General features: G+C 64.7%; 824 protein-coding genes, 11 tRNA genes, 2 rRNA genes, 7 pseudogenes, 3 riboswitches and 1 other annotated feature (2 of these 848 cut by a window edge). Of the genes and pseudogenes, 366 read left to right on the forward strand and 478 right to left on the reverse strand.

From position 1 onward, the window contains the following. The 4 genes from RBJ75_RS15655 to RBJ75_RS15670 all read right to left on the reverse strand — a co-directional run. Positions 1–719 (reverse strand): 23S ribosomal RNA (locus RBJ75_RS15655) (it extends 2125 nt beyond the left edge of the window). A 453-nt stretch (positions 720–1172) separates the two neighbouring features. Then, a tRNA-Ala gene (locus tag RBJ75_RS15660) sits at positions 1173–1248 on the reverse strand. 47 nt (positions 1249–1295) lie between these two features. Next, positions 1296–1372 (reverse strand) — tRNA-Ile (locus RBJ75_RS15665). Between the two features lie 216 nt (positions 1373–1588). Continuing rightward, positions 1589–3077, reverse strand: a 16S ribosomal RNA gene (locus RBJ75_RS15670). Together the 16S and 23S rRNA genes with 2 tRNA genes alongside form the textbook arrangement of a ribosomal RNA operon. An 883-nt stretch (positions 3078–3960) precedes the next feature. On the opposite strand from RBJ75_RS15670, the gene RBJ75_RS15675 reads away from it, so the two are divergent. Both RBJ75_RS15675 and RBJ75_RS15680 read left to right on the forward strand, forming a co-directional pair. Continuing rightward, positions 3961–6009, forward strand: a complete 2049-nt coding sequence (locus RBJ75_RS15675) for a M23 family metallopeptidase (RefSeq protein ID WP_044405995.1) — start codon at positions 3961–3963, stop codon at positions 6007–6009. Positions 6010–6131: 122 nt separating this feature from the next. After that, positions 6132–6184 (forward strand) — a sequence feature (sul1 is cis-regulatory element that is thought to sense ions involved in sulfur or methionine metabolism; They are found in Alphaproteobacteria). Between the two features lie 71 nt (positions 6185–6255). Beyond that, positions 6256–7737, forward strand: a complete 1482-nt coding sequence (locus tag RBJ75_RS15680; RefSeq protein ID WP_044405993.1) for a SulP family inorganic anion transporter — start codon at positions 6256–6258, stop codon at positions 7735–7737. A gap of 144 nt (positions 7738–7881) precedes the next feature. Here the strand turns inward: RBJ75_RS15680 and clpB are convergent, their stop codons facing one another. Continuing rightward, the gene (clpB, locus tag RBJ75_RS15685) at positions 7882–10521 is read right to left on the reverse strand and encodes an ATP-dependent chaperone ClpB (RefSeq protein ID WP_044405991.1); all 2640 of its coding nucleotides are present in this window, start codon (positions 10519–10521) and stop codon (positions 7882–7884) included. Positions 10522–10741: 220 nt separating this feature from the next. Here clpB and RBJ75_RS15690 point away from each other — a divergent pair, with 220 nt between their 5' ends. Further along, the gene (locus RBJ75_RS15690; protein ID WP_044405989.1) at positions 10742–11527 is read left to right on the forward strand and encodes an MOSC domain-containing protein; all 786 of its coding nucleotides are present in this window, start codon (positions 10742–10744) and stop codon (positions 11525–11527) included. A gap of 319 nt (positions 11528–11846) precedes the next feature. Here RBJ75_RS15690 and RBJ75_RS15695 read toward each other — a convergent pair whose 3' ends face one another. Further along, positions 11847–12527: a TIGR02594 family protein gene (locus RBJ75_RS15695; protein WP_044417635.1), complete on the reverse strand. Its 681-nt coding sequence runs from the start codon at positions 12525–12527 to the stop codon at positions 11847–11849. Positions 12528–12748: 221 nt separating this feature from the next. Between RBJ75_RS15695 and RBJ75_RS15700 the strand changes: the two genes are divergently transcribed. Continuing rightward, positions 12749–13612 carry an alpha/beta fold hydrolase gene (locus tag RBJ75_RS15700; protein ID WP_044417633.1) on the forward strand — a complete coding sequence of 288 codons (864 nt, stop codon included), beginning with the start codon at positions 12749–12751 and terminating at the stop codon, positions 13610–13612. A gap of 289 nt (positions 13613–13901) precedes the next feature. Here RBJ75_RS15700 and metW read toward each other — a convergent pair whose 3' ends face one another. Continuing rightward, positions 13902–14588, reverse strand: coding sequence for a methionine biosynthesis protein MetW (gene metW / locus RBJ75_RS15705; protein WP_044417639.1), 687 nt, complete (start codon positions 14586–14588; stop codon positions 13902–13904). A 1-nt stretch (position 14589) separates the two neighbouring features. Then, positions 14590–15792, reverse strand: a complete 1203-nt coding sequence (locus tag RBJ75_RS15710) for a homoserine O-acetyltransferase MetX (protein ID WP_044417631.1) — start codon at positions 15790–15792, stop codon at positions 14590–14592. Between the two features lie 134 nt (positions 15793–15926). Beyond that, positions 15927–16006: riboswitch (SAM riboswitch) on the reverse strand. A gap of 307 nt (positions 16007–16313) precedes the next feature. Between RBJ75_RS15710 and RBJ75_RS15715 the strand changes: the two genes are divergently transcribed. The 5 genes from RBJ75_RS15715 (at position 16314) to RBJ75_RS15735 (ending at position 20559) form a co-directional block, all read left to right on the forward strand. Further along, positions 16314–17162 carry a chorismate mutase gene (locus tag RBJ75_RS15715; RefSeq protein WP_044417629.1) on the forward strand — a complete coding sequence of 283 codons (849 nt, stop codon included), beginning with the start codon at positions 16314–16316 and terminating at the stop codon, positions 17160–17162. Positions 17163–17189: 27 nt separating this feature from the next. Then, positions 17190–18287: a histidinol-phosphate transaminase gene (gene hisC, locus RBJ75_RS15720; RefSeq protein ID WP_044417627.1), complete on the forward strand. Its 1098-nt coding sequence runs from the start codon at positions 17190–17192 to the stop codon at positions 18285–18287. Beyond that, positions 18284–19237, forward strand: coding sequence for a prephenate/arogenate dehydrogenase family protein (locus RBJ75_RS15725; RefSeq protein WP_173427395.1), 954 nt, complete (start codon positions 18284–18286; stop codon positions 19235–19237). The genes hisC and RBJ75_RS15725 overlap by 4 nt, the downstream gene beginning before the upstream one ends. Before the next feature lie 772 nt (positions 19238–20009). Further along, positions 20010–20288 carry a BrnT family toxin gene (locus RBJ75_RS15730; protein ID WP_044418269.1) on the forward strand — a complete coding sequence of 93 codons (279 nt, stop codon included), beginning with the start codon at positions 20010–20012 and terminating at the stop codon, positions 20286–20288. Next, a complete protein-coding gene (locus tag RBJ75_RS15735; RefSeq protein WP_044418268.1) occupies positions 20242–20559 on the forward strand; it encodes a BrnA antitoxin family protein in 318 nt (105 codons plus the stop codon). Before RBJ75_RS15730 ends, RBJ75_RS15735 begins: the two co-directional genes overlap by 47 nt. 175 nt (positions 20560–20734) lie before the next feature. Here RBJ75_RS15735 and RBJ75_RS15740 read toward each other — a convergent pair whose 3' ends face one another. Next, positions 20735–20941 (reverse strand): type II toxin-antitoxin system HicB family antitoxin, encoded by a 207-nt coding sequence (locus RBJ75_RS15740; protein ID WP_044418264.1) that lies wholly within the window; start codon positions 20939–20941, stop codon positions 20735–20737. Between the two features lie 274 nt (positions 20942–21215). Beyond that, entirely contained in the window at positions 21216–22193 is a 978-nt protein-coding gene (locus RBJ75_RS15745; protein WP_044418278.1) for a magnesium transporter CorA family protein, read from the reverse strand. A gap of 323 nt (positions 22194–22516) precedes the next feature. Here RBJ75_RS15745 and RBJ75_RS15750 point away from each other — a divergent pair, with 323 nt between their 5' ends. Both RBJ75_RS15750 and RBJ75_RS15755 read left to right on the forward strand, forming a co-directional pair. Continuing rightward, the gene (locus RBJ75_RS15750) at positions 22517–23194 is read left to right on the forward strand and encodes a L,D-transpeptidase (protein WP_044418276.1); all 678 of its coding nucleotides are present in this window, start codon (positions 22517–22519) and stop codon (positions 23192–23194) included. A gap of 288 nt (positions 23195–23482) precedes the next feature. Further along, on the forward strand, positions 23483–24157 hold the full coding sequence (locus RBJ75_RS15755) for a L,D-transpeptidase (RefSeq protein ID WP_044418274.1): 675 nt from the start codon (positions 23483–23485) through the stop codon (positions 24155–24157). 24 nt (positions 24158–24181) lie between these two features. On the opposite strand, the gene RBJ75_RS15760 is transcribed toward RBJ75_RS15755, so the two are convergent. After that, positions 24182–25531 (reverse strand): extensin family protein, encoded by a 1350-nt coding sequence (locus RBJ75_RS15760; protein WP_317528497.1) that lies wholly within the window; start codon positions 25529–25531, stop codon positions 24182–24184. Positions 25532–25639: 108 nt separating this feature from the next. Between RBJ75_RS15760 and RBJ75_RS15765 the strand changes: the two genes are divergently transcribed. From RBJ75_RS15765 to RBJ75_RS15775, 3 genes are all read left to right on the forward strand, one after another. After that, positions 25640–27268 carry a fatty-acid--CoA ligase gene (locus RBJ75_RS15765; protein ID WP_276156174.1) on the forward strand — a complete coding sequence of 543 codons (1629 nt, stop codon included), beginning with the start codon at positions 25640–25642 and terminating at the stop codon, positions 27266–27268. Between the two features lie 234 nt (positions 27269–27502). Continuing rightward, positions 27503–28639, forward strand: a complete 1137-nt coding sequence (locus RBJ75_RS15770) for an acyltransferase family protein (protein ID WP_044418270.1) — start codon at positions 27503–27505, stop codon at positions 28637–28639. 141 nt (positions 28640–28780) lie between these two features. Beyond that, on the forward strand, positions 28781–29623 hold the full coding sequence (locus RBJ75_RS15775) for a DUF1499 domain-containing protein (protein WP_044418258.1): 843 nt from the start codon (positions 28781–28783) through the stop codon (positions 29621–29623). A gap of 230 nt (positions 29624–29853) precedes the next feature. On the opposite strand, the gene RBJ75_RS15780 is transcribed toward RBJ75_RS15775, so the two are convergent. From RBJ75_RS15780 to petA, 9 genes are all read right to left on the reverse strand, one after another. Next, positions 29854–30771 carry an MBL fold metallo-hydrolase gene (locus tag RBJ75_RS15780; protein WP_044413618.1) on the reverse strand — a complete coding sequence of 306 codons (918 nt, stop codon included), beginning with the start codon at positions 30769–30771 and terminating at the stop codon, positions 29854–29856. 180 nt (positions 30772–30951) lie between these two features. Beyond that, positions 30952–32166, reverse strand: coding sequence for an acyl-CoA dehydrogenase (locus RBJ75_RS15785; protein WP_044413621.1), 1215 nt, complete (start codon positions 32164–32166; stop codon positions 30952–30954). A gap of 76 nt (positions 32167–32242) precedes the next feature. Then, on the reverse strand, positions 32243–33319 hold the full coding sequence (gene ribB, locus RBJ75_RS15790; RefSeq protein WP_044413623.1) for a 3,4-dihydroxy-2-butanone-4-phosphate synthase: 1077 nt from the start codon (positions 33317–33319) through the stop codon (positions 32243–32245). A 187-nt stretch (positions 33320–33506) separates the two neighbouring features. Then, the gene (locus tag RBJ75_RS15795) at positions 33507–35783 is read right to left on the reverse strand and encodes a TonB-dependent receptor (protein WP_044413625.1); all 2277 of its coding nucleotides are present in this window, start codon (positions 35781–35783) and stop codon (positions 33507–33509) included. 157 nt (positions 35784–35940) lie between these two features. Beyond that, on the reverse strand, positions 35941–36279 hold the full coding sequence (locus RBJ75_RS15800) for a DUF2946 family protein (RefSeq protein WP_152647761.1): 339 nt from the start codon (positions 36277–36279) through the stop codon (positions 35941–35943). A gap of 275 nt (positions 36280–36554) precedes the next feature. Next, positions 36555–36926: a carboxymuconolactone decarboxylase family protein gene (locus tag RBJ75_RS15805; protein ID WP_044413627.1), complete on the reverse strand. Its 372-nt coding sequence runs from the start codon at positions 36924–36926 to the stop codon at positions 36555–36557. 103 nt (positions 36927–37029) lie between these two features. Further along, on the reverse strand, positions 37030–37221 hold the full coding sequence (locus tag RBJ75_RS15810; RefSeq protein WP_044413635.1) for a DUF2892 domain-containing protein: 192 nt from the start codon (positions 37219–37221) through the stop codon (positions 37030–37032). Between the two features lie 234 nt (positions 37222–37455). Next, positions 37456–38133 (reverse strand): Crp/Fnr family transcriptional regulator, encoded by a 678-nt coding sequence (locus tag RBJ75_RS15815; protein WP_044413638.1) that lies wholly within the window; start codon positions 38131–38133, stop codon positions 37456–37458. A gap of 245 nt (positions 38134–38378) precedes the next feature. Further along, entirely contained in the window at positions 38379–38912 is a 534-nt protein-coding gene (gene petA / locus RBJ75_RS15820) for a ubiquinol-cytochrome c reductase iron-sulfur subunit (RefSeq protein WP_276156876.1), read from the reverse strand. A 180-nt stretch (positions 38913–39092) separates the two neighbouring features. Here petA and yghU point away from each other — a divergent pair, with 180 nt between their 5' ends. Further along, the gene (yghU, locus tag RBJ75_RS15825) at positions 39093–39965 is read left to right on the forward strand and encodes a glutathione-dependent disulfide-bond oxidoreductase (RefSeq protein ID WP_044413126.1); all 873 of its coding nucleotides are present in this window, start codon (positions 39093–39095) and stop codon (positions 39963–39965) included. Between the two features lie 81 nt (positions 39966–40046). On the opposite strand, the gene RBJ75_RS15830 is transcribed toward yghU, so the two are convergent. Then, the gene (locus RBJ75_RS15830; RefSeq protein ID WP_044413122.1) at positions 40047–40283 is read right to left on the reverse strand and encodes a hypothetical protein; all 237 of its coding nucleotides are present in this window, start codon (positions 40281–40283) and stop codon (positions 40047–40049) included. A gap of 181 nt (positions 40284–40464) precedes the next feature. Here RBJ75_RS15830 and RBJ75_RS15835 point away from each other — a divergent pair, with 181 nt between their 5' ends. Both RBJ75_RS15835 and RBJ75_RS15840 read left to right on the forward strand, forming a co-directional pair. Continuing rightward, positions 40465–40593: a hypothetical protein gene (locus RBJ75_RS15835; protein ID WP_276156877.1), complete on the forward strand. Its 129-nt coding sequence runs from the start codon at positions 40465–40467 to the stop codon at positions 40591–40593. A gap of 230 nt (positions 40594–40823) precedes the next feature. Continuing rightward, positions 40824–42785, forward strand: coding sequence for a primary-amine oxidase (locus RBJ75_RS15840; RefSeq protein WP_044413120.1), 1962 nt, complete (start codon positions 40824–40826; stop codon positions 42783–42785). An 87-nt stretch (positions 42786–42872) separates the two neighbouring features. Here the strand turns inward: RBJ75_RS15840 and RBJ75_RS15845 are convergent, their stop codons facing one another. The 7 genes from RBJ75_RS15845 to RBJ75_RS15875 all read right to left on the reverse strand — a co-directional run bounded on the left by RBJ75_RS15845 (position 42873) and on the right by RBJ75_RS15875 (position 52142). Further along, complete coding sequence (locus tag RBJ75_RS15845; protein WP_044413118.1) at positions 42873–44369, reverse strand: sugar ABC transporter ATP-binding protein; 1497 nt, start codon at positions 44367–44369, stop codon at positions 42873–42875. Next, the gene (locus RBJ75_RS15850; RefSeq protein ID WP_044413115.1) at positions 44366–45463 is read right to left on the reverse strand and encodes a hypothetical protein; all 1098 of its coding nucleotides are present in this window, start codon (positions 45461–45463) and stop codon (positions 44366–44368) included. Before RBJ75_RS15850 ends, RBJ75_RS15845 begins: the two co-directional genes overlap by 4 nt. Beyond that, positions 45460–47577 carry an ABC transporter permease gene (locus RBJ75_RS15855; RefSeq protein ID WP_276156878.1) on the reverse strand — a complete coding sequence of 706 codons (2118 nt, stop codon included), beginning with the start codon at positions 47575–47577 and terminating at the stop codon, positions 45460–45462. Before RBJ75_RS15855 ends, RBJ75_RS15850 begins: the two co-directional genes overlap by 4 nt. A gap of 102 nt (positions 47578–47679) precedes the next feature. Then, positions 47680–48702 carry a sugar ABC transporter substrate-binding protein gene (locus RBJ75_RS15860; RefSeq protein WP_044417157.1) on the reverse strand — a complete coding sequence of 341 codons (1023 nt, stop codon included), beginning with the start codon at positions 48700–48702 and terminating at the stop codon, positions 47680–47682. 38 nt (positions 48703–48740) lie between these two features. Then, entirely contained in the window at positions 48741–49712 is a 972-nt protein-coding gene (locus RBJ75_RS15865; protein ID WP_044417158.1) for an ABC transporter permease, read from the reverse strand. 181 nt (positions 49713–49893) lie between these two features. Next, positions 49894–51450, reverse strand: coding sequence for an acyl-CoA synthetase (locus tag RBJ75_RS15870; protein ID WP_276156879.1), 1557 nt, complete (start codon positions 51448–51450; stop codon positions 49894–49896). Positions 51451–51491: 41 nt separating this feature from the next. After that, on the reverse strand, positions 51492–52142 hold the full coding sequence (locus RBJ75_RS15875) for a TetR/AcrR family transcriptional regulator (protein ID WP_044406580.1): 651 nt from the start codon (positions 52140–52142) through the stop codon (positions 51492–51494). A gap of 95 nt (positions 52143–52237) precedes the next feature. On the opposite strand from RBJ75_RS15875, the gene RBJ75_RS15880 reads away from it, so the two are divergent. The 6 genes from RBJ75_RS15880 to RBJ75_RS15905 all read left to right on the forward strand — a co-directional run bounded on the left by RBJ75_RS15880 (position 52238) and on the right by RBJ75_RS15905 (position 57289). Then, positions 52238–53419: a lipid-transfer protein gene (locus RBJ75_RS15880; RefSeq protein WP_044406583.1), complete on the forward strand. Its 1182-nt coding sequence runs from the start codon at positions 52238–52240 to the stop codon at positions 53417–53419. 198 nt (positions 53420–53617) lie between these two features. Further along, the gene (locus RBJ75_RS15885; protein WP_044406556.1) at positions 53618–54073 is read left to right on the forward strand and encodes a MaoC family dehydratase N-terminal domain-containing protein; all 456 of its coding nucleotides are present in this window, start codon (positions 53618–53620) and stop codon (positions 54071–54073) included. Further along, the gene (locus RBJ75_RS15890; RefSeq protein ID WP_044406559.1) at positions 54070–54477 is read left to right on the forward strand and encodes a MaoC family dehydratase; all 408 of its coding nucleotides are present in this window, start codon (positions 54070–54072) and stop codon (positions 54475–54477) included. The genes RBJ75_RS15885 and RBJ75_RS15890 overlap by 4 nt, the downstream gene beginning before the upstream one ends. Positions 54478–54490: 13 nt before the next feature. Beyond that, positions 54491–55318 (forward strand): SDR family NAD(P)-dependent oxidoreductase, encoded by an 828-nt coding sequence (locus RBJ75_RS15895; RefSeq protein WP_044406562.1) that lies wholly within the window; start codon positions 54491–54493, stop codon positions 55316–55318. An 11-nt stretch (positions 55319–55329) separates the two neighbouring features. Further along, complete coding sequence (locus tag RBJ75_RS15900; RefSeq protein WP_044406565.1) at positions 55330–56475, forward strand: acyl-CoA dehydrogenase family protein; 1146 nt, start codon at positions 55330–55332, stop codon at positions 56473–56475. A 37-nt stretch (positions 56476–56512) separates the two neighbouring features. Continuing rightward, entirely contained in the window at positions 56513–57289 is a 777-nt protein-coding gene (locus tag RBJ75_RS15905; RefSeq protein ID WP_044406568.1) for an enoyl-CoA hydratase-related protein, read from the forward strand. Between the two features lie 50 nt (positions 57290–57339). Here RBJ75_RS15905 and RBJ75_RS15910 read toward each other — a convergent pair whose 3' ends face one another. The 4 genes from RBJ75_RS15910 to RBJ75_RS15925 form a co-directional block, all read right to left on the reverse strand. Continuing rightward, on the reverse strand, positions 57340–58107 hold the full coding sequence (locus RBJ75_RS15910) for a DeoR/GlpR family DNA-binding transcription regulator (RefSeq protein ID WP_052628828.1): 768 nt from the start codon (positions 58105–58107) through the stop codon (positions 57340–57342). A 126-nt stretch (positions 58108–58233) separates the two neighbouring features. Then, complete coding sequence (pdxA, locus tag RBJ75_RS15915) at positions 58234–59232, reverse strand: 4-hydroxythreonine-4-phosphate dehydrogenase PdxA (RefSeq protein WP_044406571.1); 999 nt, start codon at positions 59230–59232, stop codon at positions 58234–58236. Then, positions 59229–60479 carry a four-carbon acid sugar kinase family protein gene (locus tag RBJ75_RS15920; RefSeq protein ID WP_044406574.1) on the reverse strand — a complete coding sequence of 417 codons (1251 nt, stop codon included), beginning with the start codon at positions 60477–60479 and terminating at the stop codon, positions 59229–59231. Before RBJ75_RS15920 ends, pdxA begins: the two co-directional genes overlap by 4 nt. A 1-nt stretch (position 60480) precedes the next feature. Continuing rightward, on the reverse strand, positions 60481–61509 hold the full coding sequence (locus RBJ75_RS15925) for a 2-keto-3-deoxygluconate permease (RefSeq protein ID WP_276156483.1): 1029 nt from the start codon (positions 61507–61509) through the stop codon (positions 60481–60483). A 346-nt stretch (positions 61510–61855) separates the two neighbouring features. On the opposite strand from RBJ75_RS15925, the gene galE reads away from it, so the two are divergent. Further along, a complete protein-coding gene (gene galE / locus RBJ75_RS15930; RefSeq protein ID WP_044417129.1) occupies positions 61856–62926 on the forward strand; it encodes a UDP-glucose 4-epimerase GalE in 1071 nt (356 codons plus the stop codon). 66 nt (positions 62927–62992) lie between these two features. Here the strand turns inward: galE and RBJ75_RS15935 are convergent, their stop codons facing one another. The 3 genes from RBJ75_RS15935 to RBJ75_RS15945 form a co-directional block, all read right to left on the reverse strand. Further along, positions 62993–63154: a hypothetical protein gene (locus tag RBJ75_RS15935; protein WP_317528498.1), complete on the reverse strand. Its 162-nt coding sequence runs from the start codon at positions 63152–63154 to the stop codon at positions 62993–62995. Between the two features lie 455 nt (positions 63155–63609). Beyond that, a complete protein-coding gene (locus RBJ75_RS15940; protein WP_044417123.1) occupies positions 63610–64134 on the reverse strand; it encodes a hypothetical protein in 525 nt (174 codons plus the stop codon). A gap of 76 nt (positions 64135–64210) precedes the next feature. Further along, positions 64211–64287 (reverse strand) — tRNA-Pro (locus RBJ75_RS15945). 68 nt (positions 64288–64355) lie between these two features. Between RBJ75_RS15945 and RBJ75_RS15950 the strand changes: the two genes are divergently transcribed. Both RBJ75_RS15950 and RBJ75_RS15955 read left to right on the forward strand, forming a co-directional pair. Beyond that, a complete protein-coding gene (locus RBJ75_RS15950) occupies positions 64356–65348 on the forward strand; it encodes an L-threonylcarbamoyladenylate synthase (protein ID WP_044417132.1) in 993 nt (330 codons plus the stop codon). 60 nt (positions 65349–65408) lie between these two features. Beyond that, entirely contained in the window at positions 65409–66833 is a 1425-nt protein-coding gene (locus tag RBJ75_RS15955) for an FAD-binding oxidoreductase (protein WP_044417125.1), read from the forward strand. A gap of 218 nt (positions 66834–67051) precedes the next feature. On the opposite strand, the gene RBJ75_RS15960 is transcribed toward RBJ75_RS15955, so the two are convergent. Further along, positions 67052–67822 carry an SOS response-associated peptidase gene (locus tag RBJ75_RS15960; protein ID WP_044414652.1) on the reverse strand — a complete coding sequence of 257 codons (771 nt, stop codon included), beginning with the start codon at positions 67820–67822 and terminating at the stop codon, positions 67052–67054. 63 nt (positions 67823–67885) lie between these two features. On the opposite strand from RBJ75_RS15960, the gene RBJ75_RS15965 reads away from it, so the two are divergent. The 3 genes from RBJ75_RS15965 to RBJ75_RS15975 all read left to right on the forward strand — a co-directional run bounded on the left by RBJ75_RS15965 (position 67886) and on the right by RBJ75_RS15975 (position 69301). Next, positions 67886–68401 carry a hypothetical protein gene (locus RBJ75_RS15965; RefSeq protein WP_044414654.1) on the forward strand — a complete coding sequence of 172 codons (516 nt, stop codon included), beginning with the start codon at positions 67886–67888 and terminating at the stop codon, positions 68399–68401. A gap of 5 nt (positions 68402–68406) precedes the next feature. Then, complete coding sequence (locus tag RBJ75_RS15970) at positions 68407–68829, forward strand: NUDIX hydrolase (protein ID WP_044414651.1); 423 nt, start codon at positions 68407–68409, stop codon at positions 68827–68829. A 70-nt stretch (positions 68830–68899) separates the two neighbouring features. Then, positions 68900–69301 carry a TIGR02301 family protein gene (locus RBJ75_RS15975; RefSeq protein WP_044414653.1) on the forward strand — a complete coding sequence of 134 codons (402 nt, stop codon included), beginning with the start codon at positions 68900–68902 and terminating at the stop codon, positions 69299–69301. 211 nt (positions 69302–69512) lie between these two features. On the opposite strand, the gene RBJ75_RS15980 is transcribed toward RBJ75_RS15975, so the two are convergent. After that, positions 69513–75500: an autotransporter-associated beta strand repeat-containing protein gene (locus RBJ75_RS15980; protein WP_052628879.1), complete on the reverse strand. Its 5988-nt coding sequence runs from the start codon at positions 75498–75500 to the stop codon at positions 69513–69515. Positions 75501–76028: 528 nt separating this feature from the next. On the opposite strand from RBJ75_RS15980, the gene RBJ75_RS15985 reads away from it, so the two are divergent. Then, entirely contained in the window at positions 76029–77153 is a 1125-nt protein-coding gene (locus RBJ75_RS15985; RefSeq protein WP_160297925.1) for a helix-turn-helix domain-containing protein, read from the forward strand. Positions 77154–77167: 14 nt separating this feature from the next. Here the strand turns inward: RBJ75_RS15985 and RBJ75_RS15990 are convergent, their stop codons facing one another. Then, entirely contained in the window at positions 77168–78100 is a 933-nt protein-coding gene (locus RBJ75_RS15990; RefSeq protein ID WP_044408750.1) for a helix-turn-helix domain-containing protein, read from the reverse strand. Between the two features lie 407 nt (positions 78101–78507). Between RBJ75_RS15990 and RBJ75_RS15995 the strand changes: the two genes are divergently transcribed. Then, positions 78508–78774 carry a hypothetical protein gene (locus tag RBJ75_RS15995; RefSeq protein ID WP_044408777.1) on the forward strand — a complete coding sequence of 89 codons (267 nt, stop codon included), beginning with the start codon at positions 78508–78510 and terminating at the stop codon, positions 78772–78774. Positions 78775–79246: 472 nt separating this feature from the next. On the opposite strand, the gene RBJ75_RS16000 is transcribed toward RBJ75_RS15995, so the two are convergent. Then, positions 79247–80578 (reverse strand): dihydroorotase, encoded by a 1332-nt coding sequence (locus RBJ75_RS16000; protein ID WP_044408753.1) that lies wholly within the window; start codon positions 80576–80578, stop codon positions 79247–79249. A gap of 143 nt (positions 80579–80721) precedes the next feature. Here RBJ75_RS16000 and RBJ75_RS16005 point away from each other — a divergent pair, with 143 nt between their 5' ends. The 5 genes from RBJ75_RS16005 to RBJ75_RS16025 all read left to right on the forward strand — a co-directional run bounded on the left by RBJ75_RS16005 (position 80722) and on the right by RBJ75_RS16025 (position 84677). Then, positions 80722–81603, forward strand: coding sequence for a YgfZ/GcvT domain-containing protein (locus RBJ75_RS16005; protein ID WP_044408756.1), 882 nt, complete (start codon positions 80722–80724; stop codon positions 81601–81603). Next, positions 81600–82220, forward strand: a complete 621-nt coding sequence (locus RBJ75_RS16010; protein WP_044408759.1) for a DNA-3-methyladenine glycosylase I — start codon at positions 81600–81602, stop codon at positions 82218–82220. The genes RBJ75_RS16005 and RBJ75_RS16010 overlap by 4 nt, the downstream gene beginning before the upstream one ends. A 234-nt stretch (positions 82221–82454) precedes the next feature. Then, positions 82455–83072 (forward strand): YfbR-like 5'-deoxynucleotidase, encoded by a 618-nt coding sequence (locus tag RBJ75_RS16015; protein ID WP_044408762.1) that lies wholly within the window; start codon positions 82455–82457, stop codon positions 83070–83072. A gap of 105 nt (positions 83073–83177) precedes the next feature. After that, positions 83178–83684, forward strand: a complete 507-nt coding sequence (locus RBJ75_RS16020) for a tyrosine phosphatase family protein (RefSeq protein WP_044408765.1) — start codon at positions 83178–83180, stop codon at positions 83682–83684. A gap of 15 nt (positions 83685–83699) precedes the next feature. Beyond that, positions 83700–84677 (forward strand): NUDIX hydrolase, encoded by a 978-nt coding sequence (locus tag RBJ75_RS16025; protein WP_044408768.1) that lies wholly within the window; start codon positions 83700–83702, stop codon positions 84675–84677. A gap of 16 nt (positions 84678–84693) precedes the next feature. Here RBJ75_RS16025 and RBJ75_RS16030 read toward each other — a convergent pair whose 3' ends face one another. Beyond that, positions 84694–85293 carry a hypothetical protein gene (locus tag RBJ75_RS16030; RefSeq protein ID WP_044408771.1) on the reverse strand — a complete coding sequence of 200 codons (600 nt, stop codon included), beginning with the start codon at positions 85291–85293 and terminating at the stop codon, positions 84694–84696. Positions 85294–85399: 106 nt separating this feature from the next. Next, a complete protein-coding gene (locus RBJ75_RS16035; protein WP_276156751.1) occupies positions 85400–86386 on the reverse strand; it encodes an MDR family oxidoreductase in 987 nt (328 codons plus the stop codon). 343 nt (positions 86387–86729) lie between these two features. On the opposite strand from RBJ75_RS16035, the gene nadA reads away from it, so the two are divergent. From nadA to nadC, 3 genes are all read left to right on the forward strand, one after another. After that, positions 86730–87842, forward strand: coding sequence for a quinolinate synthase NadA (nadA, locus tag RBJ75_RS16040; protein ID WP_276156752.1), 1113 nt, complete (start codon positions 86730–86732; stop codon positions 87840–87842). Between the two features lie 119 nt (positions 87843–87961). Then, positions 87962–89587, forward strand: coding sequence for an L-aspartate oxidase (locus RBJ75_RS16045; protein WP_044415261.1), 1626 nt, complete (start codon positions 87962–87964; stop codon positions 89585–89587). Positions 89588–89600: 13 nt separating this feature from the next. Next, entirely contained in the window at positions 89601–90479 is an 879-nt protein-coding gene (gene nadC, locus RBJ75_RS16050; RefSeq protein ID WP_044415260.1) for a carboxylating nicotinate-nucleotide diphosphorylase, read from the forward strand. 72 nt (positions 90480–90551) lie between these two features. On the opposite strand, the gene RBJ75_RS16055 is transcribed toward nadC, so the two are convergent. The 15 genes from RBJ75_RS16055 to RBJ75_RS16125 form a co-directional block, all read right to left on the reverse strand. Continuing rightward, positions 90552–91970, reverse strand: a complete 1419-nt coding sequence (locus tag RBJ75_RS16055; RefSeq protein ID WP_044415259.1) for a cell wall hydrolase — start codon at positions 91968–91970, stop codon at positions 90552–90554. A gap of 199 nt (positions 91971–92169) precedes the next feature. Then, complete coding sequence (locus RBJ75_RS16060) at positions 92170–95331, reverse strand: CusA/CzcA family heavy metal efflux RND transporter (RefSeq protein ID WP_317528499.1); 3162 nt, start codon at positions 95329–95331, stop codon at positions 92170–92172. After that, on the reverse strand, positions 95328–96752 hold the full coding sequence (locus RBJ75_RS16065; protein ID WP_044404824.1) for an efflux RND transporter periplasmic adaptor subunit: 1425 nt from the start codon (positions 96750–96752) through the stop codon (positions 95328–95330). The genes RBJ75_RS16060 and RBJ75_RS16065 overlap by 4 nt, the downstream gene beginning before the upstream one ends. Continuing rightward, positions 96749–97153 carry a FixH family protein gene (locus RBJ75_RS16070; protein WP_044404825.1) on the reverse strand — a complete coding sequence of 135 codons (405 nt, stop codon included), beginning with the start codon at positions 97151–97153 and terminating at the stop codon, positions 96749–96751. Before RBJ75_RS16070 ends, RBJ75_RS16065 begins: the two co-directional genes overlap by 4 nt. Positions 97154–97252: 99 nt before the next feature. Beyond that, entirely contained in the window at positions 97253–97627 is a 375-nt protein-coding gene (locus RBJ75_RS16075; protein WP_044404826.1) for a hypothetical protein, read from the reverse strand. Positions 97628–97814: 187 nt separating this feature from the next. After that, positions 97815–100766 carry a pyruvate, phosphate dikinase gene (gene ppdK, locus RBJ75_RS16080; RefSeq protein WP_044404827.1) on the reverse strand — a complete coding sequence of 984 codons (2952 nt, stop codon included), beginning with the start codon at positions 100764–100766 and terminating at the stop codon, positions 97815–97817. 90 nt (positions 100767–100856) lie between these two features. Next, positions 100857–101012 carry a DUF3096 domain-containing protein gene (locus tag RBJ75_RS16085; protein ID WP_080900814.1) on the reverse strand — a complete coding sequence of 52 codons (156 nt, stop codon included), beginning with the start codon at positions 101010–101012 and terminating at the stop codon, positions 100857–100859. 364 nt (positions 101013–101376) lie between these two features. Further along, positions 101377–102462, reverse strand: coding sequence for a hypothetical protein (locus RBJ75_RS16090; RefSeq protein WP_044404828.1), 1086 nt, complete (start codon positions 102460–102462; stop codon positions 101377–101379). Positions 102463–102780: 318 nt separating this feature from the next. Further along, positions 102781–105069, reverse strand: a complete 2289-nt coding sequence (gene glyS, locus RBJ75_RS16095) for a glycine--tRNA ligase subunit beta (RefSeq protein WP_317528500.1) — start codon at positions 105067–105069, stop codon at positions 102781–102783. Then, positions 105069–105503 carry an endonuclease domain-containing protein gene (locus tag RBJ75_RS16100; RefSeq protein ID WP_317528501.1) on the reverse strand — a complete coding sequence of 145 codons (435 nt, stop codon included), beginning with the start codon at positions 105501–105503 and terminating at the stop codon, positions 105069–105071. Before RBJ75_RS16100 ends, glyS begins: the two co-directional genes overlap by 1 nt. Before the next feature lie 125 nt (positions 105504–105628). Further along, complete coding sequence (locus tag RBJ75_RS16105) at positions 105629–106564, reverse strand: glycine--tRNA ligase subunit alpha (RefSeq protein WP_044412619.1); 936 nt, start codon at positions 106562–106564, stop codon at positions 105629–105631. A 319-nt stretch (positions 106565–106883) separates the two neighbouring features. Continuing rightward, positions 106884–107075, reverse strand: coding sequence for a hypothetical protein (locus tag RBJ75_RS16110; RefSeq protein ID WP_044412616.1), 192 nt, complete (start codon positions 107073–107075; stop codon positions 106884–106886). A gap of 100 nt (positions 107076–107175) precedes the next feature. Beyond that, a complete protein-coding gene (locus RBJ75_RS16115; protein ID WP_044412613.1) occupies positions 107176–108081 on the reverse strand; it encodes a S49 family peptidase in 906 nt (301 codons plus the stop codon). A 280-nt stretch (positions 108082–108361) separates the two neighbouring features. Further along, positions 108362–109126, reverse strand: a complete 765-nt coding sequence (locus RBJ75_RS16120) for a tRNA1(Val) (adenine(37)-N6)-methyltransferase (protein ID WP_044412611.1) — start codon at positions 109124–109126, stop codon at positions 108362–108364. Then, positions 109119–109346 (reverse strand): DUF2007 domain-containing protein, encoded by a 228-nt coding sequence (locus tag RBJ75_RS16125; protein WP_044412608.1) that lies wholly within the window; start codon positions 109344–109346, stop codon positions 109119–109121. The genes RBJ75_RS16120 and RBJ75_RS16125 overlap by 8 nt, the downstream gene beginning before the upstream one ends. Before the next feature lie 237 nt (positions 109347–109583). Here RBJ75_RS16125 and RBJ75_RS16130 point away from each other — a divergent pair, with 237 nt between their 5' ends. Further along, positions 109584–110594, forward strand: coding sequence for a polyprenyl synthetase family protein (locus RBJ75_RS16130; protein WP_044412605.1), 1011 nt, complete (start codon positions 109584–109586; stop codon positions 110592–110594). A gap of 51 nt (positions 110595–110645) precedes the next feature. Here RBJ75_RS16130 and RBJ75_RS16135 read toward each other — a convergent pair whose 3' ends face one another. The 6 genes from RBJ75_RS16135 to RBJ75_RS16160 form a co-directional block, all read right to left on the reverse strand. After that, complete coding sequence (locus RBJ75_RS16135; RefSeq protein WP_044412601.1) at positions 110646–110945, reverse strand: hypothetical protein; 300 nt, start codon at positions 110943–110945, stop codon at positions 110646–110648. 279 nt (positions 110946–111224) lie between these two features. Then, positions 111225–112058, reverse strand: a complete 834-nt coding sequence (locus tag RBJ75_RS16140) for a hypothetical protein (RefSeq protein ID WP_044412598.1) — start codon at positions 112056–112058, stop codon at positions 111225–111227. A gap of 7 nt (positions 112059–112065) precedes the next feature. Next, on the reverse strand, positions 112066–113433 hold the full coding sequence (locus RBJ75_RS16145; RefSeq protein WP_044412595.1) for a hypothetical protein: 1368 nt from the start codon (positions 113431–113433) through the stop codon (positions 112066–112068). A gap of 199 nt (positions 113434–113632) precedes the next feature. After that, a complete protein-coding gene (locus tag RBJ75_RS16150) occupies positions 113633–114517 on the reverse strand; it encodes a 4-(cytidine 5'-diphospho)-2-C-methyl-D-erythritol kinase (RefSeq protein WP_080901060.1) in 885 nt (294 codons plus the stop codon). A gap of 19 nt (positions 114518–114536) precedes the next feature. Continuing rightward, positions 114537–116315, reverse strand: coding sequence for a tetratricopeptide repeat protein (locus RBJ75_RS16155; protein WP_044412589.1), 1779 nt, complete (start codon positions 116313–116315; stop codon positions 114537–114539). 244 nt (positions 116316–116559) lie between these two features. Continuing rightward, complete coding sequence (locus RBJ75_RS16160; RefSeq protein ID WP_044412586.1) at positions 116560–118218, reverse strand: electron transfer flavoprotein-ubiquinone oxidoreductase; 1659 nt, start codon at positions 118216–118218, stop codon at positions 116560–116562. A 239-nt stretch (positions 118219–118457) separates the two neighbouring features. On the opposite strand from RBJ75_RS16160, the gene RBJ75_RS16165 reads away from it, so the two are divergent. Then, entirely contained in the window at positions 118458–119297 is an 840-nt protein-coding gene (locus tag RBJ75_RS16165) for a uracil-DNA glycosylase family protein (protein ID WP_044412583.1), read from the forward strand. 123 nt (positions 119298–119420) lie between these two features. Here RBJ75_RS16165 and RBJ75_RS16170 read toward each other — a convergent pair whose 3' ends face one another. The 3 genes from RBJ75_RS16170 to RBJ75_RS16180 form a co-directional block, all read right to left on the reverse strand. Further along, on the reverse strand, positions 119421–120932 hold the full coding sequence (locus tag RBJ75_RS16170; protein ID WP_044412580.1) for a glycosyltransferase family 39 protein: 1512 nt from the start codon (positions 120930–120932) through the stop codon (positions 119421–119423). Between the two features lie 84 nt (positions 120933–121016). Beyond that, positions 121017–121742: a ribonuclease HII gene (locus tag RBJ75_RS16175; protein ID WP_080901058.1), complete on the reverse strand. Its 726-nt coding sequence runs from the start codon at positions 121740–121742 to the stop codon at positions 121017–121019. 258 nt (positions 121743–122000) lie between these two features. Beyond that, positions 122001–123161: a PA0069 family radical SAM protein gene (locus RBJ75_RS16180; protein ID WP_044412578.1), complete on the reverse strand. Its 1161-nt coding sequence runs from the start codon at positions 123159–123161 to the stop codon at positions 122001–122003. A 199-nt stretch (positions 123162–123360) separates the two neighbouring features. On the opposite strand from RBJ75_RS16180, the gene RBJ75_RS16185 reads away from it, so the two are divergent. From RBJ75_RS16185 to RBJ75_RS16195, 3 genes are all read left to right on the forward strand, one after another. Next, on the forward strand, positions 123361–123924 hold the full coding sequence (locus RBJ75_RS16185; protein ID WP_044412577.1) for a glycosyl transferase: 564 nt from the start codon (positions 123361–123363) through the stop codon (positions 123922–123924). A gap of 110 nt (positions 123925–124034) precedes the next feature. Next, complete coding sequence (locus tag RBJ75_RS16190; protein ID WP_044412574.1) at positions 124035–124961, forward strand: helix-turn-helix domain-containing GNAT family N-acetyltransferase; 927 nt, start codon at positions 124035–124037, stop codon at positions 124959–124961. Continuing rightward, complete coding sequence (locus RBJ75_RS16195; RefSeq protein WP_160297941.1) at positions 124961–125110, forward strand: hypothetical protein; 150 nt, start codon at positions 124961–124963, stop codon at positions 125108–125110. The genes RBJ75_RS16190 and RBJ75_RS16195 overlap by 1 nt, the downstream gene beginning before the upstream one ends. An 8-nt stretch (positions 125111–125118) precedes the next feature. Here the strand turns inward: RBJ75_RS16195 and RBJ75_RS16200 are convergent, their stop codons facing one another. The 4 genes from RBJ75_RS16200 to RBJ75_RS16215 form a co-directional block, all read right to left on the reverse strand. After that, positions 125119–125871 carry a CoA-transferase gene (locus tag RBJ75_RS16200; protein WP_044412571.1) on the reverse strand — a complete coding sequence of 251 codons (753 nt, stop codon included), beginning with the start codon at positions 125869–125871 and terminating at the stop codon, positions 125119–125121. Beyond that, positions 125868–126686 (reverse strand): CoA transferase subunit A, encoded by an 819-nt coding sequence (locus RBJ75_RS16205; protein ID WP_044412569.1) that lies wholly within the window; start codon positions 126684–126686, stop codon positions 125868–125870. Before RBJ75_RS16205 ends, RBJ75_RS16200 begins: the two co-directional genes overlap by 4 nt. A 123-nt stretch (positions 126687–126809) precedes the next feature. Next, positions 126810–127358, reverse strand: a complete 549-nt coding sequence (gene moaB / locus RBJ75_RS16210; protein WP_044412567.1) for a molybdenum cofactor biosynthesis protein B — start codon at positions 127356–127358, stop codon at positions 126810–126812. Positions 127359–127421: 63 nt separating this feature from the next. After that, complete coding sequence (locus tag RBJ75_RS16215; protein ID WP_044412620.1) at positions 127422–128345, reverse strand: neutral zinc metallopeptidase; 924 nt, start codon at positions 128343–128345, stop codon at positions 127422–127424. Between the two features lie 393 nt (positions 128346–128738). On the opposite strand from RBJ75_RS16215, the gene RBJ75_RS16220 reads away from it, so the two are divergent. Both RBJ75_RS16220 and RBJ75_RS16225 read left to right on the forward strand, forming a co-directional pair. Beyond that, the gene (locus tag RBJ75_RS16220) at positions 128739–129872 is read left to right on the forward strand and encodes a site-specific DNA-methyltransferase (protein WP_044412561.1); all 1134 of its coding nucleotides are present in this window, start codon (positions 128739–128741) and stop codon (positions 129870–129872) included. A gap of 187 nt (positions 129873–130059) precedes the next feature. Further along, on the forward strand, positions 130060–130746 hold the full coding sequence (locus RBJ75_RS16225) for a glutathione S-transferase family protein (RefSeq protein WP_044412559.1): 687 nt from the start codon (positions 130060–130062) through the stop codon (positions 130744–130746). A gap of 3 nt (positions 130747–130749) precedes the next feature. Here the strand turns inward: RBJ75_RS16225 and RBJ75_RS16230 are convergent, their stop codons facing one another. The 3 genes from RBJ75_RS16230 to mutY form a co-directional block, all read right to left on the reverse strand. After that, the gene (locus RBJ75_RS16230; protein WP_317528502.1) at positions 130750–132078 is read right to left on the reverse strand and encodes a methyl-accepting chemotaxis protein; all 1329 of its coding nucleotides are present in this window, start codon (positions 132076–132078) and stop codon (positions 130750–130752) included. Then, entirely contained in the window at positions 132041–132577 is a 537-nt protein-coding gene (locus RBJ75_RS16235; RefSeq protein ID WP_276156402.1) for a PAS domain-containing protein, read from the reverse strand. Before RBJ75_RS16235 ends, RBJ75_RS16230 begins: the two co-directional genes overlap by 38 nt. A gap of 233 nt (positions 132578–132810) precedes the next feature. Next, on the reverse strand, positions 132811–133860 hold the full coding sequence (gene mutY, locus RBJ75_RS16240) for an A/G-specific adenine glycosylase (RefSeq protein WP_044412772.1): 1050 nt from the start codon (positions 133858–133860) through the stop codon (positions 132811–132813). Positions 133861–133989: 129 nt separating this feature from the next. On the opposite strand from mutY, the gene RBJ75_RS16245 reads away from it, so the two are divergent. Together RBJ75_RS16245 and RBJ75_RS16250 are read left to right on the forward strand one after the other, a co-directional pair. Beyond that, positions 133990–134490: a DUF721 domain-containing protein gene (locus RBJ75_RS16245; protein ID WP_411194469.1), complete on the forward strand. Its 501-nt coding sequence runs from the start codon at positions 133990–133992 to the stop codon at positions 134488–134490. 104 nt (positions 134491–134594) lie between these two features. Continuing rightward, on the forward strand, positions 134595–135266 hold the full coding sequence (locus RBJ75_RS16250; protein WP_044412767.1) for a DsbA family protein: 672 nt from the start codon (positions 134595–134597) through the stop codon (positions 135264–135266). 836 nt (positions 135267–136102) lie between these two features. On the opposite strand, the gene RBJ75_RS16255 is transcribed toward RBJ75_RS16250, so the two are convergent. The 3 genes from RBJ75_RS16255 to RBJ75_RS16265 all read right to left on the reverse strand — a co-directional run bounded on the left by RBJ75_RS16255 (position 136103) and on the right by RBJ75_RS16265 (position 137352). Beyond that, positions 136103–136471, reverse strand: coding sequence for a hypothetical protein (locus RBJ75_RS16255; RefSeq protein ID WP_044406837.1), 369 nt, complete (start codon positions 136469–136471; stop codon positions 136103–136105). A 258-nt stretch (positions 136472–136729) separates the two neighbouring features. Beyond that, complete coding sequence (locus tag RBJ75_RS16260) at positions 136730–137032, reverse strand: HigA family addiction module antitoxin (protein ID WP_044406840.1); 303 nt, start codon at positions 137030–137032, stop codon at positions 136730–136732. A 38-nt stretch (positions 137033–137070) separates the two neighbouring features. Beyond that, a complete protein-coding gene (locus tag RBJ75_RS16265) occupies positions 137071–137352 on the reverse strand; it encodes a type II toxin-antitoxin system RelE/ParE family toxin (protein WP_044406843.1) in 282 nt (93 codons plus the stop codon). A 273-nt stretch (positions 137353–137625) separates the two neighbouring features. Here RBJ75_RS16265 and smc point away from each other — a divergent pair, with 273 nt between their 5' ends. Both smc and RBJ75_RS16275 read left to right on the forward strand, forming a co-directional pair. Next, on the forward strand, positions 137626–141090 hold the full coding sequence (gene smc / locus RBJ75_RS16270) for a chromosome segregation protein SMC (RefSeq protein WP_276156881.1): 3465 nt from the start codon (positions 137626–137628) through the stop codon (positions 141088–141090). Between the two features lie 184 nt (positions 141091–141274). After that, positions 141275–142255, forward strand: coding sequence for a small ribosomal subunit Rsm22 family protein (locus RBJ75_RS16275; RefSeq protein WP_044407115.1), 981 nt, complete (start codon positions 141275–141277; stop codon positions 142253–142255). A 12-nt stretch (positions 142256–142267) separates the two neighbouring features. Here RBJ75_RS16275 and RBJ75_RS16280 read toward each other — a convergent pair whose 3' ends face one another. Beyond that, complete coding sequence (locus tag RBJ75_RS16280) at positions 142268–145483, reverse strand: autotransporter outer membrane beta-barrel domain-containing protein (RefSeq protein ID WP_052628842.1); 3216 nt, start codon at positions 145481–145483, stop codon at positions 142268–142270. Positions 145484–145823: 340 nt separating this feature from the next. Here RBJ75_RS16280 and RBJ75_RS16285 point away from each other — a divergent pair, with 340 nt between their 5' ends. The 4 genes from RBJ75_RS16285 (at position 145824) to RBJ75_RS16300 (ending at position 149572) form a co-directional block, all read left to right on the forward strand. Beyond that, on the forward strand, positions 145824–146381 hold the full coding sequence (locus tag RBJ75_RS16285) for a LemA family protein (RefSeq protein ID WP_044407117.1): 558 nt from the start codon (positions 145824–145826) through the stop codon (positions 146379–146381). A gap of 205 nt (positions 146382–146586) precedes the next feature. Then, positions 146587–147723 carry a M48 family metallopeptidase gene (locus RBJ75_RS16290; protein ID WP_044419047.1) on the forward strand — a complete coding sequence of 379 codons (1137 nt, stop codon included), beginning with the start codon at positions 146587–146589 and terminating at the stop codon, positions 147721–147723. Between the two features lie 350 nt (positions 147724–148073). Continuing rightward, the gene (locus RBJ75_RS16295; RefSeq protein ID WP_044419092.1) at positions 148074–148847 is read left to right on the forward strand and encodes a hypothetical protein; all 774 of its coding nucleotides are present in this window, start codon (positions 148074–148076) and stop codon (positions 148845–148847) included. A 56-nt stretch (positions 148848–148903) separates the two neighbouring features. Further along, entirely contained in the window at positions 148904–149572 is a 669-nt protein-coding gene (locus RBJ75_RS16300) for a hypothetical protein (protein ID WP_044419090.1), read from the forward strand. Between the two features lie 532 nt (positions 149573–150104). Here RBJ75_RS16300 and RBJ75_RS16305 read toward each other — a convergent pair. Continuing rightward, positions 150105–150767, reverse strand: coding sequence for a TetR/AcrR family transcriptional regulator (locus RBJ75_RS16305; protein WP_052629021.1), 663 nt, complete (start codon positions 150765–150767; stop codon positions 150105–150107). A gap of 145 nt (positions 150768–150912) precedes the next feature. On the opposite strand from RBJ75_RS16305, the gene RBJ75_RS16310 reads away from it, so the two are divergent. From RBJ75_RS16310 to RBJ75_RS16320, 3 genes are read left to right on the forward strand one after another with little or no spacing between them, the layout of a single operon-like run. Continuing rightward, entirely contained in the window at positions 150913–152898 is a 1986-nt protein-coding gene (locus RBJ75_RS16310; RefSeq protein ID WP_152647835.1) for an FUSC family protein, read from the forward strand. Then, complete coding sequence (locus tag RBJ75_RS16315) at positions 152895–153098, forward strand: DUF1656 domain-containing protein (RefSeq protein ID WP_044416055.1); 204 nt, start codon at positions 152895–152897, stop codon at positions 153096–153098. The genes RBJ75_RS16310 and RBJ75_RS16315 overlap by 4 nt, the downstream gene beginning before the upstream one ends. A 17-nt stretch (positions 153099–153115) precedes the next feature. Next, positions 153116–154396: an HlyD family secretion protein gene (locus RBJ75_RS16320; protein WP_080901183.1), complete on the forward strand. Its 1281-nt coding sequence runs from the start codon at positions 153116–153118 to the stop codon at positions 154394–154396. Between the two features lie 6 nt (positions 154397–154402). Here RBJ75_RS16320 and RBJ75_RS16325 read toward each other — a convergent pair whose 3' ends face one another. The 4 genes from RBJ75_RS16325 to RBJ75_RS16340 all read right to left on the reverse strand — a co-directional run bounded on the left by RBJ75_RS16325 (position 154403) and on the right by RBJ75_RS16340 (position 159630). Beyond that, positions 154403–154942 (reverse strand): adenine phosphoribosyltransferase, encoded by a 540-nt coding sequence (locus RBJ75_RS16325; RefSeq protein WP_044416053.1) that lies wholly within the window; start codon positions 154940–154942, stop codon positions 154403–154405. A gap of 57 nt (positions 154943–154999) precedes the next feature. After that, positions 155000–157162 carry an anthranilate synthase component I gene (locus RBJ75_RS16330; RefSeq protein WP_044416051.1) on the reverse strand — a complete coding sequence of 721 codons (2163 nt, stop codon included), beginning with the start codon at positions 157160–157162 and terminating at the stop codon, positions 155000–155002. Positions 157163–157427: 265 nt separating this feature from the next. After that, positions 157428–158777, reverse strand: a complete 1350-nt coding sequence (locus RBJ75_RS16335) for a sulfatase-like hydrolase/transferase (protein WP_044416049.1) — start codon at positions 158775–158777, stop codon at positions 157428–157430. 208 nt (positions 158778–158985) lie between these two features. After that, positions 158986–159630 (reverse strand): TetR/AcrR family transcriptional regulator, encoded by a 645-nt coding sequence (locus tag RBJ75_RS16340; RefSeq protein WP_276156760.1) that lies wholly within the window; start codon positions 159628–159630, stop codon positions 158986–158988. Positions 159631–159789: 159 nt separating this feature from the next. Here RBJ75_RS16340 and RBJ75_RS16345 point away from each other — a divergent pair, with 159 nt between their 5' ends. Both RBJ75_RS16345 and RBJ75_RS16350 read left to right on the forward strand, forming a co-directional pair. Next, positions 159790–161034, forward strand: coding sequence for an efflux RND transporter periplasmic adaptor subunit (locus RBJ75_RS16345; RefSeq protein WP_044419052.1), 1245 nt, complete (start codon positions 159790–159792; stop codon positions 161032–161034). A 2-nt stretch (positions 161035–161036) separates the two neighbouring features. Beyond that, a complete protein-coding gene (locus RBJ75_RS16350) occupies positions 161037–164180 on the forward strand; it encodes an efflux RND transporter permease subunit (RefSeq protein ID WP_276156761.1) in 3144 nt (1047 codons plus the stop codon). A 3-nt stretch (positions 164181–164183) separates the two neighbouring features. Here the strand turns inward: RBJ75_RS16350 and RBJ75_RS16355 are convergent, their stop codons facing one another. Beyond that, positions 164184–164804: a class I SAM-dependent methyltransferase gene (locus RBJ75_RS16355; RefSeq protein WP_044415201.1), complete on the reverse strand. Its 621-nt coding sequence runs from the start codon at positions 164802–164804 to the stop codon at positions 164184–164186. 270 nt (positions 164805–165074) lie between these two features. Between RBJ75_RS16355 and RBJ75_RS16360 the strand changes: the two genes are divergently transcribed. Continuing rightward, on the forward strand, positions 165075–165248 hold the full coding sequence (locus tag RBJ75_RS16360) for a hypothetical protein (protein WP_173427378.1): 174 nt from the start codon (positions 165075–165077) through the stop codon (positions 165246–165248). A gap of 102 nt (positions 165249–165350) precedes the next feature. Here RBJ75_RS16360 and RBJ75_RS16365 read toward each other — a convergent pair whose 3' ends face one another. The 8 genes from RBJ75_RS16365 to RBJ75_RS16400 all read right to left on the reverse strand — a co-directional run bounded on the left by RBJ75_RS16365 (position 165351) and on the right by RBJ75_RS16400 (position 174095). Beyond that, the gene (locus tag RBJ75_RS16365) at positions 165351–165569 is read right to left on the reverse strand and encodes an alkylphosphonate utilization protein (protein WP_044419218.1); all 219 of its coding nucleotides are present in this window, start codon (positions 165567–165569) and stop codon (positions 165351–165353) included. 137 nt (positions 165570–165706) lie between these two features. Continuing rightward, the gene (locus RBJ75_RS16370) at positions 165707–166399 is read right to left on the reverse strand and encodes an OmpW/AlkL family protein (RefSeq protein ID WP_044419216.1); all 693 of its coding nucleotides are present in this window, start codon (positions 166397–166399) and stop codon (positions 165707–165709) included. Between the two features lie 148 nt (positions 166400–166547). Further along, on the reverse strand, positions 166548–166808 hold the full coding sequence (locus tag RBJ75_RS16375) for a hypothetical protein (protein ID WP_044419214.1): 261 nt from the start codon (positions 166806–166808) through the stop codon (positions 166548–166550). Positions 166809–167184: 376 nt separating this feature from the next. After that, on the reverse strand, positions 167185–169095 hold the full coding sequence (locus RBJ75_RS16380) for a propionyl-CoA synthetase (protein WP_044417768.1): 1911 nt from the start codon (positions 169093–169095) through the stop codon (positions 167185–167187). A gap of 269 nt (positions 169096–169364) precedes the next feature. Continuing rightward, positions 169365–170168 carry an SDR family NAD(P)-dependent oxidoreductase gene (locus tag RBJ75_RS16385; protein ID WP_276156762.1) on the reverse strand — a complete coding sequence of 268 codons (804 nt, stop codon included), beginning with the start codon at positions 170166–170168 and terminating at the stop codon, positions 169365–169367. A 230-nt stretch (positions 170169–170398) separates the two neighbouring features. Next, complete coding sequence (locus tag RBJ75_RS16390; RefSeq protein ID WP_044416873.1) at positions 170399–170806, reverse strand: DUF1850 domain-containing protein; 408 nt, start codon at positions 170804–170806, stop codon at positions 170399–170401. Continuing rightward, positions 170770–172884: a TRAP transporter permease gene (locus RBJ75_RS16395; RefSeq protein ID WP_044416871.1), complete on the reverse strand. Its 2115-nt coding sequence runs from the start codon at positions 172882–172884 to the stop codon at positions 170770–170772. The genes RBJ75_RS16390 and RBJ75_RS16395 overlap by 37 nt, the downstream gene beginning before the upstream one ends. A gap of 263 nt (positions 172885–173147) precedes the next feature. After that, complete coding sequence (locus RBJ75_RS16400) at positions 173148–174095, reverse strand: TAXI family TRAP transporter solute-binding subunit (RefSeq protein WP_044416869.1); 948 nt, start codon at positions 174093–174095, stop codon at positions 173148–173150. 344 nt (positions 174096–174439) lie between these two features. Here RBJ75_RS16400 and RBJ75_RS16405 point away from each other — a divergent pair, with 344 nt between their 5' ends. Continuing rightward, on the forward strand, positions 174440–175651 hold the full coding sequence (locus RBJ75_RS16405) for an EAL domain-containing protein (RefSeq protein WP_044416868.1): 1212 nt from the start codon (positions 174440–174442) through the stop codon (positions 175649–175651). A gap of 198 nt (positions 175652–175849) precedes the next feature. Here RBJ75_RS16405 and RBJ75_RS16410 read toward each other — a convergent pair whose 3' ends face one another. Further along, complete coding sequence (locus tag RBJ75_RS16410; protein ID WP_044415515.1) at positions 175850–176344, reverse strand: hypothetical protein; 495 nt, start codon at positions 176342–176344, stop codon at positions 175850–175852. 228 nt (positions 176345–176572) lie between these two features. Between RBJ75_RS16410 and RBJ75_RS16415 the strand changes: the two genes are divergently transcribed. Continuing rightward, positions 176573–176878, forward strand: a complete 306-nt coding sequence (locus tag RBJ75_RS16415) for a hypothetical protein (RefSeq protein WP_044415517.1) — start codon at positions 176573–176575, stop codon at positions 176876–176878. Between the two features lie 228 nt (positions 176879–177106). On the opposite strand, the gene RBJ75_RS16420 is transcribed toward RBJ75_RS16415, so the two are convergent. After that, positions 177107–178216: a hypothetical protein gene (locus tag RBJ75_RS16420; RefSeq protein WP_411194527.1), complete on the reverse strand. Its 1110-nt coding sequence runs from the start codon at positions 178214–178216 to the stop codon at positions 177107–177109. 190 nt (positions 178217–178406) lie between these two features. Continuing rightward, positions 178407–179035: pseudogene (locus RBJ75_RS16425) on the reverse strand (NUDIX hydrolase). 76 nt (positions 179036–179111) lie between these two features. Between RBJ75_RS16425 and RBJ75_RS16430 the strand changes: the two are divergent. After that, positions 179112–179549, forward strand: coding sequence for a PaaI family thioesterase (locus RBJ75_RS16430; RefSeq protein ID WP_044418466.1), 438 nt, complete (start codon positions 179112–179114; stop codon positions 179547–179549). A 5-nt stretch (positions 179550–179554) separates the two neighbouring features. Here RBJ75_RS16430 and RBJ75_RS16435 read toward each other — a convergent pair whose 3' ends face one another. The 4 genes from RBJ75_RS16435 to RBJ75_RS16450 form a co-directional block, all read right to left on the reverse strand. After that, complete coding sequence (locus RBJ75_RS16435; protein ID WP_044418464.1) at positions 179555–180817, reverse strand: glycosyltransferase family 87 protein; 1263 nt, start codon at positions 180815–180817, stop codon at positions 179555–179557. 78 nt (positions 180818–180895) lie between these two features. Beyond that, positions 180896–181642, reverse strand: a complete 747-nt coding sequence (locus RBJ75_RS16440) for an HAD-IA family hydrolase (protein ID WP_044418462.1) — start codon at positions 181640–181642, stop codon at positions 180896–180898. A 500-nt stretch (positions 181643–182142) separates the two neighbouring features. Then, entirely contained in the window at positions 182143–183537 is a 1395-nt protein-coding gene (locus RBJ75_RS16445) for an NAD(P)/FAD-dependent oxidoreductase (RefSeq protein ID WP_276156948.1), read from the reverse strand. After that, positions 183534–183953, reverse strand: a complete 420-nt coding sequence (locus RBJ75_RS16450; protein ID WP_044417271.1) for a nuclear transport factor 2 family protein — start codon at positions 183951–183953, stop codon at positions 183534–183536. The genes RBJ75_RS16445 and RBJ75_RS16450 overlap by 4 nt, the downstream gene beginning before the upstream one ends. A 201-nt stretch (positions 183954–184154) precedes the next feature. Between RBJ75_RS16450 and RBJ75_RS16455 the strand changes: the two genes are divergently transcribed. Continuing rightward, positions 184155–185666: an aldehyde dehydrogenase family protein gene (locus RBJ75_RS16455; protein WP_044417273.1), complete on the forward strand. Its 1512-nt coding sequence runs from the start codon at positions 184155–184157 to the stop codon at positions 185664–185666. A gap of 12 nt (positions 185667–185678) precedes the next feature. After that, entirely contained in the window at positions 185679–186467 is a 789-nt protein-coding gene (locus tag RBJ75_RS16460) for a sulfite exporter TauE/SafE family protein (protein WP_044417275.1), read from the forward strand. 177 nt (positions 186468–186644) lie between these two features. Here RBJ75_RS16460 and RBJ75_RS16465 read toward each other — a convergent pair whose 3' ends face one another. After that, positions 186645–188192, reverse strand: coding sequence for a PLP-dependent aminotransferase family protein (locus RBJ75_RS16465; RefSeq protein WP_234707420.1), 1548 nt, complete (start codon positions 188190–188192; stop codon positions 186645–186647). A 208-nt stretch (positions 188193–188400) separates the two neighbouring features. Between RBJ75_RS16465 and RBJ75_RS16470 the strand changes: the two genes are divergently transcribed. From RBJ75_RS16470 to RBJ75_RS16500, 7 genes are all read left to right on the forward strand, one after another. Further along, positions 188401–190044 carry an amidohydrolase gene (locus RBJ75_RS16470; RefSeq protein ID WP_044411772.1) on the forward strand — a complete coding sequence of 548 codons (1644 nt, stop codon included), beginning with the start codon at positions 188401–188403 and terminating at the stop codon, positions 190042–190044. After that, complete coding sequence (locus RBJ75_RS16475) at positions 190041–191000, forward strand: CobW family GTP-binding protein (protein ID WP_044411769.1); 960 nt, start codon at positions 190041–190043, stop codon at positions 190998–191000. The genes RBJ75_RS16470 and RBJ75_RS16475 overlap by 4 nt, the downstream gene beginning before the upstream one ends. A 92-nt stretch (positions 191001–191092) precedes the next feature. Continuing rightward, positions 191093–192685 (forward strand): ABC transporter substrate-binding protein, encoded by a 1593-nt coding sequence (locus RBJ75_RS16480; protein ID WP_044411778.1) that lies wholly within the window; start codon positions 191093–191095, stop codon positions 192683–192685. A 31-nt stretch (positions 192686–192716) separates the two neighbouring features. Next, a complete protein-coding gene (locus RBJ75_RS16485) occupies positions 192717–193697 on the forward strand; it encodes an ABC transporter permease (protein ID WP_044411765.1) in 981 nt (326 codons plus the stop codon). After that, positions 193694–194596 (forward strand): ABC transporter permease, encoded by a 903-nt coding sequence (locus tag RBJ75_RS16490; protein WP_044411764.1) that lies wholly within the window; start codon positions 193694–193696, stop codon positions 194594–194596. The genes RBJ75_RS16485 and RBJ75_RS16490 overlap by 4 nt, the downstream gene beginning before the upstream one ends. Before the next feature lie 2 nt (positions 194597–194598). Further along, positions 194599–195597, forward strand: a complete 999-nt coding sequence (locus RBJ75_RS16495; protein WP_044411761.1) for an ABC transporter ATP-binding protein — start codon at positions 194599–194601, stop codon at positions 195595–195597. Between the two features lie 71 nt (positions 195598–195668). Then, complete coding sequence (locus RBJ75_RS16500; RefSeq protein WP_044411775.1) at positions 195669–196700, forward strand: ABC transporter ATP-binding protein; 1032 nt, start codon at positions 195669–195671, stop codon at positions 196698–196700. 183 nt (positions 196701–196883) lie between these two features. Here the strand turns inward: RBJ75_RS16500 and RBJ75_RS16505 are convergent, their stop codons facing one another. Beyond that, positions 196884–198143: a D-amino acid dehydrogenase gene (locus tag RBJ75_RS16505; RefSeq protein ID WP_044417930.1), complete on the reverse strand. Its 1260-nt coding sequence runs from the start codon at positions 198141–198143 to the stop codon at positions 196884–196886. A gap of 153 nt (positions 198144–198296) precedes the next feature. On the opposite strand from RBJ75_RS16505, the gene RBJ75_RS16510 reads away from it, so the two are divergent. Further along, entirely contained in the window at positions 198297–198773 is a 477-nt protein-coding gene (locus RBJ75_RS16510; RefSeq protein WP_080901253.1) for an Lrp/AsnC family transcriptional regulator, read from the forward strand. 117 nt (positions 198774–198890) lie between these two features. Next, on the forward strand, positions 198891–200123 hold the full coding sequence (locus RBJ75_RS16515; RefSeq protein WP_044417928.1) for a serine hydrolase domain-containing protein: 1233 nt from the start codon (positions 198891–198893) through the stop codon (positions 200121–200123). Between the two features lie 66 nt (positions 200124–200189). Here the strand turns inward: RBJ75_RS16515 and RBJ75_RS16520 are convergent, their stop codons facing one another. Continuing rightward, on the reverse strand, positions 200190–201695 hold the full coding sequence (locus RBJ75_RS16520; protein WP_044417926.1) for a PLP-dependent aminotransferase family protein: 1506 nt from the start codon (positions 201693–201695) through the stop codon (positions 200190–200192). Between the two features lie 360 nt (positions 201696–202055). On the opposite strand from RBJ75_RS16520, the gene RBJ75_RS16525 reads away from it, so the two are divergent. Then, on the forward strand, positions 202056–203447 hold the full coding sequence (locus RBJ75_RS16525) for an aspartate aminotransferase family protein (RefSeq protein ID WP_044417924.1): 1392 nt from the start codon (positions 202056–202058) through the stop codon (positions 203445–203447). Positions 203448–203697: 250 nt separating this feature from the next. Here the strand turns inward: RBJ75_RS16525 and RBJ75_RS16530 are convergent, their stop codons facing one another. Next, on the reverse strand, positions 203698–205029 hold the full coding sequence (locus RBJ75_RS16530) for an ATP-binding protein (RefSeq protein ID WP_044417932.1): 1332 nt from the start codon (positions 205027–205029) through the stop codon (positions 203698–203700). 5 nt (positions 205030–205034) lie between these two features. Beyond that, complete coding sequence (locus RBJ75_RS16535; protein ID WP_044417922.1) at positions 205035–205700, reverse strand: response regulator; 666 nt, start codon at positions 205698–205700, stop codon at positions 205035–205037. Between the two features lie 135 nt (positions 205701–205835). Here RBJ75_RS16535 and dsbD point away from each other — a divergent pair, with 135 nt between their 5' ends. The 3 genes from dsbD to RBJ75_RS16550 all read left to right on the forward strand — a co-directional run bounded on the left by dsbD (position 205836) and on the right by RBJ75_RS16550 (position 208963). After that, a complete protein-coding gene (dsbD, locus tag RBJ75_RS16540; RefSeq protein ID WP_276156740.1) occupies positions 205836–207623 on the forward strand; it encodes a protein-disulfide reductase DsbD in 1788 nt (595 codons plus the stop codon). A gap of 19 nt (positions 207624–207642) precedes the next feature. Continuing rightward, complete coding sequence (locus RBJ75_RS16545) at positions 207643–208287, forward strand: DsbA family protein (RefSeq protein ID WP_044411789.1); 645 nt, start codon at positions 207643–207645, stop codon at positions 208285–208287. 148 nt (positions 208288–208435) lie between these two features. Further along, the gene (locus RBJ75_RS16550; RefSeq protein WP_234707421.1) at positions 208436–208963 is read left to right on the forward strand and encodes a L,D-transpeptidase; all 528 of its coding nucleotides are present in this window, start codon (positions 208436–208438) and stop codon (positions 208961–208963) included. 97 nt (positions 208964–209060) lie between these two features. Here RBJ75_RS16550 and rutD read toward each other — a convergent pair whose 3' ends face one another. The 8 genes from rutD to RBJ75_RS16590 form a co-directional block, all read right to left on the reverse strand. Continuing rightward, complete coding sequence (gene rutD / locus RBJ75_RS16555; RefSeq protein WP_044411795.1) at positions 209061–209882, reverse strand: pyrimidine utilization protein D; 822 nt, start codon at positions 209880–209882, stop codon at positions 209061–209063. A gap of 19 nt (positions 209883–209901) precedes the next feature. Next, positions 209902–210687, reverse strand: a complete 786-nt coding sequence (locus RBJ75_RS16560) for an ABC transporter ATP-binding protein (RefSeq protein ID WP_044411798.1) — start codon at positions 210685–210687, stop codon at positions 209902–209904. After that, positions 210680–211495: an alpha/beta fold hydrolase gene (locus RBJ75_RS16565; RefSeq protein ID WP_044411799.1), complete on the reverse strand. Its 816-nt coding sequence runs from the start codon at positions 211493–211495 to the stop codon at positions 210680–210682. The genes RBJ75_RS16560 and RBJ75_RS16565 overlap by 8 nt, the downstream gene beginning before the upstream one ends. Positions 211496–211504: 9 nt before the next feature. Next, positions 211505–212350 (reverse strand): ABC transporter permease, encoded by an 846-nt coding sequence (locus RBJ75_RS16570; RefSeq protein WP_052628937.1) that lies wholly within the window; start codon positions 212348–212350, stop codon positions 211505–211507. 3 nt (positions 212351–212353) lie between these two features. Further along, a complete protein-coding gene (locus RBJ75_RS16575) occupies positions 212354–212740 on the reverse strand; it encodes a Rid family hydrolase (RefSeq protein WP_044411800.1) in 387 nt (128 codons plus the stop codon). Between the two features lie 28 nt (positions 212741–212768). Then, positions 212769–213455 (reverse strand): isochorismatase family protein, encoded by a 687-nt coding sequence (locus RBJ75_RS16580; protein ID WP_044411809.1) that lies wholly within the window; start codon positions 213453–213455, stop codon positions 212769–212771. Between the two features lie 13 nt (positions 213456–213468). After that, positions 213469–214527, reverse strand: a complete 1059-nt coding sequence (locus RBJ75_RS16585; RefSeq protein WP_044411802.1) for an ABC transporter substrate-binding protein — start codon at positions 214525–214527, stop codon at positions 213469–213471. 105 nt (positions 214528–214632) lie between these two features. Beyond that, on the reverse strand, positions 214633–215547 hold the full coding sequence (locus RBJ75_RS16590) for a LysR family transcriptional regulator (protein ID WP_276156741.1): 915 nt from the start codon (positions 215545–215547) through the stop codon (positions 214633–214635). Between the two features lie 38 nt (positions 215548–215585). On the opposite strand from RBJ75_RS16590, the pseudogene RBJ75_RS16595 reads away from it, so the two are divergent. Both RBJ75_RS16595 and RBJ75_RS16600 read left to right on the forward strand, forming a co-directional pair. Continuing rightward, positions 215586–215754: pseudogene (locus tag RBJ75_RS16595) on the forward strand (IS3 family transposase); the annotation flags it as partial. Positions 215755–215779: 25 nt separating this feature from the next. Continuing rightward, on the forward strand, positions 215780–215950 hold the full coding sequence (locus RBJ75_RS16600; protein ID WP_173427322.1) for a hypothetical protein: 171 nt from the start codon (positions 215780–215782) through the stop codon (positions 215948–215950). Positions 215951–216016: 66 nt separating this feature from the next. On the opposite strand, the gene RBJ75_RS16605 is transcribed toward RBJ75_RS16600, so the two are convergent. From RBJ75_RS16605 to RBJ75_RS16665, 13 genes are all read right to left on the reverse strand, one after another. Beyond that, a complete protein-coding gene (locus RBJ75_RS16605; RefSeq protein WP_044407688.1) occupies positions 216017–216619 on the reverse strand; it encodes a DUF2441 domain-containing protein in 603 nt (200 codons plus the stop codon). Further along, positions 216603–217175 carry a hypothetical protein gene (locus tag RBJ75_RS16610; protein ID WP_173427323.1) on the reverse strand — a complete coding sequence of 191 codons (573 nt, stop codon included), beginning with the start codon at positions 217173–217175 and terminating at the stop codon, positions 216603–216605. Before RBJ75_RS16610 ends, RBJ75_RS16605 begins: the two co-directional genes overlap by 17 nt. An 85-nt stretch (positions 217176–217260) precedes the next feature. Then, entirely contained in the window at positions 217261–217746 is a 486-nt protein-coding gene (locus RBJ75_RS16615) for a hypothetical protein (RefSeq protein WP_173427324.1), read from the reverse strand. Positions 217747–217832: 86 nt separating this feature from the next. Continuing rightward, a tRNA-Phe gene (locus RBJ75_RS16620) sits at positions 217833–217908 on the reverse strand. A gap of 121 nt (positions 217909–218029) precedes the next feature. After that, entirely contained in the window at positions 218030–218218 is a 189-nt protein-coding gene (gene yacG / locus RBJ75_RS16625) for a DNA gyrase inhibitor YacG (protein WP_044407689.1), read from the reverse strand. Then, positions 218208–218831, reverse strand: coding sequence for a Maf-like protein (locus RBJ75_RS16630; protein ID WP_044407690.1), 624 nt, complete (start codon positions 218829–218831; stop codon positions 218208–218210). The genes yacG and RBJ75_RS16630 overlap by 11 nt, the downstream gene beginning before the upstream one ends. A 98-nt stretch (positions 218832–218929) precedes the next feature. After that, on the reverse strand, positions 218930–220081 hold the full coding sequence (locus tag RBJ75_RS16635; protein WP_044407695.1) for an AAA family ATPase: 1152 nt from the start codon (positions 220079–220081) through the stop codon (positions 218930–218932). Positions 220082–220189: 108 nt separating this feature from the next. After that, positions 220190–220654 (reverse strand): low molecular weight phosphatase family protein, encoded by a 465-nt coding sequence (locus RBJ75_RS16640; protein ID WP_044407699.1) that lies wholly within the window; start codon positions 220652–220654, stop codon positions 220190–220192. A 45-nt stretch (positions 220655–220699) separates the two neighbouring features. Beyond that, positions 220700–221188 carry a UPF0262 family protein gene (locus tag RBJ75_RS16645; protein WP_044407702.1) on the reverse strand — a complete coding sequence of 163 codons (489 nt, stop codon included), beginning with the start codon at positions 221186–221188 and terminating at the stop codon, positions 220700–220702. Beyond that, positions 221185–222480: a histidinol dehydrogenase gene (gene hisD / locus RBJ75_RS16650; protein ID WP_044407706.1), complete on the reverse strand. Its 1296-nt coding sequence runs from the start codon at positions 222478–222480 to the stop codon at positions 221185–221187. The genes RBJ75_RS16645 and hisD overlap by 4 nt, the downstream gene beginning before the upstream one ends. Before the next feature lie 120 nt (positions 222481–222600). Further along, positions 222601–223023, reverse strand: a complete 423-nt coding sequence (locus tag RBJ75_RS16655) for a DUF2948 family protein (protein WP_044407709.1) — start codon at positions 223021–223023, stop codon at positions 222601–222603. 17 nt (positions 223024–223040) lie between these two features. After that, positions 223041–224330 (reverse strand): UDP-N-acetylglucosamine 1-carboxyvinyltransferase, encoded by a 1290-nt coding sequence (gene murA, locus RBJ75_RS16660; RefSeq protein ID WP_276156742.1) that lies wholly within the window; start codon positions 224328–224330, stop codon positions 223041–223043. Between the two features lie 746 nt (positions 224331–225076). Next, positions 225077–226648 (reverse strand): LA2681 family HEPN domain-containing protein, encoded by a 1572-nt coding sequence (locus tag RBJ75_RS16665; protein ID WP_052628980.1) that lies wholly within the window; start codon positions 226646–226648, stop codon positions 225077–225079. Between the two features lie 947 nt (positions 226649–227595). Between RBJ75_RS16665 and RBJ75_RS16670 the strand changes: the two are divergent. Continuing rightward, positions 227596–227811, forward strand: a pseudogene (locus RBJ75_RS16670) (IS3 family transposase); the annotation flags it as partial. Positions 227812–228684: 873 nt separating this feature from the next. On the opposite strand, the gene RBJ75_RS16675 reads toward RBJ75_RS16670, so the two are convergent. The 5 genes from RBJ75_RS16675 to RBJ75_RS16695 form a co-directional block, all read right to left on the reverse strand. Next, positions 228685–229509 carry an alpha/beta fold hydrolase gene (locus RBJ75_RS16675; protein ID WP_044414243.1) on the reverse strand — a complete coding sequence of 275 codons (825 nt, stop codon included), beginning with the start codon at positions 229507–229509 and terminating at the stop codon, positions 228685–228687. Between the two features lie 71 nt (positions 229510–229580). After that, positions 229581–230078: a hypothetical protein gene (locus tag RBJ75_RS16680; protein ID WP_044414241.1), complete on the reverse strand. Its 498-nt coding sequence runs from the start codon at positions 230076–230078 to the stop codon at positions 229581–229583. 136 nt (positions 230079–230214) lie between these two features. After that, positions 230215–231216: an alpha/beta fold hydrolase gene (locus RBJ75_RS16685; protein ID WP_052628978.1), complete on the reverse strand. Its 1002-nt coding sequence runs from the start codon at positions 231214–231216 to the stop codon at positions 230215–230217. 148 nt (positions 231217–231364) lie between these two features. Continuing rightward, complete coding sequence (locus RBJ75_RS16690; protein ID WP_044414238.1) at positions 231365–233077, reverse strand: FAD-dependent oxidoreductase; 1713 nt, start codon at positions 233075–233077, stop codon at positions 231365–231367. A 48-nt stretch (positions 233078–233125) separates the two neighbouring features. Further along, positions 233126–233323 (reverse strand): hypothetical protein, encoded by a 198-nt coding sequence (locus tag RBJ75_RS16695; protein WP_044414235.1) that lies wholly within the window; start codon positions 233321–233323, stop codon positions 233126–233128. A 366-nt stretch (positions 233324–233689) separates the two neighbouring features. Here RBJ75_RS16695 and RBJ75_RS16700 point away from each other — a divergent pair. Continuing rightward, positions 233690–233764: transfer RNA gene (locus tag RBJ75_RS16700), tRNA-Thr, on the forward strand. Between the two features lie 766 nt (positions 233765–234530). Here the strand turns inward: RBJ75_RS16700 and RBJ75_RS16705 are convergent. Next, positions 234531–234739, reverse strand: a pseudogene (locus tag RBJ75_RS16705) (hypothetical protein); the annotation flags it as partial. Between RBJ75_RS16705 and RBJ75_RS16710 the strand changes: the two are divergent. Next, positions 234705–236264, forward strand: a complete 1560-nt coding sequence (locus RBJ75_RS16710; protein WP_234707454.1) for a sigma-54 interaction domain-containing protein — start codon at positions 234705–234707, stop codon at positions 236262–236264. The pseudogene RBJ75_RS16705 and the gene RBJ75_RS16710 overlap by 35 nt on opposite strands. 123 nt (positions 236265–236387) lie before the next feature. Here the strand turns inward: RBJ75_RS16710 and pta are convergent, their stop codons facing one another. From pta to RBJ75_RS16800, 18 genes are all read right to left on the reverse strand, one after another. Beyond that, positions 236388–238517, reverse strand: coding sequence for a phosphate acetyltransferase (gene pta, locus RBJ75_RS16715; protein ID WP_317528505.1), 2130 nt, complete (start codon positions 238515–238517; stop codon positions 236388–236390). A 45-nt stretch (positions 238518–238562) separates the two neighbouring features. Then, complete coding sequence (locus RBJ75_RS16720; protein WP_317528506.1) at positions 238563–239807, reverse strand: acetate kinase; 1245 nt, start codon at positions 239805–239807, stop codon at positions 238563–238565. Between the two features lie 202 nt (positions 239808–240009). Next, complete coding sequence (locus RBJ75_RS16725) at positions 240010–241182, reverse strand: acetyl-CoA C-acetyltransferase (protein ID WP_044418456.1); 1173 nt, start codon at positions 241180–241182, stop codon at positions 240010–240012. 133 nt (positions 241183–241315) lie between these two features. Beyond that, entirely contained in the window at positions 241316–242035 is a 720-nt protein-coding gene (locus RBJ75_RS16730) for a 3-oxoacid CoA-transferase subunit B (RefSeq protein WP_276156581.1), read from the reverse strand. Further along, positions 242028–242690 carry a CoA transferase subunit A gene (locus RBJ75_RS16735; protein ID WP_044416809.1) on the reverse strand — a complete coding sequence of 221 codons (663 nt, stop codon included), beginning with the start codon at positions 242688–242690 and terminating at the stop codon, positions 242028–242030. Before RBJ75_RS16735 ends, RBJ75_RS16730 begins: the two co-directional genes overlap by 8 nt. After that, positions 242687–243670 carry a 3-keto-5-aminohexanoate cleavage protein gene (locus RBJ75_RS16740; protein ID WP_044416811.1) on the reverse strand — a complete coding sequence of 328 codons (984 nt, stop codon included), beginning with the start codon at positions 243668–243670 and terminating at the stop codon, positions 242687–242689. The genes RBJ75_RS16735 and RBJ75_RS16740 overlap by 4 nt, the downstream gene beginning before the upstream one ends. A gap of 34 nt (positions 243671–243704) precedes the next feature. Next, positions 243705–245102, reverse strand: coding sequence for a GntP family permease (locus RBJ75_RS16745; protein ID WP_044416813.1), 1398 nt, complete (start codon positions 245100–245102; stop codon positions 243705–243707). 56 nt (positions 245103–245158) lie between these two features. After that, complete coding sequence (locus tag RBJ75_RS16750) at positions 245159–245938, reverse strand: 3-hydroxybutyrate dehydrogenase (protein ID WP_276156580.1); 780 nt, start codon at positions 245936–245938, stop codon at positions 245159–245161. 731 nt (positions 245939–246669) lie between these two features. Continuing rightward, positions 246670–247473 (reverse strand): enoyl-ACP reductase FabI, encoded by an 804-nt coding sequence (fabI, locus tag RBJ75_RS16755; RefSeq protein WP_080901293.1) that lies wholly within the window; start codon positions 247471–247473, stop codon positions 246670–246672. A 201-nt stretch (positions 247474–247674) separates the two neighbouring features. Then, positions 247675–248184, reverse strand: coding sequence for a MaoC/PaaZ C-terminal domain-containing protein (locus tag RBJ75_RS16760; protein ID WP_044419117.1), 510 nt, complete (start codon positions 248182–248184; stop codon positions 247675–247677). Positions 248185–248249: 65 nt separating this feature from the next. Further along, positions 248250–248981, reverse strand: a complete 732-nt coding sequence (locus RBJ75_RS16765) for a 3-hydroxybutyrate dehydrogenase (protein ID WP_411194470.1) — start codon at positions 248979–248981, stop codon at positions 248250–248252. Positions 248982–249520: 539 nt separating this feature from the next. Further along, entirely contained in the window at positions 249521–250222 is a 702-nt protein-coding gene (locus RBJ75_RS16770; RefSeq protein ID WP_044416922.1) for an ABC transporter ATP-binding protein, read from the reverse strand. Continuing rightward, entirely contained in the window at positions 250215–250964 is a 750-nt protein-coding gene (locus RBJ75_RS16775) for an ABC transporter ATP-binding protein (protein WP_044416924.1), read from the reverse strand. Before RBJ75_RS16775 ends, RBJ75_RS16770 begins: the two co-directional genes overlap by 8 nt. After that, positions 250951–252000, reverse strand: coding sequence for a branched-chain amino acid ABC transporter permease (locus RBJ75_RS16780; RefSeq protein WP_044416925.1), 1050 nt, complete (start codon positions 251998–252000; stop codon positions 250951–250953). The genes RBJ75_RS16775 and RBJ75_RS16780 overlap by 14 nt, the downstream gene beginning before the upstream one ends. Positions 252001–252073: 73 nt before the next feature. Further along, complete coding sequence (locus RBJ75_RS16785; RefSeq protein ID WP_044416927.1) at positions 252074–253294, reverse strand: substrate-binding protein; 1221 nt, start codon at positions 253292–253294, stop codon at positions 252074–252076. A gap of 4 nt (positions 253295–253298) precedes the next feature. Then, positions 253299–254156: a branched-chain amino acid ABC transporter permease gene (locus RBJ75_RS16790; protein ID WP_044416929.1), complete on the reverse strand. Its 858-nt coding sequence runs from the start codon at positions 254154–254156 to the stop codon at positions 253299–253301. Between the two features lie 35 nt (positions 254157–254191). Further along, entirely contained in the window at positions 254192–255706 is a 1515-nt protein-coding gene (locus RBJ75_RS16795) for an amidase (protein WP_276156578.1), read from the reverse strand. 165 nt (positions 255707–255871) lie between these two features. Continuing rightward, positions 255872–257014 carry a substrate-binding domain-containing protein gene (locus tag RBJ75_RS16800; RefSeq protein WP_080901285.1) on the reverse strand — a complete coding sequence of 381 codons (1143 nt, stop codon included), beginning with the start codon at positions 257012–257014 and terminating at the stop codon, positions 255872–255874. Positions 257015–257234: 220 nt separating this feature from the next. Here RBJ75_RS16800 and RBJ75_RS16805 point away from each other — a divergent pair, with 220 nt between their 5' ends. Both RBJ75_RS16805 and RBJ75_RS16810 read left to right on the forward strand, forming a co-directional pair. Further along, a complete protein-coding gene (locus RBJ75_RS16805; protein WP_044418848.1) occupies positions 257235–257678 on the forward strand; it encodes a MarR family winged helix-turn-helix transcriptional regulator in 444 nt (147 codons plus the stop codon). A gap of 405 nt (positions 257679–258083) precedes the next feature. Continuing rightward, positions 258084–259475 carry a hypothetical protein gene (locus tag RBJ75_RS16810; protein WP_044418846.1) on the forward strand — a complete coding sequence of 464 codons (1392 nt, stop codon included), beginning with the start codon at positions 258084–258086 and terminating at the stop codon, positions 259473–259475. 26 nt (positions 259476–259501) lie between these two features. On the opposite strand, the gene RBJ75_RS16815 is transcribed toward RBJ75_RS16810, so the two are convergent. Both RBJ75_RS16815 and RBJ75_RS16820 read right to left on the reverse strand, forming a co-directional pair. After that, entirely contained in the window at positions 259502–259801 is a 300-nt protein-coding gene (locus RBJ75_RS16815) for a hypothetical protein (RefSeq protein WP_044418844.1), read from the reverse strand. A 91-nt stretch (positions 259802–259892) separates the two neighbouring features. Further along, positions 259893–260864 carry a S1C family serine protease gene (locus tag RBJ75_RS16820; RefSeq protein ID WP_317528507.1) on the reverse strand — a complete coding sequence of 324 codons (972 nt, stop codon included), beginning with the start codon at positions 260862–260864 and terminating at the stop codon, positions 259893–259895. 347 nt (positions 260865–261211) lie between these two features. Between RBJ75_RS16820 and RBJ75_RS16825 the strand changes: the two genes are divergently transcribed. The 4 genes from RBJ75_RS16825 to RBJ75_RS16840 all read left to right on the forward strand — a co-directional run bounded on the left by RBJ75_RS16825 (position 261212) and on the right by RBJ75_RS16840 (position 265865). Then, the gene (locus tag RBJ75_RS16825) at positions 261212–262489 is read left to right on the forward strand and encodes an O-antigen ligase family protein (RefSeq protein WP_044411260.1); all 1278 of its coding nucleotides are present in this window, start codon (positions 261212–261214) and stop codon (positions 262487–262489) included. A gap of 363 nt (positions 262490–262852) precedes the next feature. Beyond that, on the forward strand, positions 262853–263632 hold the full coding sequence (locus RBJ75_RS16830) for a WecB/TagA/CpsF family glycosyltransferase (RefSeq protein ID WP_044411257.1): 780 nt from the start codon (positions 262853–262855) through the stop codon (positions 263630–263632). Between the two features lie 104 nt (positions 263633–263736). Beyond that, positions 263737–264891 (forward strand): Gfo/Idh/MocA family protein, encoded by a 1155-nt coding sequence (locus RBJ75_RS16835; RefSeq protein ID WP_052628926.1) that lies wholly within the window; start codon positions 263737–263739, stop codon positions 264889–264891. Beyond that, a complete protein-coding gene (locus RBJ75_RS16840) occupies positions 264888–265865 on the forward strand; it encodes a DUF6492 family protein (RefSeq protein WP_044411251.1) in 978 nt (325 codons plus the stop codon). The genes RBJ75_RS16835 and RBJ75_RS16840 overlap by 4 nt, the downstream gene beginning before the upstream one ends. Positions 265866–265986: 121 nt before the next feature. On the opposite strand, the gene RBJ75_RS16845 is transcribed toward RBJ75_RS16840, so the two are convergent. Continuing rightward, a complete protein-coding gene (locus tag RBJ75_RS16845) occupies positions 265987–266979 on the reverse strand; it encodes a glycosyltransferase family 2 protein (RefSeq protein ID WP_044405680.1) in 993 nt (330 codons plus the stop codon). Between the two features lie 279 nt (positions 266980–267258). Here RBJ75_RS16845 and RBJ75_RS16850 point away from each other — a divergent pair, with 279 nt between their 5' ends. Continuing rightward, positions 267259–268191 (forward strand): glycosyltransferase family 2 protein, encoded by a 933-nt coding sequence (locus RBJ75_RS16850; protein WP_044405677.1) that lies wholly within the window; start codon positions 267259–267261, stop codon positions 268189–268191. Between the two features lie 265 nt (positions 268192–268456). On the opposite strand, the gene RBJ75_RS16855 is transcribed toward RBJ75_RS16850, so the two are convergent. The 3 genes from RBJ75_RS16855 to RBJ75_RS16865 all read right to left on the reverse strand — a co-directional run bounded on the left by RBJ75_RS16855 (position 268457) and on the right by RBJ75_RS16865 (position 273033). After that, positions 268457–269455: an NAD-dependent epimerase/dehydratase family protein gene (locus tag RBJ75_RS16855; protein ID WP_044405675.1), complete on the reverse strand. Its 999-nt coding sequence runs from the start codon at positions 269453–269455 to the stop codon at positions 268457–268459. A 10-nt stretch (positions 269456–269465) separates the two neighbouring features. Next, on the reverse strand, positions 269466–270869 hold the full coding sequence (locus RBJ75_RS16860) for an oligosaccharide flippase family protein (protein WP_044405673.1): 1404 nt from the start codon (positions 270867–270869) through the stop codon (positions 269466–269468). Positions 270870–271017: 148 nt separating this feature from the next. Continuing rightward, a complete protein-coding gene (locus tag RBJ75_RS16865) occupies positions 271018–273033 on the reverse strand; it encodes a GumC family protein (RefSeq protein WP_044405671.1) in 2016 nt (671 codons plus the stop codon). Between the two features lie 476 nt (positions 273034–273509). Here RBJ75_RS16865 and RBJ75_RS16870 point away from each other — a divergent pair, with 476 nt between their 5' ends. Beyond that, the gene (locus RBJ75_RS16870) at positions 273510–274838 is read left to right on the forward strand and encodes an O-antigen ligase family protein (RefSeq protein WP_052628808.1); all 1329 of its coding nucleotides are present in this window, start codon (positions 273510–273512) and stop codon (positions 274836–274838) included. A 14-nt stretch (positions 274839–274852) separates the two neighbouring features. Here the strand turns inward: RBJ75_RS16870 and RBJ75_RS16875 are convergent, their stop codons facing one another. The 6 genes from RBJ75_RS16875 to RBJ75_RS16900 all read right to left on the reverse strand — a co-directional run bounded on the left by RBJ75_RS16875 (position 274853) and on the right by RBJ75_RS16900 (position 280748). Then, the gene (locus tag RBJ75_RS16875; protein ID WP_044405669.1) at positions 274853–275290 is read right to left on the reverse strand and encodes a hypothetical protein; all 438 of its coding nucleotides are present in this window, start codon (positions 275288–275290) and stop codon (positions 274853–274855) included. Between the two features lie 20 nt (positions 275291–275310). Continuing rightward, entirely contained in the window at positions 275311–276825 is a 1515-nt protein-coding gene (locus RBJ75_RS16880; protein WP_044405667.1) for a lipopolysaccharide biosynthesis protein, read from the reverse strand. Next, positions 276822–277931 carry a hypothetical protein gene (locus RBJ75_RS16885; protein WP_052628807.1) on the reverse strand — a complete coding sequence of 370 codons (1110 nt, stop codon included), beginning with the start codon at positions 277929–277931 and terminating at the stop codon, positions 276822–276824. Before RBJ75_RS16885 ends, RBJ75_RS16880 begins: the two co-directional genes overlap by 4 nt. An 80-nt stretch (positions 277932–278011) precedes the next feature. Next, on the reverse strand, positions 278012–278665 hold the full coding sequence (locus tag RBJ75_RS16890; RefSeq protein WP_044405665.1) for a PIG-L deacetylase family protein: 654 nt from the start codon (positions 278663–278665) through the stop codon (positions 278012–278014). Next, the gene (locus RBJ75_RS16895; RefSeq protein WP_044405662.1) at positions 278665–279462 is read right to left on the reverse strand and encodes a glucose-1-phosphate cytidylyltransferase; all 798 of its coding nucleotides are present in this window, start codon (positions 279460–279462) and stop codon (positions 278665–278667) included. The genes RBJ75_RS16890 and RBJ75_RS16895 overlap by 1 nt, the downstream gene beginning before the upstream one ends. After that, positions 279459–280748, reverse strand: a complete 1290-nt coding sequence (locus RBJ75_RS16900) for a class I SAM-dependent methyltransferase (RefSeq protein ID WP_044405684.1) — start codon at positions 280746–280748, stop codon at positions 279459–279461. The genes RBJ75_RS16895 and RBJ75_RS16900 overlap by 4 nt, the downstream gene beginning before the upstream one ends. A 194-nt stretch (positions 280749–280942) precedes the next feature. Between RBJ75_RS16900 and rfbC the strand changes: the two genes are divergently transcribed. Beyond that, positions 280943–281473: a dTDP-4-dehydrorhamnose 3,5-epimerase gene (gene rfbC / locus RBJ75_RS16905; RefSeq protein ID WP_044405682.1), complete on the forward strand. Its 531-nt coding sequence runs from the start codon at positions 280943–280945 to the stop codon at positions 281471–281473. A 214-nt stretch (positions 281474–281687) separates the two neighbouring features. On the opposite strand, the gene RBJ75_RS16910 is transcribed toward rfbC, so the two are convergent. After that, positions 281688–282989 (reverse strand): DUF4910 domain-containing protein, encoded by a 1302-nt coding sequence (locus tag RBJ75_RS16910; protein ID WP_044411144.1) that lies wholly within the window; start codon positions 282987–282989, stop codon positions 281688–281690. A gap of 13 nt (positions 282990–283002) precedes the next feature. Then, on the reverse strand, positions 283003–284091 hold the full coding sequence (locus RBJ75_RS16915; RefSeq protein WP_044411138.1) for an NAD-dependent epimerase/dehydratase family protein: 1089 nt from the start codon (positions 284089–284091) through the stop codon (positions 283003–283005). A 368-nt stretch (positions 284092–284459) separates the two neighbouring features. Between RBJ75_RS16915 and RBJ75_RS16920 the strand changes: the two genes are divergently transcribed. Next, complete coding sequence (locus RBJ75_RS16920; protein WP_044411136.1) at positions 284460–285578, forward strand: glycosyltransferase; 1119 nt, start codon at positions 284460–284462, stop codon at positions 285576–285578. A 38-nt stretch (positions 285579–285616) separates the two neighbouring features. Here RBJ75_RS16920 and RBJ75_RS16925 read toward each other — a convergent pair whose 3' ends face one another. Next, entirely contained in the window at positions 285617–285979 is a 363-nt protein-coding gene (locus RBJ75_RS16925) for a hypothetical protein (protein ID WP_044411133.1), read from the reverse strand. 305 nt (positions 285980–286284) lie between these two features. Between RBJ75_RS16925 and RBJ75_RS16930 the strand changes: the two genes are divergently transcribed. After that, complete coding sequence (locus RBJ75_RS16930; protein WP_044411141.1) at positions 286285–286866, forward strand: DUF2478 domain-containing protein; 582 nt, start codon at positions 286285–286287, stop codon at positions 286864–286866. A gap of 384 nt (positions 286867–287250) precedes the next feature. On the opposite strand, the gene RBJ75_RS16935 is transcribed toward RBJ75_RS16930, so the two are convergent. The 33 genes from RBJ75_RS16935 to RBJ75_RS17095 all read right to left on the reverse strand — a co-directional run bounded on the left by RBJ75_RS16935 (position 287251) and on the right by RBJ75_RS17095 (position 316127). Then, complete coding sequence (locus RBJ75_RS16935; RefSeq protein WP_044418362.1) at positions 287251–288276, reverse strand: IS110 family transposase; 1026 nt, start codon at positions 288274–288276, stop codon at positions 287251–287253. Positions 288277–288510: 234 nt separating this feature from the next. After that, a complete protein-coding gene (locus RBJ75_RS16940) occupies positions 288511–288807 on the reverse strand; it encodes a ferredoxin family protein (protein ID WP_044418484.1) in 297 nt (98 codons plus the stop codon). 71 nt (positions 288808–288878) lie between these two features. Then, the gene (locus RBJ75_RS16945) at positions 288879–290186 is read right to left on the reverse strand and encodes an FAD-dependent oxidoreductase (protein ID WP_044418482.1); all 1308 of its coding nucleotides are present in this window, start codon (positions 290184–290186) and stop codon (positions 288879–288881) included. 11 nt (positions 290187–290197) lie between these two features. Next, positions 290198–291307 carry an electron transfer flavoprotein subunit alpha/FixB family protein gene (locus RBJ75_RS16950; RefSeq protein ID WP_044418480.1) on the reverse strand — a complete coding sequence of 370 codons (1110 nt, stop codon included), beginning with the start codon at positions 291305–291307 and terminating at the stop codon, positions 290198–290200. 19 nt (positions 291308–291326) lie between these two features. After that, positions 291327–292172 carry an electron transfer flavoprotein subunit beta/FixA family protein gene (locus tag RBJ75_RS16955; RefSeq protein ID WP_044418478.1) on the reverse strand — a complete coding sequence of 282 codons (846 nt, stop codon included), beginning with the start codon at positions 292170–292172 and terminating at the stop codon, positions 291327–291329. 526 nt (positions 292173–292698) lie between these two features. Next, positions 292699–293043, reverse strand: coding sequence for a nitrogenase stabilizing/protective protein NifW (gene nifW / locus RBJ75_RS16960; RefSeq protein ID WP_044417299.1), 345 nt, complete (start codon positions 293041–293043; stop codon positions 292699–292701). Positions 293044–293091: 48 nt separating this feature from the next. Beyond that, positions 293092–294270 (reverse strand): homocitrate synthase, encoded by a 1179-nt coding sequence (gene nifV / locus RBJ75_RS16965; RefSeq protein ID WP_080901233.1) that lies wholly within the window; start codon positions 294268–294270, stop codon positions 293092–293094. Beyond that, entirely contained in the window at positions 294263–295477 is a 1215-nt protein-coding gene (gene nifS / locus RBJ75_RS16970) for a cysteine desulfurase NifS (RefSeq protein WP_044417301.1), read from the reverse strand. Before nifS ends, nifV begins: the two co-directional genes overlap by 8 nt. After that, positions 295474–296481 carry a Fe-S cluster assembly protein NifU gene (nifU, locus tag RBJ75_RS16975; RefSeq protein WP_044417303.1) on the reverse strand — a complete coding sequence of 336 codons (1008 nt, stop codon included), beginning with the start codon at positions 296479–296481 and terminating at the stop codon, positions 295474–295476. The genes nifS and nifU overlap by 4 nt, the downstream gene beginning before the upstream one ends. Positions 296482–296506: 25 nt before the next feature. Next, positions 296507–296827, reverse strand: a complete 321-nt coding sequence (locus tag RBJ75_RS16980; RefSeq protein WP_044417305.1) for a HesB/IscA family protein — start codon at positions 296825–296827, stop codon at positions 296507–296509. Between the two features lie 182 nt (positions 296828–297009). Then, positions 297010–297711 (reverse strand): nitrogen fixation protein NifQ, encoded by a 702-nt coding sequence (locus tag RBJ75_RS16985; RefSeq protein WP_044417307.1) that lies wholly within the window; start codon positions 297709–297711, stop codon positions 297010–297012. Positions 297712–297722: 11 nt separating this feature from the next. Further along, positions 297723–298037, reverse strand: coding sequence for a ferredoxin III, nif-specific (gene fdxB / locus RBJ75_RS16990; RefSeq protein WP_044417309.1), 315 nt, complete (start codon positions 298035–298037; stop codon positions 297723–297725). A gap of 38 nt (positions 298038–298075) precedes the next feature. Further along, a complete protein-coding gene (locus tag RBJ75_RS16995; protein ID WP_044417311.1) occupies positions 298076–298282 on the reverse strand; it encodes a CCE_0567 family metalloprotein in 207 nt (68 codons plus the stop codon). Positions 298283–298299: 17 nt separating this feature from the next. Further along, positions 298300–298761 carry a NifX-associated nitrogen fixation protein gene (locus RBJ75_RS17000; RefSeq protein WP_276156226.1) on the reverse strand — a complete coding sequence of 154 codons (462 nt, stop codon included), beginning with the start codon at positions 298759–298761 and terminating at the stop codon, positions 298300–298302. Continuing rightward, positions 298754–299164, reverse strand: a complete 411-nt coding sequence (gene nifX / locus RBJ75_RS17005; protein ID WP_044415352.1) for a nitrogen fixation protein NifX — start codon at positions 299162–299164, stop codon at positions 298754–298756. Before nifX ends, RBJ75_RS17000 begins: the two co-directional genes overlap by 8 nt. A gap of 46 nt (positions 299165–299210) precedes the next feature. Next, on the reverse strand, positions 299211–300584 hold the full coding sequence (nifN, locus tag RBJ75_RS17010; protein WP_044415350.1) for a nitrogenase iron-molybdenum cofactor biosynthesis protein NifN: 1374 nt from the start codon (positions 300582–300584) through the stop codon (positions 299211–299213). A gap of 10 nt (positions 300585–300594) precedes the next feature. Next, positions 300595–302259 (reverse strand): nitrogenase iron-molybdenum cofactor biosynthesis protein NifE, encoded by a 1665-nt coding sequence (nifE, locus tag RBJ75_RS17015; protein ID WP_044415348.1) that lies wholly within the window; start codon positions 302257–302259, stop codon positions 300595–300597. Positions 302260–302284: 25 nt separating this feature from the next. Further along, on the reverse strand, positions 302285–303841 hold the full coding sequence (nifK, locus tag RBJ75_RS17020) for a nitrogenase molybdenum-iron protein subunit beta (RefSeq protein WP_044415346.1): 1557 nt from the start codon (positions 303839–303841) through the stop codon (positions 302285–302287). 89 nt (positions 303842–303930) lie between these two features. Further along, entirely contained in the window at positions 303931–305394 is a 1464-nt protein-coding gene (gene nifD / locus RBJ75_RS17025; RefSeq protein WP_044415344.1) for a nitrogenase molybdenum-iron protein alpha chain, read from the reverse strand. A gap of 78 nt (positions 305395–305472) precedes the next feature. Then, entirely contained in the window at positions 305473–306369 is an 897-nt protein-coding gene (gene nifH, locus RBJ75_RS17030; RefSeq protein WP_044415342.1) for a nitrogenase iron protein, read from the reverse strand. A gap of 609 nt (positions 306370–306978) precedes the next feature. After that, positions 306979–307866, reverse strand: a complete 888-nt coding sequence (locus RBJ75_RS17035; RefSeq protein ID WP_044417560.1) for an SIR2 family protein — start codon at positions 307864–307866, stop codon at positions 306979–306981. Positions 307867–307899: 33 nt separating this feature from the next. Next, positions 307900–308172 (reverse strand): hypothetical protein, encoded by a 273-nt coding sequence (locus RBJ75_RS17040; RefSeq protein WP_044417562.1) that lies wholly within the window; start codon positions 308170–308172, stop codon positions 307900–307902. A 1-nt stretch (position 308173) separates the two neighbouring features. Beyond that, the gene (gene nifT / locus RBJ75_RS17045) at positions 308174–308383 is read right to left on the reverse strand and encodes a putative nitrogen fixation protein NifT (protein WP_044417564.1); all 210 of its coding nucleotides are present in this window, start codon (positions 308381–308383) and stop codon (positions 308174–308176) included. A gap of 38 nt (positions 308384–308421) precedes the next feature. Continuing rightward, positions 308422–308661: a nitrogen fixation protein NifZ gene (locus RBJ75_RS17050; RefSeq protein ID WP_044417566.1), complete on the reverse strand. Its 240-nt coding sequence runs from the start codon at positions 308659–308661 to the stop codon at positions 308422–308424. Further along, entirely contained in the window at positions 308658–308960 is a 303-nt protein-coding gene (locus tag RBJ75_RS17055) for a nitrogen fixation protein NifZ (protein ID WP_044417568.1), read from the reverse strand. The genes RBJ75_RS17050 and RBJ75_RS17055 overlap by 4 nt, the downstream gene beginning before the upstream one ends. Beyond that, positions 308957–309757, reverse strand: a complete 801-nt coding sequence (locus tag RBJ75_RS17060; protein ID WP_044417570.1) for a 4Fe4S-binding leucine-rich repeat protein — start codon at positions 309755–309757, stop codon at positions 308957–308959. Before RBJ75_RS17060 ends, RBJ75_RS17055 begins: the two co-directional genes overlap by 4 nt. Further along, the gene (locus tag RBJ75_RS17065) at positions 309747–310286 is read right to left on the reverse strand and encodes a tetratricopeptide repeat protein (RefSeq protein WP_044417572.1); all 540 of its coding nucleotides are present in this window, start codon (positions 310284–310286) and stop codon (positions 309747–309749) included. The genes RBJ75_RS17060 and RBJ75_RS17065 overlap by 11 nt, the downstream gene beginning before the upstream one ends. 2 nt (positions 310287–310288) lie before the next feature. Beyond that, on the reverse strand, positions 310289–310651 hold the full coding sequence (locus RBJ75_RS17070; RefSeq protein WP_044417574.1) for a HesB/IscA family protein: 363 nt from the start codon (positions 310649–310651) through the stop codon (positions 310289–310291). A gap of 10 nt (positions 310652–310661) precedes the next feature. Beyond that, complete coding sequence (locus tag RBJ75_RS17075) at positions 310662–310886, reverse strand: 4Fe-4S binding protein (protein ID WP_044417576.1); 225 nt, start codon at positions 310884–310886, stop codon at positions 310662–310664. Between the two features lie 80 nt (positions 310887–310966). Further along, entirely contained in the window at positions 310967–312523 is a 1557-nt protein-coding gene (gene nifB, locus RBJ75_RS17080) for a nitrogenase cofactor biosynthesis protein NifB (RefSeq protein ID WP_044417578.1), read from the reverse strand. A 258-nt stretch (positions 312524–312781) separates the two neighbouring features. Next, positions 312782–312976 carry a 4Fe-4S binding protein gene (locus tag RBJ75_RS29500; protein WP_044417580.1) on the reverse strand — a complete coding sequence of 65 codons (195 nt, stop codon included), beginning with the start codon at positions 312974–312976 and terminating at the stop codon, positions 312782–312784. 257 nt (positions 312977–313233) lie between these two features. Beyond that, positions 313234–314976, reverse strand: coding sequence for a nif-specific transcriptional activator NifA (nifA, locus tag RBJ75_RS17090; RefSeq protein WP_044417582.1), 1743 nt, complete (start codon positions 314974–314976; stop codon positions 313234–313236). Between the two features lie 314 nt (positions 314977–315290). Continuing rightward, the gene (locus RBJ75_RS17095) at positions 315291–316127 is read right to left on the reverse strand and encodes an SDR family NAD(P)-dependent oxidoreductase (protein ID WP_276156516.1); all 837 of its coding nucleotides are present in this window, start codon (positions 316125–316127) and stop codon (positions 315291–315293) included. A gap of 296 nt (positions 316128–316423) precedes the next feature. Between RBJ75_RS17095 and RBJ75_RS17100 the strand changes: the two genes are divergently transcribed. After that, the gene (locus tag RBJ75_RS17100; protein ID WP_044405513.1) at positions 316424–317281 is read left to right on the forward strand and encodes a xanthine dehydrogenase; all 858 of its coding nucleotides are present in this window, start codon (positions 316424–316426) and stop codon (positions 317279–317281) included. 19 nt (positions 317282–317300) lie between these two features. Here RBJ75_RS17100 and feoB read toward each other — a convergent pair whose 3' ends face one another. The 5 genes from feoB to RBJ75_RS17125 form a co-directional block, all read right to left on the reverse strand. Further along, positions 317301–319181: a ferrous iron transporter B gene (gene feoB, locus RBJ75_RS17105; RefSeq protein WP_276156510.1), complete on the reverse strand. Its 1881-nt coding sequence runs from the start codon at positions 319179–319181 to the stop codon at positions 317301–317303. Positions 319182–319194: 13 nt separating this feature from the next. Then, complete coding sequence (locus RBJ75_RS17110; protein ID WP_044406196.1) at positions 319195–319476, reverse strand: ferrous iron transport protein A; 282 nt, start codon at positions 319474–319476, stop codon at positions 319195–319197. A 382-nt stretch (positions 319477–319858) separates the two neighbouring features. After that, complete coding sequence (locus tag RBJ75_RS17115; protein WP_160297907.1) at positions 319859–320035, reverse strand: hypothetical protein; 177 nt, start codon at positions 320033–320035, stop codon at positions 319859–319861. 29 nt (positions 320036–320064) lie between these two features. Then, positions 320065–320742, reverse strand: a complete 678-nt coding sequence (locus tag RBJ75_RS17120) for a hypothetical protein (protein ID WP_044406193.1) — start codon at positions 320740–320742, stop codon at positions 320065–320067. 107 nt (positions 320743–320849) lie between these two features. Then, on the reverse strand, positions 320850–321587 hold the full coding sequence (locus RBJ75_RS17125) for a thermonuclease family protein (RefSeq protein WP_044406190.1): 738 nt from the start codon (positions 321585–321587) through the stop codon (positions 320850–320852). A 186-nt stretch (positions 321588–321773) separates the two neighbouring features. On the opposite strand from RBJ75_RS17125, the gene RBJ75_RS17130 reads away from it, so the two are divergent. Next, complete coding sequence (locus tag RBJ75_RS17130) at positions 321774–322001, forward strand: hypothetical protein (protein ID WP_044406188.1); 228 nt, start codon at positions 321774–321776, stop codon at positions 321999–322001. Between the two features lie 13 nt (positions 322002–322014). On the opposite strand, the gene RBJ75_RS17135 is transcribed toward RBJ75_RS17130, so the two are convergent. From RBJ75_RS17135 to RBJ75_RS17145, 3 genes are all read right to left on the reverse strand, one after another. Continuing rightward, positions 322015–323175: a trypsin-like peptidase domain-containing protein gene (locus RBJ75_RS17135; RefSeq protein ID WP_044406185.1), complete on the reverse strand. Its 1161-nt coding sequence runs from the start codon at positions 323173–323175 to the stop codon at positions 322015–322017. Between the two features lie 211 nt (positions 323176–323386). Next, entirely contained in the window at positions 323387–323851 is a 465-nt protein-coding gene (locus RBJ75_RS17140) for an MgtC/SapB family protein (protein WP_276156517.1), read from the reverse strand. Between the two features lie 63 nt (positions 323852–323914). Next, on the reverse strand, positions 323915–324637 hold the full coding sequence (locus tag RBJ75_RS17145; RefSeq protein WP_052628974.1) for a hypothetical protein: 723 nt from the start codon (positions 324635–324637) through the stop codon (positions 323915–323917). 193 nt (positions 324638–324830) lie between these two features. On the opposite strand from RBJ75_RS17145, the gene RBJ75_RS17150 reads away from it, so the two are divergent. Then, a complete protein-coding gene (locus tag RBJ75_RS17150; protein ID WP_044413861.1) occupies positions 324831–326339 on the forward strand; it encodes a glucan biosynthesis protein G in 1509 nt (502 codons plus the stop codon). After that, a complete protein-coding gene (gene mdoH, locus RBJ75_RS17155; RefSeq protein WP_044413863.1) occupies positions 326327–328501 on the forward strand; it encodes a glucans biosynthesis glucosyltransferase MdoH in 2175 nt (724 codons plus the stop codon). The genes RBJ75_RS17150 and mdoH overlap by 13 nt, the downstream gene beginning before the upstream one ends. Before the next feature lie 183 nt (positions 328502–328684). Here mdoH and RBJ75_RS17160 read toward each other — a convergent pair whose 3' ends face one another. After that, positions 328685–329926, reverse strand: a complete 1242-nt coding sequence (locus RBJ75_RS17160; protein WP_044413865.1) for an ABC transporter substrate-binding protein — start codon at positions 329924–329926, stop codon at positions 328685–328687. Between the two features lie 153 nt (positions 329927–330079). On the opposite strand from RBJ75_RS17160, the gene RBJ75_RS17165 reads away from it, so the two are divergent. The 4 genes from RBJ75_RS17165 (at position 330080) to RBJ75_RS17180 (ending at position 334133) form a co-directional block, all read left to right on the forward strand. Next, positions 330080–330904: a phytanoyl-CoA dioxygenase family protein gene (locus RBJ75_RS17165; RefSeq protein WP_044413867.1), complete on the forward strand. Its 825-nt coding sequence runs from the start codon at positions 330080–330082 to the stop codon at positions 330902–330904. Positions 330905–330925: 21 nt separating this feature from the next. Next, the gene (locus RBJ75_RS17170; protein WP_276156511.1) at positions 330926–332023 is read left to right on the forward strand and encodes a Zn-dependent alcohol dehydrogenase; all 1098 of its coding nucleotides are present in this window, start codon (positions 330926–330928) and stop codon (positions 332021–332023) included. Positions 332024–332047: 24 nt separating this feature from the next. Beyond that, positions 332048–333061, forward strand: coding sequence for an alpha/beta fold hydrolase (locus RBJ75_RS17175; protein WP_044405721.1), 1014 nt, complete (start codon positions 332048–332050; stop codon positions 333059–333061). A 79-nt stretch (positions 333062–333140) separates the two neighbouring features. Continuing rightward, positions 333141–334133, forward strand: a complete 993-nt coding sequence (locus RBJ75_RS17180) for a GntR family transcriptional regulator (protein WP_044405723.1) — start codon at positions 333141–333143, stop codon at positions 334131–334133. A 308-nt stretch (positions 334134–334441) separates the two neighbouring features. On the opposite strand, the gene RBJ75_RS17185 is transcribed toward RBJ75_RS17180, so the two are convergent. The 13 genes from RBJ75_RS17185 to RBJ75_RS17245 form a co-directional block, all read right to left on the reverse strand. Continuing rightward, a complete protein-coding gene (locus tag RBJ75_RS17185) occupies positions 334442–337651 on the reverse strand; it encodes an efflux RND transporter permease subunit (protein ID WP_044408350.1) in 3210 nt (1069 codons plus the stop codon). A 12-nt stretch (positions 337652–337663) separates the two neighbouring features. After that, on the reverse strand, positions 337664–338656 hold the full coding sequence (gene ihpB / locus RBJ75_RS17190) for a divalent metal ion exporter adaptor subunit IhpB (RefSeq protein WP_044408346.1): 993 nt from the start codon (positions 338654–338656) through the stop codon (positions 337664–337666). Next, a complete protein-coding gene (gene ihpA, locus RBJ75_RS17195; protein WP_044408370.1) occupies positions 338653–339879 on the reverse strand; it encodes a divalent metal ion exporter subunit IhpA in 1227 nt (408 codons plus the stop codon). Before ihpA ends, ihpB begins: the two co-directional genes overlap by 4 nt. Positions 339880–339953: 74 nt before the next feature. Beyond that, positions 339954–340292 (reverse strand): hypothetical protein, encoded by a 339-nt coding sequence (locus RBJ75_RS17200; RefSeq protein WP_317528508.1) that lies wholly within the window; start codon positions 340290–340292, stop codon positions 339954–339956. Positions 340293–340669: 377 nt separating this feature from the next. Continuing rightward, positions 340670–340978: a hypothetical protein gene (locus tag RBJ75_RS17205; protein ID WP_052628867.1), complete on the reverse strand. Its 309-nt coding sequence runs from the start codon at positions 340976–340978 to the stop codon at positions 340670–340672. Positions 340979–341293: 315 nt separating this feature from the next. Further along, positions 341294–341926: a glutathione transferase GstA gene (gstA, locus tag RBJ75_RS17210; RefSeq protein ID WP_044408340.1), complete on the reverse strand. Its 633-nt coding sequence runs from the start codon at positions 341924–341926 to the stop codon at positions 341294–341296. Positions 341927–342121: 195 nt separating this feature from the next. After that, positions 342122–343021, reverse strand: coding sequence for an IclR family transcriptional regulator (locus tag RBJ75_RS17215; RefSeq protein ID WP_080900951.1), 900 nt, complete (start codon positions 343019–343021; stop codon positions 342122–342124). A gap of 128 nt (positions 343022–343149) precedes the next feature. Beyond that, positions 343150–344142 (reverse strand): Bug family tripartite tricarboxylate transporter substrate binding protein, encoded by a 993-nt coding sequence (locus tag RBJ75_RS17220; protein ID WP_052628866.1) that lies wholly within the window; start codon positions 344140–344142, stop codon positions 343150–343152. A gap of 161 nt (positions 344143–344303) precedes the next feature. Beyond that, entirely contained in the window at positions 344304–345758 is a 1455-nt protein-coding gene (locus tag RBJ75_RS17225; protein WP_317528509.1) for a tripartite tricarboxylate transporter permease, read from the reverse strand. 59 nt (positions 345759–345817) lie between these two features. Next, a complete protein-coding gene (locus RBJ75_RS17230; protein ID WP_201776301.1) occupies positions 345818–346312 on the reverse strand; it encodes a tripartite tricarboxylate transporter TctB family protein in 495 nt (164 codons plus the stop codon). A gap of 445 nt (positions 346313–346757) precedes the next feature. Further along, complete coding sequence (locus RBJ75_RS17235; RefSeq protein WP_317528510.1) at positions 346758–347738, reverse strand: cyclase family protein; 981 nt, start codon at positions 347736–347738, stop codon at positions 346758–346760. A gap of 88 nt (positions 347739–347826) precedes the next feature. Beyond that, positions 347827–348450, reverse strand: coding sequence for a glutathione transferase GstA (gene gstA / locus RBJ75_RS17240; RefSeq protein WP_044408335.1), 624 nt, complete (start codon positions 348448–348450; stop codon positions 347827–347829). A gap of 51 nt (positions 348451–348501) precedes the next feature. After that, on the reverse strand, positions 348502–349521 hold the full coding sequence (locus RBJ75_RS17245; RefSeq protein ID WP_080900949.1) for a Bug family tripartite tricarboxylate transporter substrate binding protein: 1020 nt from the start codon (positions 349519–349521) through the stop codon (positions 348502–348504). A 131-nt stretch (positions 349522–349652) separates the two neighbouring features. On the opposite strand from RBJ75_RS17245, the gene RBJ75_RS17250 reads away from it, so the two are divergent. Then, complete coding sequence (locus tag RBJ75_RS17250; RefSeq protein WP_044408332.1) at positions 349653–350615, forward strand: Bug family tripartite tricarboxylate transporter substrate binding protein; 963 nt, start codon at positions 349653–349655, stop codon at positions 350613–350615. A gap of 83 nt (positions 350616–350698) precedes the next feature. Here the strand turns inward: RBJ75_RS17250 and RBJ75_RS17255 are convergent, their stop codons facing one another. The 6 genes from RBJ75_RS17255 to RBJ75_RS17280 form a co-directional block, all read right to left on the reverse strand. After that, on the reverse strand, positions 350699–351541 hold the full coding sequence (locus RBJ75_RS17255) for an alpha/beta fold hydrolase (RefSeq protein ID WP_276156512.1): 843 nt from the start codon (positions 351539–351541) through the stop codon (positions 350699–350701). A 25-nt stretch (positions 351542–351566) separates the two neighbouring features. Next, positions 351567–352172, reverse strand: a complete 606-nt coding sequence (locus tag RBJ75_RS17260; protein ID WP_044405293.1) for an amino acid synthesis family protein — start codon at positions 352170–352172, stop codon at positions 351567–351569. A gap of 99 nt (positions 352173–352271) precedes the next feature. Further along, positions 352272–353309: a WD40/YVTN/BNR-like repeat-containing protein gene (locus tag RBJ75_RS17265; RefSeq protein WP_044405280.1), complete on the reverse strand. Its 1038-nt coding sequence runs from the start codon at positions 353307–353309 to the stop codon at positions 352272–352274. A gap of 1019 nt (positions 353310–354328) precedes the next feature. Then, complete coding sequence (locus RBJ75_RS17270; RefSeq protein ID WP_160297904.1) at positions 354329–355426, reverse strand: ABC transporter substrate-binding protein; 1098 nt, start codon at positions 355424–355426, stop codon at positions 354329–354331. A gap of 49 nt (positions 355427–355475) precedes the next feature. Then, entirely contained in the window at positions 355476–356300 is an 825-nt protein-coding gene (locus tag RBJ75_RS17275) for an ABC transporter permease (RefSeq protein WP_044405284.1), read from the reverse strand. Then, positions 356290–357108, reverse strand: coding sequence for an ABC transporter ATP-binding protein (locus tag RBJ75_RS17280; protein ID WP_080900842.1), 819 nt, complete (start codon positions 357106–357108; stop codon positions 356290–356292). Before RBJ75_RS17280 ends, RBJ75_RS17275 begins: the two co-directional genes overlap by 11 nt. A 307-nt stretch (positions 357109–357415) precedes the next feature. On the opposite strand from RBJ75_RS17280, the pseudogene RBJ75_RS17285 reads away from it, so the two are divergent. Next, a pseudogene (locus tag RBJ75_RS17285) lies at positions 357416–357645 on the forward strand (hypothetical protein); the annotation flags it as partial. A 553-nt stretch (positions 357646–358198) separates the two neighbouring features. Here the strand turns inward: RBJ75_RS17285 and pimC are convergent. The 9 genes from pimC to RBJ75_RS17330 form a co-directional block, all read right to left on the reverse strand. Continuing rightward, positions 358199–359371: a pimeloyl-CoA dehydrogenase large subunit gene (pimC, locus tag RBJ75_RS17290; RefSeq protein WP_044405287.1), complete on the reverse strand. Its 1173-nt coding sequence runs from the start codon at positions 359369–359371 to the stop codon at positions 358199–358201. Between the two features lie 124 nt (positions 359372–359495). After that, positions 359496–360290, reverse strand: coding sequence for an ABC transporter permease (locus RBJ75_RS17295; protein ID WP_044405289.1), 795 nt, complete (start codon positions 360288–360290; stop codon positions 359496–359498). Next, positions 360287–361117 carry an ABC transporter ATP-binding protein gene (locus tag RBJ75_RS17300; protein WP_044405291.1) on the reverse strand — a complete coding sequence of 277 codons (831 nt, stop codon included), beginning with the start codon at positions 361115–361117 and terminating at the stop codon, positions 360287–360289. Before RBJ75_RS17300 ends, RBJ75_RS17295 begins: the two co-directional genes overlap by 4 nt. Before the next feature lie 68 nt (positions 361118–361185). Further along, on the reverse strand, positions 361186–362265 hold the full coding sequence (locus RBJ75_RS17305; RefSeq protein WP_044405292.1) for an ABC transporter substrate-binding protein: 1080 nt from the start codon (positions 362263–362265) through the stop codon (positions 361186–361188). 204 nt (positions 362266–362469) lie between these two features. Next, positions 362470–362655, reverse strand: coding sequence for a hypothetical protein (locus tag RBJ75_RS17310; RefSeq protein WP_044407855.1), 186 nt, complete (start codon positions 362653–362655; stop codon positions 362470–362472). A 19-nt stretch (positions 362656–362674) separates the two neighbouring features. Next, positions 362675–362875 carry a hypothetical protein gene (locus RBJ75_RS17315; protein ID WP_152647641.1) on the reverse strand — a complete coding sequence of 67 codons (201 nt, stop codon included), beginning with the start codon at positions 362873–362875 and terminating at the stop codon, positions 362675–362677. Positions 362876–362975: 100 nt separating this feature from the next. Further along, positions 362976–364160 carry an acetyl-CoA C-acyltransferase gene (locus tag RBJ75_RS17320; RefSeq protein ID WP_044407858.1) on the reverse strand — a complete coding sequence of 395 codons (1185 nt, stop codon included), beginning with the start codon at positions 364158–364160 and terminating at the stop codon, positions 362976–362978. Between the two features lie 15 nt (positions 364161–364175). Further along, the gene (pimA, locus tag RBJ75_RS17325; RefSeq protein WP_044407861.1) at positions 364176–365828 is read right to left on the reverse strand and encodes a dicarboxylate--CoA ligase PimA; all 1653 of its coding nucleotides are present in this window, start codon (positions 365826–365828) and stop codon (positions 364176–364178) included. Positions 365829–366414: 586 nt separating this feature from the next. Further along, on the reverse strand, positions 366415–367440 hold the full coding sequence (locus RBJ75_RS17330) for a leucyl aminopeptidase (protein WP_411194528.1): 1026 nt from the start codon (positions 367438–367440) through the stop codon (positions 366415–366417). Positions 367441–367649: 209 nt separating this feature from the next. Here RBJ75_RS17330 and RBJ75_RS17335 point away from each other — a divergent pair, with 209 nt between their 5' ends. Next, positions 367650–368060, forward strand: a complete 411-nt coding sequence (locus tag RBJ75_RS17335; RefSeq protein ID WP_044417888.1) for a hypothetical protein — start codon at positions 367650–367652, stop codon at positions 368058–368060. Next, positions 368057–368527, forward strand: a complete 471-nt coding sequence (locus RBJ75_RS17340; protein WP_044417890.1) for a MarR family winged helix-turn-helix transcriptional regulator — start codon at positions 368057–368059, stop codon at positions 368525–368527. Before RBJ75_RS17335 ends, RBJ75_RS17340 begins: the two co-directional genes overlap by 4 nt. Positions 368528–368560: 33 nt before the next feature. Here RBJ75_RS17340 and RBJ75_RS17345 read toward each other — a convergent pair whose 3' ends face one another. The 7 genes from RBJ75_RS17345 to RBJ75_RS17375 are packed head-to-tail and all read right to left on the reverse strand — an operon-like array spanning position 368561 to position 375418. Next, the gene (locus RBJ75_RS17345; RefSeq protein ID WP_276156514.1) at positions 368561–369382 is read right to left on the reverse strand and encodes an alpha/beta fold hydrolase; all 822 of its coding nucleotides are present in this window, start codon (positions 369380–369382) and stop codon (positions 368561–368563) included. After that, positions 369379–370095 (reverse strand): isochorismatase family protein, encoded by a 717-nt coding sequence (locus RBJ75_RS17350; protein ID WP_044405120.1) that lies wholly within the window; start codon positions 370093–370095, stop codon positions 369379–369381. Before RBJ75_RS17350 ends, RBJ75_RS17345 begins: the two co-directional genes overlap by 4 nt. An 18-nt stretch (positions 370096–370113) precedes the next feature. After that, entirely contained in the window at positions 370114–371328 is a 1215-nt protein-coding gene (locus tag RBJ75_RS17355) for an FAD-dependent monooxygenase (RefSeq protein WP_080900833.1), read from the reverse strand. A gap of 38 nt (positions 371329–371366) precedes the next feature. Beyond that, positions 371367–371855, reverse strand: coding sequence for a (2Fe-2S)-binding protein (locus RBJ75_RS17360; RefSeq protein ID WP_080900834.1), 489 nt, complete (start codon positions 371853–371855; stop codon positions 371367–371369). Next, complete coding sequence (locus tag RBJ75_RS17365; protein WP_044405123.1) at positions 371852–372721, reverse strand: FAD binding domain-containing protein; 870 nt, start codon at positions 372719–372721, stop codon at positions 371852–371854. Before RBJ75_RS17365 ends, RBJ75_RS17360 begins: the two co-directional genes overlap by 4 nt. A gap of 2 nt (positions 372722–372723) precedes the next feature. Next, on the reverse strand, positions 372724–373173 hold the full coding sequence (locus RBJ75_RS17370; protein WP_044405126.1) for a CoxG family protein: 450 nt from the start codon (positions 373171–373173) through the stop codon (positions 372724–372726). Positions 373174–373177: 4 nt separating this feature from the next. Further along, positions 373178–375418 (reverse strand): xanthine dehydrogenase family protein molybdopterin-binding subunit, encoded by a 2241-nt coding sequence (locus tag RBJ75_RS17375; protein WP_080900835.1) that lies wholly within the window; start codon positions 375416–375418, stop codon positions 373178–373180. A gap of 385 nt (positions 375419–375803) precedes the next feature. Between RBJ75_RS17375 and RBJ75_RS17380 the strand changes: the two genes are divergently transcribed. Continuing rightward, positions 375804–376271, forward strand: coding sequence for a MarR family winged helix-turn-helix transcriptional regulator (locus RBJ75_RS17380; RefSeq protein WP_044405129.1), 468 nt, complete (start codon positions 375804–375806; stop codon positions 376269–376271). A 3-nt stretch (positions 376272–376274) separates the two neighbouring features. On the opposite strand, the pseudogene RBJ75_RS29505 reads toward RBJ75_RS17380, so the two are convergent. Then, positions 376275–376404: pseudogene (locus RBJ75_RS29505) on the reverse strand (IS3 family transposase); the annotation flags it as partial. After that, on the reverse strand, positions 376401–376523 hold the full coding sequence (locus tag RBJ75_RS17385) for a hypothetical protein (protein WP_276156518.1): 123 nt from the start codon (positions 376521–376523) through the stop codon (positions 376401–376403). The pseudogene RBJ75_RS29505 and the gene RBJ75_RS17385, both read right to left, overlap by 4 nt. Before the next feature lie 446 nt (positions 376524–376969). Here RBJ75_RS17385 and RBJ75_RS17390 point away from each other — a divergent pair, with 446 nt between their 5' ends. The 13 genes from RBJ75_RS17390 to RBJ75_RS17450 all read left to right on the forward strand — a co-directional run bounded on the left by RBJ75_RS17390 (position 376970) and on the right by RBJ75_RS17450 (position 387646). Next, positions 376970–378208, forward strand: coding sequence for a tyrosine-type recombinase/integrase (locus RBJ75_RS17390; RefSeq protein WP_044405132.1), 1239 nt, complete (start codon positions 376970–376972; stop codon positions 378206–378208). A 745-nt stretch (positions 378209–378953) separates the two neighbouring features. Further along, positions 378954–379334: a hypothetical protein gene (locus RBJ75_RS17395; protein WP_044405135.1), complete on the forward strand. Its 381-nt coding sequence runs from the start codon at positions 378954–378956 to the stop codon at positions 379332–379334. A gap of 77 nt (positions 379335–379411) precedes the next feature. After that, entirely contained in the window at positions 379412–380497 is a 1086-nt protein-coding gene (locus tag RBJ75_RS17400) for a hypothetical protein (RefSeq protein WP_044405138.1), read from the forward strand. Between the two features lie 637 nt (positions 380498–381134). Then, positions 381135–381332: a hypothetical protein gene (locus RBJ75_RS17405; RefSeq protein WP_044405143.1), complete on the forward strand. Its 198-nt coding sequence runs from the start codon at positions 381135–381137 to the stop codon at positions 381330–381332. Between the two features lie 2 nt (positions 381333–381334). Next, positions 381335–381523, forward strand: coding sequence for a hypothetical protein (locus RBJ75_RS17410; protein WP_044405146.1), 189 nt, complete (start codon positions 381335–381337; stop codon positions 381521–381523). Between the two features lie 63 nt (positions 381524–381586). Next, positions 381587–381799: a hypothetical protein gene (locus RBJ75_RS17415; protein WP_044405149.1), complete on the forward strand. Its 213-nt coding sequence runs from the start codon at positions 381587–381589 to the stop codon at positions 381797–381799. Positions 381800–381893: 94 nt separating this feature from the next. Beyond that, positions 381894–382922 carry a DNA-primase RepB domain-containing protein gene (locus tag RBJ75_RS17420; protein WP_044405151.1) on the forward strand — a complete coding sequence of 343 codons (1029 nt, stop codon included), beginning with the start codon at positions 381894–381896 and terminating at the stop codon, positions 382920–382922. Then, a complete protein-coding gene (locus tag RBJ75_RS17425; RefSeq protein WP_052628788.1) occupies positions 382915–384375 on the forward strand; it encodes a DUF5906 domain-containing protein in 1461 nt (486 codons plus the stop codon). The genes RBJ75_RS17420 and RBJ75_RS17425 overlap by 8 nt, the downstream gene beginning before the upstream one ends. A gap of 657 nt (positions 384376–385032) precedes the next feature. Continuing rightward, positions 385033–385215: a hypothetical protein gene (locus RBJ75_RS17430; protein WP_152647572.1), complete on the forward strand. Its 183-nt coding sequence runs from the start codon at positions 385033–385035 to the stop codon at positions 385213–385215. Positions 385216–385520: 305 nt separating this feature from the next. Beyond that, entirely contained in the window at positions 385521–385673 is a 153-nt protein-coding gene (locus RBJ75_RS17435) for a hypothetical protein (RefSeq protein ID WP_160297900.1), read from the forward strand. 21 nt (positions 385674–385694) lie between these two features. Next, positions 385695–386123, forward strand: coding sequence for a hypothetical protein (locus RBJ75_RS17440; RefSeq protein ID WP_152647573.1), 429 nt, complete (start codon positions 385695–385697; stop codon positions 386121–386123). Between the two features lie 256 nt (positions 386124–386379). Next, a complete protein-coding gene (locus RBJ75_RS17445; protein WP_160297901.1) occupies positions 386380–387087 on the forward strand; it encodes a TIGR04255 family protein in 708 nt (235 codons plus the stop codon). 1 nt (position 387088) lies between these two features. Next, positions 387089–387646, forward strand: a complete 558-nt coding sequence (locus tag RBJ75_RS17450; RefSeq protein WP_276156515.1) for a hypothetical protein — start codon at positions 387089–387091, stop codon at positions 387644–387646. 1363 nt (positions 387647–389009) lie between these two features. Here the strand turns inward: RBJ75_RS17450 and RBJ75_RS17455 are convergent. The 4 genes from RBJ75_RS17455 to RBJ75_RS17470 all read right to left on the reverse strand — a co-directional run bounded on the left by RBJ75_RS17455 (position 389010) and on the right by RBJ75_RS17470 (position 393423). Then, a tRNA-Ser gene (locus tag RBJ75_RS17455) sits at positions 389010–389099 on the reverse strand. 380 nt (positions 389100–389479) lie between these two features. Next, a complete protein-coding gene (otsA, locus tag RBJ75_RS17460; protein WP_080900931.1) occupies positions 389480–390955 on the reverse strand; it encodes an alpha,alpha-trehalose-phosphate synthase (UDP-forming) in 1476 nt (491 codons plus the stop codon). 168 nt (positions 390956–391123) lie between these two features. Next, a complete protein-coding gene (otsB, locus tag RBJ75_RS17465; RefSeq protein ID WP_044407873.1) occupies positions 391124–391945 on the reverse strand; it encodes a trehalose-phosphatase in 822 nt (273 codons plus the stop codon). Then, positions 391942–393423, reverse strand: a complete 1482-nt coding sequence (locus RBJ75_RS17470) for an MFS transporter (protein WP_044407876.1) — start codon at positions 393421–393423, stop codon at positions 391942–391944. The genes otsB and RBJ75_RS17470 overlap by 4 nt, the downstream gene beginning before the upstream one ends. Positions 393424–393514: 91 nt before the next feature. Here RBJ75_RS17470 and RBJ75_RS17475 point away from each other — a divergent pair, with 91 nt between their 5' ends. The 5 genes from RBJ75_RS17475 (at position 393515) to RBJ75_RS17495 (ending at position 398996) form a co-directional block, all read left to right on the forward strand. Then, positions 393515–393727, forward strand: coding sequence for a hypothetical protein (locus tag RBJ75_RS17475; protein WP_152647642.1), 213 nt, complete (start codon positions 393515–393517; stop codon positions 393725–393727). A gap of 30 nt (positions 393728–393757) precedes the next feature. Continuing rightward, complete coding sequence (locus tag RBJ75_RS17480) at positions 393758–394243, forward strand: (2Fe-2S)-binding protein (RefSeq protein ID WP_044407879.1); 486 nt, start codon at positions 393758–393760, stop codon at positions 394241–394243. A 103-nt stretch (positions 394244–394346) separates the two neighbouring features. Next, positions 394347–396701: a xanthine dehydrogenase family protein molybdopterin-binding subunit gene (locus RBJ75_RS17485; RefSeq protein WP_044407882.1), complete on the forward strand. Its 2355-nt coding sequence runs from the start codon at positions 394347–394349 to the stop codon at positions 396699–396701. Between the two features lie 171 nt (positions 396702–396872). After that, the gene (locus RBJ75_RS17490; protein WP_044407885.1) at positions 396873–397673 is read left to right on the forward strand and encodes an FAD binding domain-containing protein; all 801 of its coding nucleotides are present in this window, start codon (positions 396873–396875) and stop codon (positions 397671–397673) included. Positions 397674–397871: 198 nt separating this feature from the next. Next, entirely contained in the window at positions 397872–398996 is a 1125-nt protein-coding gene (locus tag RBJ75_RS17495) for a CaiB/BaiF CoA transferase family protein (protein ID WP_044407888.1), read from the forward strand. Between the two features lie 237 nt (positions 398997–399233). Here RBJ75_RS17495 and hppD read toward each other — a convergent pair whose 3' ends face one another. Further along, complete coding sequence (hppD, locus tag RBJ75_RS17500; protein ID WP_044418776.1) at positions 399234–400352, reverse strand: 4-hydroxyphenylpyruvate dioxygenase; 1119 nt, start codon at positions 400350–400352, stop codon at positions 399234–399236. A gap of 129 nt (positions 400353–400481) precedes the next feature. On the opposite strand from hppD, the gene RBJ75_RS17505 reads away from it, so the two are divergent. After that, on the forward strand, positions 400482–400958 hold the full coding sequence (locus RBJ75_RS17505; RefSeq protein ID WP_044418774.1) for an Lrp/AsnC family transcriptional regulator: 477 nt from the start codon (positions 400482–400484) through the stop codon (positions 400956–400958). Between the two features lie 31 nt (positions 400959–400989). On the opposite strand, the gene fahA is transcribed toward RBJ75_RS17505, so the two are convergent. The 6 genes from fahA to RBJ75_RS17535 form a co-directional block, all read right to left on the reverse strand. Next, positions 400990–402249, reverse strand: a complete 1260-nt coding sequence (gene fahA / locus RBJ75_RS17510; protein ID WP_044418772.1) for a fumarylacetoacetase — start codon at positions 402247–402249, stop codon at positions 400990–400992. A 291-nt stretch (positions 402250–402540) separates the two neighbouring features. Further along, positions 402541–403200 carry a maleylacetoacetate isomerase gene (gene maiA / locus RBJ75_RS17515; protein WP_044404647.1) on the reverse strand — a complete coding sequence of 220 codons (660 nt, stop codon included), beginning with the start codon at positions 403198–403200 and terminating at the stop codon, positions 402541–402543. Then, on the reverse strand, positions 403197–404543 hold the full coding sequence (gene hmgA / locus RBJ75_RS17520; RefSeq protein WP_044404644.1) for a homogentisate 1,2-dioxygenase: 1347 nt from the start codon (positions 404541–404543) through the stop codon (positions 403197–403199). Before hmgA ends, maiA begins: the two co-directional genes overlap by 4 nt. Before the next feature lie 51 nt (positions 404544–404594). Further along, a complete protein-coding gene (locus RBJ75_RS17525) occupies positions 404595–405545 on the reverse strand; it encodes an MBL fold metallo-hydrolase (protein WP_044404641.1) in 951 nt (316 codons plus the stop codon). 174 nt (positions 405546–405719) lie between these two features. Further along, complete coding sequence (locus tag RBJ75_RS17530) at positions 405720–405935, reverse strand: DUF2783 domain-containing protein (RefSeq protein ID WP_044404659.1); 216 nt, start codon at positions 405933–405935, stop codon at positions 405720–405722. A 9-nt stretch (positions 405936–405944) separates the two neighbouring features. Further along, positions 405945–407555, reverse strand: a complete 1611-nt coding sequence (locus RBJ75_RS17535; RefSeq protein WP_044404638.1) for an FAD-dependent oxidoreductase — start codon at positions 407553–407555, stop codon at positions 405945–405947. 128 nt (positions 407556–407683) lie between these two features. On the opposite strand from RBJ75_RS17535, the gene RBJ75_RS17540 reads away from it, so the two are divergent. After that, positions 407684–408169, forward strand: a complete 486-nt coding sequence (locus RBJ75_RS17540) for a MarR family winged helix-turn-helix transcriptional regulator (protein ID WP_044404635.1) — start codon at positions 407684–407686, stop codon at positions 408167–408169. A gap of 28 nt (positions 408170–408197) precedes the next feature. Here RBJ75_RS17540 and RBJ75_RS17545 read toward each other — a convergent pair whose 3' ends face one another. Further along, positions 408198–409025, reverse strand: coding sequence for an N-acyl homoserine lactonase family protein (locus RBJ75_RS17545; protein ID WP_044404633.1), 828 nt, complete (start codon positions 409023–409025; stop codon positions 408198–408200). Between the two features lie 163 nt (positions 409026–409188). Then, complete coding sequence (locus tag RBJ75_RS17550) at positions 409189–411120, reverse strand: autotransporter domain-containing protein (RefSeq protein ID WP_044404630.1); 1932 nt, start codon at positions 411118–411120, stop codon at positions 409189–409191. Between the two features lie 654 nt (positions 411121–411774). Between RBJ75_RS17550 and RBJ75_RS17555 the strand changes: the two genes are divergently transcribed. From RBJ75_RS17555 to RBJ75_RS17580, 6 genes are all read left to right on the forward strand, one after another. Beyond that, positions 411775–412407, forward strand: coding sequence for an OmpA family protein (locus RBJ75_RS17555; RefSeq protein ID WP_052628772.1), 633 nt, complete (start codon positions 411775–411777; stop codon positions 412405–412407). A gap of 185 nt (positions 412408–412592) precedes the next feature. Further along, the gene (locus RBJ75_RS17560) at positions 412593–414755 is read left to right on the forward strand and encodes a caspase domain-containing protein (RefSeq protein ID WP_044404653.1); all 2163 of its coding nucleotides are present in this window, start codon (positions 412593–412595) and stop codon (positions 414753–414755) included. Positions 414756–415529: 774 nt separating this feature from the next. Beyond that, positions 415530–417299: a caspase family protein gene (locus RBJ75_RS17565; RefSeq protein ID WP_276156853.1), complete on the forward strand. Its 1770-nt coding sequence runs from the start codon at positions 415530–415532 to the stop codon at positions 417297–417299. 137 nt (positions 417300–417436) lie between these two features. Then, complete coding sequence (locus RBJ75_RS17570) at positions 417437–418081, forward strand: OmpA family protein (protein ID WP_044413876.1); 645 nt, start codon at positions 417437–417439, stop codon at positions 418079–418081. Between the two features lie 287 nt (positions 418082–418368). After that, positions 418369–419298 carry an efflux RND transporter periplasmic adaptor subunit gene (locus RBJ75_RS17575; RefSeq protein ID WP_044413878.1) on the forward strand — a complete coding sequence of 310 codons (930 nt, stop codon included), beginning with the start codon at positions 418369–418371 and terminating at the stop codon, positions 419296–419298. Then, positions 419298–422492 carry an efflux RND transporter permease subunit gene (locus RBJ75_RS17580; RefSeq protein WP_276156852.1) on the forward strand — a complete coding sequence of 1065 codons (3195 nt, stop codon included), beginning with the start codon at positions 419298–419300 and terminating at the stop codon, positions 422490–422492. The genes RBJ75_RS17575 and RBJ75_RS17580 overlap by 1 nt, the downstream gene beginning before the upstream one ends. 56 nt (positions 422493–422548) lie before the next feature. Here RBJ75_RS17580 and RBJ75_RS17585 read toward each other — a convergent pair whose 3' ends face one another. Next, on the reverse strand, positions 422549–423223 hold the full coding sequence (locus RBJ75_RS17585) for a Crp/Fnr family transcriptional regulator (protein ID WP_044413899.1): 675 nt from the start codon (positions 423221–423223) through the stop codon (positions 422549–422551). A gap of 290 nt (positions 423224–423513) precedes the next feature. On the opposite strand from RBJ75_RS17585, the gene RBJ75_RS17590 reads away from it, so the two are divergent. From RBJ75_RS17590 to RBJ75_RS17600, 3 genes are all read left to right on the forward strand, one after another. Then, positions 423514–425448, forward strand: coding sequence for an AsmA family protein (locus RBJ75_RS17590; RefSeq protein WP_044413896.1), 1935 nt, complete (start codon positions 423514–423516; stop codon positions 425446–425448). Between the two features lie 169 nt (positions 425449–425617). Then, complete coding sequence (locus RBJ75_RS17595; RefSeq protein WP_044413893.1) at positions 425618–428077, forward strand: adenylate/guanylate cyclase domain-containing protein; 2460 nt, start codon at positions 425618–425620, stop codon at positions 428075–428077. Positions 428078–428116: 39 nt separating this feature from the next. Next, positions 428117–429034 (forward strand): efflux RND transporter periplasmic adaptor subunit, encoded by a 918-nt coding sequence (locus RBJ75_RS17600; protein WP_411194471.1) that lies wholly within the window; start codon positions 428117–428119, stop codon positions 429032–429034. A 303-nt stretch (positions 429035–429337) separates the two neighbouring features. Here the strand turns inward: RBJ75_RS17600 and RBJ75_RS17605 are convergent, their stop codons facing one another. After that, positions 429338–429721: an endonuclease domain-containing protein gene (locus RBJ75_RS17605; RefSeq protein WP_044413890.1), complete on the reverse strand. Its 384-nt coding sequence runs from the start codon at positions 429719–429721 to the stop codon at positions 429338–429340. Between the two features lie 271 nt (positions 429722–429992). Between RBJ75_RS17605 and RBJ75_RS17610 the strand changes: the two genes are divergently transcribed. After that, positions 429993–431096, forward strand: a complete 1104-nt coding sequence (locus tag RBJ75_RS17610) for a Fic family protein (protein ID WP_044413887.1) — start codon at positions 429993–429995, stop codon at positions 431094–431096. 32 nt (positions 431097–431128) lie between these two features. On the opposite strand, the gene RBJ75_RS17615 is transcribed toward RBJ75_RS17610, so the two are convergent. From RBJ75_RS17615 to RBJ75_RS17625, 3 genes are all read right to left on the reverse strand, one after another. Beyond that, positions 431129–432079, reverse strand: coding sequence for an IS110 family transposase (locus RBJ75_RS17615; RefSeq protein ID WP_317528511.1), 951 nt, complete (start codon positions 432077–432079; stop codon positions 431129–431131). 303 nt (positions 432080–432382) lie between these two features. Beyond that, a complete protein-coding gene (locus RBJ75_RS17620) occupies positions 432383–434026 on the reverse strand; it encodes a lysine--tRNA ligase (RefSeq protein WP_044409866.1) in 1644 nt (547 codons plus the stop codon). Between the two features lie 166 nt (positions 434027–434192). After that, complete coding sequence (locus RBJ75_RS17625) at positions 434193–435044, reverse strand: transporter substrate-binding domain-containing protein (RefSeq protein ID WP_411194472.1); 852 nt, start codon at positions 435042–435044, stop codon at positions 434193–434195. Positions 435045–435188: 144 nt separating this feature from the next. Here RBJ75_RS17625 and RBJ75_RS17630 point away from each other — a divergent pair, with 144 nt between their 5' ends. The 4 genes from RBJ75_RS17630 to RBJ75_RS17645 all read left to right on the forward strand — a co-directional run bounded on the left by RBJ75_RS17630 (position 435189) and on the right by RBJ75_RS17645 (position 439056). Next, on the forward strand, positions 435189–435923 hold the full coding sequence (locus RBJ75_RS17630) for a helix-turn-helix transcriptional regulator (RefSeq protein ID WP_044409870.1): 735 nt from the start codon (positions 435189–435191) through the stop codon (positions 435921–435923). Positions 435924–436070: 147 nt separating this feature from the next. Continuing rightward, positions 436071–436619, forward strand: a complete 549-nt coding sequence (locus RBJ75_RS17635) for an acyl-homoserine-lactone synthase (RefSeq protein WP_160297930.1) — start codon at positions 436071–436073, stop codon at positions 436617–436619. Positions 436620–436754: 135 nt separating this feature from the next. Next, complete coding sequence (locus RBJ75_RS17640; protein ID WP_044409875.1) at positions 436755–436940, forward strand: hypothetical protein; 186 nt, start codon at positions 436755–436757, stop codon at positions 436938–436940. 79 nt (positions 436941–437019) lie between these two features. Beyond that, positions 437020–439056, forward strand: coding sequence for a glycosyltransferase family 2 protein (locus RBJ75_RS17645; protein WP_080900994.1), 2037 nt, complete (start codon positions 437020–437022; stop codon positions 439054–439056). On the opposite strand, the gene RBJ75_RS17650 is transcribed toward RBJ75_RS17645, so the two are convergent. Next, entirely contained in the window at positions 439047–439640 is a 594-nt protein-coding gene (locus RBJ75_RS17650; RefSeq protein ID WP_044409920.1) for an SCO family protein, read from the reverse strand. The genes RBJ75_RS17645 and RBJ75_RS17650 overlap by 10 nt on opposite strands. 210 nt (positions 439641–439850) lie before the next feature. Further along, the gene (locus RBJ75_RS17655; protein WP_044409877.1) at positions 439851–440309 is read right to left on the reverse strand and encodes a hypothetical protein; all 459 of its coding nucleotides are present in this window, start codon (positions 440307–440309) and stop codon (positions 439851–439853) included. 556 nt (positions 440310–440865) lie between these two features. Between RBJ75_RS17655 and RBJ75_RS17660 the strand changes: the two genes are divergently transcribed. The 7 genes from RBJ75_RS17660 (at position 440866) to RBJ75_RS17690 (ending at position 449026) form a co-directional block, all read left to right on the forward strand. Continuing rightward, positions 440866–441651 carry an ABC transporter permease gene (locus tag RBJ75_RS17660; protein WP_044409880.1) on the forward strand — a complete coding sequence of 262 codons (786 nt, stop codon included), beginning with the start codon at positions 440866–440868 and terminating at the stop codon, positions 441649–441651. 38 nt (positions 441652–441689) lie between these two features. Continuing rightward, on the forward strand, positions 441690–442682 hold the full coding sequence (locus RBJ75_RS17665) for an ABC transporter substrate-binding protein (protein ID WP_044409883.1): 993 nt from the start codon (positions 441690–441692) through the stop codon (positions 442680–442682). Next, on the forward strand, positions 442679–443524 hold the full coding sequence (locus RBJ75_RS17670; RefSeq protein ID WP_234707384.1) for an ABC transporter ATP-binding protein: 846 nt from the start codon (positions 442679–442681) through the stop codon (positions 443522–443524). The genes RBJ75_RS17665 and RBJ75_RS17670 overlap by 4 nt, the downstream gene beginning before the upstream one ends. A 91-nt stretch (positions 443525–443615) precedes the next feature. Next, the gene (locus RBJ75_RS17675) at positions 443616–445289 is read left to right on the forward strand and encodes a carbon-nitrogen hydrolase family protein (RefSeq protein WP_044409885.1); all 1674 of its coding nucleotides are present in this window, start codon (positions 443616–443618) and stop codon (positions 445287–445289) included. Positions 445290–445371: 82 nt separating this feature from the next. Beyond that, on the forward strand, positions 445372–446316 hold the full coding sequence (locus RBJ75_RS17680; protein ID WP_044409888.1) for a LysR family transcriptional regulator: 945 nt from the start codon (positions 445372–445374) through the stop codon (positions 446314–446316). Between the two features lie 55 nt (positions 446317–446371). Beyond that, positions 446372–448030 (forward strand): FAD-binding dehydrogenase, encoded by a 1659-nt coding sequence (locus RBJ75_RS17685; protein ID WP_044409891.1) that lies wholly within the window; start codon positions 446372–446374, stop codon positions 448028–448030. A 621-nt stretch (positions 448031–448651) separates the two neighbouring features. Further along, a complete protein-coding gene (locus RBJ75_RS17690; RefSeq protein ID WP_044409897.1) occupies positions 448652–449026 on the forward strand; it encodes a hypothetical protein in 375 nt (124 codons plus the stop codon). 326 nt (positions 449027–449352) lie between these two features. On the opposite strand, the gene RBJ75_RS17695 is transcribed toward RBJ75_RS17690, so the two are convergent. After that, positions 449353–450516: an NADH:flavin oxidoreductase/NADH oxidase gene (locus RBJ75_RS17695; RefSeq protein WP_044409900.1), complete on the reverse strand. Its 1164-nt coding sequence runs from the start codon at positions 450514–450516 to the stop codon at positions 449353–449355. Positions 450517–450725: 209 nt separating this feature from the next. Between RBJ75_RS17695 and RBJ75_RS17700 the strand changes: the two genes are divergently transcribed. The 13 genes from RBJ75_RS17700 to RBJ75_RS17760 all read left to right on the forward strand — a co-directional run bounded on the left by RBJ75_RS17700 (position 450726) and on the right by RBJ75_RS17760 (position 461953). Beyond that, complete coding sequence (locus RBJ75_RS17700) at positions 450726–451748, forward strand: Bug family tripartite tricarboxylate transporter substrate binding protein (RefSeq protein ID WP_080900995.1); 1023 nt, start codon at positions 450726–450728, stop codon at positions 451746–451748. A gap of 28 nt (positions 451749–451776) precedes the next feature. Further along, positions 451777–452679, forward strand: a complete 903-nt coding sequence (locus RBJ75_RS17705; RefSeq protein WP_044409903.1) for a LysR substrate-binding domain-containing protein — start codon at positions 451777–451779, stop codon at positions 452677–452679. A 147-nt stretch (positions 452680–452826) separates the two neighbouring features. Beyond that, positions 452827–453945, forward strand: a complete 1119-nt coding sequence (locus RBJ75_RS17710; protein ID WP_044409906.1) for a 4-oxalomesaconate tautomerase — start codon at positions 452827–452829, stop codon at positions 453943–453945. 167 nt (positions 453946–454112) lie between these two features. Beyond that, the gene (locus tag RBJ75_RS17715) at positions 454113–455141 is read left to right on the forward strand and encodes an amidohydrolase family protein (protein WP_044409908.1); all 1029 of its coding nucleotides are present in this window, start codon (positions 454113–454115) and stop codon (positions 455139–455141) included. Position 455142: 1 nt separating this feature from the next. After that, complete coding sequence (ligK, locus tag RBJ75_RS17720; RefSeq protein ID WP_044409911.1) at positions 455143–455838, forward strand: 4-carboxy-4-hydroxy-2-oxoadipate aldolase/oxaloacetate decarboxylase; 696 nt, start codon at positions 455143–455145, stop codon at positions 455836–455838. 1 nt (position 455839) lies between these two features. Beyond that, a complete protein-coding gene (locus RBJ75_RS17725) occupies positions 455840–456763 on the forward strand; it encodes a DUF1932 domain-containing protein (RefSeq protein WP_044409914.1) in 924 nt (307 codons plus the stop codon). Between the two features lie 212 nt (positions 456764–456975). Further along, entirely contained in the window at positions 456976–457890 is a 915-nt protein-coding gene (locus RBJ75_RS17730) for an amidohydrolase family protein (RefSeq protein WP_044418621.1), read from the forward strand. Positions 457891–458105: 215 nt separating this feature from the next. Beyond that, complete coding sequence (gene ligA, locus RBJ75_RS17735; RefSeq protein ID WP_044416564.1) at positions 458106–458495, forward strand: protocatechuate 4,5-dioxygenase subunit alpha; 390 nt, start codon at positions 458106–458108, stop codon at positions 458493–458495. Beyond that, entirely contained in the window at positions 458495–459349 is an 855-nt protein-coding gene (locus RBJ75_RS17740; protein WP_044416565.1) for a class III extradiol dioxygenase subunit beta, read from the forward strand. Before ligA ends, RBJ75_RS17740 begins: the two co-directional genes overlap by 1 nt. Next, positions 459350–460306: a Gfo/Idh/MocA family oxidoreductase gene (locus RBJ75_RS17745; RefSeq protein ID WP_044418047.1), complete on the forward strand. Its 957-nt coding sequence runs from the start codon at positions 459350–459352 to the stop codon at positions 460304–460306. A gap of 89 nt (positions 460307–460395) precedes the next feature. Continuing rightward, positions 460396–460839 (forward strand): hypothetical protein, encoded by a 444-nt coding sequence (locus RBJ75_RS17750; protein ID WP_044418049.1) that lies wholly within the window; start codon positions 460396–460398, stop codon positions 460837–460839. Between the two features lie 59 nt (positions 460840–460898). Beyond that, positions 460899–461300, forward strand: coding sequence for a phosphoribosyl-ATP diphosphatase (gene hisE / locus RBJ75_RS17755; RefSeq protein ID WP_044418051.1), 402 nt, complete (start codon positions 460899–460901; stop codon positions 461298–461300). Between the two features lie 71 nt (positions 461301–461371). Then, complete coding sequence (locus RBJ75_RS17760) at positions 461372–461953, forward strand: YqaA family protein (RefSeq protein WP_044418055.1); 582 nt, start codon at positions 461372–461374, stop codon at positions 461951–461953. Positions 461954–461999: 46 nt separating this feature from the next. Here RBJ75_RS17760 and RBJ75_RS17765 read toward each other — a convergent pair whose 3' ends face one another. Then, positions 462000–462275, reverse strand: a complete 276-nt coding sequence (locus RBJ75_RS17765) for a hypothetical protein (protein WP_052629070.1) — start codon at positions 462273–462275, stop codon at positions 462000–462002. Positions 462276–462507: 232 nt separating this feature from the next. Here RBJ75_RS17765 and RBJ75_RS17770 point away from each other — a divergent pair, with 232 nt between their 5' ends. The 6 genes from RBJ75_RS17770 to RBJ75_RS17795 all read left to right on the forward strand — a co-directional run bounded on the left by RBJ75_RS17770 (position 462508) and on the right by RBJ75_RS17795 (position 466835). Then, a complete protein-coding gene (locus RBJ75_RS17770; RefSeq protein WP_052629071.1) occupies positions 462508–462738 on the forward strand; it encodes a hypothetical protein in 231 nt (76 codons plus the stop codon). Positions 462739–463079: 341 nt separating this feature from the next. After that, complete coding sequence (locus RBJ75_RS17775) at positions 463080–464048, forward strand: NAD(P)H-dependent flavin oxidoreductase (RefSeq protein WP_044418819.1); 969 nt, start codon at positions 463080–463082, stop codon at positions 464046–464048. 156 nt (positions 464049–464204) lie between these two features. Beyond that, positions 464205–464978 (forward strand): thioesterase family protein, encoded by a 774-nt coding sequence (locus tag RBJ75_RS17780; protein WP_276156768.1) that lies wholly within the window; start codon positions 464205–464207, stop codon positions 464976–464978. A 186-nt stretch (positions 464979–465164) separates the two neighbouring features. After that, on the forward strand, positions 465165–465401 hold the full coding sequence (locus RBJ75_RS17785; RefSeq protein ID WP_411194473.1) for a hypothetical protein: 237 nt from the start codon (positions 465165–465167) through the stop codon (positions 465399–465401). Positions 465402–465577: 176 nt separating this feature from the next. Next, on the forward strand, positions 465578–466321 hold the full coding sequence (locus tag RBJ75_RS17790; RefSeq protein WP_044418615.1) for a hypothetical protein: 744 nt from the start codon (positions 465578–465580) through the stop codon (positions 466319–466321). Positions 466322–466685: 364 nt separating this feature from the next. Continuing rightward, the gene (locus RBJ75_RS17795; protein ID WP_276156769.1) at positions 466686–466835 is read left to right on the forward strand and encodes a hypothetical protein; all 150 of its coding nucleotides are present in this window, start codon (positions 466686–466688) and stop codon (positions 466833–466835) included. Positions 466836–467079: 244 nt separating this feature from the next. Here RBJ75_RS17795 and RBJ75_RS17800 read toward each other — a convergent pair whose 3' ends face one another. The 3 genes from RBJ75_RS17800 to RBJ75_RS17810 form a co-directional block, all read right to left on the reverse strand. After that, positions 467080–471528: a cytochrome P450 gene (locus RBJ75_RS17800; RefSeq protein ID WP_044418521.1), complete on the reverse strand. Its 4449-nt coding sequence runs from the start codon at positions 471526–471528 to the stop codon at positions 467080–467082. 132 nt (positions 471529–471660) lie between these two features. Next, positions 471661–473475, reverse strand: coding sequence for a tetratricopeptide repeat protein (locus tag RBJ75_RS17805; protein ID WP_234707374.1), 1815 nt, complete (start codon positions 473473–473475; stop codon positions 471661–471663). Then, entirely contained in the window at positions 473472–473810 is a 339-nt protein-coding gene (locus tag RBJ75_RS17810) for a hypothetical protein (protein WP_173427341.1), read from the reverse strand. The genes RBJ75_RS17805 and RBJ75_RS17810 overlap by 4 nt, the downstream gene beginning before the upstream one ends. Here RBJ75_RS17810 and RBJ75_RS17815 point away from each other — a divergent pair. Next, positions 473781–474668: a S8 family serine peptidase gene (locus RBJ75_RS17815; protein ID WP_276156771.1), complete on the forward strand. Its 888-nt coding sequence runs from the start codon at positions 473781–473783 to the stop codon at positions 474666–474668. The genes RBJ75_RS17810 and RBJ75_RS17815 overlap by 30 nt on opposite strands. On the opposite strand, the gene RBJ75_RS17820 is transcribed toward RBJ75_RS17815, so the two are convergent. The 5 genes from RBJ75_RS17820 to RBJ75_RS17840 form a co-directional block, all read right to left on the reverse strand. Then, positions 474641–475264: a DUF2478 domain-containing protein gene (locus RBJ75_RS17820; protein WP_044409249.1), complete on the reverse strand. Its 624-nt coding sequence runs from the start codon at positions 475262–475264 to the stop codon at positions 474641–474643. The genes RBJ75_RS17815 and RBJ75_RS17820 overlap by 28 nt on opposite strands. A gap of 155 nt (positions 475265–475419) precedes the next feature. After that, entirely contained in the window at positions 475420–476559 is a 1140-nt protein-coding gene (gene modC, locus RBJ75_RS17825) for a molybdenum ABC transporter ATP-binding protein (RefSeq protein ID WP_044409252.1), read from the reverse strand. Then, on the reverse strand, positions 476556–477242 hold the full coding sequence (modB, locus tag RBJ75_RS17830; protein WP_044409256.1) for a molybdate ABC transporter permease subunit: 687 nt from the start codon (positions 477240–477242) through the stop codon (positions 476556–476558). The genes modC and modB overlap by 4 nt, the downstream gene beginning before the upstream one ends. Before the next feature lie 208 nt (positions 477243–477450). Continuing rightward, on the reverse strand, positions 477451–478203 hold the full coding sequence (modA, locus tag RBJ75_RS17835) for a molybdate ABC transporter substrate-binding protein (protein ID WP_234707477.1): 753 nt from the start codon (positions 478201–478203) through the stop codon (positions 477451–477453). A 24-nt stretch (positions 478204–478227) separates the two neighbouring features. Continuing rightward, a complete protein-coding gene (locus RBJ75_RS17840; RefSeq protein WP_044414670.1) occupies positions 478228–479034 on the reverse strand; it encodes a TOBE domain-containing protein in 807 nt (268 codons plus the stop codon). 192 nt (positions 479035–479226) lie between these two features. Here RBJ75_RS17840 and RBJ75_RS17845 point away from each other — a divergent pair, with 192 nt between their 5' ends. The 3 genes from RBJ75_RS17845 to RBJ75_RS17855 all read left to right on the forward strand — a co-directional run bounded on the left by RBJ75_RS17845 (position 479227) and on the right by RBJ75_RS17855 (position 481858). After that, positions 479227–480240: a cytochrome-c peroxidase gene (locus tag RBJ75_RS17845; protein WP_276156461.1), complete on the forward strand. Its 1014-nt coding sequence runs from the start codon at positions 479227–479229 to the stop codon at positions 480238–480240. Between the two features lie 123 nt (positions 480241–480363). After that, positions 480364–481509, forward strand: a complete 1146-nt coding sequence (locus RBJ75_RS17850) for a NapC/NirT family cytochrome c (protein WP_052629075.1) — start codon at positions 480364–480366, stop codon at positions 481507–481509. Between the two features lie 139 nt (positions 481510–481648). Then, on the forward strand, positions 481649–481858 hold the full coding sequence (locus RBJ75_RS17855) for a molybdopterin-binding protein (protein ID WP_044415567.1): 210 nt from the start codon (positions 481649–481651) through the stop codon (positions 481856–481858). A gap of 61 nt (positions 481859–481919) precedes the next feature. On the opposite strand, the gene RBJ75_RS17860 is transcribed toward RBJ75_RS17855, so the two are convergent. Further along, complete coding sequence (locus RBJ75_RS17860; protein ID WP_044415566.1) at positions 481920–482486, reverse strand: DUF2478 domain-containing protein; 567 nt, start codon at positions 482484–482486, stop codon at positions 481920–481922. Positions 482487–482884: 398 nt separating this feature from the next. Between RBJ75_RS17860 and RBJ75_RS17865 the strand changes: the two genes are divergently transcribed. Beyond that, positions 482885–487876: a 2-oxoacid:acceptor oxidoreductase family protein gene (locus RBJ75_RS17865; RefSeq protein WP_044415565.1), complete on the forward strand. Its 4992-nt coding sequence runs from the start codon at positions 482885–482887 to the stop codon at positions 487874–487876. Beyond that, entirely contained in the window at positions 487873–490710 is a 2838-nt protein-coding gene (locus tag RBJ75_RS17870) for a sulfide/dihydroorotate dehydrogenase-like FAD/NAD-binding protein (protein WP_044415563.1), read from the forward strand. Before RBJ75_RS17865 ends, RBJ75_RS17870 begins: the two co-directional genes overlap by 4 nt. Positions 490711–490954: 244 nt before the next feature. Here RBJ75_RS17870 and RBJ75_RS17875 read toward each other — a convergent pair whose 3' ends face one another. Then, positions 490955–492028, reverse strand: a complete 1074-nt coding sequence (locus RBJ75_RS17875; RefSeq protein ID WP_044418287.1) for an NAD(P)-dependent alcohol dehydrogenase — start codon at positions 492026–492028, stop codon at positions 490955–490957. A 105-nt stretch (positions 492029–492133) separates the two neighbouring features. Between RBJ75_RS17875 and RBJ75_RS17880 the strand changes: the two genes are divergently transcribed. Then, positions 492134–493072 (forward strand): 1-phosphofructokinase family hexose kinase, encoded by a 939-nt coding sequence (locus RBJ75_RS17880; RefSeq protein WP_044418285.1) that lies wholly within the window; start codon positions 492134–492136, stop codon positions 493070–493072. Positions 493073–493264: 192 nt separating this feature from the next. Here RBJ75_RS17880 and RBJ75_RS17885 read toward each other — a convergent pair whose 3' ends face one another. Continuing rightward, positions 493265–493858 carry a hypothetical protein gene (locus RBJ75_RS17885; RefSeq protein WP_276157006.1) on the reverse strand — a complete coding sequence of 198 codons (594 nt, stop codon included), beginning with the start codon at positions 493856–493858 and terminating at the stop codon, positions 493265–493267. A gap of 173 nt (positions 493859–494031) precedes the next feature. Here RBJ75_RS17885 and polA point away from each other — a divergent pair, with 173 nt between their 5' ends. Together polA and RBJ75_RS17895 are read left to right on the forward strand one after the other, a co-directional pair. Then, complete coding sequence (polA, locus tag RBJ75_RS17890; protein ID WP_411194474.1) at positions 494032–497325, forward strand: DNA polymerase I; 3294 nt, start codon at positions 494032–494034, stop codon at positions 497323–497325. Continuing rightward, the gene (locus tag RBJ75_RS17895) at positions 497325–497960 is read left to right on the forward strand and encodes a LysE family translocator (protein WP_044407030.1); all 636 of its coding nucleotides are present in this window, start codon (positions 497325–497327) and stop codon (positions 497958–497960) included. Before polA ends, RBJ75_RS17895 begins: the two co-directional genes overlap by 1 nt. Positions 497961–497966: 6 nt before the next feature. On the opposite strand, the gene RBJ75_RS17900 is transcribed toward RBJ75_RS17895, so the two are convergent. After that, complete coding sequence (locus RBJ75_RS17900; protein ID WP_044407027.1) at positions 497967–498590, reverse strand: glutathione S-transferase family protein; 624 nt, start codon at positions 498588–498590, stop codon at positions 497967–497969. Between the two features lie 142 nt (positions 498591–498732). On the opposite strand from RBJ75_RS17900, the gene pyrE reads away from it, so the two are divergent. Further along, on the forward strand, positions 498733–499296 hold the full coding sequence (gene pyrE / locus RBJ75_RS17905) for an orotate phosphoribosyltransferase (RefSeq protein ID WP_044407023.1): 564 nt from the start codon (positions 498733–498735) through the stop codon (positions 499294–499296). A 327-nt stretch (positions 499297–499623) separates the two neighbouring features. Continuing rightward, positions 499624–500433 carry a DUF2865 domain-containing protein gene (locus RBJ75_RS17910; RefSeq protein ID WP_234707319.1) on the forward strand — a complete coding sequence of 270 codons (810 nt, stop codon included), beginning with the start codon at positions 499624–499626 and terminating at the stop codon, positions 500431–500433. 16 nt (positions 500434–500449) lie between these two features. On the opposite strand, the gene RBJ75_RS17915 is transcribed toward RBJ75_RS17910, so the two are convergent. The 3 genes from RBJ75_RS17915 to RBJ75_RS17925 all read right to left on the reverse strand — a co-directional run bounded on the left by RBJ75_RS17915 (position 500450) and on the right by RBJ75_RS17925 (position 503762). Then, entirely contained in the window at positions 500450–501733 is a 1284-nt protein-coding gene (locus tag RBJ75_RS17915; protein ID WP_044406256.1) for an Lpg1974 family pore-forming outer membrane protein, read from the reverse strand. Between the two features lie 145 nt (positions 501734–501878). Next, positions 501879–503030: a helix-turn-helix transcriptional regulator gene (locus RBJ75_RS17920; protein ID WP_044406253.1), complete on the reverse strand. Its 1152-nt coding sequence runs from the start codon at positions 503028–503030 to the stop codon at positions 501879–501881. Between the two features lie 300 nt (positions 503031–503330). Next, positions 503331–503762: a hypothetical protein gene (locus RBJ75_RS17925; RefSeq protein ID WP_044406250.1), complete on the reverse strand. Its 432-nt coding sequence runs from the start codon at positions 503760–503762 to the stop codon at positions 503331–503333. 440 nt (positions 503763–504202) lie between these two features. On the opposite strand from RBJ75_RS17925, the gene RBJ75_RS17930 reads away from it, so the two are divergent. From RBJ75_RS17930 to rocF, 5 genes are all read left to right on the forward strand, one after another. After that, positions 504203–506728: a glycogen/starch/alpha-glucan phosphorylase gene (locus tag RBJ75_RS17930; RefSeq protein ID WP_044406247.1), complete on the forward strand. Its 2526-nt coding sequence runs from the start codon at positions 504203–504205 to the stop codon at positions 506726–506728. Between the two features lie 364 nt (positions 506729–507092). Further along, complete coding sequence (locus RBJ75_RS17935; protein WP_317528513.1) at positions 507093–507974, forward strand: hypothetical protein; 882 nt, start codon at positions 507093–507095, stop codon at positions 507972–507974. A gap of 87 nt (positions 507975–508061) precedes the next feature. Beyond that, on the forward strand, positions 508062–508271 hold the full coding sequence (locus RBJ75_RS17940) for a hypothetical protein (RefSeq protein WP_044410027.1): 210 nt from the start codon (positions 508062–508064) through the stop codon (positions 508269–508271). 42 nt (positions 508272–508313) lie between these two features. Then, entirely contained in the window at positions 508314–510161 is a 1848-nt protein-coding gene (locus tag RBJ75_RS17945) for a S8 family serine peptidase (protein WP_052628901.1), read from the forward strand. A gap of 379 nt (positions 510162–510540) precedes the next feature. Further along, complete coding sequence (rocF, locus tag RBJ75_RS17950) at positions 510541–511527, forward strand: arginase (RefSeq protein ID WP_044410030.1); 987 nt, start codon at positions 510541–510543, stop codon at positions 511525–511527. A 16-nt stretch (positions 511528–511543) separates the two neighbouring features. Here the strand turns inward: rocF and RBJ75_RS17955 are convergent, their stop codons facing one another. Both RBJ75_RS17955 and RBJ75_RS17960 read right to left on the reverse strand, forming a co-directional pair. Beyond that, a complete protein-coding gene (locus RBJ75_RS17955) occupies positions 511544–512053 on the reverse strand; it encodes a flagellar biosynthesis repressor FlbT (protein ID WP_052628902.1) in 510 nt (169 codons plus the stop codon). An 88-nt stretch (positions 512054–512141) separates the two neighbouring features. Continuing rightward, positions 512142–514349: a DUF1522 domain-containing protein gene (locus tag RBJ75_RS17960; RefSeq protein ID WP_276156686.1), complete on the reverse strand. Its 2208-nt coding sequence runs from the start codon at positions 514347–514349 to the stop codon at positions 512142–512144. A gap of 276 nt (positions 514350–514625) precedes the next feature. Between RBJ75_RS17960 and RBJ75_RS17965 the strand changes: the two genes are divergently transcribed. From RBJ75_RS17965 to RBJ75_RS17985, 5 genes are all read left to right on the forward strand, one after another. Beyond that, the gene (locus RBJ75_RS17965) at positions 514626–515387 is read left to right on the forward strand and encodes a helix-turn-helix transcriptional regulator (RefSeq protein ID WP_052628770.1); all 762 of its coding nucleotides are present in this window, start codon (positions 514626–514628) and stop codon (positions 515385–515387) included. Between the two features lie 101 nt (positions 515388–515488). Next, positions 515489–517111 carry an ABC-F family ATP-binding cassette domain-containing protein gene (locus RBJ75_RS17970; protein WP_044404514.1) on the forward strand — a complete coding sequence of 541 codons (1623 nt, stop codon included), beginning with the start codon at positions 515489–515491 and terminating at the stop codon, positions 517109–517111. Positions 517112–517359: 248 nt separating this feature from the next. Continuing rightward, entirely contained in the window at positions 517360–518481 is a 1122-nt protein-coding gene (locus RBJ75_RS17975) for an acyl-CoA dehydrogenase family protein (protein WP_044404517.1), read from the forward strand. Then, positions 518482–519222, forward strand: coding sequence for a PIG-L deacetylase family protein (locus RBJ75_RS17980; protein WP_044404519.1), 741 nt, complete (start codon positions 518482–518484; stop codon positions 519220–519222). Further along, positions 519219–519824 carry a class I SAM-dependent methyltransferase gene (locus RBJ75_RS17985; protein ID WP_044404521.1) on the forward strand — a complete coding sequence of 202 codons (606 nt, stop codon included), beginning with the start codon at positions 519219–519221 and terminating at the stop codon, positions 519822–519824. The genes RBJ75_RS17980 and RBJ75_RS17985 overlap by 4 nt, the downstream gene beginning before the upstream one ends. On the opposite strand, the gene RBJ75_RS17990 is transcribed toward RBJ75_RS17985, so the two are convergent. Continuing rightward, positions 519730–520917 (reverse strand): glycosyltransferase, encoded by a 1188-nt coding sequence (locus RBJ75_RS17990; RefSeq protein ID WP_276156403.1) that lies wholly within the window; start codon positions 520915–520917, stop codon positions 519730–519732. The genes RBJ75_RS17985 and RBJ75_RS17990 overlap by 95 nt on opposite strands. Positions 520918–521281: 364 nt before the next feature. Beyond that, the gene (locus RBJ75_RS17995) at positions 521282–521767 is read right to left on the reverse strand and encodes an Lrp/AsnC family transcriptional regulator (RefSeq protein WP_044411153.1); all 486 of its coding nucleotides are present in this window, start codon (positions 521765–521767) and stop codon (positions 521282–521284) included. Positions 521768–521875: 108 nt separating this feature from the next. Here RBJ75_RS17995 and megL point away from each other — a divergent pair, with 108 nt between their 5' ends. Beyond that, positions 521876–523075 carry a methionine gamma-lyase gene (megL, locus tag RBJ75_RS18000; protein WP_044411156.1) on the forward strand — a complete coding sequence of 400 codons (1200 nt, stop codon included), beginning with the start codon at positions 521876–521878 and terminating at the stop codon, positions 523073–523075. Between the two features lie 209 nt (positions 523076–523284). On the opposite strand, the gene RBJ75_RS18005 is transcribed toward megL, so the two are convergent. After that, on the reverse strand, positions 523285–524481 hold the full coding sequence (locus RBJ75_RS18005; RefSeq protein WP_276156404.1) for a DUF2125 domain-containing protein: 1197 nt from the start codon (positions 524479–524481) through the stop codon (positions 523285–523287). A gap of 48 nt (positions 524482–524529) precedes the next feature. Here RBJ75_RS18005 and RBJ75_RS18010 point away from each other — a divergent pair, with 48 nt between their 5' ends. Continuing rightward, positions 524530–525108 carry a gamma-glutamylcyclotransferase gene (locus RBJ75_RS18010; protein ID WP_044415433.1) on the forward strand — a complete coding sequence of 193 codons (579 nt, stop codon included), beginning with the start codon at positions 524530–524532 and terminating at the stop codon, positions 525106–525108. A 255-nt stretch (positions 525109–525363) separates the two neighbouring features. Here the strand turns inward: RBJ75_RS18010 and RBJ75_RS18015 are convergent, their stop codons facing one another. The 4 genes from RBJ75_RS18015 to ftsE all read right to left on the reverse strand — a co-directional run bounded on the left by RBJ75_RS18015 (position 525364) and on the right by ftsE (position 528754). Then, entirely contained in the window at positions 525364–526149 is a 786-nt protein-coding gene (locus tag RBJ75_RS18015; RefSeq protein ID WP_044415431.1) for a lysophospholipid acyltransferase family protein, read from the reverse strand. Between the two features lie 12 nt (positions 526150–526161). Then, entirely contained in the window at positions 526162–526893 is a 732-nt protein-coding gene (locus RBJ75_RS18020) for a YdcF family protein (protein ID WP_044415429.1), read from the reverse strand. A 184-nt stretch (positions 526894–527077) separates the two neighbouring features. Further along, positions 527078–528016 carry a cell division protein FtsX gene (locus RBJ75_RS18025; protein WP_044415427.1) on the reverse strand — a complete coding sequence of 313 codons (939 nt, stop codon included), beginning with the start codon at positions 528014–528016 and terminating at the stop codon, positions 527078–527080. 78 nt (positions 528017–528094) lie between these two features. Beyond that, the gene (gene ftsE / locus RBJ75_RS18030) at positions 528095–528754 is read right to left on the reverse strand and encodes a cell division ATP-binding protein FtsE (RefSeq protein WP_044415425.1); all 660 of its coding nucleotides are present in this window, start codon (positions 528752–528754) and stop codon (positions 528095–528097) included. A 192-nt stretch (positions 528755–528946) separates the two neighbouring features. On the opposite strand from ftsE, the gene RBJ75_RS18035 reads away from it, so the two are divergent. Beyond that, positions 528947–529843, forward strand: a complete 897-nt coding sequence (locus RBJ75_RS18035; protein ID WP_044415423.1) for an MJ0042-type zinc finger domain-containing protein — start codon at positions 528947–528949, stop codon at positions 529841–529843. Between the two features lie 169 nt (positions 529844–530012). Beyond that, positions 530013–530390, forward strand: coding sequence for a response regulator (locus RBJ75_RS18040; RefSeq protein WP_044415421.1), 378 nt, complete (start codon positions 530013–530015; stop codon positions 530388–530390). Between the two features lie 380 nt (positions 530391–530770). Here the strand turns inward: RBJ75_RS18040 and RBJ75_RS18045 are convergent, their stop codons facing one another. After that, on the reverse strand, positions 530771–533347 hold the full coding sequence (locus tag RBJ75_RS18045) for a TIGR02302 family protein (RefSeq protein WP_044415439.1): 2577 nt from the start codon (positions 533345–533347) through the stop codon (positions 530771–530773). Between the two features lie 158 nt (positions 533348–533505). Between RBJ75_RS18045 and RBJ75_RS18050 the strand changes: the two genes are divergently transcribed. Together RBJ75_RS18050 and RBJ75_RS18055 are read left to right on the forward strand one after the other, a co-directional pair. After that, positions 533506–533886, forward strand: a complete 381-nt coding sequence (locus tag RBJ75_RS18050) for a carboxymuconolactone decarboxylase family protein (RefSeq protein ID WP_044415418.1) — start codon at positions 533506–533508, stop codon at positions 533884–533886. A gap of 179 nt (positions 533887–534065) precedes the next feature. Further along, positions 534066–534956: an NAD(P)-dependent oxidoreductase gene (locus tag RBJ75_RS18055; RefSeq protein WP_044415417.1), complete on the forward strand. Its 891-nt coding sequence runs from the start codon at positions 534066–534068 to the stop codon at positions 534954–534956. A gap of 269 nt (positions 534957–535225) precedes the next feature. Here the strand turns inward: RBJ75_RS18055 and lysA are convergent, their stop codons facing one another. The 3 genes from lysA to argH all read right to left on the reverse strand — a co-directional run bounded on the left by lysA (position 535226) and on the right by argH (position 538239). Continuing rightward, positions 535226–536491 (reverse strand): diaminopimelate decarboxylase, encoded by a 1266-nt coding sequence (gene lysA, locus RBJ75_RS18060; RefSeq protein WP_044415415.1) that lies wholly within the window; start codon positions 536489–536491, stop codon positions 535226–535228. 6 nt (positions 536492–536497) lie between these two features. Further along, positions 536498–536749, reverse strand: coding sequence for an LPS translocon maturation chaperone LptM (gene lptM / locus RBJ75_RS18065; protein ID WP_173427381.1), 252 nt, complete (start codon positions 536747–536749; stop codon positions 536498–536500). A 92-nt stretch (positions 536750–536841) separates the two neighbouring features. Further along, entirely contained in the window at positions 536842–538239 is a 1398-nt protein-coding gene (argH, locus tag RBJ75_RS18070) for an argininosuccinate lyase (RefSeq protein WP_044415411.1), read from the reverse strand. A gap of 98 nt (positions 538240–538337) precedes the next feature. On the opposite strand from argH, the gene tlpA reads away from it, so the two are divergent. Continuing rightward, positions 538338–539012: a thiol:disulfide interchange protein TlpA gene (gene tlpA, locus RBJ75_RS18075; protein ID WP_044415409.1), complete on the forward strand. Its 675-nt coding sequence runs from the start codon at positions 538338–538340 to the stop codon at positions 539010–539012. Positions 539013–539385: 373 nt separating this feature from the next. Next, positions 539386–541074 (forward strand): methyl-accepting chemotaxis protein, encoded by a 1689-nt coding sequence (locus RBJ75_RS18080; RefSeq protein WP_317529042.1) that lies wholly within the window; start codon positions 539386–539388, stop codon positions 541072–541074. A 468-nt stretch (positions 541075–541542) separates the two neighbouring features. On the opposite strand, the gene RBJ75_RS18085 is transcribed toward RBJ75_RS18080, so the two are convergent. From RBJ75_RS18085 to RBJ75_RS18110, 6 genes are all read right to left on the reverse strand, one after another. Continuing rightward, positions 541543–541743 (reverse strand): putative motility protein, encoded by a 201-nt coding sequence (locus RBJ75_RS18085; protein WP_044417417.1) that lies wholly within the window; start codon positions 541741–541743, stop codon positions 541543–541545. Positions 541744–541803: 60 nt separating this feature from the next. Then, the gene (locus RBJ75_RS18090) at positions 541804–542685 is read right to left on the reverse strand and encodes a 3-hydroxybutyryl-CoA dehydrogenase (RefSeq protein WP_044417415.1); all 882 of its coding nucleotides are present in this window, start codon (positions 542683–542685) and stop codon (positions 541804–541806) included. A 179-nt stretch (positions 542686–542864) separates the two neighbouring features. After that, positions 542865–543815 (reverse strand): electron transfer flavoprotein subunit alpha/FixB family protein, encoded by a 951-nt coding sequence (locus tag RBJ75_RS18095; protein ID WP_044417413.1) that lies wholly within the window; start codon positions 543813–543815, stop codon positions 542865–542867. Next, on the reverse strand, positions 543815–544564 hold the full coding sequence (locus RBJ75_RS18100) for an electron transfer flavoprotein subunit beta/FixA family protein (RefSeq protein WP_044417411.1): 750 nt from the start codon (positions 544562–544564) through the stop codon (positions 543815–543817). The genes RBJ75_RS18095 and RBJ75_RS18100 overlap by 1 nt, the downstream gene beginning before the upstream one ends. A gap of 101 nt (positions 544565–544665) precedes the next feature. After that, on the reverse strand, positions 544666–545238 hold the full coding sequence (locus RBJ75_RS18105; RefSeq protein WP_044417409.1) for a cob(I)yrinic acid a,c-diamide adenosyltransferase: 573 nt from the start codon (positions 545236–545238) through the stop codon (positions 544666–544668). Between the two features lie 2 nt (positions 545239–545240). Continuing rightward, on the reverse strand, positions 545241–545435 hold the full coding sequence (locus tag RBJ75_RS18110; RefSeq protein ID WP_044417407.1) for a twin transmembrane helix small protein: 195 nt from the start codon (positions 545433–545435) through the stop codon (positions 545241–545243). Positions 545436–545598: 163 nt separating this feature from the next. On the opposite strand from RBJ75_RS18110, the gene RBJ75_RS18115 reads away from it, so the two are divergent. Then, the gene (locus RBJ75_RS18115) at positions 545599–546492 is read left to right on the forward strand and encodes a YihY/virulence factor BrkB family protein (RefSeq protein WP_044417405.1); all 894 of its coding nucleotides are present in this window, start codon (positions 545599–545601) and stop codon (positions 546490–546492) included. On the opposite strand, the gene RBJ75_RS18120 is transcribed toward RBJ75_RS18115, so the two are convergent. Next, positions 546425–547723, reverse strand: a complete 1299-nt coding sequence (locus RBJ75_RS18120) for an ATP-binding protein (protein WP_044417403.1) — start codon at positions 547721–547723, stop codon at positions 546425–546427. The two genes, RBJ75_RS18115 and RBJ75_RS18120, sit on opposite strands and share 68 nt — an antisense overlap. 99 nt (positions 547724–547822) lie before the next feature. Further along, positions 547823–548713 carry a tRNA glutamyl-Q(34) synthetase GluQRS gene (gene gluQRS / locus RBJ75_RS18125; RefSeq protein ID WP_044417401.1) on the reverse strand — a complete coding sequence of 297 codons (891 nt, stop codon included), beginning with the start codon at positions 548711–548713 and terminating at the stop codon, positions 547823–547825. A gap of 34 nt (positions 548714–548747) precedes the next feature. Here gluQRS and RBJ75_RS18130 point away from each other — a divergent pair, with 34 nt between their 5' ends. Then, positions 548748–549488 (forward strand): DNA-3-methyladenine glycosylase family protein, encoded by a 741-nt coding sequence (locus tag RBJ75_RS18130; RefSeq protein WP_044417399.1) that lies wholly within the window; start codon positions 548748–548750, stop codon positions 549486–549488. A 2-nt stretch (positions 549489–549490) separates the two neighbouring features. Continuing rightward, positions 549491–550582 (forward strand): DUF2855 family protein, encoded by a 1092-nt coding sequence (locus RBJ75_RS18135; protein WP_044417397.1) that lies wholly within the window; start codon positions 549491–549493, stop codon positions 550580–550582. 21 nt (positions 550583–550603) lie between these two features. Here the strand turns inward: RBJ75_RS18135 and RBJ75_RS18140 are convergent, their stop codons facing one another. Continuing rightward, positions 550604–551395, reverse strand: coding sequence for a class I SAM-dependent methyltransferase (locus tag RBJ75_RS18140; protein WP_044417395.1), 792 nt, complete (start codon positions 551393–551395; stop codon positions 550604–550606). 626 nt (positions 551396–552021) lie between these two features. On the opposite strand from RBJ75_RS18140, the gene RBJ75_RS18145 reads away from it, so the two are divergent. Next, positions 552022–552375: a PRC-barrel domain-containing protein gene (locus RBJ75_RS18145; protein ID WP_044403953.1), complete on the forward strand. Its 354-nt coding sequence runs from the start codon at positions 552022–552024 to the stop codon at positions 552373–552375. 94 nt (positions 552376–552469) lie between these two features. Beyond that, the gene (locus tag RBJ75_RS18150; protein WP_044403956.1) at positions 552470–554155 is read left to right on the forward strand and encodes an alpha-amylase family protein; all 1686 of its coding nucleotides are present in this window, start codon (positions 552470–552472) and stop codon (positions 554153–554155) included. A 22-nt stretch (positions 554156–554177) separates the two neighbouring features. Here RBJ75_RS18150 and RBJ75_RS18155 read toward each other — a convergent pair whose 3' ends face one another. Continuing rightward, a complete protein-coding gene (locus RBJ75_RS18155) occupies positions 554178–554489 on the reverse strand; it encodes a hypothetical protein (RefSeq protein ID WP_044403958.1) in 312 nt (103 codons plus the stop codon). A 166-nt stretch (positions 554490–554655) separates the two neighbouring features. Further along, the gene (locus RBJ75_RS18160; RefSeq protein WP_044404048.1) at positions 554656–556272 is read right to left on the reverse strand and encodes an alpha-amylase family glycosyl hydrolase; all 1617 of its coding nucleotides are present in this window, start codon (positions 556270–556272) and stop codon (positions 554656–554658) included. A 357-nt stretch (positions 556273–556629) separates the two neighbouring features. Here RBJ75_RS18160 and RBJ75_RS18165 point away from each other — a divergent pair, with 357 nt between their 5' ends. Both RBJ75_RS18165 and RBJ75_RS18170 read left to right on the forward strand, forming a co-directional pair. Then, entirely contained in the window at positions 556630–557139 is a 510-nt protein-coding gene (locus RBJ75_RS18165; protein WP_044403961.1) for a hypothetical protein, read from the forward strand. 376 nt (positions 557140–557515) lie between these two features. Next, positions 557516–558082, forward strand: a complete 567-nt coding sequence (locus tag RBJ75_RS18170) for a hypothetical protein (protein WP_317528514.1) — start codon at positions 557516–557518, stop codon at positions 558080–558082. 438 nt (positions 558083–558520) lie between these two features. Here the strand turns inward: RBJ75_RS18170 and RBJ75_RS18175 are convergent, their stop codons facing one another. The 6 genes from RBJ75_RS18175 to RBJ75_RS18200 all read right to left on the reverse strand — a co-directional run bounded on the left by RBJ75_RS18175 (position 558521) and on the right by RBJ75_RS18200 (position 564268). Further along, positions 558521–558655, reverse strand: coding sequence for a hypothetical protein (locus tag RBJ75_RS18175; protein ID WP_276156657.1), 135 nt, complete (start codon positions 558653–558655; stop codon positions 558521–558523). A gap of 180 nt (positions 558656–558835) precedes the next feature. Then, on the reverse strand, positions 558836–560032 hold the full coding sequence (locus RBJ75_RS18180; protein WP_044403966.1) for a CaiB/BaiF CoA transferase family protein: 1197 nt from the start codon (positions 560030–560032) through the stop codon (positions 558836–558838). Further along, positions 560029–561672, reverse strand: a complete 1644-nt coding sequence (locus RBJ75_RS18185; RefSeq protein ID WP_080900794.1) for a tripartite tricarboxylate transporter permease — start codon at positions 561670–561672, stop codon at positions 560029–560031. Before RBJ75_RS18185 ends, RBJ75_RS18180 begins: the two co-directional genes overlap by 4 nt. Then, positions 561672–562172, reverse strand: a complete 501-nt coding sequence (locus RBJ75_RS18190; protein ID WP_234707277.1) for a tripartite tricarboxylate transporter TctB family protein — start codon at positions 562170–562172, stop codon at positions 561672–561674. Before RBJ75_RS18190 ends, RBJ75_RS18185 begins: the two co-directional genes overlap by 1 nt. A gap of 135 nt (positions 562173–562307) precedes the next feature. Further along, the gene (locus RBJ75_RS18195; RefSeq protein ID WP_044403971.1) at positions 562308–563285 is read right to left on the reverse strand and encodes a Bug family tripartite tricarboxylate transporter substrate binding protein; all 978 of its coding nucleotides are present in this window, start codon (positions 563283–563285) and stop codon (positions 562308–562310) included. Between the two features lie 161 nt (positions 563286–563446). After that, entirely contained in the window at positions 563447–564268 is an 822-nt protein-coding gene (locus RBJ75_RS18200; RefSeq protein WP_044403974.1) for an oxepin-CoA hydrolase, alternative type, read from the reverse strand. A gap of 377 nt (positions 564269–564645) precedes the next feature. Between RBJ75_RS18200 and RBJ75_RS18205 the strand changes: the two genes are divergently transcribed. After that, positions 564646–565488, forward strand: coding sequence for an IclR family transcriptional regulator (locus RBJ75_RS18205; protein ID WP_044403977.1), 843 nt, complete (start codon positions 564646–564648; stop codon positions 565486–565488). 95 nt (positions 565489–565583) lie between these two features. Here the strand turns inward: RBJ75_RS18205 and RBJ75_RS18210 are convergent. Further along, positions 565584–565657, reverse strand: a tRNA-Gly gene (locus RBJ75_RS18210). 249 nt (positions 565658–565906) lie between these two features. Here RBJ75_RS18210 and RBJ75_RS18215 point away from each other — a divergent pair. Continuing rightward, positions 565907–566389, forward strand: a complete 483-nt coding sequence (locus RBJ75_RS18215; protein ID WP_044403979.1) for a hypothetical protein — start codon at positions 565907–565909, stop codon at positions 566387–566389. A 1-nt stretch (position 566390) separates the two neighbouring features. Here RBJ75_RS18215 and RBJ75_RS18220 read toward each other — a convergent pair whose 3' ends face one another. After that, positions 566391–567833, reverse strand: a complete 1443-nt coding sequence (locus tag RBJ75_RS18220; RefSeq protein ID WP_044403982.1) for an MATE family efflux transporter — start codon at positions 567831–567833, stop codon at positions 566391–566393. Positions 567834–567994: 161 nt separating this feature from the next. Then, positions 567995–569071: a hypothetical protein gene (locus tag RBJ75_RS18225; RefSeq protein WP_044403986.1), complete on the reverse strand. Its 1077-nt coding sequence runs from the start codon at positions 569069–569071 to the stop codon at positions 567995–567997. A 127-nt stretch (positions 569072–569198) separates the two neighbouring features. Here RBJ75_RS18225 and RBJ75_RS18230 point away from each other — a divergent pair, with 127 nt between their 5' ends. Both RBJ75_RS18230 and RBJ75_RS18235 read left to right on the forward strand, forming a co-directional pair. After that, positions 569199–569558 carry a nucleotidyltransferase family protein gene (locus RBJ75_RS18230; protein WP_044403989.1) on the forward strand — a complete coding sequence of 120 codons (360 nt, stop codon included), beginning with the start codon at positions 569199–569201 and terminating at the stop codon, positions 569556–569558. Then, a complete protein-coding gene (locus RBJ75_RS18235; RefSeq protein ID WP_052628762.1) occupies positions 569555–569974 on the forward strand; it encodes a HEPN domain-containing protein in 420 nt (139 codons plus the stop codon). The genes RBJ75_RS18230 and RBJ75_RS18235 overlap by 4 nt, the downstream gene beginning before the upstream one ends. Positions 569975–569979: 5 nt before the next feature. Here RBJ75_RS18235 and RBJ75_RS18240 read toward each other — a convergent pair whose 3' ends face one another. Then, positions 569980–571086, reverse strand: a complete 1107-nt coding sequence (locus RBJ75_RS18240) for a 2'-deoxycytidine 5'-triphosphate deaminase (protein ID WP_044403992.1) — start codon at positions 571084–571086, stop codon at positions 569980–569982. A gap of 111 nt (positions 571087–571197) precedes the next feature. After that, positions 571198–571277: riboswitch (SAM riboswitch) on the forward strand. 68 nt (positions 571278–571345) lie between these two features. Here RBJ75_RS18240 and RBJ75_RS18245 point away from each other — a divergent pair. Then, positions 571346–572545, forward strand: a complete 1200-nt coding sequence (locus RBJ75_RS18245; RefSeq protein ID WP_044403996.1) for an O-succinylhomoserine sulfhydrylase — start codon at positions 571346–571348, stop codon at positions 572543–572545. A gap of 72 nt (positions 572546–572617) precedes the next feature. On the opposite strand, the gene RBJ75_RS18250 is transcribed toward RBJ75_RS18245, so the two are convergent. The 4 genes from RBJ75_RS18250 to RBJ75_RS18265 all read right to left on the reverse strand — a co-directional run bounded on the left by RBJ75_RS18250 (position 572618) and on the right by RBJ75_RS18265 (position 576006). Continuing rightward, on the reverse strand, positions 572618–572872 hold the full coding sequence (locus RBJ75_RS18250) for a hypothetical protein (RefSeq protein ID WP_044403999.1): 255 nt from the start codon (positions 572870–572872) through the stop codon (positions 572618–572620). Between the two features lie 235 nt (positions 572873–573107). Then, positions 573108–573956: an SGNH/GDSL hydrolase family protein gene (locus RBJ75_RS18255; protein WP_234707278.1), complete on the reverse strand. Its 849-nt coding sequence runs from the start codon at positions 573954–573956 to the stop codon at positions 573108–573110. 53 nt (positions 573957–574009) lie between these two features. After that, a complete protein-coding gene (locus RBJ75_RS18260; protein ID WP_234707279.1) occupies positions 574010–574777 on the reverse strand; it encodes an SGNH/GDSL hydrolase family protein in 768 nt (255 codons plus the stop codon). Next, on the reverse strand, positions 574774–576006 hold the full coding sequence (locus tag RBJ75_RS18265) for an OpgC domain-containing protein (RefSeq protein ID WP_044404005.1): 1233 nt from the start codon (positions 576004–576006) through the stop codon (positions 574774–574776). Before RBJ75_RS18265 ends, RBJ75_RS18260 begins: the two co-directional genes overlap by 4 nt. 364 nt (positions 576007–576370) lie before the next feature. On the opposite strand from RBJ75_RS18265, the gene apaG reads away from it, so the two are divergent. Beyond that, positions 576371–576763: a Co2+/Mg2+ efflux protein ApaG gene (apaG, locus tag RBJ75_RS18270; protein WP_044404008.1), complete on the forward strand. Its 393-nt coding sequence runs from the start codon at positions 576371–576373 to the stop codon at positions 576761–576763. Between the two features lie 1046 nt (positions 576764–577809). Here the strand turns inward: apaG and RBJ75_RS18275 are convergent. Further along, the gene (locus RBJ75_RS18275; RefSeq protein ID WP_044404011.1) at positions 577810–578811 is read right to left on the reverse strand and encodes an Hsp33 family molecular chaperone; all 1002 of its coding nucleotides are present in this window, start codon (positions 578809–578811) and stop codon (positions 577810–577812) included. Between RBJ75_RS18275 and RBJ75_RS18280 the strand changes: the two genes are divergently transcribed. From RBJ75_RS18280 to RBJ75_RS18290, 3 genes are all read left to right on the forward strand, one after another. Next, positions 578810–578980: a hypothetical protein gene (locus RBJ75_RS18280; RefSeq protein ID WP_160297891.1), complete on the forward strand. Its 171-nt coding sequence runs from the start codon at positions 578810–578812 to the stop codon at positions 578978–578980. The genes RBJ75_RS18275 and RBJ75_RS18280 overlap by 2 nt on opposite strands. 201 nt (positions 578981–579181) lie before the next feature. Next, positions 579182–580354, forward strand: a complete 1173-nt coding sequence (locus tag RBJ75_RS18285; RefSeq protein WP_044404014.1) for an efflux RND transporter periplasmic adaptor subunit — start codon at positions 579182–579184, stop codon at positions 580352–580354. A gap of 1 nt (position 580355) precedes the next feature. Continuing rightward, positions 580356–583496, forward strand: coding sequence for a multidrug efflux RND transporter permease subunit (locus RBJ75_RS18290; RefSeq protein ID WP_044404017.1), 3141 nt, complete (start codon positions 580356–580358; stop codon positions 583494–583496). Position 583497: 1 nt separating this feature from the next. Here RBJ75_RS18290 and argF read toward each other — a convergent pair whose 3' ends face one another. Together argF and RBJ75_RS18300 are read right to left on the reverse strand one after the other, a co-directional pair. Further along, entirely contained in the window at positions 583498–584424 is a 927-nt protein-coding gene (gene argF, locus RBJ75_RS18295; RefSeq protein WP_044404020.1) for an ornithine carbamoyltransferase, read from the reverse strand. Continuing rightward, complete coding sequence (locus RBJ75_RS18300; protein ID WP_044404023.1) at positions 584421–585635, reverse strand: aspartate aminotransferase family protein; 1215 nt, start codon at positions 585633–585635, stop codon at positions 584421–584423. Before RBJ75_RS18300 ends, argF begins: the two co-directional genes overlap by 4 nt. A gap of 639 nt (positions 585636–586274) precedes the next feature. Between RBJ75_RS18300 and RBJ75_RS18305 the strand changes: the two genes are divergently transcribed. After that, positions 586275–586784, forward strand: a complete 510-nt coding sequence (locus tag RBJ75_RS18305; protein ID WP_044404026.1) for a GcrA family cell cycle regulator — start codon at positions 586275–586277, stop codon at positions 586782–586784. 334 nt (positions 586785–587118) lie between these two features. Here the strand turns inward: RBJ75_RS18305 and phoB are convergent, their stop codons facing one another. The 10 genes from phoB to RBJ75_RS18355 all read right to left on the reverse strand — a co-directional run bounded on the left by phoB (position 587119) and on the right by RBJ75_RS18355 (position 597128). Further along, positions 587119–587823 (reverse strand): phosphate regulon transcriptional regulator PhoB, encoded by a 705-nt coding sequence (gene phoB, locus RBJ75_RS18310; RefSeq protein ID WP_044404029.1) that lies wholly within the window; start codon positions 587821–587823, stop codon positions 587119–587121. A gap of 12 nt (positions 587824–587835) precedes the next feature. Then, on the reverse strand, positions 587836–588552 hold the full coding sequence (phoU, locus tag RBJ75_RS18315; RefSeq protein ID WP_044404032.1) for a phosphate signaling complex protein PhoU: 717 nt from the start codon (positions 588550–588552) through the stop codon (positions 587836–587838). Between the two features lie 25 nt (positions 588553–588577). Further along, a complete protein-coding gene (gene pstB / locus RBJ75_RS18320) occupies positions 588578–589402 on the reverse strand; it encodes a phosphate ABC transporter ATP-binding protein PstB (protein WP_044404035.1) in 825 nt (274 codons plus the stop codon). Further along, positions 589399–590244: a phosphate ABC transporter permease PstA gene (gene pstA / locus RBJ75_RS18325; RefSeq protein ID WP_044404038.1), complete on the reverse strand. Its 846-nt coding sequence runs from the start codon at positions 590242–590244 to the stop codon at positions 589399–589401. Before pstA ends, pstB begins: the two co-directional genes overlap by 4 nt. A gap of 61 nt (positions 590245–590305) precedes the next feature. After that, entirely contained in the window at positions 590306–591304 is a 999-nt protein-coding gene (gene pstC, locus RBJ75_RS18330) for a phosphate ABC transporter permease subunit PstC (RefSeq protein ID WP_080900793.1), read from the reverse strand. A 284-nt stretch (positions 591305–591588) separates the two neighbouring features. Then, entirely contained in the window at positions 591589–592599 is a 1011-nt protein-coding gene (gene pstS, locus RBJ75_RS18335; protein WP_044404045.1) for a phosphate ABC transporter substrate-binding protein PstS, read from the reverse strand. A gap of 134 nt (positions 592600–592733) precedes the next feature. Continuing rightward, entirely contained in the window at positions 592734–594038 is a 1305-nt protein-coding gene (locus RBJ75_RS18340) for an ATP-binding protein (protein ID WP_276156563.1), read from the reverse strand. 55 nt (positions 594039–594093) lie between these two features. Next, a complete protein-coding gene (locus RBJ75_RS18345) occupies positions 594094–595128 on the reverse strand; it encodes a lysylphosphatidylglycerol synthase domain-containing protein (RefSeq protein WP_044414743.1) in 1035 nt (344 codons plus the stop codon). Between the two features lie 306 nt (positions 595129–595434). Then, on the reverse strand, positions 595435–595731 hold the full coding sequence (locus RBJ75_RS18350; protein ID WP_044414745.1) for a hypothetical protein: 297 nt from the start codon (positions 595729–595731) through the stop codon (positions 595435–595437). 2 nt (positions 595732–595733) lie between these two features. Beyond that, on the reverse strand, positions 595734–597128 hold the full coding sequence (locus RBJ75_RS18355; protein ID WP_044414747.1) for an OmpA family protein: 1395 nt from the start codon (positions 597126–597128) through the stop codon (positions 595734–595736). Between the two features lie 154 nt (positions 597129–597282). Between RBJ75_RS18355 and RBJ75_RS18360 the strand changes: the two genes are divergently transcribed. After that, a complete protein-coding gene (locus RBJ75_RS18360) occupies positions 597283–598341 on the forward strand; it encodes a polysaccharide deacetylase family protein (RefSeq protein ID WP_044414749.1) in 1059 nt (352 codons plus the stop codon). A gap of 143 nt (positions 598342–598484) precedes the next feature. Further along, positions 598485–599291 carry an SDR family oxidoreductase gene (locus tag RBJ75_RS18365; protein WP_044414751.1) on the forward strand — a complete coding sequence of 269 codons (807 nt, stop codon included), beginning with the start codon at positions 598485–598487 and terminating at the stop codon, positions 599289–599291. 130 nt (positions 599292–599421) lie between these two features. On the opposite strand, the gene boxB is transcribed toward RBJ75_RS18365, so the two are convergent. The 4 genes from boxB to RBJ75_RS18385 form a co-directional block, all read right to left on the reverse strand. Further along, a complete protein-coding gene (gene boxB / locus RBJ75_RS18370) occupies positions 599422–600858 on the reverse strand; it encodes a benzoyl-CoA 2,3-epoxidase subunit BoxB (RefSeq protein ID WP_044414757.1) in 1437 nt (478 codons plus the stop codon). Positions 600859–601046: 188 nt separating this feature from the next. After that, a complete protein-coding gene (boxC, locus tag RBJ75_RS18375) occupies positions 601047–602735 on the reverse strand; it encodes a 2,3-epoxybenzoyl-CoA dihydrolase (RefSeq protein WP_044414753.1) in 1689 nt (562 codons plus the stop codon). Positions 602736–602812: 77 nt separating this feature from the next. Further along, entirely contained in the window at positions 602813–603646 is an 834-nt protein-coding gene (locus RBJ75_RS18380; protein ID WP_044414759.1) for an alpha/beta fold hydrolase, read from the reverse strand. A gap of 269 nt (positions 603647–603915) precedes the next feature. Beyond that, positions 603916–605472, reverse strand: a complete 1557-nt coding sequence (locus RBJ75_RS18385; RefSeq protein ID WP_080901033.1) for a benzoate-CoA ligase family protein — start codon at positions 605470–605472, stop codon at positions 603916–603918. Between the two features lie 148 nt (positions 605473–605620). On the opposite strand from RBJ75_RS18385, the gene RBJ75_RS18390 reads away from it, so the two are divergent. Further along, complete coding sequence (locus RBJ75_RS18390) at positions 605621–606538, forward strand: helix-turn-helix transcriptional regulator (protein ID WP_044411558.1); 918 nt, start codon at positions 605621–605623, stop codon at positions 606536–606538. Positions 606539–606916: 378 nt separating this feature from the next. Here the strand turns inward: RBJ75_RS18390 and RBJ75_RS18395 are convergent, their stop codons facing one another. The 5 genes from RBJ75_RS18395 to RBJ75_RS18415 all read right to left on the reverse strand — a co-directional run bounded on the left by RBJ75_RS18395 (position 606917) and on the right by RBJ75_RS18415 (position 611990). Beyond that, positions 606917–607627: an ABC transporter ATP-binding protein gene (locus RBJ75_RS18395; RefSeq protein ID WP_044413487.1), complete on the reverse strand. Its 711-nt coding sequence runs from the start codon at positions 607625–607627 to the stop codon at positions 606917–606919. After that, on the reverse strand, positions 607624–608382 hold the full coding sequence (locus tag RBJ75_RS18400) for an ABC transporter ATP-binding protein (protein ID WP_276156407.1): 759 nt from the start codon (positions 608380–608382) through the stop codon (positions 607624–607626). The genes RBJ75_RS18395 and RBJ75_RS18400 overlap by 4 nt, the downstream gene beginning before the upstream one ends. Continuing rightward, positions 608375–609376 carry a branched-chain amino acid ABC transporter permease gene (locus RBJ75_RS18405; protein WP_044417557.1) on the reverse strand — a complete coding sequence of 334 codons (1002 nt, stop codon included), beginning with the start codon at positions 609374–609376 and terminating at the stop codon, positions 608375–608377. The genes RBJ75_RS18400 and RBJ75_RS18405 overlap by 8 nt, the downstream gene beginning before the upstream one ends. Positions 609377–609650: 274 nt before the next feature. Then, positions 609651–610523 carry a branched-chain amino acid ABC transporter permease gene (locus RBJ75_RS18410; RefSeq protein ID WP_044416777.1) on the reverse strand — a complete coding sequence of 291 codons (873 nt, stop codon included), beginning with the start codon at positions 610521–610523 and terminating at the stop codon, positions 609651–609653. Positions 610524–610781: 258 nt separating this feature from the next. Continuing rightward, positions 610782–611990 (reverse strand): ABC transporter substrate-binding protein, encoded by a 1209-nt coding sequence (locus RBJ75_RS18415; protein WP_276156691.1) that lies wholly within the window; start codon positions 611988–611990, stop codon positions 610782–610784. A gap of 336 nt (positions 611991–612326) precedes the next feature. Between RBJ75_RS18415 and RBJ75_RS18420 the strand changes: the two genes are divergently transcribed. From RBJ75_RS18420 to RBJ75_RS18430, 3 genes are read left to right on the forward strand one after another with little or no spacing between them, the layout of a single operon-like run. Continuing rightward, positions 612327–613388: an efflux RND transporter periplasmic adaptor subunit gene (locus tag RBJ75_RS18420; protein ID WP_052629007.1), complete on the forward strand. Its 1062-nt coding sequence runs from the start codon at positions 612327–612329 to the stop codon at positions 613386–613388. After that, positions 613385–614620 carry an ABC transporter permease gene (locus RBJ75_RS18425; protein WP_044414951.1) on the forward strand — a complete coding sequence of 412 codons (1236 nt, stop codon included), beginning with the start codon at positions 613385–613387 and terminating at the stop codon, positions 614618–614620. Before RBJ75_RS18420 ends, RBJ75_RS18425 begins: the two co-directional genes overlap by 4 nt. Continuing rightward, entirely contained in the window at positions 614617–615318 is a 702-nt protein-coding gene (locus RBJ75_RS18430) for an ABC transporter ATP-binding protein (protein ID WP_044414949.1), read from the forward strand. Before RBJ75_RS18425 ends, RBJ75_RS18430 begins: the two co-directional genes overlap by 4 nt. 6 nt (positions 615319–615324) lie before the next feature. On the opposite strand, the gene ugpB (RBJ75_RS18435) is transcribed toward RBJ75_RS18430, so the two are convergent. After that, positions 615325–616692: a sn-glycerol-3-phosphate ABC transporter substrate-binding protein UgpB gene (ugpB, locus tag RBJ75_RS18435; RefSeq protein ID WP_276156692.1), complete on the reverse strand. Its 1368-nt coding sequence runs from the start codon at positions 616690–616692 to the stop codon at positions 615325–615327. 217 nt (positions 616693–616909) lie between these two features. Here ugpB (RBJ75_RS18435) and RBJ75_RS18440 point away from each other — a divergent pair, with 217 nt between their 5' ends. From RBJ75_RS18440 to RBJ75_RS18455, 4 genes are all read left to right on the forward strand, one after another. Beyond that, complete coding sequence (locus RBJ75_RS18440) at positions 616910–618940, forward strand: sensor histidine kinase (protein WP_234707469.1); 2031 nt, start codon at positions 616910–616912, stop codon at positions 618938–618940. After that, complete coding sequence (locus RBJ75_RS18445) at positions 618910–620655, forward strand: DUF3369 domain-containing protein (protein ID WP_044414561.1); 1746 nt, start codon at positions 618910–618912, stop codon at positions 620653–620655. The genes RBJ75_RS18440 and RBJ75_RS18445 overlap by 31 nt, the downstream gene beginning before the upstream one ends. Beyond that, positions 620652–621392, forward strand: a complete 741-nt coding sequence (locus RBJ75_RS18450) for a response regulator (protein ID WP_044414560.1) — start codon at positions 620652–620654, stop codon at positions 621390–621392. The genes RBJ75_RS18445 and RBJ75_RS18450 overlap by 4 nt, the downstream gene beginning before the upstream one ends. A 191-nt stretch (positions 621393–621583) precedes the next feature. Further along, the gene (locus RBJ75_RS18455) at positions 621584–622195 is read left to right on the forward strand and encodes a sigma-70 family RNA polymerase sigma factor (protein ID WP_044414559.1); all 612 of its coding nucleotides are present in this window, start codon (positions 621584–621586) and stop codon (positions 622193–622195) included. 453 nt (positions 622196–622648) lie between these two features. On the opposite strand, the gene RBJ75_RS18460 is transcribed toward RBJ75_RS18455, so the two are convergent. After that, a complete protein-coding gene (locus RBJ75_RS18460) occupies positions 622649–623401 on the reverse strand; it encodes a F0F1 ATP synthase subunit A (RefSeq protein WP_044414558.1) in 753 nt (250 codons plus the stop codon). 90 nt (positions 623402–623491) lie between these two features. Further along, complete coding sequence (locus RBJ75_RS18465) at positions 623492–624589, reverse strand: helix-turn-helix domain-containing protein (protein WP_044414557.1); 1098 nt, start codon at positions 624587–624589, stop codon at positions 623492–623494. A 293-nt stretch (positions 624590–624882) separates the two neighbouring features. On the opposite strand from RBJ75_RS18465, the gene RBJ75_RS18470 reads away from it, so the two are divergent. Genes RBJ75_RS18470 through RBJ75_RS18480 form a run of 3 tightly spaced genes read left to right on the forward strand, consistent with a single transcriptional unit; the run spans position 624883 to position 627440 of the window. Then, on the forward strand, positions 624883–626289 hold the full coding sequence (locus RBJ75_RS18470; protein ID WP_044414562.1) for a cytochrome ubiquinol oxidase subunit I: 1407 nt from the start codon (positions 624883–624885) through the stop codon (positions 626287–626289). A 9-nt stretch (positions 626290–626298) separates the two neighbouring features. Continuing rightward, a complete protein-coding gene (gene cydB, locus RBJ75_RS18475; protein ID WP_044414556.1) occupies positions 626299–627315 on the forward strand; it encodes a cytochrome d ubiquinol oxidase subunit II in 1017 nt (338 codons plus the stop codon). Further along, positions 627312–627440, forward strand: coding sequence for a DUF2474 family protein (locus RBJ75_RS18480; RefSeq protein ID WP_152647786.1), 129 nt, complete (start codon positions 627312–627314; stop codon positions 627438–627440). Before cydB ends, RBJ75_RS18480 begins: the two co-directional genes overlap by 4 nt. Positions 627441–627688: 248 nt before the next feature. Here RBJ75_RS18480 and RBJ75_RS18485 read toward each other — a convergent pair whose 3' ends face one another. Together RBJ75_RS18485 and RBJ75_RS18490 are read right to left on the reverse strand one after the other, a co-directional pair. Continuing rightward, positions 627689–628828, reverse strand: coding sequence for an acyl-CoA dehydrogenase family protein (locus RBJ75_RS18485; protein WP_044414555.1), 1140 nt, complete (start codon positions 628826–628828; stop codon positions 627689–627691). A 180-nt stretch (positions 628829–629008) separates the two neighbouring features. Next, positions 629009–630193 (reverse strand): acyl-CoA dehydrogenase family protein, encoded by a 1185-nt coding sequence (locus RBJ75_RS18490; protein ID WP_044414554.1) that lies wholly within the window; start codon positions 630191–630193, stop codon positions 629009–629011. A gap of 158 nt (positions 630194–630351) precedes the next feature. On the opposite strand from RBJ75_RS18490, the gene RBJ75_RS18495 reads away from it, so the two are divergent. Together RBJ75_RS18495 and RBJ75_RS18500 are read left to right on the forward strand one after the other, a co-directional pair. Beyond that, on the forward strand, positions 630352–630897 hold the full coding sequence (locus RBJ75_RS18495; RefSeq protein WP_044414553.1) for a carboxymuconolactone decarboxylase family protein: 546 nt from the start codon (positions 630352–630354) through the stop codon (positions 630895–630897). 168 nt (positions 630898–631065) lie between these two features. Then, complete coding sequence (locus RBJ75_RS18500; RefSeq protein WP_044414552.1) at positions 631066–631563, forward strand: VOC family protein; 498 nt, start codon at positions 631066–631068, stop codon at positions 631561–631563. Positions 631564–632178: 615 nt separating this feature from the next. Here RBJ75_RS18500 and RBJ75_RS18505 read toward each other — a convergent pair. The 3 genes from RBJ75_RS18505 to RBJ75_RS18515 form a co-directional block, all read right to left on the reverse strand. Next, entirely contained in the window at positions 632179–633417 is a 1239-nt protein-coding gene (locus RBJ75_RS18505) for an MFS transporter (RefSeq protein ID WP_044416215.1), read from the reverse strand. A gap of 205 nt (positions 633418–633622) precedes the next feature. After that, on the reverse strand, positions 633623–634318 hold the full coding sequence (locus tag RBJ75_RS18510; protein WP_276156449.1) for a DUF938 domain-containing protein: 696 nt from the start codon (positions 634316–634318) through the stop codon (positions 633623–633625). Then, positions 634311–635195 carry an ABC transporter substrate-binding protein gene (locus RBJ75_RS18515; protein WP_080901228.1) on the reverse strand — a complete coding sequence of 295 codons (885 nt, stop codon included), beginning with the start codon at positions 635193–635195 and terminating at the stop codon, positions 634311–634313. Before RBJ75_RS18515 ends, RBJ75_RS18510 begins: the two co-directional genes overlap by 8 nt. A 179-nt stretch (positions 635196–635374) precedes the next feature. After that, positions 635375–635585, forward strand: a riboswitch (cobalamin riboswitch). A 112-nt stretch (positions 635586–635697) separates the two neighbouring features. On the opposite strand from RBJ75_RS18515, the gene RBJ75_RS18520 reads away from it, so the two are divergent. From RBJ75_RS18520 to RBJ75_RS18530, 3 genes are all read left to right on the forward strand, one after another. Next, positions 635698–637734 (forward strand): TonB-dependent receptor plug domain-containing protein, encoded by a 2037-nt coding sequence (locus tag RBJ75_RS18520; protein WP_044417048.1) that lies wholly within the window; start codon positions 635698–635700, stop codon positions 637732–637734. A 210-nt stretch (positions 637735–637944) separates the two neighbouring features. Continuing rightward, entirely contained in the window at positions 637945–638172 is a 228-nt protein-coding gene (locus RBJ75_RS18525) for a hypothetical protein (protein WP_052629044.1), read from the forward strand. A gap of 1 nt (position 638173) precedes the next feature. Next, on the forward strand, positions 638174–638476 hold the full coding sequence (locus tag RBJ75_RS18530; protein WP_044417046.1) for a hypothetical protein: 303 nt from the start codon (positions 638174–638176) through the stop codon (positions 638474–638476). Between the two features lie 340 nt (positions 638477–638816). On the opposite strand, the gene RBJ75_RS18535 is transcribed toward RBJ75_RS18530, so the two are convergent. Continuing rightward, positions 638817–639059 carry a hypothetical protein gene (locus RBJ75_RS18535; protein ID WP_044418449.1) on the reverse strand — a complete coding sequence of 81 codons (243 nt, stop codon included), beginning with the start codon at positions 639057–639059 and terminating at the stop codon, positions 638817–638819. Between the two features lie 195 nt (positions 639060–639254). Between RBJ75_RS18535 and RBJ75_RS18540 the strand changes: the two genes are divergently transcribed. Together RBJ75_RS18540 and RBJ75_RS18545 are read left to right on the forward strand one after the other, a co-directional pair. Then, the gene (locus tag RBJ75_RS18540; protein WP_173427400.1) at positions 639255–639425 is read left to right on the forward strand and encodes a hypothetical protein; all 171 of its coding nucleotides are present in this window, start codon (positions 639255–639257) and stop codon (positions 639423–639425) included. Positions 639426–639564: 139 nt separating this feature from the next. After that, on the forward strand, positions 639565–640782 hold the full coding sequence (locus RBJ75_RS18545) for an MFS transporter (RefSeq protein WP_044418451.1): 1218 nt from the start codon (positions 639565–639567) through the stop codon (positions 640780–640782). A gap of 154 nt (positions 640783–640936) precedes the next feature. On the opposite strand, the gene RBJ75_RS18550 is transcribed toward RBJ75_RS18545, so the two are convergent. After that, the gene (locus tag RBJ75_RS18550; RefSeq protein ID WP_276156583.1) at positions 640937–642208 is read right to left on the reverse strand and encodes an MFS transporter; all 1272 of its coding nucleotides are present in this window, start codon (positions 642206–642208) and stop codon (positions 640937–640939) included. Between the two features lie 233 nt (positions 642209–642441). Between RBJ75_RS18550 and RBJ75_RS18555 the strand changes: the two genes are divergently transcribed. The 4 genes from RBJ75_RS18555 (at position 642442) to RBJ75_RS18570 (ending at position 647176) form a co-directional block, all read left to right on the forward strand. Further along, a complete protein-coding gene (locus tag RBJ75_RS18555; protein ID WP_080901180.1) occupies positions 642442–643179 on the forward strand; it encodes an ABC transporter ATP-binding protein in 738 nt (245 codons plus the stop codon). After that, a complete protein-coding gene (locus RBJ75_RS18560) occupies positions 643176–645641 on the forward strand; it encodes an FtsX-like permease family protein (RefSeq protein WP_276156584.1) in 2466 nt (821 codons plus the stop codon). Before RBJ75_RS18555 ends, RBJ75_RS18560 begins: the two co-directional genes overlap by 4 nt. Then, positions 645631–646710 (forward strand): lipocalin-like domain-containing protein, encoded by a 1080-nt coding sequence (locus tag RBJ75_RS18565; RefSeq protein WP_044405657.1) that lies wholly within the window; start codon positions 645631–645633, stop codon positions 646708–646710. The genes RBJ75_RS18560 and RBJ75_RS18565 overlap by 11 nt, the downstream gene beginning before the upstream one ends. Before the next feature lie 73 nt (positions 646711–646783). Further along, positions 646784–647176: an MAPEG family protein gene (locus RBJ75_RS18570; protein WP_044405655.1), complete on the forward strand. Its 393-nt coding sequence runs from the start codon at positions 646784–646786 to the stop codon at positions 647174–647176. A gap of 200 nt (positions 647177–647376) precedes the next feature. Here the strand turns inward: RBJ75_RS18570 and htpG are convergent, their stop codons facing one another. The 4 genes from htpG to RBJ75_RS18590 form a co-directional block, all read right to left on the reverse strand. Further along, positions 647377–649260, reverse strand: coding sequence for a molecular chaperone HtpG (htpG, locus tag RBJ75_RS18575; protein WP_044405654.1), 1884 nt, complete (start codon positions 649258–649260; stop codon positions 647377–647379). Positions 649261–649633: 373 nt separating this feature from the next. Next, positions 649634–650983: a sensor histidine kinase gene (locus tag RBJ75_RS18580; RefSeq protein ID WP_044407948.1), complete on the reverse strand. Its 1350-nt coding sequence runs from the start codon at positions 650981–650983 to the stop codon at positions 649634–649636. Further along, positions 650980–651645, reverse strand: a complete 666-nt coding sequence (locus tag RBJ75_RS18585) for a response regulator transcription factor (RefSeq protein WP_044407945.1) — start codon at positions 651643–651645, stop codon at positions 650980–650982. Before RBJ75_RS18585 ends, RBJ75_RS18580 begins: the two co-directional genes overlap by 4 nt. Further along, positions 651645–652025 carry a PepSY domain-containing protein gene (locus tag RBJ75_RS18590; RefSeq protein WP_044407942.1) on the reverse strand — a complete coding sequence of 127 codons (381 nt, stop codon included), beginning with the start codon at positions 652023–652025 and terminating at the stop codon, positions 651645–651647. The genes RBJ75_RS18585 and RBJ75_RS18590 overlap by 1 nt, the downstream gene beginning before the upstream one ends. A gap of 259 nt (positions 652026–652284) precedes the next feature. Here RBJ75_RS18590 and RBJ75_RS18595 point away from each other — a divergent pair, with 259 nt between their 5' ends. The 7 genes from RBJ75_RS18595 to RBJ75_RS18625 all read left to right on the forward strand — a co-directional run bounded on the left by RBJ75_RS18595 (position 652285) and on the right by RBJ75_RS18625 (position 655839). After that, positions 652285–652704, forward strand: a complete 420-nt coding sequence (locus tag RBJ75_RS18595) for a DUF1924 domain-containing protein (protein ID WP_044407940.1) — start codon at positions 652285–652287, stop codon at positions 652702–652704. 10 nt (positions 652705–652714) lie between these two features. Continuing rightward, entirely contained in the window at positions 652715–653191 is a 477-nt protein-coding gene (locus RBJ75_RS18600; RefSeq protein ID WP_052628859.1) for a diheme cytochrome c, read from the forward strand. A 287-nt stretch (positions 653192–653478) separates the two neighbouring features. Further along, positions 653479–654174, forward strand: a complete 696-nt coding sequence (locus RBJ75_RS18605) for a VIT family protein (RefSeq protein WP_044407938.1) — start codon at positions 653479–653481, stop codon at positions 654172–654174. Positions 654175–654286: 112 nt separating this feature from the next. Further along, a complete protein-coding gene (locus tag RBJ75_RS18610; protein WP_044407935.1) occupies positions 654287–654559 on the forward strand; it encodes a PepSY domain-containing protein in 273 nt (90 codons plus the stop codon). A 10-nt stretch (positions 654560–654569) separates the two neighbouring features. Next, positions 654570–655127, forward strand: a complete 558-nt coding sequence (locus RBJ75_RS18615) for a cytochrome b/b6 domain-containing protein (RefSeq protein WP_044407932.1) — start codon at positions 654570–654572, stop codon at positions 655125–655127. A 257-nt stretch (positions 655128–655384) separates the two neighbouring features. Beyond that, entirely contained in the window at positions 655385–655528 is a 144-nt protein-coding gene (locus RBJ75_RS18620) for a type II toxin-antitoxin system RelE/ParE family toxin (RefSeq protein ID WP_080900934.1), read from the forward strand. Further along, the gene (locus RBJ75_RS18625) at positions 655528–655839 is read left to right on the forward strand and encodes a HigA family addiction module antitoxin (protein ID WP_044407929.1); all 312 of its coding nucleotides are present in this window, start codon (positions 655528–655530) and stop codon (positions 655837–655839) included. Before RBJ75_RS18620 ends, RBJ75_RS18625 begins: the two co-directional genes overlap by 1 nt. Positions 655840–655983: 144 nt before the next feature. Here RBJ75_RS18625 and RBJ75_RS18630 read toward each other — a convergent pair whose 3' ends face one another. The 5 genes from RBJ75_RS18630 to RBJ75_RS18650 all read right to left on the reverse strand — a co-directional run bounded on the left by RBJ75_RS18630 (position 655984) and on the right by RBJ75_RS18650 (position 659399). Then, positions 655984–656430, reverse strand: coding sequence for a hypothetical protein (locus RBJ75_RS18630; protein WP_044407926.1), 447 nt, complete (start codon positions 656428–656430; stop codon positions 655984–655986). Between the two features lie 162 nt (positions 656431–656592). Further along, a complete protein-coding gene (locus RBJ75_RS18635) occupies positions 656593–656907 on the reverse strand; it encodes a hypothetical protein (protein WP_044407923.1) in 315 nt (104 codons plus the stop codon). Between the two features lie 83 nt (positions 656908–656990). Further along, positions 656991–658118 carry an S-methyl-5-thioribose-1-phosphate isomerase gene (gene mtnA / locus RBJ75_RS18640; RefSeq protein WP_044407920.1) on the reverse strand — a complete coding sequence of 376 codons (1128 nt, stop codon included), beginning with the start codon at positions 658116–658118 and terminating at the stop codon, positions 656991–656993. Between the two features lie 137 nt (positions 658119–658255). Next, a complete protein-coding gene (locus RBJ75_RS18645; protein ID WP_044407917.1) occupies positions 658256–658489 on the reverse strand; it encodes a hypothetical protein in 234 nt (77 codons plus the stop codon). A gap of 28 nt (positions 658490–658517) precedes the next feature. Continuing rightward, complete coding sequence (locus RBJ75_RS18650; protein ID WP_044407914.1) at positions 658518–659399, reverse strand: S-methyl-5'-thioadenosine phosphorylase; 882 nt, start codon at positions 659397–659399, stop codon at positions 658518–658520. A gap of 385 nt (positions 659400–659784) precedes the next feature. Between RBJ75_RS18650 and RBJ75_RS18655 the strand changes: the two genes are divergently transcribed. Together RBJ75_RS18655 and RBJ75_RS18660 are read left to right on the forward strand one after the other, a co-directional pair. Next, complete coding sequence (locus RBJ75_RS18655; protein WP_173427325.1) at positions 659785–660927, forward strand: iron-containing alcohol dehydrogenase; 1143 nt, start codon at positions 659785–659787, stop codon at positions 660925–660927. Between the two features lie 15 nt (positions 660928–660942). Next, positions 660943–662493: an AMP-binding protein gene (locus RBJ75_RS18660; protein WP_044407909.1), complete on the forward strand. Its 1551-nt coding sequence runs from the start codon at positions 660943–660945 to the stop codon at positions 662491–662493. Positions 662494–662576: 83 nt separating this feature from the next. Here the strand turns inward: RBJ75_RS18660 and RBJ75_RS18665 are convergent, their stop codons facing one another. After that, on the reverse strand, positions 662577–662831 hold the full coding sequence (locus RBJ75_RS18665) for a DUF3551 domain-containing protein (protein WP_044407953.1): 255 nt from the start codon (positions 662829–662831) through the stop codon (positions 662577–662579). 410 nt (positions 662832–663241) lie between these two features. Between RBJ75_RS18665 and recQ the strand changes: the two genes are divergently transcribed. The 4 genes from recQ to RBJ75_RS18685 all read left to right on the forward strand — a co-directional run bounded on the left by recQ (position 663242) and on the right by RBJ75_RS18685 (position 667706). Then, positions 663242–665095, forward strand: a complete 1854-nt coding sequence (recQ, locus tag RBJ75_RS18670) for a DNA helicase RecQ (protein ID WP_044407906.1) — start codon at positions 663242–663244, stop codon at positions 665093–665095. A gap of 54 nt (positions 665096–665149) precedes the next feature. Continuing rightward, positions 665150–665887, forward strand: coding sequence for a DUF2786 domain-containing protein (locus RBJ75_RS18675; protein ID WP_044407903.1), 738 nt, complete (start codon positions 665150–665152; stop codon positions 665885–665887). Between the two features lie 353 nt (positions 665888–666240). Continuing rightward, a complete protein-coding gene (locus RBJ75_RS18680) occupies positions 666241–666468 on the forward strand; it encodes an FmdB family zinc ribbon protein (RefSeq protein ID WP_044407900.1) in 228 nt (75 codons plus the stop codon). Positions 666469–666713: 245 nt separating this feature from the next. Next, positions 666714–667706, forward strand: coding sequence for a lipid A deacylase LpxR family protein (locus RBJ75_RS18685; protein ID WP_044407897.1), 993 nt, complete (start codon positions 666714–666716; stop codon positions 667704–667706). Here the strand turns inward: RBJ75_RS18685 and RBJ75_RS18690 are convergent. Beyond that, a complete protein-coding gene (locus RBJ75_RS18690) occupies positions 667673–668650 on the reverse strand; it encodes a LysR substrate-binding domain-containing protein (RefSeq protein WP_044407950.1) in 978 nt (325 codons plus the stop codon). The two genes, RBJ75_RS18685 and RBJ75_RS18690, sit on opposite strands and share 34 nt — an antisense overlap. Positions 668651–668859: 209 nt before the next feature. Here RBJ75_RS18690 and katG point away from each other — a divergent pair, with 209 nt between their 5' ends. Beyond that, positions 668860–671070, forward strand: a complete 2211-nt coding sequence (katG, locus tag RBJ75_RS18695) for a catalase/peroxidase HPI (RefSeq protein WP_044407894.1) — start codon at positions 668860–668862, stop codon at positions 671068–671070. Positions 671071–672033: 963 nt separating this feature from the next. Beyond that, positions 672034–672639 carry a glutathione S-transferase family protein gene (locus RBJ75_RS18705; RefSeq protein WP_044418580.1) on the forward strand — a complete coding sequence of 202 codons (606 nt, stop codon included), beginning with the start codon at positions 672034–672036 and terminating at the stop codon, positions 672637–672639. Between the two features lie 119 nt (positions 672640–672758). Here the strand turns inward: RBJ75_RS18705 and fabI (RBJ75_RS18710) are convergent, their stop codons facing one another. The 3 genes from fabI (RBJ75_RS18710) to fabA form a co-directional block, all read right to left on the reverse strand. After that, positions 672759–673607, reverse strand: coding sequence for an enoyl-ACP reductase FabI (fabI, locus tag RBJ75_RS18710; protein ID WP_044418582.1), 849 nt, complete (start codon positions 673605–673607; stop codon positions 672759–672761). Between the two features lie 195 nt (positions 673608–673802). Next, complete coding sequence (gene fabB, locus RBJ75_RS18715; protein ID WP_044416683.1) at positions 673803–675026, reverse strand: beta-ketoacyl-ACP synthase I; 1224 nt, start codon at positions 675024–675026, stop codon at positions 673803–673805. A gap of 31 nt (positions 675027–675057) precedes the next feature. Continuing rightward, on the reverse strand, positions 675058–675573 hold the full coding sequence (gene fabA / locus RBJ75_RS18720) for a 3-hydroxyacyl-[acyl-carrier-protein] dehydratase FabA (RefSeq protein WP_044416685.1): 516 nt from the start codon (positions 675571–675573) through the stop codon (positions 675058–675060). A 231-nt stretch (positions 675574–675804) separates the two neighbouring features. Here fabA and irrA point away from each other — a divergent pair, with 231 nt between their 5' ends. Beyond that, on the forward strand, positions 675805–676317 hold the full coding sequence (irrA, locus tag RBJ75_RS18725) for an iron response transcriptional regulator IrrA (protein WP_044416687.1): 513 nt from the start codon (positions 675805–675807) through the stop codon (positions 676315–676317). Between the two features lie 283 nt (positions 676318–676600). Here the strand turns inward: irrA and RBJ75_RS18730 are convergent, their stop codons facing one another. Next, the gene (locus RBJ75_RS18730) at positions 676601–677125 is read right to left on the reverse strand and encodes an SH3 domain-containing protein (protein ID WP_044418559.1); all 525 of its coding nucleotides are present in this window, start codon (positions 677123–677125) and stop codon (positions 676601–676603) included. 234 nt (positions 677126–677359) lie between these two features. Between RBJ75_RS18730 and RBJ75_RS18735 the strand changes: the two genes are divergently transcribed. Next, positions 677360–678361 carry a 2-hydroxyacid dehydrogenase gene (locus RBJ75_RS18735; RefSeq protein ID WP_044418561.1) on the forward strand — a complete coding sequence of 334 codons (1002 nt, stop codon included), beginning with the start codon at positions 677360–677362 and terminating at the stop codon, positions 678359–678361. A 200-nt stretch (positions 678362–678561) separates the two neighbouring features. On the opposite strand, the gene RBJ75_RS18740 is transcribed toward RBJ75_RS18735, so the two are convergent. Beyond that, the gene (locus RBJ75_RS18740) at positions 678562–679467 is read right to left on the reverse strand and encodes a LysR family transcriptional regulator (RefSeq protein ID WP_044418563.1); all 906 of its coding nucleotides are present in this window, start codon (positions 679465–679467) and stop codon (positions 678562–678564) included. 117 nt (positions 679468–679584) lie between these two features. Here RBJ75_RS18740 and RBJ75_RS18745 point away from each other — a divergent pair, with 117 nt between their 5' ends. Then, positions 679585–680589, forward strand: coding sequence for an aldo/keto reductase (locus tag RBJ75_RS18745; protein WP_044418565.1), 1005 nt, complete (start codon positions 679585–679587; stop codon positions 680587–680589). A gap of 223 nt (positions 680590–680812) precedes the next feature. Here RBJ75_RS18745 and RBJ75_RS18750 read toward each other — a convergent pair whose 3' ends face one another. Beyond that, positions 680813–681610 carry a HesA/MoeB/ThiF family protein gene (locus RBJ75_RS18750; protein ID WP_044410400.1) on the reverse strand — a complete coding sequence of 266 codons (798 nt, stop codon included), beginning with the start codon at positions 681608–681610 and terminating at the stop codon, positions 680813–680815. A gap of 247 nt (positions 681611–681857) precedes the next feature. Here RBJ75_RS18750 and RBJ75_RS18755 point away from each other — a divergent pair, with 247 nt between their 5' ends. The 3 genes from RBJ75_RS18755 (at position 681858) to RBJ75_RS18765 (ending at position 685177) form a co-directional block, all read left to right on the forward strand. After that, complete coding sequence (locus tag RBJ75_RS18755) at positions 681858–683204, forward strand: serine protease (protein ID WP_044410403.1); 1347 nt, start codon at positions 681858–681860, stop codon at positions 683202–683204. A gap of 270 nt (positions 683205–683474) precedes the next feature. After that, positions 683475–684224 (forward strand): ParA family protein, encoded by a 750-nt coding sequence (locus tag RBJ75_RS18760; protein ID WP_052628909.1) that lies wholly within the window; start codon positions 683475–683477, stop codon positions 684222–684224. A 296-nt stretch (positions 684225–684520) separates the two neighbouring features. Continuing rightward, positions 684521–685177 (forward strand): PRC-barrel domain-containing protein, encoded by a 657-nt coding sequence (locus tag RBJ75_RS18765; protein ID WP_234707394.1) that lies wholly within the window; start codon positions 684521–684523, stop codon positions 685175–685177. 414 nt (positions 685178–685591) lie between these two features. Here the strand turns inward: RBJ75_RS18765 and mutM are convergent, their stop codons facing one another. Continuing rightward, complete coding sequence (gene mutM / locus RBJ75_RS18770) at positions 685592–686530, reverse strand: bifunctional DNA-formamidopyrimidine glycosylase/DNA-(apurinic or apyrimidinic site) lyase (protein WP_044411105.1); 939 nt, start codon at positions 686528–686530, stop codon at positions 685592–685594. A 311-nt stretch (positions 686531–686841) separates the two neighbouring features. Here mutM and ubiE point away from each other — a divergent pair, with 311 nt between their 5' ends. The 4 genes from ubiE to dut all read left to right on the forward strand — a co-directional run bounded on the left by ubiE (position 686842) and on the right by dut (position 691144). Next, positions 686842–687603 carry a bifunctional demethylmenaquinone methyltransferase/2-methoxy-6-polyprenyl-1,4-benzoquinol methylase UbiE gene (gene ubiE, locus RBJ75_RS18775; protein WP_044411109.1) on the forward strand — a complete coding sequence of 254 codons (762 nt, stop codon included), beginning with the start codon at positions 686842–686844 and terminating at the stop codon, positions 687601–687603. Continuing rightward, on the forward strand, positions 687600–689174 hold the full coding sequence (gene ubiB, locus RBJ75_RS18780) for a 2-polyprenylphenol 6-hydroxylase (protein WP_044411103.1): 1575 nt from the start codon (positions 687600–687602) through the stop codon (positions 689172–689174). The genes ubiE and ubiB overlap by 4 nt, the downstream gene beginning before the upstream one ends. 84 nt (positions 689175–689258) lie before the next feature. After that, complete coding sequence (gene coaBC, locus RBJ75_RS18785; protein ID WP_044411099.1) at positions 689259–690689, forward strand: bifunctional phosphopantothenoylcysteine decarboxylase/phosphopantothenate--cysteine ligase CoaBC; 1431 nt, start codon at positions 689259–689261, stop codon at positions 690687–690689. Further along, on the forward strand, positions 690686–691144 hold the full coding sequence (gene dut, locus RBJ75_RS18790) for a dUTP diphosphatase (RefSeq protein WP_044411095.1): 459 nt from the start codon (positions 690686–690688) through the stop codon (positions 691142–691144). Before coaBC ends, dut begins: the two co-directional genes overlap by 4 nt. A gap of 54 nt (positions 691145–691198) precedes the next feature. On the opposite strand, the gene RBJ75_RS18795 is transcribed toward dut, so the two are convergent. Continuing rightward, complete coding sequence (locus RBJ75_RS18795) at positions 691199–691396, reverse strand: hypothetical protein (protein WP_173427354.1); 198 nt, start codon at positions 691394–691396, stop codon at positions 691199–691201. Here RBJ75_RS18795 and RBJ75_RS18800 point away from each other — a divergent pair. From RBJ75_RS18800 to RBJ75_RS18835, 8 genes are all read left to right on the forward strand, one after another. Continuing rightward, a complete protein-coding gene (locus RBJ75_RS18800) occupies positions 691329–693842 on the forward strand; it encodes a sensor histidine kinase (RefSeq protein WP_044411108.1) in 2514 nt (837 codons plus the stop codon). The genes RBJ75_RS18795 and RBJ75_RS18800 overlap by 68 nt on opposite strands. Further along, a complete protein-coding gene (gene tsaE / locus RBJ75_RS18805; protein WP_044411093.1) occupies positions 693839–695362 on the forward strand; it encodes a tRNA (adenosine(37)-N6)-threonylcarbamoyltransferase complex ATPase subunit type 1 TsaE in 1524 nt (507 codons plus the stop codon). Before RBJ75_RS18800 ends, tsaE begins: the two co-directional genes overlap by 4 nt. Before the next feature lie 87 nt (positions 695363–695449). Next, the gene (locus RBJ75_RS18810) at positions 695450–695767 is read left to right on the forward strand and encodes a PilZ domain-containing protein (protein WP_044411091.1); all 318 of its coding nucleotides are present in this window, start codon (positions 695450–695452) and stop codon (positions 695765–695767) included. Positions 695768–695951: 184 nt separating this feature from the next. Then, positions 695952–696674: a nucleotidyltransferase family protein gene (locus RBJ75_RS18815; protein ID WP_044411090.1), complete on the forward strand. Its 723-nt coding sequence runs from the start codon at positions 695952–695954 to the stop codon at positions 696672–696674. 62 nt (positions 696675–696736) lie between these two features. After that, positions 696737–699886, forward strand: a complete 3150-nt coding sequence (gene addB / locus RBJ75_RS18820; protein ID WP_044411089.1) for a double-strand break repair protein AddB — start codon at positions 696737–696739, stop codon at positions 699884–699886. Beyond that, positions 699883–703389, forward strand: a complete 3507-nt coding sequence (addA, locus tag RBJ75_RS18825) for a double-strand break repair helicase AddA (protein ID WP_044411107.1) — start codon at positions 699883–699885, stop codon at positions 703387–703389. The genes addB and addA overlap by 4 nt, the downstream gene beginning before the upstream one ends. A 97-nt stretch (positions 703390–703486) precedes the next feature. Continuing rightward, positions 703487–703807 carry a thioredoxin gene (trxA, locus tag RBJ75_RS18830; RefSeq protein ID WP_044411088.1) on the forward strand — a complete coding sequence of 107 codons (321 nt, stop codon included), beginning with the start codon at positions 703487–703489 and terminating at the stop codon, positions 703805–703807. A gap of 135 nt (positions 703808–703942) precedes the next feature. Further along, complete coding sequence (locus tag RBJ75_RS18835; protein WP_044411087.1) at positions 703943–704953, forward strand: ATP-dependent DNA ligase; 1011 nt, start codon at positions 703943–703945, stop codon at positions 704951–704953. On the opposite strand, the gene RBJ75_RS18840 is transcribed toward RBJ75_RS18835, so the two are convergent. From RBJ75_RS18840 to cmk, 11 genes are all read right to left on the reverse strand, one after another. After that, entirely contained in the window at positions 704928–705686 is a 759-nt protein-coding gene (locus RBJ75_RS18840; RefSeq protein WP_044411086.1) for a metallophosphoesterase family protein, read from the reverse strand. The genes RBJ75_RS18835 and RBJ75_RS18840 overlap by 26 nt on opposite strands. Before the next feature lie 16 nt (positions 705687–705702). Then, positions 705703–707031, reverse strand: coding sequence for a bifunctional folylpolyglutamate synthase/dihydrofolate synthase (locus tag RBJ75_RS18845; RefSeq protein ID WP_044411085.1), 1329 nt, complete (start codon positions 707029–707031; stop codon positions 705703–705705). Then, positions 707028–708002 (reverse strand): acetyl-CoA carboxylase, carboxyltransferase subunit beta, encoded by a 975-nt coding sequence (gene accD, locus RBJ75_RS18850; protein ID WP_044411082.1) that lies wholly within the window; start codon positions 708000–708002, stop codon positions 707028–707030. The genes RBJ75_RS18845 and accD overlap by 4 nt, the downstream gene beginning before the upstream one ends. 115 nt (positions 708003–708117) lie before the next feature. Continuing rightward, positions 708118–708951 carry a tryptophan synthase subunit alpha gene (gene trpA / locus RBJ75_RS18855; RefSeq protein ID WP_044411079.1) on the reverse strand — a complete coding sequence of 278 codons (834 nt, stop codon included), beginning with the start codon at positions 708949–708951 and terminating at the stop codon, positions 708118–708120. A gap of 211 nt (positions 708952–709162) precedes the next feature. After that, on the reverse strand, positions 709163–710380 hold the full coding sequence (trpB, locus tag RBJ75_RS18860; RefSeq protein WP_276156433.1) for a tryptophan synthase subunit beta: 1218 nt from the start codon (positions 710378–710380) through the stop codon (positions 709163–709165). After that, positions 710380–711036: a phosphoribosylanthranilate isomerase gene (locus tag RBJ75_RS18865; RefSeq protein ID WP_044417698.1), complete on the reverse strand. Its 657-nt coding sequence runs from the start codon at positions 711034–711036 to the stop codon at positions 710380–710382. Before RBJ75_RS18865 ends, trpB begins: the two co-directional genes overlap by 1 nt. Positions 711037–711124: 88 nt before the next feature. Continuing rightward, positions 711125–711505, reverse strand: a complete 381-nt coding sequence (locus RBJ75_RS18870; RefSeq protein ID WP_044417696.1) for a lipopolysaccharide assembly protein LapA domain-containing protein — start codon at positions 711503–711505, stop codon at positions 711125–711127. A 35-nt stretch (positions 711506–711540) separates the two neighbouring features. Further along, positions 711541–711846: an integration host factor subunit beta gene (locus RBJ75_RS18875; protein ID WP_044417695.1), complete on the reverse strand. Its 306-nt coding sequence runs from the start codon at positions 711844–711846 to the stop codon at positions 711541–711543. Positions 711847–712016: 170 nt separating this feature from the next. Next, on the reverse strand, positions 712017–712991 hold the full coding sequence (gene sppA, locus RBJ75_RS18880; protein ID WP_044417693.1) for a signal peptide peptidase SppA: 975 nt from the start codon (positions 712989–712991) through the stop codon (positions 712017–712019). 221 nt (positions 712992–713212) lie between these two features. After that, positions 713213–714910: a 30S ribosomal protein S1 gene (gene rpsA / locus RBJ75_RS18885; protein WP_044417692.1), complete on the reverse strand. Its 1698-nt coding sequence runs from the start codon at positions 714908–714910 to the stop codon at positions 713213–713215. A gap of 314 nt (positions 714911–715224) precedes the next feature. Next, positions 715225–715863, reverse strand: a complete 639-nt coding sequence (gene cmk, locus RBJ75_RS18890; RefSeq protein WP_044417690.1) for a (d)CMP kinase — start codon at positions 715861–715863, stop codon at positions 715225–715227. Between the two features lie 207 nt (positions 715864–716070). Between cmk and RBJ75_RS18895 the strand changes: the two genes are divergently transcribed. After that, the gene (locus RBJ75_RS18895) at positions 716071–716742 is read left to right on the forward strand and encodes a lysophospholipid acyltransferase family protein (protein WP_044416294.1); all 672 of its coding nucleotides are present in this window, start codon (positions 716071–716073) and stop codon (positions 716740–716742) included. Positions 716743–716767: 25 nt separating this feature from the next. Here the strand turns inward: RBJ75_RS18895 and aroA are convergent, their stop codons facing one another. Next, positions 716768–718105: a 3-phosphoshikimate 1-carboxyvinyltransferase gene (gene aroA, locus RBJ75_RS18900; protein ID WP_044416292.1), complete on the reverse strand. Its 1338-nt coding sequence runs from the start codon at positions 718103–718105 to the stop codon at positions 716768–716770. A gap of 146 nt (positions 718106–718251) precedes the next feature. Between aroA and RBJ75_RS18905 the strand changes: the two genes are divergently transcribed. The 11 genes from RBJ75_RS18905 to RBJ75_RS18955 all read left to right on the forward strand — a co-directional run bounded on the left by RBJ75_RS18905 (position 718252) and on the right by RBJ75_RS18955 (position 726548). Further along, positions 718252–718683, forward strand: coding sequence for a TIGR02300 family protein (locus RBJ75_RS18905; RefSeq protein WP_044416290.1), 432 nt, complete (start codon positions 718252–718254; stop codon positions 718681–718683). 68 nt (positions 718684–718751) lie between these two features. Further along, positions 718752–718827 (forward strand) — tRNA-Ala (locus RBJ75_RS18910). A gap of 427 nt (positions 718828–719254) precedes the next feature. Then, positions 719255–719491 carry a GIY-YIG nuclease family protein gene (locus RBJ75_RS18915; RefSeq protein ID WP_044416141.1) on the forward strand — a complete coding sequence of 79 codons (237 nt, stop codon included), beginning with the start codon at positions 719255–719257 and terminating at the stop codon, positions 719489–719491. A 48-nt stretch (positions 719492–719539) separates the two neighbouring features. Further along, positions 719540–720745 (forward strand): CaiB/BaiF CoA transferase family protein, encoded by a 1206-nt coding sequence (locus RBJ75_RS18920; protein ID WP_044416143.1) that lies wholly within the window; start codon positions 719540–719542, stop codon positions 720743–720745. A 252-nt stretch (positions 720746–720997) separates the two neighbouring features. Beyond that, a complete protein-coding gene (gene ugpB, locus RBJ75_RS18925) occupies positions 720998–722314 on the forward strand; it encodes a sn-glycerol-3-phosphate ABC transporter substrate-binding protein UgpB (protein WP_044416145.1) in 1317 nt (438 codons plus the stop codon). 99 nt (positions 722315–722413) lie between these two features. Further along, a complete protein-coding gene (locus tag RBJ75_RS18930; RefSeq protein WP_317528516.1) occupies positions 722414–722809 on the forward strand; it encodes an endonuclease domain-containing protein in 396 nt (131 codons plus the stop codon). A gap of 2 nt (positions 722810–722811) precedes the next feature. Continuing rightward, positions 722812–723693: a sn-glycerol-3-phosphate ABC transporter permease UgpA gene (gene ugpA / locus RBJ75_RS18935; protein WP_044405384.1), complete on the forward strand. Its 882-nt coding sequence runs from the start codon at positions 722812–722814 to the stop codon at positions 723691–723693. Further along, positions 723693–724541 carry a sn-glycerol-3-phosphate ABC transporter permease UgpE gene (gene ugpE, locus RBJ75_RS18940; RefSeq protein WP_044405382.1) on the forward strand — a complete coding sequence of 283 codons (849 nt, stop codon included), beginning with the start codon at positions 723693–723695 and terminating at the stop codon, positions 724539–724541. Before ugpA ends, ugpE begins: the two co-directional genes overlap by 1 nt. Positions 724542–724547: 6 nt before the next feature. Further along, on the forward strand, positions 724548–725651 hold the full coding sequence (locus RBJ75_RS18945; protein ID WP_044405380.1) for a sn-glycerol-3-phosphate import ATP-binding protein UgpC: 1104 nt from the start codon (positions 724548–724550) through the stop codon (positions 725649–725651). Between the two features lie 151 nt (positions 725652–725802). Beyond that, a complete protein-coding gene (locus tag RBJ75_RS18950; RefSeq protein ID WP_044405377.1) occupies positions 725803–726228 on the forward strand; it encodes an Hsp20 family protein in 426 nt (141 codons plus the stop codon). Between the two features lie 50 nt (positions 726229–726278). Further along, positions 726279–726548, forward strand: coding sequence for a DUF1150 family protein (locus RBJ75_RS18955; protein ID WP_044405375.1), 270 nt, complete (start codon positions 726279–726281; stop codon positions 726546–726548). Positions 726549–726843: 295 nt separating this feature from the next. Here RBJ75_RS18955 and ptsN read toward each other — a convergent pair whose 3' ends face one another. The 12 genes from ptsN to RBJ75_RS19015 form a co-directional block, all read right to left on the reverse strand. After that, the gene (gene ptsN / locus RBJ75_RS18960) at positions 726844–727305 is read right to left on the reverse strand and encodes a PTS IIA-like nitrogen regulatory protein PtsN (protein WP_044405373.1); all 462 of its coding nucleotides are present in this window, start codon (positions 727303–727305) and stop codon (positions 726844–726846) included. A gap of 267 nt (positions 727306–727572) precedes the next feature. Next, positions 727573–728187 (reverse strand): ribosome hibernation-promoting factor, HPF/YfiA family, encoded by a 615-nt coding sequence (gene hpf, locus RBJ75_RS18965; RefSeq protein ID WP_044405370.1) that lies wholly within the window; start codon positions 728185–728187, stop codon positions 727573–727575. 56 nt (positions 728188–728243) lie between these two features. Further along, entirely contained in the window at positions 728244–729902 is a 1659-nt protein-coding gene (gene rpoN / locus RBJ75_RS18970; protein WP_044405368.1) for an RNA polymerase factor sigma-54, read from the reverse strand. Positions 729903–730131: 229 nt separating this feature from the next. Further along, positions 730132–731145, reverse strand: coding sequence for an LPS export ABC transporter ATP-binding protein (gene lptB / locus RBJ75_RS18975; protein ID WP_044405366.1), 1014 nt, complete (start codon positions 731143–731145; stop codon positions 730132–730134). Positions 731146–731341: 196 nt separating this feature from the next. Continuing rightward, complete coding sequence (locus RBJ75_RS18980; protein WP_044405364.1) at positions 731342–732010, reverse strand: LptA/OstA family protein; 669 nt, start codon at positions 732008–732010, stop codon at positions 731342–731344. Between the two features lie 8 nt (positions 732011–732018). Next, positions 732019–732756, reverse strand: a complete 738-nt coding sequence (gene lptC, locus RBJ75_RS18985; RefSeq protein WP_152647575.1) for an LPS export ABC transporter periplasmic protein LptC — start codon at positions 732754–732756, stop codon at positions 732019–732021. A gap of 206 nt (positions 732757–732962) precedes the next feature. Beyond that, the gene (locus RBJ75_RS18990; RefSeq protein WP_044405362.1) at positions 732963–733577 is read right to left on the reverse strand and encodes a ribonuclease D; all 615 of its coding nucleotides are present in this window, start codon (positions 733575–733577) and stop codon (positions 732963–732965) included. A 164-nt stretch (positions 733578–733741) separates the two neighbouring features. Next, positions 733742–734446: an ABC transporter ATP-binding protein gene (locus tag RBJ75_RS18995; RefSeq protein WP_044405360.1), complete on the reverse strand. Its 705-nt coding sequence runs from the start codon at positions 734444–734446 to the stop codon at positions 733742–733744. Then, entirely contained in the window at positions 734433–736298 is a 1866-nt protein-coding gene (locus tag RBJ75_RS19000) for an ATP-binding cassette domain-containing protein (RefSeq protein ID WP_044405358.1), read from the reverse strand. The genes RBJ75_RS18995 and RBJ75_RS19000 overlap by 14 nt, the downstream gene beginning before the upstream one ends. Then, positions 736295–737170: a branched-chain amino acid ABC transporter permease gene (locus RBJ75_RS19005; RefSeq protein WP_044405356.1), complete on the reverse strand. Its 876-nt coding sequence runs from the start codon at positions 737168–737170 to the stop codon at positions 736295–736297. Before RBJ75_RS19005 ends, RBJ75_RS19000 begins: the two co-directional genes overlap by 4 nt. Before the next feature lie 8 nt (positions 737171–737178). Continuing rightward, entirely contained in the window at positions 737179–738495 is a 1317-nt protein-coding gene (locus tag RBJ75_RS19010) for a substrate-binding protein (protein ID WP_044405354.1), read from the reverse strand. A 71-nt stretch (positions 738496–738566) separates the two neighbouring features. Then, entirely contained in the window at positions 738567–739616 is a 1050-nt protein-coding gene (locus RBJ75_RS19015; protein ID WP_044405352.1) for a carbon-nitrogen hydrolase family protein, read from the reverse strand. A 138-nt stretch (positions 739617–739754) separates the two neighbouring features. Between RBJ75_RS19015 and RBJ75_RS19020 the strand changes: the two genes are divergently transcribed. Further along, a complete protein-coding gene (locus tag RBJ75_RS19020; protein WP_276156179.1) occupies positions 739755–740798 on the forward strand; it encodes a LysR family transcriptional regulator in 1044 nt (347 codons plus the stop codon). A 260-nt stretch (positions 740799–741058) separates the two neighbouring features. On the opposite strand, the gene RBJ75_RS19025 is transcribed toward RBJ75_RS19020, so the two are convergent. Continuing rightward, a tRNA-Leu gene (locus tag RBJ75_RS19025) sits at positions 741059–741145 on the reverse strand. Between the two features lie 149 nt (positions 741146–741294). On the opposite strand from RBJ75_RS19025, the gene RBJ75_RS19030 reads away from it, so the two are divergent. After that, a complete protein-coding gene (locus RBJ75_RS19030) occupies positions 741295–742260 on the forward strand; it encodes a complex I NDUFA9 subunit family protein (protein ID WP_044418410.1) in 966 nt (321 codons plus the stop codon). 129 nt (positions 742261–742389) lie between these two features. Here RBJ75_RS19030 and RBJ75_RS19035 read toward each other — a convergent pair whose 3' ends face one another. Further along, positions 742390–743196, reverse strand: a complete 807-nt coding sequence (locus RBJ75_RS19035) for an undecaprenyl-diphosphate phosphatase (protein ID WP_276156178.1) — start codon at positions 743194–743196, stop codon at positions 742390–742392. Positions 743197–743393: 197 nt separating this feature from the next. Between RBJ75_RS19035 and RBJ75_RS19040 the strand changes: the two genes are divergently transcribed. Further along, positions 743394–744086: a glutathione S-transferase family protein gene (locus RBJ75_RS19040; RefSeq protein ID WP_044419142.1), complete on the forward strand. Its 693-nt coding sequence runs from the start codon at positions 743394–743396 to the stop codon at positions 744084–744086. Between the two features lie 118 nt (positions 744087–744204). Further along, positions 744205–745341, forward strand: a complete 1137-nt coding sequence (queG, locus tag RBJ75_RS19045) for a tRNA epoxyqueuosine(34) reductase QueG (protein ID WP_044413029.1) — start codon at positions 744205–744207, stop codon at positions 745339–745341. A 222-nt stretch (positions 745342–745563) separates the two neighbouring features. On the opposite strand, the gene RBJ75_RS19050 is transcribed toward queG, so the two are convergent. Continuing rightward, entirely contained in the window at positions 745564–746358 is a 795-nt protein-coding gene (locus tag RBJ75_RS19050) for an alpha/beta hydrolase (protein WP_044405950.1), read from the reverse strand. 383 nt (positions 746359–746741) lie between these two features. Here RBJ75_RS19050 and infC point away from each other — a divergent pair, with 383 nt between their 5' ends. From infC to pheT, 6 genes are all read left to right on the forward strand, one after another. Continuing rightward, positions 746742–747281: a translation initiation factor IF-3 gene (infC, locus tag RBJ75_RS19055; protein WP_152647598.1), complete on the forward strand. Its 540-nt coding sequence runs from the start codon at positions 746742–746744 to the stop codon at positions 747279–747281. A gap of 336 nt (positions 747282–747617) precedes the next feature. Continuing rightward, positions 747618–747818 (forward strand): 50S ribosomal protein L35, encoded by a 201-nt coding sequence (rpmI, locus tag RBJ75_RS19060; RefSeq protein ID WP_044405954.1) that lies wholly within the window; start codon positions 747618–747620, stop codon positions 747816–747818. A gap of 83 nt (positions 747819–747901) precedes the next feature. Then, a complete protein-coding gene (gene rplT / locus RBJ75_RS19065; RefSeq protein ID WP_044405956.1) occupies positions 747902–748261 on the forward strand; it encodes a 50S ribosomal protein L20 in 360 nt (119 codons plus the stop codon). A gap of 138 nt (positions 748262–748399) precedes the next feature. Next, a complete protein-coding gene (gene pheS, locus RBJ75_RS19070) occupies positions 748400–749482 on the forward strand; it encodes a phenylalanine--tRNA ligase subunit alpha (protein WP_044405958.1) in 1083 nt (360 codons plus the stop codon). Positions 749483–749649: 167 nt separating this feature from the next. Next, on the forward strand, positions 749650–750108 hold the full coding sequence (locus RBJ75_RS19075; protein WP_044405984.1) for an endonuclease domain-containing protein: 459 nt from the start codon (positions 749650–749652) through the stop codon (positions 750106–750108). Further along, positions 750105–752510 (forward strand): phenylalanine--tRNA ligase subunit beta, encoded by a 2406-nt coding sequence (gene pheT / locus RBJ75_RS19080; protein WP_044405959.1) that lies wholly within the window; start codon positions 750105–750107, stop codon positions 752508–752510. Before RBJ75_RS19075 ends, pheT begins: the two co-directional genes overlap by 4 nt. Before the next feature lie 26 nt (positions 752511–752536). Here pheT and RBJ75_RS19085 read toward each other — a convergent pair whose 3' ends face one another. The 4 genes from RBJ75_RS19085 to RBJ75_RS19100 all read right to left on the reverse strand — a co-directional run bounded on the left by RBJ75_RS19085 (position 752537) and on the right by RBJ75_RS19100 (position 755475). Then, positions 752537–753007, reverse strand: a complete 471-nt coding sequence (locus RBJ75_RS19085; RefSeq protein ID WP_044405961.1) for a hypothetical protein — start codon at positions 753005–753007, stop codon at positions 752537–752539. A 214-nt stretch (positions 753008–753221) separates the two neighbouring features. Then, positions 753222–754418, reverse strand: coding sequence for a 23S rRNA (adenine(2503)-C(2))-methyltransferase RlmN (gene rlmN, locus RBJ75_RS19090; RefSeq protein WP_044405963.1), 1197 nt, complete (start codon positions 754416–754418; stop codon positions 753222–753224). A 243-nt stretch (positions 754419–754661) separates the two neighbouring features. Continuing rightward, positions 754662–755153, reverse strand: a complete 492-nt coding sequence (locus RBJ75_RS19095; protein ID WP_044405986.1) for an invasion associated locus B family protein — start codon at positions 755151–755153, stop codon at positions 754662–754664. A gap of 100 nt (positions 755154–755253) precedes the next feature. After that, entirely contained in the window at positions 755254–755475 is a 222-nt protein-coding gene (locus tag RBJ75_RS19100) for a hypothetical protein (RefSeq protein WP_044405965.1), read from the reverse strand. 198 nt (positions 755476–755673) lie between these two features. On the opposite strand from RBJ75_RS19100, the gene RBJ75_RS19105 reads away from it, so the two are divergent. Beyond that, entirely contained in the window at positions 755674–756648 is a 975-nt protein-coding gene (locus RBJ75_RS19105) for an NADPH:quinone oxidoreductase family protein (protein ID WP_044405967.1), read from the forward strand. 31 nt (positions 756649–756679) lie between these two features. On the opposite strand, the gene RBJ75_RS19110 is transcribed toward RBJ75_RS19105, so the two are convergent. Both RBJ75_RS19110 and RBJ75_RS19115 read right to left on the reverse strand, forming a co-directional pair. Beyond that, positions 756680–756838, reverse strand: coding sequence for a hypothetical protein (locus RBJ75_RS19110; protein ID WP_160297905.1), 159 nt, complete (start codon positions 756836–756838; stop codon positions 756680–756682). 125 nt (positions 756839–756963) lie between these two features. Beyond that, a pseudogene (locus RBJ75_RS19115) lies at positions 756964–758821 on the reverse strand (FAD-dependent oxidoreductase); the annotation flags it as partial. Between the two features lie 105 nt (positions 758822–758926). On the opposite strand from RBJ75_RS19115, the gene RBJ75_RS19120 reads away from it, so the two are divergent. After that, positions 758927–759562: a TetR/AcrR family transcriptional regulator gene (locus tag RBJ75_RS19120; RefSeq protein ID WP_044405969.1), complete on the forward strand. Its 636-nt coding sequence runs from the start codon at positions 758927–758929 to the stop codon at positions 759560–759562. A gap of 4 nt (positions 759563–759566) precedes the next feature. Here RBJ75_RS19120 and RBJ75_RS19125 read toward each other — a convergent pair whose 3' ends face one another. After that, positions 759567–759953, reverse strand: coding sequence for a YkvA family protein (locus tag RBJ75_RS19125; RefSeq protein WP_044405970.1), 387 nt, complete (start codon positions 759951–759953; stop codon positions 759567–759569). Between the two features lie 87 nt (positions 759954–760040). Continuing rightward, a complete protein-coding gene (locus tag RBJ75_RS19130) occupies positions 760041–760343 on the reverse strand; it encodes a 4a-hydroxytetrahydrobiopterin dehydratase (protein ID WP_044405972.1) in 303 nt (100 codons plus the stop codon). 213 nt (positions 760344–760556) lie between these two features. Here RBJ75_RS19130 and RBJ75_RS19135 point away from each other — a divergent pair, with 213 nt between their 5' ends. The 7 genes from RBJ75_RS19135 to RBJ75_RS19165 all read left to right on the forward strand — a co-directional run bounded on the left by RBJ75_RS19135 (position 760557) and on the right by RBJ75_RS19165 (position 769506). Further along, positions 760557–761990 (forward strand): TAXI family TRAP transporter solute-binding subunit, encoded by a 1434-nt coding sequence (locus RBJ75_RS19135; RefSeq protein ID WP_044405974.1) that lies wholly within the window; start codon positions 760557–760559, stop codon positions 761988–761990. A gap of 251 nt (positions 761991–762241) precedes the next feature. Further along, entirely contained in the window at positions 762242–764065 is a 1824-nt protein-coding gene (gene typA / locus RBJ75_RS19140; RefSeq protein WP_044405976.1) for a translational GTPase TypA, read from the forward strand. Between the two features lie 204 nt (positions 764066–764269). Then, complete coding sequence (locus RBJ75_RS19145; RefSeq protein WP_044405978.1) at positions 764270–765520, forward strand: flavin monoamine oxidase family protein; 1251 nt, start codon at positions 764270–764272, stop codon at positions 765518–765520. Positions 765521–765694: 174 nt separating this feature from the next. Next, positions 765695–766426, forward strand: a complete 732-nt coding sequence (locus RBJ75_RS19150; protein ID WP_044405980.1) for a DUF4396 domain-containing protein — start codon at positions 765695–765697, stop codon at positions 766424–766426. A gap of 234 nt (positions 766427–766660) precedes the next feature. Then, entirely contained in the window at positions 766661–767170 is a 510-nt protein-coding gene (locus RBJ75_RS19155; protein WP_044405982.1) for a GNAT family N-acetyltransferase, read from the forward strand. 272 nt (positions 767171–767442) lie between these two features. Further along, positions 767443–767979 carry an inorganic diphosphatase gene (gene ppa, locus RBJ75_RS19160; RefSeq protein ID WP_044418973.1) on the forward strand — a complete coding sequence of 179 codons (537 nt, stop codon included), beginning with the start codon at positions 767443–767445 and terminating at the stop codon, positions 767977–767979. 45 nt (positions 767980–768024) lie between these two features. Next, the gene (locus RBJ75_RS19165; RefSeq protein ID WP_044418975.1) at positions 768025–769506 is read left to right on the forward strand and encodes a M20 family peptidase; all 1482 of its coding nucleotides are present in this window, start codon (positions 768025–768027) and stop codon (positions 769504–769506) included. A gap of 159 nt (positions 769507–769665) precedes the next feature. Here the strand turns inward: RBJ75_RS19165 and folD are convergent, their stop codons facing one another. The 3 genes from folD to RBJ75_RS19180 are packed head-to-tail and all read right to left on the reverse strand — an operon-like array spanning position 769666 to position 771194. Further along, entirely contained in the window at positions 769666–770553 is an 888-nt protein-coding gene (folD, locus tag RBJ75_RS19170; RefSeq protein ID WP_044412828.1) for a bifunctional methylenetetrahydrofolate dehydrogenase/methenyltetrahydrofolate cyclohydrolase FolD, read from the reverse strand. Positions 770554–770571: 18 nt separating this feature from the next. Continuing rightward, entirely contained in the window at positions 770572–770898 is a 327-nt protein-coding gene (locus RBJ75_RS19175; RefSeq protein ID WP_044412840.1) for a DUF167 domain-containing protein, read from the reverse strand. Between the two features lie 5 nt (positions 770899–770903). After that, a complete protein-coding gene (locus tag RBJ75_RS19180) occupies positions 770904–771194 on the reverse strand; it encodes a YggT family protein (RefSeq protein WP_044412831.1) in 291 nt (96 codons plus the stop codon). A gap of 194 nt (positions 771195–771388) precedes the next feature. Here RBJ75_RS19180 and RBJ75_RS19185 point away from each other — a divergent pair. After that, a tRNA-Ala gene (locus RBJ75_RS19185) sits at positions 771389–771464 on the forward strand. Between the two features lie 126 nt (positions 771465–771590). Here RBJ75_RS19185 and RBJ75_RS19190 read toward each other — a convergent pair. From RBJ75_RS19190 to RBJ75_RS19220, 7 genes are all read right to left on the reverse strand, one after another. Continuing rightward, on the reverse strand, positions 771591–772403 hold the full coding sequence (locus tag RBJ75_RS19190) for an enoyl-CoA hydratase (RefSeq protein ID WP_044412833.1): 813 nt from the start codon (positions 772401–772403) through the stop codon (positions 771591–771593). A gap of 64 nt (positions 772404–772467) precedes the next feature. Next, positions 772468–772965 (reverse strand): nuclear transport factor 2 family protein, encoded by a 498-nt coding sequence (locus tag RBJ75_RS19195; protein WP_044412835.1) that lies wholly within the window; start codon positions 772963–772965, stop codon positions 772468–772470. 100 nt (positions 772966–773065) lie between these two features. Continuing rightward, a complete protein-coding gene (locus RBJ75_RS19200) occupies positions 773066–773827 on the reverse strand; it encodes a glutamine amidotransferase (RefSeq protein WP_044412845.1) in 762 nt (253 codons plus the stop codon). A 207-nt stretch (positions 773828–774034) separates the two neighbouring features. Further along, a complete protein-coding gene (locus tag RBJ75_RS19205; RefSeq protein WP_276156569.1) occupies positions 774035–774811 on the reverse strand; it encodes an SDR family NAD(P)-dependent oxidoreductase in 777 nt (258 codons plus the stop codon). A 180-nt stretch (positions 774812–774991) separates the two neighbouring features. Then, entirely contained in the window at positions 774992–775477 is a 486-nt protein-coding gene (locus tag RBJ75_RS19210) for a TerB family tellurite resistance protein (RefSeq protein WP_044415959.1), read from the reverse strand. A gap of 129 nt (positions 775478–775606) precedes the next feature. Beyond that, positions 775607–777016 carry an adenylate/guanylate cyclase domain-containing protein gene (locus RBJ75_RS19215; protein ID WP_044415961.1) on the reverse strand — a complete coding sequence of 470 codons (1410 nt, stop codon included), beginning with the start codon at positions 777014–777016 and terminating at the stop codon, positions 775607–775609. A gap of 46 nt (positions 777017–777062) precedes the next feature. Beyond that, a complete protein-coding gene (locus tag RBJ75_RS19220) occupies positions 777063–778460 on the reverse strand; it encodes a cytochrome P450 (RefSeq protein WP_044415963.1) in 1398 nt (465 codons plus the stop codon). A 224-nt stretch (positions 778461–778684) separates the two neighbouring features. On the opposite strand from RBJ75_RS19220, the gene RBJ75_RS19225 reads away from it, so the two are divergent. Next, on the forward strand, positions 778685–780370 hold the full coding sequence (locus RBJ75_RS19225) for an MFS transporter (protein WP_044415965.1): 1686 nt from the start codon (positions 778685–778687) through the stop codon (positions 780368–780370). Positions 780371–780456: 86 nt separating this feature from the next. On the opposite strand, the gene RBJ75_RS19230 is transcribed toward RBJ75_RS19225, so the two are convergent. The 5 genes from RBJ75_RS19230 to RBJ75_RS19250 form a co-directional block, all read right to left on the reverse strand. Beyond that, positions 780457–780678 carry a hypothetical protein gene (locus RBJ75_RS19230; protein WP_044415967.1) on the reverse strand — a complete coding sequence of 74 codons (222 nt, stop codon included), beginning with the start codon at positions 780676–780678 and terminating at the stop codon, positions 780457–780459. A gap of 31 nt (positions 780679–780709) precedes the next feature. Continuing rightward, positions 780710–781048, reverse strand: coding sequence for a phasin family protein (locus RBJ75_RS19235; RefSeq protein WP_044415973.1), 339 nt, complete (start codon positions 781046–781048; stop codon positions 780710–780712). A 166-nt stretch (positions 781049–781214) separates the two neighbouring features. Next, complete coding sequence (locus RBJ75_RS19240) at positions 781215–781619, reverse strand: hypothetical protein (RefSeq protein WP_044415969.1); 405 nt, start codon at positions 781617–781619, stop codon at positions 781215–781217. An 82-nt stretch (positions 781620–781701) separates the two neighbouring features. Further along, positions 781702–782058 (reverse strand): hypothetical protein, encoded by a 357-nt coding sequence (locus tag RBJ75_RS19245; RefSeq protein ID WP_276156568.1) that lies wholly within the window; start codon positions 782056–782058, stop codon positions 781702–781704. Between the two features lie 332 nt (positions 782059–782390). After that, positions 782391–783017, reverse strand: a complete 627-nt coding sequence (locus RBJ75_RS19250) for a TetR/AcrR family transcriptional regulator (protein ID WP_044411012.1) — start codon at positions 783015–783017, stop codon at positions 782391–782393. Positions 783018–783370: 353 nt separating this feature from the next. On the opposite strand from RBJ75_RS19250, the gene RBJ75_RS19255 reads away from it, so the two are divergent. After that, positions 783371–783667 (forward strand): hypothetical protein, encoded by a 297-nt coding sequence (locus RBJ75_RS19255; protein ID WP_044411019.1) that lies wholly within the window; start codon positions 783371–783373, stop codon positions 783665–783667. A gap of 63 nt (positions 783668–783730) precedes the next feature. Here RBJ75_RS19255 and RBJ75_RS19260 read toward each other — a convergent pair whose 3' ends face one another. After that, positions 783731–784624, reverse strand: coding sequence for a LysR family transcriptional regulator (locus tag RBJ75_RS19260; RefSeq protein WP_044411022.1), 894 nt, complete (start codon positions 784622–784624; stop codon positions 783731–783733). A 108-nt stretch (positions 784625–784732) separates the two neighbouring features. On the opposite strand from RBJ75_RS19260, the gene RBJ75_RS19265 reads away from it, so the two are divergent. Together RBJ75_RS19265 and RBJ75_RS19270 are read left to right on the forward strand one after the other, a co-directional pair. After that, positions 784733–785398 (forward strand): peroxiredoxin-like family protein, encoded by a 666-nt coding sequence (locus tag RBJ75_RS19265; RefSeq protein ID WP_044411024.1) that lies wholly within the window; start codon positions 784733–784735, stop codon positions 785396–785398. A gap of 133 nt (positions 785399–785531) precedes the next feature. Continuing rightward, positions 785532–786230: an SDR family NAD(P)-dependent oxidoreductase gene (locus tag RBJ75_RS19270; RefSeq protein WP_044411027.1), complete on the forward strand. Its 699-nt coding sequence runs from the start codon at positions 785532–785534 to the stop codon at positions 786228–786230. Between the two features lie 145 nt (positions 786231–786375). On the opposite strand, the gene RBJ75_RS19275 is transcribed toward RBJ75_RS19270, so the two are convergent. Further along, positions 786376–787059 carry a flavin reductase family protein gene (locus RBJ75_RS19275; protein WP_317528518.1) on the reverse strand — a complete coding sequence of 228 codons (684 nt, stop codon included), beginning with the start codon at positions 787057–787059 and terminating at the stop codon, positions 786376–786378. Between the two features lie 48 nt (positions 787060–787107). Here RBJ75_RS19275 and RBJ75_RS19280 point away from each other — a divergent pair, with 48 nt between their 5' ends. Next, the gene (locus RBJ75_RS19280; RefSeq protein ID WP_044411037.1) at positions 787108–788622 is read left to right on the forward strand and encodes a 4-hydroxyphenylacetate 3-hydroxylase family protein; all 1515 of its coding nucleotides are present in this window, start codon (positions 787108–787110) and stop codon (positions 788620–788622) included. A gap of 47 nt (positions 788623–788669) precedes the next feature. Here the strand turns inward: RBJ75_RS19280 and RBJ75_RS19285 are convergent, their stop codons facing one another. Then, positions 788670–789437 (reverse strand): GntR family transcriptional regulator, encoded by a 768-nt coding sequence (locus tag RBJ75_RS19285; protein WP_080901021.1) that lies wholly within the window; start codon positions 789435–789437, stop codon positions 788670–788672. Between the two features lie 8 nt (positions 789438–789445). Continuing rightward, entirely contained in the window at positions 789446–790117 is a 672-nt protein-coding gene (locus RBJ75_RS19290) for a DUF4286 family protein (protein ID WP_044411029.1), read from the reverse strand. A gap of 83 nt (positions 790118–790200) precedes the next feature. On the opposite strand from RBJ75_RS19290, the gene RBJ75_RS19295 reads away from it, so the two are divergent. From RBJ75_RS19295 to RBJ75_RS19310, 4 genes are read left to right on the forward strand one after another with little or no spacing between them, the layout of a single operon-like run. Then, positions 790201–790782, forward strand: a complete 582-nt coding sequence (locus tag RBJ75_RS19295; protein WP_052628923.1) for an amino acid synthesis family protein — start codon at positions 790201–790203, stop codon at positions 790780–790782. A gap of 3 nt (positions 790783–790785) precedes the next feature. Beyond that, positions 790786–791985 carry an amidohydrolase family protein gene (locus RBJ75_RS19300; RefSeq protein WP_044411031.1) on the forward strand — a complete coding sequence of 400 codons (1200 nt, stop codon included), beginning with the start codon at positions 790786–790788 and terminating at the stop codon, positions 791983–791985. A gap of 7 nt (positions 791986–791992) precedes the next feature. Then, a complete protein-coding gene (locus RBJ75_RS19305; protein WP_080901022.1) occupies positions 791993–793693 on the forward strand; it encodes an amidase in 1701 nt (566 codons plus the stop codon). Next, the gene (locus tag RBJ75_RS19310) at positions 793683–795110 is read left to right on the forward strand and encodes a UbiD family decarboxylase (protein WP_276156567.1); all 1428 of its coding nucleotides are present in this window, start codon (positions 793683–793685) and stop codon (positions 795108–795110) included. The genes RBJ75_RS19305 and RBJ75_RS19310 overlap by 11 nt, the downstream gene beginning before the upstream one ends. A gap of 51 nt (positions 795111–795161) precedes the next feature. On the opposite strand, the gene RBJ75_RS19315 is transcribed toward RBJ75_RS19310, so the two are convergent. The 6 genes from RBJ75_RS19315 to RBJ75_RS19340 form a co-directional block, all read right to left on the reverse strand. Then, the gene (locus RBJ75_RS19315) at positions 795162–795740 is read right to left on the reverse strand and encodes a MarR family winged helix-turn-helix transcriptional regulator (RefSeq protein WP_152647916.1); all 579 of its coding nucleotides are present in this window, start codon (positions 795738–795740) and stop codon (positions 795162–795164) included. Between the two features lie 427 nt (positions 795741–796167). Continuing rightward, complete coding sequence (locus RBJ75_RS19320; RefSeq protein ID WP_044418912.1) at positions 796168–796395, reverse strand: tautomerase family protein; 228 nt, start codon at positions 796393–796395, stop codon at positions 796168–796170. A 32-nt stretch (positions 796396–796427) separates the two neighbouring features. Then, entirely contained in the window at positions 796428–797402 is a 975-nt protein-coding gene (locus RBJ75_RS19325; RefSeq protein ID WP_044418914.1) for an ABC transporter permease, read from the reverse strand. Positions 797403–797408: 6 nt separating this feature from the next. Beyond that, positions 797409–798320, reverse strand: coding sequence for an ABC transporter permease (locus RBJ75_RS19330; protein ID WP_160297987.1), 912 nt, complete (start codon positions 798318–798320; stop codon positions 797409–797411). A gap of 71 nt (positions 798321–798391) precedes the next feature. Next, on the reverse strand, positions 798392–799921 hold the full coding sequence (locus RBJ75_RS19335) for a sugar ABC transporter ATP-binding protein (protein WP_276156566.1): 1530 nt from the start codon (positions 799919–799921) through the stop codon (positions 798392–798394). A 114-nt stretch (positions 799922–800035) separates the two neighbouring features. Further along, entirely contained in the window at positions 800036–801052 is a 1017-nt protein-coding gene (locus tag RBJ75_RS19340; RefSeq protein WP_080900898.1) for a sugar ABC transporter substrate-binding protein, read from the reverse strand. 603 nt (positions 801053–801655) lie between these two features. On the opposite strand from RBJ75_RS19340, the gene RBJ75_RS19345 reads away from it, so the two are divergent. Beyond that, positions 801656–802456 carry an alpha/beta fold hydrolase gene (locus RBJ75_RS19345; RefSeq protein WP_044406881.1) on the forward strand — a complete coding sequence of 267 codons (801 nt, stop codon included), beginning with the start codon at positions 801656–801658 and terminating at the stop codon, positions 802454–802456. A gap of 102 nt (positions 802457–802558) precedes the next feature. Here RBJ75_RS19345 and RBJ75_RS19350 read toward each other — a convergent pair whose 3' ends face one another. Then, positions 802559–803671 carry a hypothetical protein gene (locus RBJ75_RS19350; protein ID WP_044406878.1) on the reverse strand — a complete coding sequence of 371 codons (1113 nt, stop codon included), beginning with the start codon at positions 803669–803671 and terminating at the stop codon, positions 802559–802561. Between the two features lie 449 nt (positions 803672–804120). Here RBJ75_RS19350 and RBJ75_RS19355 point away from each other — a divergent pair, with 449 nt between their 5' ends. Together RBJ75_RS19355 and RBJ75_RS19360 are read left to right on the forward strand one after the other, a co-directional pair. Continuing rightward, positions 804121–805398, forward strand: coding sequence for a cytochrome P450 (locus RBJ75_RS19355; RefSeq protein ID WP_052628837.1), 1278 nt, complete (start codon positions 804121–804123; stop codon positions 805396–805398). A gap of 19 nt (positions 805399–805417) precedes the next feature. Then, a complete protein-coding gene (locus RBJ75_RS19360; protein ID WP_052628836.1) occupies positions 805418–806386 on the forward strand; it encodes a PDR/VanB family oxidoreductase in 969 nt (322 codons plus the stop codon). Between the two features lie 159 nt (positions 806387–806545). On the opposite strand, the gene RBJ75_RS19365 is transcribed toward RBJ75_RS19360, so the two are convergent. After that, complete coding sequence (locus RBJ75_RS19365) at positions 806546–807562, reverse strand: leucyl aminopeptidase (RefSeq protein ID WP_234707330.1); 1017 nt, start codon at positions 807560–807562, stop codon at positions 806546–806548. A gap of 371 nt (positions 807563–807933) precedes the next feature. On the opposite strand from RBJ75_RS19365, the gene RBJ75_RS19370 reads away from it, so the two are divergent. The 3 genes from RBJ75_RS19370 to RBJ75_RS19380 all read left to right on the forward strand — a co-directional run bounded on the left by RBJ75_RS19370 (position 807934) and on the right by RBJ75_RS19380 (position 810024). Next, positions 807934–808683 carry an SDR family NAD(P)-dependent oxidoreductase gene (locus tag RBJ75_RS19370; protein ID WP_044406875.1) on the forward strand — a complete coding sequence of 250 codons (750 nt, stop codon included), beginning with the start codon at positions 807934–807936 and terminating at the stop codon, positions 808681–808683. A gap of 171 nt (positions 808684–808854) precedes the next feature. After that, a complete protein-coding gene (locus RBJ75_RS19375) occupies positions 808855–809463 on the forward strand; it encodes a UbiX family flavin prenyltransferase (protein WP_044406872.1) in 609 nt (202 codons plus the stop codon). A gap of 27 nt (positions 809464–809490) precedes the next feature. Next, positions 809491–810024 (forward strand): TIGR02444 family protein, encoded by a 534-nt coding sequence (locus tag RBJ75_RS19380; protein WP_276156565.1) that lies wholly within the window; start codon positions 809491–809493, stop codon positions 810022–810024. Positions 810025–810323: 299 nt separating this feature from the next. Here RBJ75_RS19380 and RBJ75_RS19385 read toward each other — a convergent pair. The 4 genes from RBJ75_RS19385 to RBJ75_RS19400 form a co-directional block, all read right to left on the reverse strand. After that, positions 810324–810399, reverse strand: a tRNA-Thr gene (locus RBJ75_RS19385). 150 nt (positions 810400–810549) lie between these two features. After that, positions 810550–812268, reverse strand: coding sequence for a heme biosynthesis protein HemY (locus RBJ75_RS19390; RefSeq protein WP_044406869.1), 1719 nt, complete (start codon positions 812266–812268; stop codon positions 810550–810552). Positions 812269–812275: 7 nt separating this feature from the next. Beyond that, positions 812276–813541: a COG4223 family protein gene (locus RBJ75_RS19395; protein ID WP_152647619.1), complete on the reverse strand. Its 1266-nt coding sequence runs from the start codon at positions 813539–813541 to the stop codon at positions 812276–812278. A gap of 153 nt (positions 813542–813694) precedes the next feature. Then, positions 813695–814441, reverse strand: a complete 747-nt coding sequence (locus RBJ75_RS19400; protein WP_044406866.1) for a uroporphyrinogen-III synthase — start codon at positions 814439–814441, stop codon at positions 813695–813697. Positions 814442–814620: 179 nt separating this feature from the next. Between RBJ75_RS19400 and tsaD the strand changes: the two genes are divergently transcribed. The 5 genes from tsaD (at position 814621) to RBJ75_RS19425 (ending at position 820775) form a co-directional block, all read left to right on the forward strand. After that, positions 814621–815694, forward strand: coding sequence for a tRNA (adenosine(37)-N6)-threonylcarbamoyltransferase complex transferase subunit TsaD (gene tsaD, locus RBJ75_RS19405; RefSeq protein ID WP_044406865.1), 1074 nt, complete (start codon positions 814621–814623; stop codon positions 815692–815694). Between the two features lie 50 nt (positions 815695–815744). Then, positions 815745–816734, forward strand: coding sequence for an NAD(P)H-dependent glycerol-3-phosphate dehydrogenase (locus RBJ75_RS19410; RefSeq protein ID WP_044406862.1), 990 nt, complete (start codon positions 815745–815747; stop codon positions 816732–816734). A gap of 3 nt (positions 816735–816737) precedes the next feature. Beyond that, positions 816738–817151: an EVE domain-containing protein gene (locus tag RBJ75_RS19415; protein ID WP_044406859.1), complete on the forward strand. Its 414-nt coding sequence runs from the start codon at positions 816738–816740 to the stop codon at positions 817149–817151. Between the two features lie 495 nt (positions 817152–817646). Continuing rightward, on the forward strand, positions 817647–819587 hold the full coding sequence (acs, locus tag RBJ75_RS19420) for an acetate--CoA ligase (protein ID WP_276156811.1): 1941 nt from the start codon (positions 817647–817649) through the stop codon (positions 819585–819587). A 663-nt stretch (positions 819588–820250) separates the two neighbouring features. Continuing rightward, positions 820251–820775, forward strand: coding sequence for a L,D-transpeptidase (locus tag RBJ75_RS19425; protein WP_044416240.1), 525 nt, complete (start codon positions 820251–820253; stop codon positions 820773–820775). An 81-nt stretch (positions 820776–820856) separates the two neighbouring features. Here the strand turns inward: RBJ75_RS19425 and RBJ75_RS19430 are convergent, their stop codons facing one another. Next, on the reverse strand, positions 820857–821873 hold the full coding sequence (locus tag RBJ75_RS19430; protein ID WP_317528519.1) for an OmpA family protein: 1017 nt from the start codon (positions 821871–821873) through the stop codon (positions 820857–820859). Positions 821874–822177: 304 nt separating this feature from the next. On the opposite strand from RBJ75_RS19430, the gene RBJ75_RS29510 reads away from it, so the two are divergent. Next, positions 822178–822345, forward strand: coding sequence for a hypothetical protein (locus RBJ75_RS29510; protein WP_411194475.1), 168 nt, complete (start codon positions 822178–822180; stop codon positions 822343–822345). Between the two features lie 577 nt (positions 822346–822922). Here RBJ75_RS29510 and RBJ75_RS19435 read toward each other — a convergent pair. The 6 genes from RBJ75_RS19435 to sdhC all read right to left on the reverse strand — a co-directional run bounded on the left by RBJ75_RS19435 (position 822923) and on the right by sdhC (position 827366). Continuing rightward, positions 822923–823180: a hypothetical protein gene (locus RBJ75_RS19435; protein ID WP_044417225.1), complete on the reverse strand. Its 258-nt coding sequence runs from the start codon at positions 823178–823180 to the stop codon at positions 822923–822925. Next, complete coding sequence (locus RBJ75_RS19440) at positions 823180–823668, reverse strand: pyridoxamine 5'-phosphate oxidase family protein (RefSeq protein WP_044417235.1); 489 nt, start codon at positions 823666–823668, stop codon at positions 823180–823182. Before RBJ75_RS19440 ends, RBJ75_RS19435 begins: the two co-directional genes overlap by 1 nt. Before the next feature lie 124 nt (positions 823669–823792). Continuing rightward, positions 823793–824575, reverse strand: coding sequence for a succinate dehydrogenase iron-sulfur subunit (locus RBJ75_RS19445; protein WP_044417227.1), 783 nt, complete (start codon positions 824573–824575; stop codon positions 823793–823795). Between the two features lie 150 nt (positions 824576–824725). Next, positions 824726–826549: a succinate dehydrogenase flavoprotein subunit gene (gene sdhA, locus RBJ75_RS19450; protein ID WP_044417229.1), complete on the reverse strand. Its 1824-nt coding sequence runs from the start codon at positions 826547–826549 to the stop codon at positions 824726–824728. A 2-nt stretch (positions 826550–826551) separates the two neighbouring features. Beyond that, positions 826552–826971 carry a succinate dehydrogenase, hydrophobic membrane anchor protein gene (gene sdhD, locus RBJ75_RS19455; protein WP_044417231.1) on the reverse strand — a complete coding sequence of 140 codons (420 nt, stop codon included), beginning with the start codon at positions 826969–826971 and terminating at the stop codon, positions 826552–826554. Next, a complete protein-coding gene (sdhC, locus tag RBJ75_RS19460) occupies positions 826968–827366 on the reverse strand; it encodes a succinate dehydrogenase, cytochrome b556 subunit (RefSeq protein WP_044417233.1) in 399 nt (132 codons plus the stop codon). The genes sdhD and sdhC overlap by 4 nt, the downstream gene beginning before the upstream one ends. A gap of 398 nt (positions 827367–827764) precedes the next feature. Here sdhC and RBJ75_RS19465 point away from each other — a divergent pair, with 398 nt between their 5' ends. Beyond that, entirely contained in the window at positions 827765–828739 is a 975-nt protein-coding gene (locus RBJ75_RS19465) for a cation diffusion facilitator family transporter (protein ID WP_044416569.1), read from the forward strand. Between the two features lie 101 nt (positions 828740–828840). Here RBJ75_RS19465 and RBJ75_RS19470 read toward each other — a convergent pair whose 3' ends face one another. Then, positions 828841–830364 (reverse strand): malonate--CoA ligase, encoded by a 1524-nt coding sequence (locus RBJ75_RS19470; RefSeq protein ID WP_044416571.1) that lies wholly within the window; start codon positions 830362–830364, stop codon positions 828841–828843. Positions 830365–830490: 126 nt separating this feature from the next. On the opposite strand from RBJ75_RS19470, the gene RBJ75_RS19475 reads away from it, so the two are divergent. The 5 genes from RBJ75_RS19475 to RBJ75_RS19495 all read left to right on the forward strand — a co-directional run bounded on the left by RBJ75_RS19475 (position 830491) and on the right by RBJ75_RS19495 (position 834477). Beyond that, on the forward strand, positions 830491–831240 hold the full coding sequence (locus RBJ75_RS19475; RefSeq protein WP_044416573.1) for an SDR family oxidoreductase: 750 nt from the start codon (positions 830491–830493) through the stop codon (positions 831238–831240). 346 nt (positions 831241–831586) lie between these two features. Beyond that, positions 831587–832168, forward strand: a complete 582-nt coding sequence (locus tag RBJ75_RS19480; RefSeq protein WP_044416575.1) for a fasciclin domain-containing protein — start codon at positions 831587–831589, stop codon at positions 832166–832168. A 205-nt stretch (positions 832169–832373) separates the two neighbouring features. After that, positions 832374–833003: a cytochrome b/b6 domain-containing protein gene (locus RBJ75_RS19485; protein WP_276156791.1), complete on the forward strand. Its 630-nt coding sequence runs from the start codon at positions 832374–832376 to the stop codon at positions 833001–833003. 14 nt (positions 833004–833017) lie between these two features. Next, positions 833018–833797, forward strand: coding sequence for a molybdopterin-dependent oxidoreductase (locus RBJ75_RS19490; protein ID WP_276156790.1), 780 nt, complete (start codon positions 833018–833020; stop codon positions 833795–833797). 167 nt (positions 833798–833964) lie between these two features. Next, on the forward strand, positions 833965–834477 hold the full coding sequence (locus RBJ75_RS19495) for a superoxide dismutase family protein (protein ID WP_044417257.1): 513 nt from the start codon (positions 833965–833967) through the stop codon (positions 834475–834477). 239 nt (positions 834478–834716) lie between these two features. Here the strand turns inward: RBJ75_RS19495 and RBJ75_RS19500 are convergent, their stop codons facing one another. Beyond that, the gene (locus RBJ75_RS19500; RefSeq protein ID WP_044417264.1) at positions 834717–835925 is read right to left on the reverse strand and encodes a YbfB/YjiJ family MFS transporter; all 1209 of its coding nucleotides are present in this window, start codon (positions 835923–835925) and stop codon (positions 834717–834719) included. A 213-nt stretch (positions 835926–836138) separates the two neighbouring features. Here RBJ75_RS19500 and leuB point away from each other — a divergent pair, with 213 nt between their 5' ends. Beyond that, the gene (gene leuB, locus RBJ75_RS19505) at positions 836139–837251 is read left to right on the forward strand and encodes a 3-isopropylmalate dehydrogenase (RefSeq protein WP_044417268.1); all 1113 of its coding nucleotides are present in this window, start codon (positions 836139–836141) and stop codon (positions 837249–837251) included. A gap of 190 nt (positions 837252–837441) precedes the next feature. Here the strand turns inward: leuB and RBJ75_RS19510 are convergent, their stop codons facing one another. Together RBJ75_RS19510 and RBJ75_RS19515 are read right to left on the reverse strand one after the other, a co-directional pair. After that, positions 837442–837837 (reverse strand): hypothetical protein, encoded by a 396-nt coding sequence (locus RBJ75_RS19510; RefSeq protein WP_044417266.1) that lies wholly within the window; start codon positions 837835–837837, stop codon positions 837442–837444. Between the two features lie 149 nt (positions 837838–837986). Then, positions 837987–838808, reverse strand: a complete 822-nt coding sequence (locus RBJ75_RS19515) for a hypothetical protein (RefSeq protein ID WP_044417262.1) — start codon at positions 838806–838808, stop codon at positions 837987–837989. A gap of 116 nt (positions 838809–838924) precedes the next feature. Between RBJ75_RS19515 and RBJ75_RS19520 the strand changes: the two genes are divergently transcribed. Next, positions 838925–839959, forward strand: coding sequence for an aspartate-semialdehyde dehydrogenase (locus RBJ75_RS19520; protein ID WP_044417260.1), 1035 nt, complete (start codon positions 838925–838927; stop codon positions 839957–839959). A 246-nt stretch (positions 839960–840205) separates the two neighbouring features. Here RBJ75_RS19520 and RBJ75_RS19525 read toward each other — a convergent pair whose 3' ends face one another. Next, the gene (locus tag RBJ75_RS19525) at positions 840206–840841 is read right to left on the reverse strand and encodes a carbonic anhydrase (RefSeq protein ID WP_044418921.1); all 636 of its coding nucleotides are present in this window, start codon (positions 840839–840841) and stop codon (positions 840206–840208) included. Positions 840842–840970: 129 nt separating this feature from the next. Between RBJ75_RS19525 and RBJ75_RS19530 the strand changes: the two genes are divergently transcribed. Beyond that, a complete protein-coding gene (locus RBJ75_RS19530) occupies positions 840971–841849 on the forward strand; it encodes an HpcH/HpaI aldolase/citrate lyase family protein (protein WP_276156608.1) in 879 nt (292 codons plus the stop codon). A 124-nt stretch (positions 841850–841973) separates the two neighbouring features. Here RBJ75_RS19530 and leuD read toward each other — a convergent pair whose 3' ends face one another. Together leuD and RBJ75_RS19540 are read right to left on the reverse strand one after the other, a co-directional pair. Then, positions 841974–842579: a 3-isopropylmalate dehydratase small subunit gene (leuD, locus tag RBJ75_RS19535; protein ID WP_044417282.1), complete on the reverse strand. Its 606-nt coding sequence runs from the start codon at positions 842577–842579 to the stop codon at positions 841974–841976. Between the two features lie 330 nt (positions 842580–842909). Next, the gene (locus RBJ75_RS19540) at positions 842910–843317 is read right to left on the reverse strand and encodes a metallopeptidase family protein (protein WP_044408914.1); all 408 of its coding nucleotides are present in this window, start codon (positions 843315–843317) and stop codon (positions 842910–842912) included. Positions 843318–843431: 114 nt separating this feature from the next. Here RBJ75_RS19540 and RBJ75_RS19545 point away from each other — a divergent pair, with 114 nt between their 5' ends. Both RBJ75_RS19545 and RBJ75_RS19550 read left to right on the forward strand, forming a co-directional pair. Beyond that, positions 843432–843749: a hypothetical protein gene (locus RBJ75_RS19545; protein ID WP_152647663.1), complete on the forward strand. Its 318-nt coding sequence runs from the start codon at positions 843432–843434 to the stop codon at positions 843747–843749. Positions 843750–844125: 376 nt separating this feature from the next. Then, positions 844126–844404, forward strand: coding sequence for a hypothetical protein (locus RBJ75_RS19550; RefSeq protein WP_044408917.1), 279 nt, complete (start codon positions 844126–844128; stop codon positions 844402–844404). Between the two features lie 219 nt (positions 844405–844623). Here RBJ75_RS19550 and leuC read toward each other — a convergent pair whose 3' ends face one another. From leuC to ffh, 6 genes are all read right to left on the reverse strand, one after another. Next, complete coding sequence (leuC, locus tag RBJ75_RS19555) at positions 844624–846036, reverse strand: 3-isopropylmalate dehydratase large subunit (protein WP_276156607.1); 1413 nt, start codon at positions 846034–846036, stop codon at positions 844624–844626. A gap of 439 nt (positions 846037–846475) precedes the next feature. Further along, positions 846476–846874 (reverse strand): 50S ribosomal protein L19, encoded by a 399-nt coding sequence (rplS, locus tag RBJ75_RS19560; protein ID WP_044409193.1) that lies wholly within the window; start codon positions 846872–846874, stop codon positions 846476–846478. Between the two features lie 112 nt (positions 846875–846986). Then, a complete protein-coding gene (trmD, locus tag RBJ75_RS19565; RefSeq protein ID WP_044409192.1) occupies positions 846987–847715 on the reverse strand; it encodes a tRNA (guanosine(37)-N1)-methyltransferase TrmD in 729 nt (242 codons plus the stop codon). Positions 847716–847876: 161 nt separating this feature from the next. Beyond that, positions 847877–848407, reverse strand: a complete 531-nt coding sequence (rimM, locus tag RBJ75_RS19570; protein ID WP_044409190.1) for a ribosome maturation factor RimM — start codon at positions 848405–848407, stop codon at positions 847877–847879. A 167-nt stretch (positions 848408–848574) separates the two neighbouring features. Next, positions 848575–848907: a 30S ribosomal protein S16 gene (gene rpsP, locus RBJ75_RS19575; protein WP_044409187.1), complete on the reverse strand. Its 333-nt coding sequence runs from the start codon at positions 848905–848907 to the stop codon at positions 848575–848577. Between the two features lie 48 nt (positions 848908–848955). Next, positions 848956–850509 carry a signal recognition particle protein gene (ffh, locus tag RBJ75_RS19580; RefSeq protein ID WP_044409200.1) on the reverse strand — a complete coding sequence of 518 codons (1554 nt, stop codon included), beginning with the start codon at positions 850507–850509 and terminating at the stop codon, positions 848956–848958. Positions 850510–850763: 254 nt separating this feature from the next. On the opposite strand from ffh, the gene RBJ75_RS19585 reads away from it, so the two are divergent. From RBJ75_RS19585 to RBJ75_RS19595, 3 genes are all read left to right on the forward strand, one after another. After that, positions 850764–851009 carry a type II toxin-antitoxin system Phd/YefM family antitoxin gene (locus tag RBJ75_RS19585; protein ID WP_044409183.1) on the forward strand — a complete coding sequence of 82 codons (246 nt, stop codon included), beginning with the start codon at positions 850764–850766 and terminating at the stop codon, positions 851007–851009. After that, on the forward strand, positions 851006–851425 hold the full coding sequence (locus RBJ75_RS19590) for a type II toxin-antitoxin system VapC family toxin (RefSeq protein ID WP_201776306.1): 420 nt from the start codon (positions 851006–851008) through the stop codon (positions 851423–851425). The genes RBJ75_RS19585 and RBJ75_RS19590 overlap by 4 nt, the downstream gene beginning before the upstream one ends. A 94-nt stretch (positions 851426–851519) precedes the next feature. Next, on the forward strand, positions 851520–852491 hold the full coding sequence (locus tag RBJ75_RS19595) for an MBL fold metallo-hydrolase (RefSeq protein WP_080900971.1): 972 nt from the start codon (positions 851520–851522) through the stop codon (positions 852489–852491). A 361-nt stretch (positions 852492–852852) separates the two neighbouring features. Here the strand turns inward: RBJ75_RS19595 and RBJ75_RS19600 are convergent, their stop codons facing one another. Both RBJ75_RS19600 and RBJ75_RS19605 read right to left on the reverse strand, forming a co-directional pair. Further along, a complete protein-coding gene (locus RBJ75_RS19600) occupies positions 852853–853557 on the reverse strand; it encodes an SIMPL domain-containing protein (RefSeq protein WP_080901278.1) in 705 nt (234 codons plus the stop codon). Further along, the gene (locus tag RBJ75_RS19605) at positions 853554–854297 is read right to left on the reverse strand and encodes a GyrI-like domain-containing protein (RefSeq protein ID WP_044418606.1); all 744 of its coding nucleotides are present in this window, start codon (positions 854295–854297) and stop codon (positions 853554–853556) included. Before RBJ75_RS19605 ends, RBJ75_RS19600 begins: the two co-directional genes overlap by 4 nt. A gap of 212 nt (positions 854298–854509) precedes the next feature. Between RBJ75_RS19605 and dapF the strand changes: the two genes are divergently transcribed. After that, positions 854510–855397, forward strand: coding sequence for a diaminopimelate epimerase (gene dapF / locus RBJ75_RS19610; protein WP_044418608.1), 888 nt, complete (start codon positions 854510–854512; stop codon positions 855395–855397). Next, entirely contained in the window at positions 855397–856650 is a 1254-nt protein-coding gene (gene mtaB / locus RBJ75_RS19615) for a tRNA (N(6)-L-threonylcarbamoyladenosine(37)-C(2))-methylthiotransferase MtaB (protein WP_044418604.1), read from the forward strand. Before dapF ends, mtaB begins: the two co-directional genes overlap by 1 nt. Before the next feature lie 29 nt (positions 856651–856679). Here mtaB and RBJ75_RS19620 read toward each other — a convergent pair whose 3' ends face one another. Beyond that, positions 856680–857144: a hypothetical protein gene (locus RBJ75_RS19620; protein ID WP_234707539.1), complete on the reverse strand. Its 465-nt coding sequence runs from the start codon at positions 857142–857144 to the stop codon at positions 856680–856682. A 29-nt stretch (positions 857145–857173) separates the two neighbouring features. Next, positions 857174–858001 carry an RNA pseudouridine synthase gene (locus RBJ75_RS19625; protein ID WP_317528520.1) on the reverse strand — a complete coding sequence of 276 codons (828 nt, stop codon included), beginning with the start codon at positions 857999–858001 and terminating at the stop codon, positions 857174–857176. A gap of 28 nt (positions 858002–858029) precedes the next feature. Here RBJ75_RS19625 and ftsY point away from each other — a divergent pair, with 28 nt between their 5' ends. After that, on the forward strand, positions 858030–858977 hold the full coding sequence (ftsY, locus tag RBJ75_RS19630; RefSeq protein ID WP_044413716.1) for a signal recognition particle-docking protein FtsY: 948 nt from the start codon (positions 858030–858032) through the stop codon (positions 858975–858977). Next, positions 858974–859591 carry a septation protein A gene (locus RBJ75_RS19635; RefSeq protein WP_044413719.1) on the forward strand — a complete coding sequence of 206 codons (618 nt, stop codon included), beginning with the start codon at positions 858974–858976 and terminating at the stop codon, positions 859589–859591. The genes ftsY and RBJ75_RS19635 overlap by 4 nt, the downstream gene beginning before the upstream one ends. 75 nt (positions 859592–859666) lie before the next feature. Here the strand turns inward: RBJ75_RS19635 and RBJ75_RS19640 are convergent, their stop codons facing one another. From RBJ75_RS19640 to ccmA, 6 genes are all read right to left on the reverse strand, one after another. Continuing rightward, entirely contained in the window at positions 859667–860029 is a 363-nt protein-coding gene (locus RBJ75_RS19640; RefSeq protein WP_044413722.1) for a ComEA family DNA-binding protein, read from the reverse strand. A 102-nt stretch (positions 860030–860131) separates the two neighbouring features. Beyond that, the gene (locus RBJ75_RS19645) at positions 860132–860740 is read right to left on the reverse strand and encodes a DsbE family thiol:disulfide interchange protein (RefSeq protein ID WP_044413726.1); all 609 of its coding nucleotides are present in this window, start codon (positions 860738–860740) and stop codon (positions 860132–860134) included. Beyond that, a complete protein-coding gene (gene ccmD / locus RBJ75_RS19650) occupies positions 860737–860916 on the reverse strand; it encodes a heme exporter protein CcmD (protein WP_044413729.1) in 180 nt (59 codons plus the stop codon). Before ccmD ends, RBJ75_RS19645 begins: the two co-directional genes overlap by 4 nt. Continuing rightward, positions 860916–861650: a heme ABC transporter permease gene (locus RBJ75_RS19655; RefSeq protein WP_044413732.1), complete on the reverse strand. Its 735-nt coding sequence runs from the start codon at positions 861648–861650 to the stop codon at positions 860916–860918. Before RBJ75_RS19655 ends, ccmD begins: the two co-directional genes overlap by 1 nt. Before the next feature lie 112 nt (positions 861651–861762). Continuing rightward, positions 861763–862431: a heme exporter protein CcmB gene (gene ccmB / locus RBJ75_RS19660; RefSeq protein WP_044413734.1), complete on the reverse strand. Its 669-nt coding sequence runs from the start codon at positions 862429–862431 to the stop codon at positions 861763–861765. A 229-nt stretch (positions 862432–862660) separates the two neighbouring features. Continuing rightward, positions 862661–863263, reverse strand: coding sequence for a heme ABC exporter ATP-binding protein CcmA (gene ccmA / locus RBJ75_RS19665; RefSeq protein WP_044413737.1), 603 nt, complete (start codon positions 863261–863263; stop codon positions 862661–862663). 212 nt (positions 863264–863475) lie between these two features. Between ccmA and acnA the strand changes: the two genes are divergently transcribed. From acnA to RBJ75_RS19680, 3 genes are all read left to right on the forward strand, one after another. Next, positions 863476–866196 carry an aconitate hydratase AcnA gene (gene acnA, locus RBJ75_RS19670; protein WP_044413739.1) on the forward strand — a complete coding sequence of 907 codons (2721 nt, stop codon included), beginning with the start codon at positions 863476–863478 and terminating at the stop codon, positions 866194–866196. Positions 866197–866353: 157 nt separating this feature from the next. Beyond that, positions 866354–867109, forward strand: a complete 756-nt coding sequence (locus RBJ75_RS19675) for a DUF1223 domain-containing protein (protein ID WP_152647764.1) — start codon at positions 866354–866356, stop codon at positions 867107–867109. Between the two features lie 406 nt (positions 867110–867515). Beyond that, positions 867516–867887: a DUF2794 domain-containing protein gene (locus RBJ75_RS19680; RefSeq protein ID WP_044413742.1), complete on the forward strand. Its 372-nt coding sequence runs from the start codon at positions 867516–867518 to the stop codon at positions 867885–867887. Positions 867888–868171: 284 nt separating this feature from the next. Here the strand turns inward: RBJ75_RS19680 and RBJ75_RS19685 are convergent, their stop codons facing one another. The 4 genes from RBJ75_RS19685 to RBJ75_RS19700 all read right to left on the reverse strand — a co-directional run bounded on the left by RBJ75_RS19685 (position 868172) and on the right by RBJ75_RS19700 (position 873243). Beyond that, a complete protein-coding gene (locus RBJ75_RS19685; protein ID WP_044408536.1) occupies positions 868172–868702 on the reverse strand; it encodes a GNAT family N-acetyltransferase in 531 nt (176 codons plus the stop codon). 111 nt (positions 868703–868813) lie between these two features. Beyond that, entirely contained in the window at positions 868814–869629 is an 816-nt protein-coding gene (locus tag RBJ75_RS19690; protein ID WP_044408533.1) for a Bax inhibitor-1/YccA family protein, read from the reverse strand. 308 nt (positions 869630–869937) lie between these two features. Further along, complete coding sequence (locus RBJ75_RS19695; RefSeq protein WP_044408530.1) at positions 869938–872499, reverse strand: ABC transporter permease; 2562 nt, start codon at positions 872497–872499, stop codon at positions 869938–869940. Between the two features lie 3 nt (positions 872500–872502). Continuing rightward, entirely contained in the window at positions 872503–873243 is a 741-nt protein-coding gene (locus RBJ75_RS19700) for an ABC transporter ATP-binding protein (protein ID WP_044408539.1), read from the reverse strand. Here RBJ75_RS19700 and RBJ75_RS19705 point away from each other — a divergent pair. The 15 genes from RBJ75_RS19705 (at position 873242) to RBJ75_RS19775 (ending at position 888153) form a co-directional block, all read left to right on the forward strand. Beyond that, positions 873242–873946 (forward strand): arylesterase, encoded by a 705-nt coding sequence (locus tag RBJ75_RS19705; protein WP_234707358.1) that lies wholly within the window; start codon positions 873242–873244, stop codon positions 873944–873946. The genes RBJ75_RS19700 and RBJ75_RS19705 overlap by 2 nt on opposite strands. 133 nt (positions 873947–874079) lie before the next feature. Next, positions 874080–874616 (forward strand): RNA 2',3'-cyclic phosphodiesterase, encoded by a 537-nt coding sequence (thpR, locus tag RBJ75_RS19710; RefSeq protein WP_044408524.1) that lies wholly within the window; start codon positions 874080–874082, stop codon positions 874614–874616. 69 nt (positions 874617–874685) lie between these two features. Further along, positions 874686–875870, forward strand: coding sequence for a cell division protein ZapE (zapE, locus tag RBJ75_RS19715; protein WP_044408521.1), 1185 nt, complete (start codon positions 874686–874688; stop codon positions 875868–875870). Between the two features lie 310 nt (positions 875871–876180). Beyond that, complete coding sequence (gene mdh, locus RBJ75_RS19720; protein WP_044408518.1) at positions 876181–877149, forward strand: malate dehydrogenase; 969 nt, start codon at positions 876181–876183, stop codon at positions 877147–877149. A gap of 51 nt (positions 877150–877200) precedes the next feature. Then, positions 877201–878400, forward strand: a complete 1200-nt coding sequence (gene sucC / locus RBJ75_RS19725; RefSeq protein WP_044408515.1) for an ADP-forming succinate--CoA ligase subunit beta — start codon at positions 877201–877203, stop codon at positions 878398–878400. Then, the gene (gene sucD / locus RBJ75_RS19730) at positions 878400–879284 is read left to right on the forward strand and encodes a succinate--CoA ligase subunit alpha (protein WP_044408512.1); all 885 of its coding nucleotides are present in this window, start codon (positions 878400–878402) and stop codon (positions 879282–879284) included. The genes sucC and sucD overlap by 1 nt, the downstream gene beginning before the upstream one ends. Before the next feature lie 128 nt (positions 879285–879412). Further along, the gene (locus tag RBJ75_RS19735; RefSeq protein ID WP_044408509.1) at positions 879413–882373 is read left to right on the forward strand and encodes a 2-oxoglutarate dehydrogenase E1 component; all 2961 of its coding nucleotides are present in this window, start codon (positions 879413–879415) and stop codon (positions 882371–882373) included. A gap of 77 nt (positions 882374–882450) precedes the next feature. Further along, on the forward strand, positions 882451–883704 hold the full coding sequence (gene odhB, locus RBJ75_RS19740) for a 2-oxoglutarate dehydrogenase complex dihydrolipoyllysine-residue succinyltransferase (protein ID WP_317528521.1): 1254 nt from the start codon (positions 882451–882453) through the stop codon (positions 883702–883704). A gap of 12 nt (positions 883705–883716) precedes the next feature. Beyond that, positions 883717–883974, forward strand: coding sequence for a DUF4160 domain-containing protein (locus tag RBJ75_RS19745; RefSeq protein WP_044407721.1), 258 nt, complete (start codon positions 883717–883719; stop codon positions 883972–883974). Beyond that, positions 883971–884282 (forward strand): DUF2442 domain-containing protein, encoded by a 312-nt coding sequence (locus tag RBJ75_RS19750; RefSeq protein WP_044407718.1) that lies wholly within the window; start codon positions 883971–883973, stop codon positions 884280–884282. Before RBJ75_RS19745 ends, RBJ75_RS19750 begins: the two co-directional genes overlap by 4 nt. Before the next feature lie 145 nt (positions 884283–884427). After that, positions 884428–884829, forward strand: a complete 402-nt coding sequence (locus RBJ75_RS19755) for an MAPEG family protein (protein ID WP_044407715.1) — start codon at positions 884428–884430, stop codon at positions 884827–884829. Between the two features lie 22 nt (positions 884830–884851). After that, on the forward strand, positions 884852–885598 hold the full coding sequence (locus tag RBJ75_RS19760; RefSeq protein WP_044407713.1) for an SDR family oxidoreductase: 747 nt from the start codon (positions 884852–884854) through the stop codon (positions 885596–885598). Positions 885599–885617: 19 nt separating this feature from the next. Next, positions 885618–886154, forward strand: a complete 537-nt coding sequence (locus RBJ75_RS19765; RefSeq protein WP_234707343.1) for a DUF4160 domain-containing protein — start codon at positions 885618–885620, stop codon at positions 886152–886154. Between the two features lie 15 nt (positions 886155–886169). After that, positions 886170–887573: a dihydrolipoyl dehydrogenase gene (gene lpdA, locus RBJ75_RS19770; RefSeq protein ID WP_044407711.1), complete on the forward strand. Its 1404-nt coding sequence runs from the start codon at positions 886170–886172 to the stop codon at positions 887571–887573. 37 nt (positions 887574–887610) lie between these two features. Beyond that, positions 887611–888153: a hypothetical protein gene (locus RBJ75_RS19775; protein ID WP_276156600.1), complete on the forward strand. Its 543-nt coding sequence runs from the start codon at positions 887611–887613 to the stop codon at positions 888151–888153. A 160-nt stretch (positions 888154–888313) separates the two neighbouring features. Here the strand turns inward: RBJ75_RS19775 and RBJ75_RS19780 are convergent, their stop codons facing one another. Both RBJ75_RS19780 and RBJ75_RS19785 read right to left on the reverse strand, forming a co-directional pair. After that, positions 888314–888904, reverse strand: coding sequence for a DUF4337 domain-containing protein (locus tag RBJ75_RS19780; protein ID WP_044406441.1), 591 nt, complete (start codon positions 888902–888904; stop codon positions 888314–888316). A gap of 373 nt (positions 888905–889277) precedes the next feature. Then, on the reverse strand, positions 889278–890273 hold the full coding sequence (locus RBJ75_RS19785) for a tyrosine recombinase XerC (protein ID WP_044406426.1): 996 nt from the start codon (positions 890271–890273) through the stop codon (positions 889278–889280). A 95-nt stretch (positions 890274–890368) separates the two neighbouring features. Between RBJ75_RS19785 and RBJ75_RS19790 the strand changes: the two genes are divergently transcribed. Next, positions 890369–892573, forward strand: coding sequence for a primosomal protein N' (locus RBJ75_RS19790; RefSeq protein ID WP_044406425.1), 2205 nt, complete (start codon positions 890369–890371; stop codon positions 892571–892573). Between the two features lie 145 nt (positions 892574–892718). Here RBJ75_RS19790 and RBJ75_RS19795 read toward each other — a convergent pair whose 3' ends face one another. Continuing rightward, a complete protein-coding gene (locus tag RBJ75_RS19795) occupies positions 892719–893186 on the reverse strand; it encodes a septal ring lytic transglycosylase RlpA family protein (RefSeq protein ID WP_044406424.1) in 468 nt (155 codons plus the stop codon). A gap of 773 nt (positions 893187–893959) precedes the next feature. Between RBJ75_RS19795 and RBJ75_RS19800 the strand changes: the two genes are divergently transcribed. The 5 genes from RBJ75_RS19800 (at position 893960) to RBJ75_RS19820 (ending at position 899110) form a co-directional block, all read left to right on the forward strand. Further along, a complete protein-coding gene (locus RBJ75_RS19800; RefSeq protein WP_044406422.1) occupies positions 893960–894520 on the forward strand; it encodes a F0F1 ATP synthase subunit delta in 561 nt (186 codons plus the stop codon). Then, positions 894520–896052, forward strand: a complete 1533-nt coding sequence (atpA, locus tag RBJ75_RS19805) for a F0F1 ATP synthase subunit alpha (protein WP_044406419.1) — start codon at positions 894520–894522, stop codon at positions 896050–896052. Before RBJ75_RS19800 ends, atpA begins: the two co-directional genes overlap by 1 nt. A gap of 139 nt (positions 896053–896191) precedes the next feature. Further along, entirely contained in the window at positions 896192–897070 is an 879-nt protein-coding gene (locus tag RBJ75_RS19810) for a F0F1 ATP synthase subunit gamma (protein ID WP_276156926.1), read from the forward strand. 71 nt (positions 897071–897141) lie between these two features. Continuing rightward, entirely contained in the window at positions 897142–898572 is a 1431-nt protein-coding gene (gene atpD / locus RBJ75_RS19815; protein ID WP_044415108.1) for a F0F1 ATP synthase subunit beta, read from the forward strand. Between the two features lie 130 nt (positions 898573–898702). Further along, positions 898703–899110: a F0F1 ATP synthase subunit epsilon gene (locus RBJ75_RS19820; RefSeq protein WP_044415110.1), complete on the forward strand. Its 408-nt coding sequence runs from the start codon at positions 898703–898705 to the stop codon at positions 899108–899110. A 407-nt stretch (positions 899111–899517) separates the two neighbouring features. Here the strand turns inward: RBJ75_RS19820 and RBJ75_RS19825 are convergent, their stop codons facing one another. After that, positions 899518–900048: an RNA pyrophosphohydrolase gene (locus tag RBJ75_RS19825; RefSeq protein WP_044417791.1), complete on the reverse strand. Its 531-nt coding sequence runs from the start codon at positions 900046–900048 to the stop codon at positions 899518–899520. Between the two features lie 345 nt (positions 900049–900393). Here RBJ75_RS19825 and RBJ75_RS19830 point away from each other — a divergent pair, with 345 nt between their 5' ends. Then, a complete protein-coding gene (locus RBJ75_RS19830; protein ID WP_044417789.1) occupies positions 900394–901500 on the forward strand; it encodes a hypothetical protein in 1107 nt (368 codons plus the stop codon). 10 nt (positions 901501–901510) lie between these two features. Here the strand turns inward: RBJ75_RS19830 and RBJ75_RS19835 are convergent, their stop codons facing one another. The 7 genes from RBJ75_RS19835 to RBJ75_RS19865 form a co-directional block, all read right to left on the reverse strand. Next, positions 901511–902017 carry an RNA pyrophosphohydrolase gene (locus RBJ75_RS19835; protein ID WP_044417787.1) on the reverse strand — a complete coding sequence of 169 codons (507 nt, stop codon included), beginning with the start codon at positions 902015–902017 and terminating at the stop codon, positions 901511–901513. An 84-nt stretch (positions 902018–902101) separates the two neighbouring features. Beyond that, positions 902102–903364 (reverse strand): divergent polysaccharide deacetylase family protein, encoded by a 1263-nt coding sequence (locus tag RBJ75_RS19840; RefSeq protein WP_044417785.1) that lies wholly within the window; start codon positions 903362–903364, stop codon positions 902102–902104. Between the two features lie 139 nt (positions 903365–903503). Further along, on the reverse strand, positions 903504–904865 hold the full coding sequence (locus RBJ75_RS19845) for a S41 family peptidase (protein WP_044417783.1): 1362 nt from the start codon (positions 904863–904865) through the stop codon (positions 903504–903506). Further along, a complete protein-coding gene (locus tag RBJ75_RS19850) occupies positions 904862–906223 on the reverse strand; it encodes a murein hydrolase activator EnvC family protein (protein ID WP_044417782.1) in 1362 nt (453 codons plus the stop codon). The genes RBJ75_RS19845 and RBJ75_RS19850 overlap by 4 nt, the downstream gene beginning before the upstream one ends. 20 nt (positions 906224–906243) lie before the next feature. Then, complete coding sequence (gene rlmH / locus RBJ75_RS19855) at positions 906244–906726, reverse strand: 23S rRNA (pseudouridine(1915)-N(3))-methyltransferase RlmH (protein WP_044417780.1); 483 nt, start codon at positions 906724–906726, stop codon at positions 906244–906246. Positions 906727–906886: 160 nt separating this feature from the next. Next, complete coding sequence (rsfS, locus tag RBJ75_RS19860) at positions 906887–907183, reverse strand: ribosome silencing factor (RefSeq protein WP_044415652.1); 297 nt, start codon at positions 907181–907183, stop codon at positions 906887–906889. A gap of 316 nt (positions 907184–907499) precedes the next feature. Further along, positions 907500–907630: the 3' portion of a nicotinate-nucleotide adenylyltransferase gene (locus RBJ75_RS19865; protein ID WP_044415654.1), read on the reverse strand. It continues 445 nt past the right edge of the window; 131 of the gene's 576 nt are visible here — the last part of the coding sequence; its start codon lies off the right edge, out of view; it ends in the stop codon at positions 907500–907502.

A 907630-nucleotide genomic window follows, 5' to 3' on the forward strand; every position in this document is an offset into this window, starting at 1 on the left:
ACTCGCTTTCGCTGCGCATACACCTATCGGCTTAAGCTTGCTCGTTAAATTAAGTCGCTGGCCCATAATACAAAAGGTACGATGTCACCCAGAACGTATCTTGGGCTCCATCTGTTTGTAGGTGTCCGGTTTCAGGTCTATTTCACTCCCCTCGTCGGGGTGCTTTTCACCTTTCCCTCACGGTACTGGTTCACTATCGGTCGCTGAGGAGTACTTAGGCTTGGAGGGTGGTCCCCCCACGTTCAGACAGAATTTCACGTGTTCCGCCTTACTCAAGGATACATCATCGCATTACCCGTACGGGGCTATCACCCTCTGAGGCCCTGCTTTCCTGACAGGTTCCGGTTGTCTTTGATGTACCACTGGCCTGGTCCGCGTTCGCTCGCCACTACTAACGGAGTCTCTGTTGATGTCCTTTCCTCCAGGTACTTAGATGTTTCAGTTCCCTGGGTTCGCTTAAAACCCCCTATGTATTCAGGAGTCTTATACCTTCACTTGATAACTGGAAATCCAAAACCTCGCGGCTTGGAACCAGACATTGCTGAATGATCACCAAGACACAGGCCTTGGAGTTCCAGCTATCGAAGGTGGGTTTCCCCATTCGGAAATCCGTGGATCAAAGCTTCTTCGCAGCTCCCCACGGCTTATCGCAGCGTAGCACGTCCTTCATCGCCTCTCAGCGCCAAGGCATCCACCGAACACCCTTAAGGCACTTGATTGCTCTCATTCTCAATGTCCACACACTCGGCAGAATGTTGGCCGCAGCACTCCCGAAGGAGCAATGCAGCTGGATCATTGAGTAGAAAGACCAGCTTGCTTCGTAAGATCAATCCGATGATGAGGCGGTCAAGCGTCACCAACAATGACAGACAAGGTCCAACCATCTTGCGACGGTCAGGCGATGCGATGTCATGGAGATAGTGAATGAACCCACGCGAATTGCTTCGCCGGATCCAAACCCGGATCAATCTCCTCTATACGATGTCAGATATCCCGCACGCACATCCCGTAGGATGCGACATGCGAAGTTGTGTTTCGCGGATCGATCTTGGTCATTCCAAGTTCGTTGAACACGGTGCGCCTTGAGCTCGGCATCGATCGTCAGCTGCCCGGCTTCGCTCCAACAGGAGCTTCGCCGCAGCACGCTTCGCCCGGCTACGCCGCGCAAAGCGTGGTGGAGCCAGACGGGATCGAACCGACGACCTCATGCTTGCAAAGCACGCGCTCTCCCAGCTGAGCTATGGCCCCGTACCAGAAGACGCACACTCTGAAGACACATGCAGCGCTCGATGAAGTGGTGGGCCTGGGAAGACTTGAACTTCCGACCTCACGCTTATCAAGCGCGCGCTCTAACCAACTGAGCTACAAGCCCTCAACACGAGGGACCTGCCAGCAACGATCGGCTCACGCCGACCCGTCGCACAAGCGCAGCCCCGGCGCGTGTTCGTCCGCGAAGAAAGAGAAACGAAGACGGCGAAATCCCGCCAATGCAGCTCAACGATTGATCCAATCGTTGGCCACGGATGTTTCTGAAGAGGTTCGATAGTTGCAAGCTACAAGTAGCAAGCATCTGAAGAACCATCCTTAGAAAGGAGGTGATCCAGCCGCAGGTTCCCCTACGGCTACCTTGTTACGACTTCACCCCAGTCGCTGACCCTACCGTGGTCAGCTGCCTCCCTTGCGGGTTAGCGCACTGCCTTCAGGTAGAACCAACTCCCATGGTGTGACGGGCGGTGTGTACAAGGCCCGGGAACGTATTCACCGTGGCATGCTGATCCACGATTACTAGCGATTCCAACTTCATGGAGTCGAGTTGCAGACTCCAATCCGAACTGAGACGGCTTTTTGAGATTTGCGAAGGGTCGCCCCTTAGCATCCCATTGTCACCGCCATTGTAGCACGTGTGTAGCCCAGCCCGTAAGGGCCATGAGGACTTGACGTCATCCCCACCTTCCTCGCGGCTTATCACCGGCAGTCTCCTTAGAGTGCTCAACTAAATGGTAGCAACTAAGGACGGGGGTTGCGCTCGTTGCGGGACTTAACCCAACATCTCACGACACGAGCTGACGACAGCCATGCAGCACCTGTGCTCCAGGCTCCGAAGAGAAGGTCACATCTCTGCGACCGGTCCTGGACATGTCAAGGGCTGGTAAGGTTCTGCGCGTTGCGTCGAATTAAACCACATGCTCCACCGCTTGTGCGGGCCCCCGTCAATTCCTTTGAGTTTTAATCTTGCGACCGTACTCCCCAGGCGGAATGCTTAAAGCGTTAGCTGCGCCACTAGTGAGTAAACCCACTAACGGCTGGCATTCATCGTTTACGGCGTGGACTACCAGGGTATCTAATCCTGTTTGCTCCCCACGCTTTCGTGCCTCAGCGTCAGTAATGGCCCAGTGAGCCGCCTTCGCCACTGGTGTTCTTGCGAATATCTACGAATTTCACCTCTACACTCGCAGTTCCACTCACCTCTGCCATACTCAAGACTTCCAGTATCAAAGGCAGTTCTGGAGTTGAGCTCCAGGATTTCACCTCTGACTTAAAAACCCGCCTACGCACCCTTTACGCCCAGTGATTCCGAGCAACGCTAGCCCCCTTCGTATTACCGCGGCTGCTGGCACGAAGTTAGCCGGGGCTTATTCTTGCGGTACCGTCATTATCTTCCCGCACAAAAGAGCTTTACAACCCTAGGGCCTTCATCACTCACGCGGCATGGCTGGATCAGGCTTTCGCCCATTGTCCAATATTCCCCACTGCTGCCTCCCGTAGGAGTTTGGGCCGTGTCTCAGTCCCAATGTGGCTGATCATCCTCTCAGACCAGCTACTGATCGTCGCCTTGGTGAGCCATTACCTCACCAACTAGCTAATCAGACGCGGGCCAATCTTTCGGCGATAAATCTTTCCCCGTAAGGGCTTATCCGGTATTAGCTGAAGTTTCCCTCAGTTGTTCCGAACCAAAAGGTATGTTCCCACGCGTTACTCACCCGTCTGCCACTGACATATTGCTATGCCCGTTCGACTTGCATGTGTTAAGCCTGCCGCCAGCGTTCGCTCTGAGCCAGGATCAAACTCTCAAGTTGGACTTGAAACTTTAAACCGGCTGATCACATCGTTTGACGAGGTCCCACCATATAATGCCGACCGCGATTCACATCGCAGCCGTCACGCCCTCATCGCTGAAGGCATGGTGTAACCTATGTAAACGTGTACCGCCGAAGTCTTTCGTCCGGCCCCAATCCCAAAAAGCCGAAGCTCCTCAAAATCAAGACCCGCAAGGACTTCGCCGTCCACGTTTCTCTTTCTTCTCTTTAACTTGTCAAACAGCCCAGCGAAAAATCGCCATCTCCCCTAAAGGAGATAATTTCTAAACTCGCACCTACACTCAAAGACAGACCAACAACCGATTCCTATCGGTCGCCGATGCACTCGTCAAAGTGAGGAGCTTCCGAGACACAAACAACCGCCCGGACCCGTGGGCCCCGGCGCCGCCGCGCTCAGTGGCCGGTTTATAGGCCCTGCCCCTCGGAGTTGTCAACGGCCATCGTCAACAAAATGTCGCACAACCTCGGAGAATCACCGGGATTGGAATTTGTCTCGATTTTTCAAAGGGTCACGACGTGGTCGCGGGTACCCGGCGCCGTACTAGAGCCACATTTTTCGGACGTTCTGCACAGGCGATTGGCGAGATTGTTGGGATCGCCGGCGCCCGCTATCCGGATTTTAGAACGTCATGGGCGCACTCGCCACGAAATCGCCGCTTGTTCCTTCGGGCAGACTGGCTTTTACTCCGCGCTGCTTTGGCGTTTGCCGTCATCGACGGCTGTTGGCGGGTGATTTTCGGATGCCGTTGACGCACAACAGGCAGCTCGATACGTCCGCGCGCGACAAACAGGGTGGTCTCGGCCGCCTGAGGATGTCGGGCGTGGAGACTGAATTTTGGGGGACTACGGTTTGAGCCAGAGAATGTCTCGCGGGCGCGGCGACGGGCGCGAGGCCGATTATATCGACCTCGGCCACGAGCCCCCGCTATCCGTCGATGGCTCCGAAGCAGCAGTAATCGATCGCCGACGCGTCTCCGTGCAATGGTTCAGCGGCACGATCCTGACCGGACTGTGTGGCGCGGCCCTGATCGGCGGCGCCGTTTTTGCCTCGCTCGATGGCGAGATGACCTTTGCGAAAGCCCCCGAACGGGTCGAGGCCGCGCTGCGCGGCGCTTTCGGCGCCGGCGAAAAGAGTGCCACCCTGCACAAGAGCGACCGGTTGCCGCCGCCAAGCGAGTCGGCCGCGGCCCGCAGCGTGATCCGGATCTCAACCGTGACCAAGGTCGGCAATCGCGAAATCATGCGGGTACGGCCCTATGTCAAGATCGCCGGCAATCTGTCGCTGAGCACCAGTAGCCTCAGCGCGAAAATTCCGCCGTTCAACGCCCAGCGCATGCTGACCGACGCCGGCAATCCGTCCGACGCGGATGCCCAGCCTCCCGATGCGATCGAGCCGGACGATGCCGAAGTGTCGTTCGTCACCCGCGATCTCGGCCAGGTTCTGCCGAAAGCCAAGATCGCCGCCAATGTGGCGATCGACGCGGTTCTGCTGCGGGTGCGCGACGCCTCGACCTGGAAGGGCAATAGCGGCATTCGCTATGCCAGCGCCTCCGGCGAATTCGGCGCCGCGCCCGACATGACGATGGCCTATGCGGCCGAATCCAGTGTCGCCGACCCCTATGCCGGGTTCGAAGCACGGGTGGTGCCGGAAAATGTCACCATGCTGGCCAAGACCAACGATCAAGCCACCGGCGGCAATCCAAGCAATGAGCGTGTTCACATCGTCAAGAAGGGCGACAGCGTCGTCTCGATCCTGATCAATCAGGGCGCGTCCGAAGAGGAAGCCAAACAGATCGCCCGCACGCTCGGCGCGCGCGGCCGCGACGGCGGTTTGAAGGAAGGCCAGAAGCTGCGGATCCTGATGGAGCCGGCCGGACCGGGCCAGCGCTCGATCCCCTATCGCGTGGTGGTGGCCAATGATTCCACCATCGAGGCGGTCGCCGCGCTCTCCGACATGGGCAAATATGTCGCGGTCGACGTCCAGAGCCTCAACAGCGTCAGCGAGACTGCCGACAGCGGCGACGACGACGAAGATGACGGCAGCGGCGTGCGTCTGTACCAGAGCATTTACGAGACCGCGCTGCGCGACAAGGTACCCGCCTCGGTGATCGAAGACATGGTGCGGATCTACTCTTACGACGTCGATTTCCAGCGCAAGGTGCAGGCAGGCGATTCGTTCGAAGTGTTTTTCGCCAGCGATGACGAGGCCACCGCCACGGTCGAAAAAAACAACGTGATGTTCGCATCCCTGACGCTCGGCGGCGAGACCAAGAAATACTACCGGTTCCAGACTCCCGACGATTCGGTGATCGATTTCTATGACGAGACCGGCAAGAGCGCGAAGAAGTTCCTGGTCCGCAAGCCGGTCAGCCAGGCGATCATGCGATCCGGTTTTGGCGCCCGCCGCCACCCGATCCTGGGTTACGTCAAGATGCACACCGGCGTCGACTGGGCGGCGCCCTATGGCACCCCGATCTTCGCCTCGGGCAACGGCGTGATCGAAAAGGCCGGCTGGGAAGGCGGCTACGGCAAATACATCAAGATCAAGCACCACAACGGCTACGAGACCGCCTATGGTCATATGTCGGCTTTCGCCAAGGGCATGGAGCCCGGCAAGCACGTGCGTCAGGGCCAGGTGATCGGCTTCATCGGTTCAACCGGCCTGTCGACCGGCGCCCATGTGCATTACGAAATTCTGGTCAATGGTCGCGTGGTCGATCCCATGCGGGTCAAGCTGCCGCGCGGCCGTTCGCTCGGCGGCACGATGCTGGCGAGTTTCGAAAAGGAACGCAGCCGGATCGACAAGCTGGTCAATACCCGCGGCACAAGGGTTTCGGAAGATCTGACGGCGACGCCGCCCAATCGCAACCTGAACGCCTCGGCCCAGGCGCGGCAGATCAGCACGCGCTGATCGGCTGATCGGGCCGCCGCATCGATCGCCCGCGGCTGCGCGGTCTGGCGAAGGCAGCGCCGCATGGCGCCGCAAAAAGCGGCTTGATGTTGCCTCGCAACCAAGACATGTTTGCTGCATTCATCGGACCCGATTGATCGGGTGGCTCGGCCGGGCGCCTATCCCCCGGAAACCCTCAGCGACGCAGATCCACCGCATCCGGCCAAACCGGCCTGACGCGTCGCTCATCATTTGGTCCAGACAAGCATGACACTCTACCGAGCCTTTCACCGCGAATGGCTGACCAACATCCCGACCGAACTGCTGTCCGGAGTTCTGGTCGCGCTGGCGCTGATTCCCGAGGCGATCGGCTTTTCGATCGTCGCCGGCGTCGATCCCAAGGTCGGGCTCTATGCCTCGTTCTCGATCGCGGTGGTGACCGCCATTCTGGGCGGACGCCCGGCGATGATTTCGGCGGCGACCGCCTCGACCGCGGTGCTGATGATCACCCTGGTGCGCGACCATGGGCTGCAATATCTGTTTGCCGCCACCGTGCTGATGGGGCTGATCCAGATTGCCGCGGGAGCGTTGCGGCTCGGCCTGCTGATGAAATTCGTGTCGCGCTCGGTGCTGACCGGTTTCGTCAACGCGCTGGCGATCCTGATCTTTCTGGCGCAGATCCCGCAACTCACCAATGTCGGCTGGCAGACCTACGCGATGGTCGGCGCAGGGCTCGCAATCATCTATCTGTTTCCCTATGCGACCCGGAAGGTGCCCTCGGCGCTGGTCAGCATCATCGTGCTGACCGCCTTCACGATCTATAGCGGCATCAAATTGCGCACCGTCGGCGACATGGGCGAACTGCCCTCCAGCCTGCCGTTTTTCGCGCTGCCGGAGGTGCCGTTCACGTTGGAGACGCTGAAGATCATCCTGCCCTATTCGCTGGCGATGGCGGCGGTCGGCCTGGTCGAATCGCTGCTGACCGCCTCGATCGTTGACGACATGACCGACACCTCGAGCAACAAGAACCGCGAATGCATCGGCCAGGGCGTCGCCAATTTCGTCACCGGCTTTCTCGGCGCGATGGGCGGTTGCGCGATGATCGGCCAATCGGTGATCAACGTCACCGCCGGCGCGCGCACAAGGCTATCGACGCTGTTCGCTGGACTGTTCCTGCTGTTTTTGATCGTGGTGGCGGGCGACTGGGTCAAGCAGATCCCGATGGCGGCGCTGGTCGCGGTGATGATCATGGTGTCGATCAGCACCTTCAGCTGGTCGTCCTTCGTCAATCTGCGCTCGCATCCCTTGAGCTCCAATGTGGTGATGCTGGCGACCGTCGCCGTCGTCCTCGTCACCCACGATTTGTCACTGGGCGTGCTGACCGGCGTGGTGCTGAGCGGCGTGTTCTTCGCCGCCAAGGTCGCCCGGCTGCTCGGGATCGAGACCGAATTGTCGGAGGACGAGCGCGAGATCACCTATTTCGTCACCGGCCAGGTGTTCTTCGCCTCCTCCACCAGCCTGATCGACGCCTTCGACTATCAGGACGTGCCGGAGCGGGTGCGGATCGACGTGTCCGACGCGCATTTCTGGGACATCACCGCGATCGGCGCGCTCGACGACATCGTCCTCAAGCTGCGCCGCCACGGCGCCACGGTCGAAGTCATCGGCCTCAACCAGGCCAGCGCCACCATGGTCGACCGATTCGGCACGCATCACCGGCCGCACGCCAAGGCAAAGCCGGTGCATTGAGGCCGCGGCGCAGCGGCGGCGTTTGTGGAGATTTCAAGCAAATGGGGTCCCGGATCGGCGGCGCAGCGCTATCGCGCTGCGCCTTGTCCGGGACACGGGTCATCGTGGCCCCGAATCGCCCGCGCTTGCGATTTGCGGGCGGGATCAGTTCAGCATCCGCTTCGGCGGCCGGCCGGTGAACTCCTCGATCTCGGCGGTGTGCGGCGGCGCGCCGTTGAAGGTCAGCACGCCGCCTTCCGACGAGATCACGACGTCGTCGCCGTCCTTGACCGAGCCGTCGAGGATCATCTCGGCAAGAGGGTCCTGGACGAAGCGCTGGATCACACGCTTCAACGGGCGGGCGCCATAGGCCGGGTCCCAGCCCTTTTCGGCGAGCCAATCGCGCGCCGCGGGGTCGAGCTCGAGCGTGATCTTGCGGTCTTCCAGCAGCCGCGTCAGCCGGCCGAACTGGATCGCGACGATCGCGCCCATCTCGGACTTCTGCAGCCGGTGGAACAGGATGATCTCGTCGACCCGGTTGAGGAATTCGGGGCGGAAATGCGCCCGAACCATATTCATCACCGGCTCGCGCACCGCTTCGGTGTCCTCGCCTTCGGGCTGGTTGACCAGGAATTCGCTGCCGAGATTCGACGTCATGATGATCAGCGTGTTGCGGAAATCGACGGTGCGGCCCTGGCCATCGGTCAGGCGGCCGTCGTCGAGCACCTGCAGCAGCACGTTGAACACGTCCGGATGGGCTTTCTCGATCTCGTCGAACAGCACCACCTGATAGGGCCGCCGCCGCACCGCTTCGGTGAGCGCGCCGCCTTCGTCATAGCCGACATAGCCCGGAGGCGCGCCGATCAGCCGCGAGACCGAGTGCTTTTCCATATATTCGGACATGTCGAGCCGGACCATCGCGGTCTCGTCGTCGAAAAGATACTCGGCCAGCGCCTTGGTCAGCTCAGTCTTGCCAACGCCGGTGGGGCCTAGGAACATGAACGAGCCCATCGGCCGGTTCGGGTCCTGCAGCCCGGCGCGGGAGCGCCGCACCGCGGTCGCCACCGCATGGACCGCCTCGAACTGGCCGATCACGCGCTTGCCGAGCGAGGCTTCCATCCGCAGCAGCTTGTCCTTTTCGCCTTCCAGCATCTTGTCGACCGGCACGCCGGTCCAGCGCGACACCACCTGGGCGATGTGGTTGGCGGTGACCGCCTCCTCCATCATCTCGCCGGCGTTTTCGTGGGCCTCGATGGCTTCGAGCCGCTTTTCCAGCTCGGGAATCCGGCCATAGGCCAATTCGCCGGCGCGCTGATATTCGCCGCGGCGCTGGGCGTCGGCCAGTTCGAGGCGCAAGCCGTCGAGCTCGCTTTTGAGCTTCTGCGCATTCGACAGCTTGTTCTTCTCCGCGCTCCAGCGCGAGGTCAGGGCCGCCGATTTCTCCTCGAGCTCGGCGAGTTCGCGGGACAAGGTCTCGAGCCGACTCTTCGAGCCCGGATCGGTTTCCTTCTTCAGCGCTTCCTGCTCGATCTTCAGGCGGATGATCTCACGATCCATCGAATCCAGCTCTTCGGGCTTGGAATCGACCTGCATTTTCAGCCTTGCAGCGGCCTCGTCCATCAGGTCGATCGCCTTGTCGGGCAGGAAGCGATCGGTGATGTAGCGGTTCGACAGCGTCACCGCCGCCACCAGCGCCGAATCGGCGATGCGGACGCCGTGATGCTGCTCGTATTTGTCCTTCAGCCCGCGCAGGATCGAGACGGTATCCTCGACGGTCGGCTCCGAGACGAAGATCGGCTGGAACCGGCGCGCCAGCGCGGCGTCCTTTTCGACATGCTTGCGATATTCGTCGAGCGTGGTGGCGCCAATGCAATGCAGCTCGCCGCGCGCCAAAGCCGGCTTCAGCAGGTTGGAGGCGTCCATCGCGCCGTCGCCCTTGCCGGCGCCGATCAGCGTATGCATCTCATCGATGAACAGGATGATGCCGCCCTCGGCCGAGGTCACCTCGGAAAGCACAGCCTTCAGCCGCTCCTCGAATTCGCCGCGATATTTCGCGCCCGCGATCAGGGCGCCGAGATCGAGCGACAGCAGTTTCTTGTCCTTCAGGCTCTCCGGCACGTCGCCATTGAGAATCCGCAAGGCAAGCCCCTCGACGATCGCGGTCTTGCCGACGCCGGGCTCGCCGATCAGCACCGGATTGTTCTTGGTGCGGCGTGACAGCACCTGAATCGTGCGGCGGATTTCCTCGTCGCGGCCGATCACCGGGTCGAGCTTGCCGTCGCGCGCGGCCTGGGTCAGGTCGCGGGCATATTTCTTCAGCGCGTCATAGGCGTTTTCCGCCGTCGCGGAGTCGGCGGTGCGGCCCTTGCGCAGCGCGTTGATCGCGGCGTTGAGGTTTTGCGGGGTGACGCCGCCCTTGCGCAGCAGCGCGCCGGCCTCGGAATCCTTGTCCAGCGCCAGCGCCAGCAGCAGCCGCTCCACGGTGACGAAGCTGTCGCCGGCCTTTTCGGCGGCCTGCTCGGCGCCGTCCAGCGCCCGCGCGGTATCGGGCGCCAGATAGACCTGCCCGGCGCCGGCGCCCGACACTTTGGGCATCTTGTTGAGCGCCGCCTCGGTGGCGGCCAGGATCGCGCGGGAATTGCCGCCTGAGCGGTCGATCAGACCGCCGGCCAGCCCCTCGGAATCGTCGAGCAGCACTTTGAGAATATGCAGCGGCGAGAATTGCTGGTGGCCTTCGCGCACAGCCAGTGATTGCGCCGACTGAATGAAGCCGCGCACCCGTTCGGTGTATTTTTCGATGTTCATGGTTGATGTCCCTCAGCCTGCCGTTCCGCCCCGAAGGCACGTGAACCGGCATCGTCAATGGGGTCCACCGGCCGCGTCGAGGATCTCGACCAACAGGCGGTCTGTCGCCGATGTCCGCACCGGCTTGGGACAAATGTGGGCATCGACATTCCGGAACGGAAGAGGCGCCTTCACAATTTCGTGCTGTGGCGATCGCCGCCGCGATCCTTTAGAAAAGGCCATGAACACCCCCTCCCCGGCCACGCTCGCCAGCATCTATCGCTATCCCGTCAAAGGCCTCACGCCGGAGCCGCTGCCCCAAGTCGCGTTGCGACCAGGACAGACGCTGCCCGCCGACCGCGCTTTTGCGATCGAAAACGGGCCCAGCGGCTTCGACCCAGCCCATCCGGTGTGGAAGGCCAAGACGCATTATCTGATGCTGATGCGCAATGAGCGGCTGGCGGCGCTGCGCACGCAATTCGACGACACCACCCAGACGCTGTCGATCAGCGCCGACGGCGCCGAGCTGGTGCGCGGCGACCTCGGCAGCGTTGAGGGGCGCGCCGCGATCGAAGCGTTCTTCGCCGCCCGTTTCGCCGACGAATTGCGCGGGCCGCCGAAGCTGCTGGCTGGCGCCGGTTACAGCTTTTCCGACGTCGCGATGAAAGTGGTGTCGATCATCAATCTGGCCAGCGTCGCGGCGCTGGCGCAGGTCATCGGCAAGCCGGTCGATCCGCTGCGGTTTCGCGGCAATCTGTATGTCGGCGGCTGGCCGGCCTGGCACGAATTCGACCTGCTCGGCCGCACGCTATCGATCGGCGACGCCCGGTTGAAAGTGGTGAAGCGGATCGTCCGCTGCGCCGCCACCAATGTCGATCCCGAAACCGCCGCGCGCGATCTCGCAATCCCGGCGACGCTGCAACGAACCTATGGCCACGCCGATCTCGGCGTCTATGCGCAGGTGATCGAAGGCGGCACCATTGCGGCGGGCGATGCGATTGAGAGCACGCAGCCGGCGCTGCTGTAATCGCCCAGGCGCACGGCGCGCCGCGATTTCGTCATTGCGAGCCGAGGCCGGCGCGTAGCGCCGTCCGACAGCGAAGCAATCCAGAGCTACTAAGCAAGGACTGGATTGCTTCGTCGCAAGAGCTCCTCGCAATGACGACCTTGATGGTCCGATTCTATTGACCGCTCTATGAGCCAGTCTCTGAGATGCGGCCGCTTGGCCGCGTCTCGAAGGATGAGATGTGCCGTAGCCTCATGGTTCGAGACGCGCGCAAGTTGCGCGCTCCTCACCATGAGGGTCGGTGCCGCGTCCGGTCACAAGTTGAGCAATCGGCGAACGCTCAGCCTTCCGGCATCACATAGGCGTAGATCCGGCCGCGCGGATAGACCGATTCAGCGACGCGATGGCCATGATTGCCCGATACCACGATCGGATTGCCGTGCGGATCGATGCCGCTGACGATGCCGACATGGCCGCCGCGCTTGCCGCGCGACATCACCGCGATGGCGCCGACCTGCGGGCCGGACACGCGCTGGCCGTAATGCGCGAACGACCGCGCCATGTCGGAGCCGGTGCCTTGATGGCCGGAGCGCTTCAGCACCATGTTCATGAAGCGCGCGCACCACAACCGACTACGTCCGGTCGGATTGCCGCCAATATAGCGCCGCGCCTCGGCGACCACCGCGGAGGCCCCAAACCCTGAACTGGACTGCAATTGCTGTTGTTGTTGCGGCTGTTGCTGCGTCACCGCGCCGGCATTGCCGAAGCCGAAGAGCTGCGGGGCGACGCTGGCACGATGCCGGCCGCGATGGCGCGCGGCGTGCCGCTGCATATGGTGCCGCCTGGCGTGGTGGCTTGTGGCATGGTGTTGTTTGGCGTGATGATGACCGTGCGCCGCATGCGCATGGCGACCATGCTTGGGCTTGGCCGAAGCCGGCGTGGCAATTGCGGCGATGACCGCCGCACAGAGGGCCAACGCGAGGAACCGCACCGACCTGTGAAACGCAGTGAACTCAACCATACTGACTTCTTCCTCATCGACACCCCACGCGCCCCGCCCGCGAGCCTGCGGACATTCGGTATGCGGTTAAGCGATCGGAGATGGCGAGATCAAGACGCCGTGCGGCGCTGCAAAAGTCTTTTCGCGTTGATAGCGCGATCATTTCGTGGCAACGGAACCGCACAAACATGACTACAACTATGACTTGCTATTAACTAATTCCGCCAGCCGGAGAATTCACAATGCCGTTCGCTACTACGCCCGATCACGTCAAGCTGTATTATGAAGAAGCAGGCAGCGGCACGCCGATCCTGTTTTTGCACGAATTCGCCGCCGACTATGCGAGCTGGGAACCGCAACTGCGCTACTTCGCGCGCGCTCACCGATGCATCACCTATTCGGCGCGAGGCTACACGCCCTCGCACGTACCGGAGAATGATTCCGACTACAGCTATCAGCACATGCGCGACGACGCGCTGGCGCTGCTCGATCATCTGCAGATTCCCGCGGCACATTTCGTCGGCCTGTCGATGGGCGCCTACACATCGCTGCAGGTCGGACTGCATGCGCCGAGCCGCGTGCTGTCGCTGACGCTGGCCGGTTGCGGTTCAGGCTTCGAGGCCGACCGCGTGCAGGCGTTTCGCGACAAGTGCCGCGCCGACGCCGAGGAATTCGAGCGCGGCGGCGCCGACGAGGTCGCCAAGCTGGCCGGGATGACGCCGGGCCGCATCCCGTTCCTGGTCAAGGATCCGCGCGGCTTTCGCGACTTCCACGACGCGCTGGCGCAACACGACGCGACCGGTTCGGCCCGCACCATGCGCGGCTTTCAGGGCGCGCGGCCGCCGCTGTCAGAATTCGAGGATGCGATCGGCCAACTCGCGCTGCCGACATTGATCATCGCCGGCGACGAGGACGACGCCTGCATCGAGTCGAGCCTCTATCTCAAGACGCATATCGCCGCCTCCGGGCTGGCGATGTTTCCCAAGACCGGCCACGTGCTCAATCTCGAAGAGCCGGCGCTGTTCAACGAAACGCTGGAACGGTTTCTCACCCGCGCCGAAGCCGGCCGCTGGGACGCGCGCGATCCGCGCTCGATCAGAGAATGATAATTTCGAACGGAATGTTGCCTGAATGCTGACCGCGCGGGGCCCCCACCCCAACCCTCCCCCGCAAGCGGGGGAGGGAGCATGCTGCCAGCGCTGCAGAGCAGCAATCACTCTCTCCGTCAGAATGAAGTACTAACCATCGCAACTTTGAACTTTTTACTGAGTGGAGCCCAACCGACCGCCGCGTCATCGGCAGCAAAACTCCCTCCCCCGCTTGTGGGGGGAGGGCTGGGGTGGGGGAAAGCGGCGGGTCCGAGCGTTCTGAGAAACACTGAGGGGCGCTCGGCCCTCAGGGCGCGATCCCCTGGCCGGCCGCAGGCTTCTTCTCACCGCGGCTCAGCAGGAACACGCCCTGCTCGCCGAACATGTTCCAGAACCACCACGGCGCGATCAGCCGCAATGGCTTGCCGTAGCGATCCAGCGCCACCGCGCGTTCCATCTTGACGTCGATCTGGTCGCACAGCAGCACGAAATCCTTGATGGTGCAGAAGTGAATGTTCGGGGTGTCGTACCACGACGCCGGCAGGTTTTCGGTCAGCGGCATCTGGCCCTTGATCAGCAATTGCAGCCGCATATTGATGTAGCCGAAATTCGGAAACGACACGATGGCGCGGCGGCCGATCCGCAGCAGATTTTCCAGCACCGCGCGCGGCTGCCGGGTCGCCTGCAAGGTCTGCGACAGGATCACATAGTCGAAGGAATCGTCCGGGTAGTTGACCAGATCGGTGTCGGCGTCGCCCTGCACCACCGCGAGGCCCTTGGCGACGCAGCGGTTGACGCCTTCGCGCGACAATTCGATGCCGCGGCCATCGATGCCGCGGCTTTCCAGCAGCTGCAACAGATCGCCCTCGCCGCAGCCGACATCGAGCACCTTGGAGCCGGGCGCGACCATGTCGGCGACCAGCACATGGTCGCCACGATGGCCTTTCGGTGCAGGCGCCGGCACGATGCCGGGCAGCGTCTCCTGTTCGGCCATCTCAATCGCCTTTCGCGGCGAGGCCATGCGCGGTGGCGGCCGATTCCAGGAAGGCGCGGGCGATGTCGATGAATTCCGGGACGTCGAGCAGGAAGGCGTCGTGGCCGCGGTCGGTCTCGATCTCGGCGAACGACACCCGCGCGCCGCCGGCATTCAGCGCATGCACCACGGCGCGGGATTCCGAGGTCGGAAACAGCCAGTCCGAGGTGAACGACACTACGCAGAACCGCGTCGTGGTGCCGCGAAACGCCTCCGCCAGCACGCCATCATGGTCGGCTGCGACATCGAAATAGTCCATCGCCCGGGTCAGATAGAGATAGGAGTTGGCGTCGAAGCGCTCGACGAAGGACGAGCCCTGGTGACGCAGATAGCTTTCGACCTGGAAATCGGCGTCGAAGGAGAATGTCGGCAGCTCGCGGTCCTGCATCCGGCGACCGAATTTGCGATGCAGAGCCGCGTCCGACAGATAGGTGATATGCGCGGCCATCCGCGCCACGCCGAGGCCGCGATGCGGATAGCTGCCTTCGGCGAAATAGCGGCCGTGGCGCCACTCCGGATCGGCCATCACGGCCTGACGGCCGAGTTCGTGGAACGCGATGTTCTGCGCCGAATGCCGCGTGCTGCAGGCGATCGGCAGCGCCGAAAACACCCGCTTGGGATAGGCCACGGTCCATTGCAGCGTCTGCATCCCGCCCATCGAGCCGCCGACCACGCAGAACAGCGTCTCGATTCCGAGCCGGTCGATCAGCATCGCCTGGGCGCGGACCATGTCGGGGATGGTGATGACCGGGAAATCCAGCCCCCAGGGCTGGCCGGTGGCGGGATTGGTGGAGGCCGGGCCGGTGGAGCCCATGCAGCTGCCGATCACATTGGAGCAGATCACGAAATAGCGGCTGGTATCGATCGGCTTGCCGGGGCCGACCAGGGTCAGCCAGCCGCCGGGCTTGCCGGTCAACGGATGCGCATTGAAAATATGCTGGTCCATGGTCAGCGCATGGCAGACCAGAATGGCGTTGGAGCGATCGGCGTTGAGTTCGCCATAGGTCTGATAGGCGATCTGGAACGGCGCCAGATCGACGCCGCAATCCAGCGCCAACGGCTGGTCCGCGCCGAAATGGGCGACCAGCGAGGTCGGATGATCGGCCTCGTGCAGGCGCTCCTCACTGGCCACGATGGGGGGCTTCGCCGACTGGATATTCATCATCTTGCTACTGGCCTCATGCGGAGGTCACTCAGTTTGCGCATGACCTGATCCGAAACCGGGATCCCGGGATCATGCGCGAGATCGACACCGATTCAGGCCATAAAAAACCCGGCCTGAACATCGTTCGGCCGGGATCAGAACTGTCCCCGGCCTGTTTAGCGAGTTGTTTAACGTGGCTGCAAGCCGGCCGGCTCAAATGACCACGGAAGAGCCAAGAACCTAATACTCGGCCTGCGGCCCGTCAAGACGACCGCCCGCACCCCTGCAATCCAGTCATTCCGGGGCGCGAGAGCGAAGCTCGCGCGAACTCGGAATCTCGCGGCTGGGGCCATGCCTGGAGCGAGATTCCGGGTTCGCTCGGCTGCGGCCTCGCGCCCCGGAATGACCACGCTTTGGCATTGCCCGCGCCATCAGGCGACGAAAGTCGTAACGTTTGCTTTGCATTTGCCCGGTGGCTTACCTAATCAAGGCACGCGGTTAACCATTCGCGACCGCCACCTCGCTTTCTGACGGATTGCCCCATGTCCCAACCGCCCTCGCCCCCGTCCTTGGGGGAACTTCGCCGTGAGATCGACGCCATCGACGAGCAGGTCCACCATCTGCTGATGCAGCGCGGCGACATCATCGACCGGCTGATTTCGGTGAAGCAGACCCAGGAGGTCGGCTCCGCGTTCCGCCCGGCGCGCGAGGCCGACATGATGCGCCGGCTGGCGCAGCGCCATCGCGGCATCCTGCCGCTCGACACCGTGGAGAGCATCTGGCGGGTCATCATCGCGACCTTCACCTATGTGCAGGCGCCATTCTCGGTCCATGCCGACCAATCGCTCGGCGAATCCGCGATGCGGGATTCGGCGCGATTCCATTTCGGCTTCACCGTGCCCTATGTGGCGCATTTCAGCGCCGCCGCCGCGGTCGAGGCGGTGGCGCGCTCCAAGGGCGATCTGGCGCTGGTGTCGGCGACATCGAGCAATAATCCGTGGTGGATCGCGCTGGAAACCGCCGGCGCGCCGAAAATCATCGCCCGGCTGCCCTTCATCGAGCGCGCCGACCATCCGGCCGCGCTGCCGGTATTCGTGGTGTCGCGGGTCGCCGACAGCGCGATGGTCACCGAGGTCGAAATGTGGAGCATCCGGGTGTCGGGCTGGAACGCCGATATCGCCCGCGCGGTGTCGCCGCTGGCCGAGCTTGTCGCGGTGCCCGATACCGCCTTCGACGGCGCGGCGCTGCTGGTCTCGATTTCTGACCCCAGCACCCTTGATGGCATCAAGGCAGCCCTGATCGCAGCGGGTGCCTCGGTGCGATCATCGGCCCTCGTCGGCAGCCACGCGAAGCGCTATACGGTGCCCCCGGGCGGCACGCCACGCGCGTAACAGCCGCCGGTTGATCTGGAGTTGACGATGTCCCGCCCCGTGCCGAATCCCGGCATTCTCGATATTGCGCCCTACACCCCCGGCAAAAGCCCGGTGCCGGAAGCCGGCCGCAAAATGTTCAAGCTGTCCGCCAACGAGACCCCGTTCGGGCCGTCGCCGAAGGCGATTGCGGCCTACAAGGCCGCAGCCGACCATCTCGAGGATTATCCGGAAGGCACCTCGAAGGTGCTGCGCGAGGCGATCGGCAAATCCTACGGCCTCGATCCGGACCGCATCATCTGCGGCGCCGGCTCCGACGAGATCCTCAATCTTCTGGCGCACACTTATCTCGGCCCCGGCGACGAGGCGATCGCCACCACTTACGGCTTTCTGGTCTACCCAATCGCCACGATGGCGAATGGCGCCAAGCTCGTCGTCGCCGACGAGACCAACCTCACCGCCGACGTCGACGCCATCCTCGCCAAGGTGAGCGCGAAGACCAAGCTGGTGTGGCTCGCCAACCCGAACAATCCGACCGGCACCTATATCCCGTTCGACGAGGTGCGGCGGCTGCGCGCCGGCCTGCCCGGCGACGTCGTGCTGGTGCTGGACGGCGCCTATGCCGACTACGTCTCGAAGAACGACTACGAAATCGGCATCGAATTGGTCGCGACCACCGACAACACCGTGCTGACCCACACCTTCTCCAAGATCCACGGCCTTGCCGCCTTGCGGGTGGGCTGGATGTTCGGCCCGGCCGCCATCGTCGACGCGGTGAACCGGATCCGCGGACCGTTCAACGTCTCGGTCCCGGCGCAGCTTGCCGCGGTCGCGGCGATCGAAGACACCGCGCATCAGCAGATGTCGCGCACCCACACCGAGAAGTGGCGCAACGTGCTGACCGACGAAATCCGCAAGCTTGGCCTCACGGTGACGCCGAGCGTCTGCAATTTCGTGCTGATGCATTTTCCGACCACGCCGGGCAAGACCGCGGCGGAAGCCGACGCGTTCCTGACCCGGCGCGGATTGGTGCTGCGCGCGCTTCGCAACTATCAGCTGCCGGACGCGCTGCGCATGACCATCGGCACTGACGAGGCCAACAAACTGGTGCTCGAGGCCTTGACCGACTTCATGGCGCAGCCATGACCGCCAGCGCACCAACCGCGCCGCTGTTCAACAAGGTGGCGCTGATCGGCTTCGGCCTGATCGGCGGCTCGATCGCGCGCGGCGCGCGGGCTCAGGGCCTGGCCGCCGAAATCGTCGCCACCACGCGCTCGGCGGCAAGCCGCGCCCGGGTCGCCGAACTCGGCATCGTCGATCGGGTCTATGCGACCAATGCCGAAGCGGTCGCGGGCGCCGATCTCGTGATCCTGTGCATCCCGGTCGCCGCCAGCGGCGAGGTCGCCAAGGAAATCGCGCAGCATCTTTCGCCCGGCGCGATCGTCTCCGATGTCGGCTCGGTCAAGGGCGCGGTGCTGCAGGCGATGGCCGAGCATCTGCCGGCCAATGTCCAGCTGATCCCGGCGCATCCGGTCGCCGGCACCGAGAATTCCGGCCCGGATTCCGGCTTTGCCGAATTGTTCAACAACCGCTGGTGCATCCTGACGCCGCCGGACGACGCCGACCCGGCCGCGGTGGAGAAGCTGGCGGCGTTCTGGCGCGGGCTCGGCGCCAATGTCGAGACCATGACGGCGGAGCGCCACGACAAGGTGCTGGCGGTGACCAGCCATCTGCCGCATCTGATCGCCTACACAATCGTAGGCACGGCCGAGGAGCTCGAAGGAGTGACCCGCTCGGAAGTGCTGAAGTTCTCCGCCGGCGGTTTCCGCGATTTCACCCGCATCGCCGCGTCCGATCCGACGATGTGGCGCGACGTGTTCCTGACCAACAAGGACGCGGTGCTGGAGATGCTCGGCGAGTTCCAGGAAGACCTGTCGAAACTGACCCGCGCCATCCGCCGCGGCGACGGCGAAGCGCTCTACGAGCACTTCTCCCGCACCCGCGCCATCCGCCGCGGCATTGTCGAAATCGGCCAGGACGAAGCCGCCGCAGATTTCGGCCGCAAGCACCCGCTGCTCACGAAGCCGGCGGAATAGACGCAGAGCCTTCAAGTTCTGCGTGCCCCGGGCGCAGCGCAGCGCGCCGCGCTCGCGGCGTGGTGCGCTGCAGAACCGGGGCCCCGGTTGAGGCGGCGGCGAAGCGGGGTCCCGGTTCTGCGAAGCGGCATGAAGAATGCCGCATCGCGCCCGGGACACGACGAACTCGGATTCAGATGTCAAACAGCCACGCGATCAACCGACATACCTTCGCAGTCTCGCGGCGCAACGGCGCCCGAGCTTTGCTGACGCCGCCCCCTGAGGGGCGGGGGCGCGCCGCGCGGCGCGAGGTTGGAGCTTCGCGATCGGCCTTGAGCCAATCGCGTATCGCCTTGCGGCGCGCCCCGCAGTCCGGCGAACCGGACTGCCATTTCGCGGCGATTTTCGGCTTCAGGCCCGTGCTTCCGGGGACAGGCGCGAGCCCTTTGACCCGCCGATCCCGACGGTTTCCCGCCGTTCACCTGTCCCGCGTCCAGCGAACTAACAAGTCGCAGAGCCTCGTAGTGGGCTCGGACGGGGACCCAAAACCTCCCGGGGCCGTGGCTGCGAACCACGACGCGCAGGACGCCGTATCGACCCGGCTTCGCGCTTGCGCGCTGCGCCGGACCATCGGCCCGGCCGGTTGCCCGGCGGCCGATCTGTCCCACTCAACGACGCCTCGCGAAGCGCCCCTCACGGACAGGACGACTAGGAATATAATCTGAATGACAAGATTGTCAAGCGAAGTGCCTGCGGGGCTTGCCAAATTCTTATGTGTAGCTACAATAATTAGATGGAGATCACGTTCGATCCGGCTAAGCGGGCCGCATCCATGCAAGACCGCGGCCTCGATTTCGCCGACGCCGCGGAAGTGTTCGCCGGCAAGACGCTGGATTTTCCGGACGAGCGCCGTGATTACGGTGAATTGCGAATCATCAGGGTCGGACAACTGCGCGGACGAATGGTGATCGTGGTGTGGACACCGCGCGGCGAGGCGCGGCACGTATTTTCGATGAGGAAGGCCAATGACCGAGAAAAAGCGCGCTTTGGGCAGCGACTTGAAGAAAGTTGATGCCCACATCATCCAGCCACACGAGTACGATGAGATTCCCGAATTGACCGACGAATGGTTCGCCCGCGCCGATCTTCATCGCGGCGGCAAACTAATAAAGCGCGGCCGGCCGAAATCCGACGCCCCCAAACAACTGGTCTCGCTACGGCTCGACGCCGAGGTGTTGCGCTGGTTCAAATCGACCGGCGCCGGCTATCAGGCGCGGATGGGCGATGTGCTGAAGGCGCACATGACGCGGAAGAAGGCGGCGGGGAAGAAGAAGGCGGGATAAGTGCCGCTGGTAGCCCGGATGAAGCGGAGCGCAATCCGGGAAAGCATCGCGGGTGAAAACGATTAGTCCCGGATTGCGCTTCGCTCCATCCGGGCTACGCTCGCTTCGCAAGACCAGTTCGGCGGCAAGAGCGTGGGCACGCTACCCAACGAATTATCGTAATGCGACCATCACATCACATCTCCACATATTCCGCGATGCTGGTCGGCGGCGGCACGGCGAGACCATCGGCTTTGAGGCCGTCAATGTGGAAGCGGATGGCATCCCGGATTTCGGTCTCGACTGCCGAAATCGTGGCGCCGGTGGCAACGCAGCCCGGCAAGTCCGGCACATAGGCCGAATAATTTCCGGCGGCTTGCTCAATCACGACGGCGTATCGCATCAACGTCGCTCCACACTTGGCGTCATCCTCCGCGAAAGCGGAGGACCCAGTATCGCAGAGTGGTCGTGATGCTCAATGGCGCGCTCTGGAATGCTGGGTCGCCCGGTCAAGCCGGGCGATGACCGCAGGGGCATGCGCACCGTCGGCTCGCGGTCGGCCTCGTCAGCAATCGTCCGGTGAGCAAAAGCGCCCCTGCGCCGTGCCCACGCTTAGCGACTTCCAACCGCAGGATGGTGGGCACGCTTCGCTTTGCCCACCCTACCCTTCGATTGTCTCACAACCACTTCTTCCACTTGAAAAACAGATACGGCAGCACCGCGGCGAACAGCATCATGCCCAACGCCATGGTGTAGCCGTGCTCCCATTGCAGCTCGGGCATGATCCGAAAATTCATGCCATAGACCGAGGCGATCAGGGTCGGCGGCATCAGCACGACGGCCATCACCGAGAACAGCTTGATGATGTTGTTCTGCTCGAGATTGACCACGCCCAGCATGGCGTCGAGCGTGAAGGTGATCTTGCTCGACAGATAGCTGGCGTGGTCGGTCAGCGAGACGACGTCGCGCTGCATGGTCTTGAGCTGGGCGCGCATTTCCTTCGACCATTTGACGCCCTCGGTTTCGGCGGTGACGAAGGTGACGATGCGGCCGATCGAGACCAGGCTCTCGCGCACCTTGGAGACCAGATCGCCCTTGCGGCCGATCGTGATCAGGATGTTGGAATAGCGCTTGGCCTGCCCGGTGCGCGCGCCCTCCGGCTCGAAGATGTCGCGGCTGACGTCGTCGACGTCGGCGCCGGCGCGCTCCAGAATGTCGGCGCAGCGGTCGATCACCGCGTCGAGCAATTCCAGCAGCACGGCCTCGCCATTGACGCCCGGCGAGGTGCCGCGCGCCAGCTTGTTCTCCACCAGCAGGAACGGCTTCGGCGTGTCGTAGCGCACCGTCACCAGGCGGTGATTGGCCAGGATGAAGGTGATCGGGCTGATCCGCGGCGAGCCGGTATCGGCCGCGCACATCAGGCTGGCGGTCATGTAACGGGCGCCGTTCTCGATATAGAGCCGGCTGGAAATCTCGATCTCCTGCATGTCCTCACGGGTCGGGATCGCGATCCCGGACAATCGCTCCACCGCCCGGTCTTCCTTCGGGGTCGGCTTTTCGAGGTCGATCCAGACCGCATTGTCGGGCAACAGGTCGAGATCGACGGCGCTGGCCTTTTTCAGCGCAGCATCGGTGAGCGAGAAGATCGAGATCATGACGAACTCCAGGGCGTCGGCAGCCAGGTAAGGGCGCATTGCAGTGCGCAAATCCGCGGCATTTGGCAAGCCTGCTGCTGCTCGCGCCGCGCCCGCTCCATTTGCTGCGGCAAGCGGCCTCGGCGAGGCGCGCCTGATTAGGGCGTGACCATGCCTGCCAATCGCGCAACCTGCGGTAAACTTGCCACACGTGGCCCAAGACGTGACGCCGCAGCGCCCCCAACACTGGAAATTCAGCCCATTTGAGCGATACTGTCGCAACAACGCTTCCGCGAAGTTGCGCGCGTGCGTTTGAATCCACCAGAATTCGATTGGAACTGATATTGTCGTCTTTCGTAGCGAAACTGGGATTGTTGGCGGTCGGAATCATGCTGTCGGGCTGCATGCAGGCCACCTACCAGCCGGTCGATCAAGCCGTATTCAAGCCGTCCGACAAGGCACAGTTCGAAAGGGCACGTTACGCCAAGATCGCGGTTCCGCAGCAGTTCCGGCGCGCCATTGTCGACTATCACCGCAGCGAGCAGCCCGGGACCATTCTGGTCGATTCCGACAACCATTTCCTTTATCTGGTGCAGGATCACGGCAAGGCGATCCGTTACGGGATCACGGTCGGTGAGGAATCGCTGGCGTTTTCCGGCGTTGCCAAGGTGGGCCGCAAAGCGGAATGGCCGCAATGGACCCCGACCGCCGACATCCACAAGCGGATCGCCGGATTGCCGAGCTCGGTGCCGGGCGGCATCGACAATCCGCTCGGCGCCCGGGCGCTGTATCTCTATCAGGGCAACCGCGACACCCTGTTCCGGATTCACGGCACCAACCAGCCGGAATATATCGGCGCCTCGATCTCGTCGGGCTGCATCCGCATGACCAATGAGAACGTTATCGACCTCTACGACCGGGTCAAGCCGGGCGCCATCGTGGTGGTGCTCGAGCCCAAGCATGGCGCCTCGCCCGCCAACGCCAAGATGGCGCAGCAGAGCAGCGGCACGTTCTGGCAGTAATCATTGCGGGCGATCGACGCCGGCCGTGCGCAATCGCGAGGCGGCCGATCTGGCGCTGTTACGCGCAGATTGATGCGAATCTGCTCAACGCACGGCACGCCGCTCGCCAGGAATCAACCGCCCGGATCAATTCTGCGGCAAAATTATCACAGCCACGCGCTGCTTCGCGAAGTCACGATCTAACTACTAGAAAAGCGGCGAATTTCGAGGATAGTAGGAACTCAGAATCGTCGTTTTTGCGATGAAGAGCCCGGCGCGCAATGCGCCGGCTTTCGATTGGACATGTCGATGGCGTCATTAGTGACGAAGCTGGGATTATTGGCTGCGGGCATTTTGCTGTCCGGTTGCATGCAGACGACCTATCAGGAGACGTCGCAGACGGTGTTCAAGCCGCGTGACAAGGAATTGCTCGCCAAGGTGTCCTATACCAAGACCCCGGTCGCCGAGCCCTTCCGCCGCGCCATCGTCGACTATCACCGCAAGGAAGCGCCGGGCTCGATCCTGGTCGATTCCGACAATCATTACCTCTATCTGGTGCAAGACGGCGGCAAGGCGATCCGCTACGGCATCACCGTGGGCGAGGAAGCGATGGCCTGGTCCGGCATCGCCAAGGTCGGCGCCATGACCGAGTGGCCGCCGTGGCATCCGACCCAGAGCGAAATCTCCCGCCTGGGCGTGCCGAAATATGTGCCGCCAGGCCCGGACAATCCGATGGGCTCGCGCGCGCTGTATCTGTATTCCGGCGGCAAGGACACCCTGTTCCGGATTCACGGCACTAACCAGCCGGAATATATCGGCTCGTCGATTTCGTCTGGCTGCATCCGCCTGACCAATGAGGACGTCATCGACCTCTACAACCGGGTGAAGCCGGGCGCCATCGTTGTGGTGCTCGAGCCCAAGCACGGCGACTCGCCGGTCAATTCGAAATTGGCCCTGCAGGGCGGCGGCAGCAGCCCGTTCTGATATTCGTTACCGCATCAGCGAGTTTCAAAAGCGCCGGTCATCCCGGCGCTTTTTTGTTGCCTCGGGGCGCTTCGCGGGCGCCGGTTTTTTGGTCGCCCGCGTTTGGGTGCCCGACAGATCGATCGGCTTCCCTGGCTTGACCGCAGGCTTGGTGGAAGGCTTGGATTCGCGCTTGGCTTTTGGCTTGGCCTTGGATTCGGCCTTGGATTTGGCCTTGGATTCGGCCTTGGATTTGGCTTCCAGCTCGGCGTCTGACTTGGCATCTGATTTGGCATCTGATTTGGCGGCACCCGGTGGCGCTGCTTGCTCGGCCTTTGGCGGCGCCGCCTCCTTGGCAGCCACAGAATCGCGCGGCGCGTCGGCCGGCCGCGCCGCCGGCACTGGCGCCACCGCCGGATCCAGCACGTTCCACTGGCAGATCCGGTAGCCGTTGTGCCGCTGCGCCAGATCGAGGTGGATGTGGTCCTCGTGATAGCCGTCCGAGCCCGGCCCCAGCACCGTGGTAAAGCGCGCGCAGACCGAGGCCATCACGGTTTGCCGCAGATCGTGCGGCACCTCGCGGTCGGTGAATGAGAGCATCCGGCCATTGGCAAGCGTGACGCCGCGGACATCCAGCGCATTGGCGCGGCCATGCTCGGACATTTTCGCGCCCTTCACCCGGTTGCGGCCGCGACACTCGAAGGAATCGAAATTGTCCAGATGGCTGAGCTTGGTGTTGAGCGATGCCGCCAGCGGCGCGATGTCGGAGCGGATCCAGTCCGCCAGCGCGCTGGCCATCGTGCAACGCAGGACCGCGGCCGGCTGGACCGCGACGCGACTGTGATCCGGCAACACCACCGCCTCGAGCCGAACCAGATCGGTGCCGCCGCAACCGCCCGGCCCGGTGATGTCCGGGATGCTGGGCGCGATCGCGATCGCCTCGGTCAGCGCCAAGCGGCAAGCCGAGGGCGGCGGCGGTTCGGAGGCGACATCGGCCGGCTTTGGCTCGGGAAGCGGGGGCGGCGAAGCTTGCTCAGGCCGAGCCTGCCCCGGCCGAGCAGGTTTGGCCGCCACCGCCGGTTCGGGCGGCTTAACCGCTTCGAGCGGCTTAACCGCTTCGAGCGGCTTGACCGGTTCGGCCGGCTTGGCCGGTTTGGCCGGTTCGGCCGATTGCGCCGCGGGCGCTGTATCGGCCGGGGCTTGCGCGGACGGCGCCTCGGCGGGACGCGCGCGTGGCAGCGGCACGCCGCCGACGCGCCGGGGCTTGGCGGCCCGTCTGCGCGGCCGCGAATCCTGAAACAAGCCGTCCCATGGCATGCTGATCCCGCCGCGCGCGGTGCGCGCCTGAGCCGATGGCGACAACAGCATCAGCACCAGAACGGCGATCGCCAGCATTGACGTTTCGCCGCGGAGCAATCGGCCACAAGGCCATTTGCGAGCGCCTCGGGCCGCGCTAAGGTCGCAGCCAATTCGTAAGGGATAACAATCAGGAGGAACGTTGGTATGCTTGGATTGATGCAAGACTGGCCTTTGCTTTGTCACCGGATTATCGAACACGCGGCCCAGATCCATGGCAATCAGGAGGTGGTCTCGCGTTCGGTCGAAGGGCCGATTGTTCGCACCACTTACGCCGAAATTCACAAGCGCGCGCTGAAAGTGAGCCAGATGCTGGACCGCTCCGGCGTCAAGCTCGGCGACCGCGTCGCCACCATCGCCTGGAACACGGCCCGCCACCTGGAATGCTGGTACGGCATCATGGGAATCGGCGCGATCTGCCACACCGTCAATCCGCGGCTGTTCCCGGACCAGATCGTCTGGATCGTCAATCACGCCCAGGACCGGGTGATGATCACCGACCTCACCTTCGTGCCGATCCTGGAAAAGATCGCCGACAAGCTGCCCAGCGTCGAGCGCTTCATCATCCTGACCGACGCGGCGCATATGCCGCAGACCACGCTGAAAAACGCGGTCGCCTATGAGGAATGGCTGAAGGAAGCCGACGGCGACTTTGCGTGGAAGAGCTTCGACGAAAACACCGCCGCGGCGATGTGCTACACCTCGGGCACCACCGGCGACCCCAAGGGCGTGTTGTATTCGCATCGTTCGAATGTCCTGCACGCCTTGATGGCCAATAATCCGGACGCGCTCGGCACCCGCGCCCAGGACACCATGCTTCCGGTGGTCCCTTTGTTCCACGCCAACAGCTGGGGCATCGCGTTTTCGGCGCCATCGATGGGCACCAAGCTGGTGATGCCCGGCGCCAAGCTCGACGGCGCCTCGGTCTATGAGCTGCTGTCGACCGAAAAGGTGACGCATACTGCCGGCGTGCCGACCGTTTGGCTGATGCTGCTGCAGCACATGGCCAAGGAGAAGCTGACGCTGCCGGACCTGAAAATGGTGGTGTGCGGCGGCTCGGCGATGCCGCGCTCGATGATCAAGGCCTTCGTCGACATGGGCTGCGAGGCCCGCCACGCCTGGGGCATGACCGAGATGAGCCCGCTGGGCACGCTGGCGACGATGAAGCCGCCCTTCGACAAGCTCGAAGGCGACGCCAAGCTCGACCGGCTCTCGACCCAGGGCTACCCGCCGTTCGGCGTGCAGATGAAGATCACCGACGATGCCGGCAAGGAGGTGCCGTGGGACGGCGCCACGTTCGGCCGGCTCAAAGTCTCGGGGCCGGCGGTGTCGAAGGCCTATTATCGCGTCGATAGCGAGATTCTCGACGATGCCGGCTTCTTCGACACCGGCGACGTCGCCACCATCGACGCCGACGCCTATATGCGGATCACCGACCGTTCCAAGGACGTGATCAAGTCCGGCGGCGAATGGATTTCCTCGATCGATCTGGAAAACCTCGCGGTCGGCCACCCCAAGGTGGCGGAAGCCGCGGTGATCGGCGTCTACCATCCCAAATGGGACGAGCGGCCGCTGTTGATCGTGCAGCTCAAGCCCGACGAGACCTGCAGCCGCGAGGAGATCCTGTCCTATATGGACGGCAAGATCGCCAAATGGTGGATGCCGGACGACATCGTCTTCATCGATGCGATTCCCCACACCGCCACCGGCAAGATCCTGAAAACCGCGCTGCGTGATCAGTTCAAGACCTACGCCTTCCCGATCGCAGCGGCGTAGCAAATCGCGCTGCCCCTCACCCCAGCCCTCTCCCCGCAACAGCGGGGCGAGGGAGCAGGCAGCAATGCGGGGCCAGCTCGTCGCATCACTTGAACGCCGCGACCGGCGCTCTTAACCTCTCCCAGTTCTTGACGGGGACGCTCGCGCAGATATCGATCTCGTCCGGTCCGGCTTCCAGTCCGCATGCTGTCCGCCGTTGACCTCGATGATGATCGAGGCGTTTTGGAACCCGATATGCACAAGGCCTCACCGGCGCAACGCAATCGCGGCCTTGATGCGTTGCGGGGCAGCCTGACGCTGCTGGTGCTGCTGCATCACACAGCGCTCACCTATGGGGCGCCCGGCGCCTGGTTCTATCGGGAAATCGCGCCCGACGGATCGCCAAGCTCGCTGCTGCTGACCCTGTTCGTCGCGGTCAATCAGGCGTTCTTCATGGGGCTGTTCTTCCTGCTCGCGGGCTATTTCACGCCGGCATCGCTGCGCGCCAAGGGCGTGGCGCGGTTTTCCCGCGACCGGCTGCGACGGCTCGGCCTGCCGCTGCTCGCTTTCGGTCTGGTGCTCGGTCCCGTCACGGTGGCGCTGGCGCAGACCGGCCGCGGCCGGCCGTTCCTCGACACGCTGTTGGCGCTGTGGCGCCAGCTGCGCTTTGTCGAAGGCCCGCTATGGTTCGCCGAGGCACTGCTGATCTTCAGCGCCGCCGCCCTGCTCTGGCATCTGACGGTTCGCCACAAGGGGGGCGTCGCGCAGACCGAAGATCGTACCTTTCCATCAAACCGGGCGCTTGCGGCGGCAGCGATCGGCACCGGGCTCGCGGCCTTCGGCTTGCGGCTGTGGTGGCCGGTGGGGACCGAGATCTGGGGCCTGCAGCTCGGCTATTTTGCCGGCTATACGGTGCTGTTTGTCACCGGCTGCCTCGCCGCCGACCAGAACTGGCTGGAGCGAATTCCACCAGTGCGGGTGCGGCTGTGGTCGCGCGTGGCGCTGATCTGCATTCCGGTGCTGCCGCTGGGGATTCTGCTCGGCGCGCAATGGCCGGCGCTGGGCGGGCCGACCGAGGGCGGCGTCAATGCGCAGGCGCTGCTCTATGCCTTGTGGGAGCCGCTGGTCGCGTGGGGAATCATTCTGTGGCTGCTGGCGTTCTATCAGCGCCGTTTTCCCCGCCTCGACGGATTGTGGCGGCCGCTCGCCGCCCGCGCCTATACGATCTACATCATCCATCCGCCGGTGCTGGTCGTCGTAGCGCTGGCCGGGCGCGACATCGCGGCGCCGGCGCTGCTGAAGTTCGGTGTCACCGGCCTGGCGACCTGCGCGATCAGCTTCTCGCTGGCCGGCCTGATCCTGCGGATTCCCGCCGCGCGGCGGATTCTCTGACGGCGCCCAATCGCCCGCGACCGACCCAGCCGTCGCGGCATTCGACCTTGAATTTCGCCGCTTTCCGTGGTCTCAAGCGGCGAGTTGACGACGCGGCGCAACCGGCGCCCGTCGCATCTCCCAATCCGGCAGAAGCACCAGATGGCCCGCAGGTTTTCCGCGCCCTATCAGACGGAACCGGTGTCCGGTCTGGCGACCTGGGCGCGACATCTGGCGGTGTTCGCCGCCGTCGCCGCCTTGGTCTCGATCATCGTGGTGCGCTTCGGCTTCCTCGAGGTGCGCCCCGCGGTGGCGACGTTGTTCGGCGCGCTGGCCTGCGCCTGCGTGTCGATCCTGGTGGCGCTGGCCGGTTTCGCGGCGATCTGGCAGAACGGCTCGCGCGGCATGGGGCGGATCCTGGTGGCGCTGCTGATCGATGCCGCGCTGCTGGCCTACCCGGCCTATCTCGGGCTGCAATATCGCAAGCTGCCGGCGATCCACGACATCACCACCGATTCGATCAATCCGCCGAAATTCGACACGCTGGCGCGGCTGCGCACCGGCGACGGGCCCAACACCGCGGTCTATGCCGGACTGTATTCCGCCGAACAACAGCGCCGGGCCTATCCGGACATCGATACGCTGCAGCTCGATGTCCCGGTGCAGAAGGCCTACGACATCGCGCTGCATCTGGTGACCAGGCGGAAATGGCGCGTGGTCGACGCCCGCGCCCCGCAGCCGCCGCGCCGCGAGGGCCATATCGAGGCGGTGGCGCTGACGCCGATCATGGCGATCCGCCAGGACGTCGTGATCCGGGTGCTGCCCGACGGCGTCGGCTCCAAGGTCGATATCCGCTCCTCATCGCGCTATTTCGAAAGCGACCTCGGCAGCAATGCCGCGCGAATCCGCAAGCTGATCGAGGACATCAACACCGCCGTCGACAACGCCCCGGAGCCGAAGGCCCCCGCCCCCACCAAGGCGCCGCCGAAGGGCAAGAAGAAGTAGCGGCTTCGCCACGCCCCGTCGCTCTGCTCAGAGCCCGACGCAGAACGGTCAACCGAATCAAGCCTTCGAGGCCGTCATTGCGAGGAGCTCTTGCGACGAAGCAATCCAGTCTTTGCTTGAGGCTCCTGGATTGCTTCGCTGTCGGACGGCGCTGCGCGCCGGCCTCGGCTCGCAATGACGACATTGCGCCTCCTCACCATGAGGGCCAATGCCTCAGCTAGATCAATGAGCTAGGCCAGCCGATAGCGGCCGCCGATCGAGGGGTCGCCCTCGGTGGCGACGATGCCGCGCGACACCAGATCTTCCAGATGCGCCAGCACCGAATAGCCGGCGGCGCCGGTCAGCCGCGGATCGATGCCGATATAGATGGCCCGGACGATAGTGGCGATGTCGGTCTCGCCCTTGCCGAGCCGGTGCAGGATCGAGGCCTCGCGGGCCTGGCGGTGGCGGATCAGAAAGCGGGTGTAGCGCGGGCCTTCGGGGATCTGCGGGCCGTGGCCGGAGAAGTATAATTGCTCGTCGCGGGCGGCGAGCTTGTGCAGCGAATTCATGTAGTCGACCATCGAGCCGTCTGGCGGCGCCACGATCGAGGTCGCCCAACCCATCACGTGATCGCCGACGAAGGACAGATCGCGCTCCTTCCAGGCGAAGGCCAGATGATTGGCGCAATGGCCCGGCGTGGTGACCGCCTCCAGCGCCCAGCCGTCGCCTTCGATCACGTCGCCGTCGCCGATCGCGATGTCGGGCCGGAACGCGCGGTCGGCGCCGGATTCGGTGGAGACGGTTTCGCTTTCGAAATAGGGCCGCGCGGCGCGATGCACGCCCTCCGCATAGACCGGCGCGCCGGTCAGCGCCTTCAGCCGCGGCGTATTCGGCGAATGGTCCTTGTGGGTGTGGGTGACCAGAATATGCGTCACGGTCTCGCCGCGCACCGCGTCCAGCAACGCGGCCGCATGGGCCTCGTTGTCGGGGCCGGGATCGATGATCGCCACATTGCCGCGGCCGACGATGTAGCTCACCGTGCCGGTGAAAGTGTAGGGCGACGGGTTGTTGCACAACAGGCGGCGCACGCCCGGCACCGGCTCGTCGACCACGCCGGGAGCCAGCGGGAAATCGCGGTTGAACGGGACGTCGTCATTGTCGCTCATGCGGGAAAGCCTGCAATCGAGTGCTGCGTTCGCCCCGAGCCTCATGCTGAGGAGGCCGAAGGCCGTCTCGAAGCATGGGCGAGGCCTTCCCCGCAGCTCATCCTTCGAGACGCCCGGCTTCGCTCTTCGAGCTACGCCGGGCTCCTCAGGATGAGGGCGGAGTCGGATCAAAGCGCCGCGTTACGAAAACGCCTGGATCCCGGTGATGGCGCGGCCGAGGATCAGCGCGTGGACGTCGTGGGTGCCCTCATAGGTGTTCACGGTCTCGAGGTTCTGGGCGTGGCGCATCACGTGGTATTCGATCTGGATGCCGTTGCCGCCGTGCATGTCGCGGGCCATGCGGGCGATGTCGAGCGCCTTGCCGCAATTGTTGCGCTTGACGATCGAGATCATCTCCGGCGCCATCTTGCCTTCGTCCATCAGCCGGCCGACCCGCAGGCTGCCCTGCAGGGCCAGCGCGATCTCGGTCTGCATGTCGGCGAGCTTCTTCTGCACCAGCTGGGTCGCGGCCAGCGGCCGGTTGAACTGCTTGCGGTCGAGCGTGTATTGCCGGGCGCGGTGCATGCAATCTTCGGCGGCGCCCATCGCGCCCCAGGAGATGCCGTAGCGGGCACGGTTGAGGCAGCCGAACGGGCCTTTGAGGCCGGACACATTCGGCAGCAACGCCTCTTCGCCGACCACGACGCCGTCCATCACGATTTCGCCGGTGATCGAGGCGCGCAAACTGAGCTTGCCGCCGATCTTCGGCGCCGACAACCCCTTCATGCCCTTTTCGAGAATGAAGCCGCGGATCTGGTTGTTGTGCTCGGGCGACTTGGCCCAGACCACGAAGACGTCGGCGATCGGCGCGTTCGAGATCCACATCTTGGTGCCCGTGAGGCGATAGCCGTCGCTGACCTTCTCGGCGCGGGTCTTCATGCCGCCGGGATCGGAACCGGCATCGGGCTCGGTGAGGCCGAAGCAGCCGACCCATTCGCCGCTGGCGAGCTTGGGCAGATATTTCTTGCGCTGGTTCTCGTCGCCATAGGCGTAGATCGGATGCATCACCAGCGACGACTGCACCGAATTCATCGAGCGATAGCCGGAATCGACCCGCTCGATCTCGCGCGCCACCAACCCATAGGCGACGTAGCTGGCATTGGCGCAGCCATATTCCTCCGGCAGCGTGATGCCGATCAGGCCGAGTTCGCCCATCTCGTTGAAGATCTCGCGATCGGTAGTCTCTTCGAGATAGGCCTTGCTCACCCGCGGCAGCAGCTTGTCCTGCGCATAGGCCCGCGCGGTGTCGCGGATCATGCGCTCGTCCTCGGTCAGCTGCTCCTCGAGCAGGAACGGGTCGTCCCACTGGAAATTCACCGGAGCCGGCTTGTCCTTGGTCTGCGGGCGCACGCTCATCGACGATCCTTTCACGACGCTGCCGCAGCTTGGCGACACGCTCAGATTAATTCCCTGCAGGTTAATTCCTTGGTCGTTAGCCTTCAAGGTGCTCGTTGGAGACGATCTCGATGCCGAAACCGGACAGTCCCTTGTAGTCGACCTGTGACGATGTGAGATGCCGGATCGACGACACGCCGAGATCGCGCAGGATCTGCGCGCCGACGCCGATCTCGCGCCAGGCGCGGTGACGGTCGGCCTCGGCCGAGACTGGTTCGTCGATCGGCGCGACCGGAACACCTGCGGCGCCGTCGCGCAGATAGACCAGCACGCCGGAGCCGTTTTTCTTGAAATGTTCCAGCACCGCCTGCATCCGCCGCGGCCCGGTGAAGATTTCCTTGATGATGTTCGGCTTGTGGAACCGGGTCAGCACGTTCTTGCCGTCGCCGACGCCGTTATAAACGAAGGCGACATGGGCGATGGAGTCAAACGGCGAGCGGTAGGCATAGCCCTGCAACGGCCCGATCGGGCTCTCCATCGGAAAGGTGGCGACGCGCTCGATCAGCTTCTCGCGCGCCTGGCGATGCGCGATCAGGTCGGCGATGGTGACGCGCTTGAGCTTGTGCTTCTCGGCGAAGGCGGCGACCTGCTCGCCCTTGGTGACGGTGCCGTCGTCGTTCATCAGTTCGGAGATGACGCCCACCGCCGGCAGGCCGGCGAGCTTGCACAGATCGACCGCGGCCTCGGTATGGCCGGAGCGCAGCAGCACGCCGCCTTCGCGGGCGATCAGCGGAAAGATGTGGCCGGGGCGGGAGAAATCGGCGGCGCCGGCGTTCGGATTGGCGAGCGCCCGACAGCACGAGGCGCGCTCGTCGGCGGAGATCCCGGTGCCGTTGTCGGGCTTGTAGTCGATCGAGACCGTGAAGGCGGTGGTGTGGTTGGAATCATTATGCGCCACCATCGGGTCGAGCCGCAGTCGGCGCGCGTCTTCCATGGTGATCGGCGCGCAGACGATGCCCGAGGTGTGGCGGATGATGAAGGCCATTTTTTCCGCGGTACAGAACGAGGCCGCAACCACCAGATCGCCTTCACCCTCGCGGTCGTCGTCATCGGTAACGACGACGATTTCGCCCGCAGCGAAGGCTTGCAGGACTTCTTGAATCGGATGCGCCATGGATGTTTCACTCCTCGAGCGGGAGCAATAGCCGGACTCCTGCGACGATGCCAGGGATTCTTCACGCCGCAGCCCATCGCGGCGCGACGACGATGGTGAGATGACAATGCGGATTCGGCCGGGATCGACCGCGTCACGCCGCTCCCTCGCTGCGGAGCGGCGTGACGGCATCATGGCGAGACGCGGCTCAGAACTTCGCCGTCAGACGCGCGTTGACCGAGCGGCCGGCACCGGCCACGTTGTAGCCATAGGCGGCCGACGAGCCCATCATCGACACCTCTTTGTAATCGACCAGATCGGCGCCGCCGAGCGGCAGGTAATAGAACTTGTTGAACAGATTATCGATGCCGACATCGAGCCGCACCATTCCCCACTGATAACCGGTGCGCAGATTGAGCAGCGCGTAGGACGGCGTGGTGAGTTCGTTGTGAACCTGGCTCACCTCGTCCTTGGCACCGACCAGTTGCAGTTCGATGCTGCTGGTCCAGTTGCCGATCGCATGATCGAGCGCGATCTTCGCGTTGACCGGCATCACGTGATAGAGGTTGACACCGTCGGTGCGCTCGCCCCGGACATAGCTGAGCTGCCCGCGAAACACGCCCCGGCCGTAGCTCGGATTATCCCACAACGCCAGCTTGCCATCGAGATTGACGCCATAGAGCTGGGCGTCGTGATTGGCGAATTGCAGGAACACGAAGCCGCTGGTCGCGGTGCGGTTGGCGGCGCCGCAGGCGGAGCCCGTCGCGCAGCGATCGACGTCGATATAGTCTTCGACATAGCTGTAATACGGCGTCACCTTGACCTCCCAGAGCGTCTGGGCCGGATCGTGCCAAGCCGCCGTGAAGCTCGCGGTATGCGCCTTTTCGGGCTTCAGATCGAGATTGCCGACATAGCCGTTGCCGTCGCCGAACCAGCCGACCATGTTCATCGCCATCGCCGAGGTCGACCAGGCGTAGCGTTCGTACAGATTGGGCGAGCGGGTCTTGCGGGCAAGCCCCCATTCGAACTGGCTGATCGCATTGGGTTCGTAGCGCAGCAGCGCGGAGCCGTCGACATTGACGTCGGTCCTGGCGTGATCCCTGGCATTGAAGCGCGCGGCATCGACGCCGTAGTCCATCGCATTGTAACCTTGGACGTCGCCGGTATCGCTCCAGACCACATCGTTGCGCAGCCCGACCAGCGTGGACCAGTCGCGATCCCAGTGCCGTTCCCATTCCACGAAGGTTCCGAGCCGGGTGCGGCGACCGTCATTGACGTTGATGAAGGTGTTGGGCGACATCATCATCGACCCGGCCACGGGGCTCCACCAATCGTCGAGCTGGTAGCGGTGAAACTCATTGCCGACGCGGATCAGATCCCGATCGGTGACGTCGATGGTGGCTTTCAGATTGTAGCCGAGGTCGGTGGCGCGCGTATCCATCGGCATCTGGCCGACCTTGTCCGGCGCAAGGAAGCCCATGGTGTGGCGAACGTGATGATAGAAGGCGGCGGCTTCGAACTTGCCCCAGTCGAACACGCCTTCGTAGCGGCCATTGACGAAGGCGGATTGGTTATAGGTCATGTCCATATATTGATTGACATAGCCCTGGTACGGAATGAACTGACCGCCGACCTGCACGGTGAACAGATTGCCGAAACTCTGCCTGGATATGCTCAGGGCGTGGTTCTGGATCTCGTATAGCGTCGACTTCACCGTCATGCCGTTGCCGGCCTTGTAGTCATTGGCGCGCGCCCAGCCGCCGGTGTAGGTGATGCTGGTGTCGTTGTTGGCGAGTGTGGCGCTGGCATCCACGCCGTAGCCATTGCCGTTGCTGCGGAAGAATCCGGACACCGAGCCGCTGGTCAACCAGCCGGGGCCCTTGGCGAATTGCGGCGGCGCCGTGGTGACGTCGATCTTGGCGCCGATATAATCACCGCCGACGCTGACCGGTGCGACCCCGAGATAGGCCCGCATCTTCGCGATCATGGACGGATTGACGAAGGACAAAGGCGGATTCATCTCGTTCGGACAGGCCGGACTGATCAGCATGCTGTTGATCGCAACCTGAACCCGGTCGGCGCCGAGGCCGTTGATCGCCGGCAGGCTCGACACGCCGCCGGCGCCCCACGCCGCGCCCCCGGGAATGTCGGCGATCAGCGCCGCGGAATCGCTGGTGCCGAGGCTGCGCGACACCGCCATGTCACCGGAAATCGTCGTCGTGGTGGCGGGGACATCGAGCTCGGCAATCGGCGCGGCCGGAGCCGGGCGGACGACGTCCGGCGCCGCGGCGCGTTCGCCCCGCAGCCGTGAACGGGACGCAGACGGCCGCACCACGATGGTCGGCAACGGGTCGGCGCTCTGCGCGGCGGCCGGTGTCGGCGCAAGGGACAAGGCAGCGCCGACCGGCAACGCCAGCGAGAGCGAGAGCAACGAACTGGTCAACAACAAGGACCGGCGGCCGCCGGCATGGAGGATGGATTGCATGATGGAAACTCGGATTGGATTCACCGGACAGCACTGAACTGCCCCACGATCGATTGCCTGCAGGACCGGCACGGCGGCCGGCGCAGCACGACAACAGCGACATCGTCAGCCGACCGCGTTCGGCCGCTTGCGCGGCGTCCCGGTCACGATCGGCAAATCAGGCTGTCGCGGGCGGGCCGCGGGCGGAGTGCGAGGAGCGCGGGGCCGCATGCGGGGCCGGCGCCGAGAATGGCCACAGCACGGCATGGGCGACAAACGCCAGATACGGACCCGGCGCCGCCAGCTGCAGCGGAGGCGGCAGGCTGTGGACGATGACACAGGCCATGCATTTGAAATGGCCGGCCACCCGATCCTTGGAATCGGAATCCGCCGGGGCATCACCGCCCGCGACGTGGCAAATCGCCGAGCCCGGCCACTGGTCGGGCATGCGCACGCCTTGGGAGGCGAACGCAAAGGTGACCTGGAAAATCAACGCCAGCGCGGTGAACCAGATCACCGCCAACCTCCCGGTGCCGCGCAACGCGCACGACCAATCTCCGCCGCCGCGCTTGCGCGCCGCATGCCGAGATGCCTCGTTACAACGTCGTCGTTGCCGCCCGATCTTCAAATTCGCCCCCCTGCCATTGCTGGCAGCCGAGGGCTGGTTAATCACAAATTAACAGGGGCAACAATCCCGGCTGGGTTGCAGGCTTGAAGATTAAGAGGGACCTCCAGGCTTCGCGGCGTTGCGCTGAAACCGCCATCTCGGATTCGACCGATGCGTGGTCGCGGTTACGCCGTTTTGGCTTTGGCGGTCTCGGCCCTGCTGGCGAACTGATCGAACGCCTCGACCGCCTGCGCGGCATACATCACGCTGGGGCCGGCGCCCATATAGATCGCCATGCCCATCGTCTCCATCACCTCGTCGCGGCTGGCGCCATGCTTGACCGCGGCCTCGGCGTGAAAGCCGATGCAGCCGTCGCAGCGGGTGGCAACCGAGATGGCGAGCGCGATCAGCTCCTTGGTCTTGGCGTCGAGCGCATTGGCCTTCAGCGCCGCCTGGGCGATCGCGCTGAACCCCTTCATCACTTCAGGCGCGCCGCCGCGCACTTCCTTCAGCGCGACCGAGAGGTCGCCGGTCATTTCGATCCAGTTCTTATACATTGCTTTCACCTAAACCCTGACTAATGAAGCCTTAGCGACAAACGGCTCCCGGGAGCGAGACGCGCTCGCACCCGGGAGCCTAGAATTCAAAACCGCGACGCTGTCAATTCTGCTTGGCGGGGCAGGTCTTGATACCGAACAGCGTATAGGCCGGGCAGAAGCCGACCGCGGCGGTCAGCAGCGGCACGACGCCGACCCAGGCCCAAATCGGACCGCCGGTCAGCGCCCAATAGATCAGGCCGATTCCGACGATGGCGCGCAGCACCCGGTCGATCATTCCAACATTCGTCGTCATGTGCATTTCCTCTCTTGGCTGAGTGACGAAAATCGCGTGAGCCAATCAAACCAACCGGTTCATGGGGCTTGGTTGATGTGGCTTGGTTCGCGCGACCTCTTTGAGTGGCTTGGTCCGTGTGACGTGGTCCGTGTGACTTGAGTTCAAGTGGCTTCGTGTGACCTCGCTGAGTGACGCTGTCGGTTTATGGCGTCGCCACGCGGCGGTCTGTGACCAAGTCACCGCCTCGACAAATCATCTTCCGGGATGGGCCGCCGTGGCGCGCAGCGGCGCGGCGTTGCGCAGTTCGACGCGGCCGCGCCCGAGGCTGATCCAGCCGCGGCGTTCGAACGCCTTGAGATGGCGGCTGACCACTTCGCGCGCGGTGCCGATTTCGGCGGCCAGCTGCTGATGCGTGATCGACAATTCGTGGCCGTTCGCCGCCAGTTTCAGCAGCCGCGCCGCCAGCCGGGAATCGATCGATTCAAAGGCGACGTGCTGGATCACGCTCATCAGATCCGCCATCCGCGCCGCCTGGGCCTGAAACACGAAGCCGCGGAATTGCGCCGAGCGCCCCATCAGATCGTTGAAGGTCGCCGCCGGCAGCCCCACCGCCTCGACCGGCGTTTCGGTGACCGCGAAGGCGCTGTAATTCTCCGAGGCCAGCAGCGCCAGCGTGGTCAGGATGCAGATATTGCCGGGGCCGAGCCGGTACAGCACGATCTCATTGCCTTCGCCATCGAGCTGATAGACCCGGACATTGCCGCTGCGCACCAGGATGAAGAAACCGCAGGGCTGATCCGGCGCGAACACCGTGGCGCCGGCCGGCAGGGTCATCGCCATCGCGCCGGCGAGCAGTGGCGTGCGCTCATCGGCCGGCAGGTCGGCGAGATCCGGAAAGCGCTGCAACCAGTCGGTGTCCGGCAGATTCATCGCGATGACCGGCTCCAGGACAATATCCAGGGACAAAATGCACAACCTGCCGCTGTATGCGGCATGGCCGGCGGGGTCCCATTGATCCTGGTCAATGGCGCGGGCGTCATGGCGTCGCAGCGCGGCGGCGGACCTGGCTGGGACGAGGCCGCCACGGATGCATGCCCTGTTATGGTCCCGTTCTGCGGAGCAGCGCTTTGCGCTGCACCGCGCCCGGGACACGGACGCAGCTTTACGCGGGCCGCTTACGCCACGCCGATCTGAAGCTTGGCGTCCGACAGGAATTCGTAAGGCACCAGCGCCAGATTGAGCGGCGCCGGCCCGAGCCGGATCCGGCCCGAGGAATCATATTGCGAGCCGTGGCACTGGCAGAACCAGCCGTCGAAATTGCCCTCATGCGGGGTCGGAATGCAGCCCAGATGGGTGCAGATCGCCGAGACCACCAGCCATTCTTCGTGGCCCGCTTTGACTCGGGCTGAATCCGGCTGCGGATCGCGCATCGATTTCCAGTCGGCGGTCTCGGCCTCCTCGATCTGTTTCGGCGTGCGGTGGCTGACGAAGATCGGCTGACCGCGCCAGAACACCTTGATCACCTGGCCGACCGCGATCGGCCCGAGGTCGATCTCGACCGGAAAGCCTGCGGCGACCGTCGAGGCGCTAGGATTCATCTGGGCGATGAACGGCCAGGTCGCGGCCGCGGCACCGACCGCGGCGACCGCACCGGTGGCAATGAACAGAAAATCGCGTCGGCTCGAATCGACTGAGATAGCGTTGGTCATCCTTGATGCCTCGCTGAATTGTGATCCCCGTGGAATGTTGCAACATAGGCCGCTGCGATGGGCGGTTCTGTGACGAAGTCACCGGAAACCGAGCGGTATCGGGCTCTTGCGCAGGCCAGCGCGATCATGTTGGTTGTCGGCTGTCTGGAGCGTGTGCCGCCCCTGCAACCGGAGCCCATCATGAATGATACGAGTGCCTATACCCCGCCCAAGGTCTGGAGCTGGAACAAGGACAATGGCGGCAAGTTCGCGAGTACCAACCGTCCGATCGCAGGCCCCACCCACGACAAGGAGCTGCCAGTCGGCCGCCATCCGATGCAGCTCTACTCGCTGGCGACGCCGAATGGCGTCAAAGCCACGGTGATGCTGGAGGAACTGCTGGAACTCGGCCACAAAGGCGCCGAATATGACGCCTGGCTGATCAAGATCGACGGCAATCAGTTCGGCAGCGGCTTCGTCGCCGTCAACCCGAACTCGAAAATCCCGGCGCTGATGGATCGCAGCGGGCCGACGCCGATCCGGGTGTTCGAATCCGGCGCGATCCTGATGCATCTGGCGGAAAAATTCGGCGTGTTGTTGCCGCGCGACGGCGCGGCGCGCGCCGAATGCCTGTCATGGCTGTTCTGGCAGATGGGCAGCGCGCCCTATCTGGGCGGCGGCTTCGGTCACTTTTACGCCTACGCACCGACCAAGATCGAATACGCCATCGACCGCTTTGCGATGGAGGTGAAGCGCCAGCTCGACGTGCTCGATCGCCGCCTCGCCGACAGCCGCTATCTGGGCGGCGATGACTACACCATCGCCGATATCGCGGTGTGGCCATGGTATGGCGGGCTGGTCAAGGGCGTGCTCTATGAGGCTGGCGAATTCCTGCAGGTGCAGGACTACAAGAATGTTCAGCGATGGGCCGATGCAATCGCGCAGCGCCCGGCGGTGCAGCGTGGTCGCTTGGTCAACCGCACTTGGGGCGAACTCTCAAGCCAACTCCACGAGCGCCACGATGCCAGCGACTTTGCGACCCGGACTCAGGACAAACTGGAAGCGACCAAATAGGCTGGCCTAGGCTGGCCGAAGCGGCGCGAATACGCAGGACCGAGGGAACCGTTTCTGGTGTTCCCTCGGTTATTCGCGAGCTCAGCGCGGCTGCACGGCCAGCGAACGACGACGCTCGTAGCGCGCCCGCAGCATCGGTGCCATCATCCAGGACAGCGGCGCAGAGATGGCGAAGCTGATCAGCACCACAGCGGGGATCAGCCCAAAAGCAAGGTCCGACAGTGTCGGCACCGCCAAGACAGTGACGATGCCAATGCCGAACACCACGGCGTTGAGCATCATGAAGATCATCGATGCGATCTGAAAACGAGTCGACATGGCGGCTCTCCTGTTGGTTTGGGATTCAATTCGGTATCCGCCAACTGGTTCCGGCTTCCGTTGGGTGAGTTCGACGCAACCGCCGCGAAGCAGACACGCAACCAAGGTTCGCTTCTGGCGCGAAGGCTTTTGCGATAGAGCTTCGGCCGCAGCGTCAGCGGAACCGAGAAGGTCGACCGGCATGGAGAAAACATTGCGGCAATGGCTCGACGGCCATGGTCTTGGGGCGATCATCGCCGCGGTGCTGGGCGCGATTCTGCTGCTGGCGGCCATTCTGGTGGTCGGCGGCTACTGGCTGGTGACGCCGTAATCCGACGACGGCTGCGGGAACCGAGATTGGCGACTCGTGTCAATCACGCCGCTGAGGCGATAGGCCATGTGCGGCTCGGCCGCGCAATCCACTGGCGGCATTTGTTTTGCATAGCGGTTGGCGGCAGTCCCGGCATCGCGCCCGGCGCGGCCACGCCTGCGCATTGACCGGCGATGAATCGACGGTCGCGCCGGATTTGCACCACGGCCTTGCCCCGCACAGGAGACATCATGAGCCTCGCAGACCAATCCACTTGCTGCCATGCCACCACCAGGGCCGAGACCAATTCGGTGTTGCATCCGTTGCAAGCGCTGACGCCGGCGGAAATCATCAAGGTCGCGGCCATCGTCAATGCCGATCCGCCCTATGGGGTCGATACCAGGTTCGAGACCATCGAGCTGCTGGAGCCGGACAAATCGGTGGTGCGCGCGTTCAAGCCCGGCATGAAGATCGCCCGGCAGGCCCGGGTCAGCGTGTTCAGCACCACCGCGATCGGCGTCACCCGGCTGTTCGTTTCGCTCGACGACGGCCGCATCGTCGAGCGCAAGGAATTCCCGCGAGCGCGGCCGATGATCCAGCTCGAGCAGTTCCTCGCCATCGAAGGCTATGTCCGCGCCGATCCGGATTTCATCGCCGGCTGCGCCCGGCGCGGCATCACCGACATGACCACGGTCTGCGTCGACCCATGGTCGGCGGGCAATTTCTCCATCCCCGGCGAAGAAGGCCGGCATCTGTGCCATGTCTTCGCCTGGCAGCGCCTATGCGAGAACGAGAATTTCTACGCCCATCCGATCGAGGGGCTCAACGCCGTGATCGACCTCAAGACCTGGGAGATCATCCGCGTCGATGATTACGGCACCATCCCGATCCCGCTGCGGCAGGCCAATTATGAAAAGGAATTCAACACCTCGACGCGCGCACCGTTGAAGCCGATCGACGTGACCCAACCGCAAGGCGTCAACTTCAAGATCGAGGGCAGCGCGCTCAGCTGGGACAAATGGTCGTTTGTGGTCGGCTTCAACGCCCGCGAAGCGCTGACCTTGCACGACATCAAATATGACGGCCGCTCGATCGCGCACCGCGCCTCATTGGTCGAAATGGTGGTGCCCTATGGCAGCCCGGTCAACGGCCATTTCCGCAAGAACGTGTTCGACATCGGCGAATACGGCATCGGCAAGCTGGCCAATTCGCTCAAGCTCGGCTGCGACTGCCTCGGCGTGATCGAATATATGGACGTGCACATGAGCACGATGAACGGCGACGTGATGACGATCGAAAAGGCGATCTGCATTCACGAAGAGGATTCCGGGCTGGCCTGGAAGCACTGGGATTTCCGCACCGACCGCGCCGAGATCCGCCGCGCGCGCAAGCTCGTGGTCTCGACTATCTGCACCGTCGGCAATTACGAATATGCGTTGTACTGGTACTTCCATCTCGACGGCACGATCGAATTCGAGATGAAGGCCACCGGCATCATCAATACCGCGGCCTGCCTGCCCGGCCAGCCCGGCAAATATGCCCGCGAGGTGCTGCCCGGCGTGGTCGGCCAGATCCATCAGCACATCTTCTGCGCCCGGCTCGATATGGCGGTCGACGGCGACAACAACAGTTTTGTCGAATGCAACACCTATGCGGAGCCCGAGGACAGCGCCGACAATCCGTACGGCAACGCATTCTATGAAAGCGAAACCGTGCTGGGGACCGAACTTGCGGCGGCGCGCCGCGCCAACCCGGCGGCCCAACGCTACTGGAAAGTGGTCAATCCCAACAAGACCAACTACACCGGCGCGCCGGTGAGCTACAAGCTCGAGGCGATGAATTGCGTGACGCCGTTCGTCAGCCCGAATTCGGCGTCCGGCAAGCGCTCCAGTTTCGTGCAGAACCACGTCTGGGTCACCGCGTTCGATCCCGAGGAGCGCTTTCCGGCCGGCAATTACATGAATCATTCCGACGGCGCCGGCGGCATCGCCGATTTCGTCAAGCAGGACCGGCCGCTGGTGAACACCGACATCGTGCTGTGGCACGTGTTCGGCCTGCATCATCCGGTGCGGATCGAGGATTTTCCGGTGCAGCCCTGCATCTCCACCGGCTTCAAACTGGTGCCGCACGGCTTCTTCGACGGCAATCCCTGCATCGACCTGCCCGCCGAGCAGAACGCGGCGAGCTGCTGCGCCAACGCGGCGGTGACCTGAGCGACAGACACCGTCCCGCTCCGCCGGTTGGGCGGGGCGGGACGGTGACTCTCGGACATCTCATCTCAATTTGAAGGGCATCACTTCCTAGTGGATCGCCGCATACATGATCTTTTCCTCGTTGGCCTCGAGCGCCGAGAATTCCTCCACGACCTTGCCCTGGCGGCTCACCAGAATACGATCCGACAGCGCCATTACTTCCGGGAGATATGAGGAGATGACAACCACGGCTTTGCCCTCGTCGGCGAGCCTGTTGATCAGATCGTGGATCTCGACGATCGCGCCAACGTCGACGCCACGGGTGGGCTCGTCGAAGATGATCAGATCCGGCTCCTGAGCCAGCGACTTGGCGATCACCACCTTCTGCTGGTTGCCGCCGGAAAGCTCCACGACTTTGGCCTTGGCGTCGATCGCGCGCACGTTCAGCCGCGCCACCCAATCCGCGCCGGCCGCCTGGGTTTCGCGGCTCGACAGCAAAAACCGGCCGCGGGGGAATTTCGCCAATATGCCGAGATAGATGTTGCGCGCGATCGACATCGTCTCGAAGAAGCCTTCCACCTTGCGATCCTCGGTGACATAGGCGATGCCCCCGCGCACGGCCGGGGCCGGAACGCGATAACGCACCGGCGTGCCGCGCAGCAAGATCTCGCCGCCGTGAAAGAAATCGCGCTTCAGGACGCCCGCAACGATCTTGAAGGTCTCGGTCCGACCCGCGCCGACCAGGCCGAACACGCCCGTGATCTGCCCGGCGAACACCGACAGCGAATTGTTCTTCACCATCGGCGCCATTTTCAGATTCTGAACGGTGAGAACGCGCTCGCCCGCACGGCGCACCTCGGTCTTGCGCTTGCCGTACAGCGTATTGGACAGATCGCGCCCGACCATCGCCTGAACGATCCGGGCACGGTCGAAATTGCCGGCATCATCGGTGACGACATGCTTGCCGTCCCGCAACACCGTGATGCGGTCGGCCAGCAGCAGCGCCTCTTCCAGCGCGTGCGAGATGAACACAATCGACACGCCGCGTTTCTTCAGATCACGGACCAGATCAAAGAAGTAGTTCTTCTCCTCGGGGGTCAGCGTCGCAGTCGGCTCGTCGAACACGATCACCTGCGCCTGATGCAACACCGCGCGGGCGATCTCCACCATCTGCTTCTTGGCGGCGCCAAGCGATCCAACGGTGCTGGTCGGCGTCACGTCGAAATTGAGCGACTGCAGGAATTGCTGGGCCGCGATATAGATGCCGCGCAGCCGATTGTAGAATTTCTCCTGGCCGAGAAACAGGTTCTGCGCCACCGTCATGGTCGGCACCAGACTGTTCTCCTGAAACACCATCGCGATGCCGAGATGGCGCGCATCCAGTGGCGATTTCGGCGAAACTTCCTTGCCATTGACGAACATCGCACCGGATGTGAGCGTTACCACGCCGGCCATCGCCTTGGTCAACGTCGATTTTCCAGCGCCATTCTCGCCGATCAAGGCGTGGATCTCGCCGCGCCGCAATTGGAAGTCGACATCCTCGATCGCGGGCACGCCGGCGTAGTGCTTGGTGGCCTTGCGAAATTCGATGATGGCGTCGCTCATGCGCCCAGCTCCCTCTTGACCGTCGCCAGCGACAGGCGAAGCAACCGCCCGGGGCCTTTCGCCAGAACATAGAGACCATCGCCAACCTCAGCCGCCGCGACCACGCCGTGGTTGTGACCGTCGACCCGGCTGTGCAGCGAGTACAGCGGCGTGAAATCATCGTCGAGCCGGACCACCAGACCGTAGGAACGTGGCGGCGCCCACGGCTTGATCACGCCCATGGTTTTGAGATGCGCCCCCTGCATCGGCTCCCGGAACGATTCGCCCGACCGCAGCCGCGGCACGATCCAGAATTCCGGATCGATCTCGGCGATCATCCGCCGCCGGTAGCCAGGTTCGCGGAGCACGAATTCCACCAGCTGGGTCCGGGCGATGAAGGCCGTCAGCCAGAAACCCCCGCCAGCCGCCGCGGATATCCGCGACGGATAGACCGGAAGATGATCGAGCAATGGCCGCACGCCGCCATCGCCGTCGATGGCGACGATCCGGTGACGCCAGCTCTCGCTGACGGTCGTCGTCGCGCCGGCAGTTACGACGCCAAACGCATAGCCCAGCCCGCTGGCAACGACGCGAATGCCGCCACTCGAGAGCGAAATCGACAGTAATCTGCCGGTCCGGCCGCGGTTCATCAGATCGCGCGCCCACTCCGCACAGGATTCCGTGACGGAGCCGGAGGTCGCCAACAATGTATCGGCGTCGCCCGGCGCCAGCGCATTGATGGCGTGCAGTTCTGGTCCGGAATAAACCCGGTCCTCGGCACCACCGCCGGCCAGGTCGATCACACGGATTTCGCGGCCGTCGAGCGCCACCGCCAGCCGCGCATTGGCGAGCACGCAGATCGCCGTCACCGGAGCGTCGAAGCGGCGCAACTCATGCGTCGTCGATCCGTCAAAGCGCAGCACAAGCTGGCCGTCCGCGACATAGAGTGTGGACCCGTCGCTCGCCAGATCCTCGGCCGCCGCAAACTCGGCGACCACTTCGGCGCTTTCGAGCACCTGGTTGGGCTTCAACGCCCCGTCGAACGGCGGCACCGTGATGGCGCCCTCACCGCGCCCCAGAATCCGATGCGCGATCTCCCTCAGAGCCGGTATCAAGTGATCTTCCCCCAGCGCTTGTCGTATTGCACGAAGTTCGGATCCGCGTTTTGCAGCTTGTAGCGGCCGATCCGGTTATTGGCGATGCCGCCGAGATAAAGGTGGCCGCGATGTTCACGCATCGAGGTGATCATCGGATGGTTGAGTCCTTCGATGTCCCAGAACGATTCCAACACCTTGCCCTGCTCGTTGAACTTCACGACGCATCCCGTGTTGATGTTCGGAAACAGCCATTCATCCACCGGCAGCCGCTTGGCCATTCGCCTGCGAAAATCCGGCATCCGCCAGGCCAGATCCAGCGCGGGAGACCGCATCCCGACAAGCGCCAGCCAGTAATTGCCATCGGAGGCGACGTTGATATTGTCCGGAAAGCCCGGGAGGTTATCCATCACGATCTCGACGCTGCCTTGCTTCGGACCATCGAACCAGTAACGCTTGATCGAACAACCGAAGGTTTCGGCAAACAGGATGGACTGACGGTCACTCGCGATACAAATCCCGTTGGGAAATTTCAGCCCGCGCAACACTGTTCGGGTGGTGTTACGCGCCGGGTCGTAGCAGATGATCCGGCCATTGCCGCGCGCTTCCAGCCCATCGACCGGCCACTCGTGCATTTCGTAGCGCACGGTCGCCTCCGAAAAGAAGATCCGACCGTCATCGGCGATATCGAGGTCGTCGGCCAAACGCAGACGGCTGTCATCATTGACCGACCAGAGACTGCGGTTTGTCTCATCGGTCGCCTTCTCGATCTTTCGGTCGGGCGAAATCCGGTAAAGCCCCATTCCGCCGATACAGCAATAGAGATTGTCCTGCCGATCAAAGGCCATGCCCAGCGGCTGACCGCCAATATGGGCGAACACCTCCATCTGCTGATAATCGGGAGCGAGAAAGCGCATGATGTCGCCGTGGCGCGACCCGGCATAGAGATTGTCGTGCCGATCAAGAATGACGTCTTCGGGGGCCTCGATACGGCCCAGGCCAATCAAGGTGACATCACGCAGCTTGTCGTTCTGCTCGAACGGTCCGCCCTTGCCGATCTCGGTCGACGGCGCCGGCGGCAGGTAGTGATAGGTCGGCGCGACGTAGACCTTGCTGATGATACGGGCACGGTTCTTGAGCCAGCGAATATCGATGATGGCGGCGACGAGCAGGATCGTCGCCAGCACCATCCGGTTGTAGCCGCCGCGCACCGAGAGCGTGGTCAGCCCGTTGGTCACCAGCAGAACGATCAGAGTGCCGGCCAGCGCTTTGGCGACCGAACCATTGCCGCCGCCGAGCGTGATGCCGCCGAGCACCGTCGCGGTGAGCGCGGTCACCTCGAGACCGACGCCGATATCGCCGCCGACCGTGCCCAGCCGGGCGGCGAAGAAAAGCGCGCCGATCGACGTCAGGACGCCGCTGGCGACATAGCACAGCGCGATGGTTCTCCGCACCGCGATTCCGGAATTATAGGCCGACCGCCGCGAGCCGCCGATCGCCGTCACATGCCAGCCGGGGCGCAACCGCGTCAGAAACAGGTGGCCGAAAATCGCGATTGCGACATAGACGATGGCCACGCTCGGGACGCCCAGCACCTTGCCTTCGCCAATGAAGGTCCACGATGCGATGTCCGGAAACGCCGAGGCGATCTTGTTCGAATTGGAAACCAGCAGCAGATCATAGGCAGATCGATAGATGATCAGCGTGATCAGCGTGGTGATGAAGGCGCGCAGCCTCAGATAACCGATCAAGAAGCCGTTCACCGCGCCCAGCAGAGCGCCGCAAATCAGCGTCGCCACGACCACCGCGGGCACCGGCCAGTTCAGCACATCGAGGCAATACAACGCGCAAAAATCGCACAGAGCGAACATCGAGCCGACCGATAGGTCGATGCCGCCGACGATCACCACCAGCGAAATGCCAAGCACCACAAAGCCGATCTCGCCGGCCTGCCTGGCCGTGTCCGCGAGCCCGTTCGGCGATAAAAACCCGCTGATCGCCTGGCTGAGCGCGAAGGCGACGATGATCAGGACGATCACCGGTATTGCGGTTTCCGTCCAGCGCTTCGACAGAATTTCGCCGAGCAGATGGTCGGGCCAGTAGCGGGACCGAAGGCGAACGAAAGTTTCCTGCATTGCGGGCTCTGCGACGGACGGAGAAAAGGAATGATGGAAGCGCATCGTCCGGTTCTGCGCCCGCCTCGCGGACGAGCGCAGAACCCGGACCGTCGCTGCGCGCTACTTCTTCAGATCGCTCAGGTTCCAGCATGCCGTTTCCGACGATGCGTTTTCCTTGGTGATGGGAATGAGCGTCGTATAGATCGATCCCTTGACGGTGCCAGGCTTGACGCCGGAAGAGAGCAGCCACTTGATCATCGCAGCCATGTCGGCAGCCTGGGTCGGAACGTCGTAGCTGAGATTGAGGTCGAACGCGCCCGACTTCACCAGTTCGCAGGCCCCCTTGCGCTCACCGCCGCCCGAGGTGGCAAGAAACACCTTCCCGGTGAGGCCGGCTTCCTTCACTGCCGCGGCGGTGCCGATATCCATGCCATCCCAGAACCCGACGATGCCGCACAGGTCCGGATGCTGCTTGAGCACCGTCTGGGTGATCGCCTTGGCTTTCGCCGCATCCCAATCCGCCGCCTGGCTCGACACCACCTTGATTTCGGGATGTTTGGCGAGCACGTTCTCGACGCCCTTCAGCGTGTAGGCCGACGTCGCCGCCGACAACGCGCCCTGGACCACGGCGATCTTGTTCGACTTGCCTTCACAAGCCTTGACCACCGCCTCGGCGTTGCGCTCGCCGATCTCTATCCAGTTTGCGCCGACGAAGGCCGAGCTGCGATACACGGATCCCATGTTGATCTGGATGACGGCGATGCCTTCCTTCTCGGCGCGCTGCAGCAGCTTCGCATAGGTCTGCACGTCGGGATTGTGGATCACCATCACCGCCGGCTTTTCCGACAGCAGCGTCGTGACCGCCTGGGCGCCGGCGCTGGTGCTCCAGTTCGGATCTCGCACGATCACCTTCATGCCGTAAGGTTCGAGCTCCTTCTTGAGCCCGGCGAACCAACCCTCGGTGAGATCGAAATTCATCGCCACCGGCACATAGGCGACGGTCTTGCCGGCAAGCGCCTGCTTGAACGCCCCCTGGAACGGCTCGTCCAGTCCTTGCTGGGCAAGCGCGGGAAACGTCGCCAGCGCCGCGATCGCGGCGCCGCCGATCAGCGGCTTGAGCTGCCGTGTCAGTCCGAAAACCATACTGTCCTCCCAGTTTAATTTTTTGTCGTAAGTCGTGCTCAGATATCGCCCTGTTGCGCGGTCTCCTCGTTGCGGGGATTGAGGAACGAATCGGCAATCACCGCGATCAGCAGAACCACGCCCTTGATCAGGTTCTGGCCCGAATAGGGGATGTCCATGATGGTCATGCCGTTCAACATCGTGCCGATCAGGAGAGTCCCGATGACCACATTGAGCACGCCACCGCGCCCGCCGGACAGCCCGATGCCGCCGAGCACCACCACCAAAATGACGTCGTAGATCATCGTCGAGTTGAATATGCGCGTCGGCATGCTGTTGACCGAAGCCGCCAGCACCAACCCGGCGAAACAGCCGATCAGCGCCGCCAGCACGTATTGCAGCACGATGATCGGTCGCGATGGAATGCCGGTGACCTTGGCGCCATAGGGATTGTCGCCGATCGCATAGATGTAGGCGCCGATCCGCGTGATACGCAGCAGGAATGCGACCACAAGGCACGCGATGATGAAGACGATGACCGACACCGGAATTCCGAACACGATGCCCTGGCCCAGACGCTCGAAGCCCTGCATTCCCGGGCTCCACTGCACCACGTCGAGATTGAACAGCACGGCCTGTCCGAGACCGGCCAGGAACAGGCCGCTGGCCAGCGTTGTGAACAGCGAGGGCACTTCGGCATAGGCGATCAGCCAGCCATTGATGGCACCGAAGACCAGCGCCAACATCAACGCGGTGGTGATCGCGCCCGGCAAGGAGTGGCCATCCTGAACCATTTGCAGAACCAGGCCCGGCGGCACAGCCAGCGTGGCGATCAGCGACAAGTCGACACCGCGGCCGATTACCACGATGGCCATGGCCAGGCCGAGGATCCCCAGTACCGACACGTTCTGAAGCAGTGTCAGCATATTCTGCGTCGTGGCAAATCCGGGCAGGAGAGCCGCGAACGCGACAAACAACAGAAAAAAAATGCCGAAGACAATGCCCTGCTGATTAATCTGCTTTAGCTCCATCCCGGTCCCGCTTCTTGTTTTGGGTATCCTCGGGTGCATCTTTGGTGTTTGCAAGTCCTAATCTGAATCCGCGCGGCATGATCGCGAGGCACGGATTCCAGATGGCGTGCATCCACTCCGCGATTGCCTGATCGACTGATAACGATCCGCTCCGCGCCAGCGCGCGGAGCGGATCTCTGCGTCAGCTGACGCGCCGCTCCCGGTTGTCCCAGTAAGGCGCGCGCAGTTCGCGCTTGAGGATCTTGCCGGCGCCGGACAGCGGCAGCGGGCTGCTTCTGACCTCGACGCTGCGCGGGCATTTGTAGCCGGCGATCAGCGTCTTGCAGAACGCGATCAGCTCTGTCGCCGAGATCTGCGCGTCGGCGCGCGGCACGACAACGGCATGGACCTTCTCGCCCCAATGCTCATCGGGGATTCCGATCACCGCGCATTGCGCCACCGCCGGATGCTGCGCCACCGCGTTCTCGACCTCGACCGAATAGACGTTCTCGCCGCCCGAAATGATCATGTCCTTGACGCGGTCGACGACGAAGACGAAGCCGTATTCGTCCAGATAGCCGCCGTCGCCGGTGTGCATCCAGCCATCGACCACGGCGCGCGCGGTCTCCTCCGGCCGCTCCCAATAGCCCATCATCACATTGTCGCCGCGCACCACGATCTCGCCGACGGTGCCGACATCGACCGGCCTGTCGTCGGCGTCGACGATGCGGACCTCGCAGCCCAGCGCGGCGCGGCCGGCGGCGCGATGCCGGCCCTTGGCGCGGGCCTCGCCGATATGCTCGTTCCAGTGCAGCAATGTGGCGATCGGCGACAATTCGGTCATGCCATAGGCCTGGGTGAAGCGCGCATTCGGCAGCGCCTTGGTTGCGCGATCGAGCACCGCCTCGCTGATCGGCGAGGCGCCATAGGCTAGGCTCGTCAGCGACGACATGTCGTGGGAGGCGAGCGCGGGATGATCGACCAGCATCTGGATCATGGTCGGGACCAGCAGCACGTCGGTGACGCGCTCGTTCTGCACCGCGGCCATCACCCCCTCGGGGGTGAAGGCCTGGATCATCACATTGGCGCCGCCGCTGAGCAGCAGCGAATACATCGCCGCGCCATTGGCGAGGTGAAACATCGGCGCCGCGTGCAGATAGGTCGCGGTGCCCGGGAACATCCCCTCGCCGAGTGCATTCAGCGCGTTGGCCATCAGATTGCCGTGGCTGAGCATCACACCCTTGGAGCGGCCGGTGGTGCCGCCGGTGTAGAAGATGCCGGCAAGATCCGCGGCCTGGCGCATCGCGTCGGGGATCGGCGCGCTGCGCCCGATCAGCGCTTCGTAGTCGTCCATGCCGGACGGGATATCGCCGTCGTCGGCATAGACCAATTTCAATTCGGGCAGCGCCTTGGCCAGCGTGGCGCCGGTGGCGGCGAACGCCTGATCAACCACCAGCACATTGGCACGGCAATCGCGCAGCGCGTCTTCGTTTTCCAACGGGCTCCACCTGGTGTTGAGCGGCACGATCACGGCGCCGGCCCAGGCCGTCGCCAGATACAGCTCGAGATAGCGATCGGAATTGAGCGACAGCACCGCGACGCGGTCGCCCGGTTCGGCGCCGAGCCCGCGCAGCCCGGCCGCCAGCCGCGCGACCCGCTCACCGACCTCGCGCCAGTTACGACGCCGCGCGCCATACACCGTGGCGAGGCCGTCGGGATTGATCTGCAGCGCGCGCCGCAATCCGTGGGTAGTGTTCATCGTTTCCCTCCGCTGTTTTGTTTTGTTTGGTTTTAGTCTGCTCAGGCCGGCGCCTTCTTTCTTGGGCGCCGTGCCGCGAGTCCCTCGGTCAACCGCGTGGCGAATTCGTCGGCGACCTGTTCGGCCGACAATTCGCCGTCACGCTGAAACCAGTGTCCGATCCAGTTCAGCGAGCCGGCGATGGCGAACGCCGCCATCTTGGCATCGCAGGGCTTGATCGTGCCGTCGGCGATGCCGTCGGTCACATATTGGCGAAAGGTCCGGTCGATGCTTTTCTTGGCGTCGCGGACGGTGCGGGCGTTGGCCTCGGACAGATCGCGGGTGTCGAACCGCACCAGGCTGGCGCCGTAATCGGAGGTCATCACCTCCGCATAGGCCCGGATCAGCCTGCGCAGCTTGGCAAGTCCGGCGCCGCCGCCGGCGTCGATCTCGGCGATCACCTCGTCGACCCGCTCGCGCCCCAACACGCAGCATTCGAACAGAATGTCTTCCTTGCCGCGAAAGTAGTTGTATAGCGCCGGCTTGGTGATGTTCAGCCGCTCGGCGACGTCGTTCAGCGTGACGCGGTGATAGCCCTGCTCGAGAAACAGCTGCACGGCAGTCCGCAGCACCGCCTCGCGCTTCTCGTCGCGGGCGCGGCGCCGGCTTTCGAACGGCATCCAGGGTGAGCTATCGGGGGTTCGCACGTCCATCTCGAATTCCGGTTGCCTTGCATTGACTCGCTTGCGCGCCATGTATATTACCCATGGGTAACAAGAAGTCCATTGGGTAATTTATGGAGGATCGGATGTCTCGCGCTTACATTGCCGGTGTCGGCATGATCCCGTTCGTCAAGCCCGGCGCCAACGAGCCGTATCACGTGATGGGGGCGACGGCGGCCAGACTGGCGCTCCAGGATTCCGGCCTCGACTATGCGGCGATCCAGCAGGCCTATGTCGGTTACGTCTACGGCGACTCCACCTGCGGCCAGCGCGCGCTGTATGGCGTCGGCATGACCGGCATCCCGATCGTCAACGTCAACAACAATTGCTCGACCGGCTCGACCGCGCTGTTTCTGGCCCGTCAGGCGATCGAATCCGGCGCCGCCGATTGCGTGCTGGCGCTCGGCTTCGAACAGATGAAGCCCGGCGCGCTGGGCGCGGTGTTCACCGATCGGCCGAGCGCGTTCGACGAATTCGACGCCGCCGCCGACGCGCTGGTCGACGCCCCGGGCGTGCCGCTGGCGCTGCGCTATTTCGGCGGCGCCGGCCTCAGCCATATGCAGCAATACGGTACGCCGCTGTCGTCCTTCGCCAAGGTCCGCGCCAAGGCCAGCCGGCACGCCAAGAACAATCCGCTGGCGCTGTTCCGCAAGGAAGTCTCGGCCGACGACGTGATGAACGATCAGGTGATCTGGCCCGGCGTGATGACGCGGCTGATGGCCTGTCCGCCGACCTGCGGCGGCGCCGCCGCGGTGCTGGTGTCCGAGAAATTCGCCAAGCAGCACGGCTTGCGCACCGATGTGCGGATCGCCGCGCAGAGCATGACCACCGACACGCCGTCGACCTTCGGCGCCGGCGATATGATGCGGGTGGTCGGCTTCGACATGGCGCGCGACGCCGCCAATGCGGTCTATCAAAAGGCCGGCGTCGGGCCGGACGACCTCGACGTGGTCGAGCTGCATGATTGCTTCGCCCAGAACGAGCTGATCACCTACGAGGCGCTCGGCCTGTGCCCCGAGGGCGGCGCGGCGAAATTCATCGACGACGGCGACAACACCTATGGGGGCAAATTCGTCACCAACCCGTCCGGCGGCCTGCTGTCGAAGGGCCACCCGCTCGGCGCCACCGGCCTCGCCCAATGCTACGAGCTGACCCGGCAATTGCGCGGCACCGCGGCCGCCACCCAGGTCGACGGCGCGCGGCTGGCCCTGCAGCACAATCTCGGCCTCGGCGGCGCCTGCGTGGTGACATTGTACGAGCGCGCGTGACGACCATTGCGGCCTTCACGGCCAACGACGTCGTCATTGCGAGCCGACGGACGGCGCGCCAGCGCGGTCCGTCGCGCGAAGCAATCCAGGGGCTGCCCCGACGGGCATCGCCGTGTGGCCCTGGATTGCTTCGTCGCTTCGCTCCTCGCAATGACGCCTTTGAACGTCTGCACGGTTGAGGGAAATTAAGGACACATCATGGTTGATCAATCCGCCGTCGGGCGCAGTTTCACGCCGGTCACCGCGCGCGTCGAACCGGGACGGTTGCGCTATTTCTTCGAGACGCTCGGCGAAACCAACCCGGTCTATCGCGACGCCGACGCGGCGAAAGCGGCCGGCTATGCGGCGGCACCGATTCCGCCGACCTATCTGTTCTGCCTGGAGATGATGGACACCGAGACGCCGTTCGAATTCCTCACCGCGCTCGACATCGATCTCGGCCGCGTCCTGCATGGCGAGCAGAGCTTTTGCTATCACGCCCCGGTCGTGGTCGGCGACACCGTCACCTTCAATCCGCGCGTCACCGCCGTCACCGACAAGAAGGGCGGCGCGATGACGCTGATCGTGATCGAGACCGCCATCACCAATCAGCACAGCGTCCATGTCGCCGACGTCGCCCGCACCATCGTGGTGCGCAATGGAGCCGCCGCATGAGCAAGCCGAAGCCCGCGGTCGGCGACCGCATCGTCCACAAGCAATTTCCCGCCATCACCCGCCACACTTTGGCGCTGTATTGCGGCGCCTCGGGCGACCACAACCCGATCCATGTCGATCTCGACTTCGCCAAGGCCTCGGGATTTCCCGACGTGTTCTCGCACGGCATGCTGGTGATGGGCTATCTCGGCCAGGCGCTGACCGACGCGGTGCCGCCCGGCGCCATCCGCTCGTTTTCGACCCGCTTCGCCGCGATCACCCAGCTCGGCGCGCAACTGACCTGCGAGGGTCACGTCGCCGAACTGCTCGAGGCCGGCGGCGAACGCCGCGCCCGCATCACGCTCACCACCAAGGACCAGCACGGCGAGACCAAGCTCGCCGGCGAAGCCATCATCGCGCTCTGATCAAGGACACATCATGGGTAAACTCGCAGGCAAGGTCGCCCTCATCACCGGATCGGGCCGCGGCATCGGCCGCGCCATCGCGCTGAAACTCGCGCATGAGGGCGCCAAACTCGTGGTCAACGATCTCGACGCCGAGCCCGGCGACGCGGTCGCCGCCGAGATCAAGGCGATGGGCGGCGAGGCGATCGCCGTCAATGGCAGCGTCTCGGAGCCCGGCTTCGCCGACCGCTTCGTCGGCGCCGCGATGGAGACCTTCGGCGGCCTCGACATCATCATCAACAATGCCGGCTACACCTGGGACTCGACGATCCAGAAGATGACCGACGAGCAATTCCAGGCGATGCTCGACGTCCATCTGGTGGCGCCGTTCCGGATCCTGCGCGCCGCCGCCGAGCCGATCCGCATTCTGGCCAAGAAGGAAGCCGAGGCCGGCCGCGAGGTGTTCCGCAAGGTGGTGAACATTTCCTCGATCGCCGGGCTTTACGGCAATGCCGGCCAGGCCAGCTATTCGTCGGCCAAGGCGTCGTTGATCGGGCTGACCCGGACGATGTGCAAGGAATGGGGACGCTACAAGGTCAACGTCAATTGCGTGGCGTTCGGGCTGATCAACACCCGCCTGACCCAGCCGATCGAGACGCAGCAGAAGACCATCGACGTCGCCGGCCGCGACATCAAGGTCGGCGTCCAGCCGCAAATGCTCGACGCCATGGCCAAAATGATCCCGCTCGGCCGCGGCGGCACGCCGGAGGAAGCCGCCGACGCGGTGTATTTGTTCTGCAGCCCGGAATCGAACTACATTAGCGGTCAGGTGGTCGTCTGCGGCGGCGGTCTCATCATTTAACGCGAGGCACTATGCAATATCGCTCGTCATGGATGACCGAGGAACTCGACACGTTCCGCGATCAGTTTCGTAAATTCCTCGCCAAGGACCTGGCGCCGCAGGCTGAAAAATGGCGGGCGCAGAAGATCATCGACCGCTCGGCCTGGCTGAAACTCGGCGAAATGGGCGCGCTGCTGCCGAGCATCCCGGAGGAATATGGCGGGCTTGGCGCCAGCTTCGCCTATGACGCCGCGGTGTTCGAGGACATCGAAAGCGAATTGCCGGACGCGCTCAATGGCGTCACCGTCTCCAGCGGCATCGTGGCGCATTACATTCTCAACTATGGCTCCGAGGAGCAGAAGCAGCGCTGGCTGCCCGGCATGGCGCGCGGCGAATTGATCGGCGCCATCGCGATGACCGAGCCGGGGACGGGCTCCGATCTGCAGGCGGTGCGTACCACCGCCAAGCTGCGGGGCAACGCCTATGTGATCAACGGCCAGAAGACCTTCATCACCAACGGCCAGAGCGCCGATCTGATCATCGTGGTCGCCCGCACCGGCGGCCCCGGCGCCAAGGGCCTGTCGCTGATCGTGCTGGAGACCAAGGACAATGCCGGTTTCAAGCGCGGCCGCAACCTCGACAAGATCGGCATGCCCGCCGCCGACACCTCGGAATTGTTCTTCGACGACGCGGTGGCGCCGCCGGAAAACCTGCTCGGCGGCGAGGAAGGCAAGGGCTTCGCGCAGCTGATGCAGCAATTGCCGCAGGAGCGGCTGATCATCGCCATCGGCGCGGTCGCCGCGATGGAGCGCGCGGTGCGGCTGACGGTCGACTACACCAGGCAGCGCAAGGCGTTCGGCCAGCCGATCATCGAATTCCAGAACACCGCCTTCAAGCTCGCCGAACGCAAGACCGAGGCGATGATCGCGCGCGTCTTCGTCGATTTCTGCATCGAGCGGCTGCTGGCCGGCGACCTCGACGCCGTCACCGCCTCGATGGCGAAATGGTGGACCACGCAGAAGCAAGGCGAGACCGTCGACGACTGCGTGCAGCTGCATGGCGGCTATGGCTACATGCAGGACTATGCGATCTCGCGGATGTATGTCGACGCAAGGATCCAGAAGATCTATGGCGGCACCAACGAGGTGATGAAGCTGCTGATCGCGCGCTCGCTATAGCGGCTGCGCATCCCCCCACACGGCCAGCGAGGATAAGATGTCGATGGTTCTTCACGAGCAGCGCGGCGCCGTCGCGATCCTGACGCTCAACAATCCGGAGCAGTACAATGCGCTCGGCGGCAGCCTGCTGGTCGATCTCGGCGCGGCGCTCGACGCTGCGCTTGCCGATCCTTCGGTGCGGGCGATCATGCTCACCGGCGCCGGCAAGGGCTTTTGCGCCGGCGCGCAGCTCGGCGGCGCGACTTTCGATATGGGCGATCAGGTCGCGCAGATGATGCGCGGCCGGCTCAACCCGCTGCTCGAAAAGATGCGTGCTGCACCCAAGCCGATCGTGGTCGCGGTCAACGGCGCCGCCGCCGGCGCCGGGGTCGGCATTGCGCTCGCCGGCGACATCGTGATCGCGGCGCGCTCGGCGCGCTTCATCCTCAGCTTCGTCCGGCTCGGCGCCGCGCTCGATGCCGGAACCTCGCTGTTCCTGCAGCGCTCGATCGGCGTCGCCCGCGCCCGCGCGCTGGCGCTGACCGGCGAAGCGCTGTCCGCCGACAAGGCCGAGCAATGGGGGCTGATCTGGAAAACGGTCGACGACGCCGAGCTGCGCGACGCCGCGCTGGCCACCGCGCAGCGCCTCGCCGAAGGGCCGCCGTTGAGCATCGGCCTGATCAAGACCCAGATCGAATCCGCCTGGGCCGCCTCATTGTCGTCCACGCTTGATGACGAGGCCGAGTCACAGGCGCGCGCCTTCGTCACCGAAGATTTGCGCGAGGGCGCCGCGGCCTTTGTGCAAAAACGCCCGGCGCGCTTCGCCGGCCGCTGACGGCGCCCCATCCGCATCGGCGCCGCGCCGGGCGCGGTCCCGACCAAACATCAGCGCGCGCCGGCGACGATCACGCGCGCGCCGGCTTCGGCGAAGCATCTGCGCTGCTCCTGCGACGCGCCGGCATCGGTCACCAGCGTCCAGCTGTCCGGCAATGGCGCCCAGGCGAATTGGTCGGCGCGGCCGAGCTTGCAGGCATCGGCCAGCACGATGACGTCCTTGGCCTGCTGCATCATCAGCGATTTCAGCGCGACCTGCTGCAGATCGGCCTCGCACAACCCGCGACCCTGGACGATGCCGTCGGCGCTCATGATGGCGCGGTCCGCGGTCATGCGGCGCAGCGCGTCATTGGCCAGCGGCCCCATGGTGCTCATGCTGGTGGAGCGCAGCGCGCCGCCCAGCACCACCAGCTCGATGGCCGGCGCCTTGGCGAGAAATGGTAGCAGCGCCAGATTATTGGTGATGATGCGCAACCGCCGCCGCAGCAGCAGCTGGCCGAAGGCGGCGACCGTGGAGCCGGCATCGAGGATCAGCGTGTCGCCATCGGCGATCAGCTCGGCCGCCGCGCGCGCGATCGCCTGCTTCTCCTGGCCGCGCACCGCGAGGCGCTGCTCCAGCGTCGTCTCTGTCACCTGGCTGGCCAGAATGGCGCCCCCATAGGTGCGGCGCACGGCGTTGTTCTTGGACAAAAGCTGCAGGTCGCGCCGCACCGTGGAGGCGGAGATCTTGAACCGCCGCGCCAGATCGTCGACATCGACCTCCCCGGCGTTCAACGCCTCCAACAGGCGAGCGTGACGCTCCTTGCTACGCATCGACATCGAATCTCAGCCCCGCTCCCCTGGCAGAGTCATTTCCGTCGGTCGTGCTCGACCTTGCCGAAGTCGCGACACGGCCGATGCATAGCATGATGCCCCGGCCGTGCGAATATTCACGCGATCGCCGTCTCAGGCCGCTTTCTTCGGGGCCAGATCGACCGCCTGGCGCAGCGCCTCGACCAGGCTGCGCTCGTCGGCGATGCCCTTGCCGGCGATGTCGAAGGCGGTGCCGTGATCGACCGAGGTGCGGATCACCGGCAGGCCGACCGTGATGTTGACGCCGGCTTCCAGCCCCAGCACCTTGATCGGGCCGTGGCCCTGATCGTGATACATTGCCACCACCATGTCGTAGTCGCCGCGGCCGGCCAGGAAGAACAATGTGTCGGCGGGCAGCGGGCCCTGCACGTCCCAGCCCTTGCGCTGGCAGGCTTCCACCGCCGGCGTGATCTTCTCGGCCTCCTCGCCATGGCCGAACAACCCGTTCTCGCCGGCATGCGGATTGATCGCGCAGACGCCGATCTTCGGATTGGCGATACCGGCCTTGATCAGCACGTCGTGGCCGCGGGTGATGACGCGCTCGACCAGGCCCGGCTCGATTTTCTTGATGGCGTCGATCAGGCCGATATGGGTGGTGACGTGAATGACGCGCAGCTTCGGCGACACCAGCATCATCGACACTTCCGGCGTGCCGGTCAGATGCGCCAGCAATTCGGTATGGCCGGGATATTTGTGGCCCGCCGCGTGCAGCGCCTCCTTGGAGAGCGGCGCGGTGCAGATGCCCTGCGCGATGCCGGCCTGCACCACCTGCACGGCCTTCTCGATATAGCGATAGGCGGCCTCGCCGGCGATCGGCGACATCTTGCCGAACGGCAGATCGTCCGGCACGTTCTTCAGATCCACGCATTGCACCGCCGTCGACGAGAAATCGGCGTCGCCGGCCTCGGCCAGCGAGTCGACGTCCAGCGCGACGCCGACAGCCTTGGCGGCCTTGCGCAGCCGGTTGGCGTCGCCGATCACCAGCGGGTTGCAGATCTCGTTGGGATAAGGCTTGGCCAGCGCCTTCATGATGACCTCGGGACCGATGCCGGCCGGATCTCCCATGGTGATCGCGATGGTCGGACGGGTCATGAGAAATATCCTTTGATTCGAACGCAGCGAAGACGTTGGCTGATGCGGATGAGGCTGAGGTCATCGCCGAATGCGCCGGCTTTGGTGGCGATCGGCACCGACAATTTTCCAAGGGTGAGGCCGAGCGACACGCCCGGCTCGATCTCGTCGGCAAGACGGATGCCGTTGACTCCGAAGCGCGACAGCAAGGCGGCGGCGGTTTCGCCGCCGGTCGCCGCGAAGGCGCCGATCGCGGGCGCCACCGGCTCCAGCGCCTCGGCCAGCGCCAGCGCCAGCCGCGGTCCCTGCGCCATGTCCGGATGGCCATCGGTCACGATCTCGACCAGCGCGTCTTCGCCCGAACACAGCCGCTTGGCCACCTCCGCCGCCATCGCCGCGCAACCGGCGCGATCGCCGAGCAGCATCTCGGGCGCAACCTGGAAATGTGCGACGGTGTCGGTCGCCGCCAGTTCGCGCGCCGCCGACCGCGACGCCCCGGCGAGCGATCCCACGACAATCAGCGTGCCGAATGCGCTGGTCGGAATCCGCATCGGCACGAGCTCCGTGTCGGCATCGAGGCCGGCCAGCGCATGGGCCAAGCCGGCGCTGCCGATGAAGAAGGTCGCCGGCGAGGCAAGCAGGCTTGCCTGCGCGATCAGATGCAGATCCTCGTCGGTCTCGGCGTCGCAGGCCGCGACCAGATCGCCTTCGCCTGCCAGTCTGGCGAGGGTGGCTTTCAGCTCGCTGCCGCGGACCGTGGCGAGCGGGATTTTCTCGGCGCGAATCCCCGCCGCGGCGAGAACGTCGGTCAGATCGGCAGTCGGATAGGTGTGATCGCGCTGCCAGACCTCCATCTCCTCGAGCGGACGGCCCTTGATCAGGATCCGCCCGTCGATGGTGGTCCGCCCGGTGGCCGGAAAGGCCGGCGCGAACACGCCGAAGGCCGGGCCCGCGCGGGATTTCAGATATGCCAGCGTGGCGGCGATTTCCGCCGCGGGTTGGCCGCGCAGCGTCGAGTCGATCTTCTTGAACAGCACACGTTGCGGCTCGAAGAGTCGCACCAGCACGTCGGCATGACGCTGGGCTGCTGCCGCGGCCGACAGGCCGCGGCTCGCCGCATCATAGGCAAGGACCGGCAATTGATGATCCGACGAATCGGCAACCTCGTCCCACATCACCGCGGCCGCGCGCCCCCTTCGCCCGAAGGCGATCGCACAATCCGCAGCACCGGTGAGGTCGTCGGCGAGGATCAGCCAGTCGCAAGCCATCTCAGCGCCCGACCGTTGGCGCGGGCACCGCGGCCGTCGGCAACGGCGCGACAGCAACGTCCTCCTCCGGCTCGATGTCGCGGCCGACGATGCCGGCGATCCAGGCGGTGCAGACCGGAGTCAGAATCGCCGTCACCACCACGCAGGCCGCGATCAGGATCGTGGCCGGGCCGGCGGCATCCAGATAGGCTGGATTGGCCGCAGCGACGATCGCCGGGACGGCCGCGGCATTGCCGGCGGTCGACGCCGCGGCGACACCCGCCACGCCATTGCCGCCGGTGAGGCGATCGGCGAAGAACAGCGGAATGCCGGTGACCACGACGACCGCGACGCCCATGCCGATGCCCAGCAGGCCGGCCTGCCAGACCTGGGATAGATTGAGCCCGGTGCCGAGCGCGAAGGCGAAGAACGGGATCATCACCGGCACGGCCTTGCTGAGGAAGGCGCGCATCTCACGGTCGAGATTGCCGATGATCATGCCGATCACCAGCGGCAGGATGGCGCCCACCAGCGCCTGCCAGTGAAACGACGACAGACCGGCCACGCCCAGCGTCAGCATGGTGAGGAACGGGCCGCTTTCCAGCGTCATGATCGTATAGGCGCCGACGTCGCGCGGACGGCCATATTGGCCCATCAGCGCCATGTAGAGGCCGCCATTGGTGTCGTTCATCGCTGCGACGATCGCCAGCGTCGAGACGCCGGCGAAGATCCCGGCGGTGACCGGCGCTTCGCCCAGATAGCGGCCGAAAATCAGGCCGGCGATCACCGCGATGCCGACCTTGACGATCAGCAGCGTGCCGCCTTTCTTGATGATGTAGGGGGTCGCCTTGAAATCGATGCTGGCGCCCATGCAGACATAGAACACCGCCAGAATGGTCAGGGCGCCGCTGGAAAACAGCGCGCCGGTGAAGGAGCCGAAGAATTTCGGGGTGCCGGGGAAGAACGTCGCCAGCAGCGCCCCGATCAACAGCGGCACCGTCATCATGCCGCCCGGAACCTTCTCGATCGCCCGCTTAATCGGAATCTGCATCACATTTTCTCCCGCGCGCTTCGCGCATCTTTGATTTTCAGCCCGGCTAAGTTCCGGTACCGCACCGATTGCGGACTCATTTATGCGCATATTGCGCAAAAAGAAAGCAGGAATTGCGCAATTCAGTCACTTCGAGGCGGGGACACTCGGCGCCGCAGACCCGCCATTGCGGCCGTCACGACGCCCCTCCCCGAGAATCGGCGAGAGACGGTCGCGGCGCGTTGCAATTGCATCGCGGTGCGACAGCGACGATTTTGAGCGGCGCTGTTAGGATGGGGTCGCCATTATCCAGTGCGCCGCCGATCGCCATGAATGCTTGCCGCCGTCGAGCCGACTGATGGACGCAATGACGCAATCGAGCCAACAGGACACGAAGGTTTTGGTGACCGGCGGCGCGGGCTATATCGGCTCCCACACCTGCGTCGAATTGATCCGCGCCGGATACGGCGTCGTCATCTACGACAATTTTTCCAACAGCCATCGCGAGGTGATCGATCGGATCGCGCGCATAGCCGGCGCCGCTCCCATCGTCGTCGACGGCGATGTTCGCGACCGCGAAACGATGGCGACGGCGCTGGCGCGCCACCTATGTGGCGCGGTCATCCACTTTGCCGGCCTGAAGTCGATCACCCAATCGGTCAGCGAGCCGGCCCGCTATTACGACAACAATGTCGTCGGGACGCTGCGGCTGGTTCAGGCGATGGAGGACGCCGGCGTGCATCGGCTGGTGTTCTCGTCGTCGGCGGCGGTCTATGGCGATCCGGTGGCGCTGCCGCTGACAGAGGATCACCGGCTGTCGCCCCGCACCCCCTATGGCCGCACCAAATTGGTGGTCGAGACCATGCTGGCGGATCTGGCCGCCGCTTCGAACCGGTTCGAAATCGCGATCCTGCGTTATTTCAATCCGGCAGGATCGCATGACAGCGGATTGATCGGAGAGGATCCCCGCGGCGCCGCCGGCAATCTGGCGCCCCTTGTCGCCCAGGTGGCAATGGGGCGCCGCTCGCATGTGACCGTTTTCGGCGACGACTACGATACGATCGACGGGACCGGCGTGAGGGATTACGTCCATGTGATGGATCTTGCCGCGGGACATATCTGCGCGTTGCGATCCCTCGACCGCGACCGTTTCCTGACGGTCAATCTCGGCACCGGACGCGGCACCAGCGTTCTGGAACTGATCGACGCGTTTGCGCAAGCCAGCGGTGCGACCATCCCGGTGCAGGTGGCGCCAAGGCGCAGCGGCGACGTTGCGAGCAACTACGCCAGCGCGGATCTGGCCGAACGCGTGCTGGGTTGGCGCGCCAGGCGCAATCTCGCCGACATCTGCCGCGACGCCTGGAACTGGCAGCGCCGAAATCCCAACGGATATGCCGGCCCGTCGGAGCCAGTTGGTGGACTCGAACCGAGACCGTGATCGGAATTCACAATGGGCCCATGGTTCAATCGCCTGGCTGTGGCCAGCCGCTTGCGGGTGGTCCGCTCAGTCGGGGAAGATCCGGGCCTTAGTGACGATCTTGGTCTGCCATTCGCGGCACCAAACAGCCGCGACCTCGTTGATGCAGGCCGGGTTGATCCGTGGGAAGCCGCAAGTTGGCTGCGGATGACCGTGAAGTAGCTCGAAGTCCATTACGGCCATCACCACCCGGATTTCCAAGGCCAGTCTGCGGAGGCGTTTGGAGGATTGCCGGACTGGTCAAAAGCCTGCGATCGTCGTGCTCGGTTTCAGCACCTCAGCAAGCACATTTTTTAGCTTTGATGAGGGCAAACTGATTGTATCCCTTGCGAGTTGAAAAGGGAGTCTGAGAAAACCACACGTAAAAAGCACGTAGACTCGCTCATTCAAGTCGGAAGCTTCCATCTTAAATACCAAAGACTGATTCGAGCGCTGCTCATATATCTGTCTCATCTCGCGGCCGAAAGAGTATATTTCTTCAGAAGTCTTGAGGGACGCATGTGTGTACCGCTTAAGGCGCTGATAGATTGCGGTCTCAAAGTCCATCATTGCACGGTCGTCGGCGAGCCATCGAGCGAGACTGTTGGCGTCGCTCTGTCTGAGTCGAAGAAGGTTGGTCGACGATAAATCCAGCATACCCACTCTCATGCGAGGAACTGCAGCTTTACGTAAACTCCCAAAGCTTGGAATTCGTCGCTAACGTTGATCAAATGTTCGAGCTTTCGATCAAAGCCGAAGCGGCCTGATTTATTGCTTAAGGTCCAGATGAATTCTTCACCTTCCTGGTCGAGGTAGAGTTCTCCAGAAATTCGCGCTCGGGCACCATCGACAAGCATCGGGTGACCCAGGTGATGGAAACTCCTAGGATATTCTACATTCCGAGATCTGGGAAAGCGTTTCTCAGGAAAGTCAGCGTTGCAGCTTTGCTCAATGCAAATCCGGATTTCTCCGGTTTCGGCTACGGCCCAGATCAGTGTCATGTGGCTGATGGCGGCAAGTGCGTAGGGATTTTTTTGAGCCCAATCAAGCAGATCGGTCAGCCAACCAGAAATCTTCGAATCTAGATGATCAAACTCGATTGGTTCTGCATTTGCCTCCCCTTCCTTCAATTCGCCGTCTCGGCACTCACCAAATCTCAGGTCGAGATCAGTAACCGCGACGTCGGCCATAAAGCGGCCCTTGATTCAAAGAAAAGGTCATTCCGTTGCGCCGCCTCAGGGCAATATCTACAACCTATTGAAATGTTGGTCGGAGTGGCAGGATTCGAACCTGCGACCCCTGCGTCCCGAACGCAGTGCTCTACCGGGCTGAGCCACACTCCGACAACTGGGGCGGCTTATAGCCTTGGGTTTCGCTGACCGCAAGAAGGCTATTGAGGAATGAATCTATGATGACGATCAGGCAGGCGACCCAGACCCTGGAAGCCGACGACGCCGCCGTGCTGGCGGCGGCGCGGTGCCTCAAGGGCGGCGGTTTGCTGGCATTCCCGACCGAGACGGTTTACGGGCTCGGCGCCGATGCCGGCAATCCCGATGCCATTGCGCGTCTGTATCGCGCCAAGGGCCGGCCCTCGTTCAATCCGCTGATCGCCCATGTGGCGGATCTGGCCGCCGCGCGGCGCCTCGCCAGCTTCGATGCCACCGCGCTGGCGCTGGCCGAGGCGTTCTGGCCGGGGCCGCTGACGCTGGTGTTGCCGAAGCTGCAAGGCTGCGCGGTGGCGGATCTGGCCACCGCCGGGCTCGACAGCGTGGCGATCCGGGTGCCGTCGCATCCTTTGGCCCGCGCCATCCTGCGCGCATTCGGCGGCGCCGTGGTGGCGCCCTCGGCGAATCGCTCCGGCCACGTCTCGCCGACCACCGCCGCCCATGTCAAAGCCGACCTCGACGGCCGCATCGACCTGATCGTCGATGGCGGCAAGGTGGCGGTCGGGGTCGAATCCACCATTCTCAGCTGCCTGGGCGAACCGATGCTGCTGCGCCCCGGCGGACTACCCCGCGATGCGATCGAGCGCGTGCTGGGCCACGCGCTGCGCGCGACGCCACCCTCGCCGCGGGCCGACAGCACCCGGCCGCTGGCGCCGGGGATGGTGGCGTCGCATTACGCCCCACGCGCCCAAGTCCGGCTCGATGCCGACCGGCTTGCGCCCGGCGAGGCGCTGCTGGCCTTCGGGACGGCGACGCTTCCGGGCGCCGCGAGCGCGTCGGCGGTGCTCAATCTGTCGGAACGCGGCGATCTGATCGAGGCCGCCGCCAATCTGTTCGGTCATCTGCGCGCGCTCGACGCCAGCGGCGCGCGCGGCATCGCGGTGATGCCGATCCCACGGCATGACCTCGGCGAGGCCATCAACGACCGGCTGCGCCGCGCCGCGGCGCCGCGGGACTGACGGCGGCGCAAGTTTCCGCTAGGCTTTGCCGCGCCAATCAAGAAACCACCGGAAAAGCCCATGAACATCCAGCAGAAGCCGCCTGCGCTCGCCCCCGAACTGCTGGCGCGGTTCGCCGCCATCGTCGGCGATAAATATGCCGTCACCGCGCCGGCCGATATCGAGCCCTATGTCACCGAGGACCGCAACCTGTTCCACGGGACCTCGGCGCTGGTGCTGCGGCCGGGCTCGACCGCCGAGGTGGCGGCGATCTGCAGGCTCGCCTCCGAGGCGCGCATCGCGCTGGTGCCGCAGGGCGGCAATACCGGGCTGGTCGGCGGCCAGACGCCGCTCAATGGCGAGGTGGTGGTGTCGCTGCGGCGGATGGATGCGATCCGCGAGATCGACACCGAATCCAACACCATGACGGTGGAGGCCGGGCTGATCCTGCAAAACGCCCAGGCCCGCGCCGCCGAGGTCGACCGGCTGTTTCCGCTGTCGCTCGCCGCCCAGGGCAGCTGCACCATCGGCGGCAATCTGTCGACCAATGCGGGCGGCACCGCGGCATTGGCCTATGGCCTGGCGCGCGACATGGCGCTCGGGCTCGAAGTCGTGCTCGCCGACGGGCGCGTGCTCAACACGCTGTCGAAGCTGAAGAAGGACAATACCGGCTACGATCTGCGCAATCTGTTCATCGGCGCCGAGGGCACGCTCGGTATCATCACCGCGGCGACGCTGAAACTGTTTCCCAAGCCGCGCGCAATCGACACCGCCTTTGTCGGGCTGCAATCGCCGGCCGCGGCGTTGCGGCTGCTGCAGATCGCCCAGGCCGAGGCCGCCGGCAACCTCACCAGCTTCGAACTGATCGCCGAGATCGCGCTGGATTTTTCCGTCCGCCACGGCATCGGGATTCGCGATCCGTTGCAGAGCAGGTATCCGTGGTACGTGCTGATCGAATTGTCGTCGTCGCGCGACGATGCCGGCGCGGCGCTGCAGACGATTCTCGAGCGCGGCATGGAGGACGGCATCGTCGACGACGCCGCGATCGCCGCCAATCTGAGCCAGCAGCAAGCGTTCTGGAAGTTGCGCGAGGAGATCTCGCCGGCGCAAAAACCCGAAGGCGGTTCGATCAAGCACGACGTCTCGGTGCCGGTCGCGGCGGTGCCGGCTTTCATCGCCGAGGCCAATGACGCCGTCATCGGACTGATCCCGGGCGCCCGGCCGGTGCCGTTCGGCCATCTCGGCGACGGCAACATCCACTACAATGTCAGCCAGCCGCTCGGCGCCGACAAGGCGGCGTTCCTGGCGCAATGGCACGCGGTCAACGCGACGGTGTTCGCCGTCGTGCGCAGGATGGGCGGCTCGATCTCCGCCGAACACGGCATCGGCGTGCTCAAGCGCGACGAATTGCCGGCGGTGAAGGACAAGGTGGCGATGGAGTTGATGCGGTCGATCAAGGCCGTGCTCGACCCGCTCGGGATCATGAATCCCGGCAAGGTGCTGTGAGCGGCCGCCAATAACCCGACATCGCCACGGATGATGCGCGCTCCCCTCCCCCCTGCGGGGAGGGGTTGGGGGTGGGGGTGCCGCGAGCACTGCGCCGGCGGGAGTACGATTGGAGCACAGGTCGGGGGATCAATCGCAGATGCCCGCGCCCGTTGCCCCCCCACCCCCGCCCCCTCCCCGCAAGGGGGAGGGGAGAAGGCACCGCGCTGACTCGTTCATCAGAACAGCGAGCCCTGCCCGCTGTCCTCCGAGGGCGCTGGCACCGGTTTCGGCGCCGGCTTTTTCGCCGGCTTCGGCGGTGCGCCGGCATTCCCCCCCTGCTCCGCCGCGATCGGCAGCAGCAATTGCGCATTGTCGTTGGCGACGCGGTTGACCGCGGTCGAGACCGGATGCCAGACAAACGCGCCCTCGGCCGGCGGCTGCAGCAGCGCCACCGCGGATTCGGCGTCAAAATGGGTGCAATCCAGCCAGTGCTCGTAATCCTGCGGGGCGATCGTCACCGGGACGCGGTGATGCAATTGGGCCAGATCGCCGGTCGCCGCGGTGGTGAGGATCGCCACGGTGTCGAGTTCTTCGCCATTCGGCCCGACCCAGGTTTCGGCCAACGCGGCGAGACCGATCGGGCCGCCGTCGCGCGGATGAATGAAATAGGGCTGTTTGAGCTTGCCGGCGGCCAGCCATTCGAAATAGCCATCGGCCGGAACCAGGCAGCGCCGCCGCTTGATCGCGGCGCGGAACGCCGGCTTCTCCAGCACGGTTTCGGCGCGCGCATTGATCAGCAAGGTGAATTTAGCCGGGTCCTTGACCCAGGACGGCAGCAGCCCCCAGCGCATCAGCCGGAATCGGCGCGCGCCCTGTTCCAGCATCACTACGGGAATCGGCTGGGTCGGGGCGATATTGTAACGCGGCGGGAAATTCGGCTGGTCGACATAGCCGAAGGCCAACCTGACCGCCGCCGGCGCCGAAGTGATTACAAAGCGTCCGCACATTCCCTGCTCCTAAACGGTATTCCATTCAGAGCCTCTTAACCCCGAGCGTCAAGAATGCCGCGGATGTCATCCGCGAATTCCAATCAGGCCCAATCCGAACGCCCGACGCCGCTGCGCGTCGACGCGGACGCCAACGCATGGGCGGCCAAGCTGGTCGCCGCCAATATCAACCCGAAAACCGGCCTGGCCACCGACTATTTGAACCATTTCAACGAAGCCATCATGCTGCTCGAGATGATCCCCGACATGCCGGAATGCTCGGAGGACTTTCTCGAATGGCAGCCGCTGTCCTATGCCGAGCATTTCCACGCCTCCAATTTCAAGGCGCGCGACCTCGCGATCGAGGCCTACGACACCGCGGACCCGCAGATCCGGTCGGATTTCGACAGCATCACCGACACCATGAAGGAGATCCTCACCGCGGTCGGCGCGGCGATGCGCGACGTCCAGCAGGACAGCACCCGCGCCAAACTCGCCGAGCAGGCCGCCGACTGGGTCAGGCCGCTGGTGACCCGGGCCGGCGGCGTCATCAACGGCCAGGGCATCGAGGCCGACGTCGACTACATCATGAGCCACTGACTCCCATGTCCGCTTCCGCGCCACACCGCCCCCAAATTGCCTGCAGTGCCGCGATCTTCCGCGGCCAGGAGCTGCTGCTGGTGCGTCGCGCGCGCTCCCCCGCCAAGGGGGTCTATTCATTGCCAGGCGGCCGGGTCGAATATGGCGAATCGCTGGCGCAGGCGCTGCACCGGGAGGTTGCCGAAGAGACCGCGCTGACGATCGAGATCGTCGCGCTGGCCGGGTGGCGCGAGGTGCTGCCGGGACCGGTCCATGCCGGCCATTACGTGATCATGTCGTTTGCGGCACGCTGGATCGCCGGGGAGCCGGTGCTGAACGACGAACTCGACGAATTCCGCTGGCTCGCGCCCGATGGACTTGGCGCGTTCAAGACCACCGAGGGGCTGTCCGAGATCGTCCACGCCGCGCGCGGCCTGATCGGCGGCTGAGCCGCCCGCAGTTGCGCGGCTTGCGCGGCTTGCGCCGAAAAGGCATATCAGGGCGCTGTTGGACCGGTTCATGCTGAAATATCTGTTGGCCATCGTAATCGTCGTTGCGAGCTGCGGGCTGGATCTGGGTCTTGGTCCCAATCTTGGCCCGGCGCGGGCGCAGGATGTCGCCGCGCCGTTCGACGGCGACCTCGAGCGACTCGCCGAAATCCTCGGCTCGCTGCATTATCTGCGCGGCATCTGCGGCGCCGAGGAGGGCAGCAAATGGCGCAGCGAAATGCAGGCGCTGATCGATGCCGAAACCCCTTCGGGCGAGCGCCGGACCCGGATGACCGTCGCCTTCAACCGCGGCTATAACGGCTTCCAGCAGACCTATCGGACCTGCACCCCGGCCGCCAATATCGCGATCCGCCGCGCCCTCGAAGAGGGCTCGAAGATCGCGCGCGACCTGACCGCGCGTTACGCCAACTAGAGCGTTTTCGAGCGAAGTGGATCCCGGTTCGCGTGAAGAAAACGCGACAAAACAAGAATCTAGAGCTCCGGTTCTGATTCTATCAGAACCGGAATTGCTCTAGCGCATGTTCACGATTGGTGGAATCGGGAGATTGCTGCCGGCCGCCAAGCGAGAGCTACAGCCCACTGCGGCAGCGCAGTGGGTCGTCATCGTCATTGCGCCGCCGATCCTACCAGCCGTAGCGCACCACGCCCTTGCCGGCATAGCTGCTCGTCACCTTCGAGAACTCGCCTTCGAAGGTTCCGGCCACAGTCCAGCCGTTGCGCCACGCCATCTCCGCAGAAGCGGTCACCAGCGCGGCTTCGCGCGCCTGGGCTGCCCCGTTGACGACGAAGCCGGCACCGGGCAGCGTCTGGAAGGTGGCGTTGACGCTGCGATCCGGGTTGAAATTATGCGCCCATGCGGCGCGTCCGCGTAACGTCATGACGCCATCGAGAGCACCGAACGAGCGGTCGCTACGCAGGCCGAGTTCGCTGCGTGATGCGGTAACGTCCCTGGCAGCGTAGTTGAGGCCGAACGTGCTCGCAGTTCCGGCCGTCTCGCCGTAGCTCGGAAGATAGACCGTGGTGAATTGCGCGGCCGCATAGGGCGTCAGGCCGGCTCCATCGATCCACGGCGCATCGAAGCGGCTGCCGGTTTCGACGCGGCCCGACAATGCATTGCTGGTGAACCGGGCACCGAGACGGTCGACGCCGACGCTGCGCTCCGTCGTGACATCCTGCCAGCCATAGGCCAATGCGGCGGTCAGGTACGTTGCGCCGACACTGTGCCGGACAAAGCCGCCCGCCTGGAACAGGTCGCTGCGACCGCTGCCGCCGTTGGCAACGCTGAAATTGGTGCCGCCGCCGGCGAGTGCGAAGCCGGCCGTGGTGTTCGGCGAGATGCGATAGTCGGCGCCGGCGGCGCCGCCATAGATCCGCGACGACGCCGTGCCGGATCCGGTGGCGGCGTTGCCGTCGGTGGTCTGCGATCCGCCGAATCCGGCCGACCAGACGTTCCAGCGCTGTTCGAATTGCAATGCTTCGGGCGCCTTGCGGGACATCGCCGCGAAGGCGTCGCGCGGCGCGCGCCGCGACTCGTCAGCATAGCCGATGGCGCGCTGCGGTGCCGTGCTGCGACCAGCGCTCGAGGGATCGGTCATCAGCCCCATGAACAGACCCATGGCGTCGAAGGTGGTCTGCTGCGTGCCGGTGCCGAGTTCGCCTGAGACCTGCGACAGCCCAGAGGCGGATAGCGACCCGAATGCCATCGGGATGCCGCCGGTCCGGTTGAAGTATCCGGTCAGCGTGTTGGCGACATTCTGCTGGTTCCGGTTGAGACCGCCAACCCTGGTGTAGTCCAGCGTCAAATCGAGAAATGCCCGATTGGCATCGTAGCTGACGTTGGCATTGAAGTTGGCAGGCAGGTTGGTCGTGGTGAGCGCGCCAAAGGTCCCGGTGCGGCCGCCAGCCGCAGCCACGATGGTGTACTGCTGCGTCACATAGCTGCCCCTGGCAAAGTGGGCAGTCACCGCCGCGCCGCCGAGCGCCGCTGTGCCGGTGACGCTGGTGAAGGATGCGGTGGCTGGGTTGACCTGCACCACATACTGCACAGCCGACGCCAGTGCCAGGTTGCCGTTCACCGTCATCGACGAGCCGGGGGTGCCGTTGCCGGGCGCGAAGGCGCCGCTGCTGGCGATCAGGTTGCCGGTGCGGCCCGAACCAGTCAGGCTGCCGCCGGAGAGGGTGACCGGTCCGTTGATGACGCCATTGTTGATGGTGGTGCCGGCGGTGTTGGCCAGGCCGCCATTGAAGGTGCCGGCGTTGGTGGTGGTGCCGCTGTTGGTCACCAGGCCGGAGACAGTACCGCCGGCAGCGTTGGTAAAAGTGCCGGACGTGACAATGCTGCCGGTCCAGGTGCCGCTGTTGGACAGCGATCCGCTGTTGCTCAGCACGTTGCCGGTCCAGGTTCCGGACGCAGTGTTGGCGATGCTGCCGGAGGTGAAGGCGACATTGGCGATATAGTTGCCGTTGTTGGTCACCGTGCCGGCATTGTTGAGGTCGTCGCGCAGCGTACCGCCTTGCGCCACGGTGACGGTGCCGGTGTTGGTCAGCCCGCCGGCGGTCGCATTAAGCTGGCCGCCATTCGCGATGGTGAGCAGGCCGGCATTGGTCAGCAGTCCCTGCAGAGTGTAGCTGCCGGTGCCCGTGACAGCCAGTGTGGCTCCCGACGCGTTGGCAAACCTATTGTTGCTGGTCACCGTGCCGCCGACGTTGAACGCGCCGGCATTGTTGGCGATGGCGCCGTTCACGGCGCCGCCGTTGGCGGTGACCGTTGCAGAGTTCGTCAGGCCGCCGCCGAGCGTGCCGCTTGTGGTGAACGCGCCCCCGGACACGGTCGTCGCGCCGGTGATGGTGCCGGTGTTGGCGAAGGTGCCGCTGTTGTTGGTCAGCGAGGCAACGGTTCCGGCGTTGGTCGCGGTGGCGGAATTGATGACCGCCCCGGCGGTGCCGGAATTGTTGGCGAAGGTGCCACTGCTGTTGGTGACGGCTGCCAGGGTGCCGCCGTTGTTGGTGACGGTGCCTCCCGCGTTGGTGGTGGCGCCGACGACGCTGCCGCCGGTGGCGTTCGTGAAGCTGCCGCCGGTCAGGCCGAGCGTGCCGCGCAGCGCGCCGGTGTTGGACAACGATCCCGCCGACTGAGTGGTGGCACCCGTAATGACGCCGCTGTTGCTGGCTGTGCCGGCATTGGCGAAGGTGCCGGTGACGGTGCCGGCGTTGTTGAACGTCGCGGCGTTGCTGACGTCTGAGGTGATGCTGCCGCCCGCCGCGATCGCCAGCGTGCCGTTGCTGACGGTGGTGAGGCCCGTGTAGGTGTTCGCGCCGCTCAGCGTCAGCGAACCGGTACCGATCTTGACGAGGCCGAATGTGCCGCCTGTGCTGGTGAGCGCGTTGGCGATGCTGACGCCAACGCCAGCGTCGACGTTGATGAAGCTCTGCGCCACTGTAGAGAACGCATCGCCGGTGAGATTGAGCGTGCCGGCGCCAGCCAGTTGATAGCCGTCAGCGGTGAATTGCAGGCCCTGGACGCTCTGCGCGCCGGTGATCGTCACCGTCCCGGCGGTGCCGCCGAAGATGCCGACACCGGACCGCCAGGCATTGTCGACCTGGCTGGTCGGCGACGCCGTCCAGTTGGTATTGGCCGCGGTCCAGTTACCGGTGCCGCCCTGGCCGCCGGCGGCTGCACCGGTGGTGTCGGCGCCGTCCCAGTACTGAAGGTTCTGGCCGGCATTGGCGACCAGCAAATTCACCTGGCCGGCAACGTTGGTGAACACGGTCGCGCTTTGTGCGGTGGGTGTGGCCACAGACGCGAAGGCGCCGGTCAGCGTGCCGCCATAGGTGTAGAGGCGATATTCGCCAGCCACCGGCGATGCAGCGCCGTCGGCCGACGACACCGCGCTCAGCGTTCCACCGAGCGTGAGGTTGCGGCCCACATTGATGAGGTCGTTGTCGGTGCCGCCGACGACGCCAGGCGTCCCGAGTTCGAACAGGGAGGTCGAGCCTGCCGCGAGCGTGTAGTCCTGCGCGACGGTCAGCGTGCCCGGCGAGTTGCCGGCCGAGACGAAGCCGCCGCTGGCGACCACCACCGAACCTGCGACCGTGCCAGATCCGTGCAGCGTGCCGCCATTGTTGACATTGACCAGCGCGGTGTTGCCCGCCGTATCGCCGAAGGTGCCATTGATGGCAAGCGTGCCGGCATTGACGTTGGCGGTGCCGGTGAACTGGCCGTTGCCGACGCTGTTGACGCCGGTCAGGGTCGTGCTGCCTGCCCCGGTCTGGTTGAGCGTTCCAGAGCCGGAGACGACGCCGGCGAAAGTCACCGCATCGGGCCGGTTGAACGCCAGCGTGGCATTGTCGACGATATTGCCGGCGAGCGAGCCGTTGGTGCCGATCTGCAAGGTACCGGCAGAGACGCTGGTGCCGCCCGTATAGGTGTTGGCGCCGGTCAGGGTCAGGGTGCCGGTGCCTGACTTGACGAGTCCGACAGTGCCGGCGCCGTTTTGGATGACGCCCGAGAAGGTCGAAGATTGGTTCAGGCCGCCGGCTGACAGTTGGGCGTTGGTGCCGGAGTTGGTGACCGTGCCGGCTCCGCCGAGCGAACCGATCGTCTCGTTGAAGCCGCCGAGATCGAGGAACGCGCCGCTGCCGACCGTGAAGGCGCTGTTCGCGCTGAAGCTGCTGGCCGCCCCACCGCGCAGCGCGCCGCCGGCGATGGTGGTGGCGCCCGTATAGGTGCTGGTGCCCGAGAGCGTCTGCGTGCCGGTGCCTGCCTTGGTCAGCGCGAACGTACCGCCCGCATAGATGCTGTTTTGGATGACGCCGGTGAAGACGCCGCTGCCATTGGCTACGCCGATCGTGGTCGTGGGGCCGCCTTGCAGCGTTCCCGCGCCGTTGAGCGCGTCGACGCGGATGGTGCCCTCGACGCCGTCGAAGGTCGCGCCGGATGCGATGGTCAGCCCGGCATTGTTGCCCGACCAGATCCCATGGTTCTGCGTCGAGCCGCGCAGCGTCCCTGCGACGACGTTGATCAGGCCGCCTTGCGCGAAGCCGATAGAACTCTGCGTGATGCCGCCGATCGAAACGATGCCGGCTCCGGTCTTTTCCAGGGTGCCAGCGCCGCTGAAGGCGAGACCGGGCAGTTCAATGACGGAGTTCGCCGTCGTGTTGCTGAGTTCGACGGTGGCCCCGGTGCTGATCGCCACGGCGCCGGTGCCGAAGGCGCCTGCGGTGTTCGAGGCCACGAGCCGCCCGCCAATCACGTTGGTGGCAAGCGCGCCGCCATAGCTGCCCGTCAGCACAAAGGTGCCGGAGTCCTGCTTGCTGAGCGTGGTGGCGCCGCCCAGGTTCGCTATGTTCCACGCGCCCGTCACACCGTTGGCAGCGGTGCCGTCGCCGGTGCCGCGCAGCGCCAGGGTGCCGCCCGTGCCGAACGCGATCGTGCCCACCGTCGCAGCCGCATTGGTGCCGGCGGTCTGGAGGGTAATCGTCGCGCCGGTCACCGGATCGATGGTGGTGTTGCCTGCTCCCGCAGTGCCGCTGCCGTTGTAGAGCGAGAGCGTCGAGCCATTCCCGAGCCGCACGTTGCCGGTCGTCGAGCCCGCGCGCAGATTGACGGTGCTGTTTGTGCCGACGACCAGCGCGCCGCTGGTGTTGCCGCCGGACGCCAGCGTCGCGGAGCCCGCCAGCGTGCCGTAATTGGTGACGGAGGCGCTGTTTCCGAGATAGACGCGCCCGTATTGCGTGTCCGAGCCGCCCCGGATCGTCGCGCCGGCGGCATTGACGATGCTGCTGCCCGCCCCAGCTGCTGCGAACGCCTCGTTCTGGCCCGAACTGAGCGTGCTGCCAGACCCGGTGATCAGCGCCACCGTGCCGTTCGTATTGATATTGCTGCCGGTCGTGTTCGTGATAGCGCCCAGGTTGACGATGGTGAACGTCCCGGTGCCGTTGACGCTGGGCCCCGTCGCGGTGTTGATCGTGCCGCCGGGGGAAACGTGCAGGGTCGTGCCGCCTCCGAGCGTCACGCGGCCGAGCGTGCCCGCGACGTTGAGCGTGCCGCCGGTCACCATCGTGCTGCCCGTATAGGTGTTAGCGCCTGACAGCGTCAGTATGCCCGTGCCGGCCTGGGTCACGCCGCCGGTGCCGCCGATCGCGTTGGCGATGCTGATATTGCCCGTCGCATTGTTGGTGATGCCGGTTCCGCCGAAATTCACCGCGGCGCCGCTGATCGCGTAATTCAAGGCGTTGGTGTTGAATATCCACGAATCGGGGGCGATCGCGCTGCCGACGTTGACGGTCGCATCGCCGGTGTTGGTGAAAGTGGCGGACCGACCGGCTGCAACCGGCGCCGTCCCTCCAGTCCAGTTCGCGTCGTCAAGATAAGTACTTGTCGCGCCGATCCATGTCGCCGTCTGCGCCGCGGCCTCGTTCGCGTGGGTTGCAAAAACAACTGCCGCGGAGACGCCGACGATCGCCGTCGTCGACAAAAGGCCGCGGAGGATCATGGCGCGAATGCCGGCTGCGCCCGTGGATGCCTTCCGGGAGATCAGCTTGACCGCGACCTGTTCCGGCTCGATTGAAGATGAGATGAGAGCCTTGTTGGCAATCCGGATGGGCGACATGCTTACTTCCTCGGAACTGACGTGCAATCGGCTTGGCTCGGAAACGGGTCGCTTTGGGCGCACCGGGGCATGCTCGCGATCGCGCCCATGATTGGGGCGGTCGAAGCTGGTCCGGCTTGGTTAACTGGAACTGTGGCTTGTGATCGTTCGCCGTCGCTATTGCGGCCCCGGCGCCACGAGGGCGACAGTGCCGTTGAACGACCTTGACCTTCACATTGCTGACCAGATGGATTACCTGCCAGAAAATAGTCAACTACCGATCTCGATCGGTAGGGTTTTACGTGTCAGCTTAACTATAAATAGGAACGCGGAGCCCTCTCGATGACACCGCTTGGTCACCATGCGGACGGAACTACACGGCCGGTCGAGATGATCGATCGACGAGCCGCGACCGGAGTCTCCAAGCGGGCGCAGACATCACCGTCCGTCCCTCATGCGTCACATTCTTCGAAAAAAACAACGCCGCCGGACGCATCGACAAGCCTCCCGGACGCAGTGCAATTATCGCCAGCCCCTGGATGGCTTACGTTGCTCATCGCAATTGAGGTCCTCTCCAACCCCAAGGAATTGATGGCCCGCCGCCTTGCTCCTGTTGCACTCCCTGCTCGTGCTTCGTCTGACGAGACAGCGTTGCAGAGTAACTCCAGGGAACAGTGCCTGACGGTCAATGCGGGCAGCGGACAACATCGTCTGGCTGCATGGCGTGAGGCGCTGGGCGCCACCGCGACGATCGAGATCGACGCTGCGATCGTGGCTACATTCGAGGGTGAGTTCCGCACGCGCGTCATCGGACCGCTGATGGCGGTGCGGCTCTGCTCCGACACATTCCGCTTCATTCGCAGCGAGGACATGGCGAGCCAGATCCAGCGCGACAATGTCTTCATCAATCTCTGCGAGAGCGGTCGCATGGTCGGAACCTCCAACGGCCGCCAGGTCTCGGTCGGTCCCGGCGAAGTCATTCTGTCCCGCCACGGCGGCACCCAGAATCTCGCCATCCAGGATGCGACCTGGTTCGGCCTGATTTTGCCGATGGAGTTCGTCGATGCGCAGATGCGATGGACGCGCGGGCACGAGGGAAAAGTTTTCGGCGCGGCAACGACGGAGGCGGTGCTGCTGGGTCACCTGATGCGCGCAATGTTGGAATTGCCTGATCCAATTAGCGACCGCGATGCCAAACGCATGGTTGCCCTGACGATCGCCCACCTGACCGCATGTTTCGGAGCACCGGCGCCAAACGCCGGAACCGGCAAAAAGGCGAGGTGCGTCGATGCGGTGGCCATACGCCGGTTTCTGGCCCAACACATCGGTGATCGCCAGCTCGGCCCCGAAATCGTCTGCAAGAGATTTTCGCTGTCGCGTTCGAGCCTTTACCGGATGTTCAACGACAGCGGCGGCATCCAGGCCATGATCCTGGCGATGCGCCTGCGCGCCGTGCATCGCGACATTGCGTCAGGGCGATTTCCGGACCAGCCGTTGAGCGGGATCGCCGAACGGCGGGGCGTGACGGACATCCGCAGCTTCCGGCGCGTCTTCGTCAAGGAGTTCGGCTACACGCCGTCGGACCTGCGCACGCGCTCCGCTCACGATCCTTCGCTGACGGATTGGTCGCACGCCGAAGCGACCGCCGATATCGAGCGCTGGTTCCAGTCGTGATTGAATGGCGAAGCTTACCTGCCCTGGCTCATGGCCCGCAGGTCAGTGGGCGTCATGCCGAAGCGGCGTCGAAAGGCCCGGTTGAAGGTTGGCGCATCACGAAAGCCGCAGTCCAGCAGCACAACGCCGATCGCCGCCCCACCCGGCAGCATCAACATGCGTTGTGCGGCGTCGAGCCGAGCCGCAAGGATCGTCGCGGCCACGCCGTCGGTTTCGGCAAATACCTCGTACAACCGCGTTCGGGATATGCTCAACGCCGCCGCTATCCGGTGCGGATCGAGGTCCGGGTCGTGCAGATGGCGGCGGATGTAGGTCTCGGCCAGGCTGCGCAGCGCTTCCGGTCCCACCTGGTTTTTCGCAACAGGCGCGCGACCGGCCACGGCCGACTGCAACAAATAGAGCAAGCCTTCAAAACCGCGATCGGCCTCCGTGGTCGACATCGCCGGCAGCACCTCGGCGAATTCCCGGAAGTATGACGCAAACAACCGGTGCAGCGCGCCGCCGGCGGCATAGTCGCGGCCGGCCAGCGTCTCGACGCGTCCGATCTGCGCCGTGAAGACATCGCGCGGCAGGTGCACGCGAAGCTCCCTGTAGGCGCTCGACGATCCAACGGCGTAAGGGCTGTTCATATCGACGATCGCAATCCCGCCATAACCGACCTCGACGCTGGTGTCGCCCTGCTGCTGGTAGCAGTCGCCGGACACGACCATCGAGATCGCGATATTGTCGCTGTCCTGCTGACGGATCTGCTTCGCGGTCTGTTCGATTCCCAATGCATCGCTGCGGGTGTCCACGAAGCTGCCCAGCGTGACCGCGGCCATCTGGCGACTGGCGGAGAACGGAGCCGCAGAGGCCGGACGGTGCGCATTGACAAGCGGCGTGGCCTTCTCCCGCCAAAAGTCAAAGCTATCCTTGGAGCGCACACCTTCCGTCGATTCCTTGATCATCCTGACCAATGCGCGCGCCTTTCGCGGACAATTCACCCGCAATTTGAATCGAAGAATTTATTTCTGGACGGATCGGCGTGTTATTTCAAATACTATTTTACCTTGAAGCTTAGGAAAAAATGCAACTTCAAGCTGCGCGGCATTGATTTCAGAGAGCGCGGACCAAACCGGCAGTGGGATCAAGGCCGCAAGCGGCCGGCACCGACGCTTGCAACGCATCTTCCGAGGAATTTGCCCCATCACGGATCAAGCTCCCGAGGGCCTGAGCCCGGTTCTCGGCACAGCGAGATCGGGCCGCCGCCATTAACCTTTCTTAAAGAACTGGCCTAGGCGCCCCCGAATCGCGTGCTAACACTGCGGTATTCAACGCGCTCCGCAGTGGACCGCGCTCCAGCCTGTTGAGTTTCATGAGCCAGCAATCAGATTTCACCACCGCCCGCGACCCGCTGCCCGATCAGGAACAGAAACAGGCCGCGCTGAGCTATCTGAACGAAGCCTGGGCCGAGGCCATGCATGACGGCGTCGATGGCGACTGCCTGGCGCAGGCCAGCCTGTTCACCGCCTTCGCCGAACTGGTCAGCACTTATGGCGAGGACGCGGTGGCGAAATTCGTCGAGGGCCTGCCGGGCCGGGTGCGCAACGGCGAATTCTCGATCATGCAGGCGAGGCAATAGGCCTACGCGCGAGCGCAATTTCAAGGTTGAAGACGATCGCAAGATTGCGGGTTCGCTCGCAGCTTGCGCTGCTCGCGCCTCGCAATGACCGCTTGCCGAGCTAGCGAAGCGGCCGAATCAGCAAGCCGTCAATTGCGCGCGACCAGCTGCAACCCCTTGAAGGTGAGCCGCTTGGGGTCCTTGACCCCGGCCAGGTAGAACCGGCGAACGAACGTCGTCACCCAGTCTCGATCGCATCCAGTCAAGACCACGATCGCGTCGACTGCCGTTTTCTGAGCTTCCATCGGAATTCCCCTCATCGGTCAACGTCGGTCACCCAGGCTAGAATCGATCGATTGACGATCCGTTAACCTTCCGAACCGATCAAGAATCGCCGATTCAATCGCCGATTCTTGGCGCGCGGGGGATACGCGAAAGCACGGATAAAGGTTCCGGCCGCGGTCACATTCGGCTGGCGGGGGCTACGCTCAGCTTACGGCTTCAGCGTCTCCAGGAACCGCACCGGCTCGCCGGTCGATGGCGTCAGCAACTCGCCTTGCCACATCACCCGGGCGCCGCGGACGAAGGTGCCGACCGGCCAGCCGGTGACGCGGACGCCGTCATAGGGCGTCCAGCCGGCGCGCGAGGCGACCCAATCATTGGTGATGACCTCGCTGCGCTTGAGATCGACCAATGTGAAATCGGCGTCATAGCCGGCGGCGATCCGGCCCTTGCAGGCGATGTTGAACAATCGCGCCGGCCCGGCGCTGGACAGATCGACGAAGCGCGCCAGCGACAAGCGGCCGGCATTGACGTGGTCCAGCATCAGCGGCACCAGCGTCTGCACCCCGGTCATGCCGGACGGCGAGGCCGGATAGGTTTTCGCCTTCTCTTCCAGCGTATGCGGGGCGTGATCGGAGCCGAGCACGTCGACGATGCCCTGTTCGATGCCGTGCCAGATGCCGTCGCGATGGCTGGCGTCGCGCACCGGCGGATTCATCTGCGCCAAGGTGCCGAGCCGCTCGTAGCAGTCGGGTGCAACCAGCGTCAGATGATGCGGCGTCGCCTCGCAGGACGCCACATCCTTGTGGTCGCGCAGAAATGCGATCTCTTCTTTGGTCGAAATATGCAGCACGTGAATCCGCTTGCCGGTCTCGCGCGCCAGCGCCACCAGGCGCTGCGTCGCCATCAGCGCCGCGACCTCGTCGCGCCACACCGGATGCGAGCGCGGATCGCCCGCGATCCGCAGATCCTTGCGGTCGTTCAGCCGGTATTCGTCCTCGGCGTGGAACGCGGCGCGGCGCTGGATCACGCGCAGAATCTGGCGGATGCTGTCGTCATCCTCGACCAGCAGGCTGCCGGTGGAGGAGCCGATGAAGACTTTCACACCGGCGCAGCCCGGCGCACGTTCCAGCGTCGGCAGATCGGCGACATTGTCGCGGGTGCCGCCGATGAAGAACGCGAAATCGCAATGCATCCGGTGATGGCCGCGGCTGACCTTGTCGGCGAAGGCTTCCGCGGTGACGGTTAGCGGCGCGGTGTTGGGCATTTCGAACACCGCGGTGACGCCGCCCATCACCGCGCTGCGCGAGCCGGTTTCGAGGTCTTCCTTGTGGGTCAGGCCGGGCTCGCGGAAATGCACCTGGGTATCGATCACGCCGGGCAGGATATGCAGCCCCCTGCAGTCGATGGTTTCGGCGGCCGAGGCTGCACCCAGCGCACCCAGCGCGGCGATGCGGCCGGCCTTGATGCCGATGTCGCCGACCCCCTCGCCGTCCTGGTTGACGATAGTGCCGGATTTCAAAATCGTGTCGAATGTGGTCATCGGTCCTCGAAGTGCCGGCATGGAACGCGGCGCGGTTCTTGCAGCCTTGTTGACGGCACCCTAGCCGCTTACGTTGCGATGTAACATCCAGCACCGGCAGGTCCGCAACCCAGTTCCGAGCGGGCGCCAGGAAAGAATTCGACATGAAAGCAGCGTTCCTGCCCGATCGGGGCGTGATCAAGGTCAGCGGCGACGATGCCCGGCATTATCTCAATGGCCTCTTCACCACCGACATCACCAAATTGCGGCCCGGCACCGGCCGATTCGGCGCGCTGCTGACGCCGCAGGGCAAGATCATCGCGGATTTCTTCATCACTGAAGCCACCGCGGACGATGGCGGCGGGTTCTTCATCGACTGCGCCCGCACGCTGGCGCAGCCGCTGGCCGACAAGCTGAAATTCTACAAATTGCGCGCCAAGGTGTTGGTGGAAAACCTCTCCGACCGGCTCGGCGTGCTGGCGGCATGGGATGGCGCAATGCCGACACAACCCGATTTCAGCTTCGCCGATCCGCGCGGCGACCGGCTCGGCTGGCGCATCCTGCTGCCGCAGGAGCTGGTGCAAAAGACCGCCGATCTGATCGGCGCGCAACTGCTCGATGCCGCCGCCTATGAGGCGCATCGGATCGACTGCGGCGCGCCGGCCGGCGGCGTCGATTTCGGCTATGGCGACGCCTTTCCGCACGAGGCCAATATGGACCGGCTGCACGGCGTCGATTTCGACAAGGGCTGCTATGTCGGCCAGGAGGTGGTGTCGCGGATGCACCATCGCGGCACCGCGCGGACCCGGATCGTGCGGGTCACGCTCGACGGCACGATTCCGGGGCCTGGCAGCGACATCGTCGCCGGCGACAAGACCGTCGGCAGCATGGGATCGGCGGCGGACGGCCGCGGCCTCGCGCTGATGCGCGTCGACCGCGTCGCCGACGCGCTGGAGGCCGGCCTGCCGCTGATCGCGGGCGGCACCACGCTGCAGCTCGTCGATCCGGCCGATCTGGCCGTCGCGGCCAAGAAGACCGTGGCATGACACGGGCGAAGCTGCATGCCGATGGGCTGACGCGCTGCCCGTGGCCGGGCGAGGATCCGCTCTATCTCGCCTATCACGACACCGAATGGGGCGTGCCGGAATATGACGACCGCGCTTTGTTCGAAAAGCTGATCCTCGACGGCTTCCAGGCCGGGCTGTCGTGGATCACAATCCTGCGCAAGCGCGACAATTTCCGCGCCGCCTTCGACGATTTCGATCCGGCCAAGATCGCGCGCTACGACGACGCCAAGGTGGAAGCGCTGATGACCGACGCCGGGATCGTGCGCAACCGGGCCAAGATCGAGGGCGCGATCGGCAGCGCCAAGGCCTGGCTGAAGATCCAGGAAGAGGGCCCGGGCTTTTCCAAATGGCTGTGGGACTTCGTCGGCGGCGCGCCGAAGGTCAACGCCTTCAAGACCACCGCCAGCGTGCCGGCCTCGACGCCGCTGTCGATCAAGATCTCCAAGGAGCTGGCGGCGCGCGGCTTCAAATTCGTCGGCCCGACCATCGTCTATGCCTTCATGCAAGCCACCGGCATGGTCAACGACCATCTGGTGAGCTGCCACTGCCACGCCACCTGCGGCGCGGCGAAGAAGCCGGCGCGGGTAACGCGCTGACCCGTCACAAGCCGGTCATTCCGGGGCGCGCGAGCGCAGCTCGCGCGAACCCGGAATCTTGCGGGCATTGCGGTCGGCGAGATTCCGGGTTCGCCCGCATCGCGCGTCGATGACGCGCTCTGCGCGCGCCCCGGAATGACAGGGTCTGCCGACACCGCGAATAAACTTTAGCGCCAGCGCGGGAATCGCGGGATAACGGCGAAGATCCGTGACCGAGAGCTACCGCCCGCCATCATGACCACATCAAAAGCCAAACCAAGCGCCGCCGCCTCCCGGGTCTGGCAGCGCATGCTGTCGGGACGCCGGCTCGATCTGCTCGATCCCTCGCCGCTCGACATCGAAGTGGCCGACATTGCCCATGGGCTGGCGCGGGTGGCGCGCTGGAACGGGCAGACCAGCGGCGCGCATATCTTCTCGGTGGCGCAGCACACGCTGCTGGTCGAGGCCGTGATGCGCCAGCGCAATCCCCGGGTCGACCACCGGCTGCGGCTCGCGGCGCTGCTGCACGACGCGCCCGAATATGTCATCGGCGACATGATCTCGCCGTTCAAGGCGGTGATCGGCGGCGCCTACAAGATCGTCGAGAAGCGCCTGCTGGGCGCCATCCACATCCGCTTCGGCCTGCCGGCGGTGCTCGACGAGCAGCTCGAACGCCAGATCAAGACCGCCGACCGCGGCGCCGCCTATCTGGAGGCCACCTACCTCGCCGGCTTCACCAAGGCGGAAGCCAAACGCCTGTTCGGCAGCGACCCCGGCCTGCCCGAGGCGTCGTTGCAGGACTATATGACGCCGTGGTCGGCCGGAAAGGCCGAAAAGCAGTTCCTGGCCCGCTTCAAGGCGGTACAGAATTGAACAGGCATCCGCCGCGGCGTGGGCGCAGACTGTCGGTTCGGGCCGTCATCACGCTTTCGCCTTGAGCTGCGCAGCCTTATGATAGCGCCAACCCCAGGACGGCTCATGATTCACGTCTGCTCGCTCGCCGCATTGCATCCCACCGTCGAGGCCACCGGCGCCAGCCACATCCTCACGGTGATGGCCAATGTCGCCCAGGTGCAGCGCCCGGCCTCGGTGCAGGAGGCCAATCATCTGCGGGTGCAGATCGACGACATCACCGAGGACATGGACGGCTTCGTCGCGCCCTCGGCGCTGCATGTCGGCCAGGTGCTGGATTTCGTCCGCAACTGGGACCGTAGCGCGCCGCTGGTGGTGCATTGCTATGCGGGGATCAGCCGCTCCACCGCCAGCGCCTTTGCGGCGGCCTGCATGCTCAATCCGCACCGCGACGAGGCGGTGATCGCAAGGCAGATCCGCGCCGCCTCGCCGACCGCCTTCCCGAACCGGCTGATCGTGGCGCTGGCCGACCGCGCTTTGGGCCGAGACGGGCGGATGCTGCGCGCGCTGGATGAGATCGGCCCGGGCAGCATGACGATCGAAGGCCAGCCGTTCCGCGTCGATCTCGACTGACATGACCGACGCCGCATGATCGACAAGCTGCCGACGCCGATCGAAATCGGGCTGACCGCTGCGATCGTCGCGATCGAGGACAATGAGCCGCTGGTGCTGACCGCCTGGGGCGGCGGCGGCGAGAATCTCGCCGGCCTGCCGTTCGGCCCGTTCGAAGCCATCACCCACCGCACCTTCGAGATCGGGCTGCGGGCCTGGGTCGAGGAGCAGACCGGGCTGCGGCTGGGCTATGTCGAGCAGCTCTACACGTTCGGCGACCGCGGCCGCCACGCCAGGATCGGCGACACCGACGTCCATGTCGCTTCGATCGGCTATCTGGCGCTGACCCGCGCCGCCGACAACGCCACCCGCGCGCCGGGCGCCAGCTTCGAACCGTGGTACCGCTATTTCCCCTGGGAAGACTGGCGCGCGGCGCGGCCGCAGATCATCGAGCGCGATATCATTCCCGAATTGACCGCCTGGGCCGCGCAGGCCGAGCAACCCGAAACCAATCGGGCGCTGGGCCGCAAGGACCGGGTCCGGCTGTTCTTCGGCATCGACGGCGCGCAATGGGACGAGGAGCGGGTGCTCGACCGCTACGAATTGCTGTACGAAGCCGGCCTGATCGAGGAAGCCCGCCGCGACGGCCGCCCGGCGGCACTGGCGCGCGACAGCGTCCCGGCCCTTGGCGTGCCGATGCGCTTCGATCATCGCCGGATTCTCGCCACCGCGATCGCGCGGCTGCGCGCCAAGTTGAAATATCGGCCGGTCGTGTTCGAATTGCTGCCGCCGGAATTCACCCTCACCGATTTGCAGCACACCGTGGAGGCGATCTCCGGGCGGCATCTGCATAAGCAGAATTTCCGTCGGCTGGTGGAGGCCGGCGCGCTGGTGGAGCCGACCGGCGAAATGTCGACCCAGACCGGCGGACGGCCGGCGGCGCTGTTTCGTTTCCGCCGCGAAGTCTTGCAGGAACGCCCGGCGCCCGGCCTGCGGGTGCGCGGCCGGCGCTAACTTCTCAATGACGAGATCAGTCGGTCGACTGGCGCAATTCGGAAATGCCCTGGGCCTTCGCCGAACCGGTGGTCGCCGGATCGAGCTTGACCGGATCGATCTTCGCCGTCTCCACCCGCGGGGTTTCGACGCGCGAGGTCACCTCGGTTCGCAACGCCTCGGAGCGGGCCGGCCGCGGCGCCCGCAGCGAGCGCGGGCGCGCCTGGGCGCGCGCCATCAGCATCTGGTTGCCGCCTTGATGGTTGAAATCGCAATAGGCGAAACTCAAACCTGCGACCGAACCACGAAAGCTATGGTCGTCCTTCTTGACCAGGTTGAAGCAAGGTTCGAACGGAAGGCCCTTGATCGAGGCGCAGATCGACTGGCCGCGAACCTGAAGCGTATTGCCGGGAAGCCGCATATGCCGGTTCGGACCGGAGCCCGAGAACTGCACCGCGCCCGCCGCGCCGCCATTGTCGAACACCCGGCCGGCGCCGCGGGTGCCGTCAAAGCAGGTGAAGGCAAACACCTTGCCGGCGACGAATTTACGGGCTTCTTCGGCATTCATCGATCCGGCGATGGCCGGTGCCACCAAGGCGCCGGCCGCAAGGGCTCCCAACACAAACCGCGCGAACATGCTCGAACTCCGACCTACTGGGCCCCGGGTCTGGCCTTTACCCGTTCCTTACCATACAAACCGTGGCGCAACCTTGGCGCAGCTTGGTTGGTAAAGTCTGAACGAGTCAGACAATTTTTACCACGATGCGGCCCCGGACCTTGCCTTCGAGCACCCGGGCGCCCGCCGCGATGACCTCGTCCAGATTGATTTCCTGAGTGATTTCAGCCAATTTTGCGTGGTCGAGATCGCTCGCCAGCCGCTCCCAGGCCTGCTTTCGCAACGCGATCGGGCACATCACCGAATCGATGCCGTAAAGACACACGCCGCGCAAAATGAACGGCGCCACCGAACTCGGCAGATCCATGCCGGCTGCCAGACCGCAGGCGGCGATGGCGCCGCGATATTTCGTCATCGACAACAGATTGGCCAGGGTGGTGGAGCCGACGCTGTCGATGCCGCCGGCCCAGCGCTCCTTGGCGAGCGGCTTGGCCGGGCCGGACAACTCGGCGCGATCGATCACTTCGGCGGCGCCGAGGTCTTTCAGATAGTCGGCCTCCGACATCCGCCCGGTCGAGGCGATGACATGATAGCCGAGCTTCGACAATAGCGCGATCGCCACCGAGCCGACGCCGCCGGCGGCGCCGGTAACCACGACCGGGCCATCCTTCGGCGTCAGGCCATGTTTCTCGAGCGCCAGCACGCTCAGCATCGCGGTGTAGCCGGCGGTGCCGATCGCCATCGCATCGCGCGCCGACAGCCCTTCGGGCAGCCGCACCAGCCAGTCGCCCTTGACCCGGGCCTTCTCCGCATAGGCCCCCAGATGGGTCTCGCCCATGCCCCAGCCATTGCAGATCACCTTGTCGCCGGCCTTCCAGTCCGGATGCGACGACTGCGTCACGGTGCCGGCCAGATCGATCCCGGCGATCATCGGAAACCGCCGTACCACCGGCGCCTTGCCGGTGACGGCGAGGCCGTCCTTGTAATTTACGGTGGACCATTCGACCGCGACGGTGACGTCGCCGTCCATCAGCTCGGCCTCGTCGAACTGGGTCAGCGCGACGCTGGTGCCCTTCTCTGCCTTGTCGATCCGGATCGCCTTGAATGTGGCCAATGCCCGCCCCCCTGCTGTGCGTTTCGAATTCGCCGCAGAGTTACGGAAACCCCGGGGGCGATGTAAAGCGCGGTGCGGCGCAGCGATGCAAATCTGACCCAGCAGGTGTGACGATTTAGCCGTCGGTCGCTCTGGCGGAACCCGGGTCGGCATGCTATATTTGTTTTGCTCTTTATGAGGATAACTAGGTTTTCTCATAGACCCCTGGATTTTCCGCGATGCTGCGCGCGGATGTCCAGACGTCGGTAATGCAGCGCGTTTGAACGCCGGCCCATGATGGCCGGATTTCTCAAATCCTATATATGCTCAATTTGAGTATATATAGGGCGTAACGGAGGCGACAATGGCGCTTGCTGGAATCTACGGACCCGACGATTTCGGTCAGCCGATGCATGGCCGCCAGGCACCGCTTGCCCGCAGGCCAGTGAGCGCCCAGGAGCGCGCTCGCGCGCTGCCGATGCCGTCTTTGGAATGGACCCCCGAGGTCGAGCGCGCCACCGCGCATCTGTATGAGCGGGTCAAGAAGGTGATCACCCCGATCGAGTGGCCGCTGATGGCGCCCTACATCAAGGCGATCAACGAGCTCAAGCGCGAGCGCGACGCCGTGATCCTGGCGCACAACTACCAGACCCCGGAGATCTTCCATTGCGTCGCCGACATCGTCGGCGACTCGCTGCAGCTCGCGATCGAGGCCACCAAGGTCAAGGCCGGCACCATCGTCCAATGCGGCGTGCACTTCATGGCCGAGACGTCGAAGATCCTCAACCCGGCCAAGACCGTGCTGATTCCGGATTCGCGCGCGGGTTGCTCGCTGGCCTCCAGCGTCACCGGCGCCGATGTGCGGCTGCTGCGCGAGCGCTTCCCCGGCGTGCCGGTGGTGGCCTATGTCAACACCACCGCCGACGTGAAGGCGGAGGTTGATATCTGCTGCACCTCGTCGAACGCCGTGCATGTGGTCGAGAGCCTGAACGCCGAGACCGTGATCTTTCTGCCGGATCAATATCTGGCGAAGTATGTCGCATCCCAGACCAAGGTGAAGATCATCGCCTGGAAGGGCGCCTGCGAGGTGCATGAGCGCTTCACCGGCGACGAATTGCGGCTGTACCGCGAGGCCGACCCGATGGTGAAGATCATCGCGCATCCGGAATGCCCGCCCGACGTGCTGGCCGAGGCCGATTTCACCGGCTCGACCGCGCACATGATCGACTGGGTGCGCACCAACAATCCGGCGCGGGTGGTGATGGTCACCGAATGCTCGATGGCCGACAACGTCCAGGCCGAGCTGCCCGACCTCGAGATCGCGCGGCCGTGCAATCTGTGCCCGCACATGAAGCGGATCACGCTGCCGAAGATTCTCGACAGCCTGGTCTATCTGCGTGAGGAAGTGACGATCGATCCGTCGATCATCGACCAGGCGCGCCGCTCGGTGGAGCGGATGATCAATCTGAAGAATTGAGCCGGCACGCGCCGGCGCAATGTCGCCCTCGTGGCGTCGTGATAGGCCGATCACATCCGCCCGCGGCCGGACCCGCGACAGCTTGCGCTGCCGCAACCCGATGAGAACTGGACTGCATCATGCGTAGCACGCTGCCAGCAGACGCGATTGAACGGACCAACGACGTGGTCATTGTCGGCGGCGGGCTCGCCGGCCTGTTCTGCGCGCTGAAACTGGCGCCGCGGCGCGTGACCGTGGTCTCGGTCGCGCCGCTCGGCGAGGGCGCCTCGACGGCCTGGGCGCAAGGCGGCATCGCCGCCGCCGTCGCCGAGGGCGACAGCGCCGAATCCCACGCCGCCGATACCATCGCGGTCGGCGCCGGGCTGGTCGACGAGGCCGTGGCACTCGGGCTGGCGCGCGAAGCCGGGGCGCGGATTCACGATCTGCTGGACTATGGCGTGCCGTTCGACCGCGACCTCGAAGGCCGGCTCGCAGTGTCGCGGGAGGCGGCGCATTCGGCGCGGCGCATCGTCCATGTCCGCGGCGACATGGCGGGCCAGGCGATCATCACCGCGCTGATCGCGGCGGTGCGCAACACGCCGTCGATCCGGGTGATCGAGGGCTACGCCGCCGAGGCGCTGCTGACCGATGGCGGCGCGGTAGTGGGTGTGCAATTGCGCCAGGCCGGCGATGGCGCGGCCGAGCCGATCACCATGATGGCGCGCGCGGTGGTGCTGGCGACCGGCGGCATCGGCCACCTCTATGCGGTGACCACCAATCCGGCCGAGGCCTGCGGACAGGGAATGGCGATGGCGGCGCGCGCCGGCGCGCTGATCGCCGATTCGGAATTCGTGCAGTTTCATCCCACCGCCATCATGGTCGGGCGCGACCCAGCGCCGCTCGCCACCGAGGCGCTGCGCGGCGAAGGCGCGGTGCTGATCAACAGCAAAAATGAGCGCTTCATGCTGGCGCTCAACCCGCTGGCCGAGCTGGCGCCGCGCGACATCGTCGCCCGCGGCGTGTTCGCCGAAATCGCCGCCGGGCGCGGCGCGTTTCTCGACGCCACCACCGCGCTAGGCACGCATTTCAAGGACGAGTTTCCGACGGTCTATGAGAGCTGCATCTCGGCCGGGATCGATCCGGCGACGCAGCCGATCCCGATCGCGCCCGCGGCGCATTATCATATGGGCGGCATCGCGGTCGACACCCACGGCCGCAGCTCGCTGCGCGGGCTGTGGGCGGCCGGCGAAGTGTCCTGCACCGGCGCCCATGGCGCCAACAGGCTGGCTTCCAATTCACTGCTGGAGGCGGTGGTTTACGCGGCGCGGATCGCCGAGGATATCGGCGCAACCGATCTTGGCAGCCATGCCGGGCAGTTCGACCCGGTGCCGGCGGTCCGCAACGCACCGCTCGACATTGCCCAGCAGATCCGACTGCGTCGGATGATGAGCGCCAATGTCGGCGTGATCCGTGACGCCACCGGCCTCGCCGAGGCGGTGCGTTGCTTTGCCGAATTGGAAGCTGGCGCCAGCAGCAACGCCATGCTCAACATGGCGACCACTGCGCTGTTGGTCGCCACCGCCGCATGGTCGCGCCTGGAAAGTCGCGGCGCGCATTTCCGATCGGACTACCCGTCCGAAAATCCGGCGCTGGCGCGGCGCACCATGACCACCCTGGCAGGGGCCCGCGATATCGCGGCGTCGCTGCCGGACAACACCTCCATCCGCCAGACGACGCGCGCCGACGCGGGTCCGATCCTGGCCTGACCGGAATCACATCATGCCGATTATCTCCTCGCTGCTGCACCCCGATGCCTTTCTGTCGCCCTACGCGATCGAGGACGCCGTGCACCGCGCGCTCGACGAGGATCTCGGCCGCGCCGGCGACGTCACCTCGGTCGCCACCATTCCGGAGGCGGCCCAGGCCCGCGCCACGATGGTCGCGCGCCAGACCGGCGTGATCGCCGGGCTGCCTTTGGCGGTTGCGACCTTCGCCCGGCTGTCGCCCGACATCCACATCAACGCCCATGTTCGCGACGGCGAAGCGGTCGCGGCCGGCATTCATCTGCTGACGATGTCCGGCCCTGCCCGCGCCGTGCTGGCCGGCGAGCGCACCGCGCTGAATTTCGTCGGCCGGCTGAGCGGCGTCGCCACGCTGACGGCGAATTATGTCCGCCACACCGGCGGCACCAAGATGCGGATCTGCTGCACCCGCAAGACCACGCCGGGGCTGCGCGCGCTGGAGAAATACGCGGTGCGCTGCGGCGGCGGCTTCAACCATCGCTTCGGCCTCGACGACGCCATCCTGATCAAGGACAACCACATCGCGGTCGCCGGCGGGGTACGCCCGGTGCTGGAGCGGGCGCGGGGGGTGGTCGGCCATCTGGTCAAGGTCGAGATCGAAGTCGACACGCTGGAGCAGTTGAAGGAGGTGCTCGACACCGGGCTTGCCGACGTCGTGCTGCTCGACAACATGGACATCGCCACGCTGAAGCAGGCGGTGACGCTCGCGGCCGGCCGCGTCATCCTGGAAGTCTCCGGCGGGGTGACGCAGGATTCGATCGCCGCGATCGCCGCGACCGGCGTCGACTACGCCTCCGCCGGCGCGCTGACGCATTCGGCGCCGAATTTCGACGTGGCACTCGATATCGACGCCTAAGCGGCAGGCTTCGCGGGCGCGACAAATTGACGTTCGTCAGGGCGCGCCACGCATCAACCGAGGCTGATTAATCTAGTTCTTCGAGCTCGACATCTCGGCCGAGCTCTGCGCCGCCGCGGCCAGTTTCTTGGAGAACGCCGCGGTCTCTGCCGCCGAGCCCCAGCTCGGCGCGTCGCTGCCATCGCCCCAATTGCGCGGGCGATAGAAGGTGTGGACGCCGAACTTGTACATCTTCTTCATCTCGTTGACCCAGGACGGCCGCACCCAATAGGCATGGTAGTGCGTCGACTTGGCCACTTCCGGCAGCCACAGATGGCCGTCGAGCATCGCCCTGGCGATTTTCTTGGCGCGGTCCCACATGTCGGGCTCGCGCACCACATCGGCGACATCGTCGCAGGCGAAGGTGAACTGGCAGGCCAGATGGCGGTGCTTGTTCTGATACACCACGCCGCAGACGGTGGTGGGATAGAAGCCCGAAAAGGCGCGGTTCAACACCACTTGCGCGACCGCGATCTGGCCGCGCACCTTCTCGCCGCGGGCCTCGAAATAGATCGCCTCGGCCAGGCACTTCTCCTGCTTGGCGCGCTTGCTGGAGCCGACCAGGCCGAGCCGCTCGGCCGGGCTCTTGACGTGCTGATCGTCGGCGTTGACCTTGCCCTTGCTGGCGACGCTCTCGCCCGGAATCTGCGGGTCGACCGCCGCCAGCGGCAGCGACGCCGTCACCTTCATGTCCGGATCGGCCGCGGCCGGCAACACGATCACCGGCTCTGCACCGGGCTGCCAGCTTTCCAGCGACTCGCCCGGCAAGCCGAGCGTCGAGGTGCCGAAGAACAGGCTCGCCGTCTTGACCGAGAACGGATCGGACTGCGGCACCGACTCGGCCACGACTTCGTCGGGCTGAACGTTGCCGTCGTGCAGCGGATCAGTCTCCATCGACAGCGAGACGTCGTATTGCGACAGCGGCGCTTCCTTCATCGCAGCCGCCAATTCGGCATCCAGCACCGCGCCGTCGTCCGGCGCGCGCTCGGCGGTCTTGGCGCCCTGGACGTTGGGTGTCGCGGAATCCTCGACCGAATCGGGGGGGCCCGCCGGTGCTGGCGTCGTGATCGCCAGGCGATCACCCTTCATGCTGCGGTCGACGGTGGGGAAATCCGCGGCCTGGTAGCGCGGCGGCGGCCGCAGCAGCGGGTTGCGCGTCACCGAGCCGGTGATGTCGGCATCCTGATTGTCGAGACGGGCCAGCCGATAGGCGGTGCTGCGCGGCGATGCGGTTCCAATCGGACGGCCGAAGGAGAAGGTCGCGACCTGGATGGTGCTGAACGACGACGCGAACATCCGCTTCTGCCAGCGCTCGGCAACGCCGGGCTGACGCGCCAGCAGCGACGCGATGTCCTGATATCCCACTTCGGTCGGCATCCCTGCGAAGACGCAGAGACCAAGGCCGAAGGACACAATCCGCGCGCCCTTCGGCCGGTTACGCATTACTGACATGGATACGCTCACGCAACGCTACACTGTTCGAGCCATCCTCAGTTCCGGACAATTCGAACCTTCCTGTTATTATCCAATTAAAGTTGCCGGCGCGTTAATCGGCGATGCGCCGGGGACACATGCAAGCGCTCGCTCGCAAATCGCGATGCGTTCGCATGGCTTGGTGAATCGCCCCTTCAGCAAAGTGGTAAACATTGCGTCAACGCGGATGCTGAACAACATCTTGCTTGGCATTCGCAACCGGCTTTGTGCCGCGCAGTCCGGCCCCCTTGGTCAGCGCGTAGATCGCTGGAATCACGATCAGGGTCAGCAGCGTCGAGGACACCATGCCGCCGATCATCGGCACCGCGATCCGCTGCATGATTTCCGAGCCGGTGCCGGTGCTCCACATGATCGGCAAAAGCCCCGCCATGATCGCCACCACGGTCATCATCTTCGGCCGCACCCGTTCCACCGCGCCGGTCATCGTGGCGTCGGCGATGTCCTGCCGGGTCAAGGGCACGCCCTGCGCAGCGCGCGTCGCGGTGATCTCCGCCAAGGCCTGGTTGAGATAGATCAGCATCACCACGCCGGTCTCGGCGGCAACGCCGGACAGCGCGATGAAGCCGACCACCACCGCCACCGACAGGTTGAAGCCGAGCGCCCACATCAGCCAGATTCCGCCGACCAGCGCGAAGGGCAGCGACGCCATCACGATCAACGTATCGCCGATCGAACGGAAGTTGAGATAGAGCAACAGGAAGATGATGATGAGCGTCACCGGCACCACGATCCTGAGCCGTGACGCGGCACGTTCGAGATATTCGTACTGCCCGCTCCACACCACGTAGTAGCCTGAGGGAAACGCGACGCCCGCCTTGACCGCCTGCTGGGCATCGGCGACGTAGCCGCCCATGTCGCGGTCGCGGATATCGACATAGATGTAAGTGGCGAGCTGGCCGTTCTCGGTGCGGATCGAGCCCGGGCCGCGGCTCGGGGTGATGCTGGCGATTTCGCCGAGCGGCACCGCGCCGCCATTCGGCATCGCCACCAGCACGTCGTTGGCGATCTCCTGCGGGCTCGAGCGCAGATTGCGCGGATAGCGCATGTTGACGGAAAAGCGCTGCCGGCCTTCGACCGTGGTGGTCACGGTCTGGCCGCCGAGCGCGGTGGCGATGACGTCCTGGACATCCTGGATCGCGATGCCGTAGCGCGACAGCGCCGCGCGATCCGGCACGATGTCGAGATAATAGCCGCCGAGCGCGCGCTCGGCATAGGCCGACGAGGTGCCGGGCACGGCCTTCAACACTTTTTCGATCTGCTTGGCGAGCTTGTCGAGTTCGACCAGATCGGTGCCGATCACCTTGACGCCGACCGGGGTGCGAATTCCGGTCGACAGCATGTCGATCCGCGATTTGATCGGCATGGTCCAGGCGTTGGAGACGCCGGGAAATTGCAGCGCGCGGTCCATCTCGGCGGTCAGGCTGTCGATGGTGACGCCTGGACGCCACTGTTCTTTCGGCTTCAGATTGATGATGGTTTCGAACATCTCCATCGGCGCCGGATCGGTGGCGGTCGAAGCGCGGCCGGCCTTGCCATAGACCGAAGCGACCTCCTGGAACGAGCGGATGATCTTGTCCTGGGTCTGCAGCAATTCAGCCGCCTTGGTGACCGACAGGCCGGGCAACGTGGTCGGCATATAGAGCAGCGTGCCTTCGTCGAGGCTCGGCATGAATTCGGTGCCGAGCTGCCGCGCCGGCCACACCGTGACGCCCAGCACCGCGATCGCCAGGACGATCACCGGCACCTTGGCCTTCATCACCGCCCGGATCGCCGGGCGATAGATCCAGATCAGAAAACGGTTCACCGGATTCTTGTGTTCGGGAACGATCCGCCCGCGCACGCACAGCACCATCAGGGCCGGCACCAGCGTCACCGACAGCAAGGCCGCCGCCGCCATCGAGAAGGTCTTGGTGAAGGCCAGCGGGCTGAACAGCCGCCCCTCTTGGGATTCCAAAGTGAAGATCGGCATGAACGACACCGTGATGATCAGCAGGCTGAAGAACAGCGCCGGGCCGACCTCGGCGGCGGCCTCGATCAGCACCTCGACCCGCGATTTGCCGGGCGGCGCCCGCTCCAGATGCTTGTGGGCGTTCTCGATCATCACGATGGCGGCGTCGATCATCGCGCCGATCGCGATCGCGATGCCGCCGAGGCTCATGATGTTGGCGCCGAGGCCCAAGAGCTTCATGGCGGCGAAGGCCATCAGGATGCCGACCGGCAGCATGATGATCGCCACCAGCGCGCTGCGCACATGCAAGAGAAACACGATACAGACCAGCGCCACCACCACGCTCTCCTCGAGCAGCGTGTGCTTGAGCGTGGCAATGGCGGCATTGATCAGATTGGAGCGGTCATAGACCGCGACGATGTCGAGCGATTTCGGCAGGCTGGAAGCGATCTCCTTGAAGCGCTGCTTGACGTTGTCGATGACGTCGAGCGCGTTGACGCCGAAGCGTTGCAGCACGATGCCGCTCGCCACCTCGCCCTCGCCGTTGAGTTCGGTGATGCCGCGCCGCTGATCGGGGCCGAGTTCGATGCGGGCGACGTCGCGCAACAGCACCGGGGTCCCGCCGCTGCTCTTCAGCACCACATCGCCGAGATCGTCGACGCCTTTCAGATAGCCCTTGCCGCGGATCATATATTCGAACTCGGACAGTTCGATGGTGCGGCCGCCGACATCGGCATTGCTGGCGCGGATCGCGTCGCGCACCTTCTGCATCGGAATGCCGAGGTCGCGCAGCCGTTGCGGATCGAGCACCACATTGTATTGCCGCACGAAGCCGCCAACGCTGGCGATCTCGGCGACGCCGCCGGCCTTGGCGAGCGCGAATTTCAGATTCCAGTCCTGGATCGTCCTGGTCTCGGCGAGGTTCAGCTCTTTCGACACCAGCGCATATTGATAGACCCAGCCGACGCCGGTGGCGTCCGGTCCGATGGTCGGCGCCACCCCGGCCGGCAGCCGCGAGGCGGCGCCGTTGAGGAATTCCAGTACCCGCGATCGCGCCCAATAGATGTCGGTGCCGTCCTCGAAGATCACATAGATGAACGACACGCCGAAGAACGAGAAGCCGCGCACCACCTTGGATTTCGGCACCGTCAGCATCGCGGTGGTCAACGGATAGGTGATCTGATCCTCGATCACCTGCGGGGCCTGGCCGGCATAATCGGTGGTGATGATCACCTGGGTATCGGACAGATCCGGGATGGCGTCGAGCGGCAGATGCAGCAGCGCGTAGAATCCGGCGGCGGCGGCGAAGCCGGCGCCGAACAGCACCAACAGCAAATTGCGGGCCGACCAGGCAATGAGACGGGCGATCATGGCGTCGTTCCTGTGTCGGTAAAGCCCTTCAGGGCGGCATTCAGATTGCTTTCGGCGTCGATCAGGAAGGTGGCGGCGGTCACCACCGCCTCGCCGTCGGTGACGCCCTCGCGCAGCTCGACATAACCGCCGCCGCGATGGCCGGTCTTGACGTCGCGCGGCGCGTAGCGCCCGGCGCCGAGCTCGACCAGCACCACCTTGCGGTCGCCGGAATCCAGCACCGCACTTTCCGGCACGGTGAGCACCGGCTGCGGATCACCGGTGTCGATCTCGGCATCGACATACATGTCCGGCAGCAGCGCGAAATCCGGATTCGCCAAGGCGACCCGGATCCGCGCGGTGCGGGTGTCGCGGTTGAACTGCGGATAGATCACCGCGACTTTGCCGGTGAAGTCGCGCCCCGGAAATCCGCGCGCGTGCACCCTTACGCTCTGCCCGATCGCCAGCGCGCCGAGGTCGCGCTCGGCGACGTCGATCAGCGCCCACACCACCGAGATATCGGCAACCCGGAACAGCACATCGCCGGGCTGCGCGCGCATGCCCTCGATGGCGTTGCGCTCCAGCACGATGCCGTCGCGCGGCGCCGTCCATTGCAGCACGGTCGGCACCGGACCGCCGTTCTCCATCGCGGCGATCGCCGCCTCGGGGACGTCGAGATTGACCAGTCGCTGGCGCGAGCCGCGGCCGTAGAACGGGACCCCGCCGGTGACCTTCGACTGGATGGTGGAGACATATTCGGCCGCCGCCGACGCCACCGTCGGCGAATAGACCTGCATCAACGGCTCGCCCTTGCTGACCCGGCTGCCGGTGGTGACGTCGGCGACGCTCTGGATGAAGCTTTCCGAGCGCATCGCGATCACCGAGACCCGGCGCTCGTCGAGCTGGATGCTGCCCGGCGCGCGGACCTTGGTGACGAGCACACGCATCGCGGCGGGTTCGGATTGCACGCCGCTGCGCTGGATCTTCTGCGGCGACAGCGTCACCGAGCCGTCGTCATGATCCTCGCCCTCATAGACCGGGATGTAATTCATCCCCATCGAGTCCTTCTTCGGCACCGGCGAGGTATCGGCCAGCCCCATCGGATTGCGATAGAATTTGATTTTTCGCGCGCCGTCGGTTGCGACCGGCGCGGCCGGCTCCGGGGCTGGCTCGGCGTCGGCGAAGTTGAGATCGGCAGAGGCCGGCACCGGACGAAACGCGCGGCCGTCGGCGGTCGCCTTCGGGGTCAGCGAATAGACCGGCTTGCCGTCGGGGTCCTGGTAATAGATCGGCTCGTCGCTGGTCTGCGCCGCGGCCGGCGTCACCAGCGCGGCGACCACATCGCGCCCATGCCAAACACGTCCGGCGCCACCGAACACGGCACCACTCGCCGCCGCTATCACAGCGGCGGCGGTGGCGCAGGCCAAGCTTGCGCGGCTCATTTCTTCGCCGTGATGACGAGCTTGGTTTCGACCGACCCGGTCTCGCTTTGCACCTTGGCGCCGAGCGACAGCGTCCAGTGGCCTTCCATGCCGAACACCGCCTTGAAGCGGTAGCTGCCCGGCTCGCCGCCCGGCTCGCGGACGATCTTGGTCGCCATTTCGGGCATGCCGTCCGCGCCCATGTCGAGCCGGGTCGCAAAGATCACCGCATCCGGCACCGGCTTGCCGGTGGCCTTATTGATCAGCTGAACGGTGACGATCCTGTCCTTGCCGACCGAGACGGTCGGCTCAGCGAGGCGGAATTCGTAGTCCTTGATATCGGCGCGCGAGAGGGTGGTGGTGCCGAGCAACGCAACGGCGACGAGCGCGGCCTGGACGGCGCGCGGGAGCTGGATCTTCATGGGACATAACCTTCGAATCGATGGGTCTTGCCGCAAAGCGGCATGCGTCGAGACGCGCGATCAGATCGCGCGACAGCAGAGACGGCGCGACAGCGCCGCTCAGACCAGGATTCGAGGTGGATGATCGGGGGGTGAATGGTCCAGGCCGTCAGGCCAGAAATCATTGCGGGAGGTGGCGACGCGGTCTGAGCCGACCCGCAGCAGCAGCGCAACGGCCGTCGGCATTCCGGGGAGGAAGGTCGCCCCGCACCCCGTCATCGACAGGCAGCGGTCGCAATCCCGCGACGTCGGCGCCTTCGAGGGACAGGACGGCACGGCGATCTCGGCGGTCGCCATCTCGGCCATCGTCATGTCGTCCATCGCATGGCCGGCCATCTCGTCGCCGTCCGACGCATGTCCGGCCATCGCCGCACCCGATGCCATGCCGGCCATCGCGGGCCGGGACAGCGGCGCCAGCACGAGGCCCGCGATCATCAAGATCGCGAACAGCTGGCGTATGGCAAGTGTGCATGTCACCGTACCGGCATCGCATATCTAAACCGCGATGGAAAGCTCGGGATCATTCCGCATGGCACCCGAGACTTTTCCGCAATTCACACGAAAATGCCCCGGACGAACCGGGGCATTTCCGAAGATTTCCGAAGTCACACGGAATTGAGACTTACGCCTGACTTGAGATCGCCTTGCCGAGCGCGGCCTGGGCCGCGGCCAACCGGGCGATCGGCACCCGGTAGGGCGAGCACGACACGTAGTCCAGCCCGACCTCGTGGCAGAACGCCACAGAGGCGGGATCGCCGCCATGTTCGCCGCAGATCCCGACCTTGAGGTTCGGGCGGGTCTCACGGCCGCGCGCCACCCCGATCTTCACCAATTCGCCGACGCCGTCGCGATCGATGCTGATGAAGGGATCGACCGTCAGGATGCCGCGGGCGATGTAGGTGCCGAGGAAGCTTGCGGCATCGTCGCGGCTGATGCCGTAAGTGGTCTGGGTGAGATCATTGGTGCCGAACGAAAAGAACTCGGCGGTCTCGGCGATCCCGCCGGCCATCAGGCAGGCCCGCGGCAGCTCGATCATGGTGCCGACGCTGTAGCTGAGCTTGGCGCCGGTCTCGCGCATCACCGCCTGCGCGGTGGCATCGATCCGCGCCTTGACCAGATCGAATTCCATCTTGGTGGCGATCAGCGGCACCATGACTTCGAGACCGACGGCGGCGCCGGTGCGTTTCTCGGCTTCGACCGCGGCTTCGAAAATGGCGCGGGCCTGCATCTCGCCGATTTCCGGATAGGCGATCGCCAGCCGGCAGCCGCGGAAGCCGAGCATCGGATTGAACTCGGCGAGTTCGCGGGCCCGGTCGGCGAGCAGCCGCGGATCGGTATTCATCGCGCGGGCGACTTCTTCGATCTCGGCCTGGCTGTGCGGCAGGAACTCATGCAGCGGCGGATCGAGCAGCCGTACCGTCACCGGCAGGCCCTTCATGATCTCGAACAGTTCGACGAAATCCGCGCGCTGCATCGGTAGCAGCTTGGCCAAGGCGGCGCGGCGCGACTGCTCGTCCTGCGACAGGATCATTTCGCGCACGGTGCGGATCCGGGTTTCTTCGAAGAACATGTGCTCGGTGCGGCACAGGCCGATGCCCTCGCCGCCGAACTTGATCGCGGTGCGGGCGTCGTCCGGGGTGTCGGCATTGACGCGGACGCCGAGCTTGCGGACCTGATCGGCCCAACCCATCAGGGTGTTGAACTCGCCCGACAGCGCCGGCTCGATCATCGGCATCCGCCCGGCCAGCACCTGGCCGAGCGCGCCATCGATGGTGATGATGTCGCCGGTCTTGAAGGTGCGATCGCCGACCGTCATGGTGCCGCGGCCGTAATCGACCCGCACCGAACCGCAGCCGGAGACGCAGGGCTTGCCCATGCCGCGCGCCACCACCGCGGCGTGCGAGGTCATGCCGCCGCGGGTGGTGAGAATGCCTTCAGCGGCGTGCATGCCGTGGATGTCTTCCGGGCTGGTCTCGATCCGGACCAGAATCACCTTGTGGCCGTCGGCCTGCAGCTTGGCGGCTTCGTCCGAAGAGAACACGATCTCGCCGGAGGCGGCGCCCGGCGAGGCCGGAAGCCCGGTCGCGATCACGTCGCGCTTGGCGTCGGGGTCGATGGTCGGATGCAGCAACTGATCGAGCGAGGCCGGATCGATCCGCAACACCGCGTCATTCTTGCTGATCACGCCCTCGGCGGCCAGTTCGACCGCAATCCGCAGCGCCGCCTTGGCGGTGCGCTTGCCGCCGCGGGTCTGCAGCATCCACAGCTTGCCCTGCTCGACGGTGAATTCCATGTCCTGCATGTCGCGGTAATGCTTCTCCAGCATCTTGTAGATCCGCGTCAGCTCCTTGTAGGCGGCCGGCATCGCCAGCTCCATCGACGGCTTGTCGGAGCCGGATTCCTGCCGGGCAATCTCGGTGATGTCCTGCGGGGTACGGATGCCGGCGACGACGTCTTCGCCCTGGGCGTTGATCAGGAATTCGCCATAGAGCCGGCTCTCGCCGGTCGAGGGATTACGGGTGAAGGCAACGCCGGTGGCCGAGGTCTCGCCCATATTGCCGAACACCATCGCCTGCACATTGACGGCGGTGCCCCAGGATTCCGGAATGTCGTGCAGCTTGCGATAGGTCACCGCGCGCGCGTTCATCCACGAGGAGAACACCGCGCCGACCGCGCCCCATAGCTGGGCGTGCGGGTCCTGCGGAAACTCCTCGCCGGTCTCGCGCATCAGCGCTTCCTTGTAGGCGCCAACCATCTCGACCCATTCGTCGCCGGTGAGATCGGTGTCGAGCGTGTAGCCCTTGCCGTCCTTGAAGGTGTCGAGAATTTCCTCGAAGTGGTGATGCTCAAAGCCCATCACGACGTCGGCATACATGGTGATGAAACGGCGATAGCTGTCATAGGCGAAGCGGCGGTCGCCGGATTTGGCGGCGAGCGCCTCGACGGTGACGTCGTTGAGGCCGAGATTGAGCACGGTATCCATCATGCCGGGCATCGAGGCGCGGCCGCCAGAGCGCACCGACACCAGCAGCGGATTCTTGGCGTCGCCAAAGCCCTTGCCGGTCAGCTTGCCGACATGGGCCAGCGCCTTCTCGACCTGGGTCTTCAACTCTTTCGGATAGGTCTTCTCATTGGCGTAGAAATAGGTGCAGACCGAGGTCGGAATGGTGAAGCCGGGGGGCACCGGCAGGCCGAGATTGGCCATCTCGGCGAGGTTGGCGCCCTTGCCGCCGAGCAGATCGCGCATCGCGGCTTTGCCCTCGGCCTTGCCGTCGCCGAACGTATAGACCCACTGGCCGGGCCTGCCGGCGTTGACCGGCTTGGTCGCCGCGCGCTGGGCCGGCTTGGTGCTCGGTTTGGCGGCGAATTTCTTCGCGGTCTTGACGCTGGTCTTCACTGCGGCCTTCGGAGCCGGCTTTTTCACAGCCTTCTTGGCAACCGCGGGGGCCGCCTTGGAAGCGCTCTTGACCAATGTCTTTCGGGCGCCGCCGGGACCGGAACCCTTGCCCCGCGGGGGCACGGAAGGCTTTGATTTTGCGACGTTTTTCTTGGTCTTCGAAGCGGCTTTGGCCATGGCTTTCAACAGTCCACAAGAGGAAAAAGTGTGGTCGCCATACACCACGTTTTGGCGACCACACGCAAGCCGACTTGCCGTCCTTGCCAACTAAAGGTGCAGGAATCGAAGCGCGCCGAGACCGATTAATCCGATGCAAATCAAATAGATCGCGACCACGAGATTGAGCAGCCGCGGCATCACCAGAATCAGGATTCCGGCGATCAAAGCGACAATGGCCGGGATGTGGGCGCTCGTAATGGTCATTGGGATGTCTCCAAAAGGGGAACGATTGAGCGAGCCGCGCCGGCCATGCCGATGTCGAATCGCAACACGGTTTTAGCCGCCCGCCGGGGGCCAGCATAGCAACAGTCGATGACGCCGCGCCGGCCGGCTCGGTTCCATCGCGATCCCGGGCTTTTCGACGAAAACACCCGATCACGACGATTCCGCGGAACATAATGGCGGCTCGCGCATTGACCGATCGATTTCAACACCGCACTTCGCCGGATCGTTCAGGTGATCGGCAACATCGCCCGAACGAGGCTCAGGCGCAGCAATGCGGCCGAGCCAGGAGAGCCCCGCCCCGTTCCCCCGCAGGACGGGGCTTTTCTCTGTCCGCGGCCGGCTGTTAGGCGTTCAGCATCGACAGCAGCGATTTGGTGGTTTTGTAGCTTTGCACCGCATTGTCGCGGAATGACGGGGTCCAGTTCGAAGCCTGGCGCTCCTCGTCGCTCATCGCCGAATAGGCGTTGAGGATGCCGAGGCTGAGCTGGGTCGGATCGCCGCTGCTCTGGCTCTGGTTCAGCGCGGTCAGGATGCTGGCGCGGTTGCGCGCATTCAGCTCCTGCTTGGCGGCGAAGCTTTCCTGCGGCGAGAACAATTGATCCTTGTTGAGCGAGATCGCCGAGAGCGCGCGATTGTCGATCGCCGTCAAATCGGCGAGCTGGCCGGTCTTGCGGCCGGCATCGAACACCAGCTCCTTGCCGGCCGCCGCGGCAGCTTTGGACTGGGCATCGAGCGCGGCGCGGGCCGTCTTGGCGACGCTGGAGAAATCCTGCGTCTGAGCAACGACGCCGGCGGAATCCTGCGCCAGATAGGTCGCGACCGGATCATTGGCGATGCCGGAGGGCGCCTTGGCCGGATCCTGCTGGGTGGCCTGCACGCCCTTTGCCACCGCGGCGCGCTGCGCGGTCCATAGGGCGGAGGCCTTTTCCTCGCTGCTGGCGCCGTCGAGATAGGTCAGCGCGGCCTTGTAGATGCCGCTAAAATCCCCGGTCAGTTTCGCGGTCGCGGTGGCGGGCGCCAAAGCGTCGTTGAACCGCTGGCCGAGTTCGGCCGCGGCCACGCTTTGTTCGTCGGCGGTGAATTTGCCGGCATTGTTGGTGGCGACCGCGAACAGCGCGCGGCGATCCAGCGACGACAGATCGACGCTCGGCTTGCCGTCGGCGCCGAGCGGGCCCGAGACCTTGGCGGCGGCATAAAGCCCGTCGAGCGCGCTACGCGCCTGCGCGGTGACGGTGGTGAAATCCGGCTGCGTGGCGGTGCCGGCAAGCTGCGCGCGGGCCGCATCCGACAGCGTCAGATTGGTCGCCGCGTTGGCATTGCCCTCGCCCGCCGACAGCACATTGGCCAGCGACGGCTGCGTCGCCGCGGCGCGGGCATAGGCCGAGCCATATTGCGCGTAAGCGTTGAGATTGCTGCCGATCGAAGTCATCGGATACCGCCTGCTGTGCAAGCAACGATTAAGAATCCGTTACCGGCCCCGACCTTTTCAGGTCGTGGTTAACGCGGCGTAAATATTTCCGGATGTGTCGATATATTTCGGGTGGCGAGGCGCCCTCGGCGTCATGCGCGGGCGCGACCGGCGTCACACCATCGCCCGGTCATTCCGGGGCGTGAGCAGCGACAGCTGCGAGCGAACCCGGAATCTCGCGGCTTGGTCGCTGCGGGTGCGCAAGACGTGCGCGCGGCGAGATTCCGGGTTCGCTCGGCCTGCGGCCTCGCGCCCCGGAATGACGAACCCTGGCGCGACCTAATCCTGGATCTTGGAAAAATCCGCCACCGCGCGCGTCGCGGCGCGGATCTCGTTGAGCAGCTTCAGGCGGTTTTCGCGCACGGCTTTGTCGTCGTCATTGACCTTCACCTTGTCGAAGAACGCATCGACCGACGGCCGCAGTCTGGCCAAAGCAGACATCGCCGCGGCGAAGTCCTCCTTGGCGACCGCTGCTGTCGCGTCCGTCTTGGCCCGATCGATCGCGGCGGCCAGCGCCTTTTCCTCGTCGGAGCCATAGAGCGACGCGTCGGGCGCGCCGTCATATGTCCGCGCGTCCTTCTTTTCCTCGATCCGCAAAATATTCGCCGCGCGCTTGACGCCGGCCAGCAGATTCTTGCCGTCGTCGGTGGCCAGGAACGCGGCCAGCGCCTCGACGCGACGCACCACCATCAACAGGTCGTCCTGACCGCCCAGCGAAAATACCGCATCGACGAGATCGTGCCGCGCGCCCTGCTCGCGGAGTTGGGCTTTTAAGCGGTCGGCGAAGAAGGAGAGGAGACTACTAGGCAAGCCGCGATCGAAGGGAATATCCCTCGGATTGCTCAACTTTCCCTCTCGATCAACGTCGAATGCGGTCGTGTTTCCGTGAACAGCTTCGTGGATCCATTCTTGTGCAAGAGTAATGATCGGCGAGAGGCCGACACGCATCGCGTTGTCAGCAACGAGCCTGATCACCCCCAGCGCTGCACGTCGCAATGCATAAGGATCCTTGCTCCCCGTCGGCTTTTCGTCGATCGCCCAGAACCCGACCAGCGTATCGATCTTGTCGGCCAGCGCCACCGCGATGCTCACCGGATCGGTCGGCACCCGGTCGGCGGGGCCTTGCGGCTTGTAGTGCTCCTCGCTGGCGGCGGCGACGCTTGCGTCTTCGCCTTGCGCCAGCGCGTAGTACTTGCCCATCAGGCCCTGCAGCTCGGGGAATTCGCCGACCACTTCGGTCAACAGATCCGCCTTGCACAGCAGCGCGGCGCGCTTGGTCTTTTCGACATCGGCGCCGACCAGTGGCGCGATCTCGGCGGCGAGGCGCACGATCCGTTTGATGCGCTCGCCCTGGCTGCCGAGCTTTTCGTGAAACACGATATTGTCGAATTTCGCCAGCCGGTCTTCCAGACTGGTTTTCAGATCGGTCTCGTAGAAGAATTTCGCATCGGAGAGCCGCGCGCGGATCACCCGCTCATTTCCGGCGGTGATCGCCGCGCCGCCGTCGCTGGCCTCGATATTGGCGGTGAGGATGAATTTGTTGGCGAGCTTATCTTCACCTCTCCCCTGTGGGGAGAGGTCGGCACGCAGTGCCGGGTGAGGGGGATTCGCCTCGGGAGCGGGCTGAGCCCCCTCACCCGCCGCGCTGGCGCGCGGCGACCTCTCCCCGGCGGGGAGAGGTGAAGGCTGCCGCACCACGAAGCACTTCTGATTGGTGCGGATGGTGGCGCGGATCACTTCGCCGGGGATCGACAGGAAGGCCGGATCGAACGAGCCCATCAGCGCCACCGGCCATTCGACCAGGCCGGAGACTTCGTCGAGCAAGGCCTGGTCCTCGACCAGTTCGAAATTCTGCGCCTGCGCCAAAGTGCGCGCGTCGGCCAGGATGATATCGCGGCGACGCTGCGGGTCGAGCACCACCTTGGCGTCGAACAATTTGGCCTCGTAATCGGCGAAGCGGCGCACGCTGATCGGCGCCGGCGCCATGAAGCGATGGCCGTAGGTGGTCTGGCCCGAATTAATGCCGTTGAGTTCGAACGGCACCAGCTCGGGCTCCTCGGTATCGATGCCGAAAGTCGCGGTGATCGCATGCAGCGGCCGCACCCATTGCAGCGCGCCGGATCGCGCCGAGCGCGCGCCCCAGCGCATCGATTTCGGCCACGGAAAGGTGCGGATGATCAGCGGAATGATCTCGGCCAGCACGTCGAGCGTCGGCCGGCCGGGCTTTTCGATCAGCGCGATGTAGAAATCGCCCTTCTTGGGGTCGCGCTGGATCTTGGCTTCGTCGAGCGAGGCGAGCCCAGTGGCCTTGAGAAAGCCGGCGATCGCGGCATCCGGGCCGCCGACGCGCGGACCCTTGCGTTCTTCTTTCAGGTCCGATTGCCGCGCCGGAATGCCGTGCACCGTGAGCGCCAGCCGCCGCGGCGTCGCAAACGCCTTGGCGCCGTCATAGACCAGCCCCTCGGCGACCAATTTGTCGGTCACCATCCGCCGCAGATCCTCGGCCGCCTTGGCCTGCATCCGCGCCGGGATTTCCTCGGAGAACAATTCGAGCAGAAGATCGGGCATTAGTGCTTCTCCCCACGCGGGGCTTCACCCTCCCCTGGAGGGGGAGGGTCGCCTGCCGCAGGCAGGCGGGGTGGGGTGACAGCGATCATGGTGTGGATCGCGTCCAACACGGCGTCGGTCTTGCTCATCACGTCATTGTTCCAAAATCGTATCACTCGAAAACCTTCCGACTCGAGCCAGCGGGTCCGGACCTCGTCGCGTTGCAGCCCCTCATCCTCGCCGTGTTGCGAACCGTCGACCTCGACGATCAGTTTTTCGGCAAGGCAGGCGAAATCGGCGATGTAGGGACCGATCACCACCTGTCGCCTGAAGTGACTTCCCCTCACATCGAGCCGTCGCAAATGCCGCCAGAGGATTTGCTCGGCGGCGGTCGCATCGGCGCGTAGCCTGTTTGCACTCTGGCGTTTGAAGTCGCTGATCGACCGCTTGGCCATATTACTACCGCTGTCACCCCACCCCGATGCGAGCTACGCTCGCATCGACCCTCCCCCTCCAGGGGAGGGTGAATCGCGGCGTCGCCTGACCACAACGCACCGCAGCCACCCCACCCCGCTCGCTGCTAAGTCGCCGCCCCACCCGCCTCGGTGTGCAGCCAGGCTTCGCCGCAGGCTTTGGCGAGGTCGCGGACGCGGCCGATATAGCTTTGGCGTTCGGTCACCGAGATCACGCCTCTCGCGTCGAGCAGGTTGAAGACGTGGCTGGCCTTGATGCACTGGTCATAGGCCGGCAGCGCCATCAGATGCGCCTCGCGCTTGCCGTCTTTCCAGCCGGCGTCGAGATATTTCTTGCAGGCCTCTTCCGCCATGACGAATTGCTTGAACAGCATGTCGGCGTCGGAATGTTCGAAATTGTGCCGGGAATATTCCTTCTCGGTCTGCAGGAAGACGTCGCCATAGGTGACTTTTTCGTCGCCCTCGCGGCCGTTGAAGTTGAGGTCGTAGACCCAGTCGACGCCCTGCACATACATCGCCAGCCGTTCCAGGCCGTAGGTCAGTTCGCCCGCCACCGGCGCGCATTCGACGCCGGCGACCTGCTGGAAATAAGTGAATTGCGACACTTCCATGCCGTCGCACCAGCATTCCCAGCCGAGCCCCCAGGCGCCCAGCGTCGGGCTCTCCCAATCGTCCTCGACGAAGCGCACGTCGTGCAGCGCGGTGTCGACGCCGATCGCGGCCAGCGATTTCAGATAGAGCTCCTGCAGATCCGGCGGCGACGGTTTGATGATCACCTGGAACTGGTAATAATGCTGCAGCCGGTTCGGGTTCTCGCCATAGCGGCCATCCTTGGGCCGGCGCGACGGCTGCACATAGGCGGCGCGCCACGGCCGGGGGCCGAGCGCGCGCAACGTGGTGGCCGGATGGAAGGTGCCGGCACCGACCTCCATGTCGTAGGGCTGCAGGATCACGCAGCCATAATCGGCCCAGAACCGCTGCAGCGTCAGGATCAGGCCCTGGAACGAGCGTTCCGGGCGCATATGGGCAGGCATTTGGTCCATGATCGGCTTTGAGATTCGTAAGGATGCAGGGCGCGCGGGACCGTATCGGCGCGCCACCGCGGAATCAAGGCAATGTCCGCACCGGCTTCCGGCCGCGCTAACGCAAAATTAACCATAGCGGCGAGCGAGCTGGGAACCATCGGCGGGGATGGGCATTGAATAGACATCGGCGCAACGGCCTGTGGGCCGCCGCCAAACAGAAGACCTCCAGGCTTGCTTGCCGGCTTTACGGGTGGTGCCTCGCCCCGAAGCCGGCGCAAGTGTGTCTGCTGCGCCTCCCGCGCCTTTCAGATCTGCGGCTGATGTATCCGGCGACGGATTAGCCCGGCCGATAGGCGCCGGTGATCGGATCCTGCCGCAACGTCGGCATCTCGGTCCGGCTTTTCGCCTCGGCGAGGATCGCGCTTCGCGCCTCATCCAACTCCTGATTGATCCTGTGGGCGGTCCGAAACGCCCAGCGAATCACGGCTATGCCTCCAAGGGCGCCAGCGAGTGCAATCAGCGGCGGCATCGATCGATCCTTATCTCTCACGTCCCCGTCCCCATCTTCGCGCAAGCCGGGGGCCGCCGCAATCGGATCCGGCGAGGCGAATTGGCGCGGGCGCCACCTTTCAAAAGCCGTATTTGGCCCAGATCGCGCGGGCTTCGAGCGCCGACACCAGGGCGTCCGGAAGCCCGGAGACGCCGTCCATGGCGCTCACGCCGGCGCCGGATTTGCGGCCGAGCAAGCCCGCCAGCATGCCCGACGGTTGCGCGATCACCGGGGTCCGCACCTTGTCGCCGAACCGCGCCCGCAATACCGAGCGCAGCTCGCCGATCTCGTCGGCCAGCCCCATCTCCACCGAGGTCTTGCCGGCCCAGTATTCACCGGAAAACAACACGTCCTCATTCGCCTTCAGCCGGGCGCCGCGGCTGTCCTTGACCAGCGAGATGAACAGCGCGTGGATTTCCCGCTGCAGCGCCTTGATCCGCGCCACATCGGCCGGATCTTCCGGCAGGAACGGATCGAGCTGCGCTTTGTGCTCGCCCGCGATATAAAGCCGCCGCTCGACGCCGATCTTCTTCAACAGCTCGGGGAAGCCGAAAGTGCCGCCGACCACGCCGATCGACCCCAGGATCGACGACGGATCGCAATAGATCTCGTCGGCGGCGCAGGCCAGCATGTAGCCGCCGGAGGCCGCGACGTCCTCGACAAAGGCGAGCACCGGCAGCTTCTTCTCGGCGGCGAGCTGGCGAATCCGCAGATAGATCAGCCGCGACTGCACCGGCGAGCCGCCCGGCGAATTGATCGCCAGCGCCACCGCCTTGGCGTTGCGGGTGGCAAATGCCCGCTCCAGCAGCCGCGCAACGCCGGCCAGCGACATGCCGGGCCGCAGCGGCGTCACCGCCCCGATCACGCCGGACAGCCGCACCACCGGGACTACCGGAACACCGGGCCGCCACTTCTGCGGGATGAACCTCACCAGCCCATCCAGCAGGCCCGGCGCGGTTCGATCGTCAGCGGTCTGCTCGCTCATGGCGTTACCCTCACATTAACCATTTTTTTCTACCCAATATTTGCCAAACCGTTGGAACGAGGCGACCTCGAGTTCATATAGGTATGGGCCGCATTTGGCGCAGTGGAGAGCACCATGAAAATCTACCTGCTGATGCTGCTGATCGCCGCAATCCTGACCGCGGTGCATTTCACCTCGGAATCGAAACCCGAATCCGAGACCCAGCCGCGCTAATCGGCGGCCCTATCTCGGCTCTGACGTGACGCCGGACTCCGCGCGACGTTCCACCTCGCCGGCGCGCCTACAGCAACGCCAGCGGTAGCAGCTGTCGCCCATCGAGCACCGCCTGGGCCGCCGCGGTCGGCCTTCCCGCCGCATCGTTCAACATCAACCCCGGATGCAGCGTCAGTGGCGCGCGCCCGCCCTTGACCGCCCGGACGAGGATCCGGATCGCCGGCCGCTCGGCTTTGCCATGCACGGGCAGCACCGCGACGCTGCCGAAGCCGTGCTCCAGCTCCGCCAGCACCTCGCCGAGATTATCCGCGCGCCAGATCAAGGTCAGGCCGCCGCCCGATTTCAGCACCCGGCGCGCCGCATGGACCCAGGATCGCAGGGTTGTCGCGCTCGCCACATGGGCAATTTGCCGCGCCTCGTCGGGCGAAGCGCGATGACGCGCGGCATCGTGAAATGGCGGGTTCATCAGCACCGCGTCGGCGCTGTCAGGGAGAAGCCGGACGGCCGCGAAGGCATCGGCGCTGGCCGCGACATCCAGCACGCAGATCTGCGCCGGCAAATCGTTCAATTCGGCATTGGCGCGCGCCAGCTCTGCCAGTACCGGATCGATCTCGGCCAGCACCAGGTCGATGGTGTTGACGCGCATAGCCAAAGCAAGGCCCGCGGCGCCGACGCCGGCGCCGAATTCGACCACGCGATCGCCGGGCCGCGCCACTGTCGCGGCCGCCAGCAGCATCGCATCATGACCGGCGCGATGGCCGGTTTTCGGTTGCCGCAACCGCAGCCGCCCGCCGAGAAACCCGTTCTCGGTGAGGTCGGCCGAATCACTCATGGGCACGCAGTTCCTTGCTCAGCCCCGCGTCAGTCAAAACCTGACAGGCCGCGCGGTGATCGTCGTCATGCACCAGAATACGACGTGGAATCACGCCGACCGAGCCTTCGAGAATGCTCATATTCTGGTCCAGCACCAGATGGTCGATATCGGCGCCATCGAGCAATGCACCGATCGCCGATACCAGCACCACGTCGTTGGTCCGCACCAGTTCCCGCACGCTTGCTTCTCCCTTGATCCCTGCATTATAGCTGCCGCTCGATCGAGCGCGGTCCGAAAGCCGCATCTCGTTACACGGTCGTTCTGATGTTATAGTGTGAGCTTCGACGAACGGGGCGAATTGGCCGGGCGATCGTGGCCCGAATGCCCGTTTATCGCCCCGGCTTTGGAATCAGAGCAGTTTCATGCGAGCCGCTATCTTCTCGCCTGTAATGCTCCCGGAATGTGGAGACCCAGCGTGGCCGTTATCGTACCCTTCGAGGGCCCTTCGACTGCCTCGATAGATCAATTGGTCGAACTTGTCGCGGCGGATATGGACCGCGTCAACGCAACGATCTTGTCGCGGACCGGCTCGGAAGTCACGATGATACCCGAGGTCGCCAACCATCTGATTTCCTCGGGCGGCAAGCGGCTGCGGCCGATGCTGACGCTGGCGATGGCCAACCTCACCGGCTATTCGGGCGACGGCCACATCAAGCTCGCCGCCTCGGTCGAGTTCATGCACACCGCCACGCTGCTGCATGACGACGTCGTCGACGAGAGTGAATTGCGCCGCGGCAAGCTGTCGGCGCGGATGCTGTGGGGCAACGAGGCCAGCGTGCTGGTCGGCGATTTCCTGCTCGGCCAGGCGTTCCGGATGATGGTCGAGGTCGGCAATCTGCGCGCGCTCGATATTCTGTCCACCGCCGCCGCCACCATCGCCGAAGGCGAAGTGATGCAGCTCGCCGCCGCCAAGAACACCGCCACCACCGAGGACGAATATCTCGCGGTGATCCGCGGCAAGACCGCCGAATTGTTCGCTGCCGCCTGCGAAGTCGGCCCGGTAATCGCCGGCCGGCCGAAGCCGGAACAAACCGCCTGCCGCTCGGTCGGGATGAATCTCGGCATCGCCTTTCAGCTGGTCGACGACGTGCTCGATTATGGCGGCAAGGCCGCCAAGCTCGGCAAGAATGTCGGCGACGATTTCCGCGAGGGCAAGATCACGCTGCCGGTGGTGCTGGCATTCCGCCGCGGCAACGACGCCGAGCGCGGCTTCTGGGTCCGCGCGCTGGAGCGCGGCGAGATCGCCGAGAACGATCTCGACCAGGCGATCGGCCTGATGCAGAAGCATCGGGCGCTGGAGGACACCATCCAGCGCGCCCAGCATTATGGCGCGATGGCGGTCGATGCGCTGGCGCTGTTTCCCTCGTCACCGATGAAGAGCGCGCTCGAACAGGTGGTGGCGTTCTGCCTGGCGCGGTCGCATTGAGCCGCGCGACGGTCGCCGCTGCCGGAGACCGTCGCTGATTCCGGTCGTAAGTTAGCGACGGCCGACGCGATTGACCGGACCGCCACGATTGACGCCGTAACCAGCACGGCCGACGCCAGCGCGCCCATAACCGACGCCGGCGCGACCATAGCCGACACGTCCGACGCCGACCGGACCGCCAAGGCGGGCGACCGGCGCAACGCCGAGCCGGGCAACCGGACGAGCAACGCAGCCGCGGGGGCCGCAAACCACGGCGGCATCGGCGGGCTTCACGTCAATCGCCACCATGCCCAGCACGGAGAGCGAGAGCGCGGCGAGGATCGTGCGCGGCGAACTGAGAATTCGAATCATGGCAAGCCTCCAAGGAATGAGCGTCGCAAGCCGACGCGGATTGACTGCGCGGACCAGCCGTCGATCGGATGCGACCGCGTCGCATTCGTTCTGCGCCTATGAAGAAGGCGATCCACTGACCGGGTATCTACTCGGCGAAGACCGCATCAGGTCCGCGCCTTGACCTCGTGAGAATGATTGGCAAATGTGACTAAAGCGCTCACGATTGCATCGACTTTGATACGATCGCCACTTCTCGCAACTGCGAGCCGTCTCAAGCCATTGCGGTCGCCGTTGAGGTCACGGCTTCGGTTTAGCCATCGCCGGAGCCACACCGGCGACCGGCGCGGTGACAATCTTCAGCGTTTGCAATTCCGCCGGCGTGAAGACGAACAATTTGTCCTTCGGCGTTTCCATGGCGTGGACCCAGACCTGCAGGTCGATTCCCATCTCGCCGAGATAGCGCTGGCAGCGCGCCGAGATTTGCTGCGCGGCGCTCATCTGGTCGCGCGGCGCGGTGCCGTCGGCCGAACGCAGCGCAAACACCTGATGCACGCCGACCGCCGCCTTGGCGCCGACGCGACGCTCCGTTCCGCCGAACAGCACCAGCGGGCAGGACGAGGCGCAATATTTGCCTGGCTCGACCTCGGTGGCGAGCCCCTTGTCGCGGATCAGCTTGCCCATCACCAGCGCATCGCCGACCGAGCCGCCCGGTGAATTCAGCACCACGGTCTTGACGTAGTCGCCGCGCCGCGCGAGCTCCGCCGCGAATGCCTCCGCGCTTCCCGGCGTGATGGTGCCGGTCGCCATCAATTTGCCGCCGCCGACCAATTCGAAGGTGATCGGCTTGGCCAGCGCACCATCGGGCCGCGGCAGCGGCGCCTGGCGACGGTCACCGCCGCCAGGCAGTAACGGTGCCAGGATCGCCGGCAGCTCGAAGCCTGGCGAGGGACTGCGCTCGGCCGGCGGCAGCCCGCTATCGGCCGGGGCGATCCAGCCATTGAGCGTGGCGAGATCGACCATCAGCACGGCAAAGGTCACGACCAGCACGGCGCGAAAAATCCAGCGGATCACCGACTCGTCGGGATTGCCCGACAGCCAGGCGTGAAAGCGCTGCTGCACCGAGGCCGACATCACGGCGCTACTTGCCGTGCCGCGCCGAGGACAGCGCCGTCACGTTTTCATCGGCCGCGGCGGGCTCGATCGCAGGTTCGGACGCCGGGTGGGGGGCAGCCTCGGGCGATTCGGGCGGCGGCGCGGGTTTGGTTTCGCCCGGCACCTGCCGCCGCGCGGTCTCGAGGTCGCGCGCCATCTGCAGCGCCGCCATCAGCTCGCCGGCGGTCATATTGGTGGCACTCGCCGCCGGCAATCCTTCGCGGCGGATCGCCGCATGCACCACGCAAAGGATCAGCACCAGCACCGCCGGCATCAGGTCGATCGAAATCGCCCCGGCCCAGCTCGGGATGAAATCGCCGGCATAGCGCAGCACCGCCTCAGCGGGCGACAGCGTCTGGAATCGCTCCGGTTCGACCTTCGGGGTCTGCAGGATGTTGTCGGCGGCACCAGCGAGCGAGGCCGCCTGCGCAGCGATCGAGCTTTCGACCTTGCCGACCACCGCGGTCTGCCGCTCGGCGAGATCGGCGCTGCGGCCGCCCGCGGCCGGCGCGATGAAGCCGGATGCGAGCGAGGTCGCCGCCCGCTTCACCGCCGGCGCGACCGAGGTCTGCTGCAGATTGGCGATCACCCCCATCAGCGCCAGCGCCTCGGTGGCAAAGCCGTCGCTGCGGGTCGCGATCGGACCGCGATCGGAAATCAATTCGCGCATGCGGGCGAGGTGCTTGCTGCCCTCCTCGAACAGCGTCGAGACCCGCTTGCCCGAGGCCTGCACTTCCTGGCCGAGACCATCGAGCTGTCCGGACATCTGGGTCAGCAACTGCACCACGGTGCCCGACCCGGCGGTGCCGGTCAGCGAGCCGGCGCGTTCGGCATCCGCCAGCTTGGCGAAGCGCGACGACGCCAGCTGAATGTCGGGCAGCAGCCCGAGCGCCGCGATGGCATTGGTGTTGGCGGTGTTGAGATCGCGCGCGTAGTTCTGCGCCGCGATCGACAGATGCTGCTGGATCGCCGCCGCCCCGGCCAGCGCGGAGGCGTTGAGCCATGACGACATCGCTACGATCATCAGCGATCCCAACAGCATGCAGCCGAACATCAGGCCGCGCCCGGTGCGGTGCATGATGTGCGGCATGAACTGCATCATGAAGATCCAGAACGCATAGATGCCGACCGAGACCGCGACCGAATAGATCACCGCGGCGAAGAACACCGTGGTCGCACTGCCATTGAGCAGTTCGCGCACACCGAGATAGGTATAGACCCCGGCGGCCAGCGCCAGAATCGCGGTGGTCAGCTTGAGCGTGTTCTCAAGCCGCGCCACGCCGCGCGACAGCAGCAATGAATTGGGAACCGATGAATTGGCAACGGACGTCGTAGAAGGCGCGACAGGAGGCATGGTTCAAATCCCACTGATACTTGTGACTGGCAACGCCCCGCTACGCGCCAATCTATCGCATCTGGACACAAATCCAGATTGCATTGTGTCGCGCGGGAAATCACCGATGCGTGAGCGCACCGCCGGCTCGCTGACCACTACGACCAACGCGATCGGTCGCATGGCTGTTCGGCCGCAGTTTCGTTGCGAGCCGCGGAGTCTAGCTCAGCGTCCCGGCATGGACCCACCATCCCGGATGGTCGCGCTCGATCGTCTGCGCCGCCGCTTGCGCATCGGCGTCACTGGAAAAGATCGCAAAGCAGGTCGCGCCCGATCCCGACATTCGCGCCAGTCGCGCGCCCTGCGTCTTCGATAACGCCGCCAGCACCTCGCCGACCACCGGCTCGACCTTCAGGGCCGGCGCCTCGAGATCGTTGCCGCTGGCTTTCAGCGCCGCGATCCAGTCGTTGGTCGAAGCCTTGCCGTTCGGCCACGCGGCCGAGCGCAGCACATCCTTGGCGCCGACCCGCATCACGCCGGCGCGCAGGCCGAGCGCGGCGAACACATCCTTGGTGGCGACCGGCAGACGCGGATTGACCATCACGCAGGGCAGCGCCGGCAAAGCCAGCGGCGACAACCGCTCGCCGACGCCGGCCATGATGCACGGTGCCGACCCGATGCAGACCGGCACGTCGGCGCCGGTCAAGCGCGCGACCTCGAGCAGCCGGGCATCGTCGGGCGCAAGTTCGTTGGCGCGGGCCAATAGCCGCAGCGCCGCGGCGGCATCCGCCGACCCGCCGCCGATCCCGGCCGCGACCGGCAATTGCTTGTCGAGCGTGAATTCGCCGCTGCGCAGCCCCGCGACGCGTTCGCCGAGCAACCGCGCCGCCTTGATCACCAGATTGTCGGCGCTGTCGCCGCATTCCTGCGCGCGCGGCCCGGCCGTCACCAGGCTGAGCCGCGGGCCGGGCCGCAGCGTCAGCCGGTCGGCACAATCGGCGAAGGCCACCACGCTTTCGAGCTCATGATAGCCATCGGCACGGCGACCGATCACCCGCAGGGTCAGGTTGACCTTGGCGCGCGCCTGATCGATCAGCGCGGGCATCGGCATTGCATCGCTCAACTCAGCCGCCCTTGCCGTCTTCTTTTTTCTTTTCCGCCGAGGCTGCCGCCGAAGTGTCCTCCGGCAGGCCATTGGCGATCTTGTCCTCGATCTTCGGCAGCTGGTCCGCCTCGGGCTTCAGATCGCGCGCATGCGCCCACTGGAACTTGGCCTCCAGCGTGCGGCCGACGCGCCAATAGGCATCGCCCAGATGGTCGTTGATGGTCGGATCTTCCGGCTTCAGCTCGACCGCGCGTTCGAGATTCTTGACCGCCTCATCGTAATTGCCGATGCGGAAATAGGCCCAGCCCAGCGAATCGACGATGTAGCCGTCATCGGGCCGCTGTTCGACCGCGCGCTTGATCATCTTCATGGCTTCGTCGAGATTGATGCCCTGATCGATCCAGGAATAGCCCAGATAGTTGAGGACGTGCGGCTGCTCCGGCTGCAGTTCCAGCGCCTTCTTCATGTCGACTTCCGCCTTGGCCCACTGCTTGGAGCGCTCCTCGCAGATGCCGCGGAAATAATGATAGACCCAGACGTTCTTTTCGGTGCCGGTCAGCGCGTCGATGCCTTGCGAATAGGTCTGCGCGCAATCGGCGAACTTCTTGCGGCCGCGCTCGATATTACCGAGCGCCATGATCGCCTCGAGATCCTTCGGATCTTCGGCGGTCACCGCCTTCAGGATCTTGATGGCCTCCTCGCTGCGGTCGGAGGCATCCAGATCGGTCGCGAGCTGGATCTGCGCATTGCGCTTCAGCGGCGAATTGGCCGGCACCCTCTCATAGACATTGATCGCCATCTGCGGCTTCTTCACCGCCTCGTAGAGATCGCCCAGCGACAACAGCGCCAATGCGTGATTGGGCTCGAGATACAGCGCCAGCTGAAGGTAGACCAGCGCCAGGTCCTCGCCGCCGCGCCGGGTCAGCGAGGCGCCGATGCCGTACAGCGCTTCGGCGGCGCCGGCCTGCGGCGAATCGACCAGCGGCGGCAGCTTCTTGCCGGCCTTGGTTTCGCGAATGCCTTCCAGCACCAGCGGATGCCGCGCCAGCTTGGCGTTGAAACTCTCATAGACCGCGGTGGCGGCGGCCTCCTGCTTGTTGCGCGACAGCCAGCGCGCATAGGCATCCATCACCCGCAGCGCGGAATCGTCGAGCTTGTAGGCCCGCTCCAGCCTGACGCCGGCTTCCTTCTGCTTGTTCGCCAGTTCGAGGATCATGCCGGAATGCAGATCCTTGAAAATCGGATACCATTCCGGCCCGACCAGCTTGTCGATCTTGGCGACCGCGGCCTTGGTGTTGCCGGCGCCATAGGCGGCCCAGCCGCCCAGCAGCGTCGCCACCAGATCGGTGATCGGCCCGCGCACCGACTGATTGATGTTGGTCAGCGCGGCCGAATACCGCTTGTGCTTCAGGTCGCGCACGCCGACCACCAGCCGCGCCACCCGATTGGTCTTGTCGATCTTCAAAATCTGGTCGGCGAGCTTGACGGCCTCGTCGATATCGCCATCCGCAAGCGAGGAGATGAAGGCACGGTCGAGCAATTCGTTGTTCTTCGGATCGCGGCGCAGCGCCGAACGATAGAATTCCGCCGCCGCGCTGGCGTCGCGCTCGACGCTGGCGTGGCGCGCAGCCAGATAGCTGCCGGATTTGGTCATCGACCGCAGATCTTCGCTGGTGGGAAACTGCGCCGAGCTGTCGGTGGGGTGATCCGGCGTCTGCGCCAGCAGCGGTGCCGAAATCGGCAGGACCGCGAGCGTCAAGGCGGCAATCATCGAGCGACGAAATCGAATGGGAAGCATCAAGGTTCGCCTAGCTCCAGGATTTACGGAAAGCTCGGTTGGCCCGAGAGCCGATCCGACTGCATGAAGTCAGTGACAATGCCGCGTTTGCGGTTCAACCGCAAGGATCGGACTGGAAACGATCGACACCAGAAGGTCCGACAGCGGGCCGACCGTGAGGCCTGCGTGATTGAGACCGTCGCATCATGGCAGCATCGTGGCCGGGGGCGCCGTGCCGCTCCGGCCACCGCTCACGAGATCGTGGTCACATGCCCTGATAATTCGGCCCACCACCACCCTCGGGCGGCACCCAGGTGATGTTTCCGTTGGGATCCTTGATGTCGCAGGTCTTGCAGTGGACGCAATTCTGCGCGTTGATGACGAAGCGCGGCTCGGTGCCCTCCTCGACCCATTCATAGACCGCCGCCGGGCAATAGCGGCCCGAGGGGCCGGCATAGATGTCGTGTTCGGAACTCTTCTGCAGCGCCATATCGGCGACCCTGAGGTGGGGCGGCTGGTTCTCCTCATGGTTGGTGTTGGACAAAAACACCGAGGACAGCCGGTCGAAGGTCAGCTTGCCGTCGGGCTTCAACGCCGGGAACGGCTTGTAATCCTTGGCCGGCTTCAGCGTGTCGCGATCGCGCTTGGCATGCGACAGCGTCCCGAACAGCGAGAAGCCGAAGGTCGAGCACCACATTTCAAATCCGGCCAGCACGACGCCGACGCGGGTGCCGAAATTCGACCATAGCGGCTTGATGTTGCGGGCCCTGAACAGGTCCTTGCCGACCGCGGAATCGCGCCAGGCCGCCTCGTAATCGACCAGTTCATCATTGCTGCGGCCCTTGCCGAGCGCGGCCGCGACATGTTCGGCCGCCAGCATGCCGCTGCCGATCGCATTGTGCACGCCCTTGATGCGCGGCACATTGACGAAGCCCGCGGCGCAGCCGATCAGCGCGCCGCCCGGGAAGCTCAGCCGCGGCACCGACTGATAACCACCCTCGCTGATGGCGCGCGCGCCATAGGAAATCCGCTTGCCGCCCTCGAAGATCTTGCTGACCGAGGGATGGGTCTTGAAGCGCTGGAAGGTATCGAACGGCGACAGATAGGGATCGTCGTAGTTCAGATGCACGACAAAGCCGACCGCCACCAGATTGTCGCCGTAGTGATACAGGAACGAGCCACCGCCGATGGTGTTGCTCAGCGGCCAGCCGAACGAATGCGCCACCAGGCCCTTTTTGTGCTTCGCGGGATCGATCTGCCAGACTTCCTTGAGGCCGATGCCGAATTTCGCCGGCTCGCTGTCGTTGTCGAGCGCGTATTTGGCGATCAACTGCTTCGACAGGCTGCCGCGCGCGCCCTCGGCGAACAGCGTGTACTTGCCGAGCAACTCCATGCCGCGGGTGTAGGACGCCAGCGGTTTGCCATCCTTGCCGATCCCCATGTCGCCGGTGGCGATGCCGCGGACTTCGCCGCCGTCGCCATACAGCACCTCGGTCGCGGCGAAGCCCGGATAGATCTCGACTCCCAGCGCCTCGGCCTTCGGTCCGAGCCAGCGGCATAGATCGCCGAGCGAGCCGATGAAGTTGCGGTGGTTGTTCAGCATCGGCGGCACCAGAAAGCCCGGCACCTTGAACGACGTGGATTCCGTCATGACGAAGAAATGGTCGTCGCTGACGTTGGTCTTCAGCGAACACTCGGCGTCCTCGCGCCAACCCGGCAACAATTGGTCGAGCGGCGTCGGATCGATCACCGCGCCGGAGAGTATGTGCGCGCCGACCTCGGAGCCCTTCTCGACAACGACCACAGAAAGTTCGGGATTGATCTGTTTCAGCCGGATGGCCGCCGCCAGTCCGGAGGGTCCCGCGCCCACGATGACGACATCGAATTCCATGGACTCACGGGGCGGCGGCGATTCTTCACTCATGTTTTTTTCTCGCACAGGCAGTTCGGAACGTTTCCAACTGGTGTTGTTTCCGATTTTTCCAGCAAGGACAACCACCCAAATGTACCTGCCGACAAGGACCGGCCGGCTTTCGCTGCGCTACGATCTGGTCCAGGGTGGCAGCTTGGGTCCAGCGCAGCGCGGCCCGGCTGTGGCGAGAACCCTGGACCTCGATCGCTCCGCGATCGATGATGGTGACAGCTCAACTTGACACTTGAAACATGACGCCTGACCCCGCACCGAGCATGCATCAATTACTGGCGTTCTATCTCGAAGCCGGTGTCGATTGCGCGCTGAGCGACGAACCTGTCAGCCGGATGACCGACGAGGTCGCCGCGGCCGCGGTCGAGTCACGCCCGAGCCGTCCCGCGGCGGCGCTGCAACCGGCCTTGGAGCCGGCGGCGCCACCGCCGCATATCGCCGCACCGGCGCCGGACGCGGCGATCATCTCGGCCCGCGAGGCCGCGGCGACCGCGCCGTCGCTCGAGGCCCTGCGCGCCCTGATGGAGAGTTTCGACGGTTGCGCGCTGAAAGCCACGGCGACCCGACTAGTGTTCGCCGACGGCAATCCGCAGGCGCGGATCATGTTCGTCGGCGAGGCCCCGGGGCGCGAAGAGGATATCGAGGGCCTGCCCTTCGTCGGCCGCTCCGGCAAGCTGCTCGACCGGATGCTGGCGGCGATCGGGCTCAACCGCGGCAATGCCTATATCGCCAATGTGATTCCGTGGCGGCCGCCCGGCAACCGGACCCCGACGCCGCAGGAGACGCAGATCTGCCTGCCCTTCATCCGCCGCCAGATCGAGCTGGTCGATCCGGACGTGCTGGTGACGCTGGGCAATCCGTCGACACAGACCCTGCTGGCAACCCGCGACGGCATCATGCGCACCCGCGGCCGCTGGTTCGATTTTGACACCGGCAGCCGCAAGATCCGGGCGCTGCCGACCTTTCATCCGGCCTATCTGCTGCGCCAGCCATCCTATAAGCGGCTGGCCTGGCAGGACCTGCGCGCCATCGCCACCGCGCTGGAAGACGGCTCCGAGGCGACTGCGCCCTCATCCTGAGGAGCGGCCACTTGGCCGCGTCGCGAAGGATGAGGTGACATCCTCATGGAGACGGCCGCATGGTTCGAGACGGCGCGTTGCGCCTCCTCACCATGAGGGGCCTTGCATGGTCTGGGCGCGAGACTATGGCGCCGGTTTCGGGCGCAGAATGGCCCAGCCGATTCGCAGCGGCGGCTGCTGGCCGGTGATCAACCGGTCGAAAGCGCGCGGCAATTCCGGAACCAGGTCGGGAAAACGTTGGGCGATGTCGTCCGGGGGCTTGCCGACGGTGTCGGTCGCACGCCACACCACCACGCCCCCCCGGTTCCGGAAGCTCGCCGGCGTCACCCAAGGGGTGCGTCGCGGGCTGGCATCGAGGAACAGATGCGGTCGCGACGGCGCCATCGCGATCAGCCCGGCCAGCTGCGGATCGCCGGCCACCGCCGGCAGCGGCTGATTGGTGCGGCGCTGGAAACTGTCGGCGAAGAACCGGGCGATTTGGCTGGCGGGGAGCGAGGTTGGCTGTTCGGTCTTGCCGATCCAGGGCAGGATCAGCGTCGCCACCGCCACCGCGACCGCCGGGGCCGCGATCGCCGCCGCCCATGCGGTGCGCAGGATGCGCTGACGGCGCAGATACAGCAGGTCTCCGGTCGCCATCACCACCGCCAACCCGGACAATAGCAGCGCAATGCCCGGCCCACCGACGGTGTGATCGAGGCCGAACAGGCCCGCGACAAAGCTGCCCGCCAGCGCCGGCACCAGTGCGAAGACATAGACAAAGCGGCGCGCTAGCGGATCAACCGGCGGCCGAAAAACGATTGGGGGGTCGGCCGGCTTGCGATCGAACCGGCCGGAATTGAGCACCACCAGCAGGGCGATCGGCGCGGTTGCCAGCAACAGCCAGCCGAACAATTCGCCGAACAGCCGCATCCGATCCGGCAGATCCGCGCCCGCGGGCCATTGCGGCAGCGCCAGCAGATCGGCGCGCAGCAGCCAGATCGCATAGGGCAGCGCCAGCACCACGATCACCAGCAGGGCGAACAGCGGATCGACCGATCTGAGCGCCTGGCGGCTGCGCGCATTGGCCAGCGCGAATCCGATCGGCAGCAGCAGCAAGATCGGGGCGACATTGGTGGTCAGCAGCAGCAGGCCGACCTCGATCGACAGCGCGAACCAGGCGTTGCGCCGGCGCTGGCCGATGATCTGCCAGCTGTGCAGCAAAATCAGCGCCCAGAGCGGCCGCGCCAGGATCAGTGGCCCGAATTCGACGCCGGGCGACGAGAACGCCGTCACCGTCATGGTCAGCAGCACCGCGACCACGGCATGCTGCGAGCCAACCACGGCGCGGCCGAGCTGATACAGCGCGTAGAACGTCACGATGAAGCACAGCTGGGCCAGCAGATAGACGCCGATGATGTGATTGCCGGCGGCGCGGAACGCGATATCGGCGAGCCAGAACGCCAAAGGCGGGCCGAGATCGGAACCGACCTGATATTCCCGCCCATAGGCCAGCACGGTGACGACGTCGGCGGGCGGGCTGGCGTAGAAGATCACCGGCACGACCAGCCACAACAGCGCCTGACACATCACCACGAGCCAGAACACCAGCCGCGGCCGGGCGCGGATCAGTTCGATGATCAGGGAGGTGAAGCGCATGCAAACCGGGGTCAGCGGGGCCAGTCCCAATCTGATAGAGCCCGGGGCCCGCGCAGGCAACCGGCTTGCACCGGCGGCGCCCCCTCAGAGCGCCGGTTCGATCGCGCGATTGGGGTCCGCATCGATGCGCGTGGCCAGCGCTGCGTGGCGCTCCCGCGCCGCGGCGACCGGCGCGAACAGGCGGCGATGATGCACGCTGGGGCCGAGCCGGGCCAGCGCCTCGAGATGACCGGGCACGCCATAGCCCTTGTGCTGCTCGAAACCATAGCCCGGACAATCCTGCGCCAAACGGCACATCAGCCGGTCGCGCGACACTTTGGCGATGATCGAGGCCGCGGCGATCGACAGCACCAGGGCGTCGCCGCCGATCACGGCGTCACAATCGCAACTCACCTCGAGCCGGTCGCGGCCGTCGACCAGCACGTGCTGTGGGCGGTCGGGCAGCGCATGGACCGCGCGGGCCAGCGCCCACAGCGAGGCGCGCAAAATATTGTCGCGATCGATTCGCGCCGGGGACGCATAGGCCACCGCGACCGAGGCGGTGACGCAGATCTGCTCGAACAGCGCCTCGCGCTTCTCCGCGGTGAGCCGCTTGGAATCGTCGAGGCCCTTGGGGATGCGCTTGGGATCGAGCACCACGGCGGCGGCCACCACGGGTCCTGCCAACGGGCCGCGCCCGGCCTCGTCGCAGCCGGCCACCGGCCACACCCCGCGCTTGAGCAGCGCCCGTTCGCGCCGAAAGCTCGGCGGCGCCACCGCGATGACGCCCTTGCCGAGCTTGGCCGGCGTTTTGTCCTGATCCCGAATCATGCCGGGATGCTGCGGGCCGGCCGCGGCATCCGCAACCGGAAATTCGCCGCCGTGCCCGTTATTCAGACCCCCGCCATTCGGACAAGAATCGCGTTCCCCGGATGCGGCGCAACGCGCCGCCCTGGCGGCGTGGCGCACTTAGCGGCGCTGAGACGCGTTGCCCGGCAGCGAAGCGGGGTCCCGGTTCTGCGAAGCGGCACTGCATGCCGCATCGCGCCCGGGACACGGGTGCCTATGGTCCTCGCGAAAAATTTGCTTTCAAAACAAGCTGAGCTGCTGGCCGCTGCGTTCCGGCCGGGCAAAATGATCGGTGGTCAGTTTCGAGCGCCGCTTGTTGAGTCCGAGCTTGGCGCAGGCGATTTCGAAGCGGCGGCCGATCATCCAGGCCATCGGCCCGGTGCCCTTCATCCGCGTGCCCCATTGCGAGTCATAATCGCGGCCGTCGCGCATCTCGCGGATCAAAGTGAAGACGTGGCGATAGCGGTCGGGATAATTGGCCATCAGCCATTCGCGGAACAGGTCGCGGACCTCGAGCGGCAGCCGCAGCAGCACATAGCTGGCTTCCTTGACCCCGGCATGGGCCGCGGCGTCGAGAATCCGCTCGATCTCAGCGTCGTTCAGCGCCGGGATCACCGGCGCCACCATCACGGTGGTGGGAATCCCGGCCTGCGCCAATTGCCGCAGTGCCTCCAGCCGCTTGGCCGGCGTCGAGGCGCGCGGCTCCATGCTGCGGGCCAGTTTGGGATCGAGCGAGGTCACCGAGATCGCCACCTTGGCGAGGTTGCGCTTGGCCATCCGGGCCAGAATGTCGATGTCGCGGGTGACCAGCGCCGATTTGGTGACGATGCCGACCGGATGCGACGCCCGCTCCAGCACTTCCAAAATGCCGCGCATGATGTTGCGGTCGCGCTCGATCGGCTGATACGGATCGGTATTGGTGCCGATCGCGATCATTTTCGGCTCGTAATTCTGCGCCGCCAGCTCCTTCTCCAGCAGCGCCGGCGCGTCCGGCCTGGCGAACAGCTTGGATTCGAAATCCAGCCCCGGCGACAGGCCGAGATAGGCATGGGTCGGCCGGGCGAAGCAATAGACGCAGCCATGCTCGCAGCCGCGATAGGGATTGATCGAGCGGTCGAAGCCGATGTCGGGCGAGTCGTTGCGGGTGATCACTTTTCGCGCGGTGTCGAGCGCCACTGTGGTCTTGAACGGCGGCAATTCGTCGAGGCTCTGCCAGCCATCGTCGAACGCCACCCGGGCCTCGGCCTCGAACCGGCCGCTGGCATTGGACTGCGCGCCGCGGCCGCGGCGGCGCTCGCGGTCGATCGCGACCTCGAGCGCCGGAAAGGGTGAAGGCGCACCCGCCGGCTCGGAGGGCGTCGTGACCGGCGGGTGCTTGAGGGCAATGGATGCTCTGCTCATGGTTCGAAGATAGCGAGTCGCGAGAACAAATCAAGAACATAAATTCGCCATTCCACAGCCGGGCCGGCATCGCCGGGCGCTTGGCGCGCAACGACGCCAAAACCCCCGTTGCGCGACAAAACCGGCAATTCCCGGCTGATTTCATCGGGGCAAAGTGATAACGGTGCGGCGGTTCGTCGTGAGAGGATCGCCAGTCGCGATGTTGAGCGTCATCATTCCCACCGAAGGCATCGAACGCGACGCCGTCGCCACGCTGGCGGCGCTGGTGCCCGGAGCCGCGGCCGGCGTGGTCAGCGACGTCGTGTTGGTCGACCGCGGCGGCGGCGATGTGATCGCGCGGGTCGCCGACGTCGCCGGGTGCCATTTTCTCGCCTTCGAGGGTTCGCGCAGCGCGGCGATGGCGGCTGGCGCGCGGCAGTCCCGGTCGCCATGGCTGATGTTTCTGCAAGCCGGCGCGGTGCTGGATTCCGGCTGGATCGAGGAGACCACCCAGTTCATTCAGCGGGTCTCGGCCAGCGGCACGCCGCGCGCCGGGATCTTCCGCTATGCCCGCTCGCCCTACGCCGAAACGAGCTGGCGCGACGGCCTGGCGCTGCTGCGCCGCGCCGTCCTCGGCCCCGGCACCGAGCAGGGCCTGCTGATCGCCCGCGAGCATTATGACCGTCTCGGCGGCCACGACGGCCGCCGCTCCGAGACCCGGCTGCTGCGCCAGCTCGGCCGCTCCTCGCGCACCATGCTGCGCAGCCGTATCGTCGTCGCCTGACTCTGCCGCCCTCGCCTTAAGCCGGACACTGCAAGCCGGATAGCGTGCGCGCCAATACACTTGCCAAAGTCAACCATTTAGTTGATATTGGCAAGTATAGAGGTGAGCCGATGTTGCAGCACGTTTCTGACCCGACCGTCGCGGCGGTCCGCGCCTTCAACCGGTTCTACACCGCCAAGGTCGGCGTGCTGGAACAGCATCTGGTGCACAGTCCCTATTCGCTGACCGAGGCGCGCATCCTGTATGAGCTGGCGCAGCGGGAGCGGCCGACCGCGAAGGCGATCGGCGCCGGGCTCGGGCTCGATCCCGGCTATCTCAGCCGGATCATCCAGAATTTCGACGAAGCCGGCCTGATCGTGCGAGCCGCGTCACCAGCCGACCGCCGGCAATATCTCCTAGCGCTGACCGCCAAGGGCCGCGCCGCCTTGTCCAAGCTGACGCGCGCCATGGAGCAGGAGGTCGCCGCCATGCTACGCGGGCTGGGCGCGGGCGACCGCGCCCAGCTGATTCAGGCAATGGCGACGATCGAGCGGCTGCTTGGCGCGCCGCCGCAGCCGCCAGCCATCACGCTGCGCCCGCCCCGGCCCGGCGATATCGGCTGGGTGGTGCAAAGCCACGGCGCGCTCTACGCCGCCGAATATGGCTTCGACGCCTCGTTCGAGGCGCTGGTGGCGCAGCTGGCTTCGACCTTCCTGGCCTCGTTCGACGCCTCGCGCGAGCGCAGCTGGATCGCCGAGCTCGATGGCGCGCCGGTCGGCTCGGTGTTCCTGGTCCGACACAGCGATCAGATCGCCAAGCTGCGGCTGCTGCTGGTCGATCCGGCCGGCCGCGGCCACGGGCTCGGGCAAAGGCTGGTCGGCGAATGCATCGGCTTTGCCCGGCAATGCGGCTATCGCGGCATCACGCTATGGACCCAGAGCATCCTGATCGCCGCGCGACAGATCTATCGGAACTCAGGCTTTGAACTGGTCGCCACCGAGCCGCATCGCAGTTTCGGTCAGGACCTGGTCGGCGAGACCTGGGAGTTGAAACTGTAATGGCGGCGCGACGCCAGCCTGCGCTGCGCGTCACCGCGGAATTGCTCGCGTTTCACAAGGCCAATGCGAGGCGCCTGCGCGCGGAGGCCTGTGGCGTGGCGCGGCAAGCATTGCGCCGATGGCTGGCGCGTCTGTTTCGCCGCCGCTGAGCGCCGCGTCAGGCGGCGCGATCCGCCGCCAATGCGCCGGCGAATTGCGGATAGGTCTCGGCCAATTCGTCGGTCACCCGACCGCGCAGCAGCGCCAGGGTTTCGGCGTCGGGATCCGGCGTGGTCGGCACCTCGGCCGGCGCGTCATAGTCGAAGCCGGTCTTGGCCTTGACCTCGGCGGCGGTGACGCCGCGATGCACGCTGCGCAGCCGGAAGCGTTTGCGCGCTCTGTCGAAATCGAATAGCGCCAGGCCAGTGAGCAGCGCGTGCGGGCCGCCATTGCGCACGATGCCCTCGCTGGTGCCGGGCGCGCTGACGAAATCGACCTTGTCGACCAACACCCGCGGCGAATGCTCCTCGCGAAACAGGATCACGCGCGGCACCAGATAATACAGGAACGCCGAGCCGAACGAGCCCGGCCAGCGCACCGCATTGGTGGGATAATCGCCGGTGCCGACCAGATTGATATTGGCCTGGCCGTCGATCTGGCCGCCGCCGAGGAAGAACGCATCGACCCGGCCCTGCGCCGCGCAATCGAACAGTTCGACCGAACCGTTGGTGAAGAAATTATGCTCGCGCGAGCCCAGCACGATCACCCGGACCCGCTCGCGCGCGCGCGCTTCGTTGCGCGCCCGCAGCAGCATCGCGCCGGCCGCCGGGATCGGCGACGAGGCCCCTACCGCGACCATGCGGACTCCGTCGAGCAGATCGGCGATGGTGGCGATCAGGATCTCGCGCGCGGTCGCGCCGCGCCCGCTCACGCCACCGCCTCCAGCCGCTGCGCGAAGCCTTTCATATAGGTCGCAAACCCATCGGCCGACCGCGCCATCCTGGCGTAGCGTGCGAGTTCGGAATCGTCGGTCGGATATTCGCCCCATAGCCCGAGCGGCCAGGCACCGTTGCGCGCCTCGGCGATCGCGGTGACATAGAGAGCCGGCAACACGCCGGCCGAGGCGGCTTCGTCGGCGAGCAGCGAAGTCTCGACGATCCGCTCCACCGTGACCAAAGTGGTCTTGGCCGCATACGCCATGGTGGCGAGTTCGGCCTGCCGTCCGATCCGGACGTTGCCGAAGCGGTCGGCTTCGGGGGCATGAAACAGCGCGACATCGGGCCGGATCGCCGGCACCACCACGATCGGATCGTCAGGCGCAAACGGATTGTCGATGATCTTCCAGTCCGGCCGCGCTTGCATCAGGTCGCTGCCGATGAGGCCGCGGATCGGCATGAACGGCACGCCCTTCTGGCCGGCGATCAGGCCGGTGAGGATCGCCGGGCAGGTGGCGTCCATCAGCGCGAAGCCGCCGTGACGAACGCCGTCGTTGAACCGCGGCGCGCCGCCGGCCTCGCCCAGCGTCACCGCGCTGGTCTCGAGCGTGCCGACCAGGCCTTCGCCGATCAGCATGTCGGCCTGGATGCCGCTGATCGGAATGCAGACCAGATGCAGATTGGCCGGACGGTTGGCGATGATCGCCGCGGTCGCCGCCATCGCGACGCCGGCATGGTCGGTGGGGACGGCGAGGGTCATGCCGGCGCGGACATGCGCCGCCAGGGCCTCGAGCGAAACGATTTGTCCCATCACCTTCTCCCTGCCATTGCCGCGTCGAGGCGGCGATCATTCGCGCTCATGCGGCGCGTTGTTGGTCGCAATGGTTTCGTGACGCGGTAGCGCTGTCAAGACGTAGAGGGCGCCAGTGCGCGATCAGGCCTTGCCGCGGCGCAGATGCTCGTCGAGCCGCGGCATGATCTCGACGAAATTGCACGGCCGGGTGCGATAATCGAGCTGGGCGGCGAGAATGCCGTCCCAGCCGTCGCGGCAGGCGCCGGGCGAGCCCGGCAGGCAGAAGATATAGGTGGCGCTCGCGACGCCCGCGGTAACGCGGCTCTGGATCGTCGAGGTCCCGATCTTGGCGTAGCTCAGCATATGGAATGCGATCGAGAACCCGTCCATCCGCTTGTCGAACAGCGGCTCGATCGCCTCCGGGGTGACATCGCGGCCGGTGAAACCGGTGCCGCCGGTGGTGATGATGGCGTCGATGCCCTGGTCGGCGATCCAGCCCTTGATCAATGCGCGGATCGCCTCGACGTCGTCGGCAACGATGTCGCGCGCCGCCAGCCTGTGGCCGGCGGCGGTGATCCGTTCCACCAGCGTGGCGCCGGACTTGTCGTCGTCGAGCCCGCGGGTATCCGACACCGTCAGCACCGCGATGTTGAGCGGGATGAAGTTCTTCGGTCGGTCGATCGAGGCCATCACGCGTTTCCTAAGCCGTCACCCTGCGAGTCTCACCGAAAGCAACGCCCAGGGTGACGCGCATCATAGCCGTTCGGCGCCGAACGTATTGCAGGACTGCACCGTGCCTTGCTGATAGCCGGTCATGAACCAGCGCTTGCGCTGTTCGGCCGAACCGTGGGTGAAGGAGTCCGGCACCACGTCCCTGCCCGCGCGGCGTTGCAGCGTGTCGTCGCCGATCGCGCTAGCGGTTTTCAGCGCGGCGTCGATGTCGCCATCCTCCAGGAAGTTCGGGCGCTTCTTCTGCTCGCGATTGACCCAGACCCCGGACAGGCAATCGGCCTGCAGCTCGACCTTGACCTGCAGCGCGTTGGACGCCGCCTTGGATCCGGATTGCTGCTGCAGCCGCGTCACCCGCGGCAGGATGCCGAGCAGGTTCTGGACATGGTGGCCGGCCTCGTGGGCGATAATATAGGCCGCCGTGAATTGGCAGGCGCTACCGGAGCAGCCGTGGAACTTGGTCTCGACCTGCTTGAAGAATGCGGTGTCGAGATAGATCTGCTTGTCCGGCGGACAATAGAACGGCCCCATCGCGGCCTGCGCCATGCCGCAGCGGCCGCCATTGGTGGCATTCTTGAACAGCACGATGCGCGGCCCGGTATAGGTCTGGCCGCTGTCCTTGAAGATCTCGCTCCAGCGGTCGTCTATCTCGCCGAGCACGCCGGAAATCATGCTGCCCATCTGGTCGGTCGGCGCGCCCTCTTTGCCGGGCGCCGGGCGCCGATCGGCCTGCTGGGTCGGGGCTTGGCCGCCGGTCAAAATCTCGGCGCCGCCGATCAGGACGCGCGGATCGATCCCGAACGCCCAGCCGACCAGACCCAGCACAACGATGGTGCCGATGCCGAGCCCGCCGCCGCCCATTCGAAAGCCGCCGCCGCCCCCGCCGCCACTGTCGTCATCGCGGCGGTCGTCGATATTGTCGCTGCGACGAAAATCATCGAAACGCATCAGCTTGTCCTCGGTTAAGTTGGTCGGCGGTCGACGCCCATCACGCAACGCGGCGCGGCGCAAATCTTTCCATCGCCATCAGCATTAACCTGCTCGGCAATTATTGCCTAGTGCGCAAGTTGCAGGCCCGGTTGCCGGCGCCGCCGGCCGCGCGGCCGCAATCGGGCGATCGCGCATCCCCGACAATCGCGGGCTTTGCATTCTCAACCGCGATCTGGCCGTGCCGACGATCGCGTTCCGCGCGCGTTTTTTCGACCGCGCGCAACGTTTCGAAATTCGTCGCGAAGCGCGCGGCAATTAAGTCGATTTTTACTTTGCCGGGTCAATGTGTGGCCAGTCGGTTGTTTAGTCCCGCGTCGCCGACAGCGTCGCCTGAGTCAGAGTAGTTGAGTCATGGTTGTGTCGCTTCGCGGGGCGTCTGTAAGGGCGCCCCGCACAAAATTCGAGTCCCATCCGGATAGTCGTATCGTCGTTGGCGATTGCGTCGCCGAGATGTCGAAGCTTCCGTCCGCATCGGTCGATCTGGTGTTCGCGGATCCTCCGTACAATCTGCAGCTGAAGGGCGATCTGAAGCGCCCCGATGAATCCCATGTCGACGCCGTCAACGACGAATGGGATAAATTCGCCTCCTTCGCCGCCTATGACGACTTCACGCGCGCCTGGCTGCTGGCCTGCCGCCGCATCATGAAGCCGTCGGCGACATTGTGGGTGATCGGCTCCTATCACAACATTTTCCGCGTCGGCGCGATCATGCAGGACCTCGGCTTCTGGGTCCTCAATGACATCGTCTGGCGCAAGACCAATCCGATGCCGAATTTCCGTGGCCGAAGGTTCACCAACGCGCACGAGACCATGATTTGGGCGGCGCGCGACGAAAAGGCCAAGGGATACACCTTCAACTACGAAGCGCTGAAGGCCTCCAACGAAGACGTGCAGGCGCGCTCGGATTGGCTGATTCCACTGTGCACCGGCGACGAGCGGCTCAAGGGCGCCGACGGCAAGAAGGTGCATCCGACGCAGAAGCCCGAAGGCCTGCTGGCCCGCGTGCTGTTGTCGTCGTCGAAGCAAGGCGATCTGGTCATCGATCCGTTCAACGGCACCGGGACCACCGGCGCCGTCGCCAAGCGGCTCGGCCGCCGCTACATCGGCTTCGAGCGCGACCGCGTCTACGCGCAAGCCGCCGAGGCCCGGATCGCCGCGATCGAACCGCTGCCCGAGGCCACGCTGGCGCCGTTCATGACGGCGCGGAGCGCCCCGCGCGTCGCCTTCTCCGAACTGATCGAACGCGGCATCATCTCGCCCGGCACCAAGCTGGTCGATTCGAAGAAACGCCACGGCGCGTTGGTGCGCGCCGACGGCGCCATCATGCTCGGCGACAAGGTCGGCTCGATCCACCGTATCGGCGCGGTGGCGCAAGGCGCCGGCGCCTGCAACGGCTGGACCTATTGGCACGTCGAGACCAAGAAGGGTCTGCGGTTGATCGATGAGCTGCGCGCCGAGATCCGCTCCGAGATGGCGGCGGGCTGAGGCCCGCTTCGCGTTCCGTCAGGAATAGTTCACCACAGCGACCGTAGCGTGTCCGCTGTCGCGCGATTTGTGCTGCCTCACAAACTCGTCGTTTGCACTTCCCGCAGATCCCAAGCATGGGAGGGAGGTCGCCGCATGCCGTTCCTCACCGCGGTCGCCTCGCCAACAAACTGACTGGGAGTTCTCGATGCTGAAATTCTATTTCAACGGCTCGCCAAATCCGACCAAGATCGCGCTATTCCTCGAAGAAGCCGGCCTGGCCTATCAGCCGATTCCGGTCGATACCCGCACCGGCGACCAGTTCAAGCCGGACTATCTGGCGGTCAACCCGAACGGCAAGGTGCCGGCGATCGACGAGGACGGCGTCATCGTGTTCGACAGCAACGCCATCCTGCTCTATCTCGCCGAGAAGACCGGCAAATTTCTTCCCGCCAACACCCCGGCCAATCGCGGCGAATTGCTGAGCTGGCTAATGTTCGTCGCCACCGGGGTCGGACCGTTCTCCGGCCAGGCGGTGCATTTCAAGCATTTCGCGCCCGAGAAGGTCGACTACGCGCACAACCGCTACCAATACGAGGCGCAGCGGCATTTCGGCATTCTCAACGACCACCTCGCCGGCCGCCGCTACATGGTCGGCGACGCCTACAGCATCGTCGACATGGATGTCTGGGGCTGGGCGCGGATGATCCCCTTCATCCTCGGCGACGACGCGTTGGCGAAATTGCCCAACGTCAAGCGGCTGCTCGACGAGGTTTCGGCGCGGCCCGCCACCGCCAGGGCGATCGCCCTGAAGGACAAGTTCACCTGGAAGACCGAGATGGACGACGAGGCCCGCGCCAACATGTTCAAGCACCTCGCCACCAAGGCGGCCTGAGTCTTACGCCGCCGCGTGCGCCTGATCGACCAGGTCCTTGCGGGCCTGGTCGAGAAAGCCGCGTATTTCATGGGTCAGGTGCCCCGACTGCGCCGACAGATCGGTCGAAGCCGTCAATGTCGACGCGGCGTGGCGTTCGGTGTTTTCGGCGTCGAGCGTGATGGCATGAATATCGGTGGCGATGTCGCTGACCACCGCAAAGGCCTGATCGATATTCCGCGCAATCGTGGCGGTCGCCTGCGCCTGGGCCTCGGCCGCGACATGGACCTTGCCGGTGATGGCGTCGACCTCGGCGATCACCGCGCCGATCTCGGCGATCGAGCCGCCGACGCTGTCGGCGGCGGCCTGGACCTCGCCGACCTGGGCCTCGATCTCGGCGGTGAAATCAGCCGTCTGCGTCGCCAGCGCCTTGACCTCGTGCGCCACCACGGCAAAGCCGCGACCGGATTCGCCGGCGCGGGCCGCCTCGATGGTGGCGTTGAGCGCCAGCAGATTGGTCTGGCTGGCGATCGTATTGATCGCCTTGACCACCTCGTTGATGCGCTCGGCGACCTTGCGCAGCACGTCGACATTGGCCCCTGCTTCCGTCACGCGCGTCACCGCACGGCCGACGATCTGCGCCGAGCGATCGATATCCGCGCCCACCTCGCTGGCGCTCGACGACAGTTCCGCGGTCGCGGAGGCAACCGAGCGCATGCTCGCCGTCGCCCGTTCGGAGGCCGCCGCCACCGAGGGCAGCCGCTGCCGCGTCGTCGAAGCCCCGCGTTGCAGGCTTCCGGCGGTGTCTTTCATATCGGCCGATCCGCTGTCGAGCGCGCTGACGATGACGCTGACGCTGCCCTCCAGCTGCGCGGTGCGGGTCTGGAAGCTTTCGATCTGATGTTCGATGCTGACGGTCGCCGCATTGATGATGCCGGCTCCCTGCAGCAGCGCGCCGTGCAGCCCGCCCGGCAGGATGCGGCGGAAGTATTTGTGCTCATGCACAGCGGACATCGCCGCGCTGGCCTCGCGCACGAAGGCGTCGCAGCCGTCGATCATGTCGTTGATGGCGCCGAGCAGTTCTCCGGTCCGACCATTATCCGGGATCGCCAGGATCCGGGCCTCGAAATCGCCGGCGGCGATCCGCACGCAGACGTCGCGCGCCTGCTCGATCAGCCGCGTGGTCTGCATCATATTGTACAGCGCAACCGCGGAGGACAGAATCGCGATGGCCTGGATCGTCATCGCCGCGCCGCGGTAGCCGATCGCCTCGAGCGTCAGCGCGATCGCCGACGCCACGATGATCACCGCGAGGTTAAGCTGCGCTTTCGAGAGAGAACACAAGTTCATCATAGCCGACCTTCTGGGATGCGACGAAATCGGTGAGGGCTTTATAGCCGGCCGCGAGGGCTTGCTTGCCGTTGGGATGACTGCTCTCGATCCGCAACACCTCGGCATAGAGCGGAATGATCGCCGATTCGAGAATTTTCCGGTTTGGCACGCGCCGGTTGGAGTGATAGCCGATCAGCGTGCCGTCGGCCGCGAATGACGGCGTGACATGGGCGAAGACCCAATAATGATTGCCCGAATGCGCCATGTTCTTCACATAGGCGAAGATCTCGCGGCGCGTCTCGATGGTATCCCACAACAGTTTGAACACCGCGCGCGGCATGTCGGGATGGCGGATGATACTATGCGGCTGGCCGATCAGTTCGGCTTCGGTGTAGCCCGCGACCTTGCAGAACAGCCGGTTTGCGTAGGTGATGCGCCCCTTGAGATCCGTCTTCGAGACGATCAGCTCGGACGCCGGGAAAAACGATTCGCGACCGCTGGGCTGCACCTTGTTGGCCATCGCAATCTCCGCCATTTGCGTCCCGTCGACGCTTATCGCTGTGTATTCGAAAGTTTCGATTAAATTCACCTTAATGAGGAGGTGATTACCGGGCGATTAAGCGAGCAAGGCGGCGATCAGGTAATCATACGGTGTATGAGTTACTTGACACTCGGGACTAAACGCTCGGGACTAAACACTTGGGGCTAAACACTTGGGGCTAAACCCTCGCGACTAATCCGATGCTAGGGTCTTCAATCACCGAGCCCGTGCGCGATCACTTTGCGCATCAGATTGGGTAGCGCTTCGTCGCGCAATGTGGCGATCGGCACGAAGCGCATCCCCGCCGGCGCCCGGCCGCGCCCGGCCAGCCGCGCGGTGTAGACGATCAGTTCGAGCGGAAAATGCGTGAAGACGTGACTGACCGTGCCGGGCCGGCGATGCCAGCGGGCGACGCCCGGCAATGCCGGCGCCTGACGCAGTGCCGCCTTGTCCTCGTGCCCGGCGATCCAGTCCGACCCCGGCACTTCGGTCATGCCGCCGAGCAGGCCTTTTTCGGCGCGGGTCCGCACCAGCAGCTGATCGCCGCGGGTGACCACGAAGGCGGCGCCACGCCGCAACACGCCGGTCTTTTTCGGCGCCTTGCGCGGAAAGCTCTCGGCGTCGCCGCGCAGCCGCGCCACGCAGCCCTGATCGAGCGGACACAGCGCGCAGGCCGGCTTCTTCGGCGTGCAGATCGACGAGCCCAGATCCATCAGCGCCTGGGCGCTGTCGCCGGCGCGGCTGGGGCCAAGCAGCGTCGCGGCGAGTTGCTTGATCCGCGACTTGGCCTGCGGCAGCGGCTCTTCGATTGCGAATAATCGCGCCACCACGCGCTCGATATTGCCGTCGACCGGCATGCATTGGCGGCCGAAGGCGATCGCGGCGATCGCCGCCGCCGTATAGGGCCCGATCCCCGGCAGCGCCCGCAGCCCCTCTTCGGTGTCGGGAAAGGCGCCGCCATGGTCGCGCCGCACCGCCATCGCGCAAGCGTGCAGATTGCGGGCGCGGGAGTAATAGCCAAGCCCGGCCCACAGCCGCAGCACCTCGTCCTGGCTGGCGGCGCCGAGCGCTGCGACATCCGGCCAGCGCGCCAAAAATTTCTCGAAATAGGGGCCGACCGCCTGGACCGTGGTCTGCTGCAGCATGATCTCGCTCAGCCACACCGCATAGGGATCCGCCGCCACCCCGGGCAGCGGCCGCCACGGCAACTTGCGGCGGTGGCGGTCGTACCACGCCAACAGCGCCGCCGGCCGCCACGCCAGCCTGTCATCCTCCGCGGGAGGCGGGGATTGCTTGACCGATTGCTTGGCCGATTGCTTTGCCGATTGCTTTGCCGATTTCTTGGCCGTTTGCTTTGCCTTGGGGGCCGCGCCTGCTAGACTCATGGCATCATGGTCGCAAAGCAGCCTCCTCTGTTCAAGCCCGCCGCGATGTTCGCCAAGCCGCTTTCGGTGTTGCTCGGGGGGGTGTTCAACGACGCCTTCGCCCGCCAGGGTTTCGCCGCGCGGGAATTGGTGACGCGCTGGGCCGAAATCGCCGGCCCCGAGGTCGCGGCGCATTCCGAGCCGCTGAAGATCCAGTGGCCACGCCCGGTCGAGGGCCAGCAGCAGGAATTGGCGACTTTGGTGCTGCGGGTCGAAGGCCCGATGGCGCTGGAGATCCAGCACGCCTCCGACGTGATCCTGCAGCGGGTCAACCGCTTCTTCGGCTGGAGCGCGGTCGGCCGGCTGGCGCTGCGCCAGGCGCCGCTGTCGCAGCGGCCGCGCAAGAAACCACCCGCCGCGCCCGACCCCGCCGCCGTCGCCAAGATCGCAGCCACGCTGGATTCGGTCGAGGACGCGGATCTGCGCGCCGCCTTGGCCCGGCTTGGGGCCTCGATCAAGCGGAATTGACGCTGGTTGACCGGGCCGCCGCGGGCCTGCCATTGCCACAATTGTTGTTTCAAGCTAGCCGAAGGGTTCATTTCGCGGCGCCAGACGCCGATCCGGGAGCAGTATTGATGATCACGCGCCGCGCTTTCACCGCCACCCTGTCGCTGACCGGCCTTGCCGCCCTGGTCGGGATCTCGCCGTTCCGGCTGATCGATCAGGCCTTCGCCCAGAGCACCACCGCGGCCACCGCCGCCGAAGTCGCCAAGCCGGTGTCGCTGCCCGACATGGCGCTTGGCCCCAAGGACGCCGCCGTCACCGTCACCGAATACGCCTCGATGACCTGCTCGCATTGCGCCGCCTTCGCCGAGGAAGTGTTTCCCAAGATCAAGAAGGCCTATATCGACACCGGCAAGATCCGCTACGTGTTCCGCGAATTCCCGCTCGACATCAAGGCCGCCGCCGGCTCGATGCTGAGCCGCTGCATCGCCGATGGCGACGCCGGCAAATATTTCGCCGTGACCGATCTGCTGTTCAAGCAGCAGGCCGATTGGGTGCTGAAGAACACCACCGAATCGCTGAAGCTGATCGGCAAGCAGGCCGGCCTGAGCGGCGAGCAGGTCGAGGCCTGCCTCAAGGACCAAAAGCTGCTCGACAAGATCGCCGCCGACCAGAAATACGCCAATGAAGTGCTGAAGGTGAACTCGACCCCGAGCTTCTTCATCAACGGCGAAATGCTCAAGGGCGAAACCTCGTTCGAGGAATTTTCCAAGCACATCGACCCGCTGCTGAAGAGCTGAGCAACGCGGCGTTCCGGACGCAGCCCATCGCGTCGCGCAGCGACGTGGTGCGCTGCTGAGCCGGGGCCCCGCTATCTTTGCGACGGTCAAACCGGGGTCCCGGTTCTGCGAAGCGGCACTACGTGCCGCATCGCGCCCGGGACACGCGATTCGAATGTCAAACAGCCACTGAATTTCAGCCACGCTGGCGCAATCTCGCGACTCCGCTGAGCCCGAATTGTGCCAACGCCGCCCCGATGAGGGGCGGGGGCGCGCCGCGCGGCGCGAGGGTGGAGCTTCGCGATCGGCGTTGCGGCCAATCGCGTATCGCCTTGCGGCGCGCCCCGCAGACCGGCGAACCGGCCTGCCATTTCGCGGCGATTTTGGGCCTCGGGACCGTGCTTCCGGGCGCAGGCGCGATGCCGTTGCACCGCTTGATCCAGGCGGTTTCCCGCCCTTCGCCTGTGCCGCGTCCAGCCAACTAGCAAGTGGCAGGCTCTCCTAGTGGAGCCGGACGGCGACCCGAGGCCTCCCGGGGCGTGGTTGCGAGCCACGCGCGCGGGACGCCGCATCGACCCGACGGGACGAATCCCGCTCTGGCCAGCGCGCGATGCGGATCACTCCGCTTCGCGCGCTCTGTCCCGCTTCACAAGCGCCCTCGAGAAGCGCCCCTCACGGACAGAACAATTAGGAATATAATCAGATCAATGAGATTGTCAACATGCGAGGACCGCTCGTCCGGACGCAACGCAACGCAATCCGCGTAAGCTTCCCGCATCGGGTGCTTCCATGACGAGCGATTCGCCCGCGCCGTGATCGCGGCGAAGGCTGGGACGTCAGGCGAAATCGGTGGCAGGCTATTTCAGCGTGATCTGTAAACGCAGCGATCCATTGATATCGTAACCATCCTGCTGCGGACGCTGACCGGAACGCTGGCGGATATTGCTGGTCACCGTTTCCAGCCGGCAATCCTTGGCAATGACCTCGCGCAGCAGGTCGCATTCATGCGCTGCCATCTCGTAGATCCGGCGGCGGATTTGATAGCGCAGCTTCTCGGCGTCCTCACTTGTGCCGCCGACGTCCTCCACGAATAGGCTGATGTTCGTCTGCACCTGCACCGATTGCTGTGGTGGCGCATTATGCTCGGCGCCGACGCGCTGAGCGACGGCCGGGCCGACCAACAACAAGCCGGCGGCACCGGCAATCAGATACTGAAATGGTCTCACGGTAATCTCCCGCCATTGGGGCAACGATTCCAAGGTAGCAAATCCGGATTGCTCCTTGATGAAGCGCCGCAGTGCAGATCGGCAGCATCGGTTAAAGCTGCATCAACCAGACCGAACAATCTATGGTAACAGCACACCCGCCGAAGGCGGCGGTGATCGGGGCCGCAACACCAATATGGCGGGCCCTTGTGTGCGGCCTCAAAGGATTGCGCGGCGCACGATTCGAGCTAAGGCGCCTCGCTTGCTCCACCCAACACGCTACGCGGCATCGTCGATCACCGGCACAATCTTCGTCAACTGACCGGCGATCTGAAGTCTTGCGGTTCTCACATCGAACGCGTTCTGCAGATTGAGCCAGAACTCGACGCTGGTTCCGAACGCCTTGGCGAGACGCAGCGCGGTGTCGGCGGTAATGCCGGTCTGTTCGGCGGCAATGCGCTCGATCCGCGTCCGCGGCACGCCGCAGATTTTAGCCAACGCGCCGGGCGTCATTCCGAGCGGGAGCAGAAATTCCTCGCGGAGCACTTCGCCAGGGTGCATGGGCGGGAGTTTCTTGGCCATCGTCTGGTCTCCTTAGCTGGCGGACAATTGCGATGTGTTCAGTGGTAGTCGGTGAACTCGACGTCCATTGCGCCCTCATCTGTCCACACGAAGCAAATTCGGAACTGGTCGTTGACGCGGATCGAGTGCTGCCCCTTACGGTCTGCCGTGAGTGCTTCGAGTCGGTTTCCCGGCGGCAATCTCAGATCGTCGAGCTTGTGAGCGGCTGCTATCAACTGCAACTTGCGGCGAGCTACCTTCAACAAATTCGCCGGAAAGCCCTTGCGAGCCTCGCCCTCGAATGCCGCTTCGGTCAGGGCGTCCCGGAAGCTCTTGATCATGGGGAAAATGTATCAGACAATGATACACATCACAAGCGCACGGCATCGCTCGGCGACCGGCGAAAGGCGCACTTTCCCCTCTCCCCCACCCCCTAAACCTCTGGAAAAGCCCGGTTCCGCGGTTGCCCTGCGGCGCCCGGCTCGCCATTGTCGGCCCTCAACAGAGCCGCGGGCGGCAGACCGGATGTGACCGGGCGATATCATCCATGGTATTGTCAGGGTTGAGAGATTCGGCAGCAGCCCCGCGAATCGCGGCTAACCGAGCATCGCTTCATGAAACTCACGCGCCTCCGCCTGCATGGATTCAAATCCTTCGTCGAGCCCACCGATTTCGTGATCGAGCCGGGGCTGACCGGCGTGGTCGGACCCAATGGCTGCGGCAAGTCGAATCTGGTCGAGGCGCTGCGCTGGGCAATGGGCGAGACCTCGCATAAATCGCTGCGCGCCGCCGATATGGACGCGGTGATCTTTTCCGGCTCCGGCAATCGGCCGTCGCGCAACCACGCCGAAGTGGTGATGACGATCGACAATACCGACCACACCGCGCCGGCGGCGATGAACGACGCCGAAATTCTGGAAATCTCGCGCCGGATCGAGCGCGAGGCCGGTTCGGTCTATCGCATCAATGGCCGCGACGTGCGCGCCCGCGACGTGCAATTGCTGTTCGCCGACGCCGCCACCGGCGCGCGCTCGCCGGCGCTGGTGCATCAGGGCAAGATCGGTGAAATCATCCAGGCCAAGCCGGAACAGCGCCGCCGCGTGCTGGAAGACGCCGCCGGCGTCGCCGGCCTGCATGCGCGCCGCCACGAGGCCGAATTGCGGCTGAAGGCGGCCGAGACCAACCTTACCCGCGTCGAGGACGTGATCGGTCAATTGTCGTCGCAGGTCGACGGGCTGAAGAAGCAGGCGCGGCAGGCGATCCGGTTCCGCGAAGTCGCCGCCAAGGTCCGCAAGGCCGAGGCGATGCTGTTTCATCTGCGCTGGCTCGAGGCCAATGCCGAAGTCACCGAGGCCGCCAAGGTCCACGATCTCAATGTCCGCGAACTGGCCGAGCGCACCCGCGAACAGGCCGAAGCCTCGCGCATCCAGGCCGACCGCGCCTCGACCTTGCCGTCCTTGCGCGAGGCCGAGGCCCGCGCCGCCGCCGGGCTGACGCGGCTCACCAATGCCCGCGAAATGCTGGACCGCGAGGAGCAACGCGCCAAGGAGCGGCTCGGCGAACTCGACCGCCGGCTGACGCAATTCGGCGCCGACGTCGAGCGCGAACAGCAGCACGCCGCCGACGCCGACGTGGCGCTGGAGAAGCTCGACATCGAGGACGGCGAGCTCAAGGACGAGATCCGTCAGCGCGTCGAGCTGCGCGGCGGCGTCGATGAGCGCGTCGCCGAAGCCGAGGCCACGCTTGCGGATTCCGAGCGGCTGTTCGGCGAATTGACCACCGCGCTGGCACAGCTGACCGCGCGGCGCAACCAGTTCGAGGCCGGCGTGCGCGGCCATCGCGATCGGCTGACGCGGCTGGATACCGAAATCGCCGGGGTGCAGATCGAGATCGAGAAGCTGGCGCAGCAGACCAGCGCTGCCGGCGATCTCGAGGCCCTGGCCGAGGCGATGGAGACCGCGCAGCAGACGCTGGCGGAATCCGAGGCCGGGGTGCAGGCGTTCGAATCCGCCCATGTGGAGGCGCGCCAACGCCTCGAAGCGGCGCGCGGACCGCTCGCCGAGGCCGACAAGAAGGTGCAGCGGCTCGACACCGAGGCCCGCACCATCTCCAAGCTGGTCAATAGCGAGACCAAGAATCTGTGGCCGCCGATCATCGACGGCATCAATGTCGCCAAGGGTTATGAGAAGGCGATCGGCGCCGCGCTCGGCGACGATCTCGACGCCCCGGTCGATCCCTCGGCGCCGATGCGCTGGACCGACATTGGCGTCCAGGCCGACGATCCGGCGCTGCCCGAGGGCGCCGATTCGCTGGCCAACCATGTCGACGCCCCGCCCGAACTGGCGCGGCGGCTGGCGCAGATCGGCGTCGTCGCCAAGGAGCGCGGCAACGAGCTGGTGTCGCAGCTTGCGACCGGGCAGCGGCTGGTGTCGCTGGAAGGCGACGTCTGGCGCTGGGACGGCTTCGTCGCCGCCGCGCATGCGCCGACGCGCGCCGCGCGCCGGCTGGCCGAACGCGCCCGGCTGGTCGAGATCGAGAACGAATTGGAGCAGGCGCGGGTTGAAGCCGCCGCCAAGCGCCAGGCGCTGGACGACGCCGAATCCGAGCTGAAAGCCGCCGCCGCGGCGGAAACCGCGGCGCGCGAGGGGCTGCGCGCCACCCGTCGAGAGGTCGATTCGGCGCGCGAGCGCTTTGCCGCCACCGAACGTGAGATCAACCGCCACGCCTCGCGCAAATCGGCGCTGGCCGAAGCCCATAGCCGGGTCACCGCCGATCGCGCCGAGGCCGAGGCGGCCTATGAAAGCGCGATGGCGGCGATCGAGGAATTGCCGCCGAGCGACGAGACCCAGGCCCGGCTCAATGCCGTGCGCGAGGATATCGAGGGCCGCCGCCGGCTCGCGGCGCAAGTGCGTGCCGAGGCCAGCGCGCTGGCGCGCGAGGCCGAGCTCGCCGACAAGCGGCTGCAGGCGATCGTCGCCGAGCGCAGCGCCTGGCAATCCCGCAAGCAAAGCGCGCTGTCGCAGCTCGCCACCATCGAGGCCCGAGTCACCGAGCTTGGCATCGAGCGCACCGAGCTGGAAAATGCCCCGGAAGTGTTCGCCGAGAAGCGCAGCGCGCTGATCAGCGAGATCGAATACGCCCAGACCGATCGCCGCGACGCCGCCGAGGCGCTAGCCGTCGCCGAGCTGGCAATGCAGGACACCGACCGCACCGCCAAGGTGTCGCTGGAAGCGCTGTCCAACGCCCGCGAAGCCTGCGCCCGCTCCGAGGAGCGGATGCAGGCCGCCAAGCGCCGGCTCGACGACGTCGAGCGCGAGGTCCGCGACATGCTCGAAGTCGAGCCGCAGGGCGCCGCGGCGCTCGCCGAGATCAGCCCCGAGGCCGAATTGCCGGCGCTGGCCGAGGTCGAGGAGAGCCTGGAAAAGCTCCGCCGCGACCGCGAGCGGCTCGGCGCCGTCAATCTGCGCGCCGAGGACGAACTCAACGACATCGAAGCCCAGCACACCGGGCTGACCACCGAGCGCGACGATCTGGTCGAGGCGATCAAGCGGCTGCGCCAGGGCATCCAGAGCCTCAACAAGGAAGCGCGGGAGCGGCTGCTGGCTTCGTTCGACATCGTCAACAGCCATTTCAAGCGCCTGTTCGTGGTGCTGTTCGGCGGCGGCGAGGCCGAATTGAAGCTGGTCGAGAGCGACGATCCGCTGGAAGCCGGGCTCGAAATCATCGCCAAGCCGCCCGGCAAGAAGCCGCAGACGCTGTCGCTGTTGTCCGGCGGCGAGCAGGCGCTGACCGCGATGTCGCTGATCTTCGCCGTGTTCCTCACCAACCCGTCGCCGATCTGCGTGCTCGACGAAGTCGACGCGCCGCTCGACGATCACAACGTCGAACGGTTCTGCGAATTGCTGAACGAGATGACCAAGACCACCGACACCCGCTTCATCATCATCACCCATAACCCGATCACGATGGCGCGGATGAACCGGCTCTACGGCGTCACCATGGCGGAGCGCGGCGTCTCGCAGCTGGTCTCGGTCAATCTGCAGGACGCGGTCGGCATTCTGGATCAGCACGTGGCGTGACGTCACCCTCCCCTGGAGGGGGAGGGTCGGTGAGCGCAGCGAACCGGGGTGGGGTGATCGGCCGCGGCGCACTGCACGAATTGTTGGATCGCATGCTTATCAACGTGGAAGCACCCCACCCCGCCTGCCTGCGGCAGGCGACCCTCCCCCTCAAGGGGAGGGTGAAGAATCCCTCGCCTCTGCGATGATAGCTCCCGCACTCCCCGCCGAATTGACCGCCGCGCTGACGCAACAGCTGCACGGACTGTCGCGCAGCGACGCCACCACGCGGGCGGCGTCGATGTCGCAGACCTATCGGGACGGCGGTGGCTCCACGGCGATCCGCAGCGCCACCGACGCGCTGGCCTATGCGGCGTCGCGGATGCCGGCGACCTATGCGGCGGTCACCGCCTGCCTGAATGCGCTGCTTGAGCTGCGCCCCGATTTTGTGCCGGCGAGCCTGCTCGATTGCGGCGCCGGTCCCGGCACCGCGAGCTGGGCCGCCGCCGAAGCCTTCGATTCGTTGCGCGGCTTCGAGCTGATCGACGCCAATGCGGCGCTGCGCGAGCTGGCGCTGCAATTGGCGCAACACAGCCGGCTTGCGGCGATGCGCTATCAGCGCGGCGAGGCGCTGGCGCTGCTCGCCGCGGCCGAGCCGGCCGATCTGGTGATCGCCAGCTATGTGATCAACGAGTTGAGCGAGACCGGGCGGGAAAAATTCGCCGAGCTGGCCTGGCGCAAGACGGTCGACACGCTGCTGATCGTCGAGCCCGGCACGCCGGCCGGCCATGCCCGCGTGCTGGCGCTGCGCCGGCAATTGATCGCGCAGGGCGCACGTGTGATCGCCCCCTGCCCGCACGACGACGCCTGCCCGCTGGTGGCGCCGGACTGGTGTCACTTCACCCAGCGGCTGCCGCGCTCGCGCGTGCATCAGCAGCTCAAGGCCGCCGAACTGCCCTATGAGGACGAAAAATTCAGCTATGTGGCGCTGACCCGCGCACCTCTGCCGCAACGACCGGCGCGGGTGCTGGCACAGCCGGAGCTGACCAAGATCGCCGTGACGGCGAAATTGTGCACCGAGCGCGGCGTCGTGCGCGCGGTGGCGCCGCGCCGCGACAAGGCGCGCTACGCGCAATTCCGCAAATTACGCTGGGGCGACGCACTGGTCGACGCGGCCCGCGATTGAGTCAAGCCGCGATCAGAACGAATGCTTCAGCCGGGCGCTGACCTGATGCGCCACGGTGTCGCTGCCACCGACGATGGCGTCGTAATTGAGCGAGACCAGCGTCATCGCGCCGAACCGGCCGGAGATTCCGGCGCCGAACACGCCGCGATCGCGGATGCCGCGGCCGGTCAAGGTGGTGAACACGCCGGGCAGCGTCGACTCGACGAAATTGGCGTCGATGCCGCGAACGCCGTCGCGGAATTCGTGCAGCCAAGCCAGCCGCAATTCCGGCGTCAGCACGCCGTTGGTGGTCTGCAGATCGTGGGCGATGCGGGTGCCGACGCTGGAGCGCAGCGATTCGGAGCGGTCGGCGCCGACGCTGAGCGCGGTGATGCCGCCGTTCTCGGTGAACCCATCGGTCGACACGCTGGTATATTGCAGGCTCAGTTCGGGGTTAACCACGAAGCCGCCGAACACAAGCAGATCCGTTCCCACCGCGCCGCGCACCGAATAGTGCGAGCCGTCGAAACGCGAGCCGTCGACCGCGCCCAGCGCCGCGCGCGAATTGTCGTAGCGGTCCCAGCCATACAGCCCGATGACGTTGGCGTACCAGGCCGGAGCGCGGTAGCCGCCATATCCGCCCACGGTGCGGGTCGAAATCTTGGTGGTGCTGCCGAGCGTGTCGAGATCGCCATTGGTCAGCCCATAGCCCCCGAAGGCGCCGACCAGCAAGCGATCCGACAGTCGCCAGTCGGCGCCGGCGACCACATTCGCGGCGGTGGAGCGGGTCGCGCTGGCATTGGCGCGGGCGCCCTCGCGTGACGTGCTGAGGCTCGACGTGATGAACACGCCATGATCCGGATCGAGCGCTGCGCGTAGCGGCGGCGCCTTGGTGGCGGGCGCATAGGCGAGCGCGTCGCGGCCCCAGCCGACGGCGCTCAGCGCATCTCGACCGTTGCCCGAGGCGGCGTCGAGCGAGGCCAGCGTGCGATCCATGGTCGCGCCGCGGGCGTCGAGCAGGCCGGAATCGAACATCGCCAGCGCGGCGGCCGCGCCGCCGGTGTCGTTGCCGGTCAGGCCGAAGCGGCCCTGGATCAGGCGCTGATCGATCAACGCGCTGGTCTGGAAGCTCATATTCATCGTCATCCGGCCGAGCCCCTGATAGGAGGCCGGCGACAGTTGCGCCAGCGCCGCGCCGACATCGGCGGCGCTCGCGACCTGATCGATCAAGGTGAGCGCAGCGCTGCTGGCAGCCACGCTGTTGGAAAGATTGTCGAACTGCCAGGCCGGGCCAGCGCTGCCCGGATGCGCGGCGCTGGCCAAATCCGAGAACGACGGCGCGAAGGCGTTTACCACCTCGAACGAGGTGTAGAGCGTACCGCCGATATTGACGGTCTGACCGGCCGCCAATTGGGCGCGCTTGGCGGCCGACAGGCCGACCTTGTAGTAGTTCAGCGTATCGGTGTCGGCGCCGCCATTGACCAGCCCGACGATGCGCGAGCCCGCCATGATGTTGGCGGTATCGTTGCCGCCTTCCAGATTCACCGCCCGGCCGCTGTTGCCGATGATGACGCCATAATTGGTCAGGACGTCGGCGCCCTCGCCCATCTGGATCGCCGAGCCGTCGCCGCGGATGAACCGCGCCGAACCGGTGCCCGTATACGTTACGCCGTCGAGTTTGCCGACCGAATTGGTGTCGACCAGACCGCTGCCGAGCAGCACGGTCGCGGTCGGATCGGCAATGGCGCCATTGCCGATGATGGTGCCGCGATTGACGATGGTGTCGTTGTCGGCGGCGGTGCCGGTCTTGTTCTCCAGCCGGATCGCAAAGCCGTTCTGGCCGACGATGCTGCCGCCCGCATTGTTGGCGATCGTCGTGGCGGCGACGCCGCTGCGTGATCCGTCGACGTTGGAATCATTGTTGACGACGATACCGTAGGAGGCGCCGCTGATGACGCCCCAATTGGTGACGGTGCCGCCACCGATCGACAGGCCCTCGGCGTTGTTGAGACGGCCGCCGGAATCATAGCCGCCGGCACCGGTGCCCTCGATGATGCCGTAATTGGTGACGGTGGCGGCAAAATCGACATCGACGCCGTCGCCGTCGCCCGTTCCGTTGCCATCATAGGCGCCGGTGATGCGGCCGTAATTGATCACCGTGCCGGTGCCGTCGGAGCCGAAGCCGGAGCCGTTGCGGCCGAGGATCGTCGCGCCGGCTTCATTGCTGACGCTGACGAAGGCGTCGGTGGTGATGCCGTGGCGGAAGCCCGAAATGGTGCCGCCGGTCTTGTTGATCACGGTGCCGGAATGGCTCTGCCAGTCGATGCCGTCATTGCTGTCCCCGACTTTGCCATCGGAATAGATCAGGCCGTAATTGGTGACGGTGGCGGCTTCGCCGGGCCGGATCGCGTCGGCCCCGCTCGCCTTGATGACGCCGGTGGCGCGGTTGACGATCGACACCGTGCCGGCGCTGATGTTGTTGAAATCGATCGCCTGGCCGGTGCCGGTCGACCAGATCGTGCCGGCATTGTCGATGCTGAAACGGCCGGTGGTGGCCGTGGCAATGGCGCGGATCGCATCGTCGACGGACTGGATCACGCCGCCGGAATTGTTGATCACCTGGAGCGATGTGACGGTGGCGGGATCGGCGATGTCGAGGTTGATGGCGCGCTCGGTCGATTCGATCAGCCCGCTGTTGTTGATCGCCGTCGTGCCCGATCCGGGCCGGATCGCGTCATTATCGAGCGCGCGCAGGATTCCACCGGCAGCATTGTTGATCGCGACCGTTCCGGTTGCCGAGGTGTTCTTGGCAAAGTCGACCACCTGGCCGGTCGAGGAGACGATGGTGCCGGAATTGTTGATCGTCACCGTGCCGGCGCCGATGCTGGTGTTGAGGCGGAATGCGTCGTCGACGGTCGAAATCAGCGCGCCGGCGAAATTGTTCAAGGTCAGGCTGCGGGGCGGGTTCGAGCCCGAGGTGTCGATGCCGCGATTGCCCGACTTGATGGTGCCGGCATTGTTGATGACGACGCCCGCGGCCGGCCCGGCAAAGGAGATGGCGCTGCCGGTGACATTGAGAGTGCCGCCGCTCTCGATCGTGCCGGTGTCGGTGCCGACGACCGTCTTCGCCGCCGTGTCGGAGGTCCCGGTGGTGACCGTGAACGACGCCGCCCCTGCGGTTAGCGGGATCGAGACCGTCCCGAGACAAAGAAACACCAGCCAGCTCGCGCCGTTACGCCACTTCAACATTCACTCGCCCCTTACCAAACGTTAACTTTCTCTAGGTTCGGCAGTTGACGGCCACGTGACATCGCGACCAGCACGCAGCAATTCGCGGCCGGTGGCGATCGCCCACCAGAAGATGGTGCGCATTGGCAACAGTCGTGGAGACTCTGGGTTGTCGGTATCGACGCACGCACGCCTGCCGAAGGCGCCCGGTCCGGTCACATTGAACGCAAGCATTGCCACCCGCGACGTAAGGGAACAGGATTGGCTACGTCTTCCCGCTCGGGTCCCCGCCATGGCCGGCCTTGGCCGGCGGCAGCAAGGGTCGTCGCGCAGCCTCTCACCCGCCCTTTCAGGAGTCCCCATGACCGGCTGGATTATTCTCGGTATCATCGTCGTGCTGGTGCTGTTCGCGCTGGCGACCTACAACCGGCTGGTGGCGCTACGCCAGCGCGTCGGCCAGGCCTTCGCCGATATCGACGTGCAGCTCAAGCAGCGCCACGATCTGATTCCCAATCTGGTCGAGACCGTGAAGGGCTACGCCGCGCATGAGCGCGGCACGCTCGACGACGTCGTCAAGGCGCGCAATGCCGCGCTGTCGGCGCAGGGGCCGAGCCAGATCGCCGCCGCCGAAAACCAGCTCTCCGGCGCGCTCGGCCGGCTGATCGCGCTGAGCGAGGCCTATCCGGACCTCAAGGCCAATGCCAATTTCCAGCAGCTGCAAGCCGAACTCTCCGACATCGAGAACAAGATCGCCGCCAGCCGCCGCTTCTTCAACAACGCCGTCCAGGAGTACAATACCGGCATCCAGCAGATGCCGGCGGCGCTGTTCGCCGGCGCGCTCGGCTTCACCCACAAGGATTTCTTCGATCTCGGCGAGACCCGCAGCCAGGTCGAGCAGGTGCCGCAGGTGAAGTTCTGAGCGGATAGCCTCCCTCCCCCTTGCGGGGAGGGTCGGCCGAACGACGACGATGCGCAGCATCGGCGGAAGCGGAGGCCGGGGTGGGGGAGCGGCGAGCACTGCGCCTGTGGCTTCCCCCACCCGGCTCGCCTTCGGCGATCCACCCTCCCCACAAGGGGGAGGGAGAAGAAAGCGCAGGGCGCGACGTTGAACGGATCAGATGCCCATGGCCGCCTATGGTCTCTATACCCACATCGCCTCGAACAGATTTCGTTCGGTGCTGCTGCTTGGCGGGTTGTTTCTGCTGATCTATGTGCTGGTCTATGCTGGCGCGCTGGTCGGCGAGGTAATGGCCGATCGCGGCGCGCCGCTGCAATATTATCTGCAGGCCGCGGGTTACGATCTGCTGCGGGCGTCCCCCGTCGCCACCATCGGCGCGGCGCTGTGGATCGTGATCGCCTATTTCTTCCACCAGAACATGATCGACGCCATCACCGGCGGCCGCGACGTCACCCGGCAGCAGCAGCCGCGGCTGTATAATCTCTTGGAAAACCTGTGCATCTCGCGCGGCATTCCCATGCCGAAGCTGAAAGTGATGGACAATGCGGCGCTGAACGCCTTCGCCACCGGGTTGAATCAGAAGCAATACGCCATCACGGTCACCTCCGGCCTGCTGGCCGCGCTGGACGATCAGGAAATCGAGGCGGTGCTGGGCCATGAATTGACCCATATCCGCAATGGCGACGTGCAGATGATGGTGATCGCGGTGATCATCGCCGGCGTGGTCGGCTTCGCCGGAGAGCTGATGTTCCGGATGTTGTTTTATTCGCGCTTCAGCTTTGGCGGCGGCGGCAATCGCTCGTCCTCATCCTCCAGCAACGACCGCAAAGGCGGCGGTGGCGGCGCCATCCTGGCCATCGTGCTGGCGGTGGTGCTGGTGGCCGTGGCCTGGGCGCTGTCGCAGCTGGTGCGGCTGGCGCTGTCGCGCGCCCGCGAATTCCTGGCCGATGCCGGATCGGTGGAACTGACCAAGAATCCCGACGCCATGATCTCGGCGCTGCGCAAGATCGAAAACCGCGGCGAACTGCCGGGCGCCACCTCGGCGGTGATGGAAATGTGCCTCGACAATCCGCGCGAGGGCTTTGTCGACCTGTTCGCCACCCATCCGTCGGTCGACTCCCGGGTGGCGGCGCTGGTCAAATTCGCCGGCGGCCACGACCCCGGCCCGCTGGCGCTGCCATCGGACCAAGATGCCGGGCCGGACGGCGATCCTGGCCAGGATGGTGATCCCCATCCCGGCCCGTGGAGCGATCCCCCAGCCCGCAAGGGATTCCTGCGCGGCCCCTGGGGGCGGCGGGTGTGAGGCCACATCCCTCCCCCTTGTGGGGAGGGTGGCCCGGCGAAGCCGGGTCGGGTGGGAGGAAGCCACGGGCTCAGTGCAAGCGGCTTACCCCCCACCCGGCTGGCCTGCGGCCATCCGCCCTCCCCGCAAGGGGGAGGGAGAACAGCGGTCGCGGCGGCGCAATGGTAGCCACGCCGATTCCCCACAGCGCCAAATTCCAACGATTTTGTTGAGATTCCGCCGTCGCGCGGCCTCGGCGATTGAAATCTCGCTCGATTCTGCCATGTTCGCGCGCAAAGCAGTCGGGGCATTTCGGCCGCGTGAGTCTCATTCGCGCCGGCGCGGATCAATTTGGCCCATAAAGGAATCTCATGGCGAAACCAGCAGTGATCGTAGTGGGTGCCGACAAGGGCGGCGTGGGCAAGACCACGGTGTCGCGAACCCTGCTCGACTATTTCAGCGCCAACAACGTCAAGACCCGCGCCTTCGATACCGAATCGCCGCGCGGCACCTTGAAGCGGTTTCATCCGGACATCACCGAGATCGTCGACATGACGACGACCGCGGACCAGATGAAGATCTTCGACACGCTCAACAACGACGTGCCCTCGGTGACGGTGATCGACGTCCGCGCCGGCCTGATGTCCAACGCGCTGGCCAATCTGCGCGACATCGGCTTTCTCGACGCCGCCAAGAACGGCCAGATCACCTTCGCGGTGTTCCATATACTGGGCCCCTCGATCGCCTCGCTGGACGAGATCGCCGAGACCGCAGGCTTCATGCAGGGCGCGAAATACTTCCTGGTGAAGAACTTCATCAACAACACCAGCTTCTTCGAATGGGACCAGGAAACCTACAATTCCTATTTCCACCGCATCAAGGACGCCACCGAACTGACCATCCCGAAGCTCAACGAGATGGCCTATGAGCAGGTCGAGGTCTCCAAGGTGCCGTTCCTGAAATTCGTCGCCAACAAGGGCGTCAATGACGAGGCCGCGAATTATTCCTTCGTGCTGCGCGGCTATGTCCGGCACTGGCTGGCCAATGTCTGGAGCGAATTCGACCGCATCAAATTGACCGACATCGTCGGCAAGGACAAATCCGCCGGCCGGGTCGGCCCGCCGAATGGCGGCGGCGAGAAATAAGTCGACGCGCTGATGATTTGGCTGGATCGGACGCTGCTTTGGCCGGATAAAACGCCATGCCCCGCACGCCGGTCTACATCATCTGCTCGCCGCGCCCGATCGTCGGCAAGACCCTGATCGCGCGGCTTCTGACCGAGTTTCTGCTGCTGCAGCGTGGCGACGTGCTGGCGTTCGACGTCAATCTGAAAGAGCCGTCGCTACTTGATTACCTGCCGCGTCTCACCGAGACCGCCGAGATCGACGACACCTTCGGCAAGATGGCGCTGATGGACCGGCTGATCGTCCACGACAACGTCGCCAAGGTGATCGACCTCGGCTTCCACGCCTTTGACGAGTTTTTCCGGATGACCGAGGAAATCGGCTTCCTGAAGGAGGCCGCGCGGCGTCAGGTCGCGCCGATCGTGCTGTTCGTCGCCGACACCGACCGCGCCTCGGCGCGCAGCTACGAGATGCTGCAGGCGCAGATCCCGCCGCGGGCGCTGGTGACCATCGACAATGAACAGGTGCTGCGCGGCGAATTGCCCGAGGCGTTTTCACGCGGCCGGGTGCTGAAGATCCGCGCGCTGCCGTCGTTTTTGAAAACCTATATCGACCGGCTGTCGTTTTCCTTCACCGGCTATCTGCGTAGCGAGCAGGATCCCTCGACCGAGCTGCATCAATGGATCCGGAAAAACTATTCCAACTTCCGCGATCTCGATCTCGACCTGGTGCAGCAGCGGGCGTGAGGGGCCACAGGCCTTCAACGTCGTCATTGCGAGGAGCACTTGCGACGAAGCAATCCAGGCCGTGCTTGATGTCCCTGGATTGCTTCGCTGTCGGACGGCGCGATGCGCCGTCCTCGGCTCGCAATGACGAAATCAAGCTTGCTTTCGATGGCTTCTTTTTCGGTCAGACTCTCAGGATAAGGTTATTGAACGGCAGCCGTGCCCCGGATGCGGCGCAACGCGCCGCGTAGCGGCGTGGTGCTGATCCGGGGCCCCGGGAATTGCGGGAATGCCGCCAAGCTGGGGCCGGTTCTGCGAAGCGGCACGAGGTGCCGCATCGCGCCCGGGACACGGACCGCCTCGGTCTTGTGGCGTCGCGCCCGGGACGCAATCCGCTCAGTGGCCGCCGAACGACATCAGGGGGCGCGCCAGGACGCCCATGCCGCGGATCTTGAAAGCCAGGAGCAGTCCTCGGCCTGCTCTGATCCGGCAAGGTCCTTTCCGAATTGCCGATTGGCGAGCCTGCGCTCACATTCTGCGGGTTCCGACGCCGTTACGTTGCTTCGCGCTTTCGGGCACCGTTGAGAAACAACTCAATCGTCTTCTGGAGGTCCCGGCGGTGCTTTGGGGAAAGCCCGGCGTTCTCGACCGAGAGGACAGCCTTTCGCAACGGTCCTCGGATTGCCACAGTGAGAAAGAAATCGGCCGCGAACCCGATGTCGTCGAGCGCAAGTTCGCCGCGTTCAACGCCCGCTCGCAAACAATCCTCGATCGCCCGCGCGCCGTGTACCGTCCTGAACCCCTTATGGATGCGCGCAAGTTCGGGAAACCTCACCGTCTCGGCTGAGATGATCCGATCGAATGCGATGACCTCCGGCTTCAGTGCCGTGCCGAGCATAGAGAGGGCAATCGCGTGCAGGCGATCCCGAACGGCTGCGCTGTCATCCGCCTCACCGAGCTCCGGAATTTCCGCCCCCCGTCCGATCCACCGCCGAGCGACCTCCGCGAACAACGCGGCCTTGCTCTCGAAACGACCGTAGAACGTCGTTTTCGAAACTCCGGCCGCCGCGGTGACACCGTCGACGCTCGTGGCCGCATAGCCGGCCTCGAGGAACGAGGCCGCCGCCGCGTCGAGAATGCGCTCGAGCGACTCGTCCTCAGTTCCCTTGGGTGGTCGCCCACGGCGTGGCGGCGCTTTCTGGTCTTTGTTCTGCATCGTCCTGCCCCGGCTATTTGGCGGGCATCGGCCGCGCCGTCAAAACTACCCTTGAAAAGATACGACATCGTATCATATACGATTTATCAGCGACCTCAAGTGTCCGGCGAGCGTGCGCGCGCCCTTCACGCAGGAGTTCCCCTCGATGCCCGTCACGATGTCGCCTGCCAAGCCGTTCCGTATCGCAGGATTTGCGTTGCGTGACTGGGGATTCGCCCTGCGCATCTGGGCAGCAATGATGATCTCTCTCTACATCGCATTCTGGCTGCAGCTAGAGGGCGCCGCGTCCGCCGCGACCTGCGTCGGAATTCTCGCCTTGCCGACCCGAGGGCATGCACTGGAGAAGGCGTTCTGGCGGCTGTTCGGAACGGCCGTGGGGGTGATCGTGTCGATTGCGATCACGGGTGCGTTCAACGAGATCAGGGAACTGATGTTCCTGTCCTACGCGATTTGGCTCGGCATCTGCACCTATATCGCCAGTCACTTCGAAGGAAACCGGGCCTACGGAGCGGTTCTCAGCGGTTACACGGTTGCGATCGTCGCCATCGCACAGATCGACGCTCCCGAAAAGGTGTTCATGGCCGGCATGAACCGCGGCGCGGCCATCTTCGTCGCGATCGTCGTCGTGACGGTGATCAACGACATCCTGGCCGCGCCGGCTCTGTCGACGCTGGTTGGCGAGAAACTGGCGCGCGCGCGCATGCAGGTAACGGAATTCGCCGCGACCACCATCACAAAGGGGACGACGACAGCCTCGGACGTGGGCAACCTTCTTCAAACCGTGACAGCCATCCGAACCGACATCGACGCGGTCGCCGCCGAAGGACTCTCAGGCGGGCGTCGGGCAGCTGCTGCTGCTTCCGCTATCTCCGCACTGGTTCAGCAAACGAACATGGCTCGCGCGGTGGCGGTAGCCATCGATGATCTCGGCAACATCGGAGCCGAGCAGCGGGAGAAACTCGTCGCCTCGATGAAGGGTAGCGACCACCAGGCGGCAACGGAACTGCGCAACAAGCTGAGATCGGTCGAGCGTGCGCCCGACAGTCCCACGGGCCATCTGCTTGCAGCCAGCGGCGTCACGCTCCTGCTGGAGTGTGAGCGGCAAGGCGCACTGACGATCAGCGACGTTCGGAGCGGCCGGGGGCGGAAGGAACCTTCGGACCTGCCGATCTTCCGCTGCCGAGCGTCGGCCCTTCGCGACGCCTTGAGAGTCTTTTGCGTCGTTCTCGTTGTCGGAGCATTGCTATCCTTGACGAACTGGCCCGCGGTTTCCGCAGTGCTGATCCCGGCGACCGCATTGGCGGCCATGTCCAGCAGCACGCCTGATCCCCTGGGCTTCGTGAAGGGCGCCTGTATCATGGCTGTCCTTGCCGCCGTGCTCGTTGGCATCACGAAGTTCGTACTTCTCAGCGGGGCCGACGCATTTCCCCTTCTGGCTATCAGTATGGCGCCATTGGTGATGGCCGGTGCGCTGTTGTTGACGATCCCCAAGCCGTCGGCCTTCCTGTTGGGCTTTCTGACCCTCGCCCTCTCGCCGGGCCTGATGAATCCCCAAAATCCTGAGGACTATAGCGCCCTGGGATTTCTGGTGAACACCATGCTGACCCTCGGCGGATTTTTCATTCTGCTGCCCGCGCTTTCGCTGCTGCTTCCGACGACCGATCGTCATCGTCGGTGCTGGCTCCTGGAGTCTGCGGAAACAGATTGCCGAGATGCCTTCGCCGGCCGCGGAAAGTCCGACAACTCCCCAGAGATGTCCTTTAGGGACGCTAGCCGGATAGCGCAGTTCGGCCGGCTCAAATTGCCGGACCCCGCCAGACGGGAAGCCGACATGGGCAAACTGTGCCGTCTTGCGGACCTATCCTATGCGGCCAGACGGTGCAGAGCACTGATCGCGCAGATCGGGCAAAGCCCTCATTACGAACTCCCTATTGATGTGCGACGCGCGATCGGTCGCCTCGACGCAACCGCGCTGCGCCTGGCCGGAGATCATTTCATACGCGGACGTCCGGACGATCGAAGTCGCGATCGCTCCGGCGCTCTCAGATTGGGCCTCGCTCTTGTCTGGCTGGCGGGTCTCATCGAACGCAGCCCCGGAGAAACCGCGAAGCTGAGGGATGCGCTGTCATGACTCGCACCTTCCAGGAACTCGTCATCGACGACGTGATGATCGCACCCTTCGTGTCCTACCTTGTGGTCGCGCTGATCGTGTTTCTGCTGATCAGGCCGCTCGCACGCCGGGCAGGCTTCGAACTCGTATTCAGCCATCCGCCCGTCGCGGAATGCAGTCTTTTCATCATCATTCTCGCATCCCTGATCGCGTTCTTCTGAGAGCCTGGAAACATCCCATGATCGATCGGCCTTCACCAAAATCCGCATCGCCCCGCCGCGACGACGAACAGCGTAACGAAGGCGCCGCGCGCGAGGCAGAGCAGCCAGCCGGGGGCGATGCCTCTCCGCCCCCGGCCGCAGCGTCCTACAAAAACGATGCTGTTCTGGACATCGACACCGAGGCCGACCCGGCCGGATCCGGCAAAATCAGGCGAGCGGCGCAGTTGGCGGCAACGCTGGCGGTCTTCGGAGTCGCCATCGTCGCCGCGCTCCTGATTTGGAACTACTACGTGACGTCGCCATGGACTCGCAACGGCCGCATCCGAGTTCAGGTCGCCAGCATCGCTCCACAAGTTTCCGGTCAGATCATCGAGGTGCGAGTCGTCGACAATCAATTCGTCAGGAAAGGCGACGTCCTCTACGTGATCGACCCCTTCGACTACAAAGCGGCGCTCAATGCCGCTAAGGCGCAGGAGAAGATCAGAGCCGCAGACCTTCAGGTCAAGAAAGTCCAGGCGGAACGTCGGCAATCGCTTTCCGATCTTGCCGCATCCGTGGAGAACAAGCAGATCTACGTGGGTAATGCGGAGCAGGCGCAGGCATCGTTCGAGGCCGCACAGGTACAGGTCGCCCAGGCGGGCGTGAACCTTCAACGCACCGAAGTGAAAAGCCCCGTCAACGGTTACGTCACCAACCTGCTGCTACGCGTCGGCGACTACGCGACGGCGGGCAAGCCCCAACTCTCGATCATCGACTCGGACAGCTACTGGATCGATGGCTATTTCGAAGAAACCAAAATGTCCCGGATATGCATCGGCGACCGGGTGGAGGCTCGCCTGATGGGCTACCACAATCCCATCATCGGACGCATCGATACGGTCACGCGCGGAATCAGCACGACCAATGCGACACCGGGCACGCAAGGCCTTCCCGGAGTCGACCCGGTCTACACCTGGGTAAGGCTTGCGCAGCGTGTTCCGGTCAGGATCAAGATTACCGAGCTTCCCCCAGAGATTCCCCTGATCGCCGGGATGACGGCGACCGTCACCGTGCGATCCACCGACGACAAGGACATCAAGGAAGCTTCGCTCTTCAGCCTCTCGCATCGTCTCTACGAAGTCTTCGGCGGGCATATGCCGCGGGCGGGCTGCATATCGAGCGCGATGTCGAAGACGCAGCTCAGGGCCCCCCCGAATGCTTCGATCGAGGGTTCGGTCCCCGCCCGACCGCAGGATTCCGATCAGCTATTTCCCGGTCTAACGCCAGGCATGACGTCCGCTCCCCGATCAAGGCTGTAGAAATAGTCAATGCCCTTCGAACGACATCAGGGTGCGCACCGGCACGCCCATGGCGCGGATCTTGTCGGCGCCGCCGAGGTCCGGCAGGTCGATGATGAAGCAGGCAGCGACGATCTCGGCGCCGATCTGGCGCAGCAGCTTGATGGCGCCCTCGGCGGTGCCGCCGGTGGCGATCAGATCGTCGACCAGGATCACGCGTTCGCCCGGGGTGATCGCATCGACATGCATCTCGATGATGTCGGTACCGTATTCCAGCGCATAGGACATGCTGACGCAAGTATGCGGCAGCTTGCCCTTCTTGCGGATCGGCACGAAGCCCGACGAGACCTGATGGGCGATCGCGCCGCCAATGATGAAGCCGCGCGCCTCGATGCCGGCGACCTTGTCGATCTTGGACCCGGCCCAGGGCTGCACCAATTCGTCGATGGCGCGGCGGAACGAGCGGGCGTCGCCGAGCAGCGTGGTGATGTCGCGGAACATCACCCCTGGCTTCGGATAATCGGGAATCGTGCGGACGGAATCCTTCAGCTCGTGTTCGATCGTCATTCTGCTGTCTTTCAAAATCGCGGCTGTCATTTCAAAACGACCATTCTGTTGCGGCTGTCAATTGGTCGGAAGGCCGAGCCGGAAGGCATTTTCGACGATCCGCAGGCCGACCTCGCCACCCAGCGACATCAGCGATTCGGGGTGAAACTGCACGCCGCCGACCGGCAGGGACTTGTGTTCGATCGCCATCGCCACGCCGTCGGCGGTCGCCGCCGTCACCCGCAGCGCCTCCGGCATGCTGTCGGCTTCGACGAACAGCGAATGATAGCGGCCGATCACGATCTCGTCCGGCAATCCGCGCATCAGCGCGCCGCCGCGGACCGCGACCTTCGACGGCCGGCCATGGGCCGGCTGCGCCAATTGCCCGAGCGTGCCGCCGAAATATTCGCCGATCGCCTGGACCCCGAGGCACACCCCGAAGATCGGCATGTCCTTGGCCAAAGCGGCGTCGATCGTGTCCTTGATGTTGAAATCCGCCGGCCGGCCCGGACCGGGCGACAGCACCAGCAGGTCGTAATCGTTATCCTTGAGCATGGTCAGCGCATGGATGTGGCGGACCACGCTGACGCTGGCGCCGACCTGGCGGAAGTAGTCCGCCAGCATGTGGACGAAGCTGTCGTCATGGTCGATCAGCAGCACGCTCTTGCCGGAGCCGGTGGCGTCCGGCGCCACTGCGCTGAGCCGCTTCGGCGGATCGCCGCGCAGCGCCTGGAACAGCGCCGCGGCCTTGACCTGGCATTCCTTGTCTTCGGCCTCGGGATCGGAATCGAACAGGCAGGTGGCGCCGACCCGGACCTCGGCGAGGCCGTCCTTCATCCGGATGGTGCGGATGGTGAGCCCGGTATTGATGCTGCCGTCGAAATTGACCACGCCAAAGGCGCCGGCGTACCAGCGCCGGCTCGATCGCTCATTGTCCTCGACGAATTGCATCGCCCATAATTTCGGCGCGCCGGTCACCGTCACCGCCCAGGCATGGGTCAGGAAGGCATCGAGCGCATCAAAACCCGGCCGCAACATGCCCTCGACGTGATCCACCGTGTGGAACAGCTTCGAATAGGTCTCGATCTGGCGCCGCGCCAGCACCTTGATCGTGCCCGGCACGCAGACCCGCGCCTTGTCGTTGCGGTCGACGTCGGTGCACATATTGAGCTCGAATTCGTCCTTTTCCGAATTCAGCAGCTTCTGGATCTGCTCGGCGTCGCCGATGGCGTCGACGCCGCGCGCGATGGTGCCGGAGATCGGGCAGGTCTCGATGCGGCGGCCGTCGGAGCGCACGAACATTTCGGGCGAGGCCGAGACGAGGAATTCGCCCTCGCCGAGATTGACCAGCCCGCCATAGGGCGACGGATTGATCCGGCACAGCCGCTTGAACACTTCGGCCGGGGTGCGGTCACAGGGCTCGCCGAACAATTGGCCCGGCACCGCCTCGAACAGATCGCCGCGCGCGAAGGCAGCGCGGGCCTTCTCGACCACGGCGGGATATTCGCCCGGCGCATGATCGGCAAAACCCTGGCGCCCGGTGCTGGTGTAGATGCTGTCGGCGGTGACGTTGGACAGGCCGGCGGTAGAGACGCCGTTCCAGGAAAACTCATAGGCGATCTGGACGCCGCGGCCGGTGGCGCGGTCATAGGCCAGCAGATGGTCCGGGACGTAGAGCACGATGTCGCGCTGGTCGGGCTCGCGGGCGCGCTTCTGCACCAGATCCTCGATCTGGAACACCAGATCATAGGCAAAAGCCCCGAACAGGCCGAGCACCGGATCGGCCGGCGACGCGAAGGCGGCAATCAGAGCCCGCACCAGCGACATCGCGCTGGCCCGCCTGGTGCGCTGGTCCTCGTCGACCGGGGCGTCGCCGCGGACGATATGGCCCTCGATCCGCGCCGCGGTCCTGGAATCAATCACCGCGCAGGGCTCGTTCAGGGTCTCGCCCAGAAAGGCGATCAGCACATTGCCGCGCGGGTTCAGCGCTTGCAGCGAAAACGCTGTGCCGTTGGTTTCCAGCACCAAGGGTGGATCGGCAAAGCCGAGGTCGAAGCTCTCATAGCGCCCCGGCACCGTGGTGCCGGACGACAGCACCACGCCGCGGCGGCGGTCCAGCAAATCGATCAGATTGTCCAGCGCGTCGCCGCCGGTCAGGCTTTGCACCGCGCGCGAGATCTGCAGGCCAGCCTGAGTGCGATAGTCGCTCAGCGGCGGCAGCGAGAAAACGGTCCTGTTCATGGCATCCTCTTAACTCAACTTGCCGGAGGAACGCCACACAGGACATAGGAAAGGCCGCCATGCGTGGCGGCCTCGGGACGATTAACAATGGAAATCGCACTGGCCACCTTTAGAAGGTGGGCCACCACAGACGGATCTGGCGGGACGGGGTGCGCATCGACGTAACCCATCACTGGCAGCGGGCGATGTCAAGGGCGGCGGCAGGGGACTAAAGGCGGAGGCGTTGCCGCACCTGCCGCGCCGCGCGATCGATCGGCCATACCGGCTAGTTCGCCGTGGCGCGCGGCGTCAATCTGTACCAGGCGACCTGGCCCGGCGCGAATTCGTCGCGGCTGCGCTTCGACCATAGCGGCGGCGCATGATCGCCGACGATCAGGATTTCGGCGGGCGCCACCGCTGGATCGAGCGCCAGATCGGCAACGGCGGTGAACAGGTCATGCCACAGCTCCGCCATCTGACACACTGCCGGGGTGGCGAACGGGCTGTCTTCGCCGCCACAGCCCAGATCGGTCCGGGCATCTCCCGGCGCGACCGGAAAATGGGTGTTGAGCGTCAACCAATAGATCAGGCGCGGCCCAGCCCGGCGGGCTGCGCGCTTGACGATGCGTGGCGTCAAATCCGCGTCGCAAGCGCCGCGAAACGTGCCGCCACACAGCCGCGCGCTTGCCGGCAACAGATCCTTGGCGAAATAGGATTCGGAAAACCCGATTTTCGGATACCATTGTTTGCGCCCGAACATCCCGGACGAGAAGCCGTGAAATGCCAGCGTAGAATAGCCGCGCGCGCGCAGTTCCGCCGGCAGGCAGGACAAGGTGGCGTTGGCGGCGACATCCGTATAGGGCAGCCGCGTGCCGCATAATTCGCGCATCTCGCCGGCGGTGGTCGAACCGTAATAGCCGGTGCGTCCCGAGGTGACGTCGTAGCGCGCGGCGATGCGCGGGGCGCGCAGTGGCGCGGCGATCGCCTCGCGGCCGTCTTGATCGACGAGGTAGCCAAGGCTCTCGACCATCACCACGACGACGTTGCGGTGATTGCGACCCGCAACGGCCCCAAAGCCGGATTCGGTCACCGCCGACTGCATCGTCCGGCCGCCCCCGAACAGGGCGTTGTAGTCGAAATAACTCGACGTATTGACCGCGGCGTCGGCCGCGGCCAGTGCCAGCATCGCGCCGAAGAACACATAGGGATTGCCGCGCGCCATGGTTTCGCGCTGCATCAGCAGTCGCAGGCTCAACACCGAGGTCAGCACCACCGAGGCCAGCAGCGCGACATATAGCGGCGAAGAAAGGATGTTGATGCGCTGGGCGAATTCCAGGGCGGTCAGCAATTCGCTCGGCGCCAGCCCGAACATCAGCGCGATGGTCCAGATCAGATCGAAGGCAAGCACGGCGAGAAACAGCACGCAGGTCAGCGCCGGCGCGGACCGCCGGGCGATCAGCGCCACCACGCCGTAGAGCAGGATCGCCGCAGTACGCGGCGGCAGCCCGAGGTCGATCAGCGACAGCGTCGTTGCGATCGACGACAGGTTGGGCAGCAGCAGGCCCGCGAGCAGCAGCGAGATCGTTGGCGATCCGACGCGCGGCATCGGCACGGTTGCGATCGACGATTGCGTCATCCCCGACCATCCTCCTCTGTCGGCACTGCCGACAGATTCAGGTGAAACCCTTAAGGGAAATTTAAGAGAGCAAGGCGGCCCGGCCACCGACAGCTATTGGTAGGATGGTGCCGGGCACGGTCGGATCCGGCTGACTTATGCCGCGACATGCGGCCGGGGCAAGCCGACGCTGCCGGCGGCGTATATCGGATTTACCGTCGGGCGGCAGTCATCGCGGTCGGACGCCGCAAAGAAAGATCGCGATGCAGCGCCGGATATGGGCGTTGCGATCGTCGTCGCCGGGCCAATTGAGGTGATCGGCGGTCTTGAACGCGACCGCGCCGAAAATCATGTCCATCAGGATTCGGGCCGCGCTGTCGAAATGGTCGATCACCATCGCCTCGGTCTTGGCCCTCGCCGCCAGCCAGTCGGCCAGTTCCGCCCTGGACTTGTCGGCGCCGTGGCGGCGCACGATGTCGCCCAGTTCGGGCGACTGATGCGCCTCCAGCAGCACCAGCCGCAGCAGCGCCACGCGCTGCCGGTCGGCTTCCGGATCGATGTCGATCTGGAAGATCCTCTCCAACGCCCGATCCAGCGGCAGGCCGTCATAATCGCCCGGCAATGCCAGCATGCTGTGGCGGTGGACGTCGACGATGGCGGCGAACAGCGCCGGCTTGCCGGGAAACAGCCGATACAACGTGTGCTTGGAGATGCGGCAGCGGGCCGCGACCTCCTCGGTGGTGGTTCGACCGTAGCCGCGTTCCAGGAACAGCTCCCGCGCGCAATCGGCAATCATCCGGCGTTGGGCGTCGTCCGGTATCAATTTCGGACGCCCGCGCTGGCGCTGCTTGGCCGGCGCATCCGGGGAGGTCATGGCGATCCTTGTGGTTTAGTGGCTTTCAGAAATTTAATGTTGGCCCGAGTTGCCGCGATTGCATTCGCAGCCTATCGATAATAACGGTACCGTTCCGTACTGTAAATATGAGTGTAAGCCGTGCCCCGATCGACCTCGCCGTGCTCGCTCCCCCTTCGCTTGCGAAAATGCCTCGGCGCCACGTCAGGCGCGCTGCTGGCTCTGTTGCTGAACGGTTGCGGCGGTCAGGATCAAACCGCGCAGCAGGGCAACCCGCCGCGGCCGGAAGTCAGCGTGGTGACCCTGCATCCGCAATCGGTTGCGATCACGACCGAGCTCGCGGGGCGCACGACGGCGTCGTTGACCGCGGAGGTGCGGCCGCAGGTCAACGGCATCATCCAGGCGCGGCTGTTCAAGGAAGGCAGCGAGGTGGCGGCGGGCGCGGCGCTGTATCAGATCGATCCGGCGAGCTATCAGGCGGCCTATGACAGCGCGGTAGCGGCGCAGCAGAAGGCGGAAGCAACGGTGCCGAGCGCGGCCGCAAAGGTCGAGCGCTATCAGGGCCTGGTCAAGCAGAACGCGGTGAGCAAGCAGGACTTTGACGACGCGGTGGCGACGCTGGCGCAGGCCAAGGCTGACGTCGCCTCCGCCAAGGCCAGCGTCGAGACCGCCCGCATCAATCTGGAATACACCAAGATCGTGGCGCCGATCGACGGCCGGATCGATAAATCGTCGCTCACTCCCGGGGCGCTGGTGACGGCGGGTCAGACCACCGCGCTGACCACGATCCGCAAGCTCGATCCGATCAATGTCGACGTCACCGAATCCAGCACCAATCTGCTGAACTGGCGGCAGGCGGTCAAAGAGGGCCGGATCAAATTCAGCGGTCCGGACGTCAGTATCAAACTGAAGCTCGATAACGGAACGGTCTATTCGCATACCGGGAAGTTCGCCTTCGTCGAGTCCAACGTCAGCGAGACAACCGGCACCTTCGCCTTGCGCGCCGAGTTCCCCAATCCGGATCGCCTGCTGCTGCCCGGCATGTATGTGCGGGCGATCATCGAGGAAGGCATCGCCGAGAACAGCTTCGTGGTGCCGCAACGCGGCGTCACCCGCAACACCAAGGGCGAAGCCACCGCGCTGATCGTCACCCCGGAGGGCAAGGTGGAGCAGCGGGTGCTGACGGTCGGCAGGAATGTCGGCAACAACTGGCTCGCCAGTGCCGGCGTCAAGGACGGCGACCGCGTCATCGTCGAAGGCACCCAATTGGTGCGCCCCGGCCAGGACGTCACCGCTGTCGAAGTCAGCATCGACGAGAACACCGGCGAGGTGCGGGCCCGCAAGCAGGGCGCGTTGTCGCCATCGACACCCGTCCGATTCGCCCAGCGCGATGACGGGTCGACCGCCGCCGCGGCCGGGCACTGACGATGTCGCGATTTTTCATCGACCGGCCGGTCTTCGCCTGGGTGATCGCCATCACCATCATGCTCGGCGGTCTGCTGGCGCTGCGTAGCCTGCCGGTGGCGAAATATCCACAGATCGCGCCGACCACGGTGCGGATCAGCGCATCCTATCCCGGCGCCGACGCCCAGACCGTGGAGAACTCGGTGACCAAGGTCATCGAACAGGGCATGACCGGGATCGATAATCTCGATTACATTACCTCGACCTCGACATCGACCGGACAGGCGCAGATCACGCTGACCTTCACCAGCGCCGCCAATCCCGACGTCGCGCAGATGCAGGTGCAGAACAAGCTGCAACTCGTCACCGCGCTGCTGCCGCAGATCGTGCAGAACACCGGGCTGTCGGTGACCAAATCCTCCACCGGCTTCCTGATGGTGATCGGCTTCGTCTCCACCGACGGCAAGCTGTCCTCGACCGATCTGGCGGACTACGTCAACAGCTCGCTGAACGACACGCTGAAGCGGATCGACGGCGTCGGCGACACCCAATTGTTCGGCGCCGGCTACGCGATGCGGATCTGGCTCGATCCGGACAAGCTGGCCAAATACGCGCTGATGCCGAGCGACGTCAGCAGCGCGATCGAGGCGCAGAACACCCAGGTTTCGGCCGGCCAGCTCGGCGGCCTGCCGGCCCGCAAGGGCCAGCAGCTCAACGCCACCGTCAACGCCCGCAGCCGACTGCAGACCGCCGATCAGTTCCGCAACATCATCCTGAAGAGCGCCACCGACGGCTCGCTGGTGCGGCTCAATGACGTCGCCACCGTCGAACTCGGCGCCGAAAGCTACACCACGAGCGCGACCTATAACGGCATGCCGGCGGCCGGTCTCGCGGTCAATCTGGCGACCGGGGCCAACGCCATCAGCACCGCGGAGAATGTCCAGGCCACCATTGCCCGGTTGTCCCAGACCTTCCCGCAGGGCGTCACCGTGGTCTATCCCTACGACACCACGCCGTTCGTGCGGCTGTCGATCGAAGAGGTGGTGAAGACGCTGATCGAGGCGATCGCGCTGGTGTTCGTGGTGATGTTGGTGTTCCTGCAGAACATCCGCGCCACCATCATCCCGACCATCGCGGTGCCGGTGGTGTTGCTCGGCACCGTCGGCGTCCTGTCGATATTCGGCTACTCGATCAATACGCTCACCATGTTCGCGATGGTGCTGGCGATCGGCCTGCTGGTCGACGACGCCATCGTGGTGGTCGAGAATGTCGAGCGGGTGATGCAGGAGGAAGGGCTGTCGCCCAAGGAGGCGACGCGCAAGTCGATGGACGAGATCACCGGCGCGCTGATCGGCATCGCCACGGTGCTGTCGGCGGTGTTCGTCCCGATGGCGTTTTTCGGCGGCTCGGTCGGCGTGATCTACCGGCAATTCTCGGTTACCATCGTGTCGGCGATGATCTTGTCGGTGATCGTCGCCTTGATCCTGACGCCGGCTCTGTGCGCCACCATCCTGCGCCCGCCGCAGGCGCACGCGACCGGCAAGGGGCTGTTCGGCTGGTTCAACCGCAGCTTCGATCGCGGCGCGCAGGCCTATCGCCGCGGCGCGCAGGGCGTGATCGCCCGATCGCTGCGGTTCGGCCTGGTTTTCCTGGCGATCACGGTCGGAATGGGCGTGATCTTCGCGCGGCTGCCGAATTCGTTTCTGCCGCAGGAGGATCAGGGCATCCTGATCACCAGCGTCCAGCTGCCGGTCGGCGCCACCCAGGATCGCACGCTGCGGGTGCTCGACAAGGTTCGCGACTATTACACCAAGCAGGAAAAAGACGCCGTCGAAAGCGTATTCACCACCGCGGGCTTCGGCTTTTCCGGACAGGGCCAGAATATCGGCATCGCCTTCATCCGGCTGAAGCCGTTTGCGCAGCGCAAGGCCGCCGCAGTGTCGGCGCAGGCCATCGCCGGCCGCGCCATGGTGGCTTTCTCCAAGTTCAAGGACGGCCGGATTTTCGCGCTGGCGCCACCGGCGATCCAAGGCATGGGCACTTCCAACGGCTTCGACTTCTATCTGCAGGACATCAACGGCGCCGGCCATGACAGACTGGTCGAGGCCCGCAACGTTTTGCTGGCGAAGGCGGCGCAGAGCAAACAGCTCGCCAACACCCGTCCCAACGGCCAGGAAGACGAGCCGCAATATTCCATCACCATCGACCAGGAAAAGGCCAGCGCGCTCGGCGTAAGCCTGTCCGATATCAACAATACGCTGTCGACCGCCTGGGGCAGCGCCTATGTCAACGACTTCATCGACCGCGGCCGGGTCAAGAAAGTCTATCTGCAGTCCGACAAGGATTTCCGGATGCAGCCCGACGATCTAGGGCGCTGGTATGTGCGCAATTCGTCCAACGCAATGGTCCCGTTCTCGGCCTTTGCGTCCGGCCACTGGAGCTTCGGCTCGCCGCGGCTGGAGCGCTACAACGGCTCGTCGGCGGTCGAGATCCAGGGCGAGGCCGCCGCCGGGGTCAGTTCCGGCACCGCGATGGACGAGATCGATGCGCTGGTGAAGCAATTGCCCGCCGGCTTCGGACATGAATGGACCGGGCTGTCGGCGCAGGAACGGTTGTCGAGCAACCAGGCCAGCTCGCTCTATGCGATCTCGGTGGTGGTGGTGTTTCTATGCCTGGCGGCGCTCTATGAGAGCTGGTCGATTCCGCTCGGCGTGATGCTGGCGGTGCCGATCGGCATCTTCGGCGCGTTGCTGGCGGCGCTGCTGTTCGGGCAGACCAACGACGTCTATTTCAAGGTCGGATTGCTGACCACGATCGGGTTGGCGGCCAAGAACGCCATTCTGATCATCGAATTCGCCCTGGAGCGGCAGGCGGCCGGCTCGCCCCTGGTCGAGGCGACGCTGGACGCGGCGCGGCAGCGGTTGCGGCCGATCCTGATGACGTCGTTCGCGTTCATTCTCGGGGTGACGCCGCTGGCGATCGCGTCAGGCGCCGGTTCGGGCGCGCAGAACTCGATCGGCATCGGGGTGATGGGCGGCATGATCGCCGCCACCGCGCTCGGCATCTTCTTCGTGCCGCTGCTGTTCGTGCTGGTGCGCCGCCTGTTCAAGGGCAAGACGGTGCCGACCGAAACGCCGCTTGTCGATCCGACGACGGGGCCGACGTGACATTTACGCCGGTTTTCGCGCCACGATGTAGGGACCGTGGGGATTGCTACCGAACACGCGCTCGTCCTCGATGACGAAGCCGGCGTCGATCATGGCCTGGCGCAGCGCCGGTCGCGTCAGCGCGTTGACCGGCGGAAACAGGCCGAGGCCGCGCAGCACGGCGAACAGGGCGCGCAGCGCCAGCCTCATCTCGGCGAAGCACCAGGTCTTGGTGATCAGCACGCCGCCGGGCCGCAGATTTGCGTGGATGCGGGCCAGCGTCGCGGGCAGGTCGTCGACCAGATGCAGCAGCTGGAACGCGGCGATGGCGTCGAATGGACCGCCGTCGAATGCGGTCTTGGCATCGGCGAGGACGAAGCTGAGATTGTCCGGCGCCGGCTTGGCGCGGGCGATGCGCAACATCTCGGCGGAGAAGTCGGTCGCGATCCACTCCGCCACGCAGGGCGCGAGCCGGATCGCGGTCCCGCCAGTGCCGCAGCCAAGCTCCAGCACCCGATCGGAGGCGCGCAGCCGGCCGGCGGCGTCGGCCAGCATCGCCTCATAGGCCGCCTCGTCCTTGATCGGCCGCGCGGCATAGCGCTCGGCGATGCGGTCCCAGAAGCGGACGTGTCGGGCCTGGACCATCGCGGGCTCTCCAGATTGACGATTAGAGATCGGTTCGAACTGGGCCCGGCCCCGGATTGCCGCCGCGCGGCAGGCGTCATGCTGCGTAGCCCCCGACCGGCGGCGGCGTCTGTGATGATGTCACCGCAGCCCGTGACCGCCGGCGGGCTGTGGACAACGGGGACAAGTCGCGGGCGATTCGGTCTCCTCATTGGCGCCAGAATCGCGCGGAAATTCCGCCGCAATCCCGGGCGGAGATCGGATTGGTACAATGGCAACCGGGGATGGGCCATGGGTAGCGAGTTGGATAGGCAAATCGAGGAAATCGTCGCGGCCTGCGACGGCAATCTGCAAGGCGCGCTACGCGCGCTGATGCTGGTCAATGCACAGTTGGAATTCGAGGTCGAGCGGCTGCAGGCCAAGGCCTGCGACCAGGCCTGCATCGCCGGACGGTCGTTGCATTAGAGCGGCCTGAAGCGCACCCGACTGACACCGTGGCCTCATGGTTCGAGACGGCGCTGCGCGCCTCCTCACCATGAGGGAACCTCACGTCATCATGAGGACAGCTTACGCCTTCTTCAGGAATTCGGTGCGCAGCACCAGGCCCTTGACCTTGTCGGTGCGGCCTTCGATTTCGGCGGGATCGTCGGTGAGGCGGATGCCGCGGATCATGGTGCCGCGCTTGAGCACGGTGGACGAGCCCTTCAGCTTCAAATCCTTGATCAGCGTGACGGTGTCGCCATCGGCGAGCAGCGCGCCGTTGGAATCCTTGACCTTGATATCCATGATGTGCCCCGGGCGTCGTGCGCCTTGAATGAAATGATCGGCGGCACCAAAGCCGAAACGGCGCGCCAAGGCAATGCGGCGACGCCGGCACGACGGCAAAGCGGGGCGGATTGCTCCGCCCCGCCGATCCGCAACGCTTAGAACTTGTAGGTGATGCCGGTGGCGATCAACCAGGGGTCGAGATTGACCTTGCCGCTGATCGGGGTGCCGTTGGCCAGGGTGCCGTTCCATTCCGGACGCAGCCACAGCTTCTTGACGTCGACGTTCCAGCCCCAGTTCTTGGTGACCATATAGTCGAAGCCGACCTGCACCACCGGCGCCGCGGCGTCCTTGAGGTGACTGTCGATTACCGTGCCGCCGGCGGCGGACTGGCTGAAGAAGAAGGTGTAGTTCACGCCGGCGCCGACATAGGGCTTGAACGCGCCGAACTGGGTGAAGTGATATTGCAGGGTCAGGGTCGGCGGCAGCAGCCAGGCCTTGCCGACATCGATGCCGGCCAGCGTGCCGGCGCCGGAGACGGAATGCTTGGTGACGCCGAGAATCAGTTCAGCCGCGATGTTGCGGGTGAAGAAATAGGAGATGTCGAGCTCGGGGACCACGGTGTCGGAGGTCTTCAGGTCCGAACCCGGCACCTGATCGACAACACCGGAATTGCGGGTCACGACGCCAAGCGCGCGCAGGCGGATCATCCAGGGATTCCAGACTTCGGGCGGCTGCGCCTTGAAATAGGGCGCCGCGGCCATGTCGGCGGCCTGCGCGGTGGCGACGAAACCAGCTAGGCCGGTCGCCACCAGAAGCGAGGCAGCCACGGATGTTAGTGTTGCTTTCATATGAGACCCCAATCGTCAGCCGAACGAGCTCGGCGTGGCCGGCAGAGAAGCCGGATGGGGTCACCAAAGATTGATCTCGATCAAATCGACACGGAACCGGCGCCGATCGCATCGCCCTGTTGCAGATTTGACACAGATGCCGCCGCGACTATTGCGGCGGATGGTTGAGCATGAATTCGCCGAGATTGCGCTGGGCCCGGTTGGCGCGGGTCAGGGCATTGCTGCGCTGGACATCGCGATCCTTGCGGCAGGCGACATATTGCGACGATCCCACCGCGACATTGTTGGCGCGGCAGAACGCATCGTCGTCGCCGAGCTCGGCCGAGGCCGGAAGGTCGTAGCGCGAGGCGCAGGCCGACAGCGCCAAAGCGGCGGTCAGGATGATCAGAACTTTGGGGGTCAGCGACATCGTATCCTTGGCCTGGCTTATCAGAACGAAGCGAATCGGCAGCGCGGCGCGCCGACCGCTCCCGATCGGAGCGGCCCAGCAAACCGCGACTGTTTAGCCCGGATTACGGAGTTTGTAAGTCTCGACTTTGCAACACTTGGAGCTGAGAAGCTCGGACCTGAGAGCCTGACTGAAAAAGCGATCAACAAAACGAGGCCTTCAAGGCCGTCATTGCGAGGAGCTGTTGCGACGAAGCATTCCAGTCCTTGCTTGGCGCTCCTGGATTGCTTCGCGCTCGGACGGCGCGATGCGCCGTCCCCGGCTCGCAATGACGAAATCAAACCAGCTTTTACAGGCTTCTTTTCAGTCAGCCTGTGAGGCTTTGACTCTGCCCCCCTCAGCCATGCCCCTTCAGGGCGTCGGTGATTTCGTCCAGCACCTTGGGATCCTCGATGGTGGCGGGCATCGCCCATTCGTCGCCATCGGCGATTTTCTTGATGGTGCCGCGGAGGATTTTTCCCGAGCGGGTTTTCGGCAGCCGCGGCACGGTGATCGCCAGCTTGAACGCCGCCACCGGGCCGAGCTTGTCGCGCACCAGCTTGACGATCTCCTTTTCGATCTCGGCGGGATCGCGGGTGACGCCGGTTTTCAGCACGATCAAGCCGCAGGGCACCTCGCCCTTGATCGGATCGTTGATGCCGAGCACGGCGCATTCGGCGACATCCGGATGCGAGGCCAGAATCTCTTCCATGCCGCCGGTCGAGAGCCGGTGGCCGGCGACATTGATGATGTCGTCGGTGCGGCCCATCACGAAGACGTAGCCGTCATCGTCGATATAGCCGGCGTCCGAGGTCTTGTAGTAGCCCGGATAGTCGACGAAATAGCTCTCCTTGCAGCGCTCGTCCTGCTCCCACAGCGTCGGCAGATTGCCGGGCGGCAGCGGCAGCTTGATCACGATCGAGCCCATGGTGCCGGCCGGCACCGGCTTGGCGCCCTCGTCGACCACGCGGATGTCGTAGCCCGGCATCGGCACCGTCGGCGAGCCATGCTTGACCGGCAACACGCCGAGCCCGACCGGATTGCCGGCGATGCACCAGCCGGTCTCGGTCTGCCACCAATGGTCGATCACCGGCACTTTGAGCTGCTGTTCGGCCCATTCCACCGTCGGCGGATCGGCGCGCTCGCCGGCCAGGAACAAGGTGCGCAGCTTCGACAAATCGTATTTGCGGATGAAACTGCCGTCCGGGTCTTCCTTGCGGATGGCGCGGAACGCGGTCGGCGCGGTGAACAACGCGACCGCGCCGTGCTCGGCGATCACCCGCCAGAACGCGCCGGCGTCGGGCGTGCCGATCGGCTTGCCCTCATACATGATCGAGGTCGCGCCATGGATCAGCGGGCCGTAGATGATGTAGCTGTGGCCAACCACCCAGCCGATGTCGGAGGCGCACCACCAGACCTCGCCGGGCTTGACGCCGTACAGATTGAACATCGACCATTTCAGCGCCACCAGATGGCCGCCATTGTCGCGGACCACGCCCTTCGGCTTGCCGGTGGTGCCGGAGGTGTAGAGAATATACAGCGGGTCGGTGGCTGCGACCGCGACACAATCAGCCTTCTTGCCGGCGGCGATCGCGGCGCCGCGCAGCGTGGTCCAGTCATGGTCGCGACCGGCGGTGAGCTCGCAATCCTGCTGCGGACGCTTCAGGACGATGCAGGCGCCGGGCTGGGCGCTCGACAGACGGATCGCCTCGTCGAGCAGCGGCTTGTACTGTACGATGCGGCCGGGCTCGATGCCGCAGCTCGCTGAGACGATCAGCTTCGGCTTGGCGTCGTCGATCCTTGTCGCCAGTTCTTTCGCCGCGAAGCCGCCGAACACCACCGAATGCACCGCGCCGATCCGCGCGCAGGCCAGCATCGCTACCATCGCTTCCGGCACCATCGGCATATAGAGAAGGACGCGGTCGCCCTTGACGACGCCGAAATCCTGCATCACCGCCGCGAAGGTCGCGACCTCGTGCAGCATCTGCGCATAGGTGTATTTGGTGATCGAATTGGTCAGCGGCGAATCGTGGATCAGCGCCAGCTGATCGGCGCGGCCACCGGCGACGTGGCGGTCGAGCGCGTTGTAGCAGGTATTGACCAGGGCGCCGGCGAACCAGCGGCCGTAGAGGCCGAGCGAGGCATCGAACACCTTGTCGGCCGGCTTGATCCAGTCGATCTCGCGCGCCGCCTCGCCCCAGAACCCTTCGGGGTCGGCCAGCGAACGGGCATGAACCTCGTAATAGCGGCTCTTGTCATGGATATTCATGGCGTCGCGCTCCCAAATCTTGCTGGCGGTTTGCCGCCATGTCCCGCTTTTAACGGGCCATGACAACCCCGCCTTTGTTCCTAATCAAGGAAAATCGCGAGCCGGGGCCGCGGCCGGGCGCATTGTGGTAGCGGGCTCGGGTATTTTCAGGGCGAAAACGCCCTGCCCTCCGGACCGGTCAATGGCCGCGGCCGCGACGCCCGCGGCGGGTCGCGGCCGGTCATGCTCACGGCTCGAGGCGGCGCACCGCCTCGCCATGAGCGCGGCTGCTAACTCACCTTCAGCGTCAAGCCGCCATCGACCACCAGTTCGATCCCGGTGACATATTTCGATTCGTCGCAGGCCAGAAACAGCGCCGCATTGGCGACATCCCAGGCATCGCCCATATGGCCCATCGGCACCTGGGCGTCGCGGGTGCGCCACATCGCCTCGACGTCGCCATCGGCGTAGCTGGCCGCAAGGCCGGCGGAATGCGCCACCATCGGGGTCTTCATCAGCCCGGGCAGGATGCAATTGACGCGGATGTTCTGCGAGGCGAATTCGACCGCGGTGGTGCGGGTCATCTGATTCATCGCGGCCTTGGACGCCGCATAGGTGACGTAGGACACCCCGGTATGGCGGATCGAGGCGACCGACGAAATATTGATGATCGAGCCGCCGCCCTGGCGCTGCATCACCTGGATGACATGCTTCATCGCCAGGAACGCACTTTTGAGATTGACCGCGAATACCCGGTCCCAATCGGCCTCGGAGACGTCGACCACGCCGCCGGTCTCGGCGATGCCGACATTGTTGTCGAGCACGTCGATCCGCCCATAGGTGCGCAGGCAGGTCGCCACCATCGCCTCGACCTCGTCGCCGCGCGACACGTCGGCGGTAAAGGCAGAGGCGGTGCCGCCCTCACTGGCGATATAATCGACGGTCTGCTGCGCGGCGGTGCCGTTGCGGTCGACGCAGAACACCTGCGCGCCGGCGCGGGCGAAGGTCACCGCGGTCGCTCTGCCATTACCCCAGCCCGGGCCGATCGAGCCGGCTCCCACGACCAGCGCGACTTTACCTTTTAGACGTTGCATTGATATCCCCCATCGAATCCCAGGGCCTTGTAGCCCGGATGTCGCTGTTGCGAAATACCGCGACAAGTTAGTCCGCACCTCATGCTGAGAGGCTGAAACGACGAGTTTGCAGGCCTGGTTCGATTAATTCCTTTCAGTCAAGAACCAGGTACCGCACGATTGCGCGACGCCGCAAAGGATGAGGATGAACATGCCCGATGGTTCACGGCGTTTCACGCTTCCTCACCATCTCACGACGGGCAGGCACTCATCCGGGTGACGTGGACGCCAACCGGATGGCCGAGAATCTCCGACAGCGTGCGGCAATGGCCGCCCGCGCATAGCCGCCATTCGCCGGCCATGGTGGAATTGCCGAGCAGCACTTCGGGCAACGGCGGGCGATGCACCTGCCATTGAAACCAGCCGTCGACCAGGCGCGCCTCGGGCGGCGGCTCCATGCCGGCACCGGAGCCCTTGACCCTGGCTTGCACCAGTTCGAGTCCGGCCGGGGTGACCCGCCAATCCTCCTGCCAATCGATTTTCTCGATCGAATGGGTCCAGACCAGCGTGAACGCCGCCAGCGCCAACGCCTTGGTGGCGCCGGCCGAGGCCAGGCACAGGCTCACGCCGCCGCCATCGCCACGGGGCGCTGCCGCCATTGCCACGCCACGATGGCGAAGCCGAGCGGAAAACCAGCCCAGTCGCTATAGGGGAATTCGCCAAGTAGCAGCAGCCCGGCCAAGAGCGCGACGATCCGCTCGATCGCCGTCATCCGGGTGAACAGGAAGCCGATCGCCGCCATGCCGAACAGCGCGATCGCCAGCAGCGCCTTGAGCGTGGCGTAGACCACCGCGCCGTAAAATCCGATCTGTGCCGCCATCGGATCGCCGGGCTGCAGCATCAGCGCCGGCGAATAGACCGCGATGAAGGGGATGACGTAGCCAGCCAGCGCGATCCGCATCGCTTCCCAGCCGATCTTGTCGGGACTTTCCTTGGCGATCGGTGCTGCCGCCAGCGCCGCCAGCGCCACCGGCGGCGACAGGTCCGCCATGATGCCGTAGTAGAACGCGAACATGTGGCTGACCAATAGCGGCACGCCGAGATTGGCCAGCGCCGGCGCAGCCAGCGCCGCGGTGATGATATAGGTCGGGATCGTCGGAATCCCGGTGCCGAGCAGGATCGACAGCAGCATCGTCATCACCAGCGCCAGGAACAGGCTCTTCTCGCCGAGCCCGATCACCCAGCCGCCGAAGATGGTGCCGATTCCGGTCTGCGTCATCATCCCGATGATGGTGCCGACAATGGCGCAGGCCATGCCGACGGTGAGCGCCGATTTGGCGCTGTCGGCCAGCGAATCCCGGCACGCCACCAGGGTCTTTCGGCCGCCGGCGGTGATCGCGCTGAACAGGATCAGCACGCCGACGATGCCGGCGATGGCGAAAATGTTGAGCCCGTCCCGCGACACCGCGCCGGCGATCAGCGCCAGCCCAACCCAGAAGATGATCCGCACCGTATTGTTGGAGAAGCCCTGCACGATGCTGGCGCCGAGAATCAGCGCCACCGTCAGCGACAGCCCGATCGAGCCGGCATAGAGCGGGGTAAAGCCCTCGAACAGCATGTAGATCAGCGCCGCCAGCGGCAGCACCAGGAACCAGCCCCGGACCAGCGCCTTCCAGGCGCTGGGGATCTCGGCCTTGCTCATCCCGACCAGGCCGTGCTTGCCGGCCTCCAGATGCACCATCCAGAACGCCGAGGCGAAGTACAAAAATGCCGGGATCACCGCGGCCTTGACCACCACGGCGTAGTCGACGCCCAGTGTCTCGGCCATGATGAAGGCGACCGCGCCCATCACCGGCGGCATGATCTGGCCGCCCATCGAGGCGGTGGCCTCGACGCCGGCGGCGAAGGCGCGGCGATAGCCGAAACGGATCATCAGCGGAATCGTGAACTGGCCGACGGTGACGACGTTAGCGACGCCGGAGCCGGAGATCGTGCCCATCATGCCCGAGGCGAACACCGCGACCTTGGCGGGGCCGCCGCGGGTGCCGCCGAACAGGCCGAGCGAGACGTCGGTGAACAGCTGGATCATTCCGGCGCGCTCCAGGAACGAGCCGAACAGGATGAACAGGAAGATGTAGGTGGCCGACACATAGATCGGCACGCCGTAAAAACCCTCGGTGCCGAACGACAGCTGGGTGACGACCTGGTCGTAGCCGTAGCCGCGATGGTTAAGCGGCGCCGGCAGATACTGGCCGAAGAACCAATAGACCAGGCAGACGCCGGCCATCAGCGGCAGTGCCGGTCCCATCAGCCGCCTTGTGCCCTCGAAGATCAGCACCGCCAGCAAAGTCCCGACCGCGAGGTCAAGCCGCGTCGGATCGCCGTCGCGCATGATCAGATCGGCGTAGAAGATCCACTGATACAGCCCGCAGAGAAAGCCGAGGCCACCGACCATCCAGGCCAGCGCGCGTCCGACATTGCTCTTGGCGGTGAAATTGCCGAGCAGACCGAAGGTCAGCAGGATCAGGAAGCCGACATGGACGCCACGCACCACCTGGCTTGGCAGCACGTTCCAGGCCGCGATCACCAACTGGAACGAGGCGAAGGCGATCGCCACTCCATAAGCCAGATGCCGCCAGCCGCGCGGCCCGAACCCTTCCGGAAAGCCGTGCTCGAAATTATCGAACGGCACCTTGGCGGCGCCGTGATGGTCGACCGTAGCCTCAGCCTGCAGCATCGGAGGTGGTTCCTAGCGATCGATCAGATCGGTGATATCAGCACATCAAGCAAAGCCGGGAGCGTGGTTGCACAACCGCACGCCCAATCGCTCCCCGCCCCTTCTCGTCCATAGAATGCGTCATTGCGAGCGGAGGACGGCGCGACAGCGACGTCCGAACGCGAAGCAATCCAGGGGCGGTCCAGACGGGTCGCCTGTAGTCCTGGATTGCTTCGTCGCAAGTGCTCCTCGCAATGACGAACACGATAGCAAAGTGAAAGTGCCTACTTGAGCAGGCCTTTTTCCTTGTAGTAGCGGATCGCGCCGGGGTGCAGCGGGACCGGGCTGCCGGTGGCGGCGGTCTCCAGCTTGATGCCCTTGCCGGCAGCGTGGGCGCTGGCGAGTTCCGGCAGCGATTCATAGATCAGCTTGGTCATCTGATAGGCCAGATCGTCGGAGACCGCCGTGCTGGTGACCAGATAATTCACCACCGCCGCAGTCGGAACGTCCTCGTCCTGGCCCTTATAGGTGCCGGCCGGAATCGTCGCCGCCACGAAGGGCGGGCCGATCTTGTCGACCACGTCCTTGGGCACCGCGACCACATTGATCTCGGTCGAATTGCTGAGATCCTTCAGCGAGGCGACGCCGAGCCCCGCCGATTGCAACGTGGCGGCGAGCTGGCGGTTCTTCATCAGATCGACGGATTCGGCAAAGGGCAGATACTCGACCTTGCCGAAATCCTTGTAGTCCAGACCCGAGGCCTGGAAGATCGCGCGCGAATTGAGTTCGGTGCCGGATTTCGGCGCGCCGACCGAGATGCTCTTGCCCTTCAGGTCGGCGATGGTCTTGACGCCGGAATCGGCGGTGGCGACGATCTGGATGTAGTTCGGATAGATCGCGCCGATCACCCGCAGCTTGCCGAGCTTGGACTTGAAGCCGGCTTCGGCATCGCCATTCCACGCCGCTTTCAGCGAATCGCCGAGCGTGAAGGCGATCTCGCCGCGGCCCTGCTGCAGCAAATTGAGGTTCTCGACCGAGGCCTTGGTGGCCTGGACCTGGGTCTTCACATTGGGAATCTTGTCGCTATAGATCTTGGCGATCGCGACCCCGAGCGGATAATAGACGCCGGAAGTTCCGCCGGTCAGCACATTGATGAATTGTTGCGCCTTGGCTTGCGGCGCCGCGAAGGCAAATGCGGTCGCGATAGCTGTGGCGATCAATTTGGACGTCATGAACGATCCTCTCCCCTTTGTTTGACATGAAACTGGACGGAGCCGCGGCCGCGGTCAACCCCGTCACATCGGCTTTCGCCGGCGGCCCGGGCCGAAATCTCACCCCGCCTGCCAATGATGGGCAACGGGAGCCGCGGACGCCGGTGTCTCCGATCGGTCTGAGAGCACCGCACACGGCGCCATCGGCGAACGCGATGCCGCGCCTGCTGTCCGCGCCCGCATCGTTAAAATTTGAATCAGAGTCGCGGCTTTAACCCTACCGCCGGCATCATGTGGGTATCGAAATGATTCCACACTTTGTGCCCGAATTGAAAACTATGACTGGCCCCGAGCGGGGGCTGTGAATGACGACGGCGGAATCGAAAAATTCAATACACAAGTCAGGCTTCGGTCGCAGACGACTGGCGCCGCGCGCGTGTATCGCCGACCGCAAGGCCCACCTCCGAACGTTTATGATGGAATCCCTCGAAGAGCTGGGATTCGTCACCAGCGAATGCGCCGACACCGATGAGCTGGCGCCGGTGCTCGACGCGCACCAGCCGGATCTCGTCGTGCTCGGATCGTCGATCGATGGGATCGAGGCCGGCCGCATCATCGAGATCCTGGCCGAACGCCGCTTTGACGGCCAGGTGCTGGTGATCGGTCCGCGCGAGTCAATTATGTCCCATGCGATCCGCCGGATGGGCCGCGAACGCGGCATCGCGATGCTGCCGCCATTAACCACGCCGTTCAGCGCCGGGACGCTGCGCGCCGGCATCGCCACCTTGCTTCCGGCAGAACCGATCCCCAGCCCGGCGGTGGATGTGGGCGAGGCGTTGAAGCTCGGCTGGCTCGAATTGTGGTATCAGCGCAAGCTCAACACCGCGACGCTGGCGCCCTGCGGCGCCGAGGCGCTGATCCGGATGCGGCATCCGAGCTGGGGCGTGGTGCCGCCGGCCGACTTCCTGCCGGATCCGGCTGACGCCCATTTCCGTGCCTTGTCGGAATTCGTGGTGTCGCGCGTGATCGCCGATTGGCACTATCTGGTGCAACAGCAAGGCCCGATCGATCTGTCGATCAACCTGCCGGCCGCCTTCTTCGACGCCGCCGACGCGGTGGACGATCTGTGCCGCTGGATGCCGGATCACCCCGCCTTCGGCGGACTGATCATCGAGATCGATTGCGCGGAAGCGATCGCCCGCCTCGCCCGCATCGTCGAGGTCGCCAAAGCGCTGCAATTGTCCAACATCGCGATCGCGATCGATAGCGTGGGGGCGGACTGGCCGGCGCTGATGGACCTTCCCGCGGCCGCCTTCGTCGAACTGAAGATCGATCGCCAATTCATCGCGGGCTGCGCCGACGACCGGCTGAAGCAGACGGTGTGCCGGCGCATCGTGGAATTCGCCCAAAGCATCGGCGCACGCAGCGTCGCCAATGGCGTCGAATCCCGAGCGGATTTTCGCACCGTGCACCAGATCGGGGTCGATCTGGCGCAAGGCTATCTTTTCGGCAAGCCGATGGCCCTGAAGAAATTCGCCCGCGCGGCGAGCAAACATCCGATGCTGATGCACGACTGAGTGTCTGAGAGACTGCCTTCAAGATCGTCATTGCGAGGAGCTGTTGCGACGAAGCAATCCAGTCTGTGCTTGTCGCCCCTGGATTGCTTCGCTGTCGGACGGCGCGATGCGCCGTCCTCGGCTCGCAATGATGACATCAAGTTTGGTTTGTTGGTTGCTTCTTCAGTCAGGCTCTGAAGCCTGAACGCAGCGGCGCCCCTACTCGAATGTCATGTCCACGCATCTGGAAATTTCGGTACCGAAACCGGATTCGACCGCGATGCAGCCGCGCACCTTGCGGGCGGTATTGTCGCTCACCCATACCGAGTAACCACCCGGCCCGAAGAACGAATTGGTGTTGGCCGATTCGGTCTCGGTGGCATCGAACGAATAATTGCCGTCGGCGTCGAACACCCGCATCTTCTTGGCGCAACCGCCGTCGCTTTGGACGTTGATCACTTCCTTCTTGTCGCGGGTCATCGCCAGGCTGACCTGGCAACGAAAGAAATCCGAGGTCTTGACGTCGAACAGATAGGCGTAGGAACTGCACGTTGCAGTGCTGAGCTTTCCGGGGGCGAGCCCGCGGCTGCAGGAAATCCGATGATTGTTGCTGAGTTTGAATTCATCGGCCCGCGCGGCCGGAATCAGCGCAAGCGCCAGCAATCCCGACAGCAGCACGCTCTTGATGTGTCCAAGCTTGATGTATCCCCGCATCGATTGATTCCCTCGCCGGATTGTGTGCCGGCTGTTGCTTCGAAAACGCCCCGACCGACGATAGGCTCGAAGCACAAGCGATGGAATCCCAAACTCGTGATCCATCGAGACGCGCATCGCCCGCTTGTGTTGACGCCCAAACCCCGTTCGTGATTTGTTCGGAATGATCCGGCGTGGCTGCGATCAATTGCCCGGCGCCGCGTCCGGACCTGTTTGGGAGACTGCAGGATGACCACACCAACCATCAAGATGCTGCTGGCGGTGGCGGCACTGACCACGTTTGCGACGTCGGCAATGGCGGCAACCGAGCCGCCGCAGCCATGGGTGCTGGCGCCCGACCGAGGCTATGGCTACGACGGCGACGGCAAGACCTTCAGCTACAAGATGGGGACCAACAACGCCAAGACCCTGTTCAAGGGGGCGCGGAAAGTGCCGAAGAACACCTTGTTCTTCGTCGGCAGCAACGGCCAGCTCTATATGCGCAAGGGGAAGTTTCTGGAAGACGACGGCAGCTTCATGTTCGGACGGGAGTAGTAACGAGGCGCCCCGCGTCGCCGCTGATGACTGCCCGCGTCTCCGTTAAAGTGATCGTCATTCCGGGGCGCGAGGCCGCAGGCCGCGCGAACCCGGAATCTCGCCACAGCGGCTGACCGCAAGATTCCGGGTTCGCGCGCAGCTGGCGCTGCGCGCGCCCCGGAATGACACTCTCTTGGCTTTTCAGCGCATCAACTTATCAGCAGATGCACGATTTGGGAGTCGCAGCTAAAACGCCGCCGCCAAATCGCGGGCGCCTGGTTTGGCGCTGTTGGCATCCATCCGCGCGTCGGTGACGGCGAGCAGCTTGGCCACGGTGTTGTGGCGGATCGCGACCGGGTTGCGCTCATAGCCGGAGCGCTGGAAGAAATTCGCGGTCGGTACCTGTTCGCGCATCTCCTGCGGCATCGTCACCATGTCGAGCCCGGTGCCGTCGCCGGTGAGATTCATCATTTCCAGCTCGGCGGCGCTGAGCGGCCGGTGATAGCCTTTCTTTTGCGCGAACAGCACCGAGGTCAGCAGCTTGTGGGTCTGCAGCATCGGGCCGACGTCGATATCCAGCACCATCGCGTGCAGCGCCCAGCCTTTCGGCGTATCCGCCAGCTTGGCGTGTTCGCTCCACTGGTCCGGCACCGAGCGGGCGAAGGCGATCATTCGCCTGAGTACCGCGATCTTGTGATCGAGCGCCTGGCGCGGCGCGCCGGTCAGCCGCGCGGCCTTGTCGCTCAGTGCCTTGACCAGCTGATGCCCCTGCTCGGCGATCAGTTCGACGCTGTTGGTGGTGAGCAGTTGATTGTAGCCGATCGCGGTCGAGATCGCGCGCGATCCGGGGCGGGAGCTCAAGCCCGACTGCATGTCGTGGGTGCCATTGCCGCCCGTCTCGAACGCATAGACCCGCACCACCTGCTGCGGCGTCAGCCCCGCGGCCCGAGTCTCACTGGCATAAGCGCGTTTGAAGTCGAGTTCGCTGGCGGGGCGCTGCGGCCGGAACTGGAACTGTTCGGCCGCGGCCCGCAGCAGGTCGGCGACCACCGGCAGCTCCTTGCGGGGGCGCGGCGGTTGCTCCGATGGCTCCGGATCGACCGGCCGCCTCGGGCCGTCATAGAGCGGCGGCTGCGACAACACATAGTCGTCGAGCGTCACCTCGACATGGTCGCGGCGTTTGGCGTTGCGGATGCGGCGCTTGTCGTAGACCGCGCTCCAATAGGCACCGGCCTCCTGATCGAACGCCGCGCGCGCCTCCTGATAGTCGCGCAGTTTGCGGCGATAGTCGCTGATCGCCTGCGGCGACGCGTCTTGCGCCATGGCCTGCGCGACCGCCGGCTGCACCGAGGCCATGCAGCCGCCAAGCGAGGGCAGCGCGATCAGCGTGACGCCAAGCGCCAGACATTTCGGCAAGTGCTGAATCGATCGATGGAACATGGGCGCCTCGAGATCTCGGTGCCTTGTGATGCCAGCCTTGCTTAAACAAAGCCTAACGATTCACCGAGAATTGTTCACAAGGCGCGGCCGGATGGCAAGCGGCGCGCTATTTCCAGGCAAACACCGGCTGTTCCAGCTCGGCGACGCGGGTAACGCGGCCGGCCAGCAGCTCGCGGAACTGATAGATCAGTGCCGCGGTCGGCGCGTGGATGAAATCCCCGGCATGGCGGAACCGGATCACCCGCCGCGCACTTTGCGGAATCGTGACGAAGTCGAAGGCGTCGGCATCCACGATGTCGCGCAGCGCGATGCGGTGCACCGAGGCGACCTCGTCCGGATTGGGCACCAGCGCCGCGCCGGGCGGCGCCCACGCCACCACCGGGGTAATCAGATAACCGGACCGCGTCGGGTAATCGTCGAGCCGGCCCAGCACGTCGGCGGCGGACAGCGACAGGCCCAGCTCCTCGTGCAATTCGCGCAGCGCGGCCTGCTCTGCGGTCTCGCCGGGTCGCAGCGCCCGCCGGGCAACGCCCATTGGTTACTGTGCGCGCGCAGGCTGGCAGCCCGCATGGTCAGCAGCATGGCGGCGCCGTCGCGGGTGTCGGTCTCGACCACCGTGATCGCCACCGCGGCGTGCTTCAGCCCGGCATGGGACTGATCGGACTGAAGCCGCGCGAAGCTGGCGCAGGATGCGGCGATCCGGGCACGGGTGGCGTTGTCGTGGAAATGACTCATCCGGCTTGACTACACCGGCGGCGTGACTGAGGAAACCGCCAGCCGCGCCTGACGCGGCGCAGCAGGGGGAACACGCATGGCCGACGCGGCGACCAAGACACTGAAAGCCGCGGGCTGGACCGTGGTGCATGACGAGGGCTTTATCGACCTGGTCGGCCCACTATGGGAGCGGGTCGTCGACGGCGTCCACGAATTCGCCTTGGTGGCGCAGGACAAGCACCGCAACCGCCGCGGGCTGGTGCAGGGCGGGCTGTTGATGACGATGGCGGATCGCACCTCGGGGATCGCGGCGCGCCTGATCTCCGGCGCGCAAAACCTCGCCACCGTGCAGATGGACACCCATTTCGTCGACGCCGCCTCGATCGGCGAAACGTTGATTGCGAAGCCGCGGGTGGTGCGCAGCACCAAGAGCCTGATCTTCACCTCGACCGAGATCAGCGTCGAGCGGCGCTGCATCATCCTCGCCCACGGCGTGTTCAAGGTGGTCCGCGCCCGTCATCCGGGGACGGTGTAGCGCTGCTACGCCAATGCCGGTGCCCGCGCGATCAGGCCGAGATCGGCGGCCGCGCGCCGGATCAGCAGCGCGAACACCAACAGCATCGACGGCACGCCGAGCGGAATCAGGGTCTGCTCGGCCAGGCTGCGGGCCACCAGCGGCATCAGCCACAGCAACGCCAGCGCGGTTTTCTCCCAGGGCGCGAAGCCGCGGGCGACGCCGTAAGCCGCCAGGAAGGCGATCGCCGGCGCCAGCGCGACAAAATCATAGTCGAGGCTATAGGGCGTCGCCAGAGTCGAGGCGATGATCAGGCCGGCGGCCTGCAGCGGATAGGCCGCCTTGCTGCGCCACAGCCAGCCCAGCGCCACCGCCAATGTCGCGGTGACGGCGCCCTGAATCAGATAGGCCAGATCGACGCTGCCGCCCCACATCCGCACCCAGGCGAACACCGACTGGATCTTGTGCCAGCCGGTGCCGCCCTGCTCGAGCACGACGTGGCGGGTGAACGGCATCGAATCGATAAAGGCGCGCCAGACCTCCCAGCCGAAGGCCAGCGTGGTGGCCAGCGCCAGCGCCAGCACGGTGACGGCGGCGGCAGCGAAAGAGCGCCAGCGTCCGCTCAGCATCAGCACCAGCGGGATCATCACGCCGAATTGCGGCTTGTAGGACAACAGACCGAACAGCACGCCGGCCAGGATCGGACGGCGATCCAGCAGCGCCAGCGCGGACCCGATCAGGGCGGCGGTGAGAAAGCCATTATGGCCGTGGCCGAGATTGACAAACACCGCCGGGAACGCCAGCGCCAGCAACAGCCATATTTTTCGCTGGGCCAGCGTCGCCGCGCCCGCCTCCGGACGGATCGGCACCGATCGCAACACCGTCAGCAGCATCGCGAGATAAAGCAGCAGGGTCGAGACCTGCCACACCGCGAGCGCGGTCAGATAGGGCATCGTGGCCAGCGGCGCCGCCACGAACATCAGGAATGGCGGATAGTGCCAGCCGTAGAACGGCGTGTCCGGGCCGAAGATCGCCTGCTCGCGGGCATGCTGCAGCGGCGGATCGAACGCCTTGCCCGCCGTGCCGTCGAGCGCGTAAGTGCCGCCAGCATAGATGTCGGAGAAATCGCTGCCGAGCGGACGGCCCTTGAAGTCGCTGAGCCCATTCGCGGTCGCGGCCAGATAGCACAGCCCGGCCAGGGCGGCGACCAGCACCGCCAGCGCCCACAGCCGGATCCGCTCCGGCGTGACCCAGTCCCCGCCGCGCAGCGCCGCCACCCATTTGCTCATGCGAAAACGCCCCGTCTGCTAGGTTCTCCCCGCAAACCTAGCCAATAACGCTTACCAAGCGATGAAACCGGCGCTCGATCAGGCCGTCGCGGTCCAGCGCGACAGGGCTTCCAGCGTCACCACGGAATCAGCGGCACCGGCGCCGGCGAGATGGCGATAGGGCGCGCCGGGTTCGCCGAGATCGCTCAGCACCGCCAACGCGCCGGTAAAATCATCGCCCTCGGTATAGATCCCCGGCGTCACCACGGTCGGGATGCCGGCGCCGCAGGCGGAGCCCACGCCATTGCGGGAATCCTCGAACGCGACGCAATCGGCGGCATTCACCCCCAGCCGCTCCAGCACATAGTGATAGATCTGCGGCGACGGCTTCTTGGCGCCGACCACATCGCCGGCGCCGATCACCGCGAAGGCGTCGAGCGCGTCGGCCCCCAGCGCGGCGCGCAGCAGCGCCTCGACATTCGGCAGGCTGGTGGTGGTGGCGATCGCCAGCGCGACGCCTTCGGCCCGCGCCTGCGCGATCAGCCGGGCCACGCCGGGGCGCAGCCGGCTGCCTTGCGCCACCAGCGCGGTGTAGCGCTGCGTCTTCTCCGCATGCAATTCGGCGATCCGGCCGGCGAATTCGGCCCCGCGCTCCGGCCCCTGGGCGATGAAATGGGCGATTCGTTCCTTGCCGCCGGCGACATCCAACAGCCGCCGGTATGTCGCTTCGGTCCAATGCCAACCCAATCCGGCCGCCGCGAAGGTCTCGTTGAATGCCTGGCGGTGCATTTCCTCGGTTTCTGCCAAGGTGCCGTCGACATCGAAGATCAGGGCGGCTGGGCGCATGATTGCCTAATTTTTGACCAGGACGACCACATCACTGCGGGCCAGTAATTTGATGCAGTCTGATGAAATATCTTGCGCGGCTAGTTATAGAGCAATGTGCAAAGTAAGGTTAACAAATCAACTGTCAAACGATGTCCATGACCGTGCCGACTGATTCCACCCCCGCGAACCGCAAATGCGAAAAATGCGGAAAGGATATGACGTTGCTCGGGCGGCTTCCGCGTCGCCAGCAGGGGCCCGCCAAGACGATCTTTCGCTGCTACCATTGCGGCCATGTCATTCAGGACGAAAACGGCAATTCATCCTGAGACTCTGACCGAAAATGCCACAATGAAATCAATGTCTGTTTCGTCATTGCGAGCCGAGGCCGGCGCGTAGCGCCGTCCGAACGCGACGCAATCCAGGGGCGCCAAGCACAGACTGGATTGCTTCGTCGCAAGAGCTCCTCGCAATGACGGCCTTGACGACTCGATTCGATTGATCGACGGGCGCCCGCCGGCTCAGGCGGCTTCGTCGCGGGCGTGATACCAGCGATACAGCATGCGTTGGCCGATGCGGCGAAACGGCGCGAAGGCGTGGGTCGGCAGCGCCGAGGTGAAGATCGGCAGGTCCTGTCCGATAAAATCCTTGCCGCCGATCATCTGCGCCATGCGGCGGCCGGCCTGCGCCGAATAGGACACGCCATTGCCGCCATAGCCCAGCGCATAGAACAGATTGCCCTGCGGCTCGGCGCGGAAGATCCGCGGCATCATGTCATGGCTGACATCGACCCAGCCCCACCATGAATAATCGATCTCGATGCCGTGCAGCACCGGGAATTTGCGATGCATGCCGTCGATCAGCACCTGCAAATGCCGCGGATGGCCGGCATCGGCACCGGTGATGGCGCTGCGGCTGCCGATCTGCAGCCGGTTGTCGGGCAGCAGGCGATAATAATGCCGCAGCGTGCGGGTATCGGTCAGCACCAGCTTGGTGCGAAACCCGGTGGCGTCGAGTTCGGCCGCGGTCAGCGGCCTGGTCACGATCGAATTCGACAGGATCGGCATCAGCCGACCGCGCAGCAGCGGCGTCAGCCCGCCCGCCGTATAGGCCCCGGTGGCAATGCCGACCGCGCGAGCCCGCACCGTGCCGCCCGGCGTGCGCAGATGATAGGCGCCGTTGTTGAACTGAATATCCGCGACCGGGCTGGCCGGATGGATCTTCGCGCCCAATTCGCGCGCCATGCGCTGATAGCCGAAGGCCAGCCTGGCCGGATGCACGCCGGTGCCGAGCGGCTCCAGCACCGCGCCGACCGCCTCGGCCTCGTTGAGATAATCGGCGCGCAATTCGTTGCCGCTCACCACCCGGGTCTTATCGCCGAACACGTCGTTGAGCAGCTTGGCCTCGGCGGTGATCTTGTCGAAATTGCGCTGACGATGCGCGATATAGAGATGGCCGCCGCGCTGCGGCTCGCAGTCGATCTGGCCGCTGCGCACCAACTCCTCGAAGGTCTCGAATCCGTCCTGCACTTCGGCATGCAGGCGCTTGGCGATATCGAGGCCCCAGCGCGCGATCCATTGCGAGCGCGACAGCCGGCCGGCGGAATTCTGCGCCTGACCGCCATTGCGGGTGCTGCAGCCCCAGGCGACGCGGTTGGCTTCGAGCACGACCGCCTTGATGCCGAATTCGCGCGCCAGGAAGATCGCGCAGGCGAGGCCCGTATAGCCGGAGCCGACGATCGCGACGTCGCAATCGATGTCGCCGCTGACCGGACCATCATCTTCGGGCAACGTGCCGGCGGTGGCGTGCCAATAGGTCGGGGCGTAGTCGCGATTGCGTCCGGGGCCCTCGCTGACCAGCGGATCATATTGCGGATCATAGGCGGCGAGCGGCGGAACCTTGGTCGACATATTCATGATGACGCGGCCTCCTTGGCGGCGAGTGCCGGTTGCAGCGGCCGATCCTTGCGGAACGCGCTCTTGCTGCAGATCAGCCCGTCGCGGAAGCCGAACAGGTCGCAGCCCGCGGCCTCGATCCGCGTGCCATCCTTGGTGGTCGCGCGAAAAATCCATTCCGACAGGCCGCGATCGCCGAACATTGCGTGGCGAGTGCATTCCCAGCTGACATCGGGGAAATCGGTCCAGGTGCGTTCGAACGCGGCGGCGACTTCGGCGGTGCCGGTGAAGCGGCGGCCATGCAGCTCCGGGCCGGCGGCGCCATCGAACACGATGTCCTGCGTCATGCAGGCCATCACGGCGGCGGCGTCATGGCGATTGAAGGCTGCGAACAATTGGTCCAGGAGCGAGGCTCGGGCGGCGTCCAGATCAGGCATGGATGTTCCAATATAATGGTGCGATCAGCCGCGCGGTGAGCGCGCGCAATCGACGGCGTTTCTGAGCAGCAAGGTGCACGCAGCGCGGCTGCCGCCGTAGAACCAGATCGGGCGATGTCTGCGGCCAGAATGACGGCTGGCCCAACGGCTTGGTGTCAGCTGGACCTTCGCGGCCGGACGCGGCCCCGTCAGGGTGCCGGGATGATCAACATCGCAACACGCATCAACCCCGCCATCGCCCCCGCTGTCGCGGAGGTGTTCCAGCAACTCGCCGGCCGTCATCTGATCGGCAATGCGCTGGTGCCTCCGCTCGGAGGCGCAACGCTCGACGTGCTTGACCCGGCCACCGGCCAGGTGCTGGGCCGCGCGCCCGCCGCCACCGCCGACGACGTCGCCCAAGCGGTCGACGCCGCCTCCGCCGCCTTTCCCGGCTGGGCCGCGATCCCGGCGCGTCAGCGCGGCAAGCTGCTGGCCCAGGCGGCACAACGCATCACCGACAAGGCCGAGGTGATCGCCGCGGTGCTGGCGCTGGAAACCGGCAAGGCGCTGCGCACCGAATGCCGCGGCGAACTCACGGTCGCGGCCGACATTGTCACCATGTATGCCGGCCTCGCCTCCGAACTGAAGGGCGAGACGCTGCCGTTCGATCCGCAGATCCTCAGCTACACCACGCTGGAGCCGCTCGGCGTGGTTGCCGCGATCCTGCCGTGGAACGTGCCGCTGGTGCTGATGATGCTGAAGATCGCGCCGGCGCTGGTCGCCGGCAACACCGTCGTCGTCAAGGCCTCCGAAGAAGCCCCGTTCGCCACCATCGAGGCGGCTCGGCTGATCGCCGACTTGCTGCCGCCGGGCGTGCTCAACGTGATCTGCGGCACCGGCCACGACTGCGGCATGGCGCTGGTCGAGCATCCCAAGGTCGCCAAGGTCACCTTCACCGGCTCGCAGGCGGTGGGCGAATTGATCTATCAGGCGGCGGCGCGAAAAATCATTCCGGTCAGCCTTGAGCTCGGCGGCAAGAGCCCGATGATCGTCTATGCGGATGCCGACCTGCCCCGCGCGGTGGCGGGCGCCATTGCCGGGATGCGCTTCACCCGCCAGGGCCAAAGCTGCACCGCGGCGAGCCGGATCTATGTTCACGCCAGCCTGTTCGACGCATTTCTGGCCGGGCTGCGCGACGCCGTGGAGAAACTGGTGATCGGCGACCCGCTCGACGAGGCCACCGACATCGGCACCGTGATCTCGCAAAAGCAGAAGACCAGGGTGGAATCCTATATCGCGCGCGGCGAAGCCACGCCGGGGGCGATCACGCTGCGCTGCTGCGCGCTGCCGACCGCCGGCCATCTCAAGGACGGGCTGTTCCTGCAGCCCACCATCGTCACCGGCCTGCCCGAGGACAGTGCCTTGATGCGCGACGAGATCTTCGGCCCGGTGGTCTGCCTGCAATCATGGACCGACGAGGACGACGTGCTCGCCAAGGCCAATGACAGCGATTTCGGCCTCGCCGCGACGGTGTGGACCATGGATCTGCGCACCGCACTGCGCGTCACCGGGCGGCTCGACGCCGGCTATGTCCAGGTCAACCAGAACCTGACAATCCAGCCCAATCTGAGCTATGGCGGGTTCAAGAAGTCCGGCCTCGGCAAGGAAGCCTCGCTCGAAGCCATGCTCGAGCACTTCACCAAGAAGAAGACCATCGTCATCGACATGCGATGACCGGACATCAGCATGCATGACCTGATCGCGGCGGCCCAGGCGAGTTTCGCGGCCAGCGTGCCGCCCACTGCCATCATCCTCGGCGCGATGGCGGCGGTGATGATGGCGGCCTTGCTGCGCGGCTTCACCGGCTTCGGCTTCGGCCTCGCCGCGGTGCCGCTGATGGGCCTGTTGATGGCGCCCGCCAAGGCGGTGCCAGTCGCCGTGCTGCTGCAATTGCTCAGCGGCGCCAATGATCTGCGCCGCAACCGGCACGACTGCCACTGGCCGTCGCTGCGCTGGTTGATCGTCGGCGCGGTGATCGGGTCACCGCTCGGCGTGCTGATGCTGAGTGTCACCCCGGCGCCGGTGGCGCGCATCGTCATCGCCGCCCTGATCACGGGTGCGGTGCTGATGCTCGGCCGTGGCTTCGCCGTCGCCACGGTGCCGTCGCCGCTGGTCACCACCGGGGTCGGGCTGATCGCCGGCCTGTTCAACGGCATGGCCGGAATCCCCGGGCCGCCGGCGGTGGTTTACTACATGTCCGGCCCGTTCCGCGCCGTGGTCGCGCGGGCCTCGATGCTGGTGCTGTTTTTCGCCACCGCGATCGCGGCCTTTGTCAGCGAGACCGCGGTCGGACTGGTCGGCGCCCAGGTGCTGTGGCTGGCGGCGATCGGGTTGCCGGTGATGCTGCTCGGCACCATGATCGGCGAATTCGGGTTTCGCCGCGGCAGCGACAGGCTGCACCGCCAGGTGTCGATCACCTGCCTCGGACTGATCGCGCTCGGCAGCGCGATCAAGGGCTTCAGCGGGTTGATGTGAGGCGAAGCGCTGGCATTCCCCAGCCAATTTGCCTCCTCATGCCCGAGTCATTCCGGGGCGCGAGGCCGCAGGCCGAGCGAACCCGGAATCTCGCGGCAAGGCACGGCGGCTCAGCGAGATTCCGGGTTCGCGCGCAGCGGAGCTGCTCGCGCCCCGGAATGACTGTGCAACTAAGCGCTAGCGTCGCCGCTGCCGCGCCAGCACCTGGCCGAGCCGCTCGATGCCGACCTCGATGCGGTCGGTGCGGATCGAGGAGAAGCCGAGCCGGAAACAATGCCGGCTGGCATTTTCGTCCATCGAGAACACGTCGCCCGGCTCGATCACCACGCCCTCCTCGAGCGCGGCCTGTGCCAGGGCCGTGGCATCGATGTCGGGCGGACAGGTGATCCAGTAATTGGTGCTGCCGGCGCCGCGCGACCAGGTGCAGTCGGGCAGATGCAGCGGCAGCAGCCGGTCGAGGATCCGGGCGCGCTCCAGCAGCACGCGGCCGACCTGCTGCAGATGCGAGCGATAATGCCCGAGCCCGATGAACAACGCGGCGACGCGCTGATTGTTGAGCGGCGGATGGCGCAGCATCAGCCGGCGCAGCGCGCGCAATTCGCGGATCACCGGCGCCGGCGCCACCACATAGCCAAGCCGCAGGCCGGGCGCGAGCGCCTTCGACAGGCTGCCGACATAGAGCACGTTGGCGTTGCGATCCAGACTCATCAAGGGCGGCAGCGTCGCCGCCTCCGGCATCAATTCGCCTTCGTAATCGTCCTCGATCACCACGACATCGCCGGCCTGCGCCGCCTTCAACACCTCGAGCCGCCGCGCCAGCGGCATCACCACCGCGGTCGGGCATTGATGGCTCGCCGTCACATAGGCCAGCGAACAGCTTTCGAAACTTTCATCGGGCACCAGCCCGTCGGCGTCAGAGCGCAGCGGCACCACATTCGGGGTCAGCATCCGGAAGATGTTGCGGGCGTCGGGATAGCCCGGCTCCTCGATCCCGACCCGGGTCTGCGGCTTGATGAACAGGCTGGCGATCAGATACAGCGCGTGCTGCGCGCCCATGGTGATCATGATCTCGTCAGACCGGGCGTGGATGCCGCGGCGCGGCAGCACCTGCAATTGCAGCTGCTCGATCAGCGCCGGATCGTCGCCATCGATCAGGTCGCGCGCCCAATTGTTGATTTCCGAGACGCTGAGCGCAGCGCGCGCGCTTTCGCGCCAGTCATTGGTCGGGAACAGGCTGGGGTCGAACTGGCCGAAAATGAACGGGTAAGGATGGGCCTGCCAGTCGAGCGGCTTGACGATATTGCGGTGCGCCGAGGGGCGCAAAGCGAAGCGCGAGTTCCAATGGGCGTCGCCCCGGCTGGCGATCTCAACCGGCCGGCGGGCGGGAGATGCAAATTTTTTCGGCAGACCGGCCACGAAATAGCCGCTGCGCTGGCGGGACACCAGGAAGTTCTGGTCCACCAGCTGCTCGAAAGCGATCACCACGGTATTGCGCGACACTTTGAGCACGGTGGCGAGATCGCGGCTCGACGGCATCCGCATTCCGAGCGGCAGGCGGCCATCCTCGATCGCGGTGACGATGATCTGCCGGATCTGCAGCTGCAGGAACGAACCGCTACGGTTGAGGTCCTGGAACAGGGCGCCCCAGAACAACGCGTCGTTGTTGGCCGCCGGACCGGTGGAGTTCGCGGCATTCCGATACGTCAGCTGGACGAGCTTTCCCAAATCGCTTCTCCTGCACATCCGATGGCGCGATCAGCGCTGCCAAACCCGGATGTTGCCGTTGATGCCACTCAAATGCAAGAAATGAGCCATTAATCTTGATTGAGCCACCCCTTTATGCGGAGCACTGGCCCCACTCGTGCATGGCATCTGGCGCTAGTCTGGCCCACTGGATCGCTTCACGCTTGCAGTCGCATTTGAGGGACACAGCGTGAGCCACGACACCGTCGTATTTTCAGCCCGTAACATCATCACCATGAACCCGTCGCGGCCCAGCGCCACGCATGTCGCAGTTCGCGACGGCCGCGTCGTCGCGACCGGGAGCGCCGACGAGCTCTGCGCCAGCGGCGCCCGGCTCGACGATCGCTTCAAGGACAAGGTGCTGATGCCGGGCTTCGTCGAAGGCCACAGCCACATCATGGAAGGCCTGATGTGGTTGCTGCCCTATGTGGGCGCGTTCGACCGCCGCTCGCCGGAAGGCCGCACCGTTTCCGGCGCCCCCGACATCGACGCCATCGTGGCCCGGCTGCAGGAGGCAGAGGCGAAGCTGCCGGACGACGGCACCATCCTGTATGCGTGGGGCTTCGATCCGCTACACATCGGCGGCAAGATGCTGAGCCGCCACGATCTCGACCGGGTCTCGACCAAGCGCCCGGTGGTGGTGGTACATGCCAGCTTCCACATCAACAACGTCAACACGCTGACGCTGGAGCGGGCCGAACTGCTGCAAGCCACCAATATTTCCGGCGTCGTCGCCGGCGCCGACGGTCTCGCCAGCGGCGAGCTGCAGGGGATCCCGGCGCGGATGCGCCTGTTCCGCGCGCTCGGTCACAATCTGCAAGCCGGCGGCACTACCCGGGCCGACGTCGATCGCTACGCCGCGTCGTGCTGCGTCCAGGGCGTCACCACCATCACCGACCTGCACAACGACCTCAACGACCAGACCATCGAGGTCTATCGCGAGGCGGCGCAGGACGCGGATTTCGGCGTTCGCCTGGTGCCGGCGCTGGCCTCGGCGTCGCATCCGCCGGAGCAGGCGATCGCCAAGCTCGACACCTTGCGCGCGCATGCCGGCGACAAGCTGCATTACGGCATCGTCAAGCTGGTGGTCGACGGCTCGATCCAGGGTTTCACCGCGCGGCTGCGCTGGCCCGGCTATCACAACGGCGCCGCCAACGGCCTGTGGTACATCGCGCCGGAGGAATTGCCGAAGCTGGTCCTGGCCTATCACCGCGCCGGCGTGCAACTGCACATCCACACCAATGGCGACGAGGCCACCGAGCTGGCGCTGGACGCGATCGAGGCTGCGCAGCTCGCGCATCCGCGGCCGGATCATCGCCACACCCTGCAGCACTGCCAGATGGCGGACGCCGCGCAATTCAAACGCATGAAGACGCTCGGCGTCTGCGTCAATCTGTTCGCCAATCATCTGTATTACTGGGGCGACGCGCATTACGAACTGACGATGGGACCGGAGCGCGCCGCGCGACTCGACGCCACCGGCACCGCGCAGCGGCTCGGCGTGCCCTTCGCGATCCATTCCGACGCGCCGGTAACGCCGCTGGCGCCGCTGTTCACCGCCTGGTGCGCGGTCAACCGGACCTCGTCGAGCGGGCGCGTGCTCGGTCGCGACACCGAGGCGCTGACCGTCGCACAGGCGCTCGGCGCACTCACCATCGGCGCCGCCTTTACGCTGAAACTTGATCATCTGGTCGGCAGCATCGAGACCGGCAAATTCGCCGATTTCGTGGTGCTGGAGGACGATCCGTTGACGGTGGCGCCGGAGCTTTTGAAGGACATCGCGATCTGGGGCACCGTGGTCGGCGGCGTCATCAAGGAGGCGCCTCGCGCATGACCGGATCGCCCGCGACCATTCCAGTCACGGTGATCGGCGGCTTTCTCGGCGCTGGCAAAACCACTTTTGTCAATCATCTGCTCGCCACCGGCACGCCGCGGACCGCGGTGCTGGTCAATGATTTCGGCGAGATCAATATCGACGCCGCGCTGATCCAGCGCCACGACGGCACCACCATGGCGCTGACCAATGGCTGCATCTGCTGCAGCATCGGCGCCGGCTTCATCGAGACCATGAGCCGGGTGCTCGACGCCGAGATCCCGTTCGAACACATCGTCATCGAGGCCAGCGGCGTCGGCGATCCATGGATGATCGCCGAGATCGCGCTGATCGAGCCGACGCTGCGGCTCGACCGCGTGATCGTGGTGGCGGACGCCACGCGGATCGCCCGGCTGCTGACCGACCCGCAGGTCGGCGCCACCGTATCGGGCCAGTTCGCGCACTGCGACGTCGTGCTGTTGAACAAGGCCGACCTGGTCGACGCCGCGACGCTCGATGCCGCGCGCCAGGCCCTGATCGCGCTGCGGCCGGAGCTGCGCATCATGGTGACATCGCACACCACAATGCCGACGCTGGCGGCGTTAGGCAGCACCACGACCTCTGCTTTCCACTGCGCCGAAACCGCGCAAGCCGGCGCGCCGGATCACGCCGCCGCATTCCGCAGCTGGGCCTATCGGCGCGACGGCGCGTTCGACCGCGACCGCCTCGCCGGCGCTGTCGCCGCCCTGCCGGCGCAATTGCTGCGGCTGAAGGGATCGTGCCGGCTCGACGGCGATACCGATAGCCAATTATTCCAAATGGTCGACAAGGTCTGGACGCTGTCGCCACCCGCGCCCGATCAATCGGCGCCGGCGCGGGGGATTGTCCTGATCGGCGTCGGCACCAGCGATCTGCCGCCGCCGGCCGATCTCGACGCCATTCTCGACCGGGCGCTCGCGCCCCCGGTTCTATCGTGAGAGCCGCAACGAAGCTCTCGCGTCGCCGACGGCCCGCCAGCGGAGCCGATCCGTCCACGTCGTTCTTCACCCCTCACAACGGAGTGCTGCCCATGTTGTCGAAGCGATCCTTTTTCCTCGGAGCCGTCGGGGCTCTCATTGCACTTGGGGCCCCCGGCCTATCGCGGGCCCAGTCGACGGGCGGCACCGTCGTCATCGGCAGCACCCAGGTGCCGCGGCATTTCAACGGCGCGGTGCAATCGGGCATCGCCACCGCATTGCCGAGCACCCAGATCTTCGCCAGCCCGCTGCGCTATGACGAGAACTGGAATCCGAAGCCGTATCTGGCCGAGTCCTGGGAAACCGCGAAGGACGGCCTGTCGGTCACGCTGCATCTGGTCAAGAACGCCGTGTTCCATGACGGTCAGCCGGTGACCTCGGCGGACGTCGCCTTCTCGATCCTGACGATCAAGGCCAACCACCCGTTCCAGACCATGCTGGCCGCCGTCGACAAGGTCGAGACGCCCGATCCCTATACGGTGGTGATCAAGCTGTCGCATCCGCACCCGGCGCTTCTGCTGGCGATGTCGCCGGCCCTGATGCCGATCCTGCCCAAGCACATCTATGACGACGGCAAGGACATCAAGTCGAACCCGGCCAATCTCAAGCCGATCGGCTCCGGTCCGTTCAAGCTGACCGAATACAAGCAGGGCGAATATTACACGCTGGAGAAGTTCGACAAATTCTTCATCAAGGGCCGGCCGAAGCTCGACAAGATCGTGGTGCGGCTGATTTCCGACCCCAACGCCATGATCGTCTCGGCCGAGCGCGGCGACATCAACATCGTGCCGTTCGTCGCCGGCGTGCGCGACATCGCCCGCCTGCAGAAAGCCCCCAACCTCACCGTCACCGACAAGGGCTTCGCCGCGATCGGTCCGCTGAACTGGCTGGCCTTCAACACCAAGAAGAAGCCGCTGGACGACGCCCGGGTGCGCCAGGCGATCGCCTATGCGGCCAATCGCGACTTCATCGTCAAGAAGCTGATGGGCGGCCAGGCCACCGCCTCGACCGGCCCGATCGCACCGGGATCGCCGCTCGCCGAGAAGAACGTCGAGACCTATAAATACGACGTCGCCAAGGCCAACAAGCTGCTCGACGAAGCCGGCCTCAAGCCCGACGGCGACGGCGTTCGCGCCACCATGACCATCGACTATATTCCCGGTGCCGACGAGCAGCAGCGCAACATCGCCGAATATCTGCGTTCGCAGTTGAAAAAGGTCGGCCTCAAGCTCGAAGTGCGGGCGGCGTCGGACTTCCCGACCTGGGCGCAGCGGGTCTCAAACCACGATTTCGACATGACCATGGACACCGTGTTCAACTGGGGCGACCCGGTGATCGGCGTCGACCGCACCTATTTGACGTCCAACATCCGCAAGGGCATCATCTGGTCGAACACCCAGCAATACAGCAACCCGAAGGTCGACGAGCTGCTCGCCAAGGCGGCGACCGAGACCGTGCCGGAGAAGCGCAAGGCGCTGTATTCCGAGTTCCAGAAGATCGTCGTGGCCGATGCGCCGATCTACTACATCAACCAGACGCCGTATCATAACGCCTTCAGCAAGGGTCTGGCCGGTCTGCCGACGTCGATCTGGGGCATCATGTCGCCGCTCGACGAGCTGTATTGGGCAACTCCGCCGAAGCAGTAAGTTCCTTTCATCGAACAAGCGAAGACGCATCATGAATCTCGTCTTTCATATAATGGGGAAATTGGTCAACGCCGCGGCATTGCTGCTCGCGGTGCTGGTCCTCAATTTCTGCCTGATCCATCTTGCACCGGGAGATCCGGTGCAAGTGATCGCCGGCGAGATGGGGGGTGCGTCGGCGGACGTGGTCGCGGCGCTGCGTGCCAAATACGGCCTCGACCACACGCTGACCGAACAATTGCTGACCTATCTGAAAAATGTCGCCAGCGGTGATTTCGGTTACTCGTACTACTTCAATCAGCCGGTGCTGGGCCTGATCCTGCAACGGCTGCCAGCCACGCTCTATCTGGCCTTCTCGTCGCTGATCGCGGCCGTCGTGGTCGGCACCATGCTGGGCGTGGTCAGCGCGCGACGCCCGAACGGCCTGCTCAGCCACGGCGTGACCGTGCTGTCGCTGGCCGGTTACGCCGCGCCGGTGTTCTGGACCGGCTTGCTACTGCTGCTGCTGTTCGGATCGGCCTGGCCGATCCTGCCGGTCAGCGGCATGGCCAATGTGGTCGATCCCAAGACCGGCTTCGCCTATGTGCTCGACGTCCTCAAACATCTGGTGCTGCCGTCGCTGACGCTGGCGCTGGTGTTCATCGCCCAATACAGCCGGCTGGCGCGCGTCAACATGATCGACGTGCTGTCGGCCGACTATATCCGCACCGCCCGCGCCAAGGGGATCCCGGAAAGCGTGGTGATCGTCAAGCACGCGCTGCGCAACATGCTGATCCCGACCGTCACCGTGGTCGGATTGCAGTTCGGCAATCTGTTCGCCGGCGCGGTGCTGGTGGAGACGGTGTTCAGCTGGCCCGGCATGGGGCGGCTGGTGTTCGATTCGATCCTGCGCCGTGACTATCCCACCCTGATGGCGGTGCTGTTCTTCTCCGCGGTGATCGTGATCGCCGCCAACATTATCACCGATATCGTGTATCGCCTGATCGATCCACGGATCCGCGCGGGGGCCAGATGAGCACGCTCGATACTTCATTGGCGGTCGCGCCGGTTGCGGTCACCGCGCCGGCGGCCACGGCCTCCTCGCCGACGCGGGCCGCGTTGCGGCAATTCATGCGCAGCCCGTCCGGCGTCGCCGGCGCGTTGATGCTGCTGGGGCTGGTGCTGGCCACCTTGTTCGGACCGCTGATCTATCCGGTCGATCCGCTCGACATCGCCGGCCTGCCCTTCACCCCGCCCTCCGCCGATTCGCTACTCGGCACCGATTATCTCGGGCGCGATATTCTGGCGGGGCTGATTCACGGCGGCCGCGCCACGCTGATGGTCGGCGGCGTCGCAGCGCTGATCACCATCACCATCGGCGTCACCATCGGCGCGCTGTCCGGCTTCTTCGGCGGCTGGGTCGACAGCGTCCTGGTCAAGATCGCCGAATTCTTCCAGGTGCTGCCGCCGCTATTGTTCGCGATGGTGCTGGTGACGCTGTTCGGCCAGAAGCTCACCACCATCACGCTGGCGATCGGCGCGGTGAGCTGGACCTCGGCGGCGCGGCTGACGCGGGCGGAATTCATGCGGCTGCGCGACCTCGATTTCATCAAGGCGTCGCGCGCCGCCGGCGCCAGCAACGCGCATCTGATCCTGCGGGTGGTGCTGCCCAACGCGCTGCCGCCGATCATCGTCTCGGCGACGCTGGCGATCGGCGTGGCGATCCTGTTCGAAGGCGGCCTCAGCTTTCTCGGCCTCGGCGACCCCAACACCATGAGCTGGGGCCTGATGATCGGCCAGAACCGCAATTACGTGCTCGACGCCTGGTGGGCGGTGACGTTCCCCGGCGCCGCGATTTTCCTGGCGGTGCTGGCGATCAGCCTGGTCGGCGACGGCGTCAACGATGCGGTCAATCCGCGGCTGCGACGGAGATAGACATGACCACGATCCTTCGCGTCGAAGACCTCAGCGTCTGCATGACCAGCCGGACCGGCGAATTGGTGCCGGTGCTGGAGAATCTGTCGTTCACCGTCGACAAGGGCCGCACCATGGCGCTGGTCGGCGAGTCCGGCTGCGGCAAGAGCATGACGGCGCTGGCCATCATGCGGCTTCTGCCGGAAGGCTTCGTGATCACCGGCGGCCGGGTGCTGCTGGATGACGAGGACGTGCTCACTGCGCGGCCGCGGCGGCTGCGCGCCTTGCGCGGCAATGCGATGTCGATGGTGTTTCAGGAGCCGATGACCGCGCTCAATCCGCTCTATACGGTCGGCGACCAGATCGCCGAGGTGTTGCGCTATCACCGCCGGCTCAGCCGCTCCGACGCCGCCGAACAGGCGGTCGGCTTTCTCAAGGCGGTGCAGATTCCGGCGGCCGAGGAGCGCGCCCGGGCCTATCCGCATCAATTGTCCGGCGGCATGCGGCAGCGGGTGATGATCGCGATGGCGCTGGCCTGCAAGCCGAAGCTGCTGATCGCCGACGAGCCCACCACCGCGCTCGACGTCACCGTGCAGGCGCAGATCTTTGATCTCTTGGCGCAGCTGCAGGACGAGACCGAGACCGCGATCGTGCTGATCACCCACGATCTCGGCGCCGTCGCCGAAATCGCCGATGAGGTGTCCGTGCTCTATGCCGGCCGTTGCATCGAGACCGGACCGGCGCAGCAGATCGTCGATCGGCCGCGCCATCCCTACACCAGCGGCTTGCTGGCCTGCGTGCCACATCTGAGCGTCGGCAAGGCGAGACCCGCGCAATGGTCCGACCTCGGCGAAATTCCCGGCATGGTGCCGTCACTCGGCGCCCGTGGCCCGGATTGCGCATTCCTGCCGCGTTGCGCCAATGCCACCGAGATCTGCCGGTCACGACCGCAACCGCCGCTGGAGGGCGTCGCGGCGGACCATGCGGTGTCGTGCTGGCGCGCAGCGGAGATCGCAGCATGAGCGCCCAAAACAATTCCCAGGATAATTCCCGAGGCAATTCCCAGCACAATACCAGCGACAAGCAGAGCCACATGTGGCCGGTCGAGGCCAGCCCCTATCTGCTCGACGTCAACGACCTCGTGGTGCATTTCCGCACCGGCCGGCAGCGGCCCTGGTCGAAGCCGTCTTTCGTCCATGCCGTCGACGGCGTCAGCTTCCGGGTCCGGCGCGGCACCACCTTCGGCATTGTCGGCGAGAGCGGCTCGGGCAAGTCGACCACCGCCCAGGCGATCATGCGGCTGGTGCCGGCGACCTCGGGTCAGATCGTATTCCGCGGCGAGGATATCGCGCCGCTGGCCGGCGAGCCGCTGCGCCGGGTTCGCCGCCATCTCCAGATCGTGTTTCAGGATCCGTTCTCGGCGCTCGATCCGCGCCGGCGCGCCGGCGACCAGGTGCGCGAACCGCTGGATCTGTTGCAGATCGGCACCCCCAGCGAACGCGACGCCCGCGTGCTGCAGCTGCTGGCCGAAGTCGGATTGCCGCCCGAGGCCGCCGACCTGTTTCCGCACCAGTTCTCCGGCGGACAGCGGCAGCGGCTGTGCATCGCGCGGGCGCTGGCGCCGGAGCCCGAACTGATCGTGTGCGACGAGGCGGTCTCCGCGCTCGACGTCGCGATCCAGGCCCAGATCCTCAATCTGCTGAAGAAGCTGCAGCGCGAACGCGGGTTGACCTATATCTTCATCTCGCACGATCTCGGCGTGATCCAGCATTTCTGCGACGAGATCGCCGTGATGTATCTCGGCAAGATCGCCGAACAAGCGCCGGCCTCGGTGCTGTTCACCGAGCCGCGGCATCCCTATACGTGGTCGCTGGTGGCGGCTGCCGTGCCGCCTGGGCCGCTGCGCGACGAGTTGAAGGCGCGCTATCTGGTCAAGGGCGATCCGCCGTCGCCGGTCGACCCACCGCCCGGCTGCCGCTTCGCCCAGCGCTGCCCGTTCGCGCTCGATCATTGCCGCGAGGTGTCGCCTTTTCTCGACGCCATCGGCCCCGAGCACTTCGTCGCCTGCCATCGCAAGGACGAGATCCCACGCCCGGACTTCACCCTCAATCAGGCCACGGCCTGACTGAGGCCCAGATCGGTCGAGCAGCCTAGGCTTAGGCGGTTTTAGATTAAGACCGAGCCCGTCATTGCGAGCCGAGGACGGCGCATCGCGCCGTCCGACAGCGAAGCAATCCAGGCGCGCCGAGCGAAGACTGGATTGCTTCGTCGCAAGGGCTCCTCGCAATGACGGCGTTGCGGGCGGCGATCAGTTGCTGGCGTAGCGACTCACGACCAGATCGCGGACGTCGAGCTCGGGCGCGCGGCCGCCGAGCTGATCGGCAATGACGTGCGCGGTGCCGCACGCCATGGTCCAGCCGAGCGTGCCATGGCCGGTGTTGAGGTGGAGATTGGGCAGATGGGTCGGCCCGACGATCGGCGGACCATCGGGGGTCATCGGCCGCAGCCCGCTCCAGAATGTCGAACCTGCCAGGTCGCCGGCCTTGGGAAACAGATCGGTCAGCGATTTGTCGAGCGGCCCGCGTCGTGCCGGCGGCAGCAACGGCCGATAATCGCCGACCTCCGCAGTGCCGCCGACGCGGATCCGGTCGCCCAGCCGGGTGATCGCGACCTTGTAGCTTTCGTCCATGATCGTCGACTGGGGCGCTGCGGCCGCGTCGACGATCGGCACGGTGATGGAATAGCCCTTCACCGGATAGATCGGCGCGTCGATGCCGAGCGGCCGCAGCAATAGCGGCGAGAAACTACCCATCGCCATCACATAGCGATCCGCGGTGAAGACGCCCTTGTCGGTGGTGACCTGCGCGACGCGCCCGGCCTCGACATTCAGCGCCTTGATCGTCGTGTCATAGACGAAGCGCACGCCCAGCCCCGCCGCGATCTTTTCCAGCCCCTGGGTGAATAGATGGCAGTCGCCGGTTTCGTCGTCGGGCAGGCGCAGGCCGCCGACGAAGATGTTCTGGACCGCCGCAAGGCCCGGCTCGACGCGCACGCAACCGGCGCGATCGAGCACCTCGTAGGGCACGTTGTATTGTTTCAAAATCTCGATATCGCCGCCGGTGCCATCGAGTTGCGACTGCTTGCGGAACAGTTGCAGCGTGCCCTGGCTGCGTTCGTCATAGGCCAGGCCGGTCTCGGCGCGCATCGCGCGCAGGCAATCGCGGCTGTATTCGGCGATACCGACCATCCGCGACTTGTTGAGGGCGTAGCGATGGGAGGTGCAGTTCCGCAGCATCTGCAACATCCAGCGCCACATCGCCGGATCGGCCTGCAGCCGCACCACCAGTGGGCCGTGGCGATCGAGCATCCAGCCGATGGCCTTTTTCGGCACGGTCGGCCCGGCCCAGGGCGAGGCATAGCCTGGCGACACTTCGCCGGCATTGCCGAAGCTGGTTTCCAGCCCCGGACCCGGCTGGCGGTCCAGCACCGTGACCTCGAGACCGGCCTTGGCCAGATAATAAGCGGTGGTGACTCCGACCACGCCGGCGCCGAGAACCAGAACCTTCATCTTTCGCCTCTCCAGGGTGACCGGGCGGCCACGCGACAATTATCGCATCCCCCATGTGGCGCTTTACGTCGATTATCGACATTGCTAGGTTCGTTTTGCTGACAATCTGGCGAATTCCCGCTGAAAATTAGTGAAAAACAACGATCGCGCGCGATGAGTGTGGAACTCGATTCCTTCGACCGCAAAATCCTGCGCGAACTGGTGCAGGACGCCCGGATCAGCCAGATGCTGCTGGCCGAGCGCGTGAACCTGTCGCCGACGGCCTGCACCAGGCGGCTGCATCAGCTGGAGAAGAAGGGCGTGATCCAGGGCTATGCGGCGGAGATCGACGCTACCAAGCTCGGGCTGATGATGACGGTGCACGTCCAGATCACGCTGGACCGGCAGAACGAGGATGCGCTGACCGCCTTCGAGCGCGAGATCGCCAAATGCCCGGATGTCGTCTCGTGCTATCTGATGTCCGGCAACGAGGACTATCTGGTCCACGTGCAAGCGCGCGACATGGAAGATTACGAGCGCATCCACAAACAGCATCTGTCACGGCTGCCCGGGGTGGCGCGGCTACATTCCGGCTTCGCGATGCGCAGCATCGTCCGGCGCAGCATCTCACCGGCGGCGCTGAGCGGCTGACGCACGGTCGACGCCCCGGTGGCGGTGGTGACGCAAAACTCAACAAAGAGCCTCGCTGTCCCGTCTGTGATCCCGCGAACAGATATGCGCCCATCATGACGATGCTGGAGACGAAAGATGAAGCTCGACGACCCCGACCGTTCGCGATCCGTCGCCAGGCCCAAGGGCGCGGCCGCCAACCCGACATGCACCCCGACGACCCACCTGCCGAAAGCCGAGGACTTCCTGCTGTGGCCGCCCAACATCCAGGCCTATGGCTATCGGATCGTCGACCGACTGTTCAACTCGCGCGTCATTCACAAGGCGCCGGTGGCAAGACCTCACAATTACGGCGAGCGCCTTGGGCTGAGCTATCGCTGTGCCAACGGCACGTTTTCGATCGACGAACTGATGGACCGCAATTCGTTGAGCGGCCTTCTGGTCCTGAAGGACGGCGCGGTCGTGGTCGAGCAATATGGCCTCGGACTGCTGGCCTCCGACCGCTGGAGCACGATGTCAACGGTCAAGTCGATCACCGCGACGCTGGTCGGCGTGGCGCTGCAGGACGGCGCGATCGGCTCGCTCGCCGATCCGGTGACGACATACGTACCCTCGCTCGCCGGCTCGCTCTATGACGAGGTCACGATCAAGCATTTGCTCACGATGTCGTCCGGCATGGACTGGACCGAAGATTACGCCGACAAGCAGTCGGACGTGAACCGCTACAGCAAATCGCTCGCCGACGGCGTGCCCGGCGGCGTCTTCGAGATCCTCAAGGCGTTGCCGCGGGCGCATCCCGCGGGGACGCATTGGCACTACAACACCGGCGACACGTTCCTGCTGGGTGCCGCGCTGCGCAATGCCGTCGACATGCCGCTGGCCGCGTATTTGTCACGCAAGGTCTGGCAGCCCTGCGGCATGGAATTCGATGCGTTCTACACCCTGGAATCGCCGGACGGCCTGGAGATCGGCGGCAGCCGCGCCGGCATCGCGTTGCGCGACTTCGGCCGTTTCGCCAAATTCGTGCTGGACGACGGCGTGGTCGACGGCCAACGCGTGCTGCCGCAGGGCTGGAACAACGCCGCGAACCGCCAAGAGCATCGTTTTTCCGCCGCGGACGTCGCCATGATGCCGCAAATTGGTTCGGCAAAGTTGGCCGGCTACGGCTACAGCTGGTGGATCGCGGAGGACGGCGCACTGATCGCGATGGGCTTTGCCGGCCAGCGCATTTACATCAATCGCGCGCAATCCTTGGCCATCATCACCTTGGGCGCATTCCCGCAGGCCCGCTATCAGGGGCCGGGCGAGCACGATCGCGTGGCGGAGGTGGTCGCGTTCACCGAAGCGGTCAAGCAAGCGCTGACGAATTGACGGCGCCGCGCGCAAGCCGCGCGATCGCCCGGGCCATGCGCCGACATCCGCCGTCGCCGGCGGAATTCACCGGCCGGGCTGGCCGTTGCGCAGCAGGGTCCTGACGGTTCGGGCGAAGATCAGCGTGCCGCGCTCCACCAACTCCTGCGGGATCGACGCGAAGTTGAGACGCAGCCAGGTCTCCTTCGGCGGATTGGCGAAATAGGGCTCCACCGGATCGATCAGGACGCCGGCGTCAAAACAGGCCGCCCTCAGCCTGTCGGAATTGGGCAGTTGAGGAATCCGCATCCAGATCGCGGAGCCGCCGGTCGGCGCGTCCATCTGCACCATCGGCAATTCCTTGCGCAGGATCGCCATGATGATCTTGGCCTTCAGCTCCAGCGCCTGCCGCATCGCGCCGATCAGGCGATCATAATGGCCCTGGCGAATGAATTGCGCCGCGCTGGCCAGATTATTGCCCGGCAGCTGTCGGATCATCAGCCGGCGCAGTGATTTGAGCTCGGTCATCAGTCTCTCGGGACCGACGATGTAGCCGAGGCGCAGGCCGGGGCAGACCAGTTTGGACAGGCTGCTGAGATAGACGACGCGGCCGGAGCGATCCATCGCCTTCAGCGCCGCCGCCGCGGCGCCCTCATATTTCAGCTCGGGCTCATAATCATCTTCGATGATGATCTGGTCGTGACGGGTCGCATGGGTCAGCAACCCCAATCGCCGCTCGGTGCTCATGGTGACGCCGGTGGGCGACTGATGACTGGGCGTGCAATACAGATAGTTGCACTCGGCCAGTCGCTTGTCGATGGTCATGCCGAAGGCGTCGAGCGGCACCGACAACAGCTCGGCGCCGCTGCGCATGAAGATATAACGCGCATCCATATAGCCGGGCTCCTCCAGCGCGAGCTTGACGCCGGAGCGCAGCAGGGTCTGGGCGATCAGATAGAGCCCGTGCTGGGTGCCGAGCGTCAGCATCACCTGCTCGGGCTTGGCGGCGATGCCGCGCCGGGGCAGGATCTTGTTGATGATCTGCTTGACCAGCTCCTCGCTCTCGTCGCCGCCGCTGTCCTGGCCCCACAGTTGAATCGCCGATTTGCCCAGCGCGGAGCGGCTGGCGTCACGCCAATCGGCGAAGGGAAAGATCTGCGGGTTCACTTCGCCATAGACGAAGCGATAGGGGCATGACTGCCAGCCAGCCGGCCGCTCCTGCCAGGGATATCGGGTGTCGGCATGGGCCATCCGCGCCGCCCAGTCGGGCTGGTCGAGGCTGTCGGGGGATTGGGCGATCGCCAGTTTCTGCTCGCGCAGCGCCGACGAAACGTAATAGCCATCCCGGGGGCGGGACTCCAGAAAGCGGTCCGCCGTGAGTTTTTCCAACACGATCGAGGCGGTGGTGCGCGAGACGCCGGCCAGCTCCGCCAGATTTCGGCTCGACGGCACCCGTCGGCCCGCCGGCAAATTGCCATCCACAATGGCATCCACCAGCGCGTTGCGCAGCTGCGCCTGCAGTTGCACGCCGTCCTTCGCCGCCCGGGCCAGCAGCTCCTTCCACATCAACCGATCGCGCTCTGCCGAACTCATTGACGCACTTCCTGGCCTTAGCAAATCGGATCGCTGGCCTTATGAATCGAACCGGATTGAAATCACACTAAGGCCAGCACACCGCGCTGTCCTTTACCAGAGCCTTACGCCGTGATGAAGGTGAAGCCTTGACCGACGACCATCGCGGCCGCCCTGGGACCAAGACCGGTCACAATGCCAGGTTATCCAACGCCCGTCGGCCGGATCGGGCCGGGAGGGGGATGCCGCGCGCCGATGGTGCGACATCGGCGCTATCGCAGGGCCGCAGCAGCGACCGCCGCCCGCATCGGCGCGGCGGAATCCAAGGCACTTGATTGAAGGCACTTGAACGTCACCGAACCAGTACAACGAAAGAAACCCATGAACGAAACGCAGGCCACCAAAGAACTCGGCGATCTCGACGTCAAGCACCTGTTCCACCCCTACACCAATCCGCGCAAGCACGAGCAGACCGGGCCGATCGTGATCGAGCGCGGCGAAGGCGTGTTCGTCTACGACACCAATGGACAGCAATATCTCGAGGGGCTGGCCGGCCTGTGGAGCGTCGCGGTCGGGTTTGGCGAAAAGCGGCTGGTCGAGGCCGCCACCAAGCAGATGCAGATGCTGCCGTTCTATCATTTGTTCGCGCATAAATCGCATACGCCCGGCATCAAGCTGGCCGAAAAGCTCAGCGAGATGGCGCCGGGGACGTTGAACCACGTGTTGTTTTCGAATTCGGGATCGGAGGCCAATGATTCCGTCATCAAGCTGGTGTGGTTCTACAACAACGCCCTAGGGCGCCCGAAGAAGAAGAGATTCCTGGCGCGCAAGAACGGCTATCACGGCATCAACGTCGCCTCGGGCAGCCTCACCGGCATTCCGTCCAATCACAACGCCTTCGATCTGCCGCAGATCCCCGTCACGCATCTGGAGTGCCCGCATTACTACCGCTTCGGCAAGGACGGCGAAACCGAGCAGCAATTCACCGACCGGCTGATCAAGGAGTTGGAAGACACCATCGAGGCCGAGGGCGCCGATACGATCGCGGCGTTCATCGGCGAGCCGGTGATGGGCGCCGGCGGCGTGATCGTGCCGCCGGTCGGATACTGGCCCCGGGTGCAGGCGGTCTGCCGCAAGCATAACATTCTGCTGGTGCTGGACGAGGTGATCACCGGATTCGGCCGGCTCGGCACGACTTTCGCGGCGGAGCTGTTTGGCGTCGAGCCCGACATGCTGGTGGTCTCCAAGCAGATCACATCGTCCTATCAGCCGCTCGCGGCGGTGATCTTTTCCGAGCAGATCTATCAGGCCGTCGCCGACAAAGCCGGCGCGCTGGGGACCTTCGCCCACGGACTAACCGCCGGCGGCCATCCGGTGGCGACCGCGGTCGCGCTCGAAAACCTCGCCATCATCGAAGAGCGCGGCCTGGTCGCCAACGCCAAGGAGGTCGGCGCCTATATGCGCGGCAAGCTCGCGGGCTTCGCATCGCATCCGATGGTCGGCGAGGTCCGTGGCGAGGGTCTGATGGCGGCGGTCGAAATGGTCGCCGACAAAGCGACGAAGCGGAAATTCGATCCGGTCGGCAAGGTCGGCGGCTATCTGGCCGAACGCGGCCATGCCCATGGGCTGATCGTGCGCAATCTCGGCGATTCGATCGCCTTCTGCCCTCCGATGATCATCACCAAGGCGGAGGTCGACATGATGATCTCGAAGTTCAGCAAGGCGCTGGACGAGACCTATGATTGGGCCAAATCCGAAGGTCTGGTGAGCTGATCGCTGCGCCCCCGCGGCCTCGCCTGGCCGCGGGGGCGTGTCCACGGCATTGATGAGCAAGGCGTCGGCCAAGACCGACGCGACGGCCCGGCCGCAACCTGTTATACTAAGGGCGGTTGGTTTCGACTCATCCGTGCGTCGTGGCCGGGCTTGTCCCGGCCATCCACGCCTGTGATCCAGCACGGCTTTCAAGGCGTGGATGCCCGGCACAGGGCCGGGCATGACGAACGAGAGCCAGTGCCCTTTGGTATTACACCGGCAAACAGACCGTCGCGCGCAGCCCGCGGCCGTCTGTTTTGTTCCTGAGCTCGAGCGAGCCGCCGATTTTCTCCAGCGCGATATCGACAATGGCGAGGCCGAGGCCGCTTCCGGACGGGCTCTTGTGGCGGCCGCGAAAGAACCGCGATGTCACCAGATGCATTTCCGCATCCGGAATGCCGGGTCCGCTGTCGTCGATGCGAAGCTCGACGCGCGATCCACGCGCGATGGCGTCCCAGACGATCTCGCCGGGGCCGTTGCTGTGATGCACCGCGTTCTCATGCAGGTTGCGCAGCGCGATCGCCAGCAGATCACGATTAGTGGTCACCATCATGCCCTGCAGCGAATCTGCGCGCGTGACCCGCAGATCGGGCTTGGCCGGCAGCTCCGAGACGATCTCGGCGATGATCTGACCGAGATCGACCTTGTCGGTCCTCTCGACATGCAGCTGGGTATCGAGACGCGCCACGGCGAGCAGTTGTCTGGCCAGCCGCGAGGTGCGATCGACCGACAGGATGATGTTGCGCAGCGATCTCTCGCGTTGCTCGGCGTCCGGTGTCGCCAGCGCGACCTGGGCCTGAACCTTCAGGCCGGCGAGCGGGGTGCGCAATTCATGCGCCGCGAAAGCCGTAAAATCGCGCTCATGTTGCCGGACCGCCTCGACGCGCAGGAATAGGCCGTTGAGCGAACCCGCCAGCGGCGCCAGTTCGGGCGGCGCATCGACCACCTCGAGCGGACTGAGGTCATCGACGTTGCGGCGCGTGAGATCGTTGGCCATCATCTGCAAAGGCCGCAGACCGCGCCCCAGAATCCTCCAGATCAAGGCGCCGAGCAGCGGCACGATGAACAGCGCCGGCCACAGCAATCCGCGGATCAGGTCGGTGACCAATCGCTCGCGCAGGCCGAGGCGATCGCCGACCAGCACCCGGATGTTCTTGTCGGGATCGGACACCGCAAACACCCGCCAGGTCTCGCCGTCGACCTGCCGGTTGGAAAACCCATCGCCGCCGCCGCCCAGGCTGTCGCGCGGCGCGCCGCTGGAGCGGGCCATCAGGCGTCCGTCGAGCGACCAGATCTGGCAGGACAGCTGCCGCTCATAGCTGACGCTTCGGGCCGCCGCGCTGTCGGGCAACGCCAGCGTGGCGCTGGAATCGCCGTTGACCGCGAGCGAACTCACCATGCGGGCGGCCTCCTGCAGCCGTGTGTCGAGGACGTGCTCGACCTCGCTGCGGGTCTGCACAAAGATCCAGGCGCTGGCGCAGAGCCAGATGAACGCGGTGGCGCTGACCAACACCACAAACAGCCGGCCCCTGATCGAACGGATCATCATCATGGCGCCACCGCCCGCATCCGATAGCCGATGCCGCGCACGGTCTCGATGTAATCGCGCCCGATCTTGCTGCGCAGATTGTGAATGTGCACTTCGACCGCATTGCTTTCGACTTCGTCCTGCCAGCCATAGATCCGGTCTTCCAGGTCGGCTTTCGATCTGGTGGTCCCCGGGCGTTCCAGCAGCGTCGCCAGCACGGCGAATTCCCGGCGCGACAGCTGGACGGGTTTGGCGTCGACGCTGACCGCAAGCGTCGCGGGGTCGAGCTCGATGCCGTTGAAGCGCAAGGTCGGGGTGACGCGCCCCTCCTTGCGGCGCACGATCGCCCGAACCCGCGCGCCGAGTTCATCGAGATCGAACGGCTTGCCCAGATAATCGTCGGCGCCGGAATCGAGGCCCTTGATGCGATCGCCGATTTCATCGAGCGCGGTCAGCAGCAGAACCGGAACGTTATTGCCCTCGGATCGCACCCGCCGCAGCAGATCGAGCCCCGATCCGTCGGTCAGCATCAGGTCGAGCACCACGGCATCGAAGCTCGTCGACGATAGCGCCGCGTAGCCATCGGCGCAGCACGCCACGGTGTCGACGGTCGCGCCGAGCAGCGCCAACCCGGCCTTCAAGCCGTCCAGCAGAACGAGATCGTCCTCTATGATCAGAATTCTCATCACGCCCTCGTTATGCCCGGTCAGCGCTTTGCCAAGCGTGGCTTAAGGCTGCCTTAAGGTGCGAAGCCGACCCAGCGCTTGTACAACCTGGGACGAGCAATGCGCCATTGGATACTCAGACTGGCTCTCGCGGCGATGCTGTCACCGCTCGCCAGCGCGGCCAGCCTCGGGCAACAGCCTGCCGGGCCCGACAAGGTCTTTCACCTCGCGGCGACGCGCGGCCCCGACGGCGCGCTGCTGCTGGACTGGTCGATCGCGCCGGGAAACTATCTTTATCGCGACAAGATCGCGGTGACGACGGCAGACGGAACCGGGGTCGAGATCACGACGCTGCCGGGCGAGATCAAGGACGACCCATCCTTCGGGCGCACCGAAGTCTATCACCGCCGGGCGCAGGCCAGCATTCCGCGCGCCGTGGCGCAGGCCCATGCGAGGCTCGCCGTCTCCTATCAGGGCTGCGCCGAGCAGGGCATCTGCTATCCGCCGATCCGGCGCAGCGTCGATACGGCGTCGCTGGAATTGTCCGCGAGCGCCCCGCCGCCGAAGGCGCCGACCTCAACCGTCAGCAACTGGACCTCCGATCTCGATCTCAGCCAAGCGCGCAGCGAGACGGGATCACCGATCGATTCCGCCGAGCCGGGATTGCGCGGCGGCTTCGTCCCGATGCTGCTCGCCTTTGTCGGCTTCGGCCTGCTGCTGGCCTTCACGCCCTGCGTGTTCCCGATGATTCCCATTCTGTCGGGCATGCTGGCCCGATCCGGCGAAGGGCTCACCGCGACGCGCGGCTTTGCGCTGTCGGGCGTCTATGTGCTGGCGATGGCGTCCGCCTATGCGGCACTGGGCGTTGCGGTGGCGTGGTCGGGACAGAATTTGCAGGCGGCGTTGCAGACGCCGCTCGCGTTGGGATTGATGAGCGGCGTTTTCGTCGCATTGGCGCTGTCGATGTTCGGCCTGTTCGATCTTCAACTGCCGGCGTCGTGGCAGACGCGCTTTCTTGGCGCCGGAAGCGGGCGCGGCGGCTCGCTGGGCGGCGCGGCCGCGCTGGGCTTCGGATCGGCCCTGATCGTCGGCCCCTGCGTCACGCCGCCGCTCGCCGCCGCCTTGGTCTATGTCGCGCAGACCGGCGACGTCGTGCGCGGCGCCGCGGCGCTGTTCGCGCTCGGCACCGGCATGGGGCTGCCGCTGCTGATGTTCGGCACCTTCGGCGCCAGCCTGCTGCCGAGATCGGGGCCATGGCTGGCGAAGGTGAAATATGTCTTCGGCCTGGTCTTTGTCGGCATGGCGGTGTGGATGCTGTCGCGGGTGATCCCGCAATGGGCGACCGGCCTGCTGATCGGCCTTTGCCTGGCTGGCGCGGGCGCGGCGATCGCCGCCACGCTGTTTCGCCGGCCGCAGCTTCGACGATCATGGCAAGCGGTTGTCGCCAGCATCGGCATGCTGATTCTCGGCGTCGGCGTGGTCACAATGATCGCGTCGCTGAATGGATCGTCCGACCGATTGGCCGCGCTGGTCGGCCTGCCATCACTGGCGTCGGCGCAAGCCGCGCATCAAGCGCCGTTCGAAATCGTCAAGACCACCCGCGCGCTCGATCAGGCCATCGCGTCCGCGCGCCGCAACGGACAGCTGGTGGTGCTCGATTTCTCCGCCGACTGGTGCGTCGAATGCAAGGTGATGGACCGCAATATTTTCTCGAATCCTGACGTGATCGCGCAGCTGCGCGGCTTCACGCTGATCCGCGCCGATGCGACGGACTACAACCAGGATATCCAGTCGCTGATGGGAAAATACGGCGTGGTCGGTCCGCCCACGGTGGTCTTTCTCGATCCGCAAAACGGCGCGGAACTACCCGATACACGCTTCATCGGCGCCGTCGGACGCGAGTTGTTCACGGCCCGCCTGCGGCAGCTGCAAAACCCCACCTGATCACCCCCGGAGACATGCGATGCGATTCAATCTTGCGACCTCTCTTGCTCCCTGTCTTGCCCCTGTGTTTGCGTTGGCCTTGCTGCTGCCGTCGGGATTTTCGCCCGCAGCGGCGCAAAGCGCCGAACCGTCGGCCGAAGCAATCCTCAACGATCCCAATGCGCCGACCGCCGGCAATCCCAAGGGCACTCTGACCATCGTGACCTTCTTCGATTACAATTGCCCGTTCTGCAAGAAGGCCGAGCCCGACCTTGAGCGCGTGGTCAAGGAGGATGGCCAGATTCGCCTCGTCTACAAGGATTGGCCGATCCTCACCAAGGCCTCGGTCTACGGCGCGCAGATGGCGCTGGCGGCCAAGTATCAGGGCAAGTATGACGCGGTTCATGCCGCCCTGATGGCGATCCCGGGACCGAAGATTCCGCAGGAGCGCATGCTGGACGCGATCCGCAATTCCGGTGTCGACATGGCGAAGCTCGACGCCGACTTGAAGAAGCATGGCGAGGAGATCAACGCGATGCTGCGGGCGCATCTGGCGCAAGCCGAATCCTTGGAGCTGCAAGGCACGCCAGCCTATATCGTCGGACGCTTCCGGGTCACCTCGGCCCTCACCTATGACCAGTTCAAGCTGGCCATCGCCGACGCGCGCAAGCAGGCGATGAAATAGGGTGGCAAAATCAGCAGCAAGCCGCCCGGTTTTGACATCACGTTTATGGCGAGCGGGTCTGATCGTGGCCGGCATGGCGGTGTTGGCCGGATGCACGACGACATCCACGCCGAGCCCGGTCGCGCTATCCAATCCCGTGGCGGAGAAGATGTATGCGGCCCCTGTGAGTGAGCCGCATCAGGTCGCCGCGCTGAATGTCAGCGAGATGGATCCGCAATATATTCGTCAGATCGTCGACTTTCCGAGCCAAGAGCCGGTCGGCACCATCATCGTCGATCCCAAGCAACGGTTTCTGTATCTGGTGTCCGAGCACGGCAAGGCGATCCGCTACGGCGTCGGCGTCGGCAAGGCCGGGCTGGAATTCACCGGCACGGCCACCGTGGCCTATAAGAAGCAATGGCCGCGCTGGACCCCGACCAATGACATGATCCGGCGCGAACCCGACCGCTATAGTCAATGGCGGCAAGGGATGGACGGCGGGTCGCGCAATCCGCTCGGCGCCCGTGCCCTCTATCTGTTTAAGAACGGCAAGGACACCCTGTTCAGGATCCACGGCACCACCGAACCCGACAGCATCGGCAAGGCCGTCTCATCCGGCTGCATCAGGATGGTGAACCAGGACATCATCGATCTTTACAGCCGCATCCCCAGGGGCACGAAAGTCATCGTGCGCTGAGCCCCGCAATGATGGCCCGGTCGCCCGCGACGACCAGGTGTCGATGCAGGGGCGGCCCGTCCGCCCATGCCGATCGAGGCGGTTTGGGCGGCAATGATCACGTCGCAGCAGCCCCGTTGCTGCCGAGAAAATCGAGCATTGCCTCATTGAACCGGTCCGGCTCTGTGACGGTGAAAGCGTGACCGCCTTCGGGCACCAGAAGAGGCCTGGCGTTCGGTAGACCCGCGACCAATTGTTGTGAGCAGGTCCAGGGCACCAACGTATCATCCTTTGAAGCAGCGACCAGCGCGCAATGGCCGATCTCGCCCAACCTGTCGCTGATATCGAAGGCGAGCAGCGCGTCGATCCGGCGGAGTATGTTGTCGGTGCCCTGGAAATGTCGAACGCCGTGCGCTTCTTCCTCCGCGATGCGGGCGGCGTTCTGCAGCAGCCAGGCTGCCGGGTACAGGAAGATCGGTTGCGCCCGGACATAGGCCGCGACGCCGACGTTCTGCAGCAGATCGCGCCGCACCGCGAAGCAGCGCTCGGTGTGCGGGTTTGGACTCGCCCAAGCGTTGATCAGGATGATGCGGTCGAGCAGCGCGGGCCGGCGTAGCGCGACTTCGAGTCCGACCAGCCCGCCCAGCGCGTGGCCCATGAAATGGCAGCGCGCGATCCCGAGCGAATCGAGCAGCGCGATCACCTCTTCGGCCATATCTCCGATACTGTAGCCCTCAGGCAGAGCTGCCGGATTGCGGCCGGTGCCGCGGTGGTCGTAGAGCACGACGCGAAAGCGCTGCACCAGCGCCGCGAGCTGTGGCTGCCAGAACGCGGCGGCGCCGCCGAGCCCGGCCGAGACCACGATGGTCGGGGCGTCGGCGTCGCTGCGGCCGACGATCTCGGCGGCAAGCACCGGCCGGGCGTTGCTATCAGGATTCATCTCGCACTCCGGGTCTGGCTCAAGCCGCAAGGTCGATGCCGAGCTCGGACCAGATGGTCTCGTACAGCGCGGTGAATTCCGGCAGTTTACGGATCTTCAGCGGGTGCCGGTGTTCCGCCGCGATGTGGACCGGATGGATCGATTTCACCCGGCCCGGCCGGCTGGTGATGACGACGATGCGATCCGCCATGGTGATGGCTTCGCCGACGTCGTGGGTGACCAGCACCACGCTGCAATTGCGCTCGCGGATGATCCGCAGCACGTCGCTTTGCAGCACAAGGCGGGTCTGGCTGTCGAGCGCCGAAAACGGCTCGTCGAGCAGGATGACGTCCGGGCTGAACGCCAGCGTGCGCATGAAGGCAACGCGCTGGCGCATGCCGCCCGACAATTCCGACGGATAGCTGTTCTCGAAGCCCTTCAGGCCGTAGGCCTCGATCAACTCGTGCGCGATCCGCTCGGCCTGCTTACGCGGCGTGTTGCGGACCTGCAGGCCGATGATGACGTTTTCGGTCACGGTGCGCCACGGCAGCAGCAGATCCTTCTGCAGCATGTAGCCGACATGGCCGCTGGCGCTATACACCGGCTCGCCATTGACCTCGACGCGGCCGTCGGTCGGCTCAAGCAGGCCGGCAATGACGTTGAACAGCGTGGTCTTGCCGCACCCCGACGGTCCGACGATGGCGACGACCTCGCCGCGATGCAGCTCAAAGCCGATGTCGGCAATCGCCGTCACCGGCGCGGCGCCGGCGGCGTGGAAGGTCATTCCGACCTTCTCGGCATGGAGCACGACGTCTGACTCAGGCATGGGGATTGGCTCCGATCGGATGGGCCGCGAGAAAACGCAGAATGAATTCGTTGAAGGCCACAGGCTCGACGCGGGAATAGGCATGGCCGCCGCGCGGCACTTTGACGAGCTTGGCGCCGTTGACCCGCGCGGCGATCAGCTCGGACGAATAGGGCGGCGTCAGGATGTCGTCCTCCGCCACCAGCACGGTGGTCGGGCAGCGGATCTGCGCGAGATATTGCGTGCCGTCGAACGCCATGATGCCCGCTGCCCGCGCCTCGATGATGCGGCGCGACGGCGTCGCGGCGACCGCGGCGGCGACTTCGCGTTCGAGATCGGCCTTGTGGTCGCGCACGTAATAGGGCGGATACAGAAACAACGGCGTGGCGCGGTGATATTCGGCCTCGCCCATCGCGCCGAGAATCCGTCGGCGCAGGCTGAGGCACTGCTCCATCTGGGCGTCGAGTTCGGCCCAGGTCGCGTACAGCACCAGGCTGGCGATCCGCTCCGGCGCCTTGGCGCCGAGCACGATTCCGATCGCGCCACCGGTGGAATGCCCGACCAGATGTGCCTTTTCGAGCTTCAGCGCATCCATCAGACGCAGCAGATCGTCTGCCAGCAGTTCGACCGAATAGGGCATCTCCGCGCGCGTGCTGCGCCCGGTGCCGCGGTGATCGTGCAGCACCAGCTGGTACGACTTGGCCAAAGCGTCGACATTGGGTGCCCAGTAGCTCGCCACGCCGCCCAATCCGGCGACCAGCAGGACCGGCTCGCCGGCGCCGGCGATCTCGTAATGGATCGCCACATCATCGAATTGTGCGAGCGGCATGGCGGCCTCTCAGCGCCACTTCAGGCGGCGTTCGACCCAGCCGACCAACCCGTCGAGCAGCAGAGCGAGGATCATCAGCGCCAGGATGCCGACCCAGACCGCGTTGAGATTATACAGCGTGCCGGCGTAGTAGATCTGATATCCCAGTCCCTGATCGGCCGAGATATATTCGCCAACTACGGCGCCGATCATCGCAAAGCCGATATTGAGGCGGAACGCCGAGGCGATCCAGGGCAGCGAGCCCGGCATGATCACCATGCGGAACATCTGAAAGCGGCTGGCGCCCAGCGCCTTCAGCATCCGCAGATAGTCGGTGTCGATCTCCTTGGTGCCGGCATAGCTGGTGATCATCGCCACGATGAAGGTGATGATGGCGGCGACCGCGATCTTGGATTCGATGCCGACGCCGAACCACACCACGATCAGCGGCGCCAGCGCGATCTTCGGCAGGCCGTTGAGCGCCACCATCAGCGGCCGCATCACCTGTGCGGCGGTCGGCGACAGCCACAATAGCAGCCCCGCGGTCGAGCCGAGGATGCTGCCGATCAGAAAGCCGATGATGGATTCCTTGGCGGTGACCCAGCTGTCGCGCAGCAGCGAGCCCGACACCAGCCCCTTGACCAGTTCGCGCCAGATCCCGGTCGGCTGGCCGTAGAGATAGACCTTGATCAGCTCGGTTCGGATCGCGACTTCCCAGGCCAGCAGAATGCCGCCGATCAGCAGGATCTGGAGCAGCAGGATTCGGCCGCGCGCATACCACGGCGCGGGCGCGGAGATCGGCGGCCGCGAGGCTTTGGCCGGCGTCGAACGGGCGGTCGGCTCCGGCATCAGATCGACAATCTCCGCGTTCGCCATCGGTCAGGTCCCGACATAGGCCGTGGTGGCGATTTCGACGAGGAATTCCGGGCGCACCAGCGGGGTCTGGATGCAATAGCGCGCCGGCGGATTCGCCGGGAAGTATTCCTTGTAGACCACGTTCATCGCCGCATAGTCAGCCAGGTCCTTCAGGAAGATCTGGTTGAACACGATATCCTTCATGCTGCCGCCCCCGGCCTCCACCACCGCCTTGATCGATTCGAGCACGAAGCGGGTCTGCTCGGTGGCATTGCCGACGCCGACGGCCTCGCCGTTCGGGCCGATCGCCAGCGTCCCCGATACGTAGATGAAGCCGCCCGCCTTGGCGCCGGGGCTGTAGGGCGCGAGCGGCGGCGGCGAGCCCGGCGGAACGATCACTTCGAATGGCATAGTGTCTCCTTGTGTGGTCCGGTGAATGTCACGCGGCGTTGCGGGAAGCCAGCGCCTGGGCGACGTCGTCGACCGTCGCGCTCCAGCCGAAGAATTTTTCGACGTTGTAGATCGTCGCTTGCTGGATGTAATCGGGACCGGCCTGGTAGCAGGCGTCGCGCACCAGGATCGGGAAGTATTCCTTGAAGAAGGCGTCGCGAATGGTGGATTCGACGCAGACATTGGTGGCGACGCCGCACACCAGCAGGGTTTCGATGCGACGGCTGCGCAGCATGCTGTCGAGCGCGGTGCCGGCGAAGCCGCTGTAGCGCGGCTTCGGAATCACCAGATCGTCGGCTTCCGGCTTCAGCTCCTTGACCAGCTCGTAGTCCCAGCCGCCCTTGGTCAGCAGCGTGCCGGCGAGGTCCGGGCGGTTGCGCATCAGCTTCAGCGAATTGCCCTTGCGCTGATTGACCGAGTGCGGGCCGCCGGCCTCCTTCAGGGCGCTGTCCCAGCCGTTCTGCAGCCACACCACCTGGATGCCGGAGCCACGGGCCACCGCGACCAGCCGGGCCACCGCCGGGATCACCTCCTGGGTCGGCGTCAGATCGACGCCGAGATGCGAGAAATAGCCGCCCGGCGAACAATAGCCGTTCTGCATGTCGACAACGATCAATGCGGTGGTGGACGCATCGAAGTCGGTGGGTTCGGGCCGCGCCGAGAGAATCTGGGACATGATCGGCGACACCTCAACCGGCCTTGCCGAGCTTCGCGGCGGCTTTTTCCGCAAAGCTGTTGTCGACCATTTCCTCGTAGGGCCGCGCCTCCTTGATCGAGCCGCCGGCCAGCTCGAACGCCATGTCGGCGTCCCACTCCTGCTTGGAGATGGTCGGGCTCTTCGGAATGGCGGTGGAGTTGCCGAGCAGGTTGCCGGCGGCGGCGCGGATCACGGATTCGGACACCTGGGGGAATTCGGCGACCGACGACTTCACAAACAGCTCGGGGTCGGTGTGCAGCGCCGCCTGCGCTTCGGCCAACGCATCGCAGAACGCCTGGACCATGGCAGGGTCCTTTTCAATGACGCTACGCTGCGTCATCGCGGTGGTCCAGGACAACGGACCGATGATGTCGGCGAAGGCGAACACCGGCACCAGCCCGAACTTCTCCTTGGCGATGCTGACATCCCATTCAAACATGGTGGCGAAATCGGCGCGCCCGTCGAGCACCGCCTGGGCCTGCGCGCCGGGCGGCAGCTGCAGGAACTTGACGCCCGCGCTGTCCGGCTCGAAGCCGCCGCGCTCCTTCATGGCAAAGGTCGGGGTCTGGATGGTGGAGGACGGAAAGCGCAGGGTGGCGATGGTCTTGCCCTTGAAGTCGGCGACCGTCTTGACGGCGGAGCCCGGCTTGGCGACCGCCCACATCGCCACGCCGCCGACCACCTTGGCGATGTTGGCGACTTTGGCGCCTTCCTTCACCGCATTGACCGACATGCCGGCACCGGTCACCGCGAAGCTGGCATTGCCCGAGAGCACAACCGGCAGCGCCAGCGCGATGCCGCCGGCCGAGCTGACCGCGACGTCGAGGCCGTGCTTCTTGAAAAAGCCGCCGTGCTTGGCGGCATAGACCGACACATACATGCCGAGATGGATCGCTTCGGAGACCTTGATGGCATTCAGGGATTGCGCCGCCGCGGGACCGCCCAGCCGATCGAAGGCGGCGACGATGGCAGCCGCGCTGGCGCCGAGCAGGACGGTTCGCCGCGACGCGGACCGCATGGACAGCCTGCTACCCTTGATCTCAGATTTCACGATGCACCTCCGTTGGAACCGATCGGGCTAGACTAAAGAAGGAGGTATCGTTGTTAAAAGCCGAGAATCAGTCATGCGATCTTGCCGAAAAGGCAACACCTCGGCTCAGCGGCCAGTTGCTTTCGGCGACAAGCCCCGAATCGCGTTGACTAGGGTCTTGAGGAATTCCTGCGCCGCATGCGGCAACGGCCGGTCGCGATGCACGCTGATGCTGGAGCGCGCTGCCTCGAAGGCGGGGTCCGCCACCGGGATCGCCCGAAGCCCGCCGGAATGCAGCTCCGCGATCACGGTCAGCGCCGGCATGAAGGCCAACACCTGCCCGGTGGCCGCCATTCGCTTGGTGAGTTCGAGCGAGTTGGTGGTCACCAGCACTTGTGGCGAGCGTTGCCGCTTGGCGACCGCGCGCTCGAACACTTGGCGCAGCCCGAAACTGTGCTCCGGCAGGGCGATGGTCTGCGTGCAGATGTCGTCGAGATTGAGCTCGGTGCGATCTGCGAAGACATGGGTCGGCGCCACCAGGCAGGAAATCGGCTCGACATGCTCGGCTATCACTTCGATTTCCGGTCGCCGCGGCGCGTTGAAGGTGATGCCGATATCGGCTTCGTCCTCGAGCAGCGCCTCGATGATCCGATCGGTTGATCCGGTCTGGATCCGGAAGCTCACCTGCGGATAACGGTGATGAAACTCGGCGAGCAGGTCGGGCAGCAGGCCCGACACCAGGCCTTCGATCACCCAGAGCGAGACCTCACCCCGCCGCAGCCCGCGCAAATCGTCGATTTCGGTCCGGGCGCGCTCCAGATCGCGAAATATCCGATTGCTCTGTCGCGCGAGAACTTCCCCGGCCGAGGTGAGCTGGACGCCCATTTTCGAGCGCTCGAACAGCACCGCGTCGAGTTCGTGTTCGAGCTGTGCAATCTGGCGGCTGACTGCGGACGGCGCGACATGCAGGCGGTCGGCCGCCTTGCGGATCGAGCCCAGTTTCGCGACTTCGTTGAAGTATCGGAGGGCCAGAAAGCGCACACAACCTCATCTGATGGCGATTACAAGATCCCCAATCGCCAAGCCACGGGCAGATGAAGCCTGAGCACCAGGAGATCGACCGGCTGCGGCGCGAGGTCAACAAGCTCAAGGCCGAGCGGGATACCCTAACAAAGGCCGCAGCCTTTTGCGCGAAGGAAGCGACATGAAGTTGTCTTCGTCGCGCAGCGCCGGACCATCTGGCCGGTGACGATGCGACGCGCTGGAGCCGGCGGTGATCGACCTGTTCTCGCGGCGGGTGGTCGGCTGGTCGATGAGCGCCTCGATGACCGCCCAGTCGGGCAAGCGCAACACACTGATGGGGCTTAACTTATTGAAGGGAAAGGCATCTTCAAGGAAATGGTGGCCAGGGCCGGGTTGCGCAGCCGGAGGTCGTTTGCCTTGAAATCACGAGAGAAATTCTAGCGCTGAGCAGGAATGTTTGCCACCCCTGTTACACACCAGAAGCCACTCATAGTCCAAAACCAGAAATCGTTGCTTTGCCAACGAACAGCGTTTCCCACTCCGGATTGCCTGCCGCTTCTCCACGCCAATATTGCCGCGCTCTGTCTTTGGTAACGGAAAGTGGTTCGCTGTCGCCCAGGAGTAGGCTGGCGTCAGCCCGATGCACAGTGCCGCTGCAGGTCAGCTCGCAAACTGTGCCACTCTCTCCGATACGCTTGTTCCAGTACCGCGCCTCATCGACCGTCTCGCATACATAGAGACAACGCTGTCGCGAAGGTGGATTGCCACCGAACTCGTTACATCGGATCTCCTCCATAATTAGCTCGCGGCAAAGCATCACGTAGTGAATGGCCACTTCCGTGGCAATCTTCGCGAACTCAGGAGAATTGATCAGTCCGTCTCGCACTTGGCGTAAGAACGCCACGGCCTTCACATTCTGTTGCTGGCCATCTGGCATCGTTATCGGATATTCGCGCGAGCCCTCGTAAAAGCTAAAGAACGGGTTGAAGGCCTCACCAATCGTCACTTTTTGATCGGGGGCAAACGCCTGCTTGTACGGCTTTGCGACAGTGACGTGGAACAGCTTCTGTTTCTCAATTTGTTTGACCATTCAGCACACACCTTTCCCTTACCATCCGCTGATAACGCAGTGCACATTGCACGAAGAATGCGAAAAGGAACTCCAAGGGGCGCAATTTGTACAGCCACCAATGTAAAGCGGTACAAAGGCGGCGTCGGGAAGACATTTTCTTAGCCGATATGGTTTTTCCCGAACGTGGATTGATGGTGGCGAGGCGATGATCCTTGAAGCGGATCACGTCGTCTTTCGTAACCCGGCCGGCATCGTCATGGCCAAGGAGCGCCACGAATGCCCTCATGGTGTTGCTGTAGCTCTCATGGGTGCTCGGCTTGAGATTTCGCGCTTTCGCCTCCAACCACCACCCATCAACCAGAGAGGTCAATGAGCCGGCGGCAATCGGCCACGGCTTCGGAGCTTCAGCATCGGGCGCAACCCATGCAGGGAAGCGTTCGGATTTCGGGTCCGGGCGGTAGTCGCCTTGCGCATTCCGCAAGCGGCTCTCCAGTGCATCTCGGAGTGCCAACCAGAACGCCCGCAACAGGAGGCCGCGTGATGCCTCATCAACACGACGGATGCTCTCCGCCAACAGAAGCCGATCAACAAGAGACCCCACGCAAAGCTCAAGGGACGCACGGTCGGGCTGCAAGTCGGGTGGGGGAAGGTGGTCAAGATCAAGCGGCTTGCCCCGCGTGTCGAGGGGAGACCAGCCGCATCAAGCCCGCCTCGAAGGCTGCCTCATCATCCTCCGGGTCATTCGGCACTGGGCGCATCTTGCCCTCCGGCCCTTGCTCCACCGCCAAGGTCCGTTCCCTGCCCTCACCGCCAGCCCACGCCCGATACAGACGCCCCGCCAGCGCCGTAGCTTGACCATTCGTAAGGGTGGTCTCAGCGTCCTGCCGAAACGCCCGAATGATCCGCTCGAAGTATTGATCTGCTGCCGCGTTCCTCGCCTTCACCTCGGCGGGATCGGTGGTGCGGAGAGAGAACCGGATCGATTGCGTGCTCTCGGAAACCTTGACCGTGCGCGTCGTATCACCGAGCGGGAAGTGCAGTGTCTTGCCGGTCAATTGGCCCCGCACGCCCACCGGAATCCGGCGCACGTAATGGGGAAATCGGGAGCCCTCTCGCTTCATTGGACGCACCACCCGAAACAGCATTGTTGCGCACCCTTGTTAGGCAGTCGGGCAAGCGCAACACACTGATAGGGCTTAACTTCTTGAAGGGAAAGGCGTCTTCAAGGAAATGGTGCCCAGGGGCGGGATCGAACCACCGACACTGCGATTTTCAGTCGCATGCTCTACCAACTGAGCTACCTGGGCGCCGCCCGGCGCAAGTCCGGGGAGCGCCGGGTTATAGTCAGCCCTGACGGCGCTGTCCACCCGCCGCGGGGGAAACTTGCGGACGGTGACCGTCCGCCATCGAGCCGCCGGCTGGCCGCCCTCATTCGTCCTCGTCGTCGTCGCTGGGCGCGGCCGGAATCACATAGGAATTCGACAGCCAGCGGTTCAGATCGACGTCGCGGCAGCGCTCCGAACAAAATGGCCGCGAGGCCTCGACCGCCGGCTTGCCGCAGATCGGGCACTTCTTGGCAGGCCCAGCCTTCGGGGCGTTCGGCGAATCAGCTGGCATTGAGCCAGCCGAAGCGAATCGGGAACCCTTCTCCGCCGAGCAGCGTCGTCGTCTCATACAGCGGCAGCCCGACGATATTGGTGTAGGAGCCGACCAGCTTGACCACGAAGCTGCCGGCGATGCCCTGCACCGCATAGCCGCCGGCCTTGCCGCGCCATTCGCCGGAGCCGATATAGGCCTCAATATCGTCCTCGTTGAGCCGCTTGAACCGCACCTTGGATTCGATCAGGCGCTGGCGGAAGGTCTGCTTCGGCGTCACCAGGCAGATCGCGGTGTAGACCCGGTGGTTGCGCCCGCTCAGCAGCCGCAGGCATTGCGAGGCCTCATCGACCAGCTCGGCCTTGGGCAGGATGCGGCGGCCGACCGCCACCACGGTGTCGGCGGCCAGGATGTAGGCCCCGCGCAATTCATCGTCGAGCTGCACCGATTTCAGCGCCGCCTCGGCCTTGGCCCGGGCCAGCCGATTGGCGCAGACCCGCGGCAGTTCGCCCCGCTTCGGGGTCTCGTCGATATCGGCGGGACGCAGCGCGTCGGGCTCGATCCCGGCCTGATTGAGCAGGCTGACGCGCCGCGGCGAGCCGGAGGCAAGAACGAGTTTGGGACGGCCAAGCATGGGGATTTTCGGGGGCTGGAGGTGTGCGCGCGGAACCTATCGGAAGGCTTCCCCAACGACAACTGTCCTCCGCCGAGATCGCCATTTGGCGGCCGCGTTTAGCGCGCCGGCCAGTTCCAGCGCGGAACCCGACCGTCCAGAATGGTCTCGCTGAGGCGCTTTTCCAGCAGGATCTGCCGGCTCGATGGCTGCTGGTCCAGCGCGGCGACCAGCTCCGCGGCATGCGACACCACGATCAATTGGCTGCGTTGCGCCGCGCGCGCGATCAGCCGCGCCAGCGGCGGCAACAGATCCGGATGCAGGCTGGTTTCCGGCTCGTTGAGCATCATCAATTCGGGCGGCCGCGGCGACAGCAAGGCCGCCAGCAACAGCAGATAGCGCAGCGTGCCGTCGGACAATTCGGCAACCTTGAGCGGTCGCAGCAAGCCGTGCTGTTTCATTTCCAGCTCGAAATAGCCGTCCGCCACCGCGACATTCAATCTGGCGCCGGGAAATCCGTCGGCCACGGCGTCTGCCAGCTCGGCCGGATCGCCAATCTCGACGATGGTCTGCACCGCGGCCGCCAGATCCGCGCCGTCGCCGCCGAGCACGGGCGTATACGTCCCGACCTGCGGCCGGCGCGCCGGGGCGTCGCGGTCGGTGCGCAACTGGTCGTAGAATCGCCAGCCTCGCATCCGCTCGCGCAGCAGCAACAGCTCGAAGGCATCCTTCGGGTCGGCACAATGCGTCATCATGCTGTCGAACGGGTCGAGATTTTGCGTGGCCTCGCGCCATTCGCCAGTCTCGGTGCGAAGCCGCACGAACGGCCCGCGGCGCTCGGCGAATGCATTGGCGCGGCCGAGCAACTCGCCGGTCCAGACGCTTTCGAGCTTGATCTGGGGATCGCGCGCGAATAGCGAGCTGCCGGGTTGCGGCAGGCCGAGATCGATCGCGTAGCCATAATCCTCGCCGGCAAACCCCAGTTTGAGCGCGATCGGCTTGCTGCGGACCGTCCCCTGCACCGGATCGGCGCCGGCCTTCATGCGCCCGGAGAAGCTCTCAGGACCGGCCCACAGGGTCGACTGCAACCCTCCCTCGGCGGCAAGCGACTGCACCACCCGGCCCTGCGCGATATCGGCCAGCAGCTTCAGGGCGCGATACAGGCTGGACTTGCCGGTGCCATTGGCGCCGGTCACCACATTCAGCGGTCCCAGTTCAACCCGGATGTCGCGCAGCGATCGGTAACCCGAGATGGCAAGGCGTGTGATCATCGCAACCGCATCCTCAATTCGAATCGATCCCGGCCATCACCGGCGCCTTTCTTGTGCCGGTCGATTGATTTTCGAAAATCCATCCAGGATCGGCAAGCGTCGAGGCGGCTACTCGTTGCCGGCGCGGTTGCGGCCGAAGCGTTTGCGGATGCGCTGCATCAGGCTGTCGGCGACCTCGCGATAGGCCTGCAGTTTCTGCTCGCGGTTGCCCTCGACCCCGGTCGGGTCCTGGGTCGGCCAGTATTCGACCTCGACGGCGCTGGAGCGGGTCAGTTCCAGCGCCTTGTGATGCGCCTCCGGCGACAGCGTCACGATCAGATCGAAATTCAGCCCCTCATAATCTTCCAGCTCGTCGAAGGTAATCGGCTTGTGCTTGGAAATGTCGTGGCCGAGTTCGGCCATCGCCGCCACCGCGAAGGGATCGAGCTCCATCTTCCGCACCCCGGCGGATTTGACATAGGTCGTGCGCGGCGCGATCTGCCGCAGCAGCCCCTCCGCCATTGGCGAACGGACGGCGTTCATCCCACAGGCGAACAGCACCGCTTGCGGGTGGCGCAGGCGGGGCGGCGTCATCCCCTCAGGCTCGCCTGGATCGGCGGGTGATTCGCGCCATGCGGCCTATCCCTTCCAGTGCAGCACGGAGATCAGCGTGAACAGCCGGCGCGCTGTCTCGAAGTCGATCCTGACCTTGCCGCTGAGCCGTTCCTGCAGCGTGCGCGAGCCCTCGTCGTGGATGCCGCGGCGGCCCATGTCGATGGCCTCGATCTTGTCCGGCGTGGCGGTGCGGATCGCCTGATAATAGCTGTCGCAGATCATGAAATAGTCCTTCACGATCCGCCGGAACGGGGTCAGCGACAGCAGATGCGCCACCACCGGGGTGCCGTCCTCGCGGCGGATGTCGAACATCAGCCGGTTGCCGGTGATGCCGATATGCAGCGTGAACGGCCCCTCGCCGGCGCCCTCGGGGGCAAACAGGTTCTTCTCCACCAGATCGTAGATCGCGATCGCGCGCTCGTGCTCGATATCCGGCCCTGACCGCCCGATCGATTCCTCGTCGAGCGTCACCGCGACGATGCAGTTCTGGGAATCGTCTGGCGCTGTGGTCATCGCTGGTTCAAACGCAGTCCCACCGAGCGCGCATGGGCGTCGAGCCCCTCGGCCTTGCCCAGCGTCATCGCCGCCGGCCCCAGCGCGCGCAGCTGATCGGGGCCGCATTTCAGGATCGAGGTGCGCTTCATGAAGTCGAGCACGCCCAGCCCCGACGAGAATCGCGCCGAGCGCGCGGTCGGCAGCACATGGTTGGAGCCGCCGACATAGTCGCCGATCGCCTCCGGCGTGTGGGCGCCGAGGAAGATCGCGCCGGCATTGCGGATCTGCGCCGCCATCGCCTCCGGATCGGCGGTGATGATCTCCAGATGCTCGGCGGCGATCGCATTGGCCAGCGCCACCGCCTCGTCGAGTTGTTTCACCAGGATGACGGCGCCGAACCGCTCCCAGGATTCCCGCGCGATTTTCGCGCGCGCCAGCGTGGTGAGCTGCGCCGACAGCGCGCGCTCGACCTCGTCGGCCAGAATGGCGTTGTCGGTGATCAGGATCGATTGGGCGTTTTCGTCATGTTCGGCTTGCGCCAGCAGATCGGCGGCGATCCAGTCCGGATTGGCGGTCTGGTCAGCGATCACCAGCACCTCGGAGGGGCCGGCGATCATGTCGATCCCGACCTTGCCGAACACCAGCCGCTTGGCGGCGGCCACATAGGCATTGCCGGGGCCAACGATCTTGGCCACCGGCGCGATGGTCGCGGTGCCATAGGCCAGCGCCGCGACCGCCTGGGCGCCGCCGACGCGGTAGATCTCGCTGACGCCGCCGAGCTGCGCCGCCGCCAGCACCAGCGGATTGAGCTTGCCGTCGGGCGACGGCACCACCATCACCACGCGCTCCACCCCGGCCACCTTGGCGGGCATCGCATTCATCAGCACCGAGGACGGATAGGCCGCGGTGCCGCCCGGCACATAGAGGCCGACCGCCTCGATCGCGCTCCAGCGCCAGCCGAGCTCGACGCCGAGCGCATCAGTGAACGACTCATCCTTGGGCAATTGCCGGCGATGGAAGCTCTCGATCCGGTCGCGCGCCAGCGTCAGCGCCGCGATGGTGTCGCGATCGCAGGCCGCGACGGCGGCGTCGATTTCGTCCGCGGTGACGCGCAGCCCGGAGGCGTCCAGCGTCAGCCGATCGAACTTGGCGGTGGCCTCCAGCAGGGCGGCGTCGCCGCGCGCCGCCACATCATCGACAATGGCGCGGGTGGCGGCTTCGATATCGGCCGAAACCTCCCGCTTGGTCGCCAGAAAGGCTTTGAATCGCGGAGCAAAATCGGCGTTACGGCTATCGATACGGATCGGCATGTCGAAAAATCCAGCGGGGGCTTCGGCGCGAAGGCCCCCTGCTCAATGGCGCGATGGCAAATCCCCGTCAACCCTTGCGGCGTCCGGGAGAGGCCCGTCGCGAGGGCCAGCGGCGACGGCTCAGGGCTGCAGGCCGAAATCGTCGGGCCCCAGATCGGTCAATGCGCATTCCAGGCATTCCAGGTCGAGCCGCAATACCCCGCCATGGGCGAACATCAGCATCGCGCAGCCGCCCGGCGGCTCGGCGCCCGGATAGAACTCGACCCCGAGCAGTTCCAGCAGGGTTTCCGGCGCATCCAGGTCGATATTGCGGGATTTGCAGGCCAGCACCCGGTCGAATCGCAATGCCGCGATCAGCCGACGCGACGCCGTGCCGCCGGCCAGCGTCTGGTCCCAATCGAGCCGGTGCAGGCCGAGCACCAGCCGCTTCTCGCTCTGCCGCCAGATGATGTCGGCAACCGCGACGCGGGCGTCCTGCACATGGGCGGACACCACCGCGAGATCGTCGGCATCGAGCGCAATCAGTTTCAATTCGCCGGCCACGACACCACCTTGCAGCTTCAGCCGCTGATGCGCTCGATGGTGGCGCCGCATGCGGAGAGTTTTTCCTCGAGCCGCTCGAAGCCGCGGTCGAGGTGATAGATCCGGTTCACCATGGTCTCGCCTTCGGCGGCGAGGCCGGCGATCACTAGCGACACCGAGGCGCGCAGATCGGTGGCCATCACCGGCGCGCCGCGCAGCTTGGCCACGCCGTCGATGGTGGCGGTCTCGCCGTCGAGATGAATCCGCGCGCCGAACCGCGCCAATTCCTGCACATGCATGAAGCGGTTCTCGAAAATCGTCTCGGTGATGTGCGAGGCGCCCTTGGCGCAGGCCATCAGCGCCATCAGCTGCGCCTGCAGATCGGTCGGAAAGCCCGGGAACGGCGCGGTGGCGACGTCGACTGGGCTGATTCCGGCGCCGTTGCGGGCGACCCGGATGCCGTCATTATTGACGGTGATGGTGGCGCCGGCCTGACGCAGCACGTCGAGCGCGGATTGCAGCAGTTCGGGCCGCGCGCCGGACAGCTGCACATCGCCGCCGGTCATCGCCACCGCCATCGCATAGGTGCCGGTCTCGATCCGATCCGGCAGCACGGTGTGGCGGGCGCCATGCAGCTTTGCCACGCCCTCGATGGTGATCCGCGGCGTGCCGGCGCCGCTGATCCGCGCGCCCATCTTGTTCAGGCAATCGGCGACATCGACGATCTCGGGCTCGCAGGCGGCGTTGTCGATCACCGTGGTGCCTTTGGCCAAAGTGGCGGCCATCAGCGCTACATGGGTGCCGCTGACGGTGACTTTGGGGAAATCGATCGTGGCGCCGGTCAGCCCGCCGGGAGCCTTGGCGATCACATAGCCGCCATCGATGGTCAGTTCGGCGCCGAGCTTCTCCAGCGCCATGATCAGGAAATCGACCGGACGGGTGCCGATGGCGCAGCCGCCGGGCAGCGACACCTTGGCCTCGTGCATCCGCGCCAACAGTGGCGCGATCACCCAGAAGCTGGCGCGCATTTTCGAGACCAGCTCATAGGGCGCGGTGGTGTCGATGATGTTCTTGGCCGAAATATGCAGGGTCTGGCCCTGATATTCATGGTCGCCGGGCCGTTTGCCGGCCGACATGATGTCGACGCCGTGATTGCCGAGAATCCGTTGCAGCTGCGCGACATCGGCCAGCCGCGGCACATTGTCGAGAATCAGCGTCTCCTCGCTCAACAGCGCGGCGATCATCAACGGCAGCGCCGCGTTCTTGGCGCCCGAGATCGCAATGGTGCCGTTGAGCTCGTTGCCGCCGACGATGCGAATGCGATCCATGCCGATTCCCGCTGATTTGAGTGACGCAGCTTATACGACAAGACCGCCGCGGATGGCAAAAGCCGGCAGGTTTAAGGCTATTTGATGGGATTTGCCGCGATTGCACAGGGTTCAGGGAGAATCAGCCATTGGCGGCCGCGGCTCATGGTCGCTGCCGATCGGTTCGAGGCATGGCGCTGCATCGCCCGGCGGCCGCCGCCGTGCCTCGCCGCCGAACACCTCCCGGAGAGGGAGGCGGAGCGCCGAAAGGCGCGCCTTTGGTCAGGGGCCGCGGCAAAAGCTCCCGAAACGTCGGAGGCTTGCGCCGCGGAACGCCTTTCGACGCCCCGCCGCGGCGATTTTGCGCCCCAGGACCGTGCTTCCGGGCACAGGCGCGAGCCCTTTGACCCGCCGATCCCGGCGGATTTCCCGCCGTTCACCTGTGCCGCGTCCAGCCAACTAGCAAGTGGCAGACTCCCGTAGTGGAGCCGGACGGCGACCCAGAGCGTCCCGAGTGCGGAAGGAGACGTCCTCCCCCGCCCGCAGGCGCCGCACCCCGCCCCGCGACGACCAGCGTCCCGGTAACGCGCCCCCTCGATGGGGCGGAGTGATGGGAGTATAGCAGGGAAAGGAATGATGTCAAGGATTTTATTCCTTGTTACACACTTGGGCGACCACGGAATCCCGGCAGTCGAGGGCTAGGTCCTGTACGACGACATAGCAGTGGACAACCTCAGCAACGAGTTATCCATACCCACGGTTAATCTTCAGCGCCTTCGTTTGTGCTCGAGCGGCGGCAGCGTCATTGGCATCGCGAAGCCCTTGTCGTCCTTCGTACGAATGGTTTCCTCCTGGTGCATGCTAAAGCAAAGATAGATCATCGCCGCCCGGGCAAGCTTTAGGATGCGCAGCGCCTTCATCTCCAATTCATGGCGGTCAACGAAGAGCGCTAGCCGGTCGGTGTAGACATCCGGTCCCAATTGGGTGAACAAAGGGTCGCGGTCGCGAACCTTGAGATAGCGATGCTCCAGGTGGTTGCGGATGGTAGCGAGATCCCGAGCATCGGGTTCACTCGAGTCCCTGAAATCTTGCTCGACGAAATCCTTCGCCAACCAGTAGAGCCCACGCAAGGGCCAGTTCTTGGCTTGGGTAAAGACCGGCTTCAGCTCAAGGCTCTTGTCCTTCCTTTTCTCAAACCACAATGAGCGAAAAGAGACCTCAGCCAGAGGAATTCCAAGCGTCAGATAGTCGTTAAGGAAGAACGCGACCTTATCCAGAAGTGAATAGGCCGATCGAAATGCGAGTTTCGTCTTTTCGATCGAGAGCGAGTAGCCGGGATCATCCAACGTGTCATGGAGCCTGGTATCCCGGTCCGAGAAATGCGGCTTTTGATTTTTGATACCTTCGAAGAGCAACCACCGGGCGGAGGCAAATTCCTGTTTCATCTGGTTGAAGAATCCGATCAGCGTAGGGCCATCATCAATCGGCGTGCGGTAGCTGGGCAGTGAGAGCACGTCTTGCGCCGCGACGTCGCTGGTGCCGAGATCGTTAAGCGGATTGAGGAAAAGCCTGTTGTCGAGTGCCCATTGCCGGTACTCGCGCTCCGTCTGCGAGCGGCCAAGCCCATAGCCATCCAGCTTCAACTCCTTGTCCATCGCCTCAACGTCGATCTTCTTGGCGATGAAGATACGAAGCTGGACGAAGAATTCCCGCGCGCCATCCGGCGCGCTACCCCAATCGGCGTCATCCGCAAGGGCTACGGCTAAGCTCTGATGAGCACGATAAAGAAAGACTCTTTGATGCCCCGGGTCGTAATGCGCCCGCGCGTAATCGTGCCAACCGGAACCACGGTTCGCCAATGCCATGGCAAAGCGCGGCTGTTCGGCAATGGCGCGGCCCCAATATTCGCCAGCTTCAACGAAGCGGCCAGCGCTGTTGAGTTGATTACCGAGATTGGTGAGGATCTGTACGCGCTCGATCGGCTCAAGCTCTGCGAGACCTTCGGGGTTGACCGCTCGGCGCAGGCTCAGGAGTTGTTCTCGCAGCTCTGTCTGCTCCCACGCCCAAGCGTAGTTTTCGGGGTTGAATTTACGCTTACGTTCGCTATCCCATGCATTGGCGCGGTAGAACTGAAGCAGGCTACGCTGTCCTGGCGTCAGATCGGATTTCTCAAGGGTATCGCTCCATCGAAGGGCAAGCTTCGCGCCTTCCTCGCTGCCGAAGTCGCTCGAAAGGTCGACCAAATGGGCGGTCTTGAGCAAAGCCTTCTCTAGCGGGATGGCTGTGATGTCTTTCGTTGCGAGCAATCGTGCAAAATAGTCTTTGATATCCTCGGTCATGGAGCCGTGCCCATCTTTGGCATGCGCGTCTGCAAATGCGCATTTGAAGAAATAGCAAGCTTGGCCCGGGTGAGCCAAGCGACATCCGGGCCTGTCTTCCCTCGCCCCGCTCGCGGGGAGAGGGTAGCGCGGCAAGCGCAGCTTGTCGCGCCGGGTGAGGGGGCGCCTCCGCGAGGTCTGCCTCGGTGAGGCGCCCCCTCACCCGGAATTCGAGCTGCGCTCGAATTCCGACCTCTCCCCGCAAGCGGGGAGAGGTGCACGCGTGGTGGTCGCGTTGGCCAACCGACCGACCAGACATTGTTGATATCCTCGCTCTCCAGGATCGGCTTATCGTAACCGTCTTTTGCCACCTTGATCATGGCGCGGCCGAGTTGTGCGCTGGTGGTGAGATAGCTCGGCGAGATCTTCACCAGCAGCGACAGCAGCGAGCCGGTGAGGGTGTAGAGCGTGTTGATCCAGGGCGTCTTGGAGCGGACGCCGTGCAGCAAGCGTGGCCGGATGAGCGTAGCGACATCCGGCGATTTATTGTTCGATCGATCCCGCATATCGCTGCGCTCATGCGGGCCACCGCTGCTCGCTGACTAATCTTGCGCTATCACTTCGCCAAGCCGCGAGATTCCGGGTTCGCTCACAGCAAGGCTGCTCGCGCCCCGGAATGACGATGGTGGGTGGCGTGAGGCAGGAATGCGTCGTGGATGTCGTCATTGCGAGCCGAAGGCGGCGCGCAGCGCCGGCTGATGGCGAAGCAATCCAGGGGCGGCGGGCACGGACTGGATTGCGTAGTCGCTACGCTCTTCGCAATGACCGAGCCAACCATCTCGTGGCGCGGGTGATGACTCGCCTCGCCGCAAGCGTGGCCGGATGAGCGCAGCGACATCCGGGGATTTATTGTTCGATTGGTCCCGCATATCGCTGCGCTCATGCGGGCTACCGCTGCTGCAGCATGCAGCCGATCCGGTAACGTCTGGGACAACGCGGCGATGGAGGGCTTCTTCTCGTCGCTGAAGACCGAACGCACCGCGCGCAAAATCTATTGCACCAGGAACGAGGCCAGGGCAGATGTGTTCGACTACATCGAGCGGTTCTACAACGCCATCCGACGGCACTCGACGATCGGGTACGTCAGCCCGGTTGAGCTCGAACGCAAGGTGGGATTAGCTTAACCGGGTGTCCATCAAACCGGCAGCAGCTCAGTGCTGACTAGCTCGACCTCAGTGGCCTATTTTGAAAACGCAGGAGTCAGACGGCGCATCTTTACCGTCTTGCGGTAGCTCGATAATAATACCCCGCTTAACCTTTTGGTGAATCATGAAACACATTATTATTTTAGCTGTAGCTTTAGCCGTCTCTCCGGCCATGGGGGCGCCGCGGAAAGTCTGCAATCACGATCCGGTCTGCCAAGCCAAGCGCGATGGAACTTCGGTGGAAGAAGCCAGGCGGCGCGACAGTGGCCGTGAGCCCAGCAATAGGTCTCCACATGCATTGGCTTGTATGAAGAAATACGGCTTCACTTACGCTGAGTGGCGCGCGTACACGGTCCCCGCATCAAAGGCCGAGCCTTATCGGAGATGCCGGGACCGCAGAGGATAGGAAACCCACGGTATTGACCTGTTTCCGGCCTCAGCAAGCGTAACCCGGATGAGCGTAGCGACATCCGGGGACTTGTTGTTCGATTGATCCTGCATACCTCTGCGCTCATGCGGGCTGCTGCTCACTTCGCCAAGCCGCGAGATTCCGGGTTCGCTCGCAGCAAGGCTGCTCGCGCCCCGGAATGACGACGGTGGGTGGCGGGAGGCAGGAATGCATCGTGGGTGTCGTCATTGCGAGCCGAGGGCGGCGCGCAGCGCCGGCTGATGGCGAAGCAATCCAGGTGCGGCGGGCACGGACTGGATTGCGTCGTCGCTACGCTCCTCGCAATGACGGATTCGAGCGACTGTAGCTTGCAGGGCGGAATGCGCATCGCATCCGCCGCTCGCGCCATGGCGGCGCAATGCGTTTCGCTATTGCGCCCTAAGACCATGACCCAAGCGGTCGGCTCAGCCCTGGATGAAGGCCAGCAGGTCGGCATTGATGATGTCGGCCTGGGTGGTGATCATGCCGTGCGGAAAATCCTTGTAGGTCTTCAGCGTGCCGTTCTGCAGCAGCTTGGCGGACAGCGGCCCGGAATCTGCGTAGGGCACGATCTGGTCGTCCTCGCTGTGCATCACCAGCACCGGCACTTTGATCTTTTTCAGATCCTCGGTGAAATCGGTCTGCGAGAACGCCACGATGCCGTCGTAATGCGCCTTGGCGCCGCCCATCATGCCCTGCCGCCACCAGTTCTGAATGACGCCTTCCTGGGCGTCGATGCCCGGCCGGTTGAAGCCGTAGAACGGCCCCGACGGCAGGTCGCGATAGAATTGCGCGCGGTTGGCGGCGAGCTGGGCCTGCAGCCCGTCGAACACCTCCTTGGGCAGACCGCCCGGATTGGCTTCGGTCTTCACCATCAAGGGCGGCACCGCGCACAGGATCGCGGCCTTGGCGACGCGGCTGTCGCCATGGCGCGCCAGATAGTGCACCACCTCGCCGCCGCCGGTGGAATGGCCGACATGCACGGCGTCGTTGAGATCGAGATGCGCGGTCAGCGCCGCCAGATCGTCGGCGTAGTGGTCCATGTCGTGACCGTCGGCGACCTGGCTGGAGCGGCCGTGGCCGCGGCGGTCATGGGCGATGACGCGAAACCCCTTGCCGAGGAAGAACAGCATCTGCGGATCCCAATCGTCCGCCGACAGCGGCCAGCCATGGCTGAACACGATGGGCTGACCGCGGCCCCAATCCTTGTAGTAAATCTCGGTGCCATCCGTGGTCTTGATGAACGCCATGACGCGGACTTCCCTTTCCTGTGGTGGATCGTTGCAAACTAGCCAAGAATGACGACGATTGTTTGTGCCGCTCAGGCATAGCGCTGCGCCGGATGGAACCGGCGCAGCGCGATGATGATCGCCAGGCCGAACACCACCAGGGCCGCGCCCTGCGCCACCAGGAATGGCGGCTCGGTCTGGGTCGGCGCCAGCGTTTGCAGCGGCCCGACCTTCTGGAACGCCTGCACGATCAGCACGAACACGTTGAGATAGAGCGCCAGTATCGCGGTGACGATGTAGACCCGACGCCAGAATCCGGCGAGGTGTCGGACATAGAGCGCGACCAAGGCGGCGCACAGCAACACCAGCGAGATAATGCCGACGATGTGCGACGGCAGCAGCGTGGCGAAGGGAAAGAAAAAGCCGGTGATGCTGGTCAGGATCGTCAGCAGCAAGAACAGCGCGGTCCAGCCGCGCAGCGGATTGGAGGTGAGCAATCCGACCATCGCGATCAATCCCGCGGCGATGGCGACCAGGCTGATCAGGACGTGGACAAGCGTGAAGGTGCCGAGACTCATGCCGAGGATCATGACGCGCTCCTCATCTTGGACGACGCCAAAGCTACAATGCCCCGCGATGATTTGCTACCTGATCTGTTATTTCGCGCGCCTGCCGAGCGCACGAAGATTTTGCAATCGCTGCCTCAGATTCGGGCCGGCGCGGCGGTCAGCGTTTAAGAAACGAGACCAGCTTGGGAATCACCTGATCCGGCGCCTCCTCGATCAGCCAATGGCCCGAGCCGGTGACGATGACCCCTTCGACATTGGTGGCGACCATCCGTCCCTGCTTGATCAGGAATTGGCCGCCGGCCTTCTCGCCCGACAGCACCAGCATCGGCATCCGCAGCTTGGTCTTGGCGAAGCCGGCGAAGTCCTTGGCGTCCTGCTCGAAGGCATGAAACACCTCGAAGCTGGCCGCCATATAGCCGGGCCTCGCATAGGCCTTGGTGTAGAAAACGCGGTCGGATTCGGGCACCGACTTTTTCGGGTCGGCGGCAAAATCATTCCAGAAATGATCGAGATAGATCCGCTCGCGGCCCTCGACCAGCGCCAGCGGCGTCTTGCCGTAGAAATGGAAATGCCACATGTCGCTGAGCAGCCAGACATGGGTCCAGTCGCCGATTCCGGGCAGGAACGCGTCCATCAGGGCGATCCGCTCGACCTCGGCGGGATATTGCGCCGCATAGGCATAGGCCACCATCAGCCCGATATCGTGGCCGACGATCTTGATGCGATCGATCTTGAGGCTCTGCAGCAGCGCGTGGATGTCGCGCGCCATCGCCGCCTTGGTGTAGCCGTCGGGCGGCGCGCCCGAGCCGCCGAAGCCACGCAGATCCGGCGCGATCACGGTGTGATCCTCGGCCAGCTTGGCGATCAGCGGCCGCCACATCTGGCTGGTCTCGGCAAAACCATGCAGCAGCAGCACCGGATCGCCTTTGGCCGGGACTTCGGCGCCGACCTGACCGGCGATCTTGCCGGCCACCGGCCCGGTGGCCGGAACGCCAGCCAGAACGCCACCCTGTCCGGCGATCAGATAATGCAGCTTGACGCCGGGCACCTCGGCAAAGCGGCTTTCCGGCGCTTGCGCGGCGGCGGGCGCCGGCGGCAGCACCGCGAAGGCCAGCGCCAGGCCGAGGCCGATCGCGCGCAACATCTGCAAGGGCCGCATTATTCGTCTCCTTCACGTCCAGGTGCTTCAAGCACGCGTCCCGGCGCACCGCGACGGCCCCCCGGGGGTCGACGCCCATTGAAATGCGCCGTCACCGACAATTTGATGGCTTTTCCGAGCGAATCCCAGACTTCTATCGTAGCGCCCGTCAGCTCGGTTGCAAAACATCTGCGAGAAATCCGTGCAGCGCCGCGACCACCTGGGCGCCTTCGCCGATCGCGCCGCCGACCCGTTTGACCGACCCGGCGCGCACATCGCCCACCGCGAACACGCCCGGCACCGAGGTTTGCAGCGCCGATGCCGGTCGGCCGCCATCCTCTGTCGATGGCGAGCCGGTCATCACAAAGCCGGCGCGGTCCAGCGTCACGCCGCAGCCGTCGAGCCAACCGGTGGCGGGATCGGCGCCGACGAACAGAAAGACGTTGCGGATCGCCACCGAACTGACCTCGCCGGACAGCCGGCTGCGCAGCCGCACCTGCTCGAGGCCGCCGTCCTCGGGGCCGTCGAGCCCGGCCACTTCGGTGTTGAACAGCAATTCGATGTTGGGCGTCGATTCGATGCGCTCGATCAGATAGCGCGACATGCTGGCGCCGAGCCCGCCGCTGCGGATCACCATATGGACCCGCGCCGCATGGGCCGACAGGAACACGGCGGCCTGGCCGGCGGAATTGCCGCCACCGACCAGGATCACCTCCTGATCCTTGCACAGCCGACCCTCGATCGGCGACGCCCAATACCACACCCCGCGGCCTTCGAACCGCGGCAGATCCTCGATCGCGGGACGGCGGTAGCGCGCGCCGCTGGCAACCACTACGGAACGCGCCCGCAACTGCTCGCCATCATCGAGCGACAGCGCGAACAGGCCGTCGGGGCGGCCGCATCCCAGCGCCTTGACCTCGACCGGAATCATGATCTCGGCGCCGAATTTCTGCGCCTGGTTGAACGCCCGGGCGGTCAGCGCCAGGCCGGAAATGCCGGTGGGAAAGCCGAGATAATTCTCGATCCGGGCGCTGGCGCCGGCCTGCCCGCCGAAGGCGCGGGCATCGCACACCGCCACCGACAGCCCCTCGGAGGCCGCATAGACCGCGGTCGCCAGCCCCGCCGGCCCGCTGCCGACCACCGCCACGTCATAGAGCCGGTCCTTGACGCCCTCGCCGATCATGCCCATCGCGCGGGCGAGTGCGGATTCGCTCGGATTGCGCAGCACGGTGCCGTCGGGCGTCACCACCAGCGGCAGATCGCGCAGCGTCGGCGCCGAGCGCGACACCAGTTCGGCGGCGTCGCGGTCGCCAGCCGGGTCGAGCAGATGGTGCGGCCAGCCATTGCGGGTGAGAAATCCCTGCAGCCGGACCACGTCGGCGGCATGACCATGGCCGATCAGCACCGGGCCGCCGACGCCGCCCTGAATCAGATTGACCCGGCGCAGGATCAGGGCCCGCATGATCCGCTCGCCGAGTTCGGCCTCGGCGACCAACAGCGCGCGCAGCCGATCCGGCGGGATCAGCAAGGCCTCGACCTCGCCCTCGGCGCGGCCGTCGACCAGCGCGACGCGGCCGGACAATTGGCCGATCTCGGCGAGAAATTGGCCGGGGCCCTGATCGACCACCGGCGTGACATGGCCGAGCCCGTCGCGCTGGGTGATGGCGACCTGGCCGGACAGGATCACGAACATGCCCGGCCCCGGCTTGCCGGTCTCGAACAGCCGCTCGCCGTCGGCATAGGTTTTTAGCTCGCCAAAGCGGCGAATCCGGGCGATTTCCGCTGCGGTCAGGACCGGAAAGGTCTGCTCCAGCCGGGGATAGACCACGGCGGCCGGGGCCGGATCGGCATGATCGGTGTTCGGACTGAGTTCGAATGCCATTGCTGCCACTCCGCTACGCCACACACACCGCTGCTCAGCGCCGCGACGCTAGTCAGCCCCATGGACATCGCTGCCGGCTTCGCCCGGCCTGGGACCGCCATCGCCGGCGATATCGCGCGCCGGCTGATCGGCCCGGCCGCGCGACTGCGATTTCCGGCGTTTGAGGTTTTCGCGCAACGCATCGCGCAACCGGTTGTGGCGCGCGGCGACAGCGTCGGTGGCAGAGCGATTTGGCGCGTCGGTCATGGCGTACTTTGCTGGGCTTGTTGGAAAATCTGTCCGGCGAGAGACAATGACCAGCGAAACATATGCGCTGGCGCCGCAGCCGCAACAGAGCATTGCGGCATGACAGGAATTTGTCGCTGGCGGCCAGGCGCTGGCGGCGCGGCTGGCCGAGGCCATGCGTGGCGCACCCCGCTGAGGAATCGCCCGTTCCGGGCCGGGGGTGACGCTGCCGGCGTCAGCCAATGGCCCGGGACGAAGGCCACGGCGGGGGCGTGCAGACCATCCCCTACCATTCCCTCTGCCACCCCGCTTGCAACCACGGCGGCCTTGTGGCAAGGATCGCCCGCCGAGCCGGGCCTTCACAGGCTGATTCCCGGAACGTGGCACGCTGCCGTAGCTCAGTGGTAGAGCACTCCATTGGTAATGGAGAGGTCCACAGTTCGACCCTGTGTGGCAGCACCAGCCTTTTCTTTGGGCTTTTCCCGTAACATCAATGATTTAATTGGCATCGCGTGTTCTCGACGGATCGAACGTGTTCGACCAGATCGGTCTTTTCAATCAGAACACACCGTAAACATCTGTGTCAGCTGACCGAATTGGCCCATCGGTCCGCCGTCTGTCTCCGAACCCCCGCTCGAGCGCAGGTCGGCTTGAGCGCCGTGGACGCCTGGCGTTTCCAGAATATTCCGCTGACCGGCGTAAGCTCCGGATTGCCTCCCGGACTCACGAATGCTCGGAGCCGCTTCTGGCCGCGATCGTGAATGACGGCCACCCCGATCTTAAGATTCGGAGTCACGTTGATAACCGATCAGCCTCACTCGGTGACCGTCTGGAGAAATTTTCGCCAGATGCGAGCGGCGCGGCGAAATCCGACGACCAACGGAACGCCGGCTCGATCCGGATCGCGATGCCTATGCAATTCCATCGGACGACGGCGGGGCGCGGGCTTTCGGCGGGCGCGTTTCGACCATTTCCTAAGCAGGACGGAGCCGCCCCGAGGCGATCGCTCTGGCGGTCGATGCCGAGACGTGGTTGGCCTCAGAAAATAAGAGCAGCCGCCTGGCGGCATGCACAATGAAGGACCGCCACGTGCAATATGAACTTTCCCTCCGCGATTAAACTGTTTTCTTTGCAGCCATCCGGATGGCCTGGATGAGTTCTGCCTTACGTGGCAGCGGCAGCCAATGTCCGGAAGGCATGCTCGTCACGGCAAGTATGTCGTGTAGCATCATGATGGCGACCACGATTGCCGGCCGAAGCCGGTCTGGTCAGGTCGGACTGCGGGCAGCCCGACGATGGGATTAGCGCTGACAGGGGCGATGCTTCCAGCGTCATGTAGTCGGCGCGCTGAACCACCCATTCATCGTTCTGCTCAAGCAGGATGGCACCGACGAGGCCGCTGATGGCGGCCTCGTTGGAGACGATGCCGACGACCTCTCGCAGTGTTGATCCACCGCAAGGCAGCCGCGCCAATTGGGTTCAGAACTGCACCGGGCTTCGAAAGGAGGCAGGGATGCGGGGCGGACGGGACGCACAATTCGCTGCGGCACGCGATCTGTTGGGGATGATCGACGAAATGATCGACGGGGCCCTCCTGATCGACGAGGATGCCCGCATTGTCTGGCTGAACGAAAAGCATGTCTGGTTCAGCCCGAAGCAGATGACCGTGTTGGGGCTCGGGGCCGATACCTGCGCGAAAGCGATCGGCAAGCCTGTGGAGAGTCTCATCCCGCACAGCCGCATGCGCGAAGTTGTAGAAACCGGCCGCTCCATTCCGCTCGATATCATAAAGTATGGTGAGCATACGCTTTTGGTTAGCCGGCTGCCCCTGCGCAATGAAAGCGGGGCAATTATCGGTGCGATCTCTTTCTCTTTGAAAAACAGCATCACGCTGCTTCGGCCGATCACAGATCGATTCAACAAGCTCAATTCGCGCTTGGCAAATATGGAGAAAAAGCTCGCGGCCGCCCGCACGTCGAAATACACGGTGGAGAGCCTCGTCGGCTTCAGTCCCGTGATGCTTCAATTGAAGCAGCTGATCCGAAAGGGCGGCCGAATCAACTCGTCAGCCCTGTTGTTGGGTGAAACGGGGACCGGTAAGGAATTGGCCGCGCATGCCATCCATGCGGCTTCGGATCGGGCGAATGGCCCCTTTGTTGGTCTCAATGTTGCGGCGATCCCGGAGAACCTGCTCGAAGCGGAATGCTTCGGCGTTGCGCCCGGAGCCTATACTGGCGCCAGCCAGCATCCACGCCCCGGCAAATTTCAATTGGCAAACGGCGGCACGCTGTTCCTTGATGAGATCGGCGACATGCCGGTGTCATTGCAGGTCAAGCTGCTGCGCGTGCTGCAGGAGCGCGAGGTCGAGCCGCTCGGCTCCAATCAAGTGGTGAAGGTCGACGTCCGTATTATCGCGGCGACCAGCCGGGCACTCCCGGAAATGATCAAGGAAGGCAAATTCCGGTCCGATCTGTTCTACCGCCTCAACGTCCTGCCGATTCACCTGCCGCCGCTGCGTCACCGCAAGGAGGATCTGGAGATCCTAGCCTCGTTGTTTTCGGAAAGAACCTCCGCAACCTTTGACCAGCCGATGCGCACGATCGCACCGTCGGCATTGGAGGTGCTGCACGCCTACAATTGGCCAGGAAATGTTCGCGAGTTGGCCAACGTCATCGAGCAGGTCTATGCGCGCACCGATGGAGAGCAGATTACGGCCGAGGACTTCGCCGAGATTCTTCCGCAAACGGCCCTCCATGTCGCTTTACCGTCTCAGAAGCGCCCGCTCGCCGAGGCCGTCGATGAGTACGAACGCTCGCTCATCCTGGCAGCACTCACCGAAGCAAAAGGCAATAAGCTTGAAGCTGCGCGAAAGCTCGGTCTGGCACGCACCAACCTCTATGCGAAGATGAGCCGGCACAACATCTCCCTTGAGACCCATTATGGTCTTCCCGCGGACGGCTGAACGACCGACTCCTGAGGACGTGGAGCGTCGCGGCCCGCGGCGTGTTCGCCGCAACCGGCGGCCAGCGCGGATCACCCTTGGCGTGCTTCATCGCGACCGGCCGGCGATGAAGCATGCCGCTCCTCACTCGGCGGCCATGGCCGCGGTCCCGGGCTTGTTGGCCGCTGCGGCCTGGATGGCGGTGATGGCGATGGTGTAGACGATGTCGTCGACCAGGGCGCCGCGGGAGAGGTCGTTGACCGGCTTGCGCAGGCCCTGCAGCATCGGTCCGACCGAGACGACATTGGCGGAGCGCTGCACCGCCTTGTAGGTGGTGTTGCCGGTGTTGAGGTCGGGGAAGACGAAGACATTGGCGCGGCCGTCGAGCGGGCCGCCCGGCGCCTTCTGGCGCCCGACGCTGGCGACGGTGGCGGCGTCGTATTGGATCGGGCCGTCGACGATGAGGTCGGGGCGCAGCGCGCGGACCTTGTCGGTCGCCCGGCGCACCTTGTCGACGTCCTCGCCGGCGCCGGACGCGCCGGTCGAATAGGAGATCATCGCCACCCGCGGCTCGATGCCGAAGGCGGCTGCGGAATCGGCCGACTGGATCGCGATCTCGGCGAGTTCGTGATCGGTCGGATCGGGGTTGATGGCGCAATCGCCATAGACCAGGACCTGGTCCGGCATCAGCATGAAGAACACGCTGGAGACGATGCTCGATCCCGGCGCGGTCTTGATCAGCTGCAGCGCGGGGCGCACTGTCGAGGCGGTGGTGTGAACGGCGCCCGAGACCAGCCCGTCGACGTCGTTCTGCGCCAACATCATGGTGCCGAGCACCACGGAATCCTCCAGCGCGATCTCGGCCTGGAGTTTTGTCAGGCCCTTGGCCTTGCGCAATTCGACCAGCGGCGCGACGTAGCGGCCGCGCTGCTGCTCGGCGTCGACGATCTCGAGATTGTCCGGCAGCTCGATGCCATGCGCCGCGGCGACCTCGCGGATGCGCTCGGGCGCGCCGAGCAGGATGCAGCGGGCGATGCGCTTGTCGGCGCAGATCGCGGCGGCGCGGATGGTGCGCGGCTCCTCGCCCTCGGGCAGCACGATGCGGCGCAGCGCCGCACGCGCGCGCGCGACCAGGCGATGGCGGAACACCGGCGGCGGCATCAGCGTCTCGACCGGCAGATCGAGCCGCAGCGCCAGCGGCCGCGTCTCCACCTTCTCGGCGATGAACGCGATCACCCGTTCCATGCGATCGCCATCGGCGCGACTGACATGGGCCGACAGATTGGCCAGCTTCGACGCGGTGGTGAACGTGTCGTCGTCGGTACACAGGACGGCGAGCCGATCGAGCGGGGCGGAAGCCAGGATCGCGGCGAGCTCGGGGGCCGGACGCCCGCCGCAGGTCAGCACCAGGCCGGCCAGCGCCATGCCGCGCTGCGCCACCAGCGCGGTGGCGAGAATGGCATCGCTGCGATCGGCCGGCGTCACCACCAGGGTTTCCGGCCGCAAGGTCCCGATCAGCTTCTCCGGCGAGCGCGCCGCGACCACGACGTTGAGCACGCGCGTGGTGTCGATGCCGCCGCGATTGAGGATGGTCAGGCCGAGCGTGTCGGCGATGTCGATCAGATGCGGCGCCAGCAGATGCGCGGCACTCGGCACCGCGGCGAGGATCGGCACCGGGTTCGATCCGTTCAGCGTCAGCGCGCCGCGCTCGGTCAGCGCCAGGGCGGCGGCGGCGTCGATGCAGCGATTGATCAGCAGGCCGGCGATCGGCCGGCGGCCGTCGTCGCCATATTGCTCGGCGGCGGCGGCGGCCTTCGCCGCCAGTGCTGCGGCATCGTGCGATCCGCCAGCCAGCACCGGGATCAGATCGGCGCCGAGCGAGCGGATGATCTCGATGTTCAGCCTCGTGGCGATCTGGAATTCGACGTCGGGGATCAGGCCCTCGACGATGACGATGTCGCAATCGGCCTGAACGGTGTCGACCATCGACACCACTTCTTCCATCAGCCCGCCGAGCTGGCCGGAGCGCACCATCTCGGCGGCGTGATCGAACGCGATCGGGTCCGGGGTGCGGACGCCGCACAGCGTCCGGGCGAAATGCGCCGCCAGATCGAGATCGCCGGAGCGGATTTCGGGCTGCATGATCGGCTTGACGAAGCCGACCTTGACGCCGGTGAGTTGCAGGGCCCGGACCAGGCCCAGCGTCATCGATGTGAGGCCGGCCTCGCGGGAGACCGGAACGAGATAGAACGTACGATGGCGGGAATTATTCATTGGAATGCTTTCGGCGACCGATCGAGGAGTTGCGCGCGCCTGCGATCAGGCGATGTGAAGGTCGGAGGGCTGGGCGGGAAAGCCGCCCGACGGGGAGATCCCCAGAATGGCGGTGGCGTCGCGGGCGATCAGGCCTTCTTCATCGGTGGGGATGACGATGGCGGTCGGTCGCCGGCTGCGGCTGATGCGGCCGCTGCGCCCGCCCACGGTGCGCTCATTGGCTTCGCGATTGAGGGTGAAGCCGAACACCCGCAGGCTCTCGATGGTCTTGGCGCGTAGCAGTGCCGAGTTCTCGCCGATGCCGCCGGTGAACACCAGCGCGTCGAAATTGTCGAGCGAGGCCGCAAGCCCGCCGATGTGGCGCGCCAGCCTGTGCACGAAGACGTCGAGGGCGAGGATGGCGCCGGGATGGCCTGATTGCGCGGCCTGCTCCAGCGCCCGGCAATCGCCGGATAGTTCGGAGATGCCGAGCAGCCCGCTTTGGGTGTTCAGCATGGTCTCGACCTCATCGAGGCTCATCCGGTTGGTGCGCGCGACATGCGCCACCACGCCGAAATCGATGTCGCCCGAGCGGGTGCCCATCACCAGCCCTTCCAGCGGCGTCATGCCCATCGTGGTATCGACGCTCACGCCATTGCTGACCGCGGTGGCCGAGGCGCCATTGCCGAGATGGGCGATGACGATGCCATGATCCTGCGGATCGAGCCGCAGCAGATCGACCGTCTGGCCGGCGATATAGCGATGCGAGGTGCCGTGGAAGCCGTAACGCCGCACGCCCTGGTCGCGATACAGGCGCTGCGGGATCGCATAGGTGAAGGCGGCGGCGGCGATGGTCTGGTGGAACGCAGTGTCGAACACCACGACCTGGGGGATCGCCGGCAGGCCCTGCGCGCAGGCGCGGATGCCGAGCAGATTGGCCGGATTGTGCAGCGGCGCCAGCGCCGCGACCGCCTCGATGTCGGCGATCACCTCCGGCGTCACCAGCGCCGAGGCGGAGAACCGCTCGCCGCCATGGACGACGCGATGGCCGACCACGACGATGCGATCGAGCAGGCGCTGCTCGGCGAGATAGCGCAGGATCGCCGCCAGCGCCGAATCATGGCTGCCGCCGTGCAGCGAATTGACCGTCTTGGTATCAGCCGATTTGAGCACGATCCGCGCCTCCGGACGCCCGAGGCATTCCGCCAGACCGCTCGCCAGCGGACCGCCGCCCGACGCCGGAATCACCGAGAATTTGAGCGACGACGAGCCGCAATTGATCACCAGGACGAGCTCGGAAATATAGGCCATTCTTCGATCTCACTTATTGGGAGGACGATGTCGGCGCATGGCAAATGCCGGGGCGCCGAACTCGAGCAAGGACTAAGTCTTCAAAGGACGCACGACTCCGCCGCCGGCGGTCGTGCGTCCGCGGTCGCCTTTACAGATGAGTTATGGAGCTGAGCGGCTCAGCCCCCCGGGGCGCTCACGCACTCCGGGGGAGTCGCAGCCATTAGCGTTCGACGCAGAGCGCCACGCCCATGCCGCCGCCGATGCAAAGCGTCGCAAGGCCCTTCTTGGCATCGCGCTTTTGCATCTCGTGCAGCAGGGTGACGAGGATGCGCGCCCCCGATGCACCGATCGGATGGCCGAGCGCGATCGCCCCGCCATTGACGTTGACCCGCGCCGGATCCCAGCCCATCTCGCTGTTCACCGCCAAGGCTTGAGCGGCGAAGGCTTCGTTGGCTTCGACCAGATCGAGCTGCTCGACGGTCCAGCCGGCCTTGCGAAGCGCCAGCCGACTGGCCGCGATCGGGCCGGTCCCCATGATGGCAGGGTCGACGCCGGCGGTCGCCCACGACGCGATGCGCGCAAGCGGGGTGAGGCCGCGGCGAACCGCGTCCTCTTCACGCATCAGCACCAGCGCCGCGGCCCCGTCATTGAGACCCGAGGCATTGCCCGCGGTCACGGTGCCATCCTTGGCGAAGGCCGGGCGCAGCTTGGCCAGCGTCTCTGCGGTGGTGCCCGCCTTGGGATATTCGTCGCTGTCGACCACCACCTCGCCCTTGCGGGTCTTCACCGTGAAGGCGACGATCTCGTCGGCGAAGCGACCGGCCTGCTGGGCGGCCGCGGCCTTCTGCTGCGAACCGGCGGCGAAGGCATCCTGCTGCTCGCGCGTGATCTGGAAGGCCCGCGCGACGTTCTCGGCGGTGGTTCCCATGTGATAGCCATGGAAGGCTTCCCACAACCCGTCCTTGATCATCGTGTCCTGCAGTTCGGCGCTGCCCATCTTGGTGCCGGCACGCAGATGCACGAAATGCGGAGCCAGGCTCATGCTTTCCTGACCGCCGACGACCATGATGTCCGCATCGCCCTCGCGGATGGCCTGGTAGCCCAGCGCGACACTGCGTAGTCCAGAACCGCAGACCTGGTTGATGCAGAACGCGCTCGCGCTCGCCGGAATGCCGGCGGCCATCGCCGCCTGGCGCGCCGGGTTCTGACCCTGTCCGGCGGTGAGCACATGGCCAAGGATGACTTCGTTGACCTCGGCGGGTTCGGTCTCGGCGCGGCTCAGCGCCTCACGGATCACGGCCGCACCCAATTCGTGCGCCGGTATGCTGGCAAGACTGCCGTTGAACGATCCGACCGCGGTGCGGGCGGCAGATGCGATGACGATGTTACTCATGATGTTGTCCTCGAGGGCGGTTCAGAAACTGTCGAGGCCGATGAGAAAGCCGGCAAGGTGACGGCCGTGCCCAAGCCGCCCTTGAACGCACCGACCGTCGCACCGACCGCACCGGAAAGATCGCTATCCACCATCAACCGGCCGCCTCTGGCAGTGTGCGCGACGATGGCACGACGTCGGCAACCTTGGTGCCCAACTCGTTCTCGATCGGCATCGTCGGCACATCAATCGGAATGATGAGGTCAGCCTCGGTGGCGACGACGACCTGTTCCACCGTGACGCCGGGGGCGACCTCGCGAAGCAGCAGTCCGTCCGGGGTGGGTTCGATGACGGCAAGCTCCGTGACGATCAGGTTGACCCGACGCACCGATGTGACCGGCAGGGTGCAGCGCTTGAGGATCTTCGACTGCCCCTTAGCGGTGTGCTGCATGGCAACGATCACCCGCTTGGCCCCCGACACCAGATCCATCGCGCCGCCCATGCCCGGCACCATCTTGCCCGGCACCATCCAGTTGGCGAGTTGACCCTGCTGGTCCACTTGCAGACCGCCGAGGACGGTGACGTCCAGATGCCCACCGCGGACCAGCCCGAACGACATTGCGCTGTCGAAGGCTGCCGCCCCCGGCACCGCGCCGATCGGGCCGCCGCCGGCGTCGGTGAGGTCATCGTCCTCCAGTCCCTCGTCCGGCAGCGTCTGAACGCCGATCAGGCCGTTCTCCGACTGCAAGAACACCTCCACATCGTCCGGCAGATAGCGCGCCACCAGCGTGGGCAGGCCGATGCCCAGATTGACAAGCTCGCCGTCGCGCAGTTCCAGCGCCACACGCTTGGCGATGATGGTTTTCTCATCCATGACGACGCTCCTTGGCTACCAGGTGGTCCACGACGACGTTCGGCGTCACGACCACGTCGGGCGGGATGACCCCGACCGGCACGATCTCATCAGCCTCGGCGATGACGGTCGTGGCCGCCATCGCCATCAGCGGGTTGAAGTTTCGGGCGGTGAACGCGTATTCGAGGTTGCCGCCGTGGTCTGCGCGCTTGGCCGCCACGAGGGCGAAGTCGGCCCGCAGCGGCTTCTCCAGCAGAAAGGTCTCGCCATCGACATCGACGGTCGCCTTGCCCTGCTCGACTAACGTGCCGAGGCCGGTGAGGGTGAGGACGCCGCCCAACCCAAAGCCGCCGGCGCGGATGCGTTCGGCCAGCGTTCCCTGCGGCACCAGTTCGACCTCAATCTCGCCGGCGATCATCTGCTTCTGAGTGTCCGGGTTGAGGCCGATGTGGCTGGTGATGACACGCGAGACAAGTCGCTCGCTGATCAACTTTCCGACGCCAACATTGGGCCGCCCGGTGTCATTCGTGATGATCGTCAGTGCACTCCGGCGCTGTCGCACCAGTTCGTCGATCAGCCGCATCGGCGCGCCGATGCCCGTGAAGCCGCCGATCATCAGCACGGCGCCTTCCGGAATGCGTTCGACCGCATCAGCCAGCGCGATGACCTTTTTCATAGCCGCGCCCCGCTGGCGCTGGTCGCGACCCTTCGCTCGCTGCGGGAACGCGCAGCCCAGCCGACTTCCCCCTGCCCCTTCAGTCCCAGGATTTGACGGGCGTCGGCGGGGCTTGCGATTTCGAAGTTCAGTTCCTTGGCAATCCGGATGATCTTCTCGACCTGCTCGGCGCTGCTCTTCGCCAGTTCGCCGGGTCCAATGTAGAGATTGTCTTCCAGCCCGACACGGACGTTGCCGCCCAGGGTCATGGCCAAAGTGAGCAGCGGCATTTGCGTCCTGCCGGCGGCGCAGCACGACCAGACGAAGTTTTCGGCACCGATCAGCTTCTGCGCGGTATCGACCAGGAACAACAAATTAGCGGGCGTCGCCGGCATGCCGCCCAAAATGCCCATCACGAACTGCAGATAGACCGGAGTCTTCAGCGCGCCGGTGTCGATCAAGTACCTAATATTATTGATCATGCCGACGTCATAGACTTCGAGTTCCGGCTTGGTGCCGACCGCCTGCATGCCGGCAGAGAACACCTTGAGGCTCTTGAACGTATTCGGAAACACAAGGTCTTCCGTGGATTTCAGGTAAGGGATCTCCCAGTCGAATTTCGGCTGCTTGATCTTGTCGGCCAGCGGGTGGATCGCGAAATTCATCGAGCCCGCATTGAGCGACGCCAATTCCGGCTTCAGAGCGTTGACCGGCTTCAGCCTTTCCTCCGGGGTCATGCCCAGTCCGCCGCCCGTGGTAATGCAGATCGCGGCATCGCATTGCTGATCGATGGCGCTGACGATGTCCTCGAACACATTGACGTCGCTGCTCGGGCGACTGTCCTTGGGATCGCGGGCGTGGATGTGAACCACCGCCGCGCCGGCGGCGGCTGCACCGACCGCCTGCTCGACGACCATTGCCGGGGTGTGGGGGAAATAGGGCGACAGGCTGGGGACGTGGACGCCGCCCGTGATCGCTGCCGTGATGACCAGCTTACTCATAATCTTTCTCCATGGTTGAGTTGCAGATGAAGGCTCAGACCCACCCGGTCAGGTAGTAGATCCCGATCACCGCGAAGGCAGCGAACGTCTTGCAGATGACAATTCCGAAAATGTAGGGGTAGGCTTCCCTGTGGTTGAGGCCGCAAACGGCCATGATGGTGATGACCGCGCCGTTGTGCGGAAGCGAGTCCATGCCGCCGCTCGCCATGGCGGCGACACGGTGCAACACCTCGAGCGGGATGCCGGCGGCGTTGGCACTGGCCACGAAGCTGTCGGCCATCGCCGCGAGCGCAATGCTCATGCCGCCCGATGCCGAGCCGACGATCCCGGCCAGCGCGTTGATGGTGATGGCCTCGTTCAGCAGGGGATTGGGTATCGATGTCAGAGCATCACGAATGACGAGGAAGCCGGGCAGCGCGGCGATCACCGAACCGTAGCCGTATTCCGTCGCCGTGTTCATGGTCGCCAGCATAGCGCCGCCAACCGCAACTTGGCTGGCTGCCGCAAACTTCGCTTTCAACGGCTTGAAGGCGACGCACACCACGAACAGACAGGCGATCGCCAGCGAGATCTCGACCGCCCAGATGCCCTGGATGGCCGGAAGGTTCACGGTGATCGGCTTGGTGATGGCGTTCATGTCGACCACGATCTTGGCCGGGTACCAAACCGGCAGCATCTTGGTGAACACCAGGTTGAGTACGCCGACCATGATCAACGGACTGATGGCCACCCAGGGATTCGGCAGCGCCTCTTCCGAGAGGATCTGCGGTTCGGCGCGCAGTTCACACGCCCCGGCATAGCCTCCGCCCTTCGCCGTCAAGCGGCGTCGCGACCATTCGAGGTAAGCGAAACCGCTGCAGAAGATCAGCGTCGCACCGATCATCCCGAGGATCGGCGCGGCGTAGATGCTGGTGTGGAAGAACGACGTCGGAATGATGTTGACGATCGCCGGCGTACCGGGGAGGCAGTCCATCGTGAAGGTCGCGCCGCCGAAAATGATGGTGGCGGGAATCAGATTCTTGGGAACGTCGGTGGATCGGCACATTTCCGCGGCGAACGGATAGACCGCGAACGCGACCACGAATAGCGAGACGCCGCCATAGGTCAGCACGGCCGACACGATGCAGATCGCCAGCAGAGTTTGATTGCGGCCGATCAAGCGCAGCACCGTGGTCACGATCGACTGCGCAAAGCCCGACATCTCGATGAGCTTGCCGAACAGGGCGCCCAGCAAGAACAGCGGGAAGTAGTTCTCGACGAACATCACCATCTTGTTCATGAACAAGCCGCTGTAGATCGGCAAAATGTTGCCGGGATCGGTCAGCATGACGGCGCCGATGGCGGCGATGGGTGCGAACAGGATGACGCTGAACCCTCGATATGCGACGAACATCAGGAAGGCGAGCGAAAGGAGGCAGATTAGAAAGTCCATGACTTTCCTCCATGAATGGGGTTACGGCAGATCCTCGACCTGCCGCGGCACTCGCGTCAGTGAGCCGTGTAGCCGCCGTCGACGGCGATGGCGGCGCCGGTGATGGAGCCGGCCTCCTCCGAGCACAGGAAGGCGATGGTCGCGGCGAGGTGTTCGGCCGGGATCATCTTTTTCGTGGGGATTTCCCGGAGGAATACTTCCTTCATCACCTGATCCTCCCGCAGGCCGGTGGCCACCGCCTGCTGGGCGATCTGCTTTTCGATGATCGCGGTCAGCACGGTGCCAGGACACACCGCGTTGCAGGTGACGCCATGCTCGGCGACTTCGATCGCCACCGATTTGGTCAGGCCGATCAGGCCGTGCTTGGAGGCGACGTAAGCGGGCTTGTGCGGCGCGCCCACCATCCCAAGCACCGACGACGTGTTGACGATCCGCCCCCAGCCCCGCGCCATCATCCCGGGCACCACGGCCTTGATGATGTGGAACGCAGCGCTCAGATTCACCGCGAGCAACAGATCCCATTTCTCGTCGGGAAAATTCTGCACCGGCGCGACATGCTGCGTGCCGGCGTTGTTGACCACGATGTCGAGCGGACCGAAGGCCTCGACCGCCTGCGCCAGCATGGTATGGATCTCCTCGGGTCGACTGAGGTCGGCGCCCGAGTGGATTACCTTGGTGCCGCTGCGCGCCGCGATCTCGGCGCACAGCCCTTCGATTTCGGCGGCGTCACCGAAGCCGTTGAGCATGACGTGGCAACCACGATTGGCCAATTCGCGAGCGGTCGCCAAACCGATTCCACTGGTCGAGCCGGTGACAAGTGCATTTCTATGTTCCATGATTTGTCCTAGCAACGTCGTCAAGTCGGATGCGCGCAACCGCGTCACGACGCGCGGGACGCGTCGATGATGCCGATGCCTTGGCAAGCCGCGCCGTCTGCTTTCCATCGACCTGATCGATCTGTCCTCGACACTTATCTTTGTGATAGTACCGAGGGCCGACGCCGAGGCCCGCTTTGCATTCCGCGTTTCTTGTCGACAACAGCACAGCAAGCGCCATGCCAACGACGAAACGTTGAGTAACTCGATGCGGCACAGCGAATTTCAGCGTAAGACGCGCATTGCAACGAGCCGGCGCGAGCGGCGTGCACCGATTTCTGACAGCCCCTTTGTCCTGAATTCTGACTCGGCACCAGCAACTACCTAACCGGCGCGGGCGCACTGATGACGATGCAGAAAGCGTGACATGGACCTGGCCGCAGCGCATCGCGCCAAGGCGGGCCGACAGCTGCGGCGCTGAAGACCGATCGACGAAAGACCGGCACGGCCGGCTGCTGAAGGAATAAAGCGCCAGCAACAATCATCAACGCCACGCAAAGCGCCGTGGTCGATGCAGTCGAACCACATTGCTGCGGTTCATCGACGTCTCCGACGCGAACCGACGCAGAATCCGGCACGAAAAACGCTTGATTGGCCGGCGTTAACCCGGCCAATCAAGCGTTGAGAAGCTTATTCGCAGTGGCAGTCGCAGGAATGGAGCCGATGGTGGCTCCACTGTTATCTTGCTCGACTCAGCCGACGGTGTTGTAGCCGCCATCGATGTAGTGCAGTTCGCCGGTCACCGAGCGGGCCAGGTCAGTCATGAGAAAGCCGGAATACGCACCGACCTCCTCGATCGTGGTCAGCTCGTGCGTATGCGCACGTTCCGTGGCCTTGGCTATCAATTCGTCGAAGTGGCCGATGCCGCTGGCGGCGCGAGTCTTCAACGGACCTGGCGACAGCGTATTGACGCGAATGCCTTTCGTGCCAAGTTCGGACGCCAGGTATCGGGTCACGCTTTCCAGGGCGGCCTTCACCGGCCCCATGATATTGTAGTGATCGACCACCTTGTCAGCGCCGAGATAACTGAGGGTCTGGATCGATCCTCCTTCAGGCATCAACGGTTCGGCAAGCTTGGCCATGCGAATGAAGGAATGGCACGACACGTCCATCGCCATCATGAAGCCCTCCCGCGAGCAGTCGATGACGCGCCCATGCAGATCCGCCATCGGGGCGAAAGCAATCGAATGTAGCAGGCCGTCCAGCCGGCCCCATTTGCTGTGAATCGTATCAAATACGGCCTCGAGCTCGCCTTCCCGCGTCACGTCGGCCTTCAAGATGATCGAGGCTTCGAGCTGCTCCGCCAGCGGACGGACGAAACGTTCCGATTTGTCGTTCAAATAGGTGATCGCAAGGTCAGCCCCCATGGCGCGATAAGCCTTCGCGCATCCCCAGGCAATCGAGTTCTCGTTGGCAATGCCGATGACAAGGATTTTTTTGCCGGACAGCTTGAACAGACCTTGATCGGGCATCGGGTAAAAGGAGTTGTCATCCATTTTGGTAGTCTCCGGCTCTCGGTCGAGAGCTTGTTAAAGGGAAAGGATCGACGATCGGACGTGATCGAGCGGACGAAAGAATGGTCGTTTCGGGTGCACCACTGCGCATGGACCAGCATCGACGCCACCGCGCACGAAGCGATGCGGGGAGCGCTCCCGAGCGAGCTTGGAAAGTTTGGTGACGATCATGCTGACCGCCTTTCATGGGCAGACGACTTGCAATTCCGGCAAATGGGCGCGCTGCCGCAGAATCCGTTCGACCGGCGCGATGACGAGAGCGGTTCCGACCACGACATCCGTGCCCTCTTGGTTCAGGCAACGGCAATCCAGCGTGATGCGCTTCTTCTCGTCGTCCTTTGCCACCACTGTCACAGTGACAGTGATCCGGTCGCCGGGCTTGACCGGGCAACAGAACCGCAGACTCTGGCTCAAATAGATCGCACCGGGCCCCGGCAGCATGGTTCCAAGGATCGTCGAAATGAATCCAGCGGTGAGCATGCCGTGGGCGACGACGCCATTAAACATCGAGGCAGCGGCGAATTCCTCGTCGAGATGCGCAGGATTCACGTCACCGGAGAGTGCTGCGAAAATGGCGATGTCTCTTTGCGTCACCGTGCGGATGAAGCCTGTCGCGCGGCCAATTTGCAGCTCGTCATAGGTAACGTTCTCGATGAGCGTCTGATCAAGGGTGTCGGTGAGCAGCGTGTCCATAATGTCTATTCCTTAAGCCGGCCACCGAAGCGGGAGCGCGACAGTGGCGGCGCGGCGCGTTCGCGTCAGTGAGCCGTGTAGCCGCCGTCGACGGCGATGGCGGCGCCGGTGATGGAGCCGGCCTCCTCCGAGCACAGGAAGGCGATGGTGGCGGCGAGGTGTTCGGCCGGGATCATCTTTTTCGTGGGGATTTCCCGGAGGAATACTTCCTTCATCACCTGATCCTCCCGCAGGCCGGTGGCCACCGCCTGCTGGGCGATCTGCTTTTCGATGATCGCCGTCAGCACGGTGCCGGGACACACCGCGTTGCAGGTGACGCCATGCTCGGCGACTTCGATCGCCACCGATTTGGTCAGACCGATCAGGCCGTGCTTGGAGGCGACGTAAGCGGGCTTGTGCGGCGCGCCCACCATCCCGAGCACCGACGACGTGTTGACGATCCGCCCCCAGCCCCGCGCCATCATCCCGGGCACCACGGCCTTGATGATGTGAAACGCAGCGCTCAGATTCACCGCGAGCAACAGATCCCATTTTTCGTCGGGAAAGTTCTGCACCGGCGCGACATGCTGCGTGCCGGCGTTGTTGACCACGATGTCGAGCGGACCGAAGGCCTCGACCGCCCGCGCCAGCATGGTATGGATCTCCTCGGGTCGACTGAGGTCGGCGCCCGAGTGGATTACCTTGGTGCCGCTGCGCGCCGCGATCTCCGTGCACAGCCCTTCGATTTCGGCAGCGTCACCGAAACCGTTGAGCATGACGTGGCAACCACGATTGGCCAGTTCGCGAGCGGTCGCCAAACCGATTCCACTGGTTGAGCCGGTGACAAGCGCATTTCTGTGTTCCATGATTTGTCCTAGCAACGTCGTCAAGTCGGATGCGCGCAACCGCTCAGGGGCGTGCGCACAGCCTTGCAAGCAACAGATCAGCAAGCCCCGTGCCAAGCGCATTAATTCAATTATAACAACGGATTGGTAGACCGAGACGACGCAACAGCGGCGGGCGTGTCTGCGATCCCGAACAGTTACTTCGGCGTTTGCTGCCGTTATCCGAGAATCTGCTGTCAACACGTGCGCCAATTGTTGACAGTCGCCTGTCTCGAATTCTGACGTCGACCCAACGACGCGGCCTTCCAAGGTGACGCATCAACGCGCGCCTCGACCTTCAGTGCGAGTTCGGTCCGGCCACAAGACCGTGCGAGCCGCCGCGACCACCTTTCGTCGTGCCAGAGCACTCCATTGATAATGGAGAGGTCCACAGTTAGGTCCGTTTGGCAGCACCAGCCTTTCCGATCAGGGAAGTGCTTTATTTCAAGTGCAGCCGTCCAGGCTCGGCGGCGTCACGGCGCCAGATATTGCAGCAGCGCCGGATCGTCTCGAATCTCGTTGGCCGGGCCGCTGATCGCAATCCGGCCGCGATCGAGAACGTAAGCGCTGTCGGCGACGCGCAGCGCGAGGTCCAAATGCTGCTCGACGATGACGACGGCGATGTCCTTTGCCAGCAGGATCAGACGCTCTGTGATTTCCTCGATGACGCCGATCCAGACGCCCTCGGTCGGCTCGTCCAACAGCAACACCCGCGGGTCGGATAACAACGCACGGCCAATCGCCAGCATCTTGCGTTCGCCGCCCGATAGCGTCCCGGCATATTGATCGAGGCGCTGGCCCAGTTTCGGGAAAATCTCCAACACGCGGTCGATTGCCCCCCTGTCGCGGCTGCTCAGCGCACCGACCGCGAGATTGTCGCGCACCGACAGCCGGGCGAACACCGCGTATTCCTGCGGCACATAGCCGACGCCCATGCGGATGCGCTGCTCGGTCGGCAGCCGGCTGATATCGCGGCCGTCGAGGCTGACGGAGCCGGCGAGCACCGGCAATTCGCCGACGATCGCCTTCATCAACGTGGTCTTGCCGGCGCCGTTGCGGCCGAGAATCGCCACCCCACCACGCCAGGGCACGCTCAGGCTGACGTCGAACAGCACCTGGCTGCGGCCATAGCCGGCGTCGAGATTCTGAATATCGAGGAATTTGTCGTCAGGCACGGCGGAGATAGACCTCCTGGACCTTGGGGCTCGACTGGATGTGCTGGACCGATCCGCAATCCAGCACCTGGCCCTGATCGAGCACGGTGAGCCGGTCGCAGATGTCGCGGATGAAATCGAGGTCGTGCTCGACGATCACCAGCGAGCAGCGCGCCTTGATCGGCTGCAGCAATTCCCCGGTGACGCGGCGCTCCTCCAGGCTCATGCCGCCGGTCGGCTCGTCGAGCAGCAGCAGCTTCGGCTCCGGCGCCAGCGCCATGGCGATTTCGAGCCATTGCTGCTGGCCGTGCGACAGCGCCGCCGCCGGCTCGTCGGCGCGGTCTGCGAGGCGGAACTGCTCCAGCATCGCCATCACCCGGTCGTGCAGCACGCCGCGGGTTCGCGACAAGGCCAGATCGAGCAGCGAAGTCCGGGCCTGCAGCGCCAGCAGAATGTTGTCGTAAAGCGTCAGCGCCGGCAGCACGCTGGTGATCTGGAACTTGATGCTCATGCCGGCGCGGGCCCGTTCCGCCGGCGTGGCCTGCGTGATGTCGCGCCCGCCGAAGCTGACGGTGCCGCGCGTCGGCGTTTCGCCGCCCGCGATGCATTTCATCAAGGTGCTCTTGCCGGACCCGTTCGGCCCGATCAGGCCGTGGAATTCATTCTCCAGCACGGTGAGGTCGGCACCGTTCAGCGCCGTCAGCTTGCCGTAGATCTTGACCAGGCCCCGCGCCTCGAGAAGCGCCTTCTCAGGAAGCGTCATGACGATCCTTTCCGGGCGGGCGGCCGAAGCTGCCGACGCGTTCGCGCTCGGAAATCAACAGGCTGGCGAGGCCGGCCGGCCGGAACATGATCACCAGCAGCAACAGCACGCCGAGGATGATCGGCCAGATCTCCTGATAGCTGTTCGACAGCCAGAAGCTGACGGTCTCGATCACCACGGTGCCGATCACCGCGCCGATCAGCGTGCCGGAGCCACCGAACAGCACGTAGAGCACCACCTGGGTCGACATCACCACGGCGAGCATGTTGGGCCAGACGAAGCCTTCGTGGAAGGCATAGAGGCTGCCGGCCAGTCCGGCGACGGCGCCGCCCAGGGAAAAAATGATCGCCTTGAGGTGCTGCACCTGATAGCCGAAAAATGCGATGCGCTGTTCGTTCTCGCGCAGCCCGGCCAGCGCCAGCCCGAATTGCGAGCGGACCAGAAAGCGGCACAGCAGATAGACCACCAGCAGAATGCCCAATGCGAGATAATAGTAGGTCGGCCCCTCGGTGATGTCGTAGCTTCCGAGACTCATCGGCGGGATCGACGGAATGCCGTTCTGGCCGCCGAGATAGTACCAGCCCCGCGCCAGCCGGCCCGCCGCATAGGAGCCGGTCAGCGTCCCCAACGCCACGAAGATCACGCTGGCGGGATGCCGGCCCAGCAGCAGGAAGCCACCCAGCAGCAGCGCAAAGGCGAAACCGATCAGCAGGCCGGCCGGCAGCACCAGCAGAATCGACGTCACGCCGAGATCTCGCGCAAGCAGCGCGACGCCGTATCCGGCCGAGCCGAAGAACACCGCCTGGCCGAAGCTCATGATCCCCGCATAGCCCCAGACCAGATCGAACGACAGCGCGAACAGGCAGAGGATCAGCACCCGCGTCGCATAGATCGTCAGATAATCCTGGAGCACGAACGGCATCAGCAGGCCGATCGCCAGCACCGTCACCTCCAGCATCGGCAGCACCCGCCACCGGCGTTGCGCCGCAGGCTGGCGCGAATGGTCTAAAGCCTGGGTCGGTGTCGTCTCGGTCATTCAGCCGCCGGCACAAGGGCAAAGGAGTGCGGGCGCGGCGTCTGCCGCACCCGGGATTTGTCGAGGGACGCGGTCAGCATTCCTTCGGATCGACCAGCCCGGCGCTACGGGCCACGATCTCGTAGTCGCCGCCCTTGGCGACCGCGGTGTACATCTTCATCTTGCAATGGCGCTTGCCGGGCACCATTTCGGCCGGGCCGCCGGGGCCTTCGGCGATCTTGGCGTGGTCCAGCGCCTTGGCGACGGCCTCGCGATCGACGCTGCCGGCCTCCTTGACGGCGGCCTCCCACAGCTTCAGGCCGCGATAGGTCCCGGTCGCCGCGCTGCCGGCGGCGAACAGGAAGGTGCCCGGAAATTCCTTGTCGTAGGCCGCCTGGATCCTGGCGCTGACCGGATCCTCCTTGGTCAGCGCCTTGAAATAATCGAGGCAGCTCGCGAGGCCCTCGATCTCGGCGGGCTGATTGATGCTGAGCGTGTTCTCGTCGTAATAGACGCAGGCCAGCCGGCCGCCATTCTTCAGGAATCCCGCCTCCGAGAGCTGTTTGAAGAACGGCCCGACGCCGGGGGGAATGATGGTGTTGAACACCACATCGACCTTGTTGGAGATGATGCGGTTGACCGTCGAGCTGAAATCGATCTGGTCGAGCGGGTAGTATTCCTCGAACACCACCTCGCCGCCATTGGCCTCGATCACCTTGCGGGCGTAGACGTTGAGCGTATGCGGCCAGACGTAATTGGCGCTGGGCAGCGCGAATTTCTTGCCGCCGTTCTTGATCAGCCAGGGAATGAACTCGTCGCATTGCTGCGCCGGGGTCGGCCCGGTGCAGAACAGATAGGGCGTGCATTCCTTGCCCTCGTAGAGCTGCGGATAGATATAGAGCGTCTTGCCGCGCGAGACGATAACGTCCTTGATGGCGTTGCGCATCGAGCTGGTCACGCCGCCCAGCACCATGTCGACCTTGTCGCGCTGGATCAGCTTGCGGACATTGCCGACCGCGATCGATTCGTTCGACGCCGTGTCCTCGATATACAGTTCCAGCGGCCGCCCGAGCAGCCCGCCGGCATCGTTGATCTGCTTCACCACCATCTTGGCGACATTGGCGTCGGCATTGCCCGCATAGCCGATCGGGCCGGTGAGATCGGTGCCGATGCCGACCTTGATCGGACCCGACGCCGCGTTGGCCCAGTCCGGGCGCACCACCCAGCTGCCGACGCCGGTGGCAAGGGCGGTGCTGGCAAAGGCGAAGTTGCCGAGAAAACGCCGTCGGCTCGGGTGGTTGTTCTCAGTCGACATCGGCTTAAACCCCTCTTCCTGATACGAGGCCCTGCGGGCGGAATTTGATGAAGATGATCGCCAACACGAACACCAGCACGTCGGCGATGACCGGCGAGATGATCCAGGGCAGCGCCGCGCTCAGCGTCCCGATCGCGCCGGCCCCCGCGACCGGCCCCGCGAACGAGCCGATGCCGCCGACCATGACCGCGACGAACCCCTGGATCAAAAAGCGAATGCCGAGATCGGCAAACAGGCTGAACACCGGCACGATCAGCGCGCCGGCCAGCCCGGCCAGCGCCGCGCCGAAGGCGAAGGTCGCGCCGTAGATCGCGTTGGTGGAAATGCCCGAGGCCCGCGCCAGCGCCGGATTTTCCAGCGAGGCGCGAATGCGCAGGCCGAACGCGGTGCGCGCCAGCAACAGATAGCTCGCCACCATCACCAACGCGGTGATCACGATGATGATCAGCCGCCAGCTCGAAAAATGCATCGCGCCGACCGCGAAGGATCCGCCGATCGGCTCCGGCACCGAAATATACAGCCCGCCGATCAGCCCGCGCACGCTCTCTCGGATGATGAGCCCCAGCGCGTAGGTGCCGAGCATTGCCACGATCGGCGCCGCATAGAATCTGCGCACGATCAGGCGCTCCAGCACGAAGCCGAAGGCGCCGACGACGAACGGCGCCGCCACCATGCCGAGCCACACCGGCGCGCCCAGATTGTGAACCAGATAGGTCACATAGGCGCCGAGCAGCACAAATTCGCCCTGCGCGAAGTTGAAGATCCCCATCATGCTGGCGATGATCCCCAGCCCCAGCACGACCAGAACCACGATCGCGCCGAAGCTGAAGATCTCGAAGACCGCCATGATCAGATTATCCATGAGCGATCACTGGCCGCTGTTGCCGCACCGGCACCTCACATCGTTTTCCAATCGCCCGCCTGTTCGAACGCATGCGCCGCGCGGTAGATGGTCATTTCGTCGAAATGCTTGCCGATCAGCATCAGCCCGACGGGAAGGCCATCGACCATGCCGCAGGGAATAGACATCGCCGGGTGATGCGAAATATCGAACGGCGCCGTGTTGGTGATCATCTCGAAGGCGCGGGCGACGACGTCCTCGCGGCTTGACCCCGCGGGCGGAAGCGGCGTCGCCTTCATCGGCGTGGTCGGCATCAGCAACAGGTCGTAATTCGCCAGCGCCTTGTCATAGGCCGCGGTCAAGCGTCGCGAGATATTGACGGCCTTGCCGTAATAACGCGGACCGAACTTGCTGTTGACGTAGGTTCCGAACATCAACAGCAGCTTGGTGGTTTCGGACAGCGAGTCCGCCTGTCCACGCCAGCCGCGATGAAATCCCATCAACGCCGTCGAGTACAGATCGCTGCGGCTGAGACCGTAGCCGTCGCCGTGCATCATGGTCTGGGTCAGGCCCTCGGTGCCGATCGGCATCCAGATCGCCGGCCCCACCATATGCATCGGAATCGAGATATCATCGACCGTCGCGCCGAGGCTGCGCAGCCGCTTCGCGGCTTCCCGGACGCTTTCATTGACGGCCGGCTCGGCGCCCAGCTGCTCGAAGCCTTCCTTGACGACGCCGATCTTCATGCCCTTGATGCCGACGCCCAGCGCCTTGGTGTAGTCCTCGACCTTGGGCGCCTTGATCCGCGGATCGTAGCCGTCGTCGCCGGCCAGCACCTCCAGCAGCAACGCGTTGTCGGCAACATTGGCGGTGATCGGGCCGGTGTGATCGACAAAAATCTCGATCGGCATCACCCCGGTATAAGGCACGAGCCCCCAGGTCGGCTTCATGCCATAGGTCCCGCTGAACGACGACGGCATGCGGATCGACCCACCCTGGTCGCCGCCGATCGCCATATCGACTTCGCCGAGCGCGACGACCACCGCGCTGCCGGACGATGAGCCGCCGGCCGAATAGCCCATCTTGTGCGGATTATGCACGGCACCGGTCGAGTTGGTGTGGCTGCCGCCGGATACGCAGAAGGATTCGGAATGCACCTTGCCGGCGATCTCGGCGCCGGCATCCAGCATCCGGGTGACGATGGTGGCGTCGAAGTCCGGCATGAAGCCTTCAAACGTCGACGACCCGTTCATCATCGGCACCCCGGCCAGCATGATGTTATCCTTCAACGCAATCGTCTTGCCCTTCAGCTTGCCGTCCGACGCGCCCTTGACGACCGATTTGCGATACCAGGCGTTGCGCGGATTCTCCTCCGGCGCGGGCCGATAGCCGGGCGTGCGCGGATATTTGACGATCGGCACCTCGTCGGGCATCGCGTCGACGACATTGTACGCATCCACCGACCCCTGCATCAGGCCACGAAAGGACGTGACGTCTTCGTCGGTCAGCGACAAACCGCAATTTTCGGCGACAGCGCGCAGCTGATCGGGGGTCGGAAGGGCAACTACCACGGTGTTTCTCCTGATATCAGGCGCAGAGGATGGCCATTGATGTCGAGCGGCCGCCCCGACGGCGCGAACAAGGCGGCGAGCGCCGCGGTCACATTAGAAACAGAAATATTTTCCTTTTCAAGTATTAATTCGCGACGATCACCAACGCCGCCGACCGGGCGATCGTCAGAACGTCTTGATAGTTTGAAAATCGAGGCCGGCGGCCTCGGCCAGATAGATCGGCATCCGGGCGCTGCCGGCGCGCAGGCTGACGTCGCCGCGCGCGCCCTGGTAGACAATATTGGTGGCGGCCTTCAGTAACGGTTTGACGCCGAGCGATCCGGCTTGCGCCGCCGCGGCCTCGAGAAATCTGAGCCCCTCATAATTCGACTCCGCGACCGATCCCGGCGGCGGCGCCCATGATCCATAGGCGGCTTGATACTGCGACCGGAAGACATCGTTTTCCCGGGATTCGCGACCGATGAAGTAACCGGAGGCGCAATACAGATTCTCGCTGTTGTCGGCGCCAATCCCCAGCAGCACGGTTTCGTCCATCGCACCGGCCAGGCGAAGCATCTTGGATGCCAGGCCGCATTGCGCGAAGGCGCGATTGAACAGAATACTGTCGGTGCCGATCAGCGAGATCAGCACCACATCCGGCTTGGCCGCGCGAATTCGCGCGATGTGGGCGTCGTGGCTTTGCTCGCCGATCGGGACGAATTCTTCGCCGACCACGCGCCCGCCGGCGTCGGCGATGTATTTCTTGACGGCCTTGTGCGACAGCCACGGCCAGACGTAGTCGCTGCCGATCAGATACCAGCGCGACGCCCGCTTGGCATTGGCGAGCCACTCGATCGCGGGGCGGGACTGGTTTCGCGGCGTCTCGCCGATCGCCATGACGCCGGGCGTCCGCTCGCCGCCTTCGTAGACCGGGGTGTAGACATAGGGAACGCGGCCCGCCAGCACCTTGCGCAGCGCCACCCGGATGGCGCTGATATGCGAGCCCATCACGATATCGATGTCGTCGGCGGCAACCAGATCCGCCGCGGCCTGAACCACATCGTCGATCTCGCCGCCCGCATCAGGAAACACGATTTCCAACTCGCGCCCGAGGATTCCGCCGCGCCGGTTGATTTCCGACGCCGCCAGCAGCGTGCTGTTGACGCTGGCGGGCGCCCAGATTCCCGACGGCCCCGAAAAGGCGAGAAGGTTGGCGATCCGGATCTTGCTGCGATCGCGGCGCGGGCCGAAACCGTCGGCCCAGGAGGGCTTGCCCGATGAGCCCAGCGCCAGCAGATCGGGCACGCCATCAAGCAAAGCACGAGGCATCGGCAAAAATCCACCGGCCTCTGCGATACGCGTGGATGAGAGCACGCCCTCTCCTTTCGGATTCCCCGTGGCGAACCCGACGCGCGGGACCGGCCGCGGCAGCGTCGCCTAAGACGAATATCCTAGTGGAAAATATTGAATGTTCAACAATTGCGGTGCATATAGAACTGGCAAAGCAGCCAAATATTCACCCGCTCCCCATCACCGAAAAGTCCGACCCGTGGCCAAATCGCCGGCGCCCAGCCAACCTATCACCGAGCATCTCGCTTACCTGCTGGCGCAGGCCAACCGGGAAATCCATCGCCAACTCGACGCGCGGTTACGCAAGGAAGGCGTGCCGGTCGAGCAATGGCGGATTCTCAAGGTCCTCTCCGATGGCAAGGGCCATTCGATGGGCGACCTCGCCGAAGCCGTTTTGCTCAATCACCCGACCCTGACCAAGATGATCGACCGGATGGTCTCCGACTCGCTGGTCTACCGCGTCCAGGACGCCGAGGATCGACGCAAGGTCTTGATGTTCAGTTCGGATCGCGGCAAGGCGCTGGCCCAGCGCCTCAGCTCGGTGGCACTCAGCCAGGAAGCCCATATCGCCGAGAATTACGGGAACAAGGCCACCGCGGAGCTCAAGCGGTTGCTGGAAAGCCTGATCGAAAAGGCCAATTAGGCGGCCGGCGGATTGCGCTGGCCAAAATTGGTCAGGCGACACGCGGCTCCTCGCGCACGACCCTGCCGGCGCCGCGAGCAAGAGGCAGGGCCGGCAATGTCCGGGGGCCGTCGAGGCATCCATTCGACGCGACGACAAACCCTCTATCCTTGAAATGACTGCCATTTTGACCCGCGCGGGGCGACGGCGGTCACCGTCAGGCTGAGCCGGCGTAGCGTCCCGTCATTGCGCGGCAGCCGATCGGCGTGGCGCACCTCAATAAGACCCCATTTGTCGCCTTGATCTCGCCGCGCCCGCCGGACAGCCGATCCGGGCTCAATCGAATGGACGAAGTGATCGTGATGTGCAATTGCCTCACGCCTGACATGACCGCCGCCTTTGGCCGGCAAGGACAGAGTTCATAAAATGGAGCATTCCATCAGCACCCCGAGCGTCGCGGCGCGGATCGCGCCGGCGCGCCCATCGATGTCATTGTGGCTGGCCGTACTCATACTACCGCTGTTGTTGCTCGCGCCGGCGCTGTGGAACGGCTATCCGCTGCTGCAATTCGACACCGGCGGCTATCTGGCGCGGTGGTATGAGGGCTATCTGGTCCCCAGCCGCTCGACGGTGTTCGGCCTCTATCTGCACTTCGGACAAGCCAGCTATTTCTGGGCCAATCTCGTGCTGCAGGCGATCGCGACGCTGTGGATCCTGCAGCTGACGCTGCGGGTGTTCGGCCTCGCCCGGCCGTTCCGGCTGGTTCTGATCGGCCTTATTCTGATCGCCACCACGGCGCTGCCCTGGCTCGCCAGCATGTTGCTGACCGACATCTTCGCCGGGCTGTCGGTGCTGTCGCTATTTGTTCTCATCACCCAGGGCAGCAAGACCTCGACGGCGGAGAAATGGCTGCTATTCGGCTTCACCTCATTCGCCGCCGCCACCCACAGCGCCACGTTGGGCGTCCTGTTCGGTCTGTGCTGCGCGGCTTGGCTGCTGCGTCCATTTCTCGGGCCGCGGCTGTCCTTCGCCGGCCTGATCGCCGGCAGCCTGACCATCGTGACCGGCGCCGCGATGCTGCTGGTGGCCAATTTCGCGCTGTCCGGGCAATGGGCCTGGACCCCGGGGGGCGCCGGCGTGACATTCGGCCGGATGATGCAGGACGGCATCGTGGCGCAATATCTGCGCGACAATTGCCCACGGCTGCAGCTGAAATTGTGCCCCTATCGCGAGCAGCTGCCCGCCACCGCCGATGATTTCCTGTGGGGCGCCGACAGCATCTTCGACAAGCTCGGCCGCTTCGAGGGCATGGACGAGGAAATGGGCTACATCGCCGAGCACGCGCTCAAAGCCTATCCGCTGTGGCAGGCCAAGGCCGCCGCCGTCGCCACCGCGCAGCAATTGGTCGATGTCGCCACCGGCGAAGGCACCACCGGCTGGATCCCGCACACTTATGGCATCATCGAACGCTATCTGCCGGGCCAGGTCGCGACCATGCGCGCGGCGCACCAGCAGAAATGGGAGATCAATTTCCCGGCGGTGAACTGGGTCCATGTCCCGGTCGCGCTGGGGTCGATGCTGCTGCTGGTCGGCCTGCTCGGCCGCGGGCTGTGGCAGCGCCGGCTCGACGATGTGACGCTGCTGGCCGGCACCGCCGCGCTGGCCTTGCTCGGCAATGCGATGATCTGCGGGGTGATCTCCGGGCCGCACGACCGCTATGGCGCCCGCATGGTGTGGATCGCGACCTTCGTGGTGCTAATCGCGGCGACGAAAATCTTCGTCGACCGCGACGCTGCGGCCGCCGATCCGGCCGACTGAGCGCGGCGGCCCGTCGCGCGGGTCGGTCAGACTTTGCGATGGGTGAATTGCAGCGCGATCAGCGTGCCGACGACCGTGCCGGCGCTGGCTGCCGCAACGACGAACACCGTGGACCACACCGAAAAATACAGCGCCACCGCGGCGAAGGTCTTCTGGGCGCTGTTGCCGAACAGCAGAAACGACGCCACGCAGCCGATCAGCAGCACGGCAGCGATGCCGATTCTGACCCATAGCGCCTCGCGCGGTGCGCGCGACGCCAAGAACCACGATCCGAACGCGGAAATCGCGGCAAGGCAGATCCACAGAATGATCAATCGGACGGCCATGGCTACAGATTGATCCAAAATGTGCCGGCGTCCAATTCGACCAACGGCGAAATCGCCTCGGATCGGCGAGACCGCGTGGCGTGGGACCCGCTCAATGCAGCTGCGGCGCCTTGAGGAATTTGGCCCGGTCGGACGAATGCAGCACCACGTCGAAGGTCGCGCCGCCGCTGAGCAGCGTCAGCGGCACTTCGACCCCCGCCGGCCCCAATGCCCAGATCTTGCGATAGGTATCCGCCGCGCCCCGCACCGGCTCGCCATTCACCGCCAGGATGACGTCGCCGGTCTTGAGCTCGGCGCGCGCCGCCGGCCCCTTCGGGGCGATTCCGACCACCACGATGTTGTCGTCGATTTCCGACGAATACATCCCGAGCCAGGGGCGAGCCGGTCTATTGACCCGGCCGAATCTGCGCAGATCCTCGAGCACCGGCTTCAGCAGATCGATCGGCACCATCATATTGAGTTGCTCGTTGTTGCCGCCGCGTTCGCGCTCGATCTGCAGCGAGCCGATCCCGATCAGCTCCCCGCGGGCCGAGATCAACCCGGTGCCGCCCCAATTCGGGTGCGACGGCTGGGTGAAAATCGCGTCATCCAGCAGATACTCCCAATAGCCGGCGAATTCCTGCCGCGCGGCGACCCGAGCCGCGACCGAGCGGGCGCGGCCGCCGATGCCGCCGACCACGACCCGGTCGCCGACCGTGACGGCGCTGGACGCCCCCAGCGGCAACACCGGCAGATCGAGCGGGGCGAAGGCCTGCACCAGCCCGAAACCGCTGTCCTGGTCGAAGCCCAGCGCATGGCCTTCGACCACCCGGCCCTCCCCCACATGCAGCCAGACCTTCTCGGCTTCGGTGATCAAATAGCCGATTGTCAGCACCAGGCCGTCATCGATCAAAACGCCGTTGCCGGCGCGTTCGACGCCGAGCGTATTGGCGGTAAAGCCATCCGAGGGGATGATCGCATGCAATCCGACCACCGCCGACAGCGCGCGGTCGAGATCGAACTCATAGTCCGCCGCACGCGGCCTCACCGCCGTCGGCACGTTCCATTCGGGCAAGGAAGGCATGGACTTCTCCTGTTCGACCCGAAACATCACGGCGGAGCGGGGTAAACCGGCCCATCGGTCGGCGCCGACATTGCGCCGATCGCCGAAGCTCGACCAACGTTAACGAATTATGGAGGCTCGGCCGAGATTTGCAAGCCGCCGACATGCCGCGGGGCAAATCCGACGCCGCCTCGGCGATAAAGTCGGCGTTAATCTCGTTTCCCTAAACTGCCGCCCAGCCAGGTCGAACGCGTCGGCATCGATGGCACATGGCGCGCGACCGGATCGATTGCTGCGGACGCCCCAACAACGTCGCCGCACCATGCGACTGACAGATGGGTCCCGTTGGGCGATGCAAGGTTGAACCGATGACCGACTTTGCCGCAGCACCCCGGCCGGCGCTCCCGACGACGGCGATCCCCGGACTGAAGACATTGCAGCTCGGCTTGCTGTGGCTCGTCGGCGCCAGCGGCGCGATCGTGTTCATCGAGCCAAGCCCCTATGAATTCGCCATCGTGCTGTCGATGATCGTGTTCTTCGCCAGCGGGTTGCGGATGGCGCCGCCTCTGCTGGTGCCGATCGCGCTGCTGATCGGCATCGGCATCGGCTATTCGATCGGCGCCGTGGATCTGCTGGATGATTCCGAGATCCTGACCTGGCTGCTGACCTCCTGGTACATGGCGACCACCGCCGTCTTCTTTTCGATGGTCTGCCTGGAAGACACCGCCGACCGCGTCGAGGCCATCGCGCGCGGCTATCTGGTCGGCGGGATCATCGCCGCGCTGGCCGGCATCGCCGGCTACTTCAACCTCGTTCCGGGCGGCCAGGACCTGCTCACCTTTGCCGGCCGCGCCCGCGGCACCTTCAAAGATCCCAACGTGCTCGGCGCCTTCCTGGTGTTTCCCGCGCTTTACGCCTTGCAGCGGGTGGTCGAGGGATCGTTCTGGAGCGCGCTGCGCAACGCATTGGCGTTGGGGATCATCAGCCTGGCGATCTTTCTGGCGTTTTCCCGCGCCGCCTGGGGCACTTTCGCCGGCGCGTCGCTGCTGATGCTGGCGCTGATGTTCATCACCGCGACGACGCAGCACAAGCGCCTGCGCATCGTCATCCTTGCCACTGCGGCCATCGTCCTGGTCGCCCTGGCGGTCGTCGTCCTGCTGTCATTCGACAACCAGGTCTCGTCCCTGTTCAAGGAACGCGCCAGCTTTCACCAGCCCTATGACAGCGGCCGGTTCGGCCGGTTCGGACGGCATATTCTCGGCGCCGCGATGGCGCTCGACTATCCGACCGGGATCGGCCCGCTGCAATTCCGCACCTTCTTCCCGGAAGACACCCACAATTCCTTCCTGAATGCCTTCATGTCCGGCGGCTGGATCAGCGGCATCCTCTATCCCGCCTTGGTGTTCACCACCGCGATCTACGGCGTTCGCCACATGTTCATGCGCACGCCGTGGCAACGCAGCTACATCGCCATCGTCTCGACGCTGATCGTCACGCTGCTGGAAAGCTTCATCATCGACACCGACCATTGGCGTCATTATTTCATGCTGATCGGATTGACCTGGGGCCTCGCGGTGGCAAGCAGCGTGTATCACAACAGGCGGCTCGCCCTCCTCATCGACCCAGCCGACCACGCGCCGCGATAAACGCGCGCAGGACCGCGTCGGCAAATTATGCGGAAACCAACGGGTCCCGTGGCGACATCCAGCAATCGCCGCACGCGCCTTCCGATAAAAGCCTCCTCGCAGGCGATCACCCCGACTTTCTCCATTCAACGACACCGATCGCTAATCTGTCGCGTGTAAGTTGACGGCATGGCTCTCGCGCCATCGCCGATGCCCGTGATCGCAACGCGATCTGAATGCGATCGAACGCAGCGCGGCGCGCGAGCGGATTAACTATAGAAAAAGGTTAAGACCGAAGAGACTCGTAGCTGCTCCCTGGACTGATACGATTGACGCCTACGAGACTCTATCCCACGGCACCATTCCGGAGCGTTCGCTGTTCTCATGCCCCCCACCTCCGTCGCAGTAGTAGCCGGACAAGAGATCAATGTTCGCAACTTCGACGATCTGCAACGCGCGGTGATGGATCGCGTTAACCAAAAAGCCGGGTTCACGCTGGCGACGCTCAACCTTGATCATCTGGTCAAGCAGCGGCGCGACAAGGCCTTTCTTGCCGCCTATCGCCGAATGACCTTCGTCACGGCCGACGGCATGCCGATCGTGATGCTCGGCCGGAAAACGGAACCCGCGCTGGAGCGCGTCGCCGGCGCCGACATCGTGCTGCCGCTGTGCGCGGCGGCCGAACGCGCCGGCGCCGGCATCTTCCTGTTCGGTTCGGACAATGACACGCTGGGCTGCGCCGCGCAGCGATTGCAGGCGATGTTTCCCAAGCTGATCATCAGCGGCACCGAAGCGCCGCCGCAGGGTTTCGACTACGCTTCACAAGCAGCGCTGGAATCCGCCGGCCGCATCGCGGCCTCGGGAGCGCGGCTTTGCTTTGTCTGTCTCGGTGCACCCAAGCAGGAGATGTTCTCCGACCGCATGGCGGCGATCTATCCGGGCGTGGGATTTCTCTGCGTCGGCGCCGCGCTCGACTTCGTCGCCGATACCCAGACCCGGGCGCCGCCCGTGATGCAGCGGCTCGGCCTGGAATGGAGCTGGCGCTTGATCAGCCATCCGCGCCGGATGGCCTGGCGCTACGCGTTGTGCGCCGCGTTGTTCCTGCAATTGCTGTTGGGCCAACGCCTGACCGGCTGGCCGGTGTTTCCCGAGCACGATGCCTAGGCACGATTCCGCGTGTCATCCACGCGGCGACCGCGCGGTAACTCGGATTTAAATCGAAGACGTTATGGCTTCGAGCGATCGGCATTCGTGCAGCGAAAGTATCCATGAACGAGCCCCTCGGCATTGCCATCATCGGTTGCGGCTATGTCGCGGATTCCTATCGCTACGGCTTGCCGTTTCATGGCGAGCGGCTGCGCCTGGTCGGGGTGTTCGACCGCGATCCGCAACGTCTGGCCGCCTTCGTCGCCTGTTGGGGCGACACGCCTTACGCCTCGCTGCAACAGGCGCTGGACGATCCCGCGGTCCGGATCGTCGTCAACCTGACCTGCCCGGAGAGCCATGCCAACGTCACCCGCGCGGCGATCGCGGCGGGCAAGAACGTCTATTCCGAAAAACCGCTGGCGCTGACCATGGCGCAGGCCACCGAACTACGCGACGCAGCCCGCGCCGCCGGCGTGCGACTGTCCTCCGCGCCGTGCAATGTTCTGGGCGAAAGCGCGCAGACTGCCTTGTCGGCGGTTCGTGCCGGGCGGATCGGCAAAATTCGGCTGGCCTATGCCGAACTCGACGACGGCATGATCCATCGCGCCAATTATCACGGCTGGCTCAGCAAGAGCGGCCGCGCCTGGCCGGCGCGCGGCGAATTCGAGACCGGCTGCACCTTCGAGCACGCCGGCTACGCGCTGACGATCCTGGGCGCGATGTTCGGCCCGGTCCGTCGGGTCTCCGCCTTCGCGTCGGTGCAGATCCCCGACAAGCACACCACGCCGCCGCTGGACTCCGCGACGCCGGATTTTTCCGTCGGCCTGCTCGAATATGACAACGGCGTGGTGGCGCGGCTGACCAATTCGATCGTCGCCCCCTATGACCACCGGATGCGGATCGTCGGCGACGACGGTCACCTCGAGATCAGCGAATTGTGGGACTATGCCAGCCCCGTGGTGCTGCGCCGCGCCGCACAAGGCCGGGTCGCGCGGCTGATCGAACGCAAGCTGCCATGGCTCGCCGGACGACGGCTCGGCCTGGTGCGGCCGCCGCTGTTTCCCGGCGGCCGGGGCCGCCCCACCATGGATTTTCTACGCGGCGTCGAAGAATTGGCCGAGGTCGTGACCAGTGGCCGCGACAGCCGGCTCGATGAGGATTTCGCCGTCCACATCACCGAGGTCACCGAGATGCTGCAATATCCCGGACGCTTCGCATCCCCGGCGATCGTGCAATCGACATTCTCACCGATCGCCAAGATGGACTGGGCGCCATGACCGACGCACCCCGCCCGACCGGCCACGATGCCGCCAGCATCATGACCTGCTCGTTTCGCGGCGATTTCGAGATCTGCGCGCTGCTATGCGAAAGTGTCGACCGTTTCGTGCCGGATATTGTGCAGCATCTGCTCTATGTGCCGGCCTCGGATCTGGCGCTGTTCGCGCCGCTGGCGAGCGCGCGACGAAGGATCATCGCCGAGGAAACCCTGCTGCCGGCCTGGTTTTGGAAAATTCCGATGCCGCCGGCGCGATGGCGTCGGCTGCTGTCGCTGCCCCGGCGCAACATCTACCTCACCCCGTTCAGCCTGCCGGTGCGCGGATGGATCGCGCAGCAGATCATGAAGATCGCCGGCGCGGCGCAGTCGCCCACCGAAATCATCTTGCACGTCGATAGCGACGCGGAATTCGTGCGGCCATTCTCGGTGGACGATTTGTATCAGGCCGGCGCCGGGGTTCGGCTGTTTCGGCGACCGCATGTCGATGCCGGCGGCCATCGGTCCTGGCATCTGTCGGCGAGCCAATTGATGGGCTTGCCCCCGGATGAATTCCACGATGGCGACTACATCGATTCCCTGGTAGTGTGGCGACGATCCGTGGTGCGGCAGATGATCGAACGCATCGCGCAGATCGGCGGCCGCGATTGGCGCATCCAGCTGGCACGCACCCAGCACTTCTCGGAATATCTGCTGTATGGCGTGTTCGCCGAGCGGGTGCTGGGACTGGCCGAGGCCGGGCTGGCGGTCGCACCGATGTCGCTATGTCACACCCGCTGGAGCGACGCCTTCGCCGACGCGGAAGATGAAACTAATTTCATCACCTCGCTCGATCCGCGCATGATCGCCAGCTGTGTGCAATCGACGATCGCGTTGTCGCTGCCGCAGCGCCGCGCCCTGCACGAACGCATGGTCGCCTTCGCGGCATCGCAGGATCCCGCGTCGGGCGCCGGCGCGGCCATCGCCGATCGGCGCTGACGACGCCCCTCATGGCCGGGCTTGTCCCGGCCATCCACGCCTTTGATCCAGCACGGCTTTCAAGACCTGGATGCCCGGCACAAGGCCACGCATGACGAAGGAGAGGCCTTGCCCTTTGGTATCAGCTCTCGTCGCGGCGATAGAGCGGATAGATCCCGCCGAACGACAATTTGCCCAAAATGCCGGCCCAGCGATAGAAGTAATCGGCAAAGCCCTTGCGCCCGCTGATCGCCGCGCGCGGCGCTTGCGCCAGCAGCAGCAGGCCCTGCGCCAGCGCCTTCAGCCGCAGGATCCAGCGCGTGCGCTGCCGGTTGTCGCTGTTGCGCGCGATCGCCGCCGCATAGGCCTGGCCGCCGGCATAGAACCGCCGGCGCAGATAGCGGCCTTCGCATCGCGCGGCCGGAACATATTCACGCACAATCGCGCCGGGCAGCCAGCCGAAGCTGCGGCCACGCCGCTGCAGCCGGCAGAACAGCTCGTAGTCCTCGCCGCCGCCGACGCCGAACGACGCGTCGAACGGAACGTCGTCGGTCAATGTGGTGGCGCGGCGAAAGATCGAGTTGCAGGTGGCAAGCGAGATGCTGGCGTTCTTGTCGGGACCGAAGGCGTAGAGCTCGTGCCCGTCGGCGCGATCGAGCTCGCGCGCAAACAGCTGCCTGACGGCACCGCTCGGCAGATCCGGATTTTCGAAATTTGCAATGACCCGGCCGAACAGAACGTCATGCCGGGTCGCTCGCAATGCTTGTGCGACGGCTTCAAACCAGCCGGACTCACACAATTCGTCATCATCGATGAAGGCCACGAAGGCTTCGTCCGTCGCGCCGATCCCGACATTGCGGGCCACCGATATATTGGCCGGATGCGCCGCGAGCCAGCGCATCGGCAGCGCGCTCGCCGCCGCGGCCGCGGCCACCACATCGGCGGCCGAGCCGTCGTCGCTGTTGTCGACGATATAGACCGACGGCCGCAGATCCTGCGGCACCGTCTGCCGGCTCAGACTATCGAGCGTCTGGCGCAGCAGCTGCGGCCGGTGATAGGTGCAGATAATGACCGCCAGGCCGATCGGATCGTGCCGGCGCGCGCTGTTTGGGTCTTCGATGCTGACGGGCTGCATGTCATCCGCCCGCGGCTGATGGCATGCCGGACGCGGCCGGCTGGCGCGGCATTGCCGTGCAAGCGCGCTGCGCCTGCGATCGCTGGGTCGGGTCGCCGCCGGGGCGGAAATTATTAACGATAATCATAGTCCTCCGCGCAAGCCGCGTGTCTTGGCGATCGCCGCACACCAGTTGAACCTATTATCGAGGCAAATCGTTTTCATCATATGATTGTCCCGCCGAATTCTTCGGCGCGACATCGGCGGTCCGGCCGCCGATATTGTTCACCGGAGTGCCGCATGGACGTGGTTTGCGTCGTGATCCCCACGCTCAATCGCCCCGCGCCGCTGCGCCGCGCGATCGAGAGCCTAGGCCGGCAGGTCGGACTCGACGAGATCGGCGTGGAGATCATCGTCGTCGACAATTCGGCCGACGGCAACGCGCAGGCCCCGGTCGCCGAGATCGCGGCGCGGATCGGCTTGCCGCTTCGCTATCTGCACGAGCCGCGGCCGGGCGTGTCCAGCGCGCGCAATGCCGGCGTGCGCGCCGCGCAGGGGCGCTGGGTGGCGTTCCTCGATGACGACGAGGAAGCCGACGACAACTGGCTGTCCGGACTCGTGGAGACGGCGCGCCGGACTGGCGCGGATGCGGTGTTCGGCCCGGTGAACGCCAGGAGCGAGGGCAGCGCCGGGATCGAGGAATTTTCCCGCTATTTTTCCCGACAGATGGAATGTGCCGACGGCGCCGACATCACCAGCCGCGCCGCCTATCTGGGCACCAACAATTCGATGTTCGACCGGCTGCGCTGCCTGAACGACGCCGCCCCCTTCGAACTGTCGCTGAACAGTATCGGCGGCGAGGACAGCCTGTTGCTGAAGCGGCTGACATTGTCCGGCCGGCGGCTGTTCTGGGCTGCCAATGCCGGCGTGATCGAATGGGTGCCGCAGAGCCGGCTGAACTGGGGCTATATCCGCAAGCGCAAATTCCTCAGCGGCCAGATCCGGGTGTTCGTGCTCGGCATGCTGCGGCCGGCGCATTGGCTGGAGATGCTGGGCTGGATGGCGGTCGGCGTGGCGCAGATCGGGCTCGGCGGCCTCGCGATGCTGGCCTTGTCGCCATTCGGCGAGCGGTCGCGCGCGCGCGCCTCGGTGGTGTTCTCCGCAGGCCTCGGCAAGGTGCTGTGGATGCCGCGCTTCCGCCCGGCGCTCTATGGATCCGGATTGGTCTCTTGAGATGTTGACCGCAAAAGCGATCAGCAGGAATCAAGCCGTCAAGCCCATCATTGCGAGGAGCTGTTGCGACGAAGCAATCCAGTCTGTGCTTGCCGCCCCTGGATTGCTTCGCGTTCGGACGGCGCTACGCGCCGTCCTCGGCTCGCAATGACGAAATCATCTCTGATGTATTGGTTTCTCTTTTGGTCCGACTCTGACGCTCATCGCAGACGGATCGGGCAGGCGTTGGGCGCCCCTCCAACTCAGCGCTGCCTTCGCCGCACGATCAGCGGCGCGACAGCGTGCGGCGCAGCCCGTCCTGCAGTCCGATCCCGGCCTTGAATCCCATCGCGGCCTCGGCTTTGTCGGTCGCGTAATCCGCGCGCAAGGCGAACAGCCGCAATTCGGATGGCGTCGGCGCCAGCGCCGCGCAATGCGCCCCCGGCAGTCCGGCCTTGCGCCAGACCTTGGCGGCCATCGCCACGGCCATCCGCAATGCCAGCTCGACCTGCGATAAGTCGCGCAAGGCGGGTTGAGCGTCCGCCGCGGCCAGCGCGCGAAAATATGCGTTCCAGCTTGGCGTCTCGGGTCCGACCGCGTTGACAATCGTTACGCCCGGCAAATTCTGCGAATCCTGCGCGAGCCGCGCGCAAGCCTGGGCGGTGATCGCCGCGACATCATCGATATGGATCAGCGCCGCCATCCCCTCCCCCGACGACCCGAACGTCCCCCAGGCGCCGCAGCGAATCCGCGCGATCATCTTGTCGACCCACAGCTGGCTGTGGGCGCCATAGACGATTCCGGGCCGCAATATCACCGCGCGCCTGGTCTGTGGCTGCTCGGCGACCCATTGCCGGATCGACTCTTCGCATTGCCGCTTGGCCAAGCCATAGCTGCCGGGGTCACCGTGAGGCGGCGTGTCTTCGCCGACATGGCCGGCGGCGCTGCCGTAGACCGCGATCGAGCTGAAATACACCAGGTTGGCGGTGCCGGCGGCCGACATCGCGGCGAGCAGCCTGCGGCACTGGTCGGGCATCGCCGCGATCGACCGATAGGCGGTGTGAACGACGATGTCGGTGCCGGCGACCGCGGCGCGTAGCTGATCGGGATTGTCGAGATCGCAGGGGTAACTTTGCACTTGCGCCGTGGCCGCGGCCGCCGGCTTGACCTGCCGGACACCGGCGCGAAGGCGCGCGCCGTCGCGGGCTAACGGCTCGAGCAGGCTCGAGCCGATGAAGCCGGTGGCGCCGGTGACGAGAATGTCGATGTTGCGCGCATCGGACATGCGAACGGCTTCAACTGTGGCTGGCACGGCGCGCCGGCCACACCGCGATCATCCGGGCCAGATCGTCGCGCGCGAAGACGAACAGCAGCACCGTGTAGGTCGCCATGCCGAACACCACCAGCATCGCCAGCGTCAGCGAGCGATCCAGGATCGGGGGCGCGATGCCCAAAATGCCGACCAGCACTCCCATGACGATGGCCAGGCCCCAGGCCGGCGCCAGCGCATGGAAGCGAGCGCTGCGCGACCATCCAAAATTGCGCGGCGATACGCAGATCGCGATCGCGGCCTGCAACACGTCGCCGGCGATCCGCGACAGGCCGACGCTGATCGGGCCGAGGCTGACGGTGGACACCAGCACCAACAACGTGCCGGCAAATGCCACGCAATTGGCCACCAGGCTGAATTCGGGCCGCGCAGTCGCCGAAAATGCCGAATAGATCAGCCGCGACGGCATCATGATGGCGCTGCCGATGCCGAGGCAAACCGCGATCTTCACCGATTCATCCCAGCCCGGGCCGGACACCAGCGGCAGCAAGGTCGGCATCACCGCGGCCATGCCGATGAAGATCGGCACGATCGCCAATGAGGCGAGCGAGACCAATTCCGACACGCGACGCAGCAGCCGCGAGCGGTCCTTCTGAACCGCGGCGAACCAGGAGAATGCCAGATTGTGGCTTGTGGCGCCGATCGCGCCGCGAACCGGCTCGATCAGTCGCATCGCGACATTGACGTAACCAAGCGTGGCCAGACCATAGAATGCGCCAACCAGATAGTTGAAAGCCACATAGGTCATGCTGTCGATCACCCGATCGAGCAGCGTCAGCGTGCCATAGCGGCCCATGCCGGCCAGGTTCTTCAGCGACAGCTGCGGCAGAATGAAAATTCTGATGCGCCATTGCAGCACCACCGCGCGGATGATGACCACCAGCAGCCGCTGCGCGATCAAGGCCCATAGGCCGAAGCCGGTCATCGCCATCACCACCGATATCGGAATGCCGATCAGGTGGCCGAACAGCGTCGCCGCCGACACGTCATTAAAGCGCCGCAGCCGCCGCGCCAGCCCCGTCATCACGTCGGAATGCCCCGAAAAGAACACCGAGCACATCGCGACCGGCAACAGGGTGGCGATCTCGGGTTCGCCGTAGAGATGCGCAAGCAGATAGCCGGCCGGAACCGCCGCGACGACCAGGACCAGTCCGATCAGCCAGCTTCCGGTCAGCGCCGCGCGCAAATGCACGCGACGCAGCACGCTGCGCTGCGCCAGCGCTTCCTCGAACGGCGCGCCGACGATGACCGAACCCAGCGCAACCACGGTGAGCACCAATGCGGCCAGGCCGAAATCGCGGGGCGTGAGCAATCGCGAGCAGATCGCCGTGCTCACCGTCAGCAGCGCAAGACGGCCGACAGTGTCCATCCCGGCCCAACCGAGCCATCCTAGAACACGGGTGCGCAAGTCCTGTTTCCCTTCGATGCAAGAGGCTCGGAACCATCACGGCTCCTGCAAAGACGGTTGCAAAACAACAGAATGCCGAGCAGCCAGCAATGTTTAACAAAGATTAACGCTAACCAGCCCTCACGATCCTGTCGCGGGGCATCGGCTTTGCAGCGCCGTCCGATGCCACGTCGCCGGCTGCGGCGACGGTTGTTCGCAACACCTTGTCGGCCGGCACGCCGAGCCAGTCGACAAGCTCGGCATGGCTCGGCTCCGCCGGATCGTCGGCCGCCGCCACCAGCACGATGCGATCGGCAGCACCGGCCAGCTTGCCGGCCTGGTCACGGCTTGCGATCACCGGGCCATCGAAGACCAGAAAATCGAAATCCTCGGCCACGCCCGACGTGTCGATCGGGTCGCCGCGCAGCGCCAGACGCAGGCAGATATCCTGCTCGTTCTTCAGGATCGGCGCGACGCTCAGCGTTTGCGAGCCGGCCTCGACCCGATAGACCGGTCGCAAAATCCCGGCGAGCTTGACCAGGCGGACCGGCGCGTCGCTGGGTATGACTGCGGCCAAGGCCGGGCTGGCAGTGTCGGCCTCGACCAGCAGCGCGCGGCGGCCGTGGCTGGCGGCCATCCAGGCCAGATCGGCGGCGACCTCCAACTTGCCGCGGCCCGGTCGACCGGAACTGACCAGCACCGAGATCGGCTTCTTCCGGTTGCGAAGGCCGGCCAGGCCGGACGGCAAGATGGCTTTGTAAAGCGCCATGATGGCGGCGCCCCTGTCGGATTCCGAGTGGCCGCGAATCTCCTGCGGCTCAGCCGCCGGGCTCTGTTCGTTGGGGCGATGATCCTGCGCCGGCGTCCGGCCGTCGGTGTCGCCGCCGCTGCGCCCGTTTTGAAAGATCGCCAGCAGAACGACCGCCGCGATCGACAGCACCGCGCCGACCAGGCCGCCGAACACGCCCCACAACAGCAATTTCTTGAGACCGCGCTGCGCCGTGGGGGCGCGTGCCGGCGACACGATGCGCACGCTGGTGGCGTCGATCTGGCTGAATTCGCTGGTCTCGCGCGCCTTGGTCTCGAACGATTCGAGGATCTTGCGATTGCCCTCGACGTCGGCCTGCAGCGTTCGCAGCCCGACCTCGGCCTGCCGCGCCTTGGACAGGTCGGCCGACAGCGCCGAGACCTTGCGCGACAGATAGGCGACTTCCGCCTGGGTCTGTTCGAGCTGCGATTGCGCCGCCTTGCGGACGCCGCCGAGCACCGTGTTGATGCTCTTGTCGATTTCCTTCAGCCGGTTGCGCGCGTTCATCAAGGCCGGATGCTGCTCGCCGAGCGCCCCGGATAATTGCTCCGCCTCGCTGCGGGCGGCGGCCTGGTTGTTCAACAGCAAGGCCAGGCTGCGCGACTCCGGATCGGTCCCCAATTCGCCGATCGCGCTCATTTGCGGCTTCGATGACGCAAGCTCGTTGACCTTGCCGCGCAGCTTGGCTTCCCGGCTCTCCGCCAGAGTGAGCGCCGTGGTGGTCTCGCTGAGCCGCTGTTCGATCACCAGCTTGTCGCGAACGCCGACCAGCCCATTCTTCACCCGGAACGCCTCGACCTTGTCCTCGGCCTCGCGCAGATTCTGCCGCAGGCTCTGCAGCCGGCCGGTCAATTCGGTGGTGACCCGCGTCATCGACGCATTGCGGTCGATCTGGTCCTCCGCGATATAGGCTTTGACCACGGCATTGGCGAGATCGGCCGCGCGTTGCGGCGAATCGGCCTCTGCGGTGACATCGACGATGAAGCTGCGTTCGGCGCGCTCCACCTTGATCGCCCGCTGCAGCTTGATCAGCGCCTTGGTCTCGGCCGTTTCGCCGGACGCCGCGTCTGTGCCGCCCGTGGCCGGGGATCGCTCGCCGCGCAACACCCGCAACAGCACCCGCTCCGACTTGATGACGCCCATCTGGCTTTCGACGAAATTGATCGCCGTATTGGCGTCGATCTGACCGGTATCATTCGAGAAGATGCGAAGGCCGCGCGGGTCTATCAGCACCTGCACCGTCGCCTTGTAACTGGCGGGGATCAGCAGCCGCGCGGCTAATCCAGCCAACACCGACAGCAAGGTGACGACGATGATCAGCCTGGAAAAGCGCTTCACCTGAGCGATCGCAACCGCTAAGGCCGCCGCCCAAGGATCCTCCCCGGAGAGGCTTGCCCGATCGGCCGTTGCGTCTGCCGATGCCGTTTTCCGAATTGACATGACCGTCCCGAACACTTGCCCCCCGCGATTGCCGGACGACTTCCCCAAACAGCCGACCCGACGGCACCGCATGCAGCGGGTGCCCGCAATCCACAACGGCGCCCACGGCACCACGGGGTCCTCCGCGGCGCGATCATGACGCAACAAGGTTAATGGTCGATTGCCAAATGCGGCGCGCGCCCGACGCGCCTGCCCTGCAGCTCCATTGCCGCCATGTTCATCAGCGGCAGGTCCGCGATGCGGGCGCATCATTAATACTAAAATATGCCCTTCCATCTATGCTTTCGGCTTCATCGCGATCCGATTGCCGTCGCGGCGCCCCGTCGACAAAGGCGAGCCGGGGACAGGCGCCGGGAAAAGTGACAAGGCAAGTGATGCCGGGCTCAACAAGCGCCAATGCCGCCACGATCCGCCACAGCGACGGCGGGGTAGAACGGTTCGACTGGATCGACACGGCGTCGTGGCTGCTGACCCTGGGCTTTCTGCTGTTCACCTTTATCGGCATCAGCCCGCTCGGCAACACATCGCCAACCGCGCGGGTCGAGGGCAGCCTCCCCGACCGCCTGGTCGTCCTGACCATGACGGCGGTGGCGCTGTTGATTCTGCTGCACCATCGCAGCGCCGCGGTCCAGATCGTCCGCGACAACATTGTGATTTTCAGCGCTCTCGCCTTCCTTCAGCTCAGCGTATTGTGGTCCGACTATCCGCAATTGACGATCCGCCGCGCCGTCCTGACCCTGCTGGGCGGCGTCATCGCGATGGCCATCGCGGTCAGCGTCAAATCGCTGCGGTCGTTTCACACCCTGCTGTTTCTGACCTTGTTCGGGGTCATCCTCGCCAATCTGGCGGCGACCGCGCTATGGCCGGCGCTGACCATCTCGGAGATCGGCGTCCACGGCATCTATAGCCAGAAGAACGTCGCCGGCATGGTGGCGATGCTGTCGCTCATTATCTGCGTGACCTGGATCGCCGGATCGGCGTCGCTCCCCCAAATCGCATTCGGGCTATTCGCCGCCGCAATCATCAGCTTCTTTCTGCTGATCACATCGAGCAAGACCTCGATCGCGCTGGCGGCGCTGGCGCTCGGCCTCGGCGGCATGTTCTGGCTCGCGTCGGGCATTGGGCGGCGCTTCGTGTTGGTGATGCTGGCCTTGGCGATGCTCGGCATCGCCGGCCTGCTCGTGCTGTTCGTGATCAATGATTTCGACGCGATGCGGGTACTGGGGCTGTTTGTCGGCGACACATCCTTCACCGGCCGCGACGAATTATGGGCGTTCGCCTGGCGCAAGGCCTCCGAACGGATGTGGCTTGGCCACGGCTATGGGGCGTTCTGGGATGTCGGCCTGGTCAACGATCCGCTGACCAAACTCGAGCCCGGGACATGGCTCGGCGACGTGCAGAAAGGCATCATCAACCAGGCCCATAATGGCTATCTCGAACTGTGGCTGCAAATCGGCCTGCCGGCGACCTGTCTGGTGGTGATCGCCGTCGCCGCACGCATGGTGACGACGATGAGATTGTCGATCGTGAGCGCGCCCGCCAGCCACACGCGCCCAACCTATGCGGCGATCGCGCTGATCCTGTTCATCCATCTGGTGCACAATCTGACCGAGGCCACGCTGTTCGTGCGCGGAAGCCAGTTCTCCATCCTGGTGCTGATCCTGCTGTTCGTCAGCAGCGCATTCCAGCGCCGACAGGCGTGACCGCAAAGACTCGGTCAGCCGCCGCCTTGCTTGGCCCAATCCATCCGGCTCCAGAAGAACAGCCCGGCGCTGCCGCCGAGGAGACAGAAGAGCGTGATCAGCAATTCGCCAAGCCCAAGGCCATGGCCGACCACCGTATAGGGAAACAGACCGAGCCCGATCCAGAACAGCTTCTGCCATTGATAGGAATCGTGCCGCTTGGCGATCCTGCGGCGCGCCGACCAGATCTCCTTCGCCTCGTCGGAGAACGGCAACAGCCGCCGGAGCACGACCGGGATCAAATACAGCGCGATCAGGATCGCGAGGAACAGCGCCAGATCCATCCAGACCCGATCGCGGGACCCGGAGATCGCGCGCAGCAGCGGGGGCATCGAAAGACCAAGCGCAACGCGCCAGGCCATGCTCCACGGCGGACTATCCAATCCGACCAGAAATCGTTCGACCGGTGCCATGATTTGCCCTGCCTGTTCGGTTAGGAATTAGCGAGGGAGCGCCTTGCGGCATATTCCCTCAACAGTGAAAGCCCCAATCGCAGCGGTCCGGTCACCTTGAAGATGCCCACCACCACGGCGAAATAGACCGCGAGGCAGATCGCGCCCGACAGCAACGGCCGGACCAGCTGAATGTAATCCGTCAGAAAGATCTGCTGGATTCCGAACCCGACCGCCACGCCGGCGAGGGCCGCGATGGTCGGCGGACCCACCGCGCGCAGCACGTCGTCATAGCCTATGCCGACCGGACGCCCGGCATAGACCAGCGCCGGAATGAACAGTCCGAACATGACGACCGCATAGGTCGTCGCCACGCCGATGACGCCGAAGGGAAGACCGGCGATCAAGGCGGCCAGCTGAACCAGCGCGCTGACCAATCCCCACCGCATCCAGCGGTCGGACCGGCCGGCGGCGACATGAACCCAACCCAATGAACGTTCGACGCCATGGGCGATGCCGCGCAGCGCGAAGATGCAGAGCAATGGGCCGGCCGGCGCCCATTTCGGCCCCAGCAGCAGCACCACCAGATCCTGCCCGGTGACGGCCAGCACCGCGAAGGCCGGGGCGGAGAAGAAGCTCAGCGACGACAATGCCGTGGCCCATGCCCGCTTGAACTGGTCGAGGTCATTCCTGAGCTTGCTCAGGCCGGACACCGCTATGCTGTGCAGCGGCTCGGTGAGAATGCTGAGCAGATTGCTGTAGATCGTAAACGCATTCTGGAAATATCCGAGCGGACCCGGCCCGTAGACATAGCCGATGGCGATGCGATCGCCCGCGCGCGACAGATAGTCGGTCATGGTGAATCCGGTCACGCCCAGGCCGAAGCGAACCAATTCCCTCACATCCGGCGTGACAAGCGGGCGCCCCGGCACCCAGCGGCAGGCGGTCCATACGCCCGCAACCGCCAGCGTCGACGTCACCAGCGGCTTTGCGACCAGCGCCCAATAGCCAAAGCCGGTGAGCGCCATCACGACGCTGACCACGCTGCCCACCGCATTGGCCGAAATATCGATGATGGCAATGCGGCGGAACTGCATGGCACGGCGCATCAGCGCGTAGTGCTGGGTCGACAGCGCCGACATGATGAACGTCGCCGACAGCGCCAGCGCGATGCCGGTCAGCGACGGCTCGTCGAACATCCGCGCGATGACACCGCTGCCGCCGGCCAGCAACAGTGTCAACAGCAGGCCGATCGCGATATTGAGCCAGAACAGCGAGCTGATTTCCACCTCGCTGATCCGGGTCTTCTGGATCGACGCCTCGGTGGTTCCCAGATCGATCAGCATCGGGGCGAACCCCACCAGGGCCAGCACGATGGCGACGAGGCCGAAATCATGAGGTCCGAGCAGACGCGCCAGCACGACGGTCGACGCCAGCTGCACGAAAACGTTGAGGCCCCGCGCGATCACATAGGTGACGCCGCTGCGCAGCGAGCTGCGCTGAAGGCCGACGAAGGCCTTGTTGTCGGCGAAATATCGATCGACATTCCGGCTCAAATGACGGCGCCCTCATCCGGCGACGGCGCACGGCCCGAACACGGCGTCACCGCATCTTCCGTGGCACGCTCCAGCCAGATCTCCCGCCAATAGGGATAGATCGCGCGCGGGCAGAAGCGACGGCAGACCGAATAGCGCGACTGGCAGACCACATCCTTGAGGATGATCGCGTCGGTCTTGAACCGCACCATCTTGCCGCTGCACTCGTCGATGATCTGCGACTGCCGCCGATCGACCTCGTAAGTGCGCCCGGTGAACGGCACCATTTCGACGTCGAAATACAATCCGCGATTGCGATAGTTGGAATCCAGCGTCGGCAGAATATCCTTGAACGGCTTGACCCGGACCCTCTCGCCCTGCTGCAGATCGAGCTGCTGTCGCGGCACCGGCGTGCCGATCGGCACGCCGAACGGCCGCACCGGATAGGGCGCGCCACCGACCGCGCGCGCGAACCGGTCATAGCTCCAGCGCATCGCCGAGCCGAGGCCGATCCCGGCTTCGGCCACCGTGCGCCACAGCGAGTACAGCAAACCGGCGGCGAGCTGCGACAGGCGGACATTGCCGGAGCTGTAGTCCTCCCAATATTGCCGCAGATCCCACCATTTCAGCGGCTGGGTGGCGAATTTGATCTGGGTGTTCTGGCAGACATAGGTCGGCTCGGTTTCGCCGGGCGCAGGGGGGATCTTCACGCCGGCGCGAAGCGACGCCTCGATCGCGCGGACGCGGTCGGTAGCCTCACCGTTTGCCGGCGCCGCGCCGTGCGTCGTCGCGGGATCGACCCGCTTCAGCCAGGCCTCTTTCCAGAAGATCAGACAGCCCGCTTCGCACTGATCATGCGCCGCCCCGTCGCAGCGAAGATTTTCCAGGTGAACGGTGCGTGCCATCTTGCGGCCGCCGACCCCCATCGCCGGATCGCAGGTCTTGTGGGCCCGCTTGCCGACCCGCAGCGTCGTCCCGCAATATTTCAGCATTTCCGGCATGAACGGCAGCTCGTCCAGCCGCCCGTTGCGATCCAGCGTGGCGAAGATTTCCTCCGCGGTACGGACCTGCACCCATTCATCGGCGCGGAGTCCCAACGATAGGCTGTTGTCGAGCTCGGCTCTCATGGCGGCGTTCCGGTTAGGGCTTAGTCGGCGAAATCATTGGTCGGCAACTCCACGGCAATCCGCCGCCATTTCGGCGGCCGTTACAGCAGCGAAAGCTTGCGGCCGAAAAAAGCTTCGGCGTAGCGCTCGGGCGCGCGGCACTCCATGCCTCTGATCCGCGCCAGACCGCGAAAGGTCTCTTCGTCGAACCATTGCTTGGAGCGCTGGCTGCCGAAATGCGCGATCAACAGCTCGATCTTGCGCTGCAGCGCTTGCGCCGACACCGGGACGTAGACATTCGGTTGCCCGATGTCGCCATCCCATTTGGGGATCTCGTATTCGAGGATCTGATGATCCCGGAATGTGTTCCAGGTCAGCCGGCAGACCTGGCGATGGTCCTGATGGGCGTCGTCGCGCCGATGCGTCAGAATCAGATCCGGTTCGACCCGCTGCTTGAGCGCCTCGAACCATTGCTTGATCGCCTCGCCCTGCTCGGGAAAGAAGCCGTCGCGAAACGCCGTGACCTCGACCTGCGCGGTCGCCGCATCGGCCAGAAAATCGGCGGCCGACCGTTTCGCCTCGTCGTCGCGCACCCCGCCGCCGCTCAGCACGCACCAATGTACGTCGAGCTGCACGCCGCGCTCGATCAGGCTCAGCAATGTTGCGCCCGCGCCGATTTCGATATCGTCCGAATGCGCGCCCAGACAGAGCACACTCAGCCGTTCCCCGGGCTTGGCGAGATGCAACGGCCGCATCAGGCAACCTTGCTGGGTTTGAGCGGGGTCTGCAGCCGCCATGGCGTATCGCCGCGATCGACCATGTCCTCGAGGACCTGTCGATCCCGCAGCGTATCCATCGCGCGCCAGAAGCCCTCATATTTGTAGGCCATCAGGTGGCCGCCCTCGATCAGCCGATTGAACGGCTCGAGCACCAGCTCCTCGCCTTCCTGGATGAAGTCGAAGATCTCCTTGCGGAAGATGAAGAAGCCGCCATTGATCCAGATCTCCGATTCCTGGCTGGAGCGGATCCGCTGCACCGAGCCCTCATCGTCGAATTCGGCGAGATGGAAGCTGATCGGCGGATGGATGGCGACGAAACAGGCGAGCTTTCCGCTGGCCTTGAACGTCTCGATCATCTCCGGCAACGGCACGTCGCTCAGCCCGTCGCTGTAATTGGCGAGGAAGATTTCCTCGTCCTCGACCAGATGCCGCACCGCCACCAGCCGTTCGCCGATATTGCGCCAGGCCCCGGTGTCGACCAGCGACACCCGCCAATCCGGCGGTTGATCGCCGAGAATCTCGACCTTCTTGCCGAAATCGGTGATGACGCAGTCGCTGTTCGCGGTCTGCCGATAGTTCAGGAAATAGTCCTTGATGACATTGGCCTTGTAGCCAAGGCACAGGATGAAATCATTGTGCCCGTACTGGCTGTAATACTGCATCACATGCCACAGGATCGGCTGATGCCCGATCGGCACCATCGGCTTGGGAATGCTTTCGGAATATTCGCGAATGCGGGTTCCGAGCCCGCCGCAGAACAGAACGACCTTCATGCTGCGACCTTTCGTGGATCGATGATTTCAACGCGGGGAATCGGGACCACGAATTTGCAGCCCCAATCGCCGACGTGGCGCATCTGGGCGACGATCTCTTTCTTCAGATTCCACGGCAGGATCAGCAGATAATCGGGCCGGATCTCGTCGATCATCTCGACCGGGTGGATCGGAATGTGCATGCCGGGCGTAAAGCGGCCGTGCTTGTAGGGATTTCGGTCGACGGTGAAGTCGAGAAAATCGGTGCCGATGCCGCAATAATTCAGCAGCGTGTTGCCCTTGCCCGGCGCGCCGTAGCCGCACAGCCGCGCGCCCTTCTCCTTGCAGTCGATCAGGAACGACAGCAATTGCCGCTTGGTGTGGTGGACGCCGGCGGCAAACTGCCCGTAGGACGCGATATCCTCCAGACCGATGCCGCGCTCATGGGCCAGCAATGCGGTGACGTTCGACGACACCGGATGCGCGGCGTCGTCGCGGCACAGATAGACCCGCAGCGAGCCGCCATGGGTCGGGATCTGTTCGACGTCGAACAGCTTCAGACCATGGCGTTTTGCCATGCGATCGATCGTCACCAGCGAGAAATACGAGAAATGCTCGTGATAGATGGTGTCGAACTGATTCTCGTTGATCAGCTTTTCGAGGTGGGGGAATTCCAGCGTGATCGCGCCCTGCGGCGCCAAGAGATGCGCCATGCCGGCGACGAAATCATTGAGGTCCGGCACCTGTGCCAGCACGTTGTTGCCGATGATCAGGTCGGCCGTCTTGCCTTCCGAGGCCAGGCGCTGCGCCAGCGCGAGGCCGAAGAACTCGACCAGCGTCGGGACATTCTTCTGCTTGGCGACCTCGGCCACATTGGCGGCCGGTTCGATCCCGGTCACCGGGACGCCGAGCGGCAGGAAATGCTGCAGCAGGTAGCCGTCATTGCTGGCGATCTCATAGACCCGGCTGCTGCCGCCCAGGTTCAGCCGGCCCTTGATCATTTCGCAATAGCGCCGCGCGTGCTCGACCCAGGAGGTCGAATAGGACGAGAAGTAAGCATATTCGGTGAAGATGTGCTCCGGCTGGACATATTCCTTCAGCTGCACCAGGAAGCAATTATCACAGACCAGCGCGTGCAGCGGATAGAACGACTCGCTGGCGTCGATCTGCTCGGCGGTCAGGAAGCTCTCGCACAGCGGCGACATGCCGAGGTCCATGAAGCTCGTCGTGATCGGCTTGTCGCATAGCCGGCAGCGGCCGAAGCTGGATTTCGAGGCGATCGACTGGGGTTTGGAATGTGCGTTCATGAGCCGCTCTTCGCTGAAATGAAAATGGCTGTCCGTTTTAGTCATTCGTTGCGTCAGCCATCTATCGCATAAGCGCGGACAATTTGAAGCGTCGCGGCGATTTATGGTAAAAATTGACGGAGTTATCGATACTTAAACCGGGTGTTGGTAACCTCGCCGTGGTTAATCCAACCACAATGGAAAGTGCGAAAATCATGCGCTTCGAAGTAATCAATCTTAACGGCGCGATGCTGGTTCATCCGGAGCCGATGCGGGACGAGCGCGGTTTCTTCGCCCGCACCTTTTGCGTCAACGAGTTCCGGGACCAAGGCCTCGAAACCGTGTTTCCGCAGCACAGCATCTCCCACTCCTTGCACAAGGGCACGCTACGCGGGATGCATTTTCAGCGCGCCCCTCACGGCGAGGTGAAGCTGGTGCGCTGCCTCATCGGATCAATCTTTGACGTCATCATCGATTTGCGGCCGGAGTCGCCGACATTTCGGCGCTGGCTCGGCTTCGAATTATCCGCCGACAACGGATTGCAGCTCTATATCCCGCGCGGCTTTGCGCATGGGTTCCAGACGCTGAGCGACGACGCGCGGGTCAACTACCTGATTTCGGATTTCTACGCGCCGGACGCGGCCAGCGGCGTGCGCCACGATGATCCCGCCTTCGGCATCGATTGGCCGTTGCCGGTGACGACGATCAACGACAAGGATCGGCGCTGGCCGGATTTTGCCGGGTGAGCAAGGCGGGGCCTCAGCCTTAGAGCCTGGCTGAAACAACGATCAACAAAACGCGGCCTTCAAGGTCGTCATTGCGAGGAGCTCTTGCGACGAAGCAATCCAGTTCTTGCTTGATGTCCCTGGATTGCTTCGCGGTCGGACGGCGCGATGCGCCGTCCTCGGCTCGCAAAGACGAATCAAGCTCGATTTTATGGCTTCTTTTTCAGTCAGACTCTTAGGCCTCGCGCAGAGGCTCAAGCAATCCCTTGTCTTCGAGCACTTTCGTGGTTCTTTGTACCACCGCGAAGGGAAGATCGGCGCGTTCGGCGATGTCCAGCAATGAATGGCTGCCGTCCGACAGGTTGAGGATCCACAGCATCGCCATATTGGCGGCGGCGGCGTCCTTGTCGCCGCCGATCGCGCCGTAGAGCCCGCGCCTGCCGAGCTGCGGCTCGCCTTTGGGGAACATGTTGCAATAGGTGCCGTTGGCCTCGATCGCGCCGATCGCCGTCTCGATCAGCCGATAGGATTGGCCCAACACATCCGGGCTGATGAAATCCAGATTATCGGCCGACGTATGATATTGCGGAATGGCGCCGAACTTGCTGCGCTGGAACAGGCCGACGGGCAGGTTGAACCCGGGCGAGCAATATTGCCGCTCGTCATAGCCGTAAGGCGAGAACGCCTCGATGGTCGGCGACAGGCCCGCATGGCGCAGCGCATGGATCATGGTCCGGTCGATCTCGCTGTCGCCGCGCCGGCTCCTTTTATAGGTCGGCCCGCGGGGGTCGCCGACCATCGAGACCACCAGGCCGTGCTTGATGCGATCGACCTTGTCCTCGTTGCGCGCCAGCCAGGTGATGGCGCCGATCGTGCCGGGGGCGAACAGAAACCGATAGCTGTAGCGGGTGCGCATCGTGGAGATGCGCTTGGCCAGCTGCGTCAGCAGCGCGATGCCGGAGCAATTGTCGTTGGCCAGCGAGGGGTGGCAGATATGGGCCGACAGCAGGAACTCGTCCGCGCTCTCGCCCTGATGGAAGAACTCTCCATAGGTCAGATGCCCGTCCGCCAAAGTGGAATCGATCGAGACCTCATAGGTCTCGTCCGGTAACGCTTCGAGCTGGCGATGCGCCATGCAGAATGCCCAGTTTTCGGCGTAATACGACGTCCGATAAGGGATCAGGTCGGGTTGATCGGGCAGCGTGTAGACGTGCTGCTTCAGCTCGGCGAGCGAGATCCGCTGCCGAACCGGCACGCTGTAGCCCATGACGTGCAGATTGGACTGGTTGAAATCGACGATCCGCTCGCCGCGCGCGTTCTTGATAAAGGCGTCGCGGATATTCCATTCGCGCGGAACGGTCCAGTCCAGCACCTGGGTTCCGGTCGGAACCTCATGGATATCGAGCGCGATATGGGCGGCGACCTCGCGCAAGGTTTGCCTGACGCCATCGCCGGTGATGCTGCGGCAGATCGGAAAGATCTTCACGGCCAGCGCGAAGATCTCGGTGCCGACATCATCGATCAGAGACTTGTCCAAAACGCCCTCGAGCTCAAGAGCTCGCCAGCACGGCAGCCTGGTCGGCAGCTTCGCCGGCGTGGCGATGGCCCATCGCGCGGTGCCGCAGATCGTCATTGAGGATGCCGTCGGCCAGCAGCTTGTTGATGTGCCCGATGCGCTGATAGCGCGGCCCTTCGAATTCCTCCAGCGTGATGCCGGAGGTCTGGTAGGCCTTGTAAAGCTGCTCGGCACCCTTCTTGGCGTCCCATTGCGGCTTGAACGCCGGCAGCCGGGTTCGGATCTTGTCGAAGCTGACGCGATAGGATCGTGTGTCGGGGCCGGCGCCATCGGCAAATTCGACCTCGCAGCCGGGCACGACCTCGGCGACGATCTTGGCCAGATCGCGGATCTGGTAGTTGTGGGGGGTCTGGCCGACATTGAAGGCTTCGTTGAACACCGCATCCACCGGCGCTTCCAGCGCGGCGATGAAGGCCCGCGAGATGTCCTCGATATGCACGATCGGCCGCCACGGCGTGCCATCCGACTTCAAATGGATTTTCTTGGTCGTGACCGCCCAGGCGACGAGATTGTTGAGCACGACGTCGAACCGCAGTCGCGGCGACAGGCCATAGGCCGTCGCCGGCCGCAGATAGACCGGACAGAAGCCGTCGCCGGCGAGCCGCGCGATGCCGCGTTCGGAATTGACCTTGGATACGCCATAGGCCGTCACCGGATTGAGCGCGCCGGTCTCATCGATCATGCCTTCGCCGGCCTTGCCGTAATTGCTGCAGGACGACGCGAAGACAAAGCGGCTGACGCCGGCCTTCTTGGCCAGTTCGGCGATGCGCACGCTGGCGCGGTGATTGATGTCGTCGGTCAGCCCCGGCTTGAGATTGCCGAGCGGATCGTTGGACAGCGCCGCGAGATGCAGAACCGCATCGATGCCTTTGAAATCGGCGAGCTCAACGTCGCGGGTATCCTTGTCGATGGTCGGCACATCGTGGATTTTGCCGCCTTGCGGAAATGTGCAGCGCTCATACAGGTTGCTATCCAGACCGACGACCGAGTGACCCGCCTCCAGCAACATGGGCGTCATGACCGTGCCGATATAACCAAGATGTCCGGTCAGCAATACACGCATTTTCACACCTCAATCGGTTGGCTTCGATGAATTTTCTGGACTGCAATGTAGGCGATGTTTCCCCGGAAACACACGCAACGTTCTGGATTTAGGTTAATCACAATTCGCGGTTTCGGCGTTACGATCATGGTTCCGCTGCGGCCCCGACGCGGGCTGTTTCCCTACGATTACCAGATCAATGGCTCTGCTCGACCGAGTGCCGCCGACGACATGCCGTGCTGATCGCGCGATGAACTTATGTCGAATTTTACCTTAACGGGCGAAACCGGCGAAGCGGGCGGCTTTGAGAGCATTGAAGGCATGATGCAAACATGGTCTGTTCCGCACGAAAGCGCGCAACATCGCTGCGATCAGGGGGACGCCTACTCGTGCAAGACAAGGTATTGCTGCTATCCGAACGGCGGATTTCCGATCTCGTCGCTTATTGCCTGGCCTATGAATTCGAGGACACCGTCGCGGCCGTGACAAGCGCGAGACGGATCGACGTGACCGACTTGCCCTCGTTGGAATTCTCCCGTCGCGCCTACAAACTTGCCCGCAGCCTGTCGGGCTCGCCGGAATTGGCCCGGCGGTTCGCACCCGCCCCGCGTGGCGGCGTGACGCTGGATCGCGATTACGAGCTGTTCTTCCCGGTCTTCAGCCACGCCTTCGAACTCTATTCTCTGGCGGCGATTCCGAATTGGCGGCAACGGTGCCGCAAGGCGGCCTGCTTCATCACCGAAGTCTGGTCCAACAACCTGCCGGACTATCTGATCGAGCTGTTATCCGGCTTCGATCACATCTTTCTCGGATTGCGCGACAGCGTCGACGACATCGCGGGCATCACCGGCAGGCCGTGCAGTTACTTGCCGCTCGCGGTCGACGTGCTGCGTTTTGCGCCCGCCCCGGATCAGCCGCGCCCGATCGAGCTCAGCAATATCGGCCGACGCTCGGCGGTCACGCATCAGGCCTTGCTGGAGGATGCCGAGCGGCGGCAGAGCTTCTATTATTTCGACACGGTGGCGGCGAGCGGAATCGACCTGAAGCAGCGCACCTTCCGCGTCGACCAACCGCAGGAGCATCGACGCATGCTGGCGACGCTGCTCAAGAACAGCCGTTACTTCATCGCCAATCGCAGCCATGTGAACGATCCGGGCTTCGCGGCCGGCCGCGACGAAATCTCCGCGCGGTTCTATGAGGGCGCGGCGGCGGGCACGGTGATGCTCGGCGAAGCGCCGCGCATCGATGAGTTCAAGCGGCAATTCGACTGGCCGGACGCGGTGATCCATCTGCCGTTCGATTCTCCCGATATCGGCCAGATCCTGGCGGAGCTGAACGGCAATCCCGGGCGCTTGCGCGCCGTCATGCGCGAGAACGCCAGGCAAGCCGCGCTACGCCACGACTGGCTTTATCGCATCCAGACCGTGTTCGAGATCATGGGCCTGGCGCCGACCGAGCAGATGCAGATCCGGGCCCAGCGACTCGCCGAGATCGCATCGCGGGTTTAGGCCGGCGCGCTTTGGCCCGCGCGGCGCGCGGCGGTGGGTCAATCCTGGCGCGATCGAACCAAGCTGGTCAGCAGCCATCCGGCGGTCAGACCGACAATGCCGCCGGCGACCTTGACCGCGGCATCCAGCGGCCGGCCATGCCGGGACGGCGCCCACCATTGGAACACTTCGAGCAGGATCGCCGAACCGAGCACGATCGCCGCGGCAAACCAGATGTAGCGGGGATAGGCCGCCGCGAACAAGGCGCCCACCACCAGAAACGCCAGGAAGCGTTCCGGATTGGGGCCCAACCCGCTGTTCGGCCGCAGGTCCAAGGGACCCAGCGTCACGAATGCGATCACGGCGATCGCGAGCCAGGCCGCAATCCGCAGCGCCATCTCGGCTGTCTTGAACGAGTCCATTTATGGAAGTCTTCCCTGAATCCGTCGGTCGCGCCGTCCCGACGGTGTCGCACCGAGCCATACATTGATTCTCTGCCTGGCACAGACTTTCGCACGCGATCCGGCCCTGCCGCCGTATCGATACGGCAGCGCCGATGAACATTGGCTTATCGCTCCACGTTCCCGTCGCGCGATGGCTGCGGCGCCATGCATCCAAGTCGGCCCCCTGGCGGGCGCCGGCGGGATTGATTTGACGCAAGGCGGCGGTGGCGGGAGTCTGGCACATCATACGACGAAAGTGCTACCTGGGCGCGATGGATGGGCTGATGTTTCGAAGTCACGGCACGTTGGCAAGACCCTCGATCCTCGGCATCGTCTATTCGGACGGGGCCGCTGCGGGGCGTTTCTTTTCCGATTTCGGCTTTCGCCTGCGTGATGCAGGCATCGCCGTTGCCGGGATCGTTCCGGCCGGCTCGCGCGACCGCGCGCTCGGCTGCGACATGGAGGTCGAGGAACTCGCTTCCCGGATCATTCTGCAGCTGTCCGAGGATCGCGCCGAGGATACGGCCGGATGCCGGCTCGATCCGGCGGCCCTGCAGGAGGCCGCGGCGCTGATTTCCGCCTCGATGCGAAACGGCCCTGAATTGCTGATCCTGAACAAGTTCGGTCCGCTCGAGACCAAGGGCAAAGGCCTGTGTGAGGTGATCGGCGAGGCGATGGAGTGCGGCATTCCGGTGGTGGTCGGCGTCCCGCAGCGGAACATCGGGCCGTGGCGGGTGTTCACCGACGGCCTTGCCGAGGAAGCCGCGATCGGTTCGCTACGGCTGCATCACTGGCTGGCGCGACGCGGCTTCGACACCCAGCACGAGATCACCGGCGCCATTGCGCTGGCGTCATCGGCGGCCTGATCGGCCGCAGGCCCGAGCGATCACCGGCCTGATGGATCGCCAGCCTGATTGATCTCCGGTGAAGAGAACGGTCGCATCGGTCGCGACAGGCTGAGGCGCCCACCAACCGCTCCGTCATATGTGGACGGCCCCGATTGGCAAGCGCTTTTTTGACGTGTTGAACGATTTGGTCAGCAGCGGTCATATGTCCGGCCTTTTGGTACGGAGCTATGTCCGCTGGCCCTGATGAGTTCCGATTGCCCTGGTCCCGATCATTCCGGCGAGCTTGATGCTCGTGACTGGGGGCGGGGTGTCCCTGGCTTTCGGTGGTGACCGTGTCGTTCATCACGTCTGTTGCACTTGCCAAACTCGAAACGGGTTGCGGCGGTCGCGCTCTGCCTTGGCTCAGGCCCGGCTATAGGCCTCGGGGCGGAAGCTCTCGCCGCTGGTCATCAGCGCCCAGCAGATCCTGGCGAGCTTGTTGGCCAGCGCCACCGCCACCAGCCGCTCGGGCTTTCTGGTCCGCATCGCGTTGATCCAATCGGCCAGCGCGCCTGTGCGCCGCCCGGCGACGCGCAGCACCGACCTTGCTCCCACCACCAGCATCTTGCGGATGTAGCGGTTGCCCTGCTTGGTGATGGCACCAAGCTTGGCCTTGCCGCCGCTGGAATTTTGTCTGGGCGTTAGTCCCAGCCAGGCGGCGAAGTCGCGACCCGATTTGAACACGGCCGGATCGGGAACGCTGGCGGCGACGGCCGAGGCGATCAGCGGCCCGACGCCTGGAATCTGATCGAGCAGCTGACTGGTCGGATTGTGTCGATGCGCTTCGGCGATCTCGTGCTCCACCGTCGCGATCGCCTGGTCGAGACCTTGCAGATGCGAAGCCAAGCAATCGACGGTGGTTTTGGCGAGCTGCGGCAAATCGGCGTCCGCCTGCGCCAGCGCGATCAGTTCATCGACCCGGCCGATGCCCTTGGCGGCGACAACGCCAAACTCGGCGAGATGGCCGCGCAGCGCATTGACGCTCATGGTGCGCTGCTTGACCAGCAGTTCGCGGGACTTGTGCAGAATCAGCACCGCTTGTTGCTCAGCGCTCTTGATCGGCACGAACCGCATCACCGGCCGTGACATCGCCTCGCAGATCGCCGCCGCGTCGACCTCGTCGTTCTTGCCGCGCTTGACGTAGGGCTTGATGTAAGCCGGCGGGATCAACACCACCTGGTGCCCCATCGCGACCAGCTCGCGCGCCCAGTAATGCGCCGAGCCGCAAGCCTCCATCCCGACCCGGCAGGGCTCGATCCGCGCATAGAACTCACGCAGCTTCGATCGCGTCAGCTTGCGCGAGATCGCCCTGCCATCCTCGCTCTCGAGCCCGTGAAACTGAAAATAGCTCTTGCCCAGATCGAGTGCGGTTCTGATAAACTTGGTCATGGACGGCCTCCCTTTCTGTGGCGCTCCGGCGACCACGTCTTGGCACTTGATGCCGTTTAGGTGGGGCCGTCCACACCATCATTCCGGGGCGCTCGGCCGCAGGCCGTGCGAACCCGGAATCTCGCGGTGATGCAGGATACACTTCGGCGAGATTCCGGGTTCGCTCGCAGCGAAGCTGCTCGCGCCCCGGAATGACGGGCCCCAATAGTCGCGATCCCGCGCCTCGACGAGGCCTCAGCCGAATTTGAACAGCACGCCATAGCCGCCGCGCGGATAGCTCCATTCGATATCGCCGCCGGGCTCGGCAATCACCCGGCAGGTGCCGCATTCGACGCAGCCGTCGGCTGCGATTTCGACCTGGCCATTGCTGTTGAGTTCATAGCAATGCGCCGGGCACGCCTTGAGCAGCGCCAGCAGCGCCGGCGACGGCTTGGTATGCGGCTTCACCTTGATGTGAGCCTGGCCGACATCGACCTGATAGCGGTTCTGAAACAGCTTGTCCTCGACGCGCACCGCGATTTCCGTTGTCATCGTCTCGACCTCCAGATTGCCAGATCAATCACGTCCCGGGGCGCCGGATCCGTGTCCCTATCGTTCAGTGATTATCGCCAGGCCCGTGCGAATCTGATGGCGTCGCCGAACAGGCCGGTCCAGGAGCGCGCCGCCACGAACGACTTCACCGTGACCTTTTCTTTCTCGACCTTCGGCGTGCCGTCGACGCGAACGAAATTCTGCATCGCCTTCGACACCAGCTGCGGATAGGTCAGGAAGAAGTTCTGCGACTGGATGTGCAGCAGCCCGGGCATGTCCTTGTACTTCTTGAGATCCTTCATGACGAAGGAGTTATCGAGCATGTCTTTGTAGATCGAGAGATTCTGCGCCGTCATCGGCTCCTTGCGCGACTTCACCTGGAAGATCGCTTCGGCTGCGATCCGTCCCGACGTCATCGCCAGATTGGAGCCTTCGCGGTGGACGAAATTGTTGAGCTGCGCGGCGTCGCCGACCACCACCCAGCCGTCGCCATAGAGCTTGGGCACGGCGTTGTAGCCGCCTTCAGGAATCAGATGGCCGGCATATTCCTTGACCTCGGAGCCTTCGAGCAACGGCGCCACCGAGGGGTGCTGCTTGAACCGCTCCAGCAGATCATAGGGCGTCTCGCCGGTCTTCTGGAAATCCGACACCAGGCAGCCGATTCCGACCGAGATCGATTCCTTGTTGGCATAGATGAAGCCCATGCCGGCCATGCCCCGCGAGATGGTGCCGGCGGCCTCGATCACGGTACCCTCGTCGCCCTTCAGGTTGAAGCGCGACTCGATGGTCTCGCGCGGCAGGAAATGCATTTCCTTGACGGCGAGCGCGACGTTCTCAGGCTTCGGGATCGCGCGCAGATCGGCCTTGGTACCGAGCAGACCATTGACGCCCTCCGCCAGCACCACAACGTCGGCATGGACCTCGCCGCCGTCACGATCGGTGAGCACGCCGATCACCCGTCCATAGGCGTCCTTGACCAGTTCCTTGACGGTGGTCTCGCACAGCACGATGGCGCCGGCCTCCTGTACCTTGGAGGAGAACCAGCGGTCGAACTGGGCGCGGATGATGGTGTAGCGGTTCGGGCGCTCTTCGTTGAAGTCGTCGGAGCGATAATGCAGCCCGGTATGGGCGCGCTCGTCCATCATCCAGAAGCGCTGCTCGACCAAATGCCGCTCCAGCGGCGCGTCCTCGCGGAAATCCGGGATCATCTTCTCCAGCATATCGGCATAGAGAATTGCGCCCTGGACGTTTTTCGAGCCGGCATATTCGCCGCGCTCGATCTGCAGCACCTTGAGCCCGCGATTGGCCAGCGTGAAGGCTGCGGCATTCCCGGCCATGCCGGCGCCGACCACGATCGCATCGAAGCGTTCCTCAATCATGACGATCTCCTCTAGCTGGCGATGCGGTCGCGGGTGTGCGGCGACAGCCGTTTGCGGAATGCCTCGGTCAGCGACGGCAACAGCCGGATCGCATCGGTGACCAAGGCCAGATGGGCGAAATCGAAGATCGGCGCATTCTTGTCGGTGTTGATGGCGACGATCAGATCGGCGCCGTCGACGCCGACGCGATGCTGGATGGCGCCGGAGATGCCGGCGGCGATGTAGAGTTTCGGCCGGATGGTCTTGCCGGTCTGGCCGATCTGGCGGTCCGATGACACCCAGCCCTTTTGCACCAGCGGCCGCGAGCAGCCATATTCGGCGCCGAGCACGGAGGCGAGCTGCCGCACCAGCTGGAAGTTCTCCATCGAGTTCAAGCCAAGCCCGCCGGCGACGACGACATCCGCATAGGCCAGGTTGGATTGTGCCTTGTCGCGGTCCGGCACGAAGGCCAGCACCTTGGTGACGATGTCGGCTTCCACCATGCCGAGCGGATGGTCGATGACGCGGCCGACCATCTTCTCGACCCGGTCCGGCATCGGCATCACCCGCGGCCGCACCGTCGCCATCTGCGGACGGAAGTTCAACGTGTAGATCGTGCACAGCAGCGAGCCGCCGAAGGTCGGCCGGGTCGCCGCCAGCGACCCGTCGCTGTCGACATCGAGTTCGGTGCAGTCGGCGGTCAGCCCGGTCAGCAGTGTGGTCGCCACCGCGCCGGCGAGATCGCGGCCGAGCGTGGTGGCGCCGAGCAGCAGGATTTCCGGCTTGTAGGTGTTGACGATATCGGTCAGCGCTTTGGTGTAGGATTCGTTGCGATAATCGGTGAGCACCTCGTCGGTGACCGTGTAGGCGAGATCGGCGCCGTAGCAGAACGATTCGGCGACGGCAGCGCGCATCGATTCACCGGGAGGCCCGATCACCACCGCGGCCAGTTCGACCCCGAGCTTGTCGGCGAGCTTGCGGCCCGAGCCCATCAATTCCCACGACACCGAGTGAACGTGACCGCGCTCCTGCTCGATGAAGACCCAAACGTGCTTGTACTGCTTGAAGTGCTCGGACAGCTCCTTCTTGGCGTTGGCGCGTCCGGCGGGGGCTGGGGTCGGCGTTTTGGTCGGCTGGCTCATCGGAGCGCCCTTTCCTGGTTCAAAAGCCGCGCGCGAGTTCGAACATGTCGGATTCGAGCTTCGGCCGGACGTTGAAGATTTCCTCGATCAGCGCATCGGCGGGGGCACGGCTGCCGACGTCGACGATCTTGGCCTTTTCGGCGCGCGGGGTCGGCGCGAACACCCGCTTGACCACGGTCGGGGAACCGCGCAGCCCGCATTTCGAGATGTCCTCGACGCCGGCGTCCTGCGCGCTCCATTTCACCACGCTGGCGCGGGCGGCGCTGAGCGCGTTGACCATCGATCCGCGGCGCACCTCATTGGTGCCTTCCAGCATGGTGATTAGGCAGGGCAGCCGGCTGCGTAGCACCTGCACACCGCCTTCGGAGCGGCGCTCGACATCAATGCTGCGGCCGGCGAGATCGAGTGCGACCACCTTGGAGACGTAAGTCAGCTGCATGAAATCCAGCCGCTTGCCGACGCCGGGGCCGACCTGGGCGGTATCGCCGTCGATGGTCTGCTTGCCGGTAAACACGATGTCGACGGCGCCGAAGGTGGTGTCGATCCTGCGCACCGCCGAGGCCAGCGCGTAGCTCGTCGCCAGCGTATCGGCGCCGGCAAAGAACCGGTCGGTCAATAGCACGGCGCGATCCGCGCCGAAGGTGAGCGCCTTGCGCAAGGAATCCTCGGCCGAGGGCGGCCCCATGGTCAGCGCCGTGACCTCGCCGCCGAATTTGTCGCGCAGCCTCAACGCCTCTTCGAGCGCGAACAGATCATAGGGATTGATGATCGTCGGCACGCCCTGGCGCATGATCGTATTGGTGACCGGATGGACGCGGATCTGCGCCGAGTCCGGAACCTGCTTGATACATACGACGATATGCATGGTCTGCTCCGCGGTTGCTAACCCCAACTGAACAGCAAGCCTCGTACCAACTTTGGCCGGCGACAATTTCATGCGTGCAACCAAGCACTTGCCAAAGCAGTCGCGATCGTCCCGATTTGTCGGCGGCAGCGCAAATCGAACACTTGTCTGGAAGTCGACAGCGCCCTGACCGAACCGGACGCAGTGGGAAGCCGATGACGGGAACGTTGCACGTACAGCTGATGCGGATCCGCGGCGGGTGCGGTTCGGATCGCGCGACCACGCGTTCGACACGGGCCTGAGGTCGCCAAAAGCGGAACCATTCCGGCAATTGCCCGATCTTGCTCGATGCATGGCCACACCGGCAGCGCGCCCCCTCTCCCATGGGGAGAGGGTTGGGGTGAGGGGGTAATACCTATCGATAGGTTGTAACCCCTCACCCGGATTGCTTCGCAATCCGACCTCTCCCTATGGGAGAGGTGAAGGGACCCGCCGCCAAGTGAGTCGATGGCGGCAAATCTCTCGGAGTCCGATGACAGCGCCGCGGTTACTTCAGATCTTCCAAGCGCACGAAATTGGTCGGCTTCGGCGCCACCGCGTCCTTCAAGACCTTGAACACGCGCTGATCGAGCGGCGACGAGGCGACGAAGTCGGCATAGGCCCGCTCCAGCACCGCCTTGCAGCGGGCGCCGACCACCGCGCCCGGCAGGCCGTCGAGGTCCTCAGAGGCGAGGTACTGGCCCATCCGCTTCAGAATGTGCAGGCGGGCGACGTCGACGAGTTTGGGATCATAATCGACGCCGAGCAGCGCGAAGAAATCCTCCGCCGAGGAGGCGCGCTTCAGCTGGTCGATTACGCTCGCCTGCTCACTTGTTCCCGCGGTCGCGTTCATCTGCGTTCTCCTCATGGTCAACAGGTCGATGACGGCGGCGTCGCCGTCTCAGGCACAATGCGGCAGGGTGTGGGCGCAGACTTCGCGCCAGATCTCGGTCAAGGTGTCGTTCTCCACCGGCCCCTTATGGGCGACCGCATGGGTGCGAACCCGGGCCAGAATTCCCCGTGCCTCGTCGGAATTGGCCGGCAGATTGAGCCGCGCGAGCGACGAGGTGATCGCCGACAGGCCGGAATGCTTGCCGATCACGATCTGGTTGGCGCGCCCGAACAGCTCCGGATCGAGCGACTGATAGGTCTGGCGATCCTTGAGCAACCCGTCGACATGGATGCCGGATTCGTGGGTGAACACATGGGCGCCGACGATAGCCTTGTTCAGCGGAATGGTGCGGGCCGCCGCGGCCGCCACAAGGGCGGCGACATTGGCGAGCTCGGACGGCACGATCCCGGTATCGCGCCCATAGAGCTGCTTCAGCGCAATCGCGACTTCTTCCAGCGGCGCATTGCCGGCGCGCTCGCCCAGTCCGATCACCGTGACCGAGGCATGGCTGGCGCCGGCCTGCACCGCCGCCAGCGTATTGGCGGTGGCCAGGCCCAGATCGTCATGGCCGTGAAATTCGAGTTCGAGGTCGGTGGTGGCGCGCAACGCCGCGATCAGCCGATAGGTGGTACAGGGGTCGAGCACGCTCAGCGTGTCGGCGATGCGAAACCGCCGCGCGCCGGCCGCCTTCGCAGCGGCGACGATCTCGATCAGGAAATCGACATCGGCGCGGGAGGAATCCTCGCCGCCGACCGCGACCTCCAGGCCCTGGTCGCGCGCATAGCCGACCACGCGGCGGAGCATCTCCAGCGCGTTGGCGCGTCGGCCGCCGAGCTTGGCGGCGATCTGGACGTCGGAGACCGGCACCGACACATTGACCATCGAGACCCCGGCGGCGATCGCCGCATCGACATCCTCGGTGCGCATCCGGCACCAGGCAATGGTGGTCAGCGGCAGTTCGGCTTCCACGATGGCGCAGATCGCCGCGATCTCATCAGACCCCATCGCCGGCGTCCCGGCTTCGATTTCCGCAACCCCGGCGCGGGACAAAGCGCTGGCGATCGCCACCTTCTCGACGGTGGAGAAGGCCACGCCCGGCGCCTGCTCGCCGTCGCGCAAGGTGGTGTCGTTGAGCACGATCCTGGGCAGCGGCGCCGCGGTGCGCGGTGTGGTCGGACTGTCAAACATGAGCCTGGTCGAGCGTCGCCGACGCTCCCTCCTGTGTGCCGAATGGCGAGATCTCGCGCAGCCTGGCGATCACGCCGGGAATGACCACGAGTGCCCGATCGATATCGTCGTCGGTCGTGTCGCGCGACAGCGAGAACCGCACCCCGCCGCGCACCGCATCGTTCGCGACCTGCATCGCCACCAGCACATGGGAGGGCTCGAACGAGCCGGTCGAACAGGCCGACCCCATCGACACCGCGACGCCGGCGCGGTCGAGCAGCATCACGATGCTTTCGCTCTCGATGAAGGAGAAGGCGATGTTCGAGGTGTTGGGCAGCCGCTCGGCGCGGGCGCCGACCGCGACGCAATCGGCGACTTGCTCCAAGATTCCCCGCTCCAGCCGATCGCGCAGGCCGCGGACCCGGATGTCCTCGTCGGCCAGATGATCGGCGGCGAGTTCGGCGGCCATGCCAAGGCCGACAATGCCCGGCACATTCTCGGTGCCGGCGCGGCGGCCGCGCTCCTGATGGCCGCCCTTGATCTGCGGCTTGAAGCGCACGCCGTTGCGGATATACAGCGCGCCGACGCCCTTGGGCGCATGCAGCTTGTGGCCGGACAGCGACGCCATGTCGATCGCGGTGGATTGCAGATCGATCGGCATTTTGCCGACCGCCTGCACCGCGTCGGTATGGAACAGCGCGCCGTATTCCTTGGCGAGTTCGGCCAGATCAGCGACCGGGTTGATCACGCCGGTCTCGTTGTTGGCCCACATCAGCGACACCACCGCGACGCGGTCCGACAGCGCTGCGCGGTAAGCCACGATGTCGAGCCGGCCATGGCGATCGACCGGAATGAGGTGAACGCGAATCCCCTTGTTCTTTTCCAGCCAGGCGCACAGCGACAACACGGCGGGATGCTCCACCGCGCTGGTGATGATCTCGCGCCGGCGCGGCGAGGCTTCCAACGCCGCCATGATCGCCGCATTGGTGCTTTCGGTGCCGCCCGAGGTGAACATCAGCTCGTGGGCGTGGGCGATGCCGAGCAGCCGTTGCAGCTGCTCGCGGGCGCGCTTCACCGCCATCGCAGCGTGGCCGCCGAGCGCGTATTTCGACGACGGATTGCCGAAATACTGGGTGAAGTAGGGCAGCATCGCCTCGACCACGCGGGGATCGACACGGGTGGTGGCGTTGTTGTCGAGATAGACCGGTTGGGCGGGTTGGCCGCTCATGGCACCGGCACCACGCGCATCGGGCGGCCGATCTTCTCGATCAGCTTGGCCTGAACCCCGGACAGCGTCACCGACGCCAGCTGGCAGCCGTCGCAATTGCCCGACAGCCTGATGTAGATCGTATTGTCCTCGATCCGGACCAGTTCGCAATCGCCGCCGTCGCGCTGCAGATGCGGGCGCAATTCGGCGAGCGCCTGTTCGATCAGTTCGGTCTGGGTCAGGGTGTCGGCGCCCGCCATCGCGGCGACCGGACGCGGTGCCGCCGGCTTGGGCGCCGCTGGCTTCGGCATTGCGCGTAAATGCGCCGGAACGCCATGGCCGGCGCTGAAAATAGTCGCGGCCGCCGTCGCCTCGCCGCGCGGCTTCAGCTCGATCGCGCGCTGCGGGGACGAGCCGACCCGGTAAGCTTGGTCGGCCGGCAGCAGGCCATCCTCGACCAGGTCGGCATTGACCCGCGCCAGCAGCGCTTCGATCTTCTTGAAGCAGCAGCTGCAGCTGGCGCCGGCCTTGGTGTAGGCGGTGACCTGTTCGGGATCGGTCAGGCGGTTGAAGCGGATGGTGCGCTCGATCATCATCTGGCCGACGCTGAAGCAATCGCACAACACGTCGGGATCGGTGCTTTCGAGTTCGGCCTTGCCGCGCAGCGCCGCGATCGCGGTGCGTAGCGCCTCATAGGCGATCACCGAGCCATACATCCGCTCCGGCGGCAGCCCGCCGAGAAACTCGGCGATATCCGCGGAGCTGATGCCGCCCGCCTCGTCGAGGGTCTTGCCGGTCACCATTTCGGTGACCGCCGAGGATGCCGCGATCGCGGCGCTGCAGCCGAACGCCTGGAACCGGGCCTGTTCGATCCGGTCGGTTTGCGGATCGACCTGCAGCATCAGCTTGACGGCGTCGCCCCATCCGATGGTTCCGAATGAGCCGACCGCATTGGCGCCCGGCAACGCTCCGACATTCCTGGGATTGGAGAAGTGATCGTTCAGCCTGTTCGAAACCTGCAGCATGGCGTTGTTTCCCGGCTTGATGCGATCACCCGAACGATTTGCCGCAGCCGCATTTGGTGCCGGCATTGGGATTGTCGAAGGTGAAGCCGGAGCCTTCCAGGCTCTCGACGAAATCGATCTTCATCCCGGTCAGCAAAGGCTGCGAGTCGGGATCGAGGAACACTTTGACGCCGGCGGCTTCGACCACGGCGTCATCGGAGCGCGGCTCGGTGTCGAGCCCGATCAGATATTTGTAGCCGGCGCAGCCGCCGGCCTCGACCATGACCCGCAGACCGCCTTCGGTCTTGCCGGCCCGGGACATCGCAGCCTTGATAGCAGTACCGGCTTGTTCAGTCAGAATGATCATGTGACGGCCTCCTTGCGCTGGCATTCACACAAGCATTAGCAACCGCCGTGCCATTCTCGGGCTCAGCCACAAAACCATGGATTCATTGCTGTTTTGCGGAGCGTCGGCGATTGTCGGAGTTGCGACATGGTCGCGAAGATGACGCAATGGCGGCGGTGTCGGTGCGGTCGCGACGCGATCGTCTAACCGTTGAGATCGAGTTGCCGCCGCCGGTCGGCCATCCGGCTTTCGCCGCTTTCGTCGCCGAAGCATTCGTTGAAATCATTGCAATGCGCACATACCGGAGTACTGCACATCACCATGCCGTCGTCCTCGCACAGCTTGCGATAGAAGAAGCGTTTCCAGCGCATGTTCTTGGTATTGTCGCGCGCCAGCGGCGCGAAATGCCGCATCAGCAGCCGCGACAATTCGGATCGATCGCGCAGGCCGAGATCCTCCCACAGATGGCTCGGCTCCATCGCCCGGCGCGCCACCATCGCGGCAAGCCAGCGGCTGACCTCGTTGTCGGTCGAGCGGTGGGCGAGCAGCAGATCGCGCAGCATCGCGACCTCGTCATCCTCGGCCGGCTCGCCGGAGGCGAGCACCGAAAACAGCACCGAGATGTGCGGAAAGAAACCGGCCATCAGCGCGGCGACGTCGTTGGCGCCGAGCCCGCAGCGGTCGACGACCGAACCCGGCTCGGTCGCCGCCACCGCGAGGATCGAGGCCAGCACATGGCGGTCGAAAGCGCGGTCGCTGTCGATCTGCGCATCGTCGGCATCGCATCCGGTCAGCACCCGATAGGCGGTGCGAACCGGCGAGACCGCACAGGCGGTCGCCGGGGCGCGCGACGCCAATGTCGAAGCCACAATAGCCGCCTGGTCGATCTGCGCCGCGCCGATCATGTCGCGTTCCTTCAGAGCCCGAGTTCGCTGGCCTTGACGTGGGTCTGGCAATCCTTGGGGCAGACCCGGTTGCAGGCAGAACAGCCGATGCAATTGCCGGCCTGGTCCAGCACCATCACCTTGCGGACGAATTCCTCGTCGTCGTCATCGTCGTTCTCGAGGCTGCAGGCGACCAACTCGCCATCCTCGTTGACTCCCATCAAATGCATGACGTCGCGCGAGCAGACCTTGAAGCAGCGGCCGCAGCCGATGCATTTGTCGCCATCGATCGCGGTGATGTAGGTCGGTTCCCACGGCTTGCCGTCGCGGCTGGAAAATGTAGCCATTATGAACTCCTGGTCGCGGCCTCGGGCCGCGCGAAATGTCAGGTTGCGTTTGCTTCGAGCTGTTTCAGGTTGTTTCTCGCCTCCTCCAGCACCTTGAAGGCGTCATAGGTCTCCTGCGCGACGGTCAGGATCGACTGCCAGTTCACCGGCAGTTCCTCGGACAGATCGTGCAGGTTCATCTTCGCGTTGATCGCCCGCGACGACAATTTCTTGATCTCGGCTTTCAGACTATCGATATCGGACATGATGTTGTCTCCGGCGCTTAGATGGCGGCAACCTCGGGATATTTGCGGATCATCTCGACCCCGGCGGCGACCAGCTTCTCGCCGTCCTCAGCGAGCTTGCCGAGATTGTCGAAGCCGAAGCGGTGGACGTCGCGCAGCTGCTTATTGACGACGATCAGCCGGCCCGCGGCTAGGATCATCCGGCCGAAGCCTTCGTGGTGCATCTTCATCATCGGCGTGACCATCACGCCGGTCTCGCGCTCGATCGACAGCGCCACCGCGTTGTAGAACAACTCCAGCCGCCACAGCGTCTCCGGATCGGGATCGCCCATGATCGGGATCTCGCGACGGCGCTGCTTGTCGACGATATAGGGATCGATCAGCACCAGATCGCTCTTGCCGTCCCAGGCGCCGTGGGTGTCCTGGGCGCGCCATTGCTTGATCAGCTCCTTGACGAACAGCGAGTCGGTCGCGGTGTCGGCTGCGGTTGCGTCAGACATTGTCCACCTCGTCGGCAAAATCCAGCTTACGTTCCTCGCCCTTGAGCAGTGCCTTGCGCAGCCACGGCGGCGGCACGCCGCGCAGCACGCCCTGCAGCTTGTCCAAGAGATCGGTGATCAGCTCCGGCTGATTGACCTTGAGCGGATGCACATTGTTGGCGACGACGCGGGCGGCGCCGGAGCCGCCGATCGCCGCGACGTAGAGGATCGCGCAATCCTTGATGGCGTCGATCTTCGGCGTCAGCTTGTCCTCATTGCCGTCCTCGGCCAGATCGCTGGCGAACTGCACCGCCTCGACGAAGCGATAATCATCCGGCGAAATCTCGTAGATCGCGATGTTCTTGGCCCAGCCGAAATGCGCATCGACGCGCTTCAGATCCTGGGTCGCGAATGCCACCTTCATGCCGCCGCTCCTTTGCTTTGCATCGACACTCTCCTTCGATTCCGAACTAATGAGTCGTAGCCGCCGCATCGCCCTGATCCGCCATTGCGCCGGGATTCCGCCAGCTGTCGATGTCGGGCTCGCGAATGCTGGCGATGAACAGATTGCCGATCGCGAAGATCAGATCGCGGGTGCCGCGATAGCCGACCGCCAGCTGATGCGCCGCGCCAAGCCGGTCGAACATCGGCAGGCCGATCCGGTGCAGCGGCACGCCGAGCCGCTCCGCCGCCTGGCGGCCATGCGCATGGGTCAGCAGCAGATCGCAGCCTTCGGCGCGGCTTTCGAGATCCTCGAGATCACCGATCACGACCTCGTCGGCCGGAACCAGTTCGAGCACCGGCGACGTCGTGGTGGTCACCGCGGCGGTGATCTGGCATCCCATCTCGGTGAGCCAGCCGCCGATACTTAGCAGCAGGTCGGGCTCGGCGCCGATCGCGACCTGTTTGCCGCCGAAATAGAAATGTCCGTCCAGCATGGCGTCGACCAGCTGGCTGCGCTGCCTGCGATATTTTTGCGGCACCGGGCGGCCGCTGATGCGCGCCAGGAACGCCATGAATTCGTCGTTCGCAGCCAGCCCGGTGAGGCGGCGCAACAACGTGAACGGCACCCCGGCCTTGGCTTGCAGCGCGGTCGCGGCGGCGCGCATCTGCTCACCGATCGCCAGCGTATGCACGGCCCCGCCCATCGCGGCGATCTCATCGACCGCGACGCCGCCATGGGTGGTCGGGGTGAAATCGTCCGGGACGTGGCCATCGAGCGAGCCGGAAATGTCAGGCAGGAAGGTCGGCCGCAAGCCGAACGCCTCGATGATGTCGCGCAGCTCATCAATGTCGCCGGCAGTCAGATGGCTGCCGGGCAGCACATTGATGCGGGCCCGATCGCGCGACGCATTCGGCGCCGGCTGAGCCACCAGCAGATCGACCATCTTGGCGACGGTCCGCGACCAGCCATCCTCGAAGGCCCCCATGAAATCCGGCGTCGACACCGGAACCAGCGCGACATGCGCAAGCTCCGGATGCCGCTCGCGGACCTGCTTGATGAAGCTGTCGAGATCGTCGCCCTTGATCTCGGTGACGCCGGTCGAGCAGATCCCGATAATGTCGGGCTTGGTGCGGTTGACGATGTTGACGATCGCCTGTTCGACATTGTCGAAGCCGCCGAGCACGGTGGCGACCTCGGTCATCGCGGTGGTCTGCATCGGGATCGATTCGCGAAAGTGCCGCACGAACAGCACCAGGCCGAACGAGGTGCAGCCCTGCGAGCCGTGCAGCAACGGCATGCAATTGCGCAGGCCCATGAAGGCCAGCGAGGCGCCGAGCGGCTGGCTCATCCGCAGCGGATTGACGGTGCAGGCCTTGCCCGATGTGACGATCTTGGCCATGGCGATGTCCTCACGCGACCTGGGCGGCGGGCGCGGCGTCTGCCGCGACCCGCCCGAGGATGGCGGCGATCTTGTCCTTGCAGCCGCCGCAGCCGCCGCCGGCCTGAGTAAGCTGCGTGACCTGGGCGATCATGGTGAGATCGTGGCTGCGAACCGCGTCCTCGATGGTGCCGACATCGATCTGCTTGCATTGGCAGACCAGCTCGCCACGGCGCTGGGCTTCCGCCAGTTCGGGATCGCCGGCCAGCGCCGCTGCGTCCGCCGCATTGGCGGCGTCGGCGCGCTCCTCCCAGCTGATTTCGGCCCAGGGCGCCGGCGCGCGGACCTGCGCCCAGATCGGGTTCGACAGCGCCTTGTCGATCTGGCGCACCATCTCGACGATGCCGACATAGCCCTCATAGGCGTAGGAGCGCTCCTGATTGATATCGAGCCACGGCATCCGCGCCTTCAATGCAACGAATTGCGAACGGCCGCCCGACAGCATGATGTCGGCCTGAGCGTCCTTGAGCATCTTGTACATGTCGCGCGGCCGCAGATCGTCGATCTGGTGGACGTCGGGGCTCATCTCCCGGAGCCGCTCCTTGTCCTCCTTGGTCGACTTCTTGACGCTTGAGCCGACGATGGTGAGGCCGGCCTCCTGCAGCGCCGCCACCACCGACCAGGATTTGACGCCGCCGGTGATCAGCAACACCTTCTTGCCGGTCAGCCGCGGCGTGAACGCTTTCAGCGCCTCCCAGGCGCGGGCCTCCTCGCGGGCGATCACCGCCTCGACCCGGTCCATCAATTCGGCGTCGGCGCCGCGCGCAATCAACAGCTTTGCGATCTGGCGCAGCGAGTCCGACGTATCGGTGATGCCGTAGAACGAGCCCTCGAAATAAGGAATGCCGTAGCGCTCTTCCATCTTGCGAGCGACGTTGATCATCGCGGTCGAGCACACCATCATCGCCGCCTTGGCGCGGTGCGCGCGCGCCACTTCGTGATAGCGGGCGTCGCCCGACAGGCAGGACAGGATGCGGATGCCGAGCTCGTCGAGCAGCGGCTTGACCTGCCAGAATTCGCCGGCGACGTTGTATTCGCCGATGATGTTGATGTCATAGGGCGTGGTGTAATCCGGCTCCTGGGTGCCGATCACGTAATCCAGCATCGCCTCGCCGGCGAGCTTGTTGCCGAGATTTTTCGGCCCGACAAAGCCCGGCGAAATGATCGGGATGCAGGGCTTGCCGAATTTCTCGGAAGCCAGCTTGCAGACCGCGGCGATGTCGTCGCCCATCATCGCCGGCACGCAGGTCTGATACACGAACACCGCCGGCGGATCGTATTTCTCGATGATTTCGCGGATCGATTTGAACAGCCGCTTCTCACCGCCGAACACCACGTCGTTCTCGCCCATGTCGGTGGTGAAGCCGGTGCGGTACAGCTTCGAGCCGGAGGATTTGACGCCGCGATTGTCCCATGACGAGCCCTCGCAGGCGATCGGGCCGTGGACCAGATGGGCGACATCGACGATCGGTTGCAGCGCGATCTTGGCGCCGTCGAAAGCGCAGCCACCCGCGGCGCCGCCGGGCTGCAGCGGTTTGCTGCAGCCCTTCTTGCGTTGCTTTTCGGACTTGACCTGATTGGTCGCGCAGCCCGGCTCGTTGAAGACGTCTTGGATCTTGTCGGCCAGGCTGCTCATCTTGTCACGTCCTATCTTGGAGTCCTCAGCGGATGATGTCGAAGCTGATGTCGTTCTTGCCAGCGACGATGTCCTTGTCGAGCTCGTCGAAGATCTTGTCGAGGATCCAGACCAGCACGTTGAGCGAGCCCTGATAGCCCCACACCGGATAACGATGGTGGTGATGCCGGTCGAACAGCGGGAAGCCGATCCGGATCAACGGGGTGTTGGTGTCGCGCTCGAGATATTTGCCGTAGGTGTTGCCGATCATGAAGTCGACCGGCTCGGTGAACAGCAGCGAGCGCAGGTGCCACAGATCCTTGCCCGGATAGACGTGGCAGTTCTTGCCGAACGGCGAGGACGCGAGCAGCTGCTCAACCTTCTCGGCCCAGACCTTGTTGCCGTTGGTGGCCAGGATGTGGGTCGGTTCGCCGCCGAGCTCGAGGATGAACGACGCCAGGCCCAAGCAAGTATCCGGATCGCCGTAGATCGCGAATTTCTTGCCGTGGATATGGGCGCTGCTGTCGCCGATGGCGTCGACCAGCCGGCCGCGTTCCTTGGTCAAGGCTTCGGGGATCGGCTTGCCGGTGAGGCGCGACACTTCCTGCAGGAAGGCGTCGGTGCCGGCGATGCCGACCGGGTGGTTGAACGCCTTCACTTCCTGGCCATGCGCCGCGATCGTGGCCAGCGTCTTCTCGGTGCAGAATTCCTGCATCGAAATCGTCGCCTTGGCGTGGATCGCGTTGGCCGCCTGCTCCAGCGTGGTGCCGCCGTCATACATCCGGAATTCACCGTCGGCCGGGGTATCCCAGACGTCGCTGTTGTCGCCGAAGATGGTGTAGTCGACGCCCATCAGGTCGAAGATCCGCTTGATCTCGCGGATGTTGCCGACGGTGTAGCCGTCGAAGCCGCCGATGAAGTTGATCGAGCCGTTCTCCTGGCGCTCCAGCTTCGGCACGGTGCCGGCCTTGCCGTCCCAGAAATGCTCGACGATGCCCTTCATCACATTGTCGTAGCCGGTGGTGTGGCTGCCGACGAAGGCCGGGGTGTGGGCGAAGGTGACGTCGAAATCCGCCGGCACCGAGCCCTTTTCCTTGGCGCCCTTGATGAAGGCGTTGAGGTCGTCGCCGATCACTTCCGCCATGCAGGTGGTCGACACCGCGATCATCTTCGGCTTGTACAGCGCGTGCGCGTTGGCCAGGCCGTCGATCATGTTGTTGAGGCCGCCGAACACCGCGGCGTCCTCGGTCATCGACGACGACACGCAGGAGGTCGGCTCCTTGAAGTGGCGCGAGAAATGGCTGCGATAGTAAGCGACGCAACCTTGCGAGCCGTGCACGAACGGCAGGGTCTTCTCGAACCCGACCGCGGCGAACACCGCGCCGAGCGGCTGGCACGCCTTGTTCGGATTGATCGTGAGGGCTTCGCGGGCGAAGTTCTTCTCGCGATATTCCGCGGTCTTGGTCCAATCGATCACCCGATCGAGCTCTTCGGCGGGCACCCGGTTTTCGAACAGCGCCCGCTTGTTTTCGATCATCTTGGCGTATTCAGGCTCTCGGAAGAGTTCCTGGTGGTCTAGGATTTTTTCTGCGTTCTGGCTCATGACACGTTCTTTCCGAACAGATCGTTGGCTGGACTCCCGGCGTCAGCCGGGAGCGAATGTGAACTGCGCTTTCTCGGTTTCGGAAAGCCTCAGCTCCAGGGAGCCTTGGCCAATTTCCAGACCGGCGCGTTGATGGCGATGTCCATGTCACGGGCGAAGATCGCAAAGCCGTCATAGCCGTGATACGGACCCGAATAATCCCAGGAGTGCATCTGCCGGAACGGCACACCCATCTTCTGGAACACGTATTTCTCCTTGATGCCGGAGCCGACCAGGTCGGGCTGCACCCTTTCGACGAATTTCTCGAATTCGTAGCCGGTGACGTCGTCATAGATCAGCGTGCCGTCTTTGACATAATGCGTGGTGCGCTGATAATCGTCGTTGTGGCCGAATTCGTAGCCGGTGCCGACCACTTCCATGCCGAGATCTTCATAGGCGCCGATGACGTGGCGCGGGCGCAGACCGCCGACGAACAGCATCACCTTCTTGCCCTGCAGGCGCGGCTTGTATTTGTCGATCACCGCCTGCATCAGCGGCTTGTACTTGGCGATGACCCGCTCGGCGCCGTCCTTGATCTTGTCGTCGAAATGGCTGGCGATTTCGCGCAAGGACGCTTCGATCTTGGACGGACCGAAGAAATTGTATTCAACCCACGGAATCCCGAACTTCTCTTCCATATGCCGGGTGATGTAGTTCATCGAGCGGTAGCAGTGCAGGATGTTGAGCTTGGCTTTCGGCGTGGCTTCCAGCTCGGCGATCGAGCCGTCGCCGGACCATTGCGCGATCACCCGCAGGCCCATTTCCTCGAGCAGGATGCGCGACGACCAGGCATCGCCGCCGATATTGTAGTCGCCGATGATGGCGACGTCGTAGGGGGTCGATTCGAACGCCGCGATCTTGTCGCCGGCCTTGTCGAACACCCAGTCGCGCACCGCGTCGTTGGCGATGTGATGGCCGAGCGATTGCGACACGCCGCGGAAGCCTTCGCAGCGCACCGGCACGATGGTCTTGCCGTCATACTGCTTCGACTTGGCCTTGGCGACTGCCTCGATATCGTCGCCGATCAGACCGATCGGGCATTCCGACTGGATGGTGATGCCCTTGTTCAGCGGGAACAGGACCTGGATCTCGTCGATGATCTTGCCGAGCTTCTTGTCGCCGCCGAAGACGATGTCCTTCTCCTGGAAATCGGAGGTGAACTGCATCGTGACGAAGCTGTCGATGCCGGTGGTGCCGACGTAATAATTACGGCGCGAACCCCAGGAATACTGGCCGCAGCCGACCGGGCCGTGGCTGATATGGACCATGTCCTTGATCGGTCCCCACACCACGCCCTTGGAGCCCGCATAGGCGCAGCCGCGGATGGTCATCACGCCGGGGATCGACTTGATGTTCGACTTCACCGAGCATTCCGACTTCTCGGCGTCGTAGGTGTTGAGATGCTTGGCGCGGCGCTTGGCGGATTTGTCCGGATAGGCCTCGAGGACCTCCGCGATCACTTGCTTGTTGCGCGCCTTGATGTCTTCTGGGGTCTCTGCGAGTGCTGTGCTCATCGTCCTACCTCATTTGCACGGAGCCGCGGGTCTCGACGCCGGCCGCGGATCGCGGCCGGCATCGTCACGGCTGATTGATCAAGCGGTCGCGGCTGCGAGCTTCGCGGCTTCCTTGGCGGCGAGCTCGGCAAGTGCCTGCTCCTCGGTCTTCATGATGCCGAAATCGAGCAGCATCTCTTCCAGCTCTTCCATGGTGATCGGGGTCGGGATGGTGCCCTTGCCGCCATTGGCGTGGATCTTCTCGGCCAGCGCGCGATATTCCTTGGCCTGCTGGCAATCCGGCGCGTATTCGATCACGGTCTTGCGGCGCAGCTCGGCGTGCTGAACGATATTGTCGCGCGGCACGAAGTGGATCAGCTGCGAGTTCAGACGCTTGGCCAGCGCCTCGGCGAGATCGAGCTCGCGGTCGGTCTGGCGCTCGTTGCAGATCAGGCCGCCGAGGCGGACACCGCCGGACGACGCATACTTCAGAATGCCCTTGGCGATGTTGTTGGCGGCGTACAGCGCCATCATCTCGCCGGACATCACGATGTAGATTTCCTGGGCCTTGTTCTCGCGGATCGGCATCGCGAAGCCGCCGCAGACCACGTCGCCGAGCACGTCATAGGAGACGTAATCGACGTTCTCATAGGCGCCGTTCTCTTCCAGGAAGTTGATCGCGGTGATGACGCCGCGGCCGGCGCAGCCGACCCCCGGCTCGGGACCGCCGGCCTCGGTGCACTTGATGCCCTTGTAGCCGACCTTCATCACGTCTTCGAGTTCGAGGTCCTCGACCGATCCGGCTTCAGCGGCGAGGCTGAGCACGGTGTCCTGCATTTTGGTGTTGAGGATCAGACGGGTGGAATCCGCCTTGGGGTCGCAGCCGACGATCAGGATCTTCTGGCCAAGATCGACCAGAGCCGCCAGCGTGTTTTGAGAGGTGGTCGACTTGCCGATGCCGCCCTTGCCGTAGAATGCGATTTGTCGCAGTGCCATTGTGTTTCTCCGTTGCCCTTTTGCCGATTGTCGGTTGCGCGCGTGCTGCGCCGTCTCTTTCCGTTGGAAGCCGTCGCAGGGCGCAGATGCGGACGTTGCCTTTCGCATTCACTGCTCAGTCAACAACCGTTCGCCTTGCTGATCCCTGTTTTGCAACGACCGTGCCAACCCTCGACCACGCTGAAAATACGTGTAGTTACCGCCAGATACCGGGAGTCCGAGCGGTCCCGCAGGGGATGTTTCAAATCCGACATCGGGGCCTTGCGGCCGACATCGCCGCGCCGCGCTGTTCGAAACAAAACAACCGATGCTGGGAGTCCGCAGGATGGGTTCGACTCACCGACAGCACGTCGCGGACACGGCAACGCGACCGCGCGCGGCGACGATCGCGGCTACTGCGGGGATTTGGGACAAGGCTTTTAGCGACCGCCGTTGCCGCTCATAGCAACGGTCGTTGCCTCTCGTTCGTTATGCCCGGCCTTGTGTGGGGCATCCACGCCTTGAAAGCAGTGCCTGATCAAAGACGTGGATGGCCGGGACAAGCCCGCCCATGACCAAAATGATGAGTCAGCGGCAAAGTCAGTTGGCATGAGGGACGCTGTTGGCGCGTCAGGCCGGCTGCTTGTGGTCGTGTCCGGCCTCGGCCAGCGCCGCGACAAATTTCGCCAGCGGCCATTCGATGCGCCGGATGTTCTGCTCCTCGAGAAACCGGGCTTCGTAGCGGCTCGGCGGCTCGGGCAGCACCGCCCAATGCCGATCGGACGATCGCTTCATGATCTGCCGCGCGAACACGCGATCGAGCTGATTGTCGAAGCGGCAGCCGAGGAACAGGAAGTGCCGGTCCTTGCGCAGGATCTGCACCGGCAGCGGAACCGGGGTCTGGATGTCGATCTCGGTCATCACCTCGACAAAGTCGCTGTCGGAGACCAGATAATTCGCCGCGGGCGCCACCGAGCCGAGCGGCTGATACAACAGCGTCGCCCAGTCGGCGACCTGGTCCGGCGCCGGGGCGAACAACACCTCCTCGTCGGAGACGATACTCGGCACCGGCTCCGGCAGCGCGCCGCCGTCGGCGCCGAAATAATGCACCCAGCGGCCGAAATGCTCGGTCTGGCTGACGCCCTGCGCCATGCCCCAATCGCTGCGCCCGGCCAGCGCCTTCTGCGGCAGGTCGTCGTACCAGGCATGAACCAGCAGCGGCAGCGCCGGCAGCGCCGCGAGCTGGCGATGCAGCGCCGTCGGCTGTGTGTCGGACTGGAACGCCGCCGTCATCAGCGAAGTCAGGGTCTTGCGGTGCTTGAAATTCTCGATGTATTGCGCGGCGCCGGTGAGATTGTTGCGGACCTTGTGCGGCACCGTGGTCTTTGCCGTCAGCCGGGCGACCAGCGCCGCGGGCGTTCCGGGCGGTGATCCTTCATCGGCCAGCGCCAGCACGCCGGCGCCGAGATAGGGAATGACCCGGCCGGCGGCGATGTCGTCGATCATCTCAGCGCTCATGCCTCAACCTCACTGTTGTCTGCGCGTGATGGATCACGCCGCGGCCTTGTGTTGCACGACGACAAGCCCGGTGGCCCGCGCCGGATCGGTGGTGAGTCGCCAGCAATGATCGGTGCCGTCGACCAGATACAGGCTGAACTTTGGATATTCCCGGAACGGCTGCTCGCAATCCATGTCGGAGGCATCGCAGCGCGTCAGCGACAGGCCGGGCAATTGCTGACGCAGCGTCGTCAGCGCCGCAGCATCCGCCTCGGCGGAACCGAGCAGCGCTTCGAGCTTGCCGAGATCGTCGTTCGACAGCGCCATGTTATTCACTCAGCCGGCGGGCTTCGACCGTGATCGGCAGCTTGGTATCGGCGGCCATCGCGGGCAATTCCAGCTGCCAGCCATTGCCGAGCGTGACCTTGCCGCCCCAGATCTGTGGATTGTCCATCGCCACGATCGGCTCCTCCAGATCCTTCTTCGGGACGTAGGCCGACAACTGGCCCTGCGCGCTCCTGCGGATCATGACTTTCATTGACAACTTCCTTCGATTGGCCGCCTGGGCGACGGCTACTAAATCGGCGCGATCTCTTCCTCGAGACAGCCCACGACACGGTCGGGTGCGAATTCGACCAGATAGACCGGACGGTTGGATTCGACATGCATGCCGACCTGGACGATCTCGCCGGCGTCGCCGACGCTGGCCAGCAGCGCGCCTTCCGGCTGTTCGGGAAACGAGCCGTCATTGAACAGATCGACGAAGGCCCGCACCCGCTGGCCCCATCGGAATTTCGGCTGCGCCGGCTCCATCATGCGACCTCCCGATCCGGCGCGGCGGCGTCGACGGCCGGCTCCAACTCCTTGCGCTTCATTCCGACGCGGCGGCCGAGCGCCACGAAGTCGACGCTGTAGATGTAGAATTGCTGCAGGAAGGTTCCGATGCCGACGACGTAGCCCTCCTCGCCCTTGGTCACCAGCACGTCACCGATCTCCTTGCCGGGAAAGGTGCCGTCATTGCGGATGCTGAGGCGCGCGCGCACCTTCTGCCCATAGGCGAAGGCCGGCGGGCCATCGAGTTCGACCACATCGCTGTCGCGGCTGATCTTGCTCATGGGCGGGTCTCCGTTGCTGGCGTTGCATTCAGATGCGTAACCGCATCGGTGGTTTCGGCGGCAACGCGGGTCCAGGCCAGATCGCGCACCACCGGATCTGGATCCTCCAGCAATTCGCCAAGTGCCGCGACGTCAACGCGGCTGGCGACTTCGTAGCGTACCCGCCAATCGGGATCGGCGATCCGCCCGAGCAGCCGGCCGGGCGACATCCGCCGCGCCGCTTCGAGCCGGACGCCAGCATCCTCGTCCATCGCCAGATGGGCGAGCCATTCCGCCCCGATCCGGCGCGCCACCTCACGGCGGACCTCGACATCCGGATCGAGCACCAGCAGCGGCAGCATCGATGGCACCACCCGCCGGGCGATCACCAGCCGGACATAATAGTCGGAATCATTGAACATCGGCCGCAGCTCGTCGTCGCCGAGCACCGTGGCGATGCGAATCCGCACCTCGCGATGCGGGTCGCTCCGCAGTGGCAACAGATAGCGCTTGGGCAACCGCCGTGCCGCGCACCAGCGCACGGTCTCGTCGGGATCGTCGAGCATGCGCGGCAGCAGGAATACGGTGGCATAATTGGCGGCGATCGCCCGCACCTCGAAATAAGGATGCGCGAGGTAGTCGTCGGCCAGCGCCCGGTTCCAGTCGAAGAACCGGTCAATCCGCCGGGCGTAACGGTCCTGCACGCAGGCCTTCTTCAGCTCGCAGCCGCCCTGCGCCGACAGCGCCAGATGTGGGCAGCTTGCACAGCTGACCTCCTCGCCGCGCCAATCCATGGCTTCGTCGATGTCAGTCGTCATCGACTTGTCCGATCCGCTGCCAGACCCCGAGCAGCACGCCGGCATTGACCTTGTCGCTGGGATCGAGCTCGAGCAGCTTCTCGATCGCGGCGTGGCCCTCGTCGATATCGCCGAGCCGCATCCGCAGATAGGCATAGGCCTTCAGAGTGAACAGATAGAACCGCGGCAGCGCCGCGGCAAAGCTGGAGAACTCGGCGTCGGCGCGGCGCACGCGGCGCCAATCGGCGTTGAGATGATTGTCGCGCGCGGCCTTGAGCAGACAGGCCTGCGCGATCTCCAGCGCCTGATCGAGCCGGCCCTTGTAGAAATAGAAGCGGTACAGTCCGATCAGCACCGCGGCATGGTCCGGCGCCAACGCGAATGCCTCGCGCAAATGCTGTTCGGCGATATCATCGCGCTGATACTGCACGCCGGCGAGATCGAGGTGCCGCTGCGCGTCGGAGGGCAATCCGGCGCCGAGCAGCGCGTCGGCCAGTAGCGATTGCTCCGGCCCGGACATCGTCAATTCGCTGTGCAGGGCGCCCGGCATGTTCAGAACTCCCGCAATTGATGCAGGTTGGTGGCGGGGTGGGGCGGCGCGGCGCCATCGCCGGCACAGCCGCAGACATTCGGCTTCGGATCGTGGAACACAAATTCGCTGCGGGTCGCCGTCTCGACGAAATCGATGGTGACGCCGCTCAGCAGCAGCCGGCTTTCAGCCGGCAGGAACAGCTTGATGTCGCCATGATCGATCACCGCGTCGCCGGGGCGCGGCACGGCCTCGACATCGAACGCCGCCGCCAGCCCGGAGCAGCCGCCGGAGGACACCGACAGCCGGAAACCGCCGGCGCCGCCGCTGAGACGAATCATGCGGCTAATGAATTTCTCGGCCGATGGGGTGAAGCTGAAATCCATCGCACCCTCCTCACGCCGGCGCCTGGTAGCGCGGAACCGAATTGTCGATCACGCAGGTATTGTCGACCGGGCACACTGCGACGCATTGCGGGATATCGAAATGGCCGAGGCATTCGGTGCACTTCTTCGGGTTGATGACAAAGGTGCCGCCCTTCTCGTAAATCGCGACATTCGGGCATTCCGGCTCGCAGGCGGAACATGCGGTGCATTGCGAGGCGACGATCTTGTAAGCCATTTGCTATCCTTCACGGCGGGCAGCTGCCCGGTCTGCTGAGTTTTGCGCCGCCGCTGACAGCGCCACGATCGCGCCGAGCATCAGGTCTCGGTAAACGCCCCCTGGCGGATGTCGGCATCGCCACGCGCGACGTGGCGGATCTCCGACTTGCCGACGCGCGCCAGATAGTCCTTGAAATAGGCGATCACCGATTGCTCGATGAATTCGAAGGCGTAGCTCTCGACCGCCTCGATCCCGGCGCCTTCCAACGAATCCTTCGGGCAGATCCCGATCTTGGCGACCAGCACCGCGGTGCAATCATTCAGCGCCCGCAGGATCGGCTCGACGCCGTCGGCGCTGGCATAGCCGCCCTCGCAATACAGATCGACGCGGCGGTGACCGACGAATTTGGCGCCCGCGCTCGAGGCCTCGTAGATCTGGAATTCGTGGGCGTGGCCGAAATGCTCGTTGATCCGCCCACCGCCCTTGGTGGCGATCGCGACCAGAATCTTGATGTCGCTGGTCTCGTCCACGAGCTTGGCGAGCTCGGCCTGCTTGGCCTTGGCAATCACTTCGCGCTCCTGCTCGACCTTGGCCTGATAGGCCTGGCGCGCGGCGAGGTCGTAGTTCACGTCCATCTCCATCACCTTGTCGGTGGAGAATTCGGCGCTGCGGTCCTCGCCGAGCAGGCCGACGGCATCGGCGCGGCACTGCCGGCAATGCCGCATCATGTTCATCTCGCCTTCGCAGGCATCCTGCAGCGCCTTCAATTCCTGCGCGCTCGGGCCACGCTGGCCGGTCAGGCCGAACACCGTGCCGTGCTCGGGCGCGGAGATCAGCGGCATGATGTTGTGCAGGAAGGCGCCGCGCGACTTCACCGCCTTGTTGACTTCGACGAGGTGCTTGTCGTTGACCCCGGGGATCATCACCGAATTGACCTTGACCAGGATGCCGCGCGCGGTGAGCATTTCCAGCCCGAGCAATTGCCGCTCCGACAGGATGCGCGAGGCCTCGACGCCCTCGATGCGGCGGTGATTGTAGAAGATCCACGGATAGATTTTGGTGCCGATTTCCGGATCGACCATGTTGATAGTGATGGTGACGTGGTCGACATTCATCGCGGCGATCTGCTCGACATGGTCGGGCAGCGTCAGCCCGTTGGTCGACAGGCACAGTTTGATATCGGGGGCGGTCGCGGCGACCAGCTCGAAGGTCTTGAAGGTCTTGCCCGGATTGGCCAGCGGATCGCCGGGGCCGGCGACGCCGAGCACGGTCATCTGCGGGATGGTGGAGGCCACCGCCAGCACCTTGCGCGCCGCCTGTTCGGGCGTCAGCTTCTCGCTGACCACGCCGGGGCGGGATTCGTTGGCGCAATCATATTTGCGATTGCAGTAATTGCACTGGATGTTGCAGGCCGGCGCCACCGCGACATGCATGCGGGCGAAGTGATGATGCGCCTGCTCGCTGTAGCAGGGATGGTTCTTGACCTTGTCCCAGATCTCCGGCGGCAGGTCGCCCTGCCCGGCGCCGGAGCCGCAGCTGGCCTTGCCGCTGCCGCCCGTGCTGCTGCATCCGGTCTGCGCCGCCTCGCGTCGCACGTCGTCCAGCGTCTTTCCGCCTGGCCCGCCGAAGTCGTGCAGCTGTAGCAACTTTTGCATGGTCGGCCCTCATTGTTCATCGCGCCCGATGCGCGCACTGCCCCGTTACCGATTGCGCCTGGTGGCGCTATCGATGCCTTGCGACATTCGAAGAGGGACTACGCAACTAATGTGCCAGCCGGCTCTCCGACCATGAGTTGTTGATACTGCAATGGATTAGCACCGCGCGCGCTGGCGCATTGGCGACAAGCAACACCCGAGCGGGGCACCGCTGTTACGAACGAGACATTCGATGCGCGCGCGGCCATGGCTGACCGATCAGGCCGGAATGCAGGTATTGTCGACCGGACAGACCGCGACGCATTGCGGCTTGTCGAAATGACCTTCGCATTCGGTGCACTTCGCAGCTTCGATCACATACATGCCGCGCTTCATGGTGATCGCGGCGTTCGGGCACTCGAATTCGCAGGCGCCGCAAACGGTGCATTGCGAGGCGACGATCTTATAGGCCATGACAGACTCCTTCAGGTTCGCAGAGATTTTCAGGTTCGCAGAGATTGCGTTCCGCAATCGTCTTTCGAACTTGTCTTTCAAGCCGCGTGCCAGAAGCTTAGTCGTTGGATTTTCAGTATTTTTCGGTGCGCACGGGGCGCCGGAGGTGTCGGGGGCCCGACAGCTTGTCGCAAGTCTGACACCCGAATCTGACACCGCAGACCGGAAAGACCGCAATGGGAGTCCGGGACGAAAACCTGCCGGCCAGAGCCGCCGGTTCAGAAGTGCTTGACCTCGATGTCGTGCTTTTTCAGCGCGTAGCCGATCTGGCGTGGCGTCAGTCCGAGAATCCGCGCGGCCTTGGCCTGGACCCATCCGGCCCGTTCCATCGCATCGACCAGGCGATCGCGTTCGGACATCTGGGCGTCGCCGCCCTCATCGGCACGGCCGGGCGCGGGCTGAACCGCCGGCGCGCGCGCAGCATCGCCGGCGCCGACCAGATCGATCGGGACCTTGCGGGGCAACACCTGCAGCGGGATCTCGGGGCGCGGCCGCCCCGGCGCGGCGGGCCCGTGGCCTTTCCATAGGATCGACGACAGACATTCATCCTGATGACAGGCAAAATCGCTTTCGTGGATTGCCGGGCCTGGCGCCAGCGTCGCGGTCCGACGCACGCAGTTCTCCAATTCGCGGACATTGCCGGGGAACGAACAGCCCTTCAACAGCTCGATCGAGGCCGGCTCGAAGGCCAGTTCGCGCCCATTCTCCTTGTTGAAATTCTTCAGGAATTCGGTTGCCAGCAGCGGGATGTCGGTGGGCCGGTCGCGCAACGGCGGCAGGATCATCGGCACCACATTGATGCGGTAATACAGATCGGCGCGAAACTCGTTGCGCGCCACCGCCTCCTCCAGATTGCGGTTGGTGGCGGCGACGATGCGGACATTGACCTTGATGGTGTGGTTGCCGCCGACCCGTTCGAATTCCTGCTCCTGCAACACCCGCAGCAGCTTGGCCTGGAACGACGGCGAGATCTCGCCGATCTCGTCGAGAAACAGCGTACCCTTGTCGGCCAGTTCGAAGCGCCCCTTGCGCGCATTGATCGCGCCGGTAAACGCCCCCTTCTCGTGACCGAACAATTCGGATTCCAGAACAGATTCCGGCAGCGCCGCGCAATTGATCTTGATGAAGGGGCCGTTGGCGCGCGACGACAATTCGTGGATCGCCTTGGCGATCAATTCCTTGCCGGTCCCGGATTCGCCGCGCAGCAGCACCGGGGACTGCGATTTGGCGATGATGCTGACCTTGGCCAGCAGCGTGCGGATCGCCTGGCTTTCGCCGACGATACCATCGACCTTGACCCGCTTGCGTTCGTTGGTTGGCTTCAGCTCCGACAATTCCTTCTGGAAGCGATGACTTTCCGCCATCAGCCGCTCGCGGTCGCGGGCCACGACACGATGCAGCTTCACGGTCTGGCCGATCAGATTGGCGATCATGGTCAGGAAGCGGACATCGGCGTCGAAGCGAAAATTGGCGCGGCCGTCGCGCACCCGATCGATCGACAGGGTTCCGACCACCTTCGAATCGATCCGGATCGGCACCCCGATGAACGAGACCCTGGTCTCGGCCGAGGCGCCGAGTGCCGCGGCATCCGCCGCGGTGAACATCGGATGGGCCCCGACATTGTCGGCGACCAGCGGCACCGATGTCGCCACGATCTGGTCGATCGCCTTCTGCGGCAGCCGGGCGCGGTAACGGTCGTCGCTGCCCTCGTTCCAGCCGGCGCCGACGGTGATATCGGGAACGCCGTCGTCGGCCAGCAGCGAAACCACGCCATTGCGCATCTGCAGGAAGGATTGCAGCAGGTTGACCACATTGGCCAGCTGGGTCTCGAGCCGCGCCGGCGCGGTGAGAATTTTCGAGATCTCGAAAATGCCGGTGAGCGCAATCTCGCTTAGCGGTATCTGAGGCGGAGCCGAGCGCATTTCATCGCTATCCACAAGACGTACTTCGCGGTGAGCCATTTGCTACCTCCATCGCTCCGAACCAGCCCCTCCCCCGTAGCTTCGGCGCATTGCCGGATTGTGTATGATCCTCAATCGGATGTCGTGCTCATCTTCGCTGCATCGCTGCGGAAGTTGATAGCGAGCGATGCACAGAAACCACCCAACGCGAAAGCTCGACAAATGGCGGATTGAGGGCAATCCGCAAGTTACCTCGACCATGTCATTGATTTGGAGCAAATAGTTCGGGTCAAAACATAAGCGCTGGTAACAGCGTCGCCGCCGCGGAGTGATCTATCATTGGGCAGACCCAACAGCTTCGTCGGGTGAATCACTCAAACGTGTTGTCCGCCATTGATATGGATTTCTTCGCCGGTCACGTAGCTCGCCGCATCGGAGCACAGGAAGAACATCACTTTGGCAACTTCGTCCGGTGTCCCGATACGCCGCATCGGGATCGTCGGCGCTAACAGCGCCTCGGTTTCGGGTGACAAGATCTCGGTCTTGATCTCACCCGGCGCGATCGCATTTACCCTGATACCATACGGCGCGTAGTCATGCGCCATTTCGCGGGTCAGGCAGGTCAGCGCGGCTTTCGACGTCGCATAGGCGGTGCCGGCGAATGGATGCACCCGCGACCCGACGATCGAGGTGACATTGACGATCGATCCGCTTCCCGCGCGCAATTCCTCAAATAGTCCCTGGGCCAGCAGGACCGGCGCGAGCAGATTGACGTGGAACACGCTCATCCAGGTCGAGACCGGCGTGGTCAGCGAGCTCAGCCGCTCGCCATCGGCGTTCTTGGGCGAGATCGCCGCGTTGTTGATCAGCGCGTGCAGCGGGCCGCCTGCGAGCTTCTCTTTGAGCTCGGAGATGGCGCGCGGCAACGCGCCATGGTCGGACAGCTCGATCGCGACGTGGTTGTCCAATCCGGTGCTCCAGGGACAACGGTCGTCATCGAATGGTTGGCGCGAGCAGGTGATGATGCGCCAGCCGGCATCCGAGAACAGTTTCCCGGTGGCATGCCCGATACCGCGGGAGGCGCCGGTCAGCACCAGCGTCTTCTGCTTGCCCGAGCGGCTCTCGCGCTGATCATTGTGGAACGGACAGGCCCCCGGGGCGGCCGCAGCGGCCGATTCGGTGAGCGGCGGTCCCCCGTCGGCGTGTGAAATCTCGCTGATATCTGTCACGGACGGTGTCTCCACTGCCTGCTTGTCGCCGCGGCCGAGCAACGGGTTTGCAGGATCCGGGCCATCGGATTTCGGGCTCAAAACGCTCAGTTCGGGCCAAAACGTGTCCGCTGAACGACAAGGTGAGGCTTTGCAAACAGCCTTCAGGTGCGCTTTGCGACACTGGATCGACGAGCCGCAGCGCTGCACGGTATTGAAATGCCGCGAGAATGCCATTCCGGGGCTGGTCCGGCTTTTGCTTTATTGCCGCCGGACACAATTGTGACGGCGGACCGTAAATGCATCACCCAGCCGATTATCGCCGCCAGCGTATCGCCATCGTGCTGGGGACCAGCGAGATCGCTTCCGCGGTCGCCGTTCATCTGCAGCACGCGCGCTACGGCGTGGTGATGTCGCACGATCCCCACCCGCCGGTGATCCGACGCAAGATGGCGTTTCATGATGCGTTGTTCGGCGATGCGGTCACCGTCAACGGCGTCCGCGGCGAACGCGCCGATGACGGCGTCCAGCTCTTCAAGGCGCTGCGTCATTCCGGGCGGATTCAGGTGACCTGGCTGGCGCTGCCCGATCTGCTGACCCTTGGGACGATCGACGTGCTGGTCGATGCGCGACTGCAGAAGCATCGGGTGAAGCCGGATCTGCGCCGGCTAGCACGCCTGGCGATCGGCCTGGGGCCAGGATTTTCGAGCAGCGCGAATTGCGACGTCGCAATCGAGACCCGGCCCGGCCGCAGCGGATTGCTGGTCCGGGACGGCTGGACCGACGCCGCCGACGGCGTCGCCAGCCCGCTCGGCACCGCCGGCGCCGAACGCTTCGCCTATTCCAGCCACAGCGGCCGCTGGTACACCGCCATCGAAATCGGCTCGCGGGTGTTCAAGGGCTTCGTGCTGGGTCATTTGGCCGGCGAAGCGGTGCGGGCGCCGTGCGACGGCATGCTGCGCGGCATTGCGCGCGACGGCAGCGAGGTCCCGGCCGGCGTCAAGCTGTTGGAAATTGATCCGCGTGGGCGGCATGCGCAATGGACCGGCATCGACGATCGGGGCCGCAGCATCGCTCGGGCAGTCCTGCGGGCGGTCGCGGTCGACACCGCGACGCACAGCGGCGTCGCCGTCGCCATGCCATCCTATCCGGCTTGACGCGCGCAGGCAGCGCTGTTCAGCCGGCGCCGAGCGCCACCGCAATGTTGTAGGTGAACAGGCTTGCCACATAGGCCAGCGCGAACATGTAGAGGAAGGTCACCGCCATCCAGTGCCAGCTGCCGGTTTCGCGCCGGATCACCGCCAGCGTCGAGGCACATTGCGGCGCGAAGATATACCAGACCAGCAATGACAAGGCGGTAGCCAGGCTCCATTTGCTGGCCAACACCTGCCCGATCTGATCCGCCGCCTCCTTGCCGCCCTCGATGGCGTAGACCGTGCCGAGCGCCGCCACCGCGACCTCGCGCGCCGCCATGCCGGGAATCAGCGCCACCGCGATCTGCCAGTTGAAGCCCAGCGGCGCCAGCACCGGCTCGATGGCATGGCCGATGATCGAGGCCAGGCTGAAATTGATCGCCGGTTCGGTCGCCCCCGCCGGAGGCCGGGGAAACGACGCCAGGAACCAGATCAGCACCATCATTGAGAAGATGGTGGTGCCGGCGCGCTGCAGGAACATCTTGGCGCGGGTATAGACGCCGATCCCGATGCTGCGCAGCCGCGGCATTTTGTAGTCCGGCAATTCCAGCATGAACGGCGCCGGCTGGTAATCGCGCCACATGAAGAATTTGACCAGGAACGACACGCCCAGCGCGCTGACGATGCCCGCGGTGTAGAGGCCGAACATCACCAGCCCCTGCAGATTCATCCAGCCCCAGATCTGCCGGGACGGAATGAAGGCCGAGATGATCAAAGTGTAGACCGGAATCCGCGCCGAACAGGTCATCAGCGGCGCGATCAGGATCGTGGTCAGCCGATCGCGGCGATTGTCGATTACCCGCGTCGCCATGATGCCGGGGATCGCGCAGGCAAAGCTCGACAGCAGCGGAATAAAGGCACGGCCATGCAGCCCGGCGCCGCCCATGATGCGGTCCATCAGGAACGCCGCGCGCGCCATATAGCCGAAATCCTCCAGCAGCAGGATGAACAGGAAAATGATGACGATCTGCGGCAGGAACACGATCACGCTGCCGACCCCGGAGATCACACCGTTCTGCAGAAAGCTCTGCAACAGGCCTTCCGGCAGGGTGTCGTGAACGAACTGCCCGAGTATGGCGAAGCCGGTGGCCAGCAGCTCCATGATCGGCTGCGCCCAGGAGAACACCGCCTGGAACATGACGAACAGCACCACGATCAGCAACGCCAGCCCGGCCACCGGGTGCAGCACCACGGCGTCGATCTTGGCCGTGACGGTATCGGGCCGCGACGGCAGGCTGACGCAGTCGGCGATAATGCGATCGGCCTGGCGCTGGGTCGCGCGCAGCTCGGCGACGCTCAGTGGCGCCCAGCTGCTCTCGACCTTGGCGGCCGGGGCGCGGGCGGCAAATTCGTCGGTGCGTTGCAACAGGTCGGCGATGCCGCCCTTGCGCACGGCAATCGAGGTCACCACCGGAATCCCGAGCTCCGCGCTCAAGCGTTCGACATCGACGCTGACGCCGCGCCGAAGCGCGATGTCGTACATGTTGAGCACCAGCATCAAGGGCCGGCCTGTGGCCTTGAGTTCGAGCACAAGGCGGAAGGTCAGCCGCAGATTGGTGGTGTCGGCGACGCACAGCACCAGATCGGGCACCACTTCGCCGGGGAAACGACCCAGCACGATGTCACGAGTGATGTCTTCGTCGGGGCTGCGGCCGCGCAGCGAATAGGTGCCCGGCAGGTCGACCAGCGTGACGCTGCGGCCGGACGGCGTGGTGAACACGCCAGCCTTACGCTCGACGGTGACGCCGGGATAATTCGCGACCTTCTGCCGGCTGCCGGTCAGCGCGTTGAACAAAGAGGTCTTGCCGCTGTTCGGGGTTCCGACCAGCGCCAGATTGAAGGGGTGGATATCGATCACGGTCATTGCGCGGCAATCGTCAGGTCAACACGATGGCCATCGCCTCGCGTCGCCGCACCGCGATTGTAATATTGTCGACCCGAACCGCGATCGGGTCGCGGCCGATAATGCCTTCGTGGAGCACCTCGATCCTGGCGCCTTCAACGAAACCGAGTTCGATCAGCCGGCTTTCCAGCTCGACCGGATGCAGCGCCGACGCGACATTTTGCGACTCGATGGCATGGACGACGCCGCGAAAGCCCCGCCGCGCATTCCCAAGCAAGATGGGATGCGGGTCACTGGTCTGAAGTGTGCTGGTCATTGCCCGTTGTTCCAATCGCGCCCGCGGAGGTCAAGCAAAACCGATCATAATCTAAGAGGCTTCTAACAGGCGCTAACAATTCTCATCTAGACGGAATTGGCGGTGATGGTTTTGATCCAGCACAAACCTTGCGGCCGTCTGCTGGTCGGGAGTTCATTGCTTCGCTGGGTCGGCTCCAGGAAGCGGGCGACGGCCGGCCATCCGCCGGCGCGGTTCACGCAGGGCTGCCCAGCGAAAATCGTAAACCATGGATCGCGGTCAGTTTTGGTTTACCAGACCAATTAAGCTTTGAGCCAACCAGCCATGCGATGGTGCCGCCATGATCGAGGGCAAACCTCGGCAGGGAAGGCGTCAGGGTCAGGCCGTCATGCGGCCTGACCCATCATTTGGGGGTCGCAATGGCAGTGAAAAATCCGTCGGCATCCAAGCGGCGAAAAGCGAAAAAGCCGCCATTGCTCTCCTCTTCTTCGCTATCGCTCGTCATCACCCGGAACCTGGTCAACATGGCCGCGGTGGCGGCATGTTCGGGATCGGTGCTGCTGGGGCTGATGATCGCCAAGCGCTTCTGACAATTTACCGACCCGGGCGTTATCGGCGCCTTGTGGCGGCCCAGATCACATGCCGCGCGCCGCCGCGGGCGCCATTGGCCCGGACCTTGATCTCCTCGACAGCGAAGCCGGCGTCGGCAAGCCGCCTGGCAAAGCCCGGATTCGGTCCGGATGACCACACCGCCAGCACGCCGCCCGGCCGCAACGCCGTATGCGCCGCGCGCAATCCGGCGGCGCCGTAGAGCGCATTATTTGCCTCGCGGGTCAACGCTTCGGGGCCGTTGTCGACATCGAGCAGAATCGCGTCGAAACCCAGCCGCTCCGCCGCGATCAGCAGGCCAACATCGGCCTCGCGCAGGCTGACCCGCGAATCCGTCAGGCTATCGGCAAAAATCCCCGCCATCGGCCCGCGCGCCCACGCCACCACCGCCGGGATCAGTTCGGCCACCACGATGCTGGCCTCGCTGCCGAGCTGGGCCAAAGCGGCTCGCAGCGTGAATCCCATGCCGAGCCCGCCGATCAGCAGCTGCGGCCGCGTTGTGTCGACAAGCCGCTCGCAGACGATGGTGGCCAGCGCCTGTTCGGATCCGCTGAGGCGGCTGTTCATCAGCTCGTTCTGGCCGAGCATGATCGAGAATTCGGCGCCGCGCCGCATCAGGCGCAGCTCGCCGGCAGCATCCGGCACCGGCGCCGTATCGATCAGACACCACGGAATCACGAGACACCTCTCATTGCGGGGGGGCGGCCATCAGGGGCGCCGGGGCGACCGCCGCCTCGCGCCGTGCGCCTATCCATATCCGGAATCGATTGAACGGGGATACGGCCCTAACGGCGTTTGGCGCGGCCGCAATTATAGGCCCGGCGAAAACCAGCCGCCCGGGCGTCGTCCTCGGAGCAGAACCAGCGATTGGGCCGTGACAGCGCCGCGTAATTGCGGCACCCGCGCAGATGGTAGACGCCGACATGGCCGCTGATCCTGGCCCGGATCGCCAATTTGCCCTTGATCGCGCAGCCCGGCGGCATGATCGGCTCGTCGGGAAACAGGATTTTCGCCAATTCCACCTGTTTGTCGCTGCGGCACGCCGCCCCGAGCAGCGTCGCGTCCGTCTTCCAGCGGCGAAAATCCCGCGGCGCCGCGAAGCAGCCCTTCCACAATCCTCTTTTATTGTCGCGCGCATCGCCCTGATCCGCGCCGAACCGCCCTGCCTGCGAGGTCAACGCCCAGCCCTGCCGCACCAGCCATCGGTTGATGCTCTCGGTCTCGCCGGCGATGGTGCAGACCCCGCTTCGCCGCCCCTTCGCCTTCGGCTCGGGGCCCTTGTCATCGCAGCGCACTTGGCGATCGCCGATCAGGCCGGCCAGACGGTCGCGCACCTCGATGCCGCAGGCCCATGGATCGGCTTTCTGGTCGACGCAGACCTGGTCGAATTCCGGCGCGTCGACGCCGGCCAGCCGATAGGTCGTGCCGCCGAGGCGGAGCGTCGAGCCGTCCTTGACCACAGCGTCCAGTGCCCAACTCGGATGGGCCAGCAGCATCGCCAGGATCGCCAACACCATGCGCATTCGCCACCTCGCGCGCAGCATAGTCGAATAGCCGCGCCCCCTCCAATACCCCGGCATGACGGCCGAGACGCGAATCCGGGCTGGGGGCAGCCCAATGTCTGGACGGCCGGCTCGTCGCAGTGAGATAATCCGGCCCGAGGAGGTCTCCGGATCGACGGTGATCGCGGAGCGGCCTGAGGATCGAGCGTGATCGATTTCCGCGCGCGCAAATTGACGTGGCAAGAAGCCGGGCGGGTGACGGAGCCCGGCCGATATCTTTACAAATTCGGCTGGCTCACCATTACTCCGGACGATATCGCGGTGTGGCAGACCCATCCCAACGCGGCGTTCGCGTTGGTCGCCTATCCGCCCAGCGATGCGATCGACGCCATCGACGAGTATCATCTCGGCTCATTCGAGTTGCGCCAACCCTAAAGCCCAAGCCCAGCTATTCGCGTCGCGCTTGCGAGATGTCGCCGATGGTGACGTCGACGCTGCGCGGCTGCCCGTCGCGCACCACCGTCAGTTTCACCTCTGCGCCGATTCCGGCGTCTTCGAGCTTGGTGGCGAGGTCCGACATGCTGTGAATCGCCTCACCATTGACCGCGGTGATGACGTCTTCCACCACGCCGCTCGCGGTGACGCCCTCGATGCCAGCCTTCTCCGCGGCCGATTGCGGCAAAGTCCGGAGAATGACGATCCCATCGATGCCCAGGCGGGCGGTCTCGTTCTCGTTGGCGGCGACGATTCCGATCCCCGGCACCGGAACGTGGCCGTCGCGGATCAGCGCGGTGGCGATCCGGTTGACGACGTCGACCGGAATCGCAAAGCCGATCCCGGCCGAGGCGCCGGATCCCGAGATGATCGCGCTGTTCAGCCCGATCAGCCGGCCCGCGCTATCCAGCAGCGGGCCGCCGGAATTGCCCGGATTGATCGCCGCGTCAGTCTGGATCACGCCGCGGACCTCGTGGGCGGTGGCGGTCGGCAATCGTCGACGCAACGCGCTGATGATTCCGGTGGTCAGCGTCTGTTCGAGTCCATAGGGATTGCCGATCGCAAACGCCGCCTGGCCGACCTTGAGATCGGCGGACCGGCCGATCGCGATCGGTCGCAGCGCCGAGCGTGGTCGCTCGAGCTGCAACACCGCAATATCGTAATTCGGTGCGGTGCCGACCACGCGCGCGGTCAGGAATTCGCCTGAGGCAAGCCGCGCGCCGATGCGGCTGGCGCCGCTGATGACGTGGTTGTTGGTGATGACATGGCCGGCCGCGTCCCAGATCACCCCCGAGCCCGACTGGACGGCGCTTTCCCGCTGATCGAAAAACGGCGACAGCTGCTGGCTGGCCTGGGCAAAGACATGGACCACCGAGGGCGACGCGCCCTTGAACAATTCGATCGTACTGAGCTCGCTTTGCGAAAGATCGCCGCGGGCGGTGACGGTTCGCGGCCCGGAGACCGAGAACCACAGCGCGCTGAGATAGGGCTGCGCCACCCAAGCGCTCATCAGCAGCATCAGCCATATAATGACGATGCGCAAAAAGCGGTCGGGCGCCCTCGGCCGGAGCCGCGGCGCGTCCTCGAGGCGGTCCGGGGGAATTGGTGCTGACATTGTGTAGGCGACCCTGTTGGCGACGTGCCGGATTCCTCACCGGTTCACCACGCCTCCTAGTGCGCGACTAAATGAAGCTCGGTCTTGTCAGGAACAAATACGTTCGATTGTCACCGGTTCCATCCTGCCCCGCCGTCCGATCGGACGCGGCCTCAATCCCTCGGTCACAGCCCCGCGATGATGACAAGGGCCGGCGGCCCGATGGCGGCGTTCATGACATTCTGACTTTCTTGTCGTCCTCATCGGGCTCAACGTCCTCCTCGGCATTGCGCTTGAACGGCAGCATCACCCGCAGCGTCAGGAAGGTGACCAGCGACAACATCACCGCCACGTCATAGGCGCCGAGCCCGACGGCGACGCCCATAGCACCGGTGGCCCACAGGCTCGCCGCCGTCGCGGTGCCGTGGACATAGTGCCGGGTCTTGAGGATCGCGCCGCCGCCGATGAAGCCCATTCCGGACATCAGGCCTTGGACGATCCGCGCCATCCCCTCTGGCGCCCCTTCCAGCAGGCGGTCGGTCGCCAGCACCACGCTACATGTCGCGATCGCGACCAGCGGAAAAGTTCGCAGCCCGGCGCTGCGCGCCTCCTTCTCCCGATTCCAGGCGATCGGCAGCGCCAGTACATAGGACGCTGCCAACGCCAGCAGATGCGCAACAACGCGAGCGAGGTCCATTTCGGGAAAAATCTGCGGGTTCACTGACGGAGCCACTCCCTGGCTGACATGAGCCGGGCGCCATCAGCGCTTGCGGCGCCCCTTCAGCAGAACCGGCATGCCGATCCATTTCGACAGCGGCGCCGGATCGTCGATCACCTCCGCCGACGGCTCCTGGCTTTTCGACAGACTCGAATAGGGCTCCTGGCTCGCCGCCAGCGACGAAAACGGGCGGGAGCGGATCAGCAAGGGGAAGCCCGAAAAGAATGTGTTGGAGTCGATCAATTCGGGAATGCCCAGCATCTGCGACAATGTCTTCGGCCCCGAGCTCCGCGGTTCGGCCGAGCCCTTGGTGCCGAACCAGCCGCTTGACGATTCCGCCAGCACCGGGACGTCAAGGGCGCTCGACAGCGGAGCCGCCTTGGACTCGGGCTCGGCCGCGCCGTCGCGGCGCGGGGCATTGTCGGACCCCGGCTTCGGCCGCGACGACCCGTTGCTCGCGGCGGCATTGGCCTGGCTCTGCCCATGTTGATTGAGAATGCCGGTAACGGTCGTGGCGGTTCCGAACGGCGCGCGCACGCTGATCACCGCGCCGCCGCGGCGAACCCGCTCCGCATAGGCCTCCGCATGGGAGGGCGAAACGCCAGTGCGGCGGATCGGCTCGATCAGATCGACACCGTTCCCGTCGGAACGGGAGGACTTCGACGCGGCGATATAGTCGACGTCTTTGAAACCGCGTTGCTTCAGCTCGGCCATCGCGGCATTGGCCTGGCTGGCGTTGTCGTAAACTCGGGTGATCTGCGTCATGCAACGGGGCTCCTGCGGTCAATCGTCGGATTAACTGCAACAAATCGTCGGGGCCGTGGATCGTTCCGGCGATCGGCACCGCCTTGCTGCCGGGCGTTTCGCCGCACGTCGCCATGAGGCTTTCTTTTGCACTGCGGGAACCCGCACGGTTCCATGGCGTTGGCTTTTTTTAGTCAACTCCAGGAGTCAAGAATTGAACCGGCGCCAAATTCTGGCTGGCCTTGCGGCAATGCCACTGCTTCAGTCGGAGAAATTTACGGCGCAGGCGAGTGCGGCAGAGCAATCAAAAGCCTTTGATCCATCGGTCGTTCGCCAGTTGGCGCGGCAGCTTGCTGCCAAACCCTACCAGGCGCCGGACAGCAAATTGCCGGCGCCGCTGTCGGATCTCGACTACGATGCCTACCGGGCGATCCGCTTCGATCCGGAGAAGGCGCTGTGGCGCAGCGATCATCTGCCGTTCGAGGTGCAATTCTTTCACCGCGGCTTTTTCTACAAGAACCGGGTGACGATCCACGAGGTCGCCGACGGCCAGTCGCGGCAGATCCCGTATCGTCCCGGCGATTTCTCGTTCGGCGCGACGCCTCCGCCGCCAACCGATGACGACCTCGGCTTTGCCGGATTTCGCATCCATACGCCGCTCAACCGGCCGGACTATTATGACGAGGTCTGCGTCTTTCTCGGCGCCAGCTATTTCCGCGCGGTGTCGAAGGGCGAGCATTACGGCCTGTCGGCGCGCGGGCTGTCGATCGACACCGGGCAGAGCAGCGGCGAGGAGTTTCCGCTGTTCAAGGCGTTTTGGCTGGAACGGCCGGCGCCGGGCGCCTCATCTATGGTCGTCCACGCCCTGCTCGACAGCAAAAGCGTTACCGGCGCCTATCGTTTCACCATCCGCCCAGGCGAACCCACGGTATTCGACGTGGAGATGGCGCTGTATCCGCGCGTCGATCTCGAACATGCCGGGTTGGCGCCGATGACCAGCATGTTCTTCTTCGGACCAAACGACCCCAGCGAGGTCCCGGATTTTCGCCCGGCGGTTCATGATTCCGACGGGCTCGCCATCTATAACGGGCGCGGCGAAGAATTATGGCGGCCGCTGTGCAACCCGCGCGATCTGCAGGTCAGCGTGTTCGCCGACCTCAACCCGCGCGGCTTCGGCCTGATGCAACGCGAGAAAAACTTCGTCGCCTATCAGGACCTCGAATCCCGCTTCGGATTACGACCCAGCCTGTGGGCCGAGCCGATCGGCGACTGGAGCGAAGGCGCGATTCAGCTGATCGAAATCCCCACCAAGGAAGAAGTCCACGACAATATCGCGGCGTTCTGGGCGCCGAAGACGGCGCTGAAGGCCAAGGGCGAACATATCTACACCTATCGCCTGCACTGGGGACCGGACAAGCCGAAGCCCTCGTCGCTGGCGCGGTTTTCGCGCACCGGGATCAGCGCACGCGGCGACGACCGGCTGTTTGTGCTCGACATCATCGGCGACAACCTCAAGGGCATCGACGCCAAGGCCGTCCGCGGCATGGTCTCGGCCAATACCGGCGAGATTCGCAATGTGGTGACGCAGCCGAATCCCGAGACCGGCGGCTGGCGGCTCAGCTTCGACATGAAGCCGGATACGCCCCCTGTCGAATTGCGGGCCTCACTGATGCAAGGCGAAACGGCGCTGTCCGAAGTGTGGGTCTATCGATGGACGCCTTGAACCGGCTGAATCTGGAAATCGAAACCAGCGCGCCGGCCGCGCGCGACCCGTTGCCGCCGGAAGCGCCGCTCGCCATGCCGGTCCAGTCATTGGGCACAGTCGCGCGCAATGACTCTGGCGAAGGCGTGGCGATCGGGACCCGCGTTCCCCATTGGCGGCGGGCATTGATCATGCTCGCCACCGCGGCGGTGACCTGCCCGGGCATCTACGAGATGTATCAGGTGCTGCAGGTCGGCGGCGTCACTATCCTGGAAGGCATCGTGCTGGCGCTGTTTGCCGCGCTGTTCGCCTGGGTGGCGCTGTCATTCGTCTCAGCGCTGGCCGGCTTCGCAGCACTGCTGAGCGGATGGCGCGACGATCTCGGCGTCGCCGGCGACGGCCCGCTGCCGGCGTTTTCCCTCCGCGTCGCGATGCTAATGCCGACTTATAACGAAGAGCCACAGGCGGTGTTTGCGCGGCTGCAGGCGACCCGCGAATCGGCCGACGCGACCGGCTTCGGCACGCAATTCGACTGGTTCATCCTGAGCGATACCACTGATCCGGCGGTGTGGGTGGCGGAGGAGAAATGCTATCTCGCGCTCGCCGCGGCGGGCGGCAATTTGTACTATCGCCACCGCAAGGACAATCACGCGCGCAAATCGGGCAATATCGAGGACTGGGTCAAACGCTTCGGCGGCCATTACGATTGCATGATCATCCTGGATGCCGACAGCGTGATGACCGGCGATGCCCTGGTCCGGCTGGCCGCGGCGATGCAGCGCAATCCGCATGTCGGGCTGATTCAGACCCTGCCGATCGTGGTCAATGCGCGGACGCTGTTCGCCCGGCTGCAGCAATTTGCCGGTCGGATGTACGGCCCGATGATCGCCGCCGGCATCGCCTGGTGGCACGGCTCCGAAAGCAATTACTGGGGCCACAACGCGATCATTCGGGTCGCGGCTTTCGCAACCGCCGCCGGCCTGCCGACGCTGCCCGGACGCAAGCCGTTCGGCGGCGATATTCTGAGCCATGATTTCGTCGAGGCGGCGCTGATGCGCCGCGCCGGCTGGCACATCCACATGGCGCCGACGCTGCGCGGCTCCTACGAGGAATGCCCGCCGTCGCTGCTCGATTTCGCCGCCCGCGACCGGCGCTGGTGTCAGGGCAATCTGCAGCACAGCAAGGTGCTGCCGGCGCGCGGCCTGCATTGGGTGTCGCGGCTGCATTTCCTCACCGGCATCGGCTCCTACATCACCGCCCCGATGTGGCTGGCCTTCCTGGTCGCCGGCATCCTGATTTCGTTGCAGGCGCAGTTCGTGCGGCCCGAATATTTCCCCAAGGGGTATTCGCTATTTCCGCACTGGCCGGCGCAGGACCCGGTGCGCGCCGCCTGGGTGTTCGCCGGCACCATGGGACTGCTGATCTTCCCGAAGCTGCTGGCGCTGTTTCTGGTCGTGATCCGGCGCGAGCAGCGGCTCGGTTTCGGCGGCGGCTGGCGGGCCACCGGCGGCCTGCTGTTTGAAACCCTGGTGTCGAGCCTGACCGCGCCGGTGATGATGGTGTTTCAATCTTCGGCGGTCGCCGGAATTCTGATGGGGCGTGATTCCGGCTGGAGCGTGCAGCATCGCGACGACGGCGCCATCCCGCTGCGCGAAATCGCCCGCCGCTACGCTGCGCCGTCCTGGCTCGGCGTCGGGATGACGGTCGCGGCCGTGCTGGTTTCGTGGCCACTGCTGCTGTGGATGACCCCCGTCATCGTCGGTCTTGTCCTGGCAATTCCCGTGGCGATGTGGACCGGCCGAACGGCGAGCAAGCCGAAAGGTACGGGACTTCTGGTGACTCCGGACGGCGCCGCGACGCTGCCGATCCTTGCCCGGGTGCACGACATCCGGGCAAGTCTCAGCGAAACCGAGTCCGCCGAGGATCCGCTCATCGCGTTGCGTCGCGATGACGCTCTACGCGAACTCCACCTCGCCGGCCTGGCACATCAACCCGCCCGCCAACGCGGCCGCGTCGACCCGGCGCTGGCGCTGGCCCGCGTCCGGATCGACGACGCCCATTGCATCGCCGAAATCGTCGAATGGCTGGACAAGCCCGAAATGCGCGCGACCCTGGGTGACCGCGACACCCTGCTGCAGGCGATCGGCATGCGTGACACCGCAAGCGATCCTTCGGCCAACTGACACAGGCCGACTCCGCCTCGGCCACGACGACAGCCGCGGCGACAGGATGTACCGCACCGGCCCAACCAGCAGCGTCAGCGTGGTCGACGACATGATGTTGCCGATCACTCAGCGCCCAAAGGCGGGCGCCGAGGATCTATCGCTTTCCCAACGCACTCTATGAGGTGAGTTGGCGTGGTGAGGTTAGTTCGATTCAATGGGCGTCTGTCGGCCGGATATGATCTCGCCGAACCTTTCCCAGCTCTGGCCCTTGAATCTGATCAGTTGCAGATCCTGAATGGGGCCGAAATCATTGGCGCTGGTGTTCATCTTGATGCCGGGCAGCAAGCCGTCGAGTTCGACATCCTTCAATGAGCCCGCCTGCTTCATGACGTTCTTGCGTGTCAGATCGTCGCCGCAGGCTTTCAGGACATAGACGAGGGATTGGGCAGCCGAATATCCGGTCAGGACCAGCACGTCATTACGATTCCCCTTGGGATAGTATTTGGCGAGGAATTCGTCGAAGCGACGGATACCAGGATCGTCCTTCCACTGGGGGTCGGTCGGGTCCTTCAAATAGGTGGCGGAAATAATGCCCTGGCCGTTCTCTATGCCGGCAGGCTTCATCACGCTCGCGACCGAGATCGAGACGCTGGTCATGACGTGCATCGGCTTCCAGCCGATTTCGGCCATTTTCTTGATGGCTTGCGCGGCGAATTTCGGGGTCGCAAAGTTGACGAGGACGTCGGCATTGGCCGAGCGCATTTTGACGATATGCGAATCGATCGTCGGCTCCGAGGTCTCGTAGCTTTCCTCGGCCACGATCATGGAGTTCGCCTTTTCACCCAACCCGTCCCTGAAGCCCTTTCTGAAATCTACGCCGGAATCGTCATTCTGGAAGAACACGGCGATCTTGGCGTCGGGCTTCTCCTTCAGGATGAATCTGGCGAAGATGCGGGCCTCGCTCTGGTAATTGGGCTGCCAGCCGGTAGTCCACGGGAAGTGCTTCGGGTCGTTCCATTTCGTAGCTCCGCTGGAGACGAAGAGCTGCGGCACCTTTTTCACATTCATGTATTTGTGGATGGCGCTGTTGGTGGGCGTTCCCAGGGCGTGGAAAATCAGCAGTACCTCATCGCTCTCGACCAGCTTGCGCGCCTGCTCGACAGTCTTTGGCGGGCTGTAGGCATCGTCATAGGAGATGAAATTGACCTTGCGCCCGTTGATGCCGCCTTGGTCGTTGATCATTTTCATGTAGGCGGCTTCGGTCTCGCCGATTACCCCATAGGCGGAAAGCGGGCCGCTATACGGCATGATGTTGCCGATCTTGATCTCGCTGTCGGTGGCGCCAACGTCGTATTTTTTCTGCGCCAAGACACTGGTGCTGGCGCCGACGGACAGCGCGATAGATAGCGGGATGACCCGCCAGAGAAGCTTGCTGAACGACATTCTATTCTCCTTGGGCTTTCGGGTCGCTTGAATGCGCCTCTGTTCGCTTTATCCCGGTCGACCGACAGGCGGGGCAGCCAGGATCAGCTTGACAACCAACCCTGTCATTAATGTACAGTGGATGCAATGTACATTTTAAAAGGGAGAGCAGGAATGCCCAAGGTTCTGTCGTCTGCGCAGATCGATGGTTTCTGGAAGGACGGATATGTGGCGCCGGTTCGAGCGATCTCGACGGACCGCGCCGCCGCCATGCGCAAGGAGCTCGAGGCGTTTGAGAGCAGCACTGGCGGACCGCTCAGCGGACCGTTCCGCAACCGCAGCCATCTGCTGTTCACCTGGCTCAATGAGCTGATCCGCGACGAACATATCGTCGATGCAATCGAAGATCTGTACGGCGAAAACCTGCTGTGCTGGGCCAGCAGTTTCTTCATCAAGGAGCCGGAGGATCCGTCTTTCGTATCGTGGCATCAGGACTCCACCTATTGGGGCCTGTCGAGCCCCGATGTGGTCACAGCCTGGATCGCGCTGTCCGAAAGCAACAAGGCGAACGGAGCGCTGGAGGTGGTGCCCGGCTCGCATTTGCAGGATCAGATTCCGCACCGTGACACGTTTTCCAAGAACAACATGCTGACGCGGGGGCAAGAGGTCGCCGTCGACGTCGACCCGAAATCGGCGGTGATGCTCGAACTCGAGCCGGGCGAGATGTCGCTGCATCATGTCCGGCTGATTCACGGATCGGCCCCCAATCCCTCGAAACGCCGCCGCATCGGCTTCGCGATCCGTTATATGCCGACATCGGTCCGTCAGCTCGAAGGAGAAGACAGCGCCTCGCTGGTTCGCGGCGTCGACGCCGAGGCGACCTTCGAGCACGAGCCGATCCCCACCCGCGACATGGATCCTGTGGCGGTCGACTTTCATCGCAGGCAGCACGAACGCTCGATGAAGATCCTCTACCGCGGCGCGCAGGTTCCCGCATAACCACGGAAGTTCTAGGCGACAATGGCATTTCAGGCCGCGGTACTGAGGACGTTCGACGCCCCGTTGTCGATCGAGACGTTGGACGTCAGAGGCCTGCGGGACAGCGATGTCGTTGTCAGGATTGCGGCCGCGAGCCTTTGCCATACCGATCTCGAAGCGGTCAGGGGACAGTTGGGAGGCCCGCTTCCCGTCGTCCCCGGCCATGAGGCGGCCGGCGTGGTGGAATGGACCGGCAGCGCCGTCCAGCGCTGCAGGCCGGGCGACCACGCCATCCTGTCGTGGAATCCAAATTGCGGTCACTGTTACTATTGCGCGAGGCGGCAGCCTATCCTGTGCCAGCAATATCGCGACAATGCGCCCGCCGCGTTTCACTTCGACGGTCAGCCCCGCCTGTTTGGCGATGACACGCCGATCCACCAATTGATGTACACCGGGGCGTTCGCCGAACTGGCCGTGCTGTCGGAGGACTGCGTCATCCCGGTTTCGAAGGATATCCCCTTCGACCGTGCCTGTCTGATCGGCTGCGGGCTGATGACCGGCGTCGGGGCGGTCCTCAATGTCGCCAAAGTAGTGAAGGGGTCGCGTGTCAGCGTCCTCGGTTGTGGCGCCGTTGGACTATCTGCAATCCAGGGTGCGCGACTGGCGGGAGCCGAGCGCATCATTGCGATCGACCGCGATCCGCGGAAGCTCACCTTGGCCGCCCTGCTCGGGGCTACCCACACCCTGACGGCGGATGACTCGCTATTGGCGCTACACGCCGATCACACCGACGGACGCGGCGCCGATTTCGTGTTCGAGGCCGCCGGAAGCCCCCAGGCATTCCAGTCGAGCCTCGACATCGTGCGCCCCGGCGGCAGCGTGGTCTGGCTTGGAAAATTGCCCGCGACTCAGCCGCTATCGCTGCGGTGGGGCTCTTTGATGGGCGAGAAGAACATCGTCCGGGCGAGCTATGGCGGCGCCGTTCCGGCGCGCGACTTTCCCTTGCTGGTCGACGCCTATCTGGCAGGAAACCTCAAGCTCGACGAATATATCACCAGCCGGATCCGTCTCGCCGACATCAATGACGCCCTGGACCGGCTCCACCGCGGCCTTGAAATACGCTCGGTCATTCAATTTTAGGAATTGCAGCTAATGCATCCCCCCATGCAAGCCGACTGGATCGATGCGCCGCATGACCGGCTTCGCGTAGCACGGCTGGATCTTGAGAGCGGCGAATCGATCGACGATTTCGAGCTTAGCTACGCCGTCCATGGAGATCCGGCCAGCCTCCTTCCGGTGACTGTTGCCCTCTGTGCCATCGGCAGCAGCCATCACCGCTTGGATTTCCTGATCGGAGACGGCAAGGCACTGGACCCTCGCCGCACCAGAATTCTGGCGATCGATGCGATCGGCAACGGGCTGAGCAGTTCGCCGTCGTTGTCGCAACGCCAGGCCAGGACGGATTTTCCCCGCTTCACCATTCGCGACATGGTCAACAGTCAGAAATTGCTGATCGACCATCTCGGCATCGATGTCGTCGACCTGGTGATCGGCGCCTCAATGGGCGGAATGCAAGCCCTGCAATGGGCGGTGTCCTATCCCGAGCGTGTCAACAAGGTCGTAGCTATGACGCCGATGGCCAAATCCACCGCTTGGTCGGGCGCCATCAACCACGCGGCGCGGCTCGCCCTGCAGAGCCATGCACCCGATCCGGTTACTTGCCCGGACGAGCTCGCGCGGCGATGGGAAAGCTGGTCGGTCATTCTCCAACTGCTGTGCGCACGCACGCCTGCCAGCGTCGATCGTCAGTTTGCGAGTCCCGACGAGGTTCGGTCATGGCTGACGTCGCGGTCCAATCTTTGGATCGACCAGGGATTTGATCCGCTCGATTGGATCTATCAGTCCTGGGCCTATGACGGGCACGATGTCGGCGGCACGCCCGGTTTTGCGGGCGATACGGCCGCCGCCTTGCGCGCGATTCGCGCCCGAACCTTGATTGTTCTGCCCTCGCTGGATCTCTACAATCCTGTCGAAGCAGGCCTCTGGGCGGCCGAGCAGATCCGCGATTGCGACTTGGTGCAGGTGGATACCGATGCCGGGCACATCATGGCCAGTGCGGCGGAGTCCGCGACCGCACGCCTGCTGAACCGACGAATTGCCGAGTTTTGCGCTAAGTGAGATTGCGGGACCAGCGTTGGCCGATTCTCGCCGCGAGTCCCGGACGGTGAACGAGCAAATGAAACCACAATCGACAGCCATGACCGACACGGTCGAAAAGACATCGATGCAGCAGAACACTTTTCTGTTGTTGAAGCGAATGATCGACGAGGGACGGATTCGTCCCGGCGAGAAGCTGCTCGAAGCGCAAGTCGCCAAGGCCTTCGGGATCAGCCGTTCTCCCGCCCGGCACGCACTACGGGCGCTGTGCGACGCAAAGATCGTTCTGGAGCTGGGCGGCCGCGGCTATCTGGTGGCGGGCTGTCCGGAAGCCGACGATGTCGGGCGGACGGCCTCGCTTGACGTATCTCGGATATTGCCCCTCCCGCAATGGGAGCGGGTCTATCAGAAACTCCAGCAGGAACTCTGCATCCGCGTGCTCTTTGATTCCGTACGGATTATTGAAGCACCGCTCGCCGAATGCTTCGGCGTGAGCCGCACCGTTGCGCGCGACGTTCTGGGGCGCATGCACAGCTTGGGCGAAGTGAACAAGGATGGGCTCGGCCGCTGGATCGCCCCCAGGGTATCGGCCGAAAAGATCCGTGAACTGTTCGAAATGCGCGCCATATTGGAACCGGAGGCTTTACTTCGTGCCGCACCGCTGGTCGCGCGCGGAGAGCTGGAGCGCATGCGAAGCAATGTTCAGTCGACGATATCCGGCGGGCAGGTCGAGATCGGTACAGTCGGGCAGCTCGAGACCGACCTGCATATCAATCTTCTGGCCCACTGTCCCAATCGAGAGATTGTCAAGGCGCTCGGCAGAACACACCTGCTGTTCGTACCAAGTCTGTACTTGCTCAATGCCAGCCTGCGCGTTCCCCGCGGCGACATGGACGACGCGCTTGATGAGCATCTCGAAATCATTGATCAATTGCTTGAACGAAACGTTCGCAAGGCGACGGCTTCGCTGCGAATCCACCTGAACGAGGCGACGTCGCGCTGGCTTCGGCGTTTCGAGATTTTCGCCAAAGTCGATCGTTCTCCCCTGCCCGACTATCTCGTATCTCTTGGCGACGAGATTGACGTCGGCTGACGCAACGACAGCGCCCTGCCAGCCGGCAATTCGAGGCAGCCCGAAGGCCTCCGACTTCGGACCCAATTCGATGTTCAAGCCCTTGCCGAGAGAAACCACAGGGAAACGGCAAGACGTTCCTTGATCGCAGATCGCAGCGCCTCGTTCGATCCCGATCGAGTTTCCGAAACAATGGCGGGCAGCGCTTAGAGCAATTCCGGTTCTGATAGGATCAGAACCGGAGCTCTAGATTCTTATTTTGACGCGTTTTCTTCACGCGAACCGGCGCCCACTTCGCTCGAAAACGCTCTAAGAAAATGAGACCGTTATCACTGGACACCCTGGTCTTGGCCAGCAAAGTCTGCGGCTGCGACCCGCCTGGTTTCGCGACGGAACAGGATGTAAAGCGCCGGCAGCACCAACAGCGTCAGGATGGTCGACGAGATGATGCCGCCGATGACGACGGTGGCCAGCGGGCGCTGCACCTCGGCGCCGGCGCCGGTCGCAATCGCCATCGGCACGAAGCCCAGTGCCGCCACCAATGCGGTCATCAACACCGGACGCAGCCGCGTCAGCGCCCCCTCCCGCACGGCATCCACGATCGCGTGGCCCTCGTCGCGCAATCGCTGAATGAAGGTGATGATGACCAGACCGTTGAGCACCGCGACCCCGGACAGTGCGATGAAGCCGATGCCGGCGCTGATCGACAGCGGAATATCGCGCAGGATCAGCGCAAAGATGCCGCCGGTCAACGCCAGCGGCACACCGCTGAACACCAGCATTGCATCCGCCACCGAGCCGAGACTGACGAACAGCAGCAGGAAAATCAGCAACAGCGCGATCGGCACCACGATGGTCAGACGTTGCGTCGCCGACACCAGCTGCTCGAACTGGCCGCCCCACCCGGTCCAATACCCCGCCGGGATCTTGACCTGTTCGGCGATCTGACGCTGGGCATCCGCCACGAAGGAGCCGAGATCGCGGCCCCGCACATTTGCCGACACCACGATCCGGCGCTTGCCGTCCTCGCGGCTGATCTGGTTCGGGCCGGGGGCGAGCTCGATCTGCGCCAGTTCGAACAGCGGCGCGTAGCGGATCTGGGCCAGCGGCGAGTTGCCCCATAGCGCCGAGGTCACCTTGGCCTCGCCTTCGAGCGGCGGCAATGGAATCGGCAAGGCCTTGATGGCTTCGACATTGGAGCGCAAATGCTCGGGCAATCGAACGATCAGTTCGAACCGCCGGTCGCCCTCGAACACCAGGCCCGCGCTCTTGCCGCCGACCGCGATCTCGACGAGGTTTTGCACATCGGCGACGCTGATGCCGTATCGGGTCAAGGCCTGGCGATCGAGCTTGACGGTCAGGACCGGAAGGCCGGAGATCTGCTCGGTCTTGACGTCGGCGGCACCCTGCACCTTTTGCAGGACCGCCTGGATTTCGCCGCCGACCCGCGCCAGTACATCGAGATCGTCGCCGAAGATCTTGACGCCGACATCGCTGCGCACCCCGGAAATCAGCTCGTTGAAGCGCAGCTGGATCGGCTGCGACAATTCATAGCTGCTGCCAGCGATTTCCTCGGCCGCTTTCTCGACCTCTTCGACAACCTCAGATTTGGCCCGCGTCGGATCCGGCCATTGCCCGCGCGGCTTCAGCATGACGTAGCCATCCGAGATCGAGGGCGGCATCGGGTCGGTGGCGACCTCCGCGGTCCCGGTGCGGGCGAACACCTCCTTCACTTCCGGGATCTTGAGAAGGCGCTTTTCGAGCAGTTTCTGCATTTCCAGCGCCTGCGTCAGGCTGGTGCCGGGAACGCGCAGCGCCTGGATTGCGATGTCGCCCTCGTCCAGGCTCGGGATGAATTCGCCCCCCATCCGCGACGCCGCAAAGCCGCTGACGACGACCAGCACGGCGGCCAACACCGCGACGGCGCCGCGATATCTGATCGATCGCGCCAGCAGCGGAACATAGCCGCGCAGCGCGGCGCGCATGAACCAGTTCTCCTTCTCTGACACTCGGCCGGTGACCAGCAGGGCTACGGCCGCAGGCACGAAGGTCATCGACAGGATGCTGGCGCCGAGCAGAGCGATCAGCACCGTGAGCGCCATCGGGGTGAACATCTTGCCTTCGACGCCGGTCAAGGTGAGCACCGGCAGATAGACCACGGCGATGATCAGGGTGCCGAACAGGCTCGGCCGGATCACCTCGCGCGAGCCGGCGAGAATCGTCTCGAAGCGTTCGTCGCGGGTCAGGATGCGCCCTCGGCGCGCCTGCTCATGCGCCAGCAGACGCAGGCAGTTCTCGACGATGATCACGGCGCCGTCGATGATGATGCCGAAATCGATCGCGCCGAGGCTCATGAGATTGGCGCTGACCTTGTTTTCGAACATCCCGGTGATGGTGAACAGCATCGACAGCGGGATCACGAAGGCGGTGGCGATCGCGGCCCTGAAGTTTCCGAGAATGAGAAACAGGATCGCGATGACCAGCAGCGCGCCCTCGACAAGGTTCTTCTGAACCGTCGCGATAGTGGCGTCGACCAGATGGGTGCGGTCATAGATCGCGCGCGCCACGACGCCGTCCGGAAGCGAGCGTCCGATCTCGTCGAGCCTGGTGGCGACGCGATGCGCCACGGTTCTGCTGTTCTCCCCGATGAGAAGCATCGCGGTGCCCATCACCATCTCGTTGCCATTGAGCGTCGCCGCCCCGGAGCGCAGATCCTTGCCTTCCCGCACATCGGCGACGTCGGAAATGCGAACCGGCACACCGTTGCGCGATCCGATGACGACCTGCTTGATCTGTTCGATATTGGCGATCTGCCCCGGCGTGCGGACCAGATATTGTTCGCCGTTGCGCTCGATATAGCCGGCGCCCACATTGGCGTTATTGGCTGCGAGCGCGGCCATCACGTCGCGGAAGCTGAGCCGATAGGCCATCAGCTGCGCCGGGTTCGGCAGCACGTGGAATTGCTTCTCGAAGCCCCCGATGGTGTTGACCTCGACCACGCCCGGCACGTTGCGTAGCTGCGGCTTGATGATCCAGTCCTGAATGGTGCGCAGATCGGTCGGGCTGTAGGCCTCGCCGTCGGACCGCGTAGCTCCGGCCTTGGCTTCCACGGTGAACAGATAGATCTCGCCGAGACCGGTCGAGACCGGCCCCATCGCGGTTTCGATGCCGGCCGGAAGCTGATCCTTCACCTGCTGGACCCGCTCATTGACAATCTGCCGGGCGAAATAGATGTCGGTCTTGTCCTTGAAGACGATCGTGACCTGGCTCAGCCCGTAGCGCGACAGCGAGCGCGTGCTCACTAGTTCGGGCAGGCCGCCCATCGCGGTTTCGATCGGAAAGGTGATGCGTTGCTCGACTTCGAGCGGCGTATAGCCCGGCGCGTTGGTGTTGATCTGGACCTGGACATTGGTGATGTCCGGCACCGCGTCGATCGGAAGCCGGGTGCTGTTCCAGACTCCCAGCGCAGCCATCAGCACCACGCCGATCATCACCAGCCAACGGTGGCGGACGGAAAACGAAACAACGGCGTCGATCATCGAAACTCTCCGCTAATGTTCATGGGATGCGGAGCCTTTGGACAACTCGGCCTTGACGATGAAACTGTTCTTGGCGGCGTATCTGTCGCCCTCGGACAGGCCGGAGACGATTTCCACTTGCTCGGGATCGCGCGCGCCGATTTCGACCTCGCGCGCCTCGAATTTGTCGCCATGCCTGACAAACACGACGCTGCGGTTCTCCAGCGTCTGCAAGGCTTCGGATCGCACCGCGACCGCGACGTCGTTGGCCGACAGAACCAGCCTGGCGGACACGAACAGGCCGGCCCGCAACCGCATCCCGGGATTGGGCAGCACGGCGCGGGCCAGAGCGCTCTGGGTATCGCTGCTACCGATCGGCGAGATGTAGGACAGCTGCGACTCGATCGGCTCGCCGCCGTCGCCGACATCGACGATGACGGTGTCGCCGAGCTTGACCCGCGGCAGATCGCGTCGATAGACCGACAGGTCGACCCAGACCGTCGAGAGGTCGGCGACGGTGAAGGCCGGCTTCTGTTCGGACGCGTATTCGCCGAGCGAGATCTGGCGGGCGATCACGGTGCCGGAGATCGGCGCCCGGATGTCGTAAACGGTCAGACTTTGATTGCTTTCGATCTTGGCCAGCAATTCGCCCTTCTCGACCTGATCGCCGATCCGCTTCCTGATATCGCGCACGACGCCCGCAAACCGCGGCGTGACCTGGACCAGCGTCTCCTGATTGGGCTGCAACACGCCGTTCAGCTTCAGCGCATCGCGTAGCGTCGCGCTGGATGCGGCGAGGATCTCGATGCCGGCGGCAGCGGCTTTGGCATCGCTCATCGCGACGCCGTCGGAATCGTGGTCGTCATGGTCCCTATGGCCTTCTTTGGCCTCGTGGCCGTGTTCACTCTCGGCATGCCCGGGCTTGGCTGGATTCGGCAAAGACCCGGACGGTGCGAATGCGTAAACCCCGGCGATAGCAGCCAATGCGGCCACCACAGCCACGATGGCTTTTGACGTCGTCTTCATCGTGTGTTGTTCCCGGCCAATGCAAAGGGGTTGCCGACCAGGCCTTCGATGGTCGCAACCGCGATATGAAAGTTCTGCTGCGCTTCCTGTTCGCGAAGCCGCGCCTGCGCCACGGTGGCCTCGGCATCGAGCACCTCGAGCAGCGTGTAGCGCCCCTGCCCGTAGCCCTCCAGGATCGCATCGGAGGCCTGGCGTGATCGCGGGATCGCGGTCTTGCGCAGAATCGCCAATTCGCGCCGCGCGCCTTGCAGCGAATCATAGGCGCGTCCCGCCATCACGATCAGCGTGTTGCGGTTGGCGTCGCGCTCGGCACGGGTCTTGGCCAGGTTCTCCTGGGCCGCAAGGATGTCGCCCTGGTTCTGGTCGAACAGCGGGATCGGAATCGAAACCGACAGCCGCACGGCGTCGTCATTGGTCTCGTTGAAATGCCGCCACCCCGCACCGACGCGGACGTCCGGATAGGGCTTCAGCCGCGCCCGCAGCAATTCGGCGTTGCGCTGGGCAAAGACGGCGGTCCAGCGCATCAATTGCGGATTGGCCTCGATCGCCGCGACGACGGCAGCGAAGGCCGGCGGCCGCCCGATCCGGTCGAGCCGGCCCGAGACCTTGCTGAACTTGGCCGCCGTGTCGCCCATCAACACCGCGAGATCACGCCGGGCGCTGGCAAGCGCGGCCGCGGCGCGCTCCCAATCGGCCTTCACCAGCGCCGACGCAACCTCGGCGCGGCCGGTTTCGGCGGGCGAGGATGCGCCCGCATCGACGCGTCGCTGCAGCATCGGCGTGATTTTGTCGATCGCGGCAATCTGCTCGTCCAGAATTGCGATCCGGTGCTGCAATCCGAGCACGTTGAGGAACGCGATCGCGGTCTCCGACAAGATCTCCAGGCGCACCGCCTTGCGCTGGATCGCCGCGGTTTCGACCGCGGCTCTGCCGGCGGCGATCCGTGCGTCGCGCTTGCCGAACAGCTCGAACAATTGGCTGATCTGCAGCGTCGTCTCGGCCGACCTGGTGCCGCGATAGCTTCGCGACCCGAACGCATTGTCCTGCTCGAAGGACAGCTCCGGATTGGCCAGCGTGCCGGACTGGATATGCGCGCCCTTGGCAAGGCCGATATCGCGCTCCGCCGCGGTCAACCGCGGATTGGCGACCAAGGCGCGCTGCAGAGCGGCGCGCATAGTCAAGGTCTGGGCCTCGACGGCGCCGCCATAGATCGGCCCCATCATAAGGCCGAAGGCGACGAGCGACGTCGCGACCGTCCGTATGAGCGCGGAGCGACCGATCGGGTCCATGATCGCGCTCATTCGCCTTCAACCCAGCATCTGGACACCCGACAGGCCTGCTTGTTCGCCGCCGAGACGTTGCACTTCGCCAAAGCCGATTTCTCGGCGCTCGGGCGCGACGACGTGTAGGCACTCCAGACCGTGGTGGCGGCGTGGGTGCCATGGTTGGATCGCGCAATGCATGCCCACTTCCCCGCGTTGTTGTACCAGGCTTTGCCCCGATCCAGGCCGAAGGCGTAGTTCCGCGTCGCAGCACCATCCTCGATCGATGTCTTCGCTCCGGGTCGGAATTGAGAGATTTCGTGATTGGTGCCGGCATAGGCGACCGAACTTCCCAACCACATCGCGACGATCAAAGGTCTCGCATATTTCATGACGTTGTTCCGTTCTTGACGAGTCCGCTCGACCCGTCATTGTCCGGCCGCCCGCATCCGCTGGCTTGGCGCGCCGGTGTTTCCATAGATTTGCTGGAGGGTCGGTCCAATGGGGCGGCCGGCGCGTCGATCGCCCAGGGATGATGCCGCGTCAGTCGACATGGCCATCAGGCTGGCCATCACCGACTGCGAAGCATCGCCTGCTGGGAGTAGCAACGCGGCGAGCCATGACGCGGCAGCGGCTGACCATGTGCACAAACGCAACATGTCACGCGCGCAGCCGGTTCAGCTGCAACCATCTGAGCGACCCGAACACCAATAGTCCGCGACACGGCAACGCCGCGCGCGAGACTAGGCCTTCAGATCAGAAGTTTGGGAGGGCGGGGATCGAGCCGATGATGGCCCGCAACCAATTTGGCCGGTACAGCCCAGGCGACCTTGCGCGGATCAAAGACCGGCGCCGTCACCGCGAATTGCGGTGCGGTCAAACTCGGCATCCAGACGTGGCATTCTTCCGAGAAGGAAGGCGACTTCTTCGAATCGCCGTCATGCGACGCGTCAACGGAACTGGTTCCGACATCCGACGACATCGCGAGTGCCGGGATCTCGTCCGCGCACGACACCGTGTGGGCAAAGCCCACGAAAATGTAGGTCAGGGCGAGAACCATCAATAACGCCCGACGCAAGCAAGGTGAAATCGATGGCATCTTGTGAGCGATCCGAAATTCCATTGGCGCAGCGATACCAGACTTGGATTCGCAACACTATCACATCGGCGCAGAAATCATCGGGAACCCAAAGATGCGGCGATTTGTCCCCGCGACTGTCGACCGCTTCGCCAAACGCGGCCGGTGCCGGCCTTCACGCGCAATCGCGCCGGCATCATCACGATGACGCCAGGCTGAAAGGCCAGGCGCCGGCTCCCTTGCATCCATCGGCCGAACGCTGGGACTCAGGCGCATCACAACCGCACCGCGGCGCAGTCAGGCAGTGGCGCTCGCCCGTTCGGCCTCCTGTCTTTCCGCTTCCTTCGCGGCCACGACGCTGGGGCGTGCTCCGATCCGCTTCAGATATGCCTGGAGGTGCGGCCAAGGCGATATGTCTATGTGCTGAAACTCGGTCCACATCGCAATCGTGTAGCAATGCGCATCGGCAATGGTGAACGTCGCGCCGGTCAGATAGTCCTGCGTCGCCAGATGATCGTTGAGCCATTTCAGGCGCGAAATCACCAATTGCCGGGCAATCGGCCGATAGTCATCCGGCGTCACCTTCTTGAGGAGCGGCATGAACCCGCCCTTGTGCAGATCGGATGCAATGAAACTCATCCACTCCATGATCCGGTATCGCTCGAGCGTGCCGGCCGGCGCGCAGAGCTCGCTTTCAGGGCACTGGTCCGCGAGGTATTGCATGATGACAGCCCCCTCCGTGAGGAATTGACCATCCGCCAACTCCAGCGCCGGAACCTGCCCCTTGGGATTGATAGCGTAGTAGTCCGACCCGTCCGGCAACAGCTTTCTCGGCACATCGACCCAGATGAGCTCGAGCGGAATTCCGAGTTCGCGCCTGACAATATCGACGGCAAGCGAACAGCCTCTGACTTCGTGATAGAGCTTCATTCGGTCCCCCTGGGGTCTTGATCGATGTCGAGATCGTGCCGCGTGCCGCACACCACCATGGCGCGGCACGAACCATCGGTATCAGCGCAATTTCTCACAATATAATAATTTTGTCAAAAGCCACCGAGGGTGTTTTCTGCACGGACTAACTCATTCAGACCGCAGATCGGCGCTGTTGCACGACGGCATTTGCCGTCATGATAGCGCTTGGCTGACCGAGGCCGCGGCGTCTTGCAGGAACTGGATCAGCACCTCTTCGCGCAGAAGGGACATCCTGTGGGCATCGCCAAGAAGCGTAAGGCTGCCGATCACGGCGCGGTCGCCCCCGAAGATCGGAGCGGACATGCCCTCGATGCCCGTGTTCAACTCGCCCTTCGAGAGGCAATATCCCGATTTTCGAATAGCCTGCATCGACTCGTAGAATTCATCCCAATCGTGCGCCAGCGCATCGGGGTCGCCGGCGGCGCGCCCCTCCTCGTGCAGACGCCGCAGCCTGGCGGCCGGCAGAAACGCGATGATCGCCTTGGAGCTCGAGCCGCGAAACATCGGCAGCGGCTTTCCTCTGCCGAAGTTCAGCACGCGGCCCGGCCCTGTCGATTCAATATGTACAGTGACGATGGATCGGTCGTAGATTTTCGTCAGCATGACATCGAGGCCGGACTGCAACGATAATTCGCGCATCGGACCCGCGGCCGCGATGATCGCGGGATCGCATTCCCTGATCTGCAGATCCAGTTCCATGATCCGCGGCCCAAGCGCAAAGCCGCCTTTCCAGCGAACCAGCAGGCCGGCCTTGGTCAGTTCCTTGACGTAACGATAGGCGGTACTGGTCGGCACGCCAGCCCCCTCGCCGATCTGCTCCGCCGACAGAACGGGCTTCTCGCGGCTGAATAGTCGCAACGTCCCCAGCATTCTGGATAGGCTGGTGCCATTCTCGTCTCGTGACGATTGAACTTTCGCATCCGGCCGAGGGGGCATTTTCTTCAGGCTGGATTTCTTGACGATACTCTTTGCCACCTTGGGCGACGCACTCCGTGGTGGTTTCGCGATCATCTGTCCCTTTTGGAACGCGGTCCGTGGTTTCTTCGCAACCATTCCTCAAGCCCCAGCCAATCAACCGACATCAATCGCGCGATGGCGACGCAGGAGATATACCCGACTAGACAGCATCGCACAGCGGGGAAATTCCCCACTGAACCGGCTGTTATCGTTACGGCCCGGCGCTATCGATGATCCAGGTCAAGCTTGGTCTTCTTCAGGATCGCGGCCGTTTGGCCAATGGTTTCTTGCCAAGCCTGAGTTCCTTTCCCGAACGTGTCGCTGGCATCCTGCAGGCCCAGGTCCCGCAGCTTCGCCTGAATCGCGGGCTCCGCCATGACGTCGTGCAGTTTGTTGCGCAGATAGCCGACAGTGACCTCCGGCACCCCGGCGGGCGCGAACACTGCGAACCAGCCGGCGTTGTCAAATCCCGCAACACCACGCTCCTTGAACGTCGGAACATCGGGCAGGGTCGCGACCCGTTGCGTGCCGGTCACCGCCAGGGCACGCGCTTGCCCAGCTTCGACAAAGCTGTTGATCGCCGCGACCGTCAGGAAGACGGAATCAATATTGCCGCTCAACAGATCCGTGACTGCGGGCGCCGATCCCTTATAGGGGACATGGACAAGCCGGAGACCGCGTTCGGCGCCGAGCAGCGAGCCCATCAGATGGGGTGACGAGTGGACGCCGTATGTCCCGAACGTCACCTCCTTATCGGTCTGTCCGAGAAATTGATCGAGGGTCTGGATTTTCGACGAACCGTTGACAGCCAGCACCAGAGGGGTCTTCGCAACGACCGATACCAACACGAACTTCTTCTGCACCGTCTCCATCGCGGTCTTGTCGGCCGACAGAAGCGGCTCGATCACATGAGTCGAACTGCTCCCCAACATCAGGGTCAGCCCATCCGGCTTGGCCCTGGCCACGAACTGGCTGGCGATCAGACCGTTCGCTCCGGCCTTGTTGTCGACCACTACCGTGGAATCCGTCAGCGCCTTGAACCTCTCGGCGATCAGACGCGCCAGCGTATCGGTGCCCCCTCCGGCGGAGAATGGCACCACCAATGCAACGCTGCGTCCGCCGAGAGGCGATGTGTTCGGCGCTGGAGCCTGCGCGTCGGCATAGCCGTTCAGCAGCATCAGGCAGGCCGCTGCTGCCGGCAAGGTCAGGTACTTCATTTCAATCTCCGATTGATCAGATCAACAATGATGGGACACGGCGGCGCGGACGGCGCACTCATCCGCGATTGTCGTCCGCCGATTTTCTGGACGGGTGCAGTGAAGTTGCGCGCCATCTAGGCGCGCCAACCCGCGGACGGGAGGGCACCATTGCGGCGATGCTAGGAGGTCACGGCCGGCCTCGCTTTTCCGCGATTGGCCAATGCGGTCGGAAACACCGCGCCCGAGACGGCCAACACGATAACCAGCAGCACCAAGCCGAGAAGCGTGGCGCTGATCGGTCGCGTCACGAAGACTTCGAAGCTGCCGCGGCTGAGAATCATGGTGCGACGGAAGTACTCTTCGAGCATCGGGCCGAGGATGAAGCCCAATATCAGCGGCGACGGGTCGAGCGACAGCCGCATCAGGATGTAACCGATCAATCCGAATACGGCGGTCACGAATATATCGTTCAAATTGTTGTTCACGCTGAACGTGCCGATGCAGCAGAAGAACAGAATGGTCGGAAACAGGACATTGTAGGGGATCTTGAAGACCGAGAGCCAGAGCCGGACCAGCGGCACGTTGAGCAACAGCAAGAAGCAGTTGCCGATCCACATGCTCGCCACCAGCCCCCAGAACAGATCCGGATGCGTCGCAATCATGTTGGGGCCGGGTTGAATGCCCTTGATGATGAAGGCTGCCATCATCAGCGCGGTCACGGCGTTCTCCGGGATGCCGATGCTCATCAGAGGAATGAAACTGGTGCGGGCCGCCGCTTCGTCGGCCGCCGCCGGCCCCGCTACGCCCTCGATCGCGCCGCTGCCGATCTGATTTCTGAATTTGCTGACCTTCTTCTCCAAAGCGTAGGACGCAAATTGCGCAACCGTCGCTCCGCCGCCTGGCAGAACGCCGAGGATCGATCCGATCACACTGCCGCGGAACGCGCTCGGAAGTATGCGCTTGAAATCCACCCAACTCGGGATGAGGTTAATCTCTCCGTTGAACGGCGAATGTCCCCCGCCCTTATCCAGGTTCTTGGTGATCTCCGCGATTCCAAAGCAGCCGAGCGCGATGCTGACCAGACTGATGCCGTCGTACAGCGAGTCCAGGTTCAGGGTGAAACGCTGAACTCCCGATTGGACGTCGGTGCCAACCTGAGCGAACAGCACGCCGACGAGACACATCGCCAGACCATTAAGAACGCTGCCGGTCGTGACGAAACTCACGCACATGAATCCGAACAGCATCAGCATGCAGTAATCGGGGGGCCCCAGCAGGAAGGCCGCCTTGCCCAGGATCGGCGTCAGCAAGGACAGCACTACGATCGCCACCGTGCCGCCGATGAAACTGGAGAAGCCGGCGGTGAAGAGCGCCAGACCGGTCTGGCGCTTCACCGTCATCTGATATCCGTCGATGCACATCACAATGCTGGTTGCGTGCGGTATCCTCATCGTTATGGCACTGACGCAATCGCCGTATTGGGCGCCATAATAGATGCCGGCAAGCATGATGAGCGCGCCGTTCACCGGAATCGAATAGGTCAGCGGCAGCAGCACGCTGATCGTGGCGAGCGGACCAAGCCCGGGCAGAAGCCCGACGAGGGTCCCGACGACACAGCCGATCGCGCAATACATCAGATTATCAATGGTCACCGCGTGACCGAATCCCATCGCAAGGTTTTGCCAGACTTCCATCAGTAGAGCCCCAGGTGAAGACCGAGCAGGCCTTGGAATGCGAAAGCCACCACGATGAGCGCGGCGGATATTTTGAGGTTGCTCCTCCAGGAATAGGACGAGCCAGCGAGGGCCGCGACAAAGACCAGGACGACGATGCCCACAATCATGCCGACGATTTTCGAGACCAGCACGAAGCCGACCAAGCCGGCCAGAACGGACGCGATACTCCTCACCTTGATCTCAAGCCGATCGGGCGCTTCGTAGCGCGCCCTGATCACGATCAGGATGGCAATCGCAAGCAGCATGCTGCTGACCAGCAGCGGGAATAGTCCGGGTCCGGTATTGTCCAGGCTTCCGATCGAATAGCGGAACGAGCCCAGGCCGAAGCCGAGGGCGACGAACGCAAGAACATATCCGCGGACAACATTCTTATTCAATTGTCGACCCTCTCGAATCCGGCGGGACGAATGCAGGCCCCGCGTGCTTTCGCCGGCGCCCGGCACGTAGTCCACTTCACGATCTTCACGGCGCTGGCGCCGCGATGGAAAGAACGGCGTTTGACCGGACGCCTGATGGGTAAGCCTCGAGCGTGTTCTCCACGCTCACGGTTCGAGGATGTCGCCGCGCCGCGAGCGTTTGCGGTGAGCGATGGCCTTGCTAACGCCGAGTGACAATCCCTGCATTGCAACCCCGTTGGGCTTTGTTGCGCCTGCATGTCATTTTTATCAGACTGTAATAATTTTCGCCCGTCAATAAGGAAATTGCACTCATCGCCGTTTGTTTGCGCGAAGTTTGGGCGCGAAGTTTGCGCGCGCACTCGGCAACCTGCTCGATGTCGCGCCAGGTACGCGCGCGCATCCAGCTCGACGAAATCGGGCGCGTGACGCCGGTCCGCAACCGCGACCGGCGTCGATAGCATGACGAATAGCATCTCACGCGGCGGGCTTCGACAGGCCGCTACACCGTCGCGATCGGCGTCACCGGCGAGCCGACGGCGCCAGGCAGGGCAAGCGGCGGAGCGGTCAATAGAAACCTGCTGCGCTTCTGCTCCCGGAGCCACAAGGCGAGCGTCCCCAGGCGCCACAATTCGCCGAGGTGAATGCCGTTCTTGAACAGACAATGGTGGTGAAGCGGCAACATCGCGTGTCGCACGTCGCTTGGTGCCGATTTGGGCATCAGTTCGACGGCGAAATTGTCTGATATCAGCGCCGCAATGCCCGTCTCGGAGATCCATCGCAACAGCTTCTGGTCGCCGCCATCCAACCCAGGACACGAATTGAGCAGCACCTCCGCTACCGGCTTCTTCTTCATGTCCAGGATGAGGGAATCCAGACCGGTGTAGAAACAGACCATGTCGCCTTTCTCGATGACGACATCGTCCTGCTTCAGGATATCCATCAGCTCATTGTAGGTCACGGCGTGATTGGACTGGCCGAAATGTCGGTTCAAGTCCACCATGACGGCGCGTCCCTGGACGCCGTGACTGGCGAGGTTCTCGATGCCTAGCTTTTCGGCGCGCGGATTTTCGTAGCTGTCCCAGCTGACGGCACCGCTCGCCGGCTCCGCCGCGATGACATCACGATCCGCGCTGAAGCCGTTGTAGAAGACCACCTCCTCCTTGCCGTCGCCGTCGGCGTCGAATTCGGCGCCAATATGGGCAAGCCCGTCCCATTGGGTCGAATACTGGGTGTGGATCAAAGCGACATCGTCGGAGACAACATCGCAAAACATCGGGTTGTCTCGCGACAGAGCGAAGCAAAAGCACTGCGCTCCTTCGTTCTTGCCGCCGCGCAGCGTGGCAAAGCGGCGAGGCGGATGCCGTCGCGGGTGAAGGGCGTTTCCGCCCGGGTAATCGAGCGGCAATGACAGGCTGAAGGCCTTTCCGGCCTTGACCTCGGCTATGCCTTTCTTGACCTGCTCGACCCCGACCAGATTCATCGATCCGAGCTGATCGTCGTCGCCGAAATCGCCCCAATTGGAATCGATCGGCCGCTTCTTCCATCTATGTTGCATGATCATTCCGTTCTCAGGCGCTGCGACGACGCAGCTCGGCGGCCTCGGCTTCGCGCGCGGCCTTCACACTGTCTCTGGTCTCGATCCGGCCGATGTAATCGACCAGCCGCGGCCACGGAGACAGATCGATGTGGTGAATCCGATTCCAGGTGACGATGGTGTAGCAATAGGCATCGGCCACGGTGAATTCGTCGCCCGTCAGATAGGGGCGGGACGTCAGGACCTCGTTCAGCCAGCCGAATCGCTTCGAGAGATTCTCGATCGCGACCTCGCGGTAGGCGGGCGGCGTGGTCGGCCTGAACAGCGGGGTGAACCCCTTGTGCAATTCCGCGCTGACGAAGCTCAGCCATTCCAGCACGCGATACCTGGCGAGATCGAAGCTCTTCGGCAGCAGGGAGTTCGCCGGCTGCATGTCGGCGAGGCATTGCACGATGACCGTGCCTTCTGTCAGCAACTGGCCATCGTCGAGCTGCAATGTCGGCACCTGCCCCTTCGGGTTGATGGCGAAATAGTCACTGCCATCCGGGTTCTTCTTGGCGCGAACATCGACCCATTCAAGGGTGAGCGGGACCTTGAGTTCGCGGGCGACGATGTCGACCGCCAGCGAACAGGCGTGTGGCGCGAGGTAAAGTTTCATCAGGTTCTTTCGAAGCTATGGGTAAGGGAATGGTAGGTCGGGGCAGCACGCTTAGTTGATCTTGATCTTGCGCCGCACGACGATGTCGCCGTAGCGCGCCCGGCCCTGTTCGATCCGCCGCTGGAGGTCTTCGGGCGAACTGTAGGCGGGATCAAACCCGGCGCGATCGAGCGCGGTACGCAGGCTAGGCTCGTCAAGCGCCTTCTTCATCGCAACGTTCAAGGTGCGCACAATGTCGGGCGGCGTCTTGGCGGGCGCGAGCAGCGCAAAGAAGCCCACCATGGCCAGATCCGGCACCCCGGCTTCCGCCGCCGTTGGGACGTTGGGAAAGAGCGGATGGCGGGTGTCGCTGGTAATGAGGAGAGGCTGGAGCTGTCCGGCCTTGATGCTGCCGATCAAGGGCGACAGGACCTCGTCCATCAGCTGCGCTTCGTTCTTTGCAACGGCATCGCGCGCCGACGCGCCTCCCTTATAGGGAATGTGCCGAAGCTCAGTGCCGGTCGCGGCCATGAATATCTCGCCCAGAAGATGGTTGCTCGAGCCGACGCCGGCCGATGCGAAATTGAGCTTCCCGGGCTCGGCCTTCGCAAGCGCGATGAAGTCCTTCAACGTCTTGGCGCCCGTTGCGGTGGAGGCGGCGAATAGGAATGGTTGCGTCACCCCCAGACTGACCGGCGTCAGCTCCTTCACATATTGCTGATCGTCATACAGCACCGGCGAGACCGTGAGCGTGCTGCCGCTGCCCCACAAAAGCGTGTAACCGTCAGGCTCCGCCTCGGAGAATCGGCGCGTGCCCAATCGGCCGCCGGCACCGGGTCGGTTGTCCACGACCACCTGTTGTCCCAAGACTTCGGACAGCTGCCGCGCGACCAGCCGCGCCGAGATATCCGTCGACCCTCCGGCCTCGAAGGCGACGATCAATGTAATTGGACGGTTAGGAAACGGCGCGGCGGCGAACGTTGGCGTAGCGTCTACGCCCAAAAGGCAGGCCAAGGCCGTGATTACCACGACCAGAGACCGACCGCATGTTTCGGTGAATCTGCGCCAGGCAGCACAATCAATGTAAGTCATTCTCGCTCCCGTTTGGTTGATTTTGTAATTTTCGATGTCTTTTTTCTTACATTATGATAATGATTATAACTGTCAACAAACTTCTGACCCGCGTATCAGGCGGATCAGGCAACACCAACACGGAGGACGTCATGCGTATTATCGGGATAGCCGCAGTGATTGCGGTGTTTGCAGCCGGTGCGGCTCAGGCGGAGGTCAAGTATCCGTCGCGGCCGATCACCATGGTGGTCGCGTTTTCGGCGGGGGGAGGCACCGACACCGCCGCGCGCATGATCGCGAAGGATCTGTCGGTCGAGCTGGGCCAACCCATCGTCATCGAGAACCGGCCCGGCGCCGGGGGCGCGATCGGCGCGGAGACCGTCGTCCGCGCGGCACCAGACGGATACACGTTGCTGTTCGGCTCGGGATCAGAGCTCGACGTGTTGCCGGCCGTCAAAGCCGTCGCGCCCTACGATACGCTGAAGGATTTCACGCCGATCGCACAGATCGGAACCGTCGCGTTCCTGCTTGCTGTCAACCCGGCCGTGAAGGCCAACACGGTAAAGGAGCTGATCGATCTGGCGAAGCCGCCTCATGACATCACCTACGCATCCTATGGTGTCGGCTCGACCAACCACCTGATCGGCGCGGCATTCGCGCACAAGACCGGCGCGAAGCTGGTCCATGTGCCTTATAAAGGCAGCGCGGCGGCCGCCACCGATCTGCTCTCCGGACAGGTCCAGATCGCTTTCGATACCGTCTCCTCGATGATGCCTTATGTGAAAGACGGCAAATTGAGAGCATTGGCGACGCTGTCTCCCACGCGCTCGACCCTGGCGCCTGACCTGCCGACGATGGCGGAGAGCGGTGTTTCGGACTTCGTCTTCGAAGGATCGCTCGGCATGCTGGCGCCGCGCAACACGCCTCCGGAGATCGTCGAACGGATCCATGCGGCGGTTTCGAAAGTGCTGCGATCGCCGGCTCTGGTCGAGGCCTTCCGTCAGCGCGGCGTTACGATCGTCGATCGCGGGCCGAAGCAGTTCGGCGACTTCCTGAAAGCCGACATTCAGAAGTGGAAGCGGATCGCCCACACCGCGCAAATCCAGCTCAAATGAATCGAAAGGCGCCCGAGATATTCGATCTCGGGCGCCTTAATGGTTTGGCTTCAACTATCTTGCTTCGGGCGGCCCCAGCCCGTTCACCGGTTGAGAAACTCCTGTAGCACCGCGTTAAAACCGGTCAGATTGTCATCGTGGACGTAGTGGGTAGCGCCGGGCACATCGATCGTCTCAATGAGCGGATTGCGGCGGCGCATCTCCGCGGCAGTGGCGGATGACAGAAAATCCGAATTGGCGCCGCGGATCAGTAAGGTCGGCATGGCGAGAGCTTCGACGTGCGGCCACAGATCCACGGATGGCGTTGCGTCGCTCAATCGGGCTCGGGCAATGCCTTCGGCGTCGTGGCACCAAGAGAATCTGCCGTCATCCTCCCGCTTCAACGAATGCGCGACGCGCGACTGAAGGGCCTCCGCGGAAACTGCGGGACGCAGCTTGCGCCAGAACGCGGTGGCCTCCTCGATATTCGCGAAGGACGACGGCGTCTGTTGCAGTTCTTGCCTGATGCGATCCGACCCGTTTGAGCTGGCTGACGCGCCGGGGCCCATATCCGCGATAATCAGCGCGGACAGTCGTTCGGGATGCCGCGCCGCGTAGACGATCGCATTGGCCCCTCCCATGGAGTGGCCCAGCAGAACGAAATTCTTGAGCGACAGCCGATCGACCAGCGCCTCGAGATCGCGAACATAGGCGGCCGTGTGATAGTTTCCTTGCGGATCCCAATCGCTGGATCCGCGACCGCGCTGATCCAGCGCAATCACGCGCCAGTCCGGCAACAGCGGCAACGCGACCGGCTCCCAGGTGTATCCATAGCTGCGCAAGCCGTGCAACATCACGATAGCGGGCGCCTGCTCCACGCCCCATTCCAGGAAGCGCAGCTTGAGGCCTTCGCTTTGCACCCAGCCTTCGCGGGGCAGATCCGTCATTGTGCCTGTCATGTCTGGTCAGCCATCAATTGAGACCGTCTTCGCCGCGAATCTCCTCGGCGCGCAGGCCGCCGAGACGCGCGTGGAGGCGCCCTCTGCTGGCTACGGCAAAGGCAACGATCACTTCGTCGCTCGACGGCCCGTCGGGAAACTGCGCGGTGATCGTATCGTAGTGTGAGCGGACATAGAGCGCATCCTTGTGCGCCAGCGGAATGTCGATCGAGGTGCCGGGCCCGCCGCGCTTGCCGCTGGATGGGATCCAGGCCTTGCCACCGCCGACGGATTCGCGGACCGGCTCGGCAAAGATACTCGTCAGGAACGCATTGCCATGTTCATACTCGCCATCGGCGCCGACGATGGCCGCCTTGCCGTAACTCTCGACCTGGTTGGACCCGAGAAGCGCCCGCATCCTGCGTCCGAATTCCGCACCCAATGCAGGCGAGTCCGCAACGATCAGGTCGAGGTTTTCGCTGAACACGCCGGCATAGGGGTTCGCGATCGCAGCCGCCAACACATACTTCAGAAGCGGGGCGCCGTCCGCCAATTGTCCGCTCTCATTGGCAAGGCTCTCATCGACCTGCGTGTACCATTTGCGGATATGATACTCGGCAAAGTTCTTTGGCTTTTTCAAGAACAGCTCCTTTGAATTCAAATCCGGCAGCCGTCATTGGCAAACCGCAAGAAGGGGGGCAATTTTGCATTGCCCCCCTGAGGTCCGGGGACGGGTCCGTTACACGTCGGATTTTGCATGCGCCTTGAGCGGCGCGGCGACCGGCGTCCAGGCAACCGCGGTGATCTCGCTGAAGTCACGCCATTCCTTTTCCCAGGTCCGGCCGGCATCGCGGGAGACGAAGAGATTGCCGTATTTCGTGCCGGCGTAGATCAAGTTCGCATCCGCGGCGTGCGCGCCGAACGCCCACACGGTTGAGTTCGGGGTCTGCTTGAAATTGGTCAGTTCCCAGCTTTCACCCCGATCGGCCGATCGATAGATCCGCGTCTGGATGCCCGGCGTGCCGTCTCCGATCGCCAGCAACAGGTCGTTGCCATTGCCCGGCAGCGGCAGGATCGTGCGCGTGTAGTACAAGCCTTCAAACCGCTCCTTGGACGGCTCACCGGACCAGGTCTGGCCGTCATCGACGCTGCGATAGGCCGTATTCACGGTGAGGACGAAAGTCGTCTTGGGCGCCGACGGCGTGGCCGAAGCGATGGCGATCGCATGAATATCGGAATGCCGGATGGTTTGGTCGGCGCCGTCAAGGCGCACCCAGGTCGCGCCCGCATCGTTGCTACGCCACACACCGCCCTCTTCGAGCCCGAACCAGACTTGGCGGCCATCATCGGGATCGACACAGATCGTCAGCAGTCTCGGCCGATTGACGCCCGCGCAGAACTCGGGGAACTCCTCGACGACACGCGTGAAGGTCTCGCCCGAATCGGTCGACTTGAACAGCGCCGCCCGCGACGGCGCGCCGGTTCCGGCATACAGCACGGTCGGGTCATTGGGATCGACGGCGAGGGACCAGACCGTCATTCCCTGGATCGGCCCGTTGGCGCGCCGCCAATGCGCCCCCGCATTCTCGCTGATACAGACGCCGCAATCGGCCCCGGCATAGATACGCTGCGGATTCTTGGGATCGACCGCGAGCGAGCGGACGATGCCGTCGAACTCGATCGGTTCGCCCAAGCCCAAGCGGTGCCACGTGGCCCCATTGTCATTGCTGCGCAACATGCCCTGGCCCGCCGTTGCGACGATAATCGTACTCTTCATCAACGCTCCCCTTAGATATTCATTTTCTCATATTGCAATAAAATCTCAATCTCAACTGGAAGTAAAGCGAACTTTTGCGAAGGCCCGTCGCGGCGGGCGGCCCCTTTTCGCCGCGGCCACCGATGCCATTCGCCGCTCGAGTCACGGCGTTGGGCCAAGTTCTTTGCTCGTCGGCGTCTGTCGAATGAGAGGTGGCCGGGCTTCGCGCAGACGGCCCGGTTGGCAAGGTCGAGATTGCCACGCGAGAGCCCCCCTCTGAGGCAGCGCTTTGGGAGACCTGACCGGACTGGGGATGGATTATTGGGTTTGGCTCGCTCGAGAGCGTCGGACTGAAGCGTCCTCGTCACCCGCGCCGAAGCCTTCGGCCGGCCTCGGCGGCAGAAACCTCATCGTTCAGCCGGCCGGAATTGAGCCTTGCCGAGCGAGAATGATGATGATGTACCGCAGGCTGTCGATGCCGGAAATTCGTGCCGATCTCATCGACGCGAGGGAGGCCGGACGGATCCTCCTTAAAATCGCACTTACGTGTACCACCGTCAGAGACGCCGAGATTTGAAGAAAGCGGCGTGAGGACGAGCAATCCTGAGCAGCGGAAACCTTGCCTAAAATCTTTCCGCTGGCTTCTCGAAGCAGCGCTAAGTGAGCAGATCGCCCTGAGCCCCTCCAGGCAGCGTGGTCAGTTGTCGAGAGTTTTCCACTTTAGTATTTTCATGGTCGGCCGACCGATATGGCGGTGCCGGCGCGGCAAGGTAAAAACGCCAGCTTTTCGGCGTCGTGAGGGCTTCCGAGATCCCAGGAACCGACGATGACGTCACCCGCATTGCGCGGTTTTACCAGGTAGATGGACGGCGCTGATCGGCAGGAAGGCTCTGAACCCGCGCGCCGGTCGATCGCCGCCTATTAGGTCATTCCGACACTCGGGAAGCGCATTGGGGGCGGTGTGCCGATCCCGGCCGGCCGCCCCCACTCATTCAACGCCGCATCGATCTCACATGGACGGGCGGCCGGCTACCCGGATTCTATTTCGCTCTTTCACGAGCGGCGGCCTGAGCAATGGGCAGGAAGCGATTGGTGACGAACTCCTCGATCGGCGGCGCTTTGGTGATCAGCCCCTGGTCCAGGAAGGTCTTGATGTAGGCGTCCAGGCTCGGCACATCGATTTCCGACGGAACACCGCTCATATCGAACGACCGGCCCAGCACTTCGAGCTCCTTCAAACCGATCTTATGGGCTTCGGCTTCGGACCCCTTGGGTTTGGCGGACGGATTGACCTGCCAATAGACATCCAGCGCTTGAGTGGGGTTATCGTGAATCGCCTCCAGGGACTTTTGGATCGCACGCGTAAAATGGGCGAGCGCGTTTGGCATCTTCTGGATCGTGTCCCATGTCGTGAAATAGCCGCCGTCTCCCACCTTGCTGAGGCTCGGGGGCCGCCAGTAGGTGAGCTTCATGTCCGGGGCGGCGGTCTCGATCTGCGCATAGGCTGCGTCCCACAGCGACAACGCGTCCACCTGACCTTCCTTCAGAGCGCTGATCGCCCGCTGCCCGGTGCCGACCGGCAGGAATTTGAGGCTGGCGGGATCGATGCCGGCGTCTTTTGCTACAATCTTAGCGATGATGAGGCCCGTGCTGCCCATGCTGGAGACGCCGATCGTCTTGCCCGCGAGGTTCGCGGGTGAACTGATCTTGCCACCCCCGGGGACCGCCACCGAGTAGATCAGACTGCGATAGATCTGATAGAAGAGGACGCCGTTGAGTCCCTTCTCGTAACTATGGATGAGCGCCTCCGGCGTCCCACTCATGACCTGCGCTTGCCCGGTGTTGATCGCCTGGATGGTGACGGAGTCGCCGTGGGAATAGTTGATCTCGACGTTCAACCCCTCTTGGTCGAAGAACCCCATTTTCTGGCCAACGTACAACGGCAGATATCCGATGTTCGGCACCGGGCTGGCCCCTTGCACCACGAGATTCTTCTGCTCGGGCGCCTTGATCTCATTCGGAGCTGGAATCGCGCTGGCCGCAGCCGGTGCGCCGATCGCGCTGCTGCTGTAGCCTCCGACGCCGAGGCAAGCGATCAACAACATCGTCCGCGCGCTGAAAGAATTGTACCGATTCATCTGCATAAATCCCTTTCTACTATCAGAGCCTGTGGGCAGGATTGCATCGTTATCGTTGGGCGGTCTTGCTGTCTGAGCTTTGAGACCAAAACGCGAACTTCCTCCCCATGGCATTGATGAGGAAATGCAGCGCCGAACCCATCGCAGCCAGGAAGAACAGAACAGAGAACAGTCCCGGCGTATCGAAATTTGTCTGGCGAATGATCACCAGGCTGCCGAGACCGTTTGGCGAGCCGAGAAACTCAGCGACGACGGCTCCGATCACGGCGAATACCGCAGCGACATCGAGCCCGGCGAAAATGTAGGGCATCGCGTTCGGAATTCGGACCCTGACCAGCCGCGTCCACCAGTTTGCGCGGAGTGCACGCATCAGGATGAGCTGCCTCTCGTCACCGGCCTTGAGCCCCGCGATCACGTTGACGACCACTGGAAAGAACGCCACCAGCGCGGTGATCATGAACTTCGATGTATGCCCGTATCCAAACCAGACCAGGATGAGGGGCGCCATCGCGATCTTCGGCATCGCCTGAAACGCCACCACGAAGGGATACACGGACCGCTCGACCAGCGGATGCACGATGAGGAGAGGCCCGATCAAAATGCCCATCACCGCCGCGATGAGAAAGCCGACCACCACCACGTAAAGCGTCTGCAGGAACTGGCCGGACCAGAAGTGCGGATCCGTCATATCGCGCCAGATGGCATGCGCGGTCGCTGCGGGGGTCGGAACGAGGTAGGCAGGCAGCAGGCCCAGGGCCGTGATCATCTGCCAGACGATCACGCACAAAATGAACAGACCGAAGGACAGCGATGCGGAGACCGCAAGATCGAGCAATCTTTCGGTGCGATCCGATGAGCCGGATTTAGTGGACATGGCGACCGAGCTCCCGATGAATTTTACGAACGATGCTGTCGAACTCGGGTGACTCGATCATTTCCGGCCCGCGCTCAGCCGGCAGATCGATGTCGATGATGGATCGGATTTGGCTGGGCCGGGCGCTCATGACCACAACGCGATCGGAAAGGAAGACGGCTTCCGCAATGGAATGCGTGACAAAGAGCACCGACTTGCGCGCCACGGTGCGGATCCTCTGCAACTCGATATTGAGGGTTTCGCGTGTGATCGCGTCGACCGCGCCGAACGGCTCGTCCATCAGCAGAAGTTCGGGGTCGTGGATCAGCGAACGGGCGATCGCAGCTCGCTGCTGCATACCGCCCGAGAGTTCGCGCGGATAGGCGTCGCCGAAATTGCCCAGCCCGACCAACTCCAGCAATTGGGCTGATCGTGGCCGATAAACGCTCTTGGGAACGCGCAAGACCTGCGCTGGCATCTCGACATTCTGCCGGATGGTCAGCCACGGAAACAGAACGGCATCCTGGAAGACCATTCCGAACTCCTCGGCTCGGATCGGACGATCCTCACCTCGCACAAGCACATGCCCGGTCGTCGGCTTTAGTAGGCCGCCGGTGACATGCAGAAGAGTCGACTTGCCGCACCCCGAGGGGCCTATCAGCGAAACGAACTCTTGCTCCGCGAGCTCAAGATTGACTTCACCGATTGCCAGCACGTTTCCGCCCCGACGCGTCGCGTAGGTCTTCGAGACGCCCTTCACCGAAATGAGCGGCTCGCGGCCGGGCGATGCCTGGATCGCCACACAGCTGGCAGTATTGCCGACGTTCATCTGGACGCTCCCGTCGATCGCGGCGCGCGCTGGCCGATCGCCGCCGTCGAGGCCGCCACCTTGTCGCTTAGCTGGGCAGGCCGATGGAAGAGCAGCCAGTCGGCAGGGCAGCCGGCAGGAGGGGGACCGGAGCAGGAGATTCCTGTAATTCTGCGCATCGTGAACTACTCCTTCGAGCCGACGGACGGCAATCGGCGGCCGGGCACATCCCGACGCATCGGCCTGCGGACGCAGGGATTGTCCGCGGCAAGACGTTTCCGCCATTATTCTAAGAACACGATATTTTGACATTCACTCGCATGCAAGCATAAAACTCGTTCGCAAGTGCAAAACTTGTAAGCAAGCGGATCGAGAAGCAAAGAATGCCGCGGCGCCGTGCGCTTACCGAAACCAAAAATGGCGCGAGGTCGGCGTCGGAGCCCAGATCCTTCGGGATCTGAAGATCACGTCGATCCGTCACCTCACGTCCTCGACGCATCACTTCATGGACCGGCAGGCTTTGGCATCGAGATCACCCGAAACGAAGCGCTCTCATCCAGCCAGCGGCGATTCGAAAGCCCATTGATTGCGTCACGCACGTCAGGCATCCGGCGAAGTCTACAAATCCATCTCTGGACCCCGGACTGGCTGGGGCACAGACGTCGGTGTGGAAGCCCCCGTTCCCCGGCCGAATTGCAAATCGGCCTCGATCTGCTCGCGTTGAGGCAATCCTCCGCTCACGACGACCCAGCGAGCGGGCCTGAACTTCAAGAGCTTCTGCCACTGCTCTCGCGGCATTCCGCTGGCTGGCGCGTGGTAACGAGAAGCTTAAACCTCACGACGCTCACGTCCTTCTGGCGGCGATCGACAGGGGTTATGGACGCCTTCAGGCGGCCGTCCACGCTATCCTTGAGAAGCCGCTGCTGCTGAGAGAGATCGAAATCCCTTTTCCTATTCTCACTGATTCTCCATGGACGCATTCCGGGCTTGCGGGCAAATCCCGGCCGCGTCCTCGGTCTCATGTCCCAGGAGCCTCCGCAGCAGCTGGACCACTTCGGGATTTCGCGTCAGCCGCGCGCACGCACGCACGTGAATGATGTCGGCTGCTAGATCAAAGCCCCAGCACGGCCTTGGCGATGATGTTGCGCTGGATTTCGTTCGACCCGCCATAGATCGACACCTTGCGGTAGTTGAAATAGGCCGACGCTATCGGGGAGGCCCAATCGGCCTCGTCGTCCGGCAGGAAGGGTAGCGCGAACGGGCCCGTTACTTCGAGCAGCAGTTCGGTGAGTGTCTGCTGAATTTCCGAACCCTTGATCTTGAGAATCGAGGACGCCGGATCCGGCTTGCCCTTGCCACGCTTGCCCTCCGCGGCAACGACGCGCATCTGCGTCAGTTCGAGCGCCTTCAACTCGATCTCGGTGGCGGCCAGCTTCTGGCGGAATTGCGGATCCTCGATCAACGGACGACCACCGGAGATGGTCTGCAAAGCCAGCTCCTTGATGCGGGCTACCCGCGCCAAGGAAATGCCGACACGTGCAATATTGACGCGTTCAAGACCAAGCAGGAGCTTGGCGTAGTCCCAGCCCTTGTTTTCCTCTCCGACGAGGTTCTCCACCGGGACCGCGACATCGTCGAAGAAGACCTCGTTGATCTCGACCCCACCATCGATCATCCGAATGGGCCGGCAGGTGATGCCCTTCGATTTCATGTCGATCAGGATGAAGGAGATGCCGGCCTGCTTCTTTGCAGCCGGATCGGTGCGGCAAAGGCAGAAGATCCAGTCCGCATGCTGCGCGAGGGTGGTCCAGGCCTTCTGGCCGTTGACAATATAGGCGTCACCCACCCTTTTTGCCGTTGTCTTAAGTGAGGCGAGGTCCGAGCCGGCGCCCGGCTCGGAGAAGCCCTGGCACCACCAATCGTCCATGTTGGCGATACGCGGCAAGAAACGCTTCTGCTGCTGCTCGTTGCCAAAGGTGTAGATCACCGGGCCAACCATGTTGGCGCCGAACGGCAGCGGCGACGGCGCAGGATGTTTTTGCAGCTCCTCTAGAAAGATGTACTGTTTCGACGCTCCCCAGCCGGTGCCGCCATGCTCTACTGGCCAATGCGGCACGCTCCAGCCCTTCCTGTTGAGGGTGCGTTGCCAGGCCACCAATTCGTCCTTGGTGATGTGCCGCGTTTCCACCAGCTTACGGCGCACCACCGGATCCACATTATCCCGAAGGAATGCACGTACTTCATCGCGGAACGCGAGTTCCTCCGGGGTAAAGTTCAGGTCCATCGCTAAAACGATCTCCAATATGGCGTGAACGGATTGCGGCGTCGGGCAACAGGACATTCGTCCTGTCGCCACGCAACGGCGACAGGACGATGAGTTGCAGATGTGGTCGGGGGACGAGGCTCGCCTAGTGCGGCATCACCGCCGCCGGCTCCCGCCTGATCCAGAAGATGTATCGCCTGCCCGCAAAGCGTGTGATGCCGTGCAAGGTCATGCCGATCGCGGACAGGATGATCAGGATGGCGAATACGCCGGCCATATCCAGATTGAAATTGTAGCTCATGATCAGGTAACCGAGACCGGCCTGCGCGCCGACAAACTCGCCAACGATGGTTCCGATCACTGCCAGCACAGACGCGATTTCAAGGCCGGCAAAGATCAGCACGAGCGCGGAAGGTATGCGTAGACGCAGCAGGGTCTGTAGGGGCGTGGCCCCGTAGGCCTTCATCATGTCCAACTGGTCGCGATCCGTGGAATGAAACCCGGAGATCACGCTCACCAAGATTGGGAAGAAGCAGATCAATGCGGTGATTACGATCTTCGACGTCAGCCCATATCCGAACCAGATGACGAGAAGCGGCGCAACCGCCACCTTGGGCACCGTCTGCAGGGCGACGAGATATGGATAGACCAATCTTTCCACCGTCGGCACCAATGACACCAGCGCGCCGACCACGAGCCCGGAGATGATTCCCACGAAGAATCCGATCAGTATCTCGCTCAAGGTAACCCCGAGATGCGGCCAGATCGCGCCTTCGGCGAACATGCGATACAGCCGAATGACGACGCCGCTCGGCGCCGGCAGCACCAGCGGGGAGACTTCAAAAATGCGACAGACGCCTTCCCAGATCGCCAGCAGGACAATGGCGAGGCCCGTGACTTGGAGGTTTTGCAGAAGTTTCGCCACCCGCGCGTTTTTCATAGCGCCGTCACCATTGGTGCTTCCGAGCCAAATATCGTGCGGATCTGATCGCAGATTTCGCCGAACCGCTTGTTCGCCATCGTTTTCAGACTTCTCGGCCGCTCGATATCGACGTCGATGATTTCGGATATCCGCCCGGGCCGCGGCGACATGACGACGACCCGGTCGCCAAGCAAAACAGCCTCGGGAATGCTGTGCGTGATGAACAGAACGGTTTTCTTTTGTTCGGAACACACCCGCATCAGTTCGACATTGAGGGATTCGCGAGTCATGGCATCGAGCGCGCCGAACGGTTCGTCCATGAGCAGGACCTTCGGCTCGCGCATCAATGCGCGACAGATCGCGACACGTTGCTGCATCCCCCCCGACAATTCGAATGGATATTTTCTCACAAAGTCGGAGAGTCCCATGAACGCCAGCAGGCCCTCTGCCCTGCGTCTGGTCGCCTCGGAACGATCTTTCTTGAGGTGAGGCGATAACAGCACGTTGTCGAGCACCGTGATCCAAGGCAAGAGAAGTGCTTGCTGGAAGACGATGCCGACATCGGAACGCGGACCTCGAAGGATTTCGCCGTCAAAATCGACGACCCCCGATGTAACAGACGTCAATCCCGCGAGAATACGCAGCAAGGTCGTCTTGCCGCATCCGCTCGGCCCGACTACGGAGATGAATTCGTCTTCCTTGATATCGAGATTGACTTTGGCCAGGGCCGTCACGACATCGCCGGAATGCGAGGCGAACTTCTTCTCGATGTTCTCGATCTTGATAAGTGCTCGACGTTGGTCCGGCGTCGAATGATCGGGCGCTCTGAGGGGCGAAAGCTGCATGAATGGATCTCGTTCACTAAAGGGCGACCCGTCATTGTTCTTCCGGGCCGGCGGTTATGAGCGGCAGGTCACTGTAGCGACTTGAGGTCAAAATCCTTTGCTTGCTTCACGATCTTCGCGTGATCGTAATTATTGATCTCATCCACGAATTCGCGTGTGAACATCCGTGACGCCGGAACCGGCTTGCTGATCTGTCCGCCCTGCAACAGAAAGTCACTGAGTTCACTCCAGCGGGATTCGATGAACTCCGCGCGCTTGTCCCCGAGTTGCTCATCGGTCCACCCGTCCAGGGTCGAGATCATCTTCAGGCCGCGCTCGAGCTTTTGCTCCGGCGTGCCTTCCGTCGGCTTGCTCTCGGGGTGAACCTTCCAGGTCAGCAATACGCAAGCCGGGCGATTGGCCAGACAGAAGTCGAGGCCCTTTGCCAGGGCGCGGCCGAAGCCGATCAGGAGTTTCGGCTGTTTCTTGATCGTATCCCTCGTGGCCAGCAATGATACATCCGGCAGCAGGGCGAGCTTCTTGTCGATCGGCAACTGACGGACCGGTGTCCCCGCAATCGCGAAGGTGACATTCGCGGTCTCCCAGAACACGATGGCGTCCACCACCTTCTGCTTGATCGCGGCCATCGCCTGGGCGCCCGCCCCGATCGGCACGAAGGTCACGTCGCGGTCGGGATCGAGACCGGCCTCACGCAGATAGGCCTTCCCGTAGTTCATGCCGGCGCTTCCGAGCGCGGTGACGCCGATCCGCTTCCCCTTGAGTTCGGCCACGGCATGGATTGCGCTGTTCGCGGGCACCGAGATCGACCAGATATTGCGATATTCGACGCTGGAAAAGTACTGCAGATCGAGCGACGCGGCTGCGCCCTCCTGCATGGCGATGACAGCCTGGGCCGGGCTGGCCCATCCGATAAGCGCGTTGCCGCTGGCTACCTGGATGGCGACCTCGTTGGAGCCCGCGACCAGAAGGTAGGTGACGTCGATTCCTTCCTGATCGAGATAGCCCAGATACTTGGCTGCTAGGAATGGAGCGATCGCCTCATTGGCGTTTCGCTGCGGCAGCAGAACATTAATTTTGTCTGCTGCAACGGCGTTTCCCGCCACCAACGTCGTCGAGATGGCGAGCAAGAGCGTGAAAACCTTGTTCATCGTCGGCCTCCCCCAGTCACTATTTAATGATATCTCGCAGGCTAGTTGGATTATCACTCGTCTACAAGCTATATGTTTGTACACGAGCGATGAAGCTTTGATCAAATCGACGCAATATTTGGGCAAAGATTGCATCTAGCGTGCATTCACCGGCTCGCCTCACCCAGACGAGCCGGCACGAAAAGCCTCGACCGCAGGAATGGGTCAGCTAACCGTCGTCACGCGATTGATCGACGCGAAGGAGGCGCCTTCTCTTGCAAGACGCCCAAGTAGCGTGGTCGGCTTCAGCGCCGGTTCGGCGAAGCTCTGCGCGTAGAATTCAAGCCGCTCGACAATCGTCTTCAGAACTTGGTCCGCATAGAATATCGGTCCGCCGCGATGGGTCGCCATCCATAGCCATTCAGCCAGATCACATCGATATCGCACCGGGGGAGCCGCAATGTTCGCTTCGAGCGATACGTGCACCTTCGTTAATCGCGTAGCGCTGTGCCTTGGATTGGTCGTCGGAATGCAGCTTCAAGAAGCACTCGCGCTCTTTCTTCAACGCTTCCTCAAACGGCATGTCGAGCGACCAGCTCACGGCCTTTGCGCAAGCCAGCGGCGCAATCAACCCTGGCGACTTCCGGGTGGCTGCTGCCGCAGCCGCCGTGAAGAGCGTACGATCGGCTCTGTCGCTCGGGCTCGCTCGAAGGCAACACATTCCCCTCTGTTCAGTCGATGATCTCGAACAGGCTGGCGGCGCCCATGCCACCTCCGACGCACATCGTGGCGACGCCGTACTTGGCCTTCCGGCGGCGTCCTTCAATCAACAGATGCCCTGCCAGGCGCGCACCGCTCATGCCATAAGGATGCCCCATGGAAATCGCGCCGCCATTGACATTCAGCTTGCGCGGATCGATCCCCAGCTTGTCCCTGCAATACAGGACCTGGACCGCAAAGGCTTCGTTCAGCTCCCACAGATCTATGTCGTCGACGCGCAGACCATGACGTTCGAGCAGGCGCGGCACTGCGTAGACCGGACCGATCCCCATCTCGTCGGGCTCACAGCCGGCAGAGACAAAGCCGCGAAAGATGCCGAGCGGCTTCAGGCCACGCTTCGCCGCTTCCTTGTCGCTCATGATCACCATAGCGCTGGCGCCGTCCGACAACTGGCTCGCATTGCCCGCCGTGATACTTCCGCCCTCGCGCACGGGCTTCAGCTTGGCGAGCCCTTCTTGCGTGGTGTCGGGGCGAGGCCCCTCGTCCTGGACAAGCTCGACGTCCTTCAGGCTTGTTTCCTTCGTCTGTTTGTCGGTGATCGACATGGAGGTCGATAGCGGCACGATCTCCTCGTCGAACTTTCCGCTCTCCCGAGCCGACGCCGTCCGCATCTGGCTATCGAAGGAATATTCGTCCTGCAGCTCACGCGAGATCCCGTAGCGTTTTGCGACGACCTCGGCGGTGTCGAGCATCGGCATATAGACGTCTGGCTTCATCGCCATCAGCACGGGATCGACGGCACGATACGTATTGGCATGTTCATTCTGCACCAGGCTGATCGATTGGCCGCCGCCACCGACGGCGATTCCTACGCCATCGTGAATCACCGACCGAGCCGCGATGGCGATCGCCTGCAGTCCAGATGCGCACAGGCGGTCGACCGTCGTACCCGACACCGAAGCCGGGAGGCCCGCGCGCAGCAACGCCTTGCGGGCGATATTTCCGCCAGTCGTCCCTTGTTGCATCGCCGCGCCCATCACGACATCTTCGACGTCGTTGGGATCCACGGCCGCGCGCGCGACGGCCGCCTTGATGGCTTCACCCAACAGCGTGGCGCCGTCCGTATTGTTAAGGGCACCGCGATAGGCTTTTCCGATCGGTGTGCGCGCGGTCGAAACGATAACAGCGTCAATCATTCCATGGTTTCCAATTTATGCCGAGCGAGATGAGAGTCGGTCACGCAACGCCTGCCGCGACAATTTTCCGACATTGGTGCGGGGCAGATCTTCGACAAAATCGAGCGCCGATGGCAATTCGTGCTTGCCAATCTTGCCGGAGAGGAAAGTGCGCAGATCGTCGATCTCGAAGGGCGCGGCTCCCGGCCGCAGGGTGATGTATGCCTTGGCTGCCTCACCGCGATATTGGTCAGGAATACCGATGACCATCACTTCATGGACATCGGGATGGGTGTAGATCGCCTGCTCGATCAGTTGCGGATAGACGTTGAAACCGCCCGAGATGATGAGGTCCTTCTTTCGATCGACGAGATAGAACCAGCCGTCGGCGTCCATGTAGCCGATGTCGCCGGTGAGGAAGCGATCGCCAATGAACCACTCCGATCTTTCTGCCTCGCGCTTCCAATAGCCGCGGGTGACGTTCGGCCCGCGAATGATCAGCTCGCCGACCTCGCCAATCGGCAGGACGCGGTGCGGATCGTCCTGCGCGACGATCGCGATCTCGATGCCGGGCAGCATCAGTCCTATCGATGCCGGCTTGTCGGGCCCGTCCGAGGGATGGGTCGTGCCGGGCGACGATGTTTCCGTCATGCCCCAGCCACTACGCAGCCGAAGCCCCGTCTTCCGTTCGAGGATTGCGGCGACCTCGACCGGAAGTGGCGCTCCGCCCGAGCTGCAAAGAGCTAACGAGGACAGGTCACGGCGATCCAGATCGCGAAGACTGGTGACGGCTATCCACATGGTCGGAACGCCCGGAAATACGGTTGCGCGATTGACCTCGATGTCCCTCATGATCTCATCGAGATCGAAGCGCTGGTGGAGGGAAATCAGATCGCCGTAGCGCAGTCGCTTCATCAAGATGAGCGTCAACGCATAGATGTGGAACAGGGGTAGCGCGCAGATGACGCGCTCGGGAGCCTTGCGTTTGGCGCGAAATGATCGCGTCCAAATTTCGCGGATCGAGACTGCGGCGGTTAGATTGCGGTGCGTGAGCATCGCGCCTTTCGGCAAGCCTGTAGTGCCTCCGGTATACTGCAGCAGCGCGACGTCATCGCGGTCCAGCGCCGGCCACGCCGCGGGCAATGAGGCCCCTGCGGTGAAATCGGAGTAGGTGACGATCTCCGGTCGCCTCGCATATGAGACCAGCTTGTTCTCCGACTCACCCCATACGTCGTCCTCACAGACGATAATGCGATCGATGACGCCTGCGTCGAGAAATGCGAGTGCGCGCGGAAAAATCGAAGACAGATTGCTCGTCACCACGACGCGAGCATCGCTGTCGGTCAGCTTGTGCTTTAAGGTGATCTCGCCGTCCAGCGGGCTGAGATGGACGATGCGCGCGCCTGCCTTGAGGGCCCCGAAGAAGTTGATCGGATGATCTGGCGTGTTTCCGAGAAACAACCCGATGGTCGTATCGCGCCCTAGGCCATCCCTAAGATAGGCGGCTGCCGCCTGAGCGGCCTTGTCGCTCAAGTCTCGGTAACTGATCCGGCCTGCGCGAAACTCGATCGCCGGACGGTCGCCGAATCTGCGGGCGGCTTCCTCCAACAGCTCTGGCACGAGACCCGTCTCGATCGGCTCATCCCACCGGACTCCTTCCGGATAAAATCTTTCACCTGGGTAGTGCACTGAAAATTCTCCGTGAAACGTGGCCCGGTGGGCGGAGCCGTGAAGGAAAATGCCGCGTCACACCTGCTGCGCTACGACGGTCCTCTTCGCAGAAGCGGCCGCGATCGTCGGGCCGCGACCGCCAAGACGCACGGCGTGCGCGGAGCGACAGAATCACAAGGGTCGAAAGATCGATCCAATAAGCGGCACCAGTGGCGAACCCAATTGACGTTTCTCCGCGAGGTTAGCCCAGCTGCTACTTGTACGCAAGTGCAACACCGGCCTACAAGCAAATTTTGGTGAGCGAGCGACTCACCCGGGAGCAGCCGCCAAAGGCGATAATTGTTCGGTCGGCGGGCCGCAGGCCGCCGCTCCGCCTGAGGCTGCGGTCGTCCGCATTGTGGGCGGGAGAGCCGGCCCATACGACAGCGGACGACGTGGACGGCGAAGGCACGGATTGCAAGCGACCCGGCTTCCAGCGGCTAACCGCAGGCTCCGCGGGCATCTGCGACGAGCGTTATCGCAAACGAGACGCGGATCACGAGCGCGCCCCAGCGAACGGCCCGCCCGGATTGCTCCGAGCCGGCCGAACGCCGTTGAGAAAGCGTTATCGACGGGACGCCCTCAGCTCCGGCAACGCGAATTCACCCTTGTCGAGGATGTGGATGTCATCCAGCCAAAGGCTGCATCCCTGCAGGGGGATGTCGAGGTGGCACGGCGTATCGTTCGTCCCTCCGAGTTCGGTATTCGGCCCGGTGGAAAACAGCACGTTGCCGTAGAAGGCCAGCGCATTCATGATGTGCTCGGACGCGAGCTGCGAGGTCGATGCGATATGATGCCATTTGGCTCGCTCGTTGGATCCCCAGCCGATGTGAGAGATCGCCCAGCCTCGCGGATCACCGAAGCTGTCGATATACTTCTTGATGAGAAGCGCGTCCGGGCCGTCACCCTGAATGTCGACGATGTAGCCCTTCTTGATCTCGAGCGTCACGGGTGCCTGGACGTAACGCTTGAATGCGCAAAGGATGTCGCCCGGCATCAGCACAACGGTTCCGTTGACCTCGCCGTCTGTTGCCTGCGTGAACGCGAATCCTGATGGCCAATGATCCCAGCGGCCCGGCTCGTCGGTGTAGCCATATTCGGAGATTACCGGATATTGGCTCAGGCCGTACGTCACGTCGGTTCCGCCGGGTGACGTGATCCTCATCGTCTTCGCCGCCTGCAGCATCGTTCGCGACAGCTCGGTCCGACGGCGGAGGTCTTCCGTCGGGAACATCTGTTTCAGAATATGGAAGGGCTCCATCACGCGCAGGATCCGAGCCCCGGCAGCCTGGATCTCCGCCTGCTCGGCCGAGAACAGAAGACCGAGCAGGTCGATCACGAGATCGGCCCGCTTAAGGGTGTCGATCGCGGGCTGGTTGCCCGTCAGCGCGTGGCGGCCCTGAACGCCGGCGATCTTCTGCTGGCCATATTTCGGCACGTTGACGTGGAACGTCGTCGCGCCGAGGCTCTGCGCCGCAAGCATGAAGGTCTGAGCGTATTCCGGATGATCGTCACCGCCGCTCAGAACCGCGACCACTTCGCCCTTTTTCACTTTGCACAGTTCAAGCTCGGCCTTGAAAACATCGAGCATCTCAACATCGACTACGGTTTTCGCCACTCATCTCTCCTGTTCATCGCTCACGATGTGCTCGCCTGGCGGGCGCCCGCAATGCATCGCACGGGGCAGATGCATCACTGTGCGACGGCCGGCTCGGCGAATTGTCTGAACGTCCCTCGGCAGTAGACCTTCCGTTAGGAACAGACCCGAAGTCCGTCGGACACGAGCCGGATTGCGACGCCTTGACCACGACCGAACACGGCCAGCTACTCGGCGCGAAGGGCGCCAAGGCCGACCAGGCCATGCTCCTATGGCTTCGGCAGATGGCCATCTGCGCAACCTCTCCAGGCGCCGCACCCCACGATATTGGCGAAATAACTCGTGTGCAAGCAATAAACTTGCCCGCAAGCGATAAACTTGCAAGCAAGTGCAACGGCGGTGTATTGTCGAGATTGCCCCGGCTGTTAGTGCACGTGGTTCATGTTGATGGACCCGGGCCGCTCCGCCGGCACGACTGCAGCTCCGCGCCCACCGTTGTGACCCACGTGATCCCACCAGCCATGAAGGCTCTCATTGCGGCGCTCGTCGATTTTGCTTTGCGGCCGCCCTTTTCTGATGCCGCGAAGCCACTCAAAACTGAAGGCAACACTTGAAACAGACAGCTCAGAAGACGATCCCCCCCGCGACCGTTGCAGCCCCCTCTCAAGAATACGCTCTCGATGACCAGCCGGGCTTTCTGCTGCGCGTGGCCCTGAAAACGCATATCTCGTTCTTTACGGCAATGATGATTGAAGGCTTAACTGCTCCGCAATTCTCGACGCTCGCCAAATTGCTCGAGGTCGGACCTTGCTCGCAGAACTACCTCGGCCGCCTCATCCACTACGATTCCGCAACCATCACCGGCGTGATCAATCGATTGAAGATCCGCGGCCTGATCGAAAGCGTCATCGATCCTCTGGATCGTCGTCGCGTGGCAATAGACCTCACGGACACGGGTCGGGCGGTGGCCTCCGGCGCCGTCACGAGAATCAGGGAGATTTCCCGGGAAACCTTTTCGCCGCTCTCCACCGCGGAGCGCGAAGCATTGACGGCCCTGTTGAAGAAAGTGATTCGCCGATGACTGAGCCGCGTTCCCTGTTCCGCCTGGGCAGAGCTACGCGCGGGACTGCAACAACGCCCGGACGAGCGACAGAAATCCATCCGTATCGTCGATCTGCATCTGATGACCTGCAGTCTCCAGCCGCCGGATCTCGATGGCCGGGACCAATCTGCGGATCTCGCTTTCGTCTTCTGGCCGGATGACCCCGCCCCGGCCGGCGACGACCAGTGCGGTACGCACGGTGAGATTGGCGAGATCGAAATGAATGTCGTCGCTGTGAAACCCCTTATGGGCTTCGATCAGTGCCCGTTCGTCGCAGGTGTGCAACCATTCTGCCCGCGTGCGGATGTGTTGTTCGGGCCATGCAGGTGCATCCGGACCGCGGAGCGCGATATCGGCCTCGCCGCGCTTCGCACGTTGGAGGAGTCTAAGCAGGGGATCGATCGATATCGGATAGGCGCGACGTCCCGGCCCGGAGACTGGCGGATCCACCAGGATCAGTTGCTCGATCGATGACGCCCGCCAGCGCGCCGCACGTATGCCGATCCGGGCCCCCATGGAATGTCCGAGGATCGTATGTCGACCGAGTTGCAGGACGTCGGCGAATGCGGCCAGGTCCGCCGCACACGCATCGAGCGAATAGCTGAGATGCGGTCCGCCCTCGGACAGGCCACGACCGCGGACGTCCAGCACATAAACGTCGTGACCATCGGACAAGTGCTCCGCGACGAAGGCCCACTGTGCCGCGGTGGTCGAGATGCCGGGCACGATGACGATGGCCGGGCCGCTGCCGCCAAACCTGAGATAGTGCTGCCGAATGCCATTCGCGCGGACATTGGCGCCGTAGAGAAGCCGGGGCGCGGGGTCACCAGTCATCTTGATCCACCTGCTGATGCCACGGCTTCCGGCAACCTGCGCAGCCGTTGCAAAACCGCCTGCGTCGGCGCCACATCGGCATATTTGCTCGCGATATCGAACAGATTTACCGCATGCGATGTCGGTGAGCGGTCATAGACCGCGTCGCTCGGAACGATCGATTTGAAGTTCAGCGCACAGGCGTCAACGACCGACGCGCGCACGCAGCCACTGGTCGTACAGCCCGTCACCACCAGAGAGTCGATGCCGCCGCCGATCAGGTATGTCACGAGCGGCGTGCCGAAGAACGCGCTGGCCTGCGTCTTGGGGAGCAACAACTCGCCCGGCAGCGGCGCCACTTCGTGGACGAACTCATAGCCCTCGGGTGGAATCCGCATGATTCCGGGAATCTTTGCCGAGAACGCACCGTTATCGTGACCCACTTTTCGGGCGACGTGAGGAAATATGACCGGCCATCCCTTCGCGCGAAACAGGCCGATCAGCTCCCCGATAGGCGCCACAGCGCGCCATCCCGCCTCGCCGCAACTTGTGGGATATTGCTTGATGGCCTCGCGGATGGGCATGGGCCGATCGCTCATCGAGCGATACTGGACGTCGATCACCAGCAGTGCGGGCCGTTTGCCGAAACCGGCAGCGCCGCCGAGTCCCGCCATCGCGTAGGTCTCGCGCTCTTCCAACGGAATGAAGTCGTCCCAAGGCTGTTTGATGGTCATGGTCGCGCTCCCGGCTTTCTACTGGTGAAGCGGCACCGTGGTCGCGTCGTACTGGTAGATCCAATCGAAGCGTGCCTTCGAAGCTTCGGGCGACCACTGGGTCTTGATGTAGTCACACGCGGTATCAGCCGTGATGAGCGCTTGGTTGTGGAAGATGGGCAGCATGCCGATTGCGGAATCGACTACTTTACCGGTGCGATAGATCCGAACCCCCTCATACGCCTGGAAGGCTCTGGCCAAATCGTCGGGTCGCTCTTCAAAGCAGCGCGCCAGAACGGCGGCGTCCTCCAAAGCCATGTTCACGCCCTGACCGAGGTAAGGCGGCATAGAATGACAGGCATCGCCAAGCAGGGTGACGCGGCCCTGCGACCAGGTCTTGAGCGGAGGCCGCACGAACAGCCCCCATTTATTCAACGTTTCAACGTTCTTGACGAGCTCGATGATATCGGAATGCCAGCCGACGAAATCACCGAGACATTCCTCGACCGATCCTTTCTCGAACCACGATTCCAGCAGCCACCCGGCGCGATCGACCTGGCCGGAGAAGGTCATCATCATCGTATCTTGCCAGAGGACAGGATAGGCCGTGACATGCGCAGTCGGTCCGATCCATGTTGACACCACATGCTCGCGCTGGTGCGGTGCTAGTCGATTGACCGGAACCAGCCCTCGCCAAGCGACCACATTTGTGTATTTGCTCTCGACTTGGCCTACAATTCCCGTCCGGACCTTGGAGTGTGCCCCATCCGCTCCGATCAGGGCGCGTCCGTCGATCTCGGTGCCGTCGGCGAGTTTTACGCGAACAGCCTCGTCGGTCTGGCTGAACCCGACAACATGCGCGTTCAGATGAATGGCCCCCGGTTTCAAGCTTCGGACGCCGTCGGTCAGGATCTTGAGAAGATGTGCGCGGAGCAGAAGGTAAGGTTGGTTCCCGGCAACGTCGGTCGCGCGGTTATAGAGGGGCCAACTGTCGCCATTGCTCCACAGGCGAATATCGCGCCGTTCGGCCGCGATGCAGTTCTGCTCGACCTGCTCGGTCAACCCGAGATCATTGAGTACGCGCACGCCGTTCATGGAGATCCAGAGACCTGCGCCGACCTCGCGTAGTTCGGACGCCTGCTCGAAGACATCGCAGTCGATGCCACGACGCAGCAGAGACAATGCCATCGCAAGGCCGCCGATTCCGGCGCCGGCGATGAGAATGCTCGACTTACTGACTTGTTCAATGCTCATGGTTTCTCCAAACGAAAGCAGCGATCTCTTACGAGGGGTTAGGCGGCATCTTCGGAGACGTGCTCCGCAGCGAGACTTTTCACAGCCTCGATTATCTTGACGTACCCGGTGCATCGACAAAGATTTCCGTGCAGGTGATGGCGGATTTCGTCTTCGGTTGGGTGCGGGTTTTCGTTCAGCAGCGCCGTGACCGCCATGATGAAGCCCGGCGTGCAGAAGCCGCACTGCAGACCGCCATGCAAAACGAAGGCTTTCTGGATCCGCGACAGGCCGCCGGCCGGCGTCACCCCCTCGATGGTCGTAACCTCGTGCTGATGCACATCGACCGCGAGCGTGGTGCAGCTCGAGACCGGCTGGCCGTCGAGCAGCATGGTACACGCACCGCAGACCTCCATGTCGCACGAGCGTTTCGTCCCTTTCAGACCGAGTTGGTCGCGCACCAGATCGATCAGGAGCGTGTGAGCGGAGATCTCAATCGAGACCGCCTGACCGTTCAGCGAAAACGAAATGGGCAGTATATGCGTCACCGCGAGGCCTCCTTGTAGGTCATCGCCTCCTCAGCGTTTCTGAGCAGAAGAACGCCGGCAAGGTGACGTTTGTAGTCCGCGCCTCCATGACGATCGGCGTTGACCTCAAGCTCGTTCAACGCGTCTACGAGCACCGCTTCGATGGCCGTTCGAACATCTGCGATCGCACGCCCAGCGAGCGCAGCCTCGACCGCCCTCAGCGGTTGCGGGCGCGAACCGAGCGCCCCGACGCGAACGCGAGCAGACTTGATCATGCCATCACCCGACATCGACCAGGCCATTCCGACATTTACCGAGGGCCGCTCGCCATGCTTGAAGCGCCGATAGGTCACAGGCCCAGTCGGACGCGGGAACACGATCGTCGTCAGCAGTTCGTCGGGCTCCCTCACCGTTTCGAGCTCACTCCGGATGAAGTCGTCCACATCGACGGAGCGCGTTCCATCGGGTCCCTGCAGGACCAACCTTGCGTTCAACGCGGCGAGCAGGGTCGGCGGGTCCGCATGAGGCTCGCCGAAGCAGAGATTGCCACCGATCGTCCCGACGCTGCGAACCCGGACATTCGCCACATTGGCGCAGAGCGCAGACAGTGCCGGCACATGTTCGCCGATGACGGGGTCCTTGGCGATCATCCGGTGGACGCAGCGCGAACCGATTTCGACCTCGTTCGAGCCGTTCAGAACGATGCGATCTAGCCCGGGAATTCCCTTGATATCGACGAGGCGATCCGTGTGAATCACGCGCATCTTCATCGCCAGGAGCAGTTCGGTGCCGCCGGAGTAGAACATTCCGTCGTCCGAACCGCCGATGGCCGCTATGGCGGCGGCTGCGGTCGTGGGTCTATCGAATGTGAAGGGCAAGGGCAGCATGGTTAGGCCGCGCCGACCAGGTTTTTGAGCTTGATCTCGAACTCTTCAAAGTTCTGATCAACTCTGCGCTTGATCACGCCCAGCCCCATGCTGGCGAGGCGCCCCTGGATGTCGACCTTGGCCTCCACCGCCAAGGTGGAGTCCGATCCTTCGGCTGTCACATTGACGTCAAGGCTGGCGGTCAGTCGCGTGCCAGTGAATTTGTCCCGACCTGTTGCGCGAATGCGCACGTTTGACGGCGCGGTCATTGCTTCAACAACGATATCGGCGGGCACCTCGACCTTGAACGGGCCGATCTTCTGTTTGACGGTCGCCTTGTAGGTCGCGAACCGTTCGATCTCCTCGACGTTTTCGCAGCCGGGGATGCAGGATGAAATGCTCGGAACGTCGAGTAATGTTTTCCATAACTCTTCAGGGCTCGCTGGCACGACCATCGACATGTTGAATTCCATGAGCTCACTTCCTCTTCTGCAGCGCGCGCCACACTTTTTCGGGCGTCATCGGGAGATCGGTGATGCGGATCCCGTAGGTTGCGAACAGCGCGTTGGCGATCGCGGGAGCAACCGGCAGGATCGCGCCTTCGCCCATCCCCTTTGCGCCGCCCGGGCCGGGTCCGTCGCCGTTCTCGACCAGGATGGTGTCGAACACCGGCGGCACGTCACAGATGCGCGGAATCGTGTAGTCGATCGGAGTGGCGTTCACGGGCTGGCCGTCTTCGAACTGCAGCTCTTCGAACAGCGCGTGCCCGAACCCCATGGCAGCAGCGCCCTCGTCCTGCCCTTCGGCGGCGACCCGGTTTATCACTCGCCCGACATCGGCCGCGCTGGCATAGCGCGTTACGTGAATCTCACCCGTGTCTTCGTCGACGACGATTTCAGCCTGACCAGCAGAGGTCTCCCAGAACAGCGGAGATTCAGCCAGGGCGCCGTTGTTTGATCGAGGCGTGATGGCACCGCGGCCGACCACCTCTCCAGAATCGACTCCCAAGGTGCGGTGGAAGATCTGACGAAACGTCAGGACTTCCGAACCCGTCGATACGCCGCCTTTGACAAGTGCAAGACTATCTCTGGGCAATTCCCAGACGTCGGCGACCATGCCGAAAATCTGATCGGCGGCGTCAAGCGCTGCCCGTTCGACGGCGAGACCCACGACCACGGTGGATCGGCTTGCGCCCGTGCCCCAATCGTATGGCGCCACGTCGGTATCCACCCCTAAGGTCGTGACAGCGGAGAACGGCTGCTTCAGCGTCTGCGCCGCGACCTTGGCCATGGTCGCGTGGGCACCCTGCCCGACTTCGATGCTGGAGACGGATACGGAAACCGAACCGTCGACCTTCAGGCGAACGATCGCATTGGCGATCGGCGTATTCGCCGGATCCGTTGCCGCGACGGCGAGACCACGCGCCGCTCTGTTCGACCCCTGCGTCGCAAACACCGACGACCGGGTGACGCACCCCACCAGCTCTCGCATATCCATGTCGAGCGGACGCAGATCCGGCCGCGTGCGCTGGCCGCGGCCCGCCAGATTGATCAGCCGGAACTCGGTCGGGTCCATGCCGATCGCGGCGGCAACGTTGTCCATGTGGGACTCGTTCGCCCACACGGCTTGCGGACCGCCGATTGACCGGAAGGAGGAACCAGGCACGGTGTTGGTGTAGACTGCCGACGCTTCGAGGCGAAGATTTGGGATCGCATACGGACCGATGATCCGATTTGCCGACTTGGTCGCGACCGCCGATCCCGTGTCGGAATAGGCTCCGCCATCGAGCAGCAACCGGGCGCTCTTCGCGAGAAGTCGCCCAAATCCATCCACCGCGGTTCGGATCGTGATCTCGGCGCCCAGACGTCGGCAGGTGAGCATCGAGTCGGAAATGGACTGGGCGACGCGAACCGGTCGCCGCACCTTCCACGATGCGGCCGCCACCAGCGGCTCGATCTTCACCGATGCTTTGCCGCCGAATCCTCCGCCGACGAAGGGAACAACTACTCGAATCCTCGCCAATTGCAGGCCAAAGAGTTTCGACAGCACTTTTTGAACGGCGGTTGGCGTCTGTGCGCCCGACCAGATTGTCAGCCCATCGCCCTTGAAGTCCGCAATGACCGTATGGGGCTCCAACGCGAAGTGCGAAATGGCGGGGAAGGTGAAGTGGTCTTCGTGCACATAGGCCGCAATGGCCTCGGCCGAACCGACATCGCCGACATCGTTCCGATAAGTGTGAAAGACGTTTGTGCCCTGAGTCGGCCTCGCGCCGCCCTTGAAGTAGAAATCTTCGAGGTTTTCGTGGCGTTCGTGGATGAGCGGCGCGCCATCCGCCATGGCATCCCGGATGGTCCCGGCACGGGGCAGCTCAGCGTACTGCACGTCCACCAGCTCGGCGGCATTCTCGGCAATCTCCGCCGTCTCGGCGATCACGACCGCGACGGGTTCGCCCACATACCGAACGCGATCGACCGCAAGGATCGGGCGGTCCTTCAGCACCACGCCCCAGCAGCCCAACAAAGCAACATCCGCACCGACGAGCACATCCGCGACGCCCTCGGTCGAACAAGCCGCCGACGTGTCGATTGCGACGATACGCGCGTGGACCACCGGCGAGCGGACAACGAACCCGTGCAGCATGCCCGGCACAACAAGATCGGTGACGTATTCGGCTCGGCCCGTGACCTTCTCGACGAGATCGGGGCGGACGAAGCTCATGCTCTCTATCGTGTTCGACATACGCCTGCCTGGACTACCTCTGCGCGCTTCCCATCTCGACCGCCGTGGAAAGAACGGTTCGATAGGTAGAGGAATTATTGCTCGTATGCAAGCGTTACACTTGCATACGATCTTGATCTTATCTTGTGCAGAAGCCCTGCCGGGACCGAAGGGGGCTTGCCTCTGGACATTTCCCGCCTCACTGCTTGGACTGATGCAGAATTGCCCCCGACGTGAGAAAATGGCCTGTTTGGTTGCCGCCTCCGTCAACCGCGCAACCAAAGGCTGCCGGATCAGGCGTTCTGGACTGTGGGTTGGTGGAGACCGTCCGGCGCGAAGGCTGTCACCGACAGCCCAAGCCAACGAACGTAAAGGAACCTAAGCCTTGCAATCGAAAACGAAGGCCCGCTCTGCAGCCAAATTGAACCAAGCCGTCGAGTCATACGCGCTTGACGACGCGCCGGGCTTCCTTCTACGCGTCGCGCTTCGCACCCATACGGCAATCTTCGCCGCAAAGATGATCGAGGACTTGACCGGGCCGCAGTTCTCGACACTCGCGAAGCTGCGGGAAGTGGGCCCGTGCTCGCAAAATCATCTGGGGCGACTGATCCACTACGACTCCGCCACGATCACCGGCGTGATTACGCGGCTGAAGGCGCGCGGGCTCATCAAGAGCTCGCCGGATCCTCTGGATCCACGTCGACGAGAAATCGACTTGACCGACAAAGGCAGACGGGTTGCCGATGCGGCCATCGCCACGATCGGAGATATTTCCAGCGAGACGTTCGCCCCTTTGACTCCGCAGGAGTATCGAACTCTGACTGAGATTCTAAAGAAGATTATCCACCGCTGACGCCTAACGAGCGAACGTTACGCCGTTCGGCGCCGTGTAAGCCATGCGATCGGCGAAGCTGGTCGGGCCTATGCAGCCGATCGCAGGTTGCGGTGAGGTTGGCGGCAGAAGCCGCAGGCGTCAGGTGACTCAGCAGTCTGCGAAAAAACACTCGGGAGGTTGTTGGGCGGCAAAGCCGATCATCTCGCGCAGCAAATCGGCGTCGGGGGTCTTCTCCACGCGCGAGCGCAGGTTCATCATGTCGTTGGTCATCCCGGATCATGTCCGGCACTCGCTCCTCGGTTGCGTTGGCGTTCGCAACCCGATCCTACCAGGAAATCGTCGATGACCGCCGCAAAGGCCCCCGCCCGCTACGGCGCTGGTTGAGGGCGCGCGTGCGGTCGGCTCCGCCACCGCCCAACGATATCATTCGGCAGGGCCGATAAGTGAGGTCGGACGGATCCTGCCCGAAATCGCAAGTTGGTACGGAACACCGAAATCTGGCGGAGAGAGTGCCCGCCGATGTTCGCCGCACCGAAGCGCAAAGTAGCGCACGAAAACTCATTGGGCCGCAGTGCTATCAGGGCCACCGCTCGCATTAACTACTCACTGAGGCTCATGGGGCCTCACCGCGAATAAGGGCTAGTCAGCACGTCGCGGTAGGGTTAGGGGTAGGGTTAAATAGCGTAACCCTACCGCTCTTCGGAGTTCGAAAACCCATGCCCCTCAGAGCCGAAGACCTAGACGACCACCTGCGGCCCGGCCGCTACGCCGACGGCGGTAACCTCTATTTCGTTGTCGGCCGCAAAGGCGAGCGCCGATGGGCCTTCGTCTACAAAAGCCGCGTCCTGAAGAACAAGGCCGGGACCGGCAAGACGGTTGAGCTAGGACTCGGTGGTGCGCCATACCGGGCCAAGGAAGGCGTAAGCCTTGCGGAGGCCCGCCGCCGGGCCAAGGCGGCGCGCCGGTTGCTCGAAGATGGCAAAGACCCCCTGATTGAGAAACGGGCCGCTGCGGTTGCAGCCGTCGCCGTGGTCAAGGCCGAAGTCGCAGCGGCAACGACGTTCGGCGGCTATTGCGACGCCTTCGTTGCCCGAAAAACGGAAGAGTTCGGCAACCCGGTTCACCGCCGCCAATGGGAATCAACCATGGCGACCTATTGCGCCCCGCTCCGGACGACGGCCATTCAGGATATCGACACCGCCGCCGTGCTCGGCGTGTTGGAACCGATCTGGACCCGGATTCCCGAAACCGCCAGCCGCGTCCGTGCGCGGCTCGAAAAGGTGCTGTCCGCCGCAACGGTGGACGGGCTGCGAACCGGCGACAACCCGGCCCGGTGGGTCAACCATTTGGAGTTCAAGCTTTCCGCGCGCAAAGGGTCGGATGTGAAAAATCACGCCGCGCTCGGCTATGCCGACATGCCCGGATTCATGGTTGAGCTGCGCAAGTTGACCAGCGTTAGCGCGCGAGCGCTCGAATTTGCGATCCTGACGGCAGCGCGAACCGGCGAAACCATCGGCGCAACATGGTCCGAAATCGACGTCAAGCAACGACTTTGGATCATCCCGGCCGACCGCATGAAAGCGTCGAAAGAACACCGAGTCCCGTTGACCGAACGCGTGATTGAGATTCTTCAGGACATCCGCAAGATCAGCAAGACCAAGCCAACAGACTACGTATTCCAGAGCAGCGCGAGCGGACGCGGCCTTTCCAACATGGCGCTGTTGCAATGCTTGCGGGGGATCAGGGCGGGCGTCACCACTCATGGCATGCGGTCCGCGTTCAGAGATTGGGCGGGCGATCAAACGAAGCACGACCAAGAAACCATTGAGTTCAGCCTTGCCCACGTCAAAGGCGATAAAGCCGAGGCCGCCTATCGACGCGGGACCGCACTCGACAAACGCCGGGCGCTCTTGGTCGATTGGGAGTCCTATCTCGCCGGTAGGGTTACGCTGTAATTGAAAAATTAATTCGCGTTCCTTGCACTCGGTGCGCCCCGGTGCGATATTGTGCGAGCCGGGCCGCACCAATGCCCGGTTGTCGGCAGGCGATGCAGAATGGCGTATTTCCGATGCGCTACCATGTCTGCTGATGAAGGCTTTGTACCAACGGCGCCGTGAGGCGTTTCGCTTCGAAAGAGCGATGCAAGGCAAATGCCGAGCAGGGGAAAGAGGCCTCTGCAACACAGTTGGTTGCGACGACCGCGCAAGCGACGTCAACGCTCAGGGGTCGGGACCGCAGTCCCGCTGAGGGAGTCGCTCAGAAAGCGGCGGCCCGAAACCTCAAGTTCAAACTAGGCGCCGCGAATCGGATGCGTGGTCGCTTGAACTTGAGCCTGAACCATGTCCGACGAAATCCCTTATGAAGATCGCGGCTTTCCGTTTAAAGCAGCGTGCGAAGCACTCGGCGTTTGTGTCAACACGGGCCTTAAGCTCGTACGGGCTGGCGATCTTGTTAGCTACAGAATAGGCCGCCGCCACCTTGTTTCGGGTACGGCTATTCGCAACTGTCGTGCGAAATTGGAGGCCCGCCCTTCAGCACCAAAGGCGCCGCGCAAGGCGGTGGAATCATGAGCGTCGCATTGGAGATCGCTCGGCGCCAAGCTGTCGAGCAACTGATAGCGCAGCGGCCCGCGCCTATGGCGATCGTTCCCGGACCGCCCGGTGCGCCGATCGTATTGCGTCCGATAGCGGGGCGGCCGTCATGACCGATCGCGCGGAAATCGCCAACGAACTACACGCTATGGCGGCGGCATTCGAGGAGGACGAATCGATTGAGCCGTGGCGGCACCTAATCGAAAGCCTATTCCCGCCGCGCAGCCACCTGGATAACTACGCCGCGGTCAAGCGTGATCGACTCCTGCTTAAGGCCGCTGGGCTGTCCGTCAAAGATTCGATCGACCACCTTCAGGCCAAATATAAGTACTCAAAATCCACCCTGATGAAAATCGTGCAAGGCTCCGCGGGCGCCGAGGTGAACAATCGCGCTGAAGCCATGTTTGACGCGATGACAGCCGACGAACGCGCTGGACGGCTGCTGTGTCTTTCCGGTGCCACACCTACGATTGTTGGTACCACACATTGAATTGTGTGGCTGGCAGCCGTCGAATTTGTCGGTAGCTCTCGGGTCAAGACGAACACCCAACGAACCGGAGACCACCCATGACCGAAATCGATTTCGACACGCCGAACTACATCGTGCCGGCGATTCCCGGTATCGTCGACCCAGACGCTCTGCAGCGCAAGGTCGAAGCCAACATTGCCCAGGTGCCGGGATTAGCTCTGCGCCTGCAACGGTGGGGCGATACGGACGCAGCCGCCGAAGGCAAGCGCAATATGAACCAAGAGCGCATCGCTGAGCTCAAGGTCCCTCGCGGTGAGTCCATCCAACGTATAGCGTACTTGCAGCGGCATATTGTGCCGGGCGGAAAATCGACGCCCGACATCGATGCCGAGATTGCCGCCGAGACGGCGAAGGTGAAGACGTTGGACGCCGAGATCGCGAGGCTGCAAGCCGCGAACAAAGTCGCCTTCGTTTCACCACTCCGCCGCGTGCTGTCGGCGATCGACAAGGCGACGGGCGACTTGATCGCCCATCAGAACGAAGTGACCGTGCCGGCGGGATCGACCCCGATTGCCGAACTCGACAAGCGGATCAGCGCGATCGAGAATCGCCGCGCCAAGATTGCTGATCTTCGCGCGACGACGCCGACCCTTGCCGAATTGCTGTCGGGCGCCGACGCTGACCTTGAGCGCCAACGTGCCAAAAGGGAGTCGCCCAACGTCGCCGCGCTGTTCAACATGCGGGCGCGCGGCTGGACGCAGGGGCTCGATCAAAATTTGAAGGTCTTCTCGTTCGGCGAAATTAAATGGCCAACACTTCGCGTGTTCGACGGTATCGACTTCGCCGACGCGCCGGACACTGACGCGCTGATTAGGCACGTCTTTCACGACCAGATCCGCGCCTATATCCACGACCAGATCAAAGCCAAATTCGACGAATCCAAAGCGATGCCGGCGGCCAAACGCAACGCTGCAATCGCCGCTCTCGAAGCCGAGATCTTCGAGTTGCAGTACGAAGCCGGCGCCTTCGCGGCAACTGCAGAGGCCGACGGCGCAGCCGTGCGCTATCCGACTGATATGGACCCGTTGGCAATCATCGGCTTCAAAGAGTTGCCGAGGGTGGCGCGCCCGACAGGCAAATCACGCCAGATCGTCGACGAGTATCATCCGATTGAGCCGGTGTGAACCAGCTCGATACTGGCGGCGAAAGTTTAGATCCATTTTCTCTCGCCGCTGGCAAACGAATGCCACCGCCGTTTCGAATCCTTGGCGACGGTGGAAGCACTGGGGTTTTGTGGAACTTACCCAAAGTGCGGGTGATGGGGCTGCTGATCGAAGATCGAAATGGGCTGCGATGCCCGAGGTGTAAAACGTATTCGAATCGGCGGCCCTATTGCTTTACTACCACCTATCAACCGAAGGACTGTATCAGATGAGTGACCTAAACGATCGAGATGACGACCTTCCCGTCCTTTCACCCATACAGCTTGCATTCCGTGCCGCTCGTGTCGGGCAAGGGGCACACGTCGCGGCTCAGATCTGCCGCGATTACGGCGCGCAGTCCGGCCGGGCGATTGACGTTCCGTCGGCAAAGGTGGCCGCATGCACGGCCGCGTTGCACGAGGCCGCAGCCAGCGGCCGATCGCGTGGCTCGGCACAGGCCCAAGCGAAACCGGCGACTCTGGACCCGACGGCGATCACGGCGATCTACGCCCGCTGGAACAATCCGGCGCGTACACAGACATAACTAACAACGACCGTTAGCGCGGCCGTGACCCCCGACGGCCGCGCTGACGACCGATCAACCGATAGGGGGACCCCCATGCAGAACGATTGCGATATAATCGCGCGATACGCGCACGAGATCAGATTTGCCGAGGGTTACTACGCTGGATTCCCGTCGCTGTATTTCACTCGCCTGGCGGTCGCTGTCGCCGCGGACGATCTGTGGCCCCTGATCCCTGAGCCGTCCGCCGCCGAACTTGACGCTACGGCCGCCGAGCTGTTCGAGAGTACGTGAAAATGACCCGCCGCCTGCATTTAGTCATCCGGGGCCTTGAGCCAGATCAGATCGCCGGCTTCATCGCCGAGGTTGAAGCCATTGCACTTAGGACAGTCACCGGGCCGGCAACGCTGGACTACAGCGATTGCCCTATGACCGCTACCGAGCTGGAGCGCGTGAAGGCGAAAACTGGGAAGGCGACGGACTGAAGCGTTACTTGGTCTTTGTCCGGAATGTATGAAACGATGAATCCCATATAGAAAGGTAACCCCATGAGCACGCTCAAGCTGGCTGACGTTGTGCCGACAACCCAAGGTCCGGAAGTGACGGGGCTTTCTCTCGACTCCTTCAGGATGCAAATGCGGCGAGATCCCAATGCGCCCAAACCGTTCAAGATCGGGTTCCAGAACTTCTACGTTCGCGCCGAGCTAGTGCGATGGGCGAAAGGTCGCAAGGCAGCGTCCATCGCGCGTTGCACCAAGTAACAGGAGTCCACCACAGCAGCATCCGCAAAAAGAAACCGCCGCCACGCTGCAACGTGAACGGCGGCAATAACAGCGCAGAGAGGATTCTGCACCGATGAAGCAGGTACTTACTACCACGCCGCGCAACCGTCAATGGTTCGACCCCGACGACGCTATCCGATTGATTGAGCTTGTCGGCGGACAGGCCGACGCCGTCATGGATTTTCGCGTCTTCGCTGAGTCGAAGCCGTGCAGGGAACGGCTAAGCGCCGTCTTCCGCGACGGCGGACGGCTCCCCCGGATGAAATACCGGGGCGCCTTCGCTGAGCGCAACGACATTCTACAACAACGCAATCGGCAGGGCTTCGGGATCTTCTACTCATCGAATCCGAGCGATGGGGCAGGCGTCAAGAACAACAATATCGTCGCCGTCCGCGCCTTGCCTCTTGATCTGGACACCACCAGACCGCCGGCCGATTGGGATGGCGGCCTTCGCCCGCATGTCTTGATAGAATCCTCCCCGGGCCGCTTTCAAGCGCTGTTCATGATTGAACCCACGACGGCATTTGACGAAGCCGCCCGTATGGCCAAGCGCCTCGCGATGCTTTACGGCGGCGACCCCAACGTATCCGACCGGGCGCGCGTGCTGCGGCTCCCCGGCTTCGTTCATCAGAAGGCCAAACCGTTCAGGTCGCGGATCGTCTGGATTGATCACTTCGCCGCACCATTCACCTTGGACGATTTCGACGTGATCTTGCCGCCGCTGCCCAAACGCCGGATTGGAATTGGTGATAGCGGCGTCGGCCTGATCGACGCGAAGCGCGCGGCATTGCTGTTCGAGCATTACCCGGTCGAGGCCATTGCCGGCAACGCCGCGTGGCAGCGCTTCGCCATGGCGCTGCATTCGGCTTGCAATGGCAACGAAGCGGTCGCCGAGTTGTTCTTTAAATTCTGTATGCAGGACTCGGCATATGATGATGACGACGACGCCCGGAATCGGATGCGATGGGACTCCTTCCACGCCGAGCGGGATGGCGGGCTGACCATAGGAACGCTCAAGCGATTATGCACGGAGAACAGAATCCCCGGCGCCGTCCGCTTTGCACTCTTCAATGACGCTCTGAGGGATTTCGACAATGAGTAGCACCTATCGCAACTACGAGGGCGACTCGGAATATGATTTTGACGCGCCGAGTTGGCCTTGGGAGATCTTTTACCAGGGCAAGAACACGCCTTCGCAGAACGCTCATATTTTCTTGAAGGACCGGCCGTTCAGCTTGATCTGTTCGGACAAGGACTTCTATTCGCTCGCTCCCGGTGGGGTCTGGACGCTCATTGATCCCGACCACCTGCGCGCGGAGATTCGCCGGACTGACCCATCGCATGGGATTTCATCCGGCGCAATGCGGGCGATGCTGGACGAAATCAGCATCGCGAATATCGTCACCGCCCGGCCGTTCGAATGGCTGGTGGATTTCGACGATGCGCCGTCGCCAAACGATTTGGTCCTGGCACGGAACGGGTTGATCAATGTTGCGACGGGTGGATTGATTCCACTCAATGGTGACTACTTCGCCACTGCGGTTCCCGAGTGGGACTACGACCCAGATGCCAGATGTCCACTGTGGGAGTCGAAGCTCGACCAATGGCTGGACCCGTCGTTTCATCCGACCTTGCAGGAGTGGTTCGGGTACACACTCACGCCTGATACCCGTTTCGAGAAGATGGCCGCTTTCATCGGTGCGAGCCGGGGCGGCAAGGGCACCGTGAAAGGCGTCCTGGAGTCGCTAACAGGCTCTAACCATGTCGCGTCGATCATGCTCAATGACCTTGCCGGCGACTTCGGCCTACAGGACATGATCGACAAGCGGCTACTAATCATTCCGGATGCTGCCGACACCGATCGCCACCGGCGCGGTGCGGCTTTGGAGCGGATCAAGAGCATCACTGGAAACGACCGAATCTCAGTGAACCGGAAGAATAAGGCAATGCTGACCAGCGTTCGCATTCCGGCGAAGATCACGATCCTCGCGAACAGACATCCCAAGTTTATCGACTCGGGGTCCGCCTTTGCGATCCGAGAATTGCAGTTCCTATTCCAAACGTCGTTCCAGGGGGTTGAAGACACCGCCCTTAAGACGAAGCTGGCGGCAGAGCTGCCCGGCATAGCCAATTGGGCCATTGAGGGGCTGCGGCGCCTGCGCAAGCAGAATGAGTTCACGATCGGCGCTTTGGGCAAGGCTGCGCAAGCGGATCTTGCGGGGGCACAGTCCCCCGAGCTGCGCTTTGCGCGCGAGTGTCTGAACGTCACCGGCAGATCAACGGACATGGTCCCGCTCGAAATGGCGTTCGCCGCCTATGGGTCGTGGGTCATGGCAGAGGGTCTAAGCCCGAATGAAAGACGCAACCGGGAAGACTTCAAAAATGACGTGCTCGCATCGCTGCAACATCGTGGCGTGCGCTATGCACGAAATCAGGTGCGGTGGCATGATCCACTGACCCCCAAGGCTGGGGAAGGCAAGCGGATCAAGGCGCGATTGGTCGGGGTCGCTATGAAGAAAACAGCGCATTACATGCCGGATGGTGACGACGAATAGAGCGAGATTGTCACCCTGTCACTCTGATAGGCGCCGGGTGTCACCATGTCAGAATGCGAGAAACCCTTGGTACCATGGCACAAGTGCGATGTTTGTCACCCTGTCACCCGATTCGGGGGCTCCAACTCTTGCCAGCGGGACCCCTACTTTTGCGGGGGCTGGATAAAGCAGGGGTCTATTCTATCTCTCTCTATATATAATAGGGTGACAGGGTGACAAAGAGCTAAGAAGATCAACAATAGCAGGCTTTTTTGATGTCACCCGACATGGTGACATCGGGTGACAAGAGTGACAGCCCTCGATCATATGGTCGCCACTATCGACCGATCACGCATCGGACCACCCGCGCGATTCCATTCTTTGGCACAACCCTTTAATGTAACTACATTAATAGACTCAATGGATTACATGCAGGTGCATCTATCTACGGCAAGTCAATGCAGATGCATCTAAATGCGGATTCGTTAGGCCTAACGGCCAAAGAGAAAATAATTTCGATGAAGATGGTTAAAAAATAATTGCGGGTCCTTCCGGCGGCGTAGGCGCTATGGGGGCAAGAACGGGGCGCAGGTGTCGTGCGGATGGTGAACGAAATTATTTTCTCTACCTGTCGTGAAAGAAAATAATTCTTTCATCGCCGGCCTTGTCAAATAGCGCATGCGACGTAGTCTCGGCTCCGCCGAGACAGAGGACGATCACCGCCGACCGTCGCTGCCGCTTGCTGAGCGCCGCCTGCCATCACCGGCGGCGCCGCTGGTGGTCGACGCTGTGGGTTACCAGGACGACCGCCGAGCGCTGAGCGCCGCCGACCACCGATCGCAGATCATGGACCGCCGCTGATCATCGCTGCCGCTGCCGCTCATCACCTGACCGCCGGGCACTGCCGACCGTCGCTGGCGGTCGACGCTGTCGATCACCGGCGGCGCCGCCAATCGCCGCCGCCCCCGCCGAGCGCTGCCACCCACCGACGCCACCGATCGCAGATGATGGACCACTGCCGACCGTCGCTACCGATCGCTATCATCCGCTGCCGAGCCTAAGTGTTTCTTGTACATCGGGAGCCGCGTTGCCAGAGTCCGTCCAGATCAATTGGAGCGAATCCCATGGCACGTCCGCGACTGTTCAAGTCCGAAGGCGCCGGCTACATGACCGTGCTGCTATCTCGTGAGCATTTCAAATACATCAACTATCTGGCAGGTCCCGCGCCGGGCAATCGCGCGCCGACCGTGCGCAGGTTGATCGATATCGGCATTGCTGCCGAGCGCAGCAAGCGAAGACGCAAACGCGCCGCCGCCTGATCACAGCTTGGTACCAAGACGATGAAGCCGCGTATCTGCGTAGTCTGTTCAGCGACGAACATGCCTCGGACCGGCGGCCAAAAGGCGTGCGGCCCGGCATGCTCGAAGCGACTCCACGCTCAAGCTGTCGCGAACAAGCGTAAAGCAGCGCCGGTCAAGATGTTGACTTGCGTAATATGCTCCAAACCGTTTCCGCAAAATGCTCGTGCGATCACCTGCGGCGCGATCTGCTCTAAGGAGCGGGTGGCTCAACGCATTAAGGACTGGCGCGCGGCTCAGTCACCCGCCAACATTCCATCTCGCCGCCAACGCTTGATCGACGGCTACATTTTGCGCCAGCGCCGCCAGGACGAAGCTGAAGGAATCCCATTTGACTTGAAATATTACGACACGATGGCAGATCCCGAGGGCCGACACTACGCCAGCCATTTTCAGGACAGTGAACTGTGACGTAGGCGAAACAAGGTTTCAGGCCAGCATGTCTATGATATTGTTGAATAAAAGACGCCGCCCCCACAACACCCCGTCCATGCTATCGATTCGAAAAGACCAGAGTGCCGATTGACCGCAAGGCGAAAAAGTCATTTAACCCCTTTCCAGTAAACTTCTGGTGGCAATGGCTGATTTTAGACCCATATTCCCGGCGCACGCTATTGAGCGGTGCAGCGTCACGGTTGCCTTCAACAGTGAGGTGCCGGAAAAGGCCATGAAGCGTATCGTGGCCGATGCGACGCCTAAGGTGGCTGGGTTGGGATTGCAAGAAGGGCGGCAACCGATTGGCTTTCAGGTCGACGCGCTCAGTGGAAAAATCACGCCTCTGGAAAAAGGCGGCCCGGCGAATTTTGTGTCGTCCGACAACCGACAGCAACTCGCTTTGATGCCCAATGCAATAACTTGGGCTACTCAGCAATATGTAAGATGGGGACAGTTTAAGTCGCAATTCGACAAGGTTGCCTCGTATGCAATTGAACAATACGAGACCTTAGTTTCCATTTCATCGGTGCAACTTGAGTATTGGGATCGTTTCATCTGGACGGGCGATTGGGATGATTTTGACGTTGCCCAATTGCTGAAGCCTTCATCTCCGTTGATTTCTCCGAAAGCTGTCGCGGCCCGCAAAGAGTGGCATAGCCACATCGGCTGGTTTGAGGATGCTGAGCATAGTCGACGGCTGTGGAACGTTAATGTAGATGTTGTGGGGCTAGCGGAAGCAACGGGGGTCTCAAGGCCAAGTGTCGGAATTTACACAATGGCAAGGGATCAGATGTCAGCAGTTCGCGGGCAGCAGGACTTCTTTGAAAGCAAACCTGTAACCAGTCGGTTAGACCTCTTACATGCTGAATTGAATGAAATGTTCAAGGGGCTGATTTGCTCGGACATGTGCCGGCGAATTGGGCTTGAGACGGGAGGCTGACATGTTTCCAATTTTAGATACAACAGCGACACTGAGCTATTTGCAGGATCAGGTTTATCTCAATCCGCCGGCTATTGTGCAAAGTAGCTCTAATAACCTGGGTCGTTTGAGTAACTATTTTCCGAAATTGGGTGAGGTTCGAGTCAGCGTTACTACCAACGGCGGGTGGATCAATAGTGCTTTTTTGATTCCGTCTGTCGACGCGTGGACGCTTGAGACGTTAAGCGCCATCGCCGCTCACAGAAATCTAACTGATGGATGGGCCGGAAGCTTTTCGACGGAAGCTCCCAACAAGGAAGCGCTTGATACTGCCGAAACTCTTGCACAGGCGTTTTCTTATGTCCCCACATCCAAGCGACCAGCCTTTTCCGTCGACACCGAGGGGCGCCCTAGTTTTTCTTCGTATAACGATGAATTCTACCTGCACCTCACCATAGATCGACCCGGCTTTATATCGTGGTATTCGGTCAAGAATGGCGATGAAGATTTTCGTGACGATGTTGCGATTGATGGCTTCAACCTTGAGAAGCTCGCTTCTGAGATATTGATGATTACTTGATGAGTTACGATGCATGTCGCCTCGCGCTTTTGCCTGAAGCAGGGCGAGTGCGTCGCATAAATCAGTGTGTTGAACAAACTTGCGGATGCGAAGCTCATTCAGTTTCGGATCACTCGCCAGGTATTGTCGAGGATGAAGAGACGCTTCACTATTTGGTCCCGACACCAGAAGGACGCACGGAAAATGGCCATCTGAATCCCACTTTTCTGACGTCCGTAGATACCGAGGGATTAAGCGTCTTGCGCGACGGCGCTGCAGACGTTGAGTTTGAAATCACGGTGTCCGAACTTAGACCCCGTTGGAGTAGCAAAAGTCGCTCCCTCGATGGAGTAATGTCGTTCAAAGCATCCGCAGTCCGTTATCGTGGCGGCCAGCGACTTTGCTGCATCTATGATACTGGGTTGCCTGAGAAGCCCAATCACTGCGACTTAATGGCTCCAAGCTTGGAGAGTCTATTTCCCGGTGGCTCAAAGACTGATCTGAAGAGGCGCCAACGAGCCCGACTGAAAGAGATTATTGATCAGATAGGAAATGGCTTTACCGAAGCCACGAAATTCAGAGGTGGTCGATTGGCGCACCTTGTGAAATAGCTAGCGCGTTCGCGGGCGTGCAGGGCCCCATAGATATCCGTTCTGCGCCGCTTAGTGGCCACGTTCAAAGATGAGCTTTCGAGAAATACGCGGGTCAAAAATCCGACGATGGGCGTTGGACCAGGCTATTAGTAGCTAGTGCGCTGTGTGGCCTTGTCGCGCCTGTCGAATAGCGCAGTCATGCCGCCATGTTCGGCGAATAGCATCGTGGCTCAGATCAAAACCGGCGGCACGGCGATTCCCGCCGCTGCCAGAACCCCTGCACGCTTATTGATGAGCAATGCCCCTGCGATGCTCGAAAAGATCGGGCGGTGGTTGTCCGGACGACCGCATGGCCGACCGCCACCAGCCTCGCCCGCCGAGCACTTTCGTTGGAATGGCACCCGGCCTGACCTGCCCGACTTCGAGCTGCGGCCCTCAGCGCATTGATTTGGGTCGGCCGCTACATTTGTGCCGCCGCCGGGCGGGGGCGTTGTACGGGTTCCCCTGCGCATCTGAGCGCCAGCCCGGTCAAGCGTCCCGCCGGCTTCGAGCCGTGGCCGTCAGCGCATTGATTCGGATCGGCCGCTGCATTGTCCCGCCGCCGGGCCGGGGCGCTGGACGGGCTTCCCTGCGGCTTTTGTGCGCCTGGCTCTGGTCAGCCCCGAAAGGGAGCCGGCGTGGCGATCCGGGGCGACCGGTGGACATGGGTTTAGCCCAAGAATCGAACGGTAGGGTTGCCGCTAGGGCTAAAACGGAAAAGTCGAAAATAAGCCAATTATTTCAGTCGTTTATGGCGGAGAGAGTGGGATTCGAACCCACGGTACGGTTTCCCGCACACACGCTTTCCAAGCGTGCGCCTTAAGCCACTCGGCCATCTCTCCGTCGCCTTCTCATGACGGTGCCGGGCAATTTTGGCAAGGGATCGCGCCCCGGAACCGGCGCTTTTCCGCAACTGCTTGTTTAATTAATCGTTTTTTTGAGATCCGGGCGCCAATGACGGGGCGTCGACGGCCTCTCTGGCCGTTTCAGCCGCCGAGCGGCAAGGCTGGGGATTCGCTCCGAGCCATGAGCATTGCGGCCAAGGCGGCGAAAACGCCGATTCAAGCCGCGGACACCCATTGGTCCATTCACGGGCGCCTCGGTATCGGGAAGGCAAATGCCCCCGCGCCAGAGCTGGCTCTGGGTAATCCAGAACTCGCGTCGCGATCCGATCCGATCCGGATTGCAGCACTGGTGAAGCGGCGGCCGAGAACTGGCCAGGCTAGTTCAGGCGCGCGCTATCGCGTCCGCCCAAGCCACGCGGGGGCCATACGGTCGTGGGGATTTCAATGGCTGACTGATCGGCTGCGTTATGCGCGTTGACGCTATGCGCGCTCTGCAGGGTGTCGACGAAATCGGCGAACCAGCGCTGGATGCTGTTGGTGCGCAACTTGTCCATCATCGCCTCCCAGCGCATCCGCCGTTCATGGAGCGGCATCGACAGCGCTGTAGCCAGGGTGCGCGCCATGCCGTCGATATCGTGCGGGTTGACCAGGAGCGCGGTTTCCAGCTCATTGGCGGCGCCGGCGAATTTCGACAGCACCAGCACGCCGGGATCAACCGGATTCTGCGCGGCAACATATTCCTTCGCCACCAGGTTCATGCCGTCCTGGAGCGGCGTTACCAGCCCGACCTGCGCGGTGCGATACAGGCCGGCAAGCACGGTCTGACGAAAACCTTTGTTGAGATAGCGGATCGGGGTCCAGTCGGCTTCGCCGAGCCGCCCGTTGACGTCGCTCACCAGTCGGGCGAGGTCGGCTTGGAGATTTCCATAGGCCTCGATCGTGCCCCGCGAGGGCGTGGCGATCTGCAGCAACGACACCGTGCGCTGCAAGGCGGTATGCTGGGTCAGCATCCGGTCGAAAGCGTTGATGCGGTTGATCAACCCCTTGGAATAATCCAGCCGATCCACCCCGATCACCAGCTTCTCGCCATTCAGGCTTCTGCGCAACCGCGAGACGTCCGGATGCGACACCGCCTTGTGAGCCTGCTGGGCAAATTTATCGGCATCGATCCCGATCGGGAACACGGCGCATCGTGAGGTTCCGTAGCTCGAGGTCACGCTGTCGCGGCTGACGCGCAGCCCCAAATCGATCTTCAAATAGGAGAGAAAATTCTGCTGATCCTCGTCGGTCTGAAAGCCGATCAGATCATAGGCCAGCATCGCCTCGATCAATTCGCGATGATGCGGCACGCTGCCGATGGTGGCGCGCGATGGCCATGGCGTATGCAGAAAAAATCCAAGCGGATGGTCGACGCCCTGGTCGCGCAATTCGGCGCCGAGCGCGAGAAAATGGTAATCCTGAATCCAGAACACGGTGTCGGGCTTGCGGAACCGCAATAATGCCCGCGCCATGAAGGCGTTGACCTCGCGATAGGATTGATAATCGTCCTGGGTGACGCGGATCAGATCCGGCCGAGAATGCAACGCCGGCCAAAGCGCGGAATTGGCAAATCCTTCGTAATAGCCGCCGTAATGCGCGGCTGGCAGGTCGAGCATCGCCAAAGCGCCGGTGCCGAGCGCTTCGATCTGTGCAAATGGGTCTTTCTGTGCCCCGTCACGCACTCGGCCACTGGAACCGACCCAGATGGCCCCGGACTTCTCAACCACTGGCAGCAATGCCGCTGCCAAGCCTCCCGTCATCGGCTCATTTGCTGTGGCGCGCGCGACCCGATTGGAGACGACTACGAGATTCACTGAAACTCCTCCGACTTTGCGAGCGTATCTCTCCGGACGTATTAAAGCTCGCGATATTAACAGCTGTTCATCGAAATCGTTCCGATGCAAATTGGCTGGGAGCGGCGCTTTTGCGATCGGTTCCCATGCGCAATGCCGTTATTGCGTTTCCACCGCACCAATCTCTGCCTAATTCGCCTGACCGTTTCCCGCCAACTGCGCCAGCCATTCGCGCACATCGCTGGGTTGATCGAAATGGCCGGCCACGCCTTCGGCATAACGGCCGACCGAAAAGGCCAGCCCCTGCAGCTCAGGCATGATCGCAAACACCGTCTCATCCGTGACGTCGTCGCCGAGAAACACCGGACGCCGGCCCTTGAATGGCTCGTGATTCATCAATTCGCGCACGCCGGTCGCCTTGGTGAAACCAACATGCTTGATTTCGCAGACCGACTTGCCGGGCATGACTTCGATCGGCGCGTCCGGATAGTCGGCGCGGATTGCATGCACCGCGTCGTAGATCGTCTGCTCATATTGCGGCGCCAGCCGGAAATGCAGGGCCAGCGAATAGCCCTTGTCTTCGAGCAGGATGCCGGGGCTGAGCTTGGCGATCGCGGCCAGACGGCCCTTCATCTCCGGATCCAGCGGCGGCGCATGCGCGGACACCGCCTCGTTCTCGACCGCCAGCCGCATTTCCGCGCCATGGCCGCCGACCGCCGGAAACCGCGTCGGTGCAAAAATCAAATCGATATCGTTGAGCGAGCGGCCGCTCACCAGAGCCAATGCGCCCGAGGTCCGCTTCACCAGCTCGGTCAATGATTGCTCGAGGCCCGGCGGCACCCACACTTCGCGGGGCGTCTGCGCCAGATCGAGCAAGGTGCCGTCGATGTCCAGCAACAACGCGCATTGATCGAGGGGCGGAATGATTGCGCTTGGCGCAGGCCGGTCCGGCGACGCGGTGGCCCGCGATGCACGATCCGCGGATGCCTGATCTGCCAAAGTCTGTTTCATGTCGTTTCCTTTATTATTGCCGCAAGCGGTTGCGCCACCGCTTCCAGTGATTTGCGTTCTGCGGCGATACCATAGCGCCATCCGACCCATGCCGCGCCCAGCATCAAGGCCGATCCCAGCAGATACCCTGCGAAAACCGTGCCGCGCGATCCGGTATCGATCAGCGCGCCAAACAGTGCCGGCCCCGCGACGCCGCCGATCCCGGTGCCGATCGCATAGAACAGCGCGATTGCCAGCGCCCTGACCTCGAGCGGAAAGGTCTCGCTGACGGTGAGATAGGCGGCGCTCGCCGCCGGCGAGGCGAAGAAGAAGATCACCATCCAGGCGATGGTCTGGCTCTGCGCGCTGAGCGCGCCGATCGAGAACAGATAGCCCGACAACGCAAGCAGGAAGCCGGAGACCGCATAGGTGAACGGAATCATCACCCGGCGTCCCAACGTGTCGAACAATCGGCCGAGCAGCAGGGGCCCGAGAAAATTGCCGGCCGCGAAGGGCAGGATGTACCAGCCGATCTGGCTCGACGCGATGCCGAAGAATTCGGTCAGCACCAGTGCATAGGTGAAGAAGATCGCGTTGTAAAAAAACGCCTGCGCGGTCATCAAGGCCAGACCGACCAGCGAGCGCTGGCGATACAGCGTGAACAGCGTCTGCGCGACCTCGCGCAACGGCGTGTGGCTGCGGGTCTGCAGGCGGATTTTCGGCAACGGCCGCGCCACGTCCGGATCGGCCGTTGCATGCCGCTCGATCTCCGTGACGATCGCATCGGCGCGTTCGGGATCGCCGTGGATCATCAGCCAGCGTGGGCTTTCCGGAATCCACAGCCGCATCGTGAACACCACGAGGCCGAGCACCGCACCGGTCAGATAGGCCAGCCGCCAGCCGATGTCGGGGCCGACCACGGCGGGATCGAGCAGCACGATCGCGGCGACCGCGCCGATCGCGGCGCCAATCCAGAAACTGCCATTGATGACCAGATCGGTCCAGCCACGATAGCGCGCCGGCACCAATTCCTGAATCGTCGAATTGATCGCGGTGTACTCGCCGCCGATTCCCGCCCCGGTCAGGAAGCGAAACAACGCGTAGCTCGTCACGCTCCAGGACAGCGCCGTTGCGGCGGTCGCGGTGAGATAGAGCGCCAGCGTGATGAAGAACAGCTTCTTGCGGCCGATCCGGTCGGTGAGCCAACCGAATCCCAGCGCACCCAGCACCGCGCCGGCCAGATAGGCGCTGTTGGCGAGGCCGACATCGAGATTGGAAAAGCGCAGCGTCGGGCTGTCTTTCAGTGCCCCGGACAGTGCGCCCGCCAGCGTCACTTCGAGGCCGTCGAGAATCCAGGTCACTCCCAGCGCGAACACGACGCGGGTGTGAAATCCACTCCAGCGCAGGCTGTCGAGCCGATAGGGAATGTCGGTCTCGATGATACGCGCGGCGAAAACCGGTCCCGTTGTCTCAGCGGCGGCGCTGTGTCGACTGGTCATTCCGCCCTGCTCCGGCCTCTTTCAATTCCTTGCGGACACCGAAGCGCGGCAACCACACCCATAAATATTGGATCACATCTAGGTAACCGGGATGCGGCGCATCAGTTCCCGCTTGGCCGCAATCGCCCCGCCCGCAGCACAGGCCAAAGCGCGTGAGTCAGCAATGCCGGCGCTGCCGCCACATGCCGATGCCAGCGCGCAACGCAGCCGCTTCCAATACCAATCTTCCGATACCAATGACGTGACGATGACTTCGAAGTTGAAAATCCCAGTTGCAAAGTCCGGCCGCAATGCTTCTAATTAGACCAATTAAAAAGCATGGGGAGGCCTGAGCGTGTCAACAGTGTCACTGACAGTCAATGGCAAATCGGTCACGGCGGAGGTCGAGGATCGGACTTTGCTCGTGCAGTTGCTGCGCGACCATCTGGGCCTGACCGGCACCCATGTCGGCTGCGATACCAGCCAGTGCGGCGCCTGCATCGTCCATATCGACGGACGCGCGGTGAAATCCTGCACCACTTTGGTCGGCCAGGCCAATGGCGCCAATGTCACCACCATCGAAGGCATCGCCAGGGGCGACGAGCTGCACCCGATGCAAGCGGCGTTTCGCGACAATCACGGTCTGCAATGCGGCTATTGCACGCCCGGCATGATCATGTCGGCGATCGATATCGTCAACCGCCATGATGGCGACCTCGACGAGGACACGGTCCGGCAGGAGCTCGAGGGCAATATCTGCCGCTGCACCGGGTACCACAACATCGTCAAATCGGTGCTCGATGCGGCCTCCCGCATGAAGATGAAGCAGGCCGCGGAATAGCTCCGCGCCGCTCGGTTTTTGAACGATCCAATTTCAAATCAAGGGTGCCGTCCGCGTTGTTCGCATTGTCGCGCGATCGAAGCATCCGACAGGGAGAGACGTCATGGGCGTTGAAGGCATTGGCAAAAGCGTTGTGCGGAAGGAAGACCGTCGCTTCATCACCGGCAAGGGCCGCTATGTCGACGACATCAAGATTCACGGCATGACCTTCGCGCATTTCGTGCGCAGCCCCCACGCCCACGCCAAGGTCAAGAGCATCGACGCCACCGAGGCCAAGAAGATGCCGGGCGTGGTCGACGTGCTGACCGGCCAGCAGATCGTCGACGACAAGATCGGCAATCTGATCTGCGGCTGGGCGGTGCATTCGAAGGACGGCTCGGCGATGAAGATGGGCGCGTGGCCGGCGATGGCGCCGGAAACCGTGCGCTTTGTCGGCCAGGCGGTCGCGGTGGTGATTGCCGAGACCAAGAACCAGGCCCGCGACGCGGCCGAAGCCGTCGTGGTCGATTATGAAGAACTGCCGAGCGCCCACCATATCAAGATGGCGATCGCGCCCGGCGCGCCGCAGCTTCACCCCGAAGCCCCCGGCAATATCGTCTATGATTGGGAGATCGGCGACGCCAAGGCGGTCGACGACGCCTTCGCCAAGGCCGCCAATGTGGTCAACTTCGAGCTGGTCAACAACCGGCTGGTGCCGAACGCGATGGAGCCGCGTGCGGCACTGGCCGAATATAACGAAGCCGAAGAACACTTCACGCTGTACACCACCTCGCAGAATCCGCATGTGGCACGGCTGGTGCTGTCGGCATTCTACAATGTCGCGCCCGAGAACAAGCTGCGGGTGGTGGCGCCCGATGTCGGCGGCGGCTTCGGCTCCAAGATCTTCATCTATCCGGAAGAGATGGTGGCGCTGTGGGCGTCCAAGAAGGTTCGCCGTCCGGTGAAATGGACCGGCGACCGCAACGAGGCGTTCCTCACCGACGCCCACGGCCGCGACCATATCTCCAAGGCCGAGATGGCGTTCGACAAGGACAACAAGATCCTCGGCCTGCGGGTCACCACCCACGCCAATTTCGGCGCCTATATGTCGCTGTTCTCGTCCTCGGTGCCGACTTATCTGTACGCCACGCTGCTGTCGGGGCAGTACAACATTCCGGCGATCCATGCCGAGGTGATCGGGGTCTACACCAACTCCACCCCGGTCGACGCCTATCGGGGCGCGGGGCGTCCGGAGGCCTGCTATCTGCTGGAGCGGCTGATGGAGACCGCGGCGCGGCAGCTGAAGGTCGATCCGGCCGAGTTGCGGCGCAAGAATTTCATCACCAGCTTCCCGCACCAGACCCCGGTGATCATGGCCTATGACATCGGCGATTTCGGCGCCTCGCTCGACGCCGCCTTGAAGGAAATCGATTATGCCGGTTTCCCGGCGCGCCAGGCCAAGGCCAAGTCCGAAGGCAAGCTGCGCGGCTTGGGCTTTTCCTGCTACATCGAGGCCTGCGGCATCGCGCCGTCGAAGGCGGTGGGCTCGCTCGGCGCCGGCGTCGGATTGTGGGAATCCGCCGAGGTTCGTGTCAATCCGGTCGGCACCATCGAGATCCTGACCGGCAGTCACAGCCACGGCCAGGGCCATGAGACCACCTTTGCGCAGCTGGTCGCGGATCGCCTCGGGATTCCGATCAGCCAGGTCTCGATCGTCCATGGCGACACCGACAAGGTGCAGTTCGGCATGGGCACCTATGGGTCACGCTCGGCAGCAGTGGGCATGTCGGCGATCTTCAAGGCGATGGAAAAGGTCGAGAGCAAGGCCAAGAAAATCGCCGCGCATCAGCTCGAGGCCTCCGAAGACGACATCGTGATCGAGAACGGCGAGTTCAAAGTCACCGGCACCGACAAATCGATCGCGCTGCCGATGGTGGCGCTGGCCGCCTACACCGCGCACAATCTGCCCGACGGCATGGAGCCCGGTCTCAAGGAAGGCGCGTTCTACGACCCGACCAACTTCACCTTCCCGGCCGGCTCCTATATCTGCGAGGTCGAGGTCGATCCCGGCACCGGCAAGACCACGATCGTCAATTTCGTCGCGGTCGACGATTTCGGCCGGCTGATCAATCCGATGATCGTCGAGGGCCAGGTCCATGGCGGTCTGGTCCAGGGCATCGGCCAGGCGATCCTCGAAGCCGCGGTCTATGACGACACCGGCCAGCTGATCACCGCGTCGTTCATGGATTACGCGATGCCGCGCGCCGACGACGTGCCGTCGTTCAAGCTGTCGCACACCACCACTTTGTGTCCGGGCAATCCGCTCGGCGTCAAGGGCTGCGGCGAGGCCGGCGCGATCGGCGCCTCGGCGGCGGTGATCAATGCCATCACCGACGCAATCGGCCACAACAATCTGGAGATGCCGGCGACCCCGGACCGGGTCTGGCACGCGATGCAGCTGCAGCAGGCGGCGGAATAGACGGGTTCGTCATTGCGAGCCGATCGGTCGGCGCAAAGCGCCGGCCGATCGAGCCAAGCAATCCAGGAGCAACGCACACAGCCCTGGATTGCTTCGTCGCTTCGCTCCTCGCAATGACGAAACTTCGAGGCTCGATGACATTTCGAATTTGATCTCTGAGGGAGATTTATCATGTACGCCATGACCTATCACCGCCCCGCCACCGTCGAAGAAGCCGCGGCCCTGTTTGCCAAAGGCTCCGATTCCAAATATCTCGCTGGCGGCCACACTTTGCTGCCGGTGATGAAGCAGCGGCTGGCCGCGCCGAGCGACGTGATCGACATCGCCCGGATTCCGGCGCTGATCGGCATCGAGGCCAATGCCGACACGTTGACCATCAAGGCTGCGACCACCTATGTGGACATCGTCAACAGCGCCGAGGTGAAGCGTTCGATCCCGGCGATCGCGCATCTCACCTCGGTGGTCGGCGATCCCGCGGTGCGCGCGCGCGGCACCATCGGCGGCTCGGTCGCCACCAACGACCCCACCGCGGATTATCCGGCGGCGCTGCTGGCGCTCGGCGCCATGGTGAAGACCAACAGGCGCGAGATCCCCGCCGATCAATTCTTCCAGGGGCTGTTCGCCACCGCGCTGGAGGACAATGAGATCATCACCGCGATCGCGTTTCCGATTCCCGCCAAGGCCGGCTACGCCAAATTTCGCAATCCGGCCTCGCGCTTCGCCCTCACCGGCGTCTTCGTGGCCAAGACCAAAGCCGGCGAGATCCGGGTCGCCGCCACCGGCGCGTCGCAGAACGGCGTGATGCGGGTGCCGGCGATCGAGGACGCGCTGAAGGCGAATTGGTCGGCAGCGGCGCTGGACGGCGTCAGGATTTCCGACGAAGGCCTGATGTCGGACATCCACGGCAGCTCCGACTATCGCGCCAATCTGATCAAGGTGATGGCGAAACGCGCGGTCGAAGCGGCGGGCTGAATTCGGCGCGCTGAATTCCATCCCACGGCAAGCGGCGCGCCTCGCGGCGCGCCGTCTTTGTTTGTGGCCGTCGTTGTGTGTCTCCGACGCATGGCCGCATGCAGGAGTGCGGTTAAAAGTGGCTTGCCCTCGACGCAGCCAGCATAGAGAGTTTTCCGCAACGAGAACCGCGCGCCGCCCCAAGCGGCGCCATCAGATATGGGAAAACTCAAGGTGCAGGATTCAGCAACCATCTCCACCCCGACGCAACAGACCCGCAGCGGCCCGCTCGCCGGAATCCGGATTGTCGAATTTGCCGGCATCGGACCGGGCCCGTTCGCCTCCATGCTGTTGGCCGATATGGGCGCCGAGGTGATCACCCTGACCCGCGCCGGCCAGACGCCGACGGGCGCCGCGGCGCGCGGACGCACCCTGGTCGCGGTCGACCTCAAGGACAAGGCCGCAATTGCCGGCGTGCTGACGCTGCTCGACGGCGCCGACGCGCTGATCGAAGGCTATCGGCCGGGCGTGATGGAGCGGCTCGGCCTTGGTCCTGACGTTGTGATGGCGCGCAATCCGAAGCTGGTCTATGGCCGGATGACCGGCTGGGGCCAGAGCGGCCCGCTGGCGCAGGCCGCCGGCCATGACATCAACTACATCTCGATCACCGGCGCGCTGGCCGCAATCGGTCCGGCGGAACGCCCGGTGCCGCCGCTCAATCTGGTCGGCGATTTCGGCGGCGGCTCGCTCTATCTGGTGGTCGGCCTGCTCGCCGCGCTGCTGGAAGCCGGCAAGTCCGGCAAGGGCCAGGTGGTCGACGCCGCGATGTGCGACGGCGCCACCTCGCTGATCACCATGTTCTTCGACATGACCGCCAAGGGCGTCTGGAAGGAAAGCCGCGAGAGCAACATGCTCGACGGCGGCGCGCATTTCTACGGCACCTATGAGTGCAAGGACGGCGGCTTCGTCTCGCTCGGCTCGATCGAGCCGCAATTCTACGCGCTGCTGCGCCAGCATGCCGGGCTGAACGATCCGCAATTCGACGGCCAGATGGACAAGAAGAATTGGCCGGAGCTGAAACAGAAGCTGGCTGCGGTGTTCAAGACCAAGAGCCGCGACGAATGGTGCGCCATCATGGAAGGCACCGATATCTGCTTTGCGCCGGTGCTGACGATGTCGGAGGCCACCAAGCATCCGCACATGGTCGCCCGCGAGGTGTTCATCACCCACGAAGGCCACACCCAGCCGGCACCGGCGCCGCGATTCTCGCGCACCCCCTCGGCGGCCCGCGCGCCGGTGACCGCGGACCTCGCCGGAATCGCCAAGCAATGGGGCCGGAGCTGATCCGGCCGGACATTCGCAATCAGCGCAAGCGGCTCCGCTTGCGCTGATTGAAGCGATCGGCCTGCCGATCGACTGATACCTAAGGGCACGGCCTCTCGTTCGTCATGCCCGGCCTTGTGCCGGGCATCCACGCCTTGAGCGCCGTGCTGGATCAAAGGCGTGGATGGCCGGGACAAGCCCGGCCAAGACGCGAGGACAAGTCGAAACCAAACGGCTTGGCATGACGCGCCGGCTCGCCTATGCGGCGGTCTTGTCCTTCAGCACGCCGCGGCGGATCTGGTCTTCCTCGATCGATTCGAACAGCGCCTTGAAATTGCCTTCGCCGAAGCCGTCGTCGCCCTTGCGCTGGATGAATTCGAAGAAGATCGGCCCGATCGCATTGGCCGAGAAGATCTGCAGCAGCACCTTGGTCTCGCCGCCGGCGACGACGCCTTCGCCGTCGATCAGGATGCCGTCCTGTTTCAGCCGCGCGATATCCTCGCCATGCTTGGGCAACCGCGCGTCGATCTTCTCGAAATAGGTCGGCGGCGGCGACGGCATGAATGGCAGGCCATCGGCGCGCAGCTGCTCGACGGCGCGATAGATGTCCTTGGCGCCGCAGGCGATGTGCTGAATGCCCTCGCCGCGATAGGAGTGCAGATATTCCTCGATCTGGCCGGAATCGCCGGCGTCCTCATTGATCGGAATCCGGATCTTGCCGTCGGGGCTGGTCAACGCCCGCGAGAACAGCCCGGAGGCGCGGCCCTCGATATCGAAGAACCGGATCTGGCGGAAGTTGAACAGCTTTTCGTAGAAGCCGGTCCACACATCCATGCGGCCGCGTTGCACGTTGTGGGTGAGGTGATCGAGATAGTACAGGCCGACGCCTTCCGGCCTCGGGTTTTTCGCGGCGAGCCAGTCGAATTCGAGATCATAGGCCGAACCCTTGGCGCCGTAGCGATCGACGAAATACAACAGGCTGCCGCCGATGCCCTTGATCGCCGGCACGTCGAGCGTCTTTTGCGCGGCACCGGCCTCGGCCGGCTCGGCGCCGAGCGCCAGCGCGCGGGCATATGCCTTGTTCGCATCGACGACACGAAACGCCATCGCCGGCGCGCACGGCCCGTGCGCGGCGACGAAGTCGTGGCCGTGGCTGCCGGGCTGCTCATTGACCAGATAGTTGATATCGCCCTGGCGATAGACGGTGATGGTCTTGGTCTTGTGCCGCGCTACCGCGACGTAGCCCATCAACTTGAACAGCTCGTGGAGTTCCGCGGGATTCGGATGGGCGTATTCGACGAATTCGAAACCGTCGGTGCCCATCGGATTTTCCGCCGAGATCACGGCGGGCGGGGCGTCGTGCGGGAACGGACCCATGGCTTCCTCCTGGTCTTGATTTGATCTGTTGATTGAAGTGTCGGTCACTTTCGACGCAAGGTGCATGCAAATTGCAGCGCGTTATGCAAGTATGATGCATAGCTTGTGCACCAAGAGGCCATTTCGCGCATGATCCCGGTGGATGCTTTCGACCTCAGAATTCTCGCCGCGCTGCAGGACGACGGCCGGCTGACCAACCAGCAGCTGGCCGATGTCGCCGGGTTATCGGCCTCGCAATGCTCACGGCGGCGGATGCGGCTCGAGCAAGAGAACGTGATTTCGGGCTATCACGCCGACCTCGACAGCGAGGCGCTCGGCTTCCACGTCATCGCCTTCATCCACATCACGCTGGCGACGCACTCGCCCGACAATGCCAAGCGATTCCGCGCGCTGGTCAACCGGGTCGACGAGATTCAGGAGGCCTATTCGCTGACCGGCGACGCCGACTATCTGCTCAAGACGGTGCTGCGCGACCTCAAGAGCCTGTCCGACATCGTCAACAAGGTGCTGATGCCGCATCCGAGCGTCGCCCATGTGCGCTCGTCGATCGTGCTCGACCGGCTCAAGCAGACCGTGAAGCTGCCGCTGAAAGAGCTGGCGCGGTGACGCTACCTATCGCTGGCGCGATGCGGCCTTGCTACGTCGCCGGCAGGATCGTGCCTTCGACGTCGCCGAAGCCGATGCGGTAGCCCTCGCCCTGGCACCAGCCGCGCATCACCAGCGAGTCTCCGTCCTCGAGGAAGCTGCGGGTCTCGCCACTGGGCAGCTCGAACGGTTCGGCGCCGTTCCAGCTGATTTCCAAGAGGCTGCCGCGGCTATCCTTGTCCGGGCCGCTGATGGTGCCGGAGCCGAGCAGATCGCCGACATTCATGGCGCAGCCCGATGAGGCGTGATGAATCAGCTGCTGCACTGAGGACCAGTACATATATTTGAAATTGGTGGCGCAGATCGTCGCCGGCGCGTTCATCGCCGCGCTGCGCAGCCCGACCTCGAGCGCCAGATCGTAATTGTTGGCGCCGCGCTGCTGCAGATAGGGCAGCGGCACCGGGTCCTGCGCCGGCCCCTGCAATCGGAACGGCTCCAGCGCTTCCCGCGTCACGATCCAAGGGCTGATCGAGGTGGCGAAGGCCTTGGCCTGGAACGGGCCGAGCGGCACATATTCCCATTGCTGGATGTCGCGCGCGCTCCAATCGTTCAGCAACACAAAGCCGAAGATCATCGCCTCGGCCTGCGCCTCCGTCAGCATCTCGCCCATCGTCGAGGATTGGCCCACCACGACGCCCATCTCCAATTCGAAATCGAGCCGTTTGCAGGGTCCGAAGCTCGGCAGCTCGGCGGAAGGCGGCTTCAACTGGCCGCGTGGCCGGCGGATCTTGGTGCCGCTGACCTCCACTGTGGAAGAGCGGCCGTTATAGCCGATCGGAATATGCAGCCAGTTCGGCAGAAGCGGATTGGACTTGTCGCGGAACATGGCGCCGACATTGCTGGCATGTTCCTTCGACGAATAGAAATCGGTGAAGCCTTCGACCCGCAGCGGCAGGTGCAGCCTGGCCTCGGCCAGCGGGATCAGTGCTTTCGCGCGCAGCGCCGCGTCGTCGCGCAATTCCGGATTGTCGTGGCGCAGCAGGGTGCTGATCCGCGCCCGGGTCCGCGACCAGATCTCGGGGCCCAGCGCCATGAAACCATTGATCGACGGTTGCGCGAACACGCCCTGCGCGCCGTCGAGCAATCCCGCCGATTGCAGCGCGGCAAGATCCAGCACGAAATCCCCGATCGCCACCCCGACGCGCGGCGCCGCCTTGGTTGAGAACACCCCATAGGGAAGATTCTGGATCGGGAAGTCGCAGTCGGGCTTCACCTCGATGAAGGAGCGGAGTGTCGGATCGTTGGGGTGCATGAAATGTCCTGGGACGTTGAACGGTGCGGGCGGATCGTGGAGCTTTCTTCACCCTCCCCTGGAGGGGGAGGGTCGGCGGGAAGCGCGCGAAGCGCGGTGCACGCCGGGGTGGGGTGAGCCGCGGGCACGGCGCATAACCTCTTCGCCACCCCACCCCGCTCGCTGACGCGAGCGACCCTCCCCCTCCAGGGGAGGGTGAACCGCGCTGTGAGCGCAAACGCTCATATGCGATCGCCTTGCCGCACGCGAGGAAAGGTCGAGAAGGCTCGCGCGCAACATGAGCTGGCATGCTCACTCCGCATCCGGCTGGCGGCCGGGCTCGGCCGCGGTGAAGGCCTCGATCTTCAGCGCCTCGGCCTCGATCTGGCGGATCCGCTCGAATGGCGCCAGATCGGCGTCGAACCGCCTTGCGTTGAAAACCTGCGGCACGATGCACAGATCGGCCAGCGTCGGCGCCTCGCCATAGGCGAACGGTCCCGGCGTCTGCGCCAGACGCGCCTCGATCGCGACGAAGCCGGCTTCGATCCACTCCTTCGACCAGCGCGCGCGTTCGGTCGCGTCGACGCCGAGTTCGGTCAGCCGGGCCAGCACCCGCAGATTGCCGAGCGGATGGATGTCACAACACACCGCATAGGCAATCTCGCGCACGATCGCCCGAGCCTTGACATCCTTCGGCAGCAGCGGCGGCTCGGGATGGCTCTCGTCGAGATATTCGATGATCGCCAAGGATTGCGCCAGGTTGAAATCGCCCTCGCTCCAATACGGCACCAGCCCGGCCGGATTGATCCAGCGAAAGGCTTCGAGGTTCTGCTCACCATTGCGCAGATGCACGTAGCGCTGCGCGACGACGATACCCTTGAGGTTGAGCGCGATCCGCACTCGGTACGCCGCCGAGGACCGGAAATATCCATACAGCACAGCGGCGGCGTGATCCTGGGGCGGCTTGGTCATGGCCGGCCCGGATCGAAGCGCTTCTCGATCCCGTTCCAGCAATCGGCGTAATCGGGCTGCAACGCCCCGGCTGTCGCCGCATATTCGGTGACGCGCTGCGGGTAGCGGGTCTCCAGCATGAACGCCATCGTGCCGGTGAGCTTGACCGGTTTCAGTTCGCCATTCGTGGCATGATCGAAGGCTTCGCGGTCCGGCCCATGCGGCAGCATCATATTGTGCAGCGACGCGCCGCCGGGGACGAAGCCCTGCGGCTTGGCGTCATAGGTGCCGTAGATCAGCCCCATGAATTCCGACATGATATTCATGTGATACCATGGCGGCCGGAACGTGTTTTCCGCCACCATCCAGCGTTCCGGAAAGATCACGAAATCGATATTGGCGGTTCCGGCGGTTTCCGACGGCGAGGTCAGCACGGTGAAGATCGACGGATCGGGATGATCGAAGCCGATTGCGCCGACCGGAGAGAACGTCCGCAGGTCGTATTTATATGGTGCGTAATTGCCGTGCCACGCCGCCACGTCGATCGGCGAATGCGGCAATCTGGTCATCCACAACGCGCCGCCCCATTTGACGAATAGTTCGGTCGGGCTGTCCTTGTCCTCATAGGCGGCCACCGGGGTGAGAAAGTCGCGCGCATTGGCGAGGCAATTGGCGCCGATCGGGCCGCGCTCCGGCAGCGTGAAGGCGCCGCCATAATTCTCGCACAGATAGCCGCGCGCCGGGCCGTCGATCAGTTCGACCCGGAACTTGACGCCGCGCGGGATCACCACGATCTCGCCGGGCTCCGCATCGATCACGCCGAATTCGGTGACGAAGCGCAGCCGGCCCTGTTGCGGCACGAACAGCATTTCGCCGTCGGCATTGTAGAAATGCTGATCCACCATCGAGGCGGTGATCAGATAGATATGCGCCGCCATGCCGGCCTGGGTATTGACGTCACCCGCGGTGGTCATGGTCCGCACGCTTTGCAGGAAGGTCAGCTGCTCGCTCGGCATCGGCGCGGGGTCCCAGCGCAGCTGCTCGATCGGCATGTCGTATTCCAGGCATGGGGCGGAACGCCACAGCCCGGCATCGACCTTGGTGAAGCGACCGGAATGCTTCACCGACGGGCGGATGCGATACAGCCAGGAGCGCTCATTGCTGCCGCGCGGCGCGGTGAACGGCGAGCCCGACAGCTGCTCGGCATAGAGCCCATAGGGCGCGCGCTGCGGCGAGTTGCGCCCCACCGGCAGCGCGCCGGGCAACGCTTCGGTCTCGAACGAATTGCCGAAGCCCGACATGTAGCCCGGCGTGACGCCGACGGTGCTGCGATTGATGACGTCAGGCGCGGTGTTGATGTTCATGTCATCCTCCGATCGGTTTGCGCATGATCTCGACCGAGACCCGCTTCACAATCATCCTTGCAGGGCGGCCCACATCTCCCGGTCGCGCTCGGCGGTCCAGATCACCGGATCCTCGATTCCCGACGCCTCGTCGAAGGCGCGCGAGACGTTGAACGGCAGGCAATGTTCGTAGATCGCAAAGCTGGAGAATTTCGGGTCCATCACCTCGCGGCACGCCGCCATGGTGTCCTTCAAGGAGCGGCCCTTGGCCACCGAGATTTCGGCGGCGCCATACAGCGTGGCGACGAAATCGCGCGTCATCGCGATCGCCTCGCGGGTGGTCTCCAGCCCGGTCAGCGCATCGCCGCGACCGGGCGCGATCGCCTTGGGATTGAAATCGCGGATCTCGTTCAGCGTCATCGGCCAATCCCGCAAATAGGCGTCGCCGCAATAACACGCCGAATGATATTCAATCAGGTCGCCGGAGAACATCACTTCGGCGTCCGGCACCCAGGCGACGATATCACCTGAGGTATGGCCGGCGCCGAGCTGGATCAAGCGCACCTCGCGCTTGCCGAGCCAGATCGACATCTCGCCCTCGAAGGTCAGCGTCGGCCAGGTCAGGCCTGGAATGCTCTCGGCGTCCTGGAACAGCCGCGGGAACCGGCCATATTCGGAATCCCAGTCCTGCTGGCCGCGCTCGTCGATCAGCCGATGGGTTTCCTGCGAGGCGATGATACCCTCGGCTTGATAGGCCGAGGCGCCGAGCACGCGCACGGCGTGATAATGCGACAGCACGACATATTTGATCGGCTTGTCGGTGACGGTCTTGACCTGCTCGATCACCTTGTTGGCCATCGCCGGCGTCGCCTGGGCATCGAACACGATGCAGCCGTCCTCGCCGACGATCACCGCCGAATTCGGGTCACCCTCCGCGGTGAAAGCGTAGAGATCAGTGCCGATCTCCGAGAAGGTGACTTTCTTTTCCACCATGTCGGTGGTGGATGCGAAACCCTTGGCCATTTGTTGTAATTCCTTCGACTTCAGTCGTTACCGTGAATAGAGCCCGTCATTGCGAGGAGCGAAGCGACGAAGCAATCCAGGGCCGCAGTACGCGGAGCCCCTGGATTGCTTCGCGGAGCCTGTCATCGGGCGGCGCTTGGCGCCGACCCGTTGGCTCGCAATGACGAGCGGGGTTCATTGCGGCGGCTTCGGGGCGGCGTTGACGCTCTTCTTCGCCAGCGCCAACGCCTCGCCCAGCACGCCGAGATCGCCGATGTGATTGGCCAGAACCAGCACCAAAGCGGCGTCGAGCGCGGCGCTCTGCTCGTCGCTGATGCCGCGATGCGCCTCCACGATCAGCCGATAGGCGGCGTCGGGATCGGCGAAATTGCTTTGCGTCGACAGCGCCATCATCCCTCCTCACCCTCGCCCGCTGGCGCGCGCGAGCGCCGCCTCGATCGCCTCGCTCGTCGGATGCTTAAATCGTGCGGCCACATAGCCGTCGGGCCGCAGCAGATAGGCGGCGCCGGGCGCGGCATCGTAGCGGCGCGCGAACCATCCGGTCTCGTCGCGCAGCGGCGAGTCGGGACCGATGGCCAGATGACGGACGCCTTGCGGCAGCGCCGGCGCGGCGCCATTGGCGCTTTGCAGCAGTACGAAGCCGCGGCCCGCGGCCTTGAACGCGTCGGTCAAGAAGATCGGCTCGCCGGCGGCCGAGGTCAGCGGCGCATCCAGCATGTGGGCGCCGGGGCGCGGCCCCGCCCCCCAGGCCTCAATATCGGCAGTCGACAGCGGGCTGTCATAGACCGACGGCACCGACAGCCGTCCGCCATTGACCATGCGCTTAGCGAAATCGACGTCCTTAGCCAACCCCAACACGGCGTCGCGCAGCCGGCGCTCCTGTTTCGAGTGCGGCGCGATGAAATCGGTCGAACGCGTCGAGGCGCGGATGTTCTCATTGGCGGCGAGGCCGCGCTCGATCTCGTAGCTGTCGAGCAGGCCGGCGGGCGCCTGCCCGCGCAGCACCAGATCGAGCTTCCAGCCCAGGTTCTCGGCGTCCTCAAGACCCGAATTGGCGCCGCGGGCGCCGAATGGCGAGACCTGATGCGCGGAATCGCCGGCGAAGATCACCCGCTCGTGCAGGAAGCGCTGCATTCGCCGGCACTGAAATTTATAGACCGAGATCCATTCGAAGCTGAAATCGCCATGGCCGAGCATCCGCTCGATCCGCGGCCGCACATTCTCCGGTAGTCGCTCGACCGCCGGATCGGCCTCGGGGCCGATCTGCAGATCGATCCGCCAGACATTGTCGGGCTGGCGATGCAGCAAGGCCGACTGGCCGGAATGGAACGGGGGATCGAACCAGAACCAGCGTTCGGTCGGGAATTCCGCATTCATCTTGACGTCGGCGATCAGGAACTGATCCTCGAACACCTCACCCTCGAAATCCGCGCCGACCAGGCCGCGCAGGCTGGAGCGCGCGCCGTCGCAGGCCACCACATAATCGGCGGCAAGGCGATAGGACCCTTCCGGCGTCTCGACCGTCAGCCCGGCATGGTCGTTGTGCTGATGCATCGCCGTGACCTTGTTGCGCCAGCGCAGATCGATTTGCGGCAATTGTTGCACCCGCTCGACCAGATAGGCCTCGGCGTAATATTGCTGCAGGTTGATGAAGGCCGGCATTTTGTGGCCGGTCTCCGGCAACAGATCGAACTGGTAGACCATGTCATTGCCGCGAAAGATCTTGCCGACCTGCCACACCACGCCCTTCTCGACCATGCGGTTCGCAACGCCGAGCCGGTCCCAGACCTCCAGCGCGCGCTTGGAAAAGCAGATCGCGCGCGAGCCCTCGCCGATCCGGTCGGCGTCGTCGAGCAGCACCACCTTTTGCCCGCGCTGCGCCAGATCGATCGCCAGCGACAGCCCGACCGGGCCGGCGCCGACCACGACCACCGGATGCCGCGCAGCATCGCCGCGATCCTGATCCGGATGCCGACGATAGCCGAACTGAAGCTGATGAGGCTGCGTCATCGCGGGCAAAGCGCTCGAACCCGCAATTCTGGCATCGCGCTGGTCAAGCTTCCCTCCCTCATGATAGTTTCATTTGCAACCATTTAAGCCGCGATTGCGCTTCGGCGCAACCCGACTGGGAGACTATTTTGCGCAAGCTCGACCTGTTCGCCTTTGTGCCGTTCCAGCTCAACCGGCTCGCCGCCGAGGTGAGCGCGGCGCTGGCCAGCGAATATCAAGACCGTCATGGGCTCGACATTCCGGGCTGGCGGATCATCGCCACGCTCGGCTTTCGCCAGGACGCCTGCAGCGCGCAGTTCATTGCGCAGTGTACGCGAACCCACAAATCCACTATCAGCCGCGCCGTCACCGCATTGCTGAACCGGCAATTGATCGAACGCGTCGAGAATGTCGACGATCGCCGCGAATTTCGGCTGCGGCTGACCGACAAGGGCCGCGCGCTGTATCAGCAGCTGGTGCCGCGCCTGCTGCAAAAGGAGACCGAGATCCTCTCATGCCTGTCGGCCGCCGAACGCGGCGACCTGGCCAAGGCGCTCGGCAAGATCGAACGGCACCTGCATCTGATCCAGGCCAGCCACGATGGCGAGACAACACCGGCAGCTAATTCCGGCTGAGCCCGTCTCGGCGCTGGCGCGCATCGCGTCATTGCGCAGCGCGAGCCGGGTCCGAGGCGAATGATCGCGACGGCGGCAGGTGCAGCGCGAAGGCATCGACGGCGTCGCTGGCACGCGGATAGATCTCGGCGACCAGCGGATCGTGCCCGGGAATCACCCGATCTGGATGGCCGGCCAGCCGCGCCGCGATATCCCAGCCGTCGCACATTTCGCCGAGATTGTAGATAATCGGAAACGGATTGCGGCGCTGCATATTGGCGTAGAAATGCGAGGCGTCCGAGGCCAGCACCACCGGCCCACGCGCGGTCGTGACCCGAACCACCTGCAATCCGTCGGAATGGCCGCCGACGCGGTGCAAGGTAACGCCGGACGCGACCTCGCCGTCGCCATGGTGAAAGGTGACCCGCTCGGCGAAGACGTGGCGCACCATCAAGGTGACATCCTCGACCGAGAACGGATGCCGCAGCACGCCGTTGCACATGCAGCGCCCAGTGGCGTAGCTCATCTCGCGGTCCTGCAAATGGAACCGGGCATTGGGAAAGCGGTCGAGATTGCCGGCGTGGTCATAATGCAGATGGGTGACGACGACGTTCCTGATGTCGGCGGCGTCGACACCGAACGCCGCCAGCGCGTCGACCGGATTATGAGTGAGCTTGCGGTTGCGCGTCGCCGCCTCGGCATGGGTGAAGCCGGTGTCGACCAGAATGTCGCCGCCGGCGCCGCGGATCAGCCAGACGAAATAATCGAGGTCCGAGGCCGCGGTCTCGTGCGGATCCGGATTGAGGAAATTCATCTGCGGGGTACGCGGCGACATCGTGCCATAGCGGATCGCATAGATCTCGTAATTGTCGCCCATGATCGCCCCCCTGGTTTTTGGCGATCATCGCAGGAAGCGGCGTCCAAACGCAACCGCTGACGCATCGGGTGGGCGCAGATCACCGGAGCGGAAACGAAAACGGGCGGCCGCTGGAAGCGACCGCCGCTCGAATTCAAAAGATCGATCTATCAGGACCCCAGGCTCAGTACTTGGCGATCACGGGCCCCATCGAGAAGCGATAGTTCAGGCCGACGGTGGAGATGAAGCCGGTCTCCTTGACGGTGCCAGGAACGCCACTCACCGGCAGCACATAGGTTTCCTTACCCATGTCGAAGTAATTGGTCTCGGTGCGGACAGTCCAATTGCGAGAGAGGGCGAATTCCGATCCGACGCCGATCGTCCACCCGGTGCGATCGCGCTTTGCCGACTCGCCGCAGCCAATCACGCCAAACACGTTGAACGGACCGGTGTTGCAAGTGGTCGTCAGCTTGAGATCGCCGAACGCCGCACCGCCGCGGACATAAAACAGCGACCGGTTCCAGAAGGCATAGCCGAGCTTGGCAGTCGCGGTGCCCATGTAGCTGACATTGGTTTCGCAGTTGAAAAAGATGCCAAATTGACATTGGCGCGCGCCGTGGGCGTTGGTCGCATTCAGGCTGCCTTCGATGCCGACGACCCATTTACCGAATTGGCGATCATAGCCGATCTGCCCGCCGCCGATCGCACCGGCGAAGCGGGGATCGGTCGAGCCGGCCGCGGTCTCGTATTTGGTGCGGCCATTGAGCACGCCAAAGCTGCCGCCAATAAAGAACCCAGTCCAGTCGAAGGCAGCCTGCTCGAAGATCGGAGCCTTGACCGCCTTGGTGTAGCGCGGGCCGACCGCCACAATTTCCGGCGAAAATTGGTAGCGCACGCCGCCGTTGATGCTGTAGCCGTCGACATTATCGCCGGTACGGTAGTCGCCGCGGATGTAGCCGAGCAGCCCGGTGTTGACGAGCTGGCCGGCCACGCCGACGCCGAACTGTCCATAGGTCCCGATGCTGGTCGAGGAAATGCTGCCTGCCGGCAGTCCGATCCCCGGCACCACCGTTTCACCGTCGAACGAGGAGGTCACCCCCCCTTCGAACTCATGATAGACGCTGGCGATGGCAAATGGCTGCCAAATCATGCTGCCCGAGGCGATGGTGGTGCCTCCACGCAAGCTGAAGCGGCCGAGCGTGCTCTTGATGTCGTCGATCCGCAATTGCCCCGGAAAGGTCAGGCCCTGTGTGAACGATGCCGGCAGGAACAACGTGCCGGTGACGTTGAGCGGATCGACCTTGACCCGCGAGACGACGATGCCGGCCGACGGCTCGATGAACCAGTTGTTAGCTAACGCGTGATTGTAGCCAATATTGCCGGTGAAGGACAATCCGCGCGCATCCAGCTTCTGGTCGAAGATGCCCGCGACGATCGGATCGTTGACCGAATTCTGATAGAATTCGGTGCGCACCTGGCCGTCGATGAAAAGGCCGCCTTTGGTGACGGCGAAATAGACCCCGGCAAATGGCACCTGAAGCTGATCTTGAAACGTGCCGCCGCCCGGATTGAGCGGGCCGCCCGACGAGACGTCGCGCGCCTTGGCACCGAGGTATCCGACGGTCGACCCGACATGCAGATTCCAACCATTATAGTTCAGGATCGACGTGTCGGCACCGACCTGAACGCCAGCGAAAGTCAGCTTGGTCTCATTGTCGCAATCAATCGAGCCAGGCAACGCAACTCCGGCCGCGGTTACATTCGACGTTGTGCTGGTGCTTTTTGTGGTGATCTCGCCGCCGATGCCGCGAGCCCAGACACCGCCACCTTCCTGATTCGGGGCGGGATTGACCGGCGCGCTTACAAACGCAGTCGACTGGGTCAGGAACGCTGTATTGGCGGTATTGATCGCCGAGACCAGGGAATTGACGGCACCACCGGAGGCGAAGGGCAGATAGCGTGCTCCGCCATTCGCCGCCGTGAACGCACCGGTCCCGTTGCAAGCCGCCATCGCCACCGATGACACTGAACAAGCCAGCGCAACGACGACCCCCGCCGCAATCCGCCTTCCTGCCTTGTTTGCTCCAATCGAGCGCTGGCTGGTGAAGTTCGTCATCCCAATGCCCCCAAAATTCAAAAATTCGCAACAATCCCGCTAACGCAGGCTTCCCGATATTTCTAAGGCAGGTGCTTCAAATTGGGCAAGGTGCGTAGTCGGCCGAGGCTTTCGCAACGCCGACTATTCCAAATCATGTACCATTACTGCAACACAGCACAGCAAGAAACGGATCAAAATCCCGAGGATTAGTGCCAGCGGGATTTTGGTATCAGACCGATTCCAGAACTGCGATCGATTGGATAGCACCGAATCACTTATCGATTCTGGGACAGGCAGTTGAAGAGACCGGTATTTGCGATATGCTATCCATTCGAAGGATCATTCAGCGTACGCTACTGCACGATCCGCTGAGTTTGCGTCTCGCAGCAATGGCCCCACGCGACGCTTGTTTGTATTGATATCTGTTTGTACTACCCTGTTATGATACCGCGGTCGTTGTTTTTCATCCGGTTTTCGATCCCTACGCTTGTCATTCGGCCGCTGTGTGATTTTTGTGTGATGTGGGTAGCGTGACCTGATATTCCGCCCTCTGGGTGGGTTGAATTTGCGTGACGTGGGTCACGGCTGCGCTCTTCGCTCCGGAGCAGAGTAGCGACCATTGGTTTCGGCTGTCGTCACGCCGGCGAAGCCCTCAACCTGATGGAGATGACCATGATGAATCGGCAAAAACATCTCAGCACAGCGCTGGCCATGGCCGTTCTGGCGAGCGGCCTGACCCTGACCGGACTGTCGGCAGATGCCGGCGAATTGTCCGCCCAGCAGATCAGGGACGGCTTGAAGGTCTCCAGGACCCGCAGCCTGAGCCCCTCCGACCGGCCCACGATCAGCGCGGATGACCTCGCCGCGATCAAGCGGGTCAGCGGGCAGAGCCGGTCGCTATCGGCCGCCGACCGCGACCAGATGGCCGCGATCGCCACCAAGCGGCCGAAGATCAACCTCGAGATCAATTTCGACTTCAACTCCGCGGAATTGTCGCCGAGCGCCGAGCCGCAGCTGAAAAGCCTCGGCGAGGCGCTGACCAGCAGCGACCTCAAAGGCACCACCGTCATGCTCGGCGGCCATACCGACGCCAAGGGCAGCGATGCATACAATCAGGGGCTCTCGGAACGTCGGGCCGAAGCGGTGAAGCGCTACCTGATCGACAAGTACCATATCCCGGCGACCGAGCTGGTCGCCGCCGGCTATGGCGAGCAAGGTCTGAAGAACCCGTCGAACCCGCTGGCTGCAGAAAATCGTCGCGTCGAGATCGTCAATCTGGCGGAGCGCGAACAGGCCTCTAAGTAGAGCGTTCGGGCCACGGCACCCGTTCGGGTCGCCGTGACCCCTCGCGGTCCGGGGAGATTGATCAGTCACCGAGATGCAGTTAGACTGGTTCGATATTTTGCTATTTGCCGTTGGCCCGAGCGCCAGCCACGCCTCGTTTTGCTCTTGATAGGGACCTGCCAACCGCAATGGTGGCAGGAATCGACATGATCAAGCGTTGGGCTCAAATCGCCGCGATGATCGGAGGCACCGTCCTGGCGGTGATCCTGTCATCGAGCTTGGCATTGGCGGAGCCCAAGCGCGTGGCGCTGGTGGTCGGCAATTCGACCTATGAGAGCGTTCCGCAATTGCCGAACCCGTCGCGCGATGCCCAATCGGTGGCGAAATTGTTCGAGGACGCGGGCTACAACGTCACGCTGGCGATCGACGTCGGCAATCTCGAATTCAAGCGCGCGATCCGCAAATTCGAGACCGACGCCGATGATGCGGAGATCGCGGTTCTCTATTATGCCGGACATGGCATCGAGATCGGCGGGACCAACTATCTGATCCCGGTGAATGCCCGCCTGATCAGCGATCGCGACGCCGATGACGAGGCGATCCCGCTGGAGCGGATGGTATCGTCCGCCGACGGCGCCAAGAAGCTGCGCGTGGTGATTCTGGACGCCTGCCGCGACAATCCGTTCACGGTGAAGATGCGCCGCGAACGCAAGGTCGCCAGCCGCGGGGTGCATTCGGGTCTCGGCAAGATCGAGCCGACCAGCACCGACACGCTGATCGCCTATGCGGCCAAAGCCGGCTCGACCGCCGAGGATGGCGAGGGCCAGCACAGCCCGTTCACCACCGCGATCTTGAAAAATCTGACGGTGCCCGGCCTCGATATCAGGCTGGCCTTCGGCCGGGTGCGCGATGAGGTGCTAAAATCCACCAACAACCGGCAGGAGCCGTTCGTCTACGGCTCGCTCGGCGGCGGCAATATCTCGCTGGTTCCGGCGCCGACGGTCGAGAAGCCTGTTGCTGCCGATGACGATGATAGCGGCATCAAGGCGGACTATAATCTGGTCGCCAAGATCGGATCGCGCCGGGCTTGGGAAGTCTTCCTCGGCACCTACAAGACCGGATTCTACGCCGATCTGGCGCGCGCGCAGATCGCAAGCCTCAACGATCAGGTTCCGGCACCGGCCGCCAAACAGTCCGGCGGCGTCGCCGTCGCCGCGGTCGCCCCCAACGCCATCGCGCCGGGTCGCGAGCCGACCTCGAAGGAGGCGCTGGACTGGGATCGGATCAAGGACAGCAACGATACCAAGGCGCTGCAGACATTCATCGCGCGCTATCCGAACTCGCCCTTGGCGATCACCGCCAAGCAGCGCATGGATCTGCTGGAAAAGGCGGCGCAGGAACGCGAGGCCCAGGCCCGCGCCGCGCGGGAAGCCGCCGCCAGGGCCGCCGAGGAGGCCCGTATCCAGGCTGCGCAGAAGAAAGCCGAGGCGGCCGCTGCCCGGCAGCGCGATGAGGACGAGCGCCGCGCCAAACAGGCCGAAGCCGAACAGAAGGCCAAGGCATTGGAAGCCGAACGCAAGGCCGCCGAGGCCAAGCGCAAGGCCGAGGAGGCCGAACGTAGCAAGGCCGCGGCCGAGGCTGCGGCATTGCGCGCCGCGAGCGAACGCGAAGCCAGGCAGGCCGAAGAAGAACGCCGCAAGGCCGAGTTGGCCTCGGCCCAGGAGGCCGCCTGCAAGCAGCAGCAATCGACCTTCGACGCGCTCAACGCCAAGGGCAGCGAAGGCACCGGCCTCGACGACATGAAGAATTTCGCCGACACCGTGAGCTGCGAGCGGTTGCGGCCGCAAGTGGCCGCAACGCTTGAGAAATTCCAGGCGGAAGCGGCAAAGCGCGCCGCGGCGATGCCGAACTCTCCGGAACTGGTTCGGTCGGCGCAGACCGAACTCAACCGCATCGGCTGCGACGCCGGCGGCGTCGATGGCGACCTCGGTCCGTCAACCAAGGGCGCGCTCGGCCGCTATCTCGCGGTCAAGGGCAAGTCGTCGGATGACGAAGTATCGGTGACCGAGGCGCTGGTGGCGGAATTGACCGGCCACAGCGGTCGAGTCTGTCCGCTGGAGTGCAAGTCGGGCGAGATCGCCAAGGGCGACAGTTGCGTCGCCGAGGAAAAGAAGGCGCCGGCGACCGCGTCGCGGCGCGACCGCGACGATGACGACCGCCGCGCGACCCGGAGACGGCCGAGCCGGCAGGCCGAGCGCGATCGGCCGCGGCGGCAATCGCGTCCCGAGCCGCGGGCCCGGCAGCAGGCCTATTCGCGGCCGAGCACTGGCCGGGTTGGCGGCAGCGCCATGATCGGCGTCGGTTTTTGAACTGACCGCGCATGGTGACAGCCGCCGCTTCGCCGACGCGGATTTAATCGGTGAGTCGCCGCGCTGGCGCTCCACCAAACGAAAGGTGAGATGATCGATGCCGAGCAATCCCAGCCAGATCTGGCGCGTCGTCGCAGCGGGTCTCGCGGCCGTCTTATGCCTGGCCTTGACGCCCGCTTATGCCAGCATGGACGACGCAAGCGCGGCAATCGCGTCAACGGCAGGCGAAGTTGCGACCACGCCGACGAATGCGGCAGCCACCATCATCGCAGCCGGCCGGCGGATTTCCGCCTCATCAGCCAACAGCCCCCGGGACACTTCCGCCAGCCCGGCAACCTCATCGGCCAGCCCGGTGGCGAAACGACACCGAAGCTCGGCCAGCCGACCCTATCGTCGCGTCACGGCCAGAGGCGGTGACGCCTTGTGTTATGGCTTTTGGTGCCGCCAGCGCTTCGTCCTGATGTTGGGAATCGGTTACTGACGATCTGGGTCGCAGGCTGTGGTTGCAGCACAGCGACCTACGGCTGAGGATCGGCGGAGAACGTTCGATGTTTGTGACATCGCGGCGACATCAGGCGGGATGCGATCACTCCGAATGCGATGCGCCGTCATCCCCGGCGTATCCATCATCGGCGTCGAGGTCATGCAAGCGGGTGCAGGCGGTTGACAGCAGCGCTGAGCCCGGTTTGATAATGGATATTGCATGGAAGTGGAATAAGGTCGCCGCGGCGCAAGCTTGGGATCGGCGCCCATAGCGTGGTGGACCGGCGTCGCATGAAAATCCGTATTGGCCTGCTCGTGATCTTGTCCTTGTGCGTTGCACCGATTGCCCGATCGGCGGCAGCGGACACTCTCGGCAATCGAGTGGCGCTGGTGATCGGCAACGCGAAATATCCGGACAGCGAAAAGCCGCTGAAAGAGCCGATCAATGACGCCCGCGACCTCGCCGACGAATTGAAACGCGACGGCTTCGACGTCGATCTCGGCGAAAATCTCACCATCGACGGCATGCGCCGGGCGTTTCAGCGGCTTTATACCCGCGTCAAGCCGGGCTCCGTGGCGCTGGTGTTCTTCAGCGGGTTTGGCATTCAGTCCGGCCGGCAGAGCTACATGATCCCGGTCGACGCCCAGCTTTGGACCGAGCCCGACGTCCGCCGCGACGGCTTCAGCCTCGAAACCGTGCTCGGCGAAATCAACAGCCGGGGCGCCGCCGTCAAGATCGCGCTGATCGATGCGTCGCGGCGCAATCCCTATGAGCGCCGCTTCCGCAGCTTCTCCGCCGGGCTGGCGCCGATCATTGCGCCGAGCGGAACGCTGGTAATGTATTCGGCGGCGCTGAGTTCGGTGGTCAGCGACAATGGCGGCGATCACAGCCTGTTCGTCAGCGAATTGCTCAAGGAGATCCGGGTTCCCGGCCTGACCGCGGAAGAAACCCTCAACCGCACCCGGGTCGGCGTGACCCGCGCTTCGCGCAGCGAGCAGGTGCCATGGATCTCGTCGTCGCTGGCCGATGAATTCTCCTTCGTCCCGGGCGCGCAGGTGCCGCCGGGCGGAAAAAGCGCCGTCGTCGACAGGACGCCGCCGCGCGAGGTCCCTGACGACAAGCAAGCGGCGACGCCGGCAATCGAGTCCGGCACCAAGACCGCGGCGACCAGCCCGGCCGAAAGCGCCAAACCCGAGCCACCGGCGCCGGCAGCCGAGGCTGCGAAAGTCGAGGCTCCGAAAGTCGAGCCTCCGACGGCCGATGCTGCGAAGACCGCGCCCAACGTCGAAACCGCCAAGCAAGCCGTTAAGGAGCCGGTCAAGGAGCCAGCCAAGGTTGCCACCACGGAATCGCCGAAGGATCTATCCGAGCCGGCGCCCGCGGTGACGCCGCCGCTGGAAACCACCAAGGAGACAGTCAAGGAAGCGCCCAAAGACGCAAATAAGGACGCGCGCAAGGACGATTCCGGGAGCAAGCAGACCGACGTAGCACCCGCGGCCGATGCCGCGCGCGACGATGCTGGGCGCAACGAGGCCGCAGAAAAGAAACTGGAACTGGCGCTGGCCAGCGATCCGACCGTCAAGAGTCTCACCGAAAAGATCGCCGACAATTCCGACGACGGCAATGCGCATTATCGGCGCGGCCAGGTTTACGCCAGCAAGGGCGCCTATCGGCTGGCGATCAAGGATTTCGACGAAGCAATCCGGATCAACCCGAAGGATGTCGAAGCCTATAATAATCGTTGCTGGGTGCGGACCGTCATCGATGAGCTGGCGGCGGCGCTGAAGGACTGCAACGAGGCGCTGCGGCTGCGCCCGAATTTTGTCGACGCGCTGGACAGCCGCGGCCTGCTCAACCTCAAGAACGGCCAGACCAAGAACGCCATCGCCGATTTCGACGCCGCCTTGAAAATCAATCCGCGACTGACCTCGTCGTTATATGGACGCGGCCTCGCCAAGCAGCGCCGCGGGATGACCTCGCAGGGCGACATCGACATCGCCAATGCCAAGAGCATGGACCCGAACATCGTACAGGAATTCGCCGGTTACGGCGTGCGTTGATCCGCGACAAAACGAAACTGGCGGGCGGATTGATTGAACCTTCCCGCGCCCCGGCGCGACGACTGGGCGGCAGGAATTTTCGAAGCCTGTGTGGCGCGTCATTCACGAACAGCGTCGCCAGCACAAGGGGGATGCCCATGGTCACGATGTCACTACAACGAAATCTCGCTGCGTTTCGCGCCATCCTGGCAATCGGCGCGGCGCTGTCGATGAGCGCCGGAATGGCCCTCGCCGCCGACGACGTCACCGAAAATCAGATCATCAAGGCGCTGGCGCCGAAGAAGCCGTTGACGCGGAGCCTGTCGGCCGCCACCCCCGCGCCCGATCCGGCCGAGAGCCGCTTCGTCGACACGTTGCGTAACCGCACGACACGCTCGCTGTCCGCCGGCGAGCGCGAGCAGATCGCCACGATCGCCAAGGACAAACCGAATATCGACCTGGAAATCACCTTCGACTACGACTCCGCCAAGATCAGCGCACGCGCGGAACGCGCCGTCGAGGCGCTGGGCAAGGCACTGTCCAATCCTGCCTTGAAGGGATCGACTTTCGTGGTCGCCGGGCACACCGATGCCATCGGCAGCGAGGCCTACAATCAGGACCTGTCGGAACGCCGCGCCGATACGATCAAACGGGTGCTGGTCGAGCAATATGGAATTCCAGGCGCCGATCTGGTCACCGTCGGCTATGGCGAAAGCAAGCCCAAGGATCCCGCGGCGCCGCTGGACCCTTCGAACCGAAGGGTGCAGGTGGTCAACATGGCGAGCAAGACCGCCTCAAAGTGATACCGTGTAGGCTGCTCGCATTGCCTGACGGTCGGCGTTCCGCACCCCGCGGAACGCATTTGCTCTTTTGCTCTTTCCAGAGCCTGTGTAGATTGCCACTGATTAGGTTACGGCTGTGCCGGGCTGTGTGGATTGCCAAACGCGCCACCACACCGAAATGATTATTTCAGTGTCCGTTGCATTCGAATTCGCAGGAAAACTGGACGGGTGAAGCGAACGCGGAGTCGAGACCCTGAGCGAGCATGCTCATGACTGACGCTCATGACCAAGGTGTGGATCGATCCGCAATGCAGGCCATCTTCCGTTTCATCCTCCCCACCACCGCCCAAGCAAGGGCGGCCGTGGCGACCGCCGCAATCCTCGCCGTGCTCGCGGCGACGCCCAGCCACGCCGTGGAGAAGGACGCCGCCAGCACCGAGGCCGCCGGCGTGCCGGTCACCGTCGCCAAGGCGAGCAATGCCTGTTTCTCCGACATGGTACGGGTCACCGGCTTCATCGTGCCGCGCCAGCAAGCGCTGGTCAGCGTCGATCGCGAAGGCGGCAAGGTCACCGAGATCCTGGTCCATAGCGGCGATCTCGTCACCGAGAATCAGGAACTGATCCGGCTCACGGCGCCGACCGCGACCGGCAAATCGACCGCGTTCTCGCTGCGTGCCCCGGTCGCCGGAATGATCACCAAGATCAACACCATCGTCGGCGCACCGGCGTCGCCGCAGGGCGGACCGATGGTGCAGATCGCGGTCGACAATGAGATCGAACTCGACGCCGAAGTGCCGGGGATCCATGCATTGAAGCTGAAACCGGGCGCGACCGCGCGGATCAGCCGGGACGGCGTTCCGGATCTCGCCGGCCGGGTCCGGCTGGTTTCGCCGGAGATCGACCGCAAGACCCAGCTCGGCCATGTCCGGCTCTCGCTCACCAGAACTCCGGCGCTCAAGGTCGGGATGTTCGCCCGCGCCACCATCGACGCCAGTCGCAGCTGCGGCGTGGCGATCCCGCGCTCGGCGGTCGATCACCTGACCGTTCAGGTGGTGAAGGGCAACACCGTCGAAACCAGAAAAGTCCGCGTCGGTCTGGTCTCCGACACCAGCATCGAAATTCTCGACGGCGTCAAACAGGGCGAGCTCGTGGTGGCCGACGCCGGCACCTCGCTGCATGACGGCGATCAGGTCAAGACCATGTTCGCCGATGAATTCGATCGGTCGCGGGGGCGCTGATGGCACTGAATGTCTCATCCTGGTCGATCCGGCATCCGCTGCCCTCCGTCGTCTTCTCGATCATCCTGCTGGCGCTGGGCTGGATCAGTTTCACCAAGCTGGCGGTGACGCGGCTGCCGAGCGCCGACATCCCGGTGATCTCGGTGGCGGTGGCGCAATTCGGCGCGGCGCCCGCCGAGCTTGAAGCGCAGGTCACCAAGACGATCGAGGACGGCGTCTCCGGCGTCGAAGGCGTGCGTCACATCGCCTCGTCGATCACCGACGGCTTGTCGGTGACCACGATCCAGTTCGCGCTGGAAACCAACACCGACCGGGCGCTGAACGACGTCAAGGACGCGGTCACCCGCGTCCGCGCCAATTTGCCGCAGAATGTCAACGAACCGCTGATCCAGCGCGTCGACGTGATCGGGCTGCCGATCGTCACCTATGCGGCGATCTCGCCGGGCAAGACGCCCGAGCAATTGTCCTGGTTCGTCGACGACGTGGTCAAGCGTGCGCTGCAGGGCGTGCGCGGCGTCGCGCAGGTCGAGCGCATCGGCGGCGTCGAGCGCGAGATCCTGGTCTCGCTCAATCCGGACCGGATGCAGGCCGCGGGCCTCACCGCGCTCGATGTCAGCCGTCGCCTGCGCGGCACCAATGTCGATCTCGCCGGCGGCCGCGCTGAGATCGGCAAGAACGATCAGGCGATCCGCACGCTGGCCGGCGCCAAGACCCTGAACGAACTCGCCGGCACCATGATCAGCCTGCCGGCCGGCGGCGAGGTCCGGCTCGACGATCTCGGCACCGTGACCGACACCATCGCCGATCGCCGCACCTTCGCGCGATTCAACGGCGAGCCGGTGGTGGCGCTCGGCATCAAGCGCTCCAAGGGCGCCAGCGACGTCGTCGTCGCCGCCGCGGTGCAGAAGCGGATCGACACGCTGAAGGCGGCCTATCCGGACGTCGACCTGAAACTGATCGACACCTCGGTGGATTTCACCAAAGGCAATTACGAAGCCGCTATCTCGACTCTGTTCGAGGGCGCGACGCTGGCGGTGATCGTCGTATTCCTGTTCCTGCGCGACTTCCGCGCCACCGTGATCGCCGCGATCTCGCTGCCTTTGTCGATCTTCCCGGCATTCTGGGCGATGGACATGCTGGGATTCTCACTGAATCTGGTCAGCTTCCTCGCCATCACGCTGTCGACCGGCATTCTGGTCGACGACGCCATCGTCGAGATCGAAAATATCGTCCGCCATATGCGGATGGGTAAATCGCCCTATCGCGCCGCGCTGGAAGCCGCCGACGAGATCGGCCTGGCGGTGATCGCGATCTCGCTGACCATCATCGCGATCTTCGCGCCGGCCAGCTTCATGTCCGGGATCGCCGGGCAGTTCTTCAAGCAATTCGGCATCACCGTGTCGGTGCAGGTGTTCTTCTCGCTACTGGCGGCGCGCTTCGTGACGCCGGTGCTGGCGGCCTATTTCCTCAAGGATCATCCGCACGAGGAGAAGCCGCCGGGGGCCGTGCTGCGCACCTACACCCGGCTGGTGACCTGGTCGGTGAAGCATTATTACGTCACGGTGCTGATCGGCTTTGGCATCTTTGCCGCGTCGATCTGGAGCATCACGCTGCTGCCGCAGGGCTTCCTGCCGGCGCAGGACACCGCGCGCTCGCTGCTGGCGGTGGAATTGCCGCCCGGCAGCCAGCTCGCCTTCACCGAAAAGACCACCGAGGACATCGTGGCGCGCTTGCGCAAGCGGCCCGAGGTCCGAAGCGTATTCGTCGACGGCGGCCGGGTGCCGCCCGGAATCTTCGAAGTGCGCCGCGCCGCGCTGATCATCAACTACACGCCGAAGGGCGACCGCGACATCACCCAGCGCCAGCTCGAGCTCGATATCAGCAAGGAGCTGCAGAGCATTCCGGACATCCGCTACTGGTTCCTCGACGAGAACGGGCTGCGCGCGATCTCGCTGGTGGTCACCGGCAACGACAGCAACATCGTCACCAACGTCGCCCAGGAGCTGGCGACCCAGATGAAGCGGATTCAGATCATCTCCAACGTGATCTCGGAGACCTCGCTGGACCGGCCCGAATTGCGAATCCAGCCGCGCGCCGATCTGGCCGCGCGGCTTGGCGTCTCGACCGAAAGCCTGTCCGAAACCATCCGGGTCGCCACCATCGGCGATGTCGGCCCGGCGCTGGCCAAATTCGACGCCGGCGACCGATTGGTGCCGATCCGGGTCCAGCTCGAAGATTCCGCCCGCGCCGATCTGCGCACGCTGGAGCAATTGCGGGTGCCGATCCTCGGCGGCCGCGGTGCGGTGCCGCTGTCGGTGGTCGCCGACGTCAAATTCGATCAGGGCCCGACCAGCATCAACCGCTACGACCGCGAACGCCAGGCCACGGTGGCCGCCGACCTGGTCGGCAACGCCGCGCTCGGCAACGCCACCAAACTGATCTACGACCTGCCGGTGATGAAGACGCTGCCGAAGGGCGTCAAAGTCAGCCCGTCCGGCGACGCCGAGAGCCTGAACGAATTGTCGGAAGGCTTCGCCACCGCGATCAGCGCCGGGCTGATGATGGTCTATGCGGTGCTGGTACTGTTGTTCGGCACCTTCCTGCAGCCGATCACCATCCTGTTCTCGCTGCCGCTGTCGATCGGCGGCGCGATCGGGGCACTGCTGGTGACCGGCAAGCAACTGACCACGCCGGTCTGGATCGGCATGCTGATGCTGATGGGCATCGTCACCAAGAACGCCATCATGCTGGTCGAATTCGCCGTCGAATCGATCCGCGACGGCAAGTCGCGCGAAGCGGCGATGATCGACGCCGGCCAGAAACGCGCCCGCCCGATCGTGATGACCACCATCGCGATGGTGGCCGGCATGATGCCGAGCGCGCTGGCGTTCGGCGCCGGCGGCGAATTCCGCTCGCCGATGGCGCTGGCGGTGATCGGCGGGTTGTTGTTCTCGACCATTCTTTCGCTGATCTTCGTGCCGGCGATGTTCATGATGATGGACGATGTCGGGCAATTGTCGTGGCGGTTCGGCAAGAAGCTGCTGACCACCACCAGCGCCGACGAGGACGACGCCGACCATCCCGCGCCGCCAAAGCCCCATGCACCACCGCCGCCACAGCCGCCGCTGCCTGCGCAGCCGCGTACCGAATCGACACCGCCCGCCAAGAGCCTGGCGTTCTGGCGCAGCAAATAGCGCGGGTCGTCTCTTCCGATCGTTCAAACAGACGTCGCCGCCGGGGTGGCCCCGGACTACTCGTTGCGCGCCACCGCGGTCAGCCTGCCGACATTCTTCAAAAGGATACGGCCGCGCTGCAGGTCGAGGATGCCGTCCTTGCGCCAGCTCTGCAATTGCCGGTTGACGCTTTCGCGCGCGGCGCCGACGAAGACGCCGAGCTGCTCTTGCGAGATGTGCACCTCGGAGCCGAAATCAGACGCCAGCGCGCACAGCCGGCGCGCCAGCCGCACCGGCAGCGGCTGCAGCACCGATTCCTCCATGCGCTCGCTCATCCACCTGATCCGCTGGCACAGCAGCGCAATCAGTTTCAGCGCCACTTTCGGCTCGCGCTCGAGATGGCCGAGAAAATCTTCGCGCCGCAGCACGAACAATTCAGTCGGCTCGCTCGCGGCGGCATCCGCGGTGCGGCTCTCGCCGTCGAGCACCGCGACCTCTCCGAACAGATCGCCGGGCCCCTGGAAATTCAAGGTCAGACGGCTGCCGTCCGGCGCGCCGGTTTCGATCCGGATCTGGCCGCGCCGGACGCCGAACAGCGCGTCGCCGGCGTCACCCTTTTGAAACAGCATCTCGCCGGTCGCGAGCTGCCGGGTATGGCAGAGCCCGGAAATGCGCTGCAATTCGTCGGGCCCGAGATCCGCGAACATCGGGTTCATCTTCAGGATCACGGCAAATTCGGCCTGTTTGGTCATGGCAATAATGTCCAGCCCTGGCACGATTGGATTGGAAACAAAGACGCCTAGGTGGCGCCGCATAAAAGTGGACTGTGTCACAAGTCACATAGCTTTGCAGCCCGGCTGCGGTATTTTTGTCGGCCCGGCAGTCAGGCCCGTTGGTCTGCCGAGAACATGAAACGACGATCTGATCGATGTTCGTCCGGAGCTGGCGCCTCCGCGAACGGCTCCATCAATGTCGGGGCGCCATTGCGTGAGCGGGCCGGCGGCGGCAACATTGGCGTAGCTTGGTCCGTTGGGATGATGAGATGAAAGTGGTGAAGATCGGCCTTGTCGGAATCGCGATTGCGGTCGCCGCTATCATGCTGCTGCTGGCGATCGGAATTCCGTCGGGCTGGGTCAATTCGCTGATCCAGAATCGTGTCGCGCGCGACATCGGTTACCGGATCACGGTCGATGGCCCGACCAAAATCTCGCTGTTTCCTGGGCTGGGCGTGACGCTGCACGACGTCTCGCTGCAACGCCCGCAGCAGGATGATCAGGACAGCCGTATCACCATTGCCAGCCTGCGGGCCGCGCTGCCGCTACGCAGCGTGATCGCAGGCCATGCGCAGGTCACCGACCTCACGCTCACCCGACCGGTGATCCACGTACCCTTGCTGCGCGACCGCGGTGCGCCGGCCGCGCCCGACAAGAATTCGGCCGCCGAACCGCAGCCGCGGACGATCAGCGTCGATCACGTCAGCATTGTCGACGGCGCCGTGGTGTTTGCCAACGCCCGCGACGGCGTCGCGCAGCGCATCGACGGCATCGATTCCGAGATCCGCAGCGCCCCGGAGCAGCGCATTAGCGCCACCGGAAAGGCCCGATTTGGCGACCACAGTCTCGGCTTCGCGATCAAGGCCGCAACGCAGGGGCCGGCGCGGCAGCCCGTGCCGGTCGAACTGACCCTCGACGCGCCGGACCTGCTAAAATCCCAACTCACCGCAAAGGCCGAGATCCGCCTCAACGACGCCATGCTGCAGATCAACGGCCTCAGCGGCATGCTGGGCGACGAGCAGTTCAATGGCTGGGCCTCCGCCGACTTGGCCGGCAAGCCGCTGCTCAAGCTCGACGTGGATTTCCAGCAGCTGGATGTTGCGATGACGCCCGCGCCGCCGCAGCCCGGCGAGCCGTGGAGCGATGCCCCGATTGATCTCTCCGGCCTCAACTATCTCGATGCCCAGATCCGGCTGTCGGCCGCCGATCTCAAGATCGGCGAGGCCCGCTTCGCCCCGGCCTTGATCGACGCCAAACTGACCAACGGTGCGATGACCGCGCAATTCACCGATCTCGGCGTCTATGGCGGCAAGGCCGATGGCGCCTTGGGCATCGACGTCTCGACGCCAACGCCATCCTACACACTGCGTGGCGACCTCAAGGACGTGCGGGCCTTGCCGCTGCTCAGCGGCCTTGCCGAATTCGACAGGCTCGACGGCAAGATGCAGGCAAAGATCGCCGTGACGGCGAGCGGCGGCAGTCAGCGCGCGATCATGTCAGCGCTGAACGGCACCGCCTTCGTCAATTTCAGCGACGGCGAAATTCGCGGCCTCAACGTCGCCAAGATGATTCGCACCCTCACCTCCAGCACGCTGACGGGCTGGCAGGAGAGCAGCACCGAGGCCACCGACCTGTCGCAGCTCAGCGCCTCGTTCCAGATCGACCAGGGCAAGGCAACCTCCTCGGACCTGTTGCTGATTGGCCCGCTGGTACGGATGACCGGCGCCGGCACGATCGATCTGACCGCCAAATCGCTGGCATTCCGGGTCGAGCCGAAACTGGTGATGACCACGCAGGGTCAGGGTCGCAGCGGCGATCCGGTCGGTTTCGGCATCCCGGTGGTGGTCGATGGCCCCTGGAACGCACCGCGGATCTTCCCCGACGCCGCCGGCATTCTGGACAATCCGGACGCGGCTTACGCCAGGCTGCGCCAACTCGGCCAGGGCCTGTTCGGTGCGCTCGGCGGCCAAGACGCAAGCGGCAGCGGCGCGCTTAGCGGCGAGCTTGGCAAGACGCTCGGAAAGCTGATCCAGCAAGGGCTGGATGGCCAGCAGCCCGGCGGCCAAACGCCCGACGGCCGCGAGCCCCGCGGCATCGCGCCGCAAAACCCCGCGCCGCAATCCGAGACAGGGCCGGGCGCACCGACCAATCCTGACGACGACGCGGCGATGAACGCGATCATGAAGCGGCTATTCAACCGCTGACCGGCCGCTCTGGCCAGAATTGCGTCACTTCGGCCCGCGCCAGCCCATGCCAAATTGTGATAATACAAGCGCGGCCCCGGTCGGCCGCGCGGATCCTGGCGCCCTGCCCGGCGCTGACTCCGCAATCGGGATCGGCGCGCGGAGGATCGCGCTCGCACAAGGAAGTTGGATGGTCGGCGTCAGCGACAGGATCTGGTTTCGGCGCGGCGGGTTGTTCGCCAAATACGTGATCTCGCTGGTCGGCCTCGTCGTGTTCGTGCTGGCGGTGAACGGCGCGCTGGAAATCTGGATCAGCTATCGTGAGACCCGGACGTCGCTGCTCACCACGATGGCCGAGAAGGCCGAGACCACCGCGCGGCGCGTCGAGCAGGCGATGGACGATCTGGAGCGGCAGATCAGCTGGGTGACCCGCGCCAGCGTGGTGACGATCGCGCAGCGCCGCGCCGACTACACCCAGCTGATGCAGCAGGTGCCGGCGATCAGCCAACTGGTCCAGATCGACAGCGACGGCCGCGAGGCGCTGCGGCTGACGCGCTCGACCGTGTCGCTCGGCAGCGGCGCGGATTTCTCGCGCGACCCGCAATACACCGCGCTCGGCAACCGCAACGTCGCGTTCGGCAAGGCCTATTTTCGCGGTTCCCGGCCGTTGATGTCGATCGCTGTCAAGCATTCCGGCCGCGACGCCGCCATCACCGTCGCCGAGGTCGATCTGGGTTTCCTGTCCGGCCTTGTCGGCGATGCCCAGGTCGGCAAGGTCGGCACGGCCTATCTGGTCGATCCCGACGGGTTGGTGCTTGCCAGTTCCAGCCATGCAGAGCCTCTTGGCGAGGACCTCTCCGGGCTGCCGCAGGTGGCGACGCTGCTCGGCAATGGCCGAGAGCTCGCGACGTCGGGACAGGACCGCGAGGGACATGCGGTGCTGGCGGCGGCGCAGCCGATCCCGCGGCTCGGCTGGTTCGCGCTGTTCGAACAGCCGCGCAGCCAGGCGCTGGCGCCGGTGGGCGATCTGCTGCTGCGGATCGCACTACTGATCGGCTTCGGCCTGCTGGTGGCGATCGTCGCCGGAATGGTGCTGGCGCGCCGGATGCTGATTCCGATCCGCGCGCTGGGCGAAGGCGCCGGCCGGCTTGAGGCCGGCGATTTCGACCATCGCATCGAGGTGCGCACCTCCGACGAGCTGGAGCAGCTCGCCGATCAGTTCAACGCCATGGCCGGGCAATTGCGGGAAACCTATTCCGGCCTCGAATCCAAGGTCGAAGAGCGCACCGCCGATCTGGCGCGCTCGGTCAACGAACTCAAAGTGCTCGAGGAGGTCGGCCGCGCGGTGGCGTCGTCGCTCGATCTCGACGCCGTGCTGCCCACCGTCGCGGCGCGGGCGCTGGAGATCACCCATGCGGATGCGGTGCTAATCTACGATTACGATCCGGCGGATCGCAGCTTCGGCCTGGTCGAGGCGATCGGGGTCGATACCGCGGCCGATCCCGCCGGCGCCTATGCGACGATCGCGGAGGCCAGCATTCTGGGTGACGCCGCGCTGCGCGGCCGCCCGATCGCGGTGCCGGATCTGGCCGCGGCCGAGGACCATCCGCTCAAGCATCTGGCGATCGCCGCCGGCTTTCATTCGGTGCTGGTGGTGCCTTTGGTCGACCAACAGGGCGTGCTCGGCTCATTGATCGTGCTGCGCAGCGGCGTCGGCGAATTTTCCGCCAACCTCACCGGGCTGATGCGCACCTTCGCCCATCAATCGGTGCTGGCGATGCGCAATGCGCGGCTGTTTCACGAGGTCGATCAGAAGGGCCGCGAACTGGAAGCCGCGCACGACACCGTTCAGCAGCAGGCCGCCAAGCTGCAGGAGCAGACCGACCAACTCAAGAACTGGAACAGGTCGCTGGAGCAACGGGTGGACAAGCAGCTCGGCGAGATCGAGCGGATCCGCCGGCTCGAGCGCTTTCTCGCCCCGCAGGTGGCGCAGCTGATCGCGTCTTCCGACGGCCATGATTCGCTGCTCGACAGCCACCGCCGCGAAGTCACCGTGGTGTTTTGCGACCTGCGCGGCTTCACCGCCTTCACCGAAAGCTCCGAGCCCGAAGAGGCGATGAATGTGCTGCGCGAATATCACGCCGCCCTTGGCGAGCTGATCTTTCGCTATGAGGGCACGCTCGACCGCTATGCCGGCGACGGCGTGATGGTGCTGTTCAACGCCCCGATCGCCCTGGCCGACCACACCAAGCGCGCGATCAAGATGGCGGTGGAGATGCGCGATGCGATTGGCGAACTGACCGAGACTTGGCGCCGCCGCGGCCATAGTCTCGGCTTCGGCATGGGCATCGCGCTGGGCTATGCGACGCTGGGCCAGATCGGCTTCGAACGGCGGCTGGAATATGCGGCGATCGGCAGCGTCACAAACCTCGCCTCGCGGCTGTGCGACGAGGCCAAGGCCGGGCAGATCGTGGTCAGCCAGCGCGCCTTCGCGATGGTCGAGCAATGGGCCGAGGCACGGCCGATCGCGCCGCTGTCGCTGAAGGGCTTCGCCCGCCCGGTGCCGGCGGTGGAAATCCTGCGCTGGCGCGAAGCCGCCGACACCGACACCGACGTCGCGGGCCTTGGCGGCGGCGCCGCGTTCCAGTAAAATTTGCCGCGATGGCGCGCGGGGACGCGAAAGGAAGTGATGATGACCAGCCTTGCCCCGATCGATCGATCCCGCCGACGCCCGCTGCACCGCTGCGGCGCGCTGCTGGCCTTGCTGGCGATCTCTACGATGACGCAGCCCGTCCGCGCCGCCGAGGAGGCCGAGCCCGGCAAGGGCGCCGCCGTCACCGTGGTCAAAGCCGGCAAATCCTGCTTTGCGGCGATCGTCGACGTGTTCGGCATTTTGATCCCGCGCGAGGAAGTCGCGATCCGCCCTGATCGACCGGGCTCGAAGGTGACCGAGGTGATGGTCGAGGCCGGCCAGACCGTCACCAAGGACCAGCCGATGGCCCGGTTGGCGACGCTCGACGGCAGCAGCGTGACGGTGCAGGCGCCGGTCGCCGGCCTCGTCAGCGACTCTTCGGCGGTGATCGGCACCATCGCCTCGGCCAAGGGCGAGGCGCTGTTCAGCATCATCACCGGGAACCAGTTCGACCTGGTCGGTCAGGTCCCGGTGTCCGATCTGCCGAAGCTGGCGATCGACCAGCCCGCCAGGATCAAGATCGTCGGCGCCGACGAGGTCGACGGCAAGGTCCGGCGCATTGCGGCGACGATCGAACCCAACACCCAGCTCGGCCAGGTGTTCGTCGCGGTGGACTCGTCAGAGCGGCTGCTGAGCAATGCCTCGGGTCGCGCCATGATCAAGACCGGGGAAAGCTGCGGCATCGCGGTGCCGCTGACCGCGGTGCTGTACAGCCCCGCCGGCACCGTGGTCCAGGTGGTGCGGCGGCAAATGGTCGAGACCAAGCGGGTCGAGGTCGGGTTGATGTCCGGCGGCCAGGTTGAAATTCGCGAAGGCCTCCAGGACGGCGACATCGTGGTGTCGCGCGCCGGCGCGATGCTGCGCGAAGGCGACCCGGTGCGCCCGGTGCTGGCCGCCGACGCCGCGGCGAAGTAGGTCGTGGGTTATACCGACGCCGCATTCGAACGGACAGATTCAAACAGCCACGCGCCAGCGTTCTCGCGGGCGAAGCGCGAGGGCAACTGTTAGTTCTTCCCCCGACGACGGCTCAGCTTGGGGACGGCCTTCTTCGTATCAGTCTTGACGTGCCTGTGGCTCCCCCACCCGACCCGGCCCGCTTCGCGTGCCGGGCCACCCTCCCCACAAGGGGGAGGGAGAAGAGGTGCGGACCTCGCTGGTTATGACTTGCAGGGTGGCCGCGCGCCGCGGCCAAGAAAGGTTACCGCTACGCCGCAGCCTCTATCCCTCCCCCTTGTGGGGAGGGTGGCCGGCCGGAGGCCGGTCGGTTGGGGGTGGCAGCACGGCAAGGATTTGCGTCATGACGCCGTCCAGATTGGCGTCGATCTCGGAATTCCAGAATCGCAAGACCCGAAAGCCCTGCGCGCGCAAAAACGCGTCACGCGCCTGGTCGGCGCAGGCGCCATCAGGCATGCCGTGCTGGCCGCCATCGGCTTCGATCACCAGCTTGGCGTGGAAGCAGATGAAATCGACGATGAAGCGGTCGACCGGGGCCTGGCGGCGGAAGTGATAGCCGCCCGGTTTCAACGCGCGCAGTCTCACCCACAATCTGGTTTCCTGCGGGGTGAGATTTTTGCGGAGCGCGCGGGCGATGGTGTTGGCCACGGGCGTTGTCCTTGGCTGGACCAAGGGTGTGGCAGGTCAGAGGGATCGTCAAGGGGCTGGCGTGGTAACAGGAGGGGGTTGTTTGTAACTCCCCCACCCGGCCCGGCCCGCTTCGCGTGCCGGCCCCCACCCCCACGAGGGGGAGGGAAGCCACCACGCCACGCTGCTCGGCCATGCGGAGATTGGGAGCCATATTCTCCGCACAGCACGCGGTAAATAGCCTTGCCACCACGGGGTAAGAGCGATATTCTCCGCTAGAGGCGCGGCGAATATGGCAATCTACATCCATGAACGCGACGATTGGCCCAATTTTTCCTGGGATTCGGCGGCATTGTCCCGATTGCTCGGCGAGGTCCGGCATCGGCAAGGCAGGCTGCTGGGCCGCATGCAGCAACTCGGCTTTGCGCTGCGCGAGGAAGCCATCCTCGCGACGCTGACCGAAGACGTTTTGACGTCGAGCGAGATCGAAGGCGAGATTCTCGACAAGACCCAGGTCCGCTCGTCGATCGCTCGACGTCTCGGCATCGATGCCGCGGCTCTGAGCGCCGCCGACCGCGACGTCGAAGGCGTCGTCGACATGATGCTCGACGCCACGCAAAACTATCAAGAGCCACTCACAGCCGACAGGCTGTTCGCATGGCACGCCGCGATGTTTCCAACCGGGCGCAGCGGCATGCGCAAGATCATCGTTGGTGGATGGCGCGACGGAGCGCGTGGGCCGATGCAGGTCGTCTCCGGGCCGGAAGGCCGCGAGCAGGTCCATTACCAGGCCCCGGATGCTTCCCGCCTCGACGCCGAAATGAAATCCTTCCTCGACTGGTTCAACGGAGATGACGGCACCGATCCGGTTCTGCGCGCAGGACTGGCGCATCTGTGGTTTGTCACGATCCATCCGTTCGAGGACGGCAACGGACGAATTGCCCGCGCCATCGCCGATATGTCGCTCGCGCGTTCCGAATACAGCGCGCAACGTTTCTACAGCATGTCAGCGCAGATCCGGGTGGAGCGAAAAGCCTATTACGACTTGCTCGAAGCGACGCAGAAAGGCTCGCTCGACGTCACGCCTTGGCTCGACTGGTTCCTGCATTGTCTGGATCGCGCCTTCGGCGGGGCTGAAGACGTTCTGGCCGCGGTGTTCCGCAAAGCCGAATTCTGGAAGAAACACGCCACCGCCCCCATCAACCATCGCCAGCGCGACATTCTCAATCGCCTGCTCGATGGCTTCGACGGAAAACTCACATCCTCGAAATATGCGACCATCGCCAAGATATCGCCGGATACGGCATTGCGGGACATTACCGACCTGGTTGAACGCGGCGTTCTTGTCAAAGACCAGGGCGGCGGCCGTAGCACTAGCTATTCTCTTGCCGAGTAGTGAGCGGGACAGCCGGCAGCCCGTAGCAACCATTAAGCGGGCTGCTGTTCGACCCAGGGCGTTCCTCGCTGGACGACGGTGTTGACGAAGATCAGCATCTTCCTGGCGCAGGCGACGAGTGCGACTTTGTGGGGTTTGCCTGCCGCGGTGAGCCGCCGGTAGAGGGCGATCAGCCTGGCGTTCCAGCGGAACGATGCGGCGAGCGCTGCGGCGAATAGGCTGCTGCGCACGCGGGCGCGGCCGTCCCTGATGTGGCGCGCGCCGACGCGCTCGGCGCTGTCGTCGTCGAACGGGGCGAGGCCGGCCAGCGACGCGATGTGCTCACGCGAGACCCGTCCGATCTCCGGCATCCGCACCAGAATGGCGACGGCAGTGCGCAGGCCAACGCCGTTGACGCTTTCGATCAGGTCGAGACGGCGAGCGAGATCGGCGTGCTGCCGGATCGCCTGCACCAGAATGGCGAACTCGGCCTTGAGCACGGCTTTGAACTGCAGGATGCGGTCTTGCCAGATCTGGCGCAGCCGCGGATCACGGCAGGTCTCGCATCGGGTCTTGAAGCAGACGATGTCCTGGGTGATCTGCTCGATCACGGTCAGGTGCATCGCAAAGGCCGCCAAACGCGGGTCCGGCGGGGCGTGCACAACGCGGGTCTCGGTGGCGCAGGCTGCGATCAACGCCGCGTCGATGCAGTCGTTCTTGGCCCGCTTGCCGTGGAATTTGGCGTAGGCGCGAACCTGCGCCGGCTGGAACACGATCACCACGAAGCCGTCGGCGCGGAGCTGCTCGACCACCGGCTGCTCATAGCCGCCGCTGGCTTCGATTCCGACCCGGCCGATCTTTTGTCGGCGCAGCCAAGAGGACAGCCGACGATGGCCCTCGGCGGAGTTCTCGATCTGCAACTGCTCCGGACGGTCGTCGATCGCCACATCGAGCTTGCGTTTGCCGGTATCGATTCCTGCGCTGGCCATGCTAGTCTTGGACATCTTCGTCGACCCTCCCTTGTTTTCCGAACCCATGGTTCCTTCAACCATCCGGGTCAGATGAAGAGCCGATCGCGATCCTGCTACACACTTCAGCCCTCAAGGCTGCGGTGGGCTTCGATCCGACGACCGGCGGTCCGGTCCGGGTGGCCGCCCGGGCCGGACCATTCCTCACGGAACGGGCCGATCGTAACAGTCATTGCTGATACAAGGGTGGGTTAGCGCGTCGCGCGTAACCCACCGGGCTGAGCAATACGGAAAGATGGTGGGTTACGGCGCAATGCGCCTAACCCACCCTACGCTCTGCTACGCGCTCCGCGCCAATGCGCCGTCGATCATCGCCACCGCGTTGGGCAGGCCATAGACCGCGACGAAGGAGCCGAAGCGGGGGCCTTTTTCCTGACCGAGCAGCACCTGATACAGCATGTTGAACCAGTCCAGCGCCACGCCGGGCTTGCCGTCCTTGGCGGCTTTCTTGTGGTCGAGGAACGGCTCGCGGCGGCCGATCTCATAGACCACGTCCTGGATCGCCTCGGCGCTGGCATCCGCCGGCAATTGCGACAGCGCGTCGCGCAGATCCTGCAACGCCACCCGCTCCTGCTCGGTCGGCTCGCGGAAGGTCTTGGTCGGCGCGACGAAATCACGATAGTAATTGATGGCGTAGCCGACCATGGCGTCGAGCTTCGGATGGGTGGCCGGCGTCACGCCCGGACGATAGCGGCCGATGAAGCCCCACAGCGTCTCGGCGTTTTCGGCGTTGGACGACGACACCAGCGTCAGCAACAGCTGGAACGTCACCGGCATGTCGGATTTCGGCGGATGACCGGCATGGATGTGCCAGACCGGATTGGAAAGCTGCTGCTTGGCATCCTGGCGCGCAAAACCGTCTAGGAATTGCTGGTAATCGTCGACATTGCGGGGGATCACGTCGAAATACAGCCGCTTGGCCGCCTTCGGCTCGCGATACATGAACAGCGACAGCGATTCCGGCGAGGCGTAGCGCAGCCATTCGTCGATCGTCAGGCCATTGCCCTTCGACTTGGAAATCTTCTGACCCTTGTCGTCGAGGAACAGTTCGTAGTTGAATCCTTCCGGCGGAGTGCCGCCGAGCGCGCTGCAGATCTTGCCCGACAGTTTGACCGAATCGATCAGATCCTTGCCGGCCATCTCGTAATCGACGCCGAGCGCGGTCCAGCGCATCGCCCAATCCGGCTTCCATTGCAGCTTGCAATGGCCGCCGGTGACCGGAACGGTGACGCGCTCATTGGTCTCCGGATCGTCATAGGAGATCGTGCCGGCGCCGGCGTCGTGCGCCACGATCGGCACCTGCAGCACCACGCCGGTGCGCGGGCAGATCGGCAGGAACGGCGAATAGCTGGCGGCGCGCTCCTGGCGCAGGCTCGGCAGCATGATCGCCATCACCTTGTCGAACCGCGCCAGCACCTGCAGCAAGGCGGCGTCGAATTTTCCCGAAGTGTAGTAATCGGTCGAGGAGGCGAATTCATAGTCGAAGCCGAAGGCGTCGAGAAAGGCGCGCAGCCGCGCGTTGTTATGCGCGCCGAATGACGGAAATTCGTTGGAATACGGATCCGGAATCCGGCTCAGCGGCTTGCCCAGATGTGCGGTCAGCATCTCCTTGTTGGGCACATTGTCGGGCACCTTGCGCAAGCCGTCCATATCGTCGGAAAACGCCAGCAGCTTGGTCTTGATCTTGTCCTCGGTCAGCACCCGGAAGGCATGGCGCACCATGGTGGTGCGGGCGACCTCGCCGAAGGTGCCGATATGCGGCAGGCCCGACGGACCGTAGCCGGTTTCGAACAGCACCTCGTCCTTGGGGTTTTTCTTCAGCCGGGCCACCAGCGCCCTGGCCTGCTCGAACGGCCAGGCATTGGAGGTCTCGGCGAGCGCGCGCAGCTCGCTCGGGCTGGTGGACAATTCAAACGTGGACATCAATGGGCTCCCGGGCCGCTCGAAGGTGGGGCGTCTTTGCGAGCGAAGCGAAGCAATCCAGAAGGCTGCAGGATCAGACTGGATTGCTTCGTCGCAAGAGCTCCTCGCAATGACGCAAAGTGACGCTTTGGCTGTGATGCGTGGATCAAGTCCTGCTCTCGAAATATCAAAAAGGGCTGACGGGAAAATAGCGCAGCCACAGGTCGGTATATTGGCCTTTTTCCCAGACCCGGAACAACGCCCAGTTCAGCGCGTGGCGCAACAAATCGTTGCCCTTGCGGACCGCGATGCCGACGCCTTCGCCGAAATACCGGCTCTCGACGAACGGCCCGCCCGAAAACGCGCAGCAGCCGGCGGAATCGGTGCCGTTGATCCAGAACGCCAGCGCGATCGCGTCGCCGAAGATGAAATCGACCTCTCCGCGCTGCAGCGCCTGCCGCATCGCTTCGGGGCTGGGATAGGAATGCAGTTCGGCGTCGGTGAACAGCGCCTTCAAATAGGCCTCTTGCGCCGAGCCGGCAACCGCGCCGACCTTCTTGCCTTCGAGATATTCCGGGCGCATGTCGGGAATCACCGAATCCTTGCGCGCCACGAAGCGGGCCGCGGCGCGGTAATACGGATTGGTGAAATCCAGCCGCGCGCGCATCTGCGGCGTCACCGCCAATGAGGCGATGATGGCGTCGCCGCGATTGCTGGAGATGGCGTCGAACAGGGTTTCGAACCGCCGCATCTGCACCGTGCAGGTGACCTTGATCTCCTCGCACAACAGCCGCGCCAGATCGACGTTGAAGCCGGCCGGCTTGCCGTCGGCGCCGGTGAAGTTGAATGGCGGATAATCGGTCTCGGTCATGAAGCGGATCACGGTGAGGCGCGACAGGTCGGGGCGATCCGGCCGCCGCCGCGGATCCCAGAATCCCGGCACCGCTTTGGGCGTCGGGTCCGACAGCCCTTTCGGCGCCGTCTGCGCGCGAGCCGCGTCGAACGACGCCGCCCCAAGCAGCACGAGCACCGTCAGCATGGCCGCGCCGATGCGCGGCAATCTTCCGTTGATGGGTGAAGCAATCTGTGGTTGCATTAAAGCTGACCTTCGAATGGACGGTCTTATAGACCATCCATCGGAAGACGCGAGGGCCGTTTGACGGGATGGGACGGGCGGGGGTCGATGGCGCAGCTTGACAATAAGCACTTCCAGACCGCGATGGCGGCGATCGACGACATCAACAGCACCACCGACGAGCGCGCCATCGCGACAGCGGTGCAGCGCGCCGTCGGCGCCTTCGGCTTCGAGCATTTCTGCTGCGCGATGCCGAAAAGCAATCAGCGCCAGAACTTCGATGCCTGCGTGCTGATGAACCGCTGGCCGAGCCGCTGGTTCGAGATGTACCGCAATTGCAACTTCCAACTGCACGATCCAATCGCGCGTTACACAAGGTCGCAATCGCGATCGGTCTACTGGTCCGAGATCCCGATTCCGGACGAACCGACGGCGCGCTCGATCATGACCATCGCGGCCGGAGAACATCGATTGCGCCACGGCCTCGCCATCCCGATCCACGGGCTCAACGGCTATCAGGCCGGGATCTCCTTCGCCGGCTTCGAGATCGAGCAAAGCGGCAGCGTCCGATCGGCCATCGAGCTGATCGCGATTTTTGCCTTCAACAAGCTCACCCATTTGAAGACGGAAACCGCCGCCCAGGACAAGATCCTGACGCCGCGACAGCGCGAGATCCTGAGCTGGATCGCGGTCGGCAAGACCGCCTGGGATATCGGACGGATTCTCGACATCTCGCAGGATACCGTGAACAAGCTCGTCGCCGCCGCGATCGAGCGGCTCCAGGTCACCAACCGGACACATGCCGTCGTCGAGGCGATCCGGCGCCGGGAAATCGAGATCTAGCGCTGTCAATACCTAGTTCTCGGAATCGCTAAAATTCCGGCAACCGCGATGCTCCCTCCTCTGGGATGGGAGTATTTTGCAATGATCCGGATCGTCGACAACGCGAACCGAACACGCTACGCGAAATCGCTGGATCAGCATTTTCAAATGCGTCACAAAATTTTCGTACAGGAGCGCGGCTGGACGCAATTCGAGCAGGGCACGATCGAGACCGACGCCTACGACAATGCGCACACGATCTACGGCCTGGCGATCGACCATCAGGACGACGTCGTCGGATGCTTCCGGCTGTACCCGACCACTCTTCCCCATATGATGAGCGAACATTTCGCCTGGATGGTCGACGGGCCGGTGCCGCAGCGGCCCGATCTGCTCGAGGCGTCACGCTATTCGATCATGCAAGGGCGGCGCGACAGCCGCACCTACCAGGAATTATTTCTCGGCATCGTCGAATATTGCCTGTCGCAAGGCATCACCGGCGCCACCGCGCTGGCGCGCACCCTGCGCGTGCCGGTGCTGCAAAGCATCGGGATGATCGTTCGGCCGCTCGGCTTGCCCGCGGATGTCGACGGCGAGAGCAACGTCGCGGTGCTGATGGAAACCAGCGAGGAAAGCCTGGCACGCATCCGCAAGAATGCCGGCGTCGTCGGTTCGGTTCTGGAATCGACCGAAACCCTTGCCAATCGGGTGGCCTGATCCTCAGCGCCGGCCGGCACGTCGTCGCCGCATCTGCGCCCGCAACCACGATCCATCATCAACCAAGGAGCGCCGCCGGATCGCGGCGGGCTCCAGCTGTGTCCAGATCCACCTGGTGTTCAAGGGAGCAACCCAATGTCAAATAAGAAGCAGATCAATGAACTCAGCTCCCTGATCGATGAGACCTACAAGCTGGCGCTGCAACTCGATCAGCCCATGGCGGCCTATTTGCTATCGATGGCCAGCCTGGAGGTTGCAGAGACGATCGAAGGCAAGACACGCAAACGACCGCCCCCGATGACCCACTCGCCGTTGCAGTAGACCGGCGCCGCCGAAGCAAGTCGTGCGCGTCGATCAGCACCACCCGAAGGCCAGCTTTCGCCGGTACAGCGGGGCGCAGATGTCTCGGCCGGATCGAGAGGGACCGCGGCGACCCGCCTTCCTCGCCCGCTTGAACGCGGCGCCGGGCGGCGCCCCCGAACCCGGCAATGACTGGCAAGGCGGCAGAATCGACACCTGCATCGACACCGACATCGAAAGCTGCATCGACAGCTGCGTCGACACCAGCCCGGCATCCGAGCTGGATTGCCTGCGCGGCGTGCTGGCGCCCGCCTTGCTGGACGCCGCCGAGCACCGCGCCAGGGAACTGAATATCGGCGCCGACCAGGTCCTGATCCAATCTGGCATCATTGAGGAAGCCGCCTATCTGGAGCGGCTGGCGGCGCATCTCGACATCGCCACCGAAAGCTTCGCCACGATCCGCCGCGCCGATTCGCCGTTGCGCGATGATCAGATCCCTCACGCGGCGGCCTGCGGATTGATCCCGCTGCGACGCCCGGACGGCGCGTTGATCTGGACGCTGGCGCCGCGCCGGCTGGCGTCGCGGACGCTATGCCATCTGGTGGCGAGATATCCCGACGTGAGGCCGCGCACGCGGATGACCTCGGCAGCGTCGCTGCAGCAATTCCTGCAGCAGCAAGGCGGCGAGGCGCTGGCCGACGCCGCCACAATCCATCTGCGGCAGGCATTTCCAATCCTGTCGGCGGCGCCGTCGAAGCCGCAACCGCGCTGGCGCCAGCGTCTCGGGCGCGGCGCCGGCATCGTGGCGCTGCTGATAGTGCCGCCGGCGCTGCTGCCGGCAGCCTGGAGCACGATCATGGCGCTGTGGTTTCTGGCGTTTAGCGGGCTGCGGCTGATGGTCTGTGTATGGCCGCGAGCACCCGCGGTGCAATTGCCGCGGCTGCCCGACCACCAATTGCCGGTCTACACCGTGATCGCAGCCCTGTACCACGAGGCCAATTCGGTCGCAGCCTTGATCCGTGCGATCGATGCGCTGGACTATCCGCGCGAGAAGCTCGACGTCATTCTGGTGGTCGAGCCGAATGATCTGGCGACCCGCGCGGCGATCGCGCGGCTGCGCCCGAAGCCGCATCTGCGCGTGCTGATCGCGCCGCCGGACAAGCCGCAGACCAAGCCGAAAGCGCTGAACTATGCGCTGGCCTTTGCGCGCGGCAGCTTTATCGCGATATTCGACGCCGAGGATCGCCCGGAGCCGGGCCAATTGCACGCCGCGCTCAGCGCGTTCCGGACTCATGGCGCCGACACCGCCTGCGCCCAGGCCAGCCTGTGCGTCGACAACATCAGCCATAGCTGGCTGTCGCGCACCTTCGCGGTCGAATATGTCGGACAATTCGACATGCTGCTGCCGGGCATGTCCGAGCTGGGGCTGCCGCTGCCGCTCGGCGGCAGTTCGAATCATTTCCGCACGTCGGTTCTGCGCGAGGTCGGCGGCTGGGATCCGTTTAACGTCACCGAGGACGCCGATCTCGGCCTTCGCCTCGCCCGCTTCGGCTATCGCTCGGTCACCTTCGCCTCCACCACCTTCGAGGAAGCGCCGATCGCATTCGGCAATTGGCTGCGCCAGCGTTCGCGCTGGATGAAGGGCTGGCTGCAGACCTGGCAGGTCCATATGCGCCATCCGCGGCTGCTGTGGCGCGAGGTCGGGCCGGCCGGGTTCGTCACGTTGAACGTGATCGTCGGCGGCAATGTGCTGACCGCGCTGGCCTATCCGATCCTGCTCGGCGCCGTGCTGACGTCGCTGCTGAACATCCCCCTGACGCTGCCGTCAGCGCTGGTGCCAAGCTGGTCATCGCCGCTGCATCTGGCCTCGGTGATGACCGGCCTGCTCTCGACCGTGGCGGTCGGCCTGTGGGGGTTGCGACGACGCAAGCAATTGCGCCGCGGCTGGATCATGGCGCTGACGCCGCTGTACTGGCTGTGCCTGTCGATCGCCGCATGGCGCGCGGTGGCGCAATATGTCTGGGCGCCCTATCAATGGGAAAAGACCGAGCACGGCGTCGCCCGGCGCGAGCAGACAGCCGCGCCCGCCCAATCCGCCGTCGCGACGCGCGGGCAGCGCCGGGCGCGCTACAGGTAGCGTTTCAGGTCGGTGGCGGCTTCCTCGGGCTTGCGCTTCAGGTTGAACGGCGCGACGAAGTTGCCGTCGCGATCCATCAGATAGATCAGCGCGGTATGATCCATCGTGTAGTCGCCATCCTTGAGCGGCACCTTCTTGGCATAGACCCGATATTCGGAGACGATCTTCTGTACCGCCTCGGCGCTGCCGGTCAGGCCTTTCAGATGCGGATCGAAACTGGACAGATAATCCTTCATCGCCGCTTGGTTGTCGCGCTCGGGATCGACCGAGACGAAATAGGCATTGACGTGGTCGGCGTCCTTGCCCATCGCCCGCAACACTTCGGAGATCTCGAACAGCGAAGTCGGGCAGACGTCGGGGCAATGGGTGAAACCGAAGAAGATCAGCGTCGGCTTGCCCAGCAGGCTCTTTTCGGTGACGGTCTGGCCGGTCTGGTCGGTCAGCTGGAACGGGCCGCCGATCGATGCCGGCGCGGTGACGCTGCGCAGCCCGCCAAGCATCCACAACACCACCACCAATCCGATCACGAGGCTGCCGGCGAAGGCGGCGATGACGACGAGAGGCCGGGTGCTTTGTGCTGACATCGGGTTTCCTTGCAAAGATTGCGGCTGTCCGGACGACCGCCTGAGATCGCCATCGCGGCGATCCGCCACCAGCATGGCGGCCCGCCGCGCGCCGCGCCCGGACCAGGGCGCGCATCGCCGTTCCAGATAGAGCCAGTGGCCGCATCGGGCAAGCGCCCGCGGCGGCGCGCCGATCAATTGATGCGGAGAAGCCGCGATTTGCGGCGGACGTCAGCGGGCCGCGGAGGCCCGGGCGTCGAGATAACAGGGCTTGTACATCGCCATCAATTGCCGGCCGCGCAGAAAGATCATGTGCGGCGTCAGCCCGCCGCGACGCGCGATCCAGCGGCGGATCTGGCTCGGATACATCGAATACAGCATCTCGGTGGCTTCACGATTGGTCACCGCGCGGCCGTTCTCGCCGCGATCCCAGGCGGCGTGAAAGCCGAGGCGGGCTTTCGAGGTGACGCAGATCTTGTCGTGCGGCACCGCGCCCAGCACGATCGTACAGGCCGAGGCGCACAGGCCGTCGATGATCACGGTTTCGCCCGAGCTGCGCAGGCCCTGATATTTGTCGACATAGGTCCCGATCCGGCCGCCGCGGTCCTCGACGATCCGCACCACGGCATGACTCGACGCCACCCCCGCGAGCAGCAGCACCGCCGCCAGCAACCCCGTCACCAATCTCATGACCAGCCCCAATCCAAGCCCGGCTTGCGAAACGACTGCACCGACCAACGCCTGAGCGTCGCGATTCAGATCCAGGTCAGGGTGTTGCGTGATCTGAATTTTGTCCAGACAGCGGCACTGTTTCAAATCAGATTCAAATCGAGTGTTGCAGGGGGGATGCACCTCCGGGAACCAAAGTCCCGATTTGAAACAGAGGGTTCGGCATCGCGATCCGCCGACCACACACGGCTGGTCGGACGCATTGCCGTGGCATCACCGCGGGGCGTCGACCGCATGTCGCAGGCCATGTGAAGAGCACGAGAGGAATCTGAAAGCGCTCTCGAACGCCCGCGGATCTCGCCCCGACCCTTCGCTCAGTCGGGCCTCCCGGCCATGTCGATGCCCAATAATTAGACATGCATGATTGCAAATTAATCACCATATATTTCAACTTCAATATGCATTTTTGCACTTCGCGTTGCACAACTCGGCATTTCCATATGGCCTGATTGGGCGATGATGGCGCCAACCGAACATCCCAGTCCAGGCTGCGGTTTGGCGAGAAGGCACAAGCGACATGCGCAAGGCACTCTCAACATCGACCACGAACAGACTCCGGCGCGGCGCCGAATTGGCGATCGGTCCGCTGCTGCTGATCGGCGTCTGGTGGCTCGCGGCGAAGGGCGGATGGGTCAACAGGGATCTGCTGCCGTCACCGGTCGACACTTTGCGCGATACCGCCGCGAACATCTGGTCCGGGTCGATGACCAAGGACTTCTCACGGACGTTGATGCGCGTGGTGTATTCGATCGTCATTGCCATCGTCGCCGGCGTCCCGATCGGAATCGTGCTCGGCGCCAAAGCCGCCGTTTACCGCTCGGTCGAATTCATCATCGATTTCTTCCGCTCAACGCCCGCCACCGCGTTGTTCCCGCTTTTTCTGCTGCTGTTCGGGCTCGGCGATCTCGCCAAGATCGCGGTGGCGTCGTTTGCCGCCTGGCTGGTGATCGTGTTCAACGTCGCCTACGGGGTGATGAACGCACGCCAGACCCGCATTCTCGCCGCCAGATCGATGGGCGCGTCATCGCTGCGAATCTTCCGCGACGTCATCTTCTATGAGACGCTGCCGCAGACCTTCGTCGGGCTGCGCACCGCCGTCTCGCTGGCGCTGGTGGTCATCATCGTCGCCGAAATGTTCATCGGCGCCACTGATGGCATGGGCCATCGCATCATCGACGCCCAGATCTCCTATTCGCTGACCGACATGTACGGCTCGATCCTGGTGTCCGGCGCCATGGGGTATGGGCTGAACCTGGTGCTGTTGTTTCTCGAACGCTCGATGATCCATTGGTCCGGCAAATAGCTGTTCCTTCTGAAGTGTCCCTCAAGGAGTACATCCCGATGTCAAGACACGTTCTATTCGCCGCGGCCGTCACGGTTGCGCTTTCCACGGCCGGCGGCGCGCAAGCGGCCTGCGAGAAAATGGACAAGGTGACGTCGGCCTGGCTGCCGATCATGCAGACCACCGCCTATTACGTCGCGCTCAATGAAAAGCTGTTCGAGAAGGCCTGCATCGAGATCGACTCCAACAAGATGGAGTCGCCGAACCAGATCATCGACGCACTGATCGCAGGCCGCGCCGATTTCGGTCCGCCCGGCGCCGCGGCCGGCATCGCGATGATCGCGGAATCGAAATTCCCCGGCAAGCTGAAGATCTTCGGCCTGCAGGGCGGCGGCATCAAGGCCGACCGCATCAATGACGGGCTGATCGTCAAGCCGGACAGCCCGATCAAGTCGTTCGCCGACCTCAAGGGCAAGACGCTCGGCCATGTGCCCGGCATCCAGTGGCGGACGATTTCGCGCCACATGGTCCGCGCCGCCGGGCTCGATCCCGACAAGGACGTCAAGCTGATCGATCTGGCGGTCGCCATGCAGGTGCCTGCGGTCGTCGGCGGCAGCGTCGACGCGACGCTGTCGCTCGAGCCGGTCGGTTCGATCGCGGTGGCCTCCGGCAAGGCGATCCGCGCCGTGACCAATCCGTGTTCGGCCGTGATCGCCGATCCGTTCTATTCCGGCGCCTCAGTGATGACCACCAAGTTCCTGAAGGAGCGGCCCGAGGTCGCCAAGCGCGTCGTTGCGGTGATCGATCAGGCCACCGATATGGTGAATGCCGATTTCGCGAAATACAAGACGGTGCTTCCGACCTATACGGCGATCAAGGCTGATCAGCTCGAACTGGTGGCGCAACCATATCTTCGCGGCTTCAAGGATCTCAACGACACCGACATCAAGTCCTATCAGGCGCTGGTCGACATCTTCATCAAGGAAGGCGTGATGGACGGCCCGTTGAACGTCCGCGACAAGCTGTTGACGAAGGCGGAGCTCGGTAATTGAGCGCGAGCAGCACCCAGAGCTCGGCGATCAAGGCCGACGGCTTGACGACGGCGGCGACGGCAGAGCCGCCGTCGTCACCGGGCGGGCGGCGGACGATGATGACCATCCGCGGCCTGCGCAAGAGCTTCAACGACACCGCCGTCTACGACGATTTCGAACTCGACCTGCCGCTCGGACATTTCATCTCGATTTTCGGCCCGAACGGTTGCGGCAAGAGCACCCTTATCAACATGGTCTCCGGGCTGATGCCGATGGACGCCGGCGAGGTTCTGTATGACGGACAGCGCATCAGCGAAACCCGGATCTCCTACGTGTTTCAGAACTATCGCGAGGCGCTGTTCCCGTGGCTCCGGGCGATCGACAACATCCATTACCCGCTGAAGGTGATGGGGGTGCGCCGCGCCGAACGCGACCGCCGCATCGAGAAACTGCTGGCCGATTTCGAGATCCGGATCGACCTCAATGCCTACCCCTATGCGCTCTCGGGCGGTCAGCAACAGACGGTCTCGATCATTCGCGCGCTGGTGACCGAACCCGAGGTGCTGTTTCTCGACGAGCCGTTTTCGGCGCTCGACTACGAGATGACGATTTCGATGCGCGAGCAGCTACAGAAAATCTTCATGAAGACCAAGACCACCATGTTGCTGGTCTCGCACGATCTGGATGAGGCGATCGAGCTGGCCGACAAGGTCGTGCTGCTGACAAGGCGGCCAACCAGGGTCGCCGAGATCGTCGACATCGAGCTGCCGTGGCCGCGCAATCTGGACGTGACCACCGGGGAGAACTTCATGGCGCTGAAGCGGCACTGCCTCGATCGCTTCTGGCAGGAAGTCAAAAAGTGAGCAGCTAACGACAACGACCGAGATTGCGCGATCGCCGTCACGATGCGGCGGGCTGATGCGCCTGACGTAACACCTATCACTGGAGATAAAGATGACGAAGCGCCGTTTTCGCGCCGCCGCGGTACAGACCCTCGCCCGGCTTGGAGATTTCGACTACAACATCACGCTGGCCACACGCTATGTCGAGGACGCAGTGCGGCAGGGCGCCGAACTGATCGTGTTTCCCGAATGCATGGACACCGGCTATCTGTTCGATTCGCCCGCGCATTGCCGCGAATTGGCCGAGACGCTGACGGATGGCCCATTCGTCAAGGCGCTGTCGGCGCTCAGCCGCAAGCACGGCGTCTATATCGCCTCCGGCATCACCGAATGGGATCCGGCGAAGGAGAAAATCTTCAACACCGGCATCATGTTCGACCGCAAGGGTGAACTCGCCTGCCACTACCACAAGCAGTTTCTCGCGACCCACGATCAGAACTGGTTCTCTTTCGGCGAACGCGGCTGCCCGGTGGTCGACACTGATCTCGGCCGGATCGGCCTGCTGATCTGCTTCGACGGCCGTATTCCGGAAATTTTCCGCTCGATGGCGATGCAGGGCGCCGAGGTGATCGTCGACATGGCGAATTTCTTCGCGATGGACCAGGCCGACATGTGGGGCCCGGCGCGCAGCTATGAGAACGGCGTCTGGCTGGTTGCCGCCACCAAGGCCGGCTATGAGCGCTCGATCTATTATCCGGGCGGCAGCATGATCGTCGACCCCAAGGGCCAGGTGGTGTCGAAGGTGCCCTACGACACCCACGGCATGTCGATCGCCACCATTGATCTTGACGCCGCCGCCGACAAATCGATCTATGCGGCCAATGACAAGATCGCCGATCGCCGGCCGGAGACCTACGGCATCATGGCGCTACCCTATGCGCAGACGCCGGTGTACCGCATCGCCGATCAGCCGCTGATCCCGTCGCAATCCGTCACCAAGGTTGCCGCGGTGCAGATGCATGTGACCACCGAGGCAACCGTCGCCGACGTGCTCGACATGGTCGATCACACCGCCAAGCTCGGCGTGAAGGTGCTGGTGCTGCCGGAATACGCCTTTGCGCCGCAATACATTCTCGCGCCGGACGAAGCCGCCGCGCTCGCCGACCAGAGCGCGGCGAATCTATCAGGGGTGTCGAAGATCGCCGCGACCTATGGCTGCCTGATCGCCACGCCAATCATCGAGCACGCCGCCGCCGGGCTCCATGTGACGACCGTGCTGGTCGGCCCGGACGGCAAGGAGATCGGCCGCTATCGCAAGACCCATCTGACCGCCGACGAGCGCAAATGGGCGGTCGCGGGCGATACCTATCCGGTGTTTGACACGCCGTTCGGCCGCATCGGCGTGATGTCGGGCTATGACGCGGTGTTTCCGGAGACCTCGCGCTGCCTGGCGATCGGCGGCGCGGACATCATCCTGTGGCCGGCGGCGTTGCGGGAGCCGTTCGAACGCGAGCTGCTGGCGGTGCCGCGCGCCGAGGACAATCGGGTGGCGGTGGTGCTGGCCAATCGCGTCGACTGCCCCTACCCCGGCGGCAGCGTGGTGATCCCGCCGACCGGCTTCCCGCAATGGGACATCAACATTGCGGCGCCGCGGGTGTTCAAGCTCGGCGCGGTGATGCCCAAGCATATCGACCTGGCGGTGTGCCGGCAGAAGCTGATGATTCCGAAGGTCGACATGTTTGCAAACCGGCTGGTGGACACTTACGCTCCGATCGTCGCGGCCTAGCCGGTCCATCTCGGGCCGGCGGTTCGCCGCATCCAAAGCCGTCGGCCCAGGCCGGCGGCAGCCGCGAAGGACGGTCGAGAGTGTGCCCAAGCCGCAGCGCAAGCTTCGCTACGATTGGAATGACGTCGTCTACTTTCTCGAAGTGGCGCGTCAGCGCAATCTGGTCCGCGCCGCCGAGAAGCTGAAGGTCGACCACACCACGGTCAGCCGACGAATTCGCGAGTTGGAGCGCAGCCTTGGCGCAACCCTGTTCAAGCGCAGCAAGTCCGGCTTTGCGCTCACCGAAATCGGGCTGCGCCTGCTGCAATATGCCGAGGGCATGGAGAGCCAGGCCAACGGAATGGTGGAGGCGATCGGGATCGAGGCCGCCGAAGCCGGCGGCGCGGTCCGGATTGCCGCGATGGAGGGGATCGGCAGCTTTTATCTGACCCGGTGCATCGGCGATTTCAACAAGCTCTACCCGTCGATCCAGGTTGAATTGATCACCGACACGCGGCTGCTCGATCTGAGCCGGCGCGAGGCGGATATCTTCGTCAGTTTTTTCCGGCCGCAGGGCAAGCGCCTGTCGGTCAAGAAACTCGGCGAATTCAAGATCTCGCTTTACAGCGCCAGCGACTATTTCGACGATCGCGACTTTCCGAAAACCGTGAAGGCGCTCGAGGGTCACGCCTTCATCGACTTCATCGAGGATCACATCTACAGCAACGAGAACCGCTGGCTGTCGGACATCTTGCGCCCGGCCCACACCGTGTTCCGCAGCACCAGTCTGGTCGCCCAGTATCTCGCCGTGGTTGGCGGACAGGGCATCGCCATGCTGCCGTCCTATGTGGCGGCGAGCGCCACCAATCTGCGACCGGTGATGCCCGAATTGTTCACGATGCGGGACATCTGGTTGTCGGTCCATGAGGACCTGTTGCATATCGCACGCATCAAGGCGTTGACCGCGTTCCTGGAGAAGCGCATCGCGGCCGACAAGACATTCTTGAATTCGGTGAGAATAGCAAAGGGAAGCCGAACCCGGGACTAGCGGATCTGTAGCGAAGCCGGCTTCGATACTCCGCAGCGGCGAATTGGAGCACCGCATGGCGATGGATGCAGACGTGATCGTGGTCGGCGGCGGGCTCGCGGGGCTGGTGGCCGCCACCGAAATCGCCGATGCCGGCAAGCGCGTCATCGTGCTCGACCAGGAGGGCGAACAGAATCTCGGCGGCCAGGCGTTCTGGTCGTTCGGCGGTCTGTTCCTGGTGGACTCGCCGGAGCAGCGCCGGCTCGGCATCAAGGACAGTTTTGAGCTGGCGTTGCAGGACTGGAACGGCGCCGCCGGCTTCGACCGCGACGAGGACAACTGGCCGCGACGCTGGGCCGAGGCCTATGTGGGCTTCGCCGCCGGCGAGAAGCGCGGCTGGTTGCGCGCGTTGGGGCACAGGATCTTCCCGGTGGTCGGCTGGGCCGAGCGCGGCGGCTATGACGCGATGGGGCACGGCAATTCGGTGCCGCGGTTTCACGTCACCTGGGGCACCGGCCCCGGCATCGTCGAACCATTCGAACGGCGCGCCCGGCAGGCCGAGGCCGCGGGCCGGCTGACCTTCCGGTTTCGCCACCGCGTCGACGCGCTGATCGTCAGCAACGGCACCGTCGAGGGCGTCAGCGGCGCGATCCTGGAGCCGACCGAAGTAGCCCGCGGCGTCAGCAGTTCGCGCGTGGTCGTCGGCGATTTCAGCCTGCGCGCCGGTGCCGTGATCGTTGCCTCCGGCGGCATCGGCGGCAATCACGATCTGGTTCGGCAGAACTGGCCTAAACGCCTGGGCTCACCGCCGAAGCGGATGCTGAGCGGCGTGCCGGCGCATGTCGACGGCCGCATGATCGGCATCACCGAGCAAGCCGGCGCGCGGCTGATCAACCGCGACCGGATGTGGCACTATGTCGAGGGCATCGAGAATTTCGCGCCGATCTGGCCGATGCACGCGATCCGCATCCTGCCCGGCCCGTCATCGATGTGGTTCGACGCCACCGGAAAGCGGCTGCCGGCGCCGCAATTTCCCGGCTCCGACACGTTGGGGCAGCTCAACTACATCATGTCGACCGGCTATGATTACTCCTGGTTCGTGCTGACCCAGGCCATCATCAAGAAGGAATTCGCGCTGTCGGGCTCCGAGCAGAATCCCGACCTCACCGGCAAGAGCTGGCTGATGACCGCGGGCCGCGCCACCAACAAGGGCGCGCCGGCGCCGGTGGAGGCATTCAAGCGCCAGGGCATCGATTTCATCGTGCGCGACAACCTCGCCGATCTGGTCGCGGCGATGAACGCGCTCAGCGGCGACGACCTGCTGCGCCACGATCACATCAAGGCGCAGATCGAAGCGCGCGACCGCGAGATCGCCAATCCCTTCGTCAAGGACGCGCAGGTGATGAACATCCACAATGCGCGGCGCTATATCGGCGATCGCCTGATCCGTACCGCCAAGCCGCACCGGATTCTCGATCCTGCGCATGGCCCGTTGATCGCAGTGCGGCTGAATATTCTCACCCGCAAGACGCTGGGCGGCTTCGAGACCGATCTCGATGGCCGCGTCTTCGGCACCGACGGCACCATCATGCCCGGCCTCTACGCGGTCGGCGAAGCCGCCGGCTTCGGCGGCGGCGGCATGCACGGTTATCGCTCGCTGGAAGGCACGTTTCTCGGCGGTTGCCTGTTCTCCGGCCGCAATGCCGGCCGGGCGGCCGCGAAGGCGGTGAGCTAGCGCATGATCCCGAAAAGTGGATCCCGGCTTTCGGAAAAGATCACAACAAGCGGGTGCGATCAGCGCCCGTTCAGCGATCGTCGTCCGTGCTTTGCGCCGCGTTCTTTTGTCGCGGCGATGCGCGCGAGCCAACTTCCTGGCACGGGATCGCCACCCAGGCGCCATTCGCATCGCGCTGATACGAACTGCATGACGACGACGCGGAGCTGTCGTCTCGCTGATGATCGGAATTCGCGGCCAGAGCCGGCACGGACAGAATGGCGAGCGCCGCAAGGGCGCCGGCGGTGATTGCACCTGCTGTTCGCATGGTTCGGTTCTCCTATTTGAACGCGAGCTATGTCAAACCCGGGTCGTTGTCGATAAGGGTCCCTAACATAGTCTGTGCAGAATTTGCTTAATGTTTGGCAAATTCCACATCATATCCGCATGTCCGCGCCGCGCATGGCGCTGCGACGCAAGTACTATCGCGCGCGTCGCCGCGGATCCCGACAACGATCGCAGGCCGCGAAGGCCGGCATTAACGATGTCCATAAAGCTTGATTCGCGACTTGCGTTGACGGCATCGCCGCGCGCAACCCATGATGCGCGCAGATTGCAACCCGAAGGCGCACAGGAACCACCATGTCACGCATCTCCGCAATTCTCATCGCTTCCGCCGTCGCAGCCGTTGCGCTGCCGACCGCCGCTTCCGCCGGATGCTCCTCCTGCTACACGCCGCCGCCGTGCTACACCTGCTATCAGCAGCAAGTGATACCGCCGCAATACCGCACCGTGCAGGAAACCGTGGTGGTGTCCCCCGGCCGCGTGATCGCGCATCGCACCCCGGCGCAGTATCGTACCGTGATGGTGCCCAAGACCGTGATGGTGGCGCCCGAAGGCGTGGCCTATGAACGGATCGCTCCGCAATATGGCGTGCGCGAGCGGGTCGAGATGGTGGCGCCGGCGCGCGCCTACTACGTCCCGGTGCGCCCGCGCTGCGGCGGCTGCGGCTACTGAGTCCGCAGTCCGGTCGACGGCGCAAGCGGACCCATCAGCGTCGAATTCATCACACAATGCCCGGCCTCGCGCCGGGCATTGTCGCGAGTCTCGCTTCACCTCTCCCATAGGAGAGGTCGGCGCACCCGGATCGGCGCTTCACGCCGTCCGGGCACAGGCTCCGCGCCGGGTGAGGGGTTTTCGCCTCGCGAGAGATCGTCCCCCCTCACCCCAACCCTCTCCCTACGGGAGAGGGAGCGCGCTGTCGCCGTGGCGATGCTTCGGACAAATCAAACCAGACGACGAGCAAGTTTGCACGCGTGGCCCAGATCCAGGCGCGGCACGGCTCAGCTGCGGCGGAATGGCAGCCTTGGGCCGTCGAGCTTGCGCAGGCCCGGTTCGCGGCGTTCCAGCCACCAGCCATATTGCTTGGGCCAGTCGGCAAACACCTCGTCGTCCTCGGTGAGTTCGAGCTGGGCGTGCAGCGGCCAGTTCGGATCGAACAGCGCCTCGCGGCCGATCGCCACCAGATCGGCCTGGCCCTGCTCGACGATGCTCTCGGCCTGGTCCGGATGCAGGATCAGCCCGACCGCAATGGTGGGGATCTCGGCCTCGCTGCGGATCGACGCGGCGAATGGCACCTGAAAACCGTAGCCGCGCGGAATCCGCGCCGCGGTGGCGGAGCCGACCAGGCCACCGGAGGAGCAATCGATGATGTCGACGCCGCATAGCTTGGCCTGCTGCGCAAACGCCACCGAATCGGCCAGCTCGATACCGCCCGCGACGCCGTCGACCGACGAGATCCGCACCGCCAGCGGCAGCGATTCGGGCCAGGCGGCGCGAACGGTCTCGATGATCCGCAGCGGATAGCGCATTCGCCCGGCGCGATCGCCGCCATAGGAATCGCTGCGCTTGTTGGTCAGCGGCGACAGGAATGCGTGCAGCAGATAGCCATGGGCGCAATGCACTTCGAGCATCTCGAAGCCGGCATCGGCGGCGCGCAACGTGGCCAGCCGCCATTGCTCGCACAATTCGTCGAGCTCGTCCTCGGTCAATTCCTGCGGCGCCAGCCAGCCCTCATCCATCGGAATCGGACTCGGCGCCACGATGGTCCAGGGCATATCGCCGCGGGCACGATCGGACTCGTCGAGCGCGGCATTGCCGAACCACGGCCGCTGCATGCTGCCCTTGCGCCCGGCATGGGCGAGCTGGATCGCCGGCACCGCGCCATTGTCGCGGATGAAGGCGGCGATGCGCTGCAGCGGCTTGATCTGGGCGTCGTCCCACAGCCCGACATCGCCATGGGTGATGCGGCCCTGCGCCGTTACCGCGGTCGCCTCCATCATCACGATTCCGGCGCCGCCCTGGGCGAATTTGCCCAGATGCACCAGATGCCAGTCATTGGCCACGCCATCGACCGCTGAATATTGGCACATCGGCGAGATCAGGATCCGGTTCTTGGCGGTGATCCCGCGCAGGCTGAACGGACGAAAGAGTGGCGGCTGCGGCATCGGTTTACTCTCAGGCTCGCGGAGACGTGTCAGTCGTTGTCGACTGCGGTGGCGTCGGCGTCAATCCGACGGCGACGCCACTCCCGGATCGGGTAAAGACAGAAGGATAGATACTCCGTAGCATACGCTGAACTCTGGCAACGCATGGCCTCAGCGTCAATCGCTCGCTGTCGCTACAAAACCCCTCGATTCTGGAATATCCTTTTCACATGACCTTGATCGATCGCAACTTTCTTTGCCGCCCGACCCCAGGATCGGCCAGGTTTGTCGCTTTGGCCGGCCCGCTGTTGGCGCTGCTGATGTTGGCGCTGCTGCCGCATCCCGCGCAGGCGCAAGGCCTGTATCCGACGAGACCGGTGCGGATCGTGCTGCCATTCGCCGCCGGCAGCGTCAGCGACGTCGCCGCGCGGCTGATCGCCGCCAAACTCGGCGACAGGATGAAGGGCCAGTTCGACATCGATAACCGGCCCGGTGCCGATGGAATCGCCGCGGCCCGCGCCGTTCTGGCCGCGCCGCGCGACGGCTACACCTTGACGCTGCTATCGGACGACACCGCGATCGAGGTCTCGCGGTTCAAAAAATTGCCCTACGACCCGGTGAAAGATTTCGCCCCGGTCTCGAGTCTGGGCTATTTCGATTTCATCTTCGCCGCCGCGGCCCAGTCGCCGTACAAGACGCTGGCCAACTTCATCGACGCGGCCAAGCAGAAGCCCGGGGCGCTGACGGTCGGAACGCTCGCCATCGGCAGCGCGCCGAATTTGACGGCCGAATTGTTGAAGACAGCGGCCGGGATCAATGTGCTGATCATTCCGTATCCCGGCATGCCGGAATTGCAGACCGCGCTGCTGCAGGACGACCTGGCGCTGATCGTCACGCGCTATTCGCGACTGAAACCCGCCCTCGCCGCCGGCAAGATTCGAGCGCTGGCGGCCTCGGCGCCGCTGCGCTCGAAAACCGGTCCGGATATTCCCACGCTGCGGGAGAGCGGCATCGAAGCCAATGTCGAATCCTGGTACGGGCTGTTCGCGCCGGCCGGCGCCCCGCCGGGCGTGATCGCGGCCCTGCAGGCGGCGCTGCAGGCCATCCTGGCCGAGCCTGAGCTCAAGGCACAGCTGCTCAACCTCGGCATCGATGCCAAGGCCAGCACGCCGGACCAGATGGCGGCGCGGCTGAAATCCGATATCGAGAAATGGCGCAATGTGATCGAGAAGGCCGGCCTCGAACGGCGATAGCGCGCATGCCCTCCCACCGGCCATTGCGATGAATCTGAAGCAGCTCGAATATTTCATGCACGTTGCCGAGCTCGGCAGCTTCAGCAAGGCGGCCCTGATGCTCGACATCGCGCAGCCGGCGTTGAGCCGCCATGTCCGCGGGCTCGAGACCGAATTGCGCCAGCAGCTGTTCGTGCGCAACGGCCGCGGCGTGGTGCTGACCGAGGCCGGCAAGCGCTTGTTCGACCATAGCGTCGGCATCATCCAGCTGGTGGCGCAGGCCCGCGAGGATCTCGGCGCCAGCCGCGACGCCCCGGTGGGCCAGGTCACGATCGGCCTGCCGCCCAGCATCGGCCGGCAGCTGACGCTGCCGCTGATCGACCGTTTCCAACGCGAATTGCCGGCGGCGCGGCTGGCGATCGTCGAAGGGCTGTCGACCCATATCGTCGAATGGGTCACCACCGGCCGGATCGATATCGGCCTGGTCTACAATCCGGACGCCCAGGCCGGGATCGAGATCACGCCGCTGTTGCAGGAGGCGCTGTCGCTGGTCAGCCGCGCGCCGAAGGGCAAGCGCGGCCGCGCCGCGCCGCCGCTGCCGATCCGCTACTTGTCGGACTATCCGCTGATCGTGCCCGAACGCGTCCATGCGATGCGGCGGCTGCTGGAGACCCAGGCGGCGCTGGCCGGAGTGAAACTGGATATCGCCTGGGAGGTTTCCAGCGTGCCGTCGATCATCGATCTGGTCTGTGCCGGCTATGGCCATGCGGTGCTGACCGCCAGCGGCGTGGCGGCCTCGGCGCGCGCCGCCGAACTGACGGTGCGCAAGCTGGTCGATCCGGCCCCGGTCAGCGTGCTGTGCCTGGCGGTCGCGGCGCACAGGCGGCCGACGCCGCTGGCCCAGCACACCATGCGGCTGCTGGCGGATCTGGTCCGCGGCCTGCCAGGCTAGGCGCTGGCGAGCCGGGAGCTGGAACCATTCCAGCATGGCTCGGAACTTTTGCCATGCCGGATCTTGATAGCTGTTATAGGTGGCGGGCGGTGGCCAACGCCGCGCCGGACGGCCACAATGGCGCCAACGACATCTGGGACGGAAACCATGCAGACCGCGATTCCCTGCCTGTTCATGCGCGGTGGCACCTCCCGCGGCCCGTTTTTCAACGCCGCCGATCTGCCCGCCGATATCGTCACCCGCGACCGCGTGCTGCTGGCGGTGATGGGTTCGCCCGACAAGCGCCAGATCGACGGCCTCGGCGGCGCCCATCCTTTGACCAGCAAGGTCGGCATCGTCTCCAGGGGCTCGCGGCCCGGCGTCGATCTCGACTTTCTGTTCGCGCAGCTGCAACCCGACAAGGACAGCGTCGACACCACGCCGAACTGCGGCAACATGCTGGCCGCGGTGGTGCCGTTCGCGCTGGAGACGGGCCTCGCCAAGCCGCAAGGCGCCACCACCACGCTTCGGGTGCTGACGCTCAACACCGACATGCTGTGCGACATCACGGTGCAGACCCCGGACGGCCATGTCGATTACGAAGGCACCGCCCGGATCGACGGCGTGCCCGGCCATTCGGCCCCGATCAAGATCAGCTTCCTCGACACCGCGGGCTCGGTGGCGCCGGGCCTGCTGCCGACCGGAAACGTCCGCGACACCATCGACGGCATCGAGGTGACCTGCATCGACAACGGCATGCCGCTGGTGATGTTCAAGGCCTCCGATGTCGGTCGCACCGGCTATGAAAGCGTCGAGGCGCTCAACGCCGATACCGAACTGAAGGCCCGGCTCGAAACCCTGCGGATCGCCTGCGGCCACGCCATGCAGCTCGGCGACGTCACCAAAAAGAACTACCCGAAGATGACGCTGATCGCCGCCCCCCGCGCCGGCGGCAGCATCACCACCCGCAGCTTCATCCCCCATGTCTGCCATGACGCCATCGGCGTGCTGGCGGCCGTCACCGTGGCGACAGCCTGCGTGCTCGACGGCTCGGTGACACAGGGCATCGCCCAAGTGCCGGACGGCGACGCCAAGACCATCTCGGTCGAACATCCGACCGGCGAATTCTCCGTCGAGATCGAAGTCGATCCGAAAAACCCGCAAAATGTCACCAGCGCCGCATTGCTGCGCACCGCCCGATTGCTGATGCGCGGCGAAGCGATGGTGCCAGCCGCGGTGTGGGACGGCCAGCAAACAAGCGATGCGGCGCAACGCCGTGCGGGGTGAAGGTCGTTCCACATGTCGCGCCTGAGACGAAAGCAAGCCTTGCAGCCGTCATTGCGAGGAGCGAAGCGACGAAGCAATCCAGGGCCCAGTGCAGCGAGCCCTGGATTGCTTCGCTTCGCTCGCAATGACGGAATCCTGTCTCTTCGCTCCTGGTTTGAGGAATATTAATGATCATCGACATCCACGGCCACTACACCACCGCGCCGAAGGCGCTGGAGGATTGGCGCAACCGGCAGATCGCCGGCATCAATGATGCCTCGGTGATGCCGAAGGTTTCCGAGCTGAAGATCAGCGACGACGAATTGCGCGAGAGCATCGCCGCCAATCAGCTGAAGAAGATGCAGGAGCGCGGCAGCGACCTCACCATCTTCTCGCCGCGCGCCTCGTTCATGGCGCACCACATCGGCGATTTCAACGTGTCGTCGACCTGGGCTTCGATCTGCAATGAATTATGCGCCCGCGTCGCCCAGCTGTTTCCGGACAATTTCATCGGCGCGGCGATGCTGCCGCAATCGCCCGGCGTCGATCCGAAAACCTGCATTCCCGAGCTGGAGAAATGCGTCAAGGATTACGGCTTTGTCGGCATCAACCTCAATCCCGATCCGTCCGGCGGGCACTGGACCTCGCCGCCGTTGCCCGACCGGCACTGGTATCCGATCTATGAGAAGATGGTCGAGCACGACATCCCGGCGATGATCCACGTCTCGACCAGCTGCAACGCCTGCTTCCACACCACCGGCGCGCATTATCTCAACGCCGACACTACCGCCTTCATGCAGTGCCTGACCGCCGACTTGTTCAAGGATTTCCCGACGCTGAAATTCGTCATCCCGCATGGCGGCGGCGCGGTGCCGTATCATTGGGGCCGGTTCCGCGGCCTGGCGCAGGAGATGAAGAAGCCGCTGCTGACCGATCACCTGCTCAACAACATCTTCTTCGACACCTGCGTCTATCACCAGCCCGGCATCGACCTGTTGACCAAGGTGATCCCGGTCGACAACATCCTGTTCGCCAGCGAGATGATCGGCGCGGTGCGCGGCATCGATCCGGAAACGGGATTCTATTACGACGACACCAAGCGCTACATCGAGGCCTCGACGCTGCTGACCCCCGCGCAAAAGACCCAGATCTACGAAGGTAACGCGCGAAAAGTCTATCCGCGGCTCGACGCGGCGCTGAAAGCAAAGGGCCAGTAGCATGACCACGCGAACCAACGACCTCGGCATCGTCAAGCGCAACATTGTGCGCGCCGACAAGGCCGCGGTGGAGAAGCTCAAGGGTTTCGGCGTCGCCACCATCCACGAGGCGATGGGACGGGTCGGGCTGATGCAGACCTATATGCGGCCGATCTATACCGGGGCGCAGGCCTGTGGCACCGCCGTCACCGTGCTGCTGCAGCCCGGCGACAATTGGATGATGCATGTCGCGGCCGAGCAATTGCAGCCCGGCGACATCGTGGTGGCGGCCTGCACCGCCCACAACACCGACGGGTTTTTCGGCGATCTGTTGGCCACCAGCTTTCGCGCCCGCGGCGCGGTGGGGCTCGTCATCGACGGCGGCGTGCGCGACATCAAGGACCTCACCGCGATGCAGTTTCCGGTGTTCTCCAAGGCGATCAGCGCCAAGGGCACCATCAAGGCGACGCTCGGCTCGGTCAATGTCCCGGTGGTCTGCGCCGGCGCTTACGTCAATCCCGGCGACGTGGTGATCGCCGACGATGACGGCATCGTGGTGGTGCCAGCCGCGGTGGCGCAAGCCGTCGCCGACGCCGCCCAGGCGCGCGAGGACAATGAAGCCGACAAGCGCGCCAAATTCGCCTCCGGCGTGCTCGGCCTCGACATGTACAATATGCGCGGCCCGCTGGAAAAAGCCGGCCTGAAATATATCGACTGAGATGACCCGCGATCCCAAACAATGGCAGGTCGGACTGGTCGGCTATGGCGAGGTCGGCCGGATCCTGGCCGAGGATCTGCGCGCCCAGGGCGTCAAGGTCAGCGCCTATGACATCAAGCTCGACGCCGGGCCGGCCGAGGCGATGCGCTATCACGCCGGCATCCATGGTGTGGCGCTGGCGACCTCGCATGCCGAGCTCGCGGCCAAATCCGATTTCATCATCTCGGCGGTGACCGCGAGCCAGACCGAGGCGGTGGCACAGGCCTGCGCCGGCGCGCTCAACCAGGGCACATGGTTTCTCGATTTCAACTCGGCCTCGCCCGGCGCCAAGCAGCGCGCCGCAAGCGCGATCGACGGCGGCGGCGGACGCTATGTCGAGGGCGCGGTGATGACCTCGATCCCGCCCTATCGGATCAAGGTGCCGCTGCTGCTCGGCGGCGCCGGAGCAGCTGAACTGGCGCCGCTCTTAGTCGCGCTCGGCTTCGACGCCAAGGTGGCGAGCGAGCAGCTCGGCGTCGCCTCGGCCACCAAAATGTGCCGCAGCATCATGATCAAGGGGCTGGAGGCGATGGTGATCGAGAGCTTCACCACCGCGCGCGCCTATGGGGTCGAGGACGCGGTGTTGGCCTCGCTGAAGGAGACCTTTCCGAGCATCGATTGGGAGAAACAGGGCGCCTATTTCTTCCAGCGGGTGATCGAACACGGCCGTCGCCGCAGCGAAGAAGTATTCGAAGTCGCCGCGACCGTGCGCGAGGCCGGGCTGACGCCGTTTTCGGCCCAAGGCACCGCCGAGCGCCAGGCCTTCGTCGCCGACCTCGCCGACGCCGGCGTGTTCGGCCAGCGCGGCGATCAGGCATTCGCCCGTAGCGCCGACTGGCGCGTGGAGGCCGACCGGATTCTGGCGCAGGCGAAGAAGGATGAATGAAGACCGCTGCGCTCATGGCTTCCCCTCCCCCTTGCGGGGAGGGTCGGCCGAGCGAAGCGGAGGCCGGGGCTTGCCTCGGCGAAGCGCAGCGAAGCCGGGTGGGGGTGCGGCGAGCACTGAGCCCTTGGCACCCCCACCCCCGACCCCTCCCCGCAAGGGGGAGGGGAGCAGGCCGAAGACGGATCGGGCTCACGAATAGAACGAGTAGCAGAATGACCTTTGAAAAAACCCCCGGCTGGCTCGACTGGTACCAAGGCCCGTCGAAGCCCACATTCAAGCTGCCGGCGGGCGCGGTGGATGCGCATTGCCATGTGTTCGGGCCGGGCGCGGAATTTCCCTTCGCGCCGGAGCGCAAATACACGCCGTGCGACGCGTCGAAGCAGCAGCTGTACGCGTTGCGCGATCATCTGGGCTTTGCTCGCAATGTCGTGGTGCAGGCGACCTGCCACGGCGCCGACAATTCGGCGATGGTCGATGCGCTGACGCATTCGGACGGCCGCGCCCGCGGCATCGCCACGGTGAAGCGCAGCGTCAGCGATGCCGAGCTGGAAGCGATGAATGCCGCCGGGGTGCGCGGCGTGCGCTTCAATTTCGTCAAACGGCTGGTGGATTTCACCCCCAAGGACGAGCTGATCGAGATCGCCAACCGCATTAAGGCGCTCGGCTGGCATGTGGTGATCTATTTCGAGGCGGTCGACCTGCCGGAATTGTGGGATTTCTTTACCGCGCTGCCGACCACGATCGTGGTCGACCATATGGGCCGGCCCGATGTCACCAAGCCGGTCGATGGCCCAGAATTCGCGCTGTTCGAAAAATTCATGCGCCAGCACGACAATGTCTGGTCCAAGGTGAGCTGCCCGGAGCGGCTGTCGGTGGCCGGGCCGCCGGCGCTCAATGGCGAGCAGCACGCCTATCGCGACGTAGTGCCGTTCGCGCGCCGCATCGTCGAAAGCTTCCCCGATCGGGTGCTGTGGGGCACCGACTGGCCGCATCCCAACCTCAAGGACCACATGCCGGACGACGGCCTGCTGGTCGATTTCATCCCGCAGATCGCCACTACCGTGGAACTGCAGCACAAATTGCTGGTCGACAACCCGATGCGGCTATACTGGCCGGAGCAAGGCTGACACTGGGATTGGCCGCTGCGCCGTTGGCATCCCTCCCCCTTGCGGGGAGGGTCGGCCGAGCGAAGCGGAGGCCGGGGTGGGGGCGCCGCGAGCACCGCGCCCGTGGCCACCCCCACCCGACCCGGCTTCGCTACGCTCTGCCGGGCCACCCTCCCCACAAGGGGGAGGGAAGAAGCGATGACGCGATTCTGACGATCGCAATTGAGGAGGACACGATGTCACTCGACAAGCCCTATAAGGACGTGCCCGGCACGACGATCTTCGACGCCGAGATGTCGCGGCTCGGCTATCATCTCAACCAGTTCTGCATGTCGCTGATGAAGGCCGACAACCGCGCCCGCTTCAAGGCCGATGAGCGGGCTTATCTCGACGAATGGCCGATGAGCGAGGAGCAGAAGCAGGCGGTGCTGGATCGCGACCTCAATCGCTGCATTTCGCTCGGCGGCAACATCTATTTCCTCGCCAAGATCGGCGCCACCGACGGCAAGAGCTTTCAGCAGATGGCCGGCTCGATGACCGGCATGAGCGAAGAGGAATATCGCAACATGATGATCGGCGGCGGCCGCTCGATCGACGGCAACCGCTCGCTCGGGGAGAAGAAGTAATGGCCCGCATCACCGCCAGCGTCTACACCTCGCATGTCCCGGCTATTGGGGCGGCGATCGACACCGGCAAGACCCAGGAGCCCTATTGGCAGAAGGTGTTTTCCGGCTACGACTTTTCCAAGCAATGGCTGAAGGACGAAAAGCCGGACGTGATCTTCCTGGTGTTCAATGATCACGCCACCGCTTTCAGCCTCGACCTGATCCCAACCTTCGCGATAGGCACCGCGGCCGAATATACCCCGGCCGACGAAGGCTGGGGACCGCGCCCGGTGCCCAAGGTGATCGGTCATCCGAAGCTCGCCGCCCATATCGCCCAGTCGGTGATCCAGGACGATTTCGACCTGACCATCGTCAACAATATGGATGTCGACCACGGCCTCACCGTGCCGCTCAGCCTGATGTGCGGCGAGCCGCAGGCCTGGCCCTGCCCGGTGATCCCCTTCGCGGTCAATGTGGTGCAATATCCGGCGCCGTCGGGCCGGCGCTGCTATATGCTGGGCCAGGCGATCGGCCGCGCCATCGCGTCTTATGAGGAGCCGCTCAAGGTGCAGATCTGGGGCACCGGCGGCATGAGCCATCAATTGCAGGGCCCGCGCGCCGGGCTGATCAACAAGGAATGGGACAATGCCTTTCTCGACCGGCTAATCGCCGATCCGGAGGGGCTGTCGAAAATGCCGCATATCGATTATGTGCGCGAGGCCGGCTCCGAGGGCATCGAGCTGGTGATGTGGCTGATCGCGCGCGGCGCGATGAGCGACGTCGCCGGCGGCAAGACGCCGACCGTCAAACATCGTTTCTACCACGTGCCTGCCAGCAACACCGCGGTCGGCCACCTGATTCTGGAGAACAACTGAATGGCTAAACCGATCAAGGTCGCCCTCGCCGGCGCCGGCGCCTTCGGCATCAAGCATCTCGACGGCATCAAGAACATCGACGGCGTCGAGGTGGTGTCGCTGGTCGGCCGCAGGCTCGACGCCACCAAACAGGTCGCCGACAAATACGGCATCGCCCACGCCACCACCGAGCTTTCCGACGCGCTGGCCTTGCCCGAGCTCGACGCGGTGATCCTGTGCACGCCGACCCAGATGCATGCGGCGCAGGCGATCGCCTGTCTTCAGGCCGGCAAGCACGTCCAGGTCGAAATCCCGCTGGCGGATTCACTCAAGGACGCCCAGGCGGTGGTCGACCTGCAGAAAAAGACCGGGCTGGTGGCGATGTGCGGCCATACCCGCCGCTTCAATCCGAGCCATCAATATCTGCACAAGAAGATCAAGGCCGGCGAGATCAACATCCAGCAGATGGACGTGCAGACCTTCTTCTTTCGTCGCAGCAATATGAACGCGCTGGGCCAGCCGCGCAGCTGGACCGATCATCTGTTGTGGCACCACGCCGCCCACACCGTCGACCTGTTCGCCTATCAGGCCGGCTCCAAGATCGTGAAGGCCAATGCGGTTCAAGGCCCGATCCATCCGACGCTCGGCATCGCGATGGACATGTCGATCCAGCTCAAGGCGGAGAACGGCGCGATCTGCACGCTGAGCCTGTCCTTCAACAATGACGGTCCGCTCGGCACCTTCTTCCGCTACATTTGCGACAATGGCACCTTCATCGCCCGCTATGACGACCTGTTCAACGGCAAGGACGAAAAAATCGACGTCTCCAAGGTCGACGTCTCGATGAACGGCATCGAATTGCAGGACCGCGAATTCTTCGCCGCGATCCGCGACGGCCGCGAGCCGAATTCCAGCGTGGCGCAGGTGCTGCCCTGCTACCGGGTGCTGCACGATCTGGCGCAGCAGCTCGACGGCTGAGCGGTCCGACCGGCCGCGACAATGGAACTTTGTCGCGGCCGTTTGGTTGTGTCCTCGGCTTCCAAAGCCAAGCAACCGAAGGACATCCCATGTTCACGCGTATCAAATTGAACGCATCGGCCAGCCGTGGCGTCGCACTGGCGACCATGGCGGCGGTCGCGTTGACCGCCTTCGCCCCGACAACCGCATCGGCCGCGAGCCAGACTCGCGCCAGCGGCGCAACGAACGTGTCGAGCAGCCAGATCACCGATTTCAGCGCGGCCCGACGCCATCGCCATGTCCGGCACTATGCCCGTCGCGGCAACAATGGCGGCGCGGCCGCAGCTGCTGCCTTCGCCGGCATCGTCGGCACGATCGGCGCAATCGCCGCCTCCCAGGCCCGACGCGACGACTATGATGATGGCTATTACCGTCGCGGCCCGGTCTATTACGGGGGCGGACCGGCTTATTATGGCGGCCCCGCTTATTATGGCCGGCCAGATTATTATGGCGGGCCGGGATATGGGCATATTGGCGGCTATGGCGCCTGGTAGCAGTACCGGAGGGCCCGGCAACGCGCGCACTTGGCGCGCGTTTGCATTAGCATCAGCGAATGAATGATTCGCTCGACCGACTTTATCAGGCCGTGCTGGCGGCCAGGGATCTAGACCCGGCGACTTCGCGCACCGCCCGGCTGTTCCAGCGCGGCCCGTCGAAGATGGCGAAGAAGCTGGCCGAAGAGGCGATCGAGGTGGTGATCGATGCCGTCAATGGCAATCGCCCCGCCGTGATTCGCGAGAGCGCCGACCTGCTCTACAATCTGACCGTGCTGTGGGCGTCCGCCGGGGTGACGCCCGACGATGTCTGGCGCGAGATGGACCGGCGCGAGGCCATGCTGGGCATCGCCGAAAAACTGCCGAAATCTCCACTTGGCCGCCCTGACACCGCTTCCGGCGCGACCGAACGGCGGCCAATTGCCGCGCTCGACGCCCGCGGCCTGCGCAAGCAGCGTTAAGCGCTCCCCCGATTGCGCGTATTTCACCTCCCCGGCATGGACAATTGCGCGCCAGGATGGTTGATCGCGCCATGCTGAGGAAAATCTACGATTGGTGCATCGACGCCGCCCATAAGCCCTATGCGCTGTGGGTGATGGGCATGGTGTCGTTCGCCGAAAGCTCGTTCTTTCCGGTGCCGCCTGACGTGATGCTGATTCCGATGTCGCTGGCGCGGCCGGAGCGGGCCTGGCTCTATGCCGGGTTGTGCACTGTCACCTCGGTGGTGGGCGGCGCGGTCGGCTATGCGATCGGTGCGCTATTGTACGATTCGGTCGGGCATTGGGTGATCCAGTTCTACGGCTATGGCGACAAGGTCGCGGCGTTTCGCGCCGGTTACGCCGAATGGGGCGCCTGGATCATCCTGCTCAAGGGCCTGACGCCGATCCCCTACAAGCTGGTCACCATCACCGCCGGTTTCGCCGATTTCAACTTCTGGCAGTTCATCGGATTGTCGGTGATCGCGCGCGGCGGCCGGTTCTTCGTGGTGGCGATCCTGCTCAACCGCTACGGCGTGTGGATTCGCGAGCAGATCGAAAAGCGGCTCGGGCTTTGGGTCGGCCTCGGCGCAATCGTGCTGGTGCTCGGCTTCGTCGTCGCGGTCCGCCTGGTCTAAGCGCTCGGCCGTGGCCCGTAGCGCTTTTCGGCGCCGGCACATCGGGCTACGGTGCGGCCATGTTCGCTTTCACGGCACCGCGATTCGCGCGACTCCCGCTGCGCGCCAGCGCCGCGGCATTGATTGCGATGCTTGGCCTGCCGCAATCGGCCCTTGCACAGCCAGCGCCGCCGGCGGCCGAGCCTGCCCAGCAGGCCGCATCGCCTCCGCCGCCAAAGACGAATCCCGGTCTGGTCAATGAAATCGGCAAGCTGCTGAAGAATCCGTCGTCGCTGATGCCCGACATCTCGATGCCGAGCCTGTCGATGCCGAACTGGGCCACCGGGCGGCCGAAATCCGACCCGGAACGGGCCGTCGAACAAGCCGATCAGCCTGCGAGGCCAGGACCGCCGCCCCGGCCGGTGCCGCCCCCACCAGAGCCACCGCCCGCGCCGCCGCCCGGCCCGCCACCTCCAACACCCGCACCGCCGCCGCCAGGGCCGCTACCGCCAGTACCGCCTCCTGCGGCCGCTCCCCCCGCGACATCGCCGTCAGGGGCGTCGTCATGGTTCGGAATGCCGTCGCTGGTGACCGGTCGCGTGCAGTGCCCGGAATCCAGCCGAGGCGGACCGGACTGCAAGGCCGCCGCCGACGCGCTGTGCAAGGCCAAGGGCTACAGCCAGGGCAAGAGTCTGGGCACCGACGCGGTGGAGAAATGCTCGGCCAAGCTGCTGATCCCGGGCTACAAGCGTCAGCCTGGCGATTGCCGCACCGAAAGCTTCGTCACCCGCGCCTGGTGCCAATAGAGCATGATCCCGAAAAGTGGATCCCGGTTTTCGGAAAAGATCATGCTCCAACAAGAAGCTAGAGCGGGATGGCGATTCGAAGATAAGTCATCCTGCTCTAGCGCGTTTTCGAGCGAAGTGGTCACCGGTTCGCGTGAAGAAAACGCATCAGAACAAGAATCTAGAGCTCCGGTTCTGATCTATCAGAACCGGAAATTCCCTGGCGCGTGCGCACGAAATCGGGCGACGATCTTGCGTTCAAATGCTGCGAATTCATGCAATCGCATCTTGCAACGCGGTAGCCCCCTTGCTTTGTTGTCGCCGCGATCTCGCCGCCAAAAACAAAATGAGGAAATCTGCGAATGTCGATGCCCGCACTGTTCAAAGGCCGCCTGTCGATCCCGGTGATCGGCTCCCCGCTGTTCATCATTTCGGTGCCGGAGCTGGTGATCGCGCAGTGCAAGGCCGGGATCGTGGGGTCGTTTCCGGCGCTGAATGCGCGGCCGGCGGCGCTGCTCGACGAATGGCTGGCGCAGATCAAGCAGGAGCTCGCCGCCCATGACGCCGCCCATCCGGAGCGGCCGTCGGCGCCATTCGCCGTCAACCAGATCGTGCACAAATCCAACAACCGGCTCGAGGCCGACATGGCGCTGTGCGAGAAGCACAAGGTGCCGATGATGATCACCTCGTTGGGCGCCCGCGAGGAGCTGAACCAGGCCGCGCATGGCTGGGGCGGCATCGTCTTCCACGACGTGATCAACCAGAAATTCGCCCATAAGGCGATCGAGAAGGGCGCCGACGGGCTGATCCTGGTCTGCGCCGGCGCCGGCGGCCATGCCGGCGAGATCTCGCCCTTCGCCTTCGTGGCCGAGACAAGGGCCTGGTTCGACGGCCCGATTGCGCTGTCCGGCGCGATCGGCAATGGTCGGGCGATTCGCGCCGCAAGGGTGCTGGGCGCCGATTTCGCCTATGTCGGCTCGGCCTTCATCGCCACCACCGAAGCCAATGCGCTGCCAGGCTACAAGGACATGATCACGACCTCGACCGCCGAGGACATCGTCTATTCCAACCTGTTCACCGGCGTGCACGGCAACTATCTGAAGCCCTCGATCGTCGCCGCCGGGATGGACCCCGACAATCTGCCGGAATCCGACCCGTCGAAGATGAATTTCGGCACCGACGCCTCGGGCGAGCGCGCCAAGCCGAAGGCCTGGAAGGAAATCTGGGGCTCGGGCCAGGGCATCGGCAGCGTCGAGGCGGTCGTGCCGGTGGCCGAGCTGGTGGCGCGGTTCAAGCGCGAATACGATGCCGCGATCGATCCGGCGTTGTGAGACCTCACGCTCTCCACGTGTCCCGGGCGCGATGCGGCACGCAGTGCCGCTTCGCAGAACCGGGACCCCGCTTAACCGCCGCAAAAACCAGGACCGCGGATCAGCGGCGCTGTGCGCCGCATCCGGGGCACCAAGCCGCATGGGAATGATTGAGTGATGGACGCGGTGTTTCGTATCGACGGCAAACACGTCATGACCGGTCCGCACGCCGCCGGTCCCTGGCACCCGACTATGCAGCACGGCTCGCCGCCCTCGGCGCTGGTGACCTATCTGGCCGAAGCGATGCCGACGCCGCGGCCGATGCAGATCGCGCGGCTGACCGTCGACCTGCTGCGGCCGGTGCCGGTGGCGCCACTGAGTTTCGAGACCGAGGTGCTGCGCGAGGGCCGCAAGATCCAGCTCTGCGCGGTCAAGCTGCTGGCCAAGGGCGTGGTCGTGGTCAACGCCACGGCGCTGAAGATCAGGATCGAGCCGCAGCAATTGCCGGACGAGATCGTGCATCCGCCGCTCGACGTGCCGCTGCCCGACGCATGCCCGCCGCTCGATGTCAGCTTCACCCAGAATCCCTTCGTCGGCGGAATGTCGCTGCGCAAGGTGCGCGGCGGCTTCGGCTCGATCGGCCCTGGCGCGACCTGGTACCGCGCCGACCGGCCGCTGATCGAGGGCCAGCCGACCTCGCAGGCGATGCGCGCGGTGATCGCCGCCGATTTCAGCAACGCCACCTCGTCGATCCTTGATTTCAAGCATTGGACCTTCATCAATGCCGACCTCAACGTCCATTTCGCTCGCCAGCCGGTCGGCGACTGGATCCTGCTGAATTCGCAGATGTGGCTCGGCCCCGACGGTGCCGGCATCGCGGCGTCGCAGCTCGGCGACATCCACGGCTATTTCGGCCGCGCCATCCAGAACCTCGTCATCGCAAAGCGCTGAGTCTCCGGCCGCAGTCCGCCGCATCGCGCCGCGGATCGAAGCGCCCAAGGCGGCGCTGCCGTCATGCGCAATTAACAAGCCATTAACCATAGCGGGTCCAACATACCGACGCCGGGGCTCGGCCTCGCCGACGCGTCAGAGGGCGCTCCGGCCTCGATGAAGCCATACAGCAGAGTGGACAGCGATATGTTCTCTGGAAAAACACCGGCCACGCTCGACGAAATCAGGACCCGGGTTCACTACGCGCTGCAGCGTCACCCGCTCTGCCGCAACGTTCAATTCGAAATCGTCAGCACGCCGCGGACGCGGCGCGGCGGCAATTGGACCATCAGCATTCAGCGGGTCGCGCCGAACGCGCTGTGGGAGGCCTCCGAAATCGTCGCCGACATTCAGGACGCCTACGAACTGGCGGTCGCCGCCTGAACCGGGCGGAACCCAGCGCGACGCGCCACCGGCGCCAATGCCGAATGATTTTGCTGTGAGCTTCCAAACGGCGTGCCATGGCCGCCGCTCGGAATCGCTCGCAAGTGCTCAGCCATAATTATTCTGCATTTGTGATGGATATGCCTAAGGGTTCGTCACCGCGCTTGGAGATCAGCTTGACGAAGACAGCAACGCTTCTGGCATTGGCCTGCTTCCTGATGACCGGCGCCGCCGCCGTCACCGTACTGGCGCGCAACGGCCTGCCTGCCGTCGGGGTGATGCAGCTGGCCGCGGACCAAAAGCCTATCTCAAATCGCGCCGGCAAGGCGGACAAGCTTCCTGTGGCGACCGCCGCGGCCGCCGTGCCCTCGCTGGAGCAGGATTTTCCGGAACTGCGCGAGCCGCTGCGGCTGGCCCTGGCTGCGGCCGGTGGCGCCGCCAATTGGCCGGCGCCGGTCCCCGACGCGCCGGTGTTGCCGACAGCCACGGCGCCCGCGACCGACGAGCCTAGCTCCTCCGAAGCCGCAGCCCCCCTCGAAGCCGCCACGCCGATCGCCGTGGCGCCGCTGCCGATGCAGCGCCCGAAACTCGCCGCCAAGCCGCCGGCGCCAAAGCCCTACACCCTGCTCAGCGACGAGCAGATCGCCGCCATCAAGAGCCGGCTGAAACTGTCGTCGTCCCAGGAATATTACTGGCCCTCGGTCGAGCAGGCGCTGCGCGCCGTCGCCCGCAAGATCCACGCCTCCCGCCACGGCAAATCGATCAAGGGCGCGCCGCCGATCGATCCCGACAGCGAAGAGGTCCAGCAGTTGAAATCGGCGGCAATGCCGCTGCTGTTCCAGCTGCGCGAAGACCAGAAGCAAGAAGTCCGCTCGCTGGCCCGCATCATCGGCCTGCACCAGGTCGCAGCCCAGATCTGAGCGCCGCGGCTGCTGACCAGCGCGGCTGCTTCCAATCGTGTCGATGCGCGCATTCCAACTCTGCCTCGTCATTCCGGGGATCGAGCAGCGATAGCTGCGAGATAACCCGGAATCTTGCGGTTATATCCAAGGCGTTTGGTTTCGACCCATCCACTTGGTTTCGCCCCCTCCACGCGTCATGGCCGGGCTTGTCCCGGCCATCCACGCCTCTGATCCAGCACAGCTTTCAAGGCGTGGATGCCCGGCACAAGGCCGGGCATGACGAACGAGAGGCCGGGCCCTTTGGTAGTATCCGCTGCGCCCTGCTGGCGGCGAGATTCCGGGTTCGCTCGGCCTGCGGCCTCGCGCCCCGGAATGACCGAGCTTGAACCAAGACATCTCGGATCGGACGCCGATTGTGAGCAACTGCATTTTGAGCGACTACATGAAGAGTGTTTCGCCCGATCCGAACATCAGCGTCATTCCGGGGATCGAGCAGCGCCAGCTGCGAGATAACCCGGAATCTTGCGGCTAACCGCGGCGCCATGCGCGCGGCGAGATTCCGGGTTCGCTCGGCCTACGGCCTCGCGCCCCGGAATGACCGAGCTTGAACCAAGAAATCTCGGATCGGACGCCGATTGTGAGCAACTGCATTTTGAGCGACCACAATGAATAGTGTTTCGCCCGATCAAAAAGTCGGCAGTCATTCCGGGGATCGAGCAGCGATAGCTGCGAGATAACCCGGAATCTCGCGGTTAACCGCTGCACCGGGCTCGCCTTCACCCCAGATCGATCAGATATTGCAGCGCCGAGCGGCTGGGCAGGAAGAAATAGCCGCCGCCGCGCACGGTGACGTAGCTTTGCATGTCGTGCAGCGTCAGCGGGCCGGCCGGGGTCGGGATCGTGAATACCCGCTTCTCTTTCGGATCGCCGGACGCCGACGCGATGATCGGGTCGGGCTCGTCGGACAGGCCGTGGAACGACGGCGAACTCACCCAGCTTTGCTGCACCAACTCGAACTGGCGTTCGACATCGGCACAGACCGCGACGAATAGCAGGCCCTTTTCGCTGGCTTTTGGCGCGCCCGGCGGGATCTGATAGGAGCGGCCGCGGCGCAGCAGCCGGTGCCGGGCGGTGATCTGCTGCTGGGTCGGGTCGCCGGGCTGCAGGCTGTCGCGCGGATTGGCGCGGCGGATATGAGCGCCGAACGGGCAATGCAGCCCCTGCGGGTCGTCCTCCCCATAGGAGAAATCATTGTCGCGGTCATAGGGCTCATCCTGATCGAGACGGGATTTCTGGCGACGCGTGTTGAAGCTCTTCGAATTGGGCTGATCGACCAGCGGCACGCCGTCACGCCAGCGTCCCATCAGCTTCGCCGCGACCCAGTCGGCGCTCGGGTTCTCGCCGACCACCGCCGACAGGTCGCGATACTTCGCAAGCTCCTTGGCCTTGGCCTGCGTGAAGGCGGCAAAACCTTCGACATCCTGCACCATGTGGCGGATCGCCAGGAAGGTGCCGTTGCGACCGAAATCGCGCACCGCCGCGGTCGGCGTATCGGAGCGGAAATTCGGAAACCGGGTCGGGAACGCGTCCGGCAGGATCGGCAGATGATTGGCCGGATCAGAGGCGCTCGCCACCGTGGCGCTCGGCGGGTAGTAGCCCTGATTGTTGCGATAGCCGAGAATGAATTCGCCGGGCTCGACGATGTCGCGCGGCGGCGCGCCCTTGGCGGAGCGCTGGGTGCCCTTGATCACCGGTTGCGAAATGCCGTCGGCGAAACCGAAATGCTCATAGCCCAGCGACGGCTCCCTGTCCTTGTTGGCCGCGACGGTGACCGGCTCGGTCTCGACAATGTGCAGGAAGGCAGCGCGGCCGCCGAGCAGCTTGGCGTGGCCGTCGAGCGCCGCGCGGCAGGCCGCCGGCGACCTGCCATAGACGAACAGCGCGGCATCCACCGCGATATCGGCGCCGTCTTGCGCTGCGTCGCTCCAGATCCAGCTTCGCGGCACCGATGGGCCGACATCGCGCAGCACATTGGCGCGGTTGGCCATGCCGATATTGAAGGCGCCGGAGAAGGTCGACAGCCCGTCGCTCGGGGTGTCGCGCTTGAGCCCGAGCCTGGCCAACCCCGCCGCCGAGAAGGCGATGAAGCTCGCGACCTTGTCGTCATCCGTCCCGGTGAAAGGATGGTCGCCAAAGGCGATTGGGCCGACCTGCGGCTCTGCCACCCCCGCCGCCGGATCGGACGACAGCGCGCGTTCCGGCATCATCGCCCGCAGCCAGACGGTGCAGGCCGCGCGATCGGCCGGCAGCCGCAGCAGCGCGGTGGCGGTGTATTTCATCTCGCCCATGCCGCGGAACACCAGCGACTGCACCTCCGGGGTTTCAATCGAATAGTCCGGCCGCGTCATCGAGCCGAAGCCATCGAGCCAGGCGCGGGCCGCGGTGTCGGTCGAGGCCCGCGCCAGCCCGTCATGGATCACCGCATTGCGGCGGATCTGGTCGGTGGTCAGTTCAGGAAAGCGGCTGTACCAGAATTGCGTCGGTCTCTGCTGGCGCCGCACCCAGCGCTTGAAGCGGTCGCCATCCTGGGCGCCGTCGAGGATCAAGAAGCGGGTTTTCGGAAAGCCAACGCCGTTGCTCCACGCCGCCGACTGCCCGGCATGGGCCTTCATCACGAAATCTTCCAGATAGCTTTCCCAGCTGCCGTCGTAATTGGCGAGAAAGATCAGCTTGTCGGTGCCCGGCGGCCTGAACCATTTGGCGTAGTGGATGGTGCCCATATTGAGCACGAAGCCGGGACGGTACCAATGCGTCACCAGCTGCTTGATGCCCCATAGCGACAGCGCCAGCGTCAGCTTGCGAAACCAGCCGGGCTTCAGCGCGGTGACCGCGGTGATGTGGTTCTGCGCAAAGCCCGGATGATTCTCACTGGCGGCGATCGCCTTGACGGCGTCGAGATCCGGATCGCGATTGTCCGGCACGTCCTTGTTTTCGTAATAGCGCAGCACCAGCAGGAACAGCCCGACCAGGACCGCGAGTTTCAGCAGCACCAGCAGCAGGCCGCCGACCACCGCCAGCGCCAGACGCCCGGCCGACGCATCGTCCGAGAACGGATCGATCGCCCCATAGATCGCCTGGCTCGCGATCAGCACCGCGGCGATCAGGATCGCGCCGATCCAGCGGAAGGTCGGCGACGACAGCAGCGACGCCAATGCTTCGGTGCCGCTGCGATCGACCCAGTCGGAGATCGCCAGGCGCCGCCGGCTCGGCCGGATCAGATAGTCGGCAAACACCGCGCCGCGCGCCATCAGTGCCTGCATCTGCTGCTTGCGCGGTTCGTCGCTGCGCGCGATGACGCGCTTGAGCTCGTCGTCCTGACGGATCAGCTTGCGGACATAATCCAGCGCCAGCATGGCGCGGCTGCCGAGGCAGGCGTGGTTCTCCAGATAATCCTCGAGCGCATCCTCGGCGAAATCGGCGAGCTCGGCCTGGCGCGCGATATCGGCGACGGCGAATTCCGGCGTGCCGTTGAAATTCAGCCCGATCGCGTTCCACGGGCGGGTCTGCAGATCGAGCACATGCCGGTTCAGCAGCTCGACCAGCGGCGTGCCGGCGCTGGCATCGGCATGGGCGAACACCGGCGCCAGCCAGGACTGCGCCGCCGCGGCGACGGTGGCAATCGCCGCCGCGGTCGAGCCGTCGGCGTTCAGCTCCAGCAGCAGATGCGGCGCCGCCGCCTCCGGCTCGCCGATATCGACCAGCGACAACGAGGCAAAATGCACGATCCCCGTGGCCTGCAGCGTCGCCACGATGTCAGGCCGCGCCGGATTGCCGAGCGCCTTGATCTGCCGGCGCAGCTGTTCGCGATCGGTCCGCGGGCGCAACGGCGCGCAGATCACGATCATGCTCTGGCTCGCCGGCGCCAGCCGCGGCTCGAATTCCATGTCGAGCCGGCGCGGGAACGGGCCGACCCAGCCGATCGATCCATCGCGGCCGGCGCTGCGTCGCAGCCCCGGCTGCGCCAGCAGCACGCGGAACACTTCGCCGATCTGCGCGATCGCCACATGCATGCCGAGGCAGGCATGGGCGCCGTCGCCGAACATCAGGCTGGAGCGGTTCGGCCGATCGGCGCGAAATACGCCGGGCGATACGAAGACCTCGCGATCGCGCAACGCCGACATCGTCGCCACCATCAGCACGTCACCGGCGCGGACCCGGCGCTGCCGCGGCGTGTTGTGGGCGATCACGCCGTCCTCGCGCACGTAGCGCCACTGCCCGGGCGCCAGCGCCGGATTGAGTCTCGCGGCTTCGAGCAGGATCGCTTCGAGACCGTCACGGTCATCGGCGCGGGCGCGGCCGATTGCATCCTTGAACACGTCGCGCCGGCGCAGCAGCTCGTCGAGGATCTTGCCGGCCGCCAGCGTGTTGGTCGGAATGAAGCCGGTGACCAGGCCGACCAGGATCGCGCGGATCTGGTCATCGGTCACGGCGCCGTCGCGGCGCTGCGCGACCAGCCGACCGACCACCGTGTCGGTCTCCGGACTTTGCTCGACGCGGGCGATGGCGCGGTCGATCACCAGGCGGATCTGCGCCGAACCGTTGAGCGCGAGCCGGCGCGTCGCCGCATTGCCAAACGGATCGGCGAACAGCAGCGCCGAGATCGACATCGCCCATTGGGCGAAGGCGTCCGGATCGTCGGTCTTGAGGCCGAAATAGGCGCAGCAGGTCTCGGTGGCGACCCGCGTCAGCAGATCCTTCATCACGTCGATCCGGCCGCCCGAGGCGTCGATCAGGATGTTGCTGTAATGCGCGGCCAATTGCCGGATGCGATCGAGATCGGATTTTTGCAAAACGCTGCGGATCACCGCGTTCTGCGCATCGTGTGGCTGCCCTTCGAGCCCGAGCACGAAATTGGTGCCGCCGGCGAGCTCGGTCATCTCCAGGCCGTAGGGCACCTCGAACAGATCGGGCTGCGCCAGCACCTGCCGAACGTCGCTGTCGCGGCTGACGATGACGAGGCGGCCGAACCGCGGATTGGGCCAGTAGCGGCGAAACAGATAGAGCGCGGCGCGCATCAGGTAGCCGAACGCCCATGAGCTCCAGCGCCTGAACGTGGTATCGGCGCCGAGATCGTCGAGATCGAACGGAGTGATTGGTGCGGGTGGCGAGGCGGCGGTGTCGGATTGGGCCTTCTTGATCGCGTCATAATACTTGAGCGTGAACATCGATCACCTCAAAGCAATTCTGAAAAACGGCTAGAGCAATTCCGGTTCTGATAGATCAGAACCGGAGCTCTAGATTCTTGTTTTGACACGTTTTCTTCACGCGAACCGGTATCCACTTCGCTCGAAAACGCTCTAGGTCTGCAAATACGGCGTGGAGCTCTCCTGACCGGTCAACCAATCGCTCCGGCGCCCCGAGGCCATTCTCAGGCCTTCGACCAAATGGTCAATCCACCCGCGATCAAAAAACGGCAGCCAGTCGATATATTGCTTGGAAAAATTCGGCTTGGCGGCAACCAACTCGTCGAATGCGAGCCGCGCCGCCGCGATATTACCGCTGCGCGCCACGGCGTTGATCTTGATCACATGCGCATACCAATAGGCCGGGCGCCGCGCCAGCGCGTGATCGGCATGCTCGATCGCGTCGTCCCATCGGCTCAGCAGCGTATAGGCCATCGCCAATTCGCCGAGCGAATAGAACATATGCGGGTCGTTCGAACTCAGCCGCAGCGCCGCCTTGAGATGGGCAATCGCCGGCTCGGCCTCGCCGATCAGATTATAGCTGCCGCCGAGTTGCGCGTGCGCCAGCATCAGGCTGGGATTGAGCGCGATCGCCTGTTGCAGCAGCACCTTGGCCTGCAGCGGGTGACGCAGCCACATTTCGGCGATGCCAGCCAGCATGAAGCCGCGGCCATCATCGGGATCGGCCAAAGTGGCCTGCTGCGCCAGCTTGCGCATCCGCAGGATCTGTTCCTGCGGCTGCCGGCCGGCCCAGATCGCCCAGCCCAGCGCCGCCGTCGCCTGGATCAGCGCTTCGGGCGATTCCGGATCGAGCGCCAGCGCCTCGGCGAACAGCTTCTGCGCCATCTCGGAATCGGCGCGGGTCAGCCGGTTCATATGCCAGCGCCCGCGCCAGATCAGGTCGTTGACGCCGAGGCTGTCCTGCCGCTTGGCGCGGGTGCGGGTCTGCTCGGCGTGTTCGATCCGGGTGCCGAGATGCGCCACCAGTTCGTTGACGAATTGCTCGAGCGCCTCGCGCGATGTCGGCGACGCCAGCGGAAAGCGCCGCGACCAGATCGCATAGCCAGTGACCGACTCCGATAGGCTGGCGGAGATCCCGTAGGAGTCGTGCGCGCGATACAGATGGCCTTCCAGCAGATATTTGGCGCCGAGCCTTTGGCCGACGAACTTGCGGTCGACGGAATCGGCGAATGAAAAGCTTGAATTGCGGGCGATCACCGGCAGCCAGCGAATCCGCGACAGGCCTCCAATCAGCTCCTCACTGATACCTTCGGCGAGGTAGTCATGTTCTTCGTCACCGGTGAGATTGCCGAACGGCAACACCGCGATGGCATGGTTACCCTCGAAGCCAAGCACCGGCTGCGACGTATCGACGATGTAGCTCGGCAGCGGACCCAGGGCGCGGGGCGCCGCCCGCGACACGTCCGCTGGCGACGGCGCCAGCTGCGGCGCGCGCGCCAGCGCCAACCGCTGCTCACACAGCCAGCCGCGGAACCCATTTTCGCCCGGAATATCGAATCCTTCGAGAAATTCGTCCGAGCGGCCTGTATCCTGCGTCCGATTGAGCGCATCGACATCGATCAGATCGAGCCGAAGTCGCACCCGATCACGTTCGCAGATCAGCAGCGGCTCGGCCCCGGCATTGAGGCATTTGCGCAGATTGGACAATTCGCGGCGCAAACTCCCTGCCGCCTCGGCTGGGCCGCGGTTCCGCCAAAGCCTGTCCTGCAACCAGCCGCGCGTCCGCTCGCCCTCCTTGGACATCGCCAGCATGGCGACCAAGGCGACGCCCTTCTTACTAGGTATCTCGATACGATCGCCGTCCGATGTTGAAAACTGAAACGGCCCCTCGAGATTCAGCGCGAAGCGCAATTCCTTGGTCCCCATCACCAGACATCCCCTGCTGCCGCTGAGAATAGCATTTTTCACGTAGCAATCACGAGATTTTCACGCTGGTCGCGCGTCACCGCGCAGACGCAGGGCATCGCAAAGGCGAAAGTTAAGTGATTGCTGTTCCTCAACAACGAGGCGGCCAGAGCAATGAAGGATGAGCCGGCCCTGCGCGTAAGCCTAGTGATGAACCGAGCAGGTTCAACGACGACGAATGATTTGAACGTATCTGACGAATCGGCAGCCGGTATGAGCGAGGCAATATGGCAGGCGTTGCGGGGGCAGCATTTCAGCAGGACATCCTGTTCGCTTTTGGCGGGGGCGATCCGGCCGTCACGATCGCGGTGTTGGACGGGCCGGTCGATCGCACCCATGATTGCTTTCGCGGCGCGCGGCTGACCCCGCTGGAGACGACCGCTGCGGCGGGTGCGGCCGATGGCCGGGCGACCGCGCAAGGAACCCACATCGCCAGCCTGATCTTCGGGCAGCCCTGCAGCTCCGCGGAGGGCCTGGCACCGCTGTGTCGCGGGCTGGTGATCCCGATTTTCCGCGACGATCGGCGCGGCTGCTCCGACCGGGAACTGGCGCACGCCATCACCCTGGCGGTCAAACACGGGGCTCACATCATCCACGTCAGTGGCGGCCTGTTGCAGCAGGGCCTGAGGCCAGCCGCGGCGCTTGCCGAGGCGGTCGCCCTGTGCGACCGGCACAATGTCCTGATCGTCGCGGCCGGCGACGGCTGCACCGATCTTCGCGGCGCTTTCGGCGACACCCGGACCATCCTGCCGATCGGTGCGATCGACAAGTCCGGCCGATTGTTGGCCGACGCCGGGCGTCGCGCCCTCATCGACCAAGGCATCATGGTGCCGGGATCGAATCTGATGGGCGCCGAGCTGGAAGGCGGCATTGCCTATCGGACCGGGTCGAATTACTCCGCCGCGCTGGTGTCAGGCATCGCCGGGCTCCTGCTGAGTGCGCAAATCCAGGACGGTCAGGCGCCGAATCCAAGCGCAGTCGGCGCCACAATCCTGGCCACCGCCACGCCGCGGGTTCCGTCCCAGTCGTACGAGTGTCAACGCGTGCTGATCGGGCGCGACAACATCCAGGCAGCCGTCGAGCGCGTGGTGGCGGAGGGCGGCAATTCTGTTCCGGCGCGGTGCCGCTTCGGCGTGTGGCGCGGATCAGCGGCGGGATCATTGGCCGGTCACGCCGCGTGGCGGCCGCGGGCCTGAGCGCGCCACCAGGCGTCCAGCGCCTCGCCCTCGGCCGGCAGCGACACCGACAGCCCCTGCGCGAAATCCGCCCAGACCTCGTCCGCCTTCGGCGTTACCACGCAGGCCACCGGAACGCCGGCGGCGACCGCGGCCTGGAACGCCGCCATCAAGCCACCCCGTGTCGCTTCCTGCCCGCCGAACCGGCTCAGCACCACCAGCTCGGGGCCTTGCGCGATGGCGCGCTCGACCGCGCCGGACGCCAGCGCCAGCGATGACGAATTCAGATTGCAGGCCTGCGAGCCGGAGCCGAGATTCTGATGCATCGCGTAGCGATCGCCGGTAGCGATATCGAGCAATTCGCTGCGACACTCGCAATTCGGGTGGCCGCCGTGATCCTGTACATGGCCTTCGCCATGACTATTCCCGGGCGGATGGGGCGGAACATGGCCGGTCTCCTCCGGCGGCACGATGACGCCGACGATCCGCACGCCTTCGGCTTTGCGCCGCAGCGCGAAGGCGGTCAGCACGTCGGCGGCGGGCGTGCCCGGGCCGCCGCGAACCGCCGCGATCAAGGCGGATTCGACCAAGCTGGATTGAATGACTTCGAACGACATTGTCGGTTCCCCTTCATCACCACAGCCGCGTAGCAAGCTGACAGTCCGATAATTGGTAGCTGCATAACGATCGGCGGGCCGCGGCGCGGCGGCGCCGACCGCAGATCCGACAATGCGAAGTTCATGCCGGGCAAGGGAGCGCGGACGCCGCGCGCTCAGCGCATCGCAGGATCGCGATCGCCCGCAGCGCCGCGCTCAGGGGCCAGAGCGACGCCCTTGACCTGGGCGTAGACGTCGACGCCTTCGCCGAGTTCGAGATGATCCCAGGACCGCCGCGTCACCCGCGCCAGCAACTTGGCGCCCTCGCCTTGCGGGCCGAGCGCCAGCACCACCAGGATTTCGCTGGGACCGATCGGCGAATGGGCGACGATGCGCGCCGGCAGCGCGTTCAGGATCGAGGTGCGATAGGGCGGCTGCCGGACCAGGCTGACCTCGCCGGCGGCGATGCGCACCCGGCGGCGGTCGCCGATCGGCAGCGCCGGCGCCGGCACCAGCAGATGGCCGCCGTCGATCCGCAGCGTCAGCAAGCCGTAGACGGAATCGTGGCTTTCCACCGTGGCGTCGAAATTCACCGCAGCGTCGCGCGCGCTCGCCAGCGGCAGCGACGGATCACTCTGCAGATCGTGCAGCGGCCCCGACGCCAGCACCCGGCCGGCCTGCATCAGGATCAGATGATCGGCGAGGCGTTCGATCTCGGCGATGTCGTGGCTGACATAGATCACCGGCAGTGCCAGCCGCTCATGCAGCCGCTCCAGGAACGGCAGGATCTCGTCCTTGGTCAGCCGGTCCAGCGCCGACAGCGGCTCGTCCATCAGCAGCAGCTTCGGCTGCGACAGCAAGGCACGGCCGATCGCCACCCGCTGGCGCTCGCCGCCGGAGAGATTCTGCGGCGAGCGCGGCAGCAAGCGCTCGAGCCCGAGCAGTTCCATCACCTCGTCGAAGCTGATCGCGCCGGGCGCCGCTTGCGCGCCGCGCGGCGCGCCATAGAGCAGATTGGCCCGCACCGACAGATGGGCGAACAGGCTGGCTTCCTGAAACACATAGCCGATTGGCCGCTCGAATGGCCGCCGGAAGGTTTCATCGTCCTGCCAGATCTCGCCATCGACCTCGCAGAACGAGCCGGGCAAATGCTGCAGACCGGCGAGGCAGCGTAGCACCGAGGATTTGCCGCAGCCGGATGGGCCGAACAGGCCGGTGATGCCGGTGGCCGGCACGCTGAATGCGGCGTCGAGCTGAAAGCCGCCGAGCTGACCGCGAAATTGCGCGCGAATCTGACGGGGTGCGATCGCCCTCATCCGCGGATCCGTGCGGTACGCTTCTCCAGCAGCATCATGGTGAGGATCACCACGAAGGCGAACACCGCCATGCCGCCGGCCAGAATGCTGGCCTCACGCCATTGCGAGGTTTCGACATAGTCGTAAATCGCCACGCTCAGCACCTTGGTCGAGCCGGGAATATTGCCGCCGATCATCAGCACGATGCCGAATTCGCCGACGGTGTGGGCGAAGCCGAGCACGGCGCCGGACAAGAAGCCCGGCCGCGCCAGCGGGATCGCCACGGTCCAGAATGCCCGTGTCGGCGAGGCCCGCAAGGTCGCGGCGACCTCCAACGGCCGATCACCGATCGCCGCGAAGGCATTGCGGATCGGCTGCACCACGAACGGCATCGAATAGATCACCGAGCCGATCACCAGGCCCGCAAAGGTGAAGGCCAGGGTGCGGCCGCCCCACAGATTGGCCAGGGCGCCGCCCGGCCCGTCCGGCCCCAGCAGCACCAGAAGATAGAAGCCCAGCACGGTCGGCGGCAGCACCAGCGGCAGCGCCACCACCGCGGCGACGCCTTCCTTCCACCGCGCCTTGGACCGCGCCAGCCACCACGCGATCGGCGTGCCGATGACCAGCAGGATGACCGTGGTGATCGCCGCAAGCTCGATGGTGAGCCGCACCGGCTGCCAGATGTCGTCGGGAAGTCCGCCCATTGACCTTCGATTTTCCGAGTTCGAGTGAGTCTCAATACCTCAACGTAGCTCAACGGGCGGTGCGCGCGCTTTTAGATGTGGAGAGATTGCGGTGAGGGGATACGATCTCGTTGGCTTGTAACCCCTCACCCGGATTGCTGCGCAATCCGACCTCTCCCTATGGGAGAGGTGGACCGTGCGCGCGGCGGCTTGTTTAACTCAAGCCAGTTCAGCTGCGCTCGCCGGCTTGGTAGCCGTATTTCTCGATGATGGCGCGGGCTTCGGGTCCCTTCAGGAAGCTCATGAAGGCCGTCGCGGCCTCGTTGTCGGCACCCTTCTTCAGCAGCACCGCGTCCTGCCGGATCGGCGCGTAGAGATTCTGCGGCACCACCCAACGCGAGCCGTCCTTGTCGTTGATGACCTGCGACAGCGCCACGAAGCCGACCTCGGCATTGCCGGTCTGCACGAACTGATAGGCCTGGGTGATATTGGCGCCCTCGACCAGCTTCGGCTTGAGATTGTCATAGACCTTCAGCGATTTCATCGTCGCCACCGCCGCCGCCCCATAGGGTGCCGCCACCGGATTGCAGATCGACAGCTTGGCGAATTTGCCGTCCTTCAGGGTCTGCTCGCCCTTGACCGCGTCGGGAGCCTTGCTCCACAGCACCAGTTTGCCGATCGCATAGGTGAAGTTGCTGCCGGCGACGCCGGGGGCGCTGTCGGCAAGCTTCTCCGGGCGCGCGGCGTCGGCCGACAGAAACACCTGGAACGGCGCGTCCTGATTGATCTGGGTGAACAACTGCCCGCTGGAGCCGAAGCTCAGCACCGCCTCATGGCCGGTCTTCTGCTTGAAGGCCGCCGCGATCTCCTTGGCGGCGTCGGTGAAATTGGCGGCGACGGCGACGTTGGTGGAGGCGGCGAAGGCGTTGCCGGCGGCCAGGCAGGCAGCGCCAGCGATGGCGACGAGGCGCAGTAGTTTCAAAGATCTCACGATCGGACTCCTTTGCTAGTCGATGGCGACGATGACGTGCGCGGCGTCGAACAACGCGCAGGCCGGATCGCCGGGGGAAAGCTTCAAATCGGCGGCACTGCGCGCGGTGATCGAGGCGGCCAGCGTCTTGTCGCCGCCGATGTCGAGCACGATCTCGGCATTGACAGCGGAAATATCGGCGCGCCGGACCACGCCGCGCACGCAATTGCGCGCCGAGACCAGCGGCACCACATCGCCTGGCGAGATCAGCACGAACGGCGCCTTGATCAGCACGATCGCCTCGCGGCCGACGCACAGCCCGAGGCTGCGCACGCTCTCGCTTGTGAGCATCGCGTAGATCGTGGTGTCGTCCGACACCGCGACTGCGACTTCGGCGCTGAGCGTATCGGACTGGATCGCCGTGACGGTGCCGCGAAGGGCGTTGCGGGCGCTGGTTTTCATGAAAAATCCGGAGACGAGATTGAAGGGAGAGATCCCGGAGCCGGCGAGATCGGGCTCGAGGCTGCGAAACACCCGCGCCATTTCGGCCTCGAGCCGGCCGAACGCCTCGATCACCCGCAATCCCGTGGGCGTCAGAGCGGCGCCGCCGCCCTTGCTGCCGCCGGTCCGGGTTTCGAGCAGCGGCTGGCCAAACAGGTTGGTCATCGCATCGAGCCCGTCCCAGGCCGCCTTGTAGCTGAGCCCGACCGCCTTGGCGCCGGCGGTGATGCTGCCCTCGCGCGCCACCGCCTGCAGCAAGCGGATGCGCTCGCGCCCGACGCTGGCGACATCCTTGCTGCCAAGCGTCACGGTGGCTTCGATCGGGAGCGTTTGCTGCGTCATATAGCCATTCTATATAACGTGAAGATCGATCGGGCAATGCCGCTTTGGTACGACGCCGCGGAAACGCTGTTGCGACTTAGAATTGATCTAAGTCAATGGATTTGAGAATTGCTTTCACTATCCAGGAGCCACGGGCGGCTGCACAGCTCCCAATGGAGCGGCAAGCAGCCTCGCCCGCCATTGGGGATTGCCATGACAACCAACAAGCTTGCGCCGCTGGCAACAGCGCTCACTCTGTCGACGGCATTGCTGCTGTCGACCTGCCTCATCACCCGCGCCGCCGACGAGCCGATCTCGCCGATCGTGCCGGCGGTGGTCAAGAATCCGAAGCTCGTCGAGCTCGGCAAGAAGCTGTTCTTCGATCCGCGGCTGTCGAAATCCGGCTTCATCTCCTGCAATTCCTGCCACAACCTGTCGATGGGCGGCACCGACAATCTGAAAACCTCGATCGGGCACAATTGGAACAAGGGTCCGATCAACGCCCCGACGGTGCTGAATTCCAGCCTGAACGTCGCGCAATTCTGGGACGGCCGCGCCCTGACGCTGCAGGACCAGGCCGGCGGCCCGATCGCCAACCCCGGCGAAATGGCCTTCACCCATGACCTGGCGATCGCGTTCCTGAGCTCGGTGCCGGGCTATGTCGAGGAGTTCAAGTCGGCCTTCGGCAACGACAAGATCACCATCGAGGAAGCCACCCGCGCGATCGCCGCCTTCGAGGAAACCCTGGTGACGCCGAATTCGCGGTTCGACAAATGGCTGAAGGGCGACAAGACGGCGATCACCCCGACCGAACTGGCCGGCTACGAATTGTTCAAGGATTCCGGCTGCACCGCCTGCCATAACGGCTCGGCGGTGGGCGGCAATACGTTCCAGAAGATGGGGGTGGTCGAGCCGTACCAATCGGATAACCGGGCCGAGGGACGCATCGCCGTCACCAAGGAAGAGGCGGATCGCTTCAACTTCAAGGTGCCGACGCTGCGCAATGTCGAGCTGACCTATCCCTACTTCCATGACGGCGAGGCCGGCACCCTATCCAAGGCGGTGGATATCATGGGCCGGATCCAGCTCGGCAAGAAGTTCACCCCGGCCGAGAACGCCAAGATCGTCGCCTTTCTGAAGACGCTGACCGGCGATCAGCCCGACTTCAAGCTGCCGATCCTGCCGCCGTCGACCGACAAGACCGAGCCGCCGCACCCGTTCAACTGAGGCGTTCGGCACGACACGCCGCCGCCAAAGGCGCACAACATCGGGGGCAGACGGCGGCGGCGCCGGCTGCCTCCTTGCGTTGGCCCGGCCGCAGCGGCCGTCGCATCGCGGCGAGGAATGATCATGCATTTCGGTTGGTTCGGATCGCGCCGGCGCTGGCCGCTGGCGGCGCTGGTGCTGGCGGCCGGTGCCGGCGTGGTCGGCTGGGGCGGCTTCAACATCGTGATGGAGGCCACCAACAGCCTGGAATTCTGCACCTCCTGCCACGCGATGCGCGACAATGTGTTCGCCGAGTACAAGACCACGGCGCACTATCGGAACGCCTCGGGCGTGCGGGCGATCTGTTCGGATTGCCATGTTCCGCGCGACTGGAGCCACAAGCTGGCGCGCAAGGTGATGGCCACCAAGGAGCTGTATCACTGGGCGGCCGGCAGCATCGATACACGGGAAAAATTCGAGGCCAGGCGCCACCGGCTGGCGCGCCGCGAATGGGACCGGATGCGGGCCAATGACAGCCGCGAATGCCGCAACTGCCATTCCTTCGCGGCGATGGACTTCCACAAGCAGAGCACCAAGGCCGCGACCGCGATGGCGGCGGCGATGAAGGCTGGCAAGACCTGCATCGACTGCCACAAGGGCATCGCGCATCACCTCCCCGACATCAATGCCGACCATCGCGCGGCATTCGCCGCACTCGCCGCCGCCGCCGCGGCGTTGACGCCGGCGGTCGGCGCCACGCTCTACGCCATCGCGCCGATTCAGTTCCGGCTGGCCCGCGACGCCGCCGGTCCCGACGGCGAATTGGCGCCGGCGGCGGCCGTGACGGTACGGGCCATCGCCGGCGATGCGCTTCGCCTGACGATCACCGGCTGGCAACGCGAGGGCTCGCCGGAACTGATGTATCGGCGCCAGGGCCAGCGGGTGTTGCTGGCGACGCTGTCGGAGCAAGCGGTGGCGCGCGTCGAAGCGCTGGATACCCTGACCGATCCCGGCTCCGACGAGGTCTGGACCCGCGTCCGGCTCCAGCTCTGGAGCAAGGCCGGCGGCTTCGTCACCTCGGTCGCGCCGCTTTGGCGGATCGCGGCGCAGATCAATGACGACAATTGCACGCTATGCCACGCACTGCATCCGCCGCAATACGCCAGCGCCAATGACTGGATCGGCCATATCAATGCGATGCGGCGACTGACGCCGCTGAATCAGGACGAGGTCGCTCTGCTGCAATCCTACCTGCAGAACCATGCCCGCGACGCGGCGCCGTCGCCCTGATCCGACGCGCTGCCAACACGATGGCTGCCTGATCCGGGCGCCGCGGGTCCAAAGGGAGGGCTCGCAAGGGTCATATAGTCACTCTATACAACGGAACTCGCACGGCAAAGCCGGCCAAAATCCAACGGAGTATCCAATGATGAAAATCAGTGCCCGCAACCAGCTCAAGGGGACCATCGTCGACGTCATCAAGGGCGCGACCACCTCGCATGTCCGGATCGACATCGGCGGCGGCGCGATCGTGACAGCCTCGATCACCAACGAGGCGGTCGACGAATTGCAGCTCGCCAAGGGCAAGCAGGCAATGGCGGTGGTCAAGGCCTCCGACGTTCTGGTCGCCATCGACTGATCATCATTAGCAGGCGTGATCGGGCGACGCGGAAACGCGCCGCCCGATCACGTTCCGCATCTCATTTCAGCGCGTCGCAATAAGTAATGTGAGGCCGCCCGATGCCGCGGCCGCGGGCCGACAGCGAAGCCCACCACGCCGCCAGCGCATCGGCGTCGCAGCGCAGCCGGACGCTCATGCCGTCGGCGAATTTGATCCAGTCGTCAAAGCGTCCGCTTGGCACCGCGATCACCACCGGCATATCGGCGCTGAGCGCGCGGTCGATCAGATAGCTCAATCCCTTGCCCTCGCGCTCCAGGCGGCCGAAGCGGTTGACGATCAGCAGATCGGCGCCGGCGTCGATGGCGCCGGCGACCTGCATGCCGGCGTCGATCAGGCGGCCGGTATCGAGCCGGCATCCCGTCGCCATCGGCCCGAGGTCCTGGAACAGCGGCAGCTGTTCGCCCGAATGCAACAGCAGCGCGGACAGCCGCTTCGAACCTGCTTCGCGGTGGCCGAACTGCACCAGACCGACCGCGCGGGCGCCCTGCCGATCCAGGGCAGCTGCGAAATCGCGCAACACCCGATCGGGATCCTGATCCGGCTCATACACCAGCGCGGCGAGATCGCATTGGGAATCAAAGGTCACGGGCGTAGCCCTCACGTCATGTAGCTTATCTATATAACGCAATTCTGGACGCCGGCAAATACCCCCTTCGCAGCATCGAGACCCAGCGCCTGGTCGGCGCGCATTGGCACGAGCCGCAATGGAATCCGCGCCGAGGGAAATTTTATTGCGCGAACCGCGGGTAATTCTTCGCTTTTGATGCGCATCAAATCGGCGGTATTTCCCCCGTGCTACTGCGCTGCACAACTTGGCGGAGGCTCGGCCAGCAGGCCCGACTGGTTCGCATGCGGTCAAATCTGAAAATCGAGATCGGTGGACCGGCCGCCGCGTGACGCAGCAGCCCTGGCTGTCGATGCATTTCCCGCCTCTCAAAGCGACGAACCGCGGGCTCGAGCGGTTGAAACACGGACGGACAGCACATGAACGCAAAATATCCCGGTCTTCCCAGCGTCATCCACGGCAATGGCGCGGTCGCGCAGGTCATGGGCCACGTTTGCGGCGGCGTCATCGGCTATCCGATCACGCCTTCGACCGAGATTTCGGAAATCTATGAGGCGTTCCGCTCCGCCGGCGGCTGTAACGTCTGGGGCAAGCACCCGTTCTTCTTCGAGCCCGAGGGCGAGCATTCGGCGCAGTCCGGCGCGCTCGGCGCCGCGCTGACCGGGGGCAAGTTCGTCTCCAACGCCTCGTCGAGCCAGGGCATCCTGTACGGGCTGGAATCGCATTACGTCACTGTCGGCAAGAAGGTCGGCGGCTTCGTGTTGCAGGTCGCCGCCCGCGTCGTGTCGAAGCATTCGCTCAATGTGATGGCCGGCCATGACGACGTCTACGCGCTGCTGTCGTCGGGCTACACCATCCTGTTCGGCGCCAATCCGCAGGAGGCCGCCGACCTCGCGGCGATCTCCTATAAAGTCAGCGCCACCTCGCTGATCCCGGTCGCCAATGCGATGGACGGCTTTGCCACCAGCCACATGCTGAGCGAAGCGCTGATGCCGGAGCCAGAGCTCTTGCGCGAATTCCTCGGCGATCCCGCCGGCCGGATCAAATGCCCGACGGTGGCGCAGGAGATGCTGTTCGGCGCCAAGGGCCGCGTGTTCCAGCTCAAGCAATATCTGGCGCGGCACGAGGGCGATTTCATCGCCTGCGACCTGACCAAGCTGAAGCTGCATCTCGACAGCCATGCCGACGCCATCGAATCCGACAATGACGGCGCGCTGATCGGCGCGACGCTGGACTACGTGCCGGAAGAATTGCGCGGCCAATGGAAGCGGCAGTGGATCAACGCGCCCGAAAAGGGCACGCGGCAGCTGGTGCCGGCGCTGGTCGATATCGACAATCCGGGCCTCACTGGCGGCGTGCAGAACCAGCCCGACTTCCAGGCCGGCGCCGTCGATCACCGCACCCATTTCGCCAATGCGGTGCCACGCTTCGTCAACGAGGCGATGGCGGAATTTTCGGCGCTGACCGGGCGCGAATACAGACCGGTGATGACCTATATGTGCGACGACGCCGACACCGTTCTGGTCGGTCTCGGTTCGGTCACCGACGACGCCGAGGCGGTCGCGACCTATCTGCGCAGCCAGGGCAAGAAGGTCGGCGTGGTGGCGATCAAGCTGCTGCAGCCGTTCCCGGAGGCCGAACTGGTCGCCGCGCTGGCCGGCAAGAAGGCCGTCACCGTGCTGGAGCGCTCCGAAGTCACCGCGCTGACGCAATTCGTCACGCAGGCGCTGTGCAAGGCACGCGAAAACGCCGACGGCGTCCGCCATGCCGGGATTCCGCCGATCGACAAACTGCCGAAGCTCACCACCGCGATCTTCGGCCTCGGCGCCCATGATCTGCAGCCGCGCCATCTGATCGCGGCCTACAAGAACATGGAGAATCCGACCACCAACGCGCCGTTCGTCTATCTCGGCACCCAGTTCTTCACCAAGACCCCGTCGCCCCGCATGGCGGTGCTTCAGGATCGGCTGAAGGCGGCCTATCCCGAAACCCAATTCATGGCGCTGTCGACCGAGGATAATCCGAGCCTGCTGCCGGCTTCGGCATTCCGGATCCGCTTCCACTCGATCGGCGGCTACGGCACCATCGCGTCGGGCAAGCTGCTGACCGACATTCTGGCCGGCGTGCTCGAATTGCACTCGAAATCAGCGCCGAAATACGGCTCGGAAAAGAGCGGCTCACCGACCAATTACTACATCACGCTGTCGCCGGAGCCGATCAAGATCACCAATGCCGAGCTCGAAGACGTCGAGATCGTGATCTCGCCGGACCATAAGGTGTTCGTCCACACCAGCCCGCTGCGCGGGCTGGTCGATGGCGGCACCTTCATTCTGCAATCCAATCTGCCGGCGCTGGAGGTGTGGCGCGAACTGCCGGCCTCGGCGCGCAATACCATCCGCGACAAGAACATCCGCTTCTTCGTGATCGACGCCTTCGCGGTCGCCAAGCAACATGCGCCGACCGCCGAGCTCGAAACCCGAATGATGGGCATCGCCTTCATCGGCGCGGTGTGCGGCCATGTCGACCGCGTGGTGGCGGACACCTCGCAGGACGTCATTCTCACCAAGATCCGCCAGCAGATCGCCAAGAAGTTCGGCGCCAAGGGCGGCCCGGTGGTGGAAGGCAATATGGCGGTGATCCGCGAGGGCCTCGAAGCCACCCATCAGGTCGATTACGACGCGCCGGAATTCCGCGCCGCCGAAGTCAAACCCGCGGCAAAGACCAGCCACAACGTGTCGACCTCGGCGGCGATGTGCCGGATCGCCGCCCCGGCCTCGGCCGCGGGCTTCCTCGATCCGCAATATTACGACGACGTGATGGCCGCACCATTCCGCGACGGCACCATCGCGGACGCGCCGGTGCTGCCCGGCGTCGGCCTGTTCATGCCGGCCGGAAGTGCCGCGATGAAGGACAAGGGCCTGTTCCGCCGCAACGTGCCGGAGTTCAATCCCGATCTGTGCACCGGCTGTCTGGAATGCGCGCTGGTCTGCCCGGATGCGGCGATCCCCAACGCGGTGCACGACATCCATGAATTGCTGACCACCGCGATCGGACAACTCGACATCGCGCCGGCGCAGCAGGACGCGCTGCGCGGCCAGGTGCCGGCGCTGACCGAGGCGATCCGCGAGATCTATCGCAGCAGCAAGGAGAACAGGACGCTGCACGACGTGGTGGCGCAAGTCGCGGCCACGTCCGACACCGACAACGCGACCTTGAAGCGCAATCTCAGCAAACTCGCCGCCGCCTTGCAGGTCTATCCGGTGGCGCGGACCCGGCCGTTCTTCGACGCGATGGAAAAGAGCCAGCCCGGCTCCGGCGGGCTGTATTCGGTCAGCGTCGATCCGTGGAAATGCTCGGGCTGTCTCGAATGCATCGAGGTCTGCGGCCCCGGCGCCTTGGTCGACCGTGAGCAGGACGAGCCGCTATTGGAAACGCTGCAGACAAGGTTCGAATTTCTCAGCCGGATGCCGAACACGCCGGCGCGGTTCTTCGACGGCGCCACCAGCGCCGGCGGCGAGACCAAGCGGCTGATGCTCGATCGCGCCAATTACTACGCCACCACCGGCGGCCATGGCGCCTGTCGCGGCTGCGGCGAGGTCACGGCGATCCGCCTCGTCACCTCGACCAACCACGCCATCCACGACAAGCGCCGCCGCGACCACACCCGCGAATTGGAGGCGCTGATCGATCAGCTCGCCGCCAAGCGCGACGCGGTAGCGGCCGACACCGAGCGCTGCGCGCGGATCGATCGCACCCTGAAGACGCTGGAAAAGCGGCTGTATCTCTATGAGAGCGGCCCGACCGGCAACGGCCCGTCCGGCATGGTGATCGCCAACGCCACCGGCTGCTCGAGCGTCTATGCTTCGACCTTCCCGTTCAATCCCTACACCGACCCCTGGGTCAACAGCCTGTTCCAGGATGCCCCGGCGATCGCCAAGGGCCTGTTCGAGGGCCTGACCTCTGCCGCCTCCGACGATTTCCGCGCGTTGCGGATCGCCAGGCTGGAGCTGGCCGATGCCTATGACCCGGCGGTTCACGACGAGGTGTTGCGTTACTTCGGCTGGGGCCAGTTTACCCCGCAGGAGCGCGCCTTGCTGCCGACGGTGCTGAGCTTGGGCGGCGACGGCGCCACCTATGACATCGGCTTTGGCGCGCTGTCGCGGCTGCTCGCCACCAAGACCCCGGTCAAGGTGGTGGTGCTCAACACCGGCGCCTATTCCAACACCGGCGGCCAGACTTCGACCGCCAGCCTCACCGGGCAGGATTCCGACCTGTCGCGCTACGGCGTCGCCAATCACGGCAAGCAGGAATCCCGCAAGGAGCTCGGCCTGATCGCCGCCTTCCATCCCAATGTGTTCGTGGTGCAGACCGCCACCTCGCTGCAGGGCCACTTCCTCAAGAACGTGATGGAATTCCTCAACGTCACCGATTCGCCGGCGGTGCTCGACGTCTACACCCCGTGCCAGGCCGAGCACGGCATCGGCGACGCTGTCGCCAACCGCCAGGCCCGCAAGGCGGTGGAGAGCCGGATGAACCCGGTGTTCGTCCACGATCCGCGCCGCGGCGCCAATCTGCGCAGCAAATTCTCGCTCGACGGCAACCCCGAGCCGGATCAGGACTGGGCCTCGCAATCGATCGAATATGTCGACGACAATGGTGCCACCCAGCTGCTCAAGACCAAGGTGACGCCGGCCGATTTCGCCTTCACCGAGGTCCGCTTCAAGAAGCAGTTCAAGCGGCTGGCCAAGGATGCCGACGCCGTGCCGGTCGAGGACTATGTCACGCTGAGCGCCGAGCAGCGCGTCGGCAAGACGCCGTTCATCCATGCCACCGACGCCGACAAGCACCTGGTGCGCTACGCGGTCGGCGACGGCGTGATCCAGCTGGTCGAAGAGCGGCGGAAATATTGGCGCACGCTGCAATATCTCGCCGGCTTCGAGGTCCGGCAGATCGACGAGAACCATCGCGTCGAGCTGGAGGCGCTGCTGCAGCGCTACGACGAATCGATCAAGGCGCGCGAAAGCTCGCTGGATTCGATCGCGCGCGGCATGAGCGAACTCGCCGCCTCGTCCAACGCACCGGCGGCGGGTGGTTTCGCCGGGCTGATGGCGGGGCTCGCCCCGAGCGCAACGGCGCCGATGGCGGCCGTCAACGCCGCGAAATCGGCCAACGGCGCCGGCGCGATCCCGATCACCATCAACGAGTCGGATCTCGACAAGTGCACCAACTGCAAGAGCTGCTATCAGGACGTGCCGGAAGTGTTCGAACTCACCAAGATCATGGTCGGCGGCGCCTCCAAGGACGTCGCCCATGTGATCCCCAATGTGTTCAGCAAGATCAAGATCACGCCTGAACTGACCGCCAAGCTCAACCGCGCGGCGGCCAATTGCGACGCGGAGATCATCCGATGAGCGGCACCACACCGGTCGCGGTCGCCGACGAATTGCTGCGCTACCAACAGGCGCGCAGCACGCTGGAAGCCAGCCGCAGCGAGCTCGAGGAGCTGCAGACCTCCGAGGCGGTCGGCGTGTTCCAGAAACAGGTCGCGCTGCTGCAGAAGCGGCTGCTGAACGATCCGAAATCGCTGCGCGACATCTTCATCGCCGACGGCACCAGTGCGATCGTCTGGGAATTCCAGCAGGCCGAGCTGGGGCAAGGCTTCACCACGACGCTGTGGGATCTGCTCAAGCGCGACGACGACATGAGCGTGATCCTGCAGCGCTTCGTCTGGGCGCTGCCGCTGAAATTCAAGCGCAAATTCATCAAGGCGATCGACGTCCATCTGCGCGAGCGCTATCCGATGTTCAAGGACCTGTCGGTCGGCTGGCCGGGCGAGACCTATATCCCGCCCTATATCCGCCCCGCCGAGCAGCGCGCGCAGGATTTCGAACTCGTCAACCAGGGCTACCTTGGCTATCAGAGCCTGGGCTATTCGCTGCGCGAATGCGAGCTGTTCGTCTGGCTCGAAGTGCTGCGCGACAAGCAATGCGACGATCGCCCCTGCGAGGTCGGGCTGCTGATCCAGGGCAAGAGCGAGCCCAAGGGCGGCTGCCCGGTCAAGATCCACATTCCCGAAATGCTGGATCTGCTCGGCACCGGCCGGCATCGCGAGGCGCTGGAGCTGATCGAGAGCTGCAACCCGCTGCCCAACGTCACCGGTCGGGTCTGTCCGCAGGAATTGCAGTGCCAGGGCGTCTGTACCCATACCAAGCGGCCGATCGAGATCGGCCAGATCGAATGGTACCTGCCCGAGCACGACAAGGCGGTGAATCCCGGCGCCAACAAGCGCTTCGCCGGCATTGTCAGCCCGTGGGCGGCGGCGGCCAAACCGCCGATCGCGGTGGTTGGCTCCGGCCCGGCCGGGCTGATCAACGCCTATCTGCTCGCCGCCGAAGGCTTCCCGGTCACGGTGTTCGAGGCGTTCCACGATCTCGGCGGCGTGCTGCGCTATGGCATTCCCGAATTCCGATTGCCGAATTCGCTGATCGACGACGTGGTCGAGAAGATCACCCTGCTCGGCGGCCGCTTCGTGCGCAATTTCGTGGTCGGCAAGACCGCGACGCTGGAAGACCTCAAGGCCGCGGGGTTCTGGAAAGTGTTTCTCGGCACCGGCGCCGGGCTGCCGACCTTCATGAACGTGCCGGGCGAGCATCTCTTGGGCGTGATGTCAGCCAATGAGTTTCTCACCCGCGTCAATCTGATGCGCGGGCTGGATGACCGCTACGAGACGCCGCTGCCCGAGGTGAAGGGCAAGCAGGTATTCGTGATCGGCGGCGGCAACACCGCGATGGACGCCGCGCGCACCGCCAAGCGGCTCGGCGGCCACGTCACCATCGTCTATCGCCGCACCCAGAAGGAAATGCCGGCCCGCGTCGAGGAATTGCACCACGCGCTGGAGGAAGGCATCGCTCTGGCGGTGCTGCGAAGCCCGAGCGAATTTTTGGGAGACGGCAAGACCAATTTCGTCACTTACGCGGTGCTCGACGTCAATGAACTCGGCGAGCCGGACAAGAGCGGCCGGCGCAGCCCGAAGCCGACCGGCAAGGTCGAGCGGCTGCCGGTCGACCTCGTCATCATGGCGCTCGGCAACACCGCCAATCCGATCATGAAGGACGCCGAGCCGACGCTGAAGACCAATAAATGGGGCACGATCGAGATAGAGCGCGGCTCGCAGCAGACCTCGATCCCCGACGTCTATACCGGCGGCGACGCCGCGCGCGGTGGCTCCACGGCGATCCGCGCCGCCGGCGACGGCCAGGCCGCCGCCCGGGAAATCGTCGGCGAGATTCCGTTCTCGGCCGCCGAGATCACCGCGATGGTCGCCAAGGCCGCGCGCTACACCGAGCTCGGGCAATTGAAGCCGACCATCGTCGACAAGATCGAACTGGCCGGCGGCATCGTCGAATTCGTGGTGCGCGCCCCGATGGTGGCGAAGGCCGCGAGGCCAGGACAATTCGTCCGCGTGCTGCCCTGGGACAAGGGCGAGCTGATCCCGCTGACGCTGGCGGATTGGGACGCCGAGAAAGGCACCATCGATCTGGTGGTGCAGGGCATGGGCACCTCGTCGCTGGAGATCAACCGGATGGCGATCGGCGATGCCTTCTCCGGCATCGCCGGCCCCTTGGGTCGCGCCTCCGAGTTGCATCGCTATGAGGGCAACCAGACCGTGGTGTTCTGCGCCGGCGGCGTCGGCCTGCCGCCGGTCTATCCGATCATGCGGGCGCATCTGGAGATGGGCAATCACGTCACCCTGATCTCGGGCTTCCGCGCCGTCGACTTCCTGTTCTGGACCGGCGCCGATGAGCGCGTCGGCCTGTTGCAGAAACAATTCGGCGACCAGCTCGACGTGATCTACACCACCAATGACGGCTCGTTCGGCGTCAAAGGTTTTGTCACCGGCCCGCTGGAACAGATGATGAAGGCCAATCAGCAGGGCGAAGGCCGCGCCATCGCCGAAGTGATCGCGATCGGCCCGCCCTTGATGATGCGCGCGGTCAGTGATTTGACGAAGCCTTACGGCGTGAAGACCGTGGCCAGTCTGAACTCAATCATGGTGGACGCCACCGGCATGTGCGGCGCCTGCATGGTGCCGGTGACGATCGACGGCAAGATGGTGCGCAAACACGCCTGCATCGACGGCCCCGAACTCGACGCCCACAGCATCGACTGGGACAAATTCCTGCCCCGCTTCAACCATTTCAAGGCGCAGGAGCTGGAGAGCAAGATCAAGCACGGCTTTGCGTGAGCGAGAACCAAACCTGACCGCCTATCCGGGCGTGCGCGTTTCACCCAATGGCAGCCGCGACTCCCAACCCTCCCCCTTGCGGGGAGGGTGGATCGCCGCAGGCGAGCCGGGTGGGGGTAGCGGCGAGCACCGAGTCCGTGGCTCCCCCCACCCGACCCGGCTTCGCTGCGCTCGCCGGGCCACCCTCCCCGCAAGGGGGAGGGAAAGAGCGTCAGCCGCTAAGCTCGGTGTTCCGCGCTGCCCGCTACGGCGTGATCGCGATTTTCAGCACGCCGTCGCGCTGGTGGCCGAACAGATCATAGGCCGCCTCGATGTCGTCGAGCTTGAAGCGATGCGTCACCAGCGGGGTGAGGTCGATCCGGCCGGAATCGATCACCGTCATCAGCCGCCGCATCCGCTCCTTGCCGCCGGGGCACAGCGTGGTGACGATCGTGGTATCGGCCAGACCGGCGCCGAACGGCCCGAGCGGAATCGACAGATCCGACGAATAGACCCCGAGGCTGGACAACCGCCCGCCCGGCCGCAGCACCCGCAGCGCCGCCTCGAACGTCGCTTGCGTGCCCAGCGCCTCGATCGCGACGTCGACGCCGCGGCCATCGGTCAGCCGCATGATTTCGTCGACCGGATCGGCGGTGTTGAAGTTCACGCAATGATCGGCGCCGAGCTGGCGCGACACCGCCATCCGTTCCGGCAACCCGTCGACGGTGATGATGGTGGTGGCGCCGGATAGTTTGGCGCCGGCGGTGGCGCACAGCCCGATCGGGCCCTGTGCGAAAATCGCCACGGCGTCGCCGATCCGGATCTTGCCGCTTTCGGCGCCGCCAAATCCGGTCGACATGATGTCCGGACACATCAGCACCTGCTCGTCGGTGAGGCCATCGGGCACCGGCGCCAGATTGGCCATCGCGTCCGGCACCAGCACATACTCGGCCTGGCAGCCGTCGATCGTATTGCCGAATTTCCAGCCGCCCAGCGCCTTGAAGCCGTGTTTGGTGCCGGCGCCGTCCTGGCTGAGACAACCGCACAGGCAGGCATTGCTGTGGCCGCTCGGCGTGATCGCGCCGGCGATCACCCGTTGACCTTCCTGATAGCCCTGCACGGCGGAGCCGAGCTTCTCGATCACGCCGACCGGTTCGTGGCCGATGGTCAGGCCACGCGCGACCGGATATTCGCCCTTCAGGATATGGATGTCGGTGCCGCAGATCGTCGTGGTGGTGATCTTCACCAGCGCGTCGAGCGGACCGATATCCGGGATCGGCTTGTCGTCCAACACGATCCGGCCAGGCTCGACAAAGACCGCGGCTTTCATCTTGCTCATCGGCGTCCTCCTACTGTTCAAGCTCGCCGAACTATCTAGGTGAGCGTGGTGGATTGACCACGGCCGCGCCGATAGAATAATGCCGATCCGCAGCGGAAATTTCATTTGCCCCATATCGTTACCGTTACGCCGAGTCCGGCGATCGACGCCTCGAGCTCGGTGGAGCAGCTGGCGCCATTCTCCAAGCTGCGCTGCGGGCCACTGATCCGCCATCCGGGCGGCGGCGGTATCAATGTGGCGCGGGTGATCCGGCGGCTCGGCGGCGACGTGCTGGCGATCTATCCGACCGGCGGGATGACCGGCGATCTGCTGCATGATCTGATCCGGCGCGAAGGCATTCAGAGCCTGGAGATTCCGATCGCGGCCGAGACCCGCGAGAATTTCACGGTGTTTGAGATCAGCACAAGGCGGCAATTCCGCTTCGTGGTGCCCGGCGCCGAATTGACCGAAGCGGAATGGACCCAGCTGATCCCGGCGGCCTCGGCGCGGCCGGCGCCCGCCTTCATCATCGCCAGCGGCAGCCTGCCGCCCGGTGTGCCGCATGATTTCTTCGCGCAGCTGGCGCGCGCCGGCAAAGCGCAGGGCAGCAAGGTCATCGTCGACAGTTCGGGCGTGCCGCTGACCGCCGCGCTCGACCAAGGGGTCTATCTGATCAAGCCCAGCCTGAGCGAATTCCAGCATCTGACCGGGGTGACATCGGATGATCAAGGCGCGCTGATCGCGGCGGGGCGCGATCTGATCGACCAGGGCCGTGTCGAGATGGTGGCGCTCAGCATGGGGCCGAACGGCGCGCTGCTGATCACGCGCGACTATGCGTTGCGCGCCGAAGCCCTGCCGATCGCCGCCGAAAGCGTGGTCGGCGCCGGCGACAGCTTTCTCGGCGCGCTGATCTGGAGCCTGACATGCCGCGACGATCTCGAAACCGCGCTGCGCTATGGCATCGCGGCGGGCTCGGCGGCGCTGCTCAATCCCGGTACCGAATTGTCACGGCTCGATGATGTCCAGCGATTCTTCGCGCAGACCAGCGTGCGGCGGATCGGTTAGAGCGCAGGATGTCCACATGCGTCATTCCGGGATGCGCTGCTCTTGCAGCGCAGGCCCGGAATCCATACGCCGCAGCAGCGCGTTATGGCAATGCACGCAACTCAGGCCAGGGGCTATGGATTCCGGGCTCGCTCGCAGCTATCGCTGCTCGCGCCCCGCAATGACAGCGTTGAATGCAGTGCCCGGCGCCAGTCACCCCGCGCCGTCGATCTTCAAGCCGTCTTTCAGCTCGTCGATCTTGCCGCGAAACGCCTCGGCGTCGCCGAAATCGGCAAAGCCCTGATAATGCGGATGCGGGCCAAGCACGCGGCGGGCGTGCTTGATCGGGCACCAATAGGCTTCGGTGCGCGCCGCCACTTCCCGCGCGAAGGCAATCGCCCCATTGCCATAGGAGCAATAGGCGCAATTGATCTTTTCCAAGAGATTGAGATAGGCCAGATGGTGGCGGTCGAACACCAGATAGTCACGGCGGCGCACTTTGGGGATCTTGTAGACCGGAAAACAGATCGCCTGATAGGCCATCACGAACAGGTCGAGCAGCACGAAAGGGATGATCAGCGAATAGATCACCGGCGCGGTGATCACGATCCACGGATTGGCGTTGCGGATATATTGCGACAGCCGCACCTTGATGGCGCGCTGAAACCGGAGCACGTCCTCCTCGAAGATGATTCTGCGGTTTTCCAGACGATAGCGCAGCGCCTCGCGCTGCCGCACGATCTCGGTCTCGATCTGGCCTTCGACCTCGCGCAGCCTCTCCATCAATTCGTCGAGCCGCGTGGCCATCGCTGTATCCTTCCGGGGTGAGATGCGGTCACCGGCGCACGGAACCGGAACGGACGCAACCCGTTGGGGCGCCGGTCAGCGGAAAATAATCGCGCTGTGTCGGCTTCCGGACGACTGTCATTGGCCGCAAAAACCCTTAAGTTGCGGCCATGCCAGACAGCTCAGATCAAGCCATGCCCGCCGCCGCTCAACCGCCTGCCGACAATCCTGCCGAGAACCCCGCCAAGATTCCCGGCAAGATTCCCGGAAAGGGCGACCACGTCTTTCTGGTCGACGGCTCGTCCTATATTTTCCGCGCCTATCACGCGCTGCCGCCCTTAAACCGCAAATCCGACGGCTTGCAGGTCAACGCCGTGCTCGGCTTTTGCAACATGCTGTGGAAGCTGCTGCGCGACATGCCGCCGGACGACCGGCCGACCCATCTGGCGATCATCTTCGACAAGTCCGAGGTCACCTTCCGCAACAAGCTGTACCCGCAATACAAGGCGCATCGGCCGCCGGCGCCGGAGGATCTGATTCCGCAATTCGCCCTGATTCGCGAGGCGGTGCGCGCTTTCGACCTGCCCTGCATCGAACAGGGCGGCTTCGAGGCCGACGATCTGATCGCGACCTATGTGCGCGATGCCTGCGCGCGCGGCGCCACCGCCACCATCGTGTCGTCCGACAAGGATCTGATGCAGCTCGTCACCGATTGCGTCACCATGTACGACACCATGAAGGACCGCCGCATCGGCATCGCCGAGGTGATCGAGAAATTCGGCGTGCCGCCCGACAAGGTGGTCGAGGTCCAGGCGCTGATCGGCGATTCGGTCGACAACGTCCCGGGCGTTCCCGGCGTCGGCCCGAAGGCCGCCAGCACGCTGATCGGCGAATTGGGGTCGCTCGACCGGATTCTCTCGGCCGAAGGCGAGCCAGAGAAGATCGAGGACGAACTCAAGGCAAGCCTGACCAGCCTGGAAGACCGGATCGCGGCGCTGGCCGGCGAGAAGGTCAAGCCGAGCTCCGCCGCCCAGGTCGGAAAGATCCTGGAGCAGAAATTCGGCCAGACCGATCTGGCCAGGGACAAGAAGGGAAATGCCACCGCCGATACCGAAACCATCGAGCGGCTCGCCAATGGCGGCAACGAGTTTTGCGCGCTGATCCTGCGCGCCCGCAATCTGTCGCGGGTGATCGGCGGAACCGTCGCCAAGATCGTCGCCAACAAGGATCTGGCGGCGATGTCGCGGCAGCTGGTGCTGCTGGACGACAAGGTCGCGCTCGACGTGCCGCTGGATGACTTGGCGGTGCACGAGCCGGATGCGCGAAAACTGATCGCGTTCCTGAAGGCGATGGAATTTTCGACGCTGACCCGACGGGTCGCCGAATATTCCCAGATCGATCCGTCGGATGTGACAGCCGATGCGACGACCAGCAGCGGCGGCGACCTTTCTTCTCCCTCCCCCCTTGCGGGGGAGGGCCGGGGTGGGGGGTCTCAGCAACGCAGCGACTCGGAGTTACCCCCCTCCCCAACCCTCCCCCGCAAGGGGGGAGGGAGCGCGCAAACGTCGCCGCACGCCGAACTCACCCCTCAGGCGCTCGCCGCGGCGCGGGCGGAGGAGGCACGCCAGACGCCGGTCGACCGCAGCAAGTACCAGGTCGTCCGCACGCGCGACGAATTGAACGGCTGGATCGGGCGGATCCACGACACCGGCCATTTTGCCTTCGAGGCCAAGGCCTCGTCGATCGATCCGATGCAGGCCGATCTGGTCGGGCTGGCGCTGGCGCTTGGGCCCAATGAGGCCTGTTACCTCCCGCTCGGGCACCGGCAATCCGGCGACGGCTCCGGCCTGTTCGCCGCCGGCCTGGCGCCCGACCAGATCAGGGCCAGCGATGCGCTCGAGGCGCTGAAGCCGCTATTGCAATCGCCCGGCCTGTTGAAGATCGGCTTCAACATCAAATTCAGCGCGGTGCTGCTGGCGCAACACGGCATTTCGATCGAGAATGCCGACGACATCCAGCTGATGTCCTATGCGCTCGACGCCGGACGAAACAGCCACGGGCTGGAGCAGCTGGCGGAAAGCCGGCTCGGCCACAAGATGCTGAGCTTTGCCGAGGTGATCGGCAGCGGCAAGGCCAAGGTCGGCTACGACCAGGTCACGATCGAGCGCGCCACCGAATATGCCGGCGAAACCGCCGATGTGCTGCTGCGGCTGTGGCGCGCCTTGAAGCCGCGCCTGCCCGCCGAACGCATGACCACGGTCTACGAGACGCTGGAGCGGCCGTTGATCGGCGTGTTGGCGCGGATGGAGCGGCGCGGCATTTCGATCGACCGCGCGGTGCTGGCGAAGCTGTCGGCCGATTTCGCCCAGACGGCGGCGCGCATCGAAGCCGAGATCCGCGAGATCGCCGGCGAGGACATCAATATCGGCAGCCCGAAGCAACTCGGCGACATCCTGTTCGGCAAGATGGGCCTGCCGGGCGGCAGCAAGACCAAGACCGGTGCCTGGTCGACCTCGGCGCAGGTGCTGGACGAACTGGCCGAACAGGGCCACGACTTTCCGCGAAAAATTCTCGACTGGCGGCAGGTCTCGAAGCTGCGCTCGACCTATACGGACGCGCTGCCGAATTACGTGCATCCGCAGACCCAGCGGGTCCACACCACCTATGCGCTGGCCGCCACCACCACCGGTCGGCTGTCTTCGAACGAGCCCAATCTGCAGAACATCCCGGTGCGCACCGAGGACGGCCGCAAGATCCGCCGCGCCTTCGTGGCCACGCCCGGCCACAAGCTGGTGTCGGCGGATTATTCGCAGATCGAATTGCGATTGCTGTCCGAAGTCGCCGAGGTCCCGGCGCTGCGCACCGCGTTTCAGGAGGGCATCGACATTCACGCCATGACGGCGTCGGAAATGTTCGGCGTGCCGGTCAAGGACATGCCGGGCGAAGTCCGCCGCCGCGCCAAGGCGATCAATTTCGGCATCATCTACGGCATCTCGGCGTTCGGGCTGGCCAACCAGCTCGGGATTCCGCGCGAGGAGGCCGGCGCCTATATCAAGAAGTATTTCGAGCGCTTCCCCGGCATCCGCGCCTATATGGATGCGACCCGGGATTTCTGCCGCGAACACGGCTATGTCGAAACCCTGTTCGGCCGCAAATGCCACTACCCGGACATCAAGGCTTCCAACGCCTCGATCCGCGCCTTCAACGAACGCGCCGCCATCAACGCAAGGCTACAGGGCACCGCCGCCGACATCATCCGCCGCGCCATGGTGCGGATGGAGGACGCCTTGGCCGAGAAGAAGCTCTCGGCGCAGATGCTGCTGCAGGTCCACGACGAATTGATCTTCGAAGTCCCCGACGACGAGGTCGCCGCCACGCTGCCGGTGGTCCAGCACGTGATGCAGGACGCCCCGTTCCCGGCGGTGATTCTGCACGTGCCGCTGCAAGTGGATGCAAGGGCGGCGAATAATTGGGACGAGGCGCATTGATGCCCCACCTCGCCTCCTTGCTCGGCTTCGCCGCCGTCGCTCTGACCATGGCGCTGTCGCCCGGGCCGAACATGATCTATCTGGTCTCGCGCTCGATCTCGCAGGGGCCGCTCGCGGCACTGATCTCGCTTGGCGGCGTCGCGCTGGGCTTTTTGATCTACATGCTCAGCGCAGCCTTCGGCATTACGGCGTTGCTGTTCGCGGTGCCCTATGCGTATGACGCGCTGCGGCTCGCCGGCGCGGCCTATCTGGTGTGGCTGGCGTGGCAGGCGGTGCGGCGCCGCGGTCGCTCGCCATTTCAGGCCCGCCAGCTCGCCATCGACAGTCCGAAAAAGCTGTTCGCGATGGGGCTGATGACCAACCTGCTGAACCCCAAGGTCGCGATGCTGTATCTGGCGTTGCTGCCGCAATTCATCGATCCGGCCGCCGGCAGCGTGATGCTGCAATCGGTGCTGCTGGGCTCTGTCCAGATCGTGATCGGCGTCAGCGTCAATGCGGCCGTGGCGCTGGCCGCGGGTTCGATCTCGCTGTTTCTCGGCACGCGGCCACTCTGGCTGCTGGTCCAGCGCTGGCTGATGGGGACCGTCCTGGCGGGGCTGGCAATGCGGATGGCGCTGGAATCGCGGCGCGCTTGAGAGCGCTCAGTCCAGTCTGACGTCGAAGCCGCGCTTGACGCCGGGGCGGGCCATCAGCGCGTCGTACCAGCGGGCGACGTTGGGAAAATCGGCAAGCGGCACCTTGTGACGCTCGTGCCGCCAGGCCCAGCCGAGAATGGCGAAATCGGCGATCGAGAGCGCGCCGGCGACGAATTCGTGGTCGGCCAGCCGGCGATCCAGCACGCCATAGAGCCGGCGCGTCTCGTCCGAAAAACGCTTCAACCCGTAGGCGCGCTCGGCCTCGTTCTCCAGCGCGATGAAATGATGCACCTGGCCGGGCATCGGGCCGAAGCCGCCCATCTGCCACATCAGCCATTCCAGCACCGGAATCCGCTCGATCAGCGGCGCCGGCAGGAATTTGCCGGTCTTTTCGCCGAGATAGAGCAGGATGGCGCCGGATTCGAACACGCTGACCTGGCTCCCGTCCGGACCGTCGGAATCGACGATCGCCGGGATCTTGTTGTTCGGGCTGATCGCCAGGAATTTGGGCTCGCGCTGCTCGCCCTGGGTGATGTTTACCGGAACGACCCTGTAGGGCAGCCCCATCTCCTCCAGCGCGACGCTGATTTTGCGGCCATTCGGCGTGTTCCAGCTGTAAAGATCGATCATCGTGCCGTCCTTGATGAATACAGATCGCTTCTAGCATCGGCCCGTTGCGGGCAACAGCCTTCGCAAGGTGGCGCCTTGCCTCTGGCGCGGGCCGTGGCTGGCCGATAGATTGCGCGGCATCGCCGCAGCAGAGAACGCCCCCGTGTCCAAATCCGCCTCCCGCGCCCGCCTTGCCGATATCATCCGTGCCCGCTCGTTCGGGCGCGGCGAGATCACGCTGGCCTCGGGCCGCAAGAGCGACTTCTATTTCAACCTCAAGCCGACCATGCTCGACCCCGAAGGGGCGACGCTGCTGGCAGAGCTGACCTTCGAGGCGCTGCGCGACGACATGCCGGATTATGTCGGCGGGCTGGAAATGGGCGCGGTGCCGCTGGCCGGCGCGATCGCGCAATTGTCCTGGCTGAAAAACCATCCGATCGCGGCGTTCTTCGTGCGCAAGAAGCCGAAGGAACACGGCGCCCGGCTGGCGATCGAGGGGCTGGCCAAGGGCGAGACGCTGCAGGGCAAGCGCGTGGTGATCGTCGAGGACGTCACCACCACCGGCGGCTCCGCCATCAAGGCGGTGGAATCGGTGCGCGAGACCGGCGCCGAAATCGCGATGGTGCTGACCATGATCGACCGCGAGGAAGGCGCCGCCGCCAATTTCGCCGCGGCCGGACTACAGTTCCGCGCGCTGTATACGGCGAGCGAATTCCTCAAGGGCTGATACCAAAGGCGTTTGGTTTCGATTCATCCACGCCTTTGATCCAGCACGGCTTTCAAGACGTGGATGCCCGGCACAAGGCCGGGCATGACGAACGAGAGGCCGTGCCCTTTGGGCTGATACGGCGTTCCAAGACTCGATCGGGCCCGCCTCGCCTCAGGGTGAGGAGCGATTCCGGCGTCGATTTTCCCGGCGTCGATCATGGCCCACCCCGCCGCAATTATTCGGTGAGCTGAGCCGGCGCTCACCGCTCGTTTGCCATCCCGCATTAAAGTTGCCGAGGTCGCGGCAGTTCAAGCTGCGCGCAATTCGGCTGCGGTGGAGTGAGCGTTGCGTCATATGTCCGGCATTACGCGCCTGCGGCGCGGCATCGCGCTGTTCGCCGCCATCGCCATCGTGGCCCCGATGGCGCTGGCGCCACGGACCGCCGCCGCCGAGAATTTCTTCGAGGCGCTGTTCGGCCTGAACCAGCCGCCACAGCAGCAACGACAGACACCGCAGGGCAATTTCTTCGCCGATCCGTTCGGCCTCAACCAGCAGGCCGCGCCGCCGCCGGCGCCGCGTCAGGCCGCCTCCGGCGGCGGCCCGGCATTCTGCGTGCGCAGCTGCGACGGCAGATATTTCCCCTTGCAGGCGCGTGGCGGCATGACGCCGGCGCAGATGTGCCAGGCATTCTGCCCGGCCGGCAATGCGCGGGTGTTTTTCGGCAGCAGCATCGCGGGCGCGCGCGCCAGCAATGGCGAGCGCTATGCCGACAGCGAGAATGCCTTCGCCTATCGCAAGGCGCTGAAGGCCGATTGCACCTGCAACGGCCGCGACCCGGCGGGGCTGGCGTCGATCGACCTCGCGCGCGACACCTCGTTGCGACGCGGCGACGTGGTGGCGACCGCCGACGGCCTGGTGGCCTATTCGGGCGTCCGGCTCGGCGCCGACCAGACCCCGGAATTCACCCCGGTCGCGTCCTATCCCGGGCTGACCGCGGAATTGCGGGCCCGGCTCGGCGAAATGAAGGTGGCCCCGGTCAACGCCGACCTATCCGCCGAGGAGGCCCGATTGCCGGGGGCCGGCCGCGACGTGTCGCTGCCGATCACCTCGCTGGCAAAGCCGATGCCGACCGGCAAACGCGCCGACATTTACTGAGCCGGCGGTTCAGCGTTCAGAACGTCGCGCTGATGCCCAGTTGCGGGCCATGAACGTAGCGATCGATCGCCACCCTCGAGGCGGTGCCGAAGGTCTGGTTCAGCACGTTGAAATAGGCATCAAGCCGATAGCTGGCGCTGAGTTTGACGTTCGGCGTCATCCAATACGACACGCCGACCTGCAGATCCGCGTTGAACACCGTGGCGAAATGCTGGTCGGTGGTGAAGGTGACGGAACTGCCCGCTCCTCCCAGCAATCCGAGAATTGCGGGCGTCAACACCGTGTTGGAGGTGGCGGTGCTGGTGAGCCGCTGGTAACCGAACAGCACGGCGGCATCTCCGGCATAATCGAAAGCCCAGCTGCCGGCGAGCGGCACCGAGCCCTCGACGCCGATCCGCGGACCGGCGCCCAGGAATGAGCTACGCGTCTGAGTTGCGATCGACGTCGATGACCCGGCTGAACCAAAGGGCGGGAAGCCAGCGCCGAGCGGCAACGGGGCGCCGAAATTGAAATTGAAACCGCTATTGCTCAGCGAGCTGGTTTTGCCGACGACCTCGGCTACGCGCAGGCCCGCCTTGAGCTGCATCGCGCTGGCGCCGCTGCCGAGCACGTCGCGGCCAATCGCGGCATCGGCCAGCCATTGGCTTTCTTGATAGTCGGTATTAATGCTCCCGTAAGAGCTCCCTGTTGTGCCTGGACCAAAGGCCGGGGCTAACAGCTGCGCCTCGATCGCACCGCCGGCGACGGCGTTTCCCGACGCCCGGCCATTCTGCCAATAGCGGAACTGGCCGCTGACATGCCACGGCGATTCCGCAAAGCGATAGTCGAATCCCGCAGCGGCCTGCCAGCCGACTTTGGGCAAGAGATCGAACGATCCCGCATTGGGCTGAAAAATCGCAGGGTTCGCGGCTGCTAAATCATAGGTCGAAGCCGGCGCACCGCCGCCGCTCCAGATCGCGCCACCTTCGCCCCAAACACGAAACTGACCGTTGCGGTCCACAGGCCGCGCCTTATAGGCGGCCGGCAGGTCCGCCGCATAGGCGGCGAAGGGGTCGCGCTTGCCGACGGATCCGGCGTCGGCCGCGGCCGGGTGAGCGCCCGACGATTTCAGCGTCGCATTCTGGGCGCGCAGCGCTTTATTCGCGCGCAAGGCGGCGTTCTCTTTTCGGATCGCCGCATTTTCTTTTTCCAGGGCGGCGAGGCGCGCCATCACCTGCTCGCTCGAATCGGCGCGTGCGGCGCTTCCCGCCATCGCCACGACGCCGGCGATGGCCAGGACCGAAACCACTGTCTTCGTCATGAGAACTCCTCCGAATCATTGGCGCAGCGCCGACGTAGCGGCGTGTTGCGGCGAATATTTCCGAGGATGTCCAAGTGGAATAGCCGGCATATGCCGGTGCGCCAGTGTCTTTACGGGGCCGCTGTGACAAAGCGGCAACGCCGGCTCAGCTGCGGCGGAGCAAAGGTTGCGCACTCTTGAGCAAGGCCACCAGCTGACTCTGCTGATTGGTGCGGGTCTTGCGGAATATGCTTTCGAGATATGAGCGTGCCGTAGAGAAGCGGATGCCCTGGCGCTCGGCGGCGAGCTTCAGCGCGATGCCGCCCGTCAGCAGAGCGGCGAGCCGGGCTTCGGACGGCGTGAGATCGAACAGATTGCGCAGGTGATCCTCAAAGCCCTCCGGAACGGCCAACGGCAGTTCCCGCAGCAGGATCACCGCATGACGGCCCGGCGCAACGCCGAAGCCGCCGCCATTGGCGAGCGGCCCCACCGACAACGCGATCGACGCCGCCGGATCTCCCGCCGCAGGGCGCAGCAGCAGATCGCCGCCGCGCCCCGGCGTGCCCCCGTCCAGCCGACAGGCGTCGACAATCAGCCGACGCAGCGTGACGGACATGGCCGGATCGCGCGCCGACAACAGGCCGTTCGTCCTCGCCAGCCGGCAGTCCTGGCGCATCAGATAGGTTTCGGCGGCGGCGTTGATATGAAGGATGCGACCGTCGACGCCCACCACGATCGTCGCGATGTCCTGCGCCGCGACAGCCGTTGTGGCCGCCTCGGCCTCGAGCCGCAATGTTCCGATCCGATGCCCCAGATAGGCGGCGCGCGTCATCGCGGGAATCAGTTGCCGCAGCACAGCGACGTCACCGGCATCGAAATCGGAGCGCTGGCGGCCGCGCTGGATTTGCAGCGTCCCCATCACGTCGCCGAACAGCTGGATCTTGGAACCGAGCAAATAATGCAGATCCTGCGGCGCCATCCACTCGTTCCAGAACCGGCTCTCGAACCAGACGTCGTTTGGTACCGGATTCCAGTTGGTGAAGATCGTCCCGGGTGGAGCGGGAACCAGCGCGTGCTCGATCAGATTATGGCGTGCATATTCCTCGAAATAGCTGCGGTGATAGGATTCATCGACGCCGCCGGTGTGAACCGCGGTTCCGCTGTGAGTCTTGATGTTCTGAAGCGCGAAACAGATCGTCGCGCCATCCCAGACCTGGCGCAGCCCCTCGACGGCGTGCTGCCAGCGGCTTTCATCATAGGCGGCTTCGTAGAAATCGCCGACGATGCCGGCAAGAATTTCTGAACTGATACTCGCCATTCCCGATCGCCGCGCCGAGTTTTGAATGCTGGTTCCGCTGACGTCGCGTCGTCAGACGCCACGCCGGTTAGTACTTGCTGGCCGCAAGTTGAAATGAAAACGCCGCAGCCGTCAAATCGATAAAGGCGGCGGGTCGCGCAATGATGCGGCAGCCTGATCGTCTCGAACGATTCATGCGCGACGGCTGGTCGGGACGGCAACAACGGTCGGCAAGCTGACATTATCCACGCTGACATTATCAATGTCGCGCCGGGCTCTTGTCGCGCCGGGCTCACGTCTCGCGGGGACGTCGCGTCGCGGTCACCGCCCGACGATGATGCCGATCACATTCGGCGCCGAGAGATATTTCTCCTCGATCCGGGCGCGCGCCGCGGCGCGGTTTTCCGGCGTCAGCAGCCCGCGTTTTTCGGCCAGGATCATCCAGCAATAGCCCCACCAGTCGGTCAGCATGCCGTTGTCGTCGATCAGATCATAGCCCTGCTCGGCGGCAAAGATCCGCGCATGGGCCTCGTCCAGCGTGTCGAGCCAGGCATGATCGGCGTTGCAGAACAGCTCGTCGCTGATGTCGTCGGTGGTGTAGCCCCAGATCGCCAGACACGCCGCGTTGAATTCGCGGTCGATCTGGTCGTCGTCGACCACCTGCCGACGGGCCAGAAGATGCAGCCGCGACAGCGGCCGGGCGAAATCGGCGATCCGGGTGAGCGCCGTTTGATCGAAGGCGATGGTGGACATGTAGTCCTCGCAAACAGAGACAGACCATAGATATTGTGTCGGCAGCGCGCCGAATCACGATGATATATCAATCACTTACTAAAGTGTTCTTAATTTGTTCTGGTCGACGAGACGCACGCAGCATTGGCGTGGCATTTCCGGACGGCCGGCGCGGCGGCCGCGTCATCCAATCGCCAACGACCGGAATTAACAATGCCAGCAAGCTCTCGCGGTCTTTGGGGACGGCGGGGGCGACGATCGGAGGGGGCCTGGTTTGAATTTCGGCGTTGCGAAGCGGCCGTGCATAAAATAACAAGCTCCTCCGCTCGCAGCCCATTTAATGTCCCATGCTCCGCCTTGCCCAAAACCCAGGCAAGACGCTGCAACGATGCGCTCGCAACGGGTTCCGATCCGGTCATAATGCGCGTATGCTCGGGACTCGCGCTGTTTAGGAATGAGATTTGCCAGTCCAATCGTCACCAGACCACTTCCAGCCACCCAAGGCCCCTCTCGATGAGCTGGCGCTGGCCGAAATCAAGAGCGCGATCGTCGCCAAGCTGACGCTTGCGATCGGCAAGGAGGCCGCGCTCGCCACCAAGCACGATTGGTACAAGGCGGCGGCCTTGGCGCTGCGCGATCGCATCGTCTACCGCTGGCTGCAGAGCGAGAAGGAAAGCTACGACGGCGGCCGCAAGCGGGTTTACTATCTATCGCTCGAGTTCCTGATCGGCCGGCTGTTCACCGACGCGCTCAACAATATGGGCCTGCTGCCGCTGTTCGATGCGGCACTCGGCGACCTCGGGGTCGGGCTTGACGAGCTGCGGAAATGCGAACCGGACGCCGCGCTCGGCAATGGCGGCCTGGGACGTCTGGCGGCCTGCTTCATGGAAAGCATGGCGACGCTGGACATCCCGGCGTTCGGCTATGGCATCCGCTATGATTTCGGCCTGTTCCGCCAGATCATCTCGCAGGGCTGGCAGCAGGAATATCCTGATGAATGGCTCGGCTTCGGCAATCCGTGGGAGTTGCAGCGGCCCGAGGTGGTGTACCAGGTCTATTTCGGCGGCCATGTCGAGCATGTCGCCGATTCCCGCGGCCACGACCGGGCGTTCTGGACCCCCGGCGAGACCGTGCAGGCGGTGGCCTATGATACACCGATCGTCGGCTGGCGCGGCCAGCACGTCAACGCGCTGCGGCTGTGGTCGGCGCGGGCGCCGGACCCGCTGCTGATCGACGTGTTCAATACCGGCGACTATCTCGGCGCCACCGCGCATGAAGCGCGCGCCGAGGCGATCTGCAAATTCCTCTATCCCAACGACGAAAGCGCCGCGGGCCGGGAATTGCGGCTGCGGCAGGAATATTTCTTCGTGTCGGCCTCGCTGCAGGATCTGATCAAGCGCCATCTGTCCTCGGACGGCTCGCTGCGCAACCTGGCGAAAAAGGCCGCGATCCAGCTTAACGACACCCATCCGAGCCTCGCCGTCACCGAATTGATGCGGATCCTGATCGACCAGCACGGGATGCGCTGGGACGACGCCTGGGAGATCACCCGCGCGACGCTGTCCTACACCAATCACACCTTGCTGCCCGAGGCGCTGGAGACCTGGCCGGTCGAATTGTTCGAACGCTGCCTGCCGCGCCACCTCGAGCTGATCTACCGCATCAACGAGATCCATCTCGGTCTGGCCGATGAGAAATGCCCCGGCGACGTCGATTTCCGCGCTTCGGTGTCGCTGATCGACGAGAAGGCCGGCCGCCGGGTGCGGATGGGCCATCTGGCGTTCATCGGCTCGCACCGTATCAACGGCGTCTCGGCGATGCATTCCGACCTGATGAAGGAGACCGTGTTTCACGATCTCAACCACCTTTATCCGGGGCGCATCACCAACAAGACCAACGGCATCACCTTCCGCCGCTGGTTGATGCTGGCCAATCCCGGCCTGACCGACCTGTTGCGCGCCACCTGCGGCGAAGAGGTGCTGGACGACCCGACACGGCTGGAGCAGCTGGAAGCCTTCGCCAGCGACCCGGCGTTCCAACAGCGGTTCCGCGCGGTCAAGCACCACAACAAGGTGGCGCTGGCCCGGCTGATCGCCGAACGCAACGGCATCAAGGTCGACCCCGCCGCGCTGTTCGACGTCCAGATCAAGCGCATCCACGAATATAAGCGCCAGCTGCTCAATATCCTGGAGACCATCGCGCTGTATTACGCGATCAAGGACGAGCCGAATCGCGATTGGGTGCCGCGGGTCAAGATCTTCGCCGGCAAGGCGGCGGCGAGCTACCGCTACGCCAAGCTGATCATCAAGCTGATCAACGACGTCGCCCAGGTGGTCAACAACGATCCGGTGATCGCCGGACGGCTCAAGGTGGTGTTCCTGGCCGACTACAATGTCAGCCTGGCCGAAGTGATCATTCCGGCCGCCGATCTGTCGGAACAGATTTCCACCGCCGGCATGGAAGCCTCCGGCACCGGAAATATGAAGCTGGCGCTGAACGGGGCGCTGACCATCGGCACGCTGGACGGCGCCAATATCGAGATCCGCGACCAGGTCGGCGCCGACAACATCGCGATCTTCGGCATGGAAGCGCTCGACGTGATGGCGCGCCGGGCTCAGGGCCTGGACGCCAATGACGTGGTCACCAGCTCGCCACATCTGGCCCGCGCGATCCGCGCCATCGATGCCGGCGTGTTTTCGCCGGACGATCCGGCGCGGTTCGCCTCGATCGCGCATGCGCTGCGCCATCTCGACCACTACATGGTCAGCGCCGATTTCGACAGCTACTTCGAGGCCCAGCGCGGCATCGACGCGCGCTGGCGCGCCGGCCCGGCTTGGACCCGCGCGGCGATTCTCAACGTCGCCCGCATGGCGTGGTTCTCCTCCGACCGCACCATCCGCGAATATGCCGACGAGATCTGGAACGTGCCGACCAGGCCGGCAACACAGCCCTCGCCGGCGCGGCAGGCGTTGATCAAAGGCGGCTAGCTGGCGGCCGCCGCGCCGGCAGCGTCTTCAAGCGAGTGCTTGCCGGTTCGCGCAAGGAAAACGCGCGTCAAAAAAAACTGGCGCCGATTTCATTTCCATTAGAACCAGAATTACTGCTGCGACGACCCATCTGTTGCGGCGACCGTCCGCCGATTGTCAGCGCACAATCGTGTAACTGTGAGCAATACTGAACTTCACCGCGAACCTGGGTATGTTACTAATTAGTAGTTATACTTAGAGTGGCATTTTGCGTGCTGGCGTGGCCGGAGAGATTGCGGCTGACGACGCTGGATGTTGCGGTATGCCCGCAATCACCATCAGAAATTGTTTGGCTCAAGCCAACCGGTATCAGAGGAGGGTTGCCATGGTCGGATCGGCTCAGCAAGGATTCAATTCCACATTCATGCCATTTGGTGCCGCACCGGCATCGACACCGGGTGTCGCGCCACAAGGCATTGACTTCAATGCGATTCTGAAACAGATCGCCGGACAGGCCGCGCAGGCTTTGCCGGGCCTGATCATGGGCCTATTGTCATCGCATCCGACGCTTGGTCCGCAAATGCGCGCACAGGGCGTGTCGCCGCAATCTCTGTTCAACATCGGCATCAACACGCCGTTCGGCGGTGGCGGCCTCGATCTGTTCGACGCCGCGCCCGAGCCCGACTTCACAGCGCAAGGGTTCAACTTTCGCAAACTGCTGAAGGATGTCAGCAATCAGGCGCTGAAGACGCTGCCCGGGCTGATCATGGGCCTGTTGTCGGCGAATCCGACGATCGGCCCGCAATTGCGCGCGCAAGGCGTGTCGCCGCAATCGCTGATCAATTTCGGCATCAACACGCCGTTCGGCGGCGGCGGCATCAGCCTGTTCGACTCCGAGCCCGATGTCACGCCGCAGGGCATCAATTTCCGTAAGCTTCTGAAAGATGTCGGCGGTCAGGCGCTGAAGGCCCTGCCCGGCTTGCTGATCGGACTGTTGTCGTCGAACCCGACGATCGGCCCGCAACTGCGCGCGCAAGGCGTGTCGCCGCAATCGCTGATCAATTTCGGCATCAACACGCCGTTCGGCGGCGGCGGCATCAGCCTGTTCGACTCCGAGCCCCAGGCCGGCGTCACGCCGCAAAGCTTTGATTTCGACAGCTTCGCTCGACAGATCGCCGAGGAAGCCAGCAAGGCCATCCCGGGCATCTTGCAGAGCCTGTTGTCGGCGCAGCCCGGCGGCGCGCAGCAATCGCCGACCATCCATTGATCGCAAAAGCTCAACCGAACCGCATGTGTTCGGTTGAGCTCCACTAGAGGAACCACGGCTCTGACCAGCAAACTTCAACAATTCACCGTGACGCCGCGCGATGGCTCGACGTCGTTTGACGACGCCGAGGCTGCTATCAGGCAGGTGCTGTCCGATACGCCGGAAACGAAATTGGTCGACTTGGATAGGAAGAACCGGATCGCGGTCATTGAAATTCCCGATCAAGCTGTGACCGCGGTCCGCGACGCCCTTCAGTCGCGTTTCCAGATCGATCCGAATGCGCCGCTGAGATTCTAGCCGCAGTCGCGCCGCCAGGTGTCTTCCCGGAAGGGGGAACAAATGAGCGAGCATGAGGAAACCCAAGGCGGCCAGGCCGACGCCGCCACAACAAGCACCGGCCGCAACGAAGTCATCGAACGACAAAAGCAGTATATGGTCGGCCGCCGGCTGTCGGCGGGCGTCGCAACGCTGAGCGCCGGACCCGGCGGCTTCGATTCCAGACAGGTCGTCGAAGCCTTGTCGGCGCTGCCGGATCTCGACGTCGTCAGGGTGGTCAAATCGCGCGGATTGTCGGTGCTCTCCACCGCGGCCGCCGCCAGCCAGGACATCGTGGTGGTTCGTACCGCCTCGCCGGAACGCGCGGCCTATCTGGAGGAGATGGGCGCGCGCAACCCGGCGCTCATCATCGAGCGCGACCACCTGCTGCAACATCTCGGCAGTTCACAGCCACAATTCGCCGTGGCGTCGCGCAGTCCGTCGCAACTCATCACCGCATCGGTCCCGGTTCGCTTTCATATCCAGGACGACACGGGCCAGGCAGTGGCCGGCGCCGAGGTGATCGTCTATGGCGAATTGGGGACGCAGGACCAAGGTCAGACCAACGAGCATGGCGACCTCACGCTCCCGGTGACGGGCGGTGCGCTCAATCTGGTGGCGGCCCTCTATGTCAAACCCGCGGCGGATTATTGGGAGCGCTTCATCGAGCGTCCGGGGCTCGACGCCAGCACCGTCAATACTATCACGCTGCGATCACTCGCCTCATTCGCCCAGGCCGGCTACGCGGTGCCGGGCGCCAATGCCGGCCCGTTCCTGGGATGGGGCGAGCGGGTCATGGGACTGCTCGGGCTCGACCTGCAGCAATCCAATGGCGCCGGCGTGCGCGTCGCGATTATCGATAGCGGTTGCGACACCACCCATCCGGCACTGTCCCACATCACGATCGGCCGTGATTTTACCAATCTGGACGCCAACCACGAGCCGGACCAGACCAGCTGGCGGACCGACGTCTTCAGCCATGGCAGCCACTGCGCCGGCGTGATCGCCGGCAATGGGCGGGGCGGGCATATCAGGGGCTTCGCGCCAGCGGCGGAGGTCCACGTCCTCAAGGTGTTCCCGGGCGGCGCCTTCAACAATCTGGCGGCGGCGATCAATTACTGCATCGACAACCAGATCCATGTGGTCAATTGCAGCCTCGGCGGCGACGCCAGCTCGAATCTGGTCGCGCAGGCGATTCAGCGCGCCCGTGAGGCCGGCGTCGCGCTCTTCGTGGCCGCGGGAAATTCCGCCTCGGCGGTGCAATTCCCCGCCAATGTCCCGGGCGTCATGTGCGTCTCGGCAATCGGGCAGTTCGGGAATTTCCCGGACTACACCTATCACGCGCGTACCGTACCGGATGGCGTTGCGGTGGCGCCGGGCCAGGTCTATCCGGCGAAGTTCACCTGCCATGGTCCGGAAGTCACGGTCTGCGGCCCGGGTGTCGGCATCATCTCGTCGGTCCCCGGCGGCGGCTATGCGGCCTGGGACGGCACCTCGATGGCCGATCCGCATCTGACCGGCCTTGGCGCCTTGGCGGCAGCGCATCATCCGGAGCTGAAAAACGCCAGAACCCGCAATGCCGCCTGGGTCGATCGCCTATTCCAACTCGTCGTCGGGGCGGCACAATTCGTCGGATTGCCGCCGGAATATGGCGGCGCCGGACTGCCGTTGGCGCTCGGGGCAATCGGTGCAGCCAAGGTCTCGGTCCAATCGGCGGCCCCCCGGCCGAAACCGGAATTCAGCCCGGATGAGTTTGCGCAACTGGTCAAGTCGGTGATCGACGCCCTGCCGGCCGAAGTGACGACACGAATCGTCCGCGGCAATTCAGGCGTTGCGGGAGCAAACGGCGCTCGCGACGGGATGCCTGCCTGACGCAGGCAACACCGTGCCATCGTTCAGCCAACACGGCGTCGCCCACCGGCGACGCCGGATTTGCAGATCGTCGCTTCGCGCAGATTGCCGGCGGCAATGAGCCGATCACCACCGCCGAAGCGCGTCGACCCCTGGCGGCGCCGGGGTTCGGGGACGCAATCGCATCCTCACGGCCCCAGGCCCCGCCCCCGATGGCCAGGGCGGCCAAAACCGTGACTGCGGCCCTCGGCGCCGCCGATGCCCACATCCTGTACGAAGCCTTTCACCGCCAGAACGGGAACTCCGGTCCCCGATGGACGTTCGCTGGCAACCGTCCAGCCAATCGCCTATCTCAATGGTCGACCCATCCCCCTCCTTTGGCGCAAAGGCGAACCCGCGCATGTCCTCTTCCGGCGCATCGATCACATGTGACTCACCGCGGCGGATCGCGCTGCTCGGCGTGCCGATCGAGATCGGCGCCGGCCAGCGCGGCACGCTGATGGGGCCGGCGGCGCTGCGCACCGCCGGGATCGGCCGGGTGCTGGCCGAGCTCGGCTATGCGGTCGAGGATCACGGCGATCTGGCGCCGGCCCCGGTCGAGACCAGCGTGCTGCTGCCGCCCAACGCGAAAAGCTATGACGAGATCCGGCCCTGGATCGGCAAGGTCAGCGAGCAGGCCTATCGGCTGGCGCGCACCGGCGCGCTGCCGGTTTTCATGGGTGGCGATCACAGCCTGTCGATGGGATCGGTCAACGGCGTGGCGCGGCACTGCGCCGAATCCGGCCGCAAGCTGTTCGTGCTGTGGCTCGACGCCCATGCCGACTACAACACCACCGCCACCACGTTGACCGGCAACATGCACGGCATGTCGGCGGCGTTTCTGTGCGGCGAGCCCGGCCTCGAGCGATTGCTCGGCGATCAGCCGCGCGAGGCGCTCGGCCCCGGGCGGCTCGATCTGTTCGGAATCCGCTCGATTGATCCCTTGGAAAAGGATCTGGTGCGCGAGCGCCGGATCGCGATCGCCGACATGCGGGCGATCGACGAATTCGGCGTCGGCGTGCTGATCCGCCGGGTGATCGACCGCGTCAAGGCGCAGGACGGCGTGCTGCACGTCTCGTTCGATGTCGATTTTCTCGATCCGGAGATCGCGCCCGGCGTCGGCACCACGGTCCCGGGCGGCGCCACCTATCGCGAGGCCCATCTGGTGATGGAGCTGCTGCATGATTCCGGGCTGGTGCGCTCGCTCGACATCGTCGAGCTCAATCCGTTTCTCGACGAACGTGGCCGCACCGCGCGGGTCGCGGTCGAACTGATCGGCAGCCTGTTCGGCATGCAGATCTCCGACCGCCCGACGCCGAGCAACGCGGTGCTGCCCGACGCCGACTAACGATGTCGCAAGCCAGCTACGCGTCGACCAGCACGGCGTCCGGTTCGGCTTCTTGCGGCTTGCGTTCCGGACGGCCGCGGCGCGGCGCGCGGATCACGACCGGCGCGCTGGCGGCCTTTGGCTGGAACAGGCCGGTGAGTTCGGCGGCCCAGTCGCGCTGCGGATATTCGCTATAGAGCAATTTGCGGTATTCGCGGATCGCACCGTAGAACGATCCCTTGGCGATCTCGCTATTGGCAGCGGCGACGGTCGCGGCCGCCTGCGGCATCTGCGCCAGCAATTCTGCGACCAGTTCAAAATACCGCGCCACGCTCGCGCCGTCGCAGCCGAGATACAAATTCTGGACGCAGAGATAGACGCGCTTCAGCGGCGTGTCGGCGCGCTCCTCGAGCATCGCATGGGCCTGGCGCAGCACCGGCGCGGCGCCCTCGATGGAGAATTTCGCCGGCTCCGACCAGGCATTCGTCACGACGGTCGTTCCGATGAAGATCCGCTCATAAGGCATCATCTTCACTTTCAGGGCCATCGCATCTCTCCGAACGATCGTTGCGGTACGTCAGTTAGTAGATGGGACGGCGGGGCTGTTCCCGCCGTCCCGATTGTCGTCAGATCGCTTAGCGCAGCAGCTGCAGCACGCTCTGCTGCGAGGTGTTGGCCAAGGACAGCGCGGACACCGCAATCGACTGGCGGGTCGACAGCGCCTGGCTGTTGGCCGCTTCCTCATTGGTGTCGGCCAGCGTCAGGTTCGACGAGCCGGTCTGCAGCACGTTGATCAGATCCTTGGAGAAGGACTGACGGGCCTGCACGACCGACAGGTTGGAGCCCAGAGCCGAAGCCTGCGACCGCAACGTGGTCGAGGCCGTGGTCAGGGTCGCCAAGGTCTTGTTGGTCGCGGCGTTGTCGATGAAGTCGGTGCCGGCGGTCAATTTCGACAGACCAAGACCGTTCGGGTCGAAAGTCACGCCTTCGATGTTCAGCGTGGACTTGCCGGTTTCGTTGAACACCAGCTTCAGTTGGTCACCGTTCAGCAGGTTGACGCCGTTGAACGACGCGTCCTGGGCCGTGGTTTTGATCTGGTCCATGACGTCATTGTACTGCTTGACCAGATTGGCGCGGGTCGACTGGGCGACCGGGTCGGCAACAGGGTCCGTGGGCGCGGAGAAGAACGACGCCGCGGTGCCGCCGATCTTGCCGCCGGACAGCGTGGAGCCGAGCGTCGAGGAGGCGTAGTCATTCGCCGCCGAGATCGTCAGCTTGCCGGTGGTGTCGATCGAGGCCTGCAGGTTGTTGGCCTTCAGCGCCGTATTCAGGTCGCTGAGCGACTTGACGGTGCCATTGGTGCCATCGCCGATCGTGATGTTGACCGCGGTGCCGCCGTTGAACGAGTCGAAGGTCAGCGTCTTGCCGCTGATGCCACCGGCGGTCGCGGTGCGGGCGACGTTGAAGCTGGTCCCGGTTCCCTGGGCGCCGGCCAGACCCAATGCCGACAGCGCGTTGCCGGTGCCGGAGATCTTCAGATCGCCGGCCATGCCCGAGCTGATCTGCAATTGACCACCGGAGAGCACCTTGGACGCCTCGCTGCCCGAGGCAACCGCCAGCGTGGCGGCACCGTTGCTCACCGGGGCAACCTGCGCACCGCTGGCGATGTCGATGGCGGTGAGCACATCGTCCATCGTGCCGCCCTGCAGGTAGACGGTCGAATTGCCGCTGCCGTCGGTAATGACGTTCTTGCCCGTCACTTTGCCCGAACCGTAGTCTGCGGCGGCCGGCAACTTCGCGTCCGCGAAGGTGATGGTCTTGCCGTTCACGCTCAGCGTCGAGCCAGCCTGCACCATTCCGGATCGGCTGACGGTGGCTCCAGCGGTCGTGCTGGCGGTTCGGTCGGCCGAGAAGCTGCCGACGCCGGTCGCTCCCGAATTCAGTCCGAACGCCGACAGCAGGGTGTTGTTGCCGGAGATCTTCAGATCGGAGCCCGTCGAGGTGCTGAGCACCAGCGCGTTGGTCGCGATCGAGGCATTGGCACCCGAGCTGTTTGCCAGCGTCGCGCCACCACCAGTGATCGTCGCGTTTTGCACGCCGCTCGCCAGATCGATAGCGTTCATCACGTCTTGAACGGTACCGCTGTTCAAATAGACGGTGGAATTGCCCTTGCCGTCGGTGACCAGCTGATTGTTGACGCCGGAACCGGCCGGCAAAGTGGTGGCGGCCGGCGCGTCGCCATTTGCGAAGGTGACCGTGTGGCCATTCACCGTCAGGCTGTTGCCGGCCACCGGCTTGTCGGTGCCGAGCGCGCTCAGCAAGGTGGTGGTCGCGAGACCCGTCACCGTTGCGCCGGTCTTTGACCCCGCGACGCCGCCGAGCAAGGTCGTGCCGGAAATCGCGCCGGGAGCGGCTTGACCGTCCTGCAGGCCGAGGCTTTGGGCCGAGCCGTTGGAATAGGTCGCGGTGCCGCGCAGGTCGTCGGCGGTGGCACCGGCGATGGTGGTCGAGACGCTGGACTTGCTGGTGTAGCCGGCGACGGTCTGCAGCGCCTGGTTGGCGATCGACTTGGCGCTATCCACCAGCTTGTTCAACGAGGTGATGCCGGTATTGGCGGACTGCAGGATCTGCACGCCATTGCCGATGCCATCCAGCAGATTGTTGATGTCGCTGGCACGCGAATCGAGCGAAGCGGCGGTGAAGAAATTGGTCGGATTGTCGAGCGCCGAGTTCACCTTCTTGCCGGTCGACAGACGGCTCTGGGTGGTCGAAAGCATGTCCGCGGTGGCCTGCAGCGACGACAGGTTCTGCCGCACGGCGTTGGAGAGAACAATTCCTGACATTTAGGTATATCCTTCTGGACTACGCATATTTTGAGCGCCGAACTTTTCTGTCGGCACGTCACCATGAATTGCAGCCGAGAAAGCCGGGTGAAAAATGCCACGTCATTTCGGGTGCCATTCACACCCTTTCGGGTGAAGCCGTTTTATCCAGCCGGATTGGATCTCGTCATAAAGTGCGCAAGCACACAGCACCGTCGGCATGGATTTTTGATTTGCATCAATGAAGGCCAATGATCGAATCAGAGATCAAATCTGTTGAGCATCCCGCGCGAGCAAATGATGATCCATCATGAGATCAGTGCGATCCTGGGTCACATTTCCATCAGCGGCGTGGTTCTCGATCGATTCGGCAACATCATCGACCTGAGCGACGAATGGAAGTTGAAGCCGGTCGGCTCGACGAACCATGCGCGCGTCAATGTCGGCGATAATTATTTCGAGTGCTGCATCCGGCCGGATCTGCACTCGATCGAATTGCTGCGCGGTTTTAAAAATTTGCTCGATCGCAAGATCGATTTCTTCTCGACGATCTGCGGCCAGCCCGCCGCCGAGGGAACCGATTGGTACTTGGTTGTGGCATTCCCCAAGGCGCCAGGGCTACCGACCACCGTGGTACTCCACATCGACATTTCGGCAATTCTGCAGGGCCGCTCCGAATTGTCGGCCTTGATGGTCGGCATCGGCGACGCCGCCTCGGCGCAGGTCGACGCCGCGATCACCACCACGATTCGCCGCGCCATCGCCGAGACGCTGTCGCGGCCGAAGGAACGCCCTCCGGAACGGCCGATGGAGCGCGATCGCACTGGCAGCGATCGGGACGAGAAGCAACTCGACAAGCTCAGCAGGCCTCAGATCGAGCTGCTGGGATATCTGGCCCGCGGCATGAGCAATCTGGAAATCGCCAAGGCGCGGGGGATCAGCATCAATACCGTCAAGGCCCAGGTCGCGACCGTGATCCAGAAGCTCGACGTCGCCAATCGGACCCAAGCGGCGCTGTTCGCGGCGCGCAACAATATCGATCTCGGCCTGCATTCCTGAGCCGCGTCGCCGCCGGCCGGCGGCGCAGGCCCGGCAACACCCTTCCACCGCGACGCCACATGGGCTAAGGGCCGCGCAGCCCCTTGCAAACGCGTGAGCCCATGATCCGTCTCGACAATATTTCCAAGCAGAACGGCCACCAGCTGGTCTTCATCGAGGCCTCGGCGGCGTTGCTGAAGGGCGAGAAGGTCGGGCTGGTCGGCCCCAATGGCGCCGGCAAGACCACTCTGTTCCGGATGATCACCGGCCAGGAAGCGCCCGACGAGGGCCAGGTCTCGGTCGATCGCGGCGTCACCATCGGCTATTTCAGCCAGGATGTCGGCGAAATGGCCGGCCGCAGCTGCGTCGCCGAGGTGATGGACGGCGCCGGCCCGGTTGCCGAGGTGGCGGCCGAACTGGCCGAGCTGGAACACGCGCTGGCCGACCCCGAGCGGGCCGACGAGATGGAGCAGATCCTGGAGCGCTATGGCGAGGTCCAGCACCGCTTCGAGGAACTCGACGGCTACGCGCTGGAGGGCCGCGCCCGCGAGGTGCTGGCCGGGCTCAGCTTCACCCAGGAGATGATGGACGGCGACGTCGGCAATCTCTCCGGCGGCTGGAAGATGCGCGTGGCGCTGGCCAGAATTCTTCTGATGCGGCCCGCCGCCATGCTGCTCGACGAGCCGTCGAACCATCTCGACCTCGAAAGCCTGATCTGGCTGGAGCAGTTCCTGAAAGGCTATGACGGCGCGCTGCTGATGACCTCGCATGACCGCGAATTCATGAACCGCATCGTCAACAAGATCATCGAAATCGATGGCGGCGCGCTGACTTCCTATTCGGGCAATTACGAATTCTACGAACAGCAGCGCGCGCTCGCCGAAAAGCAGCAGCAGGCCCAGTTCGAGCGGCAGCAGGCGATGCTGGCCAAGGAAATCAACTTCATCGAGCGCTTCAAGGCGCGCGCCTCGCACGCCGCGCAAGTGCAGAGCCGGGTCAAGAAGCTGGAAAAGATCGAAAAGGTCGAGCCGCCGAAGCGCCGCCAGACCGTGGCGTTCGATTTCCTCCCCGCTCCGCGCTCCGGCGAGGACGTCGTCACGTTGAAGAACGTCCAAAAAGGCTATGGCAGCCGCCGGATCTATGACGGGCTGGATTTCCAGGTCCGACGCCGCGAACGCTGGGCGGTGATGGGCATCAACGGCGCCGGCAAGTCGACGCTGCTGAAACTGGTGGCCGGCACCACCGAGCCCGACACCGGCACCGTGGCGCTCGGCGGCAGCGTCAAGATGGGCTATTTCGCCCAGCACGCGATGGATCTGATCGACGGCGAACTCACCGTGTTCGAATCGCTGGAGCAATGGTTTCCGCAGGCCGGCCAGGGCTCGCTGCGGGCGCTGGCCGGCTGCTTCGGCTTTTCGGGCGACGACGTCGAGAAACGCTGCCGGGTGCTGTCGGGCGGCGAGAAGGCCCGGCTGGTGATGGCCAAGATGCTGTTCGATCCGCCGAACCTGCTGGTGCTCGACGAGCCGACCAACCATCTCGACATCGCCACCAAGGAAATGCTGATCAAGGCGCTGTCGGAATATGAAGGCACCATGCTGTTCGTGTCGCATGACCGGCATTTTCTCGCCGCGCTGTCCAACCGCGTGCTGGAGCTGACGCCGGACGGCATCCACCAATATGGCGGCGGCTACACCGAATATGTCGCCCGCACCGGCCAGGAAGCGCCGGGCCTGCACGCCTGAGCCGTCACGCGCGCGATGGCGATGTCGAAGGCGCGACAGGTTTGACCGAGCAGCGCCGGCCCGAGCGGCAAGCGCCTGTCGCTCGGCATCGCCATACCTGTCTGCCAATCTGATCGGGCGCCCTCGGGGACACCGCCACCGGCTTTATCAGCGGGGCGCAGCCGGATGGCTGCGGGACATGGAACCTTGTCACCGGCAAGGACTTCAATGAGCGAATATCGCTATTCCCGTCCGAACCGCCAGCGTGAGTGAAACCCATTCTGACCTTGTCAAACGCCCATCATCTGCACGAGCGCGCCGCCGCGTTTGCGAAGACCGCGTCCGACGCGGCGGAATCGGCCGACACCGCGGGGGCGATCGACGCCGCGACGTGGGGGGCGTTTCACCGATCCGGCCTGGCGATGGCCGCGTTTCCGGAGGCGCTTGGCGGGGCCGGGCTGAGCGAGGGCAGCCGCCAAAGCGACCTGTGCATGATCCTGCGCCTCGTCGGCGCCGCCGATCTGTGTTTCGCGCGGCTGTTCGAGGGGCATATCAACGCCATCGCACTGGTCTGCCGCTATGGCACCCGGGCGCAAATGCTGTCTTTGGCCGACAGCGTCGCGGAGGGCGCTTTGTCGGCCGTATGGGGAGCCGATGACGCCGCCGGGCTGGCGATCAAACAACAAGGCGATCGCTCCGTATTGCGGGGCCGCAAGATTCTGGCCTCCGGAGCCGGGCTGGTTACGCGTCCCATCGTGACCGCGGCGTCCCCCGCCGGACAGATGATGTGTCTTCTCGATCTGGCGCGGCACGACAATGTCGACCTCAGCGGATGGACCCCGCTGGGCATGCGATCCACCATGACTGGCGCGGTCGAACTGTCGGGGATCGGCGTCGGTCCCGACGAGATTGTCGGCGTGGCCGGCGACTTCATGCGACAGCCGCATTTTTCCGGCGGCGCCTGGCGCTTCTGCGCCGCCCAGCTCGGGGCGATGGAACGTCTGGTCGAATTGTTTCGCGAACACCTCGTCGCGCGCCGCCGCGCCGACGATCCCTATCAGCTCCAGCGCGTGGCTCACTGCGTTGCATCGGCGAATACGGCCCGGTTCTGGGTCGAGGAGGCCGCCAGACGGTTGGGCGCTTCGGATCACGATGCGGCCTCCACCGTCGCCTTCGCCAACATGACCCGAATGGTCACAGAACGCTGCGCGCTCGAGATCATGCAGGAGGTGCAGCGCGGGGTCGGCCTTGTATCCTTCATCCGGCCGAACCCGATCGAGCGCATCAGCCGCGATCTATCGACCTATCTGCGCCAGCCGGCGCCCGATCTGGCAATGGGCGACGCCGCCAGAGCCTGGCTGGCTTCGACCGATCCCGTGGGAGAGTTCTGATTGAACGCCGGAGACTATCTCGACGCGATTCGGGCGCTGGCCGTGGGTTCGCTGCAGGATTTGACCGGCAATCATCCATTCGTGGTGCTGTCGCCGCATCCGGACGATGAGTCGCTGGGCGCCGGAGGGCTGATCGCCGCCGCATCTTCGCAGGGCCCGCGAGCAGAGGTCATGGTGATCACCGATGGTTCGGGATCGCATCCGGGCTCGAAACGCTATTCGCGCCAGCATCTGATCGATCTGCGCCAGGCGGAACTCGCCGAAGCGGGGCGACTGCTCGGGCTTGGTCCTGATCGCGTCCATCACCTCGGCTTGGTTGACACCCAGGCGCCGTCAAGCGGTGCGGCGTTCGATCACGCAGTCGCCACCATCACCGAGACCTGCCGCAAAGCCGACGCGCGATCGCTGTTCGTGACCTGGGACTGCGATCCGCATTGCGACCACGTCGCGGCCGCCCGCATGGCCGAAGCCGTGCGGCGGCAACTGCCGCAGCTGCACCTCTGGGCCTATCCGATCTGGGGCTGGCATCTGGACCGCTCGACGATGCTCGAGCGGCCGCGACCGCGCGGGTTGCGGCTCGATATCTCGCGCCATCAAACCATAAAACGCGCAGCCATCGCCGCCCATGTCTCGCAAATGACGGATCTGATCGATGACGATCCCGACGGCTTTCGATTTACCGATACAACGCTCGCGCCGTTCCTGGGGGCGTTCGAATATTTCATCGAGGTCGCGCCATGAGCCGGAAGACCGACACGATCCAGCCGGACTACTTCGAAGACAAATATCAGTCTGACATCGACCCCTGGCAATTCCGCACCAGCGCCTATGAGCGGGAGAAATACGCCACCACGATCGGCGCGCTCGGACAGAAGAGATATGCCAAGGCTCTCGAAATCGGCTGCTCGATCGGGGTGTTGACCGGATTGTTGGCCAAGCGATGCGACGCGGTCGTGGCGATCGATGCGTCACCGACCGCGATCGCCGCGGCGCGCCAGGCGGGGATTGAAAATGCCAGCTTCCTCACCGGCACCGTGCCCCAGGATTTCCCGGCGGGCAGGTTCGATCTGATCGTTCTGTCCGAGGTTCTGTACTATTTCGCCGCTCCCGATCTGGCGCGGCTCGCCTCCCTTTGCATGACCGCGTTGCAGCCCGGCGGTGAGATCATCCTGTGCCATTGGCTCGGCGAGACCGACTACCCGTTGACCGGTCAGGCCGCCAGCGACCTGTTCGCGCAGGCTGTCAACGTCAGACTGCCAGCGCGAGCGTTGCTGCGCGATGAGGTGTATCGGCTGGAACGGTTTTCGCAGACCCCGCCGGCAGCCGCAGGTGCCGGAGAATAAGTCTCGCGATGGCGATCTGCCGCGGCAGGTCGGATGGCCGCAACGGCCGACCGCGCTGCAGGCTTGGGCTGTCCTGGCATAGCTTGCGCCAGACATCCTCGAATGCCGCGCCTGGCTTCGCATTCCAGCTATCGGATTCGGCAATGCGCCAGCCGCCACCCGGGCTCTGCGGCACTACAGAGCCGTTCAGAACGGCGCGCAAGCGGCCCCGGTAGATCGCGCGGCGGGTCGCTGCGAGGGCCGGTTCGAGATCGTCGTCGCAGGGCGCGTCCGGCATGGCGTGGCGCTGCCGCATCGTATCCGCCGCCCCGCCCTGGGCGCGGCCGTCGAACCGACACGAGGTGGAGACGCTGACACCCATGGCGTGACGGACCTTGAAACCGGCGCGCTCCAGCGTTGCGGTCAACGCGGAATCTTCGCCCACCGGTAACGGCGGCAGCCCGCCGATCGCCCGATAGGCCGCCAGCGTGACCGCCAGGCTGGCGCCGGACGAAACCCTGTGATTCGGCCATGGGTCGTGGGGCCGGTGATCGCAACGCGCATAGATCTCGGCGATCAGGCGCAGATAGGTATCTTCCAGCCGGCCGCGCGCGAGAAATCTCCGTCCCAGGCTGACGAGTTCGAGCGGATTGGCATCGATATAGCCGGCGACGCAATCGACGCCCTTGGAAAATTCGTCGATGGTTGCGGCAAACCATGTTGGCGAGACGCAACTATCCGCGTCGGTGGTGAGGATCAGCCCGTTCGCGCCGCGCTCCGCGAGGCAAGCCGCCGCCAGATCCATCGCCCGCTTGCGTGCCCAACCGGCGCTCATCCTGTCCGTCGCCAGCCGCTCTTCGACCACCATCATCCGATGTGGTAGCAGCTTGGCAAACGCCGTGACGACATCCACGGTTGCATCGCTGCAATTATTGGCGAAGATCAGGATATCGAACGCTCCCGCCGCTACCGGCGCGCCGGCCTCGTCGCGCTGCATCGCCAGAGCGGACAGACAGGCTTCGATTTTGACGGCTTCATTGCAGGCGGGAATCGCCACGATAGCGGGCCAGTGCGTGCGGGACGACGTCTGGCGCGGGATGAATGTCGGACGCACGGACTACTTCTCTGCTTGCGGAATTGCCGACTGCACAAGTCGGCGTCGATGATTAAGTTCCTCGCCTCAATCGCGCAGCCGCATAGTCGAGGACATCCAAATGTCGCCCTCCCGACGGAACCGTTAGTTCCCTTCTTATTCAAGATTCTACCGCGGCAAATTGGCCCGCGCCATTTGGCGAAGCTGTCGCGGGCAATTCGTTTCATTCCATGCGGCGTCACGATCAGCCGTCTCGCCGTGCCGTGACCCAATCATCGCCGCGATGACGGCTCATGCAAACCGACATGAAACGGCGTGGTACTAGGTATCGCGCCGGCTTGGTCGGCGGCGGCGGCCACGAGGCCGGCCGCATGCCTGAGCGCGCTCAATCCGCGTTGATCGGTAGTGCACCATTGGCGCGGTAGCTGCGCATCGCGAAGCTGGAGCGGATATCGCGCACCGTCGGCAGCGACAGGAACCGGCGCAGCACGGTGGATTCGTAGGTCGCCATGTCGGGCACCACGATCTCGACCAGGAAGTCGGCCTCGCCGGAAACCAGATGGCAGCCGACCACTTCGGGCATCGCCAGCACGGCGGTGACGAAGGCCTCTTCATTGTGGCGGGAATGACGATCGACCCGCACGCCCGCGAACACGGTGAGGCCGAGCCCGATGGCCTGCCGGTCCAGCACCGTGCGGTAGCCCTCGATCGCGCCGCCGGCCTCGAGCAATTTGACCCGGCGCAGACAGGGCGACGGCGACAGCCCGACCCGCTCGGCCAGCGCGACATTCGGCAAGCGGGCGTCTTGCTGCAGCGCCTGGAGGATCTTGCGGTCGATGCGATCCAGCGTCGTCTTGGCAGCATCGCTCATTCAACAGGCCTCGCTAAAGCATAAATGCCAAAAATCATCGCCACAACAGATCACTTTGGTACAATCGACACAATGTTTTGGCATAGGCTGGGGGCAAAGGAGCCAGCGATGTCCAGCAATCAGCGCCCACGGGGATTTTCGACCCGCGCCATCCATGAGGGTTATGATCCGCTCGACTATCACGGCGCGCTGAATCCGCCGGTGTTTCTGACCTCGACCTATGCGTTCGATCGCTCCGACACCGGCTCCAGCCGCTTCGCCGGCACCGAGGCCGGCTATATCTACAGCCGGGTCGGCAACCCCACCGTCAGCGTACTGGAAACCCGGCTCGCCTCGCTCGAGGACGGCGAAGCCGCACTGGCGACATCGTCCGGCATGGGCGCGATCACGGCGGTGATCTGGACCTTGCTGAAAGCCGGCGACGAGATCGTCGCCGACCAGACGCTGTATGGCTGCACCTTCGCGCTGCTGCATCACCAGATCGCCCGCTTCGGCATCAATACGCGCTTCGTCGATCTCACCGACCCGGCCAATCTGCGCGATGCGATCACCGCCAAGACCCGGCTGGTGCTCACCGAGACGCCGTCAAATCCCAACATGAGGGTGGTCGATATCGCCGCCACCGCCGAAATCTGCCGGCGCGCCGGCGTGCTGCTCGTGGTCGACAACACCTATTGCACGCCCTATCTGCAGCGGCCGCTCGCGCTCGGCGCCGACATCGTGGTGCATTCGGCCACCAAATATCTCGGCGGTCACGGCGATCTCTTGGCCGGCGCCGTCATCGCCAGCAAGGAGCTGATCGACCAGTTTCGCTTCGTCGGCATCAAGGAGCTGAACGGCGCCTGCATCTCCGCATTCGATGCGTTCCTGGTACTGCGCGGGCTGAAGACGCTGACGCTGCGGATGGACCGGCACTGCGAAAGCGCGTTGCGCCTGGCGCATGATCTGGAGGGCCACCGCGCTGTCGAGCGGGTGTATTATCCCGGGCTCGACAGCCATCCGCAGCACGCGCTAGCACGCCGGCAGATGAGCGCGTTCGGCGGCATGATCGCGATCGAACTGGCCGGCGGCCTCGACGCCGGCAAGGCCTTCATGGACGCGGTGCGGCTGGTGACCCGTGCGGTCAGCCTCGGCGACGCCGAAACCCTGGTGCAACACCCGGCCAGCATGACGCATTCGACCTATTCGCCCGAGGAGCGCGCCCGCCACGGCTTCACCGACGGGCTGATCCGGCTGTCGGTCGGACTGGAAGATTACGACGATTTGCGCGCCGATCTGATCGAGGCGCTCGACCAGGTCTGTGACTGATACTGCGGGGGTAAGCGCCCGACCGAAAGTCCGCTCGACGAATTAAGCTACGTCGTCATTGCGAGCGGAGGCGGCGCGCAGCGCCGTCCGAACAGCGAAGCAATCCAGGGCGTCATACAGCTACTTCTCGTGCGGCCCTGGATTGCTTCGTCGCAAGAGCTCCTCGCAATGACGACGGCTCATCCATTGCCCGCTTCTTGAGTGCCGCCTCAGAACAGCGGCTGCACCCGCGCGACTTTCAGCGGGCCGAGCATCACCACGCCGTCGACGAAGCGCAGCGGGAAGCTGCGGGCAGCCTTGCCTTCCAGCACCGCCGGCTGGCCGAGCGCGTTGATGCCGGCGGCGACGCCGACATTGGCGTTGCGGCGAACCACCTTTCCGAGTCCGGGAATCGCGCGGTCGAGCGCGCCCATCAGCCTGTTGAGGTCGTTGGATTTGACGCCCGGCGCGAGCTTGTCGAGCGTGGCCTGCGGCACGCCGTCTTCGAGGATCTTGTCGATGCCGAGCTTGGGGATCACCTTGTCGATCCCCGCCACGATCATCTGCAATTCGCCGTCGACATTGCCGCTGGCGGTGAGCCCGAGCGATCCGGTGGCGACCGCGATCATCTCGCCCTGCTGGATCCGCGCCTTGGTGAATTCGATCCGGCCGCCGGCGGCCTGCAATTCGCGAAACCGCATCGGCCACGGCTTCGGCGAAAAATCCTTCAGCCCGCTCAGCAGCGTGCGGATCTCGGCGTCGAAACTCTCGGCCAGCAGCGGATGCACGCCCTGGACGCTGGCGCCGGTGAGCTGCAGATCGGTTTCGATCAGGGGCTGGCCGGGCGTGGGGCCATCGACCATCCGTCCATGCATCTCGACATGACTGGCGCGCGCCAGCGGCGTCGGCACCGTGCCAATGAGGCTTTCGAGCACGGGATCGTCGAACACCAGGGCGATCCGCTGCGGCGGCCCCGGCAGCCCGACCACGGAGCTGCGTGCGGTTTTCCAGCGCGCGGTCATCGACACCGGCTGGCCGCGATCGGCGAAGCTCGCCGGCCCCTTGAATTCGGCGATCAGCCGCGACGGATCATAGACCTGCGCGATAACCAGGATTTCGCCGAGCCTGGCGGTGAGCGGAGTCTGGCTGGCGGCCTGCGCGGCGGTCTGCGATTTGAGCGCGACGCTGGCATTGGCGCAGCGCACTTCGAGCCGGAACGGAAATCCGGCGACCGAGCGGTCGCCGCATTCGATCGCCCGGCCGGCGGCGGCCTCGCGGGCACGCCAGCTGTCGACCGATTGATCGACCTTCGAGGCCGTGTAAAACCAGAAGCCGGTCCAGGCGATGGCCGCGACCAGGAGCAGAGCCGGAGCGATGAAGAGAGTCCAAAGTCGACGGCGAGGTGGCACGATGATGTGATCTGACATCCGGCGACCTTACAGCACAGAATTTGTCAATTGAGCGATTGAGACGCGATGTCCCCGACTAACCTGCCGAATTCCGACACGCCCAGCGGCGAATTATGGGTTTTCGGCTATGGCTCGCTGATGTGGCGGCCCGGTTTTGACTTCCTCGAGCAGGTTCCGGCGCGGCTGATCGGCGAGCACCGCGCGCTGTGCGTCTATTCGTTCGACCATCGCGGCACGCCACAGCGGCCGGGCCTGGTGCTCGGGCTCGATCGCGGCGGCGCCTGCCGCGGCATTGCCTTCCGGGTCGCGGCCGAGAACCGCGACGCCACCATCGCCTATCTGCGCGAGCGCGAGCAGACCACCAATGTCTATCGCGAGGTGATGCGCTCGGTGTGGCTGCGCGACGACGCCCGCAGCCGGATCAGCGCGCTGGCCTATGTGGTCGATCGCGGCCATGTGCAATATGCCGGCCGGCTGTCGCTGGCCGATCAGGTCCGCTATGTCCGCCAAGGCCACGGTCGTTCGGGCCCGAACCGCGACTATGTGCTGTCGACCGTGCAGGCGTTGGAAGCCCAGGGCTGTCCCGACCGGCAATTGCACCAGCTCGCCGGACTGCTGCGCGACGACGTCCCACCGCATCGCTGATGAATTTGTGCCGAGGTCGTCCGCTCGAGACAAAAGGATGAGTCATTCCGGGGCGCGAGCAGCAACAGCTGCAACGAAGGTGTCATTCCGGGGCGCGAACGGCGCAGCCGTGAGCGAACCCGGAATCTCGCTGAGGCGCCGTGCCTCGCCGCGAGATTCCGGGTTCGCTCGCCCGATGGGCTCGCGCCCCGGAATGACGAACTCCAAGGCACTCAATAGACTCGATAGGAAGACTCGATAGGACGTCGCTTCAGATCAAGCCGTCGGGCGCGCCGGTTTCGGCGCCCGGCTCGGCACCCGGCCGAACAATTGCGCCTGTTCGCGCCGGGCGTCTTCGACCAGCCGGTTGGTGGCGGTCTCGATCGCGGTGCTGACGCGGGTGAGGAATTCGCGGCGGCGCAATCCGGCCGGCAGCGGGTCGAGGAATTCGACCACCAGCGTGCCGGGATAGCGCATGAAGGTCCGGCGCGGCCAGAACAGGCCGGAATTGAGCGCCACCGGCAGGCAAGGCACGTCGCAATCGACATAGATCTGGCCGACCCCGGTCTTGTAGTTCGGCGGCGCATCGACCGGCGTGCGGGTGCCTTCCGGAAAGATGATCAGTTGGCGGCCGCGGCGGACTTCCTCGCCGGCGCGCCGCGCCATCTCGATCAGCGAGCGGCCGCCGACGCCGCGTTTCACGCCGATCATATGCGATTTGATCAGGTACCAGCCGAACAGCGGAATATACAACAGCTCGCGCTTGAGGATGTAGAGCGGCTGATCGAAGAATTGCAGCAGCGCGAAGGTCTCCCACATCGACTGATGCTTCGAAGCGACGATCAGCGGACCCTGCGGAATTTTTTCGAGCCCGCGATATTCGACCTTGATGTTGCACACCACCCGCATCAGCCAGATGCTGCTGCGGCCCCAATATTTGCCGATATTCATGATGCCCCAGCGCGGCATCAGATAGGTCGGGATGCCGATCAGCACCCAGAATGTCAGCAGCAGATAGAATAGCACGTTGAAGATCAGCGAACGCAGGAAGATCGAAACCATCGAATAACCCGATCAGTTGGCGAGGGCCGTCGCCGGCTTGGGGCGATTGAGCGCTTCCGGGGGAGGTTCGGCGGAATCCGGCGCAAGGTCGATGCCGAGATCCGCCAGCCGTACCCGCAGCTCGGCGGCGATATATTTGGCATATTCCGATAGCAGCAGCCGGAACGTGCCGCCACTGGTCCACCACGGATCCTCGCGCCATTTGTCGCCCACCACCGCGAAGGGGATCAGCTCGATCTCCGGCATCGCATGGGACATTTCGACGATCGCGCGCGGCATGTGGTAATTCGACGTCACCACGATCAGCGACTTGAAGCCGCGTTCATGGGCCCAGCGTTGGGTTTCGGCGGCATTGCTGCGGGTATTGACGGCGGAGCGGTCGAGATCGACGCAGCAGGCCAGCCAGGCGCCCTGGCTGTCCGGCAAGGAGCGCGAGATGTCGCTGATGCCGTTGGCCCGATGCACGCCGGAGATCAGCAGCCGCTTGCCATAGCCGCTGGCGAGCAATTCGATCGCGTCCGCCACCCGCGACGAGCCGCCGGTGAGCACCACGATCCCGTCGGCATTGCGGTCCGGCTTCAATTCGGCGCCGCGCAATTGCGACAGAAACGCAACGAAGCCGGCGGCCACACCGACAAAGCCCAGCGCCATCAACGCCACGATCGAGGCGCGCAGCCGGCTGGGACGCCGCGGCGATCGCGCGGGTGCGGTGGGGATCGGATGCTGGTCGGCCTGCGAATTCATCTCCGCCCGATATACTCCGATTGTGGGTTTCCGGTGCCGTCTCTTTCGACGGCCGGGATGACGGAAAACCCAGGCACTCTACGGCTGTTTCCGGCGAAGGGGAGACCGCCGCGCGACCTTAATGTGTTTCCAGAATGCGGGGCGCCGCCGATCCGGACCGGCCGCGCGTCTTTCCATCGGCCCCTCATTCGATCGCATTGAGGGTCGAAAATAATGTCCGTCGCGAGGCCAGCGCGGTGATCGCGGCGATCACCACGCCCTGCCCGGCCAGCGCCAGATAGCCGATCGGCCGCAGCGAGAACGTCCCCAGCAGGGCCGCGAACTGATCCCCGACCGGGGTCCCTGAAAACCAGGTGGCGATCGATTCGGAAAAGCCGAAGCCGAGCATCGCGGCGCCGCCGCCGATCACCGCGCCTTGCAATCCGAGCATCAGGAAATGTCGAAAGAAGCGGTTGGCGATATAGCGATCGCCGGCGCCGACGAAATGCAGAACCTCGACGATCGGCCGGTTCGCCGCCATCGCGCCGCGGGTCGCGAACGACACCGAGATCACGGTGGCGACGATCACCAGCGCCAGGATCGCGATCCCGGCGATCACGGTGGCGCCGGTCATCGACCGCATCCGCTCGATCCAGGCGCGGTGATCGTCGACGCTGGCGGATGGCGCCTGTTCGGTGACCCGGCGGCGCAGCTCTGCGAGATCGAGCACGCTGCCCGGCGCGATCCGCGCCACGATCATCCGCGGCACCGGCAGTTCGTCGAGCGACAGGCCGCTTCCCAGCCACGGCTCCAGCAGCTGGGCGGATTCCTCCTTGGTGTAGGGCCGCACCTCGACAATGCCGGGCTGGGTCCGCACCGCCTCGGCCACCTGGGTCACGTCGCGCTCGAAGTCGCGACCGGCGACGGGGCGGACCTGGACGGTGATTTCGCTGGCGACCTCGGCCTGCCATTCGCCGGCGGAGGCGCTGATCAACAGCACCGCGCCGGTGGTGGCCGAGGCCAGAAAGGTCATGATCGCCACCACCGCGACCAAGGCACGGCCGGCGATCGACGCCCGCGGCACGATCGGCGACAGGTTGCGCGCCCGCACCGGGACCTGCGGACGGTCATGGCCGAGATCCATCAGCGCGTCGTGGCGATCGTCGTGTCTATTCACTGCGCTGCCTGTCCATCCCTGCCCGATGGCTGTGTCGATGCGGTCCTATTCATACACGTGCAGCCGTCCCTGATGCAGCACCAGCCGCCGCGCCTCGTATTGATCCATCAAGGTGATGTCATGGGTGGCGATGACCACCGCGGTCCCGGATTTGTTGAGCTCGATGAACAGCCGCAACAGCCGCCGGCCCAGGGTCGGATCGACATTGCCGGTCGGCTCGTCGGCCAGCAGCAGATGCGGCCTGGCGATCACCGCCCGGGCGATGGCGGCGCGCTGTTTCTCGCCGCCGGACAGGATCGGCGGCAGCGCATCCATCCGCTCGCCGAGCCCGACCCATTTCAACAGATCGATCACCTCCTTGCGGTAGCTCGATTCGGCACGGCCCGTCACCCGGAACGGCAAAGCGACATTCTCATAGGTGGTCATGTGGTCGAGCAGCCGGAAATCCTGCAGCACGATGCCGATCCGCTGCCGCAGCGCCGCGACGTCGTCCTTGTTGAGCAGCGAGACGTCGTGGCCGAACAGATTCACCAGCCCCCTGGTCGGCCGCAACGACAGGAACAACAGCCGCAGCAGCGACGTCTTGCCGGCGCCGGACGGGCCGGTGAGGAACTGGAACGAGTGCGCCGGGATGGTGAAATTGAGATCGCGCAGGATCTCCGGGCCAAGCCCGTAGCGCAGGCCGACATTTTCGAACCGGACCATATTCAGCTCCGTTCGAGGTTGACGCGACGGCGACGACGGGACGGCAGCGGCCGCGGGATCGCCGGGGCTCTCGGCCCCGGCGCCACCAGCGGTGCGGCCGGCTTAGGCCCCGGTTGTGACGCGGTTATGGTTTCCGGTTCGTTAACGGACACGGGGTACGATCCCGTCAGCCTCATCTGTCGCGGTTCGCTCATGCACATCGTCTGTCCCCATTGTACGACATCCTATGCGATCGACCCGTCCACTTTGGGCGATACCGGGCGAACGGTTCGCTGTTCCCGTTGCAAGCAGGTCTGGCTCGCCCGCGCCGAGGACGCCGCCCAGACCGGGGCGCGGGTCGCGGCCATGACTGCAAGCGCCGCGCCCGGCCTCGACAATGATCCGGGCTGGGGCGACCTCGGCGACGACAATGAGGCCCCGGAAGTCGATAGCCCCTCGATCAGCACCGAAATGCCCGAGGCCAGAACCGAAGCCTGGACCGAGGCCGAGCCCAGCACCGCCTTTACGCCGGCCGCCGAACCCGAAATCCCGCCGCAGCGGCGAGACGAGGACTTCGCCGAGACCCGATCCTTCGCCCGGCCGCGTCCACCATCGCGGCTGGCGCGGCTGTTGGGACCGCTCGACAGGCTGGTGAAGCCGGTCAGATCGCTGGTCAGCGCCCCGATCGCCTGCGCGGCGATGGGCGCGCTGGTGGTGGCGCTGCTGGTGTGGCGCGCCGACGTGGTGCGGCTGATGCCGCAGACCGCGACGTTTTTCAAGCTGGTCGGGTTCGAGGTGAATCTGCGACATCTGGCGATCAAGGACGTCAAGATCAGCACGGAGACCGTGGAAAACAAGCCGGTGCTGGTGATCGAGGGCGTGATCATCGGTCAGGGCCGCAAACCGGCCAGCCTGCCGCGCCTGCGCTTCGTGGTCCGCGACGAGCACGGCACCGAAATCTATGCCTGGAACGCGGTGCTGGAACAGGCCGTGCTGCGGCCGGGCGAAAAGGCCTGGTTCCGCTCGCGGCTGGCGTCGCCGCCGGCCCAGGCGCGGTCGATCGATATCCGCTTCTTCTCCCGGCGCGACATGGCGTCCGGCGCAGCCTAGGGCAGGATCGCTAGTCTCCGAATCGTTATCCCGCTCTGGCTTGTTGTTTGAGCATGATGTTTTCCGAAACCGGGATCCACTTTTAGGGATCATGCCCTAGGGTCGCGGTCCGCAGCTTGTTCACTTTACCCGGCGGCCGCCGCAGCCGCCGTATTCTCAGGACGGTCTGATGCCGCGTGTACTGATCGCCGATGACGAAGAATCAATGCGCCTGCTGGTGGCCCGCGCGCTCGCGCTGGACGGCCACGAGACCGTGACCGCCGAGGATGGCGGCGAGGCGCTCGAAATCCTGACCCGCGCCAAGGGCGATTTCGACCTGCTGCTGACCGACATCAAGATGCCGATCATGGACGGCATTGCGCTGGCGCTGGCGGTGAAGCGGGATTACCCCGATCTCACCATCCTGCTGATGACCGGCTTCGCCGACCAGCGCGAACGCGCCTCCGGCCTCGACGCCATCGTCCACGACGTCATCACCAAGCCATTCTCGGTGGCCGATATCCGCACCGCGGTGGCCGACGCGCTGGCTTCGAAGAAGCGGGATTAGGGTGGTCGAAGGAACTTGTGCCCCGGACAGCAGCGTAACGCGCCGCTGTGGCGACGTCACTGGGCAGCGAGGCCGCATTTCAAAAAGTGCGACTGCTGCAAGCGAATCCCTCCCCCTTGCGCGGAGGGTGGCCCGGCGGAGCGCCGCGAGGCCGGGTCGGGGTAGCCACAGACCCAGTACGCGCGGCCTCCAGCCGGCTGGCCCACGGCGATCCACCCTCCCCACAAGCGCGAGGGAAGGAACGGCGGCGACTGTCGATGTCGATGCGCGATCACCGTGCGGACAACCGGTCACGGTTGGGACAACCGGGGTCCCGGCTCTGCGGAGCAGCGCTGCGCGCAGCACCGCGTCCGGGACGCGGTGCTGGAGGTCGGGCCGCCTCAATAATCCTTCAGCAGCCGCTCGATGTAATCGAGTTCGATCTGCGGCCGGCCGGTGTCGCCCAATCGGCGGCGCAGCTCTTCGAGGATGCGGCGCACCCGCTGGACGTCGATCTCGCCCGGGATCTTGACACTCAGATCGTCGCCGAATTCGCGGCCGTGCAACGGCCGGCCGAGCGGATCGTTCTGATTGCCGCCGCTTTGCTGGCGGCCGAGGCGATTGCCGGGGCCGTCGCCCTGGCCTTCGCCCTGCTGCATCGCCTCGGCGAGCTTCTGCGCGCCCTTGCGCAGCGCCTCCAGCGCCCGCCCCTGGGAATCGACCGCGCCGCTGGCATTGCCCTCGCCGAGCCGGCCTTCGGCGTCGCCCATCGCCGAATCGGCCTGACCGAGGCCGTCCTCGCCTTCGCCCTGCTGGCCGGGTTGCTGGCCCGGCTGCTGCCCCGGTTGCTGACTCGGTCCCATGCCGCGCTTGGCCAATTCGTCCTGCAGCTGCTTCAACCGCTCGCGCAATCCCTGCTGGTCCTGCTGCAGATCGCCGAGGTTCGGCTGGCCCTGGTCGTTCTGGCCGCGCTGCCGGTCGCGACGCTGGTCCTGGCCCTGCTTGAAGGTCTTGTCGCGCAATTGCTGCTGCTTGCGGATCATGTCGCCGAGCTCGTTCAGCGACTGCTGCATGTCGCCGGTGCCGTTTTGACCGGGCTGCGCCATCTGCAGATTCTCCAGCATCTGCTGCAGCTGTTCGAGCAATTGCTTGGCGGCGTCCTTGTCGCCGGAGCGCGACAGCCGCTCCATGCGTTCGATCATGTTGTTGAGGTCCTGCTGCCGCATCACCTTGGTATCGGGATCGAGCGGGCGGGCCAGCTGCTGCGGATTGTTCTTCAGGTTCTGCGCCAGCTGACGCAGGAAATTGTCGAGCGCGGCGCGCAGATTCTCGGTGAGCTTCTTGATCTCCTCGTCGCTGGCGCCGCGGTCCAGCGCCTGCTTCAGCGCGTCCTGCGCGGCGCGCAGCGCCTTGTCGACATCGGTGAGGTCGCCGTCCTCGATCGTCACCGCCAATGCCCACAGGCTGGCGACCACGGCACGCAGCTCGTCATCGGTGCCGGCGCGCTCGAGCTCTTGGGCCACGGTGTAGAGCCCGAGATATTGCCCGGCGTCCGGCGTGAACGCCTCCGGCGCGATCAGCAACGCGTCGAGCGCGGTGTAGACCTGGGAATTCTGGTTGGCGTCGAGCGCGAGAATCCGGCGCTGCTCGATCAGCGCCCGCGCCAGCGGCTTGGTGAACAGCCGCTCCGGCAGCCGCATGGCGAACGGCTCGCTGCTGCCCTCATTGCCGGCTTCGTCCTTCGCGGTCAGCGTCAGCGTCACCTCGGCGCCGGCGAAGGGATCCTCGCTGAGATCCTTGACGGTCTGGCCGACGCCGTTGCGGGTCCGCGCATTGGGCAGCACCAGCGCGAATTGCGGCGGCTCGAACAGCGGACGCGGCGGGGTCGCCGCCGCCTCGCCAGGCTTGTCGGATGGCTGATCGGATGTTTTGGCCGAATCGGGCACCGCGGCGAACAGCGCATGGGCCTCGGTGACCCCGTAATCATCCTCGAGCTTGTAGGACATCTGCAGCGAGCCGCGGGCCTGGCGCTCCGGCTCCTTGGCCAGCGCGATAGTCGGGGCGCGGTCGGCGGTGGCGGTGAATGTCCATTTCGGCTGTCCGGACGGCGAGCGCACCTGCGCGGTGCCGTCTGCCGCGATGGTGAAATGCCGCTCGCTGGTGCCCTTGGGTGCGTCCTCGGCCGGTGCGGCCTCGGTGACGCCGCCACCGACGGTGACGTCGAGATGGCCGCCGCTGGAGCGCACCAGCAGCGTCGATCCGACCGGCACCGGCAGCGGCCCCTGCGGGGATGCGCCGGCGTTCTGGTTCGCGGCCGACAGGATGATCGGCGGCTTGTTGGTGTAGAGCGGCGGCGTCACCCAGGCATCGACCCGGACATTGGCGCCCGCCAGCGCTCCGTTCCAGTCGAACGCCGCGGCGACCCGCGCCATGCGCTCGCCGCCGGCGGCAAAGAATGTCGCCACCAGCATCACCACGACCAAAGCGCGCAGCGCCCAGGGATCGTGAATCGGCAGCCGCGGCGACGGCAGACCGGCGCTGATCCGCTTCAAGGAGGCGAGCGTGCGCTCGCGCTGCACCTGCCACAGCGCCATTGCCACCGGATCGCTCGAGGCCAGCGTGTCGGTCAGCGCGGTGGCGGGGCGATGGCGGATGCCGCTGTTGCGGTCGAGACGGGCCAGTGCCTCGTCGCGGCGCGGCCAGCGAAACCGAATCAGCGGAAACAATGCGGCCAGTGCCAGCAGCCCGAACAGCCCCAGCCCCACGGCGCGGCCGATGAAGGGCAGCATCAGCCACAGCCCGGCCCAGGACAGCGCGAGAAACAGCCCGCCGACGCTGAGCAGCCGCGCCAAAGACGGCCAGCTGCGCTCCCACGCGATCGCCAGTCGCGATCGCCGTAAGGCTTGCGACAATTGCAGCCGCGCCAGAGCGTCGCTGTCGCGCGCGGGCTGCGGTGGATCGGGGATGCTGCCGCTCAACAATCTCTCCGGGTTGCCGAACTGCATCCTAGCACAAAGGCCGCAATGAGGCATCGCCCTTCCGAGCGTAAAGCCCGTCCCACCACCGTATCACACGAAAGCGTGACGGCAGCGGCGCGACCCCGTAACCTCCGCCGGCATCCACCGGAGGAACCAAGATGGACAAGACGACGCACGACAAGGGCCTGGAAATTCGCAAGGCGGTGCTGGGCGAGGCCTATGTCGAGAACGCGCTGAAGAACGCCGATGATTTCAACAAGCCGTTCCAGGAACTGGTCACCGAATATTGCTGGGGCGCGATCTGGGGTCGCGAGGAACTGCCGCGCAAGACCCGCAGCATGCTCAATCTGGCGATGATCGCGATCCTGAACCGGCCGCACGAATTGCGGGTCCACATCAAGGGTGCGCTGACCAATGGCGTCACCAAGACCGAGATCCGCGAGATCTTCATGCAGGTGGCGATCTATGCCGGCGTGCCGGCCGGCGTCGACAGCTTCCGCCACGCCCGCGAAGTCTTCGCCGAACTCGACAAGGGCTGAGAAACAAGGTCGTCATTGCGAGCCGGAGATCGGCGCGAAGCGCCGGCCGAAGGCGAAGCAATCCAGGAGCCGCAAGCGAGGACTGGATTGTTTCGTCGCTTCGCTGCTCGCAATGACGCGGCCGCCATCTCGACGCCGGCACGTCTGCGCGCCGTTCATCACACACTTAAGGAAACACCATGGAGATCGGATTCATTGGGCTCGGCAAGATGGGCCTGCCGATGGCGCGCCGGCTGATCGCGGCCGGGCATCAGCTGGTGATCTATGACAAGCGCGCCGAGGCGGTCGAGGCGCTGGTCGGGCTCGGCGCGCGCGCGGCGACATCGCCGCGGCACGTCGCCGACCACGCCGAGACGGTGCTGGCCAGCCTGCCGTCGCTGCAGGCCTCGTTCGAGGTCGCCACCGCCAATGACGGCGTGATCGCGGGCCGGCGCATCAAACGCTTCGTCGACCTGTCGACCGTCGGCTCGCAGATGGCGGTGCGGATTCACGATCTGCTCGCGGCCCGCGACATCGTGCAGCTCGACAGTCCGGTCAGCGGCGGGGTCGGCGGCGCCGAGAAAGGCACGCTGGCGGTGATGGTCTCCGGCCCGCCCTCGGATTTCGACTTCATCAAGCCGGCGCTCGACGCGATCGGCACGGTGTTCTTCATCGGCGACAAGCCGGGCTCGGCCCAGACCATGAAGCTCGTCAACAATATGCTGTCGGCGACCGCCATGGTGGCGACCTCCGAGGCGGTAGTAATGGGGGTGAAGGCCGGGCTCGATCCGGCGGTGATGATCGATGTCATCAACGCCGGCAGCGGCATGAACACCGCCAGCCGCGACAAATTTCCTCGCGCCATCCTGCCGCGCAGCTTCGATTTCGGCTTTGCCACCGGGCTGATGGTCAAGGACGTCCGGCTCTGCCTGGACGAAGCCAAATCGATGGGACTATCGATGGAGGTCGCCGAGGCGGTGGGGCGGCTGTGGGAGGTGGTGATCGACCGGATGGGCCCGGAGTCGGACTTCACCTCGGCGATCCAACCGATCGAACAGGCCGCGGGGGTGGTGGTAGAAACACGTAGATAGTCCGCCATTGCGGCAACCGCGTGCGACTAAAGTTCCAGCGGCCGGGGCGTTAAGGTTGATCAGTTAGGTTAAGCGACGGATTGCATTGCCGCGGCGCGGCGTATCGATAGGATGATCTCATCGCGCAGAGCAGGTCGGCGAAGCCGCCCTTCCCGGCTATGATTGCAATCGCGCGATCGGGACCGCCATTTCTTAGTCGCGTATGGCGGTCCCGCCCTTGCAATCAACTTTCAGCCCGCAATCACTTCAAGCTCACAGCCACGGCTTGCTCACAGCCACGGCGCCGGCTTGTCCATCGCGATCAGTTGTTCGACCTCGACGCGCGGACGCACCACCGCGTATTGATCGCCATTGACCAGCACTTCGGGCACCAGCGCGCGGGTGTTGTAGGTGCCGGCCTGCACCGCCCCATAGGCGCCGGCGGTCATCACCGCGATCAGGTCGCCGGGCGCGGGGAGCGGCAGGCTGCGGTCGAGCGCCAGGTAATCGCCGGTCTCGCAGACCGGGCCGACCACATCGGCGATAATGGTCGGCGCGCCGGGCGCGGGCTGCGTCACCGGCAGGATCTCGTGATAGGCCTCGTACAGGGTCGGGCGGATCAGATCGTTCATCGCCGCGTCGATGATCACGAAATTCTTGGCCTCGCCCGTCTTCACATAGATCACCCGCGCCACCAGGATCCCGGCATTGCCGACGATCATCCGGCCCGGCTCGAACATCAGCGTGCAGCCGAGATTATGCGTCACCCGCTTGACCATCGCCGCATAGGCCAAGGGCTCGGGCGGCGCGGCGCGGTCCTCGTAGTACGGAATGCCGAGGCCGCCGCCGAAATCAACATGGCTGATCGAGTGGCCGTCGCCGCGCAGCACGGTGACGAAGTCGGCGAGCAGCCGGAACGCCGCCTCCATCGGGCCGAGATCGATGATCTGGCTGCCGATATGCATGTCGACGCCGGTGACGCGGATGCCCGGCAGCGAGGCTGCGCGGGCATAGACGGCGCGGGCACGGCTCAGCGGAATGCCGAATTTGTTCTCGGATTTGCCGGTGGTGATCTTGGCGTGGCCGCCGGAATCGACGTCCGGATTGACCCGGATCGAGATCCGCGCCACCCGGCCGGTCGCGCTGGCAATTTGCGACAGCAGCTCCAACTCGGGTTCGGATTCGATGTTGAGGCACAGAATGTCGTGGTCGAGCGCGGCGCGCAGCTCGGCCGCGGTCTTGCCGACGCCGGAAAACAGGATCTTGTGCGGCGGAATGCCGGCCGCCAGCGCGCGCTGCAATTCGCCGCCCGACACCACGTCGGCGCCGGCGCCGAGCTTGGCCAGGGTGCGCAGCACCGACTGGTTGGAATTGGCCTTCATGGCGTAGCACACCAACGCGTCGACGTCGGCGAAGGCCTCGGTGAACACCCGGTAGTGCCGCTCAAGCGTGGCGGTGGAATAGCAATACAGCGGCGTGCCGACCGCATCCGCCAAAGCGGCCAGATTCACGCCCTCGGCGTGCAACACGCCGTCGCGATAGTCGAAATGGCGCATGACGGTTCAGTCCAGCAGCGGATCGAGGATGAAGGACTTCTTCTGGCCCCGCGTCGCTCTGGGATCCGAGTTGGTCCCGTAAGAGGGATCGAACAAAGTGCCCTTGGAGGCCGGCTCGGGCTCGGCCGCAGGAGTTGCGGCGCCGGCGGCGCCCGGCGGCAGGTCCAGCCCCGCCTTACGGCCGCAGCCGGCAAGCGCCAGCGTGGCCGCGACAACAACAAGGATGGCCCATCGCGATGGACTGGCAGAGCGGTTCACGTCGATTTCCCCAATTGCGGCCGCACCATACAAAGATTGCCGGGCTGTGGCGAGAGCCGGTGTCGAATTGTATTTTCCGGCCCGCACCCCGATCAGCCCAATTTCCGCTCTTTTTCCAGTCGCTTGAGCCAGGCCTTGGCCTGCGCCCGGACATTCTTCGGCGCAGTGCCACCATAGGAGACCCGGCTTTTCACCGAGGATTCGACGCTGAGCACCGCCAAAGCCGCCGCGGTGATGCGCGGCTCGACCGCCTGCATCTGCTTCAGCGGCAATTCATGCAGCGCCACGCCGGCCTTGGCGGCCGCGGCGACGATGCGGCCGGTGACGTGATGGGCGTCGCGGAACGGCATTTTCAGCGTCCGCACCAGCCAGTCGGCCAGATCCGTGGCGGTGGCGTAGCCCTCGCCGGCTGCAAGCTTCATCCGCTCCTGGTCCGGCACCAGGTCGCCGACCATGCCGGTCATCGCCCGGATCGCCAGCGACAGCGCCACGAAGGCCTCCATCGCGCCCTCTTTGTCTTCCTGCATGTCCTTCTGATAGGCCAGCGGCAGGCCCTTCATCACGATCAACAGCCCGGTCAGCGCGCCGATCACCCGGCCGGTCTTGGCCCGCACCAGCTCGGCGGCGTCGGGATTGCGCTTCTGCGGCATGATCGAGGAGCCGGTGGTGAATTTGTCCGACAGCCGGATCAGCCCGACCAGCGGCGAGGTCCAGATCACGATCTCCTCGGCGAAGCGCGACAAATGCACCGCGCAGATCGCGGCCGCCGACAGCGTCTCCAGCACGAAATCGCGGTCCGACACCGCATCCAGCGAATTCGCCATCGGGCGGTCGAAGCCGAGCGCCTTTGCGGTGGCGGCGCGGTCGATCGGAAACGAGGTGCCGGCCAGCGCCGCGGCGCCGAGCGGGCTTTCATTGAGCCGCTTGCGGGCGTCCTGGAACCGGCCGCGATCGCGCGCCGCCATCTCCACATAGGCCATCAGATGATGGCCCAGCGTCACCGGCTGGGCGGTCTGCAGATGGGTGAAGCCCGGCATCACGGTATCGGCGTGCTCGAGGGCACGCTCGACCAGCGCGCGCTGGAACGCCGCCAAGGCGGCATCGGTCTCGTCCAGCGTATCGCGCACGAACAGCCGGAAATCGGTGGCGACCTGGTCGTTGCGCGAGCGCGCGGTATGCAACCGTCCGGCGGCGGGGCCGATCAATTCCGTCAGCCGGCTCTCGACATTCATGTGAATGTCCTCGAGCGCGCGCTTGAAGGTAAATTTGCCGTTGCCGATCTCTGACAGGATTGTGTCTAGACCCTTGGCGATATTTTTCGCATCAACCGCCGTGATGATGCCCTGCTTGGCCAGCATCGCGGCGTGAGCCTTGGACGCGGCGATGTCCTGGGCATAAAGGTGACGATCGACGTCGATCGAGACGTTGATCTCTTCCATGATCTGGTCGGGACGCTCCGTGAACCGGCCGCCCCACATTTTATTGCTCATGTTCTGCCGTCCACGATCATGCCCGCTCCTGCCCTGCCCGAAACCGCGATCTCATCGCCGCCCGCAACCAGACCCAGCAACACGGTGTTGAAAATCTGATGACCGATCCAATGACCGACCCAGCCGCCAAACGCCGCGGCGTCACCCGCCGCATTCCGATCGTCGTCGCCGTGGTCGCGATCGGCGCCGTGATCGGATGGGCCGGGGTATACGGGATCGGCGCCCTGCAAGGCAATGCATCGGGCGATCCGACCTGCCGCCCCGCGGTCGCGCTGGCAAAAAAGCTGGCGCCGCTGGCGCAGGGCGAGGTCGCGGCCCTCACCATGGCGGCGACGCCGCTGAAACTGCCCGACCTCGCCTTCCAGAACGATTCTGGCCAGACGAAGAAACTGTCGGACTGGCGCGGCAAGACCGTGCTGGTGAATCTGTGGGCGACCTGGTGCGTGCCGTGCCGCAAGGAAATGCCGGCGCTGGACAATCTGCAGGCCAAGCTCGGCAGTCCGAATTTCGAGGTGGTGGCGATCAATATCGACACCCGCGATCCGGCCAAGCCGAAGGCATTTCTCGCCGACGAGAAGCTGACCCGGCTGAGCTATTTCCACGACACCTCCGCCAAGGTGTTTCAGGAGCTCAAAAGCGTCGGCCGGGCGCTCGGAATGCCGACCTCGGTGCTGGTCGACGGCAAGGGCTGCGAGATCGCCACCATCGCCGGCCCCGCCGAATGGGACAGCGCCGACGCCACCCGGCTGATCAGCGCCGCGGTCGCCAAATAGCGAGCCGCTCGGCGGTCGCCCGCCCTGGCTGGGCGCTACGCGCCGACCGGCTGCCTGATACCAAGTTGCGATCCAGAATGCGGCTCACAATCCTGGCTTTCCCCAGTTTGCGGCAGTGCGAAAATAGTTAATGCCTGCGGTTCCCGATTAACCAAAATTTCATCGGGGTACCCTAGTACTAACACTGGCCAAGCAGTTATCGCGATCTCCGATGAGATCCACTGCGGGGCCGGCGCGGTCTCTTCAGTCTTCAATTTTCGACAGCTCTGACAACGCGACACCCAAACTTGCCGTTTGGCCTTGTGATGCGCAGCCATGTCTTGATCCGATTGCGGAACCGGGCGACGCCACCCTCAAACCAGGTCCCATGGCCATGTCATTCCTCGGCAAGTTTCGCATCCTCACCAAGATCATCAGCGTCATCGTCCTTATCGGCATCATGGTCCTGGGCGGCGCCTGGTACGCCACCAGCCAGATGGACCAAATCGACCAAGGCTATTCGAAATTTCTCAACAAGGACGCGCGAAGCTGGATCGCGGTTCCTCGGCTCAGCCGTAACCTCTCCGAGATTCGCTATCTGAGCTACCGGATGGTCGCCGAAACCGACCCCGAGCCGATCAGGCAAGCCGAAGAGGAGCTCGGCAAGGCGTTCGAGGAAAGCGTCAAGCAGACCAATTCGATCAAGGAGCTGACGCCCGCTTTTGCCGAACGTGTCGATGCCATTGCCGTCGAAGTGGCGAAGCTGCGCCCCGTGTTGCAGCCGATCATCAAGGCCGCGAAGGCCAACCAGAATGACCTGGCTCTCGCCCAGCTGCGCTCCCAGGCCCAGCCGATCTTCGACACGGCGGTTGCGGAAACGCGCGCCCTGCGGGTTTCCATCGACAACGCCATCCACAAGGGCTCGGAAGATCTGACCGACTCGACCAACAACACCATCCGGACGACCTGGATCGTGATGAGCACGATCCTGGCAATCGGCGCCGCGCTCGGCTTCTGCATCGCGCAATTCGGCATTGCGGCGCCGTTGCGCAGCCTGGTCGGGCTGCTGCAGCAGATGGCGAAGGGTGAAGCGGTCGACATGGTCGGCATCGCGCGCAAGGACGAGATCGGCGAGACCGCGCGGGCGGTCGATCAGATCAAGGTGATGCTGGCGGACAAGGCGCGCCAGGAGGCCGAGGCCAAGATCGGTCAGGACCAAAAGCAGGCGGCCCAGCGCAAGCAGGAGATGATCAAGCTGGCCGACAGTTTCGAAGACGCAGTGGGCGAGATCATCGACACCGTCTCGTCGGCGTCAACCGAGTTGGAAGCCTCGGCCAGCACCCTGACCGCGACCGCGGAGCGGGCACAGGAAGTCACCACCATGGTCGCGGCGGCGTCCGAGGAAGCCTCCACCAATGTCCAGTCGGTGGCCTCGGCGACCGAGGAAATGGCCTCGTCGGTCAATGAGATCAGCCGCCAGGTGCAGGAATCCGCCCGGATCGCCAATGAGGCGGTGGATCAGGCGCGCAAGACCAATGACCGCGTCGGCGAATTGTCGGCTGCCGCGGCCCGGATCGGCGACGTCGTCGAACTGATCAACACCATCGCCGGCCAGACCAATCTGTTGGCGCTCAACGCCACCATCGAGGCGGCGCGCGCTGGCGAGGCAGGCCGCGGCTTCGCCGTCGTCGCTTCCGAGGTCAAGGCGCTGGCCGAACAGACCGCCAAGGCCACCGGCGAGATCAGCCAGCAGATCAGCGGCATCCAGTCGGCGACCCAGGAATCGGTGGGGGCGATCCGGGAGATCGGCACCACCATCGGCAAAATGTCGGAAATCGCCTCGACCATCGCCTCGGCTGTGGAAGAACAGGGCGCGGCGACCCAGGAAATCTCCCGCAACGTCCAGCAGGCGGCGCAAGGCACCCAGCAGGTGTCGTCCAACATCACCGACGTCCAGCGCGGCGCCACCGAAACCGGCTCGGCGTCATCCCAAGTGCTGTCGGCCGCGCAGTCGCTGTCGCGCGACAGCAATCGGCTGAAGGACCAGGTCGCCAAATTCCTCGGCACGGTGCGGGCGGCGTAAATCCCATCGAAAGCCGGGGCCCGTCGCCCCGGCTTTCGACTTTGCGATCGCGGTCATTGCGGGGAGTGACACCAAAGGGCACGGCCTCTCGTTCGTCATGCCCGGCCTTGTGCCGGGCATCCACGCCTTGAAAGCCTTGCTGGATCAAATCGCGCTTGATTTCGTCATTGCGAGCCGAGGGCGGCGCGCAGCGCCGTTCGAAAGCGAAGCAATCCAGGAGCGGCAAGCAAAGACTGGATTGCTTCGTCGCGGAGCCTGTGCCGGACGGCGCGGAACGCGCCGATCCGGTGCTCCTCGCAATGACGGCGTTAACGGCCCGATTATGCTTATCGCTTTGAGAGCCAGACTCTCAGGAAGATTCAGCGTTTGCGCCCGGCAAGACTGCGCGCGCCTGGAATCACCGCATCCTCGATTTCAAGATTGTTGGTCTCAAGCGGGAGACCTGGCCGAACTGCGCCAGGACCGCCGTCAGGCCGAGATGTCGACGCTGCCGCCGACGCCGGTGCCGACATTGGCGAGCGACGACAGGCTCTGCTGCGCCGAGCCGAGCAGCGTCGTCACGGCGGACTTTTCGGCGTCCATGTTGGATTTCATAATGGTGGCGGCGACCTGGGTCTGCACGCTGCCGGATTTCGCCGCCATCACGCTGGCGACCAAGCTCATATCCATGCGCAATACTCCATCGCGGCAGACTGAGGCCGACCAGTTAACGATCCGTGAAAAGCCGCCTCAGCGGGTCGGGACCGGCTTGTCGCCGCGATAGTCGTAGAAGCCGCGCTGGGTCTTGCGGCCGAGCCAGCCGGCCTCGACGTATTTGACCAGCAACGGACAGGGCCGGTATTTCGAATCCGCCAGGCCCTCATGCAGCACCTGCATGATCGACAGGCAGGTATCGAGACCGATGAAATCGGCCAGCTCCAGCGGCCCCATCGGATGATGCGCGCCGAGCTTCATCGCGGCGTCGATCGCCTCGACATTGCCGACGCCCTCATACAGCGTGTAGATCGCCTCGTTGATCATCGGCAGCAGAATGCGGTTGACGATGAAGGCCGGGAAATCCTCCGACACCGCGATATATTTGCCGAGCCGGGTGACGAATTCCTTGGCGGCCTCGAAGGTCGCGTCGTCGGTGGCGATGCCGCGGATCAGTTCGACCAGCTCCATCAGCGGCACCGGATTCATGAAGTGAATGCCGATGAAGCGTTCCGGACGGTCGGTCGAGGCGGCCAGCCTTGTGATCGAGATCGACGAGGTGTTGGAGGCGATGATCGCCTCCGGCTTCAGCGTCGCGCACAGATCGAGGAAGACCTTGCGCTTGATGTCCTCCTTCTCGACCGCGGTCTCGATCACCAGGTCGCAATCGGCCAGGCCCTCGAGTTTCTCGGCGGCGGAAATCCGGGTCAGCGCCTGCTGGCGGGCCTCCTCGGTGATGATCTTCTTGGCGACCTGCCGCGACAGATTGCCGTTGATGGTCGCCATCGCCGATTTCAGGCGATCGGCGGAGACATCGTTCAGCACCACGTCGTAGCCGCCCAGCGCGGCCACATGCGCGATCCCGTTGCCCATCTGGCCCGAGCCGATCACGCCGACTTTTTTGATTGCTACCGCCATCTTGTCATCTCACTGGGAAGGTTCGGCCCGCGGAGCGCGGTCCGGTCCATCCTCGCATAAACTTCGGCCGGAGTCCGTCGCAGCGGCCAATACAGCATTTCAGGGTAAACCACCCTGATCGCAAACAGCTCCAATCCATCGACCGGAACCGGCACTGGCCGGCTCCGGTTAGGATTGGCTTAGCGCCCGAGCTTACCGAGCGCCTCGGTCAGTTCGGGAACCGCCTGGTAGAGATCCGCAACCAGACCGTAATCGGCAACCTGGAAGATCGGCGCGTCCTCGTCCTTGTTGATCGCGACGATCACCTTGGAGTCCTTCATGCCGGCCAGATGCTGGATCGCGCCGGAAATCCCGATCGCGATATACAGCTCCGGCGCCACCACCTTCCCGGTCTGGCCGACCTGCCAGTCGTTCGGGGCGTAGCCGGCATCGACCGCGGCGCGCGAGGCGCCGACGCCGGCGCCGAGCTTGTCGGCGAGCGGCTCGATATATTTGGTGAAGTTCTCGCGGCTTTGCATCGCGCGGCCGCCGGAGACGATGATCTTGGCCGAGGCCAGCTCCGGACGGTCGCTCTTGGCGACTTCCTCGCCGACGAAGCTGGACAGGCCCGGATCGGCCGCCGCCGTCACGGCTTCGACCGTGGCGCTGCCGCCCTCGCCGGCCGCCGCGAAGGTCGAGGTGCGCACGGTGATCACCTTCTTGGCGTCCTTCGACTTCACCGTCTGGATCGCATTGCCGGCATAGATCGGACGCTCGAACGTGTCGGGCGCCACCACCTTGATGATCTCCGATACCTGCATCACGTCCAGCAACGCGGCCACGCGCGGCATCACATTCTTGAAGCGCGAGGTCGCAGGCGCGACGATCGCGTCATAGGACGGCGCCAGCGACACGATCAGCGCGGCCAATGGCTCGGCCAGATCGTGCTCATAGATTGGAGCGTCCGCCAGCAGCACCTTGGTGACGCCGGCGAGCTTGGCGGCGCTGTCGGCGGCCGCCTTGGTACCCTCACCGCCGCCGGCGACCAGCACGTGAACCTCAGCGCCGAGCGCCGTGGCCGCGGTCAGCGCCTTGTTGGTGGAATCCTTGACGGTGACGTGGTCGTGTTCGGCAATCAATAGCGTGGTCATCAGATCACCCCCGCTTCGTCTTTGAGTTTAGTGACCAGTTCGGCGACGTCCTTGACCTTGACGCCGGCCTTGCGGCCGCCGGGCTCGACGGTCTTGAGAACCTCGAGACGCGGCGCGATATCGACGCCGTATTGCTCGGCGGTCTTTTCGTCGATCGGCTTCTTCTTCGCCTTCATGATGTTGGGCAGGCTGGCGTAGCGCGGCTCGTTGAGCCGCAGATCGGTGGTGACGATCGCCGGGCCCTTGAGTTTCACGGTCTGCGAGCCGCCATCGACTTCGCGCGACACGGTGAAGTCGGAGCCGTCGACCTCGAGCTTGGAGGCGAAGGTGGCCTGCGACCAGCCCAGCAGCGCCGCCAGCATCTGGCCGGTCTGGTTGGAATCGTCGTCGATCGCCTGCTTGCCGAGAATGATCAGTCCGGGCTTCTCCTCGTCGGCGATGCCCTTGAGGATCTTGGCCACCGCGAGCGGCTCGACGCTGCCGTCGACCTTGACCAGGATGCCGCGATCGGCGCCCATCGCCAGACCGGTGCGGATCGTTTCCGAGGCTTGCGCCGGGCCGATCGAGACCACCACGATTTCCGTCGCCTTGCCGGCCTCTTTCAGGCGCAGGGCTTCCTCGACGGCGATTTCATCGAACGGATTCATCGACATCTTGACGTTGGTGAGTTCAACGCCGGATCCGTCGCTCTTGACCCTGATCTTGACGTTGTAGTCGACCACCCGCTTCACCGGCACCAGAACCTTCATCGATCCTCTTTCGTGTTGAGCGTTATTGTCTGTCGTGGCGGCGGAACCTAAAGCCCCCGCTATCGGCGGTCAACGCGGCAAAACCAAAAACCGCGGATTGCTTAGCGGTTCTGGCCCGGAACCCAGAGCACGTCGCCGACGCCATTGGCGTTGGCGGCCCGGCTGGCGACGAACAGGAAGTCCGACAGCCGGTTGACGTACTGAATCGCCGCGGCGCTGACCCGCTCGTCGGGCAGCGCCGCCAATTCCGCCATTACGCGTTCCGCGCGGCGGCATATTGTGCGGGCGACGTGCAGATGCGCCGCGGCCGGCGTGCCGCCGGGCAGCACGAAGGAGGTCAATGGCGCCAGCCGATCGTTGAGCAGGTCGATGTCGTGTTCCAGCCGCGCCACCTGGGTCGACAGCATCCGCAATCGTTCGGCCTTGCCGTCGCGCTCGGGCACCGCAAGGTCGGCGCCGAGATCGAACAGATCGTTCTGAATCCGGCCGATCATGGCGTCGATCTCGGGCGCATCGGCCAGATGCAGCCGCGCCACGCCGAGTGCCGCATTGGTCTCGTCCACGGTTCCATAGGCGCTGATGCGTAGATCATATTTCGCGCGACGCTCGCCGCTGCCGAGCGCGGTGGTGCCGTCATCGCCGGTCCGGGTGTAGATCCGATTGAGAACCACCATGCTCAGCGTCCCATCGCCCAGACCGCCAGCATGGTGACGATGATCGCGGCGAATTGCAGCAGCACCCGCCACCGCATCAAGGTCTGCGATCGGTTCGGCGAGCCGCCGCGCATCATGTTGATCAGCCCGAGCAGCAACACCAACGTCACCGCGCCGACCAGGACAGGGAGGAGAATTGAGCTCAGAAATGTTGTCATCAGGTCTTATAACACCGCTGCCGGGTCCTTGCCATCTGGGGTCTGCCATCTCATGAAACCGGCGCCAGCGCAACGATCTGGTCATTTGCCGGTTAGTATCGGATGGTAGGCCCTCGCACGTCCAAACCCGCGCCGCGCCGTGCCGTCGCATCAAGGGGAAGCCGTGAGGCAGATTCGCTACGCTTACATGGTCGGAATGGACGCCTTCTACACTTTTCTGGCCGATGACGGCTGGGCCATCTCCAGCCACATCGCGCTGTCGTCGCTGATGGCGCTATTCCCATTCCTGATCGTGCTGACCTCGCTGGCCGGCGTGTTCGGCTCCAAGGACCTCGCCGACCAGGCCGCAAGCCTGATGTTGCAGGTCTGGCCGGCGCAGGTCGCCGACACCCTGACGGGCGAGATTCACGACGTCCTGACCACCTCGCGCGGCGACGCCCTGACCATCGGCTTGGTGCTGGCACTGTATTTTGCCTCCAACGGCGTCGAGAGCCTGCGGATCGCGTTGAATCGCGCCTATGCGGTGGTCGAGCAGCGGCCGTGGTACTGGCTGCGGCTGGAATCGATCGGCTACACCCTGGTCGCCGCCTTCACCGCGCTGGCGATGTCGTTCCTGATCGTGCTCGGCCCGCTGCTGCTGGCGGCGGCGCGGCGCTACATCCCGTTGCTGGTCGAGAACAACGCCATTTTGGTCAACCTCGCGCGCTACGGCATCACCATCACCGCGCTGATCGTCGCGCTGTTCATCCTGCATGCCTGGCTGCCGACCGGGCGCCGCACTTTGGCGCAGATCTTCCCGGGCATCGTGTTCACCATGCTGGCCTCGCTGCTCTCCAGCGTCGGCTTCGGCATGTATCTGGCGCACTTCGCCAGCAACTACGTCACGATGTATGCGGGCCTCGCCTCGGTAATCATCGCGCTGGTGTTTCTGTATTTCATCTCCGCGATTTTCGTGTTCGGCGGCGAGCTCAACGCCGCGATCATCAAGTCTAGGCTGCCGAGCGGTGGCTCGCTGCAAGCAGCGCAGTCGCGAGCGCCCGCGGAGACACCGGCTTGAGCAGGAAGGCGTCGGCGCCGGCCGCGAGCGAGGCGGCCTCGTCGTCGTCGCGCCCGGACACGCCGATGACGGCGATGCTGCCAAGCGGCGGCGGCAGCGCCCGGATCCGCCCGATCGCCTCGATGCCGTTGATGCCGGGCAGCACCATATCCATCAGCACCGCGTCGAACATCCCGCCTTGCGAAAAGCCCTGCGCCAGCCGTTCGACGACGGCTTCGCCGCGCCCGATGAATTCGGTCTGATGGCCGAGTTCGTTCAGGATCGCGTTGAGCACCACCCGGCCGAACGGATTGTCCTCGACGCCGAGAATCCGCAATGCCGGCGTCGGGCCCAATGACGCATCGCCATTGTGACGTCCGGCCGATGGTGGTTTCGCCCGCGTCAGCTGCACCGTCAGCGTGAAAATCGTACCGCCGCCGGCGCGCTGCGCCACCGCGACATCGCCGCCCATCGCGCGGGCGATGTGCTTGACCGATGACAGCCCAAGGCCGGCGCCGCCGAACCGCGCCGCGATGGTGACATTGGCCTGTGAGAACGGACGGAACAGGCGCTTGATCTCGGCCAGCGACAAGCCGATGCCGCTGTCGGAGACTGCGAACACCACACCGACCGTCTGCTTCGAGCCCCCGGGGACCGACGACACCTTCAGGGTGACGTCGCCGCGCTCGGTGAACTTCACCGCATTGTCGATCAGGTTTTCCAGCGCCGCGCGCAGCCGCACCGAATCGCCGATCACGAAGGCCGGCAGCCGCGGCGAGATCGTCACCGCCGAACGCAGCCCCCGGGCCACCGCCCGGCCGGCCAGCGAATCGCCGGCATTGCGCGCCAGCGCCCGCAGATCGAAGAATTCCTGACGCACGCCGAGATCGGATTTGCTGCTGCGGGCCGCATCGACGAACAGGGTGGCGAGCCCGGCCAAATGTTCGGCGCCGGCCTTGATGGTATCGACCCAGCGCCGCTCGCGTTCGTCCAGATCCGACGTCGCCAGCAGGTCGCTGACCGCCAGAATCCCGGTCAGCGGCGTCCGCACCTCATGGGCGAAAGCAGCCAGCGCCGCCTCCACCACGCGGGGGCCATAATGGCGCGTCTTCGGCTTTGGTCGGGATTTGGTTTCCGGCTTGATGACTGACTTGGGTGCTGGCTTGGCCACGACGACTTTCCGGACACGCTTCTTCAGCGTCCCCGACACTTGTGTCCGTGAGCTGCGCAACGCGCGCGATTTCAGCGCCATGATACTCCTGCCCCACCGCCAGCAACACACTGGCACGGAGCGGTTCCCGGAGTCACGCCTGGTCGTGACGCTATACCCTCTAACCGCGCGGTCCCGATGTCAGGTCGGGTCGGCCAGTCCGACCATCGCCCTGATCTCGGCCGGCGTCACGCCGGTGCTGCGCAACTGCCGCAAGCCGGTGGCCTTGGCGGATTTCGACAGCTTCCGGCCCGTCGAATCGACCAGCAAGGCGTGGTGCCGGTAAAGCGGCGGCGGCAGGTCAAGCAAGGCCTGCAACAGCCGGTGCAAGCTGGTCGACCAGAACAGGTCACAGCCGCGCACCACTTCGGTCACCCCCTGCAGCGCGTCGTCGACCACCACCGCAAGGTGATAGCTGGTCGGGGTCTCCTTGCGGGCGATGATCGCATCGCCCCAGGCCAGCGGATCGGCCGCGACCGCGCCGGTCTCGCCATTCGGTCCCTGGCCGCGTTCATCCCAAAACAGATCGCCTGACAGATCGCCGAGGCGGGCCAACGCCGCTGCGACATCGAGCCGCAGCGCGAATCGCGTTCCCCGCTCGATCAGTCGGGTACGTTCATCCGTCGACAATTGCTTGGCGGTGCCAGGATACAAGGGCGCGCCATCGGGATCGCGCGGCCATTGCCCCTGCGCGTCATTTTCCGCCACCAGCCTGGCAATCTCGCCGCGGCTTTCGAACGACGGATAGATCAGGCCGATTGCCTGCAGCCGCGTCAGCGCCTTGAGATATTGTTCCAGATGCTCGGATTGCCGCCGAACCGGGGTTTCCCATTCGATGCCGAGCCAGGCCAGATCCTCGAGCGCCGCGGCCTTGAATTCCGGCCTGCAGCGGGTGGCGTCGATGTCCTCGATCCGCAGCAGCAGGCGACCGCCGGCGGCGCGCGCCAGGTCGAAATTCAGCAACGCCGAATAGGCATGGCCGAGATGCAAATAGCCATTGGGACTCGGGGCGAATCGGAAAACGGGTGGCATTGATCTCTTTCGGCGGACATGATGGTTCTAGCGCATGACCGTCCACCTCAACAGCCAGACCGACCTCGACGCCGCCATCAAGGCGCTGGTCAAGCGCGATCCGCGGCTCAAGCCCGTGCTCAAGATCGCCGGGATGCCGGCGCTGCGGCGGCGCGACCCCGGCTTCACGGGGCTCGCCGCGATCGTCTGCGGCCAGCAATTGTCGGTGGCCTCGGCGGCTGCGATTTGGGGGCGGGTCAGCACCGCCTTCGATCCGTTTCACCATGACGCGATCCGCCGCGCCCGCGCCGATCGGCTGGGCCGGCTCGGCCTGTCGGCGGCGAAGATCAAGACGCTGAAGAACCTGTCGCGCGAATTGGCCGCCGAGCGGCTCAATCTCGACGTGCTGGCCAATGAGGACGCCGACGCCGCGCACAATACGCTGACCGCTTTGCACGGCATCGGGCCGTGGACCGCCGACATCTATCTGCTGTTTTGCCTCGGCCATGGCGATGCCTGGCCGGCCGGCGACCTCGCGGTGCAGGAGGCGATGCGGATCGGGCTTGGGCTCAAGACGCGGCCGACGCCGAAACAGATGGCGCCGCTGGCCGAGCCCTGGCGCCCGCTGCGCGGCGCCGCCGCGCATCTGTGGTGGGCCTATTACCATGCCATCAAGAAGCGCGAGGGCGTGATCGGCACGCAAGCCAAAGCGAACAAAGTTTTAAACACGCCGGCCGTCGCAAAACCGACATCCGCCAAGGCGAAACTCCCGGCGATCAACAAGCCGGGATCGTGACAATGCAGGGCTCTCAGTTCATCGTCGGCCGCAACGACCTGCAGCATTGCCGACTGATCGAGAAGCCGCCGCCTGCGATCGCCGACCTGCCCGACGATGCGCTGCTCCTCAAGGTCGACCGCTTCGCCTTCACCGCCAACAACATCACCTATGCGATGCTGGGCGATCGGTTGAAGTACTGGCAGCTGTTTCCGGCTCCGGACGGCTTCGGCATCATTCCGGTCTGGGGCTTCGGCGAGGTGATCGCCTCGAAGCACCCGATGATTGCGAGCGGGGAGCGCCTGTTCGGCTATTTTCCGATGGCAACGCATCTGACCATCGCGGCTGCCGACGTCAGCAAGCGCGGGCTGCGCGACGCGGCGCCGCACCGCCAGGGCGTGGCGCCGGTCTACAACGTCTATGCGCGGGTCGGCGGCGATCCGGCCTATGCGGGCATTCAGGGCGATTACCAGGCGCTGTTGCGGCCGCTGTTCATGCTGTCGTTCCTGGTCGATGACTTTCTCGCCGAAGCGGATTTCTTCGGCGCCACCCGGGTGCTGCTGTCGAGCGCCTCGAGCAAGACAGCGATTGGCCTCGCGCATCTGCTGCACAGCCAGCGCCAGCCGATCGAGGTGATCGGCCTGACCTCCGCCGGCAACAAGGCGTTTGTGCAATCGCTCGGCTGCTATCACGAGGCGGTGGTCTATGACGAGCTGGAGTTGATGCGCGCCGACCAGCCGGTCGCCTCTGTCGACATGGCCGGCAATGCCGAGCTGCGGGCGCGGCTGCATCGGCATTTCGGCGACGCCGTGCGCTACAGCGGCCGCATCGGACTGACCCATCAGAGCGTCGCGCCCGAGCACACCGACCTGCCCGGCGCCGCGCCGGTCGGGTTCTTTGCGCCCGACCAGATCGGCAAGCGCGCCAGGCAGTGGGGGCCGGGCGGCATTGAGCAGCGCTTCGGCGCGGCCTGGGCGGGCTTCGCACCGCGGCTTGAGCGCTGGATCAGGCTTGCCGAGGGTCGCGGACCCGCGGCGGTCGAGCGGCTTTATCGCCAGACGCTGGATGGCCGAGTTGCGCCAGACCAAGGCGTCATGCTGTCGCTGGCGGATTGAGTCCGCGGCGGCGGTTCACGGCTAGTCCGGCACCCGGCCCTTCACCGCATTGGCGATGGCGTGGTAGCTGATGCTGCCGTCGGCGGCGATCGGCAACTGCTCGCGCAGCCGCGCCCGCAGCGCGTCGCGTTGCTGCGGCGGCATCTGGCTGATCAGCACGCCCTGCGGCCCGACCGGCGCGCTGTTGCTGGCCCAGTAATCGTCGAAGTCGGAATAGGCCACGGAAATCCGGATCACTTTGGTCTCGACCGCGACCAGCCCGGCGCCCTCCCAATAGGACCGCATCGCCGCCAGGCCCGAGGCGTCCTCATTGGGACGGACCCCGCGCGGGATCCCGAGCGAGCGCATCGCGCGGCCGACCGGCGCCAGCGGCGTGCCGCCATTGGCGATGTCCCACATATAGGTGGCGACGAAGCCGCCCGGCCGCGTCACCCGCTTCAATTCGGCGACCGCGCGCGCCGGATCCGGCAGGAACGCGATCACCAGCGCCATGATGGCGGCATCGAAATCGCCGTCGCCGAACGACAGCGCCTGCGCGTCGCCGATCGCAAATTGCGCCAGCCGCGTTGCCGGCCGGGCGCGCGCAAAGCCGATCTGGCCCTCGGACGGATCGACGCCATGGACCGCGGCCGGCGCGCAGCGGCTGATGATTTCCTCGGTGAAGGCGCCATTGCCGCAGCCGGAATCCAGCCAGCGCTGGCCGGCCGGCACGGCGAGCCAATCCAGGAAGCTGACGCCGACGACGCGGCTCCAGCGCCCCATGATCCGCTCATAGGCCTGGCCATCGGTGAATAATTGTGGGGCTTCGGCCATGGACGGCTTTCTCTCTCACCGCGATGCGGGGCGCATCAGGCGCGACACTATCAGCGACGGATCTTATGACAGAGGCATCATAGAGCCTGACTGAAAAAGCAACCAATAGATCCAACTTGATGTCGTCATTGCGAGCCGAGGACGGCGCTTCGCGCCGTCCGACCGCGAAGCAATCCAGGTGCGCCAAGCACAGACTGGATTGCTTCGTCGCAAGAGCTCCTCGCAACGACGATTGAAGGTCTGTTTCTAATGATCCCTTTTTAGGGAGCCTCTTAGGACAGGAACAAGAGACAGCCACAAAGAAAGGCGCGCCGGAGTGGATCCGACGCGCCCCTCTTATCTCGCTGGTTCCCAGGCGCCGAGACGCCCATGCCAGGCCGGGCAAAGTGAGCCGACGAAGCTTAGCGGGCGGCCTCAGCGAGGTGACAGCGTTTCGAGTGAGACACTGGATCACCTCCTTTCGTTGTTTCAGGAAGCCTGAGCATATGAACGATTCCACCGTTTGTGAAGAGCCGGCGGCTTCACAAATCCGGTCTCCGGGTTCCCGGCGACGACGCCGAACAGGACCAATTTCGGAACGGTTCGCGGCTCAATCGGTTGTTTCCGGTCAAACAGGGAGATCGACCATGACGACGCAGGAACGAGAAACCGTCAGCCTGATCGGAAGCGACAAGGTCGAAGGGACCGCGGTGTTCGGCGCCGACGGCGAAAAGATCGGATCGATCGAGCGGGTGATGATTGAGAAACGCACCGGCCGGGTGTCCTATGCGGTGCTCAGCTTTGGCGGCTTCCTCGGCATCGGCGACGATCACTATCCGCTGCCCTGGCCGTCACTGAAATACAATGTCGAGCTCGGCGGTTACCAGACCATGGTGACCAATGACCAGTTGCAGGGCGCGCCCAAATACGACCGCGGCGCCGATTACGACTGGACCGGCACCAAAAAGATCGACGATTACTACGGCGTGGCGCTGAGTTGAGCGTGATCGGGGTGGGCTCCGCGGTTCGGGTGGGTCTGACCATGCGATGCCATCCGCAGCAGGGTGTATCCTCCCGCAATCGCGAGCCCAGCCGATGATCGATGATCTATGGTACAAGAATGGCGTCATTTATTGCCTGTCGGTCGGCACCTATATGGATGCCAATGGCGACGGCATCGGTGATTTCACCGGCTTGCTGCGGCGACTGGATTACCTCAGTGGGCTCGGCGTCACCGCGATCTGGCTGATGCCGTTTCAGCCCTCGCCCGGCAAGGATAATGGCTACGACATCTCGGACTATTACGGCGTCGATCCGCGCTACGGCACGCTGGGCGATTTCGTAGAATTCACCCATGGCTGCAAGCAGCGCGGCATTCGGGTGATCATCGATCTGGTCGTCAATCACACCTCGGACCAGCATAGCTGGTTCAAGGACGCGCGGTCGTCGCCGGATTCGCCATTTCGCGACTGGTATGTCTGGGCCGACAAGAAACCCGCCAATGCCGATACCGGCATGGTGTTTCCCGGCGTGCAGAAATCGACCTGGAGCCACGACAAGCAGGCCAAGGCCTGGTACTTCCACCGCTTCTACGATTTCCAGCCCGACCTCAACACCTCGAATCCCCATGTCCAGGCCGAGATCCTGAAGATCATGGGATTCTGGCTCGAACTCGGCGTCTCCGGATTCCGGATGGACGCGGTGCCCTTCGTGATCGCCACCAAGGGCGCCAAGGTCAAGAAGCCGGTCGAGCAATACGACATGCTGCGGACGTTCCGCGAATTCCTGCAATGGCGCAGGGGCGACGCGATCATCCTGGCCGAGGCCAACGTGCTGCCCGACACCGATATGGAGTATTTCGGCGACGACGGCGAGCGCATGCACATGATGTTCAATTTCCAGGTCAACCAGAACCTGTTCTACGCGCTGGCCGCCGCCGATTCTCGCCCCCTGGCGAAGGCGCTGGCGGCCACAAGACCGAGGCCCGCGACCGCGCAATGGGGCCTGTTCCTGCGCAATCACGACGAACTCGATCTCGGCCGGCTGACCAAGGAACAGCAGGCGGTGGTGTTCAAGAAATTCGGCCCGGACAAGAATATGCAGCTCTACGACCGCGGCATTCGCCGCCGCCTGGCGCCGATGCTGGGCGGCGATCAGCGCCGGTTGGAAATGGCCTATAGCCTGATGTGCACGCTGCCCGGCACCCCGGTGATTCGCTATGGCGATGAAATCGGCATGGGCGACAATCTCGATCTGCCGGAGCGCAACTGCGCCCGCACCCCGATGCAATGGTCGACCGAGCCGCAGGCCGGCTTCAGCAAGAACGATAAGCCGACCATGCCGCTGATCGACGAGGGCCCCTATGGCTATCCGCACGTCAACGTCGCCCAGCAGCGCCGCGAGCCGAATTCGATGCTGAACTGGACCGAGCGCATCATCCGGATGCGCAAGGAAGTGCCGGAAATCGGCTGGGGCGATTTCAAGGTGATCGCCACCCGCGATCCGGCGGTGCTGGTGATCCGCTATGACTGGCGCAACAATTCGGTGCTGTTCGTGCACAATCTCGACGACAAGCAGCGCGAGGTGTCATTCGCCACCGGACTGCCGGGCGACGACGGCAACGCGTTGATCAATCTGCTGTCGGACGACCACAGCCAGGCCGACGCCAAGGGCCGCCACACGCTAAAGCTCGAGGGCTACGGCTATCACTGGTACCGCGTCGGCGGGCTGGATTATCTGCTCAAGCGCAGCGATATCGACGGTCACGGCCATCCGGCCTAAGAGGCGACCGTCACTGCAGCGCTCAATATCCATAGTCCCAGAAAAGCCGGTCCCAGGGATGCGGCGGCGGGATGCGCTGCCATTCGCCGACCGCGACGTAACGCGGCCCGCAGCCGCCGCAGCCCGTCGTCGGCACCAGATGCTGGACATATTGCGGCGGGGCCTCGACCCAGATCACCGGCGGCGCGGCGCGAATGCCGACCGGCGGCGGCAGATAGGCCACGCGGGGGGACCGGTAGGCCGGCCGATAGGGAACCGCCGCATAATCGGCCGCGAATGCGGAGCCCGACATCATCACCACGGCCGCCATGGCCAACACGACTCGTACGCGCACCGGAACTCTCCTGCTCGATTGTGCCGGCATGATCGCAGCACATCGTAAACAAAGCCTGCAGATCTGGCTTCGATCGGCGAGCGGGATCGCTCGGGAGATCATCCGACTGCCGCTTTGTTTGCGCATCAGCGGTTGCGAACAACCGGACTCCCGTTCCGGATCGCGCTCAGATCACCGGCTCGGGCGCCCGGCCGACGATCACCCCCTCATTGCCGCGCAGATCGAGGCTGGTGCCGACGCGTTCGCCGGCGCGGTCCATCGCGGTCGACAACAGGATCTCGCCATCGAGCCCGATCTGGTCCGACACCAGCGCGATCGGCGCGGCGCCGAGATTGAGCGCGACCAGCACGGTCTCGCCGTCGCATTGCCGCCGGTACAGCAGCAGATCGCCGGTGGCGGCAAGCGGCTGATAGTCGCCGCGCGACAATTGCGGCAGCCGCTTGCGCAAGGCCAGCAGCGCCCGGTACAGGCTGAGGATCGACTGCGCATCCGCGGCAAGGTTGGCGACATTGTTGTGCGCGGCGTCGTCGGCAAGCGGCAGCCACGGCGCGGCCGTCGAGAACCCGGCTTGCGCCGACTCGTCCCATTGCATCGGCGTGCGGCAGCCGTCGCGGCCGACCCCGATGCCCGGGACATTCTTCTCGAACGGATCTTGCACCCGGTCGGGCGCGATATCGACCTGCTGCATCCCGATCTCGTCGCCATAATACAGCGTCGGCGTGCCGCGCAGCGTCAGCAGCAGCATCGCGGCGACCCGCGCCTGCTCGGGTCCGACCCGGCTGGCGACCCGCGGGCGATCATGATTGCCCAGCACCCAGTTCGGCCACGCTCCCTTTGGCAGCGCCTGCTCGTAGCGATCGATCAACTCGGCAAGGCTACGGGCATGCCAGGGCGCCGACAGCAGCGCGAAATTGAACGGCAGATGCGCGCCGGATAGTTCATGGCCGTAATAGGCGACCAGGCGCTCGATCGGCAGATAGATCTCGCCGATCAGCAGCCGCTGGTCGAATTCCTCGATCACCTGGCGCATCTCGGCGACCACCTCCAGCGTCTCGGTGCGGTCGGCGGAATACACCGGATGCAACGCCGCATGCGGAGGCATGCCGGGGCGGAAATCGGCGTTGGGCGGGTTGTCGCGAAACTGATCGTCCTTGATCAGGTGCCAGATCACGTCGACGCGAAACCCATCGACGCCCTTGCGCAGCCAGAACCGCATCACGTCATAGATCGCCTCGCGCACCTTCGGGTTGCGCCAGTTCAGATCCGGCTGCGCGGCGAGGAAGGCGTGATAGTAATATTGCCGCGTGGCCTCGTCATATTGCCAGCCGCTGCCGCCGAATTCCGACAGCCAATTGTTCGGCGGCCCGCCGTCGGGCGCCGGGTCGCGCCACAAATACCAGTCGCGCTTCGGATTGTCGCGCGAGGAGCGGCTTTCGACAAACCACGGATGCTGATCCGAGGTGTGGTTCGGCACCAGATCGAGAATCAGTTTGAGACCATGCCCATGCGCCGCCGCCACCAGCGCGTCGAAATCCGCCATGGTGCCGAAGATCGGATCGATCCCCACATAGTCGGCGACGTCATAGCCGAAATCCGCCATCGGCGACGGGAAGATCGGCGACAGCCAAATCGCATCGACGCCGAGATCGACAAGGTAAGGCAGCCGCGCGATGATGCCGGCGAGATCGCCGATGCCGTCACCATTGCTGTCTTGAAACGAGCGTGGATAGATCTGGTACAGCACCCCGGCGGCCCACCAGGACGTGCCTGCGACGGTTTCCATTGCGTTGAATTCCCCGTGTTCGATGTCTACGCCGCAGCGGCGATCGAGTTCCGCGGGCCGACGCTGCACCGCAGTCGCCGCTGCTGTCGCATGGCGCGACGTCAGTGCCATGACCACGGGGTCGGGACCGCATCAATTTGCCGGCGTGGCAGGCGACGCGGCAAATTTACCCGCCGATCACCATATTGACGCGCACGGATTTTCGGCCGGTATCTAAATGCTTTCCGCGGTATTCAACTGCCAAAGTCGCATCTCGCACCGCAAAAATGTGACACATCTGGAACCCGAAAAGCTGCTATGTTTTAATAGTCCCGACGTCGACCCGAACGTGGATAGCCAAGAGGAAGGTAACTAAGTATGACGCAGATCACCAGATTGTATGATGACAGCAAGAATGCATCGGCGGCTCTGGCTGAGCTGAAGGCAAACAATTTCGACAATGCCAAGCTGGCTTCCAATGGCAAGAGCGGCAGCGTCATCACTGTCGACCCGCCCTTCGGCAAGGGCGGCCAGGCCGATGCGATCCTCAACCGCCACGGCTCGAGCAAGCCGCTGTACAACGGTGCCGGCCATAACGGCTCGGCGTCGCTGCTGGGGTCCTCGACCAATATTTCCGGTGCCCCGCGCCTGACCGAATCCAGGACGACCTTCGGATCGCTGGGATTTCCCGAGCTGACCAATCCGAACTTCTTCCTCTCGACCATGTTCGGTCCGCTGCTGATCGGCTCCGAGCCGTTCTCCTCGCTCTCGAGCAGCCAGGAGCCGTTTTCGTCGCTGGCAGCCAACCAGGAGGGATCTGCGAAACTGATGGACAATCCCGCGCCGTTCTCCTCGATGCTCGGCCTGCCGGTGCTGTCACGGTCCTGAACCGACGCCGCTTTTGACTGGCTAAACAGCGCGCCGGAGCCCCGCTTCCGGCGCGCTGCTGTGTCGAGGGCCAGCGCACAGCTGGTCGCCCCCTCAGATTCCACTTGCAGGTGCAAGCCGCTTGCGGAATCAATGGACTGGGGGGCGACCGGGATGAGGCTAAATCCGCAATCGGATCGTGATCAGCAGCGCCTTGTGACGGCGAGTAGCGCCGGCGCAATGCGATGCGGCGATCGCAGCATTACTCAGCGGCGGATCGTGAGCGGCATGGGCATGCGCCCCGCGAGGGCCGCTGCTGATGCGATCCAATCGGCGCAGCGGCGGCAAGGCCGCGGACCACAGGTTCGCGCCGATGCTTGAAACCAGCCTCATCTGCGTGATCGCGCTGGCCTGGGCCTATTCGATGACGCTGTTTGTGATGGGGCGGCGCGAGGACGTGCTACACGGCAATTTCATCTGTTCGCCCGCCCAGCCCGATCATGCTCGCCCGACATCCGCCCGGGTCATAGCGCGGCCGCTGCCCAACTCCAAGCCCGTGCCGATCTCCAAACCTTTGGCGATCTCCGAGCCTTTGGCCGCAATGCGGTTCGCCAAAGCCTTACCGAGCCCATCGTCGAAGGCCGCACCACCGGCGCTGCCGATGGTCGCGATGCCAGCGGCGTCGCTGTTGCGGCAGACGCCAAGCCCATCGACCATGCCGGCACAAGATCGACTGGGCGGCCGATCCCCTGATCAGACGCCGATCGCCACCCCAATGACGACAGCATCCACGCCGGCTCGGCCGCCGCGCGCGAGCGTTGCCGAACGGGTGCGGGCGATGTCGCTGGTGATCGAGCGCGCCACGTCCCCTGATCCACGGCCGGCGGCGGCGCAGCAGCCGGAAATCCTGCACTCGCTGCTGGATATCATCAAACGCGACCTCGTCGAAGCCGCCAGCAAGTGACGCGACGCTGCAAGCTAATACCAAAGGCGATTGGCTTCGACTCATCTTTGCGTCATGGCCGGGCTTGTCCCGCCTGCGAGGCCGAAGCCCCTTCGGCGCGGCGAATGCCCGGCCATCCACGCCTTTGATCCAGCACGGCTTCAGGCGTGGATGCCCGGCACAAGGGCGGGCATGACCAACGAGAGGCCGCGCCCTTTGGTATAACTCACGTCGCAACTGACCACGTCACAACTAACCACGCTGCGGATCACCACCCTGCGAGCGACCGTGTCGCACGACATCACGTCGCAACTGATCGCTTCGCAAAATGCACAACCGCAAGTGATCGCGCGGCGGCTCTCACGATCCGCGACCGCCTATCACGCGGGAGGCACTATCATCCGCGCCTCTCGCGATCAGGCGCCGCGCCCGGCCTGGATGTCAGATCCGCAGCCCGGGTTAGTGAGCATGCGGCTGCGCATTGCTCCGGGTCTTGCACGGCTGGGCCTGGAAATCCCCCAGGATCACCACGCCGAACAGGATCAGAACAGTGGATGCCGCAGCGGCGGCCAATAGTAGGATATCGACAGTCATCACTGAATCCCCCTGCATTTGATGCAGTGGCTGAAGCATCTGCCGATTGCGCGGGGACAACCTTGACCAGGATCAAATATGGCGAAGGCGGGGCAAAAAGGTTTTGCGGCGGCAAGCCGGGCCGCTGCCCGCCATCGAGTCTCGCGTGATCGATTGGCGGCAAGCCCAAGCGCAGGCGCCTCAGATCACCTTTCTGCTCTCGAGCTCTGCGACCTCGTGGTCGGTTAGTCCGAGCCAGGACCGATAGACTTCCGGATTGTCCTGCCCGACCGCGCCGCCGGTACTGCGCAGTTGCACCGGATCGACCGTGAACCGCGGCACGACGTTGACCATGGCGATCGACCCGAAATCCTTGTCGGGCACCCGCGTGATCATCTCGCGCGCCACGACCTGGGGGTCGGCGGCGATCTGATCGATCGCGTAGATCGGCGCAATCGTGCCGTGAACCTGGGAAAAGCGCGCGAGCACCTCATCCAGCTCATGCGCCGCGCACCATGTCGCGAACACGTCGTTCAATTCGGCGGAATGCTCGACGCGGCGGACATTGTTGGCGAAGCGCGGATCGTCGATCAGATCGGGCCGGTCGATGGCCCGGCAATTGGCCGCATAGAGCGCATTGGTCGATCCTGCCAGGGTGACCCAGCGCTCATCCTTGGTGCGGTACACCGCCGCGGGCGCGGAGTAACCATTGCCATTGCCGATCCGGCTGCGGACGAAGCCGAGCTGGTCGAATTCGACCGGCAGAATCTCGAGCAGACGAAATGTCGCTTCGGTCAAAGCGAGATCGATTTCCTCGCCCCCGGCGGCGGGGTCGCGCGCGCGCTTCCACAGCGCGGCCAGGACCCCGATGGCGCCGAACAGCCCGCCGATGGCGTCGCCGATCGGGTAACCCGGATGCATCGGCTCGCCGTCGGGCTCGCCGGTGATGTAGGTCAATCCGCCCATCGCCTCGAAGATCCGGGCGAAGCCGGGACGATCGCGATAGGGGCCGTCTTGTCCGAAACCGGTCGCCCGCAGGATCGTCAATCTCGGCTGGATCGACCACAGCACCTCTTTCGACAATCCCCATCGATCCAGCGTCCCGGGGCGAAAATTCTCGATCAGGACATCGAAGCGCGGCAGCAGTTTCTTGAACAGGGCGACGCCCTCAGGGGTTCTCAGATCGAGGGTGGCGAACTTCTTGTTCCGGTTCACGGTCTTCCACCATAACGGCTTGCCCTCCTTGTGGGGCGGAAACGACCGTACGCCATCGCCATCGCCCGGCAGTTCGAGCTTGAGCACGTCGGCGCCGTAATCGGCGAGCAGCGTGGCGGCGAACGGCGCCGCAATGATGGTGGCGATATCCAGAACCTTGAGACCCGTCAGCGGCCCAGTCATCGATGTTTGCCTTCTGTTTCTTGGTTTGACGATGCAATGACGCGGTGTTGCGACGGCCACGGCGCGCTTGCCGGCGCGGCCGCGTTCACAGAGCCGGAGGCCGGCGCCCCACCCGGCGCGACGGCGCCGGAGGCATGGCGCAGTTCGCGCGGCTTCGGACGAAACCGCGTGAAGATCTGCAAGCCGACCAACAGAACGCACAGGCCGAGGAAGATCGCCGCGATCGGCCGCTCCACGAAGACCGCAAGGTCGCCGCGCGAGATCAGCATCGCATGACGAAAATTTTCCTCGAAGCGCGGCCCGAGAACGAAGCCGAGCAGCACCGGGGCCGGATGAAAGTCGAGACGCAGCAGGACGTAGCCGACAAAACCGATCACCACCGTTTCGCCGACCTGGAACATGTCGTTGTTGGCCGCATAGACGCCGATGCAGATGAAGAACATCGCGCTGGGATAGAGATACTTGTACGGCACCAGCAGGATCTTCACCCAGACGCCGATCAGCGGCACGTTCAGGATCACCAGCATGATGTTGCCGATCCAGAAACTCGCCACCAGGCCCCAGAAAATATCGGGATGTTCCTTGATCAGTTGCGGTCCCGGAACGATGCCCTGAATCATCAGCGCCCCGAGCAGCAGCGCCATCACGGCGTCGCCCGGGATGCCGAGGCTCATCGTCGGGATGAAATCGCCCTGTACCGACGAATGGGTCGAGGCTTCGGGCGCGACGACTCCCTCGATCATGCCGGTGCCGAACAATTCGGGGGTCTTCGACACCTTCTTCTCGGTGGCGTAGGCCACGAAGGAGGCGATGGTCGGGCCGGTGCCGGGTATCAGCGAGCACAGGCTGCCGACCAGCGTGCCGCGCAGCATCGGCGCGATCGTGCGCCGCATTTCCTCGCGCGACGGCCGCAGGTCCTTCAGGGAAATTTTCGCGTATTGCGTGTTGCCGACTTTGATCTGGTTCACATTGTTCATGAACTCGCCGATCCCGAACAGGCCGAGCGCGAGCGCGATGATCTCGATGCCGTCATACAGATGAGTGAAGCCGAAGGTGAAGCGCTCGGCGCCGGTCTGAATGTCGGTGCCGACGATGCCCAGCATCAGGCCGATCAACGTCATGGCGACGCCCTTGAGCGGCGAGCCGCGCGCCAGCGTCGAGCCGGCCAGCAGCCCGAGCAGCATCAGCGTGCAGATTTCGGCCGGCCCGAATTCGAGCGCCACTTTCACCAGCACCGGCGCCAGGAAGATCATCTCGGTGATGCCCCAGGAGGCGCCGACGAAGGAGGCAAATACGGTGGCGCCGAGCGCGGCTCCGCCCCGGCCCGCCTGGGTCATCGGAAAGCCATCGAGGCAAGTCACGGCATGCGGCGGATGGCACGGCAGGTTCAACAGGATCGAGCAGATGGCGCCGCCATATTGGGCGCCGTACATCACGCCGGCGAGCATCAGAATCGCGCCGACCGGCGGCATGCCATAGGTCAGGGGCAATAGGATCGAGATCGTCGCAAGCGGCCCCATGCCGGGCAGAACGCCCACCACATTGCCGATCAGCACGCCGAGAAAACACCAGATGATGTTGTGTGGCTCGAGTGCGACGCCGAAGCCTTGCCACAAATCGGCGAGAGCTGTTGCGATCATCATCCCCTCCAGGTCACAAGCGGCATCGGGACCTGAAGCAGATACCAAAACAGCACGACGCCGACGGTCGTGATCACCGCGGCCAAAGCCAATGACGATTTGAGCGTCGCCTCACGATCGCCCATCGCCGCCACGAACACGCAGGCGAAACTCGCAGGAGCCAGACCGAAATATTTGCCGAACAGGATGAAGGCGACCGGAGATGCCAGAATGCAGCCCCAGGCCAGCCACTCCTTGTTTGCCGGAAGGATGTTCTCGTCCTCCCCATCCGCACTGGCGAGCGCGCTCAGCGCGATCGCGAGGCCGACAAAGACCAGCGTGACGCCAATCACGCATGGCAGGAAACCGGATCCCACCCGCGTCAGCGTGCCGATTCCGTAGCCGGCTCCCTTCAGGGCGATGTAGCCACCGAAGCAGACGACCAAGGCGCCGGCGTAGAAGTCCCGCTTGCGGACAAGGCGTTCGATCATTCCGGCGCTGTGTTGCTGACTGTCACTCAATGCGTGGCCTCCATTCGCCCCAATGGCTCAATAGCTTCGTTGCGCGCGGCGCCTCGCACCGTCGGGTGGCCCGACACGTTCGACGGGCCCCCGATCGGCTGGAGACGACAGCGCGCGCCGTGAGTCTTGATGAACTCAGGGCTGCTTGAGACCCGCCTCTTCGATGATCTTGCCCCACTTCTTGGATTCGTCGTCGATGAAGGCGCCGAATTCCGGGCCGGGCAGGTAGTGGGTCTCGAGGCCCTGAGCCAGCAATTTCTGCTTCACGCTGTCGTCCGACAGGGCGTGATTGATTTCAGCCTGCATCTTGTCGACGATCGGAGTCGGCGTCGCGGCGGGCGCAAGAAATCCGTACCAGCCGTCGGCGACGATATCCTGTCCTTGCTCGACCAGCGTTGGCGCCTCGGGGTAAACGGCGCTGCGCTGAGCCGACGCGCATCCCAACACCCGCAGGGTGCCGGCCTTGATATGCGGCAGCGCCGCGCTGATCGCCGAAAACGTCGCATCGACGCGTCCCGCGAGCAGCTCCGTATAGGCGGTGGCGTCGCCGCGAAACTGAACGCTGATGCCCTTGGTGCCTGTTGTCTTCAACAGCAGTTCGCCTGCCAGATGCGGTCGTGATCCGGCGCCGGGAGACGCGAAGGTCAGACCCTCCGGCTTTGATTTTCCGTATGCGATGAATTCGTCGAGAGTCTTGTAGGGCGCCTTGGCATTCACGATCAGGAAGATCGAGGCGAGAATCACCATCGAGACCGGCCGCAGATCCTTGTGCGGATCATAGCTGAGCTTGCCATACAAGGCCTCGGCGGTCGAATAGGGCGCGGCGGCGTAGAGAAACGTGTAGCCGTCCGGGTCGGCATGGGCGACCGTCTCGTTCGCGATCCGGGTGCCCGCGCCGGGCTTGTTCTCGACGAAGAATTTCTTGCCCAGGCGCCGCTCGAACTGATCAGCAAGAATCCGCAAGGAAATGTCGCTGGCTCCGCCGGGACCGTAGGGCGAAATCATCTTGACCGGGCGATCCGGCCAGCCATCGCCAGACGAGGCCGCGTAGGCGGGACCGAATGAAGCTGCTGCGGCCATGCTGCCCAGCAGGGTCCGACGGGTGATCTTCATGGCTTCCTCCTTGATTGATTGTTCGTTTCTTGTGGTGCGCGTGACTCAGGCCAGTGCGGGATGCCTCGGACAAACAAGGTCGTTGCTGGGTCGTCTCGGCGGCTCGTCTGTCGGCCAGGCATCCAAGCAGCCGACATCCAACCCGCGGATCCGAAGGATCGTCATAGTTCACCGGATTTTCGGGCCGCGCCGAAATCCGGCCGGCGTTTTTCGAGAAAGGCCGACAGGCCTTCCGCCGCCTCGGGCCCGAAACGCGCCAGATTGATGGCCCGCGCCTCGCGATCCAGATGGGTCGCGAGATCGACTTCCGGCGCGGCGTTGATGAGTTGCTTGATATTGGCCATCGCCAAAGGCGGTCCCTCGGCGAGGCGCTGGGCCAGCGCGAGCGCCGCCTGCAGGGCGCCGCCGTCGTCCGTCAGCATGTTGACCAGACCCGCGGTCGCCAGCGTCGCGGCGGAGGCCGGTTCGCCCAGCAGGCACATCTGCATGATCATCTGCCGCGGCAGTGCCGAGCGCAGCAAATGCGTCACGCCGCCATCCGGGCTGAGCCCGACGCGAACATGCGCGACCGTGAATTTGGCATCGCGGGACGCAACGATCATGTCGCAGGCCAGAACCGCTGAGACGGCCGCGCCGGCCACGCCACCTTCCACGGCGGCAATCAGCGGAACGGGACAGTCGATGATGGCCTTCACCATCGCGTTGAGCTTGTCGGTATTTCCCGTCGCCTCGGCCAGCGTGCCCTTGGCGCTGCCCTGGAGGGCGCGCACATTGCCGCCGGAGGAAAAGAACTTGTCGGCTCCGGTCAACACCACCGCGCGGACCGTGGGATCCGAGCCGGCCGAGATGAGCTGGGTTTGAATTTGCTGATAGACGGCCGGGCCCATGGCATTGCGGCTCGACGGGCCATTGAGCGTGAGCAGCAGCACAGCGCCATGCCGCACCGCCTCGACAACGGTCGAGCCATCACCGTTCGTCACCATCACACGCCTCCCTCGGCTCGATGCAATCGAGCAGGACAAACAAGGATGCGCCGTCGCCGACTGTCGCCCCTGTCGTCCGGGTTTCTCCCTGAGATCTTCTTGTCCCGAGCTTAGCCGCGCGAAATCACCTTAGCAACCAATTATTATATCAAAATTCCTCTTTGGTTCATATAATGAAACACTCTAGGATTCGCGCCACAACCGCCAAAGCCCGGAGAGCAGTCCGGGCCTTCAACGTCGGCATCACAAGAAGCCAAGCGACGAAGCAATCCGGCGCTTGCTTGGTAGCCCTGGAGGCTGGTCGGCATCGCGATACGGCGACGTCGATTTGCTGACGGCGGTCAGGCATAACAATGCGAAGACACGAGGACGACTTGATGAAATCTGGAAAAAGCGGCGCTCCGCAGCGGTCGGACGGCGACGGCCTGTGCGAGCTCGACGCCTCGATCGACCCCTCGCTCTCGTCCACGCTGATTCGCGGCATCGAAGTTCTGCGTTGCTTCAGCTCCAGCGACCTGTCGTTGAGCAATGCCGAGATCGCGCGACGCCTGGGGCTCAACCGCTCGACCGTTTCGCGGCTGTGCAAGACGCTGATGCATCTTGGCTATCTGCGCCGCGACGACAAGGAAGCGTTCCGCCTGGCGCCGCGCTTGCTGGCCCTCAACTATCCGGTGCTGTCGGCCATGCCGTGGCGCCATGAGGTGCTGCATCCGATGCGCGAACTGGCGCAGATGTGCGCCGGCAACTGCTCGCTCGGCGTCATGTCGGGAGATCTGTTCGTTCACATCGAGACCGCGGGCAATCCGCCGGGCTGGCCGCATATCCCCGATATCGGTCAGACCGGACCGCTGCACAGATCCGCCCTCGGCTGGGCGCTGCTCTCGATGCTGCGGGGCGTCGAATTCGCCACCAAGATCGATGAGCTCAAAGGGCTTCACCCCGACGAATTCGCGGCCTATTCGTCCAAGGTCGATGCGGCCATCGGGCGCTGCCGCCAGCAAGGCTTCTGCGTTTCCTATGGCGACTGGCGGCCCAGTCTCGTCGCCGTCGCGGCGCCGCTCGGGCGGACGGCGGATGGGCTTTGCGTCGCCATCGCCTGCGGCGTTCCGATGTATCGGGCCGATCCCGACTACTTCGAGACCGACCTCGGACCGCGCCTTTCCAGCGCCGCCGAGATGATCCGATCGTCGGGCATCTTCGTGTTGTCGCGCGGCGATTGAGGCGCGCGCGCCGTCACGGCGTCGCCGGCCCGGAGCAATGCCCAAGGCGAGTCCGCGGAGACATTCCCAAGGCGATGATTTGATTGATGAAAGACTGGAGCGGGCGAAGGGAATCGAACCCTCGTATGCAGCTTGGGAAGCTGCCGTTCTACCATTGAACTACGCCCGCGTGGCTGGCCGTGCCGGGCCGAATTGGCCGGCAGGTTCGCTCTGCATCCCATAGCCGAGACCGGGCGATCCGCCAAGGGCCTCGCCGCCGCACCTGTCCGCGCGGCGCGAGCCGATTTGCGCGGAACCGGCCGGCAATCCGGCGCCATTGTGATTTTTCTCACAGAAATCCCGGTCTGCCGCGGCCAGGATCGCCGGGTGCGTCCCATCAGCCCCGCCACCGCGGCGCGGCGCACCACGGAGCAGAGCCATGACCGGTGCTGACAAGGTCGCCTGCCAGGCGGCCACCTTGATATTGCTGTTCACCCTGTCCTGCGCGCCCGCCAAGGCCCAATTTGCCGGCTTCGGTGGCGGCGGCGAAGACATGATGACCCAGATGGCGCCCATGCTCGAAATGATGAAGGCCAAGATGGGCAAGCGTCGCTTCGGCCAATTGATGAAGACGGTGGGCCCGATGATGAGCAAGATGATGGACAATGGCGGCGCAGATCCGGGGGGCGCAGGTCTGGGCGGCGCAGATCTGGGCGGCGTGCCCGGCGGCTTTCCCGGCGCCACGGGGGTTTCGCCCGGCGGCTTCGGCGGCATCGATGCCGGCGGGTTCGGCGGCGGCAACGCGATGGCGATGCTCGGCGGCAATGGCGGCGAGATGATGAGCCTGATCCCGCAATTGATCGGGCTGGCCAACAGCGGCGGCCATCGCAAGCATCATCGGCGCCATCGCCGGCACCGGTGAGCTATGACAGCGCCGGGCGAATATCCGGCAGCTGGCCGCCTTTGGGGCCCCACCGCGTCAGCATGACGCTGAGCGTCGACAGCACGCCCAGCAGCACCATCGAGGCCGCGGCCAGCGCGAAGTAGTTCGCCGCGCTGGCGCCGTGCGACGTCAGAAACCAGCCGCCGAGGCCAACAAAGATCAACCGCGCGGTCTGCGCCAGCACTGGGCCCAGCACCTTGGCGGCGCCCTGCGAGGAGAAATACATCGAGATCCCGAGCCCGATAAAGGCATACATCGGCGCCGCCGCCATCAGATATTGATGGCTGGCGGCGCGCACACCGGCATCCTCGGTGAACAATTCGACCCACAGATCCGGGAAGAACGCGATCAATGTGCCGACCGCGCCGACCAAGAGGAACGACAGCAGCCCGGCGGCCCAGGCGATGTTGCGCGCACGCCTGGCCCGGCCGGCGCCGATCGCCATGCCGATCATCGGCACCGAGGCGATGCCGATCGCAAAGGCCGCCGTGGTCAGCATGAATTCGAGCCGCGCCCCGATGCCATAGCCGGCCAGAACCGCGGTGCCGAATTGCGCCAGCATGTGGGTGAAAATGGTGATGGTCAGCACCGATTGCAGCGGCGAAAAACACGCCACCGCGCCGACTTTCAGAATGTCGAAGAACATCCCGCGCTGGATCCGCAGCCCGCGCAGCAACGGCGTCACCCGCGCGCGGCCGGAAAAGATGTACCAGGCCATCACGCCAGAGCCGACCGAAAACGCGATCAGCGTTCCGGCGGCGACGCCGCGCATGCCATATTGCGGAACCGGGCCGAGGCCGAGGCCGAGAATGCCGCCGAGCACGATCTGCAGCACCGCCGAGTTCAGAATCATCAGCGACGGCAGCTTCATATTGCCGGTGCCGCGCAGGATCGCCGCCAGCGTGTTCATCAGCCACGGCACGATGGCGCCGGCGAAGAAGATCTGGATGTAGCCGACCGCCCGCGCCAGCACATTGCCGCGGCCGCCGAGCAGTTCCAGCAGCGACGGCCCGAACGTCACCATGATCGCGGTGAACACCAGACCAAAGCACAGCGCGATCAGCAGCGCATGCGACGCCAGCGCGCCGGCGCGCGCGACATCACCGGCGCCGAGCGCGCGGGCGATCGCCGACGACACCCCGCCGCCCATCGCGCCGCCCGACATCGTCATGGTCAGGATCACGAAGGGAAAAACCAGCGCCATCGCCGCCAGCGCTTCGGTGCCCAGCCGGCCGATATAGGAGGTCTCGGCGATCACCACGCAGGTCCCGGCGCTGAGCGCCACCACATTGGGCCAGGCCAGCCGGAGCAGCGTCGACAGGATCGGCCCGTCCAGCAACACGTTCCTGGACGGCGCCGCGATCGCCGGCAGCGGCGGCTCGTCATCCGCGGGCGGCAATTCGGCAATGGCGATCTCGGACATGCGTTTCCCCCGCCGGCCCGATTCAAAATGCCGTGCCTGGCATTTTCCTAGCACCGATCAGGCGCGACGCCATGCGTGCGCGACGCATTGCGGGGCTGTCGAATTGGCGGCGTGGTTCGCAGGGCGAAACTGGCGCCGGCCTCATCCTCGCCATCGGTCGCTCAGCGGATCGACCAGATGAAGGGCGGCGCGCCGGCCGCACTTGCCAGATCGACGGTGATGTGGCGGCCGCAACCGGCGGCGAGGCCCTCGACCAGGCCGCGCAGCGCTTGCGCACAGGCCGGGTGGGCGTCGCCGACGTCGGCCATCAGCGTCCAGCTTTGCTGCAGCACATCGACGCCGCCGCCGGATGTCAGCAGGCTCGCCTCATCGCCCTGCGCGACCAGCAAAGCCTGCAACAGTCGCGCGAAGCCGGCGGCGTCGCGTCCGCTCGCGGCCACCCGCGCCGCGCCGATATCCGCGCCCAGCCCCGGCGCGATCTCGTCATAGTATTGCATGCCGATCAATTTGCCGGTCAGATGCAGCAGATATCCGGCATCGACCGGGCCGAACAGCTGCACCGCGACGGGCGCCGCGCTGCGGACATATTCCATCGCGTAGTTGCGATAGGCTTTCTCCAGCCGCGCCTTCGGCCAGCTGTCGACCGGCAGCGCCGGCGCTTTCGCCGGATCGAACAGCGGCGCCTCGAGGTGGCGCGCAAACACCAGCCGCTGCTCGGGCTCCAGCGGATGATCATATTCGCAGTAATAGCCCTCGAGCCCGTCCTGGCCTTCGACGCTCTGCTTGGTGCAGACGAAGCCCATATTGGGATGGCCGAGCGACACGCCATTATAAGCGTGCCAGCCGCGCAGCATCGCCCGCGACACCTCGCCCGGCACGCCGCAGATCGCGGTGCCGCGCCAGATCCAGCGCGGCGGCGGATAGCGGATCCAGGCCTTGCGGTCGGTCTCATAGATGTATTCGACATGGACGCCGCCGATCCAGTTCGACAGATAGTGATACTGCGCCGCGGCAACCGCCGGCGGCAATCCGTCGAGGCCGAGCTTGACGAGGCCAGGCAGGAAGCGCTCCTGCTGCTGGCGGCGAAACACCCGGAACACGAATTCGGCCGCGTCCGCGGTGCCGCGCCGCGTCACCAATGTCAGGATCAATCCGGTGAAATAAGCGTGGTACAGCTCGGCGACGCTGCGCCAGCCGCGCCATTGCGGATCGGCCGCGGGTTCGGATGTGGTCGGCATGTTTGCTCCCTGCTCTTGTTGAGCGGGAGCATAGCGGAGGCGAAGCGGATTGGCATGGGTTTGTCCGCCCGTTCCGGGCGCCGGCGGGACTGATGATTTTCGCCGGGAATGCCGCTATGCTGGAAAGATGAGCCACGTCGTCCCCGAGATCGATTCCGATACGCGGCTGCGCGAGGCCGTGCGGCGGCTGGCGACTTTCGCGCCGGTCGAACGGATCATCCTGTTCGGCAGCCGGGCGCGTGGCGACCATTCCGAGGATAGCGATTTCGACCTTTGCGTCATCCTGAACGACGACATCGCGGCCGGAATGTTCACGCCGATCTCGCTGTGGCGCGAGGTCTCAGATCTGGGGATACCGATTCAGATCGCGCCGCTTCGCAGCAGCGCCTTCGAAACGGCGCGACATGACCCCACCAGCTTGAGCCATGATATCGACCGCGACGGACGGGTGATCTACCAGAAAGTCGAGCCAGCGTTGTCGCCATGAGTTCGAGCGATCCGACCACCTGGCTCGATCTTGCGACCAGCGATGCCGTGGCCGCGCGGCGGTTGCTCCTTCCGCCCGCATCGCTTCCGCAAGCCGCATATCTCGCGCAGCAAGCGGCCGAGAAGGCCATCAAGGCGCGGCTGGTCGATCTTCGGATCTCCCACCCGCGTCAGGGCGGGCGCGGCCATGACCTCGTGGCACTTGCGGATCTCGTGCCTAACGCGGATCCACTCAAGGCAAGGTATGCGGCGATATCGGCAATCACGCCCTGGGCAACCGCGTTTCGCTATCCGTCCGACGATCCTGCGACGCAAGCTCGCGTCACGGTTCAGGAAATTGAAGAACGCCTCACGCAGATTGAAGAGACGATTCGGTATCTGCAGACGGCATTGCGGGATCGAGCCCGACCGGCATAGATCGCCTACGCCCTAAAATGCTTGCTCAGCTTCAGGCCCTGGGCCTGGTAGTTCGAGCCGATCTTCTGGCCGTACATCGCGTTGGGGCGCGACAGCATTTTTTCGTAGATCAGGCGGCCGACGATCTGGCCGTGTTCGAGGATGAACGGCACTTCGCGCGAGCGCACTTCCAGCACCGCCCGGGAGCCGAGCCCGCCGGCGCCCTCATAGCCGAAGCCGGGATCGAAGAAGCCGGCATAATGCACGCGGAATTCGCCGACCAAAGGATCGAACGGCACCATCTCGGCGGCGTAGTCCGGCGGCACCTGGACGGCTTCTTTCGAGGCCAGGATGTAGAACTCGCCGGGGTCGAGGATCAGCGTGCCGTCGGGCCGGGCCGCGATCGGCTCCCAGAATTCGCCGACCGCGTAGCCGCCACGGCGGTCGATATCGACCACGCCGGTATGGCGCTTGGCGCGATAGCCGACGAAGCCGTCGGAATTCTCGCCCGACAGGTCGACGCTGAGCGCGACACCGCCATTGAGATCAGCGTCATCGGCATCGACCAGGCGCTCCAGATCATGCAGCGCATCGAGTTCGTCGGCATCGAGGATGGCGTCGCCGGTGCGAAACCGCACCTGCGACAGCCGCGAGCCCTCGCGCAGCAGCACCGGGAAGGTCTTCGGGCTGATCTCGGCATAGAGCGGGCCGTGATAGCCGGCGCCGATCATATCGAACCGCCGCGTGCCGTCGGCAATGACCCGCGTGAACACGTCGAGCCGGCCGGTCGAACTTTTCGGATTGGCGGCAGCGACGATCGATTGCGGCAGCGCCAGGCTTTCCAGCAGCGGCACGATGTAGACGCAATTGGTCTCCAGCACCGCGCCGTCGGACAGGTCGATCTCGTGCAGCTTCAATTCGTCGATGCGTTCGGCGACGGTCGAATGCGGGCCGGGCAGGAAACTGGCGCGGACCCGATAGGCGATGCTGCCGAGCCGCAGGTCGAGGCTGGCGGGCTGGATCTGGCTTTCGACGAAGGGATATTCCGGCAGGATCAGGCCGGCATCGGCCATCGCCGCGATCATGCGGTCGGGCAGGATCCCATTGGCATTGGGTGGCAAGGTAAACGGCAAGGCAATGGTCCTTCGGATGGCTGCCATGCCATCCAGACGGCTTAAAACAGCAACTCCGATCGGTTATCCGATGACCGGCTTGACGGAAAGGGTGCTGCGGATTATGAGCAGGACTTATCCCGTGGTGATTTGAGCCGGCCGGCTTGCAGCCACGTTAAATAAGTCGCTAAACAGGCCGGGGACAGTGTGCTCCCGGCCTGTGGAATTTTTCCAGGCCGGTTTTTTGTGGCCATCGCCAGGATGGTCACGAGGAGAACGCATGTCCACGATCAAGGCTCCATCGACCACGAATTATCGCCGCGAAACCCGGCTGGTGCACGCCGGAACGCTGCGCTCGCAATATGGCGAGACCTCCGACGCCATCTTCCTGACCCAGGGCTTCGTCTATGCCTCGGCCGAAGAATGCGAGGCGCGTTTCACCGGCGACGATCCCGGCTTCCAATATTCCCGCTTCTCCAATCCCACCGTGTCGGCGTTCGAACAGCGGATGGTGGAATTCGAAGGCGCCGAGGCGGCGCGCTCCACCGCCACCGGCATGGCCGCGGTCACCGCCGCAATGCTGGCGCCGTTGCGCGCCGGCGACCACGTCGTGGCGTCGAAGGCGATGTTCGGCTCGTGCCGCTACGTCGTCGAGGATCTGCTGCCGCGCTACGGCATCGAATCGACGCTGGTCGACGGGCTCGACCTCGACCAGTGGCAGAAGGCGATGCGGCCCAACACCAAGACCTGTTTCCTGGAAAGCCCGACCAATCCGACGCTCGACGTGCTCGATATTTCGGCGATCGCCGAGATCGCCCATGCGGGCGGCGCGCGGCTGGTGGTCGACAATGTGTTCGCGACCCCGGTGTGGCAGAGCCCGCTCGAACTTGGCGCCGACGTGGTGGTGTATTCGGCCACCAAGCACATCGACGGCCAGGGCCGCTGCCTCGGCGGCGTGATCCTGTCGAGCCAGACCTTCATCGACGAGCACATCCAGACCTTCCTGCGCCAGACCGGCCCGTCGCTGTCGCCGTTCAACGCCTGGATCTTGCTGAAGGGGCTGGAGACGCTGGCGATCCGGGTGCGGCAGCAGACCGACGCCGCGGCCAAGATCGCCGACGCGCTGGCGGGGCATCCCAAGATTCCGCGGCTGATCTATCCCGGCCGCGACGATCATCCGCAGGCCGCCACGGTGAAGAAGCAGATGCATGGCGGCTCGACGCTGGTCGGCTTCGAGGTCGCGGGCGACAAGGCCGGCGCGTTCCGCTTTCTCAATGCGCTCAAGCTGATCAAGATCAGCAACAATCTCGGCGACGCCCGCAGCCTGGTGACCCATCCGGCCACCACCACGCATCAGCGGCTGAAACCCGAAATCCGCGCCGAGCTCGGCATCAGCGACGGTTTCATCCGGTTCTCGGCCGGGCTGGAACATGCGGACGATCTGATCGAGGATCTGCACGCCGCGCTGGCGCAGGCGTAGCTGCTCAAGAAGCGCCGGAAGGGGCCGGGCATCGCCCGGCCCGCTGGTCACGCATGCTGATCGCCGCGCGTATCAATTCAGCCGCGTGAAATCGGCGCCTCTCATGCGGGTTGCGATAGATTTGATGCCGGCGCCGGTGGATAGTTCGATCTGTTCAAACAGGCAGGCAATCATCACCAGCAGCTTGCGGCGCTGCTGCTCGTCGGTGGTCTCGGCCAGGAGCCGCCGATAGATTTCCAGCTCGTCGAGAGCGATGGACTGATCCAACTTGGTTTCCAGTGACAGCAGATCGCATCCCGCCGGCCCGCTGCCGAGGACCAGCGGCAAGAATGAAAGCTAGGTCATTTCGACGGGAGCGTCGGTTCGATATCCGACACAAATTGCTGGATTTGAGCGTTTTCGAGCGAAGTGAGTAGCGCGCGAAGAAGACGCTCAGAACAAAAGCCGGAGCGGCGGTGCTGATCATCAGAACGCAAGGGCGCCCGGGAATGATCCACATCGGAACTGCCTCGTCCGTGACATTACTGACGTGCGTCAGGCGAAAGGCGGCGGCAAAGTCCGGTCACAGCGGTCGGTAGGCCATCACGCCGGACGGCCCGCGGATCCCAAGCTTGATCTGCCCGACCGAGCGGATGATATCGTCGCCCAGCAATTGCGCGAAGCAAGCATAGCCCCAGTCGTTCATGTGCAGCCCGTCCGCGATCACGAAATTCTCGAACGGCAGCGCCTGCTGCTCGTGCCATTCGCGCATCACCTCGAAGCGCGGGAACACGCCGACGCGGCGCAATTCGGCGAGCTTGCCGAGCAGCCGCACGGTCTTGCCGGCAGTCTCGCCGCGCTCATTGACCCGCGGCGCATATTGCGGATCGACCAGCACCAGATCGGAGCCGGCCGCCTGAATGATGGCGATGCCGTCCTCGACCACCTTGGCGGTCGCCGCCGGATCGAGATTGCGCAGAATCGCATTGGTGCCGACCTGCCAGATCACAAGGTCGGGCTTGGCGTCGAGCACCGACGATTTCAACCGCTTCATCATCTCCGGGGCGTCTTCGCCGCCCCGGCCGCTATTGACCACGCTGATATCGGCGCCCGGATATTGCCGGCGCAAACGCGCGGCGAGCTGGTTCGGGTAGTTGAAGGCCGGCGAGGAGCTGCCATAGCCCTGGGTCGAGGACGAGCCGAACGCCACGATCACCACCGGCGCGCCGGCCACCAGCTTGCTCGCCACATGCGGCAACGAGCCCATCGATTTGTGGTTGCGCTTCGGCGCCAGGCACGGCACCCGGCTGAAGATGTCGCCGGCCTGTTTGGCAACCTGCTTGACCTTGTCGAGCGCCTGGCCGGCGATGCCCCTTGTCGGCGCCGCATCGGCGGTTTGCGCATGCGCCGACGGCACCGACAGCATAAGCATGGCGACGACGGCGGCCGCCGCGGAAGCGCGGACTAACAAACGGACACAACTCATTAACGCTGAATCCTCAACTCCGACAGATTGACGTGCGCCGCATCGATCACCAGCGTCGCCAAGGCGCGCGCCAGGCAGGCATGCACGCGCAACGCCAGGCCGATTCCCGGCGAGGTGTTGAACAGGTCGAACGCCCCGGTCTCATTCCAATGCCGCATGATCGCGAAGCGATCGAACAGCGGTACGTTGTATTGCTGCGCGACCAGCCGCATGGCGTCCAGATAGGGGCTGGGGGCGATCATCGTTTCGGTCCGCGGGCTGTATTGCAGATTGAGCAGCACCACGTCGGCGCCGGCCTTGCGCACCGCCGCGACGCCCTCATCCACCGCGGCGTGAAAATCGTCCGGATCGATCGAGCGGATCGCGTCATAGGTGCCGGTCTGCCAGATCACCAGCGTCGGCTTGCGCTCGGCGACCAGCTTGCCAAGCCCGGCGACCATCTGCCGCGCTGTGGTTCGCGGCTGCAGATCCACCGTGACGTCGATCGTCGCGCCGGGAAGCCTGGCGCGCAGTTCGGACTGCAACCGTCCCGGATAGGCGGCCCCCGCAGCCGCCGCGATGCTCGAAGACCGGCTGCCGACCACCAGGATGTCGAGCTTGCTACCCGCCTTCAACGCCGCGGCGACCTTGCCGAGCGAGCTGTCGGTGGCGATCAGATAGGCCGGGACGTCGCAATTCTGCGCCTCCTCGGCCGATGCGGGAACGCCCGCCCAAATGCCGGCGACCAAACTCGCCCACAACACAGCCGCCATCGATCGGGCCTTCATGCTTCTCCTCCCGCCAGCCCGACGCGTTCCGGCTGGGTTCCATTTTTGGCTGCGACGTTCTTATACCATGAAAGCAGCCATCCGGCGGCGGCCATCACCAGGACCCCGGCGACGCTGACCGCCAGATGCGCCAGCGCGCCGCCGCCGACTTCGGCCAGGACGAAATAGCCGACAAAGGCCAGGAAGATGCCGAGGCAAAAAATCTCCAGCGAGTGCTGGCCGCAACGGATCACCGGCCGCAGCCAGGGCGAGTTGAGGCCGCGCCAGTCCTTGCGCACAAACCGCACCGTCACCGCCGCCAGCGCAAGGAAATGCGCGAAACGCAGCACGTCCAGATTGGGCTTGTCGATCGGATACATCCATTGCTCGATCAGTCCCGGCATCCAATGGTGGATCCGCGGCACATGCCAGGTCAGGGTGACGTAGAACGCCGCCAGCAGATAGGCGACCGCGATCCAAAGCGTGATCGGCGACGCCAGAATCCGCGCCATCCGCCGCGCGCCGCCCAGCGCGCACCAGGCGCCGAACACAAACAATAATTGCCAGGCGAACGGATTGAACACCCAGACCCCGTTCGGATAGGCGGTCAAATGCAGGTCGAATTGCCAGGTGGCGGCGTAGAGCGCCACCGACAGGATCAGCGTCCAGTCCGGCTTGCGCAGCATCATCCACAGGATCGGCGCCAGGAACAACATCAGCACGATATAGAGCGGCAGCACGTCCATATTGACCGGGCGAAACCGCAACAGCAGCGCCTGGACGATGGTGACGTCGGGCTGGTTGAGGAAATCCAGAATGCCCATTTCCTCGGAATAGAGCGGGTTCTGGAAACTGGTGGCGACGTAGGAGATCTCCGCCAGGAAGATCGTGAACAGAAACACATGGGCGACATAGATCGACCACACCCGCTTCAGGATCCGCGCCGCCCCGATCACGAAGCCCCGCGAGCGCATCGCGCCGCCATAGACGAAGGCGGCGGTGTAGCCGGAGATGAAGATGAAGATCTCGGTGGCGTCGCTGAAGCCGTAGTTTCGGATCGTGATCCAGGTCAGCACATTGGGCGGCAAATGGTCGATGTAGATCAGCCACAGCGCGATGCCGCGGAACAGATCGAGCCGCAGCTCGCGCTTTGAGGCGGGCGGCCGCACCGTTACAACCGGCGGTGATGCATCGGCATTGGCCGCAAGGGCGGCGGACGCTCCGGCAATGGGTTCGGCGGCGGACGTCATCGGGCACCGTTGGACGGCTCAAGGCCGCGTGAGGCGGACAGCAGGACTGAGACGATCTGCGCGACAATAGCAAGCCATTTGGCGGTAACCGAGTGAAGCACTCCGGCAGCCCCGGTTCGGCGACGCCGGCCTCACCGCCACGCCGGACCCGTGTTGCTGGTGCCACCGATCCGCCTGACCTGGAATGCCCGCTCTCGCCTGCCCTGCCAAAAATTCGGCCGCGACGTGCGGCGGCTGCGGAGATAGAACCGAACTATGTTGAAACCACGGTGATCGCTGCCCTTGATGGCTGCTTTTAGCCGGCAAGAATTTGGTTCCGGCCATGGTTTTGGCTATGATGACCGCCATGCCCCGAGTAGCCCCAATGTATCGTGCCGTCACCCGCCAGATCGAAGTAACCGTCGAGCCGAACTTCCTGCCGGAGCGCTCGTCGGCGGAACACCGACAGTTTTTCTGGTCCTATACGGTGGTGATCACCAATGCAGGCGCCGAGACCGTGCAGCTGCGCACCCGCCATTGGGTGATCACCGACGCCGCCGGCCGCACCCAGGAGGTCAATGGCGAGGGCGTGGTCGGCGAACAGCCGGTGCTCGCGCCCGGCGAGCGCTTCGAATACACCAGCGGCGTGCCGCTGCCGACCGCCTCGGGCTTCATGGCCGGCCGCTACCAGATGGTCACCGCCGGCGGCGAACCCTTCGAGATCGACGTCCCGGCCTTTTCGCTGGACAGCCCCGAGGGGAAAAGGACGCTGAATTAGCCCAACCGCGGCAACCCGCTCTGCCTCATCCCGAGGAGCGCGCTATTTCTTGCGCGCGTTTCGAGGGATCGGCCTCATGGTTCGAGATGCCCGCCAAGAGGCGGGCTCCTCACCATGAGGGACGAAGGCCACCGCAAGCGAAGGGCAAAGCGCAATGCCCGCGACGATCCGTTTCCCGTGCATGGCAAGCCGTTCGGGATCGGGGCCGACGGCCCGCACGGTTTTCTATGTCATCGTTCTTGACAAAATTCCTATTATGAATAAAATCCTCGTCGTCCTGTCCGTGAGAGGGGCGCTTCGCGAGGCGTCGGGAAGCGGGGCAGATCACCTGGCTGGGCAACCAGCCGGGTCAATGGTCCGGCGCAGCGGCGCAAGCCGCGAAGCCGGATTGGATGCGGCGCCCGCGCGTCGTGCCTCGCAAGCACGGCCCCGGGCGGCGTCGGGTCCCCGTCCGGCTCCATTACGAGAGCCTGCGACTTGTTAGTTCGCTGGACGCGGGACAAGCGAACGGCGGGAGACCGTCGGGATCAAGCGGTGCGGAGCATCGCGCCTGTCCCCGGAAGCACGGGCCTGACGCCGACAAGACGCCGCGGTGGGCGCGCCAAAGAGGCGAGCGCGATGACTTCGCAAGAAGTGATCGCGAGCACCACCACCATCCGCGCCTTGCGGCGCGCCCCCGCCCCTCGTCGCAGGGGCGCAAAGCTCGGGCTCGATGAGCCGCGAGGCGCATTCGCCGTGGCTGTTTGACAGGTTGATCGGAAGCAGGCGTTGCAACAAAACGTGGCGTCATCGTTGCCTTTGGTAGGCACGGCGCAAGCGCCGCCACTCTACGGTGCCATCGCGTTCGTCATTCCGGGATGCGCGAAAGACGGCGCAGCCGGTTGCAGCGCAGGCCCGGAATCCATACGCCGCAGTGGCGCGTGATGGCACCTTCGTCGATATCATCGAAGCCAGGGGTTATGGATTCCGGGCTCGCTCGCAGCTGTCGCTGCGCGCGCCCGGAATGACGAACTCCGAAGCCAAATCGACGCAGCTGTCTCTCCCAGCTACTCCACGCCCGCTTCCTGCGGCGTGAATTCATACACCGTGCTGCAGAACTCGCAGGTCACCACCACCTTGCCGTCCTTGACCATTTCGGCGCGGTCGTCCGGCGTGAAGCTGTTGAGCATGCCGGAGACGGCGTCGCGCGAGCATGAGCATTGCGCGCGCAGCGGCAGCGCCGAGAACACCCGGACGCCGGTTTCGTGAAACAGCCGATACAGCAGGCGTTCGCTCGACAGATCCGGATCGATCAGTTCGAGGTCTTCCACCGTGGCGATCAGCGACTGACCCTCGACCCAGGCATCGTCTTCGGTCATTTCGGGCACTTCGCTGCCCTCCGGCGCGTCGCCGGGATGCAGATCGGGCTGGCGGGCGCGGTCCGGCGCCTGCGGCAGGAATTGCAGCAGCATGCCGCCGGCGCGCCAATGATGCTTGGGCCCGTCGCCGCCGCGCCATTCCTCGGCGACCGCGAGCCGCACCCTTGTCGGGATCTGCTCGGAGCGCAGGAAATATTCATGCGCGGCGTCTTCCAGATTGCCGCCCTCCAGCGCCACCAGGCCCTGATAGCGGCTCATGTCGGGGCCCTGATCGATGGTCATCGCCAGATGGCCATGGCCGAGCAGCGCGCCGGTGTCGAGCCCGGGCGTGAGCTTGTCCTTGTCGAACCGCGCATAGGCGCGGATCCGGTCCGGCGCCTGGAAGTCGACGATCAGCAACGACACCGGGCCGTCGGTCTGGGTCTGCAGGATGAAGCGGCCGTCGAATTTCAGCGCCGAGCCGAGCAGCGTGGTCAGCACGATGGCTTCGCCGAGCAGCTTGGCGACCGGGGCCGGATAGGCGTGCTTGTCGAGCAGTTCGTCGAGCGCGGGGCCAAGCCGGGTCAGCCGGCCGCGCAGATCGAGCGCGGCGACCTCGAACGGCAGCACGGTGTCGTCGACCGGCACCGGCGACGGCGCGCGGATCGGGGGCTCGGGGGCGGGTTTCGGATCGGGGGATTGCGAGGTCATGGCACTCTATCTGGGGTCGGCGGGTTGCGATGAAAACCCCGGCTCGAATGAAAACGATATCGCCGAGCGAGCCGTCGACGCCGGCGCGCGGCACCGATCGCGTCGGTGTGGTATGGACAACGCCGACGCCGGTTGCAACCCGCCGCGGGGGCGCAAGTCTGTTCTGTAACATCGCGTCTCTTCGGCAACATGAATATTTGGCAATGTCTTCGGCATGCCGCCGATTCGCCACGAGTGCTGACTACGTCAAAATGGCAGCCGGAATCGGGACCGGAAACTGCCGCCTGTTTGTCAGCGGGGTGTTCACATCTTGCATATAGCATGCGCCTAGATAGCCTGCGTGCAAGCTTTCGGCAGTAAACGGATTCAGATGGCTCGTCTCAAAACACCCCTTTCGATCGCGCTCGTTGCCGTGATCGTGCTCGGCGGCGGTTATTTCGGCTGGCGCCATTACGGCGCCGCCGAGGCGCGGCAGACAAAGGCCGGCGCCGCGCCCCCGGCCGCCGTTCCGGTGCAGATCGCCACCGCTGAGCGGCGCGATTTCCCGGTCTATCTGAGCGGGCTCGGCACCGTTCAGGGCTTCAACACCGTGGTGGTGCGGACCAGGGTCGACGGCCAGATCGACAAGATCAGCTTCAAGGAAGGTCAATTCGTCAAACAAGGCGAGCTGCTGGCGCAGATTGATCCGCGCCCGTTCCAGGCTGCCCTCGACCAGGCCAAGGCCAAGAAGGCCCAGGACGAAGCCAATCTCGCCAATGCCCATCTGGATTTGCAGCGCTTCACCAAGCTCGGCGAATTCGCCACCAAGCAGCAGACCGACACCCAGCGCTCCACGGTGACGCAATTAACCGCCCAGATCGCCGCCGACGACGCTGCGATCGCCAACGCCCAGACCCAGCTCGATTATACGGCCGTGAAGGCGCCGATCGCCGGCGTTACCGGGTTTCGCCAGGTCGATCAGGGCAACATCGTCAACGCCGCGACCCAGACCGGCATCGTCACCATCGCCCAGATCGAACCGATCGCCGTGGTGTTCACGGTGCCGGAGGAACAGCTGACCGAGATCAACCGCGCGCAGGCCAAGCAGCCGCTGACGGTGACCGCATTGAGTGCCGATGGCCGAACCAAACTCTCGGACGGCAAGCTCGCCGTCGTCAACAACCAGGTCGACTCGACCAGCGGAACAGTGCGGCTGAAGGCGGTGTTCGACAACAAGGACCATGTGCTGTGGCCAGGGCTCTCGGTTTCGACCCGGCTTCTCGTCGCCACGCTGAAGGACACCGTGGTGGTGCCCGACGACGCGGTCAAGCGCGGCGTCAACGGGCTGTACGCCTTCGTGGTCGATGCCGACAACAAGGCCGAGGTCCGCGACTTGAAAGTCGGCCAGTCCAATGACGGCCACACCGTGGTCGAGCAGGGGATCAAAGCCGGCGACCGGGTCGTCGTCGCCGGCCAGTACCGGGTCCAGCAGGGCTCACCCTTGGCGATATCGGTCGCCAGTTCCGAGGCCGGGCCGGCTCAACTCGCCGCCGAGGCGCAATGACATGAACGTCTCCGCGCCGTTTATCCGGTTTCCGATCGCGACCTCGCTGTTGATGGCCGGCATCCTGTTCGTTGGCCTGGTGGCCTATCCGCAATTGCCGGTGGCGCCGCTGCCGCAGGTGGATTTTCCGACCATCCAGGTCGCGGCGCAACTGCCGGGCGGCAGCCCGGAGACGATGGCCTCGTCGGTGGCGCAGCCGCTGGAGCGGCAATTCGCCCAGATCCCCGGCGTCGCGCAGATGACCTCGACCAGTTCGCTCGGCACCGCGGCGATCACCATCCAGTTCGACCTCGGCCGCAGCGTCGACGCCGCCGCCAACGACGTGCAAGCCGCGATCAACGCCGCCGGCGGATCGCTGCCGAAGAACCTTCCGAACCCGCCGACCTATCGCAAGGTCAACCCGGCGGACTCGCCGATCCTGTTGTTGTCGGCAACCTCCGACACCCTGCCGCTCACCACCGTCAGCGATTCCGTCGATGCGCAATTGGCGCAGCAGATCAGTCAGATCTCCGGCGTCGCGCAGGTCTTAATCGGCGGTCAGCAGAAGCCCGCGGTGCGGGTCCAGATCGATCCCGCCAAACTCGTCGCCAAGAACCTGTCGCTGGAGGACGTCCGCACTCAGTTGGCGATCACCACGGTCGACAGTCCGAAGGGCAGTATCGACGGCGCCACCCGCAGCTACACGATCTACGCCAACGACCAGCTGACCGCCGCCAAGGACTGGAACGACGTGGTGATCGCCTATCGCAATGGCGGCCCGTTGCGGATCCGCGACATCGGCCAGGCGGTGACCGGGCCGGAAGACGCCAAGCAGGCGGCCTGGGCCAATGGCAAGCGCGGCGTTTTCCTGGTGATCTTCAAGCAGCCCGGCGCCAATGTCATCGACACGGTGGACAAGATCAAGGCCGAACTGCCGCGGCTGGTGGCGGCGATTCCGCCGACCATCAAGATCTCGGTGATCAGCGACCGCACCCAGACCATCCGCGCCGCGGTCGAGGACGTGCAGTTCACCATGCTGCTCACCATCGCGCTGGTGGTGATGGTGATCTTTCTGTTCCTGCGCAGCATCTGGGCCACCGCGATCCCCAGCATCACCGTGCCGCTGGCGTTGCTCGGCGCTTGCGCGCTGATGTGGGTGGCCGGCTATTCGCTCGACAATCTATCGCTGATGGCGCTCACCATTTCGGTCGGCTTCGTGGTCGACGACGCCATCGTGATGCTGGAGAACATCACCCGCTACATCGAGGAGGGCGAGACCCCGATGGCGGCGGCGCTGAAGGGCGCCGGCGAAATCGGCTTCACCATCGTGTCGATTTCGATCTCGCTGATCGCGGTGCTGATTCCGCTGTTCATGATGGGCGGCATCATCGGCCGCCTGTTCCGCGAATTCGCCATCACGCTGGCGATGGCGATCGTGGTGTCGCTGGTGGTGTCGCTGACGCTGACGCCGATGATGGCGTCGCGCTTCCTGCGCGACCAGAAACACGCCCGTCACGGCCGGATCTATCAGCTGTTCGAGCGCGGTTTCGACGCCATGCTGCGCGGCTATGCGCGCGGGCTGGATGTCGTGCTGCGCTGGCGGCTGACGACGCTGGCGGTGTTCTTCGTCACGCTGGGTCTGTCGGTGTATCTGTTCATGGTGATTCCGAAGGGATTTTTCCCGCAGCAGGACACCGGCCTGATCACCGCCACCTCGGAGGCAGCGCAGGACATCTCCTTTGCCGACATGAAAAAGCACCAGGAAGCGCTCGGCAAGATCGTGCTGGCCGACCCCGCCGTCGCCAGCGTGGCGATGATGATCGGCGGCTCCGGCAGCGCGCTCAATAACGGCCGGATGTACATCACCCTGAAACCGCGCGATCAGCGCAGCGCCACCGCCCCGCAAATCATCGCCCGGCTGCGGCCGAAGCTCGAGCAGGTCGAGGGCGCGCGGCTGTTCATGCAGGCGGCGCAGGACGTCCGCCTCGGCGGGCGGCCCAGCCGGACCCAGTTCGAATACACCCTGCAGGACGCCGATCTGGGCGAACTCAACCAATGGGCGCCAAAGATTCTCGCCAAGATGAAGACGCTGCCGGAATTGCGCGACGTCGCCACCGACCAGCAGACCGAAGGCTCGACCCTGACGCTGACGATCAACCGCGACGCCGCCTCGCGCTTCGGCATCCAGCCGCAACTGATCGACGACACGCTGTACGACGCCTTCGGCCAGCGCCAGGTGGCGCAATATTTCACCCAGCTGAACAGCTATCACGTGATCCTGGAGATCCTGCCGGCGTTGCAGGGCGATCTCGCCACGCTGAACAAGATCTACATCAAGTCGCCCTCGACCGGGGACCAGGTGCCGCTGTCGGCATTCGCGACCTGGACCAGCGTGCCGGTGCGGCCGCTGTCGATCAGCCATCAGGGCCAGTTCCCGGCGACCACGATCAGCTTCAACCTCGCCGAGGGCACCGCGCTCGGCCAAGCCACCACCGCGGTGCAGGCCGCGATGGCGCAGCTCGGCGCGCCGGCGACGCTGAACGGCAGTTTCCAGGGCACCGCCCAGGCGTTCCAGCAATCACTCAGCACCGTGCCGCTGCTGATCCTGGCGGCGCTCGTCGTGGTCTATCTGATCCTCGGCATTCTGTACGAAAGCTACATTCACCCGCTGACGATTCTGTCGACGCTGCCCTCCGCCGGCGTCGGCGCGCTGGCGATCCTGATGCTGTTCGGCTTCGATTTCAGCCTGATCGCGCTGATCGGCATCATCCTGCTGATCGGCATCGTCAAGAAAAACGGCATCATGCTGGTGGATTTCGCGATCTCGGCCGAACGCGATCGCGGCCTGCCGCCCGAGCAGGCGATCCGCGAAGCCGCGCTGTTGCGGTTCCGCCCGATCATGATGACGACCATGGCGGCCATGCTGGGCGGCGTGCCGCTGATGCTGGGCACCGGCACCGGCTCCGAGATCCGCCAGCCGCTTGGCTATGCGATGGTGGGCGGATTGTTGGTCAGCCAGCTGCTGACGCTGTTCACCACCCCGGTGGTGTATCTCTATCTCGACAGGCTATCCAACGCGATGTCGGGCACGGGACGGTCGCAACGCGCCGCAACCAACGCCGCCGCGACTGAATCAGGCCCGCTCAAGCAGGCCGCCGAGTAGGTCAACCGACGACGTCGAGGCACCAGGCCAGAATGCCTTTGTGGGCGTGCAGGCGGTTTTCGGCTTCGTCGAACACCACTGATTGCGGGCCGTCGATCACCTCGTCGGTGACTTCCTCGCCGCGATGCGCCGGCAGGCAATGCATGAAGATCGCGTCCTTGTCGGCCAGCGACATCAGCTTGGCGTTGACCTGGAACGGCTTCAGCACATTATGGCGATGCTCGCCTTCCTTGTCGCCCATCGACACCCAGGTATCGGTGATGACGCAATCAGCGCCGCGCACCGCGGCTTCGGCATCATTGCCGAGCTGGATCGAGGCGCCGGTGGCCTTGATCCAGTCCTTCATCGCCTTGTTCGGCGCCAATTGCGGCGGCGTGGCGATGCGCAGATTGAAATGAAAGCGCTCGGCGGCATGCACCCAGGACGCCAGCACGTTGTTGTCGTCGCCGGTCCAGGCGATGGTGCGGCCTTCGATCGGGCCGCGGTGCTCCTCGAACGTCATCAGGTCGGCCATCACCTGGCCGGGATGCGAACGCCGCGTCAGGCCGTTGATCACCGGCACGGTGGCGTGCGCGGCCAGCTCCAGCAGCGATTCATGGTTGAGGATGCGGATCATGATCGCATCGACATAGCGCGACAACACCTTCGCGGTGTCGGCGAAGGTTTCGCCGCGGCCAAGCTGCATCTCGGCGCCGGTCAGCATGATCGCCTCGCCGCCGAGCTGGCGCATGCCGACATCGAACGACACCCGCGTCCGGGTCGAGGGCTTTTCGAAGATCATCGCCAGGGTCTTGCCGTCGAGCGGCTTGTCGGGCTTCACATGGGCCTTCAGCTTCGCCTTCATCGCGACGCTGGCGTCGAGAATCCGGCGCAGCTCCTTGGTCGGCACCTCGGTCAGGTCGAGGAAATGGCGCGGCGACTTGCTCATTGCACAGCCTCCCGCGGCGTCGCGGCATCGGCGAGCGTCACGCAGGCGCGCTCCAGCCGCGCCACCGCCTCCTCGATTTCGGCCTCGCTGACGATCAAGGGCGGCAACAGCCGCACCACATTGTCGCCGGCGCCGACGGTGAGCAGCTTCTGCGCTCGCAACGCGGCGATCAGATCGCCCGACGGCACCACCGCCTTCAGCCCGATCAGCAGGCCCTCGCCACGCACTTCCGACAGCACCTGCGGATGGCGATCGACCACCGAGGCGAGCTTCTGTTTCAGCAGCAGCGAGATGCGGTTGACGTGATCGAAAAAGCCCGGCTTCAGCATGACGTCGAGCACGGCATTCGCCGCCGCCACCGCCAGCGGATTGCCGCCGAAGGTGGAGCCGTGCGAGCCCGGCGCCATGCCGGCGGCGGCTTCGGCGGTGGCCAGGCAAGCGCCGATCGGAAAACCGCCGCCCAGCGCCTTGGCCAGCGACATGATATCCGGGGTCACGCCGATGCGCTGATAGGCGAATAATTCGCCGGTGCGGCCCATGCCGGTCTGCACCTCGTCGAAGATCAGCAGCAGGCCGTGCTGGTCGCACAGATCGCGCAGGGCCCGGAAGAACCCGTGCGACGGCGCGCGGACGCCGCCCTCGCCCTGCAGCGGCTCGATCAGAATGCCGGCGGTGTTGGGGCCGATCGCCTTCTTGACCGCCTCGAGATCGCCAAGCGGCACCTGGTCGAAGCCGTCCAGCGGTGCGCCATAGCCCTCGAGATATTTCGCCGCTCCGGTGGCCGCCAGCGTCCCCAGCGTGCGGCCGTGAAACGCGCCCTCGAAGGTGATGATCCGCGTGCGCTCCGGCGCGCCTTTGGAAAAATGATGATGGCGCGTCATTTTCAGCGCGCATTCCATCGCCTCGGCGCCCGAATTGGCGAAGAACACGAAATCGGCGAAACTCTGCTCGCACAGCCGCGCCGCCAGCCGCTCGCCGTCGGGGCTCTTGAACAGGTTCGACATGTGCCACAGCGTGGCGGCCTGCGCCTGCAGCGCGGCGACCAGATGCGGATGGCAATGGCCGAGCGCATTGACCGCGACGCCGCTGGTGAAATCCAGATAGCGCTCCTTGTCGGTGCCGATCAGCCAGACGCCCTCGCCGCGCTCGAAGGCGAGGTCCGCCCTGGCGAATACTGGCAACAGATGGGAGGTGCTTGCGCTTTTGGACATGGCCGATCCGATCGGAAAATTGGGGCACAAAGTCCGCCGTGCCCGTCACGGCCGCCGACCAACCTACCCCGGAAACGAAACGTGCCGCCTTTCCAGGCGGCACGTGGCTTTATTCTAGAAGCGCGCGGCACCCTGTCAACCGATGCTTCGCCCGTATTTTCCGGGCATCGGCGCCGGATCGCGGACATCCCGCGGCCGCAAGGCGGTCCGGCCGGCTGCGCGGGGCCGAACCGGCGAGAGCCGGCCACGCGAACAATTGGCGTCGGCGGTCGAAATGCCTGAACCAAACCCGCCCATGCTTCGTTGGTGCTGGGCATTGGCAAACCGGACCGCGCGATCGCTCGGCGATCGACGTTGCGAACAGGCATGACGGGCCGAAATACGAGGTCCTCGTAGTAGAAGGTGTGGATGCACCAGGTCAGACTCTTGCGCGAGAGTCACGGCATATTGTAGCCTTTGGCCTGTCGAGTACGACATCTCGTGCGCGGTTGCGATCCTCTTGAGTCCTCTGTGTTGCGTAACGCCCGGGCGAGCAAGTCGCGCCCGGCGAGGGCTAAGGGATTCTGCCGTCAGGGATTTTGGCGACATCTACGTCGCAACGCCGCACTGCGGCGAGGGCGACACGAAGGGATTAAAGCGATGACGGCACTGAGCTGGACCGACGACCGCGTCGAGCAATTGAAGAAATTATGGGAAGGCGGCTTGTCGGCGAGTCAAATCGCCGCAGAGCTTGGCAATGTGACCCGCAACGCGGTGATCGGCAAGGTTCATCGTCTCGGCCTGTCCGGCCGGGCCAAAAGCCCGTCCTCCGCGGCGCCGCGACCGCGCAAGGCGCGTCCGGCCCAGCATATGATGCGGGTGTCGCGCCCGGTGGCGCGCGGCAACACCGCGCTGGCGCATGTGTTCGAGGTCGAGGCCGAGCCGGATCCGGTGTCCTACGACAATGTGGTGCCGATGAGCCAGCGGCTGAGCCTGCAGGAGCTCAACGAGGCGACCTGCCATTGGCCGATCGGCGATCCGTCCAATCCGGAATTCTTCTTCTGCGGCGGCAAGGCGCTCGGCGGCCTGCCCTATTGCGCGCATCACTCGCGCATCGCCTACCAGCCGGCCGGCGACCGCCGCCGCCAGATGCCCAAGCCGACGCGCTAAGCCCACGCGCTAAGCCGCGTCAGCTTCAGTCAGCGCCGCATTGCGGGACGACGCCATCGCCCGGCTCGACCGGGCGACCCAAGCGCGCCGACAATCAGCAACTAACCATCAACGCTCTGCAATACTGGGTCCTCCGCTGTCGCGGAGGATGACGGCTGATGATGACGCGGCGCTGCGCACGGCATCGCGCAGCGCTCATGGGTCATCGCCCGGCTCGACCGGGCGACCGGTGTCCCAGAGCGCCGACGATCAGCAACTCACCATCAACGCCCTGCAATCCTGGGTCCTCCGCTGTCGCGGAGGATGACGGGTGACGATGACGAGGCGCCGTCCCTCACTCCGCCTTGGCGGCGAAGCGGTCGTCGAGGGCGTAGCCGGCGCCGCGCACGGTGCGGATCGGGTCCTGTTCGCGGCCGGGATTGAGCAGCTTGCGCAGCCGTCCGATATGAACGTCGACGGTGCGCTCGTCGATATAGATGTCGCGGCCCCAGACGCTGTCGAGCAATTGCTCGCGGCTGAACACCCGGCCGGGATGTTCGAGGAAGAATTCCAGCAGCCGATATTCGGTCGGGCCGAGATCGATCGGCCGCCCGGAGCGCGCCACCCGCCGCTTTTCGCGGTCGAGCTCGAGGTCGCCATAGGCCAGGATGCTGGCGAGCCGTTCCGGAGCCGCGCGCCGCAGCAGGCCCTTCACCCGCGCCAGCAATTCCGGCACAGAGAACGGCTTGACGATGTAGTCGTCGGCGCCGGTCGCAAGGCCGCGAACCCGTTCGCTTTCCTCGCCGCGCGCGGTCAGCATGATGATCGGCAGCTGCTTGGTTTCCGGCCGGGCCCGCAGCCGCCGGCACAACTCGATCCCGGACAGGCCCGGCAGCATCCAATCCAGCACGATCAGGTCGGGGATGCGCTCCTTCAGCCTGGTGTCGGCGTCGTCGCCGCGCGCCACTGTCTCGACGTCATAACCCTCGGCGTCGAGATTGTAGCGAAGCAGCGTCGTCAGCGCCTCTTCGTCCTCGACCACCAGAATGCGCGCACTCATCGTTCGTCCTCGTCAGTTGCCGGGCGCCGCATTGGCGAAATTCGTCATGTCGCCCTTCGGTCGCTTGTCGAGAAGCTGCTGCCCCTCGATCATGTAAAACACCGTCTCGGCGATGTTGGTGGCGTGGTCGCCGATCCGCTCGATGTTCTTGGCGCAGAACATCAGATGAATGCAGAACGAAATGTTGCGCGGATCTTCCATCATATAGGTCAGCAATTCGCGGAACAGCGAAGTGCAGATCGCGTCGACCTCCTCGTCGCCGTTCCACACCACCATCGCGGCCGGCAGATCGTGCGCCGTATAGGCGTCGAGCACTGCCTTGACCTGCGACTGCACCAGATCGGTCATGTGCTCGAGGCCGCGGATCAGCTTCAGCGGATGGAAATCGCTGTCGAGCGCGTTGACGCGCTTGCCGATATTCTTGGCCAGATCGCCGATCCGTTCCAGATCGGTGGCGACCCGCATCGAGCCGACGATCTCGCGCAGATCGACCGCCATCGGCTGTCGCCGCGCGATGGTCAGCACCGCGCGTTCCTCGATAGTGCGCTGCATCTGGTCGATCTCGGCATCGGCCGCGACCACGCGGGCGCCGAGCGGGATGTCGCGCCGGATCAGGGCGTCGACCGAATCCACGATCTGCCGTTCGGCGAGGCCGCCCATCTCGGCAACCAGCCTGGTGAGTTCCTGCAGGTCGCCGTCGAATGCCTTGGTGGTGTGTTCGAAGCCCATGTTCATTCTCCTCGCGCGCTGCGCGTCAGCCGAACCGGCCGGTGATGTAGTCCTGGGTGCGGCGATCGGTCGGCGAGGTGAAAATCTTGTTGGTCGGACCGAATTCGATCAACTCGCCGAGATACATGAAGGCGGTGGATTCCGAGACCCGCGCCGCCTGCTGCATATTATGCGTGACGATGGCGATGGTGTAGCTTTCCTTCAATTCGTCGATCAGCTCCTCGATCTTCGCGGTCGAGATCGGATCGAGCGCCGAGCACGGCTCGTCGAACAGGATCACTTCCGGCCGCACCGCGATGGTGCGGGCGATACAAAGCCGCTGCTGCTGCCCGCCGGACAGGCTGAGGCCCGAAGCGCCGAGCTTGTCCTTGGCCTCGGTCCACAGCGCCGCGCCGCGCAGCGCCTTCTCGACCCGGGCGTCCATCTCCGCCTTGGAGATCTTCTCGTACAGCCGGATGCCGAAGGCGATGTTCTCATAGATCGTCATCGGGAACGGGGTCGGCTTCTGGAACACCATACCGACCCGCGCCCGCAGCAGATTGAGGTCGAGCTTGGGATCGAGAATATTGGTGGAATCCAGCATCACCTGGCCCTCGGCGCGCTGCCCGGGATACAGATCATACATCCGGTTGAAGATCCGCAGCAGCGTCGACTTGCCGCAACCGGACGGCCCGATGAAGGCGGTGACCTTGTTGGCGACGAGGTTGAGGTTGATGTGCTTCAACGCGTGGTTCTGGCCGTAGTAGAAATTCAGGTCGCGCACGCTGACCTTCGGGGTTCCCTCGGGCTGATCCATCATCGGCGGCATCGGCGCGGCGGGAACGTTGGTGGCGATGGAAATCTCGGTCATTTCGCGGTCCTCTCGGCGCCAAGAATGCGCGCGCCAATGTTCAGGGCCAGCACGGCCAGGGTGATGATCAGCGCCCCGCTCCAGGCCAACTGTTTCCAGTAGTCGTAGGGGCTCTGCACGAAGTTGTTGATGGTCACCGGCAAGTTGGCCATCGTCTTGGTGAGATCAAGACTGAAGAACTGGTTGCTGAGCGCGGTGAACAATAGCGGCGCGGTTTCGCCGGCGACCCGCGCGGTGGCCAGCAGCACGCCGGTGATCAGCCCGGCGCGCGCGGCCCGGTAGGCGATCCGCTTGATCACCAGCGAGCGCGGCAGCCCGAGCGCCGAGGCCGCCTCGCGTAGCGAGCTCGGCACCAGCAGCAGCATGTCCTCGGTGGTGCGCACCACCACCGGGATCACGATCACCGCCAGCGCCAGCGCGCCGGCCAGCGCCGAGAACCGGCCCATCGGCACCACGGCGGCGCCGTAGATGAACAGGCCGATGATGATCGAAGGCGCGCTGAGCAGGATGTCGTTGATGAAGCGGATCACCGAGGTCAGGCGGTCGTGCTTGCCGTATTCGGCCAGATAGGTGCCGGCGAACAGGCCGAGCGGCGCGCCGATGCCGACGCCGATCACGGTCATCATCACCGAGCCGACGATGGCGTTGAGCAGACCGCCGGTGGTGGAGCCAGGCGGCGGGGTGTTCTGGGTGAAGATCTGGACGTTGATGCCGGCGAGGCCGTTGTAGAACAGCGTGAACAGGATCAGCGCCAGCCAGGTGACGCCGAACACCGTCGCAAACAGGCACAGGATCTTGATGGTGAGGTCGCTGCGGCGGCGGCTCTTGTAGATCGGATTCATGACGTCACCTGGAGCAACATGATCGCAGCGGAAAACCGGTGTCCATTATTCGGGTTCATGCTCAGTTCCCCGCCTTGCGTTCGAGCCGCATCAGCATCAGCCGCGCCGCCGACAGCACCAGGAATGTGAGGATGAACAGCAACAGGCCGAGCAGGATCAGGCCGGACTGGTGCAGCCCCGAACTTTCGGCGAATTCACTGGCGATCGCCGCCGAAATCGTGGTGCCGGGCGAGAAGATCGACCCGTCGATCCGGAACGAATTGCCGATGATGAAGGTCACCGCCATGGTCTCGCCGAGCGCCCGGCCGAGCGCCAGCATGATGCCGCCGATGACGCCGACCCTTGTGTAGGGGATCACCACCTTGCGCACCACTTCCCAGGTGGTGCAGCCGATGCCGTAAGCCGCCTCCTTCAGCACCGGCGGCACCGTCCTGAAGACGTCGACCGAGATCGCGGTGATGAAAGGCAGCACCATGATGGCGAGGATCAGCGCGGCGTTGAACAGGCTGAGATAGGACGGCGGTCCGGCGAAGATCGTGCCCAGCACCGGAACGCCCTCGAAGGCGCTGATCATGAACGGCTGCATGTGGTTGGCCATGAACGGCGCCAGCACGAAGAACCCCCACATCCCGTAGATGATCGAGGGAATGCCGGCGAGCAGTTCGATGGCGATGCCGATCGGGCGCCGCGCCCATTGCGGGCACAGTTCGGTGAGGAAAATCGCGATGCCGAGGCCGGCCGGGATCGCGATGATCATCGCGATCACCGAGGTGACCAGCGTGCCGTAGATCGGGCCGAGCGCGCCGAGGACCGGAGGATCGTTGGCCGGCGCCCAGCGCGCGGTCATCAGGAAGGAGAAACCGAATTCGCGGATCGCCGGCCAGGCGCCCAGGATCAGCGACAGGATGATGCCACCGAGAATCAACAGCACCGAAATCGCGCAGGCGCGCGTGACCCAATAGAAGGCGCTGTCGCCAAATTTGAACGCGCTCAGCGCCTTGGCGCGATCGTAAGGTCCGGCAGCTTCCATAACCGTACTTTGAACCGCCATATCCGCCACGCCATTCCCCTTTACAGTAGCAGGCCAGCCAGGCTTCGTCTCACGGCCTGAAGGTCTCGATTGAATCAGATTGGGCGATCGGTCGCCTGGCAACGCGGCTTGGCGCGACGCAGGCCGGTGGATCCACATTGTCGCTTAGGGGTGCGCCTTGGTCGCCAAGGGGGCGCACCTTGCAGCGCGGACCCGGAATCCGATTTCGCGTCGAGGCGATGGGGATTCCGGGGGTCGCCTGTGTCGTTCGCGACCCAACCCGGGATCGCGAACGCCGTGGAGCTCAGGATGGCTCAGCTCTTGATGTCAGCCGACCAGGTCTTTTCGATCAGCTTGACCACCGGCTCCGGCATCGGGATGTAGTCGAGCGACTCGGCCATCTTGTCGCCCTTCGCGTAAGCCCACTTGAAGAATTTGAGGGCTTCGGAGGAGGCAGCCTTGTCGACCGGCTCCTTGTGCATCAGGATGAAGGTCGCGGCGGTGATCGGCCAGGAGGCCTCGCCCGGCTGGTTGGTCAGGATCAGGTAATAACCCGGAGCCTTGGACCATTCGGCATTCGCCGCTGCGGACTGGAACGCAGCCGTGGTGGGTTGCACGGTCTTGCCGGTGCTGTTGACCATCGCGGCGTAGGTCAGCTTGCTCTGCTTGGCATAGGCATACTCGACATAACCGATCGAGTTCTTGGCCTGGCTGATATTGCCGGCAACGCCTTCATTGCCCTTGGCGCCAACGCCGACCGGCCATTCGACCGCGGTGCCTTCACCGACCTTGGACTTCCAATCGGGGCTGACCTTCGACAGATAGTTGGTGAAGTTGAAGGTGGTGCCCGAACCGTCCGAACGACGCACGACGGTGATCGCGGTCGACGGCAGCTTGACCTTCGGGTTCAGCTTCTTGATCGCGGCATCATCCCATTTGGTGATCTTGCCGAGATAGATGTTGGCGAGGGTTTCGCCGTCGAACACCATTTCACCCGGCTTGATGCCTTCGAGGTTCACGACCGGAACGATCGCGCCCATCACCATCGGCCATTGCACCAGGCCGTCCTTCTCGAGCTGCTCGGGCTTCAGCGGCATGTCGGTGGCGCCGAAGGTCACGGTCTTGGCCAGGATCTGCTTGATGCCCGCGCCCGAGCCGATCGACTGATAATTCAGGCCGTTGCCGGTCTCTTTCTTATAGGCGTCGGCCCACTTGGAATAGACCGGATAGGGGAAGGTCGCGCCGGCACCGGTGATGTCGGCGGCAAATGCCGACGTCGAAGCGGCGACGACGCCGACCGCGACGATTGCCTTGATGAAATTCATGAAAGGTCTCTCCATCTGTAAGCGAAGCGCTGTTCGCGCCCGACTGCGCTTACGAAGCCCCCTTTAGGGGCGGACGGTTGACCTTTTATGAGGGTTTGATGACAGTCGTGTGAATGCACCAAGCGATTGAAAAATCAGATCTTTTCGGCTTGTACCTGGGGCTTCGCCGAGGGAAAAACGGCCGTGAAAGTCGCGCCTTTTTTCGGCACGCTTTCGATCAAAAGCCGGCCCCGATGGCGGTTAACGATATGTTTCACAAGCGACAATCCCAGCCCGGTGCCGCCCTGGGCGCGGCTGTCGCCGACATCGACCCGGTAGAACCGCTCGGTCAGCCGCGGCAGGTGTTCGGGCGCGATGCCGGGGCCGAAATCGCGCACCATGACGCGATATTCGGGCAGCCCTTCGGACGACACCGCCGCCGTCACGGCGACCACCACCCGGCCGCCGGAAGCGCCGTATTTCAACCCGTTCTCGACCAGGTTCTCGAACAGCCGCAGCAATTCCTCGCGGTCGCCGGCGACCGTCGCGGCGGCCTCGGGCAGCTCGATCTCGATCACGACATGGCGTTCCTTGGCCAGTGGCTCCAGCCCGTCGACCACCTGCTGGATCAGCGGCGCGAGATCGACCAGCACGTCGGGCCGGACATGGGCGGACAATTCGACCCGCGACAGCGACAACAGATCGTCGATCAGCCGCGCCATCCGCGTCGCCTGGATGTGCATGATGCCGAGAAAGCGCTCGCGCGCCTTGGCGTCGTCCTTGGCGGGGCCCTGCAGCGTGTCGATGAAGCCCGACAGCGCCGCCAGCGGCGTGCGCAATTCATGGCTGGCATTGGCGACGAAATCGGCGCGCATTTCCTCGACCCGGCGCAGCGGGGTCTGGTCGTGGAAGGTCATCAGCATGCACTGGTCGGTCCCGCCGAACGCGGTCGGCACCTGCACCGGGGCGATGATCAGCTCCATCCAGCGATCCACCGGCACGTGGTCCAGATAGGTGGCGCGCCGGGGTTCGGCGGTGGCGATGGCTTCGCGCAGCGCGGTGACGATTTCCGGCGTCCGCAGCGCGAATTGCGCCAGCTCGTTGCTGCGCAGCGCCGGCGCCAGCTGCGCCGCGGCGGCGTTGAGATGGATCACCCGGCCGGCGCGGTCGAGCAGCACCGCGGGGTCGGGCATGCCGCCGACAATGGCGCGCACCACCGGCGTCTCCACCGGATTGGTCCCGGGCTTGTCGTCGGTGGCGGCCGCCACGTCGTGCAGCCGCCATGGCACCAGCGCGGCGGCGGCGATGCAGGCGAACGCCGCGGCGGCGGCGACCAGCGACAATTCGCCATAGGCGACCAGTGCGGCCAGCGCCAGGCCGGCCGCCAGCAGGATGATGGCGGCGTGCCGCAACCGATCCGGCCACGGCGAGAACATCGAAGCGGGAGCGTGTGTTGTCATCGGGACCAGCTCTCTGCCTGCGGGGGCGGGCTCGTCGGACATCGGAATTGTCATCCTAACCCGGCGAGGGATCTTCGCGGACCGGCTTTGGATCGAGCACCACCGCCAGCCGGCGCAGCCGCTTGGTCCGGGCGCCGAGGATGATTTCCCGCACCGCCAGAATGACCACCGAGACGACGAAAGGCACCAGATAATACAGGATGCGGAACAGCAGCATGCCGGCGAGCAGCTCTTCCTTGTCCATCTGCCACAGGCCGACCAGCATCGCGGCATCGAACACGCCGAGCCCGCCGGGCGAATGGCTGGCGAAGCCGAGCAGGGTCGCGGAGACGAAGATCACCGCCACCACCACGAAACCGAGATTGGGATGGTCCGGCACCAGCACATACATCGCCAGCGCGCAGAATCCGAGATCGACGATCCCGATCAGGATCTGCAGCAGCGTCAGCGGCCCTCCCGGCAGCACGACCGTCCAGCTGCCGCGGCCGACATTGCGCGGGCGGATCCAGACCCAGGCCACATAGCTCAGCAGCCCCGCGATGATGCCGAGCGCGATGAGGCGATTGAGCCATGGCGGCAGCTGATCGATCGAGGCTGCCGCCTCCGGATGATAGGCGATGCCCAGGCCGAGGACCGCGGCATTGCCGAGCCAGAAGGTCAGCCCGGCCAGAAAGCAGATCTTGGCGACGTCGATCCCGTCCAGCCCCCAGGCCGAATAGATCCGGTAGCGCACCGCGCCGCCGGTGAACACGCTGGCGCCGACATTGTGCCCGATCGAATAGCTGGTGAAGGCGGCCAGCGCGTTGATCCGGTAGGGAATCTCGCAGCGACCGATCGCCCGCACTGCGAACAGGTCGTAGAACGTCAGGGTGAAATAGCCGGCGCAGACGAACAGAGCCGCCAGCGCGACCGAGCGCGGCTCGATCTTCTTCATCGCCTCGACCACCTCGTGGACGTCGATGCCGCGCAGCATATGGATCAGCACGTAACACGCGACGGCGATCACCGCGACGCTCAACGCAACACCCATTTTATGCAGGATTTGCCTTTTGCGCAGAAACACCATCGTTCTGCGTATTGCTTCCAGCATCTAGACCTCGAATGCGCTTTCCGCCAACTGAGACGCTTAAAGGAACATTAAGACAGCAGCTTGTTCCAAACCGTGGTAGCGCGTTTTGTATCGCAGTGGAATTCGGTCGATCGCCACATCTTGCCCCCAAGTGATTGACCGAGGCTTGATCGACATCAGCCTGCACAGATTTGCTGCATCGCGGCTGCTGCGTTGCGGAGCAACGCGACGGTCCGCGACGCCGAGCGCAAGACACCGTGTCGACGAACCCGCATAGAACCCGCCTCGAAGAACCGCATCCAAGCTGCCGCACCCGCGGCACCGATCTCAGGCGGCCTGCTCCTGTCGGGAGATCACCCAGTGGCGCAGCCACGATCCGACCGCGCATCCCACCACATAGGCCGCGATCATGACCAAGCCAAGGTCAAGCCAATAGCCGGCCCGGCCCGGAACCAGCCCCGCCAGCGCCAGGGCGATCAGCGCGGCGAGCAATCCCGTCAGCCACAGCGAGGTGCGTTTTGACACGCCATTGCCCCGATGTACCACGGCGATCCATCCGAACGCGAATCCGTACAGAGCCGATCCGACCAGCCAACCCCAATAGAATGTCACCAGATCGACCATCGTCACCTCACCAGAAATTCAATGCGGCGATTCTGCGCCTTGCCTTGGTCGGTGTCATTGCTGGCGATCGGCATGGCGCTGCCGAAGCCGACCGGCTTGAAGCGATCCGGCGGCAATCCGGCGTGGACCAGATAGTCGGTCACCGCCTGGGCGCGCTTCTCGGACAGGGCCTGATTGAATTCGGCGTCGCCCACGCTGTCGGTGTGGCCGCCGATCTCGATCGTCGCGGTCGGACACCGCATCGCGGTCTCGATCAGCCGGTCGAGCAGCCCGGCGGAGTCCGGATCGATCCTGGCGCTTCCGGATTCGAACAGGATCGTGCCCTGGCGCAGCAGGTCGGCGAATAATTGCTGGCAGACGGTGGGATCGACCGGCGCGGCTAGCGGCTTCACCGAAATCTGCGCCTCGACCTGCCAGTCCCGCGGCAGCGCCTTGCTTAGCTCGCCGCGGATCTGGCCCGCCGCGGCCTCGTACAACGCATCGCCCGACAGCTTCACCACGCTGTCGGACACCGACAGCGTCCCGGTCGACAGCCGCGACAGCGCGCCCAGCGCCGGCACCACCGCCTTGGCGAAGCCCTGCGGCGCGCCGACGCTGGCTTTCAGATTATCGACCACTTTTGCGTCGAAGAATTTGCGCTCGGCGGCGGCGACCAGCGCGGCGTGAACGGAATTGTCCGGCACATAGCCGCTCAGCGTCAGCGTGCCGGCCACCGGGTCCTTGTTGGCCGCGAACACGTAAGGCGGCGCCTTGACGCCGTTGGCGCCGACCCAATAGCCCTCCGGCAGGTTCTTCAGCGCCGCGGAGATCGCCTCGCGCCCGCCCAGCCCGCGTGCCATCCCCGACAGCGTCACTTCGGTATTGGTCAGGGTGATCCTGCCGGTTTTCAGTTTGGCGATCTGATCGATCAGCAGCAGCACGGCGGCATCGAATCGCAACGGCGCGCCGCGCGCCAGGTTGATCCGGTCGACCACTTCGACGCCGTTCACGGCGTTGCGGGCGGCATCGAGCAGCCGGGCCTTGCTGGCCGGCAGCGGCGCGCTGCCGCCGAGCGTGATCCTGACGACGTCGCGCTCGATGGTCCAGATGAACGGCTTGGCCTCGGGCACCAGGCTGGTCTGATCATTGACCAGCCGCACCCCGGGGACGCTCTCGACCGCCGCCACCGCGCTGCGCCGGCCCTCTTCGGAGAATGCCTCGGCCGCAAAGCTGACGTCGCGGCCGGCGACCTCGATGGCGACCTTGTCGAGCACGGTGTCGTGCAGCGAGCTCCGCGCCCGCGCCGCGAGATCGGCCTCGAGCGGGGGCGTCGTCGTCCAGGCCGCGATCGCCCAGAGGATTGCCAGCGGCACCAAACCGGGCCACCATTTGACGCTCGCTCTCCAGAATTCGCGCATTCGACATCCCGCCGGTCCAGAACCAGAGAGAAATCAAACCGTTGCAGCACTGTCAAACTCAATTACGGAAATCGCCAAGTCGACGCAGCGCAATAACCGTTTGTTCAATGATGGGGGCTAAGATTGTTAACGAAATTAACCAGTCGGCTGTTCGATGAAGCAATTTCGCCATAATGTGATCCGCGCTGGCCTCGAGGCGCTCTATTTTTCCGGGGCTCATCATGTGCTGCGACCGATCCTCTCCGGGGTCGGCACCATTTTCATGCTGCATCATGTGCGGCCGGCCCGCGATGATGCATTCCAGCCCAACCACCATCTCGAGGTGACGCCGGATTTCCTCCGCACCACGCTGAATTACCTGCGCAGCCAGAATATCGACATCGTCCCGATGGACGAACTGCACCGTCGCCTGGTCGAGCAGGATTTCTCCCGGCGCTTTGCCTGCATCACCCTGGACGACGGCTATCGCGACAACCGGGACTTCGCACTGCCGGTGCTCGAGGAATTCGACGCGCCGTTCACCGTCTATGCCGCCAGCGATTTCGCCGAGGGCCGCGGCCGGCTGTGGTGGATCACGCTGGAGCGGCTGATCGCCGGGGCCGACCGCATCGAGGCCGAGATCGGCGGCATCGAGGCGCGGCTCGAGACCGACACGGCTGCGGCCAAGCAAGCGGCATTCGACGGCCTGCATGACCAGCTGCGGGCTTTGCCCGGCGAGCGGGATCTGTGCGCGGCGATGACCGCGCTGTGCGCCCGCAACGGCGTCGACGAAACCGAGGTCGGCCGCGAGCTCTGCCTGGCGTGGAACGAGCTGCGACGCTTCGCCGGCCATCGGCTGGTGACGATCGGCGCCCACAGCATCAGCCATTGCCTGCTCGCCAAGCAGAGCGAGGCGGTCGCCGCGCGCGAGCTCGCGCTCGGCCGCGCCCGGATCGAAGCCGAATTGGGCCGCCCGATCACCCATCTCGCCTATCCCTATGGCGATTGCAGCTCGGCCGGTCCGCGCGAATTCGCCCTGGCGCGTGCCGCCGGCTTCAAGACCGCGGTGACGACGCGACCCGGCATGATCTTTCCCGAATTCGCCGACCATCTCACCGCGCTGCCGCGCATCTCGCTGAACGGCAATTTCCAGGATAGCCGCGTCCTGCCGGTGCTGAACTCCGGCGCCGCCACCGCGGTGTGGAACGGCTTTCGCCGCGTCAACGCTGCGTAAGATTAGCCGATCGGATTCCCGTCGCCGGATCAAACGAAGCGCAATCCGGGCTGTGACCAACCCTGTAGTGCTTGCCGCTATCCGGCTTCCTTGACTCGTCCCGCCCGCCGTCTCAAACATCCGGCAAATCAATGGGAGGACGCATGTTCAAGAATCTGTTTTCGCTGCAGGGCCGCATCGCCCTGGTGACCGGCGGCTCGCGCGGCATCGGCAAGATGATCGCGGCCGGTTTCCTCGCCCAGGGCGCCGCCCGGGTCTACATCACCGCGCGCAAGGCCGGGCCCTGCGAGGCCACCGCCAAGGAACTGACGGCGGAATATGCCGGCGAATGCATCGCGCTGCCGATCGATATCTCGACCATGACGGGCATCGAGATGCTGGCCGCCGAGATCATCAAGCGCGAGCCCAAGCTCGACATTCTGGTCAACAATGCCGGCGCTGCCTGGGGCGCGCCGTTCGACGAGTTTCCCGAAAGCGGCTGGGACAAGGTGATGAACCTCAACGTCAAGACGCCGTTCTTCCTCACCAAGGCGCTGGCCGGCCCGCTGCGCGCCGCAGCCACAGCCGAGCGCCCCGGCAAGGTGATCAACATCGCCTCGATCGACGGCATCTTCGTCAATCCGATGGAGACCTATTCCTATGCGGCCAGCAAATCCGGACTGATCCACCTGACCCGGCGAATGGCCGTGAAGCTGATCCAGGATCACATCGTGGTCACCGCGATCGCGCCGGGCCCGTTCTCCTCCGACATGAACAAGGCCGCGCGTGACAATGCCGATAGCGTGGCGACGCGTGTGCCGGCCGGCCGGATCGGCACCGACGAGGACATGGCGGGCGCTGCGATCTATCTGGCCTCGCGCGCCGGCGACTACGTGGTCGGCGCCACCATCGCGGTCGACGGCGGCATCGTCTACGCCAACCCCGGCATCAAGGGCGACGGCTGGGATTGAGCGCGGCGACCGGGGCGCACGTCATCAGCGCGGCGCACAGCGCCCCCACCCCAACCCTCCCCCGCAAGCGGGGGAGGGGTGGGGTGGGGGCGACGCCCGGCAGTGAGCCTATTGGCCCAACGCCGAAGGCTCAGGTCTCGATCTTCACATATTCGAAATCGCCGGGCTTGTTGTCGATGCCGACCTTCGGGGCCGAGATCCAGGACGCGTAGGCGCCGGGGTCGCTGACCGGGTTCATCAGGCTGGCGATAAAATCGCCATCCTCCACCGAGGGCAGCCAGTCGGTCTGGCGCGCCGCCCAGGTGGCGTCGTCGATCAGCACGCCGTCGGGCGTGGCGTGGACGTCCTTGAACTCGCCGATCTGGCGATGGAACGCGACATTCGGCAGCGTCAGCTTGTAGTCATAGCCGGCGGTCGCGATCACCTTGTTCCAGCGCAGCATGCCCTTGACGCAGTCCTGGGTGTAGTCGTCGCGCAGCCGCATGTTGAGCGCGGTCAGCGCCGGCTCGTCGACCCGCTTGATCACGCCGTCGACCAGCTTCAGCACCGGATAGGTGTCGTTATTGAGCCGATGGTCGTCCTGAATTTGCGTCTCGTGATAGCGGCCCTTGATGCCGAAATTGAAGGCGTTGGCGGCGTTGGTCGAGACTTCCGAGCCGAACAGGTCGAGCGACAGCGTGTAGTGCAGATTGAGCTTCTTCTGCATCGTCGGCAGGTCGATGACGCCGAGCGCGCGCACCCGGGCGATGTCGGTCGGATCGTCGATGCCGGCTTCGCGCATCGCCTCGCAGGTGCGCTGGATCACGCGGCTGATGCCGGTCTCGCCGACGAACATGTGGTGGGCTTCCTCGGTCAGCATGAAGCGGCAGGTGCGCGACAAGGGATCGAAGCCGGATTGCGCCAGCGAGTGCAACTGCATCTTGCCGTCGCGGTCGGTGAAGTAAGTGAACATGAAGAACGACAGCCAGTCCGGCGTCGCCTCGTTGAAGGCGCCGAGCATGCGCGGCGCATCGGCGTCGCCGGAGCGGCGGCGCAGCAGCCCGTCGGCCTCCTCGCGGCCGTCGCGGCCGAAGTACTTCTGCAGCAGATACACCATCGCCCACAGATGGCGGCCTTCCTCGACATTGACCTGGAACAGATTGCGCAGATCGTACAACGACGGCGCGGTCTTGCCGAGATGGCGCTGCTGCTCCACCGAGGCCGGCTCGGTGTCGCCCTGGATCACGATCAGCCGGCGCAGCATCGCGCGATATTCGCCGGGCACTTCCTGCCAGGCCGGTTCGCCGAAATGTTCACCGAACGGAATCGTGCGGTTCTCCTCCTGCGGCGCCAGCAGAATGCCCCAGCGATAGTCCGGCATCTTGACGTAGTCGAATTTGGCCCAGCCGCGCGGATCGACCGAATAGGCGGTGCGCAGATAGACCAGCGATTGCTGGAAGCCATCCGGCCCCATGTCGTTCCACCAGTCGATGTATCCGGGGTGCCAGCCCTCCAGCGCCTTCAGCACCTGGCGGTCGTCGCCGAGATTGACGTTGTTGGGGATCTTGGTCGAGTAGTCGACATTCATGATGTTCATGGCCGCGCTCCCGGTTCGTCTTGTTTGCGTCTGTCTGAGTGCCACCCCGTCGTCGGGGCCGTCATTGCGAGCGAAGCGAAGCAATCCAGGGCGTCGTGTACGGGGCTACTGGATTGCTTCGTCGCTTCGCTCCTCGCAATGACGAATTGAAGCGACTGTTGGTAACAACGCTCGCGGGCTCACACCCGCGTCATGTCGAATTGCGCCTTCTGGCCGGTGCCGTAGCGGCGCAGCGCGCCGTTTTCGCCGACCGCGTTGGGGCGCTGGAAGATCCAGTTCTGCCAGGCGGTGAGCCGCGAGAAGATCTTCGACTCCATGGTCTCGGGTCCGGCAAAGCGCAGATTGGCCTCCATCCCGGTGAGGCTGTCGGGCGAGAACGAGGCGCGTTCCTCGAGAAACACCCTCACCTCATCGTCCCAATCGATATCGTCCAGCGCGAAGGTGACGAGGCCGAGCGCTTCGGCCGCCTCGGCGTCGAGCGCCGTGCCGATTTGCTGCTGGGCGCGCGTCACGTCGTCGGGATCGGCCTGAAACCGCGACTGCAGCCGGGTCAGGCCGTGGCTCATCGGATAGGGGCCGAAATTCATCGCGCTCAGCTGCAGCGCCGGCGGCGCGCGGTTGTCGCCCTGGCGCGAGCCGATCAGCATGTAGGAGCGGTCGGCGGCGAACACCAATTCGGCCAGCGTGCCGGCAAAGCACGAGCCAGGCTCGACCAGCGTGACCAACGTGCGCGATGTGACGTCGATCCGCTTCAAGACGCGCTTCCAGTAATGCCGGATCTCGTTGACCAGCCAATGGCCCTTGTTGGCCTCGAGAAAATCGTCATAGGCCAGCACCAATTCGGCGTCGCCATGCGACTTGAACACCAGCATCGCGGTGTCGAGTTCGTTGATGCGCAGATGCAGGATGGCGTCGTCGAGTTCGCGCGCGACCTGCAGCGGCCAGAACCTGGCGCCCTGTGCGATCAGGCCGTCGATGTCGGCCGGCGGCGCGGCCTCCGGCGCATTGATCGTAATCGTGGCGATGCGCGCGGCGCGGTCGAGATCGACGCTGACGAAACCATAGCGAATGCTGTCATCGCCGATGCTGCGGGTCAGCGGCGACAGCGTAATGCCGGGGCCGGCGGCGTCGCGCTTTGAGCCGGCGGCGAAAGCGCCGGCGCGTTCGGTGACCGCGGCCTCCAATTTGCTGTTCGGCACGATCTCGTCAACCAGCCGCCACTGCACCGCGCGCTTGCCCTTGATGCCTTCCTCGATGGTGCAGAAGAAATCGGCGTGGTCGCGGCGCACCTTGCGCTTGTCGACCACCCGGGTCAGCCCGCCGGTGCCGGGCAGCACCGCCAGCAGCGGCACTTCGGGCAGCGAAACCGAGGCCGAGCCGTCATCCGCCATGATGATGTGGTCGGTCGCCAGCGCCAGCTCATAGCCGCCGCCGGCCGCGGTGCCGTTGACCACACTGATGAAGCGTTGCCCGGAATGCTCCGAGGAATCCTCAAAGCCGTTGCGGGTCTCATTGGTGAATTTGCAGAAATTGACCTTGTGGGCGTGGGTGGCGCCGGCCAGCATGCGGATATTGGCGCCGGCGCAGAACACCCGGTTCTTGCCCGAGCGCAGCAGCACCACCTTGACCTGCGGATGCTCGAAGCGCAGCCGCTGCACCGCGTCGGCGAGCTCGATATCGACGCCGAGATCGTAGGAATTCAGCTTGAGCTGATAGCCCTCGAACAGCCCGCCATTCTCGTCGACATCCATCGTCAGGGTCGCGACCGCGCCCTCGACATTGAGCGACCAGTGCCGGTAGCGCGACGGATCGGTCTGGAAGTCGATCCATTTGGCACCGTTGGCGAGCACGCGATCCTCACCGGCCATGATTCATCCCTCGGGTTGTTTTGAGAATATGAATAATAATGCATGTTTTCGCGCTGTCCAGCGCTAAATGTGCCAGATCATGCATTTTGGTTCATGTTAGAGTGGGCTACCGCCTCGCCATGCCCTTGCAGGATGCGGTTGGTGAAATCGGCGACACAGCGCAGCGTCGCCTCGGCGGCCTCGCGATGCGGCGAATGCGCGGCGCCCGGGATCATCGTCGCCTCGACCGGGCAGTAGCAGACCTCCTGGGCGATCTCGATCTGCAGCATGGTGCCGTAATGATCGTCTTCGCCCTGCAGGATCGCCACCGGCACCCGGATATAGGCGAGGAAATCCGAAATATCCCAAGCCCGGAATTTCGGATCGAGCCAGGCCCCGTTCCAGCCATAAAAGGCGTTGTCGACGTCGCGGTGCCAGCGCTTGAGCCTGCCGCGCAACTCGCCGCTCTCATAGGCCTGCTTGATGTCGACGATCGACGACACCGAAATCTCCTCGACCACGAAATGCGGCGCGATCATTACCACGCCGCGAATCCGGTGGTCCTGCACGCCGCCGGCATAGATCGCCGCGATCGAGCCGCCGTCGGAATGACCGATCAACAACCCGCGCCGAAACCCGATCGCATCGAGCACGCGCGGCAGCACCTTGAGCGCCTCGACATGCATATAGTCGAGCGGTCGCGGCAGCGACACCGAGCTCGACGCGCCATAGCCGGCGCGCGAATAGGCGAACACGCCGCAGCCGGTAGCGGCGGCGAGCCGGTCCGGAAACTCGCCCCACAACCCGGCCGACCCCAACCCCTCATGCAGCAGCACCAACGTCGGCGCGTCGGCGGGCAACGGCCCGACCATGCGATATTCAAGCCGCGCGGCGCCGATCTCGAGAAAGCCGGAGGGGGCGAGCGCAGTCATCGCCGCATCCACCCCGTCGTCTTGGAATCGGCGCGAGCGCCGCGCCTCTTCTCCCTCCCCCTTGCGGGGAGGGTGGCCCGGCGAAGCCGGGTCGGGTGGGGGGAGCCGCAAGCGCGGTGCCCGCCGCACCCCCACCCCGGCCTCCACGTGCTAACAGCGCTACGCGCGGTTAGCACGCTCGGCCGACCCTCCCCGCAAGGGGGAGGGAGATATCGGCCGCCGCGATCCAAATGCTGGCCCGCAAGAATGGGTTGGGTTGCCATTGCCGCTTAGATCCCCGCCCCCTCGCGCAGCTTGAAGCGCTGGATTTTGCCGGTGGCGGTTTTGGGCAATTGCTCGACGACTTCGATCCAGCGCGGATATTTCCAGGCGCCGACCTTGTTCTTGACGTGCTCCTTCAGCGCCTCGAACAGCCCGTCGGTCGCGCTGCCCTCGCGCAGCACCACGAAGGCGCGCGGTTTCAGCAGCCCGTCGGTGTCTGCATCGGGCACCACCGCGGCTTCCAGCACGGCCGGATGGGTGATCAGCGCGCTTTCGACCTCGAAGGGCGACACCCAGATGCCCGAGACCTTGAACATGTCGTCGGCGCGGCCGCAGAAGGTGTAGCGGCCCTCGGCGTCGCGGACATATTTGTCGCCGGTCCGGGTCCAGTGGCCCTCGAAGGTCTGCCGGCTCTTGCTGCGCTGATTCCAGTAGCCCTCGCCGGCCGATGGCGCGTCGACCAGCAATTCGCCGACCTCGCCGTCCTCGACCTCGGCGCCGGCCTCGTCGACCAGCCGCACCCGATAGCCCGGCACCGGCCGGCCGGAGCTGCCATATTTGATGTCGCCAGGCGCGTTGGACAGGAAGATGTGCAGCAGCTCGGTGGAGCCGACGCCGTCGAGAATGTCGGCGCCGAACCGCGCCTTCCACGCCAGCCCCACCGATTCCGGCAGCGCCTCGCCGGCCGAAGTGCAGATCCGCAACCGCGTGCCGGCGCTGGCGTCCTTGCACGCGGGATCGTTCAGCATCGCGGCGAACAAAGTCGGCACGCCGAAGAAGATGCTCGGATTATAGCGCTGCAGCAGCGCAAACATCGTCGCCGGCGTCGGCCGCTCGGGATTGAGGACCGTGGTGGCGCCGACCGACATCGGGAAGGTCAGCGCATTGCCGAGGCCATAGGCGAAGAACAATTTCGCCGCCGACAGCCCGACATCGTCCTCGCGAATCCCCAGCACCTGCTTGGCATAGGTGTCGGCGGTCGCCGCGAGTGAGGCGTGCAGATGGCGCACGCCCTTCGGCATTCCGGTCGAGCCCGAGGAATACAGCCAGAACGCCGGCTCCTCCGCATGGGTCGCGACGGTCTCGAACGCATCGCTTTCGCGCGCGATCTCATCGGAGAATTTCATGTGGCCATGGGCGTCGTCGCCCACCACCACGATCTGTTCGAGATTGGGCATCTGCCCGATCACATCCGCTACCATTGGCAGCAGCGCTTCGGAGACGAACAGCACCCGGGCGCGGCAATCGGCCAGCACATAGGCATATTGCTCGGCGGTCAGCAGCGTGTTCAGCGGCACCGGCACGATGCCGGCACGGATCGCGCCCAAAAACACCACCGGAAAGTCGACGGTGTCGAGCATGATCATCGCGACCCGCTCCTCGCGCCGCACGCCGAGCCGGCGCAGCAGATTGGCGAGCCGACGAGTCTGGGTCTGCAACGCCCCATAGCTCAGCTCGGACATCGTATCGGTAAAGGCGAGTTTGGCGCCGCGGCCATCGGCGACGTTGCGGTCGAGCAGCCAGCTCACCGCATTATACGACCCGGCGCCGCTCATGCCGTGCATCGCGCGGTCTTTCTGATTGCCACGGCCAACCCTCCCAGATTTTTTGTATTATAGTGCATAGGAAGCCACTGACCTTGCTTGCTGTCAATCCGCTGCGGCATTATGTTTCCGTCTGCCCTTCGGCAGCCATTACGGGCGACCCGGCGATATGACTGAACCAATTGATCCCGAAACCGAATTTCTGGTCCAGCTGGGCCAGCGCGTGCGCACCATGCGGGCGCTGCGCGGGATGTCGCGCAAGGTGCTGGCGAAAGTCTCGGGAATCTCCGAGCGCTACATCGCGCAGCTGGAAAGCGGTAAGGGCAATGTCTCGATCGTGCTGCTGCGCCGGGTCTCGGACGCGATGGCGACGCCGCTGGAGGATCTGATTCCGTCGACCGATCCGACGATCGACTGGCCGGTGATCCGCGACCTGATCCGCCGCGCCACGCCGGTCCAGATCGCCCATGCCAAGGACGTGCTGTCCGGGCTGGGGCGGCTCGGCGCCGGCGCGCGTCGCGAGGCGACGTTCTTCGGCATCGCGCTGATCGGGCTGCGCGGCGCCGGCAAATCCACGCTGGGCAAAATGCTCGCCGACCATATCGGCTGGCGCTTTGTCGAATTGAACAAGGAGATCGAGCAGCAGAACGGGCTGTCGGTCGCCGAGATCATCGCGCTCTACGGCCAGGAGGGCTTCCGGCGCATGGAGCAGGCCGCGCTGACCCAGCTGCTGTCGCGCAAGCAATTGATGGTGCTGGCGACCGGCGGCGGCATCGTCTCCGAGCCGCTGACCTTCGACCAGGTGCTGTCATCGTTCTACAGCATCTGGGTCAAAGCCGATCCGGAGGAGCACATGGCGCGGGTGCGCGGCCAGGGCGATCTGCGCCCGATGGCCGACGACCGCGCCGCGATGCAGGAACTACGCACCATCCTGCAAAGCCGCGAGCCGCTCTACGCCCGCGCCTCCGCGGTGCTCGACACCGCCGGACTCCCGGTCGACCAGGCCGCCGCCAAGCTGATCGCAATGGTGGCCCCAGTGCTATGCCGCGACGCCTGCGCCTTCGGCCTGCGCGACGCGGCGGTGTGATTGGCTCATTTTCCTGGCAAGCTGATCCGGCCATCACGGTCATTCCGGGGCGCGAGCCCATCGGGCGAGCGAACCCGGAATCTTGCGGCAAGGCCGAGCGCTTCAGCGAGATTCCGGGTTCGCTCGCAGCAAAGCTGCTCGCGCCCCGGAATGACCGCATTGATCGGTGGGGCGTACTGCGCTGCGTCCGGGGCACGTAACGCCCGGCCATAGGCCGTCGAACCTGAGCATCCGTGTCCCGGGCGCGATGCGGCACGCAGTGCCGCTTCGCAGAACCGGGACCCCGGTTCAAGCGCCGGCAACAACAGCGGGGCCCCGGCTCTGCAGTGCATTACGCCGCAAGCGCGGCGTAATGCACTGCGTCCGGGGCACGGCACATCACACCCCGAGATGCCGCTCCAGCAGCTCCGGCTGCGCGGCGAGCGCCGTGGGTGCGCCGTCGAACACCACCGCGCCCTTGGCCAGCATCACGATGCGGTCGGCGATCGCCGACAGGCTGCGGAAATCCTTGTCGACCACGATGGTGGCGATGCCTTCGCGCTTGATCACCCCGAGGGTGCGCCAGATTTCCTGCGCCATTTTCGGCGCCAGGCCCTCGGTGGCCTCGTCGATCAGCAGCAGATCCGGATTGGTCATCAGCGCGCGGCCGATCGTCAGCATCTGCTGCTCACCGCCGGACAATTGATGCCCGCCATTGGCGCGGCGCTCATGCAGGCGCGGAAACAGTTCGAAGATCCGCGGCAGCGTCCAGGTCAGACGGCCGTCGGCGCTTGGCCGCGCCGCCATTGTGAGATTCTCGACCACGTTCAGCGCGCCGAAAATGCCGCGCCCCTCCGGCACCAGAGCGACGCCGAGCCGCGCGATCGCCTCGGGCGCAGCGCCTGCGATATCGTGGCCGTGGAACACCCGCCCGCCGCGACAATCCGGCACCAGCCCCATCAGCGCGCGCAACAGCGTGGTCTTGCCCATGCCGTTGCGGCCGATCAGCGCGACCTGTTCGCCGCGCCCGACCGCGAGCTCGACGCCGTGCAGGATCTGGCTCGCGCCATAAAACGCGTCGAGCCCGCTCGCCCGCAACAACGCGCTCATGCGGCGTCTCCGTGATTGCCGAGATAAGCCTCGCGCACCAGAGGATGCAGCCGCACCTCGGCCGGCGCTCCGCTGGCGATGACGCGGCCGTCATGCATCACCGTCAGCCGATCGGCTAGTTCGAACACCGCGTCCATGTCGTGCTCGACGATCAGCACCGCGCGCCCGACTTTCAGCGCCGCGATCAGCGCGATGATGGCGCGGGCCTCGGCCTGGCCCATGCCGGCCAGCGGCTCGTCGAGCAGGATGATTTTCGGATCGGTCGCCAGCACCATCGCGATCTCGAGCTGGCGCTGCTCGCCATGGCTGAGCAGATCGGCGATGACCTGGTCGCGGCCGACCAGTCCGACGCTGGCAATCGCCGCGCCGGCGCGTCGGTTGATATCATCATGGCCGGCCACGCCGCCGAACATCTTGAGCGGCGCGCGGGAGCGCGCCTGCGCGGCGAGGCGGACATTTTCATGCACGGTGAAGCGCGGGAAGATCGTGGTCTTCTGATAGGCACGGCCCAGCCCAGCGCGAGCGCGCTGGTCCGGCGCCAGCCGGGTGATGTCGGTGTCGCCCAGCATGATGCTACCGGCATTGACGATCAATTCACCGGACAGCAGATTGATCAGCGTCGATTTGCCGGCACCATTAGGGCCGATCACGGCGTGAACCTCATCGGCATGGACATCGATCGACGCATCCGACACCGCGCGGACGCCGCCGAATTGCTTGCGCAGACCCTTGGCGCGCAGCGCTATCTCAGCCATGACCGGCCTCCGGCGCGGCCTTGGGGGCCGCGGGTTGCGGCTTGCGCGGCCCGACCAGCATCGGCCACAGCTGCCGCACGCCATTCGGCAGCGCCAGCACGATCGCGATCACGATCAGCCCCTCGGCGAGTTTCCATTGCGCCAGATTAGCCTTCAGCACTTCTTCCAGCCCAATCAGCACCAGCGCGCCGAGCAGCGGGCCGGTGACGGTTTGCAGCCCGCCGATCAGCACCATCACCAGCACCGTCGCCGATTGATGCCAGCCCAGCATTTCAGGCGCGACGAAGCCGAACTGCACCGCGGCGAGATAGCCCGAGACGCCGGCCAGCGCCCCCGAAATGGTGAAGGCAATCAGGCGGATCCGGAAGATCGGAAAGCCGAGCGAGCGGGCGCGGCGCTCATTGGCGCGCGCCGCCGCCAGCGCGTGGCCGAACGGCGAGCGCGCCAGCATGGTGAGAATGGCGATCACCGCGACGGTGAAGCCCAGCACCAAAAAGTAGAAGGCCAGCGGCCGATCGAGATCGAGCAGCTGATGCCCCGCGATGCCGATCACCGGCTTGACGTTGATGAAGGCGCCGTCGGAGCCGCCGGCCACGCCGGTGTCGTGAAAGAAGAAATACAGCATCTCGCCGAAGGCCAGCGTCACCATGATGAAATAGACGCCGCGGGTGCGCAGCGCCAAAGCGCCGATCAGCAGCGCGGCGAGCGCTGAAGCCAGCACTGCCAGCGGCAGCGTCAGCAGCAGCGAGGCGGCGTCATATTTCGGCGAGGTCAGCGCCAGGACGTAGCCGGCGAGACCAAAGAACGCCGCATGGCACAGCGAGACCAGCCCGCCCTGCCCCACCGCGAGATTCAGCGCCATCGCCAGCATGCCGATGATCAGCGCCTTGCTGGCGAACTGGGTGTAGTAGGTCGGCACCCAAAACGGCAGCGCGATCGCGGCGGCAAGGCACATCGCGGCGAGGAGCCATGGTTTCAGCGCGGCGCGGCTCATGGCAGTGCGATCGCCGGACACCGACGCTCAGGCACGGCGGCGGTGGGCTCCCTCCCCCTTGCGGGGAGGGTCGGCCGAGCGACGGCGATGCATCGCATCGCCGGACGCGGAGGCCGGGGTGGGGGTGGCCCCGGGCGCAGTGCTCGCGGAACCCCCACCCGGCCGGCCTTCGGCCGTCCACCCTCCCCACAAGGGGGAGGGAATGTCCACGCGGCGGCCGCATCGGGAAGATGCGCTCGGGCCGTCCTTGCGATGAAAGTGGAAGCCATCGCGCTCAGACCTCCCGCCGGCCGAGGATGCCGTTGGGGCGCCACAGCAGCACCAGCGCCATCAGCAGATAGATCAGGATGCCCGAGACGCTGGGGAAGAACACTTTGCCCAAGGTGTCGGTGAGGCCGATCAGCAGCGCGCCGATCGCGGCCCCCGCCACCGAGCCGATGCCGCCCAGCACCACCACCACGAAGGACAGGATCAGCATGCCGTCGCCCATGCCGGGAAACACCGTGGAGATCGGCGCGATCACGATGCCGCCGAGCGCCGCCAGCGCGATTCCTATGGCGAAGACGTAGCGATTCACCGAGTCGTAATTGATGCCGAGCACCCGAATCATTTCGCGGTTCTCGGCACCGGCGCGCACGATCATGCCGATCTTGGTGCGGGTGATGACCACGAAGATCAGCAAGGCGATCGCCAGGCAGAACACGCAGATCGCCAGCCGATACACCGGATAGGACAGATTGTCGGTGAGCTGAATCGAGCCGGCGAGCCAGGCCGGCGGCGCCACCGCGTGGACGTCCTTGCCGAACAGCATTTCGCGCACCTCGTCGATCACCAGGATCAGTCCGAACGACAGCAGCACCTGGGCCAGATGATCGCGGCCATAGAGCCTGCGGATGAAGACGTTTTCCAAAAGCAGCCCGACCGCAAAGGCGATCGCCACCCCGGCCAGCATGGCGATCAGGAAATTGCCGGTCACGGCAGCGATCCAATAAGCGAGGTAAGCCCCCAGCATATAGAACGCGCCATGAGCGAGATTGATCACGCCGAGAATCCCGAACACCAGCGTCAGCCCGCTGGCGACCAGAAACAGCACCATGCCGTATTGAATGGCATTCAACAGCTGAACGCCGAAAGTGATGAGGTCCATTCAGTTCGGCTTCCATTGAAGTTGTCACTCCGGAGCGCGCGCAGCATGGACTGCGTACGAAACCGAAGCCGCGATGCTTGTTATTATCATCGCCCTCTCGACGTCATGGCCGGGCTTGTCCCGGCCATCCACGCCTTGATTGCGGCCAACGCGTGGATGCCCGGCACGAGGCCGGGCAGGACGAACGAGAGGCGCTTCTCCTTGGCACGCTCCGCCAAGACGATGCGGGTTCGACGCAATTGTCCGTCGAACCGATATTCAAATCATCTTGCAGCCGCGCGCCGGGTCGTCGACATCGGCCTGGGCGATCGACAGCATGTCGTTGCGGCCGTTCTTGACCTCGCGCAGATAGATGTTCTGGATCGGATTATGCGCCTTGTTGAACGACAGCGGACCGCGCGGTGAGTCGATCTTCGCCGCCGCCATCGCGGCGATCATCTGGTCGCGCGCCTTGGCGTCGCCCTTCACCGCGGTCAGTCCGATGTCGAGCAGCGCCGCCGCATCAAAACCCTGCACCGCATAGATGTCGCCGTCATTGCCGGTCTTGGCCTTGAAGGCCTTGAGGAAGGCGACATTGGCCGGGTGCAGCAGATTGTCGGCGTAGTGCAGCGTGGTCTTGATGCCCTCGGCCGCCTCGCCCTGCGCCGCCAGCGTGCCGTCGGTGAGGAAGCCTGCGCCATACAGCGGAATGGTCTTGTTGAGCCCGGCTGCCGCGTAGTCCTTGACGAATTTCACCGCGCCGCCGCCGGCGAAGAACGAGAACACCGCGTCCGGCTTCAATGAGGCGATCCGGGTGATCAGCGCCTGGAATTCGACCTCCGGGAACGGCACCGTCAAATCCTCGACGATCTTGCCGCCATTGGCGGTGAAGCTCTCGGCAAAGGCGCCGATCATTTCGGCGCCGGCGGTGTATTTCCAGGTGATGGTGACGACGTTCTTGATTCCGGCCCCGGCCATCACCTTGCCCATCGGATAGGTGGTCTGCCAGTTCGAGAACGAGGTGCGGAAGATATTCGGCGCGCAGGCCGGGCCGGTGGCGTCGTTGGCCCCCGCATTGGGGATGATCAGCAGCGTGTTGGTGTCGCGCGCGACCTTGACCATCGCCATCGCCACGCCGGAATGCACGGTGCCGACCACGACATCGACCTTTTCGCGGCCGACCAGCCGGTTCATGTTGTCGGTGGCGGCGGCGGGCTTGGATTCGTCGTCGACCTGGACGAATTCGACGTCGCGGCCGCCGAGCTTGCCGCCGTTCTGCGCGATGCGCAGCCGGAAGCCGTCGTCGATGAATTTGCCGAGCTTCGCATAAGTCCCGGTATAGGGCAGCATCAGCCCGACCCGCAGCGGCGCGCTTTGCGCGATCGCCGGCGAGCGAAACGGCGCAGCCACCGCCAGCGTGGCGGCGCCGGCGGCGCCCGACAACAGCGTGCGGCGGGTTATCGGCGGCAAACGACGGATTTCGGACATCGGTAGCTCTCCCTCTCCTGGTTTTATGTCTGGTGATTATTTTTGAGGCCCCATGACCGCCCGCGGCATCGCCGCTGGGCGTCCAGACCCGTTTCCCAGACTTGCAGGCAGCATAATTCGCGCGCTTCGTCGAAGGCAAGAATTATAATTCAGGTTGCGAATGCGTGCGCCAGCGTACCCAACGTAATTGCGGGCGCGAATTGAGCGAATGACAACACGCCGTCCATGCGCCGGACTGCTGCGCAGCGCGGCCGCGCGCCCAACATGTCGCGGCGGTTTCTTGCTAGGTTGCGGAGTATCAATGCCGAAATGACCAATCCGCGATCCTGATCATTGATGAGCAGCATCTCCGAACAGCCCGGGCCCTCGCCGGCGCGACGCCGCCCATCGCGCTGGAAATCCGTGACCGTCGCGATCCTCGGCGTCGCGCTGAGCGGCGCCGCCGCGTGGTGGTGGCTGCGGCCGCCGGAGATCACGGTCGCGACGGTGAAGCGCGGCACCGCCGCCGAAATCGTCTATGCGACCGGATCGGTCGAGCCGGAAACCTGGTCGCGCTCGACACCGCTGGTGCGCGGCCGCATCGTCGCGCGCTGCCGCTGCGAGGGCAAGCAGGTCAAGGCCGGCGACATATTGGCGCGGCTCGACGACCGCGAGGCGGTCGCCACGCTGAATGATCTGCGCGCGCAGGAGACCTTCCGGCGCAAGGAGTTCGACCGGCAGGAGCATCTGCTGGCGCGCGGCGCCACCACCTCGCAGGCCTATCAGAAGGCGGAAAGCGATCTGGCCCAGATCCACGCGCAGATCGCGGCGCAGACCCAGCGGTTGGACTACTACAAGATCGTGGCGCCGATGGACGGCACCGTGCTGAAGGAAGACGGCGAGGTCGGCGACATGGTCGAGCCCGGCACCATCCTGTATCGCATCGGACTGGAAAAGCCGCTGTGGGTGGTGGCCGACGTCAACGAGGAAGACATCCCGCGGGTCAAGGTCGGCCAGAAGGCGCTGCTGCGCAGCGACGCCTTTGCCCATCAGGTGCTGCCCGGATCGGTCAAGCAGATCACCCCGGCCGGCGATCCGGTGGCCAAGACCTTCCGGGTCAGGATCGGGCTGCCGGACGACACGCCGCTGCGAGTCGGCATGAGCGTCGAGGCCAATATCGTCAGCCGGGAGAAGCAGGACGCCGTGCTGGTCCCCGCCAATGCGGTGGTCGATGACAGCCTGCTGGTCGTCGACAACGGCCGCGTCGCGCGGCGCAAGGTCGAGATCGGGATCCGCGGCACCGGCTTTGTCGAAATCGTCTCCGGCGTCCGCGACGGCGAGCTGGTGGCCGCGCCGGCGACCACCAACATCACGGACGGCGCCCGGGTCCGCATCAGCAAGGCGGGCCAGCCGCCATGAACCTGATCCTCACCATCGCCTGGACCCATGTCCGCCACCGCGCCCGCCAGACCCTGGTGGCGATCATCGGGGTGATGACCGGGGTCGGGTTCTCGATCATGATGGCGGCGATGATGGAAGGCTCGCAGGACGATTTCATCAAGACCCTGGTGGATGCGCTGCCGCACATCTCGATCACCGACGAATCCCGCGAGCCGACAAGGCAGCCCGCCACCATGGTCTATCAAGCCGTCGAGATGCACGGGCTGACGCCGCAGGTGCGCCGCCCCGGCATCAAGAACCCGATGGCGATGATCGCCTCGCTGCAAAGCTGGGTGCCGGGCGCGCTGACGCCGTCGGTGCAGTCCAAGGCGCTGCTGCGCTTCGCCGGGCGCAATCTCAACATCTCGATCGTCGGCATCGATCCGCGCAGCGAAATCAACGTCTCCAATCTCGCCACCCATATGCGCCAGGGCACGCTCAATTCGCTGTATCGCTCCTCCAACGCGATCCTGCTCGGCGACCGGCTCGCCGCCAAGATCGGCGCCCGGGTCAATTCCAACATTACGCTGGCGTCAGCGGAAGGCGCCAATATGAACGCCACCGTGGTCGGCACCTTTCATTCCGGCTTCCGCACCATGGACGAGGGCACCGGCTATGTGCTGCTGAAGACAGCGCAGATCCTCGAGCGGCAGACCGGCATCGTCAACGAGATCCGGGTCCGCACCGACGACCCGATGGCGGCGCGGCTGATCGCCGAGCGGATCGGCGAGCAGACCGGCTACAAGTCGATCTCCTGGCAGGAGGCGCAGGAAGACCTGCTGTCGGCGATCACGCTGCGCAACGTGCTGATGTACACCATCGTCGGCGCCATCCTGCTGGTCGCCAGTTTCGGCACCTACAACATCATCTCCACCATCACCCATGAGAAGACCCGCGACATCGCCATCATGAAGTCGCTGGGCTTTCGCGACCATACCATCCGGGCGATCTTCATCGTCGAGGCGCTGCTGATCGGCCTGACCGGAGCGGCGCTCGGCTGGGTGTTCGGCTATCTGCTGACCCGCGGGCTGGGGTCGCTGGAATTCAAGACACCGTTTTCCGACTACAACCATCTACCGGTGCTGTATTCGGTCAAGCACTATCTGCTGGCCACCAGCTTCGCGCTGATCTCGAGCCTGATCGCCGGCTATTTCCCGGCCCGCGCGGCGGCGCGGCTGCATCCGGTCGACATCATCCGGGGCGCCACATGAGCGCCCTGGTCGAGGCCCGCGGCGTCACCAAGATCCTGACCGGAGTGGTGCCGGTGACGCTGGTGCAGGACATCGACCTGTCGATCGCGGCGTGCGAATTCGTCGCCGTCACCGGACCGTCCGGCAGCGGCAAATCGTCGCTGCTGTATCTGCTCGGCCTGCTCGATCTGCCGAGCCGCGGCGACGTGCTGATCGACGGCCGCTCGACCACCCATATGAGCGAGGACGACCGCGCCGAGGTTCGCCTCAGCCGGATCGGCTTCGTCTTCCAGTTTCACTTCCTGCTGCCGGAATTCACCATCACCGAGAACGTCGCGCTGCCGATGCGCGCGCTCGGCCGGTTGTCCTCCGGCGCCATCACCGAACGCGCCGAACAATTGCTGGCCTCGTTCGGACTCGGCGATCATCGCCGCAAGACCCCGGATCAATTGTCGGGCGGCCAGCGCCAGCGCGTCGCGGTCGCCCGCGCACTGGCCAACGATCCGCCGGTGATTCTGGCCGACGAGCCGACCGGCAGCCTGGATTCGGTGGCGACCGCGCAGGTGTTCGAGATTCTGCACGACCTCGTCACCCTGCACGGCAAGACCGTGGTCGCGGTCACCCATGATCTGGCGCTGGCGGCGCGGATGCAGCGCCGGATCCACATCATCGACGGCCGCATCGACAAGGACGAGCGGGTCGCGGCGGCGACCGCCTGAGCGGGCTTACTGATCCGGATTGGTGCGTTCGAATTGCCGCAGCAGCTTGTTGCCGCGCGCCACTGCCGCATCCATCGCGTCCTGGGCGGATTTCTTGCCGGCAAAGGCCTGCTCCAGCTCGTCGTCGATGACGTCGCGGATCAGCACGAAGGAGCCCAGCCGCAGCCCCTTGGAATTCTCGGTCGGCGGTTTCAGCGTGATCTGCTCGATTGAAATCGCGGTGCCCGGATGGTTCTGGTAGAAGCCCTGGGCGCGGGTCAGATCATAGGCCGCCTGGGTGATCGGCAGATAGCCGGTGTGCTGGTGCCAGGCCGCCTGAACCTCCGGACGCGACAGATAGGCGAAGAATTTCGCCACGCCCTTATATTCGGCGCCGGGGCGACCGCGCAGCACCCACAGCGTCGCCCCGCCGATGATGGTATTCTGCGGCGCGCCGGCGACGTCGGGCCAAAATGGCAGCCGGCCATAGCCGACCTCGAATTTGGAATTGGCGAGAATATCGGCGCGGGTCGCCGAGGAGCCGATGAAGATGCCGCATTCGCCATTCTGAAACCGCGGTTCGGCGGCGGTGGCGCGGCCGCTATAGTCGAACGCCTTGGTCTTTTGCCATTCGGCGAGCTGAGCCACGTGCCGCACCACGGTCGGATTGTTGAAGGTCAGCACCGCGTCCATGCCGCCCATGCCATTGGCCTTGGTGGCCAGCGGCAGATTGTGATAGGCGGAAAAATTCTCGATATTGACCCAGGACGGCCACGCCGTGGTGAAGCCGCAGGGCGCGCCCGCGGCCAAAAGCCGCTTGGCGGCGGCACCGACCTCGGGCCAGGTCGTGGGCGGCGCCTCGGGATCGAGGCCGGCGGCGCGAAACAGGGTCTTGTTGTAGTACAGGATCGGGGTCGAAGCGTTGAACGGGAATGACAGCATATTGCCGTCGATGTCGGTATAGTAGCCGGTCACGGCGGGCAGATAGGCCGCCGGCGAGAATTCCTCGTGCTCGTCGTGCATCAGTTCGAACACCGGATAGACCGCGCCCTTCGCCGCCATCATGGTGGCGGTGGCGATCTCGTTGACCTGCACGATCGCCGGCTGGCTGCGCGAGCGGAACGCGAAAATCGCCGCCGTCACGGTCTGGGTGTAGTTGCCCTTGTAGCTCGGCACGACCTGGTAGTCGGATTGCGAGGCGTTGAAATCGGCCGCCAGTTTTTCCAGCTCGCGGCCGAGCTGGCCGTACATCGCGTGCCACCATTGCAGCTGCGTCGCCGCGCGCGCCGGCGCCGCGACGCCGGGCAGCACCGCCCCGCCCAACAACACGATCAAGCTCGCGATCGCGACCCGGACCGTGACCGGGAGCTGGATTGTTCTGACCGTCGCCGCCATCGCACGCTCCCGATAGCCATCCCGCGCCGATCTGCTAGATTGGCGGGCGTCATGATCCGGAATTTCGCCCAAGCTTATGGGATCGAACTTGCTGCTGTCCAGTCGAGCCGTGGTGGCGCGCCGCACCGCCGATCTGATTGAACCATCCGCAGGATGAACTGAATTGGTACTTGTCACACCGCGTCAGGACGACGGCAGCGAACCGGCCAGGCTGGCGGTGCGCGACAACGGCATCGTCCGGCTGGTGCGCGCGGTACCGATCCGCTGGCGCATCCTGTCGATCGTCGCGCTGAATTCCGCGGTGGTGCTGGTGCTGGCCAGCCTGATCTGGAGCGGCGCCAAGGTGCTGAGCACGGCCTGGTCCGACGTCCGCCAGGTACGGGCGTCCGACCAGATTCTGGCCTTGCTGGAAAGCGAGACCGGGCGGCTGCAGAACCTGATCCACCGCTACATCAACCAGCCGAGCCCGGATCTGTTCGCCGAGATCCTGCTGCTGCGCGAGGCCGTGCTCGGCACGCTGAGCACGCGGGCCTCCGCCGACCCGATCCTGTCGGGTTCGGTCGAGCAGCTCGAACGCGTCACCGAGCGCTTCCTCAACGGCTTCGGCGATTTGCGCGCGCTGCAGGGCAAGATCAACGCCACCTATGAGAAGCAGGTACAGGGACCGGCGCGCGACATCGCCGGGCTGTATTCGATCATCGAGGGCGCCACCGCCCGGCGCGAGGACCCGATCTGGCCGGCGCTCGGCAAGTCGCGCGAGGCCTTCACGGCGATGCTGGTGGCGGCCAATTCCTACTACCTGTCGCTGTCGAAAACCGCCGCCGAGACCGCCAGCCGCAACACCGCCATCATCGAGCGCACCGTCCCGGTGATGATCGAGCTCGCCGACAACGACCTGCAGAAGATGGCGCTGCAGCGCCTGAAGGAGCGCGTCGTGGCGCTGCGCGACGGTCTCGAGCAATTGTCGGAGCTGCTCGCCAGCCGCAGCGACCTCTTGCGCAATTCGATCGACGCCAGCCAGGCCGCGACTATCGGGGCGATCGACGGATTGTCGATCAAGATGCGCCAGCGCGAGCAGAAGGCCCAGGAGACCTTCGACCGGACGTTGGCCGACATCTCCCACAAGGTGCTGTCGATCGCGGTGATCTTCCTCGGCATCATCATGGCGGTGGGGACCGTGATCGCGCTCAGCATCCGGCTGCCGCTGCAGCAGATTCTGGCGTCGATGCACGCCATTACCGGCGGCGACTACGGCCGCCGCGTCGCCGGCACCACTGCCCGCGACGAGGTCGGCGCGATGGCGCGCGCGGTCGAGGTGTTCCGCGAAAACGCCATCGACAAGCGCCGCGCCGAGGACGATTTGCGCGCCTCCAAGGAAAGGGCCGAGAGCGCGCTGCTGGAGCTCAACGCCGCGCAGCAGAACCTGATCGACGCCGAGCGGCTGGCGGCGCTGGGCGGGCTGGTCGCCGGCGTCGCCCATGAGGTCAACAATCCGATCGGCATCAGCCTCACGGTGGCGTCGAGCTTCGCCCGCAAGGCCAGCCTGTTCGAGGACGAGCTGAAATCCGCCACGCCGCTGCGGCGCTCGCAGCTCGAGGAATTCGTCCGCAGCGCCCGCGACGCCGCCCAGCAGCTGGTGGGAAACCTGCAGCGCGCCGCCGAGCTGATCCAGTCGTTCAAGCAGGTCGCGGTCGACCGCTCCCATGCCGAGCGCCGGCAATTCAGCCTGCACGAGGCCACCGACCAGATCGTCGCCAGCCTGCGGCCGGTGCTGAAGCGCTCCTCGATCAGCCTCACCATCGAGGTGCCCGAAAACCTGATGATCGACGGCTATCCCGGCTCCTACGGGCAGATTCTCACCAATCTGTTCCTCAACGCCGCCAACCACGCCTTCCCGGACGGTCGGCCCGGCACGATCACGATGTCGGCCAAACCGCGCGGCGCCGACGACATCGAGATCATCTTCGCCGATGACGGCGCCGGCATGACCCCGGAGGTGCAGCGCCAGGCCTTCGATCCGTTCTTCACCACCCGGCGCAACGAGGGCGGCACCGGGCTCGGCCTGCACATCGTCTACAACCTGGTGACCCAGCAACTCGGCGGCCGCATGATGCTGGAATCAAGGCTGGGACAAGGCACCACCTTTCGCATTATCATGCCGCGGACCGCCACTGGCGGGACCAGCGACGCCGATCCAGCAATCGACGGAAACCTGCTATGGCCGACCAGGACGACATCCTCCAGCTGATCGAAGACAGCGGCCCGGCGCCGGACCCGTGCAACGCGCGGCGCTGGAAGATCGCGGTGATCGACGACGACCACGCGGTCCATGAGGGCACCAGGTTCGCGCTCAGCGACTATTCGTTGAACGGCCAGGGCCTCGAGATCCTGTCGGCCTATTCGGCGGCCGAGGGCCAGGTGCTGATGCGCCAGCATCCCGATATCGCCGCGGTGCTGCTCGACGTCATCATGGAGACCGACGCCGCCGGGCTCGAACTGGTCGAGTACATCCGCAACGACATCAAGAACGAGACCGTGCGCATCATCCTGCGCACCGGCCAGCCCGGCCAGGCGCCGGAGCGCCGGGTGATCGTCGACTACGACATCAACGACTACAAGGCCAAGACCGAGCTGACCGCCGACAAGCTGTTCACCTCGCTGACCGCGGCGCTGCGCAGCTACCAGCAGCTCGAGCGCATGGTGCAGACAAGGCGCGGGCTGGAAATCATCATCGACGCGGCCTCGACGCTGTACGATTTCAAATCGATGCAGCGGCTCGCCGAAGGCGTGCTGACGCAGATCGCCTCGCTGCTCAATGTCGACTGCGCCGGAATCCTGGTGCTGCGCGACAGCGGCGCGACCAGCGACGATTTCTCGGTGCTGGCCGGCTCCGGCTGCTACAGCCGCTTCATCGGCCGCGGCGGCCCGCATCCGCTCGATCCCGATCTGCGGCAGATGGTCGAGGAGGCGTTCCGCCGCCGCCAGCACGAATTCGCCGACCATCGCACCGTGCTCTATATCCGCACCGGCAGCGGCCGCGAGGTGGTCGTGCTGCTGCAGTCCGAACGCGAATTGTCCGACACCGACCGCGCGCTGGTGGAAATCTTCGGCAGCCGGCTGTCGATCGCCTTCGACAACGTCATTCTCTATCAGCAGCTGCACGAGGCCAATACCCAGCTCGAGGAGCGGGTGACGCAGCGCACCCGGGCGCTGACCCAGGCCAACCGCCGGCTGTCGTCGCAATGGCTGCGGCTGCAGCGCGCCAACGGCTTCAAGAACGAGATTCTCGGCACCGTCGCCCATGACCTGAAAAACCCGCTCGGCGTCATTCTCGGCCGCACCGAAATGCTGACCGAGCTGGTCAGCGCCGACGCCTCGAAGGAGAGCATTATCGCCCAGGTCGAGCATATCCGCGACGCCAGCCGGCGGCTGACCGCGATGGTCGACCATCTGATCTCGGACGCGATGGCCGACGCCTTCGACATCTCGATCCGCCTCGAGCCGGTCGATCTGTCCGCTTTGGTCGGCGAAGTCGCCGAGGCGAACCGGCCGCTGGCACAGAACAAGCAGCAGCAGATCGAGGTGTCGACGCCGGCGGCGCAGATCGCGCTGTGCGATTCCGACCGGATGCGGGAGGCGATCGACAATCTGGTCAGCAACGCCATCAAATACAGCCCGATCGGCGGCACCATCGCGCTGCGGGTCGACAGCAACGAGGACGGCTCGGTGATCCGCGTCACCGATCAGGGCGCCGGGCTGTCGCCGGAGGATCTCGGCCGGCTGTTCGGCCGGTTTCAGCGGCTGTCGGCGAAGCCGACCGCCGGCGAAAGCTCCACCGGGCTCGGCCTGTCGATCGTCAAGAAGATCGTCGACATGCATGGCGGCCGTGTCAGCGCCGACAGTCCCGGCCCCGGCGGCGGCGCCACCTTCACCATCATCCTGCCGACGGCGGCCGCGTCATGAGCCAGAACCCGCATATCGTCGTGGTCGACGACGAAGCCCCGGCCCGCGACATGGTCGGCGACTATCTGTCGATGCACGGCTTCACCGTGACGCTGTGCGACGGCGGCAGGAGCCTGCGCGCCGCGATCGCGGCCGCGGTGCCGGACCTTGTGGTGCTCGACCTCAACATGCCGGAGGAAGACGGGCTGTCGATCATCCGCGACCTCAAGGCGCGGACCAATGTGCCGGTGATCATGCTGACGGCGACCGCGAGCCCGATCGACCGCGTCGTCGGACTCGAACTCGGCGCCGACGATTACATCGCCAAGCCCTGCGAGCTGCGCGAATTGATGGCGCGGATCCGCTCGGTGCTGCGCCGGAGCGCGCCGGCGAAACCGGCCGCGGCGACCGGCCCCGCCGCGGCCGCGCCGGCAACCGATCGGCTGGTGCGGTTCGGCACCAAATGGCTCGATCTCGAGGCCCAGGCGCTGCGCGACGACGACGGCAATGAACACCCGCTGACGGCGTCCGAATTCGGCCTGCTCAAAGTGTTCGCCGCCAATCCGAAGCGGGTGCTGTCGCGGGAGCGGCTGCTGGAACTGGCCAATGCCCGCGACGCCGAGGCCTTCGATCGCGCCGTCGACCTGCGGATCATGCGGATCCGGCGCAAGATCGAGCCCGACCCGTCAAAACCCGCAGTGATCCGCACCATCCGGGGCGGCGGCTATCTGTTCTCGCCCGCCGTAGAGCCCGCGTAATTTCCAGTTCGCGAAATTAATCGCTGAAATTTTCGGAATTTCCGACCGAATGTGTCGTCGCAGGGCCGCCAACGAAACATCTCGGCCGGCCGACGAAACCATTTTCCACTTTTCGCGCAGACGTCCCGAAACCGAGGCTGGCTAGTAATCCTCCTAGCCAGCCGTCCAGCGGTGCATCACGGGAGCCAGCCATGCAGAACGTCATTGCCCTCAACGACGCCAGCCGCCAGGGCATCATCGCCGCACGGGCCACCACGGATGAGATGCTGCTGGTCGGCATTGCCGCCGGCGACCGCACGGCGATGCACACGCTTTACACGCGGCATCATCTGCGGGTGTTCCGTTTCATCCTGCGCATGGTGCGCGACGCCGCGGCGGCCGAGGATCTGGTCAGCCAGGTGTTTCTCGACGTCTGGCGCACCGCCGGCCAATTCGAAGGGCGCGCCCAGGTGTCGACCTGGCTGCTGTCGATCGCGCGCTTCAAGGCGCTGACCTCGCTGCGCCAGCGCCGGCACGAAGACATCGAGCAGGCCGACGTGCTCGAGATCGTCGACGGCGCCGACACGCCGGAAGCCGCGCTCGAGCGCAGCCGCACCAATGCCATTCTGCGCGCCTGCGTCGCCCAGCTGTCGGAGGCTCATCGCGAAATCATCAACCTCGTCTACTACCACGAAAAGTCGGTGGAGGAGGTCGGCCGCATCATCGGCATTCCGCAGAGCACGGTGAAGACCCGGATGTTCTATGCCCGCAAGCAGCTCGCCGAATTGCTCAAGCGCCACGGCATCGAAAACCTCGCGGCGTGAGCGGACAGGCGCGCGCCCGTCGCGGGCAATCGCGATGATGCGGACCATTTTGGTACACCATTAAAATTTGGAAACCATTGCCGCCGGATCGCCGCAATCTTTGATGGCGGCGGCACAAAATGAGCCGACCGCAGACATAAAGTGGAAAGACTTCGGCGCTAGAAATCTCGCTACCAATACGGCCGAGGTCTGCCCGATCTCAGGCGACGGCATTCCCCGCCGCCCGCTGATTCAGTCAACCTAAGCCTCCAGCGACCCGGACGAGGTGCCCCTCGTCCGGGTTTTGCTGTTTCTGGCAGGTGGTTCTGGTGCGCGACAGGCGATCCGGCATTGGCCGCGCGGCGTCACGGATTTGGATCGGAATCGAAGCTGCCGGTGCCGCTCGGCATCGACCGGACCGCAACAGCGGCCGTTCTGCATTTCCCGATATCACCGCCAAAGCTGCGCGCGGATTCAGTGGCCCGGATGGATCGCATTGCGAAGATAGATGCAGGTCAGCACGGCGAAGACATAGGCTTGCAGAAACGCCACCAGCAGTTCCAACGCCGTCAATGCGACCGTCAGCGCAAGCGGAAACACCGCGCCGACGATGCCGACGGCTCCGAAGGAGCCGAGCATGCCGACAAAACCGGCGAATACTTTCAATGCGATATGGCCAGCAAGCAGGTTCGCGAACAGGCGCACCGAATGCGACACCGGCGTCAGCAGAAACGTGAGGATCTCGATCGGGACTACGATCGGGAGCACATAGACCGCAACGCCTGATGGCACGAACAACTTGAAGAAGCTCAGACCGTTCCGATAGAGGCCGTAGAACAGCACAATGAAGAACACCAACAGCGCCAGGGCGGCAGTCACGATCAAATGGCTGGAGACCGTGAATGTGTAGGGAACGATCCCGATCAGGTTCGAAACGCAGACGAATGAGAATAACGAAAACACCAGCGGGAAGAATTTCATCCCTTCAGGGCCAGCGGTACTCCTGACCATGTCCGCCACGAATTGATAACAAAGCTCGGCCATCGATTGAAAGCGCCCAGGGACAAGCTGCCGCTTGGCGACACCGCCAATCATGACCAGCGCGATCATGGCCACCGACAAAAACATGTAGGCTGACGAGTTGGTGAAGGAGATTTCCTGTCCGCCGATATGGCCGATCACGAACAGGCTGCTGATATTGAACTGATGAATGGGGTCGATCGCCATGCGCCGCTCCGGATCGCTACCGTCATCGGGGATTTTGGCGGATCGGTCGGAGGCAGGCTTATCGAATTCTGAAATCGCCTGATCGAATTGTCAGTTCGATCGATCGGTCGCCGCGATGGCGCCGGTCGGCCGCCCGGCGAGGGCGATCTGCCGGAATTCGGTCGGCGTCACGCCGGCGTCTGCCTTGAAGGCGCGGTTGAACGGCGTGACGGACTGGAAGCCGGCATCCAGGGCAATCGTCAAGATCGGAACGTCGATCTGCTTGGGATCCGCCAAGGCCGCCTTGGCCTCGTCGATTCGGTAGCGATTGACGAAGGCGTTGAAATTGCGGTGGCCCAGGTCCTGATTGATCAGCGTTCGCAAGCGATGTTCGGGCAGGCCGAGCTTGACCGCCAGCGCGGCGATGGTCAGGCCTTCCTGCCGATAGGCCCGCTCGACCCGCATCAGATTGTCCAACCGCCGCAGCCAGGCCGGATTCGACGGGGCCAACCCGGCCCGCGCCGCCACCGCCGTATTGCGCGCGACGTGCGCAACTGCACCGGCCGGCGCCGGTTGCGCCATGAATTGCGGAAACGAGGTCCATACGCCGAGCAATGCCAGCACACCGAGACCGAAGGCAGAACCAAGACTGACGGAATCCCAAGAAATCGCGGCGAGCCCGAAGGCGGCGTTGACGACACAGAACGCCGTCCCCAACAGCAAAGAGGCGATCAGCGATCTGCGGTGGCCCGCAACCAGATCGGCGCGCCAGCCTGGCAGTGTCTGCGTCGCAGCCAGCAGGGCGAGCCCCATCGAGGCCAGGGCAAACAGACGGCCGCTTGTTGCGCTGAGCGGCAGCGACACCGTCGATCCGCAATAGGCGAACAGGCCGAGCCCGGCGACGAGCAGCCAGATCGCCAAGTGGTAAGGCCGCACGGAAAATCCGTTGCTGAAGACGGCCAGCGCCCACAACCAGAAGATCACCGGCAAGCCAGTAAAGAGCATCACAAGCGGCGCGGTCCAGCCGAACCTCCCCAGAGGAAAGAACGGCGCGGTCGAAATCGCGAAGGCGGCCACTCCCACGCAAAGGGCGATGCGCAGCAGCGTCAGCGTGCGGAATGGGCGATCGCGCAGCAGGAGCGCGCAGACGATCAGAGCCAAGCCAACGGCAGCGCCGCGCAGACCGAGATCAAGGGCCGTCAACGCCATCGCAACAGTCGCCTTCCGCCTCTTCAGAATTCGGCCGCCGAGGTCAGGCTAGCGCCTTCACGGCTCGGGATAAAGTGAATTTGGTCGCAACTGTTCTGCGGTATCGCACTGCGGAGGTTTCGAGCTAAAGGCGACGTGACACAAGTTGGTGAGCCGCGCGATCGATCTTGCCAAAGCCTTCAGTTCAGCTGGTTTCTCGCATTCCCAACACGGCAGCATCGCGTCCTGCGCAATATCAACGTCGTGGACCCTGTGTTATACGCGCGGCGTTATCACAACGACGGATGGCCTTGATGTTCGACGGTTTGGATGCGGTGGTGCTGGCGCGGGCGCAATTTGCCTTCACGATGTCGTTCCACATTATCTTTCCCGCGTTCTCGATCGGGCTGGCCTCCTATCTGGCGGTGCTGGAAGCGCTGTGGCTGTGGACCGGCCGCGAGGTCTTCATCAACCTGTTCAATTACTGGATGAAGATCTTCGCCATCGCCTTCGGCATGGGCGTGGTCTCCGGTATCGTGATGTCGTACCAGTTCGGCACCAACTGGTCGGCGTTCTCCGACAAGACCGGCCCGGTGCTCGGGCCGTTGATGGCCTATGAGGTGTTGACCGCGTTCTTCCTCGAGGCCGGCTTCCTCGGCGTGATGCTGTTCGGCCTCGAACGCGTCGGACACAAATTGCATTTCGTCGCCACGCTGATGGTGGCGATCGGCACGCTGATCTCGGCGTTCTGGATTCTGTCGGCCAATTCCTGGATGCAGACGCCGGCCGGCTACGCCGTCAACGCCGACGGCCAGTTCATCGCGCTGGACTGGTTCAAGCTGATCTTCAACCCGTCCTTTCCCTATCGGCTGCTGCACATGGTGCTGGCGGCATATCTGACCACCGCTTTGGTGGTCGGCGCGGTCGGCGCCTATCACCTGCTGCGCGACCGGTTCAAGCCGGGCCCGCGGATGATGTTCTCGATGGCGATGTGGATGCTGACGGTGGTGGCGCCGCTGCAGATCCTCGCCGGCGACCAGCACGGCCTCAACACGCTCGAGCATCAGCCCGCCAAGGTGATGGCGATGGAAGGCCATTATCAAAGCCATCCCGACGGCGCGCCGCTGATCCTGTTCGGCCTGCCGGACCAGGACGCCGCAATGGTGCGCTATGCGCTGCAGATCCCCAAATTGTCGTCGCTGATCCTGAAACATTCGCTGGATGCGCCGCTCGCCGGGCTCGACACCATCCCGCGCCAGGACTGGCCGCCGGTGCCGATCACCTTCTGGTCGTTCCGGGTGATGATTGCGCTTGGCTTCCTGATGCTGGGGCTCGGCCTGTTCAGCCTGTGGGCGCGCTGGCGCGGCCGGCTGTTCGAGTCGCGGCTGCTGCATGGCTTCGCGCTGACGATGGGACCGGCCGGCTTCGTCGCGGTGCTGGCCGGCTGGATCACCACCGAGACCGGGCGGCAGCCCTTCACCGTATTCGGCCTGCTGCGCACCGTGGACTCGGTCTCGCCGCTGGCGGCGCCCGCGGTGGCGTGGTCGCTGATCGGCTTCATCATCGTGTATTTCGCGGTGTTCGCCGCCGGCGTGATCTATATCCTGCGGCTGATGTCGCAGCCGCCGCATCACGGCGAACAGGGCCCGCGCGGCGACACCCCGGATCGCGCCGCCGGCATCACGCCGGCGCCGGCGATCGCCTCGAAAAGATTGGGCTAGGCCATGGGGATGGGATTGGACATCAATTTCGATCTGGCCACGGTGTGGGCCTTCATCATCGCCTTCGCGGTGTTCGTCTATGTGGTGATGGACGGCTTCGATCTCGGGCTCGGGATGCTGTTTCCGCTGTTTCCCCACAAGGCCGACCGCGACGTGATGATGAACTCGGTGGCGCCGGTATGGGACGGCAACGAGACCTGGCTGGTGCTGGGCGGCGGCGGGCTGATGGCGGCGTTTCCGCTGGCCTATGCGGTGCTGATGCCGGCGCTGTACACGCCGATGATCGCGATGCTGCTCGGGCTCGTGTTCCGCGGCGTCGCCTTCGAATTCCGCTGGCGCACCAAGCGCGAGCGCAACCGCTGGGACGTCGCCTTCGCGGGCGGCTCACTGCTGGCGACGATGGCGCAGGGCGTGGCGCTCGGCGCCATCCTGCAGGGCGTCGTGGTCGACGGCCGGCAATATGGCGGCGGTTGGTGGGACTGGCTGACGCCGTTCAGCGTGCTCACCGGCCTGGCGCTGGTCACCGGCTATAGTCTGCTCGGCGCCACCTGGATGGTGATGAAGACCACGGGCGAGCTGCGCGAGAAGGCCTACCGGCTGAGCTGGTGGCTGCTGATGGCGATGCTGATCGCGATCGGCGCCGTCAGCATCGCCACGCCGCTGCTCAATATCGAATATGCCAATCGCTGGTTCGCCTGGCCGAATATTCTGGCCACCGCGCCGGTGCCGGTCGCGGTCGCGGCCGTGACCTTCCTGCTGCTGCGCAGCCTGAAGGCCCGGCAGGACTATCGGCCGTTCTTCCTGTCGCTGACGCTGTTCGCGCTGGCCTATGCGGGGCTCGGCATTTCGATGTGGCCCTATATCGTGCCGCGCAGCATCACCATCTGGCAGGCGGCGGCGCCGGAGAACAGCCAGGTGTTCATGCTGTTCGGCGTCGCCGTGCTGGTGCCGATCATCCTGATCTACACCGCCTGGGCCTATTGGGTGTTTCGCGGCAAGGTCGACGCCGAAAGCGGCTACCATTGAGGCCGCCCGAACCACAACGCCCGCTGTCGCGGCGCTTATTATGGTTCGTCGGATTGTGGGCCGCCGGCGTCGGCGCCGTGGCGCTGGTCTCGCTGCTGCTGCGGCTGTGGATCGCGCCGGGCTGAGCCGAGGCGGCACGCCGGCCGCATTGGATAGGCCCGTCGATCAGGTGGCGCACGGGGCGCCATCGCCGGATCATGTCGCGAGGCGCGCCATCCCCACAGTGTCATCGCCCGGCTTGACCGGGCGACCCAGTATTCCAGAGCGCCTGCGATAAACAACAGGCGCTCTGCAATACTGGGCCACCCGCTTTCGCGGGTGGTGACGTTTTTTTTGTCGCGCCGCTATCGTCGTCTCGATCGCCCTTCGGCGTTCAGTAATTCTTCAGCCGCGCCAATTGGTCGGCGTGGAAGTTGCTGTCGCCGAACAATTCCTGGCACACTCGCGCGCGCTTCATGAAGAAGCCGATGTCGAACTGGTCGGTCATGCCCATGCCGCCATGCATCTGCACGCCTTCCTGCACCGCCAGCGTCGCGGTGGTGCCGGCGCGGGCCTTGGCGACCGCAACGGCTGCCGCCGCATGATCGAAATCGGCGTCCAGCGTCTGCAGCGCTTTGAGCACCGCGGCGCGCGTGATCTCGATCTCGGTATACAGATGCGCGGCGCGGTGCTGCAGCGCCTGGAATTCGCCGATCAATTTGCCGAACTGCTTGCGCTCTTTCAGATAGGTCACGGTGCGGCCGAACACCTCCTCGGAGACGCCGACCATTTCGGATGCCACCGCGCCGCGCCCGACATTGAGAATGCCCTCGAGCAGCGCGCCGCCCTGATCGAGTTCGCCGAGCACGCTGTCGGCGTCGACCTCGACATTGTCGAATTCGATCCGCGCCGCATTGTGCGAATCCACCATCGCGGTGCGCTCCAGCGCAATGCCTTTGGTTTTCGGATCGACCAGGAACAGCGTCAGCCCGGCATCGTCGCCCGGTTGGCCGGCGCTGCGCGCTGCCACGATCAGCAGATCGGCGACATGGCCATCGACCACGAAGGCCTTGGCGCCGCTCAGCTTGAAGCCGTTGCCGGAGCGCACCGCCTGCATCGCGGTCTGCAACGGCCGGTGCTTGGCGCCCTCGTCGATGGCGAGCGCGGCCAGCAGCGAGCCGTCGGCGATCTTCGGCAGATGCTCGGATTTCTGCGCCGCCGAGCCGCCGCGAGTGAGCGCCGAGGCCGCCAGCACCGCGGTCGCCAGAAACGGCGACGGCATCAGGTTCCGACCGATCTCCTCCATCACCACGCCGGCCTCGACGCAGCCCAAGCCCGAGCCGCCGAATTCATCCGGCACCAGCAGGCCGGAAAATCCCATCTCGGCGAAATTCTTCCACAGCGCGCGGGAGAAGCCGGTGGCGTCATTGTCGTCGCGCAGCTTGCGTAAGTGCGCCACCGGCGCGTTGTCGCCGATAAAGCCGCGCGCCGACTCGCGCAGCATGGTTTGTTCTTCATTGAGGACGAGGGCCATGATTTGATCCGGTCTCTTGTGATCGAGGTTGAAGTCTATCGATTCGTCATTCCGGGGCGCGAGCCGCAGGCGAGCGAACCCGGAATCTTGCGGCAATCGAAACGCCGCGGCGTGTTGCGAGATTCCGGGTTCACTCGCAGCTATCGCTGCTCGCGCCCCGGAATGACGGAGGCGGTGTGACTACGCCCCCGGCAGATCGAGGATGCGCTTGGCGACGATGCCGAGCATCACCTCGCTGGTGCCGCCTTCGATCGAATTGGCCTTGGTGCGCAGCCAGGCGCGCGGGCGCGCGCCCTGTTTGGAGCGTTCGCTGTCCCATTCCAGCGCGTCGATGCCGCCGGCCGACATCAGGATCTCGTGGCGGCGCTTGTTCAATTCGGTGCCGTAATATTTCATCGCCGAGGAAAACGCCGGATGGCCCTGGCCGGCCTTGGCCAGATCGACCGCGCGCTCCGCCGCGCAGGCCAGCGCCGCCTCGTCGATCTCGAACGACGCGATCTGGCCGCGCAGGATCGGATCTTCCAGCCGGCCCTGCTCGTCGCTCCCGATCGAATCCGCCGCGATCTGGCCGAGCGGCCGCGCCGCGCCGCGCTCGCCCATCCCGGAGATCATCGCGCGCTCGTGCTGCAGCAGATATTTCGCCACGTCCCAGCCGCGATTGACGGTGCCGACCACATGGGACTTCGGCACCCGGACGCCGTCGAAGAAGGTCTCGCAAAATGGCGATTTGCCGGAGATCAGCAGGATCGGCTTGGTCGACACCCCGGGCGAAGTCATGTCGAACAGGATGAAGCTGATGCCGTCATGCTTCTTGGCGCTGCTATCGGTACGCACCAGGCAGAAGATCCAGTCCGCGTAATTGGCGTAGGAGGTCCAGATCTTCGAGCCGGTGATCAGGAAATCGTCGCCGTCGCTGATCGCGCGGGTCTGCAGCGAGGCCAGATCGGAGCCGGCATTGGGCTCCGAATAGCCCTGGCACCAGCGGATTTCGCCGCGCGCGATCTTCGGCAGGTATTCCTGCTTCTGCTCCTCGGTGCCGTATTTCAACAGCGCCGGCCCGAGCATCCAGATTCCGAATGACGACAGCGGCGAGCGCGCGCCGATCGCCGCCATCTCCTCGCGCAGCACCTTGACCTCGGCGCCATCCAGCCCGCCGCCGCCATATTCCTTGGGCCAGTCCGGCACGGTCCAGCCCTTGTCGCGCATCCGCTCGAACCAGACCCGCTGCGGCTCCGAGGTGAAGACGGCGTTGCGGCCACCCCAATAAGTGTCCTCGTCATTCTGCATCGGCAGCCGCATCTCGGGCGGACAATTGGCGGCAAGCCAGGCGCGGGTCTCGCTGCGAAACTGGTCGAGATCGGGCATCGGACGTTCCCCTTGTGCATTGTTGGCCGGACCTTAGCGACGGCGAGGCGAAATTCAACATCTCTCTCGGGCTGGCGCGATGTGATAGGCAGAACGCAGCCGGTCCGTGCGCGGGCCGCGACGCGCAAGAGACGCGCAAGAACAACAGAGGAAACACCATGCGCCTGACACTGCTTTCGCCTGGCGAAATGTCCGCGGACCAGAGACAGACCTATGACGAATCGATCGCCTCCAAGCGCGGCAGCCCGCCGCCGCCGATGATGGCCTGGCTCAATTCGCCGGAGATGGCGCGGCACGCCACAAGGCTCGGCGCGGTGCTGCGCTACGACACCTCGTTTCCGGCCAAATTGTCGGAGATCGCCATCCTCGTCACGGCGCGGCACTGGACCGCGCATTACGAATGGTACGCCCACAAGCGCCTGGCGCTGGCCGGCGGGATGGACCCGGCGATCATCGAGGACATCCGCCAGCGCCGCACGCCCACATTCGACGATCCGAAAGCGCAGATGATCTACGATCTGGCCAAATCGCTGCATGAGGGCCACGGCGTGGCGCAGGGCCTGTATGACGAGGCCGTGCAGGTGATCGGCGAACGCGGCATCGTCGAGATCATCGGATTGTGCGGCTACTACACCATGGTGTCGATGACGCTGAACACCTTCGAATTCGACCTGCCGGACGGCGAAGTGTCGGAATTGAACTGACCTTCCGTGTCCCGGGCGCGATGCGGTATTCTTCATGCCGCGTCGCAGAACCGGGACCCCGCTTCACAAGCACCCACCACAGCGGGCCCCGGTCCAGCAGCGCACCACGCCGCGGCACGTTGCGCAGCATCCGGGGCACGCATACATCTCCGCCGTCAGGAGCACCTCATGTCAGACACCACCACACCAATCGCCGCCGGCACAAGGATCGGCCATGTCCATCTCAAGGTCGCTGATCTGCAGCGCGCGCTCGGCTTTTATTGCGGCGTGCTCGGCTTTGAACTGATGCAGCGGATCGGCGATCAGGCGGCGTTCATTTCCGCCGGCGGCTATCATCATCACATCGGGCTCAATACCTGGGAGAGCAAGGGCGGCTCGCCGCCGCCGCCTGGCACCACCGGGCTGTTTCACACCGCGATCCTGTATCCGAGCCGCGCCGCGCTGGCGGATGCGCTGTATCGGGTTTTGCAGGCCGGCATCCAGCTCGACGGCGCCAGCGACCACGGCGTCAGCGAGGCTCTTTACTTGCGCGATCCCGACCACAATGGCGTCGAATTGTATCGCGACCGCCCGCAGGCCGAATGGCCGCGCCAGCCGGATGGCGCGTTGGCGATGGTGACCCGCAGGCTCGATCTCGACGACCTGCTCAGCCAGCGCGAGGGCTGAGCACACACCCTCATCCCGAGGAGCGCGCACTGGCGCGCGTCTTGCGGGATGCGGCCTCATGGTTCGAGACGCCCGCCAACAGGCGGGCTCCTCACCATGAGGAGCATCGCTGTCGCCGCGGACACCGAAATAACCACATCCGGTCATTCCGGGGCACGAGCAGCGTCAGCTGCGAGTGAACCCGGAATCTCGCCGCCGTTGCAAGATTCCGGGTGACGCGTCGATGTCCGACGCGAGCGGCAGCGCACACCCTCATCCCGAGGAGCGCGCATTTGCGCGCGTCTTGCGGGATGCGGCCTCATGGTTCGAGACGCCCGCCAACAGGCGGGCTCCTCACCATGAGGATCGACGCTGTCGCCGCGGACACCGAAATAACCACATCCGGTCATTCCGGGGCACGAGCAGCGTCAGCTGCGAGTGAACCCGGAATCTCGCCGCCGTTGCAAGATTCCGGGTGACGCGTCGATGTCCGACGCGAGCGGCAGCGCACACCCTCATCCCGAGGAGCGCGCATTTGTGCGCGTCTCGAGGGATGCGGCCTCATGGTTCGAGACGCCCGCCACAGGCGGGCTCCTCACCATGAGGAGCATCGCTTCCGCATCGGCAGCGCAGCGGTCAGAGCACGGAGTCTGGGAGCTGCGCCGCCCGCGCCGCGCGCCGTTTCGAAAAGCCGACCAATGCCAGCATTGTCAGACCGATCAGCACCGGCGGAAACACCACCAGATTGACGGTGGTCCAGCCGTAATTGGCCAGCAACTGTCCGGACGAGAACGACCCCAGCGCCATCACGCCGAAGATCAGAAAATCGTTGAAGGCCTGCACCTTGTTGCGCTCGTTGGGCCGGTGGGTTTCCAGCACCAGCGCCGAGGCGCCGACGAAGGACAGGTTCCAGCCGATTCCGAGCACGATCAGCGTGCCCCAGAAATGCGCCGTGGTGATCCCGGTGATGCCGATCAGCGCGCCGGCGGCTTCCAGCAACAGGCCGGCGGCAACCACGCGCGGGGCGCCGAACGCCGCGATCAGCGAGCCGGTGAAAAAGCTCGGCCCGTACATCGCCACGATGTGCCACTGGATGCCGTAATTGGAATCGCTGACGCTGAGCCCGCACATCTGCATCGCCAGTGGCGCCGAGGTCATCACCAGATTCATCATCGGATAGGAGACGATGCCGCAGACCGCCGCCGCGATGAAGCGCGGCTGCCGCACGATCGCCAGCAGCGGCCGCCCGCCATGCAGATCGCGCGGCGCCGGCTTCGGCAGGTCGACACCCGACAGCACCGCCATCGCGATCAGCGCCACCGCGGCCTGCACCAGGAAGCTGAAGGCGAACAGATAAGGCGGCCAGATATCCATGGTCCACTGCACCAGTTGCGGACCGAGCACGCCGGCGAACACCCCGCCGGCCATCACCCACGACATTGCCTTGGGGCGATAGGCCACGCTGGCGCCGTCGGCGGCGGCGAAGCGATAGGATTGCGACACCGAGCCATACAGCCCGCCGAGAAAGGTGGCGCAGCAAAACAGCGCGAATGAGCCGTGCAGGATCGCATAGGCGCCGAGCAGGCCGGTGAGCATGCCGCAGCCGGTGCCGATCGTGAAGGCGACGCGGCGGCCATAGCGCCGCGAGATCGCGCCGGTCGGCAGCGTGCCGGCGGCCAGGCCCAGCACATACATCGACAGCGGCACGGTGGCGTAGGCGATGTTCGGCGCCAGCGTCGCGCCGACGATCGAGCCGGTGGCGAAGATCACCGCCGAATTGGCGCCGGTCAGCGCCTGGGCGGCGGCCAGCCGCCGCACATTCGACCGCGCCCGCGCATCGTCGGGAATGTCATCGATCGCCGCCACGTCAACCATCGGCCATTCCGCCCCGTTGCCAGCCGGTTCCCGATGGGCCGCGCTGAATTGCCGGCACTATAGGCAAGGCCGGACCGCAATCAACCAATGGAAACGGGGCCGCGCCATGCGCCGAGGCGCCGGTGCTGCCTGGAGCAAAAGCGGGGTCCCGGTTCTGCGAAGCGGCATTTCATGCCGCATCGCGCCCGGGACACGGTGCTTCCCCTCAGTCGGCCGGCGCGCGCGCAAAGCCGAGCAGCAGATTGTTCGCCGGCATCTCGACGGTCTCGACCAGGGTGAGGCCGGCGCCGGAGGCCAGCGCCTGCACATCGGCGAGATCGCGGACGCCCCATGCGGCATTGGCCTCGCGCAGGCTGGTGTCGAACACCGCATTGCTGAGCGCGGTGTGGTGGCCGTCGCGCTTGAACGGGCCGTACAGATACAACCGTCCGTCCGGCCGCAGGCAGCGCCCGGCGCCGGCGAACAGCCCTTCGGCGACCGGCCATGGCGCGATGTGAATCACATTGGCGCAGAACACGGCCAGCAGCGGCCCAGGTCCGGCGCCACCACCGTCGCCGTCGCCCAGCTGCGCGCACCAGGCCGGATCGGCGAGGTCGATCCGCCGCGGCGCCCGGACATTGTCGAGGCCGGCATGGGCCCGCCACGCCGCGATGCTGGCCAGATGCTGGTCGTTGAGATCGCTCGGCCACCACACGATGCCCGGATGCTCGCGGGCGAATTCAACCACATGCTGGCCGGTGCCGCTGCCGGCCTCCAGCACGTCGCCGGATCGGCCGCGCAGGAACGGCGCCAGCGCGGCGCGGATCGGCTCGTGATTGCGATGGAACGCGCGCGCGTCGAGCCGCCCGTCGGGCTCGACGCGGCTGCCATCCTTGCCGAATTCCACCACATAATCAGCCATGGTCGCGCTCCTGTTGTTCGATGCGGGTCAGTTCGGCGATCAGCCGATCGAACGCCTCCGCCAGCGATCCGCCACCGCACACCGCCAGCCGCTCCGGCAGCACGATACGCTTGGCCCGCGGATAGAAATGCTGCAGCGCCGGATGCAGCAGGAAGGCGCGGCCGCCATCCTCGGCGACATCGCTGGCGTCCGCCACCAGCAGCAGATCCGGCCGCGCCGCGACGATCGCCTCCAGCGAGGCGAAGCCGCCCTGCCCCAGGCCGAGCTCGCCCGCCGCGTTGGCGAGCCCGGATTCGGCGAACAGCAGGTCGATCAGGCTGCCGCTGCCCGACACCCAGCCGCGCCGCCACAGCGGCAGCACCCGCAGCGGCCGGTGCGCGATCGCCGCATGGGCCCGCGCGATCGCGGCATCGAGCCGGGCGATTTCGGCAGAAGCGCGGTCGGGATGTTGCACGATCTCGCCCATCCGCCGGATCTGGTCGCGGATCTCGCCGAGCGAAGCCGGCACCACGTTGAATTCGGCGACCCGCAACCCGTTGTGTTTCAGCAATTCGCGGGTGCTGCGGCGGTCGTAACGGCCGGCCACCACGACGTCGGGCTTGAGCACCAGCACATCCTCGGCGCCGCCGGACAGCGCGCGATAGCGGCCGGCCTGCGCGGCCACCGCCGAGAGCGAGGCATCATGCGCAAACGGGCTGAGGCCGACAATCTGCGCCGGATCGGCCAGCGTGACCAGCAGCTGATCGGTGCAGACATTGAGCGAAGCAATCCGCGGCAGGCCGGCGGCCCGCAGCGGCGACACCGCGCAACCGACCACCAGCGCCGCGGCGAGCCACCCGCCCGCGCGGCCCGCCGCCGTCAAATTTCGCCCGATCATGCGCGCCATCTCTCGATCGCCATCCCCTGGTCGCGATGCCACCGCGCCCGGCCAAGGTCTTACAGCCTGCCTTGCACCCTGTCCTGTGACGTTCAAGCCACATCGGGACGAAAACGCACCGGCCGGCCCGCCGCGCCGCCAGCGCGCGCGAACGGCGAATTGACAGGCCGGATCACAGCCTCCTAGATCGTCGCGACGGTTCCCCTCGGGGATCAAAAGGGAATGCGGTGCGGACGGCTCCAATCGGGGCGGTTCAATGCCGCGGCTGTTCCCGCAACTGTAAGCGGCGAGTCTTGCGTCCGATGCCACTGGGAATCTCGGTCCTGGGAAGGCGACGCCAGAAACAACGACCCGCGAGCCAGGAGACCTGCCGTCAATCGTGGTCACACGCGAAGATGTCGGTCGGGAAGTGCAGACATTGGCAACATCGGAGCGCGCAAGCGCAAGGATGAACCCTCATTCGCTGTGACGTGCCACACCCGTCAAGCCGAGGTTCAATCCGATGTCGTCCCGTTATCCTGCCGCAAGGCGAAGCTCCGCGCTGTCGCGCGCCTGTCTCACATCGACCATGCTGGTGTCGATCCTGCCGCCCTGCGTCGCGCAGGCCCAGCAGGCCGATGCGACCACCGCGCTGCCGACCCTTGTGGTCAGCGCCACCCGGCTGGCCACGCCGGCGGAGCAAATCGCCAGTTCGGTGACGGTGATCACCTCTGAAGAGTTGGAACGCGACCAGAGGCGAACGGTCTCCGACGCCCTCACCATGGTTCCGGGCCTCAATGTGGTGCGGACCGGCGGCCCGGGAGGATCGACCTCGGTCTTCATGCGGGGCACCAACTCGAACCACGTCAAGGTGCTGATCGACGGCATCGACGCCGGCGATCCCAGCAAACCGAATGGCGCGTATGATTTCGCCAATCTGCTGACCGCCGACATCGAACGGATCGAAGTCCTGCGCGGGCCGCAGAGCGGGTTGTACGGCTCCGATGCGATCGGCGGCGTGATTTCGATCACCACCAAACGCGGCCAGGGCCCGGCCAAACTCACCGGCACGCTGGAGGGCGGCTCGTTCGGAACATTCAACCAGACCGCCCGCGCCGCCGGCTCTCAGGGCAATCTGGACTACGCCTTCAACGTCGCGCATTTTCGCTCCACCGACGTCGCGGTGACGCCCCGCGATCTTCTGGCTCCGGGCCAGCAGCGCATCAATGACAGCTACGACAACCAGACTTACTCGACCAAGCTCGGGGTTCAGGCCAGCGACGATCTCGCCTTCAGCTTTGTCGGCCGCTATTCCGATGCCTCCAAGGGCTTCACCGGCGACGATTACTCGCACTATCCGAACACATTTCCGGAATCGCTGCAGAGCAACATGGTCAGCCATGACTTCCTGACCCGCAGCGAAGCCATCTGGTCTCCGCTCGGCGATCGCTTCAAGAGCACGCTCGGCTTCAGCTACTCCAACCAATGGAATCGCACCGTCAATCCCAATGCGGATTTCACCACCAATAACCAGACCTTTGCATACGGCATCGCGCCGCCGAGCTCCTATCGGGGCGAGCGGACGAAATTCGACTGGACCGGCGTGGTCGACGCCGGATACGGACAGAAGGTGGTGCTTGGGCTGGAACGCCAGGACGATTCGATTCGCACCAATTCGACCGGAGACTACGACCTGAGCGGCGCCTACCAGCAGCTCGGCACCACCGCGAGCACCGGCAACAGCGCCGGCTTCGTCGAATTGCAGTCGGAATTCACCAAGAACTTCTTCCTGGTCTCGAATATCCGCTACGACGACAATGACAGCTTCGGCGGACACACCACCTGGCGGGTCGCGCCGACCTTCATCGTGCCGTACACCGACACCAGGCTGAAGGCGACCTATGGCACCGGGTTCAAGGCGCCGACGCTGATGCAGCTCTATGTCAATAACCCGGCCTACTACACGATTGCCAATCCGGCGCTCAAGCCGGAGACCAGCAAAGGCTACGATGTCGGCTTCGAGCAGCCGCTGTTTCAGAACCGCGCCAGTTTCGGGGCGACCTACTTCAACAACGAGATCACCGACCTGATCTCGATGACCGGATACGACCTCGCGCTCGGCGGCTATTCCTACGAGAATGTCGGCCTAGCGAAGACCTACGGCGTCGAATCATTCGTCGCGCTGCAGGCGACCGAGACGTTGCGTTTCCGCGTCGATTACACCTACACCCACACCCGCGACGAAGACAGCGGCCTGCGCCTGCGGCGCCGTCCAGACAACAAGGTGACGCTGTCGGCGATCTGGAACCCGATCGAGCGCGCGACACTCTCGGCCTCGATCGTCCATACCAGTTCATGGCTCGACTACGACCGGTTCGGCACCACGCTGCTCGACGCGCCGTCCTTCACGGTCGTCAACCTGGCCGCCAATTACCAGATCGACGAGCACGCCACGGTGTTCGGCCGGATCGATAACCTGTTCGACAAGACCTACCAGGTGCCGGTGGGCTTCCTGCAGCCCGGGCTGGGCGTCTTTGCCGGCATGCGCCTGAGCAACTGACGCGAGCGGCCAGGGCGATCGGCAGACCCCGCCGCCGCCAAGGCGGCCGGGTCTTGCCTGCGCGGCCGCGGTCCGCTGCGATATCCGGGATTGTTCGCGGCGAATTAGGCCTTTTGCCCCCTATTCGGGCAAAAAGCTGCGGCGGGCGCCGATTTGTGCTATGAGGAACCAACGACGACGTCGTCATTTCCCTCTATCATTCGAGGACCCATGGACACGGAACCGAAATCGGCTGCCGAACTGAAAGAAATTCGTCAGAATCGCAAGGCTGCCCAGCAGGCCGAGGGCATCAAGGCGATGGCCGATATCGCCGCCGAGGATATCGCGATCCGCAAGCGCACCGAGACCCTGCGGGCGATGCGGCTGGCCAAAGAGGCCGCCGAGCTCGAGCAGCCGGCGGAACCTGCTGCCAAGGCCAAAAAGAAGAAATCGACCTGACATGACAAAAGAAGACCGAGACCGCGCCGAGGCGCGCTTCAACAAGGCGGCCAAGGCCTCGCAGGAGGCCAAGGCCGACAAGAACGACCGCGACGCCTCGACCAGGGCCGTGCTCGACAATATGGCCAAGCTGAAGGCCGCGCGGCTCGCCCGCGAAGCCGCCGAACCGCCGCGCACCGCCGCGGTCAAGAAGGTCCGGGCCAAGCCCGGCGCCACCAAGCCCGGCGGCAAGCCCGCCAAAAAGGTGACCCCGGTGCTGTCCGAATGGCTGGCGGGTCAGCAAAGCGGCGGTCGCAGGACCTGAGAGTCGGACTGAAAAAGAGCCAATAAAATCGATAAAACTGGATTTCGTCATTGCGAGCCGAGGACGGCGCATCGCGCCGTCCGACCGCGAAGCAATCCAGGGGCGCCAAGCACAGACTGGATTGCTTCGTCGCAACAGCTCCTCGCAATGACGACCGTGAAGCCTCGATCTATTGATGCCTTTTTAAGTCGGCCGCCAAGGCCGACCTGATCCCCACCCGGTTCTCATCAGAGTCCCACTTGGCACGGCAAAGCCCGCGGCAAAGCGCGGGTTCGCGTCGCAAGCATCATGAATCGCAAGCCGATGGAAACGGATCGGCGGGCGGGCGGTCCGGTAAGGGTCAGACCGGCGCCGGCCACTCGATCATCGAGCGGGTCTTGGTGACCGCGTCGTAGACCTGCACCTGCAACATCTGATACTTGTTCTTCAGCGCCATGGCGGCCTCTTCGGCGGCCTCGACGGTGTCGTAATGCGACTTGAAATGACCATCGACGACCAGCGAATAGCCTTCGGTCGGCGCCTTGTCGGCACGGACGATCTTCTTCGGCTGCGGTTCGTCGAGTTCAAGTTTCGGCTTTTTCATTGTCTCTCCTGGTGCCGCGAGAATCGGCTCGCGGGTGGCTTCCCTTTACACCGATCGTGCTGGAAAATGCAGGGAAGATTGCGGGGAAGCGGTCAATATGCCCGACAATGGCGGTCAGATTGAGGTCGAACCGATGCCGGATTCGGGCGGCGCCTGGCGCTATGTCCGGCTCCGGCCGTAACAGGACCAAGCTCCATGACGCGGATCAGTAAAACCACCGGCTGCACCAAAGCCGTTAAGGTCAAGGTCAAGGACCAACAGCCGGCGAAGCGACCGCCGCCGACCCAGCCGGACGACGACCCTTATGAGACCGGTGACATCGCCGCGCCCGAGCGCGACCGCGACGATGAGCAGCGCGGCCTGTAGGCCGCCGCTGTCGGCTCCTCTGCTGCGCTGCGGTAAGCAAAACCGCATGCATCGGCGTCGATAGACGCAAGCCGGCCGTCGGCATTAGATTGCCGGCGCGGCCCGCGGTGCCGTCCCCACAACGGAGTTTGCTGTCACCATGGTCGATGTCACGGCCGGATCGCAGAGCGTGCCCGGCAATCCGGCGCTGCGCACGCTTGGCGCGATTTCCACCGCGCATTGGGTCAGCCATTTCCACATGCTGGTGCTGCCGATGCTGTTTCCGTTCCTCAAGCAGCAGCTCGGGGTCGGCTTCGTCGAACTCGGCTTCGCGATGACCTTGTTCGCCGTCGTCTCGGCGCTGACCCAGGCGCCGATCGGCTTCGTGGTCGACCGGATTGGCGCCCGCGCGATCCTGATCTGCGGGCTGTGCCTCGGCGGCCTCGCGCTGATCATGCTCGGCCTGCATCTGAGCTATGCCTGGCTATTGGCCTGCGCGGTGCTGCTCGGGCTTGCCAACAGCGTCTATCATCCGGCCGATTATGCGATCCTGTCGGCCCATATGGATCAGAGCCGGATGGGCCGGGCGTTTGCGATCCACACTTTTGCGGGCTTTCTCGGTTTCGCGCTGGCGCCGGCGATCATGGCGGCGCTGGTCGCCGGCGTCGGCGGTCGCGGCGCGCTGATCGCGGCCGGCGCCGTCGCCCCGCTGGTGGCGCTGTTGCTGATCGTCGCCGGCACGCCCGACGCCGTCGCGGCCCGGCCGCAAGCCGGCGACGCCACGCCAGGCAGGCCCAGCCTGCTCAGCCCGACCATCATGGTGCTGACGGTGTTCTTCATGCTGTTCAGCCTGTCCAGCGCCGGCATCAGCAATTTCGGCGTGGTGGCGCTGATGTCCGGCTATGGCAGCTCGTTCCCGGCCGCCAATATCGCGCTGACCGCGTTTCTCGGCGCCAGCGCGCTCGGGGTGCTGGCCGGCGGCGTGCTGGCCGACCGCACCGGGCGCCACGGTCAGGTCGCCGCCGCCTGTTTCGCGCTCAATGCCGGCGTGGTGCTGGTGATCGCCATTGTGGCCATGCCGGCGATGGTGCTGACCGCCGCATTGGCGCTGGCGGGATTTCTCAGCGGCGTGATCGCGCCCTCGCGCGACATGCTGGTCCGTGACGCCGCACCACCGGGCGGCGCCGGCCGCGCCTTCGGCATCGTCTCCACCGGCTTCAATGTCGGCGGCATCATCAGCCCGCTGCTGTTCGGCTGGATCATGGATCAGGGCCGGCCGCATTGGGTGTTCGGCGCCTCGGTGCTGTTCATGGTCCTGACGGTGGTACTGGCGCTGATCACCGACCGCCCGCGCCAGCGCGGTCGCAGCGAGGCCTGATCGCGTCATTGCGAGCCGAGGCCGGCGCGCAGCGCCGTCCGACAGCGACGCAATCCAGGGGCCGCAAGTGAAGACTGGATTGCTTCGTCGCAAGCGCTCCTCGCAATGACGGCGTTGAGACCTGATTTGCTGATCGGTTGTTTCAGCCGGCCACTCAGGCAAATCGCGGCGCCGGGGCCTGACGCAGCAGCCGCGCCCGCTCGCTGTTCGGCCATAGCAGCAGCAGCCCGAGCAGGCCGGAGACGATCATGATCGCGGCGTTGATGGTGAAGCCGGTGAGGTAACCGGCGAGCAGGCTGGGCGCGTGCTGGATCACGCTGCCCATCACCAGCGGCGCGACGATGCCGGACAGCGTATAGAGCCCGCCATAGATCGCGATCACCGCACCGCGCTGCGCCACCGGGGTGAATTCGGCCAGCATCGGCGGGCACACCACATAGATCGATCCGCACAGCCCCGATCCGATCACCAGCAGGGCGATTCGCGCTCCCGGCGCCTCCACATAGGGCATCGTCATCAGGATCAGCCCGCCGCAGATCAGCGGCGTGGCGCCGAGCACGCCGCGGGCGTGACGGGTCGACATGCCGCGCCCCATCAGCAGCTGCGACACCCAGCCGGTCAGCATCACCACGCTGGCGCCGAACACCCAGGGCAGCACCGAGATCCAGCCGGCGTCCTGCTGCGTAAAGCCCAGGCACTTGATGATGAATGGCGTGAACCAGGTCAGCCCCAGCGACAGCGCCCAATAGGCCCCGAAGGTCGCGGCGACGCAGCCGATGAAGGTCCGCGAGGTCAACAGCTGGAAATATGGCACGCGCGGATCGGCGGCCGCCATCGCATGGGTCTGCACCAGCGGGCCCTCCTTGCCCATCGCCAGCCAGGCCGCCGCCCACATCAGGCCGACGAGGCCGAGCGCGCCGAAGGCGTAGTGCCAGGAATGATTGACGATGATCCAGTTCAGCGACGGCACCGCCAGGATCACGCCGAACGCCGATCCCTGCGACAGCACCGCGGTCGGCAGCGTCCGCTTGTGGTCGGGAAACCATTTGTAGATCGCATGCGCCGCCACCGAAAATGCCGGCCCCTCGCCGGCGCCGAGGATGATCCGGCAGATCAGCAGCGTGGTGAAGCTGACGGTGCCGACCATCGGAAACTGCGCCAGCGCCCACACCAGCGCCATCACCAGCAGCACCCAGCGGGCATCGATCCGGTTGACGATGAAGCCGACGATGATCGCCGAGATCGAAAACAGGAAGAAGAACGACGAACCGAGCAGGCCGAATTGTTGCGGCTCAAGCTTGAGTTCGGTCATGATCGGCACGCCGGCGAGGCCAACCACGATCTTGTCGGCGAAATTCACCACCATGAACACGAACAGCAGAAAGGTGATTGTCCACGCGCCCTTCGGCGTTGGCTGCTCGATCATGCCGGCCTCCCCGCTATGTGATCGTCTCGTCCCATCATGGCCCTGTTGTCCGGGCTCGGCATGATGCTAGCCGCCAAATCGCCCGCCGGGCAATCTCGGATTTCGCCGAAATGCGTCGGCGCCCGAGTTGCGGTGCAACCGGCGCGGCCCATATGCCAAGGCAGACGCCGCCAGATGGAGAGACGCCGCATGCCCGCCAGCCCTGATCGCCGCGGCGCCCCCAGGGCGTCGGCATGACGCGCCGCGACGCGCAAGCCGCCGGCGCCCGCGCGATCGGCGCCGATCTCGGCGCTGCCGAACCGATCAGCTCCGCGCCGGCGCTGGGCGTCAACGCACTGACCAAGAGCTATCGTTCCGGACAGGAGCGCGTCAGCGTGCTGCGCGGCGTCGATCTCGTCGTCGCCGCCGGCGAGAGCGTGGCGCTCACCGGCGAATCCGGCAGCGGCAAGAGCACGCTGCTGCATCTGATCGCCGGGCTCGATCAACCCGATTCCGGATCGGTGCGATTTGGCGATACCGACATCTCGGCGCTGCCCGATGCCGGCCGCGCCGCGTTTCGCCGCGATCGGCTGGGCCTGGTGTTTCAGCAATTCAACCTGATTCCGAGCCTGAGCGTCGCCGACAATCTGGCGTTCCAGTCGCGCATCGCCGGCCGCCATGATGCGGCCTGGCACGCCGAGCTGATCGAGCGGCTCGGGCTCGGCGCCCTGCTCAAGCGCTATCCGGAGCAGCTCTCCGGCGGTCAGCAGCAGCGCGTCGCGATCGGCCGGGCGCTGGCGGTGAAGCCGCTATTGCTGCTCGCCGACGAGCCGACCGGCAATCTCGACGAGGCCACCGCCGACGAGGTGATGGCGCTGGTGCGCGATCTGGTCGGGCGCACCGGCTGCGGCTTCCTGATGGTGACGCATAGCGCGCGGCTGGCCGCGATGCTGGATCGCCGCGTCGATCTGCGCGCCGGGTTGATCCATTGAGCCGCGCGTTGTGGATTCTCGCGGTGCTGCTGAGCCATTGGCGAAGGCATCCGATGCAGCTCGCCACGCTGCTGGTCGGGCTGATTTCGGCGACCGCTTTATGGAGCGGGGTGCAGGCGCTCAATCAGCAGGCCCGCGCCAGCTATGATCGCGCCGCGGCGACGCTGGGCGGCGCCCGCACCGCCACGCTGGTCGGCCGCGACGGCGACACCATTCCGCAGCAACTCTTCGTCGATCTGCGCCGCGGCGGCTGGCCGGTGTCGCCTCTGGTCGAGGGCCGGGTCCGGATCGACGGCCGCTACGTCCGCCTGCTCGGCATCGAGCCGCTGTCGCTGCCGGTCGAGGCCAGCGCGGCGCCAGCGATCGGCCCCAAGGGCATGCAGGGCTTCCTGCTGCCGCCGGGCCAGACTCTGCTGGCGCCGGACACGCTGGCGGATTTGAAGCTCGGCGCGGGCGCCACGCCAACGCTCGCCAATGGCCGCACGCTGCCGCCGTTGACGGTGCAGAGCCAGCTCGCGCCCGGCGTGCTGGTGGTCGATATCGGCGCCGCGCAGCGCCTGCTCGAGATGCCGGGGAGGATCTCGCGATTGTTGGTCGGCCGCAAATCCACCGGCGCGCGCGCGCCGCTGCAATCGATCGCCGGCGATCAGCTGCGGCTGGTCGAGCCCGACGCCGAGACCGATCTGGAGCGGCTCACCGACAGTTTCCATCTCAACCTTACCGCCTTCGGGCTGCTGTCCTTCCTGGTCGGGCTGTTCATCGTCAATTCGGCGATTGGCCTGGCCTTCGAGCAGCGCCGGCCGATGCTGCGGACGCTGCGCGCCTGCGGCGCCTCGGCGCGGCTGCTGAATTCCGTGATGGTGCTCGAACTCACCGCGCTGGCGCTAATCGCCGGCCTGATCGGCCTGGTCTGCGGCTATGTCATCGCCGCGACATTGCTGCCCGACGTCGCCGCCAGCCTGCGCGGCCTCTATGGCGCGCAGATCCCCGGCGAATTGAGCCTGCGGCCGCAATGGTGGTTCGCCGGCATCGCCATCAGCGTGATCGGCGCGCTGGCGGCGGCCTCGACCAGCCTGTTGAAGGCGATCCGGCTGCCGATTCTGGCCGCCGCGCAGCCCTATGCCTGGCAGCAGGCGCAGCACCGCTGGCTGCTGGCGCAGGGCGCAGCGTCGCTCGCCGTGTTCGGTGCCGGCATCGGATTCTGGCTGTTCGGCGATTCGCTGTTATCCGGTTTCGCCGTGCTGGCCGCGATCCTGCTCGGCGCAGCGCTCGGCCTGCCGGCGATCCTTGGCCTGGTGCTGTATCTCGGCGAGCGCAGCACGGCGCGGCCGCTGCCGCGCTGGTTCTGGGCCGACAGCCGGCTGCAACTCTCTGGACTCTCCTTGGCCTTGATGGCGCTGCTGCTGGCGCTCGGCGTCAATGTCGGCGTCGGCACCATGGTCGAGAGCTTCAGCCGCACCTTCAATGGCTGGCTCGACGGCAGATTGGCCGCGGAGGTCTATCTCAACGCATCGAGCGATGCGCAGGCGGCCGAGATCAAGGCCTGGCTGCGCGAGCGCTCCGAGGTGCAGGCGATCCTGCCGCGCGGCCGCGCCGAGGTCGAGGTCGGCGGCTGGCCGGTCGAGCTGATCGGCTTTGCCGACCACGCCACCTATCGCGACCATTGGCCATTGCTGCAATCCGCCCCCGATGTCTGGGACCGCGTCGCCAGCGGCAATGCCGCTTTGGTCAGCGAGCAATTGGCGCGCAGGCTGAAGCTCAAGCTCGGCGATCGCATCAGCGTGCCGACCGGCAGCGCCGGCTGGCCGCTCGAGGTGGTGGCGATCTATGCCGATTACGGCAATCCGAAGGGCCAGGTCAGCGTCGCTTTCGACGCGCTGATCGCGCATTTTCCAGCAATCGCCCAGACCGCCTTCGGACTGCGCGTCGCGCCCGCGCGGGTGCCGGCGCTGGTCGAGGCGTTGCGCGCGCGCTTTCAGCTCGACAATCGCAGCCTCGCCGATCAGAGCGTGCTGAAGACGGAATCCAAGCGGATCTTCAGCCGCACCTTCGCGGTGACCACGGCGCTGAACGCCTTCACCCTCGGCATCGCCGGCGTGGCGCTGCTGACCAGCCTGCTGACGCTGAGCAATGCGCGGCTGCCGCAGCTGGCTCCGCTGTGGGCGATCGGCATCACCAGGCGGCGGCTGGCGCTGATCGAATTGATGAAGACGCTGTCGGTGGCGCTGATCACCGCGCTGCTGGCGCTGCCGCTCGGCCTGCTGGTGGCGTGGTGCCTGATCGCGGTGGTCAATGTGAAGGCATTCGGCTGGCGACTGCCGTTCGAAGTATTCCCGCTACAGCTGCTGCAATTGCTCGGCATCGCCATGCTGGCCTCGTTGCTGGCTGCGCTGCCGCCGATCCTGAAGCTGATGCGGATGCAGCCGGCGAAATTGGTGAAGGTGTTTGCCGATGAGCGCTGATACCAGGCTCACGCGCCGCGGCTTTGCCGGCGGGTTGATGCTGCTCGGCATGGGCACCGCCGCACGCGCCCAGGGCTTTGCCGGCCTCGGCAGTGCTGCGACCGGCTTTGCGCCGGTGGTCCCGGGCCGTCAGCTCACCTTTCCGGCCGACCACGGGCCGCATCCGGATTTCCGCATCGAATGGTGGTACCTCACCGCCAATCTGACGGGTGCCGACGGCCGCGCCTACGGCGCGCAATGGACGCTGTTTCGTCAGGCGATGGCGCCGGGGCCGCAGCGCGAGGGCTGGGCCAATCAGCAGATCTGGATGGGCCATGCGGCTGTGACCAGCGCCGACACCCATCGCTATGCCGAGAGCTTTGCCCGCGGCGGCGTCGGCCAGGCCGGCGTCACCGCGACGCCGTTTCGCGCCTGGATCGATGCCTGGCAGATGCGCGGCGGCGCCGCCATGGCGGCGATGACATTGTCGCCGCTCGACGTGGCGGCCGCCGGCGCGGATTTCAGCTACGCGCTGAAACTGACCGCCGAGCAGAAGCTGGTGCTGCAGGGCGATCATGGCTACAGCAAGAAATCCGAACGCGGCCAGGCGTCCTATTACTACAGCCAACCGTATTTTACCGCGAGCGGACAGCTGACCATCGACAACAAGCCGATCGCGGTGACCGGCCAGGCCTGGATGGACCGCGAATGGTCGAGCCAGCCGCTGGCCTCCGACCAGACCGGCTGGGACTGGTTCTCGCTGCATCTGCAATCCGGCGACAAGCTGATGCTGTTTCGGCTTCGCCAGGCCGATGGCCGTAACTACTTCGCCGGTAACCGGATCGGACGCGATGGCCAGTCGACGCCGCTGCCCGCCGATTCAATCGCGATCGATCCGACCGATTTCACCATGAGCGGCGAGCGCCGCCTGCCGACCGGCTGGCGCATCCGCCTGCCCGGGCTCGCCATCGAGACCACGCCACTCAATCCGCACAGCTGGATGGGCACCGCCTTTCCCTATTGGGAGGGCCCGATTGTTTTCAGCGGCAGCCAGAGCGGCAAAGGATATCTTGAGATGACCGGCTATTAGGCTAGTCTGGCGCCACACCCGGCCGTGCCGGCAAAGAACCAAGAACAAGGCAACGATCCCAAAGGGAGAGACGATGTTTCATTTCACCGCGATCGCCACGCTGCTGGCCGTGATGTTCTATTTCTATACCTCGATGCAGGTCGCCCGCGCCCGGGTCGCCTATGGGGTCAAGGCGCCAGCGATCAGCGGCAATCCGGATTTCGAGCGTATCTTCCGCGTCCAGGCCAATACGCTGGAATGGATGCCGATCTTCCTGCCGTCGCTGTGGCTGTTCGCGCTCTATCTCAGCGACGTCTTCGCCGCCGGCATCGGCCTGGTCTGGGTCCTCGGCCGCGTCATCTACATGGTCGGCTATGCGGAAGCCGCCAGCAAACGCGGCGCCGGCTTCGCCATCCAGATGGTCGCCGCCGGGCTGCTATGGGGCGGCTCGATCTATGGCGTGGTCTCGACCATGCTGAAGGCGTAACGCGCGGGGGCACTCCGCTGTCGGCACCAATGCTCCACGCTCGTGCCTCCAAGGCCGTCATTGCGAGGAGCTCTTGCGACGAAGCAATCCAGCCTGTGCCTATCGCCCCTGGATTGCGTCGCTGTCGGACGGCGCTTTGCGCCGCCCTCCGCTCGCAATGACGACTACGCGAACGCCAGTTTGTCGCTCACAGCCCGCAACTAACCATGCGCCTGCGGCACGCCTTGTAGCACCAGCCGGTTGAGCCGCGCCGCGAACGCCGCGGGGTCGTCGGGTAGTTCGCCGTCGAGGATCTGCGCCTGTTCGAACAACAGCAGCGACAGGTCGGACGCATCGGCGGCATTGGCCTTGGCGGCGCCGACCGCCGCGACCAGCGGGTGGCGCAGATTGATCTCCAGCACCGGCTTGCTGCCGGCGCCCTTATTGGCGCGCGCCAGCATCCGCTCCAGCTCGCGGTCGGGGCCGAAGCCGCCGGCGATCAGGCAGGACGCGCTCGAGGTCAGCCGCTGCGAGGCCTTGACGTCGGAGACGCGCTCGCCGAGTGCATCCTTGATCACCGCGATGATGCTGGCCTCGTCGGTCTCCGCGGCGGGCGGGGTCTCGGCGCTGTCGTCGAGCTTCGGGATCAGGTCGAAATTGAGATCGCCCTGGCTCAGCGATTTCAGCGGCTTGCCGGCGAAATCCAGCGGCGCCGAGGTCCAGAACGCATCGACCGGATCGGTCAGCAGCAGCACCTCGATGCCGCGCGCGGTCGCCGATTCCAGCTTCGGATTCGATTTCAGCCGCTCGATCGAATCGCCGACCAGATAATAGATCTCGGTCTGGTTCTCTTTCAGCGCCTCGACATATTGCTTCAGCGAGCGGTTGTCGCCGGCGGTGGTGGTGAATGTCGCCAGCGCCAGCAATTTCTCGCGGCGCTCGAAATCCTCATAGATGCCTTCCTTGATCACCGGGCCGAAGGCGTCCCAGATCTTGGCGAAGGTCTCCGGCTCCTTCTCGCGCAGGCTTTCGAATTCGCCGATCACCTTGCCGGTCACCGCCTTGCGGATCTGTGCCAGCTGCGGATTGTTCTGCAGCATCTCGCGCGACAGGTTCAGCGGCAGGTCCTCGGAATCGATCACTCCGCGGATGAAGCGCAGATAGGGCGGCAGCAGGTCGGCATCGTCGGTGATGAAGACGCGGCGGACATAGAGCTTGATATGGCCCTTGCGCTGCGGCTCGAACAGGTCGAACGGCTTGGTCGATGGCGCGAACAGCAGCACCGCATAGGATTGCCGGCCCTCGGCGCGATAATGCAGCACCATCGCCGGCTCGTCATAGGCGCTGGCGATCTGCTTATAGGCCTGGTTGTAGTCCTCCGCGGTGAGGTCGGATTTGGAGCGCTGCCACAGCGCGCTGGCCGAATTGATCTGGCGCGGCTCGCCCTCTTCGGCGACCAGCTCGATCGGGAACTGGATATTGTCGGAATAGGCGCCGACGATGCGCTCGATCTCGAACGCCTCGAGATATTTGGCGCAGTCCGGCTTCAGATGCAGCACGATCTCGGTGCCATGCGTCAGCCGCGCCGCGGCCTCCTCGGAGGCCGGCGCGATCTCGAAGCCGGCGCCACCCGAGGACGACCAGGTCCAGGCCTCGGTGGAGCCGGCGCGCCGGCTGGTGACCACGATGCTGTCGGCCACCATGAAGGCGGCGTAGAAGCCGACGCCGAACTGGCCGATCAGGCTGGCGCCGTCCTTGGCCTCGGTGAGCTTGCTGAGAAAGGATTTGGTGCCGGATTTGGCGATGGTGCCGAGATTGTCGATCAGCTCCTGGCGGTCCATGCCGATGCCGTTATCGGTCACGGTCAGCGTATCGGGGGCCTTGCGCGGCGCGATGCGGATTTTCGGCGTCTCGCCGTCGGCCATCAGCTCGGGCTTGGCGATCGCCTCGTAGCGCAGCTTGTCGAGCGCGTCGGAGGCGTTGGAAATCAATTCGCGCAGGAAAATGTCGGTTTCGGAATAGACCGAATGCACCATCAGGTTCAGGAGTTCGGCGACCTCGGCCTGGAACGGCTGGGATTGTGGGGCGGTGTCGATCGTCGTCATGGAAATCCGCTCAATCTGAAAGGAAAGGGATGGCCCCGATATAGCGACCGGGCCATCGAACGCAAGATTTCCGGCCCCAACCGCGCCAAGGGGCGCCCCAAGCCTATCGCAGATGGATTTTCGCCGGTGATTACATCGGAGCTTTCTTCACCCTCCTCTGGAGGGGGAGGGTCGGCGGGTGCCGCGCAAAGCGCGGTGCACGCCAGGGCTCGCCTCGGCGAAGCGCAGCGAAGCCGGGTGGGGTGAGCCGCGGGCACGGCGGATAAACTCTTCGCCACCCCACCCCGCTCGCTGCGCGAGCGACCCTCCCCCTCCAGGGGAGGGTGATCCTCGTGGCGACCGCAAACTTCCAGCGATTGCCCTGCGCCGGCGCTCAGTCGGCGGGGCCGCAGCAGGCTTTCAGCCCGCCAAGCTCCGAATCGGTGAGCCGCAGGCTCCAGCCATAGGCCTCCAGCACATCCTGGACGATCGACAGGCCGAGGCCGGCGCCGCCGCGCTGATCGAGCCGGATGCCGCGGCCCAGCACCGCGTCGCGCGCCGCCGGTGCCACGCCGCAGCCATCGTCCTCGATGCAGACAAAGGCGCCGCCGGCGCCGTGGCCAGCGCTGATCCGGACCCGCGCTTTGGCGTGGCGGGTGGCATTGTCGAGCAGATTGCCCAGCACCTCGGCCAGATCGCTGCGGTCCAGCGGCAGCGACAGCGTGTCATCCACCTGGATCGCGAAATCGATGTGCTGGCCGGCGGGGGTGCGCGACAGGATGGTGACCAGCGAGCGCGCCAGCGGCGCCAGCGCCACCGGGACGATCTCGCCGCGCGTGGCGCCGCGCAGCCGGGCGCGCGCCAGCTCGCGGTCGACATGCCGGCTCATCGCCTCGCCGACCGCCTCGATATCCTGGGCCAATCTGGTCTCGCCGCGCTCGCGCAGCCGGCCCGCGTCGGAAGCCAGCGCCGCCAGCGGCGTCTTCAGCCCATGGGCGAGATCGGCGGCGCGGCCGCGCGAGCGTTCGATCTCCTGCTCCTGGGCTGCGAGCAGCGCATTGACCTCCTCGACCAGCGGCAGCACCTCGGACGGCACCGCGGTCGGCAGCCGGCGGTTGCGCCCCGAGCGGATGTCGGCGATGCCGTGCAGCAGCGCGCCGAGCGGCCGCAGCCCCAGCATCACCTGGACCGAGGTGGCCAGCGCCAGCACCAGGCCGAGCACGCCGAGCGCCACCATCAGATCCCTGGCGAAGGCCATGCCGGCCGCCGACACCCGCGCCAGATCGACCGCGACCGCGGCCCGGATCGGCAGCGCCTGGCCGCCATTGCTCAGGCTGACCTGGCGTTCCACCATCATCAGCCGGGCGCCGCCGGGGCCGCCGATCTGGTGATGGTGCTCCGCGCCCGGCCCGATATCGTCCATCGGCGCCAGCAGCGTGGTGTCCCATAGCGAGCGCGAGCGCAGCAATTGACCGCGGTCGTCGCTGACCTGCCAATACAGTCCCGACAGCGGATCGGCGAAGCGCGGATCGACCGGCGGCTGCGCCACTTCCAGATGGCCGTCCGCCCCGATCGTGATGCCGGCCAGCAGCTGCTTGAGGTGGACGTCGAGGTCGTCGACGATGGTGCGGGTGACGTGCCGCTCGAACAGGATGGTCAGCGCGACGCCGGCCAGGCTGAGCGCGATCAGGATCGCCGCCGCGCCGCCGGCGATCAGCCGCAGCCGCAGCGAATGGCGCGTCATTCCTCGGCACCCGCCACGATGTAGCCGAAGCCGCGCCGGGTCTCGATCAATTCGCTGCCGAGCTTCTTGCGGACCCGCCCGATCAGCACCTCGATGGCGTTGGAATCATGGGCGTCGTCCTGGCCGTAGATGTTCTCGCTCAATTCGTGCTGCGAGACGACGCGGCCGCGATGCAGCACCAGATAGCAGGCGAGGCGATATTCCAGCGGCGACAGCGCCACCGGCACGCCGCGCACCATCACCTTCATCTGGCGTTCGTCGAACACGATATCGCCGATGCTGATCACCGACGAGGCGTGACCGGCGGAGCGCCGTACGATCGAGCGCAGCCGCGCCAGCAATTCCTCCATCCGGAACGGCTTCGGCAAGTAATCGTCGGCGCCGGCGTCGATGCCGTCGACCCGCTCGGCCCAGCTGCCGCGCGCGGTCAGGATCAGCACCGGGATGCGGCGATCATTGCCGCGCCAGCGTTTCAGCACCGACAGGCCGTCCATGCCGGGCAGGCCGAGATCGAGAATGATCGCCGAATAATCCTCGGTGTCGCCGCGAAACCAGGCCTCCTCGCCGTCGCCGACGATCTCCACCAGATAGCCGGCCGCGCGCAGCCCGCGTTCGAGGTCGGCCGCGATTCTGGAATCGTCCTCGACCACCAGCACACGCATCACTTTTCTTTCGTGCGTCTGATGTCGCCGCTCTTGGCGTCGACATAGACCTTGAACAGCCGGCCGTCCTTGGCGATGACGCGGAACTCGTACATCCATTGATCGTGCTTGCGCTCGACCTCGACGCCGGTGATCTCGCCGGGCAGCTTGTCCTTGACCATTGCCAGCAGGTCGGCGAGCGGCTTGATCTCGCCCTGCTCGACCGCCGCGCGCACCGCGTCATGATCGGCGCGCCCGTCATGGTCCCCGCGCCCGCCATGATGATCGCGGCGATCGGAATGATCGTGCGGATCCGCCATGGTGGCGCCGGGCAGGCCGGCGGTGCCGAGCAGCAATCCGGCGGCAAGGACAGTGCGAAAGCTGGGAATACGCAGATGCATGAGGGCGCCGATCCTGGTTCGCTCGCCACTATGGCGAAGCCGGCCTGACAGCTCGCTGACATGGATCAAGCGCCGCCGTCCCGCCCCCGCGCCGGCAAGCTGACAGGACGCTGACAAGGCCGGTCAGACCGTCGTCAGCTCGGCCATGGGATGGTGCCGGAACCAGCCATCAGCTGACAGCCATGACCGTAGGCCGCCGGCCTGGTGATGGAGGACATGCCGCGGGGCCTCTCCTCCCCGCCTAGGAGATCGGACCGCCATGACCCGCAGCGCATCGAATGCCGCCGCCTTGCTGTTACTTGCGACCACCGCCTGGGCCGCCGGAATCAGCCCGGCGCAACAGGCCGTGCTGGATTCCTACCTGTCCGCCGCCGCCACCGAGCCGGGCTTCACCGCGGCGTCGGCGCAACGCGGCCGCGACATGTTCTTCTCGTCGCATAGCGGCGGCAAGGCCGAGACCTCGTCCTGCATCACCTGCCATTCCGCCGATCTGACCCGCCCGGGCCAGACCCGCGCCGGCAAGCCGATCGACGCGATGTCGCCGTCGGTGACGCCGACCCGCTTTGGCGACGCCGCCAATGTGGAGAAGTGGTTCAAGCGCAATTGCCGCGACGTGCTCGGCCGCGCCTGCACCGCGGCGGAAAAATCCGACCTCCTGACATTTCTCCTGACGCAATGAGGACGACGTTATGAACTTCCGACAGCTTTCGCTCGTGATGATCCCGGTGGCGCTGCTGGCCGTGCCCGCCGCGGCCGATGGCCTGATGATCCCGCCGGTCAAGGATCAGCTCGTCGCCAAGGAATGCGGCGCCTGCCACATGGTCTATCCGGCCGGCCTGCTGCCGGCGCGGTCGTGGGCGGCGATGACCGCCAGGCTCGGCGATCATTTCGGCGACAATGCCGAACTCGACGCCGCGTCGGTCAAGCACATCGCCGATTACCTCACGGCAAATTCAGCCGAGACCGCCGACCGCTACATCCTGCGCGGCCTGTCGCCCGACACCGTGCCGGCCCGCATCACCGAGCTGCCGATGTGGAAGCGCAAGCACGAAAAGCGCGACCGCGTCGCGCCGAAGGCACTGGCGCGCGCCGGCGCCAAATTCAAGGGCGACTGCAAAGCCTGCCACAAAGAGGCCGAGCGCGGCATCTTCGAGGACGACGATTGAACGTGCTAGCAACGTTTAACTCGGCTGATGCGCCAACCGCGGGTCATTCCGGGTCGCGAGCAGCGCAAGCTGCGCGCGAACCCGGAATCTCGCGGCAAGGCACGGCGGCGCAACGTCACAGACCGTTGCAAGATTCGGGTTCGCTCGGCCTGCGGCCTCGCGCCCCGGAATGACGGTACTCTTCGATTTCAAGCGCATCGCCTCTGCGGTAAACGATCTCAACTCGCCGATCATAGGGTGGACCTCTGATCGGATCTCGCCAACGCAACCACCAACAAAGGCCGGCCATGCATCCGATCCATCGCGAGAACCATTTGATCGAACGCATCGGCTGGCTGCGCGCCGCGGTGCTGGGGGCGAATGACGGCATCATCTCGACCGCCAGCCTGGTGGTGGGTGTCGCCGCCGCGGCGACATCGTCGAGCGAGGTACTGATCGCCGGCATTGCCGGACTGGTCGCCGGCGCGATGTCGATGGCCGCCGGCGAATATGTCTCGGTCAGCTCGCAGGCCGATACCGAAGCCGCCGATCTGGTGCGCGAGCGCGGCGAACTGGCCGAGTCACCCGACAGCGAACTCGACGAACTGACAACGATCTATATCGACCGCGGCATCGAGCCCGCGCTGGCGCGTCAGGTCGCCGTGCAGCTGACCGCCAAGGACGCCTTCGCGGCCCATGCCCGCGACGAATTGGGGCTGTCCGCCCATGTGGTGGCCCGCCCGGTGCAGGCGGCGCTGACCTCGGCCGCGACCTTCGCGGTCGGCGCGTCGCTGCCGTTGGCGATCGTGTTTACCGCACCGGCCGGATGGACCTCCGCGGTGGTGTCCGGCGGCTCGCTGGTCTGCCTCGCGGTGCTCGGCGCGGTCAGCGCCCGGGTCGGCGGCGCCGGCATCTGGAAGCCGACCTTCCGGGTGACGTTCTGGGGCGCGCTGGCGATGGCGGCGAGCGCGGCGATCGGCGCGCTGGTCGGCCACGCCGTGTAGCAGCCGCCTGACGGTTCGCTGACAGTGGCCAACAGGCTGCCGTCAGCCGCCATGGCGCAGGATCGATGCATCGCCGGGCGCATTGTGCGCCGGGCATCATCGGAGACTTATCATGCGCAACATCGCCCTCATCGTCACCGCAGCCGCGCTGCTCGCTACTTCCGCCGCCCGCGCCGACAGCTGGGGCAAGCCCTGCACCGCGGCGCCGCAAAGCCAGTGGCTCAGCGTGCAGGAGCTGCGCGCCAAGGTCGAAGCCCAGGGCTACAAGGTGCAAAAAGGCAAGGTGAAGAAGGCCTGCGGCGAATTCTACAGCATCGACAAGGCCGGCGCCGAGGTCGAACTGTTCGTCGATCCGACCAATGGCAGCATTGTCGGCAAGTTGTAAGGACCAGCCGATGACCATTGTGGATGTCACACGCGAAGCCGGCGAGGCGCCGGCTTCAGTCAAGGTCTGGGACGGCGTCGTGCGCCTGTTCCACTGGTCGCTGGTTGCGGCCTTCGCGCTGGCCTATGCCACCGGCGATGAGATCGAGCGGGTCCACATCGCCGCCGGCTATACCATCGCGGCGCTGCTGGTGTTGCGCATCGTCTGGGGCCTGGTCGGCCCGCGCCATGCCCGCTTTGCCAATTTCGTGCGCCCGCCGCGCGAGGTCATCACCAATCTGCGCGACGCCGTGCGGCTGCGCTCGAAGCGCTATCTCGGCCATACCCCGGCGGGCGCGGCGATGATCCTCACGCTGATCGCGATGATCGGCGGCAGCTGCGTCACCGGCTATATGATGACCACCCGCGCCTATTGGGGCTCGGCATGGGTCGAGGATCTCCACGAGCTGCTCGCCAACGCCACCGTGGCGCTGATCGCCCTGCATGTCGCCGGCGTGCTGCTGGTCAGCTTCGAACACCGCGAGAATCTGGTCAAGGCGATGGTCACCGGGTGGAAGCGCAAGGACTGAGATCGATCGCATGAGAGGCGCGGCGGCATCAATGCCGCCGCGCCTCTGTGCATCAGAAACAATCGTTGCCAAAGCACAGTTCCTTTGACGTCATTGCCGGGCTTGCCCCGGCAATCCATCCACTTCAAGCAAATCATCTTGCGACGTTGATGGATGCGCGGGTCAAGCCCGCGCATGACGCAGCAATCGGGATTGCGCCGTGCCCATAGGGACCGATCTTAGGATTACCGTACTACGCGGCCAGAACGCCCGAGGCCATGAATCTGCCGGGCTTGCAGTTTCATCTGCTGAAGGGAAGCGACAAGGGCCGCTACGCCGTTGACGCGTCCGGCAATTGGCGGATCACCTTCGGCTGGGACGGCGAAGACGCGATCGACGTTGATCTCGAGGATTACCATTGATGGCGAAAAATCCATTGCTCAAGGGCCTGACGCCGATCCATCCCGGCGAGATGCTGCGCGAGGATGTGTTGCCCGCGCTTGGCAAAACCAAGGCCGAGCTCGCCAGCCTGCTCGGGATTTCGCGCCAGACCCTGTTCGACATTCTCGGCGAGCGCCAGCCGATTTCGCCGGCGATGGCGTTGCGCTTCGGCAAGCTGTTGGGCAACGGCCCGGAACTGTGGATCGACCTGCAGCGCGCCTATGATCTGCATATTGCCGAAAAGCTGCTCCGCAAGGAGCTGGCAAAGATTCCAACCTTGCCGGCGGCGTAGCAAGCGGCGCCTGCAACGCGCCGCATGTTGCGGCGTGGTGCGCTGCTAAGCCGGGCCTTGACGGCACGCAGCGTTTGCGATGGTCCCGGTTCTGCGAAGCGGCACGTTGTGCCGCATCGTGCCCGGGACACGGCGACGGGGTACTCAGCGCGCGCGCGTGGCGTCGGAGCAGCTCACCACGGTCGAGGCGGCGCCGGTGTGGGCGTAGCAGAAGCTGAGCTTGTCGCCGTCGAACTTGCCCTGCAGATAGCCGTCGGTATCGGCGATCAGGAACGTGCCGCTATTGTCGCTAGACAGCGCGCCGATGAACGGCTCGGTGGTCTTGTCGCCCTTGCCCGACAGGGTGGTGACGCCCCAGAAGCGGCGCTGGTCCTGGCCCTTGATCTCGATCACCAGATCCTTCTCGGCGCGGCCGGGATTGTCGAAGGTGCCGGCACCGGCCGGCCAGTGGCCGCCTTTGCCGACCACGATCGAATGCGACACGCCGACCCATTTGCCCTTGAGATCCGGCGTCTTGTCAGCCGCCAGGGCAAGCGCCGGCAGGGTGACGAAAATAGCCAGCGCGAGGCCGCGAACCGTCGAATGAGTCATGTGTGCTTCTCTGTGGTGCCGATCTGGCGCCGCGACAGACGATCTCCCTCGCGGCGCTCGGATGGCGGGAGCCCGAGATCGGTGTAGGTGATTTGCTGTTGCGTGTCAGAACGAATTTCGCCGCCCGAGACGCCCGGCCTCATGCGCGCGCACCAAGAAGCACTACCTGTTGCCGCCGCCCTTGAAATGCCGCACCACGCCGGCGACCAGGCCGGCGCCGACCAGCAGGCCGACGATCGGGATCCACAGCAGGAACGCGCCGAGCAGCACCACCAGCACCACGGCGATCACCACGCCGACCAGCGCCGCCAGGCCAATGAATCCAAGCGGTCCCATTCGGGCGACGTAGATGCGCTGACTGAAGCCGTCCTGGAACGGCCCGCGGCTGCGCGACGGATCATAATTGGCGTCCGGCGGAATGATCTCCGGCTCGTAGCGTGGCGTTTCGGGCGGCGATTTCGACGTGTGGTCGTTCATGATGGGGCGATATCCTCGCTGGTCCGATCGGGCCAGCCTAGCACGCGCCGCCCGATCGCCGCAGCAATATCGAAGCGTTGGGGCTACAGCGCGTCGCTCACCGCGTCATGACGACGCACGACGCGCTCGGGGAACGCCGCGGCCAGCGCGGCGCGCGCGGGCTTCAGCACGCCGCGTTCGGTGATCAGCCCGGTGACCAGCCGCGACGGCGTCACGTCGAAGCCGTAATTGGCCACCGGCGATCCCTGCGGCACTACGCGCACGGTTTCGATCCGGCCGTCATCGGTGCGCCCGGTCATGTGGGTGACTTCGGCGGCCTCGCGTTGTTCGATCGGAATTTCCGCGATGCCGTCATGGATGGTGAAGTCGATGGTCGGCGACGGCAGCGCCACATAGAACGGCACATTGTTGTCGCGCGCCGCCAGCGCTTTCAGATACGTCCCGATCTTGTTGCAGACGTCGCCATCGGCGGTGACGCGATCGGTGCCGACGATGCAAAGATCGACCATGCCGTGCTGCATCAGATGGCCGCCGGTATTGTCGGGGATCACGGTATGTTTGACGCCGTGATGGCCGAGTTCCCAGGCGGTCAGCGAGGCGCCCTGATTGCGCGGCCTTGTCTCGTCGACCCAGACATGCAGGTCGATACCATTGTCATGCGCCAGATAGATCGGCGCGGTGGCGGTGCCCCAATCCACGGTGGCGAGCCAGCCGGCATTGCAATGGGTCAGCACATTGACGCGCTCGCCCGGCTGCTTGGTCGCCCTGATCGCCTCGATCAGCGCAAGGCCATTATGCGCGATGCCCTGATTGATCGCGATGTCGTCCTCGGCGATGGCGCCGGCGCGGGCATAGGCGGCGCGCGCGCGCTCGGCCGCGGGCAGCGGCCGCAGCACGGCGCGCATATTGTCGAGCGCCCATTTCAGATTGATCGCGGTCGGCCGCGTCGCCAGCAGCGTGTCGTAAGCGCGATCGAGCGCGGCGTCGGAAGCGTCCTCGCGCATCGCCAGCGCCATGCCATAGGCCGCGGTGGCGCCGATCAGCGGCGCGCCGCGCACCAGCATCGCGCGGATCGCCTCGGCGGCGTCGGCGCAGGTCGCCAGCTTCGCCACCACGAATTCATGCGGCAGCCGGCGCTGATCGATCGCCGCCACGGTGACGCCGTCGGGCTCGAGCCAGATGCTGCGAATATGCTTGCCATCGACCTTCATGGTACTTTACGCCAACGATCCGAACTTGGGTTACGATTGTGGTCGCTATCCGCCACCGACACGATTCACATGCCAGAATAGAATAAGCGCGGCAATCACCACCATCCCGGGGACGGTCAGGAGATAGATCTCGGTGTTCATCGGACCTTCCTCAAAATGCCTCTCCCGATGAGATGTAAGAGGAAGGCAAGGACGACACAACCTGCGCCGACGAACAAAAAGGCATTTCTGGACAGCAGGGGATTGGTCGAAAGCAGTGAAAGTCCAGGGGCGAACACGCCAGCAGCGATGACGCCCACGCCGAGGTTGCTGACAAAATCGGCGGACAGTTTGCGTAGTTCATTCTGCGCATTTTGACTGAGCTCAATCATGGTTTTGCCTCGCGCCAGAATTCCCCTGCTATCCTTGAGCTTTCAAAATCCGCCCCGCCACCGCATCGAGTTTCTTCAGCAGTTCCGGATCGCGATATTCCGGCGCGGTGATGATCGCGGTGTCGAGCGCGCGGTCGGAGCCGATCGGGCATTCCTCGTGCTCGCGCGGGAATTCCTGGGCGAAGCGCGCCACCAGGCTCTTGGCCTTTTCGGCATTGCTGGTCAGCACCCGGACGATGTCCTGCACCGTCACGGCGTCATGGTCGGGATGCCAGCAATCGAAATCCGTTACCATCGCCACGCTGGCGTAGCAGATTTCGGCCTCGCGGGCGAGCTTGGCCTCCGGCATGTTGGTCATGCCGATCACCGAATAGCCGAGATCCTTGTAGGTGATGCTTTCGGCATAGCTGGAGAATTGCGGGCCTTCCATGCACAGATAGGTGCCGCCGCGCGAATAGGCGATGCCCTCGGCCTCGGCGGCGGCGGCGAGGTGAATCCGCAGCCGCGGCGAGACCGGATGCGCCATCGACACATGGGCGACGCAGCCCTTGCCGAAGAACGAGCTTTCGCGCTTGTAGGTGCGGTCGACGAATTGGTCGATCAGCACGAAGGTGCCGGGGGGCAGCTCCTCCTTGAACGAGCCGCAGGCCGACAGCGAGATCAGGTCGGTGACCCCGGCGCGCTTGAGTACGTCGATATTGGCGCGGTAATTGATGTCGGAGGGCGACAGCCGGTGGCCCTTGTCGTGGCGCGGCAGGAACACGATCGGCAGCCCGGCGATGGTGCCGTGGCGCACCGGCGCCGAGGGCTCGCCCCACGGACTTTTGATCGCCTCGTCGCGGACGTCTTCCAGCCCCGGCAGGTCGTAAATTCCGGATCCGCCGATAATGCCGAGCACCGCCCTGGTCATGCCATGTCTCCCGCTGCTGTCCTGCCGCATTCACCATGCGGGGCGCCGCTTCACAACCCCGTTTTCGAGCGTATCAGCCAAATGTCGCATCTGGCCGGATCCCTCACCCAGAGGAGCGGCCACTTGGCCGCGTCTCGAAGGATGAGGGATCGCCGCCTCATGGTTCGAGACGCGGGCGAAGAGGCGCGCTCCTCACCATGAGGCTCTGCACGGCCCGCCTGATCATCGCAGCCGCCCGTCGTCGCCTCTTGCCGCCCCTTGCTCCTCTCGCCGCCGCTTTCCGCCCCCTTGCCCCGCGACGATTTTTCTGTTCACGCAACGCGGCGGGCCATCTAGATTGACGCTAATGCCTCGCAACAGACGGGCTCATCGGGGAGAAAATAACGTGCAAACGGGACGCGTGGTGTTCGGCGCCATGGAGGAAGTCGTATTCGGCCAACCGGCCGCGGCCGCGATTGTCGGCCAGATCGACCGGATCGGCGCCAGTCGCGCCCTGCTGATGGTGTCGGGCACGCTGAACCGGCAAACCGACGAAATCACCAACATCCGCGACGCGCTTGGCGAGCGCTGCGTGGCGGTGTTCGACACGATGCCGGCGCATACACCGCGCGCCGCGGCAATCGCCGCCACGCAGATGGCGCGCGCCGCCAAGGCCGATCTGATCGTCACAATCGGCGGCGGCTCGGTCACCGACGGCGCCAAGGCGGTGCAGATTTGTCTCGCCAACGACATCCGCTGCGTCGATGACATCGACCGCATCCGCGGCATCGCCGCGCCGATCGCCCCCACGGTGCGGCAGATCAGCGTGCCGACCACGATTTCGGGCGGCGAATTCAGCGCCACCGCGGGCATCACCAATGAGGCGACCCAGGTCAAGGAGCGGCTGACCCATCCCCTGGCAATGCCCCGCGCCGTGATTCTCGATCCGGCCCTCACCGTGCACACCCCCGAATGGCTGTTCCTGTCGACCGGGATCCGCGCCGTCGATCATTGCGTCGAGGGGATCTGCTCGCGCGAGGCCCAGCCCTATGGCGACGCCCAGGCACTGCAAGGCTTGGCGCTGCTGTCGCGGGCGCTGCCGCGGGTGAAGGCCGACCCTTACGATATTCAGGCGCGGCTCGATTGTCAGTTCGGCGCCTGGCTGTCGATGGGGGCGCTGGTGAGCGGCGTGCCGATGGGCGCTAGCCACGGCATCGGCTATGTGCTGGGCGCGGTGTTCGACGTGCCGCATGGCCACACCTCCTGCATCATGCTGCCGGCGGTGATGCGCTGGAACAAGCCCGCCAATGCCGAGCGCCAGGCGCTGGTCGCCGCCGCCATGGGCCACCCCGGCAAGGATGCCGGCGAGGTGCTCGACGCGCTGATCCGCGGCCTCGGCATGCCGCGCTCGTTGCACGAGGTGAAGGTCGGCCCCGAACATTTCGAGCGCATCGCCAACCAGGCGATGGGCACCCCATGGGTGCCGCGCAATCCGCGCCCGATCGACGGCCCCGCGCAGCTGCGCGAAATCCTCGCCCTCGCCGCCTAACCGAAGGAGGCCCGCATGTATACCGGCATTCACGCCAAGACCCGCCCCGATCAGCCCGCCTTCATCATGGCCTCGAGCGGCGAGACCGTGACCTATGCGCAGCTCGAGGCCCGCGCCAACAGGCTCGCGCATCTGCTGCGCCAGGCCGGGCTGAAGCGGCTCGACCATTATTCGATCTTCATGGAGAACAATAACCGCTATCTGGAAGCCTGCGGCGCCGGCGAGCGCGCCGGCCTGTACTACACCTGCGTCAATTCCTATCTGACGCCGAGCGAACTGGCCTATATCCTCACCAACTCCGAATCCCGCGTGCTGATCACCTCGACCGCCAAGCTCGCGATCGCCCGCGAGGCGCTGAAGGATTGCCCCGATGTGACGCTGTGCATCGTGGTCGACGGGCCGGGCGAAAGCGCGCGCATCGTCGGCCTCGCCGAGGCGACGCGCGACCTGCCCGACACTCCGATCGCCGATGAAAGCCTCGGCACCCCGATGCTGTATTCGTCCGGCACTACCGGGCGGCCGAAGGGCATCGTCCGGCCGCTGCCGGAACAGCCGCCGTCGCAGCCGCTGCCGCTGTTTTTGTTCCTGCAGAAGCTGTGGCGCTATCGCGATGGCATGATCTATCTGTCGCCGGCGCCGCTGTATCACTCCGCCCCGCAGGCCGCCGTCAGCCTCGTCATCCGCACCGGCGGCACCGCGATCATCATGGAGAGCTTCGATCCCGAGCGCTATCTCGAGCTGGTCGAGCACTACAAGGTCACCCACAGCCAGCTGGTGCCGACAATGTTCTCGCGGATGCTGAAACTGCCTGACGCGGTCCGCAACCGCTACGACATCTCGACGCTGGAGACCGCGGTCCATGCCGCCGCGCCCTGCCCGCCGCAGGTCAAGGAAGACATGATCAAATGGTGGGGGCCGATCATCCACGAATATTACGGCGCCACCGAGGGGCTGGGCTTCACCGCCTGCGACAGCGCCGAATGGCTGGCGCATCGCGGCACCGTCGGCCGGGTGATGCTCGGCGATCTGCACATTCTCGACGACGGCATGAAGCCGTCGCCGCCGCTGACGCCGGGGCAGATCTGGTTCAAGACCGCGACGCCGTTCGAATATTTCAACGATCCGGCACGCACCGCCGAGACCCGCTCGCCCGACGGCAGCATGAGCACGGTCGGCGATGTCGGCTATGTGGATGAAGACGGCTTTCTGCATCTCACCGACCGCACCAGCTTCATGATCATCTCCGGCGGCGTCAACATCTATCCGCAGGAATGCGAGAACCTGCTGATCACCCATCCCAAGGTTGCCGACGCCGCGGTGTTCGGCGTGCCGAATGACGATCTCGGCGAGGAGGTCAAGGCGGTGGTGCAGCCGATGCCCGGCGTCGAGCCCGGCCCCGATCTGGCCGCGGAGCTGATCGCGTTTTGCGGACAATCGCTGTCGCGGCAGAAGGTGCCGCGCTCGATCGATTTCGAGGATGAACTGCCGCGGCTGCCGACCGGAAAGCTCTACAAGCGGCTGCTGCGCGACAAATATTGGGGCGAACACGCGACCCGGCTGCTGTGACGGCGTCACTCATCAACGCATATGGCCGGGACAAGCCCGGCCATATCAATGTTGACGAATGTCGCGGCACTCGGTCGCGCCGATCACCAATCCATCGGGCCGTTCGACCGGCCATCCCAATACGCATAGCGCGGATTGGCCACGCAATTGCCGCCTTTGCCGTCCGCGGTACGCATGCAATCGGTGAAGCTGCGGTAGCTACAATCGCCCGGATAGCCGCCCTGCGCGCCCTGTATGCAGTACGGATAGGTGACGCTTGCCTGCGCCGGTGCAGTGCTCATCAATTGCGAGCCACCGATCGCGCCGACCGCCAATGCTGCCAGGATCAACTTTCGCATTTCATTCTCCGTCACGTTGTTGTCGCTTGCCGGAAAAACCAACATTGTCCGTCAACGTTCCGCGCGCCGTGTCACGAAAGCTTCATCGCAGGCCTTGGCCTGGCGCGACACGTTGTCGTCCCAACCGCGGCGCGACGCGGGAACATGCACGGCGGATCTCGGCGGGTGGGCGAATCAGGGCTGGCGAATCGCCTCGGCTTTCGTCATTGCGAGGAGCTCTTGCGACGAAGCAATCCAGGGACGAAGTGCACGCAGCCCCTCGATGGTTTTGCGGAGCCTGTCGGCGTGCCGCCCCCGGCTCGTAATGCCTCGCGCGGTTGACTTTATCGACCGCGCTCCCGATTAAGCGCTGCGGCGAATCTCTGCCCTGCTGTATGCTGCGCCATGGTCTTGTCCGAACGCCCCACCCGATGAATCATCCCGCCCGCCGCCCCGATCCCGATGACGACGCTCGCGCGCTGTCGGTGCTCAACCACGTGTTCGGCCTGCCGGGCTTTCGCGGCAGCCAGCAACAGATCGTCCGCCACGTCACATCGGGCGGCAATTGCCTGGTGCTGATGCCGACCGGCGGCGGCAAATCGCTGTGCTACCAATTGCCGTCGCTGCTGCGCGCGGGCTGCGGCATCGTGGTGTCGCCGCTGATCGCCTTGATGCGCGACCAGGTCGCCGGCCTGCTCGAGGCCGGGGTCAAGGCCGCGGTGCTGAATTCGTCGCTGTCCTGGGACGAGGCCAATGCGGTGGAGAGCCAATTGCTCGCCGGCGAATTGGACCTGCTCTATGTCGCCCCCGAACGGCTGCTGACGCCGCGCTGCCTGGCGATGCTGGGTCGCGCGAAACTCGCGCTGTTTGCGATCGACGAGGCGCATTGCGTGTCGCAATGGGGCCACGACTTCCGCCCGGAATATATCGGGCTGTCGGCGATCGCCGAGAAATTCCCCGAGGTGCCGCGGATCGCGCTGACCGCCACCGCCGACGATCTCACCCGCCGCGAGATCGTCGAGCGGCTCGGGCTCGCCGACGCGCCGCAATTCGTCGCCAGTTTCGATCGCCCCAATATCCGCTACGAGATCGTCGACAAACTGAGCGCGCCGGCGCAGCTCAAAGCCTTCATCGAGGACCGCCATGCCGGCGATGCCGGCATCGTCTATTGCCTGTCGCGCGCCAAGGTCGACGACACCGCCGCGACCCTGACCAAATTCGGCATCCACGCGCTGCCCTATCACGCCGGGCTCGACGCCGCCACGCGCGCCCGCAACCAGGACCGCTTCATCAACGAGGACGGCATCGTCATCGTCGCCACCGTGGCGTTCGGCATGGGCATCGACAAGCCCGATGTGCGCTTCGTCGCCCATCTCGATCTGCCGAAAAGCATCGAGGCCTATTACCAGGAGACCGGCCGCGCCGGCCGCGACGGCAAGCCGTCCGACGCCTGGATGGCCTATGGCTTGAGCGACATCGTGCAGCAGCGCCGCATGATCGACGAATCCAACGGCGCCGAAGCCTTCAAGCGGGTGTCGATCGGCAAGCTCGATGCGCTGGTCGGGCTGTGCGAGACCACGCATTGCCGGCGCGACCGCCTGCTCGGCTATTTCGGCGAGGAGACCACCGGGGCCAATTGCGGCAATTGCGACAATTGCCTCAACCCGCCGAAGGTCTGGGACGGCAGCGTCGCGTCGCAAAAGCTGTTGTCCTGCGCCTATCGCACCGGCCAGCGCTTCGGCGCCATGCATCTGATCGACGTGCTGATCGGCCGGCTCACCGACAAGGTCACCCAGTTCGGCCACGACAAATTGTCGGTGTTCGGCATCGGCGCCGATCTCAACGAGAAACAATGGCGCGCGGTGATGCGGCAATTGGTGGCGCTGGGCCATCTCAAGCCGGACAGCGAGGCCTATGGGGCGCTGACGCTGACCGATAGTTCGCGCGGCGTGCTGAAGGGCGAGACCGCGGTGATGCTGCGCGAGCAGATCGTCCGCGCCCGCCCGCCACGGGCGACATCGCGGCGCGGCGATCTGGCCCCGGCTGCTGCGCGCGGCGCCGGCGATCCGGATCTGTTCGCCCGGCTGAAAGCCTGGCGCTCGGAGGTGGCGCGCACCCGCGGCGTGCCGGCCTATGTGGTGCTGCACGACGCCACCATGGACGGCATCGCCGCGGCGCGGCCGACCACACTGGCGCAGCTGCGCGGCATTGCGGGCATCGGCGACAAGAAGCTGGAACATTATGGCCAGGAATTGCTGGCTTTGGTAAATGCGTCGGGCGGCTGAACCGGCGGCGGCGCGGGCATTCACCGCACTCACGATTTTCAGGGAAAGTTATCGGTGTCCAGCCCAACCCATCTTGCCGCGCTCGACAAGCTCAAGACCCGGATCCAGGCGTTGCGCGGCAAGACCATCGCCAATGGCTGCACCGAGGAGGAGGCGCTTTCGGCGGCCGCCAAGGTCGCCGAACTACTCGACCGGCACGATCTGTCGCTGAGCGACGTCGAACTCCGCGACACCCCGTGCGAGCAGATCAGCTTTGAGACGTTTCGCAAGAAGCGGATTCCGCTCGACGATTGCGTCGGCGCGATCGCGCATTTTTGCGATTGCCGGGTCTGGCGCGAAAAGAATCCCGCCGGCGAGAACCGCTATGTGTATTTCGGGCTGCGTTCCGACATCGAGGTCGCGCATTATCTCACCGAGCTGGTCGACGCCGCGGTGCGCGCCGAACTCGGCCGCTACAAGACCAGTGCGGATTATCGCCGCTTCCGGCATCAGGACCGCCATCTCGCCAACGCCTCCTTCAGCTTCGGCATGGTGGTGTCGATCGCCGACAAGCTGATGGCGATGAAAGCGGCGCGCGACAAGGTCAATGACGGCGCCGGCCGCGGCCTCGTGGTGCTGAAATCCGCGGTGGTCGACGACGAATTCGCCAAGCTCGACCTCAAGCTGCGCGCCACGCGCGGCACCGGCCGCACGGTGTCGATGACCGCCTATGAGGCCGGCGGCAGCGCCGGCGCGGCGCTGTCGATCAATCCAGGCCTCGGCGCCGACCCCACCGCCGCCCTGAAGCGCTAACCGGCCCATCAGCCAACCTCTAAGCCCCCGTGTCCCGGGCGCGGTGCAGCACGCCCGGGTCCGCGCTTCGCGCGGCCCGAGCACAGGCTCCGTGCTGCTCCGCAGAACCGGGACCCCGCTTCCGGCGCCTACAACACCGGGGCCCCGGCTCTGCAGTGCACCACGCCGCAAGCGCGGCGCGTTGCACTGCGTCCGGGGCACGTTTCACAAACGCAGCGCATTGGTCGTCGTCAGTTGCAGTCGGCAGGCGTGGTCCGATTCCTGCTTGGCCGTCGTCATTCACGGCTTGCGATTGCGCCGACTACCGACCTGATCGCGTAGTTCATGCCCGATCGCCCATCAGAGGTGCTTCAATGCCGCTTTACGGGTTTCATTGTGCGGATTGCGACAGCGACGTCGAGCTGCTGCTGGGCCTGTCGGAGAAGCCGCGCTGCCCCTCTTGCGACGGCCGGAAAATGACGCGGCTGATCTCGCGCCCCGCCGCGCCGGGCAAAAGTGCCGGGATGGTGCAATCGGCCCGCGCCCGCGCCGCGCGCGAGGGCCATCTCAGCAATTTCAGCCGCGCCGAGCGGCGGCGCTGAGCGACGAGACCGGGCGATCTTGGTCGCGATGGCACGGTATTATTTTACTCCCCTCGCAGCCGATGGCGCTGCGACACCGGCGCCGATGTGGCGGGCTGGACACGGCTGCGCCGCAAAACGCCCGGCGCAGCCGATGCCTGAGTTTTGCGCTTGAACTCGCTCATGCGCGAGTGCAGCGTCAATTTGTCATAGGATCGAACATGTCGAGAACGGGAATGCGGTTGGGTTGGGCTCGGATTGCCGTGATGGCCGCCACCGTGCTGGCGTCCAGCAGCGCATTGGCGCAGCGCGCGGTGTTCAATTGGGAGAACGACACCATCGGCGACACCGATCGCGATTACAGCGACGGTTTCCGCCTCTCCTTCGTGTTCGATAATTTCTCCAAGGACCTGATGGCCGGCAAGGCGTTTAATCTGGTGCGGCCGGGACTGATCACCTTCGGCGCCCCGGACGGGCCGATCAAGCAGCAGTTTGAATGGATCGCGCTGGCCCAGAGCATCTACACCCCGGACCACATCAGCCAGACCACCCCGCGCATCCCCGGCGTCGACCGGCCGTTCGGCGGCTGGCTCTATACCGGCTTCAACATCGCCCAGGAAACCGCGGGCCGTCAGCTCGATTCGTTCGAATTCCAGGTCGGCGCGGTCGGTGGCTCGGCCTCGCTCGCCAATGCGGTCCAGAGCTCGTTCCACCAGCTGCTCGGGCAGTCCAAGCCCTATATCAACGGCTATGAGCTGCACAATGAGCCCGGCTTCCTGGTGGCCTGGGATCGGCGCTGGAAATTCGGCCGCGAATTCGGCGGCGGTTACGGCGTCGACCTGATCCCGTCGATCGGCTTCACCGGCGGCAATGTCTTCACCTATGGGGAGGCCGGCGCGATCGCCCGGTTCGGCCGCTCGCTGTCCACCACCTGGGGACCGACGGTGATGCGCCCGGGCATTTCGGGCGCCAATTTCATCAGCCGCAATCCCGACGCGCCGTTCTGGGGCTTCGACGTCTTCGCCGGCGCCCAGGCCCGTGGCGTGGCCCACAACGTCTTCCTCGACGGCAACACCTTCGAGGACAGCCTGAGCGTCGACCGCAAGGTGTTCGTCTATGACCTGATTGCGGGTGCCGAATTGTTCAACCAGGACGGCTTCGGCGCCACCGCCACGGTGATCCGCCGCTCGCGCGAATACACCACCCAGGAAAAATCCTCGTCGCTTTACGGCTCGCTGGCGCTGTCGGTCCGGTTCTGAGCCGGCCGCCGGTCCGCCGCGCCCTGCGCTGGCGGGCTGTCGGCGGCCCGCACGCAGGCTTTCACCACCTCGCCCAGCGCCGAAAAATCCGCCTTGCGCGGCGAGGTGCGGCGATACACCAGGCCGATCGACCGGCCCGGTTGCGGCGCCTGCAGGCTGAGGAATTTCACCCGGCGATCGCGCCGCTCGACCTCGGCGGCAATCTGCGGAATCAGCGTCGTCCCATAGCCGCCGGCGACCATCTGGATCACCGTGGTCAGGCTCGAGGCGCCGAATGCCATCGCGCTGGCGGCGCCGCCTTGGCGCCGCGCGGTGGCGCAGAACGCCAGCGCCTGGTCGCGCAGGCAATGGCCGTCCTCGAGCAGGATCAGCCGTGACTGGTCGATCGCCCCCACCGCCACCGGCACCGTCTCCGGCCGCGGATCATCGGCCGGCACCGCCAGCAGGAATAGATCCTCGAACAGCGCGATGGCATCGAGCTCGTCGTCGCCGGCCGGCAGCGCCAGCAGCGCGGCGTCCAGCACCCCGCTCTTGATCTCGCCGACCAGCTGCCTGGTCTGGCTTTCGCGCAGCTCCAGCCGCAGCTCCGGGAACTGGCGTTGCAGCTGCGGCAGGATCTTCGGCAGCAGATAGGGCGCCAACGACGGGATCACCCCGAGCGTCAGCCGGCCGGTCAGTGGCGCGGCGCGATGCCGGGCGAAATCCACCAGATCGCGCGACGCCGTCAGCACCGCGTCGCCGCGCCGCGCGATCTCGCGCCCGGCATCGGTGAGAATCACCTCGCCGGGGCGGCGCTCCACCACCTTGACCCCGAGCCGGCGTTCCAGATCGCTGATCTGCATCGACAGCGCCGGCTGGGTCACCGCGCAGGCCTCCGCCGCCCGGCCAAAATGGCCGTGGCGGGCGAGCGCGGAAAGATAGCGGAGCTGGCGCAGCGTCACCATGATGTCGATCAGATAAACTGATCGATGAAACAATGCAAATCGACTGGACCTGATGGTGGAATTGTTCCAGATTGCCGTCACCGGGTCCCGACCGACCATTGCGTCGGGGATCACCGGTCAACACAACAACATCATCATCAGACGATAAGCCGAGGCCGGCCGTCGCCAGCGGACGATATTTCGACCTCATTGCCGGAAGGAACACGATCATGGACGCAAAGACTGAAAACAGCGCGGGCAAATGTCCGATGTCGGGTGGCTCGCGCGGACACCGCAACCGCGACTGGTGGCCGGAACAGCTCGACATCCAGGTTCTGCATCACAACTCCAAGAAGTCCGACCCGATGGGCGAGGCGTTCGACTATGCCGCGGAGTTCAAGAAGCTCGATTTGCAGGCGCTGAAGCAGGACCTCACCGCGCTGATGACCGATTCGCAGGATTGGTGGCCGGCCGATTTCGGCCATTACGGCGGCCTGTTCATTCGCCTCGCCTGGCACAGCGCCGGCACCTATCGGATCAGCGACGGCCGCGGTGGCGCCGGCGCCGGCCAGCAGCGCTTTGCGCCGCTCAATTCCTGGCCCGACAACGCCAATCTCGACAAGGCGCGCCGGCTGCTGTGGCCGCTCAAGCAGAAATACGGCAACAAGATTTCCTGGGCCGACCTCTATGTGCTGGCCGGCAATGTCGCGCTGGAATCGATGGGCTTCAAGACCTTCGGTTTCGCCGGCGGCCGCGCCGATACCTGGGAGCCCGAAGAACTGTATTGGGGCCCCGAGGGCACCTGGCTCGGCGACGAGCGCTATAGCGGCGAGCGCGAGCTGTCGAACCCGCTCGGCGCGGTGCAGATGGGTCTGATCTACGTCAATCCGGAAGGCCCCAACGGCAATCCCGACCCGCTCGGCTCGGCCAAGGACATCCGCGAGACCTTCTTCCGGATGGCGATGAATGACGAGGAAACCGTCGCGCTGATCGCCGGCGGCCACACTTTCGGCAAGACCCACGGCGCCGGCGATCCGTCGCTGCTGGGGCCAGAGCCGGAAGGCTCGGCGATCGAGGATCAGGGCCTCGGCTGGAAGAGCAAATATGGCAGCGGCTTCGGCGGCGACGCCATCACCGGCGGGCCGGAAGTGATCTGGTCGCAGGAGCCGACCAAATGGAGCAACCACTTCTTCGACAATCTGTTCAAGTTCGAATGGGAGCTCACCACCAGCCCGGCCGGCGCCAAGCAATGGGTCGCCAAGGGCGCCGAGCCCTCGGTGCCGGATCCGTTCGATCCGTCGAAGAAGCGGCTGCCGACGATGCTGACCTCCGATCTCGCGCTGCGCTTCGATCCGATCTACGAGAAGATCTCGCGCCGCTTCTACGAGAACCCGGATCAGTTCGCCGACGCCTTCGCGCGGGCCTGGTACAAGCTGACCCACCGCGACATGGGCCCGGTCACCCGCTATCTCGGCCCGGAAGTGCCCAAGGAAGTGCTGCTGTGGCAGGACCCGGTGCCGGCGCTCGACCATGATCTGGTCAGCGACCAGGACATCGCCGACCTCAAGGCCAAGATCCTGGCGTCCGGCCTGTCGGTGTCGCAGCTGGTGTCGGCGGCCTGGGCTTCGGCCGCGACCTTCCGCGGCTCCGACAAGCGCGGCGGCGCCAATGGCGGCCGCCTGCGGCTGGCTCCGCAGAAGGACTGGGAGGTCAACCAGCCGGCCGAGTTGGCCAAGGTGCTGAGCAAGCTCGAAGCGATCCAGACCGAGTTCAATGGATCGCAGAAGGGCGGCAAGAAGGTCTCGATCGCCGACCTGATCGTGCTCGGCGGCTCGGCCGCGATCGAAAAGGCCGCCAAGGATGCCGGCCTCACCATCACGGCGCCGTTCACGCCCGGCCGCACCGACGCCTCGCAGGAGCAGACCGACGTCGAATCATTCCGGCCGCTGGAGCCGCATGACGACGCCTTCCGCAACTACTACCGCAAAGGCCACCTGATGGCCCCCGAGGAAGCGATGGTGGATCGGGCGCAATTGCTGCGGCTGACCGGACCGGAGCTGACGGTGCTGCTCGGCGGCATGCGCGTGCTCGGCGGCAATGTCGGCAACGACAGCCACGGCGTGTTCACCGAGCAGAAGGAGAAGTTGACCAACGACTTCTTCGTCAACCTGCTCGACATGCGCACCGCCTGGGCGCCGGCCGCCAATGCCGAGGGCGTCTATGAGGGCCGCGACCGCAAGACCGGCGCGCTGAAATGGACCGGCACCCGTGTCGACCTGATCTTCGGCTCGCACTCGCAACTGCGCGCCTTCGCCGAAGTCTACGCCCAGGCCGACGCCAAGGAAAAGTTCGCCAGGGATTTCGTGGCGGCCTGGACCAAGGTGATGAACGCGGATCGCTACGACCTCTCCACCAAGCCGATGCTGCAAGCCGCGGAGTAATCCGCACGCACGGATAGCTGACGACTGAGAAGCCCGCACGGCGCAAGTCCTGCGGGCTTTTTCGTGGTTGAGCTTACCATTGCAACGCAGCGCCCCTTCTCCCCTCCCCCTTGCGGGGGGGGGGGGTCGGGGGTGGGGGTCCACAACGGAAGCCTCGCTTGCGGCTTCCCCCCACCCCAACCCTCCCCCGCAAGGGGGGAGGGAGCGCGCGGCCGATGAGGCGGCGCGTAAACGAGAAAGCCCGCACGGCACAAACCTTGCTGACTTCATCGTCAGCTCGCGCCCAGCAATGCAGCGCCCATTCTCCCCTCCCCCCCTGCGGGGAGGGGTCGGGGGTGGGGGTCCACAACGGAAGCCTCGCTTGCGGCTTCCCCCCACCCCACCCCTCCCCGCAAGGGGGAGGGAGCGCGCTGCCGATGAGGCGGCGCGTAAACGAGAAAGCCCGCAAGGCGCAAACCTTGCTGACTTCATCGTCAGCTCGCGCCCAGCAATGCAGCGCCCCTTCTCCCCTCCCCCCTGCGGGGAGGGGTCGGGGGTGGGGGTCCACAACGGAAGCCTCGCTTGCGGCTACCCCCCACCCCGACCCTCCCCCGCAAGGGGGGAGGGAGCACGCGGCCGATGAGGCGGCGCGTAAACGAAAACGCCCGCACGGCGCAAACCTTGCTGACTTCATCGTCAGCTCGCGCCCGGCAACGCAGCGCCCCTTCTCCCCTCCCCCTTGCGGGGAGGGGTCGGGGGTGGGGGTCCACAACGAAAGCCTCGCTTGCGGCTTCCCCCCACCCCAACCCTCCCCCGCAAGGGGGGAGGGAGCGCGCTGCCGATGAGGCGGCGCAGGGCGTTTCTCACCGGCCGACAAACGTCGTTATCATTTCGTCTCTCGTCGCACCGGTGCCTTGCACGTCGAGCCGAATCTCCGCACAGACTCGTCAACCAGCCAGCACACCTCACGCAACGGAGTGCGTCATGATGAAGCTCTATTGGTCGCCGCGGTCGCGGTCGTTCGCGGCGCTGTGGCTGCTGGAGGAGACCGGCGAGCCCTATGAGCGGGTGCTGACCGAGATTTCCAAGGGCGCGCAGCGCACGCCGGAATTCCTCGCGATCAACCCGATGGGCAAGGTGCCGGCGCTGCAGGATGGCGAGGCGACGCTGGCGGAATCCGCGGCGATCTGCGCCTATGTGGCGGAGCGCTATCCGCAGGCCAAACTGGCGCCGCCGCTCGGCGACGTCCGCCGCGCCAAATATCTGTACTGGCTGTTCTTCGCGCCCTCCTGCATCGAGCCCGCGATGGTGCAGATCGCCACCAAGATCGAGATGAATTCGATCGCCGCCGGCTGGGGCGACTCGACGCGCGTGTTCGACGTGCTCGACCAGGCGCTGCAGCAGGGGCCGTGGATTGTCGGCGAGGACTTCTCCGCCGCCGACATCGCGATCTGCGCCGGGCTGAATTTCGCGGTGCGGATGTTCAAGATGGTGCCGCCGCGGCCGTCCTTCGAGCGCTATCTCGACCTCTGCGCCGCCCGCCCGGCATTCCAGCGCGCGATGGTGCTGAGCGAGGGCGAGAAGAGCTGAACGTCCGTCATTGCGAGCGCAGCGAAGCAATCCAGGGGCTCAGTGCACGGCGCCCCTGGATTGCTTCGCTGTTCGGACGGCGCGATGCGCCGTCCTCGGCTCGCAATGACGGATGAGGCTTACTTCGCCGCCTGGGTGGCGCGTTGTTCGGCGGCGGTTTCGGCTTCGTCGACGGTCTTCAGCGCGTCGGGCTGCGGCATCGAGATGATGTTGTAGCCGGAATCAACGAAGTGGATATCGCCGGTGACGCCGGTCGACAGGTCCGACAGCAGATACAGCGCCGAGCCGCCGACTTCCTCGATCGACACGGTGCGGCGCAGCGGCGCGTGGCGCATCTGGTAGTTGAACATCTGCCGCGCATCGGCGATGCCGGCGCCGGCCAGCGTGCGGATCGGCCCGGCCGAGATGGCGTTGACGCGGATCGCACGCGGACCGAAATCCGACGCCAGATAGCGCACGCTGGCTTCCAGCGCCGCCTTCGCCACGCCCATCACATTGTAGTTCGGCATCACCCGGGTCGAGCCGCCATAAGTCAGGGTGATGATCGAGCCGCCGCTTTCCGGCATCAGATCGGCGGCGCGCTTGGCCAGTTCGGTGAAGGAGAAGCAGGAGATCACCATGGTGCGGGAGAAATTCGCCCGCGTGGTGTCGGCGTAGCGACCCTTCAGCTCGTTCTTGTCGGAAAAGCCGATGGCGTGCACCAGAAAATCGAGATGGCCCCATTTGTCGCGCAGCGTGTCGAACACCGCATCGACGCTGGCGATGTCCTCGACGTCGCACGGCAGCACCAGTTCGGCGTTGAGCGTCTTAGCCAGCGGCTTGACCCGCTTGCCGAGCGCCTCGCCCTGATAGGTGAAGGCGAGTTCGGCGCCATGCTCGGCCAGCGTCTTGGCGATTCCCCAGGCGATCGAATGATTATTGGCGACGCCCATGATCAGGCCGCGCTTGCCCTGCATCAGTTTCTGCATGTGACTCAGTGACTCCGTCGCGCATTCGACTTGCTCCCTCGCCCCGCTCTTGCGGGGAGAGGGGTGGGGTGAGGGGCTTTCCGACCCGCAGATAGTTGACGATGAGGTTGGCGCGGTGCCGGCCCCTCACCCGAAATTCGCGCTACGCGCGAATTTCGACCTCTCCCCGCAAGAGCGGGGCGAGGTTAAAACAATTCATGCATCCATTCGTTTGAACACCAGCGTCGCATTGGTGCCGCCGAAGCCGAAGGAATTCGACAGCACGGTTCCGACCTTGGCATTGTCGATGCGCTTGCGCACGATCGGCATGTCGGCGAAGGCCGGGTCGAGCTCGGTGATGTTGGCGCTTTCGCAGATGAAGCCGTTCTGCATCATCAGCAATGAATAGATCGCTTCCTGAACCCCGGTGGCGCCGAGCGAATGTCCGGTCAGCGCCTTGGTGGCGGAGATCGGCGGGCACTTGTCGCCGGTGCCGAACACCTTGCGGATCGCCTCCATCTCCGGCGGATCGCCGGCCGGGGTCGAGGTGGCATGCGGGTTGATGTAGTCGACCTTGGTATCGACGGTGGCCAGCGCCATCTTCATGCAGCGCTCGGCGCCCTCGCCCGACGGCGCCACCATGTCGTAGCCGTCCGAGGTCGCCCCATAGCCGACGATCTCGCCATAGATCTTGGCGCCGCGCGCCTTGGCGTGTTCGAGCTCTTCCAGCACGATGACGCCGGCGCCGCCGGCGATCACGAAGCCGTCGCGGGAGACGTCATAGGGCCGCGACGCTGTCGACGGCGTGTCGTTGTATTTCGAGCTCATCGCGCCCATCGCGTCGAACAGCACCGACAGCGACCAGTCGAGTTCCTCGCAGCCGCCGGCGAACACGATGTCCTGCTTGTTCCACTGGATCATCTCATAGGCGTTGCCGATGCAATGATTCGAGGTCGCGCAGGCCGAGGAGATCGAATAATTGACGCCCTTGATCTTGAACCAGGTGGCCAGCGTCGCCGACGCGGTCGACGACATCGCCTTCGGCACCGCGAACGGTCCGACCCGCTTCGGGCCCTTGGTCCTGGTGATGTCGGCGGCCTCGACGATGGTGCGCGCCGACGGTCCGCCCGAGCCCATGATGATGCCGGTGCGCGGATCGGAAATATCGCTGGGCTCCAGCCCGGCATCCAGGATCGCCTGATCCATCGCGACGTGATTCCACGCCGCGCCCTCGCCGAGGAAGCGCATCGCGCGGCGGTCGACAAAATCGGCAGGGTTCAGCGTCGGGGCGCCCTGCACCTGCGAGCGGAACCCGAGCTCGACATGCTTGTCGGCGCGCGTGATGCCGGGCTTGGCCTCATGCAGGCTCGCCAGCACTTCCTGGGTGTTGTTTCCGATCGATGAGACGATGCCCATTCCGGTGACGACGACACGGCGCATTGCTTGATCTCACTTCATCTCGTGGGGCGGGTTAGGCCGCTTTTTCCTTGGACAGGCCGACGCGCAGATCCGTTGCCTGATAGATAGTCTCGCCATCGGCCTTAAGCCAGCCATCGGCGATGCCGAGCACCAGCCGGCCGCGCATTACCCGTTTGAAGTCGATGCCATATTCGACCAGCTTGGTCTTCGGCGTCACCATGCCGCGGAATTTCACCTCGCCGGTGGACAGCGCCATGCCGTAGCCGGGCTCGCCGAGCCAGCCAAGGAAGAAGCCGGTCAATTGCCACATCGCGTCGAGGCCGAGACAGCCCGGCATGATCGGATTGCCCTTGAAGTGGCAGGGAAAGAACCAAAGATCCGGATTGATGTCGAGCTCGGCGCGGATCAGGCCCTTGTCATTTGCGCCGCCGGTCTCGGAAATCTGGGTGATTCGGTCGAACATCAGCATTGGCGGCAGCGGCAGCTGGGCATTGCCCGGGCCGAACAATTCGCCGCGCCCACACGCCAGCAGGTCTTCATAATCGTAGCTGGAGCGTCGATCTGGCATGCTGCCTGGCCTCTTGTCTCGATACGGTCATTGCGTCAGCAGGACCTGTGCGCTTCGCCGGATGCAAGAAGCGGTCGCGCGCTCTCTATCATAGCCATGTGACCCCCGCAAAGCGGGTCGGCCGGGCTACCGCTAGGCATAATGGACAACGACGCCAGTTGCGAAAAACTTGCATGTGTGGCCATTGCTTCCTATAGTCAGTGCACGCATTGCAAAATAGGGCTGCCTGACGTGGATATCGGTGAGCGTAGGACATATTCGAGCGACGAGCCCGCGATCGCGGGATCTCATATCTCTGGATCTCACGCCTCGGCTTCGCTGCCGCAGCTGAACGGCTGTCCCTGGCACGACGTCACCGAAATGTTGCAATCGGTCGGTCTGCGCCCGACCCGGCAGCGGATGGCGCTCGGCTGGCTGTTGTTCGGCAAGGGCGACCGCCACCTCACCGCCGAAATGCTCTATGAGGAAGCCAGCCAGGCCAAGGTTCCGGTATCGCTGGCGACCGTCTACAACACCCTGAACCAGCTCACCGATGCCGGCCTGCTGCGCCAGGTCAGTGTCGACGGCACCAAGACCTATTTCGACACCAATGTCTCCGCGCACCAGCATTTCTATCTCGAGACCAACCACCAGCTGATCGACATTCCGGATTCCGACGTGTCGCTGCGCGCGATCCCGGACGTGCCGGAAGGCTACGAAATCGCCCGCATCGACATGGTGGTGCGGCTGCGCAAGAAGGGCTGAGCGCTTTTAGCGTCGGCAGTGCGCGTGATCGCCGCCCCCGTGGCGGGCCCCCGAGCGGTCAGGCCACCGCGAATTTAATCAAAGAATGTCGTCATTCCGGGGCGCGAGCAGCTTTGCTGCGAGCGAACCCGGAATCTTGCAAAAGCGTCGTGCATGGCCGCTGGATTCCGGGTTCGCTCGGCCTGCGGCCTCGCGCCCCGGAATAACCGCTTCATCATGAACGCATGAAAGCCGGTCGGCCGCCTCATCCCTCGCGGCGCCGCTCCTCAGGATGAGGTCCGCGTCAGTTCACCTTCTCATTGAGATAGACGCCCCACAGCCGCTGCTGCTCGATCCAGCCGTCGAAGCCGTTGCCGCTGACCTGGCACCAGCCCTGGGCGCAATGCTTGACCTGGGCCACGACGCCGGCCTCCAGCCGTGCCGCCACCGGGCTTTTCTCATCGGCGCTGTCATACAGCGTCGCCAGATCGTCCTTCGACTTCATCGTCACCACCGCGGTGCGGCGTCCCGACAGCAGCGAATGATAGACCCAGCCCTCGGCGCCCTGGGAATCGCGCACCCGGCGCCAGTTCTCGAATTCGGCGGTGATCTCCACCGGCAGCCCGGCGCGGGTATAGACCCATGCCACCTCATTATCCTTGGTGGGGCCGACGCGAACATTCACATGGTCGGACTTCAGGCTGACATAGCGCGGCACCGGCAGCCCGCTGGCCGCGATGGTGACGCCCTTGGACGCCAGCGCCGGGGCGCCGACGCTTATCATTGCACCTGCGAACAACACGATCCCGATCAGATTTTTCGTCTTCATCAACAAGCCTCTTCATCGCGCGGTCTGCGCGCCATGTGTTTTCGATCAAACCCTGGGTTCTTGTCTTGGCGCGGTCTTCTGCTAGAGAAGTCGGGTAGGCATTCGGGTAACCCCAGGACCAGACAAGGACCAGAAAACCCGCCAAACGCCTTGGCTCACGCTGCACCGCCAGTGTCGAACAGGCGGGTTAACGAGGACTGAACAACCTCGTCACACTACCTTGAGAGTTTTTATATGTCGGTTAAGAAAAAGCCTCTGGTCGTCGTCACCCGTAAACTGCCGGACTCGATCGAAACCCGGATGCGGGAACTGTTCGACGCCCGGCTCAATCTCGACGACCTGGCGATGAGCCAGGAGCAGCTCGCCGAAGCCGCCCGCACCGCCGACATCCTGGTGCCGACCGTCACCGATGCGGTTACCGCCGACATCATCAACCAGCCCGATTGCCGGCTGAAGCTGATCGCCAGTTTCGGCAACGGCATCGACAATGTCGACGTCGCCGCCGCCCATGCCCGCGGCATCACCGTCACCAATACGCCGAGAGTTCTGACCGAAGACACCGCCGACATGACCATGGCGATGATCCTGGCGGTGCCGCGCCGGCTGATCGAGGGCGCGATGCTGCTGACCAATGACGGCGACTGGCCGGGCTGGTCGCCGACCTGGATGCTGGGCCGCCGGCTCGGCGGCAAGCGGCTCGGCATCATCGGCATGGGCCGGATCGGCCAGGCAGTGGCGCGCCGCGCCCGCGCCTTCGGGCTGCAGATCCACTACCATAACCGCCGCCCGGTGGCGCCGCGGATCGCCGACGAATTGGGCGCGACCTATTGGGATTCGCTCGACCAGATGCTGACCCGGATGGACATCATCTCGGTGAATTGTCCGCACACGCCGGCGACGTTCCATCTGCTGTCGGCGCGGCGATTGAAACTCATCCGCAAGGACGCCTATGTGGTCAACACCGCGCGCGGCGAGGTGATCGACGAAGAGACCCTGACCAAGCTGATCGAAGCCGGCGACATCGCCGGCGCGGCGCTCGACGTGTTCGAGAACGAACCCGCGGTCAATCCGAAGCTGCTGCGGCTGGCCAAATCCGGCAAGGTGGTACTGCTGCCGCATATGGGCTCGGCCACCATCGAGGGCCGGGTCGAGATGGGCGAAAAAGTCATCATCAACATCCGCACCTTCCTCGACAGCCACAAGCCGCCGGACCGCGTGCTGCCGGGGATGCTGTAACGCAGCCCGTGTCCCGGACGCGGTGCGGCATTCTTCATGCCGCTCCGCAGAGCCGGGACCCCGGTTCACAAGCATCCGACATCACCGGAGCGCCAGTAGCAGAAGCGGGCTCCCGGTTCTGCGGAGCAGCACGGAGCCTGCACTCGGGCGGCGCGAAGCGCGGACCCGGGTGCGCTGCACCGCGCCCGGGACACCGATGCTCAGTGCCTCCGCTCCCGCTTCCACTCCGCGACGAAATCGACAAAGGCACGCAGCGCCGGCGGCGGTTGGCGGCGGCTTGGATAGTACAAAAACGGCCCCGGATACGGCGCGCACCAATCGTCGAGCACGCTGACCAAAGTGCCGGCGGCGAGGTCGTCGCGAATATAGCCGTCGGAGAGGGCGAAGAAGCCCAGCCCATCGCGGGCGGCGCGCAGGCCGAGATGCAGATAGTTCGCCACCAGCGGCCCCGTCGGCGACACATTCACCACCCGGCCGTCCTTTTCGAACTCCCAGTCCGGCATCGCGCCGCTTTCGAAGCGGATGCGGATGCAGCAATGCGCGAGCAGATCCTGCGGCACGATCGGGCGTCCGCGCCGCGCAATATATTGCGGTGACGCGACAACGCAAAACCGCTCCGGCGGCCCCAACGACACCGCGATCATGTCCTGCGCCAGGCTCTCGCCCCAGCGCACGCCGGCATCGAAGCCGCGCTCGACAATGTCGATCAGCGCGGTTTCGGCGACGATCTCCAGTTCGATCTGCGGATATTGCATCAGGAACGAAGCCACCATCGGCGCCAGCACGAGGTCGACGGCCGGCGCCGGGGCGTTGATCCGCAACCGCCCGGACGGCTGTCCGCTCATGCCGCGCACTTGCTGCAAGGCGGCGTCGACATCGCCAAGCGCCGGCGCGACCTTGGCCAGCAGCAATTCGCCGGCCTCGGTCAGCGCCACGCTGCGCGTCGTGCGATGCAACAGGCGCACCCCGAGCCGGGCTTCCAGGTCGCGCAGCCGCTGGCTCAGGCTGGAAACCGAGACCTGCTGCGCGACCGCGGCGCGGCGGAAATTGCGGGTTCGGGCCACCGCCACGAAGGCCGAGATATCGCGCAGATCGAGATCGCTCATTGTGCACCCCGTCGAACAAGGCATTCGCTATTGTGCACCTTATCACGGCAATGGCGCGGGCGCATATCGGCACCAGCAGCGGCGCGGACAGGCCCGGCCGCCCAACAGGAGATTGCCATGGACAAGCGCCCCCTCGGAAACACCGGCCCCAAAGTCTCGGCCATCGGCCTCGGCTGCATGGGCATGTCGGACGCCTATGGACCGACCGACCGCGGCGAGAGCATCGCCACCATCCACGCCGCGCTCGATGCCGGCATCAACCTGATCGACACCGGCGATTTCTACGCCATGGGCAAAAACGAGCTGCTGATCGCCGAGGCGCTGAAGGGCCGCAACCGCGACGAGGTGCAGCTCTCGGTCAAATTCGGCGCGTTGCGCGCCCCCGACGGCAGTTTTTCCGGCTTCGACGGCCGCCCGGCGGCGATCAAGAACTTTTTGGCCTATTCGCTGGTGCGGCTCGGCGTCGATCATATCGACATCTATCGCCCCGCCCGGCTCGACCCCAATGTGCCGATCGAGGACACGATCGGGGCGCTTAGCGACCTGGTGAAGGCCGGCTATATCAAGCATATCGGCCTGTCCGAAGTCGGCGCCGACACTATCCGCCGCGCCGCCAAGGTGCATCCGATCGTCGATCTGCAGATCGAATATGCGCTGATCACCCGCGGCATCGAGGACGAGATCCTGCCGGCGTGCCGCGAGCTCGGCATCGGCATCACCGCCTATGGGGTGCTGGCGCGCGGGCTGATCGGCGGCCATTGGACCAAGGACAGCGCCGCGCCGAACGATTACCGCGCCATGAACCCGCGATTCCAGGGCGCCAATCTCGACGCCAATCTGGCGCTGGTCGAAAGACTGCGCGCGATCGCCGATTCCATCGGCGCTTCGGTGGCGCAGGTCGCGATCGCCTGGGTGGCGGCGCAGGGCGACGACATCGTGCCGGTGATCGGCGCGCGGCGCCGCGATCGGCTCGCCGAGGCGCTGGGCGCGCTGAAGCTGAAGCTGACGCCGGCGCAACTCGCCGATCTCACCACCGCGATCCCGCGCGACGCCGCCGCCGGCGCGCGCTACCCGGAACTCCAGATGGCGTTTCTCGACAGCGAAAAGCGCAAGACGGCGTAAGTGCGGACGCGGCGCTCGATATTCCCTCCCCCTTGCGGGGAGGGTCGGCCGAGCAAGCGAACCGCGCGAAGCGCCGTTCACGCGCGGAGGCCGGGGTGGGGGTGCGGCGAGTCGCAGTGCCTGCCGTCACCCCCACCCGACCCGGCTTCGCTACGCTTCGCCGGGCCACCCTCCCCGCAAGGGGGAGGGAAAAGAGCCGCGGCGGATCGGCTATGTCATCTCCTCAGTGCCCGCTGAGATCGACGATGCTAGGCTGATCGCCATTCAGCGGATTGGCCGGATCGCGGCCGTAGCGCAGGGTCTCGAACCGCATCGCGCGGGCGTCGACCATCAGCAGGCGGCCGACCAGCCCCTCGCCGAAGCCGACGATTTCGCGGATCGCCTCCAGCGCCATCATCGAGCCGAGCACGCCAGCCAGCGCGCCCAGCACCCCGGCCTCGGCGCAGGCCGGCACCGTGCCGGGCGGCGGCGCTTGCGGAAACAGGCAGCGATAGCTCGGATTGAACTCGCCGGCCTCGTTCCTCTCATGGGCGCGGATCGTGGTCAGCGAACCGTCGAACACCCCGAGCGCTGCGGTGATCAGCGGCTTGCGCGCGAGGAAACAGGCATCCGACACCAGATAGCGCGTGGCGAAATTATCCGAGCCATCGAGCACCAGATCGCAATCGCCGATCAGCGCCAGCGCGTTGGCCGCATCGATCCGCGTCGGATGCGGCACGAAGCGGACATGGGGATTGAGCGCATGAATCCGCGCCGCGGCGCTGTCGACCTTGCGGGCGCCGATATCCGGCGTGGCATGGATCACCTGACGCTGCAGATTCGACAGCGACACGATGTCATCGTCGACCACGTCAAGCGTGCCAACCCCGGCCGCCGCCAGATACATCAGCACCGGCGCGCCGAGCCCGCCGGCGCCGACCACCAGCACGCGCGCGCGCTGCAACGCCGCCTGCCCGGGACCGCCGACCTCGCGCAACACGATGTGGCGGGCATAACGTTCAAGTTCTTCGCTGCTCAGCATGATGTGGTGACATTTCTATTCATTCGCGTTTCTTTCGAAGGCTCGCCCCGGACGTCATTGCGAGGAGCGCTTGCGACGAAGCAATCCAGTCTGTGCTCTTAGCCCCTGGATTGCTTCGCTCTTGGGGCGTCGCTTTGCGCCGACCCAAAGCTCGCAATGACCGCTTGCCCTGAACCCCAGGCCGGCTGTTGCCGACCAGACATTTGTGGTTTGCTTGGCGGGCGCGCAACGCAAGGCAGGAATTGTCATGAGATCGATGCTGGCCGCAACCCTGATGATGGCAACCGGCTTGGCGATGTCGCAGGCCGCCGCCCAGCCGAAACCGGCCGGCGCGCCGGCGCGGCCGGCGCCGCAGACGCCCGCCGAGACCGTGGAGGCGATGGCACTGGCCGAGCGCAAGGCGATCCAGTCGGATCTGGCCTGGACCGGCGACTATAACGGCGTGATCGATGGCGTGGTCGGGAGCCGGACCATCGCGGCGATCAAATCGTTCCAGCAGGAGCGCGGCGCCACGCAGACCGGCGTGCTCAATCCCAAGGAGCGCGAGCTGCTGGCCGACGCCGCCAAGAAATTGCAGAAAAATGTCGGCTGGAAAATGCTGACCGACCCGGTCACCGGCGCGCGCCTCGGCCTGCCCGCCAGGCTGGTGCCGAAATATGCCGGCGACGATCACAGCGCGACTTGGCGGTCGGCCACCGGCACCATCGCGATCACGCTGACGCGGCGTCAGCAGGCCAATCCCTCCACCGCCAGACTGGCGGCCGTCGAGCGGACGAACCCGCCCGGCCGCAAGGTCGGCTACAGCCTGGTGAAGCCGGATTTCTTCGTGCTGTCGGGCACCGAGGGCCTGAAGACATTCTACATTCGCGGCCAGACCCAGGGCAGCGAATTCCGCATCCTCACCGTGCTGTACGATCAGGCCACCGAAGGCGTCATGGCGCCCGTGGTGGTGGCGATGTCGAACGCGTTCGATGCGTTCCCGACCGGCGCGCAGGCGGGGCCGGCGCCGCGCAAACGCGTCGAATACGCCACCGGCATCGTCGCCGATTCCGCCGGCGCCGTCGTCACCGCGCGCGAAGCGGTCGATGGCTGCCTGAGCATCGTGGTCGCGGGCGGCGCGGTGGCGAACGGCCATGCCGAGCGCATCGCCGACGACAAGGACCACGATCTGGCGCTGTTGCGCCTCTATGGCGCGCAGGGCCTGCAGCCGCTCGGTCTGCAAGCGGGCCAACCGACCTCCACGGCCGAGCTGGTCGGCATCGCCGATCCGCAGAATCAGGGCGGCGGCGACGCGGCGAGCCGCGTCAAGGCGGCGGTGACGCCGGGCGATTCCGGCGAGCTGAGGCTTGCTCCGGCGCCCGCGCTCGGCTTTTCCGGCGCCGCGGCGCTGGATTCCAACGGACGCTTCACCGGCATCGCGCTGCTGCGGCCCGCCATTGTCGCCGGGCCGCAAAGCGGCGCCGCCCAGGCGGTGCTGGTCGGCGCCGAGAGCGTGCGCGCATTCCTGCAAAGCAACGGCGTCACGCCCGCCGCCGGCAACCGCTCGGCAGCGCCGACGGCCTCGGTACTGCGGGTGATCTGCGTGCGCAAATAATCGCTCGGCGCGCGCCGCGTCGCGGAGCGATCCTGCAAACTACGCGCGAACTAATCGACGAATTACTTGTGTTACTAAGTAATCGTACCAACTAGCCAGATACCTTTCGAGCGGGCATCGTTGGGACAGTACTGATTCGGATAGCGGCGATCCTGTGCAGTGTGGATCGGACCGGGACGTCCTGAGCGAGAATTGCTCGGCACCATAACGCGGTGCCACCTCAGTCTGCGTACCCGCTTATCGCGCAACCAATCATCCGAAGGAACTTTCATGCAGACGATCGTATTGGCCACCCAAAAGGGCGGCAGCGGCAAGAGCACCCTGGCCATCGGCCTGGCGCTGGCCGCCATCCATTCCGGCCATTCGGTCCGGCTGATCGAGACCGATTCGCTCGGCACGCTGTCGAACTGGCAGCGCCGCCGGGTGTTTGCCGAGCCGCAGGTCGATCCGGTCTACAACGCCGCCGAGATCGAGGCGCGGTTGCAGGCGGCGGCCGACGCCGGCGTCAGCCTGACGATCATCGACACCGCCGCCGGCCTGTCCGCCGCCACCACCGCGGCGATCCGCTACGCCGATCTCTGCCTGATCCCGGCGCGGCCCTGCGTCGCCGATATCGAGGCCACGGCCTCGACGCTGCAGATCGCCCGCGCCTGGGAGAAGCCGTTCGCCTTCATTCTCAACCAGACCCCGATCCGCGGCCAGCGCATCGCCAATGCGGCCAATGCGCTCGGCGACGAGGCGGCGCTGGAAGCCGCCGGCGTGCTGGCGCTGCCCTATGTGGTGATGCGCAACGATCACCAGGACGCGCTCGGCAAGGGCCTGGCGGTCGGCGAATATGCGCCGAACGGCAAATCCGCCGACGAGATCAACGCGCTGTGGCAGTGGATCGAATTGAAACTGACCGGCGCCGTGGCGATCGAGGAGCATGAGACGCTCGACCTCGATTCGCCTGCGCCCGACCTGGCGCCAGCGCCCGCGCCCTACCGGCCCGCGGTGACGGAATCCGCGCTGGTCTCCTGACCGCGCATCTGCCTTCTCCCGAACTTGACGGCCGGTCAGATCTGACCGGCCGTTTTTTTGGCTGGCGTCGGGCGGCGTTGCGAAACAATCCAGCGCTCGTGGCACGGCCTGAATCGCCCGGGCGAGCACGGTTTCGCACCGACGCCAAAAGCCCTTCGTATCAGCACCCAATTAGCTCGCCCCCGAGCCGGTCGGGGCTTACCGCGCGGCGCGCCAACATGATCCAAAGTTAATGGAACGGATGCGATGGCGTCCTGTTGATCGAGCGCTGGTGGCTGACATAACGGAGCACGAAGATGCGTGGAATCCTACTCGCCAGCGCGGCGATGTTGCTAATCTCGCAAGCGGCGGTCGCGCAGAACACCGATCACAACAGCAACGGCAGCAGCAATGCGGCCGCCCCCTCACAAAAGATGCGGTCGAACATCAAAAACATGCTGGAAAAATCCGGCTATCAGCACATCCGGGTTGCGCCGACGGCCTTCCTCATTCGCGCCAGCGACGCCGACGGCAATCCGGTGATCATGTCGGTGAGTCCGGATTCGTTTACCGAGGTCACCGACGTGACCAACGGCTCCAGCAAGGACACGACCGCAAATAGCACGACCAGCAAGAGCATGGTTTCGACCGGCTCGTTCGTGGCGGTGCCGAACGATGATGATCTGAGCTCCCGCGTGGTCGGCCTCGACATCTACAACAACGACAACAAGGACATCGGCCAGATCAAGGACATCGCCTTGAGCCGGTCCGGCAAAGCCCAGGCCTATATCGTCTCGGTCGGCGGCTTCCTGGGCATCGACGAACACTACGTCGCGGTCAGACCGTCGGCGCTCAACATCAGCTACAAGACTACGGACAAGAAGTGGCACGCCACCATGGACGCCACCGCCAGCCAGCTCAAAGCCGCGCCCGAATTCAAGTACCAGGGACGCTGGGAAGCCAGCAAGACCTGATCGCTCCAGCTACAGGCCCTGACTAAGCGGCCGCTGGATCTAAGCGGCCGCTTGTTTCGGTGGCATTGCGTGTCCCGGGCGCGGTGCAGCGCTTAGCGCTGCTCCGCAGAACCGGGACCCCGCTTCAACCGGCGCACCCCAAGCGGGGCCCCGGATCAGCAGCGCACCACGCCGCAAGCGCGGCGCGTTGCGCAGCATCCGGGGCACAGAGTCATTCCTGTCGTTCCATATTCCTCTCCGCGCTCCCCACCATCAGGCTGTTCAGTGGACGCACGCCTCACCCGCGTCCCGGGCGCGGTGCAGCGCATAGCGCTGCTCCGCAGAACCGGGACCCCGGTTCATCCGGCGCGCGCCAACACGCCGCAAGCGCGGCGCGCTGCGCAGCATTCGGGGCACATCGTCATCCCCAATGATTCACCGCTGGCATTTCGGGCACCAGAATGTCGAGCGGCCGTTCTGCACGAAACGTTTCACGGTGCCGGCGCAGCCGTCGCTCTGGCACGGCTCGCCTTCGCGGTCATAGACCTGGAACGAATGCTGGAAGTAACCGAGTTCGCCGGAGGTCTGGCGGTGGTCGCGCAGCGACGAGCCGCCGGCCTCGATCGCGGCGCGCAGCACCTGGTGGATCGCATCGACCAGGCGCACGGCGCGCGGATGCGGCGCGCCGGTCCGCGTCGCCAGCGTCGCGGCCGACCGCTTCGGCGACAGATGCGCGCGATACAGCGCCTCGCAGACATAGATGTTGCCGAGCCCCGCGACAACGCGCTGATCGAGCAGCGCGGCCTTCAGGCTGGTGTTCTTGCCGGCGCAGGCCGCAGCCAGCATCGCGGCATCGAACGCATTGCCGAGCGGCTCCGGCCCCAGCCCCTTCAAGAACGGCTCGTCGGCGATCGCGGCGCGCGGGAAGATCTTCATGAAGCCGAAGCGGCGCGGATCGTTGAACACGATCATGGCGCCGCTCGACATGGCGAACACCACATGATCATGGGTGCCGTGCGCGCCGCGCGGATGATGAAACAGCCCCGGGGTCAGCCCCGGCTGCGGCATCCCCGGCTGCAACACCCCGGGCGGAATCACGGCCGCCGCCAGCGATCCCGGCTCGGCGAACACCCGGAACGAGCCCGACATCCCCAGATGCATCAGCAGCACGTCGCCGCTCGACAGATCGACCAGCAGATATTTCGCCCGCCGCGACAGCGCGGTGACGGTCTGGCCGGTGAGCCGGGCGACGAAATCCGGCTGGAACGCAAAGCGCAGATTGGCGCGCCGCGCCAGCGCGCTGTCGAACGCAAAGCCCTCCATCACCGGCTGCAGGCCGCGACGCACGGTTTCGACTTCGGGCAGTTCAGGCATGGGTGTTCGCCGAGGGTGGGGGGCGTGATCCGTCCATTTTTCCTTCATTGCGAGGAGCGCCGGATCGGCGCGTTGCGCGCCGTCCGGCACAGGCTCCGCAACGAAGCAATCCGGGGCCGCGCGTCGCGGAGCCCTGGATTGCTTCGCTTCGCTCGCAATGACGAAAAGTCACGGCGGGTCCGAGCCGTCTAGGGCATTCAGGTCATAGCAACATCGGCGGTGGCGCGCTATATGGACCGGCGCAAACAGGTTTTGCGGCGGATTTCGGCATAACGCGCTGATTTCGGCGCCGCTTGCAGGAGATCGATGGCATGAATCAGCCGGGCGAGACCACGCATTTCGGCTTTCGGGATGTCGCGTTGGACGACAAGCAGACCTTGGTCAATGACGTGTTCCACTCGGTGGCGCAGCGTTACGACCTGATGAACGACCTGATGTCGGGCGGCATGCACCGGGCCTGGAAGAGCACGATGATCACCGCGCTCAACCCGCCGCGCGACGATGCGCCGTTCGCCCTGCTCGACGTTGCCGGCGGCACCGGCGACATCTCGTTCCGCGCGGCGAAAGCCTCCGGCGCCGGCTTCCACGCCACCGTCTGCGACATCAATTCCGACATGCTCGAGGTCGGCCGCCAGCGCGCCGCGCAGCGCCATCTCGAGCATCAGGTCGATTTCATCGAGGGCAATGCCGAGGCGCTGCCCTTCGCCGATCGCAGCTTCGACGCCTACACCATCGCCTTCGGCATCCGCAACGTGCCGCGGATCGATCTGGCTTTGCAGCAGGCCTATCGGGTGCTCAAGCCGGGCAGCCGGTTTCTGTGCCTGGAATTCTCCCATGTCGACGTGCCGGGGCTGAACAAGATCTACGACCTGTTCTCCTTCAACGTGATTCCGCAGATCGGCCGCGTCGTCACCGGCGACGCCGACTCCTATCAATATCTGGTCGAATCGATCCGCAAGTTTCCCAAGCCGAATGATTTCGCCGAGATGATCCGCGCCGCCGGATTCGCGCGGGTCAGCTATCAGCCGCTGTCGGGCGGCATCGTGGCGCTGCATTCGGGCTGGCGTTTGTGATTTCGGCACTGACCCATCTGGCGCGGCTGGCCCGCGCCGGCTACGTGTTTGCGCGCGAAGGCGTGTTCGGCGTGGTCGATCCGTCGCTGGTGCCGCCGGCGGGGCAATTGGCGCTGCGGATGGCGCGGCTGATCGAGCGCCCCGGCGTCAAATCCGGCCCGCGGCTGTCGCGGGCGCTGACCCGGCTCGGCCCGGCCTATCTCAAGCTCGGCCAATTTCTGGCGACACGGCCCGACGTCGTCGGCGTGACCATGGCGCGCGATCTCGAAAGCCTGCAGGACCGGCTGCCGCCGTTCTCCCAGGACGAGGCCGAGGCGGTGATCGCGGCGTCGCTGGAACGGCCTGTGGCGCAGGTGTTTGTCAGCCTCAGCGCGCCGGTGGCGGCGGCCTCGATCGCGCAGGTGCATCGCGGCGAGGTGATGCGCGACGGCGAACGCCGCCAGGTCGCCGTCAAGGTGCTGCGGCCTAATGTGGCGTCGCGCTTCAACCGCGACCTCGGCGATTTCTTCTACGTCGCCGAAAAGGCCGAGACCTATTCGTCGGAGGCGCGCCGGCTGCGCCTGATCGAGATCATCAACACGATGTCGCGCTCGGTGGCGATGGAGATGGATCTGCGGCTCGAGGCCGCCGCACTGTCCGAGATGGCCGAGAACACCAAGGACGATCCGGATTTCCGCGTCCCCGCCGTCGACTGGGACCGCACCACGCACAATGTGCTGACGATGGAGTGGATCGATGGCATCGCGCTGAACGATCACAAGCGGCTCGCCGAAGCCGATGTCGACGTCGCCGAACTCGGCCGCAAGGTGATCCAAAGCTTCCTGCGCCACGCGCTGCGCGACGGCTTCTTCCACGCCGACATGCATCCGGGCAATCTGTTCCTCGATACGTCGGGCCGCCTGGTCGCGGTCGATTTCGGCATCATGGGTCGGCTGTCGCCGAAGGAGCGCCGCTTCCTCGCCGAGATCCTGCTCGGCTTCATCACCCGGAACTATCGCCGCGTCGCCGAGGTGCATTTCGAGGCCGGCTATGTGCCGGCGCATCATTCGGTGGAGAATTTCGCCCAGGCCATCCGCGCCATCGGCGAGCCGATCCACAACCGCACCGCCGAAGACATCTCGATGGCCAAGCTGTTGACGCTGCTGCTCGAGGTCACCGGCCTGTTCGACATGCGCACCCGCCCCGAGCTGATCCTTCTGCAGAAGACCATGGTGGTGGTCGAAGGCGTCGCGCGCAGCTTCGATCCCAAGCTCGACATCTGGAAAGTCGCCGACCCGGTGGTGCGCGAATGGATCGAGCGCAATCTCGGCCCGATCGGCCGCATCGAAGGCGCGCTGACCGGCGCCGGCGAACTTGGCCACATCTTCACTGGCCTGCCGGCGATCGTGTCGCGCGCGGTGGTGGTGCTGCAGCAGCTCGAGGCGATGACCAAGGACGGGCTGGTGCTGTCGCCCGAGACCATCGCGGCGATGGGCCGATCGGAGCGGCGCAAGAATCGCGGTCGCACCGTCGCGCTATGGATCATCGCCGCGACCTTCGTCGGCGTGCTGCTGACCATGTTCCGACTCTGAGCGGCATATGATTGCAACGACAGCAACGGTTGCAACGCAATCACCTGTTGCAAGCATTGATGGCATGAACTAGGTTTTCCGCCCATGGCAAGCCTCACCATCCGCAAACTCGACGACGCGCTGAAGGCCGAGCTGCGCCAGCGCGCGGCCCGCAACGGCCGCTCGATGGAAGACGAGGTCCGGGTGATGCTGCGCGAGGCGACGCAGCCACGCCCCGATTTTGCCGCAGCTCCGCCGCAAGAAATTCCCCAGTCTTTTCAAGACCCAGCTGGCGAGGCTCGCGACGACCCACGCGCCCATCGCGTCACCCTGATCGTCGGCGGCGGCATCGCCGCCTATAAGGCAATGGATCTGATCCGGCGGCTGATGGAGCGCGGCGCCGATGTTCGCGTGGTGCTGACCCGCGCCGCCCAGCACTTCGTCACCCCGCTGACCGCCAGCGCGCTGTCGCATCAGCGCTGCTACACTGACCTGTTCGATCCCAACAGCGAATTCGACGCCGGCCATATCCGGCTGGCCCGCGACTGCGATCTGATCGTGGTGGCGCCCGCCACCGCCGATCTGATGGCGAAGATCGCGGGCGGCCATGCCGACGATCTCGCCACCGCGATTCTGCTGGCGACTAATCGCCCGGTGCTGCTGGCGCCGGCGATGAATCCGCTGATGTGGAATAACGCTGCGACCCGCCGCAATGTCGATCAGCTGACGCGCGACGGCATCGCGCTGATCGGCCCCAATGCCGGCGAGATGGCCGAAGCAGGCGAGGCCGGTACCGGGCGAATGGCCGAGCCGATCGAAATTGCGACTGCGGCAGAGGCGTTTCTGCAACCGCCGCAACCGCGCCCCCTGGCTGGCAAGCGGGTGCTGATCACCGCCGGACCAACTCACGAGCCGATCGATCCGGTGCGCTACATCGCCAACCGCTCGAGCGGCAAACAGGGTTTTGCCATCGCCGCGGCCGCTGCCGCCGCCGGCGCCGAGGTGATTCTGATTGCCGGTCCGGTCGAACTAAGCGCCCCCGCCGGCGTCACGCTGAGGCGAATCGAATCGGCGCGCGAGATGCTGGCCGCGGTCGAGGCCGCGCTGCCGGTCGACATCGCGATCTTCGCCGCCGCGGTCGCCGATTGGCGCGTCGCCGATGCCGGCGAGCAGAAACTGAAGAAAGACGCCGGCGGCCCGCCGCCGCTGCTGCTCACCGAGAACCCCGACATCCTGGCGACGATCGCGAAATTGCCGGCCAATCGCCCGGCGCTGGTGATTGGCTTCGCCGCCGAGACCGAGCATCTGATCGCCAACGCCACCGCCAAGCTCGCCCGCAAAGGCTGCGACTGGATCGTCGCCAACGACGTCTCGCCCGCCACCGGGATCATGGGCGGCGACCGTAACACCGTGCATCTATTGATCAAATCCGGCGACGCGACAAAGGTCGAGTCATGGCCGGCGATGAGCAAGACCGACGTCGCCACAGCCCTGGTGGCGCGGATCGCGCAAGCCGCAGGAACACCCGACGCATGACTCCCACCGTAACCGTCCACATCCAGCAGCTGCCGCATGGCGACGGCCTGGCGCTGCCGGCCTATCAATCCGCGCATGCAGCCGGCCTCGATCTGCTCGCGGCGGTGCCCGACGCCACGCCGATCACGCTCGCGCCCGGGCGGCACGCGCTCGTTCCGACCGGCTTGATGATCGCGCTGCCGGACGGCTTCGAGGCGCAGGTGCGACCGCGCTCGGGCCTGGCCGCCAAGCATGGCGTCACCGTGCTGAACGCGCCCGGCACCATCGACGCCGATTATCGCGGCGAGATCGGCGTGCTGCTGATCAACCACGGCAGCGAGCCCTTCGCGATCAACCGCGGCGAACGAATCGCCCAGCTGGTGATCGCCCCGGTGTCGCGCGCGCAGCTCACGCCGGTCGCCGCGCTGCCCGCGACCGCGCGCGGCGATGGCGGTTTCGGCTCCACCGGCCGCTAGATTTTGTGTCAAGCGAGCGCTTGAATCTTAAGACGAAATTTACTTTGCCCATTTCTAGGCGATCGACGCGGCGTTCACGGTCTGGACTCTTACAGGTCGAGTCCCGATCAGGATAATGTCGCTCGATTCGAAAACGACGCCGACGCCGCTGATCGGTCGTGGCGTCGTGCGGTTGGGGCAAACCATGTCAGGCGTGATCACATCGATGCGTCGGACCTTGTTATCGTGCACATCGATGGTGCGCGCCGTCACCGGCGTCGCCGTGCTCGCAGCGGGGTCGACGGCCTACGCCGCCGATCCGTCATTGCTCGGCCTCACTTCCACGCTGCGCGTCGATTTCAATCGCCACGAGATGGTCGCGCTGACCATGGCGTTCGCGGTGCTGGGCTTCTCCGTGGTCGCGGCGATTCTGCTGATGCGCACCAGGCTGCGCGCGGCCGCCAACGAGGCAAGGCTGCGCGCCGACATCCAGGGCCTGCAGGTCGAAGCCGACCGCTTCCGCGCCCTGCTGTTCGCCGAGCCGCAGGTGCTGATCTCCTGGGCGGCGGGCGATACACGGCCGCAAATCAGCGGCGACGCCGCGCTAGTGATGCCGCAGAACCCGCAAAACCCGCAGCCGCAACGGATTCTCGCCTTCGGCACATGGCTGCCGCCGGAGCCCGCGCTGCAGATCGACCACGCGGTCGACGCGCTACTGGAAAAAGGCGAAGGCTTCCTGTTGCATCTGGTGACGTCGAGCGGGCGCTCGATCGAGGCGATGGGCCGCGCCATCGGCGGCCAGGCAATCGTGCGGATCCGCGAACTCAGCGGGTTGCGCCGCGATCTCGCCGAGATGACGATGCGCTACAAGGGGCTGCAGGATGAAACCGAGGCGCTGCGCGGCTTCGCCGCCGCGGCGCCGTGGCCGATCTGGACCAAGCGCGCCGACGGCCAGCTCGGCTTCGTCAACGCCGCCTATGCGCGGGCGACCGAGGCCGGCAGCGTCAATGACGCGATCGATCGCAATCTGGAGCTGCTGGATAGCAAGGACCGCAACAATCTCACCCGGGCCCTCAACGACAATTTGGCGTTCGCGGCGCGGTTGCCGATCGTCATCAGCGGCGAGCGGCGCATCTACGACGTCCACTCCCTGCAGGTCAGCGGCGGCAGCGCCGGTATGGCGATCGACGCCAGCGAAGCGGCGGCGCTCGGCGCGGCCTTGGTGCGGATGGCGGAAGCGCATCGCCGCACGCTCGATCAGTTGTCGTCCGGCGTCGCGGTGTTCGACGGCCAGCGCCGGCTCGCCTTCTACAATGATTCCTATCGCAAGCTATGGGATCTGGATCGCGGCTTCCTCGACAGCAACCCGGACGATTCCAGCGTGCTCGACCGGCTGCGCGCCGCCCGCAAACTGCCGGAACAGCCGGACTTCCGCGGCTGGAAAGCGAAGCTGCACGAGGCCTATCGCGCCGTCGATCCGGAAAAGGACGTCTGGTATCTGCCCGACGGCCGCGCCATCAGCATCGTCACCACGCCCAATCCGGAGGGCGGCGTCACCTATCTGTTCGACGACGTCACCGAGAGCCTCGAGCTGGCGCGGCGGTTCGACGGGCTGATCAATGTGCAGCGCGAGACGCTGGACAATCTCGCCGAGGCCGTCGCGGTGTTCGGCAGCAATGGCTGCGCGCAATTGTTCAATCCGCCCTTCGCCCGGATGTGGAATCTGTCCCCCGAAGCTTTGGCGCAGCAGCCGCATATCGAGACGGTCGAGAGCTGGTGCCGGCCGCTGTTCGACGACGACGCCACCTGGCAGAGCCTGCGCGGCGCCATCACCGGCATCGACGACCGCAGTCCGGTGCCGCTGAAGCTGGAGCGCAAGGACGGCAGCGTGCTCGACTGCAAGACTATGCCGCTGCCCGACGGCGCCACCATGCTGACGTTCCAGGACATCACCGACACCGAGAATGTCGAACGGGCGCTACGCGAGCGCAACGAGGCGCTCGAGACCGCCGATCAGATGAAGATCGATTTCGTCCACCACGTCTCCTATGAATTGCGCTCGCCGCTGACCACCATCATCGGCTTCGCGCATTTCCTCAGCGATCCTTCGACCGGGCCGCTCACCGAGAAGCAGGCCGAGTATCTCAACTACATCACCACCTCGACCAATGCGCTGCTCGCCATCATCAACAACATCCTCGATCTGGCCACCATCGACGCCGGGGCGATGACGCTGAATCTCGGGCCGATCGACATTCGCAAGGCGATCGACGCGGCGGCCGAGGGCATCCAGGACCGGCTGGCGCGCGACCACATGACGTTGAATGTCGAGATCGGCAGCGACATCGGCCAGTTCATCGGCGATGAGCGCCGGGTGATCCAGGTGCTGTACAATCTGCTGGCCAATGCGGTGGGATTCTCGCCGCAGCACGCCGCGGTATCGCTGAGCGCGAAGCGCAACGACCATAGCGTGGTCTTCACCGTGACCGACGCCGGCCCCGGCATCCCGCCCGACGTCAAGAACAAGGTGTTCGACTGGTTCGAAAGCCATTCCAACGGATCGCGGCATCGCGGCGCCGGGCTTGGCCTGGCGCTGGTGCGGTCCTTCGTCGAGCTGCATGGCGGCACGGTGACGGTCGATTCGGTGGTCGGCACCGGGACCACGGTGACCTGCGCCTTCCCGGTCGACCAGACCATGCAACGTAACGCCGCCGAATGACCGAACGAGCAACATTCTCGGTTGCGCTCGCGGACGAGGCCGCCACGGCACGGCTGATGGCCGATCTGGCGCTCCTCACCGGCCCCGGCGACGTCATCACCCTGTCGGGTGATCTCGGCGCCGGCAAGACCGCCGCGGCGCGGACAATGATCCGCTATCTGGCGGGTGACGACGCGCTCGAAGTGCCGAGCCCCACCTTCACGCTGGTCCAAGACTACGACCTGCCGTCGTTTCTGCTGCTGCATGCCGATCTGTATCGGGTCGTGGATGCGTCCGAGCTGGAAGAGATCGGATTGTCGCCGATGCCCGACGGCGCGGTTGTGCTGATCGAATGGCCGGAACGCGCCCCCGGCGCGATGCCGGCCGACCGCATCGACATCGCCTTCAGCCAGCGCCCGGCGCTGGGAGCGGACGCCCGCGCCGCCGAGATCACCGGCCACGGCAAGGCCACCGCGCAGGTGGCGCGGCTGGCGGCGCTGCGCGGCTTCATTGAAATTTCCGGCTACGCCGAGGCCACCCGCCGGCATATGGCGGGCGACGCCTCGACCCGGTCCTATGCGCGTTTGACGGGCGCCGGCGACAGCGTGATCCTGATGAACGCGCCGCGGCGGCCGGACGGCCCGGCGATCTATCGCGGCAAGAGCTACAGCGCCGCGGTGCATCTGGCCGAGGATGTCCGGCCCTTCGTGGCGATCGCCAACGGCCTGCGCGAATGCGGCCTGTCGGCCCCCGCGATCCATCACGCCGATCTCGAGGCCGGCTTTCTGATCACCGAGGATCTCGGCAGCGCCGGCGTCGTCACCGGCTCACCGCCGGAGCCGATCGTGGAGCGCTATCAGGCCGCCACCGACCTGCTGGCGTCGCTGCATCAGCGCATTCTGCCGCAGACCTTGCCGCTGACGCCGCAGGAGAGCTACGCGATCCCGGAGTTCGACACCGAGGCGCTGCTGATCGAAGTCGGCTTGATGCCGGAATGGTATCTGCCCGATCGCGGCGTCGCGCCCGCCGCCTCGGTGCGCGCCGATTTCGTCGCGCTGTGGCGCGATCTGCTGCCGCCGCTCGCGGCCGAGCCGCGCAGTTGGGTGCTGCGCGACTTTCATTCGCCAAATCTGATCTGGCTCGACCAGCGCGCCGATATCGCGCGAATCGGCATCATCGATTTTCAGGATACGGTGCTGGGTCCCGCCGCCTATGATCTGGTGTCGCTGCTGCAGGATACCCGGGTCGACGTGCCGGAAGCACTCGAGCTGGCACTGCTCGGCCGCTATATCAAGGCGCGGCGCGCAGCCGATCCGGCCTTCGATCCGGCCGCCTTCGCCGCCTCCTACGCGGTTCTGTCGGCACAGCGCAACACAAGGCTGCTCGGCACCTTTTCACGATTGAACCGGCGCGACGGCAAACCGCAATATCTGCGCCATCAGCCGCGGATCTGGACCTATCTGACCCGTTCGCTGGTGCATCCGGCGCTGGCCGGATTGCGCGCCTGGTATGGCACCAACGTTCCGCCGCCGCCGCGCTAATATCGCCTGGCCTTTACGTCTTGTTAGCCGAGTCCTCGCTAGTTTGTCGGAATATCCCGTCTATTCCGGCCGACGCAGGAGACTGGCATGGTTGCAGGACGCCAAAGCGACGGCCGCGTCGTGTTTGAACGCGGCATCCGCGCGCACATGATGGCGATCGACGGCACCTGGCGCCGCGCTTGCCTGATGGAGGACGTGTCGGAAACCGGCGCGAAACTGTCGGTCGAGGGCTCGGTCGAAGGCCTGCATTTGAAGGAATTCTTTCTGCTGCTGTCGTCGACCGGATTGGCCTACCGCCGCTGCGAACTCAGCTGGGTCAATGGCGAGCAGATCGGCGTCACCTTTCTGAGAACCGACAAGAAGAAAAAAGCCGCGCGTTCCGCGGCGCAAGCGCAGGACGCCTGAGACAGACGTCCGGACAGCCGCCTGAGCCCGCCGCCGCGCGGTTCCCTGCGAGAGCCAATGCGCCGCGCTGTCGTATCGCCGTCACCTTCGATGATTACCCAAACCCATCGATAGACCGCCGAAGACCTCGTGATACAGTCAGGTCATCGCGAATCCTTGCCCCATTTCGAGCACCGTTGCCGCTATGCCCGTCAAGCCAACCAGAGCCATGATCCTCGCCGCCGGTCTCGGCGTCCGCATGCGCCCGCTCACCGACCACATGCCGAAGCCGCTGGTGCCGGTCGCCGGCCGGCCCTTGCTCGACCATGTGCTCGATCGGCTCGCGGAGGCCGGCGTCGCCGAAGCCGTGGTCAATGTGCATTATCTGCCCGACCAGATCATCGACCACGTCGCCGCGCGCACGAGTCCGCGGGTGACGATTTCGGACGAACGCGACGCCGTGCTCGGCACCGGCGGCGCCGTCGTCAAGGCGCTGCCGCTGCTCGGCGCGCAGCCGTTCTTTCATCTCAACGCCGACACGATGTGGATCGACGGCGTGCAGCCCAATCTGACGCGGCTGGCCGAGGCGTTCGATCCGGCGCGGATGGACATCCTGCTGCTGATGGCGCCGACCGCCGACAGCATCGGCTACCATGGCAATGGCGACTACGCGATGGCGCCCGACGGCAGCCTGCGCCGGCGCAAAGAAAACGAGGTGGTGCCGTTCGTCTATGCCGGCGCCGCGATCATGACGCCGGCGCTGTTCGCCGACGCGCCGCGCGGCGAATTCGCGCTGACCGCGATGTTCGACCGCGCCGCCGCGCAGCATCGGCTGTTCGGGCTTCGGCTCGAAGGCGTCTGGATGCATGTCGGAACGCCCGATGCGGTGCACGCCGCCGAAGAGGCTTATCTCGCCAGCGTCGCCTGACACCTCCCGTCGCGCGCCCGCCCATGCCATGATGCCGCCCGATCCCGCGAATCAGGAAGCTCATGCGCGTCTATAGCGTTCCGTCCTCGGCGCCACTGCTGCGCACCACGATCGCCGCGCTGGTCGATGGCCGGCTGGTCGACGGCTTCGAGGCGCGCCGCCAACCCGAACGATTGGCCGAGGCGACGTTGTATCTGCCGACCCGCCGCGCCGGACGTTTGGCGCGCGAGATCTTTCTCGACGTGCTCGGCACCGATGCCGTGCTGCTGCCGCGCATCGTCGCGCTCGGCGATATCGACGAGGACGAATTGGCCTTCGCGCAGGCGGCGTCAGGTTCGGCGGAGCTTGAGGTGCCGCCGGCGCTGGAGGGGCTGCCGCGCCGGCTGCTGCTGGCGCAGCTGATCGCCGCATGGGCCAAGCAGATCAAGCCGGAGGATCGCGCCCAGGCGCCGCTGGTGGTCGGCGGTCCGGCCTCGACGCTGGCGCTGGCCGATGATCTGGCGCGGCTGATGGACGACATGGTGACCCGCGGCGTCGCCTGGAGCGCGCTCGACGCCCTGGTGCCGGACGCGCTCGACACCTATTGGCAGCTGACGCTGCGTTTTCTCAACATCGCCAAGGAGGTGTGGCCGCCGCTGCTCGCCGCCGACGGCAAGATCGAGCCGGCGGCGCGGCGCGATCTGCTGATCGAGGCCGAGGCCAAGCGGCTGACCGCGCATCACGCCGGGCCGGTGATCGCCGCCGGCTCCACCGGTTCGATGCCGGCGACCGCGAAACTCCTCACCATCATTGCCAAGCTGCCGCAAGGCGCGGTGGTGCTGCCCGGGCTCGATCTCGCGCTCGACGAATCCGCCTGGCAATCGATCGGCGGCACGCCGGGCGCGCCGGGAAAATTCGGCGAGCCGCCAGCGTCGAACCATGCGCAATTCGCCATGCATGCGCTGCTGACGGATTATTTCGGCATTGCGCGGAAAGACGTCGCGTTGCTCGGCGAAGCCGCGGCGCATGGCCGCGAGATGCTGGCCTCCGAGGCGATGCGGCCATCCGGCGCCACCGCGCAATGGCATCGCAGGCTGGCCGAGCCGCAAGTGGCGGCGAGCATCTTGGCCGGCATGACGGAGCTCGCGGTGATCGCGGCGCCCAATTCGGAGATGGAAGCGCTGGCGATCGCGGTGGCGATGCGGCAGGCGCGCGAAGCCGGCAAATCCGCCGCCTTGGTCACGCCGGACCGCGCGCTGGCGCGGCGGGTGATGGCGGCGCTGGGGCGCTGGCAGCTGCAGGTCGATGATTCCGGCGGCGACGCGCTGACCGAAACCCCGGCGGGGATTTTCGCCCGGCTTGCCGCCGAGGCGGCACTGCGCGAACTGGAGCCCGCTACATTGCTGGCGATATTGAAACATCCGCTGCTACGGCTCGGCCGCGCGCCGAATGGCTGGCGCGACGCCGCCGCAACGCTGGAGCTGGCGCTGCTGCGCGGCACCAGACCGCAAGCCGGCAGCGCCGGCCTGCTCAAGGACTTCCTCGGATTTCGCCAGCAGCTCGCCAGGCTGAAGCGCGGCGAACCCGCGGCCCTGCATCCGTCAGAACCGCGCGCGCGGCTTGGCGATGACAGCCTCGATCGCGCGCACGCGCTGATCGTGGCATTGCAGGCGGCGCTGGCGCCGCTGGAAAGCGTCGATCCAACGCAGCCGCTGGATTTTTCCGATTTCGCGCGCCGCCACCGCGCCGTGCTGATCGCGCTGACCCAAGACGACAGCGACACCGCGCAGGCTTTCGAGGGCCGCGGCTCGGCGCTGGCGATTGCCTTTGACGATCTCGACGCCGCGGGGCCCCAGAGCGGGTTGATGGTCGCGCCGCGCGACTATGCGGATGTGTTCCAGACCGCGTTCAGCGACCGCATGGTGCGGCGGCCGGAAATCGCCGGCGCGACGCTGCGGATCTATGGTCCGCTGGAAGCGCGACTGACCGAATCCGATCGGGTGATTCTCGGCGGGCTGGTCGAAGGCGTGTGGCCGCCGGCGCCGCGGATCGATCCATGGCTGAGCCGGCCGATGCGGCATCAGCTCGGCCTCGATCTGCCGGAGCGGCGGATCGGGCTGTCGGCGCATGACTTCGCGCAATTGCTCGGCGCCGAGGAGGTGATCCTCAGCCACGCCGCCAAGGTCGGCGGCGCACCGGCGGTGGCGTCGCGCTTCCTGCACCGGCTCGAGGCGGTGGCGGGCGCGCAGCGCTGGAGCGAGGCCCAAGCGCGCGGCCGGATCTATCTCGACTATGCCGAGGAGCTCGATCGTCCCGCCGAGGTGACGCCAATCGCGCAGCCGATGCCGCGGCCGCCGCGCGAGGCGCGACCGACCAGATTGTCGGTCACCGCGATCGAGGACTGGCTGCGCGATCCCTATACGATCTACGCCAAATACATCCTCAAACTGTCGCCGCTCGATCCGGTCGACATGCCGCTGTCGGCGGCCAATCGCGGCTCGGCGATCCACGAGGCGCTGGGCGAATTCACCCAACTTTATGCGACGGCGCTGCCGGACGATCCGGCGCAGGCGCTACGCGCAATCGGCGAACAACATTTCGCGCCGCTGATGGCGCATCCGGAAGCGCGCGCGCTGTGGTGGCCGCGCTTTGCCCGCATCGCCGAATGGTTCGCCAATTGGGAGACCGAACGCCGGCTCAACGTACTGCGCGTCATCGCCGAGACCGAAGGCAAAATCGCCATCCCGCTCGATGGCGACCGCCAATTCATCCTCACCGCGCGCGCCGACCGCATCGAACATCGCCGCGACCGCACCTTTGCGATCCTCGACTACAAGACCGGCCAGCCGCCGACCGGCAAGCAGGTGCGGATGGGGCTGTCGCCGCAGCTGACGCTGGAAGCCGCGATCCTGCGCGATGGCGGCTTCGACGGCATCGCGGCCGGCGCCTCGGTGAGCGAGCTGACCTATGTCAAGCTCAGCGGCAATAATCCGCCCGGCGACGAACGGATTCTCGAATTGAAGCGCGAGCGCGGCGAAGATGCGCAATTCCCCGACGACGCCGCCGACGAGGCGCGCGCCAAAGTGGAAGCGCTGATCCGCAAATTCGACGACCCGGCCACTCCTTACACTTCGCTCAACCTGTCGATGTGGGCCAACCGCTATGGCCGCTATGACGACCTCGCCCGGATCAAGGAATGGTCGGCGGCCGGCGGCGCGGGAGACGAATCATGAGCGCGCCGCGCAGCATTCCGTCGGAGGCCGTGGCGCGGCAGATCCAGGCCTCCGACCCGGCCGCGTCGGTTTTCGTCTCCGCCAATGCCGGCTCCGGCAAGACCCATGTGCTGGTGCAGCGGGTGATCCGGCTGCTGCTCGACGGCGTGCCGCCGGAGAAGATCCTGTGCATCACCTTCACCAAGGCGGCCGCCGCCAATATGGCGGAGCGGGTGTTTTCCACGCTCGGGCGCTGGGTGTCGCTGGATGATGCGGCGCTGACCGCCGCGGTGCGCGCCACCGGCGTCAAGACCGTCGACGCCGCGACGCTGATGCAGGCGCGCAAATTATTCGCCTGCGCGCTGGAGACGCCGGGCGGGCTGAAGGTGCAGACCATCCACGCTTTGTGCACGCGGCTGCTGCAGCAATTTCCGTTCGAGGCCAATGTGCCGGCGCGCTTCACCGTGCTGGACGAGCGCGACCAGGCCGAGATGATGGAGCGCGCCAGCCTCGCGGTGCTGCTGCAAGCGGCGTCGCAGCCCGGCAGCGCCCAGGGTCGCGCGCTGACACTGGCGATGACCAGCGCCGCCGACGTGACCTTTCGCGACGTGGTGCGCCAGGCCTGCACCAGCCGCGACCAGTTCATGGCCTGGACCGACCAAAGCGGCGGCGTCGATGGCGCGATGACGCAGCTAGCGGCCGCGCTCGATGTCGCGCCCGAAGACAGCTGCGACGCCGTCGAGCGGGAGATCGTCGACGGGCCGGAGCTGCCGCGCCGGCGCTGGGAGGAAGTCGCGGCCATTCTGGAGGGCGGCAACAAGACCGATGTCGATCAGGCAACTCGGCTGCGCGAGGCGCTGGCGCTGACCGGGACCGCGCAGATCGACAAATATCTGCAAGTGTTCCTCACCAAGGAGATGACGCCGCGCAAGACCGTGGCGACCAAGAAGATCGCCGACGCCCGCCCCGCACTTGCCGAAGTCTTGAAGCGCGAAAGCAGCCGCGTTGCCGCTTTGCTGGAGCGCCGCCGCGCGCTGTTGATGCGCGACCGCACCCAGGCTCTGTTAGTCATCGCCACCGCGGTGGCGGCGAATATCCGCCGCGAAAAGGCCGAGCGCGGCCTGCTCGATTATGACGATCTGATCGACAAGACCCTGGAGATGCTGGACCGCGTCTCCTCGGCCTGGGTGCATTTCAAGCTCGACCGCGGCGTCGATCATCTGCTGATCGACGAGGCGCAGGACACCAGCCCGCGGCAATGGGACATTGTCGGCCATCTGATTTCCGAATTCACCACCGGGGCCGGCGCCCGCGACGGGCTGCGCCGCACGGTGTTCGCGGTCGGCGACGAGAAGCAGTCGATCTTCTCGTTCCAGGGCGCGGTGCCGCGCGAATTCGCCGAGCGCCGCGAACAATGGCGGCGGCGCTTCAAGGACGCCGAGCTGAAATTCGACGCGGTCAATTTCAACTACTCGTTCCGCTCGGGTGCGGCGATCCTGCAATCGGTCGACTGGGTGTTCCGCGATCCGGCGATCTATCGCAGCATCCACGCCGACAGCGCCTATCCGGTGCATCAATCGCTGGCCGATGCCGGGCCGAGCCTGATCGATCTGTGGCCGCTCGAGGTGCCCGACGAGCGGCAGAATATCGAAGGCTGGCGCGCGCCGTTCGACGCGGTGTCGGAGACCAGCCCCGAGGTCCGGCTGGCGCAGCGGGTACAGGCCGAGATCGCAACATTGATCGCGCAGCGCACCACGACCGGCCCCGCGGGCGACCGCCGCGCGCTGCGCTATGGCGACATGCTGGTGCTGGTGCGCCGCCGCGGCAAGGCGTTCGACGCCATCATCCAGGCGCTCAAGCGCGGCGGCATTCCGGTCGCCGGCGCCGACCGGCTGAAGCTGACCGAGCATATCGCCATCATCGACCTGCTGCATCTGGCCGACGCGCTGCTGCTGCCGCAGGACGATCATGCGCTGGCGGTGGCGCTGAAGAGCCCGCTGTTCGGCCTCGACGATGACGATCTGTTTCGTCTGGCCTGGCGGCGCAAGGGCGCGCTGCGCGACGCGCTCGCGGCACAGGCTTCGACCGATGCCAAATTCGAAACGGCGTTGCGTCAGCTCATCGCTTGCGAGGCCCGCGCCAATGCCGAGACGCCGTTTGCCTTCTATGCCTGGCTGCTCGGCGGCCAGGGTGACGGTGAAGGTGACGGGGGTCGCGCGAAAATGCTGCGCCGGCTCGGCCCGGAGGCCAATGATGCGCTCGACGAGTTTCTGCAGCTGGCGCTGAGCTATGAGCAGAAGGCGCCGGCGTCGCTGCAGGGTTTCGTGACCTGGCTGCGCGCCGCCGATACCGAGGTCAAGCGCGACATGGAAATCTCGCGCGACGAGGTCCGGGTGATGACCGTGCATGGCGCCAAGGGGCTGGAAGCGCCGGTCGTGTTCCTGGTCGACACCACCTCGTCGCCGGCCGACACCCAGCGGCTCAATCTGGTGCATCTGCCGCGCGGCAATGCGGCGCCATCGGCGCCGGGCGTCGTGGTCTGGGCCGGCAAGAAGGCCGACGATCCGCCGGCCGTTGCAGAAGCCCGCGCCGCGATGGTGGCGCAGACCGAGGATGAATATCGGCGGCTGCTCTATGTGGCGATGACCCGCGCCGCCGACCGGCTGATCGTCGGCGGCGTGATGCCCGGCAACCGCAACGAGGTGCGGCCGCTATCATGGTACGATCTGATCGTCACCGGGCTGGAAAATTCCGGGCTGCTGATGCAGCAGGTGCCGCCGCCCGACGGCGTGGTGAAACGCTATCGCCGCGACGATGACGATGCGCCGGAGATCGGCGGCGTCGCCGAGACTCCCCTCGAAACAGCTGCGGTGATCGCGCCGCCCTGGCTGCGCAGACCTGCCCCCGCCGAGCCGAAGTCGGGCGGATCGCTGCGGCCATCCGATTCCGGCGACGGCGACGGCCGCCGCATCCGCCGCGGCGAATCCACCGAGACCCGCGCCCGCGCTCTGCAGCGTGGCGCGCTGGTGCATCGACTGCTGCAATCGCTGCCAGATCTGCCGGCGGCGCGACGCCGCGATGCCGCGACGATCTATCTTGCCCGCAACGCCGCGGACTGGAGCGAGGCCGATCGCGAGGCGCTGGCGGCAAATGTTTTGGGGCTGATCGCCGATGCCAGATTTGCCGCGCTGTTCGGCCCCGGCAGCCGTGCCGAGGTGCCGATCGCCGGGCGATTGCCGCAGCCGGGCGCGCCGCTGCTGGTCTCGGGCCAGATCGACCGGCTGGTGGTGACGCCCGACGAGGTTTTGATCGTCGACTACAAGACCAACCACGCCCCGCCGCACAATGCCGCCGACACGCCACCCGAATACCTGCGGCAGCTGGCGCTGTATCGGGCCGTGCTCGCTAGACTATACCCTGACCGGCCCGTCCGCGCCGCGCTGATCTGGACCGAAAGCACTGAATTCATGGAGATTTCGGCGCCTGCGCTGGACGCGGAGCAGGCCTCCTTCATGTTGCCGTGAGCGTGCTTGACCCGGCCCCGCCGCGTTCCTACCTTCACTTCATCATCCCGGCGCGATTCCCCCCGCCGCGCCTTTCATTGTTCAAACGAGGTACCCCATGGCCGTTGGCAAGGTTTCAGACGTCGATTTCGAATCCGAAGTGTTGCAGGCGACGGGGCCGGTCGTGGTGGATTTCTGGGCGGAATGGTGCGGCCCCTGCCGCATGATCGCGCCGGCGCTGGACGAGATTTCCGGCGCGATGGGCGACAAGGTCAAGATCGTCAAGCTCAATGTCGATGAGAGCCCGAAGACCGCGTCGAAATACGGCGTGATGTCGATCCCGACCCTGATGATCTTCAAGGGCGGCGAAATGGCCTCGCGCCAAGTCGGCGCCGCGCCGAAGCAGAAGCTGCAGCAGTGGATCAGCTCCGCGGTGTGATCTGCGCGAAATAATTGAGTTGGACGGCCGGCTTTTTGCCGGCCGTTTGCGTTGAAGGGGATGGCAAATCTTCGAGCCCGCAAATCCTCCGCACACGCCGCTCTCGCAGCGGACCCCGCTGCCGCGCCCGCCGCGATGGAGGCCCGGTCGGTCGATGCGATTCCGCGCGGCAGCCAATGGCAATATGAACCGAAATGGGATGGCTTCCGCTGCCTGCTGACGCGCAACGGCGACCTGGTCACGCTGCGCTCGAAATCCGGCGAAGACCTGACCCGCTATTTTCCCGAACTGGTCGACGCCGCGCTGACGCTGAAGGCGGGCGCCTTTCTGCTCGACGGCGAGATCGTGGTGCCGAAGGCCAAGACCTTTTCGTTCGACGACCTGCTGCAGCGGATCCATCCGGCGGCGAGTCGAGTCAAGAAACTGGCGATCGCAACGCCGGCACTTTTTCTGGCGTTCGACCTGCTCGCAACCGCGCGGAGCAAAAATCTCGCGGCGCAGCCGCTGAGCAAGCGGCGCCCGGCGCTGGAAAGTTTCGCCGCTGCGCAGTTCAAGGCACAGCCGAGCTTTCGACTGTCGCCCGCAACGGCGCGCTATGCCATTGCCGAAAAATGGCTGGAGCAAGCCGGCGGCGGCTCCGATGGCGTAATCGCCAAGCGGCTCGACCTGCCCTACCAGGCCGGCAATCGCGACGGCATGCAGAAGATCAAGAAATTCCGCAGCGCCGATTGCGTGATCGGCGGCTTTCGCTATGCCAGCAATAGGATCGCGGGCCGCGAGGTGGTCGGCTCGCTGCTGCTCGGGCTGTATGACGATTCCGGCCTGCTACATCACGTCGGCTTCACGTCGGCGATCAAGCGAGGCGAAAAGCCGGCTTTGACTGACAGGCTGGAAGCGCTGATCGCTGAGCCGGGCTTCACCGGAAATGCGCCGGGCGGGCCGAGCCGCTGGTCGACCGAGCGGTCCGCACAATGGCGCCCGCTGAAGCCGTCGCTGGTGGTCGAAATCTGCTACGACCATTTCAGCGGCGAGCGATTTCGCCACGGCACCCGCATCCTGCGCTGGCGGCCCGACAAGGCGCCGTCGCAATGCACGATGGATCAGCTGCGGCAGAAGGCCGTCAATCCGTTGAAGCTCCTTGGATGACCCAGCCGGTGGCGAGCGGCCCCGCAAGCTCCGGCCGGCCGTTGTGTCGCGCCAGCGCCGCCATCGCGTCGTGGTCATACGGCACCAGACGAAAGCTGACCTGCCAGCGGCCGGCGACCAGCTCCAGCACCGCGTAGCTCGGATCCGGCATGCCGGCCTGCACCACATGCGGATAAGGATGGGTATCGCGATAGCCGGGGCAGCCGGCGCTGCCGGGATTGACCACCAGCCGGCCGTCGCCGAGCCGCACCGCGCGCGGAATATGGGTGTGGGCGCACAGGATCAACGATTGCGAGATTCCCGCCGCCGCCTGTTCGATCGACGCCAGCGAGGCGATGCCGACGGTGCCGTCGGGGCTGACGGCGTCGAGCCAATAGGTCTCGTCATGCGCCGGCGTGGCGTGGCAGCAGAACACCTGGTCGCGATAGATCGCAGTGTTCGGCACGCGGCGCAGCCAGTCGAGATGCGCGGCGTCGAGCTGCTGATAAGCGGTGCGATCCCATGAACCCATCTTCTCGGGCAGCTGTTCGATCAGATAGCGGTCGTGATTACCGCGGACATGCACGGCGTCGAGCGTCATAAAGATGTCCATGGTACGCCGCGCATCGAGCGGGCCGCTCGCCATGTCGCCGAGATTGACGATGTCGTCGATGCCCTGGGCGCGGATGTCCGCCAATACGGCTTCCAGCGCTAGATAGTTGCCGTGGACGTCGGCGATCACGGCGAAACGCATGCAATCCCCCAATAGGTCAGGTCGGCGGCGTACCGTTAATCTCCAGCACATGGCCGGCCAGGTACAACGACCCAGCGATCAGGATACGCGGCGGCACCTCGTAAGCAAGCGCGGCGAGCTTGCGCAACGCCGTGTCGATATCGTCGGCGAGTTCGACCCGCATCCCGAGCGCGCGCGCGGCGTCCGTGAGCCGCTCCGGCGGCATCGCGTCGGCGCGATCGGGGATCGGCACCGCGATGATGTGGCGGGTGAGACCGGCGAAATTGCTTAAGAATCCCGCGGCGTCCTTGTTGGCCATCATGCCAGTGATCACCACCAGCGGCCGCGACACCCGCTCCTCGAGATCGCCCAGCGCGGCCGCTGCGACCCGGCCGCCATCGGCATTGTGGCCGCCGTCGAGCCAGATCTCGCTGCCCGGCGGCGCCTGCGCGATCAGCCGACCCGCCGACAGCCGCTGCATCCGCGCCGGCCATTCGGCGCCGACCATGCCGGCCTCATAGGCGGCCTGGCCAATATTGAAACCGTCGAGCGCGCGCATCGTGGCGATCGCCAAGCCGGCATTGTCGACCTGATGCCGGCCGAACAATCTGGGCGCGGCCAGATCCATCAATCCGCGCTCGTCCTGATAGACCAGCCGGCCGTGCTCGATACCGACATGCCATTGCTGACCGCTGGCATGCAGCGGCGCGCGCATCCGCCGCGCCTGCTGCTCGATCACTGCCATCGCCTCGGGCGCTTGCTCGGCGCAGATCACCGGGACGTCGCGCTTGATGATGCCGGCCTTCTCGGCGGCGATCTCGGCCAGCGTGCTGCCTAGAAATTCCGTGTGATCGATCCCGATCGGCGCCAGCACGCAGGCCGCGGGCCGCTCGAGCACATTGGTGGCGTCGAGCCGGCCGCCGAGACCGACTTCCAGCAGCAGCACATCGGCCGGGTTGCGCGCGAACAGATCGAACGCCCCGGCGGTCTCGATCTCGAACAGCGTGATCGGCTCGCCGGCATTGAGCCGTTCGCAATGCGCCAGCGCCGCGATCAGCTGATCGTCGCCGACCAATTTGCCGGCCAGCCGGATGCATTCATTGGGCCGCACCAGCCAGGGCGAGGTATAGACGTGGACGCGCAATCCCGCGGCTTCGAGGATCGCGCGCAGATAGGCGATAGTCGAGCCCTTGCCATTGGTGCCGGCGACATGGATCACCGGTGGCAGGCTGCGCTCGGGACGATCGAGCCGCTGCATCAGAGCCTGCATCCGCTCCAGGCCGAGATCGATGCGGTTGGGATGCAGCTTCGCCAGCCGCGCCCGCAGTGCGGCGAGCGTCGCGGCGGGAGCTGCGCCTTCGCTCACGCCTGCGGCGCGGCCGGCGCCACCACGGGCTCGGCCTCGGTTTCGGGGGAAGCGATCTCGGCCGGCTCGACAACGGGTTCGGGAGCGGCCGGTTCGACCGGGGCCGCGACGACGACCTGCTCGAGCGGCGTCTTGGTCAGGATCCGGCACAGCCGCGCCAGCGTCGGGCGCAGGTCATGGCGGTGCACCACCATGTCGATCATGCCGTGGTCTTTGAGGTACTCGGCGCGCTGAAACCCGTCGGGGAGTTTCTCCCGGATGGTCTGCTCGATCACCCGCGCGCCGGCAAAGCCGATCAGCGCGCCGGGCTCGGCGATCTGCACGTCGCCCAGCATGGCGTAGGACGCGGTGACGCCGCCGGTGGTCGGGTTGGTCAGCACCACGATATAGGGCAGCTTGGCCTCGCGCAGCATCTGCACGCCGACCGTGGTACGCGGCATCTGCATCAGGGACAAAATGCCTTCCTGCATCCGCGCGCCGCCGGAGGCGGCGAACATGATGAAGGGCGATTGTTTCTCCACCGCCAGTTCGAGACCGCGCACGATCGCCTCACCGGCGGCCATGCCGAGCGAGCCGCCCATGAAATCGAAATCCTGCACCGCGGCGACGACGCCGAGACCTTCGAGCTTGCCATAGCCGACCCGGATCGCATCATGGGCGCCGGTCTTGGTGCGGGCGTCCTTGATCCGGTCGACATATTTGCGCTCGTCGCGGAATTTCAGCGGATCGGCGGTGACCTCGGGCAGCGCGACGTCGAACCAGGTCTCGTGGTCGAAGATCGATTTGAGCCGCGCGGTGGCGCCCATCCGCATGTGATAATTCGAGCCGGGGATGACGAACTGGTTCTGCTCGACGTCCTTGTAGAACACCAATTGCCCGGTATCGGGGCATTTGATCCACAGATTCTCCGGCGTATCGCGACGCAGGATGTTGCGGATCTTCGGACGTACGACGTTGGTCAACCAGTTCATGACGTGCTCCGCGCCGCTGCTGGGGCAACGCTCCCAGCCGGGCTCACTGTCTATATGGCGGCCCGGGCGCAACCCGGCAACCGCCGCTTTCGGTCAATATTGACCCTATTTCAGCCTATTCGGCGGCCTGTTTGGCGCCATGGACCCCGGCAGCCAATGCGGCCACCAGATCGGCGACCGCGCCGACGGTCGCCGGGGTGGCGCGATTGTCGGCGTCCAGGCTTTGCTGCAACGCATCGATCAGCGCCGAGCCGACCACCGCGCCATTGGCCTTCCGGGCGATGGCGCGCGCCGCCTCCGGGGTGCGGATGCCGAAGCCGACGCAGACCGGCAGATCGGTATGGCGCTTGATCCGGGCGACCGCGGCGCCGACCTCGTCGGCGTCGGCGCTGCCGGAGCCGGTAATCCCGGTGATCGAGACGTAATAGACAAAGCCCGACGTATTGGCGAGCACCGCCGGCAGCCGCTGGTCGTCGGTGGTGGGCGTGGCGAGGCGGATGAAATTCAGCCCGGCCTTCATCGCCGGCAGACACAGCTCGATGTCTTCTTCGGGCGGCAGATCGACGATGATCAACCCATCGACGCCGGCCTGCTTGGCATCGACCAGGAATTTGTCGACGCCGTAGATGTAGATCGGATTGTAATAGCCCATCAGCACGATCGGCGTGGCGTCGTCGCCGTCGCGGAACGCGCGCACCATCGCCAGCGTCTTCTTCAGCGTGGTGCCGGCCTTCAGTGCGCGCAAGCCCGCCGCCTGGATCGCCGGCCCGTCCGCCATCGGATCGGTGAACGGCATCCCGATCTCGATGATATCGGCGCCGGCCTTGGGCAGCGCCTTGATGATCGCAAGCGACGTCTCAAGATCGGGATCGCCCGCCATCACGAAGGTCACAAAGGCGGCGCGGCCTTGCTGCTGCAGAGCGGCGAAACGGGTGTCGATACGGGTCATGAGTGAGCGCCTGCGTTCTTTGAGAAGCCGAGGCCCCCACCCCAACCCTCCCCCGCGAGCGGGAGAGGGCGCAGGCTGTGCCAGAGGGAGAGGTCTTGCTTCACACGCGTGAATTTGATGGATGAGTTCGCCGCAACGGCGGCCGGTCCCCTCTCCCGCTTGCGGGGGAGGGTTAGGGAGGGGGCGCCGTACTGCGAAGCCTGAACTGCAATCACGTCTTGCCGCCCTTCAAAATCTCCGCGACTTGCGGGATGTCCTTGTCGCCGCGGCCGGAGAGGTTGACGACCATCAGGTGATCCTTCGGCAGGGTCGGCGCCAGCTCCATCACCTTGGCGATGGCATGCGCCGGCTCCAGCGCCGGGATGATGCCTTCGAGCCGCGACAGCAGCTGGAACGCGGCCAGCGCTTCGTCGTCGGTGGCGGACAGATAAGTGACGCGGCCGGTTTCGTGCAGCCAGGAATGCTCCGGCCCGATGCCGGGATAATCGAGGCCGGCCGAGATCGAATGGCCTTCCTGGATCTGGCCGTCTTCATCCATCAGCAGATAGGTGCGGTTGCCGTGCAGCACGCCGGGGCGGCCGCCGGCGATCGAGGCGGCGTGCAGCTGGGTCAGGCCATGGCCAGCGGCCTCGACGCCGAAGATCTTGACCGACGGATCGTCGAGAAAAGGATGAAACAGCCCCATCGCATTGGAGCCGCCGCCGATGCAGGCGATCAGCGAATCCGGCAGCCGGCCTTCGGCCGCCAGCATCTGCGCCTTGGTCTCGGTGCCGATGATCGACTGGAAGTCGCGCACCATCATCGGATAGGGATGCGGCCCCGCCACCGTGCCGATGCAATAGAAGGTATCGCTGACATTGGTGACCCAGTCGCGCATCGCCTCGTTCATCGCGTCCTTCAGCGTGCGCGCGCCGGCCTGCACCGGCACCACCTTGGCGCCGAGCATTTCCATGCGGATCACATTGGGCTGCTGCCGCTCGACATCGACCGCGCCCATGAAGACGATGCATTCGAGCCCGAACCGCGCGCACAGCGTCGCGGTGGCGACGCCGTGCTGGCCGGCGCCGGTCTCGGCGATGATGCGCTTCTTGCCCATCCGCCGCGCCACCATGATCTGGCCCAGCACATTGTTGACCTTGTGGGAGCCGGTGTGATTGAGCTCCTCGCGCTTGAAATAGATCTTGGCGCCGCCGAGATGCGCGGTGAGACGTTCGGCGAAGTACAGCGGCGACGGCCGGCCGACATAGTCCTTGAGATGGCCGTCCATCTCGGCCTGAAACGCCGGATCCGCCTTGGCGTCCGTATAGGCCTTTTCCAGATCGAGGATCAGCGGCATCAGCGTCTCGGCGACGAAGCGGCCGCCGAAAATGCCGAAATGGCCGCGGTCGTCGGGGCCGGAGCGAAAGGAATTGGGCAAAGCTGAATTCATCACATCATCAATTCTTGGCTGGCGCGCGCGGCGCGGAGGAAGGCGCGGATCAATTCGGGATCTTTCACCCCCGGCGCCGTCTCGACGCCCGAGGACACATCGACGCCGCCAGCGCGGGTCACCCGCAGCGCCTCGGCGACATTGGAGGCATTGACGCCGCCAGATACCATAAAAGGCGCTTGCAGATCGAGGTCGCGCAGCAATTTCCAGTCGAACACCGCGCCGAGCCCGCCCGGCCGGGTCGCCCCCTTCGGCGGTCGCGCGTCGAACAGGATGCGGTCGGCAACCGCCGCATAGCGCGGCATTACGGCAAGATCGGCCGCCGTCGCCACGGCGATCGCCTTCATCACCGGCAGCCGGAATTTTTGCTTGATGTCGCCGACCCGCGCGGCGCTCTCGGCGCCGTGCAATTGCAGCAGGTCGGGTGCCAACGCATCGATGATGTCGGTGAGCAGCGCGTCGTCGGGATCGACGCTCAAGGCCACGATGGCGGCGCGGCCACGCGCCTGCCGGCCCAGCTCGCGCGCGCGCTCAAGGCCGAGATGTCGCGGCGACGCGGGAAAGAACACAAAACCCACCATGTCGGCGCCGGCGTCCAGCGCAGCGTCGAGCGTGTCTCGGGTCGACAAGCCGCAGATTTTGACGACGACAGGCATGAGCAACAGACATCGATCGCAATGGAATAAGCGCGAAGACCCTCGCAGCAGGATTGGCGGACGACGAGACGCCGGCGGATGGGCGTTTTTACAACGTCGCGCCGGCCTTGTCGCGCTCGCTTGCGGAATCCCGCCCGAGCAGCCGCGGCGACTCGCTTCTCGCCGGCGTGGCGATGCTGGCGCGCAGATCGGCCAGCTGCGCCCGCGCCTCGGCCGCATCGGCCGCATGCCGTCTGGCGTCGCGGCGCCAATGCCGCTGCCTGATCCAGGTCGCGATGCCGCCTGCCAGCACGCCGAGGATGGCCACCCCGATCACCAAAGCGAATAGCGGCAGGGTGACGCTTCCGGGCGTATCGCCGAGATTGAGCGGGTCGAACGCCACGGTGACCAGGTGTCGATTGGCGACCGCAAACACGATCAGGATGAGTCCGAGCGGCACCAGCACCAAGGCCATGAAGAATTTATACATGTCGTCCTCGCCTTGCCCCGCAATCGGGTTCCGCGCTAAGCGCCGGCGTCTGCGGCGCTCTGCTCGCGGTTCAGCCGTTCGCGCATTTCCTTGCCGGTCTTGAAGAACGGCACGCTCTTCTGGTCGACCGGCACATGAGCGCCGGTGCGCGGATTGCGGCCGGCGCGCGCGGGCCGATGCTTCACCGAGAACGCGCCGAAGCCGCGCAGTTCAACCCGGTCGCCCCGCGCCAGCGCCGCGACGATCTCGTCGAGAATCGCATTGACGATATTCTCCACGTCCCGCTGATACAGATGCGGGTTGTGCTCGGCGATGCGCTGAACGAGTTCTGATTTGATCATCGAGAGATAAGTCCGTGCGTGCGGACCGCCATTTCCGTGAAAATACCCTGAACTGTCAAGACGCTAAATGAAATGAGCGGCGCTGGAAACGAGCCGAGACGCGCGGCGAAAACGCCTCCCGGCGCAGTGTGCGGTATCGCGCGCAAAGTTCCGCACGCCATATCGCGGTATCAGTTGGCCGCTTCGGGACGCCATAGGGCCAGCATCCCGTCCATGCCGAGACGGCCGACAGACTGCATTCCAGCCTGCTCGATCCGCCGCGCCACCGTGCCGAGGCCGAGCGCATCGAATGCGATCGATGCCGTGGCGCGCAGAAACGTCAGATCGCCAAAGCGCGGCTCCAGCTTGTAGTCGCGCACCGGCAGATCGCTCTGCACCTTCTTCTCCGCGACCAGCCAGGCCACCGCGGTCTTCTCGTCGCCGAGCTGGTCGATCAGCTTCAGCCCGGCCGCCTGCCGGCCAGTGAACACCCGGCCGTCAGCGACGGCATTGAGCTGGGCGTCGTCCATGCCGCGGCGCTGCTGCACCAACCCGCGAAACCAGGCGTAGGAATCCTTCACCAGCGATTCCAGCGCGGCGCGGGCTTCGGGACTGGTCGGCTCAAAGCCATTGGGCGCCGCCTTCAGGGGCGACGATTTCACTTCCTCGACCTGGACGCCGACGGTCTTCAGCAACCCGGTGAAATTCGGAAACTGGAACAGCACGCCGATCGACCCGACCAGCGAGCTCTGCTGCGCGACGATATGATCCGACGCCAGCGCGGCGATGTAGCCGCCCGAGGCCGCCAGGCCCTCGACCACCACCACCACCGGCTTCTTCGCCTTCAGCCGAACCAGCGCGTCATAGAGCTGCTCGGAACCGGCGGTGGTGCCGCCGGGCGAATTGATGTGCACGACCACCGCCGCCGCCGAGGATTTCCCCAGCCGCTCCAGCGCCTCGACCCGATCGGAATCGCTGCGGATCAATCCGTTGATATGAATCCGCGCGATCGAGCTCGACGCCAGCATGCCGGGTCCCGACGACGTCATCGACGCCCCGATCCCGACCACGGCGGCGATCGCCACCAGCACCGCGACGACGCGCCAGAAGGTCAGCTTGCGACGCATCCTGCGGCGATCGACGATCAGATCGGAATCAAACGACATGGAATTCTCCGCTGAAGAGGCAGTCACGGTTTTCGATCGGGAATGTTGATTGATCGCGTCCAGAATACATCAATTGCAACCCAATATGAAGAAAACACTTCCTCGCCGCTCTTGGGAGGGGCGATTAGGAGAGGGATTTGGCGCGCCGATACAATGTAGAATTGCTCTCAATAAAAAAGGGCCCCGGCAATCTGCCGAGGCCCTGTCGTGTTGGCGGTAGCTTACTTGTCGCGCTGCTTCAGCGCGGTGCCGAGAATGTCGCCCAAGGTCGCCCCCGAATCGGAGGAGCCGTATTGCGCGATGGCTTCCTTCTCTTCGGCGACTTCCAGAGCCTTGATCGAGACCTGGACCTTGCGGGCCTTCTTGTCGAACTGGATCACCCGCGCATCGACCTTTTCGCCGACGGCGAAACGTTCGGCGCGCTGATCGGAACGCTCACGCGCCAGTTCGGAGCGCTTGATGAAGGTGGCGAAGTCGGTGCCGATGATCTGCACATCGATGCCGCCTTCCTTCACGTCGAGCACTTCGCAGGTCACGATCGCGCCCTTCTTGACGTCGCCCGGCTCGGCGAAGGGGTCGCCTTCGAGCTGCTTGACGCCGAGCGAGATACGCTCCTTCTCGACATCGACATCGAGGACGATGGCCTTGACCATGTCGCCCTTCTTGAAGTTGTCGATCACCTGCTCGCCCGGCTGTTTCCAGTCGAGGTCGGACAGATGGACCATGCCGTCGACTTCGCCGTCGAGGCCCAGGAACAGGCCGAATTCGGTCTTGTTCTTGACTTCGCCCTCGACGGTGGCGCCGACCGGATACTTCTCGACGAACACTTCCCACGGATTGCGCATGGTCTGCTTGAGACCGAGCGAAATGCGGCGCTTGACCGAATCGACCTCGAGAACCTGCACTTCGACTTCCTGCGAGGTCGAAACGATCTTGCCGGGGTGCATGTTCTTCTTGGTCCACGACATCTCCGAGACGTGGATCAGGCCTTCGATGCCCGGCTCCAGCTCGACGAACGCGCCGTAGTCGGTGATGTTGGTGACGCGGCCGGTGAAGCGCGCGTTCAGCGGGTACTTGGCCTCGATGCCCTGCCACGGATCGTCCAGCAACTGCTTCATGCCGAGCGAAATGCGGTGGGTCTCGTGGTTGATCTTGATGATCTTGACCTTGACGGTCTGGCCGATGGTCAGCACCTCGGTCGGGTGATTGACCCGGCGCCAGGCGATATCGGTGACGTGCAGCAGGCCGTCGATGCCGCCGAGATCCACGAACGCACCGTAATCGGTGATGTTCTTGACCACGCCGTCAATGACCTGACCCTCTTCGAGGTTCTGCACCAGTTCCTGGCGCTGCTCGGCGCGGGTCTCTTCGAGAACCGTACGGCGCGACACCACGATGTTGCCCCGGCGGCGATCCATCTTGAGAATCTGGAACGGCTGCGAATTGTTCATCAAAGGCGCGACGTCGCGGATCGGGCGGATATCGACCTGGGAGCGGGGCAGGAAGGCGACTGCGCCATCCAGATCGACGGTGAAGCCGCCCTTGACCTGGTTGAAGATGACGCCGTGGACCTTCTCGTTGTTGTTGAAGGCCTTTTCGAGCTTGCCCCAGCTTTCCTCGCGGCGCGCCTTGTCGCGCGACAGCACGGCTTCGCCGAGCGCATTCTCGATCCGGTCGAGAAACACTTCGACCTCGTCGCCGACCTTGAGTTCGCTGTCTTTGCCGGGGGCTGCGAATTCGCGCAATGCGACGCGGCCTTCGGTCTTCAGGCCGACGTCGATGACGGCCATGTCCTTTTCAATCGCAACAACAATGCCCTTGATGACAGAGCTTTCCTGCAGATTGCCGCCGGCGAAGGACTCGTCGAGCATCGCGGCAAAATCGTCGCGGGAAGGATTATAGGAAGCAGTCGAAGCCATTTGTTCTCCAGATGCGGGTATCGCCGGCCAGTCGGGTTGTTGGGCGGATCGAAGGTGAAGTGTCAGGGGTCCGCGAACCTGACGACCGCCCTGCAAAAGATTGCGGGAGCGGGCCGGCAGCATGCCTGCACGATCGATCCGGTGGTTCGAAAAGCTATTCCAGCAGTTGTCCGGTTATCCGAACGCGACGATCGGCCCCGCAACCGAGGCCGAAGACCATCTTCGTTCAACACCATCTCTGCACAGACCTGGAGCGGGCTTTCCTCCAATGACGGCAGCGGTTTCGCTTGAGCACCCACCTTTGTGAGGAGACCTCAAACCCGCAGCCGGCCCGCTCGAACAGCCTCGACAATGTCGATGGCGGCCCGGACGCCACCTTCTATATCCAAATGCGAGTTGTCGAGCAAGTGCGCATCCGAAGCAGGCTTCAGCGGTGCGACGGCGCGGTTGCGGTCGCGTTCGTCGCGCTTGAGGATATCGGCGAGAATCTGCGCCTCGTCGGCGTCCTCGCCGCGCCCCTTGGCTTCCAGCGCTCGGCGCCGGGCGCGGATCTGCGGATCGGCCACGACGAAGATCTTCACATCGGCATGTGGACAGATCACGGTTCCGATGTCGCGACCGTCCAGCACCGCGCCGGGCGCCTCCATGGCAAATTGGCGTTGGAACGCAACCAGCGCCTCGCGCACTCGCGGGATCGCCGACACCACCGAGGCGGCCTCGCCGACGATCTGCGATTTCAGCGCCGGATCGCCGAATGTCTCCGGGGAGAGCGTCATCGCGACCTCGACCGCACAGGGCTCGTCGGTCAGATCGGCGCCGCGATCGAGCAGCGCCTTGGCGACCGCACGGTAGATCACCCCGGTATCGAGGTGACGAAAGCCGTAATGGTCCGCGAGCAGCCTGCCGAGCGTGCCCTTGCCGGAGGCGGCCGGTCCGTCGATGGCGATGATCATGCTATTCCCGCTCTGCCATAGCTCCCAAGGGGCCACGGCGATCCGGCCCCCGACGGGCCGGCCCTCCTTCAACACCGCCGATCCCGATTTTTCAAGCCGGCCGCTGGTTGCAAGCGCCCGACCGGCTCTATAAACCGCCCGGTTCCGGAGACGCACGGGGCGCCGCAGTGCCGCCCTTGGTTGCGATCCGCCTGGTGAATTGTCGCGATGGCCACACCCGCAATCGTCAAAAGCATTCTGCGCTCGGATGCATTCCAGACTGTCGTCAGCATTCCGATGGCGATCTATTATCAGATCGTGCTCTGGACCGGGCGGATCGACCGGCCGCGGCCGCCGATCGAGGGGCCCTACATCCTGGCGATGTGGCATGGCCGCCTGATGATGCTGTCGATGCTGTGCGTGGAGCAAAAGCCGCTGATCGCGCTGATCAGCGCCCACCGCGACGGCCGCCTGATCAGCAAGCTCGGCGTGCTGTTCGGGATCGAGACCGTGACCGGCTCGAGTTCCAAGGGCGGGATGCGCGCGGTCCGCGAGCTGATGCGATTCGCCAGCTCCGGCCATTGCCTGTTCGTCACCCCGGACGGCCCGCGCGGGCCGCGGATGCATGCCAATGACGGCATCCTCGATCTGGCCCGGCTGACCGGGCTGCCGATCCTGCCGGCCAGTGTCGGTGCGCAACGCGCCAGGGTGTTCAACAGCTGGGACCGGCTGTTTCTGCCGCTGCCGTTTTCGAAATTCGTGGTTCGCTGGGGCGAGCCGATCATGGTCGACCCCGCCGAGGACCGCGACGCGGCCAGCGCCCGGCTCGCGGCGGCGCTGTCGGCGGTGCAGCGCGACGCCGATCTGCTGTCCGGCCGGGTGCCGATCGAGCCGGCCTGAGCGAGCCCGACAGGATTCGCCCCTGCTAAAAAAATTCCGCGCCGAGCCTGCGCATCATCGGGATGAAATCCGGGAAGCTGGTGGCGATGAAGGCGGTATCGTCGACCTGCACCGGCTGCTCCGACGCCAGCCCCATCACCAGCGCCGACATCGCGATGCGATGGTCCATATGGGTGGCGACCAGGCCGCCGCCCGGAACGTGGCCTCGGCCCTCAACAATGAGGTCGTCGCCCTCGATCTCGACCGCGACGCCATTGACCCGCAGCATCGCCGCGGTGGCCTCCAGCCGGTCGGATTCCTTGACCCGCAATTCCTTCAGCCCGCGCATCCGCGTGGTGCCCTCGGCAAAGGCAGCTGCCACCGCCAGCACCAGATATTCGTCGATCATCGACGGCGCGCGCTGCGGCGGCACATCGACGCCCTTCAGCTTCGAGGCCCGCACCCGGAACTGGGCCATCGGCTCGCCGGCATCGCCGCGGACCTCGCTCTCCTCGATCGAGGCGCCCATTTCGCGCAGGGTCTTGAACAGGCCGGTGCGCAGCGGATTGGTCATCACCTCGCTGAGCATGATATCGGAACCCGGCACGATCAACGCCGCCACCATCGGAAACGCCGCCGAGGACGGGTCGGCCGGCACCACCACCGGCGCGCCGCGCAATTCCGGCTGGCCGGTCAGCGAGATCCGGCGGCCATGGGCGCCCTCCGGCTCGGACGTCAGCGCGGCGCCGAAATGGCGCAGCATCAGCTCGGTATGGTCGCGGCTGGCCTCGGTTTCGATCACCGTGGTGACGCCGGGCGCGGCCAGCCCGGCCAGCAGCACCGCCGACTTGATCTGCGCCGAGGCCACGGGGGTCTGGTAGCGAATCGGCAGCGGATCGCGGGCGCCGGCCAGGGTCAGCGGCAAACGACCACCGTCTCGGCTTTCGATGATTCGCGCCCCCATCAGTTCCAGCGGATCGACGATGCGGCGCATCGGCCGGCCGCGCAGCGACGAATCGCCATCGAACGTCGCCACGATCGGGCAGCCCGCCACCGCGCCCATCACCAGCCGGCAGCCGGTCCCGGAATTTCCGAAATCCAGCGGGGCGGCCGGCTGGGCGAAGCCCGCGACCCCAACGCCTTGAACCGTCCAGGCAAAATCGCCGGTGCGGGCGACCTGCGCGCCCAGCGCTTGCATGGCCTTGGCGGTATTGAGAACATCCTCGCCTTCGAGCAGGCCCGAAATCGCGGTTTCGCCGACCGCAAGCGCGCCGAGAATCAAGGCGCGGTGCGAAATCGACTTGTCGCCGGGAACACGAGCGGCCCCGCTGAGGACGGCGCTGCGCCGTGCTTGCAGCGGCGTGGGGTGTGCGGAATTGGTCAAGATTGGGTTCCTTTGCGCGCTCGAGCGGGATCGCCAAGGGCCGCGCGCATCACGCTGCAGGCCATCGCGCGCACAGCGCTATTGACAGCAGCGTAGCAACTAGCCAAGTGAAGCACCGTTTTTCTAGAATTCCCAGGATTGCACAAGTGGCCAAATCCGATCTCGGAACCAAGCGAATTTGCCCGACCACGGGTAAAAAGTTTTACGACCTCAATAAGAGTCCCGTGATCTCTCCCTATACCGGCGAGGTGGTGCCGATTGCGCCGGTACCGCCGCCGCGGACCCGCGCCGACGCGGCGTCCCGCGCCGCCGCAGCGGCATCCGCCGCATCGGCCGCCGAGACGCCCGAGGCGGCCGAGGCCGATGCCGAGGAATTGGTGCCGCTGGAAGAAGCCGATGCCGAGGAAAAGACCGGCAAGGTCAAGGCCGTGGTCCCTGAATCGGAAGACGATATTGAGATCGACGACAACATCGAGGACGATGACGACGACGATTCGACCTTCATCGCCGACGACGAAGAGAGCGATGATGACGTGACCGACATCATTGGTGACGTTTCAGGTGATGAGGAGACTTGAGGTCTGCCCTGATATGTGTTCAGGGTGCTGCCCGCGCGCCGACTGATTTGCCGACGCGCGAAAGTTACGGGGCCATAGCTCAGCTGGGAGAGCGCTTGCATGGCATGCAAGAGGTCGGCGGTTCGATCCCGCCTGGCTCCACCAGCCTTCGCTGGCTTCGCCAGCTTCGGCTCGGCGAGCCGGAAGCCCTCTCGAGGGCGAAGGCAGCGAAGGCTGCCGCGGCGTAGCCCGCAGGGCGAAGCCGGGCCGGTCAAGTTCAGCCAAATTCCTCCACACTTCGCCAGCTTCGGTTCGGCAAGCCGGAAACCCTCTCGAGCGCGAAGGCAGCGAAGGCTGCCGCGGCGTAGCCCGCAGAGCGAAGCCGGGCCGGTCAAGTTCAGCCAAATTCCTCCACACTTCGCCAGCTTCGGCTCGGCAAGCCGGAAGCCCTCTCGAGAGCGAAGGCAGCGAAGGCTGCCGCGGCGTAGCCCGCAGGGCGAAGCCGGGCCGGTCAAATTCATCCAAATCCCGCAACGCTTCGCCAGCTTCGGCTCGGCAATCCTGATTCGGCGATTTGATTCGGCTCGGCCCGATGAAATACGTCTACATCCTTGAAAGTCTTGAATCAGAGCATTTCTATATCGGCATCGCCGATGATCTCCGCGCGCGACTGGCCAAGCACAATGCCGGCGAGGTGTCACACACTTCAAAATTCAAGCCGTGGCGGCTGAAAACCTATGTCGCTTTCAGCGACCGACAGAAGGCCTTCGCCTTCGAGAAATATCTCAAATCCGCGTCAGGCCGGGCATTTGCCAAGAAGCGGCTTTGACGGATAAGTTTCGCGGCGATTCCTCCAAGCTTCACAAAGAAAGCGTTCATGACCTCTGACACTCCCCCCGGCGCAATGGCCGGATTGCGCGTGATCGATCTGACTCGCGTGCTCGGCGGCCCCTATTGCACCCAGATTCTCGCCGATCACGGCGCCGACGTCATCAAGGTCGAACCGCCGGCCGGCGACGAGGTGCGCGACTGGGGCCCTCCGTTCCATGGCGACGACGCGGCCTATTTCATCGGCATCAACCGCAACAAGCGCTCAATCGGGCTCGATCTGGCCTCCCCCGGCGGGCGCACCGTGCTGTTCAAGATGCTGGAGAACGCCGACGTCCTGATCGAGAATTTCAAACCCGGTACGCTCGACAAATGGGGCCTGGGCAATGACGTGGTGCGGGAGAAGTTTCCCCGCCTGGTGCATTGCCGGATTTCCGGCTTCGGCGGCGACGGCCCGCGCGGCGGCAATCCGGGCTATGACGCCATCATCCAGGCGATGACCGGAATGATCGCCGCCACCGGCTCGCAAGCCAGCGGCCCGACCCGAATCGGCGTACCCCTGGTCGACATCACCACCGGGCTCTATGCGGCGATCGGCATCCTGATGGCGCTGGCCGAGCGGCACAAATCCGGCAAGGGGCAGTTCCTCGAGACCACGCTGTACGAGACTGGGCTGGCCATCATGCATCCGCATGCGGCGAATTATTTCCTGCACGGCAAGCCGCCGGCGCTGACCGGCAATGAGCACCCCAATCTGGTGCCCTATGCGATCTTTCCGACCCGGACCGACAATATCTTCATCGGCGTCGGCAATGACGGCACCTTCCGCAAGCTGGCCAAGGAGATCGGCAAACCCGAACTCGGCACCGATCCGCGCTTTGCCCGCAACAAGGACCGCATCGCCAACCGTGAGGCGTTGCGCGCCGAGCTGGCCGCGGTGTTCAGCCAGCACGACGCCGAACCGCTCTGTGACCGGTTGCTCGCCGCCGGCCTGCCGGCCGGCCCGGTGCAGTCGATCGACAAGGCGCTGACCAGCGCCCACACCGCCCATCGCGGCGACGTGGTCGAGCAGGATTGGTACCGGGGCGTCGCCTCGCCGATCCGGTTCGAGCGCAGCAAGGCGTCGTTGCGCAGCCTGCCGCCGAAATTCAGCGAGCACGCCAGCGCGGTGCTGGGCGAGTTCGGCTATTCGGACGCCGACATCAAGGCGCTAGTTGCCGACGGCGTCGTCAGCGGGCCGCAGCGCAAATCCTGAGCGCCGGCTGAGCCCAGCCGGGCTTGCCAATACGGTGCCGCGCAGTGACTGACGCGGCACCGATCGGGTGTTGCCGCACTGCGCTCGCCGCGGTGCGGATGCCGCGCCGCGCCCCGGCCCAGTTTGCGCTTTTTTGCGGCAGCCTTTCGCCGACGCTTTCCCGTCGGCCTTTCGTCGCTTATACGGTCATGTGCCCGTCATCCCGCGCTGCTACCGCGCCAATGACAATGACGGCCCAACCGGGAGATTCTGATGGCTGTTCGACATTTCGGCCTTGCTGCGACCCTGGCGACGACGCTGGCGCTCGCCTCGCCCGCCTATGCGGTGACTGAGATCCAGTGGTGGCACGCCATGACTGGCGGCAACAACGACGTCGTCGTCAAGCTCGCGGAGGATTTCAACGCCTCGCAGAGCGACTACAAGGTGGTCCCGACCTATAAGGGCGGCTACACCGACACTATGAACGCCGGCATCGCCGCGTTCCGCGCCGGCAACGCGCCGCACATCATGCAGGTGTTCGAGGTCGGAACCGCGACGATGATGAGCGCCACCGGCGCGGTCAAGCCGGTCTACAAGCTGATGCAGGAGACCGGCGAGAAATTCGATCCCAAGGCCTATCTGCCGGCGATCACCGGCTACTACTCGACCTCCAAGGGCGAGATGCTGTCGTTCCCCTTCAACTCGTCCTCGACGGTGATGTGGATCAATCTCGACGCCCTGAAGAAGGCCGATATCGCCGAGATCCCCAAGACCTGGCCCGAAGTGTTCGACGACGCCAAGAAGCTCAAGGCGGCCGGCTTCGACAAATGCGGCTTCTCCACCGCCTGGGTGACCTGGGTCAATCTCGAGCAGCTGTCGGCCTGGCATAATGTGCCGCTGGCGACCAAGGCCAACGGCCTCGACGGCTTCGATACCAAGCTGGTATTCAATGGTCCGGTGCAGGTCCGCCACCTGCAGAACCTGATCGATCTGCAGAAGGACAAGACCTACGATTATTCCGGCCGCGCCAATGGCGGCGAGGGCCGCTTCACCTCCGGCGAATGCCCGATCTTCCTGACCTCCTCGGGGTTCTTCGGCAACGTCAAGAAGCAGGCCAAGTTCAACTTCACCAACGCGCCGATGCCGTATTATCCCGACGTCAAGGGTGCGCCGCAGAACTCGATTATCGGCGGCGCCTCGCTGTGGGTGATGGGCGGCAAGTCGAAGGAGGAATACAAGGGCGTCGCCAAATTCCTGGCGTTCTTGTCCGATACCGATCGTCAGGTCTGGATCCACAAGGCCTCGGGCTATCTGCCGATCACCAAGGCGGCCTATGAAAAGGCCAAGGCAGAAGGCTTCTACAAGGAACAGCCCTATCTGGAGACCCCGCTCAAGGAGCTGACCAACAAGGAGCCGACCGAGAATTCCCGCGGCTTGCGGCTCGGCAACATGGTGCAGCTGCGCGACGTCTGGGCCGAGGAAATCGAGCAGGCGCTGGCCGGCAAGAAGACCGCCCAGCAGGCCCTCGACGCCGCCGTCGAGCGCGGCAATGTGATCCTGCGCCAGTTCGAAAAGACCGCGGTGAAGTGATTACGTTGCAACTCACACCAACCTTGATCTCAGGGCTCTTCTCCCCTCCCCCGCGCTTGCGGCGGGGAAGGGGTCGGGGGTGACCCGGGGTAGATGTCGATGGCGCGCACGGTCGACCAACGCATCCCGCGAGCCCGGAGCCTTCGTCGAAACCCGACGGACGCCGAGCGCAAATTGTGGCAGCGTCTGCGTCGGCCGGGCTTTGCCGGGGCCCATTTCCGCCGGCAAGCAACCATCGGCCCTTATTATGCGGACTTCGCCTGCCACTCCCTCCGCCTCGTCATCGAAATCGACGGTGGCCAGCATGACGGATCGACCTCCGATGTCGTTCGCACCAAATACCTCAACGCAGCGGGCTATCGCGTGCTGAGATTCTGGAACAACGATGTTCTGCAAAATATCGACGGCGTTCTTCAGACTATCGTAGACGCCCTGCCTGCGGCTACCCCCACCCCCGACCCCTCCCCGCCGCAAGAGCGGGGGGAGGGGAGCTAGTCATGCTCAAGAACGCCGTGTTCCGCTCGCCGTGGCTGCCCTATCTGCTGATCGCGCCGCAGCTGGCGATCGTGCTGGTCTTCTTCTATTGGCCCGCGGTGCAGGCAGTGATCCAGTCGTTCCTGCTGCAGGACGCCTTCGGGCTGTCGACCAGCTGGGTCTGGTTCGACAATTATCGCGACTTGCTGACCCAGCCCGATTATTTCGCCACCATCCTGCGCACCTTCGGCTTTTCCTTCGCGATCGCGCTCTCGTCGCTATCGCTGGCGCTGCTGCTCGCGGTGATGGCCGACCGGCCGCTGCGCGGCAGCCTGTTCTATCGCACGATGCTGATTTGGCCCTATGCGGTGGCGCCGCCAGTGGTCGGCGTGCTGTGGGTGTTCATGCTCAACCCGTCGCTCGGCGTCCTCGCCCATGGGCTGAACGCGCTGGGCGTCGACTGGAATCCGCTGCTCGACGGCGATCAGGCCGCCACGCTGATCATCCTCGCCGCGGCGTGGAAGCAGATTTCCTATAATTTCCTGTTCTTCCTCGCCGGGCTGCAGGCAATCCCGTCGAGCGTGATCGAGGCCGCCGCGATTGACGGCGCGCGGCCGATGCGGCGGTTCTGGACCATCATCTTCCCGCTGCTGTCGCCGACCATCTTCTTCCTGATCATCGTCAACATCGTCTACGCCTTCTTCGACACTTTCGGCATCATCGACACCATGACCCGCGGCGGTCCAGCCAAGGCCACCGAGACCCTGGTCTACAAGGTCTACCAGGACGGCCTGCTCGGCAGCAATCTCGGCAGCTCGGCGGCGCAATCGGTGATCCTGATGGGCATCGTGATCGCGCTGACCGCGTTCCAGTTCCGCTTCGTCGAGCGCAAGGTGAATTACTGATGGTGGAGCACCGCAAATTCGGCAATCTGGTGCCGCATCTGATCCTGTGGATCGGCGTCATCATCGTCGCCTTCCCGGTCTATCTCGCCTTCGTGGCCTCGACCCAGGACACCGTGACCATCGCTAACGGCCAGATGTCGCTGCTGCCCGGCGGACATTTTCTCGAGACCTATTACAAGACGATCTTCGTCGGCTCGTCGGGCACCACGCGCGAGCCGGTCGGCAGCATGCTGTTCAATTCCTTCGTGATGGCGATGACGATCGCGATCGGCAAGATTGCGATCTCGATCATCTCGGCCTACGCCATCGTCTATTTCCGTTTTCCTTTGCGGATGGCGCTGTTCTGGCTGATCTTCATCACCCTGATGCTGCCGGTCGAGGTGCGGATCTATCCGACCTACAAGATCGCCGCCGATCTGAACCTGCTCGATTCCTATGCCGGGCTGACGCTGCCGCTGATCGCCTCGGCCACCGCGACGCTGCTGTTCCGACAGTTCTTCCTGACGGTGCCTGACGAACTGCTGGAGGCGTCGCGGATCGACGGCGCCGGGCCGTTGCGGTTCTTCTGGGATACACTGTTGCCGCTGTCGCGCACCAACATCGCGGCGCTGTTCGTGATCCTGTTCATCTACGGCTGGAATCAGTATTTGTGGCCGCTGCTGATCACCACCCGCGACGACATGCAGACGATCCAGATCGGCATTCGCAAGATGATCGTCACCTCCGACGCGCTGACCGAATGGCCGGTGGTGATGGCGACCGCGGTGCTGGCGATGCTGCCGCCGATCGCCGTGGTGGTGCTGATGCAGAAGCTGTTCGTGCGCGGCCTGGTCGAGACGGAGAAATAGCAGCAGATGGCCAGCGTCACCCTTCGCAATATCCGCAAGACCTATCCGGGCGACTTCGAGGCCATCAAGGGCGTCGATGTCGAGGTCGGCGACGGCCAGTTCTGCGTGCTGGTCGGCCCGTCGGGCTGCGGCAAGTCCACGCTGCTGCGCATGGTCGCGGGACTCGAGACCATCACCTCGGGCGAGATCGATATCGGCGGCCGCATCGTCAACCAGATCGAGCCGGCGGAGCGCGACATCGCGATGGTGTTCCAGAACTACGCGCTGTATCCGCATATGAGCGTCTACAACAATATGGCCTATGGGCTGCGCAATCGCGGCATGGCGAAGCCGGAGATCGACGCCAGGGTGCAGGAGGCCGCGCGGATCCTCGAGATCGGACCGATGCTGGCGCGCAAGCCGCGGCAATTGTCTGGCGGCCAGCGCCAGCGCGTCGCGATGGGCCGCGCCATCGTGCGGCAGCCCAAAGTGTTCCTGTTCGATGAGCCGCTGTCCAATCTCGACGCCAAGCTGCGCATCGCGATGCGGGTCGAGATCCGCAAATTGCAGCGGCGACTCGCCACCACGGCGATCTATGTCACCCATGACCAGCTCGAGGCGATGACGCTGGCCGACATGCTGGTGGTGATGAATGGCGGCGTGGTCGAGCAGATCGGCAATCCGCTGGAGGTCTACCAAAGGCCCGCCACCACTTTCGTCGCCTCCTTCATCGGCGCGCCGCCGATGAACCTGATCGCGCTCGACGGCCCCGAGCTGCGCGCGCAATTTGCCGGCGACAGCCGCAGCACCGCCGAGGCCGGGATTCTGGGAATCCGGCCGGAGGACCTGTCGATTGCGGCCGGCTCGCAGACCGCCGGCGGCTTTGCGCTCGACCTCATCGTCGACGCCATCGAGCGGGTCGGCCCGGAGACCTTCGTCTATGGCGCGCGGTCCCAGCACGGCGACGCGCCGAGCGTGAGCACCAAGCCCGGCGAATTGCCGCCCGACGAGGTGATCGTGCGGGTCCCGGGCCAGATCGCGCCGGCGATCGGCGAACGGATCGTCGCCACCGCGCCGCGCGACAAATTGCATCTGTTCAGCGCCGACGGCCGCCGCCGGATCGACCTGTGAGGGGGTAAGCCGCGCGTTCCACTGGGCCTTTTGCCATCTTGAACCGTCTCGAAATGATGACCATATTGGCTGTTGACCGACGAGCGCAGTGTTCGCCGATCACCATGGGGCGCCGTCAGGGCCCCTCAAAGTCGCTTCGAGAGGACTTTGTATGTCTCGTGTTCCTTCGTTATCCAGTCCGTTCCTGTTGGGGTTCGACGAGATTGAGCGTGCGCTCGATCGCGTCGTCAAAGGTGCCGACGGCTATCCTCCGTATAATATCGAGCGCTGCGACCGCAACAGCGGCGAGCCCGAACGGTTGCGTATCACGCTCGCGGTCGCGGGCTTCACGCGTGACCAACTCGATGTCACCATTGAGGAAAACCAGCTCGTCATCCGCGGCCGCCAGCAGGACGACAAGACCCGGCAATATATCCATCGCGGCATCGCCGCGCGCCACTTCCAGCGCACTTTCGTGCTGGCGGAGGGGATGCATGTGCTGGGTGCGGATCTGAAGAACGGGTTGTTGTCGATTGATCTGGCCCGGCCCGAGCCGGAAAGGATCGTTAAGACAATCGCTATCAATGAACACGAATAATGGAACGAGTAGCGGACTCGACCGCTTAAGCTCACAGAGGAGTCGAGACCATGAATGAAGTTGGTAGTTCTACCTGCGATAATGCCAGCCTGACCACCGAGGCGCTGGCGCATCTGGGCGAAGGCCATATCGCTTATGTGAAACAGATCCGCTCCGAGGATGTCCCGGGGCTGTTTCCCCAGGCGCCGCAGATCGCGCCCGGCCTGATGCTGTTCGCGCTGCATTCCGCCGACGGTACCCCGATCATGCTGACCGACAGCCGGGAGGCCGCGATCGCCAATGCCTGGAGCCAGGAATTGCAGGCCGTCAGCGTTCACTGAACGCGGCCAGCCGGCACCGAGTTACGATGCGCGGGACGCTCCGACCGGGGCGGCCCGCGTATTTGTTTGTGGATTTGATCGCCGACGGAACGTCGGGGTGATCGACGCAAGCCCGCCGGTGCGAGGCGGCCGCGGTGACAATACGCTCTTATACCAAAGGCGGTTGGTTTCGACTCATCGACGCGTCATGGCCGGACTTGTCCCGGCCATCCATGCCTTTGATCCAGAACGGCTTTCAAGGCGTGGATGCCCGGCACAAGGCGGGCATGACGAGTGCGAGGCCGTGCCCTTAGTATTACGCTGCGCTGGCCGGCGGCAGCGCCAGCACTGAATAGATCGCTTCGGCGTCGCGCGAGGCGCGCAGCTTCTTGGCGACGTCCTGGTCGCGCAACAGCCGCGCGATCCGGGCCAGCGCCTTCAGGTGGTCGGCGCCGGCGCCCTCGGGAGCCAGCAGCAGGAACGCCAGATCGACCGGCTGGCCATCCATCGCCTCGAAATCGATTGGCCGCTCCAGCCGGGCGAACAGGCCGAACAGGCGGTCCAGCTTCGGCAGCTTGCCATGGGGAATCGCGACGCCATAGCCGACCGCCGTGGTGCCGAGCTTTTCGCGCTGCAGCAAAACCTCGAAAATCGACCGCTCATTCTGTCCGGTCAGCTCAGCGGCGCGCGCGGCCAGTTCCTGCAGCGCCTGCTTCTTGCTGATGACTTTCAACGCCGGGATGATGGCCTCGGGCGCGACCAGGTCGGTAATCGTCATGAGGCGTTCCGAGGATGAAGGGGGCCGTCAGGGTGTGAAATAGCGTTCCGGCAGTCTGCGTCAAGCGTTTGATCGGGGACGACCAGAGTCACAGCGGCGCGCCGGCCGAAAACAATCGTGGAATCATCGGTCTGGCGCATTCGAACACCGCTGCCGGTGGGGCCAAAATCGAGCCCGTTGTGATCCGCCAGCGAAGGCGGCGGACCATAGGCAGAGCCCCGCGGGGGCGTCAATGACGATCTCGCGGGGGCTTGCGGAACCGGCTGGCTAGGATGCCGCACCATTGAGCGTCGGCGGGTCGATCCAGCCGACATTGCCGTCGGCCCGCCGGTAAATGATATTGACCCGGCCAGACCCGCCATGCAGGAACACCACCACCGGCGCGCCGGTGAAATCCAGTTCCATCACCGCCTCGCTGACCGAGAGCCGCTTCAACGAGGTGGTGGCTTCGGCGATGATCACCGCGTTGTAGGCGTCTTCCTCGTGCTCCTCCTCGCCGCCGGGGGCTTCGATGACGTAGCTCGGCGCGTTCAGCGACGGCGTCGTCAATTCGGCGATCGCCTGGGCCTCGGCATGGGCCTTGCGGGCGGAGCGGTCCTTCAACCGGCTCTTGTAGCGGCGCAACCGCTTTTCAATCTGCACCAGCGCCTGATCGGCGCTCGCATAGGCGTCGGCGGCGTTCGATTCGGCCTCGAGGGTGACGCCGGAATCGAGGTGCAGCGCGCAGTCGGCACGGAATCCGAAGCCATCCTTGCTGAAGGTAATATGGCCGGAGTAATTCCCGTCGAAATACTTGCGCAGCACTTCTTCGGTGCGTTCGTTGACACGGTCGCGCAGAGCTTCGCCGACACTGATGCTTTTACCGGAGACCCGGATCGTCATGGGATGCCTCGATTCGTCTTAGGTCGGGTGACACTAGTCAGAGGGAAGGGTTGCAATCAAGCCGGAGCGGTGTCGCGGGATCGGTCTTGCGCCGCGGCAGGCGCCGTCAGGGCATTGCCGAGCATGCTTTGCTTGTCGCGGCGACGTTGCACCGATGAGGGAATCCGCATCGCCTCGCGATATTTGGCGACGGTTCGGCGCGCGATGTCAATTCCGGCCTCGCGCAACCGCTCGACAATGGTGTCGTCGGACAGAATCGTCGCCGGATTCTCGTTTTCAATCAATTGCCTAATCTGGTGTCGGACGGCCTCGGCCGAATGCGCCTCGCCGCCATCGGCGGAAGCGATCGATGCGGTAAAGAAATATTTCAGCTCGAAGGTGCCGCGGTTGGTCGCCATGTATTTGTTCGCCGTGACCCGCGACACCGTCGATTCGTGCATCTGGATCGCATCCGCGACCGCTTTCAGATTGAGCGGCCGCAAATGCGACACGCCCTGGGTGAAGAAGCCGTCCTGCTGCCGCACGATCTCGGTGGCCACTTTCAAAATGGTGCGGGCCCGCTGATCCAGCGCGCGCACCAGCCAGGTCGCGTTCTGCAGACAGTCGGTGAAATAGGTCTTGTCGCCGTCCTTGCGGATCGTCTTCGACAATTCGGAATAATACACCTGATTGACCAGGACTTTGGGCAGGGTGTCGCTGTTCAGTTCGACCAGCCAGCCGCCATCCTGCGCGGGCCGGACATAGACATCCGGCACCACGGTCTGCACCCGGGTCGAGCCGAATTTCAGGCCCGGCTTCGGATCCAGATGGCGGATTTCGCCGATCATGTCGGACAGGTCCTCGTCATCGACACCGCAGATCTTGCGCAGATTGCCGATGTCGCGCTTGGCCAGCAGATCGAGGTGCTCAACCAGGGCCTGCATCGCCGGATCGTAGCGGTCGCGGTCGCGCAGCTGGATCGCCAGGCACTCGCTCAAGGATCGCGCGCAAACCCCCGGCGGATCGAATTTCTGCAACACCGCAACCACCGCTTCGACCTCTTCGGGCGAGGTGCCAAGCCGCTCGGCGGCGTCGCCGATGTCGGCCGGCAGATAGCCGGCGTCGTCGACCAGATCGATCAGATATTTGCCGATCATGCGCTGCACCGGCGAGGTGAAGGCCACCGCCAGCTGCTCGGCCAGATGGTCGCCCAGCGTGGTCTCGGCGGCGACGAAGGCCTCGAGATTGTAACCCTCGTCATTGGAGGCGCCGCCGCCCCATTCGGTATAGGCGGTCGGGGCCGCATCCTGCGCGCTGCGCGCCGCAGCCTCCGCCGGCTCCTCCGGAAACACGTTTTCCATTCCGGTATCGAGCGTCTGCTCGATCTCGCTGCGGCTGCCGAGGTCACGATGCATCCAGTCCTCGGTGCCGGGCTCGAAAGCGTCGGCGCTGCCCTGGTCGGAGAAATCCGAGCGATCGCCGCTTCCCTCGCCGGCCCCCGCGTCAAAGTCGTCGCGGTCGGAAAATTCGGCGCGTTCCGGGGTCGCCTCACCGGCAACCGGCGGCTCACCATTCTCATTGGCGCGGTCCAGCAGCGGGTTTTTTTCGAGCTCGTCCTCGACGAACGCCGCAAGGTCGAGATTCGACAACTGCAGCAGCTTAATCGCCTGCATCAGCTGCGGCGTCATCACCAGCGACTGCGACTGGCGGAATTCGAGTCGTTGAGTCAGTGCCATGGACGCAAAACCGATCCAAATTGGTCCGTTTCTTGCTTACCCCTTTCACGGGGTGATGTACACGGCTTGACGAATTGGAAATTCGGAGTAGAGGGCGCCCGCGAAGCCATCGGCTGGTTTTGCGCGATCCGAGCTGACAATGGCGCCGGGACCCGAGCAAGCGAGGCTTTGACCGCCCGCACCCGCAACAATGAAATCATGCCGCAATGCGGCGCGGACTTCAATCACCTCAGAGGCGAAATTCCTCACCGAGGTAAAGCCGACGCACGTCGGGATTGTTGACGATCTCCTCCGGGTTGCCCTCGGTCAGAATTTCGCCCGCATAGACGATATAGGCGCGGTCGGTCAGGCCCAGCGTCTCTCGCACGTTATGGTCGGTGATCAGCACGCCGATGCCGCGATTGGTCAGATGCCGAACCAGATCCTGGATGTCGCCGACCGCAATCGGATCGATGCCGGCGAAGGGTTCGTCCAGCAGCATGTAGTTGGGACGACTCGCCAGCGCGCGGGCGATTTCGACGCGACGGCGCTCGCCGCCCGACAGCGCGATCGAGGGCGACTTGCGCAACCGTTCGATATTGAACTCCTTGAGCAGATTATCGAGCTCCGCCTCGCGCTTGCGGCGATCCGGCTCCACCCCCTCGAGCACCGCCATGATGTTCTGTTCGACGGTCAGGCCGCGAAAGATCGAGGCTTCCTGCGGCAAATAGCCGATCCCAAGCCGCGCGCGCTGATACATCGGCAGTTTGGTGACGTCGTGCCCATCGAGCTCGATGGCGCCGCGGTCGGCCTTGATCAAGCCGGTGATCATGTAGAACACCGTGGTCTTGCCGGCGCCATTGGGCCCGAGCAGGCCCACGGCCTCGCCGCGGCGCAGATAGATACTGACGCCGCGGACGATTTTGCGATTGCCGAAACTTTTTTCGATGGCATGGACCGCAAGATAGCCGGCACGACCGATCAGCTGCGGGCCGGCATCAGCCGGGCGCGGACGTCGCTGCGGCTGCCTTGGCGGCGCAGCCGCCGGCCTCTGGCTTGCTGCCGCAGGCCTCGACGTTGGAGGGGGCGAGGTCGAAGCGAGCGGCGCTGCGGCGCGGGCGACCGGCGGCGCGTCGCGCACCGGGGTCGTCAGCAGATCGCCGACATCGCCGCCGAGCGCCGTCAGATCGAGATCGATCTGCGCGCGGGCGAATTCGGAACGCTTCGCAGTTCGCCGCCGGAATATGCCGAGTAGGTCCACCATCGCGGTATCGTCTGGCCTTCCCGCAATCCGAGCACGCCGCTGTCGAATCGCACGCTTCAACATGACCGAGCAGCACGGATCTGCACAGCCGTCACGGCATCTGGGCGAGGGCTTTCGCCCCATCCAGCCTTGCCCGAGCGGTGTTACAGGCTTGCCGCGCCGGGTTCAACCTGAGGCCCAGTCATATCTTCGTAACCTATTGCGATGATTTGGATTTGCTGCCCTGTGGGCCGAACGGTCCCGGCCCGCCCTGACCAGACGACTGGAACAGACCCTGCACCCGGCCGCTGTCGGATTCCACGCGCGACACACCCGTCGTCATATCGACTACCAGGCGGTCACCGCGTACCACATTCTTGCCCTGGGTCAGGACCACCTTGCCGAGCATCGTGACCAGATTGGTTTTGGTGTCGAACACGGCGGAATCCCCGGTCACCACCTGATCCTTCTGCGTCACCACGACATTGCCCTTGGCCTCCAGGCGCCGGATCGAGGAACTGCCACCCGGCCCGGGGGTCGCCGCGGCCATCGGCACTTGGTCCTTGCCCTTTGATTTCGCGGGAGCCTTCGCCGGGTCCTGATCGTAGAACACCACCAGCGATTTGGAGGTCATGGTGGTGTCGCCCTGCACCACCTTGACGTCGCCGGAGAAGGTCGCCTCGCGCTTCTTGTCGCGCACTTCGAGCGTCTCCGACTCGATCTGGATCGGCTGGCCGCGGTTCTGCGAAAACCCCTGCATCGCATTGGGGACGCCCTGCATCGCGCTCTGCGCCGCAGCCGCGCCGCAGCCGGCAGCCGCAACCAGGATCGCGCAGGCGATACCCAGAAGTCGGCGGTTCGGGTGGTTGCAATCGTCAGCGAACATGCTTGGCTCTATCTGGGTTTGGCGCGAGAGCCAGCCGGCGCGGATGCGCTCGCCTTGCCGGGCGCGTCGTCCGGCTCCGCGGAACCGCTGGCCGGGGATTCGGAAGCGGCCGGCGCCGGGTTGGCATTCTCCAGATTGACGACGACCCCGCCCTCGAACCTGATCACCTCGCCTTTGCCGGTAATTCGAAGCCGCTGGCCGCGCAGCTTGCCGCCCACCCATTTAACGTCGACGGGGCGGTCCGACGACACCGTGCCTTTGCCCATATCGACATCAGCCTGGGTCATCCAAGCCTCGTTGCCGGTCGAGGTGCGCAGATAGACATCCTTCTGCAGATTGAGCAACTGCGCCTTGGTGTCGAACAGGCCGTCGCGCGCATCCATGGTGATGGTGGTCTGATCCTCCGTCATCACCTTCGCCCGTAGCGTCTGCAACGCGACGCGGTCGGGGTTGGTGAGATCCTGGGTCGCGGTTCTGGCCCACAATTCATAAGGCCGGCCGTCCGGCGTAAAGCCCGACAGATGCGGAGATTCCATCGTGATCTTGGTGCCCGACACCACCAGGTCACCCATGTCGATCGGCAATTTGGCCAGATATCGGAACGGGTTGAAGATCGAAATTGCGACGATCACGGCCATGGCCAGAACCACCGCCAGCGGCACCGCGATGCGCAGCATGCGCACAAGCCGGCTGTGGCGCGCAGCGACCGCAAAGCGCGCATCCATTCCGGCCTGATAGGAGGGCATCCGAACCGAAGCCACCAATTCTCCCTGCTGTTGAACCGAGCGTCGAACCGGACCGCCAAGCGGCACGCGGGCGCTGCATCACCCGTTATAATAATAGCGAAACAGCCGCGATCGAGGCCTCGTCCTCAATTCACAACCGTACCAGAACGACGAGTATGACCGAAACGGGGCGGACGCACCTTGGCGTGGCCTAGCCCGCCACACGGTCACGAATGCGCGAAAATATCCTGGTCGTTCCAGCCATTGAGGTCGAGCATGGCACGCGACGGCAGAAAGCCGAAACAGGCCTGCGCCAGCGCGGTCCGATCCTCGCGGGCCAGCATGGTATCGAGCCGCTCGCGCAGGCCGTGCAGATGCAGCACATCGGAGGCTGCATAAGCCAGCTGGGCATCGCTCAGGCCCTGGGCGCCCCAATCGCTGGATTGCTGCTGCTTCGACAGGTCGACCCCGAGCAGCTCGCGCACCAGATCCTTCAGGCCGTGACGGTCGGTATAGGTCCGCACCAGCCGCGACGCGATTTTGGTGCAATAGACCGGCGCCGGCATCACGCCGAGGCCGTTATACAGCGCGGCCAAGTCGAACCGGGCGAAATGAAAGATCTTCAAAATCTTGGGATCGCCGAGTAGCTTTTTCAGATTGGGCGCGTCGGTGTGTCCGAGCGGGATCTGCACCACGTCGGCGCTGCCGTCGCCATTGGACAATTGCACCACGCAGAGCCGGTCGCGATGCGGATTGAGACCCATGGTCTCGGTGTCGATCGCCACCGAATCGGTGTAGCGGGCAAGATCCGGCAAATCGCCGCGATGCAGACGGATGGTCATCTTCAGGAAAACCCTTGAACCAGGAAACGGACAGGTTGCCGTTCCGAATCGACGGCGCAACCTAACGCTCAAAGCACCGCGAGGCGAGCCGGATCGCGCCGCGGCGCGGTCCGCGGGTCGATCGGCCGTAAAATCAACGGCTTACGGCTGCTTAACCCGTTCCGTCAGGATGCGACTCCGAGAAAATCCCGCGCCAGCTCCGGGTTCGTGGAGAGTTCCGCCGGGGTCCCCTCAAACACCACATGGCCGTTATTGAGACCATAGACCCGGTTGGCGAAGGAGAGCGCGGCAGCGACATTCTGCTCGACCACGATCATGGTGCGGCCCTCGGCGGCGAGACTGCGGGCGACCTCGACCAGGTCGCGCACGATCAAGGGCGCCAGGCCTTCAAAGGGTTCGTCGAGCAGGATGATGCGGGCGTCGCGGATCAGCGCGCGGGCGATCGCCAGCATCTGCTGCTCGCCGCCGGACAGCGACCGTCCGGCCGATTTGCGCCGCTCCTTGAGCCGCGGAAACACCTGGTAGATACGCTCGAAGGTCCAAGCGTTGGGCGCGGTCAACGCGGCGATGCGCAAATTTTCCTCGACCGTGAGGCCGCCGAAAATGGCGCGCTCCTCGGGGACCAGTTGCAGCCCCATTGCGGCGATAGCCGACGGCGGCAATCCGCCGATCGGCTTGCCGTCCAGCCGGATCGCGCCGCTACGCGGCGCCAGCACGCCCATGATCGAGCGCAGCGTCGTCGTCTTGCCGGCGCCGTTGCGGCCGAACAAAGCGACCACCTCGCCCTGCTCGACCCGGATCGAGAGGTCGAACAGAACGTGGGAATCGCCATACAGCGTATTGATGCGGTCGACTTCAAGCAGGCTCATTGGCGTGCAGCCCTCCGAGATAGGCATCCTGGACCGCCGGGTTGCGCCGGATCTCGTCGGCGGTGCCGTCCGCGAGCAGCCGGCCCTCATACAGAACGGTGATCCGTTCGGCGAGGCCGAAGATGGCGTCGAGATCGTGCTCGACGATCACAACGGTGCGGACCCGGGCGATGTCGCGAATGAACGCGCAGGTGGCGGCGCGCTCCGCCGGGCTCATGCCGGCCAGCGGCTCGTCGAGCAGCAGCACGTTGGGACTGGTCGCCAGCGCCATGCCGATCTCGAGCCTGCGCTTTTCGCCGTAAGCCAGAATATGCGCGGGCGTATCGGCACGCTCGACCAGATTGAGCAACGCCAGGATCGACTCGATCTGGGCTTCCACCTCCGGCAGGCTGTCGGCGCGCCGCCATAGATCGAAGCGCAACGGACCGCGCTGGCGGGCGAGCGCGCCCATTCGAAGATTCTTGCGCACCGACATGTTGGGAAACAGCTGATTGAGCTGGTTGCTCTTGGCGATGCCGAGCTGCGCGGCCCGGCTGGCGCCGGCGCCGGTGACCTTCTCGCCGAACAGCAGCACCTCGCCGGAGGTCGGGCGGACCTCGTCGAGCAGCATCTTGAACAGCGTGCTCTTGCCCGCGCCATTGGGGCCGATCACCGCGTGAATCGAGCCGCGGTATACTTTGAACGAGATGCCATCGACCGCCTTGAGGCCGCCGAAGTGCCGCGCCAGCGCGCGCGCCTCCAGGGCGATCTCGCCGTCGCCGGTCGCGGGCTCGGCCAGCGGCAGGGTGATATCCATGACCTCCGCCACGGCGACGGGCGCCGCATCGGTGTTGTGTTCCTCGATCGCCTCGGTTCTGGCCTCGGCGGCGCGCAGCGCGGCAAGATTGCGCCGTTCGTTCCACCAATGCGCGATCTCGCCGCAGATGCCGCGGCGCAGCCCGATCACCAGCACGATGAAGGCGATGCCGAGCACCAGCTTCCACAGCGTGGCGAGGCCCGGAATTAGCTGCAGATTGTCGCGCAGCCAGAGCCAGACCGCAGCGCCGACCAACGGCCCGATCAGCGTGCCGGCGCCGCCGACGATGGTCTGAACCACCAATTGGCCGGAGGTCTCCAGCGAGAACGCATCGGGCGGCATGTAGCTCTGAAACGAGCCGAGCAGACCGCCGGCAAGGCCGGCGTAAAGTGCCGCGATCACGAAGGCCGTCAGCTTGTAGGCCGGCACATTGTGGCCGAGCATCGCCACCCGACCGGTGTTCTCCTTGATCGCCAGCAGGATGGTGCCGACCGGCGAATGCACGATCCGCCGCGCCAGCACATAGCCGAGGAAGAAAATCACCGCGAACAGCACATACATCGGCAGCCCGGCGCTGATGCTGATCGCGCCGGCGCCGAAGCCCAGCGTCGGCACGGGCACGCCGGGAAGGCCGTTTTCGCCGCCGGTATAGGCCGACAGCGGCGAGTTCTCCATGAAATACGCCATCTGGCCGAAGGCCAGGGTGATCATGGTGAAATAGATGCCGATGCGGCGGACCGCGAACCAGCCGACCAGCAGGCCGAACAGGCCCGCGGCGGCGGTGCCCGCCAGCAACGCTAGCCAGACGCTGCCGAGCGTGCCCGACACCAGCAGATAGGCCGATACGAAACCGCCGACGCCGAAAAACGCCGCCTGCCCAAATGACAGCAGCCCGGTCAGGCCAAACAAGATATCGAAGCCAAGGCCGATCAGGCCCCAGTTCAGCACCCGCGTCAGGAGGTCGGTGGAGAAGCCGAGCGGCTTGAGCAGCAGCGGCGCCGCGATCAGCGTGACCAGAACGGCGACTTCCGGAAGATAGGCCCGCGCGCGCCTCATGACCGGCCTTCCGCGCCGAATAGGCCCTGCGGGCGCAGCACCAGCAGCAACGCCATCAGCGCGTACAGCATCACCTCCGAATAGGAGGAGTTGAAGGCGCTGGTCAGACTGATGATCTCGCCGGCGATCAGCCCCCCGACAATCGCGCCGGGGAACGAGCCGAGCCCGCCCAGCACGATGACCACGAAGGATTGCGCCATGAAATTGGCGCCCATATCGGGCGTCACCGCCACCACCGGCGCATAGAGCATGCCGGCAAGACCGACGGCGACGACGCCGATGGCGAAAACCAACAGGAAGGCGCGACGGACATTGATGCCGAGGATGCCGACCATGACAGGGTTCTCGATGCCGGCGCGAACCACCAGACCCATCGAGGTGCGGTACAACACGAGATAGAGGCCGAGAAGCAGGCCGGCGATGATCGCGATCAGCTGCAGCCGGTAGGTCGGATAGATCAAAAAGCCGAGCTGGGTGGCGCCCTGCCCCCAGGACGGAACGGGCACGCGCTGCGCATTGCCCCCGAAGGCGGCGCGGATGCTTTCCACCAGCACGATGCCGATGCCGTAGGTCACCAGGATCTGGTCCTCATGCGGGCGATCGTAGAAATAGCGGATGATGACGCGCTCGAGCAGGAAGCCGAGCACCAGCATGAAGCCGCAGCCGAGCAGCACCGCCAGCGCGAATGACGGCGTATATTGCAGCAGCACAAAGGCCGCGTAGGCCCCCACGGCGAACAGCGCGCCGTGGGCGAAGTTGAGCACGCCGAGGGTGCCGAGGATGATCGTCAGCCCGCTGCTGACGAGCGCCAGCAACGTGCCGAGTGCCAAGCCGTTGAAGGCCTGCGAAATGAGAACGGGCCAGCTTGGCATGACGATCCTTAGGTGTAGGGGCCGAGCTTGCAGCCGAAGAAGTCGGGCGAATTCATCACGCTCTCGCCGTCGCTGATCGCGACGATGTCGTAGAAATCCTCCTTGTGCTTCATGTCGGACGGCTTCTTGCCGCGCAGAATCGGAATCGGCCGCACCATCTGGTGATCCTCGGCGCGGAAATACACCTTGCCCAGCGTCGTGTCGTAGGGCTGCGCCTTGGAATTCTCCATCGTCTTGATGACGTCGACCGGATTGAAGGTGTTGGCGCGCTCGACCGACATTGCCCACAGATAGGTCTGCATATAGCCGATATGGGCGCCCCAGCGCGGATAGTACTTGTTCTGCGCGACGAAGCTTTCGACGAAGGTCTTGGCGAGCGGGTAGGTGTCCTGCAGGCCGAACCAGAAATCGCAGCTGCCATAGACGCCCTGCATCAGTTCGGCGCCAAGCTCCTTGGCCTGGAACGACGACAGATTGGGGACCACGAGCTTCATGCGCTTGAGCACGCCGAACTGCTCGGCCTGCTTGGTCGAGGCGACGGCATCGCCGCCGAACGCGATGTTGACGAAGACGTCGGCGCCGCTATTGGCGATGTTCAGCAGCGCCGAGGAATAATCGGTGGTCCCGAGCGGCACGACTTCCTTGGCGACCTGTTTCCAGCCCTGCTCGGTCGAGAATTTGGCGAAGCTGTCATAGACGGTGTGGCCGTAAGTGTAATCGGGGACCAGGAACGCCATCTTGATATTCTTGCCGAGCGCCTTGGCGACGACCGGCGCCAGCGCCTTGGCGGCCATATAGGCGTTCTGCTGCGAGCGGAATCCATAGCGCTGACAATTCTTGCCGGTGATGTCGTTGGAGCCGGCGATGCCCACCATGTAGAGCACCTTTTCGCGCGAGCCGAGCTCTTCCAGCGCGATCGCGCTGGCGCTCGACACCGAGCCCGCGACCATGATGGCCTTGTCGCGCTGGATGAACTGGGTGGCGCTTTGGACATCCAGATTGGGTTTGCCCTCGGTGTCGGAGACCTTGTAGCGAATCTGGCGGCCGAGCACGCCCTTGCCCTTCAGGCCCCATTGCTGCGCGGCATCGCCGCCGGCATTGATCTGGGCGATCGCGAGTTCATAGCCGAGCTTGAGATCGCCGCCATCGCCGGAGAACACGCCGGTCAACGGAATAGTCAGACCGACAAAGACCGAATCCGCAGTGACGCCTGCGGGGAAAGTGCCAATGCTGGCGGGCGACTGCGCGAACGCGCCTCCTGGAAGCATGAGGCCGGCGGTGGCGCCGACTCCCCCAAGCAAAAGCTGCCGACGGTCAATTTGCATGACGCACCCTCTATGTTCGATCACGGCCATCGGCCAGTGAAGTACGGATGGGGACAAGCCCCGGCGAAAACCTAAAAGCCGATACGCGCCGTCTGTGGCGCGCGCCCGCTATCGTCCCCGGCATCGTCCGGGACCGCGGCAGGCAACTCGTCATTGATGAAGGTCGCCGGCACCAGCCGGCGGCGGTTGATCGACAGATCGAAAATGTCGAAACGGTTGTAGTAGCCGACGACGTCGTGAAACTGCTTCGGCTCGACGCATCGATTGAGGTCGATGTCGGCATACAGGATGCCTTCGTCCTCGCACAGCGCCTCGCCGATCTGCTCGCCGGTCGGGTCGAGGAAGAAGGTCGCGGCGCGCGGCGTGCCGTCGAGCACGGCGGCCGCGGAGGGATCGTGCGCCACCAGCATGTCGCGCGCTGCCTGGTCGAGCACGCCGGCGGTGACGAGACCGAACACCTTGGCTTCGAAACAATGCGCGCTGGCACGAATCCGGGTGGCGGCCGCGATGTGATAGTTCACGCCGTCCGACGGACGTCGGGTCGGCCACACCGGCGGCCAGCTCGAAATATGGAACTGCTCGCCCTGCGCCATCAGCGCGTAGCGCGCCAGCGGATTGGTGTTCTCGCCGCAGATCAACTGACCGATCCTGCCGAGCCTAGTCTCGACGACGCGAAGACCGGCGCCGTCGCCGGCGCTCCAGATCAGCTTTTCGTAGAAGGTCGGCACCAGCTTGCGGTGGTGGTTGAGAATTGCGCCATCCTCGCCGATCAGGAGATTGGAGTTCCAGATACAGCCGACGCTGGCCGGGGATTTTTCGCTGATCCCGATCGAGACCACGATGCCCTGCGCTTTGGCCTCGTCGCGGATCGCCTTGACCTCGGGGCCGTCGACCAGCACCGACTGGTCCGCCATCCGGACGAACAGATCGTGATTGTCGATCGGCGCCGACAACGCGGCCCAGACCGGGAAGGCCGGAATGAACGTCTCCGGAAACGCCACCAGTTCGGCGCCGGCAGCGGCTGCCTCGCGGATGAGCGCGACCGCCTTTTTGGTGGTCGCAGCCTTGTCGAGAAACACCGGCGCGGCATGGATCGCGGCGGCCTTGAATTGCGGAAGCATGGTCTATCCTTCGTTTCGCAAAGGCTAAATCGCTTCCGGCGGCGCTGGGTATAGGCAATCCTGCAAGCCGGCTTGCAGGTCGCGACAATCCGCCTCACCCTGCCACGGTCTTGGCACGGCTCTTGCTGATACCTCCGGATGAAAGATTTCAACTCACTCGACTGGGACGACCTGAAGGTGTTCGTCCACACCGCCCGCGGCGGCAGCTTGGGCAGCGCGGCGAGATTCCTGAAAGTCGATCAATCGACCATCAGCCGCCGCATTGCGCATCTTGAGAGCACGCTGGGGGTGGCGTTGTTCGAACGGCTGCCCTCCGGATTGCGTATCAACGAGGCCGGCGACCGCCTGCTGTGCCATGCCGAACGGATCGAAAGCGCCGTCATCGCCATGGGCGAGGATTTGCAATGCGGCCGCAGCCGGATGGCCGGGCGGGTCCGCCTTGCCACCATGGAAGGCATTGCGTCGCTTTATCTGGCGGCCCGCTTCTCGCGCTTGCGCCGCCAGCATCCGCAACTAACCGTGGAATTACTCACCTCGCCGCAGACGGTTTCGGTCAACCGCCGCGAGGCCGATCTCTTCCTCAGCTTCTTCCAGCCCCGAGCCCAGGGCATGGTTTCGGAACGACTTGGCCGCTTCAAGCTCGGCCTCTATGCCTCGCAGGATTATCTCGACGAGAATGGCATGCCCGGCTCCACCGCAGATCTGGCTCGGCATAGCTTCGTCACTTATATCGACGACCTTATTCAGCTCGATTCGGTGCGCTGGCTCGACGACATCATCAAGAACCCGCCGATCAGCTTTCATTCCAACAGCATGATTGCGCAGATGAACGCCGCCGCCGGCGGGATCGGGCTGGTGCTGCTGCCAAGCTTCGCCGCTCAGGGCCGCGACGATCTGATCCCGGTGCTGCACGAGCGGATATCGACGGTCCGCGAATTGTGGATCAATGTCCACACCGACCTGCAATTCGTGCCGCGCATCCGCGCGGTGTCGAGTTTCCTGAAAACGACCTTCAGGTCCGACCCGATGATGCAGGCCGAAACGTCGGGCCGCGAACTGCTCGATGCGCTGTTGGAGACTCCTTGCGCGATTGGGCCAGGCCAGCGCTTGCAGTCAAGATCGGCCGGCATCTCCGCCGCCCCCGATTCGGCCGGGGCAGATCCCCGGCGCTTTCGGAGTTGAATCCACATTGGCACGCAAGCGCGGTCGCGCGCTCAGGCCGACGCGCCGACAGGCATCGCCAGGCGAGTGCTGCGGACACAGGACGGTCATCCGCAGGGATGCGTTCGCGAAGGCTGAGAAAATTGAATTGCATGATCCGTCGCGGCGCTTCGCCAAGCAACCGTTCGACAGCGGAGCCGCGCCCCCGTTGTTACACAGGATGGGCCCGCGCAACTCTGATGGGGCATAACTTATTGAAGTCACGAATGACTTCAGGGGAATGGTGCCCAGGAAAGGACTCGAACCTTCACAGCCGTTAAGCTACTGGCACCTGAAGCCAGCGCGTCTACCAATTCCGCCACCTGGGCTCGGCCGGGTTAGTACGGATCGGCGGCGCGCTTGTCAATTCAATGACGCCGCGATCTGAGCCGCTGTTCACCGTTTGGTTGACGACGGATCGCGAAACCGCCAGAACCTTGAGGCTCCCAACCATTTCGACCCGATCAGGACGCAGCGCATGGCCTCGAATTTGGACACCCTCGTCACCGTATTTGGCGGCTCCGGCTTTCTCGGCCGGCATGTCGTCAACGCATTAGCGCGGCGCGACTTCCGAATCAGGGTCGCGGTTCGACGGCCGGACCTGACCGGGCATCTGCAGCCGCTCGGCAAGGTCGGCCAGATCCACGCCGTTCAGGCCAATCTGCGCTACCCCGAATCGGTGCAGGCGGCGATGCGGGATTCGCATGTGGCCATCAATCTGGTCGGGATTCTCGCCGAGAGCGGCGCGCAGAAATTCGATTCGGTGCAGGCCAGGGGTCCCGCGGCAATCGCCGAGGCCGCGGCCGCCGTCGCCGCGCGGATGGTGCATGTCTCGGCGATCGGCGCCGATGCCGATTCGGCGTCGCGCTATGCGCGCTCCAAGGCCGCCGGCGAACAGGCCGTGCTGGCCGCGGTGCCGGATGCGGTGATCATGCGGCCCTCGGTGGTGTTCGGCCCCGAGGACGCCTTCACCAACCGATTCGCCGCGCTGGCGCGAATGTCGCCGGTGGTGCCGCTGGTCGGCGCCGACACCAAATTGCAGCCGGTCTATGTCGGCGATGTCGCCACCGCGATCGCCGAGGCGGTCGAGGGCCGCGCCAAGGCCGGGGCGACCTACGAGCTCGGCGGGCCGGAAGTCATGACCATGCGCGAGATCATCGAGCTGATCCTGGTGACGATCGACCGCCGCCGCCTGATGCTGCCGCTGCCGTTCGGGCTGGCCAGCCTGCAGGCGATGCTGCTGCAATTTGCCCCCGGCGGGCTGAAGCTGACGCCCGACCAGGTGGCGCTGCTGCGGGTCGACAATGTGGTGAGCGATGCCGCCAAGGCGGCCGGGCTGACGCTGCAGGGTCTCGGGATCACGCCTGATTCGCTGCAGGCGATCGTGCCGTCCTATCTGTGGCGGTTCCGCAAGACCGGCCAGTTCGCCCGCAAAAGCGCCTAACGCGGCGCGGCGCCGGCCGAGGCCGGGCTAGAGCAATTCCGGTTCTGATCGACCAGAACCGGAGCTTTAGATTTCTGTTTTGACGCGCTTTTTTCACGCGAACCGGTTTTCACTTCGCTCGAAAACGCTCTATTTGCCCATCGCCAGCGCGATCAGGCCGAGGGTGCCGACGATCACCCGCCACCAGGCGAACAGCACGAAGCCGTGCCTTGTGACGTAATCGAGGAAGGTCTTGACCACGATCGCCGCGGTGATGAACGACACCGCAAAGCCGATCGCCACCAGCACCCCATGGTCCATCGTCATCTCGCCGCGCCCCTTGTACAGATCGTAGGCGAACGCCCCGATCATGGTGGGGATCGCCAGAAAGAACGAGAATTCGGCGGCCGAGCGCTTGTCGGCGCCGAGCAGCATCGCCGCGACGATGCTGGCGCCGGAGCGCGATACGCCCGGAATCATCGCCAGGCACTGCGCGCAGCCGATGTAGAAATACATCGGCAGCGAAAATAGCGTGGCGTCATGGTCACGCGGCTGCAGATCGAGCTGGTCGACCCACAGCAGAATGGCGCCGCCGACGATCAGCGAAAAGCACACCACCCAGGGATTGAACAGATACATCTTGATGTAGCCGCCGGCGGCTGCGCCGATCACCGCGGCGGGCAGGAACGCCACCAGCACGCCGATGACGAAGCGCTGCGAGTCGGGATCGGAGAACATTCCCAACGCGATCCGCCACAATTTCATGAAATAGATCGACAGAATCGCCAGAATCGCGCCGAGCTGGATCAGCACCGCGAAGCTCTTCCAGAACGGGTCCTCGCCGAGGTCGAAGATCCGTTCCGCCAGCAACAGATGGCCGGTCGAGGACACCGGCAAAAACTCCGTGACACCCTCGACGACGCCGAGAATCACGGCCCTCAATGTATCGGAAATCATGAAAAGGCCCGCGATGTCGGAACTGGCTGATGAAGCGGAGCGTTTCTCGCCTATTCGCCCGCGTGCCGCAACGTCAAAAAACGCATAATTGCCGCCTTGCCTCGCCGCCGTGCTCGGCTAGTTTGGCCCTGGCCGCGGGCCAAGGCGCCGCCGCTCGGCGACGATTTGTTAAGCCCTGCGAAACTATCAAGGTCACCATGTATACCCTATTCCATCATCCGTTCTGCCCGCAGTCGCGGTTCATCCGCCTTGCGCTCGGCGAGCATGGCCTCGATCTCAGGCTGGTGGAGGAGCGCGCCTGGGAGCGCCGGGCCGCATTTCTCACGCTCAACCCGGCCGGCACCACGCCGGTTCTGGTGGCCGAGGGCCGACCGGCCATTCCCGGCGCCGGCGTGATCTGCGAGTTCCTCGACGAGAGCCATGGCGCCGCGCTTGGCGAACGCCGGCTGCTGCCGCATTCGGTCGGCGAGCGGATCGAGGTGCGCCGGCTGCTATCGTGGTTCAACGACAAGTTTTTCGAGGAGGCCAGCGGCCCCCTGGTGACCGAGCGCATCTACAAACGCTTCATGGCCGAGGAGGATGGCGGCGGGCCGCCGGCGATGGAGGTGATTCGTGCCGCCACCGCCAATGTGCGCTACCATCTGGCCTATATCGGTTGGCTGGCGCGGACCCGGAACTTTCTCGCCGGCGACCGGCTGAGCTATGCCGATCTCGCCGCCGCGGCGCATCTGTCGGCGATCGACTATCTGGGCGACGTGCCATGGAACGAGGACGAGGCAGCAAAGGCCTGGTATGCGCGGATCAAGTCGCGCCCCTCGTTCCGCCCGCTGCTCAGCGAATGGCTGGCCGGGGTGCCGGCCTCGCGCACTTATGTCGATCTGGATTTTTGACGGCGTTTCGGCGATCCCCACTCGCATTGGTCCAGAGCCCCTCACCCGGATTGCTTCGCAATCCGACCTCTCCCTATGGGAGAGGTAAAGACGTCGCGCGCGGCAGCAGCCGGTTTCCATGGTGACCGGTCATCTGAAACAGGCGCTGATCGCGCAGGCCCGCGCGCTCGGCTTCGACGCGCTGGGCGTCGCCGCTCCTGACTCGATTGCCGGCGCCGGCGACCGGTTTCGATCCTTCATCGCATCCGGCATGCATGGCGAAATGGACTGGCTCGCGGCCAATCCCGACCGCCGCGCCGATCCGCGCGCGATGTGGAGCGAGGTGCGCTCGGTGATCATGCTCGGCATGAATTACGCGCCCGACGCCGACCCGCTGGCGATGTTGCAGCAGCGCAGCCACGGCGCGATCTCGGTCTATGCCCAGGGCGACGATTATCACGATGTGATCAAGCCGCGGCTGAAGCAGCTGGCGCGCTGGCTGATCGCAACCGCCGGCGGCGACGTCAAAGTGTTTGTCGACACCGCTGCCGTGATGGAAAAGCCGCTGGCGCAGGCGGCGGCACTCGGCTGGCAGGGCAAGCACACCAATCTGGTATCGCGCGAATTCGGCTCCTGGCTGTTTCTCGGCGCGATCTTCACCACGCTGGATCTGCCGCGCGACGCTGCCACGATCGATCATTGTGGCTCTTGCCAGGCCTGCCTGGAGATCTGCCCGACCAAGGCGTTCCCGGCGCCGTACCGGCTCGATGCGCGGCGCTGCATCTCCTACCTCACCATCGAGCACAAGGGCGCGATCCCGCGCGAATTCCGCAAAGCCATCGGCAACCGGATCTATGGCTGCGACGATTGCCTGGCGGCCTGCCCCTGGAACAAATTCGCGCAGGACGGCCATGAGGCCAAGCTTGCCGCGCGCGACGCGCTGCGGGCGCCGACGCTGGCGGAGCTGGCGCGGCTGGACGATCCGGCCTTTCGGGTGCTGTTCGCCAAATCGCCGGTGAAGCGCATCGGGCGCGATCGATTCATCCGCAACGTGCTGATCGCGATCGGCAATTCGGCCGACGCGGGGCTCGCGCCAGAAGCCGTCAGACTGCTCGACGACGCCAGTGCGCTGGTGCGCGGCGCCGCCATTTGGGCGCTGGGGCAATTGCTGGCGCCGGATCAGTTCGAAGCCTTGGCAGAGTCGCGGGTCGGCGGCCAGGACGACGCGGAGGTTCGCGCCGAGTGGCAGCCGGCAGATGCTGAACCCTCATCCTGAGAGCCTGACTGAAATGGCAACCAATAGGGTCGCACTCGATTTCGTCGTTGCGAGCCGAGGCCGGCGCGTAGCGCCGTCCGAAAGCGAAGCAATCCAGGAGCCGGCAAGCAAAGACTGGATTGCTTCGTCGCTCCGCTCCTCGCAAAGACGAACTTGAATGCCGGATTCTATCCGTCGTTTTCGAGTCAGCCTCTCACCATGAGGCGATCTCTGCGCAGGACCCTACGCGAATTCCTGCACCGCCGCGATGATCCGCGCGATGTCCTGCGGCCGGCTCAGGCGGTGGTCGCCATCCTGGATCAGGGTCAGCACCACATCGTCGCTGGGCAGCCGGTCGGTCAGCGCGAAGGCGTGCCGCCACGGCACGTCGGGGTCCTGCGTGCCCTGCAGGATGCGCACCGGGCAGCCGAGCGAGATCGCGCCGCCGAGCACCAGATGTTTGCGGCCGTCCTCGATCAGCGCGCGGGTGATCGGATAGGGCTCGCCATAATCCGACGGCCGCAGCCAGACACCGGTGGTTTCGATCTGGGTGCGAATCTGCGGGGGAAACGCCTTCCACATCAATTCCTCGGTGAAATCCGCCGCCGGCGCGATCAGCACCAAGGCGGCCAGGCTGGCTCGCTTGGCGCCGCGCCGCGCCAATTCGCGCGCCAGCAGCAGCGCGATCCAGCCGCCCATCGAGGATCCGACCACGATCTGCGGACCTTCGCAGCAGGATTCGAACACCGCCAGACTGTCTTCGAGCCAGCGCCCGATGGTGCCGTCGGCAAAGGCGCCCCCCGACTCGCCATGGCCGGAATAATCGAATCGAACACAGGCGCGGCCGCTCTCGGCTGCCCATTGATCCAGCGCCGCAGCCTTGGTGCCCTTCATGTCGGACAGAAAGCCGCCGAGCCACAGCAGCCCGGGCGACGAACCCGGCCGGGCCCGAACTGCGATCGCGCGCTGATCGGAACCGTTGCCGACCGCGATGAAAGTCGGGCTCTGCCCGGTGAAGCCGCTGGATGGATTGGTCATGCAAACCTCGCTGTGGAGCGCTGTTTGCGGCAACCCCTTTCGCCCGTCAACGGCCGCGCCGCTCGCTCTGCGACGTTGGACCGCAGGAACCGGTCCGCCGGCCCAAAGTTTGCCGCCTATCGACGGAATAGCGCTTGGCGCGTCCAAAATGCCGCGCAATGGGCGGTTTTCTTGGTGTTAGGCGGAAGTCTGCTTGCCGGTCCGGCCTTATTCCGTCACACTGCGACGCGATCAGCGACCATGGCCCCGGTTTTTGACCCGGGGACGACTTCCGTTTTGCGTCAAGTCGCACTCTGACCTATATAGAGCGCATGATCTGATCGCCTAAGCCCAGCTTTGACGGATCATTCGCCGCCGACATTCACAATTTTGGAGAGCCACCCATTCGCCGTCCCAACAGAGCCCCGCCCGCCGCAACCAAAGACGGGCCGCGCACCAACGATGAAATCCGCAACGCCCAGGTTCAGCTGATTGATCAGACAGGCCTCAACCACGGCACTGTCGAAACGGCAACCGCTGTGAAAATGGCGATGGATGCCGGCATGGATCTGGTCGAGATTTCGCCCAACAACAATCCTCCCGTTTGCAAGATTATGGATTACGGGAAGTTTAAATATTCGGCCCAGAAGAAGGCCGCCGAGGCCCGCAAGAAGCAGAAGATCGTCGAAATCAAGGAGATCAAGCTCCGGCCGATGATCGACGATCACGATTACGACGTGAAGATGCGGGCCATGCAGCGGTTCTTCGAGGAAGGCGACAAGGTCAAGATCACCTTGCGCTATCGCGGCCGCGAAATGGCGCATCAGGAAATCGGCACCAAGCTGTTGGACAAGGTCAAGGCCGACGTCGCCGAATACGCCAAGGTCGAGCAGGACGCCCGCTTCGAAGGCCGCCAGGTCGTCATGGTGCTGGCGCCGCGCTGATCGCCCCCCTCACCGAATTGTTGAATTTGGTTGATTTCAAGTTTGGCCCGTCAGATCCCCGCGATCTGGCGGGCTTTGTTTTGCAGGCTACGCCGCGGCCGAGAATTATCGATGGGCGGATCTGCCGGCGCGCGCGGCGTTAAACATTGCCAATCTGGCGTGGCTCTGCCATAAGCCCATCCTTCATCGCCCGGCTGATCAAGGGCTGCCGTGTCGATGACCGTGCTGACCATGTCCGTAAGGACCAAAGTCGAGCACTTTCAACGCTCTAACGAGCATTTTAGCCGGCCTGACGTCCTTCGGGGCGCTTTCAGCGTGCGGTCACAGGAGAGCCAAATGCCCAAGCTGAAGACCAAATCGGGCGCGAAGAAGCGCTTCAAAGTCACCGGGACCGGCAAAGTGATGTCGGCCCACGCCGGCAAGCGCCACGGCATGATCAAGCGGACGAAGAAGCAGATTCGTCAGCTGCGCGGCACCCGCGTTCTGTTCAAGACCGATGGCGACAACATCAAGAAGTATTTCTTGCCGAACGCCTGACCGTTCTGGCCGCATCCTGCGGCAACCTCATCAGGTCGCGTCCGCGCGACCATTCCACCAAATTCAGATGAAGGAGATCAGTCATGGCTCGCGTCAAACGCGGTGTGACGGCTCACGCCAAGCATAAGAAAGTCTACAAGCTCGCCAAGGGTTTCCGTGGCCGGCGCAAGAACACCATCCGCACCGCGAAGGCCGCGGTCGACAAGGCGGCGCAATACGCCTTCCGCGACCGCAAGCGCAAGAAGCGCACCTTCCGCGCGCTGTGGATCCAGCGCATCAACGCCGCGGTTCGTCCGCTCGGCATGACCTACAGCGTGTTCATCAACGGCCTCGCCAAGTCGGGCGTCACCGTCGACCGCAAGGTGCTGTCGGATCTGGCGATCCACGAGCCGGCGACCTTCAATGCGATCGCCGAGAAGGCCAAGGCCGCGCTGGCGGCCTGAGGCCACAACCGGGTTGACCGTCATCGCCGGGCAAAGCGCGAAGCGCGTCTTCGTGCTGCGCCCCGGCGGTCCATCATTCGAGAAGCGATGGATGCCCGGGTCAAGCCCGGGCATGACTTCTTGAAGGAGCGGTGACTGATGTCTGACCTCGAAAAGCTGCAATCCCAGATCCTCGCCGATATCGCCGCCGCCGCCGACGAGGCCGCGATCGAAGCGGTGCGGGTCGGCGCCCTCGGCAAGAAGGGCGCGATCTCGGCGCTGCTGTCGACACTCGGCAAGATGACGCCCGAGCAGCGCAAGACCGAAGGCGCGGCGATCAACCTCGCCAAGGACAAGGTCACGCAGGCGCTGACCGCGCGGCGCGATCTGCTCAAGGCCGCAGCGCTCGATGCCCGCCTCGCCTCGGAGACCATCGACGTCACTTTGCCGCTGCGCGACACTCCGGCCGAACAGGGCCGGATCCATCCGCTCAGCCAGGTGATGGATGAACTCACCACCATCTTCGCCGATATGGGCTTTGCGATCGCCGAAGGTCCGGACATCGAGACCGACGACTACAATTTCACCAAGTTGAATTTCCCCGAGGGCCATCCGGCCCGCGAGATGCACGACACCTTCTACTTCAACCCGAAGCCGGACGGCTCGCGGCTGTTGCTGCGCACCCACACCTCGCCGGTGCAGGTCCGCACCATGCTGAACCAGCAGCCGCCGATCCGGGTGATCTGTCCGGGCCGCACCTATCGCAGCGACTCTGACCAGACCCACACGCCGATGTTTCATCAGGTCGAGGGCCTGGTGATCGACAAGGGATCGCATCTCGGCCATCTGAAATGGATCCTGCACGAATTCTGCAAGGCGTTCTTCGAGGTCGACAACATCAACATGCGGTTCCGGCCGTCGTTCTTCCCCTTCACCGAGCCGTCGCTGGAAGTCGACATCCAGTGCCGCCGCGACAAGGGCGAGATCCGCTTCGGCGAGGGCGAGGACTGGCTGGAGATTCTCGGCTGCGGCATGGTGCACCCCAACGTGCTCTCCGCCTGCGGCATCGATCCCGACGTCTATCAGGGCTTCGCCTGGGGCATGGGCATCGACCGCATCGCGATGCTGAAATACGGCATGAGCGACCTGCGGCAATTGTTCGAGGGCGACGTCCGCTGGCTCAACCACTACGGCTTCAAGCCGCTCGACGTCCCGACGCTGGCGGGGGGATTGAGTTCGTGAGACAGGTTCAAGCAACTACCCGCGCTACGCGGCGCAGTTGCTTCGACCTGAAGCCGCAATTGAAACCGCTCTGGGCTCAAGGCGCCAACCTGCGCCGGGCAAGTTCAACACGCTCAGTCTGTTCCCTCCCCCCTTGTGGGGGAGGGTCAGGGAGGGGGGTGGCCGCGATGAACCACGCCAAGGTGAACCAACGTCAGCGCGACAGAGCCAAGCAGCTACGGCAGGCCATGACTCCAGCAGAGACGCTGCTCTGGCGCTATCTCAAAGCCCATCGCATCGATGGATTGGGCTTTCGTCGGCAAATGCCTATCAAAAACTTTATCGTTGATTTCGTCTGTCTTGCGGCGAAGTTGATCGTCGAACTGGACGGAGAATCCCACAATTTCGAATCCCAGTTGCAAGCAGATGACGTCCGCGATGCGTTCTTTGCGTCCGAGGGCTTTGCGGTCCTGCGATTCACGAATGATCAGGTGATGTCGGACCTGGAAGGCGTGATCGAGGTCGTTCGACAGACAGCACGCGCACGCATCCGCAGCTTACCCCCCTCCCTGGCCCTCCCCCACAAGGGGGGAGGGGACCGTGGACTGAAACGCGATGCGGGTTCAGACGGAAGTAACAACCAATGAAATTCTCGCTCTCCTGGCTCAAAGATCATCTCGACACCGACGCGCCGCTGGAGGTGCTGGCCGACAAGCTCACCATGATCGGGCTCGAGGTCGAAGGCATCGAGGACAAGGCCAAGCTGCTGAAGCCTTTCAGCATCGCGCGGATCGTCTCCGCCGAGCAGCATCCCAACGCCGACCGGTTGCGGGTGTGCAAGGTCGATACCGGCGCGGGGGAACCGCTGCAGGTGGTGTGCGGCGCGCCGAATGCGCGCGCCGGCCTGAAGACCGTGTTCGCGGCGCCCGGCACCTATATCCCGGCCAAGGACTTCACCATCAGCGTCGGCAATATCCGCGGCGTCGAGAGCCAGGGCATGATGTGCTCGGCCGGCGAGCTGGCGCTGCCGGACACTATCGACGGCATCATCGAGCTGCCCGACGACGCGCCGGTCGGCGCGTCCTATGCGGAATGGGCCGGGCTCGGCGATCCGGTGCTGGACATCAATCTCACGCCGAACCGGCAGGACTGCACCGGCGTGCACGGCATCGCCCGCGATCTCGCCGCCGCCGATATGGGCAAATTCAAAGACCCGGCGATCAAGCAGGTCAAAGGCGAATTCCCCTGCCCGGTGATGGTGATGATCGAGGACCAGACGCTGTGTCCGGGCTTCGCGATGCGGCTGGTGCGCGGCGTGACAAACGGCCCGTCGCCGGAGTGGCTGCAGCAGCGGCTGACCTCGATCGGGCTGCGACCGATCAATGCGCTGGTCGACATCACCAATTTCATGACCTTCGACCGCGGCCGGCCGCTGCATGTGTTCGACGCCGCCAAGGTAATGGGCAATCTCACGGTGCGCCGCGCCCATGACGGCGAAACGCTGCTGGCGCTGGACGGCCGCACCTATACGCTCGACAGCAAGGCCTGCGTGATCGCCGACGATTGCGGCGTCGAATCGCTGGCCGGCATCATGGGCGGCGAGGCCTCCGGCTGTTCGGAGCACACCACCGACGTGCTGATCGAATCGGCGCTGTGGAACGAGATCAACATCGCCCAGACCGGCCGCCGGCTCGGGATCAATTCCGACGCACGCTACCGCTTCGAGCGCGGCGTCGACCCGGCCTTCATGCTGCCGGGCCTCGAAATGGCGACCAGGCTGGTGCTCGAGATCTGCGGCGGCTCGCCGTCCGAAATCGTCCATGTCGGCGATGCCTTCGGCGACGATCGCGTGATCGATTTCCCGCTCGCCGAGGTCAAGCGCCTTGCCGGCATCGACGTGCCGCTGATCGAGCTGCGGCTGATCCTGACAAGGCTCGGCTTTACCCTTGCCGGCAACGGTCCGGTGATGAAGGTCGCGATCCCGTCATGGCGCAGCGACGTCCATGGCAAGGCCGATATCGTCGAGGAGATCGTTCGCATCTATGGCGTCGACAAGGTGCCGATGACGCCGTTCGAGCGCGGCGAGAGCCCACGCAAGCCGGTGCTGACCCAGATCCAGCTGCGCACCCGCCGCGCCAAGCGCGCGCTCGCCGCGCGCGGGCTGGTCGAGGCGGTGACCTGGTCGTTCATTTCCAGGCCGCACGCCGAAGCGTTCGGCGGCGGCGCGCCCGAGCTGGCGCTGGCCAACCCGATCGCCGCGGATCTGTCCGATATGCGGCCGAGCCTGCTGCCGAGCCTGATCGCCGCGACGCAAGCCAATGCAGACCGCGGCGCCGCCGATCTGGCGCTGTTCGAGGTCGGCCAGATCTTCAAGGGCGACCGGCCGCAGGACCAGTTCGTCGCAGCCGCCGGTATCCGTCGCGGCGTTGCCTCGGCCAAGGGGCTCGGCCGGCACTGGTCTGGGTCGGCCAATGCCGATGCGCTCGACGCCAAGGCCGATGCCTTCGCCGTGCTGGCCGCCGCCGGCGCGCCGATGCAGGCGCTGCAGGTGACCCCCGGCGGCGCCAGTTGGCTGCATCCGGGCCGCTCCGGCACCATCCAGATCGGGCCGCAAAATATTCTCGGCTATTTCGGCGAGCTGCATCCGCGCACGCTGGAGGCGCTCGGCGCCGACGGCCCGCTGATCGCCTTCGAGGTGATCCTCGACAAGATTCCGGATGCCAAGCAGAAGCCGACCCGCGCCAAGCCGGTGCTGGAGCTCTCCGCATTCCAGCCGGTGTCCCGCGACTTCGCCTTCATCGTCGATCGTGCCGTCAAGGCCAGCGACATCGTCCGCGCCGCGCAGAACGTCGACAAGAAGCTGATCACCGCGGTCAGCGTGTTCGACGTCTATGAGGGCAAGGGCATCGACGAGAGCAAGAAATCCATCGCGATCGCAGTGACCATCCAGCCGCGCGAAAAAACCTTGACCGATCAGGAGATCGACGCGGTCGGCGGCAAGATCGTCGCCGAAGTCACCAAGAAGACCGGCGGCACGCTGCGCGGCTGATCGCCGCCTCGGCTCGCCGGCTCGGATCAACCAGTCGGCGGCGGCCGCGTCGACGTCGCGGGCGGCTCGCGCCAGGCGCCGGCATTGCGGCCGGCGATCATCCAATAGATCACGCCGCCGAGAATCCCCGCCCCGGTCATGATCTCGAGATGACGGCGCACGATGCCGTCGAATTGCATCGTCGCCGGATCGAACGGAATCAGCCCGAGATAACAGGCGAGCCCGACCGCGGCGCCGCCCAGCGCATAGGCCAGCGCGCTGCGGATATAGAACGCCTCGGTGACCACCACCACGATCAGCGCCGGCAGCAGCGCAAAGCCGCTGACGAAGATGAAACCGAAGCCCAGCACGATGTTGAGCGCGTCCTGGTCGACCGGCCCGACGCGCAGATCGCTGAATTCCGGATACAGCACCGCGCCGACCACCACGATCCCCGCCACCATGCAAGCGACGATGAAGCCGAATGCGATCACGAACAGCCGGCCGATCAGGGACATAGATGCGGTCCAGAAAGATGCAGCACCAACAACGACGGCCTCCCGATCGTCATGGCCGGGCGTGTCCCGCCTGCGGGGCCGAAGCCCCTTCGTCGCGGCGAAGGCCCGGCCATCCACGTATTCAGGGATTTGCGCGCCGTGAAGGCGTGGATGCCCGGGTCAAGCCCGGGCATGACGAACTCGAATGCCCTGCCCGTTTGACACGAGAACCGCATCAATCCGTCATCGCCATCGCACGCAGCGCGTCGCGCTCGCGCACCGACAATTTTTCGGTTTCAGATTTCAGCTGCCCGCAGGCGGCCAGGATATCGCGGCCGCGCGGGGTGCGCACCGGCGACGAATAGCCGGCGTTGAAAATATATTCGGAAAATTTCTCGATCTGATCCCAATCCGAGCATTGGTAGCGCGTGCCCGGCCAGGGATTGAACGGGATCAGATTGATCTTGGCCGGAATGCCTTTCAGCATTTTCACCAGCAGCTTGGCGTCGTCGAGCGAATCGTTGACGTCCTTCAGCATCACATATTCGAAGGTGATGCGCCGCGCGTTGGAGGCGCCGGGATAATCGCGGCAGGCCTGCAGCAATTCGGCCAGCGGATATTTCTTGTTGATCGGCACCAGTTCGTCGCGCAATTCGTCGCGCACCGCGTGCAGCGAGATCGCCAGCATGACGCCGATTTCCTCGCCGGTGCGCATGATGTTCGGCACCACGCCGGAGGTCGACAGCGTGACGCGGCGGCGTGAAATGCCGATGCCTTCATTGTCGGAAACAATCAGCAGCGCGTCGCGCACCGCTTCGAAATTGTACAGCGGCTCGCCCATGCCCATCATCACCACATTGGTCACCAGGCGATTGCCGTTGGGCGTGGCGCGGTCGGCCCAATCATTGAGCCGATCCCGCGCCACCATCACCTGGCCGACGATCTCGCCGGCGGTGAGGTTGCGCACCAGCCTTTGCGTGCCGGTGTGGCAGAACGAGCAGTTCAGCGTGCAGCCGACCTGGCTGGAGACGCACAACGTGCCGCGATCGGTTTCCGGGATGTAGACGCACTCGACCTCATGGGCCTTTTCGACCGAATCGCCGCTCGGCAGCCGCAGCAGCCATTTGCGGGTTCCGTCGTTGGAAATCTGTTCGGCCACCACTTCGGGCCGCGCCACCGTGAAATGTTGCGCGAGTTGGCCGCGCATCTCCTTGGAGATGCTGGTCATCTCTTCAAATTCCTGGGCGCCGCGAACATAGATCCAGTGCCACAGCTGCTGCGCCCGCATCTTGCGCTGGGCTTGTAGCACCCCGATGGCGCCGAGCTGCGTCGCCAATTCGGCGCGCGACAGCCCGATCAGCGACGGCTTAGCCGGCGGCACATAGGTTTCGAGCGCGATCTTTTCGAGCGGGGCGGCCGTTGACAGGGTCATTGCATCACATCTGTAGGGCGGGCGAAGCGCATTTTCGCCCGCCATTCGCAACGAAAAGCCCTCATATCCGGGGGCAGCCGCCATTTGGCCGGCAGCGCCAGGATAGAGGCATGTCGATCCTGACCGCTTACGGAACCCGACGATAGCCGGGTTCCGCAGCATGCAACAGCATCATGACCTCAGATAGGCTTTCCGGCGCCCGCTGAAAAGGCGCGAATTGCAGCATGATGAACGCTGTCGCCGTTAGTTCCGGCATTCCTGCGCGACGCGATCAAGCGCCTGGGAAATGCCTTTGAGCGAGAACACGTCGGTGGTCGTGGTCCCTCTGGAGGACATGCCGGTGACCGTCACATCCGCGCCCTTGCGCAGATCTTCGACCAGACGGTCCTCCTCGGCGGCGTTCTTGATCCAGATTCCGTCGCCCTGGGAGTACATCGCGTAGCGGCTGCCACCGACTTCCATGGTGCCTTCCGAACCCGGCTTGAGCGGATAGCCCATCATCACCGAGACTTCGTTGACGACCTTTTCGGCCGGGCGCGTCGAAATGAACGCATAGGCCGGGTCGCGCGGCCGATTCGGCGGATTGGTCTTCGATGACACCGGCTTGGACAGCGCGAAACAAACCTTCTTGCCGTCCGGCGTCGCCGTATAGGCGCCCCAATCGCCAAACTGGCCGATCAATGTCGGCTCCGATGAGACCGCTTGCGCCGGCGCCATCGAGCAAACCCCGAACATCAGCGCACCCAAAGCAGAGATAGTCAGTATTCTTCGCAACATCATAAGCACGTCCAGTCTCTCATTATTGTGACTGCAAGATGGCTCCACAACCGCAGTCTCATGGCACTGCAATAGCCGGGAATGGCCGATTTGTGAAGCCGACGCCCTGCCGCAGATCGCGGACCACCGCGCGCGGCATCACACCGCGCAACATCACGACAAATCTCCGGATTGCGGCAGTCTCCGGCGCGGGCTTTGCTTTTGCGCATCCGCAGATGCATTCCGCCATGCGCACCGCCATCTCATCCTTGATGTAGCCAGCGTGATCGGAAATCAGCAAGCCTGCGAGATCGACGGGTTCGCCCTGTTGGCCAATGCGACCGCTCGCATTTTGAAATGAACGGGCGCCTCGCAGAGGTCGCGATGAAAAGCCGCAACGCGGAATAAGCTCGCCGCAGCGCCGTTCGAATCAGATTGTAGCCTGCCGGCAAATCCGGCATGAAGCACCTAACTGTCTCAAGCCGAAGGTCAGACCCCGATGAAAGCCATTCTCTGCCAGCAATATTGCGGTCCCGACGAACTCGTACTCGCGGACCTGCCCGATCCGGTCGCCGGCCCCGGCGAAGCCGTGATCGCCATCAAGGCCGCTGCGCTGAATTTCTTCGATCTGCTGATGATCCAGGGCAAGTACCAGATCAAGCCGCCGTTCCCGTTCTCGCCGGCCGCCGAAGTCGCCGGCGTGATCGAGAGCATCGGCGATGGCGTCACCAATCTGAAAGTCGGCGACCGCGTCGTGGCGTCGTGCGGCCACAATGGCGCGCGTGAAAAGATCGCGCTGCCCGCCGCATCGATTGTGAAGATTCCCGACAATCTGGATTTCGACCGCGCCGCCGGCATCATCATTATCTACGGCACCGCGCTGCATGCGCTGGAAGACCGCGGCAGTCCGAAGCCGGGCGAAACGCTGGCGGTGCTCGGCGCCGCCGGCGGCACCGGCCTTGCCGCCTGCGAACTCGGCAAGCTGATGGGGCTGAAAGTGATCGCCTGCGCCTCGTCCGACGAGAAGCTGGAATTCGCCAAGCAGCATGGCGCCGAGCTGACGCTGAACTACGCCAAGGAAGATCTCAAGGAAGGCTTGAAGCGACTGACCGGCGGCAAGGGCGCTGATATCATCTTCGATCCGGTCGGTGGCACTTATGCCGAAGCCGCATTGCGGGCGATCGCCTGGGAAGGCCGTTTCCTGGTGATCGGCTTCGCCGCCGGCGACATTCCGAAAATGCCGCTCAACCTCGCACTGCTGAAGGGCTGCGACATCCGCGGCGTGTTCTGGGGCGCCTGGACCAAGCTCAATCCGCAGAAGAACATCGCCAATCTGCAGAAGCTGGTGCAGTGGACCGCTGAGGGCAAGATCTCATCCCATGTCGACCGCACCTTCCCGCTGGCGCAGACCGCCGACGCGCTGAAAGTCCTCGCCGGGCGCAAGGCAATGGGCAAGGTGATTTTGCATCCGTGACGCGACGCTGAGCTATCGTTCGGCGCCGGTGCTACCGCTTGTAGGGCAGATGCACGGTGTCACCGGCGATCTGATCCGGGGGCTTCGGCGGGTCAAACTCCTTGGTATCCTTCGCCGCGGGTTTGGGCGCCGGCGGGGCCGGCTTCGGATCGACGTTGGTCGTCCCTGATGCGTTATCTGGCTTGCCCATGGTCATCTCCGATCTGGACGGGCGTGAACACCGGGTTGATCGCTGTCGAGCGCCATCCGGCGCATGCATGCTGCGCGGGCAGCAGGTTGGAAGCTTTGACCTCGGTCAATGCATCGCGCCCCGGTGGCGACAACCGGCGCTCTCCGGCCGAGCAATCCCGGCAGCAGCGCCTCGGCGGCGTTGGCACCCGAAATCAGTACCGCCTCGACGCCGGCGCCGGCATTGCCGCCGCCGGCGATCACCAGGTTTCGCAGCGGCGATTTGACTCCGTTCAGCCGGCCTTCGCGCGAGATGCCGTAAATCGAGCCGGCGCTGGCCCAGTCGTAGCGTGCATAGGTCACCGGGCTGGCATCGGTGCGATAGACGATGTGCTGCGACAGGCCGGGAATCACGGTTTCGACCGCGGCGATCATGCGGTCGCCGAATGCGGTCTTGCGCTGCTGATACGCGGCCGAACGCCGCCAGTCCTTGCAATCGTCGCTGCCGGTTTCGGGAAACCAGTCGCGGGCTTCGGCGAAAGGCAGCAGCGCGATCAGCGTCAGCGTCGCATGGCCGGCCGGCGCCGCCGCGGGATCGAGCTTCGACATCATCGCGATGCCGATCGCCATCGGCGCATCGAGATGGGTGGCTGGCTTGATATCCGGCACATAGTCGATGCCGAGATGCACGCTGAAGGCGGAATTGGCCGGTTCGGCCGCGGCAAGGCGGCGACGAAATGCCGCCGGCACCTGGTCCGGCTCCAGCAGCTCCAGAAACGTCCGCTTTCAATTCCTCCTGTCCGTCGCCGAGATAGCCGGACAGCGCGTTGAGGTGGCGGGTCACCGCGGGATCGTCGACGTAAGCGGCGACGAGTTCGGCGAATGGCCTGGCCATCCAATGATAGGCGTCGGGATGCTGGCTCGGAAACGCCAGCAGGGCGTCGGCCGTCGCCGGCATGCCGGGAATTCCGCAGCGCCCCTGCCCGGTCGCATACATGTCGTCGAAGATCGCGTGGATCTTGGCGAACAGCGCCGAGATCCCCTCGGTGCTGTCGGGGAACTTGTCGCCGAGCAACCGCACATAGTCCCGCCAATCGGACGGGACATCGATGCCGCCATCGGCGGTTCGGAAGCTGTGATTGACCCGCTGCCATTGCAGCCGATCGGCAACGCCGAGCCGCTCCAACAGGCTGGTCACCGGACCGCCGGGCCAGACGCCGGAAAAATCATGTGGCCCGGCGTCGAAGCGGTACAGCACCGGCTTGTCATCGTGATGCGCCTTGCGCAAGTAAGTGTGGCAGTAGCCGCCGGCGACGACGTGCTGCTCGCAGACGATCACCTTGAGCCCGGCATCGGCCAGCAGCGCCGCCGCGGTCAAGCCGCCGATCCCGGCGCCGATCACCACGACATCGCAATCGAGGCCGCGGTCTTTGGTGAGATCGGGCGCGCGCCATCGGAAGGTTTCGCGCGCCGCCACCATACGCTTCAGCATAAGGCCGATCGCCAGTTTCGGCCCGAAGATCGAAATCAGCGCGCCTGCGACCACCATGATGGTGACGATTGAGGGCGAGACGCCAAAATAGCGGCAAGCCGCGATGGCGAAGAACAGCACGCCCCATAGCGCGGTGATCGCCGCGTTGATGAGCAAAAACTGCGGCGTGCCGGCATTGCCCGGATAGGTGGCGCGGGCGTAGTCGCTGGTCCACGGCCGGCGCGCGATCACGCTGATCAGACTGATGGCGCCGAGGCCGGCGAAGGACAGCCATAGCGCATTGGCGGTGGTCCATTCGGGCGACACCATCTCGGCATTCCCGAGCAGCATGAACAGCACCAGCCCGCCGGCCTCGAGCACGAACAGTTCGCGGCGCAGAAACCGCCACACCGCCCCGGCAAAGGACAGCCCCAGCGCTGATTTGATCGCCCAGTCGGGCTGCTGCAAGCCGAGCAAGGTGCAGAACAGCACGAACGGAATCAAGGCCAGTTTGACGGTGAGGAAGGTTTTCATCTCGGCCTCCGGTTGACGCGGTGTCGGGATACGGTACTACTGGGTACCAGGATTCATAGCACAACCGGTACCGATTGGTACCGGTTTCTTGCGGATTGCGACCTGATGACGAAAACGGAAATAGAACGGGGCATCGACGCCGCGGCCGGGCGCCGTGAGGCGATCATGGCGGCGGCGTTCGAGGTCTTCGTCGAAAAAGGATTCGAAGCCGCCACCACGTCGGAGATCGTCCGCCGCGCCAAAATCTCCAAACGCACGCTGTACGAAATATTCGACAGCAAGCAGGCGATCCTCACCGCGCTGATCCGTTATGGCAGCCTGCGGATGCAGACCCCGCCGGACCTTGCGCCGCCAGCCAGCCGCGCCGAATTCATCGCCACGCTGCACGATTTTGGTCGCACCTTCCTGACGGAATTTCTGCACCCGGACCGGATGGCGATGTATCGCCTCGCGATCGCCGGCCGCGAACGCGGCGAAGGGGCGGTGGCGCGCGAACTCACCGCCACCGGACAGGCTCCGGTAGTGCAGTCTCTGGTGCGCTATTTCGACCAGGCCGCCGGGCGCGGGCTATTTCCCCGCGACCAGATCGCGACGCTGATCCAGATTTTCTTTTCGGTGCTGATCGGGTTTTCGCCGCTGCAAATGTTGCTGGGCAACGAGCCGCCGATGAATGCCGCGACGATCGACGCCAGAGCCGAACTGGCAGCAACGACGCTGCTGCGGCTGCTGCCGGCTGAATGATCGGCTACGCCGTGGGCATGTCGTCCTGGTCCAGCCCGCGCGCCATCGCGGCGCGGGCGGCCTCGCGATGCGCCGGGGTGATGTGGGTGGCCACCATCCGCAGCGCGGTGGCGAGGATCGCGGCGTCATCGGTGAAGCCGAGGATCGGCAGCATGTCGGGAACGAAATCGAACGGCAGCACGAAATAGGCGATGGCGCCGAACAGCGCCAGCTGGACGTGACGCGGGGTCTGGCGATCGAACGCGCAATAATAGGCGGCCAGCAGATCCTCGACGAAGGGCAGCTTCACCGCGAGCTGCTTCAGCTTGATCCAGAACCGCTTGCGCAGGCTCTCGGGGTCCTGCGCTAAGCGGTCGGCCGGCTCAAATCCCACGCTGTGTTCGGATGCCATTCTGGCTCACTCCTGGAGGCCGGCTCACCGGCGGTCGTGTTGTGCAATTGGTGATCGCGGCCCGCGACCGCAAGATTGCCGGGCCGTTCAACCGACGCCGAGCTGCTGCGCGATAGCGTTCATCGCGCGCGCCAGATCGACATCGCGCGACGTCACCCCGCCGGCATCGTGGGTTGTCAGCACCACGTCGACGGTCTTGTAGACATTGCGCCACTCCGGATGGTGATCGTTTTTCTCGGCGACCAAAGCGACGCGGGCCATGAACCCGAACGCTTCGTTGAAATCCTTGAATTCGAAGGTCCGCGCGATCGCCTCGCGGTCTTGCACCTCGGTCCAGCCTGGCAATTCCTGGAGCGCCGTATGCCGCTCTTTGGCCGATAATCGTTCCATCAACTTCTCCTGGGTAACCCGACCATTGGTGCAACGGTGTTGCGATCCTCGTCACAGCAGCGCGGCCACAATGCGGTCAAAGCCCTCCAATAGGCTTCGCGAGATTGGACCCTGTGGCGGCAACGGATTTGATGCAATGCTGGTTCCTGATTGAGCGTAAGATCCAGCCTCAGGCGATTATTGTCCCGACCGATCGTTGGTGGCGCCGATCCGATGGAACCGATGATGCAACCGCCGCCACACTCCGCAAAGCGGAAGACGACCTTTGTCGTGCTGGCCGGAACGCTGGCGCTGGTGGGCCTGATCAGTGGCGCCTATTACGTCGCGATGCGGCCGGTGCAGCTGAAGATCGCCGTCGGCCCGCAGAACGGCGACGACGCCAAGGTGATCCAGGCGCTGACCCAGGCGTTCGGCCGGGATCGCGACTCGGTTCGGTTGCGGCCGGTGCTGACCGATGACGCGGTCGCCAGCGCCGCGGCGTTCTCGGCCCACAAGGTCGACCTCGCGGTGATCCGGGGCGATCTGACGGTGCCGAAAGACGCCCGGAGCGTCGCGGTGCTGCACAAGAATGTCGCCGTGCTCTGGGTTCCGGGCCGCCCCAAACCGGGCCTCAAGACGGATGCCAAGACCGACGTCAAGACCGAGCCGGACGCCGGGGAGACCGCGACCGAGCCCGCCATCACCAATATCAACCAGCTCGCCGGCCACCGCGTCGGGGTGATCGGCCGCACCAGGGCCAATACCGATTTACTCAAGGTGATCCTCCGGCAATACTCGATCGATCCTGCCAAGGTGGAGATCATCCAATATTCCCCGATCGGGATCGCCGAAGCCGTCAGGGACCACAAGGTCGACGCCTTTATCGCGGCCGGACCGCCCAACAGCCGGATCACCAGCGAGGCGATCGCAGCGTCCGTGCAAAATGGCATCGAGCCGACCTTCCTGGCGATCGATGCCGCCGAAGCGATCGCCACCAACCATCCGGCCTATGAGGCCGCCGTGGTGCCGGCCGGCGCCTTCGGCGGCTCGCCGGTCCGGCCGGAAACCGACGTCAAGACCATCAGCTTTTCGCATCATATCGTGGCCCGGGCCGACATCTCCGACAGCACGATCGCCACTTTCACCCGGCAATTATTCGCCGCGCGCCAGAGTGTGATCGCCGAATTCCCGCAGGCGGCGAAGATCGAGACCCCCGATACCGACAAGGACGCGGTGATCCCGGCCCATCCCGGCGCTGCCGCCTATGTGGACGGCGAGGAACGCACCTTCCTCGACCGCTACAGCGATTACATCTGGTTCAGCCTGATCGGCCTGTCGACGTTCGGCTCGGTCGGCGCCTGGTTCGCCAGCTATCTGCGGAAGGACGAGCGGATCGCCAATATTTCGCAGCGCGACCGGCTGCTCGACATGATCGCGGTGGCGCGCCGCTGCGATGATTCCGACGAGCTCGACGCGATGCAGACCGAGGCCGACGCCATCCTGCGCAGCACCCTCAACTGCTTCGAGAACGGCGCGATCGAGGAAGCCGCCCTGACCGCCTTCAACATCGCGCTGGAGCAGTTCCATAACGCGGTGGCGGACCGCAAGATGCTGCTGGCGACGATTCCGCCCTCGCCGGCGCTGAATCCGCACTCCCAGGCGGTCTAAAGCGCCGTGAAGGCTGCGAAAACCTCGCATCCTGTCATTGTTTTTTCGCTATTTTCGGTTATATTGCGTCGCAACGCGTTCGAGTGCCCGGCCCCCTTTTGGCCGGGCTTGCTTTTTAGGGATTGCCCATGGGGGCATCCTAGCGCGTTTCAGGCAAAGGCAAACTCCATCGCGCGATTTGGCGCTTCACGGGGATTGCCTGAAATCGCGCTGATTTGGGCATTCGGCCCGCACAACCTTAAAGAAGAGCCATGAACCTTCGCAATATCGCCATCATCGCCCACGTCGACCACGGCAAGACGACCCTCGTCGACAAACTGCTGCAGCAGTCCGGCACTTACCGTGACAACCAGCGCCAGGTCGAGCGCGCGATGGATTCCAACGATCTGGAAAAAGAGCGCGGCATCACCATTCTGGCCAAATGCACCTCGGTGCATTGGGGCGAAACCCAGATCAACATCGTCGACACCCCTGGCCATGCCGATTTCGGCGGCGAGGTCGAGCGCATCCTGTCGATGGTCGATGGCGTGATCGTGCTGGTCGACGCCGCCGAAGGCCCGATGCCGCAGACCAAATTCGTGGTCGGCAAGGCGTTGAAGCTCGGCCTCAAGCCGATCGTCGCGATCAACAAGGTCGACCGTCCCGACGCCCGGATCACCGAAGTGGTCAACGAAGTGTTCGACCTGTTCGCAGCACTCGACGCCACCGACGATCAGCTCGACTTCCCGATCCTGTACGGCTCGGGCAAGAACGGCTGGATGTCCGCCAAGGCCGATGGCGGCCACGAAGAGGGCATGACGCCGCTGTTCGAACTGGTGCTCAAGCATGTCCACCCGCCGGTGGTCGAAGACGGCCCGTTCCGCCTGCTCGGCACCATTCTGGAAGCCAACCCCTATCTCGGCCGCATCGTCACCGGGCGCATCGCCTCGGGCTCGGTGAAGCCGAACCAGGCCGTAAAGGTGCTGTCGCGCGACGGCAAGACCGTCGAAACCGGCCGCATCACCAAGATTCTGGCGTTCCGCGGCCTTGAGCGGGTGCCGCTCGAGCTCGCCGAAGCCGGCGACATCGTCGCCATCGCCGGGCTGCCCAAGGGCACCGTCGCCGATACCTTCTGCGATCCCAGCGTCGAGATCCCGATCCAGGCCCAGCCGATCGATCCGCCGACGGTGTCGATGTCGTTCATCGTCAACAACTCGCCGCTGGCGGGCACCGAAGGCGACAAGGTCACCAGCCGCCTGATCCGTGACCGCCTGCTGCGCGAGGCCGAGGGCAATGTCGCGCTGAAGGTGGTCGAAGCCGACGACAAGGATTCGATGATCGTCTCCGGCCGCGGCGAATTGCAGCTGGCGATCCTGATCGAGCAGATGCGCCGCGAAGGTTTCGAGCTCAGCGTCTCGCGCCCCCGCGTCGTCCTGACCAAGGACGAAACCGGCCAGCTGCTGGAGCCGGTCGAGGAAGTCGTGATCGACGTCGACGAGGAATTCTCCGGCGTCGTCGTTCAGAAAATGAGCGAGCGCAAGGCCGAGATGATCGAGATGCGCCCGTCCGGCGGCAATCGGCTGCGGCTGGTGTTCTACGCGCCGACCCGCGGCCTGATCGGCTATCAGGGCGAACTGATGACCGACACCAAGGGCACCGCGGTGATGAACCGCCTGTTCCACAACTACCTGCCCTATAAGGGCGATATCCAGGGCCGCCGCAACGGCGTGCTGATCTCCAACGACCAGGGCGAGGCCGTGGCCTACGCCATGTTCAAGCTGGAAGACCGCGGCCCGATGATGATCGAGCCCGGCTGCAAGGTCTATAAGGGCATGATCGTCGGCGAGCATACCCGCGACAACGACCTCGAGATCAACATTCTCAAGGGCAAGCAGCTCAGCAACATCCGCACCACCTCGAAGGATGAAGCGGTGCGGCTGACCCCGCCGATCCGGATGACGCTGGAAAAGGCGCTGGCCTATATCGAGGACGACGAACTGGTCGAAATCACCCCGAAGTCGATCCGCCTGCGCAAGCGCTACCTCGACGCCAACGACCGCAAGCGCGCCGACAAGTCGAAGCAGGCGGTCGCCTAACAGCCTCCGCGGCACTTCCTGTGTCCCGGACGCGATGCGGCATTCATCATGCCGCTTCGCAGAGCCGGGACCGCCAAGCACCGCACAATCACACCGCAATGCCCGGCCTCGCGCCGGGCATTGTCGTTTCCGGCCAGGCGTAACCGACCCCGCCCGCCGGCTGACATCGAACCGCCACGCACAATGTGATACAGCATTGCTACCATGTCGCCCCAAACCCTTCCCACCGACGTCGATGTCGCGATCATCGGTGCCGGCGCCGCCGGTCTCGGCGCCGCGCGCGCGCTGGAGAATTCCGGCCGCTCGCTGATCGTGCTGGAAGCCCGCGACCGGCTCGGCGGCCGCGGCCATACCATCATGGCGGCGCCCGGCATCGAATTCGACCTCGGCTGCGGCTGGCTGCATTCGGCCGACCGCAACTCCTTTGTCGGCATCGCCAAGCATCTCGGTTTCGAGATCGACCGGTCGCATCCGCCCTGGGGCGACAAGAGTTTCGGTGATTCCTTCCTGCCCAAGGAGCGCGATGACTTCGCCGCGGCGCTCGATCAATTCTATGACCGCGCCGACGCCGCCGCGCTACGCGGCATCGACCGTGCCGCCAGCGACTATCTCGAGCCCGGCAACCGCTGGAACCCGTTGATCGACGCGGTCTCGACCTATGTCAACGGCGCCGAGCTCGACCGGGTCTCCAGCCTGGACACCCACGCCTATGAGGACACCGGCGTCAATTGGCGGGTGCGTCGCGGCTATGGCGCGCTGATCGCCGCCTATGGGGCGCCGTGCCCGGTGGCGCTGGGCTGCAATGTCAGCCTGATCGATCATTCCGGCCTCAGGATCAGGATCGAGACCTCGCGCGGCACGCTGAACGCCGCCCAGGTCATCATCACCGTGCCGACCAATCTGATTGCCGACGAGGCGATCCGGTTTCACCCCGCGCTGCCGGCGAAAGTCGACGCCGCCCGCCATTTGCCGCTCGGCGTCGCCGACAAGGTGCTGCTGGCGTTGGACGGGCCAAGCGGGCTGCCGACCGACGGCAATTTGCGCGGCGCCACGCTGGAGACTGCGATCGGCAGCTATCATCTGCGGCCGTTCGGGCTGAACTGCATCGAGGGATTTTTCGGCGGAAGCTTCGCGCGCCAACTTGAAGACGCGGGCCCTGGCGCGCTGACGGCGCAAAGCATCGACGAGATCGTCGCGGTGCTGGGCCATGATTATCGCCGCAAGCTGAAGCCATTATCTGAATCGCGCTGGGCCCATGACCCGTTCGCCCGCGGCTCCTACTCGCACGCGCTGCCGGGCCACGCCTCGGCCCGCGCCGCGCTGGCCGCGCCGGTCGACAACCGGCTGTTCTTCGCGGGTGAAGCCACCTCGCCGCATTTCTTCTCCACCGCCCATGGCGCCCGCGACAGCGGACAGCGCGCCGCCGGACAAGTGATGGGACGCAAGGCCATCTGAGCCGGCGCGGCGCGCCCCGGCTACTGACCGCCTCATACCGATCGCGGATGGAACGTTACGTGGTTTGTGCGGTTCGCCCCGCAGAGGCGCCGTGGTTCTGCGCCGCAATCGACCTCACGTCACCGCTTCCTCCGCGCCCATGCCGGGGACAGCCATTGATCCGAGGGTGAGACCATGATCCCGAGCTGGCTGCACAATCTCGCCATCCTGTCGGTCACGCTGGGAGCCATCTGCGCACTGGTGATCGCGGTGGATGAATACAGACATCCGCAGCGGATGTGGATCATGAACGCCGTCTGGCCGCTGACCGCATTGTTCGGAACGCTGCTGTGGCTGTGGGGCTATTTTCATTTCGGCCGCCGCGCCACCAAACACGCCGCGGTGGCGGCCAAGCGCGAGGGCCGCGACCCGCCCGGCAAGCGCAAGCCATTTGCCGCGATGGTCGCCGAAGGCGCCTCGCATTGCGGCAGCGGATGCACCTTGGGCGACATCTGCGCCGAGTGGCTGGCCTTCGGCGTTCCGGCGGTGGCGGTCTGGCTCGGCTGGCAATCGATCTTCTCCGAAAAGATCTTCGCCGTCTGGGTTCTCGACTTCCTGTTCGCCTATCTGTTCGGCGTGATCTTTCAATATTACACGATCGCGCCGATGCGGAATCTCGGCGTCGGCCAGGGCCTGTGGGCCGCCGTCAAGGCCGATACGCTGTCGCTGACCGCCTGGCAGGTCGGCATGTATGGCTTCATGGCGGTGGCCTATTTCTGGATCTTCCGCGACCTGCTCGGCGCCGAGCTCACGGTCAACTCGTTCGAATTCTGGTTCATGATGCAGATCGCGATGATTTTCGGATTCATCACCAGCTATCCGGTGAATTGGTGGCTGCTGCGAATCGGGTTGAAGGAGGCGATGTGAAGCCGGCGCCACGGCTGAACACCGCTCTCGCGGGCAGGGGGCCGCCTGCCATGTCGCACGCTGTGTCGCGGCAGCTTCGCGCTGGGACGAACCCGCGATTTTTTCGCCGCCGGCGCCGGCAACCTGTCCGATTCCGGCACAGGGCGCGGCCGGGTGGTGCAAAAAATCCACATCTTAACCGATAATTAACGATGGACCTTGAAGCCGAGCCCGCGACTTGCTTTGATCTGATTCATGAGCACAACCCTGATCGAGGTTCGGCCGGCCAAAGCTGCGGATGCGTCCGCGGTCGCGGCCACCCATGACGAAGCTTGGCGTTCGGCCTATCAGGGAATTATTCCCGGCGCCGAACTTGAAAAGCTGATCAATCGCCGCGGCCCGCATTGGTGGGACTCGGCCATCCGCAAGGGCAGCCGCGTCAGCGTGCTGTGTTTCGGCGACCGGGTCGCCGGCTATGCCAATTACGGACGCAACCGCGCCCGCAGCCTGCAATTCGAGGGCGAGATCTACGAGCTCTATTTGCGGCCGGAATTTCAGGGCCTCGGATTCGGCCGACGGCTGTTCGCCTCGGCCAAGCGCGACCTGGCACAGAGCGGGTTGCGCAGCATGGTGATCTGGGCGCTATCGGACAACGAACCGGCGACCGAATTCTATCGCGCGCTCGGCGGCCGCATGGTCGCCCGCTCGTCCGAGCGATTCGGGCCGAAGTCGCTCGACAAGGTGGCGTTCGCCTGGACCGCTTAATACCAACTGTCGTTCCCTCTCGTTCGTCACGCCCGGCCTTGTGCCGGGCATCCACGCCTTGAAAGCAGTGCCGGATCAAAGACGTGGATGGCCGGGACAAGCCCGGCCATGACCAAATTGATGAGTCAACGGCAAAATCCGTCGGTATAAGTTTCGGTAAGTTTCGAGTCCCATCAAGTCCCGGGCCAAGCCACTAGACCGGATGTGTCATCCGGCGTATTCACGCCGGGCAATCCTCGGTCCCATTTCCTTCCATCCGTTCGGAGTTTTCGATGCGCATCGACGCAATTTCTCTCGGCGCCAACCCGCCGCATGAAGTCAATGTCATCGTCGAAGTGCCGGTCGGCGGCGAGCCGATCAAATACGAGATGGACAAGGATGCCGGGACGCTGGTGGTCGACCGGTTCCTTTATACCTCAATGCGCTATCCCGGGAATTACGGCTTCATCCCGCATACGCTGTCGAATGACGGCGACCCCTGCGACGTGCTGGTGGCCAATACCCGCGGCATCGTGCCCGGCGCCATCATCAGCGTGCGCCCGGTCGGTGTGCTGCTGATGGAAGACGAGGCCGGCGGCGACGAGAAGATCATCGCGGTGCCGTCGTCGAAGCTGACCCAGCGCTACGACAAGATCAAAACCTACAGCGACCTGCCGGATATCACGCTGCAGCAGATCCAGCATTTCTTCGAGCACTACAAGGATCTGGAGCCCGGCAAATGGGTCAAGGTGCTGCGCTGGGGCGGCGCCGAAGACGCCCACCGGCTGATCCTCGAAGGCATCGCGCGGGCCAAGGCGGAAAAGGCTTAATCCCCGCAGGCGCCGCAACGCCCGGGCCAATCCAGGGAGATCGCGATGCGCCGGCTGCTGAAATTGATCCGCAACCTCGTCACGGTCGGGATGGTGGCGCTGGTCGTGCTGGCCGGCGTCTTAGCTTACACCACCTCGCAGCTCAGTTCCCGGCAGCTGCAAGTGACAGCTTTGGCGCCGGTCGAGGTCAACGAACAAGGCGCCGCCGGGCGATTGTCCGAGGCGATCCGCTTTCAAACCATCTCGAACGCCCTCAATCCCGAGCAGGATGCCGAGGCGCTGCGCGGATTGCAGGACCATATCATCGCCAGCTTCCCGGCGTTTCACGCCGTGGCCAAGCGCGAGATCGTCGGCTCCCATAGCCTACTCTACACCTGGGAGGGCTCCGATCCGCAGGCGCAGCCGATCGGCCTGTTGGCCCATCAGGACGTGGTGCCGATCGCCCCCAAGACCGAGGCCGACTGGCAGCATCCGCCGTTCGATGGCGTGATCGCCGACGGCTTCGTCTGGGGCCGCGGCTCGTGGGACGACAAGGGCAACCTGTATTCGATGCTGGAAGCCGCCGAGCAGATGGCCAAGCAGGGCTTTCGCCCGAAGCGGACGATCTATTTCGCTTTCGGCCATGACGAGGAAGTCTCCGGCCTGCGCGGCGCCGGCGCAATCGGCAAGCTGCTGGCGTCACGCGGGGTGCGGCTGGAATTCGTGCTCGACGAGGGCCTGTTGATCACCGACGGCATCATGAAGGGCCTGACGAAACCGGCGGCGCTGATCGGTGTCGCCGAGAAGGGCTATGCGACGCTGGTGCTGACGGTGCACGCCACCCCCGGCCATTCGTCGATGCCGCCGCGCGACACCGCGATCGGGATGATGAGCGCCGCGCTGGCGCATCTGGAAGACAACCGGCTGCCGATGCGGGTGCGCGGCACGGTGGCGGAGATGTTCGACACTTTGGCCCCGGAGATGACCGGCCTCAACCGCGTGGTGCTGTCGAATCTGTGGCTGTTCAAGCCGGTGCTGCTGCACGAATTCGCCAAGAGCGGCCCCACCGAGGCGATGGTCCGCACCACCACGGCGCTGACCATCTTCAATGCCGGCAACAAGGACAATGTGCTGCCCGGCATCGCCGAAGCCAGCGTGAATTTCCGGCTGCTGCCGGGCGACACCCAGGGCAGCGTCGCCGACCATGTCCGCTCCACCGTCGCCAACGATAAGATTTCGATCGCCTCGGCCGACGGCAATTTCGATCCGCCCGACGTCACCGGGACGGCGAGCGTGGCCTATCGCCAGCTCAATCAAACCATCCGCGAGATCTTTCCGGACGTCGTGGTGGCCCCCGGCCTGATGATCGCGGCGACCGATTCGCGGCACTATGCCGGAATCGCCGACAATATCCTGCGGTTCTCCCCGGTGCGGGCGACATCCGAGGATCTGAAACGCTTTCACGGCACCAATGAGCGGCTCAGCATCAAGAATTACGCCGACATGATCCGGTTCTATCGGCGGCTGATCGAGAACACCGCGGGGTAGTGCGACCTCGCGCGGCCGTGCCCCGGATGCTGCGCAACGCGCCGCGCTTGCGGCGTGGTGCGCTGCTAAGCCGGGGCCGTTACACACACACAGCATCCGTAGCGGTCCCGGTTCTGCGGAGCAGCGCTACGCGCCGCGCCCGGGACACGCAAACTCCGCCTACACCGCCGGCTTCGGCAGGCCGTGGATCGCGCTGGCGGCGCGGACGGTGTTGACCAGCAGGCACGCTACCGTCATCAGCCCGACCCCGCCGGGCACCGGCGTGATAGCGCCGGCGACCTCCTTGGCCTCGGCGAAGGCGACGTCGCCGACCAGCCTGTCCTTGCCGCCATCCGGCGACGGCGTGCGGTTGATGCCGACGTCGATCACCGTGGCGCCCGGCTTGATCCAGTCGCCGCGCACCATTTCGGGCTTGCCGACGGCGGCGAACACCAGATCGGCCTGGGCGCAGAGCTGCGGCAGATTGCGCGAGCGCGAATGCGCGATCGTCACCGTGGCGTTTTCGTTGAGCAGCAACTGCACCAGCGGCTTGCCGACCAGATTGGAACGGCCGATCACGAGCGCATTCAGGCCTTCCAGCGAGGCATGCACCTGCTTGGCCATGATGATGCAGCCCAGCGGCGTGCAGGGCGTCAGCGCGAACAACCCGCTGGCGAGGCGGCCGGCATTGACCGGATTGAGGCCGTCGACATCCTTGGCCGGGTCGATCGCGGCGATCACCGCCTCGGTATCGAGCCCCTTCGGCAGCGGCAATTGCACCAGAATGCCATGCACCGCCGGATCGGCATTGAGCTTGGCGACCAGCGCCAGCAACTCGGCCTGCGCCACATCGGCAGGCAGCCGGTGCTCGAATGACGCCATCCCGGCGTCCTGGGTCTGCTTGTGCTTGGAGCGGACATAGACCTCGGAGGCCGGATCGCTGCCGACCAGCACCACCGCCAGCCCCGGCGTCACGCCGTGCTCGGTCTTGATTCGCGCCACTTCGGTCGCGACGCGGGCACGCAAATCGGCCGCGATGGGTTTTCCTTCGATGATCCGGGCAGTCATGATGTCCTCTGGGCTGGTTTACTCAGGCTTCGGCGCGGTCAGTTGCCGCAGCATCTCGCCTAGTCGGGTTGGGTCGCCATCGACGGCGATTTGCTTGAGCCTCGAGGTCGCGCCCGACAACAGCCGGACATTGCGCTTCGGCACGCCGAGCGATTTGGCCAGCAGTTCGGTCACCGCGCGATTGGCCCCGCCGCCCTCGGCGATGGCGCGGACCCGGACCTTGACCACGTTGCGGCCGTCCGACAGCGTCTCCAGCCCGTCAATGTCGTCGCGTCCGCCACGCGGCGTAACCCGCACCGCGACACTGACCCCCTGAGCAGCATAGCGCCAGGCCTGGTCGGTGATCCCGATCAGAACACCGCAGGGTAGATGTAATAGGTGATCACCCGCTGCAGGAACATGATGATCAGAATCAGGATGATCGGCGAGATATCCAGCCCGCCGAGCGCCGGCATGAAATTGCGGATCGGTGCCAATAGCGGTTCGGTGATCCGGTACAGGAATTCCGAGACCGAGGCCACGAACTGGTTGCGCGTGTTCACGACATTGAACGCGATCAGCCATGACAGGATCGCCGAGGCGATCAACAGCCAGATGTACAGGTCGAGAATGATGAGGACGATGTCGAGAATGGCTCGCATGGCGGGAATGGCTCGCGGGGTTCGGTCGCGGATTCGACTGCTCCGTAAATATCGACTCCTCCCTCGGCAAACAAGGGAACCGGCCGGCAAATATGGCCCGGAAAATCGCGTTTTCCGTCGTTCTTGACTTGGCCTTGGCTGAGATTGTAAATGACGGCGCTTGCTGACCGGAATCACATCGATCCGGTCGCAATGGGGCCATAGCTCAGCTGGGAGAGCGCGTCGTTCGCAATGACGAGGTCGGCGGTTCGATCCCGCCTGGCTCCACCAGCCTTCGCTTGCTTCGCAAGCTACGGCTCGGCAAGCCGGCAGTGCCTCTCGGGCGAAGCAAGCGAAGGCTGCCGCGGCGAAGCCCGCAGGGCGAAGCCGGGCTGACCAAGTTCATCAAATTCCCCCTCACCCACCCCGAAACCGCGGTGGCCGCTTTTCCATGAAGCTGGCGACGCCTTCCTTGAAATCGGCGCCGCCGAGCGCTCGCACCATTTCGCGGTTGGCGTCGATGGTGGCTTCGGCGAGGCTCTGGAACGGCACGTCGTAGAGCTGGCGCTTGATCACCCCCATCGCGGTCGGCGAGACGAAATCCGCCAGATCCCGGGCATACGCATAGGTCTGTTCGCGCAGCTGATCGGGCGAATAGAGCCGGTTGACCAGCCCGATCCGCAACGCCTCGTCGCTCGACACCCGTCGCGCCGACAGCAACAGGTCGAGCGCATTTGCGTGACCGACGATCCGCGGCAGCATCCAGCTGATGCCGTGCTCGGCGATCAGCCCGCGCCGCGCGAAGGAGGTGGTGAACACGGTATTGTCGGCGGCAAAGCGGATGTCGCAATACAGCGCGTGGACCAGACCGATGCCGGCGGTGGCGCCGTTGAGCATGCCGATGATCGGCTTGGCGATCGACGGATAGTAGGAATAACGCGCCTGCCAATCGGGCCGCCGGTTCATGTCGAAACCCGGCAGGCTCTCGGACTTGCGGATGTCGTCGGGGTCGATCTGCTGCAGCACCTCCATGTCGGCGCCGGCGCAGAACGCCCGCCCGGCGCCGGTCAGCACGATGACGCGGACGCCGTCATCCTTGGCGGCAGCTTCCATGGCCTGGCGCACCTCGCGCTCCATGATTGGATTCCAGGCATTCATCCGCTCCGGCCGGTTCAGCGTGATGGTGGCGATGTGGTGCTCCACCGCGTAGAGGATATGTTGATAGTTCAAGCGCGTATTCCCCCTGTGCTGCCGTCGCTTGGGCGACGATCATTGTTTTCGACGCTTATGATTTTTAGGCGCGCGCGCCCTTCGGCCGCGCCAGATAGGCGATGGTTTCCGGCCGCTGCTTGAGCCAGCCGCTCCAGCGCTGGAACACCTTGGCCATCCGCTGCGGCGTGACGCCGAGCTGCTGCATCGCCACCCCGCCATTGACCGATTCGTGATATTCGGCGATCAGCCCGTCGCGCAGCACGAAGCGGCTGATGCCGTCGATCACCACCTGCTGACCTTTGAACTGCGGAATCGTCGAGATGAAGCTCGACAACGACCAGGCATAGCCGGTGTCACCATTGCAGACCGGATCGAACATCTCCCAGCGATAATCGCCGGCGTCGCGGTGAAATAGCTCCTGCATCATATGGGCGATGTCGGCGCGGCCGGTATGCGGGCCATAGATGTAGTCGTGATAGATCGCGTCTTCGGTGAAATGCGCGGCGAAGCGGGCGCCATCGCCGGATTCGGCCGAGGCCGTGAACGCATCGAGCAGCCGCGCGAAATCCTCTGCGGTCATGTCGCCTCCCTACGGGCCGATCGAACGCCGGCGCCTGGGCGACACTATCCATCACATCGCAAAAAAGAAATCCGGCTTGCGCAAGGCGGATCGTGGAAGCCTATTCGGCGGCTTGCTGCAGCGCCGGCTCGGGCAGTGCCATCGGCATCCGCGCCAGCCAATTGTCGAGGAAATCCCGCAGCCAGATACGTTCGGCCATGTCGTGCACCGCGCGGTCGGCGAAGTGATGATGGCGCGGCCGCGCGCCCGGCGCTTCCAGCCTTGCATGGCCGCGGGTGGTCCAGCGATGCATCATCGCGGCGGTGACGTCGGGATGGAACTGGACGCCGAAGGCATGGCCGGCGCGGAATGCCTGGTTCGGGAAGTCGTCGCCCTCGGCCAGCAATTCGGTGCCCGCGGGCAGATCGAAGCCCTCGCCGTGCCAGTGATAGACTTGGTTCGGCCAATGCGCGCAGATCGCCCGGCCCGCGGCGGTCGGCCTGATGTCGTAATAGCCGATCTCGGCGCGGCCCTGCGGATGCGGCGCCACGCGGGCGCCGAGCTGCGCGGCCAGCATCTGCGCGCCGAGGCAGATCCCCAGAAACGGCCGGTCTTCCTTCAGCGGCAGCGCGATCCAGTCAATCTCGCGGCGGATATAGTCGTCCGGATCGTTGGCGCTCATCGGGCCGCCGAAAATGATCGCTCCGGCATGGCCGTCGAGTGTCTTCGGCAGCGGATCGCCGAACCGCGGCCGCCTTATATCGAGCGGGTGACCGAGCGCGCGCAGCGCGTTGCCGACCCGACCGGGCGTCGACATCTCCTGATGCAGCACGATCAGGACCGGCCTGATGTCCTTGGCTTTCGGGAATGGCTGCAGCGCCATCGCGTCCGCGCCGGGTCGGGCGGACAGATCTCGTTGGATTTCGATCAGTCTGGGCATCGATTCTTCGAATTCGTGCCGCCCCGGATGCTGGCGGCATCATGTCAGGTTGCTCGATCGTTCACCCATATGGTGAACGAAGTCTTACTGGCTGACTTTATAAGCAAGCCTCGGGCCAAAAATATGACCTCGCCGGCCTGGACAGAGAAGTCAGCGGTTGCGCTGCAGGCGCCCGACCGCGCCGAGCACGAAGCCGCGCGGAAACAACCGCAACAGCAGCGGCACCAGCTTGATACCGAGTCCGGGCAGCACCAGGCGCTTATTGGCCATCAGCCCGTCATAACCCTGACGCGCCACCGCGGCCGGCGACACGTTGAGGATCGCCGAATCGACCCCCGGCTTGAACCCGGCCCGGAACTGAAATTCGGTCGGCACCGGTCCCGGGCACAGCGCGGTGACGCGGACGCCGCGCGGGCCGAGCTCATTATGCAGTGCTTCGGAAAACGACAGCACGAACGCCTTCGAAGCGTAATACACCGCCATGCCGGGTCCCGGCAGGAAGCCGGCGATCGACCCCAGGTTGAGGATCCCGCCGCGGTGCCGCGCGATGCTGTCGGCAAACCGCAGCGACAGATCGGTCAAAACCCGAATGTTGAGGTCGATCATGGCGAGCTGATCGGCGCGGTCGAGGTCGGTGGCGCGACCGAACAGCCCGTAGCCGGCATTATTGACCAGATAGTCGACCTCGACGCCGGCCGCCTGCAGCGCGGCTGCGACCTGATCGGTCGCTCCGGGAACAGCGAGATCGCAGGGAATGATGATTGGCGCGCTGCCGCCGGCGGCGACAATCTCGTCGGCCAGCGCGGTCAACCGATCGGCGCGGCGCGCCACCAAGGCGACGCGGTGGGCATCTGCCGCAAAAATGCGCGCCAACTCCAGACCGATTCCCGCCGAGGCACCGGTTATCAACGCCACACGTTCAGTCACGATGATGCTCTCGCAAGATATACGGGCACGCTGCCTCACCCAAGACAGCACAGCTGCTAGGCGGGATGCAAGCAGCGTGCAAGTCCGACCGCAACTAGACCATGGAAGCAGGTTATGCGCGACTGACGACACAGGCCGCCGCGGCAAATTCGCTGGCCGGATCGCGGCCTCGCGCGGATCTTACCCCGCGGGATCGGTAGCGGGCTGGCTGGCGGCGACGCCGCGCTTGAGGTTGATGCGGTCGCGCGATGATACCCCCAGAAGATCGGCAGCGCGCCAGACCACATTCTCCTCGAATTCGGTGACGTTACCGTCGGCATAAACCAGCTCCCACATCATTTCGATGATGCGCAACCGGCCCTGCTCGTCGACGGTGCGCATGATGACGCTGGTGAACTGGAAGAGATCGACGGAGTCGCCCTCCATCAAGGTGGCAGATTTGATCAGCCGGCCGGCGCTGCCGGGATCGAGCCCGAACCGGCTTTCCAGCAGCGCATGCAGCTTCTGCTTTTCGACGTCGGACGGTTCGCCGTCGAGCGAAATCACATGGATCAGCAGTGCGGTGGCGGCGAGGCGATATCCGTTTTCGTCGAACGTCAGAGCCTCTTGCTCGTCCTCGGCGGGCCCGACCACATCGGCGATGAACTGGCGTAGTTTGGCTAGCATGCGGTTCAAACCATTAAGAGAAGCCGCGGCGCGCGGCGATATTTTATTGCGTGAAAATGCAACGCGCGCAATCCGGGGCGGTTCCGGGGCGGAACATGACGGTTTGGCAATCCGCCGTCGGCCACGAAGCTACAAGATCTCGTAAACCATCACTCTGTCGGCGATGCCGCGCAGCGCCGCCTGCTTCTCGATCGGCCGAATCGCCTCTTTGTCCAGCAACGCGGCGACCGCCGGCGCCGCAATGACTGGGCCGGTGATATGGATCGCCTGCGAGGTCGCCAGACCCTGCACCCGCGCCGCGATATTGACGGTCTGGCCGAAATAATCCTGCCGCTCGTTCAGCATCACCGCCAGGCAGGGTCCCTCGTGGATACCGATCTTGACCACCAGATCCTGGGTGCCGCGCTGTTGATTGAGCGCGTCCATCGCGGCGCGCATCCGCAGGCCCGCGGCCAGCGCGTGTTCCGGCCGCACGAAGGTCGCCATCACGGCGTCGCCGATGGTTTTCACCACCGCGCCCTTTTCGGACGCAATGATCTCGACCAGCGCGTGGAAATGCGCGCGAACCAGATCGAAGGCGTGCAGATCGCCGACCCGCTCATACAGCGCGGTAGAGCCTTTGAGGTCGGTGAACAGGAAGGTCAGCGAGGTGATCTTCAGCCGCTGATCGATCGTCAGATTGTCGGCCTTGAAGATGTCGCGGAAGGTCTGGTTGGTCAGCATCCGTTTGGCGGTGAGGAACGGTTTTCGCTTGCCGATCAAATGATGCAGCGCGTCGGCGGCGATCAGCACCGAGGGCAGAACCCGGCTGTCGGTCTGGTTGTCGAGCGACAGCTGCAACGGCCCGGGCCGCAGCGTCACGGTCTCGACCGGCGCCGGCGCGCCGGTGTAGGTCAAGGCCAGACGCTGCGGCTCGTCGGTCGGCTCGCCCTGGACGTCGATGAATTGTGCCGCATGGGTCACCGGCTCGAACACGATGATGAACTCGGCCGGCAAGCGCAGCGCCATCTCGGCCTTGGCGTGCGGCGCCAGCTCGCGCGCGTCGATCACCACCTTGTCGGAGAGCGTCGCGAAGGAATCGCCGCTGAGATCGATCCCCGAGCTCCAGAACACCTGCTTGAAATAGTCCCAGATCGGCAGCGTATGCGGATCATGCGCGGCGATCCGCCGGATCCCGGGGCTGACGGTGAAGGCGACCTCGACCTGTTCATCCACCGAGGCCTCGTAGCCGCAGCCGCACAACCCGCAATGATAGTCATCGTGCCGCAGCGACTTCAACGTGTCATGGGCGTCGAGCACGCCGCCGCAGCCGGGGCACAGCACGTTCCAGGTCAGGTCGAACAGGCCGAGCCGCGACGCATGCAGGAAACCGGCGATCGCCTTCTCCTCGTCGAGCCCGGTGCGGCTCGCGAAATCCAGCACATTGATCCGGTTCAGCGCATCGTCCGTACCGGTCTCGATCAGATCCGCGATCGCGTCGGCGACGGCCGGGTCGGCGGACAGTTTCAGCGATGAAAATTGGGCCTGGGATTGGCTCATAACGCTCCATTCAAACATTTTCCGGATGCAATCCGATGACGATGCGTCAACGCCGGCTGATGCGGAACATCGGCGAGCGATCCGGCTGGGTGGTGACGACGCCGAGCGGCAACACCGGCGCGCGGTCGACCAGTTCGACCCGAAACGTGCCGATCAGCCGGGCCAGCGCTAGCGTCGCTTCCACCACGGCGAAATGCGCGCCGATGCAGACCCGCGGCCCGACCCCGAACGGCAGATAGGCGAAGCGGTCGGGCGGCGGCGCGCCGGGCAGGAAGCGCTCGGGCAGGAAGGCGTTGGGCTCTCGCCACAGCTTCTCATGCCGGTGCAGCAGCCACGGCGCAATCAGCACGATGTCGTTGCGGGCGAGCGTCATGCCGGCCACCTGGTCCGGCCCCGCCGCGGCCCGCGCGATCAGAAAGGCCGGCGGATACAGCCGCAGGGTTTCGTCGAGCACCGCGCGGGTGAACGGCAGGCGCTCGAGCTGCGGCGCGCCTCCCCCCGACACGGCACGCGCTTCCGTCGCCACCCGCTCCTGGGTCTGCGGATCGAGCGCCAACAGATACAGCGCCCAGAACAGCGCCGTGGCGGTGGTCTCGTGACCGGCCAGAATCATGGTGGCGACCTGGTCGCCAAGCTGATCGTCGGAAAATGCCGCGCCGGTTTCCGGATCGCGCGCCGCCACCGTCAGGTCGAACAGGTCGCGCGGCGGCGCGCCCTCGTTCTTGCCGGCAGCGCGACGCTCGGCGATCAGCATCGCCACGAAGCGGACCCAGCGCTTGCGGAACACGGCGCGCGACAGATCGTGCGGCGTCGGCCACCACAGCGGCAGCAGCAGGTCGAGCAAGCGCGGCCGTCCCAGCCGAATGCCGTAATCGATCACGAAGTCCCGCAGCGTGCGGCCATGCTGCTGCATCCCGAACGAAAACATCGTCCGTCCGGCGATCTCCAGCGCCATCAGCTGCATCGCTTCGCGCAGATCGACAGGGCGGTCGCGCCGCCGATCGAGATCGGCGATGGCCTCGTCGGCGGCCGAGATCATGTGCGGCACCAGCATGCCGACCGCGCGCGGCGTGAAGGCCGGCGCCAGGGTCCGGCGCTGGTGTTTCCAGGCGCGGCCTTCGGCCAGCAGCAGGCCCTCGCCGAGCATCGGCCGCAACACGCGAATGCCGGCCGCGGTGCGGGTGTAGTTCTCGTAATTATCGACCAGCACATGCCGGATCGCATCCGGCGCGTTGAGGATGAGGCTGCCATGGCCGAAGAACCGGCCTTTGATCACATCCTCCTCATAGGCCTGCTGGCCCCAGGTTTCGATCGCGCTGGTGCGCATCGCCGCGAGTTGGCCAAGCGTCGACATGCCCGGCGGCGCCCGCGGCGGGCTCGGCGGCACCAGCGCTGCGCGCGGCACCGCGTCGGATTGTCGAGCTTGGGCTTCGGCGATGCTCACGGGCGGCCTCGCTACGGATCAGGGACGCCGGTTGGCGGTTTGTATTCATATCAGGTCGCTTCCCCGCGCGTTCAAGACGTCGGAACCGGGCGCCCCGGCAGGCGCGGATGCCGCGGCCGAGGCGCGCCGTAAGCACTGGACAGCGCGGCGGCTTCACGGGCATCACTAAGGCAGCGTCGGGAATCGGATAGCGGCGAGTCGATACGACATTGGGTGGAAACGGCATGGCGGAAACTCCAGGGCGAAGGCAGTTCGCGGCCGACGGCGTCGCCGCGCCGCTGCGTCACGCGCTGTTCCGCCGGATCTGGCTGGCCAGCCTGCTGTCGAATCTCGGGTTGATGATCCTGGCCGTGGGCGCGGCCTGGGAAATGACGCTGATGACCCCGTCGGCCGACAAGGTGGCGCTGGTGCAGACCGCCTTGATGTTGCCGATCATGCTGATCTCGATGCCGGCCGGGGCGATCGCCGACATGTATGACCGACGCGTGGTGGCGCTGGTGGCGCTGATGATCGCGCTGACCGGCGCCACCGCCCTGACGGTGCTGAACCAAATCGGGCTGGTGACGCCGGAGATCCTGCTGGCATTCTGCTTTGTCGTCGGCAGCGGCATGGCGCTGTTCGGTCCGGCCTGGCAGTCCTCGGTCAGCGAACAGGTGCCGCCCGAAACGCTGCCGTCGGCGGTGGCGCTGAACGGCATCAGCTATAATATCGCGCGCAGCTTTGGCCCCGCGATCGGCGGCATCGTGGTGGCGACCGCCGGCGCGGTGGCGGCCTTCGCCGCCAATGCGGTGCTGTATCTGCCGCTGCTGATCGTGCTGTTCCTGTGGCGTCGGCAAAGCGAGGTGTCGCGGCTGCCGCGCGAGCGGCTGAACCGGGCGATCGTCTCCGGGGTGCGCTACATCGCCAACTCGCCGTCGATCCGGATCGTGCTGGCGCGAACCCTGGCGACCGGGATCGCCGGCGGCTCGATTTCGGCGCTGATGCCGCTGGTGGCCCGCGACCTGCTGCAGGGCGGCGCCCAGACTTACGGCATCATGTTGGGCGCGTTCGGAATGGGCGCGGTGGTCGGCGCGCTCAATATCGGGATCATGCGCAAGCGGCTCAGCGCCGAGGCGTCGGTGCGCGGCTGCGCGCTGATCATGGGCGCGGCGATCGCCGTGATGGCAGTCAGCAGCTCGCCGCTGATCACCGCCGCGGCGCTGGTGGTCGCCGGGGCGGTATGGATGGCGGCGATCGCCTTGTTCAACATCGGGGTGCAGCTGTCGGCGCCGCGCTGGGTGGCGGGCCGCGCGCTGGCGGCGTTCCAGGCCGCGATTGCCGGCGGCATCGCGATCGGCAGCTGGGGCTGGGGCTATGTCACTGACCAGCTCGGGGTCGAACAGGCGCTGCTGATTTCGGCCGCGACGATGTTCGCCTCTCCGCTGCTCGGGCTGTGGCTGCGGATGCCGCCGGTCGGCTCGCGCACCGAGGACGCCGCGGTGCTGGCCGATCCGGAGGTGCAATTGGCGCTGACCGGGCGCAGCGGCCCGCTGGTGGTCGAGATCGAGTACCGAGTCGATCAGGATCACGCCCGCGCGTTTCACAATGTGATGCAGGACGTGCAACTCAGCCGCCAGCGCAACGGTGCCTATGGCTGGTCGATCGCCCGCGATATCGCCAATCCGGAATTGTGGACGGAGCGCTATCACTGCCCGACCTGGCTGGATTATCTACGCCAGCGCAATCGCTCGACCCAGGCCGATCGCGAGCTGCATCAGCGCGCCATCGCGTTTCATCTCGGCCCGGACCCGATCCAGGTGCGGCGGATGCTGGAGCGTCCGTTCGGATCGGTGCGCTGGAAGGACGCCTCGCCCGACCGCGCCGGAATCGAGGTGGTGCCGGTGACCGGCGTCAGCGGCGGCCCATCCTGAGCGGCGCCGAGCATTTGCGATTCTGATCGATCAGAACCGCAGCTTTGGAATGTTGTTTTGACGCGTTTTCGCTTCGCTCGAATTCGCTATTGGCCGTGGTCGGCCAAGGCCTTGGCGCAGCTCTTGCTCAGCTTGGCGCGATGCTGCTGCAGGCAGGCCAGGATCACCATGTCGTCTTGATCCATCAGCGCGCGGCAAAACCGCGAGACGTCGCGGGCGCAGCCGGGGTCGTGGCGCGGACGGCCCTGCTGCGCCGAGGCGGCGGAGGCCACCAGCACGATAGCTGCGATCCCGGCAATCTTCTTCATCGATAGGACTCCATACATCCGGCCCTCCCGATCACTTGCGCGGGGTGATGATGGTCGGCTTGGTCATTTCGACGACGTCCTTGGCTTGATCGGTCAGCACCCGAAACTGGGCCTGCAGGAATTCGGTCTGGATCCGCGCGACATCCTGAAAATCCTTGGCGTGCATCATCTTCTCGGAGAAATCGAAGGTCGCCGCGACGTTGCGGTCGACATAGCCCTTCAGCGTGGTGGCCTGGCTGCTGCTGCCCATCGGAGCGACCGACAGGCTCTTTTCGATGAACTGCAGATAGTTGGTCATCGCGCCACGCGCCTGCTCGAGATTCTTGCTCATCAAGTTGAGAATGACGTCGGAGGAATCCTTGTCTGCCATCATGATCTCCTGGGGCTATGATCGGCGGCCGCGTCACGGCCGCCGGGGCACTGGCGCAACGCTGACGCCCGGCGTCAGACCGCGGCGGGATGATTGTCGTCTCGTCGCGCCGCAGCTGATCTTCGCGCGTGATCCGAAACCCGCATCCGATTTCCGGGATCGCGCGCTAATTGAACCGGGCATTGTCGAGCCGGTCAGCGACCCGTTGCGCCCGGTAGATCTCGGAGATGTACCAGATCAGGGCGACAACGGCGATGATCCGGACGAAAGCCGGCGGGATCATCAACCCCAGCGCGATCAGCCCGAGCGCAACCGCGGCCGACTTCACCAGCTTGTCCTGATCCTCCAGGAACGGCGCGAAGTGTCGCCGGTTCTCGCTGTTCCACAATGGCGGCTTGAGACGGTGGAGGCCAAAACTGGCCCATGCGTCCTTGAAGCCGAGTTGGCGCGCCCACAACAGGTATAGGGTGATCCAGAACGCCAGAAACACCACAACCGGTGCCATCGGTCCGGCGGCAGCGGCGGCGACAATCAATAGCGCGACAGCGAATAAGATAATCCAGTTTTGCATCGGAATAGCCTTTGGTTCTGATTTGGCGATGCCCCGGTCAGCCTGCCGATCCGAGACATCCACCACTTGCTGTTTTGCGGCGTCACTTGCGCGCGCAGGAGACGACTATCTGGCTCGATGTCGGGCCGCAGCCGGCCGTCATCTGGCCATCCGCCACCGTCAACCGGTCGCTGAATTTGGCGCTGGTGGGACCGATACAGATCGCCGACACCAGGGCCTCGTCGGACGAACACGTCGTCGGGCAACCGTCGGCGGCACATGACGAGGAGACCACGGCACGGAACGTGATCGGCGGAGGAACCGGCGCTGGCGCCTCTGCTGGCGCCGCGGCGGCGGCCGACTCGATCAGGCCAGCCCGCGAACCACCCTCGCGCGTGGCAACGGCAAGGACGGCAACAATGATGAAGGCGGATATTAACATCATGGTAGATGAGCGCATAATACCTCCATACCTTTGATAAAGGGATCGATACCAGCCGTAACGTCGACATCGTAACAGTGCCGGCGAAATCGAATAGAGCCAAGTTGCAATTAGGCTTAAGCGGTTTCAACAGCGGCGCCGGCTGGTGCGCTGCAACGCGGCGGGGCGGACTATAATCGCAGCGGCGGCCGGCGCGGCACCATCAGTAGTGGTATCAGGACGCCACGCCTTGGCCGGCGATCACGTCCCGAGCCGCCGGGTGGCAGGCGGCAGGGCAGCCGAAACCGGTTACGGAAACCAGAAGCAAAGGGACCAAGAGAGAGCGGTCGGGTGCGAATACGACGCTCGTATCAATCGGTGCGCGCGATGCCGTTCATCAGCATATCCATGCTCGCCTTGGTAAAACACTCGATGTCGATCGCGCGTCGCGTGCCGAACATCAGTGACCACACACTCAGCAGCAATGAGGGACTGATCAGAATTTCGGCGGAGAGCGTGGCCGGGGACGCGCGGAATTCGCCGGCGGCAATCCCGCCGTCGATCAGGTCGCGGACACGCTGCAGCATCGGGTGGATGAATTCGTCATAATGCTTGTCGACGAGATCGGGAAACCTGAATCCATCACAAATCAGAAAACGCAGAACTTCGCGTGACGACCTATCCTGGGAGATGCGCTGATACATGAAGATCATCATCGCGTTCAATCGCTCGGCATATGACCCTGTGAGCGTCGCGGCGTGTTTTTCCAGATCGGGAAAGAGAGCTTGCGACTTAAAGCGCACCATCTCGGTGAAGACGCGCTCCTTGGTCCCGAAATAGAAATAGATCGTGCCCTTGGTCACGCCCACGCGTGCAGCCACGTCCTCGATCCGAGTGGCGACATAGCCGTTCTTGGCGAATTCCTCGAACGCGGCCTCGAGAATTTCCGCCGGTCGTTCCGCCTTCCGCTGGGAGCGGATTCCACATCGCAATGCCACTAAGTTTCCATCCGATCAATTTCATTGACTTATGGGTCAGTCAATGACTATTAGGTTTTATCTGATTGTGGGGCAATTCCACCGATGTTTCTACAGGCGCCGATGATTTTTGCCATTGCCGCCGGAGCGCGTGCAGGCGGCAGGGAACCCGCGGCGGCACGGGCAACGACGCTCGTGACGTCCGATATCCTCCTGCCGGCGCGCCAGGCCTGCCCTCGCGGTGACGTCGAAGGTGCGACAGCTGCGGTCACATCTGCCGGCATTGCCGTCTTTGGTGGGGGTCTCTGGCGATGGCTTGGCCAACTTATCCTGCCCGAGAGGGCCCAGACAGCGCCGGCAACAGGCCCTACCGCATGACGGATAAGGATCAACCCGATGATTTGGATCTGTTCCGGGGCGTGCGGGTGCGCATGAGCCCCCTGGGCCGCGAGCGTCATCCAAAATACGGCGACCGGCGCGGCGTCATCGTCGGCCAGGGAAGCCCGAGCAGCTGGCGCGTCAAATTCGACGAGCGCAGGACCGTGCAGGCGATCCATCGCGATTATCTGGAGCGGGTACCCATTTCGTCCGGCCCGGACCGAACCAGCGTCAATCGCGCGTCATCGCAGCACGACGGCGGCGCCGAGCAGCGCTGCCCGGACCAGGAATAGACAGCGCCGCAATCGAGCCGACCTTATATTGTTGAAATCCCAGCAAGGGATGCGGCTGCTGGCCTAGGCAGCCGGCCATTTGGCGGATTCGGCGACAAGGAAATCGGCGAAGGCCCGTGCGGAGGGCTTGGCGCCTCTGCCGTCCGGAAACACTGCGTGCAGTTCGACCGACCCCATATCCCAGTCGGCTAATACCCGAACGAGGGAGCCGTTCTCCATCTCGCCTCGGCAACCGACGCTCGCCATCGAGGTCAGGCCGAGGCCGGCAATAGCGGCCGCTGTGGCGACTTCATTGACGGTCGCCGTCAGCCGGCCCCCCACGCGCACCGACGTGGCCTTGCCGTTCTTGCGGAACGTCCAGGCGGGGCCGAGCCGCGACGGCCCGACGATGACCGAATGCGCTGCGAGGTCGGCGGGCGTCTGGGGAACGCCGAACCGTTCGAGATAGGCCGGCGAAGCGACGATCACGCGTGGCCATGCCGCAATACGACGGGCCACTGCGGTCGAATCCGGAAGCGTGCCGAATCTCAGCCCGATATCGATGCTCTCATTCACGAAGTTCTGCCGCATGTCGTCGGCCAGCAGCTCGACCCGCAGCGCGGGGTGCTTCTCCATGAAAACTGGCAGGCGCGGCGCGATCTCCCGGATCGCGAAGGTGGATGAAAGGCCGATCCGCAAAACGCCGCGGAGTTCGCCGGTCCCGCGCACCGCGTATTCGGCTTCGTCGAGCGCGCCGAGAAGCGGTTCGACCCGTGCCAGGAAGTCGGCGCCGGCTTCGGTCAGGGTGACCGCGCGTGTCGTGCGTGTGAACAGAGCTGCGCCCATCTTGCGCTCGAGCGCCGCAATCGCGCGGGACACCGTCGGCTGAGGAATATTCAGCTCGCGCCCCCCGGCCGAGAAGCTCCCCCGCCGGGCGACGCGAACGAACAGGCGCAACGACGAGAGGTGATCATTCATGGCCAAGATGGATAACTGAAAGCCATTATCCCCGTCTACCGGCTTTGATTTGGATGGAGCACTTTCCCGGTCACAGGACGCAAATGCGCCGCAACCGAGGAAAAAGCGATGTCCCTTCAAGACAAATTGGATGCCCTCAAGACCAAATTCGAAACCGAAATGGCGCCGCCCGACGTCGTGGCGGTCATGCACCGCGTCACCGACGACCTGATCGCTTCGGGTCAGGCTGGCCGTGCTCTGCACGCCAGCGACCGCGCTCCGGCCTTCGCCCTACCCGATCCGGACGGCAAGCTGGTGTCGTCGCAGGACCTGCTGGCCAGAGGTCCGCTGGTCCTGACCTTCTATCGCGGCGCCTGGTGCCCCTACTGCAATCTCGACCTTCAGGCGCTCGAGGAGGCTCGGTCTCAAATCGAAGCGCGCGGTGCATCTCTTGTTGCTGTCTCACAGCAGACAGCCGCTAACAGCCGCAAAGCCCAGCGCACCAATAAGCTCGGCTTCCCCATCGTCGGCGACAAGGGCGGCGAACTGGCCGCGAAATTCGGAATCCGCTGGCACCTGCCGGAAGACCTGCAGACGGTCCACAAGCAGCTCGGCGCCGATCTCGTCGCCTTCAATGGTGAGGACAGCTGGACGCTGCCGATGCCGGCGCGATACGTGATCGGGCAGGACGGCGTCATCGCCTATGCGGAAATCAATCCGGACTATACGCGCCGGCCGGAGCCTTCGGACGTGTTGCCAGTGCTCGATCAACTGAAGCGTTCGAGCGCGGCCTGACGCGGCGTTCCCGACCGCAAGCCGGGGAACGAATTGGATCTCCGACTTTGACGTAGCATCCCCAAGCGCACACGACCGATCCGTTCATGCGAAGCGGCCGGCGCCTGGGGCATCAGGAGAGGAGGACCCATTCATGACCAGAACAGCTTTGATCGTCGGCGCCGGGGCCGGCATCTCGGCCTCGTTTGCACGGCTGCTCGCCGGCGAGGGCTATGAGATCGCGTTGGCGTCGCGAAATCCGGCCAAAATCGCGGCCCTGGCGGCTGACCTAAAGGCCACGACGCACGTCTGCGACGTCGCCGATCCTGCAAGTGTCGATCAGCTCTTCGCGCAGATCGACCGGCAGTTCCCAAGACTGAATGTGTGCCTGTTCAACGCCTCGGCGCGAGCGCCGGGGCCGATCGTCGAGGTCGACCCCGATCAGGCCCGCGCCGCGCTTCTCGCTTCAGCCTATGGGGGCTTTCTCGTCTGTCAGGCTGCCGCGAAGCGGATGTTGCACCATGGGGCCGGCAACATCCTGATGACGGGCGCGTCGGCGAGCGTGAAGGGTTATCCGCAGTCCGCCGTGTTCGCGATGGGTAAGTTCGCCTTGCGCGGCCTGGCGCAGTCGATGGCCAGAGAACTCGCGCCCAAAGGAATCCACGTCTCGCATTTTGTCATCGATGGAGGCGTGCGTAAGGCGACGGCCGGAGGCGTCGAAGGCGGCCACGCGGCGGACGACAGCTATCTCGATCCCGACGCGATCGCCCAGAGCTACATGCACGTCGTCAACCAACACCGCAGCGCGTGGACTTGGGAAATCGAGTTGAGGCCTTGGCTCGAGAACTTCTAGACCCTCATACCGAAATGGCGGGCGCCACCTTAGCTTGAACTGGCTCTATTGGAACTATTGGGTTTGGGCCCTGCTGAACCTGAACGTGCAACGCATCCCCGGCAATTCCAGCGGTCATGCGCGCGCGTCAGTCACAGCTCGCCGGCTACCAGCCGTGCAGCAAATAATCGACGCCTTGCGGCGTATCGATTTTCGCGTCGGGATCGAGCTTGCGATAGCGGCCTCGATAGAACAGCAGCGGTCGCGGAGCCTCGACTGACGTGGCGGTGTAGGACATGACGCGTCCGATCAGAACCAGATGATCGCCGCCGTCATGCCGGGCATGACACTCGCACTCGAAACAGGCGTTTGCGAACGGGATCAGCGGCGCGCGCGCCAGGTCGGCCGACTCCTCGATGCCATCCCACTTGTCAGTGAGCGCGCGCGCGAAGCGGTTCGATACCTCGCTTTGCGATTCCGTCAGGATGTTGACGGCGAAATGCGACGCGCCGGCCCAGGCGTCGAACGCCTTGGCGTTGCGCGCGATGCTGAACAGGATCAGCGGCGGATCGAGCGATACCGAGTTGAAGGAACTGACGGTCGCGCCGATCCGCTCGCCGTTGCTGGACCGCGTGGTGACCACCGCGACACCGGTCGGGAACAGACCCAGCGCATCACGGAACGCTCGAGGCTCGATGGTCATGACCAGTCTCCAATCATGCGACGGGTGGGGCCGCTGGAAGGGTTCTTGCGATGCACGGGATCCCGGTGGATCGCCGAACATCGCGGCGGACGTTGATGGAATTGCGGAATAAGCGAGCCGCCCGCAGCCGATTTCGGCAATTGACATCTACCATATTTATGTACATATTGTATATATAAATCAATGGAGACGTCGGTGAACGTTCAAACGGCCGGGCCGCTTGCCCTCGAAGCAAATGCTGGATTTCGCACCGGCGCTGATTTTCTCGCAACCCTCGCCGCCACGCCGCGCGCGGTGTTCGTTGACGGCGAGCGGGTGTCGGATCCGTCGCGTCATCCGGCATTCCGCCAGGCGGCGAAGCAGCTCGCCTCGCTGTATGATTTCGCGTTCGCGCCCGAAAATCTCGAGATCATGACCTATCTGGAGCCGGAGACCGGATTGCGTGCGTTGCGCTGCTACCAGATCCCGAAAACGGTGGCGGACCTCACCGCGAAGCGCATCGCCGCGGAAAAATGGGCTGAGTTGTCGTTCGGCCTGATGGGGCGCAGCCCCGACCACGTGGCGAATTTTTTCACCGGCTACGCCGCGAAGCCCTCGGTGTTCGCCAAATCTGGCGCTCAATACGCCGAGCGCGTGGTCAACTTCTACAAGCATTTGCGCGACAATCATCTCTACGTCTCCTACGCGATCGTGCCGCCGCAGATCGACCGCAGCAAATCGGCCAGCAACCAGTCCGAGCCGGATCTCTATGCCGGCGTTGTTCGCGAGGTCGAGGGCGGCATCATCATCAAGGGCGGCCAACAGCTCGCCACCGGTGGCGTATTCGCCGACTATCTGCATCTGTCCAGCATTCACCCGCTGCAGCCCGGCGACGAGAATTACGCCATCAGCGTCGCTATTCCGATGAGTTCGCCCGGCCTTCGGCTGCTCTCGCGTCGGGCGTTCGCCACCCAGGCGACCAGTTCCTACGATTATCCGCTGACCAGCCGGTTCGACGAAACCGACAGCTTCGTCGTGCTCGACGACGTGTTCGTGCCGTGGGATCACGTCTTCATCTATCGCGACATCGAGCTATGCCGCGACCAGTGGTGGAAGACGCCGTCGCACACCTACGGCAACCATCAGGCGCAGGCCCGGTTCTCGACCAAACTACGGTTCCTGCTCGGCATGGCCAAACGCATGAATGAAGCCACCGGCAACGACGGCGCGCCGCCGGTGATGGTGCAGATGGGCGAACTCGCCGCGTTGGCGTCGATCGTCGAGGGCATGCTGTTGTCGCAAGAGGCACTCGCCACCGTCGACGACGAAGGGGTGCTGTGGCCGTCGAAAAGCATGCTCTATGCGGTGATGGCGTTGCAGGGCGAAATCAATCCGCGGATGATCGACATCGTGCGCGAACTGACCGGCGCTGCGATGATCACCTTGCCGTCGTCGGTCAAGGATTTCGAAAATCCGGAGACCGCCAAGGACATCGAGCGCTATTATCGATCGTCGAAAATGGGCGCCCGAGATCGCGTGGCGTTGATGCGGATGGCGTGGGACTTCATCGGTACCGAATTCGGCAACCGCCATCAGCAGTATGAGAAGTTCTACGGCGGCGCGTCGTTCATCGTGAAGATGAACATGTTCCGCAGCTACGACTTCAAGCGCGCCGGCGCGCTGGTCGATCGCGCCCTGAGCCTGCCCGAGGTCGACATCGAGCCGTCCTAACGCCGGCTTCGGGCTTGCCCCGGTGCGGCGGTCCCCGGCCGAAGCGCCTAGGAACTCTTCGCCGCAACGGGCCGTCGGTTCGCTGAGATAGCCGCGCTCGCAGCCGTCGCTCTGCGGGCGCGCGGACGGCCGCGCGGCATTGTCTGGGCGTTCAGCGTTTCGAACGCCGCAATCGCCGAGAGGTGAGCATGCTCGACGTGTTTGACCGCAGCGCCGCGGGCGGCGGCGCCGTTCTTGGTTGCGATCGCCTGGTAGATCGCTTTCATCTCCTGCAGGCTGTGCTTGGCGCGTCCCGGCTGCGACATCGAATGCGCGCGCAGAAAGTTGATCCGCGCCAACAACGCCGACACCGTCTCCTGAATGATCCGGTTTCCGCACAGACGCAGGATGTGACCGTAAAACGTTGCCGTCGAGGCGATCTTACCCGGCATGTCCCGGGCGCGGATCGACCGACCGAACGCGACAAGCGACGCCCGCATCGCTTTGAGATCGTCCGCGGTGGCACGTCTGGCGGCGATGAATGCGGCCTCGCCCTCGAGCAGGGCGCGCACCTGATAGATCTCGGCGGCGTGCTCCGGCGTCAGAATCGGAATATGCGGCCCGCAATTGGGAATGATGGCGATCAGCCGTTCCGCTTCCAGACTGCGCAACCCCTCGCGGATCGAGGGCCGGCTGACGCCGAGCATCTCGCAGAGCTCGGCCTCGATCAATCGATCGCCGGGCGCAAACATTCCATCGGTGATTGCGGCGCGCAGCTTCTCGACGATCTGCTGTTGAACCGTCTTGGGCGATATCCGGAGATCGTGAGCCGTCATGCTGTCTTCTATCGTTGGCCGATTTGCCGCTGCCCCCATCGCTCGAACACGGCGTAGCTCGCTTGAAACCAGTATTGCTCCGCAAGCCGCTTGCGCCACGCCGTAGCCCGGGCTTTGTCCCGCGCCGGAGATTGCAGCGCCTTTGCGTCCGCAAGGTAATGCAGCGCCATGTGGGTGTGGATCTCGGGAAAGCCATCGGTAACGAGCATTCGGCGCACCATCAACCAATCTGGGCATTCCATCAACAGCGGAATGTGTTCCGTCTCGTACCAGGCGTCGAACTCCGCGGCGGCCTCGGCGGGGACGTTGAAACAGACGCTGTAGAGAACCGGGGCGTCCAGCGCCGCTGCGACGCCGCGAGCCGCGGGTTGCGCCGACGTCTCGCTGGCAAGGTAGCGGGTAAATCCCGCGACATTGGCCAGCATGAAGGCGGTTTCCTCCGACGGGTTGTTCTTGATGAACTTGTAGGCCTCGCTCGACAGCACGCCGACATCGTCCATCTCGTAGACCGCGAGATAACCCGTGCGGTCCTGGCGCTGGTAGCGCTGCGCGCTGACGAAACCAGGGCAGGCCATCCGTACCGGTATATGGTGCGTATCGTACCAGGAGTGGAATCGATCGGTCCATTCTGCCGCCGGAGTCATTTCGGAGAATAGGACTGCTTGACCTTTGGTCTGCATTTGCGGATGCCTCGATTGACAGATTGTCTGACAAATTGGTATCTGGTTGCGACCCGCTGTCAAGCCTTGGAAAGTCACATCAGATGCAGTTGAACATCCGCAGGACCTATCTGTTGATCGAAGATAAGAGCGAAGCGGCCGGGCGGCGGGTCGACACGCCGGTTCGCAAGGTCGCCGCGGTTGTGGTGCTGGAGAATCCGTTTGCCGGTCGCTACGTGGCCGATCTCGGCCCGCTGATCGAGGCGAGCGTCGGGCTCGGCACGATGATGGGGGAGATGGCGGTGGCCGCGCTCGGGTCCTACCAGGTGCAAGGCTACGGCAAGGGCGCGCTGGTCGGATTGAACGGCGAGGCCGAGCACGCCAGCGCGCTGATCACCACCGCCTACGCCAACCCGCTTCGCGAGGCGATCGGAGGCGGCAAGGCCTGGATCTCGTCGATGGTGAAGATGGCGACGCCGGGCTGTGCGATCGACATTCCGATGAATCACAAGGACGATGTCTATGTGCGCTCGCACTACGACGGCATGACCATCGCCCTGCAGGACACCCCGATGGCCGACGAAATTGCGGTGATCTTCTGCATGGCCAGCCATGGCCGCATCAATGCGCGGGTCGGTGGTTTGACCCACGACGAGGTGGTTCAGCGCAATGGCCTCAAGGGTTAGCCAATGAAAACGGCGATCGTCAACATCGGAACCATCGTCACAGGCGACCTGAAAGCGCCGTTTGCCGCGGGTGACGCCATCCTGATGCAGGATGGCCGGATCAGTGCGGTCGGCACGTTGTCGTCGGAGCAGGTGTCCGGCGCCGATGTGGTGATCGACGCCGCCGGGACCACGGCAATCCCTGGGCTGATCGACAGCCATGTGCACATCACCTTCGGCGATTACACGCCGCGGCAGCGCGTGGTCGGCTATCTCGAAAGCTACGTGCATGGCGGCACCACTACCGCAATCACGGCGTCTGAGGTGCACACGCCGGGGCGACCCAAGGATCCGGCCGGCGTCAAGGCGTTGGCGCTGGCGGCGCGCAGCTGTTTTCTGGACTATCGGCCGGGCGGCATGCGGGTGCATGCCGGCTCGATCATTCTCGAGCCGGGTCTCACCGAGGCCGATCTCGACGAGCTGGTGAAAGCCGGGGTGTGGCTGGCAAAGGCCGGCTTCGGCGCCTTCGGTTCCCCGTTCGACTATGCGCCGCTGATGCTGGCGGCGCGCGAGCGCGGCATGGTGACGACCATGCACACCGGTGGGTCATCGATTCCAGGATCCTCCGGGATCTGGGCCGAACACGTGCTGAAGTCGAACCCGACCGTCTCGTTCCACGTCAATGGCGGCCCGGTGGCGATGCCGGAACACGGCTTCGCGCGGCTGGTGAATGAAAGCAGCATCGCGCTGCAGTTGTGTACGGCCGGCAATCTGCGCACGGCGCTGCTGACCGCGAAATTGCTCGACGAGGCCGGCCAACCGGAACGGCTGTTGATCGCCACCGACACGCCAACCGGCAGCGGGATCATGCCGCTCGGCATGTTGTACACCATCAGCCATCTGGCGAGCCTCGGCGATATGCCACCCGAACAGGCAATCGCGGCCGCGACCGGAAACAATGCGACGACGTATCGGCTCGACAATGGTTTTCTGAAGCCCGGCAAGGATGCCGACGTGGTGCTGATCGACGCCTGTGCGGGTGGTTCGCAGGACGACGCGCTCGCGGCGCTGCGCAACGGCGACGTGCCCGCGGTCGCCGCGGTGGTGAGCGACGGGGTGCCGCGCTTCGTCGGCCGCAGCCGCAACACGCCGGCCGGCATTCGCAACGTGCGGGTCGCCGAAACCAAATTGCCCCGCGACTTTTCCGGCGCGGCTGCGCACTAGCGGATTGATGAAAAGCGCGGTCGCTCAACTTGACAGCGCGACGCAACAAGCTACGATCTGTATATTAATTCTGAAAGAGTTCCGTCGCGCGTGCCGTCGTCGACTTTGGTTTGACCGACAGGCGGGAGCGGGCTTGAGATCGCAGGTTTGCAGCGTGAGGAGTCCGACGGTGACAGCTTCCGCCAAAGTGCAACGAGAGGGCTTGATGACCGACCTTGACGACGCGTTTCTGGTTGAGATCACGATCGACGGTGTGCACGAGGCGATGCGCGCCGGTCGGCTGACCGCGCGCAAGCTGGTCGAGTTCTATGTCGCTCGCATCGCTGCCTATGACAAAGCCGGGCCGTCGATCAATTCGATCATCTCGATCAATGCCGCGGCGCTCGACGAGGCGGATGCGCTCGACGCCAAGTTTCAAGCGTCAGGGCTGACCGGGCCGTTGCACGGCATTCCCATGGTGATCAAGGACCAGGGCGACGTGATCGGTCAGCCGACGACGATGGGCTCGGTGTTGTTCGCCGGGCACCAGCCCGGGCGCGACGCCTTTGCGCTGGCGAAGCTGAAGGCCGCCGGGGCCATCATTCTCGGTAAATCGACCTTGGGCGAACTCGGCGCCGGCGACACCCATGGCTCGTTGTTCGGCTCCACCCGCAACGTGTTTGATTTCGAACGCACCGCCGGGGGATCGTCCGGCGGATCGGGCGCCGCGGTGTCGGCGAATCTCTGCACGGTCGGCATCGGACAAGAGGGCTTCTCGTCGATCCGGCGGCCGGCGGCCTGGAACGGCATCGCCGGGATGCGGCCGACCGCGGGCCTGGTCAGTCGCGACGGAATTTACGGCGGCTGGCCCTCGATCAACGGTTCGCTCGGCCCGATGGCGCGCAACGTTCGCGACCTCGCCATTCTGTTGGATACGATGGTCGGCTACGACGCCAAAGATCCGATCACCGCGCTCGGCGCGCACCGGATCGCCGACAGTTATTCGGCGGGATTGAACGTCGACGCGATGAAGGGCGCGCGCATCGGAATTCTGCGCGAGCCGTGCGGCTACGCGACCGAGCCCGACAGCGACGACTTCAAGGCGATCGACGAGGTATTTTCGCGGGCCGTCGAGGAGTTGAAAGCGCAGGGCGCCGAGGTGGTCGATCCGATCGTGATCCCGAACCTGGTCGAGCTTCTCAGCAAGCGCGCCCGATCGGCCACCGAGGACGACGAGTCCTTTGCGCATTACGTGTCGGGATCCGCAGCGCCGCCGTTCCGGTCACGCCGCGAGGCGATGGCTTCCGAGGTGTTCAAAGGCGTATCGCGCGGCGCGCAGGCGCGCTGGAGCGCCAAGCCCAATCAGGACAGCTATCACGAATACATCAAGGCACGCGACACCCTGATGCTCAATCTGCATCAGGTGATGGCGAGCTTGCGGCTCGATGCGATCGTCCACAAGGCCGTCGAGCATCAACCGACGCTGATCGCCGAGGGGCTCAACCCGCCGTTCCGCGACCAGACCGGGGCCATTCACATCAACACCTTCCTGGTGTTCGTGCCCTCGGTGGTGGTGCCCTGCGGCTTCACGCGCAATGGGCTTCCTGCCGGGTTGACGTTCCTCGGCCGGCCGTATGACGACGCCAGCATGTTGCGTTATGCTTACGCCTACGAACAAGCGACGCGACATCGTCGGTCCCCCTCGTTGGGGCTGCAAAATGTACAATGATCTTCGCGAATATATTCAGCAGATCGATGCGCTCGGCGAGCTGCGGCGGATCGACGGCGCGGATCCGGTCCATGAACTCGGCGGAATTACCGAGGTCGCGGCCGGCTCGGCGGCCTGTCCGGCGCTGCTGTTCGACAGCATCAAGGGCTTTCAGAAAGGCTATCGCGTCTTCACCAACGCCACGACCAATCCCCGTCGCGCCGCATTGGCGCTCGGCATCGACACCGAGCTGCGCCCGGTCGAGGCGCTGAAGGCCTGGAAAGAAAAGCGGGCGACGCTGAAGCCGCTTCCGGTCAAGACGATTAGCTCGGCGGCATTCTTCGACAACAGTTTCGAGGATGACGCCGTCGATCTGACCAAACTTCCGGCGCCGACCTGGCATCGCAACGACGGCGGCCCGTATATCGGCTCGGGCAGCCTGGTGGTCACGGGCGATCCCGACAGCGATTGGGTCAATGCGTCGATCTATCGAGTCCAGGTGCATTCCCGCAATCTGGTCACCGTGCAGTTCGATCATCAGGGCCGTCACGGCGCGATCATTGCACGCAAATATTGGGATCAAGGCAAGCCGTGCCCGATCGCGATCGTGAACGGTCAGGATCCGGCGCTGTTCATTTCCGGATTCGAGTATTTGCCGGAGGGCGGATCGGAATATGAGTTCGCCGGCGCGATCAAGAATACGCCGCTCGACGTGATCAAGGCGCCGCGAAGCGGTCTGCCGATTCCGGCCCACGCGGAAATCATTCTCGAGGGCGTGCTGCTGCCGCCCTCCGAGATGACGCTTCCCGAAGGACCGTTCGGCGAATTCACCGGTTACTACGCGGCCGACACACGGCCTGCGGCCGTGATGCGGGTGGATGCTGTCTATCACCGCAACGATCCGATCCTGTTCGGCTCGCCGCCGTTGAAACCGCCGCGGTTTCATTTCGGGATGCCGATGCGGGCGGCGAGCATCTGGGGCAATCTCGAGACCTGCGGGGTGACCGACGTCGTCGGCGCCTGGCAGCATGTGTCGCAACTGATGACCGTGGTGGCGCTGAAGCAGCGTTACGCCGGACACAGCAAACGCGCCGGCCTGATCGCGGCGGCGAACAGCTATATGGGACGTCTGGTGGTCACCGTCGACGAGGACGTCGATCCCTCCAGCCTGGCCGACGTGATGTGGGCGGTGACCACGCGCTGCGAGCCTTCGGAATCCGTCGACATCATCCGCAATGCCTGGAGTTCGTCGCTCGACCCGCGACTTCGTCCCAGCGATCGGGCGGCCGGACTGACGTCGCACTCGAAGATGATCATCGATGCCTGCAAGCCGTTCGATTGGATCGACAGCTATCCGACCGCCTCGGCGCTGCTGCCGAGAGAGGCCGCTGAGATCGAGGCGAAATGGCGCGACATGCTGGCGGGCAAAGCCACCTAATCGCGGCCTCGGCGGCGATGCGACGGCGCGATTCGGTTGGCGGATGAGCCGTCAGGTCGACTGGTAAGTCTCGACGACCTTGATCTCGGCGAGGGCATATTCGGAATTCTGCAAAAGCTGCGTGGCGAATTCGTTGGCGCTTTCGATCTGCTTGCGGTCCATGCCTTTGAACAGGATGTCGTTGATGCTTCGCACCACCGGCGCGACCTCGGTGACCGCGGCTTCGCCTTTCGGCGACAACTTGATCAGCACGCTGCGTTTGTCTTTTGTGTTCCGTTTCTTGGTCAGCAGTCCTTTGCGGATCAGCCGACCGACCTCGGTGGTGACGTGGGTCGCAGCCAGGCCAATGTAGTTGGACAGCGGAGCGATCGCGATGCCGTCGTGACCTTGCCGATAGGCGACGCCCATCAGCACGGTGAACTGGCTGCTGGTCAAATCCAGCCGCCGGCCGAACGCCTCTCGGCAGGCCAGCAGACGGCCGAGCGACTGCACCAGACGGTAGATGACGTCCCGCATCCAGTCGTCGGATCCGCCTTTCAGCAGATCCTTTCGCGACGTGGTCAGCGGCGAGACATACAGGCCACGCGATGCGGCTGACTTCCCTGCAGATTTATCGCTCAATTTGCTCATCGGTTGCTCGGCCCGCTCTTTCAACTATCTGGCGTGCATAACATAGGATGCGCGCGACCGGAAAATAACTTTAGGATACGACGTGTACATTCGTTCCGTAGTGAGTAAAGGGCGTCGTCAGTCGAATCCGGCGGCGCGCGGTGCCGTCCCCACTATCATAGGTCGGCGGGCGGCACCTAGCGTTTACTCAGGTGAGATGAACGGGCGGCCGTCGACAGCAAACAGCTCGCGGTCGGTCGGCCGCGCGAGGATTCTGCCTGGCTGGATAGCGCCGGAGCCGCGGCGGTGCAGCAATGTCACCACATGCGCAGGGCCATGCGGTGCATTGCCCAAAACTCGGGCTTTTGTGTCGCTGAGCTGTCGCGGCACCAACAATTAGGCAGACGTGTCTGCACAGACTTGGCGAGTTCCGCGAAGGTCGATGAGCTCATCCTCGATCGCGGGCGGCGCGGCGGCGCTCCACCTCTTCGATGGTCAGCGGAACGCCCCCCGTGGACCACAGTCCGCTCGCGATCTCGCTGATCGTGACCAAGACGTTCGGCCGGATCGCATCCCCGGAGACCCGCACGAAAGCGTCGGTGATGTCACGGATCAGCTGGGTCTGCTGGTCGCGGGTGAAGGCGCCGGCGAGATGTTGGACTTGAACGAGAGGCATCGGGACTTCTCCAATTGTTGGTCGGCGCGGTTTCAGCTGCGGCGCAGCGCCAGCCGAAGCATGTCGAGCCGCGTGTTGAAGGCGGTGCCGTCGAGGATCGCGATGGCGAGAAGAACCAGGCCGACGAAGATCTCGTGCGCGTAAGACGACAGGCCGAGCGCGTTGAGCCCGGATTGCAGAACGCTGAGCGTTAGCGTGCCGAGCGCGATGCCGAGCGGCCGGCCGGTGCCGCCGGACAGCGAGACGCCGCCGAGGATCGCTGCCGTGGTTGCAGGCACCAGCACGTTGGACAGGCCAGTCGGCGCGGCCGAGGCCAGGCTGTAGCCGAGCAGCGCGCCGCACATCGCCGCCAGGGCGCCGGAGAACGCGAAAGTTCCGATCAGCAAAGTGTCGACGCGGATGCCCGCAGACAGCGCGGCCCGGCGGTCACCGCCGACCGCCAGCAGATCGCGGCCGAGCTTGGTCATGCCGAAGATCAGCGCGACGACGGCAAAGATGATCAGAACGTTGAGACTGGGAATCGAAAAGAAGCCGAAAATGTGTTGCCCGAGCAAGCCCGCGACCTCGAGGTCGTCATACTGGATCGAGCGGCTTTCGGTCAGCGCATAGGAGACGCCGAAAAACACCAGCAATCCGCCGAGTGTCACGCCGATTGAGGGCAGTTTCAGCCGCGCGATGATGAAGCCCTGCAGCAGCCCGGTGCAAAGCCCGGTGCCGACCGCGGCGACAAGACCGAGCCAGGGATTGTCGCCGCCGGTCAGCACCGCGATGCACCCTGCCATGCCGACCATGCCGGCGACCGACAGATCGAACTCCCGAATGATCATCGTCATGCCGACGCCGAGGGCGATCGGCCCCACGGTGGCAAAGATCTGCAGCACGCTGAACACGATCGAGGACGAGAGGAACCGGCCATGACTGCCGTCGATGGCGGCGAGGATCAAGATGACGGCCAGCAACACGGCCGACGGACGAAGATAGGGAGCCAGCAGGTGGCGGTTGAACATGACTGCTTACTTTCGGGTGATCGTGGTCTGCAGCAGGATGACGGCCAGAATGGTGATGCCGGAGATCAGGTATTGCCATTCCTGGCGAAAGCCGTGGAGCAGCAGGATCACCCGCACGACCTCCATGATGACCACGCCGATGATGGTGCGGACGATCGAGCCGCGGCCGCCTTCGATCGCCGTGCCGCCGATGATCACCGCGGTGATGGCGTCGTAGTCGAAGGTCGCGCCGTAATCCATATTGCCCTTGCTGTAGCGCGCGGCGAGCAGCATGCCCGGCACCGCGGCGAACAGACCCGCCCACAGATAGGCGCTCGCCGTGGTCCGCCAGACGCGGATGCCGGCGGCCTCGGCGGCCCTGCGGCTGCTGCCGACCATCATCAGATTGCGGCCGAACACGGTGAACGACAGCAGCAATTGTCCGATCACCGCCACCCCGACCATCAGCAGGAACTCAATCGGCAGGCCGAGCAACTTGCCGCGCAGCACCTCCTGGCCGGATCCCGGAGGAATGAACAGCGAACTGCCGTCGGTGCACCAGGGCGCGATGCCGATCAACAGTCCGAAGAACGCGATGCTGACCACCAGCGGATTGGCGCCGAGCCAGCCGATGATCAGGCCCTGCGCCAGGCTGACCAGCGCGCCGAACATCAGCGACAGTGCAATCGCCGGAACGATCCCCCACGACAGCAGCGCGGCGGTGAACACCAGCGTCGTCGCCGACACCGTCGCGCCAAGGCTGAACGACATGATGTTTCCGCTCACGGTCAAGAGCGTCATGCCAACCGCCACGCAACCGACGAACGACGCCGTGGTCACCAGCGACAGCAGGCTTGCCGCGCTGAGGAAGCCGGGCGAGCTCAGCGCGATGATCGCCAGGGCGGCCAGAAACACCACCCTGAGGACGGTGATCATCATGGTCCCGCGACTGGCAAGGCGGAGGGTGCTCGGCGCGCGAAATCCGGGACGGTCCACAGTGGAAGGCGTGCTCATGAAGCGGTCACTCCGGAAATCGCCTCGGCGGGCGGCGAAGCCAGATCTGGCGGGTGGGTGATGTCGGCGAGGATGTCTTTCATGGCGATGGCCGCGCCCTCATAACGACGGACAAATCGCCCGCGATACAGCGTGATGACGATGTCGGCGACGCCGACGATCTCTTCGAGGTCGGTCGAGGTCATCACCAGGCCGAAGCCTTGGTCGCAAAACGAGCGCATCATCTGATAGATGTCGGCACGGGCGCCGACGTCGACGCCGCGGGTCGGCTCGTTCATCAGCAAGATCCCGGGCGCCTGGCCCATGGCGCGGCCGAACAATACTTTCTGCTGATTACCGCCGCTCAATTGCCCGATCTCGGAATCCAGCCGCGTCTTGTCGACACCGACCTGCGCCAGCAGCGATTTGGCTGCGTTGCGAAGTCGCGATCGGGAGATCAGTCCGAACCAGCCGAGCAGCGGTAGCCGCGTGGCGACGACATTGTCGAGCACGCGCATGCGCGCAAAGATGCCTTCGGCAGCGCGATCCTCGGAAATGAAATGGATATTGTGGGCACGCGAGACCGCGGCCGAATTGAGCCGCATCGGCGTGCCGCCGACGCTCACCGTGCCGGTGGCGATGCTGAGCCCGGCCAGCGCCCGTAATACGTGATGCGCGCCCGACCCGACCTGTCCGGCGATGCACACCAGCCGTCCGCGGGGTAGCGTCATCGAGAGGTCGTGCACCAGCCCGGGCACCGAGAGGTTGGCGACGTTGAGCGCCGCCTCGTGAAAGGTTTCGTTGGGTTGATGCCGATACATATCCTCGAACGAGCGGCCGAGCATCAGCTCGATCAGGCGCTCGCGATCGCAGTCGCCAACTGGCATGGTGACGATATGGCGGCCGTTGCGCAGCACGGTGACGCTGTCGCAGATCGAAAATACTTCGCCGAGCCGGTGCGTGATGTAGATCACCGATCGCCCCTCGGCCTTGAGCGCACGGATCGCAGCGAAGATGTTGGCGATTTCGTTGTCGGACAAAGTCGCCGTCGGCTCGTCCAGAATCAGCAGCCGCGCGTCGCCGACCAGCAGTCGCGCAATCTCGATCATCTGGCATTGTCCGATCGAAAGATCGCGGGCCAACGCGTCAAGCTCGAGATGCCCGGCGCCGATCCGCGACAGCGCCGCCTGCGCCTTGTCGCGAAATTCGCGGCGGCGGTGAAACACCGGGACGCGATTGCTGCCGAGCCAGATGTTGTCGAGCACCGAAAGCGACGGCACGATGCTGAGCTCCTGCGCGACCTGGGCGAAGCCGGCGTCCTGCGCATCGCGCGGCGAGAGGAATTCCGCGGGATGACCGTCGACGTGGATGGTGCCGGTGTCAGGGCGTTGGATCCCCATCAAAATCTTGACCAGCGTGCTCTTGCCGGCACCGTTTTCGCCGCAGATGGCGCGGATCTCACCCTGCGCGAGCGACAGGCTCACATCCTGCAGTGCCGCGACTTGGCCCTGAGCGAAACTTTTCGAGATGCGATTTACGGACAGCATGTCGGTCACCGGTGGGCCTTACGGATGTTGGCGAGATTGATATCCATTGAGTCGCGATCTAACGGCCGGCCTGTGCATCCATCGGGATACCAAGGCCGGCCGCTTGCCGATCGACTAGAACGTGCAGGGACCTTCCCACTTTGCGAGGTTGTCCTTGGTGACCGCCTCGATCGGGAAATACTCGTACTTCGAAACCGGTTTGCCGTTGAAGTAGCTGGCGGCGACTTCGACGGTCTTGGCGGCTTCCCAGGTCGGGATCTGCGTGGCGGTTGCGAACATCTTGCCGGCCTTGATCGCCTCGATGCCCTCCTTGAAGCAATCGCCGCCGATCACGGCCATCTTGCCCGGCCCGATGCCGACCTTGATGCCGGCCGCCTCCGCCGCCTGAATCGAGGCCGTCGCCATGTTGTCGGCCATGCCATAGATCACATCGATACCGCCTTGACCGGCGAAACGGCCGTAGAGCTGACCAGAGATCTTTTCGGTCAGCACCGGATCCCATTTGGCGTCCTCGATGGCGACGATTTTGACCTTCTTGTTTCTCGCAAGGACTTCCTTGATGCCGGTGACGCGCCGAGGCGCGAGGCCTTCGGCCAACAGCCCGGTGACCAGCGCGACATTGCCGCCGTCACGGCCGGACGCTTTCAAGGCATCGAGGATCGATTGCCCGCTGATCCGTCCGAGCGCGACGTTGTCTTCGCCGACGAATGAGACGAACAGATCCTCGGAGCCGGGCTTCGGCGGCGCGACGAACATGATCACCGGGATCTTGGCCTGCTTGGCGCGCTGCAGCGCCGGGATCACGGCGTGCTCCGACATGGCGATCATCACGATCATATCGAACTTGCGGGCGATCGCCTCGTCGATCTGGGTCGACTGCAGTGCGGGATCGTAGGGCGTGGTGAAGGTGGTGATCTCCATGCCGAAATCCTTGGCGCGTGCGATCACCAGCCGATTCAGCAACGCCATGTAATAGTCCTGCAAGGTCGCGACCATCAGCGCCACCTTCTTGCCCTTGGTCTGCGGCGTCGCCTCGTCCGCACGCGCGGCCGGCATCGCCATGGTGAGTCCGATCACGACCGCGAGCACGGCGCTGGATCGTCGCATAATTCGACCGACGTGTTTTGACATCAGAGTTCCCCTGAAATGGACTGAGAGTTACCGCTTATCGACCACGACCGAAGTGCTCATCGGCAGGCTGGCGTGCACCCGCGCGGTCGCCAAACTTGACCGTGCAGAGAACGAGTGTGCGCGCCGATCCGCCGATCCAGCTACCTACATCATGTAGGTAACGTGACGGCGCGGAAAAATGCAAGGTGCATTTCTGAGCGTGCGACGCACCAAATTTAACCAGCCGATCGATGGCACGCGCGGCGGACCCGCGCTCGGGCGTGACCGGCCGGGATCGGCCACCAATTGCAAGGAGGCAAGCCCGCGTGGTCCGGCGCAACGCGAGCCTTCGAAACGGCCAAAAAGCCCCGCAAAAACCGGGCAAGCGGCGTGTCGCAGAGATTACCTCGGGGGCGGCCGGCGGTCTGTCTTGGGGAACGCGTGTGGCCTGGCGGACGGCGCGGCGGCACGACGGTTGCCGCTGTTGCGTGCGGTTGCCGGGGTAGACGCCGCGACGCCGGCTGTCTGCAAAGCATCCGGAAAAACGTCTTGATATAGCTTAATGATGTAAGTACCTCTCGAAAGAACAACCATAGGGAGTTCAACAATGCTGCAGGTTATCCGATGACGCCGCGACGAGGCGGGCACCGTCTGGTGCACGGCGTGCGTTTGCACTTTCTGGATTTCGCCGAGCACCATGACGGGCCTGCGATCCTGTTGCTGCCGGGAATCACCAGCCCCGCCGAGACCTGGGCGTTCGTCGCCGAGCGGCTGGCGGCGACCCACCGCGTGGTTGTGCCGGACATTCGCGGCCGAGGGCTTTCCGACGCCCGGCCGGGCCTCGGCTATTCGCTCGATGATTACGCGGCGGATGCTTTAGGATTGATCGCGGCGCTCGGGCTGGAGAAGCCGATCGTGATCGGCCATTCGATGGGCGCGCGGATTGCCGGTCGTCTGGGGGCGACGGCGCCGGATGTTGCGTCCAAGCTGGTGCTGGTCGATCCGCCGTTGTCCGGACCTGGGCGGACGCCGTATCCGACGCCGCTCGGCTCGTATCTGACGGCGATCGACGCCGCGTCCCGCGGGGCGTCGATCGCGGAATTCCGCCAGTTCACGCCGACCTGGAGCGACGACCAGATCGCCCTGCGGCTGGAGTGGCTGCCGACCTGCAGCGTCGAGGCGGTGACGGAAACACATCGGAATTTTCAGGAGGAAGAGATCTTTCCGGACTTCCCGCGGATCACTTGTCCGTGTCTGCTGATCTATGCGGGCAACGCCAAGGTGGTCTCGCCCGAACAGGCCGCCGACATCGTGCGGCTGCTGCCCGATGGCCGGGCGGTCATGGTCCGGGCCGGGCACATGATTCCGTGGGACAATCTGGACGATTTCATCGCCGCAACGCTGGCCTTCCTGCTGCCTGCATGAAAGGTGGTGGGAGAGGGGCGCGCGAAGAATTGAGAAGCCAGAAAAGTCAACGGCGCGGCAGCTGAAGCTACCGCGCCGTGTTGTTTCCGCCGATCCGCAGGATCAGAACTTGACGCTGACGCCGGTGTAGACCGTCTGCTCCGTGCAGGATTTGGTCGACTGGCCGGTGGCCGCCACGGTGCAGACTCCGGGCGCCGCATTGTGATCGAGGCCGAACTTGTTCTGCCAGTAGCGGTAGGCAACCCAGACGTCGACCATGTGGGTGTATTTCGGTCCCATGGCGAATTTGGCGGCGTCGAAGGTGACGCGGATCGGTTCGCTGTTGAACTCGGTCTTGGTGGCGGTGCTGAAGCGACCGACGCCGGTGCCCGAAAGCGGTGCGTTCTGGTCTCCCTTGGGTCCGTACCAGGCGGCGCGACCGCTGATCGAGAAGTACTGCATGTTTTCGGGGAGGAAGCCCAAGTCCATGGAGTAGTTGGTCTCGATCGCCCAGGTGGTCTTGTAGTCGGTTTTGCCGTCGTCTGAGCAGGTCAGCCCCGGGGTGCCGGGACCAAACAGGCCACATTGATTGAAGGCGTTGTGGTTGATTTCCTTGTACAGCAGCGGCGCGACGTTGAAGTAGCCCTTGTAGGGAAGGTCGAACGCGAACTGCAGGCCGGCGACGAAATCCCGCTTGCTGGGCGCGAGAAAGGTGTTTTCGGTCTCGACGTCGGCGCCGATCTCGAACGAGATGTTGTTCAGCGGTCCGATCGAGAACGCCTTGGTGTTGAACAGCTGATTCCAGCCGAAGGTGGAGCGCACCAGGCCGTAGACCTCGGTCGCGCCGGCGCAACTTGCAGCGGCGCCGCTCTGCAGCACGCCGGCATTGACGCACGGACCGGCCGGATCGTTGTGGTCGGACTTGAACATCGACACGTTGAAGAAGTTGGTGCCGTAGGCCCAGGCGTCGAAGTGGGTGAAGGAATAGACCTGCTTGGCGGTCTTGCCGTTGACGCTGCCGTCCCGGCGGACGCTGAAGGCGCCGGGATCGGTGCCGTTCGGCATCCAGGAATAGGTCAGCCGGTTGTCGATGACCAGGAAGAACGGCAGGTCCGGAACGGCCTTGACGGCCTTTGCCGGGAAGTCGGCGGCATGGACGGTGCCGGTGGAAGACATCGCAGCAATCGCGAGCAGATTGATCGCCGCCACAGTAATCGCTCGGTAGCCATTGGACATTGCAACCCCCCAAAAGATAAATACGTACAACAAGAACATACAAGACGTACATTTATCTCTGGGGAAGTCCAAATTAGCGGCAGTCGGCCGCACAATAATCTTGCGGAGCGCGCCGGGCGGCGGCGACGGCGACGTCCCCGACGGCAGTCTCGCCGCATCGCAAGCGCTTATTTCCGCTGTGACGACGGCACCATTGCGCGGCGCGGGCGCAGCGCAGCAACGTTCGTCTCGGGGCTGCTCAATTATTTAGCGGCGGCCGCTGCTGCGCGGCGCGCCCAACGGATTGCTACAACTTGTAACAAAAATGCAACATCGGGTCTGGCGGTTTTCGTTAGCGTGGCGCGCTGGAGGCACGCTGCGCTTGACGCCGGAAATGTCTTCAAAGAATATACGACTCGTACATTTTATTTCGGCAAGATCGCCCGACGCCCTGACCATAGGATGCTTCCATGATGTCGACCGCCTCTGCCTCGTTCCCCGTGCTCGAGGGCTTCGATCCCTTCAGCGAAGAGTTTCTCAGTGATCCGGCGCCGACCATCAAGCGCGCGCAAGCGACTGCGCCGGTGTTCTACTACGAGCCGCTGCGGATGTGGGTCGTCACCCGCTACGACGACATCTGTAAGGTGGCGCGCGACTGGGAAAGCTACTCCTCAAAAGCCGTCGGCTTCGTGCCGCCGCCGGACGACCTGAAGCACCTGATTCCCGACACCTTCGTCGGCGATCACTACATCTCGCTCGATCCTCCCGAGCACACCGCGGATCGGACCGCGGTGGCGCGGAGTTTCCTGCCGCGCGAATTGCAGAAGCAGGAGGGCAACATCCGGCGGATCGCCAATGAGCTGATCGACGGCTTCATCGCCAGGGGATCCTGCGATTTCATGCAGGAATTCTGCTATCCGTTGTCGCTCGGCGTCATCATGGGGCTGCTCGGCGTGCCGACCGAGAATGCGGCAAATTACCGGATCTGGACCGAGGACCTGTTCGCGGTGCTGACGCCGAAGTCGAAGGATGCGGTGACCAAGCCGATGAGCGAGGAAGAGCGCCGCGAGCGCTGGACCCGGCTCGCCGCCTGCCAGGAATTCTTCGGAGAGCTGGTCGCCGATCGCGGCAAGTGCCCGATGGGCGATCTGGTGAGCACATTGTTGGGAGCCAAGGACCCGGCCGGCAATCCGGCGATTCCGCCGCGGCGGATCATTCGCCAGATCCATGAACTGGTGGCGGCCGGAAACGACACCACCGCGAACCTGATGGCGCAGATGCTGATGTTTCTCGGCGACAATCCGGATCAGGACAAAGAGGTGCGCGGCAATCATGCGCTGTTGCCGGACGTCGTCGAAGAGACGTTGCGCCGCCGCGGCACGTCGCCCGGGCTGTTCCGACTCACCACCAAGCAGACCGAACTGAGCGGCGTGACGATTCCCGAAGGGTCGCTGATCTACCTGTTGTTCATCGCCGGCGGCCTGGACGAGAGCCGCTTCCCGGATTCGGAGAAGTTCGACATCCACCGGCCCAACAAGGAAAAGCATCTGGCGTTCGGCCATGGCCGGCACTCCTGTCTCGGCAATCCACTCGCCCGGCTCGAAGCCAAGGTGGCCTTCGAGGAGCTGTTCAGGCGGCTTCCCGATTTGCACGTCGTGGCCGGACAGTCGCTGGATTACTTGCCGGCGATCACCGTCACCGCGCTGAACCACCTGGAAGTGCAGTGGACGCCGCCGGCGGCGCAGTGAGCAGGATCGGGGGCGCGCGATGTCGAACGATTTGAGCAGTCGGCTCACGGTCCGTCGGATCCACCGCGAGACGCCCGAGATCGTGGTGCTGGACCTCGTGGCGGAGGACCAATCGACCTTGCCGGCGTGGGACCCCGGCGCGCACATCGACCTCTTGCTGCCATCCGGCAAGGTCAGGCAGTACTCGCTGTGCGGCGATCCCGCCGATACAACCACCTATCGCGTCGCCGTGCTGCGCGACGCCAAAGGCCGCGGCGGGTCGGAGGAAATCCACAGCGTGTTCGCCACCGGCTTCACCGTGGCGAGCCGCGGACCGCGTAACCACTTCAAGCTGGTCGACGCGCCGCACTACATGTTCATCGCCGGCGGCATCGGCGTCACGCCGATGCTGCCGATGATCCGCGCGGCGGAGCGGGCCGGTCGTCCCTGGCAGCTGGTTTATGGGGGCCGTTCGCTCGGCGCGATGGGCTTCCTCGGCGAAATCAACGATCGCAATGGCGGCAAGGTCACGTTGCTGCCGCAGGACGACTGCGGCTTGCCCGACCTGGAGTCATTGTTCGCGACCTTGCCGGCCGAAACGGCCGTTTATGGTTGCGGTCCGAGCGGCATGCTTGCGGCACTCGAGGCGGCGGCGGCGCGGCATGGTCGGTCGGCGTCGCTGCACATCGAGCGGTTCGCCGCGGCCGAAACCGATGCGGCGCCTGCCACAGTCGGCGAGGACCGGGCCTTCGATGTCGAACTGCGTGGCTCGGGCGTGGTGCTGCACGTGCCGGCGGATGCCAGCCTTGGCAACGTGCTGCAGGACGCCGGCATCCCGGTGACGTTTTCCTGCCAGGAAGGCTATTGCGGCAGCTGCGAGACCCGCGTCCTCGAAGGCGTGCCGGACCATCGCGATACGATCTTGACCGACGAGGAAAAGGCCGACGGCAAGATCATGATGGTCTGCGTCGGCCGATCCTGTTCGCCGCGGCTGGTGCTGGATCTCTGATCGCACCTCCCTGCAAGGCATCAAGCCTGGCTGAGATCGCCGCCAAGACCAAGATGCCGCCGATTGCAGACGCAATCGGCGGCATCTTTTATGTCACGTCATTGCGGCGCCGGAGCCCGGTAAGCCTATCGACGACCGTGCCGAGGCAGAGCTGTCGGCTCAGCGACCGGCCACCCGCATCGCCTCTGGAATGACGACGCCGGTTTCGACGATGGGCTGACCGTCGAGATACAGCGAGCAACCCTTCAGCGGAATGTCGAGATGGCATTCGGTATGGTTGGTGCCGCCGACTTCGGTGTTCGGCCCGGTGGAGAACAGCACGTTGCCGTAATAGGCGCGGCCGTCCTGGCCGACGGTGTGCGTGCCATCCGGCGTCGTTCCCATGTAGGTCCAGCTCGCCTTTTCGTCGAGGCCCCAGCCGATGTGGGACACCGCATAGGCCTTCGGATCGTTGAAACTCTGCATGAAGTCGCGCATCAGCACGCCCTCGGTGCCGCCGCCGGAGATCTCGGTGATGTAGCCGGCCTTGATGGTCAGGGTGATCGGCGAGGAGACGTAGCGCATGAACGGCAGCAGCATGTCGCCGCTGTCGATCACCACCGTGCCGTCGACGCCGTCCTCTTCGGCGCCGGTCCATAGGAAACTCCCCGGCCATGCGTCCCAGCGACCCGGCTGATCGGTGTAGCCATATTGGCCGACGACGCGGAATTGTCCCAGCCGGTAGGTGACGTCGGTGCCGCCGGGCGACGTCACGCGCAACTCCCGCCCGGTCTTCAGCACGCCGACGGCGGCTTCGACCCGTCGACGCGACTCCGGCGAGGACAGCATCCGCGACAGCACGTCGATCGGCTCCAGTACCAGCAGCATCCGCGGTCCGGCGTCGGTGATCTCGGTCTGCTCCTTCGACCACAAGAGACCGATCATGTCGATCACCATGTCCATCGTCTTCAGCGTGTCGATCGCCGCCTGGCGGCCGCGCAGCGAATTGCCCGGCCCGAAAAAGCTGCCGGGGCGCTTGCGGATGTTGACGTGCACCGGGTCAGCGCCGAGCTCCTCGGCTGCCGCCATAAACGCTTCGGCATAGTCGATCCGGATGCGGTCTTCGGACAGAACGCCGATCCGCTCGCCCGGCTTCACCTTGCAGAGTTCGAGCTCTTGGCGAAAGAGCGCAACCATATCCCGATCTATAGCCATTGTCGTGTTGCTCCGGTAGTTTCGGCCTGCGCGAGGCCGAGCGCGCATCGGCGCTCATTGTGCATTACGTCATCGGTCGCCGGACACAAGTCAGGCTGCTGGAACAGATGTCGTGGTGATTGCGCGCTTCGCGGTTGGAGGCGGCATTCGTCGTCCGGCATCTGGACATATGTACATAATGTAGGTATATGCCGATGGGTGTCAAGCTGCATCGCGCCGCAGCCGGCATCGCCGACGCTGGCGCTTCCGACGATTCGACGGCGAGATTCACATCGAGGTCGGTGCGCGATCGACAGCGACGGCGCGGCCGAGACCGGCGAAATACGCCATTCCAACAACTGGTGATTTGAGCAATGAGCACGATACAGAAGGTTGCCATCGTGACCGGCGCCGCGCGCGGCATCGGGCAGGCCATCGCGCGGCGGCTCTGCCGCGACGGATACGCCGTAGTTCTGGCCGACATCAATCTGACCGAGCTTGAAAGCGCCGTCGCGTCGCTTCGGCAGGAGATTGCCGACGCGACGTGTCTGCCGGTCGAGGTGGATGTCACGTCGCGGCCGTCGGTGGATCGTCTGGTCGCGGCGGCGGTCGCGGGATTCGGCCGCATCGATGTGCTGGTGAGCAATGCGGGGATCTGGAAAGACCTGTCGCGCGGGCCGTTCTGGCAGATCGCGCCGGCCGAATGGCAGCGGACATTCAGCGTCAACACCGAGGGCGCCTTCAACTGCGCCGCTGCTGTTGCACCGCAGATGATCGCGCAGGATTGCGGCCGCATCATCTTCATCGGGTCGTCGTCGATCGGCGAAGCGCTCGCCCACATCACGCAATACACCGCTTCGAAGGCTGCGCTGATCGGATTGATGCGATGCGTCGCCAAGGAGCTCGGCAAGAACAATATCACCGCGAATATGGTGCATCCCGGGCAAACCGACACCGGCGGTTTCACTCGCGAGCAACTCGAACAGAGAGCGAAGAGCAAGTTCATTCAAAGCGTAGTGACGGCGGACGATCTGACCGGCATCGTCGCGTTCCTCGCCAGCTCCGAGAGCCGGTTCATCACCGCGCAACAGATCAACGTCGACGGCGGCGGCGTCTTCAACTGAGCCACCGGCGCGGTGAGCAGCGTCGGCGGCCCGCACCGATGCTGTGCGGCCGCTGACAATTGATGCAGCCGCCGCTGCAATCTTGGGCAGCGGACGCACTTTTGTTGCGCTAGACCCTCGGGCGAGGCGGCCGGATGCCGCGGCGAGGCGAGCAGAGGAGGCAAGATCATTTTGCCAGGTTCCGATTCCTCCAGGCCGCGGCTTGTCGTCGGCATCACCGGCGCCTCCGGCGCGATCTACGGCGTGCGACTGTTGCAGATCCTGCAGGGGTTGGACATCGAGAGCCACCTGGTGTTGAGCAAATCCGCGGCGATCACTTTGCGCCAGGAGCTGGATCTGCCGGTCTCCGACGTTGCGGCTTTGGCCGATGTCGTGCATCGGGCCGACAATATCGGCGCCTCCATTGCCAGCGGATCGTTCAAGACGCTCGGCATGGTGGTCGTGCCGTGTTCGATGCGCAGCCTGTCCGAAATCGCCACCGGGGCCACCGCGTCGCTGCTGACACGGGCCGCCGACGTGACGCTGAAGGAGCGCCGGCGGCTGGTGTTGCTGGCGCGCGAAACCCCCTTGCATCTCGGGCATCTGAAATCCATGACCGCCGTCACCGAGATCGGCGCGATCGTGTTTCCCCCGGTGCCGGCGTTCTATGCGAAGCCCGGCAGCCTCGAGCAGATGGTGGATCAGACGCTGGGACGCGTGCTCGACCTGTTCGGCGTCGAAGCGGGCTTGGTGACGCGCTGGAACGGTTTGTCCGCGGGGACCAGACAACATGCTCTTTGACGTAACGGCGCTGTGCGTGAGGACGTGGTGACGGACGACGCAACGGATATCGCGGAGGCATGCTGGGCTTTTGCGCTTGAGCTCTATCAAAGGCCATCCGCATCGGCGATCTGTTTGAAGCTGCAAGCCGAGGCCGGCGTCGACGTGATGTTGCTGCTGGTGGCGATTTTTGCGGTGACGCGACGCGGCCTCCGGCTGTCGTCGTTGGACATCGAAGAGATGAGCGCGGCTTGCGCGCCGTGGCGCGACGAGATCGTACAGCCGCTACGCCGAGTTCGCACGACCTTGAAGGCCGGTGGCTCGTTCGCTTCGGGAGAGGCGATCGAGGCGCTGCGCGGGCAGATCAAGGCGAGTGAACTCGCAGCCGAACGGCTGGAAAATGATCTGCTGGCGCGCTGGCTGGCTGTGCAGCCGCGTGGCGCGCAGTCCGCCAGCTTGGACGACATTCGCAACGTAATCGGCGACGTCGTCTGTGCGGCGCAGCGGCGCCAAAGCGCAGCGAGCATCGATCTCGCAGATGATGTCGCGAGGCTAGCGTCGTTGGCCGACGACCTTATTTAAGGTGTTGTCCGCGCGACGTCCTTGCCCCCGGAAAGCGAGGGCACCCGATGGGCTCCGGGACGCGCATCCGAGAGCAGTTCGCGCTGAATCTGCGCGGCCTGGCGCGGCCGTCGGAAACCACCGGTTCTTTCCTCTGGAAACCCGGCAGCGTCCGCCCCGTGTGACGTTCCGCAAGCCGGCAGGCCCCGAACACCGTCGAAGCCTCGTGGAGATCTCGATCGCCGAGCTGGCTGATTTATCGCTGCGCATCCGGCGCCTTGGACGAAGACGATCCGCCGAGCCAGCAATCGCGCGTTCGATGGTGCCGCAAGCAGGACTCGAACCTGCGACCCCGTCATTACGAATGACGTGCTCTACCAGCTGAGCTATTGCGGCAAACCATCGGCGCGGTCGGCGAGAGCCGAAGCACGTGGGCCTCTGATATCGAGGAATGTGCGAATTGGCAAGAACCCGCGCCGGCAAATCTGGTCCCCTGGCGGCGCGCCCGGAAGCACGACGCGATGCGCTGTAGCCGACCTGCCGGGCTCAATTGTCCCGTCGCGGCCGGTAGCCGCGCCAGCCACTGGGCTGGCCCGGCGGCGGGTTGGTGGCGTCGGGGTACTCGTTCTCGCTGGGCTCATCGTCGATTCCCGGATCGTCCGGGGCGCGGACGATGGGAATCACCGGCGGCGCACCGGAACTGGCCGGCGTGGAGCGACGATGGAACATCGGCGGCGGGGGCGCGGGCTCTGGGGTGACCGGCGGCGCCTCTGCGCTCGGCTGCGGAGCCTCGGCAGCAGCGCTGTCGGGGGCGAGTTCGGCCGCAACCGGCTGCGCCGGAGAAACCACCTCGGGCTCGGCGGCAGGCTCCTCGATGACCACCGTGACGGCCTCCTCGGCCGCGGCGACCGGCTCCTCATCGGGGCCGGCGATCATGGTGTCTTCGAAATCGTCATCATCGATCACGATCGCCTTGTTGGAGGGCAGCGCGGCCACCGGCGTCTGCCATTGGAATGCGTCGAGCCGTCCGGTCACTGGCGAGACCGGCCGCCAGCGGTCGGAGACATAGCCGTCCGCGGTCCATACCGGGTCGTGCAAAGCGCGCACCGCGCGCAGCGTCCAGGCGCGGGCGCGGCCGGTATCGCCGCGTTCGCCGTGCTCGATTTCGGCCATCAGCATCGCGACGCGCTGAGTCGGCACATCGATGAATGGCGCCAGCACCGCGCGGGCGCGCTTGTATTCTCCGGCCTCGATCGCCGCGCGCGCCACCGCCAGCCCGCTTTCGAGATCGTCGGGATTCTTCGCCACCAGGCTTTCGACCCGCGCCAGCCGCACATCGGGGGCGTCGCCAGGTTTGACATGCGCATAGGCCTCGGCGAGGTCGGGATGCGGCTGCGCCTGCCACGCCGTCTCGATGATCTTCATCGCGCGGCGGACCTGACGGGCCTCGCTCATGAATTTGCTCGCCAGCACCGCCGCCGGCACCAGCGTCGGCGCCAGCTTGATGGCTTCCAGCACACTGTCGCGCGCCAGGCTCTCATCGGTGTCGACGGCTTCCAGCGCCCGCGCGGTCAGCAGCACGCCGCGTTGACGCCGATAGGCCTTCTTGTCGATCAGGCCGGTGGACAGATTATTGTCGAGAATATCCAGCGCGCCGCTCCAATCGGCCCTGGCGCAGCGGAAACCGAGCACCGCATGCGCCGCCCAGGACGCGTTGGGCGCCACCCGCAGCGCTTCTTCGGCGATCGCCAGCGCCGCATAGGGATCTTCGGCGCGCTGCGCCTCGATATAGAGCCCGCGCATGCCGAGCGATTTGGTGTCGTCGCGCCCGGCCATGGCAAGAAACGCGCGGCGCGCGGCGTCGCGGTCGCCCTCGAGCTGCGCCGATTGCGCCTGCAGCAGCAGCGCCAGCGGATCCTGCGGCGCATGACGCCTGGCCGCATTGGCATGGCTGCGCGCGGCGGCGCTGTCGCCATGGCCGACCGCCAGCAAGCCCTGGGTGATGGCGTTGCGACCGCGCGCGCTGCGGCGTTCGCGCCGGCTGCGCCGGAGCTGGCCGGGGGTTCGCACCATCCCGGTCAGGATCGCCCAACACAGCACCACTGCGACCATGGCGGCGCCAAGTGACAGCAGGAACACCGGCAGCGACATCTTCGCCTGCCAGGCATTCCACGACAGCACCACGTCGCCGGGCTGATCGGCTATCCACGCGGCGCCGGCGGCCACCAGCGCAATCACGACGAGAAACAGGATGATGCGGAGCATGGGAATCCTATGGCGACGATTTCGGGAGCGCGGCGAGCGCGGCGGCGGCAAATTGATGGGACGCGGCGAGCGCCTGATCGCGCGCCTCGACCTTGTCGAGCCAGGATTGAACCGGCTTTTGCTGGGCCGGCGCAAGCGTATTCAATTCGCGACGCACCGCAGCGAGGTCGTTACGTTGCGCCGCAACGGCGGCCTTGCTGACAATCCCCGAGCGGTCGATCCCCGCAACGGCGCCGGCCCGCTCAATCTTGACCAGCCGCTCCGCATTGGCCTGCAACCGCGCGACGAAACCCGTCGTGGAGCCTGGCGCTTGTTCCTCCGGCAGCAATTTCGGCAATAGCGGCAGCACGTCGCGGCTCAGCTCGGCGGCGCTCGGCAGCCCGGATTTCGCGAAGCGATCGAGCGGCGTCAGCGCGGCCGGATCGGTTGCCAGTGGCTTGGCGGAGTCCAGCGTCGCCGCATAGGGCTCGCCATTGCGCACCGCCAGATCGAGCAGCGTCGCGGCGACCAGCCGGCGCAGCGGCACGTCGTCGGCCGACGCCGGCGCCGGCTCGGCCGCCTTCGCGGCGGCCGCTTTCTGCGCACTATCCTTGGCCGATTGGACGGCCGCTTCGAGCTGATCGAGCCGCCCGTTGATCGCCGCAAGGTCCGAAGCCTGGTCGGGCGACGGCGCAGCCACAGGCGCCGCCTTCAGTGCGTTGACAGCGCTGGCGAGCTGTTCGGATTGGCTGCGCGCGGCGGCGACATCGTCGCGCAGCGATGCGACGGATTTCTCCACGGCGTCGATGCGCCCGGCGAGCGCCGGGTCGGCCACTCCCGCTGCGGCAGGCGCCGGCCGTGATTCGAGGGCCGCTACGCGCGACGCGAGCGCGGCCATTTCGGCATTGTCGCCTTGCGGCGCGGTGGCGGAAGGCGGCGGCGCCAGCCCCGGAACCATGCCGTTCATCGCCGCGCCGGCCACCAGCACGGCGGCGACGGCGCCGACAATCGCAGGCAGCAGAATCGTCGACACTTTGGATACCGGTGGCGGCTGATGGAGGCGATCGGCGCCGTCATGGCTCGCGGCGGGGGCGACGGGTTCAACGCGCGGCCCGTCCTCCGGCTGATCGCTGGCTGCCGGTCCTGTCGCTTGCTCTTGCTCCGGCTCGACCTGCACCGGTTCGGGCGCCTCCGTCGTGATCGCGGTTTCGGCGGCCGATTGCGCCGCGGAGTTCTCCTGCAACGAAGCCATTTCCGATGCCAGACGATCGGCGGCGCCGTCTTGCTGGTTCATCGACGTCTCCTGATCCGAGCGCACCGCGTCAGCGTTCGCCTCCGCCGAGTCGTCGTTGTTGCTTGGCGCTTCAAAGTGTCCGGGCCTTTTCTTGACCATCCGAAAATTTCCTCACTTTGCACAGCCGAATCCGATCTCGATTCGGACTGTCTTCTACCGCGATAGCGGGCTCAGCGCACGATCCAGAGCCTCGAACAATGCAGATTCATCCGGCTTGCGCGCAACCGTGACCTGAGTCGCTCCCGCTTGCCGCACCACATCGGACACCGATTCGGACAAACAGCATTGCGGAATCGCAAGGGCCGAGATTTCGATCCCGGAGGCCCGCGTCGCATCGACGAAGCATTGCGCGCTGCGCCGCGAATAATGCAATACCGCCTCGATTCCCTGAGCTGCAAATGCCTCGCAGACGTCGGGCGGCAGATTCGGTACGGGAGCCATCTTATAGGTGATCTGCATTGTGACGTTGAAGCCGTCCTGGCGCAATTCGCCAGCCAGATCGCGCGACAGATCGGCGGCCGCCAGATACAGCAGCGTGCCGGATTTCTTCAGCTTCCTGGCACGCATCGAAGACACCACACTGTCGCGCAGCGCCGCGGCGTCACCCTTGGCGACGATGAGCTTGCCGAATCCGGCGTCGCGCGCCGCTTGCGCGGTGTGCTTGCCGACGGCGAACAGCGGCAGTTTCAGCAGCCTTGCGAGGATGGCCTGGCCCTCGATCGCCCGCAGCGCATTGGCACTGGTGACGATGACGCCACTATAATCTGTCTCTGGATCGTCCTGGAACGGCACCGGCTCAAAGCGCAACATCGGCGCCAGCAACACCTGATAGCCCTTGGCGCGCAGCGCCGCAGCCGTCGCATCGCCGTCGGGCTGCGGTCGGGTCACAAGCATCGCCAAGCGCTAGCTCCTCTTTGGAGGCAGCGACATGGCGGTCACCGGAATGGCCCGTCGTTTCGGCCGGGCCACGGCGTGCAAACCGGATGATTGCATATTGAGACCCCGCAATGCTACGCCGGGCAAGGAAAACGCCGCTTTGGCGGCAAACGCAAGGGCTCAATTTGGCTAGTGATAAAGCCTTGCTGGTATTGGGAATCGAGACCACCTGCGACGAAACCGCCGCGGCGGTGATCGAGCGCCAGAGCGATGGTCACGGGCGCATTCTGTCCAATATCGTGCACTCGCAGATCGAGGACCACGCGCCGTTTGGCGGCGTGGTGCCGGAGATCGCCGCGCGCGCCCATGTCGATCTGCTCGACGGCATCGTCGCTACCGCGATGCAGCAAGCCGGAACGGAATTCGCACAACTATCCGGCGTCGCGGCCGCGGCCGGCCCGGGCCTGATCGGCGGCGTCATCGTCGGTCTCACCACCGCCAAGGCGATCGCGCTGGTGCATGATACCCCGCTGATCGCCGTCAATCATCTCGAAGCCCATGCGCTGACGCCGCGGCTGACCGACGCGCTGGAATTTCCCTATTGCCTGTTCCTGGCCTCGGGCGGTCACACCCAGATCGTCGCCATCCTCGGCGTCGGCAATTATATCCGGCTCGGCACCACCGTCGACGACGCGATGGGCGAGGCCTTCGACAAGATCGCCAAGATGCTGGGGCTGCCCTATCCGGGCGGACCGCAGGTCGAGCGCGCCGCGGCCGCCGGCGATCCGGCCCGCTTCGCGTTTCCGCGCCCGATGCTGGGCCGCGCCGACGCCAATTTCTCGCTGTCCGGCCTGAAGACCGCGGTGCGCAACGAGGCCAGCCGGCACACGCCGTTGCAGCCGCAGGACATCAACGATCTGTGCGCCGGCTTCCAGGCCGCGGTGCTGGATTCCATGGCCGACCGGCTCAGCGTCGGGCTGCGGCATTTCCAGGAGCGTTTCGGTCCGCCCCGCGCGCTGGTCGCCGCCGGCGGCGTCGCCGCCAACCAGGCGATTCGCGGCGCGCTGCGCGAGGTCGCCGGCAAGGCGCGGACCAGCTTGATCATTCCGCCGCCGGCACTGTGCACCGACAATGGCGCGATGATCGCCTGGGCCGGCGCCGAACGGCTGGCGCTGGGGCTGACCGACAGCATGGAATTCGCCCCGCGCGCGCGCTGGCTGCTCGACGCCAACATCACCACGTCGGACAAATTCGCCAATACCCGCGCGGCGTTTTAGCAATCGAGCGATGGCACAGATGATCCTTCCATTGCAGCAAGGCGGGTCCGATGGCGTCCTTTAACTCGATCGCGGTGCTCGGCGGCGGCGCCTGGGGCACAGCGCTGGCGCAGACCTGCGCGCGCGCCGGCCGCGACGTGACGCTGTGGGAACATGATGGCGGCAATGCCGAGCAATTGGCCGGCAAGCGCGAGAGTCTTTACCTGCCCGGCGTGACGCTGGAAAAATCCATCAAGGTGACGCGCGATCTGGCAGAAGCGGCCCGCGCGCAAGCGATTCTGCTGGTGGTGCCGGCGCAGGTGCTGCGCCAGGTGGTGACGCAGCTTGCGCCCTTGATCGGCGCGCGCACGCCGCTGGTCGCCTGCGCCAAGGGCATCGAACACGGCACCCATAAATTCATGACCGAGATCATTGTCGAGGCCGCGCCGAATGCATTGCCGGCGATCCTGTCGGGGCCGAGCTTCGCCGCCGATGTAGCGCGCGGTCTGCCGACCGCGGTGACCATCGCGGCGCCCGACGCCGGCATCGCGCAGGCTCTGGCTGAGGCGATGAATTCGGGCAGCTTCCGGCCCTATCATTCGACCGATGTGCGCGGGGTCGAACTCGGCGGCGCCACCAAGAACGTGCTGGCGATCGCCGCCGGCATTGTCGAGGGCCGCAAGCTCGGCGCCTCGGCGCTGGCGGCGATGACGACGCGCGGCTTCGCCGAGCTGGTACGTTTCGGCAAGGCCTGCGGCGCCACGACCGAAACCATGATGGGCCTGTCCGGCCTCGGCGACCTGATCCTGACCTGCGGCACCGCGCAGTCGCGCAATTTTTCCTTCGGCGTAGCGCTCGGCCGCGGCGAGAGCGCGGCCGAGGCCTCGCATGGCAAGCTGGCGGAAGGCGCCTTCACCGCGCCGGTGCTGCTGGAAATGGCACGGATCAAACAGGTCGAAATGCCGATTTCAGCCGCCGTCGCGGCGATCCTCGATGGCAGCATCAGCGTCGATGCGGCGATCGAGGGGCTGCTGACGCGGCCCTTGAAGGCAGAGGAATAGGCGATGGCGCATTGGCTGGTGAAATCCGAACCCTCGACCTGGTCGTGGGATCAGCAGGTCGCCAAGGGCGCCAAGGGCGAGCCCTGGACCGGGGTGCGTAACCACAGCGCCAAACTGTTCATGATGCAGATGAAGAAGGGCGACCGCGCCTTCTTCTACCATTCCAACGAGGGCAAGGAGATCGTCGGCATCGCCGAGATCATCCGCGAGGCCTATCCGGACCCCACCGATGCCAGCGGCAAATTCGTCTGCGTCGACATCAAGGCGGTCAAGCCGCTGAAAACCCCGGTGACGCTGGCCGCCGTCAAGACCGAGCCATCGCTTTCGGAAATGGCATTGCTCAAACAGTCGCGGCTGTCGGTGCAGCCGGTGGCGGCGGAGGAATGGAAGATCATCTGCCGGATGGGCGGCGTGTAGCTGCCCCCGCATTTTTGCCGTCATCCCCCGCGAAAGCGGGGGACCCAGTATTCCGGAACGCAATCCAGCCGCCACAGCGACCACCAGCAGCTGCGGCGACGGGCGGCCGACCACGTCACCTACGGCGGTTCCCAGATACCCTCGCTACCCCATCGAATCGGGCTCGGCGTCGCGACGAAAACGCGATCGTGATCCCCGATTGCCGTCCCGCGCGGCGGCACGCGCCTCGCGCGGGGCTGGGCCGACAAAAGTCCAATGCGTTACGGCTTGTCGCCGGCCCGCGCCTCGACGCATACTCAAAGCAACAACATAGCCGGACGGTAGGTGGCTTCGAATCGTCTTCGCCGCCGACGAGATCCCTTTCAGCAATTCCCGGAATGTCCCCCGAATTTGCATCGGATGGATTTCGGTGTTGCCGACGGGAGTTCGCATGGCGCAAGAATCGAAAACCAACGGCAAGTTCGCGGCAATGGCCGCAATGGGTGGAGGAAAGTAATGTCCGAGAAGATCTATGACGTGCCGCCGGAATGGGCGACGCGGGCCTTTATCAACGACGCCAAATATAACGAAATGTATGCGCGCTCGGTGAACGACCCCAACGACTTCTGGGCCGAGCAGGGTAAGCGGATCGACTGGATCAAGCCCTTCACCAAGGTCGAGGACTGCTCCTACGCCCCCGGCAAAATTTCCATCAAATGGTTCGACGACGGCATCCTCAACGTCGCCTATAATTGCATCGATCGCCATCTGGCGACCCGGGCCGAGCAGACCGCGATCATCTGGGAAGGCGACAATCCGTCGGAGTCGCGGCACATCAGCTACCGCGAGCTGCACGACGAAGTCTGCAAATTCGCCAACATCCTGCGCAACCGCAATGTCGCCAAGGGCGACCGCGTCACCATCTATCTGCCGATGATCCCCGAAGCCGCCTTCGCGATGCTGGCCTGCGCCCGGATCGGCGCGATCCATTCGGTGGTGTTTGCCGGCTTCTCGCCGGACTCGCTGGCCCAACGCATCACCGATTGTCAGTCCAAGGTGGTGATCACCGCCGATGAAGGCCTGCGCGGCGGCAAGAAGGTGCCGCTGAAGGCCAATGTCGACGCAGCCCTGGCGAAGTGCGGCGGCGTCGACTGGGTGGTGGTGGTCAAGCGCACCGGCGCCGCGGTCGAGATGGATGACGTCCGCGACTTCTGGTACCACGAAGCCGCCGAGATGGTGACGACGGACTGCCCCTGCGAGCACATGAACGCCGAGGATCCGCTGTTCATCCTCTACACCTCGGGATCGACCGGCCAACCCAAGGGCGTGCTGCACACCTCGGGCGGCTACCTCGTCTTCGCGGCGATGACGCACCAATATGTGTTCGATTATCACGACGGCGACATCTATTGGTGCACCGCCGACGTCGGCTGGGTCACCGGCCACAGCTACATTCTGTATGGACCGCTGGCCAATGGCGCCACCACGCTGATGTTCGAGGGCGTGCCGAACTACCCGACCAACTCCCGATTCTGGGAAGTGGTTGACAAGCACAAGGTCAACATCTTCTACACCGCGCCGACCGCGATCCGCGCGCTGATGCAGGCCGGCGACGAGCCGGTGAAGAAGACCTCGCGCAAGAGCCTGCGGCTGCTGGGCTCGGTCGGCGAGCCGATCAACCCCGAGGCCTGGGAGTGGTATCACCGCGTCGTCGGCGAGGATCGCTGCCCGATCGTCGATACCTGGTGGCAGACCGAGACCGGCGGCATCCTGATCACGCCGCTGCCCGGCGCCACCAAGCTGAAACCCGGCTCGGCCACCAAGCCGTTCTTCGGCGTGGTGCCGGAAATCCTCGATCCCGACGGCAATGTGCTGGAGGGCGAATGCACCGGCAATCTCTGCCTCGCCAAATCCTGGCCGGGGCAGATGCGCACGGTCTATGGCGATCACGCCCGGTTCGAGCAGACCTATTTCTCGGCCTATAAGGGCAAGTACTTCACCGGCGACGGCTGCCGCCGCGACGCCGACGGCTATTACTGGATCACCGGGCGGGTCGACGACGTCATCAACGTCTCCGGCCACCGCATGGGCACCGCCGAGGTGGAATCCTCGCTGGTCGCCCACGCCAAAGTGTCCGAGGCCGCCGTGGTCGGCTATCCGCACGACATCAAGGGCCAGGGCATCTACGCCTATGTGACGCTGATGACCGGGATCGAGCCGAGCGAGGAACTACGCAAGGAGCTGGTGGCCTGGGTCCGCAAGGACATCGGCCCGATCGCCTCGCCCGACCTGATCCAATTCGCGCCCGGCCTGCCGAAGACCCGCTCCGGCAAGATCATGCGCAGAATTCTGCGCAAGATCGCCGAGGACGAATCCTCGACGCTGGGCGACACCTCAACACTGGCCGATCCGGCCGTGGTCGACGATCTGGTCGAGCACCGCCAGAACAAGCACTAGAAGCGTGACCTCGAAAACCGGGTCCCGGTTTTCGGACAAGATCACGCTCAACGACAGGCTAGAGCAGGATGACGATTCGAAGATAAGTCATCCCGCACTAGAGCAATTCCGGTTCTGAAAGTTCAGAATCGGAGCTTTAGATTGTTGTTTTGACGCATTTTCTTCACGCGAACCGGTGCCCACTTCGCTTGAAAACGCTCTAGCAAGACGGGGACGGAACGCGCGCTCGACGTAAATATTGAGCGCGCGCCCGCTCCTGGTAATACCAACGGATTTTTCCGTTGCCTCATCAATTTGGTCATGGCCGGCTTGTCCCGGCCATGACGAACGAGAGGCAACGACCGTTGGTGTAACGTGCCAGTCGTGTGGCCGCATTGAACGAGTCGCGCGGCGCACTGCCATGGTCGATTGGCTGCCCCGCCCCGAGAGGCTGCGACCCGAGGAGCCACGATTGGGGGCCAGCCCGGCACCGCGGTTTTCCCGCTGAAGTCGTTTGCCTGCCATTTACTTTGTTCGCAGGATATCGCGCGATGACGGCGATGCAGTCGTTCAGGACATGCTGCCGACACCGATCAGTTAACGCGCTGCGTTAGAATACGTGCCGGACGACGCCAAGGACCGGGATTTACCGTTTCCTGATGGTGCGTCGAAACGGAGAGACTGATGGCGTTGGAAACTGAATGGGCGAGGACTGCACTGGTTGCCGCGGCATTGATCGGCGCCGGGATGATGACAGCGCCGCGCGCGGATGCGCGGCCGGATCTGGTGGCGTTCCAGGGCGACTATTCGCCCGGTACCATCGTGGTCAAAACCAATGAGCGGCGGCTCTATCTCGTGGTGGAGCCCGGCCAGGCGGTGCGCTATCCGGTCGGCGTCGGCAGGGCCGGCAAGCAATGGTCCGGCGTGACCCAGATCGACGGCAAGTATCGCTATCCGGCCTGGGCACCGCCGGCGGAGGTGAAGCGCGACGAGCCGTCGATTCCCGACGTGATCCCGGGCGGCTCGCCGCACAATCCGATGGGCGTCGCCGCGTTGACGCTGGCCGGCGGCGAATACGCCATTCATGGCACCAATCGACCGGGCTCGATCGGCGGCTTCGTGTCGTATGGCTGCATCCGGATGTACAACGCCGACATCACCGACCTGTATCAACGCGTCTCGGTGGGCGCCCCCGTAGTGGTGCGCTAAGGCTTCGGCTTTCGACAAAATAACGGCCGCGCAGTCTGCTGCGCGGCCGTCTTTTAGCGAGCGTCTATTCGCAACGCCTGGTTAGCGCCGCGGACGGGGCGGCGGCGGTGCCGCTGCGGCCACGCCGCCGTTCAACAACGGCGTGATATTGCGCACGGTGACGCGACGATTCAGCAGTTCCGGTCCGTTGGTCTGGACCTTCATGTATTGCGATCCGTAGCCCTGCGTCACCAGATTCTCGGCGGGGACGCCGAACTCCTGGGTCAGCAATTCGGCCGCCGATTGCGCCCGGCGATCCGACAGCGACAGATTGTCGACGTCATTGCCGGTAGCGTCGGTGTGGCCCTCGATCAGGAACACCGTGCGCGGCTCGCGCTGGATCGATCGCTTGATCGCATTGGCGATGCCTTCGAGCTTGGCGCCCTGGGCCGGCGGAATCTCCCAAGATCCGGTCGCGAAGGTAATGGTGTTGAGGTCGACCGAGGCCATCCGCTGACGCACCGTCGGGCTGTAGCGGATTTCGTCGAGCGTGTAGCGGCGCTGCAGCCGCTCCACCGGAGGCGCCTCCAACGTGTCATACAGCAGCTCGGGCGATGCATCGTCGTAATCGACGATGTAGCGGTCGCGCGGCATCCGGATCACCGGCGGCGGCAGGTCGACATAGAAACTGCCGCGGTCCCGCGGCCGATAACTGTTGTCGATGATCACAATCTCGCGGCCGTCGCGGTCGCGGCGGATGCGCCGCAGCAGCTGGCCGTCCGGTCCGGTGAGATTGATGATCTGGTCACCGTCCGGCAGCACAATGATAGTACGCGTGTCATCGCCGTCGCGATCCTCACGGATGTCGCGCGCGCCATATCGGAAACGATCAAGCTCGTTGTGCCGAATGTAGTCGCGCCCGCCCGGATCGCGCACGATGACGCGGCCAGGCTCGGTGATCACGGTGCGATCGCCTTCCTTGGTCTCCCGGCGCTCGCTGCGAAAATCGGTGATGTTGCGCGGTCCAGGCCCGACCGTGCCGGGCTTGATCGGGGTCAGCGCCTGCGCCGGCGGCGGTGCCGGGGGAATCGGCGCGGTCAGGTTCGGCGAGTTCTGCAAAAGCGCAGCGCCGCGTGGGCCCAGCGCGCTGGGGGATGGCGGCGCTCCCTTGTCGGCCGGTGCCGGCTGGGCTGCCGGGGTAGGCTCGCCGATCCGACCCGCTGGTGGCGGCGTCGGTGCTGCGGCCGCCGGTGCCGGCGCTGGCTTGGCTGGTGCAGGAGCTGGAGCAGCGGTCGGCGCAGGCGCCGGCTGAGCTGGCGGGGGCGATGGCTGACCGATCCGTCCAGCGGGCGGTGGGGTCGGCGCAGGGGCTGCTTGCGGCGCCGCTTCACGCCTGGTCGGTTCACGCTTGGCCGGCTCAGACTTGGCCGGCTCAGACTTGGCCGGCTCGGATTTGGCCGGCTCGGGTTTAGCGGGCTCAGATCTGGCGTGTGGCGGAGTCGGCGCGGCCGCGGGTGGCGCGGGCGGCCTTGGTGCGGCTGGAGGTGTCGGACGCTCCGGCGGCGCGGCGGCCGACGGTGGCGCGGGATGACCGATGTGTCCCGCAGCCGGCGGGGCTGGCGGCTTGGCGCTGGGCGCCGGTGGTGGCACGGGGCGTTGCGCCGCAGGCGGCGCCGGATGCGGGGGCGCCGGCGGTTCCGGGTGCGGCGGGCGCTGCATCGCAGGTGGGGGCGGTGGGGCGTGACCGATGCCGCCGGGCGGCGGCCCCTTCGGCGGCTGCTTCGGCAGCGGTTTGCCATCCGGTCCGGTTTCGGCCGGCGCTGGCGTGGCCTGCGCAAGCTGCAGTGGCGCGGCCTGCGCATAAGACGGCAGGGCCGCAAATTGCATCGCCGTCAAAGCCGTGGTGGCGAGCAGCGTCAAGTTTAATTTGGTCATGATGTTTATCGTTCCCGCAAACAAATCGCCTCGCACCAATCAGTTGATTGGCGGGGCGTACAGATCAACACGCAGCGGTGGGGCCGCAATGTGACGGCCGGCGATTTCCGCCCGTCAATTATTTCGCGCCGGCAATGGCTCGTCGGCGCGCCTATTCATGGAGTATTCAGCCAGGTAAGGGACAGCCGATAGCAGCTGTCGAATCGAACCTACAGCGAAGCATCGAGCCGGTACTACATTGTCGCCGGATTCGGCGCGCCGGGACTGGGTGGCCCGCGAACCGGCGCCTCGTCGGGCATCTGTCCGGGCAGCTCCTCCGGCACCGGCGGCATGCCGGGCTCATCGATCGGCGGCGGAATATCCGGCGCCGGACTACCAGGCGGCGCTTCGCGCGGCGGCTCGGCCGGCTGCGGCGTCGTCGCCGGTGGCACTTCGGTCGGCGGCACAGCCGGGCCAGGATCGGTCGGGTTGTCTTGCGGATCGGCCATCATCAGATCGCCACCTTGCGATTTTCGCCAAGGTCGGGGCGCGAGCCGGTCGCAGCCGCCATCGCCATTTTGACGTAGCTGACGATGGTGCCGGGCGAGTCCCAATATTCGGCTTCGTCGGGGGTGATCTTCAACACCCGGATATTCGGATCCTCGGCGCTGTCCCACCACGCCTTGGCGGCGGTGGTGAACAGTTCCTTGATTATGGCGCGGTCATTGCTAATCGCGGCGGTGCCGCTGACCGACACGTATTTCTGGCCGCTGGTGTCGGCGAAGGCGAGATTGACGTGGTGATCGCGCGCGATCTCGTCGTCCTTGTGACGCCGCACGTCGGTGAGAAACAACACCGCATTGTTCTGCGGCTCGACATAGGCCGCCATCGGCCGCGAGCGAATAGCGTCACCATCGCGCGTCGCCAGCATCGCGAAAGTGATGCTCTTCATCATGTCCCAGGCGTGTTGCGCTTCGCCGGATTTGCGGTCAGCCGCCATCATCGATCTCCCTCAAGGTTCGATCGTTAACGGTCGGGTGACGATGATGTTCCCGGGCAAGCGCGACGGACGCGACGCATCCGTCGTCAGGCGACGGTATTGCCCGCTGGCGAGATACGCGCGCTCAGATCTGGCGTTCGACCAGCTTCAGCTTGAGGCTGGCAATCGCTTCCGACGGGTTCAGCCCCTTCGGGCAGGCCTTGGCGCAATTCATGATGGTGTGGCAGCGATAGATCCGGAACGGATCCTCGAGATTGTCGAGGCGTTCACCGGTGGCTTCGTCGCGGCTGTCCTTGACCCAGCGGGTCGCCTGCAGCAACGCGGCGGGGCCGAGGAAGCGATCCGAATTCCACCAATAGCTCGGGCACGAGGTCGAGCAGCAGGCGCACAGGATGCATTCATACAGCCCGTCGAGCTTCTCGCGATCCTCGTGGCTCTGCTTCCATTCCTTCTGCGGCGTCGGCGTCACGGTCTGCAGCCAGGGCTCGATCGAGGCGTATTGGGCGTAAAAATTGGTGAGGTCGGGGACCAGATCCTTGACCACCGGCTGATGCGGCAACGGATTGATCTTCACGGCGCTGTCCTTGACGTCGTCCATCGCCTTGGTACAGGCCAGCGTGTTCTCGCCGTCGATGTTCATCGCGCAGGAGCCGCAGACGCCTTCGCGGCAGGAGCGGCGGAAGGTCAGCGTCGGATCGATGTGGTTCTTGATCCAGATCAGGCCGTCCAGCACCATCGGGCCGCAATCGTTCTTGTCGACGTGGTAGACATCGACGCTGGGATTCTTGCCGTCGTCCGGATTCCAGCGATAGACCCGAAATTCCCGGGTCTCGGTCGCGCCCTCGGGTTTCGGCCAGCTCTTGCCGCCGGTGATCTTGGAGTTTTTCGGAAGTGCGAACTCAACCATTTGCGTTGCCTTTGCCGTTTTCCGTCATTGCCGGGCTCGACCCTGCAATCCATCATCTTGCGAAGATGGATGGATGCGCGGGCATAGGCGTTTTAGAACGCCGTTCTTGGAACGGCTATGCCCGCGCATGACAGCACAATAAATACGCTCTCAATACACCCGCGGTTTGGGCGGAATGTACTGCACGTCATTGGTCATCGTGTAGTCGTGCACCGGCCGGTAATCGAGCGTGGTGCCACCGTCGGCGCCGATCCAGGCCAGCGTGTGCTTCATCCAGTTGGCGTCGTCGCGCGCCGAGAAATCCTCGCGGGCGTGGGCGCCGCGGCTCTCGGTGCGGTTGGCGGCGGAATCCATCGTCGCCACCGCCTGCACGATCAGATTGTCGAATTCCAGCGTTTCGATCAGGTCGGAATTCCAGGTCAGCGAGCGGTCCGACACGGCGATATCGGTGATGCCGCTGTGGACCTTGTGAATCAGCTCCGAGCCTTCCTGCAGCACGTCGCCGGTGCGGAACACGGCGCAATTGCTCTGCATCACATGCTGCATGTTGTCGCGCAGCTTCGCGGTCGGGGTGCCGCCGGCGGCGTAGCGATAATGATCGAGCCGGGACAGCGACTTCTCGGCGGAATCCGCCGGCAGCTCCGGCTGCTTGCCGTTCGGCGTCAGCTTCTCGGCGCAGCGCAGCGCCGCGGCGCGGCCGAACACCACGAGATCGATCAGCGAATTGGAGCCGAGCCGGTTGGCGCCGTGCACCGAGACGCAGGCGGCCTCGCCCAGCGCCATCAGCCCGGGCACCACCGCGTTGTCGTCGCCGTCCTTCTTGGTGACGACCTCGCCGTGGAAATTGGTCGGGATGCCGCCCATGTTGTAGTGCACCGTCGGCAGGATCGGGATCGGCTCGCGGGTGACGTCGACCCCGGCGAAGATCCGCGCCGAATCCGAGATGCCCGGCAGCCGCTCATGCAGCACCGCCGGATCGAGATGATCGAGATGCAGGAAGATGTGGTCCTTCTTCTTGCCGACGCCGCGGCCTTCGCGCATTTCGATGGTCATGGCGCGCGACACCACGTCGCGCGAGGCCAGATCCTTCGCCGACGGCGCGTAGCGCTCCATGAAGCGCTCGCCTTCGGAATTGACCAGATAGCCGCCCTCGCCGCGGGCGCCCTCGGTGACCAGGCAGCCCGAGCCGTAAATGCCGGTCGGATGGAACTGGACGAACTCCATGTCCTGCAGCGGCAGCCCGGCGCGCAGCGCCATCGCGCCGCCGTCGCCGGTGCAGGTATGCGCCGAGGTGCAGGAGGCATAGGCGCGGCCATAGCCGCCGGTCGCCAGAATCGTGGTCTGCGCCCGGAACCGGTGCAGCGTGCCGTCATCCAGCTTCAAGGCGACGACGCCGCGGCAGACGCCCTGATCGTCCATGATCAGGTCGATGGCGAAAAACTCGATATAGAATTCGGCGGCGTGGCGCAGCGCCTGGCCATACATCGTATGCAGCATGGCGTGGCCGGTGCGGTCGGCGGCGGCGCAGGTGCGCTGCGCCTGGCCATTGCCGTAGTCCAGCGTCATGCCGCCGAACGGGCGCTGATAGATCTTGCCGTCCTCGGTGCGCGAGAACGGCACGCCCCAATGTTCGAGCTCGTAGACAGCCTCGGGCGCATTGCGCACCATATATTCGATCGAATCCTGATCGCCCAGCCAGTCCGACCCCTTCACGGTGTCGTACATATGCCAGCGCCAGTCATCCTTGTGCATATTGCCGAGCGACGCCGAGATGCCGCCCTGGGCCGCTACGGTATGGGAGCGGGTCGGGAACACCTTGGTGATGCAGGCGGTGCGCAGCCCCGCCTCGCTGCAACCGACCACCGCGCGCAACCCCGCGCCGCCTGCCCCCACCACGACCACGTCGTAGACGTGATCTTCGATCGGATAGGCATGGCCGTTGACGCCAGGCGCGCCGATGCCGTTCGCCACCATGCTTAGACTCCAGCTGAAAGTTTGAAGATCGCGAAGATCGCGGCCAGCGCCACGGCGAGCGAGAAGAAATTATTGGCCATCACGCTGACCAATTTGAGCTTCTCGTTCTGGATATAGTCCTCGAGCACGACCTGCATGCCGATCTTCATGTGCACCGCGCTGGCGATGATGAACAGGATCATGGTCAGCGCGATCAGCGGCGAACCGAGAATCTGCGTGGCGCCGGCCTGGTTGCGGCCGAGCAGCATCATGATCACCACGATCACCGGCAGGATCAGCAGCGTCATCCCCACGCCGGTAATGCGCTGGCGCCAGAAATCCGAGGTGCCGGACCCGGCCGGACCGAATTTGCGAACCTTGCCGAGCGGCGTGCGCATGGTCTTCTGCTTGGGCGTGCCGGCGTTGGCTTTCTCGGCGCTCATCGTCCACCTCCCAGCGTATAGGCGACGATCCACAGCAGAACAGTCAGCATCACGCCGCCGATCAGGGCGGCCCAGGTCAACCATTCGCGGTCCGCGGTCTTGAAGCCGTAGCCGAGATCCCAGATGAAATGCCGCACACCGCTGAGCATGTGATGCATCAGCGCCCAAGTATAGCCGAACAATACCAGGCGGCCGATCCAGCTTCCGGTGAACGCCTGCACGGTCGAATATGGCCCCGGCCCCGCCGCCGCGGCGATCAACCACCAGGCCAGCAGCAGGGTACCGAAGTACAAAGCGATGCCGGTGATGCGGTGAACGATGGACAGCGCCATCGTCAGACTCCAGCGGTAGGCCTGCATGTGTGGCGAGAGCGGTCGTTCGATCCTGGCGTTCATCGGCTGCTTTGTCTGTTGGCGGCAAGCGGATAGCCCCCAGACCGGGGGCTCGCGAAGAAGGTGGGGTCTATTTACGGAGTGAGAACAATGAGCGCAACGTCGAAATCACAATCTCGGAACAGCCGTTCATAATTTCGGCACTTTGAGTCAAGGCCGGTTGTCGGACGAGCCGTCAAGCACGCCGAACGGCCGGCAGGTGAAGTTGGATTCAGCCCCGACCGCATGAACGGCCGGGTCACGGCTTCACTGCCGCGGCAAAATCCCACCCGCCCTCGCGGGCCCATCGAGCGAGCCGGATCGCGGCCCGTGGGCCGGCCGAACCGCAATAGTATTCACTTTCAACTTGCGATTAATCGGGTTCGTCGCCGCACCGAAGCGGCTCTGAGGCGTTGAGAACGATGAACCAGACCAATCACAGCCAGGACGCTCACGGCGACCACGACCATTCCGGCCATGAACACGGGCATGCACACGGGCCGGGCGGGCATGTTCACGCGCCCGCGGATTTCGGGCGCGCCTTCGCGATCGGCATCGTGCTCAACACCGGCTTCGTGCTCGCCGAGGCGTTTTACGGTTACGCCAGCAACTCGATGGCGCTGATTGCCGACGCCGGCCACAATCTGTCGGATGTGCTGGGACTGCTGGTGGCATGGTCGGCCGCGGTGCTGTCGAAACGCCCGCCTTCGGCGCGCTACACTTACGGCCTGCGCGGCTCGTCGATCCTGGCGGCGCTGTTCAACGCAGTGTTTCTGCTGGTGGCGGTCGGCGCGATCGGCTGGGAGGCGATTCTGCGGCTGCTGACGCCGGAGCCGGTGGCCGGCACCACGGTCATCGCGGTGGCCAGCATCGGCATTGTGATCAACGGCGTCACCGCCTGGCTGTTCATGTCCGGGCAGAAGGGCGACCTCAATATCCGCGGCGCCTATCTGCACATGGTGGCCGATACGGCGGTGTCGGCCGGCGTGGTGGTCGCAGGCCTGGTGATTCTGTTCACCGGCTGGATCTGGCTCGACGCCGCGACCAGCCTGGCGATCGCGGTGATCATCATCTGGGGCACCTGGGGCCTGCTGCGCGACAGCATGGCGATGTCGCTCGGCGCGGTGCCGCGCGAGATCGACCCGGCGCGCGTGCGCGACTACCTCGAACGCCGTCCCGGCGTGACGCAGCTGCACGATCTTCATATCTGGCCGATGAGCACCACCGAGGTCGCGTTGACCTGCCACCTGGTGATCCCCTCGGGCGCGCCCGGCGACGACTATCTGATGGAGATAGCCCATCACCTGCGCGATGAATTCGGTATCGCTCACGCCACCTTCCAGGTCGAGACCGACCCGGGCTCGCTTTGCGCGCTGGCGCCCGACCATGTGGTGTAGCGCCACTATCCGTCATTGCGAGGAGCGCAGCGACGAAGCAATCCAGGGCGCCGTGCACTGAACCCTGGATTGCTTCGCTGCGCTCGCAATGACGGGCTTTGTTACTTGTAGATATCCGAATAGGCGTCGCGCAGCACGTTCTTCTGCACCTTGCCCATGGTGTTGCGCGGCAGTTCCTCGACGAACACCACCTTTTTCGGCATCTTGAATTTGGCGATCTGGCCGTCGAGCGCGCTCAGCACGCTGGCTTCATCGACGCTGGCGTCGTTGGCGCGCACCACCACGGCGGTCACGCCCTCGCCGAAATCGGCATGCGGCACGCCGATCACCGCGCATTCGACCACGCCCGGCATGGCGTCGATCTCGCCCTCGATTTCCTTCGGATAGACGTTGAAGCCGCCGCTGATCACCAGGTCCTTGCCGCGGCCGAGGATGTACAGATAGCCGTTGCGGTCGATCTTGCCGAGATCGCCGGTGATGAAGAAGCCGTCGTCGCGGAATTCCGCTTTGGTCTTGTCCGGCATCCGCCAATAGCCCTTGAAGACATTGGGGCCCTTCACCTCGATCATGCCGATCTCGTCACGGGCCAGCTCCGTGCCGGTCTCCGGATCGACGACCCGCACGCTGACGCCGGGCAGCGGAAAGCCGACCGCGCCGGGCACGCGATCGCCGTCATAGGGGTTCGATGTGTTCATATTGGTCTCGGTCATGCCGTAGCGCTCCAGCACGGCATGGCCGGTGCGCGCCGACCATTCGCGATGGGTCTCGGCCAGCAGCGGCGCCGAGCCGGATACGAACAGCCGCATGTGGCTGGCCGCCTCGCGGGTCAGCGCCTTGCTCTGCAGCAGCCGGGTATAGGTGGTCGGCACGCCCATCAGCACCGTGGCGCGGGGCATCAAGCTGATCACCCGTTCGGGGTCGAACTTGTTGAGAAAGATCATCGAGGCGCGCGCGAACAGCGTGACGTTGCTGGCCACGAACAGGCCGTGGGTGTGATAGATCGGCAAAACGTGGATCAGCACGTCGGTGTCGGTGAAGCGCCAATAATCGACCAGGCTCAGCGAATTCGACGCCAGATTGTCGTGGGTCAGCATCGCGCCCTTGGAACGGCCGGTGGTGCCGGAGGTGTAGAGAATCGCCGCCAGATCGGAGCGCTCGCGCGGCACGGTGGCAAACGCGGCCGGCGCGGTGGCGGCTGCGTCGGTCAGCGAGCCTTGGCCGTCGGCGCCCAGCGTCTCGACCCGCGCGCCGACCTTGGCGGCGATCGCCCCGACACCTTCGGCCTTCGACGGATCGCACACGACCAGCGACGGCTCGGCATCGGTGATGAAATAGTCCAGCTCGCGCAGCGTATAGGCGGTGTTGAGCGGCAGAAACACCGCGCCGGCGCGGACCACGGCGAGATACAGCACCAGCGCCTCGACCGATTTCTCGGTTTGCGCTGCAACACGATCGCCGATCCGGACGCCGCGGTCCACCAGCACGTTGGCCACCCGCCCCGCCCGCGCGATCAGCTCGCCATAGGAGATCCGGGTGCCGTCCGCGGTCTCGATCGCCAGCCGCCCGGAATCGTCGAGCTGATCGAACAGGCGCGAAAACAGATTGGCGTTGGTGGCGGCGTTCATGGCGGCGTTCCCGATGGCGTTCTGTGACGCGTTGCTGCAACATTCCGGTACCGGCGAGCGATCCGCCGACCGACCCGGTCAGGCAATAGCAAAAACGCCCTTCACAAAGCAACGGAGACAGTTGGCATGACAAAAAGCGGGAAACGCGTGGCCTGGGTGACCGGCGGCGGCAGCGGCATCGGCGAGGCCGGCGCCGAGGCCTTGGCGGCCGATGGCTGGACCGTGGTGGTCTCGGGCCGCAGGCGCGACGCGCTCGACGCGGTGGTGGCGAAGATCGCCGCCAAGGGCGGCGCCGCCGAGGCGATCGTGCTCGACGTCAGCAAGGCCGACGACGTCACCCGGGCCGCCGAGCAGATTGTCGCCAGCCATGGCCGCATCGACCTGCTGGTCAACAGCGCCGGCATCAACGTGCCGAAGCGCTCATGGGCCGATATGGAGTTGGAAGGCTGGGACAGGTTGGTCGATATCAATCTCAACGGCGTGCTGTATTGCATGCGCGCGGTGCTGCCAGCAATGCGCGCACAGAAGGACGGCTGCATCATCAATGTGTCGTCCTGGGCCGGTCGCCATGTCTCGAAGATGCCGGGGCCGGCCTATACGACGACCAAACATGCGGTGCTGGCGCTGACCCATTCGTTCAACATGGATGAATGCGTCAACGGACTACGCGCCTGCTGCCTGTCGCCTGCGGAAGTCGCGACGCCGATCCTCAAGCTGCGGCCGGTGGTGCCGACCGCCGAGCAGCAGGCGCGGATGTTGCAGCCGGAGGATCTCGGCCGCACCATCGCCTTCGTGGCCAGCATGCCGCCGCATGTCTGCGTCAACGAAATCCTGATCAGCCCGACCTGGAACCGGAGTTTCGTCGGCGGGCTCTGATGACGCTCCCGATGCAATCCTGATCGGCGGCGCCGGCGATCACGGCACTGACCACGCGCGTCACGTCCGCTATCCGGGCGTGATGCGCCACGACCACGTAGTAACCCGAGGTGGACAATTTGGAGCATCGCCACAGCGTGATCTGCATTGCAGATAACGCGCGCGAACGGGCGGCTCACCGATTAGTTTCAGCCTGCGACAAGATGATCATCGTGAAACCGACGCCGATCGCTCGCGTAGCTTGAACAACAACGATGCAATGCACCATCCATTCATGTCGCCGTTGTTGACCTTCAACGCGTCCGCGGAGCCTCCGCCGGCGTTCAATCCAATTGGGAGACGTTTCATGTCCAAGCAAATTGCCCTTCTGTCCGCCGTTGCTTTCAGCGTCCTCGCCATCAGCGTCAACGGCATCGCGCCGGCCAGCGCCAAGGACAAAATGGCGAAAAGCGAGATGAGCGGCGAAAAGACCGTGATGGTCGGCGGCGCCGCCATGTTCCCGTCGAAGAACATCATCGAAAACGCCGTCAACTCCAAGGACCACACCACGCTGGTCTCGGCCGTGAAGGCCGCCGGCCTGGTCGATACGTTGGAAGGGGACGGCCCGTTCACCGTATTCGCGCCGACCAATGCGGCGTTCAACAAGCTGCCGGCCGGCACCGTCGCCAATCTGGTGAAGCCGGAAAACAAGGCCACGCTGACCAAGATCCTCACCTATCATGTCGTTCCCGGCAAGCTCGAGGCCGCTGATCTGACCGACGGCAAGAAGCTGACCACCGTCCAAGGCGAAACCCTGACGGTGAAGCATTCCGGCAAGAAGGTGATGCTGATCGACGCCAAGGGCGGCTCCTCGACCGTTACGATCCCCAACGTCAACCAGTCCAACGGCGTGATCCACGTCGTCGACACCGTTTTGATGCCGTCCTAACGGTTCACGATACGCGCCCTGGACTTCTCCCCACAGGATGCGCGCGCGTCCCGCCCGGGATGCACGGAAGCGAGCCGGGGCGACCCGGCTCGCTTTTTTGTGATCGAGAACAGCCGCGATCGGCCCGCCAATCGCGACGCCGCTGTAACGATTGAGGGGTTTTGCCCGTACAAGCGGATAACCCACTATCGGGGATGGAGCAGCGATGTCGAGCACCACGATCAGCGACAACCACGCCAATGAGACCGTGACCAAGGTCATCCAGCCGGCCTGGGTTCGGATCCTGCATTGGATCAACGCGCTGGCGATGATCATGATGATCATGTCGGGCTGGCAGATCTATAACGCCTCGCCGCTGTTCGATTTCCAGTTCTCGCGCGCGATCACGCTGGGCGGCTGGCTCGGCGGCGGGCTGTTGTGGCACTTCGCCGCGATGTGGCTGTTGATGGTCAACGGCCTGATCTATCTCGCGCTCGGCCTGATCACCGGACGCTTTCGCCGCAAGCTGCTGCCGATCACGCCATCGGGCGTGCTGACCGACACCAGGCTGGCGCTGACCGGCAGGCTGTCGCACGCCGATCTGAGCAAATACAACTATGTGCAGAAGCTGCTCTATGCCGGAATCATCGCCGTCGGCATCCTTGTCGTGCTGTCCGGATTGTCGATCTGGAAGCCGGTGCAGTTTCAGTGGCTGACCGCTGTGTTCGGCGGCTATGACGCCGCGCGCTATGTGCACTTCGCCGCGATGGCGTCGATCGTGGCGTTTCTGGTCATCCATGTGATCCTGGCGCTGCTGGTGCCGAAAAGCCTGCGCGCCATGATCATCGGCCGCTGAGGGAGGATATCGACATGCTGCGTATCAAGAAATTGCTGATCCCCGGCGTCGACACCAAGCTGCTGGTGCGGGACGCCACGGCCCTGATGCCCGAATTGTCGCGTCGGCGCTTCATCGCCGGCGGCGCCAGCCTCGGCGCGCTGACGCTGCTGACCGGCTGCGACGTGGTCGACGGCGACGGCGCCGAACATCTGCTGGCGAAGGTCTCAAAATTCAACGATTCGGTGCAGGCGGCGATCTTCAATCCGAACACGCTGGCGCCGACCTATTCGGAAAAAGATATCACCCGGCCGTTCCCGTTCAACGCCTATTACAGCCTGGACGAAGCGCCAACGATCGACGGCAAGGACTGGAAGCTGGAAGTCTCCGGGCTGGTCGACAACAAGAAATCCTGGACCCTGGACGAACTTTACAAACTACCCGAGGTCAAACAGATCACCCGCCACATTTGCGTCGAGGGCTGGAGCGCGATCGGCTCGTGGTCCGGCACGCCGTTGCGGGATTTCCTCAAGCTGGTCGGCGCCGACACATCGGCGAAATATGTCTGGTTTCGCTGCGCCGAGGGTTACACCAGCCCGCTCGACATGCCGACCGCCCTGCATCCGCAGACCCAGATGACCTTCAAATTCGACGACAAGATCCTGTCGCGCGCCTATGGCTACCCGATGAAGATCCGGGTCCCCACCAAGCTTGGGTTCAAAAATCCCAAATATGTGGTGTCGATGGAGGTCACCAACGATTACAAGGGCGGCTATTGGGAAGACCAGGGCTACAATTCGTTCAGCGGCAGCTGAGGCGGTAAGGCCGAGCGGGCACCGCGCAGCGACGTCCATTGTTCGCCGATTTGTTCCGGCCTTTTTGTGGTGGCAGCTAGCGGCTAAACGCCCGCTGCGGCCATTAAACGGTCATGCTAGAACGGTTTCGTGATTTTGACCGATCAAAGCATTTTGGAGATTGCCTCATGATTTTGCGTGCCTTGCTGACCGCGGCCGCGCTGCTCGCCATCCCGCTCACCGCCGCGTCGGCGCAAGCGGCCAAAGCCACGCTGAAAAATACCAGCGGCGCCGACATCGGCCAGGCCACGCTCTCGCAAGACGGCAATGGCGTCACCATCAAGCTGGCCCTCAAGGGCTTGCCGCCGGGCGAACACGCCTTCCACGTCCATACGATTGGCAAATGCGAACCGCCATTCACCAGCGCCGGCGGGCACTTCAATCCGACTGGCAAGAAACACGGCAGGCGGGCGCTGGACGGCGCTCATGCCGGTGACATGCCGAACCTGACGGTGCCGGAATCCGGCGAGTTGAAGACCGAGGTGGTCAACAACGCCATTACGCTGGAAAAGGACAAGCCGAATTCGGTGTTCAAACCCGACGGCACCGCGCTGGTGATCCATGCCGGCGCCGATGACTATATTAGCGACCCCGCCGGTAATGCCGGGGGCCGCATCGCCTGCGGGGTGATCGAAGAATAGCCATTGGATTCGATGGTGGACCTCATCCTTTGAAGGCGGTTTCTCAGAAGCTGATTGGAAGAGAAGCCAGCAAAATCGAGCTTGATTTCGTCATTGCAAGCCGAGGACGGCGCATCGCGCCGTCCGACAGCGAAGCAATCCAGGGACGCCAAGCAAGGACTGGATTGCTTCGTCGCAACAGCTCCTCGCAATGACGGCCTTCAAGGCCTCGGTTTGTTGATCGCTTTTCGGCCAGGCTGTCAGGATGACGGCGCAACGCGCGCTTCTTCGCGCAGCGGCTTTTGGAATGCCGCGGCGACCGCGCCCAACGCCAGCGTCGCGGCCGAGACGTTCAGCGCATAATTCAGGCTGCCCATCGCGTCGGTGATCGCGCCGACCGCGATCGGCCCCAATGTCTGGCCGACCCCGAACACGATCGTCATCGCGGCGATCGCGCCCGGCCAGGCGGCCTGCGGATAGTTGAAGCGAACGAAGGCGGTGGTCGAGGCCACCACGGCGAAGAACGATACGCCGAACACCAGCGCCGACACCGCCAGCAACCCCACCGACATGCCCAGCAGCGGCATCGCGGCGCCCAGCGCGAGGCAGCCCAGGATGATCGCGGTCGAGACCCCGCCCTGGTCGCGCGCCATCACGCGGCGCCACACCCAGGGCGTGACGAAGGCGCTGGCGCCGATCAGGCACCAGAACGCGCTTTGCGCCACGGCACCGCCGCCGGCGTCGCGCACATAGGCGATCATGAAGGTCATGTAGGCGATGTAGCCGGCGCCAAACAGAAAGTAGGCGGTGAGATAGATCGCCACCGGCGCGATCGCGAAGCGCGCGGGCGATGTCGTCGACATCCCCGACTCGGTTTCGATCGGCGTGGTCAGCAGCGGCACCGTCAAGGCCGCCGACACCAGCGTCAGCACCAGCCAGACGATCCACCACGACCCCGGCCCGAACCCTTGCAGCAGGAACGGCGCAATCAGCCCGGAGGTCAGAATGCCGATCCCCGGCCCGGCATAGAACAGGCTGAGCAGGAACGCCGAGCGCGCCGGGTGAGATTGGGCGATCGCGGTTGCCAGCGCGGCGCCGGCGACGAAGGCCAGCGCCGCGCCGACCCCGACCAGCAAGCGGGCGAAACTCAGCAGCACGAAATTGCCCGACAACGCGCACAGCGCCAGCGACAGCACGCAGGCCAGCGTGCCGGCGCGCACCAGGACCGAGAGCCCGAACCGGGCGGCGAGGCGCGAGGTCACCAGCGCGCCGGCCAGATAGCCCGCGGCATTGATCGTGTTCATGAAGCCGGCTGCCGAATAGGACCAGCCCAGCGCGTCGCGCATGTCCGGCAGCACCAGCGAATAGGCGAAGCGGCCGATCCCCAGGCCCACCGTGGGCGCCAGCGACAGCGTCAGGATCAGGCGCACGGGATTGTTCGGCGCGGCGATGCGGTCGATCAGGGTCAAGCGTTTCTCCCGATCGCATTGTGGCAGCCAATGCGCCGCAAACGCAACCGCGCGCCCCGCAACGGAGTCTTGCCAATCCGGCAACAGCGTTTTAGCACTCGGCCCGTAACGATTTCCGCAGTCATGCCGGGGCGCCCCGGCATCCATCCCTCTTCGACAAGAAGCTGGATGGCCGGGTCAGGCCCGGCCATGACGCATGACGAGGATCCGACCATGGCGACCCACAAATTGCTGCTTCTTCCCGGCGACGGCATCGGCACCGAGGTGATGGCCGAGGTGACCCGGCTGATCGACTGGCTGAATGCGCAGGGCATCGCCAGTGTCGAGACCGAGCACGGCTTGGTCGGCGGCGCGGCCTATGATTCCGACAAGGTGGCGATCACCGACGCCACCATGGCGCTGGCGCAGGCCTCGGATGCGGTGATCTTCGGCGCGGTCGGCGGGCCGAAATGGGATGCGGTGCCGTATGACGCCCGCCCCGAGGCCGGGCTGTTGCGGCTGCGCAAGGATCTGGCGCTGTTCGCCAATCTGCGCCCGGCGGTGTGCTATCCGGCGCTGGCGGATTCCTCGAGCCTGAAGCGCGACGTGGTCGAGGGGCTCGACATCATGATCGTGCGCGAGCTCACCGGCGGTGTCTATTTCGGCGAGCCGAAGACCATCACTGATCTCGGCAATGGCCAGAAGCGCGCCATCGATACCCAGGTCTACGACACCTACGAAATCGAGCGGATCGCCCGCGTGGCGTTCGATCTGGCGCGCAAGCGGCGCAACAAGGTCACCTCGATGGAAAAGCGCAACGTCATGAAGAGCGGCCTGTTGTGGAACGAGGTGGTGACACAGGTCCACGACCGCGAATTCAAGGACGTGACGCTCGAGCATCAGCTCGCCGATTCGGGCGGCATGAATCTGGTGAAATGGCCGAAGCAGTTCGACGTCATCGCCACCGACAATCTGTTCGGCGACATGCTCTCCGACATCGCCGCAATGCTGACCGGCTCGCTCGGCATGCTGCCCTCGGCCTCGCTCGGCGAGACCAACGCCAAGACCGGCAAGCGCAAGGCGATGTATGAGCCGGTGCATGGCTCGGCCCCGGATATCGCCGGCAAGGGCGCCGCCAATCCGGTGGCGATGCTGGCCTCGTTCGGCATGGCGCTGCGTTATTCGCTGGATATGGGCGACCTCGCCGACAAGCTCGACGCCGCGATCGCCGCGGTGCTGGCCAAGGGACTGCGCACCGCCGACATCAAATCGGACGGCACCACGTTGGTCTCGACCAGCCAGATGGGCGAAGCCATCGTCAAGGAAATGCAGGCGCTGCACGCCTGATCGGCAATGGGGCATCGCGGTGCCCCACCCCCTGCCGTCATTCGCGGGCTCGACCCGCGAATCCATCTTGTCAAAGCGAAGGACCGCCGGATCACGTCCGGCGGCGACAACCGCGCTTCAAAACAAACTGAGCTTCAAAACAAAAATGCCCGGCTAAGCCGGGCATTGTCGTGTGGTGATTCGCTCTCGCTCAATACAGCGGGAATTGCGTCGGGACGCCGCCGAGATCCGAGGGCGGATTGAGCGGCGAACGGTCCAGCGGGCGATTGTAGTTTTCGCGGGCGAAGGAATAGCCCGGCGGGAAGGCGTAATCGGTGAAATGGCGGTCGCCCGGGAGCACTTCGACGCCGGCATCGAGCCAGGACCGCTTGGTGACATAGACCCGGGTACGCGGGCCGGCCCGGTAGGACGTATTCGGGCCGCGCGGGCCGTAGGCCTCCTGGTCGCGGGTCTGATATTTCCGACTCGCCGCATTGGCATCGCTGGCGTCGAAACCGACCGCCACCACCGCAACAGCAGCAGCTGCCAGCAGCAAAGCGAGCTTCCTTGCGGCAAAACCGTTCGCGGAAAGCATGTTCAGGGTCATCATGTCCTCATGGGCAGTCTGGCAGTTCGATCGTTCCTTTTAGCCGCCGCGATGCGACAGCCACAAGGTCAATCCGGCCACACCCGCTGACATAATGCCGGCCCGGGCCAAATGTTTCATCAAATCCAGCGTCTTGGCGTGAAACAGGATCAGAACGCGCCGCGTAATTGCGGGTTTTGGTCGCCGGTGACCCAGTCGACCCGGGCGCCCGGTCCCGCCAGGGTCGCGGCGCAGCTGCCGCGACGCAGTTCGGCATGGGCGAACATCTCGGCCAGCTTCGGGTCGTTGCCGGCTGACAGCAGCACCAGATGGTCCAGCATGCAGCCGATCGCGGCGCGCCGTTGCGGCACGGTCTCGCCCTGGCACGACCAGCCGGAGAGGCGCAAATTGGCGTCGAGGCTCTTGTTGAAGCCAAGGCAAGAGCCGGCGTGGCCCACCCGGTCGGCAATGTCGTGCAGCGCCACGGTGCCGAATTTGCTGTCAATCAGGCCGGCGGCGGCGCCCGTCTGCAGCCCGTCCGGGTCGATCCGCGCTGCGCTATCGGCCCCTGACGGGTCGCCTTGGCGCGATTCATCACCCAACCGGTAGATTTCGAGTTCGGCGACGGGCGTGCCATCCGGCGCGGCCCAATGCAGCAGGTCTTTGCGGCCGCCGTCCGGATGCCGCAGGATCTCGTAAGTCTCGATTTTGCCAGGCGAATCGAACTGACTGACGGCGAAGGCGGGGTAAGAACGATCGGCCTGGCTCCAGCCCGGCCGGGCCATTGGCTCGGTCGCCGCGCTGACAGCCGCCTTGGTCAGCGGATTGGCGGCGAACAGCACCACCAGCGCGATCAGCGCCAACCCACCGATATAGGCCAGCATCCGCACCAATGCGTCTTTGCATTCATCGGCGAAGCTGCGCAGCGCCGGATGAATCCGGGCCTGGCGGGCCTGGTTCGGAGCAAGGCGAAGGACCGGATTCGGACGCATTACAAACGCTCTGGCAGGGACTAAAGTTGTGTCGGAGCCATTTCTCGCATAGAAGCGCTGGCTGTTCCCTTTCCGCTGACCGCGGAGGCGGAGCATTTTTCCTCGGAGAGTGAACGATGGGTTACAAAGTCGCGGTGGTCGGTGCGACCGGCAATGTCGGGCGCGAAATGCTCAACATTCTGGACGAACGTAAATTCCCCGCCGACGAGGTTGTGGCGTTGGCGTCACGCCGCAGCATGGGCGTGGAAGTCTCCTATGGCGACCACACGCTGAAGTGCAAAGCGCTCGAGCATTACGATTTCACCGATGTCGACATCTGCCTGATGTCAGCCGGTGGCAGCGTGTCGAAGGAATGGTCGCCGAAGATCGGCGCGCAGGGCGCGGTGGTAATCGACAATTCGAGTGCCTGGCGGATGGACCCGGACGTGCCGTTGATCGTGCCGGAAGTGAATGCCGCTGCGGTCGCGGGCTTTGCCAAGAAGATGATCATCGCCAATCCGAATTGCTCGACCGCGCAGCTGGTGGTCGCGCTGAAGCCGCTGCACGACAAGGCGGTGATCAAGCGCGTCGTAGTGTCGACCTATCAGTCGGTGTCTGGCGCCGGCAAGGAGGCGATGGACGAGCTGTTTTCGCAGACCAAGGCCGTCTACACCAACGCCGAACTGATCAATAAGAAATTCCCGAAGCGGATCGCCTTCAACGTCATCCCCGAGATCGACGTGTTCATGGAAGACGGTTTCACCAAGGAAGAGTGGAAGATGATGATGGAGACCAAGAAGATTCTTGATCCCAAAATCAAACTCACCGCGACCTGCGTCCGCGTACCGGTGTTCGTCGGCCATTCCGAATCGGTCAATATCGAATTCGAAAATCCGATCTCGGCCGATGAGGCCCGCGACATCCTGCGCAACGCGCCGGGCTGCCTGGTGATCGACAAGCACGAGCCCGGCGGCTACGTCACGCCCTATGAGGCGGCCGGCGAGGACGCCACCTATATCAGCCGGATCCGCGAGGATGCCACGGTGGAGAACGGCTTGGTGCTGTGGTGCGTGTCGGACAATCTGCGCAAGGGCGCGGCGCTGAACGCAATCCAGATCGCCGAATGCCTGATCAACCGCAAGCTGATCACCGCGAAGAAGAAAGCGGCGTAAGCCGCACTGATCGCCGGCCGATGGTCGCCGGCCGGCTACGGCTATGAAATGCGTCATTCCGGGGCGCGAGCAGCGATAGCTGCGAGCGAACCCGGAATCTCGCCGCTTATACCTTGTCGCGAGATTCCGGGTTTGCTCGGCCTGCGGCCTCGCGCCCCGGAATGACCATGCGTTGAGCGGCCGGCCCGGTCACCGCGGCAACCCGGTCACGGCGACAACAACGAGACGCGCTGCAGCTCGCCCGCGTTACAGCACCGGACGAAATTCCTTCGCCGCCTGATCGAGCACCGACAGCGAGCCTTCGGCGACGCCGAAATAGGCGCCGTGCAGCTGCAATTCGCCGCGTTCGGCCGCGGCCTGCACGAAGGGGAACGTCATCAGGTTTTCCAGGCTGCGGAACACCGCGGCCTTTTCGATCCGGGTGACGAAATCCTGCATCGTCTCATGGGCGCGGATTTCGACCTTCTCGTCGGGCTTGACGAACATCGACATCCAGCGGCCGATGAAATCGCCCGGCGACAAGGGCGCGGCATTGCCGACGAAAGCCCGGATGCCGCCGCATTGGGCGTGGCCCAGCACCACGATGTGCTTCACCTTCAACACCTGCACGGCGAATTCCAGCGCCGCCGAGACGCCGTGGGTGCCGCCGTCCGGGGTATAGACCGGGACCAGATTGGCGACGTTGCGCACCACGAATAATTCGCCGGGACCGGCGTCGAAGATCACCTCCGGCGACACCCGGGAATCGCAGCAGCCGATCAGCATCACCTCGGGCGATTGGCCGCGCTCGGATAATTCCCGGTAGCGGGTCTGTTCGGTCGGCAGCCGCTGCGAGGTGAAGGTGCGATAGCCAGAGATCAGATCGGGCGGAAACGATGTCATCGATGGGCTCCGGTGGGACGTCGAAGGGGCGTCCGGGATAACCATAGGCGGCGCGCCTGAACAAGCCTTTCGGCCGGCCAAGCGAGATGATATCGGCTCAGCCTTGAAGATTTTTGGGGGAACCAAGCCATGATCCGTCCGCGCCGCAGCCTGTTGTTCATGCCCGGATCGAATGCCCGCGCGCTGGAAAAGGCCCGGCTGCTGCATGCCGACGGGCTTATCCTCGACCTCGAAGACGCGGTGGCGCCGGACGCCAAGGAGCTGGCGCGGAACCAGGTCGCCGCGGCGATCGCCGCCAGGGGCTTCGGCAAGCGCGAGGTGCTGGTGCGGATCAACAGCCTGGATTCGCCGTGGTGGATCGAGGATCTCAACATGGCGGCCAAGGCCCGGCCGGACGGCATCCTGGTGCCGAAAGTCTCCAGCGTCGCCGACCTCACCGCGATCGCCAACAGGTTGAGCGACATCAATGCGGATACCGCGCTGCGGGTCTGGATCATGATTGAGACCGCGCGCAGCGTGCTGCATGCCGAGGAGCTGGCCGCGCAGAGCCATGATTCGGAGATGCGGCTAGCCGGCTTCGTGTTCGGGCCGAATGATCTGTCGCTGGAAACCCGGATCCGGATGCTGCCCGGCCGCGCCACCATGCTGCCGATGATCACCCATTGCATGCTGGCGGCCCGCGCCCACGGCCTGGCCTTCCTCGATGGCCCCTATGGCGACATCGCCAATATCGAGGGCTTTGCCCATGAATGCGCGCAATCGCGCGATCTCGGCTTTGACGGCAAGACCCTGATCCACCCCGGACAGATCGAGGCCTGCAACGCCACCTTCACGCCGCCGCCCGCCGACGTGGCGCAGGCGCGAAAGATCATCGCGGCCTTTGAGCGCCCGGAAAACGCCAATCGCGGCGCGATCCAGCTCGACGGCCGGATGGTGGAGCGGCTGCACGCCGAAATCGCGAAAAAGACCATCGCGCTCGCCGATGCGATCGAAGCGATCGGGCACTGAACGGGAAGCGCATTGAACGGGAAGGAGCGGTCGTTTCCCTTCACCCTCCCCCTCCAGGGGAGGGTGATGCTCGCAACCACCGCAAACTTCCATGCGATAGCCCTGCCTCCAGGGTGACGGGGGCTTACGCCCAGGCGCGCTCGGTCTTGGCCTTTTCCTCGTAGCTGTCGATCGAGGCCTTCTTTTCCAGCGTCAGGCCGATGTCATCGAGGCCGTTCATCAGGCAGTGCTTGCGGAACGGATCGATCTCGAACTTCACTGTGCCGCCGTCCGGGCCGCGGATTTCCTGCGCCGCCAGATCGACCGTGACGGTGGCGTTGGCGCCGCGCTCGGCGTCGTCGAACAATTTGTCGAGGTCGTCCTGGCTGACGCGGATCGGCAGCACGCCGTTCTTGAAGCAGTTGTTGTAGAAGATGTCGCCGAACGAGGTCGAGATCACGCAGCGGATGCCGAAATCGAGCAGCGCCCAGGGGGCGTGTTCGCGACTCGAGCCGCAGCCGAAATTATCGCCGGCGACCAGGATCTTGGCATTGCGATAGGCCGGCTTGTTGAGGATGAAATCCGGGTTCTCGCTGCCGTCGTCATTGTAGCGCTGCTCCGAGAACAGGCCCTTGCCGAGCCCGGTGCGCTTGATGGTCTTGAGGAACTGCTTGGGGATGATCATGTCGGTGTCGACATTGATGATCTTCAGCGGCGCCGCGACGCCTTCCAGCGTGGTGAACTTGTCCATATGCCTGTTTCCCAGATTGAACCTGGATTTTAGCGCGATCCCGGGCTGGCTCCAAGGACGATCTTCAAGGACGATCTTCAAGGACGACCCCGGGGCACAGCCCTTATCCTGAGAGTCTGACGGGAAAAGAAACCACTAAAATCAAGCCTAATTCGTCATTGCGAGCCGAGGTCGGCGCGCAGCGCCGTCCGAAGGCGAAGCAATCCAGGGGCGTCAGGCAGGGACTGGATTGCTTCGTCGCAACAGCTCCTCGCAATGACGGCCTTGAAGTCTTGAGTGAACAGAGATCCTCAGGGTTCGAGACGGGCTTCGCGCTCCTCATTATGAGGCTTACGCCTCGTCCGGCACCTGCGCCTCGATCGCCTCGATGTCGTCGTCCGACAGGCCGAAATGGTGGCCGATCTCGTGCACCAGCACGTGGCGGACGATGTCGCCCAGGGTATCGTCGTGCTCGGCCCAGTAATCCAGGATGGGCCGCCGGTACAGCCAGATCATATTGGGCAGCGGCGCGATGTCCTGGCTGCTTTGCTGCGGCAGGCCGATGCCCTGGAACAGGCCGAGCAGGTCGAATTCGCTCTCGGCCCGCATCTCCTCTAGCACCTCGTCGGAGGGAAAATCATCGACCCGGATGATCACGCCGTCGCACAGCTTCCGAAACCCGCTCGGCAGCCGGTCGAGCATCTTAAGTGCCATCGCCTCGAGCTCGGCCAGCGACGGCGGTTTTGCGGCAGTCCACATGGCTTGATGCTAGAAGATCCCAGCCGATTGGACAAAGCGGGGCGGGGTTGCGGTTGACGCCAGCGCGGCAATCGGAGACTTTGCCGGCGGGGATTTTTGGCGGGAGCGGGTGCGATGCGAGGTTTGACGATGGCGATGGGGCTCGCCTTCGCGGTGGCGGCGCCGATGCTGGGCCAGACCGATGCGACCGCGCAGGCGGCGCCGGCCACCCCCTTCGCATCACAAGCCTCCGCCACCGATATCTCGGCGCAGAGCCGCCGGCGGCCGAAGCGGCTGCGGGTCTATCCCCGCGACAATGGCGACGGCGTCTATCCGCGCTATTTTCCCGGTTCGAACGCGGTGCGCGACTGCACCGCAACCTATGTGCAGGAATTCCGCCCGAGCGGCACCGTGATCGTGCCGCGGATGAACTGCTTCTGGCGCCGCGGCTGAGACTCGTCTCGCCGACGCCGCGCTGATTGCGTCGCACGTTGCGGTCCATCGATGACGCGCAAGACCTCGCCACGCCGCAGCGACGCTGCGTTGAATCATCCATCATGCCGCGATCACTCGCGACCATTCTCCGCCGACAGCTACGCGCGCGGGCGGCGACCTTGATATTTCGGCCGGCGTGACGGAACAAGTTTACCTGTACGGGCATTCATCATTGCGGCGCCGCCATTCACGGTTGGTTCACGCCGCTGTCCCTAGCGTCGCTTTGTGTCGTCGGGCGGTCGGGATCGTTCCTGATCAGGACCTTCAGACGACGCGCACTGCTCCGCCACGCCGCCCCCAGCGGCTGTGCTCTTCTCAAGCCCCAAGGAATCCCATGAACATCAAACGGATCTTAGGCCTCTTCGCCGTTGCGGCCCTGCTGCTGGTCGCGGCGCCGACCACGCGCTCCGAAGCCGCATCGCTGGCTGGTCCTGGCATCGCCGCGGCGGTTCAGAGCGGCCCGATTGCCGGCGTCACCGAAGTCCATTGGCGCCGCAGCTGGCATCGCCATCCGCATGTGCGCCGCCACCACGGCTGGTATCGTCCGCATCGCATGCATCGCCGTGCGCATGTGCGCCCGCACCATCGTTACTATCGGCGTCACCACCGCTGATCGACAGCATCGACCCGACATCGAACAGGCCCGAATTTCGGGCCTGTTCTTGTTTCGAGTTGACGATTTTTCGCGGTCGCCATTGGCGCTACGCCGCGCCGATCTGTGGCGCCGTCACTACCATGTCCGGCGGATCTATTACCGAACGTTAATTGATACCCGAACGACAACAGGCGCCCGATGGGCGCCTGTTGCTATTGGATCGATCCGCTGAAGAATTCAGTGCCAGTCGCGGATATCGACGAAGTGTCCGGCGATCGCCGCGGCCGCCGCCATTGCCGGCGACACCAGATGGGTGCGGCCCTTGAAGCCCTGGCGGCCTTCGAAATTGCGGTTCGAGGTCGAGGCGCAACGCTCGTCCGGGGCGAGCTTGTCGGGGTTCATCGCCAGGCACATCGAGCAGCCCGGCTCGCGCCATTCGAAACCGGCCTTGATGAAGATCTTGTCGAGTCCCTCGGCCTCGGCCTGCTCCTTCACCAGACCGGAGCCCGGCACGATGATGGCATTGACGTTGCCGTTGACGGTCTTGCCCTCGGCCACTTTGGCGGCGGCGCGTAGATCCTCGATCCGGCCATTGGTGCAGGAGCCGATGAAGGCGCGATCGATCTTGATGTCGGTGATCTTGGTGCCGGCGATCAGTCCCATATAGGCCAGCGCGCGCTCCTTGGAGAGCCGCTTGGCCTCGTCGGCGATGTCGGCGGGATTCGGCACCTTGCCGGTCACCGAGATCACATCCTCGGGGCTGGTGCCCCAGGTGACGATCGGCGGCAATGCGGCCGCGTCGAGCCGGATCTCGTGGTCGAAATGCGCGCCTTCGTCGGAGCGCAGCGTCTCCCAATAGCGCATCGCGGCGTCCCAATTGGCGCCGCTCGGCGACATCGGACGACCCTTCAGATAGGCATAGGCCTGTTCGTCCGGCGCGATCAGGCCGGCGCGGGCGCCGCCCTCGATCGACATGTTGCACACCGTCATGCGGCCTTCCATCGACAGCGCGCGGATCGCATCGCCAGCATATTCCAGCACATAGCCGGTGCCGCCGGCGGTGCCGATCTCGCCGATGATGGCCAGGATGATATCTTTCGCGGTGACGCCGTCCGGCAATGCGCCGTCGACATTGACGCGCATGTTCTTGGCCTTCTTCTGGATCAGCGTCTGGGTCGCCAGCACGTGCTCGACTTCCGAGGTGCCGATGCCATGCGCCAGCGCGCCGAACGCGCCATGCGTCGAGGTGTGGCTGTCACCGCAGACAATGGTGGTGCCGGGCAGCGTAAAACCCTGCTCCGGGCCGATGACGTGGACCACGCCCTGGCGCTTGTCGTGTTCGTTGTAATAGGTGATGCCGAATTCGCGGGCGTTCTCGGCCAAAGCGGCGATCTGCGCGGTGCTTTCCGGATCCGGATTGGGCTGGCTGCGATCGGTCGTCGGCACGTTGTGATCGACCACCGCCAGCGTCTTCTCCGGCGCATGGACCTTGCGGCCGGTGGTGCGCAGTCCCTCAAACGCCTGCGGACTGGTCACTTCATGGACCAGATGGCGATCGATATAGAGCAAGCAGGTGCCGTCATCGGCCTCGTGCACCAGATGATCGTTCCAGATCTTGTCGTACAAAGTGGTCGGCTTGGTCTCGGACATGGGTTTGAACCTTGGTTCGGAATTCGAAAAATCGGAAATGGCGAGCGCGCGACGAGCGCGATGCGCTCAAGCCGTCAACGCGGCCGTCGTCAGCCGACCGAAGAACCGCCATGGCAGGCGGCTGCGGTCGTCGAGCACGATGCGGGGGCGATCTGGAAACATTCCATCCATATAGCACGAAGCGGCTGCGCGACAACGCTACGGCTTGGTGATTTCAAATAGCTGCGATGGAACACGCGCCCCGGACGCAGTGCAGCGCGTGGCCAGCGCGGCGTGTTGCGCTGCAGAGCCGGGCCTCGATTGTTTGCGGGCATCACCATGAAGCGGGGTCCCGGTTCGGCGGAGCAGCGCGAAGAGCGCTGCACCGCGCCCGGGAGATCGGCGCACAAAAAAGCGCGGCTTGCGCCACGCTTTTTCGAAACTGCATTGCGCTGAGAGATTACTCGGCGGCGGCGCCAGCGGCGACCTTGACCGGACGTTCGGTCTTCTTCTCGACGATACGGGCCGATTTGCCGCGCAGGTTGCGCAGGTAGTACAGCTTGGCGCGACGCACCTTGCCGCGGCGCAGCACCTTGATCGAATCTATCATCGGCGACAGCAGCGGGAAGACGCGCTCGACGCCCTCGCCATAGGAGATCTTGCGAACCGTGAAGCTCTCATTGATGCCGCCGCCGGAGCGGCCGATGCAGACGCCTTCATAGGCCTGCACGCGGGAGCGCTCGCCTTCAACGACCTTGACGTTGACGATCACGGTGTCGCCGGGTCCGAACTCCGGAATCACCTTGCCGGCGGAGAGCTTGTCGAACTGCTCTTTTTCGAGCGTCTGAATGAGATTCATTGCAATTCTCCATCGGCGGCGCGCCCAGCCATCCCGGCGCGGGCTGCGCGAAGATCCATTATCCTGCCATTGCACGGATTTGGCGGTGCTATACGGCAAAGCTTAAGCCTTGTCACCCATCCGTCGCGTTTTTTGGCGGTTTTTGACGATTCGACGTCGGCCGCGCCGCCCACAGCTCCGGCCGCCGGGCCTTGGTCAGCGCCTCGGCCTCGGCCTGGCGCCAGGCTGCGACCTTGGCATGGTCGCCGGAAGTGAGGATTTCGGGGATCTGGCGGCCCTCGAAGGTCTGCGGCCGGGTATATTGCGGATATTCCAGCAATCCGGCGGAAAAACTCTCGTCGGTTCCCGATTCCAGCCGGCCCATCACACCCGGCAACAGCCGGACGCAGGCGTCGATCAGCGCGAAGGCGGCGATCTCGCCACCGGACAGCACATAATCCCCGATCGACACCTCCTCGAGCTCGCGGGCGTCGATCACCCGCTGGTCGATGCCTTCGAATCGGCCGCAGACGATGAGCGGCCCCGGCCCGGCCGCCAGTTCCGCGACCCGCGCCTGGGTCAGCGGCCGGCCGCGCGGGCTCATCACCAGCCGCGGACGCCCTTCCGAGGGACCGGCGGCATCGATCGCCGCCGCCAGCACGTCGGCGCGCAGCACCATGCCGGGGCCGCCGCCGGCCGGGGTGTCGTCGACGCTGCGGTGGCGGTCAGTGGCCGAAGCGCGAATGTCGCGGGCTTCCAGCGCCCAGATCCCCGACGCCAGCGCCCGCCCCGCCAGGCTGACGCCGAGCGGGCCGGGAAACATCTCCGGAAACAGCGTGAGGACGGTGGCGTGCCAGGTCATCGGAAGCCTTGCAGCAGAGGAAAATGTCATACGCGGGACCTGTCCGCCCGCCGTCACAAGCGATACGATGTGTCCCGGATGCTGCCGAGGCTGAAACCGGGGTCCCGGATCGGCGGCGCAGCGCTACGCGCTGCACCTTGTCCGGGACACGACGAATGGCCTCACGCTTCGGCGGAATCCGGACTATCGCCCTCGATCTCGGCCGGCAGCTCGATCAGCACCCGGCCGCCCGCGATATCGACTGTCGGTACCACCGCATTGGTGAACGGCAGCAGCAAGGTGGAGCCATGCGGCGGCGCGATCTCGATGATGTCGCCGGCGCCGAAATTGTGGATCGCCAGCACCCGGCCGATCGACTCACCGCTCGTGGTCTCGGCGGCCAGGCCGATCAGATCGGCGTGGTAATATTCGTCGTCGTCGGTCGCGGGCAGCTTGTCGCGCGCGACATAGAGTTCGATGCCGTTGAGGCGTTCGGCGTCCTCGCGGCTCGCCACGCCTTTCAGCGTCGCCACCAGATGGCCGTTGCCTGCCCGCGCAGTCTCGATCTCGAATGATCGCGCGCCGTCCTTGGTGGCGAGCGGTCCATAGTCCCGCACCGCCATCGGATCCTCGGTGAAGGTCCATAGCTTCACCGCGCCGCGCACGCCATGCGGCGCGCCGATCCGGGCGACGCAGATTTTGTCGGCCGGCATCAGCACTCATCCTTCGAGACGCGGCGAAGACGCCGCTCCTCAGGATGAGGGTCTGCGGCGGTGCTAGGTCCGACGCCATGCCGCGGCGGCAAGCCCAACACCTCATGCTGAGGAGCACGGCGTAAGCCGTGCGTCTCGAAGCATGAGGAGAGTTGCACGATCAGCTCTTACTTCTTCGCGGCGGCTTCGGCGGCGGCCTTACGCTCCTTGCGCGGCACCGCCTTTTCCGGGTTGTTGCGCGGCGCGCGCTTGGCAACGCCGGCGGCGTCGAGGAAGCGGGCGACGCGATCCGAGGGCTGCGCGCCCTTGGCGAGCCAGGCCTTGACCTTGTCCATGTCGAGCTTCAGCCGGGACTCATTGTCCTTGGCCATCAGCGGATTGAAATGGCCGAGCCGTTCGATGAAGCGACCGTCGCGGGGGAAGCGCGAATCGGCGACGACGACGTGATAGACCGGACGCTTCTTGGTGCCTGCGCGCGCGAGGCGGATGACGACTGACATTGAGTTCTCCTGGTGAACGTTTCGAATGAGGTGGGGAAGTGATCGCGATTATTTCTTCTTGCCGAAGCCGGGGAAGCCGCCGAGGCCGGGCAGTTTCGGCTTGCCGCTGAGCCCGGTGAGGCCCGGCAGATTGGGCAGGCCGGAGCGCAGGCTGGGCGGCAGGTCTTTCGACAATTCGGGCAGGCCGCCGCCCGGCGGCAGACCGCCCGGCATCTTTTCCGACATCGCCTTGATCTGTTCGGGCGTCGGCATGCCGCCGCCAAAGCCCATCGCCTGCGCCAGGCCGGCCATCGGGCCGCCCTTGCCGCGCCCCACGGCCTTCATCATGTCGGCCATATTGCGGTGCATCTTCAAGAGCTTATTGACTTCCTCGACCTTCAGCCCGGCGCCCGCGGCGATCCGCTTCTTGCGGCTGGCCTTGAGAATGTCGGGGTGCTTGCGCTCCTGCCGGGTCATCGAATCGATCACCGCGATCTGACGCTTGAGGATCTTGTCGTCGAGATTGGCGGCCGCGAGCTGGTTCTTCATCTTGGCGATGCCGGGCATCATGCCCATCAGCCCGCCGATGCCGCCCATCTTGGTCATCTGCTGCAATTGATCGCGCATGTCGGTGAGGTCGAACTGACCCTTGCGCATCTTCTCGGCGACGGCGGCGGCCTTCTCGGCATCGAGATGCGAGGCGGCCTTTTCGACCAGCGACACCACGTCGCCCATGCCGAGAATCCGGCCGGCGATGCGGTCGGGGTGGAAATCTTCCAGCGCGTCGGTTTTTTCGCCGGTGCCGATCAGCTTGATCGGCTTGCCGGTGACCGCGCGCATCGACAGAGCGGCGCCGCCGCGGCCATCGCCGTCGACCCGGGTCAGCACGATGCCGGTCAGCCCGACCTTTTCGTCGAAGGAGCGCGCCAGATTGACCGCGTCCTGGCCGGTCAGACTGTCGGCGACCAGCAGCACTTCATGCGGCAGCGCGACCGATTTGATCTCGGCGGCTTCCGCCATCATCTCGTCGTCGAGCGTGGTGCGGCCGGCGGTGTCGAGCAACAGCACGTCGTAGCCACCGAGCTTGGCGGCTTCCACGGCGCGGCGGGCGATTTGCGCCGGCTTCTGGCCGAGCACGATCGGCAGCGTGTCGATTTCGAGATCGCGGCCGAGCACCGCGAGCTGTTCCATCGCCGCCGGACGATAGACGTCGAGCGAGGCCATCAGAACTTTACGCTTGTCGCGCTGGGTCATCCGGCGCGCCAGCTTGGCGGTGGTGGTGGTCTTGCCGGAGCCCTGCAGGCCGACCATCATGATCGCGACCGGCGGCACCGTGTTGAGATCGATGGTCTGGCCTTCGGAGCCGAGCGTGGCGATCAGCTCGTCATGGACGATCTTGACCACCATCTGGCCCGGCGTCACCGACTTGACCACGGTGGCGCCGATCGCCTGCTCGCGGACCCGCTCGGTGAAGCTGCGCACCACGTCGAGCGCGACGTCGGCCTCCAGCAGCGCGCGGCGGACCTCGCGCATCGCCAGATCGACGTCGGCCTCCGACAGTGAGCCGCGCCGCGTCAAACGGTCGAGAATCCCACCCAGTTTTTCCGATAGATTGTCGAACATCGGCATAAACCCAGACAACGGCCGTTCGACGAACGGCCAGCACAAACCAAAATCGCGCCCGAGGGCGCATCGCGCTGTCGGGCGTTGACCTCCGGTCTCCAGGACCGGGCGGCGGGTCGAAAAGAAGACTTTTCGAGAATTGGCGGCCATCAATACGGCAAACCGCCCGGAAGTCAATCTTTGGCCGCTCCCAGAGCCTCCCGATCGCGGCCGAAAGCTGCTATATTCAGGGTCGCCAATCGGGTGAAACCGCCATGAAACACGTCAATCTGTCGCAAGCCCGCGCCCACCTCGCCGAACTGCTCGACGAGGTCGAACGCGGCGAGACGCTGGTGATCAGCCGCGAAGGGGCGCCCCTGGCGGAGACGACGGCCGGGGCCGATGAGGCGCGCCGGGCAAGATCGCGTCGAGCGATCGAAGGAATTCTGGAGCTTCGCAAACAGAACAAGCCGGTTGCGGTCGAAGACATCATCGCGTGGAAAGATGAAGGGCGCGAATGATCATGCCGCTCGTCATCGACGTGTCCGTCATGGCGAATTGGTATTTCCCCGATGAGCGCAATATCTGGGGCGACAAGGTCCTGGCCATGCTGAACGACGACGAGCATGGCGCGATTGTTCCGGGAATCTGGTGGTTCGAGATGCACAACGTGCTTGTGCTGGGCGAACGCAGGGGACGCAGCACATCCGCACAAGCGGCACAATTCCTTGCCTTTTTGCGCGACCTGCCGATCACGATAGCCCCCAATCCCGGGCCTGACGCGGTCCTGGATCTATCCCGTCGTCACAGCCTCAGTTTCTATGATGCCGCCTATCTCGAACTCGCCAAGCGCGAACACATTGCGTTGGCCACGTTCGATCGGGCCCTGATCCGCGCCGCTGCCGCCGAAAACGTGCCGCTGGTCGGCGAGTCGTGATCGGGCCGGGCTCTTGATTTCCCGCCGCCGCGTTCTGACCTTGCTGGCTGGGCTGACCGCCACGGCCGGCCTCTCGACCTTCTGGATTTCCCGCATGGCAAGCTACCGCGGTCCGGTCTCGGACCATTTCGACGGCACGCGCTTTTTCGATCCCGACGGGGCGCCGCCGAAAAAACTCGGCGACGTGCTGGGCTGGACGCTGTCCCGCAAGCCGGCAAAATGGCCCGACCGTGTCGCGGTTCAGACCGATCTGCCGCCGCCCGCCGTGACCGGTGACAAGGTGCGGCTGAGCTTTGTCGGTCACGTCAGCTGGCTGATCCAGACCGCCGGGCTCAATATTCTGGTCGATCCGGTGTGGTCGGAGCGCGCCTCGCCGCTGTCATTCGCCGGCCCCAAGCGGGTTCGCGCGCCCGGCATCGCCTTCGAGGCACTGCCCAAGATCGATGTCGCGCTGGTGTCGCACGGCCATTACGACCATCTCGATCTGGCAACGCTGTCACGGCTCGCAGCCGCGCATGCGCCGCGCGTCATCACGCCGCTCGGCAATGATCTGACCATGACGTCCCACGACAAGGCGATCCGCGCCGAGGCCTTCGACTGGCACGACCGCGTCGTGCTCGGCGACGGCGTCGCGGTCACGCTGGTGCCGACGCGGCACTGGAGCGCGCGCGGCGTATTCGACCGCAACAAGGCGCTGTGGGCGAGCTTCGTGCTGGAAACGCCGGCGGGCAAGATCTACATCGTCTGCGATTCCGGCTATGGCGAGGGCAAGCACTTTACCCGCGTAGGCGACACCCACGGTCCGCTGCGGCTGGCGATCCTGCCGATCGGCGCCTATGAGCCGCGCTGGTTCATGGAGGACCAGCACATGAACCCCGCCGACGCCGTCAAGGCGCTGGCCGATTGCGGCGCCGAGCAGGCGCTGGCCCACCATCACGCCACGTTCCAGCTGACCGACGAGGCGATCGACGCTCCCGAACAGGCGCTGCACACCGCGCTCGACGCGGCCGGCATCGCCCGCGAGCACTTCGTCGCCTTGCAGCCCGGACAGGTCTGGGAGCTCTGAGCCGGCCCGTTGCGCTTACGCCGTCCTCACGGTGATGGCCGTTCTCATGGTGAGGAGACGCGCAGCGCCGTCTCGAACCATGAGGACAAGCTTCCACCATCCCTCAAAACACGGCCCTGCGGGCCGCTCCTCAGAGTCTGGCTCAAAAAGCGATCAACAGACACAAGACTTCAAGGCCGTCATTGCGAGGAGCTCTTGCGACGAAGCAATCCAGTCCTGCTTGGCGCCCCCGGATTGCTTCGCTTTCGGACGGCGCTACGCGCCGGCCTCGGCTCGCAATGACGAATGAAGCCTGACGTTACTGGTTTCTATTTCGGTCAAACTCTCAGGATGAGGTCATGATGGCCGCCGCCAGGTCCCGTTACGGTGCCTTGATCGCCCAGACGACGTTGATTGAAACGCTGAGCGTTTCCTCGCCCTGCGCCACCGGCGCCGAGGCCGCCAGATCGGCGGCCATTTTGCGATAGGGGCGCGGGGCGGGCGAGCCACCCTCCGCAATATTGAGCGGCGCCCCCAGCGCGACGCCGGCGGCCCTGGCATAGATCTCGGCCTTGCGCCTTGCGTCCGCGATCGCCTGGCCGCGGGCCTCGTCGAGCAGCTTCGAGGCCTGTTCGACCATGAAGTCGATGCCGCCGATTTCATTGGCGCCGGCGCCGACCATGATGTCGATCATGCTGGCGACCCTGGCGACGTCGCGCACCTTGACGGTGACATGGTTCGAAGCGCGGTAACCGCTGAGCACGCTCGGCCCGGGCCGGACCTGATTGACATATTGTGGCTGCAGCGACAGCCGCGAGGTCTGCAGGTCCTTGGGGTCGATGCCGGCGCTCTTCAGCGCCAGCAGCACCTTGCCCATCGCGACATTATTGGCCTCAGAGGCTTCGCGCGCGGTCTTGCCTTCGCTGGTGACGCCGCCATCGACGGTCGCCAGATCCGGCGGCACCGAGACGCTGGCCTCGCCGATCACCGAGATCGAGGGCGGCGACGCGGTCTCAGCCAGCGCCGGCGCGGCGAACATCATCGCCGAGGCGAACCCGACGGCTATCAGTTTGCGGTACGACATCATTTCAGCGGCACATAGACATTGATCACCAATTTGTCCTCGGCGGTCGTGAGCGGATCGGTGAGGTATTCCTCGAAGAAAGTATCCTTGGCTTCAAGCTTTTTGTCGTCAAGATAGTTGGTGATCGCCTCGTAGGTGTTGTCCATATTGTCATAGGAGCCGCGGTGGACGAATTTCAAAGCCTTGCCGTCGGGCGATTTGCCGATGCTCATATTGCTGCCGAGATTCTTGGGCTCCTGCGCCACCGGGATCTCGGCCTGGAAGGTGAAGCCGGCATCGTCGGTCGAGGTGTAGACGATCATCGGATTGCCGTCGGCTTTGATGCCCTGCTTGTCGAGCAGCGTCTTCACCGTCTTGAATGAATCGGTCAGGGTCTCGAACGCGGTTTCCCAGGTGGCCTTGTTGCTCAGAATCACCACGGTCTTGGGCTGCAGCGTGGTTTCCTCGCCGAATGCGTCTGCGGTCTCCGCCGGGGGTTGCGTGGCCGTACCGGCCACCGGCGGCGCCTGCGGCGCGGCCGGTGGCATCGCCGGTGTATCGGTCGCCGGAGTGTCGGTCGCAGCCGGCGGGGTGGTCGACGACGCCGGGGGCGCGGCTTCCGGCGCAGGCGCGGCCGGCGTATCCGCCGCCGGGGGCTTGGCTGGCGGCGGCGACTGCGCCCAGGCGCCAACGATGCCGAGCGACATTGCGGTCGCCGGGAGCAGCCCGAGCAACAGGCGGCGAACAAAACGGGGGCGGGTCATTTTCGTGTGTCTCCATGGCCGTATCGGCAGTTGCGATCCGCGGCGCCTGCCCATACGCAACCTTCGCGACCACGTTAACACGCGAGGTTGGAATTCGTCCCCTGTCTGATCGGCGATAGGTGCCGCGCTATCGGTCGCGTCCCGCCGACACAGATTTGCCGTACTGGTCAAAGCCCGGCGCCTCGCCATATAAGGGCGGCAAGGACAGGCTCATGAGCGCGCTGGCAAACCGCCATTTCAGCAAGATGAACGGCATCGGCAACGAGATCGTGGTGGTCGATCTGCGCGACCATCCCGCGCCGGTCACCGCCGACGACGCCCGCGCCGTGGCGGCGCCGGATGCGGTGCCCTATGACCAGCTGATGGTGCTGCAGCCGCCGCGACTGGCCGGCACCGACGCCTTTGTCCGGATCTACAACAATGACGGCTCCGAAGCCGGCGCCTGCGGCAACGGCATGCGCTGCGTGGCGCGGCAGCTGTTCGCCGCGACCGGCAAATCGGCGATGACGTTCGAGACCAAGGCCGGGCTGCTCAACGCCTGGCAGGGCCCGTCGCCCGAGCTTTATACCGTCGACATGGGCGCGCCGAAATTCGGCTGGCAGGACATTCCGCTGGCGGAGGAATTTCGCGACACCCGCTCGATCGAGTTGCAGATCGGCCCGATCGACGCCCCGATCCTGCACACCCCCTCGGTGGTCAGCATGGGCAATCCGCACGCCGTGTTCTGGGTCGACGATGTCGAGGCCTATGATCTCGGCCGATTCGGGCCTCTGCTGGAAAACCATCCGATCTTCCCCGAGCGCGCCAATATCACGCTGGCCCATATCGTCGACCGCGACCACATCACGATCCGGACCTGGGAGCGCGGCGTCGGCCTGACCCGCGCCTGCGGCTCGGCGGCCTGCGCCACCGCTGTCGCCGCCGCCAGGCTGCGGCGGACCAATCGCACCGTGTGCATCACCCTGCCGGGCGGCGAATTGTCGATCGAGTGGCGCCAGAGCGACGATCACGTGCTGATGACCGGCACCGCGACGCTCGAATATGAAGGCCAGTTCGACCCGGCGCTGTTCGCGGCCGCGCACGACCAGACCGGCGCCTGATGGCGGTCGACATCGTCACCTTCGGCTGCCGGCTCAACGCGTTTGAATCCGAAGTGATTCGCCGCGAGGCCGAGGACGCCGGGATCGACGACGCTATCGTCATCAATTCCTGTGCGGTGACCAATGAGGCGGTGGCGCAGGCTCGGCAATCGATCCGCCGGCTGAAGCGCGAACGCCCCGGCGCGCGGATCGTGGTCACCGGCTGCGCCGCCCAGACCCAGCCGGGAATGTTCGCCGACATGATCGAGGTCGACCGCGTGCTCGGCAATGACGACAAGATGCGCGGCGCGGCCTGGCGCGCCGCGCGCACAGCGTTCGCTACCGACGACACCCACAAGATCGCCGTCACCGACATCATGGCGGTCCGCGAGATGGCGCCGCATCTGGTCGGCGGATTCCAGAGCGGGCTGCCGCGGGTGTTCGTGCAGGTGCAAAATGGCTGCGACCATCGCTGCACCTTCTGCATCATCCCGTTCGGCCGCGGCAATTCGCGCTCGGTGCCGATGGGCGCGGTGGTCGATCAGGTCCGGGCGCTGACCGAACGCGGCCATGCCGAGATCGTGCTGACCGGCGTCGATCTCACCAGCTACGGCGCCGACCTGCCCGGCGCGCCTAGGCTCGGCGCGTTGACCCGGCAGATCCTGCGCCATGTGCCGGACTTGAAGCGGCTGCGGATTTCGTCGATCGATTCGATCGAGGCCGACCGCGACCTGATCGACCTGATCGCCACTGACGCGCGCTTGATGCCGCATCTGCATCTGTCGTTGCAATCCGGCGACGACATGATCCTGAAGCGCATGAAGCGGCGCCACAGCCGCCAGCACGCGATCGATTTCTGCGCGCAGCTGCGCCGGCTGCGGCCCGACATCGCTTTCGGCGCCGACATCATCGCCGGATTTCCGACCGAGACCGAGGCGATGTTTGCGCGCTCGCTCGATCTGGTCGCGGAATGCGACCTGACCTTCCTGCATGTGTTTCCCTATTCGCCGCGGCCCGGCACGCCGGCGGCGCGGATGCCGCAGGTCAACGGCAACGTCATCAAGGAGCGCGCCCGGCGGCTGCGCGAGGCCGGCGAGGCCGCGCTGCGGCGGCGGCTCGATGCCGAGATCGGCCAGACCCGGACGGTGCTGATCGAGAGCCCCACCCAGGGCCGCACCGATCATTTCATCCCGGTGGCGATTGCCGGAGACAAGCCCGGCGTGGTGCGCAGGCTGACGATGGCCGGGCACGACGGCGCCAGGCTGACGGTCTGAGCGGCCAAGACCAAATCACCCGGGCCAGATCACCTGATCCGATAGCCGGTGTGGCATGCGACGCATTGCGCGGTCACCGCTGCCAAGGCCGCGAGCGCCGGCTTGTTGTCGCCGCTGACGCCCGCATCCTTGACCGCGATGGCGAAGCGGCTGGCGGCACGGTGCATCTCGGTTCCGGCCTGCTGCATCCCGGCCGGCATCAACGGCGCAATGTCGTGGGCGCCGTGCAGACCCAGCGACGACATCCCGAGGCGGGATTCGGCGATGCTGGCCGCGTCATCGAATTTGTCCTGCGCCATTGCGCTTTGAATTTCCTGCAGCGCCGCCAGATGGTTGCGCATATTGGACAGCATCGGCCGCACGATCGCGTCCGGCATCTGCACCAGTTCGCGGCTGTCGCTCTGCGCCATTCCGCCGTGGTCGTGGTGCTGCATGTGGCCCTGGTGTTGCGCGATCGCGGCCGCCGTCAGCGATCCGGTCAAAGCCAAAATCATCACACTTTTCAATGCGATCACTCGACGCATCAGGTCGCCTCCGCGCTGTCTCCGGTCCATCCGCATTCCATCATCCGCTGCTGAAGATGCGCCGGAACCGGCGCCGTGACCACCACCGGCGGCTTGTTGCGCGACAGCGGGATCACGATCTCGCGGGCGTGCAGATGCAGCGTCGGGTCGCCGAAGCGCGGGCCATTGCCATAAATGTTGTCGCCGAAGATCGGCCAGCCCATCGCCGCGCAATGCACCCGCAATTGATGGGTGCGGCCGGTCACCGGCTCCAGCGCCATCCAGGTGAGCCTGCCTGCTCCCTCCTCCGCAGGGGGATCCAAAGTCAGGCTTCCGTTTTGGCCCCCCACCCCCAACCCCTCCCCGCCAGGGGGAGGGGGGACGAAAGATCGCCCCAGCACGGTCCAATTGGTCACCGCCTTCTGGCCTTCGGGATCGACCTTCTGCCACCAGCCGCGTTCGGCGTTGAGTCGGCCGAGCGGCAGATCGATGGTGCCTTGATCCTCGGCCGGACCGCCCTGGACCACCGCCCAATAGGTCTTGGAGATCCGGCCATGTTTGAACAACAGGCCGAGCGAGGCGGTGGCCTTGCGGTGGCGGCCGAGCACCAGGCAGCCGGACGTATCCCGGTCCAGGCGGTGGGCCAATACCGGCGGCCGCGGCAGGCCGTAACGCAGGAAATCGAACGAGGATTCCAGATTGGCGCCGCCCTTGGGGCCGCGATGCACCGGCAGGCCGGCCGGCTTGTCGATCACCAGCATCAGCCCGTCGCGGTACAGCACCCGCGCCAGCATCTCGTCGGCGGTCAGTTCCGCCATATCCGTTCGTTCAGGGTGACTTTCGCTCATGGCGCGAAACCGCTAACACAGCCGGATCATGAACGACACGACTGAAACCAAAAAGCCGAGCTGGTGGCGCCGGCTGTCCAGCGGCTTGAAGCGGACCTCGAGCTCGATCGGCACCGCGCTGGCCGAGTTCGTCTCCAAGCGCAAGCTCGACAAGGCCATGCTCGAGGAGATCGAGGACGTGCTGCTGCGCGCCGATCTCGGCTCCGACGTGTCGGCGCGGATTGCCGCCGCGGTCGGCCACGGGCGCTACGACAAGATGATTTCCGCCAGCGACGTCAAGGAGATCGTCGCTTCCGAGGTGGAGAAGGTGCTGTCCCAGGTGGCGCAGCCGCTGGTGATCGACGCGACCAAGAAACCCTTCGTGATCCTGATGGTCGGGGTCAACGGCTCGGGCAAGACCACCACGATCGGCAAATTGTCGGCCAAATTCTCGGCCGAGGGCCGCAAGGTGATGCTGGCCGCCGGCGACACCTTCCGCGCCGCCGCGATCGAGCAGCTCAAGATCTGGGGCGAACGCTCGGGCTCGCCGGTGATCGCCGGCGCGCAGGGCTCCGATTCCGCCAGCCTGGCATTCAACGCGCTGACCGCGGCGAAGGATGACGGCCGCGACGTGCTGCTGATCGACACCGCCGGCCGGCTACAGAACCGCAAGGAATTGATGAACGAGCTGGAAAAGGTCGTTCGCGTCATCAAGAAGGTCGACGCCAGCGCGCCGCATGCGGTGCTGCTGGTGCTGGATGCCACCGTCGGCCAGAACGCGCTGTCGCAGGTCGAGGCCTTTGCGCGCACCGCGGGCGTCACCGGGCTGGTGATGACCAAGCTCGACGGCACCGCGCGCGGCGGCATTCTGGTGGCGCTGGCGGAGAAACACAAATTGCCGGTGCATTTCATCGGCGTCGGCGAAGGGATCGAGGATCTGGCGCCGTTCACCGCGCGGGATTTCGCCCAGGCCATCGCGGGGACGGAGACGACATGACCGACAGCCTGCTCGAAAAGAAGCAGCCGCACCCGCTGTTCAAGCTCGCCACCGAGCTCGGGCCGCTGCTGGTGTTCTTCTTCGTCAATTCGAAGTGGCATCTGTTCGCCGCCACCGGCGCCTTCATGGTCGCGGTGACGGTGGCGATGATCGCGTCCTATGTGGTGACGCGGCATGTGCCGATGATGACGATCGTCACCGCCATCGTGGTGCTGGTGTTCGGCACGCTGACGCTGGTGCTGCACGACGAGACCTTCATCAAGATGAAGCCGACCATCGTCTATGCGCTGTTCGGCGCGGTGCTGGGCGGCGGATTGCTGTTCGGCAAATCCTTCATCGCCATCATGTTCGACCAGATGTTCAACCTGACGCCGCGCGGCTGGAAGATCCTGACGCTGCGCTGGGCGCTGTGGTTCTTCGCCATGGCGGTGCTCAACGAATCGATCTGGCGCACCCAGACGACCGAATTCTGGGTCGCCTTCAAAGTGTTCGGCATGGTGCCGCTGACCATGCTGTTCGCCTTCACCCAGATGCCGCTGATCAAGCGCTATCACCTGGAGCCGGCGACGCTGGAAGCCCCCGACAGCGAGCGCGGGGACGTCTCCAAGGATTAGGGACTGGACGGCGCACCATATCCCGGACGCGGCGCGTCGCGCCGCATCCGGGGCACTTTGAGGTAGTCCGATCGCTCAGCTTTGCTTGGCGATGATCTTGGCCTTGATGCCGTTATAGGTCTTCTGCGGCACGATCTTCTTCTGCACCAGCTCGTCCTTGCCCTTATAGGGGCGGCCCTTGATGATCGCGGCCGAATAGGCCTTGCCGATTCCGGGCAGCGCGGCGAGCTCGTCGGCGCTCGCCGAATTGATGTCGAGCAGTTCGGCCTTCGGCGCCATCTTGGCGGCCTTGGGTGCGGCCTTGGGCGCGGCTTTGGGGCTCGGAGCCATTTTCTCGGATGTGGCCGGCTGCGGCGACTGCGCCATCGTCGGCTGGGCGGCGAGCAGGCCCAGCGCGAGGGCCGCGGCGGAAAGCGAAGCAAGCTTGAAATGACGCATCGGTGAGGTCCTCCAGGGACGTTGTTAGTCACGCCGTGGAGCTAGCTGGGGATTCATGGCGGCGCCATGGCCGCGAAATGAACGGCAGATAAAAGCCGAAAATTATTTCGCGGGCGTGGCGGCGGCCTGATTGCCGGCCGCCAGCGCCTTGGCGATTTCGGCCTTGAGTACCGTATCGATATTTTCCGGCGTCACCGGCCCGACCAGCTTGTAGGCGATGGCGCCGTCGCGGCCGACGACGAAGGTTTCCGGCACCCCATAGACGCCCCATTCGATCGAGCCGCGGCCATTATCATCGGTCCCCACCACCGCGAAGGGATTGCCGTAGCGGCCGAGGAAACGCCGGGCGTTGTCGGGCTTGTCCTTGTAGTTGATACCGACCAGCTGAACGCGCTTGTCCTCGCTGAGCGCCATCAGCAGCGGCGCCTCGTCGTGACACGGCACACACCATGACGCCCAGACATTGACGACGCTGACCTTGCCCTTGAACAGCGCCGGGTCGAGACCCGGGACCTGGACGCCGTCACGGTTGAGGCCCTCGAGCGCCGGCAATGTCGTCTGCGGCGCCGGGCGCCCGATCAGCGCGGAGGGAATCCGCGAATGGTCGCCGGCGCCGAGGCCGAAATAGAACATCGCCGCCAGCGCGGTGAAGATGAACAGCGGCAGCGCCACCAGCCAGGAGCGGCGGCTCGATTGGGTCTGATCGCTCATGAGATATCCGTTGCGCGTTTGCCGGAGCGCCGGAGCGCGCCGGCGGCGTCGAGGGCGTGCAACCGGGCTTTCTGGCGTCGATAATCGAACCAGACCCAGCCGATCAGCATCGCCACCACGATGGCCACGGCCAGATAGGACCACACGATGAACGCCGCATAGGGACCGAGCGCCATCACGCCGCCTCGGGGCGGCTGGCCTGCAGCATCTGCAGGGTGCGGATGCGGCGGCGCAGGATTTCATTGCGCATCGCCGCCAGATGCAGCGTCACGAACAGCAGCGAAAACGCGACCGCCATCACCAGCAGCGGGATCAGGAACGCCTTGTCCAGCGTCGAGCCGCCGATCCGCATCACCGAGGCCGGCTGGTGCAGCGTATTCCACCAATCGACCGAAAATTTGATCACCGGCAGATTGAGGGCGCCGACCAGGGTCAGGATCGCAGCGGCGCGGGCGGCGCGCGAGGGGTCCTCGACCGCGCGCCACAGCGCGATCAGGCCGAGATACATCAGGAACAGGATCAGCATCGAGGTCAACCGGGCGTCCCATTCCCAATAGGTGCCCCACATCGGCCGGCCCCACAGCGAGCCGGTGAGCAGCGCCAGGAAGGTGAAGGCCGCGCCGATCGGCGCCGCGGTCTTGGCGGCGACGTCGGCCAAAGGATGCCGCCAGACCAGGGTGCCGAGCGCGGCGAGGCTCATCACCCCCCAGACGAACATCGCCAGCCAGGCATTGGGAACGTGAATGAACATGATCTTGACGGTGGCGCCCTGCTGATAATCATCCGGCGCCAGCGCCGATTGAACGAGGCCAACCGCCAGCAGACAGGCGGTGAGTCCGGCCAGCCACGGCAGAATCCGCCCGGTCAGGGTCAGGAACTTGGTCGGATTGGCAAGATCGGTCAGATTCATGGCGTTCCTGATGTCATGGCGTTCCTGATAATGGCAGCGGCGGCCGCAGGCAATCCGCCGATACTTGCTTCAGCTTGGCTCCGCGAGAGTTGATCGAGATTAAACCCGGCACCTAATCCATCCCCTGACGCAGGCTGGCGGCCGCGGCAAATGGTCCGATCACCATGCTGGCCAGCGACAGCGCGCACAGGATCGAAAACGGCGTGCCGAACGAAACCGGACCTGAAATCGCCGCCTGCGACGCCGCGACGCCGAAAATCAGCACCGGTATAGCCAAAGGCAGCACCAAAACCGCCAGCAGCAGCCCGCCGCGATGCATCGTCACCGCCAGCGCCGCGCCGATCATGCCGGTAAAAGTCAGCGCCGGTGTTCCGGCCAGCAGCGTCAGCATCACCGCCAGCGACGCCGAGCCGTCGAGATTGAGCAACAGGCCGAGGACCGGGGTAGCGACGATCAGCGGCACGCCCGCCGCCAGCCAATGCGCAAGCGCCTTGGCGGCGCAGGCCAGTTCCAGCGGGGTCCGGCTCATCACGAGCAGATCGAGCGAGCCGTCCTCGGCATCGGCCATGAACAGCCGGTCCAGCGTCAACAGGCTGGCGAGCAGCGCGCCGAGCCACAGGATCGCCGGTCCGATCCGCGCCAGCAGCTTCAGATCCGGCCCGATCGCGAACGGCATCAGCACCACCACGGTGAGAAAGAACAGCACCCCGATCAGCGCGCCGCCGCCGACCCGCAGCGCGATCCTGACGTCGCGGCGAATGATGGCTGTGAGCGCGGTCATACCGCCACCCGTGAGCGCAATGCCCGTGGCCCCCCACCCCCGACCCCTCCCCGCGAGGGGGAGGGGAGCAGAGAGGCCGCGGATGATTTGCGGAACTTGAAAGCGCTCGTGTTTCGATCGGCTGTAAAGAACAAATCCTCCCCGAGCACTGCGCGCGCCCCTCCCCCTTGCGGGGAGGGGTCGGGGGTGGGGGTGCCGCGGGCACCGCGCTCGAGGCTAGTCCGAATCATCATGCCACCGCCCCGATCCGCAATTCGCGCGCGGCGATGCCGAGCGGGGTGTGGGTGGCGGCGATGATCAGGCCGTCGCGGGCGAGATGGTCGGTCATCAACCCGGCGAACATCTGCTGTCCGGCGGTATCGAGCGCCGAGGTCGGCTCATCGAGCAGCCAGATCGGCCGTCGTACCGCCAGCAATCGCGCCACCGACAACCGTCGGCGCTGCCCGGCCGACAGATAGGCCGCCGGCAGATGCGCGGTGTGGGACAGGCCGACCGCCGCCAGGCTGGCCTGCGGATCGGCCGGCTCGCCGCCGAGAAAGTCGCGCCAGAATGTCAGGTTTTCGACGACGCTCAGCGACGGCTTCAGCGCGTCGCGATGGCCGAGATAATGCGCCTGCTCGGGCACCGGCAGCTCGGCGTCGCCGCCCGACAGCTCGATCACCCCGTCGGCCCGCGCCAGCAGACCCGCGATCAGGCGCAGCAAGGTGGTCTTGCCGGCGCCGTTATGGCCAACCACGGCCACCGCCTCGCCGCCGACGGCGTCGAAATCGAGACCGGCGAAGACCTCGCGGCCGCCCCGTACACATCTGAGCCCACGCCCCGACAGCCGCATCTTTGCGCATTCCCCGGTCCGACTAGGCCGCCGCGATCGGTCAATCTGCATTGCTGCGCATGATTGTCGATCTGGCGGCGCGTCTGGAAAGATTCTATAAGCCGAGACTTGATGCAGCACACAGTCAGCGCCTGCAAGCCAATAGGCTTGCCCCTCCGAGGCGCCTTGATACCCATTCGCCACCTGAAGAACGAAAATCGGGACCGCCTCACATGACCTCCCTCGACAGTTTCAAATGCCGCAAGACCCTCAAGGTCGGCGCCAAATCCTATATTTATTACAGCCTGCCCGCCGCCGAGAAGAACGGCCTGACGGGCATTTCCAAACTGCCCTATTCGATGAAGGTGCTGCTGGAAAACCTGCTGCGCAACGAGGACGACCGTACCGTCAAGAAGGCCGACATCGTCGCGGTGGCGAAATGGCTGAAGAAGCGCGCGCTACAGCATGAAATCGCATTCCGCCCGGCGCGGGTGCTGATGCAGGACTTCACCGGCGTGCCGGCGGTGGTCGATCTGGCGGCGATGCGCAATGCGATGCAGGCGCTCGGCGGCGACGCCGAGAAGATCAACCCGCTGGTGCCGGTCGATCTCGTCATCGACCATTCGGTGATCGTGAATTTCTTCGGCGACAACAAGGCGTTCGGCAAGAACGTGGTCGAGGAATACAAGCAGAACCAGGAGCGCTATGAATTCCTGAAATGGGGCCAGAAGGCGTTTTCGAATTTCGCCGTGGTGCCGCCCGGCACCGGCATCTGCCATCAGGTCAATCTCGAATACCTCGCCCAGACGGTCTGGACCCGCAAGGAGAAGATGACCGTCGGCAAGAAGAAGGGCACCTTCGAGGTGGCCTATCCCGACACCCTGGTCGGCACTGATTCGCACACCACCATGGTCAACGGCCTGGCCGTGCTGGGCTGGGGCGTCGGCGGCATCGAGGCCGAGGCCGCGATGCTCGGCCAGCCTCTGTCGATGCTGCTGCCCGAAGTGATCGGCTTCAAGCTGAAGGGCGCGCTGAAGGAAGGCGTCACCGCCACCGATCTGGTGCTGACGGTGACCCAGATGCTGCGCAAGCAGGGCGTGGTCGGCAAATTCGTCGAATTCTACGGCCCTGGCCTCGATTATCTGTCGGTCGCCGACAAATCCACCATCGGCAATATGGCGCCGGAATATGGCGCCACCTGCGGCTTCTTCCCGGTCGATGCCGAAACCCTGAGCTATCTGAAGACCTCCGGCCGCGCGCCGTCGCGCGTCGCGCTGGTGGAGAAATACGCCAAGGCCCAGGGCATGTTCCGCACCGCGAAATCGCCCGACCCGGTGTTCACCGCGACGCTGACGCTCGATCTCGGCGACGTCGTGCCGTCATTGGCCGGACCGAAGCGCCCTGAGGGCCGCGTCGCGCTGCCGGCGGTCGCCGAAGGCTTCGCCGCGGCGATGACCAGCGAATACAAGAAGGCCACCGACCACATGGCGCGGTTTGCGGTCCAGAACCGCAATTTCGATCTCGGCCATGGCGACGTGGTGATCGCCGCGATCACCTCCTGCACCAATACTTCGAATCCGAGCGTGCTGATCGGCGCCGGGCTGCTCGCCCGCAACGCCGCCGCCAAGGGCCTCAAGGCCGCGCCCTGGGTGAAGACCTCGCTGGCGCCGGGCAGCCAGGTGGTTGCGGAATATCTCGCCAATTCCGGGCTGCAGAAGGACCTCGACAAGGTCGGCTTCAACCTGGTCGGGTTCGGCTGCACCACCTGCATCGGCAATTCCGGTCCGCTGCCGGAAGACATTTCCAAGTCGATCAACGACAACGGCATCATCGCCGCCGCGGTGCTGTCGGGTAACCGCAATTTCGAAGGCCGGGTGTCGCCCGACGTGCAGGCCAATTACCTGGCCTCGCCGCCTTTGGTGGTGGCCTATGCGCTGGCCGGCTCGGTGACCAAGAACCTCAATGTCGATCCGATCGGCACCGGCAAGGATGGCCAGCCGGTCTATCTCAAGGACATCTGGCCGACCACCAAGGAGATCAACGCCTTCATGAAGAAGTTCGTCACCGCGGCGATCTTCAAGAAGAAATATGCCGACGTGTTCAAGGGCGACACCAACTGGCGCAAGATCAAGACCGTCGACTCCGAGACCTACAAGTGGAACATGAGCTCCACCTATGTGCAGAACCCGCCCTATTTCGAAGGCATGAAGATGGAGCCGGAGCCGATCGTCGACGTCGTCGACGCGCGGATCCTGGCGATGTTCGGCGACAAGATCACCACCGATCACATCTCGCCCGCCGGCTCGATCAAGCTGACCTCGCCGGCCGGCAAATATCTGTCCGAGCATCAGGTCCGACCCGCCGACTTCAATCAGTACGGCACGCGGCGCGGCAATCACGAGATCATGATGCGCGGCACCTTCGCCAACATCCGGATCAAGAACTTCATGATGAAAGGCGCCGACGGCAATATTCCGGAAGGCGGACTGACCAAGCACTGGCCCGACGGCGAAGCGATGTCGATCTATGACGCCGCGATGAAGTATCAGGCCGAGCAGGTGCCGCTCGTCGTGTTCGCCGGCGCCGAATACGGCAACGGATCGTCGCGCGACTGGGCCGCCAAGGGCACGCGGCTGCTCGGCGTTCGCGCCGTGATCTGCGAGAGCTTCGAGCGCATCCATCGCTCCAATCTGGTCGGCATGGGCGTGTTGCCGCTGACCTTTGCGGACGGCGACTCATGGACATCGATCGGGCTGAAGGGCGACGAGACGGTCTCGATCCGTGGCTTGCAGGGCGATCTAAAGCCACGCCAGCAACTGACCGCCGAGATCGTATCGGGCAACGGCAAGAAGCGTCAGGTCTCGCTGCTGTGCCGGATCGATACGCTCGACGAGCTGGAATATTACCGCAATGGCGGCATCCTGCACTACGTGCTGCGCCGGCTCGCGGCCTGACCCTCGCCAGGGGTATTTCAAGGCGGATTGCCTCACTGCGAAGTGAGTGGCAGGTGATCGGAAGGCGGCTTATTCAAGAGCCGCCTTCTGGTTGTCGAAGGCTCCCCCAATCGACGGCGTTCCGGCCGATGGCCGGGCGTTGGTGTGGCTTGGTAGCATGATCATTTTCAACGGATTCTCACGATGGTCTGGCGCGCTCAGCCTGTGCGCGATCGCCATGATGGTCCGTCCCGCCAGCGCCGATCCGCGCGCGGTGGTGGAGCTGTTCACCTCGCAAGGCTGCTCGTCCTGTCCGCCCGCCGACAAGATCGTCGGCGAGCTGGCAAAGGACCCATCGGTGATCGCGCTGAGCATGCCGATCGACTATTGGGACTATCTCGGCTGGAAGGACACGCTGGCGGATTCGCGCTTCAGCGCCCGCCAGAAGGCTTATTCCCAGGTCCGCGGTGATCGCGACGTCTACACGCCGCAGATGGTCGTCAACGGTTCGGTTCACGTTCTCGGAAGCGACCGCGCCGATATCAACAACGCGATCAAGACGACGGAGGCGACCGCGGGCGTAATGTCGGTCCGCGTCATGATGAAGCTCGACGGCAAGCAGATCGATGTCTCGGTGCCGGCGGCGCATCCGGGCGATGCCGCAAGCCATGGCGAGGTTTGGATCGGCGCCATCTCCAAAGAGGTCCCGATCTCGATCGGGCGCGGCGAGAATCGCGGCAAGCAGGTCGTCTACCACAACGTGGTCCGGAATCTGCTGAAGGTCGGCGACTGGAACGGCACCTCGCGTAGCTGGACCGTGCCGCTGGAGAACATCACCGGCGACGGCGTCGACGCCGCGGTGGTGTATCTGCAGGACGGCGATCGTGACCGACCGGGCGCAATGCTTGGCGCCGCCTTCGCGACACTGCACTGATTTCCCTCGATCTTGGATGATGGGTCCGGCCGCGGCGGCACCGCCGTCCGTCGTCGTCCGGCTGCGCCGGTGACGATAAAGCAGACCCCAAACGGAAAAGGGCCAACTCGCGTTGGCCCAGTCCGGGGATTAACTATGCGATGGACCCGATCCAGACAATCCCGGGGGGCTGGGGGCTGAGGAATCCAGGACCGAAAGGACCGGGCCATCGCAGTGATTGTGTTGTGCCAATTCCAAAGGGCGGGCGATTGGCGAAATTCGGGCGGTAATAAGATTGCTCTAACGATGCTGTGAGAGCCCGGTGACCGCGCGTTGCTGCCGATTCCGCGTGGATTCGGTTGGTCCCGGCCCCTTGCGGCGCGGCGCGGTCGGGGCGATCATGTCAGGGCAATGACAGGAGTCCGGGATGAGTTCGATGTCGGAGGGGACTGACCCAAGCGAGATTCGCGCGACTGAGCGCGGCGCCGTCGCCACACCACAGCAGGCCGTGGTGACGTTCAATCGCGTGGAGCTCAATCGCATTCTCAATCTCTACGGGCGGATGGTCGCGGCCGGCGAATGGCGCGATTATGCAATCGACTTTCTCAAAGATCGCGCGGTGTTCTCGGTATTTCGCCGCGCCTCGGAAGTGCCGATCTACCGGATCGAGAAAGACCCCCGGCTGGCCCGTAAACAGGGCGCCTATAGCGTGATTTCGGCGGGCGGCCAGATCCTGCGCCGCGGCCACGAGCTGGAGCGGGTGCTGCTGGCGATCGATCGCAAGCTGGCGGTGGTGTAGAGCGTTTTCGAGCGAAGTGGGTACCGGTTCGCGTGAAGAAACGCGTCAAAACAAGAATTCAGAGCGGCTATATTCGATCCGTGACCGCACGGGCAGCGTGCCCCCTCTCCCATGGGAGAGGGTTGGGGTGAGGGGTTGCAACCTCTCGTCAGTCCCAACCCCTCACCCGGATTGCTTCGCAATCCGACCTCTCCCTATGGGAGAGGTGAAAAGGCCGTCGCGGCGTAGCTATCGATCTCATCACATCAAAGGCTGGACGACAGAGCCGCCGCGAATAGCTTTAATCAGGCGTCGGGCAGTGTGGCGCCGCCCTCGCCCAGCGCGCGCTGCATCATCACGGTGTCGAGCCAGCGACCGAACTTGAACCCGACATTCGGATTGGTGCCGATCATCTCAAAGCCGAGCCGGGCGTGCAGCCCGATCGAACCGGCATTGTCGGAATCGCCGATCACCGCGATCATCTGGCGATGGCCGCGCGCCTCGCATTGCGTCATCAATTCGCGCAGCAGTCTGGTGCCGAACCCGCGGCGATGCGCGGCGGGGTCGAGATAGATCGAATTCTCCACCGTGAAGCGATAGGCCGGCCGCGGCCGATGCGGCCCCGCATAGGCATAGCCGGCGATGCTTCCCTGCCGCACCGCCACCAGATAGGGAAATCCGCCATCGCGCAGCGCTTCGAATCGCCGGGTCATTTCGGCCAGATCCGGCGGCGTCAGCTCAAAGGTCGCGGTGCCGAACCGGACGGCCTGCTCATAGATCGCCGTGATGGCCGCCAGATCGGCGGCGACGGCGGGTCTGATTTCAACGTCGAACATGGGATGGGACACGGCACCGGACATGGCCGCAGATTATTTTTGTCGAACGCAAAAGAAAAGCCCCGGCCGCGAGGCCGGGGCCTTGTATTCGATCGGTTCGGGCGAAGCCCGTTATTCTCGCTGGCCCAGCAGCTGCAGCAGCAGCGTGAACAGGTTGATGAAGTTCAAATACAGCGACAGCGCGCCGGTGATGGCCGCGCGCTCGGCGACGTCGCCGCCCTGCGAGGCATAGCCGTAGATGTAGTCGTTCTTCAGGCGCTGGGTGTCCCAGGCGGTCAGACCCGCGAACACCAGCACGCCGACCACCGAGACGATGAACTGCAGCATCGAGGAGGCGACGAAGATGTTCACCACGCTGGCGATGATGATGCCGAACAGGCCCATGATCAGGAACGAGCCCATTCCGGTCATGTCACGCTTGGTGGTGTAGCCATAGAGGCTCAGCGCGCCGAACGAGGCCGCGGTGATGAAGAACACCCGCACGATCGAGGTGTGGGTATACACCAGGAAGATCGACGACAGCGAGATGCCCATCAGCGCCGAAAACGCCCAGAACAGCATTTGCGCCGTCGAGGGCTTCAGCCGGTTGATGCCGAAGGAAATCACGAACACCATCGCCAGCGGCGCCAGCATGAACACCCACTTCAGCGGGCTCACGAAAATGGCAACGCCGAATGAGGTCAGATATTGCCCGCGCGCCAGCGCCAGCGCGGCACCGTTGGCGGCCTGCGCCGCCTGCGAGGCATCCTTGGTCACCGCGAACATATAGACGCCGAGAGCGGCCGCGCCGGTGATGGCCAGGCCGATCGACATGTAATTGTAGATGCGCAGCATATAGGCGCGCAGACCGGCATCGACAGCCGCGGCGTCAACGCGCCCGGCCGCCCGGCCGAAAGGAGAAGCATAGTTGCGGTCGAAGTCCGACATGGTCGAAATCCCGTGGTTGCCTGGCCAAACGCAAAGGGTGGGCGCGGCCAGTTTGAATTCTATCCCGGACACCGAAGCATGACTGTTATGAATTTATCGCCATGCAGCCGGTGTCCGACCCATCTGGTATGTGGGAAACTAACACATTCCATGCAAGCTTTAATGCGCGGCTGAATGTCGCTCCGCGCCATAGGGTAAAGATAATCGCATCGTGGCGTGGCGCCGGCACGCTGCTGGCGGACGGCCAAACCAGGCCGCTTGCACCCGTTCGGGCAGGATCGGATCGGCCCGGGTGACGCGCGGCATTTTCACAAATTCCGTAGCACGGAGGCCGGTTTCTGGTTCAGCGCCACCAGCGTTCCGAGCAGACCGAGACCGACGGTGACGACCAACGCCGCCACCACCACCACGGCGGCGCTGCCGGCCTGCCATATGAAGCTCAGCGTCATCAGCCGTGTGACGATCAGCCACGCCGCGACCGACCCTGCGACCACCCCGAACAGCGCGGTGGCCGCCCCGATCATCGCATATTCCAACGCATAGGCGCCGAGCAGGCGCGCCCGTGTGGCGCCGAGCGTCTTCAGAATGACCGCGTCATAGACCCGGTGGCGGTGCCCGGCTGCTAGCGCGCCGCCCAGCACCAGGATCGCCGAGATCAGCGTCACCGCGCTGGCGCCGCGCACCGCCAGCACCAGATTGGTCACCACCTTGCCGACGGTTTCCAGCGCCTCGCGGACCCGCACGCTGGTCACCATCGGAAACGCATCGGCCACCGCCTTGATCAGGGCGCCGTCGCCCGCCGCGGTGCCGCCCTTTTCGGTCAAGGTGGCGATATGGGTATGCGGCGCGCCGGCGAACGCATTGGGCGAGAACACCAGCACGAAATTGATGCCTAGGCTCTGCCAGTCGACGCTGCGCAGATTGCTGATGGTGGCGGAGATGTCGCGGCCGAGCACATTGACCACCACCTCGTCGCCGATCTTCAGGCCGAGCCCGTCGGCGAGCTTCTTTTCGAACGACACCAGCGGCGGGCCGTTATAGTCAGGCGCCCACCATTGGCCCTCGACCACTTTGGAACCGCGCGGCACGTCCTTGGCATAGGTCAGGCCACGGTCGCTTTGCAGAACCCATTCGGCGTCGGTCGACGGCTTCAGATTCTCGGCCTTGACGCCACGGGCGGCGACGATCCGGCCGCGCAGCATCGGCACGTCCTCGACGCTGGATTGCGGCGCCTGCTGCTGCAAGAAGGCGGCGAAGCGGTCGGCCTCGGTGGCGGGAATATCGATGAAGAAGAATGACGGCGCCTTGGCGGGCAGCGCCGCCATGAATTGCCGGCGCAGATTGCCGTCGATCTGGGTGATGGTGACCAGCACCGCCAGGCCAAGGCCGAGCGACATCACCACCGACGGCGTCAGCGCGCCGGGCCGGTGGATATTGGCGATCGCCAGCCGCAGCATGGTGATGTTGGAGCGCGGCAACCGCCGCGCCAGTGCCATCAGCCCGGCGGCGACGCCGCGCAGCAGCCCGAACACCACGATCGCGCAGACCACGAAGGCCGCCGCGACCCGCTTGTCATAGGCCAGCACGATCACCACCGCGAGCAGCAGTACGATCACCGCGCCCATCCAGATCAGATAACGCAGCCTTGGCCGGTGCCGCTCGCTGATCACCGCCTCGCGAAACAGCGCCGCCACCGGCACGTCATGGACCTGCGCCAGCGGCCATAGCCCGAATGCCAGCGCGGTCAACAAGCCATACAGCAGCCCCAGCGCCAATTCGTCCGGATGCAGCGCCGCGACCACCGGCAGCGGCAGCAATTTGCCGAACAGCCCGACAATGCCGAATGGCAGCGCGGCGCCGAGCGCCAGGCCGATCAGGGAGCCGATCGCCGCCAGCACGATCACCTGGGTCAGATAGATCGAAAACACGTCGCGGCCGGTGGCGCCCAGCGCCTTGAAGGTGGCGATGACGTCGCGGCGGCGGTCGATATGGCTCTTCACCGCATTGGCGACGCCGACGCCGCCGACCAGCAGCGCGGCGAGGCCGACCAGAGTCAGAAACTGGGTGAAACGGGTGATGGTCCGCTCCAGCTGCGGCGAGGCATTGCCGCGGGTGCGGATTTCCCATCCGGCCTGCGGCAGCGTCGCGCGCGCCGCATCCGCCAGCGCGTCGGCGGCCTTGTCGCTGGCGTCGGGCAGCCGCACCCGGTAGATCCAGCGCACCAGGCTGCCGGGCTGCAGCAATTGGGTGGCGCGCAGCGCCTGTTCGCTGATCAGGAATCGCGGCCCGAAGCCGACATTGCCGGCGAGCTTGTCGGGCTCGGCGCCGACCACGCTACGAATCGCGAAATTGGCGCTGCCGACGCTGACGCGATCGCCGACGTTGAGGTCGAGCCGGGCCAGCAGCGCGGCATCGGCGGCAGCGCCGAACACGCCATCCTTTTCCGCCAGCAGATCCTTGGGCGACATGTCGGGCGCCAGCGTCAATTTGCCGAGCATCGGATAGGCGTCGTCCACCGCCTTGATCTCGACCAGCGCCAGCCGACCGTCCGTGGTCCGCGCCATGCCGCGCATGGTGGCGGCCACCGAGACGGTCCCCCGCGCGCGCAGGAACGCGACTTCCTCGGGCTTGGCCTCGCGCTGGATCAGCGAAAACGCCACGTCGCCGCCGAGCAGCGTGCGGCCCTCGCTGGCCAGACCGGCGCTCAGGCTGGCGGCGACCGAGCCGACGCCCGCGATCGCCATCACGCCCAGCGCAATACAGGCGACGAACACATAGAAGCCGCGCAATCCGCCGCGCATCTCGCGCAGGGCATAACGCAGTGGCAGAAACGACAGGCGGCCGGGGCGCGGCTCGGACAGGACGGCCATCGTTCAGGCCGTCTGCGCGCGGGCTTGCCCGGCGGCCATGGTGTCGATCCGCCCGGAGCGCAGCCGCACCACACGGTCGCAGCGCTGCGCCAGCGAGGTGTCGTGGGTCACCAGCACCAGGGTCATGCCGCGTTCGGCATGTTTAGTGAACAGCAGATCGACGATCTGGCGGCCGGTGGTCTCGTCGAGATTGCCGGTCGGCTCGTCCGCCACCAGGATCGCCGGATCCGGCGCCAGCGCCCGGGCCAGCGCGACGCGCTGCTGCTCGCCGCCGGACAATTGTGTCGGATAATGATGCAGCCGTTCGCCGAGACCCACCGAGGTCAATTCCTGCGCGGCGCGCGCCGAAGCATCCGGATTGCCGGCCAGTTCCAGCGGCACCGCGACATTCTCCAGCGCCGTCATGGTCGGGATCAGGTGGAACGACTGGAACACGATGCCTACATGGCGGCCGCGGAACCGGGCCAGCGCGTCCTCGTCGAGGGCATTGAAAGCGGTACCATTGAGCACCACCTCACCGCTGTCGGGGCGCTCCAGCCCGGCCATCACCATCAATAGGGTGGATTTGCCGGATCCCGACGGACCGATCAGCCCGATCGCTTCGCCGGATGCGACCTTGAGGCTGATATCCTTGAGGATATGCACCCGCGCGGCGCCCGACCCGAGCGACAGGTTGACGTCCGTGATGGAAATGGTGTCCGGCGCGGTGCCGGCCAAGGATGAGGTTTCGATGAGACTGTCCATGCTTTCCCCATATGGCAATTCCTCGGCCGCGGTCGAGAGGCCGACGCGCACGATTGCGTGGCTGCTGGCGCTTTGCGTCGCGGCGCTGGCGATGAGCGCTCCGGCGAGCGCCGAAACCGCCGCCCTCGCCACCAAGCCGATCAAAATCGTGGTGCTGGGCGATTCGCTGAGCGCCGGCTACGGCCTGCCCGCCGAGGCGGCGTTCCCGACCCGGCTGCAGCAGGCGCTGAAAGCCAAGGGGATTGCGACCGATATGGTCAATGCCGGGGTGTCGGGCGACACCGCATCCGGCGGGCTCGGCCGGCTCGACTGGTCGGTGCCGCCCGACACCGAGGCGGTGATCCTCGAACTCGGCGCCAATGACGCGCTGCGCGGCACCGATCCGAAAGTCACCCGCGCGGCGCTCGACGACATCATCAAGCGGCTGCAGGCGCGCAAGATCAAAGTGCTGTTATGCGGCATGCTGGCGCCGCCGAATTACGGCGCCGACTATGCCGCGCGCTTCAATTCGATCTATCCGGATCTGGCGAAAGCCCATGGGGTGCCGCTATATCCGTTCTTTCTCGACGGCGTCGCCACCATCGCCAAACTCAACCAGGCCGATGGCATGCATCCGACCGCCGCGGGAGTCGACATCGTGGTGAACAACATCCTGCCCACGGTTGAAGCATTTCTGGGGTCGGTCGCTGAGCACCGCAGCTGAAAACCAGGCAATCCAACCCTCTAGATGAGGTGTCCACCGGAGTTTCTAACTACCAGACTTCGCAGTGTCGCAGTTCTGCGATAGGAATTATTTGTCGTTGATTCGTCCTAGGCTCCTGCATCGAGGGTTTGCGATGCCGCGTTTGTTCACTGGACTGGAAATTCCGGCCGAGATCGGCCAGACGCTCTCCAACCTGCGCGGCGGTCTGCCGGGCGCGCGCTGGATCGATCCGGAAAACTACCACGTCACTTTGCGCTTTATCGGCGATATCGACGGGATCACGGCGAATGAAATCGCCTCGACCCTGGTGCGGATCAACCGCAAGCCGTTCGACGTGGCGTTGCAGGGCCTGTCCAGCTTCGGCGGCAAGAAGCCCCGCGCGGTGGTCGCCTCGGTGGTGCCGAGCCGGCCGCTGATCGAGCTGCAGGCCGAGCTGGAACGGTTGATGCGCCGCTTCGGGCTCGATCCCGAGGGCCGCAAATTCATCCCCCATGTGACGCTGGCGCGGCTGCGCGACGCCTCCAACCAGGACGTCGCCGATTATCTGTCGCTGCGCGGCTATTTCCCGACCCGGGTGTTCAAGGCCTCGCGCTTCGTGCTGTTCTCGTCGCGCGCTTCTACCGGAGGTGGGCCCTATGTGGTCGAAGCACCCTACGACCTGACGGCGTGACACCACCCGCATGGCGGCTGCGTAAATTCGTGGCTTGCATTTGCGGCGCGCTCGGGTCGTAAAGGCGCCATGTCGTCGACCCCCACCGCCTCCTTCCGCGAGCAATATCAAGCCCTCCTCTCCTCCGGCGCGATCGAGGCCGACCCGGCCCAGGCCGGCGCGGTCGAGGCCTTCGCCGTGCTGGACGCCACGCTGGCCAGCTACAAGCCCCCGAAAAAGCAGGGCTTTCTCGGCCGGCTGTTCGCCGACAAGGACGCGCCGGCGCCGCACGGCCTGTATGTCTATGGCGAGGTCGGCCGCGGCAAGACCATGCTGATGGACCTGTTCTTCGATTCCAGCCCGGTGACCTTGAAGCGCCGCGCCCATTTCCACGAATTCATGGCCGAGACCCATGAGCGGATCTATGCGTTCCGGCAGAACATCAAGCGCGGCGAGATTCCCGACGGCGATGTGATCGCGCTGACCGCGGCATCGATTTTCGAGGAAGCCTGGTTGCTGTGCTTCGACGAATTCCACGTCACCGACATCGCCGACGCGATGATCCTGTCCCGGCTGTTCGCCAAATTGTTCGAACTCGGCACCGTGGTGGTGGCGACCTCCAACGTGGCGCCCGACGATCTCTACAAGGGCGGGCTGAACCGGGCGCTGTTCGTGCCGTTCATTCCGCTGCTGAAGGGCCGCATGGATGTGATGCGGCTCGACGCCCGAACCGATTACCGGATGGAAAAACTGGCCGGCATGAAGGTCTGGCTGGTGCCGGACGACGCCGAGGCCACCGCGTCGATCGACCGGGCCTGGGCCCGGATCACCGGCGGCGCGCCGGGGCGGCCGCGCGACATTTCGATCAAGGGCCGCATCCTGCATGTGCCGAAAGCCGACCACCATGTGGCGCGGTTCGGCTTCGCCGATCTGTGCGAACGCCCGCTCGGCGCCTCGGATTATCTGCGGCTCGCCCACGACTACCATACGATCATGATCGATCACATTCCGGCGATGGACATCGCCGACCGCAACGCCGCCAAGCGCTTCATCACCCTGATCGACACGCTGTACGACAATGCGGTGAAGCTGATGGCGTCGGCCGCGGCCGATCCGATCTCGCTGTATCGCGCCAACGACGGCCACGAGGCCAATGAATTCAAGCGCACCGCGTCGCGGCTGATCGAGATGAGCTCGGAAACCTATCTGGCGCTGCCCCATGGCCGCAGCGATTCCACCGCGACCGGGTCGTCGACCGGGCTGGTGGAGACGTAGCCACCGCCACCAAAGCCGGTCATTCCGGGGCGCGAGCCCCTTGGGCGAGCGAACCCGGAATCTCGCGGCCATCATCCTGCAGCGAGATTCCGGGTTCGCGCGCAGCTTCGCTGCGCCCGCCCCGGAATGACCGCGATTTACCTGGTGTTCACAAATCCGCGCGGATCGCCCATGTCCGATCGCAGGGATGCGCCGCCGCTGTCCAACAATTGGGCGCGGCGCGACTTGAACGGTTCCTGCGAAAGGGATAACCAGCCACTCAGCTTTTCCCTCCCCTTCTCCCCCTCCGGGCTCAAAGGACAGGTTTCCCATGGCGCGCGACAAGATTGCTTTGATTGGCTCCGGCCAGATCGGCGGAACGCTGGCTCACCTCATCGGCTTGAAGGAGCTCGGTGACGTGGTGATGTTCGACATCGCCGAAGGCATCCCCCAGGGCAAATCGCTCGATATCGCGCAATCCGCCCCAGTCGACGGCTTCGACGCCCAGTTCACCGGCGCCAATTCCTATGAGGCGCTCGACAACGCCAAGGTCTGCATCGTCACCGCCGGCGTGCCGCGCAAGCCCGGCATGAGCCGCGACGATCTGCTCAGCATCAACCTCAAGGTGATGGAACAGGTCGGCGCCGGCATCAAGAAATACGCCCCCGACGCCTTCGTGATCTGCATCACCAACCCGCTCGACGCGATGGTCTGGGCGCTGCAGAAGGCCTCCGGCATGCCGCACAAGAAGGTGGTCGGCATGGCCGGCGTGTTGGATTCGTCCCGGTTCCGGCATTTCCTCGCCGATGAATTCAACGTCTCGGTCGAGGACGTCACCGCCTTCGTGCTGGGCGGCCACGGCGACACCATGGTGCCGCTGGTGAAATATTCCACCGTCGCGGGCATTCCGCTGCCCGATCTGGTCAAGATGGGCTGGACCTCGCAGGCCCGGATCGACGAGATCGTCGATCGCACCCGCAATGGCGGCGCCGAGATCGTCAACCTGCTGAAGACCGGCTCGGCCTTCTATGCGCCGGCGGCCTCGGCGATCGCGATGGCGGAAAGCTATCTGCGCGACAAGAAGCGGGTGATGCCGGTCGCGGCCTATCTCAACGGCGAATATGGCGTGAAAGACATGTATGTCGGCGTGCCGGTGGTGATCGGCGCCAAGGGCGTCGAGCGCATCGTCGAGATCGACCTCACCGGCAAGGACCGCGAGGCGTTCGACAAGTCGGTCGGCGCGGTGCAGGGTCTGGTCGACGCCTGCAAGAAGATCGCGCCCGATTTGCTCGGGCACTGATCGCGCACCCTTCCCGCCATTTTTGCTGAAGAAGACTCCGGGGATTGCCTGATGAACATTCATGAATACCAAGCCAAGGCCGTGTTGCGCGAGTTCGGCGTGCCGGTGTCATTCGGCTACCCGATCTTCAAGGCCTCCGAGGCCCAACGCGCCGCCGAGCAACTCGGCGGCCCGGTCTGGGTGGTGAAGAGCCAGATCCATGCCGGCGGCCGCGGCAAGGGCAAGTTCAAGGAAGCCTCGGCGGGCGACAAGGGCGGGGTTCGCCTCGCCAAATCGGTCGACGAGGTCAAGCAATATGCCGGCGAAATGCTCGGCGCGACGCTGGTGACGGTGCAGACCGGCCCCGCCGGCAAGCAGGTCAACCGGCTCTATATCGAAGAAGGCTCCGAGATCGACAAGGAGTTCTATCTGTCGCTGCTGGTCGACCGCGTCACCTCGCGGATTTCCTTCGTGGTGTCCACCGAAGGCGGCATGAGCATCGAGGATGTCGCCCACGACACCCCGGAGAAGATCGTCAGCTTCTCGGTCGATCCGGCCACCGGCATCATGCCGCATCACGGCCGCACCGTCGCCAAGGCGCTGGGGCTGACCGGCGATCTGGCCAAGCAGGCCGGAAGCCTGGTGGCGCAGCTTTATGCTGCCTTCATCGCCAAGGACATGGAGATGCTGGAGATCAACCCGCTGGTTGTGACCAAGCAGGGCGATCTGAAATGCCTCGACGCCAAGATGTCGTTCGACGGCAACGCGCTGTACCGTCACATCGACATCCAGGCGCTGCGCGACGAAAGCGAAGAAGACGCCAAGGAAATCGAGGCCTCGAAATACGACCTCAATTACGTCACCCTCGACGGCACCATCGGCTGCATGGTCAACGGCGCCGGCCTCGCCATGGCGACGATGGACATCATCAAGCTGTACGGCATGACCCCGGCCAACTTCCTCGATGTCGGCGGCGGCGCCAACAAGGAGAAGGTGACGGCGGCGTTCAAGATCATCACCGCCGATCCCAATGTGAAGGGCATCCTGATCAACATCTTCGGCGGCATCATGAAATGCGACATCATCGCCGAGGGCGTCGTCGCCGCGGTGAAGGAAGTGGGTCTCAGCGTCCCCCTGGTGGTGCGGCTCGAAGGCACCAATGTCGAAGCCGGCAAGAAGATCATCGCCCATTCCGGCCTCAACGTGCTGCCGGCCGATAATCTCGACGACGCCGCCCAGAAGATCGTCAAGGCCGTCAAGGAGTCCGCATAATGTCCGTCCTGATCGACAGCAACACCAAGGTCATTTGCCAGGGCTTCACCGGCAAGAACGGCACCTTCCATTCCGAGGCCGCGATGGCCTACGGCACCAAGATGGTCGGCGGCACCTCGCCGGGCAAAGGCGGCTCGACCCATCTCGGCCTGCCGGTGTTCGACACCGTCGCCGAAGCGAGGGACCGGACCGGGGCCGACGCCTCGGTGATCTATGTGCCGCCGCCGGGCGCCGCCGACGCGATCTGCGAGGCGATCGACGCCGAGATCCCGCTGATCGTCTGCATCACCGAGGGCATTCCGGTGCTCGACATGGTGCGGGTGAAGCGCTCGCTGGCCGGTTCAAAGTCGCGGCTGATCGGCCCGAACTGCCCCGGGGTGATGACCGCCGGCGCTTGCAAGATCGGCATCATGCCGGTCAATATCTTCAAGCCCGGCTCGGTCGGCATCGTGTCGCGCTCCGGCACGCTGACCTATGAGGCCGTGTTCCAGACCACCAGCGAAGGCCTCGGCCAGACCACCGCGGTCGGCATCGGTGGCGATCCGGTCAAGGGCACCGAATTCATTGACGTCCTTGAAATGTTCCTGGCCGACCCCAAAACCCTGTCGATCGTCATGATCGGCGAAATCGGCGGTTCCGCCGAGGAAGACGCCGCCCAATTCCTGATCGACGAAGCCAAGCGCGGCCGCAGCAAGCCGACGGTCGGCTTCATTGCCGGCGTCACCGCGCCTCCCGGCCGCCGCATGGGCCATGCCGGCGCGATCATTTCGGGCGGCAAGGGCGATGCGGGTTCGAAGACCGCAGCGATGGAGGCCGCCGGTATCACGGTGTCGCCATCCCCCGCCCGGCTCGGCACGACGCTTGCCGAAAAATTGAGGTCTTGATTCATAGCTTGTCTGTTTCCCGGCTTACATTTTCCAAAATTCAGGTAAAAGGTGCACTATGTTGCTGATCCGGTAACCGGATCGGCTGTCGCCCTGTTCGTTGCGACACCCAAATTCAGGACGCAATCATGTCTCGCCAGGACGCGAATGCCGCTTTTGCCCTTTCTTCGTTTCTGCAGGGCGCCAATGCCAGCTATATCGACGACCTCTATGCACGCTTTGAGGCCGATCCCGGCTCGGTCGACGCCGAGTGGCAGGAGTTTTTCAAGAGCCTGAAAGACCAGCCCTCGGACGTTCAGAAGAACGCCGAGGGACCGTCCTGGGCGCAGGCCAACTGGCCGCTGACCCCGAACGACGATCTGACCTCGGCGCTCGACGGCAACTGGGCCCAGGTCGAAAAGGCGGTCGGCAGCAAGATCGCCGCCAAGGCCAAGGCTCAGGCCAAGGGAACCGAGCCGCCGGTCGACGTCAACCAGGCGACCCGGGATTCGGTGCGGGCCCTGATGCTGATCCGCGCCTACCGGATGCGCGGTCATTTCCACGCCAAGCTCGATCCGCTCGGGTTGGAACCGGCGCGCGACCACGAGGAGCTCGATCCGCGCACCTATGGTTTCAGCGAGGCCGATTACGACCGCCGGATCTTCCTCGATCACGTGCTGGGGCTGGAATACGGCACGCTGCGCGAGATCGTCGCGATCTGCGAGCGGACCTATTGCCAGACCATGGGCATCGAGTTTCTGCACATCTCCAATGGCGCGCAGAAGAGCTGGATCCAGGAACGCATCGAAGGTCCCGACAAGGAGATCAGCTTCACCCGCGAGGGTCGCCGCGCCATCTTGATGAAGCTGATCGAGGCCGAAGGCTTCGAGAAGTTCTGCGACCTGAAATTCACCGGCACCAAGCGGTTCGGGCTCGACGGCGGCGAATCGCTGATCCCGGCGCTGGAGCAGATCATCAAGCGCGGCGGCAATCTCGGCGTCCGCGAAATCGTGTTCGGCATGCCGCATCGCGGCCGGCTCAACGTGCTGACCCAGGTGATGGGCAAGCCGCACCGCGCGCTGTTTCACGAATTCAAGGGCGGCTCGGCCAATCCCGACGAGGTCGAGGGCTCGGGCGACGTCAAATATCACCTCGGCGCCTCGTCGGACCGCGAATTCGACCACAACAAGGTGCATCTGTCGCTGACGGCGAACCCGTCGCATCTCGAAATCGTCGATCCGGTGGTGCTGGGCAAGGTCCGCGCCAAGCAGGACCAGCATGGCGATCTTCCCGAGGAGCGGGTCTCGGTGCTGCCGCTGCTGATGCATGGCGACGCCGCCTTCGCCGGCCAGGGCGTGGTTGCGGAATGTTTCGGCCTGTCCGACCTGAAGGGTTACCGCACCGGCGGTTCGATCCACTTCATCGTCAACAACCAGATCGGCTTCACCACCTATCCGCGCTATTCGCGCTCCTCGCCCTATCCGTCCGACGTCGCCAAGATGATCGACGCGCCGATCTTCCACGTCAACGGCGACGATCCGGAGGCGGTGGTGTTCGCGGCCAAGATCGCGGTCGAATTCCGGCAGAAATTCCACAAGCCGGTCGTCATCGACATGTTCTGCTATCGCCGCCACGGCCATAATGAAGGCGACGAACCGGCTTTCACCCAGCCGATGATGTACCGCAAGATCGCCGGCCATCCGACCACGCTGGAAATCTACTCGAAGCGGCTGATCGCCGACGGGGTGATGACCGAGGGCGAGATCGACAAGGCCAAGGCCGACTGGCGCGCCCGGCTCGACGCCGAGCTCGAGGCCGGCACCGGCTATCGGCCCAACAAGGCCGACTGGCTCGACGGCAAATGGGCCGGCTTCAAATCCGCCGACCAGGAAGAGGATCCGCGCCGCGGCATCACCGGCGTCGACGTCGCCGCGCTGAAGGCGATCGGCAACAAGATCACCAAGGTCCCCGAGGGCTTCCGGGTCCACCGCACGGTGCATCGCTATCTGGAGAACCGCGCCAAGGCGATCGATTCCGGCATCGGCATCGACTGGGCCACCGGCGAGGCCTTGGCGTTCTGCACCCTGCTGCTGGAGGGCCACCGGGTCCGGCTGTCCGGCCAGGATTCCGAGCGCGGCACCTTCTCGCAGCGCCATTCGGTGCTGTTCGACCAGGAAGACGAGACCCGCTACACCCCGTTCAATCACCTCAGCCCCGACCAGGGCCATTACGAGGTGATCAATTCGCTGCTGTCGGAAGAAGCCGTGCTCGGCTTCGAATACGGCTATACGCTGGCCGAGCCGAACGCGCTGACGATCTGGGAAGCGCAATTCGGCGACTTCGCCAATGGCGCGCAGGTGTTGTTCGACCAGTTCATCTCGTCGGGCGAACGCAAATGGCTGCGGATGAGCGGCCTGGTCTGCATGCTGCCGCACGGCTATGAGGGCCAGGGGCCGGAGCATTCGTCGGCGCGGCTCGAGCGTTTCCTGCAGATGTGCGCCGAGGACAACATGCAGGTGGTGCACCCCACCACCCCGGCGAACTTCTTCCACGTGCTTCGGCGCCAGCTCAAGCGCGAGATCCGCAAGCCGCTGATCCTGATGACGCCGAAGTCGTTGCTGCGCCACAAGCGCGCGGTGTCACGGCTCGACGAACTCGGCGCCGACACCAGCTTCCACCGCATCCTGTTCGATGACGCCGAGAAGCTGCCGGACGAGAAGATCAAGCTGGTCGCGGACGACAAGATGCGCCGCGTCGTGCTGTGCTCCGGCAAGGTCTATTACGATCTCTACGAGGAGCGCGAGCGCCGCGAGATCAACGACGTCTATCTGTTGCGGGTCGAGCAGCTTTATCCGGTGCCGCTGAAGGCGCTGGTCCAGGAGTTGTCGCGCTTCAAGCAGGCAGAAATCGTCTGGTGCCAGGAAGAGCCGCGCAACATGGGCGCGTGGCATTTCATCGAGCCCTATCTGGAATGGGTGCTCAATCAGGTCGGCGCGCCGAATAAGCGGCCGCGCTATGCCGGCCGCCCCGCCTCGGCTGCGACCGCGACCGGCCTGATGTCGAAGCATCTGGCCCAGCTCAAGGCCTTGCTGGACGAGGCGCTGCGCTGACGGCCAGACCATTTGTTCGAGAAGCGATCAGGCGGGGATCCCGGTAAAGCCGGCGACGCCGCAAAAGGAAAGACAACATGACTGAAATTCGCGTTCCGACGCTCGGCGAATCAGTGACCGAAGCCACGATCGGCCGCTGGTTCAAGAAGGCCGGCGATGCCGTCGCGGTCGACGAGCCGCTGGTCGAATTGGAAACCGACAAGGTGACCATCGAAGTACCGGCGCCCTCCGCCGGCACGCTCGGCGAGATCATCGCCAAGGACGGCGAGACCGTCGCGGTCGGCGCGCTGCTCGGACAGATCACCGAAGGTGCCGCCGGCAAGGCCGCCCCCGCCAAGGCGCCCGCTGCGGCAGCCCCTGCTGCCGCCCCCGCCGCTGCGCCGGCCGCAGCAGCCGCGCCGGCGCCGACAACCAAATCCCCGCCCGCCGATACGCCGCAGGCGCCGTCGGTACGCCGGCTGTCGGCCGAGAGCGGCGTCGACGCCTCGACCGTGCCGGGCTCCGGCAAGGACGGCCGCGTCACCAAGGGCGACATGCTGGCGGCGATCGAAAAGGCGGCCTCGGCGCCGACCCCGGTCAATCAGCCCGCCGCGGCGGTGCAGGTCCGCGCCCCGTCGCCGGCCGACGACGCCGCCCGCGAGGAGCGCGTGAAGATGACGCGGCTGCGCCAGACCATCGCGCGCCGGCTCAAGGAAGTGCAGAACACCGCGGCGATGCTGACGACCTTCAATGAGGTCGACATGAGCCACATCATGGCGATGCGCACGCAGTACAAAGAGGTGTTTGAGAAGAAGCACGGCTCCAAGCTCGGCTTCATGGGCTTCTTCACCAAGGCCTGCGTGCACGCGCTCAAGGACATCCCGGCCGCCAATGCCGAGATCGACGGCACCGATCTGATCTACAAGAATTACTACCATGTCGGCGTCGCCGTCGGCACCGACAAGGGCCTGGTGGTCCCGGTGGTGCGCGACTGCGACACCAAATCGATCGCCGCGATCGAGAAGACGATCGCCGATTTCGGCCGGCGCGCCCGCGACGGCGCGCTCAAGATCGACGAAATGCAGGGCGGCACCTTCACCATCACCAATGGCGGCATCTACGGCTCGCTGATGTCGACCCCGATCCTGAACGCACCGCAATCGGCGATCCTGGGCATGCACAAGATCCAGGAACGCCCGGTCGCGATCGCCGGCAAGGTCGAGATCCGGCCGATGATGTATCTGGCGCTCAGCTACGACCACCGCGTCATCGACGGCAAGGAAGCCGTCACCTTCCTGGTCCGGGTCAAGGAGAACCTGGAAGACCCGGCCCGGATGGTGCTGGATCTGTAAGGACACTCAGCGATGCCGACGATCGCTATTGTCGCCGGCGTTCGCATCATCATCTATCCAAAGGACCACCTGCCGCCACATCTCCATGCCCGTTTTGCCGAGTTTGAGGTGATGATCTCGATCTTGACCGGGGATGTCTTGGAAGGATCTCTACCGACGGCGAAGTTGCGGGAGGTGCAGTCCTGGCTCGCGGCAAATCGCGAGCAGGTTGCCTATGTTTGGCAGGAAGTCCGTGCGCTTCGCTATAGCGGAGGGAGGATCGATCAATGAATTACCGCATCGCCGACGTCTCCGTCCTGCGCTACCCGGTTCTGAGGATCACGTTCGACGATGGCCTGTCGGGCGAATATGATCTCTCGGACATGATCGCCAATGGTCCGGCGTTCGCGCGGTTGCGCGATGAAGCCTTCTTTGCCGGCGTCGCGGTCGATCCGGACGGCCATACATTCGGATGGAATTTGAACGATATCGGCAACGAGATCGATTTTTGTCCGGACGCGACGCGCATCCTCATTGAGACGCAGGAAGTGGCCAAGCTCGCGGATCATTATCGCGCGAGCCGGTCTGCTGCCGAATAGTCCTATTCCGACCGGGAGGCCGACATGACTGATCGCGTTGCCCTCCTCATTGCGGTCGCGGCTCTTCGTCGATCGTCGCAACCAGCCGGCGACGACCGCCGAATCGGCGTGACCCGCCAGCCCAGCCAAAGCGAATAGGAACCCGATGCCGCCATTGCCGACCGAAATCACCGTGCTGGGCTGGAGCGTCGTGCTGCTGATCGGGCAGATATTTCTGGCGTCGGTGCCGGTGACCTTGGAGCTCGGCGGTCAGTATCAGGCCGGCCCGCGCGACGCCGGCAAAGTCGCGCATGGCAAATTCGCCGGACGCGCCGGCCGGGCGTTTCGCAATTTGCTCGAGACCTATCCGGTGTTCGTGGCGCTGGCGCTGGCGCTCGTCGTGACCGGCCGCGGCGGCGGCTGGGGCGCGCTTGGCGCCGAGATCTGGCTGCTGGCGCGGATTGTCTACGTGCCGCTGTATCTGGTGCAAATTCCATTCGCCCGCAGCCTGGCGTGGTTCGTGTCGCTGCTGGCGCTGATCGCCATGCTGATCCGGCTGCTGAGCTGAACGTGAATAAGGGGAGCACGCCTTGACCGATCGCGTTGTCATCGTCACCGGCGGAAGCCGCGGCATCGGCCGGGCCACCGCGATCGCCGCCGCGGCGCGCGGCTTCCGGGTCGTCATCGGCTATGCCAGCAACGCGGTCGCGGCCGCCGAGGTGGTGGCCAAGATCGAGGCCCGCAACGGCAAGGCGGTGGCGGTCAAATGCGACGTCGGCGACGAGGACGATATCGTAGCGCTGTTCAAGGCGGCGGATGCGTTCGGCACGCTCGGCGCGCTGGTCAACAATGCCGGCATCGTCGGCCCGACCTCGCGGGTCGACGAAATGTCGGCCGAGCGGATCCAGCGCATGATGGCGGTCAACGTCACCGGCAGCATCCTGTGCGCGCGCGAGGCGGTCAAACGCCTATCGACCCGGCATGGCGGCCAGGGCGGCGTCATCGTCAACCTGTCGTCAGTCGCCGCCAAGCTCGGCTCGCCCAACACCTATGTGGATTACGCCGCCTCCAAGGGCGCAATCGATTCCTTCACCGTCGGCCTCGGCCACGAGGTCGCTGGCGAAGGCATTCGCGTCGCGGCGATCCGCCCCGGCCTGATCGATACCGACATCCATGCCTCCGGCGGCGACCCCGAGCGCGCCCACCGGCTCAGCTCGAACGTGCCGATGAAGCGCGTCGGCACCGCCGACGAAATCGCCAACGCCATCGTCTGGCTGTTGTCCGACGAGGCCTCCTACGTCACCAGCGCCATTCTCGACGTCTCGGGCGGGCGCTAACATTGCCACGGAGGAAGCCGTGCCGGTGGTCGCGATGGTCGATGGCGTGAAGATCGAATTCTATCCAGACGAGCATCCGCCGCCGCATTTCCCCGCCCGGTCGGCGGAGTTCGTGGCTCAAATTGAGATCCGGACCGGCCGGATTTTGCGCGGGTCGCTGCCTCCCGCGAAACTCGGCCGTGTGCTATCCTGGACCGACAGGCACCAAATGGACCTGATGAAAGCCTGGACCGCGGTTGAGGAGCTGCGCAAGCCGGAGAGATCAATGACTGAGATCGTCGCCATCAAGAGCGCGGAGCCGGTGATATTCGGGGTTCTCAAGATCGTCTGGACTGACGATTTTGCCGGCGTCGTTGATTTGCGGCCGTTGCTCGCCAAGGGCGAGATGTTCGAATTCCTCCGCGCCAACCCGGCGCGCTTTGACGATCTCAAACTCGAAGACCATGGCTACAAAATCTTCTGGCTCGACGACGAGGGAGACGAAATCGATTTCGGGTCGGACTCCCTGCGCCAACGCGCCGTGAGGCAAGCTAGCCTCCTCCATCTCGCAAGCTGAACAGAAAGTCTTTTCATGTCCACCTACGATCTCGTTGTTATCGGCACCGGCCCCGGCGGCTATGTCTGCGCGATTCGCGCGGCGCAACTCGGCCTCAAGGTCGCTGTGGTGGAGAAGAACGCCACGCTGGGCGGCACCTGCCTCAATATCGGCTGCATGCCGTCGAAGGCGCTGCTCTATGCCTCGGAGATGTTCGAGGAAGCCGGCCACTCCTTCGCCAAGATGGGCATCACGGTGCCGGCGCCGAAGCTCGACTTGGCGGCGATGATGGCTTTCAAGCAGCAGGGCATCGACGGCAACACCAAGGGCGTCGAATTCCTGATGAAGAAGAACAAGATCGACGTGATCCACGGCAAGGGCAAGGTGCTCGGCGCCGAAAAGGTCGAGGTCACCGACGCCGACGGCAAGACCCAGACCGTGGCGGCCAAGAACATCGTGATCGCCACCGGCTCCGATGTGGCGCGGCTGAAGGGCATCGAGATCGACGAGAAGCGGATCGTGTCGTCGACCGGCGCGCTGTCGCTCGACAAGGTGCCGGAGAAGATGGTGGTGGTCGGCGCCGGGGTGATCGGGCTCGAGCTCGGCTCGGTGTGGCGCCGGCTCGGCGCGCAGGTCACCGTGGTCGAATATCTCGACCGCATCCTACCCGGCATGGACAGCGAGATCGTCAAGCAATTCCAGCGCATCCTTGAAAAGCAGGGTTTCGCTTTCAAGCTCGGCGCCAAGGTGACCGGCGTCGATGGCGCCGGCGCCAAGCTCAAGGTGACGGTGGAGGCCGCCGCCGGCGGCAATCCGGAGGTGCTGGACGCCGATGTCGTGTTGGTGGCGATCGGGCGCGTGCCCTACACCAGGGACCTTGGCCTGAAGGAAGCCGGCGTCGCGCTCGACGAGCGCGGCCGGATCCAGATCGACGACCATTTTGCTTCCAGCGTGAAGGGCATCTACGCCATCGGCGACGTCGTCGCCGGGCCGATGCTGGCGCACAAGGCCGAGGACGAAGGCGTCGCGGTCGCCGAGATCTTGGCCGGCAAGGCTGGTCACGTGAATTACGACGTGATCCCGGGCGTGGTCTACACCACCCCGGAAGTGTCCTCGGTCGGCAAGACCGAGGACGAGCTGAAGCAGGCCGGCGTCGCCTACACCGTCGGCAAGTTTCCCTTCACCGCCAATGGCCGCTCCAAGGTCAACCAGACCACCGAGGGCCTGGTGAAGATACTCGCCGATGCCGCCACCGACCGCGTGCTCGGCGTGCATATTGTCGGCCGCGAGGCCGGCGAGATGATCCACGAGGCCGCGGTGCTGATGGAATTCGGCGGCTCCGCCGAAGACCTGGCGCGCACCTGCCACGCCCATCCGACCCGTTCCGAGGCGGTCAAGGAAGCCGCGCTTGCGGTCGGCAAGCGCGCCATCCATATGTGATCCAGCACCGGCCTGGTCCGGACAACGGACGAGGCCGATGATGCGCCGCCTGCTGCAGCCGCTGTGGTTCATCCTCGCGGTCGCGTTCCTGATCGAGGCCTGGTTCTGGGACCACCTCGAGCCGGTGGTGGCGCGGATCGTCGCGCAGATTCCGCTGCGCCAGTTGAAATCCTGGCTGACGCTGCGGATCGAACGGCTGTCGCCGCGGCTGGCGCTGACCGTGTTCCTGGTGCCGCTGCTGCCGCTGTATCCGCTGAAGCTATTCGCGCTGGCGCTGCTCGCGCGCGGACAGATGATCGGCGGCCTCGCCATCTTCGGCTTTGCGCAGATCGTCGGGCTCGGCGTGATCGCCTTCATTTTCGATGTGACCAAGCCGAAGCTGCTGCAGCTGCGCTGGTTCGCGGCGACCTATCGGTTCATCATCCGGATGCGCCTCAAGGCGCATGACTACGTCGCCCCGATCATGGCGACGATCCGAACCAGGATCCGGGACACGCTCGGGGCGACCGGTGCCGGCTGGGGCGCGCGGACGCTGCGGCTCATGCAACGGTTTCGCAGGCGGGTGCAGCAGTCGCGATAATACCAACAGTCGTTGCCTCTCGTTCGTCATGCCCGGCCTTGTGCCGGGCATCCACGCCTTGAAAGCAGTGCCGGATCAAAGACGTGGATGGCCGGGACAAGCCCGGCCATGACCAAATTGATGTGTCAACGCAAAGTCCGTTGGCATAACTCCGCTTGCGCTACATCAGATGCACGGCGTGCGGCGCGAACAGGCCGATCGCCGTGAACGCCAGCCCGGTCACCGCCAGCAGCCCAGAGATCCAGGCCAGCGCGATCATCCCGGTGATGATGGTGGCGGAGGCCAGCACGATGCCGATCTGAAACGCCGCGGACGCCAGCTCATAATGATGATAGCGCGCCATCGCCAGGTCGCGCTCATGTTCGGCATGTTTGGCGCGTTCGGCCAATTGATCCTGCCCCTCGCCAGTCTCCGGCTCGGAGCGGTAGCGCGCCGCGGTCTGCTTCCACGCATCGATCTGTTTCTGCAGCGCGGCCTTGGCGGCATCGTCGCCCATCAAGCCGAGGCTGAGCCGGGCCTGATCCGAGGTCGCCTGGACCACGGTGCGGCGGATGCTCTTGGCCTGGAAGAATGCCCAGAGGTTCGCGGCTTCGACGTTCTTGCTGATCGATTCGGTCTGCGCGCCCTTGCCGAGCGTTTCCGACAGCGCCAGGAACAGCGCCAGCACGGCGATCAGCAGCGCGATGTTCTTACTCGAACCCGAGGCGTGCTGGGCGTGCTCGGCGTGTTCCATGCTCTCATGCGCGCTCATCGATTCGTCTCCATTGCAGCGGGCGTCGACGATTGACCGAACTACCCAAAGCGCGCAAGGGCGCAGATCGTTGTGACGAGGATGTGTCGATCGGCAATTCTTCAGATACTCACTTGGTCATTCCGGGGCGCGAGGCGCAGGCCGAGCGAACCCGGAATCTCGCAGCGGGTGCGGGAGTGGGCGCAAGTGGCAAGATTCCGGGTTCGCTCACAGCTGACGCTGTTCGCGCCCAGGAATGACGGCTTCATGGTTGCACAAACCAGCCGCGCGAAGCCTAGAGCTTAGGTTCTGATGGATCAGAACCGAGGCTCTAGATTCTTGTTTTGACGCGTTTTCTTCACGCGAACCGGCACCCACTTCGCTCGAAAACGCGCTATGCCCGCGGATGCGCGGTCTTGTAGACCTCGAACAGGCGCTCGGTGTCGATTCCGGTATAGATCTGCGTGGTCGACAGCGAGGCGTGGCCGAGCAGCTCCTGGATCGCGCGCAAATCGCCGCCACGGCTCAGCAAATGCGTGGCGAAAGAGTGCCGCAGCGCGTGCGGCGTCGCCGAATCGGGCAGGCCGAGCGCGCCGCGCAGCCGCTCCATCGTGAGCTGGATGATGCGCGGGCTGAGCGGCCCGCCGCGCGCACCAACGAAGATCGGCCCGTCGGGCGGCAGCGGATGCGGACAGACCGCGGCGTAATCGGCGATCAGCGCCAGCACATTTTGCAGCACCGGCACCATCCGGGTCTTGTTGCCCTTGCCGAGCACGATCAGCGTATCGCCCTTGCCGGGTGCCGGCACGTCGCGGCGCTTCAGCCCCAGCGCCTCCGAGATGCGCAGACCGGAGCCGTACAGCAGGCCCATGACGGCAGCGTCGCGGGCCCAGATCCACGGCTCGCGATTTTCCCCGGCGCGCTCGTCGGCGTCGGCGAGGCGTTTGGCGCTGGCGATCTGGATCGGCTTGGGCAGGCTCTTGCCGACCTTCGGCGCGCGAATCGCCGACAGCGCCCCGACCCGGCCCTTGCCTTCGCGTTCGAGAAAGCGGCCGAACGAGCGCATGCCCGCCAGCGCCCGCATCAAAGAACGGCTGCCGATGTCGTCGCCGCGCCGCGCCGCCATGAAGCCGCGCACGTCGCTGGCCTCGAGCGCAGCGAATCGCCCCAGTGCCACCCGCTCGCCCCAATGCTGGCTGAGAAAGATCAGGAACTGGCGGACATCGCGGCTATAGGCTTCCAGCGTTTTCGGCGACAGCCGGCGCTCGGCGCGCAGATGCGCCAGCCAGCGGGTCATTTCCGCCGCGATATCGGCTGCGGCGCAGTCGAGTTCGATCGGGGCGATCGCCGGTTTGGCCTCGGACTTGGCTTTGACCTTGGGCTGGATCATGGCTGGCTCGGGAGCGCGCTGCGCGATTAGGTGATATTAGCAGATTTCCTTTCGCTTTCATGAACCGTCCCCTCCGGCTCGAGCCCGATTCCCCGATGGACCATTCCTCGCGCAGCGGGCCGCCCTCGACCACGCAAGTGGTCGACGTGCTGCTGCCGGTCGCGCTCGACCACACTTATTCCTACCGGGTGGCGCGCGGCACCGAGCTGAAGCCCGGCGATGTGGTCAGCGTCCCGCTGGGGCCGCGCCAGGTGATCGGCGTGGTCTGGGCGCAGAACGCCAATCCGGATCCGCGGCTGCATAACCGTCTCAAGGACGTCGACGACAAGCTCGACGTGCCGCCGCTGCGCGAGGAGCTGCGCAGCCTGGTCGACTGGGTCGCCAATTACAATCTGTCGGCGCGCGGCATGGTGCTGCGGATGACGCTGCGGATGGGCGAGCATCTCGGCCCCGAGCGGGTCCGGCTCGGGGTGCGGCTGGTGGGCTCCCCGCCGCGGCGGATGACGCCGGCGCGGGCGCGGCTGATCGAGATCCTGGCCGACGGCCTGCTGCACGGCAAATCCGAGGCTGCCAAGGAAGCCGGCTGCAGCGCCGGGGTGATCGACGGGCTGGTCGACGAGGGCACACTCACGGTCGAGCCGATGCCGCGCGCGCTGGCAGCCCCCGTGCCGGACCCGGACTTCTGCGCGCCGGATTTTTCCCCCGACCAGCAGATCGCGGCCGATGCGATGACCACGCTGGCGGCGGCCGGCGGCTTCCAGGTGGCGCTGCTCGACGGCGTCACCGGCTCCGGCAAGACCGAGGTGTATTTCGAGGCGGTCGCCGAAATCATCCGCCGCGGCCGCCAGGTGCTGATCCTGATGCCGGAAATCGCCCTGACCGGGCAGTTTCTCGATCGCTTCGCGCTGCGCTTCGGGGTCCGGCCGCTGGAATGGCACTCCGAACTGACGCCGCGCACCCGCGCCCGCAATTGGGCGGCGATCGCCGAGGGCAGCGCCCAGGTGGTGGTCGGCGCCCGCTCGGCGCTGTTCCTGCCTTACGCCAGGCTCGGCCTGATCATCGTCGATGAGGAGCACGACCAGGCCTATAAGCAGAATGAGGGCGTGCATTATCACGCCCGCGACATGGCGGTGGTGCGGGCCTCGATCGCGAAGATTCCGATCGTGCTGTCGTCGGCGACGCCGTCGGTCGAGACCGAGGTCAATGCGCGCAAGGGCCGCTATCAGCGCGTGGTGCTGCCGGCGCGGTTCGGCGGCCAGCACATGCCGCATATCGAAGCCATCGATCTGCGCCGCTTCGCGCCGCCGCGCGGCCGCTTCGTATCGCCGCTGCTGGCCGAGCAGATCGGCATCGCCATCGAGCGTCGCGAACAGGCGCTGTTATTCCTCAACCGCCGCGGCTATGCGCCGCTGACGCTGTGCCGCGCCTGCGGCCACCGCTTCGCCTGCACCATCTGCGACGCCTGGCTGGTCGATCACCGCTTTCGCGCGCGCCTGGTCTGCCATCATTGCGGCTTCTCGATGCCACGGCCGCGGATCTGCCCGCATTGCAGCGCCGAGGACTCGCTGGTCGCGGTCGGCCCCGGCGTCGAGCGTCTGCAGGAAGAGGCGGCGGCGCTGTTTCCCAATGCCCGCACCATGGTGCTGTCGAGCGACCTGATCACCTCGATCGAAACCATGCGCAGCGAACTCAACGAGATCGCCGAGGGCCGGGTCGACATCATCATCGGCACCCAGCTGGTGGCGAAGGGGCACAATTTTCCCAGGCTCAATCTGGTCGGCGTGATCGATGCCGATCTCGGGCTCGGCAATGGCGATCCGCGCGCCGCCGAGCGCACCTATCAATTGCTCAACCAGGTGATCGGCCGCGCCGGCCGCGACCAGGGCCGCGGCGTCGGCTTCTTGCAAACCCACCAACCCGAGCATCCGGTGATGAAGGCGCTGGTCGCCTGCGACCGCGAGGCGTTCTACGCCTCCGAGATCGACGCGCGCGAACGCACCGGCTACCCGCCATTCGGCCGGCTCGCCAGCCTGATCGTCTCCGCCGGAGATCGCCCCACCGCAGAGGGCTATGCGCGCCAGCTGGTGGCGATCGCGCCGATCGACGAACGGATCAAGGTGCTGGGACCGGCCGAGGCGCCGCTGGCGGTGATCAAGGGCCGCTACCGTTTTCGCATTCTGCTGAAGGCGCCGCGCCAAGTCGATCTGTCGCACTACTTGCGGCAATGGCTCGCGGAGGGGCCGAAGACCAAGGGAAACCTCAAGCTCGAGGTCGACGTCGATCCGCAAAGCTTTCTTTGATTGTCGCGGGCGAGCTGATGCGCCCGGTCTGGCAATGCCCGCCGTCATTGGCGACGGCAGGCTCGCACGCGGCCCGCGCAATGTGCGGCCGCGTTCCACGCGACAATCTTGTCTCGGTCGAACGAAGCTGTCCCGCGACGCGCGGTTACATCACTTCCGCGACCACCATGCCGACGCCGCGGCTGGTGAGGCCGATGGCGCGCGCCGCGCCTTTCGACAGATCAAGGACGCGGCCGCGAACGAACGGGCCACGGTCATTGATGGTGACCACCACGCTTCGGCCGCCATGGCTGACCTTGAGCTTGGTGCCGAACGGCAGGCTGCGATGTGCGGCCGTCATGGCGCTCTGGTTGAAACGCTGGCCCGACGCGGTGCGCCGGCCGGACTCATTGCCGTAATAGGACGCCATCCCGGAAAAGCTGCGCGACGATCCGCCGATCGAGGCATTCGCATCCTGCCAGCTGTGGTGGGCATGATGGCGGTGGTGGCTCCGCTTGGACTTCGCCGAAGCTTCAGTGGCCGCGCCGCTCAGCAGAATAGTTGCGGCGACCAAAGCAACCGCGGTGCGTGGCCGGGCTCGAAATCCCGCCGTCGATGTCTTGGTTTTCAGCATACATGAATCCTTGAGGAAGTATTGCCACGTATGTGGCAAGTGGAACCCCCGTCCCAGTTTCGCTGGCCGACCGTTCGCTGCGTAATAAGGCGACATATTGTCGAACAGAGGATTCATTACAGCGCTGAAATATCTTTTGAAGCGCTGCGCCCAGTCAAACGGGAACAAAATCGACTCTTAGTCAGATCGACTTACGCCCTTTGTCTATCGGCTATACTGGCCAATTAAGTGTTGCTTGGCGAAACACTTAGCCGGATTCCTGGCAGAGCAAATCGTGACGCGACAAGCAAGGATTCGCGTGACACGCGCGCCGTTTTGCGAAGTACAGCGGTTTAAGGGAATTTTGACGCGTCCACGGGCAACGGCGGCAAATCGGCAATGGCCCAGACCCCTGTCCGCGGCAAACATGCAGAGGGCCCCGCCCGCAACCAGGCTCGCCCTACAACTTTGCCCCACAACCTTGCCTCACAGCCCGGCACCCGCTTTGCCGGCACCGGTCTGTGCGCCGCCGCGCTGGCCCGCGAGGTTGGCGGACTTGCCGCGACACGGATCAACCTCTTCGCCAGCCTTGCGACATGGCGTCGTGGCTCTCGTCATCGTGTTGCGCCTGCGCGCGCGCTATGTTAGCAAAGCCGCGATTTTAAGGTCGCCGGTCACATTCGTGCCGGTCGGAAATCGAAGTCCAGCTTGAATTCCAAGGACTTGAACCGGCAAGCGCCACAACTTGGCGACGGTTTTCCCCTTGCGGATTTGACAGCAAGAAGAGCGCGTCTGTGGCAGTTCAAGATCCATCGGTTTCTGGCGTTTCCGGTCGCTACGCGACCGCCCTATTCGAACTGGCCCGCGATGAGAAATCAGTCGACGCGGTCATGGCGGATCTCGACAAGTTCAGCGCCATGCTGGCTGACAGCGCCGACCTGAAAAGGCTGGTGCGCAGCCCGGTGTTTGGCGCCGGCGAACAGGCGAAGGCGCTGGTCGCGGTGCTCGACAAGGCCGGCATCGGCGGCATCAGCGCCAATTTCCTCAAGCTTCTCACCGCCAACCGCCGGCTGTTCGTGGTCGCGGATGTGATCCGGGCGTTCCGCGCGCTGGTCGCCAATTTCAAGGGCGAGGCCACGGCCGACGTCACCGTCGCCGAGAAGCTCAGCGACAAGAATCTCGATGCCCTGAAAGCCGCGCTGAAGTCAGTGACCGGCAAGGATGTCGCGCTCAATGTGAGCATCGATCCGGCGATCATTGGCGGGCTTGTCGTCAAGCTCGGCAGCCGCATGGTCGACAGCTCGCTCCGCACCAAACTCAACTCGATCAAGCACGCGATGAAAGAGGCAGGCTGATGGACATCCGCGCCGCGGAAATTTCCGCGATCCTCAAGGACCAGATCAAGAATTTCGGCCAGGAGGCTGAGGTCTCCGAAGTCGGACAGGTGCTGTCCGTCGGCGACGGCATTGCCCGCGTCTACGGGCTGGACAACGTCCAGGCCGGCGAGATGGTCGAGTTCGAAAACGGCACCCGCGGCATGGCGCTGAACCTCGAAACCGACAATGTCGGCATCGTGATTTTCGGCGCCGACCGCGAGATCAAGGAAGGCCAGACCGTCAAGCGCACCCGCTCGATCGTCGATACGCCGGTCGGCAAGGGTCTGCTCGGCCGCGTCGTCGACGCGCTCGGCAACCCGATCGACGGCAAGGGGCCGATCCAGTCGACCGAACGCAAGCGCGTCGACGTCAAGGCGCCCGGCATCATTCCGCGCAAATCGGTCAACGAGCCGATGGCGACGGGCCTCAAGGCGATCGACGCCCTGATCCCGGTCGGCCGCGGCCAGCGCGAATTGATCATCGGCGACCGTCAGACCGGCAAGACCGCGATCGCGCTCGACACCATTCTGAACCAGAAGTCGCTCAACGTCGAAGGCGCGCCGGAAGGCCAGAAGCTGTATTGCGTATATGTGGCGATCGGCCAGAAGCGCTCGACCGTCGCCCAGTTCGTCAAGGTGCTCGAAGAGCAGGGCGCGCTGGAATATTCGATCATCGTCGCCGCCACCGCGTCGGATCCGGCGCCGATGCAGTACATCGCGCCGTTCACCGGCTGCACGATGGGCGAATACTTCCGCGACAACGGCATGCACGCCGTCATCATCTATGACGATTTGTCGAAGCAGGCCGTCGCCTATCGCCAGATGTCGCTGCTGCTGCGCCGTCCGCCGGGCCGCGAAGCCTATCCGGGCGACGTGTTCTATCTGCATTCCCGCCTGCTGGAACGCGCCGCCAAGCTCAATGACGACCATGGCAACGGCTCGCTGACGGCGCTGCCGATCATCGAAACCCAGGCCAACGACGTGTCGGCCTATATCCCGACCAACGTGATCTCGATCACCGACGGCCAGATCTTCCTGGAAACCGACCTGTTCTTCCAGGGCATCCGCCCGGCGGTGAACGTCGGCCTGTCGGTGTCGCGCGTCGGCTCCGCCGCGCAGACCAAGGCGATGAAGAAGGTCGCCGGCAAGATCAAGGGCGAGCTCGCGCAGTACCGCGAAATGGCGGCGTTCGCGCAGTTCGGCTCCGATCTCGACGCCTCGACCCAGCGCCTGCTGAACCGCGGCGCGCGCCTGACCGAACTTCTGAAGCAGCCGCAGTTCTCGCCGCTGAAGATGGAAGAGCAGGTCGTGGTGATCTATGCCGGCGTCAACGGCTATCTCGACGCCCTGCCGGTCAGCAAGGTCGGCGCCTTCGAGGAAGGTCTGTTGTCGCTGGTGCGCGGCAAGGAGATCGGCATCCTGGATGCGATCCGCACCAGCCGCGATCTGTCGGACGACACCGCGGCGAAGCTGAAGGCCGTGGTCGAAGGTTACGCCAAGACGTTTGCCTAATGAAAAAGCGGCCGGGCTCCCCGGCCGCTTTTACTTGGCGGCACAATCGAAGACGTGAGAATGCCCGGCACGAGGTCGGGCATGACGGTTGAGGGGTTTGCGGTCGGATTGATGATCTGATCGCCGGGGTGAACTGAGAATGGCTTCTCTTAAAGACATGCGGGTCCGCATCGCCTCGACCAAGGCGACGCAGAAGATCACCAAGGCGATGCAGATGGTTGCTGCGTCGAAGCTGCGCCGCGCCCAGATGGCGGCGGAAGCGGCCCGGCCCTATGCCGAGAAAATGGATGCGGTGATCTCCAACATCGCCAGCGCCGCGGCCGGTTCGCCCGGCGCGCCAGTGCTGCTGTCCGGCACCGGCAATGACAAGGTGCATCTGTTCCTGGTCTGCACCGGCGAGCGCGGCCTGTCCGGCGCTTTCAACTCCTCGATCGTGCGGCTGGCCCGCGAACGCGCCCTGGCGCTGATGAACCAGGGCAAGCAGGTCAAGTTCTTCTGCGTCGGCCGCAAAGGCTACGAGCAGCTGCGCCGCACCTTCGACAAGCAGATCATCGAGAACGTCGAACTGCGCTCGGTGCGTCAGCTCGGCTTCGTCAATGCCGAGGACATCGCCAAGAAGGTGATCGCCCGCTTCGACGCCGGCGAATTCGACGTCTGCACGCTGTTCTATTCGCGGTTCAAATCGGTGATCGCCCAGATCCCGACCGCGCAGCAGATCATTCCGCTGGTGGTCGAGGCGCCCGCCGCCAATGCCGGCCCCGCCACATCCTACGAATACGAGCCCGAAGAAGACGAGATCCTCGCCTCCCTGCTGCCGCGCAACCTCGCGGTGCAGATCTTCCGCGCGCTTCTGGAAAACAACGCTTCGTTCTACGGCGCGCAAATGAGCGCGATGGACAACGCCACCCGCAACGCCGGCGACATGATCAGGAAGCAGACCCTGATCTACAACCGCACGCGGCAGGCGATGATCACCAAGGAGCTGATCGAGATCATCTCCGGCGCCGAGGCGATCTAACGCATTCACAGACTTCAATTCCGGTCGAGCCGACCGTGGTTTAGATTTCGGACTTCAGGGAGACAGTTTTCATGGCTACACCCGCCAATCAGACCGGACGTATCACCCAGGTCATCGGCGCCGTCGTCGACGTGCAGTTCGAAGGGCACCTGCCGGCGATTTTGAACGCGATCGAGACCAAGAACGGCGACAACCGCCTGGTGCTCGAAGTCGCGCAGCATCTCGGCGAGAGCACCGTTCGCACCATCGCGATGGACACCACCGAGGGCCTGGTCCGCGGCCAGGAAGTCACCGACACCGGCAGCCCGATCATGGTGCCGGTCGGCGTCGGCACGCTCGGCCGCATCATGAATGTGATCGGCGAGCCGGTCGACGAACAGGGCCCGGTGGTCAATGACGGCCTGCGCCCGATCCACGCTGAAGCGCCGCTCTATACCGATCAATCGACCGAGGCTGAAATTCTGGTCACCGGCATCAAGGTCGTTGACCTGCTGGCGCCCTACGCCAAGGGCGGCAAGATCGGCCTGTTCGGCGGCGCCGGCGTCGGCAAGACCGTGCTGATCCAGGAACTGATCAACAACGTCGCGAAAGCCCATGGCGGCTATTCGGTGTTCGCCGGCGTCGGCGAGCGCACCCGCGAAGGCAACGATCTTTATCACGAATTCATCGAATCCGGCGTCAACAAGAAGGGCGGCGGCGAAGGCTCCAAATGCGCGCTGGTCTATGGCCAGATGAACGAGCCTCCGGGCGCCCGCGCCCGCGTCGCGCTGTCCGGCCTTACCGTCGCCGAGCATTTCCGCGACCAGGGCCAGGACGTGCTGTTCTTCATCGACAACATCTTCCGCTTCACCCAGGCCGGCTCCGAAGTGTCGGCGCTGCTCGGACGTATTCCTTCCGCGGTGGGTTATCAGCCGACGCTGGCGACCGACATGGGCGCGCTGCAGGAGCGCATCACCACCACCCATAAGGGCTCGATCACCTCGGTTCAGGCGATTTACGTCCCGGCCGACGATTTGACCGACCCGGCGCCCGCCACCTCCTTCGCCCATTTGGACGCCACCACGGTGCTCAACCGCGCGATCTCGGAAAAGGGCATCTATCCGGCGGTCGATCCGCTCGACTCGACCTCGCGCATGCTGTCGGCCAGCATCGTCGGCGAGGAGCATTACACCACCGCCCGTATGGTCCAGCAGGTGCTTCAGAAGTACAAGTCGCTGCAGGACATCATCGCCATTCTGGGCATGGATGAATTGTCCGAAGACGACAAGATCGCGGTCGCCCGCGCCCGCAAGATCGAGCGCTTCCTGTCGCAGCCGTTCTTCGTCGCCGAAATCTTCACCGGCGCACCGGGCAAGTTCGTCGATCTCGCCGATACCATCAAGGGCTTCCGCGCGATCTGCGAAGGCAAGTATGACCATCTCCCGGAGGCCGCCTTCTACATGGTCGGCACCATCGAAGAGGCGGTCGAAAAGGGCAAGAAGCTGGCCGCCGAAGCGGCGTAACAACGGAAAGCCTCACCCTGAGGAGCCGACCGCAGGTCGGCGTCTCGAAGGGTGACGAACAACTCTCTCATCCTTCGAGACGCGCGCCAAGGCGCGCTGCTCAGGATGAGGCCAGCGGATGAGCATGACCATGGCCACCTTCCACTTCGATCTCGTCTCGCCCGAAAAGCTGGCCTTCTCGGGCCAAGTCGATCAGGTCGACATTCCCGGCGTCGAGGGTGATTTCGGCGTGCTCGCCGGCCATGCGCCGGTGGTCGCGACGATCCGGCCGGGAATCCTCACCGTCACTGCGGGCGGCAGCAAGCAGCAGATCGTGGTGCTGGGCGGCCTCGCCGAAGTCTCCGACAGCGGCCTCACCGTGCTGGCCGACGTTGCGACGTCGGTGAAGGATCTCGACGCGGCGGCGTTCGGCGCGACGATTTCCAGCATGGAAGCCAAATTGGCCCAGCAGCAGGGCACCGAACTCGACCGCGCGATCGAGCGGCTGGACCATTACAAGAGCATCCAGCATCAGCTGATGACCACGGCGATGCACTGACGCCCAAGGCTCCACTGACGCCAAAGGCTCGGCTTCCCAATTCTGCAAACGATCTGCGCTCCTCATGCCGAGCGCGTCTATGCGCGTCTCAAACCATGAGGCCACGACGCTCATCCTTCGAGACGCGGCCAAGTGGCCGCTCCTCAGCGTCTGACTCAAATAGCGATCAATAGAATCAAGCCTTCGCGGCCGTCATTGCGAGGAGCTCTTGCGACGAAGCAATCCAGTCCTTGCTTGGCGCCCCTGGATTGCTTCGCTTTCGGACGGCGCTCCGCGCCGGCCTCGGCTCGCAATGACGAATCAAGCCTGACTTAAGTGGTTTCTTTTCGGTCAGACCCTCAGGATGAGGTAAGCGCCTGTCGCGGCCAGGCGCAAAAGCGGGGCGAGCGTTACCGCAAGGCACCGGTTCAGGCGAAGCCGGCGAAGCTGCGCGCCACTTCGAGATAGACCTCGCGCCGGAACGGCACCACCAGATCGGCGACGCGGTCGAGCCGTTCCCAGCGCCAGGCATCGAATTCGGGCGGCTGGCCGTTGCGGGTGGCGAGCGGATTGATCTCGCTGTCGGTGCCGGTAAAGCGCAGCGCGAACCATTTCTGGCGCTGTCCGCCGAAATGCCCGAGCCGATGATGCGGGCCGTGATAGGGCGGGAAGTCGTAGCTCAGCCAGCCGGTTTCGCCGAGATGCTCGGCGTTATGGACGCCGGTCTCCTCCCATAATTCCCGCATCACCGCGACGCACGGCTCCTCGCCGGGATCGATGCCGCCCTGCGGCATCTGCCAGTCGAGCCCCGGCAGCACGATTTCCGGCCCGTCATCCCTGAATCGATGGCCGATCAGCACCAGGCCCTGGGCATTGAACAGCGCGATCCCGACATTGAGCCGGTACGGCCGCGGCTCCGTCGTTGGTCCAGTGTCGCGATGGCTGTTGATCAGGTCCATGGGTCTTCGCTCTCATGGGTCGTCATATTCGGGCCGACGCCGACGATTGTGGGTTCGAAATCGGTTCCAAGCATTGCGGTGCCGCAAACAATTTGACGCCGCCCTTCGCACCGAACCGCGGCTGTCGCAACCTTCAAAGACCGCCTGTTCGCAAGACGGGCTGGAATAGCTCCGTTTGCATGGCCTTGCGGCTGCGCTCAGCCACGGCCGGTTTCGCTGCATTGAACCGCATCAGACCCCATGCTAGCAAGCGGCGTTCCGCGCCAGCCACGGCCGGCGCCGAATTGCGGACAGAGGCGTTGGCGCGCCAGATTCGGCGCAGCCGACTAGCGGAATTTCAAGCTGATGTCAGCCGACCCCCAACCACCGACGCCGACGCGCGACATCTCCCAGCTGCGCATTCTGGAAATCGGCGGCGCCTATTTCAAATACCAATATCCCGACCGCACCACCTGCCTGTGGACCGGCACCAAGCTGAACCGGCTTTGCGAGGTCGACGGGTTCGCGACGCCCGACCGGGTGCTGCGCGAGCTGCGCGCGGCCGCGCAAGGCCGTTACGACGTGGTGATCGCCAATACGGTGCGCTATTCGCCGTGGCATCCGCGCTATTGGGCGCGCGCGCCATTCAAGACGCCGACCCATCCCTGGGCCTCGCTCTCCCGGCAGTTCGGCGTCGAGACGTTGCGCTGGGCCAAGATCCCGGTGCCGCTGATCGCGCTCGATATGGATGATTCCTTCGGGATCGGCTCGGATTCGGTGTTCCTGCTCGACAAGGCCAAGGCGTTCTTCAAGCGCGAATTGCCGGTCGACAAATGGCAGGTGCTGCACGGCACCATCCATCCGCATCTGCCGACGCTGCGCTTTCGCAACAATCCGACCTGGCGCCGCCGCATCGACAGATTGCAGCCGATCGCATTGCCGATCTTCAATGTCGACGAACGCTGGCGCGACGCGCCGTTTCCGGACAAGACCCACGACATCTTCTTCTCCGGCGCGGTGGCGGGCAATTCCACCGTGCGCGGCGCCGGCCTGCCCGAACTGGAGCGGCTGAAGGCGCTGGGTTACCGGATCGATCAGCCAACCGAACGGCTGCCCTATGAGGCGTTCATGGAGCGGATGTCGCATTCCTGGCTGGCCTGGTCGCCCGAAGGCATGGGCTGGGATTGCTACCGCCATTATGAGGCGCCGCTGATGCAGACGGTGCCGCTGATCAATCACCCGACGATCATCCGCCAGGCGCCGCTGCGCGAGGGCGTCCACGCATTCTATTACGACGTCGAGCCCGGCGGCATGGAACGCGCGGCGGTGGCGGCGCTGGCCGACAAGGATCGGCTGCGCGAGGTCGCGATCGCGGCGCGCGACCACAGCTTCGCGCACCATCTGATCAAGCCGTTTTGCGACCACATCCTGCGCGTCGCCTTCGATCAGGCCGAACACGCCACGCCGGCTTGAGCGCCCGCGCTCAGACCGCCGCCGCCAACTGCGAGAATTCCTGGACCACCCGCTCATAGACCGGGCGCTTGAACGGCACGATCAGCTCCGGCAGGTTCTTCATCGGCTCCCATCGCCAGGCGATGAATTCCGGCTTATGGCCGCCGCCCGGATTCGCGACATCGATCTCACTGTCATGGCCGGTGAAGCGGACCGCGAACCATTTCTGCCGCTGCCCGCGATAGCGGCCCTTCCAGGCGCGGCCGGCGACGGTGCGCGGAATATCGTAGATCAGCCAGTCCGGGACCTCGCCCAGCTTTTCGACCGAGCGGACGCTGGTTTCCTCATAGAGCTCGCGTTTGGCGGCCTCCCAATTATCCTCGCCGGGATCGACGCCGCCTTGCGGCATCTGCCAGACATGCTGATCGTCGACGTGTTCGATGCCGCCGGTGCGACGGCCGATGAACACCAGTCCGGCCTGATTGATCAGCATCATGCCGACACAGGTTCGATAGGGCAGATCTTCGTAGCGCGCCATTACGGTCAATGCCTCCTGCGTCCGGGCGATCCGTCCGCAGTTGTGCGATCCGGCTGTGCCAATTCATCCCTGCCCCGGGGCGAATTAGCTCGATTTTGGTTTCAGCATCGCGGTTGTCAATGGCACAAGCAGGATACCCCGGCTCGCCAGCGATTTGCTCCAGCTGCCAATCCGCTCGATCGAGATCGGCAGCGCCGAGGCGATGCCGACCGCGTTGCCGCGTTCCTTGGCCAGGCTTTCGAGCTTGGCCAGAGCCTTGTCGATATCTTGCGCGGTCGGAACCGCGTCGATGGTGAGATCGGCCTGGGCAAACGGCATCGCCTGCCCCAACGCCTGAGTTTGCGCCACGCTGCGCGGCGCCGCCCCGTCATCCAGATAGCCAAGGCCGCGCTTGGCGGCCTCGGCGATGATCGGCTGCATCGCCGCGTCCTCGGTGACGAATCGGCTGCCCATGAAATTGGCCAGGCCGACATAGCCCTGGAACCGGCTCATGTCCCAGAACAGGCGGTCGAGGTTCTGGTCGCTCGACACCGAGGTCAGCAGGGTCTGCGGGCCGGGATCGTTGTCCGGATAATCGAACGGCTCCATCGGGATCTGCAGCAGCACTTCATGACGCTTGGCCCGGGCGCGCTCCACCAGCTTGGCCGGATCGGAGCCATAGGGGGTGAATGCCAGCGTCACCGCACCCGGCAGTTTGACGATCGCCTCATTGGTCTTGGCGGCGCCGATCCCAAGGCCGGTTACCACGATGGCGACGGTCGGCACTTTGGCGGCGTCGGCGCGTTCGGCGTCGGTCGCGGCCGCATAGGCGGTGAACGGCTTCAGGCCGCCGGCGGCGATCGGGATCATCCCGTAGCGGGATTTTTCCAGCAATTTTGGATTGATCCCGGCCGCCTCCGGCGCCGCGGCGGGCTCCACCGGATCGGACGATTGGCCCGGGACGAGCACGTTCTGTCGCGCGCCGCTGCTGCCGTCGATGATGGTGACGGTCTGCTGGCCGGCCGGGACGGCGGTCTTTCCGTCAGCCTTGTCATCCGCCTTGTCATCAGCCTTGGCGGCCGTCGCGTCGTGCCCGCCGTGGCCGGCCTTGTCCGCGGACTTGTCGTGGGATTTGGCGGCGTCCGCCGCGGTCGCGGATTGTTCGGCGCCGGCGGGTGCCTGGAGCGCCACCCGCACCACTGGTTCGCCGCCCAGCGGATCATCACCGAAGATCGCAAAGCCGAGAAAACCGAGCAGGAACAGGCCGAGCATCGCGGCGATCGCCTGGGTCGCGGTGAACGGCAGCCGGAAGCGGCGCTTACGCCCGCGCTTGCGACCAAGCGGTGTGCTCAGTTCGTCCGCTGTCAATGCCGTGGACCTCCCGAATCAACCGCGCGCAGGATACCACGGGCCGGCGCCGCCGCGGCAGCACGCCGGCCGGCGATTCGGCAGCAAAAAGGGCGACCCGAGGGCCGCCCTTCCGCGTCGGTCAGTCAGATGCGCCGGATCAGTTGGCGATCTTCTTGTCGGTCTTGTCGATCGCCGCCTTGTCGCCGGTCACGGGGGCAGCGTTGACGTTGACGTCGACGCCGTGCAGCAGGTCGACGGCCATCTTCAAGGCCTTGTCGTTCTTGGGGTCCGGCGGCACGTAGGATTGCGAGCCGGTCTTCTCGTCGCCCTCGGCCTTCAGATGGCCGCGCAGCGAGGCTTCACCCTTGGTGTCGGTGCGCGACTTGATCTCGTCGGGCACGTCCTGCAGCACCTCGATATCCGGGGTGATGCCCTTGGCCTGGATCGACTTGCCCGACGGCGTGAAGTAGCGCGCGGTGGTCAGCCGCAGCGCGCCATTACCGGAGCCGAGCGGGATGATGGTCTGCACCGAGCCCTTGCCGAACGAGCGGGTGCCGATCAGCGTGGCGCGCTTATGATCCTGCAACGCGCCGGCGACGATTTCCGACGCCGAGGCGGAGCCGCCATTGATCAGCACCATCAGCTTCTTGCCCTTGATCATATCGCCGCGGTGCGCGGTGCGACGCTGGGTTTCCTCGGCGTTGCGGCCGCGGGTCGAGACGATCTCGCCGCGATCCAGGAAGGTGTCGGAGACCGTGACGGCCTCTTCCAGCAAGCCGCCGGGATTGTTGCGCAGATCCAGGATCCAGCCCTTCACCTTGTCGGCGCCGATCGACTTGGTCAGATTGCCGATTTCGCGCGTCAGGCCTTCGGTGGTCTGCTCGTTGAAAGTGGTGATGCGGATATAGCCGATGTCGTCGCCCTCGGTGTGGGCGCGCACCGAGCGAACGCGGATGTTGTCGCGGACCAGCGTCACCTCGATCGGATCCGACTGGCCCTTGCGCACGATCTTCAACTTGATCTTGGTATTGACCGGGCCGCGCATCTTCTCGACGGCCTGATTCAGGGTCAGACCCTGCACCGCTTCGTCGTCCAGATTGGTGATGATGTCGTTGGCCATGATGCCGGCCTTCGACGCCGGCGTGTCGTCGATCGGCGACACCACCTTGATCAGCCCGTCTTCCATCGTGACTTCGATGCCGAGGCCGCCGAATTCGCCGCGGGTCTGCACCTGCATGTCACGGAAGCTCTTGGCGTCCATGTAGCTGGAATGCGGATCGAGACCGGTCAGCATGCCGCTGATGGCGGATTCGACCAGCTTGCTGTCGTCGGGCTTCTCGACATAGTCGCTGCGAACCCGCTCGAACACATCGCCGAACAGATTGAGCTGGCGGTAGGTATCGGAGGTCGCCGCGCGGGCGCTGGCTCCCATGAATACCGAGCGCGGCTGGGTCGCCAGCAGCGTTAGCGCGGCGCCGGTGGCGACGCTGAGCAGAATTACCGAGGTCTTGCGCATCATCCGCGAACCTTTTCGCCTTCATTTGCGGCCCACCATGGGCCTGGATCAATGGGAGTGCCGTCCTTACGGAACTCGATATAGAGCACGGGCTGACTCGCGTTGGCGGCGAGTATCGATGCGACCTGGGATGTCGATCCCATCGTCGCCACCGGCTCCCCCGTGAGCACAAATTGGCCAATATTAACCGAAATGCGCTCCATCCCGGCGATCAACACATGATACCCGCCACCGGCATTCAGGATCAAGAGTTGTCCGTAGCTGCGGAACGGGCCGGCGTAAACCACCCAGCCATCACACGGCGTTGTGACCTGCGCGCCGGGGCGGCTGGCCAGCGAGATCCCCTTCTCGACGCCGCCGACGCCATCGGGCCTGCCGAAGGCGCGCAGCTTGGTCCCGTTCACCGGAAGCGGCAACAGGCCCTTGGCGGAGGCGAAGGCGATCGCCGGGCTGAGGCGACCCGGATTCTTCAAGGCGCTGAGATTGGGTTTGCCGTCGAGCGCGGCCGGCGCGCCTTTCAGACTTGCGATCTCCGCCGCCTTGGCGGCGGTCTTCAGATCCAGTTCCATCTTGGCGATCAGGTCTTGCAGATTGTCGACCTGGCGCGACAGCGTCACCGCGCGGGAGCGCTCGGCTTCCATGTCCTTTTCGGCGGCGCGCTGCTTGCGCTGCCGCTCTTCGACCAGCGACGCGAGTTGGAGCTGATCCGTGGTGAGCTTGGCGCGATCGGCGGTGAGCTGATCGCGCTCGGCCGAGATCGCCTTGCGCAACGAGATCAATTCGCCGAGGTCGCTGACCAGATGATCGGCGCGCGCGCGCATGTCCGGCACCACGGCGCCGAGCAGCATCGCGGTGCGCAGCGATTGCAGCGCATCTTCCGGCCGCACCAGCAGGGCCGGCGGCGCGCGCCGGCCGGCGCGCTGCAGCGCCGCCAGCACCTCGGAGATTTCGGCGCGGCGGGATTCCAGCGAGGCGCGGATCTGGGTCTCGCGCGCATCGAGCGGCAGCAGTCGCGCCTCGGTCTCGCCGATTCGGGTCTCGACGCCGCGCACCTTGGCGGCGACATCGATCAGTTGCTGATTGAGCTTGGCGCGGTCTTCGCCGATCGCCGCGATGTCGGCCTTGAGTTTTTCCTGCAGCTCGGCGGCGCTTTTTTGCCGCGCGCGCGCGGCCTCGAGCTCCTGTTCGCGCTGCCTGATCAGATCGACCGTCGGCGGCGTCGGCGCGCCTTGCGCGCGCGCGGCCGGCGTCGGACCCGCGGCAAAGCCGATCGAGATCAGGCTGGCGGACAACAGCGCGAAGCTCGGCCAGCCGGGAACGGCGGCGCGCGTTTTCGGACTGGGGGACCGCTCTGATGGCATCGGCAGGGTTCGGCGCCTCGTTATGAACGATGGTAAGGATGGCCGGACAAAATGGTCGCGGCGCGGTAAATCTGTTCCAGAAGCATGACGCGAACCATCTGATGCGGCCAGGTCGCGGCGCCAAATGAGAGGCACAACTTCGCCTTGCGCCGCAATTCGGGCAAAAGTCCGTCCGCGCCGCCGATCACGAAAATTGTGTTCGGCACCGATTCATCGCGCCAGCGCCCGAGCTGGCGGGCAAAGCTCGGGCTATCGAGGCTTTGGCCGCGCTCGTCGAGCGCCACCAGCACGGATTTATCGGGGATCAACGCCGCGATCGCGGCCGCCTCGTCGGCGATTCGGGTGGGCGCGTCGCGGGCGCGGCTTTCCGGCAATTCGTGGATCTCGAGGCCGCGAAGCCCGAGTTTGCGGCCGACATCGTCGAACCGCGCGCGGTAACGCTCGGCAAGTTCCCGTTCCGGACCTTGCTTCAGCCGGCCTATCGCAATCACAGCAAGTCGCATCGGCTCACGCTAGAGCGTTTTCGAGCGAAGTGGAAACCGGTTCGCGGTTCGCGGTTCGCGTGAAGAAAACGCGTCAAAACAACAATCTAGAGCTCCGGTTCTGATCTATCAGATCCGGAATAGCTCTAGCATGAGCGCGCGGTGGACCTCGGCAGATCCGTTACAGCGTTTTCGCCGGCGTGGGGCTTTGCGTCCACAATCGTTCCAGATTGTAGAATTCGCGCACCTCGGGCCGAAACACATGCAGGATCACGTCGCCGCAATCGATCAGCACCCAGTCGCAATTGGGCAAGCCCTCGACATGGAGCTTCTTGATGCCGGATTCCTTCAGCGCCTTGGCGACATTTTCCGCGATCGCGCCGACATGGCGGTTCACCCGTCCGCTGGTTACGACCATATAGTCGGAAAAGGCGGATTTGCCGCGCAGGTCAATGGTGATCGTTTCCTCCGCCTTCATGTCGTCGAGGCGGGAGAGGATCAGTTTGAGGGTCTCGGCGGCGTCAGCTTGCGCCTCGGCGGCCGCAGCGGGTGTCGATGTTTTGCGGGTCCGCGACGCCACGGATTTAACCGGCTTGGCCTTGACGGCCTCGTCGAGCACGGCCTCGTCCAAGACGGATTTGGGCAACGCAGCCTTCGCTAAAACAGACTTAGACAATACAGATGTGGTCAGGGACCATTCCTTTCACTGTATCGCGAACGCCGAATCTCGACGCCCGGCACACATACTAGGCATGTGGGGTGTGTGGTTTCAATATTCCAGTTGCGCGAGCATATCATTTCTTCCAGCTGCCGTCCGGGTTCCGCAGGCTGGTGGACGACAGCTGCGATTTCATCCCGGTCAGAAACACCCAGGCCGGCGGCTTGCGGTCCGCCAGCGTCGCGGCCGCATTCGACGGAATCCGCG

The organism is Rhodopseudomonas sp. BAL398 (assembly GCF_033001325.1).
Lineage (GTDB): Bacteria > Pseudomonadota > Alphaproteobacteria > Rhizobiales > Xanthobacteraceae > JARJEH01.

What these genes read in the sequence shown, in the direction of transcription:
- gstA (WP_044408340.1), bottom strand. Translation starts at nt 341,926, where the DNA reads ATGAAGCTCTATCACGAAGTCAGAGGCTGTTCGCTTGCCGTCGATATT.
- RBJ75_RS19030 (WP_044418410.1), top strand. Translation starts at nt 741,295, where the DNA reads ATGGCCTCGAATTTGGACACCCTCGTCACCGTATTTGGCGGCTCCGGC.
- RBJ75_RS17575 (WP_044413878.1), top strand. Translation starts at nt 418,369, where the DNA reads ATGCAGGCCATCTTCCGTTTCATCCTCCCCACCACCGCCCAAGCAAGG.
- RBJ75_RS19395 (WP_152647619.1), bottom strand. Translation starts at nt 813,541, where the DNA reads ATGAACCAGCAAGACGGCGCCGCCGATCGTCTGGCATCGGAAATGGCT.
- RBJ75_RS17505 (WP_044418774.1), top strand. Translation starts at nt 400,482, where the DNA reads ATGATCCCGGTGGATGCTTTCGACCTCAGAATTCTCGCCGCGCTGCAG.
- pheT (WP_044405959.1), top strand. Translation starts at nt 750,105, where the DNA reads ATGAAATTCTCGCTCTCCTGGCTCAAAGATCATCTCGACACCGACGCG.
- boxC (WP_044414753.1), bottom strand. Translation starts at nt 602,735, where the DNA reads ATGGCCGGTGAGGATCGCGTGCTCGCCAACGGTGCCAAATGGATCGAC.
- RBJ75_RS19495 (WP_044417257.1), top strand. Translation starts at nt 833,965, where the DNA reads ATGATTTTGCGTGCCTTGCTGACCGCGGCCGCGCTGCTCGCCATCCCG.
- RBJ75_RS16955 (WP_044418478.1), bottom strand. Translation starts at nt 292,172, where the DNA reads ATGCATATCGTCGTATGTATCAAGCAGGTTCCGGACTCGGCGCAGATC.
- RBJ75_RS16710 (WP_234707454.1), top strand. Translation starts at nt 234,705, where the DNA reads ATGGCGGCCTCGTTGGAGACGATGCCGACGACCTCTCGCAGTGTTGAT.
- RBJ75_RS19085 (WP_044405961.1), bottom strand. Translation starts at nt 753,007, where the DNA reads ATGTCCCTGATCGGCCGGCTGTTCGTGATCGCATTCGGCTTCATCGTC.
- RBJ75_RS16155 (WP_044412589.1), bottom strand. Translation starts at nt 116,315, where the DNA reads ATGCTTCCCATTCGATTTCGTCGCTCGATGATTGCCGCCTTGACGCTC.
- RBJ75_RS18920 (WP_044416143.1), top strand. Translation starts at nt 719,540, where the DNA reads ATGACCTCTGACACTCCCCCCGGCGCAATGGCCGGATTGCGCGTGATC.
- RBJ75_RS16485 (WP_044411765.1), top strand. Translation starts at nt 192,717, where the DNA reads ATGAATCTCGTCTTTCATATAATGGGGAAATTGGTCAACGCCGCGGCA.
- RBJ75_RS16340 (WP_276156760.1), bottom strand. Translation starts at nt 159,630, where the DNA reads ATGACCTCCCCGGATGCGCCGGCCAAGCAGCGCCAGCGCGGGCGTCCG.
- RBJ75_RS16915 (WP_044411138.1), bottom strand. Translation starts at nt 284,091, where the DNA reads ATGCGTGTATTGCTGACCGGACATCTTGGTTATATCGGCACGGTCATG.
- RBJ75_RS17875 (WP_044418287.1), bottom strand. Translation starts at nt 492,028, where the DNA reads ATGAGCAAGATGAAAGCCGCGGTCTTTGTCGAGCCTGGCCGGATCGTG.
- RBJ75_RS19520 (WP_044417260.1), top strand. Translation starts at nt 838,925, where the DNA reads ATGGGTTACAAAGTCGCGGTGGTCGGTGCGACCGGCAATGTCGGGCGC.
- RBJ75_RS15695 (WP_044417635.1), bottom strand. Translation starts at nt 12,527, where the DNA reads ATGGTTGAGTTCACTGCGTTTCACAGGTCGGTGCGGTTCCTCGCGTTG.
- RBJ75_RS16265 (WP_044406843.1), bottom strand. Translation starts at nt 137,352, where the DNA reads ATGATCAAGAGCTTCCGGGACGCCCTGACCGAAGCGGCATTCGAGGGC.
- RBJ75_RS19295 (WP_052628923.1), top strand. Translation starts at nt 790,201, where the DNA reads ATGCAGTTGAACATCCGCAGGACCTATCTGTTGATCGAAGATAAGAGC.
- RBJ75_RS18380 (WP_044414759.1), bottom strand. Translation starts at nt 603,646, where the DNA reads ATGACTGCGCTCGCCCCCTCCGGCTTTCTCGAGATCGGCGCCGCGCGG.
- RBJ75_RS15855 (WP_276156878.1), bottom strand. Translation starts at nt 47,577, where the DNA reads ATGCAGGAAACTTTCGTTCGCCTTCGGTCCCGCTACTGGCCCGACCAT.
- RBJ75_RS18540 (WP_173427400.1), top strand. Translation starts at nt 639,255, where the DNA reads ATGACGCGGATCAGTAAAACCACCGGCTGCACCAAAGCCGTTAAGGTC.
- RBJ75_RS17205 (WP_052628867.1), bottom strand. Translation starts at nt 340,978, where the DNA reads ATGGTTCTCGCCCTGACCTACATTTTCGTGGGCTTTGCCCACACGGTG.
- RBJ75_RS19680 (WP_044413742.1), top strand. Translation starts at nt 867,516, where the DNA reads ATGAGTTCGATGTCGGAGGGGACTGACCCAAGCGAGATTCGCGCGACT.
- RBJ75_RS16545 (WP_044411789.1), top strand. Translation starts at nt 207,643, where the DNA reads ATGCGATTCAATCTTGCGACCTCTCTTGCTCCCTGTCTTGCCCCTGTG.
- RBJ75_RS19735 (WP_044408509.1), top strand. Translation starts at nt 879,413, where the DNA reads ATGTCTCGCCAGGACGCGAATGCCGCTTTTGCCCTTTCTTCGTTTCTG.
- RBJ75_RS17060 (WP_044417570.1), bottom strand. Translation starts at nt 309,757, where the DNA reads ATGACGACTGACATCGACGAAGCCATGGATTGGCGCGGCGAGGAGGTC.
- RBJ75_RS18585 (WP_044407945.1), bottom strand. Translation starts at nt 651,645, where the DNA reads ATGCGTGTGCTGGTGGTCGAGGACGATTCCAGAATCGCGGCCGACCTC.
- RBJ75_RS16100 (WP_317528501.1), bottom strand. Translation starts at nt 105,503, where the DNA reads ATGGCCAAGCGGTCGATCAGCGACTTCAAACGCCAGAGTGCAAACAGG.
- nifV (WP_080901233.1), bottom strand. Translation starts at nt 294,270, where the DNA reads ATGTTTGACAGTCCGACCACACCGCGCACCGCGGCGCCGCTGCCCAGG.
- RBJ75_RS19130 (WP_044405972.1), bottom strand. Translation starts at nt 760,343, where the DNA reads ATGGAACGATTATCGGCCAAAGAGCGGCATACGGCGCTCCAGGAATTG.
- yghU (WP_044413126.1), top strand. Translation starts at nt 39,093, where the DNA reads ATGAATGATACGAGTGCCTATACCCCGCCCAAGGTCTGGAGCTGGAAC.
- RBJ75_RS17545 (WP_044404633.1), bottom strand. Translation starts at nt 409,025, where the DNA reads ATGGGCGACAATTACGAGATCTATGCGATCCGCTATGGCACGATGTCG.
- RBJ75_RS16420 (WP_411194527.1), bottom strand. Translation starts at nt 178,216, where the DNA reads ATGGCCTCGGTGCAGCCGGCGGTCGCGCAGGCCATGGCGCAAGACGCG.
- RBJ75_RS18305 (WP_044404026.1), top strand. Translation starts at nt 586,275, where the DNA reads ATGACGGCACTGAGCTGGACCGACGACCGCGTCGAGCAATTGAAGAAA.
- RBJ75_RS16190 (WP_044412574.1), top strand. Translation starts at nt 124,035, where the DNA reads ATGTTGCAGCACGTTTCTGACCCGACCGTCGCGGCGGTCCGCGCCTTC.
- RBJ75_RS16460 (WP_044417275.1), top strand. Translation starts at nt 185,679, where the DNA reads ATGCATGACCTGATCGCGGCGGCCCAGGCGAGTTTCGCGGCCAGCGTG.
- RBJ75_RS17785 (WP_411194473.1), top strand. Translation starts at nt 465,165, where the DNA reads ATGTTCTCTGGAAAAACACCGGCCACGCTCGACGAAATCAGGACCCGG.
- RBJ75_RS18010 (WP_044415433.1), top strand. Translation starts at nt 524,530, where the DNA reads ATGTCCCCGACTAACCTGCCGAATTCCGACACGCCCAGCGGCGAATTA.
- RBJ75_RS16605 (WP_044407688.1), bottom strand. Translation starts at nt 216,619, where the DNA reads ATGGTCAAACAAATTGAGAAACAGAAGCTGTTCCACGTCACTGTCGCA.
- rplT (WP_044405956.1), top strand. Translation starts at nt 747,902, where the DNA reads ATGGCTCGCGTCAAACGCGGTGTGACGGCTCACGCCAAGCATAAGAAA.
- RBJ75_RS18650 (WP_044407914.1), bottom strand. Translation starts at nt 659,399, where the DNA reads ATGACCAGGGCGGTGCTCGGCATTATCGGCGGATCCGGAATTTACGAC.
- RBJ75_RS16025 (WP_044408768.1), top strand. Translation starts at nt 83,700, where the DNA reads ATGATCGACAAGCTGCCGACGCCGATCGAAATCGGGCTGACCGCTGCG.
- RBJ75_RS18580 (WP_044407948.1), bottom strand. Translation starts at nt 650,983, where the DNA reads ATGACGCGCCATTCGCTGCGGCTGCGGCTGATCGCCGGCGGCGCGGCG.
- RBJ75_RS17995 (WP_044411153.1), bottom strand. Translation starts at nt 521,767, where the DNA reads ATGAGCGATGCTGCCAAGACGACGCTGGATCGCATCGACCGCAAGATC.
- RBJ75_RS18525 (WP_052629044.1), top strand. Translation starts at nt 637,945, where the DNA reads ATGGACACGGAACCGAAATCGGCTGCCGAACTGAAAGAAATTCGTCAG.
- RBJ75_RS16205 (WP_044412569.1), bottom strand. Translation starts at nt 126,686, where the DNA reads ATGGGACAAATCGTTTCGCTCGAGGCCCTGGCGGCGCATGTCCGCGCC.
- RBJ75_RS17125 (WP_044406190.1), bottom strand. Translation starts at nt 321,587, where the DNA reads ATGCGCATGGTGTTGGCGATCCTGGCGATGCTGCTGGCCCATCCGAGT.
- lptB (WP_044405366.1), bottom strand. Translation starts at nt 731,145, where the DNA reads ATGGTGGACCTACTCGGCATATTCCGGCGGCGAACTGCGAAGCGTTCC.
- RBJ75_RS16475 (WP_044411769.1), top strand. Translation starts at nt 190,041, where the DNA reads ATGACCGGATCGCCCGCGACCATTCCAGTCACGGTGATCGGCGGCTTT.
- zapE (WP_044408521.1), top strand. Translation starts at nt 874,686, where the DNA reads ATGTCGTCGACCCCCACCGCCTCCTTCCGCGAGCAATATCAAGCCCTC.
- rfbC (WP_044405682.1), top strand. Translation starts at nt 280,943, where the DNA reads ATGCGCTTCGAAGTAATCAATCTTAACGGCGCGATGCTGGTTCATCCG.
- RBJ75_RS16350 (WP_276156761.1), top strand. Translation starts at nt 161,037, where the DNA reads ATGTCGCGATTTTTCATCGACCGGCCGGTCTTCGCCTGGGTGATCGCC.
- RBJ75_RS18020 (WP_044415429.1), bottom strand. Translation starts at nt 526,893, where the DNA reads ATGAATTCGCAGGCCGACCAGCATCCGATCCCCACCGCACCCGCGCGA.
- RBJ75_RS18665 (WP_044407953.1), bottom strand. Translation starts at nt 662,831, where the DNA reads ATGCGAAAGTTGATCCTGGCAGCATTGGCGGTCGGCGCGATCGGTGGC.
- nifB (WP_044417578.1), bottom strand. Translation starts at nt 312,523, where the DNA reads ATGCAAAAGTTGCTACAGCTGCACGACTTCGGCGGGCCAGGCGGAAAG.
- RBJ75_RS16160 (WP_044412586.1), bottom strand. Translation starts at nt 118,218, where the DNA reads ATGAGTGAAGAATCGCCGCCGCCCCGTGAGTCCATGGAATTCGATGTC.
- cydB (WP_044414556.1), top strand. Translation starts at nt 626,299, where the DNA reads ATGGGATTGGACATCAATTTCGATCTGGCCACGGTGTGGGCCTTCATC.
- RBJ75_RS17960 (WP_276156686.1), bottom strand. Translation starts at nt 514,349, where the DNA reads ATGTCAGGAATTGTTCTCTCCAACGCCGTGCGGCAGAACCTGTCGTCG.
- RBJ75_RS19515 (WP_044417262.1), bottom strand. Translation starts at nt 838,808, where the DNA reads ATGCGTCCGAATCCGGTCCTTCGCCTTGCTCCGAACCAGGCCCGCCAG.
- RBJ75_RS17855 (WP_044415567.1), top strand. Translation starts at nt 481,649, where the DNA reads ATGAAAATCAGTGCCCGCAACCAGCTCAAGGGGACCATCGTCGACGTC.
- RBJ75_RS17255 (WP_276156512.1), bottom strand. Translation starts at nt 351,541, where the DNA reads ATGACGGATCTGCCCCGCGAAGGCTGGGTGCAAAGCGAAGGCCTCAAG.
- RBJ75_RS19690 (WP_044408533.1), bottom strand. Translation starts at nt 869,629, where the DNA reads ATGTCGGACTTCGACCGCAACTATGCTTCTCCTTTCGGCCGGGCGGCC.
- RBJ75_RS18505 (WP_044416215.1), bottom strand. Translation starts at nt 633,417, where the DNA reads ATGGTTGACGTGGCGGCGATCGATGACATTCCCGACGATGCGCGGGCG.
- RBJ75_RS16775 (WP_044416924.1), bottom strand. Translation starts at nt 250,964, where the DNA reads ATGACGCTTCCTGAGAAGGCGCTTCTCGAGGCGCGGGGCCTGGTCAAG.
- RBJ75_RS16945 (WP_044418482.1), bottom strand. Translation starts at nt 290,186, where the DNA reads ATGATTGAGGAACGCTTCGATGCGATCGTGGTCGGCGCCGGCATGGCC.
- pimC (WP_044405287.1), bottom strand. Translation starts at nt 359,371, where the DNA reads ATGGACCTGAACTTTACCCCGGAGGAACTCGCGTTCCGCGATGAAGTA.
- RBJ75_RS17435 (WP_160297900.1), top strand. Translation starts at nt 385,521, where the DNA reads ATGACCGTGCTGCTATCTCGTGAGCATTTCAAATACATCAACTATCTG.
- RBJ75_RS17065 (WP_044417572.1), bottom strand. Translation starts at nt 310,286, where the DNA reads ATGCCGGGCGCCCTGCACAGCGAATTGACGATGTCCGGGCCGGAGCAA.
- RBJ75_RS16305 (WP_052629021.1), bottom strand. Translation starts at nt 150,767, where the DNA reads ATGCAGAACAAAGACCAGAAAGCGCCGCCACGCCGTGGGCGACCACCC.
- RBJ75_RS16055 (WP_044415259.1), bottom strand. Translation starts at nt 91,970, where the DNA reads ATGTCAGTAATGCGTAACCGGCCGAAGGGCGCGCGGATTGTGTCCTTC.
- RBJ75_RS16745 (WP_044416813.1), bottom strand. Translation starts at nt 245,102, where the DNA reads ATGGACTTTCTAATCTGCCTCCTTTCGCTCGCCTTCCTGATGTTCGTC.
- RBJ75_RS18080 (WP_317529042.1), top strand. Translation starts at nt 539,386, where the DNA reads ATGTCATTCCTCGGCAAGTTTCGCATCCTCACCAAGATCATCAGCGTC.
- RBJ75_RS16235 (WP_276156402.1), bottom strand. Translation starts at nt 132,577, where the DNA reads ATGGCCAACAAGGTGCAGCCCAGCGGTCGCGAATCGTTTTTCCCGGCG.
- RBJ75_RS17470 (WP_044407876.1), bottom strand. Translation starts at nt 393,423, where the DNA reads ATGACCAGTCGACACAGCGCCGCCGCTGAGACAACGGGACCGGTTTTC.
- folD (WP_044412828.1), bottom strand. Translation starts at nt 770,553, where the DNA reads ATGACTGCCCGGATCATCGAAGGAAAACCCATCGCGGCCGATTTGCGT.
- RBJ75_RS18730 (WP_044418559.1), bottom strand. Translation starts at nt 677,125, where the DNA reads ATGAAGACGAAAAATCTGATCGGGATCGTGTTGTTCGCAGGTGCAATG.
- RBJ75_RS17565 (WP_276156853.1), top strand. Translation starts at nt 415,530, where the DNA reads ATGAAAATCCGTATTGGCCTGCTCGTGATCTTGTCCTTGTGCGTTGCA.
- RBJ75_RS15835 (WP_276156877.1), top strand. Translation starts at nt 40,465, where the DNA reads ATGGAGAAAACATTGCGGCAATGGCTCGACGGCCATGGTCTTGGGGCG.
- RBJ75_RS16855 (WP_044405675.1), bottom strand. Translation starts at nt 269,455, where the DNA reads ATGTCCGATGCGCGCAACATCGACATTCTCGTCACCGGCGCCACCGGC.
- RBJ75_RS18360 (WP_044414749.1), top strand. Translation starts at nt 597,283, where the DNA reads ATGAAGCAATTTCGCCATAATGTGATCCGCGCTGGCCTCGAGGCGCTC.
- RBJ75_RS15770 (WP_044418270.1), top strand. Translation starts at nt 27,503, where the DNA reads ATGCACAAGGCCTCACCGGCGCAACGCAATCGCGGCCTTGATGCGTTG.
- RBJ75_RS17420 (WP_044405151.1), top strand. Translation starts at nt 381,894, where the DNA reads ATGAAGCAGGTACTTACTACCACGCCGCGCAACCGTCAATGGTTCGAC.
- RBJ75_RS18430 (WP_044414949.1), top strand. Translation starts at nt 614,617, where the DNA reads ATGAGCGCCCTGGTCGAGGCCCGCGGCGTCACCAAGATCCTGACCGGA.
- RBJ75_RS16260 (WP_044406840.1), bottom strand. Translation starts at nt 137,032, where the DNA reads ATGGCCAAGAAACTCCCGCCCATGCACCCTGGCGAAGTGCTCCGCGAG.
- nadA (WP_276156752.1), top strand. Translation starts at nt 86,730, where the DNA reads ATGGCGCTTGCTGGAATCTACGGACCCGACGATTTCGGTCAGCCGATG.
- RBJ75_RS19180 (WP_044412831.1), bottom strand. Translation starts at nt 771,194, where the DNA reads ATGCGAGCCATTCTCGACATCGTCCTCATCATTCTCGACCTGTACATC.
- rplS (WP_044409193.1), bottom strand. Translation starts at nt 846,874, where the DNA reads ATGAATCTCATTCAGACGCTCGAAAAAGAGCAGTTCGACAAGCTCTCC.
- RBJ75_RS18025 (WP_044415427.1), bottom strand. Translation starts at nt 528,016, where the DNA reads ATGGATCTCGGCCATGACCGTCCGCAGGTCCCGGTGCGGGCGCGCAAC.
- RBJ75_RS19255 (WP_044411019.1), top strand. Translation starts at nt 783,371, where the DNA reads ATGACGGATAAGGATCAACCCGATGATTTGGATCTGTTCCGGGGCGTG.
- RBJ75_RS18055 (WP_044415417.1), top strand. Translation starts at nt 534,066, where the DNA reads ATGGAGATCGGATTCATTGGGCTCGGCAAGATGGGCCTGCCGATGGCG.
- RBJ75_RS17690 (WP_044409897.1), top strand. Translation starts at nt 448,652, where the DNA reads ATGTCACGCATCTCCGCAATTCTCATCGCTTCCGCCGTCGCAGCCGTT.
- RBJ75_RS19550 (WP_044408917.1), top strand. Translation starts at nt 844,126, where the DNA reads ATGAACATCAAACGGATCTTAGGCCTCTTCGCCGTTGCGGCCCTGCTG.
- RBJ75_RS16480 (WP_044411778.1), top strand. Translation starts at nt 191,093, where the DNA reads ATGTTGTCGAAGCGATCCTTTTTCCTCGGAGCCGTCGGGGCTCTCATT.
- RBJ75_RS17475 (WP_152647642.1), top strand. Translation starts at nt 393,515, where the DNA reads ATGCGGCGCATCAGTTCCCGCTTGGCCGCAATCGCCCCGCCCGCAGCA.
- RBJ75_RS16565 (WP_044411799.1), bottom strand. Translation starts at nt 211,495, where the DNA reads ATGCCGCTCGCACAATTCGATGATGTGGCGATCCATTACGAGATCGCC.
- RBJ75_RS19035 (WP_276156178.1), bottom strand. Translation starts at nt 743,196, where the DNA reads ATGATTTCCGATACATTGAGGGCCGTGATTCTCGGCGTCGTCGAGGGT.
- RBJ75_RS18130 (WP_044417399.1), top strand. Translation starts at nt 548,748, where the DNA reads ATGACCGTCCACCTCAACAGCCAGACCGACCTCGACGCCGCCATCAAG.
- RBJ75_RS15940 (WP_044417123.1), bottom strand. Translation starts at nt 64,134, where the DNA reads ATGGCCGACGTCGCGGTTACTGATCTCGACCTGAGATTTGGTGAGTGC.
- RBJ75_RS17390 (WP_044405132.1), top strand. Translation starts at nt 376,970, where the DNA reads ATGCCCCTCAGAGCCGAAGACCTAGACGACCACCTGCGGCCCGGCCGC.
- RBJ75_RS15700 (WP_044417633.1), top strand. Translation starts at nt 12,749, where the DNA reads ATGCCGTTCGCTACTACGCCCGATCACGTCAAGCTGTATTATGAAGAA.
- lptC (WP_152647575.1), bottom strand. Translation starts at nt 732,756, where the DNA reads ATGCCCTCCTATCAGGCCGGAATGGATGCGCGCTTTGCGGTCGCTGCG.
- leuB (WP_044417268.1), top strand. Translation starts at nt 836,139, where the DNA reads ATGGCGACCCACAAATTGCTGCTTCTTCCCGGCGACGGCATCGGCACC.
- RBJ75_RS18180 (WP_044403966.1), bottom strand. Translation starts at nt 560,032, where the DNA reads ATGACTGGGCCGCTGACGGGTCTCAAGGTTCTGGATATCGCCACCATC.
- RBJ75_RS16870 (WP_052628808.1), top strand. Translation starts at nt 273,510, where the DNA reads ATGCCGGGCTCAACAAGCGCCAATGCCGCCACGATCCGCCACAGCGAC.
- addB (WP_044411089.1), top strand. Translation starts at nt 696,737, where the DNA reads ATGCGCGTCTATAGCGTTCCGTCCTCGGCGCCACTGCTGCGCACCACG.
- rpsA (WP_044417692.1), bottom strand. Translation starts at nt 714,910, where the DNA reads ATGGCTTCGACTGCTTCCTATAATCCTTCCCGCGACGATTTTGCCGCG.
- modC (WP_044409252.1), bottom strand. Translation starts at nt 476,559, where the DNA reads ATGAGGGCGATCGCACCCCGTCAGATTCGCGCGCAATTTCGCGGTCAG.
- RBJ75_RS16560 (WP_044411798.1), bottom strand. Translation starts at nt 210,687, where the DNA reads ATGCCTGAGTCAGACGTCGTGCTCCATGCCGAGAAGGTCGGAATGACC.
- RBJ75_RS17215 (WP_080900951.1), bottom strand. Translation starts at nt 343,021, where the DNA reads ATGGTTGCGAAGAAACCACGGACCGCGTTCCAAAAGGGACAGATGATC.
- RBJ75_RS15755 (WP_044418274.1), top strand. Translation starts at nt 23,483, where the DNA reads ATGGCGTCATTAGTGACGAAGCTGGGATTATTGGCTGCGGGCATTTTG.
- RBJ75_RS16985 (WP_044417307.1), bottom strand. Translation starts at nt 297,711, where the DNA reads ATGATCGGCGCGGCGCAGATCGACCAGGCGGCTATTGTGGCTTCGACA.
- RBJ75_RS17620 (WP_044409866.1), bottom strand. Translation starts at nt 434,026, where the DNA reads ATGTCCACGTTTGAATTGTCCACCAGCCCGAGCGAGCTGCGCGCGCTC.
- sucD (WP_044408512.1), top strand. Translation starts at nt 878,400, where the DNA reads ATGTCCGTCCTGATCGACAGCAACACCAAGGTCATTTGCCAGGGCTTC.
- RBJ75_RS19155 (WP_044405982.1), top strand. Translation starts at nt 766,661, where the DNA reads ATGAGCACAACCCTGATCGAGGTTCGGCCGGCCAAAGCTGCGGATGCG.
- RBJ75_RS16090 (WP_044404828.1), bottom strand. Translation starts at nt 102,462, where the DNA reads ATGACTTCGATCGGCAGCAATCTCAACGCTTACGCGCAATATGGCTCG.
- RBJ75_RS17055 (WP_044417568.1), bottom strand. Translation starts at nt 308,960, where the DNA reads ATGAGCAAGATCAGCCGCGACAGCGATGTGGTCGAACTCGATGGCCCG.
- RBJ75_RS19790 (WP_044406425.1), top strand. Translation starts at nt 890,369, where the DNA reads ATGGACCATTCCTCGCGCAGCGGGCCGCCCTCGACCACGCAAGTGGTC.
- RBJ75_RS19110 (WP_160297905.1), bottom strand. Translation starts at nt 756,838, where the DNA reads ATGGGCAAGCCAGATAACGCATCAGGGACGACCAACGTCGATCCGAAG.
- RBJ75_RS16320 (WP_080901183.1), top strand. Translation starts at nt 153,116, where the DNA reads ATGATCGATCGGCCTTCACCAAAATCCGCATCGCCCCGCCGCGACGAC.
- RBJ75_RS16860 (WP_044405673.1), bottom strand. Translation starts at nt 270,869, where the DNA reads ATGGACACTGTCGGCCGTCTTGCGCTGCTGACGGTGAGCACGGCGATC.
- RBJ75_RS18160 (WP_044404048.1), bottom strand. Translation starts at nt 556,272, where the DNA reads ATGGAAACCGTCGCAGGCACGTCCTGGTGGGCCGCCGGGGTGCTGTAC.
- RBJ75_RS18035 (WP_044415423.1), top strand. Translation starts at nt 528,947, where the DNA reads ATGCACATCGTCTGTCCCCATTGTACGACATCCTATGCGATCGACCCG.
- RBJ75_RS19275 (WP_317528518.1), bottom strand. Translation starts at nt 787,059, where the DNA reads ATGTCAATTGCCGAAATCGGCTGCGGGCGGCTCGCTTATTCCGCAATT.
- RBJ75_RS19145 (WP_044405978.1), top strand. Translation starts at nt 764,270, where the DNA reads ATGTCGCCCCAAACCCTTCCCACCGACGTCGATGTCGCGATCATCGGT.
- RBJ75_RS18930 (WP_317528516.1), top strand. Translation starts at nt 722,414, where the DNA reads ATGGCGCGCACGGTCGACCAACGCATCCCGCGAGCCCGGAGCCTTCGT.
- RBJ75_RS19600 (WP_080901278.1), bottom strand. Translation starts at nt 853,557, where the DNA reads ATGATGTCGTACCGCAAACTGATAGCCGTCGGGTTCGCCTCGGCGATG.
- RBJ75_RS19265 (WP_044411024.1), top strand. Translation starts at nt 784,733, where the DNA reads ATGTCCCTTCAAGACAAATTGGATGCCCTCAAGACCAAATTCGAAACC.
- RBJ75_RS16665 (WP_052628980.1), bottom strand. Translation starts at nt 226,648, where the DNA reads ATGACCGAGGATATCAAAGACTATTTTGCACGATTGCTCGCAACGAAA.
- RBJ75_RS19755 (WP_044407715.1), top strand. Translation starts at nt 884,428, where the DNA reads ATGCCGCCATTGCCGACCGAAATCACCGTGCTGGGCTGGAGCGTCGTG.
- RBJ75_RS17370 (WP_044405126.1), bottom strand. Translation starts at nt 373,173, where the DNA reads ATGGAATTCAACATGTCGATGGTCGTGCCAGCGAGCCCTGAAGAGTTA.
- RBJ75_RS19850 (WP_044417782.1), bottom strand. Translation starts at nt 906,223, where the DNA reads ATGCCATCAGAGCGGTCCCCCAGTCCGAAAACGCGCGCCGCCGTTCCC.
- RBJ75_RS15895 (WP_044406562.1), top strand. Translation starts at nt 54,491, where the DNA reads ATGGGTAAACTCGCAGGCAAGGTCGCCCTCATCACCGGATCGGGCCGC.
- RBJ75_RS15845 (WP_044413118.1), bottom strand. Translation starts at nt 44,369, where the DNA reads ATGAGCGACGCCATCATCGAATTTCGCAAGGCCACCAAGCACTACGCC.
- RBJ75_RS18800 (WP_044411108.1), top strand. Translation starts at nt 691,329, where the DNA reads ATGTCAGGCGTGATCACATCGATGCGTCGGACCTTGTTATCGTGCACA.
- RBJ75_RS16225 (WP_044412559.1), top strand. Translation starts at nt 130,060, where the DNA reads ATGCTGAAATTCTATTTCAACGGCTCGCCAAATCCGACCAAGATCGCG.
- RBJ75_RS16635 (WP_044407695.1), bottom strand. Translation starts at nt 220,081, where the DNA reads ATGATCACACGCCTTGCCATCTCGGGTTACCGATCGCTGCGCGACATC.
- RBJ75_RS16105 (WP_044412619.1), bottom strand. Translation starts at nt 106,564, where the DNA reads ATGGACCAAATGCCTGCCCATATGCGCCCGGAACGCTCGTTCCAGGGC.
- RBJ75_RS16135 (WP_044412601.1), bottom strand. Translation starts at nt 110,945, where the DNA reads ATGATTCGAATTCTCAGTTCGCCGCGCACGATCCTCGCCGCGCTCTCG.
- RBJ75_RS16295 (WP_044419092.1), top strand. Translation starts at nt 148,074, where the DNA reads ATGGCGAAACCAGCAGTGATCGTAGTGGGTGCCGACAAGGGCGGCGTG.
- RBJ75_RS18745 (WP_044418565.1), top strand. Translation starts at nt 679,585, where the DNA reads ATGGACAAGCGCCCCCTCGGAAACACCGGCCCCAAAGTCTCGGCCATC.
- RBJ75_RS19825 (WP_044417791.1), bottom strand. Translation starts at nt 900,048, where the DNA reads ATGGACCTGATCAACAGCCATCGCGACACTGGACCAACGACGGAGCCG.
- modB (WP_044409256.1), bottom strand. Translation starts at nt 477,242, where the DNA reads ATGGGCGGACTTCCCGACGACATCTGGCAGCCGGTGCGGCTCACCATC.
- RBJ75_RS17945 (WP_052628901.1), top strand. Translation starts at nt 508,314, where the DNA reads ATGAGCGAGCATGAGGAAACCCAAGGCGGCCAGGCCGACGCCGCCACA.
- RBJ75_RS18740 (WP_044418563.1), bottom strand. Translation starts at nt 679,467, where the DNA reads ATGAGCGATCTCGATCTGCGCGATATCTCGGCCTTCGTGGCGGTGGCC.
- RBJ75_RS18350 (WP_044414745.1), bottom strand. Translation starts at nt 595,731, where the DNA reads ATGGTCGATCTGGTGACATTCTATTGGGGTTGGCTGGTCGGATCGGCT.
- RBJ75_RS18500 (WP_044414552.1), top strand. Translation starts at nt 631,066, where the DNA reads ATGTCAGACACCACCACACCAATCGCCGCCGGCACAAGGATCGGCCAT.
- RBJ75_RS17425 (WP_052628788.1), top strand. Translation starts at nt 382,915, where the DNA reads ATGAGTAGCACCTATCGCAACTACGAGGGCGACTCGGAATATGATTTT.
- leuC (WP_276156607.1), bottom strand. Translation starts at nt 846,036, where the DNA reads ATGTCCGAGACCAAGCCGACCACTTTGTACGACAAGATCTGGAACGAT.
- RBJ75_RS16830 (WP_044411257.1), top strand. Translation starts at nt 262,853, where the DNA reads ATGCCCCCCACCTCCGTCGCAGTAGTAGCCGGACAAGAGATCAATGTT.
- RBJ75_RS15870 (WP_276156879.1), bottom strand. Translation starts at nt 51,450, where the DNA reads ATGAACACTACCCACGGATTGCGGCGCGCGCTGCAGATCAATCCCGAC.
- ugpA (WP_044405384.1), top strand. Translation starts at nt 722,812, where the DNA reads ATGCTCAAGAACGCCGTGTTCCGCTCGCCGTGGCTGCCCTATCTGCTG.
- RBJ75_RS17560 (WP_044404653.1), top strand. Translation starts at nt 412,593, where the DNA reads ATGATCAAGCGTTGGGCTCAAATCGCCGCGATGATCGGAGGCACCGTC.
- RBJ75_RS17870 (WP_044415563.1), top strand. Translation starts at nt 487,873, where the DNA reads ATGAGCGGCACCACACCGGTCGCGGTCGCCGACGAATTGCTGCGCTAC.
- RBJ75_RS17725 (WP_044409914.1), top strand. Translation starts at nt 455,840, where the DNA reads ATGACCCGCGATCCCAAACAATGGCAGGTCGGACTGGTCGGCTATGGC.
- RBJ75_RS16175 (WP_080901058.1), bottom strand. Translation starts at nt 121,742, where the DNA reads ATGATTCGGGATCAGGACAAAACGCCGGCCAAGCTCGGCAAGGGCGTC.
- RBJ75_RS17265 (WP_044405280.1), bottom strand. Translation starts at nt 353,309, where the DNA reads ATGAAGAGTACGATTATCGTCGCAACGGCGGGCCAGGGCATGTTGCGC.
- acnA (WP_044413739.1), top strand. Translation starts at nt 863,476, where the DNA reads ATGACCTCCCTCGACAGTTTCAAATGCCGCAAGACCCTCAAGGTCGGC.
- RBJ75_RS15910 (WP_052628828.1), bottom strand. Translation starts at nt 58,107, where the DNA reads ATGTCGATGCGTAGCAAGGAGCGTCACGCTCGCCTGTTGGAGGCGTTG.
- clpB (WP_044405991.1), bottom strand. Translation starts at nt 10,521, where the DNA reads ATGAACATCGAAAAATACACCGAACGGGTGCGCGGCTTCATTCAGTCG.
- RBJ75_RS18220 (WP_044403982.1), bottom strand. Translation starts at nt 567,833, where the DNA reads ATGTCCGAGATCGCCATTGCCGAATTGCCGCCCGCGGATGACGAGCCG.
- RBJ75_RS19235 (WP_044415973.1), bottom strand. Translation starts at nt 781,048, where the DNA reads ATGGCAGACAAGGATTCCTCCGACGTCATTCTCAACTTGATGAGCAAG.
- RBJ75_RS18535 (WP_044418449.1), bottom strand. Translation starts at nt 639,059, where the DNA reads ATGAAAAAGCCGAAACTTGAACTCGACGAACCGCAGCCGAAGAAGATC.
- RBJ75_RS18200 (WP_044403974.1), bottom strand. Translation starts at nt 564,268, where the DNA reads ATGGTGACGAACGGTGATGGCTCGACCGTTGTCGAGGCGGTGCGGCAT.
- RBJ75_RS18625 (WP_044407929.1), top strand. Translation starts at nt 655,528, where the DNA reads ATGGCGAAAAATCCATTGCTCAAGGGCCTGACGCCGATCCATCCCGGC.
- RBJ75_RS15920 (WP_044406574.1), bottom strand. Translation starts at nt 60,479, where the DNA reads ATGGCTTGCGACTGGCTGATCCTCGCCGACGACCTCACCGGTGCTGCG.
- RBJ75_RS19705 (WP_234707358.1), top strand. Translation starts at nt 873,242, where the DNA reads ATGCTTTCCCCATATGGCAATTCCTCGGCCGCGGTCGAGAGGCCGACG.
- RBJ75_RS18290 (WP_044404017.1), top strand. Translation starts at nt 580,356, where the DNA reads ATGAACGTCTCCGCGCCGTTTATCCGGTTTCCGATCGCGACCTCGCTG.
- RBJ75_RS16375 (WP_044419214.1), bottom strand. Translation starts at nt 166,808, where the DNA reads ATGTCGCTGACCCCCAAAGTTCTGATCATCCTGACCGCCGCTTTGGCG.
- thpR (WP_044408524.1), top strand. Translation starts at nt 874,080, where the DNA reads ATGCCGCGTTTGTTCACTGGACTGGAAATTCCGGCCGAGATCGGCCAG.
- RBJ75_RS15890 (WP_044406559.1), top strand. Translation starts at nt 54,070, where the DNA reads ATGAGCAAGCCGAAGCCCGCGGTCGGCGACCGCATCGTCCACAAGCAA.
- RBJ75_RS19425 (WP_044416240.1), top strand. Translation starts at nt 820,251, where the DNA reads ATGGCGTTGGAAACTGAATGGGCGAGGACTGCACTGGTTGCCGCGGCA.
- RBJ75_RS19095 (WP_044405986.1), bottom strand. Translation starts at nt 755,153, where the DNA reads ATGTTCGGGGTTTGCTCGATGGCGCCGGCGCAAGCGGTCTCATCGGAG.
- RBJ75_RS18400 (WP_276156407.1), bottom strand. Translation starts at nt 608,382, where the DNA reads ATGGCTGAGATAGCGCTGCGCGCCAAGGGTCTGCGCAAGCAATTCGGC.
- RBJ75_RS17715 (WP_044409908.1), top strand. Translation starts at nt 454,113, where the DNA reads ATGATCATCGACATCCACGGCCACTACACCACCGCGCCGAAGGCGCTG.
- RBJ75_RS16070 (WP_044404825.1), bottom strand. Translation starts at nt 97,153, where the DNA reads ATGAAGATCCAGCTCCCGCGCGCCGTCCAGGCCGCGCTCGTCGCCGTT.
- RBJ75_RS19545 (WP_152647663.1), top strand. Translation starts at nt 843,432, where the DNA reads ATGCGAGGTTTGACGATGGCGATGGGGCTCGCCTTCGCGGTGGCGGCG.
- hppD (WP_044418776.1), bottom strand. Translation starts at nt 400,352, where the DNA reads ATGGGTCCGTTCCCGCACGACGCCCCGCCCGCCGTGATCTCGGCGGAA.
- RBJ75_RS15960 (WP_044414652.1), bottom strand. Translation starts at nt 67,822, where the DNA reads ATGTGCGGACGCTTTGTAATCACTTCGGCGCCGGCGGCGGTCAGGTTG.
- RBJ75_RS19835 (WP_044417787.1), bottom strand. Translation starts at nt 902,017, where the DNA reads ATGGCGCGCTACGAAGATCTGCCCTATCGAACCTGTGTCGGCATGATG.
- RBJ75_RS19585 (WP_044409183.1), top strand. Translation starts at nt 850,764, where the DNA reads ATGAAACACGTCAATCTGTCGCAAGCCCGCGCCCACCTCGCCGAACTG.
- RBJ75_RS16930 (WP_044411141.1), top strand. Translation starts at nt 286,285, where the DNA reads ATGTTTCGAAGTCACGGCACGTTGGCAAGACCCTCGATCCTCGGCATC.
- RBJ75_RS19010 (WP_044405354.1), bottom strand. Translation starts at nt 738,495, where the DNA reads ATGCAAATTGACCGTCGGCAGCTTTTGCTTGGGGGAGTCGGCGCCACC.
- RBJ75_RS18165 (WP_044403961.1), top strand. Translation starts at nt 556,630, where the DNA reads ATGACGCAGATCACCAGATTGTATGATGACAGCAAGAATGCATCGGCG.
- RBJ75_RS16840 (WP_044411251.1), top strand. Translation starts at nt 264,888, where the DNA reads ATGACCGACGCACCCCGCCCGACCGGCCACGATGCCGCCAGCATCATG.
- RBJ75_RS16615 (WP_173427324.1), bottom strand. Translation starts at nt 217,746, where the DNA reads ATGCTGTTTCGGGTGGTGCGTCCAATGAAGCGAGAGGGCTCCCGATTT.
- RBJ75_RS15925 (WP_276156483.1), bottom strand. Translation starts at nt 61,509, where the DNA reads ATGCAGATTCCGATTAAGCGGGCGATCGAGAAGGTTCCGGGCGGCATG.
- hisC (WP_044417627.1), top strand. Translation starts at nt 17,190, where the DNA reads ATGTCCCGCCCCGTGCCGAATCCCGGCATTCTCGATATTGCGCCCTAC.
- RBJ75_RS15990 (WP_044408750.1), bottom strand. Translation starts at nt 78,100, where the DNA reads ATGATCAAGGAATCGACGGAAGGTGTGCGCTCCAAGGATAGCTTTGAC.
- RBJ75_RS19830 (WP_044417789.1), top strand. Translation starts at nt 900,394, where the DNA reads ATGTCAGCCGACCCCCAACCACCGACGCCGACGCGCGACATCTCCCAG.
- lpdA (WP_044407711.1), top strand. Translation starts at nt 886,170, where the DNA reads ATGTCCACCTACGATCTCGTTGTTATCGGCACCGGCCCCGGCGGCTAT.
- RBJ75_RS18980 (WP_044405364.1), bottom strand. Translation starts at nt 732,010, where the DNA reads ATGTTCGCTGACGATTGCAACCACCCGAACCGCCGACTTCTGGGTATC.
- RBJ75_RS16450 (WP_044417271.1), bottom strand. Translation starts at nt 183,953, where the DNA reads ATGCCTGATCTGGACGCCGCCCGAGCCTCGCTCCTGGACCAATTGTTC.
- rsfS (WP_044415652.1), bottom strand. Translation starts at nt 907,183, where the DNA reads ATGAAGGCGGAGGAAACGATCACCATTGACCTGCGCGGCAAATCCGCC.
- RBJ75_RS18765 (WP_234707394.1), top strand. Translation starts at nt 684,521, where the DNA reads ATGCGTGGAATCCTACTCGCCAGCGCGGCGATGTTGCTAATCTCGCAA.
- RBJ75_RS16275 (WP_044407115.1), top strand. Translation starts at nt 141,275, where the DNA reads ATGATAGCTCCCGCACTCCCCGCCGAATTGACCGCCGCGCTGACGCAA.
- RBJ75_RS16750 (WP_276156580.1), bottom strand. Translation starts at nt 245,938, where the DNA reads ATGGAACATAGAAATGCACTTGTCACCGGCTCGACCAGTGGAATCGGT.
- RBJ75_RS18140 (WP_044417395.1), bottom strand. Translation starts at nt 551,395, where the DNA reads ATGGCCGAAGCCCCACAATTATTCACCGATGGCCAGGCCTATGAGCGG.
- RBJ75_RS16645 (WP_044407702.1), bottom strand. Translation starts at nt 221,188, where the DNA reads ATGACCACAGCGCCAGACGATTCCCAGAACTGCATCGTCGCGGTGACG.
- RBJ75_RS17590 (WP_044413896.1), top strand. Translation starts at nt 423,514, where the DNA reads ATGAAAGTGGTGAAGATCGGCCTTGTCGGAATCGCGATTGCGGTCGCC.
- RBJ75_RS18365 (WP_044414751.1), top strand. Translation starts at nt 598,485, where the DNA reads ATGTTCAAGAATCTGTTTTCGCTGCAGGGCCGCATCGCCCTGGTGACC.
- RBJ75_RS18260 (WP_234707279.1), bottom strand. Translation starts at nt 574,777, where the DNA reads ATGAAGGCCCGATCGATGGCGGCTGTGTTGTGGGCGAGTTTGGTCGCC.
- RBJ75_RS16740 (WP_044416811.1), bottom strand. Translation starts at nt 243,670, where the DNA reads ATGAGTAAGCTGGTCATCACGGCAGCGATCACGGGCGGCGTCCACGTC.
- RBJ75_RS15805 (WP_044413627.1), bottom strand. Translation starts at nt 36,926, where the DNA reads ATGTATAAGAACTGGATCGAAATGACCGGCGACCTCTCGGTCGCGCTG.
- RBJ75_RS16170 (WP_044412580.1), bottom strand. Translation starts at nt 120,932, where the DNA reads ATGCGCTTCACCTCCCTGATCATCGAACTGATCCGCGCCCGGCCGCGG.
- RBJ75_RS19355 (WP_052628837.1), top strand. Translation starts at nt 804,121, where the DNA reads ATGATGTCGACCGCCTCTGCCTCGTTCCCCGTGCTCGAGGGCTTCGAT.
- ligA (WP_044416564.1), top strand. Translation starts at nt 458,106, where the DNA reads ATGTCACTCGACAAGCCCTATAAGGACGTGCCCGGCACGACGATCTTC.
- moaB (WP_044412567.1), bottom strand. Translation starts at nt 127,358, where the DNA reads ATGGCCTCGATCGACCGACCGAAGAACTTCATCCCGCTCAACATCGCG.
- nifE (WP_044415348.1), bottom strand. Translation starts at nt 302,259, where the DNA reads ATGAGCAGCCTGGCCGACAAGATCCAAGACGTCTTCAACGAGCCGGGC.
- RBJ75_RS17900 (WP_044407027.1), bottom strand. Translation starts at nt 498,590, where the DNA reads ATGATCGATCTTTACAGCTGGAACACGCCGAATGGCCGCAAAATCAGC.
- mdoH (WP_044413863.1), top strand. Translation starts at nt 326,327, where the DNA reads ATGGACGCCTTGAACCGGCTGAATCTGGAAATCGAAACCAGCGCGCCG.
- RBJ75_RS17585 (WP_044413899.1), bottom strand. Translation starts at nt 423,223, where the DNA reads ATGACCAAACAGGCCGAATTTGCCGTGATCCTGAAGATGAACCCGATG.
- cmk (WP_044417690.1), bottom strand. Translation starts at nt 715,863, where the DNA reads ATGATCATCGCCATCGACGGACCGGCCGCCTCCGGCAAGGGCACGCTC.
- RBJ75_RS19015 (WP_044405352.1), bottom strand. Translation starts at nt 739,616, where the DNA reads ATGCTTCCGCAATTCAAGGCCGCCGCGATCCATGCCGCGCCGGTGTTT.
- sucC (WP_044408515.1), top strand. Translation starts at nt 877,201, where the DNA reads ATGAACATTCATGAATACCAAGCCAAGGCCGTGTTGCGCGAGTTCGGC.
- RBJ75_RS16510 (WP_080901253.1), top strand. Translation starts at nt 198,297, where the DNA reads ATGAGTGTGGAACTCGATTCCTTCGACCGCAAAATCCTGCGCGAACTG.
- RBJ75_RS19210 (WP_044415959.1), bottom strand. Translation starts at nt 775,477, where the DNA reads ATGCTAGCCAAACTACGCCAGTTCATCGCCGATGTGGTCGGGCCCGCC.
- RBJ75_RS18875 (WP_044417695.1), bottom strand. Translation starts at nt 711,846, where the DNA reads ATGATCAAATCAGAACTCGTTCAGCGCATCGCCGAGCACAACCCGCAT.
- RBJ75_RS19780 (WP_044406441.1), bottom strand. Translation starts at nt 888,904, where the DNA reads ATGAGCGCGCATGAGAGCATGGAACACGCCGAGCACGCCCAGCACGCC.
- RBJ75_RS17450 (WP_276156515.1), top strand. Translation starts at nt 387,089, where the DNA reads ATGTTTCCAATTTTAGATACAACAGCGACACTGAGCTATTTGCAGGAT.
- RBJ75_RS17320 (WP_044407858.1), bottom strand. Translation starts at nt 364,160, where the DNA reads ATGATTGACGCTGTTATCGTTTCGACCGCGCGCACACCGATCGGAAAA.
- RBJ75_RS16120 (WP_044412611.1), bottom strand. Translation starts at nt 109,126, where the DNA reads ATGAGTGATTCGGCCGACCTCACCGAGAACGGGTTTCTCGGCGGGCGG.
- RBJ75_RS15830 (WP_044413122.1), bottom strand. Translation starts at nt 40,283, where the DNA reads ATGTCGACTCGTTTTCAGATCGCATCGATGATCTTCATGATGCTCAAC.
- RBJ75_RS17885 (WP_276157006.1), bottom strand. Translation starts at nt 493,858, where the DNA reads ATGGCCACGCGGCTCGACGAATTGATGGAGAGGCTGCGCGAGGTCGAA.
- RBJ75_RS16115 (WP_044412613.1), bottom strand. Translation starts at nt 108,081, where the DNA reads ATGAGCGAGCAGACCGCTGACGATCGAACCGCGCCGGGCCTGCTGGAT.
- RBJ75_RS17295 (WP_044405289.1), bottom strand. Translation starts at nt 360,290, where the DNA reads ATGAAAAACGCGCGGGTGGCGAAACTTCTGCAAAACCTCCAAGTCACG.
- ccmD (WP_044413729.1), bottom strand. Translation starts at nt 860,916, where the DNA reads ATGGCGCTCGGTCCCTATGCGGCGTTCATCGTGTGGTCCTATCTGGCC.
- ffh (WP_044409200.1), bottom strand. Translation starts at nt 850,509, where the DNA reads ATGTTCGACAATCTATCGGAAAAACTGGGTGGGATTCTCGACCGTTTG.
- RBJ75_RS17100 (WP_044405513.1), top strand. Translation starts at nt 316,424, where the DNA reads ATGCATCACCCAGCCGATTATCGCCGCCAGCGTATCGCCATCGTGCTG.
- RBJ75_RS19240 (WP_044415969.1), bottom strand. Translation starts at nt 781,619, where the DNA reads ATGCAAAACTGGATTATCTTATTCGCTGTCGCGCTATTGATTGTCGCC.
- RBJ75_RS19330 (WP_160297987.1), bottom strand. Translation starts at nt 798,320, where the DNA reads ATGATGATCACCGTCCTCAGGGTGGTGTTTCTGGCCGCCCTGGCGATC.
- RBJ75_RS19785 (WP_044406426.1), bottom strand. Translation starts at nt 890,273, where the DNA reads ATGATCCAGCCCAAGGTCAAAGCCAAGTCCGAGGCCAAACCGGCGATC.
- RBJ75_RS15675 (WP_044405995.1), top strand. Translation starts at nt 3,961, where the DNA reads ATGTCTCGCGGGCGCGGCGACGGGCGCGAGGCCGATTATATCGACCTC.
- fdxB (WP_044417309.1), bottom strand. Translation starts at nt 298,037, where the DNA reads ATGGCTACATTTTCCAGCCGCGACGGCAAGCCGTGGGAACCGACCTAC.
- RBJ75_RS18570 (WP_044405655.1), top strand. Translation starts at nt 646,784, where the DNA reads ATGTTTCATTTCACCGCGATCGCCACGCTGCTGGCCGTGATGTTCTAT.
- rlmN (WP_044405963.1), bottom strand. Translation starts at nt 754,418, where the DNA reads ATGACCCTGTCAACGGCCGCCCCGCTCGAAAAGATCGCGCTCGAAACC.
- RBJ75_RS16400 (WP_044416869.1), bottom strand. Translation starts at nt 174,095, where the DNA reads ATGACGTCCAAATTGATCGCCACAGCTATCGCGACCGCATTTGCCTTC.
- sdhD (WP_044417231.1), bottom strand. Translation starts at nt 826,971, where the DNA reads ATGAGCGCCGAGAAAGCCAACGCCGGCACGCCCAAGCAGAAGACCATG.
- RBJ75_RS19775 (WP_276156600.1), top strand. Translation starts at nt 887,611, where the DNA reads ATGATGCGCCGCCTGCTGCAGCCGCTGTGGTTCATCCTCGCGGTCGCG.
- RBJ75_RS17625 (WP_411194472.1), bottom strand. Translation starts at nt 435,044, where the DNA reads ATGCTGACGGTGCTCGTGCTGCTTGGGGCGGCGTCGTTCGACGCGGCT.
- RBJ75_RS18510 (WP_276156449.1), bottom strand. Translation starts at nt 634,318, where the DNA reads ATGGCTGATTATGTGGTGGAATTCGGCAAGGATGGCAGCCGCGTCGAG.
- phoU (WP_044404032.1), bottom strand. Translation starts at nt 588,552, where the DNA reads ATGGGCTTCGAACACACCACCAAGGCATTCGACGGCGACCTGCAGGAA.
- RBJ75_RS15980 (WP_052628879.1), bottom strand. Translation starts at nt 75,500, where the DNA reads ATGTCGCCCATCCGGATTGCCAACAAGGCTCTCATCTCATCTTCAATC.
- fabI (WP_044418582.1), bottom strand. Translation starts at nt 673,607, where the DNA reads ATGCAGAAACTGATGCAGGGCAAGCGCGGCCTGATCATGGGCGTCGCC.
- RBJ75_RS16630 (WP_044407690.1), bottom strand. Translation starts at nt 218,831, where the DNA reads ATGCTTGGCCGTCCCAAACTCGTTCTTGCCTCCGGCTCGCCGCGGCGC.
- ihpB (WP_044408346.1), bottom strand. Translation starts at nt 338,656, where the DNA reads ATGAAGACGACGTCAAAAGCCATCGTGGCTGTGGTGGCCGCATTGGCT.
- RBJ75_RS16500 (WP_044411775.1), top strand. Translation starts at nt 195,669, where the DNA reads ATGTGGCCGGTCGAGGCCAGCCCCTATCTGCTCGACGTCAACGACCTC.
- RBJ75_RS16900 (WP_044405684.1), bottom strand. Translation starts at nt 280,748, where the DNA reads ATGAACGCACATTCCAAACCCCAGTCGATCGCCTCGAAATCCAGCTTC.
- ligK (WP_044409911.1), top strand. Translation starts at nt 455,143, where the DNA reads ATGACCACGCGAACCAACGACCTCGGCATCGTCAAGCGCAACATTGTG.
- RBJ75_RS15995 (WP_044408777.1), top strand. Translation starts at nt 78,508, where the DNA reads ATGAGCCAGCAATCAGATTTCACCACCGCCCGCGACCCGCTGCCCGAT.
- RBJ75_RS17000 (WP_276156226.1), bottom strand. Translation starts at nt 298,761, where the DNA reads ATGTCTGACGCAACCGCAGCCGACACCGCGACCGACTCGCTGTTCGTC.
- RBJ75_RS18645 (WP_044407917.1), bottom strand. Translation starts at nt 658,489, where the DNA reads ATGATTGAGCTCAGTCAAAATGCGCAGAATGAACTACGCAAACTGTCC.
- nifW (WP_044417299.1), bottom strand. Translation starts at nt 293,043, where the DNA reads ATGAACGCGACCGCGGGAACAAGTGAGCAGGCGAGCGTAATCGACCAG.
- RBJ75_RS17970 (WP_044404514.1), top strand. Translation starts at nt 515,489, where the DNA reads ATGATCCGTCTCGACAATATTTCCAAGCAGAACGGCCACCAGCTGGTC.
- RBJ75_RS18450 (WP_044414560.1), top strand. Translation starts at nt 620,652, where the DNA reads ATGAGCCAGAACCCGCATATCGTCGTGGTCGACGACGAAGCCCCGGCC.
- RBJ75_RS16695 (WP_044414235.1), bottom strand. Translation starts at nt 233,323, where the DNA reads ATGACCGACGCGCCAAATCGCTCTGCCACCGACGCTGTCGCCGCGCGC.
- RBJ75_RS18460 (WP_044414558.1), bottom strand. Translation starts at nt 623,401, where the DNA reads ATGGCGATCGACCCCATTCATCAGTTCAATATCAGCAGCCTGTTCGTG.
- RBJ75_RS18520 (WP_044417048.1), top strand. Translation starts at nt 635,698, where the DNA reads ATGTCGTCCCGTTATCCTGCCGCAAGGCGAAGCTCCGCGCTGTCGCGC.
- fahA (WP_044418772.1), bottom strand. Translation starts at nt 402,249, where the DNA reads ATGCACCCCAACGATCCGACACTCCGCTCCTTCATCGAGGTGAAGCCC.
- RBJ75_RS18275 (WP_044404011.1), bottom strand. Translation starts at nt 578,811, where the DNA reads ATGACCTCGCAATCCCCCGATCCGAAACCCGCCCCCGAGCCCCCGATC.
- RBJ75_RS15785 (WP_044413621.1), bottom strand. Translation starts at nt 32,166, where the DNA reads ATGAGCGTGCGCCCGCAGACCAAGGACAAGCCGGCTCCGGTGAATTTC.
- RBJ75_RS17495 (WP_044407888.1), top strand. Translation starts at nt 397,872, where the DNA reads ATGGGAAAACTCAAGGTGCAGGATTCAGCAACCATCTCCACCCCGACG.
- RBJ75_RS16685 (WP_052628978.1), bottom strand. Translation starts at nt 231,216, where the DNA reads ATGCGGCCCTTGCAGATGTTGCGCGCGATCGGCCTCGGCCTGGCGCTG.
- RBJ75_RS19435 (WP_044417225.1), bottom strand. Translation starts at nt 823,180, where the DNA reads ATGATGGCCGATCCGCAAGACAACCCGACCGATCCTGGCCCGGCTGTG.
- RBJ75_RS15950 (WP_044417132.1), top strand. Translation starts at nt 64,356, where the DNA reads ATGACGATCAGGCAGGCGACCCAGACCCTGGAAGCCGACGACGCCGCC.
- RBJ75_RS18690 (WP_044407950.1), bottom strand. Translation starts at nt 668,650, where the DNA reads ATGGTGACGCTGCGCCAGCTCCGCTATCTTTCCGCGCTCGCCCGCCAC.
- RBJ75_RS16690 (WP_044414238.1), bottom strand. Translation starts at nt 233,077, where the DNA reads ATGGCATTCGAACTCAGTCCGAACACCGATCATGCCGATCCGGCCCCG.
- RBJ75_RS16430 (WP_044418466.1), top strand. Translation starts at nt 179,112, where the DNA reads ATGGCCGACGCGGCGACCAAGACACTGAAAGCCGCGGGCTGGACCGTG.
- RBJ75_RS15955 (WP_044417125.1), top strand. Translation starts at nt 65,409, where the DNA reads ATGAACATCCAGCAGAAGCCGCCTGCGCTCGCCCCCGAACTGCTGGCG.
- pdxA (WP_044406571.1), bottom strand. Translation starts at nt 59,232, where the DNA reads ATGACCCGTCCGACCATCGCGATCACCATGGGAGATCCGGCCGGCATC.
- RBJ75_RS16045 (WP_044415261.1), top strand. Translation starts at nt 87,962, where the DNA reads ATGCGTAGCACGCTGCCAGCAGACGCGATTGAACGGACCAACGACGTG.
- ccmA (WP_044413737.1), bottom strand. Translation starts at nt 863,263, where the DNA reads ATGCGGCTGTCGGGGCGTGGGCTCAGATGTGTACGGGGCGGCCGCGAG.
- RBJ75_RS19310 (WP_276156567.1), top strand. Translation starts at nt 793,683, where the DNA reads ATGTACAATGATCTTCGCGAATATATTCAGCAGATCGATGCGCTCGGC.
- RBJ75_RS17225 (WP_317528509.1), bottom strand. Translation starts at nt 345,758, where the DNA reads ATGTATTGCGCGATCGGCTGTGTCGTCGGGACCCTCGTCGGGCTTCTG.
- RBJ75_RS16150 (WP_080901060.1), bottom strand. Translation starts at nt 114,517, where the DNA reads ATGCCCGCGCTGATCGATCAGGCGCGCGCCAAGGTCAACCTGACCCTG.
- RBJ75_RS16730 (WP_276156581.1), bottom strand. Translation starts at nt 242,035, where the DNA reads ATGGATGAGAAAACCATCATCGCCAAGCGTGTGGCGCTGGAACTGCGC.
- RBJ75_RS16515 (WP_044417928.1), top strand. Translation starts at nt 198,891, where the DNA reads ATGAAGCTCGACGACCCCGACCGTTCGCGATCCGTCGCCAGGCCCAAG.
- RBJ75_RS18950 (WP_044405377.1), top strand. Translation starts at nt 725,803, where the DNA reads ATGTCTCGTGTTCCTTCGTTATCCAGTCCGTTCCTGTTGGGGTTCGAC.
- RBJ75_RS18945 (WP_044405380.1), top strand. Translation starts at nt 724,548, where the DNA reads ATGGCCAGCGTCACCCTTCGCAATATCCGCAAGACCTATCCGGGCGAC.
- RBJ75_RS18105 (WP_044417409.1), bottom strand. Translation starts at nt 545,238, where the DNA reads ATGGTGGTTCTCAATCGGATCTACACCCGGACCGGCGATGACGGCACC.
- RBJ75_RS17615 (WP_317528511.1), bottom strand. Translation starts at nt 432,079, where the DNA reads ATGTCCAAGACTAGCATGGCCAGCGCAGGAATCGATACCGGCAAACGC.
- RBJ75_RS17235 (WP_317528510.1), bottom strand. Translation starts at nt 347,738, where the DNA reads ATGAATCTGGTCGGGGTCGAGCAGGTCAAGAAAGGCATAGCCGAGGTC.
- RBJ75_RS16005 (WP_044408756.1), top strand. Translation starts at nt 80,722, where the DNA reads ATGAAAGCAGCGTTCCTGCCCGATCGGGGCGTGATCAAGGTCAGCGGC.
- RBJ75_RS19810 (WP_276156926.1), top strand. Translation starts at nt 896,192, where the DNA reads ATGGCTTCTCTTAAAGACATGCGGGTCCGCATCGCCTCGACCAAGGCG.
- RBJ75_RS18455 (WP_044414559.1), top strand. Translation starts at nt 621,584, where the DNA reads ATGCAGAACGTCATTGCCCTCAACGACGCCAGCCGCCAGGGCATCATC.
- pheS (WP_044405958.1), top strand. Translation starts at nt 748,400, where the DNA reads ATGTCTGACCTCGAAAAGCTGCAATCCCAGATCCTCGCCGATATCGCC.
- RBJ75_RS17160 (WP_044413865.1), bottom strand. Translation starts at nt 329,926, where the DNA reads ATGTCGTTCAGCAAGCTTCTCTGGCGGGTCATCCCGCTATCTATCGCG.
- RBJ75_RS17535 (WP_044404638.1), bottom strand. Translation starts at nt 407,555, where the DNA reads ATGACGCAGCCTCATCAGCTTCAGTTCGGCTATCGTCGGCATCCGGAT.
- RBJ75_RS18485 (WP_044414555.1), bottom strand. Translation starts at nt 628,828, where the DNA reads ATGGCCCTCGTCCTCAATGAAGAACAAACCATGCTGCGCGAGTCGGCG.
- nifS (WP_044417301.1), bottom strand. Translation starts at nt 295,477, where the DNA reads ATGAGCGGCCAACCCGCCCAACCGGTCTATCTCGACAACAACGCCACC.
- boxB (WP_044414757.1), bottom strand. Translation starts at nt 600,858, where the DNA reads ATGAATGTCGACTACTCGACCAAGATCCCCAACAACGTCAATCTCGGC.
- RBJ75_RS18490 (WP_044414554.1), bottom strand. Translation starts at nt 630,193, where the DNA reads ATGCCCGATCTCGACCAGTTTCGCAGCGAGACCCGCGCCTGGCTTGCC.
- RBJ75_RS19325 (WP_044418914.1), bottom strand. Translation starts at nt 797,402, where the DNA reads ATGTTCAACCGCCACCTGCTGGCTCCCTATCTTCGTCCGTCGGCCGTG.
- RBJ75_RS16385 (WP_276156762.1), bottom strand. Translation starts at nt 170,168, where the DNA reads ATGCAACGTCTAAAAGGTAAAGTCGCGCTGGTCGTGGGAGCCGGCTCG.
- RBJ75_RS17845 (WP_276156461.1), top strand. Translation starts at nt 479,227, where the DNA reads ATGACAACCAACAAGCTTGCGCCGCTGGCAACAGCGCTCACTCTGTCG.
- RBJ75_RS18870 (WP_044417696.1), bottom strand. Translation starts at nt 711,505, where the DNA reads ATGTATAAATTCTTCATGGCCTTGGTGCTGGTGCCGCTCGGACTCATC.
- RBJ75_RS16310 (WP_152647835.1), top strand. Translation starts at nt 150,913, where the DNA reads ATGCCCGTCACGATGTCGCCTGCCAAGCCGTTCCGTATCGCAGGATTT.
- RBJ75_RS16445 (WP_276156948.1), bottom strand. Translation starts at nt 183,537, where the DNA reads ATGAATATGTCGACCAAGGTTCCGCCGCTCGCCGCCTATGATCCGCAA.
- mdh (WP_044408518.1), top strand. Translation starts at nt 876,181, where the DNA reads ATGGCGCGCGACAAGATTGCTTTGATTGGCTCCGGCCAGATCGGCGGA.
- RBJ75_RS17415 (WP_044405149.1), top strand. Translation starts at nt 381,587, where the DNA reads ATGAGCACGCTCAAGCTGGCTGACGTTGTGCCGACAACCCAAGGTCCG.
- RBJ75_RS15760 (WP_317528497.1), bottom strand. Translation starts at nt 25,531, where the DNA reads ATGCTGGCGATCGCCGTTCTGGTGCTGATGCTGTTGTCGCCATCGGCT.
- RBJ75_RS19335 (WP_276156566.1), bottom strand. Translation starts at nt 799,921, where the DNA reads ATGCTGTCCGTAAATCGCATCTCGAAAAGTTTCGCTCAGGGCCAAGTC.
- argF (WP_044404020.1), bottom strand. Translation starts at nt 584,424, where the DNA reads ATGAGCAAGTCGCCGCGCCATTTCCTCGACCTGACCGAGGTGCCGACC.
- RBJ75_RS16895 (WP_044405662.1), bottom strand. Translation starts at nt 279,462, where the DNA reads ATGAAGGTCGTTCTGTTCTGCGGCGGGCTCGGAACCCGCATTCGCGAA.
- RBJ75_RS17580 (WP_276156852.1), top strand. Translation starts at nt 419,298, where the DNA reads ATGGCACTGAATGTCTCATCCTGGTCGATCCGGCATCCGCTGCCCTCC.
- RBJ75_RS15815 (WP_044413638.1), bottom strand. Translation starts at nt 38,133, where the DNA reads ATGAATCTGCCGGACACCGACTGGTTGCAGCGCTTTCCGGATCTCGCC.
- RBJ75_RS18445 (WP_044414561.1), top strand. Translation starts at nt 618,910, where the DNA reads ATGGCCGACCAGGACGACATCCTCCAGCTGATCGAAGACAGCGGCCCG.
- RBJ75_RS19415 (WP_044406859.1), top strand. Translation starts at nt 816,738, where the DNA reads ATGGCGCATTGGCTGGTGAAATCCGAACCCTCGACCTGGTCGTGGGAT.
- RBJ75_RS19635 (WP_044413719.1), top strand. Translation starts at nt 858,974, where the DNA reads ATGACCGACAGCCTGCTCGAAAAGAAGCAGCCGCACCCGCTGTTCAAG.
- RBJ75_RS17310 (WP_044407855.1), bottom strand. Translation starts at nt 362,655, where the DNA reads ATGGCGACCCATCGCGGCGGACCGATATTCTATGCGGACCAAGTTCTG.
- RBJ75_RS15970 (WP_044414651.1), top strand. Translation starts at nt 68,407, where the DNA reads ATGTCCGCTTCCGCGCCACACCGCCCCCAAATTGCCTGCAGTGCCGCG.
- RBJ75_RS17645 (WP_080900994.1), top strand. Translation starts at nt 437,020, where the DNA reads ATGTCTCGGCCGGATCGAGAGGGACCGCGGCGACCCGCCTTCCTCGCC.
- RBJ75_RS15765 (WP_276156174.1), top strand. Translation starts at nt 25,640, where the DNA reads ATGCTTGGATTGATGCAAGACTGGCCTTTGCTTTGTCACCGGATTATC.
- argH (WP_044415411.1), bottom strand. Translation starts at nt 538,239, where the DNA reads ATGAGCAATAAAATGTGGGGCGGCCGGTTCACGGAGCGTCCCGACCAG.
- RBJ75_RS16550 (WP_234707421.1), top strand. Translation starts at nt 208,436, where the DNA reads ATGTATGCGGCCCCTGTGAGTGAGCCGCATCAGGTCGCCGCGCTGAAT.
- RBJ75_RS17675 (WP_044409885.1), top strand. Translation starts at nt 443,616, where the DNA reads ATGACGAAGCGCCGTTTTCGCGCCGCCGCGGTACAGACCCTCGCCCGG.
- RBJ75_RS18420 (WP_052629007.1), top strand. Translation starts at nt 612,327, where the DNA reads ATGAGCAGCATCTCCGAACAGCCCGGGCCCTCGCCGGCGCGACGCCGC.
- ugpB (WP_276156692.1), bottom strand. Translation starts at nt 616,692, where the DNA reads ATGGCGGCGACGGTCAGAACAATCCAGCTCCCGGTCACGGTCCGGGTC.
- RBJ75_RS19655 (WP_044413732.1), bottom strand. Translation starts at nt 861,650, where the DNA reads ATGAATCTGACCGATCTTGCCAATCCGACCAAGTTCCTGACCCTGACC.
- RBJ75_RS15680 (WP_044405993.1), top strand. Translation starts at nt 6,256, where the DNA reads ATGACACTCTACCGAGCCTTTCACCGCGAATGGCTGACCAACATCCCG.
- RBJ75_RS18385 (WP_080901033.1), bottom strand. Translation starts at nt 605,472, where the DNA reads ATGCACGGCATGAGCGGCGCCGGGTCGTATAATGCGGTGAGCTGGCTG.
- RBJ75_RS16285 (WP_044407117.1), top strand. Translation starts at nt 145,824, where the DNA reads ATGACCGGCTGGATTATTCTCGGTATCATCGTCGTGCTGGTGCTGTTC.
- galE (WP_044417129.1), top strand. Translation starts at nt 61,856, where the DNA reads ATGACGCAATCGAGCCAACAGGACACGAAGGTTTTGGTGACCGGCGGC.
- RBJ75_RS15885 (WP_044406556.1), top strand. Translation starts at nt 53,618, where the DNA reads ATGGTTGATCAATCCGCCGTCGGGCGCAGTTTCACGCCGGTCACCGCG.
- yacG (WP_044407689.1), bottom strand. Translation starts at nt 218,218, where the DNA reads ATGCCAGCTGATTCGCCGAACGCCCCGAAGGCTGGGCCTGCCAAGAAG.
- RBJ75_RS17405 (WP_044405143.1), top strand. Translation starts at nt 381,135, where the DNA reads ATGCAGAACGATTGCGATATAATCGCGCGATACGCGCACGAGATCAGA.
- rutD (WP_044411795.1), bottom strand. Translation starts at nt 209,882, where the DNA reads ATGAATCCTGATAGCAACGCCCGGCCGGTGCTTGCCGCCGAGATCGTC.
- RBJ75_RS18895 (WP_044416294.1), top strand. Translation starts at nt 716,071, where the DNA reads ATGGCCACACCCGCAATCGTCAAAAGCATTCTGCGCTCGGATGCATTC.
- katG (WP_044407894.1), top strand. Translation starts at nt 668,860, where the DNA reads ATGGACGCAAAGACTGAAAACAGCGCGGGCAAATGTCCGATGTCGGGT.
- RBJ75_RS17395 (WP_044405135.1), top strand. Translation starts at nt 378,954, where the DNA reads ATGACCGATCGCGCGGAAATCGCCAACGAACTACACGCTATGGCGGCG.
- leuD (WP_044417282.1), bottom strand. Translation starts at nt 842,579, where the DNA reads ATGGACAAGTTCACCACGCTGGAAGGCGTCGCGGCGCCGCTGAAGATC.
- RBJ75_RS19150 (WP_044405980.1), top strand. Translation starts at nt 765,695, where the DNA reads ATGATCCCGAGCTGGCTGCACAATCTCGCCATCCTGTCGGTCACGCTG.
- RBJ75_RS16410 (WP_044415515.1), bottom strand. Translation starts at nt 176,344, where the DNA reads ATGCGGGGATACATCAAGCTTGGACACATCAAGAGCGTGCTGCTGTCG.
- RBJ75_RS19105 (WP_044405967.1), top strand. Translation starts at nt 755,674, where the DNA reads ATGAAAGCCATTCTCTGCCAGCAATATTGCGGTCCCGACGAACTCGTA.
- RBJ75_RS16435 (WP_044418464.1), bottom strand. Translation starts at nt 180,817, where the DNA reads ATGAGCAAATGGGTGGCGGCGCTGCGCGGCGGGGACTGGGTCACGCCG.
- RBJ75_RS19270 (WP_044411027.1), top strand. Translation starts at nt 785,532, where the DNA reads ATGACCAGAACAGCTTTGATCGTCGGCGCCGGGGCCGGCATCTCGGCC.
- RBJ75_RS18120 (WP_044417403.1), bottom strand. Translation starts at nt 547,723, where the DNA reads ATGGCGCTGAAATCGCGCGCGTTGCGCAGCTCACGGACACAAGTGTCG.
- RBJ75_RS19290 (WP_044411029.1), bottom strand. Translation starts at nt 790,117, where the DNA reads ATGCAGACCAAAGGTCAAGCAGTCCTATTCTCCGAAATGACTCCGGCG.
- RBJ75_RS17140 (WP_276156517.1), bottom strand. Translation starts at nt 323,851, where the DNA reads ATGGACCTCGCTCGCGTTGTTGCGCATCTGCTGGCGTTGGCAGCGTCC.
- RBJ75_RS16950 (WP_044418480.1), bottom strand. Translation starts at nt 291,307, where the DNA reads ATGAGCCAGCCGACCAAAACGCCGACCCCAGCCCCCGCCGGACGCGCC.
- RBJ75_RS18135 (WP_044417397.1), top strand. Translation starts at nt 549,491, where the DNA reads ATGCAGGGCTCTCAGTTCATCGTCGGCCGCAACGACCTGCAGCATTGC.
- RBJ75_RS16570 (WP_052628937.1), bottom strand. Translation starts at nt 212,350, where the DNA reads ATGGCGAACGCGGAGATTGTCGATCTGATGCCGGAGCCGACCGCCCGT.
- RBJ75_RS18145 (WP_044403953.1), top strand. Translation starts at nt 552,022, where the DNA reads ATGACGACGCAGGAACGAGAAACCGTCAGCCTGATCGGAAGCGACAAG.
- RBJ75_RS16495 (WP_044411761.1), top strand. Translation starts at nt 194,599, where the DNA reads ATGACCACGATCCTTCGCGTCGAAGACCTCAGCGTCTGCATGACCAGC.
- RBJ75_RS18530 (WP_044417046.1), top strand. Translation starts at nt 638,174, where the DNA reads ATGACAAAAGAAGACCGAGACCGCGCCGAGGCGCGCTTCAACAAGGCG.
- RBJ75_RS16075 (WP_044404826.1), bottom strand. Translation starts at nt 97,627, where the DNA reads ATGATCGCGGGCCTCGTGCTGGCGCCGCTGTCCCGGCCCGCGATGGCC.
- RBJ75_RS19820 (WP_044415110.1), top strand. Translation starts at nt 898,703, where the DNA reads ATGGCCACCTTCCACTTCGATCTCGTCTCGCCCGAAAAGCTGGCCTTC.
- RBJ75_RS17610 (WP_044413887.1), top strand. Translation starts at nt 429,993, where the DNA reads ATGGCAATCTACATCCATGAACGCGACGATTGGCCCAATTTTTCCTGG.
- recQ (WP_044407906.1), top strand. Translation starts at nt 663,242, where the DNA reads ATGAATCATCCCGCCCGCCGCCCCGATCCCGATGACGACGCTCGCGCG.
- RBJ75_RS17570 (WP_044413876.1), top strand. Translation starts at nt 417,437, where the DNA reads ATGGTCACGATGTCACTACAACGAAATCTCGCTGCGTTTCGCGCCATC.
- RBJ75_RS18345 (WP_044414743.1), bottom strand. Translation starts at nt 595,128, where the DNA reads ATGCTGGAAGCAATACGCAGAACGATGGTGTTTCTGCGCAAAAGGCAA.
- RBJ75_RS19350 (WP_044406878.1), bottom strand. Translation starts at nt 803,671, where the DNA reads ATGTCCAATGGCTACCGAGCGATTACTGTGGCGGCGATCAATCTGCTC.
- RBJ75_RS18615 (WP_044407932.1), top strand. Translation starts at nt 654,570, where the DNA reads ATGACCATTGTGGATGTCACACGCGAAGCCGGCGAGGCGCCGGCTTCA.
- RBJ75_RS16370 (WP_044419216.1), bottom strand. Translation starts at nt 166,399, where the DNA reads ATGAAAGCAACACTAACATCCGTGGCTGCCTCGCTTCTGGTGGCGACC.
- RBJ75_RS19345 (WP_044406881.1), top strand. Translation starts at nt 801,656, where the DNA reads ATGACGCCGCGACGAGGCGGGCACCGTCTGGTGCACGGCGTGCGTTTG.
- petA (WP_276156876.1), bottom strand. Translation starts at nt 38,912, where the DNA reads ATGACCAACGCTATCTCAGTCGATTCGAGCCGACGCGATTTTCTGTTC.
- RBJ75_RS15865 (WP_044417158.1), bottom strand. Translation starts at nt 49,712, where the DNA reads ATGGAGCTAAAGCAGATTAATCAGCAGGGCATTGTCTTCGGCATTTTT.
- RBJ75_RS18255 (WP_234707278.1), bottom strand. Translation starts at nt 573,956, where the DNA reads ATGCTTATGCTGTCGGTGCCGTCGGCGCATGCGCAAACCGCCGATGCG.
- fabA (WP_044416685.1), bottom strand. Translation starts at nt 675,573, where the DNA reads ATGCCAGATCGACGCTCCAGCTACGATTATGAAGACCTGCTGGCGTGT.
- RBJ75_RS18545 (WP_044418451.1), top strand. Translation starts at nt 639,565, where the DNA reads ATGGTCGATGTCACGGCCGGATCGCAGAGCGTGCCCGGCAATCCGGCG.
- RBJ75_RS17895 (WP_044407030.1), top strand. Translation starts at nt 497,325, where the DNA reads ATGCCCCACCTCGCCTCCTTGCTCGGCTTCGCCGCCGTCGCTCTGACC.
- RBJ75_RS19195 (WP_044412835.1), bottom strand. Translation starts at nt 772,965, where the DNA reads ATGACCGCAGAGGATTTCGCGCGGCTGCTCGATGCGTTCACGGCCTCG.
- RBJ75_RS16165 (WP_044412583.1), top strand. Translation starts at nt 118,458, where the DNA reads ATGACGCCTGACCCCGCACCGAGCATGCATCAATTACTGGCGTTCTAT.
- ccmB (WP_044413734.1), bottom strand. Translation starts at nt 862,431, where the DNA reads ATGACCGCGCTCACAGCCATCATTCGCCGCGACGTCAGGATCGCGCTG.
- RBJ75_RS19845 (WP_044417783.1), bottom strand. Translation starts at nt 904,865, where the DNA reads ATGATGCGCAAGACCTCGGTAATTCTGCTCAGCGTCGCCACCGGCGCC.
- RBJ75_RS18750 (WP_044410400.1), bottom strand. Translation starts at nt 681,610, where the DNA reads ATGCTGAGCAGCGAAGAACTTGAACGTTATGCCCGCCACATCGTGTTG.
- RBJ75_RS16845 (WP_044405680.1), bottom strand. Translation starts at nt 266,979, where the DNA reads ATGCAGCCCGTCAGCATCGAAGACCCAAACAGCGCGCGCCGGCACGAT.
- RBJ75_RS18620 (WP_080900934.1), top strand. Translation starts at nt 655,385, where the DNA reads ATGAATCTGCCGGGCTTGCAGTTTCATCTGCTGAAGGGAAGCGACAAG.
- RBJ75_RS17410 (WP_044405146.1), top strand. Translation starts at nt 381,335, where the DNA reads ATGACCCGCCGCCTGCATTTAGTCATCCGGGGCCTTGAGCCAGATCAG.
- ppdK (WP_044404827.1), bottom strand. Translation starts at nt 100,766, where the DNA reads ATGGCCAAAGCCGCTTCGAAGACCAAGAAAAACGTCGCAAAATCAAAG.
- nifU (WP_044417303.1), bottom strand. Translation starts at nt 296,481, where the DNA reads ATGCTGCAGGTTTCGAACAGGCTGAACGATCACTTCTCCAATCCCAGG.
- RBJ75_RS15715 (WP_044417629.1), top strand. Translation starts at nt 16,314, where the DNA reads ATGTCCCAACCGCCCTCGCCCCCGTCCTTGGGGGAACTTCGCCGTGAG.
- queG (WP_044413029.1), top strand. Translation starts at nt 744,205, where the DNA reads ATGGTGACCGGTCATCTGAAACAGGCGCTGATCGCGCAGGCCCGCGCG.
- RBJ75_RS17275 (WP_044405284.1), bottom strand. Translation starts at nt 356,300, where the DNA reads ATGTCCACTAAATCCGGCTCATCGGATCGCACCGAAAGATTGCTCGAT.
- RBJ75_RS17925 (WP_044406250.1), bottom strand. Translation starts at nt 503,762, where the DNA reads ATGTCCACCATCGCCTTCGATCAAACGGCGCTCACCCGGATCGCCGAT.
- ppa (WP_044418973.1), top strand. Translation starts at nt 767,443, where the DNA reads ATGCGCATCGACGCAATTTCTCTCGGCGCCAACCCGCCGCATGAAGTC.
- RBJ75_RS18635 (WP_044407923.1), bottom strand. Translation starts at nt 656,907, where the DNA reads ATGAACGACCACACGTCGAAATCGCCGCCCGAAACGCCACGCTACGAG.
- RBJ75_RS18990 (WP_044405362.1), bottom strand. Translation starts at nt 733,577, where the DNA reads ATGACCATCCGTCTGCATCGCGGCGATTTGCCGGATCTTGCCCGCTAC.
- RBJ75_RS17180 (WP_044405723.1), top strand. Translation starts at nt 333,141, where the DNA reads ATGACCGACACGGTCGAAAAGACATCGATGCAGCAGAACACTTTTCTG.
- RBJ75_RS19125 (WP_044405970.1), bottom strand. Translation starts at nt 759,953, where the DNA reads ATGGCATCCGAACACAGCGTGGGATTTGAGCCGGCCGACCGCTTAGCG.
- RBJ75_RS17550 (WP_044404630.1), bottom strand. Translation starts at nt 411,120, where the DNA reads ATGACGAACTTCACCAGCCAGCGCTCGATTGGAGCAAACAAGGCAGGA.
- RBJ75_RS18355 (WP_044414747.1), bottom strand. Translation starts at nt 597,128, where the DNA reads ATGCGCGAATTCTGGAGAGCGAGCGTCAAATGGTGGCCCGGTTTGGTG.
- RBJ75_RS15860 (WP_044417157.1), bottom strand. Translation starts at nt 48,702, where the DNA reads ATGGTTTTCGGACTGACACGGCAGCTCAAGCCGCTGATCGGCGGCGCC.
- RBJ75_RS29500 (WP_044417580.1), bottom strand. Translation starts at nt 312,976, where the DNA reads ATGGCCTATAAGATCGTCGCCTCGCAATGCACCGTTTGCGGCGCCTGC.
- RBJ75_RS16000 (WP_044408753.1), bottom strand. Translation starts at nt 80,578, where the DNA reads ATGACCACATTCGACACGATTTTGAAATCCGGCACTATCGTCAACCAG.
- RBJ75_RS18225 (WP_044403986.1), bottom strand. Translation starts at nt 569,071, where the DNA reads ATGCCGACCACATCCGAACCCGCGGCCGATCCGCAATGGCGCGGCTGG.
- RBJ75_RS17770 (WP_052629071.1), top strand. Translation starts at nt 462,508, where the DNA reads ATGCCGTCGCTGGTGACCGGTCGCGTGCAGTGCCCGGAATCCAGCCGA.
- hmgA (WP_044404644.1), bottom strand. Translation starts at nt 404,543, where the DNA reads ATGAACATCAACACCGCGCCTGACGTCATCAATCGCAGCACCGTCGGC.
- RBJ75_RS15880 (WP_044406583.1), top strand. Translation starts at nt 52,238, where the DNA reads ATGTCTCGCGCTTACATTGCCGGTGTCGGCATGATCCCGTTCGTCAAG.
- RBJ75_RS16525 (WP_044417924.1), top strand. Translation starts at nt 202,056, where the DNA reads ATGAACGAAACGCAGGCCACCAAAGAACTCGGCGATCTCGACGTCAAG.
- rpmI (WP_044405954.1), top strand. Translation starts at nt 747,618, where the DNA reads ATGCCCAAGCTGAAGACCAAATCGGGCGCGAAGAAGCGCTTCAAAGTC.
- nifN (WP_044415350.1), bottom strand. Translation starts at nt 300,584, where the DNA reads ATGGCCAAGATCGTCACATCGGGCAAGGCCTGCACCGTCAATCCGCTG.
- RBJ75_RS16010 (WP_044408759.1), top strand. Translation starts at nt 81,600, where the DNA reads ATGACACGGGCGAAGCTGCATGCCGATGGGCTGACGCGCTGCCCGTGG.
- RBJ75_RS16390 (WP_044416873.1), bottom strand. Translation starts at nt 170,806, where the DNA reads ATGGCGGCAGCGCCCCGTGGCGATGGCGGCGGCGTGAGCCTGTGCCTG.
- RBJ75_RS18590 (WP_044407942.1), bottom strand. Translation starts at nt 652,025, where the DNA reads ATGCATCTGCGTATTCCCAGCTTTCGCACTGTCCTTGCCGCCGGATTG.
- phoB (WP_044404029.1), bottom strand. Translation starts at nt 587,823, where the DNA reads ATGAGTGCGCGCATTCTGGTGGTCGAGGACGAAGAGGCGCTGACGACG.
- RBJ75_RS16195 (WP_160297941.1), top strand. Translation starts at nt 124,961, where the DNA reads ATGGCGGCGCGACGCCAGCCTGCGCTGCGCGTCACCGCGGAATTGCTC.
- ugpB (WP_044416145.1), top strand. Translation starts at nt 720,998, where the DNA reads ATGGCTGTTCGACATTTCGGCCTTGCTGCGACCCTGGCGACGACGCTG.
- RBJ75_RS19410 (WP_044406862.1), top strand. Translation starts at nt 815,745, where the DNA reads ATGGCGTCCTTTAACTCGATCGCGGTGCTCGGCGGCGGCGCCTGGGGC.
- RBJ75_RS16020 (WP_044408765.1), top strand. Translation starts at nt 83,178, where the DNA reads ATGATTCACGTCTGCTCGCTCGCCGCATTGCATCCCACCGTCGAGGCC.
- RBJ75_RS18685 (WP_044407897.1), top strand. Translation starts at nt 666,714, where the DNA reads ATGGCCGCCACCGTGCTGGCGTCCAGCAGCGCATTGGCGCAGCGCGCG.
- pstS (WP_044404045.1), bottom strand. Translation starts at nt 592,599, where the DNA reads ATGAATTTCATCAAGGCAATCGTCGCGGTCGGCGTCGTCGCCGCTTCG.
- RBJ75_RS16885 (WP_052628807.1), bottom strand. Translation starts at nt 277,931, where the DNA reads ATGAGAGCCGAGCTCGACAACAGCCTATCGTTGGGACTCCGCGCCGAT.
- RBJ75_RS17490 (WP_044407885.1), top strand. Translation starts at nt 396,873, where the DNA reads ATGTACGCCATGACCTATCACCGCCCCGCCACCGTCGAAGAAGCCGCG.
- RBJ75_RS17965 (WP_052628770.1), top strand. Translation starts at nt 514,626, where the DNA reads ATGATGATCCATCATGAGATCAGTGCGATCCTGGGTCACATTTCCATC.
- RBJ75_RS19285 (WP_080901021.1), bottom strand. Translation starts at nt 789,437, where the DNA reads ATGACGGCTCACGATCTCCGGATATCGCCCAAGACGGTTCAACAGCAG.
- pstA (WP_044404038.1), bottom strand. Translation starts at nt 590,244, where the DNA reads ATGAATCCGATCTACAAGAGCCGCCGCCGCAGCGACCTCACCATCAAG.
- RBJ75_RS17630 (WP_044409870.1), top strand. Translation starts at nt 435,189, where the DNA reads ATGGCGCAGCTTGACAATAAGCACTTCCAGACCGCGATGGCGGCGATC.
- rocF (WP_044410030.1), top strand. Translation starts at nt 510,541, where the DNA reads ATGTCCTCTTCCGGCGCATCGATCACATGTGACTCACCGCGGCGGATC.
- RBJ75_RS19440 (WP_044417235.1), bottom strand. Translation starts at nt 823,668, where the DNA reads ATGGCGGCTGACCGCAAATCCGGCGAAGCGCAACACGCCTGGGACATG.
- RBJ75_RS17640 (WP_044409875.1), top strand. Translation starts at nt 436,755, where the DNA reads ATGTCAAATAAGAAGCAGATCAATGAACTCAGCTCCCTGATCGATGAG.
- RBJ75_RS18840 (WP_044411086.1), bottom strand. Translation starts at nt 705,686, where the DNA reads ATGCGTTTCGCCGTGATCGCCGACGTCCACGGCAACTATCTAGCGCTG.
- RBJ75_RS16505 (WP_044417930.1), bottom strand. Translation starts at nt 198,143, where the DNA reads ATGAAGGTTCTGGTTCTCGGCGCCGGCGTGGTCGGAGTCACCACCGCT.
- RBJ75_RS15905 (WP_044406568.1), top strand. Translation starts at nt 56,513, where the DNA reads ATGTCGATGGTTCTTCACGAGCAGCGCGGCGCCGTCGCGATCCTGACG.
- RBJ75_RS18215 (WP_044403979.1), top strand. Translation starts at nt 565,907, where the DNA reads ATGACCGGTGCTGACAAGGTCGCCTGCCAGGCGGCCACCTTGATATTG.
- RBJ75_RS16785 (WP_044416927.1), bottom strand. Translation starts at nt 253,294, where the DNA reads ATGTCGACTGAGAACAACCACCCGAGCCGACGGCGTTTTCTCGGCAAC.
- RBJ75_RS17400 (WP_044405138.1), top strand. Translation starts at nt 379,412, where the DNA reads ATGACCGAAATCGATTTCGACACGCCGAACTACATCGTGCCGGCGATT.
- RBJ75_RS17280 (WP_080900842.1), bottom strand. Translation starts at nt 357,108, where the DNA reads ATGAACGTCGGCAATACTGCCAGCTGTGTGGCGATCCAGGCATCGCCC.
- RBJ75_RS19075 (WP_044405984.1), top strand. Translation starts at nt 749,650, where the DNA reads ATGAACCACGCCAAGGTGAACCAACGTCAGCGCGACAGAGCCAAGCAG.
- RBJ75_RS17750 (WP_044418049.1), top strand. Translation starts at nt 460,396, where the DNA reads ATGTTCACGCGTATCAAATTGAACGCATCGGCCAGCCGTGGCGTCGCA.
- RBJ75_RS19605 (WP_044418606.1), bottom strand. Translation starts at nt 854,297, where the DNA reads ATGACCCGCCCCCGTTTTGTTCGCCGCCTGTTGCTCGGGCTGCTCCCG.
- sdhA (WP_044417229.1), bottom strand. Translation starts at nt 826,549, where the DNA reads ATGGTGGCGAACGGCATCGGCGCGCCTGGCGTCAACGGCCATGCCTAT.
- dut (WP_044411095.1), top strand. Translation starts at nt 690,686, where the DNA reads ATGACTCCCACCGTAACCGTCCACATCCAGCAGCTGCCGCATGGCGAC.
- RBJ75_RS17915 (WP_044406256.1), bottom strand. Translation starts at nt 501,733, where the DNA reads ATGACGAAGACAGTGGTTTCGGTCCTGGCCATCGCCGGCGTCGTGGCG.
- RBJ75_RS16280 (WP_052628842.1), bottom strand. Translation starts at nt 145,483, where the DNA reads ATGTTGAAGTGGCGTAACGGCGCGAGCTGGCTGGTGTTTCTTTGTCTC.
- RBJ75_RS15965 (WP_044414654.1), top strand. Translation starts at nt 67,886, where the DNA reads ATGTCATCCGCGAATTCCAATCAGGCCCAATCCGAACGCCCGACGCCG.
- nifT (WP_044417564.1), bottom strand. Translation starts at nt 308,383, where the DNA reads ATGAAAGTCATGATCCGCAGGAGCGCGCAGGGCCAGTTGTCGGCCTAC.
- RBJ75_RS19475 (WP_044416573.1), top strand. Translation starts at nt 830,491, where the DNA reads ATGACAAAAAGCGGGAAACGCGTGGCCTGGGTGACCGGCGGCGGCAGC.
- tlpA (WP_044415409.1), top strand. Translation starts at nt 538,338, where the DNA reads ATGACCGATCCAATGACCGACCCAGCCGCCAAACGCCGCGGCGTCACC.
- RBJ75_RS16185 (WP_044412577.1), top strand. Translation starts at nt 123,361, where the DNA reads ATGTTGAGCGTCATCATTCCCACCGAAGGCATCGAACGCGACGCCGTC.
- RBJ75_RS16110 (WP_044412616.1), bottom strand. Translation starts at nt 107,075, where the DNA reads ATGCCGCCGCTGATTGCACTCGCTGGCGCCCTTGGAGGCATAGCCGTG.
- trpB (WP_276156433.1), bottom strand. Translation starts at nt 710,380, where the DNA reads ATGAATTCAGCTTTGCCCAATTCCTTTCGCTCCGGCCCCGACGACCGC.
- RBJ75_RS18205 (WP_044403977.1), top strand. Translation starts at nt 564,646, where the DNA reads ATGAAATCTGGAAAAAGCGGCGCTCCGCAGCGGTCGGACGGCGACGGC.
- RBJ75_RS18185 (WP_080900794.1), bottom strand. Translation starts at nt 561,672, where the DNA reads ATGATCGCAACAGCTCTCGCCGATTTGTGGCAAGGCTTCGGCGTCGCA.
- RBJ75_RS17050 (WP_044417566.1), bottom strand. Translation starts at nt 308,661, where the DNA reads ATGATGGAGCCGGCGCAGCCGAAATTCCGATGGGGCCAGCGGGTGCGG.
- RBJ75_RS16875 (WP_044405669.1), bottom strand. Translation starts at nt 275,290, where the DNA reads ATGGCACCGGTCGAACGATTTCTGGTCGGATTGGATAGTCCGCCGTGG.
- RBJ75_RS19700 (WP_044408539.1), bottom strand. Translation starts at nt 873,243, where the DNA reads ATGGACAGTCTCATCGAAACCTCATCCTTGGCCGGCACCGCGCCGGAC.
- RBJ75_RS17595 (WP_044413893.1), top strand. Translation starts at nt 425,618, where the DNA reads ATGGTCGGCGTCAGCGACAGGATCTGGTTTCGGCGCGGCGGGTTGTTC.
- RBJ75_RS18175 (WP_276156657.1), bottom strand. Translation starts at nt 558,655, where the DNA reads ATGACTGTCGATATCCTACTATTGGCCGCCGCTGCGGCATCCACTGTT.
- RBJ75_RS18340 (WP_276156563.1), bottom strand. Translation starts at nt 594,038, where the DNA reads ATGACAACACACGCTCCCGCTTCGATGTTCTCGCCGTGGCCGGATCGG.
- RBJ75_RS19525 (WP_044418921.1), bottom strand. Translation starts at nt 840,841, where the DNA reads ATGACATCGTTTCCGCCCGATCTGATCTCTGGCTATCGCACCTTCACC.
- RBJ75_RS16355 (WP_044415201.1), bottom strand. Translation starts at nt 164,804, where the DNA reads ATGGTCCAGGCCCGACACGTCCGCTTCTGGGACCGCATCGCCGAGCGC.
- RBJ75_RS17850 (WP_052629075.1), top strand. Translation starts at nt 480,364, where the DNA reads ATGCATTTCGGTTGGTTCGGATCGCGCCGGCGCTGGCCGCTGGCGGCG.
- RBJ75_RS18050 (WP_044415418.1), top strand. Translation starts at nt 533,506, where the DNA reads ATGGACAAGACGACGCACGACAAGGGCCTGGAAATTCGCAAGGCGGTG.
- RBJ75_RS18630 (WP_044407926.1), bottom strand. Translation starts at nt 656,430, where the DNA reads ATGACTCATTCGACGGTTCGCGGCCTCGCGCTGGCTATTTTCGTCACC.
- tsaE (WP_044411093.1), top strand. Translation starts at nt 693,839, where the DNA reads ATGACCGAACGAGCAACATTCTCGGTTGCGCTCGCGGACGAGGCCGCC.
- RBJ75_RS16290 (WP_044419047.1), top strand. Translation starts at nt 146,587, where the DNA reads ATGGCCGCCTATGGTCTCTATACCCACATCGCCTCGAACAGATTTCGT.
- glyS (WP_317528500.1), bottom strand. Translation starts at nt 105,069, where the DNA reads ATGCCCGATCTTCTGCTCGAATTGTTCTCCGAGGAAATCCCGGCGCGG.
- RBJ75_RS16790 (WP_044416929.1), bottom strand. Translation starts at nt 254,156, where the DNA reads ATGGATAATCTGATCATGGCGGTCTTCGAGATCTTCAGCTTCGGCGCG.
- RBJ75_RS16065 (WP_044404824.1), bottom strand. Translation starts at nt 96,752, where the DNA reads ATGAGCCGCGCAAGCTTGGCCTGCGCCACCGCCGCCGCTGTGATAGCG.
- RBJ75_RS18465 (WP_044414557.1), bottom strand. Translation starts at nt 624,589, where the DNA reads ATGGCGTTGACGGCCCTTGATCTCGGTCTGCGCGGCGCTGCCGTTGGC.
- RBJ75_RS18660 (WP_044407909.1), top strand. Translation starts at nt 660,943, where the DNA reads ATGTATACCGGCATTCACGCCAAGACCCGCCCCGATCAGCCCGCCTTC.
- RBJ75_RS17920 (WP_044406253.1), bottom strand. Translation starts at nt 503,030, where the DNA reads ATGGCGAGTATCAGTTCAGAAATTCTTGCCGGCATCGTCGGCGATTTC.
- RBJ75_RS17270 (WP_160297904.1), bottom strand. Translation starts at nt 355,426, where the DNA reads ATGAATCGGTACAATTCTTTCAGCGCGCGGACGATGTTGTTGATCGCT.
- sdhC (WP_044417233.1), bottom strand. Translation starts at nt 827,366, where the DNA reads ATGAACGCCAGGATCGAACGACCGCTCTCGCCACACATGCAGGCCTAC.
- RBJ75_RS17695 (WP_044409900.1), bottom strand. Translation starts at nt 450,516, where the DNA reads ATGCCGCAGCCGCCACTCTTTCGTCCGTTCAGCCTGCGCGGGATCACC.
- RBJ75_RS18550 (WP_276156583.1), bottom strand. Translation starts at nt 642,208, where the DNA reads ATGATCGAGCAGCCAACGCCGAAGGGCGCGTGGACAATCACCTTTCTG.
- RBJ75_RS17375 (WP_080900835.1), bottom strand. Translation starts at nt 375,418, where the DNA reads ATGAGCTTCGTCCGCCCCGATCTCGTCGAGAAGGTCACGGGCCGAGCC.
- lysA (WP_044415415.1), bottom strand. Translation starts at nt 536,491, where the DNA reads ATGCGCCATTTCGACTATCGCGACGGCGTGTTGCACGCCGAGGGCGTG.
- atpA (WP_044406419.1), top strand. Translation starts at nt 894,520, where the DNA reads ATGGACATCCGCGCCGCGGAAATTTCCGCGATCCTCAAGGACCAGATC.
- RBJ75_RS17840 (WP_044414670.1), bottom strand. Translation starts at nt 479,034, where the DNA reads ATGACGCAGCAAACGCTCCCGATCGAAGCCACCGTGACGCTTGGCAGC.
- ugpE (WP_044405382.1), top strand. Translation starts at nt 723,693, where the DNA reads ATGGTGGAGCACCGCAAATTCGGCAATCTGGTGCCGCATCTGATCCTG.
- maiA (WP_044404647.1), bottom strand. Translation starts at nt 403,200, where the DNA reads ATGACCAAGCCGCCCCAGGATCACGCCGCCGCTGTGCTGTATGGATAT.
- RBJ75_RS18405 (WP_044417557.1), bottom strand. Translation starts at nt 609,376, where the DNA reads ATGAGCCGCGCCGCGCTGAAACCATGGCTCCTCGCCGCGATGTGCCTT.
- RBJ75_RS17250 (WP_044408332.1), top strand. Translation starts at nt 349,653, where the DNA reads ATGCGTATTATCGGGATAGCCGCAGTGATTGCGGTGTTTGCAGCCGGT.
- RBJ75_RS17165 (WP_044413867.1), top strand. Translation starts at nt 330,080, where the DNA reads ATGCCCAAGGTTCTGTCGTCTGCGCAGATCGATGGTTTCTGGAAGGAC.
- trpA (WP_044411079.1), bottom strand. Translation starts at nt 708,951, where the DNA reads ATGACCCGTATCGACACCCGTTTCGCCGCTCTGCAGCAGCAAGGCCGC.
- nifK (WP_044415346.1), bottom strand. Translation starts at nt 303,841, where the DNA reads ATGAGCCAGAACGCAGAAAAAATCCTAGACCACCAGGAACTCTTCCGA.
- RBJ75_RS16725 (WP_044418456.1), bottom strand. Translation starts at nt 241,182, where the DNA reads ATGAGTAACATCGTCATCGCATCTGCCGCCCGCACCGCGGTCGGATCG.
- dsbD (WP_276156740.1), top strand. Translation starts at nt 205,836, where the DNA reads ATGCTGTCACCGCTCGCCAGCGCGGCCAGCCTCGGGCAACAGCCTGCC.
- RBJ75_RS19200 (WP_044412845.1), bottom strand. Translation starts at nt 773,827, where the DNA reads ATGGCGCTGCAGCCATTCCCGAAAGCCAAGGACATCAGGCCGGTCCTG.
- RBJ75_RS17350 (WP_044405120.1), bottom strand. Translation starts at nt 370,095, where the DNA reads ATGACCATCAAACAGCCTTGGGACGACTTCATTCCGTTGGAAGAGCGC.
- RBJ75_RS18705 (WP_044418580.1), top strand. Translation starts at nt 672,034, where the DNA reads ATGATGAAGCTCTATTGGTCGCCGCGGTCGCGGTCGTTCGCGGCGCTG.
- RBJ75_RS15795 (WP_044413625.1), bottom strand. Translation starts at nt 35,783, where the DNA reads ATGCAATCCATCCTCCATGCCGGCGGCCGCCGGTCCTTGTTGTTGACC.
- gstA (WP_044408335.1), bottom strand. Translation starts at nt 348,450, where the DNA reads ATGAAACTTTACCTCGCGCCACACGCCTGTTCGCTGGCGGTCGACATC.
- typA (WP_044405976.1), top strand. Translation starts at nt 762,242, where the DNA reads ATGAACCTTCGCAATATCGCCATCATCGCCCACGTCGACCACGGCAAG.
- RBJ75_RS16220 (WP_044412561.1), top strand. Translation starts at nt 128,739, where the DNA reads ATGGTTGTGTCGCTTCGCGGGGCGTCTGTAAGGGCGCCCCGCACAAAA.
- RBJ75_RS16735 (WP_044416809.1), bottom strand. Translation starts at nt 242,690, where the DNA reads ATGAAAAAGGTCATCGCGCTGGCTGATGCGGTCGAACGCATTCCGGAA.
- RBJ75_RS16675 (WP_044414243.1), bottom strand. Translation starts at nt 229,509, where the DNA reads ATGGCGTTCATCAAGACCACGGATGGCACCGAGATTTACTACAAGGAT.
- RBJ75_RS16395 (WP_044416871.1), bottom strand. Translation starts at nt 172,884, where the DNA reads ATGCTGCAGGCTGAGGCTACGGTCGACCATCACGGCGCCGCCAAGGTG.
- odhB (WP_317528521.1), top strand. Translation starts at nt 882,451, where the DNA reads ATGACTGAAATTCGCGTTCCGACGCTCGGCGAATCAGTGACCGAAGCC.
- RBJ75_RS19215 (WP_044415961.1), bottom strand. Translation starts at nt 777,016, where the DNA reads ATGAGCCAATCCCAGGCCCAATTTTCATCGCTGAAACTGTCCGCCGAC.
- RBJ75_RS19620 (WP_234707539.1), bottom strand. Translation starts at nt 857,144, where the DNA reads ATGATTTTGGCTTTGACCGGATCGCTGACGGCGGCCGCGATCGCGCAA.
- RBJ75_RS17700 (WP_080900995.1), top strand. Translation starts at nt 450,726, where the DNA reads ATGACCTTGATCGATCGCAACTTTCTTTGCCGCCCGACCCCAGGATCG.
- RBJ75_RS18595 (WP_044407940.1), top strand. Translation starts at nt 652,285, where the DNA reads ATGACCCGCAGCGCATCGAATGCCGCCGCCTTGCTGTTACTTGCGACC.
- RBJ75_RS18605 (WP_044407938.1), top strand. Translation starts at nt 653,479, where the DNA reads ATGCATCCGATCCATCGCGAGAACCATTTGATCGAACGCATCGGCTGG.
- RBJ75_RS19510 (WP_044417266.1), bottom strand. Translation starts at nt 837,837, where the DNA reads ATGACCCTGAACATGCTTTCCGCGAACGGTTTTGCCGCAAGGAAGCTC.
- RBJ75_RS19135 (WP_044405974.1), top strand. Translation starts at nt 760,557, where the DNA reads ATGGAACCGATGATGCAACCGCCGCCACACTCCGCAAAGCGGAAGACG.
- RBJ75_RS19365 (WP_234707330.1), bottom strand. Translation starts at nt 807,562, where the DNA reads ATGGTTGCGCTCTTTCGCCAAGAGCTCGAACTCTGCAAGGTGAAGCCG.
- RBJ75_RS18085 (WP_044417417.1), bottom strand. Translation starts at nt 541,743, where the DNA reads ATGGATATGAGCTTGGTCGCCAGCGTGATGGCGGCGAAATCCGGCAGC.
- smc (WP_276156881.1), top strand. Translation starts at nt 137,626, where the DNA reads ATGAAACTCACGCGCCTCCGCCTGCATGGATTCAAATCCTTCGTCGAG.
- ptsN (WP_044405373.1), bottom strand. Translation starts at nt 727,305, where the DNA reads ATGACGATTACCGACCTGGTCGCGCCCGAGGCCATCATCCCGGCGTTG.
- RBJ75_RS17985 (WP_044404521.1), top strand. Translation starts at nt 519,219, where the DNA reads ATGAGCCGGAAGACCGACACGATCCAGCCGGACTACTTCGAAGACAAA.
- nifH (WP_044415342.1), bottom strand. Translation starts at nt 306,369, where the DNA reads ATGGCACTGCGACAAATCGCATTCTACGGCAAGGGCGGCATCGGCAAG.
- RBJ75_RS16140 (WP_044412598.1), bottom strand. Translation starts at nt 112,058, where the DNA reads ATGTCGGCCTCGGTGCAGCAGCGCTTTCACGCCTGGCTGTCGGGCAAT.
- ftsE (WP_044415425.1), bottom strand. Translation starts at nt 528,754, where the DNA reads ATGGTCCGGTTCGAAAATGTCGGCCTGCGCTACGGGCTTGGCCCGGAG.
- RBJ75_RS16640 (WP_044407699.1), bottom strand. Translation starts at nt 220,654, where the DNA reads ATGACGCCGCCCCGCCTGCGCCACCCGCAAGCGGTGCTGTTCGCCTGT.
- metW (WP_044417639.1), bottom strand. Translation starts at nt 14,588, where the DNA reads ATGGCCGAACAGGAGACGCTGCCCGGCATCGTGCCGGCGCCTGCACCG.
- coaBC (WP_044411099.1), top strand. Translation starts at nt 689,259, where the DNA reads ATGGCAAGCCTCACCATCCGCAAACTCGACGACGCGCTGAAGGCCGAG.
- RBJ75_RS16405 (WP_044416868.1), top strand. Translation starts at nt 174,440, where the DNA reads ATGACGACGGCGGAATCGAAAAATTCAATACACAAGTCAGGCTTCGGT.
- RBJ75_RS19490 (WP_276156790.1), top strand. Translation starts at nt 833,018, where the DNA reads ATGCTGCGTATCAAGAAATTGCTGATCCCCGGCGTCGACACCAAGCTG.
- RBJ75_RS18680 (WP_044407900.1), top strand. Translation starts at nt 666,241, where the DNA reads ATGCCGCTTTACGGGTTTCATTGTGCGGATTGCGACAGCGACGTCGAG.
- accD (WP_044411082.1), bottom strand. Translation starts at nt 708,002, where the DNA reads ATGAACTGGTTGACCAACGTCGTACGTCCGAAGATCCGCAACATCCTG.
- RBJ75_RS17110 (WP_044406196.1), bottom strand. Translation starts at nt 319,476, where the DNA reads ATGACCAGCACACTTCAGACCAGTGACCCGCATCCCATCTTGCTTGGG.
- RBJ75_RS18760 (WP_052628909.1), top strand. Translation starts at nt 683,475, where the DNA reads ATGCAGACGATCGTATTGGCCACCCAAAAGGGCGGCAGCGGCAAGAGC.
- RBJ75_RS18235 (WP_052628762.1), top strand. Translation starts at nt 569,555, where the DNA reads ATGAGTTCGAGCGATCCGACCACCTGGCTCGATCTTGCGACCAGCGAT.
- RBJ75_RS16940 (WP_044418484.1), bottom strand. Translation starts at nt 288,807, where the DNA reads ATGACAACGGAAATCGCGGTGCGCGTCGAGGACAAGCTGTTTCAGAAC.
- RBJ75_RS18390 (WP_044411558.1), top strand. Translation starts at nt 605,621, where the DNA reads ATGACTGAACCAATTGATCCCGAAACCGAATTTCTGGTCCAGCTGGGC.
- RBJ75_RS19530 (WP_276156608.1), top strand. Translation starts at nt 840,971, where the DNA reads ATGATCCGTCCGCGCCGCAGCCTGTTGTTCATGCCCGGATCGAATGCC.
- RBJ75_RS16030 (WP_044408771.1), bottom strand. Translation starts at nt 85,293, where the DNA reads ATGTTCGCGCGGTTTGTGTTGGGAGCCCTTGCGGCCGGCGCCTTGGTG.
- RBJ75_RS17820 (WP_044409249.1), bottom strand. Translation starts at nt 475,264, where the DNA reads ATGTCGTTCGAAGTCATTCAATCCAGCTTGGTCGAATCCGCCTTGATC.
- RBJ75_RS16680 (WP_044414241.1), bottom strand. Translation starts at nt 230,078, where the DNA reads ATGATCCTCGGCATGAGTCTCGGCACCTTCACGCTTGTCCACGTCCTG.
- RBJ75_RS18040 (WP_044415421.1), top strand. Translation starts at nt 530,013, where the DNA reads ATGCCGCGTGTACTGATCGCCGATGACGAAGAATCAATGCGCCTGCTG.
- RBJ75_RS16440 (WP_044418462.1), bottom strand. Translation starts at nt 181,642, where the DNA reads ATGCGCCCAGCCGCCCTGATCTTCGATGTCGACGGCACCTTGGCAGAA.
- RBJ75_RS19750 (WP_044407718.1), top strand. Translation starts at nt 883,971, where the DNA reads ATGAATTACCGCATCGCCGACGTCTCCGTCCTGCGCTACCCGGTTCTG.
- acs (WP_276156811.1), top strand. Translation starts at nt 817,647, where the DNA reads ATGTCCGAGAAGATCTATGACGTGCCGCCGGAATGGGCGACGCGGGCC.
- RBJ75_RS19645 (WP_044413726.1), bottom strand. Translation starts at nt 860,740, where the DNA reads ATGAGCGATCAGACCCAATCGAGCCGCCGCTCCTGGCTGGTGGCGCTG.
- RBJ75_RS16015 (WP_044408762.1), top strand. Translation starts at nt 82,455, where the DNA reads ATGACCACATCAAAAGCCAAACCAAGCGCCGCCGCCTCCCGGGTCTGG.
- RBJ75_RS19370 (WP_044406875.1), top strand. Translation starts at nt 807,934, where the DNA reads ATGAGCACGATACAGAAGGTTGCCATCGTGACCGGCGCCGCGCGCGGC.
- RBJ75_RS17665 (WP_044409883.1), top strand. Translation starts at nt 441,690, where the DNA reads ATGTCAAGACACGTTCTATTCGCCGCGGCCGTCACGGTTGCGCTTTCC.
- RBJ75_RS17485 (WP_044407882.1), top strand. Translation starts at nt 394,347, where the DNA reads ATGGGCGTTGAAGGCATTGGCAAAAGCGTTGTGCGGAAGGAAGACCGT.
- RBJ75_RS16890 (WP_044405665.1), bottom strand. Translation starts at nt 278,665, where the DNA reads ATGCGGCCGTTGCATCTCGCCAAGCCCGGGGAACGGCTGAGTGTGCTC.
- otsB (WP_044407873.1), bottom strand. Translation starts at nt 391,945, where the DNA reads ATGAAACAGACTTTGGCAGATCAGGCATCCGCGGATCGTGCATCGCGG.
- RBJ75_RS17760 (WP_044418055.1), top strand. Translation starts at nt 461,372, where the DNA reads ATGCTGAGGAAAATCTACGATTGGTGCATCGACGCCGCCCATAAGCCC.
- RBJ75_RS17705 (WP_044409903.1), top strand. Translation starts at nt 451,777, where the DNA reads ATGAATCTGAAGCAGCTCGAATATTTCATGCACGTTGCCGAGCTCGGC.
- RBJ75_RS15900 (WP_044406565.1), top strand. Translation starts at nt 55,330, where the DNA reads ATGCAATATCGCTCGTCATGGATGACCGAGGAACTCGACACGTTCCGC.
- RBJ75_RS15775 (WP_044418258.1), top strand. Translation starts at nt 28,781, where the DNA reads ATGGCCCGCAGGTTTTCCGCGCCCTATCAGACGGAACCGGTGTCCGGT.
- RBJ75_RS16980 (WP_044417305.1), bottom strand. Translation starts at nt 296,827, where the DNA reads ATGATCATTCTGACTGAACAAGCCGGTACTGCTATCAAGGCTGCGATG.
- RBJ75_RS16780 (WP_044416925.1), bottom strand. Translation starts at nt 252,000, where the DNA reads ATGACCGAGACGACACCGACCCAGGCTTTAGACCATTCGCGCCAGCCT.
- RBJ75_RS19745 (WP_044407721.1), top strand. Translation starts at nt 883,717, where the DNA reads ATGCCGACGATCGCTATTGTCGCCGGCGTTCGCATCATCATCTATCCA.
- RBJ75_RS16820 (WP_317528507.1), bottom strand. Translation starts at nt 260,864, where the DNA reads ATGCCTTCCTTGCCCGAATGGAACGTGCCGACGGCGGTGAGGCCGCGT.
- murA (WP_276156742.1), bottom strand. Translation starts at nt 224,330, where the DNA reads ATGGATCGCATTCGCATCGTCGGCGGCAACGAGCTCAACGGCACCATT.
- RBJ75_RS18090 (WP_044417415.1), bottom strand. Translation starts at nt 542,685, where the DNA reads ATGGCGGTAGCAATCAAAAAAGTCGGCGTGATCGGCTCGGGCCAGATG.
- RBJ75_RS19260 (WP_044411022.1), bottom strand. Translation starts at nt 784,624, where the DNA reads ATGAATGATCACCTCTCGTCGTTGCGCCTGTTCGTTCGCGTCGCCCGG.
- RBJ75_RS16085 (WP_080900814.1), bottom strand. Translation starts at nt 101,012, where the DNA reads ATGACCATTACGAGCGCCCACATCCCGGCCATTGTCGCTTTGATCGCC.
- RBJ75_RS15725 (WP_173427395.1), top strand. Translation starts at nt 18,284, where the DNA reads ATGACCGCCAGCGCACCAACCGCGCCGCTGTTCAACAAGGTGGCGCTG.
- RBJ75_RS17745 (WP_044418047.1), top strand. Translation starts at nt 459,350, where the DNA reads ATGGCTAAACCGATCAAGGTCGCCCTCGCCGGCGCCGGCGCCTTCGGC.
- RBJ75_RS18280 (WP_160297891.1), top strand. Translation starts at nt 578,810, where the DNA reads ATGGCACTCTATCTGGGGTCGGCGGGTTGCGATGAAAACCCCGGCTCG.
- RBJ75_RS17600 (WP_411194471.1), top strand. Translation starts at nt 428,117, where the DNA reads ATGATGACCAGCCTTGCCCCGATCGATCGATCCCGCCGACGCCCGCTG.
- RBJ75_RS16230 (WP_317528502.1), bottom strand. Translation starts at nt 132,078, where the DNA reads ATGATGAACTTGTGTTCTCTCTCGAAAGCGCAGCTTAACCTCGCGGTG.
- RBJ75_RS17345 (WP_276156514.1), bottom strand. Translation starts at nt 369,382, where the DNA reads ATGACTGGTGACCCCGCGCCCCGGCTTCTCTACGGCGCCAATGTCCGC.
- atpD (WP_044415108.1), top strand. Translation starts at nt 897,142, where the DNA reads ATGGCTACACCCGCCAATCAGACCGGACGTATCACCCAGGTCATCGGC.
- RBJ75_RS17135 (WP_044406185.1), bottom strand. Translation starts at nt 323,175, where the DNA reads ATGTCAGCACCAATTCCCCCGGACCGCCTCGAGGACGCGCCGCGGCTC.
- RBJ75_RS16380 (WP_044417768.1), bottom strand. Translation starts at nt 169,095, where the DNA reads ATGAATATCCATGACAAGAGCCGCTATTACGAGGTTCATGCCCGTTCG.
- RBJ75_RS17530 (WP_044404659.1), bottom strand. Translation starts at nt 405,935, where the DNA reads ATGGCGCTGTCGACGCAAAGCAATTTCGCCGATCCCGACGCCGCCTAT.
- RBJ75_RS19315 (WP_152647916.1), bottom strand. Translation starts at nt 795,740, where the DNA reads ATGAGCAAATTGAGCGATAAATCTGCAGGGAAGTCAGCCGCATCGCGT.
- RBJ75_RS19485 (WP_276156791.1), top strand. Translation starts at nt 832,374, where the DNA reads ATGTCGAGCACCACGATCAGCGACAACCACGCCAATGAGACCGTGACC.
- RBJ75_RS19590 (WP_201776306.1), top strand. Translation starts at nt 851,006, where the DNA reads ATGATCATGCCGCTCGTCATCGACGTGTCCGTCATGGCGAATTGGTAT.
- RBJ75_RS17300 (WP_044405291.1), bottom strand. Translation starts at nt 361,117, where the DNA reads ATGCAGCTTTCGCCCCTCAGAGCGCCCGATCATTCGACGCCGGACCAA.
- RBJ75_RS17170 (WP_276156511.1), top strand. Translation starts at nt 330,926, where the DNA reads ATGGCATTTCAGGCCGCGGTACTGAGGACGTTCGACGCCCCGTTGTCG.
- RBJ75_RS18515 (WP_080901228.1), bottom strand. Translation starts at nt 635,195, where the DNA reads ATGATCGGGCGAAATTTGACGGCGGCGGGCCGCGCGGGCGGGTGGCTC.
- sppA (WP_044417693.1), bottom strand. Translation starts at nt 712,991, where the DNA reads ATGTCGTTTGATTCCGATCTGATCGTCGATCGCCGCAGGATGCGTCGC.
- RBJ75_RS16810 (WP_044418846.1), top strand. Translation starts at nt 258,084, where the DNA reads ATGGAGCATTCCATCAGCACCCCGAGCGTCGCGGCGCGGATCGCGCCG.
- RBJ75_RS19640 (WP_044413722.1), bottom strand. Translation starts at nt 860,029, where the DNA reads ATGCGTCATTTCAAGCTTGCTTCGCTTTCCGCCGCGGCCCTCGCGCTG.
- RBJ75_RS16245 (WP_411194469.1), top strand. Translation starts at nt 133,990, where the DNA reads ATGGTCGCAAAGCAGCCTCCTCTGTTCAAGCCCGCCGCGATGTTCGCC.
- fabB (WP_044416683.1), bottom strand. Translation starts at nt 675,026, where the DNA reads ATGCGCCGTGTCGTCGTCACCGGAATGGGCATCGTCTCATCGATCGGA.
- hisE (WP_044418051.1), top strand. Translation starts at nt 460,899, where the DNA reads ATGAATGATTCGCTCGACCGACTTTATCAGGCCGTGCTGGCGGCCAGG.
- RBJ75_RS19020 (WP_276156179.1), top strand. Translation starts at nt 739,755, where the DNA reads ATGAAAGATTTCAACTCACTCGACTGGGACGACCTGAAGGTGTTCGTC.
- RBJ75_RS17710 (WP_044409906.1), top strand. Translation starts at nt 452,827, where the DNA reads ATGCAGACCGCGATTCCCTGCCTGTTCATGCGCGGTGGCACCTCCCGC.
- RBJ75_RS18285 (WP_044404014.1), top strand. Translation starts at nt 579,182, where the DNA reads ATGGCTCGTCTCAAAACACCCCTTTCGATCGCGCTCGTTGCCGTGATC.
- RBJ75_RS19225 (WP_044415965.1), top strand. Translation starts at nt 778,685, where the DNA reads ATGGCGGAAACTCCAGGGCGAAGGCAGTTCGCGGCCGACGGCGTCGCC.
- RBJ75_RS16365 (WP_044419218.1), bottom strand. Translation starts at nt 165,569, where the DNA reads ATGGATATCAAGGTCAAGGATTCCAACGGCGCGCTGCTCGCCGATGGC.
- RBJ75_RS17525 (WP_044404641.1), bottom strand. Translation starts at nt 405,545, where the DNA reads ATGGCCAAGGGTTTCGCATCCACCACCGACATGGTGGAAAAGAAAGTC.
- trxA (WP_044411088.1), top strand. Translation starts at nt 703,487, where the DNA reads ATGGCCGTTGGCAAGGTTTCAGACGTCGATTTCGAATCCGAAGTGTTG.
- RBJ75_RS19245 (WP_276156568.1), bottom strand. Translation starts at nt 782,058, where the DNA reads ATGCGCTCATCTACCATGATGTTAATATCCGCCTTCATCATTGTTGCC.
- RBJ75_RS17305 (WP_044405292.1), bottom strand. Translation starts at nt 362,265, where the DNA reads ATGAACAAGGTTTTCACGCTCTTGCTCGCCATCTCGACGACGTTGGTG.
- RBJ75_RS17685 (WP_044409891.1), top strand. Translation starts at nt 446,372, where the DNA reads ATGGCGATGGATGCAGACGTGATCGTGGTCGGCGGCGGGCTCGCGGGG.
- RBJ75_RS17555 (WP_052628772.1), top strand. Translation starts at nt 411,775, where the DNA reads ATGATGAATCGGCAAAAACATCTCAGCACAGCGCTGGCCATGGCCGTT.
- RBJ75_RS16575 (WP_044411800.1), bottom strand. Translation starts at nt 212,740, where the DNA reads ATGCCATTCGAAGTGATCGTTCCGCCGGGCTCGCCGCCGCCGCTCGCG.
- RBJ75_RS15730 (WP_044418269.1), top strand. Translation starts at nt 20,010, where the DNA reads ATGGAGATCACGTTCGATCCGGCTAAGCGGGCCGCATCCATGCAAGAC.
- RBJ75_RS17185 (WP_044408350.1), bottom strand. Translation starts at nt 337,651, where the DNA reads ATGATCGACGCCGTTGTTTCGTTTTCCGTCCGCCACCGTTGGCTGGTG.
- RBJ75_RS17655 (WP_044409877.1), bottom strand. Translation starts at nt 440,309, where the DNA reads ATGAGATTGGTGACGGGGTTGCTGGCGGCGGTGCTGCTGCTCGCGGGG.
- fabI (WP_080901293.1), bottom strand. Translation starts at nt 247,473, where the DNA reads ATGGATGACAACTCCTTTTACCCGATGCCCGATCAAGGTCTGTTCAAG.
- RBJ75_RS18565 (WP_044405657.1), top strand. Translation starts at nt 645,631, where the DNA reads ATGAGCGCTGATACCAGGCTCACGCGCCGCGGCTTTGCCGGCGGGTTG.
- RBJ75_RS18410 (WP_044416777.1), bottom strand. Translation starts at nt 610,523, where the DNA reads ATGGACCTCATCACTTTCGGCGTTCAGCTGTTGAATGCCATTCAATAC.
- pta (WP_317528505.1), bottom strand. Translation starts at nt 238,517, where the DNA reads ATGAATAATTCCCGCCATCGTACGTTCTATCTCGTTCCGGTCTCCCGC.
- hisD (WP_044407706.1), bottom strand. Translation starts at nt 222,480, where the DNA reads ATGCCGATCCGTATCGATAGCCGTAACGCCGATTTTGCTCCGCGATTC.
- RBJ75_RS17035 (WP_044417560.1), bottom strand. Translation starts at nt 307,866, where the DNA reads ATGAGCGCTGAGATGATCGACGACATCGCCGCCGGCCGGGTCATTCCC.
- RBJ75_RS19675 (WP_152647764.1), top strand. Translation starts at nt 866,354, where the DNA reads ATGATCATTTTCAACGGATTCTCACGATGGTCTGGCGCGCTCAGCCTG.
- apaG (WP_044404008.1), top strand. Translation starts at nt 576,371, where the DNA reads ATGTATCGTGCCGTCACCCGCCAGATCGAAGTAACCGTCGAGCCGAAC.
- RBJ75_RS16825 (WP_044411260.1), top strand. Translation starts at nt 261,212, where the DNA reads ATGACCGACTTTGCCGCAGCACCCCGGCCGGCGCTCCCGACGACGGCG.
- RBJ75_RS18425 (WP_044414951.1), top strand. Translation starts at nt 613,385, where the DNA reads ATGAACCTGATCCTCACCATCGCCTGGACCCATGTCCGCCACCGCGCC.
- RBJ75_RS16935 (WP_044418362.1), bottom strand. Translation starts at nt 288,276, where the DNA reads ATGACCAAGTTTATCAGAACCGCACTCGATCTGGGCAAGAGCTATTTT.
- RBJ75_RS17145 (WP_052628974.1), bottom strand. Translation starts at nt 324,637, where the DNA reads ATGACGCAGATCACCCGAGTTTACGACAACGCCAGCCAGGCCAATGCC.
- RBJ75_RS19685 (WP_044408536.1), bottom strand. Translation starts at nt 868,702, where the DNA reads ATGTTCGACGTTGAAATCAGACCCGCCGTCGCCGCCGATCTGGCGGCC.
- RBJ75_RS19230 (WP_044415967.1), bottom strand. Translation starts at nt 780,678, where the DNA reads ATGAAGAAGATTGCCGGGATCGCAGCTATCGTGCTGGTGGCCTCCGCC.
- RBJ75_RS17245 (WP_080900949.1), bottom strand. Translation starts at nt 349,521, where the DNA reads ATGACTTACATTGATTGTGCTGCCTGGCGCAGATTCACCGAAACATGC.
- RBJ75_RS15875 (WP_044406580.1), bottom strand. Translation starts at nt 52,142, where the DNA reads ATGGACGTGCGAACCCCCGATAGCTCACCCTGGATGCCGTTCGAAAGC.
- RBJ75_RS15975 (WP_044414653.1), top strand. Translation starts at nt 68,900, where the DNA reads ATGCTGAAATATCTGTTGGCCATCGTAATCGTCGTTGCGAGCTGCGGG.
- RBJ75_RS19320 (WP_044418912.1), bottom strand. Translation starts at nt 796,395, where the DNA reads ATGCCTCTCGTTCAAGTCCAACATCTCGCCGGCGCCTTCACCCGCGAC.
- RBJ75_RS19540 (WP_044408914.1), bottom strand. Translation starts at nt 843,317, where the DNA reads ATGTGGACTGCCGCAAAACCGCCGTCGCTGGCCGAGCTCGAGGCGATG.
- RBJ75_RS19795 (WP_044406424.1), bottom strand. Translation starts at nt 893,186, where the DNA reads ATGCTGAAAACCAAGACATCGACGGCGGGATTTCGAGCCCGGCCACGC.
- nifD (WP_044415344.1), bottom strand. Translation starts at nt 305,394, where the DNA reads ATGAGCACAGCACTCGCAGAGACCCCAGAAGACATCAAGGCGCGCAAC.
- RBJ75_RS16215 (WP_044412620.1), bottom strand. Translation starts at nt 128,345, where the DNA reads ATGCGTTTCGATGATTTTCGTCGCAGCGACAATATCGACGACCGCCGC.
- RBJ75_RS19445 (WP_044417227.1), bottom strand. Translation starts at nt 824,575, where the DNA reads ATGGTTGAGTTCGCACTTCCGAAAAACTCCAAGATCACCGGCGGCAAG.
- RBJ75_RS17660 (WP_044409880.1), top strand. Translation starts at nt 440,866, where the DNA reads ATGCGCAAGGCACTCTCAACATCGACCACGAACAGACTCCGGCGCGGC.
- RBJ75_RS19480 (WP_044416575.1), top strand. Translation starts at nt 831,587, where the DNA reads ATGTCCAAGCAAATTGCCCTTCTGTCCGCCGTTGCTTTCAGCGTCCTC.
- RBJ75_RS15690 (WP_044405989.1), top strand. Translation starts at nt 10,742, where the DNA reads ATGAACACCCCCTCCCCGGCCACGCTCGCCAGCATCTATCGCTATCCC.
- RBJ75_RS16455 (WP_044417273.1), top strand. Translation starts at nt 184,155, where the DNA reads ATGATCAACATCGCAACACGCATCAACCCCGCCATCGCCCCCGCTGTC.
- RBJ75_RS16720 (WP_317528506.1), bottom strand. Translation starts at nt 239,807, where the DNA reads ATGGCCTATATTTCCGAGCTCGTCCTGGTGATCAATTGCGGCTCGTCG.
- dapF (WP_044418608.1), top strand. Translation starts at nt 854,510, where the DNA reads ATGAGCGCGCTGGCAAACCGCCATTTCAGCAAGATGAACGGCATCGGC.
- RBJ75_RS16415 (WP_044415517.1), top strand. Translation starts at nt 176,573, where the DNA reads ATGACCACACCAACCATCAAGATGCTGCTGGCGGTGGCGGCACTGACC.
- RBJ75_RS16360 (WP_173427378.1), top strand. Translation starts at nt 165,075, where the DNA reads ATGGGTAGCGAGTTGGATAGGCAAATCGAGGAAATCGTCGCGGCCTGC.
- RBJ75_RS18810 (WP_044411091.1), top strand. Translation starts at nt 695,450, where the DNA reads ATGGTTGCAGGACGCCAAAGCGACGGCCGCGTCGTGTTTGAACGCGGC.
- RBJ75_RS16520 (WP_044417926.1), bottom strand. Translation starts at nt 201,695, where the DNA reads ATGAGTTCGGCAGAGCGCGATCGGTTGATGTGGAAGGAGCTGCTGGCC.
- mutM (WP_044411105.1), bottom strand. Translation starts at nt 686,530, where the DNA reads ATGCCTGAACTGCCCGAAGTCGAAACCGTGCGTCGCGGCCTGCAGCCG.
- RBJ75_RS18245 (WP_044403996.1), top strand. Translation starts at nt 571,346, where the DNA reads ATGTCCACGATCAAGGCTCCATCGACCACGAATTATCGCCGCGAAACC.
- RBJ75_RS16535 (WP_044417922.1), bottom strand. Translation starts at nt 205,700, where the DNA reads ATGAGAATTCTGATCATAGAGGACGATCTCGTTCTGCTGGACGGCTTG.
- RBJ75_RS19050 (WP_044405950.1), bottom strand. Translation starts at nt 746,358, where the DNA reads ATGACCAATCCATCCAGCGGCTTCACCGGGCAGAGCCCGACTTTCATC.
- mtaB (WP_044418604.1), top strand. Translation starts at nt 855,397, where the DNA reads ATGGCGGTCGACATCGTCACCTTCGGCTGCCGGCTCAACGCGTTTGAA.
- RBJ75_RS18835 (WP_044411087.1), top strand. Translation starts at nt 703,943, where the DNA reads ATGGAGGCCCGGTCGGTCGATGCGATTCCGCGCGGCAGCCAATGGCAA.
- hpf (WP_044405370.1), bottom strand. Translation starts at nt 728,187, where the DNA reads ATGACGATCCGGGTCTCCGGTAAAAGCATCAGTGTCGGCGAAGCTCTG.
- RBJ75_RS18100 (WP_044417411.1), bottom strand. Translation starts at nt 544,564, where the DNA reads ATGAAGGTTCTGGTGCCGGTGAAGCGGGTGGTCGACTACAACGTCAAG.
- RBJ75_RS16835 (WP_052628926.1), top strand. Translation starts at nt 263,737, where the DNA reads ATGAACGAGCCCCTCGGCATTGCCATCATCGGTTGCGGCTATGTCGCG.
- RBJ75_RS18865 (WP_044417698.1), bottom strand. Translation starts at nt 711,036, where the DNA reads ATGCCTGTCGTCGTCAAAATCTGCGGCTTGTCGACCCGAGACACGCTC.
- RBJ75_RS17780 (WP_276156768.1), top strand. Translation starts at nt 464,205, where the DNA reads ATGGACGCGGTGTTTCGTATCGACGGCAAACACGTCATGACCGGTCCG.
- RBJ75_RS18600 (WP_052628859.1), top strand. Translation starts at nt 652,715, where the DNA reads ATGAACTTCCGACAGCTTTCGCTCGTGATGATCCCGGTGGCGCTGCTG.
- trmD (WP_044409192.1), bottom strand. Translation starts at nt 847,715, where the DNA reads ATGACCTGGCACGCCACCGTCCTCACGCTGTTTCCGGAGATGTTTCCC.
- RBJ75_RS17740 (WP_044416565.1), top strand. Translation starts at nt 458,495, where the DNA reads ATGGCCCGCATCACCGCCAGCGTCTACACCTCGCATGTCCCGGCTATT.
- RBJ75_RS17955 (WP_052628902.1), bottom strand. Translation starts at nt 512,053, where the DNA reads ATGGCCCTGAAAGTGAAGATGATGCCTTATGAGCGGATCTTCATCGGA.
- RBJ75_RS18815 (WP_044411090.1), top strand. Translation starts at nt 695,952, where the DNA reads ATGCCCGTCAAGCCAACCAGAGCCATGATCCTCGCCGCCGGTCTCGGC.
- RBJ75_RS16315 (WP_044416055.1), top strand. Translation starts at nt 152,895, where the DNA reads ATGACTCGCACCTTCCAGGAACTCGTCATCGACGACGTGATGATCGCA.
- ubiE (WP_044411109.1), top strand. Translation starts at nt 686,842, where the DNA reads ATGAATCAGCCGGGCGAGACCACGCATTTCGGCTTTCGGGATGTCGCG.
- rpoN (WP_044405368.1), bottom strand. Translation starts at nt 729,902, where the DNA reads ATGGCACTGACTCAACGACTCGAATTCCGCCAGTCGCAGTCGCTGGTG.
- RBJ75_RS17220 (WP_052628866.1), bottom strand. Translation starts at nt 344,142, where the DNA reads ATGAAGTACCTGACCTTGCCGGCAGCAGCGGCCTGCCTGATGCTGCTG.
- RBJ75_RS18415 (WP_276156691.1), bottom strand. Translation starts at nt 611,990, where the DNA reads ATGTCCGAAATCCGTCGTTTGCCGCCGATAACCCGCCGCACGCTGTTG.
- RBJ75_RS15810 (WP_044413635.1), bottom strand. Translation starts at nt 37,221, where the DNA reads ATGACGACGAATGTTGGAATGATCGACCGGGTGCTGCGCGCCATCGTC.
- RBJ75_RS19300 (WP_044411031.1), top strand. Translation starts at nt 790,786, where the DNA reads ATGAAAACGGCGATCGTCAACATCGGAACCATCGTCACAGGCGACCTG.
- RBJ75_RS18300 (WP_044404023.1), bottom strand. Translation starts at nt 585,635, where the DNA reads ATGTCCAAAAGCGCAAGCACCTCCCATCTGTTGCCAGTATTCGCCAGG.
- RBJ75_RS17635 (WP_160297930.1), top strand. Translation starts at nt 436,071, where the DNA reads ATGCGTCACAAAATTTTCGTACAGGAGCGCGGCTGGACGCAATTCGAG.
- RBJ75_RS19000 (WP_044405358.1), bottom strand. Translation starts at nt 736,298, where the DNA reads ATGAGGCGCGCGCGGGCCTATCTTCCGGAAGTCGCCGTTCTGGTCACG.
- nadC (WP_044415260.1), top strand. Translation starts at nt 89,601, where the DNA reads ATGCCGATTATCTCCTCGCTGCTGCACCCCGATGCCTTTCTGTCGCCC.
- rpsP (WP_044409187.1), bottom strand. Translation starts at nt 848,907, where the DNA reads ATGTCAGTCGTCATCCGCCTCGCGCGCGCAGGCACCAAGAAGCGTCCG.
- ribB (WP_044413623.1), bottom strand. Translation starts at nt 33,319, where the DNA reads ATGGCGCATCCGATTCAAGAAGTCCTGCAAGCCTTCGCTGCGGGCGAA.
- addA (WP_044411107.1), top strand. Translation starts at nt 699,883, where the DNA reads ATGAGCGCGCCGCGCAGCATTCCGTCGGAGGCCGTGGCGCGGCAGATC.
- RBJ75_RS16145 (WP_044412595.1), bottom strand. Translation starts at nt 113,433, where the DNA reads ATGCCTCCTGTCGCGCCTTCTACGACGTCCGTTGCCAATTCATCGGTT.
- RBJ75_RS16330 (WP_044416051.1), bottom strand. Translation starts at nt 157,162, where the DNA reads ATGAACAGGACCGTTTTCTCGCTGCCGCCGCTGAGCGACTATCGCACT.
- RBJ75_RS16180 (WP_044412578.1), bottom strand. Translation starts at nt 123,161, where the DNA reads ATGAGCAGAGCATCCATTGCCCTCAAGCACCCGCCGGTCACGACGCCC.
- RBJ75_RS15735 (WP_044418268.1), top strand. Translation starts at nt 20,242, where the DNA reads ATGACCGAGAAAAAGCGCGCTTTGGGCAGCGACTTGAAGAAAGTTGAT.
- RBJ75_RS15710 (WP_044417631.1), bottom strand. Translation starts at nt 15,792, where the DNA reads ATGATGAATATCCAGTCGGCGAAGCCCCCCATCGTGGCCAGTGAGGAG.
- RBJ75_RS17070 (WP_044417574.1), bottom strand. Translation starts at nt 310,651, where the DNA reads ATGGATTTCAGCTTCACCCCATCGGCCGAGAAATTCATTAGCCGCATG.
- RBJ75_RS16325 (WP_044416053.1), bottom strand. Translation starts at nt 154,942, where the DNA reads ATGACGATCGAACACGAGCTGAAGGATTCCGTCCGCACGATTCCCGAT.
- RBJ75_RS19005 (WP_044405356.1), bottom strand. Translation starts at nt 737,170, where the DNA reads ATGCCAAGCTGGCCCGTTCTCATTTCGCAGGCCTTCAACGGCTTGGCA.
- RBJ75_RS18735 (WP_044418561.1), top strand. Translation starts at nt 677,360, where the DNA reads ATGTCGGTTAAGAAAAAGCCTCTGGTCGTCGTCACCCGTAAACTGCCG.
- RBJ75_RS18395 (WP_044413487.1), bottom strand. Translation starts at nt 607,627, where the DNA reads ATGAGCGCGTTGTTGCGGGCGAGCGGGCTCGACGCGTTTTATGGCGCG.
- RBJ75_RS19360 (WP_052628836.1), top strand. Translation starts at nt 805,418, where the DNA reads ATGTCGAACGATTTGAGCAGTCGGCTCACGGTCCGTCGGATCCACCGC.
- RBJ75_RS18955 (WP_044405375.1), top strand. Translation starts at nt 726,279, where the DNA reads ATGAATGAAGTTGGTAGTTCTACCTGCGATAATGCCAGCCTGACCACC.
- RBJ75_RS15780 (WP_044413618.1), bottom strand. Translation starts at nt 30,771, where the DNA reads ATGAGCGACAATGACGACGTCCCGTTCAACCGCGATTTCCCGCTGGCT.
- RBJ75_RS17440 (WP_152647573.1), top strand. Translation starts at nt 385,695, where the DNA reads ATGAAGCCGCGTATCTGCGTAGTCTGTTCAGCGACGAACATGCCTCGG.
- RBJ75_RS17445 (WP_160297901.1), top strand. Translation starts at nt 386,380, where the DNA reads ATGAAGCGTATCGTGGCCGATGCGACGCCTAAGGTGGCTGGGTTGGGA.
- RBJ75_RS18230 (WP_044403989.1), top strand. Translation starts at nt 569,199, where the DNA reads ATGAGCCACGTCGTCCCCGAGATCGATTCCGATACGCGGCTGCGCGAG.
- RBJ75_RS18265 (WP_044404005.1), bottom strand. Translation starts at nt 576,006, where the DNA reads ATGACGTCCGCCGCCGAACCCATTGCCGGAGCGTCCGCCGCCCTTGCG.
- RBJ75_RS17800 (WP_044418521.1), bottom strand. Translation starts at nt 471,528, where the DNA reads ATGTTCACGCTCAAGTATTATGACGCGATCAAGAAGGCCCAATCCGAC.
- feoB (WP_276156510.1), bottom strand. Translation starts at nt 319,181, where the DNA reads ATGACCGTGATCGATATCCACCCCTTCAATCTGGCGCTGGTCGGAACC.
- RBJ75_RS17385 (WP_276156518.1), bottom strand. Translation starts at nt 376,523, where the DNA reads ATGACCAACGACATGATGAACCTGCGCTCGCGCGTGGAGAAGACCCCC.
- RBJ75_RS18495 (WP_044414553.1), top strand. Translation starts at nt 630,352, where the DNA reads ATGCGCCTGACACTGCTTTCGCCTGGCGAAATGTCCGCGGACCAGAGA.
- nifX (WP_044415352.1), bottom strand. Translation starts at nt 299,164, where the DNA reads ATGAAGGTGGCATTCGCGACCCAGGATCTGAAGCGCGTCGATGCGCAT.
- RBJ75_RS18755 (WP_044410403.1), top strand. Translation starts at nt 681,858, where the DNA reads ATGAGATCGATGCTGGCCGCAACCCTGATGATGGCAACCGGCTTGGCG.
- RBJ75_RS17075 (WP_044417576.1), bottom strand. Translation starts at nt 310,886, where the DNA reads ATGGCTTACAAGATCGTCGCCTCGCAATGCACCGCATGTTCCGCCTGC.
- megL (WP_044411156.1), top strand. Translation starts at nt 521,876, where the DNA reads ATGTCCAGCAATCAGCGCCCACGGGGATTTTCGACCCGCGCCATCCAT.
- RBJ75_RS19465 (WP_044416569.1), top strand. Translation starts at nt 827,765, where the DNA reads ATGAACCAGACCAATCACAGCCAGGACGCTCACGGCGACCACGACCAT.
- RBJ75_RS17650 (WP_044409920.1), bottom strand. Translation starts at nt 439,640, where the DNA reads ATGTCAGCACAAAGCACCCGGCCTCTCGTCGTCATCGCCGCCTTCGCC.
- RBJ75_RS19625 (WP_317528520.1), bottom strand. Translation starts at nt 858,001, where the DNA reads ATGAGCGAAAGTCACCCTGAACGAACGGATATGGCGGAACTGACCGCC.
- RBJ75_RS19595 (WP_080900971.1), top strand. Translation starts at nt 851,520, where the DNA reads ATGGCAAGCTACCGCGGTCCGGTCTCGGACCATTTCGACGGCACGCGC.
- ftsY (WP_044413716.1), top strand. Translation starts at nt 858,030, where the DNA reads ATGAACGACACGACTGAAACCAAAAAGCCGAGCTGGTGGCGCCGGCTG.
- RBJ75_RS17330 (WP_411194528.1), bottom strand. Translation starts at nt 367,440, where the DNA reads ATGCTCGATGTTTTCAAGGCCGAGCTTGAACTGTGCAAAGTGAAAAAG.
- RBJ75_RS15745 (WP_044418278.1), bottom strand. Translation starts at nt 22,193, where the DNA reads ATGATCTCGATCTTCTCGCTCACCGATGCTGCGCTGAAAAAGGCCAGC.
- gluQRS (WP_044417401.1), bottom strand. Translation starts at nt 548,713, where the DNA reads ATGCCACCCGTTTTCCGATTCGCCCCGAGTCCCAATGGCTATTTGCAT.
- rimM (WP_044409190.1), bottom strand. Translation starts at nt 848,407, where the DNA reads ATGCCGGCCGACAAAATCTGCGTCGCCCGGATCGGCGCGCCGCATGGC.
- RBJ75_RS19340 (WP_080900898.1), bottom strand. Translation starts at nt 801,052, where the DNA reads ATGTCAAAACACGTCGGTCGAATTATGCGACGATCCAGCGCCGTGCTC.
- RBJ75_RS17040 (WP_044417562.1), bottom strand. Translation starts at nt 308,172, where the DNA reads ATGGCGCTGTCGAACGACGATCTCGGCAAGCTCGAAGCGCTGCTCGGT.
- nifA (WP_044417582.1), bottom strand. Translation starts at nt 314,976, where the DNA reads ATGGCTCACCGCGAAGTACGTCTTGTGGATAGCGATGAAATGCGCTCG.
- RBJ75_RS18555 (WP_080901180.1), top strand. Translation starts at nt 642,442, where the DNA reads ATGACGCGCCGCGACGCGCAAGCCGCCGGCGCCCGCGCGATCGGCGCC.
- RBJ75_RS16580 (WP_044411809.1), bottom strand. Translation starts at nt 213,455, where the DNA reads ATGTCCCAGATTCTCTCGGCGCGGCCCGAACCCACCGACTTCGATGCG.
- RBJ75_RS17175 (WP_044405721.1), top strand. Translation starts at nt 332,048, where the DNA reads ATGCAAGCCGACTGGATCGATGCGCCGCATGACCGGCTTCGCGTAGCA.
- RBJ75_RS16060 (WP_317528499.1), bottom strand. Translation starts at nt 95,331, where the DNA reads ATGATCGCCCGTCTCATTGCCTGGTCGGCCCGCAATTTGCTGTTGGTG.
- RBJ75_RS18095 (WP_044417413.1), bottom strand. Translation starts at nt 543,815, where the DNA reads ATGACCACGCTATTGATTGCCGAACACGACCACGTCACCGTCAAGGAT.
- RBJ75_RS19695 (WP_044408530.1), bottom strand. Translation starts at nt 872,499, where the DNA reads ATGGCCGTCCTGTCCGAGCCGCGCCCCGGCCGCCTGTCGTTTCTGCCA.
- RBJ75_RS19120 (WP_044405969.1), top strand. Translation starts at nt 758,927, where the DNA reads ATGACGAAAACGGAAATAGAACGGGGCATCGACGCCGCGGCCGGGCGC.
- RBJ75_RS15740 (WP_044418264.1), bottom strand. Translation starts at nt 20,941, where the DNA reads ATGCGATACGCCGTCGTGATTGAGCAAGCCGCCGGAAATTATTCGGCC.
- RBJ75_RS19165 (WP_044418975.1), top strand. Translation starts at nt 768,025, where the DNA reads ATGCGCCGGCTGCTGAAATTGATCCGCAACCTCGTCACGGTCGGGATG.
- RBJ75_RS17730 (WP_044418621.1), top strand. Translation starts at nt 456,976, where the DNA reads ATGACCTTTGAAAAAACCCCCGGCTGGCTCGACTGGTACCAAGGCCCG.
- RBJ75_RS18150 (WP_044403956.1), top strand. Translation starts at nt 552,470, where the DNA reads ATGATCGATGATCTATGGTACAAGAATGGCGTCATTTATTGCCTGTCG.
- pstB (WP_044404035.1), bottom strand. Translation starts at nt 589,402, where the DNA reads ATGACCGAGATTTCCATCGCCACCAACGTTCCCGCCGCGCCGATGCCG.
- RBJ75_RS16995 (WP_044417311.1), bottom strand. Translation starts at nt 298,282, where the DNA reads ATGTCCGATATCGATAGTCTGAAAGCCGAGATCAAGAAATTGTCGTCG.
- RBJ75_RS19040 (WP_044419142.1), top strand. Translation starts at nt 743,394, where the DNA reads ATGTATACCCTATTCCATCATCCGTTCTGCCCGCAGTCGCGGTTCATC.
- RBJ75_RS17810 (WP_173427341.1), bottom strand. Translation starts at nt 473,810, where the DNA reads ATGGGTGCGATCGACCGGCCCGTCCAACACCGCGATCGTGACGGCCGG.
- RBJ75_RS15840 (WP_044413120.1), top strand. Translation starts at nt 40,824, where the DNA reads ATGAGCCTCGCAGACCAATCCACTTGCTGCCATGCCACCACCAGGGCC.
- RBJ75_RS16850 (WP_044405677.1), top strand. Translation starts at nt 267,259, where the DNA reads ATGGACGTGGTTTGCGTCGTGATCCCCACGCTCAATCGCCCCGCGCCG.
- ihpA (WP_044408370.1), bottom strand. Translation starts at nt 339,879, where the DNA reads ATGATGGGGCCGATCTATGGCGGCGCCGTCGAGGCCCAGACCTTGACT.
- RBJ75_RS18470 (WP_044414562.1), top strand. Translation starts at nt 624,883, where the DNA reads ATGTTCGACGGTTTGGATGCGGTGGTGCTGGCGCGGGCGCAATTTGCC.
- rlmH (WP_044417780.1), bottom strand. Translation starts at nt 906,726, where the DNA reads ATGCGACTTGCTGTGATTGCGATAGGCCGGCTGAAGCAAGGTCCGGAA.
- polA (WP_411194474.1), top strand. Translation starts at nt 494,032, where the DNA reads ATGCCCGCCGCCGCTCAACCGCCTGCCGACAATCCTGCCGAGAACCCC.
- RBJ75_RS17355 (WP_080900833.1), bottom strand. Translation starts at nt 371,328, where the DNA reads ATGAGCATTGAACAAGTCAGTAAGTCGAGCATTCTCATCGCCGGCGCC.
- htpG (WP_044405654.1), bottom strand. Translation starts at nt 649,260, where the DNA reads ATGACGACGATCGACACCGCCCCACAATCCCAGCCGTTCCAGGCCGAG.
- RBJ75_RS17430 (WP_152647572.1), top strand. Translation starts at nt 385,033, where the DNA reads ATGCGACGTAGTCTCGGCTCCGCCGAGACAGAGGACGATCACCGCCGA.
- RBJ75_RS16490 (WP_044411764.1), top strand. Translation starts at nt 193,694, where the DNA reads ATGAGCACGCTCGATACTTCATTGGCGGTCGCGCCGGTTGCGGTCACC.
- RBJ75_RS18005 (WP_276156404.1), bottom strand. Translation starts at nt 524,481, where the DNA reads ATGTCAGATCACATCATCGTGCCACCTCGCCGTCGACTTTGGACTCTC.
- RBJ75_RS17935 (WP_317528513.1), top strand. Translation starts at nt 507,093, where the DNA reads ATGGTCGGATCGGCTCAGCAAGGATTCAATTCCACATTCATGCCATTT.
- RBJ75_RS19305 (WP_080901022.1), top strand. Translation starts at nt 791,993, where the DNA reads ATGAAAAGCGCGGTCGCTCAACTTGACAGCGCGACGCAACAAGCTACG.
- RBJ75_RS16815 (WP_044418844.1), bottom strand. Translation starts at nt 259,801, where the DNA reads ATGGCCGTCCGATTGATCATTCTGTGGATCTGCCTTGCCGCGATTTCC.
- RBJ75_RS16800 (WP_080901285.1), bottom strand. Translation starts at nt 257,014, where the DNA reads ATGCCTCGTGCTTTGCTTGATGGCGTGCCCGATCTGCTGGCGCTGGGC.
- RBJ75_RS16335 (WP_044416049.1), bottom strand. Translation starts at nt 158,777, where the DNA reads ATGACGCAATCGTCGATCGCAACCGTGCCGATGCCGCGCGTCGGATCG.
- RBJ75_RS17775 (WP_044418819.1), top strand. Translation starts at nt 463,080, where the DNA reads ATGTCGATGCCCGCACTGTTCAAAGGCCGCCTGTCGATCCCGGTGATC.
- RBJ75_RS17865 (WP_044415565.1), top strand. Translation starts at nt 482,885, where the DNA reads ATGAACGCAAAATATCCCGGTCTTCCCAGCGTCATCCACGGCAATGGC.
- RBJ75_RS19390 (WP_044406869.1), bottom strand. Translation starts at nt 812,268, where the DNA reads ATGCTCCGCATCATCCTGTTTCTCGTCGTGATTGCGCTGGTGGCCGCC.
- mtnA (WP_044407920.1), bottom strand. Translation starts at nt 658,118, where the DNA reads ATGAAGGTCGATGGCAAGCATATTCGCAGCATCTGGCTCGAGCCCGAC.
- RBJ75_RS18610 (WP_044407935.1), top strand. Translation starts at nt 654,287, where the DNA reads ATGCGCAACATCGCCCTCATCGTCACCGCAGCCGCGCTGCTCGCTACT.
- RBJ75_RS18015 (WP_044415431.1), bottom strand. Translation starts at nt 526,149, where the DNA reads ATGGTTTCGATCTTCCTGCGTTCGCTGATCTTCAACGTGCTATTCTAT.
- RBJ75_RS18915 (WP_044416141.1), top strand. Translation starts at nt 719,255, where the DNA reads ATGAAATACGTCTACATCCTTGAAAGTCTTGAATCAGAGCATTTCTAT.
- RBJ75_RS18110 (WP_044417407.1), bottom strand. Translation starts at nt 545,435, where the DNA reads ATGACAACATTTCTGAGCTCAATTCTCCTCCCTGTCCTGGTCGGCGCG.
- RBJ75_RS16300 (WP_044419090.1), top strand. Translation starts at nt 148,904, where the DNA reads ATGCCCCGCACGCCGGTCTACATCATCTGCTCGCCGCGCCCGATCGTC.
- RBJ75_RS19470 (WP_044416571.1), bottom strand. Translation starts at nt 830,364, where the DNA reads ATGAACGCCGCCACCAACGCCAATCTGTTTTCGCGCCTGTTCGATCAG.
- RBJ75_RS18195 (WP_044403971.1), bottom strand. Translation starts at nt 563,285, where the DNA reads ATGAAGATCACCCGTCGGACCCTGCTGGGCAGCATGGCCGCAGCAGCT.
- RBJ75_RS17365 (WP_044405123.1), bottom strand. Translation starts at nt 372,721, where the DNA reads ATGCTGCCCTTGCCCTTCACATTCGATAGACCCACGACCGCAGCCGCC.
- RBJ75_RS16925 (WP_044411133.1), bottom strand. Translation starts at nt 285,979, where the DNA reads ATGGACTCGTTCAAGACAGCCGAGATGGCGCTGCGGATTGCGGCCTGG.
- RBJ75_RS16760 (WP_044419117.1), bottom strand. Translation starts at nt 248,184, where the DNA reads ATGGACACGCTGCTCACCGACACCCTTGATCAGACGCTCATCGAGAAC.
- RBJ75_RS18995 (WP_044405360.1), bottom strand. Translation starts at nt 734,446, where the DNA reads ATGAGCCTGCTTGAAGTCGACCGCATCAATACGCTGTATGGCGATTCC.